Origin of the sequence: Haloarcula laminariae (assembly GCF_025457605.1) — an archaeon.
Taxonomy (GTDB): Archaea; Halobacteriota; Halobacteria; order Halobacteriales; family Haloarculaceae; genus Haloarcula; species Haloarcula laminariae.
The window spans coordinates 1,267,455-2,159,651 of record NZ_JAMZFY010000001.1; the positions used below are offsets into that span (position 1 = coordinate 1,267,455).

The window sequence follows — 892,197 nt, forward strand, 5'->3', positions numbered from 1 at the left end:
GGTCGTTGAACGCCGTCGTCGCCTCCGTCTCCAGGGTGTCGATGCGGGTCCGCAGGTCGATGAGCTCCTGGACGACGGACTCGCGGCGGCTGACAAGCGCCTCGTCGCGGCGAATCTCCGCTTCGGCCTCGGCAATCTCCGCTTCGATGTCTTCGAGCGTCGATTCCAGCGATTCGAGCGTAAACTCCAGTTCGTTGGCTTCGCTGTGGAGGTCGAGCAGTTCGTCGACCTCGACCGAGCGCAGCGCCGCCACCTCGCCTTCGAGTGCCCGGACGCTGTCCGAGAGGTTGTCCCGTTGCTCCCGCAGGTCCGAGAGGGCCTCCTGGCGGCGCTCTATCTCGGCGTCGACGTCGTCGATTGTGTCGGTGAGCTCCTCGCGTCGGTCCACCATCTCGGTGAGGCGGGTCTGCTCCTCGGCCAGCGTCTCGATTTTGGCCGTCAGTTCGTCTATCTCCGCGAACGTCTCCTGCCGGTGCTCGCGCAGGGTCTCCAGGGTCGACTCGAAGCGTTCGGGCCGGACCGTCGAGCCGCAGGTCCAGCAGGTCGTCTTCGACCCGCGATAGAGCTTGTCGGTGATATCGCCGACGCTGTCGGGCGTCCCGCCCAGGGCGGTGGCGACGCGGTCGTGTGCGCCGTCGGCGAACTCCTCGTTGAGCCCGATGATGGTCTGGAGGCGGGAGGCGTACGTCGAGAGTTCGCGCTTGCGCTCGCGGCGGGCCGAGAGGTCCGATTCCAGCTCCGCGAGCCGGTCTGCCGGCGCGTCGGGGAGGCCGGCCAGTTCGGCGGCGAGCCGCCCGCGTTCCTCCCGCAGGGCCGAGAGGCTCTCCTGTTCGTCGGAGATGTCGGCCCGGACCCGCCGGAGCTCCTCGCGGGTCGCCCGCAGCTCGTCGAGTCGGGTCTCGAGGTCGTCCGAGTTCGGCTGTGTCAGCTCGACCGTGAGGTCGCGCCCGTCGAGGCGGTCCTCGACCTCGGCCAGCTCCTCGCGCGTCGCCGTTATCTCCGACTGCGTTTCGGTGCGTCGCCGTTCCAGTTCCGGGAGCCGCTGTTTGAGCGAGGCGATGGCGTCCAGCTCCTCGTCGATTTCGGCCTTGCGCTGTTCCGCGTCCTGAATCTCGCGGCGCAGCTCCGACGTGTCCACCGGCCGCATGATGATGTCGCGGAGCTCGTCGCCCCGGACGACGGCCCGGCGCGCCTCGTTGTCAGCCAGGAGAAAGGCAAAGAGGTTGGCAAGCGTCGGGTCGGCGAGCAGCCCGTCGCCGGAGCTGACGACCCCGTCTTCCGTCCGCGTAATCCGACGCGTGTACGTCTCCTCACCGAGCGACAGCGAGACGCGCCCCCGCTTCGCGTCGCCTTTGACTGTGGTCCAGTCGCTACCGAGCGCGGCCATCATCGCCGTCAGGAACGAGGTCCGGTTGGTCGCGTTCCGACCGGCGAGGACGGTCACGCCCGGCGACAGGCACACCGTCGCAGACTCGATGCCGCCGATGTTCTCGACGGTCACGGTCGCCTCCCCGTCGGCCGTCATCGCCGGGTGCATGGCTCTATCTCCGCCGGTCCCGATGTTAAGCGCTAGGGCGCGGGCGAGCCCGGCATTTCAGTGTTCCGCCGTTCTCAGGACAACAGAATAACAGGCATATGTTTGTTAGCTATTCGTGAGCGCCCCCATCATTCCGCACACTTTCAATCACCTTAGTCCGCATAACGAGCAAAAACAATCTGTTCCGTGCATAAACGCTAACGTTTATGGTAGATAGTGGATGTAGCTATTGGTGTCGCAACAATGTCAGAGAGCAACAAAACCGAACGCATGCTCCGGTCGCACCTGACCTCCGTCAAGGAGGACCTGATGACCGGCGTGTCGTTCATGATTCCGTTCGTCACCATCGGTGGTATCTTCCTCGCCCTCGCGTACGCGGTGGGCGATACCGAAGCAGTGTTCTCGAACACCGGCTCGGCCGGCTGGTTCCTCGCCCAGGTCGGTACCGCCGGCCTCACAATCATGGTCCCCATCCTGGGGGCCTACATCGCCTACGCCATCGCTGACCGGCCGGGCCTCGCGCCCGGCTTCCTGCTCTCGTACCTCATCCAGGACGGGGCCGTCGTCGCGGAGGCGGCGAAGGTCATCGGCATCTCCGGCGGCGAGGCCGGCGCCGGCTACCTCGGCGCCATCGTCGCCGGGCTGCTGGCCGGGTACGTGGCCCGCTGGTTCAAGGGCCTCGACGTGCCGGAGTTCCTCGCCCCCATGATGCCCGTGCTCATCATTCCGGTCGCCACGATGGCCGTGCTGACGCCCATCATGCTGTTCGTGCTGGGCGTCCCGGTCGCGCTCGCTAACGCGGGCCTCACCGGCTTCCTGGAGGGAATGCAGGGCGGGCAGGCGATTCTCGTCGGAACGATTCTGGGCGGGATGATGGCCTTCGACATGGGCGGTCCGGTCAACAAGGTGGCCTACGTCTTCTCGACGGGGCTCATCACCGAGGGCATCTACGCGCCGATGGCGGCCGTGATGATCGGCGGGATGGTCCCGCCTATCGGCCTGGCGCTGTCGAACTTCATCTCCCCGCACAAGTACGCGGCCGAGATGTACGAGAACGCGAAGAGCGGCGTCGTGCTGGGTTTCTCGTTCATCACTGAGGGCGCGATTCCGTACGCGGCGGCCGACCCGCTGCGTGTCATCCCCGCGGTCGTGGCCGGCAGCGCCGTCGGCGGCGCCGCCTCGATGGCGATGAACGTCACGATGCCCGCGCCCCACGGCGGCATCTTCGTCATCCCGCTGTCGAACAAGCCGTTCATGTTCCTCGCCTGCATCGTGCTGGGGTCGTTCGTCACGGCGGCCGTCGCACTCGTACTGAAACCCGACTTCGAGGACCGCGTCGACGCCGGCACCGAGTCCGCGTCGACGGGCGCCTCGCCGAGCGACGACTAACTCACAATGACAGACCAGATACCCGACGACATCGACGAGCTGATTCCGGCGAGCCACATCTCGCTGTCCGAGCCGCCGGCCGAGAAGGAGGCGACCATCGAGTTCCTGCTCGACTTAGTGGTCGAGTCGGGCCGCGTCGACGACCGACAGGCGGCCCTGGACGCGCTGCTGGCCCGCGAAGAGGAGACGAGCACCGGCGTCGGCATGGGCATCGGTATCCCCCACGCCAAGACCGAGGCCGTCAATCGCCCGTCGCTCGCCTTCGCCCGCTCTGACGAGGGCATCGACTTCGGTTCGATGGACGGCGAGCCCGCGACGCTCATCTTCATGATACTCGTCCCCAAGGAGGGCGGCGAGGACCACCTCACCATCCTCAGCTCGCTCTCGCGGGCGCTGATGCACGACGACGTGCGCGAGCGCTTACACGAGGCCGAAGACGAGAGCGAGGTCCAGGACACGCTCCGGGAGGCCATCGCATGAGCCAGGAGCGCACCGTCGAAATCGTCCCGGAAGCGGGCCTGCACGCCCGCCCGGCGGCGCTGTTCGTCGAGGCGGTCAACGACCACGAGGCCGAGGTCGAGGCCGGTCCCCCCGACGGGGACCTCGTCCCGGCCCAGTCGATGATTGCCGTCACCAGCCTCGGCGTCGGTCACGGCGACGAACTCCGACTCGTCGCCGACGGCCCCGACGCCGGCGCGGTCCTCGACGAGCTAGAGCGAATACTGACAACCCCCGAGGACGAACTAGAGGCGTAACCATGGCATCTCGCACACTCACCGGCACCGGCGCGACGCCCCGCTCGGGACTGGGGACCGTCGTCTGGTACGACCCCGAAATCACACTCCCCGACGCCGACGAATCGGAGGGCGTCGACGCCGAACGCGACCGCTTCGAGGACGCTGTCGAAACCGCACGCGCCGAGCTGGAACACGAGCGGGACGCGACGGCCGAGCGGGTGGGCGAGGAGGAGGCCGCTATCTTCGAGGCCCACATCCAGTTCCTGGAGGACCCGACCATCGCCGACGCGGTCGAGACCAGCATCGAGGACGGGCAACCCGCGGCGCTGGCCGTCGACGACGCCTTCGGCGAGCACATCGAGCAGTTCGAGGGGATGGAGGGGCGCATGGCCGAGCGCGCCGACGACCTCCGGGACGTGCGCGACCGCCTGCTGCGCCTGCTGACCGGCGGCGAGCGGGTGAACCTGGCCGACCTGCCCGAGGGCAGCGTCGTGCTGGCCGAGCGGCTCACGCCCAGCGACACCGCCCAGTTAGACCCCGAGACGGTGGCCGGCTTCGCCACGGTCACCGGCGGCCGGACCTCCCACGCGGCCATCTTCGCCCGGTCGCTGGCGCTGCCGGCCGTCGTCGGCGTGGGCGAGGCGCTGAACGACATCGCGAACGACACCGAAGTCATCGTCGACGGCGACGCCGGCGAGGTGCTCGTCGAGCCCGACGACGACGAGCGCGCGGCCGCACGCGCCGACGAGGGCGCGGACGTGGTCGAAGCGATGGTCGAGACCGGCGACGGCCGCGAGATAGAGGTGGCCGCCAACGTCGGCCGGCCCGAGGAACTGGAGCCGGCCGCCGCCCGCGGCGCGGACGGCGTCGGGCTCTACCGGACCGAGTTCCTCTTCCTCGACCGGCAGTCCCCGCCCGAGGAGGACGAGCAGTACGAGGCCGTCAGGGACGCGCTCGACACCTTCCCGGACGGCCGCGTCGTCGTCCGGACGCTGGACATCGGCGGGGACAAGCAGATACCCTACCTGGACCTCCCCGAGGAGGAGAACCCGTTCCTGGGCGAGCGGGGCATCCGGCGCTCGCTCGACCCCGACTCGGAGCTGTTCCGCACGCAGCTGCGGGCGCTGCTTCGCGCGGCCGCCGACGGCGCCGGGGAGCTGAACGTGATGTTCCCCCTGGTCGCGACCGTCGAGGAGCTGGAGGCGAGCATCGAGGCGGTCAACGACGCCGCCAGCGAACTCGACGACCGCGGCGTCGACTACGAGCGGCCCTCGCTGGGCGTGATGGTCGAGACGCCAAGCGCCGTCTTCATGGCCGACGAGTTCGCAAAGCGGGTCGACTTCCTCTCCATCGGGACGAACGACCTCACGCAGTACGTGATGGCCGCCGACCGCGAGAACGAGCGCGTCGGCCACCTCCACGACCCGACCCACCCCGGCGTGGTGCGCGCGATAGCCGACACCGTCGAGCGGGCCCACGCCCAGGACGCCTGGGTCGGGATGTGCGGGGAGATGGCCGGCAACCCCGACGTGACCGAGCTGCTCGTCGGCCTCGGGCTGGACGAACTCAGCATGAGCGCCGTCACCATCCCCGACGTGAAAGCCGCCGTCAGCGAGACCGAGTACAGTGCCGCACGCGAGCGCGCCGAGAGCGCGCTCCGTGTCGCAACGCGCAGTGAGGTTCACGAGACAATAGACCAATGAAATTCGTCGCCGTCACCGCCTGTCCGACCGGTATCGCACACAGTCAGATGGGCGCCGAAAATCTAGAACAGGAAGCAGAGAGACGCGGTCACGACATCAAAGTCGAGATCCAGGGCGCGATGGGCGCCGAAAACGAGCTCACGGCCGAGGACATCGCCGAGGCCGACGCCGCCATCATCGCCGCCGACACGTCGGTAAGCCGGGACCGGTTCGAGGACCTGCCGCTCGTCAAGGGCACCATCAAGGCCGCCGTCAACGACGTCGAGGGGCTCATGGACCAGGCCGAGGAGGCCGCCGGGGCCGACGCCGACACGGAAGTGACCGTCGAAGCCGACGCGACCGACGACACGGACGACGACCACGACAGCGGCTCGCCGGACGTGCGCCGCGGCGGCGACCGCTCGAAGGGCCTCGTCGCCCGGCTGAAGCGACTGCTGAGCTGAACCCGCCGACCCGTTGGCCCGGCCGCCGAGCCGTTGTCCGAGACACCGACCGCAAACCACGCAGACAACCCAACAGACACACATGTACGATTTCACCGACTCATCGCTCGTCCGCAACGACAAGACGCTAGTGCTCGCTCACGACCACGGGCTCGAACACGGCCCGAAGCAGTTCAGCGGCGTCGAGGAGCGCCTCGACCCCCGAGAGGTGTTCGAGATGGCGACCCACGACGCCGTCACGGCCCTCGCAGTTGGGAAGGGGCTCGCCGAGACCTACTACCCCAGCTACGAGGACGACGTGAACCTGCTGGCGAAGCTCAACGGCAGTTCGGACCTCTGGATGGGCGACCCCTACTCGCCCCAGAACTGGTCCGTCGATTACGCCGCTGAACTCGGCGCCGACGCCATCGGCTACACCATCTACCCCGGCGTCAACAAGGAGCCGGAGATGTTCGAGGACTTCCGTCCGGTCCAAGAGGCCGCCCGTGACCACGACCTCCCCATCGCCATGTGGTCGTACCCGCGCGGCCAGGCCGTCAAGTCACATCGCAGCGAGTCCATCATCGCCTACGCGGCCCGCCTGGGCCTGGAACTGGGGGCGGACTTCACGAAGGTCAAATACCCCCGGAGCAAGGAGGCGATGGCCCACGCCGTCGAGTCGGCCGCCGACAACCGCGTCCTCCTGTCGGGCGGGTCGAAGACATCCGACCGCGACTTCCTCGAACTCGTCGAGGACTGCATGGACGTCGGCGTCTCCGGGCTCGCGGTCGGCCGCAACGTCTGGCAGCGCGAGGACCCCTACGCCATCCTCGATAAACTCGAAGGGGTCGTCTTCGAGGAGGCGACGGCCGACGACGTCCTGGAGGGGTAACGGATGAGCGCCGCACAGACGGAGCATCACGTCCGGCCCGTCGTCGAGGGGGAACCCCTCGCCGTGGGCGAAACAGTGGACATCAGAGACAGCGCGACCGGGGACGCCTTCGCCACGGTCGAGGTCGGCGACGAGGGGACCGTGACCGGCGCGCTGGCGGGCGCGGATGCCGCCCGGCGGTCCGTCCGGGAGACGGCCGTCGCGGGCCGTGCGGGCTGGTGTGAGCGCATCGCGGCCGACCTCCGCGACCGAAAGCCGGCGCTTGCGGACGCGCTGGTCCGGGAGTCCGGCGTGCCGGTGACGAGCGCCCGGGCGGAGGTCGCTGCGGCGGCCGAGCAGTTCGACCGGGTCGCCGACACCCTCAGGTCGCTCACCGGCAAGTACCGCACCTGGACGACCTCGACCCGCGAGGGGGACAACTCGCTGGTGGCGGCGGCCCCGCTGGGGGTCGTCCGCTGCCGACCGAGCGGCCGCGCGCCGCTCGCGAAGGCGGCGCTGCAGGTGGCCCCCGCGCTCGGTGCCGGCAACGCCGTCGTCCTCACGCCGCCGCCGACGGCCGCCGTGACCGTCTCGCTGTTCGCCGAGGCGGTCCGGGCGACGGTCCCGACCGGGGGCGTGGGTTTCGTCCCCACGACGGCCGACGCCGACGCCCCCGAAGCGCGGACGGCCGACGCGGTCCTCGCCGGGGAGCCCGACGGCGTCACGCGGTTCGAGCAGTGGCTCGGCGGCGGGACGGCGACGCTCGTCTTCCCCGACGCGGACCTCGACGCGGCCGCGACCGCGCTCACCGAGGGCGGTCCGAGTGCGGTCGACAGCCGACTCGCCGGCGCGGACTGTGTCATCGCCCACGAATCGGTGCAGGACGCCCTCGTCGAGCGCATCGACGAGCGCATGGCCGACTGGGTGGCAGGCGACCCCTTCGATGAGTCGACAGTCGTCGGCCCGCTGGCCGACGGCGCCACGGCCCGGCAGTTCGAGCGGCAGGTCGACGACGCCGTCGCCGCCGGAGCCAGACTGGTCCGCGGCGGCGAGGTCGACGGCCGCGTCTGCCAGCCGACCGTGCTCGCGGACGTGCCGCGGGAGTCGTCGCTGCGGCGCGAGCCGGTCGCCGGGCCGGTCGTTCCGGTGACGCCGTTCGGGTCGACGGCCACGGCGCTCCGCCTGGTGACCGAGACCGGGCCGGTCGGTCTCGCACGCGTGTTCACCGACCGCCACAGCCTTGCGATGGACGTGGCCGACGCCGTCGATGCGGGGCTCATCGAGATTTACGGGTCCGGCGCCGACGACGGGGGGACCCGACGCGTCGGACTCGACGCCGAAGCCGCCAGGGCCGCAATCAGTCGTCTGACGCGAACGAAGCGGGTGCGAACGCTATGATAGCTACTGTCACACTCAACCCGGCCGTCGACCAGACGGTCAGGACCGACCAGCCGCTCACGCCCGACGAGGTCATCCGGGTCGACGACGCCCAGTTCGACGCCGGCGGGAAGGGCATCAACGTCTCGAAGTACCTCACCGCGATGGGGACCGAGACGGTCGCGACCGGCGTGCTCGGCGGATTCCTCGGCCAGTTCGTCACCGAGCGGCTCGCGTCGGACGGCATCGACGCGCGCTTCGTCGACATCGACGGGACGACACGGCTCAACTCGACCGTCCTCGCGACCGACGGGGAGTACAAGCTCAACCAGCGCGGCCCGACGGTCTCGGCGGCCGAGGTCGGGGCCATCGTCGAGCGGCTGTCGTCGCTGTCGCCCGAGACGGTCGTCGTCGCCGGGAGCCTCCCACCGGGACTGGACACCGACGCCATCGACCGGCTCGCCGAGGCCGGCCCCTGGGAGACCGTCGTCGACGTCGACGGGCCGCTGCTGGCCGAGCTAGACGCCGAATACGCCCTCTGTAAACCGAACGCGCCGGAGCTGGAGGCGGCGACGGGCCTGTCGGTCACCGACGTCGATTCGGCCATCGACGCCGCACAGGCGCTTCGAAAACAGGGGTTCGACCGCGTCGTCGCGTCGCTGGGCGCCGACGGGGCCGTCCTCGTGAGCGAGAACGGCGTCGTCCACGAGCCGGCTATCGACTGCGAGGTCGTCGACACCGTGGGCGCGGGCGACGCGCTGCTCTCCGGGGTCCTGGCGGCCATCGACGCTGGCGCGGACGAGGCGACCGCCCTGCACACTGGCGTCGTCGCCGCCAGCGCCGCAGTGTCGACGCCGGGAACGGCCATCCCGGAGTTGCCCGAACCGAACGCGAGCGGCGTCGAACCGGTCTGAGATCCGATTTTCAGGGAGCGGTCATCCCGTGGATATCGCTGTCGCCGGCGACGAAGACGACGTTGTCCACCACGGCCGGCGACGCGGCTATCGGGCCGCCAGCCGGCAGCTCCCACTGGACGGTGCCGTCGCCAGCCGAGAGGATATACAGCTTGTTGTCGTTGCTGCCGACGTAGACGTTGCCGCCGGCGACCGACGGCGAAGAGCGCACGGTGTCGCCGGTACCGGTCGACCACTGGTGGGCCCCGTCGCCCGCAGCGAGTGCGGTGACGTCGGTCCCGTCGCCGACGTACACCGTGTCGCCGTCGACGGCGGGCGAGGTGTGGACCGGCGCGTCCGTCCCGTAGCGCCACCGCTCGGTCCCGTCAGACGTCGACAGGGCGACGACATCGCCCCCGTCGGTCCCGACGTAGACGGTCCCGTCAGCCACCGCCGGCGAGCCGATGACCGCGCCGCCGAGGTCGGCGGTCCACTGCTCGGTCCCGTCGCCCGCCGCCAGCGCGGTGACCGTCCCCCCGTCGTCGCCGACGTAGACGGTCCCGTCCGCCACTGCCGGCGTCGTCACTACCGCCCCGCCGGTGTCCGCGGACCACTGCTCGGTCCCGTCGGTCGCGACGGCGCTGACGGTGCCGCTGTCGCTGCCGACGTAGACGGTCCCGTCCGCGACCGTCGGCGAGGCCCGGACCGGCAGGCGGTCGACCAGCGGGTTGTCCGAGCCGCCCGCCTCGAAGCGCCACTCCTCGCTGCCGGTCCCGGCCGAGAGGGCGTACAGGTAGCCGTCGAAACTGCCGACGTAGACGGTCCCGTCCGCCACCGCCGGCGACGAGCGGACCAGGCCGTCGGTTTCGAAGCGCCACTGCCGGGCACCGTCGACGGCTGAGAGGGCGTGGACCGCGTTGTCGTTGCTCCCGACGTAGACGCTGCCGTCGACGACTGCCGGGGAGCTGAAGACCTGTGCCCCTGTCGAATACCCCCACTGGCTGATGACGTTCGTCGTCGGACCGGTCTCCTCGGCCGCCACGCCGGTGTTGGCGGCGTTGTGTCCGAACATCGGCCAGTGGCCGATGTCCGCGGGGATGGAGGGGTCGCCGGTCGGGGTCCGGTTTTCGGAATCGTTGGAACAGCCGGCCAGCGCGGCCGCCCCGGCCGCGCCGAGCGTCGCGAGATACCGTCGCCGCGTCTGTCGCCAGGGCATGGAGACCTGTTCCGTGGCACCCGAAATAAAGCCATTCGATACACGACGGCCGGACTCACCACGGGAACAGTGCGGAATACACGCCGAAAGTCAGGAATCGAAACGAAGGCCTCAGAGCCGCCAATAAAAGGTCTCCGTCTACCTGAACCCGCAATATGGTCTGGATTCGAGGCGTAAAATCGGTTGAAACGCGGGCGTTTCGGTGAACAGTCCTGAATCCGTGCTAGGGGTCTGGCATTTATATGTGGATACGGGGTGATGGAACGGATACGCGACGAACCAATGTCCACGCACGAACCCTCCACCACCCGACTACCCGCCCGCGCCGCCGACGTCGACGCCCTGGTCGGCAAGGCCCGGACCGCTGTCAGCGGCGCGGCCTTCTGGGCGAGCATCCCGCTCCCGCTCGTCATCCTCGCCGCCCTGCTCTCGGGCGTCGCCACGGCCGCCCCACTCGTCCTCGTTGCACTCGTCGTCCTGAACGTCTGCTGTGCCGCCATCGGCCACTCCTACACTCCCACCAGATGACACTCGAACACAGAACCGAGCAACGTCCCGCCAAGACCCGGCTGTTCTGCCCGGCCTGCGGCCACGAGAGCCCGCTCGACGGCGACTGGATCGGCGACGACCGGACGGCCAGGCGCCGCCTGCTGTGTCCCAGCTGTGGGGACCCCGTGGTCGACCAGCCACAGGTCTGACTCCACTCCGGGTGGTCGTCCCGACCGCCGGACACGAGAGTCCTCTCCCAACGACCGGCGATAGTTTCTATCAGGATAGAAGGGTAACTCGCGTCGTATCAGTTACCGTACCATCTAAATCAGATTTCGGACGTACGTGAGCGCGCGCTTCGACCCTTGCCGGACCCGTTCGAACGGCGGCGTCGACGACTGGTACTGGATGGCGTTTATGTTCCGGAGGACCTCGGCCTCGTTTTCGAGGCCCTGTCGGAGCGCATCCTTCTCGAAGGACATCTGCTGGTACTTGACGTTTCCGCGCTTCTGTTCCTCCCAGCTGCGGATGCGCGAGACGAACGTGAACCTGTCGTACCCCTCCGACGCGACGATGTGGGTGTGGCGGGACGTGCTCTCGGGCTGGTAGTCGTCGGCGGATTCGTCGGGCTTGGCCTCGATTATCACGATGTACTCGTCGTTGCCGATACCGAGCAACCGCTCGTTCTGGGCGCCCATGCTCGGCCGTGGCTCCAGTCCCCGTTTCTCGAACGACGCCACGATGTCGCCGAGCGAGTTCCAGTCGATGATATCGGCGGCAGTTATCTGCTCGGTATTCACACCCACACTTTTCCGGCCATCCATTTCAACCTGTGGTCCACCGGTGTAGACACCCGCAGACGCACAAATACGGGGAGTCACCTGCAGGCTGAGACGCCAGCCGAGCGCCGTGAGTAACGGGCGATGCCACGGTTGCGCTCGGGCCATGCGGGGGCGACTATGGAGGATTGGGCGACAGGTAGTATCAGATTTGCATATTAGTTCGAGTTCCGATACGACGGCCCGGCGGTCGGGCGGCCCGCGACAGTCAAGGCCGGGCGCCGCCCATCTCGACGCGGTCGTACTCGCCGGTCACCGCCTGAGCGTCCTCCGGCAGAAGCGCGACGACGAGGTGGTCGGGGAAGTCCGCGAAGTACTCGACCAGCGCGGCGATGCGGTCGGCGTCGATGGCCTCCAGCGAGTCGAGCACCATCACCGGCACCGTCTCGTGGACGTCGTGAACGAGATAGCCCGCCAGCGCGACGACGAGGCCGATGACCTCGCGTTCCGACTCCGAGAGGTGGCTCAGGGTGTCCTCGTAGACGACGTCATCGGCCGTCGCCCGGACCACGTGGAGGGCGAACTCGCTTTCGTCGTCCGCCACCGTGCGCTCGATCCACACCCGCTCGATGTTCTCGTACCCGAGCGCGGCCCGGACCGTCTCCATGTGGTCGTTGAACGTCTCGACCGCCGACCGTTCGAGCGATTCGACGCGGGTGCGGGCGCGTTCGAGTTCGCTCTCGCGCTCGTCGAGCCGCGACTCGATGTCCGTCAGTCGTGACTCCGCCTCCCGGACCGTCTCCAGTTCGGCCTCGACGGACGCTATCTGCTCTTCGAGCTGTCCGCGCTCGTACTCCAGCTCCGACCGGCGGCGGTACTGTTCGAGCAGGTCGCTCCCCCGAAGCCCCTCGGCGCTTTCCTCCAGCTCCTCGATGCGGTCGTGCAGCTCCTCGGCCCGGGTCGAAAGCTCCGCGACCGTCCCCTCGCGGTCGGCTATCTCGGCTTCGATGTCGTCCAGTTCGTCCTCCAGCGCCTCGCGCCGGTCGGTCGCCTCCCGACGGTCTGAGAGGTCTGCGCGCCTGGATTCGAGCGTCGAACGGAGCTCGTTGCGTTCGGCCCGCTTCTCGTCGACGACCGCCCGGAGGTCATCGAGCTGGTCGTCTATCGCCCCCCGGCCGACGGTCGTCCCGCAGGTCCAGCACTCGACTGTCTCGGTTGTGCTGTCCTCGACGCCCGGCAGCTCCCCGTCCCCGGTCACCTGTTCGTTGAACTCCACGATGGAGAGGAGGCTCGATATCGTGGTTTCGAGGTCCCGAACGCGGCGCTGCAGGCGCTCGATCTCGGCTTCGGCGCGGTCGGGGTCCACGTCCGGGACCGACAGCTCGTCCAGTTCGGCGCGCACCTCGTCGCGTTCCTCGCGCAGCGAGGCGACGGCGTCCCGCTGTGTCTCCAGCCGGTCCCGGACGCGCTCGTAGCTCCCTCGGACGTCCGTGAGCTCGTCGGCGGCGTCCTCGGCCCGTTCGACGGCCCCGGCGTCGGTCTCGGCGTCTTCTACGGCCGCCCGGACGGCGTCGAGCTCCTCGGTGGTGTCGGCGAGGGCCTCGCGGTGGTCGGCCAGCTGCCGTTCGAGTGGCGAGCGGCGTTCGGCCGTTCGCTCGGCCGCCGCCCGGTCCTCCCGGAGTGACTCGATGTCCCGCCGGGTCCGCCGTATGGTCGCCTCCAGTTCGTCCGTGTCGACGGGCGCCATGATGAACGACCGGAGCGCCTCGGTGTCGCCCCGCGCGACCGCTCTGCGGGCCGGGTTGTCGGCCAGCAGGCAGCCGTACTGGTCGACGAGCATCGCCTCGTCGGAATAGGGGTCCCCGCCCACGCGGACGGTCTCGCCGTCCCGCTCGAAGGTCCGGGTGTAGTCGGTGCCGTCGAGTTCCAGCGTCACCGAGCCCCGGTCGGCGTCGGCTTTCAGCGCCCCCGTAGAGCCGCCCAGCGCGGCGCCGATGGCCCGCAGGAGCGAGGTCCGGTTGGTCGCGTTCCGGCCGGCGAGAACGGTCACGCCCGGGGACAGGCGCACCGTCGCCGACTCGATACCGCCCAGGTTCTCGACGGTCACTGTCGTCTCTCTGTCCGTCATCGTTCACCGTGTCCGCTGTGTTGGGAGTTCACTGTCGATGGCCTCACTGGGTCTGGGCGTCCGTCTCGCAGTCACAGCCGCCCCGGTCGAGGAACCGCTCGACGGGGTAGCTCCCCCCGCAGTCCGCACAGGAGACGCGGACGACGGTGGTCACGTCGACGGAGCCACAGTGGAACCCGTCGGTGCCGTCCAGTCGCTCGATGGTCCGGCCGACGATACCCTGGCTCCGGGAGCGGGCCCACTCGATGGTCCCCTCGGCGTCGTCGACGGACAGCGAGCGCTCCCGGGCGGTGTCGACGCCGAGACACTCCCGGAAGTGGCTGCGGACCGTCTGGTAGGAGACGAAGTCGCGGTCGAGTTCGGCCGGGTCGACGCCGACGCGCGACAGCCAGGCCTCCGTCTCCGTCCGCACGCCCGCGCTGACGTCCTCGCCGGTGAGGTTCCGGTAGATGGAGGCGGCGTCCCGGAGCACGTCGGTGTCGGCCCCCTCCAGGGCCGCCTGGAGGACCGCCTCGTTCACGACGGTCTCCAGACGGCGGAGGCTGGCGCCGTCCGCCCGGCGCTCGCGCAACCGCTCGTCGAGGCCGTCGAGTCCGTACTTTCCGGCCGTTCGACCGAGCTTGCACGAGCAGGCCCCCGAGACGCGGTCGCCGTCGCTCATCGGTCGAGCGCGGCGGCGCGGTCGTACGCGTCGGGACATCCTATCACACCACCACGTTGCCTCTAGTCCCTACTTATGCGTTGTGTCGTTCCCAGGTGCGTACGACTGCGGTCCCCATCCGGCGATAGGACCGGCTTACTCGCCGGCGACCGACAGCACGACCGGTTTTCGAGCGCGCAGAACATCGCGCGCTGTCGCGTTCTTCGTAACATCGATACTGGTGTTAAATTTATCGTGTGCGAGGAACCGCCGGCATAACGCCCTTGAACCTGGTGGCGGTAGATAGTGTATGTCGAACGACAGTTCCGACGCGGAGACCGAGGAGTCACGGGAGCAGGGCGTCGAATTCGGGGAGCTGAACGCGGCGCTGGAGCAGGTAGAGTATCCGACGACACAGGAGCAGCTCTTGGCGGAGCACGGCGAGGAGACCCTGGACCTGGCCGACGGCGAGGTGACGCTCGCGAGCGTGCTCGCCGAGCAGGAGTCCGCCGAGGAGACGGACACCATTGAGTACGACTCCCCCGAGGCGGTCCGGCAGGCCGTTCTCAACATGGTCGGGGACCGCGCCGTCGGCCGGACCGACTACAGCGACCGCGGGGGGTCGCTCCCGGACGAGGACGGCGAGGCGGAGAGCGACCAGTCGCTGTAAGCGCCACCTCAGACCGGTCCTCCGCCGGCGAGTCCGGGCCCGGCGGTCGGTCCCAGATAGAGGAGCGAGGTCGGGTCCGGGAGATACCCCAGAACGACAGCGAGGAGGTACAGGAGCGCGACGAGCGCGAGCAGGAGGATGAGACCGATGAGGTACCAGTACGTGTCCTCGACGGTCGCTACGGGTGGGGCCGCCATACCGACACGTCGACCGGTCGGCCGAAAAGTATGTGCCAGTGATATTTCATCGGCGGGGAATAAGTGTCACTGATAATACTTTTCGGTGCCCGGCGCGTACATCGGACATGGCCGACGAACCCGTCCGTTCGGACGCCGGCACACAGCGGGACTGGGCCGACATGGAGACGCTTCTGGACGTGATGGTGAATCTCATCCCGATGGGGATTTTGCTGTTCTTCGTCGGGCTGTACACCGTGTTTCAGCCCTGGGAGTGGGACCCGGTGATGTTCGTGCTCATGCACTTTCTGACCCTGTTCCCGTTTCTCCTGTTGGCGCTGCTGACGTACGTCTCGGCGCAGGCCATCGCGGGCGCCGAAGCAGGGGAGTGACCGTCAGGCCGACTTGCCGGCGGCGGCCACTTCCCGGCGTTCGGGGGAGACACGCTTCGTCGCCGCGTCGTACGCCAACAGTCCCAGGTCGTCCAGCATCGGGAGATGGACGTGATGGAGGCGACAGCGGAGGGCCGCCGGGCACCCGACGGACTCGTCGCCGGTCCGTTCCGCCTCCCGTTCGAGGTGGACCGCGATGTCTTCGAGTGTCGTATCGACGCCGCCGGTCGCCGTGTCCAGCGACTCGATAACGAGCCGTCGCTGTCCGTCTGCGAGCAGGCGATGGCGTGTCGGTTCGTCGAGGTCGGAGAGGCTGTGGTGGGAGTTCATGTGTTCGGTTCCGGGGCGTCCGGTATCTCCACAAGTGCCAGGACAGAGTAATGTACTCGGCCTAAACGGCTAGGGCCGGCGGCCACCCGTTCGGTCCCCGAGAGGGGCGGCCCCGTCGTACAGCGGGCTGAAAGCGCCCAGGCGGCGTCGCCGGCCACGCACTGGACAGTTCCCGACAACGGAAGGTTCAAGCGCGCGCCGACCTGACAATCAGTATGGATTTCCAGGGAGTGTCCACGCAGCTGCAGGAGACGCTGGCGGTGTTCGACCGGCCCGGAGCGGGGACACCGCTGACGACGAGCGAGGTGGCGAGCGAGCTGTCGGTGTCGCGGCGAAGCACGTACGAGCGTCTCACGCGGCTGTCGGAGCGGGGGCTGTTGAAGACGAAGAAAGTGGGGGCCAAAGGCCGCATCTGGTGGCGGGACAGCGAGCCGACGGCCGACCTCGAACGGCGCGTCCGTCAGCAGGAGGTCGTGGCGGAGCTGGGACAGTACGCGCTCGCGGACCACGACATCGAGTCGGTCCTGCAGCTGGCCTGTGAAGGCGTCACCGAGACCCTGGGGACCGACTACTGCAAGGTCCTGGACCTGGCCGAGGACGGCGAGTCGTTGCTGCTTCGGACCGGCGTCGGCTGGCGGGACGGCATCGCCGGTTCCGCCACGGTGTCGGCGACCGACGACGACTCACAGGCGGCCCACACACTGGCCACCGACGAACCGATTGTCGTCGACGACCTACAGACCGAGCGCCGGTTCAGCGGCCCCGACCTGCTGAGAAGCCACAACGTCACAAGCGGCATCAGCGTCATCATCGGGACCGCCGAGGAGCCGTGGGGAATCCTCGGCACCCACGACACCGAGCGGCGGTCCTTCGGCGCCTACGACGTGAACTTCGTCCAGTCGGTCGCGAACATCCTGGCGTCGGCGATAACCAGGCGCGAAGGCGAGGCGGCGCTGGTCAGTCAGCGCAAGCAACTCGCCGCGCTGACCAACCTCCAGTCGGTCGTCCGCGTGACCACGGACGCCGTCATCGACCAGTCGACCCGGAGCGAAATCGAGTCAGTCGTCTGTGAGCACCTGGCCGCGAGCGACTCCTACGAGTTCGCCTGGATCGGCGACGTCGACCACCGGTCACAGAGGGTCCGGCTCAGAGCCGAGGCCGGCGTCGACGACTACCTCGACGGGACCACTATCTCGGTCGACCCGGACGACGAACGGAGTGACGGGCCCACGGGACGGGCGTTTCTGACCGGCGAGACGCAGACCTCCGACCACATCCGGACGGACCCGGACTACGAGCCGTGGCGCGACCACGCCGACGAGTACGGCTACCAGTCCTCGGCCGCCATTCCCATCGTCCACGAGGGGGCCGTCTACGGCGTCCTGAACGTCTACGCCGACCGACCGGCGGGCATCACCGGTCGCGAAAAGACCGTCATCACACAGCTCGGCGAAATCGTCGGCCACGCCATCGCGGCCGCCGAGCGCAAGCGTGCGCTGTTGAGCGATACGGTGACCGAACTGGGCTTTCACCTGGGGGATATCGGCGCTCTCCTCGGCGTCGACGACGGCAGCGGGACGGTGACCGTCGATGATACGATTCCGGTTTCCGACGGCGAGTATCTGCTGTACGGGACGGTGACCCGGGACGCCGCCGAGCTGATTACGGCCGTCGGCGACCGGCTGGACCACTGGACGGGGGCCGAGATACACGACTGGGACAGCGAGGGACGGGCCAGCTTCGAGGCGCGGCTCCGGGACCCGCCGGTGCTTACGGCCCTGGCGAACGCCGGCGGCGGTATCGTGGAGGCCGGAGTCGAGGACGGGCGGGCCCACATGACGCTCCAGCTCCCGCCGGGCGGGGACGTACGGAGCGTCATCGAGACGGTCCAGACGGTGTATCCCGGCGCCGAGATGCTGACCCGGCGCCAGACCACGCGGGAGCGGATACAGACGACGACGCTCGAAATCGGCGCGGAACTGACCGACCGACAGTCGGCCGTCCTCAGAGCCGCCTACCGCGCGGGCTTTTTCGAGTGGCCCCGCCCGGTGTCCGGCGAGGACGTCGCCCACTCGCTCGGCATCTCACCGCCGACCTTCCACCAGCATCTCCGGAAAGCGGAGAAAAACGTCTTCGACACGCTGGTCCCGGCGCTCCTGTGACTGACGCGGACGGTCAGTGTCGGGAGTACCGTCCGGGCCTCGGTCTCGAACGCCGTTTTCCGGACAGCACCCTAAATCCCGAAACCGACGAGTAGCGCTGTCTTGCACCGGGTAGTGGGCGTATACGGGTCTGAACTGTCGCAACGGGTTTATCAAGGCCAGTCATTGCGTCGGACGGGAGCAGCGGCGGGGTGCCGACGGGTACCGTCACCAGGCCCACAGCGTCGGATAGCCCGACGGTCAGGTCACCGGGCGGGCGCCGTCGGGGTGTCACCGCCGTCCCCCACTACCGAACTATGAACTACCAAGGAAATCAGCAGCAAGGGCAGCAGCAGCACGACCAGCAGCACACCGAGCGGTCCGGCCAGCAGAGCCAGGGTCTCACAGAGGAGCAGGGCCTCGGACAGAGCGGTATCTTCGGGCACGAGTCGACACAGCGGCTGACAAGCCAGTTCCAGCCACACAGCCAGGGGAGCGGCCGCCAGCAGTCCCAGGGGATGCAACACCAGCAGGGACAGCAACATCAACAGAACCAGCAGCGCCAGCAGCCACAGCAGATGGGTCACCAGGGCCAGCAGCACCAGGGACAGCAGCCATACCAGCAGTCCCGACAGCCCCAGGGCCAGCAGAGCCACCAGCATCAGCAGCCACAGCAGCATCAGCAGAACCAGCAGCGCCAGCAGCCACAGCAGATGGGTCACCAGGGCCAGCAGCACCAACAGCAACCACAGGGACAACAGAGCCAACAGCAGCCACAGCAGCAGTTCCAACAGCCCCAGGGCCAGCAGAGCCACCAGCATCAGGGCCACCAGAGTCAACAGCACCAGCGGTCCCGACAGCCACAGCAGCAGTCCCGACAGCCCCAGGGCCAGCAGAGCCAGCAGCCATACCAGCAGTCCCAGCAGCCGCAGGGACAACAGCGCCAGCAGCACCAGCAGTCCCGGCAGTTCCAGCAGCCACAGGGCCAGCAGAGCCAACAGCAGTCCCGACAGCCCCAGGGCCAGCAGAGCCAGCAGCCGTCCCAGCAGAGCAACCTCCAACACACCAGCCAACAGCCGTCCCAGCAGAGCGGCCTCCAGCTCCGGCAACGGTCCCAGAAACAGCAGTCCGAGGAATACTGAACGGTCTCACGCCGCATAGCCATCGAGCGCGCCGCCGTGTGTGACAGGGTCGCCGCTGTCTGAGCGTGCCCTGCCGCCGGCGCCACAACACCCGCGCGACACCCGGAGCGCGGCCCCGCTTTTCGCTGTCGACAGTGACCTCGACCAGTGTCGAGAGTAGACTACGAACGTCCGCGCTCGCCACGGGTAGCCGTTGACGGGAGATGTAGGGCGGCCTACGCTCCGCTAAAGTCGGGTTTCGAGTCGGTAATACGCCGATTACCGGCTATATCTGTCCGTGGAATTAAAGGCCAGAAGCCCGAACTGTCACTGATGTCACAAGATAGAGACCCGAACACGGAGAGCCAGGTAACGACAGACGCCGACACGATTCGGTCGTGGGCCGGGACACACACCATGGTCCCGGTCCGCCGGGACGCCGGGGACGACCCGCGGCTCGAAGTTGTCTCGGAGGACGAGATGCACGCGGACCACCAGGAGATAGACTGGACGGAGTTCGAAGGTGAGCTACGGGACCAGGGGATGGTCGTAGTCCGGAGCGGCGAGTCGACCGATGACATCGACGTCGTCGACCGGTCGACGGTCATCAGCCGCGCAACCGTCGGGAGCGAGGCGGTCGAGGAGGCGCTGATGGAGGGCGAGACCGTCGAGAGCGAGATAACCGAGCGGCGTGTCGTCGAACACGTCGTCGTCGAGGAGGCCACTGTCGAAAGCGAGATAGTCGGCCGCGAGACCGTCCAGAGCGATATCGTCGCCGTGGACCTGCTGGCGACGGACGTAAAACAGTGCTCGGTGACGCGCGCCGAACCCCCCGAGGAGTCGACGACGGACCTGAGCTGGTTCCAGCCGGGGACCAATCTGGACGACCCGTACGACGTCGAGATAGACGTCGACGAGGAGTGGTCGGTCACGCGCGAGGTCGTCGAGCGCATCACCATCGAGAGTCAGGTCGTCGACACGGACGTCGAGGGGACCGAGACCGTCGAGAGCGACACGATGCGCGAGACCGTCGACATCGCGGGGGTCACGGAGACGGTGCTGCAGGGGGAACTCGTCGAGTCGCCGGAGACGGCGGCGGCCGCCGTCGAACGCGGCCACGTCGAGAGCCAGTTCCGCGAGGACGACATCATCGAGACGAACCTGCTCCGTCGCCAGACAATCGACGAGGAGATGACCGTCAGCAAGATGATAACGGGACAGGTCTCCGACGCGGAGACCGTCAGCGCCGACGCGGTCTCCCACACCGTCGTCGACAGCGAAATCGTCGAACAGTCGGAGTACGGCGTCGACCTCGCTGGCGCGACCGACGCGTCGACGGGGGCCACCGTGGGGGCCGGCGGCGCGGCGACCGCCGACACCGAGATGCCCGACGACGCGGACATCAGGGTCATGCCCATGGAGGAAGACGAGGGCAAGAACGTCGTCAACCCCGACGGCGAGGAAGTCGGAATGGTCGTCGACGTCGACGACGGCCAGATGTACGTCGACCCGCACCCGTCGATAACCGACCGCATCAGGACCGCGCTGGGCTGGAGCGACCACGACGACGACAGCTACCTGCTGGGTACCGACCACATCGACTACATCGACGACGACCAGGTCGTCCTGCGGATGGAACGCGAGGGGGAGTAGCCCGTCGCTATCGATTCCGGGGACCGCGGCCTTCGACAGCGACGACCAGCCGCGGACGGTTCGAACCGCGATAGGGTCGTGCTACCCGGTCACAGCGCCGGAACCGCCGGCCAGTAGCCCGGAGTAATCCGGGAGTCGCCCCGCGTTTTCCACCGCCGTGGACCGATGCCAATCGGGGAGAAAGCTTTTGTTACCCGACAGGCAACGGAAGGGTGTCACAATCAATGTATCGTAACGAGACACACGCGAATCACTCGCCCCGACACCAGGGGGCCGGGACGTACTTCGTCAAGCACGACTTCGACGGGTCGGCCGAACTGACGACCACGCTCGCACACGCGCTGTCGGACATCAGCGGCGTCGACGTGACGGATGCGGGTTTCACGCTGTACGACTACATCGACCCCGACGCGCTCGACCGGCTGTTCAAACCCGGGGCCGGCGGCGCCCAGCGCGTCAACGGGACACTCACGCTGACGGTCTGGGACCACCAGGTGACGATACACAGCGACGGACAGATAGCTATCGTCCCACCACAGCAGACGCCCCAGCCGACGCGGTGAAAGCAGCGTAAGCGGGTTTTTCCCGTCTCCACCTGTCCTCGGCAACTGACGGACGCACCGACCGACTCCCGGTATCGGATGCCCCATCGTGAGAGAGAGTAACGCTTACCCGCTGAACAGTGCCGCCGGTTTATTACTGACACCGCCATCCGGTCTGATGCACACGAACAACGCGTAGCGCGTGCCGGATACCGCCTCGAACAGCCCGGTTACGGTCTGTCGCGCTTCGGGGGCGGCCCGACGTGTGTACTGTGCGGACGACCCATCACCAACCATGAGCCAATCCGATATGCAACAGACGGTCGAGCTGATGAGCAACGCGATTCAAATGCAGCAAAACGCTCTCGACATCGGGCAGGAGGCCCTGGACCAGGCCGTCGAGATACCGCTGAAACAGTCTATCGAACTCCAGCGGAGCGCGGGGAAGCTGTTTCTCAACGGGCTGGAGATGAGTAGCTGGATCGGTAACCGGAGTACCGAGCTGACCCGTGAGGCGATGGACACCTACTTCCGGACGGTCGATAACGCCGCCGAGAACGCCGCGCAGATGACCGAGCAGGGCATAGAGCAGGCCACCCGCATGACGGACCAGGGCCTCCAGCAGGCCGGCAACGTGGGCCAACAGCAGCTCCAGGCCCAGCAGGCGCAGTTCCAGCCCGGCAACGCCTTCGGCGGCCAGCAGCGCGCTGGCGAACCACAGCCGGGGGCTGAACAGCCCGCATACGACGGGCGGAGCCAGCCGCCACAGCAGTCGATGGGTCAGCAACGCGGGCAACAGCAGCCCCCGGCCCGGCAGCCGCCAGCCAACCCACAGGCACAGCGGCCGCCGCAAGGGAGGGAGACGGCCCAACCCACCAGGCAGTGGATTCAGCGGCCGCCTGTCCAGTCCCAGCAGCCGGTCCAGTCACAGCAGCCCGTCCAGTCCCAACAGCCCGCCCCGGAGTACCAACAGCGACAGCCCCAGCAGCCACAGAAGCAATCCCAACAACAGCAGCCTCAACAGCCCCAGCAGTCCGAGCGCCAGCTTGCGGTGGCGGGCGGCGTGCCCGAGGAGGAGTCGAGCAGCACAGAGGCCCCCGTCGACAGCAATTAAGGGCCGCCCCATCCGCCGTTTTCAGCGTTCAGACCCGAGTAATCCGGTGGTACCGCGGCTAGCTCGGTCGTACTTATCTGTCGGCCAATCGAAGGATCAGACGGTGTTTCACAGTGCAAATCATCTGTAAAGACGGAACCACGATACAGTGTGCCGACTTCAAGGCCATCGATTCCGGCGTCCTGTTCTTCCAGGAGGACATGGCGCGAGCGGGCGAGTCTGAGGAGGAATCAGAAGCGGACGAATCGGACGAAGGGGCCGACGGCTTCGTGCCGATCACCGAGCTACACTTCGTGTTGCCCGACGAGATGGTCCAGCAGGCTCCCCAGCCGACCGGGGTGCCGGAACAGGGCCGCGCCGGCGGGGCGGGGCACGGAGCGCCGACGCAGCAAAGCGGCCACACACAGCAACAGCAGACCCAGCAGTTCCCCCGCGGACCGGGCCAGTCCGGCCGGTAGACCGGGGCTGCTCGCGCACCGGTAAGCGACGAGGGTGACGGCCGGAACTGTCGTCGGCTGGCGCTTCGGCGGGCGACAGGCGCTGTCGTCGCCTTCGAGGAACGGGTAGGTGACGCAGACACCGCTCCTCACGAGCCGTTTTGTCGCCGCGCTCTCGGCCTTTCGCGATGGATACCACCGAGTCGGCGACCCGGACAGCACCGTTTCTTCACGACGATATCGCTGTTATGCAGTCGAGAATCGGCAGTCCGAAGCGTCGGCGGTATCGGACGGTTTCCGCTGGGGAGAGCTACCGGGATACCGTTTCGTACGCCGGGGGGCGGGACGGGAGCCGAAGCCACGGGTGCGTGGGCAGGTAGACCGCCTGCGGTCGCGGATACCCGGTCGGGTTCGCGACGAAGACGGGCCGTGATGTCGAGCGCGCTTCGGGCCCCCGACCGGGAACAGCCGGTGACTCCGTCCCCGCCGTCGTATCGCCCGGTACGGCCGTCCGGGATTCGGCGTCTGTCTCGCCAGGGGAGTCGGACGCGGACGGCGGGCTATCGGTCTCCCGGTCCACGTCCGCCGGTTCGGTTTCCTGTTCGTTCGCTTCGTCCGTGGGGTCACTCTCTTCGTCCATCTGTTCGGATTCCGGGCCTCGGGTTCCTGTCGTCGGTGTCGATTCGTCCTCGCTGGCCGATTGCCCGCCCGCCTCGGGGGCCGAGCTGTCGGGTTCTGACTCCCTGCCGGTCGGCGCGGGGTCGCTCCCGGCGTCCTCGGCCGACCGGTCAGCCGGCTCGTCGGGTCGGTCCCGCTCGCTCTCCGGCGAATCCGACGTCCCGTCCGGCCGCTCGTCTTTGGGGAGGAACTTCCCGGTTTCCGGGTCCCGTGGCGGCCGCTCGGTGCCCTCGTCGTCTCCCCGTTGTGTGTCAGAGTCGTCCGATGTCATGCTGTTTGCCCGCCGGGCCAGTGGTAATAGCTACTGACGGAGCAGTATAAAGGCGCACGACGCTTCGACTGTTTTCGAGGGGCTACCGTGAGTAACGCGGGCTTTTCCGAACACCGGCCGTGTCGGACGCCGCCGCGCGTCGAGCGTCCACGGGCCATCAGAGGTAGCCGCCGTCCCACTCGTCGGCCAGGTGGACGTTGCCACAGTCCCCACACTCCAGTCGGTCGAGGCCGTCGGCGGTCACGTCGGTACTCCCGCACTGCGAGCAGAAGTAGCCGTGGGCCGACTCCCGGTCCTCGGTGACGAACGTGCGGAAAAACGGCGCCTCACGGCCGGGAATCGGTTCCTCGCGGTCGAGCGGGCGGTCCTCGCCGTCGGCGTCGACCGTCTCGGGAACCGGGACGGCCGGCTCGTTGAGCTCCTCGTTCCGGTCGCCCTCGGCGTAGACCGTCAGCCCGAACTCGTGTCCGCCGACTTCGAGCGAATCGCGGCCCTGTTCGGCGAGGCCGAACTGCTCGCAGAACCCCCCGCCCTCGACGGCGGCGTCGAGGACCTCCCAGGTGAGGGGTCGGTCGCCGTGCTCCGAACGTAGTCGCTCGATAAGCGCCGTCGCGATACCCTGCCCGCGGGCTTCCGGGTCGACGTGGAGCCAGCGGATGCGCCCGTCCGCCGTGCCGTCGAGGAACCCCGACAGAATCGTCTCGTCGTCGACCTCCGCCTCGGCTGCGAGGAACCAGCCGTCCGATTCGGACAGCCGGTCCTCAAGCGCCTCCGACGAGAACGCTTGCTCGATTATCGTCGCTATCTCCTCGGGGCTGAGCGCGAACGAAGAGTTGAACGAACTCTCCGCGATGCGCTCGATACGCTCGCTGTCGGACGGTGTCGCCTCTCGGATATCCATAGCGGTTATTGACAGTCCGTAAACAAAAGTAACCGTCCAAAACTCGCCCCCACGGCCGTCGCGTTCGCGGCGACGCTGCCGCGACGACGGACCGACAGACGTGTGCGAAGCGTTCGGTCGAGGTTACCGCCGGTTCGGCGACGGAACAGCAACTCCCCCGGAACGAGCTAACAACGGAACCGGTGGGGTTCATCTCCCCGGAGTCGGCTAACAGCGGAAGCGATGGTGTCGTGAGAGCGGCGCTAACAGCGGAACCAGTGGGGGTGTCGGTTCGCGGTAACAACGGGTCCGGCGGGCGTATGGGCCTGCAGGAACAGCGGAGCCGCGGGAATAGCAGTCCGTGGTAACAGCGGAACCGGTGGGGTAGACTTTCCGGACCACCCGATCGCTGACCTCACCGACGCCGTCCGAGGCTAACAGCGGAACCAGTGGGGTGAGAGCGGCGAGCGGGCAATAACAGCGGAACCAGTGGGGTAACCCCGCCCGATAAGTGACCTTACTCACTGACGGAGGGGGAAAGGTATCGTTACTCGATTCCTGAGCGACGACGAAAGCGAGGCATTCGACCCGCTAACAGCGGAACCGGTGGGGTCAGGGGGTCGCGTCGAGTATCTCGGAGAGCCCCGTCTTCACCGAGGAGACGGACTGTTCCAGCTCGTGTTCCTTGTACTTCCCGCCGCCCTTGCCGCGGTTGAACTCCGTCGATGAGATGATTCCCAACTGGTCCAGTTCGCCCAGATAATCGCGCACGGACCGCAGCGAGACCGGGTCCATGCCGTTCTCGTTTGCCACCTGCTGGTAGGCCGCCAGGATGTCCTTCGTGCGGGCCGGCGTCTCGTTTCGTTCCGCGAGCAGCGTCAGCGCATACAGAACGAGCTGTCCGTGGTCGGAGTAGTTCCTGATACCCTCGACCACCTGGTCGGTCTGGAGTCGCTGTCGGGCCTCGCGAACGTGTGCCTCGGTGACGAGGTCGTCGTTGTACTCCCGGGCGAGGTCACCGGCTTCGAGCAGGAGGTCCAGCGCCTGACGCGCGTCCCCGGAGTCCTTGGCACCGTAGGCGGCACACATCTGGACGACGCCGTCGTCGAGGACGCCCGACTTGAACGCGACCGAGTCCCGTTGCTGGAGAACGAGCTGTAGCTCCTGGGCGTCGTACGCCGAGAAGGAGACCTCCTTCTCACAGAGGCTCGAGCGGACCTTCGAGGAGAGCTGGTTCCTGAAGTCGAGGTCGTTGGAGATACCGATGACACCGAGTTTCGCGTCGGTCACGTCGCCGTTCGACCGCGCCCGCGGGAGCTTATACAGGAGCGAGTCGTCCTGGATGTGGTCGACCTCGTCTAAGACGATGAGGACCGTGCCGCCGACCTCGTTGAGCTCCTCGAAGAGGAACTGGTAGACCGAAGCCTGCGGGTATCCGGTGTTCGATATCTGCTTTGCGGGGTCGCGGAGCTCGTTGACGAGGGCGACGGCGGCCTGGTAACTCGAGTTGAGCCCGTCGCAGTTTATCTCGATAGTGTGGAGGTCGAGTTCGGGGACGTCCGCCGCGTCGCGTTTGAGCGCGTTGAGGAGATATCGGGTCGCGGCCGTCTTTCCGACGCCGCTCTTGCCGTAGAGGAAGATGTTTGACGGGCTTTCGTTGTTGATGACCGGTTGCAACGCGGCGTGATACCGCTGGAGCTCGTTGTCGCGGCCCACGAGTTCTTCCGGCGTCCACTCCTCCAGCAGCGCCTCACGCTTCTCGAAAATCGACGACGTCGGCGTAAACGAGAGGTCACTCATTCGAGTCAGTGTGTGAGAGGGAGGGACTTAACCTTTGCTTCCGCTGCTTCCGTTGCTTCCGCTGTTGCTAGTCTTTTATATAGCTCCGACTCCACCGGTTCCGCTGTTATCCGGAGACGCTTCTGACCAGGATGTCGGCCGGACGGACACCCACCCCACTGGTTCCGCTGTTAGCGATGCGAAGGCAAGCGGGTTGAACGCAGTGAGGTGACCTATTATCGGAAAAAGGCCGAAGGAACGGTGACGTTACCAGTACGAGTTGGAGTAAGTTTCTAGAGCTAGTGAATAACGTTAAATACCTTCCCTGTAAAACATACCCGTACACCGTTCTTCACAGAATGACAAAGCACCCCCTCCCATGGGGGTGGTGCCGTTCTTCTCTCCGCTAACAGCGGAACCAGTGGGGTGGGTGTGTCCCCTTTCAATCGTGTGACTCCGACCTCTTGTCCGGTCCCGAAACACCTCCCGATGGTGGCTCCTCTGGTCCTCGCCCGGCACGCAGAACGCTCGTTTACAATACGCGAAAGAGGATGATCGCGAAGCTGACGAACACGCCGATGCCGACGAAGACGTAGATCCGGTCCGATTCGGTCTCGAGTCCCCGTGACAGCTCGTGGACGATGATTCCCAGGGAGAGGAAAAACAACACTATCACCGATAGCATCAGAAAGCGGTAAGCGAGTGTGATCTGGAGGCCGAGAAAGCCACCGAGGAACAGGAGCATCGCGGCTATCATCGCCGTGAGCAGTCCCAGTATCCCCATCCCACCGACGAACACCCGATACCGCCGGTCGTCCTCGTTAGTTACGGAGTTGATCGCGAAGTTCGTAATCAGAACGATAACCGGGAACACGACGGCAGCCATCTGTATCTGTGTCGTATCAATCATTGGACTGAACCACCACGCTGTTCGAATCTCCTCGTCTCTCTGTGATATCCCTAGTCGTTTCAGATGTGCCGCCGTCGCTCGTCACGTACGTACCACCGTCCCGAACTGGTCCGGTCGGCCTCGGACTGTCTCATCTCTGTCTCCTCCGCTCACGCGTGGTATCCCGGCGGAGAGCAGGGCTTGGCGAAGGACTAAGTAACCGACCCTCCATTCCCACGTCATGAGCGAGAGTTCGGGGACCGACGACACGACGCTCGACTCGGTCGGTTTCGACATGGACATCGGTAACGGGCGAACCGAAATCCGGGTCACGGGCGACCGCGACACGGCGGTCATCGTCCGGTCGGAGTCGGGGGAGAAGATATACCTCCCGCCGGAGGACTTTGACCGCGAACCCGACGGTAGCGCCTACGATAGCCCCTACGAGCCCCGAAGCGGCGCCCAGGAGAGCCCGTACTCGACCCATCCCGACGCCTCGTCCGTCACCGGAATGGAACCGACGGCAGGCGGCTACTTCATCGTCCATCCGGAGCCGGTAACCGACGTTCGCTTTCTCCGCTAGTCTCTCTCGCCGGCGCCGATAGCCGGCCGACCGGTCGGCACTACTCGGTTATTTCCTTGTAGAACGCCACGTGTTCGTCGGCGACGTCCTCCCAGGTCCGCTCCTCGTACTCGATGGGCGTATCGAGGGAGAGCGCGTGCTCGATGCCGTCGGCGATGGAGTCGGAGTCGGGTTCGACTTCGATTACACAGTCGTCCGGAAGCAGTTCCGCGGCGCCGCTCTCGCAGGCGACGACGCGGGTCCCGACTGACAGCGACTCGACGATGGTGATACCGAAGGGCTCGGCGAGCGAGGGCGAGACGAACAGGTCGGCGCTGGCGTAGTAGTCCCCGAGCTCCTCCTGTGCGAGGTACCCGGCGAAGATGACCTCGTCGTCGATGCCGAGCAGTTCGGTGAACCGCCTGAGCTGGTCGGTCAGGTGGCCGGTCCCGCCCAGTACGAGCGTCAGGTCGTCACGGCGGAGCTTCGAGAGCCCATAGAGGAGGTACGACAGCCCCTTCTGGTCGGTGTGTCGGCCCACGAAAAAGAGCATCTTCCCGTCGATGCCGAGTTCGGCTTTGATGTCCTTCCCGGTCGGCTCGACGGACGAGAAACCGTTGTAGATGACCCGTGCGTCGGCGTCGTAGAACTCCCGGATACGGCGTCGGGTAAACTCGCTGACGGCGATGAGGTGGTCCGACCGGTTGGCCACGCGCTGTTCGGTCTGGACCTCCCGCTCCGGCGGGTTTACGTTCCGGTCCTGGGAGAGGGAGTGAAAGGAGGTGACCCACTCGATGTCCGTCGTCGAGGCGGCCCGCGTCCCGGGATTGTATCCGAACCAGTCGTTCGTGTGGATGATGTCGAAGTCGGCGGCGATATCGGCGAAATCGCCCGCCAGCCGACCGATACGCGTGATGATGTCGCCCTGGCCCGTCGGGACACCGTGGATACCCGGCCTGTCCTCGGGGGCGTACTCGTCCGGTAACACCAGCTCGAACTGTACGTCGTCACGCGGTTCGAGCTGTTCGTACAGCTCCCCTACGACCGTATCGAGCCCGCCTGTGATATTCGGTGGAAACCCCCAGCCGAGCATCAAAACTTTCGGTGGCATATCAGTAACCCGTATTCGTAAATCACGTCAATGCGGTAAATACGTTTGTGGTGGGCGGAGGGGACGGCATTTCCGCCGTTCCGCCTCCGCTACCGGGAGTCCACACCGGCCGTAACTGCGGAACGATGTCGGCGGTAATACCCCCCAACAAAGCCGACGCTGTCGGTTAGTCAGTTGGCTCGCAGCCGAGGAGTATCTCTTTGATGCTGGGGCGCCTGGACTGTCTATGGCGCGGAACCCATCGCTCGACTCGGAGCTGACGGCGGCCGAAGCGGCGACGCTGGACCGGGTCCACACTGTGACGCGGCTGCTCGACGAAGCGGTCCGAATCCCCGGGACCGACTTCCGTATCGGTCTGGACCCGCTCTTGAGCATCCTGCCGGTCGCGGGAGACGCCGTCGGCGCGGCCCTCTCGCTGTATCCGATAGCGGAGGCCTATCGGCTGGGGACGCCAAAGCGCACGCTCGCCGCGATGCTGGGGCTGGTCACGATAGACGCCGTCGTCGGCTCCGTTCCGGTCCTCGGGTCGGTGTTCGACGCCTTCTGGAAAGCCAACCGGTGGAACTACCGGCTCCTCGAACGCCACCTCGGCGGCTAGACCGGCCGCGTGCCGCTGTTGCCTCTTATGCCGGACAATAGCTTGAAATAGCTGTGCTTGGAAGCCGAAGGTATGCGTTTCGAACGACAAAGTGGTGTATTTCTCCATCTCACGTCGCTCCCCGGCCCCCATGGCGTCGGCGACCTCGGCGCCGGCGCCCGGGAGTTCATCGACTTCCTCGCGGCGGCCGACCAATCGCTGTGGCAGTTCTGTCCCCTGGGTCCGACCTCGGGCGCCCACGGCAACTCCCCGTATCAGGCGTACTCGGCCTTCGCCGGGAACCCGATTCTGGTCGACCTCCGGGACCTCGCCGACCGCGGTTATCTCGACGAGGGCGACCTCGACCCGCCGGACGCGGCTTCCCGCCACGAGGTCCGGTACGACCGCATCACCGAGTTCAAGGAGTCGAAACTCCGCTCGGCCTACGAGCGCTTCGATGCCGACCCGAACGGCGACGACAGGGACGTCTTCGAGGCCTTCTGTGCGGCACAGTCGGAGTGGCTCGACGACTACGCGCTGTTTATCTCGCTGAAAGCCGAGTTCGACGGTCGACTCTGGACCGAGTGGCCCGAAGAAATCGTCACCCGCGACCCCGACGCGCTTGAGGACCGCCGCGAGCAACTCGCCGACGAGATACGGTACCACAAGTTCGTCCAGTGGGTGTTCGACGAGCAGTGGCAGGCCATGGCCGACTACGCCGCGGACCACGGCGTCAAACTGGTCGGGGACCTTCCCATCTACGTGGCGCTCGACTCGGCGGACGTCTGGTCTGCGCCCGACGTCTTCCGGCTCGACGAGAACAACCAGCCCACCGAGGTCGCCGGCGTGCCGCCCAACCCGGGCGACGACGGCCAGCGCTGGGGCAACCCCGTCTACGACTGGGACACCTGCAGGGACAACGACTTCGCGTGGTGGCGCCGGCGGTTCGACCGCCTCTTCGAGCAGGTCGACATCGCACGTATCGACCACTTCAAGGGGTTCGACGAGTTCTGGGCCATCCCCGCCGAGGCCGACAGCCCCGCCGCCGGGCAGTGGCGCGAGGGGCCGGGTCGGGAGTTCTTCGACCGGATGCGCGACCACCTCGGGGAACTGCCCTTCCTCGTCGAGGACCTGGGCTTTCTCGACGAGCGCATCGCGTCGCTGCGTGACCACTACGACTTCCCGGGGATGCGCGTCCCGCAGTACGCCGACTGGTGCGAGCAGGGCCACATGTACCAGCCGATGCACTACCCCGAGCAGTCGGTGGGGTACACGAGCACGCACGACACCGACACCGTCGTCGGTTACTGGCGCGAACTCGGCGACCGCCAGCGGGACTGTCTCAAGCACAACCTCGGGGCCGACGGGGAGGGCATCGAGTGGGACATCATCGAGGCCGTCTGGAACTCGAACGCTGTCATCGCGATGACGACGATGCAGGACCTCCTGGGGCTCGACAGCGAGGCCCGCTTCAACACCCCGGGCACGGCCACCGGCAACTGGCGCTGGCGGGTCACCACGGACGGGTTCGACGACGACATCGCTACCGAGCTGATGTTGGTTACCGACCGGACGATTCGGTAACCACCCCCTGCTCTCGGATACCCGGTCGAAGCGCCGCACCCGATGCGAGCCCGTCGCTGTCGAAGGCAGCCCGAGTCCACTCTATCCCACGTCGAGTGACCGCCGTCGGGTCGCGCGCTCCGCGTAGCGCAGTGCGGGCTCGTTCAATACGCGTCGACGATGTCGATATCCAGGAGCTCGCGAACCGGGCCCTTGTCGAAATCGTTCCTGTCCGCGGTCGCCAACGTCGCCTGGTGCTGGCGTGCCGTTGCGGCGATGAGGAGGTCGACACCGTCGAGTGAGATACCGGCGTCATCGAGCGAGGTTTCCATGCTGGCCGCCTCCGCCGCGGTGTCGGCATCGAACGGGAGCACGTCGTCGACGGCCTGGGTCAGCTGGTGGCGCCGGGCGCGCTGTTTTGACTGGCTCTCGTAGTAGCTCAGGAATTCGTAGAGGACCAGCGCCGAGATGCCCCACGGTTCACTCCGGTGGGCCGAGAGATAGTCGAGAACGGCTTCATCCGGGTCCGGGCGCGCGTACTTTCGGACGATGTTGTTGTCGAGGAGAATCATTCCACGCCCGATGGCCGGGATTCGAACGACTCGTTGAGCTCCTCGCGTCTCTGTTTCATGTGCTCCTCGACGCCCTCCTCGGCGAATCCGGCCATCTCACGCACGTCCTCCTCAGTCCGGGTGATTGCGAGCCGGTCGAGCAGTTCGTCGAACGTCTCCCCTTCGCGCTTCACCGCTTCGAGTTTGGCTTTCGTCTCCTCGGAGATGCGAATTGACGAACTCATATCGAATACAATGTATTCGAGCGGGTTAGTGATTGCGCCGACACGGGTCAAAAACCGGACCGCCGGCGCTCGCTCCGTCGCCGACTACAGGCTCATCCGCCAGACGGTCGTGCCGGCCGATTCCAGGTCGGCCTTGTCGGCGGCGGCGACGATTATCTGGTTCTCGCCCGGTTGGACGGCGAGTGACTCCTCGAACTTGCCGTCGTCGATGTCGAGGATGACGCTCTCGACGGGCGTCTTGATGACGACTTTCACCCCCGTCGTCTCGCCGGAGACGACGAGGTCGTTGCCGCGGAACTGGGTGTCCACGCGCAGGGCCGGGCTGCGGTCCGGTTCGTTGAGGGCCTGTTCCCGATAGCGCTCGTGGACGAACTCGGGGGTCTCCACGGGCGTCCCCGCGCTGACGCTGTGGGCCAGCCGGATGTACTGGGCCATCGCCCAGGCCAGCGGGGTCGCCCCGCCGGTCCCCTGGCCGAACTCCCAGTTGTAGTCGGTCTCGTGTTCGCGGTCCCACACCTGTTCGGGCAACATCCGCCCGGAGTTCGCGAACTGCTCCATGGCCCGCAGCGCGGTCTCGGGCTCGATGGTCGGCTCGTCGAGGTGCAGGTCGTACTCGCCGCGCTCCCCGGTCAGCAGGGGCCAGAGCCGGCCCTTGCCCTTGTGCTCGACGGACCACGGCGCGCCGGGGTCGTCCCGGCCCCGCTCGCCGTAGCCGTCGCCGTTGTAGCGGTAGAAGCCGGGCGCGTCCTCGACGTCGACGCGGATGGTGTCGTCGACCTCGGTGACGCTGTTTACCATCGTCTCGTCGTCCGCCGGCTTGATGCCGAGCCGAACGAGGTCGAGGAAGCCGCCGTCGATGATGTTGCGTTCGTCCAGCGTCGGGCCGTCGTTGGCCAGCGTCCGGAGGTGGCCGGCCTCGGGGTTCCCGTCCCGGGTCACGCGCACGTAGTAGGGCGTGTGCTGGTGTTGCTCGGTCCCGGTCTCGGTGGCGGTCCAGTCCTCGACGTTGTTGGCCCAGTGGTCGGCCAGCGCCAGCCAGACGAGAGCGTCGGCCTCCTCGCCTTCGTTCAGGGCGAGTTTGGCCGCACAGGCCAGCCCGGATATCTCCGCGGCGATAGAGGACGGCGAGAAGCCCGCCTCCTCCTCCCAGCGTTCCTGTGAGGACTCGGGCCCGTTGCGGGCGACGTAGTTGGCCGAGCGCCGGAGGTTCTCGTAGCCGTAGCTCACGTCGTCGAAGTCGATACCGGCCTCCGCGAGGTGGTAGGCCATCACCTGCGGGAACGAGATGTTGTCCATCTGCTCGCCGCCCCAGCGTGTCGTCCCGTTGACGTAGGTGTTCTGCGGGATGAAGCCGGCCTCGTCCTGCTGGAACTCGTAGATGTACTCCAGTTGCTTGGCCGCGATGTCGAGCGCCCCGACGGTGTCGAAGGCGGTAAAGACCTGGTAGAGGTCACGGGACCAGACGAAGTTGTAGCCGTAGTTCTTGGGCTCGCCGGCGTAGACCGCGTCGCCCCACGGCACCGACGGCGACGCGATGGAGGCGCCGTGGTAGGTCTTGTCCTCGACCGCCATCAGCGTCATGATGGCACTGCGGTACTGGTTGGCCAGGTCCGGCTCGTCGCGGACCGCGTCCGGCAGCTCCTTGTCCGCGAGGTAGTCGGCCCAGCTCTCCGCGTAGGCCCCTCTGACGGTCTCGTAGCCGCGGTCGAGGGCCCCGTCGGCCTCACCGAGCGCGGCGGCGGTGTCGGCCCGCCGGGCGAACCCGAGCGCCACCGTCTCCCGGGCGGTCTCCCCGGTGCCCAGCCGACCGATGAGCACGATGTTCTCGCCGTCGACTGACTCTATCGGCTCGGGCAGCTCCCCTTTCGTGTAGAGGGCGTTCAACCGCTCGCTGCCCGCGGCGCCGACCGTCGCCCAGTCGAACCGGCCCTGGGCGGCCATCGCCAGCGCGACCGAGAGGGCGTTGCCGTTCTCGTCGACCAGCAACTCGTTGTCGGTCTCGGCCGTGTAGGCCTCGGGGTTGCGGGCGGCGAGGTGGAAGTTCCCCGCCTCGCCGTACCGGAGCCCGCGGTCGGCGCTGTTCGTACTCGTCAGCGAGACGTTCGCGGCGGAGAAGACGTCGTAGCTGTGGCCGTCGTCGGCGGTGAACTCCACGCTCGCGAGGATGGCGTCGTGTTCGGGGTCGGCGGCGTAGTCGACGGTCAGCTCCCAGGCGTGGCCCTGGCCGTCGCCGGTCTCCCTGAAGGTGTGCCGGAAGAGCAGCGCCTCGTCGTCGACGGGTTCGACCCGCCGCTCGATGGTGTCGGTGTTGCGCCGGTCCTCCTTGTGGGTCCGGACCGCGTAGTCCGACTCGTCGTTACACCGGATGATGAAATCGAGCGTCCGGAGGTTCAGGAGGTCGACCTGCGGGAACCGCGCCTCGGTCAGCGCGCCCTCCGTGAGGGTGAACCAGACGCGCGAGGGGTCCGTCTCCTTGTGGTCGGCGACGGTCCCGACGCCGAACTTCTCGCCGGTCGTCCAGGTCGGCATCTCGTCGGGCGCCTCGGTCGTAGAGGCGGTCGTCGGCAGGGCGTTGAGGTCGTCGAGGAGGGCGGTGGCGTGGAGCCGGATGGCGTGGGACCACCCGAGCGGCGTCGCGCTGTCGAGCTCGCCCGAGTCGAAGGCCTGTTCGGCCAGATAGCCGGCCTCGGAGGCCATCGGTCCGTCGTCGGCGATGAGCTCGTAGAGGTTGCTGCTCCGGTTGAGGTAGGCGTCGCCGTTCCCGCCGCGCTCGTTGAGCATGACGCCGACCTGTGCGGCCGAGACCACCCCGATACCGGTCGTGACGGACCATATCTTCTCGCCGTCCTGTTCCTGCATCCGCCAGCGGTCCCCCTCGTAGCGGACGAGCCCCGCGACCTGGCTGTGGGGCGGGTTCCGGAACAGGGTATCGAGCGTCGTGCTGACGTGGTCGGCCAGCCGCTCGACCCGCTCGTCGCTCAGGTGGACGTCGTCGATGGCGTCGTACTGGCGGAAGGCGTCCGTGAGCTTCAGCGCCGCGGCGTCGATGCGGTGGTCGACCTCGCCGTCGGTCAGTCGCATCACGTACACCCCCATCTCCTCGTCCCAGAGCGCTTCGAGACCGTCCATGACGCGCTCGGCCCCGTGGATGCTGCGCTCCGTTATCTGGTTGGTCATGGGCGCCCGCGCGACCGCCGCGAAGGCCTCGACGTACGCCGCGGCGGTGTGGGCGAACTGCCCGACGGAGTCCTCCCAGACGTTCTGACACTCCGAGGGGAGCCCGTTGTCGGCCACGTCCCGGGAGAGCGCGTCGACCGCCTCCACGATGGTGTCCCTTATCTGGACGGTCAGCGAGTCGTCGAGCCGCCCGTGCCGGGTGCGAAGCAGCGTCGCCAGGAAGGCGGTGACGGTGGCGGTCTGGTCTGCCTGATACTCGGGGGAGTCGGCGTTGCGCTCGACGTTGGCGTTCGCCCAGCCCGGGGCGAGCGAGCCGTCGGTCGCCCACACGCGGTGGGGCCAGGTGCCGTCGGCGAGCTGGCGCTCACAGAGGAACTCCGCGCTCTCCGCCAGGAGGTCATCGGTCTCGATGCCGAGCCGGTCGCCGGCCTCGAGTAAGTGCCGGGAGACGGAGGCGTCGTCGCGGAACCAGACGTAGCCGTAGCCGCCGGAGTTCTCGTAGAACGGGTCGAACTCCGGGGCGGCGATGCGCCCGCCCGACGGCGAGGCGAGCAGGTCCATCACCCGGAGGTCCGTCCGAACGCTCTCGGTCCGGGGCAGCGACTCCGGCACCTCGATGCGGGTCCGGTCGCGGGCGGACTGTCGCAGCTCCGACCCCGTCGTGTGGGTCTCCGCACAGACGCTGATGTCGGCCATGGCCTGTTCGCGGCTGACCTCCGAGTGGTCCGAGAGCTGCGTGATGAGCGTCGTGCTGTTGGACCGGCCGGTCCGTTCGAGCGGGGCGGTCACGAGGAAGTCGCCGGTCAGCCGGGTCTGGTCGCGCCGTTCGGTGCCGCGTCGTCGCGGGAAGTAGATGGCCTCGTCGCCGAGTATCTCGCCCAGGCGCTCGGGGCGCTGGCCCAGGACCTCGTCGAGCCCCGTCGACGCGGTGACGTAGTCGTGCTCCTTGCGGTGGAACACCTCCAGTACGGGGGAGCCGTCCGGCCCGCCGTCTTCGTGGATGAGGGAACCGACGCCGGTGTCTTTCCCCTCCGGCGCCATCGTCACGAACGCGACGAGCTTCGCCCCCTGGGGAACGGTCCCGCGGACCTCGACGTGGGTCGCGTGTGCGCGACCGAGCGTCAGGTCGTACTGGTGGACGGTGAAGCTACCGGCGTCGTACTCGGTCTCGACCAGACGGGTGTCGCGGTAGTAGTGTTGCCTGATGGTCTCCAGGTCGCTGAACCACCGCGTCTCGTCCCCGACCTGGATGCCAAGCTGGGAGCGGTCGATGCCGTACAGACCGGACAGTGAGTCGGAGTAGTCCCGCAACGAACCGTGTGCCCCGATGTGCACCAGGCGATCCCCATGTCCCGAGAACGAGCCAGAGATGGTCTTGCTCTCCTCGGGGAAGCGCTCGCCACGAGCCTTCTTGTACTCGTTGAGCGCTGTCGTAAGTCGCATGGCTATCACAAGACAACGCTCTCAATAAACCCCTGTGGTTTCACGTAATGTTGCAGGCCGGCCGTATTCCCGTATTCAGCCCCCGAAACCCCGATACCGGCTGTCCGCTGCCCGGCTGTCAGAGGGAGCCGGCCGGCAGCACGACGGCGCTGTCGACCGTGACTGCGCCGCCGTCGGCACCGACGTCCTCGTCGGCGACGATGTCGTGGTCGCCGGCCGCCTCGGGCACCGACACCGTCGCCGGCTCCTCGCCGAAGTTCAGGACGACGACCACCGCGTCGTCTCCCGTCGACCGGGCGTAGGCGACGACGCGGTCGTCCCACCCCTCTTCGACGGCGTAGTCGACGCGCCGGAGGTCGCCGTCGGCCGACAGCGCCGGGGTGTGTTTTCGCACGTCGGCGAGGGAGCTGAAGTACTCCCGCATGCCGTCGTCGGCGTGGTCCCAGGCGAGGTCGTCGCGACGGCCCCGCTGGCCGAACTCCTGGCCGGCGTATATCATCGGCGCTCCGGGCAGTGTGAAGGTCGCCGCCGCGGCGGCCTCGGCGGCTTCCCTGCCGTAGTCGACGATGTACCGGGTCTCGTCGTGGTTCTCGGCGTACACCATGAAGGAGGCGTGGTCTGGGAAGCCGGCCTCGCCGCGCTCGTCGATGGCGTCGAGCACCTTCTCGGCGTCCTCGCCGTTGCCGACCTGCCGCAGCGAGAAGTACAGCGTCGAGTCGAAGTGCATGTCGAAGAGGCCGGCCTGGAAGTCAGCGATGTACGGGATGGTCTCGTCGAGCAGCAGGAAGTCGTCGTCGGCCTCGTTGCAGTAGTCGTGTATCTCCCGCCAGAAGTTGTTCGGGACCGCCCACGCCATGTCACAGCGGAACCCGTCGACGAGGGGCTGCCACTTCTCGACGGCGTCCAGCAGGTGCCGCCGCACCGGCAGGTGTTCGAAGTTGAAGTTCGCGATGTGCTCCCACTCGAAGTACGTCTCGGGCTCGGTGTCGCCGCGCCACTGGTACCAGTCGCGGTACTCGCTCGACTTGTCGTTGACGGCGGCCTGGAAGTGCGGGTGGGTGCGCGCGGAGTGGTTACAGACCAGGTCGAAGAGGACCTTGATGCCGCGGTCGTGGGCGGCGTCGATGAACCGCTCGTAGTCCTCGCGGGTCCCGAGGTCGTCGGCGATAGAGAGGAAATCGACGATGTTGTAGCCGTGAGGGGCGTGGTCGTTCTGCAGCACCGGCGTGAGCCAGATTGTGTCGACGCCCAGCGACTCGATGTAGTCCAACCGGTCGACGATGGCGTCGAAGGCCTCGCCCTCGCCGCCGCCGAAGGTGCGGATGTATATCTCGTAGATGACCGACTCCTCGGCCCACTCGGGCGGGTGGTAGGGCTGGTTCGTGGTGACGGTGCCACCGGCCTGGACGGCGGCGCCGCCGTCGGTCGCCAGCTCCTCCTCGTCCCGCTCGAACTCCGCGGCGTCGGCGACGCTGTAGCCGTCCTCGCCGACTGCGACCGCGTGGACCCGCAAGCGGTCCCCGATGGCCGCTAAGGGCACCCGCAGTTCGCGGTCGCCCACGGTGACGGCGCCGGGGTCGACGTCGTCGCGGTCGTCCAGCAGGAACTCGACTTCGAGGTCGTCGGCCGTCTCCGTCGCGTTCGGGTGGGGCTGGGGGTCGGCCTCGACGACGGCGTCGTCGCCATCGACCACCGGCGTCAGCGTCAGGCGTGGACGGCCGCCCTCGCCCTTCTCCCGGGTGCCGAGGTCGCCGTAGCTGCCGGAGCCGCTCCGGCCGCCGCTGACGCCGCCCGAGACGCCGCCGCTGACCCGACCGCTGCGCTGGCCGGAGAAGCCGGAGGCGCCACCGACGGCGGCCGGCGACAGCCCGCTCGGGAACGCGCGCACGGTGAGTCGGTGCGTGCCATCGGGCGCGGTGAGCTCCGCGACGTAGGTGCCGGGGACGTCCGGGACGAGCTGCTCGACCGGGTCGTCGCCAACCGACACGTCCGAGCCCTCGGGTATCTGTACGAGCTGCCACCTGTAGGTTGCCGTCGGGTCAGGGTCCCGCGGTGCGAGTTCCACCTCGTCACCGGCGGCCACGAACCGCGGCGGCCCAGGGTGATGCATATATGTTTCTCTGCGATTAGGAGTGTCTTGGTCCTTGCGGTGACTGCACGGTATCGACGTGGTTGTTTCCGGGTAGTAACGCCCGTGACTCGCCTCCCTGTCGCGCGGCCGAACCGCAACCGACACCACCCGTCCGACCGTCGCTGTGCCCATGTCACCGACTGTCGACGACCTGCGCAACGACATCAGAACCGCCGTCGGCCGATACGAACGCGTCGAGTCGACGGCCTTCACCAAGGAGGCCCTGGCCGCAATCTGTGACGTCGTCGGCTACGATATCGACACGGACCGGCTGCCGCCCAAGCCACAGATGCGGGCCGGCATCCTCCACGCTATCGGCGACCTTGAGACCGACGACCCCGACGAGGCCGAGCGGCCGTTTCGGAAGGCCCAGCTAGAGGCCATCGCGGCCGCGCTCGACGGGGCGACCTGAGACGGGCGACTTCCCCGGACCGGGGCGCCTTCGTCACCACCGACACACCGGTCAGACCTCGGGCTCCTCGACCGCGGCCGACTCGACGTTCGTGACTGCGCCGCTGACCACGAAGCGGGCCCCGTCGTGTTCGGGGTCGACTCCCACCGACCAGCCGTGTGACTCGGCCATGGTCTCGACGATTCGCAGGCCCAGCCCGGTCCCGTCGCTGCTCGTGGTGTAGCCGTAGTCGAACAGCTGTTCGTGGTCGGCGTCGATGCCCCGGCCGTCGTCCTCGAAGGCGAAGCCGTCGTCGGTGAGACGGACCGTGACGGCGAGGCCTCCGCCGTCCCCGTCCGCGGACCCGTGTTCCGCGGCGTGCTGACTGGCTTGCGAGCCTTCGCTCGTGGACCCGTGTTCCGCGGCGTGCTGACTGGCTTGCGAGCCTTCGCTCGTGGACCCGTGTTCCGCGGCGTGCTGACTGGCTTGCGAGCCTTCGCTCGTGGACCCGTGTTCGACCGCGTTCCGGATGAGGTTCTCCAGGACGCTGAGCAGCCGGCTCCGGTCGGCGTCTATCGTCCCGTCGTTCTCGACGGAGAGCGACGCGTCCCCGGTGTCGACGTGGGACCAGGCGGTCCGCACCGCCGACTCGAACGCGACGGGCTCGGTGGCCTCGACGGATTTCCCCTGTTCGGCGAGCGTCCGCAGGTCCGAGATGATGGTCGTCATTCGGTCCAGCGCCCGGTCGAGGTCGTCAAGCCGGTCCGTCTCCACGCCCGCCGGGGGCGACGCCCCGATGCGCTCCCGGGCGAGCTCGGTCTGACCGGCGGCGACCTGGAGCGGGTTCCGCAGGTGATGGGAGACGCTGCTGGCGAACTCGTCGAGCTGCTCGTTCTGCCGGCGCAGCTCCCGTCGGTTCTCCGTCCGCTCGGTCACGTCCCGTATCAGCAGCGCCGACCCCGCGACCGTCTCCCCGTCGGTGACGGGCGAGACGACCACCGAGTACCGCCGCCCGTCGTCGGTGAACTCGGCCGTCGAGCCGGCGCCGGTCGGGTCGTCGAGGACCGAGGCCAGGACGGGCGAAACCGCCGCCAGCGGCGACCCGACGTGGCTTCCCTCGTCGGCGAAAAACGCCTCGGCCCGCCCGTTGTGGTCCACGACCGTCCCGTCGCGGTCACAGACGACGAGCCCGTCCCCGGTGGTTTCGAGCAGCCGGTCCCGGGAGATGGGGGCTATCTCCACCATCCCCAGCCACGCGCCGACGCAGGTGGTCACGCTGACAATGCTGAGCCCGAGAACGGTGTGGTCATACCCCGGCAGCGTCGGCACCTCCGCGATGAACGTCACCGCGCCGGGGACGAGCGCGACAGCTATGCCGACGACGTACACCACGAGCGGCCGCCGCGACCGGTGTTGCGAGGTCGCGACCAGCTCCGCCAGGTAGTACAGCGACACCCCGATACCGAGATACGACCACAGGAAGCTCAGCTGCCACAGCGGTCCGAACCCGGTCCGGTAGTAGGGGAACGGGTCGGTGGCCAGGACGAGCGGGTCGAAGTGCAAGCCCAGCCAGGGGTTCGTCACCAGCCCGAGGAACCCGACCGCCATCCCGCCGAGGAAGACGGCGTTGAACGGCCGCCGGGGCGACGTCGAGCGGCCGCTGTACACCGTCCCGAAGTAGACGAACGCCACCACCGCCGCGTACGACAGCGCGGTCCGGAGGTAGACGAACCAGCGGCCGACGGCGGGGTCGGCCACGACGAGTTCGATAGCGGCGACGCCCGCCCACGCCATCGCGGCGGTGTTGAGGGGGAGCACCGCGCGGATACGGGCCGTCGACTGCCCCCGCTTAATCCAGATGTTCATCACCCCGGTACCGACGATGCCGACCAGGAGCACGGACAGGTACGCCGCTCTGACCGGGTGTCTCACCGGCCCCAGTCCGAGGACCCAGCTCATCCCCTCACCCCGACAGTCGTCTCCCCGCCGGTGATTACGAACACGGTGTCGCCGTCCATCCGCTCGATGGCGACGGTCCACCCCTGAGACTCGACCTGTGTCCGGACGATTTCGAGCCCCAGTCCCCCCGCCTGCGCTGTCGTCGTGTCGGAGCGGAAGGCGTCGTCGGGGTCCGCGCAGGGGACCTGTCGGCCGTCGTCGCGGTAGGTGAACCCGGTCCCGGTGAGCGCGGCCTCGACGCGGGCCGCGTCGCGGTCCCGGCTGTGGCGGACGAGCTGTTCGAGGACGCTGGCCAGCCGACCCCGCTCGGCCTGGATGGTCCCGTCGGCCGGGACGTCGAGGGTCATCCCCGGGGTGTCGACCCCGTCCCAGGCCGCCCGGACCGCGGTCCCGAACTCGACCGGCTCGGTCTCGGTCACGGACGTGGCGTGTCTCGCGAGGGTCTGTAGCTCGTCGAGCCTGTCGTCTATCTGGCCGAGCGAGTCGGTCACCCGGTCCATGTGGTCGGCCGCCGCGGCGGCGTCGGCCGTACCGGCGGTCCGTAACTGGCCGGACACCAGCGTCGCGGCGCCGTCCGCGACCTGCAACGGGTTCCGGAGGTCGTGGGCCACGGTGCTGGCGAACCGCTCCAGCTGGTCGTTCTGTCGGGACAGCTCCCGGCTGGACCGTTCGACCGCGGTCACGTCCCGGAGCACCACCGCGTAGCCGGCGACGGTGCCCCGCTCGACTATCGGCGAGACCGACACGGCGTAGTGGGTCTGACTTCCGTCGACCACCGTCGAGTAGGTGGCCGAGACGTCGTCGTCGCCCGCCTCCGGGAGGGACATCTCCGCGGCCAGCCCGGGCAGCAGCGCCGACAGGGCCCGCCCGACGGGGGTGTCCACGTCGTCGGGGAGCAGGGGCTCGGCGGCGGCGTTGTAGTCGATGACCCGGCCCGCGTCGTCCAGCCCGAACAGGGCGTCGTCTATCTCGTCGGCGATTTCGGTACGCGCCATCGGCGCCAGGTCGAGCTCCCCCCTGAAAAAGACGGTGTAGGCCAGCACGACGGTCAGCGGGACGATGCCGAAGACGGTGGGGTCGTAGCCGGGCAACAGCGGGACCGCGGCCAGCGTCGACACCGCGTTGGGCAGTAAGGAGGCGGCCGCTGCGGCGACCAGCAACAGCACCGAACTGGTCGGCCTGTGGGTCGAACTGACGAACAGCCGGGCCAGGTAGCCGAGGCTGACGACCACGACGACGACTGCGCCCACCTCGTTCAGCAGGTACATCGGGCCGGGCGTGATAGCCAGATACGCGGTCGGCTCCGTTCGGGTGGCGACGGCGGCGTACTGCAGCCCGAACACCGGTTGGGTGAGTATCCCGCCGACGGCGACGACCACCCAGCCGAGAAAGAGGGCGTTCCGGGGCCGTCGGGGCGACGTCGAGCGGTTGGTGTAGGCCGTCGCGAAGTAGCCGAGTGTCGCGATGGCCCCAACCGCCAGCAGGTCGGTCCCCAGGCTGAGGGCGTGCTTGAGCCCGGTCGTCCCCGCGAGGAACTGCGCGGTGGCGACCAGCAGCCAGGCGATTTGGACGGCGACGTAGGCGGTGAACTCCCGTCGGTGGTGGGCGTCGGGCCGCGTGTAGACGAGGTAGGCCGTGACGGCGAGAACCACCGCCGAGACGACCTGCACGCCCACGTACCAGAGTCTGAGCGGTACTGTGCCGTCCATAGCGGGCAATTGCCCCCCGCCGGGAAAATCCCCCAGGGTTACTGTCCATCGGCTGATGCGTCGTGTCGGGCCGAGCGAACCGGGGCGAATTATGCAGTGCGATTCCGGTAGGATTTAGCCCTGGCGTTCGTAGACAGGGCAATGACGCAGATATCCGATTCGCTGCGGCTGTTGTTCGAAACCTCGGTCGAGGACGAGAACGACCGGTACACGGTCGCTATCCCGCCGGAACTCGTCGAGAACGGCTCCATCGACACGGACGAGACGTACCGAATCGCCCTGCTCGCCGCCGAACAGACCGACGAGACCGACACGTCCGACCCGACCCCGTCACAGACGGAGCCCTCGTCGGTATCCCGTCCCGAACCCGAACCGGAACCGGACGGGTCCCACTCCCAGGGGCCGCCCGTCGAGGAAGGGGAAGTCAGAACGGTCTCCATCGACACCCTCGGCGACCAGGGCGACGGCATCGCCAAGGTCGAGCGCGGGTTCATCGTCATCGTCCCGGGCACCAAACCGGGAGACCGCGTCGAGGTGGAGATAACCGACGTCAAGGAGACCGTCGCCTTCGCCGAGACCGTCGGCGAGGCCACCGTCCGCTAGCGGCGAGCGACTACCACTGTTGGGTGGAGAAACTGCGACAGCCGGCCGTGGGGGGACTGTGCCGCGCTCAGTCGTCGGCCTCGGTCGTCTCAGCCCGCGGCACCGTGATATCGGTCAGCTGCGGCTCGATTTCCCCGCGGCGGGCCTCGAACTCGCCGGGGAGGACGAGGCGCTCGCCAAGTTCGTCGAGCGGTTCGTCGCTCGTATAGCCCGGTCCGCTCGTGGCGAGTTCGAAGAGGACCCCGCCGTGTTCCCGGACGTACACCGAGCGGAACCAGTGGCGGTCTATCTGCTGTGTCGGACGCAGTCCGGCCGACTGGATGACCTCCCGCATCGCCTCCTGGTCCTCGTCGGTCGGGGTCTGGAAGGCGACGTGGTGGACGACGCCGTGGCCCTGTCGGCCGCCCTGGATGGTCGGCAGGACGTCGACGTACTTCCCGACGGGGCCGCCGGCGGCGAACCGGGTCCGCTCGTCGCCCGGCGTGTCGCCCTCGGCCTCCTCGGTGCCGACTTCCTCCAGCCCCATCTCCAGCAGTAGCTCCTCGGTGCGCTGGGGGTCGGCAAGCCACAGCGTCACCGAGTGAAAGCCCCGGATGGCGTACTCCTCGGGGACGAACTCCGTCCACGGCACCGTCGGCTCGTCCTCGGGGAGTTCGACCTCGACCAGTTCGACCGGCAGCCCGTCCGGGTCCGAGAAGGGGAGGACGGTCTCGCCGAACCGCTCGACGCGGTCGTCGTAGTCGACGCCGTACTCGTCGAACCGCTCCTCCCAGTAGTCGAGGCTGCCCTCGGGCACCCGGAACGCGGTGCGTGCGACCTGGCCCGAGCCGACCTTCCCCTGTTGCATCCCCTCCCACGGGAAGAAGGTCATGCTCGTCCCCGGCGTCCCCTCCGCGTCGGCGAAGAAGAAGTGGTAGGTGCCGGGGTCGTCCTGGTTGACCGACCGCTTGACGAGCCGGAGCCCGAGCGTCTCGACCCAGAAGTCGAGGTTGCGCTGTGGGTCGCCCGCGATACAGGTCACGTGGTGGATACCTGGTGTGGATACTGTCATACCCTTTGCTACGCACTGCTGGCACTTGAATACGCGCTGACACCGGTGTTACCGGGCCCCGTGTGCCACGCGCTCGTTTGCGCTCCGAGCTACCGGACAGCGGTTCTCAGTCGGCCCCCTCCTGTAGCTCCTCGTACTTCTCGCTGAAGCGGGCCTCACAGGAGGGACAGCAGAACTGGTAGAGCGAGCCGTCGATTCGCGCGGCGGTGCCCTCGCTGTCGACGGTGTTGCCACACTGGGCACAGGAGAGCGCGAACTCGGTGCCGCCGAGGTCGGGCGACCACGCGGCGCCGGCCAGCAGCTCCACCTCGAAATCGGCGTACGCGTCGCCGTCGACCGTGTCCGCGAGCCAGTCGGCGACGTCGTTGTCCGGGACGCGGGCGAACACCACGAGGTCGGCCTCGGCGGTGGTAAAGAGGTGTTCGACGGCGTCGGTCTCCAGCAGCGTGCTCCGCAACGGGTCCGGGCCGCCCGCGGCGGGTTCGAGGGTGAGCAACACCGGAATCCCCGACCGGAGCTGTGACCGGTCGATGTCGACAGTGAAGCGGTTGATGACGCCGGCCTCCTCTAAGCGTGCCACCCGGTCGGAGACGGCCGGCGCCGACAGCCCGACCGCCTCCGCTATCTCGCTGTAGGGACGCCGGGCGTCGGCGAGTAGCAGCCGAAGTATCTCCATATCTGTGTCGTCGAGGTCGCGCATAGGAGACCATCGCGGTCCAGCAAGAAAAGTTCCCGGCCCCGCTCACTCCGGTATCGAAAGCAACCGTTGGAGAATACCGCGGTAATCGAAGGGACAATCGGCATAAATCAGGCGTCCCTCTAGATGACCGTATGACGACGAAACTCACCGTGGACGGAATGAGCTGTGAACACTGCGAGCAGAGCGTCGAGGAGGCGCTCAGCGGCGTCGAGGGCGTCACCGCCGTCGCCGTCGACCTGGAGGGAGGCGCCGCGACGGTCGAGGGCGACGCCGACGAGGACGCGCTCGTGGCGGCCGTCGACGAGGCCGGCTACACGGCAGAGGTCTGAACGCGCCGGCGACACCGCTGACTCGGCCGGTAAAAACACCCCGCAGATACAGGGGACGGCCTCTCGCTCGCCGTCGGCGTATCTGGGGCCGCTATGAAAACACGTACTCGCGGTTCACCGCTCGATAACATCGCTATCATCTCCACGCTCGTCGACGCCGCCGTCGCGATTCGCCGCGGCGACCGCTGGGCCGGCGCCCTCCTGCTCGGGGCGGCGGCGCTCTCGACGCGGGTACGCGGTGCCGGCGTCGTCGTGAGCGTCCTGGTGCGACTGCTCAAACGGTTCCGCTAGCGGTCAGAGGGCGCTCCGACGAGCAGCGTGTCTTCAACGAGGGACTCGGTCCCCCGCCGGAGCCGCTCGGAGAGGGCCTGGTGTGATATCTCGAACTCCTCGGCCAGCTCCGCCAGCGTGTGTTTCTGTGGCACGTCGTAGTACCCCTCCTCGACCGCCGTGATGAGCGCGCGGTACTGGCTCTCGGTGAGACCGAAGCGCCCGGAGGGCTGGCCGTCCATCTCCCGGATAGACTCGATGGTGAGCTCCATCCCGTGGTCCGAGCAGAACTCGTGGGTCTCGGAGAGGTGCGAGCGGTCCGGGAACATCACCCGGAAGCGCCAGCCGTCGGACCGGCCGTGGGCGTCCAGTATCGTCGCCTCGGAGTTCGTCAGCATGTGCAACAGCAACTGCACCTGGTCGACCCAGTCCATCCGGTACAGGAACTCGTCGCCGAAGTCGGCCAGCAAGCTGACGTTGTTCACCGTCGGGTCGCCGCTGATGGCGTCCTCCAGGGGCTCCCGGTCCGCGTCGCGGGCCCACAACAGCGGCATGACGGCGTCGTCGCCGCTCTCGATGATTCGCTCGCTCTCGAAGGTGACCGACGGCAGTGCTTCGAACGTGTGTGCCAGGGCGAGCTCAGCTGTCGGGACCGACCCGATTACGATGGTGGCCATATCAGGAGCTTCTTCTCAAACGAACAACAAGAAACTTCTCTCGCGGCGGGGACACTGGGAACTAAATCGCCTCTGACCGGACGCAACTCACCGCTGACCGGTATCCGGGCGGCCAGCAAAACACCGCCGAAAGGACGCTGAAAGCAGTACTTTTGAGACGGCGGGGCGCAAAACCGGGGGCGGCTCGCTCGCCCGCGGGCTCACTCGACGGGGGGTCGGACCGGTCGCCCGTTCCCGTAAGCCAGAGCGGCCGGCGTCACGTTCGGCCGTCCACGACCGACGCCGGACCACTCACTCGGGACCGCCAGCCGGCTGTTCGGTGAACTCGAACCTGGCGCCGCCTGCCAGGCTGTCGGTTACCGTCGTCTCCCAGCCGTGGGCTTCGGCGATTTGCGCGACGATAGACAGGCCAAAGCCGGTCCGCTCCGGCACCGTGGTGAACCCCGACCCGAAGACGTCGTCGCGGATGTCGTCGGGGATACCGACGCCGTCGTCGGCGACGTAGAACCCGTTCGTGGTGTCGCCGTCGGCCCGGGTCGCGGTAAACAGCGTCTGTATCTCCCCGACTCTGACGCTCTCGATACCCTCGCCGTGTTCGACGGCGTTTCGAAAGAGGTTCTCCAGGAGCTGTCGCAGGCGCTCGGGGTCGGCCGCGAGCTCGACCGTCGTATCGATAGACAGCGTGATTCCCTCGGTCTCGACGGTGTTCCAGGCTTCCCGTGCGACCGCAGCCAACTGGACGGGCTCCGTCTCGTCGACGGCCCGCCCGTGTCGCGCGAGCGTGAGGATGTTCGCCACGATCGTCTCGATGCGAGCCAGTGCCTCTTCGGCCCGCGTGAACGCATCGGGGTCGCCGCTCTCCCTGGCGAGTTCGAGCTGGTCTCTCGCGGCCTGGAGCGGGTTGCGGATGTCGTGGGAGACGACGTGGGCGAACTCCTCCAATCGGGCGTTCTGGCGCTTGAGCTTCTTCTCGCGGCGCTTGGGCTCGGTGATGTCCTGGAGGATACCCCGGATGCGGACGATATCACCGTCCTCGGACTGGGGCTCCCCGCGTGTCCGAACCCACCGCTGGGTCCCGTCGGCGCCCCGCATCCGGAGCTCCAGGTCGTAGGGCCGGCGCGATTCGATGGCGTGACGGAAGCCCCGCTGGAGCGTGTCCCGGTCGTCGGGGTGGTAGTGCTCATCGACTCCTCGGGCGGTAGTTGCGTCCCGGGGTCGAGCCCGTGGATGCGCAACACCTCGTCGGACACGTAGGTGGTCCCCGAGACGATGTCGTACTCCCAGGCGCCGACGTTCCCGATGCGCTCGGCCTTTTCGAAGAGGTCGTTCTGTCGCTCGAGCTCGCGGGCGGTCCGGTACTGGTCGACCGCTGTGTCGATGCGGTTGGCCAGCAGTTCGTACTGCTCGGAACCGACGGCCTTCTGCAGGTAGTCCGTCACTCCCGCCGAGATAGCGTCGCTGGCGACCTCCTCGCTTCCCTTCCCGGTAAACAGGATAAACGGGAGGTCGGGGTAGTCGGCCCGAATGGTCTCCAGGAAGGCGAGACCGGACTCGCCGGGCATGTCGAAGTCGGAGACGATGCAGTCGAACTCCTCCGCCGCCAGGCGCTCCCGCCCCTCGGTCGGGTCCGACGCCGTCGACACCGTAATCCGGTCGTCCTCCCGCTCCAGGAGTTGCGCCGTCAACTCCCGGAAATCCGGGTCGTCGTCGACGTGGAGGACCCGGACCGTGCTATCCATACACACTGGTACACATCCATACATTCATGAATATTAGGGTCGTCGCGGGCGGAGAAAACGCGGGCGACGCCGGGCAGCGACGGCCCTCCACCGACCGACAACGCGCCGGCGGCGGCCACATCCGGCCGACCCGTTTGTTGATGGTATGCAAAACTTAACACCCTGAGGGTCACAACGACAGACAATGGCTAGTACCTCGGATACCCCTATACAAAACCGGCTCGTAAGCGTCTGCGAGAAGCTGCAAATCCCCAACAACACGATGCAGATAACGCTGGTCCGTCTGGACCAGCTACGCAACGAGCCGGACGTAAACGAGGACCGCCTCGATAACACGGCCGCCGCCGCGCTGGCTCTCTCCGCGCGGGAGGACGGGCTCCCGGTCCGCGACGAGGACATCGCGGGCGCCTGGGCGGGGGCAATGGACACGCCGGATGCGGATATCAGCATCTCCGGCCAGCAGCTCGAAGCCGTCTCCGACTACTTCGACATCGAGGAGGTCCCGCCGCACCCGAACTCGCTGGTCCAGCGCTTCGGCGAGGCCGTCGATATGCCAGACGAACTCATCACCGTCGGCCACCGACTCCTCCAGGACGCGTTCGCGCTGGACCCCACGGTCGTCTCCGGCGGACCCGCGCCCGCGGCAACGGCCGGCGGCGTCCTCTCGCTGGCCGCGCTCGTCAACGGGCTGGACGACACCTACGAACAGCGCACGCTCGGGAGCGTGACGGGCACCAGCGAGGTGACCGTCCGGAACCGCTGTCAGGACCTCAGTGACCTGCTCGACGACCGGCTCGAAAACGACCGCTACCGGGTGGTACCGGCCGCGCAGGCGCCCGACCAGCCCGGCTCAGACGCCGACGGGGCAAACGAGAGCGCCGGGAGCACGGCGGCGACCGCGTCGAGCGACGACGGGGCCGCCGCCGACGGCGCCGGGGACGAGGCGGCCGCGTCGACGGACGCCGTTCTCGAAACCGTTCAGTCCGTCTATCCCGAGGAGCTCCCGACGACGGCCAACGTGGCCGAGACCCACGACACGACCGAATCGGCCGCCGAGGACGCGCTGACGGCGCTGGCCGACGAGGGGGCGCTGGAGCGCAAGCGGGCCGGTTCGGTCGACGTCTGGATGCCCGCCGGCGGGGACGAGGCCGGGACCGAGCTCACCGCCGACGCCGTCGAGACCGAGATAGACGCCCTGGTCGAGGAGCTGTCGATAGACTCCTCGACCCGCCTGCTGGCCCGCGGGATGGTCAGCGACGCCGTCGACGACGCCGACGTGGCCGACGCCGCGGAGCTGGCCGCCACGATGGTCGTCGCCGCGGTCCGGATGAGCGGCGGGGACATAGACGTCGGCGCGGTCGGAAACCATCGGGATTTCGAACCGCGCGCCATCGCCCAGTGGCTGGATACGCTGGACGAAGCGGTCGACGCCGATATCCCGCGGCGGGAGCCCGGAGACGTCGTCGAGGACGTGGTGGCGGAGCTGGAGCTTTCCGAGGCCGTGCTCGCGGAGAGTCGCCGGTCGATCGACCAGTTCGACGGGGACAGCGGGGAGTTCACCGCCGCCGAACTGGGTGCGGGGGCCGTCCTCTTCGCCGCGACGACCAACCAGACCCAGGTGGACATCGACCAGCTGGCGGCCGCCGCCGGCGCCGAGACGAACTACGTCACCTCGGCGATGCACGCCATCGTCGTCTCGCTCTGTCTGTCGCTCGTCCAGGGTGACATCGACTACGAGGACTGTGCCTGGACCACGCAGCTCTTGGAATCGGAGCTCTCCCCGACGCTCGGGGACTCCGAGACCGGTCGCGCCATCGCCATCGCCAAGGCCTACACCGCCGGCCGTGAGGACCGGTCCGTCGACGAACAGACTCTCGACGTGCTCCGCGGAGACTAAAACAGGCTGTCGGTCGTCACCGCCCCCACGACCGAAAACACCGCGGCGACGCTGAGCGCCCGGAAGGTGACCAACAGTCTGGCCCGGTCGTTTAGCTCGCTCAGGAACAGGTCCGGGGCGGTGATGGCAAACGCCAGCGTTCCTACCGAGCCGAAGGCGACCAGCATCACCGAGATGAACCGGACCGGTATCCCGGCGACTGCGGCCTCGGTCCGCGGGTCGCGGTCGTTGTCGGCGCCGTAGAGGCCGCCGTAGCCGATGGCCATGATTGCGCCGACGAGAAACAGGCTGTGGAACATCGTCATGTTCTGTGCGAGCAACCACACCTCCTGGGTGACGACGAAGGGGCCGGCGAGCAGAAACCCGCCGACTATCTGCTGGGCGGTATCGGCGAGTTTGTGCTTCTGACGCTGCTTCATACGTCCGTACTGGCGGGTACGCCCCATACCAGTTGGGGCGCCTACGCGGGTCAGTCCGGTCCAATCCCTTTTTACGTCTCAGTGTCCACTTTCTCACCACATGAAACACGTCGGCCTGAAGCTACGCATGGCGGTCGTCGGTGCGATCCTCGCCGGGTTCTACCTGGTTGTCGTCGCGTTCGCGATGGTCGCCTTCGGGCCAAACATCTGGCCGGTCGCCGTCGTCGGCAGCGTCCTCCTCATCGGGGTCCAGTACAAGATCGGCAAGTGGGCGGCGCTGCGAAGCGTAGGGGCGGAGGACCTCTCCGAGGAGCAGTACCCGCACATACACCAGCAGGTGCGTCAGCTGTCCCGCGATATGGGCATCGAGAAGCCGAAGCTGAAGGTCGCCCGGATGGGCGTGCCCAACGCCTTCGCCGTCGGCCGCAAGGGCGCCGGCGTCGTCGTCATCTCGACGGAGCTGATGCAGCTGCTCGACGACGACGAACTGGAGGGCGTCCTCGCCCACGAGCTGGCCCACATCGCCAACCGCGACGTGGTGACGATGGTCATCGGGCAGGGTATCGCCTCCATCGTCGGCATCGCCGCGCAGTTCATCGTCCTCGCGACCGGGGACAACGACATCGCCGACTTCTTCCTGGCCATCATCGTCGGGAACCTCGTCCAGTTCTTCGTGATGCTGTTCGTGCTCGCCATCTCGCGGTACCGCGAGTACGTGGCCGACGCCGATGCGAAGGACGCCATCGGCGGCGGCGACCCGCTCGCACGGGCCCTGGAGAAGATATCCGGCGGCCACGAGCGGGCCCGCGACTCCGCGGTCGACGACCAGGTGAGCGCGCTGTGTATCTTCGGCGACTCCGACAGCTTCCTCACGAAGATCGTCTCGACGCACCCGCCGACCGAGGAGCGCATCCGCCGGCTCCGCTCGTAGATGGTGGACGTCCGCCAGCTCCTCGCGGTCGGACTGGGCGCCCTGTTCGGCCTCTTCCTGCTGGCCGCGCCGCGGGCGGCGCTCAAGCTCTCGGTCCTCTCCGGGGGTCCGCGACGCCGCCGCGGCGAGTACGGCAGCGACGACGCCCTCCCCGACCGCTGGGTGTGGGCGACGCGTGCGGTGGGCGTGGCCTGTCTCGCCGTCGCCGCGTACATCGCGCTCTGACCCTACGAGTCGACGTCGGCAAAGAGCTGCTGGCGGGTCCGCTGGCCGGTCTGGTACCGGCTGACGATGGTCGACTGGTGGTCGGGACAGCCCAGCACGACCGCGGCGCCCCCGTCGACCGGCAACAGCGCGTGGTTCGTGCCGTGGGAGGCGTGGCGACAGCCGGGACAGGTGATGCCGCCGGCGGGCCGATGGCCGAGGAGCCGCGCTCGCCCCTCCGTCGTGAGGCCACAGACCGCCCGGAACTGTTCCAGGTGGTCCCGACAGCCGACCACCGGGACGGTAAACTGGTCCAGCAACAGGAACGAGACCGCCTCGCGGGACGGCGACGCGAGCGCGGAGCGACAGTCCGCACAGGGGACCGGCGGCTCGTCACCGACGGGCTCCCCGGCGTGGGGCTCGTCTGGACCCATTAGTTGCTCTCCGTCACGGATACAGGTAAATGATTGGGCTGTAATCGCCACGGTGGTTGGCCGAGCGCGAAGCGTTCGGTGGCCGGTCAGCGACGAGCGGGTCAACGCTCCTCGCTTTTGCCGAGCGTCGCTTCGAGCAGCACGTCAATACGGACGATGTCGCGGTCACGCTCGCCGACAGTATCACGGGCCACGCAACACCCTGAAGGCGCCCGAACAGTGCCGCGGCACGGACCTCTTTGTACCAAGCGCTGTGAGTGGGGGTATGACACTCGCCCCGGCCGTGGTGGTTCTCCCGGCGTTCACTAACGCGGAGTACACTGGCGACGCGTCGGAGGTCGCCCCCTGGCGCGACCGGTACGACTTCGACCGGCGGGTGAGTATCCCCGGGTGCAACCACGAACTGCTGTACGACGGCGACGCCGAGCTCGCCCTCGTCCCGACCGGAATCGGCAAGAGTGCGGCCGCCACGACGGTCGCTACGCTCGCCGCCGGCGACACGGTCGACCTCACAGCGGCGACGATACTCTCCGTCGGTATCGCCGGCTGTAATCCCGCCGCCGGAACGCTTGGTAGTGTTTTCGTCGCGAACCGCGTCGTCGACGGCGATATCAAGCTCCGTATCGGCGAGACCACGAGCCGGATGCAGTGGCTCGTCGATGACTACGTCTGGCAACTGGACCCGGACCTCGTCGACCGGGCGGTTGCGGCCACGGAGGACGTATCGCTGGCGGATAGCGCGGCTGCACAGGAGATTCGAGACAGCTACGACGACAGCCGGTCGCCGACCGTCGACACTGGTCCCACTGTGTGTGGCGACGAGGTCTATCACGGGACGGCCACGGCGGGCCACGTCGAGCAACTCTGTGCGTCGTACGGCATCGATGGGTTCGCCACGACGGAGATGGAAGACGCCGGCACCGTGACCGCCCTGGAGCGGTTCGGCCTCCTCGACCAGTACCTCTCCATCCGGGCGGCCTCGAACTTCGACCGCGAACCGCCCGGTGGGAATCCGACCGAGAGTATCGAACGCGACGTATTCGAGCTGGGGACGGAAAATGCCGCCCGAGTGGGGCATGCGGTCGCCCAGGCGTTCCTCGGATAGCCGGGACTCCCCATTTCGGCGACCGCAGTCGGTGGGGAACACGCATCTTCTCGCACACCTGCGGTGTACACCATCCCGACGGTGAGGGCTGTTGTTCGCACGCGTTCGGGATTGCGGCGGGGCGGTCGAAGCGGGCGGCTCCCGGACCCGTCGCAGTCGACACAATCACCGCCGGGTCTCACTGGCGAGATGGCCCCCGGCCGGTAGCGGGGGTATCACTATATGCGAGCCATCTGTATACCATCGCGTATGCCAGAAGAGACCATCTACGAGGGCGAGGAGAAACGAAGCCGCCGCGGTCTAGCGACGTATTTCCGCCGGCTGGCCAGGCGGCTCAGCCGGGGTGAGCCGGTGCCGGCCGACGAGGAACAGACCGTCACCGTCGAGGTACCGGAGGACCCCGAGTTCGAGGTCGAACTTGAGCAGGAAGACGACACGGTCAGTCTCGAAATCGAGGTCGAGTGGCCCGCTGACAAGGGCATCATCGACACCGAGGCCCACGCGAGCAAGGCGACGTTCGACCTCTACGAGGACAACGCCGAGGAGTACCGCTGGCGGCTGGTCCACGACAACGGGAACATCATCGCCGACAGCAGCGAGGGGTACGCCTCGAAGCAGAAGGCGACACAGGGGCTCGAAAGCGTCCGAAAGAACGCGCCGGGCGCGGACGTCGTCGACCTGTCGAAAGACGAGGAACCGGAAGACGAGGGCGCCAGCAACGCCGCCTTCGAACTGTTCGCCGACACTGGCGCGAAGTGGCGCTGGCGGCTCCGCCACGACAACGGCGAGATAATCGCCGACGGCGGGCAGGGCTACTCGTCGAAACAGAAGGCAAAGCAGGGCCTCCGGAGCGTGAAGACGAACGTCCGTGGCGCCGAAATCAGATAGGCCCCGACCCGCAGACGGTTCGCGGCGGTGGCTTGAACAGGGCGACGGGCGATGAACAGGGCGAGCCTGGGCCCGCTGTTCAAGGCCAAGGAGTCCGTCGCAGTGTTCGCCGGGTCCGCGCCTTCGGTCGGTGAACTGCTGGCGAACCGCCGACAGCGGTTCGACCGCTTGCACGCCATCGCCCCGTCGACGGCGGCCCCGGGGGAGCCGCTCTCGGTAACCGTCCAGGCCTGGGACCAGTGCGAGCGGCGCTTCCCGGCGTTCGACGGCAGCGCCGGCGTCGAGACCACGGACACGGACGCCACCCACCCGGAGACGGTGTCGTTCGCCGCGAGCGACGACGGCGTCGTCACGATAGACGACGTGCTGTTCGAGTCGCCCGGGACGCAGTATATCGTCCTTACGGACCGGCGAACCGGCGCCGAGTTCGTCTCGAACCCGGTTCGCGTCGCCGAGTCCCACGACAGGCGTGTGTTCTGGGGCGACATCCACCTCCACTCGACCCGGTCCGACGGCGCCGGCGACGCAGAACGGGGATACCGGTTCGGGCGGGACGTGATGGACCTGGACGTCGTGGCCTACACCGACCACGACACGATGGGGTTTTTCATCCCGCCGTCGTGGCAGCGCGACCGGATGCACGGCGGCTACTTCCAGGCGCTGTGTGCCGTCGCCGACCGGTTCGACGACCCCGGCTCGTTCGTGACGCTGCCGGCCTACGAGTGGACGAAACAGCCCAACATGGGCGGCCACGTCAACGTCTACTTCGAGGACAGCGGCGACGCCGAACTGTTCGACTCGCTGGATTCGGAGACCGACACCTACGAGAAGCTCTGGGACCGCCTCCGGGAGTGGGACCGCCGTCACGACTCGGGCGTCGTGACGGTGCCACACCACCCCGCCGAAGCGATGTACCCCTTCGACTTCTCGGCCGTCGACTACGACGACGAGCTGGCCCCGCTCGTCGAGGTGTACTCCCAGTGGGGGTCCAGCGAGCGGCCGGGACGGGAGGGGAACCCGTTCCCGCTGGCGATGGGCCAGGGCGAGGTGGGCGAGCCGGGACACTACGTCCGCGACGCACACCGACTGGGCTACCGCGTCGGGATGGTCGGCGGTAGCGACTACCACGGCCCCCACCCCGGCCACTCGCTCATCCACACTCGCCCCCACCTCCCGTCGCGCCGCGAGTGGCGCGAGAACGGGGTCGGCTGGGGGAACATCTGGCGGGTCTGGGACGAACGGAGCTATCCCGGCGGACTGACCGCCTTCCTCGCCCCCGAGCTGACCCGGAGCGGGGTATTCGAGGCGCTCCGGTCCCGGTCGGTGTACGCGACGACCCAGCCCCACCGCATCCTCGTCGACTTCACGGTCGAGGGCGTGGACGTGGCCGAGCAGTCCGACGCCGTCACCGTCGACTCGTCCGACGCCGAGCGCGAGGTGGCTGTCTCCGTCGCCGGGACGGAGCCCATCGCCGCCGTCACCGTCGTCAAGAACAACGCTGACTGGCGGACCGTCGACGGGACCGACGACCCCGATGCGGGTCTGGAGGCCTACACCGCCGCCGGCTCCTGGACCGACGACGAGCCGGTGGCGGGGATGGACTGGGACGACGAGCGGGGCGCCGACGGGGACGTCTACGCCGTCTGCGTCCGACAGGCCAGCTCGCGCCGCTATCCCGGTATGGCGTGGGTCGGTCCCATCTGGGTCGAACCGTCCTGAGTTTGTCTCATAAATCGCTGAGCGATATACAGAGTTCCGGGCTCGGAAGTTAGACTACACCGGGAGAGTCCGTGCAGCTGTCTCGACCGCCCGGCGAAATTCGGTAGTGAACCGCTTGGACCACTTCGCCATCTGTCGGTTGGTTCGGCAGGTACAAGCCCCGATGAGAAGTTCAGCCCCGGTTTCTCTAACTTACAGCGACCGCGAGATGGAACAGGCCGATGAGCGTAAACCCCGCTGCGACCAGCCAGTCGCCCGGTCGGGACCCCATGTGGCGCTGTGTCGCCGCGCGGAGAAACCACCAGCCGGCGATCCACGCGAGCAGGTATGGCGCGAACCACGCCGAAAGCCAGCGCGAGGCGAGTAAGTCGACAACCCCGATTGAAACCAGGGCGTAGCTGACGGCGTGATTCATGATCTGCGCGATTCCGCGGACATCCGACCGCTTCGTCTGGTACGTGACGACGAGTAGATCAAGCGGACGCAGCGAGTCGCCCGCCGTCGGTACCGCGCCGTCGAAGTCCAGTAGCCACGGCATGGCAAAGTGAACGGTTCCCAGAACGACGGTGAACGTACCGCAGATGAGGAAGCCGGCTGTAAGAACGGAGTCGGGGACCATCCGTAGACAGATATTCCGCCGCAGAGGTATTGGAATTGCGGGTTCCACCCACCTGTTGTCTGGGGCAGGATAGAACTGTCGTCTCGGGTGCCGGGTCCCGTCCATCGTGGTGTGGGCAACATCCCGGAATCTCTGTGCTGTCCGAGGGGGAGCAACGGTTCTGGCTGATGACCACTCCCGGCTACGACGAGTCGCGGACCGCATGCGTTGAGTGGGGCAGTCTCAACTACTGCAATTCACTGTGAGACGGGTGTTGCATGCTTGAAGAAAATCGTGTATCTGGGTCCCGCTATCGCACTGCTGGCCGGAGACGCGCCACGAGGTCGACGTCCCACTGCCGTATCCGCTCCCAGAGCAGCACTGCCGGCGGGAGCGCGATTACCGCCGCGAGGAACGAATAGGTGACGCTCAGGCCGATAAGGACCCCGAAGTTGCCGAGAATCGGGGTGATCGCCAGGGCGAGCGCGCCGGTCCCCAGCGCGGTCGTCAGCATGCTTCCGAACAGCGCGCCACCAGTTCCCGTCAGCGTCGTCATCATCGCCTCGTGGGCACCGGTCTTCGCGTCGTATTCATCGATGAACCGGTGGGTCGTATGCACCGAATAGGCGATTCCGACGCCCACTGAGATGGAGAGTATCGTCGCCGTCAGCGCGTTCAGCGTGATGTCCATGTATCGCATCGTCCCGAGCAGGAACGCGATAGCTACCAGTATCGGGAAGATGTTGACCACGCCCAGCAGCGGCTTTCGTTCCAGGATGCCGTAGATGAGCACGAGGAACACGGCGGTCAGTCCGACCGCCATGGCGAGCCCCTGAATCGCGGACTGGAAGATGCGGTCCATCACCGCCGCGAGGACGACGACACTCCCCGTGGCCGTCGCTTCGAACCGGAGCCTGTCCGCGATTTCGGACCCGCCGGCCGTCACTTCGGTCTGCGAGGCGTCGGCGTCAGTCCGATACTCTATCTGGGCGGACCGGTAGTCCTCGGTCAGATACTGCTCGGCCCGGTCACCCGCCGCGGACGCGAACAGTTCGTCGTAAATCTTCTCGAGGTTCTGGTCGGGAATGCCGTTGTCGTTCTGGTCGTTCCGGGCGACCAAGGCGGCGAACTCCTCGTTTTCGTCCGCGTGGGACTGGATGACGGTGATGATGCTCTGTGCCTCCGCCCGCCCGCCGGCGCCAACTGCGAGCGCCTCCGGGGGGTTGTCGTTCGGAGCGGCGAGGGCTTCGAGCGCGTGGTCTTGCTTGAGATTGCCCTCGACATACACTGTCACAGTATCGCCCTGACTACTCCCGAATTTGTCGTCGAGCAGGTTTATCGTCGACGTGACGGTGTACTCGCCCGGGCTAAGCGACTCGGGCAGCTCTGTGAGGTAGGCCGGAATGTCCTCGGGCGGCAGGAAGTCCTCGTTCTCGAACGAGGTGCCGACGCCCGACCCGTACGCGCCCATGACGCCGCCTGACAGGAGTAGCCCCAGGACGATAACCACCGGCGCGTGCTGGCTCACCTGTGCCGGAAACGCGAGCACCCGCCCGAGGGCCGAGTCCTCCGACGCAATCGGGGTGGAGTTGAACTCCGGCACTCCGAGATACGTGCGGAGGTCATCGCTCACCAGCTTGGCTGAGGGCAGAAACACCCCGAAGAGGAGGAAGGTGAAGAGAATCCCGACCGCCGACGCGATGCCCAGGTTCCGAATCGGTGACAGGGTGGAGATGACGTTCGCTCCGAAGCCGAACACTGCGGTCACGGTCACGATGACGAACGCGACGATGAGCTGGCTGTTCGCCTCTCGCATCGCTTCGACCGCCACGTACCCGCGCTCGGTCTCCTCTCGATAGCGGTTGATGATGTGGATACCGAAGTCGACGCCGACGGCGAGCAGTAACACCGGGACCGATATCATCTGCTGGCTGAACGGAATCCGGGCGTACCCGAGGAACCCGAACGTCCAGATGATCGTCATCACGAGCGTGACCAGCCCCAACAGGACGTCGATGGGGTCGCGGTACGCGACCACCAGGAAGAACAGTAACAGCAGTATCACCACTGGCATCACGATTCCGAGCGAATCCGTCATAGACTGGCGTATCTCCGATTCGGTCGTCCCCGACCCGAACGCGCGAACGTCGCCGGGCCCATCGTCGGCTATCGACTGGACGTCCGTCTGGACAGCGGTCAGCCCGTCGAAACTCGCGGGGAAGTCGTGCGAGACCGTCGTAATCGATGCGGAGGCCGAGACGCTAGTGGGATTGAAATCGTTCGATAGCGAGCCGGTCAGTCGGGGGTTGTCTTCGAGCGCTCGAACGGCCTGTCTGATCTCGGACTGGGTCGCCCCTTCGAGCGTGCGCCGGTACTCCTCCGGGGTCGTCGCTGACGGGTTCAGGTGCTGGGCAATGACCGGCGCCGGGCCGTTGGCTGATTCCATCCGGAGGTCGTCGCGCTCCGAAACGCGTTCCAGAAGGCGCGTGTCACGGACGAGCGCCTCTTTGGTCAACACGTTGCTGTCCGTGCGGATGAGCTGTGTCGTGTCCTGAGAGTCCGTCTGAAACGACCCCTCGAAGTTCTCGGCGACCTGGTCCTCGGCCTGCTGCTCCGGGAGCCCGTCCGTGAACGCGTCGAGACCGCCGGCGCTCATCTGTACGGACCCCAACCCGCCGACGAAGACCCCCGTGACGAGCAGAAACACGACGACCACCGCCCGCGGGTGGTCCACGATTGTCGTGTTGAGGAGTTCGGTCGCCGTTTCGACCCGCTCCGCCAGTGACATCAGTCGCGCCTCCAGTAGAAGACTGCGACGCCACCGACGATAACCACTCCCAGCCCCAGGATGATACCGATAGGCGGCCCGCCGCCGCTCTGGGACACCGCGTCGACCGGTTTCCTGAACGTGTCCGACAGATGGGTGTCGCCATCACTGTCGCTGTACCGGAAGTCGAACGACATCGGATACGAACTCCCCTCCGTCGCGGCGGACCCCGCCGACACATCGAAAGCCAACGTCGCGGACTCACCGGGCGCTAACGACTCGATGTAGCTGGAGTCGGTTCCGACGGTGCTGAGCGGGTCGTCGGTAAACAGCCGCGCCTCGATGTCGGTGACCGTTTCGTCGAGGTTGTTCGTCACTTCGACCGAGACGGTCCGTGAGTTCCCGACGGGGATTGTCTTGTTCGTGACCGCGAGGTCGAACGCGTCCTCGCTGGCGGCCACGTCGGACTGGACCGACAGCGTATCGCTCGTCTGTCGCTCGCTGGTGCCGTCGTTGTAGTTCACGGAGAAGTCGAACTGACGGGGCCCCTCGCGGGCGCTCTCGGACGTATCGACTCCGAAACTCACCGTCGTCGACTCGCCCGACTCCAGACGGCCGACGGCGTACTCGGTCTCCTGCGGGGAGAGGTTCCTGTGGTCGCTCCCCCAGACCACGACTGCGTTCTCGACGGCCCGGGGGCCGTCGTTGGTCAGTTCGGTTTCGAGCGTCCTGTCATCGCCGGCCCGCAGAGTCCCCGAGACGTTCGAGAGCGAGAACTCCTGTTCTGGCTGGGGTGCGATGCCGAACGTCGTGTCGGTCGATTCCTCCCGGACGCCATCGGTATCGTCAAACGCCACGGAGAGGCCGAAGTTGTACGGTTCGGCTTTGGCGTCACTGGACGCGCCGACCCGATACTCGAAGGTCCGGTTCTCGCCGGGCTCCCACGTCTCGACGAACCGGGAACTCTGTTCGCTGCCGCCGACGGTCAACTCGCTGTTCTGGCTCGTCAGTGTCACCGCGGCGTCGGTGGCGGCCGTCTCACCCGTGTTCTGGATAGTGAGACCGACCCGGTCGGTCGAACCGACACGTACGCTGGAGTCGATGTCGACCGTCTCGAAGGTGGCGTCGTCGCTGACCCGAACGGTCACGTACCTGGTTCGGGAGACGCTCGACTTGGACCGGGCACCCCCGCTTTCGGAGATGAGGTTGTAGTAGTCGTACTCCACGTTGACCGGGACTCGGTACGTGCCGGGTTCGGCGTCGTCGGCGACGCTGATGTCGAACGACACCGTTCGCGGTGACCCGGTCGCGAGGTCCCCGGTATGGCGGCGGTTGGTCATGACCGTTATCGGAGCGTTGCCGCCCTCGACGTCGACGCTGAGGCTCCGGGCGGTCGTCACCTCGCTGTTCAGGCTCGGGTTCGCGGACGACGCCGAATCGAGGTCGCCGCTGTTGGAGAGTACCACGTCGAGTGTCGTCTCCTCGCCCGGCGAGACGGTGTCCTCGGACAGCGTGACATCGAGGTCCGGACTGCCACTGACCGCGGCGGCAGCAGTTCCCGCCGAGACCGTCAACACGACGACAAGGAGGACGCCCGCGATACTGCTATGCTTCATTTCGTATCCCCCAGTGAGGTCCTGCCGGCTGTGAACGTGCGATTATCTCGTAGCGGTCGAGTGGCTGTCCCTGTCTGTGTTCGAAACGTGTGTGCCGAAACGGGTCTCGTCGCATGAACAGACAGACGCAGACGGGATAGATAAACGGGAATCCAGATTTTCCGGGCCGGAAAAACTGCCTCGCTGGCCGCTGTGGGGGCCGTATCCGTGCATCCGGAACCGCCCTCCGACTGAGGGCTGACGGACGCCGGGGCAGCCAGTCTCGGGCGCGTGTAAATAGAGTGGGCCGGTTTTCAGGGCCAGAAAATCAGCAACCATACCAAGCATGCCTGCGAGAATGGACACGTGTGAGTGAGGATATCCAGTCGAGCGAAATCTACTCGCTGCTTGACGACGAGTACGCTCGCGCCATCCTCACGTCAACGAGCACGACGGGCAAATCGGCGAAGGAACTCAGTGACGAGTGTGACGCCTCGCTCCCGACGATTTATCGACGCACGCAGCGTCTCATCGAGTGTGGACTGCTTGAGGAACAGACCCAGATAGAAGACGGTGGCCACCACTACAGCGTCTACAAGGCGCGCCTCAAACGCCTCACAATAGAGCTAGAAAATGATACGCTTACGATCGACATCGAGGAGCAACCGACGGAAAAGATGGCCGACCGTTTCACAGAAATGTGGGGGGAAATCTGATGCACCCAGCGCAGGTTGACCCCTCCGTCATTCCCCCGCACTACCTGCTCCTGCTGGTAGCTACGTTAGTCGCCGCCGGGATGGGGCTGTTTATCGTCTATCAGGCGTACCAGGGGTACCGTCGGAGTGACAGGAAGCAGATGCTGTTTCTGGCTATCGGGCTCGCGCTCATCACTGTCGCCTCTCCGATGGTCTCGCTGGTGATTTCGGCCGCCGCGTTGCAGTTCCGACTCGAACTAATCGTGTACACGTTCTACTCGCCGTTCGTGAGTAACATCATCAAAATCGTCGGTATCGGGTTCATCATCTATTCGCTCTCCTTACAGAGCGATTCCTGAGACGGAGGCGCTGCCGTCTCAGCTAGCTATGAACACTCTGTGAGTTCCCCGCCCGCTCTCCCCTGAGTTACGATTCCATCCGCGCGCTGTTCGTGCCGAGCTGCTGTGGTCGGACCAGCGACTCGTTTTCCTGTCTGTCGAGGACCATCGCGAACAGGAGGAACGCGACGCCGACAACGACCAGCAGCGGCGAGAGCATCCCGTCGAAACCGAGGCCCGACCCCGTGGCGAGGCGACGGCCGAGCGCGTACACGCTGCCGAGCACGCCCAGCCCCGTGACGCCCGCCCCGAAGAGATAGAAGAAGACCAGCGGGTGAAAGTCCAGGATGAGGTACTTCGTCTTCAGCCGCCAGAGGAACCCGCGCAACAGCAGCGTCGACACCCGCGGCACGTACGACGAGTACCGGATGTGGCTCTCCTCGTCGGCGTACTCCACGTCGGTCGGTACGTCCGCGATGTGCGCGTCGGCGACGTTGAGCCTGATGAGCAACTCGTTGCAGTAGCCGTAGTCCTCGTAGAGGGTCGTCACGCCGACCGCCTGGAGTGACTCCCGGGAGATGACGGTGTAGCCGTTCTGCGGGTCCATCACTCGCCAGTACCCGCTCGCGATTTTCGTCAGGAACGTCAGGATGAAGTTCCCGACGAGTCTGAGCGTCGGCATCTCGCTGCGGTACTCCCGCCGCAGCAGTCGGTTCCCCTTCGTGTACCCGGCCTCCCCCTCCACGATGGGGTCAATGAGGTCCGAGAGCACCTCGGGGTCCATCTGCCCGTCGCCGTCGATGGTCGCGACCGCGTCGACGCCGTCGACGAGCGCCGCGAGGTAGCCGGTCTTTATCGCGCCGCCCGCGCCCTGGTTCGAGCGGTGCTGTATCGGGACGATGCGCCCCCGGCGGCGTATCTCGCTCGCGCGGTCTGCCAGGGCAGTCCGGACGCTGTCCTCGCTCGCCGCGAGCGAGTCGACGCTCCAGGCCCGCTGTAACCCCGGCTGCTCCTCCGGCAGATGTCGGTCGAGTATCTCGGTCGCGTCGGCGGGGTTCTGCCCGTCGGTGGCCGTTCGCCGGTCGGTCCCCCCGTCGGTCCGCCTGCGCTGTCGGTCGGCGTCGTCGCTCCGGGCCGCCAGAATCTCGGTCCACGTGTCGTCGGTCGAGGCGTCGTCGACGACGTATATCCGGTCGACGTACCCCGGAATCCCCCGGATGACGTCGCCGATGAACTGCTCCTCGTTGTACGCCGGGACGACCACGCCGACGCGCTCGTTGGCGTACATTACAGCCCTCGGTAGATGAACCCGTGTTCGGCGGCCTCTTCGTCCCCGTAGGTGCCTGTCACGTCGACCAGTACCGGCGGGTCGTTCATCTCGCTGCTCAGGGCGTCGAGGTCCAGCGAGGTGAACTGGTCGTGGGGCGTCGCCAACAGCACGCCGTCGAAGCCGCTGGCGGAGAGTTCCGTCTGGACCGGGATGTCGAAATCGCGCCGGACTCGCTCGTTCGGAACGTGGGGGTCGACCCCGACGACGTCGACGGCCGTCCGGAGCTGCTCGATGGCGTCTTTCAGCACCGGTGAGCGGGTGTCCGTCGTGTTGGCCTTGTAGGCGAACCCGAGCACGAGCAGCCGGGGCGTCCCGTCCGTGGACTGTAGCGCCGTCTCCACTCCCACCCCGTCCGCTACCTGTCCCCCGTCGGTGTTGACGGCCTCCCGCTCGCGGTCCTGTATCCGCGTTCGCTCGGTGAGCGCGTCGAGCGTGGCCGTGACCATCTGGCTCGCGAACTCGCCGTTGACCGTTCTGGCGGCCCGCATGAGCTCCGATTCGAACCCGTGTTGCTCGAACTTCCAGATGAGGTAGTTCGGGTCCACGGGGATGCAGTGGCCGCCGACGCTCCCGGGGTGGTACTCGTGGAAGTTCCACTTCGTCGCGGCGGCCTCGATGACCTCGCGGGCGTCTATCGGGAGGCCCAGCTGCTGACAGCCGTAGGCGAACTCGTTCATCAGCGCGATGTTGACGTCACGCTGGGTGTTTTCGAGACACTTTGCGGCCTCGGCCGTCTCCATCGTCTGGGCGCGGTGGAGGCCCGCGTCGACGATATCGCCGTAGAGCGCACAGAGCCGCTCGAGCGCGGTGTCGTCGTATCCGCTCACTATCTTGACGATGTCGGACAACCCCCTGTCGCCGTTTCCGGGGACGATGCGCTCCGGGGAGTAGCCGACGAAGAAATCCTCGCCGACCGCCAGGCCCGACGCCGCCTCCAGCACGGGGACGAGCCGCTCCCGGGTCGCGCCCGGATACACCGTCGACTCCAGGACGACGGTCGACCCGTCGGTGAGGCTCTCGCCGACGGTCTTCCCGGCCGATTCCACGAACGAGAGGTCGGGCCGTCCCTCCTCGTCTATCGGCGTCGGAACGGTGATTACGTAGTAATCGCTCGCCTCAATCTCGCCCGTGCTCGTCGTGAACCTGATGTCGCTTCGGTCGACGGCCTCGGAGCCGACCTCGTCGGTCGGGTCCTCTCCGTCCCTGAAACGCGCTGTTTTCTCTTCGTCCGTGTCGAGGCCAACGACGTCGTGTCCCGCCTCGTCGAAGGCCAGTGCGAGGGGCAAGCCGACGTATCCCATTCCGACGATGCTCAGATGCGCCATCTTGTCCGGTACCCCCAGTGGGATATGAATAGTTATAGATAGCTTTGCAACAATAGTGCGATTATAGGACCGCTTCGGGCGCCACTTTCCACACCGACTTTCACCTCAATATGGGACGGTGGACCCGTTTTGAAGGATTGAAAACGCCGATATCGGCCAGTTACCGATAGCGCGCTCACGGCGCTCCCCTCTCTGACTCACGACGCGGAACAATTATCAAAAAACGGTAATTTACCTATTACAAGGACGGGAGATAGCCTCGATTCCCGGTCTCGGTGTCCCGGTTCGCCTTCTCGTTTCGCCGGTCCGGGGATACGTCCGACGCGGGCGTCGGCTCCATCCATCCGGCCCGTAACGGGGGCCTATTCGGATAGCCGGACGCTACGTCGGCAGTGCCCAGTCCGTCACGTCGTCGATGCCCTTTCCGGCCAGCTCGTTGCGGGCCGTGTGTGCTTTCCGAGCGAGAACCATCAGGTCGGATTTGATTTCGTAGTTGACGACGGGCTCCCCGTTGAACTTGCTCTTGTACCGGGAGATACGACGATTGAGCGCGTTCCCGAAGTGGTAGCGCTCGACGCTCTCCAGGTCGGGGTCCTCGAGGATATCCGTGAGTATCTCCCAGTGGAGCAGGCTGTTCACGCTCACTCCCTCGTAGTTCGCTTTCGTGCCGCCCTGCCAGAATATCGCGTCACCGTTCGCGTGCAGGAGGGTGATGCCGCTGAGGAACTCACCGTCCGGTCCCCGTGCGACGTAGACTTTCGCGTTGTCTCCGAGCCGGGTTGCGACCGAACGTGCGAACGACCGCGGCGTGGGATAGGCGAGGCCCTGCGCGGCGTGTCGGTCCTTGAGCTCGCCACAGATGCGCTCGGCCGCGGCCGCCCCCTCGGTCGTGATGGCCACGGCGAGCTCGTCCCCCTTGCGTATCTCCTTTCGCAGGTCCCGCGTGAACGACTGCAGGACCGACTCCGCATCACGGTCGGCCAGTTCGAGGACGTGGTTGAACCGCGGCTCCACGTTGTGGTCACTCCACAGATACGGCCGCGGGTCGCCGTACTTGGGGCTCCCGACGATTCCGAACAGGGTCCGGAACTTCCCGGCGTCGACCGCGTCGAGCGCCGCCTCGGTGAACTGTTCGTTGAGCTTCTCCCGTTTTCGCTGCTTCGGACTCGTCGGCAGCAACACCGGGCCGAGCCAGGGCACGGCGAGGCCCGGCGGCGGCGAGATGACGAACCGGAACGGATACATCGTGCGCACGAAGACCGGGAGGAGACCGACCGGCTGCTGCCCCCGGAACCCGCCGAGCAGCTGCATGTCGCCCGCCTCGTGTTCGTCTATCAGTGCGAGCATCTCGGGCTGGTGGAACGGACCGACCCCGGAGTCCGGGAGCAGGTCCCCCCACTCGTCGAGTGAAAGGCGTCGTATCTCCATGCCAGTCAGATACCTATCTGTTTTCGAACCTGCGGCCCGACCACGCGTGTGACCGTCAGCGGCAGCCGCTTCCAGACCTCTTTGGCCCGCTCGTACTTGTCCGCCTCCGGGTCGGGGAGGTCGACCGTCTCCCCCGGGAAGTAGTGGACGTCGTCGTACCAGGTTTTGGTCCCGCCGAAGCTCTTCTTGAACATGTAGACGCCGGAGCCTTCCCGCGTGCGGCCGAACTCGTAGGCGTCGAACCCGTCCTCCGCGGCGCGTTCCAGGGACTTCCAGAGGAGGAGGCTCCCGCCGTTCAGGTCGCGGTAGTCGTAGTTGTTCACGACGCCCCACTGGTAGACCGTCGACCCGAGCGAGAGGTCGACCATCCCGTTTATCGCCTCCCCCTCGTGCAGTATCAGGCTGAGACGGAAGTGGCCGTCCGCCTGCATCCGGTCCCAGAGCGTCTCGAAGAACTCGAAGGAGTGGGCCGGGCTCCCGTGGCGGTGCATCGTTCTGAGGTAGAGCCGGTAGTACGTCTTCAGGTCGGCCATCGAATCCGCGACTCTGAACTCCAGGGCGTCGTTGTCGGCGGCCTGGGTTATCTGGCGCTGCCGGCTGTCCCGGACTCCCTCCCAGACCGCGTCGGCCCCGACGTCGGTCGCTCGCCGGAACGTGACGTATCTGTTCTTCACGTCGAACTCCGCCGCGTCGGTGTCCCGGTCCCCGCGGAGGCTGACGTAATCGACGCCCAGCTCCGCCGCGAGCCGCTTGGTCTGTTCCAGCAGGAGCCGCCTGGCCTTCGATGCCTGCGCCGTCTCGGCACAGACGATGCCGCCGCGCTCGGCGAACGCCGGGGACAGCAGCTTCGACCCGAAGAGACGGCTTTCGACGTGGTACAGCGGCAGCGCGGCCGCTATCTCGTCGCTCGCCCGCTCGCGGGCCACGAGGTGCCAGCGGTCGTGGCCGTACGACGCGACCGCGTCGCTCCAGCCCCAGTGGTTGTACGCCGGGCCGTCGTTGCGGTCGACGAACTCGTTCCAGGCCCGCCTGTCATCGCACTCGTCTACGGTGTACTGCTCGGTCGTCTGTAGCGAGTCTAGCATCGCTGTCCTCCCCTGGCGCGGCCGCGTGACTGTTGTGCGAGCAGTCCGGCGACGGGTTCGAACGACGGTTCCTCGGGTCTTCGAGACAGGGCCGACGACAAGCCGGTTGACATATCAGTTCGAGCAGACGGGAGTTCGGGTCGTTAGTATGCAGGCGTTATCCCGCGCAGTCGCGGTCCCAGCCGCGCAATCACGCCCCAGGGCGGTCGTCGTCGGAGCTTACTGCCGGATGTTCCGCTCCGTCGCGGCGCTTGCGGTACAGCTATCGTACACGTCAGTCATCTTGACGAAGGAGAAACCCTTCCGCCGGAGCGTCTCGACGACCTGCCTGAACACGCTCTCGGCGGCGTCGATGTTCCGACCGTAGAAGAACCGCTTGGGGTAGTCGAGCTCCTCGTGTGCTCGCGTGTGATAGAAATCCTGGAGGTGGGTGTTGAACACGACGACGTCCTGTAGCGGCACGCGCCGAAGCACGGGGAGAAACGGGGTCTTGATCGCTTTGATGTACGCCTGGGACAGCGGGATTCTGAGCTTCGGAACCACCCCGACCGGAATCTCGTACAGGTCGCCCGCCCGGTACGGTTCGATCGGCATGTCCAGGTTGTTGTACACCCCGGGGCGGTAGGTCGGAAAGACGCTCGAATCGAACTGGAACCCCTCCGATTCGAGGAGGCGCAGGTCGGACCGGTCGACCCGCCCCTGGGTCGACCGGTACCCCGCCGGCTGTCGGCCGAAAAAGGACTCGAACGCCTGCTTCCCCCTGCGGACCTCCCGGCGGAGGTCGGCCGACCCGGAGAGGTCGTGCGTGTACGAGTGGAGGTGAAACTCGACCTCCAGGCGCTCCTGGAGCCGTTCGATGGCGTCCGGCCGTTCCTCTATCGTCTCCCCGACGACGAACACCGAAAGCGGGAGGTCGAGCCCGTCGATGAGGTCGATGTACTCGTCGAGATAGTCGAACGTCGCGTACTGTAGCTCCGGGTCGTCGAAATTCCAGTTGTTTTCGAGGTCGAGCGTGATACAGGCGTGTCGTCGGTTGTCGGCGCTCATCAGGCCGTCCTCACGTGTCGATTGCGGTCGTCGACCGTGTGTCCGGACCGTCCGCAGGGGTGTCCCTGGACGGCCTCGGCGTCCGCTGCCGGTCGGGGGCAGTCCGAAAACGAATATCGCCGACCTGCACCCGCTCCGGCCGGCACACTTACACCAAACGTATCAGTGACAACTCTCATTCGAGCACTGCCAGCTACCGGCACCGAAATATTAGTAATAGCGACGATACGCCGGGCGGCCGCTTTCGTTTCGCCGTCCAAACTCCCGAAGGAGGCCGCAATTTCCGACGCCGGCGGTGTCGGCTCCGGCGGGCCGATACGGCACCCACACTCCGTGATACGTCCTCAGATGACCGCCCGCTATGTGCGGTTATGTCCGGGTTATCCCGGGACAGGGCGTCGATACTTATCTCTCAAGTCACAGTAGCTTCGGACCGAAGGTGCCACATTGGCAATGACATTCGCATTCGACTTCCCGACATCCCGGCGAGTCCGCGCTGTCTCCCACGTCGCTCGCACAGCCACTGGCTCGCCGGCCACCGTACGCTCCGGGGTCGGTCGCACGCTCGGACGGATAGCCGCCACCCGCGGGTGGCAACCGCCGGTAGTTCGGGACAGCCGGCAGTATCACCTCCGGCGAGAGCTATGAGACCGCCGCTCTCGACGAGCGCGCCGCGTCGAGCACCTCCGCCCAGGGGGTCGGCCGCTGACGGGTCGCGCCGGCGGTGTCCGGGGTGGTATCGTGGCTAGCGACGCTTCGTCGCTGAAGGTGCTGCAGGTGTCGAGCGCCGGGATGGAGTTCTTCCTGAACCAGCTGGACATCCTCGACGAGCTCGGCGTCGACTGCGACGCGGTGTACACCGGCGACTTCCGGGACGGGGGCCACGTCTACGGCGGGGACAACATCCACACGGGCCTGCTGAACAGCATCGCCGGGCACAACCCGGTCTACTACGCGATTCGGGGGTCGATACTGTACCCCCAGATTCTCAAGTCGTCGCTGGTCGAGGACTACGACCTGGTCCACATCAACTCCGGCGTCGTCGCGCCGCTGGGGCTGGGCCAGCCACAGCGCCCCGTCGTCATGACCTTCTGGGGCGACGACGTACTCGGCGACCGGCTGGGCGGGTTACAGCCGAAGCTGACGAAGCTCTGTGCCACCCGGAGCGACCACGTCATCGTCCGGAGCCAGGAGATGAAAGACGCCCTGCCCTGTGACGCGACGATTATCCCGAGCGGCGTCGACATGTCGCTTTTTAGCCCGATGGACCAGGTGCGGGCCCAGGAGGCCGTCGGCTGGAACCCGGACGAACGCCACGTCATCTTCCCGTATCACCCGTCGAACGAGAAGAAACGCTACCCCGTCGCCAGGGAGACGGTCGAGCGCGTCGACGAGGCGGTCGACGAGCGGGTCCGGCTCCAGGTCGTCGACGACGTGGACTTCGACGACATGCCGCTGTACTACAACGCCGCCGACGCGCTCCTGATGCCATCGCTCCGCGAGGGGTCGCCGAACACGGTCAAGGAAGCGATGGCCTGTAACCTCCCCGTCGTCTCGACCGAAGCCGGCGACACGCGGACGCGGCTGGGGCCGGTGGACAACTCCTACGTCTGTTCGACCGACTCCGAACTGGTCGACGGGCTCATCGCCGTCCTGGAGTCGGGCGCACGCTCCGACGGGCGGGAGTTCGTCGAGGAGGTCAGCCTCGAACGGATGGGCGAGCGGATACTCTCCATCTACGAGTCGGTCCTGGAGCAATGACCGCGCCGGCGAACGGTCAGGCGGCCGCGTCCGGGCACAGCGTTCACGCGCCGTCGGACGCGGACGTGACGCTCCCCCCGCGCTCGCACGTCTGTTTCATCAGCCCGTACATCCGGGCGTATCTGGAGCCGGGTGCCGAGACCCACGTCGGCGGGGCTCAGCGACAGCAGTACCTGCTCGCGACGCGGCTTCGGGAGCGGGGCCACACGGTCTCGTTCGTCTCCTTCGAGTCCGAGGGCGACACCCGCGAACGAATCGACGGGTTCGACGTCTGGAACACGCTCCCGGCGACGAACGACGCGGTCGCGGCGCCGAAAGCGCTCGCGAAGATACTCCGGACCATCCGTCGCGTCGACGCGGACCTCTTCTACGTCCGCGGGAACCCGCCCCTCTGTATCCTGGCGAGCTACTGCTGTGCGCTGTTGGACGAGTCGCTGGTCTACGTCGTTGCCAACGACTCGAACGTCGAGCTCTCGAAGCTGTCCACCCACCACGGGCTGTTCGAGTACACCCTGCCCAAACTGGCCTACGTCGACGCCATCGGACGGGCCGACCGGGTCGTCGCCCAGACCGACCACCAGCGCGACATCCTCGCGGACGTGTTCGACATCCAGTCGACGGTCGTCCCGAACGGCTACACCGTCCCTCCCGACGACGAGGTCGTTCCGGCGTCGGAGCGGGGCCACGTGCTGTGGGTCGGGACGCTCGACCCCGACCAGAAGCGACCCGAGCGGTTCCTCGACCTGGCCGAGCGGCTCCCCGGCGTCGACTTCCGGATGGTCGGCTGGTCCGAGGACGCCGCCTACCGGAGCGGCATCGTCGACCGCGCGGACGCGCTCCCGAACCTGGCGTTCGAGGGGTTCGTCCCGCCCGACGAAATCGACCGCCACTACCGGGACGCCGTCGCCTACGTGAACACGTCGGCCTACGAGGGGTTCCCCAACACCGTCCTCGAATCGTGGCGCTTTGCCGTGCCGGTCGTCTCGCTGCGGGCCGTCCTCGACGGACTCCTCGCGGACGCGGGGGTCGGCTACCGGACCGGCACGATGGACGAGCTGACCGAGACTGTAGACCGGCTCTGGAACGACCGGGACGAGGCCGCGGCGACGGGGCGGGCGGGCCGTGAGTACCTGCAGGACAACTACGCCCTGGACGCGGTCTACGAGACGTACGCCGGGATATTCACCGACATCATCTCGGGGCCGTGACGCAGCTGCGGCTCCGGGGGGACGGCGAACCCGCGGCGAGCCGCCGGCGGGCGACCCGGTCGGCCTCCGGCGCGGCCGGCGCCGTGTTGCACGCCCCGAGTTGCAGTCACTTACCGGCGATTTGGGCGAGTATAACGATGTGACCGTTGCCGTGATACGGTAGTAGAAACCGATACGATGCGAGCACACACACTTACGAAGAGCGCGCTTTTCGTCGGGTATCTCGGGATTAGCGCCGCGGTTGCCGTCGCGTACAACGCGCCGGTGACGGGCTACGAACTGGATATCTATGCCGGCACGCCGGCGTCGTTCTGGGGGCTCGTTTCCCTCGCCGTCCTGCTCTCAGTGCTGGTCGTGTTCTGGGCCGCGAAGCCACACGTCCGCGCCGCGGGCGGCGCTCTCGGCCTGCTGGCGATGACGGTGACGGTGTCGCTCCCCATCATCCGGGGGTACTACTATATCGGCGACGCCGACCCGCTGTCACACCTCGGGACTGCGAAGGTCCTCAGCAGCGGCGCCATGAGCATGACCGAGAGCCGGTATCCGGCCGTACACACGCTCGGCAGCGTGTTACACATGGTGACCGGGCTCTCGGTCCGGCACGTCATGCTCGTGACTGTTGTCGTGTTCCTCGTCTGCTTCTTCGTGTTCGTCCCGCTCGTCGTTCGGGAGCTAACCGGCGACACCTTGACGACGTACATCGGCCTGTTCTCCGGACTGCTGTTGCTCCCCATCAACCATCTCGGGGCCCACCAGTACGTCTTCCCGACGAGTCAGGCGGTCCTGTTCGCGCCGGCGTTTCTCCTGGTCTTTTTCCTGGTCTTCTACCAGCGAACGGTCAGGCTGTCGGGGCTGTTTCTCGTCGTCGCGACGACGTTCGTCATCCTCCACCCCCAGCAGGCGGCGAATCTCCTCCTCCTCTCCGGCGTCGTCGTCGCGGGGCAGGTCGGCTACGACTTCTGGCGCGGGGTCAACACAGACCAGTGGCGCCGCTGGCTCCTCCCCGAGGTCGGCTTCTTCGCGACCGTGTTCTCGCTCTGGGTCTGGAACCTCGAGATGTTCTGGGGGACCCTCCAGCGGGTCGCGTTGATTCCGTTTCAGGACACGACGGTCGGGGGCAAGGCCGCGACGCGGACCGGGTCCCTGGAACAGATCGGCGGCAGTCTGCTCGGCATCTTCCTGAAGCTGTTCTCGGTGCAGCTGCTCTACGTCCTGCTGACCGGGCTCCTGCTGGTAATCGCACTCAGGTACGTCAGCGGCGGCCGGCGGTGGTACACCCGTGCCTCGCGCACCAGCGGACAGATGCTGCCGATGTATCTCTACGGCGGCCTCGTCGCCCTCACGCTGCTGTTCGTGGTCTTCCTCGTCGGCGGCGTCTCCGACCAGTACTTCCGTCACCTCGCGATGATGATGGTGTTCGGAACGATTCTCGGCGCTATCGCGCTCGGACGCGGGTTCCGGGCTCTCAGCGAGCGGCTGTCGCCTTCGGTCTCGACGGGGCTCGTCGTGGTCGTGCTCTGCCTGTGTTTCGCCCTCTCGCTCCCCGTCGTCTTCGCCTCGCCGTACATCTACTACGACTCCCAGCACGTCACGGAGTCGGGGATGCACGGCTACGAGACGACCTTCGAGTACCAGGACCGGTCGACCACCTTCGACGACATCCGGTCCAGCACGTACCGGTACGGCCACGCGGTCGGGGAGTCGGACCGACCGGGGGAGTCGTACTACGCTGAAGGTAACAGGGGCATCCACTCCGGCGAGCACGGCATCCCGGACCACTTCGCCAACCGCTCCCTGCGCACGTACTACGACCGGCAACAGTACGTCCCGGTTCCGGAGGCGGACCGGGTCCGCGACCCTGTCCTCTGGGAAGGGTTCAGGTTCAGCGACGCGGACTTCGCGTATCTGGACACCGAACCCGGCATCGACAAGGTCCAGTCGAACGGCGGCTACGACCTGTATCTCGTCGACCCGGCCGGCGCGCGAAACGGAACGTCAGCGACGTAGGCCTGTCGCCCGCTCCGCCGGAAATGACCCGCTAACACGACAGTAGGATGGCATTACGGGCTGTCTTCGGGGCCGCCCGCTCAGCCGGGTGGGTGGTATTATATAATTTGGCTAACTGAAATCCGGTATGTATCTGGTGTACGGAACTCACCTACTGGTCCGCAAACGCCTCCAACGATAGCAAATTTGTAATAATACTTATCATATTAACAGGGCCCTACCACCACATGGTTCCTGACCATACCCGACGGCGACTCGATAGGCACCGCCTGTTGGCGGACCGACGTGTCGAGGCGACGCCCGACGGATGTGATGGACGCCACGAACCGACCGAACGCGACCTACTACAACGACAATGACTACTGAAAATCGCGGCTATAATCTACCGGACCGGGGCGAACTGGATTGGCACGTACCGATAAACGAGAACTGGCAGCTCATCGACGAGGACATCCAGACCGCACTGGACGCGGCCGACGGCGCCGGTGGGTCCGTCACAGGTATCGACTCCGTCCGAACGAACGTCGGCGCACTGATCGGCGGGACCTACCACGACTCCGCCTACACCGACGGCGGGTACGGCGTCGTGTTCACCGCGTCGGACCTTGACATCGACAGCGTCGTGGTCGACGCCGACCTGTCGAGCGTCTCGAACGCCGACCTCACTGTCGAACTCCGCCAGTTCCGGGGCGGCGCCGACAACCCGCCCGTCGTCGCATCGAAGACGGTGACGCTGTCGGGCGGTGCCGAGCGAATCGACCTCGGGTTCACCGTTCCCGAATCCGGTTCGTCGGGTGCCGACCCGAACGACGAGTACGTCCTCCAGCGCGGGGCCCCGAGCGGCGACCCGATTCCGCTCCGTCGGCGGTTCGCGGACGAGAACGACTGGAGCACCGCGGACTACTCCGACGAACGCTACAGCGACCCGGAGGTCAACTTCCTGCAGGGAACAGTAAACACGCCCACCGCGACCTGGAACGAGCCGGTCGGTAGCTGGTACTACTTCTTCGACTGGCTCGTCGGCGCCAAGGAGCGGACCGTGACGTGCCCGGTCTCGACGGACGTCGACGAGATATACATGCGTCCGCGCGACCCGGAGGAGGAGTTCGAGAACGTGAGTCCACGAGCGCTGTGGATAGACACCTCGGAGTACCAATGAAATTCAAACGAAGCGGGAGCTGGAATCAGGGCACGCCCAAGCTACGGCGCAACGGCCAGTGGGTCACGGCCGGCGCGGCCGGCGGCAGCGGGAGCGATACCAGCACCGCACCGACCGATAGCGGGTTCGGCTGGGACCAGACGTTCACGGACACCTCCTGGGTGGAGTCCGCCGGGGACGACCTCAACGTCGAGAAGGTCACGACGACCGAATCGACCGGGTCCGGCTCTATCAAGGCGGCGCTCGACAACGCCGCGGACGGCCCGACCGTCGTCGTGTTCGAGGTGGGCGGGGTCATCCAGCTCGACCCGGACGAGGAACTGAAGGTCCGCTCGCCCGAGGTCTGGATAGCCGGCGAGACGGCGCCCGACCCCGGTATCACGATCACGCGGGGGCGGGTCAGAATCTACGAGCCACGGGTCATCATGTCCCACATCAGCGTCCTCATCGGCGACGGGACCGACGGCGCCTCCGACGGGCTCGTCCTCGACGCGGACGACATCATGGTCGACCACTGTACGGTCGCCTGGGGGACCGACGAGAACGCGGGCGCGTCCAACGCCGTCGCCCGCGGCTCGTTCATCAACTCCATCTTCGCGGAGGCGCTGTACGACTCCATCCACCCGGAAGGCACACACTCGCGCGGGATGCTGTTCAACGACGAGGGGAGCACGGACCTCGCCGTCATGGGCTGTCTGTTCTCCCACTCCAACCGGCGCAACCCGATGAGCCGCGGCGACATGGTCATCGCGAACAACTACGTCTACAACTACGGGGGGCTGATGGCTCACTTCAACGGCTCGTCGAACCCCGACGTCACCGCGGCCGGCCTGCTCTACGAGGAGGGCAACGACTCCGACAGCGAGGTCGAGGTCTTCCAGTACGGCGCGAAGCTGTACACCCAGAGCGTCGAGACCAAACCGAACGACCACCCGCTCACCGACGGCGACTCGGAGATGGTCGATTCACCGCCGATACTGCCCGACGGGCTCGACATCGACAAGGACGTGGTTCCGGCCTCCGAGGTCAAGGAGTTCGTCCTCGCGCGCACCGGCCCCCGTCCGGCGCGGCGGCCCGAAGTCGAGAAGGGCATCGTCAGCCGACTCAACAGCGACTACGGCTTCGTCGACAGCCAGTCTAACGTCGGCGGCTACCCCACTTACACCGAGCAGACCCGGACGCTCGACGTGCCGAGTTCGGGGCTGCTCGACTGGGTGCGGGGCTACAAACGCGACGTGGAGGTCTCGACCGAGAAGAAGTCCTCCTCGAAAACGCCGAACTGAGGCGCGCCCGTTTTTTCAGCGGACGCGAGTGTCCGCCGGCGCGGGCTACTCCAGATATCCGAGTTGACGCAACCGCTGTTCGCGCTTTTCGGTGTTCTCCGCCGACGCGGTCGTTATCTCGCCCGCCTCGGTCGACCGGCGTTCGTCGGCCGGATACTCGACCCACGGGACCTTGATGAGGTCGTCGAGGCGGAACCCGTACGGATGGCCGAACAGCTGCATCGGAATCGGCCCTATCTCGCGCCCGAACACGTTCCCGTGGTCGGACGAAATCACCGAGCGCCCGTCCAGTACGTCGACGAGCTCCTCGGCGTGTGGGAGTACCAGTTCCAGGTTCTCGCGGTACGCGGCCGCGACGACCTCCCGGGACACTTCCCCCTCCCTGAGTAACGTCCAGATGTCCTCGTGGGCCCGGCCGTTCGTTCTGATGCCGTTCCCGGTGAAGGAGCCGTGGCTCGGCAGGCGCTCGCGGCCTATCTCGCCGATGAACGGGTAGTGGGGCTGCATGAAATGCGCGACGAGGCGTTTCTCGGGATACTGCTCTGCCGCCGCCAGCGTCGCCTCCACCACCGCCTCCGGCGGCACGGTCTGTAGCTCCTCGTCCCAGTGAGTGTCCCACAGCTCGACCACCTCGAAAATCCGGTCGTCGTACTTGCTGACGTGGGGGTTCGCGGTCACCCAGACGGTGTCGTCGGCTTCGTACCCGTCCAGGTTGAACTCCAGGAACTCCTCGGAGTTGGACCCGCCGGACCACCGAGCGGCTACGTCGGCCTCGAAGACGTCCGCCGCGAGGTCGAACCGACAGGCGTCGAGCAAGAGCAGGTTGTCCCAGTCCGCCTCGAACACCCGGGTCCGGTCGACGTCCGGCCGCCGGACCCGCGTGTCGTACTGCTGGTTCACAGCCCGGACGACTTTGCGCGGCTCGTTCACCCCGGCTTTCACTTTCTCTAGCAGCGTCATCAGTTGCTACTCCCGCATGTCTCCGATATAAGTAGCTGGAGGGTATCGCGCGCTGTCGGCCGATATCACCGGGAAGGGTCCGTCTATCGTCCAGTCAGCGCCATCGCCCGCTGTCCGTGTCGTAGACCGCGTTGTTTCGGGCGACCGACCCGCTGTGTACGTCGGCCGGGTCGCTGGCGGGCGACGGCGCGTAGTACGTGTTCCCGCTCACTATGTTTCCGGTCGACCCGGGGCCGTCGACGTATATCCCCACGTCGGCGTCCGCCTCGAACGTGTTGTCCGAGACCTCACACTGCTGGCTGTGGGCCAGCCGCACGAACGTGGTCCCGCCGGTCGGCTGGCGGAACCGGTTGTCGACTATCTGCAGATTGTTCACGTCGGTGTTGGGGGTATCGCGAGCGTGAACGTGTGACTCCGAGAGCGCGCCGCCGAAGTCGTTGCCCTCGATGATGCCGCCGTCGATACGGTTCGAAATCCGGAACCCCTCCCCGTCGACTTCGTCCCAGTAACACCCGCTGACGACCAGCTCGCGGACCCGGTCGATGTTCTCGGTGTCGAGGTTGAAAAACCGGCTACACCCGTTGGCTCGCACCCCGTCGAGCTGTACGAGCTTCCAGCTGGGGGCGAACTCGAACTCCGCCTCCCCGTCGAGGTGGACCGCGGTGCCCGCACCGAAGACGTCCGTGTCGGTGACCGTGAGCTGCATCGCCTGGCCGTCGTCGCGCGTGTCGATGGCGTTGTGACCGTCCATCCGGAACTCACACCCCGCCACGTTGGTCTTTCTGGCGCCCGTCCGAACGCCGGGGTCGCCACGGGTGTGGACCTTGCACCCCTCGAACCGAACGTCGTGGGCCGACCCGCCGTGGCAGTTGAGCGCGGCCGACCCGTCGGCCGTGACGAAACAGTCGCGAAACGTGAGCGACCGCGAGGCGACCTCCCGGGGACCGCCGGCGGTCACCGAGAGCGGGTGCCGACACTCCTTTGCGGTACACCCGGAGACGAGGATGTCGTGGCAGCCGGCCCAGACCTGGATTCCGTAGCCGTTGCCGTTCTGGATGTCGGCGCTCCGCAGGACGGTGCAGTTGTGTACTCGGCTGTTCGCGCAGGCCTCCAACAGTATCCCGCGGTTCCCGAACCGGTCGAGCCAGAGGTTCTCGAAGCGGGAGTCCCGACAGGCCTGTGCGAGCACCCCGAAGTAGTCCCCGCTCCCGTTCTGTGACTGGAGCCGGAAGCCCGACATCTGCACGCTGATAGGGTCGAGAACGTAGACGCGCGTTCCCGCGTCGTACCCTTCCTGCCAGACGACCGAGTCCTCGAGCTGGAGGGTGCGCCCGTCCCGGGACAGGACGCTGTGGGGCTCGCCGGGCGGCTTCCCGCGCCCGAGCACACCGGCCCCGTCCGCGTCTTCGAGCAGGACCATGTCGCCGCGCTCTACCCCCGACGCTCTGTCCAGTTCGATACTGTTGGTCCCGGCGTCGACGGCGGCGGCGAGAGACGTCTGAAACCGTTCGGTCCCCTGAAAGCGGAACGCGAACTCGCCGTCCCCGCGATGGTCGACAACCGCGTTCTTCCCGTGTATCCTGAGGGACTTGTTCACGTCGATAGCCGACCTGCCCGCGTACTCCCCCGAGACGAGGATAGAGCCGCTGTCGGGGGCGGCATCGATGCTGTTTTCGAGCACGCGCCAGCCGTCGGCTCCCGAGTTGATCGTCCCGCCCTCCGGGTCGACGGCGCTGTACCCGTCGTCGGTCTCGGAGAGTACGACGTCGTACTCCCTCGAATCGTTCGGCGCGTGGACGTCGACAGTCCCGTCGAGTCCGTCGTCGTCTTCGAGTAGTTCGTTTAGCCCCGACCCGACAACCCCGCCGGCGATTCCGGCACCCAGGAGCGCCAGCACCTGTCGGCGCCGACTGTGCGACTGACCGCCTCCAGCGCTCTCCCCGCGTGGCTGCCCCTCGTCGGACATACCGCCGGTTTCGGCCGATAACACATGAGTATGGACCGGCTGCTGTTGCTGTCAAAGTGCGATACAGTCCTCACAGCGGCCAGCCTCCGCCCGAAGGACCACCTTACCGCGGTCCTGCGGGCCGTGACACCGTTCGCTGCCGGGGTCCCGATGGAAGGTCCAGCGCGGGCAGCGCTCCGCCGGAAGCGCGTGTCCTACGGTGACTGCGGTATGTACTGAATACCAATAGCCGGCTTCCCCATGCGTTCTCCCATGCACGGATGTCGAATCGACGCGCCGGCCACCTGGACGCCGCCGGTAGAACCGTCGGACCCCGCCCCGAGCTAGCGGTCCGACCGACTGCGCTCTGTACTGATAGCATGCACTTTTCGCCACTACGGCACCCAAGAGTGTCTCGCCAGGGTATCGACAGCGGCCAGCCAGCGTACCGCCCACACACTCGTCCCGGGAACGAATGGGGCTGAGAGACGAACTCGCCGGCCGGTTCAGGGCCCAGCTCGCGGGGAAGATAATCAGAGCCGTCGGCGGCTCCCTGCTGACGGTCGGTTTGGCGCGGTTGCTCGACCCCGACGGCTACGGGCTCCTCTTTCTGGCCCTCTCGGTGGTGACCGTCTTCCAGCTCGTCACGATAGGTATCGGCCGCTCCGCGGGGCGGTACATCGCCGAGTACCGGGAGCAAGACCGGTCCCAGCTGCGCTATATCGTCCGCGACTCGTCGCTCATCCTGGTCGCGGTCATGCTGGTCGCGGTGCTCGTACTGACGGGGTCGGCGACCCAGATTGCCTCACTGTTCGACGAACCGGCCCTGCGGCCGTTCCTGCTGGTCGGGTCGCTGTTTGTGGTCCTCTGGATGGCTATCACGTTCCTCGAGAAGGTCCTCCAGGGGTTCGAGGCGATTCGGTTCGTCGCGGTCATGGGGAGCGTCGGCCGTCTCAGCCGCGTGGCGCTGGCGCTCGGCCTCGTCGCCGCCGGCTTCGGCGCGCTCGGCGCGCTCTGGGGCTACGTGGTCAGCGCGCTGTTGACCACCGCGCTCGGGACGGCCTATCTGCTCCGACAGCTCCGGCAGTACGACACCGACGGGAGCGGGCCCGAACCCGGGCTCAGACGCCGCATCTTCGAGTACGCCGTACCGACGACGGCGACCAACATGTCGAGATATCTGGACCACCAGGTCGACACGCTCCTCGTCGGCTACTTCCTCTCGCCCGTGGCGGTGAGCTTCTACGTCATCGCCGAACAGGTGGTGAACTTCCTGGAGACCCCGCTGTCGGCGCTTGGCTTTACGCTCTCCCCGACCTTCGGCGCCCAGAAGGCGGCCGGCAACGTCGAACAGATGTCCCGGATATACGAGGACGCCCTCCTGAACGGGCTGTTGCTGTACGTGCCCGCCGGCGTGGGACTGGTCCTCGTGGCTCGGCCGACCGTCACGCTCGTGTTCGGCGCGGAATACAGCGGGGCCGTCCCCGTCTTACAGGTCCTCGGGCTCTACGTGATACTGAAGGCGATAACGAAGGTCTCGGACAACGGCCTCGACTACCTCGGGCGGGCGCGGGAACGCGCCGTCGCGCGGGTGATAACGGCGCTGCTCAACGTCGGTCTGACCGTGGCGCTCATCCAGCCCTTCGGCGTGACCGGCGCCGCGCTGGCGACGCTCATCACCCACGGGCTCTACACCGCGACGAACGTCTACATCTCCGCCCAGGAGTTCCAGCTCCGCGCCGGCTTTCTCCTCAGGCGGGCCGGCAAGATAGTCGGGGTCTCGCTTGTGATGGCGGCGGTCGTCTTCGCGCTCTCGGGGTACATCTCGGGGTGGCTCACGCTCGCGCTCGTCGTCGGGGCCGGGGTCCTCGTGTGGGCGGTGCTGTCCGTGACGACCGGGCTACTCGAACCCCGACAGGTGGTCGCCGTCGTGACGTGACCGGCCGCGTCGGCGCGCACGCGGGCGGTAGCGCCGGCTTACCGGGGGTAGCCGCTCTCTTTTTATGCCCACGGAAACCCGGGTCACCGACAGACGAGTGGCGTTTCGAAACCGTGGCTTCGCTGTGGCCGGGGCGGGTCGTCACGCCAGCAAGATATGACACAGGTGCAATCTACGCTACGAGACGGAGTCGATCTGGTCGCTATCGTCGGGCTCGTCGCCCTGCTGAATCTGGTGGTCTTCCGACCGGTGACCGGCGGGGCCGCCGTCCGCGTCGCTCTCGGGACTGTTCTCGTGTTGTTCGTCCCGGGGTACGTGTTGCTCGCCGCGCTGTTCCCCGAGGCCGGGCAGTCACCGACCGACGGCTCGGTTTCACTGTTCGACAAATCGCGACCGGAGCGGAGTATCGACGGCCTCGAACGCGCCGCGCTCTCGTTCGCGCTCAGTATCGCGCTCGTTCCGCTGCTCGTGTTCGGGCTGATGGTCTCGCGGTACGCCTTCGCCGCCGTCCCGGTCACGGTGACGCTCACCCTCTGGACGGCGCTCCTGACACCGGTCGCGGCCGTCCGCCGGTTTCGGCTCCCCCGGGGACAGCGGTTTCGCGTCCCCGTCGGGCGCTGGTTCGCCGCCCGTACGCGGCTCACGGGGGCCGCCGACAGCCGGTTCGAGGCCGCCCTGAACGTCGGTCTCGTCGCCGTCGTCGTGCTCGCGCTCGGCACGTCGGCGTTCGCCGTCGCGGCCCCGCCGGACGGCGAGCGGTACACCGAGTTCTACGTCACGACCGAGGACGGCGAGGGGAACCTCTCGTTTTCGGACTACCCTGAGACGGTTACGCCCGGCGAGCCCGAGCCGATGTGGGTCGGCATCGAGAACTACGAGCGCGACCGCATCGACTACTCCGTCGTTGTCCAGCTCCAGCGCCGCGCGGGCGGTGCCGACGGGTCGGCCGTCGCCGAACGCGAAACCGTCGACCGGTTCTCCGCGACGCTCGGGCCCACCGAGACCCGACACCTGAACCGAAACCTGACTGTCTCCAACCGGCTCACCGGCGACGACCGCCGGCTGGTCTTCCTCCTCTATATGGGGCCGGTTCCGGACTCGCCCACTGCCGAGAACGCCTACCGCTCCGTCCATCTGTGGGTCGATGTCGGAACCGGAACGGTGACTGTTCTACCGGACGATACCACGGACCAGACGGGTCCGGGAGCGAGCGAACCCGGAACCGGAGCGGTGACCGTTCTACCGGACGACACCGCGAACCAGACGAGCCCGGGGGCGGGCGAGCCCGGAACCGCCACGACGGGAGCGCCCTCGTCGTGATGCCCTGGACCCACGCGGTGGTCGGTTACATCGCGTTCTCGCTCACCTCACACGCGCTCGCCAGGGCCGCCCCTTCCACCAGGGAGACGGCGCTGGTCGCGTTCGGCGCGTTGCTCCCGGACCTGGTCGACAAGCCGCTGGCCTGGCAGTTCGGCCTGTTCGGCGGGCGGACGCTTGCCCACTCCGTGTTCGTCGCCGTTCCCCTCTCGGCCGCCGCCGTCGCGGCCGCTGCCCGGCGGGGACGACCGCGGCTCGGGCTGGCGTTTGCTACCGGCTATCTGTTGCATCTCCCGGGCGACCTGCTGCCGGAGTTTCTCGACACCGGCCGCCTGGAGATATCGACGCTGCTCTGGCCGGTCACGGAGGGCGGCGGCGGCCGGAGCGACAGCTTCGTCCGGGAGTTCATGAGCAACGTCGGCCCGTACGTCCAGGACATCGGCGCGACGATTCTGGCCGGCGAGCTCTCGGGCCAGCTGCTCGCGCTCCTCTCGCTGTGGGGGCTCACGTTCGCGCTGTGGGTCTACGACGGGATGCCGGTCTTCCGGGACGGCTACGACTGGCTGCGCCGTACTGTCGCCCAACAGCGGTAACTGCCGGCCTCCGATTACCGACCCCGCGGGGACTCACTCGACGCTGGGCGCGCGCTCGTCAGTGCGGCCGGGCAGCTCTATCTCGATTTCGAGTTCCGGCTCGCCCATCCCCTCGAAGTCAATCTCCAGTTCGACCGGCTCGCCGAAGGCGAAGGGGAGTTCCCACTCGTCGTCGACGATAGTGAGTTCGTCGCCGTCGCGCAGCTGTTCGCCGATAGCGATGAGGAACTCGCCGGCCTCGCTCGCGTCCAGTCGGTACTCCTGCTCGAACTCCCGGCCCGGGCGGATGACCGAGCGCTCGCTGTCATGGTCTGCCATACCGTCCACTCCGCGCGAGAGCGTACATCGCTTTCGATTCCGGCGGTCGACGACCGGTGTCGCCGACCCCGCAAGTCCGACACTGCAGGCCCGGCTATCCACCGTAGATACCGCCGTCGCGACTGCGCTCGGGATATATTCGCCGGGGTTTGTCGTGGGAGAGAACGACCGTTTTGTCGGGCCCCGCCTCTCAATCCTCGTTACATTCGCGAGCATATGGACAGCAATTTTACAACCTCGGCGAGCCAACATCTACGTTGGAGGCCCATGTACGAGACCATCCTCTTCCCAACCGACGGTAGCGAGGCCGCAGCTGCGGCGCTGGACCACGCCGTCGACCACGCCAGGCAGTACGACGCGGCGTTGCACGTGCTGTTCGTCGCCCGGGACGACTTCGGTCCCTCGGGGCTGGTCCACGGGGAACACGACGACATCGAACAGTCCGACATGGTCGGCGAGCACGACGAGACCCAGTCCTCGGGGATGACGAACGAGGACTCCGAACGGGTTGGCGCTATCGTCGAACACGGCGAGACCGTCGTCTCGGGGGTCGCCGATTCGGTCGGTGACGACGTGACCGTCGAAACGGCGGTCCGCAGCGGGAACGCCTACGAACGCATCCTCGCCTACGCCGACGAGGAGGGCGCAGACCTGGTCGTGATGGGGACCCACGGGCGGACCGGCGTGGACCGCTATCTCCTCGGGAGCGTCACCGAAAAAGTGGTCCGGACCGCCGACGCCCCGGTCCTCACCGTCCGCGCGGCGGAGACGTAGCGGCAACGACACGTCGTTCGAGCGGTAACACGGTGACGGGTCGCCTGCCGCCGGTCGCGCCCTGGCGGGGCCCGCCCGATGTAGCTCCCTCGCCAGTGGAGCGGAGGTTGGGTAACATGTTCGGGAATTCGGTTTACCCCTTCCAGGGTGCACCTCCCCATATGGAGCTACAGCGCAGGACGATTGCGAAGGTCATCGCGGCGGCCTTCATCTTCAATCTCGTCGTGATGGGCGCAGGAGCGTGGTTCGCATATCAGGAGGCCCCGCCGATTCCGGACAAGATGGTCGGTCCGGACGGCCAGACCGTCGCCACGGGCGAGGACATCAGGGACGGGAAGAAGGCCTTCCAGCGTGACGGGCTGATGAATCACGGGTCTATTCTCGGGAACGGCGCGTACTACGGCGAGGACTACACCGCCGACGCGCTCGAACTGAAGACCCAGTTCATGCGGACGTACTACGCCGAACAGCGGTACGGCGATACGTACGAGAACCTCCCGTCCGAGGAGCAAGCCGCTATCGCCGACGTCGTCAAGTCCGACATGGACGACAGCTACGACGGCGGGAACATCCAGTACTCGCAGGCGGAGCTGTTCGCCCACAACCAGGTCCGCGAGGAGTACGTCCAGCGGTACCACGAGGGGAGCCACGAACGCGGCGTCCCCGTAGACATGATCGACAACGAGGAGGAGGCCCGCCAGTTCGCCGACTTCGCCATGTGGACGGCGTGGTTCTCCCACACCGACCGACCGGCGGGTGACCACTCCTACACGAACGATTGGCCCTACGCGCCCGGTGCCGGCAACGACGCCACCGGCGCGGCGATGACCTGGAGCGTCATCGCGATGGTGTTGCTGGTCGCGGGCGCCGGGTTCGGCATCTGGCTGTACAACTCCGTCCGACTCCCCGAGCCGTCGGCAGAGGGGCTCTCGGTGCCGGAGCCGGGTGACGTGAGCGTCTTCCCCAGCCAGCGGTCCGCACTGCGGTTCGTACCGGTCGCGGCCGGGTTGTTCCTGGCACAGGTGTTGCTGGGCGGGTTGCTCGCGCACTTCTACATCGAACGGGCCGGCTTCTTCGGCGTCGAGGAGATATTCGGCGTCCACATCCTCCAGATACTGCCCTTCGCGATGGCCAAGACGTGGCACATCGACCTGGGCATCCTCTGGATAGCCGCGACGTGGCTCGGCGCGGGGCTGTTCCTCCCGCCGCTTTTGACCGGTCACGAACCGAAACACCAGTCCACGCTCGTCGACGGGCTGCTCGGCGCTATCGTCGTGGTCACCGTCGGCGGGCTGGGCGGTATCTGGCTCGGCGCGAACGGCTACTTCGACGGAAACCTGTGGTGGCTGCTGGGCAACGAGGGCCTGGAGTACCTCGAAGTCGGGAAGGTCTGGCAGGGCGGCCTGCTGGTCGGCTTCGGGCTCTGGGCGGCCCTCGCCGTCCGCGGGCTCAAACCGCTGCTGGACAAGGAACCGCCGTACGGCCTCGCGCACATGATACTGTACGCCGGCGGCTCCATCGCCCTGCTGTTCACCGCGGGGTTCTTCTTCACCCCGACGACCAACATCGCGGTGACGGAGTTCTGGCGCTGGTGGGTCGTCCACATGTGGGTCGAGGGCGCCTTCGAGTTCTTCATCGTCGCCATCATCGGCCTGACGCTGGTGTCGATGAACCTGCTGAGCCGCCGGAGCGCCGAGAAGGCGGTCATGCTGCAGGCGCTGCTGGTGATGAGCACCGGCGTCATCGGCGTCTCACACCACTACTGGTGGGTCGGGATGCCCGATATGTGGGTGCCCATCGGGAGCGTCTTCTCGACGCTAGAGCTCATCCCGCTGGTGTTCATCCTCTACGAGGCGCTGGGCCAGTACCAGGCGATGAACGAGGGCGGGAGCTTCCCGTACCGGCTGCCGTTCATGTTCATCATCGCCAGCGGCGTCTGGAACTTCGTCGGCGCCGGGGTGCTGGGCTTCTTCATCAACCTCCCGCTCATCAACTACTACGAGCACGGGACCTACCTCACGGTCGGCCACGCCCACGCGGCGATGTTCGGCGCCTTTGGCTTCCTCGCGCTGGGGATGGTCACCTACATGCTACAGATATCCATCAAACCGGGCCGCTGGGACGGCTCGTGGCTCCGGGCGGCGTTCTGGTGTTGGAACGTCGGCCTCGCACTGATGGTGTTCGTATCCGTCCTCCCGGTCGGGTTCCTCCAGCTGGAGGCGGTGTTCACGGAGAGCTACGCCGTCGGGCGAAGCCTCGCCTTCTACAACCAGCCCATCGTCCAGAACCTCTTCTGGGCGCGCCTCCCCGGTGACACGCTCATCATCGTCGGCACGGCGCTGTACGCCGCGGACCTCGTCCGCAAGCGGTTCGTCCTCCGCCGGTCCGAGGACGAGCCGGCGGTCGACGACATGGCGGTGGCGGAGGGCGTACTCGACGACGACTGAGACCGTTGACGCGCGGACTTTCGGTGTCGCCGGGGTGACGAACGCCCCCCCGTTGTGACAGCCGCGTTCCGTGGCTGTCGCGGCCGACGCGACCGAGGGGCGGACTTGCGGACTCCATCGTTTTCTCGCGACGCTCGTGGTGCCGGAGACGAACGAAGCAGGCGACGATGCCGTATCGAGGTCGCCTGCCCGACCGGCGGTACTTCTTTCTCGAACCGCGGGGCTCGCGGGGTGCCCGTGGGTAGCTGCGCACGTCGATGCGGCGACGGATGGGCTACCCGTTCGCCCTCGTTGACTCTCCCCGTGGTACCAGACGGGGAACTCCGAGAGTTATCCGCTGGCACCCATCCGGCTGTCGCCTAACATGTTCGCATACTATCCCGCGAAGTAAGAATCCGCGGTCCCCCTATACCGGGCCACGACGAAGCGTAGTACGTATCATGACCAAACGTTTCGGGGCTCCTGGAACGGGGCTATCGCGGCGAGAGTTTCTCACGGCCACCGGTGCAACCGGCCTTTCGGCGATAGCGGGCTGTTCGACGGGTGGATCTGACGGACCGGCGACGACCACGGCCACGGGCACGCCGCCGCAGTCGCAGTCTGACGCCGAGGACCTCCCTACCACCAGCCCGCCGTCGGTCGTCAACGTCGACGAGCAGGGCGGCGAGGTGACGATGCGGACCCAGCAGGCTCGACACGATGTCCACCCGCTCGATACGATGGGCGGCCCCGTCGAGTTCCCGCGGGTCTGGGCGTGGCAGGCCGACGACAACGACCCGAGCGTTCCGGGCCCGATTCTCCGGACGACGGAGGGCAACGACATGGAGGTCACCCTCGACAACAGTGACGGGCGCCGGGCACACACGATTCACTTCCACGGCGTCCAGAAGACCTGGGAGAACGACGGCGTCCCGACGACGACGGGCATCGAGGTCCCGCCGGGCGAGTCACACACGTACGAGATTCCGGCCAACGTCCCCGGCACGCACTTCTATCACTGCCACTTCCAGACCCAGCGTCACATCGACATGGGGATGTACGGCATCTACCGGGTCGACCCCGAAGGCTACGAGCCGGCCGACCGCGAGTACTTCCTCACAATCAAGGACTGGGACTCCCGTGTCCCGAAGAAGTGGGCCGGCGAGTCGGACTTCACCTACGACACGTCCAGCCGAAACCCCGACGTCTTCACGGTCAACGGCAAGAGCGCGCCCCGGACGCTCCACCCCGAGCAGGGCTCACCGATAATCGTCGAGGAGGGTGATACCGTTCGCGTCCACCTCGTCAACGGCGGGTACATGTCCCACCCGATGCACATTCACAACCACCGCTTCCAGCGCGTCGAGAAGGACGGCGGGACGATTCCGCAGGCCGCCCGACACGACATGGACGTGACGAACATCGCCCCCGCAGAGCGGCACACGATAGAGTTCACGGCCGATGCGGACCCCGGCGTCTACCTCATGCACTGCCACAAAGTCAACCACGTCATGAACGGCTCGTTCTATCCCGGCGGGATGCTCACCGGCGTCGTGTACAAATCCGTCATGGACACGGACGTTTTCCAGCAGCTCATGGACTACGCGGGCTACGATCAGTAGCTAGCTGCACCGGGTCGCCTGACAGCCGTCGTTTTCCGCTCGGCGCGCTCACATCACTGGCCGTCCCGCTTTTCCGCGGTGCTGTCTTCCGTCTGGTACTGTCAGAAACCACTCCCTAGACGACTGTGAGGACCTATCCGGGGAGCTTACTGCGAATCCGCTCTCGACGCCAAGGCCGGGCGTGGTAGTGCCTAGGACGCGATGTCACGCAATATATACGAACGTGTTCGGGAATGGGCTCACAATTACGGACCCTGTAATGAACATATGGAACGGAGACAACTCCTGAAAACGAGCGGCGCCGCACTGACTGCTGGACTCGTCGGAATGGCCGGCTGTAGCGGCGGGTCCGACGATACCGCGGGTGAGGACACCCCGCAGTCCACCGATTCACAGTCCGATTCCTCTAGTTCGCCGTCCGGCTCCGTCGACGGAACGACCGTCCAGATGATCACGGAGGGCGGGGAGTATTACTTCGACCCGATCGGCCTCGCCGTCGAACCGGGGACCACGGTCACGTTCGTCAACGAGAGCGGCAGCCACTCCTCGCTGGCGTACAAAGACGGGGTCGGGCAGGCGTCGACGACCCGCATCCCCGATGGCGCCGACTCCTGGGAGAGCTCGATTCTCACCGAGTCGGGCGGGACCTTCGAGCACACCTTCGAGACCTCCGGGACGTACGACTACTTCTGTGGCCCCCACAAGTCGCTGGGGATGGTCGGCCGGATCGTCGTCGGGGAACCGGGCGGCCCCGCCGAGGGGAGCATGCCGCCGGACGGTGACGTCCCCGAGAGCCAGACTATCGTCGACTCGGGCAGCGTCGCCTACTCGGACTTCTAGGGCTTGCCGTAGCCTTCCAATCGGTCGCTGTCAGTTCACGTTCCCGGGTAGTGACGCCGAAACCGAGCGGTTCGGCGCCGCGAGGTCAGCAGGAGAGACGGACCGCCGCAAGAAGCGATATTTTCGCCGGACCCGCGTTCAGCGGACCTGGACGCGGGTGACGTGGCCGCCACAGCCACACTGCTGGACGTACTCGACGTCGACGTCGTCGCCGTAGGCGTCGTCGAGGTGCGGGAACAGATAGCTCTCGGGGTGACCGTGGTTCGCGTGGGTGACGAGGTTGACGTGGTTCCCCGGCACCGTCCGTTCGATGGCCTCTTCCGCTTGTGAGAGGACAAGTTCCTCGTCGTCGGCGTGCTGAGGTTTCTCCAGGTTCGCCGACCACGAGTTGTCGTGGGTGCGGTCAGTAACCGGCTCGGCCGATTCGTGGGAGTGAGCGGTCATGTGGTCTAGTTCCGGCCGCGGCGGTGTAGTCCGCGTGCCGAACATGTTCTCATCACTCCGAGAGCGATTCGAGATACTCGAACTGGGACCGCAGTTCGAGCCGGCGCTGGCGGGAGACCACTGTCGCGTCCAGCACCGGGCCGATGAGCTTCGCCTGGACCGCGAACTCCGTGGTGGCCTCGATTTCGACACCTTCGTCGGTCTCCGTCAGCGTGTACCGGGTGACCATCTCCTCGAAGATGCCGTCCCGCTGCTCGTAGGTGAGGACCGCGTCGCTGTCCGCCACGATTTCCAGTTCCAGCTCGATGGTGGCGAGCCCGACGTGATTGGTGATTCGAACGATGTCGCCGTCGACAACCACGTCGTCGAAGTCGGCGGCGCGCATGAACGGGCCGATATCCGTTACCGCGTCTCTGATGCGGTCGATGTCGTCGTCGAGCGTCTCGGTGACTGTGACAGTCTCCATAGCTGGGTGTAGTACCCCTAGGTGGGCCAATGTTCCGGATGGGTGGGGCGTTATCGGCGAACATGTTCGGGAACATTGACGGTATTGCGGACCGACAACGGACACATATGCCAAACGCGAAACTCCGACTCACTGTGCCGGAGGAGGCGTGGCTCGGTGAGATTACTCGGCGCTTTCCGGAGACCCGCATCCGCGTGCTCGCGGCCATCCCGGACGGGCTGTCGGGCGTCGGACTGGTGGAGATGACCGGCCCCACGGCGGAGGGCGTCGTGACTGCGATGGCCGAGCAGGACGACGTCACCGACATCGAGACGCTCCAGCGGCGCGACGACGAGGCGCTGGTGCAGTTTGAGACGTCGGACCCCCTCCTGCTCCTGCCGGCCCGCGGCTCGAACGTCCCCCTGGAAATGCCGTTCGACATCAGGGACGGCGAGGTCACGTGGACGGTGACGGCCCCGACCGAACAGCTCTCCGAGCTGGGCGGCCAACTGGACGAGTTCGGTATCGACTTCTCGGTGGAGTACATCCGTCAGGAGCCGGACCGGGAGCGGCTGTTGACCGACCGCCAACAGGAGGTCGTCGAGGCGGCGGTCGACGCGGGGTACTACGACACGCCCCGCCAGTGTTCGCTGACCGAGCTCGCCGACCGCATTGACATCGCGAAGTCCACCTGCTCGAACACCCTCCACCGGGCCGAGGAAGCGATAATCAAGGAGTACGTACAGCGCGAGATAGTCGGCGACATCTCGGCGGTGTGAGCCGAACGTGTTCGGGACAATCGCTACTCGGCGACACCGACAATACGCTGTATATGACGGCAGATACCGTACTGGACGTGCGCGAGGTCGAGGGCGAGCCGTTCGGTGACATCGTCGCCGCCCTGGATGAACTCGACGAGGGGGCGACGCTGGAACTGGTCAACAGCTTCGAGCCGGAGCCGCTGTACGACGTGTTGACGACCCGCGGCTTCGAGTACGAGAGCGAACAGGTCACGCCCGAGGAGTGGCGCGTCAGGATTCGACACGCCGATTAGAACGAGCCGCCGGCGGGACCGGCTGAGATTTCTTCACCGTCCCGCAGCGCCGCTTCCTGCCGTTTGAGCTTCCCGTTGATAGCGATAGCCTCCTGGTGCATGGGTGAGACGCGGACGCGGACGAGGTCGTACTCGTGGCGGTGGGCCTCGCCGTTGAACGCCCGCATCGCACCGACGGTTAGGGTGTCGCTCTGCGGGCAGAACTCGGTCGTGGGCGTGAACTCCGCCCGGAGGACGGCGCCGTCGTCCGCCTCCCGGGCGTACCGGAACCCGGCGTCCGGGTGGCGGCGGTCGACGTTGAGCCGCGCCAGATTGTATCCGAAGGTCATGTCGTACACCCCGCGCTCCTCGAACAGCGAGCGGGCGAGCCGGTGGGTGGCGAGGTGGTCCGCCCCGGTCAGCACGTCGTGGTCGGCGATGAACGGGCCCGGCTCGGGCGCGGAGTCGGGCACGAACTCGTCGTACGTGTCGAACGTGTCGCCGCCCTCGGCCGAGAACGGGTTCGGGACGTTCATGGCTGTAAGTATGGTAGCGACGAGTCTATCCGCACTCCCGAACGTGTTCGGCACAACAGGGAGCCGTTCGGCCGACGACGGGACACCATGGTCGCGACAGACTTCGACAGCGAGCGCGAGTACGACTCCGACCGGTTTCGCGCGCGGGTCCTCCACGAATCGGACGCACAGAAAGTCGTGCTCGGGTACTTCGAACCGGGGCAGTTCATCCCGGTCCACGCGCCCGACAGCGACGTGGCCATCACCGTCCGCGAGGGGTCCGGTATCGTCCGCGAGGGCGACCGGAGCCACGAGGTCGAACCGGGGTCGGTCGTCGTGGTGCCGGCCGGCGAAGCCCGCGGGGTCCGCGCCGAGACGGAACTCGAAGCCACGCTCGTCACCGCCCCGCCGCCGGGCGAGGCGGCCCACGAGCCCGTCCGCCGGGGGCTCGCCGAGGGGACGTTCGAGCCCGAGTGAGCGCAACCCGAACGTGTTCGCACGAAGGCCCTCGGTCGGTGGCGGAGTATCACCGATGTATGCCAGCAGAGACACTCGATTTACGCGACGTGCCGCCCTCGGAGCGACACCCGAAGATTCACTCGGCGTTCGAGGACCTGGCGAGCGGTGAACGGCTCGAAATCGTCAACGACCACGACCCTCAGCCGCTGTTCTACGAGTTCCAGGCCGAGGTCGAGGCCTTCGACGCCGAGAACTACCGCTGTGAGCGCCAGGGCGTAAACGAGTTCGTGGCGACGCTCCCGAAACAGTGACGGTGGAACGAGCCACGGTCGACGCCGACGAGGCGGGCCGTCAGTCCCTCTTCGAGGGCGAGCCCCGAACCGTCCTCCTCTCACTGGCGGCCGAGGAGCGAGTCCCACCCCACTCCCACCCCGAACGGGCCGTCGTCTTTCAGGTCCTCTCGGGGGAGATCGAACTGACGCTCGACGACGAGACCGAGACCCTGCAGGCCGGCGAGCTAGTCCGGTTCGACGGCGACTGCGACATCTCGCCCTACGCCACGACGGCGTCGCGGGCGCTCGTGACGCTCGCGAAAAGCTAGTCCGAACACAGCAGTATCTCTGGCTCGCTTTCACCGGCATCCGGGCCCTTGGTGGCCGCCTCGTCCGTCTCGAACAGCTCGAGGAGCTCGCCGGTGAGGCGGTCGGCCAACTGCTCGACGGTCGCCCGCTGTTCGGGCGTGAGCTCTCCGCAGTTGGCCAGGCGGCCGAGCGCGCGCTCGACCTGTTCGTCCCGAACCGCGTCGGCGTCCGCGGGCCGCTCCAGCCCGTTCGAGTCCGTCATTCCTCGGCCCAGATGACCGTCGTCGTCACGCCCGTCTGCGTGACCGTCTCGTAGCTGTACCCGCGGTCGTCGAGTTTCGGGTAGAGGTGCTGTGGCGCGCGGTCGTTGTACTGTACCAGCACCGTCTCGTCGTCCAGCTCCGGCAGCAGTTCCAGCGTCTTCCGGAGCGGTTTGGGCGGGCCCAACTGGCGCACGTCGAGCGTTTCGACCGGCGCGTCGGTCGGCGCGTCAGTCCGGTGCAGCAATGAACCGTCTAGCTCTCCCATGGAAACCGATACACCGTACAGGGGGGCGACAGTTTTCCCGAACATGTTCAGGGGTCGCCCGCCCCTCAGTCGCTCGCGACGTCTGACTGCCCGGACTCCGCGTCCCACCCCTCCGGGACGTGCGCACAGAGGGGGTCACTCGCCAGCGGGTCGCCGGTCGTGGCGTAGGCGCGGGACCGGCTCCCGCCACAGACGTGTCGGTACTCGCAGGCGCCGCACTTCCCCGTGAGCCGGCTGCGGTCCCGGAGGGCCTCGAACAGGTCGGAATTGCGGTACACGTCGACCACGTCGTCGGTGCGGACGTTGCCGGCGGCTTTCGGGAGGAACCCCGACGGGTAGACGTCGCCGGTGTGGCTCACGAACGCGAACCCGTCCCCGGCGATGATACCGCCGCGGCGCTTCGCCCCCGGCGGCTGGTCGTCCGTCGGCTGCTCGCGCGCTTCCAAGCCGACACGCCGGTAGTGTGGGGCCTCGGTCGTCTTGATGCCGAAGGGCACGTCCGGCCGGATGTCGTGGAGCCAGGTCATCACGTCCTCGGTCCGCCCGGGCGAGACCGGGTCGAGTATCCGCCCGCGACCGACGGGGACGAGGAAGAAGACGCTCCAGAGGACGGCGCCGAGGTCCTCGACCAGGTCGGCGATAGCCGGCAGGTCGTCGACGGTCCCGTCACAGACTGTCGTGTTGATCTGCAGCGGGAGTCCCGCCTGTGTCGCCGCCCGGGCCGCTCGCAGCGTCTCCTCGAAGCTCCCCCGCTCGCCGCGGAACTCGTCGTGAGCGCCGGCCGTGGCCCCGTCGAGACTCACCGCCATACGGCTGAGCCCGGCTTCCGCCAGCGCCTCGATGCTGTCGGCGGTCAGCGCGCTCGTCCCGCTCGGCGTCAGCGTCATCGTGAGCCCGATGTCAGTGCCGTACTCGACGAGCTCGACCAGGTCCGGTCGCTGCATCGGGTCCCCGCCGGAGAGCACGACGAGCTGGTTCTCGGAGAACTCCCGAACGTCGTCGAGCAGGGCCTTCCCCTCGGCCGTCGAGAGCTCGTCCGGGTGACGCCCCGGTTTCGCGTCGGCCCGGCAGTGTTCACACGCCAGTTCGCAGGCCTGTGTGACCTCCCAGATGAGGACCATCGGCCGCTGGGCCGTATCCGTCGGTGGTCGCATGACTGGACGGTAACGGTCTGTCGGACATATCGGTGCCACGCTGTTCCCGTTCGGTGGGAACCAGCCCGAAGATGTTCGCACGGGGTTACTGGAGGGCCCGTCGGCTACCACCCAGTGTGAGACATCTGACTGTCACGCCGGGGCCGGGACGACCGGTCCCGGACCGGAGCGTGGTGTAGCATGGGCGCCGTCCCCGGCGGTCTCGATACGGACACCGACCTCCCGCTGGCGCTCCCGCTGCGGCATTTCGTCGTCGGCCTGGGATTTCTCGCGCTTGGTGCGCTCGTCGGCATCGGCCAGGTCGCCGGCGTCGTCCCCGGGCTCGCTTCCCTGGCCCACGCCCACCTGCTGCTCGTCGGCTGGGTCTGCGTGACCATCATGGGGGCGATGACGCAGTTTGTACCGGTGTGGTCGGGCGCGTCGCTGTACTCACCGCGGTTAGCGAGCTTCCAGCTGGCGCTCGTCGTCGCCGGCCTGAGCGGCTTCGTCGCCGCGCTCACGCTCGGCGCGATGGCGTGGCTGGCCCCCTTCGGCGCCCTGTTGCTCCTCGGGTTCTGGACGTTCGCGTACAACATCCTGCGGACCCTCGCTACCGTCGAGGAGTACGACGTGACCGAGCGACACTTCGGCTACGCGCTGGGGTTCTTCTGTCTGCTCACGCTGTTCGGGCTCGGACTCGCCGTCGATTTCACCCATCCGTTCACGGCGTCGCTACCGGTCGACCACGCGCACCTCAGACAGGCACACGCGACACTAGCCGTCTTCGGTGCCGTGCTGACGACGATATACGGCGCACTCTACCAGCTAGGGACGATGTTCACGCAGAGCGACCTCCACGGCGTCGACCACTCCCTGCAGTCGGTCGAAGCCGCCGCCCACCCGCTCGGCGTCGTCCTGCTGGCCGGCGGCCGGCTCGTTGGTTCCGTCCCCGTCGCGAGGCTCGGGGGGCTGCTAGTAGTCGCGGCCGCGCTCGCGATGAGCGCCGTCCTCGGCCGGCGGCTGTTCGAGATGCAGGTCGAGTGGGAGCCGATGCACACCCGCTACGGCGTCGTTACCGTCGCACTCGTGGCGTGGGCGGTGTCGGCTGTCCCGGCCTGGATATCGGCCCCGACCGCCGGCGCCCACCTGTTCGGCGCGAGCGGCTCGGTCCACCTGCTCGCACTCGGCGTCGTCGGCACGGTGCTCGTCGGGACGCTGTATCACATCGTCCCGTTTATCATCTGGGTCGAGCGGTACAGCGACCGCCTCGGGTTCGAAGCGGTGCCGATGATAGACGACCTGTACGACGACCGGCTCGCCGCCGCAGACGGGGCGCTCTGGGTCGGCGGCGCTGTCTGTCTCGTCGGCGCGGCGTGGCTCGGACTTCCGTCGCCTGTCGTCGCGGTCGGCGGCGTCATGGTGGGTCTGAGTATCGCTGCGTTCGCGGCGAACATGCTGCTGGTCGTTCACGAACACGGACCGGACCCGTTCGACAGAGTCCTCCTGGGGTCGCTCAGCCCGCGACCGGAGCCAGTCGCCGAGGACGACAGCTCCCCCTCGGATGTATAAACCGGGGGTAGAACATCTTCGCGTGCCCTTCTCGGGGGTTGGGAAACTCCTTCACACCCTATGGCACTGTGGTGCAAACATACAGGTGTACGACGGAGAGCGCTCCGTGGTGATTACCCAATGTCAACGATACCAGAGCCAACTCGGCGGCGCGTCCTACAGGCGCTCGGTGCTGGAAGTGTCCTGCTGGCAGGCTGCAGCAGTTCCAGTCCCGAGGCCACGCCCGAACAGCAGACCACGTCGACGCCACAGACTCCGAGTGCGAACGCCGCACAGAGCACCGACGTCGACCGTGTCGCCGCCGACCCGACCGATATTCCGGACCCGATAGACCGGGACACGTCGGAAACCATCGAGGTCGAGATGACGACCCACGAGCAGGTCGCGGAGATAGAGCCCGGTGTCACCTACGAGTACATGACCTTCGACGGGCAGATTCCGGGGCCGATGATACGCGTCCGCCGAGGGGACACGGTGGAGCTGACCATCACGAACGACGAGAGCAACGTGATGCCCCACAACATCGACCTCCACGCCGTTCGGGGGCCAGGCGGCGGGGCCGAGGACTCCACGGTCGCGCCCGGCGAGACGGCGACCTTCCAGTTCAAGGCCACCTACCCCGGCGCGTTCATCTACCACTGCGCCGTCCCCAACATGGACTACCATATCTCCTCGGGGATGTTCGGGATGATCCTCGTCGAACCCGAGGACGGCCTGCCCGAGGTGGACCACGAGTTCTACTTCGGCCAGCAGGAGCTGTACACGACCGGCGACACCGGCGAGAAGGGCCATCACGACTTCGACATGGACGCGATGGCCGCCGAGGAGCCGACCTACGTCCTCATCAACGGGGAGAAAACCGCCATCACGCCCGACAAATACGGCTCGCCAACCGTCAACGTGGGTGAGGACGCCCGCGTCTACTTCGTCACCGGCGGGCCGAACCTCGACTCCAGCTTCCACCCCATCGGCTCGGTGTGGGACGAGGTGTACCCACAGGGGTCCATTGCGAGCGACCCCCACCGATTCGTCCAGACGACGCCGGTCAAACCGGGGTCGTGTGCCATCACCACGCTCCACGCTGAAGTGCCAGGCAACATCAAGCTGGTCGACCACGCGCTCTCCCGGGTCGCCCGGAAGGGTGCGCTGGCGGTCATCTCTCGCGAAGGCGAGGAGAACACCGAGGTCTTCGACCCCGACCCCTGAGCGAGCGACACGCCGCTCCACATCGCCGGGGATAGCACTGATTTGACGGGTCCACCGTGACCCCGACCATGCCATCCTCTGTCGGCCGACGCTCAGTCACCAGGCCGCGATGAAGGTGAGCAGGTCGACGCCGATGATGAAAAGCACGACCAGCAACGCGACACCGATAATCACTTTGAGGAACCACGGGAACGAGTCGTCGGTGTCGGAGTCTCCCATACTTCCCGTATTACCTACTGTCGCCTGAACGTTTCGCTACGTGTCGGGAACACCGAACTCGTTCCGACGCCGACTCCGTTGGTCGGTGACGGTCCTGTTCGGATTTCTTCGCGAATCGAGGCTCTGATTGCTCTCTTACCGATGAGCGGCATCTATCTCCCTTGGGAAACTGGATTAGATAACTCACTCTCGTGGGTTTCATAGGCAATTTACTCAGGTAACTATCTTGGATACGTGTCTTGGGTAACTGTCTTTGGTAGTTGTCTTAGATGGCTGTCTTAGATGTCTAAGTTAGGTTTGTTGTCTGACGAAGATTCTTATCCAAGAAAGTTGCATACGTGACTATGCTGAGTTATACAGTTTACTCAGAGGCCGGCGGCGTCGGCAAAACGTCGCTGACAGCGAACCTGGCCGTCGCGCACGCTCGCGCGGGACTCAAACCCCTCGTCGTTCCCCTGGACCCACAGGACGGGGACCTCTCACGATTGCTCGGCGTCGATTCGGACCGAGCGGACAGCAGTGCGGATAACCTCGTGAGACACATGGTCAACAGCCCTCGTGGGCCGTTCGAAGACCTGATTCGAACCGCGGAAGGCGTCGATGTCGTCCCCGAACACAACATGCTCTCGGACCTTTCGGACCATCTGGCACGCGAGCAATCGAAGGCCGAGGACCTCGGTGACGCGTACAACATCTACGCGCAGTTACAGCGCGTCCTCCGCGAGGGCGGCGTCGGTGACCGCTACGACGTCCTCCTCTGTGACCCGCCGGCGACCGAGTCCGACCACCTCTACAACGCGATCTATGCCACCCGGAACCTCGTCATCCCCGTCGAACCCTCGTGGAAGGGACAGGCCTCAGTCGAGGGGCTTGCGGAGCTTGCCACCAACTTCGCCGACCAGCTGAACATCGAGGTCGGGGTGCTCGGTGCCATCCCGAACGGTGTCAAGAACACGTCCGACCAACGGGAGATGCTGGCGGACATCGAGTTCCCGACGCCGGAGGTCATCGGGGACCGAACTTCCCTCATGGAGGGCTGCTGGAAACAGCAGTGTTCGGCGTTCAGATACGTGCAGGAACACCGCAGTCGCCGCAGGGACTACGAGGTCGAGACGCTGGCCCAATTGGACCGCATCGCCAGGTTCCTCGAGAGCGAACTCGGTATCGAAGCGCCGAACGCGCCCGAACCGGGAGCGCTGGAGGAGCCGGCATGACGGGGTTCAAGAGCGGTGCGAGCGACGACGACCCGCTCGGCGGCGGCGACAGCGACACCGAAGCCGAGGCGCCGTCGTCCGACGTGACGGAATCGTCGACGCTCTCCACGAGCGAGCCGGAGCGGGAGACGACCCAGGAGAGCTACAGCACGAGGTCGGAGCTCCCCTGGATTTTCGACCGGTCGAGCATCACAGACGGTCGGGAGAAGACGGTCCAGCTCCACCTACAGCAGTCGACGCTCGATACCCAGCGCCGGGCGAGGTCCGACGTCGAGTCGGCACTGGGGGAGACGGTCAAGAAGGCCGACCTCCGCGAAGCCGCCATCATCGTCGGACTGCAACAGATCGACGACGTCACCGACCTCCTCGAAGAGTGGGGCTACGGTCGCTAAACCCCCGCGAGCGCTTCGTTCGTCCATAGGGCCGACTTGTCGCCATCGCCCCGATTCTATATAGCGGGATACGATTTATCGGATTTGATGCGCCGAGCGTATGCTTCGGGGTTGGTTGTGGAGACTGTAGGAGTCACAACAGCCAACAGAGTTATTTGAGAGCCAACTGTATAGCTGCCAATGCCGAAATCGGCTGATTCAGATTCACTCGCAGACCGGGACGAGCCTTCCTGGACGCTGCTGGACCGCGAGGGCCTGGTCGATGCCTATCTCGATGTCATCGCGCCCGCGATGCGGGCCGATGGCCTCGACCCCGAGACCGAGCAACCGACCTACGCGTGGCTCAACGAACACGGGTTCCGCCGGTTTATCTACGCGCTCCAGGAGTACCACGATACGACGGTCACCGAGTTCTGCGAGCGGGACCTGGGTCTCGGTGCCGACGGATTCGACTGGGAAATCGACGACGGCGACACGACTAGCGCGCTGGAACGGTATCTCGACCGGCAACGACAGCGCAAGTCCTGGAGCGACGCCACCGTCGACGCCCACCGGAGTCGGTTGGCACGGTACGTGCGTACCTACGCCGAAATCAACGACAGCGCTGACCTCCTCTCGCCGGTCGCCAGAGAGTCCGATGTCCCGGCACACGAGGCCGTCGACGCCTGCTGGGCGACGTTCGACGCGCTGGACGCGGAGGTCGCCCGCGAAACCCTCCGCCGCGTCTACATCACGGTGTCGGACTGGTACACGACCCTGGTGAGCCGGCGAGAGGCCGCGCTGAACCCGACGGACGGACTGGACTACAACTGGAGCGGCGACGATGCCGGGACGACGTCGAACCCGCCACTGGATTCGGAACACGTCGCGGCGCTGTTTGCCGCCGCCAGGGACACGCGCGAGCAGCTGCTCGTGGTGGCGCTGTGTGGGTGGGGCCTCCGCTCGGGCGAGGTTGCGGCGCTGCACGCCGACCAGCTCGTGCTTGACGACGACGCGCCGCGCATCGAGTTCCGGAGCCGCAAGAACGGCCCCGGCTCCGTCGCCCTGATTTACGGTCGGGACATCGCCGAAGCCAGAATCGCGGAGTTCGCCGACGACGCGGAGTGGAACGGATACCTGTTCCCGTCGCCGCGCTCGTCGAGCGGCCACCGCACTGGCGGCACTATCCGAAACTGGTTCGCCGACCTCGCGGACCGGGCGGCGCTCCCCGAAACCATCGACGGCCACCGGCCCGTCCCCCAGATGGCCCGCCGGTTCTGGTACGACCGGTACTCCTCGACGGTCGAGGAGCTGGTCGAACATCAGATTCAGGAGGTGGCCGAGGAACAGGGCAGCGCGTCGGCCGCTGTCGTCTGGGACGACTATCTGTCCGAGGACCGCCGACGGGAACTCCGTCGGGAGTTCATGCGCGACAAGCTCGCGGGCGCGTTCGAGAACCCAACGGCGTGAGCGGTGCGAACGCAGGGGCGACCGAGGTAGCGAGGTTGCGCTCTCGGACCGGCTGAGCGAACACCTGCCGTTGGGGCCGTATACTGACGGTCACGCTGTTCAACCCGGCTGTGTCCCCGCCGACGACGGTCGGTATCAGGCGCTACTCGCGACGAAATAAAAGATTTATTACAGTTGATTCATGATTGGTCAAGTGGGACCCGGTCCCCGCTTGCGTCACTCCTTCCACCCACCCCACCGACCCTACTGACAGTGGGCCCGGGCCCCGCACTCTCCCGGCCGGGCGTTGCCCACGCCCGGCCTCTTGCTTTCCCTTTCCCGAAACTGTGGGCTGTAACAGCACCTCGTCACGCGTCTCCCGGGAGCGGCACCTGCAAGGGCCGAGCGGACCCGTCCCGGCGTTTCACCGGTCGAGCTGCACGTTCGAGTCTCGGGGCGCCGATGGCTCGTCACACTGATACGGGCCCACGCCGACTACGTCACTATGCACGCAGTCCAGACCCCCCAGTCCGGCATATGGCATCTCACCGGGAGCCGCGGCTGTGGCAGCGACCCGGACGGCGAGCGCATCGAGGGGTCGTGGGCGACGATACGCGACCACGTCGACCGCAGCGAGGGGAGCCGCTGTGCCCGCTGCAACTGGCCGCCCAACCGGTGAGCGACTCTCGCCAGTCAATGACTCCCGCTCGTGACTCACCGTGTTCGGCTACGGCAGTCTCTTGACCCGGCCACGCTGGATACCCTCTTCGAGGACATCCACCAGCGCGTTTGGCCGGTCACGGCACGGGGATTCGACCGGGTCTGTAACCAACGCGCGAGCCGGAACTCCCCGGACGGCTTGCCTCGACCCGCTACTCGACCGTATCGTCGGCCGGCCGTTCGACCCCCGTGAACTCGAACCGTGCGCCGCCGTCGTCTCCGTCGGTGAGATGGACCGTCCAGCCGTGGGCCGACGCGACTCGCCGGACGATATCCAGGCCGAACCCAGTGCCCGACTCCGAGGTGGTATAGCCGGTCTCGAAGACGTTCTCACGCTCCCCCTCGGGGATGCCGGGGCCGTCGTCGGCCACGTAGAACCCGTCCGGTAGGCCGCCCACGGTAATCGCCACTCCCGCCCCGTCGGTGTCCGAGTCCGGTGAGCCGTGTTCGACGGCGTCCTGCCGCGCTCGCGGATCAGAGCCCGCGGACCCATGTTCCACGGCGTTCCGAAACAGGTTCTCCAGCAGCTGCTGGAGGCGGTTCGCGTCGGCTTGTATCACGCCCACCTCCCCGACTGTGAGCGTCCCCTCGCTCTCGACGTTCCGCCACGCGTCGTTGGCGACGGTAGCCAGCGAGACCGTCCCCACGTCGGAGAGGTCGCGGCCCTCTCTCGCCAGCGTCAGGAGGTCGTCGATGAGGGCGTCCATCCGGTCGAGCGCGTCGACCACCCGTTCGAGTTTCGCGGGGTCGCCGCCCTCCCGAACGAGCTCCGTGAACCCTTTCGCGACCCCGAGGGGGTTCCGGAGGTCGTGGCTCACCACGGATGCGAACTCGTTGAGGTACTCGTTTTGCCGTTCGATTTCGGCCCGCCGACGGACCGCTTCGGTCACGTCCCGCAGCACGAGCAACGAGCCACGGCGGATATCGAACTGGTCCCGCAGCGGTGTCTCCGTCACGTCGAACGTCCGCTCCTCGTCACCGTCGGCGGCCGGGCGGCTGATGTGGTCCTCGGTCCCTCGCTCGGCCAGTGCCGGGAACACGTCTTCGAGCGGGCGCCCGATGTACGCTTGCTCGTCCGCCGGCTCGTCCCCCGGGGCCGAAAACAGGGACACGGCCGCCGCGTTCGCGTCCCGCACCGTCCCCTCGGAATCGACGACGATGACGGCGTCTTCCATCTCCTCGATGAGGAGGTCCGCCGCCAGCGGTACCACGTCCAGGAAATCGTAGCGAAACAGGGCGACCCAGACGAGGACGGCGGTCAGCCCGCTCATAATCGGTGTCGGGTCCACGGGGGTGATCACACCGCCGACGTGGAGGAACGACGCGGCCGGTATCACGACGGCCCCGAAGATGACGACCGCCGTCTGCTTCCGGTAGGCGGTCCGCGTCACCGCGTAGAAACGCACCAGCAAGCCGACCGATACGACACTGAGTGCGAACAGGTACAGCGCCACCACGTCCACGAGCGGCGTCCGCGGGGCGTCAGCGACCGACAGCCCGTGGTACGAGAGCGTTCGGACCGTCGAGAGCGCCAACCCGTGTAGCGGGTTCGTCACCAGGAGTAGCAGATACCCGACCGGTAAGGCGGCGATGAGCCCGACCCGGCGGCGGGTCAGCCAGCCGTCGTACCCGGCGTAGACGATGGCAAAGAGCACGAACACGACGCCGCTGGTAACGAGAAAGCCAGTAGCGACCCGATTGGCAACCTCCATGACCAACCCTGGGGGGCTCACGTACATCATGCCGGTCGAGAGACAGAGACCCCCGTTTGCGGCAGTGAGCCACCGGAACACGCGAGCTATCCGGATGTCCCTGCGTGTGGCGACCGCTGCCAGCAGGACGTTGAGGACGCCGGCACCGACAGTTCCGACGAGTACAACGACGCCGACCCAGTCGAGTCCCCAGACGTTCATTCGTCTACCTATGTCGACTCGGTATGTATAACTCCTGTCTAAACGCGGTTAGGGGCCCGTTGTCCCGATATCCACACTGGCAGCGCCAGCGGACGAGCCGGAAAACTGAGCCGCTCACTGAGTGGTTCCACTCCGCTCTCATTCTCACGCCATCGTTCGTGTGGGCCAGCGAATTCTCCCGTAGAGACGTTCTAGATGCCGTGATTCACGTTCCAGCGAGCACGCTCACGCCGATGGCGTCCCCCCTTCGACGACCTGGCGACGCTGCCGTAACTTCGCCAGCAATCCGCCTCCTTGGAGGTCCAGCGGTCGCCGCGTCGGTGAATACCCCGGATACCCGCCGACGGCGTCTTGGCTGTCGATGATACCGTGGCGCCGGTTCAGCCGATTGTCGACCAGGTCGGCCTCTATCTGCGGTCGGTTGGCCGGACGCGAGCCGGCGGTGTTCGTCACAAACTGCCTCACGTCCTCCGACGGGACGACGTCGGTCTGTAAGTCCAGCCCGGACGGCACAATCGTCGGGGAGGTCACGCGCGTAACGGTCCTATCGTAGAGGTCCCGGGGGGTGCTCCCGTCAAGGATGTCCTCGGCGTAGACGGTCCCACCGTCCTGAAACACCGCCGCTTTGGGGTCGGTGTCGGCGCCGGCTTCGACGGCGAGTCCGGCGGCGGTGACCTCCAGGTTGGCACCGAAGAAGTGGACGATAAGCCCCCCGGGGTTGTAGACGTAGTTGTTCACCAGCACGGCGTCGGAACGCGTGGCCGGGTTCCGGCGACGGTTGTGTGCAAACAGCGAGCCCATGACACAGAGTTCCGTGTTCTCTTCGTTCGCCAGGAAGCCACGCGAGTGCGGGCCCTCCGGGTGGATGGAGTCGTGCAACGACTCCGCGACGATGCAGTTGATGAACGAGTTGCGGTCGGCCGCACCGTTCGTCCCGGCCGTTTCGTCCACGCCCCACATCGCCGTGCAGTGGTCGAACAGCACGTCCGCCGAGTCCGAGGCCATCGCATTGCCGTTCTCGGGCTTGCTCACGTCGTCGCCGCACAGAAACGACATGTGCGAGACGATGACCTTGTCGGAACTGACGCGGAACCGCCCGCCGGTAATGGTGATACCGGGGGCGGGCGCCGTCTCGCCGGCGACCCACGTCTGCGAGTCGGTTACCCGCAACGTACCGAGGCGTTCGATGTCGATCACTCCGCCGACTTCGAAGACGACCACGGTCGGCTGCCCCGCTGCGTTCTCTATCGCCTGGGTAATCGACCCCGTGCCTGTCGGCTGGAGGGTGGTGACGGTCTCGACGTTGAGGTCGTCCCCCGCGGCGGTCACCCACGAGGTGTCCGTGAACGTCTGGTCCCAGGTGAAACCGCTGGTGCTGCCATCGAACCGCTTCTCGTCATCTATGAGGGTGTACCCGGCGTAGGCCGCACCCCCGCCAATCACTCCAGCACCGCCGATTTTCAGGAGGTCCCGGCGCGAGAGCGACCCCAGACGGGACTCGGAGCTCGGTTCCTCCGCTGTCTCTCGGCCCTCGGCGTCATCATTTTCCCGTTCGTCCATGCACACTAGCATGTCAATCGGCGAAGGTGTATTAATCTGCTGTCGTCGGACGAGTGAGACGACAAACCGCTGGCGACATCCGACGCCTCACGACGGCGACCGGCGGGTCCCGACAGTGTCACGGTCCCGAATCCGGCCCCGCCGGCGACGATAGTCTGCTATCACCACGCCTCGCGGGCGGTGCCTCAGGCGTCACCCCGGTCCGAAACTGGGGGCAGGTCGGCCGCAAAACCCCGGCTAAGGGACGGGTTATAGCATGATGAATAAGGTCCTATCTCACCGTCTTCATCCCACGAACCGCTAGACCCGTTGTTACCCGTCATCGCGCTGCGACGGGCCTGACGGCCGTTTCTTCTGGTGGTATCACGGTGCTCGGGCTACTCGGAGCATGCGCGCATAAGAACCAATTCGCCGTAATCGTCGCTGGTGTCGAACTACGACAGGCCGATTCGGCGGGGCGACAGCAGGCCGACTCCGTCAGCAGCAGACTCCTCGGCCGGCTGGGCGAATATGTTCATACGAATTGCTATGTCTCCGACGCTGCTATCGTCCCTGTAGTGACCGATAGAGAGCAGCGGATTCAGGATATGGTCGCTGATATCCGGACACATGACGCGGTAGACGACGCCTTCCTCGCGAAGAGCTTCACCGACCGGTTGCTGATTCTCGATATCAACGGGGTCGAGGGCGTCCCTGACGAGATAGCGGTCCGGCTCAGGGAGTGTGATTTTTACAGTGCCGAGGCGGTGTACGGCGAGTCGGACAGTCACACCTCCACAGTCGGGGCTGTCGGCGACGGGACCCGCCACCACTTCGTCGACACTCAGACGCGCGGCTCGCATCAGTCATACGTACTTGAATAGCCGGAGAACATGTTCCGGGTAACGTTCATGCGGCGATAGTCTGAAGGCCCGGTACATGCCATCTAGTGCATCGCTCGTTGGGACGGCACTCATGGCCGTTCTGCTGGTCGGAATCACGGCGGCGCTGGCCCGCGTAGAGAACTGGCGGTCGTACACGCTGTCAGCCGGGGGGCAAACGGCGACGGAGGAACTGGCGGCGAGGGAGAAACCGAGCGGCGTGCTCCGCTGGCTCACAACGGTCGACCACAAGGATATCGGTATCCTCTACGGCGTCTTCGCCGTCGTCGCGTTCGCGTGGGGCGGTGTCTCGGTCGTTCTCATGCGGTTCGAGCTGCTCTATCCGGCCTCTGACTTCCTCGGTACGAACCTCTACAACGGGCTGTTGACCACCCACGGTATCACCATGCTGTTCCTGTTCGGGACGCCGATACTGGCGGCGTTCTCGAACTACTTCATCCCGCTGCTCATCGGGGCCGACGACATGGCGTTCCCCCGAATCAACGCCATCGCGTTCTGGCTCCTCCCGCCGGCGGCGCTTCTCATCTGGGGCGGTATCTTCGGGATGCCCTTCTTCGAGAGCATCGAACCCGCCCAGACTGCCTGGACCATGTACACGCCGCTGTCCATCGAACAGACGAACCCGGGCGTGGACCTGATGCTACTGGGCCTGCACCTCTCGGGCGTGGCGGCGACGATGGGGGCGATAAACTTCATCGCGACCATCTTCACCGAGCGGGGTGAGGACGTGACGTGGGCGAACCTCGACATCTTCTCCTGGACAGTGCTCGTGCAGTCCGGGCAGATTCTCTTCGCCTTCCCGCTGCTCGGCAGCGCGCTGGTGATGCTCTTGCTGGACCGGAACCTCGGCACGTCGTTTTTCACGGTCGACGGCGGCGGCCCGCTGCTGTGGCAACACCTGTTCTGGTTCTTCGGCCACCCCGAGGTGTACATCCTCGTGCTGCCGCCGATGGGACTCATCAGTTACATCCTCCCGAAGTTCTCGGGTCGGAAGCTGTTCGGGTTCAAGTTCGTCGTCTACTCGACGCTGGCGCTGGGCGTGCTCTCCTTCGGCGTCTGGGCCCACCACATGTTCGCGACCGGGATGGACCCGCGGCTTCGGGCTTCCTTCATGGCGGTCTCAATCGCTATCGCCATCCCGAGCGCCGTCAAGACGTTCAACTGGATAGCGACGATGTGGAACGGCAGTCTGCGGACGAATACGCCGTTCCTCTTCTGTGCCGGGTTCATCGCGAACTTCATCATCGGCGGGGTCACCGGCGTCTTCGAGGCCGCTATTCCCGTCGACCTCATACTCCACGACACGTACCACGTCGTCGCGCACTTCCACTACGTCATCATGGGCGGGATTGCCTTCGCGGTCTTCGCGGGCATCTACTACTGGTTCCCGCTTTACGCGGGGCGGTGGTACCAGCGGACGCTAGCGAAGTGGCACTTCTGGCTGACGATGCTGGGGACGAACGTCACGTTCTTCCCGATGGTGTTGCTCGGCTACGCCGGGATGCCCCGACGGTACGCCACCTACAGCGTCACGGCCGGTCCGCTGGAGCTGTTTACGCTCCTGCACCAGCTGGCGACGATCGGGGTCGTCCTGCTGACCGTGGGCCAGCTCATCTTCGTCTGGAACATCGTGACTTCCTGGCTCGAAGGGCCGAAAGTCCAGGACGGCGACCCGTGGGACCTGCGTGACACCGGTCAGTACCCGCGGGAGTTCGCGTGGTTCGAACGGGAGAAACTGACCGCGCTGACCGACGGCGGCGAAGACGATACGGACGACGAGACGACGACCTGAGGTCGGTCACCCGCCGGACGAATATATTCGGGGAAACCGTCGCCCACCGCCGCGTCGTAGCCCTATCCATGGGGAAGGTAGACGGGTCCGTCCCGAACCGTACTGGCGCGACGACAGACACACCGGCTGGCTTCGTCGCGCGCGGACCACGGCCGCCCCGGGGCGTCTCTGTTCTCACACCTCAACGACATCTACGGCGACGACATCGACGTCGAGCGCGTCACGCAGTGTGGCTGTGGCGGCCACGTCACTCCCGTCCACGTCCGATGACAGCGAGCGGGCGGCCGGGACACTGCGCCCGATGACGGCGGTTCGAATCTCCCGCTGGAGTCGCTTCTTCGTGACCGCCGGCGCCGTGTCGTTCGTCCTCTGGCAGCTCGCGCTCCTGGCTGGCTTGCCGCGCCGCGTCGGCGTCGTCCTGGGACTCTACGGCTTCGTCCTGCACGTCGTATTCGGCAAGGCGTACTCGCTGGTGCCGACGTATTTCGACAGGACCCTCCGGTTCTCACTGGCACCGGCGATACACTTTCCCTTGACTGTGACCGGAACCGTCTGTCTCGCGGTGGCGGCCATCCCGGAGACCCACCCGCTGTTCGCTCCCGTCGGTGGCGTGCTCTGGGCCGCCGGCGTCGCCGTCTTCCTCGGAACCATCGGTTCGACGATTCGCGATAACCCGACCGGACGGGAGACCGCAACGGGGGAGGCCAATGCCGACCGGCGGGGCGTCGACCGCGTCGCGAACCTGTTCGTCCCCATCGCGCTCGCCTATCTCGCCGTCGGGACGTACGGCACGCTCGCGCTCTCCACACCGCTCCCCGTCCTGGTCGACGGCTACCCGCCCCGGGTCACACATCTACTCGCCGCCGGGAGTGTGGCGCTGCTCGTATTCGCAATCGGCTTTCGACTCCTCCCCCGGTTTCTCGTCGCGGCGCCACCCCGGCCGCTCGTCGTGCTCGTCCTCGGGACCGGCGCGGTCGGCCCCGCGCTGCTCGCGGTCTCGCTCCCCAACGGCCCGTGGTTCCGCGTCGGTGCGGTCGCCGAAGCCACCGCCGTGGTCGGGTTCGCTGTCGCCTATCTGGTGTTATTCGCCCGCTCCGACCGCTCACGAATCGGGTTTTACGGCGTCCTTGCCGGTGTCGTGGCGGGTATCGCCGGCGTCGGTCTCGGACTCCGATTCGCGATAGGAGGGACCGCCAGCGCACTCGTCGCCGTCCATCTCCGGCTGAACGTCGCCGGCTTTCTCGGGCTCACAATCGTCGGCATTACCTACCAGTTCTATCCGCCCGCAGTCGGGACCGTCCCCGGTGTCGGTGACCGCACTGCACTCGCCTCTATTGGGTTCGTCTCGGCGGGACTCGCGCTCGAGGCGGTCGGGCTCCTGACCGGGACGGGACTAACGCTGCTCGGTCGCAGCAGTGTCGGTGTCGGTGCCTGTCTGTTCGCTGGCATCGTCGTCGCGCTGTTCTACGAACGACACTGGCAACCAACGCTTCAGACGCTCCTCTCCAGCGGAGAGCGCTAAGAGACGTTTGAGCGTAATATTCCAGCAGTTAGATTGCTCTTGCCGAAGTCAGCGACTCAGTCTCATCTGAACGCTGTGAGGACGTACCCTCCCAATCAGATAATAGGTACTGCCGATACACCGCCATCTATATATGATATCTGATATGACGGCCTCCGCTAAGTCGGCCCAACCCGGAGCGTAACGTTGGAAACAATTGTGCGCAGTTTCTGTCTCTGCATTGCTAAAATATATATGAAAAACTAGAATTTCTACTTCTATCTCTATAACTGATATATTCGATGACGTTCCAGAGTCCCTGACGGCATACCTACATCGAACCACTGGCGGCGACAGGTAGCCTATCCCGATTTGGCACTCTCGACTAGAAATGCAGTGTCGTCAACGCCGTCTCGCTAGTTATGCAGCAAGATGTGGCATGTTCCTTATCCTCAATATGGCCGCTTTCAGCTCTGATTACGGTATATTTCTCTGCTCCTGACGACCGCGGTGTTTGGCCAGTACTTCTCGTCATTGACTTCGGATCCAGCTTCGCTGGCCACACCGCGACCTGCTGAACGCTCACCTACGGGCTGTCGAGTAACGACGTGAACCCAACTATCGATAGATAGAGCAAGTGATTTGAAAAATATATCAGAAATCAAGGTAGTATTTGAAATTGATTGTTAACAGAATCGAGGCCGGATATATTACGCATACTTGACTGAAACCGAATACCACAATATTCTACGCGTGCCTCGAAAAATCCAGTCATAATACCGATATATTGTATAATCTTCTCATATCAGTGCGGTAGTTGAGCCCGTCTTATCGGATATACTCTGTCGGCAGACAGGATAGTGGTTTACACCTGTATAGATGTAATTTTATTCGAGGAGTTACTTTATGGGGTTGTCGTACGGGCGACATGCGTGTTACTACTATGTCGTCCCTTACCACTTCCTGATGCGACCAGCCAGGAGAAATCCCCTCCTCCAGAACCCAACGAATTCACATAATGTGAAGGCAAACCCTTCATCCGCATTATGCAAACAACTATGGGAATATGCCGATAATCAATAATCCATGATTGACGAAACAAGCGGCCGAACGCTCAAGACGACCCGCACTTCGTTAGAAATCCTCACGCTTGTGCTGGAATACGACGGGCTCACGCTCGGGGAGTTGGATGGTATGGTTAACAGCCCAAAAAGCTCGATTCACAGCCATCTCAACACGCTCCGGGAGGAGCGATACCTGGTGAAAAACGACGGCACCTACAACGTCAGTTTCAGACTGGCGCTGTTGGGCGAGAAAGCCCGATACCAGTATCCGAACGAGACGGTTGTCGAAGAAGCCGTCGATGGTTTGGCCGAAACAACCGGTGAGGAGGCGAATTTCACCGTCTACGAGCATGGACGACTTCTGATGTTCTACGGGACCTCCGGCAACGCCACAAACAAGGAGGACAAAATCAACTACCGTTCGGAGTACTATCTGCACAACACAGCTGCGGGGAAAGCGATACTCGCCGAACTGGACCGACCACAGATCGAGCGGATACTCGAAAAGTGGGAGCTACCACAGGAGTCGGAGGCGACAATCACCGACCCGGAGCAGCTGTACGAGGAACTCGAAGAGACCGCTGCCCGTGGCTACGGCATCGTCGACGAGGAGTTCGCACCAGGGCTGGTGGCCGTTGGGGTTCCGGTTCGCGACAGCGAGGGCAACATACTCGGCGGGTTGAGTGTCGGGGGACCGAAATACCGCGTCGACACAGCGCGCATCGAAAACGAACTCTCAGACCAGCTGTTGGCCGCTCTCGGTGACTTCGAATCGTCGTTATCGGCTTAACAGCACCCGCTGTGACGAGAGTGACCGCGGTAACACTGTTCGTCTCTCGTGGATATACTATCTCGGCTGCTACTTGAGACCGGAAGTGTCCCTCCCGCTGTTTGGCGTCTTCTCACCGGTGGTTTCTGTTGTACGTACTGTGAGTTTTCCATCTACCATGATACAGGCCACCTCTCAATATTCGCATTATGTAAACGATTTGCTGGGGCCGGCGTGGGCAGTCGCACAATCGAGATACGTTTATAAATACAGCTGGGTTCGGCGGGCCTGCAAATACTCCTGGTTTACATTATGTGATTACGACGGAGCTGTCCACGATGCTGCACCGATGGATAATGGGCACGTTACGCCGTCTTTGGGCCTTCGCTCGAAAACCGAACCGCGCTCCGCGGGCACGGTCGGAAACTACGTCCCCGGTTCGAACCGCTGGAACCATAACATTGATAATAGTGACCATTAACACATACGGTGTATCATGAAGTTTGCGCGGACGGAGTCCAAAGAGCGGTTAGAAGCGGTAGCGCAGAGCAACGATCCCATCATCGGAGCCGGTGCGGGGACCGGCATCTCGGCGAAGTTCGCCGAGCGGGGCGGTGTCGACCTGCTCATCATCTACAACTCGGGCCGGTACCGGATGAACGGCCGCGGGTCGCTCGCTGGCCTGCTGCCCTACGGCGACGCCAACGAGATCGTCCTGGAGATGGGTAACGAGGTCATCCCGGTCGTCGAGGACACACCGGTGCTCGCGGGCGTCAACGGCACCGACCCGTTCCGCGAGATGGAGGTCTTCATCGAGGACCTCAAACGACGCGGGTTCTCGGGCGTCCAGAACTTCCCGACGGTCGGCCTCATCGACGAGGACAGCTCCTTCCGGGCGAACCTGGAGGAGACGGGGATGGGATACGACAAGGAAGTCGACATGATTCGGGAGGCCAGCGACCAGGGCATGCTCACCTGTCCGTACGTGTTCAACGAATCCCAGGCTCGCGACATGGCCGAGGCCGGCGCCGACGTCATCGTCTCCCACATGGGCCTGACCACCTCGGGCGACATCGGCGCCGAGACGGCGCTGACTCTCGACGAGGCCGCAGAGCGCGTCCAGGCTCACCACGACGCCGCCAAGGAAGTCAACGAGGACGTCATGGTCATCTGCCACGGCGGCCCCATCGCCTGGCCCGACGACGCCGAGTACGTCCTCAACAACACCGAGGGTATCGTCGGCTTCTTCGGCGCCTCCAGCATCGAGCGCCTCGCCACCGAGGAGGCTATCGAGAACCAAGCGCGCGAGTTCAAGGACATAGAGTTCTGATATGACTGTCGTCATCGTCGGGACCCTCGATACGAAAGGCGAAGAGATAGGCTTCGCACGCGACGTTATCGAAGCCAAAGGTATCGACGTCCATCTGGTCGACGTCGGCGTGATGGGCGACCCCGAAATCGAGCCGGACACGGCTGCCGCCGAGGTGGCCGAGGCCGGTGGCACCTCGCTCGAATCGCTTCGGGAAGGCGGCGACCGCGGTGAGGCGATGGAGGTTATGGGCGACGGGGCCGCAGCGGTCGTGACGCGTCTCCACGATGACGGCGAACTCAAAGGTATCCTCGGGCTCGGCGGCTCGGGGAACACGTCCATCGCTACGAGCGCGATGCGCGCGCTCCCGGTCGGGGTGCCGAAGCTGATGGTCTCGACGGTGGCGTCCGGTGATATCGAACCCTACGTCGGCGCGACGGATATCGCGATGATGTACTCCGTCGCCGACATCGAGGGACTGAACCAGCTCTCGCGGACGGTCATCTCCAACGCGGCCCTCGCGATGGTCGGCATGGTCGCTAACGACCCCGACGTCGAGGTGTCGGACAAGCCGACTATCGGGATGACGATGTTCGGCGTCACGACGCCGTGTGTCCAGACGGCCCGCGAGCTCCTCGAGGAGAAGGGCTACGAGACCATCGTCTTCCACGCGACCGGTACCGGCGGGAAGGCCATGGAGAACCTGATTCGGGAGGGCGTCATCGACGGCGTGTTCGACGTGACGACGACCGAGTGGGCCGACGAGCTCGTCGGCGGGAACCTCAACGCCGGGCCCGAGCGGCTCGAAGCGGCCGGCGATATGGGCGTCCCGCAGGTCGTCTCGACCGGCGCGCTCGACATGGTGAACTTCGGGCCCCGGGATTCGGTGCCCGAGAAGTTCGACGACCGGCACTTCCACATCCACAACCCGCAGGTGACGCTGATGCGGACCACCCCCGAGGAGAACGCTGAGCTGGGCGAGATTATCGCCGGCAAGCTCAACGGCGCGACCGGGCCGACGGCGATGTTCCTCCCGCTTGCCGGCGTCTCGATGCTCGACATCGAGGGCGAGGACTTCTATGACCCCGAAGCCGACGCGGCGCTGTTCGACGCCCTACGCGAGCATCTCGACGACAACGTCGAACTCGTCGAGATGGACACCGACATCAACGACGACGAGTTCGTCCACGCGCTCGTGGACAAACTCGACGCGTACATGCGCAGCGCAGGGCAGAACTAACGCCCCGCACGGTCGCGGTGGACAGCCCGCGCGTCCACCTTGTACGGCGGTAGCACCTACTTATTGTGTTTCTCGGCCCCGGTTCGACCAAGTCTTATCGAACCCCTTCAGATTGCACGCGACCGCTTTACCCAGCCGATACGCGTGATGGTCTCGGCCCCGAGTTGCCCCAGGAGGCCGGCGGCCTCGACGTCGTGGTCCGCGAACGCGTCGACGACCACGTCGCCGGCGCTGAGGACGCCGTGTTTGCCGATGGGGACGTACAGCCCGGACTGGAGGTCGCCGCGGTGGTGGTCGTCCTCGGTCATCTCGTGGTCCGCGTGCAGTTCGGGCTCGCCCGTCCGGAACGTCCGCGCCGCGGGGGTCTCCTCGTCCACGTAGTAGTCCGGGCGGTCACCCGCTCGCTCCAGACACTCCTCGGTCGCCACGACCGTCTGCAACACCTGTTCGTTACTGTCGACCAACCGGACAGTGGTGTTGACCAGCCCGAGGATGTTCTTGGCGGCGTCAGCGAGAATCTCGGCGACGTCCTCCCTCGAACTCACCGAGCGGAGCTCCTGACTGGTCTGGCGGAGCACCTGTATGCGCTGTTCCCGCCGTTTCACCTCGGTGATGTCCCGGACAGTACCGTACAGGAAGAGCGTGTCGTCCGCGGAACGGCGCGACTCGCACCGGATACGGATTGCTCGCTCAGTCGTGCCCGCGCCCGTGAGGGAGACGTCGGTCGTGAACCCCTCGGACCGGTCGACCGCATCGAGGAACTGTTCCAGGACCGCTGTCTCGCCGTCATCCGTGTACCGCGCGGCGAGGTCGGCGAACGATGGCGTCTCGGTCGGGTCGATGCCGTGGATCTCCTTTGCCTGCTGGCTCCACCACGTTCGGTCGTTCGCCACGTCGTGAAACCATATCCCCACGCCGGTGAGTTGTTGAAAGCTCGACAGCAGTTCCTCACAGCGCGTTTCGCTCAGCGACTGGACCGGCTCTCCGTCCCGCGGGGGAGCATTGTTCATGAGTATGGCAACCTATACCGCGAACACCGTCTAAAAGCTTTCGTGTAGGGGGAGGCCGCTGTTCGGGACCAGTCTGCGAGACTGCTGCCGCCGGGTGCGAGTGAGACGGTACGGTATCGACCGCTACGTCTCAACCGACGATTCCACCACCTAAACCGTGAAATTAGCCCGGTTTAGGGGTGGGATGCCGGCCGTTATCCGAGGCGAGATTATTGTTAGGAACAGTACCATTCTGGCCGACAAGGCGTTCGTGGTACCAGTCCCGACCGACCAGCGGCGACCGAAACCGAACGGCCGGCGTTTGCATTATGCGAACGCTGGGCCTGTGTTGATTATAAACAACCATGAGCCCAATATCTCTCTATAGCCGGTATCAGAAGGCGCGGTTACGGGGAGAGCGCGGGTCGAGACTGAAAAACTATAACCGCGTCTAACGGACCTTCACCGGGTTGGGAAGCCGAAAAGCCACTTGTGTGGTCCGAAGCCGCGTGGCGCTCCTCGCGAGCCATCGTCCACGTTGACCTGGTCGAACGACACCGGAAAGCCGTGCGGGGCCGCCGCCGCGAAACGAGTGGTGGGTGCGTGGTCCACCACTACCGGAGTTCCATCCGTCACCCGAGTTCACAGTACACATGAACGAGTTAACTGAGCTCGCAGCTGTTCGACCGATGCGGTTGCGCCGCCGCAGACCCCTTGTTGACGGCTACCGTGGCCGTTGTCAGCATAATTCTCTCTATGTCGCACGTGAACAGGGGGCGAACGAGTGACCGCTATCGTCGAGGTTATCGATAGGCGTTGCCGACGAAGGCGCCGGGTACAGATGGTTTGCTGGGGCGGTCGACCACTCTGTCCGCGGTACTACGATGCCACTCAGAACGTGACCCGCCTCCGCGTCGAACGATACATTGTCTAGGGTAGTGTCGCGTGCAGTCTAATTACAGAAGTATGTGTGTAATATCGAGCGCTAATCGGGGACGACCGTTGAAAAGTGAATTATTATTCATCTCATAATGTGAATTTTCGTCCCCGCTGTCGCTATATGCGACTTAGAGCGGCTATGCGGGCGATATGCTATATGAGGTGCTTCGTAGGCACACGGGAACAGTCACATTATGCGAATACGGTGGCGATGGGACGGCCCAGCGTCAGCTTGCCGACCGCTCGAACAGTGCCACCAGTTGACGGGGGGTTCCGCATGAACGAATGTCGACAATTGGCGCGGTATCGACCGAGATGTGTTCTAACCGCTGTCGTGTGTGAGATGTTACGGTCACCACCCACCAAAAAGTATAAATACTATATTCGATGATTACATGACGGACGTATCCAACATGACTGAAGATGCAGAACAAGTAGACGAGTCCAGGCGAAACTATCTCAAAGCGGTCGGAGCGGCCGGCGTCGCTGCCGGAATCGCGGGGTGTTCCGGCTCCACCAACTCGGAATACGCCCCTATCGGCAACTACCCGCCGCAAGGGGACAGCGTTTCGATCGGATTCAACGGGCCGACTTCGGGCGCACTGGGCCCTGACGGGCAGGACCAGGAGAAGGGGTTCGACCTCGCAGTCAAGCACCTCAACAGCGGGGGCGGCCTCGTCGACCACTGGGACCGGTTGAGCGGCGACGGCATCATGGGCTCACAGGTCGAGCCGACACGGGCCGACACTGCAGGCAGCGCCGACACCGCACAGGACAACATCGAACGGATGATACAGCGGGACAACATCCAGTTCTGGACGGGTGGCATGTCCAGTACGGTGACGATGGCCATGCAAGACGTCGCTCAGCGCGAGAAAGTGCCGTTCATGGGCGGGAACTCCACGTCGGCCGGTATCTCCGGGGAGAACTGCTCGCGGTACTACTTCCACCCCACGTTCCACGCGGAGATCATCGGCATGGCGATGGGGGAAGCCGCTCCCTCCGTGCTCGGCGAGGACCGGGACCTGTTCCACATCTACATGGACTACTCGTACGGCCAGTCGAACCGGGATGCCGCCCGTCAGTACCTCACCGAAGATGGGCCGTGGACGGATGCGGGCGGAGCCGCCATCGCGGAAGGTGAGACAGACCACAGCTCCCAGATTCAGGCCCTCGAAGACTCCGGCGCCGATACGCTGTACTTCTCCAGCTTCGGTAACTTCGCGGCCAGTGGCCTCGCACAGATGCGTGACGCCGGCCTCACGGACGACCTCGACGTCATCATCCCGCACGTCAGTGCGTTCACCCTCGACCCGCTCGGTGCGGACGCGGAGGGCGTCCTCGGGATGGAGCCGTGGAACCCCAACGCCGACAACGAGGCCAGTCAGGTGTTCGTCGAGTCCTACCAGGAAGAGTACGACGAGACGCCCAACCAGAGCTCGCTGCACACCTACGAGTCGATGATGGTGTACGCTGCCGCCGTCGAAGAAGCCGAGACGTTCCATCCGCCGACGGTGGTCAGAACGCTCGAGGAGTTCGAGTGGAACCTCGCGTGGGGCGAGTCGGCGTTCCGCGAGGCCGACCACCAGGTCGAGCGGCCGTGGTACCTCGTTCAGGGTGTCGGGGACGACCGCGCTGAGGAACTCGGTATCCGAACGGAGATCGTCGAGACGACCGACCCGCTCATCTACGGGTCCGATTCGTACCCGGCCTCCGAATGCGCGATGGGCGAGAACGAGTACGGGGACGAGTAAGTGCCTCGGACCGAGGTCCACAGCCGCAGCTAACCTCCGAGAATGCATACGCGACCGGCGGGACGCGGAGACTCCACCCCCGTCGAGCCGAGACTATGCGTCGGCGCCGTGTTTCGTCGTCGAGACACCCGATTCAACGAACTCACCGAAAACATCCGATTTCCAAGACCAATGTCAACAGCCTCAACCGCACAGATCACGCAAAGTCAAACTGCGATACGCAGGTGGCAGCGATGAGCATCGACGGCATCGTCGGCTTCATATTTATCGCCCTGAGCGTCGCGTCGCTGTATCTGCTCGTCGCGGTGGGATTGTCCATCGTGTTCGGCTCGCTCAAATACGTCAACATGGCACACGGTGTGCTGTATCTGCTGGGCGCGTACGTCGGCCTCCTCATCGCGTCCCAGGAACAGTACGGCGGGCTCCTGAGTGACGCCGGACAGGTCGGTCTCGGCTGGGGGTTCGTCCCGGCCCTGATACTGACACCGATTATCATCATGGGGGTCGGTATCGTCATGGAGCGGTTCATCGCGAAACCGTTCTACGAACGCGACCTGCTCGAACAGCTGTTGGTGACGTTCGGTATCCTGATCGCCGCCCAGGAGCTCGTCGCCATCGTCTTCGGCCGAACGGGGACGATTTACCCCCGGCCTGCGTGGCTCACGGGCGCGGTCTCGCTGCCCGTCGTCGGCACACCGCCGGGCATGAGCGCCGCATCGACGATACGCGTGCTGGTCGTCGGGCTGACGCTCCTGCTGGTCGGCGCTATCTTCGCGTTCTACAAGTACACCGACTACGGCCTCGCGGTGCGTGCGGGCACCGAGGACTCGGAGATGGCACAGATGCTGGGGATCCGCGTCGGCCGCCCCTTCCTGCTGATATTCGCGCTGGGGGCCGCCTACGCGGGGCTCGCCGGCGTCCTCGGCGGGTCGCTGTTCAACGTCACCACCGGTATCGGGATGGAGATAATCATCCCGTCGCTGGTCATCGTCATCATGGGCGGCGTCGGCAGCATCAGAGGAACGGTCATCGGGGCACTGCTGGCGGGGTTCGTCTTCGCGGCGGCCACTGAACTGGTCCCGAGCATGACCCGTGCGAGCATCTACCTGCTGGCTATCGTGGTACTGACCCTCAGACCGAGCGGTATCTTCCCCTCGGCGGAGATAGGCCAATGAGTACTGACACGATCAGCGACATCCTTGACACCGAAGCGCCGTTGCTTAGCTGGGAGACGTGGGACCAGGTCAAACACACCGAGCGGTTCGTCGCGCTGGCAGCGGCGGTGTTTGCCCTCTCGTTCTCGTATCTCTTCGGCCGGGCCCCGGTTATCTCGGGTATCTTCCGCGGGTATCACGGCCTCGCAATCACGATACTCATCTGGTCCATCTTCGCGCTGGGGTTCAACCTCCTGTTGGGCCAGACCGGGCTCCTCTCCTTCGGTCACGCGATGTTCTTCGGGACGGCGAGCTACGCCGCGGCGCTGTTCTCGATACACGTCCACGCCGACCCCCTCGCCATCATCCTGGTGGGCGTGTTGGCCGCGGTCGCGCTCGGCGCCCTCTCGGCGCTGATTTTGCTCCGTCTGCACACCGTCTACTTCTCTATCGTCGCACTCGCTATCGCGCAGTTCCTCTTCTTCCTCGCCCGGGAGCCGCTGGTCGAGATAACGAAGGGTATCAACGGCCTCGACGTGGCCCGCATCCCGGTCTTGGGGCTCTTCGAACTCGACCACCGGTACCGCGGTGTCCTCGGGATGGTCATCGTGGACAACCTGTACCTCTTCATCGGCGTCTTCTTCGTCGCCGTCGTCGTGTTCATCACACGCGTCCGAAAATCGCCCTACGGGCTGATTTTCAAGGCCATACGCGAAAACGAGACGCGGGCATCGTTCGTCGGACTCAACGTCTGGCGCTACAAGTTCGCGGCGTTCATCCTCTCGGCGGCGATTGTCGGCCTCGCCGGGAGCCTGATGGCCGTCAACACGCAGTTCGCCGGCGTCGAACGGCTCTACTGGCAGGTCAGCGGTGACATCGTCGTGATGGCCGTCCTCGGCGGGCTGGGGACGATTGCCGGCCCGATTATCGGGACCTTCGTCTTCTACTACTTCAAGGGCATCGTCAACGGGTTCCCCATGCTGGGGGACTACTGGCTGCTCCTGTTGGCGCTGTCTTTCACCGCTGTCGTGTGGGTCTACCCCGACGGTATCTGGGGTATGGTCACGGACTTCACGAGCGCGCTCCGTGAGCCTGAGGAACTCGTGGCGGACACGAAGCAACGTCTCAGAGACCTCGCGCCGGGAGGTGACGGATAATGGCACTGCTCGAAACACAGGGACTACGAAAGGAATTCGGCGGCCTCACGGCCCTCGACGGCGTGGATATCGCCGTCGAAGAGGGAGAGCTGGTGTCGCTCATCGGTCCCAACGGGGCCGGTAAGTCGACGCTCATCAACACCATCACGGGGCGGCTGACGCCGACAGACGGCGAAATCTACTACGGCGGCACCGACCTCATCGGAATGGCGCCGTTCGAAATCGCCCAACTCGGCGTCGGACGGTCGTTCCAGACGGCGTCGATTCTGCCGGAACTGACCGTCCGCGAGAACATCCAGGTCGCGTCGTTCGCGACGGAACACGGCTCGTTCTCGGTCAACTTCCTCCGCCGGCGTGACTCCTTCGACGCGGTGCAGAAACGAACGGACGACATCCTTCGGACGATCGAACTCGAATCGAAGGCCGACATGGACGCCAAGTCACTGCCGTACGGTGACAAGCGACGGCTCGAAGTCGCCATCGCGCTCGCGACCGACCCGGACCTCCTGTTCATGGACGAACCCACGGCCGGGATGTCCCCCACGGAGACCGAGATGACGGTCGATCTCATCGACGACCTCCTCTCGGATTGGGGCATGACGATATTCCTCGTCGAACACGACATGGACATCGTCTTCGATATCTCCGACCGCATCTTCACGCTCCATCAGGGCGAACTGATTGCGAAAGGGACACCGGCGGAGATACGGGACCATCCGGCCGTTCGAGAGGCCTACCTCGGAGGTGACGAGGCGTGAGCCTGCTTCGACTGGAGGACGTCCACTCCCATTACGGCCCGAGTCACATCCTCCGGGGCGTCTCGCTCACCATCGAGGAAGGCGAAATCGTCACGCTCCTCGGACGGAACGGCGCCGGCAAGACGACGACGGTCCGGAGCATCGCCGGCACCGAACCGCCCGAGGTCCGGTCCGGCACGATACAGTTCGACGGGACGGACATCACGGACTGGCCGGCCGACGACGTCGCGATGGGCGGCATCGGCGTCGTGCCCGAGGGGCGTCGCCTGTTCGCCGAACTGACCGTCGAAGAGAACCTCCAGATGTCAAAAATCACGCGCGGGTGGTGGAACACCATCCGGCGGGGTGGTCTGGGCGGCGGCGAGAGCACGATGTCGATCGACGAACTCTACGAGCTGTTCCCGCGACTCGACGAGCGGCGCGGCCAGGAAGCCGGCACGCTCTCAGGTGGCGAACAGCAGATGCTGTCGATCGCCCGGACGCTCCGCTTGCCGAGTCTCGAACTCCTCTTACTGGACGAGCCGACGGAGGGACTCGCGCCCCAGATAGTCAAAGCGGTCGGGGACGCCATCGACGAAATCGCCGACCAAGGGCTAACCGTGTTGCTCATCGAGCAGAACGTCCGCGAGGCGCTGCGCATCGCGGACCGCGGCTACGTCCTCGACCAGGGCGACATCGTCTACGAGGGGACTGTCGACGAGCTCGAAGAGAAGGACCTGGACGAGTACCTCGTCGTCTAAGCGTTCGGCGTCGGTCGACGCCTCTCGCGCCGGCCACCATATCGGAGAGCGGGCCCGGGAACACCCGGAAACTCGTACTGCCTGTCGACACCATTATTATCTCAACGCCGATACTGATAGGAGATGCCAATGCACAGCAGGCGACGGTTCCTCGCCGCGGTCTCGGCGTCCGGACTCTCAGTCGCCGCGGGGTGTCTGAGTTCTGACTCCGAACCGGACAGCCACCCGATTTCCGAACCGATCAGCTCCTGGCCCACGTTCCACGGGAGCCGATACAACACCGGCTACACGGGCGGTGCCGATATGGCCGATTCGAAACCGTCGACGAAGTGGACCTACGACGCCGACGGAGCGTTCTGGGGCAGTCCAATCATCGCGGACGGGCGCGTGTACATCGGCAGCGCGGACAACGCCGTCTACGCGCTCGACGCCGAGACGGGCAGCGAGGAGTGGTCGTTCTCGGCCGAACACAGAATCGAGGCGACGCCGGCCTACAGCGACGGGACAGTCTACGTCGGGTCCTACGACAAGAGCTTGTACGCTATCGACGCGGCGACCGGCGAGGAGCAGTGGTCGCGGACGTTCGACGGGCTGATTCGGGGCAGCGCGACCGTCTGGGACGGCGATGTGTTCGTCGGTGTCGGGTGCCACAACCTCGCGTGTGCCTGGTACGCCAACGAGAGTGACGTGTCGGAGAGCGGGTGGCTGTACTCGCTCGACGCCGAGTCCGGCGAGACGAACTGGACACACGAGGTCGGTAACGAAGTGGTGAGTTCCCCCGCGGTCACCGACGAGACCGTGTACGTCGGCGCGTCGGACGGCCAGCTGTACGCACTGGACCCGACAGAGGGCGACGTCGACTGGAGTTACGAGACGGAGGACATGATATGGTCCAGTCCCGCCGTCGCATACGGAAGCGTCTACATTACCGACTGGAACGGGAACGTCCACGCAGTCGACGCGGACGCGGGCGAACAGGAGTGGTTGGCCGACACCGCCGGGCAGTACATCTCGGGCTCCGTCGCCGTCGACGAGGAGGCCGTCTACGTCGGCCACACACCGTACAACACGCTCGACGACCCGACGACGAACTACGCGAAGATATTCCGATTCGACCAGGAGACCGGCGAGGAGGCCTGGAGCTTCGAGACCCCGTCGTCCGAAATCGGCAGCAGCCCGGTCGTGACCGACGACCACCTCTACGTCGGGAGCCACCGACAGACCGACGGCGGTGACGTCGGCCTCCACGCCCTCACGACCGACGGCGAGGAGGCGTGGTTCATGGAAATCGGCGGCAGGGGCGTCGGGTCCAGTCCGGCACTCGTCGACGGCGTCCTCTACTTCGGCGGGACTGACGGGACGGTGTACGCCCTCGAATAGCGCCCGAACCGGGCAAAAACGGGGCCGGTCGAAACAGTCAGTCGGCTTACTCGCTCGGAACCTCGCCCGGCGGGAAAATCTCCGCTCCGTCGACCTCCCGTATCTCGGCTTCCGGCCCGGGCGGGCTGTACACCGCCAGGAACCGAAGCGGCTCCCAGGACGTGTTCATGGTACTGTGTTCGACGCCTTTGGGGATGTAGACCATCTCGCCCGCACTGACCGTGCGCGTCTCGTCCCCGATTGTCTGTTCGCCCTCCCCGCCGAGGATGTAGAGTATCTCGTCGCTGTCCGGATGGGTGTGGCGCTCGTGGCCCTTGCCGGGTTTGAGCAACACGACTCCGGAGCTGAACTCCTCGCACCCCGTGACATCGGGCGCGTTCATCCACTTCAGCGTCCCCCAGTCTAGCTGGATCGTCTCGACGTCGTCTGGCTGGACAAAGTAGTCGCTTGTCGGCATAGCGTATGATATCGAACAGGAACGGATATTAAATATTGTGGTCGGTTCGACAGCCGACGCCAGCGGCCGAGCCACACGTGACACCGCCCACCGAGCCCGAATTCCGACGAGCGAATATCATCTGTGAGATTGGTGGATGAGGACTTTTGTATCGGTGTGTGAAATGGACACGTGTGTCCAGTATCGAGTCAGACAGAGCGCAGACTCCGGAGCGACCGGACGACGCCGAAATCGGCACGTGGGAGTACACTCCCCCCTCGGGGACATTTCGGTGGAGCGCCGAGGCGAACCGCATACACGGGCCCGAAACGGGGCAGACGGGGCCGCTCTCGGACGTTCTCGGGCAGTTCGACAGCGAAACACTGTCGCTACTCCGGGAGGATATCGAGCGCGCGGCGAACGCCGGCGAACCGTTCACCCGGGAGATACGGCTGGCCGACGACCAGCAGGCCACGCTTCGCCTGCACGGCGCACCCGTCCGCGAGGAGGGTGACATCGTCGCCGTCCGGGGCATCGCACAGGACAGCACCGAGCTGTCCATGCTCCGTCAGCGCGTCGAGGTGCTCCGCGATGCGAGCCAGCAACTCATGGGCGCCGAGTCGCCGGAGACCGTCGCCCAGATAATGGCCGACGCGTCGAAGAACATTCTCGGATACGTAAACACGACCATCCGACTGCTCGACGAGGAGGAGGGGATGCTTCGCACGACCATCTCCACGGAGGAGTGTGTCTCCAAAGCCGGCGAGCGGCCGGACTATCCCGTCGACGAGGCGACCCCCGCGGCACGGACGTTCCGGACGGGCGAATCCGAATTACAGCAGGATCACGAGGCCACACAGGACGGCCGTGACAGGGGAGAGCTGATGTCCGGGCTCTACGTCCCCATCGGTGACCAAGGGGTGCTGAGTGCGGGCGACACGGCAATCAGCGCCTTCGACGACGGCGACTTGGAGGCCGCGGAACTGCTCGGGCAACTCGGCTCGGAAGCGCTGACCCGTATCGAGTCCCAGCGCGAACTCCAGGAGCACAACGAACAGTTGACCGGGTTCATCCAGGAAATGACCGCAAGCATCGAAGAGGTGACCACGACGACCAACACCGTCGAGACGCTCGCGGCCGAGGCCGTCGAGAAGGCCAACGAGGGCGACGACGCTATCGATTCCGTCGCAGACGAGGTCGACGAAATCGAGTCACAGGTCGAGGCGGCCGCCGCCGACATCGAACAGCTCAACGAAGTCGTCACCGAAATCGACGAGATAGTCAATCTCATCCACGAAATCGCGGACCAGACCAACATCCTCGCGCTCAACGCCAATATCGAAGCTGCGAGGGCCGGCGAAGCGGGCGCGGGCTTTGCCGTCGTCGCCGATGAGGTCAAAGCCCTGGCCGAGCGAACCCAGGAGGCGACCGACGAAATCGAGTCGCTCATTCAGCGCGTCGAGCAACAGACGGCGCAGACGACCGAGAGCATCCGTGCGTCGACCGGCTACGTCGCCGACGGTCGTGCGTCAGCGCACACGTCCAGCGAGTTACTCAACGAAGTGGTGACGGCTATCGGGGAAACGAAAGACGGCGTCGCCGAGATTCACCAAGCGATGGAGGAACAGTCCGACTCCATAGAGCGGATATCCGCCACTCTCGACGAGTAACGAACAGCACGTCTCCAGTGAAATCGGCCGGCAGAGGGGCCGCAAAACTGGCTACAGACAGGTGCATATCGAAAACTTATCCAGTTCAAAAACTATCTGTGACTCTGATATTATCGATATCTATTCTCTCTCGAAGCGCCGTCCACAGTTGGGCTCCGAAGGTCGACTTACAGCCAGTCGGCGACAAAAATACGAATCCGGAAGCGGCTGTCGTACGAGGATTCCAAGCGACGGATGGCAGCTCTGACGGTACGGTGCTGTGAAAGGAGCCGAGTAGCAATTTTATCTGAGTTTTTCATAATATCTACAGCCCTATTGCCGAGAAACACTCAAAAATAGCAAATAAGCCGATTATAATTACGCTTTCTCTCGCATATTATGCGAAATGTCTCCAGGCTACACTTCGACGGGCAGGGCTCCGATTTCAGACAGAAATCGGAACGTTCTCGAATGTATGTCTTGAGACATAAATATAGAAATATAGACTAGCAAACCATTTCGAATCTGTCTAACCGAACACAGCTGAACGTCGTTTCCGACTTTCGCTCGCTGGTACGATACTCTAAGCTCGTGATGGAACTCAACCCCGGCGAGAACCCCCTCCCGAACTGTCACCGACCTCGTCGAGACGGGGCCCTCCGGGTGTCTGGTTGTCGGAGGGTTCCTTGGTGGGTCGCTTCTCTCGCGGCTTCTGTGGAAGCGTTTCGGTGGAGAACGGCCATCAGTCCGTGGAACCGGGTTGGTCTCTTGTCGGCTATCCTCTCGCCCATGACCGAGCCCGTCCAACAAAACCAGCAACCGGTGGGGTTTCAATAGAGCTACCTGGGAGCATCACCGGCAGATAATTTCAACAGAGCCGTCTGTAAGCGAACGTTACTGGAAACTATGGACGGCCTATGCGATTTGGCGGCCGTATACTAAACCACGGTGACCGTCTCAGTTCACTACATGCTCTCAGCATCCACGTCCCGAAATCGTCGTGTCGACACGGGTGGTTACACATGAGCGACGAGTGGGACGACGTGAGTTACGTCATCAGCTCCCAGTACCGCGTGGCAACCCTCGAGCGCTTGCAAACCGGTCCGGCGACGCCATCGCTCATCGCAACCGACACCGACCTGAGTATCGCACACGTCTCACGGGCGCTCCAGGAACTCCAGGAAGCGGAGCTGGTCACGCTATTGGTCTCCGAGGAGCGGCGCAAGGGGCGCGTGTATGGGGCAACTGAGCAAGGGACGGCTGTAATGGAGACGATTCACGCCCAAAACATGGCCTGACCTGAGCGGCTTGCAGCTACAGTAGCGAAACATTGTAGGCCGCTCCGATTTCCGCCTTCGCTACGTCTCTGTGCATCCGTCCGGTCGATGAGCCACTGCAGAAGTGCAGGCGGCCTCCCCGTGATTTAACTATCTCTGTCAGATTATTACTGGTAATCAGTATGGTTGGTGACGACGAGCGGGGAGATTCGGGTGCTGGCGATATCGAACGTCTCGTGAACGGTGCGATGGGCCAATCCGTTACGCCCTCACGCTTCCACGAGGCTAGCAACGTCGGGTTCTTCCGTCGACTCCTGGGAACTAAACCCGTCGAAGGTAAGTTCGTGCGGCACGTCGTGTCCGCTATGAGCCGACGAACTCCAGAGGAACAAGCGATTCTCGACGAGATGGCCGAGTTTCGGGACGAGGAGTGGGTCGCCGAACACGAGGAGCTGATTCTGACCCAGGCGCGGCTCGTCGGTGAACTCTGAACCGTCCATCGCCCCGTAACGTACTCGTCTAATTGGGGGATTGTTCGACGGAATATTATCTATCGTACGTTCTGACTTTAGTGGAAAGATACCCCTACTCACGTCCCAATCGTTATTGGGTATCTTACTCATATCCATTATAATGAATACCACATCTCAAGGTTCCGTTCGGGTTCTTCACGTTGACGACGACTCCGACTTCGCTGATATGACTGCGACTTTCCTCGAACGGGAGGATGACCAGTTCGCTGTCGAAACAGCCACGAGTGCGAGTGCCGGAAAGAAGCGGCTCGAACAGACCCAGTACGACTGTGTCGTGTCGGATTACGATATGCCGGGCCAGAACGGGATTGAGTTCCTCAGGTCCATCCGAGAGCAGTATCCCGAGTTACCGTTCATTCTATTCACCGGGAAGGGTTCAGAGGAAGTCGCCAGCGATGCCATCTCGGCCGGCGTGACGGACTATCTCCAGAAAGAAGGCAGTACCGACCAGTACGCGGTGCTCGCGAACCGTATCACGAACGCTGTCGAACACCACCGGGCAAAGAAACACGTCGAGCAAAGCGAGCGACGGCTGCGAGAGGTCGTCGATTCGCTCCCCCATCTGCTCTACATACTCGACGAACAGGGGAACTACCTCCTCGTGAACGAAGCGCTCGCGACCTTTCACGGTTCTACGATCGAGGACATCGAAGGGTCGAATATCTCGGACGTGCTCAACCCGTCCGCCGCTACGCAGTTCAGTCAATATATCCAGGATGTGCTTGAAACCGGGACGACCAAGCGGGCTCCGGAGCTCGAAGTGTCCGACCCGGACGGCGAGACACACGTCTTCGAGCCGCGATTGCAGCCGTACGAGTTTGGCGACGGCAACGGCCGCACTGTGCTCGGTATCGCCGCGGATGTCACCGAGCGCAAGACACGCGAACGCGCACTCGAACGTACCCGCGAGCGGATGCAAATCGCGCTCGAACACACGGAGTCGATAATCTTCGAAATCGATTGTGACACCGACGAGGTCGTCCGACACGGTGCCTATGACGAGTTCTTCGACCAGTCGGCGGACGAGGTACTGACGTGGGAAGACCACCTCGTGGAAGCAGTCCATCCCGCTGACCGCGACCAGTTCCAGGACTTCTACCAGCAGCTGGTCGACGGCGAGAGAGATAGCGGCCAAATAGAGTATCGGACGACACCCGAGAAGGGGGACGTGCGTTGGATTCGGGATACGGTCTCTGTCAGGACTGACTCCGGGGACGAATCACGCCACGTACTCGGTATCGCCCGTGAAATCACCGAGTACAAAGACCGTGAGCAAGAACTGCAGCGGAAGGAACGGCGGTACCAGGCTATATTTGACGACCCGCATATCCTCGTCGGCATGATCGACACGGACGGCACGGTGCTCGAAATCAACGACACTGCGATGGCGTACGTCGACGCAACAGAGAGCGATGTGGCGGGTAAGCCGTTCTGGGAGACACCGTGGTTCAATCACTCGCCGAGAGTCCGAGCGGAGGTAAAAGAGTGGATCGAGCGGGCGGCAAATGGCGAATACGTGGAGTTCGAGGCCGACCTCGTCAAGCCAGACGGTGAGCAATATACGGTCGAAGGGGTCTTCAGGCCGGTTCGCGATAGCGATGGCGACGTCGTCTCGCTCATCATCTCGGACCGCGAGATTACAGAGCAGAAAGCGTACAAGCGTCAACTGGAACAGACGAACGCCCTCTTGTCGACGCTATTCGATACGCTTCCCGTCGGCGTGCTCGCCGAAGACGAGGGGCGCGACGTTGTCGCTATCAACGAACAGATGGTCGACCTGTTTGACCTGCCGGGTTCACCCGACGAAGTTCGTGGCACTGACTGTGCGCAACTGGCGGCGGATGTCAGTGGCATGTTCGCCGACCCCGAGTCGTTCGTTTCCCGGATTGAGGACGTGGTTGCCAAGCAGGAACCGGTGTATAACGAGGAACTAGCGCTCGCTGACGAGCGGACGTACGCACGGAGTTACCACCCGCTCGCACTCTCGAACGGTGACGGAAATCTGTGGGTGTATCGCGATATCACCACGAGAAAGACGCGCGAGACGCGCCTTGCAACCCTCAACGAAACGACGCCGGAACTGATGGCTGCGGAGACGCGTACTGAGGTCGCTGAGATAGGCGTTACAGCGGCTGGCGACGTACTGGGACTAGCGTCGAATACGATTTACCTGTACGATGAGCAGGAGGGACTCGTCCCGGTCGTGCAAGCCGACGCCGAGCACGATTTTGTCGGCGAGATACCGACGGGAGAAGACAGTATCGCGTGGCGTGTCTACGAACGAGGGGAAGCGAGTGTTATCGAGGATGTCCGCGACAATCCCGACATATCCACTCCGGACTCCACGGTACGGAGCGTTCTCGTTCTCCCGCTCGGCAAAGAGGGTATCCTGATCGCTGCCTCACCGACGGCGGCGACCTTTGATGACGAGGACCTCGTTCTCGGGGAGATTCTGGCCAGCAACATCGAAGCGGCACTCGAACAGGTCAAGCGGACTGAGGAGATACGCACTCGCGAGGCGGAACTGACGCGTCAGAACGAACGCCTAGAGGAGTTCGCTAGTATCGTCTCACACGACCTGCGGAACCCGCTTCAGGTGGCCGAGGGACGGCTGGAACTATTACAGGAGGACTGCGAAACCGAACACGTCGCCGCCATCGAACGTGCGCTCGCCCGGATGGATGCGTTGATAGAGGACATCCTGACGTTAGCTCGCGAGGGGGACACAGTGAGTGAGCTGGAAGATGTCAACCTCAGGGAAGTCTGCGGGGCGTGCTGGCAACACGTCGAAACCGCCGAGGCGACACTCGATATTAGGACCGACAAGACGATACGGGCCGACCGAAGCCGTCTCCAACAGCTGATAGAGAACCTCGTTCGTAATGCCGTCGAACACGGGGGCGGCGATATCACAGTGACGGTTGGAGACCTCGATACCGGCTTCTACGTCGCCGATGACGGCCGGGGGATTCCGGCGAACGAACGTGAGTCCGTGTTCGCTGCAGGATACTCGACCGAAGATAATGGCACGGGCTTCGGACTGAGCATCGTCAAGGAGGTCGCTGACGCTCATGGGTGGAATATCACGCTCACGGAAAGCGAGGCCGGTGGGGCACGCTTCGAAATCACCGAAATCGAACGCACCTGATGGACGATAGCGTCATGGAACCGCTCACAGGGTGATTGGTTTCGAGGGGGAGAGCGTGATTTCACACTCGGCCCAGATATACTGAAAGGCGACTCTGGTGACGGCATTTTCAAATGCATTATCGCCTGAAACAGCCGCTGAGTTTCCGTACAAATCGACTGCTACAGTCCTGCCAGTTTCAGATTTCAGAGTTACGTGTAGGCGACCAATCGCTCCTCTGTCGGAACGAGCAGGTTGTTGTCGGCAACTACTGGGGGATAGACGCGCTCGCCGGTCGGGAAGGTAATCCGGTCACGCTCCGCCCCGGTGGCGACGTCGAGCCGCAGGAGTGCGTCCGGCAGATCCTCGCTCCCCTCACGCCGAGCGTACCGGATCGTCAAGATATCGTCACCGACCACGATCGGCCGCGAGTAGCCATGGAACTCGACTGGCGTGGGTTCTGGTCCGACATCCCACAGCAATTCGCCGGTTTCGAGATCGCGGGCCTGCAATCGCCGGGGATAGTCGCTATACACCTCCAGCATGTAAATGACCGCCTCCGACGTAACGGCGCCAACCTCGAATCCGGGGCGGGCATACTGTGTGCCGTCGTCGCCCTCTCCCTCTTCCAGGAAGTATTCGCTCCGGACACTCCATTCGAGCGATCCATCTGCGAGCGACAACGCCCTGAGCTCACCTGGGAATTGCCTCGAAATGATCAAGCCGTCGACGAGGGCGGCTGTGTCTCCACCGACATCTGAGCGCCACTGTCGGTCACCCGAGGCAGGGTCAAGTGCGAGGACGCCGTGGTCGCGCGTCGGGACGATAAGTCGGCCGTCGGCGACCGCGATATCTTGGGGCCGTCCTCCATGGACGGCACGCCAGCATTCGACGCCAGTACGGGCGTCAAGCGCAGTGATGGCAAAGTGAGTGTCGTCGCGTGTCCGATTTGGGGAATGGTCGACGGTGAGCAACCGGCCGCCAGCAAGCGTTTGCGGGACATGTGAGGAGAGAGAGTCAGTCCACAGCGCCGCACCGTCGCCGAGCGAGCGAACAGCGAACCGGGCGGATGAATTAGGGATCTTTCCCTCAACGAACGCCATTCCACTCGCAGCGAACACCTGTCCGTACTCGGCGTCCTCAGCGGTGTGACGCCAGATCACTCGACCGCCGTCGTTCGAGATTCCGAGAAGAACGCTCTGTGGGGCGGCCACCACGAGTGCGGCCACAACGCCGTCAGCGACGACGAGCGGCTTCAGCCTGTGTATATCACCGACTGGCCATTCCCGTTCCCATGTCTGGCCGAGTGGCCAGTCCGGTCCAGCGCGAGCCGGAGCATGGCCCGTATTTGCTCTATCGTGTCGGCCGAACGGCCAATCCGTCGGATTCGTGGCGAGTGTGGATGGAGCACAGTCGCGACCTGCAAGCCAATCGGGAACGTTAGAGGCGGAGCGAACACCCGCAACATAGCCACCGACCCCAGTCGCGGCGCCGCCAATGGCCGCAAGCACTTGGCGTCGGGAGGCGGAGGGCAAGTCGACCATGTGGACATTTTCAAAGAGTCCGACAAATAATTACTGGACCAAGAGACCACCCACAGTGAATCCGTGCAGATCGGTGCTTTCGAGCGTGAGTTGCTGACGATTCGCTTCGTATCTTGCAAGCTGTTTCTGACAAGAGTCAGGTGGGGTTGTGAACTGCTTCGGTATGTGAGTCCACTGTATTGAGTTCAACCGGGTCGGATTTTGTCAGCTGATTAGGAGTCCTACGGAGCCGCTTCTTTCCTCTATTTGACTTTCACTCTGTGGCAATGTCATTTATCCCTCGACTGCTCGGGATTTCGAGCCTTCTGTGCGCGTATTCAGCGCAACTGGTGCAGGACGCCCATCACTCTCCTTGGAGAGACGCCTCAGCGATAGTCGCGAGTGGAGAGATTTGGATCTGTGGAGCGTGCCACCTGAGCGAGCTATGAAGCTCGGTATTCAGATGTATGTGGGAGTATCATCACCTCTGAACACAATCTCCACTCTTGATAAGTTTGGCATCTAGCGGTCTCGAAACCCGTCGACTATAGGATACCGAAAGCGATCGACGGCCAGCTGGCGGTGAAGCTCCGAACCGGATTGCACTGGACGAGAGTGTGATTCGCATCACTGGTCAGCAGTACTGGCTGTATACCGGCTACGATTCTGCCACGAACAAAATTCTCCGTTAACAACTGTCTTCGACTATTACAACCGCTCTTACTGAATTCCTTCTCAAAGAATTCCGGCAACAATCCGATGTCGAAACCGCCGTGTTTCGCGTCGATGGTACCAATATCTCCAAGCTGTACTGCAACGGGCAGGGCTCTGATTTCAGGCAGAAAACCACGGAAACCGGAGCGCTGTGAAACACATATTTAGAGAGGTAGAACGACGAAATTCTTTGTTTTCGAACTGTTTTAGTCACGTCGGACTGACCACAGCTGAAGATTGGTTCCAGAATCTTGCTCGCTGGGACAATACTCTACACTACGCACGACCAATCTGCTGAAGTGAACATTCGCCCATTAGTAGATGGCTATTCAGATAGATACACCTCAGAATTCACCTACACACTGGCCCAAGTAAGGTACTGCAGGGGGCGATTTCACACAGATTGCGCTACTTCTCGGAATGGCCCAGAGCTGGTACTGGCGAACGTGATAAGACGAGGACAGACTGCAAGTAGGTGACTACCCTTGTTCGTCCACGGAGTCGTTTCTTTGGTCGGTATGTAGTTCTGCGTTGTCCGACGGTCGATACCCGACCCGCTCACGGGCGCTCTGGATAGTGAACCATCGTCGGTCGTTGTCGCTAATCCCGTAGAAAATGCCGTATCTGACCTCGTCATCTCGGAGACAACACCCGACCAGATGTGCGAAATCACATCGTGACTGCCACGTGGCTTTCGTCCGCATGACTAACTGCTGGTACTCGTGGCTGTCCCGTGTGATGTCACCTGCCGCAACCCGTCTCTCGGCCGGACCGCAGGGGCTATCGTACCCATGTGGCAACACTGTACCGATCCTGAGCGTGTAGAATCGACGGGGCCAGTCGTCGGACTCCACGTAGTACCGGCCGAGGTCCTCACCGAACGATTTCGTCGCTCCGTAGACCGAATCGGGCCTGACGGGGTCGTTTGCGTCGATCGTGAGCGGAAAATCAGGACGATAGATCTCCGGTTTGAGCGTTTCCTCGTACATCCCCTGCACGTGATTCGTCGACCCAAAAACAAACGATTCGACTGTGGCGTCCCGTGCCGCCTCAAGCACGTTGTACATTCCGAGAATATTCGGCCCGAAGACGTCCTCCCAATCGCCGTCGGTATTTGCATAGGCGGCGAGGTGGACGACCGCGTCCATGTCGTCGAACGCGGGTCGAATCGCCCCGTAGTCGGTGATATCGGCGACATATGTGTCATGTTGGCCGTATCGGTGGTCTGGTGGCCGATCTGACCGGTTCAAGTAGGTAAAGTCGTACTCCGACTGGTCCCCGAGATGATCGATAATCGCGGTGCCACACTGCCCGTAGGCACCAGTAACGAGGACATTCATATCGATATTAACGGTTCTGGTCGCAAATAAACTTCTGATATGACGAGGTGTCTGTGCGCTAGCGTTCGCAGCATCCCGGTACGTATCAGTTGCGGCGACGAGAGCACGTGAGAAGTCCGTTCAGGTAGGCGACTGCGTGCGCACGCGAACGGTGGCCCCACTCTGTATCTCCCGTAACTGTCGGAACGTGGTCGGGAACCATCACGCCGTCAAACCCGACATCCTGGAGCGTCTCGATAGCGGCTAGCGCGTCGAAGTTGCTCCGGTCGTCGTCGACGAAGGTCTCGGTGAAACTCGGCCAGGTCCCGATGACATCGCGGAAATGGACGAAGATGATGTCGCCAGACTCGCCAAAGTACTCGATTACCTCTGTAACGTCCGTGTCCGGCATTTCGGAAAAACACCCGAGGCAGAGCTTGAGGCCGTGGTTGTCGCTGGGAACCATCTCCATCGCCCGCTTGAACGCCTCGAAGTTCCGGAACAGGCGCGGAATCCCGCCCAACTGCTCGACTGTCGGCGGGTCAGCAGGGTGTAGTGCCAGCTCGACCCCGGCTTCCTCCGCGACGGGCACCACCGCTTCGAGGAACCGCTCGTAGTTGTCCCAGAGTTCCCCTTCCTCGTACTCCGTCTCGACCTCAGCGGCCTGTTCGTACGGCTCGTCGATGTCATCGATATCGAATCCTCGCCCCCGCGCGCCCCCACGGAGCTGGACCGTCTGAGACGTACGCATCGGGACCACACCACGTGGGTTCCACTGGTAGCCGAGAATCGGGATATCGGCTTCCCCCATGTTGCGGATGAGCCGTTTGATACTCTCCAGTTGTCGGTCCTGTCCCTCCTTACCAAGCATAATTTTGCCGTAGATATTGTAGCTGAGCGACTGTATCCCCATCAGCCGGAGCCCGGCGTCTTCGACCCGCCGGCGGGCTTGCACGAGGTCCGAGACGGAGGGAACGACGCCCTCGTCTATCGTAACCGTCTCTTCGGAGTCACTTCCCTCGTCGGCAAATACATCGCCGCGGGGGTCTCGGTGGTCGAGGAAGATATCTTCGACACCTATCTGTCGACAAAACGCCAGTCGGTCGTCCGAGATGGTTCTGGTCCGCAACCCCGTTCGCAACGGAAGCGTGTCCGAATTCCTCGTTGTGTGTTCGCTCATGTGTCTCAGTGCTTTGGTCAGAGTCTTATGTGTTTGCGTTCGACGTAGCGGTCACTCGACCAACCGGCTGATTTCGTCGTCGAGCTGGTTGTAGAGTTCCGTTGCGTGCTGTACTTCCGTCTCGGTTAGCGGCCGTATCGGCTCACGGACCGCACCGCCGTGCATACCCGCGAGCTCGAGTCCCTGCTTCACCGCTGGGATGCTGATACCACCGGCGATTGTGCTGTCCTGTCCGGGTTTGTCCCTGAATTGCTGGTAGGGGAGACAGATGTCTCTGAGCTCACGCGCTCTGCTCCAGTTCTCGTTCGAAAGTGCCTCGTGTAGTGCCAGTCCGACCTCGGGGCGGAAGTTGCTCACTCCCGCCGAGAAGCCCTCGATACCCTCTGGCCAGTAAGCGACTGCGTACGGTTCCGCGAGCCCGTTGACCCAGACGACATCGCTCGCCCCCCTACGCGATGCGGTGCCGAGTTTGACCGGGTCTTCGAGCGCGTACTTGATACCCGCGACACTATCGAGATATGACAGCTTGGTCAAGAACTCAACCGACGGATCGAAACCACGGACGTACGGAACTATCGGCGTGTCCGTCACTGACGCGAGGCGTTCATAGTAATCTAAGACGCCCTGTTCGTGGAGATACGTATGGTCGGGCGGCATTATCATCATCGCGTCGATACCGATTCGGTCGTAACTCCGAATGAGTTCCTGAGCGCATTCGGTGCTCCCACCGACGCCGGCGAGTACACAGGCGTCAGACGGCAACGCCTCGATACTCGTTTCGGCCACATCGATACGTTCTGATTGGGATAGCGCGTGATATTCACTGATATTTGCGGCGGCCAGGAACGTTTGGACTCCCTTCTCGTAGTGGGCTCGGGTGTTCTCCGCTATCTTCCAGTGTTCTATCTCTCCGTTGTGATCAAAGGGTGTCAAAAGACCGACGGCGACGTCTCGCAACCGCTGTTTGACGGCGTTCTCCCCTAATGGCATTAATAAGTTCTTACTTCTATAATTATATAAGTCTAACCAACACGCTGTATCTTCGGTCCCGGAACATGAGTGACGGGCTTAGTAGCTGCGATAGACGGTCTTCGTAGAAGTGAAGAAGTCGAGGCCGGCGTCACCCTGCTCGCGATACGTGTTGGTCGAGGAATTCTTGTAGCCGCCGAAGGGCGCATGTAATTCGAGACCGGTCGTCTTCTCGTTGACTTTCGCCACTCCGGATTCGACGCGGTCGAGGAATCTCTCGGCCTCGGAGTGGCTGTCAGTGACGATGCTCGCGGAGAGCCCGTACTCGACGTCGTTGGCCAATGTGACCGCGTCGTCGAAGCTGCTCGCTTTGATGACCGACAGTACCGGGCCGAAAATCTCCTCTTGAGCGATTCGCATGCCGGAGTTCACGTCAGCGAAGACAGTCGGTGCAACGAAGAACCCGTCAGCTAAATCCCCCTCTGCCAGTCTGGACCCGCCAGTCACTAACGTCGCTCCTTCCTCCGTCCCGATGTTGACGTATTGTAGCGTCGACTCCAGTTCGTTTGCGGAGACGTGTGGCCCCATATCGGGGTCGTCGAGGCCGGGCCCGACGGTGAGGGACTCGGCGTGTTGGGCTATCTGCTCGACGAATTCGTCGTACAGGTCCTCGTGGACGATTGCCCGCGAGGTCGCGGTACAGGACTGTCCGGTCGTTCCGAACGCCCCGCTACCGACGATTTCGACTGCTCGGTCCAGATCGGCGCTCGGCATCACGACAGTGGGGTTTTTCCCACCCATCTCGGCCTGGATTCGTTTCCGTTCCCGTGCAGCGGTCCTGGCGATATCCGTCCCGACAGACGTGCTTCCGGTGAACGAAACGCCAGCAATGGCACTGTGTTCCACGAGCGGTGTCCCGACTTCGCTGCCAGCGCCCGTGACCATGTTCGCAACGCCGTCCGGGAGCCCTGCCTCTGCGAGGCATTCGAAAAGGATTCGCGTCGGTCCGGGCGCCTGAGAGGCGGGTTTGACGACCACTGTGTTCCCGGCAGCGAGTGCCGGTGCGAGCTTCCAGGCTGGGATCGCTATCGGGTAGTTCCACGGGGTAATCAGAGCGACGGTCCCGAGCGGCTCCCGTCTCGTCGACAGCGATGTGGACTGTCCGCTCGATGATTTACGAACACCACCCAGATCTCTGGCTTTCTGTGCGTAGTAGCTGAAGATGTCGACCGCTCGCTGCACCTCGCCGGTGGCTTCTGACCGCGTCTTGCCCTCTTCCCGGACGAGATTTCCGACCGCTTCGTCCGTTCTACTGTCGAGAATCTCCCCAGTGCGTTTCAGAATCCTTCCACGTTCGGGACCGGAAACGGTGGCCCACCTGTCCCGGGCGGCTGCCGCTGCCTCGATGGCCCTCTCTGCGTCGGACGCGGACGCGTCTTGATATCGTGCGACGACCTCGTCGGCATTAGCTGGATTGACAATATCGATAGTCGATGCTGTGTCGGCGGTGACCCACTCTCCGCCTACGTACATCTCGTAGGGGCTCGACATAGTGTACGTCTCTCACACACCGGGACACAAATGCTTTGGTGAAACACTCCAGTTGATGAATTCCGCCCCGGGAGCGGAGACAGCCTACGAATACATCGAGTTCACCTCGATGACGTTCGCCGCTTGCGCGACGGTTTCAGCGAGTTCGCTCTCGATTCGCTCGTTTGTCATCCGCTGGGACGGCCCGGAAATACTGAGGGCGCCGAAAACACCGGCTTCCGGATCGGTGACCGACATCCCAACACAGCGGACTCCGGGGATATTCTCCTCGTCGTCGATAGAGTACCCCTGTTCACGAGTCGTTTCGAGTTCGTCTAACAGCGCATCACGGTCCGTAATCGTGTGCTCGGTCCGCTGAGTGAGCTCGTGCTGTTCGAGAATCGTTTCGACCCGTTCCGCCGGAAGTTGGGCCAGAATCGCCTTCCCCAGCGATGTCGAGTGCATCGGCATCCGCTTCCCGACACGGGATGCGGTCTCGACGGCGTCGGCACCCTTCGATTTTGCAAGGTAGACGACCTGGCCGTTCTCTTCGGAACCAAAGTGGACGACCTCGCCGGACTGCTCGGCGAGCTTTCTGACCTGCTCACGGACGATCTCGCGTTTCGCAATGCGTCCTTTCACTGATTCAGCGATGTCGACGAACCGGAGACTCAGGTGGTACTGATGTCCGTCTTTCACGACGAACCCCTCGTCTTCGAGCGTCGCGAGGTGGCCGTGTACGGCACTTTTCGAGAAGTCCATCTCTTCGGCGATATCGGTGATGCCCGCCTCGCCCTTGGTACTTAGAATTTCGAGTATCCGGCAGGTCTTCTGAACCGCCCCAATTTTTCGGGGTGTGTTCGTTGTCATACATCAATTTGTGGCCCCGCCGTACTTATGCCTTGTTCTCTCATAGAAAAAGCCAGGATACGGGCTCTCAGACCCCTGGATATAACCGCTTGTACTCTCTTTACACGCTTTCGTCGCCTACGCGCTCTCGGTTTTCGGGACGGAACCTACGATATCGATAGTGAATCGACGCGCTTCTGGCTGCATCACATCGAGATACCTGTAGGTATCAGGATTCAATCTACGTTGCGGAAAATTTAGCCAGTAGTAACTCGGAGAGAGGTCGTCAGTAGCACCGTGGAAGTAATCATCCGATTTCCGCTTGTTCGATATGCTCAAATCATGGTAGCGTCTGCGATAGCGGCTCTGTATCTCCAAATAACGGCCGGAATAGAAAAATAGGTAGCTAATCGATTGGTTACACAGCGAGAAATTTACATGCGTACTCATGTTATTGCTTCGTCGACTGTTCGGAGCTCTCTGCGAATATAATTACAGTAGTACATATGTAATACCACCGCCACACGCGACTAATTACCGCTGCTAGTGGTGTGGATACGAACGTGAGCGAGTCCGATTTACTCATGGCGAATCGAGATACGTTCGTGGAGCAATATCTGTGACCTGGCTGCGGAATAATAGTCCCCGAACAGTAGTCCGAGCGTCTTCAAGCCTAAGCAGGTGGCAGATACTACCCGAATACACGGCAGAAACACCTTCTAGAGCGCGATTCGTTCATCGAGAACGGCTGTGTCGGTAGCGGCTCCCCATATATTTTTACGATAGAAGCGTTCAGTGAGGTGTATGGCCTTCGCCGACGATAGCTACCTCCTCGAGTCAGATACCGCTGTGGAACTTTACGATGGTATCCGTGAGCTCCCGATCGTGGACCCACACAGCCACGCCGACCTGGCGGAGATTGTGGCCAACGATGGGTGGACGGATATCTGGGAGGTCGAGGGCGCCACGGACCACTATGTCTGGTCAATGATGCGCAAGCGGGGCGTCCCCGAGCGGAAGATTACCGGCGACGCACCGAACAAGGAGAAGTGGCTCGCGCTGGCCGAGATATTCCCCGAAATCGCGGGCAACCCCGTCTACGAGTGGGTTCACCTCGATCTCCGTCGACAGTTCGGTATCGAGAAACCGGTCTCGTCTTCCACCGCCGAGGAAATCTGGACAGAGACGAAAGAACAGCTCACACGTCGGTCGATGCGGCCCCAGCAACTCCTTGCGGAGATGAACGTCGAAGTGCTGTGTACGACCGACGACCCGACCTCGACGCTTGAGTACCACGAACGGGCTGAGACGGAAGTCCCGGACATCGATACACGCCCAACGTGGCGCATCGACAGGGCTATTCACGTCGAAGACGCGTCCTGGGGCTCGTTCGTCGAAGAGCTCACGGAGGTGACGGGGACGGACACGTCGTCGCTCTCCGGGTTCTTAGACGCCCTGGCAGAGACACACGAGTACTTCCACGAGCACGGCTGTCGAGCGAGTGACCTCAGCGTGACCGAACCGGTTACCCGGCCGGTGAGTAGACGACGAGCGCGAACAGTCTACGAGCGCGCACTCGACGGGCACAACCTGTCACAGACGGAACGCCGGGACCTTCAGGCGTTTCTCGTAGAAGAGATCGGGAAGCTCAACGCCGAGAAGAACTGGGTCACCCAGTTCCATATCGGTCCCGTCCGGGATTACCGTGACTCGCTCGCAGAGACCGTCGGTGCCGATGCCGGCGGTGACGTCTCGACACAGACAATCGAACTGACGGGGACCCTCGAGTACTTCCTGAACCGGTTCGACGACGAGATGGAAATCGTCCTCTACACGGTGGACCCGACACATTATCCCTCGATTGCCACAATCACGCGGGCGTTCCCGAACGTCAGCGTCGGCCCAGCGTGGTGGTTCAACGACAGCCCACACGGGATGGAGGAGCAGTTCCGGTACGTCGGGAGCGTAGACCTACTGGCTAATCACGCCGGCATGGTCAGTGACTCGCGAAAGCTCATGTCGTTTGGCTCCCGGTTCGAGATGTTCAGGCGAACCCTCGCGAACACGCTCGGCTCGATGGTCGAGCGGGGCCAGATGCCGATGGAACACGCCACATCGCTGGTGGAGCATCTGTCGTACGACCGTCCGAAATCCCTCTACGGGTTTTAGCAGTCCCGATTTAACTGACCAGCTGACCAGACAAGCGATTTTGCGTTCCGTGTAGACGGAGTAACTCGGCAATGTGCACACAAGGAAAAATAAAAATAGTAGCTCGGACAACGCTTGGCTGTATGAGTCAGCCTTTCAAAGATGCGACTGCAATAGTCACCGGTTCCTCCCGCGGTATCGGACGTGGAATCGCACGGAAGCTAGCCGACGAAGGCGCGTCGGTCGTAGTCAACTACCGGAGCGCCGCCGACCGAGCCGAGGAGGTCGTGGCGGAGATCGAGGCCGACGGCGGAGACGCAGTCGCCGTCCAAGCGGACGTCTCAGATTACGACGACGTGGCCGCGATGGTCGAAGCGACCGTCGAGGAGTTCGGGTCACTGGATGTTCTGGTGAACAACGCCGGAATCGTCGAGACCAGCCCCGCAGAGGAATTCGACATCGAGACGTGGCGTCGGGTGATCGACGTCGACCTCACCGGGACGTTCATCTGCTCGCAACTCGCGGCAAAGGAGATGATTGACAGCGGGGGCGGGGCTATCGTGAACGTCGCCTCAATGATGGGCGGGATGGGGTTCGCACTCCGCTCACCGTATTGTTCGGCAAAGGGGGGGGTCATCAATCTCACACGAACGCTCGCCGTCGAGTGGGCCGAACACGACATCTCGGTGAACGCGCTCGCACCAGGGTTTATCTACACGGATATCACGGACGAGACCCAGGACTCTGCGGGGTACACCGATACGGATATCAAACGCCGGACGCCGATGGCCCGGTACGGCACGGTAGAGGAGATGGCGAACTGTGCTTCGTTCCTCGCACGGGACAACACGTTCGTTACGGGAGAAGTACTGCACGCCGACGGCGGGTGGACCTCCGACGCTTGGCGGTATCACGAGGGGCGGGCGTAACCACTTCCATCGAACCCGGATACCGGACTCGATTGGCGTCGCCGTTTCCGTGTAGCATCGCATCGCCGCTTCCCGTCGATTGCAGTCCCGGGACGGCAGGTGAAATCACGGGCGAGGAGCCCTGAAGCGTGGGTTAGTCTATGCAAAAACTTTAGTCGCTGCCGCTTTGAGTAACGGTTGACTCGGTATGAGCGATACATCAGCACAGCAGGAACGACAGTTAACGAGTGACGCACCCGTCGACCCGGACAACGTGAAGATCGGATACATCGGCGGTGGGAGCCGACTGTGGGCCCGGAACTTGGCCAAGGAACTCGCTCTCGACGAGACCCTCTCGGGGGAAGTCGTACTGTACGACACTGATTACGAGAGCGCACAGCGAAACGAGGAGTTCGGCAACTGGGTACAGGACCGTGAGGACGCCGTCAGCGACTGGACGTATCGCGCTGTCGAATCCCGGGAGGAAGCGCTCACGGACGCCGACTTTGTCATTCTCTCGACCCAGTACCCGCCGACCGAGTCGATGAAATACGACCTGGAAATCCCGCCGGAGTACGGGATCGACCAGGCAGTCGCGATCACGAGTGGCCCCGGCGGGATCATGCGAGCGATGCGAACGATTCCGGTCTATCGCGACATCGCCGCGTCGATTCGCGAACACTGTCCCGACGCGTGGGTCCTGAACTACACGAATCCGGTCACCTACGTCACGCGCACTCTCTACGAGGAATATCCGGACATCAACGCGCTCGGGCTCTGTCACGAGGTGTTCCACGCACAGGAGCTCCTCGCCGATATCGTCTCGGACCAGTTCGACGTTCCGAAACCGTCACGCGACGATATCGAGGTCAACGTCAAGGGCGTCAACCACTTCACCTGGGTGGATGAAGCCCGCTGGAACGGTCACGAACTGTTGCCGGTCGTTGAGCGGTATCTCGAAGAATCGGGGGCCGTCCGTGAGTACTCGCGGGCCGAGCTCGAGGACGCTGACCACTCGATGCACCCCGGGTTCCAGGACAACAATCAGGTCACCTACGAGCTGTTCAAGCGGTTCGGCGTGTTGCCTGCAGCGGGCGACCGCCACCTCGTCGAGTTTGCGACGTGGTTCCTCCAGGGGGACATGCCGGAAGCCCTGAACCGATGGGGCGTCCTCAGAACGCCGAGCTCCTATCGCCTGGATCGCTGGGACGACGAGGCTGACACGGTCCGCCAGTTCATGGACGGGGACAAGGAGTTTGACCTCTCGGAGACCGGCGAAGTCATTACTGACCTCATGGAGGCGCTGTCCGGGCTTTCGGACATGCGAACGCACGTCAACCTCCCCAACGAGGGGCAGATGCGAGACGTGCCCGAAGACGCGGTCGTCGAGACGAACGCGGTAGTGACACAGAACAACGTCCGGCCGATAGTCAGTGGGACGCTGCCCCGACCGGTCCGCACCCAGGTCACCCAACAGATCGACAATCAGGAGACGATAATCGAGGCCGCGTTCGACGGTTACGACGTCGACTACGCGTTCCAGGGCTTCCTGAACGACCCGCAGGTCAAGACGCTCCAGACCGAGACGGCTGCGGACCTCTTCGCCGAGATGTGTAACGCGCTCCAACCGCTGCTCGACGACTGGCAGCTCGCCGACTCGGAGACGCTGGCCGAATCGGACAAGTTCGAGCTCGAATAGCAAGTCATCAGGAACGACGGGGGAAAGGCCGCTAGGGTACCGTCGTTCCCTGTACCCGTTCACCGCCGCCAGACGGTTCAGTCCGGCCGAGATTCCAACGGAGGGTAGTAAAACGAGCCGTCGTGTTCAACGACTTTCCGCGGCGTACATAGACGTATGTTGCAATCATCTACTGACAAACCCGTTGGAACTGACCGACTGGCCGTGGTTCCGCCGCCACATAACCCGAAAGCGAGTAATAGCTCTATCCATGACATAATAAATCAATAATCTTTTATACTATGTCAACAATTGATTGCCTGTGATGTCAGAGCGTAAGCCACATCAGCAGACAGAGAGTTCAAGTTCCGTCTCGCGCCGTCGCTTCGTTGGGGCCGTCGGGGCCGCTGGTGCAGTCGGACTCGCGGGATGTAACGGCATTTTGGGTAATCAGGGCGGAGATAGTGGCACCGTGAAATGGGCCCTCTCTGTCTCCGGTGAAGTTCCACAGGAACGAGTGGACGCGTACAAAGAGACGCTACACAACAACGGGCTGTCGGACGATATCGATATCGAGTTCATCGAAGTCCCGTTCGACCGCACCCGGAGCCAGTACCAGCGGTGGCTCAGTTCGGAGCGGTCCGATCCGGACATCATCGACATCGACACCGGCTGGGCAGCCCCGTTTATCGCGCGGGATTACCTCCTCAACCTGTCCGAGGAGATGCCAGACCTCGTAGACCAGATCGAGAACGAGTTCTTCAACCCCGTCGTTCGGGCGCTGCAGGACTTCGAGACCGGCGACCAGTTCGGCGTTCCGCGGTACTTCGACATCGCGGGCATGATGTACCGGAAGGACTGGGCCGAGGAAGCCGGCTACTCGCCCGCCGAAAACAACTGGCAGACTGAGGGACTCACGTGGAAAGAGATGTCTCAGGTGACCAAGGACATCCAAGAACAACAGGGCGCCCAGCACGGGTTTACCACCCAAGGGAACGTTTCGCAGACCCTCGCGTGCTGTCCGTTTAACGAGCAGATGACGAGCTGGGGAGGCGCCTATTTCGGTGGTCGTGAGAACCTCTACGGGCCCGTGGGGGACCGCCCCATCACCGTCACCGAAGAACCCGTAATCCAGTCGCTGAAGATGATGCGACGGTTCATTTACGGGGCCGACGACGACCAGGCGATTCAGGACAGCGGGTTCGCGGAGAACATCACTCCGAGCGATATCGCCGGATGGCAGTACCAGGGGTCACTCAATCCCTTCCTGGACGGGAACGCAGTGATGCACCGTAACTGGGGGAGCGGTTTCCTCTCGGATGCGGTCGACGCACACGGGACGGACAAACTCGGGTACATGGTCCTTCCGTATGCTGAGAACGCCGGGACGCAATACGATAAGACCGGTATCGCGGGTAACTCCGCTCTCGGTGGCTGGTCGTACGCGGTGAACAAGTTCTCGGACAACATCGAAAACGCCAAGGAAGTGATCAGAGCTGCTGTCTCGGACGAGTTCTACGTCACGCAGTTCGAGCAGAACGGGGACGTCCCGCCCAAACCGTCCGTCCTTGACTCGAACGTCGTCAAGGAGACCTCGTTCGGTCCGTACGTCGACACGTTCATCAAATCAGCCGAGAACGTCATCCCGCGTCCCGCCTCACGGGTGTGGCTCCAGGAGTGGGAGTCCATCTCGCAGAACGTCAACGCTGTCTACCGACAGGAAAAGACGCCCGAAACGGCTATGCAGGACTGTTCGAGCGAACTCGAATCCATCGAGCAGGAATACGCGTAAACTCCGAGTCAAATAATGTCTCAGGACACTGCCGTGACGAAACCGGCTTCGGAAAGAGGTCGCATAAAGGGTGTCCATCAGGCCGTTGTAAAGTGGATAGCGAATCTAAGCGACACCTACTATGCATATCTCCTGTTACTGCCGACGCTGATTACCGTGGGCGCGCTCGCAGTTTGGCCGCTCATCAACACGTTCGAGATATCCCTGCACAGTAATTCGCTGGTCGGTTTCTACGGCGACTTCGTTGGCTTTGAGAATTACGTCAACATACTCACTGGGGAGCGGGACGCCGTACTACCGAACCCGTTCTTCTCGCTTCAGAACCCGCTCCAGAGCGGCCTCATCGTGACGTTCGTCTTCACGTTCGTCAGCGTCGTCGTAGAGGCCTTTCTGGGGTTCGGAATGGCGCTGGTTCTCGACCAGAAATTCCGCGGACGGCGGTGGATACGAGCGGCCTTCATCATCCCGTGGGCCTTCCCTATCGTCATCCAGGGAATGATATTCTACATCATGTTCACCCCGGGCCTCGGGTTCGCAACCGAACTGACGGAGTGGCTCCCGCATCTCTCACGGAACGCACTGTCAGATGGCCCAACGGCGCTCCTCGTCGTCATCATCGCGGACATCTGGAAGCAGTCCGCGTTCGTTGCGCTCATCGTGCTGGCCGGTCTACAGAGCATCGACCGGTCGCTGTACAGCGTCGCTGAGGTGGCAGGCGCAACGCCGTGGCAGCAGTTCAAGCTCGTGACCTTCCCGCTGGTGGTGCCGTCGCTACTGATCGCGCTACTGTTCCGAACGATCGGCGCGATGCGTATCTACGGCCAGATTGAGGCGGTTACCAGTTGTGCTGTCGTGCCATCGTTGAGCTGTATGGTCGTTCGGTCATTCGACGGTGGCGCCTACGCGGACGCCGCAACAATCGCGTTCATCACCGCATCAATCATCGGCACAGTCGTGTCGATCTACCTGATAAAATACAGGGAAGTGTAACCGATGTCACAAGCAAAATCAGACGACGGACTCGTGGCAAAGTGGGCGAACTACAGCATGCGCAACCCGAAACTCGTCTACCGGTACCTGTTCTACATCAGCCTCGCGGCGTTCCTGCTCATCTCGCTGTTCCCCATCTACTGGCTGTTCGTAATCGCACTGACGTCTCCGGATAATATGTCTAACATCTGGTTCCTGCCACGCGGGTTCAACATCGGTGTCTTCATCGACATCTTCCAAACGACCCCGTTCCACTGGTACGTCCTGAACAGCCTCATCATCGCGTCGGTTACCACGGCACTGGTACTGCTGTTTGCCAGTCTCGCGGGATACGTCTTCGGCCGCATGGAGTTCCGGTTCCGTCGACCGCTCATGCTCGCCGTCCTCGCGATTAGCTACTTCCCGGCCGCCGCGTACCTGCTCCCGCTGTTCCGGCTACTGACCGGGAACATCAGCGTGTTCGGGATTAGCTCACCCGACCTGTTCAACACCCACATAGGAATCGTCATCCCGTTACTGGGCATCACGATGCCGCTCGCAATCTTCATCTTGACCACGTTCTACGGCCAGATTCCCGACGGTCTGGAAGACGCTGCACGCATCGAGGGGACCACTCGCCTCGGCGCGCTCTTCCGGGTCATTATGCCGCTGTCAGCGCCCGGTGTTGCGACGGCGGGCGTCCTCACGTTCATCACGGTGTACAACGAGTTCTTCTTCTCGTTCCTGATGAACGACGGCGAAGTGTCGAACGGCGCACCGCTGGTCTGGGGGATGCTTCGGTTCCAGGAACGCTTCCAGGTCAACTACGGCGAGATGGCCGCTGCGAGTCTCGTCGCGACGATTCCGATCGTCATCCTCGTTATCTTTGCACAGGAACGAATCGTTAGCGGATTAACCTCTGGAGCACTCAAAGAATAACAATGGCAAGACTCAAACTAGACCACGTCACGAAACGGTACGACGACCATGGCAACGTAGTCACGGCAGTCGACGATATGAACCTCGACATCGAGGACGGGGAGTTTATCTGTCTCGTCGGCCCCTCGGGGTGTGGCAAATCGACGACGATGGAGACGGTCGCCGGCCTCACGATACCGACGGAGGGTGAGATCTACATCGGTGACCGCGAGGTGACGAATCTCCCACCGAAGGACCGCGGCATCGCGATGGTGTTCCAGAACATCGCGCTGTTCCCGCACATGGACGTCTACGACAACATCAGCTTCGGCCTGCGCCTGAGGGACTACCCGAAGGACGAAATCGACCGCCGGGTCGAGAAAGCGGCCGAGACCGTCCAGCTCGAGGGGATGCTCGACCGGATGCCCGAGGAGATGTCCGGGGGGCAACGCCAGCGCGTCGCCATCGCTCGCTCAATCGTCCGCGAGCCCGAGGTCTTCCTGATGGACGAGCCGCTGGCGAACCTCGACGCGAAGCTCAAGGTCCACATGCGGACCGAACTCCAGCGTCTCCATAAGAACCTGGATACCACGATCATCTACGTGACTCACGACCAGGAGGAAGCGATGACGATGGCCGACCGCATCGCCGTCCTCAACGATGGGAAACTCCAGCAGATCGACCCGCCGCTGACCTGCTACAACGAGCCGGCCAACCTCTTCGTGGCCGGTTTCATCGGCTCACCCTCGATGAACATCATCCGCGGGACGGTCGGACAAAACGAGATCGAGACGGAGAACTTCTCGGTCGAGTTCGACCCCACGACAGTCGAGGGCATCGGCATAGGCGACGACGTGACGATCGGTATCAGGCCCGAAGACGTCTACCCGGTCGGCGAGGCCGACGAACTGACCCACCCGAGCGGTACCATCATGACTCGCTCGGACGTACTGGAGCCGATGGGCGATGAGATATTCGTCTACCTGCTTCTGGACGACGGCGAGACGTCCATGTCACAGGAGGGCGCAACCGACGACCAGCTACTGATAAGCGTCGATGCCGACTCGGACCTGGCCGAAGACCAGGCTGTCGAGGTCGTGCTCGACCGCCGGAAGGTCCACCTGTTCGACGACAAGACGGGGGAAGCAATCAGTCACGGGATTACGTCTCCCGCCAGTAACGGCGAAAAAAGCGTGTCACACGCTGGCAACAGCGACTGACGGAGGCCGGATACCCCCGCCCGGCTGAATTGAGCCGGCCAACTGCTGGCCTTTCTCCGAAACTGGCAGCGCGAACTGCTCCCAGCTGGGACTGTATCTGTCGACTGCCGCTGTAAACCAGACTGTAGCGGGGCATCGAACCTCAGACTGGTTTTGGACAACCGAGGGACCCGGTCACGAACGTTGTTCGCAGGCAGTACTGCCCGAGTGAGAACCGTCACTCGACCGAATCGAGGAGACCGCGCATGTAGCCTATCGCGAACAACCGTCCTTTAGTGTGGTACCCGGGGTTGGAGTTGTCCTCGTCTGCCATCGTCGGGACGTGGTCCGGTCGCATCGGCACGTCGTCGTCGACAAACTCTTCGTAAGCTGCCATAGCCGCGTGCATGTCCGTCGGGCCATCGTCGTGCCACGTCTCGACGAATTCGTCTTCGTCACCCTCGATATCGCGGAAATGGATGAAGTTGATTCGGTCTCCGAAGTGTTCAATCGTCTCCGGAATGTCCGCGCCCATCGCGGCGAAGTTACCCTGACAGAACGTCACCCCGTTGTGTTCGCTGTCGACTACGTCGAGGATTCGGTCGTAGTTCTCGACGCTGTTTGCGATCCGGGGCACCCCGCGAACCGTCTCGCGCGGTGGGTCGTCCGGATGGAGACCCAGTTTCACGCCGGACTCTTCGGCGACCGGCACGACCTCCTCGAGGAAGTACGCCAGCGCGTCGAAGATTTCTTCGTGGCTCTTCTCGGCGGCCTCGACCGGCGGCCCACCCTGTATCTTCGCGTTGTCGAACCCGGTGACAAGCGACCCACCGCGGGACTCGATGTGCGCCCCCGTGCGAGCCCAGCGCACGCCGGCCATCCAGTCGTAGCAGACCACAGGTATTCCCAGGTCACCACAGTTCCGGATGAACGTCTTGAAATCCTCGATATCGTCGTCTCGGCCTTCAAGCCCGAGGCGAATCCGGTCGGTAAGTGGGACACTTCCCTCGAGTACGGAGAACTGGAGTCCATCCGCCTCCAGCCAGTTTTGCAACTGTCTGAGTTCGTCGTACGTCCAGTTCGTTTTGTCGTCGCCGATTTCCAGCGGATGAATGACTGCTTCTGTAACGCCCATCTGCTTCGCGAACTCCCACCGCTCGTCCGGTTGCGGAGGTAGCACTAAAGACGGTCGAACCATACCTCTGGGGACGTTCTACGCTATAATATAACTTTTCGTATCAGAAGGCAGGTAGTGCTTAGTTAGCACCATCGTGTTAGACAGCAAATGTTTGCAACCATGTTCCAGCTGTTTCTGATTCGACGTGGCTGAAACAGTTCGAAATCGTGGATGTTCGACAATATACTCACTGCAAGATACTTTCGGCCATATTCCGATTTCCAGGGGGGCTCGTCTCTGAAACCGAGTCCGTGACGGTGCAGACCTATATTGAGCCAGTCAGCATCATCAACGAGAAACGCGGCGTTGTCGACATCGCGTTTCTCGCGGACCTCTCGGAGAGATGTTTCGGTTAACCCGTTGCAAACGCGGTAAAGAGGCGGATATGGAGAAATTCGTCCGTGTCAGGGGCGACGGCAGCATACAGCCAGTACCGCTAATCACTGATGTGAATCACACTCTCGTCTCCCACCGGCGATTGACTGGGACACAGTTGATACCCGGAAATACCACCGAAGACAGCCCATATTCGAGTTTTACGCGGGCGAGCTACAGGATTGCTCCTTCGTGACCAGTCCCTTCAAGTTCCAGTTGACGATTATCGTCCCGATGCGTACCAAGCTCATCTCCGATTTTCGACATCCAGATAGTCGTGACAGAAACATCATTTTTATATATTACTACAAAAATTGATAGTTCTGACACCCAACTGTCTCGAAAGCCCGTCCACGATTGGGTACAGAAAGCAGATTTACAGCCAGTTGGCGGCGAAGCTCCGAATCAAATTGCGCTGGACGTGTGTCCCCGTAGAGGGGTGTTAGAAGCCTCTCTGACTAGCCCGACATACTCCGTTGCAGTGCAATTATAGCTCCGCGACACGCGGTTCGAATTCCGTCTCGGTTAAATTTGGGTGTTCAATGCTGACTGGGTACACCACCTGTGTAGTGGATTACAGACCGCCACACCCGTTGTGAACTCGAAACCGGTACCCAAACCGATGGAGGTGTTCAACTGCCATGCTACTGGTTGGAGACAAAGCTGGCGCCCGTCTCCTGCAGCTGCGAACAAAGCGTCGACGCCGACAGGAGCGTCTGGATATTGTCGGCCGTCCTGGGGTGATGCAACTCGTCGGGGCGTCGCTGATGTCTTGCATGGGTTGTCGTACCTGCTTGGCTGGTGCCAGCGGAGCCCCTATCCAATGGGTATAATTATTGTCACTAAACTATTGCTGGTGCACAACACTTAGCCGTAGCTGTGTTTTTTGCTACGCCAGCACGAGAGTTCGAGTGTGACAGAACGCCCGGGACCGAATCCGTCGGTCAGTGATAAAGAGCTGATTCGAGCTATTTTAGAAGCATATCCGCCAGCATTAGGAACATCCGACGTCGCTGATAAGGTCGATTTGAGCAGCGAAGCAACGCGACGCCATCTCGACCGACTAGCAGAGGCCAATTATCTAAATACGGACAAGCTTGGATCTGTGAGGGTCTGGTGGGTAACTCCAGACGGTAGAGCTTATCTGTCGTCCGGCGCTGTTGATGAATCTTTTGACCAGTAGAGTACAACGGTCCCGCTGATTTGAGCCCTATTGACTTTCTCCTGCTTGCGCAGTCTGTTTTGCCGTCATTGAACCTTCTCACGGCTGAGGGATACATATTCGGCAACTGTCGTGACTGTCGCAAATGGTTCTGAGCCGCTTTGAATACAGCTGATAAGCGCCTCGACACTGACCTTGGATCCGGGCCATTGGTTGACATGCTCCCCATGGGATATCTGTTGCTGACCAACAATAGTTTTTGTTGTCAGCCGCCAATGGTACTGAGTAGGAACGCACCTGCTATCGGGTCAGTTCCTCCCTTGAGGAAGTCGTCCCGGTGCTGTAACACAGAAGCGTGCGGTTCCAGGTAAGAACAGTGGCAACTACGCAAGCGAACCCTCAAGACGGTCTCGCCTACAATACCACCCCGTAGTTTTTGATATGAAAATATGAGATGCCGCTACCGTCACCCGTGTCTTTGTCCACAAATTCGTGTGACAAAATAGTGAGCGCCATGTCCGCGTTCGAGCTGCTCGTTGTGGTTTGTGATTCCTACTGGTATTCTCCGACAAGCAGACGTAATCAAGTCGAATTAGCACCATGCGTTTTGAATTACAAAACTATTTTCAGGAGGTGGCATTGTGAGGTGAATGGGTTCGATTAGCCTATATTTACAACGGTACGTTTGTATGAGAATATTTACGGCGGTATGCTTGTAATGATACGCGTATGATTGCCGTCTCGCTGTGAAACTCTTCATTCGGTAGCTCAATAGCCGATAGTTCACGGGGTACACCAGCGGAATCCCTGTATTGTATTTGAAAACGGATGGTGAACCCTGATTACCAATGAAAACACAAGACACGAGCCATATTCTTTCCTAATCGGATGTTCTCCGCGTTCAAGTTAAGGACGCGAGCTGTATGAGCGGTTTTCAGAATCAGCCGGCTTAAGATTCTATCGGCACCTTCGATTTTGGAATTGAAAACCTATTACGGACAAGTGGTCGTGAAAGAGCCGGACAAGTACGGTGTACCTGCTTCCCGAATGTATTTGGGGTTGCGTCGAAATCTATCCTTCATGTCCATCGACGAGACAACCAAAGACGACCTTGCAGGGTCTCTTTACGAGGCCCACGAAGCGGGAGAACCGATTGATGCGCTAACAGCGACACACGACCTCACCATCGAGGACGCTTACGAGATTCAGTCATCAGTCGTCCAACAGCGGATCGAAGACGGTGCGACGGTAGTAGGACACAAGGTGGGGCTCACGAGCGACGCGATTCAAGAGCAACTCGGTGTCGACGAACCGGACTTCGGTCGTCTCCTCGACACGATGTTCGTGGAGGGCCGGTTAGTCCCGAGCGAGAAACTGATTGCGCCGCGAATCGAACCCGAGGTGGGCTTTCTCATCGGTGAAGAATTGGAGCCGCCAGTCAGCTATCTTGATGTCCTAGAGGCAACTCAGGCTGTTGTGCCTGTTCTCGAAGTGATCGACAGCAGAGTCCGTGACTGGGATATCCAAATTCAGGACACCATCGCCGACAACGCATCATCGGCCATGTACCTCACTGGGGAATCAGCCACCTCACTCGACGGAATCGATCTATCTCTAGAGGGCGTCAAACTCTACCGGAACGGAACGCTCGAGGCTTCGGGTGTCGGGGCTGCTGTACTCGACCACCCGGCTCGCTCGGTCGCTTGGCTCGCCAATACCCTGGCTGATCTCGGCCAACATCTGACGGCCGGTCAGCTAGTGTTGAGCGGTTCGCTGACACCGGCAGTCGATGTCGCTCCGGGCGACGCGCTCACGGCTGAGTTCACTTCAATCGGGTCGCTGACCGCACGTATCGAGAGTAACTGAGTTGCGGCCGGGGGCTATTCTGTCACGCCCGGCTTTGGCCTCCGAAGAGGGGTTTTCGCTAATGAAATAGATGTTTTGGTGGTGAAAACAGTTTTATGCTTGGCTTGGTATCTTTTCACGTATGACGCACACCGCCAATCACCCAGTACAGACGACCGAGAAGTCCCTAGTGCTCCTCGAGGAACTCAGAGAGCTCGACGGGGCACGAATTCACGAACTAGAAGAGCGAGTCGATATGACGAAAGGAGCAATCCACAACCATCTGAGCACCCTTCGCCAGCACGGGTTCGTCACGAAGGAAGACGACGTGTATCACCTCTCCCTGCGATTTCTGACTCTCGGCGGACATGTTCGCAGCGGTCACGAGATATACACCGCCGGTCGGTCGAAAGCTGATCAGCTGGCCGATGACACGGGGATGCTCGTCAATATCATGACCGAGGAAGACGGCAAAGGCGTGTATCTCTATCAGTCCCACGGCGAGTACGCAATCAGCCTCGACACCCACGTCGGGTTCCGTATCCACCTGCACAGCATCGCGATCGGAAAGGCGATTCTCGCATACTTGCCACGCGGGCGCGTCGATGAAATCATCGACCGGTGGGGACTTCCGAAGATGACCGAGAACACGATTACCGACCGCGACCTGCTCTACGAGGAACTCGACCGGTTCCGAGAACAGGGGTATGCGACTGAACACGAAGAACGGACCGAGGGACTCGCCTGCATCGCGGCACCAATTCGTCTGGACGACGAGCTACTCGGTGCGATTAGCATCTCAGCGCCGACACGGCGGCTCGGGATGGCGGGATTCGACGACGAAATCGTCGGCGAGGTTCAGAGCACCGCCAACGAGATCTCACTCGAAATCAAGTACCGGTAGAGACCAGTCTAGTTGTCTCCCGTTGCTCGCATCTATCTGACAACGCGAAAAATCGGGGACGGCGTCTATTCCGCGCGAAGTTCTATCGATCCCAGGTTGCCGAACGTGACGTGGTAGACGTCGCCGGGTTCGGTGTCGATAGCCGCGGAGATGCCGCCGCTCATCACGAGTTCGCCGGCCTCCAGCTGTTCGTCGAGGTCCGCAAGTCGGTTGCCGAGCCAGGCGACCGAGCGAGCGGGATGGCCCATGATGTCGGCCCCGACGCCGGTCGCCTCGATTTCGCCGTTAACCGAGACGGTCACTCCCTCGTGGACCAGGTCGAGGTCCCGGACGTCGCGGAACGTCTCGCCGATTGCGAGCTTGGCCGTCGAGGTGTTATCCGCGATGACGTCCTGCGCCGTGGGAATCGACCAGCCCTTGAACCGGCTCTCGATGAGTTCGACGACCGGTACGACCGCATCCGTAGCTGATAGTACGTCGGCAGTCGTAACCGGTGGTTCGATGTCTTTCCCGAGGATGAATCCGACCTCGGCCTCGAGACGCGGGTTAATCATCTCCGATGACGGGATCGGCTCCCCGTCGAGGACGTTCTCCTCCGAGATGTATCCGAATATCGGTTCCTGGATACCGAGTTGCTCCTGTTTGGCTTCGCTGACCAGTCCGAGCTTGTGACCGATACTCTCCGTGTCTTCCCGGATACGCTCGACGACCTTCGCCTGAATCTCGTAGGCCTCCTCCGTCGTCAACTCCGTGTCGTCCTCTGTAATCGGCTCGATCGGTTCCTTCGTCTCGTAGGCCTCGTACAGTCGGTCGGCGTAGTCCGTCTTCTCCGAATCACTCAGACTCATACGAAAGCCATACTGGAGTGCACACTTAGTCTTAACTACAACGGCATAGTCACCCCGCGATGACTTCGATTCCGGTGCGGAGCCGCCGGGGACGGCAAGCTTTTGTATCGCCGCTCATAATCAGTTTCCGTTGACCATGTCCGAGCAAATCCAATCCGAACAAGCGAGTGACCTGTCGGTCGACGCCGACTGGGACGCGCTCTACATCGACGGGGAGTTCCGGTCCGTCCCCGACCGCGACCGTATCGACGTCGAGAACCCGGCGACCCGCGAGGTATTCACACAAGTTCCGTCCGGCACCGTAGAGGATGTCGATGACGCCTACGAGGCCGCGGTGGCCGCCCAGACCGAGTGGGAGAACACCCCGCCGGACCGCCGGGCCGAGGTCGTCCGGAAGGTCGCCTACCTGATCGACGAGCACGAGGACGAGATCAAGGAACTGCTCGCCGTCGAAGGCGGCAGCACGCCGCCGAAGCAGGCGATTGAGCACGGCGGGACGGTCACGTTCGTCCACGACGCGGCCTCCCACGCCTTCCGGATGGACGGCAAGCACAATCAGTCGAAGATTCCCGGCAAGGAGAACATCATCCAGCGCCAGCCCGCGGGCGTCGTCGCCGTCATCTCGCCGTGGAACGTCCCGATGAAGCTCTCGATTCGCGCAGTCGCCCCGGCAATCGCGACGGGGAACAGCGTCGTCCTGAAGCCCGCGACCGAAACGGCAGTCACCGGTGGACTGCTGCTCGCCCGGCTGTTCGACATGGCCGGACTCCCGGACGGCGTCCTCAACGTCGTCACGGGGTCTGGTTCGACCGCCGGCGACCGGACGGCCGCTCACCCCGACAACGACGTCGTCGCCTTCACGGGTTCGACGGAGGTCGGGAGGATGGTCGGCAACAACGCTATCGACCACTTCGCCCTGCCGGCTCTGGAGCTGGGCGGGAACAACCCCCACGTCGTTCTCGAAGACGCCGACCTCGATACCGCAGTCGACGCCGGTGTTTTCGGCAGCTTCTGGAACCAGGGGCAGGTCTGCATCTCCATCAACCGCCACCTCGTCCACGAGTCCGTCTACGACGAGTACGCCGAGAGGCTCACCGAGCGGGCGGCCGAACTCGAAATCGCGGACCCCCGTGAGGAGGACTCGATCATCGGACCGATCATCAACGAGTCCCAGCGCGACGAGATTCTCGACTACGTCGAGCGCACCGTCGAACAGGGGGCGACCCTCGAAACCGGCGGGGAGACGGTCACCGTTGACGGCGTCGAGGACTCCCTGTACGTCGCGCCCACCGTGCTCACTGACGTCACGAACGACATGGCGGCTGCCTGTAACGAGCACTTCGGCCCCGTCGCCCCCATCATCCCCTTCTCGGATGACGACGAGGCCGTCGAACTGGCCAACGCGACCGAGTACGGCCTCGCCGGCTCCGTTCACTCGGCCGACCGTGGCCGGGCGCGCGACGTCGCCGACCGCATCGACGTGGGGATGATGCACGTCAACGACCAGCCGGTCAACGCCGAACCACACGTCCCCTTCGGTGGGATGAAGGACTCCGGTACGGGTCGGTACAACGGCGACTGGATCATCCAGGAGTTCACCGAGTCCAAGTGGACCTCGGTCCAGCGCGAGTCGCGCGATTACCTCTTCTGAGGAGAGGGCTCTCAGTTTCTATCTCGGTTCTGCCACCCGGACGATTCATACGCCGTAGCGGCCACACTTCCAGTATACGGCCTGTAAGTGGAGATAACAGGCACGACCAGTACGCTTAAATATCGCTGCTGTAATTGTATCTCCATGGCGGTCAAAGCCGCAATTGTAGGTCCCGGCAATATCGGGACCGACCTGATGTACAAGATACTCGACCGCGGGGAGTCGATTGAGCTGGAGAGAATGATCGGTATCTTCCCGGTTGAGGAGTCTGACGGCCTCCAGGCGGCCGTCGAGGAAGGTATCGACGTCGGGACGGAGGGCATTGACAGCGTCCGCGAACACGCAGACGAGTTCGACATCGTCTTCGAGGCGACAACCTCCCACGTTCACGAGGAGAACGCTCCCGTCTACGAGGAACTCGGTCTGTTCGCTATCGACCTGACGCCCGCGGCGGTCGGGCCGTACACTGTCCCTGCGGTCAATATCGACGACGTTGTCGGCCAGACGAACAACATCAATATGGTCACGTGTGGTGGGCAGGCGACGATTCCACTCGTCCACGCTGTCGACCGTGTGGCTGACGTCGAGTACGCCGAAATGATTTCACATATCGCCTCGAAGAGCGCCGGTCCGGGCACGCGCAGGAACATTGACTCCTTCACGACGACGACCGCCGCTGGCCTAGAGCAGGTTGGCGGCGCCGAGGAAGGGAAAGCCATTATCACGCTCAACCCGGCTGAGCCGCCCATCATGATGCGGAACACAGTACACACTCAGGTTCACGAAGACGCCGACATCGACGCAGTTCGAGACTCGATCCAACGAATGGAATCCGAGATCCAGACGTACGTCCCCGGCTACGAGGTCACAATGGAGCCGGAAGTCAAAACCGGAGATGACGTCGCCTTCGACCTCGGGGATACGGTGATTCTCACGACAATGCTGGAAGTCGAAGGGGAAGGGCAACATCTCCCACCGTACGCCGGCAACCTCGATATCATGACGAGTGCTGCGCTGGGTGCCGCCGAACGTGTCGCGACGGATTACATGGAGTCCGGTGCTGTCGAGGAGGTGGCCCATGACTGACCGCGAGGTCCGCATGGTCGACATGACGCTCCGGGATGGCATGCACGCCGTCGACCACTCCTTCACGCCCGAGCAGATGGCAGAGGTAGCCGGAGCGCTCGACGAGGCGAATATGGACGTCGTGGAAGTCTCCCACGGCGACGGCATGGGGGGTTCCTCCATCAACTACGGCTTCTCCGCGGCCAGCACCGAGGAGTACCTCGACGCCGTGGCGCCGGAGCTCTCGAACTCGAAACTCTCCGTGCTCCTTCTCCCGGGAATCGGGACCGTCGAGGAGTTGGAGGTGGCCGCCGAACGCGGCGCCGACATGTGTCGGCTTGCAACCCACGTCACCGAAGCCGACGTCTCCCAGGAGCACTTCGAGTACGTTACGGACCTCGGTCTGGAGGCCAACGGCCTGCTGATGCTTTCACACATGGCGCCCCCCGAGACGGTCCTGGAGCAAGCCAAGCTCATGGAAGAGTACGGCGCCGACGCCGTTTACGTCATGGACTCGGCCGGCGCAATGCTTCCCTCGGACGTTCGCGAGCGCGTCAGTCTGCTCGTCGACGAACTCGACATCGATGTTGGCTTCCACGCCCACAACAACCTCGGGCTAGGCATCGGGAACACACTGGCCGCTCTCGATGAAGGCGCTGTGACGGTTGATGGCTGTCTTCGCGGTCTCGGTGCCGGGTCCGGTAATGCCCAAATCGAGGTCCTCACCGGCGTGCTAGAGAAGGCCGGCTACGACATTAACACGGACTTCTTCGGGGTCATGGACGCCGCCGAGGACGTCCTCGTTCCGATGATCTCCGACGACGAGATGCCCAAACTCGACAACGATTCTCTGTTGCTCGGATACGCCGGTGTCTACTCGTCGTTCCTCCGGCACACACGCCGCGCTGGCGAGAAGTACGGCGTCGACCCGCGTGAAATCCTCATCGAGCTCGGTCAGATGGAAGTCGTCGGCGGCCAGGAGGACCTGATCACCGACGTCGCCTCCAACCTAGCCAACGAACAGAACACAGCGGCCGAATCCGACGACTGAACTGTTCGGGAGACGAGTATCCTATCGGAGTGCCGTTTCGCCGCGTTTTGGGTGGTTCCGACCGGTTGATAGACCAGCCCAATCAAATCGGGGTAAGTGGTTGCCACAGGAACATGCGGTGCTCCACTCGACGGATTCGGGGACTTTACGTGTCGCTGTGTCCTGCTCCCAGTATGGACGTCATCCACCACGCGGTCTGGGTATCGGACATGGAGGAGACGCTCGACTTCTACGTCGACGAACTCGGTCTGGAGAAGACGAACGAGTTCGTCAGTGGCGACGGTGCGCGGAACGTCTACGTCGCCGGCGAGAGCGACGTCGAGATCCAGTTCAAACACGAGCCCGACCGGGACGTCGACTCCGACGCGGATGGCCCCTTCGACCACGTCGCTATCGCGGTCGACGACGTGGACGCCGAGCTCGAACGACTCGTCGAGAACGGGAGCGCGACGCTCGTGCGAGGGCCACTCGATTCTGAGGGGGCCGGCGCGCGGGTTGCGTTCATCGAGGACCCCGCTGGTTACGGTATCGAACTCGTCGCGGAGTTCGACTGAGGAACCGCGCTCGACGGCCGCTGGAATCCCAGAAACTATAGTCGGGCCGGTTGCACGTGTCGAATGTCCATGACAATCGACGCGTTCACTCATGCGCTGACAGAGCGATTCTTCGACACCCTGACCTCCGAGTACGAGTTCTCGGGGCTGAGCGGCCGCCCGGCCTTCCTCTGGGACATGGAGCAGCGCCTCGAAGACATGGAGGAGTACGGCATCGACAAGCAGGTCGTCTCGATGGCGCCGCTGCCGTTCTGGAAGGGGCTCTCCGACGAGGACGCTCTCGAAATCACCCGCCTCGCGAACGACGAGATCCAGCGTCTGGCGGACGAGTATCCCGACTCGATCATCCCAGTCGGCACGGTTCCGAAGGTGACCGACGACCTGATGGCCGAGTTCGAGCGCTGCAGCGACGACCTCGATCTGGCCGGCGTCCAGATCTTCTCGAACATCGACGGCGAACCCCTCGACCGGCCGCAGTTCGAGCCGCTGTTCGAGACGGCCGAGCGCACGGACACGCCCCTGTGGCTCCACCCGCAGCTCCACGACTGGTACGGGTGGGCGAGCGAGTACATGGACCACCGCCTGTTCGGGTGGCCGTTCGACACCACCCTCGCCATGTCCCGGCTGGTCTTCGGCGGCATCACTCGGAAGTACGACTTCGATCTGGTCACCCACCACGGTGGCGGCATGGTGCCGTTCTTCAGCGGTCGCATCGACACGTTCTATGAGACGCGCAAGCAGTATCCCGAGAACTACGCCGACACACACCTGCCAGACTTCGACAAACCCCCCAGCGAGCACTTCGCGGAGTTCCACGCCGACACGGCCTTGGGTGGCGCCGTCGCCCCTCACGAGTGCGCTCACGACTTCTTCGACGACACGCTGGTCTTCGGCACGGACTACCCCTTCGGCCCCGACCGGGGTCGTGCCGGCATTGAGAGCGGTCTGGCGGCCGTCGAAGCGATGGATGTCGATTCGGCGACTCGGGCGGACATCCGTTCCGGGAACCTTCTCTCCCTCATCGACTGACAGGACTGGCCCGCTTGTGCCGGCTGTCACCACTCCCACCCTCGCGGCTCACGCGGTCCGTTCGGACCAGAGGAACGTGAAGACGGGCCGGCCCGTGACACAGTGGTTCCCAAACATCTATTATCATGTGGAATCCAGTCGAATATGATTGCCAATGGAGCAATTACAAGAGCCAGCCTTCGCAGAGAGCCACGGCCGCAGCCAGCACGTAATCGACGCGACGGGTGATGGAACGTGACCGCACCGCAGGCACCGGTCGCGAAACTCGGACATGTCGCCGCACAGACGCCGGACCTCGAGGAGTCCATCTGGTTCTTCCGCGACGTCATGGGGTTCCAGCTGACAGAGCGAGAGGGCGACACGGCGTACTTCCGCGGAATGCGGGACTGGGAGCACCACACACTCGCCATCACCGAGACCGGCGGGACGGGCGTCGACCACATCGCGTTCCGCACTGTCAGCCCCGAGGCGCTCGAGGAAATCGCGGACTCGCTGGAAGCCGACGGCCACGACGTGACCCGCGTCCCCGCCGGCGAGGAGACCGGACAGGGCGAGGCGATTCGCGTCGAGAAGTTCGGCCACCCCTACGAGTTCTACTACGATGTCGACAAGCCCGACGCGCCGGAGGGCAAGCGGTCGAGGCTCAAGAACCGAGTGTACGGCGAGCAGCACGGCAACCGCATTTCGCCACGCCGCATCGACCACGCGCACGTCCAGGACTGCGTCTCCCCCGAGCACGCCGAGTGGCTACAGGAGGACCTCGGGTTCCAAGTCAACGAACAGTACCGGACGAACGACGGCGACCTCTGGGGCTGGTGGTTCTCCGTCACGGCGCTTCCCCACGACTTCGCGATTCACCGCCTCGAAGAGGGGGAGCCGCCGATGTTCGACCACGTCTCGTACCACGTCGACAGCCTGCAGGACCTCTGGACCGCCGCTGACATCCTCGCGGAGCACGGTATCGAACCGGACGGCGGCCCCGGCAAGCACGCGATTACGCGTGCGGACTTCCTCTACGTCTCCGACCCGGCCAGCGGAGTGACAATCGAACTGTTCGCGGGGCCGGGGTACCTGAACTTCGAGCCCGACTGGGAGCCCATCGAGTGGACCGAAGACGAGATAGGTGGCGAAACCTCCCACCAGTGGATCGGCGAGGGCCCCGGCTGGGAAGGACTCGCCTACCCCGACGACGAGTAGCACGGACTGACAGTCATTTTCAACTTCACTGGTCCCCTCACGGGGAATCCCGGGAAAATTTGACGGCGGCTAATACGCCGCTAGAGCGGCTACTCCTGCGGTTCGTTCCGGGTAGTGGAGAATACGTAATGGAATGTGGTCATTACGGTCCGTTTTCTGGTCGCTCTTGGCCGGTAGCGGACCACGTATGGGGTGCCCACTCTCGTCATGACACCCTGCTCGGTGTCGTCGGTGTCGCGACGTTGTGCGAACCCAGCGCCGAGAGTTCGTCCTGCCCATCCAAATCTATATCCGAATACTGTCTGAACAATCATGTAGGTATGTCGATGGACATCCAAGCCGCGATCGTGCGAGAGGAAGGCGGATCGTTCGAGATTGAGAACGTGGAACTCGAAGAGCCACAGCCCGACGAAGTCCTCGTTCGCGTCGTCGGTGCCGGCGTCTGCCACACCGATATGATCGTCCGCGATCAGTTGTATCCGACGCCACTTCCGGCGGTACTCGGACACGAAGGCTCCGGCGTCGTCGAAAAGGTCGGAGCAAACGTCACACAAGTCGAACCCGGCGATAACGTCGTCATGAGCTTCGACTACGACGACACCTGTCCGAGCTGTCGGGACGGACACCCCGCGTTCTGCGCCTCGTTCTTTGAACACAATTTCAGCGGCGCCCGGCCATCCGACGAGACCTCACCGATCTCACAGGACGGCGACCGCATCAGCGGTCGCTTCTTCGGCCAGTCCTCGTTCGCGACGCATGCGATCGCAACCGAGCGAAACGTCGTCCCCGTCGAAGATGACGTCCCGCTAGAGCTACTCGGTCCGCTCGGCTGTGGCATCCAGACCGGCGCCGGCGGCGTGATCAACTCACTCAATCCGCAGGCTGGCTCTTCGATTGCCATCTTCGGCGCAGGCTCGGTCGGCCTATCAGCCGTCATGGCCGCCGACATCAAAGGCTGCACCGACATTATCTCCGTCGACCTCAAAGAAAACCGACTCGCGAAGGCCGACGACCTCGGCGCAACACGAACCCTGAACCCCGAGGACGTCGATGACATCGTCGAGACGCTACAGGACGAGTATGGCGGCGTCGACTACGCCCTCGAAACCACGGGTGTACCGGCCGTTGCCCAGCAAGCCACCGACGCACTCACACAGCGCGGCACAGTCGGTATCATCGGCGCGCCAGCCCTCGGCACCGAGGCCAGCTACGACGTCAACGACCTCATCCTGAACGGACGAAGCATCACCGGCATCGTCGAGGGAGACTCTGACCCCCAGCAGTTCATCCCCGACCTCATCGAACTCTACCGACAGGGGAAATTCCCCTTCGACGACCTCATCACCTACTACGACTTTGACGAGATTGAACAGGCAATCGCAGACTCCGAGAGCGGGGAAACAATCAAACCCGTCCTCCGCGTGAGCGACAAATAGCCCGGGTTCACCGAGGCACTCTGTAGTTCTGACCGCTGGTCCGCGTTTTTCACTGCGAAAGCGCGGGAACGGTGGGTCAGTATGTGTGCGTATCGACCACCGTGGTCAGTGCCCCCACTTAGGAATCGGTCTGATAAAGATAGAGGGCAGAGACGAGCAGCACGACTTCCACCGATTTCGCCCACACGGCGTTCCAGTTAATTCCGCCGCGCATCTGGAACGCTGCAAAGAAGCCTTCGAAGCCCCCAAAGAAGAAGAAAGCGAGGACGGTGATGAGAGCGTATGCGGCAGCGACAAGGTAGAGTTCGCGCCGCCAGTAGCGTGTGAAGTACAGAAGAACACCACCGAGGTAGCCGAGTCCGTTTAGTATGAATAGAACTCCTAACGTTTGACTGAATCCCATAAATCTCGGCCCGAGCACCAGGTGAATCACCGCAGTAACCACCGCTGCGACAACGGCGATGTATCCGACTGGACGGGAGGGCGGTCTAACGAGCGATTCGTTTTCTTCTGCAGCTGTAGCCATAGTTATCTGTACTTGTGATATCGATAAAAATGTTAGGCCGGTTCCTGACTTTGGAAAACCAACAAGCAATACGTTCTTCCTCGGTTGAATCGTACTTCGGGCCGCTGTCAGCCATATGCAATATTTTCTATCGGAGGGCTAATTACAATTTCTTCAGCTGCATCTGGCTGGACTACCACTTTCGAATACTGTTCCTATTTTTGGTATTTTCTGTGTCCAACGCGCTCGTTCGACTGTACATATTGGGTCCACGAGGCAGATTTACGACCCGAAGATGGCCGGCCACCGGACCGCGTTGCGGTCGACGAGACCGTACCTCAACTCACTGATGAGCAGTATCGGCTGTACGCCGCTGTCGAACCAGAAATGAACAAAATTCTCTATAAATGCCGAAAACGACCACTATGGCGGTTCTCACTCTTTCGTTTCGTGCCGAGCATAGCGAGAAACACGACGTCGACGGCGCCGTGTTTCCCGTTGATGGCTTACGCTCATTACAAGATGCGTGTCACCGGTATGGCTACGATTTCGGATACGAAAAACATAGAATCGGAACGCTGCCGAACGTGTATTCAGAGAAGGAAAACGCCGAAGTATATGTTTCTCGAACTGTTTCAGTAACGCCGAAGCAGAAACAGTTGAAGTGGCCCAGATCTTTCAGCTTCGGATGGAACCAGCTTATCTGAACACGATGGTTTGTAGCGACCGGCTCGGGGACTCACGTAGCGGAGTAACCAACAATCGACCCCTCTCGCCCAGTTCTGTTGGTTAACCGCGTCGCCTGGGACGGTGGTCTACGCGTCGGTGAGCTCGTCGACGACTTAATAATAACCAGACTGGTTAGAAACACAGATATTATTATACTTGCAGACAGATTTAATAACACAGATGGTCCAATTCACGCGGCGACGAGTGCTCCGAGGTGCAGGCACAACTGCAATTGCTGCAGCGGGACTCACCGGCTGTCTCGGGCGAGAGAGTGGCTCGCTCGACTCCCTGACCGTCGCTTACGTCCCGATTTACCCGAACATGCAACACTACGTGATGGAACAGGAGGGCTACTACGAGAACGTCCCCGCGGGCGTCACCGTCGAGCGATTCAGCTCGGGGCCGAGCGTCGTCAAGGCCTTCGCGAGCGGCGACGTCGACGTCGCGCACTTCGGCATTACCCCGGCGATGGTCCTCGTCGACAGGGGCACGGACGCAGGCGTCCTTGCGGCGAATTCGAGAGACAGCTTCAAGATTATCGGGACGACCGAACTCGCCGACCGCTACGAACAGGAGGGGGCGGCCACGTTCGAACACTTCAAGGAAGCGCATGGTCGGAAGGTACGGTTCGGTGCACCACCGGACGGGAGCGTTCCCGATATCGTCCTCCGGTACTGGATTCAGGAGGAGCTCGCAGTCGGTAAGACGGAGTCCGTCATCAACAAGTCGAAGGTCCCGCCGGCGAAGGCGGTCCAGACCATTCAGTCGGGCGACATCGACGCCACGATCGTCCAGGAACCGTTCGCAACCACTATCGGCCGAGAGGACGGCTTCAGCGAACTTGACTGGTCCGGGAACATCTTGGAGAACCACCCGGTCACAGTGCTGTTCGCGAACCAGCGGGTGCTCGACGATAGCGAGCTCGCACAATCACTGGTCGAACAGCACGTGGCCGCGACCGAGTTCACCGAGTCCTCGCCGGACGCAGCCGCAGCCCACGCCGCGTCCGTAATCGACTCCGGCGTGAGCGATGACCTCGCGACGGCCGCCATGGACTCGAAGGCATCCGAGTTCATCTCGAACCCACACAGAATCACCGACCAGGCCGCAACGATGGGCGAGTTCGCCTCGAACGCCGGCAACATCGAAGAACCGATTGCGACCGAGAGCCTGTTCGCGACCGAGCCCTACGACGCCAGCCAGAGATGAGCACGCGTACTAACTCCAGTTCCGACACCGTCTTTACCGGAAGCTTCGAGGGAGACCTTCGCCGGTATCTGCGCGGCCTGGGTGGACTCTTGGCGTTCCTCCTCGTGTGGTGGGTCGGCGCAGTGACGACCCAGCCCACGTATCTGGTCCCGGGGCCCCTCGAGTCGGCGTACGCCTTCGTCGACCTGTTCGCAACTTCGACTGCGATTGTCGTCCCCATCTTGGGGGCAACTCTTGTACTGCCGACAGGCATCGCACACCTCGCACAGACGCTGTTCCACTACGTGCCGGGGCTCCTCCTCGGCGCACTCTGTGGCATCAGTTTCGGCCTTGCGATGGGCTGGAACGGTACGTTCGACGACTGGTTGCGGCCGCTCGTCCGGGTACTACGGCCGATTCCGCCGCTCGCGTGGGTCGTCTTCGCCATCGTCTGGTTCGGCATCCATCACACCGGCGCGGCGTTCATCGTCTTCGTCGGCGCGTTCTGGATCAACTTCTACGGCGCCTACGGTGGCGTGGAAGGGGTTTCGAGCGAGCTGACCGACGCCGCGTCGACGCTCGGTGTGGAACGCGATCTCTCAATGCTGAAACTCGTCGCGCTCCCCAGCGCCGCGCCCCAGGTGCTGACGGGATTCCGAACGAGCATCGGCCGGTGCTGGATGATCGTCGTAGGCGCTGAGCTGTTCGGCGCACCGGGCGTCGGCTACGAGATTATCAACGCCTCGAACAACCTCGCGATGGCCACCAGTGTCGCGTACATGTTCGTAATCAGCCTCGCGTTCCTCTGTATGGATGTCGGATTTCGACTCGTCGAACGGAGGGTGCTCGCGTGGCGATGAGCGAGCAATCATCTACGGAGTCCGAGGAGGTGCCCAGCGAGAAGATTACTGTTCGGAACGTCAGCAAGGCGTACGGGTCGACGCAAGCGCTCGCTGACGTCTCGTTTTCGGTGTCGGAGGGCGAGTTCTGCTGTGTCGTCGGACCGTCCGGCTGTGGAAAGACCACACTGTTGCGAGCGATTGCGGGACTCGACGACCCGGACAGTGGATCGGTCCTTGTCGGCCAAGAACCGGTCACTGAACCCGGTCTCGACCGGGGCATGGTCTTCCAGGAGTACGCCCTGTTCCCGTGGCGGACCGTCCGGGGGAACGTCCGGTTCGGCCTCGACCGGCCCGCGTGTGAGTGTGCGGACTGCGAGGCGCGAGTTCGGGAGCTTGTCGACCTCGTCGGGCTCGAGGAGTTCGAGGACGCGTATCCGAAGGAGCTGTCCGGCGGCATGAAACAGCGCGTCGGCATCGCTCGCGCACTCGCTCCGGACCCGGAGATTCTCCTGCTGGACGAGCCGTTCGGGAGCGTGGACGCGCGGACCCGCGACCGCTTGCACGCCGAACTACTGGATATCTGGGCCCAGACCGAACAGACGGTCGTGTTCGTCACGCACGACATCGACGAGGCGGTGACGCTGGCCGACCGGGTCGTCGTGATGGACGCAGACCCGGGAGCCGTACAGTCGACCGTCTCCATCGACATAGAGCGGCCGCGCGAGCGAACAGCCCACGAGTTCGTCGACTACGTGGCCCGCATCAGGGACGAACTCGGGAGCCCGGTCGATGGGAGCGTCTGACGAGGTCGACCGAGAATGTTGAGTACAGCGGCTTCTCTCAGTGTATCGGGCTACACCTGACCGTGCGCGATGATGCTCAGCATTCGGATATACAGGGCAGAAATATCACTTTTGGATATTACTTCTCTTCCTGATAATCTAGGCGACTACTGCACTCGAAAACCCATCCACGATTGGGCCGGGAAAACTAACCCATAGCTAGATAGCGGCAAATCACCGAATCATCTCGCGGGTAACGAAACCGAGATTCGAATCACTTACGAGCAGTTCTGGCTGTACGCTGCCGCGAATCCGAAAGCGACCGAAACGCACCATATTCGGCTGTCTTCGACCACTCCAACTGCCCGCATGGAGATATCTCTTGCAGAACTTCGGCAAAGGACGATGTCGAAACCGCCGTGTCTCTCGCCGATGGAGTGAACTACCTCCGATGGGAACTCCAGCGAACCGGACTCCGATTTCAGACAGAAACCGGAACGCCGCCGATATATCGTTTCTAAGGTAAAACGTGGAATCCTCATGTTTCCATACAGTTACAGCCACGTCGAACAGACACAGATGATAAGCGGCGACAGAGATTCGCTCACTAACACAACACTCCAAACGAACCACCGTCCTGCGTGTAGCTATACAGAGAGACGGACGCCACCACAGCGTATCGAGGTCGTGTGGCCCCGATACCGGGCCATTACCGGTAGCCAACGCGGTTCGGTTCCACTTACAGGCGAGGAGCGAAGGTCGGCGATGGTACTCGATGCGTCGAAGCCGTGAGGCGGATGTGGTCGAGCTGTCGATATATGCTGTCACGATTCCGAGACAGGCGCTCTCGGCGGCGGTACGGATGGACTGACAACGGGGGGATTAAGTGACTGGTTCACACAGGTCAACCCACATGAGCGACGACGAAAGCCCTACCGCCACAGACGGTGGCACCCAGCTCGCCCCCACCGCCAGCGACGCCAGAGCGGACTACGACTACGTCGGGGGGTCGGTAGCGCGTCCGGGCCTCGTCTCCGACCTCGAGTCGAGGGTCGACGGCGAGGTGCGGTTTGACACCTACACCCGCCAGCTGTACGCGACGGACGCCAGCGCCTACGAGGTGACGCCTATCGGCGTGGTCTTCCCCACCTCGACGGCCGACGTTGCGAGCGTCGTCTCGTACTGTTCCGCGCGGGAGATTCCGGTCCTCCCGCGGGGTGGCGGGACGAGTCTCGCGGGTCAGACCGTCAACGAGGCGGTCGTACTGGATTTCACCCGACACATGGACGCCGTATTGTCGCTGGATGCCGAAAGTCGGGAAGCCCGAGTCCAGGGCGGGACGGTGCTCGCGGACCTGAACGACCGGGCCGCCGAACACGGCCTCACCTTCGGCCCGGACCCTGCGGCCGGCAACCGGAGCGCCATCGGCGGTGCCATCGGGAACAACTCGACGGGGGCGCACTCGCTCGTCTACGAGAAGACCGACCACTACGTCGAAGAGTGCGAGGTCGTCCTCGCCGACGGCACTGTCACAACCTTCGGCGAGGTGTCGGTCGAGACGCTCAGGGACCGCGCTGACCCCGCGAGCGACGACCTCGAAGCCCGCATCGCGGCGGGCGTCCTCTCGCTGCTCGACGAGCACGCCGAGGAGATAGACGACCGCTACCCCGAACTCAAGCGGAACGTCTCCGGGTACAACCTCGACCGGCTGGTCGCCGAGTACGAGGGCGAGTACGGAGAGGAAGGGACGATAAACCTCGCTCGGCTGCTCGCCGGAAGCGAAGGCACGCTGGCCGTCGTCACCGAGGCGACGGTCTCGCTCGAACCCCTCCCCGAGACCAAATCGGTCGCCTTGCTGACCTACGACAGCGTCGTGGAAGCGGTCAGCGACGTGCAACACGTCCTCGACCACGACCCGGCGGCGGTCGAACTCATCGACGACGTGCTCATCGACCTCGCGTCCGACACGACGGAGTTTGCCGACATAGCTGGGCGGCTCCCGAACCGGACGCGGGCCGCGCTGCTGGTGGAGTTCTACGCCGAGGACGACGACCACGGCCGCGAGCAAGTGGCGGGGCTGCTGGCCGACCGCCTGCCCGACGACGGGGACGAGGCAGCGACGGACAGTGACCGCTACGCGTTCGACGCGCTGGAGGCCTACGACGCCGCCGAGCGCGAGGAGATATGGAAGCTCCGCAAGTCTGGGCTCCCCATTTTGCTCGGCCGGACGAGCGACGAGAAACACATCAGCTTCCTCGAGGACTGCGCTATCCCGCCGGAACACCTGCCGGAGTTCGTCAGCGAGTTCCAGGACATACTCGAAGCGAACGACACGTTCGCCGCGTTCTACGCGCACGCGGGGCCGGGCGTCCTCCACGTTCGTCCGCTCGTGAACACGAAGTCACAGACGGACCTCGATGCGATGGAGAACATCGGCGAGGCCGTCACCGACCTCGTCGTGGAGTTCGGCGGCTCGGTGTCGGGCGAACACGGCGACGGCCGCGCCCGCACCCAGTGGAACCGGAAACTGTACGGTGAGCGGCTCTGGGAGGCCTTCCGGGACCTGAAGACGGCCTTCGACCCCGACTGGCTCCTCAACCCGGGGCAGGTCTGCGGGGACGTCTCGATGACGGAGAACCTGCGTTTCGACCCCGACTACGAGTTCGACGCCGGCTTCGACTCGGCGCTTTCCTGGGACAACGAGAACGGCATGCAGGGGATGGTCGAGCTCTGCCACGGCTGTGGCGGCTGTCGCACCCAGCAGTCCGAGGGGGGCGTGATGTGCCCGACGTTCCGGGCGGCGGACGAGGAGGTCACGTCGACCCGGGGCCGCGCGAACATGCTCCGCCAGGCGATGAGCGGTGACCTGCCCGACGACCCGACCGACGACGAGTTCATCAGCGAGGTGATGGACCTCTGTATCGGCTGTAAGGGGTGCGCCCACGACTGCCCGAGCGAGGTTGACATGGCGAAGCTCAAAGTCGAAGTCGAACACGCCCACCACCAGGAACACGGTTCCAGTCTCCGCGAACGGGTGTTTGCCAACGTCGACACGCTCGCCCGCGTCGGGAGCGCGCTGGCGCCGCTCTCGAACCTCGGCCCGAAGCTCCCGGGCGCACGGACAGTGATGGAGAAGACGCTCGGCATCGCCAGCGAGCGCTCGCTCCCGACCTTCGAGCGCGAGAGCTTGCAGGACTGGTTCGCGGACCGGGGCCCGAAAGTTCCGGAGCGTGACGCCGACCGGAAGGCAGTCCTGTTCCCCGACACGTACACCAACTTCAGCCACCCCGAAGTCGGGAAGGCCGCGGTCCGGGTCCTCGAAGCGGCGAACGTCCACGTCGAGCTGGCCGAAGTGACCGACAGCGGGCGCCCGTCGTACTCGAAGGGGTTCGTCGACGCCACACGTGAGACGGCCACAGAGGCTGTCGAGGAACTCGCCCCGCGCGTCGCGGACGGGTGGGACGTCGTGGTCGTGGAACCCAGCGACGCGGTGATGCTCCAGTCGGACTATCTGGACTTGCTCGACGGCGACGAGGCGTCGTCGGTCGCGGCCAACAGCTACGGGGTCTGTGAGTATCTGGACACGTTCCGCTTGGACGACGGGCTGACGGTCGACGCCCCCGGCCGCTCCCTGGCCTACCACGGTCACTGTCACCAGAAGGCGACCAAGAAGGACCACCACGCCGTCGGTGTCCTGCGGCGGGCCGGCTACGAGGTCGACCCGCTCGACTCGGGCTGCTGTGGCATGGCCGGCAGTTTCGGCTACGAGAGCGAGCACCACGCGATGAGTATGGCTATCGGTGACACCCTCGAAGGGCAGGTGGACGGGAGCGAGGCGGAGGCCGTCGTCGCGCCCGGCGCCTCCTGTCGGACCCAACTTTCCGACCTCGACGTCGACACCGAGGGGGCTTTCGCCGGCGTCGACCGCGACGGACCGCCGACGCCGATAGAGGCGCTCGAGGCGGCCGTCGTCGGACCCGACCGCTGACTGCACTGCCGGCGGCGTTCGTTTCCCTGGGGGCCGACGGGCCGCGCCGATAACACCGGTGTCACCAAACCTTCATAGTCTTTTCACGGCATGTTTTGGTATGGCACAAGATAGCCTGTCCCGGTACAGTATCGACGCCGACTGGAGCGACCACTACATCGGCGGCGAGTGGCGCGGCAGCGACAGCGGGGAGACCATGGCGGTAATGGACCCTTCGACCCGTGAGACGGTGACCGAAGTGCCCCGTGGTACCGAAGCGGACGTGGACGCGGCGTACGAAGCGGCGGCCGCCGCACAGACGGAGTGGGGACAGACACCGCCGGCCCGCCGGGAGGAGCTCGTCCGGAACCTCCTGGGGACGATGGACGAACACAGCGAGGAGATTGTCGAGCTACTGGCCACGGAAGCCGGGCAGATCGAGGGGATGGGCGAGACGTCCGTCCACCTCGCCGAGGACCAGATAGCCGAGGCCGCGACCCTGCCACGGCGGATGAAAGGGGAACACGCCGCCTCGAACATCCCCGGGAAGGAGAACATCGTCCAGCGTGAGCCCCAGGGCGTCGTGACGGTCATCTCGCCGTGGAACTTCCCGCTGAACCTCTCGGCGCGGGCCATCGCCCCGGCCGTCGCCGCGGGCAACACCGTGGTCGTAAAGCCCGCGAGCAACACGCCGGTCGTGGGCGGGCTGCTGTTCGCCCGGCTGTTCGAGGACGCGGGCTTCCCCGACGGCGTCATCAACGTCGTCACCGGCCAGGGCTCGGAAATCGGCGACGCCGTCGCCAGCCACGACGAGAGCGACGTGGTCGCCTTTACCGGGTCGACCGAGGTCGGCCGGCGCGTCGCCGCCGCGGCCGGCGAGAACCTCGCCGAGGCCGCGATGGAGCTGGGCGGGAACAACGCCCACATCGTCACGGCCGACGCGGACCTCGACCAGGCAGTCGACGCGGGCGTGTTCGGCTCGTTCGCCCACCAGGGACAGGTCTGTATCTCCATCAACCGCCACCTCGTCCACGAGGACGTCTACGACGAGTACGTCGAGCAGGTGCGCGAGCGAGCCGAGAACCTCCCGGCCGGGAGCGCCCACGACCACGTCGTCGTCGGCCCCATCATCAACGAGTCACAGCGCGACCAGATTCTGGACTACGTCGAACGGACCGTCGAGGCCGGCGCGACGCTGGAGACCGGCGGCGACACTGTCGACGTGGACGGGGTCGAGGATTCCCTGGTCGTCGAACCGACCGTCCTCTCGGACGTGACAAACGACATGGCGGCGGCGTGCAACGAGCACTTCGGCCCGGTCGTCCCGGTCATCCCGTTCTCGGACGTCGACGAGGCCGTCGAGCTGGCGAACGACACCGAGTTCGGCCTGTCGGGCTCGGTCCACGCGGGCGACGTGGGCGCGGGCAAACGCATCGCCCAGCGGCTGGAGACGGGGATGGTCCACGTCAACGACCAGCCGATAAACGACGAGGCACACGTCCCGTTCAGCGGGACGGGCGCGTCGGGGGTCGGCGGCTACAACACCGACGACTTCCTCGACGAGGTCACCGAGAACAAGTGGATATCGCTCCAGCACGACGACCGCGAGTTCCCGTTCTGAGAGGATGGACGGCACTGTCTGTGTCGTCGCCGGCGGCGGGAACGGCCTCGGGGAAGCGGCGGCACGCGGGCTGGCCGACCGGGGCGCGACGGTCGTGGTGGCCGACCGCGGCACGTCCGTCGCCGGCGAGGGGAGCGACCCGTCGGTCCCCGAGCGAGTCGCGTCGGACATCCGCGAGGCCGGCGGCGAGGCGACGGCCCATCACTGCGACGTGAGCGACTTCGACGACGCCGACGGACTCGTCGAGGAGACCGTCGCGGAACATGGCCGTCTCGACTTCGTCGCGAACTTCGCGGGCATCCTCCGGGACGGCATGAGCTACAAGCTCGACCCGGAGGACTGGGAAGCCGTCGTCGAGACGAACCTCACCGGCCAGTTCGCCCCCCTCCGAGCGGCGTGTGCACACTGGCGGGACGCGAGCGAAGACGGGGGGTTCGACCGCCAGCGCTCCTACCTCGCGGTCAGCGCGGGGGCCGCTCGCGGGAACCTCGGCCAGGCGAACTACGCCGCCGCGAAGGCCGGCGTCCTCGGGATGGTCCGGTCGGTGTCGACGGAGATGTACCGGTCCGACGTTCGGGTCAACGCGCTGGTCCCGAACGGGTACACGCGGATGACCGAGACGGTCCCCGAGGAACACCGCCCGTACACGCGCGAGGAGATGCCCCCGGAGAAGGTGGCGCCGATGGTGGCCTACCTCGCGAGCGAGGCGGCCGAGGACGTGACCGGCTGTACGCTCTACGCCGGCGGCGACCGCGTGGGCGTCCTCTCGGACCCGTCGATGGCCGCCGTCGGCGTCGAACCCGACGGCTGGAGCCTCGAGTCGCTGACCGAGCACTTCGCGGAGGACGTGGCCGCCGACGTCGAGCTGACGCGGACGGAGACGCATTTCTGACACCGGTGGCTGTAGGTGGTACAGCCATCAGTACGAGTGCGGGCCGCGGCGGACCGCTCCCGCCGCAGTCGCTCCGACCGGACAGAAGGGCATCTTTTATCATGGTCTCGGACGATGATTCGTCTATGAGATTCGTCCGCTACGACGACGACCAGCTCGGTTTGCTCACAGACGACGGTTCCGGTATCATCGCGCTGAACGACCGGCTCGGCATCGAGGCCGACGAGCCGCTCGTCGAGTACATCGACGGGGAGTACGACGCGAGCGAGTACGCGGACGCCGACGCCGACGTCGACGTAGCCGACGTGGAGATCGGCTCGCCCGTGGGCCGACCCGGGAAGGTCATCGCCGCGCCGCTGAACTACGAGAACCACATCGAGGAGGCGCTGTCGGACCGCGATATCACCACCGAAGAGTGGTTCTCCATCAAGGACAAGGGCTACTTCCTGAAGGCCCCCTCCAGCGTCGTCGGCCCTGACCACGGTATCGAGCTCCCCTTCACCGACCGACGGACCGACCACGAGGTCGAACTCGCGTTCGTCATGGAGGGCGACATCAAGGACGTCCCCGCCGAGGAGGCGTGGGACCACATCTTCGGCTACACCATCCTGCTGGATATCTCGCTTCGCGGGGACCAGGACCGCTCGAACCGGAAGTCCTACGACACCTTCACCGTCATCGGCCCGTGCGTGACGACGGCCGACGAGATCGACGACCCCCAGGACCTCCAGATGGAGCTGGAGCTCAACGGCGACCGCCGCCAGTACGAGAACACCGGCGACATGGTGTACACGTGTGCCGATATCGTTCAGTACGCCTCGCTCGGGGCCACGCTGGAGACGGGCGACGTCATCACCACCGGGACGCCCGAGGGCGTCAGCGAGCTCTCGGACGGCGACACCATCGACGCGGAGATCGAGTCCGTCGGGTCGATGACCGTCGACGTCACGGGGCGCGACGTGAGCTACGCCGAAGCCGACGTGCAGAAGGGCGGTCAGGAGTAACGCAGTCCGGCCGCGGTCACTCGTTCACTTCTCTGCGGTTCGAACGTTCGAAAGTGGCGACGCCGCTTACTGAGGAGGGGTAGGCTTAAGAAAACCGCCCACAAACCACATGATAATCGATGGCACTCCTCGAAGTCGACTCGATAGACGTGTCGTACGGGAACGTACAGGTGCTGTGGGACGTCAGCCTCTCCGTCGAACGCGGCGAGACGGTCGCGCTCCTGGGCGCGAACGGGGCGGGCAAGACGACCACGCTCAAGAGCATCTGTGGCGATCTGACGCCGACCGCCGGGGAAATCCGGTACAAGGGCGAGAACATCGGCGGGATGCCCTTCGAGGACGTCGTCGAGAAGGGCATCGCGCACGTCCCGGAGGGCCGGGAGATATTCACGGACAGCAGTATCCGTGAGAACCTCGAACTCGGTGCGTACATCGACCGTAGCAAGATGGAGGAACAACTGGCAGAGGTGTACGAGATCTTCCCCCGACTGGAGGAGCGGTCCGACCAGCGTGCGGGGACGCTCTCGGGCGGCGAACAGCAGATGCTCGCCATCGGTCGCGGCCTGATGAGCGACCCCGACCTGCTGTTGCTCGACGAGGCGAGCCTCGGCCTCGCGCCCGTCCTGGTCGACGACGTGTTCGAGGCCATCGAGCGCATCAACGAGCAGGGGACGACGGTGCTCCTGGTCGAACAGGACATCTACAACGCCTTGCGGGTGGCCGACCGCGGCTACGTCATCAAGACGGGGAAGATGACGCTCTCGGGAACGGCCGCGGAACTCGCCGAGGACGAACGCGTCGCGGAGTCGTACCTCGGGGCCTGATACCTGTAACGAACTGACGGACTTCGCCACCAGCGGGTGGCGAATACTTTCGGAACGTACAGCCACCAGTACGAGGCGAGTTATTGTCGCTATCTCCGGCCTGAGGCCGACCAAAACCGGCAGGTCGCTACACGAACCTGTCCGAGTCCGAGAACGACAGTGCCGAAGTTCGTTTTGCGAACGCTGCGAAGTGACCCGACCGGGGGACCGGTCAGTCCTCGTCGGTGACTACGTCGGGGTCCCCGTCCGGTGTCGCGTCAGCGGCGTGGGGGTCCGCTCCGCCCGCGTCGACGTCGGTGACGAGGTAGTCCTGTGCGAGGCCGTACAGGCCCTGCGGGAGGTAGATGATGAAGAGGATGATGAGCGCCCCCTCGACGGTCGTCGCGACGCTCCCGACGATAGCGGCCAGTCCGGTATCGAGCAGGAGGAACAGCCCCGCGCCGAGGACCGGCCCGGCGAACGTCCCCATCCCGCCCAGGATGACGATGACCAGCGAATCGATGGTCCACGTCACCGCGAGCGTCGACTGCGGGTTGATGTACAGCGTGTAGTGGCCGTACAGGCCGCCCGCCAGCCCCGCGAAGAACGAGGAGACGACGAAGGCGTACATCTTGTACTTCAGCGGGTTGACGCCGAGACTGGACGCGGCCTCCTCGTCGTCGTGGATGGCCTTCATCCCGAGCCCGCCCGCGCCGCTGACGATGCGGTAGGTCACGGCGATGGTGAGAATCGTCGCGACCAGCGTCAGGAGGAACATTACGTCCCCGTGGGTGACGAACTCGTTGAGGCCGAGGTCGCCCTGCACGTAGTACCCCGTCGAGCCGCCGGTCAGCGACCGCTGGTCCAGCATCACCAGTTCGATGACCGCCGCCAGCGCGAGGGTCCCGATGGCGAAGTAGTGGCCGCTGAGCCGGAAGAGAATCGGCCCGAGCACCAGTGAGATCAGCGCGGCCGCCACGCCGCCGAGGACGACAGCGACCAGTATCGGCAGCTGAATCGACGCCGGGAAGCCCGCTGCAGTGGGCGTGGTCAACCACGCGGCGATGAACGCGCCCATGCCGAAGAAGGCGGCATGTCCCAGCGATATCTGTCCGGCGTACCCCGCGAGCAGGTTCCACGAGACGCCGAGCATCACGAACACGAGCCCCGTGAGTATGAGCCCGGTCAGCGAGTCGGTCGTCACGAACGGTACCGACAGGAGCGCCAGCAAGACTACGCCGAGTATGCCCTGGAGGCGCCGGTTTGCGAGCAGCGACTCCTCGGGGTGGCGTTCGAGCAAGCTCATTCGCCACCACCACCACCGCTACCGAACAGCCCCTCGGGCTTGAGCAGCAACACACCGAGGAAGATGAGCAGGCTCACGACGTTTCGGTAGCCGCCACCGAGGTACAGCGCACCGAGGTTCTCGGAGACCCCGAGGACGACGCCGCCGACGAGGGTCCCGAGGATGCTCCCGACGCCGCCCAGCACCACGACGGCGAACGCCTTCAGCAGATACGACCAGCCGACGAAGGGGTCGATCGGGAACAGCATCGAGAGCAGCGCGCCGGCCGCACCGGCCAGTGCCGTCCCGATGCCGAGCGTGAGGACGTAGATCCGGTCGGTGTCGATACCCATGTACCGGGCTGCCGTCCTGTTCTGGGCGGTCGCACGGATGGCCTGTCCCGTCCTGGTGTACTGGAGGAACGCCCACGTCGCAGCGATGAGGACGACCGCGACGACGAACGTCACTGTCCGGGGCAGGGACAGAAAGGCAAACCCGAGGTCGATACCGCTGCCGGGGATGCCGAGGTCCGCCGTCCGGGCGTCACCGCCCAGCACCAGTTGCCCGATGTTCTGGAGGATCAGCGCGAGCCCGAACAGCACGATGATCGGCTGTTCGATGCCCTCGCCGACGACGTGTTTCAACAGCACCTTCTGGAGGACGACACCGAGGGCAAACAGCAGCCCCATCGCGATGAACATCCCGACCAGCGGCGTGATGCCCGTCGCCGCGAACACGAGTATCGCGACGTACGCGCCGACCATCAGCATATGGCCGTGAGCGAGGTTCACGATATCCATGATACCGAACACGAGCGACAGTCCCAGCGCTGCGACGGCGTAGATGCCGCCCAGGAGTATCCCGTTGACAATCGACTGTGAGATGAGCTCGCCTGCTACCATGGGTATCTAGCGCTCACTCCACGGTGGGATCGGGTACCGGAAGTCGAGGGAGCGCTCGGAGTCGGTGTTGGGGTAGGCCAGTCGCTGCGCGCCGTCCCACCACTGCCCGGTCGGTGCCGTCAGCTCGCCTTCGGCGGGGAGGCCGTTGTCCTCGAAGCCGAACTCGCCGATGACCGTCTGGAACGTCTCGCTGCGGAGCGCGCTCTGTATGTCGCCGGCCTCGATGGACCCGGCGGCTTGGACGGACTGCAGGGCGACCTGCGTGAGGTTGTACGAGCCGCCGACGTTGACCGGCATGTACTCGCCTTCCGTGTCGTACTCGCTCGTGTAGGACTCACGGAGGCGCTGGTTGCCGTTGCCCGTCAGACCGGGGACCCATCCGGGACACATCAGCGCGTACGCGCCCGCGTCCTCAAGCGCCGACCACCACGCGGACGGGTCCGCCCCGCGGACGAACTTGAGCATCTTGGGCGACCAGTTGTTCGACTGCATCTGGTTGACCGCCGTGATGCCGCCGCCGGGCGTCGGGTTCGACAGCAGCACCTCCACGTCGGCGCTCTGTGACTGGCTGATAAGCGTCGAGAAGTCCTGTGAGCCGATTTCGAACGTCTCGCGCAGGACGATGTTGTACCCTTCCTCGCCCAGGCGGTTCTCCCAGTAGTCGGCCTGCTCCTTGCCCCACCCGGAGTTGGGCTCCCAGATACCGATGCGGCTCGGTCGCTCCTCCTCGGGGATGAGGTCCAGTGTCCCGAGCGTCGACCGGGCGACGTCGCGGGACTTCGGGAACGGCGAGTATGTCCACTCGTAGTTGTCGTTCCGGTGTGGCTCCTCGTAAGCGAACGCGATGCCGAGGAACGGGAGGTTCTGGTTCTCGGCGAAGGCGCTCCCGGCGGTGACCAGCAGACTGGAGAAGCTCCCCCAGATCATGTTGACGTCGTTGTTGCTGGTCATCTGCTGGAGGTTCTGCCGAAGCGTCTGCGCGTCGCTCTCGTCGTCCTGGAGGATGAGCTCGACGTCGCGGTCGAGTTGCTCGTTCATCCTGGACTGTCCGAGCTCGTAGCCGCGTCGGAGGTCCTCTCCGAGAGAGGAGAACTGTCCCGTCTCAGGGACCGTTCCCGCTATGGTCAGTGTGTCGTCGCTGCTCTCGCCACCGAACGCACAGCCGGCGAGGCTGGCGACCGCGGCAGTTCCGGCGGTTGCTTTGAGATACGACCGACGCGTGACTGGGCTGTCGTCGCTTACCATGCTGTATATATCGATATAGATGATAGATTATAAAGATTCCCGTTAGTACAGCGATATCGCTACACCAGGGAAGTACACTGCCGGCTAGACGCTCACAAAAAATCTGCCAACCCGGGGGTAACAGGTTCCCTCAGCTTGGTACAGCCGACGGCAAAACGTGCAGGTGAGCCCCAAATCGGGTTGTCGACGTTACGACGAGGGGCTGGCTTCGGCGTAGAAGTTCATCGCTTCGAACACCGGCCGGTCGGTCATCCCGAGCAAAATCGCCTCGTCGTTGTCGGGCTCGTGGTGGTGGGTCGCGTCCGGCGGGACGACGAAGATGTCCCGTTCGCCCCACTCCAGCGCCTCGCCGTTGACGTGGGTCGCGCCCTCGCCCTCGACGACGAAGTACACTTCCGTCGTGTTGTGGAAGTGCGCGTCCGTCGCTTCCTGCAACAGCTGTGCGCGGAACGACATCGTCGGGAACAGCGGCGGCGAGCCGGTCGCGGGGTTGACGTACGAGAGGCTGTAGCCGTCGTAGGGGTCCGGGTTGTCGTTTTCCGCCCGCTGGCGAAGCGACTGGAGCATCTCGGACCACTTGAACCGGTGGGGCGGCGTCGCCTCCCGGATGCCCTCGAACGGGCCGGGGATGCCCTTGTCTTTCTTGTCCGCTTCCGGGCGCCCCTGACCGTACTGGGACTCCCAGTACCCCTGGGTCTTCGTGACCGGCTGGCGTTCGAGCTCGTGGTTCTCGAACGTGTTCCGGGCGTTCAGGGAGTCGAGCACGAGCGGCAGGTCGAGCACGTCGAGCCAAGCCGCCGTCTCGTCGGAGTCGTTGACGTGGTCGTGCCACTCCCACTGGGGCGTCGTGATGAGGTCGTTGTCCTTCATCGGGAACTCCTCACCCGCGACGATCGTCTTCATGTCCTCGTTGCCGTCGATGGAGAACCGCAGCGCGTTCGCACCGTGGCGGTGGGACGGTGCCGTCTCGCCGGGCGAGACGGTCTGGACACCGACGTAGATGGTGTTCGAGATCGCGTTCCCGAACGAGGCGTTGATCGGAACCGCCACTCGGCGCTGGAAGCCGGGCGGCAGGTCGTTGATCGGGACGTCGTCCTCGACGCCGTCGATGGCGGCCTGGATGTCTTCCCACTTCCAGATGTCCGCCTCCAGGTCGTCGAGCGTGTTTCCGAAGTCGTCCTCGACCTCCCACAGCGGGCGGAGGTTGTGCCGCTCGAGCAGACCCCGTGTGTCGGAACTCAATTCGAGCTGTTCCTCAAGCTCCTGTTCGTCTGGCTCTGTCTGGGCCATGATCTAGGAAGACATTAACACACCAGCATGATAAGTGTATTGGACAGAACCCGCCCAGAGCGCCTGAAAACGGCGACAACGGCGGTTTCGGCGCACAGATATCCCTCTGAGTCGGGGTCTTACACTACGTTCCTTCGCGTCGGTCGGCGCGGGCGCTATACCTGGACCTCGAAGACGTCGGCAGAGGCAAACAGCGACCGACAGTCCTCACACACCATCTGTCGTTGAATGGCGTACTCCCAGAGTTTCCCGCCACAGTCCAGACAGTCGAAGTGTGCTTCTACGAACGGGTCTTCCGCTGCGTATGGGTTTTCGAACTCCGCCATACCCATACAATATTGTGGAATCGATAAAAACGCTTCGCTACCCCGAAAGCACAGTTTCGGCCGTACCAGTCATCCCTCAGTGTATGGGGCTAACGCGTCGCGCAGGTCCTCCGGCACCTCGATTGCCCCGCCGCCGCCGTGTTCGGCACACACCCGCTGTTCGTACCCCTCGAAGGCGACTTCCCCGTCACACGTCGCGGTGTACTCGAACCGGACGCTCCTGTCGCCCACATCCGGCGTCAGCGCGATTGTCACCTTGTCGCCGGCTTCTACGGGGGAGCTGAACTCGAAGTCTATCTCGACGAGCGGGAGGCCGAAACCGCGGTCCTGGGAGAGCTCCCAGAACGGGAACCCCACCTCCTCCATGAATATGTCCGACGTCTCGTGGAGGGCGTCGACGATACGCGGGTAGTGAGCGATACCGAACGGGTCGGAATCTGAGAACCGCACGGTCCACGTCCGTTCGAAGCTCATCGGCCCGCCTCCGTCTCCGCTTCGAGAACGACGAGCGCGTCCAGCGCCACCGCGCCGTCGGCGGACGCGAGTATCGGGTTGAGGTCGAGCTCCGCGATGGGGCGGTCGGCCACGAGGTCGCCAACAGTCACGACCACGTCAGCGAGCGCGTCCAGGTCGGCCGCGTCGCTCCCGCGATAGCCTTTGAGGAGGTCCGCGACCTGTAGTTCCTCGATGGCCGCCCGCGCCTCGGCGTGGGTGACGGGCGCGATGCGGTGGCTCGTGTCCGCGAACACCTCGGAGAACACGCCGCCAAGCCCCGTGACCACGACCGGGCCGAAGGACGGGTCGCGCAACCCGCCGACGAGTATCTCGGTGCCGGCGTCGACGTCCAGCGCCGCTTCCACGAGGACCTCCGCGTCGATGTCCCGTTCGGCGGCCGCGTCGAAGATCCGCTCGGCGGCGGCACGCACCTCCTCGCTTGACTCCATGCCGACCGCGACTCCCGCCCCGTCGGCCCACTCGCTCTTGTGAGTGACCGACGGCGAGGAGACCTTCACGACGACGGGATAGCCGATATCCGCGCCGGCTTCGACGGCCTCCTCGGCGGTCCCACACACGGCAAACGGCGGCGTGTCCAGGCCCGCGTCAGAGAGCAGTCGCTTCCCCTCGGCTTCGGTCAGCGTGTGCCGACCGTCCGCACGGGCGGCCGCGATGACGTCGTCAGTCATCGGCAACCCCCTCCGTGCCCGCAGCGTGCCCTTGCAGCTCGGCGTAGCGAGCGAGGACCGCCGCGGCGTCGCCGGCCCGCTCCGGCGTCTCGAACACCGGAACGCCCGCGTCCGCCAGCGCGGTCGCGTCATCGGCCATGTCCTCCTCGATGCCGTCGGTGGCGAACAGAATCGGCTTGTCGACGCGCTCGGCGAGCCCGTCCAGCGCGTCCGCGGGGAACCCCATCGCCTGCTCGAACAGCTCGTAGACCAGCACGATGTCGACGTTGTCGTCCTCGGCGACGGCCGTGACGACGTCGCCGAACGCCGGCATCGGCCGACCGGTGTCGACCGGGTTGCCGGTGTAGGTGACGCCCGGGAGGAGCTCGTCGACCCGGCTCCGCGTTTCGGCGGTGAGCTCGGGGAGCTGCCCGCCGGCGCGCTGGATGCGGTCGGTGATGATGATACCCGGGCCCGCCTGTGCGGTGACGACCCCGACGTTCGGGCCGTCCGGCTCGGGCGAGTCACCGAGCGCCGCGGCGGCGTCGAGCAGGTCGTCCGTCGCGTCCACCGTGGGGACGCCGTACTGCGCGAACCCGGCGATGTACAGCTCGTGGTCGCCGGTGAGCGCACCGGTGTGTGACTCCGCGAAGTCACCGACGTCGGACTGTCCGACCTTGTAGGCGATGACGGGCGTCTCGCTCTCGCGACAGGCCTCCAGCAGGGCGCGTCCGTCGTCCGTTCCCTCGACGTGGAGCACGATGGCGTCGGTCTCCTCGTCGCCGTCGAAGTGTTCGATGACCTCGGTGAAACCGACGTTCGCACGGTTTCCGAGGCCGACCATGGCGGAGACCCCTCGTCCCTGCCTGCGGGACTGGAACGCGAGCGCGTGTGCGACGCCGCCGCTCTGGGCGACGACGGCGGTGTTCCCCGCCGGAAGCTTCTCGGCCCCGCTGGCAAAGGAACACAGGAGGTTCGTTCGGGGGACGACGAAGCCGCTCGTGTTCGGGCCGAGTACCGAGATATCGTACTCGTCGGCCGTCTCGACCACGGCCTGCTGGAGCCGCTCGCCGTCCTCGTCGGCCTCTGCGAAGCCCCCGGCGTAGATTACTGCCGCGCCGATGCCGGCCTCGCCACACTCCTCGATGACGTCCGGCGTCGCCGGGCCGGGGACACAACAGAGCGCGAGGTCGACATCGTCGTCGATATCGCCCACTGACGGGACGAACGCCTCTCCGAACAGCGTCCCTTCCCCGGTCGGGTTGACTGGATACACCGGTCTGTCGAACATGGTCGCGTTCGCCATCGCCTCGTAGCCGATCTTCCCCTCTGTCGACGAGGCGCCGACGACGGCTACAGCCGATGGATCGAACATCTGCTTGAGCGTCATAGCCACTCTTTCACGGAACTGGCCCAAATCGTTTTCCCCCGTCACGAAGTGACAGGGGCAAGTTTATTTGAGTGGATAAGGTATCACTTCTCAATGACGCTACTCGAAGGGCAGAACCTGACCAAAAAGTTCGGCGGTGTAGTAGCCATCGACGATGTCTCGTTTTCGGTCGAACGCGGGGAAGCCATCGGCCTCATCGGCCCGAACGGGGCCGGCAAGTCGACGCTGTTTCGGACCATCACCGGGGTCCACGAACCGACGGAGGGACGCGTCTTCTTCGACGACGAGGAGATAACCGGTGAGGCCCCACACGAGATCTGTCACCGCGGCCTCGCGAAGACACATCAGATCGTCCGACCGTTCGAGAGCATGACGCTGCTCGAGAACGTCGCCGTCGGCGCGGAGTTCGGCGGGCGGGAGTTCGACGACGTTCGCGAGCGCGCCAGGGAGATGCTGGAGTTCGTCGACCTCGCGGAGTTCCAGTACAGCGATCCCGGCGAACTGAGCGTCGGCCAGCTCAAACGCCTCGAAATCGCTCGGGTGCTGGCCACCGACCCCGAGCTCGTTCTCTTCGACGAGGTCGCCGGCGGCCTCGACCCCGAGGAGACCGAGGACATCGTCGACCTCATCGGCGACATCAAAGACGAGGGCAAGACCGTCTTCCTCATCGACCACGTGATGCGTGCGCTAATGACCGTCAGCGAACGGGTCATGGTGTTGAACAATGGCCGGCTCATCGCGGAGGGGACGCCCGACGAGATACAGAACGACGAGGGGGTCATCGAGGCGTACCTCGGTGAACACGCAAACAAGGACCTCTCGAACGCGGTCACCGGCGACTGACGACACCGACTGCCGCCCGTCACGTTCCCGGGACCGATACGCTGATACTCTTTCACACTGTGTCATCCGGTATTCAGAATGTCGGACGAATCTGGGCGTCGCGCGGCCGATATCCGCGATGTTGATCCGGCGTGGTTCTCCGTTCCGGTCGGGGTGCTCGCCGCCGGAGCTGTCCTCCGATTCGCACCGCTCGCTACCGGGGCCGCCCGGATGCTCGCTATCGCGCTCTTCTGTATCGCGCTGTGGGTAGGAGCGCCGGTCAAACCGTGGTTTACGGCTCTGGTCGGTATCGGCCTCATCGGTGTCACTTTCTCCCCCGACCTCGCGCTGACGGGGTTCCAGTCCCCGGCGACCTGGCTGGTCGTCGTGGGCATCCTCATCGGCGAGGCCGCCAGACAGAGCGGCCTCGCGGACCTCATCGAGCGAATCGCGTTACACCGGATGCCGGCGGCCGTGGCGACCGACGCCGTCGCGGCCTACCGGTATCTGCTGGTGGCCCTCTCCTTTGGCAGCCTCGCACTGGCGGTGTTGGTCCCGTCGTCGCTCGTCCGGGTCCTCATCCTCGCGCCCATCCTGCAGTCGCTCGGCGACCTGTTCGAGGAGCGGCGGGCGAAAGTCGGCATCTTCCTCGGCCCGCTGTTTGCGACGTTTTACGGGTCGTCGGGGATTCTCACGGGCTCGCTCGCCAACATCATCGTCACCGGCCTCGTCGAGTCGAGTGGCGGTCCGACTATCACGTGGACGGAGTGGACGCTGTGGCTGGGGCCCGTGATGGCCGTCGGCCGCGTCGCGCTCATCGTGGGCGTCGCGTACTTCCTGTATCGCCCGCGGGACCGGGACGGCGTGCACACTCCGGACCGGGACGGACCGCTCTCGACGACGGCGCGGGAGCGCCGGATGCTGGTCTTCCTGTTGCTCGGCGTCGCCATCTGGGCGACGGACTTCGTCCACGGCCTGCACCCGCTGTTCGGGGCCATCGTCGTGGCGCTGTTGGCGTTTGCGCCCACGGTCGGCGTGGTCGGCCCCGACGCCGTCGGCGAGGCAGACTTCTCGATTCTCTTCTTCCTCGGGGCGATATTCGCCATCGCCGAGGGGCTGCGACAGACGGCGTTTACCGATTTAGCTGCGAACCGGCTGCTGTCGACGCTCCCGGCGGACCCCTCTCTCCCGCTGGTGCTCGCCGTCGTCGTCGTGGCGTCACTGGCGCTGACGCTCGTGATGGAGGGACTTGCGGTCGCCAGCGTACTGACGCCGGTGCTGGTGTCGTTCGCCACCAGTGCCGGCATCCCCCTCGTCCCCGTGGCGATGATCGAAGCCGTCGCGTTGAACACCTACTTCTTCCCGTATCAGTCGGCGGTACTGGTGGCTATTCTGGGCCTCGACGTCGTCGACTCGATGGAGCTGACGAAGATGGCGAGCCTCTGTTCGCTCGCGACGCTTCTCCTGCTCGTCCCGATTCAGATAGGGCTGTTCGCGCTGCTGTTCTGACGGCCTAACGAACGCAGATACCCCGTCACCGCGAATAACTTCCGAACGACAGCCGGCGGCGTGGGCTATCGGTCCGGGAAGTACTTCTCGACGAGGTCGCTCCGAACGACGGTGCCGGTGTCGCTCCGCGCGAGTGACTCGCTGGTCACGGCGTATTCGCGGGGGCGTTTGAAATCCGCCAGCGACTCCGTTTCGAGGCAGTACTCGTCCAGTTGCTCGGCCGTGAGGTCGCTGTCCGTGACGACGACCGCGGTGACGACCTGCCCCCACGTTTCGTCGTCGAGACCGAACACACAGACCTCCTCGACGTCCGGGTGGCCTTCGAGGGTGTTCTCCACTTCGGCGGGGTAGACGTTCTCACCGCCGCTTACGATCATATTGTCGACTCTGTCGACGATGTAGAGGTAGCCGTCCTCGTCGACGGTCGCCACGTCTCGGGTGCGGAGCCACCCGTCGAAGTAGCTCTTCGACTCCGCTTCGGGGTTGTCGATGTACCCGTCTGACATCCCCGGCCCCCGGGCGATTATCTCGCCGCGCTCGCCGGCGTCGACTGTCGCCTCCGGGTCCGGATGCTCGTCGAGCGGCGCCGTCTCGACGACCCGGATTTCCCACGAGAACGACTCCTTCCCGATGGTGCCGGGATGGTCCTCCTGGACGCTCGGGTGGGCGAACGTGAGGTCCGGTCCGGCCTCGGTCATCCCGTAGGTGTTGTAGACCTGGTCGGTCAGGTGTTCGGTCGCGTCCGCGACGAGGTCTTCCGTGACAATCGAGCCGCCCGTTCTGATGTACTCCAGCGTGTCCACGTCGAACTCCCGCTCGCTCTGGACGGGAATGAGTGCCTTGAGCTGTGTCGGAACGGCGAGCAGACCGCTCACGTCGTGGGCCTCGATCAGCTCCAGCGCCTCGGTGGGGTCGAACGTCGTGTGGAGGACAATCGTCGCGCCGGCGACCAGATGCGGATACAGCCAGGCGTCCGTGGTCACCATGTGGTACCACGGTGTCGTACACAGCGCCGTGTCCGTCTCGTCGATGCCGTGTTCCATCACGACCTGAACGGCCCCGTGCCAGAGTTGCTCCTGGTCGAACGAGACCGCTTTGGGCATGCTGGTCGTGCCGCTCGTGTAGAGGATGCCACACTCGTTGCCGGCCGACGGGACCGGACCCGAGTCGGCGTCGGCGACGACAGTCTCGTACGATTCCACGAAGTCCCGGTCGATGTCCCGGTCGCCGGCGTGTACCGCGACTTCGAGCCCGGTCCTGTCTAACAGCTCCAGAGCCGTCTCGGCGTTGGCGTCATCGAAGAGGAGCGCACGCGCCGAGGCCGTCTCGACCATCCGCTCCAGTTCCTTGACGGGCGCGCGGGTGGATAACTGCGCGGTCCCGACACCGCGCTTGTTGTTTGCGAGCATCGACTCGACGGCCGGGAGCCCGTTCAGCGCCAGCACGGCGCACCGTCCGTCGCCGATTCTGTGACGGAGTGCGTTTGCCAGGCGCGTGCTCCGCTCATCGAGGGTCTCGTAGGTGTATGATCGCCCGGAATCCGTGATTACGGCTGTCTTATCCGGGTAGCACCGGACTGTCCGTGCGAAAGCCTCTCTGAGTTCCATGGTAGTTCTGCTATCGCCTACCAAACTTACTGCAGTATTAATAGTTCTGGTTACCCCGCTGTAACCGGACGGCGTTGCTTAAGTCGGTCTGCCCAATAGGTGGCCCATGGACGGACGCCTCGCCGGACTGGCTGCACACGTCCGGCCCGTTTTCATGCTGCCGGTCGTCGCGATATCGGTCTGTGGGGCGCTGCTGGCGCCGAGCGTGGACGGCTGGCTCCTGGCCGGGCACGCGGTAGCGGCCGGGGCCGCGCTGTTCGTTGCCCACCTGCGTGACGGGCTTGTCGACGGTCACGTCCGCGGTGAGGAACGCCCCCTGCTTTCCGCAGCCACGTACCGCCGGGCGACGGCGGCGGCGACCGTCGTCGTGCTCCTCCTTGCGGCCTCGCTGGCCGTGACGGCGAACGCGCTCGCCTCGGGGTCTATCGTCGTACTGCTCTGTCTCGCGTTGTTACACGCCCCGTATCTCGATAGGCACCCCGTCTCGGTGACCGTCGATTACCCGGTCGGGATCGCGACCGCACTCGCCGGAGGGTTCGCCACACAGACCGGGACGCTCCCCGTCGAGACCGTCGCGGCAGCAGTGAGCGTTGCCTCGCTGTTGGCCGGCATAAAGGTCGGTATCGACCGGCTCGACGCCGCGTTCGACCGTACCATCGGGAAACGCACTGTCCCCGTTATCGCGGGGGCGAGAGGCGCACAGCGGGTCGCTATCGGGAGTTTCGCAGTTACGGCGCTGGCCGTCCTGGGGTCGGTCGGGGCAGGGGTCTTCCCGCCGCTCGCTGTCGTCGCGGCCGTCGCAGCCGCCGGCTGTGCCGCGACGACGCTGTCGCTGCCACCGGGCACGGCTGTCAGGGTACAGATGGCGCTGAGCTACGTGTTCGTCAGCGCGTTGTTTCTCGGACTCTGCGGGCGGGGCTGTGCTGGGTGGACCGTAGCGAGCCAGTGGTCCCCGCTCTCAGCGATAGGCCAGGTTCAGCTCGATCTCGTCCGTGGCGGCCTGCAGCTGGTCGAAGACTCTCCCCTCACAGCGCTCCTGTGAGAGCCTGTGGGCGGGTCCGGCGATGCTCAGTGCCCCCTGTATCTCGCCCTCGAACGTCAGCGGGATGCCGATAGCGTGGATGCCTTTGAGGTCTTCACTGAGATTCAGTGCATACCCGCGCTCGCGAACCCGCTCGAGTTCGTCGAACAGGGCGTCGCGGGACGTAATCGTGTTCTCGGTCTGGGCCGGCAGCCCGTGTTCGTCGACTATCTCGTGTACCTCTCTCTCGGGCAGGTGCGCGAGGATGGCCTTCCCCCCGGAGTTGCAGTGCATGTACGCCCACTGCCCGAGGATGGTGTTGATGTCGATGTTGTTCTGCCCGCCCCGGCCGTAGACGTACATCACTCTCCCGTTCTCGTGGGTGATGAGCCACACCATCTCACCGGTCGCCCGCTCTAGCTCGTCGACCGCCTCCATCCCCGAGCGAAACATGCTCAGCTGTCCCCTGACGTACTGGCCGTAGTCGAAAAAGCCCAGCCCGAGATGGTACTTCGCACCGCGTTTCACGACGAAACCGTGCTCGCGCATGCTGGTCAGGTGGCCGTGGATGGTACTCTTCGCGACGCCGAGGTGCTCCGCCAGTTCGGTCACGCCCGCCCCATCTAGCTCCCGAAGTGTTTCGATGAGAGCGAACAGCGTCTCGTCCGATTTAATCCCCTTCCCGGTTTTCGAGGGCTGTTTCATACTACGAACAACGTATACATCATAATTAAGCATTGCTGAGTCGGTGGCAGATTGCATTCGGCTGTTCGCAGTTTTGTTCGATGATATCGAACGCTATACTGCCGTCGCTACGGGTGGAAGTCACATCCCGTCTCGTTAACTGGTGGCCCGGTTCTACCTCCCCTCTCGCCCATTAATTTACAGGTGTATGCCTGTTAATCCACTCGACCATCCTCACCGGATTTCTCTTCGGCCGGTGTCCCGCGGTACTTGGCTGCCAGCTCGACGTAGTTCCGATGTGTCTTGCCGATCTGTGCCACCTGTTCGTCACTGAGCGGACGTGTCTCGGCGGGCACTCCATAGGCCATATGGCCCGCTGGAATCCGCTGTCCCTGCCGCACGACGGCGTTTGCGGCGACGATGCAGTTCGACTCGACAGTCGCGCCGCCCATGACGGCACTGCCCATGCCGACCAGTGCGTGGTCGTGGACGTCGGCGTAGTCGACGACGGCCCCGTGGCCGACTGTCACTTCGTCACCCAGCGTCGCGCCGTGTAACATCGTAAACTCCTGCACGTTGGTCTCCGCGCCCACTGTGACCGAGCCGCCGTCGCCGCGCAGACACACGAACGGCCAGATGCTAGACCGGGGGCCGACTTCGACGTCGCCTACTGCGTACGCCATCTCCGAGACGAACGCCTCGTCCGCTATGCTGGGTGCCGCGCCGTCAAAGGCTCGTTCCATACACACCTGACGACGGTGCAGTGACTAAAATGTGACTCGCGAGTATTGCCACATTGTTCGATACCGTCGAACAAATTGGCGTGGCGTCGACGCCATCAACGCTCTCAGCGTTCCTGCTCCGCCGGCGGCAGCCGGACCTGATCCGCGACCGGGTCGTCCAGTGAGAGCTGCATCTCGAGCTCACCGGTGAGCCGTTCGATGATGTCGAACCCGATGTTACCGTACACCGTGACCGCGGCGTCGTTGCTCGCCTCCACAGTCAGCGTCAGCGATTCGTGGCCGCGGTCGGCCGCGTACGCGACGAGCTGTCGTATCAGTTCCGACCCGATGCCCCGGCCCTGTGCCTCGTCGGCGACGAAGACGATAAGGTGTGGCGCCGCCGCATCTTCCGGCGTCACACCCGTGTGACCCACAACTGTATCGCCCGTTTTGGCGACCAGACTCCACCCGTCGTCGGTGAACCGACCGAGCCACTGCCGAAGTCCGTCTTCGGTCACCGGTGGTAGCCCCATCGTCCTGTCCCCGGGGTCGAGTTCGAGGTACATCTCCACCAACGCATCCAGGTCCGCGCGCTGGTAGGGCCGAACGAGCCTCATGGTCGACTCGCGGTCGGTAAACCGCGGACACCGCGGGGGACAGTACGGGGTCCCCTCGCACTCGCTGTTGTCCCAGCCGTCACAGGACAACTCGTTTTCGTGGGCCATGTGAACACACATGAACTCTAGACAGTTAACAGGTGCCGGTAGCGCCGAACGGTGAGAACACGCAGTAATTATAAGGAGATATGGGGCGAACGTAACTTCATGGTACAACTGTTGCTGGCACTCGACGACGACTTATCACAGGCAGAGGCGCAGATTGCGGCCATCGAGGACATGGTCGAGACAGCGGAGGGCGCGGAGGCGTACATTCTACACGTCTTCGACGAGAACCCCGAGGGAGCGTCTGTCCACCAGATAGAGGCGATCAGAGAGACGAAAGACCGTCTCGAAGCCGCGGGCGTCACCGTCGAGCTCCTCGAGTCCAGCGGGGACCCGGCGGAAGAGATACTGAGACACGCCAAAGAGTACGACGTCGATCAAGTGTGTGTCGGTGGGCGAAAGCGGAGCCCGGCGGGGAAAGCGCTGTTCGGGAGCGTCACTCAGGACGTGATTCTCGGAACCAACCTCCCGGTGCTGGTCTGTGGTAGCTCGGGGGAGTAACGGTTAGCTCCGGTCCACCGCTTCTTCGAGGTTCCGGTCCAACGCCTCGACGTTCTCGCGGATCTGTCTGATCTGAGAGGTCTGTCGCTGGTTCGCCGTGGCGAGCTCGGCGACCTCGTCCGCCACCCGCTTTACGCCTTCGACGGTACTGTCCAGTGTGGCAGTTATCTCCTCCGCACTGGTCGCCTGATCGTCGGTCGCGTCGGCTATCTGGTCTAACTGCGTCGAGATGTCCGCGATTGCGTCCTGTATCTGCTGTTGGTTCTCGTTCACCGCCCGTATCTCCGTCTCGATTTCCCCGACCCGCTGTGTCGTCTCTTCGACGCTGGTGACGGTCTCGGTCGCTATCGTCGAGATGGCGTCTATCATCCCCTCGATACGGTCGGCCTCTACCTGGGATTCAGCCGCTAAACTCTTGACTTCGTCCGCGACCACGGCGAAACCCTCGCCGGCCTCGCCGGCACGAGCCGCTTCGATGGAGGCGTTCAGCGCGAGCATGTTTATCTGCTCGGCCAAGTCGTCGATAGTCGCCACCACGTCGTCTATCTCGGCTATCTGGTCGGCCAGCTCCGTCGCATCGGTCGCCATCTGTTCGCTCGCTTCCGTGACGGTTTCGACCGTCTCCAGCAAGTCCTGCGTGGCGGCCTCGGAGTCTTCGGCCAGCGTCTCGGTCGCGTCACTCTGTGTACTGATGGTATCGACGCTCGACGCGACTTCCTCGGTCGTCGCGCTCAGCGTCTGTATCTCCCCGTCGATGCGTTCGATGCTGTCGGCCTCTTTCTCCGCGATGTCCGCTATCTCCTCCGCGTTCTCGGTCACCTGAGTGGCCGCGGACTCGAGGTCGCCGACGGACGCGTCTATGTCTTTCTGGACTCGTTCCTGTACCGCCTGCATCGACTCGCGCTGTTCGACCAGGTCAGTGACCCGACTGACGTACTCGAAACAGCCGACGATGTCCCCATCGGGGGACACCAGCGGGACGCCGGTCGCGCGGACGTGCCAGTCGGTTCCGTCGTCGTGAGAGCCCGACCTGACTGCCGTCTCCCTGATGGCCTCACCCGTCCGGACCACTTCTTCGGCGAGCGTCTCAGTCACGTCTTCGGTCCCCACTACCTCGTGTGCCGGTCGGTTCAGCGCGTCCTCGGCGGGGGTGCCGATGAACTCCTCTTGCTCTTCGTTCCAGTGTGTCAGGCGCCCGTCGCCGTCGACGACGATGACCGGCTCGGGGAACAACGCGACCATCTGGTCGAAGAGGCTCCGCCAGTGGTCGCGCTGGGCGCGCAGGCGTTCGGTCTCCTCGGAGTCCTCCGACACGTCGGCCGCTACTGTCGCGTCATCCGGGCGAGATGTGGACATGTACCAGACAATTCTGCTTCCGCATGATAAGATATTCCATACCGGAAGCTGTTACACCTCACTCGCTGCTGTCCGCTCGTCGCTGGACCAGCGCGGTCGCCTCGTAGGAGACGACCAGGTCGTCGTCCTGGTTCAGTCCCTCGTGGCCAGTCGTCACGATGCCCCGGTTCGGGTTACTTTCGGAGGGGCGTTTGTCGAGTATCTCGGTGCGGAGCCGTAGCTCGTCGCCCGGGCGGAGCGGGCGGTGCCACCGGAGCTCGTCGACGCCGAGACCGGCCTGCGTCGCCGTGTCTTCGTTACTCTGGACGTGGAGGCGCATACAGATGGCGGCTGTCTGCCACCCCGACGCGACCAGTCCGCCGAAGACGGAGCTCTTGGCCGCTTCCTCGTCCGTATGGAACGGTTGTGGGTCGTACTTTTCGCCGAACTCGGTAATCTCCTCCTTGGAGATGCGATACCCGTCCGAAGTCTGCCTATCCCCGACCGAGATGTCCTCGTAGAAGCGCATGCGTACCCGGATGCGACGAGTGAATAAAAAACCGACGCGAACGCCGCCGACGCTGGCCGAGCATCCGCTGAGCGGGCGTCTCGCTGCCCGATAGCTAACAGTCGAAAATTATATTCAAGCATCGGGGAAAGTGAGTGTATGAGTCTCACAGACCTGTTCGATCCTGACAGCATCGCTGTCATCGGCGCGTCGAAGACATCGGGCAAGCTCGGCAACGACGCGATGGCGAACGCGAAGGAGTTCGACGGCCCCGTATACCCGGTGAACCCGTCAGGGGAGGGGGCGGTGTACGGCTACGATTTCGTCGCCTCCGTCGGTGACACCGACGCCGACCTCGCGCTCTGCTGTGTGCCCGGCCCGGCGACCCCGGACGTCATCGAGGAGTGCGGTGAGGCCGGCGTCGGGGCCGCCGTCGTCTTCGCTGGCGGGTTCGCCGAAGCCGGCGAGCGTGGCAGCGAGCTGCAAGGCGAGATACGCTCTCTCGCTGACGACTACGATATGTCCATCCTCGGCCCGAACACGGCCGGGCACATCATCCCGCACCGGGACCTGTTCAGTTCCTTCGTTCCGGGCTTCGACGAAATCGAGTCCGGCGATGTCGCGATAGCGGCACAGAGCGGCGGGGTCGGGGTGACGGCCACGTTCCAGCTGGACCGCGAGGGGTACGGAACCGCCGGGATGTACGGCCTCGGGAACCGCGTGAACACGGATTTCGACGACGTGGTGCCGATGCTCGACGACGACCCCGAGACGGACGCCATAGCGCTCCATATCGAGGGGACCGATGAAATCGACGGTGCTATCGAAGCGGTCGACGAAGCGAGTACGCCCGTCGTCGCCCTCAAATCGGGCAACCAGATGGCGGAGTTCGTCCAGGCCCACACGGCGGCACCGATACAGGAGTACGAGCGGTACGAGGAGGCGTTCACGGACGCGGGCGCCGTCATGGCGGACTCGATGACCGAACTCCTAGACGGGGGCCGTGTCCTCGCACAGTGTCCGCAGGCGGACGGCCCGAACGTCGGACTCGTCACCGCACAGGCCGGGCCGGGAATCATGATGGCCGACTATCTCGACGAACGCGGCGTGAACTTCCCCGAACTGACCGCGGAGACCCGGGAGCGTCTCGACGATATCCTGCTCGGGTTCACCTACGACCGCAACCCCGTCGATACGGGCCGGCCGATGCCGGAGTTCGGTGACGTCATCGACGCGGTTGGGCGCGACGACAACGTGGATATCGTCCTCGTCTACGAGATATTCGAGCACTCCCTTGGGTATCCCGTCGAGGAGCTCGAACGGCTCGTGGCCGACATCGACAAACCCGTCGTCTTCACCGTCGCCGGGCCGGACGAGGCCCTGGCCGACGACCGGGAACGGATGGAAGACCTCGGCGTGGCGACGTTCGACACCCCCGAACGCGGCGCCTACGCCGCGTCCGTTCTCGCCGAAACGTCGCGGTGAGCGCCTGACTGGTCACGAGCGTAGCTACTGTCGCTTTTCGAACCGCCGTCAGGTCCGCTTCCCTGGCGCTGTCGCCGAATGGTGAAGCCAACTATCAGAAAAGTTTAGGTAGTATCAGTCGAGACATATTGTATGGTACGAGCAAGCAACCTGGCAGAAGCGGCTGCCGAAGCCGAAGACCTTCCGGAGCCACGTGACATCGTCGGCGAAAACGAGGAGATTCCCATCGAGGAGATATTCGACGAGGCGTTCATGCAGGCTAACACCGACTTCGAGACCTTCGACGAGATGGTCGCGGCCAGCCCGTCGGAGGCCGAGTCGGCCGCAACTCTCGAACTAGTGCCTGATGGCAGCTGGGACAGCTTCGTCGAGGAGACCACGACGTTCGCAGACGAAGAGGAGATGGTGTTTGCCGCCCGCGACCACTGGGTCGAGACCCAGCTTGGGCTGTAAGCACGACGCTGGTGTTGCTCGCACCCTGTCGAACAGCGACGCAGATATTCGGACTTAGAGCTTCTTAGCGGCAGGAATTCGCGTCTTAACCACAATAATTATGACGGTCCTGTCGTAAGGGACATGTGAACACGATGAGTACCACTGATACAGAGCAACCAGTGTTGATCGCTGGCGCGGGGCCGGTCGGGATGACCACGGCTCTCGCACTGCACGCACGTGGTGTGCCCGCGACAATCCTCGAAGCGGAGTCCGAAGACCGGGACCGCTCCGGCAGCCGAGCTATCTACGTCCACGGCACCACGCTCCACACACTCGAACGGGTCCATCCGGGCCTCGGTGAGAACCTCGTCGAGGAGGGCCTCGTCTGGCCGACCCGACGGACCTGCTGGCGGGGCAAGGAAGTGTTCAAGCGGACGTACGACAACCCCGGCGGCGACGGGAAGTTCCCGCACTTCACCAGCGTCCCGCAGGTCCGCACCGAGGACTTCATGCACGAGGCCATCGACGAGGCTGGCATCGACATCCACTGGGACTGCGCTGTCGAGTCGGTCGAGTCCAGCGCAGACGGCGTCCACGTCGAGACATCCGACGGCCGTGAGTGGGAGACGCCCTATCTCGTCGGCGCGGACGGCGGCGGTTCGACGGTCCGAAAGGAGATCGGTGCCGAGTTCGAGGGCGACCAATCCGAGAACTCGTTTATCATCGCCGACGTCGAGGAGCTCGAAGACGAGGACGAGCAGTGGCCCCTCGAACGGCTGTTCCACTACGACGCCCCGGAAGTCGGCGGCCGAAACGTCATGCTGGTCCCGTTTACCGGCGGCTGGCGGCTCGACATCCAGTGCCTCGAGGACGACGACCCCGAGGAGCTGGTCACCGACGAGAAGATGCGCGAATTCGTCGCCGCAGTGATGGGCGAGGAGTACGTCGACGGGCTCCACTGGGTGTCCAGTTACAAGTTCCTGCAGGTCATGGCGGACACGTTTATCGACGACGAGAGGCGGGTTCTCCTCGCCGGCGAAGCCGCACACCTGCTGGCGCCCTTCGGCGCTCGTGGGATGAACTCCGGGGTCGCCGACGCCGACGAAGCCGCCTCCGCAGTCGCCACGGCGTACAACTCCCAGAACGACGCTGTCGCCCGCGACGAGGTCGAACTGTACGCGGCACGGCGGGAGAAGGCCGCCGAATACAACCTGAACGCGGCCGGACAGGCCCTGGAGTACCTCCAGGGAGACAACCCGGCGACGGTGCTCCGGAAGGAAGCCGCGGCGTCCCTGGCCGACTACTTCGAGCCGGCCGGCGAGTACCTCGACGACGCGCCGTACGGCCCCCACGACGCCCCGCCGATCGTCTCGACCGGGAACTACTGAACGGTGACTGTCACCGGCGACAGGTAGCGCAACGCCATGCGCTTCCGGACCAATTTCGTGAACGCGACCCGATAGCTGCGCTGTATTTTTCGTGTTCCCGGCCGGCCCGGAGCCAGTGATATCGGAACCCGGCCTAACTACCGGAGTCGTTCAACGGGCGCATCCCGGTATTCGTTTGGACAATCCCGGCCGCCACTTCCAGATACTCGTCGTTAGGATATTTGTTCCCACAATCATATCAGAACACAGTTATACTGACGAACACCTCGAACTCCAGAGGTGAAATCAGACTCGGTGAAGTCAACTTCACGGCCCGGTCTGTCGCTATGGACGGGGACCGGGCCAGGAGTCGGTCTTTGGTTTGCGTGGCCGTGTCTATTTTCCCTTCTCAGACATTTTCTCGTCCTCGATGTTCTGATATTTCGCCTCTAGCGGCCCCAGAAACACGAACAGCGCCGTTTCGAGGGCGTACCAGATATTCCGATAGGGCTAAACCGGACCGGTTACCTCCCGCTCGTTCTCGCAGAGTCAGGTATACTTTCGTGGCGGTGCTAGCTGGCGATGCAAGGTGAGGTAAACGTGATTTCAGCTGTCCACAGTCGGAATCACATGCCTCAGCGGTATCGCGACCGGACAGGCCTGGATTTTGTGGAGCACGAGCGGACACCCAAGTGGCGAAGCTTGATATTCAGAAGTGCGTGTCGTATTTTCACTTTCACAGACTATCTGGAGTCTTGATAACTTTGCTGTCAAAAATCCTCTCTGGCATTACTTCGGGTACGGACAGGAGCGCGGGACTGTGCTGGCGTGGGCCAGTCTGGCCGGTCATGTGCCAGCTGTACGGTGATTGTGGGCCAGCCGGACGGCTTGTCGCAGGTCAGTGTCGTGGGCGAAGTCAATGGAAGTAGGACACTCGAAGTCGTAGTGAACCGCTAATACACGGCTCAATTCAATCTGATATCCGGGGTGCCGTGGCTGTTACGTAGTGAGGCCTGAGCGATCAGATTAGCGGCAGCAGGACAAAGCGAACAGCCCAGAGGGTCCCCATGCCCGCCCCAATCGTCATGAAGACGTTCTCTGTTCGCCAGGCGACACCGCCTGCGATGCCTCCCGCGATGAGTTTATCGACAGCGATGCCACCAGTCCCCGGCTCTAGCGTGATGAACGATGGCAGAACGAGCGCGGCTAACACAGCGGCTGGAACAAATCGGAGTGTGCGCGTAATCTCGGGCGGGATCTCGTCGAGATATCCAAAGAGCCCGATGAACGATACCCTGATCAGGAAGGTGAGTACACCGATGACAACGATGAGGCCCCAGATGGCGGGGGCAGCATAACTAGTTGCCATTCGACGCCCCCTCCATGGCGACCTCTGTGAGACGCCCCGCCACAATACCGGCTGTGGCACCGACGAGCAAGCCCAGGTCGAGCGGCAACCCGGCAGTCCCAACGGCGGTGATACCACCGAGTATGCCGGCGACGGTCGTGGGGCTGTCCTCCATCGCCGGGACCAACAGGGCCAGAAAGACCAACGGGACAGCGAACTCGAGGCCGAGTGATTCGGGAACATTCGTCCCGAGGACGACGCCGGCAACAGTGGTCAGCTGCCAGACGGCCCACAGCGTGGCTGCCACACCGAAATAATAGGCGACAGAGTGGGCCGAATCCTCACTCCGGTAGCGGGCAATAGTGAGCGCGTACGCTTGATCCGTTAGAAGGTATGCGACTGTCGCCTTCAGTCGATTCGATATATCCTGGAAATAGGGCGCAACAGACGCCGAGTACATCAGCATGCGGAGGTTGATGACGACAGCGGTGACGACAACAATCGCAAGCGGAGCGTCGCGACCGATGAGATCCAGCGCAGCGAGCTGTGCCGCCCCGGCAAACACGATAGTAGACAGTCCCACGGCCTCCGCAAGTCCGAGGCCCGCGTTCACAGTGGCGAGGCCAGCGACGAACCCGAACGGGATGACTCCCAGTAGCAGAGGGAGGACATCTCTGACCCCCTGACGGAACTCTGAACGGTCCATATATTGTCGTTGTCGTCCCCCCGTTTACGCGTAATCATCCGGACCGCCACACACCCCGATGCCACAGCAGGGGCGTACGAGAGCAGGCATCCATTGTTGCTAAGCTATCCAAATCGGTGTTGCTCACAGTCGGTGTTTGATTCGGATTTGTCACGGTACAGTGTGGTAGGTGTCTGTATTAGGTATGTTATATTACATACTATAATTCTAACTTTTCTCAGTTAGTATTTCTAACCTAATACTATTGAGGTGACTTGAATTCTGATCATATTGAAGTTTAATTTCCCAAGACGCTGTTCAATACGTACCGATTTCCGCGCCGGACTATCCGAAATCTGAGCTCAGGTCGGTACAGGGGAGCTTGGAGGTGTTTACGCCCTCAACGAGAAAGACAGCGTCTCGATATCATATTTTGGCCGCAGTTCTTTGAGGAATATTTATGAGAACGAGTTTTTGTTCGAAACCAGCCGTATAAGGATTCTATCCACCCTCAGATTCACGGGAGCGTCCAGACGGAATAGCTGGTCTTGGTTCGACTCCCGGTTCCCTGAACCCTAATCTAATTCGAAGTTTCGGCGCTAATCGACTGTCAACCGGCCCTCTCAACCTAATCAAGGACAGCTTTTCGGAAGCGTTGTACAGACTAATTATCGAAAAAACATATTATACTCAATATTGATAAATCTGCCATGTGTATCTGAACGCCGAGCTTCATCGTTCTCGTGGGTGGCCGCGCGCTCCACAAAATGAAATCTGCGTCGTATCTCACTCCGAGAGATTTCTTGGATTAGATGTCACGCCAACTGTGCTCGGGGGTCCAGTCGAGCATCGTCTCGGCTTTCGAGATATCGAACAGCGTCTCGTATTCGTCGGCGTCGTCTCGAACTTCCACGCCCGGGAAGAACTCCGCGGTTACATCGTGCGTCGGAACTGCGGCGGTCGTATCCCCGGCGACCGCCCAAAACGATTCGTGTCCATCGTAGGTGGCTTCGATTGCCTTCCGTGCGATAGTGCAAGCGTCGTCGATGTGGATGTACGAGAACAGGACGTCCCGACCCGTCCATGGGTCGTCGTTCCGAAGTGTCTCCATGGACCGGTCGGATTCTACGAAGCTCGCAACGATTTCCTCCTCGTTGGGAACCCACGGGTACCGCAGAGTCGAAATCGTCAGCTCGCTTTCCGGTCGCCGACCGAACCCGTCAGCGGTGACTTCCATCGCGTGCTTCGCGATGCCGTAAATGTCGTCAGGCGTCCGCGGATGGTCCTCGTCGACTGGGAGATACGCTACCTGCGGCGGGCGTGTCTGATGTTCCGCCCCCATGACGTTGATACTCGAAGCGAGGCAACACGACTCCAGACCGAGCGACTCACTCGCCTCCAGCACGTGAGCTGCTGACATGGTATTGCTCTGGTACGTCCGGTAGCGCGGATTACTGTACGGGTCGGGAATCGTTCCCATGTGGATGATCGCGTCGGCGTTCGCCTTCGACAACGCGCCATACGTCTCACCGGCGTCAAGGAGGTCGGTCGTGATGTACGTGTCCGAGATGTCCTCACGACGTTTTCCCCGAGCGATGTTTGCTGTTTCGTACCCGGATTCTTTCAGATGGGCGAGGATTTCTTGCCCGATTTTGCCGTTACCGCCGGTTACCGCGACTGTCGAAATCGACATCGTACACAGTTTACCAAACCAGGGTAATAAAGCCTATCTCCCAGAGCGGTTCGCAGAAATATACAGGGCGACAAACACTTGATAGATGCCGAGTTGAGCTAGAGTTATCACCCGAGTCGACAAACTATATAAGCCAGTCACATGAGAGTCGACTATGGTAGAACTATCACTAGTGTTGCCTCCGGAGCCGGACAATCGATGGCAACTCGCCAAACAGATGGGGGTAACCAGTGCAGTCGTCCACCCACTGGAAATCGGCGATGGCACACAGTTCTGGACGTACGACGAGCTGCTCGGACTCCACCAGTGGTTTACCGACGCCGGAATCGACATCGCTGTCATGGAGGGGAGCGTTCCGCTCACGGACAAGACGAGGCTCGGGCTCGACGGCCGTGACGAGGAGATAGAGTCGTTCCAGCAGTTCCTCCGCGACTGTGGTGAACTCGATATCCCCGTCGTCTGTTACGACTGGATGGCGGGCATTCGATGGGCACGAACGAAGGCACACGTCGATTCTCGCGGCGGATCATACGCTACCGCGTTCGACAACGAACAGATGGGTGGTGGTCCGACTCACCCAGCCACGTCGGTTTCGGCGGACGAGCTCTGGGAGAACCTCGAATACTTCCTCGAACGAGTCGTTCCCGTCGCCGAAGAGGCGGGCGTCAAACTCGGACTCCACCCCGACGACCCGCCCCGAGCGGACGTTCGCGGAGTCCCGCGCATCATCAACAGCGTGGAAGCGTACGACCGAGTGCTCGACATCTACGACAGTGTCCACAACGGCGTCACGTTCTGCCAGGGGAACTTTGCGGCGATGGGCGTCGATATTCCCGAAACAATCCACCACTTCGGCGACCGAATCAACTTCGTCCACTTCCGCGATGTCGATGGGGACGCGGACGCGTTCGTCGAGACGTGGCACGACGACGGCCCGACGGATATGTTGGCTGCGATGCAGGCGTATCGGGATATCGGCTTCGACGGTCCGATGCGACCGGACCACGTCCCGACGATGGCCGGCGAGTCGAACGATAACCCCGGCTACCACACCAAGGGGCGGCTGTTCGCCATCGGCTACATGAAGGGGCTCCTCGAACAGACGGATGAGTGAGGCACCAGTAACGCGGCTCGTCGATTGTCACTGTCACACCGGCGAGGGACCGCTGTGGCATCCGGACGAAGCGCGACTCTACTGGGTCGACATTCCGCGAGGAATCCTCCATCGGTACGACCCGGCGACCGACGAACACGAGCAGTGTTACGAGACTGCAGTGATTGGGGGGTTTACCATCCAAGCCGACGGCTCACTGCTCCTCTTCGAGGGGTCTGGACGCGTCGAACGGTGGCGAGACGGCCGAACGGAGGTCGTCGTCGACGACATCCCCGAGGAGCGTGACTCACGGTTCAACGACGTCGTAGCAGACCCCCAGGGGCGAGTCTTCTGCGGCACGATGCCGACCGAAAACCGACTCGGACGACTGTACCGTCTCGACCCGGACGGGACTCTCACGCAGGTACTGAGGGGCCTCGACATCCCGAACGGGATGGGATTCAGCCCCGGGCGCGAGCGGTTCTACGTGACAGAGTCCGTTCCGGGGAAAATCTACGTCTTCGATTACGACGAGTCGACCGGGCGGATATCGAACAGAGAGGTGTTTCTCGATCTTTCCGAGGAGGAGGGCGTTCCCGACGGGCTTACGGTCGACGCGGACGGCTACGTCTGGTCCGCCAGGTGGGACGGGGGTAGCCTCGTCAGATACGGACACAGTGGAGTCGAAGACCGGCGCGTCGAGTTCCCGGCTCGGAAAGTATCGAGTGTCACGTTCGGCGGTCGAGATTTCTCACGTGGGTTCGTCACGACTGCACTGGGTCCAGGCGACCAGCCGGCCGGCGCCAGGGAGTCAGAGGGCGACGGTGCGGGAGCGGTCTTCGAGTTTCAGCCGGAGGTCGGCGGCCTTTCGCCGTATCGCTCACAGATACTCCTGTAACGGCTTCAGGCGGTAAAATCGGGTTAGAAACCTAGCTGACGCGGAAAACAGGTGACGGGGAGTAGAAATACGACAGCTCGAAGAGACTCAGATTGGCCGCGTCTCACACTTGAACTCGTCTATTGTCAATTCGGTGTATCCTGATATACAGCTCAGTCTGTGATACCGTTCGAAAGGAAATAGCTCGGATATCTACGTGAAGTCGCCGGTGATGGGGCAATCCCCAGCGAGATTAGGGCCCCGATAGCCGCTATTCCGTTATACGGAACGAATTTTTCCACGAGCCATAGGATTACAGTCGTATGGCTGTAATCCAGAGATTTCCGTTCCATATTACGGAATATTGTGTGATAATACCTACCACGAGCCTGGCCCCGTCATTGCTCTCGGGTTACTGTGACATTCGGCGGACCCGATGTCACTCAGTTGTATACTTATTTATGTTATGACCCGAAAAGTGTGACCAATGCCATCCCGCCCCAATGTCTTGCTCGTCATGGCCGACCAGCACCGCGGTGACGCAATCGGCGCGGACCCGCACTGTCCGACGGATAGCGCTGGCTATCCGTTCGTTCACACGCCGGAACTGAACAGTCTCGTCGACCGGGGTGCGCTGTTCTCACGCGCGTACGTTCCCGCACCGATTTGCGTGCCTGCCCGCCAATCGCTCTGGTCCGGACAGACTCCCGCTAGTACCGGGGCAACAAACTGGTATGGGCACCCGTGGGAGTTCGAACACACGCTCGCTGGGGAGTTGACCGACGCCGGGTACCAGACGCAGTTAATCGGAAAGACGCATTCCCATCCCCGCGGGAACCACGTGGGCTTCGAACGGATGGGGCCGACACACGTCGGTGCATCACTCAGAGACGACGACTACGCGGAGTGGTTACGGGACCGGAGCGGCGGACGGTACGACAAGCACACCGGCGGGCTGGAGTCGAACACGTGGACGGCACGCCCCTCCCACGTCCCGGAGCACGAACACGCCACCACGTGGACGACGACGAAGGCGCTGGAGTTTCTTGAAGAACGGGACGAGGACCGGCCGTTCTTCCTGACAGTCTCGTATCAGCGGCCACATCCCCCGTTCGACCCTCCGCAGGCGTTCTGGGATATGTACATCGACCGGGACCTGCCGGCGCCGTCCGTCGGCGACTGGCCGCTGGAGACGTTCGGGGACGAGATGTCCGACTATCCGCCGACGGACGCGTGGATTGCGGACCTGTCTTCCGACGAGATAGACCGCGCGAGGGCCGCGTATTACGGGCTCGTGACGCAAATCGACTTCCAGCTGACTCGCCTATTCGAAGCCATGTGGCGTGAACACGGCGTCCTCGACGACACCCTAATCATCTACACCTCGGACCACGGCGAGATGCTCGGTGACCAGTACCTCTGGCGGAAGGGGTTCCCGTTCGAGGGGTCGGCCCGCGTGCCCCTCGTCATGCAGTTCCCGGCGGGAACGGAGTATCCGACGGCACAAACTATCGACCGGCCGGTCGGGCTCGAGGACCTGATGCCGACGATTCTCGAGTTCGCAGGTGTCGACATCCCGGCGACAGTCGACGGCCGGAGCCTGCTGTCGCTCGTCGAGGACCCCGATTCGGACTGGCGGCCGTTTTACCACGGCGAGCTGGGGCCGTCTTGGTCGGTCAGCGACGCGACCCAGTATATCGTCGATGAACAGTACAAGTACGCCTGGAACCCGGTCACCGACGACGAGTTCCTCTTCGACGTAGAGTCCGACAGGCGAGAGCTACAGAATCTGGCAACGGACCCTTCCGAGGAGACCCTACGACAGGAGTACCGGAGTACACTCGCCGACCATCTGGCACAGCGTGACGAAGGATTCAGCGACGGGGACGCGCTCACCACAGTCGGTCTCGACGCGTGGGAGGGCATGGAGACACCGTAGGGAAATCGCCCTCAGTCCCGCCGCCAATACTGGACGTTGACCTCGATTTCGTCGGCGGCCCGCCGGACCAGGTTCGGTATCTCCGAGTCGAACGCCTCGCCGTCGAGCCGAGTTGATGGGCCTGCGACGTCCAGCGCTCCGATGACCTCGTCCGTCTCTTTGTTGAGTATGGGCGCAGCGACCCCACGGACGCCAGTCAGGCGCTCCTGGTCGTCCCAACTCACTCGCTCTTCCCGTATCTTTTCGAGTTCTGTCCGCAGCGCTTTCTCGCTCGTGATCGTGTTATCGGTCATCTCGTCCAGCCCCATCTCCCGAATAACCGCCTCTCGTTGCTCCTCGTCCATATGTGCCAGTATCGCTTTACCGCCCGACGTACAGTGCATGTGCATCGCAAGCCCCAGATGCGCGTCAGTTCGAACCGAGCGGTCGCTCTCGGCCATGTAGCACTTGACCACCCGATGCTGTTCCGGGACAACGAGTGAGACCCGCTCCTCCACCTCGTCGGCCACGTCGTCAGCTATCGGGCGACCGATACGGAACAGCGGGTTCCGTTCCCGATTGTACGACGCCAGATCGAACAGATGCAGGCTGATATGATAGACATCCCCCTCACGAATGATGTACCCCTCCTGACGAAGGGTCGACAGATGGCGGTGAATCGTCGACTTTGCGATGTCGAGTTCGCCGGCCAGTTCCACGAGCGTCGCCCCCTCCCGCTCTTTCATCAGTTCGAGAATCTCCACCGTGGTGCCGACGGCGGAGACCGGGTTCGCGGCGTTGTGCGTGCCCATACGCTATCTGATTGGCTCTCAGATTATAACCGTTCCGGCGGCGCCACCGATACCAGTCAATCAGTGATGGGATTCCGGCGAAGACGCCGAATCGACGGCCGTCATCCCCGGGTTCGTCAGGACTCTGGGCCGCTCGACGAGCGGCGTCTCCGGATACTCGCTTCGAAGGACGGCGAAAGCGAACCCGTTGGCCGCCGCTTCCGCTATCGGCTTCGCGTGCGACGAGATACCGAACAGGTCGCCGATCCGTCGGCGCCAGCTCCCCGGGTGAATCGATGCGAGTTTGTCATCGGGGACGACTGCGTGTCCGAGCTCGTGAGCGAGGACGCCGGCGGTCAGGTGCGCTGTGGGGATATCGTGTCTCTCGGCGAGCGCCCGGATTTGCTCGCGGTACAGCGAGATGACGTCCCCGTCATAGCTACCGAGCATCACCAGTGTCCCGGTCCCGTCCCAGTCCTCCGTCTCGACGCGGATGTTCAGCCGGGCTGTCAGCGTCGTCGGGTCGCTCGTCCCTCGTCGTTCCAGCAGCTCCGTTGCAGTGTCGGCCCCCAACATCCACGCCTCTCGTTCCACAGCGGTATCGAGCAACGCGTCGGAGGGGACCGTGCAGTTCATGGCTGCTGTCCGACGATTAGCAGCTCCGTTTCGTCGGCGAGCCCTTCGAGTTCGATGTCCACCAGCGAGTGAATCTGGTCCCGGGCGGACAACCCGCTGGCGTCGATAATCTGGTTTCCGTGGCAGATGTAGATGTTCGGCAGTCTCGTCGCGGAGCCGCTGTACACCGACTCCTGGTCGAGTACGCGTTTCAGCGACCGTTCGAGGCTCCCCTTGTCCGTTCGATACACCGTTGCGTTCTGGAGTTTGAGCTTGACCACACCAGTCTCGTCGACGATGGAGACGTGGGTCTGCTCGTCGGAAAGCAGTCCGAATAGTTTCTGCGTTTTCTGACTCGTCTCGTAGACGTACAGGCCACCCGTCGTTTCTTCGAGGGCGATGTTTTCGTCCGCGACGTCGAGACTCGCCGCGGCCTTCTCTTTTCGTTCTGTGTCACTGACCGTCTCCTGTCCCATCTCGCGCGTTTGCAGTTCGGTCGACCCCTCGGCCTCGACGCGCAGGAGGTTCTCGGAATCGTCGTACTTGATGTTCGCCTCGACTGTCTCCTGATTTGCCCCCATACCGACGACGGAGTCGATGGCCTCCTGTCTGATTTGGTCGATTTGGTCCTCCGACGGGTTCATCACGTTCCGTTCGACGACGTCCCGGACCATCGCCAGCCCGACGCCGACCGTACTGACGATCTCGTGGTTCTCGGCCAGACGCGTGTCGAAATCGGTCGCTTCGCCGAGATACGGAACCAGGGCGCCACAGCCACCGCCGCCGCCGACGACTTCGAGCAGCGCGGGGTCCAGGTCGTACTCCTCGATGACCTCCTCGATGACCGGGATAATCTTGTGGACGCTCTCGTCTAGCACTTCGCGTGCGGCCCCCTCCACGTCGGTCCCGAGCTCTGCAGCCAGTGGTCCAAACGCCTTCCGGGCGGCCTCCGGATTCCCGGCGGCGTAGACATCGTCGTCCAGCAGCCCGAGCAGGTTCGACGCACAGCTGGGGGTCAGCGCGAACATCTCCCCATTGGCGATCTCGATAGCCGCATACTCCGGGTCGCCCTCTTTCGGCGTTATCCAGGTGAGCTCCGGGTCGACGATATCCTCCGGGTCGGCGAACGTCGAGTAGGGGAGGTCCGCGATGTGGGCGCTCCTCGGGCCCGACTGGACGACCTCACCGTCTTCGACCCGAATCATCGAGCCCCCTGCGACGCCCTCGGTTCGGATGTCGAGCGTCCGCAGGAACGTCGAGTGACCGCCGATCTCTGCAGCCTTCCATTTGGGCTGGCCCTTCTCGATGACGCTGATGTCGCTGCTGGTCCCGCCGACGTCAATGAAGATGCCGTCCGTGACGTTCTCGTACATCAACGCCCCGGCAACGCCGGCGGCGGGTCCCGAAAGGATGGTCTGAATGGGCCGCCTCTGCATCTCGTCGATGCCCATCACGCCGCCATCGGAGCGCATTATCATCAACGGCGAGTCGATGCCGAAGTCCTCGATGCTCTCACTGGTCGCTTTCGACGTTTCGATCATCCGGGGGAGGATGCTCGCGTTGACGACCGCCGTCCGGGTCCGGATTTTGAGCCCGTATCGTTTCGAGACTACGTTTGCCCCGATACCCGGGAGTCCGAAGTCCTGGGCCAAGCTCTGGACCTTCTCCTCCATCTCGGCGTTGTCTACTCCGAACGCTTGGCTCGCGACGATAGCGCCGACTCCTTCGGATTTGAACCGCTCAAACGTCGCATCCAGCTCCGACTCGTCGAGACCCTTTTTTATATTGAGGTAGTCGTGCGTCGTCTCGATTGCTTGGTCGTCGTCGAGTTCGATGTCGCCGATATCGGTCTCGGACTTTGCTCGGCGGCCCTGAATCCCTTTCCCGAGACCGACGATTCCGACTTTCGATACGTCCCCTTCGAGCAGGGCGTTCGTCGCTTGCGTGGTCCCGTGAGCGATGAATACGACGTCTTCGGGGGAGGCCGACAGCCACTCCAGAAGGTTCGATGTCGCTTCGACGATTCCGGCTGCAACTCCGATATCCGCGTCGTGAGTCGTTGGGACTTTGGTTTGGGCCACTACCTCGAACGACTCGGTATCGATGGCCACGGCATCGGTAAAGGTGCCACCAACGTCAATTCCTATCCTCACTGTTGGCATATCTCTACCTCACGAAAGAGGTGGATAAATAGATACTGGTCTTTCCCTTTGATAAAATATGTAGAATAGCCGCTCTTCGGCCGCTGCTACGGACGTGCCACAGTGTGAAGGCGTCGTACGCTACAGTCCGAACAGATACACCGAGGTCACCACGCCCCCCGCGGCGATTACCCAGATGAACGGGAGGATTTCCTTGGTGATGCTGTTGACGCTGACCTCCAACTCCTCTGCGGCCCACGCGTTGTGGGTGTTCGTCGGGTCACCGGGCGCCTGCACCCGCAGGGCGCTGATTGCGGTCGTCGTGATGAGCTGTGGGTTGATACCGATAGCTGCCAGGACTCCGATGATTCCGCTCCCGAGCCCCCAGATGTTCATCGGGCCACGATACAGCGCGAGCGGTGCCAGAACCGAGAACATTATCGCGTAAAGCACCATGCTCTCGGGGATAATCTGCATCAGCAGCGGTTCCATCGTCGAGGAGATCGGGTCCGCGAACACCGCCTTCAGCAACCACCCGATCGCCACCATCAGCGCGATGGCGGGCGCAACCTGTTTGATTCCATCGTGGAAGCTCTGCGTTATCAGATTCAGCGTACCGCCCAGGTTCTTGATTCCCTCCAGTCCGGGCTGACTGAACACCGCGGCGTAGACGATACCGACGATGAACGCGGCGTAGACGTTCATAATGTCGAACACGACGAGGCCGACGGGAATGACCGGGGCGATGAGCGCGTATTTCGGAACCGACGTCGACATCCCGCTCGTGTCCGTTTCCGCCAGTGTCGCCTGTATTTCCGTGTTTCTGACCTTCAAGAACACGTAAATGATTCCGACAACATACGCGAGGCCGGCGACCGGAAGCGCCCAGTTGATGACCGAATCGAGCGCGATACCCGTAACCTCCTGATAGAATACCCAGTTGCTGGGGTTGAGCATCACACCGTTACCGTATGCGAGTAGTGTGATGGCACCGGCAATCTTCTGCGTGAATCCGACGCTGACCAGTATCGGGAACACGATTGTCGCCATGAGGATGAACGCCCCGAGTCCACTGATACTCGTCGAGGCGATGACGACTGCGGTGTACAGGGCTGCAGCCATCACGAGGGGGCTGTCACCGCCCAGCTCGGCGGCCGATTTGACGATATCCTCCAAGATACCCTGCTTCTCCGCGAGGACCCCCAATGTCCCACCGAACGCCGCGGCAATCATCGCCGATGCGAGCCGTGTCGAACCGCCCGCGACGATGTCCTGGAGTATTGTCTGTGGCCCCAATCCGCCCGCAAAGCCGATTGCTATGGCCATCCCACCCAGCGCGATGAAGGTTGGAACAACCTCGAACATCATCATACTTCCAAATATGATGAACGCTACTATGATACCGACTGCTGCTAGTTCGACCATGCTAATGCTCTCCAATGCCACCATTAATTCACTACTTTAAAAATCTTTTCTTGAACCCCTTGTCACGTGTTTTGTGGCACCCGAGCCAGCCACGAATCGACCGGTGGAGGGGCAAAGGTATAAATATAATTGACCAGATTGACAACCAAGGCCCGATCGCCAGCTAGGTCGCGTAGTGTTGGCCGGGTCGAGAAAACTCACAGAGATTCCAGCATGCAAACCGAATACGACACCGTCGTTCTCGGCGGAACACCCGGCGGGATAGCTACCGCCGTGAGGGCGGCACGGGAAGGCGCAGAGACACTCTTGGTCACGTACAACGACCATCTCGGCGGGATGATGACTGGGGGGTTAAGTTACACAGACACCCTCATGATGAAACCGCGTGCAAAGATATTCGCGGAGTTCCGGGCGGCAGTCCGTGAACATTACCGCGATACCTTCGGCCCCGACTCCGAGGACTATGCTGCCTGCGAAGCGGGGTACATTTTCGAGCCACACGTCGCCGAGTCTGTCTTAGACGGCCTCGTCGAAGGCGAAACGTCACTGGACCTCCGTTGGGGATACTCCCTGCAGTCGGTCGAGCGGGAGAACAGGGAGATAACGTCGCTCACTCTGCAAGCCTTCGATAGCGACGAGACGGTCACGATTGCCGCTTCGGTGTTCGCCGACGCGACGTACGAAGGTGACCTCCTCGCCACGGCCGGAGCGGAGTTCAGAGTCGGGAGGGAATCTCGCTCTGAGTTCAACGAGCAGTTTGCCGGCAAACTCTACACACGTACGCGTGGTGACCGGTATTACCCACAGGAGGCCGTCGGCGAGGGCGTAAACCCCGATGCACCGGCCGACCGGCGCGGGCCGCTCGACACACCGCCGGAAAAGCGGCAGGGCCCGTTAGACCTGGTCCCCCACCCGGCGGGCATCTCGGAGATATATCCCCGAAGCACCGGCCAAGGCGACGACCGCATTCAGGCCTACAGCTATCGGCTCTGTCTCACCGACGACCCAGAGAACCGGGTCAAGCCGTCGATGCCGGACGATTACGACCCCGCTGAATACACCGACAGCCTGGAGGAAATCGAGCGGGTCGGGTTCAGGGCGTTCATGCGGCTCCGCTATCTTCCGAACGACAAAGCCGACATGAACACCGCCGATCTGCCCGGAGAAAACTACGACTACCCGGATGCGGACTGGGAGGGCCGCGAAGAGATAGCCCAACGCCACAAATCGCACATACTGGGGCTGCTCTATTTCCTCCAGAACGACGATGCGGTCCCGGACAAGGTACAGTCCGAAGCGAACCAGTGGGGCCTTGCGGCCGATGAGTTCGAAGACAACGACAACTTCCCGTTCCAGCTCTACGTGCGGGAGGCCCGGCGCCTCGATGGCCGGTATATGTTCACGGAGAACGACGCTCGATACGCTGACGGACTCGACCGGACGCCGGTTCATCGGGATAGCATCGCGGTGGCCGAGTATCCACTCGACTCACACGCCTGTCAGCCCGACCGCCAATTCGGGAGCCATCCGGAGGGCCATTTCTACGCGTCTCAGGTCACACGCCCCGCACACGTACCGTATCGGGCACTGCTGCCACAGAGCATCGACAACCTCCTCGTTCCGGTGCCGCTCTCCGCGTCACACGTCGGCTACGGCTCGCTACGTCTGGAGCCGACTTGGTTGCACATCGGGGAATCGGCGGGCTATGCAGCCGCGATAGCCGTCGAGTCCGACCAGGACCCGGCAGACATCTCTGTCGCTCGCCTCCAGCGTCGTCTGGCGGAAAACGAGATGATGCTCTCGTTCTTCAACGACGTCGATGTCACAGACGAGGAGCCTTGGGTCCCTGCGGTTCAGTATCTCGGCACCCGCGGGTTTTTCGGGTCGTACGACGCCGAGCCAGAGGAACCCCTGTCGAGAGGTGTCGCCGAGGAGTGGGCTGCGACGACCGCCGACCTGCTCGGTGACGCCCCCGATGAGCTAACGGACCACGCGAGGGCCCTCCAAACCGGTGATGAGTCTGGTTCGGTTACCGCCGAGGAGTTCGTAGCGATGCTTGAGCACGAACTGTCCGTCAATGTGCCCTCCACAGTCGATACCGTCCTCGAGGAAACGGACTCGGTAATCGACCGTGGCACGGCCTGCCGATTAGTCTATCGCCTACTTCGGGACAGAGACAGTTAGCGGTCATCAGAGAGCGGCGCTCGATTGCACGTGCCGGTCTACGGGCGGTGTTTCTATTTTGCTGAGCGGTGACGGGACGCGTAAGTCGATTCGGGACATATTGCTCTGAGTCGGCCTGCCATTGCGGAGTACTACGGAGGTTACGCCACGCAATCGCTGGTCGAAACAGGCGGGATTGTATTTCGCTATTCGATTCCACAATACGGAACATCCTATCGGCGCTGAATACTCGCCGAGTGAGTTGATACCACGAATTATCCTGCTGTATTAAGTTTGTGAGCGTTATATCGTGGGATTCAGCAGAGGAATCGACCATATCCAGGACATTCACTCCTTCGTGGCGATGCAACAGTTGATTCCGAATGACGGAATATTCTCTTCCGCAGGGTAGGACGATAGATTACAGTTGTATAGCTGTAATTGTACTCGCTGATTTCGAATTCGGAGTCCGGGTTCGTTTTCGGTCTTCCACTCGAGAACAGATCAGTTCCGTCACGCTCGGTCGGACTCTTATTACAAGCATATGTGTGTAAACATGCTCCGTATCCTGTTTCAAAGCCCGCTCCCGCTGTCGATATCAGATTGTTTGGGAGCTGACGGTGGAGAGACACACCAAGGGTCTACCACTGCTGCTGTTCTATCCAGTTTACCGCCGCTACCCACGAAACGATGTCCCCTACGGGTCGAAGAAGCTGGTATTGGGTACTATTACGGCAGTTCACAGCGCCATGAGCGGTTTATCGAGGGGTTCCACGTATAGTGGAAGTTTCCCAGCTACAGTTTATTCTACGGACCATTGGGCACTCATAAGGGCGATAATTGTAACAGAGTATGACTGAAATCTATATCTTTCCACGCATAGTAGAATTTATCTGTGTTGTGGGAGTGATAACCAACATGGATCTCAACACCGCGGACGACGGCGGCAAACGGGTCAGCGCTGTCCAGCAGGGGTTCGAGGTTATCGAGGTACTTCGGGAGTCCGGGAGTGTCCACATCAGCGACGTGTCGGAGGCACTCGATATCCCCATGAGCACGGCGCATGTTCACCTCAAGACGCTGGAATCGGTCGGATACGTCGTCCAAGACGACAGCGGTTATCGGCTGTCGCTCCGGTTTCTCAGGGACGGCGCCATAGCGAGGAGTAATCTGCAGGTGTACTCGGCCGCAAAATCCGAGATAGACGACCTCGCCGATACGACGGGTGAAGTCGCCAATCTCGGCGTCGAGGAGAACGGCCAGCGGGTAATCGTCTACCAGTCGGAAGGGAGCGAAGCAGTCTACGACAACGCGCCCGTCGGTGAGTACACCAATATGCATTGGACCGCCCTGGGCAAAGCCATCCTCGCCGAGTTGCCGTCCGAGTACGTACGCGAGATTATCGATCACTACGGACTGCCAGCGGCCACGGGGAGTACTATCGACGATGCGGAGCAGCTGTTCGAGGAGCTGGAGACCATCGAGGAGCGCGGGTTCGCGCTCGAAGACGAGGAACGCCGGTCCGGCATCCGGTCGATAGCCACGCCCCTCAACGTGGATGACCGCGTCGTCGGCGCAGTCTCGCTTTCGGGGCCGAAAGAACGCTTCAACGACGACCGGATAGAGAACGAGCTGCTGCCGGCACTCAAGGACTCGAACAACGTCATCGAAGTGAAAGTCGCGTACGAATAAACGCGTCAGTGGCTGACAGTCCGTCCACGGAGACCGACTGTAGGGGTTCTTTTGGTTCCACTATTAGTGGATGGTGTGAGGTACCACACCTGAAGACGTGCCGGTGGATGTCTGCGCCGTCACTCGTCCGGGTATGAGCAAAGCTTACATATGAGGCCTTACTCTCCCAGGTTACATGCAGACAGCACTCATGCTGCCGCCGTCACCGGACAGGCGGTGGGCACTGGCCAAACAGCTCGGCGTAGGTTGTGGTGTCGTCCGCTTTTGGGGCGTCGACGACTGGTGGGAGTACGACACCCTCCTCCGCGTGCGAAACCGGTTCGAGGACCACGACGTCCCGCTTCGGGTTGTCGAGGACAGACCACCGATGACCAAGACGGTACTCGGCGAGGACGGCCGCGACGAGGAGATAGCGAGGGTGAAACAGCTCCTCAGGAACATGGGGAAGCTGGGAATAGAGACGTACTGCTGGGTGTGGACGGAAAACCCGGTCGGCGTCCTCCGAACGTCCGATTCGATTCCTGACCGCGGCGGGTCACTGCTAACTGGGTACGACCACGCGCTGAGCGAGCGCGCTGGTGACCACCCCGCGGCAGGTATCACCGAGGACGAACTCTGGGAAAACCTCGAGTACTTCCTCGATGAGGTGGTGCCGGTCGCCGAGCAGGCGGGTGTGAAGATGGCACTACATCCGGACGACCCGCCGCTCTCGCCGGTTCGGGGCGTCCCGCGGCTCGCGACCTCCGTCGACAACTACGAGCGCATTCTCGACCTCTACGATAGTCCGAACCACGGTGTCACTTTCTGTCAGGGGAACTTCGCCGCGATGGCGACTGACGTATCGGACGCGATTCGCCGCCTCGGTGACCGCATCCACTTCGTTCACTTCCGTGATGTCGAGGGTACACCGGAGTCGTTCGTCGAGACCTGGCACGACGACGGACCGACGGATATGCGGTCGACTATCGAAGCCTACCGTGATGTCGGGTTCGACGGCCCGATACGCCCCGACCACGTACCGAAGATGGACGGAGAGGAGGACCGAGAGGGCGTCCACGCGGGCTACACTGACATGGGCCGGCTCTTCGCTATCGGATACATCCGGGGACTGCTCGAACAGACGGAGTAGCGATATCCACGATGTTTAGCGACTGACGGACAGGTTCTGTATGCTGCCTCCATCAGAGGAGGTATCCCAGCTCTAATATACATATTTTATTGGGAAAGACATAAGTGGTATCGTGGTGAGACTGAGTATGTATGCCACAGCAAAGCCGAAGGAGCTTCGTCGGGAAGCTCGGCGTAATCGGTGGTGCCGGTGCATTGACATCCCTCGCGGGTTGCTCCGGTGACGGATCGGACAGCGGGACCGACATAGTCATCGGGAGCGTCTTCCCGAGCGGCCACGTCATCAACGAGATGGCGACATCCTGGTCCGAGACCGTCGCGGAGGAGACCAGCGACCGCGTGTCGATAACAATCGAGCCCGCTTTCGGCGGCGAGGCCGAGGTGATGGAGCAGACGCGCATCGGCTCTATCGGCGGGACCATCATCGGGACCAGGTGGGTAATCGACTACGACCCGGAGAACTTCTGGGTCGAATCGCCGTTCATCTTCGACGGGTGGGAGCAACAGCGGCGGGCGTTCGAAACCGACTACCTCGACGACGGCCGCCAGCGCCTCAAGGAGGACGGCAACCAGGAGCTCGTCGGCCCGCCGGTCTACCGGGGGTACCGCCACACGTCGGGGAACAAGGCTTTCAACACGCCCGAAGACATCCAGGGCGTAAATATCCGCGTTCCCGACCTCTCGCCGTGGGTGAACATCTGGGAGGGGCTCGGTGCCAGCCCGACGACCGTCGCCTTCGACGAGCTGTACAGCTCGCTGCAGCAGGGCGTGGTCGACGCACAGGAGAACCCGGCCGAAACGGTCCTCTCCGCGTCGCTTAACGAGGTGCAGAGCCACTACACGATGACCCGGCATCTCGCCTCGACTGGCTGGTTCACCATCAACAACGATATCCTCTCCGGGCTCTCGGAGGACGACCGCTCGGTCGTCAGGGACACGCTTTCGAGCAACATCGAGGAGCTCAGTACGAGTATCTCCGAGTCGGAGTCCGACGCGATCGACGAACTGGAGAGCAACGGGATGAACATCGTCGAGCCGGACCGCGACGCGTGGCTCTCCGCGGCCGAGGAGCCGCTCAAGGCGCAGTTCGAGGAGACCTGGGAGCCGTCCCTCGAAGAAGTCCGAAACATCTGAAAACCCCCCGGGACACATTGAACTATGACTGAGAACAGTGCCGTATCAGCCATCACCCGCAACTTCGACCGGGGGGTCAGGGTGCTCGCTCTGGCTTTGTACGCGTTGATGATACTCGTCGTCGGGTTACAGATACTGACTCGGTGGGTGTTGGCGCCAGTTATCGGCAGCCTCCCGTGGACGGTCAACCTCTCGCAGATGCTGCTCGTCTACGTCACGTTCATCGGTGCGGCGGTCGCGAGCGGCAAGCACGAGCACATCTCACTCGACCTCCTGTCGTCCCGGCTGTCAGACGAGAAGGTTCGGTATCTCGCCGGGCTTCGGTCCGTGATGACAATCGGGTTCGTCAGCGTGTTGATTGCCGGCGCGTATCCGCTGTACCAACAGAACAAGGGTTCAGTCATCGGCGCGTTACCGGCCCACCCACCGTTCACGCAGGCGTGGCTGTACGTCCCTGCGGTCGTCGGCGGCGCTATTATCGTCATATACGCCATCCGTGACCTCTGGGAAGTCATCACAGACCCAGCAACTGTCGTTGCCGAGCTTCGAGGGGATGAAACGTATGATACAGACTCATAACACAGCAAGAATCAAGTCGCGGGGGGAGGGACGCTAATGTCAGACATCGTCCTCCTTACTCTGTTCATCGTGGTACTGCTCGGGCTGTATCTACTGGAGGTCCCGGTCGTCTACGCGCTCGGACTGACGAGTCTCATACTGATGTTGTTCACGTCGATACCGTTCGAGCCGCTGCTCGTCGCACAGACGATGGTCAGCGGGAGCAACTCGTTTGTCCTCCTGGCGATTCCGCTCTTCCTCCAGACCGGCCTGTTGATGAACGCGCTGGGCCTCACCGACGTCATATTCGACTTCGCGAAGGCTATCGTTGGGCCGATTCGTGGCGGCCTCGCCCACGTAAACATCGTCGCGAGCATCATCTTCTCGGGCATGACTGGCACCGCCGCGGCGGACGCCGCCGGCCTCGGTGCTATCGAGTACCGGGCGATGCGCGAAGAGGGCTACGAGGAGGGGTTCAGCGTCGCCGTCACCGGCTCGTCGTCGATTATCGGTCCCATCATCCCTCCGAGTGTCCCGCTCATCATCTACGGCGTCATCGCGCAGGTGTCCATCGGGACGCTGTTCATCGCCGGCCTCGTCCCCGGTTTCATCATGGGTCTGGGCCTGATGATTCTGTGTACCATCTACGCACACCGTAACGGGTACGAGCGCGGTGACTGGTGGTCGCTCAGTGAGATCGGGCGAACCGGATTCCGCGCGCTCCCGGCCCTCGGAACGCCGATCCTCATTATCGGCGGTATCTTGGGCGGCCTGTTCACTGCGACAGAAGCGGGCGCGATAGCGCTGTTCTACACCATCTTCATCGGCACGGTCTTCTACGATGCCCTCAGTTGGCAGGAACTCATAGCGAGCTTCGAGGACGGGATGACGCGGACGTCGTCGCTGACGTTCATCGTCGCAGCCGCCGCGCTCTATGGCTTTCTCATCCGGCGCGCACAGCTCCCGGAGGTGCTGGCCAACGCCGTGACGACGGTCTCGACCGACCCGCTCATCGTCCTGTTGCTGATAGCGGCCGTGCTGTTCATCGTCGGTCTCATGCTGGAGACGATAGCGGCGATTACGATTCTCACGCCCGTCTTCCTGCCCATCATCGAGCAGACGGCTATCAGTCCGATTCACTTCGGTGTAGTGATGATTATCACGTTGATGATCGGCCTGTTGACGCCTCCCTTCGGCGTTATCCTGTTCGTTCTCAACGCCGTGACCGGCGTCTCGCTCGAACGCATCACGAGGAACATGCTGCCGTTCTACGTGCCGCTTGTCATCGCGCTCCTGCTCACAATCATCTTCCCCGAAGTCGTCCTGTGGCTCCCGCGGACGATGGGGCTCGCCTGACCCCTCGTCTGTCTTCGCACGCGGGCTGTAGCAATCGTAAGAATAAGGACGTGTGGACTGTTTTCAACGCACATGGCTGACACAGCCGTCCCGACAGTTAGCGTCGCGGATAAAAACGCCGTCGTCATCGGCGGGACCAGCGGTATCGGCCGCGCAATCGCCCTCGCGTTCGCAGATGACGGGGCGGACGTCGTCGCAACGAGTCGGAGCGAGGACGCCGTTGAATCGACCGCCAACGAGCTCCGCGAGCGCGGCGCGTCGACGGTGGAGGTCACCTGTGACGTCACCGAGATGAGCTCCATTGAACACCTGTACGACGCGGCTGCCGCCGAGCTGGGCGGGGTCGACATACTCGTCAACTCCGCGGGCTCCGTCGGCAGGGCACCGGTAACGGAGATGGAGATGGCCGACTGGGAGCTCGACATCGACACCAACCTCACTGGCGTCTTCCGCGCCTGCCAGGTGTTCGGCCGGGAGATGGACTCGGGCAGCATCGTCAACATCTCCTCGATGTCGGCCGGGCAAGCCCGGGAACAGCGCCCGGCCTACTGCGCCGCAAAGAGCGGCGTCAACGGACTCACCCGGGCGGCAGCCGCGGACCTCGGGCCGGAGATACGCGTCAACGCCATCGAACCCGGGTTCGTCGAGACGCCACTCGCGGGTGACGCCTTCGAAGAGGGGACCGAACTCCGGGCAAAGATAGACGAACGGACGCCGCTGGAGCGGGTCGCCCAACCGGACGAAATCGCCGGTGCGGCCGTCTACCTCGCCAGCGATGCGGCCTCGTTCACGACCGGAGAAATGATTACCGTCGACGGCGGATTCGACGACAGCTCATTCTGAGTCGTCGCTGACGCGAACGACGCCTTTCACGCTGTCCGGTTCCATCGCCCGGTCGAACGCGGCCTCTGTCTCCGAGAGCGACTGCTCAAAGCTCACGATACTGTCGACGTCGAACCGACCCGTCCGGATGCCCTCGATGGCCGACAGATACGTGCCGCTGAACCGGAACGACCCTCTCAGGTCGTACTCCCCATCGATGAGCCCGACGACATCCGTCGGGAGGCCCGAATCGATCGGGATGCCGACGAAGGTGACCGTCCCGCCGCGTTTTACGGCTTCCGTCGTCGACTCGATGGCGCTTTCCGCACCGGAGCTTTCGAGGACGATGTCGACGCCCTCAGGGTCTACCTGCTCGTGAATCACGTCGGTCAGGTCCGCCGACGAGACGTCTACCGTGTAATCCACGCCGCGGCGCTCGGCCAGTGCGAGTTTTTCCTCGACAACGTCCGTCAGGACGACAGTTGCGCCGTGGGCCAGCGCGACTTCCGAAACGAGTTGCCCGATGGGACCGCCGCCGGTCACCAGCACGCTATCGCCCTCTTCGACGCCGGCTCGGTCACAGGCGTGGATGGCGACACTGAGCGGTTCCGCGAGCGCGCCCTCACGCAGGGAAACCTCCGGCGGGAGCTGATAGACCAACTCCGCCGGCCAGGCGACATACTCGGTGAGCGCGCCATCGACCGGCGGCGAGGACATGTACTCCATCCGCTCACAGAGGTGGTATTTCCCCTCCGTGGTGCAGTACTGACACTCACCGCACGGGACGCCCGGTTCGATGGCGACTCGGTCCGACGGGGAGACGTTCGTGACATCCCGCCCGACCTCGACGACCGTCCCGGCCGACTCGTGTCCGAGCACGAGCGGGAAGTCGACGGTGTTGCCGCTGTTTTCTCCGTGTTGGTAGTAGTGGAGGTCGGAGCCACAGATACCGACGCGGTCAATCCGGACTAGAACCTCGTCGGCGCCGGGTGTCGGACGCTCCCGTTCGATCAGGCTAAGCTCTTCGATTCCGGAGAGAACACACGTTCGCATAGGGTAAAATCGGCAAAGAAATATTTAGTGGTTGTGGTATTCGTACCCCCGGCTCTGGTTTCGAACGTCCGCTAGCCGGCGAACGGCTCGTACTCGCGTTCGGATTTTTCCCGCTCGATACGACCAGCGCAGTCTGCTATCGAAGAGTCTTGGTTCCCTGAGCCGGCGTTTTACAGGACCTCGGTTTCCGTCTTCTCCGTCAGATGTCGAACTGGGATTCCGAGTTCGGTAGCGAGACCGCACATCCGACGCCGGCGGTGCAGGTGCGGCCGTTCACTCGTCAGATACCGTGAGTATCGTTACGGGGCCTTCGAAATTAAGCGCGAGTTTTTGCGCCTGGTCACCGAAAATCATCTTTCCGGTCGGGGACCGGTTTTTGCCAGTCGCAAAGAGATGCTCGCTGTCCCACTCCTCGGCGACATCGAGGACGTCGTCGGGTATTTTGCCGATAACGCCGAGCGGTGTGTACGAGATCTCATCGCCGAAGTACTCCACACCGATTTCGGCAGCCTCAGCCTCTGCCTCGGACTCTATCTCATCGATACTGTCTGCGCGCTCTCTCGCTTCTGCTTTCGTCAGGACTTCGTCCTCGTATTGGTCCCGGTCGACGATGCGACATAGCAGAACCTCCGTATCAGTGCCTGTTGCATACGTTTTTGCTGCGCTGAGTAACTGTTCGTTTGGGTTAGCACTGTCTAATACGACTAGAATCGTACCCATGTTTCTCGCTGTGTGTTCCAGAATACATAATATATGCGGTTACACCGGTGTTGATTACACGTCGGTATAAGTGGAATCGTACTTGGTCAAGTGTGAGTGGTGAACCGAGTGTGTTTGCTGCTGCCCGTAGCTAAACCCACATGCTTCACCAGTGGTAGCGAATAGATTAGGCTGGAGGTGTGGAGCACGAACGGACCCAAGGCCGAGGCTTGGTATTCAGAGGACGAGATAAAATATCAATTTTAGATATAACTTTCAGCTTTGGTATGTTCGGGTCAAGTGCCCTCGAAAAGCGGTCCACGATTGAGTGCACACAGTCGGTCTACAGCCAGTCAGCGAGAAAGACCCAAATCAGGTCGCAGTTGACGAGACGGTGACTCGAATCCATGAAGGCAGTTCTGGCCGTATACCGGTTTGAATACACAAACATACGGGATTCACCCGTGTCTAGATATTTTGACCACGATAACCGCTCCTGCCGATATATTTCTCGAAGAACCGCGGCAAACACACGATGTCGAAACTACCGTGTTCCTCATCGATAGCGCAAAGTGTCTCCGGGTGGGACACCGGCGAACGCAGCTCCGATTTCAGCAGAAATCAGAACTCTGTCAGATATATCAGGAATAAAATAAAAAGCTAAATTCCTTCGCTCCCAAACGTTTCAGTCACGTCGGACCGCAGACGGCTAAAATTGGTTCTAAAAGTTCACTTCCAGAGACAGTATGCAAATACTCACCCCCAGCGTCTACAGAATGAGCCCACTGTGAGACGCCTCCATAGCTGATTTATAACCACAACAAGTATGGCCCGAGCGTGAGACGCCGTCGACTACTGATAGCAGCTCTCTCAGCTAGTGTGGGTGGATGTTTACGGTCCTCACAGACGGAGACACCGAATACCGCCACAGAGACAAGTCGGCCTGTCACAACGACCCCAGCAAAAGCGGACCAGCCTGCCACAGCTACGGAGGCCCCTGCTCAATCCTATTCAGGTGCGATATCACTCTCGTTGGATTTCAATACGACTATCGGTGAGTCGACCCTCAACGAATCGGTCACCGATGGGCGGCAGCTGGCGGTGATGTGCTATGGATTGACGCTTTGGAACGACCGCGGTGACGCGATTCGCAAATACGATATCGGTGGGCCGGAAAACAACGTGACGCTGGCCGGCGGCTATTATCAGTCCGAACAGGGGACGACCGACGGCGACAATACGTTTCGGTGGTTCGGTGGACCAGAAGGGGAGACCACGCTTGAGTTTGGCCCCTTCGATTCGCCGATTACCCCGCAATATGCGGTCCTCGTCGGGGCGCCAGCGGTCGACGACGAGATTACAGCCGCTGTTTCCGTGGACGGCATTGAGACTGACACGGTTGAGTTTGGCGCTCGAGGTCCCCCAGAGCGGTTCATTCTGTCGATGCAGCCGCAGAATTCGTAACACGAAATGAAAGTCGCCGGTTCAGAAATGGCTCAATGAGGAGTGAGGGCTCACCCCAGCTGGGACCGACCACGGCTTCGCTCGTGACTCACTTTCGGGAATCTCTGTAAGTGCCGCCGGTTACGCCGCCTCGGTCACTATCTCGAAGCCTCTGACCTCCCCTTTTATCGAGTACACGAGATGCTGACCGGCGACCGCGAGGTCGGCTGACTCGGCGTTGAAGGGCTCGCCCACTGACTCCTTGAACGCCACCGTCCCAGAGTCCGTATCGACAGCCGTGATGGTGTTCGACGTGTCGCCACTCCAGAGATAGCCATCAGCCAGCAGGAGCGCCTTTGGCGTGCCGTCCACCTGGACTCTCCACTGCTGTGACCCCTCGGCAGCGTCGACCGCGTAGAGGGCGTTATCTGCGGCGCTGATGTAGACGGTCCCGGGCTCGTACTGAAAGCGTAGGGACTGGTCGAACGGCTCGTATGTCCACCTGTGGGTTCCGTCGTGGATGACGGAGGCGACGTAATCCTGTGTCAGCAGATAGACACCTGTCTCGTCGGCGGCCACCCGGTTGGAGTAGTACGTTCCGTTCATGGGGTGCTGGACGTCCCACTGAACGTCGTGAACGCCGAAGCCAGCGTCCCGTTCTGTCCCGTCGGAGAGGTTGTATGTGTCCATACGGTTCGCGGTCCGGACGTAGACGACGCCGTCGTGGACCGCGGTCCCGGTGACCGGGTCCCCGTTTGCCGTCTCGACGGTCCAGACCTCGTTCCCGTCTGTGTCGAGCCCGTATACGTATGCCGAGTCGTGCTCCGAGTCGGTGTCGGCGCCATCGGCTCCGACCACTGTACCGCTGGTCTCGCCGGCCCCGACCACGATTCGGTTCTGGTCCGGGACGGCTAGCGGGACCGTAGTCAGCCCGATGTCCGCCTCGAACGTCCAGTTGGTGCTCCCGTCGTCACGGTCGAGCGCGTAGAACGTTCCGTCACGTCCTGAGGCGTAGACGGTCGAGTCGGTCACCGTCGGTCTGGTTCCGATTAGGCCGGTCTCCTGGTCCCAGCGGCGACTCCCGTCGCCTGCGTCTATCCTGCTAACACTGTTCCTCCCGCCGACAAACACCGCGTTACTGCTCGGCGATGCCCGCAAAGCGAGCGATTCATCTTCGCGGGACCATGCCTCCGTCAGGCCCGTGGGAGCCGACTGTAACTCCGGGCTGGATTCCGCGGTCGTCGGTGTTTTGCCCGTCTCCGTGGCTGTCTCTGTCTCGGCGTCAAAGCGGAGGCAGCCGGCCGAAGCGAGGCCGAGCCCCATCCCGAGCAGCCCGCGCCGGGAAATCTGTCGTCGACTCGTTTCTGGGCCGTTGGCTTCGCTGTTTCCAGTCATTGTCGTTCGAGTGCCCTGAGTGTCGCGTCATCGGTGGTGACAAATACCGTCTCGTCGGTCACAACGAGGTCACCGGTCAGCGACGTGTTTCCGATAGTGACCGATTGGTGCTCGTGAACCGTTCCGGAGGGGACATCAATCTCGTACAGCGACCCCTCGGAGACGAACCAGAACGTCGACCCGTCGAACGAGGCTGGATCGGAGGGAACCGCGTCCGATTGCCAGACCGTCTCGTCGGTCTCGACATCGATGCCTTCCAGCCCGACGCCAACGGAGGCGACGACAATCCCATTGGTAGCCCCGTACATGGACAGCGCTCTGTCCGGGTTCTCGACCTCCCGCTGGACGACGCCGGAGCGGGCGTCGATAGCCATGTAGTGGTCACCGACGGACCCGTAACAGACGCCGCCCGAGACGGCGACCTCGGCGTAAACGCTACTATCGAGGTCCAGGTCACGCTCGACGTACCAAAGCTGCTCGCCCGTATCGGCGTCATACCCGGCGAACCCCCACGGTGGACTCCCGTTCCGACTGTTCGGGTGAACGCCGGCACAGAGGATGTCGCCGTCGAGTGCGAGGTCCCAGACGCGTTCGTTGGGCTGCTCGGCGTCGGTCGGTTTCGCGGTCCGGTCCGACCAGGCCACCTCGCCGGTAGTGGGGTCCACCGCGCGGACACCGCCGGTCACAGGGCGGGCCTGATACGCCCTCCTGTCGTCACTGGTCTGGGCGAGGACACCGAGGTCGAAGTCGACGTGCTGGTAGGTGGGTGTACCGTCTGCGGCGTCGACACCGAGTTGTTCCTCGATACCCGCCGCGACTACTGTGCCGTCGACGACCGTGAGGCCGTTGTCGAGTTCTGTCTCGGTCGACGCGTCCCACTGTCGGGCGCCACTGGTCTCGTCAACGCCGTAGACGTGACGGTCGACGCTCGTCACGATGACTGTCCCGTCCGCGTAGACTGGGCCGCCGACGAACGGTCCGTTGGCATCGAACGTCCACCTGGTCCCGGGGGGCAGTGACTCACCGGTCGATGCAGCCCCGGACTCGTCGGCGGTCCCCATTTCGGCCGTTGCGGTCCCCATGCGGGTGCCGGAAGGGGTCGACTCCGACTCCTCCAACCCGAGACAGCCGCCAAACCCGGCAGTGGTGACGAGTGCGGCCAGATACCCGCGTCGACTCCGGCGGTACTCCTCACCGTGCATATGTCACTCGTTCTGCCTCACGCACTGCCGTATCGTCCGATAGACAAGCTCGGGCTCCTCGACGTTCTCCAGTCGTATCGGGCCGAGACCACGGTTGAGTGACAGCGTTCCGTACCCTAGGAGCGACTGCACGCGGTTCTGGTTGAGTTCGTGACTTCGCAGTTTGTCGAATCGAACGCCCTTCGAGCGAACCCGGAATAGCAACTCGTAGCTCAACTCTACCCGGTCCGCGGTGATAACGTACGTAGTCTGTTTGAGGATTATGATGCGCACCACGAAACGGATCACCAGTACCAGCGTGATGAGGGCGACAACCAGCGCCGCCGTCTTGCTGATACTCGGTTCACCGAGTAGCCTCGGTCTCGCCCGGAGGACACCAAACAGTGCCAGCCCGACGACCAAGACGACACCCAATCGGACGAGCGTCGGCCGGATTGTCGGTCGGGTTCTGAGAAGTTCGGTCTCGTCTGTCTCACGCTGCTCCTCCGCTTCGGATTCGGTCTCTGTGTCCGACTTCTGTGTCATGGTTATGCGACTCCAATTGTGACTGCGAGCACTGATGCGGCCACGTAGACGACGGGCGAGAGGACGACTGCACACACTGCCAGGGTGGCACTGCCTTTACTAGCGAGGTGATTGACACGGGCACCGAAATACAGCGACACGAGGTAGTAACACAGCGCGAGCGCGAGTAGCGCGAGGACCCACTGACCGGTCGGGGAAATCGACTCGACCGCGACCGTTCCGGGGCGTCCACCCGGGAGCTCCAGGTCCGCACCGAGCCGGTCGATAATCGCGTAGACGAACGCCGCCTGGAGGTTGCGAACGAGTTCCCGGGCCCCCGAAACGCCCTGCCCGGTCGTCAGATACCAGACGCCGGAGAACACGGCCGCAAGGTACGCGCTCGTCGTGTACACGACGGTGTGGGCGCTCTGGACGATTCCCCGCGACCCCCGTGCCAGCACCAGGCCAGCGTGAAAGGTCAGTAACGTGACCGCCGCTGCGACCGTGATATACAGCGAGTTCAGGACGAAGGCCGTGAGTAACTGCCAGCTCGCGGTGGGGGCCACCCCGTACCGAGCGGCCGCGGTAGCGTACCCCGCCGGCGGTTGTCCCGATTGCTGGACGCCGATACCGGCCAAGGTCAGCGGAATGGCATACGCCATCAGATTGACCAAGTACACGCCGAAAAGCGAGCCGGCCTGGCGGACGACTTCACCTCGCGTCGACGCGTACGTGCTCGTCTGGAACTCGACGAACCGGTGGGGACGGAAGAGCGCGTCGAACACACTCCGGACGACAGAGTCCAACCCCTTGGTGGCCATACCATTTACTTATCTAATGCTGTGTTATAGATTATGATTCCTACAGTCAATGGTCTCATCCATAACAGTAGTTGAAAACATAATTTCTATATTCAGAATTTCCTCTGAACCTGACTGAGTTGAATCGGTAACTAGGACAGCGTACTGACTACGACTGGGGACCGCTGTGGGTTTGGGACGAGAGTCGCGTGTCAATTACCGAGACGGCTGCTCCATACTCCACCAACAATGAGCGCTATTCCAGCGGCCCCTCCGAGAACTCCAGTCCCCATCGACAACGGACTCATCGCAACTACGGTGTGTACCAGATAAACTGATTCATTGTGGCTAACAAAATAACTGTTCACAATGTCGTTTCGGTACTCGAAGTTGCTTCCGCTATCGGACGCCCCACGATCTGTATACGTCAATTGTGGTGATTGGCTGGCACGTGTGACGGCTGTCTGTTCTGCTGACGAGAGTGTCGAAAAAGGGACTGTATCAATGTCAGACGCAGAGTACGATTCCAAAGTGGATGCCATCGCTTCTTCGCTTGGTTCTTGTTCAATTATTGAAGTCGTGTGTGCTGGAAAGCCGAGATACAGTAATCCAACACCCGCCACCAGACTGAGGATACCGATGCTGAGAACAATCTGGGACCGCTCCAGCCGTGCTATGCCCATAACGTAATTGTGGAATATGTGTCTACTCTGTTCACATTTGTGTTTCACGTTTCGGTCACTGCTCGCACTGAACGATGTGTGCTTCACCACATGTGGCAGCTGTCTCACTCACTACGCTGAGACCGTATTTTCACCCACTAATAACCAAGACAGGAAGTTCACCCCCAATATACTGCTCGCTGGTCTCAAGATAGGTACGAGACTGGTTGCGGGCCGGTTGCCATTCGCAGGTCTAGTACTCCTGTTGTACTGGAGACAGACGCCGTCGCGGGCATCTGCAACCTCTAGTCTGTATCGCGGTACTACCGAATTGGAAAGTGATTTAGGCTGGCCTAAATAACTACTGTCCCATGACGGCCAAAGGCTCAGGGAAGCAGATGACGGGGGAAGGGAACGACGGGCTGGCCGGGAACGCCGTCGAATCCGTGGCGTTCCTCGCCCGTTCGGAGCACCGGCTTCACGTGCTCGATTTGTTGGCTGACGGCGACCGCTCCCGTGAGAAGTTGCGCGAGCGGACGGACGCGACTCGAGTGACACTGAGCCGCGTCCTCGGCGACCTCGAAGCCCGGGGGTTCATCCAACGACGAAACGTCGATGGGAACTACGAACTGTCCACCTTCGGTGAACTGGTTCATCGAGATTTCGCTCGGTTACTGGGCACGGTGTCAGTCGGGCAGAGCTATCCGGACCTGATATCACGACTCCCGACCGACTGGTTCGACTTTGACCTTCAGTGCCTCGTTGACGGCGAACAGGTCCACGGAGAGAGCGCAGACCCGCTCGCGGGCGCCCGGACTGTTGCGAACGCCATCAGGGAGGGGTCTTCGTGTGCATCGCTCGTCGGGACGTTTACCTCGCTTCCGATGCACGCACACGAGACGGATATCCGCGTCGGGGGCGACACGGATGTGCGCGTCGTTTTCGACTCGACCGTCACCGAAGCCATGCTCGAAGACCAATCACTACGGGCCAAGTGGCGGGGCATCGAGGACGCCACAGACTCGACAGTCTATTACAGCCTCGACCAGCGTGTCCCCTGCACTATCGACCTTATCGACGACGAGAGGGTGTTCCTGACCGTCGACCGAGAACAGGAGACCGGCTTCGATATCATCTCGTGTTCGCACCCCGACGTGGTGGCGTGGGCCGACCGAGTAATCTGCGAGTACCGTGACAGCGCGGTACCGCTCAACCAGCTGTCAGCCAGCGCGGACTGACAGGAACTACACACGGTGTGTTCGCTGTAATACGCCGTGAACATCCTTCGCGCCACGTCAATCCGAACAGCGGGAATCAATAAGCCGTTTTAGGCCTGCCTAAATATATGGCACGTAGACGCCGAGTACTTGCAAGCAGCGCTAGTCTCATCGCCGCCGGTCTCGCCGGTTGCGGTGGAAACTCCGGCAGTGAGTCGGGCAGTACGAACTCGCCGAGTACTGAACCATATACAGTCCAAATAGACCCCAACGACCCCTATACGTTTGAGGAGGTGCCCGAGACGTACGGCGTGGGCACAAGCCCCTTCTTGGACATGGGCATGGCGCTCGGGATTCAGCCGAGTGCGACCACCGGTCTCGAACGCGCCCCGTTGAAGTTCTACGACCTCCTCGAGCTGGGGTTCGACGAGAGCCAGGTCACCAAACTCGCCAGCGATGCCGAGTCCGGCTATGACAGGGAGAACTTCTACGCCGCCGACGCCGATGTCTGGCTCATCTCCCGCACCAATATCGGTCGCTATGTCAACTGGGACGACTCTGATTTCGAGGAAGTCGAGTCCCAGACCGGTCCCTTCCTCGGCACCACGCTTCGCTTTGCTCCCCAGTCCGCCGTCCAAGCGGAACCGAACCCGTACACGATGTACGAGGCCTTCGAGAAGGTCGCAAAGGTTTTCCAGCGCCAACAGCGGTTCGAGGCCTGGCAGTCACTCCACGACGACCTCATGAGCACCATTGAAGAAGGGCTGCCGCCGGAAGACGAACGCCCCACGGTCGCGGCCATCTGGCGCGGCGTCAGCCCCGACTCCGGCCAGTTCCGCATCGCGCCCCTGCACCGTCTCGGGAACAACACCAAGTCCTACAATCGCGTCGGCATGCAGGACGCCTTCGAAGGCCAGTATCCGGACGGCCCAATCGGCTACGAGGAACTACTCCGTGCTGACCCTGACTACATCGGCGCCGTCGGCGCGCTCACGTCCCAGACCCACGAGGAGTTCGTGAACACCACCGTCGAGCCGTTCGAGAGCAACGAGAACGGCCAGCAGCTCAGCGCCGTCCGGAACGGCAACGTCATCCGAAGCGGCGGCCAGTACATGGGCCCTATCGTCGATATGTTCTCCACGGAAGCCGTCGCAAAACAGGTCTATCCCGACGAGTTCGGCGAATGGCCCGGCTCCGTCGGTGCCGTTCCGGAGGGAGAGCAGCTCTTCGACCGCCAGCGCCTCCGCGATATCGTCAACGGCGACCTATAGAGTCGATGTTGGGAATTTTCGAACGTATCAGACGGCGCCAGTCGGCGGCTGGCCGCTGGTACGCCGACTCGGCACTCGCCGGCGTCGCGCTCGGGAGCATCGCGGTGTTGGTCGGCGCGACCCTCCTGCAGGTGAGCTTCGGCGCGTTCCCGCTGACGCTCGGCGAAGCCTGGGGGGCAGTCTTTGACCCCGAAGTCCTGTTCAGCGTCGAAGCGTGGCAGGCGTTCCTGCTCGGGAGTGACATCCCCGAGTGGTTCACTCCCCAGCAGCACATCGTCTGGAACATCCGGCTGCCGCGCATCTTCGTCGGCGTGCTCGTCGGCGCAAACCTCGCCGTCTCCGGTGCCATCTTCCAGATTATCACGCGGAACGAACTCGCCAGCCCGTACATCCTCGGCGTCAGCGACGGCGCCGGTCTCGTCGTGCTGGTCGTCCTGACAGCGTTCTCCGAGCTGCTCCCGTTCGTGCCCGTGCTGGCGGCGCTGGGAGGCGGCATGGCGTTCCTGCTGGTGTATGTCATCGCGTGGAAGAACGGCACCAGCCCGGTCAGACTCGTGTTGGCGGGCGTCATCGTCGGCACCGTCTTCGGGTCGGTACAGCGCGCGCTGTTCTTCTTTATCGACGACCTCAGCACCGTGATGTCTGCGCAGGCCTGGCTCTCGGGGACGTTGCTGAACACCGACTGGGGCGAGGTCCGCATTGCACTCCCGTTCACGGTGCTCGCGCTCGCGCTCGCGTTCACGGTGACCAAGGAGCTGGACGTGCTCGCGCTCGGGGAGGAGACCGCGGATTCCCTCGGCATGCCCGTCGAGAAGATGCGGTTCGCAGTCGCCGGCATCGCCGTGTTGTCGACGGCGGCTGCTATCGCGGTTGCGGGCCTCATCGGTTTCGTCGGGCTCATCGTCCCGCACATGGTCCGGAACGTGGTTGGCAGCGACTCGCAGCGGCTCCTGCTGGGTTGTCTGTTCCTCGGGCCAGCGCTGTTGGTCGGTGCGGATGTCGGCGCTCGCCTCGCGCTTAACCCCATCCAACTCCCGGTCGGTATCATTACAGGACTGGTCGGTGGCCCGTACTTCCTCTACCTGATGCGGAAGACGGAAAATCTGGGTGAAGTCTGATGCGGGGAGAGGAGATGTCACGTGAGCGTGGAAACAGCCATAATTCCTCGGGTAACGGCACGGACGAGCCGCCGTCACAGACCGCACTCGATGCCGATGAACTCGTCGTCGGTTATCCAAGCGCGGACGAACCAGTCATCGACGGGCAAACGCTCGCGGTGCCTGAAGGCGAGGTAACGGCGCTCATCGGGCCCAACGGCAGCGGGAAGTCAACGCTGCTGAAGGGGCTTGCGAACCGGCTGGAGCCCGAGGACGGACGCGTACTGCTGGACGGTCGGCGCGTCGATTCGTTCGGCCCCAAGGAACTCGCCCGGCGACTCGGGCGCCTCTCCCAACAGAACACCGCGCCGGACACCATCAGCGTCGAGGAGCTCGTCGAACGCGGCCGCTACCCCCACCAGGGGTTCTTCGAGTCCCAGACGGAGAAGGATGCGGACGCTGTCGATGACGCCATCGCAATGGCGGGGGTCGAGCACCTCCGCGACCGCGAGGTCGGGACGCTCAGCGGCGGGCAGACCCAGCTCATCTGGATCGCGATGGCACTCGCCCAGGACACCGACGTATTGCTGCTGGACGAGCCGACAACGTTCCTCGATCCCCGACACCAGCTAGAGGTGATGCGCGTCGTGGAGACGCTTCGTGACGAAAGCGAGACGACAGTCGTCCTCGTACTCCACGATATCTCACAGGCGGCACGCTACGCCGACAACGTGGTCGCGCTCAGAGACGGCTCGATCCACGCCAGTGGTTCGCCTGAGGCGGTCGTAACAGGCGAACTTCTCGCAGACGTGTTCGATATCAACTCGAAGGTTATCGAGACCGAACACGGCCCCGTGGTTGTCCCTCTGGATCCGATTGAGGAGGACCATCCGGACTAACAGAGTGGGCCGGAGGCACTGCAGTGAGACAGCGGCCGCCGGAACGAGAGGAGGAAAGCCACGAGAAACTGGGATTTACGACGCAATCGAAGACGGGTTCGTGACCGTGTTCTTTGAACAGGCGGCGAAGAAGTTGAGAACGCCATTGTAGTGGCCGCAGTCTCACCCGAGGACGGTCGCCACGCGGATGCAGTCTCTCCGTCTCTGTGGACAGTACGGTCGTCGAGTGGAACTACGAGCCCCAGGCCAACCGAGGCCGGAAAGAAGCTGCTCAGGACTGTTTTAACCGGCTATACTGGGATGACATGTCCATCGTTCTCTCTTGCTCCAGCAAGAGAATCCCGCCCTTGCCGTGAGTGACGAGTGTTCCGACGCACTGTCGGAACTGAGGAACGAACAGGGCGGGAGTGAATCACGTAAGCTCTGTGTGACCCGCTGTAGGTGGAAGCCAGGCTGTGTGTAGTCTGCGTGGTTGTTGCCTTCGGGGCGAACCAGCGCTACCGGGACACTGACTGTGGCGTAATGAAGACGATCCGTTCCTCTTCAGACTTCGCTAACGTCTCTGATAGCCACATCGAGTACTGGGTGATGCGAAGGTGAGGTCCCTATGACGAGTCTCCACAAAACAACGTTGAAAGCTGCCCCCAGAACTGGTATCTGATTATCCGGCTCACGGAACCTCTTCCACACAGTCCCGAAGTTCTATTTCACTCTCCCACTCGCAACACCGGTCACCAGTCAATAGGAGTTCGACATGCGAAGCAGCCATGCCGTTATCGAACCGGGTCCGCTCCACGTCCTCGTCTGTATAGCGACGTTTCAGTATCCATGTTTTCTCCCGATATGCTGGTGCAAACAGGAGGCCCAGCTCCCAGACGTACCCGCCGTCGAAGTCTTCAATCACGCCGACAATGTGTGTGGCGCGACCACAGAGGATATCGAACACGCGAATCCACAGTTCGACTTCCTCGGGTGTCAGTCCGAACTCCTCTAACTGCATCGATACTGCGTCCGGTCTGTCTGCAAGTTTCTCGTAGACGAGTTTGCGTCGGGTTGCTGCACCGGTTTGTCCACCCGCGCCGGCAATCAAGTACCGGGTGTCATGCCCTTTGATCCGCCGCATCTCCTCGCCATTTACGATATCTTTGATACGCTGGTGCTCTGCCGGCGTGAGTTGGACGCCCTCGATTCCCGTGAGGATCGCCTCCTCATCCGGAATGGCATCTCCCACATCGTCACCAACCATAGGGTCAGTATCGTCAGCATCCATTACTAGCCTATTCGATTGTCCTACACATTAATTGTGTGTCCACCGTTAGAATATACAATAAACTATTTTTGCACTAGTTGCGCTCCAGTCTCAACTGGACACAAGTATTTATGATGCTTCGATCCCAATCTGTACATATGCATCCCCCGGCAGAAACAGTCGGACGAGGTGGCGCCACTGACGAAGAGTTCGACACGTGGCGCGCGCTACAACGTGCGACTGATAAGAAACGGGCGGACATCATAGCCGATATTGTCGGTCATCCACTGGGCGCACCGACCGTTGAGGAACTTGATTACATGAATCCGCCGCTCAGTAGCGATGCCATTCGACGACACCTCAACACGCTCGAAGATGCTGGGGTCGTCCGGGTCCGCGAGTTCGAACCCGGAGAACGGTTGCGTGATTTCCCGTACCAGTTCTTCGAGCTCACTGACAACGCTCGAGACCTCTTCGACCAGAACGGTCTCTTCCCGGAAGACGCATGGCGACGGCAATACGAGGCTGTGGAAAAAACCACCCGTATCCGTGACGTGGAAACCATGCCCAGGCCAGATGCGTAGCACGCTCCAGCTCCGAACCCCATGAGCAGCAACAGCGCCGGAGCCGGGTACTGGAACGGCGACGGCTCCACACGGCAACAACGTGAGTATTAAACTGGAATATGCGGCCCTCGGAGCAGTCCTTAGCGCGGTCATATTCATCGGCGTGCTATCTACTGCTCACCCGCTCAGTATCGTGTTCGTATTTGGGGCTGGAAGCGGTATTGTCACGCTCGGTATCCTCCGCCCGGAAACCTCACCACGTCAGATGTGGACCTCAGCCGATACTCTCTCCGATTCTTGTTCATGCTTTCGCTCCTCTGGGAAACAATTTGGGCACTGGTAGTCCTGTGACGTGAATATCGCCGCCGTACAAAGTGTCCAAGCGGGAACATCCCCTCCCGCTCACCGTCATAGTCTCCTCCCAGAACAGTTTCTAGTGCTGTTCTTAGTCTTGGCATGATGTCGATACTCAAAGCCATTTGATATTGTGATGTACCAGTGATCCCGGTAATTTCGAACCGGACACCGCCCTCGCTCCCCGATATCACGCGAATATCCACCCCGTGGGCGTCGGCGACTCGCTTGACGATATGAACTCTTTTCGGCGATGTATACCCGAATGTACGGGGGAGATAGTGCGGGCTGATTGAGCCACACAACTTTCATACGAGTTGACTGAGGGTATTCTGATATGGAGTCCGCTGCGTATCGAGACCAAATCTACGAGATATTTGCCAATCCGAACACCGAATTTGAGACTCAAATTAGGCAGGCACTCACTACGGGTACTGAATATCTCGACCTCTCTGTGGGCTTTTTCACGCGTATTGTTGACGGTACCCAGGAAATCCTTCACGCGACTGGCGATCACCCGTTGATTCAGCCAGGGGAGAGCTGTCCACTTGACGAAGCGTACTGTCGTCGAACCATCAAACTCGATAGCCAACTCGCCATCGAAGATGCTCGTGCGTCCCCGGAGATCGCTGACACCGCTATTGAGACGTTTGATTTAGGCGCGTACATCGGCGCAAAAGTCATCGTCGATGGTGAGGTGTATGGGACGGCGTGCTTTGCCGATCCGGAGCCACGCGACGATCCCTTCGTTGACGCAGAACGGTTCTTCGTCGAACTGGTCGCGCGACTCGGTGGGCAAGCCATCGAACGACACCGATACGAACGAGAACTCACACAGCGCGAAGAACGGTTGAACGAACAGCGAGAGATATACCGAGCCGTCATCGACGCCAGTTTCGACTCCGTCTTTCGCCTCGATACCGACGGAGTGTTCACGTACGCGTCTGACGGCGTCCGGGATCTGTTAGGCTATTCGCCGGCGGAACTGATCGGTCAACCGATAACGATCGCCCATCCAGATACACAGACCAGCGAGTGGGCAATGAAAAATCGCTCACAGATACTGAACGGGGAGCTGGCCGAAGCCCGAGATCTGCCACTAAAAACGAAATCGGGTGATATTGTTTATACGGATATTCGCGGTGTCCCAGTCTACGACGGAAGCGTGCCTAAGCCGGAACGCTCAACGGACGACATCGTCGGGATACTGATACTAATCCGTGATGCAACGGAGCGTCGTCAGCGGGAAGGACTCATCAGCGTAATCAACCGAGTGCTCCGGCACAACGTACGAAACGAGATGTCTGTGATTCACGGTTGGGCCGATATGCTCGCCGAAGACATGGACGAAGAGCAGGCTACCAAAGCGACGGTTATCAGGGCAGCTGCAACGCGGTTGCTTGACCTGACCGAGTCCGCACAGCGAATCGAAGAAAACCGCGATATTTCGCCCGAGTTGGAACCGACGGACATCATACCGCTACTCAATCGTACCGTCACTGAGTGTAAAACACGGTATTCGGATGTCTCAATAACTGTTGACGCACCGGACAAAGCGATCGCGGAGACGCTTCCACGCATCGAAGTGGCGTTATTTGAACTTGTGGACAATGCCGCGAAGCATGGGGGGAGTCCCGCATCTATCGAAATTGATGTAGCTGTGTCTGATCGGCAGGTAATCTGTCGAATACGCGATGACGGACCGGGACTTCCGAATACAGAACGCGGTGTCATAGAGACAGGCGAAGAGACACCACTCGTCCACGGACAGGGGCTTGGACTGTGGCTGTGTTATTGGATCATCACGACGTTAGATGGGGAGATCGAAGTCACAGAATTCAACCAAGGGACCACAATCGAGGTTCATCTGCCGACACCACCATGAGAGTAGCGCAAACAAGAACAGCTTAGAAATCATTTAAAAATCGTCACTGAGCAATTCACATACTATTGCATAGAGTCAAGTGAACGCTGCGGTGGATGAGCCCGACTCACCCGTCATACCATCGTTTGAACCGGGGCCTTCTGTCCGACTTTCCTGTATTCTTCGACGATTTCGGTAATAACGGGTTTACCTGAGCGTAGCGGCTGTTTCCCCCCTCTGCTGAATCAAGAACCGTCTCTTCAACTACTGATACGCTACAGCCATCGGTGTATCTATTCGGCTTCGACAGAGAATGCTTCCCACCGCAAGATCGGCGTACGTCGTGAATTACAGTTCCCCCAACGACGTTGGGAATCCTGTGCTTCAGCGCGTGAGAGATGGCAAGCGGCAACCCTGTTGGACAGCCCTCGGGTTGAATCGGCTCCAGTTCGTACTACTGAGCGATGCGTGCAATCCGATTCCACAACCACGGAGGACCGGACGTACTGACGCTTGAGGAGGTAGATACGCCAGAACCCGGCCCTGGTGAGGTCCGTATTGATGCCGAGGCCATTGGGGTCAACCCCGTTGACACCTACTTCCGCGAGGGCGAGTATCCTGTTCCCGACCGGCCCTTCGTTCCGGGGTCGGACGTGGCCGGGACGGTCGCAGCCGTCGGCCAGGGCGTTACCGACCTCTCGGTCGGCGATCGAGTGTACGCCACAGGCCTTGGTAACGGTCGACCGGGGACGTACGCCGAGTCCTGTATTGCGCCCGCCGACTTCGTCGCGCCGCTCCCCGAGAGCGTCTCTGAGGTAGACGGAGCAGCGCTGTCGCTCGTCGGCATGACGGCGTGGCAGGTGTTCGTCCACCACGCCGGCGTCGAACCGGCCGAGACGGTCCTCGTCCACGGTGGGAGTGGCGGTGTTGGCCACGTCGCTGTCCAACTCGCCAAGACGATGGGCGCCCGCGTTGTGACGACCGCCAGCGAGACGTACCACGACCGCCTGGCCGACCTCGGGGCCGACGTGACCATCGACTACCATGCCGACGACCTCGAAGAACGTATCGTCGCAGCGGGGGAACCCGCGGTAATCCTCGACACATTCATCGACGAGTACCTCCAGACGAACGCGAACGTCGCTGCACAGAACGCACGGATTGTCGGTATCGGTAACCGCACCGAGCAGGCGTCGTTCGACGCCATTGGCGCGGCGAAAGGGAAGGAACTCTCCTACCAGTTCATGACGATGTACAACACCCAGGACAAGCATGAGGTCCTGTCGCGTCTCGCGGCGCTTGCCGATCGCGGCGAGGTGCTGCCGGAAGTCCACCGGACCTACGACCTCGCCGACGCCGCAGACGCACAGCGCGCTGTGATGGACGAGAGTTTCCTCGGAAAATTGGTTCTCGAACCCTGACAAGCTGATTGAGGTGCCGGCATCCATCACGAACGTATAGTATTGTCGGCGTCGAAAGCCGAACCATGTCAGGCGAAAACTATTCCTCTTGCCAGACGATTCGAGAGCCAGCGGTTTGATTGGGGCAGCCTGAAGTGTGGGTTTACGCACCCGGATAACCGAGAAGGCGAGTCGTTCACGATACAGGGCTCGTGTCTTGCACGGAGCGCAGTTCAGAACTGTGTTATCGGAATCGCTTGGTGAAAATCTCCTACATGGGATGATTCCGTCGTTCTGCGGGATCACTTTCCAAGTGGCGCCGAGCGTACATCAGCGGGAGTGCGGTGAGGACACCCGCTATTGCAACGATTCCGATGACGAAGCCGATGAGGAATGCAACCACGGGAACCTCTGCCATCTCGATCCCCCAGATCAGTATAAACTGACCTGTCCAGAGAACACCTGTGAACAGGGCCGTGACGAGTCCGAAGACGCTCCCGAGGACGTACGTATACGAGCCCCGTCGCTCAATGAGTGTCCACCAGACGACTGCTCCGATGGCAAACGTTGGACTCGCTAATATCACCATCCAGTACTCTGATGGGAGCCCAATCACGTCTGCCAATAGCCCCAGTATATCTGAGAGCAAGACCGTCACGACGGTTCCACAAATGAACATATAGAGACCGGCGGATAGTGACCAGCTCCTCGGCGAATCGACGGTGGATCTGAATGTATCAGCCGGGTCCATAATCTAATATCTCTCGAAGACAGTAAAAAGATGCTCTACGGTCAAACAACGGTTTGACTAACGCTCTGTCGCACTGTTGAGCTTCAGTTCTACGGATAAATTTGCAAATACTTCCCTGGACACACAACCAGTGACTGGCTGGTTCACCGGTAACGATATGGAGCCCAACGGTGGTGGGTGCTGCCTATCCGTGCGGACTGACCGCCAAGAGTATTCCCAAATTGTGCATGTTTTCTGGAAGTCGTACAAGATGCAGGGACCGTATCGGTCAAACTAATGATAATAAATTGATTTGTCAGGCATCGATATCCATGTGCCGCCATCGGGTTCAACAGAGTATGTCGGTCTACTGTGGCTACCCTGGAATGGCGCCGCTGGTACGCCGCAGCGTCATCTCGACGCGGGTCCCGTTGCCCGTGTTCGTTACCGCTAGCTCCCCGCCGGAGCGCTGCACGTACCAGTTCATGACCCACAGCCCGACGCCCGAACTGTGGCTGAGGACCGTCTCCGTGCCGTTGGTGAGGAAGGCGGTCTCGTTTGGGGGAATCCCGTCGCCGTCGTCATCGATGATTAGCGATACAGTCCCCTCGCCGACAACAGAGTGGATCCGGATATGCGGCGGCGGGTCGTTGTGCTCGGCGGCGTTCTCGACCGCGTTGACGATAGCGGTCTGAAACCCTTCGATGACCGCCACTTGTACCTCGTCAACGTCGACATGGATATTGGTCGGCTCCTGCCGGAAGGTCTCAAGCGCCTCGGAAACAAGCCCCTGAAGCGACTTGACGGTCTGTTCCGATTTCTCGTCGACAATCCGCTCGATCTCTCTGGTCTTTTCGGCGTGGCCCATCAGCCTCTCCGTCGCAGCGATCGCAGTTTCGAGTCGCTCCCGTGTCGTCTCGTCTTCGGCCCGGTCGCTGACCACATCCATGTGCCCCAACGCGACGGTAAGTTCGTTTCGGATGTTGTGCCGAAAAACCCTGGAAAATACCTGTTTGAGCATCCGCATCTCCTGCTCGCGCTGTTCGAGTTCTCGCTCGCGTCGCTTTGCTTGTGTGATATCCCGGAGGACGATGACTGACTCGGATCGCCCCTCTCGGATCCGTTCACAAGTGACAGAGAACTGGCGGCGACGGCCGTCCCGGGTAACTTTGAACTCCGCGTCTTTCGTCCCGGCGTGGTAATACTCGATGATCTCCGGGTATTCGGCGAACAGCTCTTCGATTGAATTGCCGGCGACAGTACCGGTCATTCCGAAGAGCTGTTTTCCCGCTGGGTTGACATCAACGACGCGGCCGTTCCGGTCGACGGCGATGACGGGGTCAGAAATCGTCTCGACCACCGTCCGGCGACTGACGGGGATCATGGCGAACAGCTGGTACCGGAACAGCGCCAGTCCCCACAGCCCAGCCGTGGCAACGAACGAAACCGGCGTCAGATCTACGTACAGCGGGATCGCGTCGATAAGCCGGAAGAGGTGGGTCTGGAGCGCGCCGGGAAAGCCGATTGCCCACCCGGTGAGCAACAACATCAGCTGCTTCCGATGGGGGCCGTGTGCCGTCCGGAACCGTCGGACGAGCGATCCGACGGGGAACATCACCATTACGACTGCGAACCCGATGTGGACGAGATACCACGGCCCGAGGACGAACTCGCTGATGCCAGTCGGATTAACCGGTGTCTCGGCGGACAAGACAAGGTGATGCAGCGGGTTCGTCACTGTGAGGATGATGGTTAGCGCTGGGATCACTGCGAGCGCTGCCACGTACGGCCACGGGAGAACGAGTCGCTCCCGGTTGACGTACTCCCAAGCGAACAGCGGCCACCCGAAGATGACCAAGATCTGGAAGAAGTGACGGATCGTAGTGTTGAGATACAGCGGGAGCACTTGCGTCGGCCACGTGACCAACGCGAGCTGTACCGACCACCCGGCCATCCCGACGAGACAGAGCAACAGCCCGTTCGCTGCCGGCCGATCGCGGTGGCTGTAGGTGTAGGCAGCAAGCCAGACGAGTGGGACGGCACAGATCAGCATAAAAAACGACATCGACTGTGCCGCGCTACTCATGCTACCTGTTAATTGGTAATAAGAGTCATAAAGTTAATGCGGTGCCATATTAATAAGATTAGATACATTACTTCATCCCCAAAACATAGTGGCCGATTCAGATGAGTGGAATAACAGAAGAAGTAGCAATACAGTTGAATTTTATCAAGTTCGCTGTCTGAATACAAAGCACCAAATATTGAAGAAGGTCTCGCCTAAACCATCGTTGTGATAAACTTCGGAACAATCAGTATAGCAGGATGGCTGCTTGTAATTGCTAGCTATCCTCTCGTATTCTTAACAAGCGGTAGGTTAGTCGTCGGTTCGGGATCTTATATAAAAGGTAACGAAGGGGACGAAGTAGAAGCACAACATGGTAGAGCGGGTAAAATAATAGGCAAATGTGAGAATTTCCTAATTTTGACATTAGTATTTCTCGGCGAATACACTGGCTTGGCTGTTATATTCGCGGCACAAGGAATTGTCTCTCTAGAATACCAAGATGATTATTATCCTGATTATTTCCTCACAGGGACTATGGTTAATTTCTCATATAGTATAGCGGTTAGTTTGATGATTATATTTACTATAAAAATCATTCCGGCTGAACTTCACTGGTATATTTCACTCCTCATTTGGCTGGCGAATGTGATATTATTTCTTATTTATGTGAGTGTTAAAAATCAGCCATTATCGCCATTTAGGAGAATATTTTTGAATTTGGAATAACGGGATAGGTTTCGCAGCAGTCAATGTACATGCTTATTGAGCATTACGGCCAAGTCGATAGAACGGGTAGGATAGCACGGCCGTGTAAGTGATGAGAGTAACAGTAAGGACGAGATTTATATACATAGACCATCCCGAAGTGGTTACTCCTCGAATGAGGGGCTCGCTAATGAGAGGTGCCAGTGAGAGGCATATAAGGGCTGCTCCAAGACGTTTTCTTGATCCGGTGGTTGCAGCGCCGCGAACGCTTGCAAATCCGGGAGCGGCTCCGGCTGGACCGACCTGAGCCGCCAGTGCAGCTGGAACTTGTACAAATATAATAACTGCCAGAACACCAAAACCAACACCGAGCAGACAGCTTGTAAGGAAGATATTCGTTGGTGGCTCATCAATTTCAGAAAGTACCATCCCTGCTCCGCCGACACACATCGCAGTGGCACCGACAGCCACCGGATATCCACCACGGGTGGGGGGACCGAGTTGATGTACAGGATCGAGGGCCGCCGTTACGCCGATATTTGTCAGCGTGTTCCAGTATAGTGGAGTCCACAGAAGAAACACTCCAATACTGAAGATAGTTACCCCAACTCGACGAGAATCCATGCTCGCTTAATTTCTGTTATACTGCAAGTGTTTTGTGCATACTCTGTATTGACCACGGCAGCGACTAATCGAACATGCCGTTGCTGGTCTCATTCTTCGACGCGAAACCCCTGTGCGGGCCCGGTAGGATATTCCGGGCCGATGATTGCGTCACAGCCGTTTACGGCGATGGTTGCTTGGAGCCTGTCGGAACCGTCTCGACGGAGTTGAACATACCCGTCCCGAGACCCCCGCGGGGCTTCATCAACCGAGGCGCAACTGGCTGTAAACCACATCAGCGGTGTCAGTTCGGTACCGTCTATCGATAGTTCAACCTTGTACTCCGTCTCCCATGCACCGATATCCTTGAACTCAATACCGCGTTCAGATGGGAGTTCGTACTGGCCCTCGACGACGGCGTTCAAGTTCTCATCGAGGATATGAACGGTTGCGATTTCTTTCGTGGTGGTGTAGTTTACGATATAGAGGTCGTGTGGTTGCTCCGGCGTCTGTGACGGTGTAGGGGATTCTGTCTCGGAGTCGAGGGATGGCGTTGGAAGGTTATTTTCGTTGTCATCAACAAAACTCACCTCCATACAACCGGAGAGAGACAGGGAAAGGGCTGAGATTGAAAGAAATTGTCGGCGATTCATACTACTAAATTAAAATGAGTGTGTAAATATTTTGTGAGGAGTATATGAGCTGTACCTCTCATCTAACGTGGACTGCTTCAGCTGAATGTCCTTGCTGTGTTGTTCGATGCAGTCTTCGATCCTGTACTTGATGTCTTTCGGGTCGTCGGTGTTTCGAACGTTGAACGGAGCGACTGGCACAACCCCTGCGGCCAACAGGTGGTCGTGGCAGTTGGGCGTGTCATAGGGGCTATCACCGACCATCCAGATCGGCTTGGCGACGCCGCGCTTGCCATGACGGAAAACTGTCATCACCAGCGTATGAAGAGGGGGATGACGTTGAGCCCGGAGGAAGATATAAGTCATTATCGCAGTAATCATTACTCAGAGTATGACCTTTTACGATCGGGCGGACGAGCTCGACGCCCTCGACACGGCGTTCGAGTCACCGGGTCACGACTTCCACGTCGTCTACGGCCGACGCCGCGTCGGGAAAACCGAACTCCTCAAGGAATTCTGTGATGATCGACCGCACATCTACTTCCTGGCGGCCCAGGAAGCCGAAGACCGACAGCGCGAGAAGTTCGTCGAGAAGGTCGCTGACTACTTCGACGACCGCGTCCCCCGCATCGACGGCTGGGACGAGGCCCTTGACTACCTCGGCGACAAACTCGCTACTGAACGCCTCGTTGTCGTCATCGACGAGTTCCCCTACCTCGTCGATGAGAACGACTCGCTTCCGTCCTACCTCCAGTCCTTCGTCGATGAGCAACTCCAAGATACGGACTCGATGCTGGTACTGTGTGGCTCCAGCGTGAGTACGATGGAGTCAGAGGTACTCGGCCACGAGAGCCCATTGTATGGTCGTCGAACGCGGCAGATCGACGTGCAGCCCTTCTCATTCCAGCAAGCCCGAGACGTAATCGCATACGATATCGAGGACGCGATCCGGTCGTTCGCGGTCACTGGTGGAACGCCGATGTACCTCACACTCTTCGACTACGACCGATCCCTCGACGAGAACATCAGAACACAGATCCTCTCGCCGACAGCCGTACTCTACAACGAACCCGAGTTCCTGCTCCGGACTGAGCTGCGCAAGCCCGCCCGATATATGAGCATCCTCGAGGCTGTCGCCACCGGGCATACGACCCCCAACGAGATCGCCGGTACTACGGGAATCGATTCCGGTCCCTTATCGAAGTACCTCCAAACGCTCCGCCGTCTGCGTCTCATCGACCGCGACGTTCCAGTAACGGCTTCGGCAAAGCAGTCGAAGCGATCGCGGTACCGGGTTGCCGACGAGTTCCTTCGCTTCTGGTTTCGTTTCGTCGAGCCGAATCGCTCCAGTATCGAAGAGGCCCCAGAAATCGTCTACGACGGGACAATCGAACCCAATCTCCCCGATCACGTTGCAACGACATTTGAGGATATTTGTCTAGAAGGCGTGTGGGAAGCGATTCGGCGTAGCGAACTTGGACCGTACGCTGAGGTTGGGCGGTGGTGGTACGGAGAAGACGAAATCGACATTGTCGGCCTCGCTCCAGACGATGATCGTATTCTGCTCGCCGAGTGCAAATGGACGACTGAACCGGTGGGCCACTCACTCGTTAGCTCGCTGCGTGACAAAGCGGACCGCGTCCGGTGGGGATCGCCTACTCGGGACGAAGAGTTCGCCCTCTTCTCGAGGAGTGGCTTCGTCGAGGGGCTTGCCGATGATCTCAACGACAACTGGTCTCTGTTCAGTCCTGAGGACCTGAAGAACTTATTCGCGGCCGAGAAGTGAACTCTCTCAGGGTCAAGCCCCGAGGCACTCGGCCTGCTCTGCTTGTAGACCCGGTAGAACAAAATGACTCTGTCCGAACGACTGCTTGTGGCTGAAGCGCAACAGCAGTTGATACATTGGGACAAAGTATTCAATTGAGGCTTTGTTGAAAGCCTTTTCTTCAAATACAGTATCGCCTGAAACAGCCGGTCGATGGGACTGGGAACTGACAGTGTAAAGAGCGAGTGATATGCTTGAAGCTCTCCGAGGAGAGGCACTCCCTTCGCTCCATGCCCCGTTACATCTATTACGTAACGTATCGTACTATATTGTAACGATGAAAACCGTCACGACTCGAATACCCGAAGACGATGAAGAGGCTTTGTCCGCACTTGAAGAAGAGCTCACCGCAGACCGCTCGGAGGTGCTGCGCCGGCTCATCCGACAAGGCCTCACAGACTGGCGCCAGGAGAAGGCACTTGAACAGCTGCGAGAGCATACCATCACCCTCCGTCGGGCGGCCGAGATTGCCGACGTGACGTACGTCGAAATGCTCTCTCTTGCCGCTGAGGAAGGTATCGATACCGGATACACGACTGACGAACTTGAACGAGATCTTGGGCGGATTTGATGGCTGTCGTTGATTCGTCCGCACTGATCCCACTCGCACGGATTGGTCGTCTTGACCTCATCTCGGCAATCTTCGATGAACTACGGACAACCCATCAAGTTCGAGATGAGGTCCTCGCCGAGGGGAAGCGAGGGACTGCTGCACTGGCTACCTTTTTTGATGATGTGTCGATCTGTGAGATGCCAACCGACACTGAAACCGTCGCATCGTTGGAGGGGATAGCTGTGGCCGACGCATCGGTAATTTTGCTTGCCGACGAAGGAGAAGAAGTGCTCCTCGCCAACGACAAAGGACTCATCGAAGTCGCCCGGAGTCACGGTGTCGAGTGTTGGTGGGTGACAACGCTACTGCTTAAGTGTACGAAAGAAGGGGTATTGACTGCCACAGAAGCGACCGATGTGTTGTATGACCTCGTGGATGCAGGGATGAATCTTTCCCCACAGGTGTATACGCAGGTACAACGGAAACTTCGAGAACTCGGCGAATCATAGGGTGCCTCCTCACTGGTCACTGCACTGCTTGTATTGACAGAGACGCCCGGCCCTTCTTGCCGTCGTCAAGGCGGTTGGTCGCGTAGGCGACGACCAGCGCACCAAGGCCGATGATGAACGCTAGAGAGATAGCCGTCCCGCCAGAGGACCACACTGAATCCGAGAGGGCGATGTTTCCAGGCTGGAGCTTGCCGCCGGTGTAGACTCCAGTCGTTGCGAGCGAGGCGAGGGTGAAAATCCCGCCAGTGATTGTGTCTACCGTGTCGATTTTTCCGAACATAGTTGCTCAGGCCGTCCGTACGGCCATGCCCGCCGGTCTCGGGTGGTTCGGTAAAAGTGAGGTAGTGACTCGGTGCTATACCCGTCCGACTTATATTAATATACGAAAACAGTTTACTGTGAGCCGAGATCGGCCTAATCTTGCTGATGAGTTCTTCTCTAAAACACCAGAACGTGGTGTAGGATTTGAAATCACTTTGGCAGCCTTGTTAGCTACTGCTCTATTGGCTTACTCACTCCCAAACCACCCGCTAATCAGCCAGTTAATCGGTTTTAGCCTTTTGGGGGCCACTCTTTTGCGCAGGATAGCTCAAGCCAGTCCCTTCGCTCCGGAGGAGAAAATAATGGATAGAACAGTACCTATTCTCACTTCTCTCACCTCCGCTGGTATCATTTCCTTACTCGCCAGTTTCAGTATGCACTCTGGATTAACATGGATTCCACCAATTCGGCTATTTGCACTGACCGGAATTATCCTGTTTGCAATCCTGTTTCTTTTGCAGGAATTACTATTCCGGGACTATCTCATCTGGTGGTTCGCAAAGTTCAAAGAAAAATCCCAGAATAATGACTTCCCTGAGGAACTTTGGGAACAGATGGCTATCGTCATTCGTCTTTAGCTAAGACTCACACCTCGGTTGCGTAGCGGTAGCGAGCGTATCCTGTAAGATCGGTCGTTGCTGGTGTATTTTCTGTGCGTCTTCGAACAGCCGCTCCAACAGCGGCGGTGGCGAGTAACCGAGATACTCACCGAGTTCGTGGAGGATGAGCTGGGCGTGCGACCGGAAGGTCGCCGCCCAGCGTTCCGGCGGAAACACGATCTCATTGTCGGCTTGCTCAGTGACCAGATCCAACAGGTCACGGCTCACCAACAGCGACAGCAACGCCGCGTACAGCAGAATTTCCACGACAGCCGGGTTGCTCGTGTCGAACTCATCTAGTTCGTACTGCGTCTTCAGCTCACGGAACAACGTCTCTACCTCCCACCGACACCGATACAGCGTTGCTAGATCCGACGGGAGAAACTCTTCTCTCGGCAGATTCGTGATGTACAGATGGTAGTCGTCGGCGTCCGAATCGCGGACGCCGACGACGCGGAATCGCTTCGTGTCCAGCGAGCGTGTTCCCTCGTACTGCCCTCGCTTAAACTCCGCTTCGACCTCCACGTCGATGTACTTCCGCGAGAGGTCATCGACCACATCCTGGATCTGCTCGCCTGCCAAGGGAATGGCGCGCCCGCGCCATTCCCGTAATTCCTCTGTTATCACCGGATTCGCGTTCTGCTTCAGCCGGCTGACGAAGTAGCCGTCGTTCTCGTCGATCAACGCGAAGCGGCGGTACTTGAAGTACGCTAAGTCGAACAGAACGAGCCGTCCGTGTAGCCACGAACCCGTCTTGAACAGCGTGCTGTCGTGTGTTTTCTCGTCAGTCACGTCGAAACGTTCAATCGTCCGGTCGGTGGCGTTGTGGAGCAGGTGGAGCTTCGCTCCAGCCTGCTCCTCGTGGCGTGCTTGGAACTCATCAGAGAGGAACTCGTGCAACCGCAGGACGGTTCCATCAGCGATCATTACGTCCCTGAATCGGCCGATATCAGCGTCAACAGCGTCGGGAACAGCGACCTCGTCGAGACCGTACTCGACGAGGTCGCGGAGATACTCGGCGAGTAACGGCGTTAACCGGTGGTAGAAGCCGCCGGGAGAGATCGGTTCGTCGGCTGTCGAATTATAGCTGCGTCTGAAGCCAGCAAGTGTTCGGCTTTCGCCTGCGGCGAAGCCGAACACGAGCGCCCACACGAGGGCTGGAATCTGCAACTTACCCTCTCGCTCGACCACGCCGAGTTGCTCGGCGTGCTCTTCGAGGAACTCGGAGGGAAACAGTGTAGTGAGACGACGCATAATTCGGGATGAGGAGGCGTCTTGGTGCACACTTGCCGCCTCCTCGTTCCTCTCGAAAAGTAGCCTCGATAAGCCGCCGCTGTCACGTGGTTCTTCTCTTAGCTAAAGACGGATGAGTAAACACCCATTCCCCAATATCTCCTACCGAACATTTAGACTACGAACACTGTAGTCATCATGTAAAGTAAAATAAGGCGGATAAACATAGAAGCAGAAACGGAATAAAACACCCAGCATATGCACTCAACTGACATAGACAACGTACTTATAGTCTACGAGAAGTTTGCTACGGCCAAATCAGGCGGTGCCCGTGAATCTCTGTTGACCCTCCTCAATGGTTTAGCCCGTAATAGGGATATCTCTGTAACCGTATACCAAACCCCGCCAATCGACGCGTGGCCGACGACCGAATACGAGTATGAGGTCAATTCGATTCAAATCAGATCAGTCCCGAAATTCACGTGGATGAATCAGGTGTACGCCCGTCACCAGTGGAGGCGGGAACTGCGGTCTGTCGTCGATGACACCTACGACCTGATACTCACACAGAACCGGGTCGCGCCAGCAGCTATCTCCGTTGCGAATCAGGCCGGGATTCCGTCGTTGTTTTTTGTACGAAGTATGGCGTTGACTGGGTACGAGAAATATAATCCCGAAAAAGGGACTATCGCAAATCTTCGGCAGACGGACCTCGGTGGACGCGTTCAGTATCCGTTCCTCCGACGAAATTTTCGACAGTATCGAGAGGCAGCACAGCTCTCGTCGCACACTATTGCTAACAGTGAATTCACGCGTTCCCGGCTCGCGGAACTGTTCGATATCGACGCACGCGTTATTTATCCACCAATTCAGTTGGAGCAATACCGTGTCGAGTACAACACGAGCGGCTCCATTGTGATGGTCAATCCTCGGGCCGAATACAAGGGGCCTGATATCTTCCTGAAGATCGCGAAAGAGATGTCCGAAGAGTCGTTCATCCTCGCTGGGCCGTTGCCCTCACAGGAGATGGAGGAACAGACCGAGCAAATGGATAACGTGTCATACATCGAGTGGTGTGAGGACATACGAACGGTGTACCGAGACGCGAAGGTGGTGGTCGTTCCATCACGGTGGGAAGAACCGTTCGGCCGGGTACCAGCGGAAGCGATGGTCAGCGGTATCCCGTGTGTCGTGAGTGACCGCGGCGGGCTGCCCGAGGTAGTCGGAGAGACTGGAGAAATCGTTAGAGATATCGAATTGACGGAGGCATGGACTGCCGCCATTGAGAGGGCACTGGATAACCACGATCCCGATGCCCAGCGTGACCGCGTCTCCCGGTTCTCCGCCGAGACACAGATACATTGCCTGGAGGAACTACTCGACGAACTGTGAGCGCTTCTCTGAGAGCGATACTGACTCTATCGAGTCAGTTCTGCCAGCAGTTCCGAAATCTCGTCACCTTGGTTTTTAGGCGTCATCGATTCCTATCTTCGGGAGTCCATAGAAGATGCACTTTCGTACTCCCACACCAAATCGAAGTACCGCTTCATACCGGCGACGAACGACCCGTTCTCCGTCAGGGCCGCCTGGCGCATGTGGTTTGGCACGTCTGGTTCCTCGACCAGGAGAATCGCCTCGCCGCCGTCGTAGTCCATGCTCGGGTCGACGAGCGTCCCCCGCCACGGCAGTTTCTCCGTGCTGAATCGAATGCCGACGTCCGGCAGCTCCGACGCCAGCCGCTCGACCATCTCAGCCTGGACCGCCGCCTTCTCCGCCGGTAACGCGTCGGGATGGAGAAAGAGCACCGACACGTCCACGCCGCGCTCGACGGCCCCCTCCAGCGCCCCGATAACGCTGTCCAGATACGCGAAACTGTTCGTGATGATGCCGAGCGTCTCCTCGGCGTCGCCGTAGAGCCGGCGAGTCTCGCGCTCGCTCGGTTCGCCCACGTCGACGACGTGGAACAGCTCGGCTGTCGGGGAGATGTTCTCGCTGGCGCGCTCGAACTGCGGGCCGTATTCCGACAGGAAGGCGTCCCGGCCGGCCTCGATGTCGGCCGCGAAGGCCTCGTAGGACTGGCGGCTGTTCTCGATGGCGCGGTCGAGTATCTCGTCGGGGGCCTTGGGCTGGTACTCCTTGGGGCGGCCGGGTATCACCTTGATGAACCCCCGGTCTGCGAGGGACTCCAGGACGCCGTAGATGCGGGCCTTGGGGATGCCCGTGGCTTCGGCGAGATTCGGCGCCGTGGTCCGGCCCAGCGTCAGCAGCTGCTCTATAGCCGTCGTCTCGTACTCGGTCAGCCCAACGCGGTCGAACACGTCGGACGCTTCGGTCATACTCTCCCCTCTGTGGCCTGGTAGGTAAAACGCGCGGGAAACGCCGGAAAGTATTTATCCGCCGCTCAAGTTAGTTACTCGCAACGTGAGTAACCAGCAATCCGAAGCCCGCGAGCGCGACGACGCACACCTGCAGGACGTCGACGACGGCTGTGGCTGTGTCGAAGTGTGGGAACACATGAGCGAGGACCGCGACGACTGACCCCGGAACGTTCGGAGCGCTTTCTCTGCCCCCAGCGGCTGCGATGAATCGGACCCTGAGAGCTTTCGACTGCTCGCTAGGAATCGACGTAGTCTCAGTTTGCACTGCGATTACTTACCGCCCGAAAGCCCTCGACTGCTCGCGGGCGCTGTGACGGATACCTCGCTTTGCTCGGTAGTGCCGACACAGCGCCCGCGACCAGCCTCGCCCTTTCAGTCCGCCAGGGACGACCCCGATAGCCTGCCTTTCCCCGGGTCGTGCGACGGCACGCACTCCCGGCCACGAAGCCGTTTCATCGGCTGAGTCGGGGGAGGGAAGGCCAGCTCTGCCTGGCGGACTGGAAGGGCGAACGCGGTCGGCGCGGCTGCGCGGGCCCTATCCGAGCGCCGCGAGGATATCCCGCACAGCCGCGTCGAGCGGGTGAGGGCTTCCGGGGCTGAAGAGTGGCGGTGCGGTTACAGACTGTCGCTAGCGGGGTCGAGTAGTCGACGCTGAGTACACACCCTGGGACCCGCATTTATTTGAGTGCGCGTGGCAGACGTTCGACAATGGCCGACCGAGACGACGTTTGCGTGTTGCTCCCAGCCTACAACGAGGCTGCGACCATCGAGTCTGTCGTCGAGGGGTTTCGCGGCGCGGGGTTCGAGAACGTCCTCGTCGTCGACGGCGGCAGCGCGGACGACACCTACGAACTCGCCGAGGCCGCCGGCGCACGCGTCGTCGAGCAGTCGGGCGAGGGGAAGGGACAGGCCGTCCGCGAGGCCGTTCGCCGGTATATCGAGGCGCCTTACGTGCTGATGGCCGACGCCGACGAGACCTACCGGGCCGAGGAGGCCGACCGGATGCTGGAACCGCTGTTCGACGGGCGGGCCGAACACGTCATCGGCGACCGCTTTGCCGACATGAAACCCGGCGCGATGACGCGGCTCAACCGGGTCGGCAACCGCATCATCAACGGCGCGTTCTCACTCATCCACGGCCACGACTACGCCGACATACTCAGCGGCTATCGCGCGTTCACCCGCGAGTCGTTCCAGCGGCTCTCGCTGTCGTCCGAGGGGTTCGGCATCGAGACGGAGATGGCCGTCGAGTGCGTCAAACACGGCGTCCGAACCGTCGTCGTTCCGATAACGTACCTGCCACGGCCCGACGAGTCCGAGACGAACCTCCGGCCGGTCCGGGACGGCGGACTGATACTCGTGACGCTGTACCGGATGGCCAAGACGAACAACCCCCTCTTTTACTTCGGTAGCGTCGGCATGTCGACCATCGCCGTGGGGGCGGTGCTGGGTGTCTACGTCATCTACGACTGGTTCGTCAGGGGCGTCTCCCATGAGGTCATCGCCACGGTCGGCGGTATCGCCGTCGTGTTGGGAATTCAGTTGCTGATGTTCGGCGTCCTCTCCGACATGATCGTGACGGTGAGCCGGGAGCAGACACAGCAGCTCGAAAGCATCGCCAATCGTCTGAGCGAGGAGCGCCGGGCCGCCCGGAGCTCGGACGACGAGACGGACGCGCCGGCCCCGGAGAACCGGCAGAACTGAGACGGGCGGAGGTCAATCGCCGCCCACGCGTCGGGCCGGCTCAGAACGGGACCAGGGCCCGAAGCTGTGTCAACAGGCTGTTGGAGGTCGCCTCCCGCTTTCGCTCGAACGGGGGATGGAGCGCGTTGAACAGCTCCTGCTCGGAGTCGAAGCGGGTCTCTGTCGCCATTTCGAGGGCCTCCCCGACGGTCATGCTGTGGCCGGCGGAGTCGAAGGGCACCTCGATGTGGCCCGCCTGCTCGCGCACTTCGCGGGCGGTGGCGGGGTAGTCGATGGTCTCCTCGCCGAGCTTGGCGTCGAGCGCCGCGATGCCGAACTCGATAGCGGTCGGCTCCTCGGTGTCGTCGGTCGGTGGCTGTACTCCCATTGTCCGGAGTGAGGGGCTTCGGGATGGAAAAGGCTGTGTTCGACGCGGTCTCGGCGAGCGTGGGTCAATCGTCGGCGCTGTTGGGGGATTTCGCCGCCCCCTCGCAGGAGGAGAGCCACTCCTCAGCCCACGCCGTTATCTCGTCGAACACCGGACAGAGCGACTCGCCTTTGGGTGTGAGCCGGTAGTAGGTCGCAACCGGCGCGTCCTCCTCCAGCCGGCGCTCGACGAAGCCGGTCTCCTGGAGGTCGTCGAGGACGCGCGAGAGCGTGCGGGAGCTGGCGTCCGTGGCCCGCTTGAGTTCGTTGAACCGCCGCTCGCCGTTCTGGAGTTCGTGGAGGACGACCAGCCGCCACTTCGACCCGACCTGCTCGATGGACTCGACGACGGGACAGGCGCCGTCGTTCGTCTCGGCCTCGTCTGCGAAGAGTTCTGATGACATCGGTGTGACCTGGTATCTTCTATGTCCGGGAAGCGATATATAGGTTCGCATCCGAACCAAGTAACGTAATGAAACCACACTTCGCGCTGCAGACTGATAGCCATACGACAACCCGCGGCCATGAGGTGTCGGCCTGATGGTGTTCGAGACGGCCGGCACGGCCGAACTCTTCCTCCTCGCGCGGGTCCTCTTCGGTGGGGTACTGGCCTTTACCGGCCTGAACCACTTTACAGGCGCCGAAGGGATGATACCCTACGCCGAGGCGAAGGGAATCCCGTTCCCGGCGGCGTCGGTCTACGGGAGCGGGGGACTGCTGGTGTTCAGCGGCCTCCTGCTTGTCCTCGGCGCCTACCCGGTCGTGGCGGCGGGCGCGCTCGCGGTCTTCCTGATCGCCTCGGCCGTCGCGATGCACGACTTCTGGGCCGTTCCCGAAGACCAACAGCAAGACGAGATGACCCAATTCCTCAAGAACGTCGCGATGGCGGGCGGCGCCATCGCCCTGCTTTCGGTCGCCGGGACGGCCTGGCCGTACAGCCTGGGCGTGGGCGTCTTCTAGATTACCGACGGCGTCGGCGGTCGCCAATTTCAAACCCTCCCGGCGTCGATGTCTGCCTGAATGTTACAGTCGCCGGCCGCAGTCCTCTCCGCCGTGCCGGTCCGACCGCTGGTCGTCGTCTTCGCCGTCCTCGCGACGTGGGTCGCCGTCCGGCGGCTGATAGGCGTTGGACCCGTTTCGGCGCTTCGCCGCCGCCTCCTCCTGGGGGTGCCGTGGGGGACGCTGCTGACGATAGCCGGCGTGCTCGCGGTGTATCTCTTCGTTCAGGGGGCGTACTGGCACGCGGACCTGCTCGTGACGCCGTTCCGGACGTGGTCGTACTTCTACCCGCTGGGGATGCTGGCGGGCCCGTTCACACACGGGAGCCTCGGTCACGTCACGGGGAACCTGCTGGGGACGCTCGTCTACGGGACGGTCGTCGAGTACGCCTGGAGCCACTACCCGCAACAGCGGGGCGCGTCCTCGTTTGGCTCGCTCCGGACGAACCCGCTGGCCCGGACACTGGTCGTCCCGGTCGTGATGGTCGCCGTCGGCGTCTTCACCGGCGTGTTCGCCCTGGGCCCCATCGTCGGCTTCTCCGGCGTGGTGTTCGCCCTGGCCGGCTTCGCGCTGGTGACCCGGCCCTACCTCTTCCTGGGGGCGCTCTTGGGGAGCCGCGTCATCGACCTCGTGTACACGGCGCTCCGGTCGCCGGAGCCGACCGTCGGCGGGAGCGTCCAGTACGTGACACCGGGGTGGGCGAACATCGCCATCCAGGGACACGCCATCGGGCTGCTGGCCGGCGTCTTCCTGGGAACGGCGCTGCTGTGGGCGCGCTCGGAGCGGCCCGGGCCGGACCGGGTCTTCTTCGCGACCCTGGTATTCGCCGTGGTTCAGGGTCTCTGGGCGGTGTATATCCCGGTCGGCGGCGGTCGATTCACCCTGTTTCGCTGGCTCGGAACCGCCCTGGTCCTCCTGCTTGCGGTGCTGGTCTCGGCCGCGACGCTGTACACCGACCGGCGGGCGTTCCCGGACTTCGACGGCGGGTGGCCGTCGGCGGCGGGCTTCGCGCTCGTGGTCGCGCTCGCGGCGCTCTGTCTCGCGTCGGTGCCCGCAAACGGCGCGGCACTCGACCCCGGCGACCTCCCGGAGGACGGACTCGAAGTGCGCGACTACGTCGTCACCTACCAGGAGGACGTCCCCAACGCCTACGTCGACAGTATGCCACTGCCGCCGACGGCCCGGGGGAACATCACGGAGAGCGGCGTCGTCGTCGCCAGCGCCGACCGGGAAATCTGGACCGTCGCGGTCTCCCGCTCGCGGCTGGACCTCCAGGGGGACGCGACCGTGGTCGTCGGCGGTCTGGGCTGGCGCGAGACGGTAGCTGTCGACCGACGGAGCTGGTCGGTCCCGGGCAACGACAGCGTCTACAGCGTGTCGCTGGCAGGCGAGGGCGGACAGGCCCGGACGGTCTACACCTCCGAGCCGTCGACGATGGACGGCCGCGTTGCGGGGCGGAACCTCACGCTTCGGCCGGTCGGGAACGGCTTCGAGATAGCCGTCGGGCGGAACGGGTCTACGCTCGACCGCGGCCCGGTGCCCGCGAACCTGTCGAGTCGGAAGATAGGCGGCCTCACGTTCGAGCGAAACCGGTCACGGCTGTACGCCGCCGGCAACGGTACCCGAGTCGTGGTGGCCCGGGCGGGGAATTAGTGCCACTCGATGCGGTAGAGCTCGGCGTCGATGCTCCGGGAGGCCTCGTCGTGGAAGTCGAACTGGTGGGGGACCTCGAACTCGGCGGCGAAGGCGTGGGTGACCTCGCCGCCGTTGTCGGCCGCGAAGGACTCCACGAACGCCTCGCTGCCGGCGTTGTGCAGCGAGTAGGAGACGCTCGACAGCTCGGCGGCGGTCGCCAGAAACGCCCGGTCGGCGTGTTCGTTGCCCGACTGCGCGCCGAAGGGCGGGTTCATCACGACCGTCGTCTCGGCGACCGGCGGGCGGAGCGGGGCCCGCGTCGCGTCGGCCCGGACCCACGACACGGACGTCGTCGAGCCGACCTTCCGCTCGTTCTTCCGGGCCGTCGACAGCGGGTCGGGGTCGATGTCCACGCCCACGACGGTGTCGGGGCCCCGGAGCGCCGCGGCGAGCGCGAGCATCCCCGTCCCACACCCCAGGTCCAGGACCGTCCGGTCCTGGATGTCCCCCTCCAGGTCGGCCCTGTGGACCAGATGGGCCGCGAGTTCCGGCGGGGTCCGGTACTGTTCGAGGTCGGCCCGGGGGTCGTCGAACCCGGCGACAACACCGAGTTGCTGGGCGAGAGCGCGCTTTGTCGGCATCAGTGACAATACGCCAGAATCATGGAAAAAAGTTTGCACATGCTCAGCGGTTATTCTGTCCGCGGCAGCTCCACGTGGAACGCCGCGCCGCCGTCGTCGCTCTCCTCGATCCAGATGTTCCCCCCGTAGCTCTCGACCATCGAGTCGACGAAGTAGAGCCCGAACCCGGTCCCCGAGGAGCCGGACCCCTTCTGGCCGCGGTCGAACACCTGGCGGCGGCGGGCGGGCGGAATGCCCGGCCCGTCGTCGGCGATGACGACCGTCACGAACACGTCTCCGACGGTCGCGGTCACGTCGATGGTCACGTCCTCACCGCCGTGTTCGACGGCGTTGAGAAGGAGGTTCCCGAAGACGTCCTCGAGGAGTTTCCCCGCTGCGACCTCGATATCCGTCACGTGGTTGTTCACCGTCGCCGCCGGGCTCTTCGAGCGGGCGCGGTCGGCCGCGGCGTCGAGCACCACACCGAGATCCCGCTGTTGCATCTCGCTCATCCCGTCTTCGGAGAGCGTCTTCAGCACGGAGCGGACCTTCTCCGTGAGGTCGATGATGTCGTCGCTCCAGTCGACTATCGTCTCGGCGTACTCCCTGTCGTCTCCGTCGAGGGTGTCCGCCAGGAGTTCGCCGCGGGCACGGATGACGTTCATCCCATTGAGCATGTCGTGCTGGAGGATGCTGTTGAAAAACTCCATCTGGTCGCGCCGGCGCTGGAGGGTGCGCTGCTGGCGGCTCCGGACGACGGCGTATCGGAGCGCCCGGACGAGCCGGTCCCCGTCGAGGCCCGACTTCGGGAGGTAGTCCTGTGCGCCGCGCTCGATGGCCTCCATCGACTTCCGGCGGTCCTGCATCCCGGTCAGGACGATGATGGGCAGTTCCGAGACCATATCGGTCGCCCGGTCGAGGGTCTCCAGGCCGGTCGATTCGGGGAGCCCGAGGTCCAGCAACAGCGCGTCGTATCCCTCGGTTTCCACGTCCTTGATGGCGCCGAGCGATTCCAGCTTCGTGAGAGAGACGTCGTCGACGACGTGTGTGGCGCCGGCGCGGTCGAGATGGTGGTCGACGAGCTTCGCGTCGCCGGGGTTGTCCTCGACGAGTAACACGTCCAGGCGGGATGTGGCGTCGGACATACTCATCTCGGTGGTCGCTTGACGACGGAGAGCCAGAACTCCTCGATGGAGCCGACGATGTCGACGAACCCGTCGAAGTCGACCGGCTTCGTCAGGTAGGCGTTGGCGTGGTGGTCGTACGACTCGACGATGTCCTCCTCCGCCGCGGAGCTGGTCAGGACGACCACCGGAATGCGTCGCAGGTCCTCGTCGGACTTCATCTCGGCTAACACCTCCTGTCCGTCCATCCGGGGCATGTTCAAATCGAGCAGGAGCAGGTCCGGCCGGGGCGCCGAGTCGTACTCCCCCTCCTGTCTGAGAAACGCCATCGCCTCGACGCCGTCGTTGACGACGTGGAGGTTGTTGAGCACGTTCCCCTTCTCCAGTGCCTTCTCGGTCAGCTTGACGTCGCCGGGGTTGTCCTCGGCCAGCAGGATTTCGACCGCCCGGCTCGTCTCGGTCTCACTCATCCGTCTCCCCCTCCGGGGCGGCGGGGAGCGTAAAGCGAAACGTCGCGCCCGTCTCGTCGGATTCGGCCCAGATTCGCCCGTCGTGTCGCTGGACGATTCGCTGACAGACGGCCAGTCCGATACCGGTGCCGTCCGCGTCGTGCGCCCCGCCCCGCTTGAATATCTCGAAGATGTCTTCGGCCTTGCCATCGGGAATGCCCGGCCCGTTGTCCGAGACGCGGAACTCGACCATGCCGTCGGCTTCGGTCGCGTCGATATCGATGCGGGGCTCGACGCCCGCCTCGTCCGCGTACTGGATAGCGTTTTCGAGCAGGTTCTGGAGCACCTGTCCGAGCTGGTTGGGGTCGGCTCTGACTGCCGGAAACGACCCCGCCGAGACGGTGGCCCCGACCTCGTCGAGCCGCATCCGCAGGGCGTCCAGCGTTTCGGACACTACCGCTCCCGGGTCCGTCGGCTCGAACTCCCGCGCCTGCGTTTCGACGCGGGAGTACCTGAGCAGGGCGTCGACCATCTCCTGCATGCGGTTCGCGCCGTCGACGGCGTAGGCCATGTACTCCGCGGCCTCCTCGTCGAGTTCGTCCCCGTACTCGCTGTCGAGCAGGTCCACGTAGCTCGATACCATCCGAAGGGGCTCCTGCAGGTCGTGGGAGGCGATGTAGGCGAACTGCTGGAGCGCCTCGTTGGAGCGCTCTAGCTCGGCTTGCTTCGCCTTGAGCTTCGTCTCCCGCTCGACGCGGTCCAGCGCGGCGGCCGCCGTGCTCGCGAGAATTTCGAGCAGGAACCGCTCGTCGCTGTCGAACGGCGCTATCGCCGTGGAGCCGATACACAGCATCCCGTGTTCGTCCAATGGGAGACAGAGCAGCGTCCGGAGCTGTGTCTCCGTCGCCGACGGGTTCGCGAGCTCCTGGTAGTCCTCGACGACGGTCGGGTCGCCCGAGTGGAATATCCGGTGCTCGTCGGTCCCGGGACCTATCGGGGACAGCCCGGCCGGCCCGTCCGCGTCGGTCGCCGGACCAGCGGCGCCGATGGGATAGAGGGTGTCCTCGCTCCCGTCGTAGGACCACATCGCGGCCAGTGGCCGGTCGAGAATGCGCTGTGCGATTCCCGTGACGGTCTCGGCGACGGCCTCCTCCGAGCGGCTGTACAGCAGTTCGTTCGTCGCGTCGCTGAGCGCTTCGACGCGCTCCTCGCGGCGCTTGAGGTCCGTGATGTCCCGGGAGACGCCGACGACCTGGGAGAGTTCCCCGTCGTCGAACAGTGGTCGGTACCACGTCTCGAACACCAGCTCGCCGACCTCCTGGGTGACCCGTACCTCATCGCCGTTCAGGGCCGTCTCGGCCGCGTCGACGATGTGTGGGTAGTCGGCGTACGCCTCGAACACCGGGACCCCTTCGAGCTCGCCCGGTTCGAGTCCCAGACTCTCCAGCCCCTTCCCCGCCGAGTGGGTGAACACGCCGTCGGGGTCGATAGTGAACACGACGACGGGGAGGTTATCGATCAGCGTGGTGAGCTGTTCGTTGCGCTCCAGACGCGCTTGCTCCCGGTCTTTCCGGTCGGTGATCTCGTGGAAGAACGCGACGACGCGAGTCCGGTCGTCTATCTCCGCCCGCTTCAGGGTCACTTCGACCCACCGCTTGTCCCCATCCGCATCCCGGATCGCCCACTCGACCGTTTTCGAGCCCGACGAAACTGCCGCCCGGATGAGTTCGTTCGCGTCTTCGGTCGTGTATCCGGGCGGACTGAACGCGCCGACGTGTGTCCCGACCAGTTCCGCTCGGTCGAACCCGAGTAGCTCTGCGGCCGCCGGGTTCGAGTTGACGACCGCCCCGGTATCGGCGTCGTGAACGACTATCGGGTCCGGGGCTACTTCGAAGATATCCCGGTAGAGGGGAGACTCCCCTGTCGAAGCCATACGGTAACAGAACGGGCGACCTACAAATGCGTACGGCCCCAGTTCTCAACGGCGAGAACGGGCTACCAGGTGCCGTGGAACGTGTCGAACTCCAGTTCGTCGAGTTCCTTCTCGCCGACGGCAATCTCGTACTCCCCGGGAGTGAGCATCGGCTTCTTGAACTGCGGGCCGTCGTCGGTGGTGATGCGCGGACAGCCGGTGTTGACGTAGGCGTCCATCCCGAAGTTCGTCAGCCGGTCCGGGGTGACCTCGTCCATCGTGATGAGGTAGGCGTCGTCGTTGTTCTCGACGATTTCCTGGGCCTGGTCCCACCGGCCCTGGCCGATTTTCGTACAGAAGATGACGCCCCAGCTCTCGGCGTCCATCGCACGGTGGACGGCGCCGTAGCGCTGTTTCATGAACTTCTCGGTGTCGGCGATGGTGACGGCGTTGTTGACCGGGTCGGCGATGATGACGTTCTTCTCGGGGTGTTCCATCGCGAGCCCGAGCGGGTGGAACTTCCCGCCGCCGACGTAGAGAATCTGGTCGGCGTCGACGTCGGCGCTGGCGTAGTTACAGCCCAGCACCTGTCCCTCGTTGGTGAGTCGCTCGTCGCCCCGTTGGGTGTGGACCGTGTAGCCCCGGGCTTCGAGCCACTCGCGCATCTCGCCGAACTTGTTCATGTGCTGGGCCGTCGTCACGAGGCCGACGTCCGGGTCCTCGTCGGGGTCGCTGAGTTCCTCCTCGAAGGCCTGCTCCATGATGGGCGTGACCTCGACGTTGGAGAACAGCGGGACGTAGATTATCTTGTCAGACTCCTTCATCGGGGAGTGGCCGAAGTGGACGAACACGTCTGTCCGTCGCATCATGTAGGTGTCGAGGTCACAGGCGCCGTAGCAGGGCTGGCCCGACATCATCACCTGTACGTCGTCCGGAAGCTCCTGGCGGAGGTCGTCGGTCACCGCGGGACCGCGGCGCTTGAGTCCCTCGGGGAACTGGAGGCCGACGGTCTCGGCGTCGCGCTCCTCGACGGCATCGACGATGCGGTCGAGTTCGTAGTCCCACTCGCGGTCGTGTTTCAGCGAGAGGCCCGTGTTCCGCAGGTCCCCCTCGGTTCGCTCTTGGCTCATTGGACCCGTATATCCGTTCGAGGGGGATAACCTCCGCGCTTCCGACCGGATTCACAGCCACACGAGCAGTGCGACCGCCGTCGCCGCCGTGGTGACGACGCCGACGAAGGCCAGCCACTGGGCGAACACGCCCCGTTTCGACGCGCCCGCCGGCCACGTGCTGGACAGTCGGTGGGCGCCGTAGGCCACCAGCGTGGTCACGCCGGTGAAGACGACCGGTATCACGACCAGGCCGGGGGTGACCTCGCCGGCCCCGGGGAACAGCCCAACCTGGATAAGCGGGTCGAGTAACACAACGACCGCGAGCCCGTAGCTGACGCCGAAGACGACGGACAGGAGGAGGTATCGCGGTCTGAGGACCACTCGCCAGGTCGGCGTCGCCTCGTCGGGTCGCCCGCCCGAGGCCCGCACCAGAAACTGCCGGACGTCGGGCAGGACGTACAGCAGCGGCACCGAGAGGACGCCCCCGGCGAGTCCGAGGAGGCCGGTCATCGCCGCGATGATACCCGCCGACAGCATCAACAGGAGGAGGAAATAGATGAGGAGGCCGACGACGAAGAGAAGCCCGTCGAGCAGTTCCATGGGCTGCCATCGTCGGCGGTTCGTAAATAACCCGAGCCGCTGTCTGCCCCCTTCGGCACACATTTACCGCACGAGTCCCAACGCGGTTGTAATGAGCATCGAGACCGAGACTGTCACCGAAATCGATGACGACCACGTCGACCAGCTCGCGACCGAACTCGGCGAGAGCATCGCCCAGCTACCGGTGTACCAGGAGTACCGCCAGGCCAAGGCGAAAGTCGAGAACGACGCCGACGCCCAGCGAGCTATCGAGGAGTTCGAACAGCTCCGCGAGGAGTTCCAGATGGCGCGTCAGACCGGCCAGGCCACCCAGGAGGACCTCCGCAAGGTCCAGGAGGCCCAGGAGGAGCTCCACGACATCCCCTCGATGAGCGAGTACCTGGAGCTCCAGAACGAACTTGAACTCCGCCTCCAGGAGATAAACGAGCTCGTCTCCGCCCAGCTCGACGTGGACTTCGGCGAGACGGCCGGCGGCTGCTGTCAGGACTGAACCGCGACCCTTCTGCCGTTCTTTCGCACGGTCCGGAGCGACGGGAACCTGTCTGTCGCGCCGATAGCACCGCCTCGCCGGTAGCGACCGCTCGGTAGCGCCGACGGAGACTGGGATAAAGTGATGTATGTTCGTATATTACTGGCGAGTAGGTGGGAAAGTATGGTGGGGACGAATCCGGTCAGGGACACCACGACGTTCGTGAGTCTGTATCTGCTCCTGTCGCTGCCCCCGTTTCTCTATCTGAACCGCGGGCTGTCGGCAGTCGTGACGAACCTCGCGCTGGTGGCGACCGCCGGCACGGTGGCGCTGGTTCTCACGGCCGGGCTGTTTTTCCTCAGCGACGGGGTCGGGCGGTACACCGAGTTCTTCTTCGCCGTGACCGACGTGTACTCCGTCGTGGTCGACCTGGCGTTCGTCCTCGCGGCGGTCTCGTGGTGGGTCGTCCCCGAACTCGCCGCCCGATTCCAGTGGGCCGAACTGCGGTACGTCCTCACGGCGGTTATCGTCTGTCACGTCCCGATGGTCCTGTTTCTCTCCCTGCTGACAGTCATGGGTCGCGCTCGGACGGCCGCGTGAGATTCGCGAGCGGTCACCGGTCGTAAGGCCTTAGCCACCGCCCCGCGCAGTCCCGCCCATGACAGTCGAATCCGACTGGGGCGATTGGCTCCTGCGCGCGGTCGAGGACGCCGACCCCGACGGACTGGCGGTCTGGTATCTGGGCTGTAACGGTTTCATCGTCAAGACGAGCGGCGGCGTGACGGTCTTTATCGACCCGTATCTGGGCATCGGCGACCCGCCCCGGACCGTCCGGATGGTGCCGGTGCCGTTCGAGCCCTCGGACGTGACGGAGGCCGACGCCGTCCTCGGGACCCACGAACACACCGACCACGTCCACGGCCCGTCCCAGGCCCCCATCCTCGCGGCCACCGGCGCGACCTACTACACGACCGACAGCGGCCACGAAGTCATTCAGGAGGAGGACTGGACGGGGAACTGGTCGGTGACCGACGACCAGCTCGAAGAGATAGCGGAGGGCGACACGCTCGAACTGGGCGACCTGACGGTCCACGTCGAGCCGGCCAACGACCCCGACGCTGACCACCCCGTCTCCTTCGTCTTCGAGCACGAGTCGGGCACCTTCTTCCACGGCGGCGACGCGCGACCGGGCGCGTTCGAACCGGTCGGCGAGGCCTACGACATCGACCTCGGCGTGCTGGCCTTCGGCGCGGTCGGCATGATTCCGGACTCCGAGACCGGCGAGCCCGAGCGCACGCAGTGGTACAGCGACGAGAACATGATAATCGAGGCGGCCAACGAACTCCAGCTCGATAGGCTGCTCCCGACCCACTGGGACATGTGGAAGGGGATGACGGCGGAGCCGACGGTGCTACACAACCACGCCAGGAGCTTCGACTACCCGGAGAGCCTGGAAATCGTTGAAATCGGCGACCGCGTCGACCTCTGATTCGGCGCCGGCCCGAGCTCCACCACTCGCACAGTTCGGTCGTCAATTGTGTGAAATAATCCCAAACTGACGGCGGCGGAGTACCTTTATTATCCGAGGAGTATGGAGTACCATACATGAGTGATTCGCAAGCGTATGAGGCGATTACCGTCGCCTCGGATGGGGTCACCGTCACCAAGCGATTCGAAGCCGACGAGTTCCCCGTTCCCGCTATCGCGTTCAACGTCGAGTCCCGACGCTCCGAGCCAGTCACGCTCCGGCTCGTCGACACCGTCCCGGACGACGTGGCCGTCGAGGACCTGGGCTTTCACCCCGAGTACGGCTCGGAGTTCTGGGACATCAACGACGACCGGATAACGTTCAAGAAGGAGATCGAGGCCGAAAGCGAATACACGACGGTGTACGGTATCCGGGCGACGGGGACCGACGACGTCGAGAAGTTCCTCACGTCGCCGACCATAGAGAGCATCGTCCCGCCGCTCGACGAGGACGAGACGGACCTCGTCGGCGGCGACAACGACGCTGTCAAGGACGTTATCTCGGGCGAGTCCGACAGCGTCCCCGGCCTCGAAGACGAGGACGACGAGGACATCGAGACGCTGAACCTGAAAGACCCCAACAACGAGGGAACCGCGGCGGCCGAAAGCGCGGACGGCGACGGGGAGACCGACGGCGAGAGTGAGAGCGAGTCCGAGTCGTCGACCGGCAAGGTGGTCGCGGCGATGGCCGACGAGATACGTCAGAACAACGTCTCCGCACAGGACGTGAAACTCCTCAAGCGGGCCCTCGACGCCGTCTCCGAGGACAGCGACCAGGCCGACGGCGTGAACACGGCCCGAATCAACCGCATCCAGAACGACATCGCCGACCTCCGCGCGTACACGGACGCGCTGGAGACGTTCCTGGAGGAGAACGGCACCGGCGACGAGGTAATCGGGGAGTTCGACGACCGACTCGACGCCTTCGAGTCGGAGCTCGACCGCTTCGAGGAGGAAATCAGCAGCACGAAGTCGGCCGCGGAAGCCGCCACTGACGAGATAAACTCCCTGGGCAACGAGGTCGACTCGCTGGAGGACGGCCTCGAAGACGTCGAGGGAACCGTCGACACCATCGAGGGCGAACTCGACGACCTGGAGGGGGAAATCGAGAGCGTCCGGGAGGAGATGGGAGAGGGAGAGCTGGCCGACCGCGTCTCCGAGCTGGAAGAGGAGATAGTCCAGCTCAAGGAGTGGCGCGAGCAGCTCTCGTCGGTCATCGGCGGCAGCAACTGACACCGGCTCGTCCAGGTCGAGCGGTGTCGCCGCCCCTGCGAGGACTGTTCCCGACGGCTGTGGCATAACCGAACCCGTTTTATCCGCGCCAGCGATTGAGTAGGACAATGACGACGACCAGAGTGGCCGTCCCCCGCAAAGGTCGCCCCCTCGAAGCCGTGCTGGAACGGCTCGCCGCCAGAACCGGGACGACGGAACTGGCCGACGAGATTATCTCGACGCTCCGGTACGAGAAGGACCTGACCAAGGGGAACCAGGCCGCCGACGACCACGTCTACGATAGACTCGCCGACTACTCCGAGCTGTCCGACCCGACCCGACCCGAGTTCACGCTCCTGCGGGACGACCGCGACGGGATGCCACGGCGGGTCGTCTTCGACAGCGTCACCGTCCCGACCGACCGCGGTGACGTCCAGCTCATCGGCCGGGAGGAGCCGTTCCGGGCGTTGCGGACCCACGAGTTCGCCCTGGGCTTTGACAGCGCCGACCTCGTCCTGGAGGAGGTCGTCCAGCTACAGGACGACCCGCTGCGGACTATCGACGAGATAAACGACCGCATCGACCCGCTCGACACCGACGTTCGGGTGGTGACCGGCCTCGGCGATACGGTGTACCACACGCTGCTGGCGACGCCGGCCGTCGCCGACAGCCAGGACCGGCCGCTCGACCGCGAGTTCGTCCGGCACTACGCGGGCGAGCTCTGTATCTCGCCCCGCTACGAGCGGCTCATCGAGGCCATCCTCGGGACGGCCGTCCTGGACGACATCTCGTTTACCTACCCCGAGAACGGTCAGGAGGAGGAAGCGGCTATCGCCGACACCGGGCTCGGCGTCTACCTGACGGTCACCGGCTCGACCGCGCGGGACCACGACCTCGTACTGGGCGACCGGCTCTTCCCCAGCGAGACCGTCCTGCTGGAGAACAGCTCCGAGCGGACCCCGGCGACCGAGGGCGTCGCGGAGCTGTTCGACGAACCCGAGCTGTCGACGCTCCAGTCGCCCTGACACTGCGGCTGTTCAGTCTGCATGGACTGGTAAGTGGCCCCTGTCGTGCAGTAATGGCGCCGGCCGTTCCGTCGTGGCCGAGCGGCGCTTGAATCCAGTCGTCGGCCGGGGCCAGAACGCTCGGCGGGCCACCGATGTCCGTCGGGTCGAATACACCCGTTTTTGACACTCTGCCCCGCCAGTAATTCCTGCCGTCTGTCGGGTAACGACGCTGTAACAAATGGGTATCCGGCGCTCGGTTTGTCCGTAGCGCGGTCATCAACGGCCGAGGAACCGCTCGACTAGTAACCACAGCGGCGTATGCGATGGATCAAAACAACACCGAACTCACACGCGATCGCATCTTCGACATACTCAGTAGCCCCCGGAGACGGTACGTGCTCTATTTCCTGCGGACGGAACCGAACCCGATCCAGCTGACCGACCTGGCGGAGCACGTCGCTGCCTGGGAGAACGATACGACCGTCGAGGAGCTGTCGACCCAGCAGCGCAAGCGCGTCTACGTCTCGCTGTATCAGACGCATCTCCCGAAACTCGCAGACTCGGGGCTCGTCAACTACGACGAGGAGTCGGGGGACGTCTCTATCGCCGCGAAAGCGAGCGAGATAGACCCGCTGCTGGGCGAGCAGGGGTCAGAGCCGGCCTGGTATCTCTACTACTTCGGGCTGGCGGTGGTGAGTTCGCTGCTGGTCGTGGCGTCGGTCGCCGGCCTGGCAATCCCGCAGATAGCCCTCGCAATCGGAATCATCGGGGCGTTCGTGGTCCTGACGACGGTCCACGTGGTGTACGAGTGGCGCCAGCAATCACCCCCGTCGGAGTTCCGCGAGTGACGCTCCCAGCTACGGCGGTTCCGGCCGCTTCGGCGTCCGGGGTATCGAACAGTTCACACTTGAGCCGACCGTGTCAGTCGTCGTCCTCGGGCAACAGTTGCTCGGGCGTCCGCAGATACGTCGGCGTGTTCGCAAACTCCGTCATCCGCTCGAGCTCGCTCTCAGTGATGTGTTCTGGCATCACAGAAACGCTCACCGTGAGAGTGGTTAGTAATTGAGTTCATAGTCGCGGGAATGTCCATTATACCGCGGCGGCGACCGTCGCCTCCGGGGAAACCGTCTACCGCCCGATAGACGGCCGTAGCTCCGTGGAGCGGACAGTATACGGAGGATAACGGCCACCGAGGAGGGCCACTCCCACTCGACCCGGCGGACAGTGTCGTCGGTGCGACCGGTGCTTTGGCTGCCCAGTCGGACCCCCGATTTTGCTGCGAGCGCGACCGGCGCCGGACGGCTCGTCGGTGGTTCGAGACTGCGTGTGTCCTCTGTCATGTTGAACTTGTTACAGTCGTGGGTCGACCGGTAACTGGGGTCAGCTACCGCGTGACGTGCGGTGCCGACGGTTTGCTGCCAACGTGGGGCCGTTTGCCGGTCTCGAAAGCTCTGTACGAGGCGTCCCGTGGCGGGGAGTCGGTCGGTCCGAAACAGCGGAAAGCTTATATCCGGGTAAATTTATGTTCACGGTAATACAAGATGGGTGGGTTAGACCCGAGAGACACGTTCGCCGGTGACCGCTTCGACGGGCGCGCGTGTGTAACCGACGACGGGCCGACGTACAACCCGAACACGGACACGTACGTCGGGACGTTCGAGGTGGCATCAGCCAGCCTCGCGGTGACGGAAGCGCTGGCGACCATCCGACACTGCGAGCCGACGGAGCTCGAACCGCTGTACCACTCGGTCGACCCCGACGCGCTGGACCGGCTCGTCAAGTCCGGGACGGACCAGCTCCGCGTGACGATGCAGCTCGACGGGTTCGAGGTCGTCGTCACCGGGGACCGCCGCGTCGAGATTACGCCGCCGGAGTGACCGGCTGCCCCGGTAGCGGGCACACCGACGTGATTCCGTGTTATCCACTCGTTTACCAATACCACGCCCGGCCTCCGGCCTGGTGTGTCACGGACGTTCAGCGAGGACGCAGTGTACGTCGCCGACTCGTCGCTCCGGTGTGACCACCTGCTCTGGAGCCTCGTGCTCGCGGCGGCCGCCGGCGACGTGCTGTTGACCCTCACCGGGCTATCGCTGTGTTTCACCGAGGCGAACCCCGTGGCCAGGGCCTTCCTCGATGTCGCCGGGGGCGCCGGACTCGTCGCACTGAAACTGGCCGCGCTGGCCGTACTGGTCGGCGTCTATCGGGTGGTACGGCCGCTGTTCCGTCGGGCGGCGCTGGTGGCCTTTTTCACCCCACAGCTGCTTGCGGTCTGGCACAACGGGATACTCATCGCGCGACACGCCGGCGGCTGTGGGTGACGCCGCCGAGCTCTACAGGACGCCGAGCCCGGCTTCACCAGTCGGTGACACGTCGTCTCCCGCAGTCGGAAGCGCATTCAGGCCGATTCGTCGACCATGGCCGGCCCCGCGGCGGCCGTTCGCTGCCCTCGCAGGTGCGCGACCAGGTCTTCGGGCGTGTACGCGGTACCGTCGACGAGACAGGGGAAGACGGCCGCCAGCTCGGACCCCTCGTAGACCGCGACGGCCCTGGACGGGGGGACGATTCGCTCGAACGCTTCGTCCCCGTACGCCGTCGTCACCGTCGAGACGCTGAAAAACGGCGCTATCGAGAGGTCACTGTCGGCCGTGAGGTCGTAAAACTCGGTGACCGCATCGAGGATACGACGCCCGCTGCCGAGGTCGGTGAGCGGGCTGCTCGGACAGATGCTGCTCCCCCAGACGAGCAGGTCTACGTCGTCGAGTACGTCGCGGTCGGCGAGCGACCTGAGCGCCGCCACGAGCCGGTCCTGTGACGGCTTGTTCGGGGCGGGCCCGACCGAGTGGACGAAAACGGTCACCCGGAGGTCGCTGTCTGTCGGGGGCACCACTGCGTCGAGCGTCGGGTCGGTAGCGTCGTCTGTGTGCATCGGTATAGCGAAGGCTCGACAGCAGTGATAAACGGGACAGGTCGTTCTCGCCGAATAGAGGCATTACCCGAATAAACGGTAAATTGGGGGAGAGCGCCAACGCAGACCGGACGACGACGGCCGCCGTCGTGTGTGGCCTCGGTGGGGGTGGGGTGGGTGAGTTGGCAAGGGATGGACCGGTGGCCAGTACGTGCGGATGGTTGCTCTCCCCGCGAATCGACCAACAGACCCAGGTCTCATTGTTACTCCGTGGTTAGCTCCGGTAAGCCCTTCGACACTGCTTTGGGGCCCCACTGAGCGGTGCCTGCTGACTGTGCAGCTACCCGAAAGGCCAGCATAACTATCGGTGTCTCCCTGGAGCATCCCGGTAATGCTTGCCCCCACCACTCGGACTGTGTGTTATGGTAGCTAACGACGAAAACTCCGAGGCCGAGGTGTCGCTGACCGAACGGCTAGAGCTACTGGCCTCGAAACGCAGGCGGACGGTGCTCGAACTGCTCGCTGCGTCCGGCACGGCCGTCCACTCGCTGGAGTCGCTTGCGACCGCGGTCACACAGGCCGAACAGGGAGCCGACGCTCAGCCCGCCCGCAGCGTCCGTCTGTGTCTCCATCACGTCCACCTGCCGAAACTCGATGCCGCCGGTCTCGTGGCGTACGACCCCGGCTGTCACGTCGTCGAGTACACGGGGTCCAGAGCGGTCGAACAGCTGCTGGAGACGGTCGAGTAGCTGTCGTCCCCGACGAGACGACGTGCCAGCACCGGAAACAGCTCTTGCCGGCGACGTGGTCCCGTCCGTGTGCCCGCAGCGTACCTGCGACGCTCAGAGCGTTCGGACGACCAGCACCACGGCCCCGGCGAGGAGAACCAGCGCCATCATCGTCGCGCCGCTCTCCCTGGTCGAGTCGCTCCCCAACTCCGTGCTGTTCGAGCTGTCGTCACCGCCGTCGCTCGGGGTCGCCGACTCGGATGCACCGGAGGCGTCCGACGGTTCCGCCGTCGGGGTGGCTGTCGGCGTTGTCGTCTGCGCTGGTGGCGTCGTTGTCGTGGCGGTTGTGGGTGTCGGCGTTGACGTCGGCGTCGGTGTCGACGTCGGCGTGGATGTCGACGTTGGCGTCGATGTCGGGGAAGCTGTGGATGTCGGTGTCGACGGCGTGGTCGGCGTGTTCCCGGCGCCGGTCTGACTCGACATCCCGGGAGCGATGGCGGCCGGATGCGGCTCCCCGGCCCCCAACCCAACCGGCGTCCACAACAGCCCATAGGCGATCAGTGCGACGAGGGTCGTGCTCGCGAGTTTGCGTGTCGTAGCGTCCATAGGTGTGTGTCGGACTGGCGCCCGACTCGGTACTGACTGGCTTCAGAAGAGCGTGGTATTGTTATATCCGCTCAACGACGGTAGCCGCCCGCTTACGCGCTGTCCGTCTGCAGCGGGACCGTCTGTTCGTCGGGGACCGCCCTCGAACTCGCACGGATGGCCTCGATGATACGCAGCGTCCACGTCCCCTCGTCGACCGGTACCGCCGGCGGCTCGTCCCGCTGTATCGCGCGTGCCTCCTCGGCGAACTGGTGGCGGTGAGGGGCCGGGGCGGCCTGGTCGTCGTCTCGGTCGGGGTCAGCGTCCGCGGTGAGGCTCCCGGCTGCCCCCCGTATCTGATTCAGAACGTGGCCGACCGTGTCCAGCGCGCGGGTCTTCGTCGCCTGCTCGTCGCGGCCGCGGACTGTCACCGACTGGGAATCGACGTCGATTTCGATGCTTCCCCGGTCGCCGTGGACCTGGATGACCCTATGGGAGACATCACTCGCCACCACCGTTCCGCTACAGAGCACACCGTCGTCGGTGGTGTACTGGAACTGGGCGCTGTCGTACCCGAACACCTGGTCGCCGTCCAGGAGCGACGCGCTCGACTGTATCGAGTCGGGGTGAGACGGGAAGCCACCGAGGTTCAAGACCGTGTAAATCGGGTGCGCGAGCCCCGCCTCGAACTCGCCGCCGGGGAGCTCGAAGGCGCCCGCCCCGCGGTCAGCGCCGTCGGGCCACGTCTCGCAGGCGTACAGCAGGTCGACGGAACGCACTTCGCCGACAGCACCGTCTTCGATGTGGTCCCGGGCGCTCCGAACGGCCGGCGTGAAGTTCCGGTCGTGGGCGACCGACACGGTGGCGTCGTACTCCGCCACGAGCCGTTCCAGCTCCGCCGCATTGGCGACGGTATCGGTTACCGGGGCCGCTATCAGAACGGGGATGCCGTCCTCGATGGCCATCCGGGCCAGTTCGAGGTGTGTGCCGACCGGCGTACAGAGGTGTATCCACTCCGGTGACTCGCGGGCCAACAGCCCCTCGAAGTCGGCGTAGGCGTTGGCGTCGTACTCGGTTGCCTTCTCTCTGGCTCGTGCCTCGTCCCCGTCACAGACGGCGACGAGTTCCGTAGCCGGGCACTCTTGGACCCCTGCGAGATGGGAGTCGGCCCCCACGCTGCCGACGACCGCGGTTTCCAGTGTCATCGTCCCATCACCCCGTGTCTGAATATATTGTTATACCCGCGCTACGTCGGCGGTAAGGCGCTGTTATCGAACGGCTGTGACGTTCGAATGCCGGCCGAAAACGGCCTGTGGGCGACCGTTCCCCGGTGAAAAAATGACAGTGTAAGATACACTAGTCCGAGTGGACATTTTATCCGCCTCCCCCGTCCAGCGTTAAATTTTCGCCGGAACCCATCTATAGAATGTGTGGTTGGTACGTAGCTGGTGTCCGATACCGGAGTAACTCCCAATTACTAGGTACTCCTTACTGACAAGGTGGTCAGAACTCCTTTTCCGGTAGGAATATCCTGACCGGTATGGCAGACAATTACCGGAACGCGACGGGCGGGAAAGCACAGCATACCAGCCGGCGGCGATTCATGCGAACTGTCAGCGTCACCGGCACGATGGTTGCGGTCGGAACGGCGTCGACCGGCGGCGCGCTCGGCGCCGAGAACACCGTCGACCTCGGGGCCGAAGGCCTCAGCGACGGCGACCTGATCGGGCCGTACCTCGAGGAGTTCTTCGCCGACGGGACGACGGTGTACGTTCCGGCCGGCGAGTACGACTTCAGTGGCGACGGGCTGGGCGGCGAGTACGCCGACGCGGCGCTCGTCGGCGCCCCCGACGGCGTCACGCTCAACCGCCCAACGGACCCCGAATCCGGAGCCAGCCTGCCGCTGGTGGCGACCACGGGGACGGTCCGCATCGAGAACATCGCCATCCGCGGCGGGGCCACCGACAGCCCGTCGCGTCCGAACCGTATCGAGATAGACGGCACCGGCAGCGAGGCGGGCGCCGACTACGAGTTCGCGGTCGGCGGCGACCTCACGCTCGACGAGGGCCACACCGTCGTCGGGAGCGACGAGCCGCTGTGGCTGTCCGGCGACATCGGCGAGGGACACGTCAGCGGCCACGTCCGCGACGGCGTGGACTCCTTTTTCTACAGCGGCGACCTGGAGCGCATCGAAATCGACGGCGACGCGGATATCACCGTGGCACAGGGCTAACGATGGTCACGAAAACAGAGTGGGAGGAGGTCCCCGAGGACCCGGACCCACACGAGAACCTCGGCTACGAACTGGAGGAGCTGACTGTCATCCAGTCGGAGACGAAAGACCAGTTCGTCTTTCTGCCGGCAGAGGAGTCCCACCTGCTGGAGGAGGCCTTTATCGTCGCGACCGAGGACTCGCTCGTCGATTTGACGCAGTAAGCCGACGATAACTAACCCCGCGACCCGCCTCTGCTCAGGCCACGCGTCGGCCCCCAGATGACCTACAGCGAGTACATGCGCGGCGACGAGGTAACGCTCGGCGTCGCTCCGACCGGCTATCGACACTCGACGGACGTGAACGACGCCCTCCCGGTCGAACCCGAGTCCGTCGCGACACAGGTGTACGAGTCGGTGGCGCTCGGGGCGACCGTCGCCCACCTCCACGGACGCGACGGCGACGGGGCCCCCGACCCGGCGCGGCTGCCCGCGTTCGGGCGCGCGGTCAGGGAGCTGTGTGGGCACGACGTGCTGCTCGAATACGCGGCGGGGCCGGACGCGCCGCTGGGCGACTTCCTCGACGCGCTGGACGCGGCGCCGGCCCCCGACCTCGTCACCGTCCGGCTGGGGCCGACGCAGTCGGGCTATCGGTCGGTCGCGGAGACGAGCCGCCGCGACACGGAGCGGCTCGTCGAGGCGGCGCTCGACCGCGGCATCACCCCGAACCTGCTGGTGACTGGCGGCGCCGACTCCCACGAACTCGCCCGTCTGTGCCAGGAGTCGTTGCTGCCCGACCCGCCCGTGGTCACGCTCCAGCTGGGCGCCCCCTCGGGGGCTGTCGGGTCGCCCCTGAGTCTGCTCGCGCTCCTCGATTCGGTGCCCGAGTCGGCCCACTGCTTCGTCCGCGCGACCGGCCCCAACCAGTACCCGCTGACGGCGATGGCCTTCTTCATGGGCGCCCACCCGATGGTCGGCATGGCGGACAACCTCTTTTTCGACCCGGACACCCCGGTCGAGCGCAACGCCCAGCTCGTCCGGACGATGGCACAGCTGGCACAGCGTTCGCTCCGTTCGCTGGCGTCCGTCGAGAGCGCTCGCCGTCGGCTCGCCGTCCCGGCGGCGCTCACCGAGGACACCGACGTCGAGGCGTAGACGCCCCGTAGCCGGCGAAGGCTGTGTATACCTTTGCCTGCGGGGGTTGCCCTCCGGATACGATGGACGCAGTAATACTCGCGGCCGGACAGGGGACTCGACTCCGCCCACTCACCGACGACAAGCCGAAAGGGATGGTCGAAGTGGACGGGAAACCGATACTCACACACTGTTTCGACCAGCTCATCGAGCTGGGCGCCGACGAGCTGTACGTCGTCGTGGGGTACAAGAAACAGAACATCATCAACTACTACGAGGACGAGTACCGGGGCGTGCCGATAACCTACACCCACCAGCGCGAGCAGAAGGGGCTGGCCCACGCCCTGCTGACCGTCGAGGAGCACATCGACGACGACTTCATGCTGATGCTGGGGGACAACATCTTCCAGGCGAACCTCCCCGACGTGGTCAACCGCCAGCGGGAGGAACGCGCCGACGCCGCCTTCCTCGTCGAGGAAGTGCCGTGGGAGGAAGCGTCCCGCTACGGCGTTTGTGACACGAACAAGTACGGCGAGATAACGGAGGTCATCGAGAAGCCCGAGGACCCGCCCTCGAACCTCGTGATGACCGGCTTCTACACGTTCACTCCTGCCATTTTCCACGCCTGCCAGCTCGTCCAGCCCTCCAACCGCGACGAGTACGAGATCAGCGACGCCATCGACCTCCTGTTGCACTCGGGCCGGACCATCGACGCCATCCGCATGGACGGCTGGCGCAACGACATCGGCTACCCCGAGGACCGCGACGAGGCCGAACAGCGGCTCCGGGACGAGGCCGACGAGGCCCAGGTCGAGGCCGGCGAGCAGTCGAACGACGCCGAGGAAGACGTCGCGTCCGTCCCGTCCTCGGAGTAACCGCGTCTCTTCTCGCCCGCGGCTCCGCTCACGCCGCGGTGGCGTCCGGTACGGCCACGCGGTCCGCCACCGACCGCATCGTCTCCACGGTGAGGTCCGTCTCTGCCCGCACGCTGTCGATGTGGGCACAGACGGTCCGGAACCGGGCGAGGTCGGCCTCGGTCGTGAGCTCGCTCGGGCGAAGCCAGAGGTGACAGAGCCCCTCCCCCGCAGCGGCCGCGTCGACGCCGAGTTTGGCCCGCTTGACGGTCGGGTCGCCGACCGTCGCGGCGAGGAGCCGCTGGGTCGGCCCCGTCGAGCCGAACAGGGACAGCGAAGGGGGGACGTTCACGAGGCCGTACTCGTCTCTCTCCGGCTCGACGAGCGGCGGCGGGTCCCGAACCACCGTCGCCCGGGCGAGCCTGCGGAGCGGCGCCGGGTACGGGCTGTCCGCGGTGGCCTCGGGCCGGGCCCCCCGGTAGCAGCGAAAGCCCGCCTCGGCGAGTATCTCCCGGTGCCCCACCCGGTTGTGGGGGAAGACAAAGGAGGCCACGTCGACGCCGGCCGCCTCGGCGGCCTCGATAGCGCGGTCACACTCCGCGCGCGCGAGGGCTTCGGTCGCGTCGTCGTCGAACGCCGCGTGCGAGTAGCTGTGTATCCCGATGTCGTGGTCGAGGTCGCTCCCGACCAGGTCGTCGAGTAGCCCCGGCGCGTACCGGTACTGTTCGTCCATCGGCTCCTCGCCGCGCTCGTGGGCGAACCACCCCGGCGGCGAGGGGTGGCCGACGTGAGCGCCGGCACAGTCCGTTTCGAATAGGTGGCCCACGACCGCCCACGTCGCCGGGATGTCGTACGACTCGAGTGTCTCGGCCATCTGTTCCCACCCCCACCGGGAGCGGGCGATGCGTTCGGTCGGCCGCTGTGGGGCGGGGTTCTCGTGAAACCGCCAGCCGAGCGCCGCGTCGATAGAGATGACGACTGCTCCCATTTGTTCCCGACTGACCCCGCCCCGTCTAAGTTATGCCGCGGGGTGGAATCCCGACCGCCGGGGTAGCACCCCGCTACGACGCCGCCGTCCGGTCCCGCTGACGACAGGAACAGTATAACAAAGCCCTGAACTGGTAGAAATCTCGGACTGAGTCCAGATGACCGGTACGAATCAGAGCCAGAGCGGGTCAGTGACGGTGAACACGCGGCGAGGGGGGCCTACCGATGAGTAAGTGACAACTTGGTGACGGCTGTCGAATCGCGGAGTCGGCCGACATCCTCCCGCCCGAGAGCGGCCAGTCGCCAGTCAGAATCGGCGCCGACTCGGTAGTCCGGGCGGGGTCGGTGATCTATCCCGACGTCGTCGCCGGGAACCGGCTGCAGACCGGCCACCACGCCGTCCTCAGACCGCAGACGACCGTCGGCCACGACTGCGCCGTCGGCGCCCAGGTCGTCGTCGACGGACGGAGCGACCTCGGTGACGAGGTGGACCTACAGACCGGGGCGTACGTCCCGTCGGAGACGACCATCGGCGACCGGGTGTTCGTCGGGCCCCGGGCCGTCCTGACGAACGACCCGTACCCGCTCCGCCAGGGGGTCGACCCCGCGGGGCCGACACTCGAAGACGACGCCACCGTCGGTGCGAACGCCACCGTGTTGCCGGGCGTGACCGTCGGTGAACGCGCCTTCGTCGCCGCGGGGGCGGTCGTCACCGAGGACGTACCACCGTCGACACTCGCGGTGGGAGCGCCGGCGAAACACCGGCCGCTACCGGAGCACCTGACCGCCGGCAACGTCCCTCGGTGAGGTGACCCCGGAGCCGAGGGTCGGGACCGGTTATCAGGGGTGACGGGGGCCCGCTTGCGGCGGCCCGGCCGCGATACCGGGGAAGGCCCGATACCGACCCCATCGACGGGGCGGCGGCCACCCCGACAGGCGCTCTATAACTACCGGGGCCGTTCGGGAAACGGTGACCATGCCGTCGGTCGCATTCCTGGGGAGCCATCCTCTCGGCGAGCGCTGTCTGGACCAACTGACCAGCCACGACGCCTTCTCCGTCGAGTTGGTCGTGACGTACGGGCCCGGCGAGGACACCTGGTGGGACGGCTGCCTGTACGACCGCGCCGAGCGGATGGGCCACCGGGTCGTCACACGGGACTCGGTGCGGGCGGTGCTCGACTACGACGTGGACTACCTCGTCAGCGTCTACTATCCCGACGTTCTCGACGCCGAGTTGCTGGCCCACCCGAACGTCGCCCCGCTGAACCTCCACCAGGCCGAACTGCCCCGGTATCGAGGGCAGTACGCTTTCTCGCATGCAATCATGAACGCCCGGGCGGACGACCACTGGCGGTACGGGACCACGCTGCACGTGATGGCGCCGGAGGTCGAGACCGGCGACATCGTCGCCCGCAGGTTCGTCCCCATCGCGGAGTCCGACACGGCGCGGACGCTGTACGACCGCGTCTGTGACGCCTCCGTGGAGCTGTTCCGCGAACAGCTCACGACGCTCCGCGACGGAGCGGTCCGCCGGGTCGCGACCCCCCAGTCGGCGTACAACGGCGAGCGCTACGGCGACACCGGGGAGCGTCTCGACGTGTCCAAGGCGATTCCGGTCGAGCGGCTGGCCGACGACGACGAGGCGACGCAGCTGGCGGTGTACGATAAGATACGCGCGCTCGACTTCCCGCCGTTCGAACCGGCCTACACGGAACTGGGCGGGCGGCGGGTGTATCTCACCGCGACGAACTACGGCGATATCTTCGGACGGACCGCGGTGGGGGACATCGACGACGAGACGGGCCGGATAGCGGTCCCACAGCCCGATGGTCGCCACTGAAAAGGGTTCCACAGCGGTCTGAAAACAGCGTCGCGAGCGGCGCGGCCGTCAGTCGGACGACCGAACGAGGAACCCACCGAGCAGCGGCTACAGCATGTTCTCGGCCTCGATTGTCTCCCACACTTCGAGGCCCTCGTCGGTGATGCCGTACACCCGGCCCTTGCGTCGGTTCTCCGAGACGAGCAGCGTCACGAGGTCCGTGTCGCGAAGCTCCTGGAGCGCCCGCGAGACGTGGGCGATGCTGAGCTCCGTCTCGTCCGCGATGAGCGACGGCGTCGCCGGGCCGTCCGAGAGGCGCCGGAGCGTCGCGATTCGGTACCGCGAGCTGATGACGTAGCTGATGTCGTCCCACGGGTCGGGCTCGCTCATCGTCGTCTCCCCTCCGTGGACGGGGCGCGTTCACAGTCGTGTTCGATGCCGCCGCTTGGTCGGGCGCGGTTGTCTGTAACCATATGGGTTCGGTGGGGCCTCGGTGCGCCGCTCGGTCGGCCGAGCCGCCGTCGGCGCGCGCGTGTCATCGTCTGGTACTCCGGCGTCGCTCGGCGACGCACTCTCGGTACAGTGTCACACGGACCCGTCCACGGCAGTCCGGGTCCGTCCGGACACCAGCCTCCGCGGCGGCCGACTGCTCGCTGACGGACTCGCCCGTGCTCTGTGCCGTGCGTTTCTCCATGCGGTTGCGGATGTCCCCGTCTCGAAGCCACTGTTGGGGGACACACACGTGGCCCCACCTTTGTTACGTATCACATATACCGGATACAGAGTGGGTATCTCCGGTGAGACGAATCGGGACCCAGCTGGGGTGAAACTGAGCCGTTAGCGCCCGCATCCGACGAAACACGCCCTTTCTCTCTGCAAGCGATATATAATCCTCCCAACGCTTTATCTCCCGACAGGCCGTGGGCGATGTTCGAGCGGTCCCGACCCGACACACCGTGACGGCGTTCCCGCACCGGTAAAGCGTCGTCGGGGCTCCGGGTTATCTTCCGCTACCGACCGACGGCGTCGGGAAGCGTAACCGAGATACACCGCGTCTGTTCCCGACCGTACTGGATGCTAGTTGGCCAGTACACATAAGATATATGTCAAAACAAAGTATTAAGTGTGGGACGATTGACTGTTCTGTCAGACGCTTGGGGTTCGGACAGCCCACAGATCTTGCAAGATATCGGGGGTGCAAGGAGCCAAACCCGTTGCGAGGACTACGTACCGTCCGGATTCCGAGCTACGGAGGACCATACAATGAGTACCCAGGACCAATCCGCACACTCCAATGCCGACCAACCGACTCGAACCGACAGCCAGAACGAGGGACCCGATGGTACAGCGCAACAGGGCGAGGAGGTCACTGAGCCCGAGCCGGAGCCGCTTTCCTTGGACCTCGTCTTCGAGATACTCAAGAACAGCCGGCGGCGCGAGGTAATTCACTATCTGAGGGACCGGGAGGCAGAAGAGCGGGTCTCGCTCGGCGAACTGGCCGAGCACGTCGCCGCCATCGAGAACGACACGACGACCGAGCAGCTCACGTCCAGCCAGCGAAAACGGGTCTACGTCGGTCTCTACCAGTGCCACCTCCCGAAGATGGACGACATGGGGGTCGTCGACTTCAACCAGGACCGCGGCCACGTAGCGCTGGCCCCGCAGGCGGACTGTCTGACCGAGTATCTTGACCGCCCGACCGAAGACGAGAGCGTGCAGTGGCATCGGTACTACGGCGCTATCTCGGCTGTCGGCGTCGCAATCGTCGGGCTCTCCTTTGGGGTCGGTCTCACCTCGGGGCTCGCGGCGGGGCTGCTCGGGCTCGTCATCGCGACGTTCGCGTTTTGCTCGGCGTGTCACTGGGTCACTGAAACCCGCGAGGAAGACTGACTCGGCGAGCGCGCCGGTCTGTCCGAAACGACGAGAGCGAAAGGGGGTGGGTCGGAGCGGTGGCCCGCCGTCGGCCGCGAGTCGGACGGGTAGGCGCGACGACCGGCCAACTGCGCCCCGCTGTGTCGGACACGCGTGGATGGTGAACCGTTCCGGGTTGGGATGGCCGACAGCCGCCGTCACCGGCGCGCGTCGGCAACTGAAGAGAGGGACGACATCTGTATTGTAACCCTGTTCCTACGCTTTAGACCACCCAGACAGCCCTAATTGGCCGCAGCTAAACGGGCGTATACGGACTTCCTGCGGGCCTGTCTGTAGCGTATCGGGACCACGACGCCGCCTGGGCCACGGCAGGCCGGCGTGCTCGACTCCAGGGTCGGCCTCCGGTGGTCCGGAGCGTCGTCGACAGAAGGGAAGGTGTCGGTTGTCGCGACAGGGGCCGAGGGACGCAGGACCAGGAGATGCCTCGGGTCGCGACAGTCACACGTCACGGGCCGCTCTCTATGACTATAAACGGCTTATTCGCGCTGTCCCGTCGGTAGCTCCTGCCCAGGCCCACACGTATACCAGCGTCCCTACTCTACCGGGTAGTATGTCAGCACGTATCGCCATCCTCGGTGGCACGTTCACCCCGATTCACAACGGTCATCGCGCGTTGCTCCACAGCGCGTTCCAGACCGCGAGTCACGACGGTCAGGGGGACGGACACGTCATAGTCGGTCTGACGGCCGAATCACTGGCCCGCGAGACGCGAAGCGACCCCTCACACGCGGACCAGCTGGGCTCGTACACGGACCGAGCGGAGACGCTCGGAAACACGCTGGAGCGTATCTCCGACGCTTACCCAGCGACGTGGGAGATAGTCAAGATAACGGACACGTTCGGCCCTGCCGCCACGCGGGAGGACGCTGACGCCCTCGTCGTCGCGCCGGAGGGGAAAGCCCAGCAACGCGCCCACGAGCTGAACGACGAGCGCCTCCAGCGCGGGTACCAACCGCTCGAGATACACACCTCGCCGTTCGTGGTCGCCGAGGACGGACTCCGCATAAGTAGCACTCGCATCCGAAACGGTGAGATAAACGCCCAGGGCCGACTACTCGAGACCGACGACTGAAACGAACAGCAGTAGCGACCGTGGTGGAAAAAGTCATCGGCGGGACAGCTTCCTCCTGCACCGCTGCGGCAGGAGGCTCCCCCGGCGCGGACTCAGCCGGTCACTCGTGTGTGCTCTCGCCGCTCGGCTCGGCGAGCGTCTCCGAGAGCCCGTCGTCCTGTACCATCGTCGAGACGTACTCGGCCGTGGAGGCCTCGGCCGGGGCCACGTCCCGACCCGATTCGGTGTCTTGCTCCTGTGTCTCGACGCAGACGTCGGTGCCGGTCACCGCCAGGAAGATGTCCTGTAAGTGCTCGTGTGACGATTTGTCGCTGTCGGCTGGTACGTCGCTGCTCATCGGTCGCCCCACCTACGTGTTGCAGTTCGCCGGGTCCACCGGCTGTGTACGGTTTGATCAACCATGACATGACGCCCAAGAAGCGGGGGAACATAACTATACAGCGACAAACCCGGAGTATACCCTGACTAGAGATTCTACACTCGTTGTTTACCCGGGGCTAACCGTTGTTTCGCACTGACCAGCACCGCACGGCGAAGCATCCGCAGAAATCGGGCCGTTAGCGAGTCAGCGGTGGGTACAACCGAACTCCTGTGTTGTGAGTTCGCAACTCGGACCCTGAGTTAGCGTACTCGATGCCGCCAGTTCTGTATAGCAGTATGTGGTTTATGCGTTCACTCTCAGCCGCGAGAAATGTCTATAGAAACGTACTTCACAGCAGTGAATAAATGTGATTCTCGTAACTCTCCCGGACTCTGCTGCCCCACTCGTGGGTGTACGTGTCGATGACGTCCTGTGCCACGTCGCCCCGCAGATACTTGACGACCCCGCGGTCGCCCGTTCGGTCCCGGAGGTGGGTCGTGAAGAAGTGCCGGAAGTAGTGGGGCGTGACGTTCTCCTCGGTCCCGCCGCCGTCGCGGTACCAGCCGTGGTCGCGTGCGTGTCCCTCGACGAGGTGGTGGACCATGTCGGGCGTGAGTCGCTGTCCCCAGTCACCGCTCGTGGAGACGAACAGCGGCTCCGCGTCGGAACGGACGTCCGGCCGAATCGCCAGCCAGCGCCGCAGCGTCCGGGCGAGTTCGGCATCGACCGGAATCGTCGTGTCCCGTTTCCGCTTGTTCGAGGCGGTGCGTTTCTCGCCGTTAGTCACCGCACCGCGGCTCGGTTCAGCAGCGACGTACAGCGAGTCCGGCCGCCCGTCGAGGGCGGCGCGAACAGGCACCTCGGGGCTCGGTCCCGGTTCGGCCAGATTCAGGTCTCTGAGGTCCAGATTGCAGAGCTCGCCCGCTCGCATCCCCGTCTTCAGTAGCGTCAGAATCACTGCTCGGGTCAAGGGGTGACCGATGTCCCCGACGAACGCCCGCATCCCCTCGATGCCGATCTCACGCCGCGTCGGGTCCGTGTTGATTGACTCGTCCATCTCCTCCATCACCAGGGTCATCGGGTTGGAGTCGAACGTCCCGACCTGCGTCATGTAGGCGAAAAACCGGTGGAGGTAGGAGGCGTACGTCGCCACGGTGCTCTCGCTGTGGTCGCCTCTGAGGCCGTGTACGTAGGCCATACAGTCCCGGTGTGAGGCCGCTGCGACCGGAACCGAACGGTCGCTCTCGGCCAGAAACGCTTCGAAGCCCCGCAACACCCGCTCGTAGAACTCCCGCGTCCGCTCGCTTTTCCCGTGGTAGGTGACGTCGTCGAGAAAGTAGCCGATGGGGTCGTCTTCGGGTTCGGGGGCCGTGGTCTCGGAACTCATTCGTCGAGCACGTACCCCCCGTGGCGACCGCTGTATCTCACCCGACCGTCCGACTGCAACTCCTGAAGCGTCTCGTCGAGGCGTTGCTCGATGTCGTCGGTGAGGGCCGCGACCAGCTCGTCCCAGTCGTAATGGTCCCCATCGGAGAGGGCCTCGACGACACGTGTTTCGAGCTCGTTACCCCCAGGGTCAGCGTCCGGAGAACGGGGTTCCTCAGCTTCGGCGTTCGCCGAATTCGGATCGTCGGGTTCGAATCCGCTCCGGCCGGCCTGAACCATCGTCCGGACGAACTCGCTCTGGCTCATATCGAGCCTTTCGGCGTGGGACTGCCACCGTTCCTTCTGGTATCTCGGAACGTAGGTCCGCACCGAGGTGCGCTCGTCACTGTCATCTCCCATGGGCTGGCTTCTCCCCGGGGCTACTTCAATCTGGTTCCATACAACCGCATAAAGACACTTATCTGTGCAAGCACGGCTACAGTGGCGGTGGATAGTTAATACCATCACAAATACAAACCCAGAATTTTTGCTGCCACTCTCTCTGAGTATAGATACACAGATATATTATGTCCTTACAGGTGCAGCTTATCTTTCTTCACGAGGGCTATCGACAGTCACCTACAGAGGCTACAGCTACGGTGTTCCTCCCCGCCTTGAGGTGTTGGGGAGAAGTATGGGATTTTCTACTACTGTGGACCGACTGCTTCCTGCGAGCCCAGAGTCACTGGCCCCAGCGTTACCGAATGCACTCCGGGAGTCTCGATTGAATGGGCCAGCTGTCACGACCGCTGATTCGCGGTGAGGTCGGTCGGAATTGCGGCCCTGGTGCCTTTGATCTCTCGTCGTCCTAGAGGAGCCGACCGGTGAGTGCCTCGCGTAACTGAATCAGATACATCATCGTGTGGCTCGACGGTGGCCTGTAACCGACCTTGTCCTCGGGTGGAGAGTACGCTGATTCGACAGTCACACGGGGTGTGCATCGTCACAGGCGGAAAGCAGGCCAGTGAACAAGCGGGCGTATGCAGGCCTGATAGGCTACTGGAGGCGCACATATCGTCCGCTGCTGGTACCTTCGACTGCAGGCATGCCGGGGTCAATCACTGGACTACCGATACTGCGACCGACGTTTGTCGGTATAATCCGCTGTATCCCGTCACGGCGTATTCGAGGCCGCACAGCCTGCCGTCCGTTCGCACGTGCTCAGCTGATTGGTCACACCTGGTCGTACGGTTGATATCTGTACTGCCCCACTATCTCGATATTTCCCGTCGGGAGGCAGGCTGAGGTTTTACGGCCAGGTATACGCGCTGTACGTCACGTGGGTCGTTGTTATCTGGCTCCGGAAAGATGGCCTTCTCATTCGAATGAGTCAGCGTCGCATGCTCGTAGATGACGGCCATGCTCTCGTGGCTCGTGCAATCGACGTTGAGGCCAGATTCATGGGGTAATTGTCATTAATTCGATTGGTCCCCTGTCCGACTGACGACTCGTAAATCATATATCGCTATATCGAAGATGGCCGGATGATGTACGATATCGGTGCGGTTCGGACCCGTGAGCGACGTGGCTAGATTTGTACCCGCAGGGTGACGATGACAGGCCATAGCCGGCCTGGTAACCTTCAACGAGACCATGCTCTGACTCTCACCGCCGGGCAAGAAGCTCCCGAACTCCCCTATCGGCCGGAAGGTCGCAGGTGGACTCCGACGCTACGGGTTTCGGTCGATACCGTCCAGGACGACTCGCCCGAGCGGTGACAGGGGACGTGCTACCTCGAACGGGGGCATCACACGTGGAACCGATATCGTCGTGGAAGCGATACCATATATGACCGCACACGCGAGCGACACCGCGGCAACGGGACGACGGAGAGGCTGTCCCGTTAGTCGAGACGGTCCACTGGGGTGTCTGATAAGCTTCTTATCCCCTGGCTCGGTACGGGGGAGTATGACTCAACTACCGACGTTTCACTTGACTTCTGTAGGGGGAACCGTCGATGCGTAGCGCGAAAATCGTCTGTACGCTCGGTCCCGCCAGTGAGTCCGTCGAACAGATAGAGTCGCTAGCACGGGCGGGGATGTCCGTCGCCCGGCTCAACGCGAGCCACGGGTCGGCCGAGCACCGGCGGACGATGATAGACCGCATCAAGGAAGTCGACGAACGGGTCGACACGCCGGTCGCCTCGATGCTCGACATGCCCGGGCCAGAGGTCCGGACCGCTCCCATCGAGGAACCAATCGAGCTGACCGCCGGTTCGACGGTCCGCTTTGTCGTCGGGACGGACGCGACCCCGGAGGAAGTCGGTCTCTCACAGTCCATCAGCAGTGCGAAGCCGGGCGACCGCGTGTTGCTCGACGACGGCCGTATCGAGACTACCGTCGAGAGCGTCGACGGCGAGACGGTCGTCGCCCACGTCGAGAACGGCGGCGAGCTCGCGTCCAGGAAAGGCGTCAACGTCCCCGGTGTCGACCTCGACCTGTCGACCATCACCGAAAACGACCGGCGGGAAATCGAGGTCGCCGCAGAGAAAGAGCCCGATTTCGTCGCCGCCTCGTTCGTCCGTGACGGCGACGCTATCTACGAGATAAACGAGGCTCTGGAGGAGAAGGGTGTCGACATCCCTATCATCGCGAAGATAGAGCGCGCGGGCGCCGTCGAGAACATCGATTCGATTATCGACGCCGCCTACGGCATCATGGTCGCTCGGGGCGACCTCGGCGTCGAGATGCCACTCGAAGACGTGCCGATAATCCAGAAGCGCGTCATCCGGAAGTGCCACCAGGCCGGCGTCCCGGTCATCACGGCGACGGAGATGCTCGACTCGATGGTTCACTCCCGTCGACCCACGCGCGCGGAGGCCTCCGACGTGGCCAACGCCGTGCTGGACGGTACCGACGCCGTGATGCTGTCGGGCGAGACGGCTATCGGTGACCACCCCACCCGCGTCGTCGAGACGATGGACCGCATCGTCCGCGACGTCGAGAGCAGCGAGGAGTACGCCGAGTCGCGGGAACAGCGCATTCCCAAGGCCGGAAACACACGGACCGACGCGCTGGCCCGCTCGGCGCGGTTCCTCGCGCGCGACATCGAGGCCGACGCCGTCGTCGCCGCCTCGGAGTCGGGGTACACGGCGCTGAAGGCCGCGAAGTACCGCCCGTCGATACCTATCGTCGCCTCGACGCCCAGCGAGCGGGTCCGTCGCAAGCTCGCGCTCTCCTGGGGCATCATCCCCGTCACGACCGAGTACACGAACGACGGCGCGGACGCCGTTATTCAAAGCGCTGTCCAGGCCGCCCTCGATACCGACGCCGCGGACGGCGGCGACACCGTCGTCGTCCTCTCGGGGATGATGACCGAACTGGAGGGGATGAACACCGCGAACATGCTGAAGGTCCACGTCGCCGCCGAGACGGTCGCCAGCGGGCGGTCCGTCGTCGAGGGGCTCGTGACCGGCCCAGTCTATCACGTCGGGGACGGCGACATTACCGACGCGCCGGACGGCGCACTGCTCGTCGTGCCCGAGGGGTTCGACGGTGAGTTCTCCGGCGACACCGAGCGTATCGGCGGCATCGTGGATGCCCACGAGGGTATCACGAGCTACGCCGCAATCGTGGCCCGCGAGCTGTCGATACCGATGATCTCCGACGCGGCGCTGCCGGACGCCGAGGACGACGACATCCTCACCCTCGATGCCGAGCGCGGCGTCGTCTACGAGGAATCCACGACCCGCGAACAGCTCCCGGACCGATAATTACCACGAATCTGTGCAGTTAAGTACTCAAAGGGCCACCGTCTGACCAAATGGGCGCATACGCTGGGGTCGACCTCGGTGCGACGCATATCAGGGCTGTCATCGGCGACGCTGACGGGTCAATCGTCGCTTCCCACAAGCGCGATACCCCGCGCGGGCCGACAGGTATCGACGTGACCGAAGCCGTCCTCGACGCCCTCAGGGGCGCGTGCGAGGCCGCCGGCGTCGCGCCGTCGGAGGTCGTCGCGTCCGGCATCGCTTCTTTCGGCCCGCTTGACCTGGCCGGCGGGGCCGTCGAGAACCCCGCGAACCTCCCCGACTCTATCGACCGCATCCCGCTCGTCGGGCCCGTCGAGAACCTTTTCGACACGGAGCGGGTCTACCTCCACAACGACGCCAACGCCGGGGTCATCGGCGAGCGCTACTACGCCGACCGGAACCCCGACGACATGGCGTATCTCACCATCTCCTCGGGTATCGGCGCCGGCGTCGCCGTCGACGGGAAGGTCTTACGCGGCTGGGACGGCAACGCAGGCGAGGTCGGGCATCTCACGATCGACCCACATGGCTTCATGACCTGTGGCTGTGGCCACGACGGCCACTGGGAGGCGTACTGTTCGGGCGAAAACATCCCACACTACGCGACACAGCTCCACCGCGAGGACCCCGTCGAAACCGCCCTCCCTATCGACACGGAGGGCTTTACCGCGGCGGACGTCTTCGAGTACGCCGGCGAGGACGAGTTCGCGACCCACGTCCTGGACCAGATTTCCCACTGGAACGCTATCGGCGTCGCCAACATCGTCCACGCCTACGCGCCGCTTGTCATCTCCATCGGCGGCGCCGTCGCCATCAACAACCCCGACCAGATCATGGACCCGATTCGGGAGCGCCTCGACGACATGGTGATGTCGAACATCCCGGACATCCAGTTGACGAAACACGGTGACGACGTCGTGGTTCGCGGGGCGCTGGCTTCGGCGCTGACCGGCGGGACCGGCGACAAGTCGGCGGCCCGCTAGCCGAGGTCGTAGAGCCGCCGGAACACCGTCGGCGGGAATCTCGGCTCGACGCGGCTGGGCGGTCTACCCTGCCCGCCCTGTGTCGTCGCCTGCACGCGCTCGACGACCCCTGCCTCGGCCATCTCGTACAGGAACCGCTTGACGGTGCCCGGCGACAGGTCGACGTTCTCTGCGCCCCCGATCGCGGCGGTAGTCGCCGTGACGGAGGACCGGTCCTCCGCTTCGAGGTCGACGAGTTCCCGCAGGACCGCCTGCCTGTTCGCGGGCAACGCGAGGACGATGCCGAGCGACACGCAGGGTCTCGGTATCTCCTTGAACGCCGCCGCGATGTCCTCGCCGGTGAGCGAGGACTTACCGGCGTGCTCGGCGTAGTGGGTCGCGATGAACAGCGCGGCCAGGGCGTCGTGTGCGTTCCCGTCGGCCCACGCGGCGATGTCGTTGGCGAGGTCGTGGTCTATCGCCTGCTGGGAGAGGCCGATGGAGGCCCGCGTCATCAACACGTCGACGAGCATCTGCTGTTTGTACGGATCGACGCGGATGGACTCGGCGGTGTATTCGGACAGCTCGGTCTCGGAGGGTCGTCCCCGGCCGATGGCCAGCCAGCTCACGTTGCTCGGCAGGCCGGCAAACAGGTCGACGAGGTCGCTATCGGAGGCGCTCCGGGGTTCGTTGACGTGGTCGACGGCGACGACGACGCCGGTGCGGGACCCGTCCAGTTCCTCGTGGAGACGCGCCCGCAGCGTGTCCGTCCCGATGCCGTGTTCGGGGACCGTCTCCTTGACGAGCGCGTCGAGGACCGCGTGATAGAAGGCGAACTCGCTCGTGGTCTGTCTGGTGTCCAGATAGACGAACGAGGGCGAGGCCAGCGACTGTGCACGCGTCGTCGTGTGGATTATCGTCCGCGTCTCGGTCGGGAGCTGGTCGAGCTGTCTGAAAAGCGCCGTAACCACGGCGCTCTTCCCGACCCCGCTGGGCCCGTACAGATACGCGTTGGCTGGCAGCTTCCCGTCGAAAACCGGGTCCAGATGGTCGAGCAACCGCTCGAGCAGCGGACCCCTGTCGGCCGGCTCGTCGATGTGTGTCACCGGCGACAGCGGCTCGTAGTCCTGAACCAAGCGCGGCTCGCCGTCGTGTTGCTGGCGTCGCTTGATTCTGTCTTCTATGTCCATTGTGCTACAGAGCTTTCGGGCTACGGGGTTCGTACAAAAATGAAAGTTCGATGGGTCCCGTTTAGAAGGGGACGAACAGCGCTCGTTGCGTGACACCGGCGAGGGCCAGGATGCCGATGATGAGCGTACAGACGAAGATTGCGAACGCCGGCGGGTCGACGTGGGTGTCACCGTGTGCGTAGAACACACGCTGGCCGGCCTCACCGACAAGGGCACCGAGGACACCGAAGACGCCGCCCATGACGAGCGCGACGAGCTGGGCCGACCCGGTCGGGTCAGCCACGAACGCGGCCGCACCGGCGCTGCCGGGCAGGGTCATGTGGTGGGTGACCGGAATCTTCTCGACGCCGAGGTTGAGGAACGTCAGCGTCGCCGCGGAGATACCGAACCCGAGGAACATGCTCCCGGTCGTGATGACCAGGAAGCCACCGAGCAGACCGGCGACGAGGCCGATCATAGCGACGTGGGCCCACTTGTACTGGTGGGGGAGCCACGGCTCGACGGCCGGGCGCATGACTTCCTCGCCGCCGTCGGCGGCGACCTCTTCGCCGTTCTCGAACGGCGTCATGTCGAAGTAGCCGCTGCCGCCGGGCGAACCGAACAGCGAGTAGCCAAAGACCACTCGGTGAACGAGCGCCGAGAAGAACACCGTAAAGGCGATCGTGTCGAAGCCGACCGGCGAGAACGTCGCGAGGACGTTGTTACAGAGCGCGCCGAAGATACCGAAGGCACCACCGACGGCGAGGACGTCCGGGCGCGTACCGAGCGCGTAGGCGATGTCCTTCCCGGGGTGGTATTCGCCGTCACCCTGTGGGTACATGGCGCCTTCCTTCTTCGCGGCGTAGGCGGCCGCGGCCGCACCGCCGGCGAAGGCGATGTGCGGACCGAAGACCGGACCGAAGCCGACGAGGTTGGTCAGCCCGGACGAGCCGAGTTCGGCCGCTGAGCCTTCGCTGACGACACTGACGAGGTTGGCCGCTTCACCGGCGATGACTGCGAAGCCGGTGAAACAGAACGCCGGCAGCGCGCCGACAGCCGCACCGAACGCGCCGCCTGCGAAGGCCGCGATCAGCCAGTAGACGAGAGCTACCGGCGTTTCGAAGCCGAGTTGGAGTGCAACTGGGTCGACCATACGTTATTCCTCCTGTGCCCAGTCGAGCGAGCGCTCGACGGCGTCGTCCCAGCGGCTGTAGAGCTTGTCGGCCTCGCTCGGGTCCATCTCGGGGCTGAACTCGCGGTCGATCTGCCAGTTGTCGCGCAGCTCGTCGACGGTGTCCCAGTAGCCGACGGCCAGGCCGGCCGCGTAGGCCGAACCGAGCGCCGTCGTCTCGTCGACTTCCGGTCGCGCGATGTCCGTCTGGATGATGTCGGACTGGAGCTGACAGAGGAAGTTGTTCTTGACCGCACCACCGTCGACACGGAGGCTGGTCGTCTCGACGCCCGAGTCCTCTTCCATCGCCTCACCGATGTCGCGGGTCTGGTAGGCGATGGATTCCAGCGTCGCACGCACGATGTGCTCTTTCCGGGTACCACGGGTCATCCCGACGATGGTCCCGCGGGCTCGGCCGTCCCAGTGTGGGGCGCCCAGGCCCGTGAAGGCCGGCACCATGTAGACGCCGTCGGTCGAGTCGACCGAGCGGGCCAGTTCCGCAGTCTGGGCGGCGTTGTTGATCAGGTCCACGTCTTCGAGCCACTCGATTGCGGCGCCCGTGACGAAGATGGAGCCCTCCAGCGCGTACTGGACCGGCTCGCCGGACATCTGGAAGCCGATGGTCGTCAGGAGGCCGTTCTCGGACGCGACGGCGTCGGTCCCGGTGTTCATCAGGTAGAACGAACCAGTACCGTAGGTGTTCTTGGCGTCACCCTCGTCGAAACAGGTCTGGCCGAACAGCGCGGCCTGCTGGTCGCCCAGCGCGCCCGCGACGGGCACTTCGGCGCCCAGGAAGCCGTCCGGGTCCGTCGAGCCGTAGGTGTTCTCGTCGGAGGACGGGCGGACTTCGGGCACCATCTCCTTGGGTACGTTGAACTCGTCGAGGAGCTCGTCGTCCCATTCGAGGTCGCGGATGTTGTACAGCATCGTCCGCGAGGCGTTGGACACGTCAGTGATGTGGTTGCCGGTGAGGTTGTAGATAACCCACGTGTCGATGGTCCCCATGAGGAGCTCGCCGTTCTCCGCGCGGTCGCGAACGTCCTCGCCGCGGGAGGCTTCCATCTTCAGGGGCTCGGCGTTGTCGAGAATCCACTCGGTCTTGGTCGCCGAGAAGTACGCGTCACATTCCAGGCCGGTCTTCTCGCGGATCCACTCGACCTTGTCCTCTTCCTGGATCTCCTCGACGCGGTCCGTCGTTCGACGGTCCTGCCAGACGAGCGCGTTGTGGACCGGCTTGCCTGTCTCTTTGTCCCATACGATCGTCGTCTCACGCTGGTTCGTAATCCCGAGCGCTTCGAGCTGTTCGGGGTCGAGGTCGGCCTCGTCGAGACCGGTGGTGACGACGTCCTTGGTGTTCTCCCATATCTCCATCGGGTCGTGTTCGACCCAGCCGGGTTCCGGGTAAATCTGTTCGTGCTTCTCGTACGCGTTCGCGACGACCTGGCCGCTGTGGTCGAATACCATGAAGCGGGTTCCGGTCGTCCCCTGGTCGATCGCACCGACGTATGTATCTGCCATTGTGTGTGTTCTCCGTTGGGCGGACCTTGTTTATCCAAGACCCCGCCTTGAGAGTAAACAATATAGTGAATCATTATAAAGATTACTGCTGGCCTCGGAGAGGTAGTAAAAAATACCGAGAGTGATGTGAGAGGCGCTAAAACGGGTCAATTCGGCATCTTTGAGCCGTTGTAACTGATGTCATTACGCTATCCTGTGTTTCAATTGATGTTTAATTCTGCGCATGACTGACGGCCAGACGCGGTTGCGACCGCTGTAGGGGCGAATATTGCAACAAGATTCACGGCCCGCGCCCCGGTTCGAAACAGAGTCAGTAAAATATATGATAAATCATGCCTGTCGGGTGTTCGTCGCCGATTCCAGGGTAATCGCCGCTGGAGTAGCCAGTTCGTACAGTTACCTGGCGTATTATCCAACGCCAGTGTCGGCTTCGTGTCGGAGATTGCGGCGGTCAAGGTTGGCCCGCACATTCGGGCGCACCCTGCCCGGCGGCGCGAGGGCGAAGTGGCCAGTCCGTCACTCCGACCACGACACCGACGCGCGTTGGAGCCGGTGTCCCGCTGGCCGGCCGCACGAAGATGTCCCGGCGCCGGTTCGGTTCCCTGTCCAAAGTTGACAGGTCGTCGGCCGGAGACGGTGGTCGCGAGTGAGAGAACCGGGTGTGACTCGCGCGTGCGCGCTAAGATAGTATTAATCTCGGAACCATCTGGCGCCCTTATAGATATCAGGCGGTCTGTACCCCTACAGTAATTTGCTGGCGTTCGTAAGTGTGTACATGGCCACTTGACTAGCGTCGCTTGCGGGCCAGTTGCTCCCTACATCCGGCCCGTAGCCGCGGCTGGAGAAACATCCATGATTACTAATAAAATTTACTGGCGGACCCCTGTTTAGCGGTAAAATAAAGTGTATGCGAGCCAAAGCCGAGGTATAACAGATGGCACAGACACCACACATCGCCGTCATCGGCGGCGGTTCGACCGGTATCGGCATCGCCCGCGACCTGGCTATGCGGGGGCTCGATGTCACGCTGGTCGAACAGGGTAACCTGACACACGGAACGACCGGCCGGATGCACGGCCTGCTCCACAGCGGGGGTCGCTACGCCGTGGCGGACCAGGCCAGCGCGACGGAGTGTATCGAGGAGAACCGGGTCCTGCGGGACATCGCGAGCCACTGCGTCGAGATGACCGGCGGCCTGTTCGTCAAGCGCCCAGAGGACTCGGAGGAGTACTTCCAGGAGAAACTCGAAGGCTGCAAGGAGTGTGGCATCCCCGCGGAGGTCATCTCCGGGGAGGAGGCCCGCGCGATGGAGCCCCATCTCGCGAAGGACGTGGAGAAAGCGATTACCGTTCCCGACGGCGCCATCGACCCGTTCCGGCTGGTCGTGGCGAACGCGGCCAGCGCCGAGGAACACGGCGCCCGCATCGAGACCCACTCGAAGGTCACCGACCTCATCATCGAGGACGGCGAGGTCGTCGGCCTCGAAGTGGAACACGCCTCGGGCTCGGGCAAGCGCGTCCACGGCACGGAAGGCGGGACCGAGGAGATACGGGCCGACTACGTCGTCAACGCGACCGGCGCGTGGGCGGGTCGCATCGGCGACATGGCCAACGTCGACATCGCGGTTCGACCCTCCAAGGGCGTGATGACCATCATGAACATCCGGCAGGTGGACACGGTCATCAACCGCTGCAAGCCCAAGGGCGACGCCGACATCGTCGTCCCACACGAGACGACCGCTATCCTGGGCACGACCGACGAGGAGGTCGAAGACCCCGAGGACTACCCCGAGGAGGGCTGGGAGGTCGACAAGATGATAGACACCCTCAAAGAGCTGGTACCGATGCTCGATGAGGCCCGCACCATCCGCTCGTTCTGGGGCGTCCGCCCGCTGTACGAGCCCCCGGACGTCGGCAGCGACGACCCGACGGACATCACCCGGGACTACTTCCTGCTCGACCACGACGAGCGCGACGACCTGCAGGGGATGACCTCCATCGTCGGCGGGAAGTTCACCACCTACCGGATGATGGGCGAGGAGATATCCGACCACGTCTGTGCCAAGTTCGGCATCGACGCCGAGTGTCGCACCGCCGACGAACCGCTGCCCGGCAGCGAGGACTTCTCCGTGCTGCGCGATTACATGGACGAGTTCGGTCTCCGCTCGCCAATCGGCCGGCGGAGCGTCGAACGGCTCGGTTCGCGAGCCGACGACGTGCTCAAGACCAGCGACCCGAACCCGACCATCTGTAACTGCGAGGGCGTCACCCGCGCCGAAGTACAGGACGCCATCGAACAGTCGGGGTCGGACCTGAACGCGGTCCGCATCCGGACCCGCGCGTCGATGGGGAACTGCCAGGGCGGCTTCTGCTGTAGCCGGCTCGCGAGCGAACTCCACGGCGAGTACAGCGAGGACATCGCCCGGGAGGCGTGGGACGAACTACTGCAGGAGCGCTGGAAGGGCCAGCGACACGCCCTGTGGGGCGAACAGCTCTCCCAGGCCGCGCTGAACTACGCGCTGCACTCGACGACGCAGAACCGCGACAACGACCCGGCCGACGGTGGGCCGGTCGACTTCGCCGCCTTCGACAGCGGCGTGGGGGCGGGCGAGGCCTCGGGGACTGCCGACGTGGCCGCCGACGGGGGGACACGGAATGGCGATTAACTCCGAGGTGCTGGTCATCGGCGGCGGCCTCGCCGGGCTGACCAGTGCGCTAAAGGCGGCGCGCGAGGGCGCGGACGTGCGCCTGGTTTCCTACAAGCAGAGCTCGCTCCGTCACGCCTCCGGGCTGGTGGACCTGCTCGGATACACGCCCGACGGCGAGGGGCCGATAACCGACCCCTACGCCGCGATGGGCGACCTGCCCGAGGAACACCCCTACCGGCGGGTCGGCGTCGAGACCGTCCGGGAGTCGATGTCGCTGTTCGACGAGGTGACCGACTACCGGGGCGACCACACCGACACGAACGCCCTGGTGCCGACCCACGGCGGGACGGTCAAGCCGACGGCGCGCTACCCGACCGGGGCGGCCGCCGGGCTGGCAAGCGACGACCGCGACGTGTTGCTGGTTGGGCTCGAATCGCTGGTCGACTTCGACGCGCCACACGCCGCCGCCCATCTGGAGGCGGCCGGCGTCCCCTTCGACGTGCGGGGCGAGACCATCCGGTTCCCGGGCGACCTGCAGGCCGACGCGAAGATCACCCGGTACGCCAAACTGCTCGACACCAACGGCGACGTGGCCGTGCGGGGTCGCAAGAAGGGCGCCCGCGACGCGCTCGCCGAGCGGGTCAACACCGTTCGGGACACGGAGGAACGGATCGGCTTTCCGGCTATCCTCGGCGACGCCCACACCGACGCCGTGCGCGCGGCCCTGGAGGAGAAAATCGGCGCCGACGTCTTCGAGGTCCCGATGGGGCCCCCTTCGCTTCCGGGGCTCCGGCTCGAAGACGCCCTCTTCGAGGCCCTGGACGAGGCCGGCGCGAGCTTCGAGACCGGCAACCCGGTCGTCGACTTCGACGCCGACGGCGAGCGCATCGAGACGGTGTACATCGAGAAAAACGGCGCGAAGATTCCCAACAGCGCCGACCAGTACGTCCTCGCGACGGGCGGGCTGGTCGGCAAGGGCATCGAGTCGGACCGCGAGAGCGTGACGGAGCCCGTCTTCGACTGTCACATCGAACACGGCGAGGACCGTTACGAGTGGTTCGACGGCGACGCCTTCGGCGACCACCCCTTCGCCAGCTTCGGCGTCGAGACCGACGAGACCCTGCGGCCGCTGACCGCCGACAGCGCGGTCCAGTTCGAGAACCTGCGGGCGGCGGGGTCGGTGCTCGGCGGCTACGACTTCGCCGCAGAGAAATCCGGTAGCGGAGTGTCGATTGCGACAGGCTACGTGGCGGGCGAGAACGCCGCAGCGGAGGCACGATGAGCGACGCACAATCCCCAACAGAGTTCGACCCAGTGGAACCGAACACGGGCGAGGACTTCGAACCGGTCGACGTCTTCCCCGACAGCAACGACTTCGACCTGCGACCCGGCGCCGACTCCTGTTTCAAGTGCTCGGTGTGTGACACCAACTGCCCGGTCGCCGAGGTCGACGACGAGTTCCCCGGACCGAAGTTCCAGGGCCCCGAGCAGTGGCGGCTGAAACAGACCGACGACGACTACGAGATAGACGACTCCGTGATGTCGTGTTCGAACTGCATGCGCTGTGACAACGCCTGTCCGTCGGGCGTCCCCCTCTCACAGATGCACAACACGGCCCGCGGGGAGTACGTCAGCGAGCAGATGGACAAGTTCTCCATCGAGTACGTCCGCAACCGGATTCTCGCGAACTACCGCACGTCGGCGGCAATCGCGAGCAAGGTCCCCAAACTCGCGAACTGGGGGATGAACTTCGGGCCGGCCCGCTGGCTGATGGAGAAGACGCTGGGGGTCACCAAAGAGCGGGAGTTCCCCGAGTTCGCGGAGGAGACGTTCCGCGAGTGGTGGGCGGCCCGCGGCGGTGCCGACGCCTCCCGACGCAACGCCCAGCAGCGCCGCGAGGAACTGGGACTGGACCGCGACGCCGACAAGAAGGTCGCGTACTTCCACGGCTGTTACTCGAACTACAACTCCCCGAACGTCGGCCAGGCGATGGTCCGGGTGTTCGAACACTACGGCTACGAGGTCGTCGCGCCCGAGCAGAAGTGCTCCGGGACGCCGATGTTCGCCAACGGGATGCTCGACGACGCCCGTCGCCACGCCGAGGTCAACGTCTCCTCGATGTCGGACCTCGTCGAGCAGGGGTACGACGCCATCGCGTCGTGTACCTCCTGTTCGATGGCGCTCCGACAGGAGTACCCCGAGCTGTTCGACATCGACGGCATCGACAAGGTCGCCGAGAACACCTTCGAGTCCCTGGAGTATCTGCGCATCCACGAGGACATCAAGGAGGACATCCAGGAGACAGATGTCTCCGGCGAACTGGCCGAGGAGTTCGCCTACCACGCCCCGTGTCACGCCCGCAACCAGGGGCTCGACCGCCAGTCCGTCGAGCTGTTCCGCGACCTGGACGGGGCCGGCATCGAGGACGTCGGCGAGTCCTGTTCGGGCATCTCGGGCACCTACGGCTGGAAGGAAGAGAAGTACGAGAAGTCGATGGAGATCGGCGAGGAGATGTTCGAACACATGGAACACGCCGAGGGCGAGGTCGGCATGACCGAGTGTCCCACCTGTGCCAGCCAGATGGAACACGGCACCGGATACGAGGTCCGCCACCCGCTCGAACTGCTCGAAGCCGCGCTCGTGGAGTGAGTATAGGCGCGCTCGGGTCCTCTCGTTTACGTCGCCGCGTTCGACGTCGCCGGCCGGACACTATCAGATGTGATACGTAAGCGACAACCAATATATACAATAATAAATAACGTTAGATAGTGTTCCGTCGGACTCCCGATCACGTCCGGGTGGTTCTCGTGGACGACGACGCCGACGTAGCGGCGTCCGTCGCGGCGGTTTTACGGCGGACGGCGGAGTTCGACGTGGAGATAGCCCCCAGCGCCAGTGAAGCGCGGAAGACGCTCGAAGCGAACCCGCCGGACTGTGTCGTCTCGGAGTACAACCTGCCGGGCGCGGACGGTATCGAGTTTTGCGAAGCCGTACGGGAGCGATACCCGGAGCTACCTATCGTTCTCTTTACCGGGCGTGGGAGCGAGGCGGTCGCCAGCGACGCCTTCTCGGCGGGCGTCACCGACTATCTCCGGAAGGAGGCGACCGGCGAGCGGTACGAACTGCTGGCCGACCGAGTCAGAGACGCCGTCGAGGCGCGGCGTAGCGAACGGCTGGCAGTGCGGCGGGAGGAGTTGATGGGGCTGACCGAGTTCGTCGGCGACACCGGCGGCTGGGAACTCGACGCCGCGACGGACACCGCGCTCCTGACCGACGGCCTGTGTCGCCTGCTCGGACTGGACGAACGGACCCTGCTCCCCAGGGTCGAACTGCTGTCGTTCGTCCACCCGGACGACCGCGAGGAGGTCGCAAACGCGCTCGACCGGGCGACCGAGACCGGCGACCGCGACCGCGGGACGTGGCGGCTCCGCACTGCCGCCGCCGAGCAGCGGGTAGTCGAGATTACGATACGGCCGACGACGGAGGGCGGTGACGTTCGATGCCTCCGCGGGACGGTACGCGATATCACGGAGCGGCGGCGACACGAACAGAAGCTACAGCGCTACAAGCGCATCTTCGACACGATGGAGGAGGCCGCGTGTATCTACGACGCCGACGGACGGTTCGAGATAGTCAACGACTATCTGGCCGACTTCTACGGAACCACGCGGGCGGAGCTAGTCGGACGGAAGGGCCACCTCATCGAGAAGGTCCGTGCGGACGCCGACGGGGACCCGTACCAGGAGCTGTTGGATGGGAACCGGGAGGAGATACGGGACGAAATCGAGGCGGAGTTTCCCGACCACGGCGTCGAGGTGCTTTCCTTCCGGCTGACGCCGCTGCGAATCGACGGCGAAATCGACGGCGTCGTCGGCGTCGCCCACGAAGTCACCGACCACAGAGAGCGCGAACGCGAACTGCAGGAGCAAAACGAACGGCTCGATGACTTCGCCAGCATCGTCAGCCACGACCTCCGGAACCCGCTGAACGTCGCCAGCGGCCACGTGGAGCTCGCACGCGAGGAGTGCAACAGCGACCATCTAGACCGTGTCAGCGAGTGCCACGACCGGATGGAACGGCTGATAGACGAGCTGTTGACGCTGGCCCGGGCCGGCGACGTTGCGACGGATGTGGAACCGGTCGAGATAGCGACGGCCGCAAAGAGCGTGTGGAAACACGTCTCGACGGCCGAGGCGACGCTCGCGGTCGATACCGACCTGACAATCAGAGCCGACCGCCACCGGCTGGAACAGCTGCTCGGCAACCTCTTCCGGAACGCCGTGGAACACGGTTCCACGAGCCCCGACTCACAAGCTCGTCAGGACGCCGGCGACGACCCGAACGGTCGGCCGGAAGTCGATACCGTCGACGGAAGCGAGGACGTGACGGTCACCGTCGGGTCGCTCCCGGACGGGTTCTACGTCGCCGACGACGGCTCGGGAGTCGCGGAGTCGGAGCGACAGGACGTCTTCGACGCCGGCTACTCGACCGGCGAGTCTGGAACCGGGTTCGGACTGAAAATCGTCGAGGAGATAGCGACGGCCCACGGCTGGGAGATATCGCTGACCGAGTCAGCGCACGGCGGCGCGCGCTTCGAGATTACGAGTGTGAGAGGCCCGTAGCCGGCTCACTCGTCGCCGCGGACGAAGGTCACGGGACAGGGCGACGACAGCATGACTTCCTGGGCGACCGAGCCGAAGACGGCCTTGCCCGTCGGCGAGCGCTTGCGGCCGCCGACGACGACGAGGTCGGCGTGGACGGACTTCGCGAGGTCGACGATTTCGTCGCCGTGGTCGCCGACCGCACCCTGGACGCTCGTGGATATCTCGGCCGCTGTCAGGAGGTCGCGGAGCTCCCGGACCGTCGTGTGTCGGTCGGCGACCTCGTCGGCGTCGGCCTCCGCGACGGCGGCAAACTCCAGTTGCTCGACGACGTTCTCGTACTCCTCGTCCGTGAATACGTGTGCGATGACTACGTCGGCCCCGGCCGGCCCAGCGATGTCGATAACGGTGTCCGCGAGTTCTTCGACTCGGTTCGCGTCGTTGGGTCCGACTGCGAGAAGCAGGGTTTCGAGTGCCATATCAGGTATGTACCCTACCGGTGATTAAGTTCTTTGGCAAAAACGACGCCGCGTGTAGCCGACGTGGCCGGACGTTACCCGGTGTTCTTCATCCCGGCGGCGATTCCCTGTACCGTCAGCCGCAGGGTCCGCTTCTCGGTCTCCGTGAGGTGAGACTGGGCGAGCAGCCGGACCTGCAGCAGGTTCAGCGGGTCAACGTAGGGGTTCCGGCGTTCGAGGTTCTCCTCCAGCCACTCGCGGGAGAGCAGGCCGTCGCGCTTGGTGATGTCGAGGACGAGGTCGACGGTCTCGTCGTACTCCCCCTTGAGCCGCGGGAAGATGCGCTCCCGGAGGTCGTCGTCCGCGAGGTCGGCGTACTCCTCGGCGATGTCGAAGTCGGTCCGGGCCAGCGCGAGCGAGGCGTTGTCGATTTTCGTCCGGAAGAAGGGCCACTCCTCGTACATCTCCTGGAGCGTCTCCATGTCGCCGCCGTCCTCCAGGTAGGCGTTCAGCCCGGTCGCGATGGAGTACCAGCCGGGGATGATACAGCGGGCCTGGGTCCAGGAGAACACCCACGGGATGGCCCGGAGGTCGTCGACGCTGCGGTCCTCGCTGCGGGAGGCCGGCCGCGAGCCCATGTTGAGGTTCTCGATGACCGTGATGGGCGTGGCCTGCTCGAAGTAATCGACGAAGCCCTCGGTCTGGAGGAGGTCCTGGTACTCCTCGCGGGCGGCGGGGGCGGCCGTCTCCATGGCCTCCCGCCACGCCTCGGGTATCTCCTCGACGGGGTCCTCCATCGCGTTGTGTCGGGCCCGTACCTGGGCGTTCAGCATCTGTTCCAGGTTGCGCTCGGCGATGTCGTGGTTCGCGTACTTCTCGGCGATGGCCTCGCCCTGCTCGGTGAACTTTATCTGACCGGTGACGGTCTCGTTTGGCAGCGCGAGCATCGCGTCGTTCATCGGGCCGCCGCCGCGGGAGATAGAGCCGCCGCGGCCGTGGAACAGCCGCATGTCGACGTCGAAGTCGCCGGTGATGTCTGCCAGGCGCTTCTGGTTGTTGTACAGCGACCAGTTGGCGGCCAGGAAGCCGTTCTCCTTGTTGGAGTCGGAGTAGCCGAGCATTATCTCCTGGACGCCGGTGCGGGCCTCCAGGGCCATCTGGTAGGCCTCGTTCTCGAACAGGGTCCCCATGATGCGTCGGGCCCCCGAGAGCGCGTACTCCGATTCCAGCAGCGGGACGATGTCCAGCCCGCAGTAGCCGGGCAGGTCGACGATGCCGACCTGGTCGGCGAGGAACAGGACTTCGAGCACGTGGCTGGGCTCCTCGCACCAGGAGATGGCGTAGGTGTCGATGGCGTCGACGCCGAACTCGTCCTGCCAGTCGGCCGTCTTGCGGAACCGCCGCAGCACGCGGGCGGAGTCATCGGAGAGGCCGGTCGCGTCCTCCATGTCGATGACCGAACCGTCCTGGAGGATGGCCTCCGTGAGGAACTCGACGCGCTCGTCCTCGTCCATCCCGGCGTAGTCGATGCCCTGTCGCTCCATCGACTCGGCGATGGCGTCCGTGTGCATCTTGCGGTGGTCACGGAGGTCGAGGCCCGCAAGCGAGAAGCCGAAGGTGTCGACCTTCCGGACCAGCGGGTCGACGTGGGACTCGGCGATGACCTCGGCGTTGTTCTCCCGGAGGCTCTCTGCGATGGCGCGGAGGTCCGTCAGCAGCTCCTCGTGGTTCTCGTAACCGCCCTGTCGCACGTCACTGACCCGAAGCACCGACTCGCGCATCAGCTTGAGCTTCTGTCGGTAGGGCTCGTCGGGGTAGCGCTCCTCGGCCTCGCTGGCAATCCCCGGCAGCCGCTCCTTGTGTTCCTGGAGCCGCTCGTCGAAGGTGGCGTCGGTGGTGATGTTCGAGGCGTCCTGGCTGAGCACGCCGGAGAGCTCCTTGAGCTTGTTGCGGTACAGCGGCAGGATGGTGTCACGCTGGCGCTCCAGTGTCTCCTCGGTGACCTCGGGGGTCACGAAGGGGTTGCCGTCGCGGTCCGACCCGGCCCACGAACGGAACTCGTAGAGCTTGGGGACGTCGATGTCCTCGTCGTATCGCTCTTCGATGGCGCGTTCCAGCTCGTCGTACACCTCGTCGATGACCTCGAAGAGGACGTTTTCGAGGTACCACTGGACGTTGAGCGCCTCGTCGGTCACTTCGGGGCGTCGCTCACGGACCTGCGGGGTCTGCCAGAGGCTCGTCACCTCGGCGGCGAGGTCGCGTTCGACCCGTTCCTCCTCGCGGTCGGTCAGCCGGACCTCGTCCAGCTGTTCGAGGTCTCGGGCGACCGCCCGGAGCTTCGCCTTCACGGTCTTCCGGCGGGCCTCGGTCGGGTGGGCGGTGAAGGTCGGCTCGATGAGCACGTCCTCGAGGACCTGCTGTAGCTCTTCCCCGTCGGCGCCGCGCTCGTCCAGGATGTCGACGGCTTCCTCGACGCTGTCGGCCAGGATGCCCTCCTGGCTCCCTTCTCGGGTCTCTCGGACCCGTTCGCGCTCCTCGGCGAGGTTGATGAGTTCGAAGTAGGTAGTGAACGCCCGGGCGACGATGTCCTGCATCTCGGGGTCGAGGCGGTCGAGGGTGCGACCGACCTCCTCGCGGGTCTCGGCGTCGCCCCGGCGGTACTCGATCGAGGCCAGTCGAGTCCGCTCAACGATTTCGAACGCTTCAGTCGAAGATTGCGCCTCGAGAACGTCACCCAGGAGCTCGCCAAGCTCCCGTACGTCTTGGTTTATCTCTCTGGCGTGCAAAGTCATACCAGTCTCTCCAAATCCGACGCCTAAAACATTATTGAATCAGTGAGGTCCGCGCCTCCGTCCCCTGTGGTTGTTCATGAGAAACGCCTTTCTGAGCGCGTTCACGGAGTTGAATTTTCGGCCGCGGGAGACCGTGTGACATACCACCTCGGGCGCCAGCGAGCGCCAGCCGACACACATTGAAACGCGCGGGTCGCGTAGTCGGGCCCATGGCGACCGCGACCAACGACGGCGGCGGGCCGGCCGAGGAGTTCGAGGGGGCTCCCCATCCATGCTTCGTCGAGCGGACAGACCCAGTCGACGGTACGCTCAGGGTGTTCGCGTCCGATGTCTGAGTTCACGGACGGCCCGCAGGCCTGGGTCGGTGCCTGGAGCGAGAAGCGGGCGGCGCTGACGCCCGACCGAACCGGGCTGGTCGACGCGACCACCGGCGGGCGGTACACCTACGCGGCGCTCGACCGACGGGCAAACCGCGCGAGTCGATTGCTCCGAGCGAACGGCGTCGGCCGCGGCGACGGCGTCGCCGTCGTCTCGCGGAACCGCCCCGCGGTCGTCGACCTGTTCCTCGCAACGGCCAAGACCGGGAGCGTCCTCGCGCCGCTGTCCCACCGGCTCGCGCCGCCGGAACTCGCCGAGTTGCTCGACCGGGTCGACCCCGCCCTCCTGGCCGTCGAGGCGCCGTTTCTGGACGAGACGCGGGCGGCCCTCGCCGACGCCGACACTGCGGCGCCGGCCGTGGTGGGAATCGAGACGACCGACGGCGCGGACACGAGCGGCGAGGTCCCCACCGACGTATCGACCTACGCCGAGGCGCTCCCGGCCGACGACGGCCCCGTCGAGACACCGACGCTCGCGCCCGACGACACGCATCTGTTGCTCCACACCGGCGGCTCGACGGGCACGCCGAAAGAGACGGTCGTGACCCACCGGGCCGTCGTCTGGAACTCCCTGAACACCATCGCCTCGTGGGGGCTGCGTGACGACGACGTGACGCCGCTGACCTTCCCCATGTTCCACACCGGCGGGTGGAACGTCGTCACGGTCCCCGTCTGGCATATGGGCGGGACGGTTGTGCTCGCCCGCGAGTTCGACCCGGGTCAGCTACTCGCGACAGTCGAACGCGAGGGCGCGACGGTCCTCGTGGCAGTGCCCGCCGTCCTGCGGATGCTGACCGACCACGACGACTGGACGGCCGCCGACCTCTCGTCGCTGCGAACCGTCAAGTCCGGCGGCGGGCCCTGTCGCCAGTCGGTCATGGAGAAGTGGTGGGGCCGCGGTATCGACCTCTCGCAGGGGTACGGCCTCACCGAGTGTGGCCCCAACAACTTCGCGATGCCCGACGGCTGGCCCCGGGAGAAGGCCGACACGGTGGGCAAACCGGCGATGCACGTCGAGGCCCGCGTCGTCGACGGCGGCGAGCCGGTCGAGCCCGGCACCGTCGGGGAACTCCAGTTGCGCTCGCCCCACGCCGCAGCGGGCTATCTCGACGAGCCCGCGGAGACCGAGGCGACGTTCGGCGGCGGCTGGGTGTCGACGGGCGACCTCGCCAGCGTCGACGCCGAGGGCTACTACCGCATCGAGGGGCGCAAGAAGGATATGTTCGTCAGCGGCGGGGAGAACGTCTATCCGAGCGAGGTCGAAGCGGCGCTCTCGGCTCACGACGGCGTCGACGAGGTGGTCGTGGTGCCGGTCCCCCACGACCGGTGGGGCGAGGTCGGCAAGGCCGTCGTCGAAGGCGACGACTCGCTCACGCTCGCCGACGTCGAGGCGTTCTGCGACGGCCGGCTCGCGGGCTACAAGGTGCCCAAACGCCTGGCGTTCGTCGACGAGATGCCGACCTCAGGCCCGGAGAAGATAGACCGGCAGGCCGTCGTCGAGCGGTTCGGCGGGGAGTAGTAACCCCGTCGAACGGCGAAAATCGGGTCTTGCGGGCGCGACGGAGCTATGCTTCGTCGAATGCCGTGGAGCGCCGCTCCACGTTTTCGACCCGGCTCACGCCGGGTCGAACAGCGTGTCGCCCTCGACCATGTGTTCCTCGACGGCGTCCATATCGAGCGTGACGCCCAGGCCCGGTTCCTCGGGAATCTCGATGTAGCCGTCCTCGATGACGGTCTCCTCGACCAGGTCGTCCCACCAGCCCAGCTCGTAGGAGTGGTACTCGACGGCGAGGGAGTTCGGGACGGCGGCACCGACCTGTGCGCTGGCCATCGTCGCGACCGGCGAGGCGACGTTGTGCATCGCGACCGGGATGTAGTACTGGTTTGCCACGTCGGCTATCTTGCGGGTCTCGCGCATCCCGCCGACCTTCGGGAGGTCGGGCGCGACCATGTCGACGGCCTGGTTCTCGATGAGCCGGCGCTCCTCGGTCACGCGGTAGCGGTTCTCGCCGACGGTGATGGGCGTCGTCGTGGACTTGGTGACCTCCTCCTGGACTTCGAGGTTCTCCGGCGGGACGGGGTCTTCCAGCCACCAGACGTCGTAGTCCTCGATGGCCTCGGCCAGTCGCTTGGCCGACCCACCGGAGAACGTCCAGTGGCAGTCGAAGGCCACGTCGGCCTCATCTTTGACTTCCTCGGTGACCTTCTCGACGATCTCGGCCTTGTGTCGGATCTCACCGGAGCGGAGGTGGCGGTTCGCGCGGTCCTTCTCCAGGCCGCTCGGGACGTCGAGGTCGAACTTCAGGGCGTCATAGCCCAGCTCGTCGACGACGCGGCGGGCCTCCTCGGCACAGGCGTCGGCGTCGGCCTCTTCCTCGGTGTGGCAGTCACAGTAGACCCGCATCTCGTCGCGGTACTTCCCGCCCAGCAGCTGGTAGGCCGGCACCTCCAGAATCTTCCCGGCGAGGTCGTGCAGCGCGATTTCGATGCCGGCGATGGCGGTGACGGTGACCCCTTCGACGCTCCCCTCGCCGGACATCTTCTGTATGAGATGTTCGTAGAGGCGGTCGATGTCCAGGGGGTTCTCGCCGACGATGAAGGGTTTCATCCGCTCGATGAGCTCGGGGACGCCGGCGCCCCAGTAGGCCTCACCGGTCCCGACGACGCCCGCGTCGGTGTAGAGACGGACCAGCGTCCACGGGAAGTTCCCGTCTACCATCGTGGTCTGGACGTCCGTTATCTCTACGTCCCGGCCGCCGCCCCGCTTGGCCGTCGCCCCCATCGACTCGGCGGACAGCTCTCGCATCGTGTACTCCGCGTTGGGGTCGTGCAGGTCGGCGTAATCGATGTCGTTCGCTTTTCCCATGCGGGTGGCTTACTGGCCCCCTCACAAAAACCTAGAGGATAAGCATCTACAACCGTCGTTCACACCGGACTGACAGTCTCGGCGTGCGGCCGTCTCCGGCCGCGGGGACTCCGTCTAACAACCCGGAGACGACCGTCAGCGGGCCCGGGTCCGCTCCGCCAGGGATTTTATGATAGCACCTGTCGTACCGTCTGGCATGGATATCGGTGTGCTAACAGTTCCGCTCGGAGACCAGTCACTCGATGACGCCCTCTCGTATCTCGCCGGCATCGGCGTCGACACCGTCGAGATCGGCTGTGGGGGCTACCCGGGCTCGGACCACCTCGACCGCGGCGAATTGCTCGACGATGACGACGCGCAGGCCGAGTTCCGCGACCTGCTCGACGAGTACGGGCTGGGCGTGAGCGCGCTCGCGACGCACAACAACCCGCTCCACCCCGACGAGGAGCGGGCCGCGACCGCGGACACGGAGCTACGGGAGGCTATCACGCTGGCCGACCAGCTGGACGTGAACACGGTGACCTGTTTCTCGGGGCTGCCCGCCGGCGGCCCGAACGACGAGGTCCCGAACTGGATTACCGCGCCCTGGCCCCAGGAACACGCCGACGCCCACGAGTACCAGTGGGAGGTCGCGACGGAGTACTGGTCGGACCTGGCCGCCCACGCCGCCGACCACGGCGTCGACGTGGCCATCGAGATGCACCCGAACATGCTCATCTACGAGCCCCACGGGATGCTTGAACTGCGCGACGCCACCAACGAGTACGTCGGCGCGAACTTCGACCCCTCGCACCTCTACTGGCAGGGCATCGACGTGACCGCGGCCATCCGGCTGCTGGGCGAACACGGGGCCATCCACCACTTCCACGCCAAGGACACCAAGGTCTACGAGGACCGGGCCCGCGAGAAGGGCGTCCTCGATACGACGCCGTACACCCGCGAGCCCGACCGCTCGTGGCTCTTCCGCTCTATCGGCTACGGCCACGACGAGAGCCACTGGAAGGACGTGGTCTCGACCCTGCGGATGGTCGGCTACGACGGGGCCCTCTCCATCGAACACGAGGACTCCCTGACCAGCGCCCGCGAGGGGTTAGAGAAGGCCGTCGACGTGCTGGACCGCGCCGTCTTTCGGACACAGCCGGGTGACGTTTACTGGACCGAATAACGATGCCAGCAGAACCACTCGACATCGGCGTCCTCGGCTACCGCTTCATGGGCAAGGCCCACGCCAACGCCTTCGCCAGGCTCCCGATGTTCTTCGACGACGCCCCCGAGGTGAACCGCGACGTCCTCGTCGGCCGTGACGCGGACGCACTGGCCGACGCGGCCGACCGGCTGGGATTCGCTCGCACCGCGACCGACTGGCGGGACGTGGTCGACGACGTGGACGTGTTCTACAACCTCGGGCCGAACCACGTCCACGCGGAGCCCTCTATCGCCGCGCTGGAGGCCGGGACGCCGACGTTCTGCGAGAAACCGCTCGCGCCGACGCTCGAAGACGCAGAGACGATGGCCGACGCGGCCAGCGACGCGGGAGTCCCCGCCGGCATCGCGTTCAACTACCGGTTCATCCCGGCCATCCAGTACGCCAAGGAGCTCATCGAGAACGGCGACCTGGGCGAGATACACCACTTCCGCGGGCGCTATCTGCAGGACTGGCTCGTCGACCCCGAGGCCCCGTGGTCGTGGCGCAACGACGCTGAGATGGCCGGCAGCGGTGCGCTGGGGGACCTCGGCGCGCACACTATCGACCTCGCGCGGTACCTCGTCGGCGACATCGCCGAGGTGTCCGGCCGCCTCCGGACGTTCGTCGACGAGCGGCCCGTAGAGGGCGAAAACGAGACCCGAGAGGTCACCGTCGACGACGCCTACAGCGCGCAGGTCGACTTCGAGAACGGCGTGATGGGCACCCTCGAAGCCTCCCGGTTCGCCAACGGGCGCAAGAACGACCACACGATCGAGATAGAGGGGTCGAAGGGGAGTCTGAAGTTCTCGCTGGAGCGGCTGAACGAACTGGAGGTCCTGCGCGAGGGGTCGCGGGGGTACGAGACGGTTCTGGTCACCGACCCCGAGGACCCCTACGTCGACCACTGGTGGCCGCCGGGCCACGTCATCGGCTGGGAACACACCTTCGTCCACGAGAACTACGAGTTCCTCTCGGCGGTCGCCGGGGGCGGAGCGTACGAACCGAGCTTCGCGGACGGGCTGGCGGTCCAGCAGGTGCTCGCCGCCGTCGAGGAGAGCGACGAGCGCGGCGAGCGGGTGTCGGTGCGCTGACCCGGCCCGCCCACACCGCGCGGTTTTAATCGACCGGCCCTCGTTGGGCCGGTATGTCAGTCACCGCCCGACTCGACGCGTATCTGGAGCGCAACGACCTGGCCGCGGTCTGGTTCGCCCGACCGAACAGTTTCGCCTGGCTGACCGGCGGCGACAACGTCGTCGACCGGGGCGGCGATATCGGCCTCGCGGCGGCTGGCTACGACGGCGACGGGGTCACGGTCGTCACGGACAACATCGAGGGGTCGCGGCTGCGTGCGGAGGAACTCGACGACGACGTCGCGGTCGAGACCTACACGTGGTACGAGACTGACCTGCCCTCGGCCGTCGCCGAGGCGAGCCCGGACCCGGCCGCCGCCGACTTCGACGTGCCCGGCTTCGAGGCCCTGGACGCGTCCACGCTCCGACAGCCCCTGACCGAGCGCCAGCGCGAGCGGTATCGGACGCTGAGCGCCGAGACGGCCGAGGCGGTCGAGACGGTCGCCCGGCGAGTCGAGTCCACAGACACCGAACGGGCCGTCGCGGCGGCGCTACGGGGCGAACTGGCCGAATCGGGCATCGACTCGCCGGTCGCGCTGGTCGGCGGGGCCGAGCGCGCACAGCGGTACCGCCACTACACGCCCCAGGCCGAGCCGCTGGGCGAGTACGCCCTGCTCTCGGTGACCGCCGAGCGCGGGGGGCTGTACACCAGTTGCACCCGGACGATAGCGTTCGACGCGCCCGATTGGCTCCGCGAGCGGACGCGCTCGGCGATGCGGGTCGAGGCGACCGCGCTGGCCGCGACGCGGGCCGTCGGCCGCGACGGTGGCACGGCCGGTGACGTCTTCGACGCCGTCCAGCGGGCCTACGACGCCGTCGGGTGGGACGGCGAGTGGCGCAACCACCACCAGGGCGGCGCGGCGGGCCACGCCGGCCGGGAGTGGATTGCGACCCCAGACAGCGACAACCCAGTCGTACTCCCCCAGGGGTACGCCTGGAATCCGACCGTCCAGGGGGCGAAAAGCGAGGACACGCATCTGGTCACCGCTGACGGTATCGAACTCCTCTCGGGGACGGGCGAGTGGCCGACCCGGCGGGTCGAAGCTATCGGCTACGACGTTGCGCTGTCCCGTCACGCCGTCCTCGACCGCTGACTGACGCCGAAAAACGGCCGCTCACGTGCCGCGCTCGTGCCCGTTCAGGCCGAGGACTGGTCGCTGCCCACGCGGATGACCTGCAGCAGCGAGTACACCGGGACGCCGTGTATCTCCTCGATGCCACGCTTGTCGGCCAGCACGACGCAGGCGACGGGGTTGCCGCCCTGTTGCTGGATGGCCTCGACGGTCTCCGTCATCGTGTTGCCGCTGGTGACGGTGTCGTCGACGACGTAGCAGTCCCGGTCGCGAATCTGTGCGAAGTTCCGGGAGAACGAACCGTCGGAGGTGTCGCTCTCGTCGTCGTCCCACTGGTGTTTCGAGGGGGCGTAGGTCCCGAGGTCGGTATCAAGTTCACGGGCGACCGTGGTCGCAAGCGGCGCGCCGGCCTTCTCGATGCCGATGGTGAGGTCGACGTCTTCGCCCTGCTTCGAGAGCAGGTCGGCCATGGCACAGCCGATGTGGTGGAGGCGGCTGCTGTCCCGGCCCAGCGCGGACCAGTCGACGTGGATGTCGTGGGGACCGCTCGCGGCGGTCTCCGTGGGCGCGGGACCGGAGCCGCTGCGCTCGACCAGCCAGCTCGCAGTCTCGCGGGAGACGTTCAGTTCGTCGGCTATCTCTCCCTTGGAGAGACCTCGCTCGGCGAGGTCCGCCGCACTCTCGACGAGGTCGTCGATGTTCTTCATACGGTGCCTTCTGTCCGGCGGGGCTTAATATGCAACGCCTTTGTGCCGTCCGCGGCCGGATACGGCGCCGGCGTGAGCCGAAGCCAGCCGCCCCTCGCCCCGCTCCGTCGCAGTCCGAACGGATGTGGGGCGATACCAGCTGTCCCAACCGGAATAATTTCCGTCTCCGGTTCGTTCTCCAACATAATGAACGAGAGACATGAAATCGAGATAGGCGTCATCGGCCTCGGGAACATCGCTCGGCTCCACAGCGACCGCCTCCAGAAAGCGGGGTACGGCGACGTAGTCACCGCCGGACTGGACGTCGACCCCGACGCGCGCGGCCGGTTCGCCGCACAGTACGACGCGGACGTCTACGAACGACAGGCCGACCTCTACTCGGACGTCGACGCCGTCCTGGTGACGACGCCAAACAAGTTCCACGAGGAGTACGTCGTCGGCGCGCTGGAGGCCGGGCTGGACGTGTTCGTGGAGAAACCGCTCGCCCACTCCCTCGCGAGCGCCGAGCGCATCGCCGAGGCCGCCAAGGCGGCCGAGGGGTTCTGTATGGTCGGGTTCCACAACCGGTTTCGGGACCCGGTCCAGGTCCTCCTGGGCTACCGCGACGACGGGAGTATGGGCGAACTGAAACACATCGAGGCGAACTACCTCCGCCGGCGCGGCGTCCCCGGTCGGGGGTCGTGGTTCACGCGCGAGGCGCTGGCCGGCGGCGGGGCGCTCATCGACATCGGCGTCCACGCCATCGACCTCTCGCTGTACCTGCTCGGCTTCCCCGAGGTGGTCGAGGTGTCCGGACAGACGCGGGCGACCTTCGGCACCCGCTCCGAGTACGCCTACGTGACCATGTGGGGCGAGGACCACGGCTCCGCCGGGTTCGACGTCGACGATTCGGCCTCGGCGTTCATCCGGTGTGCCGACGGGACGACCATCGCACTGGAGGTGTCGTGGGCGTCAAACCGGACCGACAGCCAGGAGTACGTCGTCCGCGGGTCGGGGGCCGGCGCCCGGCTCGACCTGAGCAACGACGAGATGGATCTGTACGAGACCGTCTCGACCGGCGTCAACCACCATCGGACGTCACAGATAGAGACGGCCGGCAACGACGCACACGCCATCGAACTGGAGCGGTTCGTCGACAGCGTCGCGACCGGCGACCCGCCCGGGACCAACACCGTCGAGCAGGCCCTGGCGGTCCAGCGGGTGCTCGATGCCATCTACCGCTCCAGCGAGGAGGGGCGTGCCATCTCGCTTACGGAGTGACCACCATGGACAATTTTAACCATGTCTCCACGGAGTTTCAGGTAAGATGAAAGCTATCGGTGTCACTCGCGAGGGGGACGACGTGGAGCTACTCGACGTAGCCCGGCCGGAGCCGTCCGAGGGGGAGGCGCTGGTGAGGACGCTGCGTGTCGGCGTCGACGGGACCGACCACGAGGTCATCGCGGGCTCACACGGCGGCTACCCCGAGGGCGCGGAACACATGATACTGGGTCACGAGGCCGTCGGCGTCGTCGAGGACGGCAACGGGTCCGGGCTCGAAGCCGGGCAGGTCGTCGTCCCCACCGTCCGCCGGAAACCCGACGGGGAGACGAACGACTACTTCCGCCGCGGCGAGCCCGATATGGCCCCCGACGGGGAGTACGTCGAACGGGGCATCGTCGGCGAACACGGGTTCATGGCGGAGTACTTCACCTCGCCCGCAGACAACCTCGTCCCGATTCCCGACCACCTGGCGGAGTACGGGATGCTGATCGAACCCGTCTCCATCGCCGAGAAGGCCAACGACCACGCCTTCTCGACCCGTGAGCCCTTCGAGTGGCGCCCCGAGGCCGCCTGCGTCCTGGGCAACGGCTCGCTCGGGCTCCTGACCCTGTGGATGCTCGGCCGGGAGTTCGACCGGACCTACTGCGTGGGCCGCCGGGACCGCCCGGACCCGACTATCGACGTCATCGACGAACTCGGCGCCACCTACGTCGACTCCCGCGAGACGCCCGTCGACCAGCTACCGGACGACCACGAGGCCGTCGACTACGTCTTCGAGGCGACCGGATACGCGCCCCACGCCGTCCAGACCGTCGACGCGCTCGCGCCCAACGGCGTCGGCGCCTTGCTCGGCATACCCGGGCCCTGGGAGTTCGAAATCGACGGCGGGACCTTCCACAAGGAAATCGTCCTGCACAACAAGTGTCTCATCGGCACCGTCAACTCCCACGTCAAGCACTTCGAGGCCGCCGTCGACACCCTCGACGAGATGCCCCAGTGGTTGCTCGACGACCTCGTGACGACGGTCGCGAGCCCCGACAGCGTCGACGCGGCCTTCGAGGACGACGAGGACCAGATAAAGGCCGTCGTCGAGTTCGACACGCTGTGACGGCGGGGCGAACTTCTTTGTAGCGGTCCGGCCAACCCACGTCCGTATGCCATCCGACGACCTGGAGGCGGCGCTGGACGGGGTCATCTCGCGGTTCAACCTCGGCGAGTACGAGATAACGGCGTATCTGGCGGTCCTCCAGCACGGGGAGTTGACCGCATCGGAGATAGCCGAGCGGACTGATATCCCCCAGCCGCGGGTGTACGACACCGTCCGGAGCCTGGGCGATGTCGGCCTGGTCGAACTCAAGGAGTCCAGGCCGATGAAAGTGATAGCCATCGACCCGCGGGAGGCGTTCGGCGACATCCAGGAGTCGCTGGACGAGCTGGTCGACGACCTCTCGGCGCGCTACACCGCCCCCGCCAGGGAGCCAGAGGCCGTCTCGCTCGTCAAGTCCCGGCCCACCATCCTCCGCTATCTGGAGGACATCATCGACGCCGCCGAGTACGAACTCCTGTTGTCGCTGACTCCCGCCCTGCTCGACCGCTTCGAGGACAGGCTACAGCGCCGACGGGAGTCGGGAATCGCCACGGAAATCCTGCTGTCGCCGGCCGCCGACGCGCCCGACCCCGACACGTTCGATTACGACGCCGTGGCGACCACGGTGAAGGGACGCCGGGGCATCACGACTCCGGTGGTGGCCGTCGCCGACGGGAACTACTCGATGTACGCCACCCGGGAGTCGGTCAGGGGCGCTCCCGACCGCTACGGCGTCATTTTCAACCGTTCGGAGCTCGGATTCCTGGTCTCGGGCTTTCTCAACACCGTCCTCTGGACGACGGCGGAGACCATCGCGACTGCCGACACCGAACTCCCGTTTCCGCGGCGTTACGGCACTATCCGCCGGTGCGTCTCCGACTTAGAGGAACTGGACGGGGTGTTCTACGCGACCATCGAGGGCCGAAACGTCGTGACCGGCGACGACTGGGTCGTCGAAGGGCAGGTCGGGGAGGTCTCCTTCGGGACGAACCGGGAAGTTGCCACGCTCGTTGTCGAGACCGAGGACGGGCCAATCGACGTTGGCGGGCAGGTCGCTGCCTACGAGGACATCGAGGCCTACGAGATTCGGGTCGGTCGGGACGCCCCGCCGTCCGTCTGAGTCGCCGTTCCTGTCGGACCACGCCAATTGTTTTGGCGAACCTAAAAATACTAAAACCCCCGCGAGAGAGGTAGCGTAATGAGTTCACAGCAGTCAGGCGAGACCGGCACGGCGTACACGTTCGACGATCTCGCCGTCGTGATGGGCACCTACAACGAGGAAGACGCGATAGCCACCGTCCTGGAGGACATCGCGACCGTCACCGACGGCCGTGCCGAAGTCATCTGTGTCGACGGCTCCAGCGACCGGACGCCCGAAATCGCCCGCGAACACGGCGCGACGGTCGTCGAACAGGAGCCACAGGGGTACGGCGTCGCCGTGCGCGCGGCCGTCCTGGCGCCGGACCGGCCGGTCGTCGTCACGACCGACTGCGACGACACCTATCCGATGGAGCGGCTCCCGGACTTCCTCGACGAGATAAACGACGGCGCCGACGTCGTCAGCGGCGACCGGCTCTACTACGGCGCCGACGAGATGCCCGGGCTGAACAAACTCGGCAACGAGCTGTTCGCCCTGCTGGCCTCCGTCGCGATGGGCGAGCGCGTCCACGACACGACGACCGGGATGCGGGCCTACCGCCGCGAGGTCGTCCAGAAGATACGATGGACCGAGAACACCGGGCTCTCGGCCGAGCTGTTGATGCGCCCGCTGATGCGCGGCTACGACGTGCGCGAACGCCCCATCGAGTACGACGAGCGCAAGGGCGAGACCAAGCTCGACCCGTTCGAGGGCGGGGCCGCCATCGCCAAGTCCATCCTGAAAGTCGCCGCCGAGGAGCGGCTCCGGTAGCAAGCGGTTCGCCCGTTGTGACCCCCCGCTCGGCGACCGATAACGGGACCGCGGACGGCCTCACTCCCCGTCGGGCGGGCGCTGGTAGCTCTCGGTGCCGCCGGGGTGGCCCTGCGGGTTCTCGATGCCGACGAGTTCCCCGCCGGTCGGCGAGCTGTAGAGCCCGTACACCAGTTCGTTGACCAGGTAGTGCCGGACCCGCTCTCGGGGGGCGCCGTCGGGGACGGGGTCGGCTTCGGCCACGCCCATCGCTCTGAGCGTCTCCTCCTGTGTCGCCGCGTCCAGCTTCCGGAACGTCGTCTCCTCCCACCCCTGTGCGTACTCGTCGAGAGCCGATAGCGCGTCGAGGACGGCCCCGGCCCGCTCCGGGTCGGCCCGCAGCCGCCGGGACATGTAGCCGTCGACGAACGAGCCGATACCGTCCACCTCGCTGGGGTAGACGGTCCGTGCGACCGCGTGCAGCGTCCGGCGTTCGTGGTCAGTGACGATGGGGTCGCCGTCCCCGTCGTCGGCCCATTCGAGCAGCGCCGCGCCGCCGCCGACGGTGATGCCGACCGCGCCGAGCGCCTTCAACACGTCGCGTCTGTCGAGTTCTGTCATCCCTGTCTCACCGTTGCGTTGAGTGCGATGCCGTCGCGATGGGCGCCGGGCACGTAAGCGGCCTGGCCGCCACAGAGCCGCTCGGACCAGCACACCTCCATCCGCGGCGTCAGGGCCCGCACGCCCGAGTCCGTCTCGTTTACCGGGAGGACCCAGCGGTACTTTACGGCTCGGTCCGTGCCGTAATCGACGAAGGCGACGACAGTCACGGTTCCGCTCTCCGGCGTGGGAACGGCTATACTCTCGTCGAGACTGTCGCCGCCGAGGCGACTCCGGTTTGCGTCGGTGCGAAGCCGCAGGGAGAGCGGCGACGTATCGGTGGCGGTGGTGAACTCGTTCGCGCTGGTGTTTGTCGTCCCGTTGTGTAGCTGGACGGTGACCGACTCCACCGCCGCGGGCACCGTCGCCGAGATGTCGGTGCGTACCGTCTCCCCGCTCGCCTCCCGCACGCGCTGGAGCCGCGGCTCGACGGGCTGGTCGAGGAACGGCGCCCACTGGCCCCGATAGACGTACCGGTAGTAGCTCCGGTCGGGGTAGCTGTCGACGACGGCGAACTGCTGGCGCTGCATGGCATACACCGTCTCGCCGTCGAAGCCGGGGTCGTTTCGCAGCGTCTGGAACGGGTGGTTGAGCCAGTTCCCGTAGGTCCGCGGCAGGAAGACGACGGCGTCGTCGAGGTCGCGCCCGTCGAAGGGCTCGTAGGCCTGCTCGTACTGTTGGGTCACGTCGTAGTTCTCTCCGAGCGGAGCCGCGACGGCGGCCACGGCGACACCGGCTCCGACCGTGGCCCCGACCAGCAACAGGGCGGTCACGGCCGGCGCCGCGCGCTCGCCGCTCACGTGGTCCGGGACCGTCTCACGGGCCCACTCGACGGCCGAGAACAGGCCGACGGCACCGAAGGCGACGACCGGGACGAGCAGGTCCGTGTGGTAGTACGGCCCGAAGAAGGAGACGAGCCCGTCGGTCGGGTCGGCGAGTTCGCCGAGAATGTTGAAGTTCCCCCAGAAGAGGAGGTTCCCGAGCGGGACACTGAGGCCGACGCCGGCCAGCGCGAGCTGACGGTCGTCGAACCCCCGCCGTCGGACGGTCCGGAGGCCGACCAGGGCGGCGAGGACGCCGAGCGGGCCGGCGACGACCCACTCCGTGGCGAACAGCCACAGCACCTCGGCGTTGGCCCGCAGCGAGAGCGACGGCGTGAACGTCTCCGAGTGGCCGGCTATCTCACGGTAGCCGAAGCCGAGCCCGTCCAGGGGCGCGAACGCCTGGTAGGGGAACACGAGCGGGTCGCCGGTCATCACGACGTTGTACCCCAGCGTGACGGCGACGCCGGCCAGCCCGAACAGTGCGGTCAGCCCGACGCGCTCGACGACCGGCCGTTCCCTGCCGCGGAGCGACCACAGCGCGTGCAGGATGAAGGGCACCGCGAACAGCACCGCGGTGTAGGGCCGGGTGAAGAAGGCGACCCCCACCGCGAGCCCCGCGAGCGCCGCGGTCCGCCGACTGCCGCTCCGGTCGGCGTGGAGGTACGACGCCGCGAAGGCCAGGTTCCAGCACATCGCCGGCACGTACGAGAGGAAGACGGAGGCCTCCACGACAAACAGCGGCGAGGCGAGCATGAGCACGCTCGCGACGACACCGGTCCGGGCGTCGAAGACTTCCCGAACCGTGTGGTAGGTCCCGGCGAGCGCGCCGGTCGCGACGAGCCCGAGCGCGATTCGGTAGCCGCCCAGCAGCTTCCCGACGGCGAACACCGCCGCCGTCGGCGGCGTGTACTTCGAGTACAGCCCCCGGCCGCTCTCGACGAAGAACCAGGGCCGGAAGGGGCCGTCGACCGGCGGGCGCAAAAAGAGCTGCCCCTCAAGCAGCATCGCGGCCTGCTGGAGATACACCGCCTCGTCGTGGTTGCTGGTGTGGTACGGAAAGACGACGTGGGCGATGGCATAGACTGCCAGCCCGCCGACGACTGCGACGAGCGCCGCCTGCGCGCGGGGCCGTCGCAGTCGGCTCATTCAGCGGGGTACCAGGCCAGCTCGTGGTCGGCGGCCAGGTCTACCTCGACCGGCTGGCCGGCCTCGAACGTCTCGACGTGGTTGTGCATGCAGTGGACCACGTCGCCGCTGTGCAGCTCGACCCGGTAGATGAAGTTGGGGCCGTTGTACTGGCGGTGGACGACGTAGCCGTCGGCCTTCGGCTCGCTGGCGGGGATCGCCTGCAGGTCGTCCGGCCGGACCAGCACGTCCACCATCGCGCCGTCGTAGGCCTGGATGGGGCCGTTCAGCCGTTCGAGTCCGAAACTCCCCAGCCCGGTCTCGAGCCGGTCGGTCACGCGGGCCGAGAGGAAGCTGGCCTGTCCGAGGAAACTCGCGACGAAACGGCTCTCGGGGTTCTCGAACACTTCGCCCGGGTCGCCAACCTGTGCGATGGTGCCGTCGTTCATGATGGCGACCCGGTCGCTGATGGAGAGGGCCTCCTCCTGGTCGTGGGTCACCGAGATGGCGGTGACGCCCGCCCGCTTGAGGATGCGCCGCACTTCCTCGCGCATCTCGACGCGCAGGCGCACGTCGAGGTTCGAGAACGGCTCGTCGAGCAGGAGCACGTCCGGCTCCGGGGCCAGCGAGCGGGCCAGCGCCACCCGCTGTTGTTGCCCGCCCGAGAGCTGGCTGGGCATCTTCTCCTCGTGGGCCTCCAGGTCGACCAGCTCCAGCAGCTCAGCGACCCGGGCGTCGGTCTCGGCCTCGTCGAGGTCGTCGAGCCCGAAGGCGATGTTCTCGGCGACGGTGAGATGGGGAAAGAGGGCGTAGTCCTGGAAGACGATGCCCACGTCGCGCTCCTCGGGCTTCCTGAAGGGGCCGTCGGCGTCGCCGGTCACCGTCTCGCCGGCGATGGTGATGGTCCCCTCGCTCGGCGCCTCCAGGCCGGCGAGCATCCGGAGCGTGGTCGTCTTCCCGCAGCCCGACGGGCCCAAAAGCGTCAGCAGCTCCCCGTCCTTGACCGACAGCGAGAGCCCCTCGACGGCTTTCTCGGCCCCGTACTCCTTCGAGACGCCCTCGATGGAGAGCACCGTCCGCTCCGGGTCGTCGACCGCTGTCTCTATCGTCTCGAACTCGGAAATCCGCTGCTTTGATTGGTTTTCTGCCATTTTAACCCTCTTGTCTGAGGATGACGAGCATCGACAGCCCCGAGACGCCGACGAGAATCAGCGCCGGGACGGCTGCCTGTCCTTGGTACGCTGCTCCGCGGACCAGCCAGATGTACGTTACGATGGTCTCGAAGCCGATGGGCCGGAGCATCAGCGTCGCCGGTAGCTCCTTCATCGTCGTCAGGAACACGAGCGCCGCGCCGGCGGCGATACCCGGCGCGACAAGCGGCAGGACGACCTTCCGGAACGAGGTTATCGGGCCGTAGCCGAGCGAGCGGGCCGCCTCGATGTAGCTGGGGTCGACCTGTAGTATCGAGGACTCCGTCGTCCCGACGGCCTGCGGGAGAAAGCGGACGACGTAGGCGAACACGAGCACGAAGAGGCTCTGATAGAGGAAGGGGACGAACCGCAGCGCGAGGTAGATGAGCGAGAGCCCTATGACGACCCCGGGGACCGCGTAGCCGACGTAGGACACCCGCTCGGGCAGCGAGGAGAGCGTGCCGTCACCGCGCGCCGAGAGGTAGGCAATCGGGAGCGCGACGACGACACAGAGCGCGGCCGCGCCGGCCGCGAGCATCACGGAGTTGGTGACGTGTTGGGCCTCGAAGACGAACCCCGCGGGCGCGGCACCGGCCGACCTGACCAGCCACAGCCCGAGGATGCCGATGGGGAGCGCCAGACAGAGCGCGGCGATGAGGGCACAGAAGCCCATCGCGGGCAGTTTCCAGTAGCCCAGCTGTATCTCCCCGGCCCGGTGGTCGCCGCTGGCGACGTAGGCGCCGTCACGGCTCGCGCCGATGCGTGACTCGACGGCGAGTATCGCCATCGCGAGGACGAGCAAGAGCAGGGAGAGGACGGCGGCGGCGTCCAGGTTCCGGGCCTGCTCCTCGACGAATATCATGCGCGTGAACACGTCGTAGCGCATGATGGCCGGCGTCCCGAAATCCGAGAGCGTGTACAGCGCCACCAGCAGGGCGCCGGCGGCGATGCCGGGGAGAATCTGTGGCAGCGTGACGCGTTTGAACGCCTGAAAGCGGCTGGCGTTCAGCGTCCGGGCGGCCTCGACGGCCCTCCCGTCGAAGGAGATGAGCGACGCTCGGGTCGTCAGGAAGACGTAGGGGTACGTAAACAGCGTCAACACCAGCACGGTCCCGTGGAGCCCGTAAATCGTCGGAATCGACTCGATACCGAGCGGCGCCAGCAGGTCCGCAAGCTCCCCGCGCGGACCGAAGGCGGAGACGAACGCGAAGGCGCCGATGTAGCTGGGGACCACGAGCGGGAGCGCCGCGGTGACCGTCCAGAACCGCTTGAACGGGAGGTCGGTCTGGACGGTGAGCAGGGCCAGCGGGACGCCGATGAGTATCGACGCCGCGGTAACGGCGGAGACCAGCACGAACGTGTTGACCGTCACCGTCGTCGTCGTCCCGCTCACGACGAGTTCGACCAGCCGGCCGGTCGGCATCTCGCTGGCCTCGATGAGCACCCAGGCGATGGGCGAGAGGAGGAGCAGGGAGATCGCCAGAACGACCAGAGCGAGGACCGTCGGCTCGTCGGCGTCGCGGTCGGCGACGTTCGCCCCCTCGCGAATCCGCTCCAGACGGTCGCTCGCGCCCATCTCAGAGGACGCCCACGTCCTGCATCAGGTCGACGGTCCCCTCCACGTCCGCAAGCTCGGTGAGGTCGATGTCCGGCGGGTTCAGGTCGTCGATACGGGGCAGGCCACCGACGGGCTGGACGCCCGAAATCATCGGGTAGGCAAAGGTCCGGGTGGCGAAGAACTCCTGGGCCTCCGAGGAGAGGACGTGCCGGACGAAGTTCCCGGCCAGTTCGGCGTTGTTCGTCCCGTTGAGAATCTCCAGCCCGGAGACGTTGACCAGCGCGCCGGCGTCCCCCTCGGTGAAGTGCAGGTCAAGGGGCGCGTTCTGGCGGGCCGACTGGACCCGAAGCGAGTAGTAGTGGTTCGCGAAGCCGGCCGCCAGCTCGCCGTTCGCGGCGCTGTTGGAGACGGCGAACTCGTTGTCGTACTCCGTGATGCCGTGGTTCTGCATCGAGTTGAGCCAGGAGCGGGCCACGTCGTCGCTCCTGTTGAGCCGCATCGCGGTGATAAAGGACTGGAAGGCGCCGTAGGTTGGGGCCCACCCCATCGTCCCCTCCAGGGCAGCGGTGTCCGGGAAGTCGTGGACGGAGTCCGGGAGATCGGACGGCGAGAGCCTGTCGGTGTTGTACGGAATCGCCCGGGCGCGGCCGGCGAAGCCGACCCAGCGCCCGTCGCCGTCCTGGAAGCTCCCGGGCACGGCGTCAAGCGCCTCGCTCGGCAGTGACTGGGTGGCGCCGGCGTTAGCGACGGCGCCCAGCGACCCGGCGTCGACGGACATGAACACGTCGGCCTGGGACGCGCCGGCCTCGCTTTCCTCGATGATGGTGGTGGCGAGGCTGCTGGACCCCTCCACGCGGTGGTTCACGGTGAAGCCCTCGTAGGCCTGCTCGAGCAGGTCGAGGAGGTCGACGTAGAGACCCCCTTCGCCGCCGCCGAGATACACCGTGAGTTCGCCTTCGAGCGCCGGCAGGTCCTGTATCGAGGTGCCGCCGGGCTGGTCGCGGGACTCAACGAGCGGCCCGGAGCCCCGGAAGTCCGACAGCGAGACGCCTATCTGGTTGTTATCGTCGCTGAACAGCCCGAAACAGCCGGCGAGGGAGCCGGCGGCAGTCGCTCCGCCCAGGGCGAGAAACCGCCGACGGGAGGAGCTAGAGTTGAGGTCAGTCATGGTTGGATGAGTATGTTTTAGGTTTACCTAAATGGCTTACGTTTTCAGTCGTCGGCGGCCGGCGGCGCCGTCTCGGGCGCGGCCTCCAGCGCGGCCAGGCAGTCGAGCCAGTCGCGCATGTACTCCCCGCAGTGGTTGAGGAAGGCGCCGTTCTCCCAGTCCTCGAAGTCGCCCTCGGCCAGTCGGTCGGCCATCGCTTCGAACACCTCGCGGTAGGAGTCGGCGTCGCCCCCGACGGCGTCGATTTCCTCCCAGACGTGTTCGTTGAGTTCGAGGCCGTGGACCTCGTTGGTCAGGTCCGAGAACGTCGAGCGGGGAGCCTTGTTGTGCTCACACAGCGGGTCGCCGTTGTATATCTTCCCGCCCAGCACGTCGCAGGCGCGCTTGAGGAACAGCCCGGACCAGATGTCGTCGAACCGGCCCACGTCCCACGCGTTGTCGTCCATCGGGAGCTGGTAGAAGGCGGGGACGACCTCGCGTCGGAAGGCCAGGTTCATCGAGCAGACGGTGAGGTAGTTCCCCTCGGCGGCGACGAAGTCCTCGCCGAAGTCCGCGTCGGAGGTCCGGGTCTGGGCCTGTCCCCGCAGGTCGCCGTCCATCAGGATGCGGACGGCGTCGAGGTCGGGCACGTTCGTCCACAGCCCCTGGGAGGCGACGACGCGTTCGACCTCGGCCGTGTCCGTCTCGACTTCCTCGTCCATCGCGGCGTAGGGGTAGCCACGGGGGTAGAGCCCGTGTTCGTCCTCGTTCTGGTAGAGGACGTTCACCCAGTTCTCGTCGGAGCGGACCCGCTCGATGTCGCCCTCGAAGGCGAGGTTCTCCATGTGGGTCCCGAAGAAGTCCACGTCGTCGTGGGGCGCGGTGTCGTCGTCGATGAAGACGCCGTAGTCGTAGTCGGCCGCCCAGAGATACAGCAGGCCGAAGGAGGTCTGGGCGTGGCTGGCCGCCGGGACGAGATGCGAGAACTCGCTGATGCCCTGCTCGTCGTACCACTCCTCGCGGGCCGTCTCGTCGAAGACGGCCCCGTCGACGCCCGCCTCGTCGAGCATCGCTTCCATGGACTCGGTGTCACAGAAGTCCTCGGTGATGAGGACCACGAACAGGCGGTCCAGGTCGAACCCGTGGTCGCGGGCGTTCTCGAAGTACTCGCGCATGCACTCTGGGTTCCGTATCGTCGGAACCATCACGCAGATGTCGGCCTCTGTCATGCTTCCGAATCTTTAGGGTAGCCTAAAGAGTGTTCTGTTTTAGGCTCCCCAAACAATTCCGGTCGCGCCGGGCGGTCCGGCCGATTTCGCACGTAGGTGTGTTTTCCGGCTGGGGCGGCGAATCGGTGTCGACGGCGCCCGTCCCGACCCGCGGACCCCCCGTTTAAGGCGAACTATTATCTGGCTGTGCTTTGGGTCACTAGTTGAGCAATGTGTGCACGAACAGACGGGGGTCGTCCCACGGGATGAACCTCGAAGACCAGACCTGCGTCGTCACCGGCTCCTCGCGGGGCATCGGCCGCGGCATCGCGACCGACCTCGGCGACCACGGTGCCGACGTCGTGGTCAACTACCGCTCCTCGGAGGCGGAGGCCCGAGCGGTGGTCGAGGAAATACGCGAGCGCGGCGGCGACGCCATCGCCGCCCAGGCCGACGTGGCCGACGCCGACGACGTCGAGTCGATGCGGGAGCGGGTCAACGACGAGTTCGGGAACGTCGACGTCCTCGTCAACAACGCCGGCATCACCATCGACAAGAAGTTCGAGAAGATGACCCGCGAGGACTGGGACGCGGTGATGAACGTCAACCTCGGTGGCGTGTTCAACTGCACCGACGCCTTCTACGAGGACCTCAAGCGCGCGGACCACGGCCGCCTCATCAATATCTCCAGCGTCGTGGGCCAGCAGGGGAACATCGGGCAGGCCAACTACGCGACGACCAAGTCCGGGCTGTTCGGTTTCACCCGCACGCTCGCGCTCGAACTCGCACACACGGGCGCGACCGCCAACTGCGTCGCGCCCGGGTTCGTCGAGACGGACATGCTGGAGGAGGTGCCAGAGCGGGTCCAGGAGAAGATTCTCCGCGAGATACCGCTGGACCGCTTTGCCACCGTCGAGGACATCGCCGGCATCGTCCGCTTCGTCGCGAGCGAGGAGTCGAGTTACATGACCGGTCAGGTACTTGGCGTCAACGGCGGGATGGAGTGGTAACATGAGCAAACAGGAGAACGACGAGACGACAGAGGCGACCGACGACCCCATCGAGGAGCTCCGCGAGAAGCGCCGCGAGGCCGAACTCGGCGGGGGCGAGTCACGTATCGAGTCCCAGCACGAGAAGGGGAAGATGACCGCCCGGGAGCGCATCGACTTCCTGGTCGACGACGGCACGTTCAACGAGGTCGACCCCTTCGTCGAACACCGCTCGACGAACTTCGGGATGGAGGACAAGAAGTTCCCGGGCGACGCCGTGGTGACTGGCTACGGCGACGTCGACGGCCGGAAGGTGTTCCTCTTCGCGCACGACTTCACCGTTCTCGGCGGCTCGGTGGGCGAGGTCGTCGCCGAGAAAATCTGCAAGGTCATGGACAAGGCCATCGAGAACGGCGTCCCCGTCATCGGGCTGAACGACTCCGGCGGCGCACGCATCCAGGAGGGCGTCGACTCGCTGGTCGGCTTCGCCAAGATATTCGAGCGCAACACCAAGGCGAGCGGACTCATCCCCCAGATATCGGCCATCATGGGGCCCTGTGCCGGCGGCGCCACCTACTCGCCGGCGCTGACGGACTTCACGTTCATGGTCCAGGACACCAGCCACATGTTCATCACCGGGCCGGATGTCATCGAGACCGTCACCGGCGAGCAGGTCTCGAAGGAGGCGCTGGGCGGGGCGAGTTCCCACTCGACGAAATCGGGCGTCGCGCACTTCTCTTACCCCTCCGAGGAGGAAGCGCTGGAGAACATCCGCCGGCTGCTCTCCTATCTGCCCCAGAACAACATGGAGGACCCGCCGCGGGTCCAGCCGTGGGACGACCCCGACCGGGAGGTGCCGGAACTCACCGACATCGTCCCGTCGGCGCCGCGAAAGCCCTACGACATGTCCGAGGTCGTGGGTCGAATCGTCGACGAGGAGTCGCTGTTCGAGGTCCACGGCAACTGGGCGCGAAACGTCATCACCGGCTTCGCCCGGATGGACGGCCAGTCGGTGGGCGTGGTCGCCAACCAGCCCCGCGTGAGCGCGGGGACGCTCGACATCGACGCCGCGGAGAAGGCCGCCCGCTTCGTCAGGTTCTGTGACTCGTTCAACATCCCCATCCTCACCTTCGTCGACGTGCCAGGATTCATGCCCGGCACCGACCAGGAGCACAACGGCATCATCCGCAGGGGCGCGAAGCTCATCTACGCCTACGCCGAGGCGACCGTGCCGCTGCTCTCGGTCGTCGTCCGCAAGGCCTACGGCGGCGCCTACATCGTCATGTCCTCGAAGTTCCTGGGCAGCGACGTCAACTACGCCTGGCCCGGCTCCGAGATGGCGGTCCTGGGGCCCCGCGGGGCGGTCAACATCCTCTATCGCAACGAGATAGCCGAGGCCGACGACCCCGACGCCAGGCGCCAGGAGCTGATGGACGACTTCCGCGAGGAGTTCGCCCACCCGTACGGTCCGGCAAAGCGGGGCTACCTGGACGACGTCATCGAACCGAAGGACACGCGCAAGCGGCTCATCGACGACCTGGACATGCTCCAGCGCAAGCGCGAGGACAGCCCGCCAAAAGACCACGGCAACATCCCACTGTAATGTCAGCATCTGACGAATCCGACGAGGAAGCGAACACGGCACCGGCGGACGACACCGGTATCAGGGTGTCCATCCCGGACGACGCGACCGAGGCCGAGGCGGCGGCCATCTCGGCGGCGATAAGCGCACACATCACCGACCGCCAGCGGGCCGCCGCCGCGGCCGCGGCGGCGAGCGAGTCGCCGGACTACGTCGACGAGTGGACCCTGGAGGGGCGACTCAAGCGGTTCGGCAAACGCCGCCGCCCACGGAACGTCGAGCGGGGCGAGGAGTGGAAGGCCGCCGCCCGAGCGCGCTACTGACCGAAACTCCGTAGCAGTTCGAGGTCGCGTTTCGTCTTCATCAACTCCGACAGCGGCCGCTCGCCGCCACACTCGTCGCAGGAAAACGCCGTCTCGGGACTGGGGAGGTCGGTCGGCGTCGCTTCCCAGTGTTTGTCACAGTCGGGACACCGGAGCTGAAGCCAGGCCTCCTGCATGTGTCTGTGTCACGATGGCACATCTATATATTTTGTGCCGTTCTACGGCGAACCCCTCGATTTAGGGGTGCCTAAAGATAGGAACTTTTTAGACATTAGGTAGGCCTAAAAGACACATGGACCGACGTGAATTCGTAGCCGCGGCGGGCACAGCAGTCACAGGGGCCCTCGCCGGCTGTGGCGCGTTCCCGCCGGGCGACGACCCGGCCGATGGCAACCAGACCGCGACCGAATGGGCCACATCCGAGCCCATAGAAGAGAACCTGGAGGACCCCGAGACGGCGGAGGACGGCTCCTACTCGGTGTCGATAGAACCGATGGGCGAAGTGACGTTCGACGGCGTCCCCGAGACCTGGGTCGGCAACAACGGGAGCTGGGCCGATATGGCGCTCGCGCTGGGCGTAACGGCGCCGAAAGCCCTCTGGCTTCCGTCCCGCTACTATACGAGATACTACGACGACATTCCGAACGTGTCGGTCGACGGGTCAAGCATCTCGGCGCTGTACTCGGACGGGGTCGGCAAAGAGCAGTTTTACGACCTCGACGGCGACGTCCACATCTTCGACCCGAACTTCCTGCAGAACCGCTACAGCGGCTGGGAGCAGGCCGACATCGACGACGTCGCCGACATCGCTCCCATCTTCGGTAACAGCAGCTTCACGCACAACTACGACTGGCACAGCGGCTACCGCTACTACACCATCGAGGAAGCGTTCGCGAAACTCGCCAAGGTGTTCCGACGGGCGGACCACTACAACGCTATCGCCTCGGTCCGCAACGACTTCATCCGGAACCTCTCGGACGTGGTCCCCGACGACGCGGCGGACCGTCCGGACGTCGCGAACATCTGGGGGAGCAACCAGCCAGAATCGTTCTACCCCTACCACATCGGACAGGGGACGTCCTACCGCCAGCTCCGCGACCTCCAGGTCGGCGACGCGCTCGCGAAAGCCGGCGTACCGGACTTCTACGACACCCGGGGGCAGATAGACTACGAGACGCTCCTCGACGCCGACCCGGACGTCCTGCTCGTGCGCGGCCACGAGGACAAGTCGCGCTCGGAGTTCGAGGACAAGGTGGTCTCGTTCATGGAGGACCACGACACGGCGAGCACGCTGCGGGCCGTCCGGAACGGCGAGGTGTACCGCGGCGGGCCGCTCTACCAGGGCCCCATCACGAACATGGTCGTCGCCGAGCGGCAGGCAGGACAGCTGTACGGCGCCGACGCGGACCTCTTCGACCGACAGCGCGTCGGCGAAATCGTCAACGGGAACCTGTAGCACAGCCAATGGAGACTGACGAGGCCGGCACCAGCGACCGAGCGGCGACAGTCGCCGCCGACGCACCCGGCTGGATAGACGTACCGCTGGTGACGCTGGCAATCGTGAGCGTGCTCGTCACCGCGTTCGCCGGACTGCTGCAGGTGAGCTACGGGACCTACGAACTCTCCCTCGAAACGGCGTGGGCGACGATATTCGACCCGTCGCTGCTCTCCAATCCGGCCGTCTGGAAGGCGTTTCTGCTGGGGTCCGAGCTGCCCGCCCTTCCCCCGCGCTCCATCGTCGTCTGGAACATCCGCATGCCACGCGTCGCCGTCGGCCTGCTGGTCGGTGCGAACCTCAGCGTGTCGGGCGCGATATTCCAGGCCATCACCCGGAACGACCTGGCCAGCCCCCAGACGCTCGGTGTCAACGCCGGTGCCGGGCTGGCCGTGCTGCTGACGCTGGTGGTCTACACGGGGCTGACCCACCTCCTGCCGCTGGTCGCAGCGCTCGGCGGGACCGTGGCCTTCCTCCTCGTCTACGCCATCGCGTGGAACGGCGGGACGAGCCCGGTCAGGCTGATTCTGGCCGGTATCATCGTCGCGACGGTGTTCAACGCGCTGCAGACGGCCCTGTTCTTCGTCGCCGACGACCTCGGCGTCGTTCAGACGGCGCTGGCGTGGACGACTGGGTCGCTGTCCGGGGTCGACTGGGAGGAGTTCCGGATTATCCTCCCGGTAACGCTCGTCGGACTCCCGCTGTCCCTGGCCGGCGCCAGACATCTGAACGTGCTGGTCCTGGGCGAAGGGACCGCGAAGTCCCTCGGCATGAACGTCGAGCGGATGCGATTCGGGCTCTCCGGCGTGGCGATACTCACGGCCAGTTCGGCCATCGCCGTCGCCGGCATCGTCGGCTTCGTCGGCCTCATCGTGCCGCATCTGGTCCGGACTATCGTCGGCAGCGACTACCGCCGCGTCGTCCTCGGCTCCATCTTCGTCGGGCCGGCGCTGCTCGCCGTCGCCGACGTGGGGTCACGCCTCGGCGCCGCGATGTTCGTCTTCATGGTCGGCGTCAGCGGCGTCGCGACCGCGGGGCTGTTCGTCCTCGCGGGCCTGGCCCTCTATCTCTACGACGCGGACCGAATCGACAGGAGCTACCGCCGGTTCGTGGCTGGCGCCGCCGCCGTCGGTATCCTGGCGTTCGGCGTGACGGCGCTGCTGGGCGGCCCCAGCGTCGGCGACTCGCAGGTCCCGGTCGGCATCGTGACCGGGCTCATCGGCGGCCCGTACTTCCTCTATCTGATGCGGCGGCGCCAACAAATAGGTGATCTCTGATGGCAACACAAGACAGCGACGGCCGAACGGAACGCGTACAGCAATCGGCGACCGAGGGGACCGCTCAGGACAGCGCCCTCTCCGCGACGGACCTCGAAGTCAGCTACGCCACCAGCGACGGGCCGGTCGTCACCGTCGACCGCCTCGACATCCCCGAGGGGGAGATAACGGCGCTGGTCGGTCCGAACGGGAGCGGAAAGAGCACCATCATCAAATCGCTGGCCGACCAGTTGGCCCCGGACACCGGGGAGATACTGCTGCAGGGCGAGGCCATCGCGAGCTACGACGGGAAGGCGCTGGCCCGGGAACTGGGCCACCTCTCACAGGAGAACGACGCGCCCGCCTCGGTCAGCGTCGAGGACCTCGTCTTCCACGGCCGCTACCCGTACCGCGGCTTCTTCGGGGCGGTGGACACGGACGACCGCGAGGCCGTCGAGCGGGCCATCGACCTCGCCGGCGTCGACCACCTCCGCGAGGAGAACGTCGGCAACCTCTCGGGCGGTCAGAAACAGCTCGCGTTCATCGCGATGGTGCTGGCCCAGGAGACGGACGTGCTCTTGCTCGACGAGCCGACGACGTATCTGGACCTCCACCACCAGCTGCGCGTGATGGAGACCGTCGAGCGCCTCAACGCCGAGCGCGGCGTCACCGTCGCCGTCGTCCTCCACGACATCGCGCAGGCGGCCCGCTTTGCGGACTACCTCATCGCGCTGGACGACGGCGAGGTGTACGACTGGGGGCCGCCCACCGACGTCGTGACCGAGGAGTTACTCCGGGACGTCTTCGACATCGAGGCGGCCGTGCGCTACACGCCCGAGCCGGAGATAACGCCCCAGCGCTCCCTGTGACCATGGTCGGACGGACGCTCTCCGACATCAGAGCGCGCCTGGAAGAGCTGTCGGTCGCTATCGGCCCCTACAGGGTCGTCAGTGCCAAGACCGGCGACGGCCCCTTCCCGGTGACCGGCCTACAGTTCCCCGACCGGGCGACCGCGGCCGAAGCCGCCACCGTCGCGTCGGCGTACCGGCGCGCGCTGCGGCGATACGACCCGCGCGTGAGGGTTCACGGGCTCGTCGTCACCGAGACGGGGGTCGGTTCCGAGACCACTCCGGGGCCGCCGGAGACGCTCCCGGAGTACTGCCACGCCGTCGCCGGCGCCCTGTTCGAGACGCTCTCGGACCGCCACGGCCCGGTCGAGCGCACGGTCATGGACGCGTATCTCGCGGCCGCCGAGGGGACGACGGACCGCGAGCGGCTCTGTCTCACGATGCTCGAACGGTCGGCCGAGGCGCTGGAGGCACAACTCACCGCCAGCGAGCAGGCCACGGTGCTCGCGACCACGGCCGGCCGGCTCCCGCCGCTCGACACCGACGCGGCGCCGCTCGTCGACGCGCTTCGGTCGCTTCGGGACACCGGGCTCCTGTCGGCGTACAGCGTCGACCGGACCCCGGGCAGTGCCGGTCGTCCCACACAGCGCGTCACGGTCGAGGGGTACCGGCTGTCGCTCTCGGCCGAGCGCTGTCCGGTCCTGCCAATCGCCGTCGAGTTGCTCCGCCGGACCGCCGTGACCCCGCGAATCACCGACCTGACGCGGACGGCGACCGGGTGGACCTTCGCCGTCGCCACGGCGGGCGACGGGCCGGCCGCCGGCCTTTCCGTCGCGGCGACGCGGAGTTGAAATTTCCCGGCGAGAGCTGAGCGACCGTAACGAATACACGCTCCCCCTGAGAGGAGCGACACATGGGAGTCGCAGTAATCGGCGCGTCGATGACGAAGTTCGGGCAGCGCGACGCCTGGCTCCAGGAGCTGCTCTCGCAGGCGGGCGAGGCGTGTCTGGACGACGCCGGCGTCACACCGAAGCAAGTAGAGCACCTGTACGTCTCGAACATGGCCAGCGGCGAGTTCGAGGGCCAGGGGGGCGTCATGAACGCGCTGGCCCACGACCTCGGCGTGTTGCCCGCGTACAGCGAACGGGTCGACCAGACCTCCTCGTCGGGCGGGGCGGGCATCTACGAGGCCTGGCAGTCCATCGCGTCGGGCGCAAGCGAGATGACGCTGCTCGTCGGGGGAGAGAAGATGACCCACAAGACGACCGGGCAGGCGACGGACGTCATCGCCTCCATCACCCACCCCGCGGAGTACAAACACGGCGTCACGCTGCCTTCCTTTGCCGGGATGACCGCCCGGCACTACCTGGAGCGGTTCGACGCACCCCGGGAGTCGCTGGCCCGCGTGGCCGTCAAGAACCACCGGAACGGCGTCGACAACCCCAACGCGCAGTTCCAGAAGGAGATCTCCGTCGAGAAAGCCCTGGAGTCGCCCATCATCGCGGACCCGCTCCGGCTGTACGACTTCTGTCCCATCACGGACGGCAGCGCGGCGATGCTGTTTACGACTGAAGAGCGCGCCAAGGAGATCACCGACGAGTACGCCGTCGTCTCCGGCATCGGCGGGGCGACCGACACCCACGTCGTCCACGAGCGCGACGACCCCACAATCATGGGCGGCGTCGTCGAGTCGAGCGAGCAGGCCTACGAGATGGCCGGCATCGGCCCCGACGACCTCGACGCCGCGGAGCTGCACGACATGTTCACCATCCTGGAGTTTCTCCAGCTGGAGGGTATCGGCGTCGCCGAGCAGGGCACCGCCTGGGAACTGGCGATGGACGGCAGCACCGCGAAGGACGGCGAGCTCCCCATCAACACCTCTGGCGGGCTGAAGTCCAAGGGCCACCCGCTGGGCGCCAGCGGCGTCGCCCAGGGCGTCGAGATATACGAACAGCTCGTCGGCGAGGCCGGCCCCCGGCAGGTCGAGGCCGACACCGCACTGGCCTGTAACGTCGGCGGCTTCGGGAACTGTGTCATCACCACCATCATGGAGGCGGCAGAATGACGCTCGAAGCAGGCATCTGTCCGAACGGTCACGTATCGTACCCGACCCACCCGCGCTGTCCGGACTGTGGCGACCCGCAGGACGAGACCGTCGACCTCTCCGACGAACGCGCCGAGGTCGTCACGTGGACCACCTCGACGGCGACCCCGCCCGGCGTGCGGGAGCCCAACACGCTGGCGATTGTCGAGTTCGACATCTCCCATCTGGAGTACGAGGACGCGTTCGTCCGCGCGATGGGTCAAGCGACGAGCGATGACATCGAGACCGGGGATGTCGTCGAACCGGTGTACGTCGAGGAGCTTCGGGACCCCGACGTGGGCATCAAGAGCGCGAACCCCGAGAGCACGGACTGGGACGGCTACCGCTGGGACCCGGTCTGAGTTGGAGTCGGACCACTACCGCCTGGCACCCGTGTGAGCCGGCGCTTGGACCACTACCGCCTGGCACCCGTGTGATTCAGCCGCTCGCCGCTCCGGAGCGCGGCTTCGATTCTGTCCAGCCCGTCGGCGACCGTGCAGTGGCCGCTGGGGCCGGCGTGGGGATAGACGCCCAGTAGCTCGCCGCCCTCCCAGTAGGCCACGCAGGCAATCGGGAGCGTCACCACCGAGTCGTCGCCGGTAACGGCGCTGTGCCGGTCGCGGCGGTCGAACGCCGGCGCGAGCGAACAGCCGTTGTCGGCGGCCCACTGCTCCAGCGCCCGGATATCCGAGTTTTGGTGTGGGTCGACACCGGTCGAGAGACGACTCCAGTAGGTGACTGTCACCTCGTCCACGAGGCGCTGCTGTCGGAGGGCGTCGGCCCGGCCGAGAACACTTGTCTGGCGCTGCTCGGTCCCGCTAGCGACCGGCGTGCGTAGATACACCGCTAACCGTTTGTTGTGACTCATGCTGTACTCCTGTTGAGTGCCCTACGACGGGTCGGGGGATAGCCGTATCGGTGCCCGTGATAGTCAGACTCAATCAGCCGTCGAGACTGTCGGGCTGGCGGGTGTCAGCGGCGTCCGACCCGATTCGAGGTCGTCGAGACACTCCTCGATAGAGCGGGGGGTTCCCCCGCGAGCGAACGGAGCGACCTGCACCAGGTCGTCGTCCTCGTAGACGGCGAGACACAGCGCGGGCAACACGAGTTCGGTGCGCTTCTCGCCGGTCTCCCAGCTGTAACACAGCCTGGTGTCGAAGAAGGGCGAGAGGGTCGCTCCGGCCTCGATAGCCCAGTCGAGGAACTCCTCGTAGCGGGTCTGTTCGGGACAGTCATCGTCCGCGACCGGAACGCGCTTCTCCCACACCGTGGTTCCGGTGGCGTCGATAGCGCCCGCACACTGCAGTTCCTGGAGCCGCTTCTCGACCGCGGCTCGACGTTTCTCCGACGGTGTGGGGAGGTCGGCTCTGACGAACAGCTCCGCACGCCGGGTCTGTGGACACTCGGTTTTGGACATCCCTACCTACTGATTCGGCTGTGGAATTATAAAACGTTATGTTTTTTGAATTATGTTTGTCTATATATCCCTTCTCACTCCTCGTCGCCCGTCGGGTCGTCCATATCGTCCTTGATAGACCGGAGTTCGGCGTCGACGTCGACCGGTACGTCGGTCCCCTCGCCGTCGAAGTCGTCGCCGGCGACGGACTCGCTCTCGGCCAGTCGCTCGGCGAGCGACGCCCGGAGCTCTCTGGCCTCGGTCAGCAGTTCCCTCGCCTCCGCGTCCGGCGGCCGTCCCTCCACGGCCCCCTGGAGGTCCGAGAGCGCGTCGTCGAGCCGGGCCAGCGTCGCGCGGCTCAACTGGGTCGCCCGCTCCTGGACGTCGCCGCCACTCGACGCTGTCGACGGCCGCCCGTCCGCCAGTCGCAGGGCCCGGCGGAGCAGTTTCAGCGCTTCGATATTAGTCTTCAGGACGAGTATCGCGGCCGGAATGGTCACGTCGCTGGTGAACCGGACGAGTTCGCTCGGTGTCGGCGGGCGTGGGCGGCCGTCCGCAGTGCGGGGTTCGACTTCCCCCTGGAGGTCCTGTAGCGTCCTGACGAGGTCCCCCAGCAGGGCGGCGATGTCGTCGTCGGGGTCGGTCATACCCCCACTTGGACTGTCCCACACAAAAGCCCGCCGAGGAAATTAGGCAGACCAAAACCCTTTTTGCTTTAGGCATGCCTAATCATCGCTAATGGCAACGAAGGCCGAGGAACTACGGGGCCCCGAGGCAGAGACCGAGGACTGTCCGACAGTGACCGCACACAAGAGCCACACGGAACGGACAGTGTTCACCGAGAGCGACAACAAAGAAGGGTGGATCGCCACCGACCTCACGGTCGATCTCTGGCGCTGAGGCTGTCGAAGTTCTGCCGTCGAAAAATCAAATACTGGAAGCGTTTTCGGTTGAGTCGCCCGTTCAGTCCATCACGAGCGTGTCGTCCGCGAGGTAGTGCTCGATGTGGTGGGCGTCCTCTTCGACCTGCACCAGAATCTCGCGCAGAATCTGGGCCGTCGCGTGGTCGCCGAGGTTCTCGGCCAGTTCGATGTGGTCCCGGGCCGACTCGATGATGTCGCCGTACACTTCGAGGTCGTGTTCGAGCGACGTGCGGATGTCGTAGATGTCCTGGCCCTCGTACTCGACCGAGGCGTGTTCCTCCTGTGCGGCCGGGCCGGAGATGGGCGTCCCGCCCAGCGCCTGCGCGCGCTCGGCCAGTTCGTCGGCCCCGTCTTCGAGGTGTGCGGCAGCGTCACCGAGGAACAGGTGGAGGTCACGGAACTCCGCGCCCTCGACGTTCCAGTGGTGTTTCTTGACCTGATGGTAGAGGACGTACGTGTCGGCGAGGTCCTGGTTCAGGGCGTCGATGATCTGCTCGGACTTCTCCTTGTCGAGCCGAAGGTCGTTCTCCTCTACGGTTCCGAACTCGCGGCTCACGTGCTCTTGTGTCGCCATTGTCACTCGTACGTACTCGCGGATGGCACTTAAAACTTCGCTTCAGAAAAAACCTTTTTCGAATATACAAAACCTCCTTTCCGATATGATTATTTTTGCCACGGTAACCGCGACATCCGCGGCGTCACTCCCGGGCGACAATGAGCGCGGTGTGGCCGTCGGGGATGGCCGAGAAATCCACGGCCGCCGTCCTGACGGTCTGTTCCTGGTGGACGGCCGTGAGGGCGGCGAACACGTCGGAGTCGAGCTCCAGATGGTCGCCGTACTGCTCCCAGACCGTCGGCGGGAGCGCGAGGACGAACCGCTCCGGCGTGCGCGCGAGCACCGGGTCGTCGTACTGCTTTCGCCACTCGTAGACGAGGTCCTCGACGCCGGGGTTCTCCCGCATCGCCCGCTGGTGGCTGGCGAGCGCGTCCCGCAGGACGCCCTCTTCGACGTCGTTTCGCTGGGCGGTCGTACGTATCACTGCCAAGTCGAACGGAGCCAGCAGCGTCTCCTCTGTCATGTGGCCGTCTTCGGGGGCCGGCCACATAGCCTCTGTTCTTGTGACCCGTCTATCATACCGGATTAAGCCTGTTAATACCCGTGCTTCGGCAGCTATTTGCCCGCGGATTCGCTACTTCAAGGGAGAGGAATGGGACGATTATCAACACTCTTTGGGCCGGAACGGGTCGCCGTGATAGGGGCGTCAGAATCGGAGGGTTCTGTCGGCCGCGCCATCACGGAGAACCTGCTTGAATCGTACGAGGGCGAGGTTCTGGCGGTCAATCCGAACGCCGACGAGGTCCTCGGTCTCCCCTGTCGCGACGGTATCGGGGAGGTCGACTCGCCGGGGACTGTCGACGTGGCCGTCGTCGTCGTACCGCCACAGATCGCCGTCGACGCTATCCGCCAGGCCGGCGAGGTCGGTATCGGGAACGTCGTCGTCATCACCGCCGGCTTCGGCGAGACCGGCAGCGACGGGGCCGCCCGCGAGCGGGAGCTCCGCGAGGTGGCCGAGGAGTACGACCTCAACCTGGTGGGTCCCAACAGCCTCGGCGTGATGTCCACGCCGAAGGGGCTCAACGCGACCTTCGGCAACGAGATGGCCAACGAGGGCGACATCTCCTTCATGAGCCAGTCCGGGGCGTTCGTGACGGCCGTCCTGGACTGGGCCGCCGAGCGCGACGTGGGCTTCAAGGACATCGTCTCGCTGGGCAACAAGGCGATACTGGACGAGGGCGACTTCGTCGAGGAGTGGGGCGAGGACCCCGAGACGGACGTCATCCTGGGCTATCTGGAGGACATCGAGGACGGCGGGGAGTTCATTCGCACCTCGCGTGAGGTGACACAGGACACGCCCATCGTCGTCGTGAAGTCCGGTCGCACCGACGCCGGGGCCTCCGCCGCCGCCTCCCACACGGGGGCGATGGCCGGCTCCGAGCGGGCCTACGAGGCCGGCCTCGAACAGGCCGGAACGCTGCGCGTCGAGTCCGTCCAGGAGCTGTTCGACTACGCGCAGATTCTCTCGGGCCAGCCGCTGCCCGACGGCGAGGAAATCGCCATCGTCACGAACGCCGGCGGGCCCGGCGTGATGACGACCGACGCGGTGGGCGACTCGGACCTCTCGCTCGCTGAGTTCTCGGACGACACCTTCGAGACGCTCCAGGAGACGATGCCCGAGGCGGCCAACATCTACAACCCGGTCGACATCATCGGGGACGCCCCCGCGGAACGGTTCGAGTCGGCCCTGGAGACCGTCCTGGCCGACGAGAACGTCTCGATGGCCGTCGTCGTCGCCTGCCCGACCGCCGTGCTCTCCTTCGAGGAGCTGGCCGAGGTCGTCGTCGAGAAACAACGGGAGAGCGGGCTGCCCGTCGCGACGACGCTGATGGGCGGCAAGTCCGTCGGCGCCGGCCAGGAGATCCTCGCACGGGCGGGCATCCCACAGTACTTCGACCCCGCCCGCGCCGTCGGCAGCCTGGACGCCCTGACCGAGTACCGCAACATCTCCGAACGGGAGTTCCAGGAGCCGGACACCTTCGACGTGGACCGCGAGCGCGCCCGCGAAATCCTCCAGAGCGCGACCCGCCGGGACACGAACCGCCTGGGCGTCGAGGCGATGGAGCTGCTCGACGCCTACGGCATCCCGACCCCGCAGGGCGCCGTCGTCGACTCGCCCGGCGAGGCCGAGGCCATCGCCGAGGACATCGGCGACGACGTGGTGATGAAAATCGTCAGCCCCGACATCCTCCACAAGTCGGACATCGGCGGCGTCGAGGTCGGCGTCCCGCCCGAGGAGGTCCGGGACACCTACGAGGACCTCGTCGTCCGGGCACGGAACTACCAGTCCGACGCCACCATCCTGGGCGTGCAGGTCCAGGAGATGGTCGACCTTGAGGCGGGCACCGAGACCATCCTCGGGATGAACCGGGACCCGCAGTTCGGCCCGCTACTGCTCTTTGGCCTCGGTGGTATTTTCGTGGAGGTCCTCGAAGATACAACCGTCAGGGTCGCGCCAGTCAGCGAGCCCGAGGCCAGTGCCATGCTTGACGACATCGAATCCGCGCCGCTGTTGCAAGGGGCACGGGGCCGCGAACCGGTCGACAGGGACGCCCTCGTCGAGACGGTCCAGCGGCTCTCGCAGCTGGTCACCGACTTCCCGGCCATCGTCGAACTGGACATCAACCCGCTCGTCGCGACGCCCGACGGCGTCAAGGCGGTCGACCTGCGGCTCACGCTCGACCAGGAGGAACTATGACCGACACGCTACTCGTCACATCAACCGAAGAAGGCATCGGCAAGACAGCAATCACCATCGCGCTCGCGAAGGCCGCACAGGCGGCCGACAGGGACGTCGGCTACATGAAACCGAAGGGGACGCGGCTCCAGAGCGCCGTCGGCAAGACCCGCGACGAGGACCCGATGCTCGCGCGCGAGCTGTTGGACTTCGACGCCGAGATACACGAGATGGAGCCCATCGTCTACTCGCCGACCTTCGTCAAGGAGGCCGTCCGCGGCCGCGAGGACCCCGCGGAACTGCGCGAGCGCGTCATCGAGAACTTCGAGAAGCTGTCGGAGGACCGGGATACGATGCTCGTCGAGGGGAGCGACCGCCTGGAGACGGGCGGCATCGTCGACCTCACCGACGCGGACATCGCCGAGGCAATCGACGCCCGCGTGTTGCTGGTCTGTGGCTACACGACGCCCGCCGACGCGGACGAGGTGCTCGCCGCGGCCGACCAGCTGGGCGAGCGGCTCTCCGGGGTCGTGTTCAACGGCGTCACCGAGTCGGCCATGGACGAACTCGTCGACGACGTCATCCCCTTCCTCGAAGGGCGTGGCGTGTCGGTCTACGGCGCGCTCCCGCGGGTGCAGGACCTCTCCGGCATCACCGTCGGCGACCTCGCCCGCAGCCTGGGCGCGGACGTGCTCACCAGCGAGGCCCCGACCGACGTTCACGTCGAGCGGTTCACTGTGGGCGCGATGGGCGGCAACAAGGCCCTCGACCAGTTCCGGCGGACGCGCGACGCCGTGATGATAAGCGGCGGCGACCGCTCGGAGGTCCAGACGGCCGCCCTGGAGGCGTCGGGAATCAAGGCGCTGTTGCTGACCGGCGGATTCCGGCCGGCCAGCGCCGTGCTGGGCCGGGCCGAGAAGGAGAACGTGCCCATCCTGCTGGTCCAGTCCGACACCCGGACCACTATCGACCGAGTGGAGGACGTGCTCCACTCGGGGCGCACCCGCGACGCGGAGACCGTCACGCGGATGCAGGAGCTCCTCGGCGACGGCGTCGACGTCAACTCCTTGCTCCGGCTCTCGGAGTAGCCACCGTTTCCGCTGCGGTTTCAGGCTTTGATAACGGGCTACAGCGCGGTCATCCCCCGAAATCTCCAGTCGAAACTCACCTCACCTTTTTGGTTATCGGCCCGCTAATTATGGGTGGAGCCTCTCCGGCTCCGTAGTGTCACACGTTCGGGGACTCCGGTCCCCGACTTGTTCCCTTTGTGCGCGGCTTCAGTATTTCCGCTGACCTCGAAAGGACCGGTACAGCGCCGTAGCCCCACTCAGCCGTCGGACTGCAGTTCGGCGTTGCTCTGTGCGCTGCCTGCCGCGGTCTCGGGCGCGGTCGCGTCGTCGCCGCGCTCTTTGACCCGCTCGGGGTCGAACTCGTTCGTTCCCGTGTTGGGCTCCAGGCCGGCTTCCTCGACGATTTCGATGTCGTCGGCGGGGGACTGGCCCTCGGTCGTCAGGTAGTCGCCGGTGAGGATGCCGTCCGCGCCCGCCTCCAGGGCGGCGACCTGGCCCTCGGTGTCGAGGTTGGCCTCGCGGCCGCCGGTCAGCCGCACGCGGGCATCCGGATGTAAGAGCCGGTAGACGGCGACGGTCCTGACGACTTCTTCGGTCGTGATGTCGGGGAGACCCCGTTCGGCCATCGGCGTCCCCTTGACGGGGTTGAGGACGTTCACCGGGAGCGAGGCGACGCCGATGTCCTGGAGGGCCACGGCGGCGTCCACGCGGTCGGTCGGGGACTCGCCCATCCCCAGGATGACGCCGGCACAGAGGTCCATCCCGGCCTCCTTGGCGACCTCCAGCGTCTCGACGCGGTCCTCGAAGCTGTGGGTTCCGACGACTTCGGGGAAGTATCGCGGGGAGGTCTCGATGTTGTGATTGTAGTGGTTGAGCCCTTCCTCGGCCAGAATCGCGGCCTCCTCCTCGGTCAGGATGCCGAGCGAGGCGTCGACCTCCACGTCGGTCTCGTCCCGCACGAGTCGGATGGCCTCCAGTACCTCCTCCCACTCCTCTGGGCGCCGTTCCTTGGAGACGCCCTTCTCGGCGAGGACGATGCCGAACCGCTGGGAGCCGTCCCGCTCGGCCCGCTTTGCGGCTTCGAGTATCTTCTCCGGCCCGAGGAAGCCGTAGTCGTCGATGCCGGTGTCGAAGTGGACAGACTGGGCACAGAAGCCACAGTCCTCCGCGCAGTTGCCGGCCTTCGCGTTCACGATGGAGCAGGCGTCGACGGTGCCATCGCCCAGCGCGGCGCGTACGGCGTCCGCGCCCGCGGCGACTGCGTCGACGGGCTGGGCGATCAGCGCTAGCCCGTCCCGCCGGTCGAGCGTCTCCCCGTCCAGTACGCGCCGCACTGCGTCGTCGACAGTCCTGTTACCCGTTTCGTAAACCACGGGTCAAATGTCAGTTGACGGCCTGATAAGGATTCGGGTGGCGGGCGTCTCAGCTCACCGGGACCGCACACTCCGTCCAGCCGAGCGTGTCGGCGCGTTGCTCGGAGACGTGCTGTTCCCCTTCGGACATCACCCGCGTGATTGGCTACGGGCATTGGAACACCAACTCACTATTCCGGGCTCTGGTCCTCCCCGGGTTCGCCGGACGGCGCGTCTCGGGCGTGGTCGAGCCAGTTCATCACTGGATTGACCGAGACGCCGTGAACGACGATAGAGGTGAGAACCACGAATCCGACCAGCGCCCACAGCACCTCGGCGGCGACGAGCAGCTGTCGCTCCTCGAACCCCGCCTCGGTGAGGGCGAACGCGAGGTAGTAGAACGACCCGATGCCACGGATACCGAACGAGGAGACGACGATGCGTTCCTTCCACGGCATGGGGGTTCCGACCAGTCCGACCAGCCCCGCCACCGGACGGACCACGAAGACGAGGACGAGACCGACCACCACTTCGACCCAGGTTAGCGGGGCGAAGAGCCCGCCGACGATTACCCCGCCGAACAGCACCAGGACGGCCGCCATCACGATACGTTCCACCATCTCGGCGTAATCGTGGAGTGCTTCGTAGTACTCGTGTCTCCACTCGTAGTGCCGGAGCGTCAGCGCGGCGACGAACACTGCGATGAACCCGTATCCGTTGAGGAGTTCGGTCACGCCGTACGTGAAGAGCGTCGCCGCCAGCGCTTCCGCCCCCTCCATGACTTTGCCGAGCTGCGTCGTGACGGGGCCGCGGAAGATGACCCGGGCGACGACCCGTCCGGCGAGATAGCCGATGACGATACCGACAGTAATCTCGTAGAGCACGTGAACGAGAAACCACTCGCCGACCCACTCCAGCGACGACGCCCCGGTCGCGGCGGCCATCGCGATAGCGAGGTGTGTGAAGGGGAACGCCAGCCCGTCGTTGAGCCCCGCTTCCGACGTCAGTGTGAACCTGATTTCGCCCTCCTGGTCCGCCGGGTCCATCTCCTCGTCTACCGCTTCGGTCGGCGGTGACGCCTGTACGTCCGAAGCCAGCACGGGGTCGGTGGGTGCGACGACGGCACCGAGAAGAATCGCTGTCGGGAGCAACATTCCGAGGACGCCCCACCCGAGGAGCGCGGTAGCGGCGATAGTGAGCAGCATCGTCACGCCGAGCAGTCGCCACGTGTTCGACCAGGCGTGCCAATCGAACGGGCGGTCGAGTTTCAACCCCGCTCCCATTAGGGCGATTATCACGACGAACTCGGTGAGCCGTTTGGCGATGTCCCCGTGTGTGGCGGGGTCCGGGATTTCGACGCCGAGGGGCAACGAGAACAGTATCGCGCCGGCGGCCACGTATATGATAGGGAACGACAGCGGCTCGTCTGCGAGCACCCGCGGCAAGACCACTGCCCCGAACATGGCGAGACCGACGAGCGTCAGAATGACTTCGTATACGGCCATCCGGTCGTGACTAGCGAACCCACCGGTGAAAATACTATTGGAGAATTGTCAGCTTTGGACGGCTCGCAGTTCAGTAGCGCCGGCTCGTTCCCGACAGCGCGGAACCGGCCTCATTGCCGCGATGGGCAATGCTCGACCCGGCGGTGTCAACGACCGTAAATACCGTCTGCCCCGGCCTCAGTACAGGTCTTCGAGGTCCTCGGCCGTGTCCGCGTGTTGCTCGCCGGGGAACTCGCCCGACTCGACGGCGTCGACGTAGTCGCCGACAGCGGACCTGACTTCGCTTCGAACGTCGCCGAACTGCTCGGCGAAGGGCGGCGACGACTCGGCCAGTCCCACCACGTCGGTAAAGACGAGCACTTGCCCGTCACAGTCACCGCCGGCGCCGATGCCGATGGTCGGAATATCGAGGGCTTCGGTGACCTGTGCGCCGAGGTTCGTTGGGACGTGTTCGAGCACGAGCGCGAACGCGCCGGCGTCCTCGTGGGCCCGCGCGAGTTCGAGTATCTCCGTGGCCTCTTCCCGGTCGGTCGCCTGCTGGGTGTAGCCGGTCTGATTCACGCTCTGGGGTGTCAGACCCAGATGCGCCATCACGGGGATACCCAGGTCGTCGAGCCGCTCGGTGAGTTCGACGGTGTGGGGGCCCGACTCCAGTTTGACGGCGTTGGCGCCTTCCTCCTTGAGCATCCGCCCGCAGTTTTTCACGCTCTCGGCCTCGTCCGCGCCGATAGAGAGGAACGGCATATCGGCGACGACCAGGGCGTCGTCGGTCCCCCGCGCCACGGCGCCGACCCGGGAGGCTATCTCGTCGACGGTGACCGGAAGCGTGTCCTCGTAGCCCAGCACGGCGTTGCCCACGCTGTCGCCGACGAGAATCATGTCTACCCCGGCGCCCTCGACGAGTGCCGCCGTCGCCGCGTCGTAGGCCGTCAGCATCGCAATCTGTTCGTCACCGGCCATCTCCTGCACGTCCCGAACCGTGGTCATGTGCGTGGCCGGGCGCTCCGGGGTATTACGTGTTCGGGTCGTCGCCGAGCAGCCCCATGTCACGGCCGAGCCGGTCCGTGAGCGCCTCCAGTATCTCGGGGTCGACCTCGGCGACGGCATCGCCGTCGTGGAGCTGTTCGTTGTGCCGTTCCACGGCCGCCTCGACGTCCTCGAACGGGACCTGCGTGCGCGTCTCACAGGCCGTACAGACGACCGGTATCTCGGGTATATCTCCGTCGGCAGTCATAGCCGGCGGTTTGCGACGGGCGGGGAAATAAGAGTCGACTCCCGAACCGCAACCGCCTTGCCACCCCGCTCGGAACACACGGCCGTGCCAGCAGTCGAGAAAACGGACCCCGACGGCGTCGACTTCGGCTGGGTGATGCAGACCACCTTCGTGACGACCATCCTGCTGGGGTCGCCCGTCGTCGCCGCCGCCTCGCTCGGGACCCGGCTCCCGACGTGGACCAGCCGCGCGATGTTCGCGGTCCGCGTCGGCGCGGTCATCTGGATACTGACCGCCGTCTCCGTCTACCTCTACGCCCGATACCGTCGCTGATCGAACTCCTGCGCCCAGGCAAACGCCATCCCCGCGCGGCGTGCCGCCTCCCTGTCCCGCTCGGAGTCACCGACGAACACCGTCGACTCCGCCGGCGTTCCGAGCGCGTCGGCAACCGTCAGGAGCCCCTCGGGGTCCGGCTTCTCAGAGCCCAGCGTGTCCCGTCCGACGACCGACGCTATCGCGTCCGCTATGTCGTGTACGTCAAGCGCCACTCGGCAGGCCGACTCCGCGTTCAGCGAACAGACGCCCACGGGAACGTCGTGTGGGAGGCCGTCGGCGAGAGCCAGCCGCGTCGACCTGCGAGCGCCCGCGCGCTCGTACTCGGCGATTGTCGCCTCGACGGCCTCCCGATGGCCGGTCGTCTCGGCCAGTTCCAGCAGCCCCCAGAGGTCCGCTCCGTCGGGGGAAATCCCGTTGTCCCTGAGAACGGCGGCGACGTCGCTGGTCACTATCTCCCAGTCGACGGCGAGGTCGACCAGCGTCCCGTCGAGGTCGTAGACGACCGCGTCGTGAGTCACAGCGGTGGTACGGCGCCGCTTCGCAAATGCGCTTCGGCGTGTCGATAGCGCTATCGTACCGCTCGAAACGGTAAAATCCCGTTCGCGCTCCGACTGTGGGAGCGTGTGTATCGCTCTTCAGTGGTTGCGATAGCTACCGGGACTCGGCGAGTTCGATGTCGAGAAACCCTTCGATTTCGGCGATGGTCGAGCCCTTGACGTTCGCCTGAACTGCGCGGCCCTGCTCGACGGCGAGAACGTCGTCTTCGGAGAGGTCCAGCTCGTCGGCGAGTTCCCCGGTCTTGAGGCCCGCGTCCTGTCGGGCGTCGGTGACGCGGGACCCGTAGTCGCTGACCAGGTAGGGGAGCTGGTCGGCGTCGTAGTCGGCGCCGTCCTCCCAGTGGGAGCTGTCGGCGGACTGGGAGTCCTGCATCTTCGCGGCGTTCTGGGCCGCGCGCCGTCTGCGCTCCTGGTCCTCCGACGTGTCGCTCCCGCCCTGGCTCCGGTCGGTCTCGCCGTGGTTCTGTGCGCAGTCACCACAGAGCTCCAGCGTCGCGCCGGCGACGCTGGCGGTCTGTGTGTCGCCCTCGGCGCCGCAGAGTTCGCAGCTCCCGCCGGCGCTGTCGCCCCCGCTGCCGGTCGAGTATTTGGCCATGCCCCCGGTAGCGGTTTCGTCATATTTGAAACGTCCGGTTCGACGGAGTGGCAAGCCCTCCCGGACCGGGACGTAAACGAAAGCCCTTTTATCCGACCGCGGGATACGATTTATTGCAGTAAGACGCAGCAAGCGTGGGTAGCCAAGCCAGGCCAACGGCGCAGCGTTGAGGGCGCTGTCCCGTAGGGGTCCGCCGGTTCGAATCCGGTCCCACGCATACTTCTGTCGCGAGCCACTCCGCGAGCGACTGCGTTGCTGACGAGCGGAGAGTCTTCGAACGGGTCGAACACGAACGCAGTTCTGGGAGGCTCGTTGGCCTACGAAATTCAACTGTGATAATTTAGCCGGTGGCTTTTTAATCATGCACACGTCAATTATTGCCATGGCACCGTTTTGGTGCCACTACCCCCCACCCCCACCCCCACTTTCCATACTTTTAACTGACCGGTAGTTACGAGTCCACTCTCCGTAACAGCCGTTCCCAAGCGGGAAACGCCGTCGGCCGCTCGTTTCAGTTGCTTAGCTCCGCACAGCCCCTGTGGCTCGCGGATACCGCTGTCGTCACTCGTCGCTCACGTCCGTTAGTGACAGAGTGGAAGGGGCGGGATTCGAACCGAGGCAAGACGGTCGGCCTCACGCCGTTCGGCCACTGCGATTTGCGTTTTCGAATCCCGGATACCATCGGCTCCTCACATCCGTTCGGAGCACGATGGAAGGGGCGGGATTCGAACCACGCGGAGCCCTGCGAGGGAAACTACCAGGCCGTTTTCTGGCATTTGGCCGGCAGCGCTCTACCACTGAGCCACCCTTCCGAACGATACCCAGTAGGTCTGTCGGGAACAAATATGTGACGGGGGACTACACCGGCCGGCCACGTTCCCGGCACAGTTCGGCGCGCTCGGCAGTATGTATTTGTGGGTTCCGTTCGATTGTCATATCGTGAGATATACACGAATCAACTACGAGGACGTCGACCCAATCGGCGACGCGATACACTTCATGCGGGACCCGCTCGAATGTTCGAACCTCGGGGTCACCATCGTCGAGTGCGAGCCGGGCTGGACGGGGAAGGAACACAATCACGGCAGCAAAGGCCACGAGGAGGTGTACGTGCTCGTCGAAGGGGCGGCGACGGTCGATATAGACGGTGAGCCAGTCGAGCTAGAGGCGGGCGACGCGCTCAGAATCGATCCGGACGCGAGACGGCAGATACGGAACGGCGACCGGGAGAGCCTGTTCGTCCTCGTCGGCGCACCGTAAGACGCGGTCAGTAGCTACGCTCTTTCGGCTCGTAGGTCTCCTCGTCGCCTTCGAGTTCGACCGGTTTGTAGTACAGCTCCGGCGTGCCGTCGTTCCAGGCCAGCATCGTGTGTTTGATCCACTCGTCGTCCTTGCGCTCCTGGTGTTCCGCGCGCCAGTGGGCCCCGCGGAACTCCTCGCGGGCCAGCGCCCCGAGGGTGATGGCCTCGGCCACGTCGAGGATGTTGCGCGTCTCGATGGTGTGGATGAGGTCGGTGTTGTAGGTCCGCGAAGGGTCCGAGACGGCCACGTCCTCGTAGGCCTTCCGGGCCTCGCGGAGGTCCCGAAGCGCGTCCTCGAGGCTCTCTTTCTCCCGGAAGACGTTGACGTTCTCCGTCATCGTCTGCTGGACGTCCGCGCGGACGTTCGCGTGGTTGATGCCGTCGTCCTCCAGCAGCGTCTCGATTCGGGTGCGCTCGTTGTCAACCGCGTTCTCGATGACTGCGGTCGGCTCCACCGCGGCGCCGTCGGCGACGACGTCCTCGCTGCCGGCGTCGACAGCGCCCGGCTCGACCGGCGGCTGGACCGCGCCGTCCTCGCTCTTGGCGGAGGGGCCGGTGCCGATTTCGGCCGCTTTCATGTCCTTGCCGGCGGCGTGCCAGCCGGCGCGGGCGCCGAAGACGAGCAGTTCGGGGAGCGCGTTCCCGCCGAGGCGGTTCGCGCCGTGCAGCGAGACACACGCGGTCTCGCCGGCGGCGTAGAGCCCGTCGATGCAGGTCTCGCCATTCTCGTTGCACTCGATGCCGCCCATGGCGTAGTGCTGTCCGGGCTTGACCGGCATCGGTTCGTCGAGCCCGTCGACACCCTCGAAGTCCTCCGCGAGGTGGAGGATGTTCTCCAGCCGGTCGAGGATGCGCTCCTCGCCCAGGTGGCGCATGTCGAGGTCGACGTGCTCGTCATCGATGCCCCGGCCCTCGTTTATCTCGGTGAGTTCGGCCCGGGAGACCACGTCGCGGGAGGCGAGTTCGCCGTCGTTGTTCGCGTAGCCGTACTCGAACATGAACCGCTCTTCCTCCCCGTTGTAGAGGATGCCGCCCTCGCCGCGGACACCCTCGGAGATGAGTACCCCCGTCGACGGGAGCGTCGTCGGGTGGAACTGAATCATCTCCATGTCCTCCATCGGGACGCCGGCGCGGTAGGCCATCGCACAGCCGTCGCCGGTGTTGGCGACGGCGTTGGTCGTGTGGTCGAAGGCCTGCCCGAGGCCACCAGTGGCGAGGATGACGCCGTTGTTGGCCTTGAACCCGTGAATCTCGCCGGACTTGATGTCGTAGGCGACACAGCCGTGACACTCGCGGTCCTCGGGGTTCTCGTGGTCCGTCACCGCGAGGTTGGTGACGTACCACTCGTCGTACACCTCGATGCCGCGCTTGACCGCCTGCTCGTACATCGTGTGGAGCAGGTGGTGACCGGTCTCGGCGCCGGCGTAGGTGGTCCGCGGGAACGACATCCCGCCGAAGGGTCGCTGTGAGACGCGGCCGTCGTCCTCACGGGAGAAGGGCATCCCCCAGTGTTCTATCTGGATGACCTCCTCGGGCGCGGACTTCGCGAACGTGTCGACGGCCGGCGCGTCGGCCAGGTAGTCCGCGCCCTTGATGGTGTCGTACGCGTGGAGGTCCCAGGAGTCGCCCTCCTGAAGCGCGGCGTTGATACCGCCTTCGGCTGCGCCCGTGTGGCTTCGAACCGGATGCAGTTTGGTCACGAGGGCCACGTCGGCGCCCTCCTCGTCCGCTGCGATAGCCGCTCTGAGGCCGGCGCCGCCCGCGCCGACCACGATGACGTCGTGTTCGTACATTGTGTGGTAAAGGTTCTCTGGGGGTCTTTAGGACTACCAGAACTTCAGGTTGTTCTTGACTGCCTCGCGTTTCAGCTCCTGGATGTGCTCGGTCAGCGGGATGTCCTTCGGGCACACCTCGGTACAGGAGAACTGGGTCTGGCACCGCCAGACGCCGTGTTCCTGCTCGATGATACGCAGGCGCTCCTGCTTGCGGTTCTCGCCCTCGCGTTCGTCCATGGCGAAGCGGTAGGCCTTGTTGATGGCCGCGGGGCCGAGATACTCGTTGTCGCCGGCGGCGATGTTACAGCTGGACATGCAGGCGCCACACCAGATACACCGCGTGGACATCTTCACCTTCTCGCGGTTCTCTCGGGTCTGGCGCTGCTCTTCGAGGCCGTCCTCGGGGAGCTCGTCGGCGTCGAAGTACGGCTCGACGGCGTGCATCTGGTCGTAGAAGTGCTCCATGTCCACGACGAGGTCCTTGACGACCTCCTGGTGGGGGAGCGGTTCGATGCGGACCGGCGATTCGAGGTCGGCCATCTGTGTCTTACAGCCCAGGCGCTGACGCCCGTTGACGAAGAGGGCGTCAGAGCCGCAGACGGCCTGCCGACAGGAGTGTCGGAAGGTCAGCGACGAGTCGTACTTGTCCCGGGCGTAGATTAGGGCGTCCAACACGGTCATCCCCTTGTGGAACGGGACCTGGAAGTCGTCGAACCGGGGCTCCTGCTTGCCCTCGACCTCCGGGTCGTATCGGAACACCTTGAGGAGGATGGTCTCCTCGTCGTCCAGACTCGCTTCCTCGGCCTCTCGCTGGGCCTCCCGCTCGGCCTCGCGTTCGCGCTTCTCGGCGCGGCGGCGCTCGCCCGGCGACTCGACCGCCTGGTTTTCGGCCTGTTCCTCGGTTTCGCTCTCCTGTTGTTCTATTGTACTCATTATAGGAACCCGTTCATGGCGAGTGCGACTCGCGTCCCCTGTGCGACGAGCAGCAGCCCCGCGACGATCAGCACCCACTTGACTGCGCTCTTCTGCGTGCCTTCGATACCCTGGTTCACGAGGGCGTTGTAGACCCCGTTGACGCCGTGGAACGTCGCGGTCACCAGGAACAGCCACATCGTCGCGAAGTAGCCCACCTGGCTCATCCGCGCCTGCGTGCCTGCGAAGGTGATGTCAGCCGCGTGGTTTGCGAAGTGCAGCAGCAGGAAGTGGAAGGCCAACACACCGATGAGGAAGACGGCCGTCAGCCGCTGGAGGAGCCAGCGTCGACCGCCCCGCTCGAAGGAGGAGTAGTGTTCGGCCATTAGACCAACGGCCCCCCGAGGAACGTCGGAATGCTCGCGACGGTGATAGCGCCCGTCAGCACCATCGACGCGTAGAAGCTCTTGTCCTGTGCCTCAAGTCCGACCCCGAGGTCGACCATCAGCAGCCGGACGCCGTTCAGGATGTGGAAGACGGCGACGGCCAGCAGGCCGACTTCGAGGAACCGGACGACGAGTAGGGCTTCGAGGCCCTGCAGCGTGTTTGTGTACATGTCGGCACCCCCAAGCGAGGTACTCAGGACGGCGATGTGGGTGAACAGGTACCCCACGAGCACCCAGCCGGTGAACTTGTGGAAAATCCAGGCCCACATCCCGGCCGAGAACTCCCGCCACCGACCGAAGTCCTCGACGGAGCCACGGTTGTAAGACTGACTCATACAGGGGGGTTAGTCCGGGGACAGATAGTAGTTACTACCGCAACCGTGCTTCGCCGGAATCCGGCGTCGGCGCTCCCCCCTGGGCCAGACACGCCGGCCCCGAAACCGGTCGTCCACTCAGCCGCCCGGAGGGGTGCCCGGGGTGGCGTTCCACACCGGCGTTTCGCGGCTCCGTTCGAACGCTCGCAGCGTCCGCTCGTCGAGATGAACCAGGTGACACAACGGGTTGCCGGGGTAGACCAGCGGGTTCTCCAGCACGCCCACGAGCAGTCCGGTAAAGGGCGCCGTGACGGTCGTACTGTCGGTCTTGAACGGGTTCGCGATAGTGCAGATGGTCTCGTCCTCGTAGACGAGGCCGCCACGCTCGTGGTGCATGTCGACGAGGCCGCCGACGTCGGCTCGAATCCAGGTCTTCTCCTCCGAGTCCTCGATGACGGTCCGCCAGCCCGGCCAGCGGACGACCTCGGTGTCGAGCATCCCGAACTCCGCCAGCACCGACCGGACGCTGTCCAGCGCGCTGTCGATGAGCGGCCGCTGGAACCGGTGGGCCTCCCCCATCTCGATGGTGATGGTCGGGGTCGCCTGGGCGCTCGCCTCCCGACGGAGCGAGCCGCTTGGCCCCTCCGAGGAGATGATGACGTTCGACGCGAAGGCGTTCGCGACCCGGGCGACGGCCTCGTCGTCCATGTCGGCCCGGACGTGTAGCGTGTTGGTTCGGCCACGCGTCGACGTGTGGAAGTCAAGCCCGAAGTCACACGGGTCGACGAAGTTCCGGAAGAGCCGGTAGGCCATCCGCTTGGCGCTCGTCGACTCCGGGTGGCCCGGGAACGACCGGTTGAGGTCGCGGTCGTAGATGGGGAGATACCGCTCCTGTGCGAGGAAGGCGGGCACGTTCAACACGGGGAGACAGACGAGCGTGCCCGCGAGCCCCTCCAGGTCCCACTCGTGGGCGACCTCGCGGACGACCTCGATGCCGTTGAGCTCGTCGCCGTGGGCCGCCGCCGAGAGAAAGCCCGTCGGTCCGGGCCGTTCCCCGTTGATGATGGTCACGGGCATCCGCACGGGGTCACCGAGATACGTCTCGCTGACAGTGTACCGGACGTTCTGCGTCTCGCCCGGGTCGACACGGCCCCCGTCGTAGGTGAACGGCTCCGCCTCGTCCATGAAGCTACAACAGTGACACACGACATATAAACCTCCGGACGGCGGACCCGCCAGACCTTTCCTGTCAACGCCGGAACTAGCGGGCAATGACGGAGGATATCACCGTCGGTGTGTTGAGTCTCCATTCGAGCAAGGAGACGAAGGCGATTCTCAACGCCGTCGACGAGCTGGGCTACGACACGGCGTGGCTCCGCGAGGAGAACACGACCGTGCGGGCTACCGATGGACGCATGACGCTGGAACCGGACGTGGACGTCATCGCCAACCGACTGTTGCTCTCGAACGACGAACATCCGATGGAGGGGGTCGGGCTGGCGCTGACGCTCAACAACCTGGTGCCGATGCTCAACGAGCCGTTGGCGGCGACGACGGCGCTGCACAAGTTCGCGAGCGCCGCCGCCCTGGCGGAGGCCGGCGTCCCCATCCCCGACGCCGTCCTCGCGCTCTCGAACGAGCGGCTCAACGCCGAGCGGGCGAAGTTCGGCGAGCGGGCGGTGTACAAGACCGCCATCGGCACCCACGGCGGCGGCACGTGGATGGTCGAACTCGACGACCCGGTCAACGCGCAGGTCGGCGACCGTCACGCCTTCCTCCAGGAGTATCTCGACCACGACGAGACGCGCCACCACGACCTCCGGGTGTACGTCGTCGGCGACCGCATCGTCGGGGCGATGAACCGGTACGCGCCGGAGGGGGAGTGGCGGACTAACGTCGCGCTGGGCGGCGAGGTCGAGGACATGACCGGCCGGCTCCCCGAGACGGTCAGTCAACTGGCGCTCGAATCGGTCGACGCCATCGGGCTCGACTACGCCGGCGTCGATATCGTCCAGGGCGAGGACGGCTACTACGTCCTGGAGGTCAATCCGACGGCCGGCTTTCGGGGGCTGTTCGCGGCCAGCGGTATCTCCCCCGCGCCCTACATCGCCCGGCGTGCCATCGAGCGGGCCGGCGGCGCCGTCCCCGACGGCGAGGTCGAGCGCCTCGCCGACCGACTCGACGACTCCCGGCCGGCCGCGATGCCCCCCAAACCCACGGAGAAACGCGCCGAAAACGTCGTCGTCGGCTACATCGAGGAGGTCGTCGTCTCCGGGACCCGGGGCAACAAGAGCGTCCTCGCCAAGTCCGACACCGGCGCGACCCGCACCAGCATCGACGCCGAACTCGCCGCCGAAATCGGGACCGGACCCATCCTCGACATCGTGAAGATAAAGTCGGGCAGCCTCAAGTCGGGCCGCTCGCGGCCGGTCGTCGACGTGGTGGTCGGGCTGGGCGGCACCCAGCACACCGTCCCCGCCAGCGTCGAGGACCGCTCCCACATGGACTACCCGGTCCTGCTGGGCCGTGACATCCTCAAGAACTATCAGGTCGACGTCAACCACCGCGCCGACGCCGACCACGAGGTCGACACCGAGGAGTAGCGCCGGGGGCGACCCCCTCAGTCGCCGTCGGTCACTTCCGCCACGCTCCCCGCGATGTCCTCCTCGGCCCGCCAGAGATACAGCGTCGCGTAGCTCCGGTAGGGCGCCCACCGACGGGCGTACTCGCTCATCTCCGAGCGGCTGTACCCCTCGCCGACGACGTTCGAGAAGCCCTTGCGGACGCCCAAATCACCGACGGGGAAGACGTCCTCGCGGCCCAGCGAGAACAGCAGTTGCATGTTCGCGGTCCACTCGCCGACGCCGGTGATGGCCGTAAGCTCCGCGCGGACGGCGTCGTCGCTCATCTCCGCGAAGTAGTCGAGCGAGTAGCCCCGCTCCTGGAAGGCCGCTGCCACCTCGTTGACATAGCGGGTCTTCTGCCGGGAGAGGCCCGCGTCCCGCAACACGGCGTCGTCGGCCGCCAGGACGGCCGCCGGCGTCATCTCGACGGCGTCGAACAGGCGGTCACGGGTGGCCGCGGCCGACGCCATTGACACCTGCTGGCGGCAGATGGAGACGACCAGCCGCCGGAAGAGGTCGTCGGCGGGGTCGAGCGTGAGCTCGCCGTGTCGGGCGACGAGGGGGCCGATGTCGGAGTCGGCGGCCAGACGCTCGTGGGGGGTGTCCGTCATTGCCCTGCAGTAGCCCTCACTGTGTGCCGGCCCCGCCCGTACAGCCGTCGTCTGCCACTACGGGTCGACGGTTCTCGGACTCACCGTCTCGCTCGTCGATGGGGTGTGCCGGGTTGCCGACCACGGTCGTCTCCGGGGGCACGTCGTCGACGACGACGGCGCCCGCGCCGACGGTCGCGTTCTCGCCGATGGTGACCGGACCGACGAGCGTGGCGTTGGCGCCGATGGTGACGCCGTCTTCGAGCGTCGGGTGACGCTTCTCACGGCGCATGGACTTCCCGCCGAGGGTCACGCCGTGGTACAGCAACACGTCGTCGCCGATGACGGACGTCTCGCCGACGACGGTGGCCATCCCGTGGTCGATGAAGAGCCGGTCGCCGACGTCCGCGCCGGGGTGGATCTCGACGCCGGTGAGAACGCGGCCGACATGTGAGACGAGCCGTGCGGCGAAGTCGCGGTTTCGCGCCCACAGCGCGTGGGCGAGGCGGTACAGCCAGACGGCGTGGAGGCCGGGGTACGTGAGGACGACGGCCGCGACGCTGGTCGCCGCAGGGTCCTTGGCCAGCGCCGTGCGAACGTCGTCTCTGAGTGTTTCGAACATCGTGGAGTCGGTGGGGGCAATCGACAGCGGTGCTATCGGCGGAGAACAGCGGCCCGACAACAGCGACGCGACTCAGCGCGGCGCCGTTGGCTGTCGATTCGAGCGGGCGAGAGATGCCACCCACCGGTCATACGGGAAAATCACTGCCGGACGGGCTTAAATACAGCGGGACCGAGCCAATCCGGGGGCTACTCGATATCTATCTGGTGACTGCTGTCGAGGGACTCGGTTCTATCGACGGTGATAGTCAACACGCCCTCGCCCATCGAGGCGGAGATGTTCTCCGTGTCGGCGTCGACCGGGAGCGTGATATGGCGGGACAGTGACTGGTGAGACCGCTCCTGGCGGAGGTAGTACGCATCGTTTGTCACCCGCCCCTCGCTCCGTTCGGCCTCGATGGCAAGCGTCCGGTCGATGACGGACACCTCGACGTCGTCCGCGGTGAAGCCGGGCACGTCGGCCGTGATCGTGTAGCTATCCTCGTCTTCGGTCATATCGATTCGCGGCCGGTCCGTCCCCTGGGCCCACGGTTCCAGCCCGGTGCCCCACGCGGCGGTCCCGAACTGCTCGCCCATCTGTTCGAACCATGACTCCACGCTGTCGAACGGTGACTGACGGTCCATACGTGGACCTGGCCAACGGCGCGGTTAGTTACCGACAGCGTACGTCGGCACCCCTGACTGGCGGGCGCGGTAAGGCGGCCTTGTCACGCGCGTACCGGTCCGCTGTCCCGGTAACGCGCCGATAAACTCGGGGGCGGTTTTTCGGGGAGAGAAACGTTGAAACGTCGGCCGCCAGTGGGGACATATGTCATGGATTTCGAGGACATCGAGACGGTCGCGGTGCTTGGCGCGGGCAACATGGGTCACGGCATCGCCGAGGTCGCCGCCCTCTCTGGCTACGAAGTCCGGATGCGCGACATCAAAGAGGAGTTCGTTCAGGACGGCTACGACAACATCGAGTGGTCGCTGAACAAGCTCGCCGAGAAGGACCAACTCACCGCCGAGGAAGCCGACGCGGCGCTCGACCGCGTCACGCCGCTGGTCGACGTCGAAGCCGCCGTGGGGGAGGCCGACGTCGTCATCGAAGCCGTCCCGGAGAAGATGGAGATAAAGAAAGACGTCTACACCGACGTCGAAGACCACGCCCCCGAGGACGCCATCTTCGCCACCAACACCTCCAGTCTCTCCATCACGGAACTCTCGGAGGTGACCGAGCGACCGGAGCAGTTCTGCGGGATGCACTTTTTCAACCCGCCGGTACGGATGCAGCTCGTCGAAGTCATCACGGGCGCGCACACGAGCGACGAAACGCTGGACGCCGTCGAGGAACTGGCCGAGGAGTTCGGCAAGACGCCCGTCCGCGTCCGGAAGGACTCGCCGGGGTTCATCGTCAACCGCATCCTCGTCCCGCTGATGAACGAGGCCTGCTGGCTCGTCCACGACGACGTGGCGACCATCGCCGAGGTCGACTCCACGACGAAGTTCGACATCGGGCTGCCGATGGGCGCGCTCGAACTCTCGGACCAGGTCGGCAACGACGTGGGCCTGCACGTCCTCGAGTACATGCACGAGACGCTGGGCGAGGCCTACGACCCCTGTCCGCTGCTCGAAGCGAAAGTCGAGGACGAGAAGCTCGGCAAGAAGACCGGCGAGGGGTTCTACGACTACGAGGACGGCGGCGCAGACATCCCACGCGACCAGGCGAACGAGGAGGTCAAACACCGCCTGCTCGCCGTGATGGCCAACGAGACCGGCAAGCTCGTCGAGAACGACGTGGCGCCGGTCGCCGACATCGACGAGGCGGTCATGCTGGGCGGCGGCTTCCCCGAGGGGCCGGCGAAGATGGCCGATAAGGCCGGTCTGGACACGCTCGTCGAGACGCTCGCCGAGGTGTACGACCAGACGGACGAGGAGCGCTACGAACTCTCCGACGGGCTGGCCAACGCGGCCGCGGAGGGCGGCTTCTACGGCGGTGATACCGAGGACGCCGTCAGCTACGACACCATCAACGTCGAGCGCCTGGAGGGCCACGTCGGTCACATCGAACTCGACCGGCCCCACCGGATGAACACGGTCAGCACGGAGATGCTCGACGAACTCGCCGACGCCATCGACCGGCTCGACGAGGACGACGACGTGCGCTCGCTCCTCCTGACCGGTGCCGGCGACCGCGCCTTCTCCGCCGGCGCGGACGTCCAGTCGGCCGCGACGAACGCGACGACGCTCGACGGCATCGAGCTCTCGAAGGCGGGCCAGGAGACGTTCGGGAAACTCGAGGACTCCCCGCTCCCCGTCGTCGCCGGTATCGACGGCTACACGCTCGGGGGCGGGATGGAGCTGGCCACCGCCGCCGACATGCGTGTCGCCTCCGACAGCTCGCAGTTCGGCCAGCCCGAACACGACCTCGGCCTGCTGCCGGGCTGGGGCGGCACCCAGCGGCTGGCCAACATCGTCGGCGAGGGCCGGGCCAAGGAGATAATCTTCACCGCCGAGCGCTACGACGTCGAGGAGATGGCCGACTACGGGTTCATCAACGAGGTCACCACGAGCGACGACCTGCTCGACAGCGCCATCGACCTGGCTCGGGACCTCGCCGCCGGGCCGCCCATCGCGATGGACTTCACGAAGCGAGCGATGCACGCGGGCCGCGTCGACGAGGACGCCGGGCTGGAGATAGAGTCACAGGCCTTCGGCCACCTGTTCGCGACGGAGGACCTCATGGAGGGGCTGACCGCGTTCGCCGAGGACCGCGACCCGGAGTTCGAGGGCAAATAACGCCCCGTCCCCCGCCTGACTCGTGTACGGCGCGGTCGCTGGGCCCGTGTCACCGCGCCACAGATGGTGGGGATTTCGATGGGATTAAATTGGTGTACCCGAAATCCGGAAGTACGCTCGGTTGGTGTAGTCCGGCCAATCATCTTGGCCTTTCGAGCCGAGGACCAGGGTTCAAATCCCTGACCGAGCACATTACTGACGAACGAACCCGCGAGCGGCTGCTGAGCTTCTTTCGTTGCTTCGTCGGTCGTACGAACATGAGAACCAATGGCACAGCGGTAGCTATTTTCGGCGGCCGTGAGTCCGTCGAGGTATGCAAGCAGTCGTACTCGCCGCCGGCGAGGGGACGCGAATGCGTCCGCTGACAGAGAACACGCCGAAACCGATGCTCCCCGTCGCGGACCGCCCGCTGGTCGCACACACCGCCGACACGGCCATCGCGGCCGGCGCGGAGGAACTCATTTTCGTCGTCGGCTACGAGGCCGACGCCGTCCGCGAGTACTTCGGCGACAGCTACGGCGGCGTCCCGGTCGAGTTCGCCGTCCAGGAGGAGCAACTGGGAACCGCCGACGCCGTCGACGCGGCGAGCGAGCACCTCGACGGTCCCTTCGCGGTGTTGAACGGCGACAACCTCTACGACGAGGCGAGCCTCTCGGCGCTCTTCGACGCGGCGCCCTCCATCGCGGCCTACTCGGTTCCGGACCCGTCGAACTACGGCGTCCTCTCGACCGACGGCGACCGGGTCACCGCCATCATCGAGAAGCCGGCGGACCCGCCGACCCAGCTCGCCAACGCCGGCGCGTACGTCTTCCCGGCGGAGGCCCGCGAGTGGCTCGACGTCGAACTGAGCGAACGCGGCGAGCGCGAGATAACCGACGTCGTCACGCAGGTCATCGAGGCCTACGACGTGACCGCCGTCGAGGTGGACCGCTGGCTCGACGTGGGCCGGCCCTGGGAGCTGCTGGAAGCCAACGAGTGGAAAGTCGGCGAACTGGAGCGCCGCCTCGACGGCGACGTGCGGGGCGACGCCGACCTGCGCGGCGATGTCGTCGTCGAGGAGGGCGCCGTAGTCGAGCCCGGCGTGGTCATCGAGGGGCCGGCGCTGGTTCGCTCGGGCGCGACCGTCGGCCCGAACGCCTACGTCCGCGGCGCGACGGTGCTGGGCGAAGATACGCACGTCGGGCACGGCGTCGAAGTGAAAAACACCGTCGTGATGGCCGACTCGAACGTCCCGCACGTCTCCTACGTCGGCGACAGCGTGCTGGGTACCGACGTGAACCTCGGCGCGAGCACGCAGGTCGCGAACCTCCGCCACGACGGCGAGCCGGTGAAGCTGACCGTCAAGGGCGACCGCGTCTCGACGGGGCGTCGGAAGTTCGGCATCGTCGCCGGCGACGGGGTCCGGACGGCTATCAACACCAGCCTGAACGCCGGCGTCGTCCTCTCGGCCGGGGCGACGACGACGCCAGGCGAGACCGTGACCAGGGACCGGTAGCGGCGACGGCGGCCTCTCGGTGGCGAGTATGTGAGATTAAGTAGGGTGACGACAACGCTTCGGTAAGATGGTAGACCCGACATCGGACCACCACGAAGATATCGACGAGGAGGACGCCCCGAACTGTGCGGTGTGTGACACCGTCATCGCCAACGAGGTGACACACCGCGTGATAACGTGGGTAGACGACGACAGCGTCGAAACGGCCCATTTCTGTGACGAGGACTGTCGCGAGTCGTGGGACGGTGCCTGACGCCGGCTCGCTCTTTCTCTCTTCTATCACGGCCGAGCCGGCGCGGACGAGTCCAGGGCGGTCTCCCGTCCGAACTGCGACCAGCGTTACTCGACTTCGTCGTAGGCCCGCTCGATGGACTGCTGGCCGCCGATCCTGTCCGACAGAGTCCTGGTGAGCAGGTCGAAGACTGCCACGACGGGATACAGCAGGATGCTCACGTACCGCAGCGGCCGCACGACGGTCAGCGCGAACGTCTGTGCGTGACCCAGCCCGTACGACTTGGGGATTATCTCTCCGGCTATCAGGATAACCGTACTGGCGAGGACGGTCGTGGCCAGGACGGCCAGCCCCGGGTCCAGTCGGTCGACCAGCAGCGCCGTCAGCAGGCTCGAAAGCGTGATGTTGACGACGTTGTTCCCGACCAGTAGCGTGACCAGGAGCCTGTGGGGGTCGTCGAGCACGTCGGCGAGGGCGGCCGCACGTCCGTCGGTCGCCGCCGTCTCGGTCACCCACTCCCGCGAGAGTGAGAACAGTGCCGTTTCGCTGCTGGAGAAGAAGGCGCTACAGGCAAGTAGTGCGCCGATACCGACGAGCGTCGGCAGAAGTGGAACAGCCATACGCGACCCTCGGCGGGGAGGGTGAAAGAACCGGCTCTTCGGTGTCGCACACAGCGATGAACCGCTGGCCGACAGCGGGGGCTCGCCGATTTGTCGTCGGAGAAATGCTCCGGCAGGGATTCGAACCCTGGTCATCACCGTGAGAGGGTGATATGATTGGCCGGACTACACCACCAGAGCGTACACTGAGACGAAGGGAGGAGTGACGTTTAACGATTCCGTTTCGGAACCGCCCTGTGTGGGTTTCTCATTCCTCGTCGAAGGGAGAGCCGGCCGCGTCGGGCTCCTCGCCGGCGAGGCTGATTATGTTTTCCCGCCCTACCCGGAGTTTGCTTATGTCGCCGTCCTCCTCCATATCCGAGAGGAGCATACTGACCTTGGACTTGGACCACTCGGTCGTCTCGACGATGTCGACCTGCTTCATTCGCCCCCCGTTCTCCTCCAGCAGTTTGACGATACGGTCGTCGTCGTCGAGCAGCTCCGTCTCCTCGACGGCGGTACCTGGCGCCGTGTCGGCCGGCGGCGCCGTCGCGGTCCCCCCGTCGCCGTCGTCGTCGCCCAGGACCGCGGCCGCGGCGCCGGACCGCCAGGCCGCGGCGGCGACCGCACCCAGCGCGACGACGGCGAGCACGAGAGCCAGTTGCCACATGCTCTCGCCAGCGGCCGTCGCGGCGGTCGTGGCGTTAGGGGTCGCCGTGGCCCCGCTGTCGGGCGGACCCAACTCGACGTACGGCCGGCTATCGGAGAATGACTGCTCGCCGGCGTACGTTACCGACCGGCTCTCGGCCAGGGAGTCCGGCGAGCTCAGGGAGTCGGGGGCGGGCTCGGCGGCGGTGAACTCCATTGATGTCTCGTGTTCGAACACCATCCGCTGCCCGTCGCCCAGGTAGAACCCGTCGTCGAACACGTCGCTTATCACCACGCGCCGGTCGTACACCTGTGAGAAGTTCGTCCACAGGAACGACATCCGAACCGACCCGCGCTCCTGGCCCGGCTCGACGCCGGCCGACCGCTCGAAGTTCCGGGCGTCCATCTGTCGGCCGGTCTTGTTCGTCCCGGTTCGAGTGAGCGCCTCGGCGTCGTCGACGAAGTTCCGGTAGAGCGCCGTCTCGTTGTCCTCGAAGTTCTCGGCGTACGCCCGGAACTGCTCGGTCTCGTTTACCGTCTCCAGGGGCTGGTAGTGTTCTATCGTCCAGGTGGCCGACCCGTTCTCGTAGAGCATGACCCGGAACGTCGTCGTGTCGAACCGGTCGGGCGTCTGCAGCCGGTCGGCGCTGGAGGCGGCCACCGCCGGCGAGGCGGCGAGGCTCGCAACCACCAGCACCGCGGCGAGAGTGGCGACGACCGCGCGTGACATCTATATCGTAAGACCCGAGGACAGCATAAAAGCACTGTGAATGGGTCACCTAGTCGTCAGCTATTCCGACGGCGTCTGCCAGTTTCTCGATTAGGCACCGGACCGGTCCGTCGGTCGGCCCGTCGTCGAGCCGGGTTCGACAGGCGGCCCCGGGTGCGACTATACGTGTCCCGTCACTCGACAGTATCCGGTCGAATTCACCCCGTACACACCGGCTCAGTAGCCCGTTCGTGACCGTGTGAAAACACGAAACACCGGAGCCTTATTTATGGTCTAGCGTTGAATCACGCGTAACCAATGGGGCTTATGGAGACAATACCTAGCAGGCGACAGCTTCCGGCCGTGCTGTCGAGTGGCAGCGCCGTCGCCGCCGTACTCGTGTATCTGACCGTGGACTTGATTGTCAAGCTGACGGGCACGACAGTGTTGATGTTCGATTTACACGTCCTCGGCGGCTCGCTCCCGGTCGGCTCGCTCCTCTCGATGGTGGTCGACGGGTTGCTCGTCGGGCTGGCCGTCGGACTGGCCGGCATCGGCCTGTCGATGACCTACAGCATTCTCGACTTCGCGAACTTCGCCCACGGCGACACCGTCACCGTCGGGGCCTTTCTCGGGTGGGTCGCTGCGTACGTCGTCGCCGGCTTCGGCAGTGGCGCGGCGCTTTCCGACCTGTTCCTGTTCGATACGGGCCAGCAACTCAGCGTCGTTTCGGCGTTCGCCCCGGTGCTCGTCGGTCTCGTCGTCGCCGGCGCCGGCACCGTCGGCGTCGTCCTCCTCGTCGACCGCCTCACCTACCGGCCGATGCGCGGGTCGGACAACATCTCACTGCTCATCGCCTCCATCGGGGTCGCGCTCGCCCTCCGCTATCTCGTCGCCTTCGTCTTCGGGGCCCAGACCAGCGGGGTCGCCTCCAGCGGCGCCCGGTTCCAGGTCGTCTCCGGCTTGTCCGTCACGGACAACGAGATCGCCCTGCTGGTCGTCAGCGTGGCGCTGATGCTCGGGGTCCACCTGTTGCTCCAGCGGACCAAACTCGGCAAGGCGATGCGGGCGATGGCGGACAACGAAGACCTCGCGCGCGTGACCGGGATTCCGGCCGAGCGGGTCGTCCGGCTCACCTGGATTCTCGGTGGCGCGCTGGCCGGCATCGGGGGGTACCTACTCGTCCTCGAAAGCGGCACCATCTCCTTTAACTTCGGCTGGATTCTCCTCCTGCTCATCTTCGCGGCGGTCATCGTCGGCGGCATCGGGTCCATCTACGGCGCGATGGCCGGCGGCGTCCTCATCGGGCTGGTCGACAGCCTGGCGCTCATCTGGCTCCCGTCGGGACTGAGCCGCGCGGCCGCGTTCGCCGTCCTCATCGCCGTGTTGTTGCTGCGGCCGTCCGGTCTGTTCAGCGGGGTGAGTACGGCGTGAGCGCCGCCACCGACGTGCGCGAGAGGCTTGCCGGCCTCCCCGACTACGCGATGGTCGGCCTGTTCATCGTCGCCATCTGGCTGCTGTTGATTCTGTTCGCGGCGGTAGTCGGCGGCCAGCAGGCGACGAACCTCGCGGCCGGATTCGTCGGCAGCGTGACCGTCCTCATCGGCGCCTTCGCCCTGCTGACGCTGGCGTTGAACCTCCAGTGGGGGTACACCGGGCTGTTCAACATCGGCGTCGCGGGGTTCATGGCCGTGGGCGCGTACACGACGGCGATACTGACCGCTCCGCCCGACCCCGCTGCCGGGGCCGTCGCTGGCTTCGGGTTGCCCCTCTGGGTCGGCCTCCTGGGCGGGATGGTGATGGCCGCCATCGTCGGCGCGCTGGCCGCCCTTCCCGCTCTCAGACTGCGAGCGGACTACCTCGCCATCGTCACTGTCGCACTCTCGGAGATAATCCGGCTGTTCGTCAACTGGAACGGCGTCGAACGGGTGGTCCTCGGCGGCGTCGAGTTCGGGACCGGGGGCGCGACCGGCATCTCGTTCAAGTCCCCCTCCGGCGTCGTCGAGGGCGTCATCAACGGCCCCGGCGCGCCCCTCGTCGCGGCCGCCGAGGGCGTCGGCATCTCGGGGTCGAACCTCGTCAACTTCGCCTACGGGCTCGTCCTCCTCGCGCTCGTCGTCGCGAGCTACTGGGTGCTCTCCCGACTCGTCGACTCCCCCTTCGGCCGCGTGCTGAAGGCCATCCGCGAGGACGAGCAGGTGACACAGTCCCTCGGGAAGGACACCCGCCTGTTCAAGATAAAGGCGTTCATGATCGGCTGTGCGCTGATGGGGCTGGCCGGCGCGCTGTTCCGCGGAAGCGCGGGCTACATCAGCCCGGCGCAGTTCCGGCCCGGCATCACGTTCTACGTCTTCGCCGCGCTCATCATCGGCGGCGCGGGCTCGAACACGGGCAGCATCCTCGGGGCCGCGACGTTCTCGGCGCTGCTGTTCTACCTGCCCGCGCGCCTCGGTGAGTTCTTCCCGCAACTGGGCGGCCAGTCACCCGGCAACATCGTCGACGCCGTCGCCGCGCTCGGCGTACTCGATGCGGGTCCGCTGGTGGCCTACGTCATCGCGAATATCAGCACGCTCCGCTTTGTCCTCATCGGCGTCGTCCTCATCTACATCATCCAGCGTCGGCCGCTTGGGTTGCTCGGCCATCGGAGCGAACCGGCGGCGAGCGTCGACCTGACGCGGCCCTCCGGCGGTGGTGACGATGAGTGAGCCCGAAGCGGTCGACGCGCCGGCGACCGCCACGACGAGCGACGCCATCGACGCGCCGCTGCTCGAAGTCGACGGGCTCCGCAAGGAGTTCGGCGGCGTCACCGCCGTCGACGGGACCTCCTTCCGCGTCGCGCCCGGCTCCCTGACCGGCCTCATCGGGCCCAACGGCGCCGGCAAGTCGACGACGTTCAACTGCATCACCGGCATCCACGAGCCCACCGGCGGCACCGTGCGCTTCGACGGGCAGGACGTGACTGGGCTTCCCCCGTACACGCTCGCCCGACAGGGGCTCGTCCGGACGTTCCAGATCGCCCGGGAGCTCTCGGAGATGACCGTCCTGGAGAACGTCATGCTCGCCCCGCCGGACCAGCGGGGTGAATCGGCCGTCCAGGCTGTCCTCCCGGGGCTCCGCGAGCGGGTACAGGAAGCGGAGCGGGACGTGGTCGAAGACGCCTGGGAGACGCTCGACTTCTTCGAGATTGACCACCTCGCCCACGAGGACGCCGGTTCGCTGTCGGGCGGTCAGCGGAAACTCCTGGAGATGGCCCGCGTGCTGTCGACGGACCCCGAGATGGTCCTGCTCGACGAACCGCTCGCCGGGGTGAACCCGACGCTGGAGGAGAAGCTGCTCGACCGCATCGACCGGCTCCGCCGGGACGGGCTGACCTTCCTGCTCGTCGAACACGATATGGACGTCATCATGGAACACTGCGAACACATCATCGTCATGCATCAGGGACAGGTCCTCGCGGAGGGGGACGCGGACACCATCCAGTCCGACGAGCGCGTTCTCGAAGCCTATCTCGGAGGTGACGTATGAGCCAGCAGGCCAGCCGGTCGGCGGACGTGACGCTTACCGACCCCGACGAGAGCCTGCTGGCGGTCCGCGACCTGGACGCCGGTTACGGGGACCTGCAGGTCCTCGACGGCGTCGACATGGACATCGGTTCGGGGGAGTACGTCGTCATCGTCGGGCCGAACGGCGCGGGGAAGTCGACCGTGATGAAGTCGGTCTTCGGCCTGACGACGCACATGGGCGGCTCGGTCACCTTCGACGGCCGGGATATCAGCCAGCAACGCCCCGACCAGATAATCCACGAGGGCATCGGTTACGTCCCCCAGAGCGACAACGTCTTCGGCAAGCTCACGGTCCGGGAGAACCTGGAGATGGGCGCCTACATCCTCGACGAGGTGCCCGAAAAACGAATCGACGCCGTCTACGACCGGTTCCCCATCCTCGAAGAGCGCGCCACCCAGAAGGCCGGGACGCTCTCGGGCGGCCAACAGCAGATGCTCGCGATGGGACGGGCGCTCATGCTCGATCCGGAGCTTCTGTTGCTCGACGAGCCCTCGGCGGGCCTGGCACCGGACCTCGTCGTCGAGATGTTCGACCGCATCGACGGCATCAACGACGACGGCACGGCCATCATGATGGTCGAGCAGAACGCCAAGGAGGCCCTGCGCCGGTGTGACCGCGGCTACGTCCTCGTCCAGGGCCAGAACCGGTATCAGGACACCGGCGAGACGCTGTTGGCCGACGAGGACGTCCGCCAGGAGTTCCTCGGCGGGTGAGGTGTCGTCCGTCAAAAGAATCGTCGGTACCGCCGACAGCGTGCCTACTGGTTCAGCGCGCTGTTTATCTGTGAGGTGTAGGAGGACTGCTGGGACTCAAAGCCCACCTGCTGGAGGACGGTCCCGCCGGACTCCTCGAACGCGCTGACGAAGCTCTCCTGGAGTGCCTGGCCGTAGCTGTTGTTGAGATACAGCGTCGACGCCGTCGAGGCCCCGAGGTCCTCGTTGGATATCTGTGACAGCACCCGTCCCTGTAGGGCGTCGCTGGGCGGCGTGCGGAAGACGAAGTCGTCGTCCTCCAGCCCGGTGATCGTCGGCGAGGTCGAGGCCGGCGAACAGGCCACGACCTCGTTGTCCACGAGGACGTTCCGTGCGACCTGAATCGTCGCTTCGGACCCCGCGGCGCCGGTGATAGAGGGGTAGCCGGCGCTTACGAGCGAGTTGGCCGCGTTGACAGCCGCCTCGGCCGTCGACTGGGTGTCCCCGGTCTGCGTGTCGATGGTCTGGTCGATGCTGTCTTCGAGCTGTCTGGCGGGCAGGAGGGCCGCGTCCCGAATCGCCTGCCCCAGCGAACCGAGGTCGCCGGTCTCCGGCTGTAGGACGCCGAGTCGGACCGTTCGGTCGGCCCCGCTCCCGCTGCCGGCCGGCTCGGGCTGTGGCACGTCGCCGGAGCCGCCGAAGTCGATGCTGCTCTGGGTCTCGTAGCCGTCCTGATTGAACCCGAACACCTGATACTGAGCGGACGTGATATCGCCCGCGTCGTCGAAGTCGACGCTGCTCGAGGCCCCCGCGTACTCGATGTTCTCGCCCGCGGCGGCCGCCTCGGCGGCTTCCGGGAGTTCGGACGGCGTGTACGTCGTCCCGCCCGGGTTCGCGACCACGCGCATGTGGTCCCGAATCGAGGCCCCGTCGTTCTCGCCGGCCATGAGATTCGCCAGAATCTGGACGGCGGAGGCGTCGTACGCCTGTGAGGTGAACACCCCCGCGTTGTCGTAGTCGAACTCGTCGGTAAACAGCGACTCGAAGAAGTCGACGCCCGGCCCGGACGCCGACGGCGCCGAGCCCTGGACGTTGGACATGTCGTTGCCGACATTACCCGGCAGTCCGTTGTCCTGTAGCCCGTCGGTGACGAGGATATCGACGGTGTCGTCGCCGTAGTCGGCGTAGTAGTCCTTGAATAACTGGACGCCGCTCTGGGGATAGCCGACGACCATCAGGACGTCGGGCGTCTCGTTGCTGCCCTCTTCGTCGGCCTGCTCCGTGGAACAGCCGGCGAGCCCCGCGAGGCTGGCGGCGCCGGCAATCTTCAAGAACGACCGTCTATTGGTGTCATTTACCATGCTGATAGCCGCTTAACGCTCATACATAAAATAGGTTGCCCGTAACTCACCCACCGAGCGGGGATTTCCAGTCACTGCGCGGACAGCTGTGGCTTACGGGGCGAGTCGGTTCTTCCGGTTTTTCATCTCGCGCTCGTAGTGGTCGAAAGTGATGGGACACCAGTCGGCGGCGATGTCGAGGAGGTCCTCGGTCAGCCCGCGGATCTCCCACTGGGCGTCGGCGGCGGCCCGCATGTCGGCGACGTGCATCAACATCCGCGCGTTCATCGACATCACCATGTTCACTTTCGTCCCGATGGGCAGGACGAAGCGAGCGTCCTCGGGCGGCATACCCAGGTCAAGGAGCTTCTGGTAGGACTCGACCGACTCCTCGATGGTATCCCTGAAAGTCTCGGCCCGCTCCTCGACGGTCTCCTCGTCGACCTGGCCGCTCTGCTGGTTGCGACCCACCCAGTCCGGGTCCGTCGCCGACGGCGGGATGACGACCATCTCCCCCTCCCGGACGTCGGCCGGGTCGACGTCGTCGAAGGCGACGTAGCGCATCGACTGCACGTCGAAGGAGACGTGACGGTGGCGGGTGATCTGTGCCATACACGACCGCGAGACCCCCTCGACGGCGAACGTTATCTGTGGGTGCTCGAATGGACCGAAGTGGCCGTGGTCCAGCAGGTGACCGATAAGGGTCTCTTTCTTCTCGGTCAGCGTGTCGCCCTCGACGTCCTCCATCGTCGCCTCGAAGGACTGGCCGCCGACGAACTCGTCGCTGTAGTCGTTCCGTGCCCCCTTACAGATGAGTTCCTCCGGGTCCTCGGTGGCTTCCAGCAGCGTGACTTCCATACGGGGTGGGAACGCCGGAGGGTCAAAAATACTCCCCTTACCGGTGCCGGTTATATCTTCTTCCAGTCGGTCGGCTCGTTGGCCAGTCCCAGCACGCGGACCTGACGGCCGCCGCCGTCGGCTTCGCGGATGTCGATGAGGCCGTCGAAGGCCTGCTTTATCACCTGGATGGTCTGCTGGTCGTGGGCGCCCGAGTCGATGGTGAACACGCCGATGTAGCCTGCGGCGTCCAGCCGGGACGAGAGGACGTGACAGAACTTGAAGACGGTCTTCTTGTCGGTGTAGGTCAGCATCGTCGACAGGGAGACCAGCGCCAGGCGGCCCCGCTCGCGCCCTGAGTCGTGGAGTCCTTCGAGCGCTTTCGTGATGCCGATACCGATGCCGGTCAGGTCCCCCGGCGAGGAGACCTGGTGGACGGAGACGCCGTCGATGACTTCGGGGTCGGACCCGCCCTCGCCGCGGCAGTCGATGACCCCGAGCTGGGCGCCCTGGAGCTCCGGGACGCGGTCGCGAAACTCGTCGACGACGCTCGACGCCTTATCGCCGGTTGTGACGACCACGGCACCGTCGCCATCCCTGGCGCCGTCGGCCAGGATGTCGTAGGCGAGGCTCTCTTTCCCGGTCATCGCGGGCCCCGAGACGAGGATACTGGACCCCGGTCGTACCTCGGCCAGCGCGTCGAAATCGAGAACGGATGATAGATCGTACATATCTTTCACCCCCTCATTCCTCTTCGTTGTCGCTCAGTCCGCGCAGTGTCGCGATGAAGTCGTCGTCGTCTTCGACCCCCCCGAGCGCGTCGTCGAGCCCCTCGCGCATCTCGACTATCTCCTCGGTGAGTTTCTCGTACTGGTCGCTCTCGGCCAGCTCCGCGCTGGATTTCGTCGCCTCCAGCGTGGCCTGTTTCTCCACGAGCGCGTAGTACTCCTGCAGCAGCGAGTCGTACTCCGACCGCTCCAGCAGGTTCGTCACCGTGTCGTGGAGCTGCTCGCTGCGAATCGGCTTCGAGAGGTAGGCGTCAAAGCCCATCTCCAAGATGTCGAAGTCCGGTTCGACGGCGGTGACCATCGCCACCCGACAGCCCAGGTCGCGTTCGCGAATCTCCCTGAGTACTTCGTCGCCCGACAGCCCGGGCATCATCCGGTCCAGCAGGACCACGTCGACGGTCTCGTCAAGTAATTCGAGGCCTTCGTCCCCGTTTTGCCCCATCCGGACCTCGTAATCACCCTGTAGCCACAGCTTGTACGTCTCCGCGACGTCCGGTTCATCCTCCACAATAAGTACGACAGGTGGGTCCGACTCAGACATGCTATTCCTTATTGGGGGATTTCTGTATCCTCCTACATAGCCCTGTGGGTGTTCCGCCGTGCGATATGATTAATGAGACAGGACTGCCCTCCCGGGCCGCTCCATCGGACCGGAGCGACACCGACATGGGCGCGCCCGGCGAACCCCGGATATGATTCGGAACCTCGCGCGTCACACCGACGCGTTCACCAGCAACGTCTTCCTGGTCACCGGCGAGCGCCGCGCCCTCGTCGACGTCGGCAACGAGTTCGACGTCGTGGCCGCCGCCCGGGAACACGTCGACGACCTCGACGCCGTCGTCCTCACCCACACGCACTACGACCACGTCGAGAACCTGCCGGCCGTCGTCGAGGCGTTCGACGTCGACGTGTGGGGGTACGATACGACACACGACGGCATCGACCACGCGCTCGGCGACGGCGACACCGTCGGGCTGGGCGACCACGAGTACACCGCCTTCCACACGCCGGGGCACAAGGACGACCACCTCTGTCTGTTCTCGGCGGACGCGAGCGTGCTGTTCGCGGGCGACCTGGTGTTCGCCAACGGGAGTTTCGGCCGGACCGACCTGGAGGAGGGCGACCGCGACCGACTGGTCGAGAGCATCGACCGCCTGCTCGACACCGTACCGGAGGACCTCCGGGCGATGCACACCGGACACGGGCCGAGCGTGGAGGACCAGCCGTACCACGACATCGAACTCGCCTGGCAGGCGGCCCGGTTCTGAGAGTCACCAACACCTTTGGTGGTCCGCGCAAATCACCGCATGTGAATCGAGACGGCCCGTCGGACGCGTTCCACACGGCGATACTCGACCGCATCTCCGACGGCGTCGTCGCGCTGGACAGCGACCTGCGACTGCGATATCTCAACGACCGGGCGGCGACCTTGCTGGACGTCGACGGCGAGGCGCCCCTGGGGAGCGACGCTCTCGATTTGCTCCCCGAGGAGACGGCGGCGGAACTGGCCCCGCTGCTCGAACGCGCCGTCGAGACCGGGACCGAGCAGTCAAAGGAGTGGGTCGGTCCGGACGGGAGCTGGCTCGTTCGGCTCTACCCGGGCGACGAGGGGATGACCGTCGTCGTCACTGAGACGACCGACCGCCGCCACCACGAGGCGACCCTGGGGCGGCTCCACGAGGCGACCCGTCAGATGTTGCTGGCGGAGACGGCGGAGCGGGTCGCGGAGGTCGCCAGCCGCGCGGCGGTGGAGATTCTCGGATTCCCGATAAACGCCGTCCACTACTACGACGAGGAGGCCGGCGCGCTGGTTCCCGTCACGCAGTCCCCGGCGTGTTCCGACCTCCTGGGCGAACCGCCCGAACTGGACCGCGGGCTGGCGTGGGAGAGCTACCAGTCGGGGGAGGTCGGTGTCTACCAGGACGTGCGAGCCGAGGACGCCGTCTTCGACACGGGGACGCCGTTCCGGAGCGAACTGCTCGTCCCGCTGGGCGAGCACGGCGTGTTCATCGTCGCCGCCCGGGGCGTCGACCAGTTCACCGACACCGACGTGGCGCTGGCGAAACTCCTCGGGGCGAACATGACGGTGGCCCTAGACCAGGTGACCAGCGAGCGCCAGCTCGCCCAGCAGCGTGACAACCTCGAACTGCTCACGCGGATGATGAGCCACGACATCCGCAACGACCTCCAGGTGGTCGGCGCTGTGGCCGAGATGCTCCGAGACCACGCCGACGGCGCCCAGCAGGAGTACGTCGAGAAGATACGCCGGAACACGGCCGCCGCCGTGGAGCTGACGACCAGCGCACAGGAGCTGGTCGAGGCGATGCTGCGAACGGAGACCGACCCCTCTCCGGTCGGGCTCCGGGAGACGCTGGGGGCCCAGGTCGATAGGGTCTCCGAGACCCAGACGAACGTAACCGTCACCGTCGACGGCGAGATACCGGACGTGACCGTGCTGGCCGACGAGATGCTGGAGTCGGTGTTCCGAAACGTCCTCAAGAACGCCGTCCAGCACAACCACGAGGCGGACCCGACGGTGACCGTCTCCGCCGAGACCGACGCGTCGACCGTTCGGGTCCGCGTCGCCGACAACGGCCCCGGCGTGCCCGACGAGCAGAAGGAGTGTATCTTCGGGCGCGGCGAGCGCGGCATGTCGAGCGAGGGGACCGGCATCGGCCTGTATCTCGTCCAGACGCTCGTCGACCAGTACGGCGGCCGCGTCTGGGTGGAGGACAACGACCCCACCGGGGCCGTCTTCGTCATCGAACTCCCGCGGGAGTAACGACTTTGGGCCGGCGCGCCCTCCGCCCTGTATGCCACTGCCAATCGACCCCGAGGCGCTCGAATCGGGCGATATCGGCGAGAAGCGCGCCACGCTGGAGATGGACCACGAGGCCGCCGTCGAACACGTCCGAACCACCTTCACCGAGGCCGGTTTCGGCGTCCCGGTGGAGTTCTCGCCCTCGGAGCTGCTCAACGAGAAAGTCGACGCCGACCGCGACCCCTACTACGTCCTCGGCGCCTGTAACCCCCGGATGGCCGACCGCGCGCTCGACGCGACGGACGGGCGAATCGGCGCGCTCTTCCCCTGTAACGTCGTCGTCTGGCAGGAAGCGCCGGGCGTCCAGACGGTGTATCACGTCAGCATCATGCGGGCCGCCAGACTGCTCGGGATGGCGCCCGACGACGAGGTGATGGCCGACATCGTCGCGGACACCGGCGAGCTGGTCGAGGAAGCCTTCGGGAACCTCTAGTCGAACGCCGTCGCCAGCAGCGCGTCGTAGGCGTGGTCGTACGCGTCCGCGACGGCCGCCGGGTCCTTGCGCGTCTCGCTGTCGAGGGCCGGGAGCCGAACCGCCCCCGAGCGGTCGATGAGGTCGACGACGTTCTCGACCCGCTCCTCCAGCTGGCCCGCCTCGGGACCGCCGGTCGCTATCTCGCAGGCCTTCGCGTAGCGTCGCCCGTCGTAGAAGCGCGCTCTGCCCGGTTCGACGACGGCGACGGCGTCGGGTTCGAACCCGTCCAGCGGGCGGGCGATGTCGCCGTAGGACTCGACGACCGCGCGGTCCGCCGCCGCTATCTCCTCGCCGAGGTCGGCGAGCGCCTCGGCGTGCATCACGCCCATGAGGTCGTTGAAATCGGGCAGGGACGTGACCCGCGGAGCGGCGTCGAGCGGGAGCCGCTCTATGGCCGAGTCGGGGGTGTCGACGGTGCCGTTGACGACGAACTCGCCGACGCCCTCCGCCGCCCCGACGCGGTCGACGACGAACTGTCTGGCCGCCTGGCCGAGCAGCCCCTTCGAGGGGCCGGGCGAGGGGTGCCAGAGCCGGTGGATGGCGTTGATAGCCTCCGGCTCGACGTCGCCCGGCGAGGCGGCGGCCAGCCGGCGGGCGTCCTTGCCGTAGAGTCGCCCCTGTTCGGTCGCCACCTCGTAGTCGTCGTGGTCGAACCAGTAGTTGTTGCCGGCCCGGGGCTTGAACCCCCGTGCGCCGGTGTGTGCGAGCAGGCCCACCGAGAAGGTGGTCTTCCCGGCGTCGACCCGGTCGCCGCCGGCCACGAGCAGCTTCATGTCTCGGCGAGCCCGTAGAGACCGACGACCTCGTCGTCGTCCGGCTCGGCAAAGACCAGATCGTCCTGGTTGTAAATCATCCACGGGATGGCCCAGTCGATGAACACAGACTCGTTGAAGTCGGACAGCTCGGCGTCGACCGGTAGCCCCTGGAGCAGCCGCGCCAGCTCCGGAATCGTGTACAGCATGTCGTCGTCCAGTACGTCCTCGGGTTCGTAGAGGTCGAAAGAACGGACGTCGTCGAACTCGGTCTTCGGGACAGGCATGGCCGCCGGTACGCCGACCGCGGGTGTAAAGCTCTCGAAGTCACCGCCGGCTCAGGGACGGGTGGAACTGACGATGCGCCGGGCGAGACCGGCCAGCGCAGCCGCTGCCGGCGGTCGCGTCGCGAATAAAAATGCGGTTCGGGAGTTACTCGACGTGGCTGACTGCGGTCTGGTACTGCTCGGCGACCTCGTCCCAGTCGACGACCTCGAAGAAGGCGTCGATGAAGTCGCCGCGGGCCGGACCGTAGTCGTAGTAGTACGAGTGCTCCCAGACGTCGAGGGCCAGAATCGGGTGCGAGCCCCAGAGAGCGCCCTGGTCGTGCTTGTCGACCGCGACGTTGCGCAGCTGCTTCGCAACCGGGTCGTACACGAGCAGCGCCCAGCCGCCGGCGGCCTTCGCGGCGGCCTCGAACTCGCCTTTCCAGCCTTCGTAGGAGCCGAAGTCCTCCTCGATGCGGGCGGCGAGTTCACCCTCGGGCTCGCCGCCGCCGTTGGGTGCCATGTTGTCCCAGAACAGCGTGTGGAGATAGTGTCCACTGCCGTTGTGGGTGACGTTCCCCAGAGCGCCGGCGGAGGAGCCGAACTCCCCCGACTCGCGGTTCTCGGCCAGCGTCTCCTCGGCCGACTGAAGCCCGTTTACGTACCCCTGATGGTGGGTGTCGTGGTGCCAGGTGAGCACCTGTTCGGAGATGTGGGGTTCGAGGGCGTCGTAGTCGTACGGGAGCGGTGGTAGTTCAGGTTCTGAGTGTTCGGACATATGAAATCACCTACACGGTAACAGTCGGGCGGATGACTTTTAAACGTTTAGAAGACGTATGATACCAATGCACATGCGGTGCTGGCCGGCGAGCGGACTCCTTGCGACGCTTCTCGGGGTAACCCGTGCGGTCGGACGCCGCCCCGCGATTACCGGTTCGGTGTCCGCCGACTCCGCTCGGGCCGCGTGTCGCTCGACGGGTCGCTGCGCTCCCCGTTCCGCTTCGAGGGGTGACTCACTCGCTACGCTCACGAATCACCCCTGGCGGCCTCGAACATCTCGATTGCCGCCTCCCGCCGCTCGCTGTGGTCCACGATGGGGTCCGGATACTCCGGCGCGGCCGAGCGCCGCTGGGTCAGCGAGGCCTCGTGCCACCCGTGGATTATCTCCGCGCCGGCGTCCCGGAGTTCGGGGACGTAGCGTTTGATGTACTCGGCGTCGGGGTCGTAGCGTTCCCCCTGTGTCATCGGGTTGAAGACACGGAAGTAGGGCTGGGCGTCGGTCCCCGTCGAGGCGGCCCACTGCCAGCCGCCGTTGTCGTTTGCGGTGTCGTGGTCGACCAGCCGCTCGCGGAACCAGTCGTACCCCTCCCGCCAGTCGATGTGGAGGTCCTTCGTCAGGAACGAGGCGACTATCATCCGCACGCGGTTGTGCATGAACGCCTCCTCGCGGAGCTGACGCATCCCGGCGTCGACGATTGGATACCCGGTCTCGCCGTCCTTCCAGGCCTGCAGGGCCTCGGGGTCGTCGTTCCACTGAATCGGGCGCTCGTAGGACTTGTAGTTCGCCGTGACCACGTTCGGGTTCGCAAAGAGGACCTGCGTGTAGAACTCCCGCCAGGCCAGCTGGGACTGGAACTCGGCGACCGACTCGTCGCGCTCGCTGCCGGGCTCGACGGCACTCCGCGCCTCGGCGGTCCCCGCGTACACCTCGCGGATGCCGATAGTCCCGAACTTCAGGTGGGGCGACAGATGCGAGGTGTTGTCGTCGTGGGGGTAGTCCCGCCGGTCGTCGTACCGGTAGACCCCGTCGTCGAGGAACGCGTCGAGCAGCTCGCGGGCCGGCTCGGTGCCCGCGGGCGGCACGTCGGCCTCGGGCTCGTCGAACCCCAGCTCGGAGAGCGTCGGGAGGTCGGTGTCGTCCTCGAACTCGACGAGCGCGTCGCCCGCCGGCGGGTCGTAGGGCTCGTCCTTCTCCCGGTCCTGCCACTTCCGGCCGAAGTAGGTGAAGACGCTGTAGGGGTCGCCGTCGTTGGTCGTAATCTCCCCGGGCTCGTGACAGACCGCGTCCTGGACGGCTTCGCGTGCCACGTCTGCGTCGTCCAGCGCCCGGCGGACCGCGGCGTCGCGCTCGCGGGCCAACCCGGAGTAGTCCTTGCCCCACGTCACGCGGTCGGCGCCGTAGTCGGTCGCCAGGTCGGGCAGCACCTCCCGCGGGTCCCCGCTGGCGACGAGGAGGTCGCTGTCGCGCTCGCGGTACCACTCGCGGAGGCGTGCGAGCGCGTCTAGCATGAACGCGACCCGGGGCGGGCCTGCGTGGGCGAGTACCTCGTCGTCGAAGACGAACACCGGAAGGACGGGGTCGTCGGCGCTGGCGCGGGCCAGTCCCGCGTTGTCCGCCGCCCGGAGGTCCCGCCGGTGCCAGTGCAGATACATACCGGTGTTCTGGAACTCGGCACCCAAAAAGGCGTACCCAACGCCGACAGCAACGTTTTGGTCACGGGGGCAAACCTCGGTGGTATGACCGACGACGCGGTACTGCTGACCGTCGAGGACGGCGTCGCGACTGTCACGCTCAACAGGCCCGATGAACGCAACGCCCTGGCGGAACCGACGGCCACACGGCTCGTCGAGCGGTTCGACGCCGTCGACGACAGCGACGCCCGCTGTGTCGTGCTCCGCGGGGCCGGGTCGGCGTTCTGTGCCGGCGGCGACGTGGCCGCGCTGGTCGACGGCGTCGACAGCGAGCGGTCGGCCACCGAGCGGGCCCGGACCGCCGAGACCATCAACGACGCCGTCGCGGCGGTCCACGGCTGCCGGCTGCCGGTGGTCGCGGCGGTCGACGGGCCGGCGTTCGGGGCCGGCGCGGGGCTGGCTCTGGCCTGTGATATCCAGCTGGCCAGCCCCGACGCGAAAATCGGCTTCGGGTCCCGGCGGCTCGGGCTCGGCGTCGACGCGGGCGTCTCCTACTTCCTGCCCCGCATCGTCGGCCCGAACAAGGCCAAGGAGCTGGTCTTTACCGGCGAACTGCTCGACGCCGACAGCGCCCGCGAGTTGGGCGTCTTCACGCGGCTGTTCGAGCGCGACGCCTTCGAAGCGGGCGTCGAGAACCTCGTGGCAACCATCGCCGACGGGCCGACCGTCGCGCTCTCACAGGCCAAGCGGCTCATCGACCGCGGCACCGCCTCGACGTTCGAGGCGGCCCTGGAGCGGGAGGCGAGCGCCCACGGGCTGGCCGCTACCACCGACGACCACGCGGAGGGGACGACGGCGTTCCTCGAACAGCGCGACCCGGAGTTCTCGGGGCGCTAGCGTCGCCACTGGGGAGTCGTGCGACAGAAGAAGTCGACCGGCTACAGTTTGCTCTCGGCGTCCTCTGCCAGTTCCTTCATCCGCTTGCCGACCCGGCCGGCGTCGGAGAACTCGTCTTCGCTCATCGCCGTCGCCAGCGCGTTCCCGAGGACGAAGACCGCGTGTTTGTGTTCGCTCTTCGATTTGTGGACGTCGGACGGCCGCACGTCGAGTTCGCCGTAGGGGTCGAACAGCCCGGGGTCGACGGTGTCCATCTCGTCACGGAAGAACTCCATGATGGTCACCATCTGTTCGTGTAATTCGAGCAATTCGTCTTTGTGCATTGTTGTACCAGTAATTCGGTCGAACCCGTATAAGAATTGCCCGAGACGGTGTACCAGAGTGACACGTCGGGGCGATGCTCGCGGCTACACCGCTCACGGCTTGGGGGATGGCACGCCGTTCGCTGCCACGTTCAGAACACGTACTCGTCGTCGTGGCCCATCATGCCGTCCTCTTCTTCGAAACCCGGTTCTTCGTCTTCGTCCGTCGGTCCGGAGGTCTTGTACGCCTTCAGACCGGTCGCCAGGAGGTCCTCGATGGCCTCCTCACGATTGAGGAACTCGCCCTGCTCGACCAGCTGAGCGATCTGCATTTCGAGGTGCTCAGGGATGTTGATCTCTACCTTTGGCATCGCAACGTTGGCACCTTTGAGCAAGGTACATTTAAACCTGGCGGGGGTAGGCAGCGGCCGTTTACACGGTAGATTCGCCCTGTCCGGTCCGAGCGAACGGAAGGTCGTGACTACTCCGGTATCGCGCCCTCTTCGCCGGTCACCATCGCCCGGTATCGCCACAGGTGAGGGTATAGTCAGGCTCAAAGGGGACCACTCCTAAGGGGGACGTGATGGAACCACTGCGTGGTGAGCACTCGACGGTCGGTGAGACGGCGGTCGTCACACGCGGGTGCCGGCTCGGTCCGGGCGCGGTCCGGACCGTGCTGGAGACCGACAGACGACCACGCTTTGGCTGGGCGACGCCGACGGAATCTATCGCCGCCGCGGGTGCCGCCGCGACCGTCACCGGCGGGGGACCGTCGCGGTTCGACGACGTGCGAGCGGCGACCGAGGCCCTGTTCGACAGCTGCGAGACGCCGTCCGGCGGCCTCCCGAGCGTCGCCCGACCGCGGCTGTTCGGCGGGTTCGCCTTCCACCACGGGGACCACGACGGCGAGGGGTCGCCCTGGGCCGATTTCCCCGGGGCCGCCTTCTTTCTGCCCGAAGTACAGGTGACCGAACGCGACGGTGACCGCTGGCTCACGACCGCGGCGGCCGGCGAGGACGCGGCCGACCGCGCCGAGGCCCTGCTCACCACCTGGAAAGAGCGGCTGGCCGACGAGCCGGCGACGGAGGTCGGCCGGGGACCCGGCATCGCCTCCCGCGAGCGCACCCCCTCACAGGCGGCCTGGCGCGACCAGGTGGCCCGGGCGATTTCGAGCGTCGAGGAGGGTCGCCTCCGGAAGGTCGTCCTCGCACAGGCGCTTCGGGTCCACCTCCGGTCGGACCTCTCCGTGCCGGACGTGTTCGCCCGGCTGGCCGAGACGTATCCGGACTGCTATCGCTTCCTGTTCTCCCCGGCGGACCGCGCCACGTTCTACGGCGCGACGCCCGAGCGGCTGGTGTCGCTGCGGGGCCGCACGGTCCGGACGGAGGCCCTGGCCGGCTCGACCGGCCGCGGCGACACGCCGGCCGAGGACGAGTGGCTCGCCGCCGAGCTGCTGGACAGCACCAAGGACATCCACGAACACGAACTCGTCGCGGAGGCCATCCGCGACCAGCTCGACCCCTACGCCGCGTCGGTCCGCATCGGCGACCGGACCGTTCGGCGGCTGGCGACGGTCCAGCACCTGCGGACCTCGATAACGGCCGAACTCGCCGACGACGAGCACGTCCTCTCGCTCGTGGACGCGCTCCACCCCACGCCCGCAGTCGGTGGCCTGCCGCCCGACGAGGCCCTCCGGACGATTCGCGAGACGGAGGCGTTCGACCGCGGCTGGTACGCGGCGCCCATCGGCTGGGTGGACGCCGCCGGCAACGGCACCTTCGCTGTCGGCCTCCGCTCGGCGGTCGCTACCGAGCGGACGGCGACGCTGTTCGCCGGGGCCGGTATCGTCGCCGACAGCGACCCGGACCGCGAGTGGGACGAAGTGCAACTGAAGTACCGGCCGATGCTCGACGAACTCGAATGAGCCACCCGAACGTCAACACCCTCTGGGCCGAGACGCTGGTCGAGGAACTGGTCGCCGGCGGCGTCGAGGCGGTCTGTGTCTCGCCGGGCAGTCGCTCGACGCCGCTCACCGTCGCCTGTGCCCAACACCCCGACCTCCGGGTGTACTCCCACCTCGACGAGCGCTCGTCGGCCTTCTTCGCGCTCGGCCGGGCCAAGCGAACCGGCCGGCCCACGCCGCTTGTCTGTACCTCCGGGACCGCGGCGGCGAACTTCCACCCGGCGGTCATCGAGGCCAGCCAGTCCGGCGTCCCCATGCTCGTCCTGACCGCGGACCGCCCACCCGAACTCACCGACAGCGGCGCGAACCAGACCATCGACCAGGAGAAGCTGTACGGCGACGCCGTCCGCTGGTACCGGGACATGCCGGAACCGGAGGCCGAACCGCGCAAGGTCCGGATGCTGCGAACGACCGCTGCGCGGGCGCTCTCGAACACGACCGGCGCCGACCCCGGCCCGGTCCACCTCAACTGCCGGTTCCGCAAGCCCCTGGAGCCGACGCCGGTCCCCGACGACCGCCCCGGGGGCGTGCCCGAAAACTGGGCCGAGGGCGACCGACTCGCCGCCGAGGGCCGCGACGGCCCGTTCGTCAGGACCGCTCAGGGCGTCGGCGAACTCGACGACGCCGCCCTGTCGCGGGTCGTGTCGGCCGTCGAAGCCGCCGACGGCGGACTCGTCGTCGCGGGACCGGCCGACGGCGGACTCGGGCCAGAAGCGCTCGGCGCGCTGGCCGAGGCGACTGGATTCCCCGTCCTCGCGGACCCGCTCTCGTCGCTCCGCTTCGGTCCCCACGTGGACAGTATCCCCGTGTTCGGCGGCTATGACGCCTACCTCGGGACCGACGCCGTCGGCGACTGGCCCGACCCCGAGGTCGTGCTCCGCTTCGGGGCCTCGCCGACCTCGAAGCCGCTGCGCCACTACCTCCGGGACGCCGCCCCGCGGCAGTTCGTCGTGGACCCGGCCGGCGGGTGGACGGAGGCGACCTTTACCGCGAGCGACCTCCTTGTCGCCGACCCCGACGGGACGGCCGAGGCCGTCGCCGAGCGGGTGAGCGAGGCCGGCGACCCGGCGTGGGCCGACCGGTTCCGGCACGCGGAGCGGACCCACTGGGAGACGGTCTCGGCTGCCCTCGACGGCGACTACTGGGAGGGCGGCGCGCTGGCCGACGTGGCCCGGCTGGCGCCCGACCCGGCGACGCTGTTCGTCTCCAACAGCATGCCCGTCCGTGACCTCGACCGGTTCGGTCGGCCGCGGACGGCGGACATCGCGGTGCTTGGCAACCGCGGCGCCAGCGGTATCGACGGTATCACCTCGACGGCGCTCGGCGCCGGCAGCGCCACCGACGACCCGCTCGTGCTGGTCACCGGCGACCTGGCCTACTACCACGACATGAACGGGCTGCTCGCGCTCGCCCGCTGCGATGTGGACGCCACCATCGTCCTCGTGGACAACGACGGCGGCGGCATCTTCCACATGCTCCCCATCGAGGGCCACGACACCTTCGAGGACCAGTTCAGGACGCCCCACGGGCTCGACTTCGAGCCGACTGGCGATATCTACGACCTCGATTTCGAGCGGATTGCGGACCGCGAGGCGTTCATCGACGCCTTCGAAAGCTCCGTGGGGAGTGACGGTACGCAGGTCCTCTCGCTCGGGTTCGACGCCGACGCGAGCCACGAGCGGCGGGGACGGCTCCAGCGGCGCCTCGCCGAGTCGCTCTAGTACCGCAGCGCCGACGCCGTCAGGACCGAGAACCCGAAGGGGAGTACCGTGGCACACAGTATCACGAGCCCGAGCGCCGAGAGGGGCGCGATGCCGAAGACGAGCAGCCCCACGACGCTGATGGCGCTCCAGCCGCCAAACAGCGGGAGCGCGACGCGGGGCATCGACTGGAGGTAAATTATCAACAACAGCGTACACGCGGTCAGGACGAGGTTGACGAGCGGCGGGAACGCCGGGAGGAGCGCCGAGAACAGCAACACCGGGTAGAGCGCGAAGGAGATGCCGAGCAGCGTGAGTTCGCGCCCGGTCGGCAGCGAAGGCCCGTAGCTCCGATTCGCGGCGACGTTCTCGCGCACGCTGTAGGTGTTGCCCGTCGCCGTCGCGCTCGTCGGGTCGGCGGTCCCCGCTCGGCGACTGCCCGGTGACGCCGTATCGTCGGCCGTGCTTGTCGCCGCCTCGTCCCTCCGGGTTCGCTCGCCCGCCTGCTGGCGTCGCTGGCGGGCCTCCCGCGTCCGCCGACGCTCCTCGCGGACTCGCTCGCGCGCTCGCCGTTCCCGCTGTGCGCGGTTTCGGGTCTCATTCCCGGCCGCGTCCGTCCCGGTGGTGCCGCTCCGCCCGTCGGTGTCCGCCTGACTCGTCTCGGACGCCCCGTCGCTCGCCGACGGCGTTCCGTCCCCGACGTAGGCCTCGTGGCCCAGCCGGTCGTAGCGGGCGCGTTCGTCCTCGTCGACGAGCACGTCCCGGGCCTCGATGAGCTGCTGCGTGGCCGCCCCCGCGTCCTCGTCGTCGCTCACGTCGGGATGGGTCTGCTTGAGACGCTCCCGGTAGGCCGCCTCTATCTCGTCGGTCGTCGCGTCCTCGGCGACGCCGAGCACGTCGTAGAACGTCTCAGTCATGACGGACTACTGTTGTACGTAGTCGGCGGTATCCCGATATAAAACCTCCCGGCCGGTTCCCGGCGAGTGCGCCTCTCAGTCCGGTTGCCGGCCGTCCGACAGGGGTGCCACGCGTCAGCGCCACAGCAGCAGGAACACCAGGAAGACGACCCAGACACCCGCAGCGAGGAGCAATCCGAGCAGTAGCTGCTGGATAATCAGAAAACTGTACAGCAGTATCACCACCGAGAGTACCGCCGGTCCGATGGCGAGCGTCAAGCTATCCGGTTTGGAGGGCATACGTGGCAACTGTCAGAAGCGATAACCAAAACCGTTCCGGGCCTACCGGGACGCTTTTTCCCTCGTCAGCCCCCAACGCAGGTATGGTCTCTGAGATTTTCGACCCCGACCGCTGGGAACCGATAGAGCGGTTCGACTTCGCCGACATCACCTACCACCGCTCGACGGAGACGGGCGCGGTCCGCATCGCCATCGACCGCCCGGAGAAACGCAACGCCTTCCGGCCCGAGACGGTCGACGAACTGTCGGAGGCGCTGGACCACGCCAAGCGGCTCACCGACGTTGGCTGTGTCCTGCTGACGGGGAACGGCCCCTCCGAGAAGGACGGCGGCTGGGCGTTCTGCTCGGGGGGCGACCAGAGCATCAGGGGCGAGAGCGGGTACGAATACGAGGCGGATGGAGATAGCGAGTCGCGAAGCGACTCGAACAGCCGAGCGGGGAGCGACGCGACCCGCGAGGCAGCCGTCGGCGACGAGGACGCCCCCGAGAACGTCGGCCGGCTCCACATCCTGGAGGTCCAGCGCCAGATTCGCCACATCCCCAAACCCGTCGTCGCCGTCGTCCCAGGGTGGGCCGTCGGCGGCGGCCACTCGCTGCACGTGGTCTGTGACCTCACCGTCGCCAGCGAGGACCACGCGAAGTTCCTCCAGACCGACCCCGACGTGGGCAGCTTCGACGGCGGCTTCGGCTCGGCGTATCTCGCCCGGCAGGTCGGCCAGAAGAAGGCCCGCGAGGTGTTCTTCCTCGGGAAGACCTACGACGCCGAGGAGGCCGCCGACATGGGGATGGTCAACGACGTGGTCCCCCACGACGAGCTGGAGGCGACCGCTATCGAGTGGGCCGAGCGGATGAACGAGAAGTCGCCGACGGCGATGCGGATGCTGAAGTACGCCTTCAACCTCGATTCGGACGGGATGGTCGGCCAGCAGGTCTTCGCCGGCGAAGCGACCCGGCTGGCGTACATGACCGACGAGGCCCAGGAGGGGCGGGACGCATTCAACGAGGGCCGAGCGCCCGACTTCGACGACGTGCCCTGGCACTACTGAGACGCCGACTGCGGCCGGTCAGCCTTCGCCGACCATCCGGTCTTCCTCGTCCCACTCGCGCTGGCGCAGTTCGTACTTCTGGATCTTTCCGGTGGCCGTCGTCGGGAGCGACTCGACGAACTCGACCTCGCTGACGGCTTTGTAGGTCGCCAGGTGTTCCCGGGTGAACGAGACCAGTTCGTCCCCGTCGGTCCCCGGCTCCTCGGGGTCGCCGGAGGCCGGGACGACGAAGGCCTTTGGCGTTTCGCCCCACTGGCTGCTGGGGGCCGGGACGACCGCGACCTCGGCGACTTCGTCGTGTTCGTACAGGGTGTCCTCCAGTTCGATGCTGGAGATGTTCTCCCCGCCGGAGATGATGATGTCCTTCTCGCGGTCCTGAATCGCGAGCATGCCCTTCTCGTTGACGACGGCGAGGTCGCTGGTGTGGAACCACCCCTCGCGCTTTTCGTTGAACGCTTTCTCCGTCACCTCGGGCTTCTCCCAGTAGCCTTCCATGACCTGGTTGCCACGGACGAGGATTTCGCCGATGGTCTCGTCGTCCCACGGGACCTCGTTGCCATCGTCGTCGACGACTGCGATTTCGGTCCCCAGCGGCGCGATGCCCTGCCGCTTTTTGAGCGCGAAACGCTCGTCGCTGTCCTCGTCGATCAGGCGACGGGTCGCGGAGGTGCCGATGAGCGGGCCCGTCTCGGTCGCACCGTAGAGCTGGCGGAAGTGCCAGCCGAACGTTTCTTCGACGGTTCGGATGATGCTCTCCGGCGGCGCGGCGCCGGCGGCGGTGACTCGCATCGGGTTGTCGCCCTCGGTGGGGACGTCGTTTTCCTCGTAGTACTCGTCGAGCATGTTGAGCACCGTCGGCGCACAGCAGAGAAACGAGACGTCTTCCTGGACGATCTGCCGGAAGATATCTTCGGCGTCGACGCCGCGGGTACAGACGTGTTTCGAGCCCATGCCCGTGATGGCGTAGATGTGGCCCCAGCCGTTGACGTGGAACATCGGCAGCGTCCACAGATAGTTGTCGTCGTCGGTAATCTCGTGGTGAATCGTCACGAGCTGGGCGTGCAGCGACTCGGTGCGGTGGGTCCGCATGACTCCCTTCGGGTCGCCGGTCGTCCCGGAGGTGTAGTTGATCGTGATGACGTCGTCCTCGTCCATCTCGGGTCGCTCGAAGGTCCCGTCGGCCTCGACGAGTTCGTCGAAGTCCTCCCAGTCGCCCTCGACTTCGCTGGCGTCGTTCGTAACGAAGACCTCCGTCGGCACCTCGTCGCGGACGGCCTCTATCTTCTCGGCGTACTCGTAGTCTGCGTAGATGGCGTCCACGCCGGCGTCTTCGAGGATGTACTCGAAGTCGTCCGGGACGAGACGGTAGTTCAGCGGCGTGTGGACCGCTCCGAGTTCCATGATGCCGTAGGCCGCTTCGAGGTGGTAATGCGTGTTCGGGTCGAGGACGGCGACGCGGTCGCCCTTCTCGATGCCCCGGTCCGAAAGCGCCGCGGCGAACCCGTCGACGCGAGCGCCCAGCTCGTCGTACGTGTACCGTTCGCCGGTCGTCGCGACGACCGCCTCCTCGTCGCCGTAGTGTCGCCGCGCCCGGTCGAGGAAGTCCGTCACCAGAAGTGGCTTCTTCATCGTGTGACCAGTACGATTAATAGTTATATATAATCTTTGTATTAATCTGCCATGTCGCCGCCCGCCCCGGATATCGAGGGGCGCCCGGCTCCCCGACGACCGGGCCCATCAGGTCCGGGTCGTCGTCCCGGGCGGTACGTCCGCGAGCGGGAGCGTCAGTTTGACGACCGTCCCCGGGTCGGTGTCCGCGATGTCGAACGTCCCGCCGCTGTTGACCGCCATCCAGCGGATGAACCACAGGCCAAGCCCGGTGGTGTGCTGGAGGTCCGACTCGGTACCCTCGTTGAGCGCGGCCAGTTCGACCTCCGAGAGCCCCTCGCCGTCGTGGCTGACACGGACGACTGCGCGGTCGTCGTCGGCCGCCATCGACACCGTGACCTCGACGGTGTCGCCGGCCTCCGCGGCCCGCTCCAGGAGCTCGGTCATCGCCAGTTCGAACGAGTTGTGGGCGATTGCCCACAGCGAGTCCGGTACGTCGACGGAGAACGTGGCGTTCTCGAACTCCATTCGCGTCTCAGCGACGGCGCGGATGGTCCGGTCGGCGATATCGATGGGGCCCGTCAGCTCGTCGCCTCCCGGGTCGACGGTGTCGGTGAACTTCCGCGCCGTCTCGGCCAGTTCCAGCAGGTCCTCGCCGGCCTGTTCGATAGTCGACGCCGCGTCGGTGACTCGCTCGTCCTCGCTGTGCCACTGTATCTGTTCGGCCTGTGCCAGCATCACCAGCAGCTTGTTCCGGAGGTTGTGTCGCAGGACGCGGTCGAGCACCGAAATCCGGGACTCGCGCTCCCGGTCCTCGGTGATGTCCCGGCTCACGCAGACGACGCCCTCGAACGTCTCTGTCGGCAACACGCCCACCGTGGTCTGGAACCGCCGCGGGCGCCCGTCCGCGTTCTCGACGACGGTCCCGACGCTCATCTGGTCGGTATCCGAATCGGCCAGGTTGAGGGCCGCCGCACTGAGCACCTCGGCGTGGTCGGTCCCGAACACGGACGAGACGTGTGCCCCCAGTATCTCGTCTTCCGGCCGCTCGGCGAACTTCTCCGTCGCGTCGTTCAGCAAGGTGAAGTGGAGCCGCTCGTCGAGCGCGTAGATTGGGTCCCCGGCCGCGGTGACTATCTCCTCGTACCGCCGGAGCAGCCGAGTCCGCTCGACGCGTTCGGTGACGTCCTCCTGGAAGCCGACGAAGTGGGTCGCCGTGTCCCCCTCGCCGTACACGGGCGATATCTCGAGGTCGTTCCAGAACAGCTCGCCGTTCTTCCGGTAGTTCCGCAGCAGCACGCTCACCGGCCGTTGCTCGTCGATAGCGCGCCGGACCTCCCGGACGGGCTCGGTCTCGGTCCCGGGGCCCTGCAGAAACCGGCAGTTCCGACCGAGCACTTCCGACCGGTCGTAGCCCGTTATCTCGAGGAAGGCGTCGTTGACGTACCGGAGCTCCTGGTCGCCCCCGGCGTCCGCGATGGAGATGCCCGCCTTCGCGTCGTCCATCGCCCGGGCGAACAGCGCCAGCTGCTCGGACTGGGTTCGGGACCTGAGCAGCGCCGAGACCCGGTGACGGAACACCCGCTTCGAGGTGGGGACCGAGAGCACGTCGTCGATGTTGTCCCAGTAGGGCTCTGCGGCCTGTTCCGAGTCGTTCGGACCCAACACAAGGAGGACCGGGAGCCGGACCGAGCCGAGTTCGGCGCGTCGCTCCGCGATACTGTCGGCTATCGACGGGAACGTGGTCGTATCGGCGACACAGAGGTCGAACTTCGGGAGCGGCTCCGTCCCGTCGGCGGTCCTGACATCGAGTTCCGTCTCGCGCAGCTGCTCGGCCAGCAGCTCCCGGTCGCGGGGATTCGCGATACACAGCAGGACGCGGGGAGACTTGTTGCGGAGAGGGCCCCCTCCCGGAAACGACGCGTCGATCATCAGTCGGGTTGCCGTGTCGGCGTTCCCGTCAGCACCCCTCTGAGGTCCGAGAGCGCCTCCCCGATGTGGATGCCGTCGTCGGTGATACGGAACGCGCGCAGCGTCGACTCGAAGTCGCCGAACCGCTTTTTCAGCACGCCGATGGCCTTCCGTATCTCGCCGCCGACCTCGATGTAGCGGATGAACACCACGTTGTCAGCGAGATAGCTGACCCGGGAGTCCGAGGCCTGAAAGGTGCCCGTGACCGACGAGAGCTCGTCGGTCAGCGCCACGGTGACGCCCATGTTCCGGAGGTAGCGACAGAGCGCGTGCAGCTCCTGTCGGAGTTCGGTGTCCGGGTTCCCCAGCGCGAGCTGGTAGCCCGCCGTCCCGTCGAGGAGGACGAACTCGACGCCGCGCTCCTCGACGGCGAGCCGGACCTGATGGGCGAACTCGTCCGCGGAGATGCTCAGCGGCTCGACCTCGTGTACCTCGAAGTGGCCCTCCTCGCGCAGCTCGCTGACGCCCATCCCGATGGCGTCCGACCGGTGGCTGAAACTGTGCTCGGACTCCTCGAACAGGTACGCCGCCACCTTCTCGCCCCGGCGGGCGCTCGCCCGGGCCAGCGCGGTCCCGGTCGTCGACTTGCCGACCCCGCTCGGCCCGCTGAGGAGGGTGACGCTCCCCCGTTCGATACCGCCGCCGAGCAGGCCGTCGAGCGCGTCGATGTCGGTCGAGAGGGACTCGTACTCGAAGGGCCGGTCGTGGTCCTCCGGGACCAGGCTCGGGAACACGGAGATACCCCGGCCGCCGTCGATGCGGATGCCGTGGGCCCCGCTGTGAAAGCCCGACCCGCGGAACTTCTCGACTTCGAGTTCGCGGCCCCGCTCGGTCCGCCGCATCGTTATCGAGCCGTCGGCGAGGTACTGTAGGTCCTCGTCGGACTGCTCAGCGGTCGACTGCGTGGTAAACAGCGTCGTTATCCCGCGCTCTTTCAGGTAGCTCATCAGCGACGCGGCGGTGCGCTTGAACTGGTACTCGTCGGGCGTGAGATGGCGCAGGAGCGTCAGGGGGTCGATGAACACCCGGTCGGGTTCGTGGTTCTCGATGGCGTCGCTGATTCGGGAGACGATGTCGCTCCCCTCCACTTCGCTCGGGCCGAACACCGTGTAGTTGCCGTCGTCCATGAACTGCGTCGCGGAGGGGCTCATGTCCTCGATGACGACGTCGTCGAGGTCGAACCCCAGGGCCGCCGCGTTCGTCGCGATATCCTTCGCCGTCTCCTCGAACGCGAAGTACAGGGCCGTCTCGCCGGCCGCCGCGCCGGCGCTCAGAAAGTGATAGCCCACTATCGTCTTGCCGGTTCCCGAGTCGCCCCGGATGGTGTAGCTCCGCTCGTCGATGAACCCGCCCTGAAGAATCGCGTCCAGCCCGGCGAGACCCGAGGAGATACGGGTACTTTCTCGCGAACTCATACCGTCCCTTTCGGAGGATACGGGAAAAGTGTAATCATTATATCACTGCCTTTCCCGGCGAATTTATCCCCGGGACTACGGAACCTCCCCGGGGCGAACCGTAGTCGCTTTGTGGCGAGGACCCCAAATCCGCGCAATGAGTACCGCGACGCCGGACATCTCGAAACGCAAGGCGTGGCTCATGGCCGCGAGGCCACAGACGCTCCCCGCCGGCGCCGCGCCGGTGGTCGTCGGCGCCGGGCTCGCCGTCCACGCGGACGTCTTCGAACCGCTCGTGGCGCTCGCGGCGCTGGTCGGGGCCTTGCTCATACAGGTCGGAACGAACTTCGCGAACGACTACTACGACGCGGTCAAGGGCGCCGACACGGACGAACGCGAGGGGTTCACCCGCGTGACGGCCGGGGGGCTCATCGAGCCCGCGTCGGTCAAGCGGGCGATGGTCCTGACCTACGCGCTCGCCGTCGCCGTCGGCGTCGCGCTGGTGGCTATCGGCGGCGTCCCCATCGTCGTCGTCGGCCTCTCGGGCATCGCCGCGGGCGTCCTCTACACCGGAGGGCCGTTCCCCTACGGCTACCGCGGCCTGGGTGACCTCTTCGTCTTCGTCTACTTCGGGCTGGTCGCCGTCACCGGCACCTACTACGTCCAGGCCGTGGCGAGCATGCCCGCCGTCGGTGCGTTCCCGACGACGCTCCCCGCCGGGTCGGTCCCGGTCGACGCCGTGGTCGCCAGCCTCCCGGCCGCGGGGCTCTCGACGGCCATCCTCGTCGTCAACAACGTCCGGGACCGCGAGACGGACATGGCCGCGGGCAAGAAGACCCTCGTCGTGTATCTGGGCTACGGACCGAGCCGCGTGCAATACCTCGTCCTCGTCGGCATGGCCTACGTGGTTCCGGTCCTGTTCGCGCTGGACCCGCGCTACGGCCTGCCGGCGCTGGCGCCGCTGCTGACGCTCCCCCTCGCTGTGGGGACGAGCAGGACCGTCCTCACCCGGACCGACGGCGAGGCGCTGAACCCCGCCCTCGAACGGGTCGGCCAGACGCTCTTTGCCCACTCACTGCTCTTTGCCGCGGGGCTGGCGCTCCCGACACTGCTATGAACACCGCGCCGTTCTCGCTCCCCCTTTCGAGCCCGCTCGCGACGGCTAGCGGGACCATCGAGGCCCGTGAGGGGGTCGTCGTCCGCTACGACCACCGCGGCGAGACCGGCGTCGGCGAGGCGACGCCGCTGCCCGGCTGGACCGAATCGCTGAGCGACTGCCAGGCCGCGCTCGACACCGCCGCGGACGCCGACCGCCGGGGCGGCCACACCGCCGCGATGCTGGAACTCGCGGCCGACAGCGTCCCCGCGGCGCGCCACGGCTTCGCGACGGCGCTGCTCGACGCCGACGCGCGGGCCGACGACGTCCCGCTCTACCGGTGGTTCGACGCCGACCGTCGCTGTGAGAGCGTCCCGGTCAACGCCACTGTGGGCGACAGCGACCCCGACGCGACCGCCGAGGCGGTCGCCCGGGCGGTCGGGAGCGGCTTCGACTGCTGCAAGCTGAAAGTCGGCGCCCGCTCGGTCGACGAGGATATCGAGCGGCTCCGCGCCGTCCGCGAGCGCGTCGGCGACGTGGCGCTACGGGCGGACGCCAACGGCGCGTGGACCCGCGACCAGGCGGCCCGGGCGTTCGAGGCCTTCGCCGACCTCGGCGTCGACTACGTCGAACAGCCGCTCCCGGCCGACGACCTGGCCGGTCACGCCGACCTGCGGGGCGGTCCGGTCGGCGTCGCGCTGGACGAGTCCCTCATCGACGCGCGGGCGGATGCGGTGCTCTCGGCGGACGCCGCCGACGTGCTGATACTGAAACCGATGGTGGTCGGCGGGCCGGGCAACGCCCACACGCTCGCGCTTCGGGCCCGCGACCGGGGCGTAGAGCCGGTGGTGACGACCACCGTCGACGGCGTCGTCGCCCGGCTGGCGGCGCTGCACGTCGCCGCCGCGGTCCCCGATATCGGCGCCTGCGGGCTGGCGACGGGCGACCGGCTGGCGCGGGACCTCGCGCCGGACCCTGCGACGGTGACTGACGGCGAGATGACCGTCCCCCAGGGGGACGGACTCGGTATCGACCCCTCGGAGGTGACGCCGGATGCGTGAGCCGGTCGAGTGGCCGACGCGGGACCCCCTCACCCACCGCGCGGCGACGACGCCCGAGCGGACCGCCGTCGTGGACGCAGACCGCGACACGGACCGGCGCTACCGCGAACTCGATGCCGCCGTCGACCGCGTCGCGGCGGCGTTCGACGCCCACACTCCGGGGGCGGGCGGCCGCGTCGCGGCGCTGGTCGACACCCGGCCCGCGGTCGCCGAGTTGCTGTACGGGGCGATGCGGACCGGACGGACGTTCGCGCCGCTGAACGTCGACCTGGACGCCGACACGCTCCGGGACCAAGTCGACGCGCTCGGCGCCGACCTGCTGGTCTGTGAGCGCGATACCGAACCGCTGGCGACGGCGGTCGCCGACTGCCCCGTCGTCTCCGTCGACGAGCCCACAAGCGGGGCCGACGGGCCGCTGGCGGACGCGGTGCCGGCCCCGGACGTGACGCCGGCCGAGCTATCGCGGGACGACACCGCGCTGATTCTGTTCACCTCCGGGACGACGAGCGACCCGAAGGGCGTCCGCCTCACGCTGGGGAACCTCGTCGCGAGCGCGACGGCGTCGGCGTTCCGGCTGGGCGTCGTCCCCGGGGACCGGTGGCTGGTCTGTCTGCCGACCTACCACATGGGCGGGCTGGCACCGTTCGTCCGCTGTGTGCTGTACGGCAGTACCGCCGTCGTCCAGCGGGAGTTCGACCCGGCGGCGACGGCCGAGGCGATGGCCGAGCGGAGCGTGACGGGCGTCTCGCTCGTCCCGACGATGTGCAAGCGGCTGCTCGATGCGGGCTGGGAACCGACCGACGCCCTCCGCTTTGTCCTGCTGGGCGGCGGGCCGGCGTCCGCCGACCTCGTCGACCGCTGTGAGCGGCGGGGCGTGCCGGTCTGCCCGACCTACGGGATGACCGAGACTTCCTCGCAGATTGCGACGGCGCTGCCCGGGACGGCGTTCGCACACGGCGGGACCGTCGGCCAGCCGCTGGTCAACACGACCGTGACCGTCCTCGCAGACGGCGAGCCGGCCGAGCCGGGCCAGCGGGGCGAACTCGTCGTCTCGGGCCCGACGGTGACGCCGGGGTATCTGGACGACGGCGAGACCGCGGCGGCGTTCAGCGACCGGGGCTTTCACACCGGCGACCTAGGCTACCGCGACGGCGACGGGCACCTCTGGGTCGTCGGCCGCGCGGACGACCGAATCGTCACCGGCGGCGAGAACGTCGACGCGGGGGCGGTCGCCGCGGCGATTCGGGACTGTCCCGGCGTCGAGGACGCTGCGGTGGTCGGCCTCCCCGACGAGGAGTGGGGCCAGCGAGTCGCCGCGCTGGTCGCCGGCGAGACCGACGCCGAGACCGTCCTGGACCACTGCCGGGCCGAACTCGCCCGCTACGAGGTTCCGAAGACGGTGCAGGTCGTCGACGTACTGCCGCGGACGCCGTCGGGGACGGTCGACCGCGAGGCCGTCCGTCGGCGGTTGGCGGCGTAGGGCGGGAAAGCCGTTTTCACCGCCGAGCGCCAACGAGCGCCCGTGTGTACCATCGTCCTCGCCTGGCAGGTGTTCGAAGACGCGCCGATAGCTCTCGCGGCCAACCGTGACGAACTGCTCGACCGCCCCTCGGAGCCCCCCGAGCGGCGCCAGTGGGGACGCGAGGTCGTCGCGCCGGCCGACGCCGAGGCCGAGGGGACCTGGGTAGGGTACAACGAGGACGGGCTCCTGGTCGCGGTCACCAACCGCTGGACCGACGCCGACCTGGCCGGCGAGCGGTCCCGCGGGCTGCTCGTACGGGACTGCCTGAGCCACGAGTCGGCCGAGGACGCCGCCCGCGCCGTCGAGGGCGCGGTCCGGGAGGCCGAGTACGCCGGCTTCAACCTCCTGCTGGCCGACGAGAACGCCGCCGTCCTGCTCGAGTGGGACGGCCAGCTCGCCGTCAGGAACTTCCAGCCCGGCGTCCACGTGGTCGTCAACGTCGGCGCCGACGCCGACTACCGGATACCGCAGTCCCGGGCCGACGCCGGCGAGGGACAGGCCGAAAACGCCGACCGGTTGCGGGAGGTCATGCAGGTCGAACCCGGGGAGGGCGTCGACTCCTGGCTCGACCGGGCCGGCGGGACGATTTCCGACCACGAGTACGGCGTCTGCGTCCACAGCGACGGCTTCGGTACCCGTTCGTCGTCGCTCATCGCCATCGGCGAGACCACTCGCTACGAGTTCGCCGACGGTCCGCCCTGCGAGACGGTATACCGGCCAGTCGAAGGCCAGATTTAAGCGGTCGACCGGCGGACGTTGTACCATATGAGTTCGGCAGCGTCGGAGGCGGACCTCTCTGAGGACGAGCGTGCCGGATTGGAGCTCATCCGCGAGTCCGGCGGCATCCATCAGAGCGACTTCTGGAAGGAGCTCGACGTCTCCTCCCGGAAGGGCAGTCGTATCGTCGAGTCCCTCTTCGAGAAGGGGCTCATCCAGCGTGAGGACACCGTCTACGAGGGCCACAACACGTACTTCCTCACGCCCGCGGCGCGGGACCTGGACTTCTCCCTGCTGATGGCCGGCGACCAGCTCTCGCCGTTTATCGGCGACGAGGAGGTCGACCCACACGACGACACGTTCTCCCAGTGGGTCATGACGCTCGCGTACCAGGACTAAACGGCGGTTTCTCCCGGCAGCGCCGCTTCGGGGTTCGAAATAGAGAACTCGGAGCGCCGTCACTCGGACGGTCGGCGCCGTAGTCCGGCCAACGTCACACCCGGCAGCGTCAGTCTTCGAGCGCGTCGGCGATACGGTCCAGCGTGCGCCGCACGTCGTGGACCTCGTCGCGGAGCTTGCGCATTTCGCGGGTCAGCTCCTCGTTGTCGCTGCCCCCTTCCTGTGCCTGCCCGGGCGCGCCGCCGGGACCGCCCGGACCGCCGCCCATCCCGCCGGGGCCGCCACCGCCGCCCATCATGCCGCCCATCATCTGTGCGAAGGGGTTGCCGCCGCCGCCCATCCCGCCGGGGCCGCCGCCGCCGCCCATCATCTCTTCCATGCGCTCTTCGCGGCTCATCCCCTCGCCCTCACCCTCGCCTTCCTCCGCGCGCTTCTGTCGGATCTCCTCGACGCGCTCGCGGAAGGACTTCTCCTCGTCGTCGGTCGATTCGGCCGCCTCGTCGTCTGTCTCGGGCTCGTCGTCTGCCATGGATTCCGGTTCGGTTGGCCGGCGGAAAAGGGTTGTCGTGTCAGGCCAAGCGTGGGACGAGCGGACCCCTCACCGGTCGGGCTCCACGTCGGTCACGCCGTGACGGGTGGGGTGAGGTCGAGCTGGTCGACGACCGCGTCGATGTCACTCTGTTCCGGTAAATCGTCCGCTGTCGTCGCGTCGTTCGTCCGTTAGGTGCCCATGAGGTTGGGGTGGTGTCTGGGTCTCGGCGAGTCTCGGACTCACTGGAACGTCGATTCGTCTATATCGTGGGAGGAGAAGTCGTAGTCGTCGACCTCTTCGGCGAAGTAGTCGCTGTAGTTCTGGTCCTGCTCGCCGCCGGCGATGTGGGAGTCGAGCCAGTTGCGGGCGAACTCCAGTACCTCCATCGTGATGTACTCCCCCTCCTCGTGTTTCTTCCGGAGTTCGGTCACCTTCTGGGCGAACTCCTCGTGCATCTCCTGGTGGCCGAAGAAACACTCCGAACAGTCGTCCGCGTACCCACACCCCTCCATGAACTCCTCTTCGTCGGTGAAGTGGTACTCGGTGTACCGCTCCAGTTCACGCAGCGTGTCGCCGAGTTCCTCCTCCGCGCGGCCCTCTCTCATCGCATCGTGGAGCTCGTTCAACACCGCGAACAGCCGCTTGTGTTGGTCGTCGTATCTGTCGATACCCGTGCTGTAGCGCCGTTCGTCCCATTCGATTAGCGCCATCAAATCAGAATTGTCAGTATCATATTAAAGCCAGGCGGGAGATTTCTCAGTAGGTGGGAACGTCCCGCTCTGTCCGATTTCCGCGGGTCGGTCGAAGCCAGCCCGGCGATACTCTCACCAGTGAACGGCCACCCAAACTCAGCCGAACGCGCCGAGACTCGACTGCAGGTCGCGGTCGGAGGGCCCCTTGTCGAGTTCGCACCCGACCAGGTCACGCAGGTCGACGGCGTAGACGCTACCGACGTTCTCCAAGACGGCGACACGGCCCTTCGTCCCGCGTACAGTCCCGGTCGCCAGCGTCTCGGCGATGGGACGGTCGGCCAATTCCAGCCCGTAGTCGAACTCGTAGGTCTCGAGCGGGTCGTACTCGGAACACAGCCGGTCCCAGAACGGTCCCGCGACCGACTCGGCGAACCCGGCTATCTTGGTCGGCACGCGGACCCGGTCGCCCAGGTCGGCGGCGATGTCGGCCTCGACCTGCCGAGCGATGCGGCCGTCGGCGACGGTCCTGAGGTGGGCGGCCCGGTCGGCCCCCTGCTCCCGGAGCCGGGTCTCCAGGCGCCACGAGCGGGTGACGCCCACCTTCACGATATCGGGCGCGAACGCCGCCAAGTAGACGGCGTGTTCCTCGTCGCAGGCCTCGATGGGTTTCCCGCAGTCGCCGGTACAGCGCGCACAGGGCCACCGGCTCGTGTGTTCGGCGCAGTAGGGCGCGTCGGCGGCGTCACAGCGGTGGTGGACCATCGACTCATCTGCCCGACTGTCGTCGTCCGGGACACCGCTCTCGACGGCGCCGGCACAGTGGCGCTCGCCGAGCCGGTAGGAGAGCTCCGTCCCCGGGTCCAGCCGCTCGACGGTGACTCCGCCGTCCTCGGCCAGCAACAGGGCGGCGTGGTCCTCGACACGGGCGCGGTAGCCGACGACTTGCACGCCCCGGCGTTGGCGGCGGACGGGCAAATGGCTACCGGGACGGGGCTTTTGGTCGTGGCGTGAGAAGGCACCCCATGGCCGACCTCGAACTGTCGAGCCCGGCGTTCGACGACGGCGAGCGAATCCCCGCCGAGTACGGCTACACCGAGGAAAACACCAGTCCGCCCCTGGAGATACGCGACGTGCCGCCGACGGCCGAGTCGCTCCTGCTCGTGGTCGACGACCCCGACGCGAAGGAACCGGCCGGGAAGGTGTGGAACCACTGGCTCTGCTGGTCGATTTCGCCCGATACCGAGTCGATTCCGGCCGGGTCGACGCCGAGCGGTGCCGTGGAGGGACAGAACGACTACGGCGAGACCGGGTGGGGCGGACCGAACCCCCCGGACCGCGAACACACCTATCGGTTCCTGCTGTACGCGCTGGATACGGGCGTCGACCTCCCGCCGGACGCGACCAAGGACGACCTCTACGACGCGGCCAGCGGGCACATGGTCGGCAAGGCGGAACTGACAGGGACCTATCCGGCCTGACCGACGCTCAGAAGAGGTTGAAAAGCGCCGCGATGCCGCCGATGACGAACAGCATCGGGAGCGCCGACTGGGACCCCAGGAGGAGTGCGACGATTCCGACACCGCTCAGCGCGATGGCCCCGGTCCGCTTGTAGTCGGGGACGCCGTCCCTGACTGCGGGCGTCGCCGCGCCGCCGAGATAGAGCGAGAAGGCCCCGAAGAGCAACCCCTGGACGTCGTCGCCCAGGTAGAACACCACCATCGTCAGCACGCCGGAGATAACCGCGCCGAGCCCGAAGAGGAGCCGCTCGGTGTCGACGGCCGAGAGCCGCGAGGCTACGTTCATACCCAGGTCTCCGCGACGGCGGGTATAATAGCCACCGGTCACGGGCGGTCTCGAGCGTGGCGCGATGCCGCCGCGGGGCCTTGCCCGTCCCTCAGAGCTCGTCGATGAGTTCGCGTGCCGACTGCCGGACCGCGTCGTCGCTGGACTGGGTCGGCTCCCACCCCAGGCCGGCCAACTTCTCGATGGACAGCCGCATCCGGGGCACGTCGCCGGTCCAGCCGCGGTCGCCGCCGGTGTGTTCGTACGCCGGCTCGACGCCCATCTCGTCGGCGACGATGTCGGCGATGCGGTCGACGGAGGTCGTCGTCCTGGTCCCGAGGTTGAAGACGTTGTGGTCGCCGTCGGCGTGTTCGACCGCATAGACCATCGCATCGATGCACTCCGAGACGTGCATGTAGGACTTCTCCTGGCGGCCGTCGCCCAGAATCGTCAGCGTCTCGGGGTCCTCGCGGAGCTTCTCGACGAAGTCCGGGATGACCGCGCCGCGCAGTCGCGGGCCGACAATGTTGGCAAAGCGGAACACCCACGACTGGAGGTCGTGGCTGTGGGCGTAGGTCGAAATCAGCGACTCCTCGGCCAGCTTGGTCGCGCCGTAGACGCTGATGGGTTCCAGCGGCGCGTAGTCCTCCGGTGTCGGCCGCGGGGCCTCGCCGTACACCGTCGAGGAGGACGTGAACACGAGCCTGTCCACGCCGACCGCGTCCATCCGTTCGAGGACGTTGTACGTTATCTCGCTGTTGTCGTCGAACTGCCGCCGGGGCGTGTCCGTGTCGACGAGCTTCGAGGCGGCCAGGTGGACGACGAGGTCCGTCTCCGCGGTGATGGCGTCGGCCACGACCGCCTCGTCGGTGAGGTCGCCGGCCAGGAACTCGGCGTCGCCGTGGACCCACTCGCGCCTGCCGTTCGAGCCGTCGTCGACGACCAGCACGTCGTTGTCGGCTCCCAGGCGGTCGACCAGGTGCGAGCCGATGAAGCCGGCGCCCCCGGTGACGACGATTCGCTTGTCCTGTAGGTTCATAGCGTCACTGCGACACCGCGCTCAAATAGCGTTGCGATACGGGGATGACAGTGAGGTTAAGTACCGTCACCGGCCAGCGTAGGGTATGCAACGGTTCAGCCGCCGGACGTTCATCGCGGGGAGCGTCGCACTGGCGACAGGGAGTGCGGGCTGTCTCTCGGGCGGGGACGACTCGACCCCGACGCCGGGCATCGGGACGATAGCCGAGTCGACCACGCCGGACACGGAGGGGGCCCTCCCCTCGCCGGTCGCCGGCGACCCCGAGGCCGACGTGACCGTCGCCGCCTACGAGGACTACGCCTGCCCGCACTGTGCGACCTACTCGCTCGACGTGTTTCCCCAGCTGGCGAGTGAGTACCTCGAACCGGGGCGAATCCGCTACGAGTTCCACGACTTCCCGATTCCGGTCGACGAGACGGTCTCGTGGCAGGCCGCAAGCGCCGCCCGCGCGGTCCAGGTCGAGGCCGGCTCGCAGGCGTACTTCGAGTACAGCGAGTCGCTCTTTGGCGACCAGTCGAACCTCGGCCCCGACCGGTACGCCTCACTGGCCGAGGAGGTCGACGTCGACGGCGAGACCGTCCGACAGGCCGCGACGGAGGAGCGATACAGCGAGACCGTCACCGCGGACAAGCAGGGCGGCCTGGACAGCGGGGTCTCCGGGACGCCGACCGTCTTCGTCAACGGGAGCCAGGTCGAGTGGCAGGAAATCGCCTACGAGCCCCTGAAAGACGCCATCGAATCGGCGATGGGCGAATGAACTCCGCACAGGACGTGACGGTCCTCCGGTTGGGACACCGGCCCGGGCGGGACGAGCGCATCACTACCCACGTCGGCCTGACCGCGCGGGCGCTCGGGGCCGACCGCATCGTGTTCGCCGGCGCGGCCGCCAGTCGCGCCGACACCGTCGTCGACATCACGGACCGGTTTGGCGGCCCCTTCGACGTGGAGACGACCGACGAACCCAAGCGCCGCATCCGCGAGTTCGATGGCACCGTGGTCCACCTGACGATGTACGGCGAACCGATTCAGGACGTGGAGGGCGACATCGGCGAGGCTCACCAGTCCGAGCCGCTCCTCGTCGTCGTCGGGGCCGAGAAGGTCCCCTTCGAGGTGTACGAACGGGCCGACTACAACGTCGGCGTGACGAACCAGCCCCACTCCGAAATCGCCTCGCTCGCGGTCTTCCTCGACAGACTGTACGGGGGCCGTGAGCTCGACCGCGAGTGGGACGACCCGGAGCAGGTCGTCATCCCGATGGCGACGGGCAAGAAAGTCGTCGACCCGGAGGAGGTCGAGGATGGGGACTGACCCCGCCCGTCACTCGCCGGGTCGGTAGATGTCGTTTCTCGATTTTCTAGCCTCGTCCCGACTCGTGCCGGTGTTGGGAACGGTCTATCTGGTCTACCTGGCGAGCCAGCCGCCGCCGGCCCGGTGGGTCGGACTGGCCTGTCTGGCCGTCGTCGCGCCCCTGGCCGCCGGCTGGCTGGTCGGTCGGTTCGCCGGCGTCGGGCCGTGGGCGGAGTAGCGCAGCGGGGCCACGAGCGGGGCCGACGGTGAGCACACCCGAGGAGTCGCGAGCCAGGGGGTGTCGGTTCCGCGAACGACCCGGAGGTTTTAACCCCGTGACTCACCGATATCATCGTAATGGCTTTTGAGGATCTGCTGGAGGACCCCGTCATACAGAAGTACCTCCACGAGCTGGTCGGACCGAAAGGGATGCCGGTCGCCGCCGCGCCGCCGGACGGCGAAGTGACCGACGAGGAGCTGGCCGAGGAACTGGGCCTCGAACTGAACGACGTTCGCCGCGCGCTCTTTATTCTCTACGAGAACGACCTGGCGGCGTACCGCCGGCTCAGGGACGAGGACTCGGGGTGGCTCACCTACCTCTGGACGTTCCAGTACGACGAGATTCCCGAGCAGCTGGAGGAGGAGATGTACCGGCTTCTGGAGGGGTTAGAGGAGCGGCGCGAGTACGAGCGCAACAACGAGTTCTACCTCTGTGAACACTGTGGCATCCGCTTCGAGTTCGGCGAGGCCATGGAGTTCGGCTTCGAGTGCCCCGAGTGTGGCAACCAGGTCGAGACGATGGAGAACACCCGTCTCGTGACCGCCATGGAGGAGCGTATCGACCAACTGCGCTCGGAACTGAACGTGGAAGCTGAGGCCTGATGGTCGTCCTTGGTGCGAAAGTGTACGTGACGGGCGACGCCCGGGAGCGTGCACTCGACGGCCTGCGCGGGCTCGTGACCGACCGCTTTGGCGACCTCGACGTCGAGTTCGAAATCGGCCACCGCGAGGACGACTTCCCCGTAGTGACCGTCGAAGGTCCCGACGCCGTCGTCGCGCGGAACGTCCTCCGTGAGGAGTTCGGCGAGGTCGTGCCCAGCCACGAGGCCGGCGAGACCTACGTCGGCACCCTCGACTCCTGGGACGACGACGGGTTCGTCCTTGACGCCGGCCCCGCCGGCGACGTGCGGATTCCGGCCGAGAACCTCGACCTCGGGCAGGGGACGCCCGAACAGATACGCAAGCGGTTCGGGCTGGTGCAGCATCTCCCGCTTCGCTTCGTCGCCGGCCCCGAGCCCCGGCTGGCGGACGAGGAAGTCGACCGGCTGTACGGGTGGACGCGGGGCGAGAACGACCGCGTCAACACCAACAGCGCGACCCGCTCGGAGGTGCGGGCGACGGTCAACAAGTCCGGCCACGCCCAGGACATCGTCACCGTCGAGCGGCTCGGTCTGCTGGAGATGAGCATCATCTGCAACCCGGACACCGACGGCCCGGGGCTGCTCGCCGACATCGGTCGGTTCATGCCGTCGGAACTACTCGCCGTCGTCCCCTGACTCATGCACCGTCGCCATCTCGCTCTGTTGGCCGTGCTCGCGCTGGTCGCTCTGGCCGGCTGTACCGGCATTTTCGGACCCGAGGAGGTCGACGAGCAACAGCTGAACCAGAACGCGAGCTACGACTGGGAGACGGAGACGAACGCCTCGATAACGCTGAATCGCAGCTCCTACCGTGCCGTGTACGACATCCCGGACAACTCCTCGTTTACCATCTACAACCGGGACGACCTCGGCCGCGAGGAGAGCGTCCCGGTCAGCGCGCTGCGCTTTCGCTTCGACAACGGGACCGTCATCAGCGCCGCGAACTCCTCGCTGACGGCCCGCCAGACCGGTAGCTCGACCGTCATCGAGCTCCCCGACAACAGCAGCGGCCAGGTCGCCTACAGCGCGCCGCGCCAGGGCAAGTCCTTCGCGACGCCGGTGTACACCAGCGGCTACACCTACGAGGTGACGCTTCCGCCGGGTCGCCGGGTCGGCATCCCGCTGCTCTCGCAGGTGACGCCCGGCAACTACGAGACCGACACGAACGCGACGACCGACCGGATGACCGTCACCTGGGACGAGCCGGTCGACTCGCAGTCGATACGGGTGCGGTTCTACCTGGAGCGTGACCTCTACATCTTCGGCGGGCTCGCGGCTATCGCCACCGTCGTCGGCGTGGTCGGAACGCTGTACTACTGGCGCCAGCTCCAGGCGGTGCGACGCCGGCGACAGGAGGCCGGCATCGACCTCGAAGAGGAGTACGAGGACGATTTCGACGACGACGGCCCGCCGCCGGGAATGCGCTGACAGCCGCTGTCGGTCACCGACGTATTATGTAATCTCGCGTAGTAGTTTCGCCCATGCCGACGGAGACATACGGGCAGTGGATGGGGACGCCGATGGACGAGCGCGACATCGACCGGCTGCTGACCGACACCGGCTGGGGCGTCCTCTCGCTGGCCCAGGGCGACGAACCGTACAGCATCCCCGTCTCGTTCGGGTACGACGGCGGTGACGTCTTTCTCGCGCTCATCCAGGACAGCCCGGAAAACACCAAGTTCGAGTTCGTCGAGGACGGGAAGCGGGCGCGCCTGCTCGTGACCGACGTCGACGGCCGCTTCGACTGGCAGTCCATCGGTGTAACGGGCACCGTGCGGGCGCTGGCCCGGGAGAGCGGTGACTGGGACCACGCCGTCGAGACGCTCGACGACAACGCCTGGTTCTCGACGGACTTCCAACGGGCCGACGGTATCGACGAGATAACGGTCTGGCGTCTGGCGGTCGACGAGGTGCGGGGGCTGGAAGTGCGAGAGGACGAGAACTGAAACCGGCGGCTGTCTGTTCGGAAAAGCGTTCCCGGCGGCACAGTGTTCCAGTTTGGTACGGCCATCAGGGCGAGATAGCCGCCACTGGAATCCTATGACAGACGCGGCGCCGTCCCGTCGTCGCTGGCGTGACTGACCGCCTGACGGCCGCGTTCTCACCCCATCGAAGGGTTAAGTACGCGCGGGCCGGAACTGGGCGTATGGCTATCGACCCGGAGTTCGAAACGAATCGTGACGTCGTCGAACAACACGAGGGTCACGATGTCTGGGGACCCGTCGAGGAGCCCGAGACGCTCGGTATCCACGGGACCCACGTCGCCGTCGACTTCGATATCTGTCTCGCCGACGGCGCCTGTCTGGAGGACTGTCCCGTCGACGTCTTCGAGTGGGTGGACACGCCGGGCCACCCCGAGAGCGAGATGAAGGCCGACCCGACCCACGAGGACCAGTGTATCGACTGTATGCTGTGTGTGGACGTCTGCCCCGTCGACGCCATCGACGTCGACCCCGGCCGGGAGAGCCGGACCTGACCGGTACCAACGGCTCCGATACGCACTAGCTCGCAGGGCTACGCGTTCCGACCGAACAGAACGGCACTCCGGCCCTTTTCGAAACTACGAGCCCGACCGCAGTCCCGTCACAACAGCGCGACGCCGAGTACGGCGAGCAGTATCGAGCCGGTCAGCAGCGCCTGGGCGACGCTCGAAGCCAGCATGCCGGCGGTCGTGACCAGCGCCGCTTTGGCCCCCTTTCGGGCGTCCTGCTGGCGGTAGAACTCGACGAGGAACACGGTCGCGGCGACGCCGAGAATCATGACGAGCGGCCCGGTGAAGAAAAACAGCACCAGCCCGACCACGCCAGCGAGCAGCGCCGTCGCGTTCGAGGCCCCGCCGGCCCGGGCGCTGAGTGCGCCGCCGGCGAAGTCGACGACCCACGTCAGGACGCCGATGAGGACGAGCGCCGCGAGGAGGCCGGCCCCGGGCTCGCCGGTGGCGTACCAGTAGGTGAAGACGCCGGCGAGCGAGAGCAACGCGCCGGGGACCTGCGGGACGAGGCTACCGACGACGCCGGCGACGAGCAACAGGAAAGCGAGGACCACAAGCGCCGTATCGAGAGTGAGGAACATCGCGTGTCTACGACGGTTCGCCGTAGAGGCTGGTCAACGTTTCGACGCATCCGGCGAGGGCCTGCTTGCACTCGCGCTCGGAGACGAAGCCCATCTCCCGCGTGACTGCCGGCCAGGGGCGGGCCTGTAACACCTTCCGGACGAGCAGGCGCTCCTCGCGGGTCGATAGCGCCGACGGGTCGGCGGGCGCCACGAGGTGTCGGAGCGCGAGCCGTCGGAACGGGGCCGGGTTCGTATCGAGGATTGACGCGCCGCTGGGGACGCCCGCGACGAGGCGCCACTCCCAGGCGGAGAGGTCGGCGCTGGGCTCGGCGTCGGCGGCCCCGAGCGCGGCCCGGACCACGTCGGGGTCGGCGTCGGCCAGCGCGTCGGTCAGCGTGGCGCCGATGCGGTCACAGAACCACCCGGCGTGGCGGGTCGCGAGTTCGCGGCCGGCGTCGCTACAGGGGTCGAGCATGACCGCCGAGTACTCCCCGCTGCGGTCGTTTCGCGAGGTCGAGAGGTGACACGTCCGGTAGCCGTTTTCCCGCCAGAAGTCGAGGAGCTCGGGGGTGGCGCCAAACCCCACGCCCAGCCAGTCCACGCTGTCGGCGAACTCCCGGCGGACCTCGGTCAGCAACCGCGAGCCCAGCCCCCGCGAGCGGACGGCGCCGTGCGTGGCGATGCGGAGGACGCGCCGGCCGACGGGAACGCCGGCGTCCCCGTCCCGGAGCTGTGTGGTCAGCACGTCGGGGACCATGTTCCCCCGGACCCGCCCGCCCTCGTACATCCGCTCGCGCGTCTCGGCGGACAGCCCGCCCTCACGAGCCAGCAGCGCCACGGCGACGACGTGTCCCCGGTGGGTCAGCGCCCGCACGGTCAGGTTCGGCGCGTCCAGCAGCCGCGCGAGGTCGGTCGGCTCCGTCCGGTAGTGGGCCAGCACGAGCAGCCCGAATACCTCCCGGAGCAGGTGTTCGTCGGCGAGTAGCTCCGCGGACGTGAGCCCCCGGTACGTGACCGTCTCCGGCGTCGCGTCGGTGACCAGCGGCTCGACCGGCGGTCGGGCGTCTAGCAGCAGGGCGCGGAACGCCCACACCTCCACGGGGTCGGCGTCGGCGTACCGGATTGGCGCGGTCATCGACAGCTCTGTCACGGCGTGGTCACAGTCGTCGAGCCGGTCGCGGAACCGGACCGAAAAGCCCCGTCCGGCGCCCTCGTAGCCGTGGACGGTCGTGGTAAAGCCCACCGACGGCGCCGAGAGCAGCGCTTCGAGCCGTCGGACGGGCAGGGCCGCGGCCTCGTCGACGAGGACGACGTCCGGGTCGTCGGGCAGGTCGACCGCGCTGGCCGGCGGCTCGTAGCGGATGCGGCCATCGCCGGCCTCGCCCGTTCCCGCGACCGTCAGCCGGTGTGGGGAGTCCGCACGGTCCCGCTCGACTGTACCACCGAGCGTCTCCAACAGCCCCGCGGCCCGGGTGAAAAGCTCCCCCGCGCTCCGGTACTGCGGGGCGGTCACCAGCACGTCCAGCCCCTCCCGGGCGAGGTTCGCCGCGGCCAGCCCCGCGGCGCTTGACTTGCCCCGGCCGCGGTCGGCCTCCACGACAACGGCGTGGCCCGGCGAGGCGAGCGATTCGAGCGCGCGGACGGCGTCTCGCTGGTCGGCGCTGCGACAGGCCTCGTAGGTCGCGACTGGGAAGGCGTGGTCGGCAGGGGGGTCGGGCACCGACCGCGGGCGATGTGGCGGCGGGTCGGTCAGGCCAGATTTCTCGACGGTGTCGCTCTCGCCGACGGCGACGACGGCGACGCCGCGGTGGGCGCGGACGGTCTCGACCAGCCGACGGCGGAAGTGTCCGGTCACGGCCGAGCGGTCGAAGGGGGGCACTGCGAGCGAGGCGTCGAACTCGTCCCGGCGGTCGGGCCACTCGTCGAGCGGCGGCGTCAACAGGAGTACCAGACCGCCCCCCGCGACGGCGCCCACGGCGGTTCCGAGGGCGTTGGGCCTGAGCTCGCGGTGGGCGTCGACGACGACGGCCGACTGCGTCCGACCCAGCAACTCGGCGGCGCGGCGCTGCTCGTGGCGCTCGCAACCGAGCACCGCTTCGGGGCCCAGGACCGTGGTGTCGTCGACCGGGATGTCGGTGGCGCCGAGCGCCGCTGCCGCCCGGTCCCGGGTCGCGTCCGGGTCGCCGGCCAGGACGAGCACCCGACGCTCGTCGGCTCGCTCCGCCTCGGCGCGCAACGCCCGGGCCAGTTCCATACCGGTTCTGGATCCCGGGAGCGTATTGAACTGACGGAACCGACGAACGGCGCGCCGGGCCGTTTGGGGGATGGGGAGCCCGGTCGAGCCCACAGCCCGACGGATTCCCCGCTCTCAGTGGCGGATACAGCCCGGATACCGACCGGTAACAGCCGGGTCGCTAGGGTTTTACCCCGCGGCATCGAAACTCCGCGCAATGCCACAGGTCGTGGTCCCGGTCCGCTATCCGCTGACGAAAGACTCCAGACGGACGCTGGCCGAGGCGATCAAGATAGCCGAGGAGGAAGACGCCGACCTCACGGTCCTCCACGTCAACCTCTATCAGAACAGCACGCGCGTGTCGCGGGCGGCGCTGAAACGGGCCGTCGAGGAGCAGTTCGGACACGTCCCTCGGAGCCGGTATATCGTCAGGTCGGGGATGCTCGTCGAGGAGACCATCCTCGACGAGGTCGCGGCGAACGAGGCCGACGTGGTCGTCATCGGCACGAAACAGGCCAGCCGCTGGCGGAAGATGATACGTCGCCTCGTCGACGACCCCGACATCGAGCGGTTCCTCCGCGAGGAGCTCGACTGTGACATCGTCACCGTCAGCCCCACCGGGGCGCCGCGTCACTCGCCGTCCGCGTCGGAGGACTGAGGCCCGTCCGGGTCGAACCGCGCGTCCGTCTCCACCGCCGGCTGGTCGGCCATCGAGACCGACATCGCGCCGCTGGTCTCGTCGAAGTGCAGGTGTGAGTGCGGGTAGGCGAACTCCACGTCGGCGTCCTCGACCAGGCCGGCGAGATTGGTCTGGACCTTCGAGCGAGCCGCGAGCAGTTTGTACGGTTCAGTCACCCAGTAGCGCAGCGTCAGCAGGACCCCGTGGTCGCCGTACTCGTTGATGTAGGCCGTCGGCGCCGCGGGGTAGCGGGCCGCGCCGACGCGGATGTCCGGGCCGCCGCCGATGACGTTGTCGACCTGCCGGGCCGCCCGCTCTATGAGCTTCCGGGCCTCGTCGATGTCGCTCTCGTAGGTGACCAGCACGTCCAGCGAGAGCCGCGTCCGGGGGTCCTCGGCGGAGTAGTTGATGACGTCCCGGTCCCGCATCGTCCCGTTCGGGATGACCAGAAACGAGTTGTCGAGGGTGAATATCTTGGTGTGTCGCAGCGTGATGTCCTCGACGAAGCCGCGCTGGTCACGGTCGGCCAACTCCACCATGTCGCCGATCTCGTAGGGCTGGTCGGCGAGCAGGAAGACCCCGGAGATGAAGCTCCCGACGATGGGGGCGACGACGACACCGACCACCGCGGAGAAGACGGCGACCGATATCCCGATGTCTCGGATTTGGAGCCCCCAGACGCCCATAATCGAGAGGAGGGCGAGCAGGTAGACCGCGACGCGGATGCCCCGAAGCGCCGTCCGGGTGAGACTCGGCCGGCGGAACCACTGGGCGATGCGCCGACCGAACAGCCGGACGACGAGCCGTGAGATGCCCCACGCAAGCGCGAGGATGATGGCGGTGGTGACCACCCGGGCGAGCCACGGGTCGATAGTGAACGGGAGCCACGAGACGAGCGTCTGGGTCAGGTCCGACGGCTGTCCGGTCCCGGCCGATGTCGTGGTCTGCAGAGGCCCCAACAGCAAGACGTGACCGGGATGCATGGAACACAGTGGTGGGCACGGCGAGAAAAGCGTTCCCCCTCGAAAAAGGCAAACGGTGGGCCCTCCAACATCGGTCCGTGCCCACTACCGACAGTCAGACACCGCAGTTCGAGGTGACCGACGACACCGTCGACGTCGATACGCTCGTCGTCGGCTTCACCGAGTACGGCCTGGCCGGTCTCACGGCCGTGGACTATCTCACAGACCAACTGGAGATGCGACAGGCGGGCCACCTCGTGGCCGCTGGCCCGCCCAGCATCACGCCCTTCGAGGGGGGCGTCCCGCGCCACCACACGCGGCTCCACGTCGACGAGGAGCGCTCGCTGGGCGTGGTGGTCGGCGAGCGAATGGTGCCCGTCGACGGGGCGGCCGGGGTCGCGGACGCCCTCGCCGGACTCGCCGACCGATTGGCCCCCGAGAGTATCACCGTCCTCACCGGCGTCCCGGTCGCCCACGGCCCCGACGACCACGTCCCCTTCTACATCGCGACCGAGGACTACCGCGACCGCTTCCTCGCCGACACCGACATCCGGCCGATGGGGAACGGCTTCCTCGACGGCGTCCCGGCCGAACTGGTGGCGGGCGGCATCGGCGACGACGAGCGACCCGTCGGGGTGTTCACGACGCCGGCCCACCCCCAGGCGCCGGACGCGGCTGCGGCGATTCGCCTGCTCGAAGCGCTGACCGAGGCCCACGAGTTCGACGTGGACACGGGGCCGCTGGAGACGTTCGCCGCCACCGTCGAGGCACAGTACCGTGCCCTGGCCGAACGCATCGAAGCGGCGGACGAACGGACCATGCCGGACGACCGAATGTACATGTGAGTGTGGTTATCACTCGAAATATATCGATTATTATCCCACGATGTGGGGATTCTACGTGAATAATTAAACAGACTGCCAACACTTATTTGACTGTTCGGCCCCTCCGAGTAAACGATGACTTCCACCGTCCCCGCGAACGCGACCGCCACCGCACCGCCCCCGGAGAGCCGCCAGAAGACGATGCTGTTCTGCCCGTCCTGTGGTCACGAGAGCTCGGTCACCGGCGACTGGAACGTAGAGCAGACCGACGACGGACACGCTTACCGGTGTCCCTGGTGTCACACGGTAATCAGCAGCCGCCCCGGGAACTAACTCACTTTGCGGATCTCTTTGTCGGTGATAATCGAGTCCAGTAGCGACAGCGGCGTCGCGTCGTAGGCCGGGTTCCCGACGGTGAACTCGTCGGCCGGTTCGCGATGGACCTCCGAGGGGGAGCGGACGTCGTTCTCGAAGGCGAAGGCGCCGTCGACGAACTTCGAGTCGCCGCCGATGGCTGTCATGGGAACGTCCTCACGGGCGGCCGTCGCCGCCAGCGGATACGTGCCGATGCGGTTGTACAGCGTCTCGTCGACGATACAGTCGATGCCGACGACCACCCGGTCGGCCTCGGGGAGATAGTGGCCCGAGGCCGCATCGACCAGCAGCGTCACCTCGACCTCGTCCATGGCGCCGAGCTTCCGCGCCATCTTCCGGCCCAGATACCGCGGCCGGGACTCGGAGACGTACACCTCGAAGGACGCGCCGTCGTCGACCGCCGCCTCGATGGCCGCGAGCACCGTCGTGGAGAAGTCGTGGGTGAAGAGGACGTCTTCGTCGGCGAGCTCTTCCGCCGCCCGCTGGGCGGCGCGGTCCTTGGCGGCCTCCACGTCGCTGACCACGCGGTCGATGGCCTCGACGGTCAGCCCCTTGGCCGTCGAGACGTCCTCGGGGTCGGCGTCGGTGACGGTGTCGATTATCTCCTGTTGGGTGGTGTGCAACGACGCGTGGGACCGGTTGGCCCGCCGCAGCGCGCGGCTGTTTCGCTCCAGCGTCCGGACGTACTCCTCGACGGTCGGGAACTCGCGGTCGGTCAGTTCCCGCAGCGCCGTCGCTGCCTTGACCGCGACGACAGAGGAGCTGTGGGTCTGCATCTCCTCTATCTCCGCGACTGTCTCGTCGATCATACCGGAGATGGCACCTGCGTGGATATGTGTTTTCCCCTCGCCCGCTAGCAGTCCGCGGCCGTTGTGCGCCCGGGAACACCGACGCCGTCGAGACGGGCGGTCGGGAAGTCCCGCCGAGTCAGTCGAGCACTCGGCGACTCAGAACTTCGCCATGTAGTCGTCGACGAACGAGCGAACCTCGTCGAGCGACGGCTGGTCGGCGGTGCGGACGAAGTGGCCGGCGACGGCGTTGCCGACGACGACCGCGGCCGCGGGGTCGAGCCCCGAGATGCGGGCCAGCGCGAGGCCGGCGTTGAAGTGGTCGCCGGAGCTCGTGGTCATCTCCGGTTCGTCGACCGCCGGGACCGAGACGCGCTCGGTGCCGTCAGCGGTGACGACGACCGAGTGGTCGATGCCGTGGCCGACGAACCACGTCGGTTCGAGCGCGTCGAAGACTGCCTCGGCGGCGGCCGCGAACTCGCGGTCGGCCTCGCCGGCGTAGGCGTCGGCCAGCACGTCCGTCTCGGCGCGGTTGGCCGAGACGACGACGTCCGTCACGTCCGTCAGTTCGCCGATGGCCGCGCGTCCCGAGCGCAGTCGGTCGGCGTCGAGCTTCCGGACGTCGCCGGGGTCGACGAGCACCGTCTCGGGCGGGGCGTCGATGTCCGCCCAGCGGTCCCGGAGACCGGTCAGCACGGTCGGGATTCTGGGCGTCTCGGACCAGTACCCCACGCCCAGCAGCGCGGCGCCGTCGAGGCGGTCGACGAGCCGGTCGTGACCGAAGCGGTCGTCGAGGCCGTCCCAGTCGAGCGCCATCGTGTCGCCGATTTCGGTCAGCATCAGCTTCCCGTCGTCGAACTCGACGGCGTCGGTGACGCCGGGCTCGCCCAGCGTGACGAGGTCGTAGTCGCCGAACTCCCGCTCGAACGTCTCGCGGACCGGGTCGCCGTACATCCCGACGAGCGTCGGCGAGAAGTCCCAGGTGCCGAAGGCGCGCGCCAGGTGGCAGGTGTGGCCCCCCGTTCGGCGGCCGTCTTCGAGCCACTCGTAGGAGAGCGAGCTTCCGGCCTCGACCGACCGGTCGAGGCGGTCGCGAAAGTCCGCGAGCCGTGGCAGCCGCTCGTAGCTCGTCGGGTCGGTGCGGTCGGCGACGACCTCGCGGACGCGGTCGAGGTAGCCGTCGAAACCGAACACGACGCGACGGGGGCCGATGTCGTCGGGAAGCTGCTCGCTGGCGGTGTCGGCGGCTCGCCGTGTCCCGCCCTCCATCTACAGCACGTCGTCGGCGCTCGCGCCCTCGAAGACGACCTCTTCGAGCATGTCGAGCATCTCGTAGGGGTTCTCGCGCTGCCAGACGTTGCGGCCGACGGCCAGGCCGGCGACGCCGACGTCCATGCACTCCTCGACGAGTTCGAGGAACTCGCGGTCTGAGGACTTCGACCCGCCCGACAGGAGGACGCGGTTGTCGGCGGCGGAGCGGACGGCGTAGTCCATCGCCTCCTTGCTGCGGGGGTATTTCACCTTCGTGAAGTCGGCGCCAAGTTCGAGGCCGAGCCGGGCCGCGTAGGCGATAATCTCCTCGCTGCGGTGTTCCTTGACCGCCTGGCCGCGCGGGTACGACCACATGGCGATGGGGAGGTCGTGTTCGCGGGCGGACTCCTGGACCGGGCGGAAGTCCTCGAACATCTCCGGCTCCTTGTTGACGCCGGGGTAGATGGTGTAGCCGATGGCGTCGACGTCGAGTTCGGCGGCGTAGTCGACGGTCCAGTTGTGCGCGGAGTAGGGGTCGCCCATCCAGAGGTCGGAGCCGCCGTTGAGCTTCGCCAGCAGATTCACGTCGTCCTTGTAGCTCGGATAGTACGTCTCGGTCAGCCCCTTCCCCACTGCGAGGGCCGTGACGGCGTCGTGGGTCGCCATCTCGAAGATCTGGTTCGGGTCGAGCCGCTCCTCAACGCCCGAGAACTGTTTCGGTCCGTGCTCCATCCCGTGGTCGTGTGCCAGCACAAGCGTCTTGTCGTTGCGAACGAGCGGTGAGTCTCCGAGGGGTCGCATGGGTGTGAACTACCGAGAAGGTACATTAACCGATTTCGGTTCTGCGTTTTCGCTCCCGTTCGTGTTCGTTTCTGCCCGGCCCACCGGCGTTATGTGGCTGGGGGGCGAACGTCCCCCCATGCCGACAGTAGAACTCGACGAGGAGACGGTGCGGCGCCTCGACGGCCTCCGACAGGAAGACGAGTCCTACGACCAACTCGTCACCGAACTCATCAACATCTACGAGGCCGAGGAGCTGACGCTGTTCCACGGCGGCGACGAGTACTGAGCGGCCGAAACAGGCAGACGTCGGCGCCCGACCTGGGCAGGCGTCTCAGCCGTCGGCCTGTTCGCAGACGCTCCCCCAGCGCCCGTTCGCCTGTAGCTCCTCCTGTAACTCGTCGGCGTAGGCCTGTGCGAGCTGTTCGGCTTCCTCGGTGCGGTCGCCGTCGCCGCTCCCGCCGCCGAGTCCCAGCGCCGACTTCACGCCGTCGAGCAGGCCGCCGGAGCCGCCGTCGTCGCTCGGGCCGGAACCGCCCATCGGCCCGCCCTGGTCGACCTTGTCGAGCTCCGGCATTATCGACGGGAGCTTCGACGTGTCTGCGACGAGCGTGGCCGTTTCGGGGTCCTCGGGCCCCTCGATATCGAACTCGACGGCCGTCATCACGAGGCCCCACTGCTGGCTGGAAAAGGACGAGGCCTCGACTCGGTCGGTGAACTGCTTGTCGACTGTCATTCGTTCGCCGGCGATGCGGCCGGTCCAATCGTCGTCGGTCATACCGGTGTATCGAGGGCCGCACGGATGAGCGTTTCCGACCGGCCATGATATACGGGCCCATGTCGCCGGCCACATGGCCGACCAGCGCCGTCGGGACGGCCTAGACGCCGGACTCGATGTCGATGTCGGCGTGGAGCTCCTCGGTCAGCGCGGAGTGGACGTGACAGATGTCCTCCGCGAGTTCGACGATGTCCTGTTCCTCGTCGCCCAGCGACTCCTCGACCGACACCTCGAAGGCGATGCTCTCCAGGTCGTCGTCCTCGTCGAGGTCGGCGGCGACCTCGACTTCGACCTCGCCGATGTCGTCGTAGTTGTACTTCCCCGCGGCGACGCGCAGCGCCGGGATGTAACAGGAGGCGTAGTCGGCCGCCAGGACCTCGTTGGGCGAGGGGCCGTCCTCCGAGAGGGCGTCGACGATGAGTTCCCACTCGCCGTTGATGACGCTCTCGACTGTGTACCCTTCCTCGCACGTGCTCTCGACTTCGATGTCTGCCATTGCGTTCGGCCACTCTCACGCCACCGGCAAAACAGTGCCCGATACGGTCTCGGGAGTTTCAAACCCCAGCCGGCCGAAGGCGGGCACATGCCGACAGTCGGATTCATCGGACTCGGCGCGATGGGTGCACCGATGGCGTGGAACCTCGACGAGGCGGGCTTCGACCTCGTCGTCTACAACCGGACGACAGACCGCGAACAGCCCTTCGCGGAGGCGGGCGTCTCGGTCGCCGACTCGCCCAAACACCTCACCGAGCGGGCCGACGTGGTCTGTTGCATCGTCAGCGACGGCGACGCCGTGGCCGAACTGCTCGAACGCGACCGCGGGGTCCTGGCGGGCCTCGACGAGGACACCGTCGTGGTCCAGATGAGCACCATCGGCTACGCGGAGACGATGGCAGCCGCCGACCTCGTCACCGAGGCCGGCGCGCGGTTCGTCGACGCGCCGGTCTCCGGGACCGTTGGGCCCGCGGAAGACGGGACGCTCGTCGGCCTGGCCGGCGGCGACGAGGGCACTGTCGAGGAGGTGCGGCCGATTCTGGAGGCGATGTGTGAGCCCGTGGTCCACTGCGGCGAGGTCGGCCAGGGGACGAACATGAAGCTGTTCATCAACCTCCTCCTGGGCGACGCGATGGCCGCTTTCGCCGAGGCGCTCGTCTTCGGGCGGGCCAACGGGCTGGACGTCGAAGCGATGCGGACCGTCGTGGCAAACGGCGCGCTCGACTGCCCCCTCTTCGATATCAAGGGCGGGACCGTCGCCGACGGGGACTTCGCCCCGCGCTTCCCGGTCGACTACCAGTTCAAGGACCTCTCGCTGGCGCTGGACCGCGCGGGCGAGGTCGGTGCCCCGCTCTCGCAGACGGCGGCCGCCCGCGAGTCATTCAGCGCCGCCCGGGCCCGCGGCTACGGGAACGAGGACATGACAGCGGTGATAAAACCGATGGAGGAGACGGCGGGCGTCGAGGCCCGCGAAGAGTAGTTACAGCTCGAACGTCTCGTCGCCCTCGAGGACGACCGGTTCGACGCCGCTCCCGGTCGCTTTCACCTCGCGGACGAAGTCGTCGGTGTCGATTTCGATGACCGGCATCGTGTCGTAGTGCATCGGGAAGGCGTAGTCGACGTCGAGCCAGTCGGCGGCGATGGCCGCCTGCATCGGTCCCATCGTGAAGTGGTCGCCGGCCGGCAGCGCCGCGGCGTCGGGTTCGAGATACGGCCCGATGACCTCGCGCATCTCGGTCATCAGCCCGGTGTCGCCGGCGTGGTAGAACGCCGTCGACTCGGCGTCGCTGACCTGCGTGGGCTTGGTGTCCGAGACGACGTAGCCGGCGGGCATCCCGCCGGTGGCGCCGTAGCTCGTCTCGATGCCGTTAGAGTGGTCCGACCGGTGCATCGTGACGAAGGCGTCGTCGAGTTCGACGGTGCCCCCGAGATTCATCCCGATGGTATCCTGGACGCCGAAGTTGTCCTCGCAGTACTCGACGAGCTCCGGTGTCGCCACGACCGTCGTCCCCTTGTAGCGGTCCACGTCGCCGATGTGGTCGGCGTGGCCGTGGGTCAACAGGACGTAGTCGGGGTCCAGTTCCTCCGGGTCGGTGTCGGTCTTGGGGTTGCCGAAGAACGGGTCGATGAGGAGGTCCGTGTCGTCGACAGTGACGTGCCAGGTCGAGTGGCCGTACCAGGTTAGCTCCATGATTCGCGACTCACTACTCGGCCCTGCCACTTAACGGCTGTACCGACGCGGCTCCGGCGCGCGGTTAATCGAACATCCCGAGCGTCGTGGGTTTGCCCTGCGCGTACCGAATCCAGCGGCGCATGTGCCGGTTCAGCCCCCAGAAGAGCACCACGACCATCCCGACCATCGCCGCGAGAATCACGACCCCGAGCACCAGCGGCTCCTCTGTCGGCAGGCCGAACAGCCCGATTATCGTCGCGACGAGCGCCATCTCTACCGCGGTCCGGATACCCGGAAGGATGAACCCCGGTGACGGGAGCGAATCGCCGGACGTGTCCCCAGCCATACACGGGGTTCGGGAGGGCGCTACTTAGCGGTTGTTGCCGTGCCGGCCGTGCCTTTATTCCCCCGCTCACCGTACGGCGGGGTATGAATTCCGACGCCCTGTCACGTCGGCGGTTGCTGGCCGCGGTCGGCGTCGGCGTGACCGGCACAGCGGGCTGTCAGTCGCTCCTGACCACCGCCGACCAGTCCAGCGACGACACGGCGGAGACGCCGCGGACCCCGACGGCCGAGGCGCCGACTGGGGGAGACGCCGGCGACGGCGGCGGCATCTACACCGACGTGTACGACGAGGTGGCGGACGCGGTGGTCTCGATTCAGGTCTACTCGGGGAGCGGCCGGCCCGCGTCCGGCAGCGGCTTCCTCATCGACGGGCGCCACATCGTCACCAACGAACACGTCGTCAGCGCCGGCGACACCATCTACGTCCGGTACGCCGACACCGACTGGCGGGAGGTCTCCGTCGCCGGCACGGACGTCTACAGCGACCTCGCCGTCATCGACGCCGGCACGGTCCCGGATTCGACCGAGCCGCTGTCCTGGGTCGGCGCCCGGCCGCCTATCGGGACCCGCGTCGTCGCCATCGGCAACCCGTTCGGGCTCACGGGCTCGGTCTCGGAGGGCATCGTCAGCGGCGTCGACCGGGCGCTCCGCGGGGCGAACAACTTCTCCATCGCCGCCGGCATCCAGACCGACGCGGCGGTCAATCCCGGCAACAGCGGCGGCCCGCTGGTCGACCTCGACGGCGACGTGCTCGGCGTCATCAACTCCGGCGGGGGCGACAACGTCGGCTTCGCCATCTCCGCACAGCTCGCCCAGCGGGTGATTCCGGCCCTCGTCGCCGACGGGTCCTACGACCACCCGTACATGGGCGTCGGGCTCTCGACGGTCTCGCCGCTCATCGCCGAGGCCAACGACCTCCGGCGGGCCTCGGGCGTCTACATCAACTCCGTCGTCCAGGGTGGCCCCGCGGTCGGGGTGTTGCAGGGCAGCACTGGCACCGCGACGGTCAACGGCACCGAGGTCGGCGTCGGCGGCGATGTCGTCCGCGCCCTCGACGACACCCCGACACCGACCCGGCAGGACCTGGCCACCTATCTCGCGCTGGAGACCAGTCCCGGCGATACGATGGCAGTGACGGTCCAGCGTGACGGGACCACCGAGACGGTCGAGCTCACCCTGGGTACACGGCCACCCCCCTGAACGGGTCAGTTGAGCGCGAGAAAGCGGTAGTTCAACACCGCGGCGAAGGCCACCCACAGCAGATAGGGCACCATCAACAGCCCCGCCGTCCGCTCGATGCGGCCGAACGCGACCGCGGTCGGCCCCGCCAGCGCGAGGAGACCGACAATGACGGCGAGCGCCAGCGCGAGGTTCTGGGCCCGGAAGAAGACCGGCGTCCAGGCGACGTTGAACGCCATCTGTGCGCCGAACAGACCGAGTGCGAGGCGACGGCCGGGGTGGTCCGTCCGCCAGACGAGATACAGCGCCACACCGAGCAGCGAGAACAGCACCGGCCAGACGACGCCGAACAGCCACGGCGGCGGGTAGATGGCGGGCTTTGCGAGCGATTGAAACCAGTCCGACCCGGGACCGCCGAGCGCGGCCGGCGCGCTCCCGACGAGGTTGACGAGGGCGACGGCGGCGAGGATGCCCGGGAGGTCGTCGCGAGCGAGTGACACGGCGGTCGTCATACCGTGGTGTTGCACCGCTCGTCGGGAATATCTATGCCTGTTACTCACAGCCGACGCGTGCAACCCTCCGGGCGACGGGAGAACTGTCCTCGCGGCGCGCTCACTCCAGCGGTTCGGCGGCGTCGCGCTCGACGAGCGGGTCGGCGTTGTCGGCCGGCAGCGTCACCACGTCGTCCGTCGAGAGGTCGTAGGAGCGCTGGTCGACGCCGAATATCTCGCCCACGTCGTCGGTGATACGGACGGTCTTGCGGTCGAGGTGCTGGGACTCCGGCTCGGCCTCGTCCGCCGCGGGTCCCTGGTCGTCGTCGACTATCGAGTGGGCCTCCTCGGTCGGTCGGTCCGGCGACGCCGCGGCGCCGTCGGTCGGCTCGCTCGTCGGCGTTTCGTCCGTCGGGGCGTCGGCGGCCGACGGGTCGCGTTCCGAGGGCTCCGCGCCGGAGCCGTCGCCGCCGCCCATGATGTCTGCGGCGTCGACGGCCGGCTCGCCCCCCGCCGGCGACGGGTCCCCGGCGGACGGGTCGCCCGCGTCGGGTGTCGTCTCGGTCGGGGTCGAGCGTGTGGCTTCGTCCGACGCCGTCGTAGGTTCGTCCGCGGACGACCCGTCGCCGACCGCGCCCGCCGGCGACTCGCCGGCGATGACGTCGAGGACGTGCTGGCGGTTCCCCTCGATGGCCTCGACCATCGTCTCGAACAGCTCCCGCTCCTCCTGTGTGAGCCCGCCGTCCTCCGTCGGCATGTCGGCGGCCGCCAGCGACGCCATCTTGACTATCTTCCCGACTCGGCGCTCGTAGATGGCCTCGACGGTCTGTTCGGCCGTCTTGATGTCGTCCGTGAGGCGGTTGACCTCCGGCGAGTCGAAGGGGTCGTCGGCACGCTCTGCGGCGCGGTCCCGCTCCTCCCGGAGCTGGGCGACGAACTGGCCGGCCTCCTCGTAAAACGTCGCGCGCAGCTGCTGGAGCTGGTCGGTCTGGCGCTCGCGGGACTGGACCGACTGGAGTTCGTCGAGTTTCATTCCTGTGCCTTCCGTGCGCGCCCGCGTGCCATGAGGAACACGCCGACGTGCTCTGGTACTGTCTGATGACCCGCCTCCACTGTAAAACTATCCCCGGCGTGTCGCTCGGTGTCCAGCTCGACCAGCCCGCCCTCCGTCACTTCCACGGCTATCTCGTGGCCGGTGAACGTCTCTGGCACGGCGTCGGACAGGGGGTCGAAATCGGCCAGCTCCCCCCGTTCCAGCCGCTTGACTTCGAGCCCGCTACCGCCGTGGAGCGACCCGGGCAGCCTGATGAGCCGGTTGGTGTCGGTCGTCACCGGCTCGTCTATCGGCGCGTTGTCCGCGGCGACGACCTCCTGGGCGAGTGTCCGGGCGATCTGGTACACCGCCGAGTGGACGTCGATGTTGCCCGCTTCGAGGGCCTCGTAGTTCGTCCGGGCGGCGTTGAGCGCGGCCGTGGCCTTCCCCTCGCCGATGCGGTCGTACCGCTGGAGCGCCTCGACGGCGTCTTCCTCGTCCATCGCGAGCCACTCGTCGAACTGGTCGAGGATATGCCGGTGGGCGCGCCCGCCCCAGCCGCCGTCGGTCGGCAGGGTCCGCTTGTCTGCCGGGCTGGAGCGGCCGGACGTGCCCGCAACCGTCTCGACCTCGACCAGCTCGTCGAACTCCAGGCCGATGCCCCGAACGTAGTCGACGATTTCGCGGCGGGCGTCCCGTTCCAGCCCGCGAATCCGCTCGTCGCGGACGTGGACGTGGTATCCCCGGCCCCCAGAGAACACGACCGTCGTCTCCTCGAAGCCGAAGTCGTCGTCCAGGAAATCCAGCAGGCGCATCAGCGCCGCCTTGCACTTTTCGAGCATCTCCCCGTAGCTGTCCTCGCCCAGCACGACCGACGGGAGGTGGTCGGCGTCCAGGTCGAAGACCAGGTCCGAGTCCCGCCACCCCTTCTCGCCCATCGTCGAGGCGCTGGGGTCGTCGTAGCGCCCCGCCGAGAAGTAGACGTGGCGGGGCTTCTTGCGCGCCAGGAAGTCCTCGATATTGCCCAGGTCGAGCAGCGACCGGTGGCGGACCATCGTCTCACCGGGGCCCTCCGTCCACGGGATGAAGCCCCACTCGCGTTCGTTCGCGGCCGGCGGCGGCGTTATCGACGACCGTCGGTAGTGGTCACCGAAGCGACCGCGCAGGTACTCGCGGGTCCGCTCGTCCATCGGACAGTCGTTGGACAGAGCGGTTCAAAAGGGTTCTCGTCTCGGGTCCGGCGACGGAGGGCCGTCGATGGGAGCGCGGACCGGTAGCGACCGTTCCGACCGCCGGAACACGGGGACACCTACCCCCGGAGGAACTGCGAGAGCTTCTCCGTAATCGAATCGTCGCCGAGCTTCAGATAGAAGGCGTCGCCGCCGTCCTCGTAGTAGTTGTCGATGCGCCGCCTGATCTCGAAGCCGATGTGCTGGTAGAAATGCAGTGCCTCCTCGTTCGTCGCGCGGGCGTGGCAGGTGACGGAGCCGTAGTCCTCGCTGACGCGGGCGACGAGGCGCTTGCCGAACCCGTGGCCCCGATAGTCGGCGTCGACGGCGAGAAAGAGGATGTACCCGTCACGGCGGACAGCGGCAAAGCCCACGAGCGCGTCGGTCGCGCGGTCGATGTACAGGTAGACCGTCGAGCGCCGGTAGGCGCTTCGGAAGAAGCCGCGCCGCTGGCGGAGCACACCTTCGGACCGGCGAATGTCCTCCTTGAGCTGCCACGCTTCGTCGACGTAGTCGTCGCTGCCCCGGTCGACGACCCGTGTCTCGATATTGACGCTCACTGGGGAGTAGGTATGACTGGCGTAACCATAATTCCACCGCCCGCTGTCTCGCCGAGGCGCTTTTGGCACTCCCTGTCGTCTACGCTCGCATGGCAGACACGCGCGAGACGGACCACATCCCGACGCCGTCGGTGAGGGCGACGGCGAGACAGGCCCTGGTGACCGGGGTCGCACTGACGATTCCGCTGTTCGTGACGCTGCTGGTCATCGGGTTCGTCGTGAACGCCCTCTCGAACGTCCTCGACCCCGTCGTCACCTTCGCCTTCCAGCTGAGCGGCTCGCGGCTGGTGGCGTCCGAGACGCCGGCCGCCCTGGTCAAACTGGTCGCCGTGATCGTCCTCTTCGTCAGTGTCCTCTGTATCGGCTTCGTCGCGGAGCGACACCCCGGGACGGGTCGTATCGAGTCGGTGTTCGACGCCACGATGGAGCGCATTCCGGGGGTGGGGTCTATCTACACCAGCTTCGACGAGATGAGTAAGATGCTCTTAGACAGCGATACGCAGAGCTTCCAGGAGGTCGTCCTGGTCGAACACCCCACGCCGGATTCCTACACCGTCGCCTTCGTCACTGCGAGCACGCCGGAGACGATCGAGCGGGCGACCGGCAACGACGAGATGGTGACGCTGTTCATGCCGATGGCGCCGAACCCGGTGATGGGTGGCCACGTCGTCCACGTCCCGACGAGCAAGGTCTACGACGTGGACATGACCGTCGAGGAGGGGCTGCGCTCCATCGTCACCAGCGGTGTGGCCGTCGGCGAGACCGACGAGCACGCGGTTCTCGGTACCGACGCCCGAGGAACCGAGTTCAGCTACCCGCCCCAGAGCCAGTATCACCCCGACGCCGGGACACAGCCGACGCCGCCGAACGCCGGCCGCGACCGCGAGGCCGCATACAGCGACGACATCGACGCCCAGCACGCCGACACACCGGCGGCGGTCGCAAGACAGGGCGATGGGGACACTGTCGGCTCGGAGACGAGCACACCCGAAGATATCGAACCCGCCGAGGAGGAACAGGGTTAGGTAGCTCCCTCCCCCAGTAGGGACGTATGAGTTTTAAGCCATGATCGGGGTAGTAATTGCCGGCCTGGTCTCGCTCGTCGGGCGGCCGGTACGGGCCCACGTCGACTACGTGACGGACTCGGGGGCCGAGACGCTGGACCCCGTGGCCTTCACCACCGACGTGCTATCGGACCCGTTCAACGCGGGGGTGTTCCTCGTCAGCGGGCTCGCAGTCACCGTCGGTATCGCGGCCTACCTCTGGGTCAGGCCGACCGTCACCGACATCGTCGTCCTGCGGGAGAAACTGGCGAGCTACGCCGACCTGGTCCCGTGGATGCTCAGACTCGCTGTCGGCCTGCCGCTCATCGGCGCCGGCTTCGAGGGGTACCTGTTTGCCCCGACGGTCACCTTCAACCTCGGCGCGAACCCGTTGCTCAGGGTCCTCTTTATCGGTCTGGGCTTTGCCATTCTGTTCGGGCTGGCGACCCGCATCGCCGCGACGGTCGGGTTGGTGACCTACGGCTGGGCGCTCGCGACCGAGCCCGGCGTGTTCCTCGCCGTCGAGTACGTCCCCATCTTCCTGGCGCTGTTCGTCCTCGGCGGCGGCCGCCCCAGCGCCGACGACATGCTACTGGAGGTCGCGAGCACCGACGGGAGCCTCTACGGCCGAATCGACCCGGTCCACCATCTCAAATCCTATCTGGACGAGCGGACCCGGCCGCTCCGGCCGTACGTGCCTGTGATACTCCGCGTCGGGATGGGGGTCTCCTTCATCTATCTAGGTCTCATCCAGAAGCTGGCCCAGCCAAGTAGCGGGCTGGCCGTCGTCGAAAAGTACAACCTCACCGCTGTGGTCCCCGTCGACCCGGGGCTGTGGGTCGTCGGCGCCGGCGTCACGGAGATAGCCGTCGGCGTTGCGCTCATCGCGGGCTTTTTCATCCGTGGCGCGGCCGCTACCTCGTTCGTCCTGTTCACGGTGACGCTGTTTGGCCTGCCGGACGACCCGGTGCTGGCCCACGTCGCGCTGTTCGGGATGGCTTCGGCCGTGTTCACGCTCGGCGCCGGCCCGCTCTCTTTCGACCGCTGGTTCGGCCGCCCCGCGGTCGGGGAAGACGAGTCCGTCGTCCCGGCCGACTGAGACGGCTCAGGCGCCCGGCCACCGGTCGAGTTCCGTCCGGTTACCGCTCTCGTTGTAATACACGGTGACCGTGTCGGTGGACCGCACGCGCCTGCCGTAGGCGTTGTCCTCGCCGATCTGGACGATATCCCCCTGTTCGACCGGTTCAGTCCGGTTCACGCCCGCTAGCTCTGACCAGTTCGCCTTCGCTTCTCCCCGGGGCCCCTCGAACTCGAGACGACCGGCCGGTATCGGGTCGCCCCGGCTGTGTGTCACCAGCAAGAGCCCGTTGTCCTCGGCGTAGTCGTAGGTGAAGTTCGCCTGCGGGGGCCCGCCCCCGCTGTCCTCGCCGACGACCAGGACGTTGATGCCGACCACCGCAGTCACGATGACCGTCATGCCCACGAGCAGCCCGATGCCGATAGATTCCGACATCGCGCGGTCTCCAGTACGCGGTCCCATCGGTACCCACTCGTATGTACACGACCATAAGGCTGTTCGGCCAGCTGTCGTTCAGCGCGAGCCGGTCAGACGGGCGCGTCGACGGCGTCGCCCGCCACCTCGTCACTCGCTTCTCGTGACGACTACGTCGGTGTCGGCGAACGCGTCGGCGAGTTCACCGGGGAGTGGCTCGTCGGTGACGAACAGGTCGATAGCCGCCGGCTCGGCGACGGTGACGAAGCTGCGCTCGCCGAACTTCGAGCTGTCGGCCACCAGCACGACGCGCCTGGCGTTGGCCACCATCGCCCGCTTGACTGCCGCCTCGTCCTCGTCCGGGGTCGACAGCCCCGTGTCGGCCGTGACGCCGTTGGTCCCGAGAAAGAGGATGTCGAAGTGGCGCTGGTCGAGGAAGGATTCGGCGGCCGGCCCGACGCAGGCGTGACTGCGCGACCGGACGGTCCCGCCGGTCAGCTTCACGTCGACGTCGGTGTCGGCAAGCTCCAGGGCGATTTCGGGCATGTTCGACACTCCGACGTAGCCGTCGTCCGGTGCGGCCCGCGCGACCTCCATCGTGGTCGTCCCGGCGTCGAAACACACGACGTGGCCGTCGCGTATCTCCTCGCTCGCCCGGGCCGCGATAGCCTCTTTGACTTCGAGTCGGTCGACCTCCCGCTTGTCGTAGGACCGCTCGCGGCCCACCGACGAGACGGGGACGGCGCCGCCGTGGGACCGCTCGATGCGGCCCTCCGCCTCCAGGTCCTGGAGGTCGCGGCGGATGGTCGCTTTCGAGAACTCGAGTTCCTCGGCCAGCGTCGCGACCGAACAGCCGTCCTGTTCGGTCACCAGTTGAACGATAGTGCGCTTGCGCTCGGCGGGGAGCATCTACGCCGGCTTGGACCGCGCCGGACTTAGCAGTTCCGTCCGGTTCTGCGTGTTTCTGCGCGATGTGCCGCGGCAAAGAGGTGGCCGGCTACAGTTCGTCCACGATAGCCTCAGTGACCGCCTCGGTTCCGGCGTCCCCGCCCAGGTCGGGCGTCTTCGGCCCGGATTCGAGCACGGATTCGACGGCGGCCCGGACCTGGTCGCCCTCGTCGTCGTAGCCGAGGTGGTCGAGCAGCATGGCGGCCGAGAGCACCATCGCCGATGGGTTCGCGACGCCCTCGCCGGCGATGTCCGGAGCCGACCCGTGGACCGGCTCGAACAGGGCGTTGTCCTCGCCGACGTTGGCCGACGGCAGGAGTCCGAGCCCGCCGACGAGCCCGGCAGCGAGGTCCGAGAGCACGTCCCCGGCGAGGTTCGGGCAGATGATGACATCGTAGTTCTCCGGGGTCATCACGAGGTGCATCGCCAGCGCGTCCATCAGCGCGGTGTCGTAGTCGGCGTCGCGGTCCTCGCCCACGGCGCTGGCCGTATCGAGGAAGAGCCCGTCCGTCTCGCGCATGACGTTTGCCTTGTGGGCGATGGTCACGTCGTCGTAGCCGTTCCGTTTCGCGTAGTCGAAGCCGAACTCGGCTATCTTCTCCGAGGCGTCCTCGGTGACGACGCGGGTCAGCGTCCGCACGCCGTCGGTTATCTCGCTCTCGATGCCCGAGTAGACGCCCTCGGTGTTTTCGCGGATGAAGACGATGTCCGTGTCGGGCTGGACGGCGTCTAGGCCGGGGTACGAGCGGGCCGGGCGGACGTTAGCGAAGGAGCCGACGACCTCCCGCAGCGGGAGGATGACGTCGGCGGCCGTCTCGCCGGCCGCGCCGAACAGCGTCGCGTCGGCGTCGGCGGCGATGTCACGCGTCTCCTGTGGGAGCGCCTCGCCGGTCTCGGCTTTGACGGCGTCGCCCGCGTCGCCGTAGACGAACTCGAAATCGACTGTCTCTACCGCCTCTAGCACGTCGACGGCAGCGGGCGTGACCTCCTGGCCGATACCGTCGCCGGGGACGACCGCAATCTCGTGTGTCATGTGCGCCGAGAGGCGGGCGTCCGGTGAAAGTGGTTCGGTTCGTCGCGGGCTACCCCGCTCTCGCCAGCGCGACGCCGATGTCGTGCTCGATGAGCAAAACCACCGAAAGCGCCGCTAGCCCGACGGCCGCGGGGTCGACCCCGGCGAGCCCGAGCGCCGAGAGGAGCCCGCTGAACTGGCCGCTCTCGAAGGCCAGCAGCAGCCACACCGTCGCACCGACCGCCTCGACGACGCTCGCCCCGACTGTCCCGATATCGACGACCGACGCGAAGGGGCCGACCCCGCGCACGACGTTGTCCTCGATGGTGTGCTGGGGGACCAGCAACACCGCGAACAGCCCCCCGGCGACGAGGATGCCGTCGACCCCGCCCAGTCGCTCCGCGACGCCGAGCCACAGCGCCCACAGCAGCGCCTCGGCGACACTTACCCCGAGAATCTGTCGTCCGGGCAGTGCCGAGACCGAGAGCCCGTTGACCGCCGCGTCGGCGAGGGCGTGTTTGAGTACCAGCCCCAGGCTGAGGACGCCGAACCCGACGGCGGAGGCCGCCGAGATGAGCGGCTCACCCTGGACGAGCGTCAGCCAGAGCCCCAGAGCGAGCGTCTCGACGAGCGTGAACCCGACCATCAGAAGCGTCTGTCCCGTCACGCGAACGCCCGCGAGCGACGAGCGCTCGCCGGAGTCGATGGTGGTCATACCGTCTCTGGCGAGTCGAGTGGGAAAGTTAGCACCTGCTTACCGGCGGATAAGTCGACGCTGATAACCGTCGCTTCCCGGGCGCTACCGCCGCTGACGCGTACTACGGTCACGTAAGCTCGCGATGTAAAAGGTGACAGGTACGACCTCGCTCTATCCCCCCGCCACTGTGAAGCAACTGCCTACGCCGCAGCGGTGAACCGGCTCAGCGGTACCCGGCCGGGAACCGGGACGTTACGGACACGAGAAACGGTCCGTGTCGTTAATCGTCCGCTTCGATGTCCGACCGCGTCCGGTCCAGGTACGGAAGCTTCGAGGCGGTCTCCTCGATAGCGTTCCGGTTGGCCTTCATCAGCGCCGTCGTGTCCCAGATGCCCTCGACGAGGGCCTGCCGCTGGGCGTTGTCGACGGAGACGCTGATCTCGTTGCCGCCGTAGCGGACCGTCTCGGCGTCCACGTCGACCTCGATGTCACCGCTCGGGTTGTCGTCGACCCACTGCTGGAGCGCGTTGATGGTCTCGTGGTCGGCCGTCAGCGTCGGGATGCCGAGCGCGAGGCAGTTGCCCGCGAAAATCTCGGCGAACCCTTCGCCGATGATGGCGTCGATGCCCCACCGCATCAGCGCCTGGGGAGCGTGCTCCCGGGAGGAGCCACAGCCGAAGTTGTTGTTGACCACCATGATGTTCGCGTCCTGGAACCGGTCCTCGTTCAGCGGGTGGTCCTTGGGGTTGTCCTCGTCGTCGAAGCGCAGGTCGAAGAAGGCGAACTCGCCCAGTCCGTCGAAGGTAACGACCTTCATGAACCGCGCCGGGATTATCTGGTCGGTGTCGATGTCGTTCCCGCGGATGGGAACGCCGGTACCCTCGACGTAGTCGACCTCCGGAATGTCCTCGGTCGCGTCGCTCATGCTAAGGCCACCTCCTCCAAGTCGCGCACGTCAGACACTTCACCGGTGATGGCTGCGGCGGCCACCATCCGCGGGTTCATCAGGACGGTGCGGCCGTCCTTGCTCCCTTGGCGACCGACGAAGTTCCGGTTCGAGGAACTGGCACAGGCCTCGTCGCCCTGTAGCTGGTCCTCGTTCATACCCAGACACATCGAACAGCCGGCGTTTCGCCACTCGAAGCCGGCCTCCTCGAAGATGTCCTTCAGCCCCTCTTTGCGAGCGGCTTCCTGGACGCGCTGGCTGCCGGGGACGACCATCGCGCGGACGTCGTCGGCGACCTGTCGCCCCTTCACGATGCGTGCGGCGCGGCGCAGGTCCGGCAGTCGGGCGTTGGTACAGGAGCCCAGGAAGGCGACGTCGATGTCGTACCCCTCCATGGACTCGCCGGGCTCGACGCGCATGTGCTTCTGGGCGCGCCGGGCGGTGTCCTGCTTGTCCTCGGCCAGTTCCTCGGGGGCCGGAATCGGGTCGTGGATGCCGATACCCTGGCCGGGCGTGGTCCCCCACGTGACGACCGGGTCCAGCTCCGAGGCGTCGATTTCGACGACGTCGTCGTACTCGGCGTCCTCGTCGCTGCGGATGGACTCCCAGTACGGTTTGAGTTCGTCGAACTTCTCGGGGTGCTCCTGGAAGTAGTCGGTCTGTTCGAGCCACTCGTAGGTGGTCTCGTCGGGGTTGACGTAGCCCGCGCGAGCGCCGCCCTCGATAGACATGTTACAGATGGACATGCGGCCTTCCATATCGAGGTTCTCGATGGCCTCGCCGGCGTACTCGTAGACGTAGCCGACGCCGCCTTCGGTCCCCAGCCGGCGGATGATTTCGAGGATGATATCTTTCGCTTCGACCCCCTCGCCGAGCTCGCCGTTGACCTCGATTTTGCGGACCTTCTGTTTCTCCATCGCGATGGTCTGGGTGGCCAGCACGTCGCGGATCTGGCTGGTCCCGATACCGAACGCCAGCGCGCCGAACGCGCCGTGCGTGGAGGTGTGGCTGTCGCCACAGACGATGGTCTTGCCGGGCTGGGTGATACCCTTCTCCGGACCGATGACGTGGACGATACCCTGGTCGCCCGTCGTCGGGTCGGAGAACTGGATGCCCGCGTCGTGTACGTTCTCCTCGAGTTCGGCCATCATCCGCTCTGCGGCGTCGTCGGAGTAGGGCCGGTCCTGGTTCGCCGTTGGGACGATGTGGTCAACGGTGGCGTGAGTCAGGTCAGGACGGGCGACGTCGAGGCCCCGCTCCTGGAGCATCCCGAACGCCTGCGGGCTGGTGACCTCGTGGATGAGGTGGAGCCCGACGAACAGCTGGTCCTGCCCGTTCGGCAGCGTCGTCACTTTGTGCTGGTCCCATACCTTGTCGTACAGCGTATTCTCACTCATACTGTCTCATTCCGTCCTTCGATGCCACGCTCGGAGGCGCGGTCGCCGCCATCGTCCGTCGACTCGTGGTCGAGGTCGTTCATCTGTTCAGTCATACTCTCAGTCGTCGGCCGGCACTTCCGTCTCTTCTTGCTCGTCGTCCCACGAGAACAGCGAACGCAGTTCGGCGCCGACCTGTTCTATCTCGTGGTCCTGTTCGGCCTGCCGGTACTGCTTGTAGCTGGGCCGGTTGGCCTGGTTCTCGGTGATCCACTCGCGGGCGAACTCGCCGTTCTGGACCTCTTCGAGTATCTTCTCCATCCCCTCGCGGTTGATGACTTCCTCGCCGCGGGTGAGGCCGCCGTACTCGGCGGTGTCGGAGACTGAGTTCCACATCTCCATGTGGCCACCCTCGTACATCAGGTCCACGATGAGCTTCAGCTCGTTGAGACACTCGAAGTAGGCCATCTCCGGGGAGTAGCCCGCGTCGACGAGCGTCTCGAAGCCGACCTTCACCATCTCCGTGACGCCGCCACAGAGGACGGCCTGCTCGCCGAAGAGGTCCGTCTCGACCTCTTCCTGGAACGTCGTCTCGATGACGCCCGCGCGGGTGCAGCCGATGGCCTTGGCGTAGGAGAGCGCGCCCTCCTTCGCCTCGCCGCTGGCGTCCTGGTACACCGCGATGAGTCCCGGGGTCCCCTCGCCGCGGTCGTAGGTGCGGCGCACGAGGTGGCCGGGGGACTTGGGGGCGACCATCGTCACGTCGACGCCCTCCTGGGGCTCTATCTGGCCGTAGTGGATGTTGAACCCGTGGGCGAACTGCAGCGTGTCGCCGGGTTCCAGCCCGTCCGAGATGGCCTCGTACACCGCCGGCTGGACGGTGTCGGGGACCAGCATGACGACGCGGTCGGCCTCCGCGGCCGCCGCGTCGGGCGTCTTGACCGTCAGCCCCGAGGCCTTGGCGTCCTCGCGCGAGGACGACCCCTTGCGGAGGCCGACGATGACGTCGACACCGGAGTCGTGGAGGTTCAGCGCGTGGGCGTGGCCCTGGGAACCGTAGCCCAGGACGGCTACCGTCTCGTCGGTTACGTGCGATACGTCGGCGTCGTCGTCGTAGTAGACTGTTGTGTCGAGTTCGTCAGTCATGTTTGTTCAGTGTCCTGGGGCCTCGTTCCAGCGCGGCGGCCCCCGTCCGCACGACTTCCTGCACGTCGAACTGTTTGAACGCCTCGACGGCAGCGTCGATTTTCTGCTTGCTACCCGTGATTTCGACTGTCACCGACTCCGTGGAGGCGTCGACGGCCTGGCCGTCGTACATCTCCGCCACGGCGTTGACGTCGTCGGGTTTCTCCCCACCGACCTTGATGAGCGCGAGCTCCCGGCGGAGCGCTGTCGGGTCCAGCTCCGTCACCTCGATGACCGGAACCAGCTTCCGCAGCTGCTTTTTCGCCTGGTCGATGCCGGGTTCGGGCTCCTCGATGAGGATTGTCATCCGGGCCGTGTCCGCATCGACCGTCGGCCCCACGGTGAGGCTTTCGATGTTGAACTGCCGCCGGGAGAACAGCGCCGAGACCTCCGACAGCACGCCGGGCTTGTGTTTGACCAGCGCCGACAGCACGGCCTGGCGCGGTTCGTGAGTCGCTTCCGCCTCGGGGTCGATTCGGATACCCTGTGAGTTCCGTCGCCCCTCCGGCTGCATCCGGTCGTGTGGCGATGGGCCGGGCATTCCACCAGTCATTAGAGTTCCTCCAGATGGTCTTCCTTCAGTGCGAACTTCCCGTTGTCACCGCCGCTCGGGACCATCGGGAAGACGTTCTCCCCGGGGTCGATGTGGGCGTCGATGACGCTCGGGCCGTCGTACTCGCGGGCTGCCTGAATCGTCTCCTCGACGTTCTCCTGTGCTTCCAGCCGGAACCCGCGGGCCCCGAAGGCCTCCGCGAGCTTGTCGAACTGCGGAATCCACGGGTACTCGGAGGCCATCCGCCGGCCCTCGTAGAAGCCGTCCTGCCACTGGCGGACCATCCCGACCGCCTCGTTGTTCAGGACGACGTAGGTGATGTCCAGTTGCTCGCGGACCGCGACCGAGAGGCCCTGGACCGTCATCAGGAACGAGCCGTCGCCGTCGAAGCAGACGACCTCCTGGTCCGGGGCGGCCAGTTTCGCGCCGATGGCGGCGGGGACGCCGTAGCCCATCGTCCCGAGGCCGTGCGAGGAGACCCAGGTGCGGGGCTCGGTGTACTCCCAGAACTGGGAGGCCCACATCTGGTGCTGGCCGACGCCGGTACAGACGATGGTGTCGTCCGGCGTCACATCGGAGAACGTCTCGACGACGTACTGGGGCTTGAGCGGCTCGTCGTCGGGCGTGTCGTAGGTCATCGGGTACTCCGACTTCCAGGTCTGGCACTGCTCGCGCCACTCGTCGGCGTCGGGTGCCCGGGGCATGGCGTCGAACAGCTGTCGCAGGACCTCCCGCGCGTCGCCGATGAGCGGGTAGTCCGCGTAGATGTTCTTCGAGATTTCGGCGGGGTCGATGTCGACGTGGATGACCTCCGCGTCCGGGGCGAAGGAGTCGACGCCGCCGGTCAGCCGGTCGTCGAAGCGGGTCCCGATAGCCAGCAGGCAGTCGGTGTTCGAGATGGCCATGTTGGCGTAGCCGGTGCCGTGCATGCCGGCCCACTCAAGCGAGAGTTCGTGGTCCTCGGGGAAGCTCCCGATACCGGGCATCGTCGTGATGACCGGAATCTCGTACTCCGTGGCGAACTCCCGGAGCGCCGACGAGGCGTCGGCCTTGATGACGCCGCCGCCGGAGAGGATGACGGGCCGGTCGGCGGCCGCGAGTGCTTCGGCGGCCTCCTGGACGTCTTCGTCGTCGGCCTCCTCCTGAACCTCGTAGGTATCCGGCGTCGTCGCCTCACCGGGTTCGACGTCGGTCTCGCCCTGCGTGATGTCCTTCGGGAGGTCAACGAGGGTCGGCCCCTGTCGGCCGGCGTCGGCCAGCGCGAAGGCCTCGCCGACGTCGTCGCCGACGGTGTCCGAATCGGACGCGAAGTAGCTCTCCTTGGTGACCGGCTGGGTGATACCCACCGTGTCGGTCTCCTGGAAGGCGTCGTTGCCGACGAACTCCGTCGGGACCTGCCCGGTCAGGGCTATCATCGGGTCCGAGTCCATGTTGGCGTCGGCGATGCCCGTGACGAGGTTCGTCGCGCCCGGGCCCGAGGTCGCAAAGCAGACGCCGGGCTTGCCCGAGACGATGCCGAAGGCGTCGGCGGCGTGGGAGGCCCCCTGCTCGTGGGCCATCGTCACGTGGTTGAGGTCGGAGTCGTACAGCGCGTCGTAGACGGGCATGATGGCCCCGCCCTGGACGCCGAAGATGTACTCCGCGCCGGCGTTTTCCAGCGCCCGGACGACGGACTGGGCCCCGGTGGTGACCGGGGCCTGTTCGGCGTCGGCGGACTGTTCGTCCGCGGTGTCGTCTTCCGCTGGCGGTGCGTGCTCGCTCATAAGTTCCCTCCGGTTGTGTGCTGTCGGTACGAACGTCGTGTGTGTGCTGTGTGCATAGCTGGGGTGTCTGGTCGGTGGTCGATAGTCGGTACGGGCCGTGACGGAAGTGGGTGATGTGGGGCTATACCGCCCCTACAATACCGACATGGCGGAGAAGAAGCGCACCGCTGGCGGTCGGCCGGTCCGGAGTGCCAGTGTGCGCCGTCATCGTACCCTGAGACTGTCCGCGACAGGTAATAAACGTTCTGTGATAGCTCGTGGCGAACGCCGGATACGGCGCGGAGTGGGCGTGGCTGTCGGCTCGTCGCGGCGACCGAACCAGAGGTCATGGGCCTACGCCCGGACCTCCTCGCTCTCCTCGTCGACGCCGACCTCCGTGGCGAACCGTTCGAGTTCGCTCATGGTGACCTGCTGTTTCTCCGCGCCGAACTCCTTGACGCGTCGGGTCACCTCCCGCACTTCGGCGTCGGTCGGGTCGTAGCCCGCATCGACCAGGCGCTCGCGGACCGAGTGGGCGCCGGTGTGTTTGCCAAGCACCAGCTCGCGCTCGGCCCCGACCATCTCGGGTGTCATGACGCCGGGCTCGAACGTGTCGGAGTTCTCGATGACGCCCGCCGCGTGGATGCCGCTCTCGTGGGAGAAGGCGTTGCGCCCGACGATGGGCTTGTTGGCCGGCACCGGGATGTCCGACTTCTCCTCGACCAGCCGCGACAGCTCCGTGATACGGGTCGTGTCGATGCCCGTGTTCACGTCGTAGAGCGATTCCAGCGCCATCACGACCTCCTCGTAGGCCGCGTTGCCCGCCCGCTCGCCGATGCCGTTGACCGACACCTGCGACTGGCTCGCGCCCGCCTCGAAGCCGGAGATGGCGTTCGCGGAGGCGAAGCCGAAGTCGTCGTGGGTGTGAACGTCGATGCGCGCGTCCGTATGCGCGTCGACGATTTCGATGAGGTCGTAGAACCTACGGGGCGTGGCGACCCCGCAGGTGTCGGGGATGTTGATCCAGTCGGCCCCCGCGTCCGATGTCGCCTCGATGACCTCGATGAGGAACTCCTCCGAGGTCCGGGTGGCGTCCATCGGCGAGAACATGCACTCGGCGCCCGCCTCCGTGATGCGCTCGACGGACTCGACGGCCGAGTCCAGCGCCTCCTGACGGGTGGCGTGCATGGAGTCTTGTAACTGTACGTCGGACGTCGAGACGAAGGTGTGGACCATGTCCACACCCGAGTCCAGGGCCGCCTCGATATCCTTCTCGACCACGCGCGCCAGCCCGCACGTCGTCACGTGAGTGGACTCAGCGATGTCGCGGACCGCCTCGAACTCCGCGTCGGAGTTGACGGGGAACCCGGCCTCGATGACGTGGGTCCCCATCTCGTCGAGTACAGCCGCTATCTCGCGTTTGTCCTCGTAGTTGAACGACGTGCGTGGTGACTGCTCACCGTCGCGCAGCGTGGTGTCGAAAATGCGTGCGTCTGTAATCTCAGACGTGGAATCCAGTGTGCCCTGGAAGAACTCGATCCGCCGGAGATCCCGACGTGCCCTCGTTGTTGGACATAAGCAGGTGATACTGGACCCTTCCGATACTTATAGTTGTTCATCGGAGCGGCCGGTCGACAGCTATCGCGGTTCGGGTGGTCGCAGGGCCGGCAGCTCCGTCTCGGTCGCTGGCCGCTCGCTCTCTTGGAGACACCTCACCCGTCTCGCAAGCCAGTCGTCAGACGCCGGGGAGAGGATTTTTGCTGGTCGGACGCGTGCACACGGAGTATGAGCGATTTCGAGGGACTGGACCTGCAAGCGGTGGAGGACCAGATGGCGGCCGACGAGGAGACCGGCGGGAGCCACCGGGTCGTCCTCGGGGTGCTGGACGGCACGACCGACGACGCGGAGTGGGTCGAGACCATCGAGGACGGGCGGGTGCTCGTGTTGAACGTCGAGGGGGACCTGAACGAGCTCGCCTCGGGCTTCGCCCGGCCGGTTAAGGACGCCGGCGGCGACCTGATGCACTTCCGGGGCTTTCTCATCGTGACGCCGGCGGGCGTCACCATCGACAAGAGCCGGCTGGACACCTGACCGGGCTCACCCGACCAGCGTCACGTAGTGGCCGTCGGGGTCGCGAATCCGCACGCCGTCGTCGATGGACGTGACCGCCAGCGCGTCGTCGGCCACCTCGCGGGCGACGGCGCCGGGGTCGTCGGCGCCCACGCCGAAGTCCACGTGGACGCCGCCCCGGGCGTCGGCGATACCCAGCCGCGACGACCACAGTTCGAGGTCGAACTCGCCGGTCGTGAGCCGGACCCGACCGGCTTCGCGGTCGTCGTCGATTACCTCGAAGCCGAGGCGCTCGTAGAACTCGACGGCGGCCGCCAGGGTTTCGACCTCAAGTACCAGCTCGAAGAGGTCGCCGACCCCGCCGCTGTCGCCGTCCCGGGACCGTTCGCCCAGTTCGACGCAGTTGCCCTCGGGGTCGTAGAAGTACAGCGAGCGCGCGTCGCCGAAGGTGTGTTCGACCAGTTCGAACCGCTCGTCGAGCCGGTCGTACCAGTCGTCGTACTCCCGCTCGGGCACTGTCAGCGCGTAGTGGGTGTGGAGCCCGCCGCGGGGGACCGGCCCGGGCGCACGTAGACGGATGTCCGTCCCGCCGGCCTTGAGGACAGTCTCGGCCTCGCTCGACTCGACGGTGTCGAGTTCGAGGAAGGCGTCGTAGAACGCGGTCAGGCGGTCGGGGTACTTCGCCTCCAGCGTGAGCCACTCCGGGGTGGAGAGCATGGCTCCGCGTTGGTCGCCGACGGGCAAAACTGTCGGGTCCGCGGTGTGGGGCGCGGGCGACCAGCGGGCCGGAATATTGAACAGCGCCGACACCCAGCCTCAGCTATGGAACGTTCGCGCCGGAGCGTACTCGTCGGTGGTGTCGCGCTCGTCGCCGGATGAGGGGGTCGAGAGACCGGGGGCAGTAACGGTTCCCCGACAGAGACCGGGCGGCGGACGGCGACCACGGCCGCCACTGACTGTGCGCCCAGCGGTATCGAGACGCGGGAGGGGCGGACGGAGTACGCCCTCAGCGCCTACGAGGACGCTTACGACGACATGAACGGGGCGCTGGACGAAATCGGGGCCGTAATCACCGGCGACGGCCTGTACGCGGCCCGGGAAGAGGGACCGGACGCGAACACGCCGGACGGGCTGATACTCGAGACGCGGGACGGCGGCGACGTCTTGGTCACGCTCACCGACCTGTCCGGCAGCGCTATCGCCGACATGCGAAACGACTGGTTCTACGACGCTATCGAAGCGTTCCGGGGCGCACAGGGTGCCCTCGACTCCAACGTCGACTCCTGGAACGAGGTGCGCGAGTTCGTCACCGCTTGCGAGGTCGACGATGCCGACCTGTTCCCTGGCCCGATAGCGGACGGTATCGCCACCGCACGGCACCTCCGAACCGCCGCCGAGAAGTTCGAGCAGGAGTGTACCGTCTACCTCGACAACGACGCGACGTTCGACACCGAGCTCGCGGAGGCGGACCGGTTACAGGCGGACGCCATCTCGGCGCTACGTAGCGCGGCCGCGGACTACCCGCGGTCCCCGACGAGCCTCGAGAACGAGGTGACGGTGTACCGGAGCGAGTGAGCCGGCCGTCGCGGCGCCGGACCGCTCCGGTAGCCTGGCTCGCTTCGGTTAGTTAGACCCTTTATCCACGCCGGGGTCCTACCGTGGCCTATGCCAATGAAAGGCGACGGCGTGGCGTCGGACTGGGCGGAAACGAATCGCTGGGACCGGGGGGCGAGCTGGCTCGCCTATCCCGAGGAGGGGATGCAGCGGGCGAGTCACGTCCTCGGGACCGAAGCCGGTGCCATCGTCGTCGACCCGGTCGACGCCGAGGGCATCGACGACCTCTTCGCGGAGTTCGGTGACGTGGCCGGAGTCATCCTTCTGCTGGATCGCCACAAGCGCGACTCGGCGGCTATCGCGAAACGCCACGACGTACCCGTCTACATCCCCGACGCGCTCGCCGGCACGGAAGACGACATCGACGCCCCCACCGAGCGGGTCCACCGGCAGATTCCGGGCACCGACTACGGCATCCACGAGCTCACGAGCAACGCCTTCTGGCAGGAGGCGGCGCTGTACGGCGACGAAGACGACACGCTCGTGGTGCCGGAGGCCGTCGGGACGGTCGACTACTTCCTCGCCGGCGGCGAGCGCCTGGGCGTCCACCCGATGCTGCGGCTGACGCCGCCGACGAAGCTGAACCGGCTCGACCCGGAGCGGCTGCTCGTTGGCCACGGCCACGGCATCGCGGACGACGCCGGCGGGGCCCTTTCGGACGCGCTCCGCGGGTCCCGCAGACGGACGCCGGGGCTGTACGTGAAGAACCTGAAGTCGTTCGTGCTGGGATAGGCGCCGCGAACGGGCCGGTGGCCCGGGGAACCGGCGACGGGATTATACGACTACCGCCCGAAATCTCGGTGTGGTGTACGTGACACGCGGCCTCGTCGAGACGTTGCTGAGAATGGCCCGGGAAGCCGAGCCGAACGACGTGACCATCTCGCTGGCGGTCACGGAGGCCGCGGAGCTCCCGGAGACGGACCTTGACCCGGAGATACCCGTGTTCACGGACTTCTACCTGCCGTCGGCCGGGAGTTCCGTCAACGCCGTCTTCGGGATGGACCTGGGAACGCCCGCCGGGCAGACCCAGGGCCGCTTTGTCTCCCACCCCGACGGCTACATGGGCGTCAGCAAGCTCGACGACCTCCACGAGGTCATCTTCGTCGCCGTTCCGCCCTGGGAGACCGACAGCTTCGGCGCGTTCGACCGGTCGGGCCGGCCGGTCGATGTCGAGATTCTCGACGTCGAACCGCCCGAGGAGTCGCTGGCGTAACTAGTCGAGATACCCCAGGTCACGGAGCTGGTCGGTGATGTCCTGGAACTGGGCCTCCGTCAGCTCCCCCTCGCGCTGGTGTTCGACGACGATGCTGCGAAGCAGGAAGCGGACGAGGTCCGACGTGCTGGAGAAGCTGGTCCCCTCGATGGTCTCCTCGACGCGTTCGGCGAGGTCTTTCGGAATCGAGACCGTGGTGTAATCGGCCATATCTCAGCCATGCCACGGGGCCGGAAAACGGTTGTGTCACGCCGGCAGCGACGGCTGGAGCTCAGCGGGGCTCGTCCGCCTCGGTGTCGAAGTGGCCGGCGGTCGCCGAGCTGGTCGGTGAGAACATCAGCTGAGCGCCGTCCGTCGAACGGCTGCCGAACTCGGGGGTCGGGTACGATTCGTCGTCGGTGGGTGTCGTGATCGTGGTTGTCATCCGGGTGGGTGTGTGGGGTTTCTGCGGTGGTCGGCGGTCGAGGCGTCGGCACGGCGCGAACGAAGCTTGCGTACAAGCATGAGCTACCACCAGCTTTCGACCCATCTATAATAAAAGTTCATGATTTATCCGCGAACGGTCCGCCAACACCACTGAGAGGCCTTCACACGGTGAGGTTCTGGTCGTAGTCGGTGAAGTTCTCGTAGCCGTCCTCGGTGACGACGGCGATGTCCTCGATGCGGACGCCGCCGATTTCGGGGTCGTACAGCCCCGGCTCGATGGTGACGACGTGTCCCGGCTCCAGCTCACCGCCCGACGGCGACAGCCGGGGGAGCTCGTGGACGTCGAGGCCGACCCCGTGGCCCGTCGAGTGGATAAAGCCAGTCTCCGCGCGGTCGTCGCTGCGCAGCGTCGGCAGCCCGGCGTCCTCGTAGACGTCACAGACCGCGGCGTGGACGGCCTCGCCGGTGGCACCGGGCTCCAGCGCGTCGAAGGCGGCGGCCTTCGCCCGTTCGGTCAGGTCGTACCACTCCCGGACGGTCTCGCCGGGCTCGCCCACGCAGAACGTCCGGGTCATGTCGGCGTGGTACTTCGTCGTCTTGTCCTGTGGGAAGATATCGATGATAATCGGCTCGCCTGCGGAGAGCGGCCCGCTCCCGCGGTCGTGGGGGTCGGCGGCGTCGGCGCCGCAGGCGACGATAGTCTCGTCGAGCGAGCAGCCGTGACGGAGCAGCGTCACCTCTATCTCCTCCCTGACGCGCTCGCTGGTGAGAGCCTCGCCGTCGTCTCTGAGCGTGCCGTCGTCGGCGACTTCGGCCTCCCGGAGTAACGCCTCGGCCGCGGCCATCGCCGCTTCGTTGGCGCGCTGGGCGACCCGGATGTGGTCTATCTCCTCGTCGGTCTTGGTCGCGCGGATCTCCGTGACGGTGCCGTCCGTATCGGCGGTCACGTCCACGCCGCGGGCCCGGAGCCCGTCGGCGGTCCGGAGCGGGAACCGCGGCGGCACCGCCACGCTGTCGACGTCGTAGGCGTCGAGGAAGCGGCCGAGGACGTGCGAGACCGCCTCCTCAGGGCCGTGTTCCTCGACCAGTTCGGCGTGGTCGAAGTCGACGTATCGCTCGACGGTCTCGGCGCGCGACTCGCGTTTGGCCCGGCCGAACTCCAGGCTGCGGGGAAAGAGCAGGTGGGTCTCGCCGTCGTACAGCGTGATAAAGGGGTCGGGCGCGTCGAAGCCCGCGAGGTAGTACTGGTCGGAGTCCGTCGAGTCCGCGTCGATGAGATAGCCGTCGGTGTCGGTCTCGTCGAGGAACGCGTCGAGTCTGCCGAAATCGGGCATGCCTGCCAGTCCGACCGGGAGGGGCAAATGGCTATCGGCGCGGCCGGCTGGGACGGTAGTATATCAGTCTGGCGACCCTTCCACCGCCCGTGACCGACGACGCAATCGCGGCCGAGGGCGTAGAGCTCACCTACGCCGACGGGACCCAGGCGGTCCGCGGCATCGACCTGACGGTCCCGCGGGGGGAGTTCTTCGGCTTCCTCGGCCCGAACGGGGCGGGCAAGACCACGACTATCAAGACGCTCGTGACGCTCCTGCGACCGACAAGCGGTGCTATCACCGTCAACGGGTTCGACGCGCTGGCGGAGGGCCGTTCGGTCCGCGAGACGGTGGGGTACATGGCCCAGGAGACCAGTATCGACCCCGAGCTGACGGCCCGCGAGAACCTCCGCTTTGCCTGTGACGCCTACGGTGTGCCCCGAAGCGAACGGGCCGACCGCATCGACGAACTGTTGGACCTCGTCGACCTGGCCGACGTGGCCGACAAGCGGGCCGACGACTTCTCGGGCGGGATGAAGAAGCGGCTCGACGCCGCGACGGCGCTCGTCCACCGGCCGCCGCTCGTCTTCCTGGACGAACCCACGACCGGGCTGGACCCGAAGGCGCGAAACCGCCTCTGGGAGTACTTCCGCGACATCAACGAGCGGGGGACGACCATCTTCCTCACCACCCAGTACCTGGAGGAGGCCGACGCGCTCTGTGAGCGGCTGGCGGTCATCCTCGACGGCGAAATCGTCTCCGAGGGGTCGCCGGCCGAACTCAAACGCGAGGTCGGCGGCGAGATTCTGGAGGTGAACGTCGACGGCGACGAGTCCACCAGGGCGGCGGCCGCCGACATCGCCCGCTCCGTCGACCTCTTCGAGCCCGGGGCGGCCGTCGAGGTGACGGCCGACGGCATCTCGGTCACCTCCGAGCGCGCCCGCTCGAACGGGACCGATCTGCTGGTCGCGCTCCGCGACGCCGACGTCTCTGTGACGGGGTTCAACGTCCGCGCGCCGACGCTGGACGACGTCTTCCTCGCCATCACCGGCGAACACGTCTCGGCCGACGGGGACGAGTCCGTCGAGGAACTGGCGGCAGACGGAGGTGGCGCGTGAGTCCCGAGCCGGCCGGCGAGGCGGTCTCCCGCTCGGGCAACTCCTTCGTCGGGGACCTCTGGGTCAACTTCGTCCGCTGGAACATCAAGGCGGTCCGCAACCCGTTCGTCCTCGTCGTCTCGCTCGTCCAGCCCATCATCTTCCTCGTCCTGTTCACGCAGGTGTTCGGCCAGGTTGCCACCGGCGCGGTCAACCAGAGCGCCGCCGACATCAGCTACGAGACGTATCTGGTGCCGGCCATCGCCATGCAGGTGGCGCTGGCGGCCGCGGCGACCTCCGGCGTGGGGCTGGTCAACGACATCGAGAACGGGATGTTCGAGAAGGTGCTGGTCAGCCCGATGAACCGGACGGCGGTCTTCCTCGGCAAGACCGCCGCCGAGGTCGTCCGAATCGCGGCTCAGATACTCATCATCATCGGGCTCGGGGTCCTGCTGGGCGCCGAGGTCGCGACGGGCGTCGTCGGGGCCCTGGGTATCGTCGCCGTCGGCGTCCTCTTCTCGTTCTGGTTCACCGCCCTCTCGAACACCATCGCCGTCATCACGAAGGACCAGGAGTCGACCATCATCGGCGCGAACTTGCTGCAGTTCCCGCTGCTGTTCGTCTCGACGGCCTTCCTCCCGCTCGCGGTGCTTCCGGGGTGGATTCAGACGGTCGCGCGGTTCAACCCCGTCACCTACGGCGTCGACGCCGCGAGGGCCATCATGCTGGGCCGTGACGTGATGACGGTCATCGAGGTGACGGCGTTCGGCGGCGTCTACGACACGCTCGTCCCGGCGGTCGCCGTCTTGCTCGCCCTGGCGGTCGGCTTCGGCAGCGTCGCCGTCTACATGCTCCAGCGCGCTTCCAGCGCGAACGTGCAGTAGCGCCGGCGCCACAGCGGTGTTTATCGTGTCGCCCGGCCTATCGGTGGTATGACCACGGACCGGGCGGCCATCGCAGCGACCGTCGACAGACTGATTGACGAGGTGAGCGGGTGGCCCCACGTGACAACGGGCGAACACCGCTTTGGCGGCACGGAGTTCCGCGTCGGCCCGCGGGAAATCGGACACGTCCACGGCTGGGGGATGCTCGACATCGCGTATCTCAAACGGCTCCGCGACGTGCTCGTCGACGCGCGGGAGACCGGGTCCCACCACCTGCTGACCGAGTCGGGCTGGACGACGGAGTACATCGAGTCGCCCGAGGAGTACGACCACGCCCGGTGGCTGCTCCGCCTGTCGTATCTCTACCACGTGAACGTGCTGCAGAAGACGCCCGCCGGCGCCGAGGAGTTCGCCGACGTGGACGTCGAGAGCGAGTTGGCCGCCATGGCACTCACCGACGACATCCGGGCCGCGTTCGACCGCCGGTGACGCCGACACTCACCGGGCTGTGGCACAGACATAGAACTTTTTGTGCACGCCCACAATCTAGTTAGTATGGCGACAATATCGTCGCGCTACCCAGTGGCCTCTTCCGGAGGTGAGCTCGCGCTCCGAACCGCCGGCGGCGTCTTCCTCGGCGTCGTGGCGGCTCTCGCGGTCGCCGCTATCGCCGGAGCACTCGGACTCGACCTCGGCGTAAGCGGGGCCCAGAGCCCCTTCGGCGCCGTCCCCATCGTGACCTCGACCGTCGTGTCCGGGGTCGGGGCCGCGGTCGCCTACGCCGCGATAGTTCGGTTCACCGACCGACCGGTACGGAACTTCACGGCGCTGTCGGCGGCCGTCTTCGTCGTGATGCTCGTCCCCGTCTTCGCCTTCGCGCCCTCGCTGGGGCTCACCGCGGTGGGACAGGCCGCGCTCGTCGCGATACACGCCGCGGTGGCCGTCCCGCTAGTGGCCTTCATCATCGGTGCGGTCCAGCTGTAACGGTCTTTTCTCGACTACAGTGCCGGGAGCGGTAGCCTCTTGTCGCCCGGCCGCAATCGCCCGACCATGGATATCACCATCGGCACGTCGACGGTCAAGGGCACCGCACAGGCCCCGCCGTCGAAGAGCTACACCCACCGGGCCCTTCTCGCCGCGGGCTACGCCGACGGCGCCACAGTCAGAGCGCCGCTGGTCAGCGCCGACACGAAGGCGACGATGCGCGCGGTGACTGCCTACGGCGGCAGCGTCGACCGCAGCGACGAGCAGGCCATCGAAGTCACTGGCTTCGCCGGGCGGCCCGAGACGCCCGACACCGTCATCGACTGCGCCAACAGCGGGACGACCATGCGGCTCGTGACCGCCACGGCCGCACTGCAGGACCGCCTGACGGTGCTGACGGGCGACGACTCGCTGCGGTCCCGGCCCCAGGGACCGTTGCTCGAAGCTATCGGCCAACTCGACGGCCGCGCGGAGAGCACGCGCGAGAACGGCCAGGCGCCGCTGGTCGTCGGCGGCGGCATCGACGGTGGAAGCGTCTCCATTCCGGGTGACGTCTCCTCACAGTACATCACCGCCCTGCTGATGGCCGGCGCTGTTACCGACGAGGGTATCGACATCGAACTGACGACCGACCTCAAGTCCTCGCCGTACGTTGACATCACGCTCGAAGTGCTTTCGGACTACGGCGTCACGGCCGAGCGGACCGCCGACGGGTTCACCGTCGCAGGCGGCCAGTCCTACGACCCCGCCGACGGGGAGTACCACGTCCCCGGGGACTTCTCCTCTATCAGCTACCTGCTGGCGATGGGAGCGCTGGCCTCGCCGGAGGGGATGACGGTCACCTCGGCGGTCCCGAGCGCGCAGGGCGACACCGCCATCGTCGATATCCTCGACCGGATGGGCGCGACGCTCTCCTGGGACCGCGAGGCCGGCGAAATCGCGGTCGAGCAGAGCGAACTCTCGGGCATCGAGGTCGGCGTCGAGGACACGCCGGACCTGCTTCCAACTATCGCCACGCTGGGGGCGGCCGCCGACGGCGTCACCCGAATCACCGACGCCGAACACGTCCGCTACAAGGAGACGGACCGAGTCAGCGCGATGGCCGAGGAGCTGACCGAGATGGGCGCCCGCGTCGAGGAGAAGCAGGACGAACTCGTCGTCTACGGCGAGGACAGCAGTCTCGAAGGCGCCACCGTGGACGGCCGCGCGGACCACCGTATCATCATGTCCCTGGCCGTCGCCGGGCTCGTGGCCGACGGCGAGACCACCGTCACCGGTGCCGAACACGTCGACGTCTCGTTCCCGAACTTCTTCGACCTGCTGGAATCGCTGGGCGGCGCCGTCGAGCGATAGAGCGCCCCTACAGCTCCGTCCGGCGGTCGTATTCGCTCGTCGCTTCGAGTTCGTCGGGTGAGTACGCCATGTCGAGCGAGACGTCGATGTCCTTCTGCCGGCAGTAGTTGTGGAATCTGGCGAGCCCGCCGTAGTCCTCGAACTGCAGGACGAACTTCCAGGTGTCAGCGCCCCGCGCCGACAGAATCGTCGCTCCCGTCTCCCGGATTCCGTGCAGGAGGCTCTCGCCGTCGTCGGCCCACTCGATGCGGTACATCCCCTGATTGTTGACGACGTCGACGGCGACCAGCCGCCTGACGTGCGGGCTCGTCCGGACCCGGCGCTCGAACTCCGGTAGCTGGACTCCCGCCACCCACAGATAGGGCATCACCTGGTTTGCGGCCGGGACCGCCCGCTCCAGTTCGACTTCGGCTCCGGGGTCCCGCGAGAGGACCCTCCCCAGGAGGAACTCGTCGGCGTCGACCGTCATGTGTGTGATGGCTGACATTCTGTGTCAGTAGCACGCCGGCCCATATGTATATTTCCCAACACTCTTCCCGTGGCCTGGGCCCCTATATCTACAAGGTTCAAATGTCCCCGCCCCCCACACGTTCCTAATGAACGGCAACGAGTTCGGCCGGCTCTTCCGGCTGACCACCTACGGCGAGTCCCACGGGGAAGCGATGGGCTGTACGGTCTCGGGGGTCCCCGCGGGCGTGGAGCTCTCGGAGGAGGAGATACAGAAGGACCTCGACCGGCGCAAACCCGGCCAGTCGATGATTACGACTTCGCGGGGCGAACCGGACAAGGTGAAGCTCAACTCCGGCATCCAGGACGGCTACACCACGGGGACGCCAATCGGGATGGTCATCCAGAACAAGGACGCTCGCTCGGGCAAGTACGAGCCGTTCATCACGGCGCCCCGCCCGTCACACGGCGACTTCACCTACTCGGCGAAGTTCGGCACGCGCAACTGGGGCGGCGGCGGCCGCTCCTCGGCCCGCGAAACCGTCAACTGGGTCGCCGCCGGCGGCGTCGCCAAGCAGGTCCTCGAACAGTCCGACCACGACGTCACCATCAAGGCCCACGTCTGCCAAATCGGCGACGTAGTTGCCGACGACGTGACCTTCGAGGAGATGCTCGAACACAGCGAGGAGAACGAGGTCCGCTGTGCGGACCCCGACGCCGCCGAAGAGATGCGCGACCTCGCGGACAAGTACCAGAAGGAGGGCGACTCCATCGGCGGCGCCATCTACTTCGAGTGCCGCGGCGTCCCCCGCGGGCTGGGCGCGCCCCGCTTCGACTCGGTTCCGTCGCGGCTCGGCCAGGCGATGTACTCCATCCCCGCCGTCACGGACTTCGAACTGGGCATCGGCCGCGAGGCCCGCACCGCCACCGGGTCGGAGTACACCGAGGACTGGGAGTTCGGCGAGGACGGCACGCCGACCCCGGTCGGGAACGACCACGGCGGCCTCCAGGGCGGAATCACGACCGGCGACCCCATCTCCGGCGAGGTGACCTGGCACGCGCCTGTCTCCTTCCCCAAGACCCAGAAGACCGTCGACTGGGAGACCGGCGAACAGAAGGAGATAACGGTGACGGGCCGCCACGACCCCGTCCTGCCGCCCCGCGCCGTCCCGGTCGTCGAGGCGATGCTCTACTGCACCGTCCTCGACTTCATGCTGCTTGGCGGTCGCATCAACCCCGACAGACTCGACGGCCGGGCGGGCGAGTACGACACCGACTACCACCCGTCCAGCCCGCAGAACGACCCCGAGGACGCCGACACGCACGCGAAAACCGTCGACGAGGACTGACCGATGGACGCCAACCAGGAGTCGATGTCGAACCCCTTCGGCATGGACGAGCAGTGCCAGAACTGCCCTGAGCTCTGTGAGACCCGGGAGAACGTCGTCCACGGCTACGGCGACGTGGGCGCGGAGTTCATCGTCCTCGGTGACTCCCCCGCCGAAGGCGCTGACGAGTCGGGAATCCCCTTCACCGACGAGCGCGAGCGGGAACTGCTCGACATCCTCGATGCCGTCGACATGGTCGAGGACCCCGACGCCGACGAGCCGGAACTGAAGAACACCTTCCTGACCTACGTCACCCGCTGTCGCCACCCCGAGCGCCCGGCGACCGACGACGAGGTGGTCAACTGCGAGCCGTATCTCAACAGCGAGATACGGATGATAAATCCAGAGCTGCTGCTCCCGGTGGGCCAGCGCCCACTCGAAGAGCTTGCCTTCGAGTACACCACACTCAGCGAGGACGAACTCGACATCGAGGAGCGCCACGCGACGACAATCCGGGGCCGGGGCTTCGAGATTCTGCCGATGCTGCCGCCGACCGACCAGACGGACGAGGAACGGACCGCCTTCCTCGACCACTTCAGCGACGTACTCGGACAGGACTACCGCCAGACGAAGGGTCGGCGGGGTCGCTGACGACCGACGGCAGCGGTCAGTCCGTCGGGGTCGCTGACGACCGGCGGCAGCGGTCAGTCCGCCGGGGTCGCTGACTCCTCTCAGTCCGTGAGTTCGTCGGGAGCGGTGAGCACGTCGTACTCGCTGGCGGCCCGCAGCCGTTGTTGAGCGTCCTTGCGGTACCGGGTCGCCCGGTCTGCATCGCCCTTTTCGCTGGCGTAGGTGGCCCCGGAAAGCCACTCGACGGCCTGCCAGAGGCATGTCGCCTTCTTCCGTGCGCGCTCGCAGTCCTCGCGGACCGCCTCGCTGTCGGCCCGCGTCACCGCCGCGGTAAAGCGGTCGACGCTGTCCTCTAGCTCGCCGGCCGCGTCGTCGAACCCGCCGCGGGCCAGCGTCGTGTGGCCCGACTCGAACCGCTCCAACGCTTCGGTCGTCCGTCGGCGGCCCTCGACGTATGTCGCGTGGCCGACGCGGTACTCCCGCTTGGCGGCCGCGTCGCCGTGGGGCGACGCCACCTGTTCGCACTCCGAACAGACCACCGTCGGTCGGTCCCCGCCCGCGACTCGGAAGACGGTCCCACAGCCCTCACACCGGTATGTCTCGGTCTGTTGCATTCGTCCCCATCCCCTGCGTTACTATACACTGGGTTGACAGTATGTAAATAAGTGTTGCTAGCGCGTCCCAGAGTGAGCCGTGGTCGCGCCAGCCCGGCCGTCACCGCGGACTCCACTCCTCTCGGACCGCCTCGATAGCCGTCGCTTTCTCCCGGATTGCCGGGAACTCCCAGACGATGTCGGTCAGGGTCACGATACCCACCATATCGACCCCGTCCAGTACGGGGACCTTCTTGACGCCTTCGTCGGCCATCAGCCGGGCAACGGTCCCGACCGCGGTCGACGGCGTCGTGGTGACGGCCAGCCGGTTGGCCGCGTCCCGAACGTCGATGGCGGCGAGGGGACGACCCGTGTCCCGCGCGGCCCGCAGCGCGTCCGATTCGGTGAGGATGCCGAGCGGGTCCCCCTCCTCGACGACGATGACCGAGCCGACGCCCGCACCGAGCAATCTGTCGACGGCCTCGTCAAGCGTCGACTCGACGTCGACGGTGACCACCGCCGTCGACATGAGTTTGCGGACTTGCATACCGAAACATTGGTACGCAATCCCAAAGGTCGTCCGGCGAGTCCGGAACCGACTAACCGTCGTCGTCCCGAAGGGGACCTATGACCACCGTTGCTGTACTGGCGGACCCGCCCGTCGAAGGGCACGTTCTGCCGGAGCTAGCCGACGGACCGCTCGATGAATCGGAAGCGGCGGCGCTGTACATGGCGATGCTCGCCGACGTCTGTCGCGCCGTGGAGTCCAGCGGCGCCGAGTTGCTGGTGAACTACCGGCCCGAAGAACAGGCCCCCGACGGCGTCGACCCCGAGCAGGCGGTCCGTGAGCCACTCGACGAGGCGCTCCAGGCGCCCGACAACGCTCGCTACGAGGTTCAGGTCGGGTCGTCTCACGCGGCCCGCGTCGGCAACACCGTCACGCACCTGCTGGAGCGCGAGGACGTCAACACCGTGGCCTCGGTCGAACCCACGGCCGGCCTGTTGACCCGACAGCTCGTCGACAGCGCCGCGATGAAACTCCGCTCCGCCGGCGTCGTGCTCGGCCCGTCGACCGAGGGACGGGTCTACTACGCGGGGTTCGCCGAGCCCGTTGACTTCGAGGGCGCGTACGCGACCCCGGCCGTCCAGACGCTCACCGAGCGGGCCACAGACGCCGACCTCGGTGCGGACTTCCTCCCGTCGGCACCGGTCGTCGAGACGCCCGCGGACCTCCGGACCGTCGTCCCGCTGCTTCGCGCCCGCCACCGGGCCGAACGAGTCGTGCCGCCCCGGACGACCGCGCTGATACACGAGCTCGGGCTGCGCGTGACGGCCGACGACGAACTGGTCCGCGACTAACCGACAGGCCTTAGGGCAGACCCCTGTAACCACCGCCTGCGGTGGGGTGGCAGAGCGGCCTATTGCGCCTGCCTTGAAAGCAGGTATCCTCACGGATTCCTGGGTTCAAATCCCAGCCCCACCGTCTTGCTCCGAACACATTGGCGAGGAGCAGTGCGCGTACGCTGGCGGTTTGAAGCCGCCGAACCACATCTCCGTGAGTGTCAACAGCGGTGACTTATTCCACCCACCGGGAGGATTTATATAACTGGTCCGGCTGACAACATACAGATGCAGCCCACAGATTGGTCTCCAACAGAGCGCGGGCATCGTGTACTCGCCTTCGGTCTGGTCGTCCTCCTCCTCGGCTCCATGGCGTCCGTTGCGGCGGCTAACTCGGCCTTCGGCGTCCGGAAAGCGGAGGTGTCGGCGACGACTGCGACCGTCGGCGAGAACATCACAGTGACCGGCGAGGTAGTGAACGTCGGCGACCAGGGCGGCGGGTTCACGTTCGAGTTCAAGCGTAACGGAACCAGATACGGGACGAGATGGACTACCTTCGAGTCCCAACGAGTCCAGGGTATCGGGCCCGACGAACGCCGGACGGCCAACGCGACAATCCAGTTCGACGAGCCGGGGACCTACGCACTCAGGGTCAACGACAGGAAGGCTGGCGTCGTCACGGTGGTCGCCTCGCGGGCCCGCGTCGCGTCGGAAACCGACACGCAGCGCCGCCTCGACGTGAAGGCGAGTGGTGTCTCGGCGAGCGAATCGGTCGACCTGGATATCCCGCCGTCCAACCGTTCGGTCGCGCTGCAGCGCTGGTCGACGACGACCGGACAGTCGTCGTTCCAGCAGTATCTTACCGAGTACACGAACGCCTCCGAAACGCCGGAAAACGTATCGTGGCCGGCGCAGGCCACCCTGTTCGGTGTGGTCGACTTCGAGAGCGAGGACGGCTTCGAATCGTCGACCATGCGGATCGGCGTCAGCGACGCCGTGATTGCGAACTCGGCCCTTGCGCGCGACGAGGTGACGGTGTATGAGCGCGACGGCGCGGCCTGGGAGCCGCTGTCGACGAGTGTCGCGGCCGACGGCGCCAACCGGACGGTGTACGAGGCGACAGCGACGCGCGGCACGAGCTACGCAGTGGGCCGTATCGACCCGAGCATCTCCGTCGAGAACACGTCGTACGGGTCGTCGGTGCGGGGCAACAGCGCACAGCTGTCTGTCAACGTCCGGTTGCGAAACCACGGGGCCGTCGCGGGCACGTACCGCGGTGAGATGCGGGTCAACGGCGAGACGGTGAACACCACGACGGTGACGGTTCCGGCGAACGGGACCGCGGACGCCACTATCTCCCACAGCGTGACCGAGCCCGGTCAGTACCGGCTCGCGGTCAACGAGACCAGCGTCGGCTCCGTGTTCATCCCCTCCGAACAGTTCGACGACGCACAACAGACCGGCACGGCAGCGACGGGGGGCGGGCCGATAGTGGGCGGCGGTGACGACCCACTTCCGGACGCCGTCCCTGCGACCGTCCTGGGTGTCAACACGGTGTATCTCGTCGGCGGTCTCGTCATCGCGCTGGGCGCGTTCGTCGTCATCCTGCTCCTGTTGCGCGGGGGCGGCGACGGCGGGGGCGGTCGCCCGGACGACTTCGACCCCTGGTAGCCCCGGAGAGCAACCCTTTTTGTGCCAGTGTCCCGAGGACCGGATATGGAGTGGCCACACGACCCCGACGGTGAAGAGGGAAGCGAGGGCCGGCGCAAGTACGGACACGCCATCCTCGCGAAGAAGATAGACGAAGACGAGGACTTCCCGCTCTCTGCCGAGGAGTACGTCTCGGCGTACGGCGACCACCCCGTCCGAATCGACTACGAGACGGTCGTCAGCGTCGCGGACATCTTCGACCACGTCGACGAATCGGAGTTCGCGGACTTCCCCGAGTTCCACCGGGCGCTCGGCGAAGCGCTCCGCGAGGCGGACCTGTGGCCGTACCGGCTGCAACACGCCTGATACGGGACGCCGTCGCTCGCCTCCACGGGCGAAATCATCCGGCCAGTGACATCAGAGCCGAACGCTAGCGCTCCGTGCGACCCTGTTTCGATACATCAATACCGGTCGGGTCCTAAACGTCGGTAGTGACGAACACGCAGGTAACGCACATCCAGATCGACAACTACGGCCCGTGGACAGTGACGCCCGAGCCGCGCCGCGAAGTCGACCTCCAGACGCTGCAATCGCGGCTGTACGCCGACCTCGCGCAGCTGTTCGGCAACCGGGACGGCTACATCTTCTTCTCGCGGTTCGACAACATGATCGCCGTGAGCAACGGGCTCGACGAGGCCGACCACGCGCTCATCCAGGAGTCCATCGGGAACCGCTACCCCGTGACGATGAGCCTCTCGGTCGCGACGGGGACGACGCCGGTGTCGGCGCTCGGAACGGCCACCGAACAGCTCCAGGCGGCCGGTAGTGCACAGGACGAGGGTCGCCGTGAGGTCTTGCGCGGCCAGACCATCGAGGAGGAGTTCCGGACCGAGTCGGACGTCCAGCTGGCCCACTTCGACGTCGACGACGCGACGGAGAAGTACACCGACCAGCTCAACGAGTTCGACACGTTCATCCAGATAGAACAGGGCTACGCCGCGCTCATGAAGTACATGCGGGAGGCCCACGATTCGCTCTCCTTCTTCGTTGGCGGGGACAACGTCATCGCGGTGTGTCCCGACCTCGACGAGGCGGCCTACCGGGACGCCTGTACCCACGTCAGGGAGGCAGTCGACGTCGAGCTCAAGGTCGGCGTCGGTCGTGCGCGGGCGCCCGCCGATGCCGGCATGGACGCGAAACACGCGCTCGAAGAGTGCCGGGCCGAGGGAACGACAGTGGTGTTCAAAGAGTAGCATAGCCGAAGGAAGGGAAATTGCGACAGGCGGGCGTGGTGACCAGCGGGCCGCCGGCGACAGCGGGTCCCGTCAGCGGACACACGCCGTTGGTATTCGGTAGCACGCATCATAACCCTGTCGGAGGTAGCTTTTAGACGGCTTCGTGCCATACGTTCACGCATGCACGACCCGATATCCGTCCGGGAGGTGATGAACCGTGAGTACGTCGGTGCGAGCGCGTCGGACGGGCTCGTCGAGACGGCGGAGCTGTTGGTTCGCGAAGGCGAGGCGGTGGCGCTCGTCCTGCAAGGGACCGACACGGTCGCTGTCGTCACCCGGGCAGATATCCTCGGCTATCTCGTTTCGGAAGGGGACCCGGAGACCGCGACAGTCGAGGACGTGATGACGGAATCGTACCCGTCCGTCGGCCCGGAGGCGCGGTTGCCGGAGGCGCGTGACCGGATGGCGACCAACTCGACACAGTGGGTCGTCGTCGAGGACGGGGAACCGCTGGGGACGCTGACCGGACAGGACATCCTCTCGTCGGTCCGCCTGGAGAGCGAGGCTACCGAGCAACCGGAAGCGGTCGCCCAGGTGGCGACGCCCGAACAGGCGACCGCCGACGGTACCACGGCCACGGAGGACTCCTTCGAGGAGCAGGGCATCTGTTCGGCCTGTGGCACGCTCACCCGGTCGCTCGCGTCGCTGAACGGCCAGTTGCTCTGTGCGGACTGCCGGGACGTGTAGCCGACACAAGCGTTTTGCGACCGTGGTACGCATTCCCGCCGTGGACATCACGACCCCGTCGACGGAGCTGACCGACCGCCTCACCGAGATGTGGGTCGAACTCGCCAGGGACCAGCGGGACTACGGCTCGCATCTCCTGGGGCCCGAGAACCGGGCCGTCATCCGTGAGACCGTGGTCCAGCGCATCGTCTCGGACAACCTCCTCGTGGCCCGCCAAGACGATGCTGTCGTCGGTTTCGTCATGTTCAGCGTCGACCGCGGCCGGTACGACCAGGACGTGACGGCCGGGCTCGTCGAGAACATCTACGTCGTGCCGGCGGCGCGGCGGGACGGTGTCGGGAGCGCGCTCCTGCGGGCCGCCGAGGAACGGTTGGTCGACGGCGGCGCGACGGTGATACAGCTGGAGGCGATGGCCGAAAACGACGCGGCCCGACAGTTCTACGCCGCCCACGGGTACGCCCCCCACCGGCTGGAGCTCGAGAAGTCGACCGAAAACGACACGGCTTAAAACGTCCCCCCACAACGGTCGGACGCGCCAGGGGAGCTTGGGTGGTCCAAGCACTCGACTTGTAATCGAGAGTTCGTGGGTTCAAATCCCACCCCTGGCTCTGGTCCTTTTGCGCGGGCCTCTCGAATCGATTCCGAACGTTCGGTCGAACGGAACGGGTTCCAGTTTCATAGACAACCAAGCTATGCTGAGCGGTGGAGACGAGCTTACAGCGTGATATCGTTCCGGGACAGCAGCGGGACGACCAAAGGGGTCCGCCGTGCCAGTGGCCGCTTTCCGGCGTGAGCGAGTTGGGTGGAAACCGGGTCGGCGACTACGGGAGGGCGGCGCGTCTGGTGGGCTGTAAGGAGAACAGGTGGTGTGGATGTTCGGCGCTTTCACGGACAGACCAACCGCCGGAACCAATTCCTGAATCTTAACATTGTTACCCGGATAGACGTGTGTATGGCAAATGATACGCCGGCATACGAGTTCAAAGAACGGGACGTCTATATCCTCAGAGAGCTTGCCAAAAACTCTAGCATCTCCTCCCGGGAACTCGCCGAAATCCTCGAAGACGAGTACGGTATCGATGTCTCGTACGTCACCGTCAACGAGTCCATCCGGAACATGCGTGAGGCGGGCGTGTTCCGGGAGGCAATCGTTCCCAACGAGGAGTATTTCATATTCGAACTGTTCGAATTCAAGTTCAACCCCGAGTATTTCGCGGACGAGTGGCGCGAGACGATGGAGCACATCCGCGGCGACGAACACACACTCATGTACTTCCTGTCGGACGGCGAGTACCAGTGGAAGTCCATCATGCTATTTCCCACGCGCGAACACGGCGAGCGCTGGCTCCACGAGTTCTACAAGAACCACGGCAAGACAGTGCTGAACGTCCGAACAAGCGTGATGACGAACGTCCTGGAGTTCGGCGCCAGCCCCGAGCTCTTCGATTACCTCGACGGCGACGACGACTACCAGTTCTAGCCGCGCGGCGCTACTCCTCGACGGGCAGCGACCCGTACTCCGACTCGAAGCGCTCGACGAGCCGTCGCTTGTTGTATTTCCCGGTTGTCGTCTTCGGCACCTCGTCGATGAACTCGAAGCGGTCCGGGAGCCACCACTTCGGGAACTCCGCGAGCAAGTGGTCGCGGAGGCCCTCAGCGGTCACGTCGTCCGCTGCGACGACGTACGCCACCGGGCGTTCCTGCCACTTCTCGTGTGGGACGCCGATGACGGTGGCTTCCTCGATTCCATCGTGGCCGACGATCGCGTTCTCCAGTTCGATGCTGGAAATCCACTCGCCGCCGCTCTTGATGACGTCATCGAGCCTGTCGACCACGTCGATGTTGCCGTACTCGTCGATAGTGGCGACGTCGCCGCTCCGGAACCACCCGTCGCCCGTGAACGAGGCCTTTGTCGCGTCGGGCCGCTGGTAGTACTCGCCGGCGAGCCACGGGGCTCGCGCCTGCACTTCGCCGGGCGTCTCGCCGTCGTGGGGCACCGATTCGCCGGTCTCGTCGCGGAGCCGAACCTGGACGCCCGGCGCCGGGATGCCCGCTTTCATCCGGAGGCGGTCCCGTTCCTCTTCGGGCAGTTCCCGCATCTCCGTCGTCATCAGTGTGTTCGCGAGGTGGGGCGATGCCTCCGTCATCCCGTATCCCTGACCGATGGGCGCGTCGTAGACCTCCTCGAACTTCCGGATGAGCGACGCCGGCGGGGAGCTCCCGCCGATGAGCACGTCCTGTAGCGAGTCCAGCACGTCCGGGCCGAGGTCGGCGGATCCCTCGATGACGCGGTCGACCTCCAGCCAGACGGTCGGCACCGCGGCCGCGACGGTGACTGCCTCCTCCCGTATCAGCGGGATGAGTTCGTCCGGGTCGGTCCGCTGGCCCGGGAGCACGATTTTCGCGCCGGTGAACGTCGTCGTGTACGGGAGCCCCCAGCCGTTGACGTGGAACATCGGCACCACCGGCATTACGGTGTCGTTCTCGCTGACGCCGAACACGTCGACGTGGCTGTGCATCAGCGTGTGGAGAAACTGGCCACGATGCGTGTACTGGACGCCCTTCGGCAGGCCGGTAGTGCCGGACGTGTAACAGAGCGCGCTTTCGGTTTCCTCGTCGATAGCGGGCCAGTCGTAGTCGGTGTCGTAGCCGTCGATGAACGACTCGTAGTCGGTGACCGGCTCCAGCGACGTGTCCGGCACGTCGCTTCGGTCGCCGAGAATCACGTACTGCTCGACGGTGTCGAGCTCGTCAGCCACGGATTCGAGCACGCCCACGAACTGCGGGTCGACGAACATCAGTCGGTCCTGGGCCTCCTCGATGATCTCGACGAGGTGGTGTTCCGGCAGCCGGTGGTTCACCATGTGGATGCTGCGCGCGCTGCAGGACGGTCCGAAGTAGAGCTCGAAGTGCCGGTAGTGGTTGACCGCCATCACGCCCGACCGGTCGCCGTCCGCCATCCCGTAGTCGTCCAGCGCGTGTGCGAGCTGACTGATGCGCTCGTAGGCGTCGCCGTACGTGTAGCGGTGGGTGCTACCGTCGGGGAGCGCGGTGACGATCTCTTTGTGGTCGAAGAGGTCTCGGGCGCGTTCAAGGAACTTCGTTATCGTGAGGTCGTAGTCCATTGTCATGCTGTATCATCCCGCGGAGTGAATCGATAAAACACCCTGTTCTGGTCGGTCGGGCCGTCGATGTCCACGACCTGCAGCGTGACGGGGTCGCCGATAGCGAGGTCGTCGTAGTCGACGCCGTCGATGCGGGCGGACAACTGGATGTCGATGCCGTCCAGGTCGACGACGCCCGTGACGAACGGCGTGTCCATCCCGAGCGGGCCGCCGCCCCTGACGGCGGCGAACGCAAACAGTGTCCCTTCGTGGGGCAGCGAGACGTATTCGAGGTCGTCGCTCGTACACTCGGGACAGACGACCCGCGGCGGGAAGTGACGCTCGCCGCAGTCCCGACACGCCGTCGTCGACAGCGACCCGTCGCGGAGGCGGTCGTAGAACTCGTGAATCCGAGTGTTGTCGGCGTCCTGCAGGTCGTAGAAGTCGAGCAGACGCGGCATCTCGATGGTCTCGGGCACCGAGACCGTCGTCCGCGGCGGTTCGTCGTCGGTGTGGTCGGTGTCGTCGGTCATTGTGGGTCCCTCGCGAGCGTCATCACGCTGTGGACGCTGCCGCTGCCGCTGAGATTGTGGATGAGGCCGGTCTCCGGGCTGTCCGGCACCTGTCGGGCGGCGTCGACCTCGCCGGTGAACTGCTTGTACACTTCGAGCGCTTGCGAGACGCCGGTCGCACCCAGCGGGTGTCCACAGCCCAGGAGTCCGCCGCGGGGGTTGACGGCGATATCACCGTCGAGTTCGCTGCGCCCGTCTTCGATGAACTGACCGCCCTCGCCTTTCTCCACCCAGCCGAGGTCCTCGTACTCGATGATTTCGCTGATGGAGAAGCAGTCGTGAATCTCCGCGACGTCGAGCTCCTCGACCGGGTCGTCGATGCCCGCCTGCTCGTAGGCCTGCTCGGCGGCCTCCGTCGCCTGGGGCCACGCCGACAGCGACGGGAGGTTGTTGATGGAGTTGCTCGCCATGCAGGACTGCCCGCTGCCCGTGACGTACGCCGCGGTGTCAGTGAGCTCGCGGGCCTTCTCCTCGCTGACGAGCAGGAGGCCGGCGGCGCCGTCCGTGATGCCGCTGCAGTCCAGCAGGCACAGCGGCGGCGCGACCGGGTACGAGTCCAGCACGTCGTCGACGTCGACCTCCTGCTGGAACTGCGCGTACGGGTTGTTCGCGGCGTGGCGCTTGTTCTTCGCGCTCACCTTCGCGAGTTGTTCGCGGGTGGTGCCGTACTCGTGCATGTGGCGCTGGGCGAACATCGAGAAGAACGACGGCGCGTTCAGGCCGTTGACACCGTCGAACTCGCGGTCGAGCACGTTCGTCATGCCCGATTGGGTCTCCTCCATGTGGTCGTCGCCGAGGTTCATCTTCTCGACGCCGAGCACGAGCGCGACGTCTATCTGGCCGGCGGCGATGGCGAGCCACGCGTACCGCAGCGCAGCCTGACCGCTCGCACACGCCAGCTCCGTTCGGGATATCATCTTCGAGGCGTGGACGCCCAGGAGCTCGGCCGCGAGCGGCGCGACGTGGCTCTGGAAGGCGAACCGCTCGGGCTGGACCGCGCCGAGGAACAGCCCCTCGACGTCGTCCGGCCCGAGCCCGTCCACGTCGTCGAAGGTGGCCTTCCCGGCCTCCTGTGCGAGGTCCTTCCACGTCGCCTCGCGCTTGCCCCAGTCCGCGTGTCCGCCGCCGACGACCGCAGCGTTCCGGGTCATCACTCGAACTCCGGTTCGCGGTCGTCTCTGAACGCCGTCACGCCCTCGATCATGTCATCCGTGGTCGTGAGGAGGCCAAAGGCCTGGCTCTCGGAGTCGAGGCCGGCCTGCAGGCTGGCGTCCTGTCCGTCGTCGATGACGCGCTTTGCGACCTTCAGCGCCGTCTTCGGGCCGTTCGCGAGGTCGTCGACGAACTCCTCGACGACCTCGTCGAACTCCGCTTCGGGGACGGCGCGGTTGAGCAGCCCCCAGTCGGCGGCGCGCTCGGCGGAGAGCTGCTCGCCGCGGAAGACGAGCTCCTTCGCGCGGCCCTCGCCGACGATACGCGTGAGCCGCTGGGTGCCGCCGCCGCCCGGGATGAGCCCGAGATTGATTTCGGGCGCGCCCAGCGAGGAGTCGGCCGTCGCGAGCCGGAGGTCGCAGGCGAGCGCGATTTCGAAGCCCGCCCCCAGGCAGAAGCCGTCGATGCGCGCGAGCGTCGGACGCTCGAACTTGTCGATGGCCTGAATCGTCTCGTCGACGTCCATCAGCTCGGTCGGCTCAGAGGCCATGAACCCCGTGATGTCCGCACCGGAGCTGAACGCCTGCCCGGCGCCCGAGAACACCACGCAGGACACCTCGTCGGTGTCGGCGTTGTCGAGAGCCTCCTTCACCTCGCCGAACATCGTCTCGGAGAACGCGTTCAGCCGCTCCGGGCGGTCGAACTCGATTTCGAGGACGCCGCGTTCGGTGAGTTCCTTGTTGATGTACTGGTAGGGGCCGTCGCCGGTGTAGTCGTGGAAACCGCGGCCGGCGTCGACGCCCGTGTGGCCGTCCTCGACGAGCTCCACGAGGTACTCCGCGGGTGCGAACCGCTCCGAGCCCGTCTCCTCGTGGAGCGTGCGGAGCTTCTCGAGTACGGTGTCGAGACCGAGCTGGTCGCCGAGTCGGCAGGCGCCCTCGGGGAAACGCGCGCCGAGGCGGCTCCCGAGGTCGATGTCGTCCGGGGTCGCGACACCGCCGCCGACGAGCTTCGCGGCCTCGTTGACCATCCGCGCCTCGATGCGGAGCCAGTCGAACCCGTCGCCGTCGCCGGGCTCGTAGTTCGGGCCCTCGCCCTCCCAGTCGTAGAACCCCCGTCCGGTCTTCTTCCCGAGGTGGTCCGCGTCGACCTTCTCCGCGATGGCGGGCGGCGAGTCCAGGTCCGTGTCCTCCCGGAAGTGGTAGGCGATGTCGATGCCCGTGTAGTCCGCGAGCTCGAACGGCCCCATCGGGTAGCCCCGCTGGTAGACCATCGCCGCGTCGGCCCGCTGAATCGTGGTCTCGTCGCCCGAGAGCATCCACGCCGCCTCCTCGATGAACGGCAGCATGACGTTGTTCACGATGAAGCCGTGCACGTCGCGCTTGACGTCGATGGCGCGCTTGTCGAGGTCGTCGACGAACGCGTGGATGGCTTCGAGGGTCGCCTCGCTGGTCCGCTCGCCGTGGACGACCTCCACGAGGTCCATCTTCACGGGCGGGTTGAAGAAGTGCGCGCCGACGACCTGTTCGGGGCGGTCGGTCGCGGCCCCGATATCGGTGATGCTCAGGCCGGAGGTGTTCGACGCCAGAAGGGCGTGGTCGGGCGCGTGGTCGTCGACCTCCGCGAACGTCTCGCGCTTCAGACTGAGGTTCTCGGGAATCGCCTCGATGACGAGGTCCGCGTCGGCGACAGCGGCTTCGAGGTCCGTCTCGCCGGAGAGGCGGGCGCGTACGCCGTCGGCCGGCTCGTCGAGCTTGCCCTTCTCTTCGAGCTTCCCGAGGCTCCACTCTATCTGTTCGAGGCCGTCATCGACGAGCTCCTCGTTGATGTCCCGCAGTACCACGTCGTAGCTCGCAATGGCGGCGAGTTCAGCGATACCGTGACCCATGCTGCCGGCGCCGAGTACGGTCACATCTTCTATGTCGTTCGCTCCCATCGTGAAACACAAGGTAAGCCTATAACTTAAGCTATTGGTTACAATGTATGTCTAATGGTCGTTTTATCTTAACTGTAGAAGAATAGTCGGTGCCCACGACCGTCCCCATCCCTCCGGCGCGGTAACGGCCGATTGTCACTCGATGGGGAACTGTAGCTCGGCGGCCTGCTCGGTTTGGGGGTAGACGAGGCGCTGTTGGCCGTCCCACCACTGCGCGCTCGCGGCCGAGAGTTGGCCCTCCGCGGGCATCCCGTGCTCGTCGAAACTGAACTCCCCGATGACCGTACTGAACTCCGTCTCGTCGAGCGATGTCCGCACGCTCTCGGGGTCGGCGCTGCCGGCGGCGGCCAGGGCCTGCTCGGTGGTCTGTGCGAGGTTGTAGCCGACGCCGACCATCACGCGAGGCGTCTCGCCGTCGTTCCGGTCGGCGTACGTGCTCAGGAGCGCCTCGTTGCCGTTGCTGGTCATCCCGGGTGCCCAGCCCGGACACATGGTGACGTAGCTCCCCTGTTCGCCGAGCGCCGACCACCACGCCTGCGGGTCCGCGGCGCGCACGAACTCGATGAAATCGGGCATGTAGTCGGAGTTGTTCAGTTGGTTCATCGCGGTGATGCCGTCCGGCGGCTGTGGACACCCGACGAGCGCTTCGACCCCCGCGCTCTGGGTCTGTGAGATGAGCGTCGAGAAGTCCTCGTTGCCGGGGTTGTACGTCTCCCGCATCGCGATATCGTAGCCCGCGTCCGAGAGCTTCGTGTCCCAGGCCTCGGCCATCTCGGCGCCCCAGCCGGAGTTCTCCTCCCAGATACCGACCGCCTGCGGGCGGTCGTTTTCCGGAACCAGTTCCAGCATCCCGGTCGTCGCACGCGTGACGTCGCGCGTCTTCGGGAACGGCGTATACGTCCACTCTTTGTCCCCGGAGACGAGCGGCTCCTGATAGCAGGTGGCGACAGCGAGGAACGGCAGTCCGTTGTTCTCCGCGTACGCCGACCCCGACATGACGAGCGGACTGGAGAAACTCCCCCAGATCATGTCGACATCGTTGTTGCTAGTGAGCTGTTGGAGCTGCTGGCGGAGCGTTGTCGGGTCGCTTTCGTCGTCCTTGACGAGGAGTTCGACCTCTTGGTCGACGGTGTCGCCCTCGTTGAGCGCCTCCACGCCGAGCTCGTAGCCGGTGAGCATCTCCTTGCCGACCGGGGCCAGCCGTCCGGTCTCCGGGACCGCGGCCGCGATAGTGACCGTGTCGGAGCTGTCACTACCGTTGAAAGCGATGCAGCCCGCCAGACTACTCAGGCCAGTCGCGCCCGCTGTGCCGGCAATTTTCAGGAACGACCGGCGACCGCGTTCACTGTCAGGTGTACCCATGCATCACACCTCGACGCACATATTGTTAAATATTTCCCTCAATATAGGTTTGTGCGTGAGACGTAATTAGACAATTCGTATTTATTGTTCATCAGTCGTCGGGCGTGGTGTCCCCGCCAGGCCCACCCGCTAACTCCCATGTCGTGGAGTCGGCGGGGTTACGGCGCCAGCGCACGGGTCGCCGCGGAGGGACCGAATCCGTTCGAGTTGACAAACCACGGCGACCGGATTTGCATAGGTCCAGCACCGAAAGAAAAACGCCAAGCGGTGTGGTTCGGATTCCGTCTCGTCGATTCCGGGCGGCTCGCCGGTCAGGCCTCCCTGCGCCCCGGCCCTAGGCCTCTGTGTCGAGCGCTTCCGCCTCGACGTTCGAGAGCCGCATCGCGTTGCCGGTGACGGCCGTCGTCATCCCGGCGTCCCCGGCGAGGACGGCCAGCCAGATGGGGACGTAGCCGAAGGGGACCGCGAGGGCCAGGGCCGCCTTCACGCCGAGGCTGGCCCAGACGTTCTGCCGGATGACGCCGTTGGCCCGGCCGGAGAGGTCGTACAGGTAGGGGAGCTTCGAGAGGTCGTCCGAGAGCAGGGCGACGTCGGCCGTCTCCAGAGCCGTATCGGTGCCGGCCGCGCCCATGGCCACCCCGACGGTCGCTGTGGCCAGCGCCGGCGCGTCGTTGATGCCGTCCCCGACCATGGCGACCCCGCCGTCGGACTCGCCGTCGAGTCGCTCGACGTGGGCCACCTTCTCGTCGGGCAACAGCTCGGCCGCGTAGTCGTCGACGCCCACCTGTTCGGCGATGGCGCTGGCGGTCCGTTCGTTGTCGCCGGTGAGCATCACTGTCCTCTCGATGCCCAACGCTTTGAGCCGGGAGACCGCCGCCCGTGCCTCCGGTCGAACCTCGTCGGCTACGGCGATGACGCCCTCCAGTTCGTCCTCGGTCCCGACCAACACGACCGTCTTCCCCTCGGACTGGAGCTCGGGGACCGTCCCGTCGAGCAGGTCCAGGCAGTTGTTGCGCTCACAGAGCTGCTGGGCGGTCTCGGTGACGAGGCCGCCGTCGGTCGTCGCGTGGACGTGCGAGAGGTCGAAGTCCAGCTCCTCGAACAGGCCGGGCTTGCCGGCGAAATGCGGGACGCCGCCGATGGTCGCCCGGACGCCCTTGCCCGTGATGCTCTCGAAGGCCTCGACCTCGCGGTCGCTGCCGTCGCCGGCCTCGGCGACGATGGCCTCGCCGATGGGGTGTTCGCTGCGGGCCTCTAGCCCGCGGGCACAGCGGAGGACCTCGCTCTCGCTGTTGCCGTTCAGGGGGATGACGTCGGTGACGGTGAGTTCCCCCTTCGTGAGCGTCCCGGTCTTGTCGAAGGCGACGGTGTCGACGGCGCCCATCGCTTCGAGGTGGTTCCCGCCCTTGATGAGGACGCCGTTCTTCGCGGCGCTCGTGATACCCGAGACCACCGAGACGGGCGTCGAGATGACGAAGGCACAGGGACAGGCGAGCACCAGCAGCGTCAGCCCGTAGACGACCGCTGTCGAGACGGTCGTCCCGAGAACGACCGGGCTGGCGACCGTCACGAGGACGGCGAACGCGACGACGACGGGCGTGTAGTACGCCGAGAAGCGCTCGACGAACTGCTCGCGCTCGGTCTTGTTCGACTGGGCGTCCTCGACCAGCTCGACGATGCGCGAGAGCGTGTTGTCGCCCGCCGTCGAGGTGACCTGCACCTCCAGGTAGCCGCCCTCGTTGATGGTCCCGGCGTACACCGCCTCGCCGACGGTCTTGTCCACGGGGACGCTCTCGCCGGTGATGGGCGCCTGGTTGACGGCGCTCTCCCCGTCGATGACGTCGCCGTCCAGCGGAATCTTCTCGCCGGGGCGGACGACGACGCGCTCGCCGACGTCCACGTCCTCGACCGGAACCGTCACCTCTCGGCCGTCACGTCGGACCGTCGCCTCCGCCGGCGAGAGGTCCATCAGCTCCTCCAGGGAGTTCCGGGCCCGGTCCATCGAGTACCGCTCCAGCAGTTCGGCGATGCTGAAGAGGACCGCAAGCGTCGCCGCCTCGAAGTACAGCGCTTCCCCGAAGGCGAGACTCGCCGTCAGGGCCCCGAGGATGGCGATGGACATCAGCAGGTCGATGTCCAGGTTCAGGTTCCGCGCCGAGTAGTAGCCGTTCCGGAGGATGGCCTGGCCGCCGACGGCGACGGCGACGAGAAAGAGCAGGTCCGCGACGTGGAGCCCGCTGCCCAGGACCGTCCCGACTTGCGCGTTCGCGCCGGGAAACAGGAACTCAAGCCCCAGCCCGACCACCAGCACGACACCGCTGGCCCAGGTTTTCAGCGCCCGGGGGCTGGTCCAGAGGTCGTCGTCGGTCCCCGCGTCGGTGGCGGCCGTCGCCGCCACCTCGTACCCCGCGCGCTCGATAGCGGCGACGATGGACTCGTCCGTCGGCTCGGGCCCGGACCTCGTGAGGACGACCGTCCCCGTCGTGGGCTGTGTCTCGTAGCTGTCCAGCCCATCGACCTTCGACAGGGCGGACTCGACCTTGCCGGCACAGGAGGCACAGTCCATATCGGGCACCGAGAGCCGGAGCGTCCTCGATTGCCCCTCGACTGCGTACCCCGCCGAGCGAATCCGGTCGGCGATTTCCGCCTCCGTGGTCGCGTCCCTGTCGTGGGTGACGGAGACCGTTCCGGTCGTCACCTGGGGGTCGATGGCCTCGACGCCCGCCAACGTCCCGACGCTGCTCTCGACCTTGCTCGCACAGGAGGCACAGTCCATCTCGGGGACGGAAAACTGACTGGTGGCGCGTCCGTCCGACGGCGAATCGCCCCCGTCGTCGTCGTCTGAATCCGGTCCCTCTCTGGTCATTGTCGGCGCTAGGCGACGCGATATTATTAAACTAGCTGTTAGAAGTCGGGCTTTTAGCAGCACAAATTATTAAAATGTGTGGACTATTTTAACAACTTTTTCACGAGGGCCCGGCTGGTGCACCGCCAAAGACCAGTTTCCGAATTCCATATATTGGTAGCGACAGTTAGTAACGCGATTCATCATCTGAAAACGTTCATACGGGGCTGTCGACGAGCGCGACCGAAGCCCCGAGACGCCCTGGGACTCCGAGAACTCCGGCCGGACGTACATGTGGCCGGTGAACGAACACGACGACTTCTGAGCCGGTCCGCCCGGCACGCATCAAAGCGGGGAAGTACGCACGACACTGACGGGTGGTATGCGCCGCCGCACGTGGGTCACAGCGCTCGGGGCCGCAGGCCTCGGCGCTCTCGCGGGCTGTGCGGAGTCAGCCGACGAGACGCCCGAGGCGTTCGAGGTATCGAGCCCCGAGTTGGCGGCCGACGGGTCGCTCCCGAATCGGTTCACCTGCTACGGTGCCGGCGACTCCCCGCCGTTCGTCATCGACCGTGTCCCGACTCCGACCGAGGGGCTCGCCGTGGTCGCGGAACTCGATAGCGGGGGTATCACCGACCCGGTCTTCTGGACGCTCTGGAACGTCCCGGCGGACACCGAGCGGATTCCCGCGGACCTCCCGCGGACGCCGACGCTCCCGTCGCTCGGTGACGCGAGACAGGGCCGCCCCGAAGGCGGCGATGCCGGCTACGAACCGCCGTGTCCGGAGCTCGGCCAATCCTACACCGTCAGGTTCCAGGTGTACGCGCTGGGGGCACGACTCGACGCCGAGGCCGGGACCGACCACGACACTGCTACCGAGGCCATCGGCGACGCCGTGCTGGCGAGCCGACGGTTCACCGCCGACTTCGAGCGAACGCCGACGCCCTGACCGGGCCGGCTCGATGTCGACGTGGCCTTATACACCTGCAGCACGTACCTGGGGTATGAGCGAACAGGCCGACAGCGTACCTGAAAACGACGACGAATGGCGCGAGCTGCTCACGGACGAGGAGTACCGCATCCTCCGCGAGGCCGGGACCGAACCCCGCTTCAGTAGCGACCTCATGGACGTCAAAGACGACGGCGTCTTCACCTGTGCCGGGTGCGGGACCGCGCTGTTCGACAGCGAGGAGAAGTTCGACTCCGGCACCGGCTGGCCCAGCTTCTGGGACGTCTACGACGAGGGCACCGTCGAGACCCGGGTCGACGAGAGCCACGGGATGCGCCGGACGGAGGTCGTCTGTGCCAACTGCGAGGGACACCTCGGACACGTCTTCGACGACGGCCCCGAGCCGACCGGCAAGCGCTACTGCATCAACGGCGCGGCGCTGGAGTTCGAGAGCGAGGATTAGGCGTAGCTCCGCTCGACGAACTCCAGGATGCGGTCGGACTCGGCCATCGTGACGCCGCGGTCCTCGTCGACCAGCACCGGGACCGCCCGCTGGCCGGAGACGCGCTTGACCTCGTCGCGCTCCGAGTGGAGCGGCTCCACCCATATGCTGTCGTAGTCGACGCCCAGTTCGTCCAGCCTGTCTGCTACCTTCTCGCAGTACGGACAGCCGTCGAGCTGGTAGAGTGTGCGACCCATAGGGGGCCGTAGGGGCGCCGGTCCCAAAGGCGGTTCGCTCCAGACCGTTCTACTCGTACAGCCAGGAGCCGTCTATCTTGTCCCACTCAACGAGTTCGTCCTCGTCGAAGAAGAGGTCGATTTCGCGCTCGTTTGCGCCCTCGTCCTCGTGGTCGGAGCCGTGGATGACGTTCCGCCCGAGGTCCATCCCGTAGTCGCCCCGAATCGTGCCGGGTTCGGCCTCCTTCGGGTCGGTCGCGCCCATCATCCGCCGGACCTGCCGGGTCGCGTCCTGGCCTTCGAGCACCATCGCGAAGACCGGGCCGGAGGTGATGAAGTCCACAAGCCCCTCGAAGAAGGGCTTGTCCTCGTGTTCGCCGTAGTGCTGTTCGGCTAGCTCTCGGTCCATCTGCATCAGCTTCGCGCCGACGACTTTCAGGCCGCGGCCCTCGAACCGGTCGAGGATGTCGCTGATAAGGCCGCGCTGGACGCCGTCGGGTTTCACCATCACGAAGGTACGTTCTGTCTCTGTCATCGGAATACGAAAATCGTTGAGCCGCTGTCGGTCTTACGCCTGTGCTTCTTCGGCTTCGTCGTCAGCGTCGTCGTCGGCCTCGGACGCTTCCTCGCTGTCGTCAGCAGCTTCGGCTTCGGCGTCTTCCGCGTCGGCCTCGGCGGCTTCCGCTTCGGCGTCCGCCTGGGCCTGCGCTTCGGCGTCTGCCTGCTCCGCCGCCGCGTCCTGCGCGGCGGTCGTCGCGCGACCGGCGTCGGTCCAGCCGAGGTTCCGGGCCTCGCGGCCCAGGTCGGCGTTGTTCTCGCACTTCGAGGAACAGAAGTGCGTGGTCGAGCCGTCGTTGTGGACGAGCATCGTGCCCGTGCCGGGCTCGATGTCCGCGCCACAGTAGTCACAGTCTCGGGTTCGGGGCATCGTTATTGTCCTCCGATGGAGTCGGCTTCGCGGGCCGTCTCGCGGAGCTGGAGGATGTCGCCCTCGCGGACGGGACCGAGGACGTTCCGGGTGATGATTCGACCCTGGTTTTCGCCCTCGCGGAGTCGGCACTTGACCTGCATGGCCTCGCCGTGCATCCCCGTCTTGCCGACGATCTCGATGACCTCGGCCGACGTGGCGCCGCTACTTTCGGTCTCTTCAGCACTCATCTTTGGTCACCTCAGCGGAGCTCCTCGACCTTGGCGGCGATGTCCTCGACGTCGGCCTCGGCCTCACCGGCGTCGGTGATGGCGGCGGCGGCCGAGCCGACTTCGAGCCCGGCGGCGTGGCCGAGGTCGTCCTGCTGCTCGACGAAGATGAAGGGGACGCCCTTCTCGTCGGCCAGCTCGGGGATGTGCATGACGATCTCCTCGGGCTGGACGTCCTCGGCGACGAAGACGAGCTCGGCGGAGCCGCGCTCGACGGCCTTGGTCGTCTCGTTGGTTCCTTTCTTCACTGTGCCCGTGTCTCGTGCGACTTCCAGCGCTTCGAGGGCGTCGTCCTCGAGGTCGGCCGGAACGTCGAAATCTACGTATACTGGCATTTGTGTAGTCACCTCCTGCACGCGGGCTCAGGCTCCCCCGCCGTTCGCGGGAAATCCCGCGGCACGCCCCGCCGGCGCGCTGGTCCTGAGAAGGCTGGGAGCATCATCAACCCGGTGCAGGCTGTAATCGTCTGTGTGCCACGGGCCCTAAAAGCGCTTTCGAAGCCGAAACCGCGTGCCAGCCCGCCACACGGGTGGACACCGGTCGACGCGTGGCCCGCACCCTTTACCCACCTGGCCCGCCACAGGCCGCTATGGAGGAACGCGTCGGTCCGGACGACCGGACTCTCTACATCGACCGCGAGGACGGAGATATCGGCACGAAGGGCCCCTTCTTTGTCGTCTATCTCGACGACGAGCGCGAGCGCCGCTGGGGGTTCTTCTGTGGCAACTGCGAGACGTTCAACAACGCGATGGACTCGATGGGCCGCATCCGCTGTAACGACTGCAGCAACCTTCGCAAGGCCGAGGAGTGGGACGCGGCCCACGAGTAATCGCTGACCCCTTCCTGTCACCGATACATACAGTGGTAACGCTTATCACCCATCCAGTAGTAGGCTCCCGTAGATGGCGGCCGTTAGCACACCACTAGACGAGCAGGCTCGGTCGATATTCGACGACATCGGGTACACCGTGTCGCGCACCGACGAGGGACTACGAGCGGCACACAAGTGGCGGGAGGTCGGCGTCACAGTGCTCGAAGACGGGACAGCGCTCCCGGAGTCGGGGGAGATGCACTGCATCGTCACGCGCGCGCCGGAAGCGCCCGACGTCGGCGACCGGCTCGCGCGGATGGACGTCGGCTACGACTGGGCGGTCATCGGCGTCCGCGAGGACGGCGGCTACGACGTCGTCAGACCGTAGCCCAACACTTACCACCGATTCGGACGACCTCCGGCTGTGCAACCGACCGTTTTCACCGACGCTTTCGAACAGCTGTACGACGGTATCATCTCCGTACTGCCGGACCTCCTCACCGGCTTCGTCTTCCTGGCGCTCGCGGCCGTCGTAATCAAGCTCATCATGTTCGCCGTGCGCGCCGTCCTCGCCCGCGCCCTGCCCGGCGAAGCGCCGGTGTACCGCCAGTTCATCGCCGCGATAGTCCTCGTCTTCCTCTGGTTCGCCGTCGGGCTGTCCTTCCTCTCTATCGTCGGGCTGACGCTCATCGCGGCGTCGCTCGGGACCGCGGCCGGCTTCCTCGCGCTCGGCGTCTCCTACGCGCTCTCGGGGATGATAGCCGACGCGGTCGCCGGGGTCTACCTCCTCCGTGACCCGGACTTCAACCCCGGCGACACGGTCAAAGCCGGCGACACCACCGGTGAGGTCGCGGCCATCGAACTCCGTAAGACGCGGTTCCTGGTCGGCGGCGACACGGTGGTCCGAGCGAACGCCGAAATCGAGAAGGGATGGACGAAAATCGAGTCCGCCAGCTAGCTGCTCGGGTATCACAGCCGTTGACACGCGATATTTATAGCTGTTGGCGACTAACTCGTGAGCATGTTCATCGGCCACGCGCTGTTGGCGTTTGCCCTCGCCACCGTCGCGGCCGAGCGTGTCGGCGTGTCCCGAGAGCGGGCGCTCCGGTACGGGCTCTTCGCGGGCCTGTTCGCCGCCGTCCCGGACGTCGACGTCGTGTACGCGCCCGTCGGTCTCCTGCTGGAGTCGGTCGCGACGGTCGGCCCCGACGTGTTCTGGGAGACGGCGAACGTCATCCACCGGGGGCCGACGCACTCGCTGTTGCTGGGGACGGTCCTCGCGCTGGCCGTCTACTGCTGGGCCGTCGGAACGCGGCCGTCGAGGGTACTCTCACTCTCGCTGGCGGCCGTGCTGGTCGCCGCCGCCTGGCTGTTCAGCGGCCCCATCGGCGGCGTCGTCGTGAGCGTGTTCGCCCTCGCGGGGTTCGGCGTCGGTGCGTTGGCCACTCGCAACGCCGTCGGGCCGCGGCCGCTCCTCGCCGTTGCGCTCCTCGGGCTGCTCTCGCACCCGTTCGGTGACCTCCTCACCGGGTCGCCGCCCCCGTTTCTCTACCCCTTCGAGGCGATGCTCGTCGCCGAGCGTATCGCTCTCCACCCGGACCCGACGGGGCAGTTACTCGCGGCCTTCGCGGTCGAACTCGGCACCGTCTGGCTCGCTATCTGGGCCTACACCCGCCACAGCGACCGTCGGTTGCTCGACCTCGTCAGTCCCCGCGCCTCGCTGGGGGCCGGCTACGCCGCGGCCGCGCTGCTGTTGCCGGCGCCGACGATGGAGCAGTCGGCGCACTTCGTCTTCAGCGTCCTCGCCATCTCGGTCGTCGGTGCGCCGGTCAGACCGCTCAGTCGCGACGTCGACCGGCTCCGGATGGCGGTGACGGGGCTGACGGCCGTCAGCGTCGCCGCCGTCGCCTACGCGTTGGCCTACGGGCTGCTGTAAGGGCGACAGTGTTTTCCACCCACCGCGTTTGGTGGCGTCCATGAGCGCCGACGTGACGGACCTGTTGGGGGACCAGCGAATCAATGCGCTCCTCTCGTGGGCCGTCGTCGGGCTGATACTGGCGGCGGTCGCGGGCAGCGTCGCGAGTGGCGAGCTGTTGTGGGCGGCGTTTACCGGCGCCCTCGCCGCCATCGTGCTCCTGCCGCCGCTCTCGTACCGCAGCGTCGACGCGATGCTCCCCTGGGAGATGGTGTTGCTGTCGGCGTTACCGGTCGTCGGGCGGCTGTTCGCGTCGGTGCCGGTCACCGGCAACCTCGCGACGTATCTCTCGGTCGCCGCGGTGGCGCTTATCGTCGCCGTCGAGTTACAGCTGTTCACGCCGGTGAAGATGACGCCCCGGTTCGCCGTCGCCTTCGTCGGGGTCGCCACGATGGCGGCCGCCGGCGTCTGGGCCGTCGTTCGGTGGGGCGCCGACCGGACCCTGGGGACCGCGTTCATCCTCGACCCGGCGCTGTCGGAACACGCCGTCGAAGAGGCGCTGATGTGGGAGTTCGTCGCCTCGACGCTCGCCGGCGTCGGCGCGGGGGTGGTCTTCGCGCTGTACATCGGCTACAAGGTCGGGGCAGCACGGGTCCCCGAGGAGGTGCCACAATGAGGCTCCGGGAGTACGTCGGAATCAGCCAGCCCCGACAGCGCCAGGCCACGTACGCGATGGAGGTCGCGCTGGTCTGTATCCTCGCCGTCGGCATCGCCACCGGGAGCACCGGCGTCATCGTCAACACCGGCGTCGGGCTGCTCGTGACACAGCTCCCGGCGCTGTTCGAACGGGACTACGGCATCGCGCTCGACCCGGCGCTGACGCTGTGGATTACGACGGCGGTGTTCCTGCACGCCGTCGGCGTCATCGGGCTCCCGTGGGCCGACGCGAACTTCTACAAGAGCATCTGGTGGTGGGACCACCTCACCCACGCCCTCTCCTCGTCTATCGTCGCCGCCATCGGCTACACGACCGTGCGGGCGCTGGACCGCCACTCCGAGGAGATATACGTCCCGCCGCGGTTCATGTTCGTGTTCATCCTGCTGTTCGTGCTGGCCTTCGGCGTCGCGTGGGAAGTCCTCGAGTTCTCCATCACGCTCGCGGCCGAGGCGACCGGCAACGCGACGATACTCACGCAGTTCGGGCTCGGGGACACGATGCTCGACCTCGTCTTCGACACCATCGGCGCCATCGTGGTCGCGACGTGGGGGACCGCCCACCTGACCGACATCGTGGGCCTCCTGGAGGAGTTCCTCGACGGCCGTGAGAGCTGAGCGAGCGAGGTTTTATACCGGTATCGTGTGAACGCGTAGCACGCCATGGTGTTCAAGAAAATCACGCTGATAGGTACGAGTTCCGAGAGCTTCGACGCCGCCGCCGACGACGCTATCGAGCGGGCCGAAGCGACGCTCGACAACCTGATGTGGGTCGAAGTGGACGAGCTCGGCGTCGAGATAGCGAGCGTCGACGGACGGGAGTACCAGGCGGAAGTGACAGTGGCGTTCGAGCTAGAGGAGTAGGTACGCAGCGAAGCGGTTCAAGACAAAGAGCGGCGACGCCGTACTCAGGTGCGGAACGACTCGCCGCAGCCGCACTCGCTGACCACGTTGGGGTTCTCGACGTGGAACCCCGCGCCCTGCAGGCCGCCCTCGTAGGCCAGGACGGAGCCTTCTATGTAGTCGATGCTCGCGCCGTCGACGAACACGCGAAGCCCGTTGCGTTCGTAGACGGTGTCGCCGTCTTCCGGCTCGTGCTCGAAACGCATCCCATACGAGAGGCCCGCACAGCCGCCTTGCTGGACGAACAGGCGGAGTCCGGCCACGTCGGTGTCCATGTCTTCGCCCTCCAGTAGGTCGAGTGCCTCCTCGGCGGCTTCCTCGGTGACCCCGACGTTCTCGCCCCCGAGCTGTGGTTCGCCGTCTACGGTGCTGCTCATACGGAGTGGTGGGTCCCAGCCCTGTTAACCCTGACGCCGGCGTCCCGGTCCGTCACTCTTCGAACCGTTTTCGGACGCTCTCGGCGTGGGCTTCGAGCCCCTCGGCCTCGGCGAGCGTGGTAATCGTCTCGCTGATGTCGGCAAGCGAGTCCTCGGAGAGACGCTGTACCGTCGTCGACCGGACGAAGGTGTCCACCGAGAGGCCGCCGGTGACGCGGGCGGCCCCGCCGGTCGGGAGGACGTGGTTCGGCCCGGCGGCGTAGTCGCCGGCCGCGACGGGGCTGTACGGGCCGAGGAAGACGGAGCCGGCGGAGGGGATGCGGTCCAGCAACGCCTCGTCGTCGTCCGCCTGGATGGAGAGGTGCTCGGCCGCGTACTCCTCGGCGAACAGCACCGCCTCGCTCATCGAGCGGGCGTGGAAGACGCCGGAGGCGTCGCTTTCGAGCGCGGCCCGGACGACGGCCTCGCGCTCGCGCTCGCCGGCCTGCTCGTCGACGGCCTCGGCGACGGCCTCGGCCAGGTCCGCGTCGTCCGTGACGGCCACGACGGAGGCGTTCTCGTCGTGTTCGGCCTGTGCGACGAGGTCGGCCGCGACGAGGTCGGGGTCGGCGTCGCCGTCCGCGACGACCATGATTTCCGACGGCCCCGCGAGGAAATCGATGGCCACGTCGCCCCGTACTTCGGCCTTGGCGGCGGTGACCCAGCGGTTGCCGGGGCCGACGACGATGTCAGTCGCGGTCACCGACTCGGTGCCGTAGGCCAGCGCCGCGATGGCCTGGGCGCCGCCGACCTGGTAGACGGCGTCGGCCCCGGCGGCGTGGACGGCCGCGAGCGTGACCGGGTTGACCGTCTCTGCGGGCGGCGTGGCGACGGCGACGTGCTCGACGCCGGCCACCTTCGCGGGGATGACGCCCATCAGCGCGCTGGAGGGGTAGGCGGCGGTGCCGCCGGGGGCGTAGACGCCGGCGCTGTCCAGGGGGCTGAAGCGCCGTCCGAGCTCTCGCCCCTCGAAGTCCTCGCGCCAGTCCTCGGGGCGCTGGCGCTCGTGGAACTCGCGGATGTTCCCGGCCGCGTCTTCGATGGCCGTCCGAATGTCGTCGTCTATCTCCTCGTAGGCGCGCTCGGCGGCGTCGGTGATGTCGACGTTCCCGACTTCGACGTCATCGAAGTCGCTGGCGAAGCGCCGCAGAGCCACGTCGCCCTCCTCGCGGACCGCGTCGACGATGTCGGCCACGTCGTCACGGACCGCGTCGACGCCCGCATCCCGGTCGAACAGCGCGGACCGCTCCTCGGGGCCGAGGTCGGCGACAGTACGTACGTTCATGGGTCGGCTTCGAGACGGGCGGAAAAACGGGTTTCCCTTCGCCGCTACCGGTAGACGGTCGAGGTGAGATGCAACACGGAGACGCCGCCGGTCGTCCCGACCAGCGCGGTGGCGACGACGACGCTCGTCAGCGACGGCAGCCCCCCGCCGCCCGTGCCGACGAGCAGGACCGCGGCCACGGCGACGGCGACACAGAGCAGGACCAGGTGAGCGAGCAGCCACGGGAGAACGTCCCGCAGCGCACCGAGCGTCCGTCCGAACCCGCTGCGGGTCTCGACGCCGACGCGCTGGCCCGGGCGGTAGTACTCCGCGGCCGTCGCGTAGCCGTCGCTCGCGCTGACTTGCTGTGGGGACCGCGGGTCGGCGCTCTCGCTTTCGGTCCCCTTTGCCATCCGCTCCGCGGCCTCTGCAACGGTCTCCCCGCCAGGACTGTCGCCGCTATCGCTCGCTTCGGAACCGTTCCAGCCGTCGAGGTGCTTTTGGACGTACGCCTCGTGACCCAGCCGGTCGTAGCGTGCCCGCTCCGTTTCGTCGGTGAGTACGTCCCTGGCCGTGGTCAGTCGCTTGAACCGGGCCTGGGCATCAGGGTCGTCGGTGACGTCCGGGTGGGCGGTCTTCACCTGCTCGCGGTACGCGCGGACGATGGACCGTTCGTCCGCGTCGGGGTCGACGCCGAGGGCGGCGTAGAGCGTGGGCATGATTTTGGAGGGGTTGTTAAATCTATTGGCCGAATACCTACATGAAACTATCGACGGTTACGAACGCCGATACGCGCCGTGGTTCGAACGGCAGAACGGCTGGCTGGCCCGCACATCGGCCCCACAGCCGGTTCGACCACCTGTCGGACAGGGGCTGAGCGTGCGGGGACCTACGCCAGCCACTCCTCGGGCTTCGTGTTGTAGTCGATGTCCGTCGCAGCGAGGTGCTCCACGTCGCTCCACTGGACGTCGTCGACCGACACCTCCTCGCCGTCGTAGCGGAGCCGCTTCCCGACCTCTTCGGGCTCCGGCTCGCGGTCCCGCCGCTTTGCGACCTCGATGTCGTGGTCGTCGAACTCCTTGACGATAGTCAGCAGGTTCACGGGGCGGCCCCACAGCTCGAACACCCGTTTGAGGACCTCGATGGCCTGCTCGCGGTCCAGCGTGATGCCGTTGTACCGGTGGGCCAGCAGGAGCTCGTTGCGATTCCGGTAGTTGCCGTCCTGGACCACGATGGTCGGCTTGCCGAAGTTCGTGAACTGCAACATCAGCTTCTTTTTCACGTCCTCGTGGTCCGTCGAGGTGACCCGGTAGTCGCCGGAGGCGTGGGTGTACTCGTAGGTGAAGTAGTCGTTGTCGTCGACGAACTCCTGGGTGAGAAACTCGTCGAGGAAGGTCACGTCGTTGTGGCTCTCCCGTATCTCGCGCATCCGGTCCCAGCCGCGGGTGTACTCCACGTCCGCGAGGGCGTCGGCGACGCTGTCGTAGCGCGTGTCGTCGAACATGTACCGCGAGACCCGCTCCAGTTCGGCCTGGCCGACCCGCGAGACGAAACCGCGGTACTGTGGCTTGACCAGCGAGTAGTGGCGCTGGGCCAGCCCCTCGTAGGTCAGCACCTTCCAGGGGTATTTCGCCACGTCGAACGCCCCCTCGCGGGCTCTGGCCAGCGCGTCGGCGTCGACTCGCGGGTCCTCGGGGTCGAGCTCGTCCACGTGGCCGGGCACGTCCTGTAGCCACGCGGGCGGTTCCAGGTGGTCCTGTACCGCGGCGAAATCGACCACGTCGTGGAACGTCCGCCAGGTGATGCCGTCGACCCGGAGGAGACGCTCGACTATCTCGCGGCGGTTCTCGGTGTTCTCGACGTACTCCCACAGCTCCAGCCCGAGGCTGTAGGGGTTGAGCCCGGGCGACCCCAGGACCTGGGCCATGTGGTCCGAGTAGAGGACGAACTCGTCGTCGCCGGCGAAGCGCTCGCCGGTCATCATCAGCGACTCCCAGTAGGCGGCCCACCCCTCGTTCATCACCTTCGTCATCTTCTGGGGGGCGAAATAATACGCCTCCCGCCGCAGAATCTCCAGGACCTCCTTCTGCCAGTCGGCCATCTCCACGGCTTTCCCGGCGTTCTCGTCGTAGGCCATCCCGTGCTTTCGCAGGAAGCCGACGACGTCTTTCTGCGGTTCGCTGGGGAAGGTGACGCCGGAGTCCTCGTCGGACTGGGCGTCCAGCCACTCCTCGTCGAACACCTGCCGCTTGACCTCCTCTGAGAGGTCCAGCTCGTCCAGTTGCTCGCTGACGTCGACGCCCTCTATCTCTTCGAGCCGGTCGCGGGCCGTCTCGACCGGGCTGTAAGGCCGGTGCTGGTCGATGTTGTCCTCCAGACAGAGGACGTGGTCGATAAACCGCTCGACGTCGCTGCGGTCGATGTCCGGGTCCTGCATGTGCTCCCGGATGGTGTCGGCGTGGCGGGCGAGCATCCCCGCGGCGTCGGGGCCGCGGCCGTCGCCGTCGTCCCCCGCCGCCCGCGGCGGGGCGCCGCCGCTGAACAGGCCGAACCACTCGTTGTTCGCGAAGAAGTCGGCGTGGGCCTCGACGTGGGTGATGACCGCCTTCTGGTCGGCCAGGGTGTTGGACTCCTGGAGGAACGCGTGGGAGGGGTCGTCGTTGTTGACGATTTCGAAGGCCTTCCCGCCGAGGAACTGCCCCTGTTTCTGCTGGCGGTCGTACTGCATCCCCCACCGCCAGTGGGGGTAGCGCTGCTGGAAGCCGCCGTAGGCGATGAGCTCGTTCATCTCGTCGTAGTCGACGACCCAGTAGTTCACCGGGTAGGGCGTCAGCCCCAGTTTCTCGGCGAGGTTGCTCGCCTCGCGGACCGGCTCTCCGAGTTCGTCGGCGATGCGCTGTTTCCGGAATCTGTCGTCGTTCATTCTGACTCCTCCGTGCTGAGGATTTCGTAGATGGCGTCGACCACGTCCTCGGGCGAGGTGACGTAGGCCACGGCGACGTTGTCCGAGCCCTGGAAGCTGCGTTCGACCTCCTCGGCGTGGGTCGCGTTGATGGCGTTGCCCGACGGCTGGGTCTCGACGTAGGCGTGGAGGTTCGCGGGAATCTCCTCCATCAGCGGGATGACCCGCTCCTCGGTGTCGTTCGAGGAGTTCTCGCTGTCGCCCGCCGCGAAGACGTAGCGGTTCCACTCGCTCCAGGGGTACTCCTCCTCCAGCACCGCGGCGGCCAGTTCGTACGCGCTGGAGATGCGGGTCCCCCCGCCCGAGCGGATGCCGAAGAACTCGTCGCGGTCGACCTCCCAGGCGTCGGCGTCGTGGGCGATGTAGACGAACTCGGCGTTGTCGTACTTGCCTTGGAGATACCAGTCCAGCGGCGTGAACGTGCGTTCGACCAGCTCGCGCTTCTGCTGGCGCATGCTCCCGGAGACGTCGCGGATGTTGACCACGACGACGTTCTTCTCGCGCTCCTCGACGATTTCGGGGTAGCGGTAGCGCTCGTCCTCGCGCCGGAACGGAATCTGGTCGACGCCCTCCCGGCGGATGCGGGTGGAGGTGTTCTCCCGCTCGACGCTCGCCTCCATCTCCTCGATGGAGTCGTACGTGGACTTCTCGTCGGCCGTGAGGTCGCCGTAGGCGTCGTCCAACCACGCCTTCGAGACGGGGATGTTGCCCTCGCGGGCCCACTCGAAGACCGCCGCGGGGCCCCACCCCTCGACTTTCAGCGCCTCGTGGACGTAGGACTCGTCGAAGTCCATCGCGAGCTTGCGCTTGAGCCCCTGCTTGAACAGCCGCTCGAAGTCGAGCGTCGAGGAGGGACCGCTCCGGGTGATGTCGGTGAAGTCGCCCTCCGTCTCCTCGACCACCGTCTTGCCCTTCGGGTCGAGGTCGAGCCCGAGCTGTTCGTCCAGCTCCTGGGCGAACTCCTCGGGGTCCATCTCGTAGTACTCGTGTTCGCCGCCCTCCTCGCCGGGCTCGCCGTCTTCCCCCTCCTCGTCCCCGTCGCCGGGCTGGGGCTGTGGCTGACCGACGGGGTCGCCCTCCTCGGCGCCCTCGCCCTGGCCGACACCGCCCTTGTCGCGCTGGTCGTAGGCGAACTCCGGCAGGTCGACTATCTTGATGGGTATCTTGACCTCGTCGTTCCGTGACTGGCCCAGGTCGCCGTACTGGATGAAATCCGCCAGGTCCTGGCGGCGCTCCTCGCCCACTTCGCGGTACCGTTCGAGGTCGTCTTTCAGTCCCATCTGTAGCTCACCTGGCTCATGACGTGGCGGCTGGTCAGTTCGGCCGCGGCCTCGCTGTAGCCGTGCATCTCCATCATGTTCCGTATCGTCGTCTCCTTGAGTGCGGCCGTCTCGGTGCCGGAGGGCGGGTTATCCCACTGTGCCGGCTCGAAGTCCTCGTAGGCCCGCTTGACGTCGTCCCAGTCGTGGCTGCCCAGCACGGTCTTGATGACCGGAATCTCCTTCGGCGAGACGTCGCCGACGCGGAACTCCTCGTCGCGGCGCTGCCACGCGTGGCGGTTCAGCGCCGTGATTATCTTGTCGGTGCGGAACTTCGTGACCGCGTGGTCGGGCTCGTTGCCCTCGTAGTTCCTCTCGTCGAACCGCCCGAGGTGCTCTATCTCGAACACCTTCATCTTCAGCGGGTCCGGGTCGACGTACTCCCCGCGTTCGTTCTCTATCTGGTCGTCGGAGGCCCAGGCGTACACCTGCTCGATGTACTCCTCGACGGTGGCCTCGTCGACGCGCTTGTCCCGCATCATGGCGGCCAGCACGTCCCGCTCCTGTTCGCCGAAGACGTAGTTTTTCACCGGGACGACGCGCTCCTCGTACTCGGTCGCCTCGCCGGACGAGAACACCGGCGCGCCGTCCAGCCCCTCGGCGATGGCGTTGAGCACGTCCCGCGGCATGATGACGTGTTCGACCGGCAGGTCGGGGTGGTGGCGGTCCTGTGTCTCGTGGAGCAGGTCGGCGACGACGTCCCGGACGTAGGTCACGGGGATGCCGTGGTCGCCGTCGGCGGCCGTCGTCTCGATGTCGTAGTCGTCGATGTCCACCCGCTCGTCGCCCTCCATCAGGTAGCCCCGGTCGAAGAGCAGCGCCTTCTCGACCAGGTCGAGCCCGGCCGGGACGTTCGAGTTGTCCAGCCGGGAGACGACGGCGTACAGCGCCGCCGCCTCGATAGTGTGGGGGGCGATGTCCTTCTCCGTCGGCGTCTCCAGGTCGTCCCTGACCGACACCGAGACGGGCTCTTGAATCCACGTCTCCAGCTCCTCCCAGGACTCGGGGTCCCAGACGCTGGTCTCGTTCGTCAGTTCCCGGCGGAGCAGCTGCGTCTCGAGCGAGAGGTTCGTCAGGTAGGTGAACTCGTGTTTGTCCAGCCGGCGCTTGAGCGCCTTCAGCGGGTCCTGGCCCTCCCGGTCGGCGTGTTGGTTCAGCTGGGCCTCCAGGTCGGGGTTCGAGATGATGACGAGCTGGGTGTCCACGTCCATCCCGATGCCCTTGTCCAGCTTGACGCGGCTCTCGTCGGGGACGTTCAGCAGCTTCTGGAGCAGGTCGGCGTGCTGGGCGGCGTCCTCGACGACCGTCAGCAGGCCGTTGCCCTGTGAGAGCACGCCGTCGTAGGAGAACGCCTGCGGGTTCTTCCGCCCCCGGGAGTCGAGTTCGCGGAGCATCCCGTGCATCCACGACCCGACGAGTCGTTCCTTGGGCGTCCCCTCGTCCTCGGAGTGGAGGACGCCGATGCCCCGCCCCACGTCCACGACGAAGTTCTTCACCCGGAGATGCGAGGGGTCGGTGACCGCCGAAAAGAGGTTCTCCTCGCCCGCTCGGCGGTACTGCTCCTCCAGGAAGTCGTACGCCTCCCTGGAGAACGGGTCCAGTTCGCCGTCGACGCGAATCTCGATGTGGTCGTCGAGCCGGTCGTTTATCTCGGCCAGCAGCTCCTCGCGGACGTCTTTCGGGAACACCGTCAGCGGGTGGGCCTGTACCGGACTCTCGTACCAGTCGTCCTCGTCCTCGACGGGCGTGTCGCCGTAGGTCAGCGCGCTGTCGCTGCCGCCGGCGCCGGCGACGTTCCACTCCACGGTGTAGCGCCGACCCTCGGGCGTCCGGGAGTACTCCCGCAGGCCGTTGATGAGACAGCGCTTGAGCTCCGATTTGCCCGTCGCCGTCGGTCCTTCGAGCCAGACTATCTTCTCGTCTTTCCCCCTGCCCGCCGCGATGGAGCGCAGGTCGTCGACGAAGGCGTTCAGGACCTCCGTGTTGCCCAGGATGGCGTGCTCGCCGTCGTTGTGGGGGTCGTCGAAGAAGCGGTAGCGCTCCTTCTCCTCGCCCTCCTCGATGACGGTCCGGGTGCCGGCGGCCTCGATGGCCGCCAGCAGGTACTTCGAGGCGTGGGCGGCGATTCCGGGCGTCTCCAGGACGGTGTCGACGTACTCCCCGAGGCTCATCGGCTCCTCGTAGGTGGCATCGAGCGAGTCGTCGGCGCGGTCGATGTACTCCTCGCCGCTCATCTACTCCTCCATCTCGCTTTTGGCGACCTCCGCGCCGGCGAATTCGAGCACTTCCTTCGCGCCCTCCTCGGAGTACCCCTGTTCGATGAGGGCGTCTATCCACTGGTTGCGCTCGTCGTCCTCCATCTCCCCCGAGGAGACCAGCGCGGAGAAGTTGATGTTGTGTTTCTTGTCCTCCCAGAGCTTCCGTTCCAGCGCGCGGCGCAGGCGGTCGTTGTCCTGCGGGTTGAACGTATCGCCCTCTCGCGCTCTCCGCGAGACCCAGTTGCTGACTTCCTGGCGGAAGTCGTCCTTGCGGTCCTCGGGGAGATTGAGCTTCTCCTCGACCGAGCGGAGGAACTGCTCGTCCGGCTCCTGCTCGCGGCCGGTCAGCTCGTCCTCGACGGTGTCGTCGTCGATGTAGGCCATCACGTGGTCCATGTACTTCTCGCCCTGGCGCTGTATCTCGTCCATGTCGTAGGCCAGCGCGTGGCGTACGTCCTCGATGGCCCGCTCCTTGTACTCCTCGCGGACCAGTTCCAGGAACCGGTAGTACTCGTCGAAGGACTCCGAATCGATGGAGCCGTGATTTTCGAGGTTCCCCTCCAGGTGGTTGAACGTCGTCAGCGGCGAGAGGAAGTCCCGGCTGCGGTGCATCGAGTCCATGATGGCCTCGGCTATCTCGTCGCCGATGAACCGGGGCGAGACGCCGTCCATCCCCTCGCGGATGTCGGCGGCCTGCTCGGCCTCCTCCCGGAGTTTCTTGACGTCGATGTCGTCGGCCTCGTCTATCTCGCCGTTGTACGCCTTGGCCTTCTGAACGAGTTCGACGGACTCCGTATCGGGCTCCTCGATGCGGGTAAGGACGCCGAACAGGCCCGCCATCTCCAGGGTGTGGGGCTCGACCTGGATGTCCGGCAGGTCGGCGTTCCGGAGCATCTTCCGGTATATCTTGGCTTCCTCCTCGTACTGGAGCACGTAGGGGAAGTCGATGCGCTTGGTCCGGTCGTTGAACGCCTCCATCTTCTCGTCGCCCTTCTTGTCCCGGTACTCGGGCATGTTCGTCCGGCCGACGATTACCTGGTCGATGTCGATACGGGGGTTGTTCTTGGGCTTGATTGTCTGTTCTTGACTGGCATGGAGGAAGTCATAGAGGAACTCCCGCTGGAGCTTCAGCAGCTCCTCGCCGGAGAAGATACCGCGGTTGGCGTTACAGAACGCCCCCGAGTAGTCGAACGCCCGCGGGTCGCTCTCGCCGTAGATGGCGATTTTGGAGTAGTTGACGTCGCCGGTGAGCTCGGTCTCGTCCTGGTTTTTCTTGTCCTTGGGCTCGAACGTCTCGATACCCTGGCGGCGGTTCTCGTCGGCGACGAAGCGGACGATTTCGATGTGGTTCTCCAGGACCTGCTGGAGGTCGTCGTCGTAGTACGCCAGCAGCCGGTCCATGTAGAACTCCGAGGCCGGGTCGAGGCTCTGCTCGTTTCGGATGGTGTAGGGCGCGTCCAGGGCCTCGTTGATGTCCTCGATGACTTTCTCGCGCTGGTCCTGTGGCAGCAACACGAGCGGGTCCTGGTTCATCGGCGAGCGGACCACGTCGTCGCCCGGGTCCTGGTCCGAAATCACGTCACAGAGGTTCGTCCAGCGGAAGGTGTACATCCGTCCGTCGTCGCCGCGGGTGTAGTCCTCGTAGTAGTGTCGCACCTGCCGGTCGAAGTCGGACTTCCCCGAGCCGACCGGGCCCAGGAGGAGCTTGATACGCTTTTCGGGGCCGAGCCCGCGTGCGCCGGACTTGACCTTGTTGACGAACTCGTGGATGGCCTCGTGGACCTCCCGCCCGTAGAAGGTGTTCTCCCCCTCGTGGATGGGGTCCTCGCTGGCTATCTTGTACTCGACGACACCGGCGTCTTCGTCGTACTCCGTCCCGTAGTAGTCGAACATGTCCGCCACGCGCTGGTGGGCGTTGCGGGCGACCTTCGGGTCCTCGTACAGCTGGTCGAGATACCAGTCGAACGTCCGGGTGGTCCGGAGGTCCGCCGGTATCGTGTCCTGGTACTCCTGGCTCAGTGCTTCGAGTGTCTCTTTGTTCTGGCTCATGCTAGTTCGAATGGGTCCGCACGCGACGCTGCCGACGCGACGCTACCGCTTCGGGAACAGTCCGACTGTGACAGCCGCCGCTCCGACAGTGAATCACCTGGAGCCGCGGCATGACCCGCCCGACCGGGTCGATTGGTAACTGATGCCATGATAGTTGTGGCGGGGCGAGGACGGGGACCGCTCCACCCTCTCGGTAACGGGTGACAGCCTTCGACTGTGTTTCCGATACTATTTATTGTATGAGTGCTTCAACATTAAGAGCCTTTTGCCAGAGTACATAAAACACCGGAAGCTGCACCCGGATATCTACGGGTGAACCGGGGGACTGCGTCGCGTCGGTATGGTATGACACGGCAGTATTTCGGAACGTAGTTTATAAGCAATCGTAACCGCGGTCAGCCGACAGCGTATTGCCCCCCGAGCCACAGCGACCGGTATGGACCTTGCGGCCCTGGCCGAGGACTGGACGGTGTGGAACCGGACCGAGACGGAGCTCATCCTCGCGTACCGGCCCGACGTCTTCGACACCGAGAGCTTCCCCGCGCCCTGTCTCCCGACGATTTACCTGACGCGGGGTAAACGGACCCGCCGTCCCGGCGTCGACCGGGCCGGCGAGGAGTGGTACGTGACGCTGTATCTGGAGCCGGAGGTGGACCACCAGGAAGCGGTCGTGCCGGACCGGGACGCCGCCGTCGCGGCCGCTGTCGACCTCGCCGAGGAGTTCGCCGCCGGCGAGTTCGACTTCCGGTCGCTGTATCAGGTCCCCCGCGAGTCGTATCTCGCGGAACTGGACACGTTGACCGGGAGAGCCTGACACTTACCTTCCGTGCCCGTCTAGACCGGGTATGACAACTGTCACGCTCGTCGGCACGCGCCTCGCCGAGGCCGGCGAGGAGTTCGTCTACCACGGCGAAGCCGCCGGCTGTTCGGGCTGTCCGTATCGCGACCAGTGTCTCAACCTCACGCCGGGGCGGCGATACCGCATCACGACGGTCCGCGAGAGCGGCCAGACGCTCGACTGCGCGGTCCACGACGGGGGCGTCCGCGCCGTCGAGGTAGAGCCCGCGCCCGTCCGCGTGAACGTCCCGACCAAGGGCGCGTTCGCCGGAAGCAAGGCCGAACTCGCCGGCCCGTGCCCCCACACCGAGTGTCCGAGCCACCCCTACTGCGAACCCCAGGGGGTGGACTTCGACGCCGAGTACCGCATCACGGAGGTCGTCGGCGACCCGCCCCACGACTACTGCATGCTGGACCGGGACCTCACGATGGTCGAGTTCGAGGCGCCCGAGGACGCCTGAGCCAGCGGGCGGCTACTCCAGCGTTCCGACGTGGCTCCCCATGTAGCCGAAGACGTCCTCGTACCCCTCGGCCGACAGCAACACGGGGTGGAAGGCCTCGTCGGCGTACAGCGTCTCCCCGTCGGCCGCGGCGACGGGGTCGCCCGCGGCCACCGGCTCGAAGTTCCGCACGAACACCTCGTACTTCTCGGCGGCGTCTTTCGGAATCGGACCGCCCAGCTGGAACACCGGCAGCGATGCGTTCCGGACCGGCGCCGGCTCGTCCGTGACGCCCAGCGCGGCCAGGAACTCCCGGATGACCTGCTCGGCGTTCTCGGCGGCCTCGGGCGAGCCCTGGTAGCCACACTCGACCTCGATGGTCGACGGGACGACCGAGAACAGCCGCCCCTCGTTGTTGCCCTTGGTCCGAACCACGGCATCGACCGAGAGCTTCGGACAGACCTCCCGCGCCAGGTCCGAGAGCTCGTCGACCAGCGCGAACATCCCCTCGTAGGACTGCGTGGAGTGCAGGGAGAGGACGGTACAGCCACGGAGTTCCGCCGCCAGTTCCGCCGCCAGGCGCATCTCGTAGACGTCGCTGTCCGGGTCCCCGGGGAACACCCGATTGAGGTCGAGTTCGAGGTAGCGCTCGCCGGCGGCCAGCGCCCGCTCGTTGACAACGATGAACTTCACGGGCTCGGACACCTCGGGCGGGTCCGCGAGCACCGCCTCGATACCGTCGCGGCCACAGGGCTCGTCGCCGTGGATGCTGCCGACGACAGCTATCGACGGCTCACCCTCACCCAGTTGCTCCACTCGCATCTGTTCGTAGCTCAGTTACCGGATCCTAGTATATGTGTGGGTTTGGTGTCGAGCTGGGAGACACTCACGAGTCCGACGAGAGCGCCTTGGTTGTCAGGCTTTTATTATACATCCCACCGTCCGGAGCGTATGCGACGTCGTAGAATGCTCGGGCTGACCGGAATCGCACTCACAACGGGGGCCGCCGGCTGTCTGACGAACCCCGAAGGGGGCTCTGGGGCCGCCGACGAGCATAGTGCGACCCCCAGTGACACCGCAGATTCCGGCGCCGGGACGCCGACCGAGACAGATGCTGGGTCGGCGACCGACGCCCCCAGTTCGGCGTCCGCGGTGACGGAACCGATATACGAACTCTGGGGCGCGTACAACGACGAGGACGCGGGCCGACTCGTCGACACGTACCACCCCGAGGCGCCCGACGCGCCCACGGAGTCCTCCATCCCTTTCCAGGGAACGGTGACCATCGAGAGCACGACAGTCCTCGCCCGGTCCGAGGATTCGGCGACCGTCGAGGTCGAAGCCACCATCTCCGGGGAACTCAACGAGTCCCAGACGCAACTATTCGAGTTGCGACGCCACGACGGCGAGTGGAAGGTATGGTCGTACGAAGAGGCGGGGGACGGCTCGTCGGAGCCGGCGACACCGCAGGCCGTGTTCGAGTTCGAATTCGACGAGTCCGCGGCCGGCGCGAGCGACGAGGGCGTCCTGCGGATTACCCACAGCGGCGGCGACAACATCGACGCCGCCAGGCTCTACATCCGCGGCACGGGCATCGTCGAAACTTCGGGGGCGACTCCGGACGTCACGAAACAGGACACCGACTGGGGCAGTGCGACTGGCACCACCGAAGTCACTGCGGGGACGGAGATAACGGTGGGCGTGACGTCCGACTGTGACATCCGCGTCGTCTGGGCCACCGAAAGCACGAGTCAGACGCTCGCGTCCTACCAGGGCCCCGGCAACTGACTCCGGTCAGTCGAACTCCGCGGCGAAGTCGTAGTCGGCCTCGTCAGCGACGGGGTGGCCGTCGTCGAGGCGTATCCGCCAGCCATCGAGCGTCGACGGGTCCGACAGCGCGTTCGTGAGGGTGGTCCGCACGTCGAGGAGGTCCACGCCGTAGTAATCGTTCGGGACGCCCCGGAAGTACTGGAGCGACGTGCGAAACAGCGACCGCATCCCGTCACTGTCCTCGAAGTCGAACTGCTTGTACGCGCCGGCGGCGACCTGGACCATCCCGTGGAGGAACTTGCTCTCGGTGCTCCCGCGGCCGTAGTTGTACCACTCGGCCTCGAAACAGTCGTGTGACTCGTGGAACCCGCCGTCGTTGTACAGCCGGACCCCGTGGACGACGGCCCGACGCAGCGTGGCGTGTTCCCACTGCCCGTCGGCGCGCCACCCGGTCGGGTTCCCCGCCGGCGGTCCGACGCTGTCGTCGCGCGTGTGGTCGTCCATACCACAGTGTCGGCCGCCCGAGGGGTCAATCTAGCGGTCCCGGCGACGGTTCCGTACGACATTTATACCGCTGTGCATTTGTGGGAACTGCATACGGCGCGTGCGAGGGTAGCCAAGCCCGGAAACGGCGGCGGACTCAAGATCCGCTCCTGTAGAGGTCCAAGGGTTCAAATCCCTTCCCTCGCATCGCCGCGTGGCCAACACGGTCGCGCACGGTGCGGAAGACGCTCTCGGAGCGCTCTTCCCTCGCAAAAATTCTGGTGTGATAGACCGAACAGAGACGGCGGCGGACTCAACTTCCGCTCCTGTAGAGTCGTCGCGAGCGGTGCAACCGCGAGCGACTGCTCGGAAGACGAAGCGGCGAACGGCGTAGCCGTGAGCGCGCGAGTCTTCCGGTGGTCCAAGGGTTCAAATCCCTTCCCTCGCATCGCCGCGTGGCCAACACGGTCGCGCACGGTGCGGAAGACGCTCTCGGAGCGCTCTTCCCTCGCAAAACTTCTAACGGGACCCCATCACGTAGCAGTTGCCGGTCCCGCGCCACGGCCGGGTTGCCCCAGACCGAGATGCTAAATCCGTCGCGCCGCCAGAGCCACCCATGCCGGATTCAGCACATCGTGTCGCAATCGCCGAGCGGGCCGCGAGGGCCGGCGGTGCCGTCGCACGCGAGACCTTCCGCGGGGACCTCGCCGTCGAGACGAAAGCGAACAAGAACGACGTCGTCACGGCGACCGACCGGGACGCCCAGGCGCAGGTTGTCGCCACCGTCAGGGAGGAGTTCCCCGACGACCCGTTCCTCTGTGAGGAGGAACTGGTCGCGCGCTCGGGCCCCGAGACGGCCGAAAGCGAGCCCACGGCCGTGTCGTCGGTCCCGGAGGCGGGCCCGGCGTGGGTCGTCGACCCCATCGACGGGACGGCGAACTTCGTCCGCGGGCTGCGAATCTGGACGACCAGCGTCGCCGCGACGGTCGACGGCGAGACCGTCGGCGCGGCGACGTACATGCCGTCGATGGGGGACCTCTACGCGAGTGGCCCGGAGACCGCGACGCGGGACGGGACGACGCTGTCGGTGAGCGAGCGGACCGACCCCGAGACGTTCGTGGTGACTCCCGTCGGCTGGTGGGACCTCGATGACCGCGCGGAGTTCGGCCGGCTCTGTACCGCCGTCGGCGAGCGGTTCGGCGACATGCGCCGCATCGGGAGCTTTCAGGCGACGCTCGCGTTCGTCGCCGACGGGGCCATCGAAGGGGTCGTCTGTCCGACGCCGACCCACCCGTGGGACACGCTAGCCGGCGTCCACCTGGTCCGGCAGGCCGGCGGGACGGTCACCGACCTGGAGGGAGCGCGCTGGACCGCGGACAGCCCGGGCCTCGTCGCCTCAAACGGCGAAGCCCACGATGAACTACTCGCCGCCGCGAACGCCGCGCTGGAGTAGCTGCGGGGGACCTGTCACGGTCCGACGAGCCACACGCGCGACCGGAAGCCTGAAATCGACGCCCGCCGGTCACATGGCCATGAACACCTTCGAGCGGCTCAGCGAGAAGTACGGGGTCGCCCGGCTCTGGGTCGCCTCATTCGTCGCCGTCGTGGTCGCCGTCGCCGGGGCGGCGGTCGCGATGCCGACACGCGTCTGGGACCGCTTTCTCTGGCACTACTTCTGGGGCCCGGTGTACGCCGACGCGAAGGCCGCGAGCTGCGCGGTGATGACCGACGGGGGACCGGAGCCGCTGTACTCGGGCTGTGCGGACGCCGTACAGAGCGGGGCCGTCGTCGCCGAACCCGGCTACACCCTCGTCTCCGAAATCGGTTACATGCTCATCCTTGTGTACATGCTCGTCGGCGTCTACCTCCTGTTGGAGCGGTTGGACATCGCCGAGGACCCGAACCTCTACTTCGCGTTCGTCCCGTTCATGCTGCTCGGCGGCGCGTTGCGCGTCGTCGAGGACGGGACTGACCGCGCCGTCGATGCCGGCGTGACGCCGCTCGTCGAGTACCCGCTGAGCTCGCTCATCATCAGCCCCGTCATCTACGGTGTCGTCTTCGCCATGACGCTGGTCGCCCTGCTTGCCTGTCTCGAACTCGACCGGCGCGGCGTCGTCGGGAGCTACTACCGTGCGACGGCCGGCGTCGGCGTCACGCTGGTCGTGGCGACGATGGCCTACCTCACCATGGGGGCGCTGACGACCGACTACTCCACGCTGTACCCCGTCGTACTCATCGCGACGGTCGGTATCGCGTCGGTGCTCTCGTACGGACTCTACTGGCTGTTCGACCACTACGCCCCGGAGGTCAACAGCGGCACCGGCTACATCGGCCTGCTGGTCATCTGGGGCCACGCCATCGACGGCGTCGCCAACGTCCTGCTGGCCGACTGGCTCGACGCCCTCTCGGTCCCGCTCACCTACTACCCGAAACACCCCGCCAACGCCTTCATCATCTCGACTACGGAGGCGCTCCAGCCCGCCGGGCTCACCGCCGCTATCGGCACCTCCTGGCCGTTCCTCTTCGTGAAACTCGCCGTCGCTTCCCTCGTCGTCTGGCTGTTCAACGACGAGTTCCTGGCGGAGAGCCCGCGCTACGCCCTGCTCCTGCTCATCGCTGTCACCGCCGTCGGGCTCGGTCCCGGCACGCGGGACATGCTGCGGGCCACGTTCGGTATCTGACTGGCTCGGGTGCCACGCTCGAAGCGCTACGGGAACGGGTGGTGCGCCCGGTCGAGCCGGGGTTCGAATCCCAGCTCGTCGGGGACCCGCTCGGCCCGCTCGCCGAAGTACGCGTCGTCGAAGAAGAGCGGCTGCGCGCTCGGACAGAGGACACGTACCGCCTCGAAACCCAGTCCTTCGAGGTCCCGCGTCGTGAGTCGCGTCGCGTAGGGGTCGAGCCCGGCCTCGGTGACGCGGTCGACGAGCATCGAGAGCTCCGCCGCCTCGTCGTCCGGGACGCGCTCCGGGCCGATGCTCGTCAGCGGCACCGCCGTCTCGGTGTCGGTCAGCGAGGCGGCCTCGGACGGTCGGCCGGCGTAGTGGCCGATTGCGCCGGTGGCGTCGGCCGCGCCCTCTCGCCCCATCCCGCGGAGTTCCAGCCAGTTCTGGAGGGCCTCTTCGAGCGCCCCGGTGGCCGTGGCCTCGGGGTCCAGCCCGGCCGCCGACCCCAGCGCGAACTCCGGCCACTCCTCGCCACGGAGGGCAACGGCCACGACGGGCACGTCGACGTCCTGGGTGAGCAACAGCGCCGTCACGGACAGCCCCTCCGACTGTGCGCGGCGCCGGAGCGTGTCGAACTCGCCGCTCTCGACGGCGATTTCCAGCGGGTCGTACGTCGAGTACCACGCCAACATGGCGGCGTCGCGCTCGATTACCTCGTACAGCCCGGACAGCAGCGCCCCGGTCTCGGTGCTGCCGAGTCCCAGCCCGGTCGTCACCGGCGGTCGCACCGTCCGCGACGGCGGCGGGTACAGCACCGTCTCGGCGGGCACGTCGACCTCGGCGTCGGTGTCGAGATGTGTCGCCGGCAGCCACCGGAGCGCCTCCTCGACGGGCCCTTCCTCGGGGCGGACGAAGGCCGTGGGCTCGATGGCGTCGGCGACCGACGCCGGCGTCCCGCGGGGTAACGTCTCGGTCCGATAGACGCCGGCGGCGTAGCGCTCGTAGCTCTCGCCGAGCGCCTTCATGAAGGCCGTGTCCCAGTCGGTCGCGACGCCGGCGGCCTGCTGTGGCGCGGTCGCGTCGCTGAACCGCTCGGTGTTCCCCACCGTGGCGAGGTAGTAAGGCGCCGGGAACGACTCGGCCTCGCCCACCTCGCTGACGATGCCCATCCGCTCGTCCAGCCCGCCTTCGGCCCGGGCCAGTGCGTCCCGGTCGTACTCGGGGTCGGTCCCTCGGAGCGTCCACGTCCGGGCGCCGCCGCAGTCACACCCAGGTATCGGGCGGAACTGCCGTTCGGTGTGGGGCAGTTCGACGACGGTGCCGGCGAGGGGGCCGTTCCCCGAGAGGGCCTGCTCGATGCGGCGACCGGCGACCGCGCCGGCAAAGCGCTGGGTACCGCTGCCCGGCGCCCCGGCGGGCGCCTGTTCCTCGTCTAAGTTCGCCCGGACGCGCTCGGTGAGACAGTCGTAACACCCCGTCTCCGGGCCGAAGCCGGCGACGGACGCGTCCGCGACGGGGACGCCGCCGACGCCGCCGAGTTCGACGGCGACCCAGGTCGTGCCGAGTTCGCGGGCGCGGTCGCTTGCGGTCCCGAACAGCTCCGAGGTCACCTGGTCGACGACGACCGAGAGGTCGGCCGGGGTCACCAGCGGTTCGTCGGCCCGCCGCACGCTGGCGGGGCTGTCACCGAGCGCCGCGACGAGAGACTCGACCGCCGGGCCGTTCCCGACGACTTCGACAGTGGTCATGACCGCACAGAGACGACAGGGGGAGAAAAACCTAGGCCGCAAGCAGGCTCTGGGCGACCGTCGCCAGCTCGTCGCTGTCGGCGGCTTCCAGGCGCTCGTCGCCGAGCATCAGGCGCAGGCGCGGACGACCCACGTCGATGGGGACCTTCTCCGTGTCGATGAGGCCCATGTCCTCTAGCTTCGTCTTCGTGCGGGAGAAGGTCGCCTTGCTCGCGAGGCCGACGTCCTCGCCCCACTTGCTGATATCGTAGAGCAACTCGTTGTTGCGCGCGGCGACGAGCAGGCTGATGGTCACCTCGTCGAGCCCGTCGCCGTCGCCGCGAGCGGTCGACAGCGACCCGAGCACGCTGTCGAAGTCCGCCGCGGTCTCCGGGCCGATTTCGGACTCCAGCGTGGTCCGGACACGCGAGATAGCGGGCGTGCGCAGCGAGTACGCCTCGGCGCTCTCCCACGTGTTCTCGTAGTACTCCGCGGCGTCGTCGACGAACGCGCCGTCGTCGGTGCCGAGGCCGCCGACGACGTCGCCGATGGTGACCAGGGCGTAGACGCCCTCTGCCGTGACGGCGACGGAGTGGTTCGGGACCGTTTCGAGCAGGCGCATCGAGAGGCTGCCCGCCTCGACGAGGTCGGCCGCCGTACTCGCGACCAGGAAGTCGCCCATCACGTCTTTCAGCGTCCGCTCGTCGGCGAGCATGCGGACCTCGACGCCGTCGTCCTGGCGCTCCAGCGTCGTCATCAGCGCCGAGATGGTCTCCTGTGACGGGTTCACGACGTAAATCGGTGTGTCTGTCTCCTCGAACACCGACGACAGCATCGAGCCGATATCGTCCTGCAGCAGAGTAGTACTCATTGTGCTATTGGGTCTATTATCGCGAAGAACATTTAATTTCATCGGCCGATTATCATTGATTTCGGCGCCAATACTGTCATATCGACCATCAAATCAGTACAAATATATCTATTAGTTACCAATATTATGACCGCATTCCTGACAACAACGACGGCACAACGCGGCAGTTCGATACGGTGTACGCCGTCCGTATCTGGTACGTAACCGGCTAGAACCCGGGGTCCAGTCTCGCAGCGAGGTCCTCGGACCAGTGGAAGTCGCCGTCGAAGATGACCGGCAGCGAGTTCGACTCCAGGATGTCGACGAGCCTCGCCGCGGAGACGGTGTGCTCGGTCGACGTGCCGTTGAGCGCTCGCTCGCCGTCGACGGGGAGGTCGTAACTCTCGCCGGCCCCCTGTGGCGTCATCACTTCACAGACGAGCTCGTAGCCCCCGTCAGTCTCGCTGACCATCGCCACCACCGGGTCCGCCGGCCCCGGTAACAGGGCGTAGGTGCCGTCGCCGACGACGGCGTAGTCCTTGCTCATCATGATGCGGCGGCGGGCCAACTGGAGCGCCCGCTGGATGCTAAAGCCGTTGGAGAGCAGCCTGGCGAAGGCGGTCCCGACCATCGCGGCGTGGCTGTCGAGGACGTCCGCGAACGTGACCGCGCCGGCCACCGACCCCTGCTCGATGAGGTCGAGCCCCTGCTGGTAGGAGCCACAGGCGTTCAGGAAGAAGGTGCGGGTGCGCGATTCCGCCAGCGAGGACGTCGCGAGGGTCCCGTCGGGACAGCACAGCCCGTCGTCCTCGCAGTGGCCGATGAAGTGGACGAAGTCGTTCTCGGACTCGAACACGTCCGCGAGGGCGTCCGTGGTCAGCTGGTCGCGGACGGTGACGTCCATCGGGAGGTCGGCGGCCCGGTATATCTCCGAGACGGCGCGGCGCTCGTCCGACATCTCCATGTCGTTCAACACCACGGACAGCTGGAGCTTCTCGGTCTCTTTCGTCCGGTAGCGATACCGGTTCTCATAGGCCGACGGCGTCGTCTTGAACGCGTCGATGGGAGTACCGGGCGCCAGCCAGCCGTGGACGCGACCGACCCCGCCCGTCGGTTCGACCATGGCCGTCGGGTCGGCCGCCCCGCGGGTGTAGGAGTCCGAAAGCGTCTTCTCCAGGAGGTCACACCGCTCCAGCTCGGCCCCGTCGGAGAGATAGACTAGCGAGAGGCTATCGAGCAGGAAGGGGAGACAGCGGGCGCGCTCGAACGACGGCTGCGTGTGCGTCGAGAGGTGCCACTCCGGTACCGCCGCGTCGACCGCCTCGTCGGGCGTCGCCAGATACCGTTCCAGCCGACCGGCCGGCGAGAGCGACCGCACAGCCGCCGGGTCAAGCGAACACCGGTCCAGTAGTTCGGGGTCCGATTCGGGGTTCATCCGGCGGACCAGACAGTCCAGGTAAAAGAGCCGCTGGACCGTGTCCGCGATTTCGTCCTGGACCTCGGGAAACGAACTGAACTCGTGGTAGACGTCGGTGCCCTCGGCGGTGAGTGCCACTCGCATCCGGTCGTCGACGGTCACGTCGGCGCCCAGATAGTACGCGAGCGGCGCGACGACGAACAGCGACTCGATACACGGCGGGACCAGCAGTTCGATGCCCGTCTCGGGTTTGGTGTTTGCCAGGTCCGTCGGGACAGACGTGGTCTCGCCGGTCGTCAACAGCGGCGGGTGGCCGCGCTGTCCCGGATGTGAGCGGGACGGGCCGAGCGTGTGATGGGCCGCGCTCATATGGGAGAGTCCGGTCGCGAGCCCCTCGGGCGTCCTGGGGACCTGGATGTGGGCCGGCCCGACGGACGCCGATTCGCCGATGCCGACGGCGACCCGCTGTGCGTCCCACAGCGACAGCACCGTACCGCCCCCGGTGGAGCGCAGCGAGGCGGCCCCGTCGAAGCGGACGTGGATGCGCTCTCGCCGTGTCCCGAAGGGGCCGTCCTCGGTGGCCCCGTCGGCGGTCCGGACGGTGACCGAGAGGAGGAAGGCCCCCTCGGGCAGTTCCGAGGCGCTAGTCAGCGCGTACTGGGCGTCACAGTCCAGCGACGTCACGGTGGGGTCGGTCCCGGGGACGCGGAGGCGGGCGGTCCGCCCGCGGACGCAATCGGTCGTCGCCCGCGGTATCGCCTCACCCGAGCACTTCCGTCGGTCGTCCAGCTGTGCCAGCACCGTTGATACCCCCGAGTCGCGCTGCCGAGCAGGGCCGATGCCAGTCCCTCGCTCGGTAGCTGTCTCTGTGACCCCCCAAGAGACCATGTACAGGGTACTGTGGGCTTATACACTATATACATAATGATGCTCAAGTAAGCATTTCATACTGACACGAACGCCGCCCGTCGGTGCCCGGAATCTGCCAGTCGCTCACACGCTCGGGGCCAAAGGGTAGATTATTGACGGGCGCGTCCCGACGCACTCACATGAGCTACGACACCGTCCGCGAGACGGACCCTGCTGTCGCAGACGCCCTAGAGGGCGAGCGGGCACGACAGAACGACACGCTGGCGATGATTGCCAGCGAGAACCACGTCTCCGAGGCAGTCATGGAGGCCCAGTCCTCCGAACTCACCAACAAGTACGCCGAGGGGTACCCCGGCGAACGCTATTACGGCGGCTGTGACTTCGCCGACGACATCGAGCAGCTGGCTATCGACCGCGCAAAGGAGCTGTGGGGCGCCGACCACGTCAACGTCCAGCCCCACTCGGGCTCGCAGGCCAACATGGGCGTCTATCTCGGCGTCCTCGAACCCGGCGACAAGATACTCTCCCTGGACCTGACCCACGGCGGGCACCTCTCCCACGGCCACCCCGCGAACTTCGCCGGCCAGGTGTACGAGGTCGAGCAGTACAAAATCGACGAGGAGACGGGCTACGTCGACTACGACGGGCTCCGCGAGCACGCCGAGGAGTTCGAACCCGACATCATCGTCTCGGGCTACTCGGCGTACCCGCGGGAAGTCGACTTCGGGCGCATTCAGGAGGCGGCCGACGCCGTCGACGCCTACCACCTCGCCGACATCGCCCACATCACCGGGCTCGTCGCCGCCGGCGTCCACGAGTCGCCCGTCGGCGTCGCCGACTTCGTCACCGGTTCGACGCACAAGACCATCCGCGCCGGCCGTGGCGGCATCATCATGTGCGACGAGGAGTACGCCGACGACGTCGACAACGCCGTCTTCCCCGGCTCTCAGGGCGGCCCGCTGATGCACAACGTCGCCGGCAAGGCCGTCGGCTTCAAGGAGGCGCTGGAACCGGAGTTCGAGGAGTACGCCGCACAGACAGTCGACAACGCCGTCGCCCTCGGCGACCGGCTCAAGGAACACGGGCTCGACCTCGTCTCGGACGGCACCGACAACCACCTCGTCCTCATCGACCTCCGGCCCTCCCATCCCGACACCACGGGTAAGGAGGTCGAGGAAGCGCTGGAGGAGGCCGGCATCGTCCTCAACGCCAACACCGTGCCCGGCGAGACCCGCTCGGCCTTCAACCCCTCGGGCATCCGCGCCGGCACGCCCGCACTGACGACGCGTGGCTTCGACGAGGACGACTGCCGCGAGGTCGCCGACCTCATCTACGAGGTCGTCGAGGCGCCCCACGACGACGACGTCGTCGCCGAGGTCGCCGAGCGCGTCGAGGAACTCACCGACGCGTACCCGCTGTACGAGTAGCCGACCGGAAACGCGCCGCCCGGGCGTTTCGGCAATCAGGCCGTTCAGGTAACCGGGGATGCATTGACCTGTCAATGGGGGACCGGCCCTCGCCCGTCGCCGCGGTCGTTTTACCCGTCACCTCCCCACACAGCGACGGCTCACCGCCGAATCGGCCCGACCAAGCCGCCACTGACCGCGCTCACTCCCCGGCGAGATGGCGCGTCGTGAACTCCGCGATGGGGTCGTCGGTCGCGTCCATCCAGCCGGCGAGACGGTCGCGCAACCGCGAACGCACGTCCCCGTAGTCCGGGTGGTCGACGAGGTTCTGTAGCTCGTGCGGGTCGGCGTCGAGGTCGTACAGTTCGTCGGTGTCGGGGGCGTTGAAGACGTACTTGTACCGCTTCGTCCGGACCATCCGCTGGGAGTACAGCCCCATCTCGTCGCCGTGGTACTCGCCGAAGACGGCGTCGCGACCACCGTCCTCGCCGCGCAACAGCGGCCAGAGGCTCCGGGCGTCGATGTCGTCGGGCACCGACGCGTCGGCCGCGTCGAGAAACGTCGGCATCAGGTCCATCAGCGAGACGAGCTCGTCACAGACCCGGCCGTCGCCGGCCACGCCGGGCCCGCGAACGACCAGCGGGATGCGGTAGGTGTCGTCGTACATCATGGGCCCCTTGTTCCACTGGCGGTGGCCGCCGGTGAAGTCGCCGTGGTCCGACGCGTGGACGACGAGCGTGTTCTGGGCGACGCCCAGCGCGTCGAGTTTCGCCAGCACGCGGGCTATCTGGTCGTCGATGTGGTGCATGAATCCCAGATACAGCGCCCGCAACCGGTCCCACTCGTCCCGGGAGAGCCCCTCGACGCCGCGATACTGACGGTACCGCTCCTGCACTCTCGGTTTCCCGTCGAAGGTCTCGGCGTCGGACGGCCAGGGCGGGAGGGCGTCGGGGTCGTACATCGAGGCGTACGGCTCCGGGACGAGATAGGGGTGGTGTGGGCCCTGGAAGTCGACGCGGTGGAAGAAGGGCTCCTCGTGCGCGAGCTGTTCCAGCCGTCCGAGGGTCAGTTCGGCGTTGAACGCCGAGCGGGTCGCTTCGGGCGGTATCGGCAGGGTGCCGCCGAGGAGGTCCCGCGAGCCGTCGAACTCGGCGTACACCGGGTCCCGGGGCTCGATTTCGTCGGGGTCGATGCCGTGGTCGCGCTGGTAGCTGTCCAGCCCAGCGGACAGATGGGCGTCGTGGTGGTCGTCGCTTCCGCCGACGTAGTCGAAGCCGAAGTCCTCGGGCGTGGCGGTCCGGCCGACGTGCCACTTGCCGACGTAGGCGTTCCGGTAGCCCGCGTCCCGCAACGCCGTCCCGAACGTGGGCACGTCCGCCGGGAGGTCCGCCCGGACGGCGTCGGGCTCGTGGACGTTGTTGAGTATCCCGTGGTTGTGGGGGTAGAGCCCGGTCAGCAGCGACGCACGTGCGCTGCTGCAGATGCTGATGGGGGTGAAGGCGTGCGTGAAGCGGACCCCATCGGCGGCCAGCCCGTCGATAGCGTCGGTCTCGACGGGGACGCCGTCGGGGTCGACGAGGTCGTGGCGCTCCTGGTCGGTCAACAGCAGGAGCACGTTCGGTCGGCCCATCAGAGGTAGCCGAGGTCGGCGAGACGGTCTTCGGTGGCGTCGGAGACGTGGACGCTGCCGTCGGCGTCGGCCTCGTCGAAGCTCCCCAGCCACTCGTCGAGCGTGGCGGCCAGTTCGGCGGTCCGACGGGGGTTCGCCGCGGAGATGTCGTGTGCCTCCTCGGGGTCACCGCGGATGTCGTACAGCCACTCGGAGCCGTCGGAGCCGCGGACGTACTTGTAGGCGTCCGTCCGGACGGCCCGGAGGCTGCGCTGGTACTCGTAGATGGTCTGTGGGACGTGGTCGAACTTCTCCTCCAGCACGTCGATGGGGGGACGGGGGCGCATGTACTCGGCGATGACCTGGGACCGGGGGTCGACACCCTCGGTCGGGTGGAAGGAGAGGGCCTGGGACGCCTCGCGTAGCTCGGGGGCCTCGATGCCCGCAGCGTCCAGCAGCGTCGGCGCCAGGTCGGCGGTCTGGACCAGTCGGTCGGAGCGCGGCCCCGACGAGAACGCCCCGCCGTGGACCACGAGCGGGACGTGCAACACCGTATCGAAGAGGCTGTACTGATGGCCCAGGAACCCGTGTTCGCCGACGTTCTCGCCGTGGTCGCTCACGGCGACGAAGACCGTGTCGTCCCACTCGCCGGTCGCTTCCAGGGCGGACCGGAGCCGCCCGAGCTGGGCGTCGAGATACGATATCTCGGCCCGGTAGAGCGACCGGACGACCGCCCACTCCTCGCCGGTGTAGTCGAACTCCCCCACGTCGAACTCGCGGGGGTCCTGTCGCAGTGCCATCGCGCGGTCGTAGCTCCACCCTTCGGGGAGGAACGCGCGGGCGTAGGCCGGCGGGGGGCGGTACTCCAGGTGTGGCTCGATGCAGTTGGCGAACAGGAAAAACGGCGCGTCCGAGTCGCGCCCGTCCAGCCACTCGGCTATCCAGTCGACCGTCGCCGCGGCGCCGTCGTCGCGGTCGCTATCGCCGGTCACCAGCCGTCGGAGCCGCTCGAAGGTGGGCCCGCCGAGGCGACTCCGGCGGACGGCGTTGGTCGCCCGGTGGCCCCACCCACCGGCACCGCTCCAGGCGTCGGTCCGCTCGGAGTCGTCGCGGAACCGGTCGAACCCCGCGGTGAGGCCGAACTCGTCGGTGACCCAGACGTTGTTCGAGACGCCGGCCGTGTCGTAGCCGGCGTCGGCGAAGGCCTCGGGGATTGTCGGAAGCGCCCCGTCGAACCGGGTGTGGTCCGCGTGGGCGCCGTGTTTCGACGGGTAGGTCCCGGTGAAAAGCGAGACGTGGGAGGGGAGCGTCCACGGTGCCGTGGCGAACGCGCTCGTGTACTCGGTGCCAGCGTCGGCGAGGGCGGCGAGGTTCGGCGTCAGGTCGGGGTCGGCGGGCACCGTCTCGGCGCCCCGCATCGTGTCCATGACGAACAGGACGACGTTGGGGGCGTTCTCCGGCGGTGTCCCCGTCATACGCGGCCACCCGTTCGTGACAGCGAACTCATATATTTCGACACATCCGGGTTGTATCAGCCACGCTATATGATGCTGCGGCTTGCAGGTGCGGCGTGTGCATACGGTTCGAGGAGCGAGCCGCCGGTCGGACGGTCGCTCGTGGCTGTTATAGTTGCCACCCGCTCGCAGGTGGGTCACTGGCGGACATCGGGAGCGGTAGCGACGGGCTCCCCGTGGGAGGCGCTAACGCGTCTATTCGGGATAGTGATACTTTTGGCCCGCGGGACTCCCCGTAGAGGTATGACGGAGATAATCGACGGCGACGCCGTCGCCCAGTCCATACGGGACGACCTCGCGACGGCCATCGACCAGCTGGCCGACGCGGGCCACACCCCGACACTCGCCACCGTGCTGATGAGCGACGACCCCGCCAGCGAGACGTACGTCTCGATGAAACAGTCCGACTGCGAGGAGGTCGGCATCGAGGCGCTGGACATCGAAATCGACCCCGAAGCCGACGCCGAGGAGCTGTACGACACTGTCGACGAGCTCAACGCCGACGAGAACGTCAACGGTATCCTCGTCCAGATGCCGGTGCCGGACCACGTCTCCGACCGGCAGGTGCTGCGGGCCATCGACCCCCGGAAGGACGTCGACGGCTTCCACCCGGAGAACGTCGGCCGCCTCGTGGCCGGGGACGCCCGCTACAAGCCCTGCACGCCCCACGGCATCCAGAAGCTCATCGACGCCGCCGGCGTCGACACCGAGGGCAAAGAGGCCGTCGTGGTCGGCCGCTCGGACATCGTCGGCAAGCCGATGGCGAACCTGCTCATCCAGAAGGCCCCGGGCGGCAACGCGACGACCACGGTGTGTCACTCCCGGACCGAGGACCTCGCGGCGAAGACGCGCGAGGCGGACATCCTCGTCGCCGCCGCCGGCGTGCCGGAGATGATAGACGGCGAGATGGTCAAAGACGGCGCGACGGTCATCGACGTTGGCATCAACCGCGTCGACGCCGACACCGAGAAGGGGTACGAACTGGTCGGCGACGTGGACTTCGAGAGCGCGAAGTCGAAAGCCGGCGCCATCACCCCCGTCCCCGGGGGCGTCGGACCGATGACACGCGCGATGTTGCTGTACAACACGGTCAAGGCGGCGGGACTCCAGCACGACGTGGCCGTCGACCTCCCCTGATACCGGGCCTGCAGCCGCAGGCGGGACACTGGGGAGTCCGCTCCTCGTATCCCGGCTATGAGCGAACCTGACCACGTCGAAGGCGTCGATTTCACGCGTATCAACCCCGTTCTCGACGACTTCTCGTACCCCATCACCGCCGACGAGCTGGTCGACCGATACGGCGACCGGGAACTCGAACGGACCAACACGGACCCGATATCCGTCGCGGCGCTGTTCGAGCCGATGGGCGAGACCACCTTCGACTCCCCGGACGCCGTCCGACAGATGCTCCTCTCACAGATGCCACGTGACAGCGAGGGCCGGGCGAACTACTCGGACCGGGGCGGCTCCCACCCCGTCGAGACGGAGGCGGCCGAGGAGGCCGCAGAACAGACCGCGACTGACCTGGAGGAGGGAGAGGCAACCAACCACGACCGAACGGAGCAGTAGGCGCTACGTCCGGTCGCGCTCCAGCCCCGAGAGCCAGTTTTCGGCGGTGACGGCGGCGTTCTCGTCGCCGGCGACGTACCGGCCGAGGTCGCGGGCGGCGTGCATGAGCCGGTTCGCGTCGGCCGGGTCCACGTCGCCGTCCAGCGCCTCGATGCGCTTGCGGTGGTCGCGGAGCCGGCCCGAGAGCCGGCGGGCGTGGTCGTCGAAGTGGTCGTCGAGGTAGCTCCGAACGTCGCGCTGGTAGCTGTCGACGGCGTCGGCCATCGCCAGGCCGAACGCGGTGCGAAACGCCTCGGGTACCGCCTCGTGACCCGGGCGTTCGCCCCGGTCAGCGCCGCCGAGCAGGTCCAGGAAGTACAGCTCCGCTTCATCGCTCGGGCGGGCCCGCCTGGCCAGCGCCGCGGCGACGGCGCCGAGTTCGACGGCGGCGACGTAGGTCTCGTCGAGCGGTTGCAACTGTCCGGCGTCGATGAACCCGCGCTTTCGGGTGTACTCCCGGCAGGTCGTTGCGACCTCCGCGGCCAGTTCCTCGGTCGTCGTCTCGTCGACCCGGTTTCGCAACGGCGTCAGGTCGAGCTCGACCGGCGCGTCGGTGTGTTCGGTCCGGTCGTCGACGCCGACGCTGCGGAGGCTCCCACACTCCGGGCACTCGACGCTCCCGGTGTCGTAGTAGGACCACCGGGTCCCACAGGACTTGCACTCGCGGTCCCCACGGATGTTCATACCCCGTCTCGGGTCGCCGGCCTCAAGTTCCTTCCGTGGTCAGCGTCCGACCGTACTCCCAGAGGCGCGCGATTCGGTCGGCTATCTCCGGGTTGTCCTCGTGCAGCGTCGCCACGTCGGTCTCCCCGCCGACGTTGATGACGTGGACCTTGCCGCGCTGGTCCGAATACACGTCCTGGAAGTCGTACACCGCCCCGACGACGGTCACGTCCTCGGGGACGTCGTCGCTGTCCACCAGCCGCTGGACCTGGTGGTCGACGTTGTACTCGACGAGGTGGTTGATGGCGGCCACGTCCGAGAGCTCGTCCTGCGGGAGGACCTCCAGGGCCTCCTTGAGATGGGGTTTCAGCTGTTCCAGGCAGTATTTCACCCCGCGGGGCTGGATGACGTCCTCTGTGAGATACTGGAACGCCGTCGTGACGGCGCCACAGCCGGTGTGGCCGACGACGATGGCGACTTTCGTGTCGGTGTTCCAGAGCGGGAACATCACGTCTCCGGAGACCAGATGCCCCATGCTCGTCGGCTGTGTCACCCGGTTCCCGATGTTGCCGACGGTGAATATCTCCCCCGGAACGTCGTTGTCCCACATGTCGTCCTGCAGGACGCGGGAGTCCGAGCAACAGACGGTGACCGCGTCCGGAAACTGGGTGTTCTGGATGTCGTCGAAGCGCGCGTCGGGCCGCTCCGCGTGCTCGGCGTTGCGCGCCAGCATTTCGACGACGGTCTGGTGCATGCGATAACTGAGACGCGCCACGGATTATATTCTTTCGCGAGACCTGCCGCCGAGCGCTACCCGGCGCGGAACCGGGCCACGAGCGGCCTCAGCTTCTCGGTCGCGGCCCGGCGTTTCAGCAGGAGGAACCCGGCGAAGATACAGCAGAAGCCGACGACCTCCAGCCAGCCGAGCCGCTCGCCGAGGACGAGCCAGCCGGCCAGCGCGGCGACCACCGGGGCCGCATACGAGACGAGGTTGAGCTCGATGGCCCCGACGCGGGCCAGCAGGTCGAAGTAGACCACGTAGCCGAGCGCGCTCGCGAACACCGAGAGATACAGTATGGCGAACAGACTTCGGCGGGTGAAGTCGGCGCTCGCGAGCGACTCGCCGACCACTCCGGCGCTGATGCCGTGGAGGAGGAGGGCGCCGATAGCGGTCGACCACGCGACCATCCCCTCCGAGGAGATACCGCCGTCGAGCCGCTGGACCAGCACGCTGCCCAGCGCGACGGTGGCCGCGGCGAGGAAAACGAGGACCGAGGGGAGCGCCGACCCGCCGAGCAGGGCTGACGGGGTCGGTTGCGCCACGAGCGCCACGCCGAGGAAGCCGACGGCCAGCCCGACCAGTCCAATCGGCGCCAGCCGCTCCGAGGGGAGGACGAGCCGCGCAAAGCCCGTCGAGAGGATGGGGCTCGCGCCGATGAGAATCGCCGCGACGCCGCTGGTCACCCCTTGCTCGCCGACGAAGAGGAGGGCGTTGTACAGCGCGATGAGGAGCGTCCCCTCGACGAGGAGCGTGAGCCAGTCCGCCCTGGTCCGGGGGAGCCAGTAGTCGCTGGTGACCGCCGCGTAGCCGAGCATCAGCACGGCCGCGATGTCGTACCTGAGCGCGGCGAACAGCACCGGCGGCAGCGCTTCGAGCCCGGCCTTGATTGCCACGAACGCGGTGCCCCAGACGACGGCGAGAATCACGAAGAGGACGACGTCCCGTCGCTCGTTCATATCACCCTCTCCGTCGGCGCTCGCTTAACAGTTTCAGTCCAGCGCGTGCCAGACGGTCGCCGAGAGATACAGCGAGGCCAGCCCGCCGGCGACGACGACCAGCCAGTAGGTCACCAGCCGGAAGACGATGACGCCGGCCGCGACCACCGCGGGCGGCGAAGTGACGAACACCGTTATCGCCGCCGTCAGCCCGATTTCCGTACTTCCCAGTCCGCCCGGGGTAGGAATCAGTGTCACCACCCCGGCGGCGGGGGTCAGAAACAGGGCCAGCCCGAGCGGAATCGGCGTCTCGACCGCCAACAGCCCGACGTACAGCGCCATCGAGAAGGCGAGCCACCCCAGCACGGCGACCGTCGTCGCGACGACGAGGCGCCGCGTCTCCCCCGTCGCCGTCCCGAACGCCTCTATGAAGGAGTCGGTTCCCGCGCGGACGCGCTCGGGTGCGAGCGTTCGGTGGACCCGGACGGAGACGCGACCGACGGTGGTTCTGAGGAGCCACGCGACCCGCTCGACGGCGGTCCCGAGAAGGTGTATCCGGTAGGCGATGACGGCGCCGCTACCGACGAACCCGAGGACGACGACGCTCAGCAGCGCCAGGACCAGCGTGGTCGGGAGCGCCGCGTAGGGGCTCAAAAGCACCGAGGTCAGGCCGGCTATCGCGACCCCGACCGAGCCCGCAAACACCAGTAGCTCACTGGCCGTGACGGCGGCGAAGACGTCGCGGAACCGCCGGTCGAGGTCCTCCGCGATGACGTAGGCCAGAATCGCGGAGCCGCCGGCGTTGCCGAACGGGAGCACCTGCTTACCGAAGGTCCCGGAGAGGTAGCCAAGCTGGATGCGGCGGCGCGGGAGCGACCCGTCGACCCCCTCCAGAATCGTCGTCGTCGTCAGGCTCCAGCACAGCTGGGCCAGCAGCGAGAGCGCGGCCGCCAGGGCGACGAGGAGCGGGTCCGCGGCCGCCAGGGCGCCCAGTACCGCGGCCACGTCGAGCGAGAGGAACAGGCCCCCCAGGAGGACGACTGCGAGCCCGAGTCCGAGAACCAGTCGGCCATAGCCGGCGCGTTCTTTCGAAACCGTGGCCATCCTGTGTGTCTGCTGTATCGAAGGCTATCAATCCCCCGGGTCGCTGTCGGCGCTCGGCGGCCGCCTCAGGCCTCGGGGTCGTACGCCTCGGCCAGCGCGTCGAGCGCGTCGTGGTGCTCGGTCGTGTGGGGCGCCGTCAGGGGCGAGACGCTGACGGCCCCGTCGACGACGGCCCGGCGGTCGGTCCCCTCGGGGTCCGGGATATCGCCCTCGGCCATCCGCTCCCAGATGCGGTCGTGGAGCGTGACAGCGTCGCCGTTGCGCTCCGCCGTCATCTCGTACTCCAGGGAGGGGCGGGTCACGACCAGCGGCGCCGGCCCCCAGTCGGCGACGGGCGCGTTGACGTTGAGGTAGTCACACCCGTCGAAGACGCCGGCCTCCAGGGCGTGCTCTGCCAGGTACGTCGTCGCCCGAACCGCCTCGTCGTAGCCCAGGTCGCCGTCGTCTATCCCGGTGAAGTCAGTGTCCTCGCGGACGGGGATGTACATCGAGACGGCTATCGCCGGCACGTCGAAGAAGGTGGCCTCGACGGCGGCGCTCACCGTCCCCGACCGCCCCAGCGTGTACGCCCCGAGGTTGGCCCCGCGGTTACAGCCGGCCACCACCAGGTCCGTCTCCGGCGCGAGCGACTCCAGGCCCGCCACGACGCAGTCGGCCGGCGTCCCGTCGACCACGAACCCCATCTCGTGGCCCCACACGTCGACCTCGTGGGAGAGCTTCCGCCCGACGGCGCTCTGGTCCGTCGCCGGCGCGACCGTCACCACGTCGCCGACCGCCGAGAGCCCGTCGTACACCGCCTGCAGCCCGTCGGCCTCGATACCGTCGTCGTTCGTCAGCAGGATGGTCGGCTCGTCCATACGCCGTCTGTGGCCCTGCGGGAGAAAAAGCCACTGACTGGTACGATAGCGCGCCCCGGCGATTCGGGACGGCGACTGTCGCCGTGACCACGGGACGGCTCAGGCGGTATCGAGTTCGACGACGAACACCGTCCCGCTCGGTTCGTTTGGCTCGACCCGGACAGACCCCCCGTAGTGGTCGACCATCGTCTCGACGAAGAACAGGCCGAACCCGCTGCCGGTCTCGGACGTGCCGCGGTCGAAGATGTCCTCCCTGTGCTCCTCTGGAATGCCCGTCCCGGTGTCGGCGATGTGTAGCCGGGTCCGGCCGTCGCTCGATGTCGTCCAGACGGAGACGGTGAAGTCGTCGCTCCCGTCGTAGCCGTGCTTGACGGCGTTTTTCACCAGGTTCCCGACGACTTCCTCCAGCAAGGGGTCCGCCATGACGGTCACGTTGCCGACGTCGACGTCGAACGCTATCTCCTCGTGGCTCTTCCGTATCGGCGTGACCTGTCGCTCGACAATCGGTTTGAGCGGCGTCGGCGAGGGCGATATCTCGCCCTGGCCGGTGATGACGTTGGACATCTCCTTGACCCGGTCGGCGAGGCTGACGATGTTGTCCGCGTACTCAAGAATCGTCTCCGCGAACTCCTGGTTCTGTCCATCGGTCTCATCGGTGAGGAACTCGGCGCGGCTCTGTATGATCGTCATGCTGTTCATCACGTCGTGGCGGAAGAGGCTCTGCATGAACTCCAGTTGGTTACGCTGTCGGTCGGCGGCTGCCGCCGACTGCAACGCTCTCGCGTACAGTTCCCCGATGACCATGCCGGCGGCCGACCCCGTCCCGCTCGCGAGGCTCAGGACGAAAATCGGCTCGGATAGCGCCCGTCCCTCGGCCAGCCGCACGAGTATCGAGAGGTAGATAATCGCGCCGAAGAGGGTCGAGCCCCCGACAGCGCTCCAGCCGATTAGCCATCGCTTCCTGCTGTCGAAATCGCTGTAGGACATGCGAACGGCGAGAAAGCAGACGACGAGTCCGGGGGTGGCGATGAGAGAGAACGCGACGAAGGGACCGAACTCAAAACCGAACGTGTCGACTTCGCGCGTCAGGTTCCAGACCGCCACCAGGACGTGACCGAGACCGATACCGCCGGCCAGCGCCGGTCCGCCGGCCGGGGTCTCCGGGAGCCGGTCGCCGATATCGCCGGCAACTGACTCGAAGAGAGCCAGAAACTGTGTCGGCGCAGAAAAGCTCACGTACTCATGTGTGTACTAAACCGGCTTATGTGTACTGGGAGCTTCGTGCCGGGTCGACAGCCCGTCAATCCCATCTCCTCCCGACAGAGAGTCTGCCCCGCTATCGCGCCCTATCGACGGTCGTCTCGCCGTCGACCACGACGTTGTACGCTTCCTCGTCGTCGTTCCACAGCACCAGCGCGTTCCGAATCGAGAGGAGGTCGCCGTAGCCCGCCGTTCGGAGGTCGTCGTTCAGCATCGAGGGGTCGGTGAGGACGGCGAAGTGGTCGACCGCCTGGCTCCCGTCGCCCAGCAGATACAGCGGGTTCGACTCCCCCTCCGAGAGGTCGTGGCTGAGTTTGATAGCGAGCAGGTTCACCCGGTCGGTGACGAAGCTCTCGGCGTCGGCCATCGGGGCGTGGGCCGAGCGGTCGGGCGTGATGTCGATGCCCCGTCGGTCGTCCGTGCGGAGGACGCTGTAGGCGTACTGCACGTCGGCGTTGACGAACTCGCGGGTCCCCCCGTCCGGGTCGTCGAGGCGCTTTTGCATCGGCGGGACCTCGATGTCGGGTCGCTTCTCGAAGGACCACGACTCGCTTTCGGGGGTCTGGTGGGGCCAGAGCCGGACGGTGGGCGCGTACACCGTCGCCGGGCCGTCGTCGGCGACGGCCCGCTCTATCTCCCGCAGGCCGGTGGCCGTGTTCTTGTCCGCCGGTTCCAGCGCGAGGACGGTGCCGCCGTCGGCCAGCCCGCCGAGATACCGTTCGAGGACCGCCGCGGGGTCGTCGAGCTCGTTCAGGACGTTGCCAAACAGAATCAGGTCGAACGGGCCGCCGGATTCGACGGCGCCGTCGAGGTCGAACGCCTCCGCCGTCTCGCGGTGGACCGTGACCGAACGGGTCCCGGCTTCCGGTTCGAGCACGGTTTCGAGCACGTCGGCGGCCGCGCTCGGTTCGACGGCGTGGTAGTCGAGCAGGCCGCCGGCGTCGGCCACGAGGTCGGCGAGCGCCAGCGCGGGGCCGCCCACGCCCGCACCCACGTCGAGGACGCGCAACTGCGCGGGGAGCAACCCGTCGGCGGCGAGCTCGCTCAGGACGCGGGTCGCGGCGGCGTAGTAGTCGGGGAGGTGGTAGACGGCGTAGCCGTGGGCCGAGAGCGCGTCGTAGTCGACGGCCTCGCGACGGAGATACCGCTCCTTGATGTCGCGAACCCGCTTGCGGAGCCGGTCGCCGCTGTCGCCTTCTGCCCACTCGTCGCCGTAGATCTCGGCGAGTAGCTCCTCGACGCGCCGCTCGTGTTCCGGCGGGAACCGCTCGACGCTCCGAACTTGGGCCTCCAGCGACCCCTCCGGCGCGGGGACGAAGGTGCCGTCCTCGCGCTCGACGATGGCGAGGTCGACGGCCTCCTCGCGGAGCACCTGCCGGACGACGGCGGGGTGGGGCTGGCCCTCGACGTACTCGTACAGCTCCTCGGGGTCGAGCGGCCGGACCGAACGGAGGTACTGGGCGTTCTCGCGTATCTGCTTTCGTGTTTCGGGGTTCATGATAGCTCGTCGTACAGGTCGACGAAGTCGTCGTGGTCGGCGTCGGCCAGCTCCCGGGCCGCGTCGGCGACGGCGTCGGCGCCGTCGAAGGTCGCCTGGATGTCGGCGTAGACGCCCGCCTCGCCGCCAACCACTTGCTCGACGAGCGACTGGAGCCCGGACGAGACCGGCGTGTGGAACCGCTCGGGTACGTCCTCGCTCGCCATGGCGTAGGCGAGGACGGCGGCGTGAGCCGCGGCCTGGACGGACTCCATGGCCGCGTCGTGTTCGGCCGAGGTCGTCTCAAAGGGGTCGTTGCCGGCGGCGGCCAGCGCGTCCACCACGGCGTCGACGGTGGTGCCGCCCGCCGCAGTGACGACGGCGACGTTCCCCGGGGCGTTCGCCGGGGCAAAGAGCGGGTGGAGACTCGCCCGCTGTCGGTCTGGCACCGTCTCGGCCATCGCGGCGAGGGGGTCGGTCATACTCCCGGTCACGTCGACGACGGCCTCGGTCGCGAGCGGCGCGTACTCCTCGATTGCGACCCGGGCGACCGGCATCGGCACGGCAATCGAGACCACGTCGAAGCGCTCGTCGGTGTCGGTCGGGACAGCCCGGCCGCCGACGGCGTCGGCCGCCTGCCGGGCGGTGGCGCTGTCGGTGTCAGTGACGGCGACGGACGCTCCGGCCCGCTCGGAGAGCGTCCGGGCGAACCACTGTCCCATCGACCCGGCGCCGACGACGAGGACGTTCATGCGGCGAGCGTAGCCCGCGCCCTCTCAAAAGCGGTTCGGTCGGCCGAGCGCCCCCTCTCGTTGATACAGTCGCCGAGTTGCCCCTCGACTGCTGTCGAATCTGCCCGCAGTCCGGCGCCTGAACCTCCTAAACGCTTATCCGTCGCCGCCGAGTCGCCAGAGACATGAAACGCGTCCGATTCCGCGACTCCGGCGGGAACGTCCGTGGCGGCCGCTGGGCCATCGAAGACGGCGAGCCCGTGGTCACCGCGGCCGCCGGCCCCTACGGTCGTATCGCCTTCGGGGACGAGAGCTACGACCCCGCGGAGGTGGATATCCTCCCGCCGTGTGAACCGACGAAAATCGTCTGTCTGGGACGCAACTACGCCGACCACGCCGACGAGATGGACTCGGAGGTACCGGACAGACCGCTGCTGTTTCTCAAAGGCCCCAACGCCGTCGCCTCCCACGGGAACACGCTGACCATGCCCGCCGGGAAGGAGCGAATCGACCACGAGGCGGAGCTGGGCGTCGTCATCGGGGAGCAGTGCAAGAACGTCACCGAGGCGGGCGCGATGGACGTCGTCGCCGGCTACACCTGCGTCAACGACATCTCGAACCGCGACGACCAGAGGCGGGAGACGAACTGGGTCCGCGGCAAGGCCTTCGACAACGCCTGCCCCATCGGCCCGCTGGTCGCCACACCGGAACACGTTCCCGAGGACGCCACGATAGAGTGTCGCGTCAACGGCGAGACGAGACAGTCCTCGTCCCGCGAGCACCTCGTGTTCTCCGTCGAGGAGACCATCGCCGAGATTACCGAGTACATGACCCTCGAACCGGGCGATGTCATCGCCACCGGCACGCCGTCCGGTGTCGGCCCGCTCGCGGACGGCGACCGCGTCGAGGTCGAAATCGAAGGTATCGGAACCCTCGAACACGGCGTCAAGATTCCGTAACCGTCGCCCGGGACCGGCCGGCGATGACAACCACTAAGTTTAGGCTAACCTAATCGGAATCAGCATGCAGCGAGCCCCCACCGACCGGGCGGACGTCTGTGTCGTCGGCGCGGGCCCGGCGGGCGCCCTCGTCGCGAGCCGACTGGCGAGCGACGGGCACGACGTGACGGTGCTGGAGGCCGGCAGGCGCTTCGACTTCGAGGACCGCCAGGACCAGATGGAACAGTCGATTCGGCCCGGCGAGCGCGGGGACATTTGGGAGATGGGTGGCGAGCGCGACGACTACTCCAACAACGGCAACCGGACCTATCCGCTGAACGTCTCCCGCGTGAAGGGTGTCGGAGGGTCGACGCTCCACTGGCAGGGGATGGTGATGCGGATGCACCCCGCCGACTTCGCCGGCGACCACGACAACGACGACCCGGCCTGGCCCATCAGCTACGACGACCTGCGGCCCTACTACGCGGAGGCCGAACGGGCGCTGGGCGTGGCCGGCGTCGCCGAGGACAACCCCTTCGCGCCGGCCCGGGACGGCCCCTACCCCATGCCCGGCTTCCCGCCCTCCTACAGCGACTCGCTGTTCGCCGAGGCCTGCGCGAACCTCGGCATCACGCTGCACTCGGTACCCAACGCCCGTAACTCCGAATCCTACGACGGCCGGGGCCAGTGTGTGGGCTATGGTACCTGCCAGCCGGTCTGTCCCTCGGGGGCGAAATACGACGCGACGGTCCACATCGAGGACGCCGAGGCTGCGGGCGCGACCGTCATCGACCGCGTCCCGGTCCAGCGACTCGAAACCGACGCCGACGACCGGATTAGCGCCGCCGTCTACGTCACCCCGGACGGGACGGAACACCGGCAGGAGGCCCGGGAGTTCGTCCTCGCGGCGGGCGGCGTCGAGATACCGCGCCTCCTCCTGCTGTCGGCCGACGAGGACCACCCCGACGGGCTGGCTAACTCCTCGGGTGCCGTCGGCCGGTACTTCATGGACCACCTCTTCGCCGGTTCGGGCGGAACCCTCGACCGCGAGACGCGCCAGAACCACGTCGGCTTCATCACCAGCGAGAGCCACCAGTTCTACGACGACCCGGGCGGCGCCATACAGCACGCCGGCACCGGGGAGACGGTCGTCGCCGAGAGCGACGACGCTTACTCGCCCATCAAACTGGAGTTCCTGAACTACGCCGGACCGTCGCCGGTCGAAATCGCGCTCAACGGCGACGACTGGGGCGACCCGATGCTCGACGAGGTTCGGGACGCCTACGGCAACAGCATCGCGATGGGCGGGCTGGTCGGCCAGCCGCCCCGGTGGGAGAACCGCGTCACGCTCGACCCCAGAGTCACCGACGACCACGGCAACCCCGTCCCGGACATCCGGTGGTCGTGGGGCGACCGGGTGCGCCGCTCCATCTCGCGGGCCAACGCCATCCAGCACGCGGTGCTGGACGAACTGGGCGCCGACATCGCCTGGACCGCGAACGTCGACGGCGGCTCCGGGCCCGCCTACCACCACATGGGGACGACGCGGATGGGCACCGACCCCGACGAGAGCGTCGTGAACCCACAGCTCCGGAGTCACGACCACTCGAACCTCTCGATTGCCTCCTCGTCAGTGTTCGTGACGGCGGGGTCGATGAACCCCACGCTCACCATCGCCGCGCTGGCGCTGAAATGCGCAGCCCACCTCGGCGAGCGGCTGTAGATACCGCTCGTCGCCGCCGTTTTTCAACACCCGGGAACCCATTCAGAGTTTTATATTCGGGAGTCCGTAAGTGGCTGGTATGTATCCGTCCGACCGCCGTTTCGGGCAGCGTCCGAGCGGCGTTCCCGGTCTCGATTCACTCCTCAACGGCGGGTTCGTCGACGGCCGGCTCTACCTCGTCATCGGGCCGCCGGGGTCCGGCAAGACCCTGCTGGGGACGCAGTTCCTCAGGGCGGGGCTCGACGCCGACGAGACGGTCCTGTTCATCCACAGCGAGGAGTCGGCCCCCGACCTCCGCGCCAACGCGGCGAACCTCGGCATCGACATCGACGACGCCGAGTTCCTCGACGTCGGCCCCGAATCGGACTTTTTCACCGAGAGCGGTTCCTACGACGTCGTCAGCCCGGGAGACATCGAGGACGGCTACCTGATATCGGACATCAGACGGGAGATAGAGGCCGTCGACCCGGACCGCATTCTGATAGACCCGATTACCCACTTCCAGTATCTCGAACCGACCGAGTACCAGTTTCGCAAACGGCTCATCTCCTTCGCGCGGTTCCTGAAAGACCGCGGGACGACCGTCCTGGCGACGAAGACCCCCAGCGAGGACACGGACACGCAGCTGAAATCGCTCAGCGACGGGGTCGTCGTTCTCAGCCACGACGGGGAGAAAGCGGGCCGGCGCATCCGGGTCCCGAAACACCGGGGTGTCGGCCAACAGGACGGCTCTCACGGGATGGAGATACGCGAACACGGCGTCGAGGTGTACCCGACCGGCGTCGACGACCCCTCCGAACGGGAGTTCGAGCCGACACAGTTCGCCTCCGGAATCACGGAACTCGACGCGCTGCTCGGCGGCGGCATCGAACGCGGGACGGTAACGATTCTCAGCGGCCCCGCCGGAATCGGCAAGTCGACGACGGCCACGCAGTTCCTTGCGAACGCGGCGGCGAACGGGCAGCCGGGGCTGGCGTGTCTCTTCGAGGAGTCCATCGAGACGTTCGTCCACCGCTCGGAGACGTTCGGGCTCCCGATATCGCGGCTGCGCGAGGAGGGGTCGCTGTTCATCGAGGAGGTCGGCGCGCTGTCGCTGTCCCCCGAGGAGTTCGCACACCAGGTCAGGGCCAAAGTCCGGGACCACGGCATCGAACTCGTCGTCATCGACGGGATATCGGGGTACAAAAGCGCCATCAAGGGCGGGGAAAACGACGTGGAACTGCGGCGCAGGCTCCGGGCGCTCATCCAGCGCCTCGTGGGAGCGAACACCTCCGTGGTGCTGATAGACCAGCGACGGGAAGTGACCGGCTTCCCACAGCCGACGAGCGAGAGCGTCAGCTATCTGGCCGACAACATTGTCTTCGAGAACTACATCGAAGTCGAAGGGGAGCTCCAGCGGGTCGTCGGCGTGTTGAAAAAGCGCGTCGGCGGCTTCGAGACCGTCCCGCGGCGGTTCAGAATCACGGCCGACGGCCTCGAAGTCGGCGACCCCGTGTCCGGGATGCACGGGGTGTTCAAGGGTATTCCCGACCGGTCCGGAGCCCAGTGAGCGATGGCGACGGTGCAACTGCTGCTCGCGGACGAGGCCAACCGGGACGCCCTGGCCGCGCTCGTCGGTGAGCGCCACGGGACGATAACCGACGAGACGGTTCGGGATGCCGACGTGTACGTCGTCGACGACGCGTCGTTCGCCCGGTACCGCGAGCGCCTGGCGGCCCGCAAACGCGACCTCGACCCGGTGTTCTGCCCGGTGGTGCTGGTCCGGCGAGACCGGAGCGCCGCCAGTGTCACGCTGCCCGACATCGACGACGCCGACCGGCCCCTCATCGTGAACGAGGTCGTGCAGGCGCCGGTGGACCGGCAGGCCTTCTTCCGGACGCTGTCGAATCTCCTCGTTCGCCGGTCCCAGACGGAGGAGCTCGCCGGGGACCTCCGGGCCCGAAGCGCGGAGCTGCGCCGGTTCGAGAACGCGGTCGAGAACGCCGGGCTCGCCATCTTCGTCACGGACCCCGACGGGACCATCGAGTACGTCAACCCGGCCTTCGAGGAGATGACCGGCTACGCGTCCGAGGAGGCGGTCGGCCGGAACCCGCGCATCCTCAACTCCGGGGAGCAGGACGAGGCGTTCTACGACGACCTCTGGGAGACCATCCAGGGCGGCGACATCTGGACCGCCGAAATCGTCAACGAGCGCAAGTCCGGCGAGCGGTTCATCGCCGCACAGACCATCTCGCCGATTCGGGACGACGGCGAGATACGCGGCTTCGTCGGCATCCAGGAGGAGATAACCGACCGTCGACTGCGGGAGCAACAGCTCGCGGTGTTTCACCGGATACTCCGCCACAACCTCCGCAACAACGGGACGACCATAGTCGGGCGCGTCGACGTGTTACAGGAGTCAGTCGGCGGCGACGAGCTATCCTCAGACCACCTCGACGTGATTCGTGACAACATGGTCTCGCTGCTCAACATCAGCGAGAAGGCGAGCCGCATCCAGCAGCTGCTCGCCACCTCGCTTGCGGAGTCCGACGCCGAACGGGACCTGATGGCGGCCCTCTCGGATATCGCCGACGACCACGCGAAGTCAAACCCGGACGCGGCGATACGCGTCGAGGACGGCCCGTCGGAGCCGCTGGTCGTCGATTCGAAGGTGGTGCCCGCCCTCAACGAGTTCGTCGAGAACGCCATCAGACACTCCGACGCGGCCACCCCGCGCGTCTCGGTGGGCGTCGCGTCGGACGGGACGACCGCGACGGTCACAGTCGTCGACAACGGGCCGGGTATCCCCGAGCGGGAACGGCGCGTCATCGAGGAGGGGACGGAGAAACCGCTCGAACACGGCTCCGGCCTGGGGCTGTGGTTCGCCTACTGGCTCATCAGCCACGTCGGCGGCGACATCGACATTCGGACCGACGCGAGCGGGACGACAGTGACCGTACGGATTCCCCTGCGCTGAGGACCGTCACTGGAGCGGGGGGCGTCCCGTCGTCCCCTGGTCGTCGACATCGAACTCGAACCGCGCGCCGCCGGCCTCGCTCTCGGTCACGCCGACCGACCAGCCGTGTGCCCGCGCGATGGTCTCGACGATAGCGAGCCCGAACCCCGTCCCGTCGCCGTCCGAGTACCCCTGCTCGAACACCTGCTCGCGTTGTTCCTCAGGGATGCCGTCCCCGTCGTCGGCGACGTAGAAGCCGTCGTCCGTCGGCCCGACGGTCACCGTCACGGTTCCGGACTCGCCGGCCCCGTGCTCCAGGCTGTTCCGGAACAGGTTCTCGAAGATGTGCCGGAGCTTGCCGGGGTCCGCTCGCAGCTCGTCGTCGCCGCTCGTCTCCAGTGTCGCGGCGCCGCTCTCGATGCTCTCCCAGCAATCTCTCGCGATGGTGTCGAGCGACACCGACGACACCTCGGTGACCAGCTCGCCCTCGCGGGCCAGCGTGAGCGTGTCTTCGATGATGGATTCCATCCGCTCGTGCGCCCGCTCGATGGGGTCGAAGTGGTCGTCGTCGCCGGTCTCACGGGCCAGTTCCAGCCTGGCCCGGGCGACGTGGAGCGGGTTCCGGAGGTCGTGTGAGATGACGCTGGCGAACTTCTCTAAGCGCTCGTTCTTGCGCTCCAGGGTCCGCTCGTACCGGTGGCGGTCTATCTCGTACCCGATCCACCTGGCGAGCGTCTTCACGGTCGACTGCTGGATTTCCAGCACTGCGCGGTCCCGGGGCTCCTCGCCGCCGAAACACAGCGTCCCGTAGGTCTCGCCGTCGATGCGTATCTCCGCGCCCAGGTAACAGCGCAGCTCGAACCGCTCGAACGCGGGGTCGCCCTCCCACCCCTCCTCGCTCGCGTCCCCCACCACGAGCGGCCCCTCGTTCGCTATCGTCTTCCGGCAGTAGGTCCGCTCCAGGGGGTCTTCCGCTCCCGCTTCGATACGGTCGTTGGAGCCGACCGACGCGAGAATCTCCTGGGTCCCGTCCTCGATACGGGTGACGTAGCCGACCGGGTGGTCCATGTGGGTCGCGCCGATCTCCAGGACGCGCTGGAGCTTGGTCTCTATCGGGGTATCGGCGTCGAACGTCGTGTCGTACAGCTGTGAGAGCGTCGCCTCCGAGGCCTCGATCTGAGATTCGAACTGCCGGTGTTCGGTCACGTCGCGCTGAATCGCGACGAACTTCTCGACGGTGCCGTCCACGCCGGTCACCGGCGCGATAGTCTGGTGGGCGACGTAGAGGTCCCCCGATTTAGTGCGGTTGACGATCTCCTCTTCCCACACTTCGCCGCCGAGGAGCGCGTCCCACATCCGCTCGTAGTACGCCTGGCTCTGTTCGCCGGACTTGAGGATGCGCGGCGTCCGACCGACCGCTTCCGTCCGGTCGTACCCGGTCAGCTTCTCGAAGGCCGGGTTGACGTACTCGATGGTCCCGTCGGGGTCGGTGACGACGATGGCGTCCGCCGCGTATTCGACCGCCTGTTTGATACCGTCGAGCTGTCCCCGGGTCACGCGGCTCCGGTCGCTGGTGACCGTCGCTTCGATTCGGGCCGCGACCCCCTCGGCGCCGTCGGCACACAGCGAGGCGTAGCCGTCCACGCCGGCGTTTATCGCCTCGCCGCTGACCTGTCCGGTGTCGTCGACGGCGACGAGGACGAACGGGAGTTCGGGGTGGCTCTCCCGGACCGCTTCCGCCAGTTCGATTCCGCCGGCGGCCAGGTCGCTCGCCCCCGCCACGCAGTCGACCGGCTCCGAGTCGAGCGCGTCCATCGCCCCCTCGACCGACTGGGTCGTGATCACGTCGACGCCGTCCAGTTCCGCTTCGACCGCCTCGCAGACGGCAGCGTCGAGACCGACAGTGAGGACGACCGCCGGCACGGCGCGGGGCGAACGTTTGATACGGCCGGCAGTCTCTCCATACTGTCCCGAGCTATAACGACCCATTACACGTCGCTTGTCGCGTTCTCACCTAAACGCTGCTCGCGTTGCGCCCTTCCGATAATAGCCAAAACCGTTATGTATGCTCATCGGACAGCTATCCGTTCTCGGCCGTCACGAGCGGGTGGCGAAGACCGAACGGCGACGGTTCAGTAGTAGAGCCCGAGGAGGGCGCCGGCGTTGACGAGCAGGAGGACGGCCACCACCGAGGCGGCGAGCAGGAGCGGGCGGGCGTCGGCCGCCGGCTGGCGGACCTTCTGCTGGGCGAGCCCGTCCGCGAGCTTCGAGGCCCCGATTTCCACGAGGGCGGCCAGGGCGAACCACAGCACGACCATCCCGAGAACGAGGTGGCCCCGACCCGTCCCGAAGAGGGTCTCGCCGGTGTAGCGCGTCGCGGCGAGGTGGCCGCCGGTCAGCAACAGGAGGACGGAGCTGAGCCGCGAGACGGTCCTGAGCTTGCCGGTAATCGCTTCGAGGGCGCTGCCTTGCATGTCGCCGTTCATCGCGGTCGGAACGACGGCGTAACTGGTGAACAACACGGTGCCGGACCACAGGCCCGCGAAGACGAGGTGCGTGGCGTAGATTGCGGCGTCGACGAGCGTCATGTGCGGTGGTTGGGCCCGAACCCCTTGAACGTCATGTACTCGGTCCGCCCGCTGGGCCGGCGGTCGTTTCGACGCCGGGGGCGGACCGCCCGCTGCCTGCAGTTGGGCACGCTTAAGCCGCCCGGCCCGTTTGGCCCGTACATGAACCCACGGGACCTCTCCGCGCACACCGCCTACCGTGCGGGCCGCGGTATCGAGGAAGTCGCCCGCGAGCTCGGTCTGGACCCCGACGCGATGGTGAAGCTATCGTCGAACGAGAACATGTTCGGTCCCAGTCCGCTCGCGGTCGAAGCCATCCGCGAGTCGGCCGAGCGGATGCACCACTACCCGAAGTCGTCCCACGCCGACCTCGTCGAAGCGCTGGCCGACCGATGGAACGTCACCCCCGAACAGGTCTGGCTGGGCAACGGCGGCGACGGGGCCCTGGACTGTCTCGCCCGGGCGATGCTCTCGCCCGGCGACGAGGTGCTGGTCCCCACGCCCGGCTTCGCCTACTACGAGATGAGCGCCCGGTACCACCACGGCGAGGTCGCTGAGTACACGCTGTCGAAGGCCGACGACTTCGCACAGACCGCCGACGCAGTACTCGAAGACTACGACGGCGAGCGAATCGTCTACCTCACCAGCCCGCACAACCCCACGGGCAAGGAGTTCACCGCCGACGCCGTCCGGGAGATAGCCGAGCGGACCGACGGGGAGACGCTCACCCTCGTCGACGAGGCCTACGGCGAGTTCACCGACAGCCAGAGCGCTCGGCCGCTCCTCTCCGAGCGCGACGACGTGGCGTTGTTGCGGACCTTCTCGAAGGCCTACGGGCTGGCCGGCGTCCGCCTGGGCTACGCGCTGGTCCCCGAGGAGTGGGCCGACGCCTACGCCCGCATCAACACGCCCTTCTCCGCGAGCGAGCTGGCCTGTCGGGCCGGTCTGGCCGCGCTCGAAGACGACGACCACGTCGAGCGCAGCGCCGAGACGGCCGCCTGGGCCCGCGAGTACATCTACGAGGAACTCGACGCGCCCACCTGGGAGAGCGCGGGCAACTTCGTGCTGGCCGAGGTCGGCGACGCCGCGGCGGTGGCCGACGCCGCCCAGGCCGAGGGCGTCATCGTCCGCGACTGCTCGTCCTTCGGGCTCCCCGAGTGCATCCGTATCACGTGCGGGACGAAAGCGGACACCAGACGGGCGGTCTCGGTCCTCAACGACGCCATCGCGGAGGTCGGGGCGTGAGAGTCGCCGTCACCGGGACCCCCGGAACCGGGAAGACCACGGCGACGGACCTGCTGGAGACGGACCTCGACGTGGTGCATCTCAACGAGGTCATCAAGTCCGAGGGCTTCTCGACGGGGACCGACGAGGAACGCGGGAGCCTCGTCGCCGACATGGACGCCCTGGAGGCGTGGCTCGACGGCCGCGACGACGTCCTCGTCGAGTCCCACCTCGCCCACAACTTCGCGGCCGACCGCGTGGTCGTGCTGCGCGCCCACCCCGACACCGTCGTCGAGCGCCTTCGCGAGCGGGGGGACTCGGACTCGAAGGCCTACGAAAACGCGGAGTCGGAGGCGCTCGACGTCGTCCTCTCTGAGGCCGTCCACCATCACGGGACCGACAGCGTCTACGAGATAGACACGACCGACCGCGACCCCGCCGACGTGGCCGCCGAGATAGCGGCCGTCGTCGGCGGGGAGCGCGAACCGAGCGCCGGCACCGTCTCCTACGTGGACTGGCTATGACGCTCGACAGATTCCGCCACGTGGCCGACCGAGCGCTCGACCCGTTCGTCGGGCTGGCCCGAACGGCCGGGCTCTCCCCCAACGGCGTCAGCGTCATCGCGTTCCTGCTGGCGGTCGCCGCCGGCGGCGTCTACGCCGTGGCGGCGGGCCGGCCGATACTGTATCTCGTCGGCGCCGTCCTCGTCTTCCTGAACGGCTGGCTGGACCTCGTCGACGGCGCCCTGGCCCGGGAACTGAACGTCGCTTCCTCCGCGGGCGACCTGCTCGACCACGTGCTGGACCGCTACGCCGACATCGTCATCATCGTCGGGCTGGCGGCGGGCATCGGGCAGTGGGCGCTCGGCATCGCCGCCGTCACCGGGGTCCTGATGACCTCGTACCTGGGGACCCAGGCCCAGGCCGTCGGCCTGGACCGCGTCTACGGGGGCGCGCTGGGGCGCGCGGACCGCCTCGCTCTCGTGGGTATCGTCACCGGTATCGCGGCGTTCGTCCGGCCGACCGGTTTCGGACTCGACCCCGTCGGCTGGCTGCTCGTCGTCTTCGCCGTCGTCGGCCACGTCACCGCGCTCCAGCGGTTCTACCACGCGATGGCGGCGCTGGAGTGACGTTTCACTGATTCCGTAGTGGAAGCGGTAAATCACCTGCTACGGACACGAACCGGCGTGAGTGGCCCGGACAGTGGGTTGGAGGGACGCCATGGAGTTTCGTGCAGTCGAGTGTGGAAACCTACCAGTACCGACAGCGGTCACGAGACGCGGATGAACTCCGCGGTACCGCTCTGTTCGACCGTGATGCGGTAGCCCCCGTACGTGAATTCGACCGTCATCTGGGCCTCCGGCTCCGGCGGATTCGAATACAACTCCGAGAGCATCCCGTCGATGCAGTTGTAGGTCGCCGGCAGTTCGGTCACGGAAATTCCTTCGAGTTCAGCAACCACTTCCGCTATCCCGATTGCCGGCTCCTCGATGTCGGTATCCAGTTCCCGGCGAACGATTTCGTCGTTATGTGTTTCTGTCATAGTATCACTGTAGTCGGCGACGGAGCGGCTGGTCGAGACACTGTTCGAGTTGCACAACCGTACTACTGTATCCGAGCGACAGGTATCAAACTGCTATTTGCGAATACAGCCCGTATTTACGTACAGGGCCGGGCTTTCAGGGCTGAAAGTGTGTTTCCGACGACGGTCATCCGAAGACGGACTCGGGGACGAAACTGATAGCGGCGATGAGATAGAGCAACGCCGCTATCGCCGTGAGACGGAACACACCGGCCACACGCCGTCGCTCTTTCGGGAGGGACTCGGCAATACCGGACAGCGCAGCCGCCCCGGCCATTACGAGTAACCAACTGCCCGAACCACCGTTACTGACGCTCCATGCGTATATCCCCAGGAACGCGAGGGACGCGATGAACTGGACCCACGAACTCGGTCGACCTGCAGGCTCGCTGAGGACGAGCTTCTCGATGATGGAGGGCATCAGTCGTCACTCTCGGGCGGATGCAAATAAAGGCTACACGGGATTTTTCGTTCGGTCCCCGTTTGGAAACGTCTCGGGGAGCGGCCGCGTGAGCGGTACGGCGCGTTTCACCAGAGCTAATGAGCCGGGGAGCGCGGATGGGACTGATGCCCTCCACAGAGACTGTCGAGCGACCCCAGGACGCACTGGGCGTCGCCAAGCGCTATCTCAGACGCGAGCGCCTCGTCAGCGGACTCGTCGTCATACTCGTGGTATCGCTGTTCCTCCAGGCGTACGTCGTGACTTCACTCGGTCCGGCGTTTATCGTCGCCGTCGTGTTGCTCGTCGTGGCACGCGCGCCGATACTGCAGTCTACGGGCACAGTGCGGTTGCGAACAGACGACGACATAGAGACTGTCCTCGATGCGCTCACGGGCCCGACGCCGCCGGTGCTCGCCCTGCAGTGGGGGGCCGCCGATGCGGTCACCATCGAGGACGGCGTCCCGACGTACACGACCTCGTATCTGTTCGGTCTGCGCTCGGTCAAACCGACGCTCCATACGCAGACGGAACCCACCTCGGACGGGAACCACCGAGTCGAGTTGGAGCTCAGGATGAACGACGACCCCTGGGCGACGTACGCCGCGGTGGTCAGTGCTGCCGACGGACAGACGGTCGTCGACGTCGAGTACACCTCTAACCGCCGATTCGGTCTCCGGCGCGTCCCACAGCAGCTACTCGCGAAACGCTACCGCGATGCGACGCTCACCGCGCAGGGGTACGAGGTCACCGAGCGCGATACACACTTCGGCCTCTGAGTTGCCGACAACCCCACCCCATCGATGCCCCCGGCTGGAACTGGTGACCGCCGGCAACGGCCCGCAGGGCATCGGATGCGAGCCGACCGTTGCGGTGGTTTCGGCGGTCGGCGACGGCTCCGACGGCTGACACCCGTTCGGTCCCAGCGCACCATTTATACGGGACCCTCTCCAACTCCGCCGTATGGTTCAGTGCGAGATGTGTGGCAAGGAGGTTTCGTCTCCGAGCCGCGTCAAAATCGAGGGGGCCGAACTCGACGTCTGTGACGAGTGTACCGAATTCGGTACCGAACTCAAGACAGAGGATTCCTCCTCGTCCACGTCGACGAAGTACTCCACTTCGTCTTCCGGGTCGGGTTCGTCGTCCTCGTCGTCGTCCAGTACGTCCAGTTCCTCCGGCGGCGGCCGCCGGCGGGACATGTTCGACGAGATGGACGAAATCGCACAGGACTTCGACGACCGGATTCGGTCGGCCCGCGAGTCCGAGGGGCTGAGCCAGAAGGAGCTGGCCCAGCGACTCAACGAGAAGGCGAGCCTCATCCGGAAGCTGGAACAGGGCAACTCACTGCCCAGCGACGACGTCCGGGCGAAAATCGAGAAGTCACTCGGTATCGACCTCAGCGCCGGCGGGAGCTCGGACGAGGAGGAGTGGTCGGGCGGGGAAAGCGACGGGAGCTACACGCTCGGTGACGTCGTCCAGCGGAAGGACTAGAGGCGCAGGTCTTCCTCTTCGACGTTCAGGTCGGCGGCCAGTTCGTCCACCCGGTCGGATATCTCCGCGATTTCGCTCTGGAGTCGCTGGTATCGCTGGCTCCGTTCGAGTTCGGTCCGTGTCTTCTCGACCTGCAGGACGTTGCGCTTTAACTTGCGGGTCGTCAGCGCCTGGAGCTGTTCGTTGTAGGCGGTTATCTTCTGGAGACGCTCGACCACGTCGGTGAGTTCTCGCTGCGTGACGGGCTTGACGAGATAGTCGTCGACGCCCATCTCGATGATGTCGAAGTCGGGGTTGACGGCCGTCACCATCGCAACCCGGCACGACAGGGACTGTTCCTCTATCTCGGCCAGGACCTCGTTGCCCGAGACGACGGGCATTCGGCGGTCCAGCAGGACGACGTCGATGTCCTCGGAGAGGCGTTCGAGGCCCTCTTCGCCGCTGTAGGCCGTCCGGACGTCGAAGCTGTCGGTGAGGTAGTCGGTGTAGAGGTCCGCGAGGTGCTGTTCGTCTTCGACGATGAGTACGGTGGGAGTCGCGTCGCCTGTGCTCACAGCTTCTCTCTCGGGGGATACTGCTCGCAGTGTCTTAATGCCCACTCCTCGGCGCTCGGCCCGAAACACGCAATCTATTTCCCCGCGGCGTTCGCGTCTACGGCCATGTTCGTCCTTGTAAACCTCAAGGCGTACCCGTGTGACCCGATAGAGGTAGCCACCGCCGCGGCCGACGTCGCCGACGACTCCGGCGTCCGCGTCGCCGTCGCCCCCCAGGCGGCCAACATCGAGTCCGTCGCCGAGACCGGCGTCGAGACCTGGGCCCAGCACGTCAGCCCGAACGAGCAGGGCAGCCACACCGGCTCGACGCTGGCCGAGGCCGTCGCCGACGCCGGCGCGGTCGGAACGATGCTGAACCACTCCGAGAACCGCCTCAAGCTGGCCGACATCGACGCCTCGCTCGACGCCGCCGACCGCGTCGACCTGGAGACCATCGTCTGTGCGAACAACCCTGAGCAGATCGGCGCCGCGGCCGCCCTCGGCCCGGACGCCGTCGCCGTCGAGCCGCCGGAGCTCATCGGCACCGGCACACCCGTCAGCAAGGCCGACCCCGACATCGTCACCGGGGCCGTCGACGCCGCGGCCCGCGTGGACGGCGACGTGGACGTGCTCTGTGGCGCCGGCATCTCCACCGGCGAGGACCTCGTCTCCGCCAGCGACCTCGGCGCGACCGGCGTCCTGCTGGCCAGCGGCGTCGCGAAGGCCGACGACCCCCGCGCGGCGCTTGAAGACCTCGTCGCACCGCTCAACTGACGGTCCACCTACGAGCAGTTTTCTTTCAGACGGTCCCATGCGGAGGGCTATATAGCCCTCATAGGAACCACCATATCCGGGAACGGCCCTCCTTAGCACATGTCGGTACAGATCAGCGATGAGCTCCCGGAGCAGTACGAGCAGTTGCACATCGGCGTCGCGCTGTACGACCCGAAGACCGCGACGATACTCGACGCGAACGAGCGGCTGGAGTCGCTGTACGGCTACCCGACATCGGCGCTGAAACGGCTCTCGGTCGACGAGTACTCCGCCAACACGTACGACCACTCGCCCGCGTGGTTCCGCCGGCGGTTCCGGGCGGCGGCAGACGGCGAGTCGCAGTCATTTCGCTGGCGGGTCAAGCGGGCCGACGGGACGCTCGTGTGGGTACAGGTCCACCTCTCGCCCACCACGGTCGGGGGCGAACGGCGGGTACTGGCGGAGGTCCGCGACATCGAGGACTCCACCGCAGCCAGCCAGCGCATCGGGCTCCTCTCCCGCATCATGCGCCACAACCTCCGGAACGACCTCACCGTCATCTCGGGCCGGGCCGAGCGGATAGCGGCCGTCGACAGGACGGACCGCCTCCGCGAGCACGCCGAGGCAATACGCCGGACCGCCGACAACATCGAGCGGATGACAGAGTCGGTGCGACAGATAGAGCGCGCGGCGACGCCGGACAGGACACACCGGAAACGCCAGCGCGCCGCGACCGCCGCCAGCGAGGCCGTCGACGCGCTCCGAGAGCGGTATCCCGACGCCGATATCACCGTCGAGGAAGCGACGCCGATGTGGTTCGACGTAGACGGGACCTTCCGACAGGCGCTGTCCCACGCCGTCGAGAACGGCATCGTTCACGCGACCGAGCCGGAGCCGTCAGTCACTGTCACGGTGGACGAATCGCCAAACACCGGCCGGGTGGAAATTCGCGTGACGGACGACTGCCCGCCGATTCCGGCCGTCGAGATAGAGGCGCTCGACGCCCCGGGCGAGAACGCCAGCACCGCCCACGGCACGGGGGTCGGCCTCTTCGTGATGAAGTGGTCCGTCGAGTCGCTCGGCGGCGAGATAACCTTCGAGCGGGCCGACGACCGCGGGAACGTGGTCAGCTTCTACCTGCCGCCCGAGACGCCGACGGGCTGAACCGTCCTCAGTCGGCCGGCTGGAGGACCGCACGCTCGATCTGTGCGGCGTAGTTCGCGGCCGTCGCGTCGTCGATGTCCCCGTCGTGTTCCTCGCGGACCAGCGCCGCCAGCCGGTAGTCGTACTTCCCGCGGCCCACGTGTTCGACGAGTCCGCGGAGCCGGAGGGTCCGGTTCCGGGCGTAGGCCGCGGTGCGGTCGCCCGAGCCGCCGGCGGAGAAGTGCGCGTTCAGCGGCGTCCCCGGTCCGTGCTCCCGGTAGTACGCGAGCATCCGCCGGGTCTTGTCCTCCAGGTCCGCGATGTCGCCCTCGATGTCGCGGACGACGGCGGGCCTGTCGGCGTCTGATTCGTTCGACTCCCCGTCGGCCTCCGTGTCAGCCGCCGAGTCGTCCTCGGCGACCGCCGCGAGTGCCGCCTCCAGGGCCGCATCGGAGCTGCCCTGTGTCGGCTCCCCGGACGGGTTTTCACCGTTCGTCGCGGCATCGTCCGGCCCTTCGCCCGCAGAGGCGGCCGAGCCGTTTGTGCTCTCGCTGCCGCCGTTCATCGCCACACCGTCGTCGGCGAAGGCGCTGAACGCGTCCCCGAAGCCGCCCCCGGAGGTCGTGTCGGGCTCGGTGTCGTCGGCCGCCTCAGACGACGCGGCTTCGGCGTCGGCATCGGCGGCCGGTCCGGTCGAGTCGGCGGCCGGTTCGGCTTCGCCCTGCTGCCACTCGCGCGTCCGTCGCATCTCGTCTTTCGCGGTCCGACCGGGGTTGGCCCCCTCGACGTGGCCCAGCAGCGCGTCGGTGAACTGCTCTGCCATCCGCTGGAGGTCCCTGGCGTCCTGGAGTTCGGTCTCCAGCTCCGCGATGCGGGAGTTCTTCTTGTCCAGTTCCTCGCGCAGCTCCTTGATGCGGTTCTCCGTGGCCTGCTTCTCCTCGCTGATGGTTTCGAGCTCCGAGACCAGGTCCTCGCTGACGGACTTGAGTTCGGGCCGCTCGAAGTCGTCCAGCCCCGGCGTCGCGCCGGCGTCGAAGGTCTGCTTGCGGTGGAACTGCACCCGGCGGACCTGCTCGGCCCAGTCGGTCATCATGAACGCTTCGCCGTCGTCTAAGTCCTCGACGGCGTCGGCGTACTGGCTGTCGAGGATGCGCCCGACCACCTTCGTGTCGTTGTTCCAGGTGAGCCGGTGCCAGACGAGCCAGTCACACTGGGTGATGTAGTCCTTCTTCACGTCGGCCGGCCGCTGGCTGATGCCGACGATGCCCAGCCCGTGTTTCCGGCCGCGCTTCCCGATCTTGATGAGCATCTTGCCGACCTCGCCCATCGACCCCTGTTCGGGAATCCACTCGTGGCACTCCTCGACGAGCATGAGGAACGGCTGTTTCTGCTTTTTCGCCTTGGCGAACAGCTGCTTTGCCACCTCGGTCAGCAGGCTCTCGGCTTCGTCCTCGTCGAGAAACGAGGAGACGTCGAGGATGATGGGGACGTTCTGTTCCAGCGCGAGCGAGGCAATCTTGCCGGCGTGTTCCTCGGTGACCTGGATGTCACACTCCTCGTCGCCGCCGACGTGGAGTATCTCGTACTCCTCCTTGAGCCCGTAGTACTCCCCGTCGATGTCGACGATGAGCAGGCCGAAGCCGTTGTCCAGGAGCTTCTCCGCGACGACGCTGGCGGTGTTTGACTTGCCGGAGCCGGACTTGCCGGTGATAAAGCCGCGCCCGGTCAGCAGCTCCACCACCGGGATATCGACGGACAGCCCGGGGTCTTCCATCCCGCCGGGCCCGGCGCTCGTGTCGGCCACGGTGATGTGTTCAGTCTCGGCCATGCGTTCTTGTCCGGTGAAAGCACCGCTGGCCCCATAACTCTCCGTCAGACGGGCGTCAGCGGGCTGATGTGTCCGTGAGCAAGGGCTATGATGGTGGCCCCTGTCGTTGTACGCGAACGCGGGGATGGGACTAGATGACACGCTACGAGACGTTCGTCGAAGGCGAGACCGTCTACGTCGGAACGCCCGAGGGCCGGCTGGCCGTCGGCCCGATAGACGACATCGTCTCGGCGGTCGGCGGCCCGGCCTGGACTATCACCTATGCCGAGAGCCAGAAAGACCGCTACCCCGAGATGGACACCGATGACGAGGGGCTCGTCGTCGACGTGGTGGACATGCTCTCGGCGATGACTCACAGCGAGCAGTTCGTCGAGACGCTCGCGGCCCATCCCACGACCGTTCCCGAAGCGGACACCATCTCGCCGCGTGCGGGGCTGTTCGTGGGCAAGCTCCTTGAGAATCTGGAGAACGGGGTCTCCTGAGCGTACGTAACCGGCACTACCCGAGGAAGTCGCCGAGCGAGGCCTGTCCCTCGATGTCGTCCGCATCGTCATCCGGTGCCGCGCTGTCCGTGTCCCCGGCGGAGCTCTCGCCGTCGAAGGCAGTCAGGCTCGCCTGCCCGTCGGCCGTCGACTCCCCAGCATCGGTGGTCGCTTCGCCGGCGTCCGTCTCGGCCGCGGCGTCCGCCCCGGCCCCCGACTCGAATCCGCCGAGACTGACCTGTTCGCCGGCCGAGAAGTCCAGGTTGGAGACGCGCACGCCGAGCTTCCGGACCGGCCGCTCTGTGAACTCGCCGAGCAGGTCGAGGGCGATGGACTCCACCAGGTCGGCGTCGGCGACGGGGCCGGGCAGCGACCGAGCGCGGGTGTTCACGTCGAAGGGCGGTTCGACCACCTTGATGCCGACGGTCTGGTAGCGGGCGCCCTTCCGGCCGGCGCGGTCCGCGACTGCCCGCGCAAGCGTTGTGACCTTCTGTTGTTTCGCCTCGGCCTCCTCGACGGCCTCGGTGAACGCGGACTCGCGGGAGAGGCTCTTGGGGTCGCCCCGAGGGGTGACTTCCCGCGTGTCCTCCCCCCGGGCGTAGCGCCGTATCTCCCGGCCGCGCTCGCCGAAGCGGCCTTCGAGGGCCTCGGGGTCGGCGTCGGCGAGGTCGCCGGCGGTCTCGACGCCGATTTCGCCGAGCTGTCGGGCGGTCACGGGGCCGACGCCGTGGACCTCGTCTACGGGGAGGTCGGCGAAGAAGTCCCGCACCTCGCCCGGTTCGACCACGACGAGCCCGTCGGGTTTCTCGCGGTCGCTTGCGACCTTCGCGGCGCTCATCGTCGGGGCGACGCCGACGCTCGCGACGACGCCGACCTCGGACTCGATGGTCGCTCGCAGGTCGCTGGCCCAGGACGCGGCGCCGTCCCAGCCAACGGCCTCCGTGATATCGAGGTACGCCTCATCGATACTGACCTCCCGAACGGTGTCGCTCTCGGCGTGGAGAATTTCTTTTATCTCCGCGGCGACCGACTCGTAGTAGTCCATGTCGACCGGTCGGTAGATGCCGGTGTCGACCTCGTCGTCGGCGTCCGCTCGCCGGGGGAGCCGTTCGAGCGCCTCGGAGATGGCCATCGCGGATTCGACGCCGTACTCGCGGGCCTCGTAGCTCGCCGTGGCGACGGCGCCGTGTGTCTCGCCGCCCTCGTACCCCATCCCGACGACCAGCGGCTCGCCGGAAAGCGACGGGTCCCGACGCCGTTCGCAGGCCGCGTAGAAACAGTCGATGTCGACGTGGGCGACCACCTGGTCGGGGCGGGCGGTCCCGGGCAGTCGCGTGGCGTCCATGCCGGGTGGATACACGTGGTCGGTAAAAACCCCTCCGTCCGCCGGGCGGCCACAGCGCTGGTCGGTCGGTGTATCGGGGGAACTGGTGGGTGCACTATGCCACAACCAGGTCCCCACCGGTGGGGTGACGTGGTCGTAGCATGAACTTTTCCGTTCCGACGTTCGTTGCCGTCACCCCGTTGGTACCCGACGGTTGCGCGTCTGGCCTGTACGACCGCGCTGTCGTCGCCCGCTCGAATCGAGCGGTCGGTGATGGGCCGCTACGGCGGCGGCCCGGGAACACGTAGGCAGGGGAACGGGCCCGTCAGTCGTCCGTCGCGTGCACTTCCTCGGCGCCCTCGGAACCGGCGCTCGGCGCCTCGGCGCCCTCGCCGTAGGGGAAGTTCCCGATGGTCGCCTCGCGGAACGCCGCCTCGTCGAACTCGTACTCGCCGTCGAGGAACTCGAGCAGCGTGTGGGTGTCCCGCATCGCGTTCTTGAGACACGTCGACGCCCCCGGCGACGGCGTGATGTTGAAGATGACGTCGTCGCCGACGATTTTCGCTTCGCCCATGTCCAGGGACTTGGCCTTCGTGTCCACAATCTGCGGCCGCACGCCGCCGTACCCCTTGGCGCGCTCGATGTCGTCCAGTTCGACGCTCGGGACGACCTTCTGGACGTGGGGGAGGAACTGCCGCGGTCCGACCTCGGGGAGGTCATAGAGCAGGTTCCGGAGGACGTAGGGGAGCAACACCTTGTCCGAGAGGATGTTGGCGTAGCTGAGGAACGCCGCCGCGTTCAGCCCGAACACGTCGAGGAAATCGGAGACAGTCGAGATGTTCCCCCGCTCCAGGGCGGGGACGAGCTTCGCGGTCGGGCCGAAGCGAGTGATGGAGGCGTCGTGAACGTCGGCGTCGCCGTGGACCGCCGCGAACGGGAGCTTCTTCATCTGTAGGGTGTACACTTTCCCGTTCAGCAGGTCGTCGGCCAGGAAGAAACTACCCGCGACGGGGAGCAGGACCTTGTCCTGCCCGTAGCCGAGTTCCTTGGCCATCTGGAGGCTGTGGGAGCCGGCGGCGACGACGGTCGCGTCACAGTCGAAGCGGCCCTCCGTGGTTTCGATGGTGTACCCGTCGAGGGTCGGCGTGATGTCCGTTACCTCCGTCCCGGTGAAGACGTCGACGTTCGCCTCCTCTTCGGCCTGCTCGACGAAGGACTTCGTCGTCATGCCGTAGTCGACGACGTAGCCGTCCGGCGTCTGCAGGGCGAGCATGTCGACGTCGGGGTCGCGCCCCTCCAGGACCTTCGGTTCGATGTCCGCTATCTCGTCGCGCCCGATGGGTCGGAGCTTCGGGAACAGGTCGCCAAAGCCCTCCTCGTGGTAGCGCTCCTCGAGCTGTGGGACCTCGTCTTCGCCCACCGCAAGCACCATCTTCGACCGCTTGGCGTGCATCTCGCGGTCCGGGTCGTGGTTCTCCAGATACCCCGCCAGAAGCTCCGCGCCCTCCTTGACCTCCTCCGCCTTCTCGAGGGTGTAGTTCGTCTCGATGTCGCCGAAATGCAGCGTCTGGGAGTTGTTCGTGTGATGCGAGTTGATAGCCGCGACTTCGTCTTCCTTCTCGACGAGTGCGATAGAGTCGATATCGGTGAACTTCGCGGTCGTGTACAAGAGCGATGCCCCGCTGATTCCCCCGCCGACGATAACCAGATCGTATTTCCCTGACATTGTTTGACTCTCGCTATGCCTACCCGTGCGCTCCAGACTCATAACTCATATTTTTCCGAGTGTATTTCTACAATCATCGAATCGAACATCGACTAACCGTGTAACGCCGCGGGCCTGACGGACGGGAACACAGCTATCGCCGGCTGACCGGCCCAGTCAGTATATTTATTTGCATTACCAGTCAACTATACCGACATGTCCCTCGTCGCGGACCTCCAGGAACAGATTGGCGACAATCTCAGGGCCGTTGCCTCCTACGAGGAATCCGAGTGGGCCCTCCGCTACGAGCGGGAAGACATCAAAGCCAAACCGCGGATTTTCGAGAAGATTCACGAGGAACTTATTCTGGAGGGGATGGGCACCGAGTATCTCGAAAGCGTCTTTCAGGTCGGTCAGCTCAACTGCACGATGCACAGCTTCGAGGAGGCGATGTGCTTTCACTTCGTCCGTGGCCCGATGCAGGGCGTGTTCATCTCTATCGAGCCCGAGACGATGCTGTCGCTGAATTCGTTCGTCAGTATCTGCAAGGAAAGCGAGCTTACGTCTGAGTTCTGACCGGGCTGTCTCAGAGGAACACCGTTCGGCCGGAGCGGGACGAAACATGAGCTACGTCGTCATTCGAGAACTTTAGTGTCTACTCGCCCTGATTAAAATTCCGACCAAGCATGGTCCCCCTGACCATACCACCGACCTCTGGCCAATCTATACAAACTGAGTGGGCGTACATGGGCTAACTTCTCCCCTAATGGACGGTATAGGTATGCCAAATCTAAGCGAAGGAAGGGAGAGAGGTTTACTCCGCGAAAAAAGTAGATTCCGGGTTAGCACTGACCGATGACGTTTGAGCTACCCCCATTCGGATTCGACCAGACAAGCTTCGCGCCCCGATTGATACCTTCAGCGATTGTTTCTCCTGACGAAAATGTCCCTCCCGAAGGAGAGCCTTTCAAACTACCGCTGTTCACGCTGAGTTGGTCCGGATTAAGGTTGTCTCCACCAGCGTGGACCATAGTATTCGTGGCAGCTACATTACCTGCGGCACTTGGGAAGTTACAATCAACACTTACCTGCGGTGCCGCAGTTGAGGTAGAATCCCCAATTCCGAGCACGAACGATGCAATTACCGCTGCTAGTATAACCGTGATTGCGACCATGAGGATGACACCAATGACTGGTGACACAGCATTGTCATCAGAGAGTAACTTCTTGAGTTTCATCTAGTCACTTAATGGAGAGTATCTGGTATAAAGCTAGTTACTTTACTATTAACTGGCCTGGCAAACCGTGTTGAAGAGGTCAAAAAGGGGCTTGAACGGTGTATTGGAATGTAATTTTTCCATCAGGTACGATTTGATGCGCCACATTTCTTCTATTTAAAAGTCACAATTCCCCCTTCAATAAATTCAAATCATAAGAATAAATCTGACATCTTTGTAATAGTATGCTGAAAATTAAATTTATAATAGTTAAAATAAGGAAAAATACTGTTCTTTAGCAGCCCCAAAGGTCATTGTGTATTGAATCCGACCTTGTTAGATTGTTACCCGAAATTTCCTGTTGTAGTTGTCTAATTTTGCCCGATTCATTGAGTAATACCTTCTGTAACCTAGTGAATAAGGTAAGCTGTCGGAGTTACGGAAAGGGCCACTAAAGAGTACGATATCTGCACATAGGGATGTTCAGGTGCGACAAAGCCTTTGACGAGGTGGTAAGCAAACTGATGTCCGAGTCTGACCCATCGACACGCTCGCAGCTCTCTGAAGAGACTCCTTTGACGCGTAGGAGACGAAATGCGTTAGTAGTATACCTCTGGTTGCCGCTATGAACTTCGCTACGCGTACACGTGCTTCAGCCCGTTCTGTGAGTGTCCCATCAAGGAGCTGACCGTGACTGAGGAGGTCACGCTTTTCGAGGAGGTCTGCTAAGGCAGGAGTATTACATCTATCCGCGGGGTCGAGACCGCTCAGATGTCCCGGTGGTTCGACGGCACTCATCAGAAGGACTCAGAAGAGGAGTCATCACTGTTGCCGCGGGGCCGCGCAGCACCGCGCCCACGTTCCGGGCTTCCAGTAGGTTCCGGGTTGTCGCGTTGGGGTGGGTCCTCCCTCCGGTCGTCCCGTGTGGGCGCTCCACTCAGTCGCGCCCTTGTGGCGGCTGGAGCAGCTGGTGATTGCGTGCCCTCGAGTGCAGACGCAAGGAGAGAGTCGGGGAGATCGCGGTAGCAGTCTACACAGACCGAGAGTTCTGCGCGGTCGGTGGAGCTGTGGTTGATACAGATTTCGCTGCAGTTCTCACAGCGATAGTGGACGTATTCGGTCCACTGAGTCATGCCGACGCACCTCCTCCAAAATCTGCAAGCCGGGTTTGTGGCTCCTCTTCCTCGAAGCGAGATTCCGGGTAGTTCGCAAGGAGTATAGAGTCGAACGCATCCCAGAATCCGATATCTTCGGGCTGGACACGTTCCCAGAAGCGGCCTTCTGCGAGTGCACGCTCTACACGGTTGTATTCCTCACGCTGCCAATCGTCGCGCTCGACGATGTGAGTCACGCCGACCACCCCGACCTATCAGAATTACTAGTATGAAATGCGGCGTTTCTGAAATTGCCGAAAACAGCGCCTACATGTCTGCTATCTTTAGAAAAGTTAAAGAACGGAATGGGGTCGGAGGGATTTGAACCCCCGATCGGCTGATATCTCCAACCAGCGCCTCGGAACTCCAGAGGGTCATCGTCGCGAGTCGGTGATCAGCCGGTCGCTCAGTATATCAGCCCTCGGATGTCGTCCCTGGCGCGTGGCCTCTGGAGTCAGCCGCCTTCCCGGACTAGGCCACGACCCCGCACTCCGTCGTATGCCGATTAGTTGTAAAGGGATTTCGATTGTAGGACGCTAGTCCCGGTCGGTCTCGGACCAGTCACACTCCTGGCACTTGTAGCCCGTGACGAACTCTAGCGCCGACGGCATGTACCCGACGGCGAGGACGTTCTCGCCACAGTCCGGGCAGTCTCGGTCGGCGTCTTCGATCGGCTCTGCGTCCATCACGCTCTCGCCTTCGATGAGTTCGGCGAGGCTCTCGGGGGTCTGCATGCGCCCCTGGACTACGCGGTTGTCAGCCATACCGGACAGCGGAGCGTCGGCCGCCTAAAGCTTCCCCTCCGGGCCGGGATGAGAGAGTCCGTAACTTCACCTGTGGCGTTGGCTGGACGGCGTGGTTGTGAGGTTCCCGCTGTGATCAGTCTCGGTGTAGTCGACGCGTACATCCTCGACTACACCGTGTTCGTATAATCAGGCGGGCATCCCTTTCCAACGGCTACGCCGGTGGGGGCAACGATAGCCGTGAGTCGCCCGTAGCCACGACGAGCCGTCCTAGAGCCACGGGGCGCGTTCCTGGTCGGGGTCGTACTCCACGGCGGCGCCGTCGTCGGTGCGCTCGTCGGCCGCGACACCCTGCGATGCGCCGCCGTCGGAGAAGGCGGCGGTCAGGTCGACGCTGTCGGGGTGGTACTCCTGGTGTCGCTCGCGGGCGTTCTCCGGGTCGAACGAGAGCAGTGCGGTAACGCCGAGGACGGCCAGCGCGACCGGGGCCTCGGTCGGGAGGAGGCCGAGCACGGAGAGCGCGAGCACGCCCAGTGCGACGGCGCTGCCGAACCGAAAGCGGTCGATGTCCACGGCGTTGCGCAGCCACGGGCTGGCGAGCGCGACGACGAGCGCGAACCCGACGCCGATGCCGGCGGTCCCGGCGGCCCGAGCGAGCATTTCGGGGTCGGCATCGACGACCAGCGTTGCGCCGGCAGGGTCTATGCTTGCCAGGAGACCGAGACCGACGATGACGGCGGGCCGGGGAAGCAACTCACCGATGCGGGCGCTTGCGGTCTGGGCCGCGATAGCCATGATGACGATACCGGCAAAGCGCTCGAACGTGGCGAGGCGGACGACGCCGGCTATCGTCGGTGCGATGGCCGCTTCGAGTATCGCCACCGGAATCAACACGGCGCCGATGAGCAACACTACCTTGGCCTGCTGACGGGGCGAACCGTCCATCTCCGCGAGGACGACGGCGACCATCGCGGAGCCGCCAAACACGAGCAGACCCACTTCGAGCATGCCGGACCACGTCGTGAGCGCACCCGCGAGGACGAGGACGGGGAAGATACCGTCCACGAGAGGTAGTCCCATGACCGTCGCGAGCAGTCGGCCGCCGCGACCGACCTGCCGCTCTATGTCGAGGGCGACCGGGTGTCTGGAGCTACTCATCGACGACTAGGGATGGGGATACCCCGATTCCCCGGCAGTGGCTGCTGCGTCGTCGGTACTGGCGGACTGCCAGTTCCGCTTCCCAAAGCCCACCGAAAATGTGTTTGCCGACGCCGTGGCACGCGCGGTTTGCCGGTCGGTGTGGTCGCTGGTGGAATGGGAGCAGCGCATGTCTATAATTAACTTTCTAGAGAGTATAAGCGTTGTGTGAGAATCGGGACCACACGACGGGAAACGTCTGATTTACCGCTCGGTAATTGGACGAGCGTAGCAGATTGTCGTAATTTGGGAACGAATCGCATGCTATCAGCGGCGGTTTCCGGGCCCGCGTACAGAGTCACGGCATGCGAGTCTACCACAGTGCATACGAGTCTCGCAACGTTTTTTGCCGACGGTCATGGACGACTTACATGGCGAACGATTCCGAGCCCTTCTCCGAGAAACTCCGCGTTCCGGAGTCGCTGACATTCGACGACGTACTGCTGCGACCGAAAGAGTCCCGTGTCGAACCTGACGAGGCCGACACCGCGACGCGTGTCTCGAAGAACGTCGATTTGAACGTGCCCGTGCTCACAGCCGCGATGGACACCGTCACCGAGAGTGACATGGCCATCGCGATGGCCCGCCAGGGCGGGCTGGGCGTCCTCCACCGCAACATGGACGACGACGAGATGGCCAACGAAATCGAGCGCGTCAAGCGCTACGACGAGCTCATCATCCGCGACGTGGTAACGGCCCACCCCGAACAGACCGTCCGGGAGGTCGACCGGATGATGGACCGCAAGGGCGTCTCCGGTGCTCCGGTCGTCGACGACGAGACCGGGGAGGTTCTGGGTATCATCTCCGGGACCGACATCCGACCGTACCTCGAAGTCGGCGAGTCCGACGCGGTCACCGAGGCGATGACCGACGAGGTCATCACCGCCTCGGAAGACGTGACCCCGCGGGAAGCGCTCGAACTGATGTACGACCACAAGATAGAGCGCGTCCCCATCGTCGACGAGGAGAACCGACTGGCCGGGCTCATCACGATGCGTGGCGTCCTCAAGCGGCGTGAGTACGACGACGCCGCCCGCGACCCTGACGGTCACCTCCGCGTCGGCGCCGCCGTCGGCCCGTTCGAGGTCGACCGCGCCGAGACCGCCGACGAGGCGGGCGCGGACGTCCTCTTTATCGACTGTGCGCACGCCCACAACGCGAACGTCATCGACAGCGCCCGGGAAATCAAGGAGACTGTCGAGGCCGACGTCGTCGTCGGTAACGTCGGCACCAGCGAGGCCGCCGAGGCCGTCGTCGACTTCGCCGACGGCGTGAAAGTCGGTATCGGGCCGGGCTCTATCTGTACCACCCGCGTCGTCACCGGCGCCGGCATGCCCCAGATAACGGCCGTCGCCCAGGTCGCCGACGTGGCCAGCCAGCACGACGTGCCCGTCATCGCCGACGGCGGTATCCGGTACTCCGGCGACGCCATCAAGGCCATCGCGGCCGGCGCGGACGCGGTGATGCTCGGCTCGTACTTCGCCGGCACGGACGAAGCTCCCGGCCGGGTCATCCAGATGAACGGCAAGAAGTACAAGCAGTACCGCGGCATGGGCTCCGTCGGCGCGATGAACGAGGGCGGCGGCGAGCGCTACCTCAAGGAGGACGACGAGGACGAGGACTACGTCCCCGAGGGCGTCGAAGCCGCGACGCCGTACAAGGGGTCGCTGGCCTCCGAACTCCACCAGCTCGTCGGCGGGATGCAGTCGGGCATGGGCTACGTCGGCGCCGAGACCATCCCCGAGTTCAAGGAGCGCTCGGAGTTCGTCCGCGTCTCCGCGGCCGGCCAGCAGGAGAGCCACCCCCACGACGTGATGATCACGGACGAGGCGCCCAACTACAGCCCCGACAGCTAACTGACGGGCGGCCGGCTCCAGACGTAGAGCTCCGTCTGCGGGCGGGCGCGTCCAGAGAACGCCGGAGAGTGCGAAACACGGTACGACACAGGAGAGTCAGAGAGATGACCTCGTATGAAACACACGTGGGCGGGAACGCGTCCGTCGGTGAGATGGCCCGAGCGGTCCGCCGAGCGGTCTTCATCGAGGAGCAAGGCGTCGACGAAGCCGACGAGATGGACGAGAAGGACGAGGTCGCGACCCACGTCGTCATCACCGACGACGGCGAGCCGGTCGCGACGGCGCGGTTCCGCCTCGTCGAAGCGACGACCGTCCGAATCGAACGCGTCGCCGTTCTCGACGCCTACCGCGGTGAGGGGTTGGGCACGGAAGTGATGGATATCGCCGAATCGAGGGCCCGCGAGCGGGGCGCAACATCGGCGTTCCTGCACGGCCAGCTGCGGGTCGCGGCGTTCTACGAGCGACTCGGCTACGAAACGGACGGCGAGCAGTTCGAGGAGGCCGGCATCCCGCACGTCGAGATGGTCAAGTCACTCGACTGAGCGCGTGTCGGGTCTGCTGGGCGCCAGTCGGAAGCAGGTCGGACGGGATTCGAACGACCGTGAAGTGACTGCTCCCCATAAGCAAACCGCTCCACAGCAGCATCGCCACTCGCAGTTTTCGAAGCAGGGGGCCGAAGGGATTTGAACCACGGTCGGAGCGAGGCTCCTCCCTGATTCAAACCTTTCCGCCCAGTTCAGTCCACGTCACACCGCGTTCGACAGGACGTTGTACGGGCCGGAAGGGATTTGAACCCTCGACCGACGGCTTAAGAGGCCGTCGCTCTGCCAGACTGAGCTACCGGCCCTGCGTATCTTGGTTACGGAGGGGTTTGTATATACGTTTCCTTTCGGTTGCCCGACGGCGGGACGACGGTGGCCGGGAACCGGCGACCGGCCACTTGCGTCGGCAGTTCAGATGCCGTACTCGAGCGTGTCTCGGGTCCCGGTTACCGTGGCCGTGTTGCCGTCGGTGCTGACGGTGAGGTCGTCGAGGTTGGACAGCGAGCCGTTACCGGTGTCGTTTGCCTCGATCCACTCCTGGATGTCGCCTTCGTTCACGTCGCCCTCGCTGTCGTAGACGAAGACGTACTGCGACTCGGTCGTGTCGCCGTTGATGGAGTCGGCCTGGCCCTGGGCGACGACGCCATCGAACCGACCCGCGGAGATGTTCTCGTCGGCGCCGTTGTCGGAACCGATTTCGTTCGCTCGGACGGTGAAGGTGACCCGAACGCCGTTGTTGAGCGTGTCGGTGAGCGTGCTGAACGTGTCGTTGCTGTCCACGTATCGGTCCGTGCCCTCCGTGCCGGCGTCGATCATTCCCTCGACGACATCGGGGGCGGAGACCGGGGAGGCCTCGTTCGTGGCGTTCGGGGCTCGCTGTGCCTCGATGATGGTGCCGTCGCCGACAGCGATGGCGTTCGGCGATTCTTCGGGCTCTGCCTGGACGTATATCTCGTAGTCGTTGTACGTGGAGTCGGACTCGTACTGTGTGCTGCCGCTGTTTCCGGAACTGCTACCGAAGCCAGACGGCGTCGGCGTAGCGACCGCCTCGGCAGTGAGCTCGGACTTGACCGCCTCGGTGTCGAACGAGCCCGTGATAACGCGGCCGTCCGGGAGATTCAGCTCCATCGAGACGTCTTCGACGTTGATGCCGAGGTCGGGGTAGCTATTGCCCTTCGCGCTCAGCACGGCAATCTCGCTGAGGTTATCGCTGTTCGAGAAGAGGTTCGTGTAGCTGTTGGCCGAACCGGTGATGCCCTCGCGGTCGCTCTTGAACGTGTCAGGCGCATACACCCAGTTCGTGTAGCTGCCGAGGCCGCCGCCTCCGCCCGGGATGAGGTCCTGAACCGCACTACATCCCGAGAGGCTCCCGACGGCGCCGAGCGCGGCCGTCCCTGCTCCCACCCGCAGCAACTTGCGTCGTGTAATCTTTTCAGACATTATCAACTCTTGTTCGGTTACATTCTTATAGTGTTTACTACTCTCCCTAATTACACCGGATAGGAGCGAATTACTACGGGTCGGTCCGGACAAATCGACGTTAGGGCGCTCATCGAAATCGGACAGGAGACGGTGTAATATAAGTGTGTCCCGACCTCACCCCTTCTCAATGAGTGCTGCCAGTGGCATTACGATGGCGTCGATGTCGACCTACGCCATCCTGGGCTGTGGGAGCGTGGGACACGCTGTGGCGGAGGAACTCGTAGACGAGGGGAAGGACGTGCTTATTCTGGACGCCGACGAGGGGCGCGTCGAGGCGCTCCGTGACCAGGACCTCAACGCCCAGCACGGCGACATCTCCGACGAACACGTGGCAGAGACGGTCGGGGACCGGGACGTCATTCTCATCATGTCCTCGGACGTGACCGCAAACGCGGAGGCGGTGCGTAATATCCGTGCGGCCGACGGCGAGCAGTTCATCGTCGCCCGTGCGGACGACCCCGTCTCGGCCGACGAACTGACCGAACTGGGCGCCGACGTCGTCATCAACCCCTCGGCGGTCATCGCTGACTCGGCGCTGCGAGCCCTGGAGACCGGCGAACTGGAGTACAAGGCCTCCCAGCTCGGCGACGTCATCGACGCCACCGAGGAGCGGATGGCGATTCTCGTCCACCGCTCGCCGGACCCGGACTCCATCGCCTCGGCGGCCGCCCTGCGGGCCATCGCGGAGAGCCGGGACGTCGAGGCCGACATCGTCTACGAGGGCGAAATCGGCCACCAGGAGAACCGGGCGTTCGTGAACCTGCTCGGCATCGAACTGACCTCCCGCGAGGAGGTCGACCTGGACGAGTTCGACACGTTCGCGCTGGTCGACGTGGCGAAAGGCGGCGAGCTGAGCGTCGACGACATCGACATCATCATCGACCACTACGAGCACGACGAGGAGTACGACGCCGCCTTCTCGGATATCCGACCGAACGTCTCGGCCACCTCGACCATCCTCACGAAGTACATCCAGGAGCTGGACCTCACGCTCGACCAGACGGTCGCCACGGCGCTGCTGTACGGGATTCGGGCCGAGACGCTGGACTTCAAACGAGACACGACCCCGGCGGACCTGACCGCCGCCGCCTACCTCTATCCCTTCGCCGACCACGACACCCTGGAACAGGTCGAGTCGCCGTCGATGAGCCCGGAGACGCTGGACGTCCTCGCCGAGGCCATCCGGAACCGCGAGGTCCAGGGGAGCCACCTCGTCTCGAACGCGGGGTTCATCCGCGACCGTGACGCCCTGTCGCAAGCGGCCCAGCACCTCCTCAATTTGGAGGGCATCACCACGACTGCGGTGTTCGCCATCGCCGACGATACCATCTATCTGGCCGCCCGGTCGAAGGACATCCGGATGAACATCGGCAAGGTGCTCGCGGACGCCTTCGGCGAGATGGGCGAGACCGCGGGCCACTCGACGGACGCGAGCGTCGAGATTCCGCTGGGCATCTTCACCGGGCTCGACACCTCCGACGACAACCGCGACACGCTGCTAGAGCTGACCGAGGAAGCCGTGAAAGGAAAACTGTTCGAGGCGATGGGCGTCGACAGCGGCGAAGGGTCGAACGGGAACTAGGCCGGGACCTCTTCTTCGTCGGTCTCCTCGTCGGCCTGGTGGAGCCGTTCCACGATTTCGTTGACGATGACCACGTCGCCGACGGCCTGTACCCACCGATACGGGATGATGGCCCCGCGAGCGCTCCCCGTCTCGGCGTCGAACAGTTCGGTGTTCAGCTGGTGAAGCGCCAGCCCGGTGACCGTCTGTCGGTCCAGGTCGAGCCGGATATCTTCGACTTCGCCGACGAAGACCCCGTTTTTCGAATAGACTTCCCGACCCACCAGCGTCGTAATCTCCTGAGGAATCTTCTCAGTTTCCATACCGCTCCAGAGTACCGGGCGGGTATTAAATGTTCATTGCGCGTCAGACGGACGTCTTCGGTCGTGACCTTGAGTATCCGGGAGCCGGGGGTTTTTCACTGCGCCGCCCAATAGCCGGCCGATGCCAGAGGTCAGCGTCGCCGTCGATATCCCGGCCGCTCCCGAGACCGTCTGGGCGGTGTTGACCGACACCGAGGCGTACCCGCAGTGGAACACGCTGCTGTCGGTCAGTGGCAAGTACGCGGTCGGCGAAACCGTCACCGCTCGGCTCTCGATTCCGGGGCTTCCGACCGTCCCCATCTCGCCGGAAATCGTCGCCGTCGAGCCCGGCCGGGTGCTGCGCTGGCGCTCGCGGTTGTTCGGAATCGAGGCCGAGCACGCGTTCCTGCTCGAACCGCTCGAAGACGGGCAAACGCGGTTCGTCCAGCGTGAACAGTTCAGCGGGGCGATGGCCGGGCCGGTCGTCAGCCGGTTCGAGCGGCGAATCCGCCGCGGGTTCGAGCAGATGAACGTGGGCCTGCGCCGCCGGGCCGTCGCGCTCCGTGACGGGGAACTGCGGTAGGGAGGTATCGCCTCCGGGCGGAGAAAGGCTCAGCGCCGGTCGAGCTCGGTGTCGAAGCGAGGCCGGAGCCGGTCGTAGGTGTCAGCGTCGACGGAGGACCGCTCCAACGCGTAGATGCCGGTGATGTCGTGGTCCCCCGCCAGCCCCGTCAGGTGGTCCAGAAAGCGGATGACCCGCTTGTCGGTGGCGTACATGAGGAAGACGTTGAGGTTCTCCATCAGGAGATACCCGCTCCCGAGGGATTCGAAGGCCCGCGAGAGGCGCATGCTCAGCCCGGTCAGGTCGTCCGGCACCAGGGGGTCACAGGTCCACATCGGCCCGTCGTAGGCCGTCTCGGCCCCCGAGATAGGAATCTGGGCGGCGGCGCCCAGTTCGACGCCCGCGCTCTCCAGCCGGTCGGCGACGGCCGTCGGCGGCTCCGAGGAGACGACGACAAGATTGCGGGTGGCGCCGTCCGGAAGGAAGCCAAACGGTGACGCCATCGACGGGAGCGACAGGAGGGCCTGTTCACCTCGGGGCAGCGAGAGGGAGTTCGACGCCCCGTTGGCACTCACTGTGTGACACCTCGCTCTTCGGCCCCCTCGATACTCCCCCACATTGGTACTGCTCTCGTTCGGAATCGTCTACTGAGGCATATAAATAGCTTGTGTGAGAGCGGCGGACAGTTCGTCCCGAGCGGGTTTCGACTCTTTCATGTAGGCGGTGGTCCACCGCCAACCATGGGCTTCAGGGTGCAGCGACGACTCAGCCGGGCCGACGCCGTGACGCTGTGTAACGCGGTCGTCGGCTTTGCCGCCGGCGTGGTGGCGTTTGCCGACCTCCACCTGGCCGCGCGGCTCGTGCTGTTGTCGGTTATCATCGACGCGCTCGACGGAATCGCGGCGCGCAACGGGGAGAGTTCCGACGTCGGTCCCCTGCTCGACTCCATCACGGACGTGGTCTCGTTCGGCGTCACGCCGAGTCTGTTCGTCTACGTCGTGGTGCGGTCGAGCTACGGCGGCGTCGGCGAGTCCGCGCCCCTCGTAACCGTCGCCGTCGTCGCGGTCGCCTCGCTGTACGCCGTCTTCTCCATCATCCGGACCGCCTTCTACACCACGTACTTCGACGGGGCCGAGGAGCGGCCCGGGATGCCGAACTCGCTCGGGGCGATACTGCTGGCGACGGCCTATCTCGCCGGCGTCACCCATCCCGCCGTCATCGCGGTCGGTGCGGCCGTCCTCGCGGTCGCACAGGTCTCGCCGTTCGACTACCCCAAGCCGGGGGTCAGGACGGTGGGGCCGATGGGCGTCGTTCTCTTCGGGGCCGTCGTCGCCCCGACCGCCGTCGGTCGCGCTGCTCCGCGGCTCATGCTCGTCATCGCCCTGCTGTTTCTCGCCCTCGGGCCGCGCTACTACTGGGCGGGCGAGTAGCGCCCCATCGACCGGTCGCCGCCCGACGGCATCGTCGAACGGCCCGGCCGCTCAGATTTGCCAGTCGTATGACTTTGGACGAGGCGGGTATCTTCCATCCGCACGCGCACACGAGCCAAGCGAATAAGAGGCCGCGCGGCGTAACGGCTCGGTGTGAACCGCATTCAAGCAACTAACTCCGATTCGGCGTAGTCTGCCGGTTTTCGACGAAAGGTTTATATACTTATCGCACTTACCTATAGTTAGCATGAACACAGACCAACAGTTGTTCGACGAGATGTCCGTTCGCCGATTCGAGTACGACGACGCCGTCGTGCTCGCTGCGGACGTGGGTGTCTCCGACGACACCAGCGTGGACGTCGTCGACGACACGGTGATTCTCGTCACCGGCGACGAGCAACACGAACAACCCCTGCCGGACGACAGCGACGCACATGCGTTTATCAACAATGGGATCCTCACTATCGAACTGTCAACGGAGGAGGCACACTAGATGAAACTAACAGTCAAACCACTCAAGCAGAAAGACGCGGGACGCGGCCTCGCGGCCATCGACCGGGCCGCGATGGACGAGATGGACTTGGAGAACGGCGACTACATCGTCCTCGAGGGACAGAGCCGAGCGGTCGCGCGTGTGTGGCCGGGCTACCCCGAGGACGACAGCAAGGGCATCGTCCGCATCGACGGTCAGCTCCGCCAGGAGGCCGGCGTCGGTATCGACGACAACGTCACCGTCGAGAAGGCCGACGTCAAGCCCGCGACCAGCGTCACGGTCGCCCTGCCCCAGAACCTCCGCGTTCGGGGCAACGTCGGCCCGATGATTCGTAACAACCTCAGCGGGCAGGCCGTCACGCAGGGCCAGACCGTGCCCGTGAGCTTCGGGCTCGGCCCGCTCTCGTCGATGTCGGGCCAGAAGATTCCGCTCCGCATCGCAGAGACGGCCCCCTCCGGGACAGTCGTCATCACCGACTCGACGGAGATTCAGGTCAGCGAGAAGCCCGCCGAACAGATACGTGAGGGCGAAGGCGAGGGCGCAGCGAGCCCCGATTCGCCCGACGTGGCCTACGAGGACATCGGCGGCCTCGACGACGAGCTGGAGCAGGTCCGCGAGATGATAGAGCTGCCGATGCGCCACCCCGAGCTGTTCCAGCAGCTCGGCATCGAGCCGCCGAAAGGCGTCCTGCTCCACGGCCCGCCCGGCACCGGGAAGACCCTGATGGCGAAAGCCGTCGCCAACGAGATAGACGCGTACTTCACGACCATCTCCGGCCCGGAGATAATGTCGAAGTACTACGGCGAGAGCGAGGAGCAGCTCCGTGAGGTCTTCGAGGAGGCCGAGGAGAACTCGCCGGCCATCGTCTTCATCGACGAGATAGACTCCATCGCACCCAAGCGGGGTGAGACCCAGGGGGACGTGGAACGGCGCGTCGTCGCCCAGCTCCTCTCCCTGATGGACGGGCTCGAAGAGCGCGGCCAGGTCATCGTCATCGGCGCGACCAACCGAATCGACGCCATCGACCCCGCGCTCCGGCGCGGTGGCCGCTTCGACCGCGAGATCGAGATCGGCGTCCCGGACAAGGAGGGGCGCAAGGAGATCCTGCAGGTCCACACCCGCGGGATGCCCCTCTCCGAGAAGATCGACATCGACAGCTACGCCGAGAACACCCACGGCTTCGTCGGCGCGGACCTGGCCACGCTGACCAAGGAGAGCGCGATGAACGCGCTCCGGCGCATCCGCCCGGAGCTCGACCTCGAATCCGAGGAGATAGACGCCGAGGTCCTTGAGCGACTGGAGATCACCGACGACGACGTGAAGGACGCGATGAAGGGCATCGAGCCCTCCGCGCTCCGCGAGGTCTTCGTCGAGGTCCCGGACGTGACCTGGGACTCCGTCGGCGGACTGGAGGACACCAAGGAGCGGCTCCGCGAGACCATCCAGTGGCCCCTGGAGTACGGCTCCGTCTTCGAAGCGATGGACCTCAACGCCGCGAAGGGCGTGTTGCTGTACGGTCCGCCCGGCACGGGGAAGACCCTGCTGGCGAAGGCCGTCGCAAACGAGGCCCAGTCGAACTTCATCTCCGTGAAGGGCCCCGAGCTGCTGAACAAGTTCGTGGGAGAGTCCGAGAAGGGCGTTCGCGAAGTGTTCGCCAAGGCCCGCGAGAACGCCCCGACGGTGGTGTTCTTCGACGAGATCGACTCCATCGCCGGCGAACGCGGCGGCGGACAGACCGACTCCGGCGTCGGCGAACGGGTCGTCTCACAGCTGCTGACCGAACTCGACGGCATCGAGGAGATGGAGGACGTGGTCGTCGTCGCGACGACGAACCGACCCGACCTCATCGACAGCGCACTGCTGCGCCCGGGCCGACTGGACCGTCACGTCCACGTCCCGGTGCCCGACGAGGAGGCCCGACGGGCCATCTTCGTGGTCCACACCCGCGACAAACCGCTGGCCGACGGCATCGACCTCGACAGCCTGGCCCGCCGGACCGACGGCTACGTCGGCGCCGACATCGAGGCCGTCTGCCGCGAGGCGTCGATGGCCGCGACCCGGGAGTTCATCAACAGCGTGGACCCCGAGGACATCGGCGACTCGGTCTCCAACGTCCGCGTGACGATGGACCACTTCGAGCACGCGCTCACGGAAGTCGGCCCCAGCGTCACCGAGGAGACCCGCGAGCAGTACGACGAGATAGAACAGCGGTTCGACACGGCCGAGCCCGACCTCGAAGAGGACAAGGTCAGCCGGACGTTCCAGTAGGACCGCTCGGGCGCTCTCGCGGCGCTTCGCTGCGCTGTGGGCGCTTCCGGCGATAATAATCCCACTGGAACGGCCGATTTGCCGCACCGCTTCTCTCAATCGTGACATTCACTCGACCACTTATTTAACGTCAGCGTCCGCACACTACGGTAATGTCCGGGTGGCTGGACTCCGCTGGCGGTCACGCCGAGGAGGGAGAGGGCCACGAACACCGGAGCCGCTGGCCCCTCATCGCGGCCGTCGGCGCCGGGCTGCTGTATCTCGGCGCCGGCTTCTTCTTCGTCGGGCTCGACCTCGTCCCGGTTGTCATCCCCGCGGGGCTCGCCGTCGTCGGCGCCCTGGGACTGCTCGTCGGCCTGTTCGGCTGGGCCTACGAGGCGTTCGTCGGACCGGCCGCCGGCCACGGCGGCCACGCGGACCGCTACAGGACGACGATGATACTCTTTCTGGCCTCGGACGTGTCCACGTTCTCGGCGGGCTTTATCTACTACGCGTTCGTCCGGGCCGGAGCCTGGGAGACGAGCCACGAACTCCTGACCCCGCTCGTCTTCGTCAACACCGCCCTGCTGGTCGCCAGCAGTTTCACCATCCACTACGGCCACCACGCGCTCGAAGCGGGCGACCGCAGGAAGTTCCTGGGCCTGCTAGGGGCGACGCTGGCGCTGGGGGTCGTCTTCCTCGTCGGGCAGGGCTACGAGTACTACGAACTGCTCGTCGTCGAGGGGTTCTCGCTGACCAGCGGCGTCCTCGGGAGCGCGTTCTACGGGCTCACCGGACTCCACGGGCTCCACGTCGCGCTGGGCGTCGTACTCATCGCCATCGCCTTCGGCCGGTCGCTCCGGGGCGAGTACGGCCCGGGCCACGACACCGCCATCAGAACGACCTCGCTGTACTGGCACTTCGTCGACGCGGTGTGGCTCTTCCTCGTCCTCGCCCTCTACGTCGGCGCGTCGGTGTAGACGCGCTCGACAGAGCCCACGGCGAGACGCGTCCGCCCAGTCACGTCACGTTCGCCCCGTCCTCCAGTTCGACGAGCTTCCGGTAGATCGGCGGGCTGAGAACGCCGACGACGCCGAAGATGATGGCGAACACGCCCAGCGGGAACTGGAGTTCGGGCGCGACGAAGCAGGGGTTCTCCGCGACCACGGTGACGTAGTGGCGTTCCCCGTCCTTGCGGACGATAACGCCGTCCCGGAAGGTGTCTCCGTTCGGGAACTCACCGGAGACGCGGGCTTCCCCGCGGGGGGACGCCAGCGCTTCGTCGAACGCCGCCTGTTCGGCCGTCGAGAGGTCGCCGTACTGTATTCGCGGCAAGTTCGGCGCCGGTCCGTCGAACCGCTGGGCGGTCTCCTCGGGGCTTTCGACCGCTATCGTGGGCTGGTCACAGGTGGTGATGTCCTCCTGGATGATGGCGTAACCGCCCGGGACCGCGCCGCCGATACCGACGGCGATGAGCAGGACGCCGACGAACGGGGCGACGTAGGTAAAGAGGACGGACTCGTCGCTCATCTCAGGCCCCCACGTCGGTCCGACGGGACCGGAGGAACTGGAAGGTCACTGCCAGGCCGAGCCCGTACGCCCAGTGGGCGACGAAGACGAAGGCCAGGTACCCCAGGAAGGCCAGTCCCTCCTGGTCGGTGTAGAACGCGACGGAGAACCCTGTCGCGACCAGCGTCGCGAACACCAACCCCGTCTCGAACATCCGCCGGCCGGGCAGGAACTCCTGGAACGAGAGAAAGAGGAGCGGCCAGACGACGGTGCCGGCGACGAGGAAGAGCACTGCACCGATGAGCTGGCTCGTCCCCAGCCCCACCAGCTCCGATATCTCGGCGAAGGAGGCGGGGTCGAGCACGCCGATGACGATGGCGGTACCGATGCCGCCGGTCATCAGGAACGTGCCGGTAAACCCGGCCACGGCCGCCATCGAGGCGTTCCGGTAGACGTTCTGGGCGACGGTACCGACCCCGCCGAGCAGCCCCATCGGCTGCAGCTCGGGCGCGTACGACCGCCGGGTAGTCTCCGGCTGGGCCGGTTCCATGTCGTACTTCTCGACCATCCGCGCCTCGAACCACTGCCACTCCCGAGTGAACTGGTTCGTCGCCTTCAGGTTCCACGGGTCGGTCGTCCGGACCACCTCGCCGCGCCAGTACGACACCAGCATGTTGTAGAGCCACATCACGGCCGAGAGGCCGACGACGTAGCCTCCGACGGTGGCTATCTGCTGGGCGAGCTGGTACTCCGGCGGGTAGATGGCCTGGCGTCGGGGCAGTCCCAGGCCGCCGATGACCAGCAAAACCATGAACGTGACGAACGCGCCGACGATGAGCAGTCCGGACTGGAACTTCGCCAGCCGCCTGTCGTACCACCGGCCCGTGAGGATGGGGTACCAGTAGTACGACGAGGCTATCATCAGCATCGGGATGATGCCGACGACGATGAGGTGGAAGTGGCCCACGACGTAGTAGGTCCCGTGATAGAGGATGTCGACGGGGATGACCGCGAGGAAGACGCCGGTGACGCCGCCGATGATGAACGTCCCGATGCCACCGGCACAGAGGATAAACGGCGCCGAGAGCCTGATATTCCCGTCCCACATCGTGGTCAGCCAGTTGAACACCTTGATGGCGCTCGGGACGGCGATAGCGATGGAGATGGCCATGAACGAGGCCTTGAGTCGCGGGTCGACGCTCGTGGTGAACATGTGGTGGGCCCAGACGCCGAATGACATCACGGCCAGCCCCAGCGTCGAGTAGACGATGAACTGGTAGCCAAACAGTTTGCGGCCGACGAACTTCGGGAGGATGAGGCTCATCAGCCCCGTCGCCGGCAGGAAGAGGATGTAGACCTCCGGGTGGCCCCAGAACCAGAACAGGTGCTGCCAGAGAATCGGTCCGCCGCCTTCGGTCGTGAAGAAGGTGGTCCCGAGATTCCGGTCCAGCAGGAGCATCACCAGGGCGCTCCCCAGCAGCGGGAACGCGAACAGCGCGATGGAACTCGTCACCAGCATGTTCCAGGAGAAGATGTCGAGGTTGCTCCAGTTCACGTCGTCAGCGCGCTCGTAGACGACCGTCGCGATGAAGTTGATGGCGCCGACCGTTGTCGCGATACCGCTCAGGTGCAGCCCGAGCAACAGGAGGTCTATCTGCGGATTGGGTTGGACGACGGAGAGGGGCGCGTACAGCGTCCAGCCGACGCTGACCTCCCGGAGGGACAGGAAAAACGCAATCCGCTCCGCCGGGAGGAAGACGCTGAGAACCTGCCCGCCTATCTGGACGAGGAGGCCAAAGCGGGCCATCAACAGCGCGGGCGGGAGCAGCCAGAAGCCGATGGCGTTGACGCGGGGAAACGCCATGTCGTCGGCCCCGATGAGCAGCGGGAGGAAGTAGTTCCCGATGCCGAAGAAGACGGGCAGGACGAAGAAGATGAGCATCGTCAGCCCGTGGGTGGTGAAGAGTGCGTTGTACGTCTCCGGCGTCCAGATGTCGGCGGGCGGCGTCAACAGCTCGGTGCGGAGCATCATCGCGTCCGTCCCGCCCCAGAGGGCGGCGACCGTCCCGAAAGCGATGTAGAGGAGGCCGATCTCCCGGTGGTTCGTCGTCGTCAGCCAGCGCAACGCCTCGTCCTGGAGGCGGCCGAGTTCGAACCGCACCCCCTCGCGCGAGAGGTAGCCGCCGTCACTGGCGGGCCGGGCCTCGTGGCGGGCCCGGAGCCAGATAGCGACGATGCTCAGGGCGAGCAACGCGAGCGCGCCCCCTTCGATTACGGCGCGGTTCAGCATCGACGCGGGGTCGCGAGCGCCGCGGTAGTCACTGGCCCGGTCGCCGAAAGCATTACTCGATTCTCATAGTTCCACCGACATAAAACTACGCGGGGGTGGGACGAGACCGCCAAAACTGGTTGGCCAAACTATATTATACTTCCACCGGTAGCTGTTTCCAATGCGCCTCAGTCGCGCACTGTCCTGGCTTTGTGTCCTCGCTCTCGGCGCAGTAGCGCTCAGTACGCCGGCAGCGGCCCAGTCGGTCAACAGGGCCACTATCGACGAGCTGAACGAACAGCTGCTGTACGTCGCCCTGCCCCTGACGCTGTTCGTGGAGCTGATGCTCGTCTACGCCATCTACCGGTTCCACAACAACGACACCCCCCGACCCACCGTCGACGACCCGGCGCTTGAGGTCACCTGGACCGCGGCGACCGGTGCCATCCTCGTGTTCGTCGGCGTCTCCGGCTTCTTCGTGCTGGCGAACCCCTATATCTCGCCTGTCGCGGCCGATGCGACCGGCGAGGGCGTCGCCGACGAGGCCGAGATAGACGTCCTCACCTACCAGTGGGGGTACGAGTTCGGCTACCCCGACTCGAACGTGACGACGAGCGAAACGCTCTACCTGCCGAACAACACCGACGTTCGGTTCACGATGACATCGAGCGACGTCATCCACTCGTTTTTCATACCGGAGCTGGGGGTCAAACAGGACATCTTCCCGAACCAGGAGACGATTGCCATGACCCGCCCGACCGAGACAGGCACGTATAAGCTCTACTGCGCGGAGCTGTGTGGGTCGGGCCACGCGCGGATGCAGGCCGACGTCGTCGTCCTGAGCCAGTCCGATTACGACGCCTGGCTCGACGAGCAACGCGGGAGCGGAAACTCCACGGCCGCGCCCGACGGGGTGAACGCGACCGACGGCGGAAATACCACCGCGTCCGCCACACAGACGGCCTGAAGCCGGCCGGTCACCGCCACGTCGGCTCCGCCGTGGCTCGCCGTGAGACAGTTGAAAGAGCCAGTTCACAACCCACTTCATCCGGCGCCGCTAACCGCCACCCATGTTGGACGTACGCGAGCGGGTCCCCGCACTCACTGCAGCGTTGACGGTCGTATCACTGGCGCTCGTCTTCGGCGCGGTCGGCGGTGCGATTCCGACCGCGCTGCTTCCCCGCGCTCCCGACGCTGTCCTCGAAGCCATCCCGACGGTCAACGCGTTCGTCAGCATCGCCGCTATCGTGACAATCCTCACCGGCCTCCGGGCGGTCCGACGGGGGGACATCGAACGGCATCGACAGCTGATGGTCGCCACCTTCGGCCTGTTCGTCGCCTTTCTCGTGCTCTACCTCTATCGCGTCTCGCTCGTGGGCCCGACCGAGTTCGCGGGCCCGGCCGCCGTCGAGACGTACGTCTACTTCCCGCTGCTCGCCGTCCACATCCTGCTCGCCATCGCCGCCATCCCCGCGGTCTACTACACGCTCCTGCTGGCGGTGAGCTATCCGGTCTCGGAGCTGCGCCGGACGAACCACCCACGCGCCGGGAAGGTAGCCGCGACGCTGTGGCTGATATCGTTCTCGCTGGGCGTCGTCGTCTACGCGATGCTGTATCTGCTGTGGTGAGCGCCCGAGAGCGGTACGGAGACCGCCCGCTTCACCGCTTCCACTCGCCCGACGCTTCGCCGTGGAACTCGCCGCGTGCCTCCCGCTCCAGTGGCCAGAACGTGACAGCCGTGGCCACGACGAAAAAGACCGTGACAGCGGCGACGACGAGTTCGCCGGCGAGGCCCGGAATCGAGGCCGTCTCGACCCACGACTGTTCGGGCGTATAGAGACTGATTCGGAACCCCCAGGCGACGCCGAGGAGGACGTACAGCGGGTAGTACACCTTCCGGAGCCGGCGGGACAGCGCCTCCCGGTAGCTCACCTTGAACGTGGGCCTGCGGAGGTCGTCGGCGAGTTCGCTACGCCACTCGGCGAAGGGAGCCGCCTCGGGGTCCAGCGAGTTCGCGAAGAGGTTCTCCTCCAGTACGCGGATACGCGCCCGACACGCGTCGAAGGTCCGGTAGCGTCGCACGTCGAAGAAGAGGAACAGCGACACGCCCAGTATCCCGATGAGCAGGAGATACGCGGCCACGTCGCCGCCACGGAACGCGAGAGCGAGGACGGCCGTCACGAGGACGATGGCCCAGTCGATGGTCAGGTCGAGCCGCGTGAGGAGGCTCCCGCTCTGTGAGACTTCGCCCCGGTAGTAGTGTGGCATCAACGCGAGAAACTCCTCGGAGTCGGTCGCCGCGGTCTGGCCCACCTCGCGGGCCTCCGGGTCGGTCGCGTCGAAGTCACTCGGGTCGTCGTCGGTCATAGCCGGGCAACCTCCGCCCTACGTGACAGTCGTAACACCATAGATAATTGATATGTGTCGTGACACATGCCGGTTTCGGAGTCCGCACAGCTGGCCCCACTCCGGTCGAAACCTCGAATACCGTCTCACTCCGTGCAAAACCGCCAACTCACGGGTCACTCCGCTCCCCGTTCGTGAGTTCGGAGACGTCTCACTCCGTTCGACGTCTCCTAGTCGTCTGCCGGCGTCGGTTGCCCGTCTATCTCCGGCCGAACGACATCGCGGTCGGTCTCCTCGCCCTCTATGTCGTAGGGGTACTCGCCGGTGACACAGCCCAGACAGAGGTCGGCCCGGCTGGTCTCCAGCGTCTCCGCGATGGCGTCGATGGAGAGGTAGGAGAGCGAATCGGCGCCTATCTCCTCGCGAATCTCCTCAACGGACTGGTCGCCCGCGATGAGTTCGTCGCGGGAGGCCATGTCGATGCCCATGTAACAGGGGGCGATAATCGGCGGGGCGCCGATGCGGACGTTGACCTCCTCCGCGCCGGCGTCTTTCAGCAGCTGCACGAGCTGGTTCGAGGTGGTCCCACGGACGATGGAGTCGTCGATGATGGTGACCTTCTTGCCCTCGATGGTCGACTTGATGGGATTGAGCTTCAGGCGGACGGCGCGTTCGCGCTCGTCCTGGGTCGGCATGATGAACGTCCGGCCGACATAGCGGTTTTTCATCAGCCCCTCCGCGAACTCGATGTCCGACCCGTCGTCCTGTGCGGCCTCGGCGTAGCCCGAGGCGAAGGCGCGTCCGGAGTCGGGCACCGGTAACACCACGTCGGAGTCGACCCCCGACTCGTCCCAGAGTTTGCGGCCCAGTTCGCGCCGGACCTCGTAGACGAGGTTCTCGTCGATAGTCGAGTCGGGCCGGGCGAAGTAGACGTGTTCGAAGAAGCAGTGGGCCGTGTTCTCCTGCTCGATGAGCTGATAGGTGTCGTAGCCGGTGCCGTCGTCGTGGAGGACGACGAGTTCGCCGGGGCGGACGTCCCGAATCAGTTCCCCGTCGAGCGTGTCGATGGCCGCCGACTCGGAGGTGAGCACGTAGCCGTCATCCAGTTCGCCGATGACCAGCGGGCGGTTGCCCTGCGGGTCCCGCACGCCGAGGACGGTCTCGTCGTGCATGATGGTAAGCGAGTACGAGCCGTGGATGCGCTCCATGGTCCGCTTGACCGCGCGGACGAGGTCCTCCTCAAGCAGGTTCCGGGCGAGGTCGTGAGCGATGACCTCGGTGTCGCCGTCGGAGGTGAAAGCGTGCCCCAGGTCCGCTATCTCGTCGCGAATCTCGTCCGCGTTGACGAGGTTTCCGTTGTGAGACAGCCCCAGCGACCCGGACTTGAACGACACCGAGAACGGCTGGGCACAGCAGGAGTTGACGCTGCCTGCGGTGGGGTAGCGGACGTGGCCGATGCCGTTCGACCCCGTCAGCGATTCGAGGTCGCCGGGGCCGAAGGCGTCGCCGACCAGCCCCATCTCGACGTGGCTGTGCTGCTGGAAGCCGTCATGGGTGACGATGCCCGCGGACTCCTGTCCGCGATGCTGGAGGGCGTACAGAGAGTAGTAGAGCGGGCGGGCGGCGTCTCGGTCTTCGAGAGCGATACCAACAACGCCGCACTTCTCGTGCATGATGGTAAGTTACTCGCCGGCTTTCGACTGCCACTCGTAGTCACGTCGTTTCGCCGATTTGCCGAAGCCGCACGACGAGCAGACCTTCTTTTTCGTATGATACGATTTGTTCCCACACCGTCGACATTTCGTGTGTGTCGTGGTGTTCTTCTTGCCCTGGCTCGGGGTTCCTGCACCAGTCATGGGTTGATAGATACGACGTTATCGCCGCGTATAATCGTTGTGTCTTCGTCCTCAATTACCAGGTTCATATGCTGGTCGTAGCCGGTCAGCTCGCCCTCGAATATTTCGCCGCCTTTCAACTGTACGGTGACGGCCTCGCCGAGCGACGCTTCGAGCACGTCCAGCGGTCGTCCACTCATGTAGGGTTCCCATCGTGACGGGCGCTTAAACGTACCGCTTGGCGGTCGGTATTGGTCACTCGCCGAACAGCACCCGGTCACGCCGACCCGCTGCCGACGCCGTCGTCCGAATCGTCCTCGCCGGAGTCTGCGCGCTTCTCCAGGTCGCGCTCGGTCCCCGCCGGTATCGCCTCGACGCCGTCGCCGTCGATGAGCACCGGGAGGACCAGCCGCGCAAAGTGATAGACGACGACGAGCAAGAGCGGCCCCAGGAAGAGGCCGTACCACCCGAACAACAGGGGACCGATGACGTAGGCGATCATCACGAGGCCGACGTGGAGGTTCCGCCCGGAGACGTACGGCCGGAGGACGAGGTCGGGGATGAAGTCCACGAAGACGACCGTCGCGACGACGAAGGCGGCGGGGAACCACAGCGGGTCCCCGCCCAGAATCGCTCGCGCGAACAGCCCGATGGACAGCGGGACGTAGACGAGCTTCATCCCGACGACGGGGATGAGGCTCGCGGCGCCGGCCAGGACGGCCATCAGCGCGGGGTAGGGGATGCCGTCGGCCGGCGCGAAGGCGTTCAGGGCGATGTAGACGAACGCGGCGACGATGACGATGGCGAACGCGTTCAGGATGTTGCCGAAGTAGACGCTCCCGAGGTCCTCGTCGACCTCCGTCAGATAGACGCTCAGGAACTCCTCCTGGTCGCTGAACGTCTCCCGGACCCAGCGCCCCAGCCTCGGCCCGTCGCGGAGCAGGTAGAACGCCACGGCGAGGGCCAGGAAGACGTTGATGAGCGCGGTGCCGACGATGGGGACGTACCCCAGCGCGCCCTCCGCGACGAGTTGGCCCGCGTTGACGATGTCGGGGTTCTGGAGCAGCATCTGCGGGTCCTGAACGATGTCGGAGACGTCCAGATAGGGCTCCAACTGGTCGGTCAGCGGGCCGAGGTCGACAGACTGCTGGAGGCGCGCGAGCTCCTGGGCCGCGATGGCGAGGGTGTACCCCACGAGCAGCACCACCGGGACGGCGAGCGCCAGCAGGGCCGTCGCGGCCGCGATGCTCGGCCGGAGCTTCGCTCTGAACCGTCGGTAGGCCGGCCGAGCCACGTAGTAGAGGAACAGCCCCAGCACGAACGTCCCGACGTACGTGAACAGAATCCAGGCGGTGATGGCGCCGAGTACGGCGGCCACGACCCACCAGGCGACGCGGCTTCTGGACTCGGGCCACTCCATGCTGTCAGCGATACCCCCGTTGGGACGGGTCCCCACCCACAATCGACGGACCGTGCGGGGCCATACGCTACCTATCGGCCCCGACCGGTTGGTTAGGCGGGGGCTATCGGCGGCCGGCCGCAGTAAGGTCGTGCTATACGTCCACGGCGAACGGGGCGTACTCGTCGGCCCGCACCGCAAAGCCCGCGAGCAGGTCGGCCATGGCGTCGAGGTCGCTCTGGTCGATGACCTCGACCGGTGTGTGCATGTACCGGTTCGGGAGCCCCACGTTGACCGACGGGATGCCGCCGGCCGAGGTGTAGAACGCGTCGGCGTCGGTGCCGGTCCGGATGCCGGTCGCCTGCAGCTGCACGTCGATGTCCTCGTCCTCGCCGGTCGCCCGCAGCGCGTCGACGACGACCGGGTGGTTGGTGCTGCCCCGGGCGACGACTGGGCCACCGCCGAGTTCGACGCCGGTCGAGCGTTTGCCCGGGGAGTCAGGCGCGTCCGTCGCGTGAGTCACGTCCGCGGCGATGGCCACGTCCGGGTCGAGGTCGAACCCAACCATCTTCGCCCCCTGGAGCCCGACCTCCTCCTGGACGGTAGAGACGGCGTGAACCGTAGCTTCGACGTCGTTTTCGGCCGCTCGGCGCAGCCCCTCCGCCGCCGCCCAGACGCCGATGCGGTTGTCCATCCCCCGGGCCGAGAGCCGCCCGTTCGCCAGTTCGGTGACGGTCTGCTGGAAGGTGATGGGGTCGCCGCGGTCGACCAGCTCGCCGAGTTCGTCGCCGTCGGTCGCGCCCACGTCGACGTGCTGTTCGGCCACGTCGGGGACGCTGTTGTCGTCGCCCTCGCGCAGGTGAATCGCGGTCTGGCCCACCACCCCGTCGACCGGGCCGTCCGCGGTGTGAATCGTGACGTGCTGGCCCCGCGAGACGGTCTTGTCCGAGCCGCCGATGCGGCCCATCCGGACGTGCCCGTCGTCTGTCAGCTCCCGGACAATGAACCCTATCTCGTCGCCGTGGCCGGCCAGTGCGACCTCGGTGTCGCCCCCGGAAAGCGTCGCAACGGCGTTGCCGTAGTCGTCGGTGCGGACCTCGTCGGCGAACTCACTCACGTAGTCGACCCACACGCGCTGGCTGTCGGCTTCGAAGCCCGACGGCCCGGGCGTCGAGAGCAGTTCCTCGAGCAGCTGTCGTCGTCGCTCGTCCATACCCGGCCTTTGCCGTCGTCGGTCATGAATAGCCGGGGTAGCACAACCACTAAAAGTCAAGAGCGTGATGTATTACTATGGTCGACATCACGCTTTTCGAACTGCATCTCGACGGCTCGGAGTTCACCGCCAACGCGCCCGGGGTCGGCGGGAACGACGACGAAGCGGCGGACGAAAGCGACTCGGGCGGGGCCCCGCTGGGGCTTGTCGCCGTCCTGGCGCTGGTCGCTCTCGTGGTCGTGACGGTCGCCGCCAAGAAGCTAACCGGGGGCGACGAGGAACCCCCGCTCGGCGAGATGGAGTAACCGCCGGGAGAAGGCCTATGGCGCCCCGAACCGTTGCTGGGGTATGGGAATATATCACAGCGTCCGCGCCGTCGCCGGCGCGACCGGTGACGGGCCGATAGACTGGACGGCGGTCGCCGAGGCCGCCAAGGAGTCGACGGACCCCGGCGACCTCGCGCTCTCCGCGGCGGAGACGGAGGGGTACACCACGGACGTCCGCGACGCCCGGGACCGGGTACGGGCGGTCTCCGGGCTCGACTTCGACCTCCCGGAGACCGTCGAGATTCAGAACCGCCACCACTGGATCGACGCCAACGTCGCGACCTTCGAACGGGTGATGGCGCCCATCGAACAGCAGGCCGAGTACATCCCGGGCGTCGCCCGCGCCGTCAACACCGGCTCGATGGCCTTCGCGCTCTCATTCCTGGGGAACAACGTTCTCGGGCAGTACGACCCCCTTCTGCTCGCCGACAACGACGACCACGCGCTGTACTTCGTCCGGCCGAACATCCAGCGCGTCGCCGGCCAGCTCGGCGTCGACGGCGACCGCTTCCGCCGCTGGATAGCGTTCCACGAGGTGACCCATGCCGCCGAATTCGGGGCCGCGCCGTGGCTCTCCGACCACATGGAGGAGACGATGGAGGAGACCATCGAGAAGCTCTCCAGCGGCGAACTCGACCGGTCCTCGCTGGGCGAACTGGACACGACAATGACCGCCGTGGAGGGGTACGCCGAACTGCTGATGGACCGCGCCTTCGACGACGAGTACGACGACCTCCGCCGGAAGGTCGACGAGCGCCGACAGGGTCGGGGCCCCGTCGCCACGCTGGTCCGGCGGTTCCTCGGCCTCGGGATGAAACGCCAGCAGTACGAGCGCGGCAAGGCCTTCTTCGAGACGGTGGCCGACGCCCGCGGCGTCGCCGCGGCGGGCCGGGTCTGGGAGTCGCCGGAGACGCTGCCGACGGACGAGGAGATAGAGACGCCGCGGCTGTGGGTCGAGCGCGTGCTGGACTGACAGCGGCGCGAGATGCGCTGTCGGCGCTCAGCTGGCGGTACAGATGCAATCAGGCGGTTTCGCTTGCGTACTTCTCGTCGTATGCGTCCACGAGGCTCAGCACGGTCTCGGTGCTCTCGCCGCGGACGATATAGACCTCTTCAGTCGCGTCGCCGCTATCGGTCCCGGTGTGTGAGCCCGCACCTATCACATATGCGTCGCCAGCGTACACATCGAACGTGACCGCGTTGTCGCCCACCTCGGTCTGGGACTGCCGGGTCGGCTCCTCGACATCGACGAAGAACTCTACCATGGAATCTATCAGCGACTCCCCGAATCCGTCCTCGACGACGAACAGTAGCTGGTCCCCGTCCTCCGTATCCGTCGGCCAACCGATAATCTCCGTCGTCGGCTGGTCGCCGCTGTCCGACGTGACGCTCGTCTGTGAGGACAGGAACGTCGGCGTCACCGAAATCGATTCGGACTGATAGCTTTGTCTGACCTCCCGTTCGTACTGGAACGGTGACTCGGAGGTGTTCTGCGTCGTCCCCTGTTGGTTCTGGCCGGTTTGCTCCGGAGTCTCGACCGCCCCGTCATCGATGAGAGAGTAGCCGACCCCGGCGACTGCACCTACCGCGGCCAAACTGCTGAGGAGGGTGCGCCGGGAGACCGTCGCGCCACCGGCGTCGGCGCCAGATTGGTCCGCGGTGCCGGTACGGTCCCCGGCAGCGTCACGCTGTGACTGGTCGGCAGGCTCGTCTCGGCTCTCGTCGGCTGTATTGGGTCGGTCTGTCATTAGTAGTCGAACGTTGATTGTGGCCCGTACTCCTCGTAGTTCAGCGAGTCCTGGTAGTTGTCCAGTCCGCGACCAAAGCTTGCGCCGACGGCCGCCGCGGTGTACTGGCTCAGATTGAGCCACGTGCTCCCGTTGTCTTCCCACTCCTGGGCGTTCGTCTCCGCCCCGAGCGCCGCATCGTAGCCGTCACCCAGCGCTCCGGAAGAGAGGTCCTCGTACGTCTTGCTGATTCCGTAGCTGGCACTGGCCTCGATCTGGTAGTCGACCTGCCTGAGCGCCAGCATTCTGAGGATTCCCGACGGACCGATACTGTAGTTGTTCACGAGCGTTTCCAGCCCGATCAGCTTGTTGAGCAGCGGTTGTTGGGCGCCTGCCGCGGCTTTCCCAATAGCTGCGATCTCGGATTGTGCTTCCGCCGCGTTACTGACCCCTTCGACCGCGATAGAGATAGCCGCGGTCGCAAGGACGGTGAAGCCGGTGCTTTTGAGGTCGGTCGAACTGCTGATAGAATTCATACCGACGCTCGTGTGGATACTGTCCGCCTGCCGGAACACCTCCACAACCGTCGCTGCGCTCTCGGCGATTGTTTTCACATCATCGACACGCTCGTACGCCTGCAAAGTCGATTGGGCGATATCAACCGCCGGGCTACTGATGTTTTCGAGCGATTCGGTGGCCTCCGGGACCTGATTCTCCGCCCATTCGAGTGAGGCACTCGCGCCGCCGATGTTAGCGAACACTTCGTGGTACGGTCGGTTGAAGTCTTGTTGGCCCCAATCAAACGTGGTAACCGCGAGGTCGAGGACCTGTACCGCCGAGGCCTTCGTATCGACAGCGCCCAACGCCAGGACGCCGCTTAGCTTCGTAAAGAGGTTCGCGGTCCGCGCCAACTGCTCCGCGTCCTCCCACTTCTCGTACTCTTTTCTCACGGATTCGAGACGCGCCTGCGAGTCGTAGGGGTATTCTTCGCAGTACCGATAGCTGATTGCAACGCTGGCAGCCCGCTCGGGTTCCAATAGCTCGTACGACGTCGTGGTAAAGGCGTATCGGTCGTCCGGCTCCTCGGGTATCTGGTCGAGGACGTAATGGTCCTCGCCCTCCAGAGTGACTGTGGCGAGGCGGTTCGCGTCCCGGAGCCGGTCGCTACTGTCGGTGGCTGTCGCCGGCGTACTGGTGGGCGTCTCGCTGGACTGGAGCGTGATAGACCGCGTCGCGACGTGGTCATCGGTGACGACACTGATAGTCCGGTCGCCCGTCTCCGAGCTTTCGAGGTTCCATGTCAGGGTAACTGTGTCTGTCGCGCCTGCCCCGAGGGTGACCTCCGTCTCGTCCAGTTCGGTACCGGACGAGCGCTCCAAGGTGACCAGCTGCGTTCCGTCGGCGTCACCCGTATTCTCCACCTCGGCCGTGACGCTGACTTCGGTTCCCGCCGTAACCGGCGCGTTGGTGGAGACGATATCCACGGCGAAGGTCGCACTCGCCTGGGCACTGTTCGTGTATATCTCTCTCACCTCGTCGCCCGACAGCTGGCCGTCGTAGATGCGGAGGTCCGAAAGCTTGCCGACCAGCAGATCGTACCAGTCGGGACTGCTTGTTCCGTACCAGCTTCCTATCGTCTGGTGAGACCAGTAGTTCGTGTTCCGGGGGCTGTACCCGGAGAGGTCGTCGTCGTGAAACGCCTCCGCGCCGTCGATATAACAGGTCAGATAGTCGGCCGCGTTGACGACGAGCGCGAGGTGGTGCCACTCTCCCGTCGTGACGTGTAGCTCCGCGTCAGTGGCATCGTCCGTGGTGTAGGACTCGCCCTCCCCCAGGGAACTAATACCGAACCGTATCTCGACTGACCCGCTGGTGTCAGCCGCCGGGAGGGCCTCGAGGACGTACTCCGCGTCGTTTCGCAAGATGTGATGGTCCGCCGGTGAGTTGTTCGGGCTCCCCCCTTCCGTGCTATCGAAATACAGCCAGCCGGTGACGGTGACAGGTCCGTGCTCCCGTTCTACGATGCTGAGTTCGGGGTTGTCGCTTCCGGAGCCGACGAGAAGCCCGTCGTCCCCGTCCATCGCGACCCCGGCCCGGCCGTGATATCTCCCGACCGTGGGGTCGCCCTGGCCGATGGACGCATCGGCGTCGCCGACTGTATCGTCGAACCCGTTCGCAAACGGCCAGCGGGCGACGAGGTCGTCGGCTCTGACGATACCGCTATCGGCCTTCGGAGCGGTCTCCCGGTAGACCTGCTGAATCTGTGGCTCGTCTATGCCCGGTTGGTACACCCGCAGGTCGGCGAGTTTGCCCCGCATCAGATGGCCCCACTCCTCGGGATTGCCGCCGTACCAACTGCCAATCGTCACGTCGGTCCAGAAGTCGGAACTGGACTCGTTGTACCCGTCCATCTGGTCGTCGGTGAACGCCACCTCCCCGTCGACGTATATCTCCAGGCGTTCGCCCGGCGTGACCAGAAACGCGAGGTGATGCCACTCGTCTACCGGGACGGTGACTTCGTCTTCGTCGGCCATGCTATAGCCGTTGGCGTCTCCATCGCTGTAGGGGCTGATGCTGAGCCGAACGCCGACGCCGGAGCCGGATTCCGCTTCGCGCCCGACGATGCGGACTCCGGTGTCGTTCCGGTAGAGACTGTGGCTCGCCGCCGACTCCCCGGACGGGTCGTTCCCGGTTTCGGAGTCGAAATACGCCCACATGGTGATACAGAACCGGGGTTGGTCCGCGCCACAGAGGTCCAGCTCCCCATGGCCGCCCCTGCTCGCCCGGAGCGCGTCAGTCCCATCGAAGGCCACGCAGTCGCGACCGCTGTGGCGTTCTATCGACGGTGAGTCTCTGGCTGCTGTCGCGTCGTTACCTCCGGCGACATCGGCGAAACCGTCGCTGAAAGGCCATCTGCTCACCAGGTTCTCTTCCCCGACCACCGCTGTCTGCGTCGATGCCGTATCCATGAGCACGTTGTGAAGTCGTAGTCGGATTCAGCGGCCCCGTCCATATCAGGGTACAAATTAGCGATTTGAAAAACGTGTTGGTTGAAACAACATACTCCACACGTGTCAGTGGCCGTGAGTTGGGGAGCCACTGGCTATGAAACAGCCAGGCCGGCGACGGACCCGACGAACGATTGGCGGTCTCAGTTCGGTCGGTACAGAGAGCTCAAATGTCGCTTTAGAAGATTGGATCTATAACGCCTGTTTGAATTCCACGAGTGCAAACACAACGGCAATAGCTCCGAATGCTACACCAATCGCACCTAAAAGCTGATTTCGCGGAACAACAGTCGTCTGTGAGACGGTCAGCAGTGCCAGCAATATAACGTGGAGGGCAAGCAATCGATCTGTCCGGTCAGACATATGACGAATCCATGGCGATTCAGTAAAGAAATATTCGATTACTACGTACTCAAACCACCCAAGCAAGTCAATCGTACCTCGGGGAACGGAGCGATGCCGGACGCCGCTCGACACGGTTCTCGTTTCCGCCGTCTACTTTCGACGGTCTCGATTCGTGGCCCGCTCCTCGGGCTCTTCGGACTCCTCACGGCGCTCCCGAAGCCGCTCCCCGGGTTTCGGTCCGCGGTCCAGGTCGTCCTCGTAGGGCGTCTCGGCGATGCTGTCGGGGAAGGTGAACTGCGCGAGGAGCCCGCCGACGAGTGCCGCGGCGACGCCGACGGCCAGCGCGGCGACCAGCCCGCCAGACCCCCACAGCGTCACCAGCGACATCGAGAGACCGACGAGCAGCGCGAAACCGACCTTCAGCCGGACCAGGAACTTCTCGCGGTCTTCCTTGGTCACCGAGGGGCCGACCATCACCGGGCACCCATCAGTAGAACCCCCGCTCGACGTCCTCGTCGATGACGTCCTCGAACTCCGCCTCAAGCAGCTGTTCGGCCTCCTCGAAGGTCTCGGTCAGGTCGTCCATCCGGTCGGGGCGGTCGTACTGGTCGTACTCCATCGGGCCGTAGGCCGGCGAGTCCATCGCGTCGAGCATGTCCTCGACGAGCGCCCGCGGCGTCGTCGGCGCGTCGGCGTGAGTCTCCAGGACGGTCTCTAAGTTCTGTGCCTTCTCCTTGGCGTCGTCCTCGTCCTCGGGCCCCTGCTGGACGCCGAAGACGCCGGTCCCCTGCTCGGGAAAGAGCGGGTCGATGTCGTCGTCTATCTTCCGGGCGACCTGCGAGCCGACGCCCTGGACGGCCATCGGGTTCTTCGCGTAGGTCTTCAGCTGGTACACCCCCGCGGAGGGGTGGCCGATGTACATGTCCTCGCCGATACCGCCCGCGCGGTCGCCCCCGACGGCGCGCCACCCGCCGGGGTCGGCGTTGCTGTCCATCACGTCCTCGATGATGTCCTGCCAGTCGCGAACGCGCATACACCGGCGTTGGGTCCGGGTCAGAATGAACCCATCGGTCCAGCGGATGCCAGGGATTGATTACCGTCCCGACAACAGCTACACATAACTTCGGTAACTGAATCAGGTGCGTCCACGCGTGGGAACTACAGGCGGCGACGGCGGGGATATCGGCGTCGACAGTCGCCAGCTTCTGCTGGTCGTCGTCTGCCTGTTCGGCCTCGTCGCGGCGGCCTTTCTCGCGCCGGTCGCGGGCCAGAACGCCCCGTTCGGGGACGGGGCCGGCGACCCGTCTGAACGCGTCCCTGACAACCAGGGCGGGGGAGGCGGTGACAGCGCCGGCGACGGGTTCGACGTTCCGGAGTGGCTTCGGGACCTCTTCGGCGGCGGCGATACCGGGGGCGGTGACAGCGGGACCCCGAGCAAGTGCCAGGTCTACGTGGAGAGTACTCCGAAACCCGGAGCACAGGCGACGGTCTTCGTCACCGTCGACGGTGAACCGAGTAGCGGCGTCCGGGTGTGGTTCAACGGTGACTACGTCGGTCGCACGGACGGCCGAGGGGTCGTGACCGGCGAGGTCCCCTTCGAGACCGAGCTGAACGTCACGGTCGAGTCGCCCGTCGACGAGCCGTGCGCGTTCTCGCGGACCGCGCCGGTCGGGCCCTCGGAGTCCGGCGCGGTCGGTTCGGGCGTATCGACGGCGCTCGCGAGTGGGACGAGCGCTATCGGTGTCACACCGGCGTCCCCGAAACTCGACGCCGGGCCGGTCCGCCAGCAGCGCGGCGGCGCGAACAACACGACGCAGTTCGAGGTGGCCAGCGACGCCAGTATCCGTGTCGAGGGCGACCCGTACCCGGGGACGACCGTCACGCTCGTCGCGACGGTCCGGGGCGTGCCGATGGCGAACGCCAGCGTCGCCGTCGACGGGGAGACGGTCGGAACGACCGACGAGCGGGGCCGATACCGGCTCTCCGTCCCCGACCGCGACAGCGTCCGGGTGACCGTCAGCCGCGGCGAGATACGCGGCCGGACCACGGTTTCGGTGTTACAGCTCGCAGTCGGCTACGAGCCACAGCTTGCGGTCCCGGGCGAAACCGTGACCGTGAACGTGACGCGAAACGGCGAGCCGGTCCGGAACGCGACCGTGGCAGCCGACGGGGAGACGCTGGGAACCACCGGTCCCAGCGGCCGGGTGAACTTTACCGCGCCGCTGACGACGGGCGGGACGGTCACGGCCACCACGCCGCTCCAGCGCGCGACGGTCCCGGTGGTGTACGCGTATCTCTACACCGTCGGCGCGTCGCTCCTGCTGGTCGTTCTCTCGACCGTGACGACCTGGGTGACGGCCCGGCGCCGCGACCGCGAGACGGCCCGGCGCGTCGCCCGCTGGTGGGGCGCCGTCGGGGTCCTGTTCGCTGGCTACGCCGTCTGGGAACTGCCGGGGCTGGGCGTCGCCGCTATCTGCGTCCTCGTCGTCGCCCTCTACCGGCACCGGCAAGCGGTCCGAAGCGGTGGGGCGACGGCCGCGGAGCGGGCCGGGGCGTTGCTGGAGCGATGTAAACGAGGACTCCTGCGTGTCGTCGAGGGTCTCGAAGCGACCGTCGACTGGCTCCACGCACAGGCCACGCGGTTCGGGGCGTGGCTCCGCTCGCTGCCCACCTCGCTTTCGGCTCTCGGCGCTCGGTTCTGGGGATGGCTCCGCACGCTGCCCGGACGGCTGCTGGCCGGGCTCCGCGAGTCGCGCCGCGCCGTCGCCGCCGCGCTCGCCGCCGCCGCGCTCGCCGCCGTCGCCGTCGTCGGGACCGCCACCTACGCGTACGGGGTCCCGGGGTTCCTCCTCTCCGTCAGTCTGGTCGCTCTCGCGGCGATTGCCTGGTGGCTCCGGCGGCGAGCGGGCGGGGCCGGTACTGCCGCGGCGTCGGCACCGTCGACGGCCGACAGCGCAGCGGCGACCGAGGACGGCGACGACCCGATGCTGCGCCGACTCTGGCGGCGGCTGGCGAGGTGGGTCCTGCCGGAGACCTGGCGGACGCGAACGCCCGCCGAGGTGTCCCGGGCGGCGATTGAACGGGGGCTGCCGCGCGGGCCCGTCGAGACGCTGACCGAGGCGTTCCGCGACGCAGAGTACGGCGGTCGGTCGGGCGAGCAACGGCGTGAACGGGCCAGGGCGGCCTTCGACGAGATTGCCGGCGCGCGGGACGAGGAGGGCGAGGAACGATGAGACGGCTCACGACGGTGCTGGCCGGCGTCGGCGCGCTGCTCGTGGTCCTGGGCGCCGTGTTCGGCCTGTTGGCCGGGAGCCCCGCCGCGCGGGTCCCGTCCCCGGTCGCCCTCTTCGGCGGGGTGCTCGTGGTCGCCCTGACGCTGTGGAAGCTGGTCCGCTCGCCGGGCGGGGGGTTCGCGCCCGCCCCGTGGGACGAGGACGGGGCTATCGTCGACGAGCCGCCCGAGTCGACGGCGCGGACCGACCCCATCTCGGGGACGGCGCTGTCGGGTGTCATCGAGGCGGCCGCGAGCGACGCGCGCGATGAGACCGTCGAGGCGGGGCTGGCGACGGTCAGGCCGCCGCTCCGGGAGGCGCTCGTCGCGGCGCTGGAGCGGGGCGGCTGGGACCGTGACCGCATCGAGGCGGCGCTGGCCGACGGCTCCTGGACCGACGACCCGGTCGCCGCAGCCGTCCTCGACGAGGGCGTCGTCCCGCCCGAGCGGTCGCTCAGACGCCGGGTCTGGGCCTGGCTCTTCCCCGGGAAAGCCGTGCGACACCGGACGGCTCGGGCCGTCGGCGCCGTCGCCAGAGCGGCCGATACGGCGCTGCCTCCGGTCGTCGGCCAGCGGGCGCCGCGCCCGGTACCGGTGGCCGAACCGACCCTCGACGACCTCCAGCGGGCGGCCGACGGCAGTCTCCGCCGGGCCGTCGACGGGTCGGCCTCGGTCGGCGCGGACGAGTACGAGAAAGACGAGGTCGAGTCGGGTGCAGAGGAGGGGGGCGCTCCGTCGGAGGCACCGGACGGACGCGACGCAACTCCCGAGACACAGCCAGCGTCGGCCGCCGGTGACGAGTCCGCCGAGTGGCCGGCCGAGGCCGGGGGTGGCGACTGATGGCCCGGCGGGTCCGCTGGCGCGGGGCGGTAGTCGCGGCCGTATTGCTCGGCTTCGTCGGCGGTATCCGGGGGAACGGGACCCTGCTGCTCGCCGCGACGATTCCGCTGGCGTACGTGGCCTACGGCTCCGTCTCGACGGCGGCCGTCCCCGAGCGCCTCACCGTCACACGACGGGTCGACCCGCGGGTCGCGCCGCCGGGGCGGCCGGTGACGGTCACGCTGACGGTCCGAAACGACGGCGACAGGACGCTGTCGGACCTGCGCGTCGTCGACCCGGTCCCGTCGGCGCTTGTGGTCCTGCGGGGCACGCCGAGAGGTGGGGGGACCCTCGAACCGGGGGAGTCGGTGACGGTGACCTACACCGTCGTTGCGCGCCGCGGCGAGTTCGACTTCCCGCCGGCCCGCGTGCGGGTTCGCGGGGCCGGCGCGGGGGCGGTGGCGACGGCGGACAGACAGCCGTCGGGCGACACGCGGCTCATCTGTCGGCTGGACGCCGACGCGCCGCCGCTCTCGGATATCGGCGACGCCCGCGTGGGCCGGCTCACGACGGACGCGCCCGGGGAGGGGGTCACGTTCCACTCGACGCGGGAGTACCGCCACGGCGACCCCGCCGGTCGCATCGACTGGCGCGGCTACGCCAAGCAGGGGGAGCTCTCCACCGTCAACTACGACCGGCAGGTCTCGGCGACGGTGGTGTTCGTCCTGGACGCCCGGGCAGCGTCGCGGGTGGCCGCCGGGCCGGGCCGCCCGACGGCGGTCGAACTCGGGGCCTACGCGGCGACCCGGGCGCTCAACACCCTGCTCGGGGCCGGTCACGACGTCGCCGTCGCCGTCGTCGGCGTCGAGGGCGACGGGCCGGGCGGGCTGGCGTGGCTGCCCCCGGGCGGCGGGAGCGAGCAGCGCTCGCGGGCCATCGCCGTGCTGGGCGAGGCCATCGACGCGGCGCCGGCGGCCGACTGTGACCCCACGCAGCAGGCGCGGACGCTGGGCGGCCTGGTCGACAGGCACGCACAGTTCGTGCTCGTCTCGCCGCTGCTCGACGACGCGCCGCTGTCGATGGTCGAGCAGTGGTCCGCGTTCGGCGGCTCCCGGACCGTGCTGTCGCCCGACATCGTGGCGTCGAACACCGTCAGCGGCCAGTACGAGCAGGTCCGGCGCCGTACCCGTCTGGCCCGCTGTCAGGCCGGCGGCGCCCGGTCTATCGACTGGCGGCGCGGGACGCCGCTGCCGACGATTCTGGAGGCGACCTTCGCCGCCGAGGCCCACCGGGCCGGCGGGAGCGTCCGCGCGGGAGGTGGCGGCTGAATGGCCATCGGCGGCACCAGGCTCGACACCCCCTCCGCCGTCGGCGACGAGGGGCGACCGCGCGGCGCCAGCCTGACCGTCGTCGCGGTCGTGGTCGTCGCGATACTGGCCGCCGCCGGCTACCTGGTCGGCCGGCCGCTGGCCTTTACCACGTTCGGACTGTTCGTCGGGCTCACGTCGGCCGGGATGGCCCTGCTGTCACGCGACCGGTTGCAGCCGAAGGTCCTCGGGCACCTGCTCTTTCTCCCGGCGGCGGTCGTCCTGGCCGCGCTCGTTGGCGCGAGCGGGCTCGTCGCGTTGGCGAGCCCGGCGGTGGCCACGCTGGTCGCGGGGGCCCTGGTCGCCATGTTCGGCGTGGCGGCGGGCTGGAACGACGCGTTCGACCGGCCGACGGTCACGACGACGCTCGTCCAGAGCGGGCTCTCGTATCTGTTCTTCCTCGTCTGGCTAATCGTCCTCGCGTTCGTCGCCGGGCTGGGTCTGCTGGGCTGGGAGCTTGCGGGCTCGCTCGCGCGGGGGGCCGGACCGGTCGCCGCGTTCTTCGGGCTGTTCGAACTGCTCGGGGTCGCCGCGCCCTGCCTCTACGTCGCCGTCCGGGCGCTCCCGACCGTCGAGTTGGCGCCGGCCCACCGCCGGTCGACGGCGAGGGCGCGGTACGGGCGACTCAAATCCGCACTGCTCCGGGTGACGCTCGTCGCGTGGGGGGCCGTCATCCTGGGCCTGGTTGGGCTGGCGGCCGGGGTCGGCCAGGCGCTCCTGTCGCCGGTCGGCGGACCGATAACGCTGCTCGCCCAGGTGACCGCGATTCCCCTGCTGGCGGTCGCGGCCCTGGCCCTGCTCGCGGCGGTCCTGGCCTGGGCCGTCCGCCGGACGACCGCTGGCTTCGAGAGCCTGTCGACGCGGACGGTCGGCGCGGCCGTCGCGGCCGTCTGTTACTCCCTCGCGCTGTTCGTCGTCGCCCCGGCCCTCCTCCGACTGGGCTACGTCGGTGCGACAGCCATCCTCGTCGTCCCGGTGCTCCCGCTGCTCGTCTACGTCGGACTCGTCGCGGTCCTGCTGGGCTTTTACACCGGCGTGCTCCCCGGCCGGGCCGCCACGTCGGCCGTCGTCGCGGCCGGGCTGGTCGCCATGGGACTCGGCGGGGCGTTGTACGGGTTCCCGTCGCTGTTCGTCTTCGCGGCGGTCGCCGGCGGGCTCGTCGTCTGGGACGTGGGCACGTTCGGACTCGGCGTGACCGCCGAGCTCGGGCACCTCCCGGAGACGCGCCGGCTGGAGCTGTACCACGGGGTCGTCGCCGTCGGCGTCGGCCTGGTGGGCATCGCCGGCCTGACCGTCCTCGACCTCGCCCGGCGGTCGGTCGGGTCGGCCGTCGGGTCGCCGACGACGATGGGCATCGCGGTCCTCGGCGTCGTGCTGGTGGCCATCGGGCTGCGGGGCTGACCAGCGCCCCGTCACAGCGGGTCGGAGAGATAGGAACCACAGGTCGCCCGGATGGCATAGTTTCATGACAGCGGCGTCTAACGCTTGGATATGACCGAAGCGAGCCTGACGCCCGAGGAGGCCGCCGGGCGCTGTCGGGACATCGTCGACCGGGTCGAGGAGGCCGTCGTCGTCGAGCGGCGGGTGCTGTACGAGACGCTCGCGGCCATCATCGCCCGCGGTCACGTGCTCGTCGAGGACGTCCCCGGGACCGGCAAGACCGTCCTGGCCCGCGTTTTCGCGGAGTCGCTCGGGCTCACCTTCACCCGCATCCAGTTCACGCCGGACCTCCTGCCGGCCGACGTCACCGGCTCGAACATCTACAACGAACACGAGGGCCGGTTCGAGTTCGCGGAGGGCCCCGTCTTCACGAACGTCGCGCTGGCCGACGAGATAAACCGCGCCCCGCCGAAGACCCAGGCCGCCCTGCTGGAGTCCATGGAGGAGCGCCAGGTCAGCGTCGACGGGACGACCCACGAGCTGCCCGAGCCCTTCGTCGTCATCGCCACGCAGAACCCGGTCGAGCAGGAGGGGACCTTCCGCCTGCCGGAGGCACAGCGGGACCGCTTTGCGGTCAAAACATCGATGGGGTACCCCGACGTCGAGGGGGAGATGGACCTCCTAGCGATGCGGGACAGCCGGCGGACCCTCGCGCCGAGCGTCGACCCGGTCGTGACGCCCGAGACGGTACTCGAACTGCAGGAACTGGCCGAGGAGGTCCGCGTCGACGGGAAGGTACGTCGCTACATCGTCGACCTCGCCCGGGCGACCCGCGAGGACGAGCGCACGGAAATCGGCGTCTCCCCGCGCGGGGTCCAGCGGGTGTTCGAGGCGGTCCGGGCCAGCGCCGTCATCGACGGCCGCGAGTACGCCACGCCGGAGGACGTCAAGCGGATGGCCCGGGCGACGATGAGCCACCGGCTCATCCTGACGACCGAAGCCACCGTCGAGAACGTCGACCCGGACGGGATAGTCCGGTCGGTGCTGGACAGCGTGGACGTGCCCGCCGTCTCGCCGGACGCGCCCGAGGCCCCGTCGAACGGCGAGTCCGGTGGGAACAGTGCGGAGGGACCACCGGACGCGGATTCGAGGGGCGGAGACGCCACCGCCGACCAGTCCGACGCCAGCGACCCCCAGTCGACGCCCGAACGCGCAGACGGCCACAGTGAGGGGTCGGCTCCGAGCGACGGGGACGCGTCCAGCCGTCGGGACGGGTCGGTCTCCGACCGGGAGAACGAGCCCTAAACGGTTTCCCGCCGCCGCCCCGGGACCAGGTATGGAGAGCGAAGCCAACGTCCTCGGCGGGGAACTCGAAGCCTGTTCGACGGACCCGACGACGGGGTTCATGCGCGACGGCTACTGTTACCCGCTCCAGCGGGACCCCGGTCGCCACGAGATATGTGCCGTCATGACCGACGAGTTCCTCCAGTACAGCAAAGCCCAGGGCAACGACCTCGTCACGCCACGGCCGGAGCTTGACTTCCCCGGGCTCGACCCGGGCGACCACTGGTGTGTCTGTGTGCCGCGGTGGATAGAGGCCCACGAGGCGGGGGCGGCGCCACCGGTCGATCTGGCGGCGACGAGCGAGGACGTGCTCGACGACGTCGAACTGGAGACGCTCCGGGAGTACGCCCACGACGGGGCGAACGCGGAGTGAGCGCGGTGTCAGCAGCGAAGGTCGGTCCATCGGGGCCTGCGGCGTTCGGTACGCTTTTGCATCGGTCTCACCGACTCCCGGCGTGTGAGACAGGCACGTCGGTTCGTCGCCGGGCTCGGCGTCGGGACGGCCGTGTTCGCGGGCTATCTCTACACGGTCGGTACCGAAACGGTGCTGGCGCGAGCGACGGCCATCGCCCCGTGGGCGTTCGCTCTCGTCGTCGCCCTGGTGGTACTCGAAGGACTGGCCGACGCCATCGGCATCTGGGCGTCCATCTCGCCGCTGAACGGCGGGCTCTCGGCACCGCAGAGCGTTCAGTTCGCGATCGCCGGGGGCTTCTTCGACATCCTCAGTCCCGCCGGCCCGGTGAGTTCCGAGCCCATCATGGCCCGGTTCATCGGCGTCGCCACGAGCACGGGCTACTCGGAGGCGCTGGGCGTCCGCTCGGTCGCCAAATACGTCAAGTCCGGCGGACAGCTGTGTCTCTCGGCCCTGCTCGGTATCTTTGTCCTCGTGGGCACGCCGGACGCCCGGGGAGTGGTCTCGATTCTCGGGGCGTCGATAGCCGGGATGCTCGTGGCCGGCGGACTGGTACTCGCCTCGCGCCGGTACATCTCGACCGGCCTCGTCGCGGTCCTCACCCCCGTGGTCAGTCGCCTCTCCGGCCTCCTCCGTGACCAGCCCTACGACCGGGCCGTCGTCGCCGGCGCCGTGACCCGCTACTGGGAGCGCGTGGTCGAGTTCCGGGACGCGTCGGGGCTTGTCTCGCTCATCGTGCTCGGCGGACTCCTCGAACAGGCACTGACTGCGACAGCACTGTGGGTTGCGCTGGCCGGCGTCGGCGAATCGGTCGCCCTGCTTCCGATTCTCGTCGTCATCCCGCTTCCCCAGGCCGCGAGCGTCGTCCCGATTCCAGGGAGCCTCGGCGCCTACGACCTCCTGCTCGGCGGGGCGCTGGTGCTGGTGACCGGGGCGACGGCCGGCAGCGCGACCGCCGCCGTCCTGGTCGTCCGGACCGTTTCGCTCCCGTTCGGTGCGCTCGCTGGCGGCCTCTGCGTGGCGTATCTGCGCGGCTGGCGGCCCGGCCCCGACGGGTGACCGACAGCGTTTTTCCGGCGCCACCCGTTGCGTTGCCCGTGCAATTACGCGGCGTCGTCGTGGATGTGAGCGACCCCAAAACCGTCGATACGCAGCACGGCGAGTCCGAGCTGTGTGAGGTGACGCTGCGGCCCGAGCGGGGCGCCGGCGAGCCGACGACCGTGACGCTGTGGGGGAAGTGGACCGAGACGGCCGACTACCTCGACCCCGGGATGGAGCTTGCCGTCTACGAGCCCGACGAGCGCCAGTACCGGGGGGAGACGCAGTACTCCGTCGGCGGCGACGCGACCGTCGTCGTCGAGCCCGACTTCCTCGTCGACGTGACCGACATCCGGGCGTGGGTGCAGTGTCCCCGGATGTACTACCTGCGGAAGCTCGACGGCGCGGAGCTGGCCTACCCGCTCGTGAAGGGGACCGTCGTCCACGAGGTGTTCGGGGACCTCCTGCGCGGGCGTGACGTGGAGGCCGCCATCGACGAGGAGGTCCGGGAGGCGGGGCTGGACATCGGCCTGCTGGGTCGCACTGCCGAGGGCGTCGCCGGCGACGTGCGCGACCACGCCAAAGCCATCGAGGGGTGGCTGAATCAGGGGACGCTGACGGAGACCGACGAGTGGCGCTCCGAGATGACGCTCATCTCAGAGCGCTACGGGATGAAGGGGCGGGCCGACGCCGTCCGCCGCGGAATGCCGGTCGAGCTGAAGACCGGCAAGAACACGAAACGCGAGCCCCGTTTCCAGGACAAGATTCAGGCGACGGCGTACGCGCTGATGCTGGGCGAGCGGGAAGCGAACTCCCTCGACGCCAGCGCGGTGATGGCCGGCGACGGCGGCACGAGACGGACGCCCATCGACGCGGCCCCCGACACCGGCACGCTCCTCTATACGAAGAACGCCGCCGTCGACCGCAACGAGGAGAGCGGCGACCTCTCGCCGGCCAAGGAGTTCTCCATCGGCGCCGGCCTGCTGAAATACGTCGTCCGGACCCGCAACGCCATCGCGGCGATGGAACACGACACCGGGGTCCCGACTGGGTACGAGGCGAGCGCCAAGTGCGAGTACTGCTTCGAGCAGGACACCTGTATGGCCGTCTCGGGCCGCCTGGACCAGGAGTCCAAGGCCGGCCAGGTCGGCGTCGCCATCCCCGACGAGGAACGCGAGTACTTCGAGCGGTTCTACCGGGCCATCGAGGCCGAGCGGCGCGCGGTCCACCGCGAGTACGCCAAGCTCTGGGAGCAGTCCCCCGAGGAGCGGGCCGACGACGACCGGGCGCTGGTGAATCTCGAACCGCTCGGACGGACGGAACTCGACGGCGGCCGCTGGGAGCTCCGGGCGAGGGGCACCGGCGCCGTCTCGAAGATTCGCGAGGGCGACTACGTGATGGCCAGTGACGGCGACCCCGTCACCGGCGACGCCGAACTAGGGCGGGTGCAACGCTTGACCGACGGCGAAATCGTCGTCACGACGGACGAACCCCTCGACCTGCGGCGGCTCGACGTCTACCCCTCCGAGATAACCACCGACCGGCTCCAGAACGCGCTCCACGACGCGCTGCTCACCCAGCCGCCCGAGCGCAAGGACGTGCTGTTCGGCCGGCGTGAGCCCGGCTTCGACCCCGTCGAGGAGACGTTCATCGACAACAACGACGCCCAGAACGAGGCCTGCCGGCTGGCCGTCGGTGCCGAGGACTTCGCCCTCGTTCACGGCCCGCCGGGGACCGGCAAGACCTACACGCTGGCCCGGATGGTCCGGGCGCTCGTGGAGCAAGGCGAGAGAGTCCTCCTGTCGGCCTTCACGAACCGCGCCGTCGACAACGCCATCGAGGCGCTGGAGGACCAGGGCTTCACCGACATCGTCCGCGTCGGGACCGAGAGCGGCGTCCGGGAAGACATGCAGAAATACAGGTTAGAACAGTCCGGCGACCCCGAGGAGTGTGCGGGCACGCTGGGGAACGCGCAGGTGGTCGCCGCGACGACGGCGACCTGTGGCGGGACCGCCATGCAGTCCCAGTCCTTCGACGCCGCCGTCGTCGACGAGGCCGGACAGCTGACCGAACCAGGGACGCTCGCGGCGACGACGCTTTCCGACCGGTTCGTCCTCGTGGGCGACCACCAGCAGCTCCCCCCAGTGGTCCAGAGCGACGACGAGACCCTCACCACATCGCTGTTCGAGCGGCTCATCGAGGAGTTCCCCGATGCGGGCGTGATGCTCGACCGCCAGTACCGGATGGCCCAGCGCATCCAGGCCTTCGCCTCCCGGGAGTTCTACGACGGGCAGTTGCGGCCGGCGACCGGCGCCGTGGCCGCCCAGCGAATCGACGACCTCGACGGGGTGTCGATGGATGCGCTGCCGTCACACCTGCGGGACGGCGTGGCCTTCGTCGACCCCGACGGGTCCCAGACCGGCAACACCAACCCCGCCGAGGCCGACGCCGTGGCCGAGGTGGTCGCGGCCTACCGCGAGGCGGGCGCCCCCGCCGACGACATCGGCGTCATCGCGCCGTTCCGAGCACAGGTAGCCGAACTGAACCGGCGCCTGCTCGACGTGGCCGTCGACACCGTCGACCGGTTCCAGGGGTCGAGCAAGGAGGTCATCGTCGTCTCCTTCGTCGCGACCGGCGCCCTGGAGGGCCCCATCTTCGAGGACTACCGGCGAATCAACGTCGCGCTGACGCGTGCGAAGAAGGCGCTGGTACTCGTCGGCGACGCCGACGCGCTCGGGACCGACCCCGTCTACGGCCGGATGGTCGAGTGGGCGCGGTAGCCGGTCACGCGTCGCGGTCGGCCTTTCTCGCGAGCAGGTCGGTGTAGAGGCGCTCCCGGAGCGTGTCCCGGAGCTGTGCGGCCCGCTCGTCGTCCACGTCGTAGGCCCTGGCAGAGCCGCCGAGGATGCTGCTCGTCGACGCCGTGTCGGCCGTCACCGTCGCGAGGTCGCGCCGCCGCTGGAACGGCGACCGGCCGACGAACACCGTCTGGACGCGGTAGTAGGGGACGATGCGGGTCGTCTGGCGCCAAAAGCCCGTCCGCGTCGCCAGCACGTCGTCGTCCAGCGCGACGCCGCGGTGTCGCCACCGGAGGTGGGCCGCGGGCGGCACCAGGACGAACAGGCCGAGCAACAGCCACCAGAGGCCGCTCCCCAGCAGGAACGTGTCGACGGCGTAGCCGACGGCAGTCACGACGCCGGCGACGATAGCGAAGCGGGCGGCGTATCGACGACGGGCACGCGTCGGGGCCCGCTCGAACGCCAGGTCGCCGAAGGGTTCGATGTCGCTGGCCAGGTCGTAGACGACCGGCCGCGGGGCCATCGGGATGGCCACGCCCTGTCCCGACTCCTGGCTCCCGCCGCTGTAGCCCGCGGTCTCGACCACGAGGGTCGCGAAGCCAAAGCGGCGCATGGCCGCGTTCTCACGGATGGAGACGGTCTGGACCTTGGACAGCGGGATGGTGCCGCTGTACCGGCGGAGCAGTCCGCGCTCGTAGCGCAGGTCGTCGCCCTCGCGGACGAGCCGGAAGTCGTAGTACTCGACGACGGTCAACGCGACGCTCAGGACGAGGGCGGCCACGAGGAACTGCAATCCCACGAGGACCACCAGCGCGACCAGCTGCGGCGGGCCGAAGGCCTCCAGCACCGCGAGCGAGAGCGAGGACCCGCCGCCCACGAGCCCCAGGTTGAAGCGGAGGACGCCGGTCAGGATGTCGATGCCCAGCGGGAGCCCGACGAGCAGGAGGACCGGCGCGGCCGGTCGCACGGAGACGACGGCGTAGGTGAGGAGGTCCCGGAGCGTGAACTCGAACAGCTCCTCGGTTCGGTGGCCGGCGGCCGCCGGCTGGGCCGGCGCGTCCGGCCCCGGGTCAGCCGATTTCTCCGACTCGGTGTCGACATCCGTTTCGGCAGCCGCTGTCGGCGCCGTCGCCGTCTCCCCGTGGCGCTGGACGAGGGTGCGAAGCCGCTCGGCCTCAGCCTGGTCGACGGCGTCGAGGGTCGCCTCCGTGGCGGCCCCGCCGGCTGTCTCGAAGGCGACGACGCTGAGCCCGAGCAGCCGGTTCAGAATCCCCTGTCTGCTGTCGACGTTCTGGACGCGTCCAAGCGGTATCTCCCGGGACTGGCGGGCGAGGACGCCCGACTCGACCCGCAGCGTGTCGCCCTCGATCTCGTAGGTGAACCGGTAGTACCGCGCCAGCGCGAACCCGCCCACGAGCAGGGCCAGCGCCGGAATCATCAGCGGCACCGCCGCGGCCGGCAGGCCGAGAACCCCGGCCAGCGTGGTCCCGGCGATGACGCCGAAGAACGCCCCCTGGACCAGCCCGCGACCGACGCTCACCGCGCCACTGAGCGGGTGGAGCCGTCTCATACCGCGTCTGTGGCCTCGCTCTCGCCGGCGAGGTCACGCAGGCGCTCGCGCAGTTCGGTCGCCCGCTCGGGCCGCAGCCCCGGTATCGTGATGTCGGCGCCGCGCGACCCGGCGGTGTACACCACTACGCTGGCGAGCCCGGCGGTCCGTTCGACGGGGCCGCGCGTGGTGTCGACGTGCTGGACTCTGACGTAGGGGACGGAGGTGTCGGTTCGCGTCACCACACCGCGGACGAGAAAGAGCGCGTCGTCCTGGAGCTCGAACCGCCAGATTCGCTGGGCCAGCACGGCGTGTACGGCGCCCAGAGCGACGAGGACGGCCCAGCCGACGGCGGCGAGTTCGACCGGGACCGGAACGAACAGCCTATCAGCGACGACGACCAGACCGACGAGAACCAGGCCGACGATGGCCGTGCGACCGGCCCACAGCAGCCTGACCCGCGGGTGCAGCGACTCCATACCGGGTTGTGGGCCGAGGGCCGGATTAATCGTTTGGACCGCAGTCGCACGCCGGACACAGATTCCGAAGGGAGTCCGGGGGGATTTGGAACGGAGTCGTCCCCAATGTTGAAAAATGCCTATTCAGGCCCCCTCCGTCGCCTCAGTCGCAATGTCAGACAGTTCGACTCGACGGCAGTTCATCGCCGCGACGGGGAGCGCGGCCGCGCTCGCCCTCGCCGGCTGTAGCGGGGACAGCGGGAGCGGCTCGCCGACCGACACGGCGGAGAACATGACCGAAGCGGGGACGATGAGCGGGCAGATGACTGAGAGCGGCTCGATGGCGTCGACGAACGTCACCGTCCGCATCGAGAACGTCGCGCCGTCGGACTTCTACGGTGCCGACAGCCACACCGGCGGGGGAATCTGGATTACGCCGGGGGCGTACGCGGTCCACTCGGGGGACAACCCAATCTACACCGAAGGCGAACCCGCCTCTATCGGGCTCGAGGCACTGGCCGAGGCCGGGCCACCGACCGGGTTCGAGGGCAAGCCGGGACTCGTGGACGAGCTGAGTGAGATTGGCGGCGTCGCCCACTCGGGCGCTTACACGCCGGCAGACACTGTCGCCGACCCGAACGACCCGATGGGCGAGGTGCCCGGCGCGCCGCCCATCGCTCCGGGCGGCGCCTTCGAGTTCGACATCGGGGCCGCCCCGGGCCAGAAGCTGTCCTTTGCGAGCATGTTCGTCCCGTCCAACGACGTCTTCTTCGCGCCGGACACCGACGGCATCGCGCTCTGGCCCGAGAGCGGTGAGCCGGTCGACGCCGACGTGACCGACAGCGTGGCCCTCTGGGACGCCGGGACGGAGCCCAGCGGCCAGCCCGGCCGGGGCCCGGACCAGGCGCCCGCACAGGACAGCGCGACCCAGGGCGGCGACCAGGGCGGCGTCGTCCGTCGACTCGGCGCGGTCGGGGACGGCTACAGCTACCCCGACGTTCGAAACGCCATTCGTGTGACGCTGACGCCCCAGGGGTCGATGAGCGACAGCGACGGAATGAACTGAGGATACCTCAACCGCTATCGCCCGGACTCGTTACACGCGTTCGCTTATCTCCTCGCCGATGTGCTCACCGGGCCGGCGCAGGTGCCCGCTCTCGACCTCGTAGACGTAGCCGGTGACCGGCACGTCGGGAATCAGCGGGTGGTTCTCCAGATACGACACCTGCGCCGCACAGGCCTCGTCGATGTTGTCGGTCATGCGGACCCACTCGGCGATGGACGCGTCGCCGATGTTCAGCTCCGGGAGCGCCGGGTCGAGGTCGACGTCGTCGATGTCACCCTCGACCGCCGCTTCCAGGCCCCCGACGATGTCCTCGTCGGCGGCGCTCATCATCCCGCAGTCGGTGTGATTGACGACGATTATCTCCTCGGTGTCGAAGAACTGCAACGTCAGTGCCGCCGAGCGAATGACGTCGTCGGTGACTTTTCCCCCGGCGTTCCGGAAGATGTGCGCGTCACCGAGTTCCAGGCCCAGTACTTCCTCTATCGGTATCCGCTCGTCCATGCAGGCGAGGACGAACAGCTGCTTGTCGTTCGGGATGTCCTTGCGTCGCCGCCGCGCCCAGTCGTCGCGCGCGTCGACGCTGTCGTCGACCCACTCGTGGACGTGGCCGGCCTCGGGCGGCTCGGAGTTGTGCTCGTGTGTGTGATGTGCCATCGCCTACCGGTTCGCCCGTGAGCCAAATCACTCTTGTCCCGAACGACCACGAACCGTCAGTCGTCCACTGCCACGGCGTCCTCGCCCTCTATCTCGTCCAACACGCGGCGGTGAAACTCCGCCAGCACCGCGGACTCGTCCTCGGCGAGCACCACGTCGCTGGCGAGCAGCGTCGCCAGCCCGAACGCCCGCGGGGACGGGGAATCGACGCGAACCGTCGTCACGTCGAGCGCTTCCCGCTCGATGTCGGTCAGCACGTCCTCGATGGCGTCGACGTTGAGCTTGTCCTGCAGTATCTCGCGGTAGGTCTCCTCGACGACGGCGAACTCGCCGAGGTCCTCGGCGAAGCCCAGCAGCATCTCCGCCGAGACCTGCTGTTCGCTTGCCGACTTCTCGTAGCCCTTGTACCGTTTGAGTATCATCAGCGAGCGCGTCGCGTTGATGCGGAAGTACCGCTGGAGGAGGTCCGTCCCGTCGAGCGCCGCCCGCAGGTCCCCGCGGACGTCGCCGGGGTCGATGTCGCGGACGATGCGCTCGATGTCGACCTTCCGGTTGAGCGGCATCGAGAGGGTGAAGCCGTTGTCGGCCACGGCGACCTGCACGTTCGCGCTCGCGGCCTGGGCGACCCGGTATGCCAGCAGCCGGGAGAACCCGTCGTTGAACCGCCGGCCGTAGCCCGAGTGGACGTAGTAGTGGCGCTCGTACTCGTCGTGGTCCATCGCCTCCTCGATAACCAGCCGCTCGTCCGTCGCGACGCTCTCGCTGCCGGCGTAGGCCACCTGCTCGCGGAACATCCGCGCGATTGCGCGGACGGAGTTCTCGTCGAGCGGGAAGGTCCGGAGCCAGTTGCGGACCTCGGAGAGGCCGCCGGCTTCGAGCTTTTCGAGGAGCGTGCGCTGGAAGGCCAGTATCTCCCGACCGAGGTCGTACGAGAGCGGCAGGCGCTCCGAGAACCACGATGGGACGGTCGGACGGGCCGCCGTCGGGTCGACGTACACCTTCGACCCGCGGCGGTAGCGGTACTCGAAGTTCGACCCGCCCAGGACGAACACGTCGCCTTTCTCCAGGGTATCGAGATAGGACTCGTCGAGCTGTCCCACCCACTCGTCGCCGCTGCGCGTTATCACGTCACAGGTGAACGAATCCGGGATGGTCCCGATGTTGGTCATGTAGATGACCCGGGCCAGCCGCCCGCGCTTGCCGACGAGCGGCTCGCCCACGTCGTACTCCTCGTAGTGGTACTCGCCGTCGGGCGGGTCGTTGGCGTCGCGCCATATCTTCGCGTAGACGTTCTTCTCCTCCATGCCGGGGTAGTCGGCGGTGAGATACCGACAGAGCCGCTCCCAGTCGTCGTCGGAGTAGTTCCGGTAGGGGTAGGCCCGTTCGAGGATGCCCCGGACCTCGGACTCGGGCCGGACCCGATTGATAGCCATCCCGTAGACGTGCTGTGTCGCCACGTCCTGGGCGTTCTCGGGGATGAACACGCGGTCGACGAAGCCGTCGGTGGCCTTCCCGAGCATCACCGCACACTCGACGAGCTCGTCGCGGTCCAGTGCGATGACTCGCCCCTCGACGGTCTCGCCGAGCTGGTGACCGGCCCGACCGACCCGCTGGAGCAGAGCGGCGACGGATTTGGGGGAGCCGACCTGCACGACGAGGTCGATGTAAGGCATGTCGATGCCCAGTTCGAGGCTCGTCGATGTCGTCACGACGTCGAGCGCCCCCTCCTTGAGCTTCCCCTCTATCTCGTGGCGCTTGTCCTTCGACAGCGAACCGTGGTGACAGCCCGAGTTCCCCTCGTCGTACTCGTCGTACCGTTCCCGCAGCGTCTGGAGGACGCGCTCGGCCCCGGAACGGGTGTTAGTGAACACGAGCGTGTTCGTGTGGTCCTGGACGTGCTCGTGCAGTTGGCGGTAGAAGCGGTCGGTGACGACATTGCTCGGCGTCCCGATGAGGTCGTCGGTCGGACAGGTCAGCTCGACGTCGAGGTCCCGGACGAAGCGGGTGTCGACGAGTTCGTACGGCCGGGGCTCGCCGCCGGGTTCCTCGCGACCGACCAGGAACTCGGCGACCGTCTCCAGGGGTTCGACCGTCGCCGAACAGCCGATTCGCGTGGGCGACCCCTCGGCCATCGCCTCCAGGCGCTCCAGCGACACCGAGAGGTGCGTGCCGCGCTTGTTCTCCGCCAGGCTGTGTATCTCGTCGACGACGACGTACTCCACCGTTTCGAGCTTCTCCTGGAACTTCGGGGAGTTCAGCAGTATCGCCAGCGTCTCCGGCGTGGTGTTGAGGATGTGGGGCGTGGTCTCCAGCATCGCCTGCCGGTCGGCACTGCTCGTGTCGCCGTGGCGGATGGCGTGGCGTATCTCGACGTCCTCCCCGCGCTCGTCGAGCTTCCCGGTGATGCCGTCGAGTGGAACGGTCAGGTTCCGGTGGATGTCGTTGGCCAGCGACTTCAGCGGCGAGACGTAGAGGCAGTAGACGCTGTTGTCGAGGCTGTCCTCGCGGGCCTTGGCGAACAGCTCGTTGATGATGGCGGTGAAGGAGGCGAGCGTCTTCCCAGAGCCGGTCGGCGCACAGACCAGTGCGTTCTCGCCCTCGTGGATGAGCGGAATCGCCTCCTTCTGTGGCGGCGTGAAGAAGCCGCCGTTCCCGGGGACGAACTCGCCGAACTCCTCGACCCACCACTGGGCGACAACCGGTGTGAGCCGTTCGAGTACGTCCGCGTCGTCGATGTCGACCGACGCCGCGTCGAAGTCGGGGTCGGTGGCGGCGAGTCGCTCGCGCGGGTCCATCGTCTGGGTAGAGGTTGGCCCCGACGGACAAGTGGGTTCCGCACGGTGGCACGGTCCGCGTCCGCCGCCGACACCGGGAACGGGGCCGGGCAGGTTACTCATCGCCCCCTCCGTCGTCGCTCCCGTCGTCCTCGGTCGCATCGGACCCCCAGTCGCCATCCGGCGGCCGGGAGCGATAGCGAGGCGACCTTAGTCAGTCTCCGCGAGATTCATTATGCTGGCCGTCCCTGACTGCGACATGTCCCTGCTGCCCTCCCGCGGCCCCGACGCCAGTAGCTCGCAAGACGGCGAGCTACAGGTGGTCGGAGTCGACGAAGACGTCGCGTCCGTCCTCGATGCGCTCTCCTCGGAGACGGCTCGTGACATTCTCAATGCGGTGTACGAAGACCCCGGAACGCCTTCCGACCTGGCCGACCGCCTCGGCATGTCCATCCAGAAGGTCTCCTACCACCTGGAGAAGCTGGACGAGGAGGACCTCATCGCCGTCGCCGGCACCCAGTACTCCGAGAAGGGCCAGGAGATGACGGTGTACGAACCGCCGGATGACCCGCTCGTCGTCTTCGTCGGGACGCCCGACCGGAAGCGGACGCTGCGCTCGCTGGTCGAGCGGCTCGTCCCCGCTGTCGGCCTGCTCACGGCGGCCAGCGTCATGGTCCAGGCCGTCTTCGGGACGATACCGGGCCTGCTCGGCTCGCCGGAGAGCGCGGACGGGGCCGGTCCGGGCGCCGGCGCGGCCAGCGGAACGCCCGAGCCGACGCCCACGCCCGAACCGACGCCTACACCCACGCCGACCGACGGCGGTGATATCGGTATCATGGAGACGACCAACCACACGCCCACGCCCACACCCGAGTCGACCCCGACCCCCGTCGAAGTCGCACAGGAGGCGACGGAGACGGCCGCGGCCGCCGCGAGCGGCGGCGGAATCGACCTCGAACCGGGCGTCGCGTTCTTTCTCGGGGGGCTCCTCGTCCTGACGGCCGTCGGGCTGACCTTGGCCTACACCAGATAGCTCAAACGCGATTTTGACCATCGGATGGCCTTTTTACGTATCCCTCAGTAGCCAGATACAGGCCGTCACCCGACACGTCTGCCCGCGTGTCAGTCCCCTCAACGGCGGCCTTCCCCTCGCTCCGCCCCGCTGTCGCACCAACCCCTTTGGCCCTCCCCCCACAACCGCGGGACATGCGACTCACCTTTCTCGGAACCGGTAGCGCGATGCCCACCGGGCGACGGGCGCAGTCGGGTGCGCTGCTCGAAACCGACGAGGGGGCCCTGCTCGTCGACTGCGGCAGCGGCGTCCTCGACGCGCTCGCACGGACCGATACGGGCTACGAGGGCGTCGACGCCGTCCTGTTGACCCACCACCACCTCGACCATGTCTCGGACATCGACGTGCTGTTGAAAGCCCGCTGGCTGGCCGGTGAGACGGAACTGACGATTGCCGGGCCGCCCGGGACCGCCGACCTCGTCACTGACCTGCTTTCGGTCCACGAGTACATGCAAGACCGCATGGACCTCCGGCTGGTCGACATCGAGGAGCCGACGTTCTCGCTGGCTGGTCTCGACGGCGAGCGGACCGAGACACGCCACTCGATGCAGTGTTTCGCCTATCGGCTGACGCCGTCGGGGGGCGGGCCGACGGTCGCGTTCAGCGGCGACTCGGAGGCGTTCCCCGAACTCGTCGCCTTCGCCGACGGGGCCGCCGTCTTCGTCCACGACTGCTCGTTTCCCGACGACGTCGACGTCTCGAACCACCCCACACCGTCGAGTCTCGGAACCGCACTCGCCGAGGCCGACGCCGACCTGGGCCGTGTCTACCTGACTCACCTGTACCCACACACCGAGGGGCGACACGAGGAGATGTTAGCGTCGCTGGGCGAGGCCTACGACGGTGACGTTCGCTTTGCGGAGGACGGGCTCGCTATCACGCTCGACGCGATATGAAACCGCCGGGCTCTCAGGCCCGCTGGAGCGTCACGCGAAACTCCGCGCCGCCCATGTCGCTCTCGCCCACCGTGACGTCGCCGCCGTAGGACTCCGTGAGCGCGCGGACGAAGCCGAGCCCGAACCCGGTCCCCGAGCTGTCGGGCCCTTTCGCACCCATCTCGAATATCTCCGAGCGGATATCCTCGGGGACGCCGCTGCCGTCGTCGGCGAACGCGATGACGACGGTGCCGCTCCCCGCCTCCGCTACCGAGATGTCCATGTGGACGGGCCCGTCGTTGTGGACGGCCGCGTTCGAGACGAGGTTCGTAAACACTGAGTCGAGCAGGTCGCCGCTGTAGACGCGGTAGTCGGCCGTTTCGGGGTCGAAATCGACGGTCAGCTCCGGGTAGTTCGCTTCGACCTCGGCGGCGGTGTCCTCCAGAATCACCCGTAGGTCCTGGGGTTCGGGCTCGTCTTGCTCCTCCAGCGTGCTCACGAGGTTCCCGACCCGTTCGATGAGGTCGGCGGAGCTCTCGGCGGCCCGCTGTATCTTGCCCACGTATTCGGCGGTCTGACCCTCGACCTCGCTCGCGACGACGTCTGCGAAGCCGGCGATAATCTGGAGGTCGTTCCCCAGGTCGTGGCGCAGGAGCCGGTCGTACATCTCTATCATCTCCTTGCGCGTCTCCAGGTCCTGGCGGGCCCGTTCGAGCCGCTCGCGCGAGCGGATGTTGCTGATGGCCGTCGCCGCGTGGGAGGCCAGAATCTCCAGCGGGCGGCTGTACTCCTCGCCGAACGTGTCGACGGAGGTCGAGCGGGTGACCAGAATAGCGGTCACCTCGCCGCCGACTTGTGCCGGGACCGCGAGCGTCGCGGTCACGTCCGAGTCCCCGTCCAGGCCGGCCTCGTCCCCGATCGTGACGACTGTCTCGGCCGCCTCGAAGGCCTGCTGGGCGACGGGGCCGGGCTTGCCGCCCTGGGTCAGCCGCGGGTTCGTGCTGTGGACCACTTCGAGTTCGCCATCGCGCACCTCGATGAACGTGGAGTAAGAGAACTGGAACAGCAGCGACATCGCCTCGAGTGTCAGCGATACGACCTCCTCGACGGACTCACACCGGTTGAGCGCTTGCCCGTACTTGTTGAGGTCCGCGACCTGCCTCGCGAAATCCTGCTGTTCTTCGAATGACATCCCTTCGTGTCTCCGGAGTTGCGTATGCGTAGTTGGTACCAGTATAAAAATGCCACACCAACGAGTACCAGAATCGATACTGGCGGACGGTGGAGTCGCCGGAACGGGCCCGAACGGTCCGCCAACGACCGCGGCGGACCTACCGGGAACGGGGCCGACCGCCGGCGCTATTCGAGCCGGTAGCGAAGGAGGGCGGCGATGCCGCCGAGGTTCGCGAGCTGCTGGCCCGGCGCGAACTCGGCCGAGAACACCGTCACGTCGCCGCCTTTCTGCTCGGTCGTCTCGATGATGTCGTCGGCGTCGATGTCCCAGTCGCCCTCGCCGGCCCGCTCCTTCCGGAGCCGCTCGTCGAGGACGAGCAGCGTCTCGATGGCGCCGAAGTCGGCGGCTTTGGCGACCTCCTCGGGGCCGTAGGCGACCTCGCTCCCCTCGCCGATGCGGGCCATCAGCTCGTCGATGTGGTCGGCCTCCTCGGCGATGCGGGTCCGTTGCTGGACGTCCTCGACGGCGCCGCGTTTCAACACCTCGTGGACGCCGCGGTCGCCGACGGCCGCGGTGTCGACCGTGGTTATCTGCTCGGCGATGTCCGGAATCGCGTCCTCGAAGTAGTCCAGCGCGTCCTGCTTGGTGAAGCCCGGACCGGCGAGGATGTAGGTGTCGACGTCCTGGCGCTTCAGCACGTCGGCGAGTTCGGAGAACAGCTCGTCGCGGGGGCGGGCGTAGTCGCCTTTCCCCGTCGTGGACGTGATGGTCGCACGCTCCTCGGTCCCGTACTGGGCGACGGTGTGGACGTGGGCCTCCCCCTCCTCGACCGTGGCGATGGCCACGTCGGGGTTCTCGGTGGACTCGACGGCCTCCTCCAGCCGGTCGTTCTGGTCGGGTTTCCACCGCTTCTCGACGGTGAGTTCGGTGTGTTCCTCGACGTTGAGCGTGTGGTGAAAGCCCAGCTGGTCCTCCCGCGAGCAGTCGACGATTTCCCCGCCGACGCGAAGGCGGTTGGCGAACTTCGCGAACTCCACGTCGGAGACCTCGATTTGCAGCCACATCGGCTCGCGCTCGCCGCCCTTGTCCCGGAGGTTGTCGTCGTTGCGCTGGATGCGCCGTGTGGTGTCGCCGGAGACGTGGTCGCCGGGCTCGATGACGTAGGAGAGGTGCCAGAGGTCGTCGAGGGTCTCGGGGACCAGCTCGACGCGCTCGCGCCCCTCGCCGGTGGCCTGCCGGCTCTGTATCTGCATACCCGAACTGCGCCGGCCGGTCACAAGTGCCCTGCTATTCGCACTGGTGCCGCGGGCCGGGCGGTGTGTCCTCCCCCCGGGACGCGCCCGCCCTCTGATAGGTCGCGTCAGTACGTCGGCTGGTTTGCGTCGGGCTCCGGCTCGTCGGCACACAGCGGCGTATCGGCCACGCCGGCCCCGATGGCGTACGCGCTGGCGACGTTCCCGTAGAAGGTGATAAACGGTATCAGGACGATACCGACGATGGTGAACACGACCACGTTGCCCGCGAGCTGAGCGAGGAAGTTGATGGCGACGGCGATGACGACCCCCGTCAGGTAGGCCTTGTCGACGCCCACGGAGCGTATCGTCGACGGCGAGAAGGCCGAGCCGACCTCACCGGTCACCGCGTAGGCGGCGACTGCGGCCGGGAGGAGATAGAGGGCGGCGAGCCCCACCAGGAACGCGACCAGCATGAACGCGAGCACCGCGACGACGCCGAGTACGGCGAAGACGTCGCCGGCACTGCCGCCGACGCCGGACCCCGCGACTGGGATGAAAATCGCGAACCACGACACGAGAAAGAGCACGAGCGGGACGAGCATGTAGGCGAACCCGATCAGCAGGGTGACCAGCCCGTCGACGAGCAGGTCGCCCCAGTCGTCGAACACCGGCGGCGCCTCGGTCTCGCCGGCGCTCACCCGCCTGATAACTCTGACGTGGTAGCCGTTGACGAACAGGACCGGAATGAAGAGTATCCCGAGCAGGGTCAACACGCCGCCGATGACGATTGTCTCTACGTGCTGTTCGCCCCGCCACGGATACTCGATTGCGTCCTCGAACATGGGTAGTCACCGCGCGCCCCGCACACCGAGCGGCGGGGCCGGGAGTTCGGATTCGGGTTTTCCTATCAGCCACATAAACGTTTACAATGACCCGTCTTCAGGTCGCCGGCAGTGGCCCAGCAGTCACCGACAGGTGGGTCACTCGTCGACCATCCGGCTCCCGCCCGGGGGCAGGAACTCCTGAATCAGGTCGGGGCTGGCGACCTTGCGGACGAACGACTCGTCGGTGAACCGGTCCTTGAACTCCCGGTAGAGCCGCTTGGCGATGTCGTTCTGGGCGTACTGGCCCGGCTCGACCTCGATGCTGGTCGCAACGTCGCCCTCGACGGCCGCCGGCGGCCCGCCGACGACCTGCGTCCGGTCCTCGCAGGTGATGCCGACGGCGACGCCGACGGGGGTGTCCTCGAAGTAGGTCCGGTCGCCTCTGACCGCGAAGCCGCCCTTCTCCAGGTACTCCCCGCTCTCGGGGGTCTTCGAGACCTGGTCGGGGTCGACCATGTACACGTCGCCGGCGAACTTCCCGTCCTTCCAGACGGAGCTGTAGGAGACGGCGAACTGCGCGGCCTGGTCGAGCGACGACTGCGGGAAGTCGACCTCCCTCGACGATTCGCTCGGTCCGGTGGCCTTGAGAACCGTGACCGGGCCGCCGTGAGCCTGCGCGTGGAAGAACTTGTCACCGCCCTCCAGGTACTTCTGGACGAGCTGTTCGTTGTCGTCGGCGTCGCGGCCGCCGATGACGAGATAGCCGTCGGAGGTGCGAAACCAGCGGAACTGCTCGTACCACTGCTCGTTGTGGCGGACGGGAATCGACGGCTCGGCGAGCCAGTCCGTGGGTTCGTCGTCGGCGTCGCTCTCCTCGTCGGTGTCGTCCCCGTCGTCTTCCTCCCACTCGTCACGGCGCCGCTTGACCGCTTCGAGGTCCTCGCGGGTGTCCTCGATGGCCGCCTGGGCGCCCTCCTTCTTGCCCTCGATTCGCTTTGCCTCCTTGTACAGCTCGTCGGCGTTCTTCTCGACGCCGGTGTCGGCGTCGACCGTGATTCGGGTGCCGTCGATGTCGAGGGTGACGGTGCCCTCGCTGCCGTCGAGGCCGGCCACGGCCTCGGCGGCCGGGATGCCCTGCTCCGCGCCCTCCCGGAACTTCGCCTCGATGTCGTCCCACGGGACGTCGTCGCTGCGGGCGCCCTGTACCGTCGAGAGCACGTCGTCGACGAGGTCGTAGCGGGCATACAGCAACTCGGCCTTCTCGCGTTCGGCCTGCGCGTCGGCCTCGAAGTCCTCGATGGCCTCCTGTTGCTGTCGGATGATGTGTTCGTACTTCGATATCTCGCCCTCGAAGTCGGGGCGTTTGGTCTCCCCGCCTTCGACCTCCTCCTCGCGCTGGAAGTTGTAGAAGTAGTCGTCTAGGGCGTCGTTGAACGTCTCGAAGCGCTCGCTGTACAGGTGCTCGTACTCCGTCAGCGCGACCGGCGTCGCGTCGACGCGGCGGCGCTCGGGCTCGCCGCCCTCGTCGGTCTCGCCGTCCACGTCCTCGTAGTACACCCGCGGGTCCAGCGTCCCCTCGCGGAGGGTGGTCGCGAACTCGGAGACCACCTCGTAGAGGCGTTCGAGCTGGTCCTCGGTGAGGTCCTCGACGGCCTCGTGGTAGTCGATGCCGGCCCGCGTACACAGCTCCTCGCCGTAGAGCCCGCCGAAGTTCAGCTGGGTCGCCAGGGTGCGGACGAGGTCGGCGTCGGACTCCCGTATCCGGGCGACGAAGCCGTCGTAGCCCACCGTCAGCGGGTTGAACCGGGCGGAGGGGAACTCGTAGGGCGTCCCCGGCGCCACGGTCCGTGACTTCAGGCGGACCGTTTCGAGACAGTCGATGACCTCGCCGTGGCCGTCGAGCACCGCGAGGTTGCCGTCGCCGAACAGCTCCGCGACGACCGTCGTCGAGCCGTCACCGCGGGAGAACTCAAGCTCCAGAATGCGGTCGAACTCGAACTGTTCCACCCGCACGAGGTCCGCCCCCGAGAGGCGGTTCCGGAGCATCATCGCGAAGTCGGGCGGGCGGCCCGGGGCGTCCGGGACGTGGTCCGCCGAGGCGACGTAGGCGCCTTTCACGTCGCCGAGTTCGATGATGAACTCGACGCGGCCGCGGTCGAAGTCCCGCAGCTTCAGGCGCACGAGGTCGTCCTCGGCGTACAGGTAGGCCTTGTCGAGTTTCGCACCGGTGTACTCGGCGAGCTCGGCCTCTAAGGCGGCGAGGTCGACGCTCGTCAGCTCCCGCTTGTGGTCCATGTCGATGGCTGTCGTCGGCCGCCCAAATGCCTATCGGGACGGCGAGGGCGACACCGGCGAGTAGGTACTTTTTAGGGCGGAAGCGAGGAAGCCCCGAATATGGCGCAGGACACGCTGTACGAGCGGCTGGGCGGTCAGGACGGTATCCGAGCGGTCGTCGACGACTTCTACGACAGGCTGGTGGCCGACGACTCGCTGGGCCCGTTCTTCGAGGACGCGGACGTGTCGAAGCTGCGACGGACCCAGACGGACTTCCTCTGTGAGGCGGCCGGCGGCCCCGAGACGTACGACGCGACGCCGGTCCGCGAGGCCCACATCGACGTCCCGTTTACCCCGGAACACATCGAGCGGGCCGTCGAACTGCTGTACCGGAGCCTCGACGAGTTCGACGTGCCCGACGAGGACGCCGACGCCGTCGTGGAAGCGGTCGCGGCCTTCGAGGAGGAGCTGTTGGCGACCCCGGACGGGGACGACTGAGCGGTACGAGCGGTTTCAGAGCCGTTCGGCGACCGTCTCGCCGACCTCCAGCCCGTTGCGGACGGCGGCGTGCAGGCGTGGCTCCTCGGCCACCCAGTCGCCGGCGAAGTAGAGGTCGTGGTCGGCCGCGGGGGCGAGGGCGTCCCGGTCGACCGTCTCCTCGGGCTGGGCGTAGCGCCAGTGCTGGTGGTCCGTCCAGTCCGGGTCGGTCAGGCGGTCGTCGTCCAGCAGGTGTGCCGTCCGCTGGGCCATCTCCTCCAGTAGCCGGTCGGGGTGGGCGTCGTAGTTGGCGACCGACCAGCCCTCGTTCATCTGGACCAGCAGGAGCGACTCCCCGTCGGGGACGTGGCCCGCCTTGCACTCCTCGCGGGCGAGCCAGCCGATGTCGTGGGCCTTGTCGGCGTTGACGGCGGCGTACCAGGGCACGTCGAGTTCGAAGGGGTAGTGGAACATCCCGGCGACGACGGTCCGATAGGGGACCGAGGCGACCGTCCGGCGGAGGTCCCGACAGTCGTCGTGGTCCCAGTCCGCCTCGCCGAGCAGGTCGGCGGTCTGGGGCGCCGGCGGCGTGAGCAGGAGCGCGTCGTAGCGGCCGTGGTCGGTTCCGTCGGCGGCGTGGACGCGCCAGCCGTCGGTCTCGCGGTCCAGCGTCTCCACGCGGACGCCGTTGTGGACCGTCGCGTCGGTTTCCGCGAACAGCCGCTTCGCCAGCTGTGTGATGCCAGCCTCGTAGGTCCACTTGTGGTCGTCGCTGTCACGGCCCTCATCGATGTCGCCGTCGCGCTCGAAGGCGTATATCGGCTCGTCGACGTCGACGAGCCCCTCGGTCGGCAGCGTCTCGGTGACCAGCTCGGTCACCCGCTCGTCGTCGGCCTTGAGGTAGTTCGCACCGTACTCGTAGGTGCAGTCGTCCTTGCGTCGCGTGGCCGCGCGGCCACAGACGCCGCGGCTCTTCTCGAAGACCGTGACATCGACGGCCGTATCCCGGAGCGCGTACGCCGCTGCGGCGCCCGCCGCGCCGGCGCCGACGACAGCAAGGTTCGGTGTCATGACTGGAATATGGGGCGGCGGGAGTAAATAACCAAGTCAAACCCGGCCGCGGTCGAGAGCCAATCTATCTCCTCTCCGGCGGTTGTCCCGACGAGGCGGAGCCGCTACCCGGTCGACTGTGAAGCGTCGTCTTTTTACCGTCCCACAGACGCCCGCCTGATATGCGAGGCACAGATGACCCGTTGTCGATGAATCGACGTTCAGTTGTCGCGGCCGTCGGCTTTGCGGCTATCACCGGAATCTCTGGCTGTCTCGGCAGTGACGACTCCGGCGAGGGCGAAACCGCGGTACCGGACACGAGTACGGAAACTGAAACCGCCGGGGCTACACCGACAGAGCCCGCTACTGCTGGCTCCACGCCGACCGAGTCCGCGACCGACGCCACACAGACCGAGGTGACGACGGCGTCTCCCGGCGAAAGCGGGATAGTCGCTGTCGTCGATAACTACCTTCAGGCGTTCGATGCCGGGGACTACGACGGAATACTTGCGCTCACCCATTCGGAGGGGCCGGAAGAGGAATCAGTTCGGGAGGTCGGCGAGTCGAGTATCCAATCTCTCGGTGACCAGTACACGTTCGAACTGGTCGAGGCGACTGTGGTCTCGAACAGTGCCGGCGAGGCGACTGTCGACGTCACCTACACCAGAAGCGACGAAACAGTTGAGCGAGATGTGGAACTCCGAACAGAATCGGGCGTATGGAAAATCTGGGAGGACGACGCCTGAGAGCGGAAGGGCACACCATCGCTTACGCTGGGCCGATGTCGAGACAGGCCCTATATCAGAGTGAGCGAGGGAGGGAAGGCGGATTACACCTGTTCAGCCAGGGCCCGCAACGCGTCGCTCCCCCCGGTCAACAGCGGGTCGCCGTGCCCCATCGCGGCCACGTCGAAGGCCGGAATCCGGTCGGCGAGGGCACCGATGTTCGTTCGGAGCTCGTCCATGTCGTAGGAGTCGCCCCAGAACGGCGTCGTCAGGCCGCCGTCGTCGCCCGCCCACACCAGGTCGCCGAGAAACGCCGCCGAGGCGTCCGCGTGGTGGTAGACCACGTGGCCCGGGTTGTGCCCCGGCGTGTGGTAGGCGGTGAAACCGCCGACGGTGTCGCCGTCGTCCAGCGGTTCGAGTGTGAGCTCCGGCAGCGGAAAGAGCCGGCGGCTCGCCCGGTGAAAGAGCCCCTTGTGGTGGAGCAGTGCCGGTTCGGCACGCCCCGCCAGCAGGTCGAGGTCGTCACGACCCACGGAGACCGGACCGTCGAACGCCGGGACGAGCCGGTTCAGCCCGCCGACGTGGTCGAGGTCGTAGTGGGTGAGCAGCACGCGGTCGAGGTCGGTCGGGCCGTACCCCACAGCATCGAGTTCGTCGCCGATAGTGGGTCTGTTCCACCACAGGCCGGTGTCGACGAGCGTGAGCGCGTCGCCGTCGCCCCCGACCGCCCGCTCGTCGACGAGGTAGGCGTTCGAGGCCAGCGGCGGGAACAGGCCGAGCTCCAGTAGCCACACGCCCGGCCTGAGTTCCCTGACCATGCGGACAGGAGGTGGGCCGCGATGAAAACGGCACCGTATCGTGGGAACAGTTCTCAGTCGTCGAGGAACTGGTCCCACTCGTCGCCTTCGGCCAGTTCCCGCAACGCGTCCGCGTGGTAGTCGACGAGCCCCCGGAGCCGCCGTCGGGCGACCGGCTCGCCGAGCCGCCCTACCGGGCCGAACGGCATCGTGAACTGCACGGTATCGCGCATCACGGTTCCCGTACCGTCCTCCTCGAAGGTGTGCTCGTGGACGAGCGAACCGAAGACGCCCGATAGCTGCTCGTCGACGAAGCGACGCGAGCGGTCCATGTCGGTGACCTCGGCGGTGAGTTCGAACGGGACGCCGAACTGTCGTTGCTTGAACGTGACGCGGTCGCCCAGTTCCAGCAGTCCGGTCGCGCCCTCGGCGCGCTCCTCGGGCATCGTCGCGACGTGGGCCTCGACGTGGCGAGCGAGGTCGAAGACGCGGTCGCGGGGCGCGGCTATCCGGGTCTCCCGAACGATTGCGCCCACGGGGAGTCACTCCAGCCGTTTGCTGACGTAGGGGCCGTCCTGCTTGTAGCCGAGCTTCTCGCGGTAGTACTGCCGGACGCCGATACCCGAGATGACGGAAATCTTCGAGAAGCCGGCGTCGCGGGCCAGTTCCTCGGCTCTGGCGAGCAGACGCTTGCCGAACCCCTTGTGCTGGTGGTCGTCGTCACCGGCCGACTGGCCGACGCCCACCGAGTTCCCGTAGACGTGGAGCTCCCGAACCAGCGCCGCGTCTTCGAGTTCCCGCCTGACGGGGTCCGCTGCCGCGGACGGCCCCGTTCCGCCGTCCGCGTGGGATGGGAACCGGAGCCGGCAAAAGCCCACCAGCACGTCGGTCTCGAAGTCCTCGAAGGAGATGAAGTGCTCCGTGCCGCCACAGGCCTCGTAGGTCATCACGTTCAGCTCGATGTCCTCCGCGACCTCGTCCTTGTGGCCGGCCTCGCGACAGCGGATGCAGTCACAGGACCAGCCGTGTTTCTCCATCTCTTTCCAGGCGAGCTGTCTGAGGTTGGACTTCCAGACGCCGCCCTCGATGAAGTCGGCCGGGATGTCCCGCTGGACGCGCTGGAGGCGGGTGTAGCGGGGAATCATGTCCTTGATTTCGGCGACGAGCTCGGCGGCCTCCTCGTTGTTCAGCGGGTCGAAGTCGTTCTTCTGCCACCAGTCGTAGGTGACGGTGCCCGGGACGACGAGCGTCGGGTATATCTTGAGGTAGTCGGGCTTCCAGCGCGATTCCGAGAAGATGCGCCGGAAGTCCTCCAGACACATCTCCTTGGACATCCCGGGCTGGCCCGGCATCATGTGGAAGCCGACCTTGAACGCCGAGTCCCTGAGCCGGCGGTTGGCGTCGATGCTGGCCTGGACGCCGTGGCCGCGGTGCATCTCGCGGTTGATGCGCTCGAAGGTCGTCTGGACGCCGACCTCGACTTTCGTCCCGCCCAGGTTCAGCATCCGGTCTATCTGCTCGGGGTCACACCAGTCCGGCTTGGTCTCGAAGGTCGTCGCGACGTTTCGCACGTCGGCGGTCTCGTTCTCCGCGATGACGTCCTCCAGATACCGGAACTCGTACTCGTCGGGGTCCTGTGCGAAGCTCTCGCCCTCCTTCGGGCTGGGGTCGGCCTCCGGGTCGAAGTCGTTCATCGCCTCGATGGCCCGCTTGACGAACCACTCTTGGTAGTCATGAGAGCGGGCAGTCATCGTCCCGCCCATGACGATGAGTTCGGCCTTGTCGACCGGGTGGCCGATCTCCCGGAGCTGATTGAGCCGCAGCGTGACCTGGCCATACGGGTCGTAGTCGTTTTGCTCGCCGCGGGCCGCGGCGGGCTCGTGGCCGGTGTAGGACTGGGCCGAGGAGAACTCCGAGTCCGGGCCGCCGGGGCAGTAGAGGCACTTCCCGTGGGGACACCGGTGTGGCGAGGTCATTATCGCTATCGGCGAGACGCCCGAGGCGGTGCGGACCGGTTTTCGCTGGAGGACCTCCTCCAGGACCTCGCGGTGTTCCTGTGGGGCGTAGTCGAGCAGTTCGGAGTTCTGTGGGACCTTCGGGGCCGAGTACTCCCGGCAGACGTCAATCTTGGCGCTCTCGACGTCGTCGCGTTCGACCTCGCCGGCGAGGATGCGGTCGACCAGCTCCGCACACACCTGCTGGAAGGCCTCGGTCTCCTCGGGCTCCGTCGTCTCCGTGCTCATCGCTTACCCGAACTGGTCGACACGGCCGAATAAGCGTGTCGCTCGGGCGTGAGTGGCGGCCGCACACGCCCGCAGGCTTGAAGTCGCGAGTGACCGTCTACCCGTGTATGAGCGCCGATGGTACCGACGACACGTCAGACCGCCCCGAGTTCCGCGGCTGCCTCTTCTGCTACGCGGGCGAGTGGGCCTACTACGGCGCGAAGACGGCCGTCGGCAAAGTTTCGGACAGTCAGTCCTCCCAGTAGTCCAGTTCGGCGTGTAAGTCGAGATACGTCGACAGCGACCGCGCCTCGCTGTCGCCGCCGGGGGCGCTCCCGGCGTAGAGGCCCACCATGTCCCGGTCCGGGTAGACGGTGATGTCGGGCTCCTCCATCGTTCCGCTCATCAGCAGCCGGAGCCCCGCCTCGCCGGCCTCGATGTCGTGGGCGCTCTCTTCCCCGGCCGGGAGGGCGACGTAGTCCCCGGCTTCGAGGTCGTGTTCGGTCTCGTCCGGTCCCAGAAACAGCGTCCCTTCGCCGTCGAGGACGAAGATTGACTCCTCGTTGCCCTCGTGGTAGTGGCGGACCCAGAGGCGCTTGCCCGCGGGGACCTCGTAGAGGCTGGTCCCCAGCTTCTCGCCGCCGGCGGCGTCGGCGAGTTGCTTCCGTTTGAACTGGCGGTCGCCGTGGTCGTGTTCGGTCCAGTCGAGTTCGGCTGCGTTGACGGGGCCGTCGCTCATACCGATGCGACAGCGACCGGGGAGAAAAGCCCTGTGTCGCTACAGGTCGTCGGCGAGGCGTGCGAGCGTCGCGTCCAGCACGGCGTCGCGCTCGCCGGCGAGATAGCGGACGGAGCCGTCGCGCACGCTCCGGGTGGTGACGCCGCCCTCAGGCACGGTCTCGTCGACGTCGGCGACCAGCTCGTGCAGGTCGAGGTCGGCGTCGGTGCGGACGTACAGCGTGTCCGTGTCGACGCCGACGACGGCGTCGACCTCGCCGCGGACCGAGCGGTAGAGCTCGTCCAGCAGGAGCGTCTCCGGCGGGAACTCGTACTGGTGGGAGTAGGCGTCCGTGTCGAGGACACCGATGTCGGCCCCCTCGACCGTGTGGTACTCCAGGTTGGCCACGGCGGTGTCCACCTCGTCGTCGACCTTCTCGCGGAACTGCTCGGCGACGTGACCGGCCAGCCCGCCGACGTCGCTCTCGTCGTCGCCGAAGACGAGGTCGGTGATGAGCTCGCGCTTGTCCTCGTAGGACTGGTAGTGCGCTTCGAGCGCGACGGCCTCCCGAAGCTGGGTGACCGCCTCGGCGTCGTAGCCGGCCTCGCTCGCGAGGTCGACGTAGGCCGCCGGGGCGTCCTCCCAGAAGCTCACGGCGGGGAGGTGCCGGAGGTCGTCGCGCACGTCGTCGTTGACGTGGGCGGCGACGTTGGCCGCGAGCGTCGTCGCGGTGGTCTCCGGGGCGTCGGCCAGGCTCGGCGAGACGACCGCGTCGACCGCGTCGGTGACGGCGCCGTCGACCGCGATGTCGTCGACGACCACGGTCGGCGCGCCGTAGACGTTCAGCAGGTCGAAGCCGTCGAGGCTCTCGCGGGTGCCGCCGGCGGCGACGAAGACAAACAGCGGGAGCGTCTCGTCGTGGCGTTCGCGGTTGTCCAGCATCTGCGAGGCGTCCTTGGTGGCGTCGTCCATGTCGTAGACGCCGCCCTCCAGGGGCCGGCGGTCGAAGTAGTGGTACTGGGCGTCGGACCGCCGGTGCTGGTCGGTGACCAGCGGGAGCGTCGCGCGTTCCAGGGCGCTGCCCGCGAGGTAGCCGTCGGCGGTGTTGGTGTGGCGGACGATGACCGGGCGCTCGGTGAGGACCGCCTTGCGGATTTCGGTGGCCGCCTCGACCAGGTCGGTCGAGAGGGCCTCGACGGTGTCGTCCTCGGCCAGGGGCTCGGCGGCGTCCGGTCGGGCCTCGTCGTCGAGGGCGTCGGCGAGCCGTTGCTCGACTGCCTCGCGGTCCTCGCCGTCGAGGACCGTCAGGTCCGCCGTCTCGACCTGCAGCTCGCCCCGTCGCTCGCGCGCCTCGCCGTCGAGTCGGACGAACGCGCCCTCGTCGACGTCGGGGTACGCGCGGACGCCGGCTTCGACGAACGCGGCGCAGTCGACGGTGCCGCTCTCGTCCTGCAGTTCGAAGACCGTCGGGCCGGAGGTCTGTCGGATACCGACGACCTCGCCTTCGAGTCGGACATCGTCGCCGACGTGGTCTTCGAGGGCCCCGATGGAGACGGTCTCCGGTTCGGCCTCGGACTCGACGACTGCCGTCCCGGCGCTTCCGGCGTCCGTTTCAGCCGGCTCGTCGACGACCTCGTCGTCGCTGTTCGAACCGACCGTGCCGCCGGCCTCGGCCACGCGGTCGTCGCCGTCCGCCCGGCTCACTGCGCCCGCTTCCGGCTCGGGGGAAGCGCCCGCAGTCTCCGTGGTCGACTCGGACGCTTCCTCGGCCGCGTCGTCGGAGTCAGTGTCGTCCGACGCTTCTTCGGCAGCGTCGTCTTCGGAATCGGTGTCGTCCGACGCGTCGTCGGCCGTGTCGGGGGACCGAGCGGTCGCTCCGTCCCCGTCAGCGTTTCCCGATTCGTCTTCGTCCTCGTCCAGCAGCGTCGAGTGGCCCACGTCGGGGTCGTCCACCAGGACGCCGCGGAACTCCCGCTCGGCCTGTCGGATGGACCAGCCGAGGTCCACGTTGCCGTTGTCGCGGACGTTCTTGACCTGGACGTACACCTCGTCGCCGGCGTCCCAGTCCAGCGAGTCGAGACGCTGGTCCAGTTCGCTGCGGTGGAGCAGCCCGGTGACGCTGTCGCCGATGTCGACGAAGACGCCGAACTCGGCGAAGCCGTCCACGTTGCCGCGGTAGTATCGACCAACGTTGAGCTGGTCGGCGCTATTCCCTCGGAACTCGAACAACGCGTCCTCCTCGTGGAGGTCGCAGATGTGTCCGTCGACGGATGTGCCGCAGATGATACACGAACCCATTGCCCGATGCAAGCAGGTGGGGCCTAAAACTGTTGTCGAATTCGCCGCGTCGGCAAGCCGGGCTTACTCGAAGGCCTCTCCCTCCGATTCGAGCAGCTCCAGCCCCTCTCTGAGGGCGCTGGCCTGTTCCGGGAACAGCGCGACCTCTACCTCGCTGCCCTGTTCGTCCTCGAAGGTGAGCTTCACGCGCTTGTCCCCGTACTCGCGGGCGTCGACCCCCTCGACGTCGTAGAGCTTGACCGTCGCCCGCTTGTTCGACGGGCCGACGTGCTTGAACGCGCCGTCCTTGAGTTCGAGCATGAAGTCGTCGATGTCCAGCGTGAGCATATCCGACCTACGCGCCCGCGGTTAAAGTCCGCTCGCACTCGCGAGCGCCGTCAGGGCGTCGAAGCCCCGGAAGCCGTAGCCAAAGAGGACGGCGGCGGGGAGGGCGCCGACCACGGCGGCTTTCGGCAGGCTGAGTTCGTGGACGACGGCCGTCCCGACGATGTACAGCGCCGCGCCCCAGAGCGTGACGGCGACCCGCAGGGCCGGGAACGGGAGCCCCGCGACGACGCAGGGCGCCATCGCGTAGCACATCACCTGGACGGTCTCGCTGATGCCGCCCCGGTCCGGCGAACTGGGAACGAGCAGGAGCGTCTGTAACGCCGCGGTCAGGTGGACCGTAATCGGCGCGACGAAGACGATGATACCCAGGAGGGCGAGGACGGCGACGCCCGGCGAGAACCCGCTGATAGCGGGATAGGGGAACGGGCCGGTCGAGACGAGACCGCGGGCGGCGAGTTCGACCACGAGAAAGCGGCCCAGCTCCTCGACGAGGACGACCAGCGACGCGAAGACGAGCCCCGGCGCCTGGTCGCCCGGGGCGATACCGGTCCGGAAGAACCGGCGCGGCCGCCGGAGGACCTCCGCCCAGGCGCGCACGATGGCTACGGGCCCGCGGTCCCGTCCCGTGTCGGTGGTCTCGACCCACTGTGTCACGACCGTGCGTGAGGGCTCGGCCAGTAAGAGAATTCCGAGTCGCGGTCGGCCGCACCACCGGCGGGCGAGCGCCCCGCCCGGTCAGTCGTCCGCGCCGACGTTCTCCACGCTCTCCAGACACGGCGGGTCGGGTTCGATGTTCGCGTACTGGACCGTCTCCTCGCCGAGCCTGGCGACGCGTTCCTCGATGCCCGCGTCGGTTATCTCACCGTTCTCGATGGCAGTGCGCGCCTTCGGGATGGCCGCCTGGTGGGGGATGACCCAGCAGTTGAGCGAGCGACAGACCGACCGGAGGTGGTCGAGCGCGGTGACGGGGAACCCCCCGCCGGCGACGGTGAGCAGGGCGACGGTCTTGTTCTCGAACTCGTCGAACCCGCAGTAGTCGAGCGCGTTCTTCAGGGGCGCGGAGTACGACCCGTGGTAGACGGGGGTCCCGAGCAGAATCGAGTCGGCCGCGCGCACGGTCGCCTTCAGTTCGGGCGCGTCGCCGGCGTCGCGGGCGTCCGCGTCGAAGACGGGCAGGTCGTACTCGCGGAGGTCGAACAGTTCGGTCGTCCCGCCGGCGTCCTCGGCCGCGTCGAGGGCCCGCGACACGGCGACGCGAGTGTAGCTCGTGTCGCGCAGACTGCCCACGACGCCGACCACGTGTGGTGGTGACATGAGTGAAAGCAGACGGCGGCGGCCCAAAGTGGTAGCGGTCGGGCACACGGACCAGGCGCCATGGCCGGACGAGCGGGCGCTCAGCTCCGGAGGCTGGCGACGGGCTCGCCGCCGTCGTCGGTGACCGCGACGAGTTCGTCGTCCGCGAGGTCCGAGAGCAGGCCGCGCAGCCACTCGCGGCCGTACTCGCCGTCGGGCGCGTAGTCGACCCGGACGCGGGGGCCGAGTTCGTCCAGCGCGAGCTCGTCGTACTCGTTGAGGACGCTGATGACGCGTCCCCGGAACTGCCGGCGCGACCCCTCGAACTCGGGCTGGGTCGGTACGTCCGGCGCGGTGAAATCGCCCGACTGGTAGGCCGAACACCACTCGCGCCAGGGGCACTGGGCGCCGTCGCAGTCGGGCGTCTTCTCGCAGGCGACCCCGCCGAGTTCCATGATAGCGTTGTTCCAGACCTCGGACCGGCCAGCGGGCATGAGCCGTTGGGCCGTCGCCTCGAAATCGTCGTCGTCATCGGGCACGTCGAACGCGCGGTAGAGGACGCGCTTGACGTTCGTGTCCACCACGGCGTTCCCGTTGTTGAACGCGAAGGAGGCGACGGCGTTGGCGGTGTAGGGCCCGACGCCCATCAGCTCCGAGAGGCCGTCGGGGTCGGTCGGCCACTGCCCGTCGCGGTCTTCAGTCACCTGCCGGGCCGCCTCGTGGAGGTACTTCGCGCGGTTGTTGTACCCCAGCGAGTGGTCGGTCCAGAACCCCACCACCTCGCCCCGCTCGGCGGCCGCGAGGTCCTCGACTGCGGGCCACCGCTCCAGGAAGTCCTCCCAGGCCGACACGACGCGGTCCAGTTGTGTCTGCTGGCTCATCACCTCCGAGACGAGTATCTCGTAGGGGTCGTCGATCCGGCGCCACGGGTAGTCGCGGTGGTCGGCCTCGTACCACTCGACGAGGGCGTCCTGTACTGCCTCCAGGTCGTCCGGGAGGAAGTCGTCGTCTCCCGCCTGCTCACTCATTGGCGGCCCTTTGCCCCTCGCTGATTTGTGTGTGGTGGTTGTGAGCGAAAACGGGTCCCCCGAGATTACACCCGCCCAGTCGCAAGGCGTTTTTGTGGGCTGGCCCTCCGAACGGGTATGACCCTGGACGAGCTACAGGACGAGGTACAGGACCGGTACACCGAACTCGACGAGGACCTGTCGGTGTCGCTGGACCGCGAGACGCGCAACGAACTGTCGATGCTTTCGGTCGCGCTGGACCCGGAGGACACGGACGAACTCGTCCGGCGAGCGGTTCACATGCTGTTCCAGTCGACGGTCGAGCGCGGGACACTCGATTTCCACCTCCGGTCGGGCTTTGACTGCACGTACGACGAGTACCTCTCGGGGATGACGTTCGACGAGATGGCCGGTGGCAACCAGTTCCCGCAGGCCCAGGACAAGGACGACCGGCGCTACCAGTTCTAGACGAGCAATGCGACCGCGAGCAGGCTCGCGCCGCCGAGGACGACGGTGCTCCAGATGGCGACACGGCCCGCGAACCCGCGGTTCGGCCCCGGCGCGGTCATGGCCGCCTTGACGGCGATGCTGGCCGCGGTCGCGAGGAGGATGGCGACCATCGCCGTCGTCTCACCGATGGCGCCGCCGCGGTAGAGGAGGACGGCCGAGGTGGTCGCGCCGGCGCTGGAGACCAGCCCGCTCAGCGCCGAGGTGGCGTACAGCCCGGCGGTGCCAAAGCGAGCGCTGGCGACACCGCCGACGACGACGACGAGCAGGAAGACGCCGCCGAACGCGAGCACGTTCGCCAGCGAGAACGGGCTGACGAGCTCCATCTCGACTTCCTCCGACCAGTCTGCGGTGTAGGCCGCGACGGCGACGCTCCCGAGGATGACCGCCGCGAGCGGGAGCAGCGGCGACACGAGGAGGCCGCTCTCGACGGTGAAGACAACCGTAATCAGGAGGTTCCGAAGCGCCATCGCCGCGTCGGCCAGCAGGATAGCCGCGACGGCGTAGGACGTGGCGGCGGGCTCCTGGCGGACGTGGTCTATCATCGTCCCGACGACGGCCGTCGAGGAGGCCAGCCCGCCGAAAAAGCCGGTGACGGCGATGCCGCGTCCGCCGTAGGTCTGGACGACGGCGTAGTTGACGAAGCCGATACCGGCGACGAAGACGACCATGAGCCAGACGACGCGCAGTTCGATGGTCACGCTGAGGATGTCGCCGGGGAGCCGCACGGGGTCGGCCGGCAACAGCGGGTAGATGACGAAGGCGAGGATGGCGAACTCCGTCCCCGACCGCAACTCCTGCTTGCTCAGCCCCCAGGCGAAGCTGTGGAGCTCCCGCTTCAGGACGAGCAACAGCGACGAGAAGACGGCGACGGTCACGCCCTCGAGGATGTACCCCGCGGCGACGACCGCCCCGACGCCGTAGGCCACGAGCAGTGAGACGGACGTGGTCAGCGACAGCGTCGGTTCCTCCTCCCTGAGCCCCTGGACGGCGAGCAGTATCCCCTGGACGATGACCAACACCCCGCCCAGCGTGAGCAGGGTGTCACGCCCGGTGACGGTGAAGACCGCGGCCAGGAGGCTCACCAGTGCGAACGTCCGGATGCCCGCGGACTTCTGGGACCACTCCCGTTCGAGGCCGAGGAACATCCCCAGCGCGCCCGCGAGCAGGATACGCAGGACGCCCGCGTCTATCCCGAGGGCCGCCAGCTGTATCGGAGTCGCCACACGGGCACTACGACGCGAGGGGACTAATACTGGTGGCTGTAAATTCGTCAAGATATTCGCGGTAGCGAATTCCTTCAGTGTGGTACAGCCGCCAGTAGACCACCCTCCGGCCGACAGGGTATCTTTTTCTTTCCCCAGTCGAACCCCGTAACATGGCTGAGTACGACGTGGATATCGACTGGCCACGTGCGTTCTGGATTGGCTTTGGCGTCGTGCTGGCTGCCGTGATGCTGTTCGTTACGTACTCGTTCATCGGCACGTTCGTCTTCGGCGTCTTCATCTACTACGCGACGCGGCCGCTGTACCGCCGGGTCCAGCGCCGGGTGAGACAGCGGACGGTGTCGGCGCTGCTCTCGCTGTTCCTGCTCGCGCTCCCGGTGCTCGCACTGCTGTACTACACCATCGCCATCGCCGTCCAGGAGTTCACCCGGTTCGCCCAGACGACGGACGTCGGGCCCTACGCCGACGCCGTCGAGCCGTATATCAACGTCTCCGAGGTCGTCCAGAACCCCCAGGCCCTCCTCTCGGACGCCGCCGGCCCCGGAACGATCGTCGACACGCTGGGGCAGTTCGTCGGCTACCTCGGCGTCGTCGGCACGGGGCTGGTCCACGCGTTCGTGATGTTCGCGCTCGCGTTCTACCTGCTCCGGGACGGCCCGCGGCTCGCCGAGTGGGGCAAGCGGTTTCTCGACCGCCGCGGGGTGCTCGACCGGTACTTCCACGAGGTCGACCGGAGCTTCCACAAGGTGTTCTACGGGAACATCCTGAACGCCATCGTCACCGGCGCCATCGGGGCTATCGCGTTCAGCCTCGTCGACTTCGCCGCACCGGCCGGCTTCGCGGTGCCGTACCCGGCCCTGACGGGACTGCTCGCGGGCGCGGCGAGTCTCATCCCCATCATCGGGATGAAGATAGTCTACGTGCCGATGGCGCTGTATCTCGCCGTCGACGCGGGCCTCGACGGCGGGGAGTGGGGGTTCGTCGCGCTGTTCGTCGGCGTCGCGTTCGTCGTCGTGGACACGATACCGGACCTCGTCGTCCGGCCGTACGTCTCGGGCGGGGGCTCGCTCCCGCTGGGCCCGTTCGGGCGGCGCGAGCCGGCGCCGGAGCGCGACTCGAACCCCGGGCTCCACACGGGGACGCTGATGTTCGCCTACGTCCTGGGGCCGTTCCTCTTTGGCTGGTACGGGCTCTTTCTCGCGCCGATGATTCTGGTGCTGGTCGCTCACTTCGCCAGAACCGTCCTCCCGGTCATCGTCGAGGGGGAGGCTCCGCCCACCGGCATCGACCCGACGAACCTGGTAGGCGAGGAAGTGGGTGACCCGGAGGTGGACAACGTGACAGACACGAAGCGGAGCGACGACGCGGCGCCTACGTCGGGTACCGAGGAGCTTTCCTAGGCGTCCGCCTCGGTGTTGACGTACTGGTTCTCCCAGTCGCGGCGGGCGTCGAGTTCACGGCGGCCCCGGCGGGTCAGTGTGTAGAAGTTGGTCCGGCGGTCGCGCTGGCCCTTCTCGACGAGCCCCTTATCGACAAGGGTGTCGAGGTTGGGGTAGAGACGGCCGTGGTGAATCTCCTTCTCGTAGTACATCTCCAGCTCCTCCTTGATAGCGAGCCCGTGTGGCTCCTCGTGGCCGGAGATGACGTAGAGGAGATCGCGCTGAAAGCCGGTCAAGTCGTGCATCGTCTGCTCTCGTTCACATATCAGGGTTCGAACCATTTAAATATGTCGGATTGTCGAGCTTCGGACAGCGGTGGCTGAGCGAGACAGTCCGCAGTGCCCTCGGAGCGACAGAAGGCATATATCGACCGATTCGGCGGACCGGTCAGTTTTCGTTCACGAGATGCGCCGAACCGTCGGTGGTGTTATCTACCGGCGAAACCATTTATCGATATGACAGAAAAGACGCTGTTCGAAAGCGAACAGCTGATGGGACGGGACGCCGTCGCGGACTACCTCCGGACGCTCGCGGACTCGCTGGAGTCCGGTTCCGACGTGACGCTGCGGGCGGGCGAGCAGTCCGTGACCATGCATCCGCCGAGCGAGGTCGAGTTCGAGGTCACGGCCGAGCGCGAGGGACCGACGGACGGGGACGGCGAACTCAGCATCGAGGTCGAACTGGAGTGGCCCGAGAACGCGAGTCAGGGCGGCGGCCTCTCCATCGAGTAGTCCACGCGGCGATTCCAGGCCGCAAACTGGCTGCGGCGAACAGCCGGACGAACGGACAGCGTGCCTCTCGTCGTGAGTCCAGACGAGCCACGGATGCGGCTGCGAAGCTATTTGAGTGTTTCAGCGAAGTAAGTGGAAAGCGGCCGCCGAAAATGCGGCCGCTTGCCGCCCTGAATTGGTCCCCGCTGACGCTTCGGCCCTCCAAGCGAAGCGTCATCAGGAGAGTAGAGAGTGAGTGACTTAAAAGTACCGGCCCGCGTTCGATGTGGCACATATCTGAAACGTTTATGGCTCGTATCGAGCGACCGGAACGAGGTGAGGACGGGGGTGGTCCCAGCTCTAGCAGTAGCTCCTCGTACGGCTACTCCGCGAAACCGGGGCGGAGTCCGACCCTCAACGGCTCTCGCGCTGTTCGACCTTGTTCAGCTCGATGAGCAGGCGAAAAGTCGCCTTCACCAGGTTCGCGTCGACGTCGAACTGCTCCGCGTTCTCGCCGGCGCGGTCCATCACGGCCTGTTCCTGTGACTCGTCGGTCGTCGGCAACCCCTGCTCCGCCTTGACCTGCGCGATGGTGTCGGCCACGTAGGTCCGCTGGGCTATCTTCTCGACGATTTCGCGGTCGATAGTGCGTATCTCTTCTCGCAGTTCGTCCAGTGACATCTCCTCGGGGTTCGAGCTCATACTGTCTGTGTTCCCTCAGTTTGCGTGGTCGTCAACAAGGTTCTACCGGGCCGATCGTCCCAGTACTCCCTGACCTGTTCGAGCGCCTCGCGCTCGCCGACGGCGGTGAACGACGGGCCGGTGCCCGAGAGCGAGACGCCCTCGACCTGTGCGATGCCCTCGACGATGGGCTCGCTGTCGAACCCAAGCGCCGCACAGAAGGCCAGCCCGTTGACCGTCATCGCCCGCCGGTAGTCCCCGTCGAGCGCGAGCTCCTCGACCAGCCGGGCCATCGGAGCTATCTGCCGGCAGCGCTCGACGTCCGCGTCCGCCGAGAATGACTGCTCGGGCGGCGTCCAGACCAGCACGTCCCAGTCGACGGCCTCGCGGGCGAGCAGGTCGTCGGCGTCGTTGTCCGTGACGGTGACGCCGCCCAGCATCGACGCCGAGGCGTCGTCGAAGGCACCGGTTATCGTGACGCCCACGTCGCGGGCGGCCATCACGCCCAGCCGCGCCATGTCCTCGCGGGTCATCCGGTCGATGGCGTCGAGGGCGTCGAGCGTCGCCATCACGGTGGCGTTGGCCGCCGCGCTCGAACTCTTGAGCCCGGAGGCCATCGGCACCTCGCTCTCGGTGCGAACCGTCCCGCCCGACACCGCCGGCATCCCCACCGCGCCGCCGTGGGCGTCGATGACGTACTCGACGCAGCGCTCGACCAGCCGCGTGTCCGCGTCGGGCGCGTCAGCGACCTCGCCGGTCACGTCCTCCCGGTCCGTGAACAGCGTCACGGTCGCGGTGGTGTACTCGTCGATGGCGAACGCCGCCCCCCGCCCCGTCGCCAGCGCGTTCAGGACCGTCCCGGCAGCCGGCGCTCGTGCTGTACCTTCCATCGCTCCACTCTCCCGGCCGCCGGTATTTACTATCTGCGAAAGCGGATACGGGCGAGCCGGCCTGCCGCCGCTTGCGTACGACCAACAAACCGGACGGTCATCGGTACACTCACGTCGCCGTCTGGTAACCGTCTGGTATGAGCGAGCCGTTTCTGGAAGCGACGATAAGCATACGCGGCGTCATCCGCCGCCCCGACGGCGCGGTCCTGCTGGTGCGGGAGGCGGACACCGGCAACTGGGAGCTGCCGGGCGGGCGCATCCGGCCCGACGAGGAGGTGCGGAACTGCCTCCGACGGGAGATTCGGGAGGAGACCGGGCTCTCCGTGCGCGTCCACCTGCCGGTCAAGACCTACTCGTGGCAGAACGGGTCCGGGGAGGGTCGGTTCGCGGTCTACTACCGCTGTACGGCCGACGACGATGGCGTGACACTGAGCTCCGAACACACCGAGGCGACGTGGGCCGACGACGAGACCGCCTCGGCGCGGCTGAGCGAACCTCAGTGGGCGGCGGTCGAGCTATCGGAGTCGCCCCGGAACGGCGACTGCAACGGGGGCCACTGAGGCCCACCCCGACGGCGTAGTCGGCGCTGAGTTCAGCTGGGACGGGAGCGTCGCGGGCCGAAGAGCCGGCCGACGACCCGCTCGCTGCCCAGCAGATACAGCAGCCGCCCGAGACGGGAGCCGATTCGCTCCCACCGGAGCGTGGGGCGGGCGCGACCCCCGAACTCGGTTTTGAACGCGAACGTGCCGTCCGCGAAGTCGGGCGTCGTCTCGCCGAAGTCACAGGTGCCGTAGCCGGCGTCGATACCCCACCGGATGGCGCTGCGGTAGAGGACCTCGGAGGGGAACTGCGAGAAATTGTCGGTGTCGTAGGCCGGCAGGAGGAGGACGAGGCGGTCCCGTTCGTCGTCCAGCACGGCCAGCAGTTCGCCCGCCGGCTCGCCGTCGACCGTCGCGCGGAACAGCTTCAACCGGTCCCCGAGATGTCGGAACAGCGCCCGGAGCAGCGGCGCCGACGCGCCGTCGCCGTCGAGCCGTGCCACGTGTTCGGCGTGGTTGGCCGCGAACGTCTCGATGGCATCGGCCGTCACCGGCACGTCGGTCGCGGTGACGCCGCGCTCGTCCGCCTTCCGGAGGTTCCTGCGCTTTTTCTGCGAGAGGTCGGCGGCGACGGCGTCCCACGGCCGGTCGGTCGCCACGACGAACCGGCAATCCCGAACGGACGGGTAGTACCCCCGCTCCCGGAGGCGTGCGGCGTATCGGACCGAGCGGTCGCCGGCCGGCCGCAGCACGTGGCCGATGGTCCGGCCGCCGGTCAGCGACGCCAGTTCACCGACCATCGCCTCGAAGACGGCGGCCTCGTCGGTGGCGACCATCGCGCCGTTGGTGCCTGGTTTGGCCGGCCCGAGAAACCGGAACGGCGTACCGGGCAGCGGGCGGAGGAACGCCGGGTGGACGCCGACGAGCGTCCCGCCCTTGCGGACCTGGACGTGCCGGCCGTCGGCGCCCGTCGCGTCCTCGTAGGCCCGGAGCCACTCGTAGCGCTCGAAGACGCTGCCGGTGGCGGACTGCTGGGCGACGATAGCGTTCCACTCGCCCTGTTTGACCTCGGTGATAGAGCGGTGGACCGAGGTCGTGACGTCTGTCATCGTCCCGGTGTTCAGCGGGGGGCGACCTAACTGTGCGTATTGTGGCAGCCTCGGCTCAGGTGGCTTTATCTCCCTGAAAGGTGAGGGGTGGGGTATGACCGAACTGGCCGTCGGCGTCGTCGGCGCCGGCTGGATGGCGACCGACTACCACATACCGGCCTTTACCAGCCACCCGCGGACGCGCGCGGTCGCCGTCGCCGAGCGGGACGACGACCGCCGGGGGGCCGTCGAGCGCGAGCTGTCGCTCCCCGGTTACGCAGACGTCGCCGCGATGCTTTCGGCCCACGACCTCGATGTCGTCAGCATCTGCACGCCGCCGAGCACGCACGAGGAGATATTTCTGGCCGCCGTGGAGGCGGGCTGTCACGTCCTTTGTGAGAAACCGCTGGCGCTGACGGCCGAGAGCGCCCGGCGGATGGCGGACGCCGCCGAGGAGCGCGGCGTCGTCACGCAGGTGGGCTATCTCCACCGGTACTACCGGAACTACGAGCGCGCGATGGAGCTGCTCGCGAACGACCTCCTCGGCGACATCGTCGAGGTGACTGTCGCCCACCACTCGGCGCCGCCGTCCGTCGGGTGGTATTACAACCCGGCGCTGTCGGGCGGTGGCGTCGCCCGCGACCTGTTCCCTCACACGCTCGACGTCCTCTTCGAACTGTTCGACGACGCCCCCGAGGTGACCGACGCGAGCGTCCGGTATCTCCGGGACCGACCGGTCGAGGACGCCGCCCGCGCCTCGCTCGACTTCGACGGCGTCCCGGTCGACATCTCGACGACGTGGACACAGAGCGAGGGCGTCAGTCGCGTCCTCGTGGTCGGCACCGAGGGGTGGCTGGAGTTCGATTCGATGGAGCTTGAGGGGGATGTCCACGGCCGACCGTTCGAGTTCCGGCAGGGCGAGTCCTCGCTGGTCGATATCGGCGTCGCCACGCTCTTTCCGGCCAGCGACGAGGACGCCCACACCGCACGCATCCACGACTTCGCCGACCACGCGGCCGACGGCGACACGGCGACGGTCGCGCCGGCGCGTCGCGGCGTGGCCGTCGCTGAGGTCATCGATACGGTGTACGACCGCTGTGGCGTCGACTGGGAGGGCGAGCGATGACGGTCCTCGTCACCGGCGCGACCGGCTTCATCGGGCTGAACCTGCTCCACTCGCTGGACCGGGACGCCGTGGCGATGGTGCGGCCGGCGTCGTCGACGCGGCGGCTGCCCGAGGGCGTCGACACCGTCGAGGCCGACCTCTCGGACCCGGCGTCGCTGTCGTCGGCGCTGGAGGGCGTCGACAGCGTCGTCCACCTCGCCGCGGCCGTCTACGACACTGCGCGGATGTCCGACACGAACGTCGCGGGGACCGAACGGCTCGTCGATGCGGCGGCCGACGCCGGCGTCGAGCGGTTCGTGTTCGCGAGCACCATCGGCGCACACCCGGAGGTGCCCGCGGCCGGCGACTCCGCCTACCAGCAGTCGAAGGTCGCCTCCGAGGAGCTCCTCTTCGGCCGTGACCACCCCTTCGAGGTGGCGGCCATCTACCCGACCTACATCTTCGGCCCGCGCGACTACCGGCTGACGCGCTACGAACACGTCCGCCCGATAGCGACGAACCGGCTGCTGGTCCCGCCGCTGTACACCGTCGACGAGTACAACATCGTCCACGTCGCTGACGTGGTCGGCGCCATCGACCACGTGCTGGACGGCGCGGCCGGCCGCCACCTGGTCACCGGCCCGAACCTCTCGAACAAGCAGGTCCTGGGTGCGCTGGCCCGGTACACGCCGGGCAAGTGCACCGTGGTCAACGTCCCCTACGGCGCGATTCGGTGGGGCGTCAAGCCGGCGATGGACCTGCTGTACCGGGTCGGCGTCTCGCCCGTGCCCGGCGAGGGGTTCGTCAAACGCGGCGACTACGGCACCGTCCGCGAGGGACTGACCGAACAAGCGCCGGTCCCGCAGCGACCCTGGGAGGCGGCGGTCCGGGACACAGTCGAGTGGTACGACTCGGTGGGTCTGCTGTAGCATGCGCGGACGTGACCCCGGGGAACGCTTGCGCCGCCGCTTCGCCGGAATCTAAACCTCGCGCTGGCGAGCTCGCTCGGGCGGCTCACCACGGTCCGGTTCCCCGTCCGGGACGTGGGCTGGACTGTGCTGGCCGCCCCGCCGCTGCGCGTGAAAGTCATCGAGAACGTCCGCGAGCTCCGGGGGTAGTCAGGCGGTGAGCCGGTAGACGACGCCCTCGTCCCGGCTGAGCGGGTCCGACGCGAGCGGGGCCCGGGTCCCCAGCACGTAGCTGTCCGAGCCGTCCTGTCCCAGCGAGAGCACCTGTATGTCCAGCCCGCCCTCGACCTGTAGCTCCCGGACCGGCCACGTGCCCGACTCCTGTGGCGTCGCCGCCAGCAGTCGGCCCGAGGCCGCTGTGAACGAACTGGTGAAGACGCCACAGAGGTACTCGTCTCCGAGCGCGTCGACGCCGCCGGTGTGGACGTGGCCGCCGATGACCGCGAAGCCGACGGCGTCGCCCTCCTCGTCGAAGTGCGGGAACTCCAGGACGGGGTCGACCAGCGGCTCGCCCCGGTCCGACTCGACCAGACATTGCTCCTCGGAGCTGGTCCCCAGTTGCGGGTCGTGGCAGTGGGTGCCCTCCTTCAGCGGCCAGCCGTAGTTGGTGCCGGCCTCGACGACGTTGACCTCCTCCCACGTGGCCTGGCCCACGTCGCCGGCGATGAGGCGGTCGCCGCTGAAGGCCATCTTCCACGGGTTCCGAAGCCCCCAGGCGTACAGTTCGTCACGACCGTCCTCCCCCACCAGCGGGTTGTCTTCGGGAACGGCGTAGGGCAGGTCGCCGGTCCGGCCGTCGACGTCGATTCTGAAGATGCCGCCCTTGAGCGTGTCGAGGTCCTGGGCGTTGTAGGGGTTCAGCCCGTCGCCGAGCGCGCCGTAGAGATAGCCGTCGGGGCCGAACTCCACCGTGCCGGCCTGGTGGATGGGGCGCTCCCACGGCAGTTCGAACAGCACCCGCTCGCTGTCGGGGTCGGCCCGCGTCCCGTCCGCGGAGACGCTGAACTCCGAGAGCCGCTCGACGTGGTCCAGCGCCGAATCGTCGCTGGGGGCGCTGTAGCGGACGTAGAACAGGTCGTTATCCGCGAACTCGGGGTGGAACGCGAGCCCGAGCAGCCCGCGCTCGTCGTAGGCAATCCAGTTCGGCAGCCCCTCGCCGAGCGCGACTAGTCGGTCGGAGAGGTCCAGAAACGGCGTCGACTGGAGCCCCTCGGCGTCGTGGACGTACACCTGCCCGGCCTGGTCGAGGATGAACCGCCGGTCGGCGTCCTCTTCGGCGGTGACGAGGGCACTCGGGGAGGTCAGTCCCGTCGCCACTTCCTCCAGCCGGACCGTCGGCCCCTGGTCGAAGTACGTCCTCGAGACGCCGTCCGGGCCGCCGCTTCTCGGCGTTTTGGTGCCGGTGTTCGAGGGGGTCCCGTCGGCGGCGTCCCGTTCGTCCGTCGAGCAACCGGCGAGCAGCCCGGCCGCCCCCACGGTACCGAGCGTTCCCAGCAGCGACCGGCGTGAGACCGCACGGTCAGATGAAGAATCGTTCATACGCATCCGATGCAGTATGAGTATTTAATCCTTGATGAGCAGTATGTGAGCGAACGTCTACTGAGTGGTGGCTAGTTCGCCGGCAGTCGAATCCTCCCTGACGCGGTGCAGGGCGTCCTCGACGCCGCCGACCGGTCGTCTAGGCCGGACCGGGGGCTGACGCCATCACGCTTCGCGCTGTCGAATCCGAGGGGAATACGGTCAATAATTCGACAATCGCAGTAGAAAATGGTATATTTGCTGGTAACCTACTGACTTAAAATGGAAACAGACCCGCCACCAACCGATATCGACGGCACGATGTCCCGACGGACGATGCTGAAACTCGCCGGCATCGCCGCCGCAACGACCGGGACGGCCGGCTGTCTCTGGCAGTCGGACTCGTCGGCGGACCGGCTCGGCTACGGCGGCGTCCCGTGGCGACTCGACGGCGGGGTGCCGGCGGCGTTGCTCGCCACGAACGCGCTCTCGCTCGTCGGCCCCACCGGCGGGCTGGTCGGCCACTGGCCCCTCGACGGGAGCGGCGACACCGCCGCCGACGTGGCCGGCGGCAACGACGGCGCCGTCCGCGGGACCCCTGAACAGGGGGTGGCGGGCGTCTACGATACGACTGGGTACGCGTTCGGCAGCGGTGCCGACGACTTCGTCGAGGTCGCGGACGCGGGGGCGTTGACGCCGACGGCGGCGCTGTCCTTCGGCGGATGGTTCCGGACAACGAGCGGCGCGAACGAGCAGACGGTGCTCCAGAAGGCCGACGCCCGCTACGGCGAGACGGGCTACGCCGTCGACGTGCAGACGCCCAACAGCCTCCGGGCCCACGTCGGCGTCGAGAGCGGACGGGCGTCGGCCAACGCCTTCGGCCTCGACACGCACGACGGCGAGTGGCACCACGTCTGCTGTACGTGGGTCGGGTCGCGGCTGGTCATGTATCTCGACGGCGAGGAGGTCGACCGCGACAGCTCGCAGTCGGGCGATGTCGTCCACAGCGACAGACCGCTGTACATCGGTTACGGCGACAACGGCTACACCAGCTACTACGCGATGGACGGCGCCATCGACGACGTGCGGGTCTACGACCGCGCGCTCGATAGCGGCGACGTCGCGGACCTCTACGGGGGCGTCGAGACTACCACACCGACGCCGACCGGGACCGCTACGCCCACGCCGACACCGACCGAGACGGCCACACCGACGCCAACTCCCACACCGACCCAGACCGCTACACCCACGCCCACGCCAACGGCAACACCTACGCCGACACCGACTCCAACACCCACGCCGACACCGACGCCAACGCCCACACCGACGGAGCCGTCGACGCGGCCCACTCCGGTGGCCCGCTGGGCGTTCGCGGAGACCGGCGGGACGACGGTGGCCGACAGCGCCGGGAGCAACGACGGCTTCGTCCGCGGTTCGCCGACACTGGACACCGCGGGGGTGTTCGACACTTCGGGCATCGCCGTCGGCCCCGAGGACTACGTCGAGATACCTGACGCGGGGGCGCTGACGCCGACGGCGGCACTGTCTTTCGGCGGGTGGTACCGAACTACGAGCGGCGCAAACGAGCAGACGGTGCTCCAGAAGGCCGACGCCCGCTACGGCGAGGCGGGCTACGCTGTCGACGTGCAGACGCCCAACAGCCTCCGGGCCCACGTCGGCGTCGAGAGCGGGCGGGCGAGCGTGAACCCGAGCGTCGCGACCCACGACGGCGAGTGGCACCACGTCTGCTGTACGTGGGACGGCGCGGCGCTGGTCATGTATCTCGACGGCGAGGAAGTCGACCGCGACGGCTCGCAGTCCGGCACCGTGGTTCCCAGCGGGCGCTCGCTGTACGTCGGCTACGGCGACAACGGCTACACCAGCTACTACCCGATGGACGGCGCCATCGACGACGTGCGCGTCTACGACGTGGCGCTGACCGCCGACCAGGTGGGCGCGCTGGTCGCGGACATCACGACCGAGGACCCGACGCCCACGCCGACGGAGACCGACACGGCGACCGCGACGCCGATTCCGAGCGCCGAGTTCGGCGAGCGCGGCTACGGGAGCTACGGCTACGGCGGCGCGACGGACGGAGACACCCAATGACAGATAATCACCAATACGAGACCCCGGCCGCTGGAACGCTGGACTGGGACGAACCGCTGAACCGCAACTTCGAACGCATCGACACGGACGTGGAGCTCAGGGACGCCGACGCCAATCGGTCGAACTACGTCGCCAAGGCCGGCGCGAAGTTCCTCGCGACCGACACCGGGAACGTCTATCTCGGCGACGGCGGGTCGTGGGTCCAGCTGGGCACCATCGGCGCGGGCGGCGGTAGCGGCGACGGGAGCGGCGTCACCGCACTGCTCCTCGACGGCCACGTCGTCGCGCTGGGCCGGAACAACTCCGCGCCCCAGTCCGTCGACCCGGCGACGACGGCGACGCCGATTCAGGACGCCCTCGACATCGTCGACGCGGCCGGCGGCGGCGAGGTTCGGCTCCCGGCCGGCGTCGTCGAGGAGACGGGCCCGATTCGCCCCTACGAGGAGACCCAGCTCCTCGGCCTCGGGGCCGATATCTCGAAGATAGCTATCACCGACCGGAGCGCCGACGGAATCCTGTTCGACCGCGAGTCGGGCGTGAGCCGGGTCAAACTGGACGGCTTCGCGCTGAACGGCCCCGCCGGCGACCAGCCGACGGGGGTGGCAATCCACCACACAAACCGCGACACCCAGGACCTCTTCGTGGGCCGGCTGGTCCTCTGGGGCTGGAACAACAGCGTCTACCGCGTCGACGAGGGCGTAGGGCCGTTCCAGTGTCGCCACGAGCAGCTCACCATCTACGAGTGCGACGCCGGCGACCAGGACGGCCTCTTCGAGTTCCGCTCGTGGTACGGCCCGGCGAACTGGTTTGGCACCATCGCCGCCTACCCCAGCGCGACCGTCAGCGGGCAGAACACGACGGTGTTCTTCTCCCGCGGCGGCACCCAGACCGTCGACTTCCTCACGATGGGCGGGTCGTCCGGCGTCGCCGTCGACCAGACGTGGGACAGCCACCTCCACTTCGGCAACGTCCACTGGGAGCCAACGACGAACCCGTCCGACCCGCCGGCTATCGTCCGCCTGCGCGGCCACGGCATCGCGGTCATCGGCTCCGTGAAACACGTCACCGGCGTCGCCGACTACGTCTACGAACTGGGCTACGACAGCTACAACGGCCGCGGACCGAACCGGAAGATACTGGGGCCCTACATCGAACTGGGCGCGGAGGCCGACATCGCGAACACGTTCGTCAACCTCGCCTACCCGGTCGACCCGGCCGAGCCGTCGCTGTACCAGGGGTCGCCCGACGACGTGACAGTCACTCACAGCGAGGAGGCGACCGGCGGCTTCCGGGCGCTCGGGACGGCGGGCACCGGGTTCTAGCGCCGCTTCCGTATCCCGTTAAGTACCCCCGGCTCACAGTGGTAGACATCCCTCATGTCCGATGACGCGTCGCGCGACGACCTGCTCGCACACGCCCGCTATCGTTACGATTCGGGGGTGAGCACGATTCGCAGTGTGCTCGCCCGTTCGACGGCCGTCGAACGGACGGCGTGGCACACGGGCGAGTGGCTCCACATGCGGACGCCGACGTCCAGGCACCCGCCAGACCCGGCGGATATGCGCGGCCGCTACGACGGCGAGGCGGTGCCGACCTACCCGGTCGAGGCCCATCGGGAGCCGTCGGTGTTCACCCCGGCGGGCGACATCAACCCCGTCCTGACCGCGGCCGACGTGACCGACTTCGGGCGCACCGACTGCGTGGCCGACCCGTTCCTGTTCGTCACCGCCGAGGGCGACTGGCACATGTTCTTCGAGATTTACACGCAGAACCGGGAGCCGACGGCCGTCATCGGACACGCCGAGAGCGCGGACGGCTACGACTGGACGTACGACCGCGTCGTCCTGGAGACGGACGAACACCTCTCCTACCCCTACGTCTTCCGGTGGGAGGGCGAGTACTACATGGTGCCCGACCGCTGGGCGAAAGCGCGGGGCCCCGCCGGCGTCACCCTCTATCGGGCCGAGTCGTTCCCCCACGAGTGGGAACCGGTCGCGGACCCGCTCCAGCCCGAGACGCCGCGGCACGACTTCAGCCCCTTCCGCTGGGGCGGTCGGTGGTGGGCGCTCATCGGCGACGGGACCGACCTCTATGCCTACTACAGCGACGACCTCGAAGCGTCCGACTGGACGCCCCACGAGGGAAACCCCGTCGTCCGGGACCGGCCCAGAGCGGCCCGACCCGGCGGCCGCCCGCTGGTGTTCGACGACCACGTGCTGGCGTTCTACCAGGACTGTGCGGGCCGCTACGGCCGGCGCGTCCACGCCTACGAGATAAGCGAACTCACGCCCGAACGCTACGAGGACGCCGAACGGGCCGAGTCGCCCGTCCTCGACCCGCCCGGCGGACTCGGGTGGAACACCGGCGCGATGCACCAGGTCGACCCGTGGTACGACGGCGACGGCTGGCACTGTGCCGTCGACGGCAACCTGGGGCTGGGGTATCAGGTTCTCGGCGAGCACCACTGGGCCATCGGTATCTACCGGGCCTAGGGGAGCGTCTGCGGGACCGGGTCGGGCGCGGTCAGCCCTTCGAGGAAGCCGATGCCGTAGTAGGCGTACTGCGCGGCGAGCATGACCGGCACGAACAGCGCCAGCGGGCTCCGGCGGTCGCGGTAGACCTGCGCGGTCGCGTAGCCGCTGACCAGCAGATACGCGAACAGGAGTAGCGGGACGTAGCGGGCCCGTCGGTTCGAGAGGTCCGAGAGCGCCGCGAGCGTCCCGCCGCCGAGGGCCAGCGAGGGCAGCGCCGAGTACCAGCGGACGACGGTCCCGTGGCGACGCTGGATGCGCGCCATCGCGTAGCCGTACGAGCGGGCCTTCCTCGTGAAGGCCCCGAAGTCGGCCGAGAGGTGATGGGAGACGGCGATGGCGGGGTCGAAGACGAACCGATAGCCGGCCTCGCTCAGGCGGAAGTGAAACTCCGCGTCCTCGCCGACGTTGATGTCGGCGTCGAAGCGGTGGTCCTCGAACACGTCCGCGTCGTAGATGACGTTGCAACACGCCACCGAGCGGACCTCCCGAACCCGGTCGATGGCGTGGGACTGGGGCGACCCGCCGGAGCCGAACACCGTCCCCTGCAGACTGCCGACCAGTTTCGCGAAGGGCGGGTCGTCGGGGAACGGCCGGTTCGGGCCGCCGACGCCGGCGACGTGGTCGTCCGCGGCCGCGATGCGGTCGACGTGTGAGCGCAGCCACGTCGCCGGCACCGCACAGTCCGAGTCGGTGAAGGCGACGTACTCGCCCTCGGCGGCGTCGATACCGCGGTTCCGGCACGCGCCGATGGTCCCGCCGTCGACGACGTGGACCGCCGCGCCGTGCTCCGCGGCGATAGCTCGGGTGTCGTCGGTGCTGCCGCCGTCGACGACGATGAGTTCGTACTCGGGATAGGTCTGGTCGGCCAGCGACGACAGGGTCTCACCGACGGTTCGTTCGGAGTTGTAGGTGACGACGACCACCGACACTAGCGGGTCGGTCGCGCCGCGTGGCTCGCTGGACACGGGGTAGCAGTCGACGGGCCGTCGAATAACGCTATCGGTGCCCTACCCCATGCCGCGGCCGGCGGTGCCCATGACCCGCAGCCCGCCAGTGGCCGACGTTCCGGTCACGTCCACCTCGGCGGGTCGGCCGAAGTAAAACGAGGGGCGGCCGCCGTCCAGTCTGCCGGCGACGTTGACGACGGCGTCCCTGACGGTGCCGCGGCCGCCCGGCGGCCCGAACCGGGCGTTGCCGGCCCCCTTCGAGAGTTCGTACACGTAGTCGACGGCCCCCGAATCGACCACCACGTCGTCGAAGCGGGTCGCGCCGTCGGGGCCGATGCGGACGAGCGACGCGGGTGTAGCTCGCTGGTCTTCCGGTTCGTAGTGGAGTCGACCGACGTGGAGCCGGCCGTTCCGCGTGTCGACGAGGCGCCCGGCCGAGCCGCCGACAGTTACGTCGTCGACGGCGAGTTCGCCGCCGCGCTGCGAGAGGAGGGCGCTGTTGGCCCCGCTTCGGTCGGCGGACGGGTAGGCGACGATGGTGCCGAAGCTGTTGGCCGGGCCGTAGGAGGAGCGCCACTCGATGAGCGCGTCCCGGTCGCCGGCGTCGCAGTCGTCCATCCGGAGGAAGTCGTGGCGACACTGGAACGGGCCCACGCCCCTGTCGACGCGGTAGACGCTGTCGTTCCACGCCCAGCAGTAGAGCCGGCCGATGTAGAAGTCCGCGGGGTCGGAGACCGGGGTCGCGCCGTTGTCGAGGAAATGTATCGCCACGCCGCTGTCGGTGTCCGGCCCCGGACCGCGGAGTTCGAAACCGTCCAGCTGGACCCGACTGGCCCGCGGCTTGCGGTCGAACCGGATACCGTCGGTGTTCGAGTCGACGATGTGTAACACGGAGGCGTTCATCCCGAACCCGTAGATGCCGGTGTTGGGGTGGGGACGGACGGGTCCCCGCTCGGTGATGCGCCCCGGCGGGAGGTAGACGCGGCCCCCGCTCCCGGCAATCGCGTCCAGCGCGTCCTGGACTGGCGTCTCGGTGTCGTCGGCCTCGATGGTCGTCTGTTCGAGGTTCTGCCCGACGGCCACGACGTGGCCGGCGGCGAGGTCCGTGACGGCCGTCGGCGTGGTTACCGTCTCGGTCGGCACGCCGTCACCACCCCAGAGCGAACAGCCGGCGGTCGTCGAGGCGAGCAACAGCGCGAGATACGAGCGGCGGGCGAGCGGTGGCGTCACCGGACCCACCTACAGAGGGGACGAGCGAGGGACACACGTTTCCGGGTACTCACCGCCGATAAAAAGCGTTATCGGCACCTGGACGGGCCTTACCCGGCGGGCCGGCTGCGGGCGCTCCGACGGTCGGACGTGTGGAACGGCGTCCCGCACGGCCCGGAAAGCATAACATCGGACTCGGTGTAGAGTAAGCCGAACCTATCCCACAGCCGCGTGGCGACTATCTCTCATGTCAGACGACCGCCCCTCACAGACCGCCGCAAGCGAGCCAGGCCCATCCTACAGCGTGCTCGGGTGCGCGACGGAGCATCCGACCCACCTCTTCCCCGTCCGGACGCCGTTCAACCACCGCTCGTTCGACGCGCTCAACGCCACCGCGGCCGACCTCGACGTGGTCTCGCCGACGCCCTTCGCCCCGCCGGTCGGCCCTTACTCCGAGTACCGTCACGTGCCCAAGACCGAGCGGTGGGGGTCGTATCAGGCCCACTACCCGAGATACCTCTACGCGCTGCCGAAACGCTACGCGTACCAGCTCTCGGGGGACTCCCTGCAGAAGCGTGTCACGCGCTACGTCGAGGACACCTTCGAGACGCCACACGACGTGGTGCAGGCCTGTAGCTTCTATCTCGACGGCTACGGGATGCTCAAGTACTGCAAGCGCCACGACGTGCCGCTTGTGGCGCTGTCACACGCGGGCGACCTGAAGAACTTCGAGCGGTTCAACGACACCGTCCAGTCGTACATCCGCGAGACCATCGACTACGCCTCGGCGGTGTTGACGGTCAGCGACGAGCTCTCGGAGGTGGCCCGGCGGTTCGCCCCCGCGGACAAGGTGACGACCCTCCCCATCGGGGAGGACCCCGAGAAGTACCCGACCGACAGGCGCGAGAAGCTCCGGCGGGAGCTGGGTATCGACCCCGGGACGAAGCTCCTGTTGTACGTTGGCCGCTTCGAGAAGGAGAAGGGCGTCAAGGAACTGGCCGCGGCGCTGGACCGGCTGGACCGCGACGACGTGACCGTCGCCGCCGTCGGCCACGGCGGGGCCCTCCGGTGGTGGTTTCTGGACCGGCTGGGCGAGCTCTCACACCCGGCCCACGCCTACTGGGAACTGGACCCCATCGCCGTCCGGCGGCTCCACGTCGCGGCGGACCTGCTCGTGTTGCCGAGCCACTTCGAGGCGCGCCCGACGGTCATCTACGAGGCGATGGCCGCCGAGACGCCTGTTCTGGCGTCGAACGTCGGTGGCATCCCGGAGATGGTCGTCGACGGGGAGACGGGCGTGCTAGTCCCGCCCCACGACGCCCAAAAGCTGTCCGAGACGCTCGACTATCTGCTGGACGACCCCGAGCGCCTGCGTGCGATGGGCGCGGCCGGCCACCGGCGGCTGCTCGACAACGAGTGGACGTGGACCCGCCACGCCGAGCGGCTCAACGAGATTCACCGGAGGGTCATCGATGAGTGAGCCGCGCGTCAGCGTCGTGATTCCGACCTACGAGCGGGCCGACGTGGTCGGTCGGGCCATCGACAGCGCGCTCGCCCAGACCGTCGACGACATCGAGGTCGTCGTCGTCGACGACGGGAGCAGCGACGACACAGAGACGGTCGTCGAGTCGTACGACGACGAGCGGGTGCGGTATCGCGCCCACGGGACGAACCGGGGCGTGAGCGCCGCGCGGAACACCGGCGTCGCGGCCGCGAGGGGCGAGTACGTCGCCTTCCTGGATTCGGACGACGAGTGGCTCCCGCGGAAGCTAGAGCGCCAGCTGGCGACGCTTGCAGGCCGGGGCGAGGAGTGGGTCGGGGCGTACTGCGACGTGGCGACGGCGGGTCTCTCGACCGCCGGCCGCGTCGCGTCGTTCGTCTCGGAGACGCTCTTTCGCTCCCGGGCCCCCCGCGAGGGCGGCCGGGAGCTGGCCGAGGCGCTGCTGTCGATGCAGGTGTTCATGGGGCCGGGGTCGACGCTGCTGGTCGAACGCGCCGTCCTGGCGGAGGCCGGCGGCTTCGACGAGGGGCTGTCCATCTACGAGGACTGGGACCTCGTGCTCCGGGTCCTGGCGGTCGGCAAGCTGGCCCACGTCCCCGAGCCGCTGGCGCTGACTCACTTCACCGGCGACGCCCCCGCGGAGGCCTACGTCGAAAACGACCGCCGGTATCTCGAACGGAACGCCGAACTGGTCGCCGCCCTCGAAGCCCGCGGGGTGCCCGTCGAGCGGGTCCACCGGATGGGGCTGGTCGGGCACTACCTCGCGGAGGGGCGCTTCGGCGAGGCCCGCGAGTACCTCGACGCGGCCACCGTCGCGCGGCCGAAGAACCTCGCCCGGCTGGCCTTCTGGTCGGTGCTGGGGCTGGGCGTGCTGGCCGGGGGGCGGCGATGAGCGAACCCTACGACGTGCTGGCCTGCTGTATCCACCACCAGAGCCACCCGCTACAGGTGCGCTCGCCGTTCAATCACCGCTCGTTCGACGCCATCAACCGCACCCACGCCGACCTCGACGTGGTGGTGCCGACGCCCTTCGCGCCGCCCGTCGGCCCCCATTCGGAGTACGCGAAAGTGCCCAGAACGGAGCGGTGGGGCACCTACGTCGCCCACTACCCGCGCTTTCTGTACCTGGTTCCCAAGCGGTACTTCTACCACGTCTCGGGGGACTCCCTGCAAAAGCGAATCCCGCGATACGTCGACGCCACCTTCGAGACGCCCCACGACGTGGTCCACACCTCCGACATCTACCTCGACGGCTACGGCCTGTTGCCCTACTGCCGCGACCACGACATCCCCCTCGTGGTCAACAGCCACGCCGTCGACCTCCACAACTTCGAGTCGTTCAACGACGGCGCACAGCAGCGCATCCGCGAGACCATCGACTACGCCGCCCGCATCCTCGTCGTCAGCGACGAACTGGCCGACGTCGCCCGCCGCTTTGCCCCCGCCGAGAAAGTGGAGACGGTCCCTATCGGCGCCGACCCCGAGATGTTCCCGACCGACCGGCGCGCGGCTATCCGTCGGGAGCTCGGCATCGACCCGGAGACGAAACTGCTGCTGTACGTCGGGGCCTACACCGAGCAGAAGGGGCTGCGGGAACTGGTCGAGGCGGTCGACGCGGTCGACCGGGAGGACGTGATGCTCGTCACCGTCGGCCACGAGGGGGACCTGCGCTGGTGGCTGCTTGACCAGTTGGGCGAACTCTCACATCCCGCCCGGTCGCTGTGGCGGCTCGACCCCGTGGCGCTGCGGCGGTGGCAGGTCGCCGCCGACGCCGTGGTCCACCCCAGCTGGACGGAGGGGCGCCCGACGGTCATCTACGAGGCGATGGCCGCCGGGACGCCGGTTGTCGCCTCGAACGTCGGGGGCATCCCGGAGATGGTCGTCGACGGGGAGACGGGCGTGCTGGTCCCACCGAACGACCCGGCGACGCTGACCGCGACGCTTTCGTCGCTGCTGGACGACCCCGAGCGACTGCGTGAGATGGGCGCGGCCGGCCACCGGCGGCTGCTCGACAACGAGTGGACGTGGGGCCACCACGCCGAGCGCGTGACCGAGGTCCACGAGGCGGTGATGGACGAATGGTGACCGTCTCCGTCGTCATCCCCTACAGCGAACGGTTCACGCCCCCGGAGATGCTCGAAGAGGCCAAAGGGACCGTCTCGGCCCAGTCGGTCGACACCGAACTCGTCGTCGTCGACGACGTGGACACGGGGCCGGCCGACGCCAGGAACGCCGGTCTGGAACGGGCGAGCCACCGCTACGTCGCCTTCCTCGACGCCGACGACCTCTGGGAGGCCGACAAGCTCGAACGGCAACTCGACCGGATGGCCGAGACGGGCGCGGGGTTCTGTATGGAGGGCGAACCGATGTCACTCGACGAGTTCGTCTATCGGGTGCTGGCAAACGAGATAACGTCGTTTACCTCCTCCATGCTCGTCGACACCGACCAAGTGTCGGCGACGTTCGAATCCGGCCTCGACCGGGGCGAGGACCGGCTGTACGCCCTCGAAGCGGCAAGCGAGGGCGGGGTGGCGTTCTGCCCGTCGCTGTTCTCGCGACGGCGCCACGAAGGGAGCATGATGGCCTCCGGCATTCCGACCGACGAGTACGTCGCGGCCTGCAAGCAGTTCGCCTACCTCGTCGACCGGCGGGTTCCCGAGGCCCACCCCTATCTCGATATCTACTACGTCCAGATCTTCACGACCGTCGGGCGAGCTCTCCACGACGAGGGCGAGCACGACCGCGCCGTCTCGTATTTCATGCGGGCGCTCCGCATCTCGCCACACCCGTACACCCTCTGGTATCTGCTCGTCACTCTCGGGACTCGTGTGCTCCCGTGAGGAACCGTAATTTTAATTCGCCGATTCACGAGAAGGGGATATGGACCGGAGCGATACGTTGGACGGAGTGATGGGGGAACCGCCGGCCCTCGGCCGCATGCCGACCCAGCGGCCCGGACGATGACGGCCAGCGAGGACGACATCGGCGGGCCGGTCGGCAGACCGACGATGCCGCGACAGTTGAACTTCGCGCGGGCCGGCAGTCTCCTGCTCGGGCTGGAGCTCGTCGGGGTCGTCGTCGGGTTCGGCTCGACGGTGTACTTCGCGTCGGCGCTGGGTGCCACCGCGCTTGGGGTGTTCTTCCTGTTCGAGGCCACGCTGAGCACGCTGGGGACGTTCGCCGACTTCGGGCTGAACGGGGCCATCGAGAAACGCATCAGCGAAGGGGCCGACCCGGGCGCGGTGCTTTCGGCGGGCCTCGTCCTGAAGGGGGTTCTCCTGGTGGCACTGGCGGCCGTCGTCGTCCCACTGCGTGGCCCCATCGACGCCTACGTCGGTACCGCCGTCGTCGTCCCACTGCTGGTCGCGATGGCGCTCTCACAGCTGGCGTTGCTGTCGATGCACGTGCTCCGGGCCGAGTTGCGGGCCGACGAGACGGCGGTCATCCAGTTTCTCCGACTCGCCACGTACGTCGTCGTCGCGGTCGCGCTCGTACTGTTCGGCGCCGGGCCGCGTGCGCTCATCTACGGGCTCGTCGCGGGCTATCTCGTGATGCTGGTCGGCGGGGCTGTTCGGGTGTCGACGAGACCGACACGGCCGACGATGCGACAGTTTCGCACCCTCCTCGACTACGCGAAGTTCAACGGCATCTGGGGGCTGGGCGGGCACGTCTACAACACCATGGATATTCTCGTCATCGGCCTCTTTCTGTCGAGCGCCCACGTCGCGGCCTACGAGCTCGCGTGGCGGGTGACGGTGATGACCGGGGTCGTCGGCGGCGTCGTCGCCAACACCGTCTTCGCCCAGATGAGCGCGTGGGACGCGAGCGGTCAGCGGGACCGCATCGCCGCGACGGTTCGGGACGGCCTGCTCGCGTCGCTCGTCCTCGTCATTCCGTCGTTCGTCGGGGTCGCGTTGCTGTCCGACCGGATCCTCGGGCTCGTCTTCGGGCCGGAGTTCCTCCTCGCGACGGTCGCGTTCGTCGTGTTGATGGGCGAGAAGCTCGTCGCCGCGGTGAACAACGTCTTCGACGCGACGGTGCGGGCGGTCGACCGGCCCGACATCGGGGCCTACGCGACGGTCGCATCGCTTTCGTTGAACGTCGTCTTGAACTTCCTGTTGGTCCCCCGGTACGGCCTGCTCGGTGCCGCGGCCGCGACGGGCACGGCGATGGCGATAAACACCGCCGTCCTCGGGCTGTTTCTCCGCCGGGTCGTTCCCGTTCGGTTCCCCACCGGTCCGGTCGGGTGGTGTGTCGGCGCCGCGGCGGTGATGGGCGGCGTGGTGGTCGCCGTCGGGAGCCTGCTCCCCGAATCGCTCCCGGCGCTCGTCGGCCAGATAGCGGCCGGCGGCGTCGTCTACGGCCTCGTCGTCCTGGCCTCCCCGACGCTGCGAACGAAGCTGTTCGCGACAGTTCGGAACGCCGGCGCCTGACCCCGTGAGTGGAAATGTATATGACGGTTCCCAGCCGTTGGAAACCTATGTCCAGTTCCGTCCCGACCCGCCTCGGACGGCAGCTGCTCGGGTCCGTCCGTGGGACCCTCGTCCGCGTTCACGGTCGCACGGGCATCGGGGCGGCCGGCGGGCGCTCGCGGAACGCGATTCTGATGTACCACGCGGTCGACGAACCGGCCGACGCCGGCTACTTCGGGAACGTCACCGCCGAGCGGTTCCGGGAGACCGTGCGGTACGTGACCGAGCACGCCGAGGTCGTCCCGCTGTCCGAGATTACCACCCGGGGTGCGCGCCAGCGCGTCGCGATTACGTTCGACGACGCGCTGAAATCCGTGCCCCGAAGCGCGCTGCCGATACTGGAGGCGTTCGACGCCCCGGCGACCGTCTTCGTCAACCCCGAACTCGTCGGCGACCCGGATCCGGAGCTCGTCCGGCGCCGCCTCGACATCGGCGGCGAACCCGGACAGGTCGTCGTGACCGACTCACAGCTCCGGGAGCTCGTCGACAACCCGCTTATCACCATCGGGAACCACACTGGGAGCCACGTGGACCTCTCGACGGTCACGGACGAGGCGACGCTGCAGGCGGAGATCGTCGACGCGAAGGCGACCCTCGAATCCGAGTACGGAATCGAGGTGTCCGCGTTCAGCTATCCCTACGGCGCGTCGAACGAGCGGGCCCGCGCGGTCGTCGAGGACAGCCACGACTACTCGGTGACGACGGCGCCGTTTCTGGTCGGCCCCGGCGACGGAACCCACGGGATGGGGCGGCTGAGCGCCCACGAACCGCCCCGACGGCTCCGGTGGGAGCTGACACCGGCCAGTGACTTGCTCAACCGACTGGAGTACTGGGGTGCCGGTGTCGGATGACAGACGGGGACAGCTACACGGTCCGGGCGGCCGAGTCGACCGACGTCGACGGCTTCCTGTCGCTCCACGGGACGGTGTTCGGGACGTGGCCACGGGACGTGGCCGAAGCGGTGTTCGAGTGGAAGTACGCCGACCAGCCGGCAGTCGACCGGATGCCGGTCGTCGTGGTCGAACACGAGGGCCAAATCGTCGGTGCCCGCGGCTACTTCGCGATGCGCGTGGTCGCCGGGTCCACGCGGCTGCTGGGACTGCAGTCGACGGACCTGATGGTTCACCCCGACCACCGAGAGCGGGGGCTGTTCACCCGGATGACCGAGTTCGGCCTCGAACGGTTCGGCGGCCCGGAGACGCTCTTTTTCAGCTTCCCGGGACCGGAACCGCGACGGGGGTATCTCAAGCGAGGGTGGACGGAGGTCCCCAACCCCGAGTACGTCCAGTTCTTCGACGTCGGCCGGCAACGGGTCGGGTGGCCGCCGAACCCGCGGGCGCTCGCCAAGCGACTCTACCAACCCCTCTACGACGGCTACGTGGCGGCCCGGACGCTCGGACAGCGCCACACCCACGACGTGACGGTGGCCGACGAGCTACCGGCCGAGACCCTCGCGGAACTGGCCGACAGCCGGGAGCCGGACGGCATCCACGCCGAGCGGTCGGCCGCGTTCTACGAGTGGCGCCTCTCGCATCCGCTGTACGAGACGACGACGTATCTCGCACGGCGGGACGGGCGCGTCGAAGCGGCCGTCGTCGTCGACGAACTCGACGGGCGTGGTTTCCTGCGGGAAATCCTCCCCGCGGCCGGACGGCGGCGGGCGTTGTCGGCGCTCCTCGCCCGCCTGCGGGCCGACCGTCCCGCGGCCGAGTCGCTGACCGCATGGCCGCCCCGGGCGCATCGCTCGACGCTCCGTCGCGCCGGCTACCTGTCGAGCGACCGGACGCCGTACCGGTCTGGCGACCACGATATCGTCGTCAAAGCCCCCGCGGACGGAACAGTCGGGGGGCTGTCGGTCGCCGATCCGACGAACTGGGCGCTGCAACTCGCCGAGCGGGACTACTGAGGCGTCGTTCGGTTGTCGCCGTACATCCCGCTGTGGCCGTCAGTCCCGTAGTACACCCGAACGTCGTCGGTCGTGTACACCTTCCCCCGCGTCGCGTCGGCGGCCTCGAAGCGGGGCCGGCTGACGACGAACCGGTTCTGCTCGCTCCTCGCGAGCCCGGTCCCCAGCGCGACCACGTGGCCGGTCCAGCGTTCCCGCACGACGAGGTAGGTCGCGTCCGTATCCAGCCCCCTCGGTCCGGCCCGGAGCGGCTCGGTCGCGTTGAACCGGCTCGTCTCGAAGGCCCGATTCGTCACGCGGTCGGTGGCGGTCCGTCCCGCGCCGTAGCGGTCGAGGAACGACGCCGTCGTCCGGGTCGCCCGGAACTGGTCGTCGGTCATCGACACCTGCTCGCGGGGCTCCTCGATGTACGTCTCTGAGAGGTCGTCGGACGCGAGCACGGTAAACGCCGTGGCCCCGCCTATCGCCGCCACGAGGACGACAGCGACGGCGGCGTACTGCCGGTCGACGGCGAGCGTGCGCCGGAGGCCGACGGCGACGGGGAAGATAGCGACCAGCGACACGACGAACTTCAGGCGCTCTATCTGCGGAATCGGAATCGGGAGTGGGAGCAACAGGGCCGACAGGCCAAGTCCGGCGACCGTGAGGGTGAAGCCCCGCCGGTAGGCCCGGAGGTCGTCGAGCAGTTCGTAGCCCGCAAGCAGCAACAGCGCCCCGAGCCCGCACGCGTAGAGGCCGGTCGGCGTCAGCAGCCACGCCACGGCCCTGTCGAGGGTGTCGACGGGCAGCGCCGTCCCGTAGGTGTACAGGACGGACCCGGGCACCGTCGCCACGTCGAACAGCACGCCGGCAGTCAGTTCGACGATGCCCACGGTGATGAGACTCGGGGAGTACGACCAGTACACCAGCATAAACACCGCGCCGAGGACGCCGGGGAACAGCCAGCGGTATCGCAGCCAGCGGACGCCGTCGCCGAGCGACCCGCCGAACAGGTACGGCCGGACCAGCGCCACGGGGACGGCGACCGTCGCGACGGCGGCAAAGAGGATGTAGGTGAGGTGGTGAGTCACCACCATCGTGGTCAGGAGCGCGACGACGAACACGGAGAGGCGCCGGAAGGTCCGCTCGTCCGCGGCGTGGCGCAGCCGGCTGTTGAGATACAGCGCCCCCAGAATGAGGATGCTCGCCAGCGCCTGCGGGTAGAAGTACAGCGCGTGATACGAGAAGAACTCCAGGACGGTCACCGACAGCGCCGCGAGCAGGCCCATCCGCCGGGAGTCGAACACCGTCCAGCCGAGCAGGTACGCTATCGGGACGACGGCGGTCAGCAGCACGCAGCCGGTCAGGACGAGGGCGTCGTAAGCCGGCAGCCCGGTGGCGTATCTGACCGCGCCGACGAGGAAGTGAAACACCGGATAGAGGTCGTACCCGTGGGGAATCGCCGTCGTGTATCGGGTCCGGGCCAGCGTGTCGACGGCGGTGACGTGGGCGAAGGTGTCGGTGCCGCCGAAGTAGAAGCCGGTCGTGACGTACTTCCCGAGGCGACCGGCCAGAAACAGCGCACAGAGCTGCGTCAGAACTGCCGGGACGTAGGGCTCCCCGCGGAGCTGCAGTGCCACGGCGCCGAGCCCGAGCGGGAGGACGGCGGCGAACGCCAGGAGCCGCGACCCCGACAGCGCCGTGACGACGACCGCGCCGGCGGCGAGCGCGACGATAGCTCTCGTGGTGTGACCCGGCGGCAGCCGGCGCTCGATGTCTGGACGGTCGCCCCGCGAGGCGAAAAATACCAGGAGCGCGACGACGGCCCCGACGAACGTGAACCCGGCCCGCAGCAGCGTCGGCCGCGGCAGGAGGTCGAGGAGGTCGGCGGCCACCAGCCCGGTAGCCGCGAGCAGGCAGACGGCGACCGGGACGGCGGCGGGGCGACGAAGCCGTGCGAAGGAGACCACTGTTGTCGGTGCTTTCGCCGGTACGGTCAAAAGTGTTGCAGTCGGCGAGCAAGCGTCAGCTACCGGCCACCAGTCGGCAGGGACAGTGGGTGTGGCGCTGTCGCCTCTCGGGACGGGTGACGAGGCTGAGAGTCCGTGCGCTCACCCGACGGCTACGTTCACTCCCAGGAACGCAACCGTCGGTCAGTTAGCCCGGCGCGTCGGCCACCGCGGCGCGCGGACGAACTGGACCAGCACGACCAAGCCGACGACGCCGCAGACGGCCGCCGTCGCCAGGAGTCTCGTGGTGATGGTCAGCTCCGCGAGGAAGTTGCCGAAGCCGGTGGTGTCGTCGTAGGGGTACGGCGGGAGTATCGGCCACAGGAGGAACGTGAACTCCTCGACGCGCCAGTAGTAGAGGGCGACGTACGTGTCCCCGATGAGGTGGCTGACGTACCCGAGCCCGAACGCGAACCCCACCTCGGGGTAGCTGCGGTGCCACGCGACGGCGAGGACGACGAGCGACAGCGGGACAGCGACCAGCAGCGAGTGGGCGAGCGAGCGACCGGAGGGGACCGCCGCGAACCACCACGCCAGGGGCTTGTCGACGAAGTCGGCGAGCTGTGTCCCGATTAGAACGGCGACCAGTTCCGCCTTCGAGATGCGGCGACCGAGCAGGAAGCTGCAACAGACGAGGAGAAGATAGCCGAAGGCGAAGTGCGTCCACGGGAACATCTTGGTAGACAAACGGAACCGCGGGTCTTGAAGCCACACGGATTGCGTGGCAGCCCCCGTGACGGACCGGATACGGAGCGACGAAACCCGGCGCGGCGGTGCCGGTGCGGTTATACCGGTCGGGCGAGTAGTGGCGCCAGATGACGACGCCACGACAGCGCCGGTTCCTCTTCGCCCAGGTCGGGTGGATGCTGGCCGGTATCGCGGCGCTCGCAAGCGCCGGCGCACTGACGCTCGAATACGCGTTCGTCGTCGGGTTCGTCGGCCTCGTGGTCGTCACCGCGCTGACCACACCGGTCAACGCCACCGTGCGCTGGCGGGCGCGCCTGCGGTGGCCGCTACTGGTCGGCGGGCTCGTCTTCGCCGTGCTGGTCGGGCTCCGGTCGGTCGCGAAGTTCTTCGGCACCCTCTAGCCGGCAGGTGACGACGAGGTCGTCGCCCTCGACGGTCGCTTCGACGCTGACTGGCACGTCCAGCCGGCGGGCCAGCCCGACGCCAAGGACCGACGCCACGGGGTGGTCGAACAGTTCGCCCGTCCCAACCCGGCTATCGGTCACGGTCACCGTCGCACCGTCCTCGGCCGCCGTCGCCCGCGCCGCCCCGGCGAGTTCGAGGTCGCTGACGAGCACGTCCACCAGCACCGCGAGATGGTCGGTCAGCGACTCGCCCGGCGCGGCCTCGACCGTCGCCAGCAGCCGTCGGCCGACTGGGTCGAATTCGTCGCCGGCGACGACGAGCGTGACGCCCTCGTCAGCCGGGACGTAGCGGGACCGGCCCGCTCCGACGCGTCGGCGGACGTTGCCAGCTATCGTCTCGTACACGTCGGTCGTCACCGCCGTCGAGAGGGTCGGCTCGCCCATCACGAACCGGAGTAGCAGCGCGACGAAGACGGCGGTGCCGCCCCACGCGACCAGCAGCGTCTCGTAGGCGGGGACGGCGAACGCCGCGGCGAGGAGGCCGACACCGAGGACGGCGAATATCGGCGCGGGGTTGCGGCTTCCGACGCGGTCACGGAGCCGGCCACCGGCCGCGAGGTCCGTCTCAGCCACGCTCTCCCACCGGCCCGGCGACAGGGAACGCTGTCATACTGCTGTACAGCCGTGCCGCCCGTTTAGCTGTTGTCGTCCTCGCGCAGCTGTTTGAGCGTCGGATGGCGGTTCAGCACGTGCATCATCAGCGACATGATACACAGCAGCAGGCCGCCGAGGATGAACAGGAGCCCGGTCGCCAGCGGTGCCGCCGTCAGGGTGCCGGTCTCGGCGTACCGGACGAACAGCGACACCGAGACGACGACGCCGAGAAGCGTCATGAGGCTGCCCGGCAGACCGATTATCAACAGCGGGCGGCCGTACTCGACGGTCCAGAAGATGTTCCGAAGCAGGTCCATGCCGTGGGAGAGCGACCCCTGCGAGCTGGCGTTTTCCACGTCGTAGGAGATGGTGGTCGCCACCTCCGCGACGCTGAGCCGGTTTCGGTGGGCGTGATAGAGGATGTCCGTACTCGCGCCCATGTTGTTCCCGATGGCGGGGTCGGCGGCGAGCGAGCGGATGGCCGTCCGGCTGTAAGAGCGGTAGCCGCTCTGCGTGTCGCGGATGAACCCGCTCGGCCGGAGGGTGCCCATGCTGGCGTTGGTGAGGTTGTTGATGAGCGCCAGCCCGACCGAGCGGACGAACGGTATCCTGGTCGTTCGGTCACCGACGTAGCGGCTCCCGATGACGATGTCGGCGTCGTCGCGGACCTGCGTCTCGACCAGCCTCGGCACGTCCGCCGGGTCGTGCTGGCCGTCGGCGTCGATGACGACCAGGTGGGCGGCGTCCAGCCGCGCGGCCTCCCGGAACAGCGTCTTGAGCGCGCCGCCGTAGCCGCGGTTTCGCTCGTGGGTGACGACCGTCGCGCCGGCCTCGCGGGCGCGTCCCGCCGTTTCGTCACGGCTCCCGTCGTCGACGACGAGCACTTCCTCTGCGTAGGGGAGCGCGCGCTCGACGACCGCCGCGATGCTGTCGCCGGCGTTGTACGCCGGGATGCCGACGACCACGGAGGGGTTGTCCGGCGACTGGTTCCACAGCTCCGGGATAGCGATGACCGTGTAGTCGGCCTCCGCGAAGGCCGCCGCGGTCCGGTCGTAGTCGATGCGCGGGCAGTCCCGCGTCTGCAACACGATACCCGTCATCCCCCGCTCGCGCGCCGCCTTCGACAGCAGTCGGTGGAGTTCGAGATGCGAGGCCCACTTCGACGGCGGGGCCAGCACGACTGTCCCGAGCATCTCCAGCACGTCGAGGGCCTCGCTGTCGGCCTCGATGCCTTGCGTCGTCACGAGCACCGGGTGACCGCGCCGACTGGCCCGGAGTGCGGTTCGAACGACGGCGTCCTCGTTGCTCGGCGTGAGGATGACGCCGATAGCCGCCCCCTGCATCCCGCCGCCGGTGGCCGTCTCCGGGGTGGTGAGCAGCCCGCCCCCGGCCGCGTCGTCGGTTTCGCTCCCCATCGACAGCACCGCTGTCGACCCGTCGGGGCCGGTCCACTCGGAGCGGTCCGGCTCGTCGGTCGCGGTCCCGGCCACGTTCTCGACTGTCGGCTCGGGGAGCGCCTCCGCCGGCCCGACGAGGTGGTAGCTGACTCGCCTGGCGGCGTCCGGTTCGACGGTTCGCTCGACGGTGAACGTGCCGCCGCTGTAGGCGGCGCCGTCGTCGAATCGCACCTCGTGGCCGTCCGGGACGGTGTCGGTCAGCGTCACCCGGACCGGCGTCTCGGCCGTCGACCGGAGTTCGAGCCGCACGAGTCGGTCCCCACCGTCTAGCTCGACTGCGGACTTGTCGATAGATACCGCTCCGCTCTCAACGCGTTGTGTCTCTGGTCCCACTATGTCATCACCTGTAGCGTCCTCCCAACAGTTACGTACCAGTTGACGGCCGTAGGAGTTATATAGATGCCGACGACTGCCGATTTGTCACTGGGGCGTGACAGAAAGCCAGAGCTGGACGCGCCGGAGCGGCGAGTCGGCGCCGGTCCGGTAGAGCCGGTAGGTCAGCCGGAGGCGCTCACCGAGTAACGAGGGCCGGACGGTGTGTCGGCGGACGGTCCGCTCGCCGCCCGACACCTCCACGTCGAACGCGTCGAGGCGCTGGGAGTCCGTGACTCGCGCCGTCTCGCCGCTGACGTTCACCCGCTCGATGGTGGCGACGACGCGCCCGTCGAAGCCCGACCCGTTGGTGGTCCCCACGCCGACCCCGACTGTCACCGGTTGGCCGGCCGTCACAGTCGACGGGTAGTTCCCCGCGACCAGTTCGCCCGACTCGTTCTCCCCGAGGATGTAGAACTCGGTGACCGTGCCCTGTTCGGTCGACTCGGTGGCGACAACCCCGACGGCCCCCGCGGCGGCGGCGACGACGACGAGAGTCAACACGACGCCGGCGGCACTCCCGCCGACGACCTGGCTCGCACGCGCCCGGACCGCGGCCGCGTCCGCGCCTGCCTGGACGCTCACCGGGAGCCGCCGGCGGCGATACCACGCAACGGCCGTCGAAACGAGGGTGAACAGACACAGCCCCGCGATTACCGGCGTCCGCCCGAACCCCCAGACGGTGAAATCGAGGACGCCGCCGACCGACGCGACCGCGACGACGCTGCCGATGACGCTCAGCCCGAGACGAGCGAGCCAGGCGGTCCCGGTCCCCGGGCCGAGCGCCGTCTCGCCAGCGCGGGGGAACACGGCCGAGACGAGCGCGTAGCCGGGGACGAAGAGCACGAACGGGAGCCCGACGGCGATGGCGAGCGGACGGACGGCGCCGGCCGGCGAGAAGGCGACGAGAGCCACCAGCGCGACGCTCGCGACGACGGCCAGCAGGTCGACAGCGAGCACCCGGTCAGCCACACCCGACTTCTGCATAGGCTCCATCCGTCGAGCACCGATAAAAAGACACGGTACGTGGGGCGGAGCAGGTCACAGTCGAGCGGCTACCGCCGCGTCGGCGTGTCCCGCTCCGAGGGGTAGTGTCCTCGCCGGCGGCGACGTGACAACGCGCCGTTTTTGCCCGCCGAGCCTGAAGAACGGGTATGAGTAACCGTTCGGACATCGCGCCCGACACCGTCTCGGTCGAACTCAGCGAGGAGGGCGTCGCCGTGGAGTATCTCGACGGCCGGACCGCCTTCTACCACGGCGTCCCCACGAAGGCCGAGGGGAGCGTCACCACCGCGCCGGGCAAGGACACGCACGTCCTCATCACCGACAAGACGGAGACCTCGGGCATCATGGTCTACGTCAACGACCTGCGGACCCACGACGACATCATCGAGGAGAGCGGCGTCGGCCGCGTCATCCTGGAAGACGGCGAGGAAGACGAGCTGTTCCCCGGCGTCACCGTCACGGACCGTCAGATGCGCGTCGAGGTGACCGTCGACTACGACGTGACCGACGGCCGCGTGTTCGTCTTCGAGGAGGACGAGATGGGCGCGCGGAGCTTCGAGATAGTGCCGGTCGAGGAGTGAGTACGGCGAGCGAACGGCGTGAGTGAGCCGTTTTTCGCGCACGTTTTTCGGTAAGCGGTGGCCACCGGCCACCCGAGCCGAAAAAGGTGCACGCCAGATGGGCGCGCGAAGCTTCGAGATAGTGCCGGCCGAGGAGTGATACTGGTGGCTGTAAGTTCGTAAAGATATTCGCCACCTCGGGGATGGCGAATTCCTTCAGTTTGTTACAGCCATCAGTATGAGTCACTGCAGGTACGAGGGGTCCTCGTCGTCGCAGTTTTCCTCGTGCTTTTCCGCGTCGTCGCGGTCGTCAAACATGAGGCCGCAGGTCTCACATTTGTACCAAGTCATCTCGTCGCGCTCGGTAGTGACAACCATATGGAATACTCTATCGCCGGGAGGTAAATCGCTTTCGCGGGTGGGCACCGTTCGAAGGGCCCGCCGCATGGGCCCGTATCCGGCCAACGGGAACCCTCAAGAGGACCGGAGCGCTAGCCGCTGACATGAGCGGGAACGGCGGGAGCGTCGAACTCACGGTCGAAGGCGCCCACAAGCGCGACGCCGGACGGGGCATCGCTCGCCTCCCCGAGTCCGTCCGCAGCGAACTGGGCGTGTTGAGCGGGTCGCCGGTCATCGTCGAGGGCGAGGGGACGACGGTGGTGAAGGTGTGGCCGGGTGAGGGCGACGGCTCCACGGTCCGCATCGACTCGGACACGCGGGCCAACGCCGGCGTCAACATCGGCGATACGGTCCGGGTCCGGGCGGGCTCGGTGACGGAGGCGACGGATATCGGCATCCAGCCACTGGAGCCCCTGCCCGGCACCGACGAGTACGCACACACGGTCAGGACGCGGCTGGTCGACCGGATGGTCCAGGCCGGCGAGCGGACCCACATCGACGGGCTGGGGACGTTCGTCGTCCGGACGACCGAGCCGGACGGCGCGGTGCGGGTCTCGCCGAGCACTGACGTGACCGTGTTGCCGGCCATCGACGACGGCGACGACGCCGGCGACACCGAGCGGTCCGCGTCGCCGGTGGGGGCAAACGCCGGGACGGCCGAGACGGCGACGGGCGTCAGCTACGAGGACATCGGGGGGCTGGACGAGGAACTCGACCGCATCCGCGAGATGATAGAGCTGCCCCTGGCCGAGCCCGACCGGTTCCGGGAGTTGGGTATCGACCCGCCCAGCGGCGTCCTCATGCACGGGCCGCCCGGCACCGGCAAGACGCTCATCGCCAAGGCCGTCGCCAACGAGGTCGACGCCTACTTCGACACCATCTCCGGCCCGGAAATCGTCTCGAAGTACAAGGGCGAGAGCGAGGAGCGGCTGCGCGAGGCCTTCGAGCGGGCCGAGGCCGAAGCCCCCGCTATCCTCTTCGTCGACGAGATAGACTCCATCGCCGGCTCGCGGGACGAGGACGCCGACATGGAGAACCGCGTCGTCGCCCAGCTGCTGACGCTGATGGACGGCCTCGAAGACCGGGGCCGGGTGGTCGTCATCGGTGCGACCAACCGCGTCGACGCCGTCGACGACGCGCTGCGCCGGGGAGGGCGCTTCGACCGCGAGATAGAAATCGGCGTCCCGGACGAGGGGGGCCGCCGCGAGATTCTCGACGTCCACACCCGCGAGATGCCGCTGGCCGACGACGTCGACCTGGACCGCATCGCGGCCCAGACCCACGGCTTCGTTGGCGCGGACCTCGCCTCGCTGACGACCGAGGCGGCGATGTCGTCGCTGCGGGCAGGGCGTGACGGGAGCACGGAGGACGGCGACGAGCCGGAGAGCGAGGGGCCGGCAGTGACCCAGGCGGACTTCGACGCGGCGCTGGCGGTCGTCGACCCCAGCGCGATGCGGGAGTACGTCGCGGAGACGCCCGACGTGGGCTTCGACGACGTGGGCGGGCTGAGCGAGGTCAAACAGACGCTGACGGAGGCCATCGAGTGGCCCCTCGAATACGGCGCCCTGTTCGACACGACGAACACCGACCCGCCCAGCGGCATCCTCATGTACGGCCCGCCCGGCACCGGCAAGACGCTGCTGGCCCGGGCCGTCGCCGGCGAGAGCGACGTGAACTTCATCCACGTCGCCGGCCCCGAGATTATGGACCGCTACGTCGGCGAGAGCGAGGAAGCCGTGCGGGAGCTGTTCGAGCGGGCCCGACAGACGGCCCCGAGCATCATCTTCCTGGACGAGATAGACGCCATCGCGAGCCACCGCGGCCAGGGCAACGAGGTGACCGAGCGGGTCGTCTCCCAGCTACTGGCGGAGCTCGACGGCATCACCGAGAACCCCAACCTCGTGGTGCTGGCGGCGACCAACCGCCGGGACATGATAGACGACGCCCTGCTGCGACCTGGGCGGCTCGAACAGCACGTCGAGGTGCCAAACCCGGACGGCCCAGCCCGGGAGGAGATTCTGTCGGTCCGCACCGAGGGGAAGCCGCTGGCCGAGGACGTGTCGACGGCGGAGCTGGCCGCGGAGCTGTCCGGCTACTCCGGGGCCGAGATAGCGGCGGTGGTCCGGGAGGCGTCGATGTTGGCCATCCGGGAGATGGCCGCCGACCTCGGCCCCGCCGAGGCCAGCGAGCGGGCCGACGAGGTCCGTATCACCGGCGACCACTTCCGGCGGGCGCTGGAGCGGGCCGAGGAGCGGTGACTGTCGGGCGTGAGCCCCGGTCCCGATGAAGTCCGCGTCGCCGTCTGTGGCGGGAACGAGTAGGTACTGAGAGGAGTTGGATTCCGAGCGGCCGGTGAGACGGCGTCGCTGGCGAGGAGCAGTGAAAGGCTGTCCGGACAGCCTTTGGCGGACGAGCGACGCCGTGTGGCCGAGCAGCGAGACGGGCTAAGTTACCGGCATCGACGTGAAAAGCGCCTTGCCGGCGATTATGTGTTGGCGTCCACGGTTATAAAGGGCGCGGTCACCGCCGGTCCGACAGCGCGGGGAACTCCTCGCGCACGTCGGCCACCGTCTCGGGACTGATGTCGGCCGTGACCAGGGCGGGGTCGTCGTCGGAGCTCGCGAGTGGGGTGCCCCACGGGTCGTACACCGTCGAGCGGCCAAGCAGCTCCGCGTCGTCGAACCGGCCGACGCCGTTGGCCGCGGCGACGTAACACTGGTTCTCGACGGCCCGCGTCCGGGGGAGTAACTGCCAGTGCTCGACGCGGGGGTAGGGCCACGCGCTCGGGACCGCGACCAGGGTCGCGCCCGAATCGACGAGCCGGCGGTACAGCTCCGGGAACCGGAGGTCGTAGCAGGTCGTGACGCCGACGGTAAACCCCGCGAACTCGACGGTCGGGAGCGACTCGCCGGCCACGAGCAGGTCCGACTCGGCCGAGTCGTAGCCAAAGAGGTGGTGCTTTCGGTACACCGCTTCCCGGTTCCCGTCGCGGTCGAGAAAGACTGACGTGTTGGCCAGTCCCTCCCCCGCCGGCACGTCGTGGCCCGCCGCCGCGCTCAGTTCGAGGTCCTCGACGAAGCTCCCGGCGAGTATCCCGATATCGTGGGCGGCCGCCAGCTCCCCGAGCGCCGTCACCGTCTCCCCGTCCAGGCGCTCGGCGTTGCGCTGGTAGGCGTCGAAGGCGAAGTAGCCGACCGTGAACAGCTCCGGCAGCACGACCAGGTCACAGCCAGCGGCGGCGGCCCGCTCGACGGCGTCGGCCGCGCGCTGGCGGTTCGCCGCGACCGCGGACGGTTCGACGGCTATCTGAGCGAGCGCGAGCTTCATGCTTCGACTTCGAGATACTCCGTGAGCGCCGCTTCGAGGTTCTGGAGCTCGTCGTCGAGGTTTCGCTTGAAAAAGCGCTCGATGCCGGGGAGCTTCCCGTCGACGACGAACCTGTTTGTCACCCGGGTCCCGCCGTCGCCGGTCGGTTCGAGCTCCTGTTCGCCCTGGACCCGCAACACCTTCGACCGACCGACGAAGCGGACGTACTCGGGCTCACGTCGCTCGACGTCTTCGGTCTCGATGGCGATGGTCCGGTCGATGACGGGAATCGGGAGGCGCACGTGCCAAGTCACGTGGTCCGCGTCGTGGACGTCCCAGTCCTGTACGACACTTATCGGCCGGGCACGCTGGTCGGGGTCGCCGATGAACTCCCACACCGCCTCGGGGCTCGCCGCTACTGTCATCGTTCGTTCGACCCGGACAGTCATACCACGAATCAGGCGTGCATCCGCATGAATCCACCGACTGGTCGGCTCTGCCGACGCCGGCGCGCCGCGGTCAGCTCGTCGTGACGCGCCAGGTGGTCGAGCGGGCCCGACCCCACTTCTCTATCTCCACCTCGTCGGCTTCTTCGGCGAGACGCGGGAGGCGGGCTCCGACCTGCTTCGACGAGAGCCCGAGCTGAGAGGCGATGTTCTTCGCGCGGAAGTAGCTCTCCCCGCGCGAGACGCTCTCACGGAGGTACTCCAGAATGCGGCGGTCCTCCTCGCTGAAATCCACCATACCCCGAGTACGTGCCGAGCGTTATTAATGGTTGCTTTTAGCACATCATTCGGCGTAGGCGTGAATGGCCACGAGCGACAGCGACGCGGCCACTATCGCCACTCCGAAGGCGATACCGCTGTTGGTCAACAGCCCCGCTGTGTCGAGTCCCTGCGCGTGGCGGACGGCGTAGTTGTAGCTGCTCACGGCGGTCACGCCCGCCCCCAGAACAGCGACGATGCCAAAGAGCGCACCGAGGCCAACGCCCATGTCGGTTGCCGACTCCGTTGTCATGCCCGTGCGTTCCGCCCTGGCACACTTAGTTCATTCGGGGCCGGCCAGAGGACATATATCGGACGACGGCCAGGAGTGGCTAATGAGAGAACTCGGGCGGTTACGGCAGGTCGGTCTCGTCGCCCTCGTCCTGGCCGGGAGTATCGGCGGCGCGTTCGCCGTCGGCGCCATCGGCGTCCCGGCCGTCGAGAGCGTCGAGAACCGGTTCACCGGCGTCTCGGAGAACACGACGACCGTCGGGACGGCCATCACGGTGTCGAACCCCAACCCCATCGGCGTCTCCCTTGGCGGGACGACGATCAACTACACCGTCTCGATGAACGACGTAGCCATGGCCAGCGGGCAGAAGCGTGGCATCGCCCTCGACCGCGGGAACACGACGCTCCAGCTCAGCACGCGGATGCAAAACGGCAAGATACCGGCGTGGTGGGTCAGCCACATCACCAACGGCGAGCGGACACAGGTCACTATCGACGCCGACATAACCGACTCGCTGGTGGGGGGTCGGTCGGTGACGCTCACGCAGAACCGGGAGATAGAGACCGACATGTTGGGGGCGTTCAACTCCACGGAGACGCGCCCGGTCAACGCCGACAGACCGTTCGTCTCCGACCCGGTGCTGTACATCAACGAGACGCGCGGGTCCTGGGACCGGGAGGGCGTCACCCGTTCGGAGACCCCGATGGAGATGGCGTTCGACGTGTACAACCCCAAGCCGGTGCCGTACGCGGTCAGCAAAATCGGTTACACGACGTATATGAACGACGTCCGTGTCGGCTCGGGCGAGACCGACAGCGAGGAGCTCATCATGCCCGGGGAGCGCGAGACTATCGGCGTCCGGAACGTCATCCGGAACGAGCGCCTCGACGAGTGGTGGGTCACGCACCTCCAGCGAAACCAGAACACGACGATGTACATCGACTTCTACCTCGTCGTCGAGGGCGGGGGCGAGCAGTTCCGCATCGACCTCGACGCCATCGACTACGAGACGGCCATCGAGACGGACATCTTCGGCACCAAGGCCCAGTACCCGACCGGCGGGGATGCCGACCCGAGCGGTGACCCGACAGCGGGCGACAACAGCTCCGAGGACTCGGCAGGCGGCACGGCGACGCCGTCAGACGAGACATCGACCGATAGCACTGCGACGCCGACCGACGGAACGCCGACCGACGACGGCGGCATCATCGGCATCTGAGAGCTACGCCACGGCGATTTCGACGAGCGACATCCCCCCGTCGACGGCCGCCTGGAGGTCGTCTCGCAGTTCCGCGCGCGTCGTCGGCCGGTAGCTGTCGATGCCGAAGCTCTCGGCGAAGGTCCCGAACGACGGGTTCGTCAGCTGGGTCCCGAACGACTCGCCGGTCTCCGCCCGCTGTTGCTCCGCGATGAGCCCGTAGTCGTCGTCCGTGAACACGACGACGGTGTACGAGCAGTCCAGCCGGGTAGCGGTATCCAGTTCGGCGGCGTTCATCAGGAAGCCGCCGTCGCCCGTCGCGGCGACCACCTCGGCGTCGACCGCGAGGTCGGCGGCGACGCCGCCGGGCACCGCGATACCCATCGAAGCGAGGCCGTTGGAGACGATGCAGGTGTTTGGCTCGTAGGTGGGATAGTTCTGTGCGATGGCCATCTTGTGGCTCCCCACGTCGGAGACGAGCACGTCCTCGGGAGCCAGCACGTCGCGGAGGACCGGGAGTACGCCCTTGACGGTAAACGGGGCCTCCGCGGCGGGGGTGGCGGCTACGTCCGCACGAACTGCCTCGCGCATCTCGGCGTACCACTCGTCGTCGGTCGCAGGCTCCTCGGCGCGGGCCGTGAGCGCGCTCAGGGCCTGCCCGATGTCCGAGACGACCTCGATATCCGGGTGGTACGCCTCGTACACCTCCGCGGGTTCGCTGTCGACGTGGACGATGGGCGTCCCCTCGCAGTGCCACTCCGCCGGGTCGTGTTCGGCGATATCGTACCCGACAGTGACGATGAGGTCGGCCGTCTCGATGGCCGACAGCGCCGCGCCGTCCCCCGAGTCGAGCGTGTACAGCGACCGCTCGTCGTCGTCGGGGACCGCCCCCTTTCCCATGAACGTCGAGGCGACCGGGAGGTCGAACGCCTCGACGAAGTCCCCCAGCTGGGCGGCCGCGCGCGTTCGGACCGCGCCGTTCCCGGCGATAGCCAGCGGGCGGTCGGCCTCGGAAAGCAGCGACGCCACCGCCTCTATCGTCTCCGCGCTCGGCGCTCCGGCCCGGACGGGGTCCCGCTCGGGAAGCGGCTGCTTCTCCGTCGTCTCGGCGGCGATGTCCTCGGGCAGTTCGAGGTGGGTGGCGCCGGGTTTCTCCGACTCGGCGACCTTGAACGCCTTGTGGACCGACTCGTGGACGATGTCGGGGTCGTCGAGCTGGGTGTTCCACTCGGTGATAGGCTCGAACAGCCCGACCACGTCCAGCGCCTGGTGGCTCTCGACGTGGAGGCGTTCGAGCCCGCCCTGTGCGGTGACGGCGACGAGCGGGCTCTTGTCGAGGTGGGCGTCGGCGACGCCGGTGAGGAGGTTCGTCGCGCCCGGGCCGAGCGTCGCGAGACAGACGCCCGCCTGGCCGGTCAGGCGTCCGTGGACGTCGGCCATGAACGCCGCGCCCTGTTCGTGACGGACCGGGACGAAGGTAATCGAGGAGTCTCTGATGGCAAAGAGCAGGTCGGCCATCTCCTCGCCGGGGAGCCCGAAGACGTGGTCGACGCCCTCGCGTTCGAGGCACGCGACCAGCAGTTCGGCGGCGTTCATCTATTCGACCCACACCGTTTTTCGGTTGGTGAACTCGCGGATGCCGACGGCGGACAGCTCCCGGCCGTAGCCGGACATCTTCACGCCGCCGAAGGGGACCCGTGGGTCCGACTTGACGAGCTGGTTGACGTAGACGCAGCCGGCGTCGATGCGCCCCGCCACCCGCTCGCCCCGCTCGCGGTCTTCAGTCCAGATACTGGCCCCGAGCCCGTACTCGGTGTCGTTCGCCTTCCGGACCGCTTCCGCCTCGTCCTCGACCTCGTAGACGGCCGCCACGGGGCCGAACAGCTCCTCGCTGTCGGCGGGACAGCCCTCTGGTACGTCGGTGAGGACCGTCGGCGGGTAGTAGGCGCCCTCCCGGTCGAGCGGCTGGCCGCCCGTCTCGACCGTGGCGCCGGCGTCGACGCTGGCCTCGACCTGCTCGTGGAGGTCCGCGAGCAGGTCGGGGCGGGCCTGTGGCCCGATGTCCGTCCCCTCCGCCGTCGGGTCGCCGACGGTGAACGACTCGACCGCCGCGACGAAGCGGTCCAGGAAGTCGTCGTAGACGTCCGTGTGGACGACGAACCGCTTGGCGGCGATGCAGGACTGGCCGCCGTTCTGGTTGCGGGCCCAGGCGCCCGTCTCGACGGCGGCCTCCAGGTCGGCGTCGTCGAGCACGACGAACGGGTCGCTGCCGCCGAGTTCGAGGACGGTCTTCTTGAGGTGGTCGCCGGCCGCTGAGGCGACCGCGCGCCCGGCCGGCCCGCTCCCGGTCACCGTCGCCGCACGCACGCGGTCGTCGGCGACGATGTCCTCGACGCGGTCGGAGGGAATCAGCAGCGACGTGAAGACGTCCTCTGGATAGCCCGCCTCGGCGAAGACCTCCTCGATGGCCCTCGCACAGCCCGGGACGTTCGAGGCGTGTTTCAGCAGGCCGACGTTGCCGGCCGTCAGATACGGGGCCGCGAAGCGAAAGACCTGCCAGAACGGGAAGTTCCACGGCATCACGGCCAGTACCGGGCCGAGCGGCTCGTAGACGGTCTTCGCCGACGACCCCGGCGGGCTCGGGTGCGCTTCGGGCGCGAGGTGTGCGCTCGCGTGGTCGGCGTAGTAGTCACAGCCCCACGCGCACTTCTCTACCTCCGAGACGGCCTGCTCGACCGGTTTCCCCATCTCCTCGGTCATCGTCTCGGCGTACTCTCGCTTGTTCTCTCTGAGCACGTCGGCCGCCGCCGAGAGCAGCGAGGTCCGCTCGCGCAGCGGTCGGTCCCGCCAGCGCTCGAACGCCTCAGTCGCCCGCTCTATGGCCGCATCGACCGCCGACTCGCCGTCTTCCTCGTAGGTCCGGAGCGTCTCGCCCGTCGCCGGGTTGGTTGCTCGCATGGTGCGAATCGTTCGGCCCGGAGACGGATAAAAATTTCAAGCAGCCGATAACTCTCGCGGCCCCGTCACTGAATCGTCGTGTGTTCGGACTCCTCATCGAGCGCGAGGTTCGTCGCGATTTCGGCGTTCCGGACGGCGTACTCGGCGGTCTGTTGGAGGCTCACCAGCACTTCGCGGACCTGGAGCAGGGCCTCGTTGTCCATCTCGGGCAGGTCCGTGAGGATGTCCTGTTCCTTGTCGTCGATGCCGGCGTAAGTCTTGCGGACCTGGATGGCGGTGTCGTAGTCGCGCTCGACGGCCGCCTGGACTGCGAGTTCGGTTATCTCGTTTACCTCCTCGGTGAAATCGCGGATGCGCCGCATGGTGGAGCTGTCGACGTCCAGCGAGTGATCGTCGGTCTCCAAGGCGATTTCGGCGATGTCCTCGGCGTTGTCGGCCGTGAGTTCGAGGTTCTTCGCGATGGAGCGGTAGCCGATGAGCGGGAAGCCGTCGTCGAGTCCCACGGCCCGCGCGAGGTTCGGGTTCTGGTAGGAGGTGAAGATGAGCCGGAGCAGGAGCACGAATATCTTGTTGGCCTGTCGCTCCCGGTTCAGAGCCCGCTGCGCGAGGTCGGGGTTGCCGTGGGCCAGCGCCTTGACGGCCTCGTTCCGCATCGTCGAGCCCGTCGACTCCAGCCGTTCGAGCAGGTTGTTGAGCGTGAAGTCCTCGGGGTCGACCGAGCAGCGAATCGTAATTCTGTTCGGCGTCTCCTCGATGACGCCCAGCCCCATCAGCTGGGTCTCAGCGTTGTAGACGGCGTTGATGTGGGCCGATTCGAGCGTCTGGTCGTCGGGCGCCTCGACGTGGATGATTCGCCGGCCGAGGACGTACTGGGCCACGATGGCCCGCTCGACGGCGTCGGCGTCGAGGTTCTCCGCGTGGATGACGGCCTCCGACTCCTCCTTCTGGACGGATTCGGGTAGCACCGTCAGCGTCCCTTTGCCACCCATCCGCAGCGAGACTTCGTCCCCCTTCTCGACGTCGTGGGCGCTCGCCCACTCGGCGGGAAGCGTCATCGCCAGCGTCGACGGCCCGAGTCGTTGAACTTTCCGCGTTTCCATACGCCCTTGGTTACGCACCGAACACCTTAATCTTCACTATACGGCATATAATCTGCCGGAGTATATACAATCGTTTGGGGCGCCGGAGCAAGACCCCACAATCGTCAGTATCAGGCCTGGACTTCGACGAGCCGGCGCTCGTACCGACCCACGCGGACCTGTATCCAGCCGGCCAGTTCGGCGTCGATATCCGGGTCGCCGCTGTCGACCCGCAGCGTCCCCAGCCCGTCGAGCTTCCGCCGGGAGGCGACCACCTCGATATCACACCGGGCGATGACGGCCGGGGAGAGCTGCTGGTTCCCGCGCCCGAAGACGAATCCCTGCCCGCCGATAGGCGAGACGACGATGACATTCCGGTCGCCCAGCGCCGCGAGGATGTCGGATTCGGCGGCGTCGCGCGCGACGACCTCGCCGTCGCGCCAGACGTCGACGCCCAGCGTCGTCCCCTCGAAGCCGAGCCGCTCCTTTATCGCGCCGACGGTGCTCCCCGGACCGAGGACGTACGTGACGCCGTCCTCAACGCTCTCGGCGACGCCCTCGGCGAGCGTCTCGACGGTGCCGCCCCCGAGCTGTTTCGCCGACTGGCGCTGGTCCGCGACCGGCACCGTCGCCACGGCCCGGAGTTCGGTCACCACCTCGCCGCCCCGGAAGGCGTCCTCGTCGATGTCGTTGACCTCGGCTGGCTCGGTCTCCGAGAACGTCGCGGCGATGCGGCCGGCCGCCCGCGGCGAGACGCCGAAGACCGACGAGTACACCTTGACGCCGGCTGGCACCCCGAGCATCGGCGTCTCGGCGTCGAGCTCATCGAGCGTCTCGGCCACGTCTACGGCGGTGCCGTCGCCGCCGACAAACAGGATACAGTCCGCCGCTCGGTCGACGAAGGCCCTGACCGCCGCCCTGGTGTCCTCGCCCGTCGTCGCGTCGGGGTCGGCCGGCTCGCCGACGACTGTCGGGTCGAAACCGGCGGTCCTGACGACGGACTCGCCCATCGGCTCGCCGTAGGTCAGCACCTCGATGTCCCGGCCGACCGCGGCCAGGGCCGCGACGGCCTCGCGGGCCCGCTCGGGCGCTCGTTGCTCCGCGCCCCGTTCCCGCGCCTCCGCGACCTTCCCGTCGGTACCCTTCAGGCCGACGCGACCTCCCATCCCGGCGATGGGGTTGACGACGACTGCGATACGGCGCATACCCCGGCGTACTGTACCCGGCGGCAAAAGCGGCCCGGGAGCGTATCATTCAAGACAGCGGCCACTGAAAGGGCGGGTATGTTACAACTCCTCGCGTCGGGCGTCCAGCCCGGTGTCATCAACGCCTCGGGCGCCTTCATCACTCTCGGCGGCCTCGCGCTGACGTTCGGCTGGCTGGCGTACCTCTACCGGTAGTCCCGCCCGCCGAGCGTCTCACTCCTCGACCCGGTCGACCCGTTCGCGGAGCCACGCCGCCGCCGCTTCGACCGCCTCCGGGTCGGTGCCTTCCAACCGCACGGTGACGTACTCGCCCGGGTAGCTGCCGACCTTCACCGGGAACCGGTCTCTGACGCCCTGTATCCGGTCGAGGAGAGCGCTCTCGGGTTCGGCCGCGTCGACGGTGACGACGTGGCGCTTCTCGCCCTCGAAGTCGTCGGCCACCTCGGCGAACATCCGCTTCATCTCCGTGGGGACCCCGGGGAGGACGTAGCAGTTCTCGACGACACAGCCAGGGGCGACGCCCTCGTGGTTCAGGAGCGGTCGGCTCCCCGCCGGAATCTCACCGGTCCCTTCGGCCAGGTCCCCGTGGCTGTAGCCGCCGTGTTCGTCCAGCCATTCGATGGCGTCCTCGCTCTCGACGACATCGCGGCCGAAGGCGGCCGCGACCCCCTCGATGGTCACGTCGTCGTGGGTCGGCCCCAGCCCGCCGGTGACGATGACCGCGTCGTATTCGGCGTGGTACTCGTTGACGACGCGGGCGATATCTCCGGTCCGGTCCGGCAGTGTCGTCATCCGCTCGACGTAGACGCCCCGGTCCCGTAGCTGTTCGCCAAGCCACGCGGCGTTCGTGTTGACCGTCTCGCCGACGAGCAGTTCGTCTCCGACTGTGACCACCGCAACGCGCATGAGACCGGGTTGGGCTGCCGGCTACAAATACTGTCGGACCAAGGTTGAAATACCGGGCCGGGACCAGCCCCGCTGTGAGCTTCGTACTCGGACGGGAGGGAGACATCGAGGCCGGCCACGCGGGTGAGTTGGGGACCTACCGCGCCCTCGACGGGAGCGAAGGGGCGCCGCTGCACATCGACCTCGACGGCCCACACGCCATGCTCGTCGTCGGAAAGCGCGGCTACGGGAAGTCCTACACGCTGGGAGTCATCGCCGAGGCGCTCGCGCGGGCGGCGGGGGTGGCCCCGGTCGTCATCGACCCGATGGGCGCCTTCGACACCCTGGAAGCGGACGCCGACGGCGAACCGGTGCCGACGACAGTCGTCGAGAAACCGGCCGTGACGCCGGCGTCGCTCGACCCCAAATCCTGGTGTGCGCTGCTGGGGCTCTCACCGGAGAGCGGCGCGGGCGCGCTCGTCTGGCAGGCCGCCGGGCGCTGCGAGACGCTCGCGGCGATGCGCGCCCACGTGGCGGACGCCGACGCGCCCGGGACGGACAAGCGCGCCGCGACGAACCACATCAGCCTCGCCGAGTCGTGGGGGGTCTTCGACGTCGACGGGATGACCGCCGGGGACCTCGGCAGTGACGATATTACGGTCGTCGACGTCTCAGGGCTGGACGCCGCGCCGATGAACGCCATCGCCCGCGGCGTCGGCGAGACGCTGTATCGGGCCCGCGTCGACCGGGACATCCCCCGGCTCCCGTGGGTGCTGGTCGACGAGGCCCACACCTTCTTCGACGGCGTGGCGCGGTCGGCACTGGAGACGATACTCACGCGTGGTCGCGCACCCGGTGTGAGTCTCGTCATGGCGACCCAGCGGCCGAGCGTCGTGCCGGAAGTGGCCGTCTCCCAGTCCGACATCATCGTCTCCCACCGGCTGACCGCCGAAGCGGACCTGGAGGCGCTGGACGCCGCCCGGCCGACGTATATGCAATCCTCGCTGGGGGAGCGACTGCCGACCGAGCCGGGGGAAGTCGTTATCATCGACGACTCGACGGAGACGGTCCACGCCGCACAGATTCGACGCCGGGCCACGCCCCACGGCGGTGACAGCCCGAACGCGAGTGACGTGCCCGTCGAGTGAGTGGCGCAACGTCCCGACCCGCTAGCGGGGCGAGCCGTCGATGTCGTCTGGGAGACGGTCTGACGCTGCCGGCCCGTGGTCGCTCGGCGACGACAGCTGTCCGTCCAGAAACTCGACGGTAACGTCGTACGTGTCGTCGTAGTGAGCGCCGGCGAACGGGAAGCCGTGGCCGCCCGGAACCACACGGTGGTCGACCGTCGTCAGCGGGTCGAGCGTCTCCGCGAGTATCGCGGATTGCCGCGGCGGCACGACGCCGTCGTCCTCGCCGTGGAGCAAGAGCGTCGGCGGCATCGACATATCGGCCTGCTCGACCGGCGAGGCGAGGTCGTAGGCCGCGGGTACGTCCTCGGGCGACCCGCCCAGATACGTCTCCCGGCGGTCGTCGTGTCCCACGCGGAAGTCGTAGATACCCGCGTAGCCGACGACGGCCGACAGGGCCGACGACGCGCCGGGGTACTGGTCGGGTTCCAGCGCCGGGTCGTCGGCCGTCGCGGCCGCGAGGACGACCAGGTTTGCGCCGGCGGAGTGGCCGACGGCGGCGACGCACTGTGGGTCCGCCGCTTCGCACTCGGTCCGACACCACGCGACGGCCGCCTTCACGTCGACCAGCGCGGCCGGGAACGTCCACTCCGGCGCGAGCCGATACTGGGGCTCGACGACGAGATAGCCCGCCTCGGCGAGGTCGATGGCCTGGCGGGCGAACTCGCCCTTGTCGCCGACCGTGAAGCCGCCGCCCCTGACGAGCACGACGGGCGGTTTCGGCCCGGTCGCCGCCGCGTCCTCGTAGACGTCGAGCAACAGCGTCTCGCCTTCGCCCTCGTGGAAGGGGATATCCCGGCGGACCGTGACTGTCGTGGCCTCTGGTGCGTTCACGGACGGCATTCCGGGCGAGGCCGGTAAAAATATCCCGGGGCGTATACGGCCGCTGTCGGGCCGAGACGCACCGATAGAACAAAGAGGACAAATGAACCACATACAGAAGTCAATGTACGAGCAGTTCGTTCTCCTGCTCTATCTTCTCACCGCCGTCTCCACGCTGTGTGCCGCGCTCGCGTGGCGCAAGCGGGCGGAGCCCGGCGGAACCCCGATGCTGGTGTTCTTCCTCGCGTTGGGGGTCGGGGCGTTCGCGTACGTCGGTGACATCACCGCCACGACGCTCTCGACACAGCTCCGCTACCGCCAGCTGGCGACGGTCGCCCAGAGCACGGTCGCCATCTCCTGGCTCTACGCCGCCCTCCAGTACGCGAACTTCGACCGACCCCTGACGCGTCGCATCGTCGGCGTGTTGGCGCTGGACCCGCTCTTGCTAATCGTCGGCTTCCTGTTGCCCGGCGTCGCGTTCTTCGAGCTCCCTGCGACGGGCGGAACCGGGTCGCTGCTCCACGCCACGGACACGCAGCTCACGCTGTTGTTTCTCGTCCACATGGGGACCATTCTCGTCACCGCGCTGGCCGGGACGGTCGTGCTCGTCCGGCTTTTCCTCCGCTCGCGCCACCTCTACCGGACACAGTCCGGGGCCGTCCTGGTCGCGGCGCTTGCCCCCTGGACCGTCGCGCTGACCCAACAGTACTTCCTCGAAGTCCCGGAGGACGCGACGATTTTTGCCTGGGGGCTCTCGGGGGTCGCGATGACCGTCGGTCTCTACACGTTCAACACGCTGGACCCGGTCCCGGCGGCCCAGTCAGCCATCGTCGAGACCATGGGCGACGGGACCGTCGTCCTGGACGTCGACGGCCGAATCAGCGACGTCAACCCCGCAGCGAGGACGCTGTTGGGCGATAGGGAGCTCGTGGGACGGCCCATCGAGCGCGTCATCGAGGGGTGGGAGCGGGCCCGGACAGACGAAGGCGGCCACCGCGACTGGGAGGAGCTCTCGGTGACGGTCGACGGCGACGAGCGGTTCCTGGAGGTCGAGACGACCTCCTTTACCGACCGGTTCGACGAGCCGGTCGGGACCCTGGTGGTGTTGCGCGACGTCACCGAGCGAAAGCGCCGCGAGCAACGCCTCGAACAGTACAAGCTCATCTTCGATTCTGTCACCGAGCCCGTCTACGTCCTCGACGGCGAGGACCGAATCGTCCGGTACAACGACCCGTTCGCGGAGTTGGTGGGATACGACGCGGACGCCCTCGTCGGCGAGCCGATATCGGCCGTCCTGGGGCCGGAGCCGACGGTCACCGACGGCGGGTTCACCGACCGCACCGAGGCGACGGTCCGGACTGGCTCCGGGACCGACGTCCCCTGCGAACTGGACCTGGCCCCAGTCGAACTCGGCGACGGCACCACCGGCCGTGTCGGCATCATCAGGGACATCAGCCGGCGGAAGGCCATCGAGTCCGAGCTGGCACAGACGACAGAGCGCCTGGAGACGTTAGTCGAGGCCTCGCCCCTCGCCATCGTCGCCCACGACACAGACGGCGTCGTCGACGTCTGGAACCCCGCCGCCGAGTCGCTGTTCGGCTGGGCGGCCGACGAGGTCCGCGGCGAGCAACTCCCGCTCATCCCCGACGAGAACCGCGAGGAGCTCCTCGAACACCACGAGCGCGTCCAGAACGGGGACCACCTGACCGGACTGGAGACGGAGCTACGGCACGAGGACGGGCGGACGGTGCCAACCAGAGTGTCGGCGGCCCCGATACGGAACACCGACGGCGACATCGTCGGGACCGTCGCCATCATCGCCGACATCACCGAGCAGAAGGCCAGACAGCGCCGGCTCGAACGCCAGAACGAGCGGCTCAACGAGTTCGCCAGCCTCGTCAGTCACGACCTCCGGAACCCGTTGCAGGTCGCGGCGGGACATCTCCAGCTGGCGCGGGACGGCGAGGGCGACGTCACGACCCGGCTCGACGACGTCGAGGCCGCGCTCCAGCGGATGGAACAGCTCATCGACGAGACCCTGGCGCTGGCCAAACAGGGGCGGGCCATCGGCGAGACGGAGCCGGCGGCGCTGTCGACGCTGGCCCGGCGTGCGTGGGCGAACGTCGCGAGCGGGGCGGGGCAGCTCGATATCGCGGACCCCCCGACCGTCGACTGCGACCCGGACAGGATGGTGGAGCTACTGGAGAACCTGTTCAGCAACGCGATACGCCACGGCAGCGCCGACGGTGAGCCGGTGACCGTGACCGTCGGCGCGCTGTCGGACGGGTTCTACGTCGCCGACGACGGGGACGGTATCGACGAGAGCCGGGCGGAGGAGGTGTTCGAATCGGGCTTTACCACGGCGGAGGGCGGGACGGGCTTCGGGCTCGACATCGTCCGGACTATCGCTGACGCCCACGGCTGGGACGTCACCGTCACCGAAAGCGAGCCGGGCGGCGCCCGGTTCGAGGTCACCTTCTAGGGGTGGGCGAAGTACGCGACCGACTCGCCGTCGGACTCGACCGCATCGACGCGGGCAAAGCCGATGCGTTCGAACTGGAGCATGTCGTCGGGCTCGTACGCCACCAGCCCCGGCTCGGCCAGGCCGGTCACGTCGCCGTCCATTGTCCGCAGTCGCAGGGTGGGACCGTCGGCCGGCGCCCAGTGGACCACGTCGACGCCCTCCTCGCGAACGGCCGTGATGTCGTCGCCGACGTACTCGAAGCCGTCACTGGTGTGTCGCACGCAGCCGTACCCCTTGAGCCAGACCCGCTCACCCTCTGCGGGCAGGTCGTCGCCCTCGACGACGACCCCCGCCGTGACGGGGATGTCTCGCCGGCCCCGGTCCTCGAAGTCGGGGTGGAGCGGCGGGTGGCCGGCGTCGGGACCGCCCGTGACATCTTGCTCGACCAGCCCGCCGTGGGCCGGGTCGTCGCGGACGAAAAAGGCGCGGTCGGTGTCGTCGTCTATCATCTCGCGGTTGTTCGCGTAGACCGACGATATCGCGAGGTCGACGTCGGAGGTCGAGGTGCCCAGTTCGACCATCGCGTCGACCAGGGCCTCGCCCCGGATGCCACGGCGACGCAGGCTGGCAACCGTCGGCGCGCGCGGGTCGTCCCAGCCGTCGAGTTCGCCCTCGGCGATCAGTTCGCCGATGGTCGAGGTCGACATTGACACGTCGTAGGCGTCGACCTGGACGTGCCCCCAGTGGACGACCTCGGGGTACTCCCAGTCGAAGTAGTCGTAGACGAACCCCTGGCGTTTCGCGGAGTCCTGCAGGTCGATACCGCGGATGATGTGGGTGATGCCCAGCAGGTGGTCGTCGATACCGCTCTGGAAGTCGAGCATCGGCCAGCAGCGGTAGTCGGCGGCCTCCTCGCGCGGGTGTGGCGTGTCTATCATCCGGAAAGCGACGAAGTCCCGCAGGGCGGGGTTCTTGTGGGTGATGTCGGTGCGGACCCGCAGCACCATCTCGCCGCTGTCGTACTCCCCGTCGACCATCGCCTCGAACTCCTCGGCGACCGTCTCGGCGTCCTTCCCGCGGTGGGGACACGCCTCGCCGTTGTTCTTCAGGTCCGAGAAGTCCCCCTGCGGGCAGGAGCAGGTGTAGGCACCGCCCAGTTCGATGAGTTCGCGGGCGTGGTCGTAGTAAGTCTCCACGCGGTCGCTCGCTTTGACCACGTCGTCCGGTTCGAAGCCGAGATAGCCGATAGCGTCGAGAATCGCGTCGTAGGCGTCGAGGTCAGGCCGCTTGGTTTCGGGGTCGGTGTCGTCGAAGCGACAGACGAACTCGCCGTCGTAGCGGTCCTTGTACGTCCCGATGACCGCCGCCATCCGCGCGTGGCCGATGTGCCACGGGCCGTTCGGGTTCGGCGCGACGCGCATCCGCACCTCGCCCTCGTCGGCGTTCGGGAGGTCCGGCAGCGGGTGGTCGTCGCCGTCGTCCTCGCTCTCTATCTCGTCTAACCTCTCGGGTGCGAGTTCGGCGATGCGCTCGCGTCGCTCCTCGCCGCTCATCCCGTTGACCCGGTCGACCACCGGGGCGATGATGCCCGGTATCTCGTCGCCGTACTCGCGGAACTCGGGGTTCTCGCCCATGAGCGGCCCCATGATGGCTCCGACCTGTGCCTCGCTGTCGTGTTTGACCGCGTTGAGGAGGGCGTTCGTCTCGGCGGCCTCCTCGATACGCTGGCGTACGGCGTCGTCCATGGTCGAAGCCTCCGGCGGGCGGCCTCAAAACGCCGTCGGGTTCGGTCAGCCGTACCGGAGACGACCGCGGGGCCCTGTCAGCCACGCCGGTGGAGCGAGTACGCGATGAACACCACGCCGAGGAACTGCAACGTCCGTGTCACCAGGGTGAGCGACTGCTGGAACCGGACCGGGAGAACGCCCTCTCTGAGCAACGCCGACCCGACGAAGGCGATACTGAACGCGACCGTCGTGAGCAGGAACAGCCCGAGCGAGAGAAACCGCATCGACGGGCTGTCGTGGCGCCGGTAGCCGCGGTAGGCCTGGTAGCCGATGTACCCGCCGACGAGGGTCGAGCCGAACGCGAACGCGACGATGAGCCAGTCGACGAGCGAGGGCAGCGAAATCATATCATAGGTTCTCCCACATTTTCGTGAATCGGTCGGCCGTGTCGTCTTCCGCTTGCCCGGGGAAATCCGGCGCCTGTCGGCGGGTGATGGCCGATTCGAACGAGCCGTCCTCGAGTTCGAGGGCGAACCGCGAAAGCGTCGCCACGTAGAGCTTGTAGTCGTTGCCCCCGGTCTCTACTTTCGTCCGTTCCGCTACCAGCTCGTGCTCCTGGAGCGAGCTAATTCGACGATACACCGTCGGCTCAGACATGCCACACTGTTCGGCGAGCTCGTTTGCGGACATAGGTCTCTCACTCGCTGCTGCGAGGATATCCCGGGCGTACTCGTCGCTAAGCAGGTCGAGAACCTCGCCCAACGCCGGGTCCTCACTCACGTACTGGACCAACCACGGCCGTTTGTATAAAAGGTCCTGCCACTTTCCGAGACAGAAACCGATGTCCGGCAGTCGGTCACGCGTCAGCGGGGAAGGGGAGTGGGTGTGAGCCACGGAGTTGGAGGCTGGAGACCACACAGCGGCATCGGTTTGAACGCGAGCAGCGCAGGCAGGGATGGGGAACCCACAGTGGGGACCTGCAGCGGAAGGCCCGAAGCGTGGAGGGCTGGACAGCGGGGACCACCGCGGCTCCCGCATCTCATTAGTGGGCGGCCGGGAGCATATAAACCGGAGCCGAGTTTCTGACCCAGAAGTCGGTCCCCTAGCCCGGGTCCGCGGGACAGCCGACCGACCGGCCGACGGTGACGAGCTGGTCAACGGAGACACCGCTCCCGCGGACGGTGTAGCGGAAGCTGTCGCAGGTCCACGACACCGACGCGGTCGGCCCGGGACTGACCGTCACCGGCCGACCGTCGATTCGGCGCCGCTCGTCCGGGTTTTCCGGCTCGTAGGTGTAGTTGTACTTGGACACCGTGATTTCGCTAGACCGGTTCACGTACCGGAGTCCGACCCCGTTGACCTCGCCCGTGGTCCGCGTGGCGTAGGTCCACTCGTACGAGGGCGGCAGCTCCGGCTCCGGGACCCGTAGCGAGGTGTTGGCGGCCAGGGCGCCGCGACGCCGGTACACCGTCGTCTCCGGCGTGTCGGCCGTCTCGACGGACGTGTTCGGGCCGATGTCCGGGCGGAACGTTCCCGGGTCGGCGGTGGCGTCGAACGACACGTCGGTGTAGGTGGTCGTCATCTCGGTCCGGACGCCGTCATCGCGCCACGAGGTCTGTCGCTTGAGCGGGTAGAGCCGCTCCGTGTCTATCCAGACGGTCTGTCGGTACGTGGCCGCGGCGTCCGCACGCGGCGTGATATCGACGACGTACGTCTCCCGGCCGTCGACAGTCTCGTTTCCGACGTAGCTGACGGCGTAGCCGGCCGCCGACTGACGGGGCGGCTGGCCCTGTTCCTGTGGCACCACGGGCAGTGGTTCGACGCCGGGCGCCTGGCCCGTTCTCTCGGCCGGGGTGAGGTTGGCGCGCACGAGCAGACGCCGTACGCGGTCGGCGCTACCGGCCGTCCGGGACGGCCCGGTGAGCGGAATCTTCGTCACCTCGTTTCGGTCCCGCTCGTGGAGCCACAACACCGACCCGTTCGAAATCCGGAGGTCGTACCGGTCCACCGACGAGTCGGTGAGGCGGAGCCGCTGTTTCCCCGTGGTCGGGTCCAGCACGACGCTGTGTACCGCCCTGGAGCTGACTGTCCCGTCGCGTTCGATTACGGTCGTCCGCGTGGCCGACAGCGCGCCGAAGGAATCGTACTGCTCGCTGACGTTCGCGTCGACGGTCGGCGTCCCGCCGCCGGCCGGCAGGCCGGCCGACCAGATACCGACTATCACCACCGTCAGGAAGACGAGTCCGCTGCCTACGAGCACGAAGCGGTCGGTCGAAACGTACCGCGAGCGGTTTGGAGGGGCCATGTGTCGGCACGACGGGCGTTCGGCGACCGTCGCGTATGCTGTGGAACTACCGCCTCGGGAGTAAAAATCCACCGGGAGCGCCGTCAGTAGTCGCGTTCGACGAGGTAGTCGGCGATGCCCGAGAGCAGGTCGCGGGCCTCGTTGTCCGGCAGGACTTCGAGGTTCTCCTTCCCGCTGGTGACGAGCTCCTGGGCGCGGGACTGGGCGTACTCGATAGAGCCCACGTCCCGGAGCGCCTCGACGGCCGCGTCGATCTCGGCCTCGGAGACGGCCTCGACGGAGTCGGTGTCGACGAGGTTCGCCACGTCGACGCCCTGCTGACGGGCGTGTAGCGTGACCAAAGTCTGCTTGTTCTCGACGAGGTCCGACCCGCGCTGTTTGCCCAGTTTCTCCGACGGGGTCGTCAGGTCCAGCAGGTCGTCCTGAATCTGGAAGGCCCGGCCGACGTCCAGCCCGTGGTTGTACAGCGCCTCGACGGTGTCGTCGTCGGCGCCCAACAGGGTGGCCGGGATGGCGGCGGCCGCGCCGTACAGCACGGCGGTCTTGAGCTCGACCATCTCCAGATACTCGTCGGGCGTGACGGCGTCGCGGGCCTCGAACTCGATGTCCAGCGACTGCCCCTCACAGATTCGGGTACAGGTCTCGGCCAGGCGCTTGTTCGCTGCCACGGTCCGGTCGTCGGCCGCGCCGGTCGCGAGGAGGAACTCGAAGGCCTTCGAGTACAGCGTATCGCCGGCCAGAATCGCCGTCGAGAGGTCGTACTCCTTGTGGACGGCCGGGACCCCGCGTCGGAGGTCGTCGTCGTCCATGATGTCGTCGTGGATGAGCGTGAACGTCTGGATGACCTCGATGGCGATGGCGGCCGACAGCAGGTCGGCCTCCCCGTCGTCGAGGGTGGGGAACGCTCTGTAGTCGGCCCCCAGCGGGTCGACATCCAGCAGCGACTCGCCAACCAGCAGGAGGACAGTCGGCCGGAGCCGCTTGCCGCCGGCGTCGAGCAGGTACCGGGTCGCCTCGTAGAGCCCCTCCGGTCGCGTGACCGGGAGCTCCTCGGGCAGGGCCTCGTTGACCCGCTCGCGACGGGAGAGGATGGCTTGTTCGACCTGCTGATGGCGTTCTGACATGCTTACTCGGTGAGCTGGATCATGTTGCCGTTACGGGTGATATGCAGGTCGCGACCGACCTTGTAGCCCATGTCCTCGGCGAGGTCGACGTAGGGGGCGAACCCTTTCAGGCTCTGGTGAGCGGGGATGACGTTCTGTGGCTGGAGCGCTTCGAGCATCTGGTAGTGGCCCTCCTGTCGGAGGTGGCCCGAGACGTGGATGTCGTCGTAGATGCGGGCGCCCTGCATGCCCAGCAGCTTCTCGGACTGGTAGCGCTGTCCCTCGTTGGTCGGCTCCGGGATGACCCGGGCCGAGAAGATGACCTTGTCGCCGTTGTCCAGTTCGTACGGCGTCTCGCCCCGGCCCATACGGGTGAGCATCGCGCGCGGCTCGCCCTGGTGTCCGGTGACGATGGGCAGGAAGTTCTCCTTGCCCTCGTTCATGATTCGCTTGAACGTGCGGTCGACGGACTTTCGGTGGCCGTACATCCCCAGGTCGTCGGGGAAGTCGACGAAGTCCAGCCGTTCGGCGGTGCCGGAGTACTTCTCCATCGACCGGCCCAGCAGGACCGGCTGGCGGCCCATGTCCTTGGCGAACTCGACCAGGCTCTTCACGCGGGAGATGTGCGAGGAGAACGTCGTGGCGACGATGCCGCCGTCGTAGTCCTCGATGCTCGTCATCACGTCCTTGAGGTGGGTTCGAGCGACGTTCTCGGAGGGCGTACGGCCCTTCCGGCCGGCGTTCGTACAGTCCTCGATGTAACAGAGGACGCCCTCGTCCTCGCGGCCGATCTCCCGGAACCGCTTCATGTCGATGGGGTCGCCGATGACCGGCGTGTGGTCCATCCGCTTGTCCAGCCCGTAGACGACGGCGCCCTCGGGCGTGTGGAGCACGGGGTTGATGGCGTCGATGATAGAGTGGGTGACGTTGACGAACTCGAGTTCGTTGCGCTCGCCGATCTGCATCGTCTCGCCGGCCTCCATCTTGACGAGGTCGTTCTGGACCCCGAACTTCTCCTCGCCCTTGATCTGCTGTTTGACCAGTTCGATGGTGAACGGCGTCGCGACGATGGGGGCGTCGTAGCGGTGGGCCAGCTTCGAGATGGCGCCGATGTGGTCGAGGTGACCGTGTGTCGGCACGATGGCCTTCACGTCGCCTTCGAGCTCGGACATGACCCGGTCGTCCGGGATTGCGCCCATGTCGATGAGGTCCAGCGAGTGCATCCGCTCGGTCTCGACGTTGTCGTGAATCAGTACCTTCGAGAGGTTCAGGCCCATGTCGAAGATGACGACGTCGTCCCCCGCTCGGACGGCCGTCATCTGTCGGCCAACAGCCTCGTATCCGCCAATTGTTGCGATTTCGACTTCCATGGTTGTAGCTCCGAGTAGGAGCCGTCCGCGAGCGGCGGTCGGGGCTGGCAACGACGGTAACGGCTGAAACGGCGCTGTGGACGTTGAGGCCGGCCGGGTGTCGCCCGTAGCCTCGATGTCCGTAGTGGCAGGGACTCACGTCCCGACGACTGTTCCCGTCGTCTGCCGGCCGCCGACCCGTCGCGGGCGGCCGTGCGCTCGGTTGTCGATGGCTACAACGTGAGTTCATAAAACGGTGTGGGTTCCGCGACGAACTATACGATGGGTGGTATCGTCTGTCAGTGACAGCGCCCTGGAAGTTTGGCCGTCGTGGGTTTCTCCCGTCCGAACCAGTGCGAGCGGCGTCTCCCTGGCCGGAGTTGGCACGCAATTCAAACGTGCCGAGTCCTAACCCGCGCCAATGGCAGAAACGCCACCCGGACCGAAGGGCGAACCGCTGTTCGGGAGCAGTCGGACCTACGCCTCGGACCCGTTCAGATTCATCTCGACCCTGGAGGACGCCTACGGCGACGTGGCCTACTTCGACATGGGGCCGATGGAGACGGTGATGCTCTCGGACCCGGCCGCGATAGAGCGGGTGCTGGTCTCGGAGGCCGACCGCTTCCGGAAACCCGACTTCCAGGGCGACGCCCTGGGGGACCTGCTCGGCGACGGACTCCTGCTCTCCGAGGGCGACACCTGGGAGAAACAGCGCCAGCTCGCCAATCCGGCGTTCTCGATGCGCCGGCTCGCGGGGATGGCCGACCGCATCACCGGCCACGCCGAGGACCGGCTGGCCGGCTGGGCCGACGGCGACGTGGTCAACGCCGAGCGCGTGATGACACGGACGACGCTCGACGTCATTCTCGACCTGATGATGGGCGTCGAGCTGAGCGAACAGCGCGTCGAGACGATAGAGGAACAGCTCATGCCGCTGGGGCAGCGGTTCGAGCCCGACCCGCTGCGTTTCGCCGCGCCCGAGTGGATGCCGATGCCCGACGACGCCGAGTTCGACGCGGCCGTCGAGACGCTCGATTCGATTCTCGACGACATCATCGCGGTGCGCGAACGGACCGCCGGCAGCGGCGAGGACGGCCCCATGGATTTCCTCTCGGTACTCATCCGCGCCCGCGACGACGGCGTCGAGTCGCCCGAACAGCTCCGCGACGAGATGATGACGATGCTGCTCGCCGGCCACGACACCACGGCGCTGACGCTCACCTACACGTGGTTCCTGCTGTCGGAACACCCCGAGGTCGAACGGCGCGTCCACGAGGAGCTAGACGAGGTCATCGGCGACGACCGGCCCGGGATGGAACACGTCCGCGAGCTGGACTACCTGGAGTGGGTCATCCAGGAGGCCATGCGGCTCTACCCGCCGGTGTACACGATATTCCGCGAGCCGACCGAGGACGTGACCCTGTCGGGCTACCCCGTCGAGGAGGGACTGACGCTGATGCTCCCCCAGTGGGGCGTCCACCGCTCGGAGCGGTTCTACGACGACCCCGAGACGTTCGACCCGGAGCGCTGGAAACCCGAACGCGCCCAAGAGCGGCCGCGCTTCGCGTACTTCCCCTTCGGCGGCGGCCCGCGCCACTGCATCGGCAAACACCTGGCGATGCTGGAAGCCCAGCTCATCGTCGCGACGACGGCCCAGCAGTACGAGCTGGAGTTCCTGGGCGAGACGCCCCTGGAGCTGATGCCCTCGCTGACGGCCCACCCCCGCCAGGAGATGTCGATGCGGGTCGTCGAGCGGTAGGGCGCCGCCCAGACCTGTCGGAAACCTTGCACACGAAGGTGAATTTATAGTGGTTCACCCTGTGCATCGAACAACGTGGTCAAATCAACAGTTCGCTTCCCCGAGGCGGTGATGGACCGCGTCGAGGAGATGGTCGAGGACGACGTCTTCTCGAGCAAATCGGAGTTCCAGCGGTTCGCCGTGGAGTACGTCCTCTCGGAGCTGGGAGAGTACGAGGCCGAGATGGTCGATTTCGAGGAGATTCGGAGCGAGCTGTTCACGACGGACCCGGCGACAGCCGAGGCCGGCGAGGCCGAACTCAACGAGGCCTTCTACGAGAACGCGGCCCGCGTCCGGCAGTACGCCGTCCGCGGGGACATCGAGACGGCCGAAGCGTACATCGACACGGCCTACCCGGTGACCGACCCGCGCTGCCTGCTTCTCGATGACCTGCTGGAAGCGTACCGGTGACCGGTCCGCGTACCGAGTGTCGCCGTGGCGCCCCGCGAGGCTCAGTTGTCGGCGTCGACGTTTTCCACCCGTATCTCCCGACTCGCGGAGGCGTGCCCCTCGACGGAAAGGGTGACGGGACCGCTCTCGTCGGCGGTGAAGGCCGTGTTGATGTCGAGCGACGCGGTTATCGTGTCGCCGGCCGGGACCCTCCGGTCGACGACGTGGGACTCGTCGTCGTCGGCGATTCGGTCGGTCGGCCAGTAGACGGCCGCGAGGAACCGGCCGGGAGCGTCGGAGACGTTGGTCACGTCGAGCCCGACGGTCATCGTCTCCCCCTGTGAGACGCTCTCCGGTGTGGTCAGCTCGTCGAGGTCGTATCGCGTGCCCGGTTCGCCGAGTGTCTCGGTGGCGTCCGCCCCGAGCGCCCAGGCGTCGTCGGCCGACCGTATCTGCGGGTTCGACGCGGGCAGGGGCGAGGGGACCTCGAACCCGACCACCGGCCAGTCCCGGTCGGCGACGGAGCGGGTGTTCCCGCCCGCTATCGTCGGCAGACCGGCCTCCCAGGTCTGGCCGTCGGCCTCGAAGACGTACTCCGTCTCCCGGCTGTCGCCGTCGGTCCCCACGCTGGCGACCACGTACTGCCGCCCCTCGGCGGCGAGCACACCGCCGGAACCGAGTAACGACTCGTACCTGACTGCCTTGCGGACGGCGATATCGGAGACGCCCTCGGTGTCGTCGCCGGGCGTCGCTGTCGGTGTCTGACTGGTCGTTCGTTCGCCGTCGGTGTCGGTACCGACCGGCGTCACGGTGGACTCGCCCGGCGTCCCGGAGAGACACCCCGCGAGGCCGCCGATACCCGCACCGAGCGTCGCCAGCAACTGTCGTCGGTTCATACCCCTTCGTTCCGCTAGTTGACACAAGTGCTTTCAGGTCGGTACAACGGCCGTTTGACCCTCGCCGGCGCGTCCGAAAACACCTAACACCCTCCACGCACAGGCACGGGTATGGTCACGTCGAGCGCTCCCGGCAAGGTGTATCTGTTCGGGGAGCACGCAGTCGTCTACGGCGAGCCGGCGGTCCCGTGTGCCATCGAACGCCGGGCCCGCGTCACGGCGGAGGAGATAGACGAGGGGTTGGTCGTCCACGCCGAGGACCTCCAGCTCGACGGGTTCACCGTCGAGTACATGGACGAGGGGACGGACCATCCGGACGTCGACGCCGAGAACTCGTTGCTGGAGGCCGCCATGGGCTACGTCAACGAGGCCGTCAAAGAGGTCCGTGACGCCGCCGACTCGCCCGAAGCCGGCTTCGAGATATGGATAGAGAGCGATATCCCGCTGGGCGCGGGGCTGGGTTCGTCGGCCGCGGTCGCCTGTGCGGCCATCGACGCCGGCTGTCGCGAACTGGGCGTCGAGCTCACCCCCGAGGAAGTCGCCGACCGGGCCTACCGGGTCGAGGCCGCAGTCCAGGACGGCGAGGCCTCCCGCGCGGACACGTTCTGCTCGGCGATGGGGGGCGCGGTCCGGGTCGAGGGCGACGACTGCCGCCGCCTCGAAGGGGTCGGCAACCTCCCCTTCGTCATCGGCTACGACGGCGGCGCGGGCGACACCGGGAAACTCGTCGCCGGCGTCCGGGAGCTGCGCGGCGAGTACGACTTCGCGGCCGACACCGTCGAGAGCATCGGCGACATCGTTCGGGAGGGAGAGACCGTCCTGGGGACCGGGGACACCGAGACGCTCGGGGAGCTGATGGACTTCAACCACGGGCTGTTGGCGGCGCTTGGCGTCTCCGCCCGGTCGCTGGACACGATGGTGTGGGCGGCCCGCGACGCGGGCGCCAGCGGGGCGAAGCTCACCGGTGCCGGCGGGGGCGGCTGTATCGTCGCCCTCGACGAGACGGACGCCGCGCTGACGGCGCTGAAGTACACGCCCGGCTGTGACGAGGCCTTCCGGGCGGCGCTCGCCACCGAGGGGGTCCGGGCGGAGTGACCGTCGTCCTGAAACTCGGCGGCAGCGTCGTCACCGCGAAGGACGAGCCGGAGACCGTCGACGAGGCCGCCCTCGGAACCGCCGCCGACGCCGTCGCCGACAGCGACGACGACCTGGTCGTGGTCCACGGCGGCGGGAGCTTCGGCCACCACCACGCCGCCGACTACGGCGTCAGCACGACCGAGGGCACCCACGACGCCGCCGGGGTCGACGCAATCCACGGGGCGATGAAGCGGCTGAACGCCGCCGTCGTGACCGCGCTGACCGACAGGGGCGTACCCGCAGTCCCCGTCCACCCGTTCTCGGCCGCGAGCCGCGACGCCGACGGCCGCCTCGACCTCCCGACCGAGCAGGTCCGGACCCTGCTCGCGGAGGGGTTCGTCCCCGTCCTCCACGGCGACCTCGTCGCCCACCGCGGCGAGGGCGCGACGGTCTGCAGCGGCGACGAACTCGTCGTCGAACTCGCCCCGGCTGTAGGGGCGGACCGGGTCGGCGTCTGCTCGACGGTCCCCGGCGTCCTCGACGACGACGGGAGCGTCATCGACCGCATCACGTCGTTCGACGAGGTCGCGCCGGCGCTGGGCGGCAGCGACGCCACCGACGTCTCCGGCGGGATGGCCGGGAAAGTCCGGGCGCTGCTGGGGCTTGCCTCGCCGGCGCACATCTTCGGCCCCGAATCGCTCGGGTCCTTCCTCGCCGGTTCGGACCCGGGGACGACCGTCGCCGGGAACGGCCGCCCCTGATTTCGTCGTAACCTATTTGACGGCAGTTATCATTTGTCCGACTATGTCTGCTGCTGGGTTATCAGATGTCTACCGATACGGTGTCCGCTTCGTTGGCTACCTCCTCGCGGTGACACTCGTCGCCGGCGTCTTCGTTGCCGGCGGGGCCGCTATCGGTGGTCGAGCCCTCACGAACGTCGCCGGTAGCGGCGCCGCGGCGGTGGGGACCGGAACCGCCGTGGCGGCCATCGCGCTGGTCGCCATCGGCCTCCTGCTCCTCCTCTCTGGGCTAGTCGGACTGGGACACAAGCTCATCGCCGACGCGACGATGGTCGGCGTCGCACAGGGGCGGGCCGTCGCAACCCCCGCCGCGGAGGCGGCCGACGCCGAGTCCGGCGAGACCGAGACCGACGAGGGGACCGCGTCGGAACCGACGCCGGACTCCGCCGGCGGAGCGGCAGCGGCGACCGGGGAAACTGACGCGTCAGACGACGGTACCGCGGAGACGGACGACGCCGAATCGGGAGCTAGCGGCCCGGTCGACGACGCGGCCGCGCCCGACGATGCCGCTACCCCCGAAGACGCCGCGGCGGATACACCCGAGGGGAACGCTGCCTCGAACTCGGCGTCCGAGCCGCCCACCGACGCACAGACCGTCGTCGAGGAGCCACCGGAGCCGTCGGCGGAACCGGACGAGGACCGGTCGGACTCCCCGGACGACCCGCTAGCGGAGGACGAACCCACCGACGACCCGCCCAACGCCTGGGCAGCGCCCGACGAGAGTAGCGACGAACCGGTCACCGCGGACGCAGCCGACGAGAGCGAATCCGCCAACGAGACCGCGGACGCACCATCGACGCCCGAACGCGACGCCGCGGGGCCGGAGACACAGCCCGAGGAGTGGTCGCCGCCGGACCCCTCGGAGTTCGAGACCGACGAGTCCGCCACCGTCGAGACATCCGCGGAGTCAGCGGACGATGGCGACGACGCGCCCGCCGGCTGGGAGATAGACGACAGCGGCGAGGAGTCCTCCGAGGGGCCCCGGACGGCCGACGACCTGTTCGGCGAGACGGCCGACGAGGGGGACGACGCCGAGCCGGTCGAAGACGTCTCCGACCTGTTCGCCGACGACGCGGCCGACGGGGACGAGGAGGGGACCGACGACGGTGGGTCCGAGCAGTCCGACGACGGAGACGCGACGGTGTTCGAGCCCAAATCCGACAGCGACCCGCTCTCGGACGCGCTGGACGACTCGTAGCGCCGCTTTTCTCTATTGTCGCTCCCCCGCTTACAGCCACCGGACCGGGTCGAGATTCCAGTCGGTGTTGGCCCGCGCCCACGCGCCCCCGAGGCCGCCGACGGCGCTCAGGCCGACGGTGTACAGCAGGAAGAAGGCGAACACGAGCGCGAGAAAGAGGCCGTACCCCGGTGACGACGGCGGGATGCCGAACCCGAGCAGGCCCGCGATATACAGCGACGGGACGAACAGCGCGAGCAGCGGGACCATCGCCCCCACGCCGGCCAGCGTCCCGAGCCACAGGCCGCCGCGGTAGCCGCCGCCGTGGCGGTACGCCGCGGCAGCGCCGCCGACGACCGACGAGAACGGCACGATGGAGAGAGCCAGCGTCACGAGCGCACCCAGCCCGGCGTCGACGAGCGTCTCACGCATGCTGTCTGTCGGTGTCGGCAGCGGCCGGTATATAGTATGGTGTCCGGCCGACGTGGCAGAACCCACCTCCGGAACCGGTCCGATGGGGTCAGACTAGCCGGAGCGGACCCGCCTCAGAGGTCCATCTCGTATCTCGCGTAGTTGCCCAGCCAGCCACCGAGGGCGCTCAGCCCGACGGTGTAGAGGGCGCTGAGTATCGCTCCGATGGCCAGGACGAAGAGGGCAAAGTGACTAAACAGCGGCGGTGCGCCCACGCCGAACAGATACGCGCCAAACAAGACGAAAAACAGGCCGAAAAACACCGCGCCCACGAACAGGCCCAGAACGCCCGATATCGCGCCGACCCGAAGCCCGTCCGAGCGGGTCCCGCCCTGCAGGTAGCCGGCGATGGCACCCCCGAGGACGGGGGAGAAGGGGACGAACCCCAGCACAGCACTTGCGACGGCGCCGATGACGGCGTTGAGGAGGGTGTCTTGTTCTCCCATCGTCGCCGGGTACACGGCCGTGTATACTATCGTTTGTGGAGAGTGAAAACGCGGTTACACCCACTGCCCGCCGGACGCTGTCGGCACTGCCGGCGGTCGCGAAAGGGGAAAATCGGCCGCTCAGAGCTCGGACTCGAAGTCGTCGAGCCCGTAGGACGGCTCGGCACCGCGGCGGTCGAGCGTCTCGTTGGCCAGCAGCCAGTAGACGACCGACAGCGCCTTTCGCCCCTTGTTGTTGGTCGGGACGACCAGGTCCACGTTGGACGTGGTGTTGTTGGAGTCACACATCGCGATGACGGGGATGCCGACCGTGATGGCCTCCTTGACGGCCTGGGCGTCGCCGATGGGGTCGGTGACGACCACGACGTCGGGTTCGATGTAGCCGTCGTAGTCCGGGTTCGTCAGCGTTCCGGGGATGAACCGGCCCGTTCGGGCACGGGCGCCGACGGCGTCGGCGAACTTCTCGGCCGGGAAGCGGCCGTACTGGCGCGAGGAAGCCACGAGGATCTGCTCGGGCTCGTAGTTGGCCAGGAAGTCCGCGGCGGTCCGAATCCGGGAGTCCGTCATCGAGACGTCCAGCACGTAGAGCCCGTCGGTCCGGACGCGGTGGATGAACCGCTCCATGTCCTGGGTCTTCTGCTGGGTCCCGATGTGGACACCGGCGCCGAGGTAGTCCTCGACGGGGATGAGGAGGTCTGCCTCGCTCTGCTCGTCGGGCATGACGTCCTCGTCGAGCTGGGGGGCCTCCGCTTCGGCCTCCTCAGTCTCTTCCTCGTCGGTTGTCTCTGCGTCGGCCTCCTCGGCGTCCGCGGGCTGTTCGGCGTCTTCGGTCTCCGCGTCGGCGTCGAGTTCGTCCTCCTCGGACGGGTCGAACTCGGACTCCTCTGCGTCGAGACCTTCTTTCTCGTTGCCGCTCATACTGCGTTGTCCTCGATACGGATCAGTTCGTTCAGCTTGGCAGTTCGCTCGCCGCCGACGGCGCCCGTCTTGATGAACGCGGCGCCGGTCGCCACGGCGAGGTGTGCGATGGTGGTGTCCTCGGTCTCGCCGCTCCGGTGGGAGACGACCGACTCGTAGCCGTTTTCGGTCGCCAGTTCGATGGCGTCCACGGCGTCGGAGAGCGTCCCGATCTGGTTCGGCTTGATGAGGATGGAGTTGCCGGCGCCCTGCTGGATGCCGGTCTGCAGGCGGTTGACGTTCGTCACGAAGAGGTCGTCGCCGCAGATGAGGGTCTGGTTACCGACGCGGTCGGTCAGCTCGGTGTGGCCCTCGTAGTCGTTCTCGTCGAGGGGGTCCTCGACGTAGACGAGGTCGTACTCCTCGACCTTCTCGGCGATGTAGTCGATCTGCTCGTCGGTCGACTTGACGCCGTCGTCGTAGACGTAGCCGCCCTCGTCCTCGTCGTACATCTCTGCGGCGGCGACGTCGAGGCCGAACTGGATGGCGAAGCCGACGTCGTCCGCGACGGCCTCGACGGCCTCGGCCATAATCTCGAAGGCCTCGTCGTCGGAGATGGACGGCGCCCAGGCGCCCTCGTCGCCCTTGCCCGCTGGCAGGTCGCGGTCGGCCAGGATGTCGTGGACCTCCTGGTGGACCGCGGCGTTGGCGAAGACGGCCTCCTCGACGCTCGGCGCGCCGACGGGGGCCGACAGGAACTCCTGGATGTTGGTGGCGTCGGCGGCGTGTTCGCCGCCGCCGATGATGTTACCGAGCGGCGTCGGGAACTCGTTGCCCCGGAAGGTGCCGCCGAGGTGCTGGTACAGCGGCGCGCCAAGCACGTCGGCGCCGGCCGCGGCGGCCGCCATCGAGATGGCGACGGCGCTGTTGGCGCCGATGCTGGAGAAGTCGTCCGTGCCGTCGGCGGCGCGGAGCGCGTTGTCCACGTCGCGCTGGTTGCCGGCGTGGACCTCGCCGATGAGGCGCGGGTAGGCGTCCTCGCGAGCGTTCGCGATGGCCTCCTGTGCCGGCAGTTCGAGCGCCTCGTACTCGCCGGTACTTGCACCGCTCGGTGCCTTTCCGCGGCCGAAGCCGCCGCTCTCGGTGAGCACGTCGGCCTCGACGGTTGCGTTGCCACGCGAGTCGAGCACGCGGCGGAGTCGGATGTCTGTGATTAGCGTCATTTGTGGTCACCTCTGCGAACGGTGAACGGCAACACACCGGCGTCGTACTCCTCGGCGGCGATGAGGATGGGCTGGGTGTGTTCCGTCTCGATGAGCACGGGTGCACCGTGGGCCAGCTGGAGCGCTCGCGCGCCCAGTTTCCGGGCCTTCTCGTATCGGCTTTCCTGTGCGTTCATTGGTAGGGGGCGACGATGTCGACCAGGTCTTTGTGAGAGACGAGCATCCGGCGACAGCAGTGTCGCTCGACGCCGAGCTCGTCGAGGACCATCTCGGGGTCCTCGGGCTCTTCGGCCTCGCGGGTGCGGGCCTTGAACTCTTCCCAGTGCTCGCCGACGACGTTACCGCACGTGAAACACCGGACCGGTACCATCATATCCTGAACACCTCAGCGGTAGGATTTCTGGTAGCGGGCCCGTGCGCCGGGGCCGCCCCACTTCTTGGGTTCGGACTGGCGAACGTCGTTGACCAGCAGCGAGCGGTCGAACTCCATGAACGCGTCGCGGAGCTCCGCGTCGTTGGTGAAGTCGACGAGGCCGCGGGCGATGGCGGTGCGGGCCGCGTCGGCCTGCCCCATCACGCCGCCGCCCTCGACTGAGACGTCGACGTCGACGTCGTCGCGGAGGTCCTCGTCGGCGATGCGGAACGGCTCCAGCATCTTCAGCTGGGCCAGCTCCGGATCGACCAGTTCGACCGGCTGGGAGTCGATACGCACGCGGCCCTCGCCCTCGCTGATCGTGGCGCGGGCGACGGCGGTCTTCTTCTTGCCAGACGTGTTCGTTACCATGTCTTGTTCGCTCCGAGTGTCTCGCTCACTTCCGCGAGCGTGACGAATTTGATGTTCGACAGTCGGTCAAGCGACGTGCCCTCGAGCACCTCGCTGTCCTTGTCGTGTGGGTTGCCCACGTAGACGCGGACGTTCTCGAACGCGTCGCGGCCACGCTGCTTCTTGTGGGGCAGCATGCCGCGGATACAGCGCTTGAGGATGCCGTCCGGTCGCTTGGGGTAGAAGTACGCGTTGTCGGCGCCGATCTCGACGCGTTTCTTGTACTTCTCTTTGATCTGCTCTTCGCGGCCGGTGATGACCGCGCCCTCGGCGTTGACGACGGCCACGGTCTGGCCGTCGAGCGCTTTCTCGGCCACCTGCGAGGCGACCCGGCCCATGATACAGTCTCGGGCGTCGACGACGACGTCGGCGTCGAACTCTGCGACGCTCATCGAATCACCCGGACGTGGGAGCCTTCGGGGTTGTTCTCGATTGCCTGTTCTAGCGATACAGCCTCTCCGACCTTGTCGATCTTCGTCTCGGCGGTTCCGGAGAAGTCGACGGCGGCGACGGTGACGTCCTTCTGCAGGACGCCGGAGCCGAGCACCTTGCCCGGAACGACCACGGTCTCGTCTTCCTGTGCGTACCGCTCGATGCGGCCCAGGTTGACTTCCGCGTGTGTTCGCCGCGGCTTCTGCAGCCGCTCGGCGACGTCGCTCCAGACTGCGCCGCCCGAGTTGCGGGCGGCCGACTTCAGGTCGGCGATGAGACTACTGAGTCTCGGATTCGTCTTGCTCATAGGGTTCCTCCTTGGGAGTAAAAGTGCAGGGAGCAGGATTTGAACCTGCGGACCCCTACGGGACAGCGCCCTGAACGCTGCGCCGTTGGCCAAACTTGGCTATCCCTGCTCGCATTAGTGGATTCTTGATGCCCCGTAAAACCCCTTTCGGTCCTCGCGCTCGGGGGGCGGGCGGTCATCGGCGTCGAAGGGGTGTTTCGGGGCATTGGCGTTACAGTTGGACCGCGTCTTTCAGCTCTGTCGCACGGGACCGAAGCGTATCGACCGCGTGAACGAAGAGCTCGTCGGTGGTGAACGAACCGTCGGTCTCGACGTGGAACACGAAGGCGTTCTCGACGTCAGTGACCTCGACCTCCTTGCCCGGATACCGCTGGCTGAGGTCGTTGTCGAACGTCTCGGTCGGGACGAGGTCGCCGTCCGCGGCGTCCGGGTCGGCGGCCTCGGCGGCCGCGCCCTCCTCGATGACGCCGCGCAGAATGCGCGGTTCCTCGTCCTCGAACTCGCCCGTGTCGCCGACGACCTCGGTCCGCTGGAGGTGTCGGTAGCCGACGGCCACGCCGCCCTGGTGTTTGGCGTGTTCCTTCCCCGTGTCGAGGACGGCGTCGGCCTCGACTTCGAGGCGCTGGCCGTCTTTCAGGTCGATGATGGGGATGTTGTCGTCGGCCGGCTCCACCAGCGAGTCGCTGGAGACGAGGTCGCTGGAGTAGGCCGTGTTCGGCCCGTCGACCGACAGCGACAGCGTCACCTCGTCGCCGACCTCGAAGTCGTCGAGGTCGGTCGAGAGCGGGACCAGCCCCAGTCGGAGGCCGATCTGCTCGTTGAACATCACGCTGGTGTTCTCGATGACGCGGACGGTGTCGATGCTGAACGTGGGCACGTCGGCGACCATCGCCCGGCGGATGCCGTTGGCGAAGGCCGGCGTGATGCCCCGGACCAGCACGAGCGACTCCCGCTCGCCGCGTTCGACGAACTCAACCTCGTAATCCTGTGTCATTGGTTAGAAGCCGGAGTTCTTGGGTGCGCGAGTGCCGTCGTGGGGCGTCGGTGTGACGTCCTCGATGCGGCCGATTTCGAGGCCGGCGCGGGCCAGCGCTCGGATGGTGGCCTGGGCGCCCGGCCCGGGGGAGGTCTGCTGGTTCCCACCGGGACCGCGCACGCGGACGTCGACGCCTTCGACGCCGCGGTCGAGGGCCTTCTCGGCGACGACCTCTGCCATCTGCATCGCGGCGTAGGGCGAGGCCTCGTCGCGGTTCTGCTTGACGACCGTCCCGCCGGAGCTCTTCGCGAGCGTCTCCGCGCCGGTCTGGTCGGTGATGGTGATGATGGTGTTGTTGAACGATGCGTGGACGTGGGCGACGCCCCAGATGTCTTCGGTCTCTTCGCTCATTCTTGGGCCTCCGCGCGCTCAGGATGCAGTTCGTCCGACAGCGAGCTGTTCTCGTCGAAGCCGACCGAGCTCTCGACGGCCACGTCGACCTTCATCGACGGTCGGGTGACGCGTGCGTCGTCGAGCTCGATGTGGCCGTGGACGATGAACTGACGGGCCTGCTCGGGCGTGTTCGCGTAGCCCTTGCGGTAGACGACCGTCTGGAGCCGGCGTTCGAGGACGTCCGTCACGTCGAGCGACAGGACGTCGTCGAGCTGGTCCTGCTCGTTGAGGATGCCGTAGCGTTTCAGTCGAGCCAGGAACTCCTCGGCTTCGAGGTCGCTCCCCTCGGTGCTGCCCAGCAGTTTCCGGGCCTCGCGGCGGTAGCCACGCAGCTCGGACTGGGCTCGCCAGAGCTCTTCCTTGTTTTTGAGGCCGTAGCGGCCCTTGAGGTTGCTCTCGTCGGCGATGCGTTCGCCCTGGTAGGGGTGGTTCGGGGTCTCGTAGAACTTCGTGTTGGAACCGAGCGCCATTATTCGTCATCCTCCGCGGCGGCTTCCTCGGCCTGTTCTTCCTTGATGGCCTCGACGTTGACGCCGATGGTCCCCTCGGTACGACCGGTGGACTTCGTCCGCTGCCCCCGTACCTTCTGGCCCCGCTTGTGGCGGACGCCGCGGTAGGAGTCGATCATCTTCATGCGGTTGATGTCCTGCCGGCGGGTGAGCTGGAGGTCGTTACCCGTCTCGTGGGTGGTCTCGCCGGTGAAGTAGTCCTTCTGGTGGTTCGTCATCCACTCGGGGACGTTGTCGGCGAAGTTCTGGACCTGGTCGACGACCTCGTCGATGACGTCGTCGTCCAGCTTACCAAAGACCGCGCGGCGGTCCACGTCAGCGCGCTGGGCGATGATGCGGGCGGCGCGGTGGCCGATGCCGTTCAGTTCTGTCAGTGCTCGCTCGACGGACTTGGTGCCGTCGAGGTCTGTCTGTCCGATGCGAACGAAGTAGCGGATGTCCTCCTCCTCATCCGCGTCCTCGCCCGCGTCTGGGTCTTCTGCACTCATATCTTGTATTGGGGTGAGCGTCGTGGCTGGGATTCGAACCCAGGAGGCTGTACGCCACAGAGTTAGCAACCCTGCGCCTTGGGCCAGGCTTGGCTACCACGACACGCTTGCTTGATACTCGCGCCCGCAGCACGCGGACTCGGGAGCCGGTCCCCCTACACGAGTCTGTACGTAGGTATCCGGGGGTTGTATTTAAACGCAACGAAGGGGCGCGCGTGCGTCAACCGTGGACACGCTGCCGGTTCGTCGGACGCCGTTCGTCGAGCAGACCACGATGCGCTCGTCGACAGGTCTAGCCGCCGTACCGTCCGTCGATACGGATATCGGTACGCGCGTAGTCCAGCGATGCCGACCGCTGGCAGGAGTGTTTTCATATATGATAACTAATGGAAAAGCTACTAACAATAGGCCATGAATGTTCCGGGTAGGTGCCACATAGTTCGGCTGTCGGTCCGGGGAAGGGGTGTGCGAGTACACCTTCGGTCGAGGGGACTCGGTGGTTCCATCGGTCGACAGTCGGTCGGCGGGCACGTGATCAGCTATGAAACGAACGCGAGACCCTACGAAATTCGAGGCGGTAGCGCTGTCGGTGGTGGTCGTGGTGAGTGTCGTGGCCCTGTCCGGAGCGGCAGTGGGGGCGGTCACCGACGATTCGTTGACCGTCACCGACGCACCGGTCGGCCCCGACGGAACTATCACCGTCGAAGGAACCGTTAGCGACGCAACCAACGACGTCACGTTTCTGATACAGGACTCCGAAAACGACGACGCCGTGACGACCACGAAGACGGTCGACTCGACTGAGTTCACCGTCACAATCGACCTGTCGACCCTCGGCATCGACGGCGGACTGAGCGACGGGACGGCGACGCTGATGGCGGACGAGGGGTCGACCTTCGAGAGCGCGGAGGATACGACGACCTTCGAGGTGGACGGCCAGGCCCCGACGGTGGACATCGAATCGCCCACTGACGGCGAGAACGTCTCCTCGGAGAGCGAGAACCCGTATCTGATAAACGGGACCGCGTCGGACGACCACTCGCTCGACAGAGTGGAACTCTACGTCCAGAACGAGAGCGACGGCCAGTACTACAACGCGACCAGCGGAAACTGGGAGAGCGACCGCGCGTGGGTGACCGCAAGTAGTACGTCCGAGTGGAGCAAGTGGAGCTACGATACGAGCGACATCGCCGAGGACGGGAGCTACGACGTGGGCGTGCGCGTGTTCGACGATGCCGGGAACAGCCGCTCGTACACGGACGGCCCGAAAGCGCCGACCGACACGGACACCCTGCAGGTCGATTACACGTTAGACACGACGGCGCCGTCGGTACAGGGCGTTACGGTCACCGAGCAAAACAGCGACGACACGGTCGCAGTCGGTGACACGGTCAACGTCACCGCCGACGTGACCGACGCGACCGCGGGCGTCGACACCGTCACCGTCGACGCCTCGCCCCTCGGTGGCGACAGTTCGATGACGCTCACACAGGACGCCGGGGACACCTACACCGGGACGTTCGACGTGGGGAGCCCGAACGTCGGCGACGGGACCGTCAGCCTGACCGTCACGGGAGCGGACGCGTTCGGCCAGACGACCGACGCGAGCGACACGGTCACTCTGGACACGGCCATCGAATCCGTCGAGACGCTCGACGTCCACCAGGAGTTCGTCGCCATCGTCGAGGACGGCAACGACTCCGTGGCCGTGACCGCGACCGGTGTCCGAGATCAGGAGGGGTATCTCATCGCCAGCGGTAGCGGGTCCGGAACCGTGAGCGCGACCCTCGACATCGCCGGGACGCCGTACACCGTCCCCGTCAACGACGGCGAGATAGACACGACCATCGACCCGAACGCTATCGCCGACTCGACGGCGACCGGGACGACCACTGTGGAAGTCGCCCAGGCGAACGACACGTCGGCGACCGACAGCGTCCAGCTAGTCCACGAGGCGTACTCCCTGGATGGAGGGTATCAGGTGACGGCCACGCCGATGGACGCCGAGACCGTCGAGTACCAGTACGTCAATAGTTCGTTGACCTACGACGCCGGGACCGATAGCTGGGTCCTGCCGGACGAACGCGAGGCCGGGAGCGCCTACTACGTCAGCGGAATCAACGACTCCGCCCGCATCGGGTACACCTTCGAGTCGGAGGGCGAGCTCCACTCTCACTACCTGCAGGAAGGGTACAACCTGGTCGGTGCAACCCCCGACCTCAACGACGGCGATAGCGTCACGACGGGCGCGGACCTCGGCGACGCCGTCTCCATCGACGGGAACAACAACGTCGAAGTGTACCTCCGCAACGCGAGCGCGACGCTCAGCGACCCCGGCGGGACCACCAACGCTTCGGCCTTCGACCAGGGCGACGGGACCAGCACCGTCGGTCCCTACGAGGGGTACTACGTGTACGTCGAGGACGGGGATGTCGTCCGCGTCGTCGAGAAAGCCGACTACGAGGCCGGCCAGGGGAGCTAGACGCCCCTGTTCGGCCTATTCGGCCCAGGTTGTCGCCTGAATCATAATGTATTTTCCCACACCGACGGCACGACTATGACATGAAGCGGGCCGTCGCCGTGTCGGTAGCGTTGGTCGGGTTGCTCGCTGTCGCCGTTCTGACCGCGGGACCGTCAGTCGCACAGCCCGCGCCGCCGAACTCCTACTACGGCGTGGCGGCGTCGGAGGACGGGACCACCGCCCCACGGGGAACGACAATCGTCGCCGTCGCCAACGGCGAGATACAGGACTCGATAGACGTGGGGTCGAACGGCAAGTACGGGAGCTCCGAGCCCGGCGAAAAGCTCCGGGTGGACAGCGACGTCGATTCGACGGTCACGTTCCACATCGACACCGTCGACGGGCCGCAGGCGGCGGAGACGGACCCGAATCCGGAGAGCGAAGTCGAGGAGCTCGACCTGACGTTCCCGGACGGCAGTTTCGACGGCTCGAGCACCGCATCGACCCCGACGCCGACTCCTACGGCCACGCCTACCTCAACGCCGACACCCACGCCCACGCCGACCCCGACGCCCACGCCGACCCCGACACCCACCGAAACGCCAGCGTCTACCGAAACGCCGACCGAGACAGCCACGGAGACAGCAACAGACACCCCCTCGCCGACGCCTTCCCCGACGCCGACAGCGACCATCACGGTGACGGCGACCGCCGCGCCGACCGAGGCCGGTCAGTCGGGGACGCCCGAGAGCGGAACGGCCGCCCGGACGGGGACAGGGACCGGCGTGCTGACTGTGACCAACGCGACGTTGAACCGGAGCGAGCTTCCGGTCGGTGGCGTCGTGTCGGTGACCGCGACCGTCGAAAACAGCGGTGACGCCGAGCGGACGGGGACGGTGTCGCTCAGCGTCGACGACACGGTCGTCGAGAACACAACGGTCTCGCTCGGGGCCGGCGAGACCAGCGAAGTACAGTTCCAGTATCGGGCGGACCGAGCGGGCCAGTTCCCGGTCCGCGTCGACTCGACGACCGCCGGGACGCTCGTCGTCGGGGACAGCGGCGGCCTGATTCCCTGGGGACTCATCAGGGCCGTACTCACGTTCGTGGTCGTTCCGATAGCGCTCATCTACGGCGTTCTCAAGGCGCTGGCTATCTACTACGGCTACTGACTCGGGACGCCGTGGCGACGCTGGCCCATCTTATTCGAATCTGGCCGACGACAGTCCGTAGCGAGCCGCAGCTACCGGCGGACCGACACCGTCAGTCGTCGTCGGCCGGCATCTCTACCGGCCCGCGGTCGACGTACGCCTCGTTGATGACCCACTCGCCGCCCTCCTCAATCATGTACTCCCCGTAGTACGGGACCCGGTTGGCGACGGTCTCCCGGAACGTCTCCCGAATCTCGGCTTTCGTCATCTCGCCCATCGACCTGAGGTCGTCGGTGCGGTTCAGACAGCCCTTCAGCTTCCCGTCGTGTGTCACGCGCACGCGATGGCAGTTGGCACAGAAGTCCGCGTTCTCGACGGGGTCGACGATTTCGACCATCCCCTCGCCGTCGCCGTCCGCGGCTCCGACCCAGTAGCGCTTGCGGTCGTGCATCTCGCGGGTCTCGATGCGGTCGGCCCGTTCGGCCAGCCAGTCGTGGACCCGCCCGATGTCGATGGCCCACTCCGGACGGCCGACGAGTTCGGGCATGTACTCGATGAGCTGGAGCCGTAGCCCCTCGTTCGCGGCGACGTGGTCGACCATCTCCGGCACGTACCCCGCCGTCGGTTCGAAGACGACCATGTTCAGTTTCACCGGGTCCAGCCCCGCGTCCAGGGCCGCCTCGACGCCCTCGACGACCCGCTCGTAGGCCCCGCTTTCGGTTATCTCGGCGAAGACCTCCGGGTCGATGGCGTCCTGAGAGACGTTGACGCGGTCGAGGCCGGCGTCGACGAGGTCGGGCGCGCGGCCGGGGAGAAACGTCCCGTTCGTCGTCATCGACACCTCCATCGCATCCGGCGTCCGGCGGACAATCTCCGCCAGGTCACCGCGCAACATCGGCTCGCCGCCGGTGAACTTGACGGCCTCGACATCGAACTCGCGGGCGACCTCCAGAAAGCGGATGACGTCGTCGGTCCCCATCTCGTGGTCCCGGGCCGCCATCGGTCCGCGGGTGTCCCCCAGCCCCTCGTTGTGACAGTAGACGCAGTCGAAGTTGCATCGGTCCGTCAGGGAGACGCGGACCTGTGACACCGCCCGCCCGTGGTCGTCCTCTAACACACTCTCCCGTACTGCGCCCAGCGGCATAAAACGACACAACAGTACCAAATCCGTCCCGATTCGCCTGTCGGCGGTGCCCACTGCGTCTGTGTCGCTTTGCTCACGGGTCGCTCCCTGCTCGCGGTTACACCGCTAGCTCGGGGCGCTTCGCGCCCCGCTCTCCCCGCTCGTTCGGAGCCGTCTCGCGCTGTTCGACGGCTCCTACGTCACAATCCTTATCGCACCTCCACGGCCTACCGGACGTATGAACGAAGCCGAGGTGCGCGAGCGGCTCCGGGACGTCGAGGACCCGGACCTGAGCGACGACATCGTGACACTGGGGCTGGTCAACAGCATCGAGATAGACGACGAGGAGATACGCATCGACCTCGCGCTCGGTGCGCCCTACTCGCCCACGGAGACGGGGATGGCAAACGCCGTCCGGGAGGCGCTCTCGGACCTCGACCGGCGCATCGACCTCTCGGCGAGCGTCGACCGCGGCGTCACCGAGGAGGAAGACCCCCTGCCGAACGTCAGAAACGTCATCGCCGTCGCCTCGGGGAAGGGCGGCGTCGGCAAGTCGACCATCGCCGTCAACCTCGCCGCCGGCCTCTCCCGGCTTGGCGCTCGCGTCGGCCTCTTCGACGCCGACGTCTACGGGCCGAACGTCCCGCGGATGCTGGACGCCGACGAGGCCCCGCAGGCCACCGAGGACGACGAGATAATCCCCGTCGAGAAGTACGGGATGAAGCTGATGAGCATGGACTTCCTCGTCGGCAAGGACGACCCGGTCATCTTCCGCGGGCCGATGGTCGACAACGTCCTCACCCAGCTCTGGTCCGACGTGCTCTGGGGCACGCTCGACTACATGATAGTGGACCTGCCGCCGGGCACCGGCGACACCCAGCTGACGATGCTCCAGCGGGTCCCCGTCTCGGGGGCCGTCATCGTCACCACGCCGCAGGAAGTCGCCCTCGACGACGCGCGAAAGGGGCTCAAGATGTTCGGCCGCCACGAGACCCCGGTACTCGGCATCGTCGAGAACATGTCCTCGTTCGTCTGTCCCGACTGTGGGGGCAGCCACGACATCTTCGGCAGCGGCGGGGGCCACGAGTTTGCCGACGAGACCGACATGCCGTTCCTCGGCGAGGTGCCACTCGACCCCGCCGTCCGCGAGGGCGGCGACAGCGGCGAGCCGCTCGTGCTGGACGACGACAGCGCGACCGGCGACGCCTTCCGCGAAATCGCCGCCAACACCGCCAACATGCAGGGCATCATTCACCGGAAGCGTCAGTCCGACAGTCGGACCGCCGGGGGCGAGACGGAGCAAGCCGACGACGCCGAAGAGGAGCGCCGTCCCGACCAGTAGCCGTCGCTATGGGCCGATAGAGTACAGTAGAGAGAAGACCGATTACGCTTCGACCGGGCGGTTGTACTTGCGCGTGACGTAGCCGGCGATGCGGTTGCGGACGCCCTTGGACTCGATGTTCGTGACCTCGGTGACGACCTCCTTGTTGTGCTCGAAGTCGGCACCGAAGGCGTCGGGGTACTTCTCCATGATGAGTCGCCCTGTCTTCTTGACGTAGGCGGGTTTGATTGCCATGCGCCAATGTTGCCTGCTTGCCTTCAAAAAGGGTTCGACTTCGTAACCGAGCGCGAACGTTTATCACCCGCCGCGGAACCAGACCCCCCGTGACCTGACCGTAACGGTGGCGTGTCAAGCGGTTGTGCGACACAGCACGCCACCGAACGGTGGCACCTGGCCACGGAATCCGTGTCGCCTGCCCGCTACCACTCGGCGTCGACCAGCTCGCGAAGCCGGTCAAACGCGGCCCGTTCGCGCTCGCTCCCGGCCGTCTCGACGACCGACTCGAAGTACCGGAGCCGGTCCAGCATCGTCTCGCGGTCGTAGGCCAGGACGTCCAGCCGCGAGGCCGCGACTGTCGCTTCGACGACGGCGGCGTGGCCTCGGTTCGTCGTGGGGACGACGCGGCGCTCGGTTTCGGATTCCTCGGGGACGAGCGCCCACTCGACCCACTGGGTCCCGCCGTCTTCGCCCTCGTCGAGGCGCTCGACGCCGACCCGGACCCACGCGTCGGCGCTGGCAAGCACCGGCTCCGACTCCTCGCGGACCGACAGCGCCGCCTCGACGAAGTCCATCGGGTCCCGCGTGAACTGGACGTACCCCTCGCCGCGCTCGCCGAAGTTCCGCCAGGTCCGGGTACGTCCCCAGGTCGTCGCCGTCACCCGGCCCTCGTCGTCCGGCTCCGCCAGCCCCAGCGCGGCGACGTTGTACAGCTCGTTCGGGCCGAGCGTCGTCACCACGGACTCGGTGACGCCGGCCAGCTCGGCGGGCCACTCGGCGGCCATCAGACGACCAGCCCCCGTTCGAGCGCGACGAACAGCGCGCCGGCGACCAGGTCGGCCGTCGTCCCCGGGTTGATGTCGCGCTCGACCAGCTCGTCGGCCAGCGCCGCGGCGTCTTCGTCGCCGTCCAGCACCGCCCGTGCCCGGCGCTGTACCTCGGCCGCCGCGTCGGACCCGTTGCGCGTCACGACGAAGGTGTCGACCTCCTCGGCCAGCAGCCTGACGAACGCCCGCGAGGCGCTGTCGGTGACTGGCCCGTCGTCGGCCAATATCCACTCCGCGGCGTCGAAGACGCGTCCGAACTCGCCGACCCACTCGGCGGCGACGCCGTCCACGTCGGCGCTCCGGGTCATGACGTCGAACAGCGTGAGCCCGCGTTCCTCCAGGGTCGGAACCGCCTCGCTCCCGCGGCGCACGTCCAGGGGCTCCATGCCGTCGGGCGGGTCGTCGACGGCCACATCGACGTACTCGAAGGCCCGGTAGAAGTCGGCGGCGTCGGCGACGGTGGTGTCACGGACTACTGTATCCGCGCCAGAGGGCGTCAGGTCCCCGTCGCTGGCGGCGGCCACCAGCGGGGAAAGCATGAGCAGGGCGCCGAACTGCGTGTTCCCGGCCGACTGGTCGGCCATCCCGGCGACGGCCCGCTCGAAGGCCCGGCCCACGGGCTCGCCGTCAGCCGCCAGCGCCAGCCCGGGTCGGGCGCCGACCGCGCCGGCCATGAAGTGTTCGAACCGGAGGTCGTCGAAGTCCCGCCGTCGGTCGACGTTGCCGGGTTTCGGCGTCCCGGCGACCTCCAGCAAGAGCGCGAGCTCGGCGTTCTGGGTCGCTGTACGGTCGCTCATCCGGTGACCTCCTGGCTGAACCAGTCGTTGGCCGCCTCGCGGACCGCCGCCAGCACCTCGGGGTCGTCGCTCGGCCGGCCGACGCTCACGGCGTCGGCGCCGTACTCGAAGTACTCCGCGGCCGTCGCTCGGCCGCGGACGCCGTTGTTCGCGATGACGAACAGGTCGGTCGCGTCGGCGATGTCGGCGACGACGGGTTCCGAGTCCATCGCGTCGACGTGGACCGCGTCGGCGCCGGCGTCCTCGATGCGGCGGGCGAGGTCTGGAAGGGCGACGCCGTCGACCTCGGCCCGGACCTTCACCGAGACGGCGGCCCCGGCGTCGGCGGCGGTCCGGACCTGCCGGGCCAGCGCGTCGGGGTCCCGCAGCAGCGTCTCACCGGCGCCGGCGGCACACATCTCCGCCTGTCGGCAGTGGGCGTTCAGTTCGAGGACAGCGCCGCGGTCGCGACAGACCGCGGCCGCCCGTTCGACGGGACCGAGCGTGGCGCTTCGGACGTTGAACGCCGCCTGGAGTGGCGCATCGGCCAGCGCGCCGAGCTGTGTGTCGACGAACGCAATCGGGTCCTCGGGGAGGAACTCCGAGCGGTCCCGGTCGGTCATCTCCCGGGCGGCTTCACGCGTGGCCTCGTCCAGCGCGATGCCGCCCAGGAAGGCACAGCCGACGTGGTCGGTGACGGCCCGCGCCCAGTCGGCGTCGGCCTCGCCGCTGAGACTCGCCAGGGCGACCCGCGGGCGGAACATCAGGCCACCTCCGCGAGCGCGTCTGCCACGGCACGGGCAACTCTGTCCGAATCGGCCTCGGTGTCCAGCGCCGTGTCAGTCCGTACGACCGGGCGGTCGAGCTCGGTCCCGTCGTCGCTGTCGAGGACGAACGCGTCGGCGAAGGGGTAGGCTTCGGCGACGCCCGTCGTACTCGGGTCCCGCCCGACGCCGGCCATCAGGTCGGCGGCGGGGCCGGAGAACACCCGGTCCTCGACGAATGGGGAGACTGCGACCACTGGCGTGTCGGCCAGCGCCTCGCGGATACCGCCGACGGCGAGCATCGGCCCGAGCGAGGTGACGGGGTTCGACGGGCCGACGACGACGGGGTCGTCGAGGGCGTCGAGGACGGCCGGTGTCGCAGCCGCCCGGTCGCCGCCCCGGAACTCGACGTCCTGGACGGGCGGTTCGCCGTTCCGGCCGACCCACCACTCCTGGAAGTGCATCGGTCCCTTCGGCGTGTGAATCATCGTCGCCACGGGGTCGTCGCTCATCGGCAGGAGTTCCCGCTCCAGTCCGAACGCGTCGGCCAGCCGCCGGGTCGCCTCGGTCAGGGAGCGGCCGGCGTCGAGCAGCGAGGTGCGCGTGATGTGGACCGCGCGGTCCCGGTCTCCGATGTGCATGAACTCCCCGACGCCGGAGAAGCGCCGGTGGCGGGCGATATCCCGGCCGGCGGTCTGTGCGGCCTCCGGGAGATACTGGGGGCCCGTCGGGAGGTCGGCCGCCGCCGCGAGCCGGTGGAGTTCGTCGTGCGTGGCCGCGGAGTCGTCGGCGATTCCCCACCAGGTCTCCCGGTCGAGTTCGCCGCCGTCGAGAAAGAGCATCGTGTCGAGGTCGGGACAGACGAGGTGGCCGCCGAGTTCGATATCGTCGCCGGTGTTGGCGACGACCGCCGTCCGGTCGGGCGCGAACACGTCGCCGGCGCCGGCGAGCAGCTTCGGCGTCCCGGTCCCGCCGGCGAGGAACGTAACCATACGCCGACGTAGGGGAGACGGGGAGTATAAACATGGCCCTGCGACCGGAGTCGTATCAGCCGTCTGAGAATCACTGCTGAGAACTGCGCGGGTAGACTCAAGACCGTCCACTCTGACCGTTGACCTGTTGGGGTCATTCCACTGTGAACGCACACCGATTCGCGCCCGCGGCCCCCGACGAGACGTTCGTCTACGGGGCCTGTACGCCGGGCTGGCATTCGGCCGCCGGCCGCGACGAGGCCATCGACGACTGGGTCGAGTTCATGCGAGCGGAGGGTATCGAGCGGGTCTGCTGTCTCCTGACTGGCTGCCAACTGGACGACCGTGGGGCCGTCCTCGACCACTACGCGGCGACGTTCGGCGAGGCGAACGTCCTGCACGCGCCGGTTCGTGACCACCACCTGGTCCCCGAGTCCGTGCTGGTCGACGAGATACTCCCGTTCCTGGCCGACAGCCGGGCCGCCGAGGAGCCCGTGGTCGTCCACTGTCTGGCCGGTATCGGCCGGACCGGGCAGGCGCTCGCCGCGTGGCTCGTCTACAACCGGGATTACGGTCCGCGGCGGGCCATCGAGACGGTCCGGGAGCAGGGGCGCGAGCCGGCCGACGCCGTCCAGGCGGGCAACGCCACCGAAGACGAACTGCTGTCGCTGTTGAGTACCGTCGCCCGCCTGTAGCCCCAGTCCGGGAGTACTGTTTTGCCCGCCGGCGGCCAACTGGGTCGTATGACCACCATCAAGGACAGCGTCCACGACCACATCGCGGTCGAGGGCGTCGCCGCCGACCTGCTGGAGACCCCGCCCGTCCAGCGGCTCCGCCGGGTCAAACAGCTGGGGACGGTGACGATGGTCTACCCTTCGGCCAACCACACCCGCTTCGAACACTCCCTTGGGGTCTATCACCTGGCCGACCGCGCGCTCTCCCACCTCGGCATCGAAGGCCGACAGGCCGAACGGGTGCGGGCGGCCGCCCTGCTGCACGACGTGGGGCACTCGCCGTACAGCCACAACATCGAGGAGATAGTCCACCGCAAGACAGGGAAGTACCACGACGACGTCGAGGAGTTGCTCGACAGCGGCGAGGTTGCGCGCGTACTCGCGGACCACGACCTCTCGCCGTCGAAGGTCGCGGGGCTGGTCGGGGGCGACGGCGAGCTCGGGCAGCTCGTCTCGGGCGAACTCGACGTCGACCGGATGGACTACCTGGTCCGGGACGCCCACCACACCGGCGTCCCCTACGGCACCATCGACCACGAGCGGCTGGTCCGGGAGCTTCGCTTCGTCGATGGGAGCCTGGTGCTCGACGAGGGGAACGTCCAGACGGCCGAGTCGCTGCTGCTCGCGCGGGCGCTGATGAACCCCACCGTCTACGCCCACCACGTCGCCCGCATCGCGAAGTCGATGCTGCGCCGCGGGACCGATCGGCTGCTGGCCGAGACCGACGTAACCGCCCGGGAACTGCGGCGGTGGGACGACTGCGACCTGCTGGTGGGGCTGCGGAACAGCGACGCCACCAGCGCGTACGCCCGGCGACTGAGCGAGCGGGACCTGTTCAAGCGGGCGGTGTGGGCCGAACGCCAGGCCGTCCCGGACGAGCTACTGGCGGCCGACCACGAGGCGGTCCGGGAGCTCGAGCGGGAGATAGCCGACGCCGCAAACGTCGCGCCGCCGGCCGTCGTCCTCGATATCCCCGACGCGCCCTCGATGACGGAGTCGTCCAGTCGCGTCCTCGTCAACGGGGAGATACGCCGGCTGAGCGAGCAGTCGACGCTGGTCAACGCGATTCGGGCCGCACAGACCGACCAGTGGCGCCTCGGCGTGTACGCGCCGCCGGCCGACAGCGAGCGCGTCGGCGAGGCGGCCGTCCGCGAGCTCGGGCTGGCCCTCGACGGGACCCGCATCCGCGACGTGCGGCGGGGAATCCACGCGACCCTCGATGAGTTTAACTGAGCCACGCGGGGACGTACGGGTATGATTATCGAGGGAACCGTTCTCCGTGGTCGCGAGTTCGAGCCGGTCGAGGGTCGCATCGTCGTCGAGGACGGCGAGATAACGGCCGTCGAGGAAGCCAGCGTCGACGGCGACGCCATCGTCTGTCCGGCCTTCGTCAACGCCCACACCCACATCGGCGACTCCATCGCCAAGGAGGCCGGCGAGGGGCTCACCCTGGAGGAGCTAGTCGCCCCGCCGGACGGGCTGAAACACCGCCTCCTCAGGCAGGCCGACCGCGAGGAGCTGGTCTCCGCGATGGCCCGGTCGCTGTCGTACATGGCGAACTCGGGTACCGGCGCCTTCCTGGAGTTCCGGGAGGGCGGCGTCGACGGCGTGGAGGCCATCAGGGCGGCGCTGGAGGGGTCTGACCTGGAGAGCGTCGTCCTCGGCCGCGAGACGACCGAGGCGATGGAGGCGGCCGACGGCTTCGGCGCCAGCGGGGCCAACGACGCGGACTTCGCCGCGGAGCGGCGGGCGACCCGCGAGGCCGGGAAGCTCTTTGGCATCCACGCGGGCGAGGTCGACAGCGCCGACATCAACCCCGCGCTGGACCTCGACCCGGACTTCCTGGTCCACATGGTCCACGCCGAGGCGCTCCACATGGAACGAGTCGCCGACAGCGAGATACCCGTCGTCGTCTGCCCGCGGTCGAACTGCACCACCGGCGTCGGCCAGCCGCCGGTCGAGGCGCTGGCCGAGCGAACGACCGTCGCGCTGGGCACGGACAACGTCTTTCTCAACAGCCCCTCGATGTTCCGCGAGATGGCCCTGACCTCGCAGCTGTACGACCTCCCCGCCCGCGAAATCCTGCGCATGGCGACGGTCAACGGCGCCGAAATCGCCGGGTTGGACGGCGGGCTCATCGAGCCGGGCCGGCCGGCGCGCCTCTGCGTGCTGGACGGGGACTCCGACAACCTGGCCGGCGTCCGCGACCCGGTCCGAGCGGTGGTACGGCGGGCCGAGACGGCGGACGTCGAGCGGGTCGTCCTGGCGAAGTAGAAACCAATGGCATGAGAAACCATACCAAATACTATACTGTCGGCCGTCCAACAATCAACCATGTACGACCGGATACTGGTACCGACGGACGGGTCACCCAGCATAGCGACAGTCGCCGACCACGCGCGGGAACTCTCCGACGTTCACGGGGCGGAGCTGCACGCCCTCTACGTCGTCGATACCGGCAGCTTCGCGACGCTTCCGGTCGAGACGACCTGGGAGGGCGTGTCGGGACTGATGCGGGAAGAGGGGGAGCAGGCGGTCGACGAGTTCACCGAGATGGTCAGTGACGCGCCCGTCGAAACCGCCATCAGGGAGGGAAACCCCAGCCGCGAAATCGTCGACTACGCCGACGAGCACGACTGTGACGCCATCGCGATGGGCACCCACGGCCGGGGCGGCATCGACCGGCTGCTGCTTGGCAGCGTCGCCGAGCGCGTCATTCGGACCGCGCCGATGCCGGTCGTGACGGTGCCGGTCAGCGAGCCCGAGGGCGAGCGGGCGGAGTCATAGCGGCCGGAGGTGGTCGCAGTCGCCGGCGGCGACGGTGACCCGCTCCTCGCCCGTATCGACGACCAGCGACCCCGGATACGCGATGTCGACGGCCTCGCCGACGACCTCCCCGTCGGGGGTGTCGATTCGGACTGTCCGCCCCAGCGTCGAGGCGTACTCGCGCCACGCGTCGAGGATGGCGTCCCTGTCCGTCCCGAGCGTGTCGAACGCCTCCAGCACCCGCTGGGTGAACCGCCGCCGGTCGACCGGCTCGCCCCGGACCGCCGAGAGGCTCGTCGCGGCGGCCCCGCTCGGGAGCGCGCCGGGGTCGACGTTCGCGTTGATGCCGATGCCGACGATGACCCACGAGACGCGGTCGGCCTCGCCCTCCATCTCGGTGAGGATGCCGACGAGTTTGCGCTCCTCCCCGCCGACCTCGACGAGCACGTCGTTGGGCCACTTGATGACCGCCTCGACGCCGGCCTCGCGGGCCGCGCGGGTGACCGCGACGGCCGCCGCGAGGGTAAAGACCGGCGCGCCCGCCATCGGGACGTCGGGCCGAAAGAGGACCGAGAGCCAGATGCCGCCGCTGGGGGAGTGCCACTCCCGGTCGAGCCGGCCGCGCCCGCCGGTCTGTTCGTCCGCCAGCACGACCACGTCGCTCGCGCCCTGGTCGGCGAGCTCCCGGGCGCGGGCGTTCGTACTCGGGATGGACTCGTGGTACTCTATCTCGTACGGCGCGTCGAGTTCGTGGGCCACGGCCGGCCCGCCGAAGTCGGGGACCCCGGTGAGCGCGTAGCCGTCGTCCTCGCTCGTGATAGCGAAGCCCGCCTCGCGGAGCGCCTCGACGTGTTTCCAGACGGCCGCCCGGGAGACGTCGAGCCGGGCGGCGATGTCCGGCCCGGAGACCGGCCCGTCGGCGACGGCGGCGAGAACCCGCTCGCGTGTCTCTTGCATGGGCCCCGGTAGACCCGGTGGCCTAAAAAAGCGCGCGCCATCGCGGGCACCCCGACGACAGTAGTCGTCGAACTGCACACCCGACTACGCGACAGCGGTCCAGTCGGTGTGTACGTTTCAACTGGTACTATCGTGTTCGAGCTCGCGGACGAGGGTCTCGGTGTCACCGCTTGTCGCAGACAGGTCGGCGCCGTTCAGCCCCCGGATGCCGACCACGACGACGTAATCCCCCTCGTGCTTGACTTTCGCGACGCTGACGACTACGTCGTGGGTCTCGCCGTCGTCGCCGTCCATGGTCGCGTTGAACACCCGCATGTCGGCCTCCGTCCCCAGCATCGTGACCTGTCGCGTCTCCCGCTCCTCGACGTCAGTCAGGTTCCCGTACTGGTTGAACTGCCCGGAGAACTCCGTCAGGAGGTCCCGCTGTGACCAGCCGGCGACCGGATTCATCTCCTGACCGGCCAGCCGAATCTGGGGCGAGCTAACGATGGCGAACGCCGCCCCGGGCGAGCCGTCCGCGTTCCGGGCGACGAACAGCTCCCCGCGGTTCGACACCGTCACTTCCCGCTCCTGCCCGGCGGCTTCGACGGAGCGGGTGACGTTTTGCCACTCAGTCGTGTTGTGGGTGTAGGCCAGTTCGTCCGCCCCGGTCACGTTCGCTTCGCCCGCGACGAAAGCGCTCTCCTCCTCCAGAGCCAATCCAGTACACCCGGCAACTGACAGGAACAGGCAGACCGCGAGGACCGCTCCAGTCCGTCTGAGTCTCATCCCGAGGAACTCTCCCGGTGACTGTTATAGGGTTTTTGAGATACACCTGAAACCGCAGGACGTGACAACGATAGAGAGTTTACCTACTCCGACCCGATGACGAAGAGCAGGTCGCCCATGTCGACGGAGTCGCCCTCGCCGATGGCGACGTCCTTGACGACGCCGCCCCGCTCGGCCACGATGTCGTTTTCCATCTTCATCGCTTCGAGCACGCAGAGCACGTCGCCGGCCGCGATTTCGTCGCCCTCGTCGACGCTCACTTCGAGGATAGTACCCTGCATCTCCGCGGTGACCTCCTGGCCCTCGACGCTGGAGCCGCCACCGCCGTCGCCCGAGCCGCCACCGCCGCCGGACCGGTCGGGCCGATTCCCGCCGCCGGAGGTGTCGACGTCGCCGACGTCGATGGGCGGGGCGCCGTGCTCCTCCAGGTCCACGTCGAAGCGCTTGCCGTTGACCTCGACGGTGAACTCCCGCTCGACGACCTCCTCGTCCTCGTCGTCCCCGGCGGACTCGGTCACAGTACCCCACCGCTCCTGGGCGTCCTCGATGCGGGACTTCTCTAGGGTCTCGTCGAGATACTTGGTCGTGTGGGTGGAGTTGACGAACTCCTCGTCGGTGAGCATCAGCCGGTGGAAGGGGATGACCGTCGGGAACCCCTCGATGTCGAACTCAGCGAGCGCCCGCTTCCCGCGCTCGATGACCTCCTCGCGGTCGCTCCCGGAGACGATGAGCTTCGCTATCATCGAGTCGTAGTCGGTGACGAGTTCGTCGCCCTGCCGGAGGGCGTCGTCCATCCGCACGCCGATGCCGCCGGGCGGGTCGTACACCTCCAGCTCGCCGCTGTTTGCCGGCGCGAAGTCCTCCGCGGCGTTCTCCGCGTTGATGCGGAACTCCATGGCGTGGCCCTCGATGTCGACGTCGTCCTGGTCGAAGGAGAGGCGCTCGTCCTGGGCGACCCGAATCTGCCACTTGACGATGTCGATGTCGGTTATCTCCTCGGTGACGCAGTGTTCGACCTGGATGCGCGTGTTGACTTCGAGGAAGTAGAAGTTCGCATCGGGACCGAGGACCTCGTCGGGCCCGCGCTCGGGGTCCTCCTCGACGAGGAACTCGACGGTGCCGGCGTTGTAGTAGTCGGCCGCGCGGACGCCGCGGCGGGCGGCCTCGCCGATTTTCTCACGGAGCTCGTCCGAGAGGGCGGCGGAGGGCCCCTCTTCGATGACCTTCTGGTGACGGCGCTGGAGCGAGCAGTCCCGTTCGCCCAGGTGGCGGACGTTACCCTCGTGGTCGGCGATTATCTGGACCTCGATGTGGCGCGGGTTCTCCAGGTAGCGTTCGAGGTACACCGAGTCGTTCGAGAAGTACGCCTCCCCCTCCCGCTTTGCCGACTCCAGTTGCTCCTCGGCCTCGTCGGCGCTGTGGACGATTTTCATCCCGCGGCCGCCGCCGCCGCCCTCGGCCTTGATGGCGATGGGGAACCCGTTCTCCTCCCCGAACTCGACGACCTCCTCGGGCTCGGTGACGGGGTCGGTCGTCCCCGGGACGATGGGCACGTCGGCGTCCTGCATGATGTTTCGGGCCTTCGTCTTCTCCCCGAGTTTCTCCATGGCGTCGCCGGCGGGGCCGATCCACGTGACGCCGTCGGCGGCCTCGACCTTCCGGGCGAAGTCCGCGTTCTCGGCGAGGAAGCCGTAGCCGGGGTGGATGGCGTCGGCGTCGGCCTGCTGGGCCGTCTCGATGATGGCCTCCTGGTCCAGATAGGAGTCGGCGGCCCGGGCCGGTCCGACGTTGTACGCCTCGTCGGCGTAGCGAACGTGTCCGGAGTGTTTGTCCGCCTCGGAGTAGACCGCGACCGTTCCGATGCCCAACTCGTCGCACGCGCGCATGACACGAACCGCGATTTCCCCGCGGTTGGCGACGAGCACCTTATCAAACATACTCGCTCATACTGAGACTCGCCCCATAAAACTAGGCGGATTCACACCCGACGGTGACCCACGACGGAATCGCCCGGCGCTCGCCGGCCGTCGCTACAGCGGGATGTTGCCGTGTTTGCGGTCGGGCTGGTCCTTGCGCTTGTTCCGCAACAGCTCCAGGTCCGAGATGAGCCGCGGCCGTGTCTCGGCGGGCTCCAGCACGTCGTCGACGAAGCCCCGCTCGGCGGCGGTGTAGGGGTTCGCGAAGGCGTCGCGGTACTCGTCGATGAGTTGTTGGCGGCGGGCCTCGACGTCGTCGGCGTCCTCCAGTTCGTCGCTGTAGAGGACGTTGACGGCGCCCTGGGGCCCCATCACCGCGATTTCGGCCATCGGCCAGGCGTAGTTGACGTCGGCGCCGATGTGCTTCGAGGCCATCACGTCGTAGGCACCGCCGTAGGCCTTGCGGGTGATGACCGTCAGCAGCGGCACCGTCGCCTCGCTGTAGGCGTACAGCAGCTTCGCGCCGTGGGTGATGATACCGTTTTTCTCCTGGTCCTTCCCCGGCATGAAGCCGGGCACGTCGACGAAGGTGATGATGGGGATGTTGAACGCGTCACAGAAGCGGACGAACCGGGCGGCCTTCCGCGACGCTTCGATGTCCAGCGTCCCCGCGTTGAACCGCGGTTGGTTGCCGACGACGCCGACGCTATGCCCGTCCAGTCGGGCGAAGCCGGTGATGATGTTGCGGGCGAACCCCTCGGCGACCTCGAAAAAGGAGTCCTCGTCGAGGACGCTCCCGATGACCTCGGTCATGTCGTAGGGTTTCTGCGGGGCGTCCGGCACCGTATCGACCAGGCTCTCGTCGCGGCGCTCGGGGTCGTCCCAGGGCTCGACGCGGGGTGGGTCGGCGACGTTGTTCGGCGGGAGATAGGAGAGCAGATAGCGGATGTCGTCCAGCGCGTCCTTCTCGTCGGCGGCCGTGAAGTGTGCGACCCCCGACTCCGTGGCGTGGGTGTTCGCGCCGCCGAGCTCGTCGAACCCCACCTCCTCGCCGGTGACCGTCTCGATGACGTCCGGCCCGGTGATGAACATGTGGCTGGTCTCCTCGACCATGTAGACGAAGTCGGTGATGGCGGGGGAGTACACCGCGCCGCCGGCACACGGGCCCATGATGGCCGATATCTGCGGGACTACGCCGCTCGCTTTCTGGTTCCGGTGGAAGATGTCGGCATAGCCCGCGAGCGAGTCGATGCCCTCCTGGATGCGGGCGCCGGCCGAATCGTTCAGCCCGATGATGGGGGCGCCGTTCTCGATGGCCTTGTCCATCACCTTACAGACCTTCTGGGCGAAGGCCTCCCCCAGCGACCCGCCGAAGACGGTGAAGTCGTGGGCGAAGACGTAGACGCGCTCGCCGTTTACCTTCCCGTAGCCGACGACGACGCCGTCGCCGGGGACGTGCTTTTCGTCCATGTCAAAGTTCGTCGAGCGGTGTTCGCGCAGGGCGTCTATCTCGACGAACGTGTCGTCGTCGAGGAAGTAGTCGATGCGCTCGCGGGCGGTGAGTTTCCCCTTCTCGTGTTGGGCCTCGATACGCTCCTCGCCGCCGCCCCGCTCCGCGGCCGCCTTGCGCTCGCGTAGCTCTTCGATGCGGTCGTCGTGGCTCATCTGCGGTCACCGGTCCGGGACCCGAACATACCGGTGCGTCGGGGCCGGATGAGAAAAGCGTTGCCCGGCGCGGGGCGCCGGAGTCGGGTTGATTTGCCCGGGAACGGCACTTCGGAACGTCGCAGGGCTCGGTCGGGCAGTCAGCGCCGACCCCGACAGAGTGGGGCGGTACGTTCCGTGGCGGCCGTTGCACAAACCGTCGAAGTTTTGACCGCCCTGCTCCTCACACCGCTCGTGAAGAACGTCACGGCAACGCTGCACAACCCCTTCGGCTTCGAGGCGCCGTGTGAGCCGTTCGTCCCAGGATACGGCGATGCGAACGCCGACTTCCACGTCATCGGTGACAACCCCCGCGTCCACGGCGGGGGCGAGTCGGGGATTCCCTTTACCGGAACCGCCGCCGCCGAGCGTCTCCAGCGGGCGCTCGTCGCCGGCGGCCTGCTCGCCGAGGCCGGCACGCCGCCGACCGTCGAGAAGACGTACCTCTCCTATCTGTACATGTGTGGCGACCGCGAGCCGACCGACGACGACTACGCGGACCACGAACCGCTGTTCGACACCGAGGTCCGGGCCATCACCTCCCACGTCCTGTTCCCGGTCGGCGAACGGGCGACGAGACACGTCTTCGAGAACATGACCGCCGAGCGGGCCGAGGACGTGGTGATGGACGAGCTCCACGCCACGGAGGTCCGGGGGAGCGGGTGGCTGGTCTACCCGATAAAGGAGCCCGCCGACTGGACCGACGCCGACGAGGACGCGCTGGTGGCGGCCCTGACTGCGCTGCTGGCGACTGACTACCGCCAGGAAGCCGAACTCGGCCGGTTCCTCCCCGGCGACGACGTCTGGCGGGTCCGGTAATCAGCCGTCTAAGTCCTCGGCCGTCAGCGGCTCGGAGTTCACGCGGTAGTGTTCGTAGCGGCGCTGAGCCCACTCCCTGACGGCGGGGTCGGTCGTATCGACCGACGCCTGGACCACTCCGCGGTCGTCACGGACCAGGAAATTGACCACGTCGTCGGCGACGGTGACGGCCACCGGAATGTCGCCGTCCGCCACCCGGACGCCGGCCGACGGGGCCGAGACCACGCGCCGGAGTCGTGCCCGGAGCGTCTCGTCGGCCGTCAGCGAGTCGACGGCGCCGCGGGTGAGCACCGCCTCGAACTCCTGTGCCCCGAGGCGGTCGGCCACGACCGAGAGGCTCTGGTCGTTGAGCGCGTGCGAGAACGCCGTCACCGACTCGGCGTCCCGCATGAGCGCCAGCAACCGCTGGAGCGGGGCGTTCGGCCGTGTCTGGGTCGGCGTGACGATAGTCGCGTCGGCCAGGTGCCGCAGGTCGAACTCCATGGCCTCGGTCGGGAGGTAGGCGACCACGTCGCGTAGCTCCCGCTCGACCGCCATCACGTCCAGGAGGTCGCGAAACCCCTCGGCGACGAGCCGCCCGGTCGCCGTCGCCGCGTAGCCGCCGTCTATTCGCGTCGCCCAGTCGCGGTCCTCGAAGTCCCCGAGGATACGGCCCAGCGTGGCCTGGGAGGCCCCGGTCGCCTCGGCCAGCTCCGAGCGGGTCCGCCGTCCCTCGGCGAGCGATTCGAGGACCGTGACCCGATTGGGAGAGAGCGCGAGGAACTCTATCTCCGCCAGCGTCTCCTCCATACCGGCCGGTCGCCCGCCGGACACAAAACGGTTTTCGTGTCGTGAAATACTTTCACGACGTGAAACCGGGGCGGGGGCCGCCGGTTCTCGGCCGACGTGTAAGGATTTCTGAACGGACCTATACCGGTCGCGACCCTACCGAACGTACGATGATACAGTCCCCCAACTCGGTTTCTCGGTGCAGTGTCCCCGGCCGTCCGTTCGGTGTGGTCGCATAACTGTGGTCTCACGAAAGACTATCCTGCTCGGTGCGCTGGTAAGCGTCCTCTTCGGCGGGACCTTCGTCGCGACGAAGTCGGGACTGGCCCAGTTTCCCCCGCTGTTGTTCGTGGCCCTTCGCTACGACGTGGCCGCGGTCGTCCTGGGTGCCTACGTCCTGGCGACGCGCTCGGGCGCGGCGCTGGTTCCGCGGACCCGCGGCGACATTGCCGGCATCCTCGCGACCGGACTGGTCGCGCTCGGACTGACCAACGCCCTCCTGTTCGTCGGACAGGCCGACGCGACGAGCGCCGTCGGCGCCATCCTCTTCAGCCTCAACCCCATCCTGACGCCGGTGTTCGCCGCCCTGTTGCTGACCGACGAGCGCCTCTCACTGCGGGGCGGTATCGGCCTCGCCGTCGGCCTGCTGGGCGTCGCACTGGTGGTCAACCCCGACCCCGCTACGTTCACCAGCGGCGGTATCGGCAAGCTACTGCTCTTCGCCGGCGCGGTCACCGGCGCGCTGGGGAGCGTCCTCATCCGGTGGAGCGACGGCGACCTGGACAGCACCGTCCGGACGGCCTGGGGCCTCCCGGTCGGCGCGGCGCTGTGTCACGCCTTGAGCCTCGGCGCCGGCGAGTCCGTCGGCGCGGTCCAGTGGGGGCTCCCGGCGCTGCTCGCGCTGGGCTACGTCGGCGTCTTCGCCGGCGCCGTCGCGTACGTGGCGTACTTCGGCCTGCTCGACCGTACCGGCGCGACCAACGCCAACCTCGTGTTCTACGTGGTCCCGGTCGTCTCGACGCTGGGCGGGTGGGCGCTGCTGGGCGAGAGTATCGCTCCGATAGCCGGTGTGGGCTTCCTCGTCGTCTTCGCCGGGTTCGCGATTCTGGGCAGCGAGTCCATCTCCCTCCCGTTCTCGGGCGGGCCGCCGCCTCGAAGCACCGGCCACGTCGACGCCGACTAGTCAACCGGGCGAACCTTCTTAGTATTGGCCAGTGAACATACCTTCATGGACTGCAGAGTTGTCGTCGAGGCCGCCGTCCCGGTCTACGACGTGGGTACGGCCGACGAGGCCGTCCGCATCGCCATCTCGAAGACCGGCGAGATGCTCAACCCCGACCTGAACTACGTCGAGATAAACATGGGTGAGCGGGTGTGTCCCCACTGCCACGAGTCGCTCGACCCGGCGTTCATCGCGGCCGACGAGAGCCTAGTCGCGCTGGAACTGGAGATGACGGTGTTCAACGTCGAGCGCGACGAACACGCCTCCCGCATCGCGCGCAAGGAGATCGGGCAGCGACTGACGAACATCCCGCTCGACGTCGTGGAGATAGAGCAACTCCCCGACGACGAGGAGGACGCCGACAGCGAGAACGCCGACAGCGAAGACGCCGACCCGTCCGAGGGCGACGTGCTCCCGGAGTTCGAGGAGCTCATCGACGAGTAAGGCGGTGGCTACGCGAGTCACTGACGGGAGAGGAGAAATCGAATCTCAGTCCGCGGCGGCAGAAACCGGCTCTTTCTCTTCGGCGGTCATCTCGGAGGTGATACCGTTCGCGATGGCGAAGACGGCGGCCTTGTGGTCCGTCTTCGACTTGTGGATAGATGTCGGCTTGACGCCGAGTTCGGCGTATTCGTCGTGTTCCACTTCGGAACCCGACTCCGCTTCGTAGTGGTTCTGTACTTGTGCAAGCAGGCCGTGAAGGTGAATAAGCTCCTGCTTCTTCATGGTCATCCCTTGCTAGAAACCGAGGGGTTATAGTACTATCCTGAGTTGAGTTAACACACTCCTCCGGCATGATAGAACGTGAAGAACAGGGTCCGAGAGCCGCGAAAACAGGGGGCGGCGACGAACTACCTCCGAGGCTGAAAGGTTTTTGAGGGCGGCCCGACGACCAGCCCGTATGGACTACGACGACATGCTCGACAGAGCGGCGAACGAGACGGCAGACGTTACGGGCACTGACGAGCGCCTCTCCGTGCCCGACCCCGAGGTCCGCCAGGAGGGGTCGGTCACCGTCGTCGAGAACTTCCAGCGGCTGTGTGACAGCCTCGGCCGGGAGCCGACACACCTGCTCGGGTTCCTCCAGCGGGAGGTCGGCACCAGCGGTCACATCGACGAGAGCGGGCGTGCCCGGGTGACCGGCTCCTTCGACGCGGCCCGTGTCGGCGACGCCGTCGACGCGTACGTCGAGGCGTACGTGCGCTGTTCGGAGTGTGGTCTCCCCGATACGCGACTGGAGACGGAGGGCGACGTGACGCTCCTGCGCTGTGAGGCCTGCGGGGCGCGCTCGGCCACCCCGAGTGACGACTAGGCTACTGGAGCCCCTTCATCGTCTGCAGGTCGCGGTCCGTCCGGGCGAACTCGGCGAGCCGACGGCTCGCGTGGCAGTTCGGGCAGTGAAAGACGGTGTCGTGTGACGGCAGTTCCGACGGGGTCGATTCCCAGTCTTTGCCACACTCCGGACAGAGCAATCGCACATAGGCTTCCTCCATGTGTACCAGTGTCACACACGGGGACCTTACAAAAAGATATCGTCAACCCCGGTCTACGCGGGGACGCCGTCGGCTTCCAGCAGCTCCTTGTAGCGGTTCCGGATAGTGACCTCGGAGATGCTGGCCACCTCGCTGACCTCGCTCTGTGTCACCTTGTCGTTCGTCAGCAGTGCGGCCGCGTAGACGGCGGCGGCCGCGAGCCCGACCGGTGATTTGCCCGAGAGCAGGCCGGCCTGGCGAGCGCCCTCGATGAGTTCGCGGGCCCGCCGTTCGGTCTCGTCGGTCAGGTCGAGGTCGGAGACGAACCGGGGGAGGTACTGCTCGGGGTCGGCGGGCTGGACTTCGAGGTTCAGCTCGCGGACGATGTAGCGGTACGTCCTGGTAAGCTCCATCTTATCGACCCGGGAGACGACGGCCATCTCGTCGAGCGAGCGGGGGCTACCGGCCATCCGTGCGGAGGCGTACAGCGCCGCCGTCGCCACGCCCTCGATGGAGCGGCCCGGCAGGAGGTCCTCGCCCAGCGCCCGGCGGTAGATGACGCTCGCGGTCTCGCGGACGTTCTGGGGCAGGCCCAGCGCCGACGCCATGCGGTCTATCTCACCCAGCGCCTGCTTGAGGTTGCGCTCCTTGGAGTCGCGGGTGCGGAAGCGCTCGTTCCAGGTGCGAAGCCGTTGCATCTTCTGGCGCTGCTCGCTGGACAGGGAGCGCCCGTACGCGTCCTTGTTCTGCCACCCGATGTTGGTCGAGAGGCCCTTGTCGTGCATCATGTTCGTCGTCGGGGCGCCGACGCGGGACTTGCGGTCTCGCTCGGACGAGTCGAACGCGCGCCACTCGGGGCCGCGGTCGATGCTGTCCTCCTCGATGACGAGCCCACAGTCCGTACAGACCGTCTCGCCGTGTTCGGTGTCCGTCTTGACGGTGCCGCTACACTCCGGGCAGACGTCCTGCCGTTCCGTCGTCTCCTCGCTGACTGTCTCGTTCTGTGTGCGCTCCCTCGTGTTGCTGCGTACTGGTGATTCGCTCATGATGATAGGGGACCGGCGTTGCCTTATTCGTAATGTTCAAACAGTGCTTACCAAGTCTCTCTTACCTATAGTTAGTCCGAAAAGTATATAAAGTTTTCGTAGGTCGTGATACCGAGCCTCACGGCAGAGACCCGGTGTTTCCGGGCTACTCCTGGCTGCGGACCGCGAGCAGCGCTACGGCGAGAACCGCCAGTAGCGCGACGATACCGGTGAATCCGGGGCCCGAGCCGCCGGTCGTCTGGGCCGGCGTGTCCTCGGTCATTCCCGTCATCGTCTCGGTCATCTGGTCGGTGGGCTCGCCGCCGTCCATCGTCTGGACGGTCACCGGCGCCGAAGCCACGACGGCCCCGGGCGAGAAGCTGGTCGCGTACGGCCCGTCCGCGCTCCCGCCGCTCTGCTCGAAGGTGTAGGCCTCGTTTCCGTCGGTGTCGCGGTGGGCCATCGGGACGAGCGTCGTGTTCGCGCTGACGGGCTCGTCAAGCGTGACAGTGACGTTCTCGTGGGTGCCCGGCGAAAGGTACGCCGAGGTGCCGCGGATGCTGTCGAAGGTCGCACCCTCCAGCAGCGTCGCGTCGTGGACCGTCACGAAGCCGCCGTCCTGCAGCGTGACCGACTCGACGGTCACGGACTCGCCGTCGGTGGACTGGGCCGCGAAGTCGATGCTGGCCTCGATAGTGACGTTCGCCGAGTCGACGACCGCGCCTCCGTCGGCCGTGTACGGACCGTCGTCCGCGCCGTCACTGGTCACGAAGTCGTACGTCTCGTCGCCGTCCGTGTCGAAGTGAGGCATCGCGGTGAGCGCCTGGCTGCTGGTGAGTCGCTCGTCGAGCGCCACCGTGACGTCCTCGTGGACGCCCGCCCCGAGGTAGTCGGAGGAGCCGACCACGGCGCCGGTCGGCCCGTGGATGGCGACGAAGCCGCCCTCGCTCATGTCGACGCTGTCGACCGTGACGGCGTTCCCACCGCTGAGCTGGGAGTCCATCGAGACGGTCGCCGAGACGGTGACATCCGCAGCGTCCGTCACGGCCCCGTCCGCATCCGCGTAGGGACCGTCGTTGCTGCCGTCGCTCTGGACGAAGCTGTAGTTCGCGTCGCCGTCACTGTCCATGTGGGACATCGCGACGAGCGTCGTGTCGTTGGAGACAGCGTTGTCGAGCGTGACCGTCACGTCGGTGTGGTAGCCCGCGTCGAGGTACATCGAGGTGCCGCGGACGCTGTCGAAGGTCTGGCCCTCGGTGACCGTGCTGTCGTGGATGGTGACGAAGCCGCTCTCGGGGACGAAGACGGAGTCGACCGTCACCGCGTTGCCGCCGGTGACCTGGTCGCTCATACTGACCATCGCCGTATCGGAGAGCGTCACGGCGGCCGTGTCGACGACGGCGCCGTCGGCGTTCGCGTAGGGACCGTCGTTGCTGCCGTCGCTCTGTTCGAAGGTGTAGGTCTCGTCGCTGTCGGTGTCACGGTGGGCCATCGGGACGAGCGTGGTGTTCTCGGTGACGGGGTCGTCGAGTACGACGCGGACGTCCTCGTGGACGCCTGCGCCGAGATACTGTGAGGTGCCGCGGATGCTCTCGAACGTCTGGCCCTCGGTGACGGTGGCGTCGTGGACCGTGACGAAACCGCCCTCGCTCAGGACGACGCGGTCGACGACGACGCTGTCGCCGGCGGTCGGCTGGTCGGACATCGAGACGGACGCCGAGGGGGTGACCGTGGCGCTGTCGACGACGAGGTCCCCGTCAGCGGTGTAGGGACCGTCCGTCGAGGCGTTCGAGGCGACGAACTCGTAGGTCCGGTCGCCGTCGGTCTCCCGGTGTGCCATCGCCGTGTAGCTCCCCTCGCTGACGGGGTCAGTGAGCGTCACGGTGACGTTGTCGTGCGTGCCCGGGCCGAGGTACTGTGAGGTGCCCGCCACGCTGCCGAGCGTGTCGCCGTCGGCCAGCGAGGGGCCGTGGATGGTGACGTAGCCGCCGTCGGGGAGCGTCACGGAGTCGACCGTGACCGTCTCGCCGCCGGTCGTCTGGTTCTCGAACGTGACAGTCGCCGCGTCGCCCTGCTGTGCCAGTTCGGCGTCGGTTCCGGTCTCGGCCGCGGTCACGCCGGCGAGGCCGGAGGTGACGACGGTGAGCGCGATCAGTGCTGTGAGGATGCGTTTCCGCATACGCTCCCTTCCGATGGGTATTAAAAATGGATTTGCCGAACTACGGCCGGACTGTCACCCAATTTGCGCCATACTTCGGCTACGTCCGGTGGTTTCTGTCCGGATAGCCGTCACGACGCGGCAGACGCAACACCGGATAAAACAGCGGTGGGACCGGGTGCCTGCTGTCCGTCGTGGAGCGGTCGCTCCGTGCGTGCGGAGGATAGTCTCAAGAGTTCACGGTGGTACAATCGACCGAGCGGGAACTGACCCAATCCGTCTCAGTCCCACGTGACCCACGTCAGGACGGCGATAGCCACCGTCTCGAAGACGTGGAGCGCCAGCATCGCCTGCCAGGCGGGGTCGGGCACAGCGGTGCTGAACCATACTCGCAGTAGCGGGTTCAGGGAGTAGAAGTACAGAGCGAAGACGTTCTCGCCCAGCAACAGCAGGGCAAACAGCAACAGGCCGAGCGTGTGCTTCGACCGGATGCTGTAGTAGTTGCGCCCCCACACGTAGATGAGCGCCGCTAAGAGGAGGACGTTGAGTCCCACCGCGGCCCGTGCGAGGTCAATCCAGCCGACCATTACGTGACCCTTTCCCGCTTTCCGGGATATACTCTTTCCCAATTTCAGCCATACTCACGCTTCGCTCTCCATTATCTGCTCTACCGTGTCCCAGTAGTTGCGGACGCGGTCGGTCGGGAGGTACACCGCACCGTAGTCGTCGCCGCTGTCGGTGAGGATGTCGTTCTCCGCCAGTACGTCAAGGTGATGCCGCACCGTCTTGTAGTCGAGGTCCAGTTGCTCGGCCAGTTTGTTGGCGTTTCGCGGCCGTTCGTCGACCGCCCGCAGAATCCGAATGCGGTTCGCTCCGCCCCGCGTACTCGTCAGCACGTACCACAGGACGGCCTCCATCGATGGGAGCAACTCGGGGTGGCTACGTAAGCCCACCGCCTCGGGGCGTGGGCACCTTACCGGCCCAGTAGTTACTGCGTAAACAGATGTCCGTCCGTCGGCACGTCGAAGAGACCGATGCGGGCGCCCGCGTCCAGCCACGCGTGCCCGTAGGAGAACGACGCCAGGGCGTTGACCGGGTCGTCCTCCTCGCGGAAGTGGCGCCCGTCCTCCAGATACGAGGCCGCCATCTCCGCACACTCCAGGGCGGCGTCGTGCATCGGCGTCCCCTCCGGCGGTGCGATTTCGGCGGCGTCGACGGCCTCGGCGAGCAGTCCCTCGTAGCGGTCGGTCTTCTCCGCGAGGTCGGCAGGCATACACGAAGCAGTCCCGGCGGCGGCCTAATTCTACCGACTCGGCGCGTCGGTCGCGGCCGCGTGCGCCCGAGCGGACAGCGCAACGTACAAACCGAATCACACCCAACCCGGAACCATGACCGACGACGCTATCGAACACCGCCGACTCATCGTCGCGGGGACCGGCATCGCCGGGCTCACAGCGGCCATCTACGCGGCACGCTCCAACAACGACCCGCTCGTTCTGGAAGGGGACGAGCCCGGCGGTCAGCTCACGCTGACCAGCGAGGTCGAGAACTACCCCGGCTTCCCGGAGGGGCTGTCGGGTCCGGACCTCATCAACAAGATGAAAGAGCAGGCCGAGCAGTTCGGGTCCGAGCTCGAACACGGCATCGTCACGGACATCGAGGGCGACGAGCGCCCGTTCCGCGTCGAGCTCCGGGACGGGACCGTCTACACCTGCGACGCCTTCATCGCGGCGTCCGGGGCCAGCGCCCGCACCCTCGGGGTCCCGGGCGAGGACGAGCTGATGGGCTACGGCGTCTCGACGTGTGCCACCTGCGACGGCGCCTTCTTCCGCGGCGAGGACATGCTCGTCGTCGGCGGCGGCGACGCGGCCATGGAGGAAGCGCACTTCCTCACGAAGTTCGCCGACACCGTCTACATCGCCCACCGCCGCGAGGAGTTCCGTGCCGAGGACTACTGGATAGACAAAGTGGGGAAGAAAGTCGAGTCGGGCGACATCGAGATACTGCGAAACACCGAGCTGCTGGAGATGCACGGCTCCCCAGAGGAGGGCGTCGACCACGTGACGCTGGCGCAGAACGACGAGGGCTACCCCTCCGAGAAGCTCGACGACCCGGCGACCGAGACCTTCGACTTCGACGTGGGCGCCGTCTTCATCGCCATCGGCCACACGCCGAACACCGACTACCTCGAAGACACCGACGTCGAACTGGACGAGACCGGCTACATCGTCGCGAAGGGCGGCAAGGGCGGCGACCAGACCGCCACCGACGTCGAGGGCATCTTCGCGGCCGGCGACGTGGTCGACTACCACTACCAGCAGGCCGTGACGGCGGCGGGAATGGGCTGTAAGGCCGCCATCGACGCCGACGAGTACCTCGAAGACCGGCCCGAGGCCGAAGCCGAGTCCGAGGCCGCTGCGGAAGCCGACGACTGAGTCCGTCGGCTCCCGCTCGGCGTGTTTAGACGTCGAACACGTACGCTAGCCCGGCGTGCCTGACGGGGTCGTTGCGTTGACGTCGTCGGCGGATAGCTTGAATTGTAGACTGGTACTGGAATCGTCTCCAGTCTGGAACCAGCCGGTCAGCCAGAGTGTACGTTTTACAGCCCCTTCTCCATGATTGGGGCATCATAGGGCCGGTCACTGAGTCGTTCGATTCCGACCCGCTCATATCCGGCCCGGCGATACCAGTCTTCGAGAAACGGATGACCGGAGAGTGTCCGGAGCCGAACTGACTCCCGGCCTTCTGCTCTCAGGGACTCCTCTGCGGATTCGAGAAGGAGTGTCCCTACTCCCTGCGTCTGGTGGTCCGGCGAGACAGCAAGCCGCCCGATTTCCGGCATGTTCCACTCCGGGCGCGGAATAATCTGGACAACGCCGACGATCTCTTCTGCGTCGATAGCAACTAGCACCCTCCGATTGTGGATCCACTCAGCAACATCATCTGCACCACACTCAAGAACGCTTGACGGGAACCCTATCCGCTTGTTCCCCTCGTATGCACGGTGGTACAGCTCAACTAGCGCCGGTACGTCCGCAGTCCTCGCGTTCTGTACTTCAGGCGCCACACTCCGTATTCTCCAGCTCCCTGAATGAATATTTCGTTGTCCGATATTTCACCTGTACTGACTGATTCAAGGCTTGTATGAGAAGTCGTAACTACTGAAGTCGCTTTGTTGTAGTGTTTGCTGAGAGAATCTGTTGCTCAATAGACCTGCTTACCGAACACTATCCAGACAACGAGACAGCGATTTACGGATTCCAGTTGACTCTTTTTTCCGTCACACCGATGACTTCATCCCAGGTGACTGTGAGGTCCTGTCTTTCCGCACTGCGGTTAACATCGAAGAACTGGTACCCTTGGAGGGTCTCCCCCGGTGCCAGTTCCCGGTTGAACCCGAGTTTATCGTAGTTCGCTGCGGTGTCTCCCTTCAGAGAGTAGTCATAGCTTTCCTCCCCCGTTCTGACATGCAGATTCCTGGCGCTGGACGGATTAACTGTATCGTCTCCGGTGTTTTCTCCGCTGTATTTCACGATGACGAATTTGCCGTTGTCGGGCCGTACATCGTTCCCCTCCTCGTCCTCGTAGCTGTCCTGCACTACTATCTCGTCTATACTCATCTTGACGCCTTTCACGTTTGTGTAGTCCTCCCCGAGGGAAAGGTCCCGCGCCACGACCGAGGTGTCTGCCTCGACATCGTAGTCTTCGATGCTCAACCTGAAACTGCCGAGGTTGTCCCCCGCAATCTCCTGTGAAAACGTCTCCGTCTCCCCCGGCTCAATCACACCGCCGATATCGAAGCCGGCATCCGCATACTTGCTGTAATCCAACGCCTCACTGGTGATTTGACCACGCTTCGTGAAGTTACCTTCAGCGTTCCCGGAGTTTCTCACTTGTAACTTCAGCGAAGCGGTTTCACCCAGCTCCATCTCGTCGGTTATCTGTAATGAAACGACCTCAAAATTCGGTTCCGAGTTCGCCGCATCTTCACCATTGGAACCGTCCTGCGGAGTATCAGTATCCCCATCAGTTACGTCATCCGTGGTGCTCTCATCAGCGGGAGTCCTTTCCTCAGAAGAGTTGTCACTGGTACATCCCGCGATAGCAGCCAGTCCTGCTGTACCGACTGCAAGGATATACTCTCTGCGCGATTCGCGTAAATTGCTTGATTGCCGGTCCATGGGCAAAGACCGCCCCTCCTGACAGATAATAGTTGATAACTGAATGTCAACGACACTGTCCAACGCCTGACGGAATCCTGCATAGTTCGCGGGTGTCAGACGGTCACTATGCTCACTGTACTGACCGTAACCGGGTCAGAATCTAGCATCTGCTAACGACTTCAACAGAGCCACTAAAGGGGAAACCGGTCCGATAGAAAAACGACCGCCTGCCCGTCAGTCCGACCCGCTGTGGGGCACCCAGCCACACTGCTCGCAGACCTCGACGCCGCCGTCTACCCGGAGCGGTTCACTACACTGCGGACAGACGGTGACGGCCTCAGTCATCGTCCTCGGTGATGATGTCGGCCGAGAGGCCCTGTGCCATCCGGATGTCCTTGGAGTTGTTCAGCGTCCAGGCGGTACGGTCGGTGACGGCCTCGATTATCTCGCGGGCCGAGGGGTAGCCGTTACCGGACTTCTTGACTCCGCCGAAGGGGAGCTGGACCTCGGCTCCGATACACGGGAGGTTCCCGTAGGCGAGCCCGAGTTCGGCGTGGTCGCGGTAGTAGTTTATCTGGCGGTAGTCCTCCGAGACGATGGCGCCGGCCAGCCCGTAGTCGGTGTCGTTCTGTATCTCGACGGCCCGCTTGATGTCGCCGTCGTAGGGAAGCAGGGCGACGTGGGGACCGAACACCTCCTCCTGCGTACAGCGCAGGTCGGCGTCGGGGTCGGCCTCGTAGACGAACGGGCCGACCCAGTGGCCGTCCCCGTGGCCGTCGGGAATCTCGTCGGCGTCCAGCTCGGTCCGGTCGACCAGCACCTCGACGCCCTCCTCGCGGGCGAGGTCGCGGTACTCGGTCACCTTCTCCAAGTGCTCGGCCTCGATGAGCGGGCCCATGAACGTGTCCTCCTGCAGCGGGTCGCCGACGGCGACCTTGCTGGCGGCGTCGACGAACCGCTCCTTGAACTCGTCGTAGACGTCCGTGTGGACGATGAGCCGCTCCGAGGAGACACACCGCTGGCCGGTGGTCTTGAACGAGGACATCACGGCCGAGTGGACGGCGATGTCCAGGTCGGCTTCCTCGGTGATGACGACGGCGTTCTTCCCGCCCATCTCGCAGGCCGCGCGTTTCCCGGACTCGGAACCGACCGTGTCGGCTATCTGGTGGCCGACCTCGGCCGAGCCGGTAAAGAGGACCGTCGGGACGCGGTCGTCGTCGACGATAGCGGCACCCGCGTCCCCGAAGCCCTGGATCATGTTGAACACGCCGTCGGGGAGACCGGCGTCTTCGAACATCTCCGCGACGATCTGGGCACACCACGGGGTCTGTTCGGCGGGCTTCCAGACGACGGTGTTGCCCTCGACTAGGGCGACGGCCATGTGCCAGTACGGGATGGCGATGGGGAAGTTCCACGGCGTGATACAGCCGGTGACGCCCCTGGGTTTGCGCCGCATGTAGGCGTCCTTTTCGGCGATTTCCGAGGGGATGATGTCGCCGCTCGGGTGGCGCGCGTCGCCGGCGGCCCACTCGACCATGTGGGCGGCCTCGACCACGTCGGCCCGCCCCTCGCTTATCTCCTTCCCGCACTCCTTCGTGACAATCTCCCCGAGTTCGTCGGTGCGGTCCCGAAGCTCGTGGTAGACGTCCCAGAGGTACTCCGCGCGGTCGATACGGGAGAGTTCGCGCCACTCCTCGTAGGCCTCGTCGGCGGCCGCGACGGCCTCGTCTACGTCCGCCGGCGTGCCGCGCTGGAACTCGGCCAGCGGTTCGCCCGTCGCCGGGTTCTCGCTCTCGAACGTCTCGGTACCGTGACCAGTGACCCACTCGCCGTCGATGTAGTGCTGGTATGTCTCTGCCATTACCCCACATACGAACAGCCCAGCCCAAAACCCCCGTCCGACCATGGGCGGTGGTCGTAATCACCCGTTTTGGGCAGTGAGGCGCACGTCTGTGGGCCCACCCGACCATGGGCGGCAGAACTTTGGTAAAGCAACACATGGATACGGGTACAACGTGTACTGTACTCATGGCGGCCATTGACCAGACCGAGACGACGTGGCTCACCCTCGACCTCTGGCACCCGAACTGCTGGGCGATAAAGGCGACCGGAAAGGCAACCGGCGGCGTTCTGGCCCACTCTATCTACACCTCCCCGAAGACGGACGGGAACCACACCGGGAAGGTCAAGGGGCTGTTCACCGCGTTCGCGGACGACGAGGCCGAAGTGACGGCGCTGCTCGACGAGATACGCGACTCCGAACTCACCGGCGAGCTCTCCGAACTCCGGGAACGATTCGGGCGCGAGCGCGACGCCCCCGGGAACGTGGTCCGGGAGTTCTTCGTCGAGTACGACCCCGACGACATGGTGTGTCCGACGCTGCTGGAACACGGGTTCGTCCACAACGCCCCCGTCCGTATCGAGAACGGGCGCGAGGAGTGGCAGGTCTGTTTCGTCAACGAGCGCTCCGAGATAGACGACGCGCTGGACCGGGTCCGCGAGGAGGCCGGCGCGGAGGTCAGAATCGACTCCATCACGACGAGCGAGGCCGCCACGACGACCACCCGGAACCAGCGCCTCGACAAGCTCACCGCCAAACAGCGGGACGTGTTCGAACACGCGCGCCAGGCGGGCTACTACGAGTGGCCCCGGCAGTGTGACACCCGGGAGCTAGCGGCCGACCTCGACGTCTCCAAGACCACCCTGCTAGAGCATCTCAGAAAAGCCGAAGCGAAACTGCTCGACCCCTGACTCGGACGCGGTGAGAACCGGGAGAAGGGACTCGGTCTCAGGGACTGACGACGGCCCGGAGCGCGAACAGGGCATTTGCCTTGCGTTCGCGGATACGGCGGTAGAAGTAGGAGAACCACTTGGTGCCGTAGGGGATGTACTGGTACACCTCGTACTCCTCGGCCAGCTCGAACTGCGCGCTCTCGCGGACGCCCGTGAGCATCTGTACCTCGAAGGGGGTCCCGTGTTCCTCGTGGAGTTCCTTCGCGAGGTCGACCATCGCCGGGTCGTGGCTCCCGACGGCGATGCCGTCGTCGAAGTGCTCGAACATGTAGGTCAGGTACTCGCGGTACATCTCGTCGACCTTCGACTTCTCCTTGTAGGCTATCTCGGCCGGCGGGTCGTAGGCCCCCTTGACCAGCCGGACCTTCCCCGGGCAGTCGGCCAGCCGTTCGAGAATATCACCGGTCCGCTTGAGGTTCGCCTGGACGCAGACACCCACGTCACCGTCTGTCTCGCGCGCGTGGCGCTCGAAGGCGTCGAGCGTCACGTCGACCGTGTCGTGGTCCTCCATATCGACCCAGACGAAACAGTCGACGCCCTCGACGATGCGTGCGAGGTTCTCCTCGAACGCCTGGTCGCCTACCTCCAGACCTATCTGGCTCGGCTTGACGGAGATACAGCCGTCGAGACCGCGGCGTTCGAGCCCCTCGGCGAGTTCGATGTACGCGTCGGCGTCCGCGTCCGCGTCCGCGCGGTCCTCGTAGTGTTCGCCCAGTAGGTTGAGGATGCCTTTCACGCCCCGTTCGTTCAGCTCCGCCACGTGGTCCAGCGCCTCCGTCGCGGTCTCGCCGGCCACGAAGTTGTTCGCAATGGGGGGTATCATACACGAAGTGATGCGGCAGACGGCCCTATATCCGGACCCTACCAAATAATTCTGACACGAAGGTTGTGAAATATACCCTGAGGAATCGGAGAGACCGGTAAAACTAATGTCGCCCGACCATGGTAGGGACACCATTGAGGCACATCTGTGAAAACTATTGAATCACCCATGCGAAAAAGTACCACAACGTCGCTCGACCGGCGAACGATGCTGAAACTGACTGGCGGTGCCGGAGTCGTCGGTCTGGCCGGCTGTAGCTCGTTCGGGAACGGGAACGAGGCGTACAACATCGGGATGGTCGACGCCCAGACGGGCTCGCTGTCGGCCTTCGGCGAGCGGAACCAGCGCGGGAAGGACCTCGCCCTGTCGGCCGTCAACGACGTCGGCATCAACGGCAGCGACTTGCAGATAACCGTCGAGGACTCGGGGAGCGAGAACCAGGGCGGGATTTCGGCCGCCCAGAAGCTCGTCAACCAGGACGGCGTCCCATTCCTCATCGGCGCCGTCGGCTCCGGCGTCTCGCTCGCCATCTACGAGAGCGTCATCGAGGGGACGGACGTCGTCCAGCTCTCACAGAACTCGACCGGGCTCGGGCTGACCGAGTTCCCTGGGCTGTTGCGGATGTCGCCGTCGGGCCGGACGCAGGCCGTCGCGCTCGCGGACCTCATCGCCGAGGACGGCTACGACGAGGTGGCGCTGACCTACGTGAACAACGACTACGGCCAGAGCCTGGCCGACGCGTTCGTCGACTCCTGGGAAGGGTCGGTCGCCTACAACAACTCCCACGACCAGGAACAGCAGTCCTACGCCTCCGTCATCTCCGAGATGAACGACTCCGGCGCTGACGCCTGGCTGTTCATCACCTACCAGTCGGAGTTCAGTTCGATGGTCAACGAGATCTACTCCAACGGCTACGAGGCGATGCTCTATGGCGCCGACTCCGTCTCGGGCGACAACGTCATCGAGAATACCCCCGAGGGCAGCATGGAGGGAATGAAGATTCTCGTCCCGTCCGCGCCCGTAGAGGAGCAGAACTACCAGGACTTCGCCTCGGCCTTCGAGGACGAGTACGACCAGTCCCCCACCTCGTGGGCGGCCTACGCCTACGACTGTGTAATCACCGCGGCCCTCTCGATTCAGGCCGCCGACGAGTTCACCGGCGCGGCGCTCGGCGAGGTCGTCCGGGACGTGACCCGCCCCGAGGGCGAGCAGGTCACCTCCTTCGAGGCCGCGAGCGAGATTCTCTCGGACGGCGGCGGTCCGAGCGACGTGGACTACCAGGGCGTCAGCGGCCCCATCGACTTCGACGAAAACGGTGATCCGGTCGGCTTCCTGCAAGTCCTGGAGGTTCAGGACCACAGCTACGAGGGCATCGACTTCATCAGCTCATAGGCCGAGAATGGTACTCGACCAACTCGCCAGCGGGCTGGTGTACAGCAGCATCATCGTGCTCGGCAGCATCGGCCTGTCGCTGGTGTACAGCATCGCGGGCTTCGCGAACTTCGCCCACGGCGACACCATGACCATCGGCGCCTACACGGCGCTCGTCACTTTCGGTGCGGTCGGTGGAATCGGCGGGTCCGTCCTCGGGCTACCGGCCGGCTTTTTCGTGGCGCTGGTCGCCGGCATAGCGATGGCCGCACTCGTCGCAGTCGTCACCGAGAAACTCGTCTACAGCGGGATGGACCTGGACTCCATCGGGCTGCTCATCGCCTCCATCGGGCTCGCGTTCATCTACCGCGCGCTCATCCAGCTGGGCTTTAGCGCCCAGTCGACCAGGTACGGCATCCAGTCGCTCCGGCCGATAGAAGCGCTGGTGCCCTACGGGGTCCGCATCACGGAGCACGACGTGGCCATCTTCGTCTCCGCGTCGCTGTTGGTCGTCGGCCTACACGTCCTCTTGCAGTACAGCGACCTCGGCCGGAAGATGCGCGCGATGGCCGACAACCCGGACCTCGCGCGCGTCAGCGGCATCCGGACCGAGCGGGTCAAGCTGTGGACCTGGATCATCGGCGCCGGCCTCGCCGGAGCCGGCGGCGTGTTCCTGGGACTGTACAGCCAGCTCACCCCCCGGATGGGCTTCAATCTCCTCTTGCTCATCTTCGCCGCCGTCATCCTCGGCGGCATCGGCTCCGTCTACGGCGCCATGCTCGGGGGCTTTCTCATCGGGATGATAAACCAGTTGACGCCGCTGCTGTCGGACATCGGTATCCCCATCGGCATCGAGTACGCCAACGCGATAGCCTTCGTCATCATGGTGGTCGTGTTGCTGGTCCGGCCAAACGGCATCGCCGGGGAGGCGACCTGAGATGTCGCTCGTCGAGGACCCGAGAGGGTACTGGAGCGGCCTCACCGTCGCCGAGAAGGGAGTGACCGCGGCGATAGTGCTGTTCGCGGTCGGGCTCGTGGTGAGCCTGCTCGGGGGCCTGCTCGCGCCGACCTACTTCCTCTTTCTGGTCGGCCTCGCGGGGATGTACGCGCTGCTCTCGCTCGGGCTCAACTCCCAGTGGGGCTTCTCGGGGCTCATCAACTTCAGCGTCGCCGCCTTCTTCGGTATCGGTGCCTACGGCACCGCGCTCGCCAGCGCGAGCAGTTCGCCGGTGGCGGGCGGTCTCCCCCCGATTGTAGGCCTGTTCGCCGCGCTGGTACTCGCGGCACTGTTGGCGCTGTTCATCGGGATTCCGACGCTCCGGCTCCGGGCGGACTACCTCGCTATCGCCTCTATCGGCCTGGCCGAAGTCGTCCGCCTCATCGTCCTCAACCAGGACTCGTGGACGAACGGCAGCGCCGGCGTCCGCGGCATCCCGGGCTTTTTCGAGGGGTGGCCGGTCCTGGCGACGTTCCCCGACACGATGCCGACTATCGTCCTCGGTTCCGGCCCCGGCGCCATGGTACTCAACGCGCCGTTCTGGCAGGCTCTCTTGAACGTGGGGCTGGTGCTCGCCTTCGTCGGCGTGAGCTACCTGGTCCTGCGCCGGGCCCACCGGTCGCCGTGGGGCCGCGTGCTCCGGACGATTCGCTCGGACGAGGACCTGGCCAGCGCGCTGGGGAAGAACACCTACGCCTTCAAGATGCAGGCGTTCGTCCTCGGGAGCCTCATCATGGCGCTCGCGGGAGTCTTCTACGCGCATCTGAACCTCTATGTCAGCCCCGGCGACCTGGACCCCATCACGACGTTCTACGTCTGGGTCGCCGTCATCCTGGGCGGCAGCGGCTCCAACCGCGGCGCGCTCTTTGGCGGCGTCGTCATCGTCCTCATCCGGGAAGGGACGCGGGGGCTGCCCTTCGAGGCGGCACCGATACGGCTGCTCGCTATCGGGGTCATCATCGTCCTGCTGATGCGGTTCCGTCCGCAGGGCATCCTGCCCCCACAGAAGGAGCTCATCTGGCCCGGTACCGTCGACGAAACGCCCCAGCAACCGGACTCCGGCGTGCGAGAGACGAAAGCAGGTGAAAAATGAGCGAACAGACCACCCAGACGGCGGCAACGATGTCCAAGGACGACGTGGTGTTGCGCGTCGACGATATGGTGAAGAAGTTCGGCGCGCTCATCGCGACCGACCACGCAACCTTCGAGGTCGAACGGGGCACCGTCACGGGGCTTATCGGCCCGAACGGGGCGGGGAAATCGACGCTGTTCAACCTCATCTCGGGCTTTTACGAGGCCGACTCGGGCACCGTCGAGGTCGACGGGACCGACGTCACCGGACTGGAGCCCTACGAGATAGCCGACCACGGCCTGATTCGGACATTCCAGACGCCGCGTAAAGTAGAGGGGATGACGGTCCGGGAAGCGATGCTCGTCGGGCCGCGGGACCAGCCCGGTGAGTCCTTCCTGAAGCTGTTCACCTCGCCGGGGGCGGTCGGGGAGGCCGAATCGAAGAACATGGACGACGTCAACCGTATCCTAGAGGAGTTCGAGATTGACCACCTGGCGACCCAGCCGGCGAGCAAGATATCGGGCGGTCAGATGAAGCTGGTCGAGCTGGCCCGCGCGATGCTCTCGGAGCCCGAGATACTGCTGCTCGACGAGCCGGCCGCCGGGGTGAACCCGACCCTTCGCAAGAAGCTCGCCGAGCAGATTCGCCGGCTCAACGAGGAGGGGACGACGTTCCTGCTCATCGAACACGACATGGAGTTCGTGATGAGCCTGGCCGACCCGGTCATCGTCCTCGACCAGGGGAGCGTCCTCATGGAGGGCCGACCCGACGAAGTCCAGAGCGACGAGCGCGTCATCGACGCCTACCTCGGAGGATAACTATGTCAGGAGACACAACCACCACACAGGAACCCCCCGGAGACGGGGCGGCCGACCACATCGTCGAGCTGTCGGGCGTCGACAGCGGCTACGGCGAGGTACAGGTGCTCGACGACTGCTCGCTGCATCTCGACGCCGGCGAAATCGTCTGTCTCATCGGCCCGAACGGCGCCGGGAAGTCGACCGTCCTCAAGACGGTCTTTGGCATGCTCACGCCGTGGGAGGGGTCGGTCACGTACCACGGCGAGGACATCGGCGGGATGGCGCCCGAAGACATCGTCCGCGAGGGCATCGGCTACGTCCCCCAGACCGAGAACGTCTTCGGCTCGCTCACCATCGAGGAGAACCTCCGGATGGGCGGGGTCGCCCGCGAGGGCGGCCTCGAAACGGTCATTGATGACCTCTACGAGCGGTTCCCGCTGCTTGACGAGAAACAGACGGCCAAGGCCAAGACCCTCTCCGGCGGCCAGCGCCAGGTGCTCGCCTTCGCCCGCGCGCTCGTGATGGAGCCGGACGTGTTGCTCATCGACGAGCCGTCGGCCGGGCTGGCCCCCAACACCGCGAAAGACGTCTTCGGCCACGTCGAGGCGGTAAACGAGATGGACACGGCTATTCTCATGGTCGAGCAGAACGCCACGGAGGGGCTCGGTATCTCCGACCGCGGCTACGTCCTCGACCAGGGGACGGTGAGGTTCGGAGGCGAGGCGGGCTCGCTGCTCGACAACGACGAGGTCTCGAAGCTCTATCTGGGCGGATGAACGGGGGCGACGCCCGCCGGCTATGAGCGTCCTCCGGAAATACGTCTTCGCGCTCGGACCGCTCGCCGCGGCCGCCCTGTGGGGCGGGATGTACGTCGTCAGCAAGTGGAGCTTCGCGCTCGTCCCGCCTGTCACGCTCGGCTTTTTCCGGGTCGCGCTGGGCGCGGGCGCCCTGTGGCTGTGGCTCCGTGTCGCCGGCGGGAGCGACGCCGACCGGCCGGGCCGCGAGGACTGGCCGGCGCTCGCGGGCCTGGGCGGCTGGGTGACACTCACCATCGTCGCGCAGTTCCTCGGCACCGAGCTCACGAACGCGAGCCAGGGGTCGCTGCTGACGGTGCTGACGCCGGTCTTCGTCGTCCTTCTCGGCGCGGCGCTGCTGGGCGAGCGCGTCACGACGCCGAAGGCGGCCGGTATCGCGCTCGCCGCGGTCGGGACCGCCGTCGTCGTCGCGGGCCAGTACGACGTGCGGTCGGTCGCGGCCGGCAACGCCGCCGGCGTGCTGTTGCTCGTCGTCGCGAGCGTCGCGTGGGCCGGCTTCACCGTCTGGGGCCTCCCGGTCGTCCGGAAGTACTCGGCGCTGACCGCCGCCACCTACGCCACCATCGCCGCCACGCCCATGCTCGGGGTGCTGGCCGCCGCCGAGCTGTGGTATCTCGGCGGGCCGCTGGGTGCCCTCTCGCTGGGGCCGGAGTCGCTGCTCGCCATCGGCTATCTGGGACTCGCCTCGACGGCGGCGGCGTGGTACCTCTGGTACAAGGGCCTTGAGTACGTCCCCGCGGGGACCGTGGCCGTCTTCTTCTTCCTCCAGCCCGTCGTCGGGACGGCCCTGGCGACGGCGCTGCTCGGCGAACAGGTCGGCCCCGAGTTCGTGGTCGGCAGCCTCATGATAGGGACCAGCGTCTGGGTCGTCAGCCGCGAGCGAGCGGCCGACACGGCTCCGGACCAACAGCCGGGGGAGACATGACCGTCTGTCGTCCCACGAGACGACGATGAGCGGGCCCCTGGCCGCACTCGACGACGGAACGCCGCCCGAGGTTGGCCTGGCGGTCGCCATCGTCGCCATCAGCACGGGGGCGATTCTCGTCCGGCTCAGCGACGCGCCGGCGACCGTCGCCGCGTTCTACCGCGTCCTCTTTACCACGCTCCCGCTCGTGCCGCTGGCGCTGTGGCGCTATCGGAGCGACTTCGCCCGTATTGGCCGCCGGGACCTGCTCTTTGCGACGCTGTCGGGCGTCGCGCTCGCGGTGCACTTCGCGTCGTGGTTCGAGAGCCTGGCCTGGACCAGCGTGGCCGCGAGCGTCACCCTCGTCCAGTCCCAGCCCCTGTTCGTGGCGCTGGGCGCCTGGCTCCTGCTCGACGAGCGCCTGTCCCGGCGCACGGTCGCCGGTATCCTCGTCGCCGTGGCCGGGATGGTGACGATGGCGCTCGGCGACCTGCTCACCGGCGTCCTCGTCGGGCGCGACCCGCTGCTTGGCAACGCGCTCGCGCTGCTGGGCGCGGTGATGGCCGCCGGCTACGTCCTCGCCGGCCGGTCGCTGCGCCAGCGCGTCTCGCTGATTCCCTACGTTGTCGTCGTCTACAGCGTCTGTAGCGTCGTGTTGCTGGGCATCGTGGTCGCGCAGGGGGCGCCGCTGACAGGGTATCCGACCCGCGAGTGGGCGCTCTTTGCCGGGCTCGCGCTGGGCCCCGGGCTGTTCGGTCACACGGTCATCAACTGGGCGCTGGCGCACCTCCGGTCCAGCGTCGTCTCCGTCTCACTGCTCGGGGAGCCGGTGGGTTCGACACTGCTCGCCTTTCTCCTGCTGTCCGAGGCCCCGACCCTCGTCACCGTCGGTGGCGGCGCCGTCGTCCTTACAGGCATCGTGGTGACCGCCACGGACCGGTAAGCGGGCGCTCGGACGCGAACCCGACAGACCCTTCTGTGCGGTCGCTGAACTGTGTCCCATGGCAAGCGACACTGTCACGCTGACAATCGAAGGCGAGGACGACGCCGACGAACTGACCGTGCCCAGCGAGCTGCTGGACCTGCTACGCGAGAACGACGAGACGGACCCGGCCGTCGTCGGCGACATCGCGATGTTCGGAATGGCCCAGCGCATCCACGGCGCCGTCCACCACGGCCAGGGCGAGGCCGACCAGGGGATTCAGGACCTAGAAGAGCTCACGCTCGACCTCTTCGAGGAGCGCTTTGGCGCCTCCTTCGCCGAGCTGACCGGCCACGACCACTAGTTTTCGACTGTCCAGGTCAGCAGGACGCCGTCGTCGACCTGCTCGACCGACTCCAGGGCGAGCTCGGGGAACGACTCGACGAAGCCGTCGCCGTCGGCCAGCGTCGGGGCGTCCCGACCCCCCAGCACCGTCGCGCCGACGTAGACGCGTAGCTCGTCGACCAGCCCCGCCTCGAAGAGGCTGAAGATGAGTTCCCCGCCGCCTTCGACCATCAGCCGGTCGATACCCTCCCCCTCCAGCTTCGCCAACGCCGTCGTGAGGTCCACGCGGTCCTCGCCGGCGGCCAGCACGTAGGCGCCGGCCGCCTCCATCTGCTCGATGAAGTCGGTCGGCGCGGCCTCGCTGGTGAGCAGGTACGTCTCGGCGGCGCCGTCCAGCACGGTGGCCTCGGGCGGCGTGCGAATCCGTGAGTCGGCGACGACCCGTGCCGGGTTCTCGGGCTCGCCGCGGCTTCGCCGCGCGGCGTGTCGGTCGGCGTCCTTGACCGTCAGCGAGGGGTCGTCCGCGAGGACGGTCCCGACGCCGACCATGACGGCGTCGCTGTCCGCCCGGAGCTGGTCCACCCGGTCGAAGTCCTCGGGACCGGAGATGTCGAGTTGCTCGCGCTGTCGCGAGGCGAGCTTCCCGTCCGCGCTCATCGCGGCGTTGACGACGACGTACATACAGCGGGCACAGGCGGGTGAGCCGAAAACGGGTTTCGGTTTCTACGCGGGTTCCCTGTCGGGACGGCTGCCGAGACGCCGCGTATCCAGGGACTTGTGCTGGCCGTCGGCCGTGCGGAGTTTCAGCGTCGTCCCGTCGATGACCAGTTCGACCACGTCGAGGGTCGTCTTCGTCGTCCACCCCTGGAGCCGGACCATTCCCGCTTCGTCGATTTCGATGAAGGTGCGTGGCTTCGTCGCCGCGTCCATCGACCACGACTCCCCGCCCAGCGACACCTCCGTCCCGCCGGTCTCCGCCCGGGCGAACACGCAGACGTGTTGCTTTCGGGCTTGCTCCCCCCGCTCGTGGTCGACGCGCTCCCACTCCTCGTAGTCGATGCCGAAGTGGGCGGCCCACAGCTCCAGATACTCGAAGTCGAAGCGCTTCTGGCCGTCGGCGTCGCGACCGCTGCGCCAGATGACGTGTGCCTCCGAGGGTTTCGACCCGAAGAAGCTACCCACGCTAGCTTCCCCCAGGAGTATCAACTGCTGTAACGGTGTCTCCCGGAACTCCCGCGGTGTCTCTCGCCGGCAGACTGGCAGTGAACGACGACCTCAGCATACCGTATGCACTCGCAGTATCAAGTATAAAAATACTGGCCGTCACGCCCGAGGTTTCGTATTGGAAGTTCCTCCGGATTATGCGCCTTACAGACAATCAATATAAGGATATTAGAACTGTTCTGGTACAAACGTTTATGTTTCCCCCGATTATCTGGCTGTGATGAGTGTTCCCGCTGTGTGGCGCCGGTACGCGACGACGGCCGCCGGCGGGGGCCACTGACGGACCGAAGCGACTGACCGAACGCATCCAACCTACCGTGTCAGAACCCGACTCACCCCAGATACGTCGGAGCATCGAGGTCGAATACTGGGTCGTCGACGACGAAGGCCGGCTCGTCGAGCCCGGCCCGCTCGTGGCGGCCGCGCCGGGCGTCGAACGGGAGTTCGTCGAGCCGATACTGGAGATAAAGACGACACCGTGTGAGTCGACGCCGCGGCTCCGGGCCGAGCTGTTCGAACGCATCGAGCGGGTGCTCTCGGTCGCCGACGAACACGACATGGGGCTGGTTCCGCTCGCGACCCCGATACACGCCGACGAGATAGCCGACCTGCCAAGCGACCGCACCCGGATACAGGACGAGATAATCGGCTCGGACTTCGAGTACGTCCGCCACTGTGCGGGCACGCACATCCACGTCGAGCAGATTCCCGGGCGCGCTATCGACCAGCTGAACACGCTGGTCGCACTGGACCCCGCGCTGGCGCTCGTCAACTCCGCGCGTCGGTTCCGCGGACAGCCGCTGGCCGACGGCGTTCGGTCGAAGCTCTACCGGTGGATGGCCTACGACGGGCTGTCACACCAGGGGCGGCTCTGGCGGTACATCGAGTCCCGGGCGGACTGGGAACGGCGCCTCCAGCGCCGGTACGAGGAGTTCGAACGCGCGGCGCTGGAGGCGGGCGTCGACCGGCGGGCGTTCGCGGCCTCGTTCGATCCCGAGAGCGCGGTCTGGACGCCCGTTCAGCTCCGGGCCGAGTTCGGGACCGTCGAGTGGCGCTCGCCGGACACGGCCCTGCCCAGCAGCGTCGTCGACCTCGCCGACACCGTGGCCAGGACGGTCGAACACCTCCGGGACGCCGAGGTCCGCATCGAGGGCGAGACCGGGCGCGTCACCGACAGCCAGGTCGTCCTGCCGGAGTTCAACCACGTCCTGGAGTACGTCAACGCCGCCATCCGCGACGGTATCGCCGACGAGTCGCTGTGTGCCTACCTCGAACGCATGGGGTTCGACGTCGGCGCCTACGACCCCATCTCCCGCCAGCAGGGCGACCGGGGGATGATGACAGAGGCCCGGGCGCGGGAGCGGCGGCTCGCGTACGCCGAGCGCCTCGAACAGGACGTCACCGAGGCCCAGTCGATGCGCGCCGACTGACTTACTTCCGCGTCAACTGGATGAGTCCCTGTTTGAGGGCCAGTTTGAACCGCTCGTCCAGGGGCATCGCCTCCCAGCCGTCGGGCAGTTCGTCGGCGGGCAGCGAACGCAGCGACTCGACGAGCGACTCGTGGAGAAAGCGGCCGTTCTCGTCGCACTCGTCACAGGTCCGGATGACGGACCGAATCTCGAACGGGCGCGTGACGGTGGCCTCGCAGTGCGAGCAGACGTACGTCTCGGTCACTGTGCCACGTTCCGTCGCTGACTACTCCTATCTTGCGGCCCCGACCCGGTGTTCGTCGCCGAATCCGCCCCGCATGGCGACCGCAGGACCGGCGTCAGTCCCACTTCGCGCCGGGGTTGGTGACCGCGCCGTTGGACGCGGAGCCGAAGTCGCGGTGGTACTTCGCGAGGATGCCGGTGTCGTACTGCGGTTCGGGGTCGTAGTCCTCCAAGCGCTCGGCGATCTCCTCGTCGGTGAGGTCGACGGAGAGCTCCAGTTCGTCGATGTCGATGGTGATGGTGTCGCCGTCCTCCAGCGCGGCGATGGGGCCGCCGGCGAAGGCCTCCGGCGCGACGTGGCCGATGGAAAAGCCCCGCGTGGCGCCGGAGAACCGGCCGTCGGTGAAGAGCGCGACGTCCTCGGCGTGGCCCTGGCCGGCGACGGCCGACGTGACGCCGAGCATCTCGCGCATTCCAGGGCCGCCCTGGGGGCCTTCGTTCCGGATACCGATGACGTCGCCGGACTCGACGTTGCCCTCCTGGACGTACTCCATTGCGCCCTCCTCGTCGTCGAAGATGCGGACGGGCCCCTCGTGGCGGAGGTGGTCCTCGCCGGTGATCTTGATGACCGCGCCGTCGGGCGCGAGGTTGCCGGTGAGAATTCGGATGGCCCCCTGCTCGTTTTTCGGTTCCTCGACGGTGTAGAGGAAGTCCGCGTCGAGTTCCTCGATGGCCGGCGGGTCGATGCGTTCGAGCCCCTCCGCGAGGGTCTCGCCGGTGACGGTCATCGCGTCGCCGTGGAGCAGGTCGGCATCGAGCAGCGCCTTGAGGACGACCGGGATGCCGCCGACCTCGAAGAGGTCGTTCATCACGCGCTCCCCGCCCGGCTGGAGGTTCGCGATTTTTGGCGTGCGCTTGCTTATCTCGTTGAACGTCTCGATGTCGAGGTCGACGTCGGCCTCGGCGGCCATCGCCAGCAGGTGGAGGACGGCGTTGGTCGAGCCCCCGGTGGCGACCTGGAGCGCGATGGCGTTCTCGAAGGACTCCCGCGTGAGGATGTCCGACGGCTTGCGGTCGTTCTCGATGGCGTCGAGGGCGACCTCGCCGGCCTCCTCGGCGATATCGTAGCGGTCCTCGTGTTCGGCGGGCGCACCGGAGGAGCCCAGCGGCGCGAGCCCGATGGTCTCGGAGATGGCGGCCATCGTGTTCGCGGTGAACATCCCGCCACAGGAGCCGGCCCCCGGGCAGGCGTGGCGTTCCATCTCGTCGAGTTCCCCCTCGGTCATCTCGCCGTCGGCGACGGCGCCCACGCCCTCGAAGACGTTCTGAATCGTTATCTCGCGGCCGCCGTGCTCGCCCGGCATGATAGACCCGCCGTAGACGAAGACGCTGGGGAGGTCGGTCCGTATCGAGGCCATCATCATCCCGGGCATGTTCTTGTCACAGCCGCCGATGGTGACCAGCCCGTCCATCCGTTCGCCGAAGGAGACCAGTTCGACGGAGTCGGCGATGACCTCCCGGGAGATGAGCGACGCCTTCATCCCCTCGGTCCCCATCGAGACGGCGTCGGAGATGGTGATAGTGCCGAACTCGATGGGCATCCCGCCGGCCGCGTCGATGCCCTCGTAGGCCGACTCGGCAACGTCGTCCAAGTGGACGTTACACGGGGTGATGTCCGCGGCGGGGTTGGCGACGCCGACCATCGGCGACTGGAGGTCCTCGTCGTCGTACCCCATCGCCCGGAACATCGCCCGGGACGGGGCCTGGTCGGTCCCTTCGGTGACTTCGCTGCTTCGCAGGTTCGGGTCCTTGCCCGACTCCTCGCGCTCGGCCTGCTTGCTCATACTGGTAGAAAGCTACGGGGCGTCTTAAACGCCGTGACTGGCCTCTGTCGGTCGCTCCGCCCGCGGCCTGCGCTACCCGTCTGCATCGGTTGGGAGTTCGTCGAGTATCGCGTCGACGAACTCCCTGTCGTCGGCCCAGTACCCCGTGTAGCCGTCGTCGCTTTCGTGGCCGAAGAGGCCACAGGGATGGTCACCGCCGTCGTAGGCGAGCAGCCAGTAGCGTTCGAGTTCGCCGGCTGCCTCGTGGTACGTGATACCGGGAATCTCCGGCGGCGTCCAGTCGGGGACGCCGTAAACGTGGATGTCTACCGCCGTGTCACCGGCGAGGCGTCGGTAGCGGGGCAGCTGGGCTTCGAACGCCGAGAACCGCTGGAAACACACGTGGAGCTCCCCGGTCCCGGTGCGGTAGACGCGGTCCTCTATCTCCCGGCTGACGGTCAGGAGCTGTCGGCAGTCCAGGGCCTGATACACCGTCCTATCGAGGGCATCGAACAGCGCTCGATACCCCTCCGAGACCGCGTCCGTATCCTCCGGACGGGACAGGGGCGGCGTCAGCAGGTCGTCCACGTCTTCGAGGGGGAGCGCGCCGGCGAACTCGCCGCGCTTCTCGATGGCCAGAAACGGCTCCGGACCGCTCGGGGCGAGAGAGCGGGACTCGACCGGGACGTTGTGGGTCTCGAACCAGGACGCGAGTGACGGCTCCCCGTCGGCGTAGACGGTGACCGCCGTCTCCGCGTTCCCGAACTCGTCCAGAACTGAGTCGAACATGTAGCTCCCTACTTCTCGGCCTCGACGCTCCGGTGAATCAACGCACGGGTCTCGGTCTCGAGTGTATCGAGGGTGACAGTGCCGCGGTCCCGGTCGTACGCCACGAGGTCGCTGTCGACGAGGGTCGGGAGATGTGTGTGATGGAGATCGAGCAGAATCCGCTCGCGGTCGTCCCGTGTGGCCATGCCGCCGGTCCGGGTGCTCTCCCATCCGGCCAGCATGGTCGCGAGCTCGTCACGGGAACACTCCCCTCTATCGAGCAGAACCGCGAGAACACGCCGCCGCCTTCGGGAAGAGAGCGCACGGTAGAACTCGTCGTCCGCGAGCCGCGGTGGCGGACCGCCGGAAGACTCTCCACGCGCCTGGTGGTCACTCACACACTGCCATTTACTGGCATTCGTTTAAAATGTTTCGAGACAGTCATGTCCTGCCGGTAAGCGGAGGGGCATTTCGGGATACGAGCGGAGTGATGCTATCGGGAGTCGTCGCTTCTCTCCGAGGATATACCACATATTTTATGTTTGTTCCCCAGTTTCCGCGGCGGAGCAACCGAGTCCGCCCAGCCCGACTGCTGGTGAATCACGCCGCTGCCAGCAGGTTCTTTCCCCCCTGTGGCGTAGGGCGAGCAATGCCAACGGTCACGACGGCGGCGAGGCTCCACTTCGGCTTTCAGAACCTCTCGCTGGCCCACGAGCGCCTGTACGGCGGTGTCGGCCTCGCACTCGACGAACCACGGTTAGTGGTCGAGGCAGAGCCGGCCGACGGGCTGGACTGTGACGACGGCGCGGTCGAACCGTACGCCCGGCGCGTCCTCGACACACTGGACGTGCCGGGCGCCGAACTGCGCGTCCGCGAGCGGTTCCCGCGACACGTCGGCCTCGGGAGCGGGACCCAGCTGGCGCTCGCGACGCTCGTGGCCGTCGCCCGCGCGTACGACCTGACCGCCGACGCCCGGACCGTGGCACCGCGGCTGGGTCGGGGCGGGCGCAGCGGCGTCGGCGTCGGCACCTTCGAGGGCGGCGGCTTCGTCGTCGACGGCGGCCACCCGACGGAGCGGTTCACCCACAACCCCCCGCCGGAGGGTGACTGGGACGTCCCGCCGGTCGTGGCGAACCATCACGTCCCGGCGGACTGGCGGTTCCTCCTCGTCGTCCCCGACAGCGACCCGGGGCAAAGCGGCAGCGACGAGGACCGCAGTATGCGGACGGCCATAGAGCGCGCCGACCCCGGCATCGCCGACCAGATATCGACGCTGCTCACCCGGCGGCTGCTGCCCGCCATCGCCGGGCGGGACCGCCGCGAGTTCGGCGCCACGGCGGCCCGGCTCGGCCGGCTCAACGGTGCGTGGTACGCCGACGAGCAGGGCGGCGTCTACCGACCCCCGGCGGGCACCCTCGTCGAAGCCCTCTCCGACGCGCCCACCGTCACCGGTGCCGGCCAGTCCTCGTGGGGGCCGACAGTGTGGGGGTTGACCGACGTCGACGGGGCGGACGCGGCGAGAGAGGCGGGGTCCCGGGCCCTGGAGGCAGCCGGCGTCAGCGGCGACGTTCGCGTGGCCGCCCCGCGTAACACCGGGGCGTCGCTCGACGAGTGACAGGCCCGACCGGCCCCGAGTATCGGCGGGCGTCGGGGCCAAGCGTTTAAGCGCTCGGGGAAGCGTTGGCGTGTATGGACCGCATCCCCTTCGGTGTCAAGCAGCTCGACTCCATCATCAACGGGGGCGCGCCGACGGGCAGCGTCGTGTTGCTCTCGGGGCAGGCCGGCGCCGGCTCGCGGGAGTTCATGCACACCAGCGCGATAATCAACGGGATGGCCGAGGAGGACCCCGAACTGTTCGACCTCTACTACGGCGACCCCGCCGAGAAGGCGGTACTCCCCGAGGCAGTCCACTATCTCTCTCTGACCGCGAGCGAGGGGCAACTCGCCGACGAGATGCGGCTGGCGATGGACGACGAGGTGTTAGACGCCGGGCTGGCCGGCGTGGAGTTTCACGACATGTCCGAGCGGTACTTCCACATGAGCCCGGTGCCCCGGGAGTGGTACGCCGCCGAGACGCCCAACATCAAGGATCTCCGGGCGCGCCACGAACGCGAGGACCTGCTTGGCGCGCTGGGGACCCGACTCAGCAACATCGCCCCGAACAACCTCGTCGTCATCGACTCCCTGTCGGACCTCGTGGCGGCGATGGGCGAGGACATCGACTGGGCCGATATCACCTTCCTCGTCTCGGGCATCCAGAAGGCGGCCCACCAGTGGGGCGGGCTCATCCTCATGCATCTCAACCACGAGACGGTGAGCAACACCCGGGAGGGCCAGCTGAGCGAGGCCGCCCACGGCACCATGGAGTTCTCCTGGGAGTCGGGCGGGTCGACCCGCGCGCGGACGCTCGTCGTCAAGCAGTTCCGCGGCGTCCTCTCGCAGATAGAGGACGAGAACATCGTCCAGTTCGAGACCGAACTCGGCGACGCCGGCTTCGACATCAGCGACGTCCGGAAGATACGCTAGCCACGAGTTTCGTCTCCTGAAATAGGCAGCAAACGCTTAACTATCCCGTTACATGAAAGGTACATAATGGCCAGTGAGTCGACCGACGAGGGGGTGGTCGCCGTCGAGCTGCCGCCGGAGCTCGACGAGTGGCTGGACGAGCGCGCTCGGGAGCTGGGCGAGCCCCGCGAGGAGCTCGTGACACGGCTGCTGGCGACCTACCGGAGCACGACGGAGCGCGACGGCGGCGACCTGGCGGACGCGCTCGACGTCGAACGCCGCGTCGAGGACGCGATGCAGGACGAGCTCGACGCGACCGTCGCGGCGGCCGTCGACGAGCGCGTCGACTCGACGGTGCGCGACCGGCTGCCCGATATCACCGACGCCGTCGAATCGCGCGTCGAGGGGCGGCTGGACGACGTCGAAGACGATTTCGGCGAGAAGATAACCGACGTGCGCGAGCGCGTCGTCCAGCTCAAGCGGGAACTGGACGGCAAGGCGCCCGCCGACCACGAGGCCTTCGAGAGGGTCGCGGAACTGGACGAGAGCGTCGCCGAACTGAACCGCGAGCTCGTCGAGGTCAGAGACGAGGTCGAGGACGGGCTGGCGGGCCAGGCCGACCGCGTCGACGAGCTGGAGGCGCGCTTCGAGGATATCGACGGGCGCCTCGACGACACCGAGGAGAAGCTAAAGCGGGTCGCCTGGGTCGTCAACGACCTCCGGGACGACCAGGGCGGTCGCGACGCCCATCAGAAGGCCGTCGACCGCATCAAACGCGCCGCCGCGCAGGAGGGTATCAGCTCTGCCTCCTGTCAGAGCTGCGGGGAGACCGTCGAAATCGGGTTGCTGACCGACCCACAGTGTCCCCACTGTGACACGACGGTCTCCGACGTACAGCCCGAGGGCGGTATCATCCGAAAGAAGGCGTCGCTCGTCACCGCCGCACAGCTAGAGGCGGGCCCCGACCGATGAGCGGCGACGAGGACGACCCCTTCGAGGCGTTCGAGGACGCCGACGAGCGCGAGGGCGACCCCTTCGAGCGCCTCGGGGGCGTCGAACCGACCGAGGGGAGCGACGCCGCGTCCGACGGCGATGGCGGGGCCGACGACGGTACCGAGGCGACGCCGCCGACGGACGACACCGACGAACCGGCCTTCGAGGAGGAGTTCATCGACCAGGACGACCCCTTCCAGACCGGGCCGGGTCAGTCACCCACGGACGAAGCCACCGGCGACCGGGAGGCCGGAAGCGACGCCGACCCGCTCGGCGGGGACGACCCCTTCGGGGGGATGGCGGGCCGCGAGGGCGACCCCTTCGACGACGGGGAGAGCGTCTTCGAGTCGGTCGACGTCGAGAGCGTCGACGCCGACGAGGTCTGGGCGTCCCTGGACGAGGAGCCGTCGACGCCGTCGGTCGAGGGCAGCCGGTACGTCGAGGTGTCGAAACACCGCTTCTGCGAGCAGTGTGAACACTTCGCCAGCCCGCCCAACGCCCACTGCACCCACGAGGAGGCCGAGATTATCGAGTACCTGGACATGGAGACGGTCCGCCTGCTGAACTGCCCCGTCGTGGCCGAGCAGCGCGAACTCGAAGACGAGGGGTAAGGCACTTTTGCGGGGGCCGACGAGTACCAGATATGCAGTTCTGTGACGAGTGCGGGTCGATGATGAAAAAGCAAGGCGGCGTGATGCAGTGTACGAGCTGTGACCACACGGCGGACCAGGACAGCGGCGGGGACTTCGTGAGCACGGAGCAACAGTCCGGCGACGAGCTCATCGAGACCGAGGAGGGCGACAACTTCGAGGGCAAACCGACCGCCGACGACGTGGTCTGTGACGACTGCGGCCACACGGAGGCCTGGTACACCATCAAACAGACCGGGGCGGCCGACGAACCGCCGACGCGGTTCTTCAAGTGCAAGGAGTGTGGCTATCGCTGGCGGGAGTACAACTGACACTCCAACGCGAGTTGCGGCCACCTGAAAGCATTTACACGTCTCGACGGTAGCGACGGCCATGCGCCGTCGTACCCTCCTCGCGCTCGTCGGCTCACTGGCCGCCGGGAGCGGCTGTACCGGCACCAGCGACGACCCCGCGGAGGCGACCGTCACGCCGGCCCCGGTTCCCACCCGGGCCGAGTCGCGGACCGAGCACGTCGTCGCGACGGCGGCGGCGGTCCAGCCCGGGGTGGTCACGGCCGGCGACGACTCCATCGGCGTTACCGACGACGCCGGCCAGTACCTCGTCCTCTACCTGGAGGGCGACGCGCCGGACCGCTCGGCGGTGGAGTTCCGGTTCAGCGGGGCGAGCTACACCCCCGAAGACCCCGGACGGCCGCTGTACCGCGGCGATTTCGGCAGGGAGACGTACGGCGAGGACGGCGGCCCGCTCGTGTTCGGGCTGCCCGAGACCGGCGACGGGACCGACGCCGAACTCGCCTGGGGGAACGGGTCGGTAGCGCCGCCGGCGGCCCTGGTCAAACGGCTCGAAGACCCCTTGCCGCCATTCTCCGTGTCGATAGACGGCCCCGAGACGGTCGCCGACGGGTCGGACCCACAGATCACCGTCAGCGTGGCGAACGAGGGGACCGGCGCCGGCCGGTACGTCCTCGCGCTGAACCGGCAGGGGCCGAGGGTCGCGTACGTGCCCGTGACCCGCCTCGCCGGGGAGTTGGACGCCGGGGCCGACGTGACACACACTGTTGACGCCGTCCCGCCCGAGGACGGGGTCTCGACGCGGTACAGCCTCGACGTGCCCGGTCAACGGGACGACCCGAGCCACGTGATACGCCCGGCTGACTCCTGAGCCCACGCCTTCGCGGCGACGGGCCAGCGCGCGCAACGCGGGCAAACGGTCCGTGGGGCGTCGAGCGGAAAACCTCGGCAGGGCGGCGATAAACCCAGTACGACGGGCCTAAAACCGAGTGAACTCGGAAACATTCGGGACCAAACCGGCCCGAACATCTCCCCGGACTTTACCGGTACAACGACGACGGTGAACCGCAATGTTCGAAACAGACCCGTTCGCCGTGGTGACGGTCGTACACGAGACAGCACAGGCAGTCGCGTTGGTCGGACCGCCGTCGGGCCTCCCGTCGCAGGTCCCGGGATTCGTCGGGGACATCCTCGGCGAAATAGGTTCGACGGCCGGCGGTGCGATGGACGGCATCGGCGAGACGATACGCGGTCTCACGCCGGGCGGCGCGGACAGCGCCGGCGAAGCCGCGGCCAACGGTCGCGGCCGATAGGGTTCAGGCGGCCTCGCCCGCGCTCGTCAGTCCGGTCACGCCGAGACGACGAGCCACGCGGCCACGACGAGGGCGGCTCCGACGACCGTCGAGCCGACGGCGTGGGTACGGAGCTCGTCCAGCAGGTCGTGGGAGTGTTCGTGCAGGGAGCAGACCTCGTCTATCTCGCTGCCGGCCTCGCAGTTGGGGAGGAAGTCCAGCGCGATGTGGAGGAAGATACCGGCGGCGAAGCCGAAGACGACGGCGTTGACCGCGGGTGACGGGGGGACCGGGAGCAGCGCCGACGGGATGGCCGTCAGTCCGACGCCGGCCGACGGGAGCAGGAGTGCGGTCGCCGGTTTGCCGTCCCGGCCGAGCCGGCGGGCCGCGGCGTAGCCGGCCGGGCCCTTGTGGGAGACGATGGCCAGGCCAAGCAGGAGCCCCAGCGTCGGCATCGAGGCGTAGACGAGGCCGATGATGAGTCCGGCCGACAGCGCGTGGGCGGTGATGGCCGCCGTCGTCGTGTCGAACCCGGTGTCGACGTGGGTCAGCCGGTGGCCGATAGTGTGGGTGCCGTAGCCGGCGACGATGCCGGCGGCGATGCCGATACCGCCGATACGGGGTGTGCCCGCGGCGGTTCCCAGCCCCATCGCCTGCGGGACGAGGAACATCGCGGCCGAGGTGACCATCGCACCGCTTGCGAGCCCGTAGCCCCACACCAGCCGGTGTGGGCTCGTCGACGTCGCTCGCGCGCCGAGCCACGCGCCAAGCCCCATCGCGGCGAACGCGACCCACGAGATGACGAGTACTTTCCGGGCGCCGCCGGTGACGGCAAAGCCCGACAGCACGAGCAGTCCGACGACGCTCGCCAGACCGACAAGGGACGAGCGGCCCGGGTTATTAAAAACTGAAGTGTTGTTAATAGGCATTAGCCTATACAACCCAGTTGTTACTAATAAGTCCATCGCTCCAAAGGGTCGCCGTTCGCTGTAGTGGCCCGTGAAAGTCGCTGCAAGCCCGACAGCGTGGTGGCGGAGCGGTCAGCTGTGGGTCAGTCTCCCGGGTACGAACCGTCCCCGGGAAACCGTCGATTCTGAATCGACCCACCAAAGCAGGTCGCTGGAGGGGCACCGTCAGGCGTCGCCGTGTGTCCGTCTCGGTGCCGGACACCAACCTGTTTGGCGCGGCTTTATTGTCGCTCCGGGTCCGAGAGCACAGCAATGAGCGACCTGTCCGGAGACGAGGTTGTCGTGGTGGGCGGCGGTTTCGGCGGCCTCTCGGCGGCCTGCTATCTGGCCGACGCAGGGGCGGACGTGCGAGTCGTCGAGAAGAACGAACAGGTCGGGGGGCGCGCCTCCCGGCTGGAAGCGGGGGAGTTCACCTTCGACATGGGGCCCTCCTGGTATCTGATGCCCGACGTCTTCGAGCGCTTCTTCGCGTACTTCGGGAAGGAGCCGTCGGACTTCTACGACCTCGAACGGCTTGACCCCCACTACCGCATCTTCTTCAAGGACGGTGACAGTCTGGACGTGACCGGGAACAACGACGAGATGCGCGAGCTGTTCGAGTCCTACGAGCCCGGCGCCGGCGAGGCCTTCGAGGAGTACCTAGAGACAAGCGAGCGCCACTACGAGACGGCGATGGACAAGTTCGTCTACGAGGACCGCTCGCGGCTCCGGGACTGGGTGGACCTGGACGTGATGACGGCCGCGCCCATCGGCCTGCAGCTGCTGGGCTCGATGCAGGGCCACGTCTCGGACTACTTCGACCACCCCAAGCTCCAGCAGATAATGCAGTACACGCTGGTGTTCCTCGGCGGGTCGCCCAAGAACACGCCGGCGCTGTACAACATGATGAGCCACGTCGATTTCAACCTCGGCGTCTACTACCCCGACGGGGGGCTGGGCGCGGTCGTCGACGGGCTCGTGGAACTGGGCGAGAGCATGGGCGTGACCTACGACACCGACAGCGAAGTCACGGAGATATCGCGGCGGAAGTCCGGGTTCCTCGTCGAGACTGTCAACGGCGACACGTACAACCCCGACGAGGTCGTCGTCAACGCGGACTACGGCCACGCCGAGCGGGAGCTCCTCCCCGAACACGAGCGGCAGTACGACGACGACTACTGGGAGGAGAAGACCTACGCGCCCTCCGCCTTCCTGCTGTACATGGGCGTCGAGGGCGACGTTGACCCGCTCGCCCACCACACGCTCGTGCTCCCGACCGACTGGGAGCCCCACTTCGACGACATCTTCGAGGAGCCCGACTGGCCGGACGAGCCGGCGTACTACATCTGTACCCCCAGCGAGACCGACCCCTCGGTCGCGCCCGAGGGCCACTCGAACTTGTTCGTGCTGGTCCCCATCGCGCCGGGCCTGCACGACGGCGACGCCGTCCGCGAGGAGTACCGCGAGAAGATTCTGGCCGACATCGCCGAGCACACGGGCGTCGACCTGCGCGACCGCATCGTCTACGAGAAGCAGTTCGCCGTCTCCGACTTCGGCGAGCGGTACAACGCCACCGAGGGGACGGCGCTGGGCCTCGCTCACACGCTGCGACAGACCGCGCTCTTGCGCCCGAACAACAAGTCTTCGGCCGTCGACGGGCTCTACTTCACGGGTTCGTTCACGACGCCCGGCGTCGGCGTCCCGATGTGTCTCATCAGCGGCGAACACACCGCAAAGCGCCTCATCGACGACCAGCAATGAGCGCCGTGACGGACCGCCTCACCAGTGTGCTCCCGGGCGAGGAGAGCCGCCCCGGCTACCTGTTCTGGCTCTCGCGACCCCGGTTCTGGCTCTATCAGGGCGGTCCGGTCGTCGTCGCCGCCACGTACGCCGCCGACGGCCCCGGCGAGCTGTTCTCGCCGCTCGCCGTCGCGCTCTTTCTGTACTTCACAGTCCCGGCCAACGTCTTCCTCTACGGCGTCAACGACATCTTCGACCGGGATATCGACGAGCACAACCCCAAGAAAGACGAGGGCCGCGAGGTCAGCTACCGCGGGGACCGCGTCGTCGTCGCGGCTATCGTCGCGTCGGGGTTGCTGGCCGCGGGCTTTCTCCCGTGGCTCCCGCCGCTGGGCCTCCTCGCGCTGTTCGGGTGGGCCGCCCTCTCTATCGAGTACTCCGCCCCGCCCCTGCGGTTCAAGACGACGCCGTTCCTGGACTCGCTGTCGAACGGGCTCTACATCCTGCCGGGCGTCGTCGCCTACGCCGCCATCGAGGGGGTGGCCCCGCCCGCGAGCGCCGTCGCGGGGGCGTGGCTCTGGACGATGGGGATGCACACCTTCTCCGCGATTCCGGACATCGAGCCCGACCGCGAGGCCGGCATCGAGACGACGGCGACCTACCTGGGCGAGTCGAACACCTACTACTACTGCGTGATGTGCTGGCTCACGGCCGCGTTCGTCTTCACGTTCACCCACTGGGTGTTCGGGGCCCTGCTGCTCGTCTATCCCGGGCTCGTCTTCGGCATCCTCGCCGTCGGCGTCGACATCGACCAGGCCTACTGGTGGTATCCGGCCATCAACACGCTCGTCGGCACAGTCTTTACCCTCGTTGGGCTGTGGGTGATGCTGTATGGCTGACGCGAGCGGCCGGTGGACACTGCCGCGGGACCGCCAGGCGGCGACCGCCCGACTCGACGCCGCCGTCCGCGAGCACCGCTTTACCATCGCCGTCGTCTTTCCCCTCGTCGGCGCGGTGACGCTGCTCGCCAGCGCCGAGGAGCTGTTGCCGCCGCCGCTCGCGTTCAACCCGCTTTTCGTCCTCTTCGGGACCCTGGTGATGCGGCTGCCGCTCGTCGCCGGCGTCGCGCCGTTGCTGGACCGCAAGGCGACTGCCGCGCTCGCCGCGCTGACCGCCTACTCCTACGGTATCGAACTCGTCGGCGTCCGCACGGGCTGGCCCTACGGCGACTTCGCCTACGGGGTGGACCTCGGCCCGATGCTGTTCGGCGAGGTGCCCCTGGGCTTGCCCGTCTTCTTCTTTCCCCTGGTCCTGAACGCCTACCTGCTCGTCCTGTTGCTGGGCGGCGAGCGGAGCGAGTCCCCGTGGCTCCGGCTGCCGGCGACGCTGGCGACGGTCGTCCTCGTCGACCTGGTGTTAGACCCCGGCGCCGTCGCCATCGGCTTCTGGACCTACGAGAGTCAGGCGTTCTACGGCGTCCCGTGGTCGAACTACCTCGGTTGGCTGCTGTCGGGGTCGGTCGCCGTCCTGCTGTTCGACTTCGGCTTCGACCGCGCCGGCCTGCGCCGCCGGCTCAGCGACTGCGAGTTCATGCTCGACGACCTGGTGAGCTTCGTCCTGCTGTGGGGCGGTATCAACCTCTTCTACGCCAACTGGATGCCGGTCGCGCTGGCCGCGCTGTTGGGGGCCGGGCTGCTGAAGACCGACAGGTTCGATTTCGACCTCTCGGAGACGCGGCTTGGCCGCGCCGTCCGGCGATAATTCCCGGTTCCGGGACCCCTGCGGTTATCCCTGTCCGTCACTAACTGCCCTCGATGTCAGGTCTGTTTTCGCCGCTAGAGTTGCGCGAAACGACGATACCGAATCGAGTGATGGTCTCGCCGATGTGCCAGTACTCCTGTGAGGCACGCGACGGCATCGCCACCGACTGGCACCGCACCCACCTCACCTCCCGCGCCGTCGGTGGCGCCGGACTGGTGATGACGGAGGCCACCGCCGTCGAGGGGCGGGGTCGCATCTCCCCGCAGGACCTGGGTATCTGGGACGACGCCCAGGCGACGGCGCTCGAACCGATTACCGAGTTCATCCGCGAGCAGGGCAGCGTCCCCGGCATCCAACTGGCCCACGCCGGCCGCAAGGCCGCGACGAGTCAGCCGTGGGAGGGCCACGAGCCGCTGGGCATCGACGACGGCGGCTGGGAGGTCGTCGGCCCGAGCGGCGAGCCCTGGCCCTACGACGAGGGCGAGGCCCCGCCGACACAGAAGCTCAGCCAAGACGGCATCAAGGACGTCGTCCAGTCGTTCCGCGAGGCGGCCCAGCGCGCCGACGACGCCGGCTTCGAGGTCGCGGAGGTCCACGCCGCACACGGCTACCTGCTCCACGAGTTCCTCTCGCCGGTGACCAACCACCGCGAGGACGAGTACGGCGGGAGCTTCGAGAACAGGAGCCGCATCGTCCGGGAAGTCACCGCCGCGGTGCGGGAGGTCTGGCCCGACGACAAGCCGGTGTTCGTCCGCATCTCGGCGACCGACTGGCTCCCCGAGCGTGACGCGTGGACCGTCGACGACTCCGTTCGCCTCGCCGACGACCTGGCCGAGGTGGGCGCCGACCTCATCGACGTCAGCGGCGGCGGCATCCACCCCGACTCCCGGCCGGAGAACGCGGGTCCGAACTATCAGCTCCCCTACGCCGAACGCATCGGCTCCGAGACCGAATCGGACGTCGGCGTCGGCGCAGTGGGCGGCATCACGACGCCCGAGCAGGCCGAGGCCGTCATCGCCAACGAGCGGGCGGACCTGGCCATCGTCGGCCGGGAACACCTGCGGGACCCCTACTTCGCGCTCCACGCGGCAGAGGCGCTGGGCGCGACCGAGGAGATAGAGGGACCGGCACAGTACCGCCGCGCGTTCGGGTTCTAACCGCACTGCTCCGAGGGGTCAGGGAACGGCCACGGCGACCTCGTACGTTCGGTTCTGATAGCGCACGTATCGGTGGTCGACGAACACCTCGTAGGAGACGTTCGACGGAATGTCGACAGCACTGGAGCCGTTTCTCGCTCGCTCGAAGAGCTCCCGCTGGTCCGACGAGAGCGCTTCGAACGCGACCGTTTCGCTCGCTGTCGGGGTCCCGTCGACCGGGGCGACGGTGAGGGAGCCGGCGCTACTGGGCTCGTCCCCGCCGGCGAAGGCGACGTAGGCGCCGCCACCGACGACGAGGAGTGCCAGCGCAGTGGCGGCCAAGAGCCGAGTGCCTCGGTCCATACCGGGCTATCGGCAGCGGCTACGAAGTGCTTTGTGTGGCGGCCGGCGCTGCCCTCACACCGAGTCCAGGTCGAGGTCGACAGCGAACCAGTCGAGCGCGAGCAGGAAGACGCTCCCGACGACGGCCGCGCCGGCGAAGGCGACCAGCACGTCCGTCGAGAGGCCGACCTTGCTCTGGGTCTCCACGACCGGTGCCCGCAACGCCCCCACGACCAGGGCGACCAGGAACGCCATCGTCGCCGGCCGGTTCCGGTCCAGCGCGCGACGGACGACCCGGGAGACGGTGAACAGCCCGACGAGCCCGCCCGCGATGAACGTGACGACGACCGTCGCGTCGGCGGTGAGCGTCGCGGCCGACCCGCCGGTCACGGGCGACAGCACTCCGTCAATGAACCGACTGAGCGTGTCTGACATCCGCTCGTACTGCCCGAGGATAATCAGGAGGAGCGACCCCGAGATGCCCGGCAGTATCATCGCGCTGACCGCGACAGCACCGGCCAGGAAGACGACGAGCAGGTTGCCGGTCTCCAGAAACCGGAACTCGCCCGCCAGCAGGAACGCGATGAGAAACCCGACGACACCAGACGCTATCTGAAACCAGGAGTCGAAGGACAGTTCGCGAAGCAGGATGACCGCCGAGACGGCGATGAGGCCGAAGAAGAACCCGAATAGGAGCGCCGGCGTCTCGTCGGCCAGGATACTGACCGCGCGGGTTATCAACACGACCGCCAGGCCCACCCCGGCGACGAGCGCCAGGCCGAACCAACCGTCTATCTCGTCGAAGACGGACAGCGCCTCGCGGAAGTCGAAACCGCCGTCGAGCGGCGTCAGCGCCGTCAACAGCGTCAGGATGCGGTCGGGCGTGATGGCGTTTATCATCGCGATGAGCCGACCGTAGATGCCGGCGATGAGCGCGATCGTGCCGCCGGAGACGCCCGGCACGGCGTCGGCACTGCCCATGCAGAGACCGATAGCGAACGTCCGCGCCCACTCGCGTACCGGCGGGACGGAGCCACTGAGCGTCGGCAGCTTCTCCGGCGGGGTTGTCATTGCCCTTCACTACCGCCAAGCGGGTAAAATCTCTTGTGAAGTCAGCAGGTGCCGCTACGCGTCGACCGTCTCCCCGAACGGCTCTCAGTCGTCGCTTTCCACGACGAGGACGCCGTTCCGTAGCGACGCCGTCCCGCTGTCGTCGGGCAGCTCGACGTCGATTTCGGTCCGGAGCATGGGGGTGTCGACGGCGACGACAGCCGTCTCACCGATACACTCGACTGTCACCTCGTCGTCGGCGAGCGGGTGCAGATCCGCTGCGACCGTCCACCCGTCGTCGTGTTCGGTGCGAGAGACGTACAGATCGTGTTGGTGCTGGGTCGCGTCCATCAGTCAAACTACAGTACGGCCGCTACCGACATAGGGGGCCGGTTGGCATGCGCCGAACGTCAGCGGCGGGGGTGACCGCCCGAGCGACAGGCGGACGCGCGGGCCGCCCTCACCGGGGACCCTCCAGATAACCCCAGGCCTGCAGTCGGTCGCCGTCGCCCTCTATCCACCGCTCGCCGATGTCGTCCCGGTAGTAGGAATTGGGGATGACGATGTCGTCGATGCGGTCGTAACACTGCCGCCGGGCCGCCGCCATCGTCTCCCCTTTCCCGGTCACCACGATGGGCATCCCGCTCTCCCCGGCGACCCGCCACTGGCCGTCCGCCGCCCGGCCGGCCTCGCTCGGCGTATCGCCGCTGAATACACGCTTTGCGTCCTCCAGATGAATTCCGTCGCGGTCGGGCGTCTGGAACACGACGGCGGCGTTGCGCGAGTTCTCGTCGTACGTCCGCTCGTCGTCGAACGGGAACGGCGGGAGGACGACCCGGACCCCGACCTGGAACCCGCGGTGGACCTGCAGGTCGGGGTCCCGCCCGTGTGCGAGGTCGTCGAAGAACCGGCCGGTCGGGGACTCGAACCCCTCCTCCTGGAGCGCGATAGTCGGGTAGCCAAAGCGGGGCGTAAACTCCAGGGGAGCGATGCCGCTATCGCTGACGATACAGTTGAGGTCGATGCTGCCGACGTACCCCTCCGCGGAGAGCCACCCTTCGAGTTTGCCCAGCGTCGCCTCGAACAGTTCGGTGCGGCCGGTCCAGAACATCGAGGTGCCCATCTCCCCGGTCGAGGGACCGACGTTCCCCGGGAACAGCTTCTTGTGCTCGAAGTTGATGTTGACCGGCTCAACGAACCATTCGCCGTTAAAGAACCCGCAGATTGCGACTTCGACGCCATCGACCTTCCGCTGGAGCTGGAAACCCTTCATCCGGTGACCCCAGGCCTTCCGGTAGGCTTGCAGTACGTCCACGACGTCGCTCCCGTCGTCCTCGTTGCCGACGTACAGGAGCCGCTTTACGTTCTGGACCTCGCCGAGCGGTTTGATGACGTACGCCGCCGGGTTCTCGCGGACGAACTCGATGCCAGCGTCGAAGTCGTGGAACTCGTGGTGGTCGACGGTGGCGACGCCGTGGTCCTCCAGGACCTCCATCGCGTAGCCGCGGTCCTCCTCCAGCCGGTCCGTGGCGGGAGTCCCGCCGACGACGGCTTTCCCGTCCGCACGGAGCTCCTCGGCGAGCGCCCCGGTACCGATGTCGGACCCGACCCAGATGTCGTCGAAGACGACGACATCGGCCCACTCGACGTCCTCGCGCCAGTCGTCCGTCTTCGGGACGAAGCCGTCGCCGATGTCCCGGTCGCTCTCGGCCTCGATGTAGTAGCGCACGTCGTGGCCCTCGCGGTAGACCTGCCACGCGAGGTCGGTGATGAGCGCCGCGTCGGCCGAGACGAACAGGAAGTTGCTGGCTGCCATGCCGGCATCTCGGCACGGAGCGCCTTCAGTGTGGGCGACCGGCCGCCCCATCACAGATAGCTGCAGGAACCTCCACCAGAGGAACTGTTTTATTCCTCCTTCGGGAACGGTCGAATATGGCACGTAAGGAACTCGCAACAGCCAGCGACCGGCTCGAATCGGCAGCTGCAAACACCGGAAACGACGATGCGGGCGAGCGCCTCGGCGAACTGGCCAGCCAGCTCGAAGGGCTCTCGACCGCCGACCGCGGCCCGGACCACGGCCGACTGGCCCGCATCCAGTCCGCGCTGAACGACCTCCAGAGCGGTGACGGCGGCGACGTGGCCGAAACTATCGACGAGGCCGACGACGCCATCAACGAGTACCGGTCGGACCTCGAAGGGGTCTAATCGTCGGCGGTCTCGCCCGTGGGGGCGGTTGCGGGGTCGCCCGCTTCTTCCCCCGCACGGGCGGCCATGTACGCGACCAGTTCGTCGTCGGAGAACTGCCAGCGCAGCGTCACCAGCCACTGGTTCTCGTCGCCCTCGGTCGACGACTGTTCGAGCAACTCGACGGGCCCGGTCGGCTTCGGCCGGCGTCCCACGAGCTCCGTGCGCCGGGGGGAGCCTCGGTCGGCCAGTAGCTCGGTCCGGAGGTCGGCGAGATACGCCACGAGCGCCGCTCGGTCGAACGACTCCGTTCGCTCCGTCTCGAAGTGGGCCTCCGTTCGACCGACGCCACCGGGCCCGCCCAGGGAGTGGCCCCCGACCACGGCGTTGACCACCGCGCCCAGTAGCAGGACGAGCGCCGAGAAGTAGAGGTAGGTGACGACCACGATGACGCCGCCGAAGAAGCTCCCCGAGCTCGGGTCCGCGACGGAGAGGTAGAGCTGGAACAGCCCCTGCAGGGCCCCCCAGCCGACGGCGGCAACGACGACGCCGGGGAGTACGTCCCGGACACCCACGTCCACGTCCGGGAACACGTAGTATATCGGATAGAACGCGACGACGAGCCCCGCTATCAGCGCCACCGGCGTCAACACCTGGCTGTAGGGAACCTGTTCGACCAGCCCGCCCAGCACGACGCTGGAGGCGACCATCGCGACGAGCGCGAGGACGAGCGCGAAGAAGACGACGAGCCCGTCGCGGAACTTGTCCACCAGCGTGTTCGTATCGACGGTCTCGTAGATTTCCGAGAAGGCCGTGTCCAGCCCGCGGAATATCTTCAGCGTCCCCCACAGGAGGACGACGAGCCCGATAATCGACGCGCCGGTCCCGTCCGCGTTGCCCCGCAACAGCTGGGTCACGACATCGGCGATCGGACCGGGCAACCACGTCCCGGCGATTGCCGCAATCCGTTCTTCCAGCCCGGTCCCGACCGTCGTCAGGACCAGAAACACCAGGAGGAGCATGGGTGCAAGCGAGATGAACGCGTGGTAGGCGAGCGCCGCCGCCATGAACGAGACGTTTTTCTCCGAGACGTCCGAGGCGATGCGCTTCCCGAGCTCGACGGCGCCGGACTGTGTGACCATACGCCAACTAGTCAACCGATTGAAAAGAGTGTGTGATGCGAGTTCCACGCGCCGTGGACCCGACGTTGTTGTGCGGTACGTACCATCGGGACTGGCCGCCGCTCGTGGGCCCTACTCACCGACCAACTCCTCCGCCAGCAGCGGGACGAACGTCCCGATGTCGGTGACCATCCCCACGGCCTGTGCGCTCCCGCGGTCGAGCAGTTGGGTGACGGTGGCGGGGCTGATATCCACGCAGACGACCGGCGTCGTCGAGGGGAGGCAGTTGCCGACGGCCACGGAGTGCAGAAGCGTCGACAGCATCAGCACCATGTCGGCTTCGTGGGCCTGCTCGCGGATGGCCTCCTGGGCCTCGACGGCGTCGGTGATGGTGTCGGGCAGCGGGCCGTCGTCGCGTATCGAACCCGCGAGCACGTAGGGTCGGTCGTTGACCACGCACTCGTACATCACACCGGAGTCGATGGTGCCGGACTCGACGGCCGGCCCGATGCCGCCCTCGCGGATGACCTCGCTGATGGCGTAGATGTGGTGTTTGTGGCCGTGGCGGGCGTGGTCCAGCGTCTCGGTGTCGACGCCCAGCGACGTGCCGTAGAGGTCCCGCTCGATATCGTGGACGGCGAAGCCGTTGCCGGCCGAGAGCATGTCGACGTACCCCTCGCGGACGAGTCGGGCGAGCGCCTCCCGAGCCCCCGAGTGGATGAGCGCCGGCCCGCAGACCGCCAGGATATCGCCGCCCTCGGCCTTCGTCTCCCGCATCGCGGTAGCTATCTGCCGGATGGTCGACTCCGAGGGGCGTTCGGCGGAGACGCCGCCCTGCATGAAGCCGAAAGCCCCACCGGTGTCCCGGGGCCGCTCGGGCGGTTCGACCCTGATGCCGGTGTCGCCCGTGACGATTCGGTCGCCCGCCTCGACGGCGTTCAGGACCTTGGTGTAGGCCCGGGGGCCGCTTTCCCCCTCGGAGACCACGATGGCACAGTCCATCTCCATCCGCTCGACTTCGAGCCACTCGCCGTCGTACCGGACGAAGGTCGGGTGGTTCGTCGTGGAGTAGAAGCCCTGTGGGACGACTCTGTCGGCCGGCGCCCGCTCCAGCGTCGCGTCGGTCGGGTCGGCCGGGTTCGCGCCGTGCTGGTGGAGTTCGTGGACGATGGACTGTAGCGTCGCCTCGTCGTCGGCCTCCACGAGCAGGCGGGCGTAGGACTCCTCCTCCTTGCGCCGGCCGATGTCGAACGCCTCGACGGTGAAGGTGCCGCCCATGTCCATGACGATGCTGAACGCGGTCCCCATCGTCCCGGAGTCGATGATGTGCCCTTCCAACTCCACCTCGCGGGAAACCGTCATACCAAGCATTGGTAACGTGAAACAAAGACGGTTGCGGTGGGCTGTCACTACTGAGTCCCCGCTGTGTGGGGCGGACGCCGTACCGCATACAGCGAATCGGTACAGCGCGGTTTTGAGCGTCGGGAAGACACTTACCGGTTCACGTGGCCAGTTCCGAGTGGCATGGTACACTGCCCTGAATGCGACGGAGCGATAGAAGAGGAATCGGACGTCGAGTTCCTGGACCTGGACGCCAAAATGGCCGGTCTCTTCAGGTCGTCCAAGCGATTCTACGTCGTCGCGTGTAACGACTGCGGCGCCGCCATCGGGAGCGGTGTCGCTGGCGGGGGCGGCTGACGGATACCGGCGTATTCCGGACTATCGAGGGGTCCGGGACGTTTATTTTCCGTCAGTACGGCGGCCCCATATGGGTCAACTGGACTTGGTCGGTCTCCTGATTGTCGGCGGTTCTTTTCTCGTCGGAGTCGTCGGCTTGCTCCTGCTCGGGCCGGTCGGGTTTTTACTCGGCCTCGCCGGAGCGATATTCGTCGGGTTCTCACTCAAATCCGCCTACGAAAACCAGCTCGCGCGTATAAATACGCTGGAGGAACGGGTCGCGAAAGTCGAGTCGACAGTCGAGGGAGTAGAGGACAGCCCAGAGGGCGACGAGTGAACGCGAGGCGCCGCTGAGAGATTGGTCAGCCCGAGTCGTCGGTTGACGTGTGCCCCGTTTGACGCCCACCACCTGTCATGCCCGACCTTCGACAAGACCCGCGACCCCAGCACCGATACGTCTCCAGCGGATACGACCGGCAATGACCGGACGTGGCTACGAGAACGCCGGGTACCGACGGCTGTTCGACGGGGACGGGCTCTCAGTCGGGCTGGGACTCCCGCTGACCGGGGTCCGCGAGTCGACGCCGGCCGTCGACGAGGAGGTTCGGCTGGCAAAGCGGGCGGAGTCGCTCGGCTTCGACGGGCTCTGGGCCCGGGACGTCCCGACGTTCTGGCCGCGCTTCGGGGACGCCGGCGGGGCCTTCGACACGTGGCCGCTGCTCTCGCACCTGGCCGCCCACACCGACGACGTGGCGCTGGGAACGTCGAGCGTCGTGCTCCCGCTTCGCCACCCCATCCACCTCGCCAAGTCGGCCGCGACCGTCGACCGGCTCTCCGGCGGCCGGCTGGTCCTCGGCGTCGCCTCGGGGGACCGCGACCCGGAGTACCCGGCCTTCGATGTCGACCCCGACGAGCGGGGCGAACTCGTCCGCGAGCGCGTCGCCGCGATGCGGGCCATCTGGCGCGGGGAGTTCCCCGAAATCGAAGGGTCGTGGGGCCGTCTCGACGGCGACCTCGACGTGCTCCCGAAACCGACGACGGAGACGCTGCCGCTCCTGCCGACGGGCAACTCCCGCCAGTCCGAGGCGTGGATCGCCGACCACGGCGACGGCTGGCTGTTCTACCATCTGCCCGAATCGACGCTGCAGTCGTATCTCGACCGCTGGCGCGACCGGACAGATGACAAGCCCTTCGCCATCGCCGTCCGGGTGGCCATCGCCGACGACCCGGCGGCCGGCCCCGACCCGCTCCACCTGGGCTACCGCGCCGGGGTAGAGTGGTTCCGTGACTACTTCGGACGGCTCGAATCCTACGGGCTCGACCACGCCATCGTCGGTCTAGAGGCCGACGACCCGGAAGCGGCGATGGAGACCTTCGCGGCCGAGGTCCTCGGGGAGTTCTGAGACGGGACGAACCGGCGGTACGAGCGCCGACAGCCGTCGCCCCCGCGTATATCAGGCTCCGGCGCCAACTGACCCTATCATGGCTCAGTCGGAATCACTGTACAAAGCCCCCAGAACGACCGTCTCACAAGACCAGGGCAAGTTCCGGACCCACTTCAACTTCCCCGGCCGGAACCTCCCCGACCATGGTGACCACGGCTACGGCCCGCTGGCGACGGTCGTCGAGTCGTTCATGGACCCCGGCACGCTCATCGGGATGCACCCCCACCGCAACGAGGAGATAATCTCGTGGGTCCCCGAGGGCGTCATGCGCCACGACGACCGACAGGGGAACGAACTGGTCACCGACCCCGAGAACCTGCTGGTGATGAACGCCGGCCGGGAGTTCTGGCACGAGGAGCGAACGCTGGACGACGACCCGCCGCTTCGAATGCTACAGATATTCGTCCGGCCCCACAGCCTCGGGCTGGAGCCGGGGATACAGCACGAGCCGATTCCGGCCCCGGTCGCGGGCGAGTGGCGGCACCTGTTCGGCCCGGACGGGGCGGGCGCGCCCGCGTCCGTCCGGAACCGGGTCCACTGCCACGACGTCAGAGTCGACGCGGGCACCAGCGTCGACCTCCCGGCGGTCGACGACTGGGACACCTACTTCTACGTCTTCGAGGGCGAGGTGACGGTCGACGGGACGCGGTTCGGTCGGACCGAGAGCGGCCTGCTGGTCGAGGACACCGACGCGGCGATGACCGCGGCGACCGACGCCGTGGTGGTCGCGTTCAACATCGACCCGACGGCCCGTGTCACACGCCAGGGCACCATCGGCCGCTGAGACGGCCGGCTGTCGTGACGACGTTCGCCACGGTAATCGTACAGCTGGCGGTCCGAGACCGCTACGCGTCGACCCGGCGGTCGACGGCCCACGATATCGACGCCTCGTCCTCGCACAGCCTGCGGTAGAACCGCTGCAGTCCGGCGGACTCGGTCTCGGGCAGTACGTGCAATCGGACGGTGCCGTCCCGGACCGCCACGCGGAACACGTCGGCCGTGTCCTCGTCCCGAACCAGCCACAGCGGCATCGGGAGGTCGTGGAAGTCCCCGTACCGATAGGGGCCGTCGGCCAGGATGTCGGTGACGACGGCCGCCAGCTCCGGCTCCGTGTAGTCGCTGTCGGGCGTCAGTTCGAACTCCGTGCCGCCCTCGTACTCGACGCCGCTCCCGTGGGGGTATCGGCGCGTCGGCCGGGCCGGAATCGAGAACGAGGGGTCGCCCGTCATCTACGTAGCCGTAGGTCGCGGTAGCGTTTAAAATCGCGCCCCGGCCGCGGCCGGTATCCGTCCTGATAACGCGGCGAGTACATTTAAACGAGAGAATATCATCAGTTCGGCTATGTACTCCGGAGGTGCGAGCGCCTCGCTCGTGGCGCACGTCGGCGAGGACCGCGACGCTGTCGTCAGAGCGGTCGAGTCGGCCGAAATCGGGGTTTCGTCGGTGCGCTCCGTCGGCAGTATCGCCTCGGCTCTCGACGCGATAGCCGAGGGAGACGTGGCCTGTCTGGTCTGTGAGTACGACCTCGAAGACGGGACCGGGCTCGAACTGCTCGATGAGCTCGCGGCCCGCGGGACCGCGCCGCCGACGCTGTTCCGCACCGATGACCCCGAGATGGGGTCCGAGGCGCTCGCGGCCGGCGCGACCGACATCCTCGTCGAGCGCGACGGGGTGGACTTGGTCCCGCTACTGGCCCGGCGGCTCCGCAACGTCCTCGCGACCCGGACGAGCGAACGGGACGACGCCAACGAGTCGGCCCTCGGGCTCCTCCAGAGCATGTACGACGTGACGACAGACCAGTCGGCGAGCTACGAGCGGACGGTCGACCGGCTGTTGCGACTGGGCTGTGAGGCGTTCGGGCTCTCCGACGGGTTCCTGACGCGGATAGAGCGCGAGGGCGACGACGGCACCCAGACCATCGTCCAGGCCCAGGGCGCCCACGAGCGGCTGGAGCCCGGCGCCTCCTGTCCGCTCTCGGAGGCGTACTGCCGGAAGACGATACGGACCGACGGGCTGCTGGCGGTCTCGAACGCCGTCGAGGCCGGCTGGGCGGACGACCCCGCCTACGAGGCCTTCGAGCTGGGGTGTTACATCGGCGGGAAGGTAGTCGTCGGCGGCGAGCTCTACGGGACGCTCTGTTTCGCGTCGACGGAGCCACGCGCGGCGCCGTTTACCGACCTCGAACGCACGGCGGTGCGCCTGATGAGCGAGTGGCTCGGCTACGAACTCGACCGGAACCGGTCCCGGACCGAGCTGGAGCTGAAGAACCGCGCGATGGACGAGGCCCCGGTCGGTATCCTCATCAGCGACCCGGACCAGCCGGACAACCCGGCAGTGTACGTCAACGACCGGTTCACGGAGATGACCGGCTACCCGCCGGCGGCGGTCCTGGGACGCAACTGCCGGTTCCTGCAGGGCGAGGCGACCCGGGCCGAGCCGGTGGACCGACTCCGCGAGGCCGTCGCCAAGGCGGAGCCGGCCGCCGTCGAACTGCGCAACTACCGGCGCGACGGCACCGAGTTCTGGAACCGGGTGACGGTCGCCCCCATCGAGAACGACGAGGGCGAGGTGACCAACTACGTCGGCTTCCAGGAGGACGTCACCGAGCGCAAGGAACACGAACTCGACCTCAAACTGCGCGACCGGGCGATTTCGGCGGCCCCCATCGGCATCACCCTCCACGACGTGACGGCGTCCGAGTGGCCCATCACGTACGCCAACGCGGGATTCGAGAACATCACGGGCTACGAGCGGGCGTCGGTCGAGGGCGAGGGGGCCTCGGTCCTGGTCGGGGCGGAGACGGACGAGAGACAGCTGGCGGCGCTCGAACGCGCGTTCGAGGACGGCCAGGCGGCCTCCGAGACGCTGTTGCTCTACCGGGCGGACGGCGACCCCTTCTGGGGGCGCGTGAGCATCGCCCCGGTCAGCGAGGCGGACGGGCCGGTGACACACGCGGTGGGCTTCCTGGAGGACGTGACCGAGACGAGAGAGCACGCCGAAGAGATAGAGCGCCGGCTCGACGAGTTCGGGGACGTGCTCGCCGCCGAGCTACAGACGCCGTTACAGGAGGCACGGTCCCGGCTCTCGGCCGACGCGGACGAACTCTCCGCGGACGACCTCGCGGCCGCGCTGAGCGCGCTCGAACGGACCGACAGCCTCATCGACGACCTCACGACCGTCCACTCCTTCTCGGTGAAATCCCGCGACGTGTTCGACACCGGCGGGGCTGCCCCGGGAACGGACCTATGAGTGGACGCCGGCCGGTGTCGGACACACCTTGACCAGCAATGGACCACCTCATCACCCACGTCGTCATCTGTGAGGAAAACCGCACCCGCGCGGAGCTGTACGCGCTCTGGCTCGACCCGGCCGACGTGGAGATAGCGGTGACGGCGCGGGAGGCGACCGAGGCCGTCCACGAGGCGACGGCCGTTGTCGTCCTCGACCAGGGGTTCGCCGGCGAGAAGACCCGCCGGTTGCTGTCGGTTCTGCGGTCGAAGTCGCCGCTCTGTCGGGTCCTCGAGACCCGGGAGCGGTCGGCGCCGTTCCCGGCGCTGGGGCTCGACCACCGGCTTGGCAAGCCGGTCTTCGAGGCGGAGCTGACCGAGCTCGTCGACACGCTGCTCCTGCGGGCCAACTACCATCTCGTCCTCCGGCTCTACTACCAGACGACCGCGCCCCTGCTGTCGCTACAGCACCTGGCCGAACCCAGCGAGGGCGAACGGGAGCGACGGGCGACGCTCGAACGGCGAGCCGACCGGCTCAAGGAGATTATCCGCGCGTATCAGACGGAGATGTCGGAGGGGGACATCGCGGCCGTCAAGGACGCCGTCAACTACACCCCCGTCCGCGAGGCCCGGGACAGCGATACGGAACTGAGCAGCAAGTACCGCCCCGAGAAGTGTTCGCGCTGCCGGGAGCCGTGGGAGGGCGACGGCGGGACGAAGGTGACGAAACTGGGCGCCTACGTCTGGCGCTGTGGGAACTGCGGCCACGTCCAGATGCGGGCGGATCCGAGCCACCAGGACGTCGGCAAGTTCCGGCGGTAAGGGCCCGCAAGGACGCGACTTATCCGGACGGAAGCCTATCGGAACCGTATGTGTGGCCGCTACAGCCTCTTCGCCCCGCCAGCCGACATAGAGGCGCGTTTCGACGCCGCCTTCGACTTCGACTTCGAGGCCCGCTACAACGCCGCGCCGAGCCAGTCGCTCCCGGTCATCACCGGCGAGGACCCCGACACCATCCAGCGCATGGAGTGGGGGCTGGTCCCGTCGTTCGCCGACGACCGGAGCGACCACGGCTACATCAACGCCCGCGCCGAAACGCTCGCCGAGAAGCGGTCCTTCGCTGACGCCTACGAGTCCCGCCGCTGTCTCGTGCCCGCCGACGGGATGTACGAGTGGGTCGAAGAGAGCGGGGGGAAACAGCCCTACCGCGTGGCCCTGCCCGACGACGCGCTGTTCGCGATGGCCGGCCTCTACGAGCGGTGGGAACCGCCACAGCGCCAGACCGGGCTGGGTGAGTTCGGCAGCAGCGGGGAGAGCGGCGGGCAGGACGAAGTCATCGAGACGTTCACCATCGTCACCACGGAGCCAAACGACACCGTCGGCGAACTCCACCACCGGATGGCCGTCATCCTGGACCGCGAGGAGGAGTCGCAGTGGTTGACCGCGGACACCGGCGCCGCGGCCGACCTGCTGGACCCCTACGACGGCCCGATGCGGACCTATCCGATTTCGACGGCGGTCAACAGCCCCAGCAACGACTCGCCGGCGCTTATCGAGGAGGTCTAGAAGTACTCGTGGGGGTTCGTCTCTTCGGAGACGTCCCGCCCCCGACTGCCGGCGTCGAAGGCGTCCTCGTGTAACAGCAGGTAGAGCGACGACAGCAGTGAGAGCAGCGCGGTCCCCACCGGGACGGGCCCCGTCCGGCCGGAAAGCAGGGGGGCGAGGTAGACAGCTACCAGCCCCCCGAGCCCGACCACGGAGAGCCACAGTCCCCGCTTGCGGAGCAGAGCGACGCCCAGGCTCGACCGCAGGACGACCAGTCCGACCACCACCTTGCCGATAGCGAGCGCGTACCCAGCGGCGTCCGGCCCGGTCAACAACGTCGACAGACCGTCAGCCGTCCCCAGCCCGCCGAGACCGACGAGCAAGAGGCCGACGATGTAGCGCCCGCTGCCCTCGAATCCCATGGATAGGGCTTGACAGTTCATGCCTTATACCTGCCGCCAAAATTATCAGCGCGAAGAATCGGCCGCGCTGTGACCGGCGCTACTGGACGCGGCCGAAGGCCAGCGTCCCGCTGATGGACTCGATGTAGGCGTTGACGACCTGGCCCTCGCGGGCGCCGGAGACGAATATCGTGTACTTGCCCTTCTCGGCGACGCCGTCGCCCTCGCGGCCGGTGCCGGTGATTTTGACCTCGTAGGTCTCGCCCTCTTCGAGGGTGGGCGTGTTCTGCTGGGTCGTGTTGCTCGACCCCTTCGAGACCGGGCGGAAGGCACCGCAGGCCTGACAGCGCAGCATGTCGACGCCGTCCTCGGTCTTGAGGACGGTGTCGGGGAGGCCACACTCGGAGCAGGTGACGTACTCGGCAGTGTAGGCGTCGATAGCCGCCTGGAAGTCGGCGATGTCGAACGAGCCGTTGTATCGGGCCTCGCCGCCGTCGAACTGCCCGTTGGTCCCGAACTCGCGCTGGATGGCGCTGTGGAGGTGCTGGGCGTCCCGCGAGAGGGCGTCGGCGATGGCTTCGAGGTTCGTCAGCCGTGTGAACGCACCGTCAGTCTGGCCCTCGGGCTCCGGGATGGAGAGACGCTCGCCGGCCTCTCGGGGCTGGTCCGGTAGCACGTCGTAGGCTCTGTCGAGTGCGGATTCGTAGTTCATAGTTGAGAGAGTCGGTTCGGACGTTTAATCGTTCCGTGATAGTCGCTGCCAGCGTCCCGGCACGGGCCCGGTCCTCCGTCCGTGACGCCGGGGTCGACCGCCTTCCGGGACGGCTCGTAAACGCGGACGCTATCCACACACATATGGGTCCGCTCTCGCTACCTGAGGTATGGTCCAGATCGACCTGACCACGAGTCAGAAACAGACCCTGACTGCGCTGGTCAATCAACACCGCCCGGGCGAGGGGCCGGTCAAGGCACAGGACATCGCGGATTCGGTCGACCGCAGCCTCGGCACCATCCAGAACCAGATGCAGCGGCTGGCACAGCTCGGCGTCGTAGAGGGCGTCTCCGGGCCGGCCGGGGGGTACGAACCGACCGACATGGCCTTCGAGGCACTCGGTCGGGAACCGCTCTCCGACTCGGCGGCCGTCACCGTCGCCCACGACTACGAGCGCCTCGACGTGACCGTCGACCGGATAACCTTCCCGAGCGTCCACCACCCCGAGAACTGCCGCGCGGAGCTGCACCTCCAGCAGTCCATCGCCGACTTCAGCGTCGGGCAGGCCGTCGCCGCGGGACCGACGCCGCTGTCCGGGCTGGTCGTCGCGGGCACTATCGAGGCCATCGACGACACCTCGAACACGCTGATTATCGACGTGGCACAGCTGGAAGCCCCGGTCGAGGAGCCGGAGTAACTACCGGCCCCACTCGTAGAACCACCAGGCGCTACCGAGCAGGAGGAGTCCGGAGCCGAGAGCGGAGGTCGCCGGTTCGGGGAACACGAACAGGAGGAAACCGACGAGCAGCATGGTCGCCGGTTCGACCTCGTCGAGATGGTCACTGAGTGCCATATCGGAGCCTCGCCCGGCACCGTGAAAAGCCGTTCGCCGGGGGAACCCCTACTGCCGGGAGTCGTACTCCTGATAGATGACGTGTCCACAGGCCTTGCAGTGGGAGGCGTCGGGGTCGTGATAGGAGAGCCCGCAGTTCGGGCAGGTGACGGAGATTTTCTCCCGCGAGCGCCACTCACGGACTATCTTCCCGGCCTGCCACGGAATCAGGATGATGCCGGCGATGATGCCCCCGACCGTCACCCACCGACCGGCGGCCGTGACGGGGACGATGTCGCCGAACCCGACGGTCGTTATCGTCACCACGGTGTAGTAGAACGCGTCGCCGAACGTGGCCACGCCGGGGTTGTGACGGTGCTCGACGCTGTAGAACAGGCCGGCGGTGATAAAGAAGATGACCAGCACCGTCAGGAGTAGCTTCGTCGCACGCAGGGTGTTGTCGTCGATTGTCCCGAAGAAAAACTCCGCGTCGTCGGTGAAGCGGTAGAACCGCAACACGCGAATCACGCGAAGCACGCGCAGGAATCCGATGTTCACCCCGACCGCCGAGACCGGAAACGCGACGATAACGACCGTCGGGAGGACCGCCAGCAGGTCCACCATCGTGTAGGCGTTGAGGAACTCCGCGGCCCGGTTGCGGGCGCCGTAGAGCCGGAGCCCGTACTCGACGAGGAAGACGGCCGCGATGGCGACTTCGGCCCGCCAGAGCAGCGCCGCGGTCCCGTCAGCGACCGGGTAGGTCTCGGCGACGAACACCGCGATGAACACGAGATTCAACACCAGCAGGGCGACGTCTATCGCCTTGCCCAGCGGGGTCTCGTGGTCCAGCAGGTAGAACCGCACCTGCTCGCGCGTGTCGCTCGGAGCGGGCGAACCAGCCATCGTACACGGTTTTCGGACGGACGGCTACGTAGTTGCTCGGGTTCGAAACGACGCCGCGATACCGGACAGCGACTACTCGTCTTCGGACGCCGTCGCCTGTGCCAGCGCGTCCTCCGGTTCCACCCAGATGACGAACTGGTCGTACTCCTCGCGGTCGACGACGCCGTTGATGTACTCGGCGTCGACCGGCGGGTGGTTGATGTCCGACTCGGGCACCGGAACGACCTGCCGGACCTCGTCGACGACCCAGCCGATGGCGCCCTGGTCCTCGAACTGGTCGGGGTCGAAGACGATGATGAGGTTCTGGTCGCCCTCGCCCTCGATGTCCATCATCTCCTTCGGTTCGAGGATGGTCGTAATCTGGCCGCGCAGGTCGACGACGCCGTCGACGAACGCCGGGGTGTTTGGCACCCGGGTGACCGCGTCCCGCTTCACTATCTCCTCGACGTACTCGATGTCGAGACAGTAGTACTCGTCGCCCAGCGCGAACTCCAGGACGCGGACGACCTCCTCGGACTGGGTGGTCTCGCCCTCCATCGCCGCCCGGGCCCCGCCCTCGGTGGACTCGACCGACGAGGCGGCCATCGCTTCCTCCAGGAGTTGCTGGTCCGGGAGTTCGACGCCGCTGATATCGCCGGGGACCGTGCTGGCCCCGGTGGCGGCCGGCGTCTCGCCGGCCGCGGTCTCGCCGCCGGCATCTCCGCCCTCGGTGGCCGCGGTGGCCCCATCTGCACCGCCACCCATGACTTCGGCCGCCGACTGCGCCGCTCGCTGGGCGGCCGCCTGCGCGTCGCTCTCCGTCACGGTGTCGTCCGCGGCGTCGGTATCGGTGGGCCCGGACTCGGCGTCCTCCGCCGGCGCGGCGGATTCGTCCCCGCCGTCTCCCGTCGCGGGTGTCTCGTCGTTCTCGGTCGACGAGCGGTCGGCGTCGTCGCCGGTCTCGTCGTCGTCGGTCGCGGCCGAGTCGTCCTCGTCCGTCCCGTCGTCGGTACCCCTGCTGCCCGAGCGCATGTTACTGATGCGCTCTGCTCTGTCCATACGGTCGTCGCTCATGCTGTCACCTTGTTGTAACCGAACTTCTCGTCGAACTGCGCCGCGATGTCGCTGAACACCTCGGCCATGTCGCACTGTTCCTCGGTACCGAAAATCGAGTTCCCCTCGGAGTAGGCCCGCTGGAGGGCCACGCGTTTCCGGACCTGCCACACCGGGCTGTCGGGGAACGCGGCCTTGAACCACTTCAGCATCGTCTCGGCCTCGGAGGTCGCCTCGATGCGGTTGGCGACGACTCCGAGCATCTCCACCTGGATGTCGGCCTGCTGTTCGAGGGCGACCATCTGGTCCATCAGCAGTTCGATGGCGCGCTCGGAGGTGGCCTCCGCGAGGGCCGGAACGAGGACGTGCCGGGCCGCGAATACGCCGGTGTCGGTCAGGTTGCCGTAGAACGGGGGCGAGTCGATGATGATGTAATCGTAGCCCGACACCGTATCGAGCGCCCGGTCGAGCGTGTCGAGGGCGTGGCTCCCGCCAACCATCTCCGGCGTCACGTTGATAGCAAACTGGGAGAGGGCGGCCGGGTCGATGTCGAGCCCGCGGGCGTCGATGCGGGCGATGAGGTCGGCGATTGTCAGCTCGTGTTCCGCCTGCAACATGTCGATGTTGGACGGGACCACGTCCATCTCCTCGTGTTCGACCACGATGTCGCCGAGCACGTCGGGGTCGCCCGTGAGCACGTCGAACAGCGAGGGCGGCTGCGCGTCGTACGCGTCGACGAGCCCCAGTCCCTCGGTCGCGTTGCCCTGCGGGTCGAGGTCCACGAAGAGGACGTCCCGACCCCGGTCGCTCAACGCCCCGGCTACGTTGATCGCTATCGTCGTCTTGCCGGTCCCGCCTTTCGCGTTTGTCACGCAAATCCGGGCAGGGCCGGTCGCTTTACCCCGGTTCATCTGTCCGGAACTCGGAGGCCGGCCGGTATAAAAATACGCCCCCGATTATCAAACTCGTAACTGGCCGAGCGCGCCCGATTTGCCGACGAGCGGCCGTGAACCGTCGTCAGACGACCGTCAGACTGACTGCAAGATTTAACTTCGCGTAGGTGAAACAGGGACACCATGACTATCAACCCGCGCGATTACGACCTGGACGAGCTGCGGAAGATGGCTCGCCAGCGCGGCGACCGAAACGGCGGGCTGTCCGACGACGAGGACATGCCGGACCCGGCGAACCTGGAGATGGGGCTTGAGGGCGCCGACGAGGAGATGCAGGCCGGGAGCTCCTTCCGGTCCGGGCTCTACCGCGAACTGCTCCCCTTCCTCTCGGGGGACAGCCAGGAGAAGCCCTACCTCGCGGCGCTCCCCGAGACCTACGCCGCGGAGTTCGTCGTCTTCGAGTGGCTGGAGTTCCTGCTGATGCACTCGGGCTACAAGGGCGCCGACGAGGCGCTTTCGTACTACGAGTCCATCGACTGGATCACCGAGACGGTCCAGTCGGACCTCTCGGATTACCTGCTGGGTATCGACGAGAGCGCCACGAACGACGGCAACGACCTCAGCGTGGACGACCACATGCTGAGCCTGGTGTACATCGCGAAGCTGACCGCCATGGACTAACAAGGTTCGGGCGCGGGTCGGTATCAGCGCTGATTCTTGACGTGAGGTTATATACCGGGGCGGCGATAACTGCTCACCGTATATGAGTGACGACGACGCGGCCGAGGCCGACGAAGAGGAGTCCCCTTCGGACGGCTCCGCCGACGACACGAGTGCGCGCGGGGGGGCCGTTCCGGTCGGGGTGAAACTCGGCAGTACCCGGACTGTCATCGCCCTCCCAGACAGCCACGGCACCGAGAACCGCATCATCCGAACGCTGACCTGTATGGCGACCTACGAGGACGCCCTGACCGGCGAGGAGAAGGTCCTCTACGGCGAGGAGGCGGCTCGGGAGTACCCCGACCGCGTCGAGTACATGCTCCGTTCGGGGCTCCCGGAAGACAAGGACCGCGCCGAGATGACCAAGACGTTCTTCGAGGCGCTCATCGAGGCAAACGACATCCCGGCCAACAGCGGCGTCGTCTACGCGATTCCGACCATCGACAATCCGGACGGGCTGGAGAACCTGAAGTCAGTCATCGAGGACTCCGGTATCGGCCTCAGCCTCATGGAGAGCTATCCGGAGTCGCTGTGTGGCTCCATCCCCGCCTTCGGCGACGGCCTCGAAGCCATCGACGAGATATTCATCTCCGTCAACATGGGCTCGACGAACCTCGAGGCCTCCGCGTACCGTCGGGGCGAACAGCTCGCGCCGTTCACGACGGGAGCGATCACCGGCAACGAGGTCGACCGGATGATCGCCAACTACGTCGAGGAGGAGACCCAGGGCCGGGTCAACATCGACACCCAGACCGCCCGCGAGTACAAGGAGGAACACGCCGACTTCCTCGACTTCGAGCCCTTTACCGACATCATCCAGCAGCCCGGCGGCGGCACCCACGAGTTCACCATCGAGCGGTCGGTGATGGACGCCGTCGACGAGTATCTCGACGACGCCGTCGACGAGCTGGCGAACACCTTCCTGCCGGAGCTGGCAAACGAACACATGAAGGTGTACCAGCTGGCGCTTGACCGGCCCATCGTCATCACCGGCGGGATGGGGTGTATCCCGGGTATCGTCGAGGAGTTCGAGGAGCGACTCAGCGAGGAGCTGAACCGCGACGTGGAGGCGACGGCGGCCGAGAAGCCGGACGAGGCGCCCACCGTCGGGGCACAGCGTATCGCCGCGCGGCTCGTCGACAACAGCTGACCGCCGGTAGGCCACTTCGGGCCTTCGTTGTGGTCAGCAACGCCAACAGTCGAGCCAGCTGACGATAGTCGGCTCGTCGTCGCTGTCCCGCTGGACCGACTCGCTCAGCCCCGCGAAGACGTCCGTGTTGATACGGAGCGCCGGCACCGCCCCGACGCTCTCCGAGCCGTTCTCCTCCACCGTAGCGCCCTGCCCTACGCCTGCCATGTAAGGGCGTTAGAAAGCTTGATACCTAAAGCCAAGTCAGACAGGCGTCATTCGGCTGCCGGACAGAGAGACAGGCTCGGGCGAAACACGGCGACGGCGGTCCAATCCGTTCGCTCGTTCCAATATTAACGTCGAAAGGAGATATAACAACCGGCAGTTCTCAGAACCGATAGGCGAATATCTTAGTGTTCGGTGCTGTAACGGCAACTAATGGGTCGGATTATCGATTTGAAGAACTGGGAGGGCGATGAGCTGCCGGACGCCCTCCGGCGGACCGGAGGGGGTGGGTTCCTCTCTACGGGCTACCTCGCGGACGAGCCCGCTGTAGCGCTGGTCGAGGACGACGAGACGATACAGTACGTGCTCACGAACCGAAAACGCGGGGTCAAAGTTCAGGGCACGGACGAGCGGTCCCATAGCAAACCCGACAGCGACCACCGGACCGTCGTGGTCGTCACGGACCGGCGGCTGCTCGTGCTCGTGGGCCGGGACGACGGGGACGACCGGACCTGTATCGACCTCGCGACTGTCGTCGGCGTCGAGGCGACCGCCGGCCGTCGGTCGGGGGAACTCGTCGTCGACCGGGCCGACGGCACGACGTGGGCGATTCCGACGGGCACCGACAGCCTCGACGCCGTCGCGGCGTATCTCCGCGAGGCCGCTGGCGCCTGGCGAGCGGTCGAGGAATCGCTGGCGACCGTGACGGACGGCCTTTCGGAAGCGACTCGGCGCCGTAGCGACGGCGAGGACGACCGGGCGCTGTCGGCGGTCCGCGAGACGAGGGACGCGGCCGAGCGCGCGCGGTCGAGGGCGGCGGGGTTCGACAGGGACCGCCCCGGTGGCGCGCTGTCCGAGCGGACGGAGGCCGTGGTGGCCCAGCGGGTCGCGCTCCTGGGGACCATCCACGTCGCCCGCGCCAGGGAGGCCGCGGAGACGGGGGACCGGCTGTTCCGGGCCGGCAACTACGAGGGCGCTCGCGAGGCCTTCGAGCGGGCCTGCGAGGCGTTCAACTCGGCGCTGACCGAGGGGGAGCCCCGGCTCGACGACCCCGAGGGGGTTCGAGCGGAACGGGACCGCGTCGCCCGGCTGGTCGGTGACATCGACGAGTCGCCGCTCCCGGCGGCTCTCACGGCCGACAGGGCGGCCCTGGCGGCGGACGACCCCGCGGACGCGGCCGCCCACTGGGAGACGGCGCTGTCGGGGTATCAGGACGCGCTCGCCGCCGTCGAGGGCGACGGCGACGCCCTGTTTCGGGGCGAGCCCGACCAGCTTCGGGACCGCATCACCACCGTCGCCGAGAGCCTCACTGCGGCCCGGCGAACCGTCGCCGAGGAGGCCAGGCGGGCGGGGGACTGGTACGCGGACGCCGAGCAGTACGAGGTCGCGCTGGCGGAGTTCGAAACGGCCGCCGAGGCCTTCGACGCCGCACTCGGGACGGCACGGGCGAACTACCCCGATGCGGTCCCGCACCTGGAAGCCGACATCGAGGCCCTCGAACGGCGGGTGGCCCGGGCGCGCGCGGCCCGTGACGGTGAGGACCACCGCCCGGACCGCATCGAGGCCGACGACGAACCGGCCTACGAGGTCTCGGCGACCCTCGGCGACGTCGAGGCGCCGACAGCGATAGCCGAGGCCATCGAGCCGCGGGCGGAGCGGTCCCCGGACTCGACCGCCGAGCGCCTGGCGCGTCTCGACGGGGCGGAACTGACGGGCGTCGTGGGCGAGGCGCTGACCGCGCAGGGCTGGGAGACGCGGGCCGCCAGCCCGCGGACGCCTTTCGACCTGCTCGCGACGCGCTCGGACGAACGGATGGGCGTCATCGTCAGCGACAGCGGCGTCACGACCGACCTGGTCGCGGAGTCCGCCGAGGTGACTGGCGCCGCCGGGACCGACGGCGTAGCACTCGCGACGAACAGGACGGTCCCGGAGGCGGCCAGTCGTCGGGCCCGAGAGCGCGGTATCACGCTCCTCGATGGGGAGTCGCTCGCCGCGGCTGTGGACGACCGGGACCTCCCGCTGCCCGCGCCCGTCAGTGAGCCACGTTAGCACACTTCGGCGAAGATTTATTCCCATCGAAAGAATATAACCATCTATAATGAAGTGTCCGGCCTGTGGCACCAGAATGACGTACAACGACGAGACAACAAAGCTCACCGAGTTCGTCTGCCCGCGCTGTCACGACACGGTCATCGACTGGAAATCGGCCGCACGGACCGAGCGGCTAGCGTAATCCCTTTTCGCCGTTCCCGGCGTCGACACCGCTCAGAGCCTGGTACTCGTCCCGCTGTAGCCACAGTCGTCGCAGGCGGCCGTCTCGCGGTCGCCGAGGGTGTAGACGGCCACGTGGCCGCCACAGCGGGGGCAGTTATCGCCAGCGGAGGGCTGGCGCGCGTCGGACAGCACCCGGTCGAACGCCGGCGTCGTATCGCTGCCGGCGATGACCTGCGCGTGGACCGCGGAGACGGACTCCTCGACGGCGACGCCCCAGATGAGCACCGCGTCCTCGGGTATCGCGGCCTGGATGCCGTCGACGGCTTCGACGGCCGATTCCAGCGTGAGGTCCTCGCCGCCGACGAGGTTGACCAGGACGGCGCCGAGGTCGTCCACGTCGGTGTAGGGCGCCGAGAGCGCCGCCTCGACGGCCTGTACCGCGTCGGCTGCCACGTCGCCGGTGTCGGTGGCGGTGCCGGTCGTGATTGCGGCCGCCTCGCTGCCGTCGAGGACGGTCCGGATGTCGGCCGGGTCGAGGTTGATGACGCCCGGCCGGGCGATGAGTTCGTGGAGCGTGGTGACGACCGAGCGGATGCCCCGCCGGTGGTAGCCCGGCGGGACGACGACCGTGGCGTCGACGGCCGAGCGGAGGCGGGCTATCTCGCGCGCCGTCGTCGGGTCGAGCTCCGCGTCGGTCGCGGGCGCGGCGACGACGGCGATGGTCAGCCCCTCGCGCGCGGCCAGCCGTTCGAGCCACTCGGCGGGCGGGACCGTCCCGTTCGCGAAATCCGTCGCAAACACCGTGACGGAGGAGCGGTCACTGGACGCCGCTGGCGGCTCCGAAAGCGCCGTGATGCCGGGCACCAGTCCGAGCGTCTCGCCGACGCTCTCGACGCCCGCGTGGCCGATGACTACCGACTGGTGTTGTTCCAGCACGGCGACAGGTTCTCCTCGCATATCCCAGAGTGTGGACCCGTATGCTCCCAGCCGACTAAAGTTACGTGGGCGACCGGCTTCGGAGGTCGTCCGTGGAACGGAAACGCCACCATCGCGGCCGTCAGCGAGCCTCTGTGGCGAAAAAGCCCGCTACTTGTCCGTCGAGCCGTCGTCTTCGTGGCCCACGCCCTCGGGCCCGGTGATGTCGAGGGGGCGTATCCACTCGTACCAGATGAGGACGACGCCGAGCCCGTACCCCATGGCCCAGACGGCGCTGCCGACCCACGGATACCCCATCTGGCTCAGGAAGCCGTTGGCGAGGCCGGGGACGATAACCACCGCGGCGACAGTCAACCCCAGGACGATGGTGTCGTTGCGGTTCATCGACCGCTCCCCGTGCCGTACCCGGTGTACATATCGCTGCAGACGGGCCTGCCGAATTTAGGGGTGGCGTTTCGGTCACAGCTGGTCTGTCACGACAGCGACTCGACTCCGTAGCCAACCCATTTTTATTACAGTATGCCTTACCCCGGATGACGGGAATGTCTCAGAACCACACCGGCCGGTCGTCACAGGAAGACATTGAGTGGTGCTACGACGCCGTCCACAGGGTGTCGCGGACGTTTAGCTTGACAATTTCGGAGCTCGACGAGCCGATGGCGCGGGATATCTGTGTCGGCTATCTTCTCTGCCGCGTCGCCGACACAATCGAGGACGCCGGACACATCCCCCCGGCCGCGCAGTCGGACCTGCTCCGACTGTACAGCCGGACGCTCGACCCGGAGGCCGACGAGTCCGTCAGGACGTTCGACGACGCCGTGGCCGAGTGGCTGCCGGACACGCTGACCGACGACTGGGAGGTCGTCGACAACGCCGCCCGCGCCGTCGGCGTCTTCCGGTCGCTGGACAACCACGCCTTAGAGAGCATCCGCAGCCCGGTGCGCGAGCTCGTCGACGGGATGGCGATGTTCGTCGACCGCTACGCCGACGACGGCGGCCTGCGCATCAAGACGCTGGACGAGCTCGAGGAGTACTGCTGGTACGCCGCCGGCACCGTCGGCACGCTCGTGACGGCACTGGTCTCCCACGAAGCCACCGAGGAACAGACAGCCCAGATGGAGGCAAACGCCCGCGCCTTCGCGCTCTTGCTCCAACTGGTCAACGTCGCCAAGGACGCCGCCACAGACATCGAGGAGGAGAACAACGTCTACCTCCCGCTGGAGCTGCTGGAGGAAGAAGGGCTCGACCACAGCGACGTCGGCGACCCCGACAACGTCGACGCGCTGGTCCCGGTCATCGAGCGCGTCACCGCTCGCGCCGAGGGGTACCTCGACGGCGCCCAGACCTGGCTCGAAGCCATGCCCGAGACGCGGGGCAACACCCTCTCGGCGTGGGCCATCCCCTTCCTGCTCGCCGTCGGCACCATCCGGGAGCTCCGGGAACGGCCCGCCGACGTCATCGAGCAGGGCAACGTCAAGATAACCCGGGACGAGGTCCACGCGGTCTGCCAGCAGTTCATCGGCGACGGGTCGCCGCCCATCGGCGACCTGCGACACCGCATCCGGCAGCAGCCCCTCCACGAGTACTGACGACACCCGCCCGGACATTTCCCGGTTCGCACCCAACGCTCAAGCCGCGGCTGGCCGAAGCGTTCGACATGCCCGATACGCTCGAACTCCCCACCGGCGAGGAAGTGACGCCCGAGGACGTCTTCCTGTACAACGACTATCCCTACCGGCTGGTGTGGCTCGACGGCGACGAGTACGCCTTCGAACTCTCGCCGCTGTACTGGGGCGACAGCGGGATGGACATCCCGTTTCACGACCGCGAAGCGCTCGTCGACCAGTGGGAGCCCGAATCGCGCGGGTTGCTCACCGAGGCTGAGTGGGCCGACTGGCTCGACGACGCCAGCGACGACCCCCGCTTCGACGACGACGAACTCGCCGCACTGGCCGCTGAGCTGCCGACTGACTGGGACCACGAGGCGTCCGGCGACGACACCGGCGGCGGCCTGCTCGACCGACTCGGCTTCTGACCGGGCCGACTCTACAACCTATTAGGAGCCGGACGGTCCACCTCGTCGTATGGAACTCCCCTTGCTCGCCGGCGCTGGTGCTGTCGTCGTGCTGTTGCTGGTCGTCGTCGCCCTCCGGCGGCGCAGCTCGGACGCCACCGCCTCGAAACGCGCCCACGACGCCGCCCAGGAGCGTGACCCGCCCGTCGAAATCGGCGAGACATACGAGTTCGGCATCACGGAGTTTACCGACCACCACTCCGGCGACCGCGTGGCCGTCGGCAAGGTCGAGGGGTTCGTCCTCTTTACCGACGACGTGCCCGAGTCGTGTTCGGTCGGCGACCCCATCCGCGCGACGGTCACCTCCTTCAACCGCGGCCACACCTCCGCCGACGCGACCTACGAGGGCCGCGCCTAGTACCGGGAGAAGTTCTCGTCCGGGTAGACGTGTCCATCGGCCAGGTCCACCACGTCCAGCGTCGCCAGCCGACTCAACCGGGCGGCGGCGTCGTCTTCCTCGACGCCGAGTTCGACCGCACGGGCAAGGACCCGCTCTCTGGTCGGCACGGACTCGATGAGTCCGTCGCCGTCTAGTTCCATCTCCTCGGCGAGGATAGCCTTCAGTATGGCGCCGCGTTCCCGCTTCGACGGCGTCCTGTCGCTGCCGGTCCACTCGACGCTCATCGTCCCGTCGTCGTTGACGTGCGAGACGACGAACCCGTCCGGCAGCGTCTCGGTCAGCGCCGCCACCAGCGCCGCGCGGTCGAGCCTGGCGGTGAAGCGGTACCGGTGCCCGTCTTTCGACTGGCCGCTCCGGACGACGTTCGCGCCCTCCTGTTCGACCGCCTCGGTAATCGCGGCCGCGAGTCGGTCGCCGATTTCGTCCGCCGCCTCGTCGCGTTCGCGGGCTTTCTCGGCCGCCTCACTGGCTAGTGTCTCGTAGGCCTCCATCCGTTCGTGTAGCGGCTCCTCGTCCATACGCCTCCACTCGGTGCCAGCGAATTACCTTTTGGGGCAGTGTGTACCCGCGGAACGTAAGGAACTGGTCACTCAAATGGAGCGGAATCGACGCTTCGGTAGGCGCGAGGCTCAGCGACACTACGTAATCGCGCACGGGAGGCGGCGGTGATCATCGGCGTCCCGCATTTCGGGGTGGGCACACATTCATAATCAACCCCCGATAAAGAACAGCACTAATGTCTGTATCCAGATTTGTGCACCTTTTGCGGACGGAATCGACCACCGTTGCAATTAAAAAGGCGTTCAAGTATTTATTGGTGAATAATCCCGTTCTAAGCTGGGGCCTGTTCGCTCGTGTTTGGAACAGTGTCAAACTATACGATTCGAGAATATTTTTTTCCTGTGAAACGCTGAGGATACTGCCAAAGAGTACACATCTCCCACACCCTGTCGGCATTGTTATAGCAGCTAGTACAGAACTCGGAGAGAACGTTGAGATACGACAGAACGTCACGATTGGGCAGAGAAAGGGCAAGAGCGAAGGAGGAACACCGACAATAATGGATAACGTTACGATATATGCTGGAGCCGTTCTACTAGGTGAGATAACAATTGGAGAGAACGCTGTTATCGGTGCCAATTCTGTGGTTTTAGACGATGTAGAACCGAACAGCACAGTTGTTGGGGCACCGGCTACTGACACAAACACTCAAAATTCATAACCACCATTTTCGTGTGTTTGAATATTAGATACAATATATCAAGACACCGTAATTATTGGTCTGGCGGTATATTGTAGTAGGATGGGGCAGATTCCGTACGTCGAAACTTTGTTGCGTGGGATTTCTCGGGTCCAAGTCCGCCGAACGAATTCAACCGATAGGGACTCCTCTCCGCTCGTCGTTGCGAGAAATCAGAAATGGGTTGGGGCGGATTCGAACCGTCGGAACTTCACTCGCTACCGCTCGCTCGTTCCGGGGTCCGAATCCGCCGGACGCATCCGCTCCTCATGTTCGTTCGTCGCAGGATGGGTTGGGGCGGATTCGAACCGCCGACCCTCGCCGTGTGAAGGCGATGTCATAACCGGACTAGACCACCAACCCGGCACCCGTAGCTATACGAGGGGCTACTTTAAGAATTGCGTTCCGATTACGCGTCCGGCGCCTGTTTCCCGCGGTAGTCCCCGATCCGCTCACGTGCCTGTCCGATTGCGGTTTCGGCCTCCCCCTCGGCGCGCTCCTGAAGCGTCTTCAGGTCCGCCTTCACGGCCTCCAGCCGGCTCGGCTCCGGTTCCGCCTCGGTGCCGGTGAGTTCCCGGAACCGCGCCTCGACCGGTTCCAGCTCCTCTTTGAGGCCCTTGCCCGCAGTCTCGCCGGCGCGCTTGAGGTAGTACCGTGCGTCTTCGAAGTGTTTATTCATATCTGTTCTTTCGCTAAGGACAGATATAGCCTTTGTGGCGCGGCCTGGTAGCAGCTAGCAAGGGAGAACAGCTTCGAACACGATGCCCCCAGCGTGTCACAAGCGGCGTTCCCAGTCTGGACGAGTATGAGCGTGCGGGGCCGAATGATACCGTGCGCCGTCCGTGACTGGCGTCCCAGCGACGAGACACTGCCCGCGTTGGAAAATAAACCGACCGTGCTACCGTCAACGGTGTACGAACTGTTTTCACCGACCGCGCGATAGCTCGCCGTATGTTCACACGGGTGTCGATACCGACGCCGTTCCAGATCGGCGCGGTCAACGCCTACGTCGCGGGCCGAACCATCGTCGACCCTGGACCGGACAGCGAGGAGGCCTGGTCGCGCCTGCTGGAAGCGCTGGAAGCTCGGGAACTCGCGCCGAGCGACATCTCGCAAGTGGTCGTTACTCACCCCCATCCGGACCACTTCGGTCTGGCGCATCGGTTCCGGGACGCCGGCGCGCGGGTGCTGGCCAGTTCCGAGGGCGCCGCCATCATGCGCGATTTCGGCGCCCGCCTGCGCTACGAGCAGTCCTACTTCACGGACTTCTTCGAACGCTGTGGTATCTCCAGGGAGACGGCGAAGGCGGTCACACAGCTCCCCGAGGCGTTTCTCCCCTACGCAAGGAGCGTCGAGACCGACCGGGAGCTCGACGACGGCGACATCATCACGGTCGACGACGAGTCACTGACCGTCGACGGCGTCGCCGGTCACGCCGTCGGCGAGTGCATCTTCTCCTACGACCACGAGGGGCGCCGCGAGGCCATCGTCGGCGACACGGTACTCGGCGACATCACGCCGAACCCCTTCCTTCAGCCACCGCCCGAGGAGGGGGGCGAACGCCCCCGCGTTCTGCCGGCGTTCAACGACTCCCTGCGGTGGCTCCGCGAGCAGGGCCACGACCGTTTCCTCACCGGCCACCGGGAGCCGGTCGAGTCGCCGTCGGAGCGCATCGACGCCACTCTGGCGGCTCACGACCAGCGCAGCGACGAGGTGGCCGACATCGTGAGCGAGGGCACGACGACGCCGGTCGACGTGATGACGGCGCTCTTTGGCGACCTCCCCGCGACGGAGTACTTCGCGGGGATGAGCGAGGCTGTCGGGCATCTCGACGTGCTCGAAGCGCGCGGTCGGGTGGAAAAACGGGAGAGCGGCGGCGTGTTCGTCTACGAGCTACAGTAGCTCGACGGCTCGGAAGGCGATCTCCGAGATGTATCCGAAGCCGGGAATCAGGAGCACGGTGATGACCGCCGCGGCGACGATGGCGGTGTACAGCCCCGTCGGGTAGGACTCGATAGAGCGCTCGCCGGTGGGCTCCTCGATCCACATCGCCTTGACGACGCGGGAGTAGTAGAACAGGCTGAGCGCGCTGTTGATGACCAGCGCGGCCGCCAGCGACCACGCGCTGACGTTCAGCGTCGCCTGGAACAGGTAGAACTTCGAGAAGAACCCGCCGCCGATGGGCAGGCCGGCGAGGCTGAAGAGGAACACCGTCATCGCGGCACAGGCCACCGGCGCCTCCTTGCCGAGGCCGTTGTAGTCCTCGAAGCGTCGGCCGACGCCCCAGTACTCCGCCAGCGCGATGAAGAGGAACGCGCCGGTGTTCATGAAGCCATAGACCATGAGGTGGGCCATCCCGGCGCTCATCGATAGCGACATCCCGTCACCGGTCGCAGTGAGAGCGGCCAGCCCGATGAGAACGTAGCCGGCGTGACCGATCGAGGAGTAGGCCAGCATCCGCTTGACCGTCTCCTGGGTCGCCGCGGCGAAGTTCCCGACGAACATCGTCGCGATGGCCAACACCTGGAAGACGACGAACCAGTCGACGGCGCCGCTCCCGACGAGCGAGCCGATGGGGAAGGCCACGGCGAAGATGCGGAACGCCAGCACGAAGCCGGCGGCCTTCGAGGCCGAGGAGAGGAACGCCGAGATGGGCGCGGGCGCGCCCTCGTAGGCCTCGGGCGCCCAGAACTGGAACGGCACGGCGGCCATCTTGAACGCGAGGCCGCCGATAATCATCACGATACCGACGCCGAGGATGGACATGGGCACCGAGGCGCCGCTCGCCCCGGCCTCGACGCTCCCGTCGACGACGGTCTGGACAGTGCCGGACTCGACGGCCGTCGCGACGGCGTCAAAGCGGAGGACGCCGGTCGCGGCGTACACGAGCGAGATGCCGTAGGCGAACACCGCCGAGGAGACCGCGCCGACGAGGAAGTACTTCAGTCCGGCCTCGACGCTCCCCCGGTTCTTCTTCAGGAAGGCGACGAGGGCGTAGGACGGCAGGGAGATGAGTTCGAAGGCGACGAAGGCCGTCGCTAGACTGTTAGCGGCCGACAGCAGGCTCATACCGGTCGCCGACAGCAGGACCAGCGAGTAGAACTCCGCCTGGTAGGCGTGTTCGCGCACGTAGTCCATACTGGCGAGTGTCACCAGAGCGGTGACGCTCGCGACGATTATCATGAAGAACAGCGCCATCTGGTCGACGACCAGCTGACCGCTGAAGAGGGTGGCGACGCCGTCCCCGCCCTGTTCGGTCGGGATGCCGACCTCCCTGTACAGCAGGTACACCGCCGCGGTCAGCGAGCCCAGCGAGCCGGCGACGGCGATGCCGCCGAGCAGCGTCGTGTTCGTCGTGTCGGGGTCGACGCTATCCGCGAGCAAGAGCACGAGCGCGGCCGCGACGAACGTCAGGGCGGGCGCGGTTGCCAGCCACGTCGGGTCGACCATCTATGCACCACCTCCGGTGAGCGGAGCGATTGCGTGTTGTATCATATCCAGCGAGAGGTCGGGGGCGACACCCAGGGCGATGACGAGCAAGAGCAGGACCGCAAGCGGCGCCACGTCGTGGAAGGCCGCGCGGCCGACCTCGTAGTCGGTCTCCAGCTTGAAGCCGCCAAAGAGCGTGCGCTGCATCGCCCACAGCAGGTAACCGGCGACGATGACGATGCCGAACATCGCCAGCGACGTCAACACGGGAGCACTCGCGCCCAGGGTCGCCGCGTCGAAGGCGCCCTGGAAGATGAAGAACTCGGCGGCGAAGCCGGCCATCAGCGGCAGGCCCATGTAGCCGAAGGCGGCGGCGACGAAGATGCCGACCGTCCACGGCATCCGGTCCGCGAGCCCGGACATGTCGCCGACCATGCGCGTGTGCGTCGTGTTGTAGATGACGCCGACGGTCATGAACATCAGCCCGGAAATGAGGCCGTGGGCGACCATCTGGAAGGTCGCACCGCCCATCCCGAGCGGGGTGAACGCGACCAGCCCCAGGATGACGTATCCCATCGAGGAGATAGAGGAGTACGCGACGATGCGTTTGAGGTCACGCTGGGCCAGCGCCAGCATCGCGCCGTAGATGACCGACACGACGCCGACGATGGCCAGCGGGACCGCGAGCTGTCGGGCCGTCGCCTCCAGCATCGTGAAGTTGAATCGGAGCAAGGCGTAGGTCCCCATCTTCAGGAGGACGCCGGCCAGCATCACCGACACCGGCGTCGGCGCCTCGACGTGGGCGTCGGGCAGCCACGTGTGCAGCGGGAAGACCGGCACCTTCACCGCGAAGCCGACGAACATCAGGACGAACGAAATCGTCGCCAGGCTGTAGCCGGCTATCGTCGGGAGCCCGGTCGCCGTCCGGAACGCCGTCGCCATCGCGGGCAGCGACAGCGTCGTCAGGTCCGTCGCGAACACGAGGGCAAAGAGCCCCGCGAACATCACCAGCGAGGCGACGTTCGTGTAGACGAAGAACTTGATGGCGGCGTACTTCCGGCGCGGGCCGCCCCACACGCCGATGAGGAAGTACATCGGGATGAGCACGCCCTCCCAGAAGACGAACCAGAGGAAGAAATCGAGCGCGGTGAACACGCCGATGAGGCTCACTTCCATGAGGAGCATCAGCCCGTAGAACTGGGACTGTCGCTCGTCGATGGGCGTCCACGCCGAGACGATAGCCAGCGTCGTCAGGATGGTCGTCAGCGCCAGCAGCGGCATGCTGACGCCGTCCAGCCCGACGTAGTACTGGACGGTGTACTCGCCCAGGCTGAGCCACGGGACCTGGGTCCCGAAGGCGGCCTCACCGGGCGAGAGCAGCGCGTTCCCGGCGCCGTTGTAGTCGGTGAGGAACACGTAGTACATGTAGGTCGTCAGCGCGACCGGAATCACGCTGATTCCCGCCGCGAGCTTGCCGGCGAAGCGGTCGGGCGCCAGCATGACGACACCGGCACCGAGCAGCGTCACCAGCAGGAGGGTCTCGACCAGCATTCAGAACCACCCCCCGGCGACGCCGAAGACGACGAGCAAGAGCACGAGCCCGAGCGTCAGCAGCGTCGCGTAGTTGCTGACGACCCCGGACTGGATGCGACGCACCCGGCGGCCGCCGAAGAGACTCACGCTGGAGACGCCGTTGACGACGCCGTCGACGACGCCCTGGTCGAACTTGTCCATCGCGCGGGCGACCGGGTACGTGAGCCCGGTCGCGAGCCACACCTGATACTCGTCCTGGTAGTAGTTGTGCATGAGTATGGTCTTCGCACCGCCCAGTTTGTCCGTGTGTTCGACCGGCTCGGGCCCGCCGTACAGCGACCGGGCGACCAACAGCCCGGCCAGGGCGAGCGCCAGCGAGAGGGCCGCCGAGGCCAGCAGGGTGCCCATGGCACCGAGTGGCTCGCCCGCCGAGACGCCGGCCACGTCGTGGAGCAGCTCCTCGTAGTGGTGGAGGCCAGTGTGGAGCGATGCCGGCCAGCCGCCCTCCTCGGGGCCGTTGAGCCACTTGTGGAGGAAGTCGATGTGTGCGCCGGTGAGCTCCGCGACCGGTTTCATGTTGATGAACCCGATGGTCGCGGCGAGGACGCCGAGCACCGACAGGGGGCCCTTGACGTTCCAGCCCACCTCGTGTGGGTCACGCGCGATGTCGGACCGGGGCTCACCGTGGAATGTGAGATACACCATGCGGAAGGTGTAGAAGCCGGTCATGAAGACGGCCAACAGCCCCATCGCGTACGCGAGGAGGTAGACCGGCCCGAGCCCGCCCGAACTGCCCAGCCCGTGGATGAGGGCCTCGTACAGCACCTCGTCCTTGGACCAGAAGCCCGCAAAGGGGACGATGCCTGCCAGCGCCAGTGACCCGGAGAGGAAGGTCCAGTAGGTCACCGGCATCCGGTCTTTCAGGCCGCCCATGTCCCACATGTTCTCGTTGTGGTGCATGGCGATGATGACCGACCCCGCGCCGAGGAACAGCAGCGCCTTGAACACGGCGTGGGTGGTCAGGTGGAAGACCGCGGCGACGTACCCGCCCGACCCCAGCGCGAGCATCATGTATCCGTACTGGGAGATGGTGGAGTAGGCGAGCACCTGTTTTATCTCCTGTTTGACGACGCCCATCGTCGCCGCGAAGAGGGCGGTGAAGCCGCCGACCAGGGCGATGACGGCGAGCGCCGTCGGTGAGATGGCGTAGAAGCCGTACATACGCGCGACCAGATAGACGCCGGCCGCGACCATCGTCGCGGCGTGGATGAGCGCGGAGACCGGCGTCGGGCCCTCCATGGCGTCGGGGAGCCACGTGTGCAGCGGGAACTGCGCGGACTTGCCGATGACCCCGCCCAGCACGAGCAGGCCCAGCACCGTGAACCACGCCTGCGGGCCCATGCCGACGGTGTCGAGCATGGCGATGTGTTCCGTCGCTCCGTTGACCACGGCTTCCTCGGCCAGTCCGGGGAAACCGTGTTCGACGACCTCGCCGGCGTCGCGGATCGGGGCGAACAGACCGGTACCGAACGTCGCGATGATGCCGACGACGCCGATGAGGAAGAAGTAGTCACCGAAGCGGGTGACCAGGAACGCCTTCTTCGCGGCGCTGGGCGGGCCGTCCTCCCGGAACCAGAAGCCGATGAGGAGATACGAACACAGGCCCACCAGCTCGAAGAACATGAAGGCCATCAGAAGGTTGTTGGCCACGACGAAACCGAGCATACTCGCCGTGAAGAGACCGAGGCCGGCGTAGTACCGGGGGAGACCGGTCTCGCCCTCGTCGTTCATATAGCCCAGCGAGAAGATGTGGACCAGGAACGAGATGAGCGTCACGATGAGCAGCATCAGCGCCGATAGCGGGTCGAGCAACAGCCCGAAGCGCAGAGCGATGGAGTCGACGCCCGCGACCCACGTGTAGACGAACTCGTTGTACGACGTCGTCGACCCGACGAATCCGGCCACGTCGAGGGCAACCCAGATGGAGAGCGCGAGCGAGAGCCCGGTCGCCCCGATACCGGCGAGGGCGCCGCCTTTCGGCATCCGGTCGCCCAGGAAGAGGGCGACCAGGAACGATACGAACGGGAGCAGGACAATCGCCGAAGCGTATGTGAATGCAGCCATCGTTACCACCTCATGGTCGTCGCTTTCGTTACGTCCACGTCAGTGAAGTTGCGGTACAGGACGAGGATGATGCCGATACCGATTGCCACCTCGGCGGCCGCGACGGCCATTCCGAACAGGGCAAAGACCTGGCCGGTGAGGTTGCCGTGCTGGAGCGAGAACGCGACGAAGTTGATGTTGGCCGCGTTCAGCATCAGCTCGACCGACATCAGGAAGATGAGCGCGTTGCGTCGCGTCAGGACGCCAAAGAGGCCGATACAGAAGAGTGCTGCCGAGAGCAGCAGGTAGTACTGGGCCGGAACAGCCATCAGTTCTCACCCCCGTCGGACGACAAGGGCCCGCCGTCGGCCGCGACGGCGTCTTCGGGCGTGTCGGTTCCGGTACCCAGGCTGACGTTTTCGCCTGCCTCTTCGCGCTTTGCGAGCATCACCGCTCCGTCAAGGGCGGCGTCCAGAAGCACGCCGACAAGGAGGAACGCGACGAGGAACCCCTCACCGGGGACGGCCGCCTCGCCCTCGCCCATCAGCTGGCCGGGCGCGATGTCGAACAGCGCCGCGCCCAGGCTCTTGGTTATCGCTGCCCCGTCGGGAAAGCCCACCGGCACGGGGAAGGAAGCGGTCAGGAACACGCCGCCGAGGACGGCAAACAGGCCCACGGCGGCGAGTCCCGCCGTCAAACTCCCCTCGGTGTTGAATCGCGGTTGGTTCGTCATGGCGTCACCTCGACGACGGACTCGTCCTCGCGGGTCAACATCACGGCGAACGTGATGAGGATGAGGACGCCGCCCACGTACACGAGGATTTGCATCGTTGCGACGAACGCCGCCTGGTTCAGCACGTAGAACACGGCGACGCTGACCAACGAGACGCCCAGTAACAGCGCCGAGTGCCAGACGTCCCGGACTAACACGACGCCGGCCGCACTGCCCACCGTCACCAGAGCGAACAGCGCGAACGCGATTGACTCGTACAGTGCCATCTTACTTGGAGAGTCTTGGCGGCGGCCCTTTGAAGATTCCTCTTTCGTCTCGCGCGAGCGAGCGCGCAACACCCCACTGTTTGCCGGAAATCCGACTGCCACCCCCCTGTGTGGCGGTATACTATCTTCATCTGACACTAACCGGGCGCCAGCGTGGTGGCTCACGTAGCGCCCGAGAACAGTCTGTCGGAACGGACGATACCGACAGTCAGTACAGCACCGATAGAGAGAGACCGCGTCGAAAAACCGGAGCCGAGCGTTACTGGTAGTCCACTTCGCCGTCGCCTTCACCGATCCACGCGCCCCGGTCAGGTTCGCGCGACTCCAGCGGGTCGATGTCCTTGTACCACGGGACGTTCTTGAGCTGCTCCTTGTCGTAGGCGAACTCGTCTTTCGTGTCCGCCGTGAACTCGAAGTTCTGCGTCAGGAGGATGGCGTCGACGGGACAGACCTCCTCACAGAGCCGACAGTAGATACACTGCCCGATGTGGAGGTTGTACTGTTCGCCGTTGCGCTGGTCGTCCTGAACGATCTGGATAGTGTTGTTCGGGCAGACGTTCTCGCACTGCCGACACCAGATACACCGCTCCTGGCTGAACTTGTGGACGCCGCGGAACCGTGGGCTCACCTCGGGGGCGACTTCCGGATATTCCACCGTGAACGTCTCCCCATCGAGGGCGTGTTTCATCGTCGTCGCCATGGATTTCATGATGCCAATCATTGGTAGGTACCTCCGTTCCGGAGCGGGGCGGCCATCAGACGACCACCCCGACGATGACCGCAGTCAGCAGCAGGTTCGCAAGCGAGAGCACCAGCATGCCTTTCCACCCGATCTCGATGAGCTGGTCGATACGGACCCGGGGAATGGCCGACCGGGCCCACTGGGTGAAGAAGAAGACGCCCCAGATCTTGATGAGGAACCAGACGATGCCCGGCAGCACCGGCCCGGCCGGGCCGCCGAGGAAGATGGTGGCGATGATGGCCCCACCGAGGAAGATGTGGATGAACTCGCCGAGGTAGATGAGCACGAAGTACACCGACGAGTACTCGGTCTGGTAGCCAGCGACGATCTCGGTCGGCGCCTCGGGGATGTCGAACGGGTTGCGGCCGACCTCCGCGAGGTTCGCGATCATGAAGAGGACGAACGCGAAGGGGTTGACGAAGGCGTACCACGAGGGGAGCGGACCGATGAGCGTCTGCTGCTGGGCGGCGACGATCTGGCTCATCTGCAGGGAACCCGCAAAGAGCACGACCGACGCGCCCGTCAGAATCAGCGGAATCTCGTAGGCGACGTTCTGTGCGACCGCGCGCAGTCCGCCGAGAAACGAGTACTTGTTGTTCGACGCGTAGCCCGCCATCACCAGTCCGATAGAGGCCATCGACGCCGTCGCGAAGACGTAGGCCAGTCCGACTTCGGGGTCGGCCAGATGGATGCCGTTACCCATCGGGATGACGGCGAACCCGAGGAGCGCCGAGCTAGCGATGAGCAGCGGCGCGAGGTCCCACGCCGGGCGGTCGACGCCTTCGGGGACGATGAGCTCCTTCGAGAGCAGCCGGACCGCGTCGACCACGATGGTCCCCAGGCCGAACGGGCCAATCCGGTTGACGGCGATGCGGTCGGTGAACGCGGCCGTGATCTTCCGCTTTGCCCACGGCCCCGCAAGCGCCGTGTTCGTCATCATCAGCGTCCCGACGAGCGCCGCCCCGATGAGGCTCATCAGAATCATCACCGGGGTGCTGTTGGGGTCAAGACCCGCGATTCCGGCCAGCGTCTCCGGAAGCGGAGCCGATTGCATCAGCGGTCCACCTCCCCGAGAACGATGTCGAGGCTACCGAGCGAGGCGACCATGTCAGGGACGTACTCGCCCTGGGACATCTCCGGCAGCGTCTGGAGGTTCGAGAAGCACGGGCTGCGAATCTTGAACCGCGCGGGCTTGTCGGTCCCGTCGGACCGGATGTAGATGCCGAGTTCGCCCTTGGCGCCCTCGACCGCGCGGTAGATCTCCTTGTCCGGGTCCGGACGCAGCGTCCGGGGGACGTTGGCCTGAATCTCGCGGTCGTCTTCGGGCCAGCTCTCCAGGAGGTCGACACACTGCTCGATGATTCGGGCGGACTCCTCGACCTCGCGCATGCGGACGAGGACGCGGCTGAAGTTGTCGCCGCCGTCCTCGGTGACGACCGACCAGTCGAGCTCGTCGTAGTAGCCGTACGGGTCGTCGCGCCGGAGGTCGTAGTCGACGCCCGACCCGCGGGCGACCGGACCGGTGGCGCCGTAGGACTTGACCATCTCCTCCGAGAGGACGCCCGTGTCCACACAGCGCATCTGGAAGATCTCGTTGCCCGTGATGAGGTCGTGGTACTCCTCCAGCTTGTGGGGTAGGCCGTCGAGGAAGTCCCGGGTCTTCTCGAAGAACTCCTCGCGCGGTTCGGGCAGGTCCCACGCCACGCCGCCCAGCCGCATGTAGTTGAACATCAGCCGCTGACCGGTGAGGTCCTCCAGGATGTTCTGGATGACCTCGCGGTCGCGGAAGGCGTACTGGAACGTGGCGGTGAAGTCGCCGAACACGTCCAGCGCGAAGGTCCCGAGCGCGAGCATGTGCGCGGCGATGCGGCACAGCTCGGCGGACATCGTCCGGATGACCTGTGCGTACTCGGGGACCTCGATGTCGGCGAGGTCCTCCGCGGCGCGCGCGTACGCCCACTCGTTCAGGATACCCGCGGAGACGTAGTCCCAGCGGTCGGGGTAGGGCATAATCTGGTGGCGGTAGGTGCCCTGTTGGCACATCTGCTCCTCGCACCGATGGAGGTAGCCGATGTCCGGCTCGATGTCGGCGATCTGCTCGCCGTCGAGGACCGTCTTGACGTGGAGGACGCCGTGGGTCGCCGGGTGGTGGGGCCCGATGTTGATGAACATCGTGTCCGGGTCGTCCTCGCTTCGGTGGTCGTCCTCGAGCGGGTTCGCGTTCTCCCGCAGCGAGACGATTTGTGGCTGGCTCTGGTTGTAGTCCTGTGAGAGGGGGTGGCCCTGCCACGTCTCCGGCAGCAGAATCCGGCGGAGGTCAGGGTGGTCGTCGTACTCGATGCCGACGAGGTCGTAGGCCTCCCGCTCGTGCCAGGAAGCGGTGTCGTAGACGCGTGCGCCGGACTGGTTGTGCGGGTCGTCCTTCGGCGAGGGGACGACGATTGACAGCTCCTGTGTCGGGTCGTCGTACTTCCGCAGGTGGTAGATAGACTCGTAGCGGTCGTCGTACTCCTGGGCCGTGACACAGGAGAGGTGGTCGAAGCCGGCCTCGGTCTTCAGCGTCGAGAGGACGTCCTGGACCTCGTCGGGTCGGATGACGAACCCCTCGGCGTTGACGTGCTGTTCGCGGTCGAGCACGTGGCCGCCGAGCAGGTCCGCGAGCGCGTCGTAGTCCAGTCCGTCTTCGGTGACGCCGATCTCGGTCGGTGTGGAGGGTTTCTCTAGGCTCATGGCGAATCGTCCCAGTTGTACCGCATCACGAGGTCGTCCTCGTCTATCTCGTCAGCGAGATGCTGGACGAGTTCGTCCCGGTCGAGGTCGCCGAACTGTTCGAGTTCGTAGGGCTTGACCGTCACCGGCGAGGACTCGCCGTTGGCGATGCGTTCCTGAAGCTTCGCGATACCGTAGATGAGCGCTTCCGGCCGTGGCGGGCACCCGGGGACGTGGATGTCGACCGGGATGACCTCCTCGGCCCCTTTGATGACGTTGTAGCCCTCCTGGAACGGGCCGCCGGAGATGGTACACGACCCCATCGAGACGACGAACTTCGGCTCGGGCATCTGGTCGTAGACCCGCTTCATCCGCGGGGCGAACTTCGAGACGATGGTCCCCGGGACGACGATGACGTCGGCCTGTCGCGGCGACGCACGCGGGACCCCGGCGTGGAACCGGTCGAGGTCGTGTTTGATGGCGTACGTGGCGATCATCTCGATGCTACAGCAGGCAATCCCGAACTGCAGCATGAACATCGAGGAGCCACGGACCCAGTTCATGAACTTGTCGAACTTGGTCAGGATGAACGGGGTCGAGCCAAAGGCCTCCCGGAGCGTGGAGTTGAACCTGTCGTCGACACCCTCGCTCATCCGGGCCTCTTGTGTCGATACGTCGTTGACTGCTGGCGGTGTTTGGTCACTACTCATATGTGTCTGCCCCCTTGGTGGCACGCGAACTACGCACCCATCTAACTGCGCCGTTTCGCCATGCCCAGCCGAGTCCGACGACGAGCACGCCGATGAATACGACCATCGGAACCAGTGCTTTGGTCATGCCGACACCCGCGTCAATGGCGTCGCGGTAGATGACCGTCCACGGGAAGATGAGGACGGTCTCGATGTCGAAGACGAGGAACAGCAGCGCGACCATGTAGTACTGGATATTGAACTTGATCTTCTGGCTGCTGCCGGTAGGCACTTCACCGGACTCGTAGGTGGCGGTTTTGCCCTGTTCGGTCACTCGCGGTCGCAACAGGCTCGATACCACCATCATCGCAACGGGTATGGCGAGCGCCACGACGGCGAGTGCACCGATGGCAATCCATGGATTACTCATTCCGGTATCTCCTATCGTCCGACGGTTGGAAGTACTCGCATATAAGGGTTGATAACCACCACGGCGGCGGAATTCCGTCGGCTCGACCGAGTCGCGCTCAGCGGGGTGTCGGCCCGGGCGGCCACGCTGTGAGAGGGGGACGTGACCGACGGCCGTTACTCCCAGTACGCGTCTTTGAATCCCGGCGTCCCGAGTTCGTGGAGATCGCGGGACACTTCGCCGACCTCGGTCTGGAGGCCCTCGTGGTAGTCGACGAGGCGGTCCCGCAGTTCGTCGTGTTCGCGGGAAAGAATCTGAACGGCGGTCAGGGCCGCGTTGAACGACTTCCCGGCGTCGACGGCGGTGATGGGCGCGCCCTGTGGCATGCCGATGACGCTGTCGACGGACTTCTCCTGGACCGGGACGCCGATGACCGGCAGCGGGTAGGCGATGCTCGCGGTCATGTTCGGCAGGTCGGCTGATTTGCCCCCCGCGCCCGCGATGATGACATCGACGCCCCGCGCCTCGGCCGTCTCCGCGTAGGCGTACATCAGGTCCGGCGTCCGGTGGGCCGAACAGACGAACGTCTCGAAGGTAAAGCGGGCGTCCGGCGCGTCGGTGTAGTCGGTCTGTTCCGCGAAGTCGAGCTCCGTCGCCAGCGCCTCGTACGCGCCCGGGCGCTTCCCCTGCCCGCCGGCCATCGTCGGCAGGTCCGAGTCCGACCCCATGACGATGCCGACGTCGGGCGTCTCGTCGTCCGGGACGTCCATCTCGGCTTCCTCGTGTAGCTGGTCGATTATCGACTGGACGCTGTCCGCTGTCATGGTCGGGAGTCGGACGGGGAGGGGCCTAAGTGTGGGCGGTTCGGAGCCGTCACCCCTCGCCCAGCACCGATTCGAGCGCGTCGTAACACGCCGTCGAGTCGGTCGGGAAGCACCTGAGCGGCCGCGTCTCGCCGGCGACGCTGATTCTGAGTGCGCCCCGCTTCCGGTAGGTGAGGGCAGTACTGGCGAGCCCGGCGACGGCGAAGCCGGCCGCGAGCGGGAGGCTGCGGCCGACGGAGGCGATGCCGAACCCGACGAGCCCGACGCTCATCACGACGAGAAACCAGTCGATGTCCTGCAGGGTCACGTCGACGATGCCGGACAGGGGAACCGTGACCGACTCGTCGTCGGGGCGGTCGAGCAGCACCCGGCTCTCGGTGACGGTAATTCGGCCGCCACGCCGGAGCGTGCCCTCGTACACCGTCCCGCCGTCGTCGGTCATCTGTCAGTCGTCACTGGAGGTCGGCGGTCGGTCGCCGCCGCGGCCGCGCAGACGGTCGAAAGAGGAGACGAACTCCTCGTCGTCCTCGGTCAGCGCCGCCCACGCGCTGAGGCCGCGCTCCTCGCGAGTGCCGGGGATGGTGTTGTCGAGGATGAAGGCCACGACGCCCCCGACGACCATCCCGGTGCCGCCGACGACGAACAGGGTCGTCGCCACGACATCGGTGCCGAGTACGGCGCCCAGCACCGGGACGTTCGCAAGTCCCTGCTGGAGCGCCGTCGAACCGCCCGCCTCCATCCCCTGCCCGACCTGGCTCATGTACTCTGGAACGGCCAGGCCGGCAAACAGCGCAAAGCCGACGATGAAGACATTGCGGTTGGCGTCCAGGTCGACGTACTTCAGCTGCGAGAGGCCGACGGCGGCTATCTGACCGAACATGACCATGTAGAGGCCGCCGATGATGGGCGCAGGGATAGTCGCGAACAGCTCCCCCATCGGGCCGAAGTACCCGACGAGAATCATCACCGCGGCCCCTATCTGGACGACGTATCGGGAGGCGACGCCCGTGATGGCGATGGCGCCGACATTCTCGGTGTAGGACGTACAGCCGTTGCCGGTGCCCATGATACCGGCGAAGACGTTGCCGACCCCTTCCATCCCGATGCCGTGGTCGATGCGCTTCGCGCTCGGCGCGCCCTTCCCGGCGATGCGGGCGACCGAGTGGTAGTCCCCGAAGCTCTCGACGACGGACGCGAGCATCCCGGCCATCATACCGACGATGAAGCCGGGCGTGAACTGCGGCAGCCCCCACTGGAACGGGTAGATGGGCTGGACCAGGGGGGCGCTCGTGACGCTCCCCAGAGCGACGTAGCTCACCGACCCCTCGGCGAAGACGCCGGTCACCGAGAGGACCGCGGCGACGCCCCACGCGAACGCGATACCGAGGAGAACCGGGAACAGCTTGAACGCCCGGTGGCGCCGGTCGAGATACTGCGAGAAGGCGACGATAGAGAGCATCGTCAGCCCGAGCAGCCACCAGTTCTGTCCGGTGCCGGGCGCGCCGGCGTTCGGGTTTGCGATCTGTGGGACGTTGAACAGCGCGAGCCCGATGAGCGCGATGACGGGCGCGATGACCACCGGCCCCATGTACCGCTTGAGCTTCCCCATCACGCCGGTGTAGCCGATGACCAGCTCGACGATTCCGGCGACGATGACCGCCCCCTGTAACTCGACGAGCATCGTCTGCCAGTCGGCCCCTTGCTGGGCCAACACTCCGATGATGGCCAGTCCGGGCGCGAGCATCGAGAACGTCCCGCCCTGCACGATGGGATAGCGGTTCCCGATTGTCGTCTGGGCCAGCGTCGCGATACCCGAGACGACGAAGAACGTGCCGATGAGGCGGCCCACCTGTCCTGGCGCCGCCTCGAACATCCCCATCGCGCCCGCCAGCCCCAGCGGAATCGCGACGGATGCGCCTATCATCGTCAGGTAGTGTTGCACGCCGAGCAGTATCGATTCACCTCTCGGGGGCCTGTCCTCGATACCGTACTCAACGAATCCGGCAGCCGAGGGGTCACCCGCGACGTTCGGCCCTTCCGGCGTGAAATCTTTCTCCACTTCCTCGAAGTCGTCCGTGTCGTCGGGACTCATTCCTAACTACGATGGGAGTAGCCACGACGCCACAAATCACTTGCCTGTTGGCGCGACATTGGCCAGTTCCTCGCTGGAGAGACAGTTCAGCTCGCCTACCGATACCGCGGCCGGACATTACACAGCACAGTTTGGTACGCAATCGCCACCGGTGCCGTGCGGTTTGTGCGCGCCCGTCAGCGCGGTGGCGTCAAGGCGGACGGCCGGCTATCCACGCCCTTTCGCGTGGCCACGACGACGAACTAACCGATTCGGAAAGGAAAACGCTCTTGGCCCACAGTCACGCACCTGCGGGCATGAGCAACGGGGACGACGAGCCGGCGGACGACACCGCCGACGAGGAAACCAGCGACGTGCCTGACACGACGGTCACCGCCGAGGCCCTCCAGGAGCGCCTCGACGAGGCCGAAGAGGAACTGGAGGCGGCCGAGACGGAGGCCGCCCTGGACGGCGTCGAGGAACGCCTCGACAGCGTCGAGAGCGACCTGGACGCGCTCCCGGAACCGGACGAGGACGACGAGGAAGACGACCCCGCCGAGGAGGTCGAGTCCCGACTCGCCGACCTCCGGGAGGACCTCGAAGCGCAGCGGGGCCCCTACGCCGAGGACGTCGTCGGACTTCTCGAAGACGCACAGGCGACGCTCACCGACAGCGAGTGGACCGACGACGGCCGGGCGGACGCGCTCGCCGCCGTCGACGCGTTCCTCGGCGAGGTCGCCGACTACCTCGACCGCGACGTGGACGCGGGAGACGACCTGAGTGAGGCCGCAGACGCCGTCGGTTCGGTGGCCGATGCCGTCGCCGACGCCGGCCTCGACCCCGACGCGGACACGGACACTATCACGGACCTGCTTTCCGCCGCCGAGACGCTGGAGTCGGACCTCGAATCGGCCGAGGTCTGGAGCGACCTCACCGTCCAGGAACAGCTCGACGCCAAGGGGTTCTACGACATCCTGACCAACGAGAACCGCAAGGACTTCCCGCCGGAGTGGAACGCCGCGAAGCTCCACGCCCGGGAGGGGAACCTCGACCTCGTCCTCTATGCGTTCGACAAGCTGAGCTCGGACTTCATGGAGGAGTACTTCCTCGACATCTTCTATCACCTCGGCAGCGACGCGGAGCCGGCCTTCGAGAAGATGCACGAACTCGCCCAGAAGCGCAACAAAGGCCCCATCAAGGTGCTCGGGCAGATCGGCGACGACCGCGCCTGCGAGACCCTCCACGAGTTCATCGACGGGGACGGCGACCCCGCGCTCCAGAAGGTGACGCTGCGCGCGCTTGGCGCCATCGGCAGCGCCGACTCGGTCCAGCCCGTCGCGAACCGGCTGGACGCCGACAACCCCGAGGTCCGCTCGGTCGCGGCCCGGGCGCTGGGGCTGCTCGGTGACACCCGCGCAATCGACCCGCTCGCGGACGTACTGGAGGCCGACGACAGCGACGAGGTCCGGGCCTCCGCCGCGTGGGCGCTGCGCCAGGTTGGGACCGAGAGCGCGCTGGCGGAGGCCGCGAAGTACACCGACGACCGCGCGTATCTCGTCCAGTCCGAGGCCGAGAAGGCCGCCGGCGCGTAGCTAACTCTTTTATACGGAGGCGGGGCCAGCCCCGCCGATGCGATTCCGGCTGCTGCTCGTCGTCGCGCTCGTCTGCTGTAGCGGCGTCACCGCCGGGTTCGCCGGGCCGTCACCGGTCACCGACAGCGCCCGGCACTCGGTCAGCGAGGCCCCGGCGCAACCGACGGCTACGACCGGTTCACTGCCGCTGACAGGTGCCCAGCCCGAGGACGACGCGGTCACCAGTCCCGCCATCCACGCCGTCTACCCGGACCCGGTCCGTGGCGGCGACCGGGGCGAGTTCGTCGTGCTCGCGCTACCGAACGGGACCGCGCTGGGGCGCTACACCATCACCGACGGCGACACGGCGGCCCCGCTCCCGAAGCGGACGGCCAGCGGTCGGGTCGCCGTGACCGACGCCCCCGAGAGCGTCAGAAACCTCACCGGCTACCCGGTCGTCGGCTTGGACGACGCCCCGGCGCTGGCCAACGGGGGCGACAGCGTCCGGCTCGTGCGGAACGGCAGTACCGTCGCGCGCGTCCGCTACGACGACACCGAAGAGGGCGAGCTGGCTGTCGTCGCAGGGTCGTCGGTCCAGTGGCGCCCGCTCGGCGCGACCGAGCGCCCAGTCGTCACCGGCGGCTCAGGCGAGGTCCGGGCCTTTACGCTCCCGGACGCTCCCGGGGCACCGCTCGCGCCGATACGGAACGCGACATCGCGGGTGTATCTGGCCGGGTACACCCTCTCCTCGGAGCGTGTCGCCGACGCGCTGGTCGCCGCCCACCGCCGCGGCGCCGAGGTGCGCGTCCTGCTGGAGGGGGAGCCCGTCGGCGGGCGCACCCGCACTGAAGCGACGACGCTCGACCGCCTGAACGAGGCGGGTATCGAGATCCGCGTGGTCGCCGGACCCCGGGCGCGGTACCGCTACCACCACGCGAAGTACGCCGTCGCGGACGACCAAGCGGTCGTCATGACCGAGAACTGGAAGCCCGCGGGAACGGGCGGCCGGAGCAGCCGCGGGTGGGGCGTCGCGACGAGCCAGTCCCGGGTCGTCGCTGGACTGACCGAGACCTTCCGCGCGGACGCCGGCTGGCGCGACGCGGCGGCGTGGGACGACTTCCGCGAGGGGCGGTCGTTCCAGCGCGGCGAGGCGGCAAACGCCAGTTACCCCAAGGCGTTCGACGCGACCACCGTCCCGGTCGAGCGGACCGAGCTACTGGTGACACCCGACAACGCCCAGTCCGCACTCGTCGCCGAGCTCGACGCCGCGAACGACTCTATCGACGTAGTACAACCGACCGTCGGCGGCTGGGACGAGCCGCTCGTGCGGGCGCTCCGTCGGGCCGCGAAGCGCGGCGTCGATGTCCGTCTCCTCCTGAGTTCGGCGTGGTACGCCCGCGAGGAGAACCGAAAGAAAGTGGAGCGGTACAACTCCTGGGCCGACCGCACCGGGTCGCCGCTGTCGGCGAAGCTAGCAGAGCCCGGCGACCGCTACGCGAAGATACACGCCAAGGGGGCGGTACTCGACGACGACCGGGTGATAGTCGGGAGCCTCAACTGGAACCCTGTCCATAGCTTGTTATACCAATAGTCCAATCACGACTTATGGTCGCGTCAGGTGACGACCCAAACAGCTACAAGGACCAGTTCAAGCGCGAGAGAGAACTCATCACTCAACAAAATGAGGAGGGGGAATACCGGATTCCAAGAGAGGAGGATCGCAGGGAACTGCGACTGTATGCAAATTCGGTAACCGACCGCGTGGACTACAGCTGCGCATTCAACTACATTGGTCGCCTCCGAAGGTTAGCGGAAGTGCTGGATAAGCCACTTAATGACTGCGATGTGGATGATATCAATTTGGGGATGGCAGATCTAGCGGAAAAAAATAAGGGCAAGGGAGAATCGTATTCTGACGGAACGCGTCGTCAGTACCTGCGAACGGTAGAAGACTTTGGACAAGCACGCGATATCGATGCGCTTGCTGATATTGATGTCCCGTCGGTTACACAAGGAAAAATAGACGAGGAATGGGTGCTCGATAAAGATGAGGTGTGGAGCTTAATCGAGGCAGCTGACAAGCCTCGAACGAAGGCTGTTATTGCTGTCTGTTGGGAATGTGCATGGAGAGCGACAGCGCTGATGTCCTTAAAAGTCAAAGACTACGAAGAAGTAAATGAGGAGTACGGTTTGCTGTCTGCCCCACTTGACGTCGTCGGCGACAAAGGTGCTGGCGGCGACAAAAAACCGGTCACGGTTGCGAGAGGATACCTGGACAACTGGCTAAGCGAACATCCGCGAAGTGATGACACTGACTCGGCCCTGTTTTGTAGAACGGATAAGCAGCAGCACTACGGGAAGCACATGTCTTCTGAAGCAGTACGCCAACAGCTAAAGAGGGCAGCTAGAGACGCTGATATCGACGAGGACCGTGTGCATGTTCACTGCTTTCGGCACGCGCGGGTGACTTACATGAAGAGGTCGTCTGAATACGACGATATGGACATTGAACACACGTTAGATTGGGCCGAAGGCAGCAATCAAATGAAGCGGTACGCTCACATTTCACAGGAAGATAAGATTGCTTCTGTGTTGCAGGCCAGGGGTATAGAAGCCGAAACGGGTAATGTTGAGCCAGAATTCAAGGACTGTCCACGTTGCGGACGACAAATCCCATATGACGCTCGAAACTGCCCGTATTGCTCTGTTAGAGTAAACGAGAAGCCAGCTGACTGGTATCAGTTGTACTCCGAATTGCTGATTGATCCCGAAGAAGATGCCTTGTATAAAAAATACTCAGGTATGTCTAGTACAACACCGGCTCTGCAGCGTCTGCCACGCGAACAATTCTCGTGGGTTAATGCAGTCTTTATGTCATTCCTTGTGGAACGCGCTGGAATTGGAGAGCCTCCGGGAGCTCACGATGAAATTATGGATGTAATTAATATAGATAATTTGCCCGAAGAAGCGATAGATAAGGTGAAGCACCTGATCCTATCTACAAGTTTCGCTGAGAACTATCAACTGCATCAAGCGGATTATGAGTTAGCTGAGAATGAAGAATTTTTGGATTGGCTTCGTGGGGACAGTAATTTGGAGTAAAGTGATGATTCGAATAGCCCGCTCAGAAAACATCGACCGGTTTGTCGATCATCGTTCCTCACGGATGATGGGAATAATCGGAAAATAGGTTTTCAAGTGTTCTATTAACCAGGCTACCGGTTTTTTGATTTTTCGGACTGTATTTGAATTGTGAGATCAATAGATGTAGAGTGTTACCTTGGTGATTTCTCGTATGTAGATTAGTGAGTGCGCGTAGCTTAGCGGATAGCAAATATCTGTTAATTTGCTATACGGCGAGGGTTTATAAGTAGCGAGTTTAGATAATTAGAATTATACGGAATGACTGAACATCAAGAGAGTTTTACAGAGAAACCATCGGATAGTAATCAAAACAGCACAGAGCAATTTAAAAGCTTCAATCCAACCGCGACGGAAGATCCTGTCATTCCCTCTCCAGAAAGAGGGCGGCGAGACATTGAGTTACACAAACCGCTGTTTGTTGCGACGGCTCGATACAATCGGTCCGACAGCTACACCGATGGTAATGATGATCGAGATGAGAACAAAATTTTTGATGAGGAGTTGTGTGAGATTGCAGAGTTGGCCTTACAAACAGCTGGATTACAAATCAGTAGCGTAGGACTCCACAAAGTACGTGGGGTGATGCTTAGAGTGGCTCGTGATCTTGACTCGTTCGAAGACCTAGCTGAGCATGTTTCGGACTATTCCGATAACGAACTCAAGCAGTTTGGACTCCAGCGTGCTTACGAATCTTCAACATACAGAAAAGCGGCTAAAGCGTTGAAAAACACTGGTTCATTTGAGGACGTAGTTGAGGCGACGTTCATTGCGATTTACGCATTATTTCGCAGAGGTGTCCCGCTTCCTACATCAGTAGCTGAAAAGTACGAACTCGATTATGAGATGGGGCCGGCCGGGTCTGACTTTGCGGCTGGCCCGCGAGATCTGTCGCTGTATAATCTTATAGAAGACTTGTTACAAGTTGTTCTGGCTGAACTTGACCTCAACCGTGAGGTGAACAAATCCCGAGATATTCGGAGCCTACTCGGAGTATTCGCATACACAGCACATCATGAGTTGAGCATTGAGGATTACGATCAGTCAGCACATCATTCTCATGACCTTGACAATGCACTGAGCGGCTCATCGATCAGGGCCCACATCGACGATTTGGAACTGTGGCAAGTCGAAGAGATGTTTGACGATATCAATCAAGCGCTTCTAGAGTACGTCATTGAATCAGGGGTGATTTCGAAGTCCGTTATGGTTTCATACGATCTCACTGATGTACAGAGCATCAAAGCCACTGAATATGACGATATGTTTCGCACAGCGAATGGTCAGTGGCGCTTCGCATCGCTTTCGTTCACTGATCCAGCTCTTGACTTCTCGTTTGGCCTCCGGTTACTGAAATCGGAAAGTCAACGAGCACGTATGTTGAAGAATTTCCTTCGTGATTTGACTTCGATGGTTGACGTTAAGTTATTCATGGCTGATCGGGGCTTCGATAGCCGAGAAGATATCGAGGCCTGTCGAGCGTTCATCCCCGAATCTTGGATAATATGTGCTCAACACGACACACATCCTTCCGGACAAAACAATGACTATACGCGCCTCCGTGAGCAACTTGACCCTGGTGACACTGCTGTAGTTGAGTATGCGGGCTACGATGAGTTGTATCCCTCGACGAAATTAATCGGTTACTCAGGGTCTAGTGACGATACTGATTCCATTGAGCCAGTTCGCGCGTTCTACACAGATATACAATTCCCAACAGACGATGACGAACGGGCGGAACTGATCACCGATATTAATTTCTGCTACAATCAGCGCGGGAAAATCGAATCCTTGTTCCGGATGGCGAAAAACAAGTTCGATGTCTCTGCTGATACGAGTAATCCGGTGCGGAAAGCGTTCTATTTCAACATATCTGCCCTGTTCTATAATCTGTACAACATCGTGAATACCGTTCCATCTCCGCGGAGTGGATTGGAACTTACAACCACGCAAAAAGAATTCTTGGAAGTCACCGAGAAGCTTGCTCTTGGCGGCCCAACTCTACCGGATGCGTTACAGTATCACAGGGAACACTACTAGTGCCCATTCGCACAGAGCCATCGACACTCAAACAAATAATCCAACCAGGATTAGCTGTTCGAACCGAAGGCGAATCCTATATTGATGTTACACATGACAGGATCCGGGTACGGGCCGTCTCAGATGACAAAACGATTAGCGTTGATTATAGAATTCCAGCCACGTGTTCAACTCTCAGTGTAGAAAACGCACAAAGTAGTTTCTGGATTCCTGTTACACAGATTGATGAGATTCTACGGGTCGGTCCCGATTCACCCATCACACTTTCAACCCCAACAGAGACAGCACCCCCAACAGTCTTACTCGAATCAGACTGGCTCACATACCGATTGTCTCCCCTCAATAGCCAATACACGCACCGCGTAACCAATGTCATTTCAGATGAAACGATGGGAAACTGCTTGATCGAACACAAACCGTTCGCTCGCGCAGTGCGTACTGCGAACCTTCTCGGAGAAGAAATACAAATCCATCTAGCCCCGGAAACGAAAACCATCGAGTTTTCTGCAACCAGTCGATACAATGACGACGCGTTCTCGTACTCGATTCCTACGTCGCACATCAACAGCATCCAAGGAGCTGCATCGACCCTTACAATATCAATCGATCGGATTCGAGAGATTACCGAAGCGATTCCAAGTACCGCTCGCGTGTCACTCCAACTCCACCCGACCTATCTCACCTATTACGTCAAGTACCCTACTACTGGAGCTAAACTAACAATGCAAATCGCTAATCGACTCGATACAATTCAATAACATATTTTGAGATATCCCGACTCCCTTCCTATCAATCTAGCCAATTCTACCGTTAATATGATTCATCATTGCGTCGCTCGGATAGGGTCCCAAAGTGGAATGCAAGACCCACAGCAACCACGAGACCCACACGTAGCAGCGCCGATTGATGCGGTCTCGCTGATGCACCACCGAGTGTTCCGAGCGCGGGAGATGTAACTCAAACCTGTCTGATTGCAGCCTGTGCATCGAATAGGCGGTACTTTGATTTTCATGTCAGTGTAGATGGGAAGCATGAGTCAATCAGAAAACACGGACGACCTGACGTTAATACAGGAATTCCTGCCAGATAGCGTCCGTGAAGAGGTATCTGACTTGGAGAAGACTATAGAGAACAGCGCCTTTACGCAGCGGGAATACCTTGCGTACGTATTGAAAGAGTTCACTGAGAAGACAGGCAGTGAGCGAGCAGATATAATGGGTATATCAGAAGGCACGTATTGGGGGAAAACTGGTCGCGTCAAAGAGCAAATCGGGAGCGCACAGGCAACCCTCGAATTAGCGAACCTTGCAGACGAGGCAAAGTCCGAGAACTGATTTACAGACAGGGAGGGATACCAGAATGAGTGATACGCGATGAGAAATACTGACACCGCAGAAATTGAACTACCGGACGAATGGGATAATCAGTTGAACCCGTTCGATGCTGTCTGTACACAATGTGGTACACCGGCCCGATTCGAAGCAAGCGACGACCGATCGAGTGGCGATACGTTCCGGCAGCATTGCTTCGTTTGTAACTCAGGCCGATTTCCGAGTTATGGATGCACAACGCAGTTCCGCGTAACTAATCCGACCCCGGATCCTGACTCACGCCCTACGTCACCAGCAGCGGACCTACAGGTGTTTACTTCCGATGACGCGGACTGACGGTCTCTCATACCCCTCGGTTGAGATCAAACTCCCCGTGGACGGCGCAGCTCATCGGTGTGTCATACCCACTGATACGACACTCTTTTGCTGGCGAGCAATCGCGCCGGGAATTGGAGACCGACTCGCACCTACCGACACGTCCCAAGGGGTGACCCAAATGAATCGAGAAGCCCACCTCCGGGAGAGAATTTCTTGGTCCGTTTCACTCGACGTTGAGGACATCCCGCTTCTTGATGACACACTGTATCGTAACTCGGGGTATCGCGGTGTCGCCTGGTGGGCCGCCACTGACGCAGTCAAGTTACCTGCCACCCTCACCGTACGCGTCGAGACAGGTGAGCAACCGACTGTTGATACTGACCCACTAGTCTGCTGGACAGATCACGGGCGACGACTCCCCTGGAATCAGCACATCGAGAGTACGGTTGACTTGCAACCAGCCACTGATCCTGTTCGAGAGTTCCACACGCACCATGAGGAGCTCTGGAACAGGCACCGCGTTTACGAACCATCTCCTCACCTAGTCTAACGGCTTCCGAACTCTGTTTCGGTAACATTGACATTTACTGCTATGTCTGTTCGGTTGGTCAGTCACAACCTGAGGTGGTGACGGGGGAGGGGGTGTGTCCGGAATTCCTTGTTACCCGTTGAGAGGTAATGCGATAGGCTAGATTACTATGGCCGAGGTGCTGTTGCTGGATGTGTCATAGAAGACCGGGGTTTGACGTGCTGTATTAGGAGTTCTCGGCGGTTTGCTGTGCTGTGTAGCTGTCTAGCTGTGCTGTTAGTACGGCTGTTATTGCCGATTCCATAAGATATAATACTAACTTACTAGCGTCTAGACGCTAGACTAGAAGAAGAGGCGGGATAGCCACTTCTGACAGCCTCCTCTTCTTTCGTACTTTCCGCTGCAGCCACTCTCACTGCTCTTCACCGCTTTTCTGGCTCGCTCCTCCTGGCGACTCCGACGGTAAAATGTGCCCCCATACTCACCGGCATAGAATTGCGGACACACCCCCTCCCCCCGTGTGAAGCTCGTGAAGGCGATATCTACCTACTTTTGATATTTTAAAGCCAAATATCCAGAGATATGTAGCAGCAACCCCTTGTCCGCAATTCATCCGACGAAGGTAACCCCATGTCCTGAAAATGAATGTTCAATTCACTATGGAGACAACAGCGGGACACATCGCGGTGAGGCACACTCTCCAAGCTGTAATCCCAATTCTACGCGTGAATCACTCCGGCGCGAGTCGTCACGTTGACCTGGTCGGTTGCTTCATCGCTTCGTATTCCACCCCTGCTAGAAATGCTACTATCAGCACCATCGACAGACCCGCTGTCATCGAAACGATACGAACCGTGACCTCGCCAACTAATCCAATGACAACCAGCTCGGTCAGCAAAACGAACACTGCACTCAGTTTCAATTCCCGTAGCCCGACACCCATCATGTGCGTATCATGTTCCGCCAATTCTGTTAATATTTCCGGGGAATGGGAACGACATCACGGGATTCCTGTGACGCAGTCTTTGAGGGCGTCTTTGTCGATCCATTCGCAGCACCGGTCACCAGTCAATAAGAGTTTGACATGGGAAGCTGCCATTCCGTTATCGAACCGGTCGCGCTCTATTTCGTCATCAGTGTACCGTCGTTTCAAAATCCAGGTCTTCTCCCGGTACGACGGAGCGAACAGAAGTCCAAGCTCCCACACGTACCCGCCGTCGAAATCCTCGATGACACCGACAATATGCGTTGCACGCCCACAGAGAATATCGAAGACGCGAATCCACAGCTCGATTTCCTCAGGAGTTAATCCAAACTCCTCCAATTGCATCGACACGGCATCCGGACGCGCATCAAGCAACTCGTACACGAGCTCACGTCGCGTCGCGGCCCCGGTCTGTCCGCCTGCACCAGCAATCAAGTACCGGCGGTCGTGTCCTTTGACCCGCCGCAGCTCCTCACCATTCACCACATCCTTGATACGCTGATGCTCCGCTGGCGAGAGCTGGATCCCCTCAATCCCGTCGAGGATTTCCTCCTCACTTGGAATATCAGCACCGACGTCGTCACCAACCTCCGGGTCAGTCTCATCAGCACCCATTACCGACCCGTTCACCTGCACTACATATTAATTGTGCGTTCAACGTTAGAACACTATACCAACTATTTGCAGTACTAGTTGTGGACCACTCTCATCTGAACACAAGTGTTTATGGTGCTCGGGAACGAACTTGTGCATATGCATCCCCCGGCAGAAGCGGTCGGGCGAGACAGCACCGACGCCACTGACGAAGAGTTCGACACGTGGCGCGCGTTACAACGCGCGACCGATAAGAAGCGCGCGGACATCATCGCCGACATCGTCGGGCATCCGCAAGGCGCGCCAAGCGTTGAGGAACTCGACTACATGAACCCGCCGCTCAGTAGCGACGCGATCCGCCGACACCTCAACACACTCCAAGACGCCGGCGTCGTTCGCGTCCGCGAGTTCGAACCCGGGAACCGACTGCGAAACTTCCCGTACCAGTTCTTCGAACTCACTGACAACGCCCGAGAACTCTTCGATCAGAACGGCCTGTTCCCGGAAGCCGCGTGGCAACGGCAATACGAGGCTGTGGAAAAAACCAGTCGTATCCGTGACGTTGAAACCATGCCGCGGCCAGATGGCTGAGCTGTCCCTGGAGTTTGCACAACAGCCCTGAAATCAATACAAACAGTTCGTCAGCCGGTGATGTGCCGTGCAATTCTTTTGAGGCGGGACTCATTTTCCCATGGTTGACTCCCTAACCAAGCTTCGAAGGCCGCTGGTTCACGAACAATGAGGTCAAGCCCGCGACGATCGGGCCGACAGTACAATGGTACCGCACGGATGTACTCAGTGTAGTCGAACCGCATCTCCTTGTCAAACCGGATTTGAAGGCCTTCATCGACAGTGTTGACGGTCACGCGGTCAGATTCTAGTAACTCTTTCCACCGGTCACGGCCGACATCGTGCACCATTTCAGCAGGGACGGTTGGGAAATAGTCAGGGAGTGGCCGCCCGGCGTACGCGTACAGATTTTGCATAACTGTTCTGACTTCGACAATCGGTGGGGCTTGCGTACCCGACGGTTGTAAACTCAGCTCGGTACGGAGGTACTGGAACGCGAACCAAGAGAACAACGGGTTGTCTGTCGCAATGAGGCGATTAACTTCTGCTTGTCCCTCCTGGTCGGTCGGGTCGAAGTGGACATCGAAATGAAGAAGCCGCATGCGTTCACGTTCGGGACCCTCAGGTCGCTTGTCGTTTGAAATGAAGCAAAACCTCGGAAAATGCCGACCTGGCTGCCAGTGATCGGTCCAGTAGTTCCGGAGCAAGCCGAACGAATTGACTCGATCAGCCTTGATATCGTCGACGACAAGCGGGAAGCACGTATCCGCGGCACGCAACGCGCGGAGTTTCCGGACGTCGACGCCGTCAGCGTCAACCGGACGGACAACACGCCCACGCGAGATAAGTGAGAGCGCGAATCTAGCGAACGTTCCCTTACCGGACGACGGGTCGCCGTGAATGTACAGCATCGGTAACGTCTTATCTAGTTCCTCTAACCCGGCCGACCGGTAGAACGCGGCGTGTCGCGTCGCAAACGGCGACCAGAACATCCAGAGTAATGCTTCGAACAGTGTCGCACGCAGTCCGTCCGGGTCGCTCGTTCGTCCGTATTCCGCGACGAGGTCAAAATACGACTCTAGGTGAGCAAGTGCATCGTCGACCTCGGCAGGATCGTCTGGCAACGGCTCAGTGAGGTCGTACACGCGACCGTCGGCGTGGAATCGCAGCTCTGGTTGTCTGTCAACAGTCCGGTACCGCATCGGTGGCACGCCGAACCGCCGAGCCGAAACCTCTTGAAACACACCAGGTGTGAGCGTCAGGGTGTCCTGTGTCACACTCCCTCCCGCCGACGTGAACTGCTTCGTGACCTCATCTCGTGCCGCCTTATCCAAGTGTGCGAGCGAAAGTGACACGCGGTGATCCGGGAGTCCGTCAACGGCCACAGCGTCTGCTGCCGAAGTACGCTTCTGACTCGACGAGCGGTCATCACCAACCGCCACAGCAATCGGGTCCGGGTCAACACTCTCATCGATGTGGTCGGTGACTTCAGCAATGAACTCCGCTTCGGGTGTCTCCCCTGTTGTCCCGACATCAAGCCATGTTTCGATGGCCTCCCGACGCTCACCGCCCGCGTCGATAGCCGCTGCTAAGTCCGCCATGAACGGCTCAGCGTACGCCTCTCGTATACCGTCGAAATACTCTGTCAACTCTTGATCAATCGCTGACCCTGTGGTCGTATCAAGCACGATCGCGGAGTTGTGCTGACGGCTCCACCCATTCTTAGAGAAATTCGCCGAGCCGATAATCCACGTTACTGTCTCGCCAGTCCTTGTGAGCCGGTAGAGCTTATCGTGAACATTCCGGTTCGGACACTCGAAAATGCTAACCCGGTCGTCACGGCGTAACTGCTCAAGCCGGTCAGCTAACTCAACACTGTCCTGCAGTTGCTCACGATACGATGTCGCATCACCCACAATCACTTCGAACTCAGCGTCAGGAGCGATGTCATCAATCGTTTCGATGAGATATTGCGGCGTTGTGCAGAACGTAACCACGCGCACCTCAAGGACATCTGTAAAAAATTGCTTGAATGTCTGATAGCTCTTCAGTTCTACGAGCCGGAAAGAATCCTTTCGACTGACCATTTGAAAATCGATTTCCATACACACCTCTACGATCCCGGCAGACATAATCTAGCATACTTGATATACTCTTCTTTGATACAACTATAGTCAACGAGTCTATGCTATTCACTTCAAAACTACAATTTATATTGTATCTACGTTACCATGGACAGTCCGACAGAGTGGTTAATCGCCGCGACGCTGCGTATTCGACATCCGCAAGGAACACAAGCACGGGTACTACTGATAGTCCAAACGTCATCAGAACCATGTGGATGTTGAGTATTCCGGGCAGTCCGACAATCACGCACTCGGTCAGCAAAATGAAGTCAGCCGTCGAACTCCGCTAAGCGCATGCAGAAGGCCACGTGAGTATATAAGCGATATAACCATTCTAATATAAACTTTAAGTAAATAGCCTGTCGAAGTTTTCAGTATATCGAGTAACTCGAATACCGACCCCGAGTGCGGATCGACCGTTCTCTTGGCTGTCCCGGCTCAGAACCCCGATTTATTCCGAAGCCAAGCAGTACACGACCTCCTCTCATTTTTATATCGGCAGCATTCTGACGCGTTCTCCATTACTGAACTCGCTGACGCTGTGGACTACTCTCAGCCCACGATTTCGAAAGCCGTCGATGTCTTAGCGGAAAATGACCGGAACCATTACCACACGCTCGACAGTGTCTACGACGACATCAACTACACCAGATTGAGAGAACACGTCCAAGCGTTCTACGACGCAATGGACGATCATCGAACGAGGTGACTAACTATGTCCAACGACCCTAATGCAAACGCACCCGACAACCCCGACGAAGAGATCGTAATTGACGATGCCGAAGCGGGTTTCCTCGAAGACCGGGACACGGCTGACTACCCCTCGACACTGCGAGTCACAGCCAACTCCGAAGAAGCGCATCGAGACGATGCGTTAGACCGACTTGACCAGTGGGAATCCGGTGAAGAGGTCCCGCACGTCATCAACTTCGAGAACCCAAGCGATCTCCGAGCGCTGCTCACTGACCGCCGGATCCAGCTCCTGAAAAGCGTGATGGCTGAACAGCCAGCGAGTATTCGGCAACTCGCCGAGCGTCTCGATCGTGACGTCAAAACCGTCCACGACGACGTCCACGTACTCGCAGACTACGACATAATTCACTTCGAGCAAGCCGGACGTGCGAAACAACCATTTGTCCCGTACGACACCATCGAAGTCAACCTCGAAATCACAACACCCCGCGGAACCGACGACACCGCACCAGCCTGATCACGGCAGCAATCGAATAATAGTTCGAATCATAACCCGAAAGCGAACGTGGCGTTGGACACGGCCCTCACAGGGATACTCGGTTTTATCAACTGTCAGGATCGACTCTTCATTGAGGGTGCAGGGCACTCCCTTGTCTCTGTGTCAGGGACTGTCCTGGTCTAGCATGTGTGGTCACAGCGCACATGCATTGACACCCGGTATTGAGCGAACAGCGACTGACTGGAAGAGTTGTACATCTAGCCTATCCTGTCAGGGGTGGCGGCTGATCTGATTCTGTAAGCATTTGAGCGAGTTGTGTGCCGTCGATGAGTCGCATCTTCTGCTCGAAGTCCTTCGCGTACTGCCGTGCAGTGTCAGTGAAGTCACTGCTGGTCACGACGATGACTTGGTCGGCGTCGCCCGTAGCGATGTGACTGGCGAGTTTCTATAGTACTGGACGGCCGACTAGGTTCCCCGTGTCGAACTGTTTGACCTCAATAGCGACACGATTCCCCCGGTGCTCGGCCCAAATATCAACTCCGCCGTCTCTTGTCGCCTGCGTCGCGCGGGTTTCGTAGCCGTTCGACTCGAAGACTACCGCGACAAGTTGCTCAAACCCCGCCCACTCGAACTGGTAAAGATGATGCCTCTCCCAATACGTCTCGCTCATCTGGTCAACAAGAGACGCTACCGGCTCGACGAGCTCCGGCGAAACGGTCTCTAAGCACGGTTCGCCACAGGGCAGTAGGAAGAATTAAAACGCCTCGCTGAATATGTGTACATGAGCAGGTGGCGCACGGATCAATGATCCCTCCTTGAGGGTACTGAGTTCCGTGAGGCTACCTGGTAGCCTTTCCGAGAGTATAATTCTGGAGTTACTTCTTTGCGAACCGAAGCGGATGCAGCGTTTCGACGGCCGTTTCACAGTCTCCTTTCCGCTGATGCCTAGCCCAACTGTATGCCGCTACATCAGCAACCTGTAGCCCCGCCGCGTCCTTGCTATCACGAGTGTCAAATTCAATCGGCGGAACCTCATCCGCAGTACGATCCAACACAGTCGCTACCTTCTCCGCAGGGTTTTGCCACACCTCAGAATCCAGAACGACGCAGATCGAATCAACCGTACTCAGATCTACGTGAGTCGTCTGAAATAACGGGTTTAGCACGCTGCACAACGCCAATGTCTTCAATGCTTGCACAGACTCATCGAAGTTCCCAATCACATCAGTCAACACGTCATTGCCGACATCCGGGTTCACCGCATGCACTGACAATCGAATCGGGTACGTAATCTCCCACGGTAACCGGGTCTGCTCAATCGTCGGGTCATCATACTCAACGTGATTCAAACACCCAACAGTCGTATTAACAACCGCAACCGGCAAAGCAGCTCCCTTCAGCTCAGACAACGTTCGAGACCCATGCAACGCACTCTCAGCGATCGTTTTCAATTCATCAACCGTATGCCGTAACACCTCATTCGCCCGGCCCCGCTCAGAGAGACACCACGTAGCCGCCACGACATAGTATGACCCTTTGGACGGATTCCCACTCTCATCAACGTGTACGAACAACGTCCGAGCCATCAAATCAACAGGATACTATCACGCAAATGCTCACGCGATATATTTCATTCCATCACTACCAAGCCATGCCTGTCACACGACCACGTGGTGCATCATAGCCCGTGGAACTGTGAATGCGAAGGTTGCGGTGAGCCAGCTCACCAGTAAACCAAGGCAACTGTATCTCCACGCCCACCACATTACCGAACTGAGTGACAGCGTTGTCAGACTCACCTGCAACGGTTGTCACTCTCTGTCCGAACTGCCAATATAAAACCCACTACGGCGTCGATGCTGATGAGTTCAACAAGCACCTACGCGCGAAGATGTCGCAAATAGAAGATTCGTAAGCTGCCCGAGTGAGATTTTACAGCGCTTCTTTTACCTCTTCTAACGCCTCTATAGTTCGCTGTAACTGCGTCTTCGCATCCGACCACGAAATGTCTTCATCTGGTTCGGCGGGCATGTCTTGACTTGCCTCGCCGCCATCGCTCAACACACCTGGTTCGCTATCACCACCGTGCTCAACCGCGTCGAGTCGCTGCTGCGTCTCGGCACCGGCGTCCTCCTCAGCAGCTGGAATCTCTGTTAGTGAGTCACCGCCCTCGCCATTGGGCGACGGCCGCCCGCCTCTGTCATCCAACGCATCTAGTGGGAATGCGTACGCTCTCGCGCGTTTTTCCTTGTGCCACGTTGTCCGTCCCACCACGCCAATCACATCAGCAACCTCGTCACGGCTACACCCGCGGTCAAGGGCCTGCCGGACGCGTTCATCTTCGGCGCGTTGCAGCAGAGTTTGCGGGTCATCAGGAATGCGGCCACGAGCAGAGTTAGAGATTTGCTCGACAAGCCCCCATTCCCCGGTGTCTGCGTCCTGATCGACGATCTGCTTGTCACGGCCCTCAACCGTGTTGTCGAGACCCATCAGTACCCACAGGCGTTCCCGGACGGCTGTCACGGAGAGATCCGGCGTGAGTTCGTCCACGATGTCACCAGTCCGGATCGGGCCGTGCTCGGCTAACACTTGGATGATCTCGGCGTCCTGCGGCAGCAACACCGTCAAGTCCGCTTCAGTCAGCTCAACCGGGACTTCGTCGCCCGATGGTTGATTGTGCAGCCAATTATGACAGCGCCTGCATGCTGCAGTCAGGTTCTGCAAGTCGTGCTCATCTATCTCGTCAGGATCACGCGTCGCATGATGGATGTGCAACGCCGCCACGCCACCCGCACCCGGACCGTCCCGACCACACCACTTACAGCGATGCCCCGCCGCATCCAACACTTTCGATCGCGTCGCAGGGTCCACCGTCTCGTTCGACACATCCTCGGTCATGCTGCCACCACCACTTGGTTACTGCGTCGCCGCTGCTCGTTCGTCATCGATACGTCGCGCTTCTCACGTCGCGTGTTGCGTTGCATGGTCACTGTGTCAACCGCGTTTTTCTACCGCAGCTACCGCCCGCGTCTTCCTGGTGTATCGCTTCAATACCACCCACACCGCGCATTCGTCGACTCGATTCACTAGTGCTGCAGTCCTCTCACCCGTGACTCGTCGGCGTCAGCGATTTCAGCTGGAAATCAGAGCGACTACAGTACCGTTCAGCGACCCGGCCAAGCGCCGCCGTGCGAAGCACGTCCGCGACATTGTGCAGTACAACGTCAGTGAACCGCCCGTCCTCAAACGCTGTGACTGCTTCCGCGCTATCATCGAACGGGTCAAGCGCGGCGTGGTTCCCGTCGCACAGCAGGTTGTACGCTGCGACGAGTCCCGATCGTGACTGCCCGTCTACCGTCGTGTTGAACAGTTTCTTCACGACCGGGAACAGGTCCGCGTACGGCACGTCAACGAACGGCCAGTCGAGGCCGTGCGCGGCGAATCGTGTCCTGAGGAACGGGACATCGAACCCGCCGTCCCACGTTTCACCGTTGAACGCTGTCAGCAACACGTCATCATCTCGAAGCCGCATCGCCACGAACTCCGCGACCGCCTCTAACAAGCTGGCCTCCGACTCATGGACTGACACGATCACGTGTTCCTCAACGCGGTCCTGCACGTGTTCTTCCACGCCGTCACTGGTGCGCTCGGCCGTCTGGCAGAACACACGCACGCCCAACGGGAGACTGAACCCGACCACGGTCACGACATCATCGACGTCGAACCCGGTCGTCTCAATATCGAACGCGACCTGCTCCAACACGTCGCTCACGATGTCGTCCCTTCGACACCGACGGCGCGTTCCGGGACACGGTCCTGACCTGCCGGTCGCAGTCGGAACTCCCCGAACCCGTACTTCGAGTGCGTCCCGACGCGTAACACGCCGTTCTGCGCTGTGCGAACCGCACCATCCCCCGTGAACTCGAAGACCTGCCCGTGATCCACCGTCTCCAGTACGTGCACTTCCTCACCGTTCACCAGCCGGGTTTCCCGGCGACGCAACTCACCGTCAGCATCCCACCACCACGGGACGTTCTGCCCGTCCGCACCCGGGTACTCACTCTGCAAAACGTACGGCGATACGAGCTCTAAGTCGAGTTCCGTGTCCTCAACGCGGGAGTAGTCTAATTCATCCAATTCAACGAGCTGCGTGTCTTTCAGGGACAGCTCGCCGAGCCCGTAATTCCGGGCTGCACCGACCCGAAGCCCGTCCAAAACGTCCTCGTTGAGCGGGAGGACATCATCGTCGCGCCCGGCGTGCAGATAGCACTGCAGGAACCATTGCACCGACCGCTTCGAATTCCGGACGTTCTCGGGCCGCCCAAACCAACACTTCGGGGCGTAGGCGAGCCGGTCACCGTGCCGCGTCACATCATGCACATTGTGCGCATCCCGCGGCCGGGAATCCAGTAACCAGCGTTGCGCAGCGTCTCTGAACAGGAACAAGTCCTCGTAATTCTCGACCTCCGGGAGCGACTTCCCAAGCACCCCGCCGTACCCGCTGTTAGAATGCGCGGACGGGTACTCGCCGTACTCGCCCGGGACGAACACCCCGTGACTTACCTGTAACTGCTTGCGAGCCCGGGCATCGACACGACGGGCGAGCGCATTGTACAGTGCGTTCCCGGTTACGTGATACGCGTGTCCCTGATAGTCCGACTCCAACTCGAACAGTACCTGCTGTACCTGTGTCACGACTTCACACCCCCTGCGCTTCCAGTGGAGAATATCGGGTTCACCGCGCATCCCCGTCCCCGTACACTGCGACGTAATCCTCGATGTATCCGAGCGCCGTCGACCACGACCGGACACGCCGCAACTGCGCATCCAACCGCCGCCACCGCCGATCACCCTGATCGAACGGATGCTGCGACAACCTAGACCACGTATCCGCAAACGACCTGGCCGGACACGACCCTAACGGAGCCGACGGCCGGTCACCCGGTTCCCCCGACACGTGCAGCGACATGACCGGCGACCACAGGACCGTTCGAAACGGCTCCACAACATCGGACCCCCGCGCCGCCGCAGCAGTCCAACCTTCCTCCGGCATCGCGCCTGACGGCGTCGCCACAAGATGCAAATCCGCGAAGTCATGCCCGGCCCGGTAATTATCCAGCAACGCCGCCACGAGCAGCACGTGGAACCTGAGCGAGGTGTACGGGTAGTACACCGACTCGTTGAACGCTGCCGCGACCTCGCTCGTCAACCACCGCGAATGCAGCACTTCGGGATCCGTCGATAACACCAACCAGTCCAGCGGTGCATCGTCCGACGCTCGAATCCGGTCAGATGCTACGGCCGTGCCACCCGTTACGAGCGACAACCGGCGCGGCGACCGGTGATTCGCCACCGTTTCTTGCGGTGCGCCTTTCGGCCGCGACAGCCGAGCCGCGTCCCCATCCGCACCTAACCGCACTGGTTCGTTCACTCGCGCTCCACGAAACGTCTCTTGGGCCGCGTTATGTGACCGGCCGCGCAACTTATGCACATCATGCCGATACGCCGCGACCATTGGATCCACGTCTGACTCAGGCTCCTTGTGCGGCGACTCGAACGGCACGTCCGACGTCACGCCCCATCACCACCATGGACCGGTAACTCCCCATCACGACGCGCTGTGCGGGCCTGAAGCGCCTCCACGAACTTGTCCCGGCACTGCGTTTGCCACAGCTCGTCTTTCCGCTCCATCTCGTTCGTCGGCGACTTCCGGCGGTCATACACGTTCGACACCTCATCCGCGGTGTAGAGTGGATTGAGGATCTCCGCGTCAACCATCCCGGCCCCGAAATTACGGGCCCCACCGAGTTGGAACGCATACTCGTCGCTATGGGTGTCTAAGAACGCGATCGCTTCCAGCAGGAGTCCCACGAACTCCGGTTTCGTCTCCCGAAGCGTGAGTTTCCACGTTCCCACGAGATTCCCGACCACGTCCCGCGTCGAGTGTCGCAGCGGCTGCCCACCATCCTCCTCGTTCCTGGATCTGACTTGTGTGTGCAGCTGGCGATAGTGCGCCTCGGCTTCACCCCTCGTGACATCTACTTGGCTACGGACCGGCGAGAACGACACTGGACGCCGAATCAACTTCCCGGGATTGCCCTCGAACCCACCGAACAGATCGTACACGGTGCAGCCAGCATCCACGTCGTCCGTGCAACTGCCTTTCTCGTGATACCCGGAATCGAGATCTCGGTCGTACACGTCCTCTAGCCGGAAGTTCGCGTTCGACTCGCCCGGATGGCACGCTGATGCACCAGCCGCCTGTAGCACCGCCTCGCAGCCATGACGAACCCATCCAGATAACGCGAACGGGGAAATCTGGCCCGCAATCTGGTTCTGTGGGTCGTCAGCCTCGTAACGGTCTGAAGATGCATGATGCCGATCGGTTACAATCCCATCCCCCGGAGCCAGCAGCCCGGCATCAAGGCCCACGTACAGATCAGGGAGCATCAGCTCCTCCTCGACAGGCAAGTCGAACTCAACCGGGAGATCAGACGCATCAAACTCGACCATTACGCCTCACCACCCTCAGCCGCAACCAACTCACACGCTGAGCAACACGGCGAGGACCACTCTTCGGATTTAACACTAACCGCATCACGCGTGTGTGCCGGCGACCACGCCACAACCTCAGGTGCCACAACCGTCACCCAATCACGCTGCAACCCCGTATCCACCACGCGACCAACCCGGCCCTCAACCACGACTTCACACACGCCAAGCGTCGACAAAGAAGAAAGCGACGGCGGATGCCGCGGACACCGCAGTTGCCGAACCAACCATGGAGCGTGCGGACACTCGCGTGTCGCATACGCAACCACCGCCGCGCCGTCCCGCAATCCCTGCTCAGAAACCTGACAAATTTTTGATGCTTGTGCTATGTCTTCAATCGATACAACAGCGTTAGTTTGATTCCGATTGGCTTGCTTAGTGTTCATGGGTTCTTGCCTGAACAGTAGAACCCGGCTCGCGTGTGCAACCACGCGGGCATTCTCTCGAATACTCCCAAGGAGCCAAGCTCTACTACTCCATACAACTGCATTACACATATACTTTACGACTTGTAAAGGATATCCGTTAACTAAGGTTCAATGGGTGGCTAATAAGGACTAGGCCAGCAAATGTGCTCTACAATGCCTCTCAAAGTCGATGAGAATACGAAAAAAGTGCTAAATGAATTTGTTCAGAAGGGCAATCTAACGACTGGTGCGTTAGTCGAATTCACTGAGCTATCGCGTCCGACTGTGACGAAGAGGCTGGACCGGCTACACGCTGCCGGATGCATCGAATATCTTCATGAACCAACTGCACTCTGGAAATTGCTCAAAGACCCTCGTTCAGAGTGAAGCATAAGGGACTACGCTGAGATCACCTCAGACGCGAGGTTTACATTATTCAGGCCTCATTCTAAATCGATAGCTTTGCTCGCTGCATCCAGCGGATTCGTGTAGAAGATAAGTTCGAGTTGGTCGAGAAGCTCATCAGGTATCTTGGCGAAGTCGTCTTTATTTTTCGCAGGAAGAAGTACCTTCTTAGCACCAGAATCTGCTGCTAACTGTAGTTTATCGACGAGTGAGCTTACGGAGACGAGTTCACCCATGAGACTCATTGCGCCTAAGACGACAACTTGTGATCGGACTGGTCTATCAAGGATACCTGAAACGATGCCCACGAGAATGCCCACACTAGTCTCGCCACCTTCGCTGGCGTCAGATGGATTGAGGACCTGCATGTTGATGTCGTAGTCATCGAGTGTCTCGTCGCGCCGGAGTTCGCGCATATTCGCTTGGAGATAATCACACGCGGTCTCGAACGAGTCTTTCATCTTACTTCCAGGAGTCCCGGAGATGTTCGTTTTTCCAGAGCCGGGAAGGGCTTGTGTCTCTATGCGGAAGGGCGCGTGACGTCCTTCGCTTTCTCCAATAGTGTACACCGTTCCTGCTTTCTGTGTTCCAGGCGGGATCAGCGTCTCGTCAGCTTCCTCGGGTACACTGACGTAGATCTCTTCTCTGGTTTCTAAGTCCAAGTACGAGAACTCGACAGCTCGATACTCCATCCCGCCCATGCGTTTGAGCTGTTCTTTGACGCGCCGACGCCCCTCCATTGCAAATTCGAGGTATTCTCGGAGTTCGTCTTTGGTGTACTCGCCATGGGGGTGAAGCATCTTCAGGAGGCCTGAGACGGTTTTCCTGACTGCCTTTTCGTCGCGCTGGTTGAGATGGTCCCCGAAGGCGAATTCTTCGTTGATGGCATCACCATAGGATTCTTTTCGGAGTTCTCGGACGAATTCGGCGAAGTAGTCGACGATGAAGCCGAACTGGTCGCCGAAGAATTCGGAACGCATCTTCGGCACTTCCCACCCCGGAAGGTAGTAGTGGAATCGGTCGATGAGTGCGAGGTCTTGCATCTCTTCGGGGAAGGGTTGAAAGAGATGGGAACTCTTGAGAACGCCTTCGACGTCAAGGTCGATGTTGCCGACGTAGACCATCGATGCTTGCGCGGTCAGCTCTTCGGTACCGCGTGAGAAGCTCCCGCTCTCCATGTAGTCTTTGAGCATCTGGACAGCCTCGGAGTCAGTGAAGCGAAGACCCCCGACTTCGTCGAAAGCGACAACGTCCCATCGCCCGACCAAGCCGATTCGTCCAGTATTGAGGTTGAGAAAGAGCTTTGCGACAGTCGTCTTTCCGCCGGAGATGAGTATTGAGTGAGGGCTGATCTCGCGGTAGAGGTAGCTTTTCCCGGTGCCACGGGGCCCGAGCTCGACGTAGTTATAATTGGATTCGACAAGCGGGATACAACGGGCGAGGAACAGCAGCTTTTCCCGGTCACTGAACGCGGTCGGGTCGTAGCCGACGCTCTGGAGGAGCAGATCCATCCATTCGTCGCGCGTGAACTCTCGCCGACGGTCTTTGAGTTGGTCTAAGTCGAGGTTGGATACCTGGATTGGTTTGAACGAATCAATGCCGAAGAGGCTTTTCGGGCCGTTAGCGTTGTCAGGGAGGTACTCTAAGTCGATGATTGCCCACACACCGCCACCGAGGAGCTTCGGGTGTTTGCTGACGAGGTGCTCGCTGATTTCGACGTCATTGAGTCCGAGGTTGACGAACGAGCCGATGTACGCGTCCTGCTGTTCGTCGAGTTTGACGGTGACCTTATCGATGACACGGTAGCGCCCTCGCTCGCGGATTTCGCTCTTAACGAATTCGGCTTCATCAGGGCGAACGTAGTGTTTTGAGAGGATCTCTTTGACCTTGTCGAGACCCTCTTCTATAGACCCCTCATCATCGGTCGCGCAGTACTGGCCGACGAGATATTCGAGAACATAGGTCGGGACATTGACGCCGGATTTGATGTCCTGAACGAGGTCCTTCCGGACCACGCGCCCGGGAAAGACGTCGAGGGCTTTCTGGTCGACGTCCTCAGTTGTCATTGACTATCCGAAGTGTAGCCGGAGGCATATTGGTGTCGGTGATGAGAAGCGAGAGAGAGAGAGGCGGGTCTGGTAAGTCTCGGGAACAGTGCTACACTTTCGGGAGATGCCGTTGTTTAACCTATACGTCGAATCCCATATCGTCGTCACCGAAGAGGAGGTCAAGGGCGACTGTTTCTTTGGATATTGTTTCTCGCGTGTCCAAGTCAATTACCTCGAACTGAACGGTGTTTTCGCCCGAAATCGCGCCCTGTTTGAGCCTGATACGAGTGCTGTTTGTTCCCGGATTTATTTCTATCGTAGAGGGGTCTGCGACTTGCTCACCGTCAATATTGGCACGGATTTCTAACGTCGGGGATTTGTCGAACGAGACTTGTTCGCTTTTGGCTTCAACCTCGACGCTGATGATGGAGTTCGTAATCGGATCAGGAACTGTAACATCGTAGTTGATTGTGGCACTCTCTTCCAGCTCCCCTGTCGTTACCGTCAGGCACGGTACCAGCAGCTCTTGTAGCGATATCCCGCCGTGGAAGTACTGCATGTTCCCGCCTTGGGCTTTGAAACACGCGACGCTGCGTGGGAACAGGAGTTTGAGATCCGGCGCAGTGATGCCGAGTTCTGCGAGACCGTCTGAATCTACCTGGATATACTCGTCAGTATCCACGAGTGCGGTACCGCTGTCGATTGCAGCGAATCGGCGTTTCACGATGTTAGCGAGGTCCGGTGATTCGACTTTCAGTTCGTCAGTCAGTCTGTCGGTGAACAGGAAACCGTGGTCACTCGTGATGACGAACTTCGTGTAGCCAGCTTGTTTCAACCGCTGCACGGTGCGTTCGACGTCGTCGACGTGCGATGCGACTTGACTGAACGCTGTCTCGGCATCGAGACTCTCGCCAAGCTTGTCGATCGTTCCAGAGTAGATTACCCGTGGAACGGGATCCGACTCGGACAGCTCCTCAAGCGGGGTACTGTTTACCTCGTCCATGTCGACGACCTCGAAGCCGGCAGCACTGAGACGGTCAACGCGGTCAGATTTCCCGCTCATCTCCTCGCCACCACTGGTCACTACCAAGTCATCATCGTCGAGTGAGAGCCCGAGTTCGCCGGGGAGGTGGGCAGCCATGCCGACCTCTGTGATCGACGGCAGCGCAGCGCTGACAGCGTCGAGACTTTGCTCGAAGTCAGTTCGGTGCTCCAGGTTCTGCTTGATTGATTCCGCCAGTTCGTACCGCAGGCCGTCGCAGATGATGATTGCAGTGCCGTCATCAAGGTCCGCAAATTCCTCGTAGAAGGACGTTTGTGGAGTACCGAGCGTGGGATTGTCGCCGAGTGTTTCGGCGAGTGGTCGGTTCACGCTCTGGAGGAAGGACATGTAGTGTTTGGCGACCCGGTCTTTCACGACGGTTTCCTGTGGATACGGCTCGGTGGTTTGGAGCGTCGCCTGGATGTAGCTTCGGTACGCAGCGTCGATTTGCCACCAGCCGTCGCTGTCAGTATACTCGGTAGCCAGGTCCTCAGAGGAGAGCGTCTTCGCGTTGTCGGCATCGATAGCCCCGATTTGCCTGAGCGTTTCGATAGCGAGGATGGGGACGGACCAGTCGACGAGATCCTCCTGACTCCAGAAGCTATCCTCACGACGTTTGACTGTCTGGTGGAGGTCGTTTGCGATGTCCGGGAGATCGACGTAGGTTCCTTCGGCAAGGCGCTCCATCACGAGCCGGATGAGGCCCCTATCGATACCCTTGAACGCAGTCGCATCCCAATGTGCTCGGCCAGAGTCGACGACAGCCGCTGCGAGGTCATAGTCCTCTTCGATGGTTTGTGCGAGGCGGATGAACTCCGTCGGGGCGTACTTTTGCCACTCGTCACAGAATTTCGCCGCAGCGGTAGTATCGTCGGCGGCGAGTTCATCATACCGGCTTGTGGGCGCGCGGTTGGCAACCTCGCCGAAGAGGAGTTGCGTGGCTATCTCTTTGGGGTCGAGTCCAGCGTCGATACCGTACTCCTCTCGGAGGTGAGCATCCCACGCATCGTCCATCGCGTTGTCTTCGATTTGCTCGCGGTACAGTTCAGGCGCGGCGAGATAGGAGCGGAGCCAGTGGTCGGGATCTGGTCCGGCTGTTTCGAAGAGCACACAGAAGAAGGCCATACGACGATTCTTTGCGTTCTCTCCCCAATCCTCATACGCGTCGGGGATTTCGTCCTCGTGCTCAACGAGGAACTGTGTCGCTGGTGTACCCTCGATATCTCGGTCGACGCGGTACTGCTTCCCGAGTGAGTGGACGTCACGGAACCATTCTGCATCGTTGCGGGATTCGGGGATGTAGAAAAGCCAGTTCTGGCCGTAGTTCGGGTCCTCATCCCGGAGTCGCTTCTTCAGCTTCAGGTAACTTCCGTCATACCGTGCGAGAGTGATATCGTCAAGTTCGGCTTCGACCTCGTCGAGGACACCTTTGTACTTCTCTTGTGAATCATACCAGACCCACACAGGATGCCGGTCGAACTTCTGTCGAAGTTCCGTGATAATGCTATCCGCGAGATCTCCCATTGTAGGCTACATCCGGGTGGGGGATGATTGTTGTTTCGGGAACCACTCTCGTTCAGTAACCGATGAGTGGTAGACATGCAAAAGACTCAGGTCTTTACTCGGCAAACTATCGTCAACGTGACCGAGATAGACAGAACAGAACATCAGCTTAAGACTGATTCCGGCGTGGAATACTCACCCCACTCTATGATGCATAAAGCCATTGTACAAATGGATCCTACAAAACTAGAGATGCTTGATAGATTTGAAGAGAAAGTTAATGGTTACAAATATACTCCTTCAGATTCTAATGTTCGAGTCATTATAACTGGTCGTGACTGGTCACAAAAGAGGCTTTTCGTATATGGCTGTACATCGTCAGAAGAAGCAGAAGGTTATATTAACGAGATTGTCAGTTCCGTTTGTGAGATAGGCCATGATGCTGAACTCATTGAGGGACCAAAAATCACCAATATTGCTGTAAGTGGTGATTTAGGGACACCACTCCAACTAGAAGACCTCTCAGTTGATAACGGTGACAGCGTATTTGAGGTCGAATATGAGCCGGAACAATTTCCAGCCGCCATTGTTCGGGTAAAGGAAATTTCGGTGACCTTTATGTTATATTCTACAGGCAAGTTTGTGATTCAAGGACTTCGTCGGAGAGAAGATATTGAGCCCGCGATTCGTCGCATCCAACTATTCTTGGATAACTATGCGAATGAAGTATAGTTATAAGATATTCTACTAACCGAAACTCAATAATTTAATGATTCGTAAGTCAGCGTGAGTAACTTGACTTCAGTTTTGGGAGGCCAGTTTCTAGAACCTCATATTGGTCCCACTGTTTGATATTCTCCCAAATACCTTCATCGGCGTCAACTGAAACATTATCATCAATCATTTCATCAATTATCTCTCGGAACTCTTTCACGTCATTCAGACTCTCCTGAACAGACTCTTTACGATTCAGAAGCTTCTTGTCTGGATTATCGCTGCTAGTCCGTTTTCTCAACGAATCGAGCTCATTTTTGAGTGAGTCTATATGCGGGTCAAGATACTGACCGCGAAGCTTGGGGAGCGTATTCGAGTCAATTTTATGATAATACACGAAGCAACTAAAAGCGCCATTAGGACTTTCGAGTTGCCAATAAATCGGAATCCGCTGGCCTCGGCGGCGATATTCTTTGCAATGGTGATATCTAAAGAATGATTCACGTAACCATTCCCCGACCGAGGTCCCTAGAATACCTTCTATGGAAGATTGGATAGATTGACTATCCATGAATAACGTATCAAGACAGTCCTGGATACAAGCATCAACGTTTTCGTCGGCATTCTCATCAAATGTGATTATACCATCGTCAACACTTTCTATATCTTGATCAGTACTCCAATGACCAACAGCGGTGCCAAGACAATATGAGAGAATTCGACCAGCAGTTTTTTCCAGCCTATCCTGATCATATGTTTCCTCTGTATATCGACCTTCAGCGATAGTTATTGGTGAGATTTCTAGATCTTCTGCCGCCTCACGGAGGTCGGTAGGACTATCAGCTATATCTGAAAGTAAACGCTGATATTCTTCTGAAGCAAGTTCTCTCTCAGGAATCTCATCGCTCGATAATTCCAAGCCAGTCTCATATTCTAGATTCGTTATGATTGGATAATCAGCGAGGTTCTTCGGTAAATTTCTAGATAGGCGCTCTCGGTGCTCACTTGGAATTGAATATGCATCATAAATGAGTGGATCAATTAGTCCATGTATCAAACCAACTTCTGCATTTAATTTGTCCTCGTAATACAATAGTCCTTTCACACCCTCCTGAGTGCAATCGATGAACTTTTTCTGATCAAACTCATCACTCGTTTCATCTAAGGATATTAATTTCTCTCGGGAGTCCATTGCGCGTTCAACAAGTCTTTCTACCTCAGCCTGTTGCTCTGGTTCGGGATTAATTGGGAGACGTTTTATATCTCCGACCTCGAAATTCAGGGACGGATTGATTCCATTCAAAAGGAATCTAACTAAAGTGGAATTACCATATCCGAGTAAATATTCATCACTGATTTCGGGAGAATATACAAAATGGGACTTATGATAAAAAATCATATTATCGGGTTTTGAGCGAGCTACTGCGTAATTGCCAAATCCTCGGAAGGAAACCCCTTTCCGGAAATAGTAGTCAGAGTTGCGAATATAGCTCCCATCGTATTCTTTCACTTCCTCCCCACTGTTTTTCCATAAGAGATAATCACGCTGTGTATCATAATACGGTTGCGAGGAACCGCTTTTTTGATATGGAACGTAATTTCCACCTAATTCATCCTGATTAACTTCCCAATGCTTTCGCACGAATCGATCATCATCTCCCGTAGCTAATCCTTGCTTTACTTCGACCGAGTCTTCAATTGCAGGATATTCAGAGAAAAGGTTAAGTATAGAATCACCGAACCAGTATAGAAATGGCTGTCGTCCAATTGATAGAAAATCGTTCGGATTGACAGTATATACATCCTCAGTCGTGTTATTCTCACGAAGTTGTGATGTCAGAGCATTGAGCCCATCAATTTTTTTCTCGTGAGTGTCATATTTATCCTGTTCATGGGTCATCCTATAAAATCGGGAATTTTCAACATCTGTAGGATCACTATTCCGTAGGAGGAACGAGATGGTAAAAGGCCGATCTTTCATTGAGAAGCTATATCCTGATAGATGGGCCCCTTCTAAGAATTGATGATTTTGCAACAGAATTCGTCGTAACTTTCGGTAACTGTAGGAAAACATATAGTTCTCGGGCGTAACTAATGAAGCATACCCGTCAGATTTAGCAAATTCCCAAGACCGTTGGATGAATGCTGCGTATATATCTCGGGTTCCTGCATAGCCGTCTTTTATATATTGTTTGAGATTATCCCCCATTTTCCCACTACCCAAATAAGGCGGGTTAGCTACCACAACATCATAATCACGAATAAGCACATCAAGAAGCTCCACTGATTTCGAAACTTCTTCAGCGAACATTTCGTCAACTGGATTATTCTCATTAAGAGCAGCACGAGCAATTTCGCGGGTGTTCTCAAGCAAACGCTCTTTTACCGACTCCCATGATTCAGATTTTTCATCAGTAAAAGAGACTACAGATGATTGTTTCTCTAGCCCACCACTCTGTGTGAATTTTGATTGCCCCTCAGCCTTGAGATCATCACGATATTGCTCAATAATATCTTCTATGTGCTGTTCCACCCGAACAAGACTTCCCCACTCACGAATATGTTCGAAGCTAGTCCAGATCTGATCGAGGATCTCTTTTTCAAGCTCTGAGTCCGTTCGATCAAGAACCTCTTGTTTTTTTGTACCGTTAATCAGTACTGCATCAGCAGACGTTATATTGATTTGTTCAATACTAACATCTGGAGATTTTGTTTTTGCTTTTAGATACAAGGATAGTGCGGCAATTTGTGCTGCGCCTGAATCTATATCAACCCCATATAAGTTATTTCGGAGAATTTCTCGTGGAATATGTCTTTCAAGAACCTCACCCTCTTCAAGATACATTTGGTAGAGAACATCGAAAGCATAGAACAGCATGTGACCGCTGCCACACGCAGGATCAAGAACAGTTATGTCTTCAACCGACTTTGTTTCCCGGTCAATTAGTGACTCTTCTACCGGAGCGAGATAGAAGCAGTTGTCTTCGTCGTCGATATTCGTCCGCTCGCCCTGCATTTCGAGCCAGGTGCGGCCGAGTGAGTTGTCGACCATCCACTCGACGATGTACCGGGGAGTGAACAATTGGGTCTTCGTTGCGATGTCTGTCCCGGCGATTTTGTAGTTCTCTTCGTCGACGCGGTCGTCGATGTCTTCGCGTTCTTCTTCGCCAAAGTACTGGTAGACCCATCCGAGAGCTTCGTCACTTTCCCACGCTCCGTCGTCTATTGCATCAAGATCGTCGAGAATTTCTTCGCGGACCTGTGCGTCGAGGTCGATAGCGGTGTGTTCGGAATCCTCGAATATCATCCGGATTTCCGCACCGATCTCCTGGTAAGCGAGGTCGAGGGCTGCCCCGAAACCGTCGTCCGGGGCGTCGGTCAGCTCACCGGCAACCTCGGCGACGGTATGGTGCATGTACGAGCGGTTACCGTACTCTGCCCGTTCAGTGATGGTTTCCTCGACGAGGCCACGGACCTCGATGGTTTTCAGCGCGACGAACCGGTTGAGGTAGGTCTTCGTCGCTTCTCGGACATAGTTCGTAATCGAGCGTTCCAGGTCGCCCTCTGTGGATTCGAGTTCGCGTTCGACGGCGGCGTCTAGTTTCTTTCGCGTATGAAGCTCGTCAGCAGAGAGATGAGCGAGATTATCGAGTGGGAGCTTCTTGTCCTCGTATATCCCGTACTTTTCGAGCTGTCGGCGGAGTTCGTTTTCGAGTGTTCGCCGTGAGCTGAGGATGGTGCTTCGAATCGTCGAGCGCTGGTCCGAGGAGAGGCCGGGTTGACCGTGTGCTGTTGACATTGATATTAGGAGTGTGTTCCGCGCCGCAGTACGGGCGGGACAGCTGAGGGCTGTACCGTGGTTCCCACCCGTGATGACATACCATCGGCAAGTAGTTGATGAGTCTTATACTTGTGGGGTCAGCGGGTCTGCTGGCTTGCGGTCGGGTGTCTCCGTAGCAGACTGACTAAAATCGAACTCGGCTGTCTGAATTACTTGAACCGAATCTCTACATCGCCTTCTTGATCGAGTAGATCCGCTATTTCCTCTTCAAGTTCAGCGATCGGCTCGTCGACGTCTGCCGGTTCGGTCACGACAACGCTTCCGAAGATGTCGTCGATGTCTATACTCTCTCGAACCGTGCCATCGGTGATGTCATCTTCCAGTTCGTCAATCTCGGTCTTGGCATTGTCCTCGTAGGAATCGACAGTCTGGATGTGTTCGATGAGGCGTGTGAGCGACGGATCCGGGTTGATGTGGTCCTTCGTGGCGATGTCCAGATCAACCGAGCCGTTCCCCTGTCGCTCAGTCAAGTCCGACAGCGCGGAGTGGAGTTCAGTCTCATCGACGTCAGAACCAGCATATGCTTTGACAGCATCAATGGATTCGGTATAGGTTTCGTACCGCTGCTCGTACAGTGATTCGTACATAGCGGTGTAGGCCTCTGCTGCAGTCCGATAGTCCGTCTTGAGGTCCTTCCACTGGCCGATAACGCCCTTGGTGTCCAGATTGTCCGAAACCCGTTCAGCGGCTTTCTTGGCCTCATCACTGATGTCGACGAGACCAGAGTGATCCTCCGCTTCGTCGACGAGTGAGTCCCACTCGCTGGTGAGGAACCGCTGTATCGCTTCGTATTCCTTGAGATGGTTTTCGCTCCCATCTTCGCCACAGAACGCTGCTACGTCTTTGGCTGTCTTCGTGAGTGGTTCGAGCTCGTCCTCGAATTCGACGAATTTATTGATCCGCTCGGCCGAAGTGGGTCGCTGCAACAGGTTGTTCAGACGAGTCTGGTACTGCTTGATATCGTCAGCCAGCGGGAAGTCAACTCGCCGTAGCTGTGACAGCAGTGTGTTGGTCGTGGACACCCATTCGTTCGCTGCGTCTCGTATTCCTTCGTTGACGGCCTGATCAGTCGATTGGACTCTCCGGTCGAAGAGCCGATAGAGTAGCTGCTTGGCGTCGGTTCGCGTTTCGACATCGACTGTCTCTCGCTCGTCGAAGGATGTGGAGTTGAATTTCGTGACCTGTGAGAACAGTTCCTGTGCCCCGTCGTCGGTGTAGGTCTCGTAGGTCCGTTCTTTGTGGGTCGGGATGATCGAGCCGTTTCGGAAGAGGACCGCTGCAGCGAGTCGGACGACTTCGCGGTTCCAACCGTATGGTGGCTCGGCAAAGTGGCCGATGAGGTCGGCTCCGGTTCGACTCTCACCGTCTTCTTTGCGTTGGTGGATCTCGTCTTCGATTTCAGCGGCAATACGAGCGCCTGTATTAAGTTCACCATCCTGAACGACACCGAGTTCAGTGAACACCGCCGGGTTGGAGGTGCCTTCGAGGTCTCCAAATATTTGTTCCACGTGCCGCTCCTTGACGGACGCCGAGGCGTGTTTAAAGTCGGTGTAGACTTTCGGTATTGCGTCGTTTGTGATACGAGTGACGAGCGATTGCAGGGACGTGTCCGTGTCGTCGAACTCGTTGGTCTCACCGTTGTAGATGAGCGTGCCCTTCTGGAAGCTTCGAGTGAACTCCCGGGTGACTTCATCACGAAGGCGCTGTAGGTCTTCGCGCTTTTGTCCGAGGGCTTCCTGCTCTTCTTGGCTGAGGTTCTCGCCGCGTTTTTCCTTAGCGATGGTGTCGATCTGGAAAATCGATTTGAGCTTCTCGTAGATGTCGTTCTGGTGCTCAGAGTCAGCGATCCAGTACAGCGTATCGGTTTCGCTGAAACTCTGCGTTTTCAGTCCGTCGGGATCAACATCTTCGTAGCGTTGGTAGATCGGCGAGTAGGTTTTCAGATCGATGTGCCCTTTCGATGTGATTGACTCGCCGTCGACGGTGAGATTGAGCTCGAATGTCTGTCCCTGATAGTTGACTCGGGAGGTGTCGTCGATAATGTCGTTGAGGAACCGTTTGGAGGACCGCCGAATGTCTCCAGGGCCTACCTCGATGCCTTTGATTTCGTTTTCGAGTTCCCGCTCTGTCTCTCGAAGGAAGCGGTACCCTTCCTCACCTTTCCCAACGTACCCGGCGTCAACAAGGGCTTCAAGTGTGTCTTCGACCTCGCTTTCGAGTGAGCGGGTAGCACCTAATTCGGTCTGCAGCGACGTGGCGATGTTTTCTGCGGTGTTCGGGATCCAGGAGAGTTGCTGGAGCAGGTAGAGTGATTTGAGGACACGGCGTGATATCTCGGGGTCGGCGTCGGAAGGACGCGCTTCCCGGATGGATTTCACGTCTGTGTTCGGAATATCGCTGCTCACCTCGTCGAATATCATATCCAACGTCACGAGGGCCCCGAGCGGTGCGTTATACAGGTGAGCTTCATCTTTGAGGACACTCTGCGTGACGTCTATCAGCGTACGCTCACCGCCGGCGAGTTGGTCACTGGACCCTTTTCCGAGTGCTTGGAAAATGTCCGGCAGGATGTCCAGCTGGTACGGGAGGAACGGGTAGCAGTCGATGAAATTCTCCCGATTAATGGGTTTCAGACTCTGACTGGAATCGAGTTTGTACCGAGCAGCGAGAATCCCGTCGTGCTCGTCATAGAGGTCACTGAGAACGTTGGTGAATTCGCCCTTCTTACTGAGAACCCTGTCACGAACGACTTTATCGAGGTTCTCCGATGTGAGGTCGAATCGGTGGGGGAACCGGTCAGTGACCTTCGACTCTTCGGCTTCCTTTTCGAGCACACCAGGAATGAGCTGCTGGAGTTGCTCCTGTGACGTGACGCCGAGGAAGAGATTTCCTTTTCCCTTCTGTCCGAACTCCTCGACGATGCTCTGTAGTTCTAGGAGGAGCTGCCCATCGTCACCGATGAATTGAGAGATTTCGTCGATGAACACGAAGTACCGACAGTTGTCGCCGGTCTCGGCTTCGCGCCGTTCGATGTGGTCTACGATGTCTTCGGCTAACGTGGACGGATTGATTACAAGCGTGTCTTGGACGTTTTCGATCGCGGTGGCTGCGTCATCCTTGGTTTCGAACTCGTCTGTCGCCTCGACGAGCGCAGTCTCCATGTCCGATTGAACGAAAATCGCGTTCTTACGGGCTTCAGTCCAGTCTTCTCCGCGTATCTCTTCAATGGCGTCGACGAACGCCTCGTAGACGCCGCGTGATTCGAGTTGCTGTTCCATTTCGGCGACCCACGGGATCGACGCGTAGCCCCGGGAAATGTTGAACTCACGGTGAATGATTTCCGTGATTGATTCACTGCCCGAGGCGTCGGCTTTCGCGCCGATCTGGAACATCAGGACCTCGGAGTTGAATTTTGTCGTGACGGATGAGACCGCCCCGTCCAGCATTTCGTTGCCTTCGATGCGGTCCCGGAACATCTCTGCCGCGCGTGTATCCCCGAACGCCTGGTTCTCTAAGACGTGGCCAAGGATTTTCATGAAGTGGCTCTTCCCGGAGCCGAAGAAGCCGGACACCCACATGCCCACGTCCTCTGTCTGCGTGTGTTGCGTATCGATGACGGCTTCTAGTGCATCGGAAAAGTGCCGTTCGAGTTGCGGGGTGAGAATGTACTCTTCGAGTTCTTTCCTGACAACGTCCGGGTCGGTGTTGTCGACTTTGACGACGCGATCTATTTTCCGGTTGATCGGTCGGTAGAAGATTTCGTGTATTTCGTGCGTAGATTTTGTGTCACTCAAATTAAATCACCTTGGCGCGGTAGTATGTTCCTTCAGATTCGTTCAAGAATCTTAAGCTCTTGTCATCTATCGTCGCAGGATACGAGAACACTATCGGCGTGTTATCCGGCGTATTCATCTCTAATTGCCCCATCAACGTTGAGGCACTGGCAAACGGATACAGAATTCCCATGCGGTAGATGACAACAGTGTCAGCGTCCTCTGATTGTGCGGCGATTTCCGAAGCGATCTCACCGAGGTTCCCATCGTCTAACAGTGATGATTTTAACCCGTCTAGCAATCGATCTCGGTCACGGCGTTCGAGATCGATGACGTCATCCAAAATTCCTCTTTCCTCCAGTAGCGAAAATACGAGGTCCCGCATATCGATGCCAGCGACGGCTTGGTCGTGGTACTCAAGTTTCTCGATGAGATTACGGATTTCTTCATCCACCTCAATTTCGTCCGCTGGATCGTAGGTGAACACGATGAACGGGACGCCCGCTCGTCTTCCGACCTCATCTCTGTCAGTCCGCACAAGACGCTCTACTTCTTCCAGCCGCTCTTGAAAATCAGAAGGCATCGATCAGTTCCTCCGTGGAATCGTATTTTCTCACGAGCCGCTCCGTCGAACCGCGCTTGTCGTAGGTAACATACTCGGGAGAGATGTCGCGGATACGCCGTCGAACTTCGGATTCGTTCATCAGGAAGAGCTTCCAGTCATCGTGCTCGATCACACCCGATGCGGACGTCACTCCCTTCTCGAAGAGTCTGTACACCACGTACGCAATCGCTTCGTCCGGAACATAAGTGACCGCGAACTCCTTCTTCTGCCGTCCCTCTAATAGATTGAAATTACGGAGGGAGGTCAGATACTTGGTTGCCGCTTCGTTGATAGTGGACTCTGACCGGTCTCGAAGATCCTCGTAGTCATCTTTGATTGCCTCGATGTACTCGACGATGTCCGTTGCGCGGACCGTCAGTGTGCCCCGTTCAAACTCAGGGTATAGGAACTCGACAGTCACGATTCGAATGAACGGGTCCTGTGCGAATTCGTAGTAGAGACACCAGTCCGTAACATCGTCACGAAGATTCGTCGTAACGATTTGCATTAACGGCGTTTCGACGTATTCGTCGGTGTCAGGGATATATCGACGAGCGACTTCCCGCAGGATATTTGTCCGGTACTCGTCGGTGTTTTTGTTCAGAATGTTCTCTTCGACGACTTGATACTCTAACTCGTCGAATGAGTCGACCTCCGCGTAGGTAGCAAGGATTTGCTTGGTTTCCTCGATATACGTACTGTGATGAGCGATTGCAGGGTCTAATCGCTGCTCTTGCTTGGTCTCATCTTCCTTTGCTGAATCGACGTGTTCGTTACTCATAGACATGCCTCACGCGTTATCTGATTTAATCCCTGACTCCAGTGGATAGTACGGCACGTGCAGCCTACCTGTACAACTCCCGTACCCACGGAGGAACATCGCAAGGAGCCGCCACTTTTCCGCCTCGACCTCATCCACCGTGTACCCGTCCGTATCCAGCTCCAATGCACCAGAGGCAGCCGTCTCAGGAATTTTATCGTCTGTCGAACCGGAGATATTCGAGGCGTTCTGTTCAATAATCGCATCGGTCCATCCATCTCCTAATGACTGGATAGATAGATCCTCCAGCTGGTCCAGAGTGATCCCATCAGATGTCTCAATCCCCTCAATAACAGCATCTAGTCGGGATTCGACTCGCGGACCGAAATCAAATAGCGAAAGTGCATCCTCACCAATCCGGTCAGATTCTACTTTCGCGCCCACTTTCAGAGCGAGATTGAGTCGTGATTGCAGTTCTGTTTTCGGCGTTACTTCGGAGAGACGTGCTCGTCCAGTTTCAGACAGTACCCGTGAATCCCACCACTCCAAGTTATTCGTCTCACCCACCCGCTCTACGAGGAGCCGCGACGCAAGTAAATCAAGGAAGAACTCATCCGTAACCCCCGCGTCCTGCAGATCTTCCTTGGTATCATTGTAGACCTCTGCGAGTTCGGTAGATGTCATACTAATCGTCAGGCTTGGGGAGGGTTTAGAACCCACGGCTTGCGGTGTATTAGTAAGGTAACGTCTGATGAGATAGCCCATGTGTTATTGAGGCTGTGCGTTGTCGAGGGTGTGTGGACTGGTTTCTCCGTGGGAAATGAATTAGCTGAATTATACGTGAGTCTCTCGACGGTGTACAAGTCGGTGCCGTCGAGTGCGGCGTCTGAGTGGCAGTTGGCGTTGCATTCTGTGTTGTACGGTGATGAGCTATTAGCTGACGGTGCAGAGCCGTATGGGAAACAGCAGAATAATCGTAATCACTGGAACAAAGGTGAGTATGTGCAGTCGAACGGGGATCGAATCACGGAGTTTGCCGCGCTTACTGTGGCCGAACCTCGGGCTGAGGATAAGGGATTGCTGCCGGCTGGTGCTATGGTGCCGGTTGCGCCGGAGTCCGGAGAGGTGTTGCCGGTGATGGTGTCCGAGGATGGTGTTGATGAGGCGATTTCGTTGTTGGCTGAATTCCCGGTTGAACCGGCTGCTGATGAGGCGGGTGTGGGAGCGACTGCGTTACTGGACCCGGGTCGGGTGCAGGCGGCGAGAGTAGCAACCGGGACGCAGACAGAGACGGTGAGTGCGTCGACGGTGTTGTTCGTGAGTGATACGCACGCGGGGTTTGAGAACCGGGTGGTAACTGGTCGCGGCGATAGTGTGCCGTGGATGAACGAGCTGTCGAGTACGGAGACGTTCCACCGGATTCGAGAGATTGCGATTGCACAGGATGTGGATGCGGTCGTGCATACGGGTGACGTATTGGATCACGAGGTTGATCGGGAAACGTTAGATGCGATTGGATTAGATTTGGCGATGCTTGCAGCGAGTGATATTCCCGTGTACGGTATTATCGGGTCGCATGATCACGACTCGTATGAACCACGGCATTCGGGCTCTGTTGACGGGATTGCGTGGCTGCAGAAACAGACGAGCAACGGTAATCTAACCGAGTTATCGGCACAGCCAACTGGAGTCCCTGATTCACCGCTTACTTTGTACGGAATTTCGGCTGGTAACGTCGGTATCGATGCTGTCGGCACGTACCAGTCAAGGTCTTGGACACCGGCTGATATCTCGTTTACACCGGGGTCACGGGGGTGGAACGTTCTGTGTCTGCACGACGGGTTCGGACCGTACCGTACGGCAAGAGCAGATGTGGATCTCGACGAGTTACTCGCACAAGCAGCCGTGTCGTTCGACTGTGTCCTCATTGGTGATGAGCACCGACCGGAGAACGGCGATTTCGACACCGGATACACGTTCGAATCACGGGATGGCACGCCGGTACTGTACACTGGACCGGCAATGCGAATCAGCGACGCGTACAGCGATCACGCCGCGTTCGTGACTGAACTTACGATATCTTCGAGTGGTGTTAGTACGGTGCGACACACTGTGTAAATAGTGGAATCTCGGGGTAGGGTGCTGGAATATAGCTAGACATGACAAGTAAGGTAACAGATGCACTCATTAGTGCGGGGAATAATTGCTTGATGTGTCAAACTATACTCGGAGGGACAGGATTTGGAATCAGGCTTTAAAAAAGGCCTTAGCGGACGAATCGTTTTCTCTGAATCAGATTCAGAGGGATGTTTCTGAGCCTGTTAGCAGCCATATTCTAAAGGATACGCTGAGTTCAATGGTGGATCAGGGATGGCTGTCCAAGGAGCAGTCAGAGCCAGTTGTGTGGGTTCCCGGCTCTCAGATTCCAGGCGAAAAAAACGGTGAGGAAATTCATGAGCAACATACGTCTCCAAAGAAGGTAACTGAAGTTACGAGTCTTGTAGAGGGGAAAGAGTACGTTGGTGTAGTTGACCGGTTTAGCACCAGTGGGAATGCTAACGTGAGACTACCAGAGCATATGGATCGGACATTTGTAAACTTGGGACCAATCTATGAGTCATCAGAAGGGGAGTCAGTTGTGTTCAGATTCTTAGAGACCGGTTGGGGTGAGTGCTTAACTGAAAAATACACGTACGATGGCTACAGCCCTCGTGATGGAATGAAACACTCAGAAGGGCCCGCATCATCATCCTCACAGACAAGTAGCACTAGTAATTCATCACCACATCGTAGTCACTCAAACCATTCCTCGAACAACTCATTCACTGAACTTAACAATAGAAATGATCTTATTAACGGCCCAATGTGAAGGATTCGGAAGTGCGAGGAACGCGAGTCAATAATATCTATTGAAGCGCAGGAGAACAAGCGCCAGTGTCCGGGACCATTTTATGACAATTGGTTATGATACTACCCACTATGGAGACTCAACGTACCTATATTCGTGCAGACGGTGACTACAGTTCGAAAGTTGTAGTCTCTTTCAGCGGCATTGATGTCGATGAGAGTTTGACAGAACCGGTGACTGGACGTGTTTTGCTGTGGGTGAGTGATGCAGTCCCACTGCCAGCAGAGTGTGGCATAGACGATATTCAAGACGACGGTGATGCGCCTTACGTAGAATTTGCGAACAGAGAACAGCGTTTTCAACGCCAAAGCCAGTTGCCCTTAGAATTCGATTTTACGACGAACCCATCGAGTGAGACTGGTGGAAAATGGTATTTTTATCGAACGGCGAATTGGTCGCCAGACTCGTCGGTTGACCCGTATGATGATCCGGAACGCGTCAAACACCATATTGCGATTCCGTCGGCACAGCGAATTCGGTTGATTCACCGGATTCTGAGTGGCAACAGCGAAAGCGATACCATATCGGATTTGCAAACACTATATGATGCTGGCCCGGACGTAACTGCTGACGAATTTTCAGATGATGTGAAAAACTATGTTGGGTTTGAATCTCGGACCAAAATCCAGGACTTCCTCATGGGTAACACACGGTTCAGCCGTGGCTACTCTGAGACGGTGAATAAAGTCAGTAAGCAACTCGTTAAAGAAGAGTATCGACATCGAGTGCAGTCTCCTGATGACATCCGTTCGATGGTTGAGACGGTCAATTCGCAACGTCACTTTCCAGAGATTACGGTAATAGACGTTGTGAAGAGTACTGTGAAACGGACGGATGCGTCTGAACTCGAAGAGATTGCGGATCAACTAGGAATTGATGACTGGTCGACTGTACTCTCCTGACAATATGGGGCAAGTCCTGTTGGCGTGTTCCTCGAACGGCGAAGGCGGCACGAGGTGTTTATTATCATACAAATAAACCCCTGTGTTCGGCTTTGGTGAACCGCTATGCTACGGTGAATTTTCATTTTGATGCGTGTCTGTTGATGGTTTGACATGGCTGAATCGGCAAGTCAATCAAGGGTCTCTACCGACACCATCACTTGTCTATGTTCAGTACTGGCAGTATACTTCTCTGTTAGCGGTTACGCGTTTTCCCCGGTCGACCACGTGCTGGTTTGCCAGTCGAAGATTGCGCCGTGTTGTTCGGTGTAGCGGATGAATTTGCTGAGCATGTTGCCCATTGGTGCGTTGGCTTTGATTTCGTCGTGGTTGCCGAGCATGATGAAGCGTTGTTTCGGCCGGGTACTGGCGACGTTGAATCGGTTTGTGTTCCCGGCGAATCGCAGGCCGCCTGTTTCGGTGTTGACGGTGCTGAAGATGATTGTGTCGCGTTCGCGGCCTTGGAAACCGTCGACAGTTGATACCTCTAAATCACCGTATTCGGGGAGTGCGTCGTCGATGAGGCTGCGCTGGCCGCGGTATGGGGTGATAACGCCGAGGTCGTCTTCGGAGACGACGTTTTCCCGGATGAAGTGCGTGACTAGTTCTTCGACGGCGTCGATTTCGGCTTCGTTGATTGTGCCGCTGAAGCGTCGCCGCCATGCCTCTTCGCCAGGAACGTCGACGAAGACGACTGGTGGGCCGTTGGCGACAGCAGCTGCCTGTAAATCGACGTCTGTTGGCGGGGTCCACTCAGTACTGCTCGGGCATGAACTGGCTGTTGTGATCTTGTCGTTGTAGACGTGGGTTTGTGCGAAGCCGATGATGTCTTCGTGGCTTCGGTAGTGGTGTTGGAGCCAGCGTTCGATGTCGTACCGGTCTCTGAGGAATGTGAACAGCGACGCCCCGTCTGGTGGGCTGCCGTCTGATGTGGAGGCGGTTTTGATGACTGGTTGGAGTTGGTTGTGGTCCCCGACGATAACCCATTTTTTCGCGTTGACCATGCCGAGCAGGCCGAGTGGCACGGAGATTTGACTGGCTTCGTCGATGACGACGGTGTCGAAGTTGATGTCTGCGAGGCCGCCGAGTTGTGACCGGATAATCGTGGCACCGGTGATATCAGCGTTTTGTATGGAGATGGCTTCGGCACTGTCCTGCAGGTCTTGGATTTGCCGTTGGATTTCGGTCAGTTGTGCTTGTTTCGCGTCGACCTGCGCGCCGTTATTGAGGTCGCTGATGCTGTCTTTGAGTGCCTCGACTTTATCGAGAACTTTGTTAACGGTGTCATTGTCGCTGTTTTCCAGGGCTTTCGAGAGCATGAGCTCCATGGAGCCCTTCGAGAGTTTCTCTGGCCGGCCGACGCGAACGACGTGGTGGTCACTGGTGCTGGCGAGTTTTTCAATGACGTTGTCGACCGCGATGTTTGTGTGGGAGGTTACTAGTACGCGTTCGCCAGCGGCGGCAAGTTCTTCGGCGGCTTTGGCGATGACTTCTGTTTTCCCTGAGCCTGGTGGTCCGACGACAAGTGAGAGATCGCCGCCGGTCAGTCCGAGAATCTTGGCGATGACTTTCTTCTGTGAGTCATCTAATTCAAACCCGTCGAGGCTCTGCCACGAATTTGGGCGTTCTGGTTCTGGCTCGTCGATGGACTGTTGATCGAGCGTTTTGATGAGGCGAGGAGCGTTCGCAGCGAGTTTCGAGACTGTTCGATCATCACTGGAGCGGTCCCAATTGCTGAATCCGCGGCGGGTTTCGAGGAGGAAGCCGGCCTGTTGTGTGGTGGCGATACTGGATTCGGAACTGCAAATCGTGATTGTCTGTCCTTCGGCTAATCCAGCGGCCGAGGAGTGCCCGTAATCGATGTGAATGTCCTTGTGGTCGGTGTTGACGATTTTCCCGAGAGAATCAAGTCCTGAGTTCGTAATTGAGCCGACTTTACTCCCCGGTTCAACCCACCCCGGGAGTGACGTGTCAGCCCGCACGATCAGGAAATTACTGGCTCTGTTCTGGCGGAGGACTGTCACATCCATTTGTTGCCGCCATCGGGCGTTCCCGTCTTCTTCGCCTTCGGCGTAGACGAGTGCTGGCCACCCCGGAAACCGTACGTTACACGCATCACACCGGTATTGAAACGCCTCGTCTAGCTCGGTCCCGCAGCTATCGCAGTGCGCGTACGTGGGTGTGTCTGCTGCATGTGCGTCTTCGATGCGTTTCAGCTCCATTTTGTGCGCAGCGAAGTAATCCGCAACCCGGTCGACTTCTGATGCAATCGCTGGCGTGTGGACCGTTTCTACTAGATAATCTCGAATATGCTGTGCGAGGAGGGCGAAACCAGTCTTGGTGTCGCTGTCAGTATGTTCGACAACCTCGTGACCAACGCATCTGATAGTCGCTGCAATGGCTGCGTCTGACCCATGTGTTTCCTTGCAGAATTCGATGCCTTCGGTGGGATGGTTCTTGAGCCATGTTCGCCGTGTCCCAATCTCGTCTAATATTTCGACATTTAAATACGGCGGTTGATTAGCGACTAAATAGCCACCGTCTGCGAGAATATTGATTAGGTGCATCGTCTCGCTCGGCACCTCTAACTCCCGACCAATCTCCTGATAGACTCTCCAAGGGACCATACAACCCTCCCTACCGCCTCATACAAATAATCTCTCAGGAAAATAATATTATTGATAACTCCAGATGATGCCCCCGGACGCTGATAGCCAGAGGCGACGCAGGCTTTGCCGGGGCGTGGCTGATTGTGAATATGCCTGTAGTATGCAGCCTTCTCACCTGACTGGCTTCGTGATGGGCTGAATAGGAGTCAGTATTTGACGTTGGTGATGCCGACGGAGTGTGTTGAGTCCGAAAAAACACGAGATAACGATTCGCTGAGTACCTGTGTGATTTCGTCGGTGTCGGGCATGTGACCGTGTTCTCTTCCGATATACATGTAGCCGCCGTGTTTTGTGCCTGCGTCGATGACTTCGAGGTCGTTGTTGTGTGCAATCGCCTCGATGTGTTTCCAGTCGTCTTTCCCAAAGCTAGCAATCGTATTACTTGCGTTGACAAAGCCGTGCATATTATACACACCGGACGGATGCTGCGGGTGGATTGAATACCCTGCTTGGGAGCCATTTACGAATACTCTTGATTGCACGTGTCCGGATTCCGCTTGTGACAACTCAATACACTCACGCAGTGTTTCCACCACATCGCCCTTAGTGTCCTTCGCAGCGTGAGTCTGGTCGAATTCGTCAGTCTGCCCCTCAGTGGCATATTTACTCACCAAGCCAGCTGCATCTACGTGTTTTATGACGGCTACGAGCCGATTTCCATCGATCGTTTTCACATTAAGATTGCTGGCGGTTTCTTGTGCTTGCTTAGTGAACTGGCTGGTAGTTACCACAACGACCGTGTCGACGTCGTCTCGTTGGTGTTTGAGACTGCTGTATTGCTGTATGTCCGGACCCCCGACTTTGGTGCCTGAAGAGTATCGTTTTGCTTGTATCAGTTGCTTCTGATAGAACGGCATGTCTTTTTCAGCGATAATGTCGACGCCACCATCGTTCGACCCCGATGTAACCGTCGTGTCCCATCCTTGCTTCTCCCACAGCTCAGCAATAAATGACTCAAATGCATACTCATCGATATCCTGCAAATGGCTGAGAAGCTCCGCATCGGTCACATCCATACTATGCAGTAGTAGCGATTGGTCTGCGAGCGTAAAACAACTACTGCTCATACTGCCGGCTGGAAATACGCTAAAGTATTTCCTACCCTTACCTACTATCCTGTTTTGAACCTGTATCGTAGTTTGGTCTATGTTCCGGTGAGGCAATCGACTCGACTACCGAGTAGTGAAGATGCGCGACCGGACGTCCTTGTTGTATACAGTACTGTTGGCTAACAGGTAGCTATCACGGGGATAGTCATTTTTATCCTCAATGCATACGGCCCTGATATGTCGGAACTGGACAACGAAGAGTTCAAAGAATTTCTTTATAATCTTACTCCAGAAGAATTTGAGAATTTTGTTGCGCAGGTTTGGTCTGAGCGGGGGTGGACTGCGAATGTTACGCAAATGTCTGGCGATAGTGGGATTGATATTGTCGCTACAAAAGAATCCCCGTTTCAACAGAAACAGCTTATTCAAGCAAAACGATATGGTCCTGATACTGCCGTAAGTAGTCCCGATATTCAACAGTACGCGAGTCTGCGCCAACAGGAGAATAACGTTGACTCAGTTGTTGTCGTGACAAGTAGTAGGTTCTCCAAGCAAGCAGTACAACTTGCAGAGAAACTAAATGTAAAATTGGTTAGTGGCGAGGAACTGTATGAGTTATTTAAAACTGATGAGTTCTTTCACATCTTGAGTGATTACTCTCAGGACACTCACCACGGGGAGACGAAGGATATGCAGACGTCTGATGCACAGGCAGCGAATGGCCAGGGAGAGGAAGTGGGTTCTACGGTTTCCAGACAACCGTTTGGATCTTCTATAACGGTGAAATGGAAGGCTGAAACGGGAGAAGGGTTTGCCAAAATGGTCTACCAGGATGATTCAATCTATCTCGGGGGTAGTGACAATCATTTGTTTGCTATAGAATGTGGTGCAGGAGTGACGCAGTGGAGTGTTGAGTTGCCACATTCGATTCAGTGTATAGCAACAAGCGGAGAAGATGTGTATGTTGGCTGTAAAGATTATCAGGTTTATTCGGTAGATAGAGCCACTGGCGAGGGTAATTGGTCGTTTCGCAGTGATGGATATCTCAGCGCGATAGATGTAGCAAACGGCATTGTTTGCTGTAGGGCTGAGACACACGACTATTCAGAATTGTATGCGATAGATGCGGAGACCGGTGAAAAGCTATGGAGTTTTGAGGATGGTGCAGGGACTCACTTTGGTCACATCACTATCGACGGAGGGTCTGTCTATTATTCGTCGCTGCATACATTATTTTCAATAGATCTGAGTTCAGGTGAGGTGCAGTGGGAATTTGGACCCAAAGACCGTTCTACGAAACCAGCAGTGCACGGCGACTCTATCTACGTTTGTAGTGATGCAAACAATCAGCTCTATGCAATCGATGCGGACAGTGGAGCTGAACAATGGTCATATGACGCACCGGGAGAGATTCATTCCTCACCAAGAGTACTAGATGGAACCGTCTATATTGGAAGCGGTGAATCTCGTTTGTACGCGGTTGATTCAAATAATGGGAGCGAGCGGTGGTCTTTCTCAGCCAAGGGTCCAGTAACACTACCACCAGTGGTAACAGGCACGACTCTCAACTGCGCGTCAGCTTTGGGATATATTTACGCTGTCAATCCGAATGAGGGAACGCTAATTGAAGAGAATGAATTTGACGGTGATATATATGCGATGACTGCTGACGATACTACGGTATATGTGCTAGGAGAGTCAGGGGATCTGACTGCTCTGGAGTCCCCTGATTAAAACCCGTCTACATTGAGCACGCGGCGAATACACGTGTCGGTGGTTTCAACGGGATAGCAGTACTCCAGAAGTTAGAACGGTGCCTGCCGAGTATCACGGATCTCACCCGGGGGACAGAGGCGTGGGCGACAGACAAGGTTTCGCTGGCAGTTATGCTGCTGGCACACACTGACGGGAAGTTGTCGTACTGTGTCCAAGCGTCGCGCTAACAACCTAGTCGACTACGGGCACCGCAAGTTGACGCGTGGGACGATGCACCTCCTATCGGCTACGAAACGGAGGGCCCGGTGGCGACACGACGGTTTGAGTTGCCTGCGGCCGCGAACTCCACATATGGTACGGTGCAACACGCCACAAAACACCGTTGTTTGACGACACCGGCCGAGTCCGCGAAACGGTGTTCTTTGACGAGCTAAACTGGCAATCACACGTGGAGTGTGGCCAATCACAACTCATCACGTATCGGCAACTCTACGACCTCGCTGAAAAGCCAGAAGAACAGTTCTAACTTCGGTCTCTGTACCGGCGATGTGTTGTCGCTGCGGACACAGTGTATGCTGACCAGCGGGACTCTTCACAGGAAGTCATCATGCTGTGCGGCGACGGTCAGCCGAAGTTACCGTCGTCTGTTAGCTCGGTTTCCACCCACTCGGCGAAGCTCGCCGGCGTCGCTGGTTCGTAGGCAAGTTGGCCACTGCCAGGTGCGGTGCCTGGTCGTGACCCGTGGACGGCTGCATGGCAGGATTGACACAGTGTGACGAGATTCTCACTAGTATTGGGCCCACCCCTTGCTGCTGGCCGAATATGATGCAAGTGGAGGGTCTCGGTAGCACTACACCGGACACACTGGTGATTGTCACGCTCTAACACGGTCGTTCGCGTTTGTGTCGATATGTCTCCTCGCCACTTTCGTTGCGCAGCTTGTCTGTCAACGACTGTCCCACCATTGGACGTGTAGTATTTGAAGTCCTTCACGTAGCCGACGGAGGTGTCGAGAGCGTCAGCAAGCGCACCTGTATGTACCTTCAGGCCGAACGCCTGCTTGACCGCGATGATACGGTCCTTTTTTGTTATCGTCGCAGGGGAGTCAAATTCGGTTTGCAGATACGTTTCGTAGACTGCAGCTAGTTCAGTTCGGCATTCCTGAATTTGGGCCTCTAACTGTTCGCCTTCGGCTGTTGCTTCAAACTCGCGGTGGGCGGCCAACCACGCATCGATATCACCGGTATCGTAGTCGTGGTGGTCCGCATAGGCGTCGAAAGCTGCGTCTTTCTCCCGCCGAAGTCGTATCCGACGGTCACGAATCTCGTCGTGACGCTCTGCAAATTCAGACGGTATCATACGGGAACTGCTGATGCTCGTCGATACCGACACCACCTCATCGTTGGGTGATGACAGTCCCTTGCAGGTATGCGTGTCTGGAGAAATCGGAGTCCGTGACTACTTCATCTCCCATTTCAATAGTGATGGGGACGACTGTATCCTCTCGCTGTGCCTGATATGTAATTACGAACTCCCCTTGGAACGATTGCCCTGCTATTTCGTTCGCTCTGTCCTCATTGAACAGTAATAAGTTGGATTCAGCGTTCCCGGATTTGTATCTATATGTGTTGTCACTACCGGCGGGTATTACGACTTCTCCGTCTCTGTCAACGACGCCACCATAGGTCCCTTCCTCATACACGTCAATGCTACCACTGGTGCCGATCGTGTCGACTCTGAAATCGAAGTCCGGCACGGCTATTTGGATTTGTGCCGGCTCAACAGGAACGTCGCCAGTGTTTGTTATAGTAAGTTGGAAATTCACTTCTTCGAAGGCGGGTGACTCTCCGGTGACCCCTAATTGGGCAAGAGTGCCGATATCATCAACGGAGACGTCAAATGTGGTTTCCAGTTCGACTGTTTCGATAGGTTCCTCATTGGTGTCTAACGCGTCAATGAACCACGTGCCTGCTCTGTCACGCAGAATATCAAGAGAGTATTCTGTAATGGTTTCACTCACTTCAGTAGTTTGTTCGCCAGATGGTGTTTCGAGACGAATTTGTGCCACTTGACTCAAGCTATCTTCCGCGAGTGTGACTGACAGCTCAGTACCATCAATGCCATAGCTGTCAAATATAGAGTTGTTTTCGGGCGTATTTGTCTGTTCAGGCGTGGCTGACTGTTCAGGTGTGGTTTCCTGTTCAGATGTCGGTGTCTGCTCAGCGTTATTATCAGTACCGTCACCATTGCCGGAACAGCCAGCAATCATAACTGAAGACGCGATACCTGTTGATTGCAGGAATAATCTGCGTGTAGAGGTTTGTCGACTCATAGACTCTTATTGAAATCAGCGCTGATAAAAGCTTCTAGAGTAATTGATAACTAAATGTCATATAGTTTTATTTATCTCAGGGTATCGTGATGGATCAACGGTTGCATACGAGGTACAGAGGTACGACGTGGAATCCTCGCCAAACTGAATTGCGACAGGAATAGACCAAGCCACCCCGTAAAACTGTAGGATATATACCTTTTTTCTATGGCTATTTTTATAATAGTCAATATTGCCGACAGCTTGATTAACAAGGGTATGGTGGATGAGGTATGCGTCAGGGTGACCCGAGATGGACGGCTCGTGTGGATGAGGAGGAGGGTGCCCAAGATCCGTTGGGGATGACTCGTGTGACGGATCGCTTGTTACGTGACTTGCTGCCTGGTATCACGACTATTTCTCCGCGACCGCGGTATATTGCGCATCACTTGTGGGCGCTTGCTGACGTCGCTGAGCGTGAAGAGCCGGCATCACGGCCGCAGTTGATGCAGGGGATGTATCAACGGGAGCGGGTCCTGTTGTTGGCCGGGACGTGGCATGCACGATCTGATGCGAACACCAGTCATACGAATCTCGTTGGGGCTCGAACAGCGCATAAGTTAGTTGGGTCGGATGAGGGCAGTATCGGCTTGGAGTTCTCGTTTTCGTCGAATCGGAGTGGAAGTTACGGTCGGAACTACGTGGGGCCGCTACAGACGATGGGGCTTGTTGATACGCCGGATGGGGCGGAGTTCGAGGCCCCGACTGAGCGAGGGGCCGTGATTGCTGTTGCGTACGGAACAGTAGCCTCGGAGACGGACCTTGCGGGGCTGGCGACTGGTGACAGGATTACGTTTGACCAGCTTGATTCGGTCACGCCCCAACTTTGTCCGTGTAACGTCAGCGAGGTTGATGCGCCTGACCGGGAGCCGCTCCGAGACCTGTATTTGGGTCGTGATCCGCCGGAGGCGTTCGCGGCGCAGGCACGAACGCGGCGGGAGACGCTCGGATTGATTCTGCACCTCGCACGGTTGGGCGGTGACACTGTACCGTTGGAATCAGAGCGGCTGTTGAATATTTGTTATTACGGGGCGGTTCGGATAGAAGATGAAGTAGTTGATGCGGACGTGCCAGCCGGGTTCAGTGATACTGCGGCGCGGTGGAAGGTGTTCCGTGCACACGATTATTTCGCGTTTGCTGTTGAGGCGCTGCTGACCAGTTGGTTGGCGTATCTCAAGCGGACTGAGGAAGCAGATGCGTCGCTCACTGAATTTAAACAACAAGCGCGCTCAGACGCGGTCTGTGATCGGATTGCGGAGCAAATCGGTATGTCGACACTCACTCCGGACACACCGCTGTCAGCAGTCCTGGCTGCCATGTGGCCGGATTCAACACTGTCCGGACTCCAGGAGGAGACCACGGTCGCTGCGGTCCCGATGACACACGCGGCGAGTGAAGATACACTTGATTCGGCGTTGCAAGCGGCGTTGTCGGAGTCGGATTGGATAGGTGTGTACGCCGCATGGCCGTGTCTGCTCCTCGCGTTGTCGCTTCGAATGGCGTCGCAAACCGACTCGGAAGCTGCGGCGTGGGGGTGGCTTCGTTCGCGGACACAAAGCGATTTGAGTCCGGTTCGGTTGCGGGAGCATCTACTCATGCACTTGGAGGCTGAGCGGTCCTTCGAGGGGTTCATTGACTGGTTCATTGATGAGTACATCATTACGCGAGGGACGGAGATTGCAGCGGGCAAAGGCGATGGTGTGACAGCGTCACGCGGTTACTTCGAGCAGACAGCCACAGGGTGGCGGCATGTCCGTGATCATACACCGTGGCATTGGCAGGCCAGGTTTGACAGTGCCGTTACCGTGCTTCGTGACCTCGCCTTGCTGGATCCGGATACGTCGACGACGACTGTCACGCCTGATGGCATCGCGTTGCTTGACGCCGAACAGGAGGCATCGTAATGCCGGTTGAGCAACTCGCGTTGCTTGAGGAACTCAGCGAGAGTGACCGGTACTCAAGTGCGATACTCGGCACGTACCAGTTCGACGGTGAATTCTTCGAGGATGAGGTCCTGCCGATACTCGATCAATTAGACATCGCTAATATCGTGGTGCTCACGGACACACAAGCATACACGGACGCGACTGAACTCACGCAGGCTGGTCAAGCCTATTATATTGATCACGTCCGGTGTCCCGGGATTCACCATCCGAAGTTCGTGGCGTTACTCGGACACGATCACGGTCGTGCGTTCGTTGGGAGCGGGAATCTCACCGAGCGAGGCTGGTCACGGAACGGGGAACTCATGACTGTCGTTGATTACCCGGGTGAGACAGGTGAGACGGAAGCAGTGTTCGCGCAACTCCGAGAGTTCATCGAACGGTCAGCGGCACAAATTCACGGGTCACGCGCTCGTACGGCTATCAAGGAAGCGTTCCGTGATGCACCGTGGCTCCCCGAATCATCAGGCGCGGGTGGGACTGGTGATTTTGAGTTATTGCACAACTATGAGGACCCACTCCTCCAACAGGTGCGTAGTCACGTCGGTGACCAGTCTATCGAGTCAATCGAGGTTTGCTCCCCGTTTTTCAGCGGCACCGATGACGCAGCTCTCGCCGCGCTCTGTGATCTTGCTCCGGAAGAACTGGTGATCAATCTGCAGCCAGACATGGTCGAAGGGTTCGACGCTGCGGTACTCGACGCGGAGTGCTTCGATGGGATCGACGTAACAGTGAACAAAGTAGCGCTGACTGGCGATGATTCCGACCGGTACCTCCACGCCAAATTACTCCTGCTGAAAGGCCCGGCGGGCGCGTGGGCGTTCTACGGGAGTGCGAACCTCACAACACCAGCATTACTGGAGACTGAAGCGAACGGGAATATCGAGCTCGGTGTACTTCGCTACGAGTCAGACCCCGCGTATTTTGACTACTTGCTCGATTCTGACACTGTCACTCGTGAGGCAATCAGCCCGGGTTCAGTCACGTTCCGTCGCTCCAGTCAGACTGACACGAGTGATGATCCCGCCGATTTCTACCTCACCGACGCGTACTTGGAAAGCGATGGGGCTCTTGTCATTGAGCATGATGAGGCGACGCCGCCGTGGGCGACAGTTCATCTCAATCCGAGTTCGAGTGACGAGGAGCTCAATGTGGACCTTACGGAGCCAGCTGACGGCTCACTCAAGTGCAACGATAAACGCGTCCTGCAGGCGTGCCGTCAGTCAGCACAAGTCCAAGTCACGCTGCAGTTCACTGACGAGACCCTGACCTCTGATGCACGGTGGGTCGCGGCACCGACACTTGAGCAAACACCACGGCCGAGTGAGGTACAGACCGTGGAAACTTCCGATGGCCGTGACGGCCTCCTTGAAGTGCTTGACCGACTCCCGACGTGGGGACTGATTTGCAAATTCCTCGACGGCGTCAATTTCAACGACATGACTGTTGCGGGTGGCGGCGCCCGTATCAGGAGTAAAACCGCCGGTGATACCGAGGGTAATGATGAACTGGATGAGTGGCACCCGGAAGACCGGGATGAGATACTAGAAAAGAAGGTAAACACGCTACTGAACCGAATTGAAACAACGCGTCAAGACCTAATACTGCACGAGACAGATCCTGAACTGTTCGAATCGTTTGTCAACCAGTACATCGCCCTCTCGAAACTCGTCCTGTGGTGGGACAGTCAAGAGCCTGAAGAGCCGACCCATCTCGGCAAAGTACGAACTGCGACTGAAACAATCGGCGAGTTCATCAGGAGCCTCACAGGACGTACCGACGAAAAACGTGGAGAGGCACTCGAAACAGAGCACTCGCTTTTCGAACACACAGCAATCATCATGTGTTATGTGAACGAGTTACAGAAACACGCTGGCTACGACTCAGGGGCGAACGAACAGGTCTACGCTGCCTTCCAGAACACGAACCGAGACGTACTAACCGCGTTCGGGAACCTTCGAGGGCAGTCAGCGCCGTCAGTTGAACGTCTCGAAGACTGTCTTGATGAGTACAGTGCAATTGATGCCGTGTCAGTGAGTGCGAGGCGAGTCGAATACTACTGCAAAAATCTAGTCAACGCTGAATGATATCGCTACAGGTTCAGCAGCGAATAGTCGTTGCGCCGCTCGCCAAACTGATATGCGAAAGGAAGTGAATTGAGAAGCTGTGAGTCCAGACATCCAGTCGACCGAGTGGCAGTTGCTTGATTCGTGGTGGGCTACATACGCACAGACGCAGTCACTCGTGCGTAGCTCGGCTGGCCCATATGTACACGGAATCGACGACTGGACAGACTCTTGGAGTGAACTGGACTCGTGGTGGGAAACGTATGCGGCGACGGGTCATGAGACGGCCGTTAAGATCGGGGAACTACTCGCGCAATCGAATGCGCAGTGGGAGGCGTCAGCTGCGCCGTTTGACAGTGATCCACTGGCTTCAGATTTGACGAATGAACGGTTGCAACGCGGACCGTTGCGTCCGGGGCGGGAAGAATCGTGGTCGCGGTGGTTTGCCCGTGTGCTGAACTCGTCTGCTGCGTTGGTGCGTGAAATCTTTGATGTCCCGGTGACAGAGCCACCAAGAGACATCGCTCTGGAAGACCGATTGCAGAAAGACGGTGATGGGCATCGCCGACCGGATATTCTTCTTTTCCACGCCGACCATGGGATTTCGATTGAAGTGAAACTGGATGACGAGCGCTACGGAAAAACAGGTGAAACAGCTGCGCTTGTTGAACGAAAATATGAGGATGTCGAGTGGACGCATACATTGTTATTGCCGACACGGAAACGTGGGCGTCTTGAGTCACTGGTTTCACCGCCAATTGATGACGACGGCGATGGTCCCCCGTCCATAGAATGGGACACGCCCGGGCCGGTTGATGTCGTCTATTGGGAAGATGTAACGACGGCGATTCGCGCGGTGTTGCGTCGCGGTGAAGGTGGTGACGACCAGTGGGCAGCGAACGCGTACTTGTTCTGTGCGGTCGTGGAACAAGAGTTGTTGCAGTTTCAGCCGGAGCCAGTGATCCGAAAGGTGGCGAACCCGACCGGTGTTGTCGACACGCTCTACCCGATTGGAATCGAGGACGTGCTCGCCAAACAATTAACGTATCTGCAGAAACAGGTCGATGCATGACTGATGACTTTCTTACAGGCGGGCTAGAACAGGATCGGTATTTGAAGGCAGTTCGACTGGCCGATCAATTCCAAGAGGAAATCATATCGCGTCTTTTTGAGTTCGATGAGGCGATGGTTGACGTACAACCAGACCTGTTTGACCCGGAGACTGAACCCGATTCGAACACAAACAATACTCCGAACAATGGGCTAGCACTGCATCGGATTAATCATCCGATGGAGGGCCCACGAGCACCTGAGAGTGACCAGCGACTCAATGTCCATTTGTACTGGATGTCGCCAACGGAGTACAATCGCTCTGATATTGATAGTGCTGTTCGCGGATTTGGATACAAAATCAAATACGGTGATACGGATGTCGATGAGTGGGTGGAAGCACAAACACACGATGGCGACTGGTCGTTACAGACTGGAGATAACCCGTACGATTCGAATACGGTGTTCTATCGACATGTGAGTTCAGCCGCTGAAATCAACGAGACGGCCACCGAACTCGTTCAGCATTTCTCGGAATACGGTGCTGCGTACGCTGCTGATTCAGATATCGAACTGTGACAGGCGGATTTGCAAGCGAAAAACTAGTTTTGGGATGCAGTGTGGAAATGGTGGGCACTCCGACAGCCAGAAGAGCAGCTACAAAAACGGTGCAGGAACCGCCCAATTGACTGGCGACTGTTTCTGTCGTCTAGCTACCGACGGATCCAGGCACATGATTATCTATCGAGTACGAATTCGTTCAAAGAATCTCGCTATTAGAAGATAGTTTTATCAGCGATTATAAAGGTGTATAGTCGTACGATGGTTGATTCGTCAAGTGAGGAGTTAGTTTCAGCGTATCTTGCTAATCGGGAGTGGGAGGAGAAGCGACGGGCAGTGGAGAAGACGGCCGGGATTGTGCAGGATTTTGCGGCGGCGTTGCTTGAGGCGGGTGAGCTTGGGCAACAGGAAATGACGGCGTTGTACCGCGTGTGTATGAACGATGATACGTACCCGGTATCGAGTAAGCGCGGGGAGATTGACGAGGTAGATATTCCAGCGGATGCGAAACGGGATTTGAAACAGCGGCTTGCTGAGGATGTCGGGACTGTTGGGGGATTGACCTTCCCGATCGAAGTACCCGATGAAGACAAGGGTGCAGTGACGTCGTGTTTTGAAACGCTTGTCACGGCGGAGGACCCGGACGCGTGGGATGATGCGGTTCGGGAATTAGCTGCGCTTGAACTGCCGAAGGTCAAATGCGGAAAGCTGTCGCCGATTCTGTCGTATCTGCATCCAGAGTATTACCCGGTCGTGAACACGTTGTCACGGACCGGGCTTGAGGAGTACTTCGATGTGAGCGTGTCCAATGAACTCGCTGATTTCCCGGAAACTGCCGCCACATACCGGTCGATTCGAGATGACTACGGACTGGAAGCGAACTTCCGTGACTTGGATTACTTTTTCGTATGGGCGAACACCCGAGACCCACCAGGGCCTACGCTACCCGGCGAACGGTCGTATTTTTGGGTGAATCAATCGAATCAATCTGAGATTGAGGATGAGTATCTACGGGCGAAGGTGGACGATGTGTGGCATCACAACCTGTCGGAGCTTGATAACGATGACGTGGTGTTCCATAATTTCAACGATGAGTTAGTTGGCCTCTCGACGGTGACAGGGACGCCAACTCAGTATGAGTTCAGGGGTGAGGAGTATCATCGTGTCCCCGTTGAATTCAATTGGTTTGATGAGTCCGTTCGGGTTGATACGGAACTAAAACAATCCTTGGACACACCGGAGTGGCATCAAAAGTACTACCCGATTGATTCGAACGGGAATTTGAAGCAGGCGTACCTATCGCAATTATCCTTAGCGGCTGCAGAATTCCTGTTAGATACCGGGAAAGCATGGCAACTACTCCAAGATCCTGGACCAGATGGCCCGGGTGAAGAGATTCCGGATCCGCCTGCCCAAACTGATGAGATTGAACGGCAATTGCTGGAAAAGAAGCAAGTCGTGTTCTACGGGCCGCCAGGGACAGGGAAGACGTACACTGCTGAGCGGTTCGCCAAGTGGTGGGTTGGCCAGCAGGACGGCGGTGACCCGGTGTCTGACCGAGTTGCGACGGTAACGTTCCACCCGTCGTTCACGTACGAGGATTTTATTGAAGGATTGAGCGCGCAGACGGACGACAATGGGCAAGTAGCGTATGATGTGCAAGACGGGGCACTGAAGCGAATGCAGGCGGCGGCGAAGTCGGCATACGAGCGCGCGAAGGAAGCCGGCACAGAACCGGACCGGTACGTGCTGATTATCGACGAGATTAATCGCGGGAACCTCGCGCAGATCTTCGGTGAAGTCATCACACTGTTGGAGGCCGATAAGCGCGGATCGTTCGATGTCGAGTTGGCACACTCTGGAGACCCGTTCACGTTGCCACCGAATCTGTACGTGATTGGGACGATGAATACGGCGGATCAGTCGATTGCACTGGTGGATACGGCGCTTCGCCGCCGGTTCCGGTTCATGGACTTCCCGCCGGATCTTGATGTTGTGTGGGAAGAGAGCGAGATGGTCGCCACAGATGCGTATACGACAGTTACGCAGGCAAATAGTGACGTGTCGCGTCGGGAGCAGTTGCTTGGCGCGAGCGTTGAGGCGGTCCGGGAATTGAATGAACGGATTTTGTCTGCACCAGAGCTCGGGAAGGGCAAGCAACTCGGGCACACGTACCTGCTCGGTCATGACTCACCGACGGATGTCGTTGACGCGTGGCGGTACGATATCCTCCCGCAACTGGAAGAATATTATTTCGGGCAGTTTGATCGGCTTCGAGACGATTTACTGACTGAGACCGGGGAGCAACTGATTCAGTGGGACGCCGAGCAGATTCAGGCGTTCGACGCTACAGATCTGTACACAGCACTCTGCTCACTGGCAGGGATCGAAGACCCGGTGCCGCTCGCTGCAGCACCTGTCGAAGCAATGGCTGACGGGACGGGTGTGTCGCAGACTGTAGATGCGTGGGAGGAGGGTGAAAAAACGGTTGCTTCGTTTCGTGAACGCATCGCAACGACGTTAGATGAAACAGCGAAGTCTCGCGTGGAACGGTTACTCGAAGCTGGTGAAGATGTCGGGTGGCTTGATACCGGTCGTGGAGAGCATAATGCGACGGTGCAATTGAAAGCTGATCACATCGATCCAAGTGTCGCTCTCATTCAACTCGATCAGGACGGGACAGTAAAATTCAAACTGAATTGGCTTGCCGCCCGCGATGAGAACGAATTGACAGGCGAATTCATCGACGACGCTGCGGGCGTGTTCGAAGAGATTGAAGCGTACTCGCACGAGTGGCGGCCCGATTCCGATGACGGTGAGAAGGAGATCCGAGCGCCGAACATCCAGATTGCCGACCTCTCCGAAGCGGAAATGGATATCTTAGTAGAAGGGTTCCGCTCGTTTGCACAGCAAGCCGATGAGTTCCAGGATGGCTGACCTCTCACAAATCAGTCTCGTCGGCTCACCTGTTCGTGAGAGTGCCAGGGATGAAACTGTCCCGCCGTCAAACCCGTTGGTACTGGCAGAACACGACGAGTCAGACCCGTTCGAGATTAGCTCGGATGACGCGGCGTTCCTCGACCGGTTGGGCGAGGTTCACGAGTCCGCACCGCTTGATGTATCGTATACGAATGAGGGGCAGGCGATCATCAGTAGTAGCTCGTACGTCGGTGTCCTGACGTTGCCAAGCGGCCTGCAAATCGAGGTGACGCCGAAGCAGTCAGTAACGCGGTTACTGTGGGCGCTGCAGTACGCATTCGATACGCCGATCGATTCGATGGGGAAAGAAACGAAGTTCACCGGTGCCTCCTCGTTTTTCGATGCGATCGGCGTGTTGTTCCTGACGGAACTCAAGACTGTCCTTGACCAGGGCTTGCATCGGGATTACGTGCGAACGCAGGCCGTCCAAGATAATGTTCGCGGCCGGATTGACGTACAACGACAGTTACAGAGACCGGAGCCGACGCCGACTGATTTCGCCGTCGAGTACGACGAGTTCACCACTGATACAGTGTTGAATCGTGCTGTGCTTGCGGCCGTGCGCGTACTGACCGGGTTAGTTCGTGATAATGAATTAGCCGGGCGGCTCCGACATGAAGAGCAACGGCTCCGGCAGTTCACGACGGTCAAACCAGTGTCTGTTGACGCCGTCGAACGCATCGAGTTGTCACGGTTGAACGAGCATTACGAACTCCTGTTAGACTTAACACGAACGGTTCTAGCCCGGGAGTTCTTCGAGGATATTAGCGCCGGGAGGAACCGGTCGCTCGCGCTGTTCGTGAACATGAACGATATCTTCGAGCGACTCGTTGAGCAGGCGTTCCGAGCGGCTGCGAAAGAAATCGGCGGACTTACCGTAGAGGGCCAAGCATCGATTCAGAATATCGTCGACGGACCACACGCCGTGTCCATGCGGCCGGACGTTCTAGTCAGACATGACGACGGGACACCGGCGACTGTTATCGACGCGAAGTGGAAAACCGGGTCACCGTCGTCAGGTGACGTATACCAACTCACATCGTACATTCTCGCGCTGGATACATGTGGCGCGCTCGTGTATCCAGGGCACAGTGACCATGGCGGGGAAAAATCGACAGTGATGAACGAGTACTCGCTTCGCTCTGTCGAGTTAGCCACGGATGCAGCAGCCCCGTCCTATCAAGATTATGTCGAGGTGTTGGAACTGAGCGCGCGGAACTACTTGACCGATATTCTCTAAGAATTACTTCATCCGCCCGAATGATGAGTCAATCTCGTTCGTTGCAAGTGCTTTTGCTAGAAGTTCCAAATCGTCACGATATTCGACGATGTCGAGCCATCGATCAGGGAGTGTTTCAGCACCAAACCGTGCGCCGGCGATCGCGCCTGTAACGGCTCCGAGCGTGTCCGTGTCACCGCCGCGGTTGACCGAGGTGGTGATAGCGTCTTCCGCAGTGTCTGCCGTGAGTGCGTCGTACAGCGACGTTTGCAGCGTATGAACGACGTAGCCGGTGTTTTCTAAGTGAGTCTCGTCGACGAGGTTCGGGACGAGACGAATGGTTTCGACGAGTTCGTCTGGAGCGTCGCCGTCGACGCGTTCGATTGCGTCTGTAAGCGGCTCATCGTCGCCGCGGAGGTAGCCAGCGATAGTGTGGTTGAGAATTACGCAGCCGTACTGGCACCGCGGGTCGTAGTGCGTGATCGCTGAAGACTGTGTACTGACTTGGTCGAGCGTCGAAGGATCGTCAGCGAACGCGATAGCGTGCGGGGCGCACCGCATGATACTGCCGTTACCAGCGTTTGAGCCCTCGGCGCGGCGCTGCCAGACTTCTCGACCGGCATCACGCCACGAAATCCCGGCTTGGTATTCGCTGATGGCGTCGGCGGTCATCAGCCCGACGTCAAACGGGCCGTCATCGTACCAGGCTGCGAATCGGTCAGCGATATCTTGCCCGTCAAACGCGCCTTCTTCAACGAGGCTCCGGGCGATACAGAGTGCGAGGTCGGTATCGTCGGTTACGGTCCCGGCGGGTTTTCCGTGTGTGCCGTTCCCGACCATCTCCGTGAGGGTTCCATGCTCCTCGGCAATCCGCGTCGGGGAACGGAACTCGACAGGCCGGCCCAACGCATCTCCGCAAGCAAGGCCGAGCAGCGTCCCTTTCGCAGCATCTACTGAAACCATCGTCTCAAGGCGTTACGTTGGGAGGTATTTGTACCCCGGTGCCGCTCACCATACAATCGGGGTGGTAAACGTGGGATTAGTCTCTTGTCAGTATACAGGGAATCGTATCCAGGCTGTAGGAACCGAATCGACTTGCCAATGCATGTGTATTGATCGGGCTGGACTGAATGCTGAAGCTGGCACGGACTTATTGTGCTAGCACTGTTGATGTCCCTATGGCTGCTGATCTTCAGAAATGGATTGCTGAGTTTGAGTCCGAATGGGCTGATAAGCCGATTGAGTATTTGCACGAGCCCGGTGACTGGCGGGAAGATAGTGATCCGCTTTTTAGCTCAATATCCAGTGCGATTCAGGATCGGAACTACGAGATTTCAATCGATGAGTTGCTGAAAATCAGTCAATGGAAAATGCAAGGTTCGCGGAACGATGACAACATCAAAGGGAATGCTGAGAAAGACGTTGACGTTGAGAAGCAGTGTCAGCATGCGTTGACCGAAGTAGAAGGTAAGGAATCGATCGAAGCACTAACCGACCTTAGCGGGATTGGTGTGCCGATGGCCTCTACTGTTCTGACGGTAGCGAAACCGGAAGAGTACGCGATCATTGATTATCGTGCGTTTCGCGGCCTCGCAGCTGCACTCCCGGAGATCGTTGATTCGCGGGACTATAGCGAATACGCTGAATTCTTGGAGCATTTTCGAAATTACCTCACGAATGCCGAAGCGTATGAATATTATATCGAGCACGTGCGCGAGATTGCGGAACAGGAGGATCTCTCGGCGAGACAGGTTGATATGGCTCTATGGGCCTTCGATAAAGAAAAGTCATAACCAACACTTCCAGACACAGAAAAGTTCATTTCTGCTGAGATTGGGCGTAGGTAGCGTGTCATAGAACCGTTCACAGACGATTTGCCGTGATGCAACCCGAGTGTAAAGTGGTGAGATGAATATGACTACAGAACGCAGTGCAAGACTTAGAGCCTGTATTTTGCATCATAGCATCTTTGATGCCCAAAGAGCCTGTCCGAAAAACAATTTTCGCGCCGAGTCCACGGCTTTAAACGCGGCTATAGACTTTATTAAGCAGATTTACCGGTAAGATAGACGTTTTTCGGACAGGCTCCAAAATTTGTCCTAATAACTGCAATAGAACACATACTCCTGTTGCTTAATACCACTCCCAATTAACCTTACACCAATGCCCGAGCGATCAGACATACAGTCGTATCTTGATACGATTGACCCATATGAATTCGAAGAGTTGATTGCTGAGATATGGGAGCAAAAATTCGGGTACACTTCAAAAGTAACACCAAGTTCCCAAGATCGCGGCATCGATATTGTTGCGGAAAAAAGTAAGCCGGTGGCGCAGAAGATCTTGATCCAAGCCAAATTATATCAAGAGGAGAATAAAGTCGGCAGCCGAGAAATTCGGGACTATGCAACGCTCTACCAACAAGATGAAAGTGCCGACCGAGTGGTACTTGTTTGTACTGGTGGCTTCACGAGCCAAGCAAAGGAATTAGCTCAGGATTTGCAGGTAGACATTTTTGACAGAGAAGAAGTTGTGAATTGGCTTGTTGATGACAACGTCGGTTCGGAGATAATTCAAACAGATGATGGATCACACGCCCATAGCCACTCCTCTAACTCTTCGCCATCCGAAAACTCTGCCAATGACGATAACTCAATTCGGTTGATTGAGGCCGCAAACGAATGGTTATCCTCAGACTTTATTGAAAAAACGACGACGCTTAAGCCTAGAAGTGGAATTATAGAAGGAACGATCACTGGTGATGCGCTATACAATTCTTTGCTCTTTCATATTCGCATTATAAATTGCGAGTATGGAAAGAACGAGCACGACACCTCTGAGTCCATACACTTCCCGCTTGAAGATAACGGTGATGCATGGTCCGTAACTGAGGGTATCTCCTATCTTGAAGGTATGTATCAGATAGTAACTCAGGACCGTGCCGTTATTGACAGAATGGATGAAATGAGCGACAGTTCTGAGCACGTTACGAAAATTCACGAGGAAAGTGTAGAGAACTATCTGATTGGTACGTATGGCCATGAAGATGTGCCTACTAAGATCAAGATTGAACAGGAATTTAGAACGGTAATACGGATCATTCAAGATATTTTTGAATATTCTTTAGACGATATAGCTAAAATCGAGATAGAATCAGAAACACCCATTAAGAAAGCATCAAGAATGGTATTTGACTGAATAGTTCCGAGATTAGTCTTTTGGCGATATCTCAATTGTCTATTCTGCCAGACTTGCGCCCTGTATCTTGCACCCGGGTCTTGACATGAATTGGATAAGAAGTGCGCGCGAATCTTTCTAAGACACGCTCGCGTAGGTTGAACTCGGCAAAGAAAATCAACTCTCAAACTCGTCCGTGAGTGTCTCAAGTTCTGCTTGGAGTTCCCACAGTTCCTGCGTGATATCTTCAATCGGTTTCCTGATCTCGTCGTCAGTACTCTCACTGCCGGCGGTCCACAGGAGTTCTTCTGCCTCACTCAGATACCCGTCTGCTAATTCAAGCGCTCGAACAATATCCGGGTCCGGCGACGGGCTATCTTCCATGCCTTCCAGTACGAACCTTGGTGTGTTGGATGTTTGTATCCGAGTGATATTTCATACGTCTGAAACAGTGTTCCATCGGCCGTTAGTCAGTGCAATTAGCGCTGATGGATTCGCTAACGGAGCTTGTCCGCCGAACAAATTTGTAGCTGCAACTATATTCCATCTACTAACCGTATGGCTGTTCTCGATGACTTGTCCGGATTCGAGTTCGAGGACGTCATGGAGGACGTGTTCCGGAACCTCGGGTATGAGAACGTCCGGCAAGCCGAAAAAACAGCTGACGAAGGCCGCGATGTACTGATGGAGGAAGTCGTGGACGGGACGCGTCGAGCGATTGTCGTCGAGTGCAAGCACACGGATACTGTTGGGCGTCCCGTCGTGCAGAAACTGCACTCTGCGATTGCGACGTTTGATTTCGACGGGCCGAAACGCGGGATGGTTGTGACGACCGGGCGGTGCACGGGACCGGCTCACGAGTACGTCGACCGACTCAAACAGAACGGTGATCCACACCCGATCGAAATTATTGACGGGGAGGATCTCAGGGAATTGGCCGACGAAATCGGCCTTGATCTGTACAATGGTCGTATTGAAATCTTGTGTGATGAGACGCTTCGTCCGTACGATCCGACAGCGTCCGTGTCCGCACCGGTAGAACAGGCATTCCGTGACATCGAAAACATTGACACGGGAACCGTGCCGAATCCGCAGTCACACGTGACGCTCCGACCGACGGTGACAGTCACAGCAGACACGAACGCGACGTTTGAGACGTCCGTCGGTGTCATCCACCAAATTAACGACCGGTCCCGGTTCGTCATTCACGCTGATCGTGGGAACCCAACGATCGCGTCCGAAGAAGTCGCTACACTCGTCGTGGAGAATCGGCACGCGGCAGTCGAACTGCCTGACGACGAGTTCGCTGACACGTTTGATGCCGTTGAGCGAGGCCGGTTCGGACAGACACAGACTGAGTATAAAGAGTGGGCTGTGGACCGACTGCGAGCGATGCACACGACGGACGTGACCTACACTGGCGACAACAATGTCACGTACACGAAGACGTGTGAACCAAACCAGTCCGATGTATCCGTCCAGTCAATTGACGCCGTCTATCTCCCTGCTGTGCGGCACTCAGTCCAACTTCAGGAGTATTCGTACCCATTGGAGTATTTTTCGGCCGGGCCATCACGAGTCACGACTGAGGACGGCATCCACCAGTGTGTCCACTGCGAGACACACGGTGGATTGGAGACGTACACGTACTGTGCGAATTGCGGGGCGATTAGCTGTGAGAAACACATCAAAACTGAGCGGCTGGAGCACGAACCGGTGTGTACTGGTTGCGCCATCACGGAACGATTCGCGTTGAAAACGAAGTACTTCTACGACGAAGAGAACCTGGAAGCCTTCCGCACGGAATACAGCGAGATGCCGATTCACCAGAAAGCCATGGAGAACCAACTGGTGACCGGGAGTGCACTGCTACTTGTTATACTGTTCATTGTCGGGCTTGGCCTTGTGCTGATCTGAGTAGCGCGTCCGAACACCCCCACCCCCTTATCGATTTGTTCCAACTGATACTGTGTGGGGGGTCAGTCTCCAGTGAAAAGACAATGCATCAACACTCGGAGTTCATTGCCTCTAATGCTAGTTCAGCTGTGAATCGCTATATTTGACCGATTCACTGTCTCTCAGTTGATTCTAGTAGTCCAGAGCAGATACCTCTAGAAGGAATACACCCCCTTATCGATTTGTTCAAATTGAAACTAGAGAGTGATATTGGTATTATTTGAGCAGACAGTGCATCAACACTCAGAGCAGATACCTCTAGAAAGAACACACCCCCTTATCGACTTCCTCTGTTCAACTCTCGTCTTGCGATTATCGTACTTATCGGGTATTTAAAGAAATGGGTTCAAGCGACTGCTGACGTGCAGTTCTGTGCCCAATCCGGCACTCTCCGGACATCCAGTTGTCCGGTAAATCCGTTCGGTCTGTACGGCACAAATCTCGTGACAGTCAACATACGGAGACCGTTTTGCGCGGAACAAATCGATAAGGGGGTGGGTGTCTCGACCAGTCCTATCGAGCAACATCCCATCTTATTTTAATCGAGTCACCAGCTACATCCTACGATTTATTTCCACGCTATGCGCTTACACGATTGTGACTAACACTGGTAGCAAGGACTTGGAGCGAGCGATTGAGATCGCAGTGGATGCCTATGCTGGCCAGACTGACAAGGCCGGGGCGACGTACATTCGTCATCCACTTCGGGTGATGGAAGCGATGGAGACTGAGACCGAACGCGTCGTCGCGGTGTTGCACGATGTCGTGGAGGACTCTGAGTACACGTTAGCGGATATTGAAGCCGAATTCGACGAACAAATTCGTGACGCGGTTGATGCACTAACAAAGCGCGATGGGGAGGCGTATCTTGAGGAATTCATTCCCCGGGCAGCAGCAAACGATATCGCTCGCAGCGTCAAACGCGCCGATATCGAGGACAACATGGATCTCACGCGATTGGACGAGGTGACCGACGATATACTCGCAAAACAAGCCACGTACCACGAAGCACTACAGGAGTTGTGAGGTTGCTTACGTCTCTGCGTTCCTCACGAGGTCCTGGAGTTGATCACGTGATAGCGGGTCGATGAATTCTCGCTGCCCGTCGACGGTATAGAAGATGCTCGCGGTGACGTTCTTCTCCGGGTAACACTCAGACAGGACGTGATAGTACGCGCTGAGTTGTTTTCGATACTCGGCTTCGGCGCGCTTTGTCCGATCAGTTTTGTAATCAACGATGTCGATTTCAGATGGTGTTTCGTGGACGAGATCCACGATGCCTGAAATCGTGACGCGCTCGCCGTCGATTTCCAAGGGAAGCACGGCGCGTTCCTCGACGTGCAGGTCGCCTGAGAGGCTGTCGAGGAACGCTTTGACGTGTGCCTCGTCGTCGGTGTCGTCAGTCGTCGTTGTGACAGCCTCGCCGAGTGCGTAGGCCTCGGCGAAGTCGTGGACGCGGGAGCCGAACTCCCGACCACGGAACTCGACTGATTCGGCGTCGCCCGTGTCGGCAGCGAACACTTCATCGTCCATAAGCGTGTGCGGCGTATGGCTCGTCGGGCCATCCGGTGTGACAATCGAGAACGGGAGTTGCGTTTGCGCTGTTTGTGTTTGCTCGACGGCTTCGATTGTCGTGTCCCCCTCTCTTGTAGAGCATGGGAGTTCCTCGAAGAACGTGTTCGGATCTTCCCCACCAGTGAACAGGACGTGACTCTCAGCTCGCGTTATGGCCACGTATAGGAGACGCCGCTCCTCATCGTAATCACGCGACAGGCAGTGACGGATGACGTCATGCCGCCAATTATCGTAGACGTGCGGGTGCTCGGCCACGGTAGAGTACTGCTTGCGTTGCCGGAGTCCAACCGGCTCGGTGTACTGTACAACACCGGATCCACCACCGTTTGGCGGGAATTTGCCACTGTTCATGTTCGCCAGGATCACAATCGGATATTCGAGTCCTTTCGCGGAGTGGATGGTCTGGACTGTGACTGAGTCGACACCGGCACTGGTGAACACGTCGTGTGTGCTACCGTTCTCGATACCGCGTTCGATGAACCGGATGAGGTCACCGCGGGTAAACGTCGAAGATTCGTGTACTGACTGTATCGTATACAAGATAACATCGGCGTACTCACCAGTGAACCCGTACCGGTCGAACACCGCTCTGGCAACAGCTCCGACTGCGGCCCGTTCGGCGAGGTTATCGCGGAACGCAGTCATGTTAGCGGGGTACTCGCCCGTCTCAAGGATCTCGTCGATTTCGTCGAGCGTGTACCCTGCTTCTTCGAGTACAACCGCCCATCCCCTGTCAGCGTCTGCCTCAAGGATCCGAAGCCAGGCAAGCAGTAGTTTTGCCTGATCGGTTCTGAACAATTCAATCCCGCCGTCGTATGCCATTGGGAAGTCGTACTCGTCAGCGACGGTCAGTAGTTCCCGGCCGAAATCACGGGTCCGGGTAAGAACCGCAATGTCACCGAACGTTGGTTCCCGTCGATTCCCATCATCGTCTTCGACAGCATACTCCTCATTCCCGACGACATTTTGAATCGTCGAGAGGATGGATTCGTGTTCATCAGGATGCTGAATCCCTTCGATTGTCGTGTTATCGAACGAGGCGTTCGAAGACAGTGAGGCGATATCCCCACGGATCGAGTCATCGACATCATCTCTCTTGGTCGCCGGGGTGACGAGCGCTTCCTCGGAGAAGTCGAGAACCGTTTGTGTCGACCGGTAGTTCTCGGTCAACTCGATTCGTTCAATCTCGTCAGTCTCTAACGCGATACGTTCACGGTCCCCGTTGAGGTCGTCGGTAAACCGTTCAATCCGTATTTCGAAGTTGAGGATGTTCTCAACGTCAGCATACTGGAACGAGTAAATGCTCTGCTTCCAGTCCCCGACAACGCAGATGTTGTCAGTGCCAGCCAGCAGGAGCGCGAGCTTGAATTGAATCTCACTGGTGTCCTGGAACTCGTCAACCATCACGTACTCAAACGCAGCACGGTCCCGAAGCGAGTCATCCTCACACAACAGGACGAACGCGAACAATTGTAGGAACCCGAACGTCAAATAATTCCGACTCAACGCGAATTCAAGGTACTTGACGTAGATATCGTGAACGAACGCTTTGAGTTCCTCGCGGTCCTCATCAAACACTCGCTTGGCGACACGCGCCGGTACTTGCTTCGTCGAGTCACCTCGCAACTCCGCCTTGGCCGGTGCATCGGGCAAGTACGTCTTGTTGCGGCCATAGCCGTTCAGTTTCTTCCGGAGTCGGGACTGTTTGCTCCCACCATTACGTGGCTGGTTGACGTCATCGAATAAGGATTCGAACGCGGCGAAGTCACCGTCGAGTGCAGCTTCGCCATCCCGATACCAGCCGTCGGTAGTCGGGAAGACGCCTTTCGACGCAAGCTCCGAAATGACGCCAAGGAGTTCGAGTGGATCCGACATTGCACGGAACACGTCCGCGTACTCGGGGTGGTTGTCACGGAACTGGTCGATGAACTCACGGAACAGTTCGTTCTCGACGAGCTCATCCTCAATGATGCGCGTTGAGCCAGTAATCCGCTCGTCGATGCCGAGGTGTGTCGGGGCCCGATACCCGTGCTCTTGGAGAATGTCGAAACAGTGTGAGTGGAACGTTTGGATCGAGCCGTCCGCGAGTTCACGCAGGGAGTACGTGGACTGGTCCACAATGCGTTCTTTCATTTCCGTCGCGGCGCTCCGCGTGAACGTTACGAGCAGGACATCTTCGGGTTCCACCGAAGGTTGATCGACGATCTCTGCATACCGGTGCGTAATAGCGAACGTTTTCCCCGTCCCGGCACCCGCATCAACAACGTAGATACCGTCAGTGTTCTCGATAAGTTTCTGCTGTTCCGGGTTCGGTGTCGGCTCACTCATCGGTAGTCCCCTCCAGAAGCAGGTCGCGGTGATCAATGCGACGGTAGTTCGGTTCACCATCAAGTCCCTCGACCGGGAACCGAGTGTCGCCGCGCCGGTATTGATTCAACTCCTCGATACGGTCGGTGACAAACCGCTCGATAGCGTCCAGGTCATCCCGAAAGAACGATTTCTTCCGGCAACTATTGAGTTCGCGTATCGCCTGGTCACAGCCTTTTTCGACGTCGACGTCGCCCCCGGTCTGTTCGTCGACGGCCGCCGTGAACGACGCAGCAAAGGATGACTCCCGAAGTTCATCTTTTGCAGTCGTGCCCGGGAACGACAACTCCGTCATGATCTGTGCGTACGCATCGAAGCCTAACTCCTCGAACGTGGCCACGCAATCATTGTACCCGTCAAGCAGCGTCTCGTAGGCCTGCCGGGACCCGACGTGTTCATCGAACGTCCACGGATAGTACTTGACCGTTGTCAACGTATCGTCAAGGTCGGCGTCACCAGTGATGACGTCGTCCACGGTTTCCAAGAAGTGGAAGAAGGTGAACGAAATCGGTTCATCTGGATGCATCGTTCGGTAATGACACAGGTACAGTGCCGCCTGAAAATTCGGCGTATCGTTCGGCGGATCGATCGCAGCTTGCTTTACCACATCGCGGCGAGATTTTTTCCGGCCACTTTTGAAATCGAGCAAGTGGTCCGGTGCCGTGACGAGATCGATTTTCCCTTTGATGCCGATTGAAGTGTTTTCGAACCAGCGTTCCGTGAGCGGGGAGTCGATCGGTTCGTCGAAATAATCGGCGAAGAAATTACTGCCCCATCCTGACGAGGGTGTGAGAAAGTCATCAGACTCCGGCCCGTGCGCATCGAGGTACTCGATAATCGTCTCAAGCCCGATACGGTATGAGCGGCGACGCAAGGGCTCGTCAGTTCCCGCGAACAGCGGCCTGGCTTCATCGGCCATGACGTCTACCACGTCCGAGAGAGCATCGGCATCGATAGTCTCAGGGTGGTTCACGTAAAACTCAGCGAAATCATGAAACAGATTCCCCTCGGTGAAGTAGTCCTTATCGGGCCCATCGACTAACCGACTGAAAAAGTAATCCCGTGGACTGTTGACGTAACTGTTGAGACTCGACTGGCTGATCGCTTCGACTGTCTCAGCCTCGACATCAAGTTCCTCTTTTTCGAACCCTATCTGTCCGTCGGCGACTGGTCTCCGATGGGCGACTGAGTCGAGGTCGCTGAACTGGTCGTAGTCATCGTCCAGTAGCTCGCCGAAGTAGAGACACGGTGTGACTGGCTTCCCACCTTTCGTGTCTTGCACGAGGTAGTACTGCTCGACACCACTCTGAATCAGGAGCTGGAACTGGTTAAGATACCGCTGGAACTGTGATTCGGTATCAACCCACGGTCGCTGTGGCGGTGAGTGAGTCCAGTCTTCGTCCAGTCCCACGTGGAACACGACCGACCGGTCGACGTACCCGGCAGATTTCGCATCAGCGAGCAACACACCTTCATTCTCTCGGTTGACTGGAACTTCGTAGGTCTGCAAATAGTACGCGAGCTCGTCAACCGTGTCAGCAGAGACCGGTACGTCAGCGATTCCCAATTGACCGAGTTCTTCGTGGAACGACACCAGACTGGTGTCAGTCTGAGACTCGTATTCGGTGAGCGCTTCTTTGAACGTGTATGTAGTGAGTGACTGGCAGAACTCACGAATCCACGCAGTCTCCGGAATCCCTGCTTCATACAATCGCTTGTTGTTATGATCGATGGGGACATCGATTCCCATCTGCGTGAGCACAGGTTGGACGTCTCCGACTGTCGTTTCGCCGCCGCGAAACCCGGCGCGGCAAAGATTGAGAAATGCGCGATGGTCGGGTTCGTCAATGAATCCCGGCCCACCGTAGTACGGAATCCCGGCTGCGTCAAACGCCGCTTCGATGAGCGACGAATAGCGGCTACTGGCGTCTAGTACGACAGCGACGTTCTCTGCTGTTGTGGCCGTGACAGTGTCGAGAATCGCATCGATGATATCCGCTGATGAATCGAATATATTGAACGACGGATAATCAAATGGCTCGTCGATAAAGAGGTCAAACTGGTCGTAGTCGTCGGGAAGGATCGCTCGCTCTAGTGTTGTGAATTGCTGTTCTCCGACGACCGCTATCGACTCTTCGTCGATTGTGTACTCGGTTAGCGACCTTGATGTCGACTGTAACTCTGCCATAATCTCAACGACATCGCTGGTCTCGGTGTCGACGTAGCTGTCGTAGTCGAGTATCGACTCGATAGATCCCTGGTGTTCCCAACACTGCAGCACGTTCCCGATCGCGTAACTGATCGATTTCCAGTCGTGGTCAGTGCGATCGATGACTTCGAGGAATGCACTACGGTCTTCAGCTTGTTCTCGCCGACCAGCTGCCAGTCGACGCGGTGTCGTTGCAAACGTTCCAAACTGCGGGACATCAACTCGACGATTGATTGCACTCGCTAGCGGGGCGTCCGGGGTAAGGACCAAGTCATAATCTGCGACATCCTCATACAATGTTTCGACCGGTTTCGCACGCTGAATAGGCACGTATTCGTAAAGTGATATTAGTTGCTTAAATGTTGGTATTAGAACGGTATCTTATACGAGAAAACGAGCGATTGCCAGCAACACTTGACTTCCCTGCGAAGCGCTACATCCACTGACGGAGCAGATCAGTGTCGTTGCTACTGACGGTCGGCGTGGGCTTGGACGATTGGCTGGTCACGTTCGAGAATCGCTGCTAGCTTCTCACTGCGCGTGTCGATATCGATTTCTTCGTGTTTCCAATTGCGTTCGCTTTTCCCCTCCCATACGCCGTACAGTGTCGCTCGCGGGAGTACCAGAACGCCGAACAGGACCGCGAGTTCGTACAGTAGCGTGGCAATCTGGTCCCATGTCCCGGTGAGTCGACGGGGAAAATCGACATCGAAATTAACGTGCACAGCCGGGAGCTTTCGCTCACGGGCTTCGTCGATGAACCCGTAGTCGTTCGAGAAGAGAACGACGCCAGTAGGCTTGTCAGCGTAGTACTCGGCACACCCATCGATGATACCGGTATCACCTGTTTCGGTTGCGACAATATCGTGTGGTCGCGTTTCACGCAACCGGCGGAATTCCCGCAATCCAAGCCGGGTTTCACGGTTATCTTCTGTCGGCTGCCCGGCCAGCCGTTCGTATTCAGGGCCGAACGCGTCCGCCAATTCAGCGGCAGGCATCGCGTTCTTCCCGTACCGGTAACTGATGCTCAATTCGGAATCGACGCCTTCGAGCAAAGCGTACCCGTTGACCGGTGCCCGGCCACCCGGTTTCGTGTGTAGCACCGGGTCAATCTCAAGTACGTCGTGCATCCGCCACGGTAGGAGATTTGTATCGAAACCAGCGTACCGCGGTGGATGCCCTTCTTGCAAGTCTTGATATCCGTACCGGGTGATGAATTCGTCTAATTCCTCGCGGTTTTGAATGTCGACGAGCCTGCTGGCGGTGACGGCTTTGACGTACGCTGCTTCGTTCGGGAGTTCCTTGCGAACCGTCGGGCCATGTTCGCGTTCGATCTCGTCGAGTGCGTCTTCGTACGTCACTGCACCGGTGGTCATACTGACGGTACTTTCCGTAGCGTCGCCGAGGTCGACACGAAACAGCTCACCGATTTCATCTGCCGGGTGAACCACTGAGAAGGACTCCTCACCGAGTTCGTACAGTCCGTTCAACAGCAGCACTAGGTCTTCGTGTGCGAGTTCCATCAGAGGATTTCCGTGAAATCGTACAGTTTCGCTGCTGTCCGTGGAATCTCCGGGTAAATGCGACTGAAGTAATCGCTTGATTCCAGGTAGAAGTAGAAGATATGGTCCGCGTTGTACGTCATCCCGGCGTTGAACGCGATTACGGACATGAATTTCCGCCCGGGCGTGACGTCGACAGCAACGTTCGCAGCTGCGTCGTGTGCGTCGGTGATTGCCTCTTGGAAGTGAGTGGCAATTCCTTGGAAGTCTGTCTCGTGGTCGATGTGTCCTGTTTCGATCGTTGGGCTCTCGACGCCGTACTGCTCAAGCAGTGTCCGAGTGAGGACTTTCGTATCGGAGAGTGCATCTCCAAGCCCGGGATTATCCAGAAAGTACACCGTGTCAGGAATGAATTCAGAGTTGAGTCCATCCCCGGCACACGCCGCTGCAATCGGATTCACCATCGCCTCTACAGTCGTGCTTCCCGAACTCACCCAAACATTGTCCATCGTACCTATCATTTTACTAAACTATGATAAACGTTTACCTACTGTTACGATTCAATTCGTGTGAGAGGTTCCAATACCGTGGCGTGATTCGCCACACGAGACTAGTCCCCTGGATTGCTACGAACAATGTCGTAGGCCGTAGCGTCGGCTAGGTCCCACTGGAGGCGGTCGATTGATTCTTCGTTCACCTCGTGATATGAGAGAGCGTACACGCGAGCACACGAATCGAACACGTCCTCTGTGATTCGATACTCGTGTTCAACCGTCGCTTTGCTGTCGGCCTCTGTTTTCGAACGGAGCAACGATGAGCGAACAGAGACACCCGGAAGCTGTGTCTGTTCAAACGTGGAGTCAGCAGACTCAGATGGGTCGCCGAGACCATCTGGCTGGATGAGGTGCCACCCATCACTGTCAGTGTAGAGGAATTGCGTCCGAAGCCCCTCGCTGCGTTGTGATTGGACGTGCAAATTGACCGGGTCTTCGGACCAGACACGACGACTAACCATGTGGCTGAACACAAGTGGCTCGTCGCCAAGAACCTGCGTCTCAATCGGGAATCGCTTGAGAACAGGGTCGAATTTAGCTGGTGAAGCGCGTGCCTGTGTGAGCAGTAGTTGTTCGTCGTGACGCGTCACACCGAACTGCCACGGTTTTGCGTCGGATCCACGGTACGTCTCGACGTAAAGCGGGTCACCAACGCTCATCGTGGCTCCATCACCTGTTTCCGGTATCACTGGTCGGTACAGGTCGCCATCAACGACGACACCAAGCGGGTGAAAACTCACATCGAGTCCTTCGTACCAGTGTCGATAGGCCAGTTCCAGACTACTGGCTTGCTCGCCAGAGGGAGCAGAAAAAGTTGCGTCGGTCTGGCCAGGTCCGTGCGTTGACGACCCAACCACGAGCGAAGCTTTCGATAACTCGAAGCGATGGAAGTTCATCGCGCCAGCACTGTCGAACCGTCCAGCGAGCTCGCCAGCTTCCTGTGGGTCAGTCAGTGAGGCAACCAGACTGATTTGGATAGTCGGTTCAGCGACTTGATGGAAACAGCCAATCTTGAGCGTTGGGTGGGCTTCTAGTTGATCGATATTCGCACGGTAGAACCCGATCAAGTCGGCTACCGACAGGCCAGTACTCGCATCGATTTCAGTCGCACTCAGAGGAACGAACCAGAGGTCGCGTTCGTGAGGCCAACAGCGAGTGAGATTTGAATAAAACATACACCCGCGGCCAGGCGTTTCGTTCACGGTGGCGAGCAAGTCCTGCATGTCTCCGCTATCTTCGAACCTCGGAACATCGTCGCTAGGATGAGGGTCACTGGCTGGCTCTGCCTCTGGTTGAGCTGCGTTCCAGCTATGCGACACTTCATGGATTTCGGTTGCGGAGTCGAAAACGTCAGCCGTGACGATGTCGCTGTCCGCGTCAACGGTTGCAATACCTTTGATCCGGTCGTCGCTGAGAGAGAGACCGGTGGTGACCACGCTGAGATCCACATCGTTGATATCTGCTTCTTTCTGGACCGTCTGCCGTGTCTGATACTCGATATTCCCGCCGCTCGATTCGAACTCGTACGTGAGGTTGTATAGTGACATCCCTATCTACTCCGTTTGTATAGTCGTGTCAGCGGGCCCGAGCGGGCTATCATACGTTCCGTTCAGAACTCCTCGTCTCCTCGATGCAGTGCTGTACGAGTTCAGTATCATGCATGCTCAATCTGCGAGAGCGCCCACGACGCTCGTTCCCGAACCGCTTTCTCATCGTCTTCGTCCAGTCGCGCTTCCAGCACAGGCTTTTGTTCCGCGGCGCGAAGGTATCCGAGCGCCCAACACGCATTCTCCCGAACGGCCGGCTCGTCGTCAGTCAGCAACTCGACAAACACTGGCATGACGTGTTCGACAGCATCCGGAAAGTCCTCGGCCACGCGCGCAAGTGCCCCACTCGCATTGACCCGCGTGTACGCATCATCGACTGTGAGGAGATCGGCGATGTCATCGACATACGGCTTGATAACATCAGTATGGATCGCTGCGACCTCGAACAGTAACGCAACCGCGTTATTCCGGAGCCGGTGATTCTCAGCGGTCAACAGATGTGCAACATCATCAACGATATCGACGGCGAGACTCGGTGAGACCTCAACACACCGACCAAGCGCCGCGATCGCACTCATTCGAACACTGTCTGATTGGGACTCGTCGAGGACGACCGTCCCGAGCAGGTCCACAACGGGTGTGACAGCGTCCGGGTGCTCGCGTGCAACGGCTGCAAGCGCAGTCACGGCGTCGTCGATCCCGTCAGCACGAGCCTCGATAACCGTCGATAGGCCCGGAACAGCATCGACAGCATCACTCGGATCCGCCGACGCGATGTGTGCAACACACGCAGCAGCCTCTCGACGCGCGGACACACGCGTGGAATCCAGGTACGACGCGATCTCGGTTACTGCGGGTGCGATATCACCCGGATGCTGGTCCCCAATCGCACTGAGCGTCGCTAACGCATCGGCCGGTGAGACCAGCTGCGAGTCGCGCATCAGCGATCGGAGAATCGGGATCGCTGGCGTACAGTCGCCGGGACGCACCGTTGCGATGGACCGCAGCGCTCGCACGGCCTCTCGCTGCTGGAGCGAACTCATCTCCTCACGATCGATGAGAGACAGCACCGCTGACACACGGACTGCGTCAGGATTAGCGGACGCCGCTCGTCGAAGCAGCGTTGCCTCTTCAGCCAGCGAATCCGCCTGCGTCGTGAGCGTCGCCACTGTCTCAGCCGAGATGTCTACCACCGAGACCCGTTCAATAGCATCCATCGACACGATGAACTTGTCAGTACCTGGTTCGAACGGCGTGCAAAGCGCACCAGGCGCTTGCGACGGCTCTTCCAAAAACACTGCATCCACCGAAATAGTCGATAGCAGTGCTGTGGTCGTGCTGTCGTCGCTCGTGTACGTGAGTTCGAAGGCTGGTGCCTCACGGTTCTCGCTGAGCCATGAGGAGAGATGCGACGCATCAGCCGGTATGATACCAGCCGAGGTCGGCCGGCCACCGTCTGTCACGGGCTCGTTGACCCACGGCAACGCCGGGTCGATATCACCACGCGTGACAGCCGGCACGAAGTCCCACGCGTGATAATGCGTCCATCCATCGACATCGCTCAGGTCGAGATCATCGATGACAATGTACTCCTCAGCAGACGGGTGCAGGTCAGCGATCAGTGCGAGTCGTTCACGCCGCGTTGGAAACTGTTCGTAGTACCCGTCAGGTTGCTTCGAACCAAGCCACTCGTCCCACGAATCGCTGTGCTGACCGACGATATCGACGACGCCGGGAATCGCCGCTTCATCGGCAAGCGACTGGTTCCCGATTGCGTACACTGCGTGATCAGTGTCGTGTGCGAGGTGTCGAACCCACGCTAACGGCACCGCTTCGTGCTGCGGGTGCGCGTTCACGTCAACGGTCCAGTCACGGTCGAACGCGAAGACGATCATGACTCGTGAACCTCAGTGGGAGTGTCCGCGTGTTCACAGAGCGTGTCGAGGAGTTCCAGTTCCTGCTGGAGCGACGCGTCATCTACTGCGTCCATCTCGTCTGCGAGGTATTCACGGAGGTCAGCGAACCGGCGGGCGTACTCATCAGGGACCACGAGCGGGACGGATTCGCGTTCGTGTTGTCCGCGCTCATCGTGGAGCAACCAGTCGTCGACGCCGGTCGCGCCATCAGCGCGGTCGTGGACGTCTTGGGCCCACGCTCGAAGTTCCCGAGCGTACCGAGCCAGCGACACGGCCTTCCGCACGCCGGTATGCGCGAACGTTTCAGGCCCGTCAGGCATCGTGACGGACACGCGCTCTGTCTGCTCACTCCCATCCCGTTCCGTCCATGATGCGGTGAGCTCTATATCACCATCCTGCTGCGTTTCCGACAAGCGGACTAAGATGACACCACCACGGGCTTTCCCATCCTCTTTGGCCGATGGGAACAGCGTTGAGACGTGCATCAGCTGGTCGCTCGCATCGTCCGCCGACGGTGACCCGTGAACGGCTTCGATCTCGTACCCGTCCGCATCGAGTTCCAGGTCGAGATCGTACACGAGCGGCGTTACCATGTAATCGAATTCGTCGCCGAGGCGCTGCTCGAACTCGTCGGCCGAATGGATGAAGTAATGATTCGCCCCGCGAATCCCTGACAACGCATCAGCCAGTTCCGCGTTCGCATCCAATCCCATGCCGACGAACGTCGTGTGGATACCGTCCGCCGCGGCAGCCTCGAACAGTTCCGTCAGGCCACTCTCACCGGTCTCACCGGTGTTCGGCATCATGTCGGTCATGAACACCACGCGGCGCTCGACGCCCCGACTGGATTCCCCGTCGACCAGCATATCCATCGCTGCTTCAAACCCGTCTTCCATGTTCGTACTGCCACCGGCTGCGATCTCACGGATGTGCCGCCGAATCGCCGGCATGTCTGTCGCCCCGACATCCCGAAGTGGCTTCGCAACGTGCGCCCGGTGGTTGTAGAGGACAACACCGAGTCGGTCCTCGGCGTGCAGTTGCTGCGTGAGTGCACACAGCGACTGCGTCGCCGCCGCCAGTTTCGTCTCACCAGCAGTATCAGCCTCTTGCTTGCGGCCCTGCTCGTCGTAGTAGTACTCATCGAACGGACTGGACATCGAACCCGACACATCGAGGACGGCCACGAGGTCGAGCCGCGGCCGGTCGAATTCGGACACGGACAGCGTCGAATCGAGGCCCACCGAGAGGTACTGTTCAGTGTCACCAGTTAGTGGATGCGTACTCATCGCAGCGGCGTACCGTGGCGCGAACAACGCGTCCGATGCAGTCCGTTCACCAGTCTCGAAGTAGTAGTCATAGAACAGCCCCTCGTCACTGATGGCCTCGGGTTCCGGCGTGAATCCGTTCGCAACGTTCTCGCGGAAATTCACGACGTCTTTCGCGCCACCAGCAGCAAGCCCGACCGTTTCAGACGCCATGTCGTTCATTGCCGGAGCGGACTGCACGGACTCGTTCATCACGGGCTGTGAGTCAGCGTGCAGTTCGATTTCGTCAAGCTGGCGAGCGCACGACCGGCAAACGTAATCGGGCGTCTCAACTGTCGACGACGACTGATCGTTCCCCATTACTTGCCAGTCATCGACGGCCTCGGCCTCGACGGTGACCGCCTCGACAGACGAGTCTGCATCGAGAATTCCGAACACGTCGTCGATACCGAGTTCTTCGACGGCTGCCGCGACAGCGCTGTCCACGGTATCGATGACTTGCCCTGGTCGAAGCTCACCACCACACTTGGGGCACTCACCGATCGGTGCGTGGGTCAAGTCGATCGGCGACGCACCGAGTAACTCCGAGAGCTGGTACGTTGCCCCTGTTTCGAGATGACAGAGCGAGTCGCTGTCCGGCGTCGCAATCACTGAGAACTGTTCGCCGGACTGGTCGGCAACGAGTACCCGCGTAACATCTGTGCCGCCGGCGTTGATCTTTCGCTTGGTTATGAATTCGACTTCGATGTCGAGTCGCGCGCCTGGCCGTACATCCGTGTATATCCCATCCATAGTTTTGCCTTGACTGCCTGTCACCCGGACAGCCCGCGGGTTTCCGACGACGATACACTCGCTCCCCGTCCCTGCAAGCAAATTACCACCATTGCAGTGGTGTTTTTGCGTTAGCTATATCCAATAATATGCCTCTTGTTGATATAAATCCTTCGACAAAGCGCAATATAGAGAAGTAGGAACTCTCAATAGCTACATTGCAATGCCGATTAACCCAAGTACCTGCGGCCAATAGTACAGTCAGACACGACTAACATGCAGACAACCACCACTGTGGCGTCGAGAAGACAAACGGAACAATCATTGCGACGCCACTCCACGACAAAGCAACTGTATTATGCCTATTGACGCTGGTGACGCCTTGGTCCAAGCACTCCACGACCACAACCCGTGGTGGGACCAAGGCACCGATGTATTCGACCTGCCAACCCGGCAGAAAAGCGACTTCTATCATCTCGCCCGACCAGAGCAGCAAGGCAGTCAGTTCGAAGATCAATCCATACTCGCCCTCGTCGGTCGCCGCGGCGTCGGCAAAACGACGCTACTCCATCAATTCATCCAACACAGAATCGCAAACGGCGACGCACCGGAGCAATTCCTCTACCTTCCATTCGACGCCAACCCACTCTACCAACTCCAATCAGACGAACAGCTCCGGCGCGTCGTCCGATACTACGAAAGCCGCATCCACGGCCGAACCGCAGACAACAACCCACACTTCATCCTCATCGACGATATCCATCAAATCGAACACAGTAACAAACCAACAATCGATGGATGGGGCACCGCAATCACAACCCTACTCGAAGACACACCGGACCGTCATCTCGTCATGACCGCAAGCGCCGGCGTCCAAATCAAGCGGGAACTCGCCAACACCACCCTCGAAGCGGACCAATACCAGATCCAACCCGTTCTCCCCGAGAAATTCCGGGATTACCTCTTCACACTCTATCCAGACTTAGAAAACGAGGAGACCCGTGTGAGTCCCACCTCGCTGCGCCGCGGAGAGCACAGTCTCCCCGCCGCACTCCAAAACGGTGATCCTGACCCGTTCGTTGAAGAGCTCCAACGGAAATACGAGCAAGTAGCAGACGTCGAACGCCGCATCCAATCACAGGTCGCCGATTACCTCTCGATGGGCGGCACCATCAGTTACGAACACGATGGCGTTGTCGAATCAGCAGCCGATCTCACCACTGACGACTACACGCGCCTCCGCGAAAACGTGCAAAACGCACTATACCAAGACGTCCCCGGATTCGAATCAATTCAAACAATTGCAGATCTCGAACGGTTATGCGCGCTGGCCGCTCGCAACCGTGCGGCCGAATCCTTCCGATACCAGGATCTCGTCGAACTATTCGACGTCGACCGCCGCACCATCGCCGACAGCTACCTCCCCGCCTTAGCCGAACTGTACCTCCTCACCGGCGTTACGGAGTACGATAACAGCCGCCCGCGCGGTGTCAGGCTCTACCTCCGCGATACCGGCCTCGTCACCGCACTCGCTGACGGCAACGCATCCACTGTTCGAAACGATTTCCAACGAGAGGCAGAACTCGCCCGCATCGCAGCATTCGATCACACGATGCGATTCGCCTACGGAATCAACGCTGCACAGGGGAACGACCCAACCCCGTCCGTCCAGTACTGGCGTGGCCGCAAGGGCGAAGTTGACTACATCTTCGAAATCGGGGATACACCAGTCCCAATCGCGCTCGCTTACCGCTCCCGAGCCCGTGACGACTCGCTGGCAGCTGTCCAACAATTCAAGCAGGAATACGACACACCAGTTGGCTTCCTCCTCACCGGCGATACCGTCCAAGACACCGAGCCAATTCGAAAACTCGACGACGGCATCATTCAACTTCCGTACTGGCTGTATCTACTTCTCTGCTAGAAACACAATCAGGGCTGTCGAATCAACAGACTGGTCCAGACAATCAGCCAAACAGCCTGGAGAGGAAACCACCAGATTCGTCGTTTGACTCAACGCTTTCTTCTGCATCTTCTTCCCCTGCTGCGTTGTTCATACCAGCCTCAGCTGCACCGTCTAATAATTCATCGACAGTGTACCCTGCCCACTCGGCGAACTCTTCAGGGGCACCGATGTACACGCTGGACGCGGATTTTTCGGCCATGAATCGTTTCGGGAGACGTTTCGCGTAGTCGTGGACTTCGTACCCGTCCCGGTCAAACTCAGCAGTGATTGCCCCTGGCTCTGGTTCGAAAGAGACGCGCCCACCTTGAATGTCTCGCTGCCAGTTGATTCGACCCGTATCGTACGTCTTCTCGGCTGGCTCGTCCGCAGGGAAGTACTCGGGCTGCTCCCGGCCGGCTTCCTCGTAGAATTCCCGGACAATGCGCCGGACGTCTTCGATAGTACCCGTCCCGTCTTCCCACGGTTGCTCGGTAAGCATACGTCGCGCAACGTAACTGAAGATCGGATTCTGTCGTTCCAAGACCTCTGCAAGGTCATCTTGTGCTTCTCGGAACCCGGGATCTTCCGGATTGGAAGGGAACGAAACGTCCATACTCAGGATTTTCATACGATTCCGGAACTCCGATTTCGGGAGTGCATCGTTCGTCGTGAAAATGAGGCACGGCTGGTCAACGCTAGTCGGGGTCCAATCACTCCAGTAGTTCCGGATCGGGCTCCACCGCTGGATTTTCTCTTTTTCAGCGTCAATGATGGCGTACGGGAAGCTGGTGTCCCATTGACGGATTCCGCGAATCTCTTTCACGCCGACATCGTCGGCATCCACGCCGGAAATCACCGTGTTGTCCGAAATGAGTCGTAGTATGTACTCGGTGAGCTTGTCTTTCCCGGCGTCGCTTTTCCCCTCGATGTAGAGGTGCTGCAGGACGTTATCGAGTGTTCGAGACGGTGAGGACAGCGCCTCCGCGTACTGGTTGGCGAACGGTGCCCAAAACCCGTACAGGAACGCTTCGTACATTTGGCCCATCACCGCAGTTTCCGACTGCGTGTGCCCGTGGTTCTCCACTGTCTCGATGTAGTCCTCGATAGTTTCGAGACAGTGGTTGAGAACAGCTGGCGTCGGGTCATCAGTAGCGACGAGAATCATCTCATCATCGTCCCCGATGACGAGTTGCTCAGCATCCGGAAGCACCGACATCGTCGGAATCGTGGTCGATTCCTTGACCTGGTTGTTGTACGCGCTCAGAGGCGCAGTGATACTGTGATCCTCGACAGTCGCACCGCGGTCACGGAGCCCCGTCCCGAATTCGTCGGCTGTGTCCCTGTCGACCTTGCTCGTCCCCATCCGTATCTGCTCATCAGGGGCCCGGACACGCGGCCGATCAAGCGTCTCAGTCAGGTCCGTTTCGTGGTCTGATTCGACCAGTCCGACATCCGGCGACTCTGTGTCTTCACTGTCTCGCTCAGCATCATCGCCACTCGCGGAGTCATCAGGCTCGACGACGGTTCGGTCAGCGTTCTCGGGTTCTTCCACGAACGCGACCGTTTCGTCAGCGCCCTCAGGATCATCGACGACCGCAGTAACGTGGTCAGCGACCGATTTGAGGTCCTCGACCGCGTCTTGATTCAACGCGGCCGTGTCGCTCACGTCAAGGTCCCCTGCACCGACCCAATACTCGATGCGGTTGTCTCGTTCTTCTGGCGTGTCTGCGTCTTCGAGCGCCTCAACGAGCCCGTCGAGAAGCGTCTGGTCGCTGTACCCCTCTCTGTACTCGTCGATGAATTGCTCGAATTGCTCATCGAGTTGCGTACCGACATCGGTCGTGATAACCGAGATTTGGTTCGTGTGGTACTCCCACGAATTCCGTGAGAGGTTCGCTGAGCCGTGGACAAGTTTGACCGTGTCATCAGGCATGACAATACGGTAAATCTTCGAATGGACGGTTTTCTGGTTCTTCAGCCGAACGGTGAGTCGCCCGTCCTGGCGAAGCTCCACGAGCGACCGTGCGGTCGATACCTCATTGACTCGGTCAGCATAGTCGTCCGCATTTCCAATCAGAACATCGAGAGAATCGATGTCGTACTCGGTGAGCATCGTCACCATCAATTCGGGCGTCTCCGCGTATGTGACCGCGTCGACGTGGCGAGCCCCTTCGAACAAATCCAGAAAGTCCGCCCGTTCTTTCACCATCGCCAATCGAAACTCAGCGGCCCCCGACCCGTAGAACTCTGGCATATCGGCGAACCGATCGAACGAGATGTTCGCCGTTAGTTCATCCATACGCTACTTCCCCACTGCTTACCAATAAACACCGACGAAGCGACTATTCAGAAGTCTGTGCCGGCGCACCGTTCGAACAGGACCTTATCATAGGTCCTCCTTGCCAGAATCACTATCGACGATAGTGACAGCGTCCTCGATGTCTTCATCGGCGAGTGCTGCCGAGTCCATCTCGGATGTCTCAGCCGTCTCCTCGTCAGTTGCATCTTCCTCATACGTAGCGAACATCCGATCCACGCCGTCTAATGCTGCAGTGTAGCGGTAGAGATCTTCCCGATCGGTACGTGCGTGGTAGTATCCGTCGAGGGTCTTGTCGAGATAGTCGCTGTCGTAGAGGCGCTTCAGTGTGACTTTCGCAGTATTGTGTGGAATGTCGATTTCATCGTGAATATCTCGTGGACTGTATCCGTACTCATCATTCTTGTAGAGGAACGCAACGATATCTGATTTTGTCGTCCCCGGCGTCAGGTCAAGGTCCGGGTCGTGGTTTTCGAGTGAGACAGGCATGTAACTGATTGTAACCGATTGAAACTCATGACTCTGACGGGCGATTCAACACAACTCAGTCGGGCCGGCAAGCTCCCGGCTCGGCACCAAAATCGAATTCTACGCCCGCTTCAAAAAACGAGACATGCACATAGATAGAGAAACAATCGAGAACAGGAGTACCGATGCGGTCTTTGAACGCGGGAGAAACTACCGTGACGAGCGGCGTGTTCAGCAACTGGATCGGTTCGATAACCTCGTTACGGCGACCGTCAGCGGCTCGAATCTGTACGATGTGACTGTCGAATTCGACGGAAAACGTATCGACACCCGGTGTACCTGTCCGTACGACGGGAGCGGCGACTGCAAGCACGTCGTCGCAGTGTTACTGGATATTGCCGCCAATCCACCACAGGATGAGAGTGACCGTGTCGAGGCAGTTTTAGACGACGTGTCGACCGACGACTTGCGTAAGTTCGTCTGTGATGCACTCGCCAAACACCCTGAGTTACGCGACCAATTTCTTGCTCGATTCGGCGACGACTACAAATCGGTTGACGATTATCGGGAGGAAATTGCGCAACTGTTGGAACAGCATGCCGACCCGGTCGTATTCGAGGCCATCGACTTCTCTAGGTTTTTCGAGATTGCCGAGCAGTATCGGGACCGCAACCGGTATTTGGCCGCTGCAACCGTCTATCGAGCGGTGTTTGAGGAAGTCGACGAGAAGTACAATTGGATTGACGGTGCCTACGATCACTACGCACAAACTATCCAGACCGCACTTGATGGATACACCGACTGTGTTCTTGCGACGAACCCAACTCCTGAGGAATTCGACACGTACGCCGGTGTGTTAGAAGCTCGGGCAACGATAGAGCCTCGAATCAATGACGAACAGTTTTGGCGCGCACTTGACCATCTTGAAGAGCGATACGAATGAGCAAACCAACAGATTGATTCGCAATTGGAGCTTGCCCAATTTGACGAAAAATTACAATCAGTATAACATTGGTACCGATTATGGCGCAAGATACAGAGAGTGAGTTCAGCAATGGGGTTGAGTCTATGAAGAGTGTCTCGTTCAACCAGCCGTGAGCTACGCTGACTTAGCGATGTGATTCGACTTTGATGACTGGATAGCCCATTTCGTCGGCAATGATAGTAACAGTGGTCGTATCGGCTTCAAACTGAAGCGTCATCTTCAGCTGGTGGTCTTGGAAAAGCCCGTCAAGTGCATCTGTGTTAATATCTTCACTAATGAGCCATTTTTGTTCAATCACATCCTCATCGTGTGCCTCTGCTACCGCTGTTACGACAGCTGTGCTTAGCTCTTCGCCCTCAACTGGCTCATAGTGGAAACTCTGTTGATTACCCATGCACGGTATTGGAAATGACAACTAAAAACAATTAGTCCCACTATGTATCTTGGTAGTCACCTTATCGACCGTTCCATGAACCTGGAGAGCACAATTTTGCTGTTGAGTGTGAGTAATTAGGTAAAATCGGTTGGGTATGTAACTTTTACCCGTATATGGCTGAGAATACCACACTTACCTGGTAGATTGGCTTATGCAGGGCGGTGTAGTATATAGGATATGCCGCGATCATCAAACGTCCCCACGGATGCTGCTTTTCGTCTGTCTGATCTCGCCCTCGATATCCCCTCATCTTACCATGGTTGACCACTGTGAACGCCCTCAAGGGACCGAACTGGATGTCATTCTGCTTGATGAACAAGCCCCGATCTCCACGTATATCCTCTGTCCGATAGACCCGAGTGACAAAGAAATAGAAACAACATGGATTCGATTCAAGCAGAGTGATAGCACCCCACTGTCGGAAAACCGGTGAGCAACTCGTTAAGCGATCACTCTGCATCCCCAATTCAGAACACAAATCGTTCAGATTCAGAGAAGGGTTTCGGTCAATATGTCCTCTCAATACTCTGTACTGTCCGGCTTATGCCACCACTTTCTGGCAAAGATCCCATGCGAGATATGCGCCCTCCATCTTGCACAAGCCTATCTCCCAATTTTGGGACAGGTACCTGCGTTTCGCTGTCTTCGGTAAGAGCCTATTCGATACGGGTTAACGACCTCGCAGTAGAGATAGTATTTACCAAACGGTTTTATTTGCCGCTTGACAGGGGTACAGATGGAGTGCCATATCGCGTAGCTACACAGGTTCCTGCCCGAATCCCACGTGGCACTCCATTTCCCGATACCACTCAAGCGACATTGAGACCGTGTGCACACTAGGATATTAACGAGTAGACCGGAGACCACCAGTAAGTTTTCGCGTTCCGTTCGCAAGCACTTACGGACAGCTCATCGCCAAATACCGGGTGCAAACAGTATCTTGGCAATAGTTCTATGAAAGCGTCTTTATGATGGTATGCTAGATCCCTCGGTTCCTTCAGGGGACTTCGATTCTTTCTCTGAAGAAGTTGTATTGACACTTTCGACATCGGGATGATCTGCAGCTTCTTCAATTATTTTCCGGTCGACCGGCCGAAGCTCCACACACAGTTGATATTGTCCATTGCGCTTTTCAAATTCGAAACCGGATTTTTCTGCAGCATCATCCATTAATGTATATGTGTAGTCATCAGATGGCTGGTCAGCGAGATTCTCCTTGAACAAATCTTGGACGTCTGTATAGGTTATGCTATAATCTAACTCATGAGTTTTTAACGCCTCTCGGGTAAGGAGGATCCTAAGCTTCTCAACGCGTTCTTCGCGGTCGAGATCGCCATAAACTGTAATTTGTTCTCGCCTCTCTTCAGAGATGAGGATGTCTTCATTAATCGGATGCTCGACTGCGTTCTTATAAGATATTATAGCTTCAGTGTACAACTCGACTGTCTCGTTATTCCCATCAAGCTCATTAGCTATAGTCCGTATCACCTCTTTTCTGGTGAATTCATCACCTAATTTATTTGCAATATCGGATACCATCATCGGATCAACACTGACACTTTCATCAGATTTAGCTCCCCCCTCGGCTCGCTGGTCAAGTTGAGACTGGCAAACGATACTATTTTCATCAGACAAGCCAGACCGAGTCGATTGATGACTCACGTTTTCTTCATTTCTGTTTGTGTGATCACCATTTTCATCAGCATCAAAAGTGGTATCAGCGTCGATACCACCCGTTACGAGATGATGAATTTTATCTAAAATCCTCTGGCGACGACCTCCGTCACGGTACGAATTCAATGCCCGAGCAAGTGTCGCCCCAAGATTATCGTCGCAGTGTCGTTTCGCAAACGCCGCGAACTCGTCCTTCAACTGTGAATTTACACGGTAGCCAAGCTGAACTGTGTCACTGTGATCAATTCTTTCATTAGATAGGACTGGTGTTGAAGAAGAAATTCCCTGAGACACTAGGTAGTCTTGGAGAAGCTGTTCAGCCTCGTGGAGTAGATTGTCTTTATCCATAAATTCACGCATCGCCGATTCCAGCTCAAACCGGACATAGGAGTCCGCACAACCCCATTTCTCTTCAACAAACCGAACGAATTCATCGCGTTCAGTACGAGGGATGCGCCACCCGAGAACCTCACGAGCGGTCACTGGCCACCACCTAGATTCAGTACGTGTGGTTTCAGTGTGAAACCGCGATTCCTACTTTGTTTCTTTTCGTTGATGTTTTTGTTATCAGTATGATACCGTACAGTAGTAGTAATGAAAATAGAGCGGAGTCCTGATAGTGAGCCGAATTTTCCCCAATCACTCCCACGTAAGGCGGTTTTTTCGTTTCTGTTTCCTGCTACTCGTTTAGCGAGAGACCTTTTTTCGTTTTCTTCTTCATCAACTACAGCTGCGTGGCCAGTTCTCTGTTCAGTACAGTAGCAGGTCCACTTAATTATATAGTGATCTGTTTTTACCGATCTCCAGTCTAGCTCATCGTCATGGACATAAAGATTGTCTGTTTGATCCTGTGAGTGCATTATACCGAGGGTTTATTTTTTGCACCAAGGCGCGGCAGCGGTCTCTTCGCTGGATAGAGTTATCACTAACGCAGCGACACTCTATTCAGGTCCGAAGAGGGGAACCCGGTGCTAGCTTACTTTCTGTTCTGTGCGATTGGTGTCTTCAATCTGAGATAGTTGAGACGTATTGAGTTGGTTCTAACCGCTTCTCGAACTGTATCTCAACTATCTACTGGTGATAGTCTTTGACGATTGTTGTCAGGTTGCTCTTCGATGTTCTAAATGAATCATCAGTCGTTGTCGGTATAATTGAATCGAGTGTACCGTAACCGGATACGAATGATGTTTTAGGCAATTAGATTAATAAGGCAAGATACCGTATCCGAATACGATTATGGCAGGACCAGATCGTGGCCGCGGGATTCTGACGAGTTCCGACCGCGACTATCTCTCGGGTCGAACAAATCTTCAGGATGACAGCGAGCGAAATGCGCGAAATCGAATCCGAAACAGGACCAGAAATGGGTTGTATGATTTCGTTTATCTCAATGAGGATCTTGAGAATAGGGATGTCTCACAAATCATAACTAATTCAGACGGAATCAATGAGGAGATTTTCGAAGCAGCAGAAAATGTTGTTGCCTTTCTCTTTCGTATGTGTGCACATACGCCCGAAACTCCAGGAGAGTCGACAGATAATCGGTTTCAAAAACTCCTAAGAAATGGAATTAAAAAAGGACTTGACGATAGATACGAGCTCCTTGATTTCAAACTTGACCTACAATACGGACTACAACAAGAGCGACAAAATCAATTACTCAGACAATTAGAAGAGGGGGGCAGTTTGACATTAGCGGAACTGCGTGAAGCCCTCAACAATGACTATCTCGATGATAGCTTTCAGTTCAGACCGCTAGATCAAGATGGTTTCCCAAAAAATACAGAACCAGAAGAGACGCTCTCTCATGATGACTACTGATTAGCCTAGCGACCCCCTGTCCGGGAACGTGCGTTCCTGGACAGACTGTCCGTAATAACTATTCTTTAAGTAGCTGGCAACCCTGTCCGTATCCGTGCAAGTAGGCTGCTACGTACGGGTTTCGACAACGGGCCAAAATCTCGACCGACAACTATCTTCTACGGCTGACTACGCACAAGACGAACTCGGAGCGGGCTTGCAGGATATCGAGACCTATCGTGACAAGAGTACCGGTACGAACACTGATCGTAGCGGCTACCAGGACTTAATGGACGATGTCGAGGCCAATGGCTTGGATGCTGTCGTAGTTCATGACATCACGCGGCTCGCTCGCTCATTGCAAGATCTCGACCGAACCGTTGAGCGGGTCACCTCTCATAATACCGAGATCCATTTCGTTCGGGATAATCTCCCACCGTTCATGGGCGAAGATGATCCGATGGCCCGGTTGATGCTCCAGATGCTCGGCGCGTTTGCTGAGTGGGAGGCCCGAGTGAAGCAAATGAACACACGCGAGGGGATCGCTGCCCGCCAGGAAAATGAAGACTACCACCACGGTCCTGCGCCACTCGGCTTCTCGAAAGATGATGGCCGTCTCGTTGAGAATGAAGATTATCACGATGTTGTTGCGGCCCTGGACATGGTTCAAAAAGAGGAACTCTCGAAACGCAAGGCTGCTGAACGACTGGACTGTGCGCGCTCAACGATTGGTCGCGCTCTCGAACGGACTGAACTCTACGGTCTCTGATTTTTGTCGGTCTCACCGGAAATATAGTTTGTTCAAGATATTCGGGCTTTCCCTCAATCACAACGCACTACCCCACGATCCATTCCTACTAACCTCGGTGGTTGCGGCGTGGCTCCTCTACATGTGGCCCTACTCTCAAACCGGTTTCTGGACTCCTTTCAGTGAAGAAGTGTTCTAAACCATCATCACAATATAGCCACCAATGCCAGAGGACGGCGATTCGGACGAGGAGGAAGTGGCATCAGCTGAGGAGCTAATGGAACACATCGAAGGGAACTGGCGGGAGAAGGTCGAAAAAGCCACACTCAACGACTGCGAGCAAATCCGCGCAGCGGGGGAGTACGTCCGAGCGGCGGAAAGCTGGCAAGACGCTGTCAGCCGCGTCGCCGATGGACTGGCCGTCTCGGAGGAACGGGCAGCATGGCTCGTCGGTCTCTACATTAAGATCTTCACTGATCCGTCGAAAAGCGTCACAGGCTATGGCCTCAACATCGGAGGTATCTACTTCAGCACGGAGAAATCCGTGGAAGAACTCCAACCAGAGACAAGGATAGACTCCGTGGATGAGGCTGAGGAGTACCTCCGAGAGTACGTCGGGGTACACGCCGACGAGGCAGACATCAACGAGGTAGCGTTCACCGACGATTTGCCAGAAGAACCTCTCTACCCCTCCCTCGAACTTGACCTCAATGTCCCAACCCCACAACTCACGGGCCTCACGGAGGCGTTGGAGACTATCACTACATCGTACCACCAGCAACTGGCCACCCAACTATCCACGATACTGGACAGCTACTTCGACTCACTCCTATCCGACGCATTAGAGCCAATCGCTGATCTCGCCGGACAGTACCAAGAAATCGAGGAGTCAGACTTCGAGTTTAAGTGGCTCTCCAACGTCAAGCACGCAGCCTTCATGCAGCTCTACCGCGAGTTCTGCGATAAAGGGAACGATGCCGCGGCCGAACTCCTCGCCGCACAACTCCGCGACGAGGAGGGCATCGAGGGCTTCAAAGAGTACTTCCTCTCATTCGACGAGTACGACGAACGGCAGACGATCATTGAAGAGGCACTCGACGCCCACGCAGAGGGAAGATACGCCCTCAGCATTCCCACTCTCCTCACCCAACTCGACGGCATCTTCATCGACCTCGCTCTCGACATCGGCCTCTGGCGGCCCGACCATGATGTAACCGGGGTTGCAGTCGTCAACAAAGGCGAAGGAAGCCCCCGCCACATCTCCGAGATCGACGAGGAGTTCCGTGACTACTACAGTAGCCGCCTCTGGCCGAACCGCGTCGACATCCTTCACGGGAAACGAACCGACTACGCCGACGACGAACTCCTCTCGGCGAAGCTTATCTGGCTACTCTTCCAGACACTCCATACCACCGAGAACATCCGGTCAGCCGAGGACTTCGGAGACTACCACATCCTGCGTTCAGTAGACGAGAATGACGTACACTCCATCACGGCCATCGCCGACCACCTCGACTACCAAGAGGACTATGTCGAAGAGCGTTGTATGGTTCTCGAAGAACAACATGCGGTCTCAATCTCGGAAAATGACAAGGTCTCCATCACCGAGATCGGGCACAAGTATCTCGAAGGCGACCGAAGCCTCGTTGACTGAGGCGATGGAGTAAAGCCCGGTACCGTCTCAGCCGGCGGCGTGATAGTGTTCATTCCTACTGACCGGAGGGATATGATAACTATTCACCTTCCCCGCAGATTGGAAGTAATGAAGAAGATCAAAGGGGCTGATCACGGAGTATTTGAATAGACTTACCTAGTCAGTAAGGCGTGGTCGTTTACGAGAGATCGGGGTGTTGAGAACGTTCTAAGTATCGTTGGGCTGGTTGAGCGGTTCCACGCTGGATCCCTTCTCGAAGCTCTTTCGCCTCTTTGATGTGAACCATCCTGCGGGGCTTCCCAAACTCAATCCTGAACTGGTTCGCATTACCAAATTTCGCCTTGTAGGTACTGGCGGAACTGTTGTAAGTCGGCGGGGAATTAGGAACTCCTGCGACATCATGTACCTGTCCTTGGTTCCGGCTGAGGACACGGTCAAGTTGCTCAGCGTTTACGTCTCGGGCCGCTCCGTAGACTGGAAGGGTTCCGTATTTTGCCCTCTCATCAATGCCACCGCCACGCCGGTTGTATGTAAGGTTCCCGTTCATGAGGTTGGAGAAGCTATGGACCCCGTGATCAGTCAGATGCATACCGAAGTATCCCGACCGCGGCATAATGACTGGAAGGTGTTTCTCACGGGCGAGACTAGTTATATCTGTTATGAATCGTTCAAGCGCCTTCTCATTACCCTTACTCCAAATATTTTCGATGTTGGAGATCGTGATGGCGAGACCAGCGTAGGTTGAGTTCTCTATCTCTGATCTGACCGCCTTCTTTACGCGGACATCATTGTTGTTGTTGTTCGATTCGAATATCCCCTGGTCTACGTAGAAGTGGAGATAAGCAGTCACATTACCACACGACGGATCATCCCACTTTGAGCGAGCGAGTTTCCGCATATAGCTGTTGAACCCAAGGGTTCGACTGATCACATCCTTACCCGTAGATTTCATGACCGGTGGAGCAGGTGGAATGAGGGCAGCGTTGGGAGCGTTGCCTGCGTCATCCGCAAGTCGCTCGAAGTAGTTAGTAAATCCTGAGTCAGCACGGCTGTCGCGCCATGCCTCGTGAACTTTCCCACTACTCTGTGACTGGAACTTCATCGGGACGGCCAGGTCCTTGCTCTTTAGTAGCCCCTTCATCTGCTTCTCCACGAACGGTTGGAAGAAGGAGGGGAGTTTGCCGATAGCCTTCTCGTATTCCTTGTCACGAAGGAGATCGTAGAAGTCCCTAGACCGCCCCTGATCTCCCTGGAACGCGTAGGTCACGAGGTTCTGTGGTCGAGAATAGCGGAATAATTCGACCGGTTCATAATAGTAGAACGGGTGCTCAGTGACCAGAGACCGAATTTCATCACGTACCTGCTTGAAGCGTGGTTTAGACCGAATATCTTGCCAGCGATGACCGGGAACCATAATCGGGTTTTGTTTCTCTAAGGCATTTTTTGCAGACAAGAGTGCCTGAAGCCCCTCGGGGCCGCTCACTTCAGGGGTGTAATACGGCGCTTCGATACCTTCGATATCAGAGACTCGAACTTCATCGAGACCCTGCGAGTTTTTCTCAACGAATTTGAGCTGTTGCATTATTGATCTACCTCGTCCGCGAATTCCTGCAGCTTCTGGAAGACCTCATCTAAAGAGGACATGGGAAAAATAACTGCTCCCTCAGTGGTTTCACCCTCCATCAACGAGAATCGCTTCTCAGTCAAATGGAAGTAGAGATCGTCGTTCTTACCCTGAGCAAGCTGGATATCCAGAATCGTGTCGCCATCCTCAATCCGTTTTTTCCCAAATGAATGAAGTGGCTTCCCATTGGGATAGTAGAAGTACGTCTGCTTGTTCCGTTTCTGGCGGTATACTTCCCGAAGTTGACGGAGGCGAGTAAGGTGTTTATCGACCGTGTTCCGCGCGAGACCAGTTACTTCTATTATCTCGCTCACGGTGATTCCATCCTCCCCGTATTTCCGAACTGCTCGTCGGATCTTATCTTGCGCAAGTGTATCACTCTCTTCGTCTCCAAATCCGTCAACTGAGGGAGTGTCATCAGAGAGGTCGTCAAGTGGGTCTTCAAGATCAGAACCAAGTTCGAGAGCAGATATTTCGGACTCATCGTCTTCTTGGTGGTCATCTCGGTCAGACATTTGTGGCCACCATATCAGACGGTTTGGGGTATGTTCATGTTAAAGGTTCCGGCTATATCGACCGCATTCGAAATATTGTCCGGGACAAAACAGTACGGAAGGTCATTCACCAACTCTATTTCAACGATGGAGGTCAGAGAAAATAACGCGGACATCTAGTTTGTGGTTCGACAGTCCAGATATAACAATGAAGCTTCGTTGTCATGCCAATGGATCAGACCGCTATACTCTCTCTTATATTTTGGAATAACAACCCAATTTTCTAAGCCTCAACTGGAACGAACAGGCCGCCACTGCCAACCGCGAAGTGGTGCTCGTCATGCACGGCACCGCGGTCGCGGAGTACTTCGGGCGCGTGTTCGAACGCGACTGGGGCGGCGGACAGCCGTCGGTACCGCTGGGCATCGCCGCCGCGGTCCTGGGTGCGCTGGCGGTCGCCACCCTGGCCGCCCGGCGCGTCCGCTTCGCCTCGTAGCGAGGATACGACCTCAAAAGTGCGTCAGACGTCGTCGGGCAGGGCCGACGAACTCGCCAGTTCCTCGTCGAGTTCCGCCTCGGCCATCTTCTCGACGAGGGCGTCGACAACCTCGCTGCGCATCCCCTTGACGAACTTTATCGAGCCGACGACGAGGTGGCCGCCGCCCGAGACGCCGCCGCCGTCGACCTCCTCGGTCAGTTCGGTGACGTACCGGGGGATGTCGAGCCGGACGCCGTCCGACCGGAGGACGGCGAAGTCGGGGCCGTAGCCGATGGTGATGACGGGGTCGCCGGTCTCGGCCACCTTCGCGTCGTGAATCTCGCCGGTCGTCTTCCCCGGCGCGGGGTAGGTAAAGCGGTAGGCGTGGTTCTCGACGTCGATGGTGTAGAGGTGAGCCCCGTTGTCCAGGCGCTCGTGGTCGACGTGTTCCATCGCGGCGTCGAGCTGCTGGTCGACGTCGCGCTGGGCCTTCTCGGCCAGCTGGTCGACGAGTTCGCCGTGACGGTCGCGGTCGTCGCAGTCGACGTTGAGCACGTCGGTGATGAGCTGCTCGCCGGAGCTGTAGCGCAGCCAGTGGGTCGCGTAGTCGAGCGCCTCGCCGATGTCGCGGAGTGCGCGCTCGTCGTAGCCCTGCTCCTCGGCCAGCGCGAGGTAGTCCGGCATCGCTTCGCCCTCCGAGCGGTCCGAGAGGCCGGCGACGGCGGGCACGTGTTGCAGCTCCTCGGTGAGGTCGGGGGCTATCATCCGCGCGAGTTCGACACACATCATCCCGGTGGTGATTCGGTAGTCCTCGTCGTGGAGGTAGGGGTTGACGTGTTCCGTGATGAGCGGTTCGACGGCCTCCGGGTCGGGGTGGTGGTGGTCGACGACGACCACGGGGATGTCGTAGTGACGGAGGTTCCGATACGCGGGGGTGTCCTCCTCGGTGGACCCGTTGTCGAGCATCAGGAGGAGCGGGAGCTTCTGGCCGTGGCGGGTCCGGTCCTCCAGCGCGAAGTTCAGGTCCCGGGTCACGTCCTCCATCTCGTAGTACGGCGCCTTGCTCGGCAGCCGCTTGAGGAGGTGCTGGGGAGCGTCGCCGTCCTGGTAGTGGTCGGCGATGAACCGTTCGAGCGCCACTTGCAGCGGGACGCTCGCACAGAGCCCGTCGCCGTCGGCGTGGTGGCGCATCCGGATGGGGCGCCCCTCCAGGACGGTCTTCCGGAGCTCGGTGGCGACCTGTCGTAGGTCGTCCCACAGCTTCTCGAAGGCGGGCCACTCGACGAGCGGGTCGATGTCGGCCGGCTCGGCCGCCGCTTCGAGTGCGTCGTCGAGGTTCGCCTCGACGGCTGTCGCCTCGTCACCGTCGAGCCGCGACAGCGCGTCGACTTCCACCTGCACGCCGCCGTTTCGCTCCTCCGACCGACCCGACACCCGGACGATATCGTCGATTTCGATGTCCGGATGGGCGCGAACGCCGGCCTCCTCGAACGCCGCACAGGGGACGACGCCGGTGCCGTCGCGGACCTGGAAAATCGTGGGGCCGCCTGTCTGTTTCACCTGGACGACCTGCCCCTCGACGACGACGGTGTCGCCGGTCGAGTCGGCGAGTTCGTCGACCGTGGCGGTGGTGCCGTGGGCGACGTGTTCGATCTCGTAGTCGGTGAGCTGAATCTCCTCGAAGCTCAGGTCGCCGTCCGAGCGGACCTCGCCCAGTTCGACGACCAGCGTGTCGCCCTCCTCGTACGAGCCCGCGAGGTTCGAGTCGTGGACCAGCCCGGAGACGGTGTCGGAGAGATCGACGAAGACCCCGTAGTCAACGACGCCGTTGACCGTGGCCAGGTAGCGCGAACCCACGTCGACGTCGTCAGCGGTACAGCCGGCGGCAAGATCGTAGACGATGGCTCCCCCCTCGGGAGCCTCGGCACCGTCGTCGGTGCCAGTTGGCGAAGACATTTGGCGTCACTTCGACACTCGACGGTTTGTACTCTTCGAAATAGTTGGCTAGGAGACGCCGGCTTCGGAACCGGACGAGCCAGCCACTCCCGTTCGAATCGCCGGAAAGCCCGGCGGGCTGGACTCCGGCCCCGAGCTGACCGGCTCGGGGCGGTCCGGCGGTCAGACTGCAGAGTGGCGGTCCTTTCGACAGGGTCACCAACTAATCTAGAGCGGAACGCTTAGAACCGGGCCGGACCCACCACCTGGCATGGGGCTGTTTCGCTCGGGCGAGATTCTCGGCATCGCCGAGTCGGCACTGGAGTTTGCGCGGGCCGCGTCCGAGGACACGCATCCGAACGAGTACATGGGACTGCTGCGGGGCGACGCGGCCCGGAAGGTCGGGCTGGACCGGGACGGCACCGTCCTGACGGACGTGCTGGTCATCCCGGGGACCGAGTCGAACGCCGTGAGTGCGACGGTCAAGACGAGCATGGTACCGAACGACATGCGCGCGGCGGGGTCGATTCACTCACATCCCAACGGGGTCCTGCAGCCGAGCGACGCCGACCTGGCCACCTTCGGGCGCGGGGACGTCCACATCATCGTTGGCTACCCGTACGGGCCCGACGACTGGCAGGCCTTCGACAACGACGGCGAGCCGATCGAGCTCCCCGTCCTCGATATCGACCCGCCCGAGGAGACGTTCTTCGACTTCGACCAGCACGACATCGACCAAGAGCTTCGCGAGGAGGAGTGGGATTCGTGACCCGCGTCGTCGCGCAGGGCACGTTCGACCTGTTACATCCCGGCCACGTCCACTATCTGCGGGACGCGGCCGCGATGGGCGAGGAGCTACACGTCATCATCGCCCGCTCGGAGAACGTCACGCACAAGGAGCCGCCCGTGGTCCCCGACGAGCAGCGCCGGGAGATGGTGGCGGCGCTGAAACCCGTCGACGAGGCCCACCTCGGCCACCCGGAGGACATCTTCGTCCCCATCGAACGCATCGACCCGGGCGTCATCGCGCTCGGGTACGACCAGCACCACGACGAGGAGCGGTTGCAGGCGGCCCTCGGGGAGCGGGGCATCGACTGCGCGGTTCGGCGGGCGAGCCCGCTGGAGCGCGACGACGCCGACCGGTTGCTCTCGACCGGGCGCATCATCGACCGGATTCTGTCCGAGCGGAGCGAGTAGCCGTCCCGCGTGGCGAGGAGTTGGTCTCGGTCTCCCCGTCGGTGGGGCTCGCCGTCGCGCCTTCGACCGTGAGTGTCGCCGTCGAGACGGTCGTCCCGTCAGCGCCGCCGGCGCGGGCTTGGACCGGCAGCGAGTACTTGCCGGGCGCCGCGTTCGGCGGGATGGCGACGATGAACGAGCCAGTCACCGTCCCTATCGGGGGTTCCCAGAGCAGTTCCGGCGGATACATCTCACGGACGGAGGTCGGTCCGGGGTCGAAATCACCCTGTGTCACTTGCCAGACCGGCGGGAGCGCCTCGACGCGGTACGTGACGACGCCGACGCCGCGGGCCGTCAGCTCGACGCCGACCGCCTCGCCGGGCGCGCCCGTGGCCCCGGTGGTCGTCAGTCCGAAGTCGCGGTCGGTCCCCTCGGCGGAGTCGCCACAGCCCGCGAGGGAACCGAGCGTCCCGCCGGCGAAAAGCGACAGCACCGCACGTCTGCTTGGCATACCAACCGCTCCGTGCCCCGCGGCAAAAACAGTTAGCTTTCTTATATGAGGTCGTGCTCGGCCAGCCGGTCGACCGCCTCTTCCAGCCGCTCCTTGCTGTTGGCATAGGAGATGCGGGCGTAGCCGGGCGTGCCGAACGCGCTGCCCGGGACGGTCGCGACCTGCGCCTCCGAGATGGCCTCGTTGCACCACTCGGTGTCGTCGCCCTCGGGCGCGATTTCGGGCATCATGTAGAACGCGCCCTGGGGCTCGGGGACGTGGACGCCGTGGTCCTCGAAGAGACCCATCAGGAACTCGCGGCGCTCGGCGAAGGCCTGGCGCATCTCCTCGACGGCCTCGTCGGTGTTCGTGATGGCCTCGACGCCGGCGTGCTGGACGAAGTTCACCGCACAGGAGACGGAGTGGGAGTGGACCTTCCCGGCCTGGGAGACCAGCTCCTCGGGCCCGGCGAAGTAGCCCAGCCGCCACCCGGTCATCGAGTAGGCCTTCGAGAAGCCGTTGAGCGTGACCGTGCGGTCTTCCATGCCGTCGAACGTGCCAAGCGAGTGGGCCTCGGCGCCGTCGTAGGTAATCTCCTTGTAAATCTCGTCGGAGATGACCGTGATGTCGTGTTCGACTGCGAGGTCGCGGACGCCCGCCAGCGCCTCCTCGGAGTAGACCGCGCCGTGGGGGTTCCCCGGCGAGTTGACGACCAGCAGTTCGGTGTCGTCGGAGACGGCCTCGGCGAGGTCGTCGAGTGCGCCCTCAAGCTGGAAGTCGTGTGCCGCGGTGTCGACGCGGGTCAGCGTGCCGCCGGCCAGCTTCGCCATCGCCTCGTAGGAGACCCACGCCGGGTCCAGCAGCGCGACCTCGTCACCGTCGTCGATTATCGTCTGGAATATCTCGTAGAGGGCCTGTTTGCCCCCGGGCGTGACGATGATGTTGTCGGTCCCGTACTGGGTCAGCCCGTCGTCGTGGAGCTTCCCGGCGATGGCCTCCTTCAGTTCGGGAATGCCGTTCGAGGAGGTGTAGCCGGTGTGGCCCGCGTCCAGGGCGTCCTTGGCGGCGTCCTTGATGTTCTCGGGCGTGTCGAAGTCGGGTTCGCCGACGCTCAGGTCGACGACGTCCTTGCCCTCGGCCTCCAGCTCGGCGGCCTTGTTGCTTATCGCGAGTGTCGCACTCGGCTCTACACGTTCGACCCGTGAAGCGAAGTCCATAGTCATAGTTTTGCGAGTTCGATGGCGCTCGTGACGGCCGAGCCGCCCTTGTCCGTGCGCGCCTCGGCTTCGTCCTTGCTCATGCCCGGCCCGATGATGCCCAGCGTGACGGGGGTGTCCCGCTTGAGCGACACGTCTGTCAGCCCCCCAGCGGCGGCGTCGGTGATGACCTTGTCGTGGTCCGTATCGCCCTCGATGACGACGCCCAGCACGGCGACGGCGTCGATATCGTCCAGCCGCGCCAGCCGGTCGGCGGCGAGCGGCGTGTCGTAGGCGCCGGGGACCGAGAGCGTCTCGGCGATGGTCGCGCCCGCGTCGGCGGCGGCCGCGTGCGCCGACTCCCGCATCGCGTCGATGACGTCCCCGTGTTTGTCGTACTGAGCCACGACCAGTCCGAGCTGCACCATATTCGGTTTGGGGACACTCGCGCGTAAAGAACTACCGTTCCGTGTCGGGAAACCAGAAAGATTCTAATCCCCGCTCGTCTTGCACTCAGTAATGTCTACGTCGAGCGGTGTCGTCTCTGCCCTCCAGCAGTTCCGGGACCGGAGCGCGGCGTGGTTCGACAGCGACGACTACGCGACGCTGAAAGTCGTCGTCGCGATAACGGTCCTCTCGCTCGTCCTCCGCACCGTCTTTCTCGGCGCCCGCGTGGCCCACTTCGACGAGGGCCGGGTGGCCTACTGGGCCTGGCACTTCGGCGAGACGGGCAACTTCGCCTACCGGTACATCATCCACGGGCCGTTCATCCAGCACGTCGACCGCTGGCTGTTCGCCCTCATCGGGCCCAGCGACTTCGCGATGCGGCTCCCGGTCGCCGTCGTCGGCGGACTGCTCCCCCTCTCGGCGCTGCTCCTGCGGGCGCACCTGGACCGGAGCGAGACCGTCGCGCTCGCGTTCCTCTTTACGCTCGACCCCGTCCTCGTCTACTACTCGCGGTTCATGCGCAGCGACGTCCTCGTCGCGGCGTTCATGTTCGTCGCCTTCGCCCTGCTCGTGCGGCTCTACGACACCCGCAAACCGCGCTACATGTACGCCGCCGCCGTCTTCCTCGCGCTCGGCTTCGCCTCGAAGGAGAACGCGCTCGTCTACGTCGTCACCTGGCTCGGCGCGACCGGTCTCCTGCTGGCGAAGCTTCTGATTCTGCCGAACGGCTTCCGCGACGCCGCCGCGTTCATGCTCCCCCGGCAGGTCAACGACCTCGCGACCGCCGTCCTGCCCGAGCGTTTCGGCCGGGTCGAGTTCGCCACCGGCCCCCCGTCAGCCGGCGCCGTCTGGGCCCGCGTGGTCGGCCGGGTGAAAGGCGACGTGTGGCGGGTCGTCGGTATCGTCCAGTCGTTCCGCAAGCGCCACGACCCCGCCTGGCAGGTCGCCGGCGCCTACGTCGGGCACGTCGTCCTCGCGCTGGTCGTCTTCGGGTTCGTCTCGCTGTACTTCTATGCGCCCCGCGGCGCCGGCATCGACGGCATCGAAAGCCACCCGGTCATCGCCGCGTCGACGCCCGGCTACGTCGGGTTCTGGGAGGGGATAACGAACCCAGCGCTGTTCGGGCAGCTGCTCGAGACCACGGTAGACCGCGTCGTCGACCAGTGGGGCAACTGGCTGGAGCCCGGCACGGAGAAGGCCCGGGACACGTACATGAAGCACTTCTGGGTGTCCACCGAGGCGCTGATACTGGGGTCGCGCGTGGTGGCGGTACTCGGGGCCGTGGGCTACGTCCTCGACCGGCTGAGTGCCACGACACCCCGTCACCTGGTCCCGTTTTGCTTCTATGCGGGCTTTGTCTCCATCTTCGGCTACCCGCTGGGGACCGACATCGGCGCGCCCTGGCTCGCCGTCCACGCCATCGTCCCGCTGGCGGTGCCGGCCGCAGTCGCGCTGGGCGCCGTGTTCCGCTGGGGGTCGGCGTCGCTTTCGACCGGTGACACGTCCCGCTTTACCAGCGCGACGCTCGTCCTCTTTGCCCTGTCGCTGCTTGTCGCCCAGTCCGCCGTGGGACAGGTCTATACGAACACCACCGAGGACGGGAACCCCCTGGTCCAGTACGCCCAGCCCAGCGAGAGCCTGAAAGACGACCTCCGGGAGATGGACCGGCTCGCGACGGCCAACGGCGGGCACACCGACGTGCTCGTCTACTACGGGCAGTCGGGGGGAGAGTTCGACCAGCACAACGCCTACGTCGGACCGAACCGGGACGAGTGGGACGAGTCCTACCGGAACAACAAACCCACCTGTCTGATGTGGTACAACGCACTGCCGCTGCCGTGGTACTTCGCCGCGGGCGATATGGACGTTCAGTGTGAGAACAACGAGCGGAATCTGGAGTCACTCCTCCGCCAGAGTCCGCCGCCGGTCATCATCACCCAGGACTTCGACCCGACAGTCCCCGAGGCGGCGCTGGAGGCCGCCGGCTACGAAAACGAGACCCACCGGATGCGGACCACCGGCGAACGGAACCTGTTCACGGTCTGGACGAACGAGGACGCCGTCGGCAACGAGACGGCACAATGACAACCGCCGTCGGCACCGGGATGGCGCAGTGACAACCGCCATCGACAGCGGGACCGAGCGCTGGAACTCAAAGGCTTAAGCGGACCCCAGCGGTAAGTCCGGCCATGACACGAACCTCTCCCGGCCCGACCGTCGGCGTCGTCGGCGGGGGACAGCTCGGACGGATGCTCGGCGAGGCCGCGGCGCCCCTCGGCGTCGAAGTGGTCGTCGCAGACCCGACGCCGGACTGCCCGGCCGCGCCGGTGGTCCGGGACCAGCTCGTCGGCGGTTTCGAGGACGAATCGACCGTCCGCGAACTCGCCGAGCGGGCCGACGTGCTGACCTTCGAAATCGAACTCGCCGACCCCGACGCCATGGAGCGGGTCGCCCAGGAGACCGGAACGCCGGTCCACCCGGCGCCGGAGACCCTGCGGACCATCCAGGACAAACTCGTCCAGAAGCGCCGGCTCTCCGAGGCCGGCGTGCCCGTCCCCGAGTTCCGCGGGGTCGACACCGCCGACGAACTCCGCGAGGCCTGCGAGGAACTGGGCTACCCCGCCATGCTGAAGGCCCGGACCGGCGGCTACGACGGGCGGGGCAACGTCCCGGTATCGGGCCCGGAAGACGCCGAGGCCGCGATAGACGAGGTCGCCGGGCCGGCCATGGTCGAGGAGATGGTCGACTTCGAGCGCGAACTCGCCGTGATGGGCTGTCTGGGCGACGGCGAACGGGACACGTTCCCCGTCACCGAGACCGTCCACCGCGAGGAGATTCTCCGCGAGAGCGTCGCACCGGCGCGGGCGAGCGACGAGGTCCGGGAGCGCGCCCGGGACGTGGCGCTGAAGGTACTCGACGCCATGGACGGTCGGGGCGTCTTCGGTATCGAACTGTTCCAGACCAGCGAGCCGCGGAGCGGCTCGGAAGGTTCGAGCGGGCAAAGCCCGCAAGAAGGCGAGATTCTGCTCAACGAAATCGCCCCGCGCCCGCACAACTCCGGTCACTGGACCATCGAGGGGTGCCACACCTCGCAGTTCGAACAGCACATCCGGGCCGTGCTCGGCGAGCCGCTCGGGACGACCGAAATCCGGGACCCGACCGTCTCCGCTAACATCCTCGGCGACATCGAGGAGCGCCAGGACGCCGTGCTGCGCGGGGAGGAGACGGTACTTGCGACGGAACGAGCGCACCTCCACTGGTACGGCAAGCGCGAGGTGTACCCGCTCCGGAAGATGGGGCACGTCACGATGACTGGCGACGACCGCGACGGGCTGTTGGCCGAGGTCAGCGAGCTGCGCGACGGGCTCACTTTCCGCGGGTAGAACCGAGCGGCATTTGTCCGTCCGGACCCGAGCGCGAGGTATGGACCGACGGGCCTTCCTCCGGACAGCCGTCCCGACGGCGGCGGTCGGACTGGCCGGCTGTATCGGTGGCGGCACACCGAGCGACTACGACGTGGGGATGGGTGCGAAGGTGTTTCGCCCGGAGACCATCGAGGTCTCGGCCGGCACCACGGTCACCTGGCTGAACACGAACAAGCAGGGCCACTCCGTGACCGCCTACGAGAGCGGCCTCCCCGACGGCGCCGACTACTTCGCGTCCGGCGGGTTCGACAGCGAGGAGGCCGCACGCGACGCCTGGGGCAACAGCTCCGGCGGGACGATGTTCGAGGGCGACACCTTCGAACACACCTTCGAGGTGCCCGGCGAGTACCCCTACTTCTGTATCCCCCACGAGACGGGTGGGATGGTCGGTACCGTCGTCGTCACCGGGGAGTCGGCAACGCCGACCGAGGCTGTGACGGCCACGACGGACTGACGGAGCGGGGGCTCACGGCGCGGCCGCTCGTCGTCGGTGAGAAAAAGTGAAGTGAGCCGTCCTGAATCAGGCTTCGACGTCGACGTCGTCCTCGTCGACGTCGACGGCCGTCTCCTCTTCGGCGGCGACCTCTTCGGGACGCGCTTCGAGCGTCGTCTTCTGGATTTCGACGCGTCGGAGCGGGTAGATGTCCTTGGCCTCGCCGTAGATGGCCGAGGAGAGGCGGCCCTCGACGACCGAGTCGATGACCTCTTCGAAGGTGCGGTCCTTCGCGGTCTCGCGGACGAGGTCGATCATCGTCCGGCGGATGGCCTTCTCCTGGGAGGCGTCGGCCTTCTTGGTCGTGACGGCGACCGGCTGAATCTGGACGCGGTAGTCGTCCGTCGTCAGCACGGTGATGAAGGCCTCGACCTTCGAGGAGCCGCGGCGGACGAGCGAGCGCAGGTAGTCCCGCGTCAGCTCGTGCTTGATGAACTCCGTGTACGCGGTGTCGGAGGCGACCTCGTTGATCTTGAAGGTCAGTTTCGTGTTGTTCTCGCTGGCGTCGTTGTTCAGTTCGCCCAGCGTGGTCTCGATGGTGCGGCCGAGCACCTTGTCCGGTTCGTCTGCTGTGGTCTTGCCGAGAGTCTCCCGGTCGAACTGCTCGGGAGCCTGCACGGTGTACCACCGTTTCTGCTGTGTGCGCTTGGAGACGCTTCGTTCACTCATGGTTGGATTGTGTTGGGTCGGTCGTAAGCTGTGCTGCGACGCGGAGGTTGACGACGTAGTCGTCGACTGTCGACTGGAGGCCGCTGGTGTTGTCGCGCTCTATCGTCGTGACCACGGCGTCGCCCTCGACGCGGGTGGTCATCTCGGCGGTGTTGTCCGGGCGGACGGCCGCGACGACGCGTTCGGCGGCGTCGGGCGAGCCGAACTCGGTCTCGATGTCGGCCCGTCTCATACTGCCTCCCGGAACGCTTCGATGAGTTCCGACGTGGGCACGTCGAACTGTGCGCGGGCGCGGTCGTCCCGTCCCGCCGACTCGCCGCCGACGGCGTCGGTCGCGGCGCGCATGGTCGCGGCCACGTCCCGGCCGTCGGTCGCGCGGGCGGCCGCTTTGCCGTCGGTCACGACGAGCGTGACCGGCTCCGGCGCGTGGAAGTCGGCCAGGAGGCGGGCGACGGTGCCGACCGGCATCTCGTCCCCGCGGGCGACGAACAGGCCGTCGTACCGGCCGGTCGTCGCGTCGGCGACGGCGCCGTGGGCGCGGCTCGCGTGGGTCCGCCAGGCCGACAGCGCCGATTCGCGGACACCCTCGTGCCCCAGCGCGAGCGCGATGCCCGTGCCGGGTGCCTCGCGGGCGACCGCATCGAGCACGTCGGCGTAGCCGCCGACCGTCTCGAAGGGGCCGCCGGCGTAGGGGTGCAACGCCGCTGCGACTGTCTCGGTCGCCCGCTCGGGAGCGTCCTCGGTGACAGCCAGCGCGACCAGCGACGCGATGCGCCGGCGGTCGTCGTCGGCGGGGTCGTCGGGCAGGTCCAGCTCCGCGAGCGCTGCCCGTGCCCGTTCGACATCTCCGGAGAACGGGCCCGACAGCAGCGTCGAGTGGGCCAGTCCGTCGGCGATGTCCGCGACCGGGACGGCGAGTCCCGGACGTCGTTCGACGCCGGCGCGTTCGGCGGCGTCGGCGACCGTGCCGTCGACCGCGCCGCCGGCAACGGTGCCGGCGAGCGCGAGGACGGGGTCCGGACTGGCGCCGAGTTCGCGGGCGACGGTGTTGGCCGTCGCGGCCGGCCTCGCCGACAGCGTGTGGTCGGCGCCGTGACCGCCGGCGCCGAGCGCGACTGTGACGTCTGCCTCGGTGGACCGGTCGGGGTCGGCGAAGGGGGCGACGACGCTCGCCTGGAACGGCGTGTCGTCGGCCGTCAGTGCCTGCGCCAGCAGCCCCGTCCCGGCGAGCGCCTCGCCGGTCGCGTCGCTGACGAGCCGCACGAAGGCGGCCCCGTCGAGCGCGGCGGCGAGGTCACTGGGCGAGGGGGCTGGCGCCTGGTCCCGACCGGTAGCCGACATTACAGGAGCGAGGCGGCTTTCTCGTAGCTGTAGGTGAAGTCCTCGTCGATTTCGTCACCGCGGTAGTAGTCGACGAGCCGGCGAATCTTCGACTGCGTGTTCTGCAGGGCGCGCTTGTTCTGGTGGTCGCCGGGGTGTTCGTCCATGTGGTCGCGCAGGCGGACCGCGCGCTTCATCAGGTTTCGGAGGTCCTCGGGGAAGTCGGGGTCGGCGTCGTTGTCCTCGAGAATCTCGGTGACCTTCTTGCCGGTCGCCAGCTTGACGTTCGGGATGGACGTGCCCTGAACGCCTTCGTCGCGCAGTTTCAGGCCGATTTCGCTGGGCGAGTGGCCCTGCTCTGCGAGTTCGACGACGCGTGCCTCGATGGCGTCTTCGTCGACGTCGCTCCACTCCGGGGGTTCGTCTGCCGCCGGCTTGTCCGAGTCGGACGAGCCGCGGCGGCGTGTGTGCATTCGTGCCATAGTTGTCGTTGGAACCGCACGAACCGCTCGTCGCTACCGGTAGCGAGGCGTATCGGCATCGGCTGATGCCAAACACGGCCGCAATCCCGAGCCGCGGAAGCCCGCGGCGTGTCAGATTTGCGGTCGTGCTGTTCCCGTGGGGAACTCGCCCGTCACGGGACTAAACCGTTTCCATCTGTCCCGAGGGGTCGTTGCGGGCGGAGAACGGCCAGCGCGCTTATTAGGTCCGATTGCGTCTGTTCGTAGTATGCTTGCCTGTTCGGGTCAGGGCGACCAGCGGCGGCTACGGGCACAGTCCGGGCCGCTCGGGTTTCTGCTCGTCTTCGCGCTGGTCATCGCGGCGACGACGATCATCGTAGCGCTGGGTGCGGGGGCGATAGACGGCACACAGGAGACCCTCGACACGGAGCGAACGGAGAAGACGATGACGCAGCTCGACTCGCAGGCCGCGCTGGTCGCGCTGGGGAACTCCCAGCGCCAGCGAGTGGACCTCGCGACGGGGCGGGACTCGACGTACATGGCCGAGGAGGGGGCCGGGCGGATGACGCTGTCGTACAGGAATCAGACGAACGGGAACGAGACGGAGGTGTTCTCGACGGAGATGGGCCGCATCATCTACGAGACGAACGACGGCACCACCGTCGCCTACCAGGGCGGTGGCGTCTGGCGGTCGGACGGCGACGGTAACTCGGTGATGGTGTCGCCCCCGGAGTTCCACTACCGCGACGCCACGCTCACGCTGCCGCTGGTGACGGTCGGTTCGTCCGGGTCCATCGGCGACCGCGCCGTCATCTCCGACGCGAACACCACGCGGTACTTCCCCAATCCAGGCATGAACGGAAACTACACCAATCCCCTGGAGAACGCGCGAGTCGAGGTGTCCGTCACCAGCGCGTACTACCGCGCGTGGGGGCGGTATTTCGAGACCCGGACCGACGGCGAAGTGGAGTACGACCACGGAACCGACACGGTGACGCTGGCGCTGGTCACGCCGCTGCAGAACACGAAGGTTACCTCGGCCACGTCGAGCCTCTCGGCCAGCGGGACCTTCAACCTGAACGGCAACGCCGGGAACCTCTGTAGCCCGACGAAGGTGTACATCAACAGCTACAACTCCAGCGGGACCGACGTCGGCTACTGCGCACAGACCCCCAAAAACGAGGGCGACATCGTCTACGGCGGGGATATCGACCTCACCAGCGGCTCCGGGAGTTCGGACATCCACGGCGACGTCGTCTCCGGCGGGACCATCGACGTCGGGAAGTCGAACGGGAACGGGGCGCCGTTCGTCCACGGGAACATCAGCTACAGTGACCGCTGCGAGAATTCGCGCAACGCCTGTGACAATCGGTCGTCCGGCCAGGTGACCCAGATAAGCGGTATCGACCAGGCGCCGGCCATCAACGGCATCGTCCGAACCCAGGTCAACGAGACCCAGTCGAACAACGACAACGGCGACAGCGATCCAATCAGCGGGAACACGCTCGATTCCGGCTCCGTCGAGCTCACGGCCGGGACCTACTACCTCGAAACCGTCGACGTCGCAACGGACGACCGGGTGACGCTCAACACCACCGACGGCGACATCTTCCTCGCGGTCGAGGAGAACATCGAGCTCGGGGAGAACGCCACCATGGAGGTCGTCGGTGACGGGACGGTGAGCGTCTACGTCGAGGGCAGCGGCGGCAACGCGAACCAGTTGTATCTGGGGAAGGGGGCGAACATAACCAACGACGGTGACGACGCCCCGCAGTTCCGGATGTTCGGCCAGGACGACTTCACCGCGACCATCGGTGACGGCTCCGGCGGGAACCTCGCGAAGTACGTCGGCGTCATATACGCCCCGCCGGGTACGTCCGGCACCGGGACCGTCACGCTGGCAAGCGGCGTCATCTACGGCGGGGTCCTCACCGGCACCACGACGATAGGCTCCGGTAACGGCGGCTCCATCCACTACGACGAAGCGCTCCGAACACAGCAGGTGCTGGAACAGAGCGAGTCCATCGTCCGGGTGACGTACATCCACGCCTCGACGAACGAAGTCCGGGTCGAAGACGGCTGAGACGGTCGGCCGTGCGTTGGTAGCGGGGTGTTCGCACGCTACGGGCCCGTGAGAGGAGCGGGAACCGAGGACGAGGCGAACCCGGCCCGCCCGTTCCCCGACGCGTGGTCAGGACTCGATGCCGACCCGGATGTCGTGGTGGACCACGTACACCTGGTCGATGTCGCTCCCGGGGTCAAACGTACACTCGATGCCGTCGGTGAGGTCCGTACAGTCAAAGCCCGACTCCTCGAAGTAGTCGGTCCACAGCGTCGTCCGAGGCGTTCCTCGTAGGGACACGGAGACCCTGCTGACGTCGGTAGCCGTGCTGTTGTACGCGAGAGTCGTCCCCCTGTTTCGCCCGCGTACGAGTACGGTCGACCCGGCGAGGGACTGCCGGTCCGGACGGTTGAGTCCGACTACCGAGATGAGGACGCGGTCCTCGCTGACGACGAAGGGCGGGTCAGTTATCCGGACTCCGCCGCCGTTCGAGGTCCGGAACACCGCCCCGGCCTCGTACACCAGCTTCCGGTCTTCGTCGCCGGTGTAGACGAGCGGGCGTATCTTCCAGCCCTTGCTCCGCCACGTTCCGTCGGCGTCGGTCACGTTCACACGCATCGTGACGTTCTCGCCGGTTGCCATCTGAGCCTCACCGAGGCTGAGTTCCGTCGCGCGGCTGGGGGCGTCGCGCCGATGGATGTCCGCGAGGTTGTCCGCGAGCACGTCGAAGGCCCGTTCGGCGTTCTCCATCTGCTCGTCGTTCCGGACATCCTGAAGGGTCCCGAGCCCGCTCACCGAGATTATCCCGACGGTCGAGACGACGAGTGCGAACACCAGCACGTAGCTGACGACCTCGCTGACGGCCCGGTCAGACATCGCGCACCTCCAGCTCGCTCCCGGTGTACCGGACCTGCAGGTCGCCCCCGAGGATGGAGCTCTCCGCGAGCGGCGTCTCGACAGCGAGCCCTATCCGCACAGTCACGTCGGGGTCGGTGGTGCGCAGGACGACCGTCTCGTTGTCGTCGTCCAGCGTGACCCGGTACGGGGCGCCCGTAACCGAGTTCGAGAACGACCGGTTGGTCCGGACAGTCACGGCGGAGTCGCCGGCTCTGACCAGCCGGTCGGCCCACTCGATGTCCGAGGCTATCTGCTGGCCGGTGACGGTGAGTTCGTCCCTGATGACCTGCTCGCGCTGGGAGTCGATGTAGGACCCGCCGGCGACGATGAGACCGGTGATGAGCACCGTCGCGATGCCCAGCGAGAGCACGTAGCTGAGCGTCGTCGAGACCGCGCGCGCGTCAGACATCCGTCTCACCCGGGGCGACCCGAACGTCGGTCTCGTAGCGCAGGTCGGTCGTCACGTACGTGTACCGGACCGTCACGTCGTACAGCGCATCGCTGGACTGGAGCGTGGTGTCGAGCGACGGGAGCGCCAGGCCCGCCCCCGGATGGACGACCATCGAGAAGTTCCCGGTGATGTTGCCCGCGTTGGCAAAGGAGATGTCGTAGTTGTCCGTCGCTCCGGCCGCGAAGTGGAAGTTCTCGCCGGTCGGACCGGTGGTGAGCGCGTCACACTCCTCGCCCTGGATGGTCCCCCCCGTCACGTCGATGTGGACCGACGAGACGGTGGGGTCGTGCGTGACCTCGCAGTCCTCGGTCGTCCTCGTCCCGCTCTCGTTTTTCAGCGTCCTGACGTGAACGGTGTCGGCGTCGACACGCCAGATGCGGGCGCGCCAGCTGTTCTCGTTTCCGCTATCGAGCCCGTGCTCCTGGACCCGAACGGTAAACGCGCTGGCGTTGTCCGAAGCCGCAATGCCGGTGGCGTCTAGCTCGAAGGCCCGCGTGCCGTTCCCCCCGGCAACCCTGGTGACGTCCTCGGCGACGGGATACGCGTCCGAGCTGTCGTTGGCGAACGTCGTCCCGTTCGACTGGTAGAGCCGCTTTCCCGCCCTCGACGAGTCGTACGCGACGTCGACCACGCGGCCCGACCGGGCCCCCTGCCGGCCCGTCTGTTTGGAGATGTTGCTGATGCCGGCGTTCACGGCGGCCGTCAGCGTCGCGGTCGAGCTGTTGTCGTGGCGGTTCGCCGACCTGACCGCGTCGCCGACGTTCGTCTCGACCATCGCCCGCATCGACAGCGCGTCGCCGCTACCGGTGGTCTCGCCCCGGCTCGCCAGGTTCTCCGTGAAAATCGCCGAGTTGACGATGAGCGCCAGCGCGACGAAGATGATGGCGAGCGCAAAGGCCGCGACCAGGATAATCTGTCCCCGGTCGCCGCCGCTCAGATCCGCCACGCGACCACCTCCACCCGAACGGTGTTGTAGAGATTGCCGCCGGTGTCGGGCATCGGATAGGTCACGTTGGCGGTGCCGACGCTGGTGTCGGTCGGGCGCTCCCGGGCGTCGTACAGCGGGTCGTCGTCCTGTAGCGTCACCGTATGGGTCGCCGTGACAGCGTTGTCCGTCGGGACGCCGCTGTAGACGTACCGCCGCGTTATCGGTACCCCCTTGTCGTTCTGGAACCGCAAGTAGACGTTGTAAGCGATACCGTTCTCGTTGAACGCCCGTTCCAGCATCGCGCCGAAACGGTTCTCCGGGGGCCCCGACGTGTAGAACCGCTGGACGCCCACGTCGTGGAACTGCGCCGAGCTGTTGTTCCAGTAGAGCACCGCCGGTTTCAACACGCCGCGCTGTGACGCCGCGGCGAGGACGCCCTGCCCGATGGACTGTTGCTGGTCCTCGATGTGCTGGCTGGACGTGCTCGCCGACAGCGGCGTCACCGCCGTCATCTGCAACGCGAAGACGAGGCTCGACAGCATGAGCAGCCCGGCGACCGTCGCCTCCAGCGTGTGTGCCTGTGCCCGCATCTTACCACATCTCCACATACAGCGTCACGTCTCGGTTGTCGAGCGAGACGACCCTGACCGAGGTCACCGACGGTTCGGTGTCCGGAAGCGCGTCCCCGCGACTCAGGACGGTGTCGTCCGTCGGCCCGGTCGTATCACACTCGCCACTCGACGAGCCGACGAGTCCGGTGTCCGGTTCGGAGCTGTCCCAGCACAGCAGCTCCTGGCCGGTGCCGGTCAGATTCCCACGGAGGCTGACGTTCACCCGCTGGTTGCTCGTCGCGACGCCGAGCTGTTCTTCGAGCGGCGCGTTCTGGAACGGACAGCCCGTCGCGTCCCCCTCGAAGAACGTGACCGTACAGTAGCTGTCCAGCGCGTACGGGTCCGAGGGCGACGCCAGCGTCCCGGTCGCGAGCTGGTCCGCGACTCGGTTCGACGACACCGTCTCGTCCTGCGCGCTCTCGGTGAACGGCGACAGGATGCCCGGGATGAACAGGAAGATGAACAGCAACACCGCGAGGAAGACGCTGATACCGATGGCGAAATCGAGCGTCGTCTGTCCGCGCTCACCGCTCCCCGACCCCGGCTGACGGTTCTGTGGCTCGTCACTGCGCTGTGTTCCCATGTGAGTTGACCCGTTGTGACCCGACAACTGTTTCGTAATCGACTGTCGTGGACGTTATTAGCCATTGTGGCCGACCCACGCTACCGACTCCCGTCCCCGTGTTGCTTCGATGGGTTTAATAAAGGCCATCGGGTATCGTGTATTGCGTAGCGGGCTCGTAGATCAGGGGTAGATCACTCCCTTGGCATGGGAGAGGCCCCGGGTTCAAATCCCGGCGAGTCCATCTAAAATAAACAGCCGTGACGAAGGACGGCCGACCGCTGTTTTCTCGGCTTTCAGGAACTTACTCGACCGAATAGGTTTTTCGCTGGCTCCCTCAGCGAACGGAGATGATGAGACGGGCCAGCGCGGGGCTCGCTGTCGGGCGGTTTCTGAGAGGGAAATCTGTCGCTACAGCACCGACTTCGCCGACCGCTGTCTCGCTCTCGGTTCCGTGGGAGAAGTGGCGGGTTCGACGTTGGCGAGGTCGGCGAGTGCCTGCTAACCATAGCTGGACTGGGCCGGGATGCTCACCATTGCCGACACCGGGACCTACATCGAGGACGCCGGCTGGTCCGTGCTCGGGTCCGCCCGGGGATATCAACTGCTTTCCCGACCCCTGCACGCGCTGTGTGAAATCGAGGAAGGGCGGTGTTTTATCACTTTTCCGCTGACGGCGTCGTACCCAGCGAGCAGTCGGTTGTCAAGGCCCTCGTTGCCGGTGGCCAGAGACCCAGTAGGCTTCATAAGCCACTGGATATCGAGAGATACCCCTCATCTGAGCAGCTGCCTCTCTGGGACTGTCAGTGTGATACTGTAGTTATCGCCGGACGGCAATCGCGAACAATAACCGGAGTGAAAAGCCGGGCTTAGCAGGCATCTTCGTCGAGAAGTATTCACTTCATTAAATGCCGAAAATAGTGACTAGTAGGTGTGTGAGGGGCGTTTTCCGGTATCCAAGATTCGATCAATCGGTAGTTTTTTGTCCGCATAAATTGAGATAGAGTAAGATGGGTCACTGGAGTAGCCTCGCGTCCGATAAGGAGGGAGTCTCGAACGTCGTCGCGGTGGTGTTGCTGGTTGGCCTCACGCTGACCGGGGTGGTAATCATCCTGGCGACGGGGTGGGTAAGCATCAACGAGACGAACCAGCAGGCCAATATGGAGATCGCCGAGGAGTCGATGCTCCAGATAGATAGCACGCTCGAACAGAGCGGTGGGGGGAACACGACGATAGATGTCCCAAATGAACTCGATGGCAGGGTGACTGTCTCGAACGACCAGACATACACGTTGACGTTGAACAACAACTCGGAATGTTCGACCGGCGCCCGTCCGTTGAGCAGTATCGAGTACGATGACAACGGTCAAGCGGTTGCCTACGAGGGCGGGGGCGTCTGGCGTATGACCGAGTCGGGAGCGACGACCGTGTCACCGCCGGATGTGGCGTACACGCAGGGGTCGCTGTCCGTTTCCTTCATGAATATTAGTGGTGATATCCAGTCTACCAGCGAGTTGCGAGTGACCACGAATGCGACTGAGCAGCAGATTCACCAAGCCAATCTCTCGCGAGCGCTGTACACCGAGGGGACCTATACTACGGAGGGCCCCGACACGGAACCAGTATGTCCCCGGTCACAAGTAGAAAACGCGACACTGACGATTCAGAACAGTCAGTACGCTCGGGCGTGGGCCGAATGGGCTCGCGATAACCACAACAGTAGTTTAGTAACAGTGACGGACCCGTCCACCCTGGGTCCCGGCGACACTGTCACCATACAGTATCGTTTAGGCGACGTGTCGCCAACTGAGTTCACCGTCTCTGACCTTCGGGCGGCGAGAACGTCAAGTAGCGGAAGCGTGACAGTGAAATCCAGAGTGACGAATACAGGGGGCTTGCGAAACAGCCAGGCTGTCTCGTTCGAATACACACGACAGAACGGGACTGTGATAGCGAGTGAGTCCAAGACCCTTCGGCTCGGGGAAGACGAGAGCACGGTCGTACAGTTCAATATCTCTGACTCGGCAGTCGAGAGCGGTACGAACGACATCACTGTCCGTGCAAACAACACCATCACGAGTGAGCTTACCTTCGACAACCGCGATGGTGTCCCCAACACGGTGCTGGATGCCAGAGACGTGCCGGACAGTGCCGGAGTCGGAGCGGAGCTCGACGGAACCAACGTAACTGTCGAAAACAACGGAAACATGACCGCCTTCGAGCGAGTCACGCTGACTGTGGACGGTGACGAGCGGGCGACGTGGGACATCGTCGTCCCACCGAACGGGGAGGAGAACGTGACGGTCGGCGGCGCGCTCCCGACCGGGAACACCGGGACCCTCGAACTCAGGTTCAGTGGCCGAATCGCGACGAACGGGCCCGAGAGAGACCCATTCATCGTCGGTGAGAGCGGGTACTTCAGAATCAACTCTGTCTCGCCACCGACCGACGTTGACGCAGGCTCAACGGTGACCGTGAGTACGACGGTCAAAAACACCGGCGCCGAGAGCCTCGAAGGAGACATCACCATCGAAATCAGAAACGAGGATACGAACTCACAGGTCACGAGTACGACGGAGACGCCTGACCTGCTGGGTACCGCCTCACCGGCCGGCCCGGAGAGTACGACCGTCTCGCTCGACACCACACTCAACACTATCGGAAACTACAGTTATCAAGTCATAACACCGAACGGTACCCAGTCTGGTCGATTCTACGTCGGACCGCAGAGCGGACCGAACTTCGTCATCACCAGTCTGAGCGTCTCCGACAATCCCGTCGACCTCGGCAACCAGACGACTTTCGATGTCAAACTCACAAACACCGGCACCGAATCGGCGGCACAGACGGTGTGGCTCAACAACAGTGCGACTGATGAGACGATAGACAGCCGACGGGACATCCAACTCGACCCGAGCGAGAGTGAATCCGTGAACTGGTCCGTCGTGGCGAACACTGACAGGTTCATCAACGGTACCAACCGTCTCAACGTATCGACGGAGAATGTCACCCTCCCGACGACCCTGACCATCAAAGACCCGGACCGGTTCAACGCCGGGGACGGAACGATAACCATCCAGGAGTCGGTGAACGCCTCGATAACCATGGAAGGGGCCGAACTGGAGTACAACGGCTACAACGGGTATTCCGGCTGGTACGAGACATCCGACCCAATCGTGGTGACGCTGGTAATCGAGAACTCCACGGGAACGTACGAGCGGGTACTGTGGGAAGACGTTCCCGGCACGGGTGAAAACGTCAATCAGCCTCTGGCCGAGGCGCGAATGTACCGGGATGACCTCGACAACCCCTACACCGAGTTCCTCTCGCTGGAACCGGGAACAAACGTCTCACTATACGCGACCAGTTACGAATGCTGGAGAAACGTCGACAGCGGCGTCGACCACAGCCGTGAAGGCCGGTCGTACGACGGTTACAGGTGCACGGATAGAGGCGATGTCCGACTCGACATAAGCAACGACAGCAAACCGAACAACGTTGATCCGAACTACGTGGTCATCCGCGGGGACGGCGACCAGGTACCGAAGTACGACGCGGCCTACGAGGGGCAACTCACTCTGGAACAGATGCTTGGCCCTGGTCAGGTAGAGGAAGTAGACGGTGAAGGAGTTCTCAACCTCGGCCAGGACGAGGAAGTGTTCCTGTTCGAACTTAGCGACGAGAACGCCTTCCCGGGCAACGAAACGCGACCGGTAGTCGGGGACTTCAACGACGCAATCGCGCGGTTCGAAGTGATTAAGAAAAACAGAAATATCAAGACGCCAGCACGGTTCGAAATCATCGATGTAGACGTCCCGGCCCGTGTCAACAGCGGCGACACAGCGACGATGGACGTGACGGTTCGAAACAATGGGGGTACCGAGAGCAGTACCCCGCTCAGGATGTCTTTCGACGGCAACGCCCAAGTCGTGTCCAAAACGACTGACAAGCTCGGCAACAACGAGACTGACACAGTCACGTTTACGCTGGACACCGACTCACGCGCCACGGGTACCTACGATTGGACGGTCAAGGCAACGGAGACGGACAACGCGGAGCAGTTCGGATTCGTCACAGTGGGTAACCCACCAACGCCGTTCTTCCAGGTTAGTGCGGTCAACGGCCCGGGCGTAGCCGACATCGACGACTCGCCGAACGCAACTATCACTATCGCTAACACTGGTGCCGTCGACGACACACAGACAGTCGTCCTGGAGGCGAAAAACGAGGACACCGGCGGGTCGTGGACGCAGGTAGACGCCCAGAGCCTCGCAATCGACGCCGGAAACAGCCAGGACATCACGCTCGACCTTCCCTCCACCAAGGCGAACTATAGCTACCGAGTCGCGACCGACAACGTCACCACATCGGCACTGAGCCTGCTGGTTGGGCAGTCAAACGTCTATGTCCCTGTGGGGGACTCCATCAACATTGGGTCGGAAGACGAGGACGCAGGCTCACTCATCGAACGGAAGGGTGGCATCACGGAGCAGATGATGAACGTCAAGGTAGCGAACAACGGGACTGTCGGGGATACGCGCGACATCCGTCTCAGCATCACCAACGCCAGCGGCGCCGAGGTGTTCAATGATACCGCGGAGAACAAGCAGGTCGGAGGCGGAGACCTGACCGGACAGGGTCCTGTTCCGGCCTACGTCAACTATGACCCGAACCTGGGTACGGGGTTCTACACTTACACTATCACTGTGTATAACGACACTACAAGCGAGAGTGTCGGATACGAGGTCACTGGCGACATGTACCTACGGGAGACTTCGAACAGTGGCGGGTCCGACAGCTCGCCGGTATCTATCGATTCCGGTACGATAACTGTCGGGTGATTGTTCACCTGTTCGGAGGGAGGACGCGCCGCGCGTGTTATCAGTTCACGTTACTGTGGCGAGGCCGTTGCCGACGGGTGGACTAACAACACATCCTGATACTGTCTCCTCTCAGAAAACAGTTGACAGCGTTACTGCAGTCTACAGTGTGGAAGAGGGCCATCGAAATCCGAGTTGAGAGGGATCTATCATCAATTGACGATGCTAATATCGACCGTCGTCTCGTGGATGACAAGACGGTCTATCGGCGAACACGTGTATTCGTTCACTCCTGCTCCTTCCTGCCACCTCCCTCCAAGTACACTATTCCAGCGGTCTGGCGTCTGGGTCTCCTTAGTGTACTGGGTCCCGTTTGTGTAGAGAGAAATATTGATGCCCTCGCCCTGTCGCGTGGTGATACGTTGGTTTTTGAGGTCGCTCTGAAGCGTTACCCGGGTGTCCGACGAGATACTGAAATCTCCCCGTATCTTCGTCACCGCTAGATGGGCCGTGTCGTTGCTACAGCGCAGCGGCGGTTTTCTCACGACGACACCGCTGTCGTCACGGACGCGAAACAGCGCGCCGTTCTCGTAAATCAGTTTGGAACCGGTGTCGGTCGTCCGTACGAGGGCTCTTGTCGTGATGTTCTCTTGGGACCCATTATCGACGCTCCACCCGAGCGTTGAGTTGACGAGTTCGAGCGAGTGACCCTGCATCTTTATCGTCGTCGACCGGCGCTCGGAGCCCGTGGTCCGGTGGTCGGCCAGCGTGGCCGCGTAGTTGCGCATCGTCTCCTCGGCGACGTTTGACTCGGTCCCTTGCTGGATCTCACCGAGCGTCCCGATACCCGTGACCGTCACGACGCCGATCATGAAGATGATCGTACTGAACACGAGCGTAAAGGAGACCACATCCGAGACTCCGCGGTCGTCGGCCCGGTTCATGCCGTTTGCACCTCCAGACAGTCCCGGCTGGTGTTGTAGACAGCCTCTATCGCCCCGCCGGCGACGCGGCTGTCACAGATGTCGTTCGCGTTTTCGAACCGGACCTGTGTCCCCAGGTCGCTCGCCGTCGAGTTGACGTATATCGTCGTCAGGTCGGAACTCTGAACGAGGGCTATGCGATACGCTTCCCCGCCGACCCTGTCGGGATAGTCCGACGTGAACGAAACGTCCTGGGACCCGCCCGGCGGGTCGAACTGGTCGAGTCGGACGAAGTCGCTGGCGACCCCCGAACCGATGTCTTGTAACCCCTGTCGGACTGTCTGCTCCCGCTTGTTGTCGACGTACGACGAGCCACCCAGCAAAAGGCCCGTTATCAGTATCGTCGAGATGCCGATTGTCAGCGCCTGCGTGACCGCCGGTGAGACGGCGCGTGTGTCACCCATCATGAGGTCTCGTTCACCTGGATTGTCCGCTGGTAGCTCGTCTGTGGGCCGACAAAGTTGAGATCTACTGCAGGATTAGTCAGATTCAGATCATCTTGTACGGAGTCGTCGAACTGTCCGGCTGCAGTAAGCTCGAAACGCCCCCCAGGGTTGCCTGAATCCGGAAGGTCGAAGCTGACTTCCGAATTCTCGTTATTCGGCGGGAACGAGTGGACATCTCCTGTCCCGGAACAGGAACCTGACACGACCCGTACCGTGATCTCACCCGTGAAAGAGTCACAGATAGCGGTCGTCGCATCGGTGGTACTGAATGTCTCCACGACGAGTGTGTCAGGACCAGGGCCCCGACGCGCCCTAAGTGTATATCTGTAGCCAGATTCGTTGGTAATGTTCACGTAGATATATTTGCTGGGTGGTGCATCAGTGAGCGTGAGATTGAAGCCAGTAATACTCCGTGTCTCGTTGACCGGTTGCCACTCACGAGCGTCCCTCCCGGTCGTTCCCGGATCCTCCAGCCCGCTCAGGTTAAGACGTTGTTCGGATTCGCCGATGTCGACCGTCGCATTCACGTACACGCCGTCCTGTTGGCCGCTGACGTTCGTGTAATATCTAGAGAAAATATTGAGCGACCGATTGAGAGCGGCTGGGTCGTCAGCGTCCGCCTCCCGGACAAGCGCCCGGACGCCGCGCTCAACGCTTGCCTCCCGCTCGGCGGCCCTGTCGATGTCCGCGACCGTCTCCGAGGTGGACGCGCTCTCGGAGACCACGAGGCTGTTCGACAGCGGGATGGCCGTCAGGAACACGATGGCGATGGCCAGCCCGCCCAGCAGCAACACCTGCGCTCGGTCGTCGCTCACCATACGACCAGTCGCACCTCCACGACGTTGTACAGGGGCCCGCTTGGATTGGCATCCTCAATGTAGAACGCCGAGTCCCTTTTGATAGACAGTCCTATCGGATTACATTGCGGGCCAGTAGTGCGGTTCATGCTGTCGGTCAGAGTCACCGAGGTCGAGGCGATAGCTGCAGAGGACGGCGGGCGTCTGTCGGCTTCCCCGCTAGTCTCAGAGGCCAGTCTCGTCTCACGGGTATCACTCTCGTTGTTCCAGTAGCTGAAATAGAGATTGTACTGGTTGGCCTGGCTGTCGAAGGTCGTGTTGAGTATCGACTCAAATGGTGCTTGGGGGAACCTGTCCCCGGTGATGTCCCGTCCTGGACCGTAACATCGTACTGCCGCCTCCAGCGCGCCGGACTCGCCCGCGATGGAGAGAACGTCGCTTGCCCGCTGTTGCAGTTGCTGTGTCTCTGCGCGGGTCTCGTCCTCCCAGGCGCGGGTGTCGATAGCGCCCAGTCCGTACACCGTAGCCGTCACGACGAGAATGGCGGCGAGGACGCCCTCCAGCGTATAGGCCTGCCCACGACTCACCATACGCGGACCACCACCCAGCAGACCGGACCACAGTCGTAGTTCCGAATCCGGACGACGCGCGAGGTCGTCACGGGACTAGAGCGTCGGTACTCGCCCCAGCTACCGGAGTCGATGAGGTCCGTAGCCGGGTCGCGTGCTCCCTCCTCCAGGGTCGTCCCGTTGACGATGCTCACGTTGACGATGGGGTCGGTCCGCCTGTCCGAGGAGACGTTCGTACCGGCTCGGAGCTTGAGCCTCGTCATGTTCCCGGACAGCTCCTCTATCCCCCCGTCCTCGTCGTAGCGCAACACGTTCTGTCCTTCGTCCGTGCTGTAGTTCTCGACGACGTACGAGGCGATTCGGTCGGCCTGGGGCTGTTTGACGCCCGGTGAAGTTCCCTCGTACACCGCCAGTGCACCGGTCTGCGTGAAGACGAACGCGCCGATGACCGTCACTAAGAGGACGCTGACACCGATGGCGAAATCCTGTGTGGTCTGACCCCGTTCCCCCGTCATGCTACCTCACCCGACCGCCATCCAGACGACGAGGGCAATCGTCGAGAGAATGACGGCGAATTTTACACCGGCCAGTAGCTTAACTTCGCGTATATATCCGGCGATGAAAGACGACAGCAGCGCCTGGAGGGTGACCGCGTGGAAGAACAGCATCGACAGCGCGTCGGTGTCGATGTTCCCCCCGAACTGGCCGCCGCCGGCGGCCCCGCCCGCACCGCCGGCGCCGCTCGCCTGCTGGGTCAGCCCGGACATCACGTCGAGGAACTGGGTCTTCAACAGCGCCATGACCCCGAGCAGCGTGAGGTAGGTCATGATGATAATGACCGTCTGCATCCGGGTTCGTGACTTCCGGGAACGGTCGATCTCGTCCTGGTTCTCGGCGGCCTGAGCCGCCGTCGAGAGCACGTCCTGTATCTGGCTCGATGCCTCCTGTGCCTCCGCGATGAGCTTCACCGTCCGGGCCATCCGCGGGATGTGGTACTTGTTGTTGAACTCCCGCAGGGCGTCCTTGAGGCTGGTCCCGTAGTTCACCTTCGCGTGTATGGTCTCGAACTCGTCGGAGAGCTTCCCGGCGGAGGTCTCGGAGACGACCTTGATGGATTCGAGCAGGGTCATCCCGGTGTCGTTCGCGGAGGCGAGCTTCCGGAGGTTGTCCGAGAGGTTCCCGATGATGGCCTTGCGCGAGCGCTGGTTCCACTCGTAGAAGATTGCCAGCGGGATGAAGTTGATGTACATCGGGACGTACACCCAGAAGAACGTCCCCGAGACCGGGTTCCGTTCCATGCCGCCGATAGACAGCGGGGCCTCCCCGAGGACGATGCTCACGACCAGTGCGAGCACGGAGATAGGTATCGTCAGCCCCAGCACCAGCATCGGGTGGTCTCGGAAGAACAGGTGGGGCTTCTTGAGTATCTGGACCAGTTCGTGGGTCCCTTCCCGACCTTTGATGCGGTCGAAGACGCTGTAGGTCCCGGTGTAGGACTCGACGAGACCGAGGTTGAAGACGGCGATGCCCTCGTCGACGACGACGTCCTCCTCGTCGGAGTTCGGTCGGAGGTAGCCGTCGCCGACGGCGTCCTGGGTGACAGTAGAGACGAGCACGAGGAAGGCGATGCCCGTCAGCGGAATCAGCCCGTAGACGGTCCCGTAGATGAGCATCTGCTGGGCGTTGCCCATCATCGTCATGATGACCAGAATGATGATGAGCAGGAGCGGAAACAGCGAGAGCGTCATGTACATCTCGCCGAACAGCTCCAGCGTCTCCAGCATCTTCTCCTGTTCCTGCTTGGTCGTCCGCATGTGCTTTTCCTTCTGGTCTTCGAGGAAGGAGGTCATGTCCCCGCCGGAGTTGATGATAGAGAGCATGTCGGTGAGAAACTGCGACAGCTCGTCCGAGGGAGTCTGAATCGCCTGGTTACGGACCGCGGTCCGGTAGTCGGTATCGAAATACTCCGTCTCCAGCACGATGGATTTGAACTCCTGTGCGACCTCGCCGTAGGTGTCCTCGGCCTCACCCATCGCTTCGAGGATTTCGAGCTGGTTCAACCCGCCCACCGAGAGGGCGTACATGAAGGAGATTGCGTCCGAGAGGAGGATGTTGATTTCGCGCTCGCGCGCACTGGCACGGAAATAGGGAATCGAGACGAGCGAGCCAAAGCCCACGCCGAAGCCGATGGCGCCAAACACCACGCCGGTGACGAGGATTATGAACGGGAGTTTCAGCGTGTCGATGAGCGTCAGCAGCGTCTCGTTCTGTATCGTGACGCCGATGAACGTCGGGGCCTCGTTGCCCGCGAGAAAGATGTTCACCGCGAGAAAGCCGAGCAGGCTGCCGACCAGCCAGAGGGCCGCCCCGGCGATGATACCCACGGCCAGCGCGCGCGCGAGGAACATCTCGACGTTGTCGGCCATTCGGGCCTGAGCGAGCTTGTCCTCGACGCTGTCGACGAACTCCCCCTCCTCGTCGAAGAGCCGCTGGTAAGCGGGGTAGAAGGCGTCGCCGAGCGCGCCCCCGCTGGCGAGCTCATTTTGCCTGTTTCCCTTCGTGTCCAGACTCATCCGCTATCTGCCTCCTTGCCGGCCTTCGGGACGAACTGGCCGAACTCGGTCACGTCATCGTCCTCGTCGGCGGTGTCCCCTTCGAGCGCGTTGCCGTCCATCAGGGCGGAGACGATGTCCGGGTTGTCGCCGCTCTTGAACTTCGAGAACAGGGGGCCGGCGTTGTCGAGCACCTGCTTTGTCTCCTCGACCATCTCTGGCGGCGCCTCCGGCCGCGGGACCATCTCCTCCTTTTCGGGGTCGATGTCGATTTTGACCGACTCCATCTCCCGGAGGTCCTCCAGGGACTTCTCCAGTTGGTTGTTGGCGATGAGCGTCAGGATGGTGTCCGGGTCGTTGATGAAGGCCTGGATGGCCGCGGCGACCTCGGTGTAGGAGTTGATGCCCTGCTCGATGAGATACGCCAGGACCACTTTCCGCTTGAACAGCTCCTCGTCGAGTTTCTCCTGGGTCCACCCGCGGTCGAACTTGATGTCTTCGAGGGTGTTGGAGTTGCCCATCTGGATGTACTCGTCGGTCTCGGCGCGCCACTCGTAGACGTCCCGGACGTTTATCTCGTCGTTCTCGGCGGAGTACTCGTTTATCTCGGTCAGGGACTTGTTCCGGCGGACCTTGCTCCCGTCGACCCGGGTCTGGGTCTGGATGGAGACGAGGTCCAGCGCGGTAAAGAGCGTCTTCGAGACGTTGATGGGCTCGGTCGTGAACCGCTTGATGACCTCGCCGACCGAGTCGGCGTGGAAGGTAGTGTAGGTGGTGTGGCCGGTCGACATGACCTGGAACAGCGTCCGACCCTCCTCGCCGCGGATCTCACCCATGACGATGTAGTCGGGCCGCTGTCGGAGCGCGGCCTCCAGCAGGTCGAACTCGTCGACGTCGCCCTTGTCGTCCTCGCCGAAAGAGGGGCGAGTGACGCTCGCGACCCAGTTGCGCTGGGGGAGTTCGACCTCGCGGGTGTCCTCGATGGAGACGATTTTGGAGTTCGAAGGGATGAACAGCGAGACCGCGTTCAGGCTCGTGGTCTTCCCGGAAGCCGTCCCGCCGGCGAAGATGAGGCTCTTGTTGTTCTCGATACAGAGCCAGATGAACGCCATCTCGTCCAAGCTGAAGGTGTTCCAGTTGATGAGGTCGATAGGAGTGAACGGAACGTCCTTGAACTGGCGGATGGTGTAGTTGGTCCCGTGGTCCGAGACCTCCCGACCGAGCGTCAGCTGGGCACGCGACCCGTCGGGCAGCGTGGCGTCGATCTGTGGCTGGCGCTTGGAGATGCCCTTCCCGGAGCGCTGGGCGAGCTTGACCACGAAGTCGTCGAGGTCCGTCTCGCCGTGTTCGACGTTGGAGATAATCTGTTCGTAGTCGGTGTGGTAGACGAACACCCGACTGTTGTAGCCGTCACAGGAGATGTCCTCGACGTTGATGTCGTGTTTGATGGGGTCGATGAGCCCGTAGCCGATGAAGTCCCGTTTGAGCACGTACAGGAGCTTCTCGACCTGGTACTCGTTGAGCGTCGAGGGGTCGTCTTCGAGGATGGCGGGCTCGGGCCGGACCGAGAGCCCGTTGAGCTGGCCCGACGCCTCGGGGGCGGCCGTCTCGGCGTCGTTGAACAGCTCCTTGAGCCCGTCGAGGAGCCCGCCGGCGCTGCCCGCGCCCGCACTGACGGAGTCCTCGTAGAGGTCATAGCGCGCGAGGAGCTGTTCGGCCTCGCGCTGGATGACCTGCGCCCGGTCGGCGTTCGACCCCTTGACGATGACATCGTCCTCAGAGTACTTGATGGCGGTTTTGAGCTTCCCGGAGAGAAAGCCCTGGAGGTCCTCTTCGATGGGGTTGAGGTGGGGTTCGACGACGTAGTACTTCTTCTCGTTTTCCTTCCGCGACTGGAAGATGATGGTGCAGGCGTAGGGCTTGTTGACCCAGTACCGTTCCAGCTCCTTGAAGTGTGATTTCTTCGAGAGCGGCACCGCCTTCTCCAGGTCGTATCGGTTGACGACCGTGGTGTGGCCATCGCGGGTGGAGAAGAACTCGTCCTCGTCGAGCTCCGGGTTCACGTCGACGGTGCGTTCGTCGACCAGTTCGTTCAGCTCCGAGGCGAAATCCTCGGCCCGGGAGAGGCGGTTCTCCGTCCGTTCGGGCTCGAAGCCGAGATGCGACGCGGCGTCGAACGGGACGACGTTACCCTCGCCGTCGGTGGGCTGGTCGCCGTTGTTCCAGTCCTTGGCGCCGCTCTCGTAGTAGTACTCCTGTTTGAAGTGTTCCCAGGTGTACTCCCCCTTGACCACAGGGGTCGTCTCCGGGTCGATGTACTCGGCAAACGGTTGGTTGACGCCCTTCGCGACGCCGGCCGCGTCCCCGAGCCTATCAGTGATGGTCGTCGGCTCGAACCCGAGGTATTCGGCCCGGTCGAACGGCCCGCCGTCGTGTAGCTCGCGGCGAAGGTCCTCCCACGTGTACGCCCCCACCGTGGCGGTTCGGTCGGGCGATGTGACCCCGTCATCGACCCCGTCCGACCCTGACTCGTTTGTTTCTTCGATTGCCATTGTTGGTTAGTTCACTCCATGTGTGAAAAGTCCGGACACCCGTTCGGCGTGGTCGAACACACCGGGCAGTACGGAGTCGCGAGACACAATATACCCGGATATCTACAGCTATCTTACTTAACCTTTCGCCACATATGTCACAGATGATAGCTCGCTACCTGCGAGTTGTACCGCGGTAGCTGTGGCCTGGTTGCCAGTCTACGCGATGAACGATTCGAGACGGTTCATCGCGGTCTTGAGGTCGTCGAGCCCGGTGGCATAGGAGATACGGAGATGGCCGTCGCCGCCCTCGCCGAACGCCGACCCCGGGACGACGGCGACTTTCTCTTCCTGCAGGAGCGACTCGGCGAACTCGCCGGCGTCGTCCCAGGGGCACTCCGGGAACGCGTAGAACGCGCCGGCGGCGGGGAAACAGTCCAGGCCCATCTCGTCGAACCGCGAGAGGACGTAGTTCCGCCGACGGTCGTACTGGGCGGTCATCTCGTCGACCTCGTCGAGGCAGCTGTCCAGTGCCTCGATAGCGGCGTGCTGGGCCGTCGTCGGCGCCGAAAGCATCGTGTACTGGTGGATGCGGTTCATCGCCGTGATGGCTTCCTCGGGCCCCATCGCGTAGCCGAGCCGGAAGCCCGTCATCGCGAAGGCCTTCGAGAAGCCGTTGAACACGACGGTCCGCTCGCGCATCCCCGGCAGCGACGCGATGGAGGTGTGGTCGTGTTCGTAGGTGAGGTCGGCGTATATCTCGTCGGCGAAGACCGCGAGGTCGTGCTCCCGGCAGAACGCCGCGACCTCCCGGAGTTCGTCGCCGGTCATCGTCGCGCCGGTGGGGTTGTTCGGGTAACAGTACACCAGCGCGTCCGCCTCGGCCGCACCGGACTGTTCGAGCACCTCGCGGGTGAGTTTGAACTCGTCCTCGACGCGGGTCTGCATGTCGAGCACGTCGACGCCGGCGAAGGTCGCCCCGGGAACGTAGGAGACGTAACAGGGCTGGGCCACGGCCAGCGTGTCGCCGGGGTTCAACAGCGCGCGGAAGGCCAGGTCGAGCCCCTCGCTCGCGCCGGCGGTGACGACCATCTCCTCGTCGGGGTCGTAGTCGAGGCCGTGCTGGGCCGACTCGAAGCGGGCGATGCGCTCGCGCAGCTTCCGCTTGCCCTTGTTGGCCGTGTAGGAGGTCTGGCCCCGTTCCAGCGAGGTGATGGCGGCCTCGCGGGCCGCCCACGGCGCGGAGAAGTCCGGCTCCCCGACGCCCAGCGAGATGATGTCGTCCATCTCCTCGGCCAGCTCGAAGAACCGCCGGATACCCGACGGCGGGACGGCGTCGACCCGGTCGGCTGGCTCCAGTGTCATGGCGAGACCGACAGCCTGTCGTCGTCGTCGCGGTCGTCGAAGCTCATCCCCTGTTCCTTGTAGGACTCCATGATGTAGTGGGTCACCGTCTGCGTGATTTCGGGGATGGGCGCTATCTTGTCGCTGATGAAGTGGGACACTTCCCGCATCGAGTCGCCCTCGACGGTCAGGTCGAAGTCGTAGTCGCCGCTGACCAGCCGCAGCGAGGTGACCTCCGGGAACTTGGCGATACGGTCGGCGATGTCCCCGTAGTTGGTCTCGCGGTCCAGCGCCACGTTGAGTTCGACGGTCGCCCGGACCCGTTCCCCGTCGGTCTCCAGGGCGTCCCAGTTGACGACGGCCTGATAGCCCGTGATGACGCCGGCGTCCTCGAACTGCGTGACGATGTTCTCGACCTCGTCCTCGGTGAACTCGGTCATATGCGCCAGGTCCTCGGTCGTGTACCGGGCGTTCTCCTCCAGCAGGTCCAGAATCTCCCGTGGGCTGCTCATACAGAGGGGCGGGCACTCACTATCAAAAGCCTTGCTCAACAGTGGGAGCGTCTGACAGTGTGAGCGAGCGATATCACACCGAGATTTAATTGGGAGCGGGCCGTCGGATGCGGTAATGTTCGACGACGCGAACGACGACCCCGAAACCGGCTGGGGCCACGTCGCCACGCACGACGACGCGCCGGCCGTCATCGACACCCTCCTGCGGCTGGACCCGGAGGCCGCCTACACGAAGACAGAACTCAGCGACGAAGCCGGTGTCGCCCTGAAATCGCTGTATCTGGACGGGACCCTTGACCACCTCGTCGAGATGGGGTTTCTGGAGAAGGAAGCCGACGAGGGCGAGGAGGCGCTGTTCAGCGTCGCCGCCGACACCGCCGTCTTCGAGGCCGCCGTCGCCTTCGACGACGCCGTCGCCACCCGATTGAACGAGTAGCCGGCCGACGACGCTGGCGGGCGAATCCGACCGTTCTTTGTCGAGGGCGCCGAAGGACCGACAACAGTGGCTTCGCAGTCAAGGCTCGTCGTCGGGCTCGTCGGGGGCTCCCACCTGGTCAACCACGCCTACTTCATGCTTCTCCCGCCGGTTTTCGGCCCGCTGCGGGCCGACCTGGGACTGACCGACGCACAGCTCGGCGTCGCGCTGGGGGCTGTCGGCGTCGTCGTGACCGCGCTCCAGTTGCCCTTCGGCTCGCTGTCCGATTCACGGGGACGGACACCGGTTCTGGCGATATCGCTCGCCTTCGGCGCGCTGGGGGCGCTCCTGACGGCGACCGCACAGAGCTACGCCTGGCTGCTGGCGGCGAGTGTCGTCACCGGCGTCGGCATCGCCGGGCACCACCCGGCACACTACCCGCTCATCGGCGCCGCGACGACGCCCGACACCCGCGGACGGGCCTACAGCGTCCACGGATTCACCGGCGCGCTGGGCTTTGCGGTGCCGCCGGCCGTCGTCGCCGCCGCCGCGACCCTGGGGCTGGACTGGCGGCTGGCCATCGGCGCCATCGCCGTCGTCGGCGCGGTCTACGGCGGGGCCTGCCTGCTCGCGTTCGACCGGTACGTAGCCCGGGACATCACCCATCCGGCGAGCGACGCGGACCGCGCCGGCCGGTCGCCCGGACGCGGCCGCTCGCTCCTCGACCGCGCCCGTCGGGAGCTCCGGAGCGTGGTCGCCTCGCCGCCCATCGTCGCGCTCACCGTCCTGTGGTTCCTCACGTCGGCGGCGGGGTGGGGTATCAAGCAGTACACGGCGACGCTGCTCTCGACGGGCTACGGGTTCCCCGACGCCACCGCGAACGTCGCCGTCTCGGCGATGCTGACAGTCGGCGCCGTCGTCATATTCGGCGGCGGCTACCTGACCGACCGCTACGCCGCGGGGCCGGTGCTGGTCGGCGGGTACGCCGCGCTGGTCGCCGTCGCCGGGCTCCTCTCGCTGGGGACGGTGCCGGTGGTCGGCGCCGTGGCGCTGGTGCTCGTCCTCTCTGCGACCGTCGACGGGAGCCGCCCGGCGAGAGCCGCGCTGGCCGACGCCCTCTCGACGGACGACGCGGCGGGCAAGAACTTCGGCCTGCTCACCATCGGTATCTCCGGGGGCGCCGCGGTCGCGCCGCCGGTGCTCTCGACGCTCGTGGCTCGCTTCGGCGTCACCGCGGCGTTCCAGGCTATCGCGGCCCTGGGCGTCGTCGCCATCGCCCTGACCGGCGTAGTGCTGTCGGCGAGCGGGACGGCGCTGGTGGGTCGGATACAGCCCGGCGACTGAGACGGAGTCGTGTGGTAGCCGCCGACGGTGAGGTCGGCGATATCCGGAGAGAATCTGCACTAACCCGTACGCGGGCGTCCACCGGCGGAAGCCGCGAATTTTTACGGGAGTGCGGCGTACGCCGGTGTACCATGGTTTCGATTGACTCAGACTCCGACGTGCTCCAGCGCGGTGACGGCGCACCGGCCTTCGAACTGGCGGGCGCCGACGGCGAGATGTACCGGCTGGCGGACTTCGACGAGTACGAGGCGCTGCTGGTCGTCTTCACGTGTAATCACTGCCCGTACGCGAAGGCCAAGATACCGGAGCTGAACCGCCTCGCCGAGGAGTACGACGACCTCGCCGTCGTGGGAATCAACGCGAACGACTCCTCGGAGTACCCCGACGATTCCTTCGAGCGAATGCAGGAGGTCGTGGCCGACGGCACCGTCGGGTACGACGCCTACCTCCACGACGCCGACCAGTCGGTCGCGGCGGCCTACGGCGCCCGCTGTACGCCCGACCCGTTCCTCTTTGCGGCCGACGAAGGCGACTTCCGACTCGCCTACCACGGCCGTCTGGACGACGCACCCAACCCCGACGACGAACCGAGCGAGCGGGAGATGGCCGCCCACGTCGAGACGCTGCTCGCCGGCGAGGAGATAACCGCCGCAGAGAAGCCCTCTCGCGGCTGTTCAATCAAGTGGATGGACGGGAACGAACCCGAATACTGGGACCACTGAGACGGCCGAGAAATCTCCCCTTTCTGAACAGTGTTCTCATCGGAAACAACCACCGCTGTAATTTGCCGGGCAGGTTTATGTATCAGCGCGTCGTCTATAACTATGGACTATGAAGAAGCTCATCAACGACCCGGACGACGTGGTCGACGAGATGCTCGACGGAATGGTCGCCGCCTACCCGGACCAGGTTCGTCGGCTTTCTGATACGAACGTGCTGGTACGGGACGACGCCCCGGTAGACGGGAAGGTCGGCATCGTCAGCGGCGGTGGGAGCGGCCACGAGCCGACCCACGCCGGCTACCTCGGCGAAGGGATGCTCGACGGTGCGGCCGCCGGGGAGGTCTTCTCCTCGCCGACCGCCGACGAGTTCGAGGCGCTCCTGGAGGCCGCCGACAGCGGCGAGGGCGTGCTGGCGGTCATCAAGAACTACGAGGGCGACGTGATGAACTTCGAGACCGCCGGCGAGATGGTCGAGATGGAGGGCACCGACGTCGCCACGGTCGTCGTCGACGACGACGTGGCCGTCGAGGACTCGCTGTACACCTCCGGCCGCCGCGGCGTCTGTGGCACCATCCTGGTCCACAAGGCAGCCGGCGCGAAGGCCGCCGAGGGCGCGGACCTGGAGGAGGTCCAGCGCGTCGGCCAGAAGGTCATCGACAACGTCGGGACCATGGGGATGGCGCTGACCTCCTGTGTCACACCCGAGAAGGGCGAACCCACCTTCGACCTCCCCGAGGACGAAATCGAACTGGGCATCGGTATCCACGGCGAGCCCGGCGTGGAACGTACCGACGTGATGAGCGCCGACGAGATCACCGAGGAGCTCACCGAGTCGGTGCTGGAGGACCTCGACCTGGACGAGGGCCAGGAAGTGATGACCATCGTCAACGGGATGGGCGGGACGCCGCTGATGGAGCTGTTCGTCGTCAACCGGAAGCTCCAGGAGATACTCGGCGACCACGGGCTGGAGACGTGGGACGCCTGGGTCGGCGACTACATGACCTCCCTGGACATGGACGGGTGCTCCATTACCGTCTGCGCCGTCGACGAAGAGCTGAAGGAACTGCTGGGTGCGCCGGCCGAGACCCCGGCGCTGACAGTGAAATGAGCGACGAGGGTGCGGCGGCCGTCGCCGCGGTGGGAGCGGTCGCAGAGCGCATCGAGGCCGAGCGGAGCCACCTGACCGACCTGGACTCGGCCATCGGCGACGCGGACCACGGCGGGAACATGGCCCGCGGGTGGGCCGCCGCCGCGGAGGCCGTCGAGGACCTCGAGGACCCGGAACCGGCCGCCGTCGTCAAGACGGCCGGCAAGACGCTGCTGTCCGAGGTCGGCGGCGCGTCGGGCCCGCTCTTTGGCGGGTCGCTGGTCTTTGCCAGCACCGAACTCGAAGAGGGTATCACCGCCGAAACGGCGGTGGCGTTCGCGGAGACCTATCTGGAGAAGGTCCAGGACCGCGGCGACGCCCGCGTGGGGGACAAGACCATGATCGACGCGCTGGTACCGGCGGTCCACACGTTCAAGAAGTCCGTCGAGGTCGACGACATGACGCCGGTCGAGGCCCTCGCGAAGGCCGTCGCCGCCGCCGAGCGCGGCGTCGACTTCACGGTCCCCATCCGGGCCTCGAAGGGTCGGGCCTCGTATCTGGGCTGGCGCTCGGTCGGCCACCAGGACCCCGGCGCCACGAGCACGCTGTACATCATGGAGGAGCTGCTGGACGTGGCGACCGACAACGTAGACGCTCCCGACGAGCTGCCAGACCACGCCGAGTCGCCCACGATTCCGGACGGCGAGGTGACCGAGGACTGATGGTCGGGCTCGTCGTCGTCTCCCACAGCCAGACGGCCGCCGACGGCATCGCCGAGGTCGCCGGTGAGATGGGCGGTGAGACGCGTATCGAACCGGTCGGCGGGGACGGACAGGGCGGTTTCGGTACCGTCGCCGGCGACATCGAAGCGGCCATCCACGACGCGGACGACGGGGACGGCGTCGTCGTCCTCGTCGACCTCGGGAGCGCCGTGATGAACGCCGAGATAGCCATCGAGATGAGCGACGCCGAGGCCGTCATCGCGGACGCGCCGGTCCTCGAAGGGACGGTCAACGCCGCCGTCACGGCGACCGGTTCGAAGGCCACCGTCGAGTCGGTCCGCGAGCAGGCCGAAGCGGCCCGCGGCGTCGAGAAGCTGTAGTTACTCCCCGTCTTCGGGGGTAGAAAGCACCGTTTCGAGCGCGTCGAGTGCGGCCTCGGCGTCGTCGCCCTCGGCGACGAGGCGGACGATGTCGCCGTGTTTCGCTCCCAGTCCGGTGACCGAGAGCATGCTGTTCGCCGGGACGAGTTTGCCGCTGTCGACTATCCCGACCTCGACCGTCGCGTCGTACTCGTTGGCCGTCTGGACGAACTTCGAGGCGGGTCGCGCGTGCAACCCGGCCTCGGGGACGATTTCGACTTCGCGTTCCATACCGCCCCCAGGCCCCCGACGCTCATTACTATTCGGGGTCTCCAAACCGTTTAGTGGCCAGGTCGTCTCTGGCCGGCCGTGAGTCGGCCACTGGGGTATCTGTCCGTCGTGCTCTCGTTCTGTTGTGTCCTCGGCGTCAGCCTCGTCGACCGCTTCGGCATCGACGGGACCGTCGCCGGCTTCGGCCTCGGGTACCTGCTGGGCGAGGGGCTTTCGGTACTCGCCATCGTCTTCGCCGCGTACGGCTGTTACCGAATCCTGCTCGCGGCCTTCGACCGCCGGACCCCTGACAAGCGCCGCCGCCACGACGCGCGCAACATACTGCGGTTGACCGTCGGTATCGCGGGCATCGTCTCCGTTCTCGGCGTCGTCACCCAGCAGTGGGTCGGCGTGCTGTTCTCGCTGGGCGTGGTCGGCTTCGCGGTGACCTTCGCCCTCCAGCAGCCGCTGTTCTCGCTCATCGGCTGGCTCTACATCATGGTCAAACGGCCCTACCAGGTCGGCGACCGGGTCGCAATCGAGGACTCGAAGGGCGACGTCGTCGAGGTGTCCTTTCTCGTGACGACGCTGTGGGAGATAAACGGCGGTCTGGTCTCCTCGAACCAGCCCTCCGGACGCATCGTCACCCTGCCCAACAGCGTCGTCCTCTCCTCGCACGTGATGAACTACACCCGCGAGGAGTTCCCGTTCGTCTGGAACGAACTGACGGTACAGGTGGCCTACGAGACTGACCTCGACTACGCGACCGACCTGATGGCGGGCATCGCGGACGACTACATCGGCGACGAGATGGCCGCCCGCATCGGCCGTTACCGCGAGCGCCTCTCGGAGACGCCGGTCGAGCTCGAAGTACAGGACCGGCCCACCGTCAACATCGTCCAGCAGGAGTCCTGGGTGGAGTTCCGGCTGCGCTATCTCGTCCACCCCCGACGCGGCCAGCGGGTCCGCAACGAGCTGTACAAGCGCATCCTCGACGCGTTCAACGACGAGCCCGACCGCGTGAAGTTCCCCGTGAGCCGGAACCGGTGAGGCGAATATACGTTCGCGCGAAAGGGTGTGTCCGCCGAATTTATACCGATATAAACCACATCAACTGTAGGTGAGCCACAGTGGGAACACTCGGCACGTCGGTCCGCGTGTTGCACGTCGACGACGACCCCGACTTCGCTGAGACGGCTGCGGCCTTTCTCGAGCGGGACGACGCCCGGTTCGAGGTCGAGACCGCGACGAGCGCGAGTGCGGGACTGGACCGCCTTGCCGACGAGGAGTTCGACTGTGTCGTCTCGGACTACGAGATGCCCGGACGGAACGGCATCGAGTTTCTCGAAGCGGTCAGTCAGGACTACCCCGACCTCCCGTTCATCCTCTATACGGGCAGGGGTAGCGAGGAAGTCGCCAGTGACGCCATCTCGGCCGGCGTCACCGACTACCTGCAAAAGGGGACCGGTACCAGCCAGTACACCGTCCTCGCAAACCGCATCTCCAACGCGGTCGAACAGTATCGGACCAACCGACGGGCCGCTGAACTCGACCGGGTCCGGACCCTCGCCAGCGACATCAATCAGGCTATCGTGCGCGCCGAATCGCCGCGGGAGGTCAAAGCGCGTGCCTGTGAGATCATCAGTGCGTCCGAACCGTACCTGTTCGCGTGGATCGGCGACGTCGACCCGGACACGGGCCAGGTCGAGCCCGAGGTATCCGCGGGTACGGAGGACGGATATCTCGATACGGTCACTGTCACCACAGACGACGACCCCACTGGGCAGGGCCCCGTCGGGACGGCGATCTCCGAACGGCGGGTGGCCGTCTCGCAGAACATCGCCGAGGACCCCGCGTTCGAACCGTGGCGTGCGGACGCTATCGAACGGGGCTACCGGGCGGCGGCCGCCGTCCCGCTGGAATATCAGGACACCCTGTACGGCGCGCTCGTCGTCTACGCCGAGCGAACGAACTCCTTCGACGAGAACGAGCGGGAGCTCCTGGCCGAACTCGGCAGGGACATCGCCCACGTCCTCCACTCCTTCGACGTTCGGGCTCGCCTCCGGGAGGAGCGCGAGTTCATCGAGCAGGCCCTCGATTCGCTCAACGACGTGTTCTACGTCCTCAACGCCGACGGGACGTTCCGACGGTGGAACGACCAGCTCTCGGCCGTCACCGGCTACGGGGACGAGGAGCTCGCGGAGATACAGGCAATCGAGCTGTTCCCCGAAGGCGAACGCGAGAAGATAGCCGACGCCATCGAGGAGGCGCTCACCACCGGCGAGACGACCGTCGAGTCGGAGTTCCTGACGGCGGACGGTGAACACATCCCCTACGAGTTCACCGGCTCGCAGTTGACTTCCACCGACGACAGGGTCGGACTCATCGGTATCGGCCGGGACCTCACGGCGCGAAAGCAGCGGGAACGACGGTTGCAACGACTCATCGACACCCTTCCCGGGATGGTGTACCGGTGTCGAAACGACCCCGGACGGCCGACAGAGGAGATCAGGGGCAACGTGCGGGAGATAACCGGCTATGACGCGTCCGAGCTGGAGCGCACCGACGGGCTGTACGGCGAGGGCGTGGTCCACCCGGACGACCGGGAGGAGCGGTCCTCGGCGGTCCAGAACGGGCTCGACGCACACGAGGCGTTCGAAGTCACCTATCGAATCCGAACCGAGGACGGGGAGGTCAAGTGGGTCTGGGAGCGCGGTCAGGGGGTCTATGCGGACGACGGCGAGCCGGTCGCGCTGGAGGGGTTCATTACGGACATCACCGAGCGGGAACAGCGGAAACTGGCCGTCGATGCGCTCCACGAGACCGCACAGTCGGTGATGCGGGCCGACACGGCTGCGCAAGTCGCCGAGATAACCGTCGACACTATCAGCGACGTTCTCGACATGCCGGCCAACGGGCTCCACCTCTACGACGAGGACGAGGGCGGATTGGTGCCGGCGGCGTGGACCGACCGGACCGAGGAAATCGTCGGCGAACCGCCGACCATCGCACCCGACGAAGGAATCGCGGGGAACGCCTTCGAGACGGGCCGGTCCCAGGTCTACAGCGACATATCGACAGTAGCCGACCGGTTCAATCCGAACACGTCCGTCCGAAGTCAGATTGCCGTTCCGCTCGACGACCACGGCGTGCTCCTCATCGGGTCGCCGGACCCCGACGCGTTCGACGACGTGGACGTCTCGCTCGCGGAGGTCGCCGCGACACACGCGACGACCGCGCTCGACCACATCGAACACGAGCGGGAGCTCGAACGGCAGAACGAGCGCCTAGAGGAGTTCGCGGGCATCGTCTCACACGACCTTCGGAACCCCCTGACCGTGGCCGAGGGCCACCTCGAACTGGCCCGGGAGGAGTGTGACAGCGAGCATCTCAGCGGGGTCGCGAAGATGCACGACCGGATGACGATACTGATAGACGACCTGTTGGCGCTGGCCCACGAGGGGGAGGAAGTGACCGACCCGGAGACGGTCGACCTCTCGGACCTCGTCGAGAACTGCTGGCACCACGTCGAGACCGCCGACGCCACGCTCGTCGGCGATGTCAGCCGGACGCTTCGGGCCGACCGGAGCCGGCTCGAACAGCTGCTCGAGAACCTGTTCCGGAACGCCGTGGAACACGGTTCCACGGGTCCTGACTCACAAGCTCGTCAGGGCGCGGTCGAACACGGCGACGACGTGACGGTCACGGTCGGCGGTCTGAGCGACGGGTTCTACGTCGCCGACGACGGCCCCGGTATCCCGGAGGGCGACTACGACCGCATCTTCGAGTCCGGCTACTCGACGAGCGACCGGGGGACCGGCTTCGGCCTCGCAATCGTGCGGGAAATCGTCGAGGCACACGGCTGGCGGATTCGCGCCACCGACAGCGAGACCGGCGGCGCCCGGTTCGAGATTACCGGCGTCGAGTCCGACTGAGACGGGTGGGTTCGGGACCCCCGACCGAGGCTTTACCGGGCAGTCGCCCGCACTGCCGGTATGGACGAGACACCGCTTCCCGAGGTCACCGAGCAGTTCGCACGCACACTCGCGCCGGAGCCGGACGACGTCATCGCGGAGATGGACGACCGCGCCGACCGCGAGGGGTTCCCGACGGTCGGCCCCGCCGTCGGCGCGTGGCTCCGCCTGCTGGCCCGCCTGACCGACGCCGAGCGGGTCTTCGAGTTCGGCTCGGGCTTTGGCTACTCGGCGTACTGGATGGCCCCCGCGCTGCCCGCGGACGGTCAGCTGGTACTCACCGAAATCGACGCCGACGAACTCGATGCCGCCCGCGAGTACTTCCGGCGGGGCGGCTACGCCGACCGCGCGGTGTTCGAACACGGGGACGCCACCGACATCGTCGGCCGGTACGACGGCCCCTTCGACGTCGTCCTCCTCGACAACGAGAAAGACCGGTACGTCGAGACGTTCGAGGCGGTCCGGGGGAAGGTCCCGGTCGGCGGGGTCGTCGCCGCGGACAACGTCATCGAGGCCGTGCCCCTCGACTTCGCGGACATCCGGGCGCTGCTTGCCGGGGAGTCGGTCGAGGCAAGCGACGGGAGCCGCGGTATCGCGGACTATCTGACACACGTCCGGGACGACCCGGACTTCGAGACCGGCCTGCTCCCGCTGGGAGAAGGGGTCGCCGTCAGTGTTCGGGTGGCGTAACCGGCCCACCGGAAGACCCAACCCCTTCCGTGCCGATAGTTGACATATGACAGCTAGTGACAGTGAGTCCACGGCCGACAGGTTCGGACTGAGCGGGGCGGTCATCGAGCGGACGGCGGGGAAAGCCGAGATGGACCCCGAGGAACTGCTTGGTACCCTCGAAATTATCCACGCCGAGCTCATCGGCCGGCACTCGAATCTGGAGCGGGAACGCGAGTACGTGACCGTCGACGGGGTTCGGGCCTACCGGGTCGACGAGGCGGTCTGGGACGAGTTCCTCGGCGAGTTCGACTTCGAGGGACCCGCCGAGTCGGCGACCCGCTACGCCCACACCGAGCAGGCCAAGCTCATGTTCGCGGCGTCGGTCGAAGGCGACGACAACTTCGACAGCGACGAGGAGGGCGTCGTCATCGGTATCGACACCGCCGAACAGTTCTGAGCCGACGAACGGACCCGGCCCAGTGACTCCGATTCTCGGCATCGAAAATTGGGGTGTATAGCTTATGTGGCAGGCCTGGCAACCACCGAGCAACTGCCAATGAGTTTGATGATAGATATACGGAAGCTGGGGCTCTTCAACAAGATGGCCAAAGAGGGGGGCAACACTGTCGCCAACCATCTGAGCCAGATGACGGGGATGGAGACCGAGATGGAGATTACCAAGATAAACTTCATCGACATTCCGGACATCAAGACCCACATCGGCGACGAGAAGCAGATCGGCATCAGCATCGAGATGGTCGAGAAACCCCACGGCTACATCCTCTTTCTGTTCAACGCCAGGAGCGCGAAGGACCTCGCCCACGGGATGATCGGCGACATGGGCGAGACGAGCGAGGCGGGCGGCTTCACCGACATGGAGCGGTCGGCCATCCAGGAGATCGGCAACATCATGACCAGCGGGTTCATCGACGGCTGGGCGAACGTTCTCGACACCACCATCGACATCTCGACGCCGAACTTCACCTTCGGCCCCGGCAGCGGGATGGTCGACCAGCTCGTCGGGGACCGCGACGACGAGATGGCGCTGATGTTCGACTCACGGGTCCACGCCCTGGAGTCGGACATCAACGTGAAGGTGTACACGTTCCCCGAACTGGAGGAACTCGTCGGCCTGATGCAGGAAATCGAGGTCTGAAAGCCGGTCCCGCTCGAACGGGTGGCTCGACCGAACGAGCGCAGTCCCGTCGTCGCAGGTGAGCGCCCGAAGGACTGCCACAACGTCCCAGAGGAGCGCGTGACCGCAGTGATTGCGTCCAGTTCTGTGCGGCCATACCAGTGGACAGCTACCGGCGGGATTCGCCCGACCCTGCGGTGGCACTCGCGGAGACAACAACGCCAGTGGGGTTTCTCGAAGTTCCACGAGGTATATGGTGACACCACACATGAACACGAGCATGGAGTTACTCTCGGAGCATCCGGTTCCCGAACACGCCCGCGCGGTGAAAGCCGAGGCCCGCGAGTTCGCCCAGGAACACATCGCGCCCGTCGCCGCCGACTACTACGAGTCCGGCGAGTACCCCTGGGAAGTCCTCGAAGCGGGGATGGACGCTGGCCTCGTCGGCCAGGACCTCGGCGAGGAGGTCGGCGGGAAAGGGTACGACCTCCAGCAGGTGCTCGCCATCGCCGAGGAGTTCTACCGGGCCGACGCCGGCATCGCGCTGACGCTCCAGCTGGCGAGCTTCGGGGCCGAGATCGTCGAGGACCACGGCAGCGAGGCCCAGGCCGAGGAATTCCTCCGACCCGTCGCCGAGAACGAGCAGATTACCGGCCTCGCCGTCTCCGAGCCCGAGACGGGAAGCGACCTCGCGGGGATGACGACCAGCGCCGAGAAGGACGGCGACGAGTGGGTCATAAACGGCGAGAAGTACTGGATCGGCAACGGCGTCGAGGCCGACTGGATCACCCTCTACGCGAAGACCGGCGACGACCCGGACAACCGCTACGGCAACTACTCGATGTTCATCGTCCCCACGGACGCCGAGGGCTACCACGCCGAGCACATCCCGGAGAAGATGGCCTTCCGGGCCTCGAAGCAGGCCCACATCGTCCTCGACGACTGCCGCATCCCCGAGGACCACCTCGTCGGCGTCGAGGGCGCCGGCTTCTACATGCTCGCGGAGTTCTTCAACCACGGGCGGGTCATCGTCGCCGGCCACGGCGTCGGCCTCGCCGCCGCGGCCATCGAGGAGGCCTGGGAGTTCGTCCACGACCGCGAGGCATTCGGCCGCACCGTCGACGAGTTCCAGTCCGTCCAGCACAAGCTCGCCGACATGCAACTGCAGCTCCAGTCGGCCCGCTCGCTGGCCTGGGACGCGGCCGAGCGCGTCGCCAACCAGGAGAACGCCGGCTACTGGGCCGCGCTGGCCAAGACCGCGGCGACGGAGGCCGCCACGGAGTGTTCCCAGATGGGGATGCAGCTCCACGGCGGCCGCTCGGTGCTGCTGGAGAACCGCATCTCCCGGGTGTTCCGGGACGCCCGCATCCCGGTCATCTACGAGGGCGCCAACGACATCCAGCGCAACCTCATCTACCGGCAGACGCCCCAGTAGAGCCCGACAGCGACCACAACTAGTTCGGACCCACCCTTTTCTCTTCACGCGCCTTACACCCGGTATGGAGTCTCCCGAAGTCACGTTCCTGGACCGCGGTCGCGTCATGGCCGACCGGAGCTTCGTCGTCGACGGGGCGAGCGTCGCGACGGCCTCGAATCGAGACCCCGACCACGAGTACGAGGAGTACGTCGTCTGGAACCTCGTCATCGAGACGCCCGAGCGGACGATACTGTGGGACACCGGCTCACACCCAGAGGCGGGCGACGGCTACTGGCCCGACCCGCTGTACGGGGCCTTCGCCCACGTCGACGCGGCCGACCATGCCCTCGAAGGCGACCTGGCCGACGCTGGCTACGCGCTCGACGATATCGACGCCGTGGTGATGAGCCACCTCCATCTGGACCACGCTGGCGGTCTGGCGAACTTCGCCGGGACGGACGTGCCAATCTACGTCCACCGCGAGGAACTCCCCTACGCCTACTACAGCGCCAAGACCGACGAGGGCTCCATCGCCTACCTGGCCAGTGACTTCGACCGCGACCTGAACTGGGAGGTCGTCCACGGCGACAGCTATCAGCTCGCCGACGGCGTCGAACTCCTCCATCTCCCCGGTCACACGCCCGGGCTGCTCGGGGCGCTCATCGAACGCCCCGACGACCCGTTGCTCGTGGTCGGCGACGAGGCCTACGTCGAGGCCAACTACGCGGGCCAGCCGATGGCGACGAGCCTGCTGTGGAGCAACGCGGCCTGGCGCGAGAGCCTGGCCCGCTGTCGGGACATCCAGCGCCGGACGGGCGCCGAAACGCTGCTGGGCCACGACCTGTCGGTCTTCGAGTCTGTCAGCGATAGCGACCACTGAGACGCAACGTCGGTCCCGCGAGTGCAGTTCGCTCGGTACGACAGTAAGGTGGGGAGTCAGTCGGTCGGGCGCAGAGTCAGCGTCTCGCCGTCCCGCGTCCGGACCAGCCATCGGTCGTCGCTGCGGTCGACGACGGTCCAGAGCCCGAACTGGAAGTGGAGTTCGAACTCCACGGGGTTGACGCGCTGATCGGTCTCGGCGATGCGGTACGCCGTGGCCTCGGCGGCGCTCACTGTTCGACCAGCCCGTACCGCCGCTCCAGGTGGTCGACGATGTAGTCGACGGTCGCGGGGTCGTACGTCCAGAAGCCGTAGAACTCCCGCGGGTCGCGCTCCTCGGCCAGCAGCGCGCACTTCTGGGTAGTCGCGTCGTCGCTCGCGCCGTCGTCGAAGACGACGAACCACGACCTGGCTATCTCCTCGCTCCGGTCGAGGTGGAGCCGGAAGGTGCTGTGTGCCGGCGGGTCGATGTCTGGTACGGCGTAGGCGTGGACGTCGACCGCCGAGTCGCCGAGCCGCTCGTACAGGTCCCGTTCGCCCTGCAGCGTCGAGAGCGTCTGGAAGCCGGCGTGCAGCGCCCCCTCGCCGACCCGCCAGGCGCGGTCCTCTATCTCGCGGGACGCGGCGACCATCCGCCCGATGGACCAGGAGGTAAACAGCGTCTCGTCCAGGTAATCGAGGAGACCGGCCGCGTCGTCCCCGCCAAGGACGCTGTCGCGGTCGTCGAGCGAGTCGTAGAAGGAGTCGATATCGGTCGCCGTGTACACGCCGTCGCCGTCCGAGAGCGTCAGGAACTCGCCGGGGCGGCCGCTACCGGTCGTCTCGCTGACGACGCTGACGTTCCGGTCGGCGAACCGGTCCCGGAGGTCCTCGACGACCGACGCGTCGGCGTTGAAAACCGTGAGCGTGCGCTCGTGGGCCGCGACGCCGGCGATGAGCTCGCTGAGCGACATTCGAGTCGGAAGGAAGTCAGGAACGGCATTAGGCCTTCCGACGAGCGGGGGACCAACTGGCCGACCGACCCGCGCCCGCTGACAGTCCCAGCATAGGTCCGGACCTGCCGAGCGGATGACCTATCGGTATTAGAATATTTCGTGGCGCCGAAAACAGTCAAAATTAATCATCATCGTTCCCCCGAACTTGGGTGCCTTCGTTGGAATAATAACGATTAATGGACCTTGATATAGTGGAAAATCTTTAGTCGTGGCCCCCCAACCAACCGATACGGCACCACAGCTGGGGCCGAGGATTTCACAATGACAGACAACGAACTAATCTGGCGAATCGCGGGCGGTTCCGGTGACGGAATCGACTCGACCAGTCAGAACTTCGCGAAGGCCCTGATGCGTTCGGGACTTCACGTTTTCACACACCGGCATTACCCGTCGCGTATCCGCGGTGGCCACACGTACGTCGAAGTACGCGCGAAGGACGAGGATGTACAGTCCCGCGGTGACGGTTACAACTTCCTGCTCGCGCTGGGCGACTCCTTCGCCCGGAACCCGCAGGACGAGGCCTACTACGGGAAGGAAGAGCTGAAGCCGCTGTACGAGAACTTCGACGACCTCCGCGAGGGCGGCGTCCTCCTCTACGACGAGGGGCTGCTCGACGAGGAAGACGTCGAGGAGATCGAACTCGAAGAGGCCGCCGAGGAGAACGGCTGGCACGTCGTTCCGATGGACCTCCGCGGAATCGCGAAGGAACACGGCCGCGAGATCATGCGCAACACGGCCGGTATCGGCGCGACCGCCGCCATCCTCGACATCGGCACCGAGGAGTTCGAGGAGCTCATCAGGCAGAACATGTCCGGCGACATGCAGGAAGCGAACCTCAACGTCCTGCAGGACGCCTACGAGGCCGCCTCCGAACTCGACATCGACCACGACATCGAGGTCCCGGAGGGCTCCCACGACGAGGAGCAGGTCATTCTTTCGGGCTCTAACGCTATCTCCTATGGCGCCCTCGACGAGGGCTGTCGGTTCATCTCGGGCTATCCGATGACGCCGTGGACGGACGTCTTCACCATCATGTCCCAGCACCTGCCCGAGTTCGGCGGTATCTCCGAGCAGGTCGAGGACGAGATCGCCGCCGCGGCGCTCGCCCTCGGCGCGTCCCACACGGGCGTGAAGGCGATGTCCGGCTCCTCGGGCGGCGGGTTCGCCCTGATGTCCGAGCCGCTGGGCCTGGCCGAGATGACCGAGACGCCCATCGTGCTGGTCGAAGCGATGCGCGCCGGTCCCTCGACCGGGATGCCGACCAAGCCCGAACAGGCCGACCTCGAACACGTCCTGTACACCTCACAGGGCGACTCCGCGCGGGTCGTGTTCGCGCCCGCGAACATCCGCGAGTGTTACACGCAGACTCGCGCCGCGTTCCGCATCGCCTACGAGTACCAGATTCCGGCCATCGTCATCTACGACCAGAAGATTCAGGGCGAACTCCGGAACCTGCCGGCGAGTCACTTCGACGAGGAGCCAAACGCCGACCCCGGCTCCGTCCTCACCGAGGAGGAGATTCAGGACGCCGCCCACCACGCGTCGGGCAAGTTCCAGCGCTTCCTCCACGAGCCCGAGGACGGCTCGAACGTGAGCCCCCGCTCGGTCCCCGGCCAGAAGGACGGCCGCTATCTGGCGACCGGGAACGAGCACACCCCGGAGGGCCACATCAGCGAGGACCCCAACAACCGCATCGCCCAGATGGAGCGCCGCCTGGGCAAGCTCGACGATATCCGCGCCGACCTCGACGAGAACGCCTCCCACCAGGCCTACTACGGCCCCGACGAGGCCGACTACGGTATCCTCGTCTGGGGGAGCCAGCAGGACACGGCCTTCGAGGCCGTCGACCGACTCAACGAGAACGGCCACTCCGTCAAGGCGCTCGGCGTCTCCGACATGGCCCCGTACCCGGTCGAGGAAGTCTCCGAGTGGCTCGACTCCGTCGACCAGGCGCTGGTCGTCGAGATGAACGCCACGGCCCAGTTCCGCGGGCTGACCCAGAAGGAGATCGGCAAGTACGGCGACAAGCTGTCCAGCCTGCTGAAGTACAACGGCAACCCGTTCGAGCCCGCCGAGATCGTCGACGGGTTCGAGTCCAGCATCAACGGCGAGGAACTCGCCGCGACCAACATGAAGTACCTGCCAGCGGCAGGTGACTAACCTATGAGTGCATTCAGCGCAATCGGCGACGACCGCGAGATAGACAGAGACGAGTTCACGCCAGGCATCGAGCCACAGGCCACCTGGTGCCCCGGCTGTGGGGACTTCGGTGTCCTCAAGGCGCTGAAACAGGCCATGCCCGAGGTCGGCAAGAACCCCGACGAGGTCGCCCTCTTTACGGGTATCGGCTGTTCCGGGAAGCTCAACAGCTACTTCAACAGCTACGGCTTCCACACCATCCACGGCCGCTCGCTGCCCGTCGCCCGGGCCGCGAAACTGGCCAACCCCGAGCTGGAGGTCATCGCCGCCGGCGGCGACGGTGACGGCTACGGTATCGGTGGCAACCACACAATCCACACGGCCCGTGAGAACCACGATATGACTTACATCGTGTTCAACAACGAGATCTTCGGGCTCACCAAGGGCCAGACCTCGCCGACTTCGCCGAAGGGTCACAAGTCAAAGACCCAGCCTCACGGCTCCGCGAAGTCCCCGATTCGACCGCTCAGCCAGCAGCTCAACGCCGGCGCGACCTACATCGCCCGCACGGCTGCGGTCAACCCCAATCAGGCCAAGGAAATCATCGCCGAGGCCATCGAGCACGACGGCTTCGCGCACATCGACTTCCTCACCCAGTGTCCGACCTGGAACAAGGACGCGAAACACTACGTCCCGTACACGGACGTCCAGCAGTCCGACGAGTTCGACTTCGACGTCTCGGACCGCAAGGAAGCCGCCGAGATGATGCGCAAGACCGAGGAGCGCCTCTACGAGGGTGAAGTGCTCACCGGTCGGATGTACGTCGAGGACGAGCGCCCCTCCTACGGACAGGAGAAGCGCGCTATCGGCGAAATGCCCGAGGAGCCCCTCGCCGAGCGGTACTTCGACGAGGACGCCGAGTGGGAGCGGACCTACGACAACCTCCTCGAACACCACAAGTAATCCCGGAGGCCGAATTCGTCGGCAGTCCCGGCGGGTTCGAACTGGGGTTACTGATTCGGAAGATATTTTTTCACCCATCATAAATATACCTCTATGAGTGTCGAGTCTACGGAGCGTCGGATACTGTCTGTCTTGGAGGAGGACGCACAGGCGTCGTACGCGGAGATAGCGGACCGGGCCGAGGTATCGAAGCCGACGGTCCGAAAGTACATCGAGAAACTGGAAGACGAGGGCGTCATCGTCGGCTACTCGGCCGACGTCGACCCCAAGAAGCTCTCGGGCCAGTCCATTGCCATGGTCGGCATCGACGTCGCCAGCGAGCGCTACGTCGAAGCGACCCGGCAGCTGTCGGATATCGACGCCGTCGAGTCGCTGTACACCTCCAGCGGGGACCACATGCTGATGGCGGAGGTGCGCGCGACCGACGGGAACTCTCTGGCCGGCGTCATCGAGGACGAGATACTCGAACTCGACGGCGTCACGGCCGCCCATCCCTCTTTCCTACAGGAACGGCTGAAATAACGGGTTTTTAGACGCTCCGGAGAAGAGGAGAACTATGCCGTCTCGGTTGGTCGTCGGCGCCGGGTCGACCGCGAGAGCCGTAATCGACGCAGTGAGTGGTGACCACGAGGAGCTGTGGGTCCTGACGAGCGACGAACACCGCGCCGAAACGCTCCGGGAAGACGGTGTCTCCGTCACCGTCACGGACGCGTTCGACCGGGCAGCGATAGACGAGCTGGACATCGACCCGGCGACGGTGGTCGTCGCCAGCGACGACCCGGGAGCGAACGTCGCCGCCGCCGAAGCGACCGCCGAGCTGTTTGCCGACGCCTTTTTGCTCTGTTACACCGGCTACGGGTCGACCGAGTCCCAGCGCGGTCGGCTCGACAGCGTCGCCGACCGCGTGGTCGACCCCGAAACCGTGCTGGCTGACCGGCTGCAGCGGAGCGCCGGTGAGGCGGGGGCCCGCACCCGCAAACTCCAGGGGGTGTTGCGGGACATCGACGACCACCTCGCGGTCGTCACGCACGACAACCCCGACCCGGACGCGATCGCGAGCGCCGTGGCGCTTGGCGACCTCGCCGCCCGGGCCGGCTGTGAGGTGTCGCTGTGTTACTACGGCGACATCTCCCACCAGGAGAACCGGGCGTTCGTCAATCTCCTGGAGTACGACCTCGTCAATCTGGACCCAGCGGACGACGCGGCGCTCGACCCGTACGACGGGTTCGCGCTGGTGGACCACTCCCGCCCCGGCGTCAACGACCAGCTCCCGTCTGACCTCCCGATAGACGTCGTCATCGACCACCACCCGCCGCGGCTGCCGGTCGAGGCCCGCTACGTCGACCTCCGCAGCGGCGTCGGGGCGACGAGCACGCTCCTCGTGGACTACTTCGAGCGGCTGGAGGTCGAACTGTCCGAGCCCATCGCGACCGGGCTGCTCTTTGGCATCCGCGTCGACACGAAGGACTTCCGCCGGGAGGTCTCGGCCGAGGACTTCGAGGCCGCCGCGAAGCTCGTCGAGCGGGCCGATATGGCCGCCCTCCAGCGCATCGAGGACCCCAGCGTCAGCGGCGAGACGCTCTCGGTCATCGGCCGCGCCATCGACAACCGCGAGGAGGAGGGGTCCGTGTTGCTCTCCTGTGTCGGCAAGCTCTCGGACCGCGACGCGCTGGCACAGGCCGCCGACCAGCTGCTCGACCTGGAGGGCATCCACGCGACGATGGTCTACGGCGTCATGGACGGGACGATTTACGTCTCCGCGCGGGCCCGCGGCGCGGACATCGACCTCGGCGAGGCGCTCCGGGACGCGTTCGGCCAGATAGGGTCGGCCGGCGGCCACGCGGACATGGCCGGGGCGCAGATAACGCTGGGCGTGCTCGACAGCGTCGACGACCGCGAGGAGTCGCTGCACACCATCGTGAAATCGGTCGTCAACGACCGCTTCCTCGACGCCGTCGACTCCCGCTCCCATCGGCTGCTGGGTCGGATGAGCGGCCGGACGGAGTTCGCGTCCGCCGAGTACCCCGAGCTGAGCCGGCCGTCGCTCGACGAGCACGACACCGCGTAGGCGAGTCTTTTTGCCCCTCGCTGGGAAATGGCACGGTGATGGGAGACTCGGGTCGACCGACGGTCGGAGAGTACATGACGCGGGACGTGGCGACGGTCGCGCTGGACGACACCGTCGGCGAGGTGGCCCAGCGCATCGCCGAGAGCGACGAGTTCAGCGGCTTCCCCGTCACCGACGGGCGACGTGTCGAAGGGTTCGTCAGCGCCAGCGACCTCCTGATGGCGGCCGACCACGAACCCATGTTCCGGGTGATGAGCGAGGACATCATCGTCGCGACGCCGGAGATGGCGGTACAGGAGGCCGCCCGCGTCATCCTCCGGTCGGGCATCCAGAAGCTCCCGGTCGTCGACGACGCCGGGAACCTCGTGGGCATCATCTCCAACGCCGACGTCGTCCGCTCTCAGATCGAGCGGGCGACCCCCGACAAGGTCGAGAAGCTGGGGCGGACGCTGGCGAACATCCACGACATCACCACCCACGACGAGCGGCGGACCGTCGACCTCGCCGCGCTCACGCCGACCCAGCCGACGGTGTACGCCGACGAACTGGAGGGGCGGGTGTACGAACTCGAACGCGGCCTGGCCGAGCCACTCGTCGTCATCGACAACGACGGCCACCTCTACCTGGCTGACGGCCACCACCGGGTGAAAGCGGCCGAGCGGCTCGATATCGGCGAGATGGAAGCCAACATCATCGTTCTCGACGAGACCGTCGAGCTGGGGATGGCCGAGACGGCTGCCGAGGCCGGCCTCGAAAACATCAGCGACATCGAGGTCGTCGACTACGCCCGGCACCCGCTGGTCGAACAGACCGAGCGATTGCAGGAGTAGGGGGACGGCGAGCGGCCCTGACGACCACAGAGGTCGGAAGCGCGCCGCGATTACTCGGGGTTCCGGCGTCCGGCCGCGTCGTCGGTCCGCCGCGAGACGTAGACGACCAGTCCCAGGAGGACACCCAGTCCGACACCGACCGTCACCATCCCGTAGATGGCCACACCGAACGGCGTCGGTGGCAGTGCGATGACGCCAAACAGCGCCGGCTGGAGGTCCGCGGGCCGAATCGTCCCCAGGACGAACCCCATCACCCCCGCCAGCGCGACGATGATGACGTACATCTGGACGACGACTTTCTCGCCGGACGTCTCGGTCACACGCTCGCTCATACTGTAATCTGGGGCGGGAGACGATTAGCCTTTTTCACTTCGGGCCCGAAGCGGGCCTATGTCTCAGAAGGAGCTCCTGTTTATCGTGCTTTCGGGCATCGCCATCATGATGTTCATCACCGCTATCGTGTTGGTCTCCGGCGCGACCTGATCGTCCGAACCGCAAAAAACAACCCGGGCTGCCAGGACGGCTCGTTCAGTCGTCCTGTGGCGTCCCGCCGTCGGTCAGCGCGGACTTCTCCTCGTCCTCGCCGCCGTCGGTGACGGCCGTCTCCAGCTTGCGGTCGTACCACTCCCACTCCTTGTCGAGCAACCCGTCGCGTTCGAGGTTCCACGGGTCGCCGTCCTCGATTTTCGGCCCTTCGAGCCAGGACTGGACGAGGTTCCAGACGAAGATGAGCTGGCCCACGAGCAGGATGAACGCGCCCACAGTCGCCACCATGTGGAAGGTACTGACCTGCGCCAGCGGCGCGATAGCGCCGTCGAACTGGTAGGTGGCGTATCGGCGCGGCATCCCGAGATAGCCAAGCGCCAGCATCGCGAAGAAGGTGAGGTTGGTCCCGATCATCGAGAGCCAGAAGTGGGCCTTCCCGAGCGTGCGCTGGTACATCCGGCCGGTGAAGACGGGGAACCAGTAGTAGATGCCCGCGAAGACGGCAAAGCCGATGGCGCCCATGACGACGTAGTGGAAGTGGCCGACGACGTAGTAGGTGTCGTGTAGCACCAGGTCGACGGGGATGGAGGCGAGGAAGACCCCGGTGACGCCGCCGATGATGAAGTTCGAGACGAAGCCGATACAGAACAGCATCGGGCTCGTCAGCCGGAGCCGACCGTTCCACATCGTCGTGATCCAGTTGAACGTCTTGACGGCGCTGGGTATCGCGATAGCGAGTGAGACCGCCATGAAGGAGGCCCGCAGCCGCGGGTCCATCCCCGTCGAGAACATGTGGTGGGCCCAGACGCCGAAGGACAGCACCCCGATGGCCAGCGTGGAGTAGACGACGAACTTGAAGCCGAACAGCTTCCGACCCGAGAACTTCGGGAGGATGAGGCTCACGAGGCCCATCGGCGGCAACACGAGGATGTACACCTCGGGATGGCCGAAGAACCAGAACAGGTGTTGCCACAGCAGCGGGCCGCCGCCCTCCACGGCGAAGAACGCCGTCGAGAGGTTCCGGTCCATCAGCAGCATCACCAGCGCGCTACCGAGCAGCGGGAAGGCAAAGAGGATGAGCGCCGACTGGGTGAGGATGGTCCACGAGAAGATGTCGAGGTTCGCCCAGTTGACGTCGTCGCCGCGTTCGGTGAAGATGGTCGCGATGAAGTTGATGGCGCCCATCGTCGCGGCGACCCCCGAGAGGTGCAGCCCCAGCAGCATCAGGTCGACGCCGGGGTTGGCCTGCTCGACCGACAGGGGCGTGTACATCGTCCACGCGGTCTGTGCCGGCTCAATCATGTTCTCCGTGACCGGCGCGAGGAAGAAGCCGCCCCAGACGAGCAGCGCGGCCGGCGGGAGGAGCCAGAACGCGATGGCGTTGATGCGCGGGAACGCCATGTCGTCGGCCCCGATGAGCAGCGGGACGAAGTAGTTCGCGAAGGCCGCGATGATGGGCGTCCCGAAGAGGAACAGCATCGTGATGCCGTGGCTCGTCAGGATGGAGTTGTACGCGTTCGGGCCCAGTATCGCCCCGCCCGGGACGACGAGCTGGACGCGGATGAGCACAGCCATGATACCCCCGACGGCGAAGGCGATGATGGCGTACAGCCCGTACAACAGTCCGATGTCCTTGTGGTCGACAGTCGTCAGCCAGCGGATGATGCCCGCGGGTTTCTCACGGTTGAGGACGGCGGCGTCCTCACCGGTCGCGGTTCCACCTCCGGCTAACGGCGTGTACGACCGCCAGTTCTCAATGCGCGTGAGTAACGCGACGATGCCGACGAGGAGGACGGCCATCAACCCCGTCAGCACTAGGTCTCCTACAGCCATAGACGCACGTCAGGACTGAGTGATAATGAAAGGGGCGGTTCCGGCGTCCCCGCTGGGTTACGCCTCGGGCAACTCGTCGTCTTCGGCGCCCGGTTGAGCGTCCTCGTCGGCCGCCTCGTCGTCTAGCGTCCCGGTCGTGGCGTTTGGCTCCTCCATGGCGGCGTGGTCGGCCGCTTCCTCGGCGTCCTCGACGGCTCGGCCGGCGTAGTACGTGAGCACGGCCAGCAGGAGGAACATCGTGAGCATCAGCGAGAACTGCAGCCCGCTGAACACCGGATCGAGACCGAACGGGCTCACGACCGCGAAGGCCGCGATGAAAAAGAGGATGATACCAAGCGGGATGACGTTGACAGTGAGGTCGAGCAGCGTTTCCTTTTCGAACCCGAACAGTGCCATATAGCAGGCGATTGGACGCGGGGCGGTAAATAGGCTGTTGGTTTGTCTCAGACCTTCGTCCGCTCCATGACGGAGCCGACGCCGCCCGCCGCCACCATCACGATGCCGGCGACCGCGACGGCGACGAGCCGCGTGAACACGGGGCCGTTACCGATGTTGGCGACGGTAATCGACGCCGTCGGGAGGTAGGCGACGGCCAGCCCCGCGGCGACGAGAGCGAGGACGACGCCGACGCCGACGAGCGTCGGCCACGGGTGCGTGACGTATCCCGACTCCGTGAGGATGCCGGCGATGGACCCACCGAAGAGGATGAGGCCGAAGACGGCGATCGGAAACAGGCCGATGAAGACGCCGATCTCCGAGAGGACAAGCCCCAGCGCGATGAACACCGGCCACGGACTCGCCGTCCGGTACTGGTCGCTCAGTCCGGGTTGCTCTTTCATACCAGCCGTTGGTCGTGGCGCGTCTTAGGCCCATCGGACTCCTGTCCGGAGGACGGGGCACAAACTATTTGTCTGCCATGGGGCTTGGTGGAGGTAATGAGTATGCGCACGGTAGAGCTAGTATCCGAGTGGGACTCGGTGCCCTTCGACGGCGGGTACGCCGGGCTCCACTCCCTCTCGGACCAGGAATTCTCCGGCGCCGTCATCGCCGGCCCCACACAGCTGTTCATGCTGAACGGCACCGTCGTGGGGATTCTCGACGGGGACATCGAGGATTTCGACGGCGCCGACGGCACCGCACGGGCCGCACCGCACGACGCCCTGCCGCTGCTCGTCGTGATGCAGGACCAGGCCGGCGACCCGCGGGCACAGTACTACACAGAGGACACCCCGATTACCGACGTCGACCAAACGCTCGAAGACGGCAACTTCACCGGGTACGTCGAGCTGTCGGAGAACGTCCTCTCCGGGGACTACTATCTGGTCTATCACCAGGGTCACTCGATGAGCGTGGCGTGGGTCGGGAACTCACAGCGGCTCATCACCGACGAGGAGGCCTACGAGCAGGCCGACGGGGAGGTCGGCATCTACAAGGTCATGCCGGCCAGCATCGAGCCCATCGACATCCCCGAGCCGAGTTCGCCGGCGGACGACGGGGAGTCTACCGCCGCGGCCGGCGGGACGGCGGCCACCCCGGCCGACGACGCCGGTGACGAAACGGCCGGGAGCGCGACGACCGACGAGACGACGGCTGACGACCCCGGAACGGAACCGGCCGCCGACGAGAGCGCGGTCGACGCGAGCGAGCAGCCCCCGGCGAACGAGCCGGTCGAGAGCGCGTCCGGGGACGGCCCCGAGCGAGGGGGCGGCGCGGCCGGCCCGCCCGGCTCGAAAGCGGCCGGCGCGAGCCAGGGGGCGGCTGTCGACAGACAACAGCGCGACGAGCCGACCCCCCGGGCGGCCGACACCGAGGCGGAGCCGTCGGCCGCCGACGCTGAGGAGGAAGCATCGCCGGAGGCGGAGACGCCCGAAACCGCAGTGAGCGAAACCGAGACCGCCGAGCGGACGACGGGGGAGGCGGAACGCACGCAACCGTCGGCGGGGAATGCGGAGTCCGCGCGGCCGACGGCGAGGGACACGGACTCCGCGCGGCCGACCACCGAGAGCCCCGACACCGCCGAACCGAAGCCGAACGACGCGGGGGCGGCGGACGCCGCCGCGACACCGGTCGAGGACACCACGACACCGAGCGGAGCGGCCGAACCCCGGACGGACCAGACCGCCGAGCGCGCAGTGACGGACGAACGGAGCGGGGACGGCCAGCCCTCGCCCGCGGCGACCGACAGCGACGCCGCGGGGGCGCTGGAGACCCGGTCGATTCCCTCGCTGGACCCCGAGCGGTCGAGTTCCACGCCGGAGCCGGCGACAGCCCCACAGGCGACGGAGACACAGCAGCCGGCCGCCACGGAGCCGGCGACATCCCCGCAAACGTCTACGCCACAGTCCGACAGCGCCACGGACCAGGTGTCGGCGGCGTCAGAACCGGACCAGTCCCGGCCGGCGGAGCCGGCGGCCGAGCAGCCACAGCCCGAACCCAGCCCGGAACTGGCGGCCGAACTGGAGGAGCGAGAGGCCGAAATCGCGGACCTGGAAGCGGA

The 892,197-nt window shown here is 64.7% G+C and carries 865 protein-coding genes, 13 tRNA genes and 6 pseudogenes (2 of these 884 running past the window's edge); 431 read left to right on the top strand and 453 right to left on the bottom strand.

Going from position 1 to position 892,197, the window contains the following annotated elements:
* On the bottom strand, window positions 1–1,537 hold the 5' portion of the coding sequence (locus tag NJQ98_RS06610; protein ID WP_262177199.1) for an archaea-specific SMC-related protein. It extends 446 nt beyond the left edge of the window; the window shows 1,537 of its 1,983 coding nt (coding positions 1–1,537); its start codon is at window positions 1,535–1,537; the stop codon falls past the left edge of the window.
* A gap of 243 nt (window positions 1,538–1,780) precedes the next feature.
* Between NJQ98_RS06610 and NJQ98_RS06615 the strand changes: the two genes are divergently transcribed.
* The 8 genes from NJQ98_RS06615 (at window position 1,781) to pfkB (ending at window position 8,950) form a co-directional block, all read left to right on the top strand.
* On the top strand, window positions 1,781–2,926 hold the full coding sequence (locus NJQ98_RS06615; protein ID WP_262177201.1) for a PTS fructose transporter subunit IIC: 1,146 nt from the start codon (window positions 1,781–1,783) through the stop codon (window positions 2,924–2,926).
* Between the two features lie 6 nt (window positions 2,927–2,932).
* A complete protein-coding gene (locus NJQ98_RS06620; protein ID WP_262177203.1) occupies window positions 2,933–3,406 on the top strand; it encodes a PTS sugar transporter subunit IIA in 474 nt (157 codons plus the stop codon).
* Window positions 3,403–3,681, top strand: a complete 279-nt coding sequence (locus tag NJQ98_RS06625) for an HPr family phosphocarrier protein (protein WP_262177205.1) — start codon at window positions 3,403–3,405, stop codon at window positions 3,679–3,681. Before NJQ98_RS06620 ends, NJQ98_RS06625 begins: the two co-directional genes overlap by 4 nt.
* A gap of 2 nt (window positions 3,682–3,683) precedes the next feature.
* Window positions 3,684–5,366 carry a phosphoenolpyruvate--protein phosphotransferase gene (gene ptsP / locus NJQ98_RS06630; RefSeq protein ID WP_262177208.1) on the top strand — a complete coding sequence of 561 codons (1,683 nt, stop codon included), beginning with the start codon at window positions 3,684–3,686 and terminating at the stop codon, window positions 5,364–5,366.
* Window positions 5,363–5,809 carry a PTS fructose transporter subunit IIB gene (locus tag NJQ98_RS06635; RefSeq protein ID WP_262177211.1) on the top strand — a complete coding sequence of 149 codons (447 nt, stop codon included), beginning with the start codon at window positions 5,363–5,365 and terminating at the stop codon, window positions 5,807–5,809. The genes ptsP and NJQ98_RS06635 overlap by 4 nt, the downstream gene beginning before the upstream one ends.
* Window positions 5,810–5,891: 82 nt before the next feature.
* Complete coding sequence (locus NJQ98_RS06640; RefSeq protein WP_262177213.1) at window positions 5,892–6,680, top strand: class I fructose-bisphosphate aldolase; 789 nt, start codon at window positions 5,892–5,894, stop codon at window positions 6,678–6,680.
* 3 nt (window positions 6,681–6,683) lie between these two features.
* Window positions 6,684–8,057 (top strand): aldehyde dehydrogenase family protein, encoded by a 1,374-nt coding sequence (locus NJQ98_RS06645; protein ID WP_262177216.1) that lies wholly within the window; start codon window positions 6,684–6,686, stop codon window positions 8,055–8,057.
* Window positions 8,054–8,950 carry a 1-phosphofructokinase gene (gene pfkB / locus NJQ98_RS06650; RefSeq protein WP_262177219.1) on the top strand — a complete coding sequence of 299 codons (897 nt, stop codon included), beginning with the start codon at window positions 8,054–8,056 and terminating at the stop codon, window positions 8,948–8,950. Before NJQ98_RS06645 ends, pfkB begins: the two co-directional genes overlap by 4 nt.
* A 10-nt stretch (window positions 8,951–8,960) precedes the next feature.
* On the opposite strand, the gene NJQ98_RS06655 is transcribed toward pfkB, so the two are convergent.
* Complete coding sequence (locus tag NJQ98_RS06655; RefSeq protein ID WP_262177222.1) at window positions 8,961–10,145, bottom strand: outer membrane protein assembly factor BamB family protein; 1,185 nt, start codon at window positions 10,143–10,145, stop codon at window positions 8,961–8,963.
* 282 nt (window positions 10,146–10,427) lie between these two features.
* On the opposite strand from NJQ98_RS06655, the gene NJQ98_RS06660 reads away from it, so the two are divergent.
* Together NJQ98_RS06660 and NJQ98_RS06665 are read left to right on the top strand one after the other, a co-directional pair.
* On the top strand, window positions 10,428–10,673 hold the full coding sequence (locus NJQ98_RS06660; RefSeq protein ID WP_262177225.1) for a DUF8028 family protein: 246 nt from the start codon (window positions 10,428–10,430) through the stop codon (window positions 10,671–10,673).
* The gene (locus tag NJQ98_RS06665) at window positions 10,670–10,843 is read left to right on the top strand and encodes a hydrogenase maturation nickel metallochaperone HypA (protein ID WP_262177227.1); all 174 of its coding nucleotides are present in this window, start codon (window positions 10,670–10,672) and stop codon (window positions 10,841–10,843) included. The genes NJQ98_RS06660 and NJQ98_RS06665 overlap by 4 nt, the downstream gene beginning before the upstream one ends.
* A 114-nt stretch (window positions 10,844–10,957) precedes the next feature.
* Here the strand turns inward: NJQ98_RS06665 and NJQ98_RS06670 are convergent, their stop codons facing one another.
* The 3 genes from NJQ98_RS06670 to rdfA form a co-directional block, all read right to left on the bottom strand.
* The gene (locus NJQ98_RS06670) at window positions 10,958–11,434 is read right to left on the bottom strand and encodes a hypothetical protein (protein WP_262177229.1); all 477 of its coding nucleotides are present in this window, start codon (window positions 11,432–11,434) and stop codon (window positions 10,958–10,960) included.
* Window positions 11,435–11,681: 247 nt separating this feature from the next.
* Window positions 11,682–13,541 carry an archaea-specific SMC-related protein gene (locus NJQ98_RS06675; protein WP_262177231.1) on the bottom strand — a complete coding sequence of 620 codons (1,860 nt, stop codon included), beginning with the start codon at window positions 13,539–13,541 and terminating at the stop codon, window positions 11,682–11,684.
* A 43-nt stretch (window positions 13,542–13,584) separates the two neighbouring features.
* The gene (gene rdfA, locus NJQ98_RS06680; RefSeq protein WP_262177234.1) at window positions 13,585–14,202 is read right to left on the bottom strand and encodes a rod-determining factor RdfA; all 618 of its coding nucleotides are present in this window, start codon (window positions 14,200–14,202) and stop codon (window positions 13,585–13,587) included.
* A gap of 289 nt (window positions 14,203–14,491) precedes the next feature.
* Between rdfA and NJQ98_RS06685 the strand changes: the two genes are divergently transcribed.
* A complete protein-coding gene (locus tag NJQ98_RS06685; protein WP_262177236.1) occupies window positions 14,492–14,851 on the top strand; it encodes a DUF5789 family protein in 360 nt (119 codons plus the stop codon).
* A gap of 8 nt (window positions 14,852–14,859) precedes the next feature.
* Here the strand turns inward: NJQ98_RS06685 and NJQ98_RS06690 are convergent, their stop codons facing one another.
* Complete coding sequence (locus NJQ98_RS06690) at window positions 14,860–15,048, bottom strand: hypothetical protein (RefSeq protein ID WP_262177237.1); 189 nt, start codon at window positions 15,046–15,048, stop codon at window positions 14,860–14,862.
* A gap of 107 nt (window positions 15,049–15,155) precedes the next feature.
* Between NJQ98_RS06690 and NJQ98_RS06695 the strand changes: the two genes are divergently transcribed.
* Entirely contained in the window at window positions 15,156–15,419 is a 264-nt protein-coding gene (locus NJQ98_RS06695) for a DUF6684 family protein (protein WP_262177239.1), read from the top strand.
* A 3-nt stretch (window positions 15,420–15,422) separates the two neighbouring features.
* Here the strand turns inward: NJQ98_RS06695 and NJQ98_RS06700 are convergent, their stop codons facing one another.
* Window positions 15,423–15,749, bottom strand: coding sequence for a DUF7344 domain-containing protein (locus NJQ98_RS06700; RefSeq protein WP_262177241.1), 327 nt, complete (start codon window positions 15,747–15,749; stop codon window positions 15,423–15,425).
* A gap of 215 nt (window positions 15,750–15,964) precedes the next feature.
* Here NJQ98_RS06700 and NJQ98_RS06705 point away from each other — a divergent pair, with 215 nt between their 5' ends.
* On the top strand, window positions 15,965–17,911 hold the full coding sequence (locus NJQ98_RS06705; protein ID WP_262177243.1) for a GAF domain-containing protein: 1,947 nt from the start codon (window positions 15,965–15,967) through the stop codon (window positions 17,909–17,911).
* Window positions 17,912–18,156: 245 nt separating this feature from the next.
* On the opposite strand, the gene NJQ98_RS06710 is transcribed toward NJQ98_RS06705, so the two are convergent.
* Window positions 18,157–18,999, bottom strand: coding sequence for a hypothetical protein (locus NJQ98_RS06710; protein ID WP_262177244.1), 843 nt, complete (start codon window positions 18,997–18,999; stop codon window positions 18,157–18,159).
* A gap of 345 nt (window positions 19,000–19,344) precedes the next feature.
* Between NJQ98_RS06710 and NJQ98_RS06715 the strand changes: the two genes are divergently transcribed.
* From NJQ98_RS06715 to NJQ98_RS06730, 4 genes are all read left to right on the top strand, one after another.
* A complete protein-coding gene (locus NJQ98_RS06715) occupies window positions 19,345–20,664 on the top strand; it encodes a DUF8593 domain-containing protein (RefSeq protein ID WP_262177246.1) in 1,320 nt (439 codons plus the stop codon).
* A gap of 224 nt (window positions 20,665–20,888) precedes the next feature.
* Window positions 20,889–21,227, top strand: a complete 339-nt coding sequence (locus NJQ98_RS06720; protein WP_262177248.1) for a HalOD1 output domain-containing protein — start codon at window positions 20,889–20,891, stop codon at window positions 21,225–21,227.
* A gap of 274 nt (window positions 21,228–21,501) precedes the next feature.
* A complete protein-coding gene (locus NJQ98_RS06725; RefSeq protein ID WP_262177249.1) occupies window positions 21,502–22,320 on the top strand; it encodes a hypothetical protein in 819 nt (272 codons plus the stop codon).
* Window positions 22,321–22,433: 113 nt separating this feature from the next.
* Window positions 22,434–22,778: a hypothetical protein gene (locus tag NJQ98_RS06730; RefSeq protein WP_262177251.1), complete on the top strand. Its 345-nt coding sequence runs from the start codon at window positions 22,434–22,436 to the stop codon at window positions 22,776–22,778.
* A gap of 289 nt (window positions 22,779–23,067) precedes the next feature.
* Here the strand turns inward: NJQ98_RS06730 and NJQ98_RS06735 are convergent, their stop codons facing one another.
* From NJQ98_RS06735 to NJQ98_RS06750, 4 genes are all read right to left on the bottom strand, one after another.
* Entirely contained in the window at window positions 23,068–23,706 is a 639-nt protein-coding gene (locus NJQ98_RS06735; RefSeq protein WP_262177252.1) for an MSCRAMM family adhesin SdrC, read from the bottom strand.
* Window positions 23,707–23,863: 157 nt separating this feature from the next.
* Complete coding sequence (locus tag NJQ98_RS06740; protein ID WP_262177253.1) at window positions 23,864–24,607, bottom strand: GNAT family N-acetyltransferase; 744 nt, start codon at window positions 24,605–24,607, stop codon at window positions 23,864–23,866.
* Between the two features lie 591 nt (window positions 24,608–25,198).
* Window positions 25,199–26,386 (bottom strand): orc1/cdc6 family replication initiation protein, encoded by a 1,188-nt coding sequence (locus NJQ98_RS06745; protein WP_262177255.1) that lies wholly within the window; start codon window positions 26,384–26,386, stop codon window positions 25,199–25,201.
* Between the two features lie 511 nt (window positions 26,387–26,897).
* A complete protein-coding gene (locus NJQ98_RS06750) occupies window positions 26,898–27,275 on the bottom strand; it encodes a hypothetical protein (protein ID WP_262177257.1) in 378 nt (125 codons plus the stop codon).
* A gap of 220 nt (window positions 27,276–27,495) precedes the next feature.
* On the opposite strand from NJQ98_RS06750, the gene NJQ98_RS06755 reads away from it, so the two are divergent.
* Complete coding sequence (locus NJQ98_RS06755) at window positions 27,496–27,837, top strand: DUF7510 family protein (RefSeq protein ID WP_262177258.1); 342 nt, start codon at window positions 27,496–27,498, stop codon at window positions 27,835–27,837.
* A gap of 40 nt (window positions 27,838–27,877) precedes the next feature.
* On the opposite strand, the gene NJQ98_RS06760 is transcribed toward NJQ98_RS06755, so the two are convergent.
* Window positions 27,878–28,927 carry a glycosyltransferase family 4 protein gene (locus NJQ98_RS06760; protein WP_262177260.1) on the bottom strand — a complete coding sequence of 350 codons (1,050 nt, stop codon included), beginning with the start codon at window positions 28,925–28,927 and terminating at the stop codon, window positions 27,878–27,880.
* A 226-nt stretch (window positions 28,928–29,153) separates the two neighbouring features.
* Between NJQ98_RS06760 and NJQ98_RS06765 the strand changes: the two genes are divergently transcribed.
* Window positions 29,154–29,525 (top strand): DUF4112 domain-containing protein, encoded by a 372-nt coding sequence (locus NJQ98_RS06765; RefSeq protein WP_262177262.1) that lies wholly within the window; start codon window positions 29,154–29,156, stop codon window positions 29,523–29,525.
* Between the two features lie 72 nt (window positions 29,526–29,597).
* Window positions 29,598–31,088 (top strand): 4-alpha-glucanotransferase, encoded by a 1,491-nt coding sequence (gene malQ / locus NJQ98_RS06770; RefSeq protein WP_262177263.1) that lies wholly within the window; start codon window positions 29,598–29,600, stop codon window positions 31,086–31,088.
* A gap of 143 nt (window positions 31,089–31,231) precedes the next feature.
* Here malQ and NJQ98_RS06775 read toward each other — a convergent pair whose 3' ends face one another.
* The 4 genes from NJQ98_RS06775 to malA form a co-directional block, all read right to left on the bottom strand.
* Window positions 31,232–31,639, bottom strand: coding sequence for a type II toxin-antitoxin system VapC family toxin (locus NJQ98_RS06775; protein WP_262177264.1), 408 nt, complete (start codon window positions 31,637–31,639; stop codon window positions 31,232–31,234).
* Complete coding sequence (locus NJQ98_RS06780; RefSeq protein ID WP_262177266.1) at window positions 31,636–31,863, bottom strand: DUF7557 family protein; 228 nt, start codon at window positions 31,861–31,863, stop codon at window positions 31,636–31,638. The genes NJQ98_RS06775 and NJQ98_RS06780 overlap by 4 nt, the downstream gene beginning before the upstream one ends.
* Before the next feature lie 84 nt (window positions 31,864–31,947).
* The gene (locus tag NJQ98_RS06785; protein WP_262177267.1) at window positions 31,948–36,483 is read right to left on the bottom strand and encodes a DUF7997 domain-containing protein; all 4,536 of its coding nucleotides are present in this window, start codon (window positions 36,481–36,483) and stop codon (window positions 31,948–31,950) included.
* A gap of 118 nt (window positions 36,484–36,601) precedes the next feature.
* Window positions 36,602–38,593, bottom strand: a complete 1,992-nt coding sequence (gene malA / locus NJQ98_RS06790) for an alpha-amylase MalA (protein WP_262177269.1) — start codon at window positions 38,591–38,593, stop codon at window positions 36,602–36,604.
* 151 nt (window positions 38,594–38,744) lie between these two features.
* Here malA and NJQ98_RS06795 point away from each other — a divergent pair, with 151 nt between their 5' ends.
* Window positions 38,745–39,026, top strand: a complete 282-nt coding sequence (locus NJQ98_RS06795; RefSeq protein WP_262177272.1) for a hypothetical protein — start codon at window positions 38,745–38,747, stop codon at window positions 39,024–39,026.
* A gap of 51 nt (window positions 39,027–39,077) precedes the next feature.
* Here the strand turns inward: NJQ98_RS06795 and NJQ98_RS06800 are convergent, their stop codons facing one another.
* Window positions 39,078–40,964, bottom strand: coding sequence for a sensor histidine kinase (locus tag NJQ98_RS06800; protein WP_262177274.1), 1,887 nt, complete (start codon window positions 40,962–40,964; stop codon window positions 39,078–39,080).
* Window positions 40,961–42,673, bottom strand: coding sequence for a histidine kinase N-terminal 7TM domain-containing protein (locus NJQ98_RS06805; RefSeq protein ID WP_262177275.1), 1,713 nt, complete (start codon window positions 42,671–42,673; stop codon window positions 40,961–40,963). The genes NJQ98_RS06800 and NJQ98_RS06805 overlap by 4 nt, the downstream gene beginning before the upstream one ends.
* A 141-nt stretch (window positions 42,674–42,814) precedes the next feature.
* Here NJQ98_RS06805 and NJQ98_RS06810 point away from each other — a divergent pair, with 141 nt between their 5' ends.
* Window positions 42,815–43,276, top strand: coding sequence for a TRAM domain-containing protein (locus tag NJQ98_RS06810; RefSeq protein WP_262177276.1), 462 nt, complete (start codon window positions 42,815–42,817; stop codon window positions 43,274–43,276).
* 67 nt (window positions 43,277–43,343) lie between these two features.
* On the opposite strand, the gene NJQ98_RS06815 is transcribed toward NJQ98_RS06810, so the two are convergent.
* Window positions 43,344–44,327, bottom strand: coding sequence for a ring-cleaving dioxygenase (locus NJQ98_RS06815; protein WP_262177277.1), 984 nt, complete (start codon window positions 44,325–44,327; stop codon window positions 43,344–43,346).
* Window positions 44,328–44,433: 106 nt separating this feature from the next.
* Entirely contained in the window at window positions 44,434–45,027 is a 594-nt protein-coding gene (locus NJQ98_RS06820; RefSeq protein ID WP_262177279.1) for an AsnC family transcriptional regulator, read from the bottom strand.
* Window positions 45,028–45,158: 131 nt separating this feature from the next.
* Here NJQ98_RS06820 and NJQ98_RS06825 point away from each other — a divergent pair, with 131 nt between their 5' ends.
* Window positions 45,159–45,356, top strand: coding sequence for a CopZ family metallochaperone (locus NJQ98_RS06825; protein ID WP_262177282.1), 198 nt, complete (start codon window positions 45,159–45,161; stop codon window positions 45,354–45,356).
* Between the two features lie 93 nt (window positions 45,357–45,449).
* The gene (locus NJQ98_RS06830) at window positions 45,450–45,647 is read left to right on the top strand and encodes a hypothetical protein (protein WP_262177284.1); all 198 of its coding nucleotides are present in this window, start codon (window positions 45,450–45,452) and stop codon (window positions 45,645–45,647) included.
* Here NJQ98_RS06830 and NJQ98_RS06835 read toward each other — a convergent pair.
* From NJQ98_RS06835 to NJQ98_RS06845, 3 genes and pseudogenes are all read right to left on the bottom strand, one after another.
* Complete coding sequence (locus NJQ98_RS06835) at window positions 45,644–46,303, bottom strand: helix-turn-helix domain-containing protein (protein ID WP_262177285.1); 660 nt, start codon at window positions 46,301–46,303, stop codon at window positions 45,644–45,646. The two genes, NJQ98_RS06830 and NJQ98_RS06835, sit on opposite strands and share 4 nt — an antisense overlap.
* Before the next feature lie 291 nt (window positions 46,304–46,594).
* Window positions 46,595–47,587 carry a sensor histidine kinase gene (locus tag NJQ98_RS06840; protein WP_262178767.1) on the bottom strand — a complete coding sequence of 331 codons (993 nt, stop codon included), beginning with the start codon at window positions 47,585–47,587 and terminating at the stop codon, window positions 46,595–46,597.
* A gap of 176 nt (window positions 47,588–47,763) precedes the next feature.
* A pseudogene (locus NJQ98_RS06845) lies at window positions 47,764–48,066 on the bottom strand (response regulator); the annotation flags it as partial.
* Window positions 48,067–48,226: 160 nt separating this feature from the next.
* On the opposite strand from NJQ98_RS06845, the gene NJQ98_RS06850 reads away from it, so the two are divergent.
* Entirely contained in the window at window positions 48,227–49,939 is a 1,713-nt protein-coding gene (locus NJQ98_RS06850; RefSeq protein WP_262177288.1) for a transcription initiation factor IIB family protein, read from the top strand.
* Here the strand turns inward: NJQ98_RS06850 and NJQ98_RS06855 are convergent.
* Complete coding sequence (locus NJQ98_RS06855) at window positions 49,936–50,358, bottom strand: DUF2391 family protein (protein WP_262177290.1); 423 nt, start codon at window positions 50,356–50,358, stop codon at window positions 49,936–49,938. The two genes, NJQ98_RS06850 and NJQ98_RS06855, sit on opposite strands and share 4 nt — an antisense overlap.
* Before the next feature lie 127 nt (window positions 50,359–50,485).
* Between NJQ98_RS06855 and NJQ98_RS06860 the strand changes: the two genes are divergently transcribed.
* Both NJQ98_RS06860 and NJQ98_RS06865 read left to right on the top strand, forming a co-directional pair.
* The gene (locus NJQ98_RS06860) at window positions 50,486–51,289 is read left to right on the top strand and encodes a M48 family metallopeptidase (RefSeq protein ID WP_348533568.1); all 804 of its coding nucleotides are present in this window, start codon (window positions 50,486–50,488) and stop codon (window positions 51,287–51,289) included.
* Window positions 51,290–51,514 (top strand): DUF6199 family natural product biosynthesis protein, encoded by a 225-nt coding sequence (locus NJQ98_RS06865; protein ID WP_262177294.1) that lies wholly within the window; start codon window positions 51,290–51,292, stop codon window positions 51,512–51,514.
* Window positions 51,515–51,516: 2 nt separating this feature from the next.
* Here NJQ98_RS06865 and NJQ98_RS06870 read toward each other — a convergent pair whose 3' ends face one another.
* The gene (locus NJQ98_RS06870; protein ID WP_262177297.1) at window positions 51,517–51,927 is read right to left on the bottom strand and encodes a hypothetical protein; all 411 of its coding nucleotides are present in this window, start codon (window positions 51,925–51,927) and stop codon (window positions 51,517–51,519) included.
* Between the two features lie 265 nt (window positions 51,928–52,192).
* On the opposite strand from NJQ98_RS06870, the gene NJQ98_RS06875 reads away from it, so the two are divergent.
* From NJQ98_RS06875 to NJQ98_RS06885, 3 genes are all read left to right on the top strand, one after another.
* The gene (locus tag NJQ98_RS06875) at window positions 52,193–53,032 is read left to right on the top strand and encodes a purine nucleoside permease (RefSeq protein WP_262177299.1); all 840 of its coding nucleotides are present in this window, start codon (window positions 52,193–52,195) and stop codon (window positions 53,030–53,032) included.
* A 249-nt stretch (window positions 53,033–53,281) separates the two neighbouring features.
* Entirely contained in the window at window positions 53,282–53,920 is a 639-nt protein-coding gene (locus tag NJQ98_RS06880) for an HVO_2922 family protein (protein WP_262177300.1), read from the top strand.
* A 51-nt stretch (window positions 53,921–53,971) separates the two neighbouring features.
* Window positions 53,972–55,639, top strand: coding sequence for a DUF3604 domain-containing protein (locus NJQ98_RS06885; RefSeq protein WP_262177301.1), 1,668 nt, complete (start codon window positions 53,972–53,974; stop codon window positions 55,637–55,639).
* 187 nt (window positions 55,640–55,826) lie between these two features.
* Here the strand turns inward: NJQ98_RS06885 and NJQ98_RS06890 are convergent, their stop codons facing one another.
* The 3 genes from NJQ98_RS06890 to NJQ98_RS06900 form a co-directional block, all read right to left on the bottom strand.
* Window positions 55,827–56,258 carry a hypothetical protein gene (locus tag NJQ98_RS06890; protein ID WP_262177304.1) on the bottom strand — a complete coding sequence of 144 codons (432 nt, stop codon included), beginning with the start codon at window positions 56,256–56,258 and terminating at the stop codon, window positions 55,827–55,829.
* Between the two features lie 289 nt (window positions 56,259–56,547).
* Window positions 56,548–59,025 carry an efflux RND transporter permease subunit gene (locus NJQ98_RS06895; protein ID WP_262177307.1) on the bottom strand — a complete coding sequence of 826 codons (2,478 nt, stop codon included), beginning with the start codon at window positions 59,023–59,025 and terminating at the stop codon, window positions 56,548–56,550.
* Window positions 59,025–60,620 (bottom strand): COG1361 S-layer family protein, encoded by a 1,596-nt coding sequence (locus NJQ98_RS06900; protein WP_262177309.1) that lies wholly within the window; start codon window positions 60,618–60,620, stop codon window positions 59,025–59,027. Before NJQ98_RS06900 ends, NJQ98_RS06895 begins: the two co-directional genes overlap by 1 nt.
* 347 nt (window positions 60,621–60,967) lie before the next feature.
* Between NJQ98_RS06900 and NJQ98_RS06905 the strand changes: the two genes are divergently transcribed.
* Together NJQ98_RS06905 and NJQ98_RS06910 are read left to right on the top strand one after the other, a co-directional pair.
* The gene (locus NJQ98_RS06905; protein WP_262177312.1) at window positions 60,968–61,315 is read left to right on the top strand and encodes a winged helix-turn-helix domain-containing protein; all 348 of its coding nucleotides are present in this window, start codon (window positions 60,968–60,970) and stop codon (window positions 61,313–61,315) included.
* Window positions 61,315–61,653: a DUF7521 family protein gene (locus NJQ98_RS06910; protein ID WP_262177314.1), complete on the top strand. Its 339-nt coding sequence runs from the start codon at window positions 61,315–61,317 to the stop codon at window positions 61,651–61,653. The genes NJQ98_RS06905 and NJQ98_RS06910 overlap by 1 nt, the downstream gene beginning before the upstream one ends.
* 67 nt (window positions 61,654–61,720) lie before the next feature.
* Here NJQ98_RS06910 and NJQ98_RS06915 read toward each other — a convergent pair whose 3' ends face one another.
* The 5 genes from NJQ98_RS06915 to NJQ98_RS06935 all read right to left on the bottom strand — a co-directional run bounded on the left by NJQ98_RS06915 (window position 61,721) and on the right by NJQ98_RS06935 (window position 67,847).
* On the bottom strand, window positions 61,721–62,920 hold the full coding sequence (locus NJQ98_RS06915) for a glycosyltransferase family 2 protein (RefSeq protein WP_262177316.1): 1,200 nt from the start codon (window positions 62,918–62,920) through the stop codon (window positions 61,721–61,723).
* Window positions 62,920–64,287, bottom strand: coding sequence for a nucleotide sugar dehydrogenase (locus NJQ98_RS06920; protein WP_262177318.1), 1,368 nt, complete (start codon window positions 64,285–64,287; stop codon window positions 62,920–62,922). The genes NJQ98_RS06915 and NJQ98_RS06920 overlap by 1 nt, the downstream gene beginning before the upstream one ends.
* A 381-nt stretch (window positions 64,288–64,668) precedes the next feature.
* Window positions 64,669–65,715 carry a GNAT family N-acetyltransferase gene (locus NJQ98_RS06925; protein ID WP_262177321.1) on the bottom strand — a complete coding sequence of 349 codons (1,047 nt, stop codon included), beginning with the start codon at window positions 65,713–65,715 and terminating at the stop codon, window positions 64,669–64,671.
* Between the two features lie 5 nt (window positions 65,716–65,720).
* Window positions 65,721–66,800 carry a GNAT family N-acetyltransferase gene (locus NJQ98_RS06930; protein WP_262177324.1) on the bottom strand — a complete coding sequence of 360 codons (1,080 nt, stop codon included), beginning with the start codon at window positions 66,798–66,800 and terminating at the stop codon, window positions 65,721–65,723.
* Between the two features lie 219 nt (window positions 66,801–67,019).
* Window positions 67,020–67,847 carry a polysaccharide deacetylase family protein gene (locus NJQ98_RS06935; RefSeq protein ID WP_262177326.1) on the bottom strand — a complete coding sequence of 276 codons (828 nt, stop codon included), beginning with the start codon at window positions 67,845–67,847 and terminating at the stop codon, window positions 67,020–67,022.
* Window positions 67,848–68,588: 741 nt separating this feature from the next.
* Here NJQ98_RS06935 and NJQ98_RS06940 point away from each other — a divergent pair.
* From NJQ98_RS06940 to NJQ98_RS06960, 5 genes are all read left to right on the top strand, one after another.
* Window positions 68,589–69,608 (top strand): glycosyltransferase family 4 protein, encoded by a 1,020-nt coding sequence (locus NJQ98_RS06940; RefSeq protein ID WP_262177329.1) that lies wholly within the window; start codon window positions 68,589–68,591, stop codon window positions 69,606–69,608.
* Entirely contained in the window at window positions 69,605–70,816 is a 1,212-nt protein-coding gene (locus NJQ98_RS06945) for a glycosyltransferase family 4 protein (RefSeq protein WP_262177332.1), read from the top strand. Before NJQ98_RS06940 ends, NJQ98_RS06945 begins: the two co-directional genes overlap by 4 nt.
* A gap of 177 nt (window positions 70,817–70,993) precedes the next feature.
* Window positions 70,994–72,823, top strand: a complete 1,830-nt coding sequence (locus NJQ98_RS06950; protein WP_262177335.1) for a hypothetical protein — start codon at window positions 70,994–70,996, stop codon at window positions 72,821–72,823.
* Between the two features lie 355 nt (window positions 72,824–73,178).
* Window positions 73,179–73,982 carry a hypothetical protein gene (locus NJQ98_RS06955; protein WP_262177336.1) on the top strand — a complete coding sequence of 268 codons (804 nt, stop codon included), beginning with the start codon at window positions 73,179–73,181 and terminating at the stop codon, window positions 73,980–73,982.
* Complete coding sequence (locus tag NJQ98_RS06960) at window positions 73,979–75,265, top strand: hypothetical protein (RefSeq protein WP_262177337.1); 1,287 nt, start codon at window positions 73,979–73,981, stop codon at window positions 75,263–75,265. Before NJQ98_RS06955 ends, NJQ98_RS06960 begins: the two co-directional genes overlap by 4 nt.
* Window positions 75,266–75,310: 45 nt before the next feature.
* Here the strand turns inward: NJQ98_RS06960 and NJQ98_RS06965 are convergent, their stop codons facing one another.
* Both NJQ98_RS06965 and NJQ98_RS06970 read right to left on the bottom strand, forming a co-directional pair.
* Window positions 75,311–76,225, bottom strand: coding sequence for a hypothetical protein (locus NJQ98_RS06965; RefSeq protein ID WP_262177338.1), 915 nt, complete (start codon window positions 76,223–76,225; stop codon window positions 75,311–75,313).
* A gap of 94 nt (window positions 76,226–76,319) precedes the next feature.
* Window positions 76,320–78,191, bottom strand: a complete 1,872-nt coding sequence (locus tag NJQ98_RS06970) for a right-handed parallel beta-helix repeat-containing protein (protein WP_262177340.1) — start codon at window positions 78,189–78,191, stop codon at window positions 76,320–76,322.
* 454 nt (window positions 78,192–78,645) lie between these two features.
* Between NJQ98_RS06970 and NJQ98_RS06975 the strand changes: the two genes are divergently transcribed.
* The 3 genes from NJQ98_RS06975 to NJQ98_RS06985 all read left to right on the top strand — a co-directional run bounded on the left by NJQ98_RS06975 (window position 78,646) and on the right by NJQ98_RS06985 (window position 82,019).
* Window positions 78,646–80,109, top strand: a complete 1,464-nt coding sequence (locus NJQ98_RS06975; protein WP_262177343.1) for a flippase — start codon at window positions 78,646–78,648, stop codon at window positions 80,107–80,109.
* A 156-nt stretch (window positions 80,110–80,265) separates the two neighbouring features.
* Window positions 80,266–81,429 carry a DUF1616 domain-containing protein gene (locus tag NJQ98_RS06980; RefSeq protein ID WP_262177346.1) on the top strand — a complete coding sequence of 388 codons (1,164 nt, stop codon included), beginning with the start codon at window positions 80,266–80,268 and terminating at the stop codon, window positions 81,427–81,429.
* A complete protein-coding gene (locus tag NJQ98_RS06985) occupies window positions 81,429–82,019 on the top strand; it encodes a metal-dependent hydrolase (RefSeq protein WP_262177348.1) in 591 nt (196 codons plus the stop codon). The genes NJQ98_RS06980 and NJQ98_RS06985 overlap by 1 nt, the downstream gene beginning before the upstream one ends.
* Window positions 82,020–82,052: 33 nt before the next feature.
* Here NJQ98_RS06985 and NJQ98_RS06990 read toward each other — a convergent pair whose 3' ends face one another.
* On the bottom strand, window positions 82,053–82,337 hold the full coding sequence (locus NJQ98_RS06990) for an amphi-Trp domain-containing protein (RefSeq protein ID WP_262177352.1): 285 nt from the start codon (window positions 82,335–82,337) through the stop codon (window positions 82,053–82,055).
* A 267-nt stretch (window positions 82,338–82,604) separates the two neighbouring features.
* On the opposite strand from NJQ98_RS06990, the gene NJQ98_RS06995 reads away from it, so the two are divergent.
* The 4 genes from NJQ98_RS06995 to NJQ98_RS07010 all read left to right on the top strand — a co-directional run bounded on the left by NJQ98_RS06995 (window position 82,605) and on the right by NJQ98_RS07010 (window position 87,999).
* The gene (locus NJQ98_RS06995) at window positions 82,605–83,111 is read left to right on the top strand and encodes a universal stress protein (RefSeq protein ID WP_262177355.1); all 507 of its coding nucleotides are present in this window, start codon (window positions 82,605–82,607) and stop codon (window positions 83,109–83,111) included.
* Window positions 83,112–83,272: 161 nt separating this feature from the next.
* A complete protein-coding gene (locus NJQ98_RS07000) occupies window positions 83,273–85,558 on the top strand; it encodes a nitric-oxide reductase large subunit (RefSeq protein ID WP_262177358.1) in 2,286 nt (761 codons plus the stop codon).
* A 440-nt stretch (window positions 85,559–85,998) separates the two neighbouring features.
* Window positions 85,999–87,159, top strand: a complete 1,161-nt coding sequence (locus tag NJQ98_RS07005) for a multicopper oxidase domain-containing protein (protein ID WP_262177361.1) — start codon at window positions 85,999–86,001, stop codon at window positions 87,157–87,159.
* Window positions 87,160–87,426: 267 nt separating this feature from the next.
* On the top strand, window positions 87,427–87,999 hold the full coding sequence (locus tag NJQ98_RS07010; protein WP_262177364.1) for a plastocyanin/azurin family copper-binding protein: 573 nt from the start codon (window positions 87,427–87,429) through the stop codon (window positions 87,997–87,999).
* 138 nt (window positions 88,000–88,137) lie between these two features.
* Here the strand turns inward: NJQ98_RS07010 and NJQ98_RS07015 are convergent, their stop codons facing one another.
* A complete protein-coding gene (locus NJQ98_RS07015; RefSeq protein WP_262178769.1) occupies window positions 88,138–88,443 on the bottom strand; it encodes a CGCGG family putative rSAM-modified RiPP protein in 306 nt (101 codons plus the stop codon).
* 52 nt (window positions 88,444–88,495) lie between these two features.
* Window positions 88,496–88,909, bottom strand: a complete 414-nt coding sequence (locus NJQ98_RS07020) for an SRPBCC family protein (protein ID WP_262177366.1) — start codon at window positions 88,907–88,909, stop codon at window positions 88,496–88,498.
* A 107-nt stretch (window positions 88,910–89,016) separates the two neighbouring features.
* Here NJQ98_RS07020 and NJQ98_RS07025 point away from each other — a divergent pair, with 107 nt between their 5' ends.
* Together NJQ98_RS07025 and NJQ98_RS07030 are read left to right on the top strand one after the other, a co-directional pair.
* Window positions 89,017–89,667 carry a helix-turn-helix domain-containing protein gene (locus NJQ98_RS07025; RefSeq protein ID WP_262177368.1) on the top strand — a complete coding sequence of 217 codons (651 nt, stop codon included), beginning with the start codon at window positions 89,017–89,019 and terminating at the stop codon, window positions 89,665–89,667.
* A gap of 53 nt (window positions 89,668–89,720) precedes the next feature.
* Entirely contained in the window at window positions 89,721–89,942 is a 222-nt protein-coding gene (locus NJQ98_RS07030) for a DUF2249 domain-containing protein (protein WP_262177371.1), read from the top strand.
* Here NJQ98_RS07030 and NJQ98_RS07035 read toward each other — a convergent pair.
* Window positions 89,939–90,457, bottom strand: coding sequence for a DUF7998 family protein (locus tag NJQ98_RS07035; protein WP_262177373.1), 519 nt, complete (start codon window positions 90,455–90,457; stop codon window positions 89,939–89,941). The two genes, NJQ98_RS07030 and NJQ98_RS07035, sit on opposite strands and share 4 nt — an antisense overlap.
* 87 nt (window positions 90,458–90,544) lie before the next feature.
* Between NJQ98_RS07035 and NJQ98_RS07040 the strand changes: the two genes are divergently transcribed.
* Genes NJQ98_RS07040 through NJQ98_RS07050 form a run of 3 tightly spaced genes read left to right on the top strand, consistent with a single transcriptional unit; the run spans window position 90,545 to window position 91,496 of the window.
* Entirely contained in the window at window positions 90,545–90,913 is a 369-nt protein-coding gene (locus NJQ98_RS07040; RefSeq protein WP_262177375.1) for a cupin domain-containing protein, read from the top strand.
* Between the two features lie 59 nt (window positions 90,914–90,972).
* Window positions 90,973–91,206 carry a DUF2249 domain-containing protein gene (locus NJQ98_RS07045; RefSeq protein ID WP_262177377.1) on the top strand — a complete coding sequence of 78 codons (234 nt, stop codon included), beginning with the start codon at window positions 90,973–90,975 and terminating at the stop codon, window positions 91,204–91,206.
* 2 nt (window positions 91,207–91,208) lie between these two features.
* Window positions 91,209–91,496, top strand: a complete 288-nt coding sequence (locus NJQ98_RS07050) for a cupin domain-containing protein (RefSeq protein ID WP_262177380.1) — start codon at window positions 91,209–91,211, stop codon at window positions 91,494–91,496.
* Here NJQ98_RS07050 and NJQ98_RS07055 read toward each other — a convergent pair.
* From NJQ98_RS07055 to NJQ98_RS07065, 3 genes are all read right to left on the bottom strand, one after another.
* A complete protein-coding gene (locus tag NJQ98_RS07055; RefSeq protein WP_262177382.1) occupies window positions 91,493–91,738 on the bottom strand; it encodes a hypothetical protein in 246 nt (81 codons plus the stop codon). The genes NJQ98_RS07050 and NJQ98_RS07055 overlap by 4 nt on opposite strands.
* Window positions 91,735–92,004, bottom strand: coding sequence for a DUF2249 domain-containing protein (locus tag NJQ98_RS07060; protein ID WP_262177384.1), 270 nt, complete (start codon window positions 92,002–92,004; stop codon window positions 91,735–91,737). The genes NJQ98_RS07055 and NJQ98_RS07060 overlap by 4 nt, the downstream gene beginning before the upstream one ends.
* Window positions 92,005–92,069: 65 nt before the next feature.
* Complete coding sequence (locus NJQ98_RS07065) at window positions 92,070–93,158, bottom strand: radical SAM protein (protein WP_262177387.1); 1,089 nt, start codon at window positions 93,156–93,158, stop codon at window positions 92,070–92,072.
* A gap of 180 nt (window positions 93,159–93,338) precedes the next feature.
* Between NJQ98_RS07065 and NJQ98_RS07070 the strand changes: the two genes are divergently transcribed.
* Both NJQ98_RS07070 and nirK read left to right on the top strand, forming a co-directional pair.
* Window positions 93,339–94,706, top strand: a complete 1,368-nt coding sequence (locus tag NJQ98_RS07070) for a heme-copper oxidase family protein (RefSeq protein WP_262177389.1) — start codon at window positions 93,339–93,341, stop codon at window positions 94,704–94,706.
* A gap of 120 nt (window positions 94,707–94,826) precedes the next feature.
* Entirely contained in the window at window positions 94,827–95,912 is a 1,086-nt protein-coding gene (nirK, locus tag NJQ98_RS07075; protein WP_262177390.1) for a copper-containing nitrite reductase, read from the top strand.
* A gap of 96 nt (window positions 95,913–96,008) precedes the next feature.
* Here nirK and NJQ98_RS07080 read toward each other — a convergent pair whose 3' ends face one another.
* Window positions 96,009–96,131, bottom strand: a complete 123-nt coding sequence (locus tag NJQ98_RS07080) for a hypothetical protein (protein ID WP_262177391.1) — start codon at window positions 96,129–96,131, stop codon at window positions 96,009–96,011.
* A 344-nt stretch (window positions 96,132–96,475) separates the two neighbouring features.
* On the opposite strand from NJQ98_RS07080, the gene NJQ98_RS07085 reads away from it, so the two are divergent.
* The 4 genes from NJQ98_RS07085 (at window position 96,476) to NJQ98_RS07100 (ending at window position 99,844) form a co-directional block, all read left to right on the top strand.
* Complete coding sequence (locus NJQ98_RS07085; protein WP_262177392.1) at window positions 96,476–97,345, top strand: ParA family protein; 870 nt, start codon at window positions 96,476–96,478, stop codon at window positions 97,343–97,345.
* Window positions 97,342–97,737 carry a DUF7970 domain-containing protein gene (locus NJQ98_RS07090; protein WP_262177394.1) on the top strand — a complete coding sequence of 132 codons (396 nt, stop codon included), beginning with the start codon at window positions 97,342–97,344 and terminating at the stop codon, window positions 97,735–97,737. The genes NJQ98_RS07085 and NJQ98_RS07090 overlap by 4 nt, the downstream gene beginning before the upstream one ends.
* 180 nt (window positions 97,738–97,917) lie before the next feature.
* A complete protein-coding gene (locus NJQ98_RS07095; protein ID WP_262177395.1) occupies window positions 97,918–99,186 on the top strand; it encodes a site-specific integrase in 1,269 nt (422 codons plus the stop codon).
* 484 nt (window positions 99,187–99,670) lie between these two features.
* Window positions 99,671–99,844 (top strand): hypothetical protein, encoded by a 174-nt coding sequence (locus tag NJQ98_RS07100; RefSeq protein ID WP_262177396.1) that lies wholly within the window; start codon window positions 99,671–99,673, stop codon window positions 99,842–99,844.
* A gap of 193 nt (window positions 99,845–100,037) precedes the next feature.
* Here NJQ98_RS07100 and NJQ98_RS07105 read toward each other — a convergent pair whose 3' ends face one another.
* Together NJQ98_RS07105 and NJQ98_RS07110 are read right to left on the bottom strand one after the other, a co-directional pair.
* Complete coding sequence (locus NJQ98_RS07105) at window positions 100,038–101,798, bottom strand: sensor histidine kinase (protein WP_262177397.1); 1,761 nt, start codon at window positions 101,796–101,798, stop codon at window positions 100,038–100,040.
* 225 nt (window positions 101,799–102,023) lie between these two features.
* A complete protein-coding gene (locus NJQ98_RS07110; protein WP_262177398.1) occupies window positions 102,024–103,358 on the bottom strand; it encodes a hypothetical protein in 1,335 nt (444 codons plus the stop codon).
* A 557-nt stretch (window positions 103,359–103,915) separates the two neighbouring features.
* Here NJQ98_RS07110 and NJQ98_RS07115 point away from each other — a divergent pair.
* The 7 genes from NJQ98_RS07115 to NJQ98_RS07140 all read left to right on the top strand — a co-directional run bounded on the left by NJQ98_RS07115 (window position 103,916) and on the right by NJQ98_RS07140 (window position 111,914).
* Window positions 103,916–104,221 (top strand): hypothetical protein, encoded by a 306-nt coding sequence (locus NJQ98_RS07115; RefSeq protein WP_262177399.1) that lies wholly within the window; start codon window positions 103,916–103,918, stop codon window positions 104,219–104,221.
* A 91-nt stretch (window positions 104,222–104,312) separates the two neighbouring features.
* Window positions 104,313–106,031, top strand: a complete 1,719-nt coding sequence (locus NJQ98_RS07120) for a cbb3-type cytochrome c oxidase subunit I (RefSeq protein WP_407045747.1) — start codon at window positions 104,313–104,315, stop codon at window positions 106,029–106,031.
* A gap of 189 nt (window positions 106,032–106,220) precedes the next feature.
* Window positions 106,221–106,301, top strand: coding sequence for a hypothetical protein (locus NJQ98_RS19210; RefSeq protein WP_489146079.1), 81 nt, complete (start codon window positions 106,221–106,223; stop codon window positions 106,299–106,301).
* A gap of 31 nt (window positions 106,302–106,332) precedes the next feature.
* Window positions 106,333–107,553 carry a hypothetical protein gene (locus NJQ98_RS07125; RefSeq protein ID WP_284438548.1) on the top strand — a complete coding sequence of 407 codons (1,221 nt, stop codon included), beginning with the start codon at window positions 106,333–106,335 and terminating at the stop codon, window positions 107,551–107,553.
* A gap of 1,065 nt (window positions 107,554–108,618) precedes the next feature.
* Window positions 108,619–109,386, top strand: a complete 768-nt coding sequence (locus NJQ98_RS07130) for an IclR family transcriptional regulator (protein WP_262177403.1) — start codon at window positions 108,619–108,621, stop codon at window positions 109,384–109,386.
* Between the two features lie 475 nt (window positions 109,387–109,861).
* On the top strand, window positions 109,862–110,695 hold the full coding sequence (locus NJQ98_RS07135) for a phosphoenolpyruvate hydrolase family protein (protein WP_262177404.1): 834 nt from the start codon (window positions 109,862–109,864) through the stop codon (window positions 110,693–110,695).
* A 1-nt stretch (window position 110,696) separates the two neighbouring features.
* Complete coding sequence (locus NJQ98_RS07140; RefSeq protein ID WP_262177406.1) at window positions 110,697–111,914, top strand: Tm-1-like ATP-binding domain-containing protein; 1,218 nt, start codon at window positions 110,697–110,699, stop codon at window positions 111,912–111,914.
* Window positions 111,915–112,021: 107 nt separating this feature from the next.
* Here NJQ98_RS07140 and NJQ98_RS07145 read toward each other — a convergent pair whose 3' ends face one another.
* Window positions 112,022–112,924, bottom strand: a complete 903-nt coding sequence (locus NJQ98_RS07145) for a GAF domain-containing protein (protein ID WP_262177408.1) — start codon at window positions 112,922–112,924, stop codon at window positions 112,022–112,024.
* A gap of 1,331 nt (window positions 112,925–114,255) precedes the next feature.
* Between NJQ98_RS07145 and NJQ98_RS07150 the strand changes: the two genes are divergently transcribed.
* The 6 genes from NJQ98_RS07150 to NJQ98_RS07175 all read left to right on the top strand — a co-directional run bounded on the left by NJQ98_RS07150 (window position 114,256) and on the right by NJQ98_RS07175 (window position 120,785).
* Window positions 114,256–115,596 (top strand): substrate-binding protein, encoded by a 1,341-nt coding sequence (locus NJQ98_RS07150; RefSeq protein ID WP_262177410.1) that lies wholly within the window; start codon window positions 114,256–114,258, stop codon window positions 115,594–115,596.
* 233 nt (window positions 115,597–115,829) lie between these two features.
* Entirely contained in the window at window positions 115,830–116,771 is a 942-nt protein-coding gene (locus NJQ98_RS07155) for a branched-chain amino acid ABC transporter permease (protein ID WP_262177412.1), read from the top strand.
* Window positions 116,768–117,907, top strand: a complete 1,140-nt coding sequence (locus NJQ98_RS07160; RefSeq protein WP_262177414.1) for a branched-chain amino acid ABC transporter permease — start codon at window positions 116,768–116,770, stop codon at window positions 117,905–117,907. The genes NJQ98_RS07155 and NJQ98_RS07160 overlap by 4 nt, the downstream gene beginning before the upstream one ends.
* Window positions 117,907–118,665 (top strand): ABC transporter ATP-binding protein, encoded by a 759-nt coding sequence (locus tag NJQ98_RS07165; protein ID WP_262177416.1) that lies wholly within the window; start codon window positions 117,907–117,909, stop codon window positions 118,663–118,665. Before NJQ98_RS07160 ends, NJQ98_RS07165 begins: the two co-directional genes overlap by 1 nt.
* Complete coding sequence (locus NJQ98_RS07170) at window positions 118,662–119,405, top strand: ABC transporter ATP-binding protein (RefSeq protein ID WP_262177418.1); 744 nt, start codon at window positions 118,662–118,664, stop codon at window positions 119,403–119,405. Before NJQ98_RS07165 ends, NJQ98_RS07170 begins: the two co-directional genes overlap by 4 nt.
* A gap of 123 nt (window positions 119,406–119,528) precedes the next feature.
* Window positions 119,529–120,785, top strand: coding sequence for a beta-alanine-activating enzyme beta-propeller domain-containing protein (locus NJQ98_RS07175; protein WP_262177420.1), 1,257 nt, complete (start codon window positions 119,529–119,531; stop codon window positions 120,783–120,785).
* Window positions 120,786–120,831: 46 nt separating this feature from the next.
* Here NJQ98_RS07175 and NJQ98_RS07180 read toward each other — a convergent pair whose 3' ends face one another.
* Entirely contained in the window at window positions 120,832–121,242 is a 411-nt protein-coding gene (locus tag NJQ98_RS07180; RefSeq protein WP_262177421.1) for a cupin domain-containing protein, read from the bottom strand.
* Between the two features lie 173 nt (window positions 121,243–121,415).
* On the opposite strand from NJQ98_RS07180, the gene NJQ98_RS07185 reads away from it, so the two are divergent.
* The 4 genes from NJQ98_RS07185 to NJQ98_RS07200 all read left to right on the top strand — a co-directional run bounded on the left by NJQ98_RS07185 (window position 121,416) and on the right by NJQ98_RS07200 (window position 127,828).
* Window positions 121,416–122,891 (top strand): methyl-accepting chemotaxis protein, encoded by a 1,476-nt coding sequence (locus tag NJQ98_RS07185; RefSeq protein ID WP_348533554.1) that lies wholly within the window; start codon window positions 121,416–121,418, stop codon window positions 122,889–122,891.
* A 1,001-nt stretch (window positions 122,892–123,892) separates the two neighbouring features.
* Window positions 123,893–124,168, top strand: a complete 276-nt coding sequence (locus tag NJQ98_RS07190) for a winged helix-turn-helix domain-containing protein (RefSeq protein WP_262177422.1) — start codon at window positions 123,893–123,895, stop codon at window positions 124,166–124,168.
* Window positions 124,169–124,512: 344 nt separating this feature from the next.
* Window positions 124,513–124,638, top strand: coding sequence for a hypothetical protein (locus NJQ98_RS07195; RefSeq protein ID WP_262177423.1), 126 nt, complete (start codon window positions 124,513–124,515; stop codon window positions 124,636–124,638).
* Between the two features lie 142 nt (window positions 124,639–124,780).
* Complete coding sequence (locus NJQ98_RS07200; RefSeq protein ID WP_262177425.1) at window positions 124,781–127,828, top strand: hybrid sensor histidine kinase/response regulator; 3,048 nt, start codon at window positions 124,781–124,783, stop codon at window positions 127,826–127,828.
* A 191-nt stretch (window positions 127,829–128,019) separates the two neighbouring features.
* Here NJQ98_RS07200 and NJQ98_RS07205 read toward each other — a convergent pair whose 3' ends face one another.
* Complete coding sequence (locus NJQ98_RS07205) at window positions 128,020–129,036, bottom strand: outer membrane protein assembly factor BamB family protein (protein WP_262177426.1); 1,017 nt, start codon at window positions 129,034–129,036, stop codon at window positions 128,020–128,022.
* 667 nt (window positions 129,037–129,703) lie between these two features.
* On the opposite strand from NJQ98_RS07205, the pseudogene NJQ98_RS19140 reads away from it, so the two are divergent.
* Window positions 129,704–130,342, top strand: a pseudogene (locus NJQ98_RS19140) (transposase domain-containing protein).
* A gap of 181 nt (window positions 130,343–130,523) precedes the next feature.
* Here NJQ98_RS19140 and NJQ98_RS07210 read toward each other — a convergent pair.
* The 5 genes from NJQ98_RS07210 to NJQ98_RS07230 form a co-directional block, all read right to left on the bottom strand.
* The gene (locus tag NJQ98_RS07210) at window positions 130,524–131,384 is read right to left on the bottom strand and encodes an NAD-dependent epimerase/dehydratase family protein (protein ID WP_262177428.1); all 861 of its coding nucleotides are present in this window, start codon (window positions 131,382–131,384) and stop codon (window positions 130,524–130,526) included.
* A gap of 85 nt (window positions 131,385–131,469) precedes the next feature.
* Window positions 131,470–132,543, bottom strand: coding sequence for a mannonate dehydratase (locus NJQ98_RS07215; protein WP_262177429.1), 1,074 nt, complete (start codon window positions 132,541–132,543; stop codon window positions 131,470–131,472).
* 51 nt (window positions 132,544–132,594) lie between these two features.
* Entirely contained in the window at window positions 132,595–133,533 is a 939-nt protein-coding gene (locus NJQ98_RS07220; RefSeq protein WP_262177430.1) for a dihydrodipicolinate synthase family protein, read from the bottom strand.
* A gap of 78 nt (window positions 133,534–133,611) precedes the next feature.
* On the bottom strand, window positions 133,612–135,063 hold the full coding sequence (gene xacF, locus NJQ98_RS07225; protein ID WP_262177432.1) for a 2,5-dioxovalerate dehydrogenase: 1,452 nt from the start codon (window positions 135,061–135,063) through the stop codon (window positions 133,612–133,614).
* An 84-nt stretch (window positions 135,064–135,147) separates the two neighbouring features.
* The gene (locus NJQ98_RS07230; protein ID WP_262177433.1) at window positions 135,148–135,912 is read right to left on the bottom strand and encodes an IclR family transcriptional regulator; all 765 of its coding nucleotides are present in this window, start codon (window positions 135,910–135,912) and stop codon (window positions 135,148–135,150) included.
* Window positions 135,913–136,695: 783 nt separating this feature from the next.
* Here NJQ98_RS07230 and uxaC point away from each other — a divergent pair.
* The 7 genes from uxaC to NJQ98_RS07265 all read left to right on the top strand — a co-directional run bounded on the left by uxaC (window position 136,696) and on the right by NJQ98_RS07265 (window position 145,524).
* The gene (uxaC, locus tag NJQ98_RS07235; RefSeq protein WP_262177435.1) at window positions 136,696–138,060 is read left to right on the top strand and encodes a glucuronate isomerase; all 1,365 of its coding nucleotides are present in this window, start codon (window positions 136,696–136,698) and stop codon (window positions 138,058–138,060) included.
* Between the two features lie 122 nt (window positions 138,061–138,182).
* The gene (locus NJQ98_RS07240) at window positions 138,183–138,968 is read left to right on the top strand and encodes an SDR family NAD(P)-dependent oxidoreductase (RefSeq protein WP_262177436.1); all 786 of its coding nucleotides are present in this window, start codon (window positions 138,183–138,185) and stop codon (window positions 138,966–138,968) included.
* 187 nt (window positions 138,969–139,155) lie between these two features.
* Window positions 139,156–140,646 carry a family 4 glycosyl hydrolase gene (locus tag NJQ98_RS07245; protein ID WP_262177438.1) on the top strand — a complete coding sequence of 497 codons (1,491 nt, stop codon included), beginning with the start codon at window positions 139,156–139,158 and terminating at the stop codon, window positions 140,644–140,646.
* A gap of 496 nt (window positions 140,647–141,142) precedes the next feature.
* Window positions 141,143–142,417 carry an extracellular solute-binding protein gene (locus tag NJQ98_RS07250; protein ID WP_262177439.1) on the top strand — a complete coding sequence of 425 codons (1,275 nt, stop codon included), beginning with the start codon at window positions 141,143–141,145 and terminating at the stop codon, window positions 142,415–142,417.
* 15 nt (window positions 142,418–142,432) lie between these two features.
* Window positions 142,433–143,407: a carbohydrate ABC transporter permease gene (locus NJQ98_RS07255; protein ID WP_262177440.1), complete on the top strand. Its 975-nt coding sequence runs from the start codon at window positions 142,433–142,435 to the stop codon at window positions 143,405–143,407.
* 3 nt (window positions 143,408–143,410) lie between these two features.
* The gene (locus tag NJQ98_RS07260) at window positions 143,411–144,325 is read left to right on the top strand and encodes a carbohydrate ABC transporter permease (RefSeq protein ID WP_262177441.1); all 915 of its coding nucleotides are present in this window, start codon (window positions 143,411–143,413) and stop codon (window positions 144,323–144,325) included.
* 2 nt (window positions 144,326–144,327) lie between these two features.
* Complete coding sequence (locus tag NJQ98_RS07265; protein WP_262177443.1) at window positions 144,328–145,524, top strand: ABC transporter ATP-binding protein; 1,197 nt, start codon at window positions 144,328–144,330, stop codon at window positions 145,522–145,524.
* A gap of 217 nt (window positions 145,525–145,741) precedes the next feature.
* On the opposite strand, the gene NJQ98_RS07270 is transcribed toward NJQ98_RS07265, so the two are convergent.
* Entirely contained in the window at window positions 145,742–146,638 is an 897-nt protein-coding gene (locus NJQ98_RS07270; RefSeq protein ID WP_431357499.1) for a mannonate dehydratase, read from the bottom strand.
* A 748-nt stretch (window positions 146,639–147,386) separates the two neighbouring features.
* On the opposite strand from NJQ98_RS07270, the pseudogene NJQ98_RS07275 reads away from it, so the two are divergent.
* The 4 genes and pseudogenes from NJQ98_RS07275 to NJQ98_RS07290 all read left to right on the top strand — a co-directional run.
* Window positions 147,387–147,476, top strand: a pseudogene (locus NJQ98_RS07275) (IS6 family transposase); the annotation flags it as partial.
* A 492-nt stretch (window positions 147,477–147,968) separates the two neighbouring features.
* Entirely contained in the window at window positions 147,969–148,238 is a 270-nt protein-coding gene (locus tag NJQ98_RS07280; RefSeq protein ID WP_262177446.1) for a helix-turn-helix domain-containing protein, read from the top strand.
* Window positions 148,239–149,297: 1,059 nt separating this feature from the next.
* Window positions 149,298–150,083 carry a 2-keto-4-pentenoate hydratase gene (locus tag NJQ98_RS07285; protein WP_262177447.1) on the top strand — a complete coding sequence of 262 codons (786 nt, stop codon included), beginning with the start codon at window positions 149,298–149,300 and terminating at the stop codon, window positions 150,081–150,083.
* Window positions 150,084–150,204: 121 nt separating this feature from the next.
* Entirely contained in the window at window positions 150,205–150,966 is a 762-nt protein-coding gene (locus NJQ98_RS07290) for an IclR family transcriptional regulator (protein ID WP_262177448.1), read from the top strand.
* A 65-nt stretch (window positions 150,967–151,031) separates the two neighbouring features.
* Here the strand turns inward: NJQ98_RS07290 and NJQ98_RS07295 are convergent, their stop codons facing one another.
* Complete coding sequence (locus NJQ98_RS07295; protein WP_262177450.1) at window positions 151,032–151,814, bottom strand: 2-keto-4-pentenoate hydratase; 783 nt, start codon at window positions 151,812–151,814, stop codon at window positions 151,032–151,034.
* A 136-nt stretch (window positions 151,815–151,950) separates the two neighbouring features.
* Here NJQ98_RS07295 and NJQ98_RS07300 point away from each other — a divergent pair, with 136 nt between their 5' ends.
* From NJQ98_RS07300 to NJQ98_RS07330, 7 genes are all read left to right on the top strand, one after another.
* Window positions 151,951–153,465, top strand: coding sequence for an aldehyde dehydrogenase family protein (locus NJQ98_RS07300; protein WP_262177451.1), 1,515 nt, complete (start codon window positions 151,951–151,953; stop codon window positions 153,463–153,465).
* Between the two features lie 144 nt (window positions 153,466–153,609).
* On the top strand, window positions 153,610–154,551 hold the full coding sequence (locus NJQ98_RS07305) for an acetaldehyde dehydrogenase (acetylating) (RefSeq protein WP_262177453.1): 942 nt from the start codon (window positions 153,610–153,612) through the stop codon (window positions 154,549–154,551).
* A complete protein-coding gene (gene dmpG / locus NJQ98_RS07310; RefSeq protein ID WP_262177454.1) occupies window positions 154,544–155,581 on the top strand; it encodes a 4-hydroxy-2-oxovalerate aldolase in 1,038 nt (345 codons plus the stop codon). The genes NJQ98_RS07305 and dmpG overlap by 8 nt, the downstream gene beginning before the upstream one ends.
* Window positions 155,582–155,754: 173 nt before the next feature.
* Complete coding sequence (locus NJQ98_RS07315) at window positions 155,755–156,135, top strand: VOC family protein (RefSeq protein ID WP_262177455.1); 381 nt, start codon at window positions 155,755–155,757, stop codon at window positions 156,133–156,135.
* A 63-nt stretch (window positions 156,136–156,198) separates the two neighbouring features.
* Window positions 156,199–157,164, top strand: coding sequence for an amidohydrolase family protein (locus tag NJQ98_RS07320; protein WP_262177456.1), 966 nt, complete (start codon window positions 156,199–156,201; stop codon window positions 157,162–157,164).
* A gap of 234 nt (window positions 157,165–157,398) precedes the next feature.
* Window positions 157,399–158,361 (top strand): VOC family protein, encoded by a 963-nt coding sequence (locus tag NJQ98_RS07325; RefSeq protein ID WP_262177457.1) that lies wholly within the window; start codon window positions 157,399–157,401, stop codon window positions 158,359–158,361.
* Window positions 158,362–158,687: 326 nt separating this feature from the next.
* A complete protein-coding gene (locus NJQ98_RS07330; RefSeq protein ID WP_348533570.1) occupies window positions 158,688–159,797 on the top strand; it encodes an NAD(P)-dependent alcohol dehydrogenase in 1,110 nt (369 codons plus the stop codon).
* A 118-nt stretch (window positions 159,798–159,915) separates the two neighbouring features.
* Here the strand turns inward: NJQ98_RS07330 and NJQ98_RS07335 are convergent, their stop codons facing one another.
* Complete coding sequence (locus NJQ98_RS07335) at window positions 159,916–160,323, bottom strand: DUF7475 family protein (protein WP_262177460.1); 408 nt, start codon at window positions 160,321–160,323, stop codon at window positions 159,916–159,918.
* A gap of 151 nt (window positions 160,324–160,474) precedes the next feature.
* Here NJQ98_RS07335 and NJQ98_RS07340 point away from each other — a divergent pair.
* The 9 genes and pseudogenes from NJQ98_RS07340 to NJQ98_RS07380 form a co-directional block, all read left to right on the top strand.
* Window positions 160,475–161,009: pseudogene (locus NJQ98_RS07340) on the top strand (transposase domain-containing protein); the annotation flags it as partial.
* A 202-nt stretch (window positions 161,010–161,211) separates the two neighbouring features.
* Window positions 161,212–162,240, top strand: a complete 1,029-nt coding sequence (locus NJQ98_RS07345) for an ABC transporter substrate-binding protein (protein WP_262177462.1) — start codon at window positions 161,212–161,214, stop codon at window positions 162,238–162,240.
* Complete coding sequence (locus NJQ98_RS07350; RefSeq protein ID WP_262177463.1) at window positions 162,237–163,079, top strand: ABC transporter permease; 843 nt, start codon at window positions 162,237–162,239, stop codon at window positions 163,077–163,079. The genes NJQ98_RS07345 and NJQ98_RS07350 overlap by 4 nt, the downstream gene beginning before the upstream one ends.
* On the top strand, window positions 163,070–163,864 hold the full coding sequence (locus NJQ98_RS07355; RefSeq protein ID WP_262177464.1) for an ABC transporter ATP-binding protein: 795 nt from the start codon (window positions 163,070–163,072) through the stop codon (window positions 163,862–163,864). Before NJQ98_RS07350 ends, NJQ98_RS07355 begins: the two co-directional genes overlap by 10 nt.
* An 892-nt stretch (window positions 163,865–164,756) precedes the next feature.
* Window positions 164,757–167,831, top strand: coding sequence for an FAD-binding and (Fe-S)-binding domain-containing protein (locus tag NJQ98_RS07360; RefSeq protein ID WP_262177465.1), 3,075 nt, complete (start codon window positions 164,757–164,759; stop codon window positions 167,829–167,831).
* 100 nt (window positions 167,832–167,931) lie between these two features.
* Complete coding sequence (locus NJQ98_RS07365; RefSeq protein ID WP_262177467.1) at window positions 167,932–169,431, top strand: aldehyde dehydrogenase family protein; 1,500 nt, start codon at window positions 167,932–167,934, stop codon at window positions 169,429–169,431.
* A 4-nt stretch (window positions 169,432–169,435) separates the two neighbouring features.
* Window positions 169,436–170,323, top strand: a complete 888-nt coding sequence (locus NJQ98_RS07370; protein WP_262177468.1) for an SDR family oxidoreductase — start codon at window positions 169,436–169,438, stop codon at window positions 170,321–170,323.
* Window positions 170,324–170,448: 125 nt separating this feature from the next.
* Window positions 170,449–171,327, top strand: coding sequence for a fumarylacetoacetate hydrolase family protein (locus NJQ98_RS07375; RefSeq protein ID WP_262177469.1), 879 nt, complete (start codon window positions 170,449–170,451; stop codon window positions 171,325–171,327).
* A gap of 119 nt (window positions 171,328–171,446) precedes the next feature.
* Window positions 171,447–172,151 carry an ABC transporter ATP-binding protein gene (locus tag NJQ98_RS07380; protein WP_262177470.1) on the top strand — a complete coding sequence of 235 codons (705 nt, stop codon included), beginning with the start codon at window positions 171,447–171,449 and terminating at the stop codon, window positions 172,149–172,151.
* A 211-nt stretch (window positions 172,152–172,362) separates the two neighbouring features.
* Here NJQ98_RS07380 and NJQ98_RS07385 read toward each other — a convergent pair whose 3' ends face one another.
* The 8 genes from NJQ98_RS07385 to NJQ98_RS07420 form a co-directional block, all read right to left on the bottom strand.
* Entirely contained in the window at window positions 172,363–173,436 is a 1,074-nt protein-coding gene (locus NJQ98_RS07385) for a branched-chain amino acid ABC transporter permease (protein ID WP_262177472.1), read from the bottom strand.
* Window positions 173,433–174,317 (bottom strand): branched-chain amino acid ABC transporter permease, encoded by an 885-nt coding sequence (locus NJQ98_RS07390; protein WP_262177473.1) that lies wholly within the window; start codon window positions 174,315–174,317, stop codon window positions 173,433–173,435. The genes NJQ98_RS07385 and NJQ98_RS07390 overlap by 4 nt, the downstream gene beginning before the upstream one ends.
* Before the next feature lie 6 nt (window positions 174,318–174,323).
* Entirely contained in the window at window positions 174,324–175,562 is a 1,239-nt protein-coding gene (locus NJQ98_RS07395; RefSeq protein ID WP_262177474.1) for a substrate-binding domain-containing protein, read from the bottom strand.
* A gap of 189 nt (window positions 175,563–175,751) precedes the next feature.
* Window positions 175,752–176,852: a cupin domain-containing protein gene (locus NJQ98_RS07400; protein WP_262177475.1), complete on the bottom strand. Its 1,101-nt coding sequence runs from the start codon at window positions 176,850–176,852 to the stop codon at window positions 175,752–175,754.
* A 155-nt stretch (window positions 176,853–177,007) separates the two neighbouring features.
* Window positions 177,008–177,178, bottom strand: coding sequence for a hypothetical protein (locus tag NJQ98_RS07405; protein ID WP_262177476.1), 171 nt, complete (start codon window positions 177,176–177,178; stop codon window positions 177,008–177,010).
* 69 nt (window positions 177,179–177,247) lie between these two features.
* A complete protein-coding gene (locus NJQ98_RS07410) occupies window positions 177,248–177,652 on the bottom strand; it encodes an acyl-CoA thioesterase (RefSeq protein WP_262177477.1) in 405 nt (134 codons plus the stop codon).
* The gene (locus NJQ98_RS07415) at window positions 177,649–178,362 is read right to left on the bottom strand and encodes an acetate--CoA ligase family protein (RefSeq protein WP_262177479.1); all 714 of its coding nucleotides are present in this window, start codon (window positions 178,360–178,362) and stop codon (window positions 177,649–177,651) included. The genes NJQ98_RS07410 and NJQ98_RS07415 overlap by 4 nt, the downstream gene beginning before the upstream one ends.
* On the bottom strand, window positions 178,355–179,731 hold the full coding sequence (locus NJQ98_RS07420) for a CoA-binding protein (protein WP_262177480.1): 1,377 nt from the start codon (window positions 179,729–179,731) through the stop codon (window positions 178,355–178,357). The genes NJQ98_RS07415 and NJQ98_RS07420 overlap by 8 nt, the downstream gene beginning before the upstream one ends.
* Window positions 179,732–179,824: 93 nt before the next feature.
* On the opposite strand from NJQ98_RS07420, the gene NJQ98_RS07425 reads away from it, so the two are divergent.
* Entirely contained in the window at window positions 179,825–180,574 is a 750-nt protein-coding gene (locus NJQ98_RS07425) for an ABC transporter ATP-binding protein (protein ID WP_262177482.1), read from the top strand.
* 78 nt (window positions 180,575–180,652) lie between these two features.
* Entirely contained in the window at window positions 180,653–182,062 is a 1,410-nt protein-coding gene (locus NJQ98_RS07430; RefSeq protein ID WP_262177484.1) for an SLC13 family permease, read from the top strand.
* A gap of 65 nt (window positions 182,063–182,127) precedes the next feature.
* Here the strand turns inward: NJQ98_RS07430 and NJQ98_RS07435 are convergent, their stop codons facing one another.
* Complete coding sequence (locus NJQ98_RS07435; RefSeq protein WP_262177485.1) at window positions 182,128–183,669, bottom strand: class I adenylate-forming enzyme family protein; 1,542 nt, start codon at window positions 183,667–183,669, stop codon at window positions 182,128–182,130.
* Between the two features lie 106 nt (window positions 183,670–183,775).
* On the opposite strand from NJQ98_RS07435, the gene NJQ98_RS07440 reads away from it, so the two are divergent.
* Window positions 183,776–184,711, top strand: coding sequence for a UbiA family prenyltransferase (locus NJQ98_RS07440; protein ID WP_262177487.1), 936 nt, complete (start codon window positions 183,776–183,778; stop codon window positions 184,709–184,711).
* Here NJQ98_RS07440 and NJQ98_RS07445 read toward each other — a convergent pair.
* The 3 genes from NJQ98_RS07445 to NJQ98_RS07455 form a co-directional block, all read right to left on the bottom strand.
* Window positions 184,628–185,395 (bottom strand): IclR family transcriptional regulator, encoded by a 768-nt coding sequence (locus tag NJQ98_RS07445; protein ID WP_262177489.1) that lies wholly within the window; start codon window positions 185,393–185,395, stop codon window positions 184,628–184,630. The two genes, NJQ98_RS07440 and NJQ98_RS07445, sit on opposite strands and share 84 nt — an antisense overlap.
* 194 nt (window positions 185,396–185,589) lie before the next feature.
* Entirely contained in the window at window positions 185,590–186,117 is a 528-nt protein-coding gene (locus NJQ98_RS07450; protein ID WP_262177490.1) for a gamma carbonic anhydrase family protein, read from the bottom strand.
* Window positions 186,118–186,221: 104 nt separating this feature from the next.
* A complete protein-coding gene (locus NJQ98_RS07455) occupies window positions 186,222–186,821 on the bottom strand; it encodes a GNAT family N-acetyltransferase (protein WP_262177492.1) in 600 nt (199 codons plus the stop codon).
* A 99-nt stretch (window positions 186,822–186,920) separates the two neighbouring features.
* Here NJQ98_RS07455 and NJQ98_RS07460 point away from each other — a divergent pair, with 99 nt between their 5' ends.
* On the top strand, window positions 186,921–187,319 hold the full coding sequence (locus tag NJQ98_RS07460) for a universal stress protein (protein ID WP_262177494.1): 399 nt from the start codon (window positions 186,921–186,923) through the stop codon (window positions 187,317–187,319).
* A gap of 3 nt (window positions 187,320–187,322) precedes the next feature.
* Here NJQ98_RS07460 and NJQ98_RS07465 read toward each other — a convergent pair whose 3' ends face one another.
* Both NJQ98_RS07465 and NJQ98_RS07470 read right to left on the bottom strand, forming a co-directional pair.
* Window positions 187,323–188,675: a methyl-accepting chemotaxis protein gene (locus tag NJQ98_RS07465; protein WP_262177495.1), complete on the bottom strand. Its 1,353-nt coding sequence runs from the start codon at window positions 188,673–188,675 to the stop codon at window positions 187,323–187,325.
* A gap of 58 nt (window positions 188,676–188,733) precedes the next feature.
* Window positions 188,734–189,183, bottom strand: coding sequence for a MaoC family dehydratase (locus NJQ98_RS07470; protein WP_262177497.1), 450 nt, complete (start codon window positions 189,181–189,183; stop codon window positions 188,734–188,736).
* A gap of 138 nt (window positions 189,184–189,321) precedes the next feature.
* On the opposite strand from NJQ98_RS07470, the gene NJQ98_RS07475 reads away from it, so the two are divergent.
* From NJQ98_RS07475 to NJQ98_RS07485, 3 genes are all read left to right on the top strand, one after another.
* Entirely contained in the window at window positions 189,322–190,647 is a 1,326-nt protein-coding gene (locus tag NJQ98_RS07475; protein WP_262177498.1) for a CoA-binding protein, read from the top strand.
* Between the two features lie 132 nt (window positions 190,648–190,779).
* Complete coding sequence (locus NJQ98_RS07480; RefSeq protein WP_262177499.1) at window positions 190,780–191,100, top strand: hypothetical protein; 321 nt, start codon at window positions 190,780–190,782, stop codon at window positions 191,098–191,100.
* Between the two features lie 134 nt (window positions 191,101–191,234).
* Window positions 191,235–192,470, top strand: coding sequence for an FAD-dependent monooxygenase (locus NJQ98_RS07485; protein WP_262177500.1), 1,236 nt, complete (start codon window positions 191,235–191,237; stop codon window positions 192,468–192,470).
* Window positions 192,471–193,470: 1,000 nt separating this feature from the next.
* Here NJQ98_RS07485 and NJQ98_RS07490 read toward each other — a convergent pair.
* From NJQ98_RS07490 to NJQ98_RS07500, 3 genes are all read right to left on the bottom strand, one after another.
* A complete protein-coding gene (locus NJQ98_RS07490; RefSeq protein WP_262177502.1) occupies window positions 193,471–193,818 on the bottom strand; it encodes an AzlD domain-containing protein in 348 nt (115 codons plus the stop codon).
* Entirely contained in the window at window positions 193,808–194,503 is a 696-nt protein-coding gene (locus NJQ98_RS07495) for an AzlC family ABC transporter permease (RefSeq protein WP_262177503.1), read from the bottom strand. Before NJQ98_RS07495 ends, NJQ98_RS07490 begins: the two co-directional genes overlap by 11 nt.
* 787 nt (window positions 194,504–195,290) lie before the next feature.
* Window positions 195,291–196,175, bottom strand: coding sequence for an NAD-dependent epimerase/dehydratase family protein (locus NJQ98_RS07500; protein WP_262177505.1), 885 nt, complete (start codon window positions 196,173–196,175; stop codon window positions 195,291–195,293).
* Window positions 196,176–196,329: 154 nt separating this feature from the next.
* On the opposite strand from NJQ98_RS07500, the gene NJQ98_RS07505 reads away from it, so the two are divergent.
* From NJQ98_RS07505 to NJQ98_RS07515, 3 genes are all read left to right on the top strand, one after another.
* A complete protein-coding gene (locus NJQ98_RS07505) occupies window positions 196,330–197,289 on the top strand; it encodes a mannonate dehydratase (RefSeq protein WP_262177507.1) in 960 nt (319 codons plus the stop codon).
* Window positions 197,282–198,166 carry an SMP-30/gluconolactonase/LRE family protein gene (locus NJQ98_RS07510; RefSeq protein WP_262177509.1) on the top strand — a complete coding sequence of 295 codons (885 nt, stop codon included), beginning with the start codon at window positions 197,282–197,284 and terminating at the stop codon, window positions 198,164–198,166. The genes NJQ98_RS07505 and NJQ98_RS07510 overlap by 8 nt, the downstream gene beginning before the upstream one ends.
* 466 nt (window positions 198,167–198,632) lie before the next feature.
* Complete coding sequence (locus NJQ98_RS07515; protein WP_262177510.1) at window positions 198,633–200,084, top strand: sulfatase-like hydrolase/transferase; 1,452 nt, start codon at window positions 198,633–198,635, stop codon at window positions 200,082–200,084.
* Window positions 200,085–200,095: 11 nt separating this feature from the next.
* Here the strand turns inward: NJQ98_RS07515 and NJQ98_RS07520 are convergent, their stop codons facing one another.
* From NJQ98_RS07520 to NJQ98_RS07535, 4 genes are all read right to left on the bottom strand, one after another.
* Window positions 200,096–200,875, bottom strand: coding sequence for an IclR family transcriptional regulator (locus NJQ98_RS07520; RefSeq protein ID WP_262177511.1), 780 nt, complete (start codon window positions 200,873–200,875; stop codon window positions 200,096–200,098).
* Window positions 200,876–200,935: 60 nt separating this feature from the next.
* Window positions 200,936–201,490, bottom strand: a complete 555-nt coding sequence (locus NJQ98_RS07525; protein WP_262177513.1) for a hypothetical protein — start codon at window positions 201,488–201,490, stop codon at window positions 200,936–200,938.
* On the bottom strand, window positions 201,487–203,631 hold the full coding sequence (locus NJQ98_RS07530; protein WP_262177515.1) for a hydantoinase/oxoprolinase family protein: 2,145 nt from the start codon (window positions 203,629–203,631) through the stop codon (window positions 201,487–201,489). The genes NJQ98_RS07525 and NJQ98_RS07530 overlap by 4 nt, the downstream gene beginning before the upstream one ends.
* A gap of 120 nt (window positions 203,632–203,751) precedes the next feature.
* The gene (locus NJQ98_RS07535) at window positions 203,752–205,035 is read right to left on the bottom strand and encodes a citrate transporter (RefSeq protein ID WP_262177516.1); all 1,284 of its coding nucleotides are present in this window, start codon (window positions 205,033–205,035) and stop codon (window positions 203,752–203,754) included.
* Between the two features lie 213 nt (window positions 205,036–205,248).
* Here NJQ98_RS07535 and NJQ98_RS07540 point away from each other — a divergent pair, with 213 nt between their 5' ends.
* The 7 genes from NJQ98_RS07540 (at window position 205,249) to NJQ98_RS07570 (ending at window position 213,909) form a co-directional block, all read left to right on the top strand.
* Entirely contained in the window at window positions 205,249–207,219 is a 1,971-nt protein-coding gene (locus tag NJQ98_RS07540; protein WP_262177517.1) for an FAD-dependent oxidoreductase, read from the top strand.
* 897 nt (window positions 207,220–208,116) lie between these two features.
* Entirely contained in the window at window positions 208,117–208,890 is a 774-nt protein-coding gene (locus tag NJQ98_RS07545) for an IclR family transcriptional regulator (protein WP_262177518.1), read from the top strand.
* Window positions 208,891–209,065: 175 nt separating this feature from the next.
* Window positions 209,066–210,019 carry a mannonate dehydratase gene (locus NJQ98_RS07550; RefSeq protein WP_262177519.1) on the top strand — a complete coding sequence of 318 codons (954 nt, stop codon included), beginning with the start codon at window positions 209,066–209,068 and terminating at the stop codon, window positions 210,017–210,019.
* 131 nt (window positions 210,020–210,150) lie between these two features.
* On the top strand, window positions 210,151–211,152 hold the full coding sequence (locus NJQ98_RS07555; protein WP_262177520.1) for a TRAP transporter substrate-binding protein: 1,002 nt from the start codon (window positions 210,151–210,153) through the stop codon (window positions 211,150–211,152).
* A gap of 24 nt (window positions 211,153–211,176) precedes the next feature.
* Window positions 211,177–211,731 (top strand): TRAP transporter small permease, encoded by a 555-nt coding sequence (locus NJQ98_RS07560; RefSeq protein WP_262177521.1) that lies wholly within the window; start codon window positions 211,177–211,179, stop codon window positions 211,729–211,731.
* A 36-nt stretch (window positions 211,732–211,767) separates the two neighbouring features.
* Window positions 211,768–213,066 carry a TRAP transporter large permease gene (locus NJQ98_RS07565; protein ID WP_262177522.1) on the top strand — a complete coding sequence of 433 codons (1,299 nt, stop codon included), beginning with the start codon at window positions 211,768–211,770 and terminating at the stop codon, window positions 213,064–213,066.
* 72 nt (window positions 213,067–213,138) lie between these two features.
* On the top strand, window positions 213,139–213,909 hold the full coding sequence (locus NJQ98_RS07570; RefSeq protein WP_262177523.1) for an SDR family NAD(P)-dependent oxidoreductase: 771 nt from the start codon (window positions 213,139–213,141) through the stop codon (window positions 213,907–213,909).
* Here NJQ98_RS07570 and NJQ98_RS07575 read toward each other — a convergent pair.
* Entirely contained in the window at window positions 213,901–214,941 is a 1,041-nt protein-coding gene (locus NJQ98_RS07575) for an NAD(P)-dependent alcohol dehydrogenase (protein WP_262177525.1), read from the bottom strand. The genes NJQ98_RS07570 and NJQ98_RS07575 overlap by 9 nt on opposite strands.
* A gap of 273 nt (window positions 214,942–215,214) precedes the next feature.
* Entirely contained in the window at window positions 215,215–215,661 is a 447-nt protein-coding gene (locus tag NJQ98_RS07580) for a universal stress protein (protein ID WP_262177526.1), read from the bottom strand.
* A gap of 1,011 nt (window positions 215,662–216,672) precedes the next feature.
* Here NJQ98_RS07580 and NJQ98_RS07585 point away from each other — a divergent pair.
* The gene (locus NJQ98_RS07585) at window positions 216,673–217,104 is read left to right on the top strand and encodes a hypothetical protein (RefSeq protein ID WP_262177528.1); all 432 of its coding nucleotides are present in this window, start codon (window positions 216,673–216,675) and stop codon (window positions 217,102–217,104) included.
* A gap of 120 nt (window positions 217,105–217,224) precedes the next feature.
* Here NJQ98_RS07585 and NJQ98_RS07590 read toward each other — a convergent pair whose 3' ends face one another.
* Genes NJQ98_RS07590 through NJQ98_RS07605 form a run of 4 tightly spaced genes read right to left on the bottom strand, consistent with a single transcriptional unit; the run spans window position 217,225 to window position 221,005 of the window.
* Entirely contained in the window at window positions 217,225–218,478 is a 1,254-nt protein-coding gene (locus NJQ98_RS07590; protein ID WP_262177529.1) for an outer membrane protein assembly factor BamB family protein, read from the bottom strand.
* Entirely contained in the window at window positions 218,475–219,680 is a 1,206-nt protein-coding gene (locus NJQ98_RS07595) for a PQQ-like beta-propeller repeat protein (RefSeq protein ID WP_262177530.1), read from the bottom strand. Before NJQ98_RS07595 ends, NJQ98_RS07590 begins: the two co-directional genes overlap by 4 nt.
* A 3-nt stretch (window positions 219,681–219,683) precedes the next feature.
* The gene (locus tag NJQ98_RS07600) at window positions 219,684–220,205 is read right to left on the bottom strand and encodes a PH domain-containing protein (protein WP_262177532.1); all 522 of its coding nucleotides are present in this window, start codon (window positions 220,203–220,205) and stop codon (window positions 219,684–219,686) included.
* 2 nt (window positions 220,206–220,207) lie between these two features.
* On the bottom strand, window positions 220,208–221,005 hold the full coding sequence (locus NJQ98_RS07605; protein ID WP_262177533.1) for a hypothetical protein: 798 nt from the start codon (window positions 221,003–221,005) through the stop codon (window positions 220,208–220,210).
* Window positions 221,006–222,017: 1,012 nt separating this feature from the next.
* Here NJQ98_RS07605 and NJQ98_RS07610 point away from each other — a divergent pair.
* From NJQ98_RS07610 to NJQ98_RS07625, 4 genes are all read left to right on the top strand, one after another.
* Complete coding sequence (locus NJQ98_RS07610) at window positions 222,018–222,884, top strand: helix-turn-helix transcriptional regulator (RefSeq protein WP_262177535.1); 867 nt, start codon at window positions 222,018–222,020, stop codon at window positions 222,882–222,884.
* A 107-nt stretch (window positions 222,885–222,991) separates the two neighbouring features.
* Complete coding sequence (locus NJQ98_RS07615; RefSeq protein ID WP_348533555.1) at window positions 222,992–224,134, top strand: ABC transporter substrate-binding protein; 1,143 nt, start codon at window positions 222,992–222,994, stop codon at window positions 224,132–224,134.
* A 5-nt stretch (window positions 224,135–224,139) separates the two neighbouring features.
* Complete coding sequence (locus tag NJQ98_RS07620; protein WP_262177539.1) at window positions 224,140–225,252, top strand: FecCD family ABC transporter permease; 1,113 nt, start codon at window positions 224,140–224,142, stop codon at window positions 225,250–225,252.
* Complete coding sequence (locus NJQ98_RS07625) at window positions 225,252–226,130, top strand: ABC transporter ATP-binding protein (RefSeq protein WP_262177541.1); 879 nt, start codon at window positions 225,252–225,254, stop codon at window positions 226,128–226,130. The genes NJQ98_RS07620 and NJQ98_RS07625 overlap by 1 nt, the downstream gene beginning before the upstream one ends.
* A gap of 670 nt (window positions 226,131–226,800) precedes the next feature.
* Here the strand turns inward: NJQ98_RS07625 and NJQ98_RS07630 are convergent.
* Window positions 226,801–227,400, bottom strand: a complete 600-nt coding sequence (locus NJQ98_RS07630) for a DUF8170 family protein (protein ID WP_262177542.1) — start codon at window positions 227,398–227,400, stop codon at window positions 226,801–226,803.
* A 137-nt stretch (window positions 227,401–227,537) separates the two neighbouring features.
* Here NJQ98_RS07630 and NJQ98_RS07635 point away from each other — a divergent pair, with 137 nt between their 5' ends.
* The 3 genes from NJQ98_RS07635 to NJQ98_RS07645 all read left to right on the top strand — a co-directional run bounded on the left by NJQ98_RS07635 (window position 227,538) and on the right by NJQ98_RS07645 (window position 231,584).
* Window positions 227,538–227,963 carry a helix-turn-helix domain-containing protein gene (locus NJQ98_RS07635; RefSeq protein ID WP_262177543.1) on the top strand — a complete coding sequence of 142 codons (426 nt, stop codon included), beginning with the start codon at window positions 227,538–227,540 and terminating at the stop codon, window positions 227,961–227,963.
* Between the two features lie 673 nt (window positions 227,964–228,636).
* Window positions 228,637–230,184: an ATP-binding protein gene (locus tag NJQ98_RS07640; RefSeq protein ID WP_262177544.1), complete on the top strand. Its 1,548-nt coding sequence runs from the start codon at window positions 228,637–228,639 to the stop codon at window positions 230,182–230,184.
* A gap of 443 nt (window positions 230,185–230,627) precedes the next feature.
* Window positions 230,628–231,584 (top strand): NADPH:quinone reductase, encoded by a 957-nt coding sequence (locus tag NJQ98_RS07645; protein ID WP_262177546.1) that lies wholly within the window; start codon window positions 230,628–230,630, stop codon window positions 231,582–231,584.
* Between the two features lie 250 nt (window positions 231,585–231,834).
* On the opposite strand, the gene NJQ98_RS07650 is transcribed toward NJQ98_RS07645, so the two are convergent.
* Window positions 231,835–232,314, bottom strand: coding sequence for a hypothetical protein (locus NJQ98_RS07650; protein ID WP_262177547.1), 480 nt, complete (start codon window positions 232,312–232,314; stop codon window positions 231,835–231,837).
* 355 nt (window positions 232,315–232,669) lie between these two features.
* Window positions 232,670–234,379 (bottom strand): histidine kinase N-terminal 7TM domain-containing protein, encoded by a 1,710-nt coding sequence (locus NJQ98_RS07655; RefSeq protein ID WP_262177549.1) that lies wholly within the window; start codon window positions 234,377–234,379, stop codon window positions 232,670–232,672.
* 207 nt (window positions 234,380–234,586) lie between these two features.
* Between NJQ98_RS07655 and NJQ98_RS07660 the strand changes: the two genes are divergently transcribed.
* Window positions 234,587–235,087 (top strand): hypothetical protein, encoded by a 501-nt coding sequence (locus NJQ98_RS07660; RefSeq protein WP_262177550.1) that lies wholly within the window; start codon window positions 234,587–234,589, stop codon window positions 235,085–235,087.
* Between the two features lie 33 nt (window positions 235,088–235,120).
* Here the strand turns inward: NJQ98_RS07660 and NJQ98_RS07665 are convergent, their stop codons facing one another.
* The 3 genes and pseudogenes from NJQ98_RS07665 to NJQ98_RS07675 all read right to left on the bottom strand — a co-directional run.
* Window positions 235,121–235,690, bottom strand: coding sequence for a hypothetical protein (locus NJQ98_RS07665; RefSeq protein WP_262177552.1), 570 nt, complete (start codon window positions 235,688–235,690; stop codon window positions 235,121–235,123).
* Between the two features lie 89 nt (window positions 235,691–235,779).
* A complete protein-coding gene (locus tag NJQ98_RS07670; protein WP_262177553.1) occupies window positions 235,780–236,322 on the bottom strand; it encodes a hypothetical protein in 543 nt (180 codons plus the stop codon).
* 39 nt (window positions 236,323–236,361) lie between these two features.
* Window positions 236,362–236,583, bottom strand: a pseudogene (locus NJQ98_RS07675) (IS5/IS1182 family transposase); the annotation flags it as partial.
* Window positions 236,584–236,692: 109 nt separating this feature from the next.
* Here NJQ98_RS07675 and NJQ98_RS07680 point away from each other — a divergent pair.
* The 3 genes from NJQ98_RS07680 (at window position 236,693) to NJQ98_RS07690 (ending at window position 239,188) form a co-directional block, all read left to right on the top strand.
* A complete protein-coding gene (locus tag NJQ98_RS07680; protein ID WP_262177554.1) occupies window positions 236,693–238,087 on the top strand; it encodes an ATP-binding protein in 1,395 nt (464 codons plus the stop codon).
* A 316-nt stretch (window positions 238,088–238,403) separates the two neighbouring features.
* On the top strand, window positions 238,404–238,697 hold the full coding sequence (locus tag NJQ98_RS07685; protein ID WP_262177555.1) for a UPF0175 family protein: 294 nt from the start codon (window positions 238,404–238,406) through the stop codon (window positions 238,695–238,697).
* The gene (locus NJQ98_RS07690; protein ID WP_262177556.1) at window positions 238,697–239,188 is read left to right on the top strand and encodes a PIN domain-containing protein; all 492 of its coding nucleotides are present in this window, start codon (window positions 238,697–238,699) and stop codon (window positions 239,186–239,188) included. The genes NJQ98_RS07685 and NJQ98_RS07690 overlap by 1 nt, the downstream gene beginning before the upstream one ends.
* Window positions 239,189–239,204: 16 nt before the next feature.
* Here the strand turns inward: NJQ98_RS07690 and NJQ98_RS07695 are convergent, their stop codons facing one another.
* A complete protein-coding gene (locus NJQ98_RS07695) occupies window positions 239,205–239,468 on the bottom strand; it encodes a DUF8023 family protein (protein ID WP_262177558.1) in 264 nt (87 codons plus the stop codon).
* Window positions 239,469–239,586: 118 nt separating this feature from the next.
* On the opposite strand from NJQ98_RS07695, the gene NJQ98_RS07700 reads away from it, so the two are divergent.
* Window positions 239,587–240,087, top strand: coding sequence for a hypothetical protein (locus tag NJQ98_RS07700; RefSeq protein WP_262177559.1), 501 nt, complete (start codon window positions 239,587–239,589; stop codon window positions 240,085–240,087).
* On the opposite strand, the gene NJQ98_RS07705 is transcribed toward NJQ98_RS07700, so the two are convergent.
* Window positions 240,088–241,362 (bottom strand): IS4 family transposase, encoded by a 1,275-nt coding sequence (locus NJQ98_RS07705; RefSeq protein ID WP_262178765.1) that lies wholly within the window; start codon window positions 241,360–241,362, stop codon window positions 240,088–240,090. It abuts the gene before it with no gap.
* Between the two features lie 237 nt (window positions 241,363–241,599).
* Between NJQ98_RS07705 and NJQ98_RS07710 the strand changes: the two genes are divergently transcribed.
* Window positions 241,600–242,733 (top strand): glycosyltransferase family 4 protein, encoded by a 1,134-nt coding sequence (locus NJQ98_RS07710; RefSeq protein WP_262177561.1) that lies wholly within the window; start codon window positions 241,600–241,602, stop codon window positions 242,731–242,733.
* A 92-nt stretch (window positions 242,734–242,825) separates the two neighbouring features.
* Here the strand turns inward: NJQ98_RS07710 and NJQ98_RS07715 are convergent, their stop codons facing one another.
* On the bottom strand, window positions 242,826–243,677 hold the full coding sequence (locus NJQ98_RS07715) for a TrmB family transcriptional regulator (protein WP_262177562.1): 852 nt from the start codon (window positions 243,675–243,677) through the stop codon (window positions 242,826–242,828).
* Between the two features lie 85 nt (window positions 243,678–243,762).
* Between NJQ98_RS07715 and NJQ98_RS19215 the strand changes: the two genes are divergently transcribed.
* Entirely contained in the window at window positions 243,763–243,879 is a 117-nt protein-coding gene (locus NJQ98_RS19215) for a hypothetical protein (RefSeq protein WP_489146074.1), read from the top strand.
* Window positions 243,880–244,427: 548 nt separating this feature from the next.
* The gene (gene aglJ / locus NJQ98_RS07720; protein WP_262177563.1) at window positions 244,428–245,423 is read left to right on the top strand and encodes an S-layer glycoprotein N-glycosyltransferase AglJ; all 996 of its coding nucleotides are present in this window, start codon (window positions 244,428–244,430) and stop codon (window positions 245,421–245,423) included.
* A gap of 40 nt (window positions 245,424–245,463) precedes the next feature.
* On the opposite strand, the gene NJQ98_RS07725 is transcribed toward aglJ, so the two are convergent.
* Both NJQ98_RS07725 and NJQ98_RS07730 read right to left on the bottom strand, forming a co-directional pair.
* On the bottom strand, window positions 245,464–245,790 hold the full coding sequence (locus tag NJQ98_RS07725) for a DUF5789 family protein (protein WP_262177565.1): 327 nt from the start codon (window positions 245,788–245,790) through the stop codon (window positions 245,464–245,466).
* Window positions 245,791–245,854: 64 nt separating this feature from the next.
* On the bottom strand, window positions 245,855–246,232 hold the full coding sequence (locus tag NJQ98_RS07730) for a winged helix-turn-helix transcriptional regulator (protein ID WP_262177566.1): 378 nt from the start codon (window positions 246,230–246,232) through the stop codon (window positions 245,855–245,857).
* Between the two features lie 136 nt (window positions 246,233–246,368).
* Here NJQ98_RS07730 and NJQ98_RS07735 point away from each other — a divergent pair, with 136 nt between their 5' ends.
* On the top strand, window positions 246,369–246,788 hold the full coding sequence (locus tag NJQ98_RS07735; protein ID WP_262177567.1) for a DoxX family protein: 420 nt from the start codon (window positions 246,369–246,371) through the stop codon (window positions 246,786–246,788).
* Window positions 246,789–246,848: 60 nt separating this feature from the next.
* The gene (locus NJQ98_RS07740) at window positions 246,849–248,480 is read left to right on the top strand and encodes a rhomboid family intramembrane serine protease (RefSeq protein WP_262177568.1); all 1,632 of its coding nucleotides are present in this window, start codon (window positions 246,849–246,851) and stop codon (window positions 248,478–248,480) included.
* Here NJQ98_RS07740 and NJQ98_RS07745 read toward each other — a convergent pair.
* The 6 genes from NJQ98_RS07745 to NJQ98_RS07770 form a co-directional block, all read right to left on the bottom strand.
* Window positions 248,477–249,103, bottom strand: a complete 627-nt coding sequence (locus NJQ98_RS07745) for an METTL5 family protein (RefSeq protein WP_262177569.1) — start codon at window positions 249,101–249,103, stop codon at window positions 248,477–248,479. The two genes, NJQ98_RS07740 and NJQ98_RS07745, sit on opposite strands and share 4 nt — an antisense overlap.
* Window positions 249,104–249,153: 50 nt before the next feature.
* Window positions 249,154–250,227, bottom strand: a complete 1,074-nt coding sequence (locus tag NJQ98_RS07750; protein ID WP_262177571.1) for a hybrid sensor histidine kinase/response regulator — start codon at window positions 250,225–250,227, stop codon at window positions 249,154–249,156.
* Window positions 250,228–250,229: 2 nt separating this feature from the next.
* Complete coding sequence (locus NJQ98_RS07755) at window positions 250,230–250,676, bottom strand: response regulator (protein ID WP_262177572.1); 447 nt, start codon at window positions 250,674–250,676, stop codon at window positions 250,230–250,232.
* Complete coding sequence (locus tag NJQ98_RS07760; protein WP_262177573.1) at window positions 250,669–252,588, bottom strand: PAS domain-containing sensor histidine kinase; 1,920 nt, start codon at window positions 252,586–252,588, stop codon at window positions 250,669–250,671. The genes NJQ98_RS07755 and NJQ98_RS07760 overlap by 8 nt, the downstream gene beginning before the upstream one ends.
* Window positions 252,589–252,650: 62 nt before the next feature.
* The gene (dph2, locus tag NJQ98_RS07765; protein WP_262177575.1) at window positions 252,651–253,697 is read right to left on the bottom strand and encodes a diphthamide biosynthesis enzyme Dph2; all 1,047 of its coding nucleotides are present in this window, start codon (window positions 253,695–253,697) and stop codon (window positions 252,651–252,653) included.
* Window positions 253,698–253,748: 51 nt separating this feature from the next.
* Complete coding sequence (locus tag NJQ98_RS07770) at window positions 253,749–254,279, bottom strand: hypothetical protein (RefSeq protein ID WP_262177577.1); 531 nt, start codon at window positions 254,277–254,279, stop codon at window positions 253,749–253,751.
* Window positions 254,280–254,370: 91 nt separating this feature from the next.
* On the opposite strand from NJQ98_RS07770, the gene NJQ98_RS07775 reads away from it, so the two are divergent.
* From NJQ98_RS07775 to NJQ98_RS07810, 8 genes are all read left to right on the top strand, one after another.
* On the top strand, window positions 254,371–254,769 hold the full coding sequence (locus NJQ98_RS07775) for a YlbF/YmcA family competence regulator (protein WP_262177580.1): 399 nt from the start codon (window positions 254,371–254,373) through the stop codon (window positions 254,767–254,769).
* A gap of 162 nt (window positions 254,770–254,931) precedes the next feature.
* Window positions 254,932–255,348 (top strand): hypothetical protein, encoded by a 417-nt coding sequence (locus NJQ98_RS07780; protein WP_262177581.1) that lies wholly within the window; start codon window positions 254,932–254,934, stop codon window positions 255,346–255,348.
* A 58-nt stretch (window positions 255,349–255,406) separates the two neighbouring features.
* The gene (locus NJQ98_RS07785) at window positions 255,407–256,237 is read left to right on the top strand and encodes an MBL fold metallo-hydrolase (RefSeq protein ID WP_262177582.1); all 831 of its coding nucleotides are present in this window, start codon (window positions 255,407–255,409) and stop codon (window positions 256,235–256,237) included.
* Between the two features lie 116 nt (window positions 256,238–256,353).
* On the top strand, window positions 256,354–257,508 hold the full coding sequence (locus NJQ98_RS07790; protein ID WP_262177584.1) for a coiled-coil domain-containing protein: 1,155 nt from the start codon (window positions 256,354–256,356) through the stop codon (window positions 257,506–257,508).
* A gap of 107 nt (window positions 257,509–257,615) precedes the next feature.
* Window positions 257,616–258,512 (top strand): phosphoribosyltransferase HisG-related protein, encoded by an 897-nt coding sequence (locus NJQ98_RS07795; RefSeq protein WP_262177587.1) that lies wholly within the window; start codon window positions 257,616–257,618, stop codon window positions 258,510–258,512.
* Between the two features lie 305 nt (window positions 258,513–258,817).
* On the top strand, window positions 258,818–259,342 hold the full coding sequence (locus tag NJQ98_RS07800; RefSeq protein ID WP_262177588.1) for a DUF7344 domain-containing protein: 525 nt from the start codon (window positions 258,818–258,820) through the stop codon (window positions 259,340–259,342).
* Between the two features lie 693 nt (window positions 259,343–260,035).
* Window positions 260,036–260,371: a HalOD1 output domain-containing protein gene (locus tag NJQ98_RS07805; RefSeq protein WP_262177589.1), complete on the top strand. Its 336-nt coding sequence runs from the start codon at window positions 260,036–260,038 to the stop codon at window positions 260,369–260,371.
* An 84-nt stretch (window positions 260,372–260,455) separates the two neighbouring features.
* Complete coding sequence (locus NJQ98_RS07810) at window positions 260,456–260,812, top strand: DUF5658 family protein (protein WP_262177591.1); 357 nt, start codon at window positions 260,456–260,458, stop codon at window positions 260,810–260,812.
* 77 nt (window positions 260,813–260,889) lie between these two features.
* Here NJQ98_RS07810 and NJQ98_RS07815 read toward each other — a convergent pair whose 3' ends face one another.
* On the bottom strand, window positions 260,890–261,420 hold the full coding sequence (locus NJQ98_RS07815) for an HTH domain-containing protein (protein WP_262177592.1): 531 nt from the start codon (window positions 261,418–261,420) through the stop codon (window positions 260,890–260,892).
* 401 nt (window positions 261,421–261,821) lie between these two features.
* Here NJQ98_RS07815 and NJQ98_RS07820 point away from each other — a divergent pair, with 401 nt between their 5' ends.
* Window positions 261,822–262,148, top strand: a complete 327-nt coding sequence (locus NJQ98_RS07820) for a DUF7344 domain-containing protein (protein ID WP_262177594.1) — start codon at window positions 261,822–261,824, stop codon at window positions 262,146–262,148.
* Between the two features lie 208 nt (window positions 262,149–262,356).
* Here NJQ98_RS07820 and NJQ98_RS07825 read toward each other — a convergent pair whose 3' ends face one another.
* Both NJQ98_RS07825 and NJQ98_RS07830 read right to left on the bottom strand, forming a co-directional pair.
* Window positions 262,357–262,668, bottom strand: coding sequence for a hypothetical protein (locus NJQ98_RS07825; RefSeq protein WP_262177595.1), 312 nt, complete (start codon window positions 262,666–262,668; stop codon window positions 262,357–262,359).
* 157 nt (window positions 262,669–262,825) lie between these two features.
* Complete coding sequence (locus NJQ98_RS07830) at window positions 262,826–263,917, bottom strand: Gfo/Idh/MocA family protein (protein WP_262177596.1); 1,092 nt, start codon at window positions 263,915–263,917, stop codon at window positions 262,826–262,828.
* Between the two features lie 335 nt (window positions 263,918–264,252).
* Between NJQ98_RS07830 and NJQ98_RS07835 the strand changes: the two genes are divergently transcribed.
* From NJQ98_RS07835 to aglF, 4 genes are all read left to right on the top strand, one after another.
* On the top strand, window positions 264,253–264,945 hold the full coding sequence (locus NJQ98_RS07835) for a hypothetical protein (RefSeq protein ID WP_262177597.1): 693 nt from the start codon (window positions 264,253–264,255) through the stop codon (window positions 264,943–264,945).
* A 2-nt stretch (window positions 264,946–264,947) separates the two neighbouring features.
* A complete protein-coding gene (locus NJQ98_RS07840; RefSeq protein WP_262177599.1) occupies window positions 264,948–265,148 on the top strand; it encodes a hypothetical protein in 201 nt (66 codons plus the stop codon).
* Window positions 265,149–265,205: 57 nt separating this feature from the next.
* Window positions 265,206–266,078, top strand: a complete 873-nt coding sequence (locus NJQ98_RS07845) for a 3-keto-5-aminohexanoate cleavage protein (RefSeq protein ID WP_262177601.1) — start codon at window positions 265,206–265,208, stop codon at window positions 266,076–266,078.
* A 62-nt stretch (window positions 266,079–266,140) separates the two neighbouring features.
* Window positions 266,141–266,932, top strand: coding sequence for a UTP--glucose-1-phosphate uridylyltransferase AglF (gene aglF, locus NJQ98_RS07850; protein ID WP_262177602.1), 792 nt, complete (start codon window positions 266,141–266,143; stop codon window positions 266,930–266,932).
* 28 nt (window positions 266,933–266,960) lie between these two features.
* On the opposite strand, the gene NJQ98_RS07855 is transcribed toward aglF, so the two are convergent.
* A complete protein-coding gene (locus NJQ98_RS07855; RefSeq protein ID WP_262177604.1) occupies window positions 266,961–267,899 on the bottom strand; it encodes a polysaccharide deacetylase family protein in 939 nt (312 codons plus the stop codon).
* Window positions 267,900–268,156: 257 nt separating this feature from the next.
* Between NJQ98_RS07855 and NJQ98_RS07860 the strand changes: the two genes are divergently transcribed.
* Entirely contained in the window at window positions 268,157–268,705 is a 549-nt protein-coding gene (locus NJQ98_RS07860; RefSeq protein WP_262178773.1) for an acyltransferase, read from the top strand.
* A gap of 169 nt (window positions 268,706–268,874) precedes the next feature.
* The gene (locus NJQ98_RS07865) at window positions 268,875–269,738 is read left to right on the top strand and encodes a formyl transferase (RefSeq protein ID WP_262178775.1); all 864 of its coding nucleotides are present in this window, start codon (window positions 268,875–268,877) and stop codon (window positions 269,736–269,738) included.
* Between the two features lie 87 nt (window positions 269,739–269,825).
* Here NJQ98_RS07865 and NJQ98_RS07870 read toward each other — a convergent pair whose 3' ends face one another.
* The gene (locus NJQ98_RS07870; protein ID WP_262177605.1) at window positions 269,826–270,107 is read right to left on the bottom strand and encodes an ArsR family transcriptional regulator; all 282 of its coding nucleotides are present in this window, start codon (window positions 270,105–270,107) and stop codon (window positions 269,826–269,828) included.
* A gap of 873 nt (window positions 270,108–270,980) precedes the next feature.
* On the opposite strand from NJQ98_RS07870, the gene NJQ98_RS07875 reads away from it, so the two are divergent.
* Together NJQ98_RS07875 and NJQ98_RS07880 are read left to right on the top strand one after the other, a co-directional pair.
* A complete protein-coding gene (locus NJQ98_RS07875) occupies window positions 270,981–271,607 on the top strand; it encodes a DUF7344 domain-containing protein (RefSeq protein WP_262177606.1) in 627 nt (208 codons plus the stop codon).
* Window positions 271,608–272,199: 592 nt separating this feature from the next.
* A complete protein-coding gene (locus tag NJQ98_RS07880; protein WP_262177607.1) occupies window positions 272,200–272,721 on the top strand; it encodes a phosphopantetheine adenylyltransferase in 522 nt (173 codons plus the stop codon).
* Window positions 272,722–272,821: 100 nt separating this feature from the next.
* Here NJQ98_RS07880 and NJQ98_RS07885 read toward each other — a convergent pair whose 3' ends face one another.
* The 3 genes from NJQ98_RS07885 to NJQ98_RS07895 all read right to left on the bottom strand — a co-directional run bounded on the left by NJQ98_RS07885 (window position 272,822) and on the right by NJQ98_RS07895 (window position 274,867).
* The gene (locus tag NJQ98_RS07885) at window positions 272,822–273,058 is read right to left on the bottom strand and encodes a hypothetical protein (RefSeq protein WP_262177609.1); all 237 of its coding nucleotides are present in this window, start codon (window positions 273,056–273,058) and stop codon (window positions 272,822–272,824) included.
* 373 nt (window positions 273,059–273,431) lie between these two features.
* The gene (locus tag NJQ98_RS07890) at window positions 273,432–274,469 is read right to left on the bottom strand and encodes a tyrosine-type recombinase/integrase (RefSeq protein WP_262177611.1); all 1,038 of its coding nucleotides are present in this window, start codon (window positions 274,467–274,469) and stop codon (window positions 273,432–273,434) included.
* Entirely contained in the window at window positions 274,466–274,867 is a 402-nt protein-coding gene (locus NJQ98_RS07895) for a DUF5805 domain-containing protein (RefSeq protein WP_262177613.1), read from the bottom strand. The genes NJQ98_RS07890 and NJQ98_RS07895 overlap by 4 nt, the downstream gene beginning before the upstream one ends.
* A 1,597-nt stretch (window positions 274,868–276,464) precedes the next feature.
* Here NJQ98_RS07895 and pyk point away from each other — a divergent pair.
* Both pyk and NJQ98_RS07905 read left to right on the top strand, forming a co-directional pair.
* Window positions 276,465–278,219 (top strand): pyruvate kinase, encoded by a 1,755-nt coding sequence (pyk, locus tag NJQ98_RS07900; RefSeq protein WP_262177615.1) that lies wholly within the window; start codon window positions 276,465–276,467, stop codon window positions 278,217–278,219.
* Window positions 278,220–278,269: 50 nt separating this feature from the next.
* The gene (locus tag NJQ98_RS07905) at window positions 278,270–279,241 is read left to right on the top strand and encodes an ROK family protein (protein WP_262177616.1); all 972 of its coding nucleotides are present in this window, start codon (window positions 278,270–278,272) and stop codon (window positions 279,239–279,241) included.
* On the opposite strand, the gene NJQ98_RS07910 is transcribed toward NJQ98_RS07905, so the two are convergent.
* The 3 genes from NJQ98_RS07910 to glpK form a co-directional block, all read right to left on the bottom strand.
* Complete coding sequence (locus NJQ98_RS07910) at window positions 279,238–280,410, bottom strand: Cdc6/Cdc18 family protein (RefSeq protein WP_262177617.1); 1,173 nt, start codon at window positions 280,408–280,410, stop codon at window positions 279,238–279,240. The genes NJQ98_RS07905 and NJQ98_RS07910 overlap by 4 nt on opposite strands.
* Window positions 280,411–280,471: 61 nt before the next feature.
* On the bottom strand, window positions 280,472–281,542 hold the full coding sequence (locus NJQ98_RS07915; RefSeq protein WP_262177619.1) for a DUF7973 family transport facilitator: 1,071 nt from the start codon (window positions 281,540–281,542) through the stop codon (window positions 280,472–280,474).
* A gap of 3 nt (window positions 281,543–281,545) precedes the next feature.
* Window positions 281,546–283,078, bottom strand: coding sequence for a glycerol kinase GlpK (gene glpK / locus NJQ98_RS07920; RefSeq protein WP_262177620.1), 1,533 nt, complete (start codon window positions 283,076–283,078; stop codon window positions 281,546–281,548).
* Window positions 283,079–284,012: 934 nt separating this feature from the next.
* Here glpK and glpA point away from each other — a divergent pair.
* The 4 genes from glpA to NJQ98_RS07940 all read left to right on the top strand — a co-directional run bounded on the left by glpA (window position 284,013) and on the right by NJQ98_RS07940 (window position 290,347).
* Window positions 284,013–285,743, top strand: coding sequence for an anaerobic glycerol-3-phosphate dehydrogenase subunit GlpA (glpA, locus tag NJQ98_RS07925; RefSeq protein WP_262177621.1), 1,731 nt, complete (start codon window positions 284,013–284,015; stop codon window positions 285,741–285,743).
* The gene (glpB, locus tag NJQ98_RS07930) at window positions 285,733–287,007 is read left to right on the top strand and encodes a glycerol-3-phosphate dehydrogenase subunit GlpB (RefSeq protein ID WP_262177623.1); all 1,275 of its coding nucleotides are present in this window, start codon (window positions 285,733–285,735) and stop codon (window positions 287,005–287,007) included. The genes glpA and glpB overlap by 11 nt, the downstream gene beginning before the upstream one ends.
* A complete protein-coding gene (locus tag NJQ98_RS07935) occupies window positions 287,004–288,374 on the top strand; it encodes an anaerobic glycerol-3-phosphate dehydrogenase subunit C (protein ID WP_262177625.1) in 1,371 nt (456 codons plus the stop codon). The genes glpB and NJQ98_RS07935 overlap by 4 nt, the downstream gene beginning before the upstream one ends.
* A gap of 119 nt (window positions 288,375–288,493) precedes the next feature.
* Entirely contained in the window at window positions 288,494–290,347 is a 1,854-nt protein-coding gene (locus tag NJQ98_RS07940) for a hybrid sensor histidine kinase/response regulator (protein WP_262177627.1), read from the top strand.
* A 5-nt stretch (window positions 290,348–290,352) separates the two neighbouring features.
* Here the strand turns inward: NJQ98_RS07940 and NJQ98_RS07945 are convergent, their stop codons facing one another.
* Both NJQ98_RS07945 and ppc read right to left on the bottom strand, forming a co-directional pair.
* Window positions 290,353–290,805 carry a universal stress protein gene (locus NJQ98_RS07945; protein WP_262177628.1) on the bottom strand — a complete coding sequence of 151 codons (453 nt, stop codon included), beginning with the start codon at window positions 290,803–290,805 and terminating at the stop codon, window positions 290,353–290,355.
* Window positions 290,806–290,879: 74 nt separating this feature from the next.
* A complete protein-coding gene (gene ppc / locus NJQ98_RS07950; RefSeq protein WP_262177630.1) occupies window positions 290,880–293,576 on the bottom strand; it encodes a phosphoenolpyruvate carboxylase in 2,697 nt (898 codons plus the stop codon).
* Between the two features lie 209 nt (window positions 293,577–293,785).
* On the opposite strand from ppc, the gene NJQ98_RS07955 reads away from it, so the two are divergent.
* Complete coding sequence (locus NJQ98_RS07955) at window positions 293,786–293,911, top strand: hypothetical protein (RefSeq protein ID WP_262177632.1); 126 nt, start codon at window positions 293,786–293,788, stop codon at window positions 293,909–293,911.
* A complete protein-coding gene (locus NJQ98_RS07960; RefSeq protein ID WP_262177634.1) occupies window positions 293,904–295,472 on the top strand; it encodes an AMP-binding protein in 1,569 nt (522 codons plus the stop codon). Before NJQ98_RS07955 ends, NJQ98_RS07960 begins: the two co-directional genes overlap by 8 nt.
* Window positions 295,473–295,568: 96 nt before the next feature.
* On the opposite strand, the gene NJQ98_RS07965 is transcribed toward NJQ98_RS07960, so the two are convergent.
* A complete protein-coding gene (locus NJQ98_RS07965; RefSeq protein ID WP_262177635.1) occupies window positions 295,569–296,819 on the bottom strand; it encodes a mandelate racemase/muconate lactonizing enzyme family protein in 1,251 nt (416 codons plus the stop codon).
* 196 nt (window positions 296,820–297,015) lie between these two features.
* Here NJQ98_RS07965 and NJQ98_RS07970 point away from each other — a divergent pair, with 196 nt between their 5' ends.
* The 3 genes from NJQ98_RS07970 to NJQ98_RS07980 are packed head-to-tail and all read left to right on the top strand — an operon-like array spanning window position 297,016 to window position 300,229.
* A complete protein-coding gene (locus tag NJQ98_RS07970) occupies window positions 297,016–297,984 on the top strand; it encodes a sugar phosphate isomerase/epimerase family protein (RefSeq protein WP_262177636.1) in 969 nt (322 codons plus the stop codon).
* A gap of 2 nt (window positions 297,985–297,986) precedes the next feature.
* Window positions 297,987–299,096 carry a Gfo/Idh/MocA family protein gene (locus tag NJQ98_RS07975; RefSeq protein WP_262177638.1) on the top strand — a complete coding sequence of 370 codons (1,110 nt, stop codon included), beginning with the start codon at window positions 297,987–297,989 and terminating at the stop codon, window positions 299,094–299,096.
* A gap of 53 nt (window positions 299,097–299,149) precedes the next feature.
* Window positions 299,150–300,229: a M24 family metallopeptidase gene (locus NJQ98_RS07980; protein ID WP_262177640.1), complete on the top strand. Its 1,080-nt coding sequence runs from the start codon at window positions 299,150–299,152 to the stop codon at window positions 300,227–300,229.
* A gap of 44 nt (window positions 300,230–300,273) precedes the next feature.
* On the opposite strand, the gene gfcR is transcribed toward NJQ98_RS07980, so the two are convergent.
* The gene (gene gfcR, locus NJQ98_RS07985) at window positions 300,274–300,915 is read right to left on the bottom strand and encodes a transcriptional regulator GfcR (protein ID WP_262177642.1); all 642 of its coding nucleotides are present in this window, start codon (window positions 300,913–300,915) and stop codon (window positions 300,274–300,276) included.
* Window positions 300,916–301,101: 186 nt separating this feature from the next.
* On the opposite strand from gfcR, the gene NJQ98_RS07990 reads away from it, so the two are divergent.
* From NJQ98_RS07990 to NJQ98_RS08005, 4 genes are all read left to right on the top strand, one after another.
* A complete protein-coding gene (locus NJQ98_RS07990) occupies window positions 301,102–302,175 on the top strand; it encodes a Gfo/Idh/MocA family protein (RefSeq protein ID WP_262177644.1) in 1,074 nt (357 codons plus the stop codon).
* Window positions 302,176–302,221: 46 nt separating this feature from the next.
* Window positions 302,222–303,286, top strand: a complete 1,065-nt coding sequence (locus NJQ98_RS07995) for a glucose 1-dehydrogenase (protein WP_262177646.1) — start codon at window positions 302,222–302,224, stop codon at window positions 303,284–303,286.
* Between the two features lie 46 nt (window positions 303,287–303,332).
* A complete protein-coding gene (gene trmB, locus NJQ98_RS08000; RefSeq protein WP_262177647.1) occupies window positions 303,333–304,385 on the top strand; it encodes an HTH-type sugar sensing transcriptional regulator TrmB in 1,053 nt (350 codons plus the stop codon).
* Between the two features lie 78 nt (window positions 304,386–304,463).
* Window positions 304,464–305,174 (top strand): dolichyl-phosphate hexose transferase, encoded by a 711-nt coding sequence (locus NJQ98_RS08005; protein WP_262177649.1) that lies wholly within the window; start codon window positions 304,464–304,466, stop codon window positions 305,172–305,174.
* Between the two features lie 60 nt (window positions 305,175–305,234).
* On the opposite strand, the gene NJQ98_RS08010 is transcribed toward NJQ98_RS08005, so the two are convergent.
* The 6 genes from NJQ98_RS08010 to NJQ98_RS08035 are packed head-to-tail and all read right to left on the bottom strand — an operon-like array spanning window position 305,235 to window position 312,886.
* Complete coding sequence (locus NJQ98_RS08010; protein WP_262177650.1) at window positions 305,235–305,774, bottom strand: gluconate 2-dehydrogenase subunit 3 family protein; 540 nt, start codon at window positions 305,772–305,774, stop codon at window positions 305,235–305,237.
* Complete coding sequence (locus NJQ98_RS08015) at window positions 305,771–307,783, bottom strand: DUF7846 domain-containing protein (RefSeq protein WP_262177652.1); 2,013 nt, start codon at window positions 307,781–307,783, stop codon at window positions 305,771–305,773. The genes NJQ98_RS08010 and NJQ98_RS08015 overlap by 4 nt, the downstream gene beginning before the upstream one ends.
* On the bottom strand, window positions 307,780–308,913 hold the full coding sequence (locus tag NJQ98_RS08020) for an ABC transporter ATP-binding protein (protein ID WP_262177653.1): 1,134 nt from the start codon (window positions 308,911–308,913) through the stop codon (window positions 307,780–307,782). Before NJQ98_RS08020 ends, NJQ98_RS08015 begins: the two co-directional genes overlap by 4 nt.
* 1 nt (window position 308,914) lies before the next feature.
* The gene (locus tag NJQ98_RS08025) at window positions 308,915–310,528 is read right to left on the bottom strand and encodes an ABC transporter permease (protein ID WP_262177654.1); all 1,614 of its coding nucleotides are present in this window, start codon (window positions 310,526–310,528) and stop codon (window positions 308,915–308,917) included.
* Window position 310,529: 1 nt separating this feature from the next.
* Complete coding sequence (locus NJQ98_RS08030; RefSeq protein WP_262177656.1) at window positions 310,530–311,678, bottom strand: extracellular solute-binding protein; 1,149 nt, start codon at window positions 311,676–311,678, stop codon at window positions 310,530–310,532.
* A gap of 44 nt (window positions 311,679–311,722) precedes the next feature.
* Window positions 311,723–312,886 carry an alpha-1 4-glucan-protein synthase gene (locus tag NJQ98_RS08035; protein WP_262177657.1) on the bottom strand — a complete coding sequence of 388 codons (1,164 nt, stop codon included), beginning with the start codon at window positions 312,884–312,886 and terminating at the stop codon, window positions 311,723–311,725.
* A 245-nt stretch (window positions 312,887–313,131) separates the two neighbouring features.
* Between NJQ98_RS08035 and fabG the strand changes: the two genes are divergently transcribed.
* From fabG to NJQ98_RS08050, 3 genes are read left to right on the top strand one after another with little or no spacing between them, the layout of a single operon-like run.
* The gene (fabG, locus tag NJQ98_RS08040) at window positions 313,132–313,875 is read left to right on the top strand and encodes a 3-oxoacyl-[acyl-carrier-protein] reductase (protein ID WP_262177659.1); all 744 of its coding nucleotides are present in this window, start codon (window positions 313,132–313,134) and stop codon (window positions 313,873–313,875) included.
* A gap of 1 nt (window position 313,876) precedes the next feature.
* Window positions 313,877–315,457: an acyl-CoA carboxylase subunit beta gene (locus NJQ98_RS08045; RefSeq protein ID WP_262177660.1), complete on the top strand. Its 1,581-nt coding sequence runs from the start codon at window positions 313,877–313,879 to the stop codon at window positions 315,455–315,457.
* The gene (locus tag NJQ98_RS08050) at window positions 315,457–315,759 is read left to right on the top strand and encodes a DUF8022 family protein (protein ID WP_262177662.1); all 303 of its coding nucleotides are present in this window, start codon (window positions 315,457–315,459) and stop codon (window positions 315,757–315,759) included. Before NJQ98_RS08045 ends, NJQ98_RS08050 begins: the two co-directional genes overlap by 1 nt.
* Here NJQ98_RS08050 and NJQ98_RS08055 read toward each other — a convergent pair.
* Window positions 315,753–315,935, bottom strand: coding sequence for a DUF7836 family putative zinc-binding protein (locus tag NJQ98_RS08055; protein WP_262177664.1), 183 nt, complete (start codon window positions 315,933–315,935; stop codon window positions 315,753–315,755). The two genes, NJQ98_RS08050 and NJQ98_RS08055, sit on opposite strands and share 7 nt — an antisense overlap.
* Window positions 315,936–316,051: 116 nt before the next feature.
* Here NJQ98_RS08055 and NJQ98_RS08060 point away from each other — a divergent pair, with 116 nt between their 5' ends.
* From NJQ98_RS08060 to NJQ98_RS08085, 6 genes are all read left to right on the top strand, one after another.
* Complete coding sequence (locus NJQ98_RS08060) at window positions 316,052–317,215, top strand: ABC transporter substrate-binding protein (protein ID WP_262177666.1); 1,164 nt, start codon at window positions 316,052–316,054, stop codon at window positions 317,213–317,215.
* Window positions 317,216–317,223: 8 nt separating this feature from the next.
* The gene (locus tag NJQ98_RS08065; RefSeq protein WP_262177668.1) at window positions 317,224–318,531 is read left to right on the top strand and encodes a FecCD family ABC transporter permease; all 1,308 of its coding nucleotides are present in this window, start codon (window positions 317,224–317,226) and stop codon (window positions 318,529–318,531) included.
* On the top strand, window positions 318,531–319,379 hold the full coding sequence (locus tag NJQ98_RS08070; RefSeq protein WP_262177671.1) for an ABC transporter ATP-binding protein: 849 nt from the start codon (window positions 318,531–318,533) through the stop codon (window positions 319,377–319,379). The genes NJQ98_RS08065 and NJQ98_RS08070 overlap by 1 nt, the downstream gene beginning before the upstream one ends.
* Window positions 319,380–319,381: 2 nt before the next feature.
* Window positions 319,382–320,209: a DUF7551 domain-containing protein gene (locus NJQ98_RS08075; RefSeq protein ID WP_262177672.1), complete on the top strand. Its 828-nt coding sequence runs from the start codon at window positions 319,382–319,384 to the stop codon at window positions 320,207–320,209.
* Between the two features lie 62 nt (window positions 320,210–320,271).
* Window positions 320,272–321,423, top strand: coding sequence for a thiolase family protein (locus NJQ98_RS08080; protein WP_262177674.1), 1,152 nt, complete (start codon window positions 320,272–320,274; stop codon window positions 321,421–321,423).
* Window positions 321,420–321,803, top strand: a complete 384-nt coding sequence (locus NJQ98_RS08085; RefSeq protein ID WP_262177676.1) for a Zn-ribbon domain-containing OB-fold protein — start codon at window positions 321,420–321,422, stop codon at window positions 321,801–321,803. Before NJQ98_RS08080 ends, NJQ98_RS08085 begins: the two co-directional genes overlap by 4 nt.
* 53 nt (window positions 321,804–321,856) lie before the next feature.
* Here the strand turns inward: NJQ98_RS08085 and NJQ98_RS08090 are convergent, their stop codons facing one another.
* The 3 genes from NJQ98_RS08090 to NJQ98_RS08100 all read right to left on the bottom strand — a co-directional run bounded on the left by NJQ98_RS08090 (window position 321,857) and on the right by NJQ98_RS08100 (window position 323,484).
* The gene (locus NJQ98_RS08090) at window positions 321,857–322,309 is read right to left on the bottom strand and encodes an HTH domain-containing protein (protein WP_262177677.1); all 453 of its coding nucleotides are present in this window, start codon (window positions 322,307–322,309) and stop codon (window positions 321,857–321,859) included.
* Between the two features lie 69 nt (window positions 322,310–322,378).
* The gene (locus tag NJQ98_RS08095) at window positions 322,379–322,858 is read right to left on the bottom strand and encodes an HTH domain-containing protein (protein ID WP_262177679.1); all 480 of its coding nucleotides are present in this window, start codon (window positions 322,856–322,858) and stop codon (window positions 322,379–322,381) included.
* A 74-nt stretch (window positions 322,859–322,932) separates the two neighbouring features.
* Window positions 322,933–323,484 (bottom strand): DUF7547 family protein, encoded by a 552-nt coding sequence (locus tag NJQ98_RS08100; protein ID WP_262177681.1) that lies wholly within the window; start codon window positions 323,482–323,484, stop codon window positions 322,933–322,935.
* Between the two features lie 91 nt (window positions 323,485–323,575).
* On the opposite strand from NJQ98_RS08100, the gene NJQ98_RS08105 reads away from it, so the two are divergent.
* Entirely contained in the window at window positions 323,576–323,737 is a 162-nt protein-coding gene (locus NJQ98_RS08105) for a hypothetical protein (protein WP_262177682.1), read from the top strand.
* A gap of 63 nt (window positions 323,738–323,800) precedes the next feature.
* Here the strand turns inward: NJQ98_RS08105 and dpsA are convergent, their stop codons facing one another.
* Both dpsA and NJQ98_RS08115 read right to left on the bottom strand, forming a co-directional pair.
* On the bottom strand, window positions 323,801–324,334 hold the full coding sequence (gene dpsA / locus NJQ98_RS08110) for a DNA starvation/stationary phase protection protein DpsA (protein WP_262177684.1): 534 nt from the start codon (window positions 324,332–324,334) through the stop codon (window positions 323,801–323,803).
* A 124-nt stretch (window positions 324,335–324,458) separates the two neighbouring features.
* The gene (locus NJQ98_RS08115; protein WP_262177686.1) at window positions 324,459–324,839 is read right to left on the bottom strand and encodes a DUF8048 family protein; all 381 of its coding nucleotides are present in this window, start codon (window positions 324,837–324,839) and stop codon (window positions 324,459–324,461) included.
* A 129-nt stretch (window positions 324,840–324,968) separates the two neighbouring features.
* Between NJQ98_RS08115 and acs the strand changes: the two genes are divergently transcribed.
* Both acs and NJQ98_RS08125 read left to right on the top strand, forming a co-directional pair.
* Complete coding sequence (gene acs, locus NJQ98_RS08120) at window positions 324,969–327,074, top strand: acetate--CoA ligase alpha subunit (RefSeq protein WP_262177687.1); 2,106 nt, start codon at window positions 324,969–324,971, stop codon at window positions 327,072–327,074.
* Window positions 327,071–328,141: a phosphotransacetylase family protein gene (locus tag NJQ98_RS08125; RefSeq protein ID WP_262177688.1), complete on the top strand. Its 1,071-nt coding sequence runs from the start codon at window positions 327,071–327,073 to the stop codon at window positions 328,139–328,141. Before acs ends, NJQ98_RS08125 begins: the two co-directional genes overlap by 4 nt.
* Before the next feature lie 239 nt (window positions 328,142–328,380).
* Here the strand turns inward: NJQ98_RS08125 and bioB are convergent, their stop codons facing one another.
* The 4 genes from bioB to NJQ98_RS08145 all read right to left on the bottom strand — a co-directional run bounded on the left by bioB (window position 328,381) and on the right by NJQ98_RS08145 (window position 332,214).
* Window positions 328,381–329,496 carry a biotin synthase BioB gene (bioB, locus tag NJQ98_RS08130; RefSeq protein WP_262177690.1) on the bottom strand — a complete coding sequence of 372 codons (1,116 nt, stop codon included), beginning with the start codon at window positions 329,494–329,496 and terminating at the stop codon, window positions 328,381–328,383.
* Window positions 329,497–329,666: 170 nt separating this feature from the next.
* Window positions 329,667–330,980 (bottom strand): cation:proton antiporter, encoded by a 1,314-nt coding sequence (locus NJQ98_RS08135; RefSeq protein WP_262177692.1) that lies wholly within the window; start codon window positions 330,978–330,980, stop codon window positions 329,667–329,669.
* A 177-nt stretch (window positions 330,981–331,157) separates the two neighbouring features.
* On the bottom strand, window positions 331,158–331,967 hold the full coding sequence (gene panB / locus NJQ98_RS08140) for a 3-methyl-2-oxobutanoate hydroxymethyltransferase (RefSeq protein WP_262177693.1): 810 nt from the start codon (window positions 331,965–331,967) through the stop codon (window positions 331,158–331,160).
* Between the two features lie 25 nt (window positions 331,968–331,992).
* Window positions 331,993–332,214, bottom strand: a complete 222-nt coding sequence (locus NJQ98_RS08145) for a DUF8149 family protein (protein ID WP_262177695.1) — start codon at window positions 332,212–332,214, stop codon at window positions 331,993–331,995.
* A gap of 84 nt (window positions 332,215–332,298) precedes the next feature.
* Here NJQ98_RS08145 and NJQ98_RS08150 point away from each other — a divergent pair, with 84 nt between their 5' ends.
* Window positions 332,299–332,526, top strand: a complete 228-nt coding sequence (locus NJQ98_RS08150) for a DUF5822 domain-containing protein (protein WP_262177697.1) — start codon at window positions 332,299–332,301, stop codon at window positions 332,524–332,526.
* Here NJQ98_RS08150 and NJQ98_RS08155 read toward each other — a convergent pair.
* Together NJQ98_RS08155 and NJQ98_RS08160 are read right to left on the bottom strand one after the other, a co-directional pair.
* Window positions 332,505–333,047: an HAD family hydrolase gene (locus NJQ98_RS08155; RefSeq protein WP_262177698.1), complete on the bottom strand. Its 543-nt coding sequence runs from the start codon at window positions 333,045–333,047 to the stop codon at window positions 332,505–332,507. The genes NJQ98_RS08150 and NJQ98_RS08155 overlap by 22 nt on opposite strands.
* A gap of 133 nt (window positions 333,048–333,180) precedes the next feature.
* Entirely contained in the window at window positions 333,181–333,681 is a 501-nt protein-coding gene (locus NJQ98_RS08160) for a helix-turn-helix domain-containing protein (RefSeq protein ID WP_262177699.1), read from the bottom strand.
* Between the two features lie 132 nt (window positions 333,682–333,813).
* On the opposite strand from NJQ98_RS08160, the gene NJQ98_RS08165 reads away from it, so the two are divergent.
* Window positions 333,814–333,898, top strand: a tRNA-Leu gene (locus NJQ98_RS08165).
* A 493-nt stretch (window positions 333,899–334,391) separates the two neighbouring features.
* On the opposite strand, the gene NJQ98_RS08170 is transcribed toward NJQ98_RS08165, so the two are convergent.
* Window positions 334,392–334,493: transfer RNA gene (locus NJQ98_RS08170), tRNA-OTHER, on the bottom strand.
* Window positions 334,494–334,587: 94 nt separating this feature from the next.
* On the opposite strand from NJQ98_RS08170, the gene NJQ98_RS08175 reads away from it, so the two are divergent.
* Window positions 334,588–334,941 (top strand): cupin domain-containing protein, encoded by a 354-nt coding sequence (locus NJQ98_RS08175; protein ID WP_284438478.1) that lies wholly within the window; start codon window positions 334,588–334,590, stop codon window positions 334,939–334,941.
* Between the two features lie 7 nt (window positions 334,942–334,948).
* On the opposite strand, the gene NJQ98_RS08180 is transcribed toward NJQ98_RS08175, so the two are convergent.
* From NJQ98_RS08180 to NJQ98_RS08200, 5 genes are all read right to left on the bottom strand, one after another.
* Window positions 334,949–336,775 carry an FAD-binding protein gene (locus tag NJQ98_RS08180; RefSeq protein ID WP_262177702.1) on the bottom strand — a complete coding sequence of 609 codons (1,827 nt, stop codon included), beginning with the start codon at window positions 336,773–336,775 and terminating at the stop codon, window positions 334,949–334,951.
* A 33-nt stretch (window positions 336,776–336,808) separates the two neighbouring features.
* Window positions 336,809–337,690: a succinate dehydrogenase/fumarate reductase iron-sulfur subunit gene (locus tag NJQ98_RS08185; RefSeq protein WP_262177704.1), complete on the bottom strand. Its 882-nt coding sequence runs from the start codon at window positions 337,688–337,690 to the stop codon at window positions 336,809–336,811.
* The gene (locus tag NJQ98_RS08190) at window positions 337,690–338,055 is read right to left on the bottom strand and encodes a succinate dehydrogenase hydrophobic membrane anchor subunit (protein ID WP_262177706.1); all 366 of its coding nucleotides are present in this window, start codon (window positions 338,053–338,055) and stop codon (window positions 337,690–337,692) included. Before NJQ98_RS08190 ends, NJQ98_RS08185 begins: the two co-directional genes overlap by 1 nt.
* Complete coding sequence (gene sdhC, locus NJQ98_RS08195; protein ID WP_262177707.1) at window positions 338,055–338,450, bottom strand: succinate dehydrogenase, cytochrome b556 subunit; 396 nt, start codon at window positions 338,448–338,450, stop codon at window positions 338,055–338,057. Before sdhC ends, NJQ98_RS08190 begins: the two co-directional genes overlap by 1 nt.
* Before the next feature lie 117 nt (window positions 338,451–338,567).
* Window positions 338,568–339,614 (bottom strand): succinylglutamate desuccinylase/aspartoacylase family protein, encoded by a 1,047-nt coding sequence (locus NJQ98_RS08200; protein ID WP_262177709.1) that lies wholly within the window; start codon window positions 339,612–339,614, stop codon window positions 338,568–338,570.
* Window positions 339,615–339,700: 86 nt separating this feature from the next.
* On the opposite strand from NJQ98_RS08200, the gene NJQ98_RS08205 reads away from it, so the two are divergent.
* On the top strand, window positions 339,701–341,032 hold the full coding sequence (locus NJQ98_RS08205) for a RimK family alpha-L-glutamate ligase (RefSeq protein WP_262177711.1): 1,332 nt from the start codon (window positions 339,701–339,703) through the stop codon (window positions 341,030–341,032).
* A gap of 17 nt (window positions 341,033–341,049) precedes the next feature.
* Here the strand turns inward: NJQ98_RS08205 and NJQ98_RS08210 are convergent, their stop codons facing one another.
* From NJQ98_RS08210 to NJQ98_RS08220, 3 genes are all read right to left on the bottom strand, one after another.
* A complete protein-coding gene (locus NJQ98_RS08210; RefSeq protein WP_262177714.1) occupies window positions 341,050–341,664 on the bottom strand; it encodes a DNA-3-methyladenine glycosylase family protein in 615 nt (204 codons plus the stop codon).
* A gap of 16 nt (window positions 341,665–341,680) precedes the next feature.
* Entirely contained in the window at window positions 341,681–342,265 is a 585-nt protein-coding gene (gene cysE / locus NJQ98_RS08215; RefSeq protein ID WP_262177716.1) for a serine O-acetyltransferase, read from the bottom strand.
* Between the two features lie 188 nt (window positions 342,266–342,453).
* Window positions 342,454–342,888: an Hsp20/alpha crystallin family protein gene (locus NJQ98_RS08220; RefSeq protein WP_262177718.1), complete on the bottom strand. Its 435-nt coding sequence runs from the start codon at window positions 342,886–342,888 to the stop codon at window positions 342,454–342,456.
* Window positions 342,889–343,077: 189 nt separating this feature from the next.
* On the opposite strand from NJQ98_RS08220, the gene NJQ98_RS08225 reads away from it, so the two are divergent.
* The 4 genes from NJQ98_RS08225 to NJQ98_RS08240 all read left to right on the top strand — a co-directional run bounded on the left by NJQ98_RS08225 (window position 343,078) and on the right by NJQ98_RS08240 (window position 346,790).
* A complete protein-coding gene (locus NJQ98_RS08225) occupies window positions 343,078–345,042 on the top strand; it encodes a 3-hydroxyacyl-CoA dehydrogenase/enoyl-CoA hydratase family protein (RefSeq protein ID WP_262177738.1) in 1,965 nt (654 codons plus the stop codon).
* Window positions 345,043–345,157: 115 nt separating this feature from the next.
* Window positions 345,158–345,232, top strand: a tRNA-Glu gene (locus NJQ98_RS08230).
* 123 nt (window positions 345,233–345,355) lie between these two features.
* Complete coding sequence (gene glmU, locus NJQ98_RS08235) at window positions 345,356–346,537, top strand: bifunctional sugar-1-phosphate nucleotidylyltransferase/acetyltransferase (RefSeq protein ID WP_262177739.1); 1,182 nt, start codon at window positions 345,356–345,358, stop codon at window positions 346,535–346,537.
* Window positions 346,538–346,604: 67 nt separating this feature from the next.
* Entirely contained in the window at window positions 346,605–346,790 is a 186-nt protein-coding gene (locus tag NJQ98_RS08240; RefSeq protein ID WP_262177742.1) for a DUF7576 family protein, read from the top strand.
* A gap of 86 nt (window positions 346,791–346,876) precedes the next feature.
* On the opposite strand, the gene NJQ98_RS08245 is transcribed toward NJQ98_RS08240, so the two are convergent.
* From NJQ98_RS08245 to NJQ98_RS08255, 3 genes are all read right to left on the bottom strand, one after another.
* Complete coding sequence (locus tag NJQ98_RS08245) at window positions 346,877–347,389, bottom strand: DUF21 domain-containing protein (RefSeq protein ID WP_262177743.1); 513 nt, start codon at window positions 347,387–347,389, stop codon at window positions 346,877–346,879.
* 105 nt (window positions 347,390–347,494) lie between these two features.
* Window positions 347,495–347,569 (bottom strand) — tRNA-Glu (locus NJQ98_RS08250).
* A gap of 67 nt (window positions 347,570–347,636) precedes the next feature.
* Complete coding sequence (locus NJQ98_RS08255) at window positions 347,637–348,746, bottom strand: helix-turn-helix transcriptional regulator (protein ID WP_262177746.1); 1,110 nt, start codon at window positions 348,744–348,746, stop codon at window positions 347,637–347,639.
* A 306-nt stretch (window positions 348,747–349,052) separates the two neighbouring features.
* Here NJQ98_RS08255 and NJQ98_RS08260 point away from each other — a divergent pair, with 306 nt between their 5' ends.
* Genes NJQ98_RS08260 through NJQ98_RS08275 form a run of 4 tightly spaced genes read left to right on the top strand, consistent with a single transcriptional unit; the run spans window position 349,053 to window position 353,002 of the window.
* On the top strand, window positions 349,053–350,159 hold the full coding sequence (locus NJQ98_RS08260) for a branched-chain amino acid ABC transporter permease (protein ID WP_262177748.1): 1,107 nt from the start codon (window positions 349,053–349,055) through the stop codon (window positions 350,157–350,159).
* Window positions 350,156–351,430, top strand: coding sequence for a branched-chain amino acid ABC transporter permease (locus NJQ98_RS08265; RefSeq protein ID WP_431357496.1), 1,275 nt, complete (start codon window positions 350,156–350,158; stop codon window positions 351,428–351,430). The genes NJQ98_RS08260 and NJQ98_RS08265 overlap by 4 nt, the downstream gene beginning before the upstream one ends.
* On the top strand, window positions 351,423–352,250 hold the full coding sequence (locus NJQ98_RS08270) for an ABC transporter ATP-binding protein (RefSeq protein WP_262177751.1): 828 nt from the start codon (window positions 351,423–351,425) through the stop codon (window positions 352,248–352,250). Before NJQ98_RS08265 ends, NJQ98_RS08270 begins: the two co-directional genes overlap by 8 nt.
* On the top strand, window positions 352,247–353,002 hold the full coding sequence (locus tag NJQ98_RS08275) for an ABC transporter ATP-binding protein (RefSeq protein ID WP_262177754.1): 756 nt from the start codon (window positions 352,247–352,249) through the stop codon (window positions 353,000–353,002). The genes NJQ98_RS08270 and NJQ98_RS08275 overlap by 4 nt, the downstream gene beginning before the upstream one ends.
* A gap of 44 nt (window positions 353,003–353,046) precedes the next feature.
* Here NJQ98_RS08275 and NJQ98_RS08280 read toward each other — a convergent pair whose 3' ends face one another.
* The 4 genes from NJQ98_RS08280 to NJQ98_RS08295 all read right to left on the bottom strand — a co-directional run bounded on the left by NJQ98_RS08280 (window position 353,047) and on the right by NJQ98_RS08295 (window position 356,487).
* Complete coding sequence (locus tag NJQ98_RS08280) at window positions 353,047–354,342, bottom strand: ABC transporter substrate-binding protein (RefSeq protein WP_262177757.1); 1,296 nt, start codon at window positions 354,340–354,342, stop codon at window positions 353,047–353,049.
* A 93-nt stretch (window positions 354,343–354,435) separates the two neighbouring features.
* Window positions 354,436–355,179, bottom strand: coding sequence for an FAD-dependent thymidylate synthase (gene thyX / locus NJQ98_RS08285; protein ID WP_262177759.1), 744 nt, complete (start codon window positions 355,177–355,179; stop codon window positions 354,436–354,438).
* 50 nt (window positions 355,180–355,229) lie between these two features.
* Window positions 355,230–355,889, bottom strand: a complete 660-nt coding sequence (locus tag NJQ98_RS08290; RefSeq protein WP_262177761.1) for an RAD55 family ATPase — start codon at window positions 355,887–355,889, stop codon at window positions 355,230–355,232.
* Between the two features lie 13 nt (window positions 355,890–355,902).
* Window positions 355,903–356,487: a HalX domain-containing protein gene (locus tag NJQ98_RS08295; protein ID WP_262177763.1), complete on the bottom strand. Its 585-nt coding sequence runs from the start codon at window positions 356,485–356,487 to the stop codon at window positions 355,903–355,905.
* 151 nt (window positions 356,488–356,638) lie between these two features.
* Between NJQ98_RS08295 and NJQ98_RS08300 the strand changes: the two genes are divergently transcribed.
* Genes NJQ98_RS08300 through NJQ98_RS08310 form a run of 3 tightly spaced genes read left to right on the top strand, consistent with a single transcriptional unit; the run spans window position 356,639 to window position 359,200 of the window.
* Window positions 356,639–357,214 (top strand): MBL fold metallo-hydrolase, encoded by a 576-nt coding sequence (locus NJQ98_RS08300; RefSeq protein ID WP_262177766.1) that lies wholly within the window; start codon window positions 356,639–356,641, stop codon window positions 357,212–357,214.
* A gap of 41 nt (window positions 357,215–357,255) precedes the next feature.
* Window positions 357,256–358,728: a sensor histidine kinase gene (locus NJQ98_RS08305; protein WP_262177768.1), complete on the top strand. Its 1,473-nt coding sequence runs from the start codon at window positions 357,256–357,258 to the stop codon at window positions 358,726–358,728.
* 31 nt (window positions 358,729–358,759) lie between these two features.
* The gene (locus NJQ98_RS08310) at window positions 358,760–359,200 is read left to right on the top strand and encodes a DUF302 domain-containing protein (protein WP_262177769.1); all 441 of its coding nucleotides are present in this window, start codon (window positions 358,760–358,762) and stop codon (window positions 359,198–359,200) included.
* On the opposite strand, the gene NJQ98_RS08315 is transcribed toward NJQ98_RS08310, so the two are convergent.
* The 4 genes from NJQ98_RS08315 to NJQ98_RS08330 all read right to left on the bottom strand — a co-directional run bounded on the left by NJQ98_RS08315 (window position 359,197) and on the right by NJQ98_RS08330 (window position 362,693).
* Complete coding sequence (locus NJQ98_RS08315) at window positions 359,197–360,015, bottom strand: ATPase (RefSeq protein ID WP_262177770.1); 819 nt, start codon at window positions 360,013–360,015, stop codon at window positions 359,197–359,199. The two genes, NJQ98_RS08310 and NJQ98_RS08315, sit on opposite strands and share 4 nt — an antisense overlap.
* A complete protein-coding gene (locus NJQ98_RS08320; RefSeq protein WP_262177771.1) occupies window positions 360,012–360,281 on the bottom strand; it encodes a DUF5827 family protein in 270 nt (89 codons plus the stop codon). The genes NJQ98_RS08315 and NJQ98_RS08320 overlap by 4 nt, the downstream gene beginning before the upstream one ends.
* Window positions 360,282–360,426: 145 nt before the next feature.
* Complete coding sequence (sod, locus tag NJQ98_RS08325) at window positions 360,427–361,038, bottom strand: superoxide dismutase [Mn] (protein ID WP_262177772.1); 612 nt, start codon at window positions 361,036–361,038, stop codon at window positions 360,427–360,429.
* Between the two features lie 248 nt (window positions 361,039–361,286).
* Window positions 361,287–362,693, bottom strand: a complete 1,407-nt coding sequence (locus tag NJQ98_RS08330) for a cryptochrome/photolyase family protein (protein ID WP_262177773.1) — start codon at window positions 362,691–362,693, stop codon at window positions 361,287–361,289.
* Window positions 362,694–362,777: 84 nt separating this feature from the next.
* Between NJQ98_RS08330 and NJQ98_RS08335 the strand changes: the two genes are divergently transcribed.
* Complete coding sequence (locus NJQ98_RS08335) at window positions 362,778–363,569, top strand: enoyl-CoA hydratase/isomerase family protein (RefSeq protein WP_262177775.1); 792 nt, start codon at window positions 362,778–362,780, stop codon at window positions 363,567–363,569.
* A gap of 41 nt (window positions 363,570–363,610) precedes the next feature.
* Here NJQ98_RS08335 and NJQ98_RS08340 read toward each other — a convergent pair whose 3' ends face one another.
* On the bottom strand, window positions 363,611–363,892 hold the full coding sequence (locus NJQ98_RS08340) for a UPF0058 family protein (RefSeq protein ID WP_220587408.1): 282 nt from the start codon (window positions 363,890–363,892) through the stop codon (window positions 363,611–363,613).
* A gap of 131 nt (window positions 363,893–364,023) precedes the next feature.
* Window positions 364,024–364,242 (bottom strand): ribbon-helix-helix domain-containing protein, encoded by a 219-nt coding sequence (locus tag NJQ98_RS08345; RefSeq protein WP_220587409.1) that lies wholly within the window; start codon window positions 364,240–364,242, stop codon window positions 364,024–364,026.
* Window positions 364,243–364,454: 212 nt separating this feature from the next.
* Here NJQ98_RS08345 and NJQ98_RS08350 point away from each other — a divergent pair, with 212 nt between their 5' ends.
* Both NJQ98_RS08350 and menD read left to right on the top strand, forming a co-directional pair.
* Window positions 364,455–365,795 (top strand): isochorismate synthase, encoded by a 1,341-nt coding sequence (locus NJQ98_RS08350; RefSeq protein ID WP_262177779.1) that lies wholly within the window; start codon window positions 364,455–364,457, stop codon window positions 365,793–365,795.
* Complete coding sequence (gene menD / locus NJQ98_RS08355; protein WP_262177780.1) at window positions 365,792–367,555, top strand: 2-succinyl-5-enolpyruvyl-6-hydroxy-3-cyclohexene-1-carboxylic-acid synthase; 1,764 nt, start codon at window positions 365,792–365,794, stop codon at window positions 367,553–367,555. Before NJQ98_RS08350 ends, menD begins: the two co-directional genes overlap by 4 nt.
* Here menD and NJQ98_RS08360 read toward each other — a convergent pair.
* Together NJQ98_RS08360 and NJQ98_RS08365 are read right to left on the bottom strand one after the other, a co-directional pair.
* Window positions 367,552–368,451 (bottom strand): J domain-containing protein, encoded by a 900-nt coding sequence (locus NJQ98_RS08360; RefSeq protein WP_262177781.1) that lies wholly within the window; start codon window positions 368,449–368,451, stop codon window positions 367,552–367,554. The genes menD and NJQ98_RS08360 overlap by 4 nt on opposite strands.
* 114 nt (window positions 368,452–368,565) lie before the next feature.
* Window positions 368,566–368,730 carry a hypothetical protein gene (locus tag NJQ98_RS08365; protein ID WP_262177783.1) on the bottom strand — a complete coding sequence of 55 codons (165 nt, stop codon included), beginning with the start codon at window positions 368,728–368,730 and terminating at the stop codon, window positions 368,566–368,568.
* 83 nt (window positions 368,731–368,813) lie between these two features.
* Here NJQ98_RS08365 and NJQ98_RS08370 point away from each other — a divergent pair, with 83 nt between their 5' ends.
* Window positions 368,814–369,776 (top strand): 1,4-dihydroxy-2-naphthoyl-CoA synthase, encoded by a 963-nt coding sequence (locus NJQ98_RS08370; protein ID WP_262177785.1) that lies wholly within the window; start codon window positions 368,814–368,816, stop codon window positions 369,774–369,776.
* An 18-nt stretch (window positions 369,777–369,794) separates the two neighbouring features.
* On the opposite strand, the gene NJQ98_RS08375 is transcribed toward NJQ98_RS08370, so the two are convergent.
* From NJQ98_RS08375 to NJQ98_RS08385, 3 genes are all read right to left on the bottom strand, one after another.
* On the bottom strand, window positions 369,795–371,405 hold the full coding sequence (locus NJQ98_RS08375) for a long-chain-fatty-acid--CoA ligase (RefSeq protein WP_262177787.1): 1,611 nt from the start codon (window positions 371,403–371,405) through the stop codon (window positions 369,795–369,797).
* A gap of 108 nt (window positions 371,406–371,513) precedes the next feature.
* Window positions 371,514–373,316 (bottom strand): PAS domain S-box protein, encoded by a 1,803-nt coding sequence (locus tag NJQ98_RS08380; protein ID WP_262177788.1) that lies wholly within the window; start codon window positions 373,314–373,316, stop codon window positions 371,514–371,516.
* Entirely contained in the window at window positions 373,316–374,770 is a 1,455-nt protein-coding gene (locus NJQ98_RS08385; RefSeq protein WP_262177790.1) for an ATPase domain-containing protein, read from the bottom strand. The genes NJQ98_RS08380 and NJQ98_RS08385 overlap by 1 nt, the downstream gene beginning before the upstream one ends.
* 136 nt (window positions 374,771–374,906) lie before the next feature.
* Here NJQ98_RS08385 and NJQ98_RS08390 point away from each other — a divergent pair, with 136 nt between their 5' ends.
* The 5 genes from NJQ98_RS08390 to NJQ98_RS08410 are packed head-to-tail and all read left to right on the top strand — an operon-like array spanning window position 374,907 to window position 379,544.
* Complete coding sequence (locus NJQ98_RS08390; protein ID WP_262177791.1) at window positions 374,907–375,866, top strand: 1,4-dihydroxy-2-naphthoate polyprenyltransferase; 960 nt, start codon at window positions 374,907–374,909, stop codon at window positions 375,864–375,866.
* Window positions 375,863–376,906, top strand: a complete 1,044-nt coding sequence (locus tag NJQ98_RS08395; RefSeq protein ID WP_262177792.1) for a mandelate racemase/muconate lactonizing enzyme family protein — start codon at window positions 375,863–375,865, stop codon at window positions 376,904–376,906. The genes NJQ98_RS08390 and NJQ98_RS08395 overlap by 4 nt, the downstream gene beginning before the upstream one ends.
* Window positions 376,899–378,386, top strand: a complete 1,488-nt coding sequence (locus tag NJQ98_RS08400; RefSeq protein WP_262177793.1) for a class I adenylate-forming enzyme family protein — start codon at window positions 376,899–376,901, stop codon at window positions 378,384–378,386. Before NJQ98_RS08395 ends, NJQ98_RS08400 begins: the two co-directional genes overlap by 8 nt.
* A 42-nt stretch (window positions 378,387–378,428) precedes the next feature.
* Window positions 378,429–379,166 carry an NRDE family protein gene (locus tag NJQ98_RS08405; protein WP_262177794.1) on the top strand — a complete coding sequence of 246 codons (738 nt, stop codon included), beginning with the start codon at window positions 378,429–378,431 and terminating at the stop codon, window positions 379,164–379,166.
* Between the two features lie 27 nt (window positions 379,167–379,193).
* Window positions 379,194–379,544 (top strand): helix-turn-helix transcriptional regulator, encoded by a 351-nt coding sequence (locus NJQ98_RS08410; RefSeq protein ID WP_262177796.1) that lies wholly within the window; start codon window positions 379,194–379,196, stop codon window positions 379,542–379,544.
* Between the two features lie 109 nt (window positions 379,545–379,653).
* Here NJQ98_RS08410 and NJQ98_RS08415 read toward each other — a convergent pair whose 3' ends face one another.
* The 3 genes from NJQ98_RS08415 to NJQ98_RS08425 all read right to left on the bottom strand — a co-directional run bounded on the left by NJQ98_RS08415 (window position 379,654) and on the right by NJQ98_RS08425 (window position 381,716).
* Window positions 379,654–380,073 (bottom strand): hypothetical protein, encoded by a 420-nt coding sequence (locus NJQ98_RS08415; RefSeq protein WP_262177797.1) that lies wholly within the window; start codon window positions 380,071–380,073, stop codon window positions 379,654–379,656.
* Between the two features lie 242 nt (window positions 380,074–380,315).
* Window positions 380,316–380,786: a bacteriohemerythrin gene (locus tag NJQ98_RS08420; RefSeq protein ID WP_262177799.1), complete on the bottom strand. Its 471-nt coding sequence runs from the start codon at window positions 380,784–380,786 to the stop codon at window positions 380,316–380,318.
* 138 nt (window positions 380,787–380,924) lie between these two features.
* Window positions 380,925–381,716 (bottom strand): DUF2797 domain-containing protein, encoded by a 792-nt coding sequence (locus tag NJQ98_RS08425; RefSeq protein WP_262177800.1) that lies wholly within the window; start codon window positions 381,714–381,716, stop codon window positions 380,925–380,927.
* A gap of 74 nt (window positions 381,717–381,790) precedes the next feature.
* On the opposite strand from NJQ98_RS08425, the gene NJQ98_RS08430 reads away from it, so the two are divergent.
* Entirely contained in the window at window positions 381,791–382,246 is a 456-nt protein-coding gene (locus tag NJQ98_RS08430) for a YbhB/YbcL family Raf kinase inhibitor-like protein (protein WP_262177802.1), read from the top strand.
* A 7-nt stretch (window positions 382,247–382,253) separates the two neighbouring features.
* Here NJQ98_RS08430 and NJQ98_RS08435 read toward each other — a convergent pair whose 3' ends face one another.
* Entirely contained in the window at window positions 382,254–382,571 is a 318-nt protein-coding gene (locus NJQ98_RS08435; RefSeq protein WP_262177803.1) for a hypothetical protein, read from the bottom strand.
* A gap of 91 nt (window positions 382,572–382,662) precedes the next feature.
* A complete protein-coding gene (locus tag NJQ98_RS08440) occupies window positions 382,663–383,589 on the bottom strand; it encodes an NAD-dependent epimerase/dehydratase family protein (RefSeq protein WP_262177805.1) in 927 nt (308 codons plus the stop codon).
* An 85-nt stretch (window positions 383,590–383,674) separates the two neighbouring features.
* On the opposite strand from NJQ98_RS08440, the gene NJQ98_RS08445 reads away from it, so the two are divergent.
* From NJQ98_RS08445 to NJQ98_RS08480, 8 genes are all read left to right on the top strand, one after another.
* Window positions 383,675–384,346, top strand: coding sequence for a DsbA family protein (locus NJQ98_RS08445; protein WP_262177807.1), 672 nt, complete (start codon window positions 383,675–383,677; stop codon window positions 384,344–384,346).
* Complete coding sequence (locus NJQ98_RS08450; protein ID WP_262177809.1) at window positions 384,343–384,897, top strand: tRNA (cytidine(56)-2'-O)-methyltransferase; 555 nt, start codon at window positions 384,343–384,345, stop codon at window positions 384,895–384,897. The genes NJQ98_RS08445 and NJQ98_RS08450 overlap by 4 nt, the downstream gene beginning before the upstream one ends.
* Window positions 384,898–384,925: 28 nt before the next feature.
* A complete protein-coding gene (locus NJQ98_RS08455; RefSeq protein ID WP_262177810.1) occupies window positions 384,926–385,114 on the top strand; it encodes a hypothetical protein in 189 nt (62 codons plus the stop codon).
* A 119-nt stretch (window positions 385,115–385,233) separates the two neighbouring features.
* Window positions 385,234–385,758, top strand: a complete 525-nt coding sequence (tfe, locus tag NJQ98_RS08460) for a transcription factor E (RefSeq protein WP_262177811.1) — start codon at window positions 385,234–385,236, stop codon at window positions 385,756–385,758.
* Entirely contained in the window at window positions 385,758–386,432 is a 675-nt protein-coding gene (locus NJQ98_RS08465; RefSeq protein ID WP_262177812.1) for a DUF2110 family protein, read from the top strand. Before tfe ends, NJQ98_RS08465 begins: the two co-directional genes overlap by 1 nt.
* A 3-nt stretch (window positions 386,433–386,435) precedes the next feature.
* The gene (locus NJQ98_RS08470; protein WP_262177813.1) at window positions 386,436–387,224 is read left to right on the top strand and encodes a DUF5803 family protein; all 789 of its coding nucleotides are present in this window, start codon (window positions 386,436–386,438) and stop codon (window positions 387,222–387,224) included.
* A gap of 53 nt (window positions 387,225–387,277) precedes the next feature.
* Window positions 387,278–387,742: a pyridoxamine 5'-phosphate oxidase family protein gene (locus NJQ98_RS08475; protein ID WP_262177815.1), complete on the top strand. Its 465-nt coding sequence runs from the start codon at window positions 387,278–387,280 to the stop codon at window positions 387,740–387,742.
* 200 nt (window positions 387,743–387,942) lie between these two features.
* Complete coding sequence (locus tag NJQ98_RS08480; protein ID WP_262177817.1) at window positions 387,943–388,272, top strand: 4Fe-4S dicluster domain-containing protein; 330 nt, start codon at window positions 387,943–387,945, stop codon at window positions 388,270–388,272.
* Between the two features lie 107 nt (window positions 388,273–388,379).
* Here NJQ98_RS08480 and NJQ98_RS08485 read toward each other — a convergent pair whose 3' ends face one another.
* Together NJQ98_RS08485 and tmcA are read right to left on the bottom strand one after the other, a co-directional pair.
* Window positions 388,380–388,868 carry a DUF456 domain-containing protein gene (locus tag NJQ98_RS08485; RefSeq protein WP_262177819.1) on the bottom strand — a complete coding sequence of 163 codons (489 nt, stop codon included), beginning with the start codon at window positions 388,866–388,868 and terminating at the stop codon, window positions 388,380–388,382.
* Window positions 388,869–388,875: 7 nt separating this feature from the next.
* Window positions 388,876–391,104 (bottom strand): tRNA(Met) cytidine acetyltransferase TmcA, encoded by a 2,229-nt coding sequence (gene tmcA / locus NJQ98_RS08490; RefSeq protein WP_262177820.1) that lies wholly within the window; start codon window positions 391,102–391,104, stop codon window positions 388,876–388,878.
* 196 nt (window positions 391,105–391,300) lie between these two features.
* Between tmcA and NJQ98_RS08495 the strand changes: the two genes are divergently transcribed.
* Complete coding sequence (locus tag NJQ98_RS08495; protein ID WP_262177822.1) at window positions 391,301–391,741, top strand: universal stress protein; 441 nt, start codon at window positions 391,301–391,303, stop codon at window positions 391,739–391,741.
* Here the strand turns inward: NJQ98_RS08495 and NJQ98_RS08500 are convergent.
* Window positions 391,714–392,745 (bottom strand): mechanosensitive ion channel family protein, encoded by a 1,032-nt coding sequence (locus NJQ98_RS08500; RefSeq protein ID WP_262177823.1) that lies wholly within the window; start codon window positions 392,743–392,745, stop codon window positions 391,714–391,716. The two genes, NJQ98_RS08495 and NJQ98_RS08500, sit on opposite strands and share 28 nt — an antisense overlap.
* Before the next feature lie 77 nt (window positions 392,746–392,822).
* Between NJQ98_RS08500 and NJQ98_RS08505 the strand changes: the two genes are divergently transcribed.
* Both NJQ98_RS08505 and NJQ98_RS08510 read left to right on the top strand, forming a co-directional pair.
* Window positions 392,823–393,569 (top strand): proteasome assembly chaperone family protein, encoded by a 747-nt coding sequence (locus NJQ98_RS08505; RefSeq protein WP_262177825.1) that lies wholly within the window; start codon window positions 392,823–392,825, stop codon window positions 393,567–393,569.
* Window positions 393,570–393,683: 114 nt separating this feature from the next.
* Window positions 393,684–393,881, top strand: coding sequence for a DUF8106 domain-containing protein (locus tag NJQ98_RS08510; RefSeq protein WP_262177826.1), 198 nt, complete (start codon window positions 393,684–393,686; stop codon window positions 393,879–393,881).
* Here the strand turns inward: NJQ98_RS08510 and NJQ98_RS08515 are convergent.
* From NJQ98_RS08515 to NJQ98_RS08525, 3 genes are all read right to left on the bottom strand, one after another.
* On the bottom strand, window positions 393,878–394,732 hold the full coding sequence (locus NJQ98_RS08515; RefSeq protein WP_262177828.1) for an eIF2B alpha/beta/delta subunit family protein: 855 nt from the start codon (window positions 394,730–394,732) through the stop codon (window positions 393,878–393,880). The two genes, NJQ98_RS08510 and NJQ98_RS08515, sit on opposite strands and share 4 nt — an antisense overlap.
* A 138-nt stretch (window positions 394,733–394,870) precedes the next feature.
* Window positions 394,871–395,980 (bottom strand): hypothetical protein, encoded by a 1,110-nt coding sequence (locus NJQ98_RS08520; protein ID WP_262177832.1) that lies wholly within the window; start codon window positions 395,978–395,980, stop codon window positions 394,871–394,873.
* Window positions 395,981–396,763, bottom strand: a complete 783-nt coding sequence (locus NJQ98_RS08525; protein ID WP_262177834.1) for a class I fructose-bisphosphate aldolase — start codon at window positions 396,761–396,763, stop codon at window positions 395,981–395,983.
* A 118-nt stretch (window positions 396,764–396,881) separates the two neighbouring features.
* Here NJQ98_RS08525 and NJQ98_RS08530 point away from each other — a divergent pair, with 118 nt between their 5' ends.
* Entirely contained in the window at window positions 396,882–397,031 is a 150-nt protein-coding gene (locus NJQ98_RS08530; RefSeq protein WP_262177836.1) for a DUF7557 family protein, read from the top strand.
* A gap of 45 nt (window positions 397,032–397,076) precedes the next feature.
* Here NJQ98_RS08530 and NJQ98_RS08535 read toward each other — a convergent pair whose 3' ends face one another.
* Both NJQ98_RS08535 and NJQ98_RS08540 read right to left on the bottom strand, forming a co-directional pair.
* Window positions 397,077–397,520 carry a DUF5799 family protein gene (locus NJQ98_RS08535; protein ID WP_262177838.1) on the bottom strand — a complete coding sequence of 148 codons (444 nt, stop codon included), beginning with the start codon at window positions 397,518–397,520 and terminating at the stop codon, window positions 397,077–397,079.
* Between the two features lie 100 nt (window positions 397,521–397,620).
* Window positions 397,621–398,016 carry an OsmC family protein gene (locus NJQ98_RS08540; RefSeq protein WP_262177839.1) on the bottom strand — a complete coding sequence of 132 codons (396 nt, stop codon included), beginning with the start codon at window positions 398,014–398,016 and terminating at the stop codon, window positions 397,621–397,623.
* Between the two features lie 87 nt (window positions 398,017–398,103).
* Between NJQ98_RS08540 and NJQ98_RS08545 the strand changes: the two genes are divergently transcribed.
* Window positions 398,104–398,994: an NAD(P)-dependent oxidoreductase gene (locus NJQ98_RS08545; RefSeq protein WP_262177841.1), complete on the top strand. Its 891-nt coding sequence runs from the start codon at window positions 398,104–398,106 to the stop codon at window positions 398,992–398,994.
* Here NJQ98_RS08545 and NJQ98_RS08550 read toward each other — a convergent pair whose 3' ends face one another.
* Both NJQ98_RS08550 and NJQ98_RS08555 read right to left on the bottom strand, forming a co-directional pair.
* Window positions 398,995–399,705, bottom strand: coding sequence for a metal-dependent hydrolase (locus NJQ98_RS08550; RefSeq protein ID WP_262177843.1), 711 nt, complete (start codon window positions 399,703–399,705; stop codon window positions 398,995–398,997). It lies immediately after the preceding gene.
* A gap of 64 nt (window positions 399,706–399,769) precedes the next feature.
* The gene (locus tag NJQ98_RS08555; protein WP_262177845.1) at window positions 399,770–400,033 is read right to left on the bottom strand and encodes a hypothetical protein; all 264 of its coding nucleotides are present in this window, start codon (window positions 400,031–400,033) and stop codon (window positions 399,770–399,772) included.
* Window positions 400,034–400,116: 83 nt separating this feature from the next.
* On the opposite strand from NJQ98_RS08555, the gene NJQ98_RS08560 reads away from it, so the two are divergent.
* On the top strand, window positions 400,117–401,232 hold the full coding sequence (locus NJQ98_RS08560) for a S1C family serine protease (RefSeq protein ID WP_262177847.1): 1,116 nt from the start codon (window positions 400,117–400,119) through the stop codon (window positions 401,230–401,232).
* Window positions 401,233–401,237: 5 nt separating this feature from the next.
* Here the strand turns inward: NJQ98_RS08560 and NJQ98_RS08565 are convergent, their stop codons facing one another.
* The 4 genes from NJQ98_RS08565 to NJQ98_RS08580 form a co-directional block, all read right to left on the bottom strand.
* Window positions 401,238–401,723: a TspO/MBR family protein gene (locus NJQ98_RS08565; protein WP_262177849.1), complete on the bottom strand. Its 486-nt coding sequence runs from the start codon at window positions 401,721–401,723 to the stop codon at window positions 401,238–401,240.
* A 100-nt stretch (window positions 401,724–401,823) separates the two neighbouring features.
* Complete coding sequence (locus NJQ98_RS08570; RefSeq protein WP_262177850.1) at window positions 401,824–402,735, bottom strand: hypothetical protein; 912 nt, start codon at window positions 402,733–402,735, stop codon at window positions 401,824–401,826.
* On the bottom strand, window positions 402,732–403,925 hold the full coding sequence (gene priS, locus NJQ98_RS08575) for a DNA primase small subunit PriS (RefSeq protein WP_262177851.1): 1,194 nt from the start codon (window positions 403,923–403,925) through the stop codon (window positions 402,732–402,734). Before priS ends, NJQ98_RS08570 begins: the two co-directional genes overlap by 4 nt.
* Window positions 403,926–404,044: 119 nt before the next feature.
* Window positions 404,045–404,524 carry a GNAT family N-acetyltransferase gene (locus NJQ98_RS08580; RefSeq protein ID WP_262177852.1) on the bottom strand — a complete coding sequence of 160 codons (480 nt, stop codon included), beginning with the start codon at window positions 404,522–404,524 and terminating at the stop codon, window positions 404,045–404,047.
* A gap of 89 nt (window positions 404,525–404,613) precedes the next feature.
* On the opposite strand from NJQ98_RS08580, the gene NJQ98_RS08585 reads away from it, so the two are divergent.
* A complete protein-coding gene (locus NJQ98_RS08585; protein ID WP_262177853.1) occupies window positions 404,614–405,549 on the top strand; it encodes a DUF502 domain-containing protein in 936 nt (311 codons plus the stop codon).
* A gap of 40 nt (window positions 405,550–405,589) precedes the next feature.
* On the top strand, window positions 405,590–406,666 hold the full coding sequence (locus tag NJQ98_RS08590) for a DoxX family protein (protein WP_262177855.1): 1,077 nt from the start codon (window positions 405,590–405,592) through the stop codon (window positions 406,664–406,666).
* 6 nt (window positions 406,667–406,672) lie between these two features.
* Here the strand turns inward: NJQ98_RS08590 and NJQ98_RS08595 are convergent, their stop codons facing one another.
* The 10 genes from NJQ98_RS08595 to NJQ98_RS08640 form a co-directional block, all read right to left on the bottom strand.
* Window positions 406,673–407,080, bottom strand: coding sequence for a type IV pilin N-terminal domain-containing protein (locus NJQ98_RS08595; protein ID WP_262177857.1), 408 nt, complete (start codon window positions 407,078–407,080; stop codon window positions 406,673–406,675).
* 129 nt (window positions 407,081–407,209) lie between these two features.
* Window positions 407,210–407,968 carry an HTH-type transcriptional regulator GlpR gene (glpR, locus tag NJQ98_RS08600; RefSeq protein ID WP_262177859.1) on the bottom strand — a complete coding sequence of 253 codons (759 nt, stop codon included), beginning with the start codon at window positions 407,966–407,968 and terminating at the stop codon, window positions 407,210–407,212.
* An 88-nt stretch (window positions 407,969–408,056) separates the two neighbouring features.
* Window positions 408,057–409,040, bottom strand: coding sequence for an isocitrate/isopropylmalate dehydrogenase family protein (locus NJQ98_RS08605; protein WP_262177860.1), 984 nt, complete (start codon window positions 409,038–409,040; stop codon window positions 408,057–408,059).
* A gap of 49 nt (window positions 409,041–409,089) precedes the next feature.
* Window positions 409,090–409,734, bottom strand: coding sequence for a hypothetical protein (locus NJQ98_RS08610; protein WP_262177862.1), 645 nt, complete (start codon window positions 409,732–409,734; stop codon window positions 409,090–409,092).
* Window positions 409,735–409,996: 262 nt separating this feature from the next.
* Window positions 409,997–410,641, bottom strand: coding sequence for a 3-isopropylmalate dehydratase small subunit (gene leuD, locus NJQ98_RS08615; protein ID WP_262177864.1), 645 nt, complete (start codon window positions 410,639–410,641; stop codon window positions 409,997–409,999).
* Complete coding sequence (gene leuC, locus NJQ98_RS08620) at window positions 410,638–412,059, bottom strand: 3-isopropylmalate dehydratase large subunit (protein ID WP_262177866.1); 1,422 nt, start codon at window positions 412,057–412,059, stop codon at window positions 410,638–410,640. The genes leuD and leuC overlap by 4 nt, the downstream gene beginning before the upstream one ends.
* A gap of 99 nt (window positions 412,060–412,158) precedes the next feature.
* Window positions 412,159–413,184, bottom strand: coding sequence for a ketol-acid reductoisomerase (gene ilvC / locus NJQ98_RS08625; RefSeq protein WP_262177868.1), 1,026 nt, complete (start codon window positions 413,182–413,184; stop codon window positions 412,159–412,161).
* Entirely contained in the window at window positions 413,177–413,776 is a 600-nt protein-coding gene (gene ilvN / locus NJQ98_RS08630) for an acetolactate synthase small subunit (protein ID WP_348533557.1), read from the bottom strand. Before ilvN ends, ilvC begins: the two co-directional genes overlap by 8 nt.
* Window positions 413,776–415,539, bottom strand: a complete 1,764-nt coding sequence (ilvB, locus tag NJQ98_RS08635) for a biosynthetic-type acetolactate synthase large subunit (RefSeq protein WP_262177870.1) — start codon at window positions 415,537–415,539, stop codon at window positions 413,776–413,778. Before ilvB ends, ilvN begins: the two co-directional genes overlap by 1 nt.
* Before the next feature lie 333 nt (window positions 415,540–415,872).
* Window positions 415,873–417,105, bottom strand: a complete 1,233-nt coding sequence (locus NJQ98_RS08640; protein WP_262178780.1) for a LeuA family protein — start codon at window positions 417,103–417,105, stop codon at window positions 415,873–415,875.
* Window positions 417,106–417,303: 198 nt separating this feature from the next.
* Here NJQ98_RS08640 and NJQ98_RS08645 point away from each other — a divergent pair, with 198 nt between their 5' ends.
* Window positions 417,304–417,609 carry a DUF5779 family protein gene (locus tag NJQ98_RS08645; RefSeq protein WP_262177872.1) on the top strand — a complete coding sequence of 102 codons (306 nt, stop codon included), beginning with the start codon at window positions 417,304–417,306 and terminating at the stop codon, window positions 417,607–417,609.
* Window positions 417,610–417,615: 6 nt separating this feature from the next.
* On the opposite strand, the gene NJQ98_RS08650 is transcribed toward NJQ98_RS08645, so the two are convergent.
* A complete protein-coding gene (locus NJQ98_RS08650) occupies window positions 417,616–418,305 on the bottom strand; it encodes a VOC family protein (RefSeq protein ID WP_262177873.1) in 690 nt (229 codons plus the stop codon).
* A gap of 318 nt (window positions 418,306–418,623) precedes the next feature.
* Between NJQ98_RS08650 and NJQ98_RS08655 the strand changes: the two genes are divergently transcribed.
* From NJQ98_RS08655 to NJQ98_RS08665, 3 genes are all read left to right on the top strand, one after another.
* On the top strand, window positions 418,624–419,163 hold the full coding sequence (locus NJQ98_RS08655; RefSeq protein WP_262177874.1) for a hypothetical protein: 540 nt from the start codon (window positions 418,624–418,626) through the stop codon (window positions 419,161–419,163).
* Between the two features lie 90 nt (window positions 419,164–419,253).
* Entirely contained in the window at window positions 419,254–419,934 is a 681-nt protein-coding gene (locus NJQ98_RS08660) for a hypothetical protein (protein ID WP_348533558.1), read from the top strand.
* Window positions 419,935–420,004: 70 nt separating this feature from the next.
* Window positions 420,005–420,415, top strand: coding sequence for a JAB/MPN domain protein-containing protein (locus tag NJQ98_RS08665; protein WP_262177875.1), 411 nt, complete (start codon window positions 420,005–420,007; stop codon window positions 420,413–420,415).
* On the opposite strand, the gene NJQ98_RS08670 is transcribed toward NJQ98_RS08665, so the two are convergent.
* The 3 genes from NJQ98_RS08670 to NJQ98_RS08680 all read right to left on the bottom strand — a co-directional run bounded on the left by NJQ98_RS08670 (window position 420,416) and on the right by NJQ98_RS08680 (window position 422,175).
* The gene (locus tag NJQ98_RS08670) at window positions 420,416–420,625 is read right to left on the bottom strand and encodes a ribbon-helix-helix domain-containing protein (RefSeq protein ID WP_262177876.1); all 210 of its coding nucleotides are present in this window, start codon (window positions 420,623–420,625) and stop codon (window positions 420,416–420,418) included.
* A 61-nt stretch (window positions 420,626–420,686) separates the two neighbouring features.
* A complete protein-coding gene (locus NJQ98_RS08675; protein WP_262177877.1) occupies window positions 420,687–420,839 on the bottom strand; it encodes a hypothetical protein in 153 nt (50 codons plus the stop codon).
* Window positions 420,840–421,002: 163 nt separating this feature from the next.
* Complete coding sequence (locus NJQ98_RS08680) at window positions 421,003–422,175, bottom strand: M24 family metallopeptidase (RefSeq protein ID WP_262177878.1); 1,173 nt, start codon at window positions 422,173–422,175, stop codon at window positions 421,003–421,005.
* Between the two features lie 68 nt (window positions 422,176–422,243).
* On the opposite strand from NJQ98_RS08680, the gene NJQ98_RS08685 reads away from it, so the two are divergent.
* The 5 genes from NJQ98_RS08685 (at window position 422,244) to aroA (ending at window position 426,472) form a co-directional block, all read left to right on the top strand.
* Entirely contained in the window at window positions 422,244–423,272 is a 1,029-nt protein-coding gene (locus NJQ98_RS08685; protein ID WP_431357500.1) for an ABC transporter ATP-binding protein, read from the top strand.
* Window positions 423,269–424,135, top strand: coding sequence for an ABC transporter permease (locus NJQ98_RS08690; RefSeq protein ID WP_262177880.1), 867 nt, complete (start codon window positions 423,269–423,271; stop codon window positions 424,133–424,135). The genes NJQ98_RS08685 and NJQ98_RS08690 overlap by 4 nt, the downstream gene beginning before the upstream one ends.
* A 48-nt stretch (window positions 424,136–424,183) precedes the next feature.
* Window positions 424,184–424,624 carry a luciferase domain-containing protein gene (locus NJQ98_RS08695; RefSeq protein ID WP_262177881.1) on the top strand — a complete coding sequence of 147 codons (441 nt, stop codon included), beginning with the start codon at window positions 424,184–424,186 and terminating at the stop codon, window positions 424,622–424,624.
* A 66-nt stretch (window positions 424,625–424,690) separates the two neighbouring features.
* Window positions 424,691–425,119: a DUF6069 family protein gene (locus NJQ98_RS08700; RefSeq protein WP_262177882.1), complete on the top strand. Its 429-nt coding sequence runs from the start codon at window positions 424,691–424,693 to the stop codon at window positions 425,117–425,119.
* Between the two features lie 66 nt (window positions 425,120–425,185).
* Window positions 425,186–426,472, top strand: a complete 1,287-nt coding sequence (aroA, locus tag NJQ98_RS08705) for a 3-phosphoshikimate 1-carboxyvinyltransferase (protein WP_262177883.1) — start codon at window positions 425,186–425,188, stop codon at window positions 426,470–426,472.
* A gap of 7 nt (window positions 426,473–426,479) precedes the next feature.
* Here the strand turns inward: aroA and NJQ98_RS08710 are convergent, their stop codons facing one another.
* Entirely contained in the window at window positions 426,480–426,959 is a 480-nt protein-coding gene (locus NJQ98_RS08710) for a bacterio-opsin activator domain-containing protein (protein ID WP_262177884.1), read from the bottom strand.
* A 109-nt stretch (window positions 426,960–427,068) separates the two neighbouring features.
* Between NJQ98_RS08710 and aroC the strand changes: the two genes are divergently transcribed.
* Both aroC and NJQ98_RS08720 read left to right on the top strand, forming a co-directional pair.
* Window positions 427,069–428,268: a chorismate synthase gene (aroC, locus tag NJQ98_RS08715; protein WP_262177885.1), complete on the top strand. Its 1,200-nt coding sequence runs from the start codon at window positions 427,069–427,071 to the stop codon at window positions 428,266–428,268.
* 3 nt (window positions 428,269–428,271) lie between these two features.
* Window positions 428,272–428,898 carry a uracil-DNA glycosylase gene (locus NJQ98_RS08720; protein WP_262177886.1) on the top strand — a complete coding sequence of 209 codons (627 nt, stop codon included), beginning with the start codon at window positions 428,272–428,274 and terminating at the stop codon, window positions 428,896–428,898.
* An 80-nt stretch (window positions 428,899–428,978) separates the two neighbouring features.
* Here NJQ98_RS08720 and NJQ98_RS08725 read toward each other — a convergent pair whose 3' ends face one another.
* Together NJQ98_RS08725 and NJQ98_RS08730 are read right to left on the bottom strand one after the other, a co-directional pair.
* The gene (locus NJQ98_RS08725; protein ID WP_262177887.1) at window positions 428,979–429,491 is read right to left on the bottom strand and encodes a hypothetical protein; all 513 of its coding nucleotides are present in this window, start codon (window positions 429,489–429,491) and stop codon (window positions 428,979–428,981) included.
* 100 nt (window positions 429,492–429,591) lie between these two features.
* Window positions 429,592–430,017 (bottom strand): CBS domain-containing protein, encoded by a 426-nt coding sequence (locus tag NJQ98_RS08730; RefSeq protein ID WP_262177888.1) that lies wholly within the window; start codon window positions 430,015–430,017, stop codon window positions 429,592–429,594.
* Window positions 430,018–430,097: 80 nt separating this feature from the next.
* Between NJQ98_RS08730 and NJQ98_RS08735 the strand changes: the two genes are divergently transcribed.
* From NJQ98_RS08735 to NJQ98_RS08775, 9 genes are all read left to right on the top strand, one after another.
* Window positions 430,098–430,829, top strand: a complete 732-nt coding sequence (locus NJQ98_RS08735; RefSeq protein WP_262177889.1) for a hypothetical protein — start codon at window positions 430,098–430,100, stop codon at window positions 430,827–430,829.
* A 40-nt stretch (window positions 430,830–430,869) separates the two neighbouring features.
* Window positions 430,870–430,953 (top strand) — tRNA-Ser (locus NJQ98_RS08740).
* A 146-nt stretch (window positions 430,954–431,099) separates the two neighbouring features.
* The gene (locus NJQ98_RS08745; RefSeq protein WP_262177890.1) at window positions 431,100–432,482 is read left to right on the top strand and encodes a hypothetical protein; all 1,383 of its coding nucleotides are present in this window, start codon (window positions 431,100–431,102) and stop codon (window positions 432,480–432,482) included.
* 45 nt (window positions 432,483–432,527) lie between these two features.
* Window positions 432,528–432,827 (top strand): DUF5785 family protein, encoded by a 300-nt coding sequence (locus NJQ98_RS08750; RefSeq protein WP_262177891.1) that lies wholly within the window; start codon window positions 432,528–432,530, stop codon window positions 432,825–432,827.
* 125 nt (window positions 432,828–432,952) lie between these two features.
* Window positions 432,953–433,714: a GTP cyclohydrolase III gene (locus NJQ98_RS08755; RefSeq protein WP_262177892.1), complete on the top strand. Its 762-nt coding sequence runs from the start codon at window positions 432,953–432,955 to the stop codon at window positions 433,712–433,714.
* Between the two features lie 162 nt (window positions 433,715–433,876).
* On the top strand, window positions 433,877–434,443 hold the full coding sequence (locus NJQ98_RS08760; protein ID WP_262177893.1) for a CBS domain-containing protein: 567 nt from the start codon (window positions 433,877–433,879) through the stop codon (window positions 434,441–434,443).
* Between the two features lie 40 nt (window positions 434,444–434,483).
* Window positions 434,484–434,951, top strand: coding sequence for a GNAT family N-acetyltransferase (locus NJQ98_RS08765; RefSeq protein WP_262177894.1), 468 nt, complete (start codon window positions 434,484–434,486; stop codon window positions 434,949–434,951).
* Window positions 434,952–434,977: 26 nt separating this feature from the next.
* A tRNA-Thr gene (locus tag NJQ98_RS08770) sits at window positions 434,978–435,051 on the top strand.
* Between the two features lie 344 nt (window positions 435,052–435,395).
* Entirely contained in the window at window positions 435,396–435,923 is a 528-nt protein-coding gene (locus NJQ98_RS08775) for a winged helix-turn-helix domain-containing protein (protein ID WP_262177895.1), read from the top strand.
* Window positions 435,924–435,933: 10 nt separating this feature from the next.
* Here the strand turns inward: NJQ98_RS08775 and NJQ98_RS08780 are convergent, their stop codons facing one another.
* The 6 genes from NJQ98_RS08780 to NJQ98_RS08805 form a co-directional block, all read right to left on the bottom strand.
* A complete protein-coding gene (locus tag NJQ98_RS08780; RefSeq protein WP_348533572.1) occupies window positions 435,934–437,568 on the bottom strand; it encodes a long-chain fatty acid--CoA ligase in 1,635 nt (544 codons plus the stop codon).
* Between the two features lie 2 nt (window positions 437,569–437,570).
* Window positions 437,571–438,080: a Zn-ribbon domain-containing OB-fold protein gene (locus NJQ98_RS08785; protein WP_262177897.1), complete on the bottom strand. Its 510-nt coding sequence runs from the start codon at window positions 438,078–438,080 to the stop codon at window positions 437,571–437,573.
* Window positions 438,077–439,270 (bottom strand): thiolase C-terminal domain-containing protein, encoded by a 1,194-nt coding sequence (locus NJQ98_RS08790; RefSeq protein ID WP_262177898.1) that lies wholly within the window; start codon window positions 439,268–439,270, stop codon window positions 438,077–438,079. The genes NJQ98_RS08785 and NJQ98_RS08790 overlap by 4 nt, the downstream gene beginning before the upstream one ends.
* Window positions 439,270–441,207 carry a 3-hydroxyacyl-CoA dehydrogenase/enoyl-CoA hydratase family protein gene (locus tag NJQ98_RS08795; RefSeq protein ID WP_262177899.1) on the bottom strand — a complete coding sequence of 646 codons (1,938 nt, stop codon included), beginning with the start codon at window positions 441,205–441,207 and terminating at the stop codon, window positions 439,270–439,272. The genes NJQ98_RS08790 and NJQ98_RS08795 overlap by 1 nt, the downstream gene beginning before the upstream one ends.
* A gap of 135 nt (window positions 441,208–441,342) precedes the next feature.
* The gene (locus NJQ98_RS08800) at window positions 441,343–442,569 is read right to left on the bottom strand and encodes an ABC transporter substrate-binding protein (protein WP_262177900.1); all 1,227 of its coding nucleotides are present in this window, start codon (window positions 442,567–442,569) and stop codon (window positions 441,343–441,345) included.
* Between the two features lie 334 nt (window positions 442,570–442,903).
* Window positions 442,904–445,435, bottom strand: coding sequence for a heavy metal translocating P-type ATPase (locus NJQ98_RS08805; protein ID WP_262177901.1), 2,532 nt, complete (start codon window positions 445,433–445,435; stop codon window positions 442,904–442,906).
* A 361-nt stretch (window positions 445,436–445,796) separates the two neighbouring features.
* Here NJQ98_RS08805 and NJQ98_RS08810 point away from each other — a divergent pair, with 361 nt between their 5' ends.
* Complete coding sequence (locus NJQ98_RS08810) at window positions 445,797–446,363, top strand: YbhB/YbcL family Raf kinase inhibitor-like protein (RefSeq protein ID WP_262177902.1); 567 nt, start codon at window positions 445,797–445,799, stop codon at window positions 446,361–446,363.
* A gap of 55 nt (window positions 446,364–446,418) precedes the next feature.
* Window positions 446,419–446,826, top strand: a complete 408-nt coding sequence (gene msrB, locus NJQ98_RS08815) for a peptide-methionine (R)-S-oxide reductase MsrB (RefSeq protein WP_262177903.1) — start codon at window positions 446,419–446,421, stop codon at window positions 446,824–446,826.
* Here the strand turns inward: msrB and NJQ98_RS08820 are convergent.
* Genes NJQ98_RS08820 through rpl7ae form a run of 5 tightly spaced genes read right to left on the bottom strand, consistent with a single transcriptional unit; the run spans window position 446,823 to window position 448,573 of the window.
* Complete coding sequence (locus tag NJQ98_RS08820) at window positions 446,823–447,062, bottom strand: glutaredoxin family protein (RefSeq protein ID WP_262177904.1); 240 nt, start codon at window positions 447,060–447,062, stop codon at window positions 446,823–446,825. The genes msrB and NJQ98_RS08820 overlap by 4 nt on opposite strands.
* A gap of 49 nt (window positions 447,063–447,111) precedes the next feature.
* Window positions 447,112–447,576 carry a nucleoside-diphosphate kinase gene (ndk, locus tag NJQ98_RS08825; RefSeq protein WP_262177905.1) on the bottom strand — a complete coding sequence of 155 codons (465 nt, stop codon included), beginning with the start codon at window positions 447,574–447,576 and terminating at the stop codon, window positions 447,112–447,114.
* Between the two features lie 33 nt (window positions 447,577–447,609).
* Window positions 447,610–447,969 (bottom strand): 50S ribosomal protein L24e, encoded by a 360-nt coding sequence (locus tag NJQ98_RS08830; protein ID WP_262177906.1) that lies wholly within the window; start codon window positions 447,967–447,969, stop codon window positions 447,610–447,612.
* 2 nt (window positions 447,970–447,971) lie between these two features.
* Window positions 447,972–448,199, bottom strand: coding sequence for a 30S ribosomal protein S28e (locus tag NJQ98_RS08835; protein WP_262177907.1), 228 nt, complete (start codon window positions 448,197–448,199; stop codon window positions 447,972–447,974).
* A gap of 11 nt (window positions 448,200–448,210) precedes the next feature.
* Window positions 448,211–448,573, bottom strand: a complete 363-nt coding sequence (rpl7ae, locus tag NJQ98_RS08840) for a 50S ribosomal protein L7Ae (RefSeq protein ID WP_262177908.1) — start codon at window positions 448,571–448,573, stop codon at window positions 448,211–448,213.
* A 254-nt stretch (window positions 448,574–448,827) separates the two neighbouring features.
* On the opposite strand from rpl7ae, the gene NJQ98_RS08845 reads away from it, so the two are divergent.
* The 7 genes from NJQ98_RS08845 (at window position 448,828) to NJQ98_RS08875 (ending at window position 452,542) form a co-directional block, all read left to right on the top strand.
* Window positions 448,828–449,067 carry a DUF5816 domain-containing protein gene (locus NJQ98_RS08845; protein WP_262177909.1) on the top strand — a complete coding sequence of 80 codons (240 nt, stop codon included), beginning with the start codon at window positions 448,828–448,830 and terminating at the stop codon, window positions 449,065–449,067.
* Between the two features lie 73 nt (window positions 449,068–449,140).
* Complete coding sequence (locus NJQ98_RS08850) at window positions 449,141–449,437, top strand: DUF7116 family protein (RefSeq protein WP_262177910.1); 297 nt, start codon at window positions 449,141–449,143, stop codon at window positions 449,435–449,437.
* A gap of 36 nt (window positions 449,438–449,473) precedes the next feature.
* Window positions 449,474–450,007, top strand: coding sequence for a mechanosensitive ion channel family protein (locus NJQ98_RS08855; RefSeq protein WP_262177911.1), 534 nt, complete (start codon window positions 449,474–449,476; stop codon window positions 450,005–450,007).
* A gap of 63 nt (window positions 450,008–450,070) precedes the next feature.
* On the top strand, window positions 450,071–450,985 hold the full coding sequence (locus NJQ98_RS08860; protein WP_262177912.1) for a metal-dependent hydrolase: 915 nt from the start codon (window positions 450,071–450,073) through the stop codon (window positions 450,983–450,985).
* A 40-nt stretch (window positions 450,986–451,025) separates the two neighbouring features.
* Window positions 451,026–451,640, top strand: coding sequence for a hypothetical protein (locus NJQ98_RS08865; protein ID WP_262177913.1), 615 nt, complete (start codon window positions 451,026–451,028; stop codon window positions 451,638–451,640).
* Window positions 451,637–452,296 (top strand): DUF2238 domain-containing protein, encoded by a 660-nt coding sequence (locus NJQ98_RS08870; protein ID WP_262177914.1) that lies wholly within the window; start codon window positions 451,637–451,639, stop codon window positions 452,294–452,296. The genes NJQ98_RS08865 and NJQ98_RS08870 overlap by 4 nt, the downstream gene beginning before the upstream one ends.
* Before the next feature lie 45 nt (window positions 452,297–452,341).
* The gene (locus tag NJQ98_RS08875) at window positions 452,342–452,542 is read left to right on the top strand and encodes a dodecin (RefSeq protein WP_262177915.1); all 201 of its coding nucleotides are present in this window, start codon (window positions 452,342–452,344) and stop codon (window positions 452,540–452,542) included.
* Window positions 452,543–452,586: 44 nt separating this feature from the next.
* Here the strand turns inward: NJQ98_RS08875 and NJQ98_RS08880 are convergent, their stop codons facing one another.
* The 7 genes from NJQ98_RS08880 to NJQ98_RS08910 form a co-directional block, all read right to left on the bottom strand.
* Window positions 452,587–452,958 carry a HesB/IscA family protein gene (locus tag NJQ98_RS08880; protein ID WP_262177916.1) on the bottom strand — a complete coding sequence of 124 codons (372 nt, stop codon included), beginning with the start codon at window positions 452,956–452,958 and terminating at the stop codon, window positions 452,587–452,589.
* A gap of 52 nt (window positions 452,959–453,010) precedes the next feature.
* On the bottom strand, window positions 453,011–454,282 hold the full coding sequence (gene hisD / locus NJQ98_RS08885; RefSeq protein ID WP_262177917.1) for a histidinol dehydrogenase: 1,272 nt from the start codon (window positions 454,280–454,282) through the stop codon (window positions 453,011–453,013).
* Between the two features lie 44 nt (window positions 454,283–454,326).
* Window positions 454,327–454,980: a DnaJ domain-containing protein gene (locus NJQ98_RS08890; protein WP_262177918.1), complete on the bottom strand. Its 654-nt coding sequence runs from the start codon at window positions 454,978–454,980 to the stop codon at window positions 454,327–454,329.
* A gap of 170 nt (window positions 454,981–455,150) precedes the next feature.
* Window positions 455,151–457,184 carry a SpoVR family protein gene (locus NJQ98_RS08895; protein ID WP_262177919.1) on the bottom strand — a complete coding sequence of 678 codons (2,034 nt, stop codon included), beginning with the start codon at window positions 457,182–457,184 and terminating at the stop codon, window positions 455,151–455,153.
* A complete protein-coding gene (locus NJQ98_RS08900; protein ID WP_262177920.1) occupies window positions 457,181–458,503 on the bottom strand; it encodes a YeaH/YhbH family protein in 1,323 nt (440 codons plus the stop codon). The genes NJQ98_RS08895 and NJQ98_RS08900 overlap by 4 nt, the downstream gene beginning before the upstream one ends.
* Window positions 458,494–460,776, bottom strand: a complete 2,283-nt coding sequence (locus NJQ98_RS08905) for a PrkA family serine protein kinase (protein ID WP_262177921.1) — start codon at window positions 460,774–460,776, stop codon at window positions 458,494–458,496. The genes NJQ98_RS08900 and NJQ98_RS08905 overlap by 10 nt, the downstream gene beginning before the upstream one ends.
* Window positions 460,777–462,849, bottom strand: a complete 2,073-nt coding sequence (locus tag NJQ98_RS08910) for a PrkA family serine protein kinase (protein ID WP_262177922.1) — start codon at window positions 462,847–462,849, stop codon at window positions 460,777–460,779. It lies immediately after the preceding gene.
* Window positions 462,850–463,285: 436 nt separating this feature from the next.
* Between NJQ98_RS08910 and NJQ98_RS08915 the strand changes: the two genes are divergently transcribed.
* Window positions 463,286–463,663, top strand: a complete 378-nt coding sequence (locus NJQ98_RS08915) for a DUF5820 family protein (RefSeq protein WP_262177923.1) — start codon at window positions 463,286–463,288, stop codon at window positions 463,661–463,663.
* Window positions 463,664–463,694: 31 nt separating this feature from the next.
* On the top strand, window positions 463,695–464,147 hold the full coding sequence (locus NJQ98_RS08920) for a UPF0179 family protein (protein ID WP_262177924.1): 453 nt from the start codon (window positions 463,695–463,697) through the stop codon (window positions 464,145–464,147).
* A 12-nt stretch (window positions 464,148–464,159) separates the two neighbouring features.
* Here NJQ98_RS08920 and NJQ98_RS08925 read toward each other — a convergent pair whose 3' ends face one another.
* Complete coding sequence (locus tag NJQ98_RS08925; RefSeq protein WP_262177925.1) at window positions 464,160–464,948, bottom strand: M14 family metallopeptidase; 789 nt, start codon at window positions 464,946–464,948, stop codon at window positions 464,160–464,162.
* A 129-nt stretch (window positions 464,949–465,077) separates the two neighbouring features.
* On the opposite strand from NJQ98_RS08925, the gene NJQ98_RS08930 reads away from it, so the two are divergent.
* Window positions 465,078–465,914, top strand: coding sequence for a hypothetical protein (locus NJQ98_RS08930; protein ID WP_262177926.1), 837 nt, complete (start codon window positions 465,078–465,080; stop codon window positions 465,912–465,914).
* A 6-nt stretch (window positions 465,915–465,920) separates the two neighbouring features.
* Here the strand turns inward: NJQ98_RS08930 and NJQ98_RS08935 are convergent, their stop codons facing one another.
* Window positions 465,921–466,400: a DUF309 domain-containing protein gene (locus NJQ98_RS08935; protein ID WP_262177927.1), complete on the bottom strand. Its 480-nt coding sequence runs from the start codon at window positions 466,398–466,400 to the stop codon at window positions 465,921–465,923.
* 102 nt (window positions 466,401–466,502) lie between these two features.
* Here NJQ98_RS08935 and NJQ98_RS08940 point away from each other — a divergent pair.
* The 3 genes from NJQ98_RS08940 (at window position 466,503) to NJQ98_RS08950 (ending at window position 469,060) form a co-directional block, all read left to right on the top strand.
* Window positions 466,503–466,586: transfer RNA gene (locus NJQ98_RS08940), tRNA-Leu, on the top strand.
* A gap of 409 nt (window positions 466,587–466,995) precedes the next feature.
* Window positions 466,996–467,832, top strand: a complete 837-nt coding sequence (locus NJQ98_RS08945; RefSeq protein ID WP_262177928.1) for an inositol monophosphatase family protein — start codon at window positions 466,996–466,998, stop codon at window positions 467,830–467,832.
* Window positions 467,833–467,911: 79 nt separating this feature from the next.
* On the top strand, window positions 467,912–469,060 hold the full coding sequence (locus NJQ98_RS08950) for a DUF63 family protein (RefSeq protein WP_262177929.1): 1,149 nt from the start codon (window positions 467,912–467,914) through the stop codon (window positions 469,058–469,060).
* A gap of 26 nt (window positions 469,061–469,086) precedes the next feature.
* Here NJQ98_RS08950 and NJQ98_RS08955 read toward each other — a convergent pair whose 3' ends face one another.
* From NJQ98_RS08955 to NJQ98_RS08965, 3 genes are all read right to left on the bottom strand, one after another.
* Entirely contained in the window at window positions 469,087–470,790 is a 1,704-nt protein-coding gene (locus NJQ98_RS08955; RefSeq protein WP_262177930.1) for a YcaO-like family protein, read from the bottom strand.
* Window positions 470,791–470,821: 31 nt separating this feature from the next.
* Window positions 470,822–471,640, bottom strand: a complete 819-nt coding sequence (gene tbsP, locus NJQ98_RS08960) for a transcriptional regulator TbsP (RefSeq protein WP_262177931.1) — start codon at window positions 471,638–471,640, stop codon at window positions 470,822–470,824.
* A 208-nt stretch (window positions 471,641–471,848) separates the two neighbouring features.
* Window positions 471,849–473,837 (bottom strand): CHAT domain-containing protein, encoded by a 1,989-nt coding sequence (locus NJQ98_RS08965; RefSeq protein WP_262177932.1) that lies wholly within the window; start codon window positions 473,835–473,837, stop codon window positions 471,849–471,851.
* A 248-nt stretch (window positions 473,838–474,085) separates the two neighbouring features.
* Here NJQ98_RS08965 and glyA point away from each other — a divergent pair, with 248 nt between their 5' ends.
* A complete protein-coding gene (glyA, locus tag NJQ98_RS08970; protein ID WP_262177933.1) occupies window positions 474,086–475,333 on the top strand; it encodes a serine hydroxymethyltransferase in 1,248 nt (415 codons plus the stop codon).
* A 181-nt stretch (window positions 475,334–475,514) separates the two neighbouring features.
* Here glyA and NJQ98_RS08975 read toward each other — a convergent pair whose 3' ends face one another.
* The gene (locus NJQ98_RS08975; protein ID WP_262177934.1) at window positions 475,515–476,942 is read right to left on the bottom strand and encodes a sulfatase family protein; all 1,428 of its coding nucleotides are present in this window, start codon (window positions 476,940–476,942) and stop codon (window positions 475,515–475,517) included.
* Window positions 476,942–478,396: a sulfatase family protein gene (locus NJQ98_RS08980; RefSeq protein ID WP_262177935.1), complete on the bottom strand. Its 1,455-nt coding sequence runs from the start codon at window positions 478,394–478,396 to the stop codon at window positions 476,942–476,944. The genes NJQ98_RS08975 and NJQ98_RS08980 overlap by 1 nt, the downstream gene beginning before the upstream one ends.
* A 282-nt stretch (window positions 478,397–478,678) precedes the next feature.
* Between NJQ98_RS08980 and NJQ98_RS08985 the strand changes: the two genes are divergently transcribed.
* Entirely contained in the window at window positions 478,679–479,572 is an 894-nt protein-coding gene (locus NJQ98_RS08985; RefSeq protein WP_262177936.1) for a bifunctional methylenetetrahydrofolate dehydrogenase/methenyltetrahydrofolate cyclohydrolase, read from the top strand.
* Window positions 479,573–479,629: 57 nt separating this feature from the next.
* The gene (locus NJQ98_RS08990; protein WP_262177937.1) at window positions 479,630–480,004 is read left to right on the top strand and encodes a DUF5789 family protein; all 375 of its coding nucleotides are present in this window, start codon (window positions 479,630–479,632) and stop codon (window positions 480,002–480,004) included.
* A 3-nt stretch (window positions 480,005–480,007) separates the two neighbouring features.
* On the opposite strand, the gene NJQ98_RS08995 is transcribed toward NJQ98_RS08990, so the two are convergent.
* From NJQ98_RS08995 to NJQ98_RS09030, 8 genes are all read right to left on the bottom strand, one after another.
* The gene (locus tag NJQ98_RS08995; RefSeq protein WP_262177938.1) at window positions 480,008–480,727 is read right to left on the bottom strand and encodes a DUF7117 family protein; all 720 of its coding nucleotides are present in this window, start codon (window positions 480,725–480,727) and stop codon (window positions 480,008–480,010) included.
* A gap of 22 nt (window positions 480,728–480,749) precedes the next feature.
* A complete protein-coding gene (locus NJQ98_RS09000; protein WP_262177939.1) occupies window positions 480,750–481,460 on the bottom strand; it encodes a carbonic anhydrase in 711 nt (236 codons plus the stop codon).
* A gap of 56 nt (window positions 481,461–481,516) precedes the next feature.
* Window positions 481,517–482,443: a DMT family transporter gene (locus tag NJQ98_RS09005; RefSeq protein WP_262177940.1), complete on the bottom strand. Its 927-nt coding sequence runs from the start codon at window positions 482,441–482,443 to the stop codon at window positions 481,517–481,519.
* 33 nt (window positions 482,444–482,476) lie between these two features.
* On the bottom strand, window positions 482,477–483,526 hold the full coding sequence (locus NJQ98_RS09010) for a lysylphosphatidylglycerol synthase transmembrane domain-containing protein (protein WP_262177941.1): 1,050 nt from the start codon (window positions 483,524–483,526) through the stop codon (window positions 482,477–482,479).
* Window positions 483,527–483,591: 65 nt separating this feature from the next.
* Entirely contained in the window at window positions 483,592–484,383 is a 792-nt protein-coding gene (gene surE / locus NJQ98_RS09015; protein WP_262177942.1) for a 5'/3'-nucleotidase SurE, read from the bottom strand.
* 99 nt (window positions 484,384–484,482) lie between these two features.
* Complete coding sequence (locus NJQ98_RS09020) at window positions 484,483–485,619, bottom strand: ATP-binding protein (RefSeq protein WP_262177943.1); 1,137 nt, start codon at window positions 485,617–485,619, stop codon at window positions 484,483–484,485.
* 100 nt (window positions 485,620–485,719) lie between these two features.
* Entirely contained in the window at window positions 485,720–487,141 is a 1,422-nt protein-coding gene (locus NJQ98_RS09025; protein WP_262177944.1) for a small ribosomal subunit Rsm22 family protein, read from the bottom strand.
* Window positions 487,138–487,872, bottom strand: coding sequence for an NAD(P)-binding domain-containing protein (locus NJQ98_RS09030; protein ID WP_262177945.1), 735 nt, complete (start codon window positions 487,870–487,872; stop codon window positions 487,138–487,140). The genes NJQ98_RS09025 and NJQ98_RS09030 overlap by 4 nt, the downstream gene beginning before the upstream one ends.
* 164 nt (window positions 487,873–488,036) lie before the next feature.
* Here NJQ98_RS09030 and NJQ98_RS09035 point away from each other — a divergent pair, with 164 nt between their 5' ends.
* The 4 genes from NJQ98_RS09035 to NJQ98_RS09050 all read left to right on the top strand — a co-directional run bounded on the left by NJQ98_RS09035 (window position 488,037) and on the right by NJQ98_RS09050 (window position 493,468).
* Window positions 488,037–488,810, top strand: a complete 774-nt coding sequence (locus NJQ98_RS09035; protein WP_262177946.1) for a fumarylacetoacetate hydrolase family protein — start codon at window positions 488,037–488,039, stop codon at window positions 488,808–488,810.
* Window positions 488,811–488,874: 64 nt separating this feature from the next.
* Entirely contained in the window at window positions 488,875–490,512 is a 1,638-nt protein-coding gene (locus NJQ98_RS09040; protein ID WP_262177947.1) for a GMC family oxidoreductase, read from the top strand.
* Between the two features lie 79 nt (window positions 490,513–490,591).
* Window positions 490,592–492,061, top strand: a complete 1,470-nt coding sequence (locus NJQ98_RS09045) for an ATPase domain-containing protein (RefSeq protein ID WP_262177948.1) — start codon at window positions 490,592–490,594, stop codon at window positions 492,059–492,061.
* 3 nt (window positions 492,062–492,064) lie between these two features.
* Window positions 492,065–493,468 (top strand): PAS domain-containing protein, encoded by a 1,404-nt coding sequence (locus NJQ98_RS09050; protein WP_262177949.1) that lies wholly within the window; start codon window positions 492,065–492,067, stop codon window positions 493,466–493,468.
* Window positions 493,469–493,474: 6 nt separating this feature from the next.
* Here NJQ98_RS09050 and NJQ98_RS09055 read toward each other — a convergent pair whose 3' ends face one another.
* Window positions 493,475–495,436 (bottom strand): PAS domain S-box protein, encoded by a 1,962-nt coding sequence (locus tag NJQ98_RS09055; protein ID WP_262177950.1) that lies wholly within the window; start codon window positions 495,434–495,436, stop codon window positions 493,475–493,477.
* Between the two features lie 143 nt (window positions 495,437–495,579).
* Window positions 495,580–496,035, bottom strand: coding sequence for a transporter (locus tag NJQ98_RS09060; RefSeq protein ID WP_262177951.1), 456 nt, complete (start codon window positions 496,033–496,035; stop codon window positions 495,580–495,582).
* Window positions 496,036–496,176: 141 nt separating this feature from the next.
* Between NJQ98_RS09060 and hisC the strand changes: the two genes are divergently transcribed.
* From hisC to NJQ98_RS09075, 3 genes are read left to right on the top strand one after another with little or no spacing between them, the layout of a single operon-like run.
* Window positions 496,177–497,259, top strand: a complete 1,083-nt coding sequence (gene hisC / locus NJQ98_RS09065; RefSeq protein ID WP_262177952.1) for a histidinol-phosphate transaminase — start codon at window positions 496,177–496,179, stop codon at window positions 497,257–497,259.
* Window positions 497,256–497,762 carry an adenylate kinase family protein gene (locus NJQ98_RS09070; protein ID WP_262177953.1) on the top strand — a complete coding sequence of 169 codons (507 nt, stop codon included), beginning with the start codon at window positions 497,256–497,258 and terminating at the stop codon, window positions 497,760–497,762. The genes hisC and NJQ98_RS09070 overlap by 4 nt, the downstream gene beginning before the upstream one ends.
* Window positions 497,759–498,367, top strand: coding sequence for a CDP-alcohol phosphatidyltransferase family protein (locus NJQ98_RS09075; RefSeq protein WP_262177954.1), 609 nt, complete (start codon window positions 497,759–497,761; stop codon window positions 498,365–498,367). The genes NJQ98_RS09070 and NJQ98_RS09075 overlap by 4 nt, the downstream gene beginning before the upstream one ends.
* 140 nt (window positions 498,368–498,507) lie before the next feature.
* Here NJQ98_RS09075 and NJQ98_RS09080 read toward each other — a convergent pair whose 3' ends face one another.
* Together NJQ98_RS09080 and NJQ98_RS09085 are read right to left on the bottom strand one after the other, a co-directional pair.
* On the bottom strand, window positions 498,508–498,780 hold the full coding sequence (locus tag NJQ98_RS09080) for a HalOD1 output domain-containing protein (protein ID WP_262177955.1): 273 nt from the start codon (window positions 498,778–498,780) through the stop codon (window positions 498,508–498,510).
* Window positions 498,781–498,946: 166 nt separating this feature from the next.
* Window positions 498,947–499,240, bottom strand: coding sequence for a DUF8011 family protein (locus NJQ98_RS09085; protein ID WP_262177956.1), 294 nt, complete (start codon window positions 499,238–499,240; stop codon window positions 498,947–498,949).
* A gap of 146 nt (window positions 499,241–499,386) precedes the next feature.
* Here NJQ98_RS09085 and NJQ98_RS09090 point away from each other — a divergent pair, with 146 nt between their 5' ends.
* Complete coding sequence (locus NJQ98_RS09090; protein WP_262177957.1) at window positions 499,387–500,037, top strand: hypothetical protein; 651 nt, start codon at window positions 499,387–499,389, stop codon at window positions 500,035–500,037.
* A 184-nt stretch (window positions 500,038–500,221) separates the two neighbouring features.
* Complete coding sequence (locus NJQ98_RS09095) at window positions 500,222–500,749, top strand: multiprotein bridging factor aMBF1 (RefSeq protein WP_262177958.1); 528 nt, start codon at window positions 500,222–500,224, stop codon at window positions 500,747–500,749.
* Here the strand turns inward: NJQ98_RS09095 and NJQ98_RS09100 are convergent.
* Entirely contained in the window at window positions 500,746–501,303 is a 558-nt protein-coding gene (locus NJQ98_RS09100) for a response regulator (protein WP_262177959.1), read from the bottom strand. The genes NJQ98_RS09095 and NJQ98_RS09100 overlap by 4 nt on opposite strands.
* Before the next feature lie 105 nt (window positions 501,304–501,408).
* On the opposite strand from NJQ98_RS09100, the gene tpiA reads away from it, so the two are divergent.
* Both tpiA and NJQ98_RS09110 read left to right on the top strand, forming a co-directional pair.
* Complete coding sequence (tpiA, locus tag NJQ98_RS09105; protein ID WP_262177960.1) at window positions 501,409–502,056, top strand: triose-phosphate isomerase; 648 nt, start codon at window positions 501,409–501,411, stop codon at window positions 502,054–502,056.
* Window positions 502,057–502,155: 99 nt separating this feature from the next.
* Window positions 502,156–503,199, top strand: a complete 1,044-nt coding sequence (locus NJQ98_RS09110; RefSeq protein WP_262177961.1) for a PAS domain-containing sensor histidine kinase — start codon at window positions 502,156–502,158, stop codon at window positions 503,197–503,199.
* A gap of 7 nt (window positions 503,200–503,206) precedes the next feature.
* Here the strand turns inward: NJQ98_RS09110 and NJQ98_RS09115 are convergent, their stop codons facing one another.
* The gene (locus tag NJQ98_RS09115) at window positions 503,207–505,006 is read right to left on the bottom strand and encodes a helicase HerA domain-containing protein (RefSeq protein ID WP_262177962.1); all 1,800 of its coding nucleotides are present in this window, start codon (window positions 505,004–505,006) and stop codon (window positions 503,207–503,209) included.
* 134 nt (window positions 505,007–505,140) lie between these two features.
* On the opposite strand from NJQ98_RS09115, the gene NJQ98_RS09120 reads away from it, so the two are divergent.
* Window positions 505,141–505,488, top strand: a complete 348-nt coding sequence (locus NJQ98_RS09120; protein ID WP_262177963.1) for a hypothetical protein — start codon at window positions 505,141–505,143, stop codon at window positions 505,486–505,488.
* A gap of 16 nt (window positions 505,489–505,504) precedes the next feature.
* On the opposite strand, the gene dinB is transcribed toward NJQ98_RS09120, so the two are convergent.
* Both dinB and NJQ98_RS09130 read right to left on the bottom strand, forming a co-directional pair.
* Entirely contained in the window at window positions 505,505–506,833 is a 1,329-nt protein-coding gene (dinB, locus tag NJQ98_RS09125; protein ID WP_262177964.1) for a DNA polymerase IV, read from the bottom strand.
* 304 nt (window positions 506,834–507,137) lie between these two features.
* The gene (locus NJQ98_RS09130; protein ID WP_262177965.1) at window positions 507,138–508,538 is read right to left on the bottom strand and encodes an FAD-dependent oxidoreductase; all 1,401 of its coding nucleotides are present in this window, start codon (window positions 508,536–508,538) and stop codon (window positions 507,138–507,140) included.
* Between the two features lie 195 nt (window positions 508,539–508,733).
* Here NJQ98_RS09130 and NJQ98_RS09135 point away from each other — a divergent pair, with 195 nt between their 5' ends.
* A complete protein-coding gene (locus NJQ98_RS09135) occupies window positions 508,734–509,093 on the top strand; it encodes a DUF7522 family protein (protein ID WP_262177966.1) in 360 nt (119 codons plus the stop codon).
* A gap of 266 nt (window positions 509,094–509,359) precedes the next feature.
* On the opposite strand, the gene NJQ98_RS09140 is transcribed toward NJQ98_RS09135, so the two are convergent.
* The 6 genes from NJQ98_RS09140 to NJQ98_RS09160 all read right to left on the bottom strand — a co-directional run bounded on the left by NJQ98_RS09140 (window position 509,360) and on the right by NJQ98_RS09160 (window position 512,789).
* A complete protein-coding gene (locus NJQ98_RS09140; protein ID WP_262177967.1) occupies window positions 509,360–509,755 on the bottom strand; it encodes a type IV pilin domain-containing protein in 396 nt (131 codons plus the stop codon).
* Window positions 509,756–510,217: 462 nt separating this feature from the next.
* Window positions 510,218–510,532 carry a DUF8148 domain-containing protein gene (locus NJQ98_RS19220; RefSeq protein ID WP_489146075.1) on the bottom strand — a complete coding sequence of 105 codons (315 nt, stop codon included), beginning with the start codon at window positions 510,530–510,532 and terminating at the stop codon, window positions 510,218–510,220.
* 331 nt (window positions 510,533–510,863) lie between these two features.
* Complete coding sequence (locus tag NJQ98_RS09145; protein WP_262177968.1) at window positions 510,864–511,085, bottom strand: hypothetical protein; 222 nt, start codon at window positions 511,083–511,085, stop codon at window positions 510,864–510,866.
* A gap of 109 nt (window positions 511,086–511,194) precedes the next feature.
* Window positions 511,195–511,374: transfer RNA gene (locus NJQ98_RS09150), tRNA-Trp, on the bottom strand.
* Between the two features lie 50 nt (window positions 511,375–511,424).
* The gene (locus NJQ98_RS09155; RefSeq protein ID WP_262177969.1) at window positions 511,425–511,652 is read right to left on the bottom strand and encodes a DUF5795 family protein; all 228 of its coding nucleotides are present in this window, start codon (window positions 511,650–511,652) and stop codon (window positions 511,425–511,427) included.
* Window positions 511,653–511,901: 249 nt separating this feature from the next.
* Window positions 511,902–512,789 (bottom strand): DUF5794 domain-containing protein, encoded by an 888-nt coding sequence (locus tag NJQ98_RS09160; protein ID WP_262177970.1) that lies wholly within the window; start codon window positions 512,787–512,789, stop codon window positions 511,902–511,904.
* A 410-nt stretch (window positions 512,790–513,199) separates the two neighbouring features.
* Here NJQ98_RS09160 and guaB point away from each other — a divergent pair, with 410 nt between their 5' ends.
* Window positions 513,200–514,684 carry an IMP dehydrogenase gene (gene guaB / locus NJQ98_RS09165; RefSeq protein ID WP_262177971.1) on the top strand — a complete coding sequence of 495 codons (1,485 nt, stop codon included), beginning with the start codon at window positions 513,200–513,202 and terminating at the stop codon, window positions 514,682–514,684.
* A gap of 104 nt (window positions 514,685–514,788) precedes the next feature.
* Window positions 514,789–515,226, top strand: coding sequence for a GNAT family N-acetyltransferase (locus NJQ98_RS09170; protein WP_262177972.1), 438 nt, complete (start codon window positions 514,789–514,791; stop codon window positions 515,224–515,226).
* A gap of 231 nt (window positions 515,227–515,457) precedes the next feature.
* Here NJQ98_RS09170 and NJQ98_RS09175 read toward each other — a convergent pair.
* Window positions 515,458–515,531: transfer RNA gene (locus tag NJQ98_RS09175), tRNA-Lys, on the bottom strand.
* 106 nt (window positions 515,532–515,637) lie between these two features.
* A complete protein-coding gene (locus NJQ98_RS09180; protein WP_262177973.1) occupies window positions 515,638–516,666 on the bottom strand; it encodes a hypothetical protein in 1,029 nt (342 codons plus the stop codon).
* Between the two features lie 169 nt (window positions 516,667–516,835).
* On the opposite strand from NJQ98_RS09180, the gene NJQ98_RS09185 reads away from it, so the two are divergent.
* Window positions 516,836–518,290: a DHH family phosphoesterase gene (locus tag NJQ98_RS09185; RefSeq protein ID WP_262177974.1), complete on the top strand. Its 1,455-nt coding sequence runs from the start codon at window positions 516,836–516,838 to the stop codon at window positions 518,288–518,290.
* Here the strand turns inward: NJQ98_RS09185 and NJQ98_RS09190 are convergent.
* On the bottom strand, window positions 518,287–518,592 hold the full coding sequence (locus NJQ98_RS09190) for a PRC-barrel domain-containing protein (RefSeq protein ID WP_262177975.1): 306 nt from the start codon (window positions 518,590–518,592) through the stop codon (window positions 518,287–518,289). The two genes, NJQ98_RS09185 and NJQ98_RS09190, sit on opposite strands and share 4 nt — an antisense overlap.
* Window positions 518,593–518,713: 121 nt before the next feature.
* On the opposite strand from NJQ98_RS09190, the gene NJQ98_RS09195 reads away from it, so the two are divergent.
* On the top strand, window positions 518,714–519,154 hold the full coding sequence (locus NJQ98_RS09195) for an SRPBCC domain-containing protein (protein WP_262177976.1): 441 nt from the start codon (window positions 518,714–518,716) through the stop codon (window positions 519,152–519,154).
* Window positions 519,155–519,183: 29 nt separating this feature from the next.
* Here NJQ98_RS09195 and NJQ98_RS09200 read toward each other — a convergent pair whose 3' ends face one another.
* Window positions 519,184–519,708, bottom strand: a complete 525-nt coding sequence (locus tag NJQ98_RS09200; protein ID WP_262177977.1) for a DUF7504 family protein — start codon at window positions 519,706–519,708, stop codon at window positions 519,184–519,186.
* Between the two features lie 165 nt (window positions 519,709–519,873).
* On the opposite strand from NJQ98_RS09200, the gene NJQ98_RS09205 reads away from it, so the two are divergent.
* From NJQ98_RS09205 to NJQ98_RS09220, 4 genes are all read left to right on the top strand, one after another.
* Window positions 519,874–520,563, top strand: coding sequence for a protein sorting system archaetidylserine synthase (locus NJQ98_RS09205; protein ID WP_262177978.1), 690 nt, complete (start codon window positions 519,874–519,876; stop codon window positions 520,561–520,563).
* Between the two features lie 247 nt (window positions 520,564–520,810).
* Complete coding sequence (locus NJQ98_RS09210; RefSeq protein WP_262177979.1) at window positions 520,811–521,056, top strand: DUF7127 family protein; 246 nt, start codon at window positions 520,811–520,813, stop codon at window positions 521,054–521,056.
* Entirely contained in the window at window positions 521,057–523,324 is a 2,268-nt protein-coding gene (locus NJQ98_RS09215; RefSeq protein ID WP_262177980.1) for a CDC48 family AAA ATPase, read from the top strand.
* A 152-nt stretch (window positions 523,325–523,476) separates the two neighbouring features.
* Complete coding sequence (locus tag NJQ98_RS09220; protein ID WP_262177981.1) at window positions 523,477–524,283, top strand: cytochrome c oxidase subunit 3; 807 nt, start codon at window positions 523,477–523,479, stop codon at window positions 524,281–524,283.
* A 40-nt stretch (window positions 524,284–524,323) separates the two neighbouring features.
* Here NJQ98_RS09220 and NJQ98_RS09225 read toward each other — a convergent pair whose 3' ends face one another.
* Together NJQ98_RS09225 and NJQ98_RS09230 are read right to left on the bottom strand one after the other, a co-directional pair.
* The gene (locus tag NJQ98_RS09225; RefSeq protein ID WP_262177982.1) at window positions 524,324–524,833 is read right to left on the bottom strand and encodes a DUF7979 domain-containing protein; all 510 of its coding nucleotides are present in this window, start codon (window positions 524,831–524,833) and stop codon (window positions 524,324–524,326) included.
* A gap of 1 nt (window position 524,834) precedes the next feature.
* Window positions 524,835–527,102 carry a DUF6789 family protein gene (locus NJQ98_RS09230; RefSeq protein ID WP_262177983.1) on the bottom strand — a complete coding sequence of 756 codons (2,268 nt, stop codon included), beginning with the start codon at window positions 527,100–527,102 and terminating at the stop codon, window positions 524,835–524,837.
* A gap of 160 nt (window positions 527,103–527,262) precedes the next feature.
* Between NJQ98_RS09230 and coxB the strand changes: the two genes are divergently transcribed.
* On the top strand, window positions 527,263–528,048 hold the full coding sequence (gene coxB, locus NJQ98_RS09235) for a cytochrome c oxidase subunit II (protein ID WP_262177984.1): 786 nt from the start codon (window positions 527,263–527,265) through the stop codon (window positions 528,046–528,048).
* 103 nt (window positions 528,049–528,151) lie between these two features.
* The gene (locus NJQ98_RS09240; RefSeq protein ID WP_262177985.1) at window positions 528,152–528,709 is read left to right on the top strand and encodes a DUF420 domain-containing protein; all 558 of its coding nucleotides are present in this window, start codon (window positions 528,152–528,154) and stop codon (window positions 528,707–528,709) included.
* 31 nt (window positions 528,710–528,740) lie between these two features.
* Here NJQ98_RS09240 and NJQ98_RS09245 read toward each other — a convergent pair whose 3' ends face one another.
* The 6 genes from NJQ98_RS09245 to NJQ98_RS09270 all read right to left on the bottom strand — a co-directional run bounded on the left by NJQ98_RS09245 (window position 528,741) and on the right by NJQ98_RS09270 (window position 533,874).
* Entirely contained in the window at window positions 528,741–529,448 is a 708-nt protein-coding gene (locus tag NJQ98_RS09245; RefSeq protein WP_262177986.1) for a DUF2270 domain-containing protein, read from the bottom strand.
* 209 nt (window positions 529,449–529,657) lie between these two features.
* On the bottom strand, window positions 529,658–531,100 hold the full coding sequence (gene purF / locus NJQ98_RS09250; RefSeq protein ID WP_262177987.1) for an amidophosphoribosyltransferase: 1,443 nt from the start codon (window positions 531,098–531,100) through the stop codon (window positions 529,658–529,660).
* A gap of 9 nt (window positions 531,101–531,109) precedes the next feature.
* Window positions 531,110–531,283 carry a 50S ribosomal protein L37e gene (locus NJQ98_RS09255; RefSeq protein ID WP_220587618.1) on the bottom strand — a complete coding sequence of 58 codons (174 nt, stop codon included), beginning with the start codon at window positions 531,281–531,283 and terminating at the stop codon, window positions 531,110–531,112.
* Complete coding sequence (locus NJQ98_RS09260; RefSeq protein WP_262177988.1) at window positions 531,280–531,462, bottom strand: LSM domain-containing protein; 183 nt, start codon at window positions 531,460–531,462, stop codon at window positions 531,280–531,282. Before NJQ98_RS09260 ends, NJQ98_RS09255 begins: the two co-directional genes overlap by 4 nt.
* Window positions 531,463–531,539: 77 nt before the next feature.
* Window positions 531,540–532,682 (bottom strand): AI-2E family transporter, encoded by a 1,143-nt coding sequence (locus tag NJQ98_RS09265; protein WP_262177989.1) that lies wholly within the window; start codon window positions 532,680–532,682, stop codon window positions 531,540–531,542.
* Between the two features lie 133 nt (window positions 532,683–532,815).
* A complete protein-coding gene (locus NJQ98_RS09270; RefSeq protein WP_262177990.1) occupies window positions 532,816–533,874 on the bottom strand; it encodes a zinc-binding metallopeptidase family protein in 1,059 nt (352 codons plus the stop codon).
* 77 nt (window positions 533,875–533,951) lie between these two features.
* On the opposite strand from NJQ98_RS09270, the gene NJQ98_RS09275 reads away from it, so the two are divergent.
* Window positions 533,952–534,179 (top strand): hypothetical protein, encoded by a 228-nt coding sequence (locus NJQ98_RS09275; RefSeq protein ID WP_262177991.1) that lies wholly within the window; start codon window positions 533,952–533,954, stop codon window positions 534,177–534,179.
* Window positions 534,180–534,222: 43 nt separating this feature from the next.
* Window positions 534,223–535,173, top strand: a complete 951-nt coding sequence (locus NJQ98_RS09280; protein ID WP_262177992.1) for a zinc-dependent metalloprotease — start codon at window positions 534,223–534,225, stop codon at window positions 535,171–535,173.
* A 49-nt stretch (window positions 535,174–535,222) separates the two neighbouring features.
* Here the strand turns inward: NJQ98_RS09280 and NJQ98_RS09285 are convergent, their stop codons facing one another.
* From NJQ98_RS09285 to NJQ98_RS09300, 4 genes are all read right to left on the bottom strand, one after another.
* The gene (locus NJQ98_RS09285; RefSeq protein ID WP_262177993.1) at window positions 535,223–535,948 is read right to left on the bottom strand and encodes a hypothetical protein; all 726 of its coding nucleotides are present in this window, start codon (window positions 535,946–535,948) and stop codon (window positions 535,223–535,225) included.
* Window positions 535,948–538,896, bottom strand: a complete 2,949-nt coding sequence (locus NJQ98_RS09290) for a LamG-like jellyroll fold domain-containing protein (RefSeq protein WP_262177994.1) — start codon at window positions 538,894–538,896, stop codon at window positions 535,948–535,950. The genes NJQ98_RS09285 and NJQ98_RS09290 overlap by 1 nt, the downstream gene beginning before the upstream one ends.
* Window positions 538,897–539,430: 534 nt before the next feature.
* On the bottom strand, window positions 539,431–539,754 hold the full coding sequence (locus NJQ98_RS09295; protein ID WP_262177995.1) for a DUF8527 family protein: 324 nt from the start codon (window positions 539,752–539,754) through the stop codon (window positions 539,431–539,433).
* A 13-nt stretch (window positions 539,755–539,767) separates the two neighbouring features.
* Window positions 539,768–540,313: a hypothetical protein gene (locus NJQ98_RS09300; RefSeq protein ID WP_262177996.1), complete on the bottom strand. Its 546-nt coding sequence runs from the start codon at window positions 540,311–540,313 to the stop codon at window positions 539,768–539,770.
* A 118-nt stretch (window positions 540,314–540,431) separates the two neighbouring features.
* Between NJQ98_RS09300 and NJQ98_RS09305 the strand changes: the two genes are divergently transcribed.
* The 8 genes from NJQ98_RS09305 (at window position 540,432) to NJQ98_RS09340 (ending at window position 551,691) form a co-directional block, all read left to right on the top strand.
* The gene (locus tag NJQ98_RS09305) at window positions 540,432–542,513 is read left to right on the top strand and encodes a DUF4129 domain-containing protein (RefSeq protein ID WP_262177997.1); all 2,082 of its coding nucleotides are present in this window, start codon (window positions 540,432–540,434) and stop codon (window positions 542,511–542,513) included.
* Window positions 542,510–543,391: a DUF7269 family protein gene (locus NJQ98_RS09310; protein ID WP_262177998.1), complete on the top strand. Its 882-nt coding sequence runs from the start codon at window positions 542,510–542,512 to the stop codon at window positions 543,389–543,391. The genes NJQ98_RS09305 and NJQ98_RS09310 overlap by 4 nt, the downstream gene beginning before the upstream one ends.
* Window positions 543,391–544,698, top strand: a complete 1,308-nt coding sequence (locus tag NJQ98_RS09315) for a DUF58 domain-containing protein (protein WP_262177999.1) — start codon at window positions 543,391–543,393, stop codon at window positions 544,696–544,698. The genes NJQ98_RS09310 and NJQ98_RS09315 overlap by 1 nt, the downstream gene beginning before the upstream one ends.
* Entirely contained in the window at window positions 544,699–546,138 is a 1,440-nt protein-coding gene (locus tag NJQ98_RS09320) for a glycosyl transferase (protein WP_262178000.1), read from the top strand.
* 90 nt (window positions 546,139–546,228) lie between these two features.
* Window positions 546,229–547,422, top strand: coding sequence for an AAA family ATPase (locus tag NJQ98_RS09325; protein WP_262178001.1), 1,194 nt, complete (start codon window positions 546,229–546,231; stop codon window positions 547,420–547,422).
* A 31-nt stretch (window positions 547,423–547,453) separates the two neighbouring features.
* Window positions 547,454–547,834, top strand: coding sequence for a DUF2237 family protein (locus NJQ98_RS09330; protein ID WP_262178002.1), 381 nt, complete (start codon window positions 547,454–547,456; stop codon window positions 547,832–547,834).
* An 84-nt stretch (window positions 547,835–547,918) separates the two neighbouring features.
* On the top strand, window positions 547,919–548,932 hold the full coding sequence (locus NJQ98_RS09335) for a flippase-like domain-containing protein (protein ID WP_262178003.1): 1,014 nt from the start codon (window positions 547,919–547,921) through the stop codon (window positions 548,930–548,932).
* 38 nt (window positions 548,933–548,970) lie between these two features.
* Complete coding sequence (locus tag NJQ98_RS09340) at window positions 548,971–551,691, top strand: AAA domain-containing protein (protein ID WP_348533559.1); 2,721 nt, start codon at window positions 548,971–548,973, stop codon at window positions 551,689–551,691.
* A 4-nt stretch (window positions 551,692–551,695) separates the two neighbouring features.
* Here the strand turns inward: NJQ98_RS09340 and NJQ98_RS09345 are convergent, their stop codons facing one another.
* Window positions 551,696–553,279, bottom strand: coding sequence for a PH domain-containing protein (locus tag NJQ98_RS09345; RefSeq protein WP_262178005.1), 1,584 nt, complete (start codon window positions 553,277–553,279; stop codon window positions 551,696–551,698).
* Window positions 553,276–553,737, bottom strand: a complete 462-nt coding sequence (locus tag NJQ98_RS09350; protein WP_262178006.1) for a PH domain-containing protein — start codon at window positions 553,735–553,737, stop codon at window positions 553,276–553,278. The genes NJQ98_RS09345 and NJQ98_RS09350 overlap by 4 nt, the downstream gene beginning before the upstream one ends.
* Window positions 553,738–553,888: 151 nt before the next feature.
* On the opposite strand from NJQ98_RS09350, the gene NJQ98_RS09355 reads away from it, so the two are divergent.
* Window positions 553,889–554,782, top strand: a complete 894-nt coding sequence (locus NJQ98_RS09355; protein ID WP_262178007.1) for a spondin domain-containing protein — start codon at window positions 553,889–553,891, stop codon at window positions 554,780–554,782.
* Window positions 554,783–554,812: 30 nt separating this feature from the next.
* On the opposite strand, the gene NJQ98_RS09360 is transcribed toward NJQ98_RS09355, so the two are convergent.
* The gene (locus NJQ98_RS09360; RefSeq protein WP_262178008.1) at window positions 554,813–555,436 is read right to left on the bottom strand and encodes a beta-class carbonic anhydrase; all 624 of its coding nucleotides are present in this window, start codon (window positions 555,434–555,436) and stop codon (window positions 554,813–554,815) included.
* Window positions 555,437–555,492: 56 nt separating this feature from the next.
* Window positions 555,493–558,231: an ATP-dependent helicase gene (locus NJQ98_RS09365; RefSeq protein WP_262178009.1), complete on the bottom strand. Its 2,739-nt coding sequence runs from the start codon at window positions 558,229–558,231 to the stop codon at window positions 555,493–555,495.
* Window positions 558,232–558,469: 238 nt separating this feature from the next.
* Here NJQ98_RS09365 and NJQ98_RS09370 point away from each other — a divergent pair, with 238 nt between their 5' ends.
* Complete coding sequence (locus tag NJQ98_RS09370) at window positions 558,470–559,243, top strand: ArsR/SmtB family transcription factor (protein WP_262178010.1); 774 nt, start codon at window positions 558,470–558,472, stop codon at window positions 559,241–559,243.
* Between the two features lie 173 nt (window positions 559,244–559,416).
* Window positions 559,417–560,178, top strand: a complete 762-nt coding sequence (locus NJQ98_RS09375; RefSeq protein WP_262178011.1) for an MBL fold metallo-hydrolase — start codon at window positions 559,417–559,419, stop codon at window positions 560,176–560,178.
* Window positions 560,179–560,191: 13 nt separating this feature from the next.
* Here NJQ98_RS09375 and NJQ98_RS09380 read toward each other — a convergent pair whose 3' ends face one another.
* The 4 genes from NJQ98_RS09380 to rqcH form a co-directional block, all read right to left on the bottom strand.
* The gene (locus NJQ98_RS09380) at window positions 560,192–561,349 is read right to left on the bottom strand and encodes a GAF domain-containing sensor histidine kinase (protein WP_262178012.1); all 1,158 of its coding nucleotides are present in this window, start codon (window positions 561,347–561,349) and stop codon (window positions 560,192–560,194) included.
* A 167-nt stretch (window positions 561,350–561,516) separates the two neighbouring features.
* Complete coding sequence (locus NJQ98_RS09385; RefSeq protein ID WP_262178013.1) at window positions 561,517–562,584, bottom strand: mRNA surveillance protein pelota; 1,068 nt, start codon at window positions 562,582–562,584, stop codon at window positions 561,517–561,519.
* Window positions 562,585–562,691: 107 nt separating this feature from the next.
* Window positions 562,692–563,408: a DUF4013 domain-containing protein gene (locus NJQ98_RS09390; RefSeq protein ID WP_262178014.1), complete on the bottom strand. Its 717-nt coding sequence runs from the start codon at window positions 563,406–563,408 to the stop codon at window positions 562,692–562,694.
* A gap of 138 nt (window positions 563,409–563,546) precedes the next feature.
* A complete protein-coding gene (gene rqcH / locus NJQ98_RS09395; protein WP_262178015.1) occupies window positions 563,547–565,685 on the bottom strand; it encodes a ribosome rescue protein RqcH in 2,139 nt (712 codons plus the stop codon).
* A 99-nt stretch (window positions 565,686–565,784) separates the two neighbouring features.
* Between rqcH and NJQ98_RS09400 the strand changes: the two genes are divergently transcribed.
* Entirely contained in the window at window positions 565,785–566,162 is a 378-nt protein-coding gene (locus tag NJQ98_RS09400) for a truncated hemoglobin (protein ID WP_262178016.1), read from the top strand.
* 15 nt (window positions 566,163–566,177) lie between these two features.
* On the opposite strand, the gene NJQ98_RS09405 is transcribed toward NJQ98_RS09400, so the two are convergent.
* Window positions 566,178–567,212, bottom strand: a complete 1,035-nt coding sequence (locus NJQ98_RS09405) for an NAD(P)/FAD-dependent oxidoreductase (RefSeq protein ID WP_262178017.1) — start codon at window positions 567,210–567,212, stop codon at window positions 566,178–566,180.
* A 188-nt stretch (window positions 567,213–567,400) separates the two neighbouring features.
* On the opposite strand from NJQ98_RS09405, the gene NJQ98_RS09410 reads away from it, so the two are divergent.
* The gene (locus NJQ98_RS09410) at window positions 567,401–567,937 is read left to right on the top strand and encodes a hypothetical protein (RefSeq protein ID WP_262178018.1); all 537 of its coding nucleotides are present in this window, start codon (window positions 567,401–567,403) and stop codon (window positions 567,935–567,937) included.
* 83 nt (window positions 567,938–568,020) lie between these two features.
* Here NJQ98_RS09410 and NJQ98_RS09415 read toward each other — a convergent pair whose 3' ends face one another.
* The 3 genes from NJQ98_RS09415 to NJQ98_RS09425 are packed head-to-tail and all read right to left on the bottom strand — an operon-like array spanning window position 568,021 to window position 570,956.
* Window positions 568,021–568,734: an MBL fold metallo-hydrolase gene (locus NJQ98_RS09415; protein WP_262178019.1), complete on the bottom strand. Its 714-nt coding sequence runs from the start codon at window positions 568,732–568,734 to the stop codon at window positions 568,021–568,023.
* A 53-nt stretch (window positions 568,735–568,787) separates the two neighbouring features.
* Window positions 568,788–569,249, bottom strand: a complete 462-nt coding sequence (locus tag NJQ98_RS09420; protein ID WP_262178020.1) for an SRPBCC family protein — start codon at window positions 569,247–569,249, stop codon at window positions 568,788–568,790.
* 6 nt (window positions 569,250–569,255) lie between these two features.
* Window positions 569,256–570,956: a tRNA uridine(34) 5-carboxymethylaminomethyl modification radical SAM/GNAT enzyme Elp3 gene (locus NJQ98_RS09425; RefSeq protein ID WP_262178021.1), complete on the bottom strand. Its 1,701-nt coding sequence runs from the start codon at window positions 570,954–570,956 to the stop codon at window positions 569,256–569,258.
* Between the two features lie 107 nt (window positions 570,957–571,063).
* Here NJQ98_RS09425 and NJQ98_RS09430 point away from each other — a divergent pair, with 107 nt between their 5' ends.
* Window positions 571,064–571,201 (top strand): hypothetical protein, encoded by a 138-nt coding sequence (locus NJQ98_RS09430; protein WP_262178022.1) that lies wholly within the window; start codon window positions 571,064–571,066, stop codon window positions 571,199–571,201.
* On the opposite strand, the gene NJQ98_RS09435 is transcribed toward NJQ98_RS09430, so the two are convergent.
* The 6 genes from NJQ98_RS09435 to NJQ98_RS09460 form a co-directional block, all read right to left on the bottom strand.
* On the bottom strand, window positions 571,186–571,674 hold the full coding sequence (locus NJQ98_RS09435) for a cupin domain-containing protein (RefSeq protein WP_262178023.1): 489 nt from the start codon (window positions 571,672–571,674) through the stop codon (window positions 571,186–571,188). The two genes, NJQ98_RS09430 and NJQ98_RS09435, sit on opposite strands and share 16 nt — an antisense overlap.
* A 39-nt stretch (window positions 571,675–571,713) precedes the next feature.
* Window positions 571,714–573,951, bottom strand: a complete 2,238-nt coding sequence (locus NJQ98_RS09440; RefSeq protein ID WP_262178024.1) for a DHH family phosphoesterase — start codon at window positions 573,949–573,951, stop codon at window positions 571,714–571,716.
* A 63-nt stretch (window positions 573,952–574,014) separates the two neighbouring features.
* A complete protein-coding gene (locus tag NJQ98_RS09445; protein WP_262178025.1) occupies window positions 574,015–574,278 on the bottom strand; it encodes a hypothetical protein in 264 nt (87 codons plus the stop codon).
* A gap of 21 nt (window positions 574,279–574,299) precedes the next feature.
* Entirely contained in the window at window positions 574,300–574,932 is a 633-nt protein-coding gene (locus NJQ98_RS09450) for a YIP1 family protein (protein WP_262178026.1), read from the bottom strand.
* 81 nt (window positions 574,933–575,013) lie between these two features.
* Window positions 575,014–575,592, bottom strand: coding sequence for an NADPH-dependent FMN reductase (locus NJQ98_RS09455; RefSeq protein WP_262178027.1), 579 nt, complete (start codon window positions 575,590–575,592; stop codon window positions 575,014–575,016).
* 80 nt (window positions 575,593–575,672) lie between these two features.
* Window positions 575,673–576,599 carry an HhH-GPD family protein gene (locus NJQ98_RS09460; protein WP_262178028.1) on the bottom strand — a complete coding sequence of 309 codons (927 nt, stop codon included), beginning with the start codon at window positions 576,597–576,599 and terminating at the stop codon, window positions 575,673–575,675.
* A gap of 117 nt (window positions 576,600–576,716) precedes the next feature.
* Between NJQ98_RS09460 and NJQ98_RS09465 the strand changes: the two genes are divergently transcribed.
* Window positions 576,717–577,046, top strand: a complete 330-nt coding sequence (locus NJQ98_RS09465) for a ribbon-helix-helix protein (RefSeq protein WP_262178029.1) — start codon at window positions 576,717–576,719, stop codon at window positions 577,044–577,046.
* Here NJQ98_RS09465 and NJQ98_RS09470 read toward each other — a convergent pair.
* A complete protein-coding gene (locus tag NJQ98_RS09470; protein ID WP_262178030.1) occupies window positions 577,043–578,311 on the bottom strand; it encodes an MgtC/SapB family protein in 1,269 nt (422 codons plus the stop codon). The genes NJQ98_RS09465 and NJQ98_RS09470 overlap by 4 nt on opposite strands.
* Window positions 578,312–578,463: 152 nt before the next feature.
* Here NJQ98_RS09470 and NJQ98_RS09475 point away from each other — a divergent pair, with 152 nt between their 5' ends.
* On the top strand, window positions 578,464–579,711 hold the full coding sequence (locus tag NJQ98_RS09475; protein WP_262178031.1) for an AI-2E family transporter: 1,248 nt from the start codon (window positions 578,464–578,466) through the stop codon (window positions 579,709–579,711).
* Here the strand turns inward: NJQ98_RS09475 and NJQ98_RS09480 are convergent.
* On the bottom strand, window positions 579,708–579,995 hold the full coding sequence (locus NJQ98_RS09480; protein ID WP_262178032.1) for a PadR family transcriptional regulator: 288 nt from the start codon (window positions 579,993–579,995) through the stop codon (window positions 579,708–579,710). The two genes, NJQ98_RS09475 and NJQ98_RS09480, sit on opposite strands and share 4 nt — an antisense overlap.
* A gap of 210 nt (window positions 579,996–580,205) precedes the next feature.
* Here NJQ98_RS09480 and NJQ98_RS09485 point away from each other — a divergent pair, with 210 nt between their 5' ends.
* The gene (locus tag NJQ98_RS09485; RefSeq protein ID WP_262178033.1) at window positions 580,206–580,481 is read left to right on the top strand and encodes an amphi-Trp domain-containing protein; all 276 of its coding nucleotides are present in this window, start codon (window positions 580,206–580,208) and stop codon (window positions 580,479–580,481) included.
* A 393-nt stretch (window positions 580,482–580,874) separates the two neighbouring features.
* On the opposite strand, the gene NJQ98_RS09490 is transcribed toward NJQ98_RS09485, so the two are convergent.
* The gene (locus NJQ98_RS09490) at window positions 580,875–581,162 is read right to left on the bottom strand and encodes a chorismate mutase (protein WP_348533560.1); all 288 of its coding nucleotides are present in this window, start codon (window positions 581,160–581,162) and stop codon (window positions 580,875–580,877) included.
* Complete coding sequence (locus tag NJQ98_RS09495) at window positions 581,159–582,031, bottom strand: shikimate kinase (RefSeq protein WP_262178034.1); 873 nt, start codon at window positions 582,029–582,031, stop codon at window positions 581,159–581,161. Before NJQ98_RS09495 ends, NJQ98_RS09490 begins: the two co-directional genes overlap by 4 nt.
* A gap of 137 nt (window positions 582,032–582,168) precedes the next feature.
* Here NJQ98_RS09495 and NJQ98_RS09500 point away from each other — a divergent pair, with 137 nt between their 5' ends.
* Window positions 582,169–582,591, top strand: coding sequence for an NUDIX hydrolase (locus NJQ98_RS09500; protein ID WP_262178035.1), 423 nt, complete (start codon window positions 582,169–582,171; stop codon window positions 582,589–582,591).
* Between the two features lie 32 nt (window positions 582,592–582,623).
* On the opposite strand, the gene NJQ98_RS09505 is transcribed toward NJQ98_RS09500, so the two are convergent.
* A complete protein-coding gene (locus NJQ98_RS09505; protein ID WP_262178036.1) occupies window positions 582,624–583,679 on the bottom strand; it encodes a GNAT family N-acetyltransferase in 1,056 nt (351 codons plus the stop codon).
* Window positions 583,680–583,773: 94 nt separating this feature from the next.
* On the opposite strand from NJQ98_RS09505, the gene NJQ98_RS09510 reads away from it, so the two are divergent.
* Both NJQ98_RS09510 and NJQ98_RS09515 read left to right on the top strand, forming a co-directional pair.
* Window positions 583,774–584,784 (top strand): Gfo/Idh/MocA family protein, encoded by a 1,011-nt coding sequence (locus tag NJQ98_RS09510; RefSeq protein ID WP_262178037.1) that lies wholly within the window; start codon window positions 583,774–583,776, stop codon window positions 584,782–584,784.
* Entirely contained in the window at window positions 584,781–585,692 is a 912-nt protein-coding gene (locus tag NJQ98_RS09515) for an NAD-dependent epimerase/dehydratase family protein (RefSeq protein ID WP_262178038.1), read from the top strand. Before NJQ98_RS09510 ends, NJQ98_RS09515 begins: the two co-directional genes overlap by 4 nt.
* Window positions 585,693–585,881: 189 nt before the next feature.
* Here the strand turns inward: NJQ98_RS09515 and NJQ98_RS09520 are convergent, their stop codons facing one another.
* Complete coding sequence (locus NJQ98_RS09520) at window positions 585,882–587,270, bottom strand: PQQ-dependent sugar dehydrogenase (RefSeq protein ID WP_262178039.1); 1,389 nt, start codon at window positions 587,268–587,270, stop codon at window positions 585,882–585,884.
* Window positions 587,271–587,531: 261 nt separating this feature from the next.
* Here NJQ98_RS09520 and NJQ98_RS09525 point away from each other — a divergent pair, with 261 nt between their 5' ends.
* Genes NJQ98_RS09525 through NJQ98_RS09535 form a run of 3 tightly spaced genes read left to right on the top strand, consistent with a single transcriptional unit; the run spans window position 587,532 to window position 591,850 of the window.
* Complete coding sequence (locus tag NJQ98_RS09525; RefSeq protein ID WP_262178040.1) at window positions 587,532–589,358, top strand: LamG domain-containing protein; 1,827 nt, start codon at window positions 587,532–587,534, stop codon at window positions 589,356–589,358.
* Window positions 589,355–590,680 (top strand): hypothetical protein, encoded by a 1,326-nt coding sequence (locus NJQ98_RS09530; protein WP_262178041.1) that lies wholly within the window; start codon window positions 589,355–589,357, stop codon window positions 590,678–590,680. The genes NJQ98_RS09525 and NJQ98_RS09530 overlap by 4 nt, the downstream gene beginning before the upstream one ends.
* 54 nt (window positions 590,681–590,734) lie before the next feature.
* Window positions 590,735–591,850 carry a glucosamine inositolphosphorylceramide transferase family protein gene (locus NJQ98_RS09535; protein WP_262178042.1) on the top strand — a complete coding sequence of 372 codons (1,116 nt, stop codon included), beginning with the start codon at window positions 590,735–590,737 and terminating at the stop codon, window positions 591,848–591,850.
* Here the strand turns inward: NJQ98_RS09535 and NJQ98_RS09540 are convergent.
* Both NJQ98_RS09540 and NJQ98_RS09545 read right to left on the bottom strand, forming a co-directional pair.
* Window positions 591,847–592,857, bottom strand: coding sequence for a glycosyltransferase (locus NJQ98_RS09540; protein WP_262178043.1), 1,011 nt, complete (start codon window positions 592,855–592,857; stop codon window positions 591,847–591,849). The genes NJQ98_RS09535 and NJQ98_RS09540 overlap by 4 nt on opposite strands.
* 42 nt (window positions 592,858–592,899) lie before the next feature.
* On the bottom strand, window positions 592,900–594,069 hold the full coding sequence (locus NJQ98_RS09545) for a hypothetical protein (protein WP_262178044.1): 1,170 nt from the start codon (window positions 594,067–594,069) through the stop codon (window positions 592,900–592,902).
* A 226-nt stretch (window positions 594,070–594,295) separates the two neighbouring features.
* Here NJQ98_RS09545 and NJQ98_RS09550 point away from each other — a divergent pair, with 226 nt between their 5' ends.
* The 7 genes from NJQ98_RS09550 to NJQ98_RS09580 all read left to right on the top strand — a co-directional run bounded on the left by NJQ98_RS09550 (window position 594,296) and on the right by NJQ98_RS09580 (window position 601,927).
* Window positions 594,296–595,528 carry a glycosyltransferase family 4 protein gene (locus NJQ98_RS09550; RefSeq protein WP_262178045.1) on the top strand — a complete coding sequence of 411 codons (1,233 nt, stop codon included), beginning with the start codon at window positions 594,296–594,298 and terminating at the stop codon, window positions 595,526–595,528.
* Window positions 595,521–596,441, top strand: a complete 921-nt coding sequence (locus NJQ98_RS09555; protein ID WP_262178046.1) for a glycosyltransferase family 2 protein — start codon at window positions 595,521–595,523, stop codon at window positions 596,439–596,441. Before NJQ98_RS09550 ends, NJQ98_RS09555 begins: the two co-directional genes overlap by 8 nt.
* Complete coding sequence (locus tag NJQ98_RS09560) at window positions 596,438–597,634, top strand: glycosyltransferase family 4 protein (protein WP_262178047.1); 1,197 nt, start codon at window positions 596,438–596,440, stop codon at window positions 597,632–597,634. Before NJQ98_RS09555 ends, NJQ98_RS09560 begins: the two co-directional genes overlap by 4 nt.
* Window positions 597,628–598,389 (top strand): glycosyltransferase family 2 protein, encoded by a 762-nt coding sequence (locus NJQ98_RS09565; protein WP_262178048.1) that lies wholly within the window; start codon window positions 597,628–597,630, stop codon window positions 598,387–598,389. Before NJQ98_RS09560 ends, NJQ98_RS09565 begins: the two co-directional genes overlap by 7 nt.
* A gap of 120 nt (window positions 598,390–598,509) precedes the next feature.
* Complete coding sequence (locus tag NJQ98_RS09570) at window positions 598,510–599,982, top strand: oligosaccharide flippase family protein (protein WP_262178049.1); 1,473 nt, start codon at window positions 598,510–598,512, stop codon at window positions 599,980–599,982.
* Window positions 599,983–600,029: 47 nt separating this feature from the next.
* Window positions 600,030–600,872, top strand: coding sequence for a polysaccharide deacetylase family protein (locus tag NJQ98_RS09575; protein WP_262178050.1), 843 nt, complete (start codon window positions 600,030–600,032; stop codon window positions 600,870–600,872).
* Complete coding sequence (locus NJQ98_RS09580) at window positions 600,869–601,927, top strand: GNAT family N-acetyltransferase (RefSeq protein WP_262178051.1); 1,059 nt, start codon at window positions 600,869–600,871, stop codon at window positions 601,925–601,927. The genes NJQ98_RS09575 and NJQ98_RS09580 overlap by 4 nt, the downstream gene beginning before the upstream one ends.
* Here NJQ98_RS09580 and NJQ98_RS09585 read toward each other — a convergent pair.
* On the bottom strand, window positions 601,921–603,876 hold the full coding sequence (locus NJQ98_RS09585; protein WP_262178052.1) for a hypothetical protein: 1,956 nt from the start codon (window positions 603,874–603,876) through the stop codon (window positions 601,921–601,923). The genes NJQ98_RS09580 and NJQ98_RS09585 overlap by 7 nt on opposite strands.
* Window positions 603,877–604,059: 183 nt before the next feature.
* Complete coding sequence (locus NJQ98_RS09590; RefSeq protein WP_262178053.1) at window positions 604,060–604,590, bottom strand: metal-dependent hydrolase; 531 nt, start codon at window positions 604,588–604,590, stop codon at window positions 604,060–604,062.
* Between the two features lie 140 nt (window positions 604,591–604,730).
* Here NJQ98_RS09590 and NJQ98_RS09595 point away from each other — a divergent pair, with 140 nt between their 5' ends.
* Window positions 604,731–605,003 (top strand): DUF8044 family membrane protein, encoded by a 273-nt coding sequence (locus NJQ98_RS09595; protein ID WP_262178054.1) that lies wholly within the window; start codon window positions 604,731–604,733, stop codon window positions 605,001–605,003.
* Here NJQ98_RS09595 and NJQ98_RS09600 read toward each other — a convergent pair.
* The 3 genes from NJQ98_RS09600 to NJQ98_RS09610 form a co-directional block, all read right to left on the bottom strand.
* Entirely contained in the window at window positions 604,929–605,639 is a 711-nt protein-coding gene (locus tag NJQ98_RS09600) for a DUF7982 domain-containing protein (protein WP_262178055.1), read from the bottom strand. The genes NJQ98_RS09595 and NJQ98_RS09600 overlap by 75 nt on opposite strands.
* 62 nt (window positions 605,640–605,701) lie before the next feature.
* Window positions 605,702–607,450: a glycosyltransferase family 2 protein gene (locus NJQ98_RS19070; protein WP_262178056.1), complete on the bottom strand. Its 1,749-nt coding sequence runs from the start codon at window positions 607,448–607,450 to the stop codon at window positions 605,702–605,704.
* An 87-nt stretch (window positions 607,451–607,537) separates the two neighbouring features.
* Window positions 607,538–608,476: a DUF1616 domain-containing protein gene (locus tag NJQ98_RS09610; protein WP_262178057.1), complete on the bottom strand. Its 939-nt coding sequence runs from the start codon at window positions 608,474–608,476 to the stop codon at window positions 607,538–607,540.
* Window positions 608,477–608,643: 167 nt separating this feature from the next.
* Between NJQ98_RS09610 and NJQ98_RS09615 the strand changes: the two genes are divergently transcribed.
* The gene (locus NJQ98_RS09615) at window positions 608,644–609,075 is read left to right on the top strand and encodes a DUF5796 family protein (RefSeq protein ID WP_262178058.1); all 432 of its coding nucleotides are present in this window, start codon (window positions 608,644–608,646) and stop codon (window positions 609,073–609,075) included.
* 222 nt (window positions 609,076–609,297) lie between these two features.
* Here NJQ98_RS09615 and NJQ98_RS09620 read toward each other — a convergent pair whose 3' ends face one another.
* Window positions 609,298–609,432, bottom strand: coding sequence for a DUF7128 family protein (locus NJQ98_RS09620; protein ID WP_262178059.1), 135 nt, complete (start codon window positions 609,430–609,432; stop codon window positions 609,298–609,300).
* A 125-nt stretch (window positions 609,433–609,557) separates the two neighbouring features.
* Here NJQ98_RS09620 and NJQ98_RS09625 point away from each other — a divergent pair, with 125 nt between their 5' ends.
* Complete coding sequence (locus NJQ98_RS09625; protein WP_262178060.1) at window positions 609,558–611,711, top strand: AAA family ATPase; 2,154 nt, start codon at window positions 609,558–609,560, stop codon at window positions 611,709–611,711.
* Between the two features lie 262 nt (window positions 611,712–611,973).
* Here NJQ98_RS09625 and NJQ98_RS09630 read toward each other — a convergent pair whose 3' ends face one another.
* From NJQ98_RS09630 to NJQ98_RS09645, 4 genes are all read right to left on the bottom strand, one after another.
* The gene (locus NJQ98_RS09630) at window positions 611,974–612,780 is read right to left on the bottom strand and encodes a carbon-nitrogen family hydrolase (protein WP_262178061.1); all 807 of its coding nucleotides are present in this window, start codon (window positions 612,778–612,780) and stop codon (window positions 611,974–611,976) included.
* Window positions 612,777–613,208, bottom strand: coding sequence for an SRPBCC family protein (locus tag NJQ98_RS09635; RefSeq protein WP_262178062.1), 432 nt, complete (start codon window positions 613,206–613,208; stop codon window positions 612,777–612,779). The genes NJQ98_RS09630 and NJQ98_RS09635 overlap by 4 nt, the downstream gene beginning before the upstream one ends.
* 70 nt (window positions 613,209–613,278) lie before the next feature.
* Window positions 613,279–613,503, bottom strand: a complete 225-nt coding sequence (locus tag NJQ98_RS09640) for a DUF7123 family protein (RefSeq protein ID WP_262178063.1) — start codon at window positions 613,501–613,503, stop codon at window positions 613,279–613,281.
* 45 nt (window positions 613,504–613,548) lie between these two features.
* Window positions 613,549–613,776 (bottom strand): DUF7525 family protein, encoded by a 228-nt coding sequence (locus tag NJQ98_RS09645; protein WP_262178064.1) that lies wholly within the window; start codon window positions 613,774–613,776, stop codon window positions 613,549–613,551.
* Between the two features lie 82 nt (window positions 613,777–613,858).
* Between NJQ98_RS09645 and NJQ98_RS09650 the strand changes: the two genes are divergently transcribed.
* Window positions 613,859–614,974 carry an LEA/WHy family protein gene (locus tag NJQ98_RS09650; RefSeq protein ID WP_262178065.1) on the top strand — a complete coding sequence of 372 codons (1,116 nt, stop codon included), beginning with the start codon at window positions 613,859–613,861 and terminating at the stop codon, window positions 614,972–614,974.
* A gap of 3 nt (window positions 614,975–614,977) precedes the next feature.
* On the opposite strand, the gene NJQ98_RS09655 is transcribed toward NJQ98_RS09650, so the two are convergent.
* The 5 genes from NJQ98_RS09655 to NJQ98_RS09675 all read right to left on the bottom strand — a co-directional run bounded on the left by NJQ98_RS09655 (window position 614,978) and on the right by NJQ98_RS09675 (window position 621,101).
* The gene (locus tag NJQ98_RS09655) at window positions 614,978–616,549 is read right to left on the bottom strand and encodes an acetolactate synthase large subunit (protein ID WP_262178066.1); all 1,572 of its coding nucleotides are present in this window, start codon (window positions 616,547–616,549) and stop codon (window positions 614,978–614,980) included.
* Window positions 616,550–617,911 (bottom strand): NAD-dependent succinate-semialdehyde dehydrogenase, encoded by a 1,362-nt coding sequence (locus NJQ98_RS09660; RefSeq protein ID WP_262178067.1) that lies wholly within the window; start codon window positions 617,909–617,911, stop codon window positions 616,550–616,552.
* 65 nt (window positions 617,912–617,976) lie between these two features.
* Window positions 617,977–619,011 carry a phosphate signaling complex PhoU family protein gene (locus NJQ98_RS09665; RefSeq protein ID WP_262178068.1) on the bottom strand — a complete coding sequence of 345 codons (1,035 nt, stop codon included), beginning with the start codon at window positions 619,009–619,011 and terminating at the stop codon, window positions 617,977–617,979.
* Window positions 619,012–619,121: 110 nt separating this feature from the next.
* Window positions 619,122–620,195: an ATP-NAD kinase family protein gene (locus NJQ98_RS09670; protein WP_262178069.1), complete on the bottom strand. Its 1,074-nt coding sequence runs from the start codon at window positions 620,193–620,195 to the stop codon at window positions 619,122–619,124.
* 213 nt (window positions 620,196–620,408) lie between these two features.
* Complete coding sequence (locus tag NJQ98_RS09675; RefSeq protein ID WP_262178070.1) at window positions 620,409–621,101, bottom strand: competence/damage-inducible protein A; 693 nt, start codon at window positions 621,099–621,101, stop codon at window positions 620,409–620,411.
* Between the two features lie 74 nt (window positions 621,102–621,175).
* On the opposite strand from NJQ98_RS09675, the gene NJQ98_RS09680 reads away from it, so the two are divergent.
* A complete protein-coding gene (locus tag NJQ98_RS09680) occupies window positions 621,176–622,228 on the top strand; it encodes an ATP-binding protein (protein ID WP_262178071.1) in 1,053 nt (350 codons plus the stop codon).
* 21 nt (window positions 622,229–622,249) lie between these two features.
* Here the strand turns inward: NJQ98_RS09680 and NJQ98_RS09685 are convergent, their stop codons facing one another.
* The gene (locus NJQ98_RS09685) at window positions 622,250–623,110 is read right to left on the bottom strand and encodes an alpha/beta hydrolase (protein ID WP_262178072.1); all 861 of its coding nucleotides are present in this window, start codon (window positions 623,108–623,110) and stop codon (window positions 622,250–622,252) included.
* A gap of 82 nt (window positions 623,111–623,192) precedes the next feature.
* Between NJQ98_RS09685 and NJQ98_RS09690 the strand changes: the two genes are divergently transcribed.
* Complete coding sequence (locus NJQ98_RS09690; RefSeq protein ID WP_262178073.1) at window positions 623,193–625,571, top strand: PAS domain S-box protein; 2,379 nt, start codon at window positions 623,193–623,195, stop codon at window positions 625,569–625,571.
* Here the strand turns inward: NJQ98_RS09690 and NJQ98_RS09695 are convergent.
* The 6 genes from NJQ98_RS09695 to NJQ98_RS09720 all read right to left on the bottom strand — a co-directional run bounded on the left by NJQ98_RS09695 (window position 625,568) and on the right by NJQ98_RS09720 (window position 632,058).
* Window positions 625,568–627,298, bottom strand: coding sequence for a glutamate--tRNA ligase (locus tag NJQ98_RS09695; protein WP_262178074.1), 1,731 nt, complete (start codon window positions 627,296–627,298; stop codon window positions 625,568–625,570). The two genes, NJQ98_RS09690 and NJQ98_RS09695, sit on opposite strands and share 4 nt — an antisense overlap.
* A 77-nt stretch (window positions 627,299–627,375) precedes the next feature.
* Complete coding sequence (locus tag NJQ98_RS09700) at window positions 627,376–627,687, bottom strand: DUF7521 family protein (protein WP_262178075.1); 312 nt, start codon at window positions 627,685–627,687, stop codon at window positions 627,376–627,378.
* Window position 627,688: 1 nt separating this feature from the next.
* Window positions 627,689–628,060 carry an ArsR/SmtB family transcription factor gene (locus NJQ98_RS09705; RefSeq protein WP_262178076.1) on the bottom strand — a complete coding sequence of 124 codons (372 nt, stop codon included), beginning with the start codon at window positions 628,058–628,060 and terminating at the stop codon, window positions 627,689–627,691.
* A 322-nt stretch (window positions 628,061–628,382) separates the two neighbouring features.
* Window positions 628,383–629,585 carry a LolA family protein gene (locus NJQ98_RS09710; protein ID WP_262178077.1) on the bottom strand — a complete coding sequence of 401 codons (1,203 nt, stop codon included), beginning with the start codon at window positions 629,583–629,585 and terminating at the stop codon, window positions 628,383–628,385.
* A gap of 83 nt (window positions 629,586–629,668) precedes the next feature.
* A complete protein-coding gene (gene idsA3 / locus NJQ98_RS09715) occupies window positions 629,669–630,709 on the bottom strand; it encodes a geranylfarnesyl diphosphate synthase (RefSeq protein WP_262178078.1) in 1,041 nt (346 codons plus the stop codon).
* A gap of 2 nt (window positions 630,710–630,711) precedes the next feature.
* The gene (locus NJQ98_RS09720; protein ID WP_262178079.1) at window positions 630,712–632,058 is read right to left on the bottom strand and encodes a ribonuclease J; all 1,347 of its coding nucleotides are present in this window, start codon (window positions 632,056–632,058) and stop codon (window positions 630,712–630,714) included.
* A gap of 400 nt (window positions 632,059–632,458) precedes the next feature.
* Between NJQ98_RS09720 and NJQ98_RS09725 the strand changes: the two genes are divergently transcribed.
* Window positions 632,459–633,796, top strand: a complete 1,338-nt coding sequence (locus tag NJQ98_RS09725; protein ID WP_262178080.1) for a cytochrome P450 — start codon at window positions 632,459–632,461, stop codon at window positions 633,794–633,796.
* A gap of 75 nt (window positions 633,797–633,871) precedes the next feature.
* Window positions 633,872–634,246 (top strand): ribbon-helix-helix domain-containing protein, encoded by a 375-nt coding sequence (locus NJQ98_RS09730; protein ID WP_262178081.1) that lies wholly within the window; start codon window positions 633,872–633,874, stop codon window positions 634,244–634,246.
* A gap of 41 nt (window positions 634,247–634,287) precedes the next feature.
* Here the strand turns inward: NJQ98_RS09730 and NJQ98_RS09735 are convergent, their stop codons facing one another.
* Window positions 634,288–635,121: a hypothetical protein gene (locus tag NJQ98_RS09735; protein ID WP_262178082.1), complete on the bottom strand. Its 834-nt coding sequence runs from the start codon at window positions 635,119–635,121 to the stop codon at window positions 634,288–634,290.
* Between the two features lie 111 nt (window positions 635,122–635,232).
* Between NJQ98_RS09735 and mvk the strand changes: the two genes are divergently transcribed.
* From mvk to NJQ98_RS09750, 3 genes are read left to right on the top strand one after another with little or no spacing between them, the layout of a single operon-like run.
* Window positions 635,233–636,216, top strand: a complete 984-nt coding sequence (mvk, locus tag NJQ98_RS09740; protein WP_262178083.1) for a mevalonate kinase — start codon at window positions 635,233–635,235, stop codon at window positions 636,214–636,216.
* The gene (locus NJQ98_RS09745; RefSeq protein ID WP_262178084.1) at window positions 636,213–636,959 is read left to right on the top strand and encodes an isopentenyl phosphate kinase; all 747 of its coding nucleotides are present in this window, start codon (window positions 636,213–636,215) and stop codon (window positions 636,957–636,959) included. Before mvk ends, NJQ98_RS09745 begins: the two co-directional genes overlap by 4 nt.
* Before the next feature lie 43 nt (window positions 636,960–637,002).
* Complete coding sequence (locus NJQ98_RS09750; RefSeq protein ID WP_262178085.1) at window positions 637,003–638,196, top strand: midas domain-containing protein; 1,194 nt, start codon at window positions 637,003–637,005, stop codon at window positions 638,194–638,196.
* A gap of 30 nt (window positions 638,197–638,226) precedes the next feature.
* On the opposite strand, the gene NJQ98_RS09755 is transcribed toward NJQ98_RS09750, so the two are convergent.
* The 15 genes from NJQ98_RS09755 to NJQ98_RS09825 form a co-directional block, all read right to left on the bottom strand.
* A complete protein-coding gene (locus tag NJQ98_RS09755) occupies window positions 638,227–638,607 on the bottom strand; it encodes a DUF5518 domain-containing protein (RefSeq protein WP_262178086.1) in 381 nt (126 codons plus the stop codon).
* Window positions 638,608–638,720: 113 nt separating this feature from the next.
* Window positions 638,721–639,092, bottom strand: coding sequence for a DUF5518 domain-containing protein (locus tag NJQ98_RS09760; RefSeq protein WP_262178087.1), 372 nt, complete (start codon window positions 639,090–639,092; stop codon window positions 638,721–638,723).
* A gap of 120 nt (window positions 639,093–639,212) precedes the next feature.
* Complete coding sequence (rpsB, locus tag NJQ98_RS09765; protein ID WP_262178088.1) at window positions 639,213–640,010, bottom strand: 30S ribosomal protein S2; 798 nt, start codon at window positions 640,008–640,010, stop codon at window positions 639,213–639,215.
* Window positions 640,007–641,212, bottom strand: a complete 1,206-nt coding sequence (eno, locus tag NJQ98_RS09770; RefSeq protein ID WP_262178089.1) for a phosphopyruvate hydratase — start codon at window positions 641,210–641,212, stop codon at window positions 640,007–640,009. Before eno ends, rpsB begins: the two co-directional genes overlap by 4 nt.
* Window positions 641,209–641,388: a DNA-directed RNA polymerase subunit K gene (locus tag NJQ98_RS09775; RefSeq protein WP_220618565.1), complete on the bottom strand. Its 180-nt coding sequence runs from the start codon at window positions 641,386–641,388 to the stop codon at window positions 641,209–641,211. The genes eno and NJQ98_RS09775 overlap by 4 nt, the downstream gene beginning before the upstream one ends.
* Entirely contained in the window at window positions 641,385–641,585 is a 201-nt protein-coding gene (locus NJQ98_RS09780) for a DNA-directed RNA polymerase subunit N (RefSeq protein ID WP_166970841.1), read from the bottom strand. The genes NJQ98_RS09775 and NJQ98_RS09780 overlap by 4 nt, the downstream gene beginning before the upstream one ends.
* A gap of 12 nt (window positions 641,586–641,597) precedes the next feature.
* Window positions 641,598–641,996: a 30S ribosomal protein S9 gene (locus tag NJQ98_RS09785; RefSeq protein ID WP_262178090.1), complete on the bottom strand. Its 399-nt coding sequence runs from the start codon at window positions 641,994–641,996 to the stop codon at window positions 641,598–641,600.
* Complete coding sequence (locus NJQ98_RS09790) at window positions 641,990–642,427, bottom strand: 50S ribosomal protein L13 (protein ID WP_262178091.1); 438 nt, start codon at window positions 642,425–642,427, stop codon at window positions 641,990–641,992. The genes NJQ98_RS09785 and NJQ98_RS09790 overlap by 7 nt, the downstream gene beginning before the upstream one ends.
* Window positions 642,424–642,774, bottom strand: a complete 351-nt coding sequence (locus tag NJQ98_RS09795; RefSeq protein ID WP_262178092.1) for a 50S ribosomal protein L18e — start codon at window positions 642,772–642,774, stop codon at window positions 642,424–642,426. The genes NJQ98_RS09790 and NJQ98_RS09795 overlap by 4 nt, the downstream gene beginning before the upstream one ends.
* Window positions 642,775–642,798: 24 nt before the next feature.
* A tRNA-Leu gene (locus NJQ98_RS09800) sits at window positions 642,799–642,883 on the bottom strand.
* A gap of 102 nt (window positions 642,884–642,985) precedes the next feature.
* The gene (locus NJQ98_RS09805; RefSeq protein WP_262178094.1) at window positions 642,986–643,768 is read right to left on the bottom strand and encodes a DNA-directed RNA polymerase subunit D; all 783 of its coding nucleotides are present in this window, start codon (window positions 643,766–643,768) and stop codon (window positions 642,986–642,988) included.
* Window positions 643,769–643,771: 3 nt separating this feature from the next.
* Complete coding sequence (locus NJQ98_RS09810) at window positions 643,772–644,161, bottom strand: 30S ribosomal protein S11 (protein ID WP_262178096.1); 390 nt, start codon at window positions 644,159–644,161, stop codon at window positions 643,772–643,774.
* Complete coding sequence (locus NJQ98_RS09815) at window positions 644,158–644,673, bottom strand: 30S ribosomal protein S4 (RefSeq protein ID WP_262178098.1); 516 nt, start codon at window positions 644,671–644,673, stop codon at window positions 644,158–644,160. Before NJQ98_RS09815 ends, NJQ98_RS09810 begins: the two co-directional genes overlap by 4 nt.
* A complete protein-coding gene (locus tag NJQ98_RS09820) occupies window positions 644,673–645,200 on the bottom strand; it encodes a 30S ribosomal protein S13 (RefSeq protein WP_262178101.1) in 528 nt (175 codons plus the stop codon). The genes NJQ98_RS09815 and NJQ98_RS09820 overlap by 1 nt, the downstream gene beginning before the upstream one ends.
* Window positions 645,201–645,218: 18 nt before the next feature.
* Window positions 645,219–645,303: transfer RNA gene (locus NJQ98_RS09825), tRNA-Ser, on the bottom strand.
* A 438-nt stretch (window positions 645,304–645,741) separates the two neighbouring features.
* Here NJQ98_RS09825 and NJQ98_RS09830 point away from each other — a divergent pair.
* Both NJQ98_RS09830 and NJQ98_RS09835 read left to right on the top strand, forming a co-directional pair.
* The gene (locus tag NJQ98_RS09830) at window positions 645,742–647,682 is read left to right on the top strand and encodes an Ig-like domain-containing protein (RefSeq protein WP_262178103.1); all 1,941 of its coding nucleotides are present in this window, start codon (window positions 645,742–645,744) and stop codon (window positions 647,680–647,682) included.
* Window positions 647,683–647,762: 80 nt separating this feature from the next.
* Window positions 647,763–648,830 (top strand): CARDB domain-containing protein, encoded by a 1,068-nt coding sequence (locus tag NJQ98_RS09835; protein ID WP_262178105.1) that lies wholly within the window; start codon window positions 647,763–647,765, stop codon window positions 648,828–648,830.
* A 91-nt stretch (window positions 648,831–648,921) separates the two neighbouring features.
* Here the strand turns inward: NJQ98_RS09835 and moaA are convergent, their stop codons facing one another.
* Window positions 648,922–649,926, bottom strand: coding sequence for a GTP 3',8-cyclase MoaA (moaA, locus tag NJQ98_RS09840; protein ID WP_262178106.1), 1,005 nt, complete (start codon window positions 649,924–649,926; stop codon window positions 648,922–648,924).
* Between the two features lie 244 nt (window positions 649,927–650,170).
* Between moaA and NJQ98_RS09845 the strand changes: the two genes are divergently transcribed.
* A complete protein-coding gene (locus NJQ98_RS09845; RefSeq protein ID WP_262178108.1) occupies window positions 650,171–651,274 on the top strand; it encodes an Mrp/NBP35 family ATP-binding protein in 1,104 nt (367 codons plus the stop codon).
* 42 nt (window positions 651,275–651,316) lie between these two features.
* On the opposite strand, the gene NJQ98_RS09850 is transcribed toward NJQ98_RS09845, so the two are convergent.
* From NJQ98_RS09850 to cofD, 5 genes are all read right to left on the bottom strand, one after another.
* On the bottom strand, window positions 651,317–651,508 hold the full coding sequence (locus NJQ98_RS09850) for a 30S ribosomal protein S17e (protein ID WP_220587714.1): 192 nt from the start codon (window positions 651,506–651,508) through the stop codon (window positions 651,317–651,319).
* 185 nt (window positions 651,509–651,693) lie between these two features.
* On the bottom strand, window positions 651,694–652,275 hold the full coding sequence (locus NJQ98_RS09855; protein ID WP_262178111.1) for a DUF447 domain-containing protein: 582 nt from the start codon (window positions 652,273–652,275) through the stop codon (window positions 651,694–651,696).
* Window positions 652,275–653,114, bottom strand: a complete 840-nt coding sequence (locus NJQ98_RS09860; protein ID WP_262178113.1) for a triphosphoribosyl-dephospho-CoA synthase — start codon at window positions 653,112–653,114, stop codon at window positions 652,275–652,277. Before NJQ98_RS09860 ends, NJQ98_RS09855 begins: the two co-directional genes overlap by 1 nt.
* Entirely contained in the window at window positions 653,111–653,857 is a 747-nt protein-coding gene (locus NJQ98_RS09865) for a tRNA-dihydrouridine synthase (protein ID WP_262178114.1), read from the bottom strand. The genes NJQ98_RS09860 and NJQ98_RS09865 overlap by 4 nt, the downstream gene beginning before the upstream one ends.
* Window positions 653,857–654,849 carry a 2-phospho-L-lactate transferase gene (gene cofD / locus NJQ98_RS09870; protein ID WP_262178116.1) on the bottom strand — a complete coding sequence of 331 codons (993 nt, stop codon included), beginning with the start codon at window positions 654,847–654,849 and terminating at the stop codon, window positions 653,857–653,859. The genes NJQ98_RS09865 and cofD overlap by 1 nt, the downstream gene beginning before the upstream one ends.
* Before the next feature lie 143 nt (window positions 654,850–654,992).
* On the opposite strand from cofD, the gene NJQ98_RS09875 reads away from it, so the two are divergent.
* From NJQ98_RS09875 to NJQ98_RS09890, 4 genes are read left to right on the top strand one after another with little or no spacing between them, the layout of a single operon-like run.
* The gene (locus tag NJQ98_RS09875; protein WP_262178118.1) at window positions 654,993–655,523 is read left to right on the top strand and encodes a protein-tyrosine phosphatase family protein; all 531 of its coding nucleotides are present in this window, start codon (window positions 654,993–654,995) and stop codon (window positions 655,521–655,523) included.
* A 48-nt stretch (window positions 655,524–655,571) separates the two neighbouring features.
* Window positions 655,572–656,795 (top strand): HD domain-containing protein, encoded by a 1,224-nt coding sequence (locus NJQ98_RS09880; protein WP_262178120.1) that lies wholly within the window; start codon window positions 655,572–655,574, stop codon window positions 656,793–656,795.
* A gap of 21 nt (window positions 656,796–656,816) precedes the next feature.
* A complete protein-coding gene (locus tag NJQ98_RS09885; RefSeq protein ID WP_262178122.1) occupies window positions 656,817–657,836 on the top strand; it encodes an amidohydrolase family protein in 1,020 nt (339 codons plus the stop codon).
* A gap of 60 nt (window positions 657,837–657,896) precedes the next feature.
* Complete coding sequence (locus tag NJQ98_RS09890) at window positions 657,897–658,349, top strand: universal stress protein (protein ID WP_262178123.1); 453 nt, start codon at window positions 657,897–657,899, stop codon at window positions 658,347–658,349.
* Here the strand turns inward: NJQ98_RS09890 and NJQ98_RS09895 are convergent.
* The 4 genes from NJQ98_RS09895 to NJQ98_RS09910 form a co-directional block, all read right to left on the bottom strand.
* Window positions 658,344–659,285 carry a biotin--[acetyl-CoA-carboxylase] ligase gene (locus NJQ98_RS09895; RefSeq protein WP_262178125.1) on the bottom strand — a complete coding sequence of 314 codons (942 nt, stop codon included), beginning with the start codon at window positions 659,283–659,285 and terminating at the stop codon, window positions 658,344–658,346. The genes NJQ98_RS09890 and NJQ98_RS09895 overlap by 6 nt on opposite strands.
* A 117-nt stretch (window positions 659,286–659,402) precedes the next feature.
* Window positions 659,403–660,053: a DUF6517 family protein gene (locus NJQ98_RS09900; protein ID WP_262178127.1), complete on the bottom strand. Its 651-nt coding sequence runs from the start codon at window positions 660,051–660,053 to the stop codon at window positions 659,403–659,405.
* 83 nt (window positions 660,054–660,136) lie between these two features.
* A complete protein-coding gene (locus tag NJQ98_RS09905; protein WP_262178128.1) occupies window positions 660,137–661,990 on the bottom strand; it encodes an acetyl/propionyl/methylcrotonyl-CoA carboxylase subunit alpha in 1,854 nt (617 codons plus the stop codon).
* A 93-nt stretch (window positions 661,991–662,083) separates the two neighbouring features.
* Window positions 662,084–663,634 carry an acyl-CoA carboxylase subunit beta gene (locus NJQ98_RS09910; protein ID WP_262178130.1) on the bottom strand — a complete coding sequence of 517 codons (1,551 nt, stop codon included), beginning with the start codon at window positions 663,632–663,634 and terminating at the stop codon, window positions 662,084–662,086.
* 234 nt (window positions 663,635–663,868) lie between these two features.
* On the opposite strand from NJQ98_RS09910, the gene NJQ98_RS09915 reads away from it, so the two are divergent.
* Window positions 663,869–664,492 carry a uracil-DNA glycosylase family protein gene (locus NJQ98_RS09915; protein WP_262178785.1) on the top strand — a complete coding sequence of 208 codons (624 nt, stop codon included), beginning with the start codon at window positions 663,869–663,871 and terminating at the stop codon, window positions 664,490–664,492.
* Here the strand turns inward: NJQ98_RS09915 and NJQ98_RS09920 are convergent, their stop codons facing one another.
* On the bottom strand, window positions 664,493–665,281 hold the full coding sequence (locus NJQ98_RS09920) for a helix-turn-helix transcriptional regulator (protein WP_262178132.1): 789 nt from the start codon (window positions 665,279–665,281) through the stop codon (window positions 664,493–664,495). It lies immediately after the preceding gene.
* Window positions 665,282–665,501: 220 nt separating this feature from the next.
* Here NJQ98_RS09920 and NJQ98_RS09925 point away from each other — a divergent pair, with 220 nt between their 5' ends.
* Entirely contained in the window at window positions 665,502–666,443 is a 942-nt protein-coding gene (locus NJQ98_RS09925) for a DMT family transporter (protein ID WP_262178133.1), read from the top strand.
* A gap of 45 nt (window positions 666,444–666,488) precedes the next feature.
* Window positions 666,489–666,926, top strand: a complete 438-nt coding sequence (locus NJQ98_RS09930; protein WP_262178135.1) for a DUF555 domain-containing protein — start codon at window positions 666,489–666,491, stop codon at window positions 666,924–666,926.
* A gap of 45 nt (window positions 666,927–666,971) precedes the next feature.
* Here the strand turns inward: NJQ98_RS09930 and NJQ98_RS09935 are convergent, their stop codons facing one another.
* Window positions 666,972–667,208 carry a UPF0058 family protein gene (locus NJQ98_RS09935; RefSeq protein WP_220587732.1) on the bottom strand — a complete coding sequence of 79 codons (237 nt, stop codon included), beginning with the start codon at window positions 667,206–667,208 and terminating at the stop codon, window positions 666,972–666,974.
* 175 nt (window positions 667,209–667,383) lie between these two features.
* Here NJQ98_RS09935 and NJQ98_RS09940 point away from each other — a divergent pair, with 175 nt between their 5' ends.
* Complete coding sequence (locus NJQ98_RS09940) at window positions 667,384–667,794, top strand: translation initiation factor IF-2 subunit beta (RefSeq protein WP_262178138.1); 411 nt, start codon at window positions 667,384–667,386, stop codon at window positions 667,792–667,794.
* 1 nt (window position 667,795) lies between these two features.
* Here NJQ98_RS09940 and NJQ98_RS09945 read toward each other — a convergent pair whose 3' ends face one another.
* The 6 genes from NJQ98_RS09945 to NJQ98_RS09970 form a co-directional block, all read right to left on the bottom strand.
* Entirely contained in the window at window positions 667,796–667,975 is a 180-nt protein-coding gene (locus tag NJQ98_RS09945) for a DUF7836 family putative zinc-binding protein (protein WP_262178140.1), read from the bottom strand.
* 53 nt (window positions 667,976–668,028) lie between these two features.
* On the bottom strand, window positions 668,029–669,000 hold the full coding sequence (locus tag NJQ98_RS09950) for a transcription initiation factor IIB (RefSeq protein WP_262178143.1): 972 nt from the start codon (window positions 668,998–669,000) through the stop codon (window positions 668,029–668,031).
* Between the two features lie 145 nt (window positions 669,001–669,145).
* Window positions 669,146–671,158: a DUF7282 domain-containing protein gene (locus tag NJQ98_RS09955; protein ID WP_262178145.1), complete on the bottom strand. Its 2,013-nt coding sequence runs from the start codon at window positions 671,156–671,158 to the stop codon at window positions 669,146–669,148.
* A 260-nt stretch (window positions 671,159–671,418) separates the two neighbouring features.
* Window positions 671,419–671,724: a DUF8036 family membrane protein gene (locus tag NJQ98_RS09960; RefSeq protein ID WP_262178147.1), complete on the bottom strand. Its 306-nt coding sequence runs from the start codon at window positions 671,722–671,724 to the stop codon at window positions 671,419–671,421.
* Window positions 671,725–671,778: 54 nt separating this feature from the next.
* On the bottom strand, window positions 671,779–672,054 hold the full coding sequence (locus NJQ98_RS09965; RefSeq protein ID WP_262178149.1) for an ArsR/SmtB family transcription factor: 276 nt from the start codon (window positions 672,052–672,054) through the stop codon (window positions 671,779–671,781).
* A 71-nt stretch (window positions 672,055–672,125) separates the two neighbouring features.
* A complete protein-coding gene (locus tag NJQ98_RS09970; RefSeq protein WP_262178151.1) occupies window positions 672,126–672,410 on the bottom strand; it encodes a DUF357 domain-containing protein in 285 nt (94 codons plus the stop codon).
* A gap of 115 nt (window positions 672,411–672,525) precedes the next feature.
* On the opposite strand from NJQ98_RS09970, the gene NJQ98_RS09975 reads away from it, so the two are divergent.
* Window positions 672,526–673,572 carry an NAD(P)/FAD-dependent oxidoreductase gene (locus tag NJQ98_RS09975; protein ID WP_262178153.1) on the top strand — a complete coding sequence of 349 codons (1,047 nt, stop codon included), beginning with the start codon at window positions 672,526–672,528 and terminating at the stop codon, window positions 673,570–673,572.
* Between the two features lie 164 nt (window positions 673,573–673,736).
* Here the strand turns inward: NJQ98_RS09975 and NJQ98_RS09980 are convergent, their stop codons facing one another.
* From NJQ98_RS09980 to NJQ98_RS09990, 3 genes are all read right to left on the bottom strand, one after another.
* Window positions 673,737–674,204, bottom strand: coding sequence for a GNAT family N-acetyltransferase (locus NJQ98_RS09980; protein ID WP_262178155.1), 468 nt, complete (start codon window positions 674,202–674,204; stop codon window positions 673,737–673,739).
* A 184-nt stretch (window positions 674,205–674,388) separates the two neighbouring features.
* Window positions 674,389–675,318 (bottom strand): DUF4352 domain-containing protein, encoded by a 930-nt coding sequence (locus NJQ98_RS09985; protein ID WP_262178158.1) that lies wholly within the window; start codon window positions 675,316–675,318, stop codon window positions 674,389–674,391.
* Between the two features lie 319 nt (window positions 675,319–675,637).
* Window positions 675,638–677,161 carry an aldehyde dehydrogenase family protein gene (locus NJQ98_RS09990; protein ID WP_262178160.1) on the bottom strand — a complete coding sequence of 508 codons (1,524 nt, stop codon included), beginning with the start codon at window positions 677,159–677,161 and terminating at the stop codon, window positions 675,638–675,640.
* Between the two features lie 167 nt (window positions 677,162–677,328).
* On the opposite strand from NJQ98_RS09990, the gene NJQ98_RS09995 reads away from it, so the two are divergent.
* Window positions 677,329–678,051 (top strand): helix-turn-helix domain-containing protein, encoded by a 723-nt coding sequence (locus tag NJQ98_RS09995; protein ID WP_262178162.1) that lies wholly within the window; start codon window positions 677,329–677,331, stop codon window positions 678,049–678,051.
* Window positions 678,052–678,088: 37 nt separating this feature from the next.
* Here NJQ98_RS09995 and NJQ98_RS10000 read toward each other — a convergent pair whose 3' ends face one another.
* Window positions 678,089–678,916, bottom strand: a complete 828-nt coding sequence (locus tag NJQ98_RS10000; RefSeq protein ID WP_262178164.1) for a proline dehydrogenase family protein — start codon at window positions 678,914–678,916, stop codon at window positions 678,089–678,091.
* A gap of 207 nt (window positions 678,917–679,123) precedes the next feature.
* Here NJQ98_RS10000 and NJQ98_RS10005 point away from each other — a divergent pair, with 207 nt between their 5' ends.
* The 8 genes from NJQ98_RS10005 to NJQ98_RS10040 are packed head-to-tail and all read left to right on the top strand — an operon-like array spanning window position 679,124 to window position 686,161.
* On the top strand, window positions 679,124–680,308 hold the full coding sequence (locus NJQ98_RS10005) for an ABC transporter substrate-binding protein (RefSeq protein WP_262178167.1): 1,185 nt from the start codon (window positions 679,124–679,126) through the stop codon (window positions 680,306–680,308).
* 7 nt (window positions 680,309–680,315) lie between these two features.
* Window positions 680,316–681,224: a branched-chain amino acid ABC transporter permease gene (locus NJQ98_RS10010; RefSeq protein WP_262178169.1), complete on the top strand. Its 909-nt coding sequence runs from the start codon at window positions 680,316–680,318 to the stop codon at window positions 681,222–681,224.
* 1 nt (window position 681,225) lies between these two features.
* Window positions 681,226–682,377, top strand: a complete 1,152-nt coding sequence (locus NJQ98_RS10015) for a branched-chain amino acid ABC transporter permease (RefSeq protein WP_262178171.1) — start codon at window positions 681,226–681,228, stop codon at window positions 682,375–682,377.
* Complete coding sequence (locus NJQ98_RS10020) at window positions 682,374–683,174, top strand: ABC transporter ATP-binding protein (protein WP_262178173.1); 801 nt, start codon at window positions 682,374–682,376, stop codon at window positions 683,172–683,174. The genes NJQ98_RS10015 and NJQ98_RS10020 overlap by 4 nt, the downstream gene beginning before the upstream one ends.
* Window positions 683,175–683,176: 2 nt before the next feature.
* Window positions 683,177–683,932 (top strand): ABC transporter ATP-binding protein, encoded by a 756-nt coding sequence (locus tag NJQ98_RS10025; RefSeq protein WP_262178175.1) that lies wholly within the window; start codon window positions 683,177–683,179, stop codon window positions 683,930–683,932.
* Between the two features lie 22 nt (window positions 683,933–683,954).
* Window positions 683,955–684,896, top strand: coding sequence for a DMT family transporter (locus NJQ98_RS10030; protein WP_262178177.1), 942 nt, complete (start codon window positions 683,955–683,957; stop codon window positions 684,894–684,896).
* Window positions 684,897–684,921: 25 nt separating this feature from the next.
* Window positions 684,922–685,818, top strand: coding sequence for a DMT family transporter (locus tag NJQ98_RS10035; RefSeq protein ID WP_262178179.1), 897 nt, complete (start codon window positions 684,922–684,924; stop codon window positions 685,816–685,818).
* A gap of 58 nt (window positions 685,819–685,876) precedes the next feature.
* Entirely contained in the window at window positions 685,877–686,161 is a 285-nt protein-coding gene (locus NJQ98_RS10040) for a DUF7545 family protein (RefSeq protein WP_262178181.1), read from the top strand.
* On the opposite strand, the gene NJQ98_RS10045 is transcribed toward NJQ98_RS10040, so the two are convergent.
* Together NJQ98_RS10045 and NJQ98_RS10050 are read right to left on the bottom strand one after the other, a co-directional pair.
* Window positions 686,158–686,823 (bottom strand): 2,5-diamino-6-(ribosylamino)-4(3H)-pyrimidinone 5'-phosphate reductase, encoded by a 666-nt coding sequence (locus NJQ98_RS10045; RefSeq protein WP_262178183.1) that lies wholly within the window; start codon window positions 686,821–686,823, stop codon window positions 686,158–686,160. The genes NJQ98_RS10040 and NJQ98_RS10045 overlap by 4 nt on opposite strands.
* A 42-nt stretch (window positions 686,824–686,865) precedes the next feature.
* Window positions 686,866–687,324, bottom strand: coding sequence for a hypothetical protein (locus NJQ98_RS10050; RefSeq protein ID WP_262178185.1), 459 nt, complete (start codon window positions 687,322–687,324; stop codon window positions 686,866–686,868).
* Between the two features lie 359 nt (window positions 687,325–687,683).
* On the opposite strand from NJQ98_RS10050, the gene NJQ98_RS10055 reads away from it, so the two are divergent.
* On the top strand, window positions 687,684–688,796 hold the full coding sequence (locus tag NJQ98_RS10055; RefSeq protein WP_262178187.1) for a glutamate-cysteine ligase family protein: 1,113 nt from the start codon (window positions 687,684–687,686) through the stop codon (window positions 688,794–688,796).
* A gap of 1 nt (window position 688,797) precedes the next feature.
* Here NJQ98_RS10055 and NJQ98_RS10060 read toward each other — a convergent pair whose 3' ends face one another.
* The 4 genes from NJQ98_RS10060 to NJQ98_RS10075 form a co-directional block, all read right to left on the bottom strand.
* Complete coding sequence (locus NJQ98_RS10060) at window positions 688,798–689,040, bottom strand: hypothetical protein (protein ID WP_262178189.1); 243 nt, start codon at window positions 689,038–689,040, stop codon at window positions 688,798–688,800.
* A 94-nt stretch (window positions 689,041–689,134) separates the two neighbouring features.
* Window positions 689,135–690,862 carry a dihydroxy-acid dehydratase gene (gene ilvD / locus NJQ98_RS10065; RefSeq protein ID WP_262178191.1) on the bottom strand — a complete coding sequence of 576 codons (1,728 nt, stop codon included), beginning with the start codon at window positions 690,860–690,862 and terminating at the stop codon, window positions 689,135–689,137.
* 72 nt (window positions 690,863–690,934) lie between these two features.
* Window positions 690,935–691,630 (bottom strand): DICT sensory domain-containing protein, encoded by a 696-nt coding sequence (locus NJQ98_RS10070; protein ID WP_262178193.1) that lies wholly within the window; start codon window positions 691,628–691,630, stop codon window positions 690,935–690,937.
* Window positions 691,631–691,638: 8 nt separating this feature from the next.
* A complete protein-coding gene (locus tag NJQ98_RS10075; RefSeq protein WP_262178195.1) occupies window positions 691,639–692,007 on the bottom strand; it encodes a DUF7344 domain-containing protein in 369 nt (122 codons plus the stop codon).
* A 251-nt stretch (window positions 692,008–692,258) separates the two neighbouring features.
* Between NJQ98_RS10075 and NJQ98_RS10080 the strand changes: the two genes are divergently transcribed.
* The 7 genes from NJQ98_RS10080 (at window position 692,259) to NJQ98_RS10110 (ending at window position 697,360) form a co-directional block, all read left to right on the top strand.
* On the top strand, window positions 692,259–693,224 hold the full coding sequence (locus NJQ98_RS10080) for a beta-ribofuranosylaminobenzene 5'-phosphate synthase family protein (protein ID WP_262178197.1): 966 nt from the start codon (window positions 692,259–692,261) through the stop codon (window positions 693,222–693,224).
* 74 nt (window positions 693,225–693,298) lie between these two features.
* The gene (locus NJQ98_RS10085; protein ID WP_262178200.1) at window positions 693,299–694,135 is read left to right on the top strand and encodes an RAD55 family ATPase; all 837 of its coding nucleotides are present in this window, start codon (window positions 693,299–693,301) and stop codon (window positions 694,133–694,135) included.
* A gap of 66 nt (window positions 694,136–694,201) precedes the next feature.
* The gene (locus NJQ98_RS10090; protein WP_262178202.1) at window positions 694,202–695,086 is read left to right on the top strand and encodes a hypothetical protein; all 885 of its coding nucleotides are present in this window, start codon (window positions 694,202–694,204) and stop codon (window positions 695,084–695,086) included.
* Window positions 695,083–695,718: a DUF8135 domain-containing protein gene (locus NJQ98_RS10095; protein WP_262178205.1), complete on the top strand. Its 636-nt coding sequence runs from the start codon at window positions 695,083–695,085 to the stop codon at window positions 695,716–695,718. The genes NJQ98_RS10090 and NJQ98_RS10095 overlap by 4 nt, the downstream gene beginning before the upstream one ends.
* 32 nt (window positions 695,719–695,750) lie before the next feature.
* Complete coding sequence (locus tag NJQ98_RS10100) at window positions 695,751–696,068, top strand: transcription factor S (RefSeq protein ID WP_262178207.1); 318 nt, start codon at window positions 695,751–695,753, stop codon at window positions 696,066–696,068.
* A 61-nt stretch (window positions 696,069–696,129) separates the two neighbouring features.
* On the top strand, window positions 696,130–696,918 hold the full coding sequence (locus NJQ98_RS10105) for a hypothetical protein (protein WP_262178209.1): 789 nt from the start codon (window positions 696,130–696,132) through the stop codon (window positions 696,916–696,918).
* Between the two features lie 199 nt (window positions 696,919–697,117).
* A complete protein-coding gene (locus NJQ98_RS10110) occupies window positions 697,118–697,360 on the top strand; it encodes a hypothetical protein (RefSeq protein ID WP_262178211.1) in 243 nt (80 codons plus the stop codon).
* A 35-nt stretch (window positions 697,361–697,395) separates the two neighbouring features.
* On the opposite strand, the gene NJQ98_RS10115 is transcribed toward NJQ98_RS10110, so the two are convergent.
* Window positions 697,396–698,268 carry a ZIP family metal transporter gene (locus tag NJQ98_RS10115; protein ID WP_262178213.1) on the bottom strand — a complete coding sequence of 291 codons (873 nt, stop codon included), beginning with the start codon at window positions 698,266–698,268 and terminating at the stop codon, window positions 697,396–697,398.
* 291 nt (window positions 698,269–698,559) lie between these two features.
* On the opposite strand from NJQ98_RS10115, the gene crtD reads away from it, so the two are divergent.
* Genes crtD through NJQ98_RS10135 form a run of 4 tightly spaced genes read left to right on the top strand, consistent with a single transcriptional unit; the run spans window position 698,560 to window position 702,944 of the window.
* Entirely contained in the window at window positions 698,560–700,047 is a 1,488-nt protein-coding gene (crtD, locus tag NJQ98_RS10120; RefSeq protein WP_262178215.1) for a carotenoid 3,4-desaturase, read from the top strand.
* A complete protein-coding gene (locus NJQ98_RS10125; RefSeq protein WP_262178217.1) occupies window positions 700,044–700,925 on the top strand; it encodes a prenyltransferase in 882 nt (293 codons plus the stop codon). The genes crtD and NJQ98_RS10125 overlap by 4 nt, the downstream gene beginning before the upstream one ends.
* A complete protein-coding gene (cruF, locus tag NJQ98_RS10130) occupies window positions 700,918–701,787 on the top strand; it encodes a bisanhydrobacterioruberin hydratase (RefSeq protein ID WP_262178219.1) in 870 nt (289 codons plus the stop codon). The genes NJQ98_RS10125 and cruF overlap by 8 nt, the downstream gene beginning before the upstream one ends.
* A gap of 53 nt (window positions 701,788–701,840) precedes the next feature.
* The gene (locus tag NJQ98_RS10135; protein ID WP_262178221.1) at window positions 701,841–702,944 is read left to right on the top strand and encodes an NADH:flavin oxidoreductase/NADH oxidase; all 1,104 of its coding nucleotides are present in this window, start codon (window positions 701,841–701,843) and stop codon (window positions 702,942–702,944) included.
* 18 nt (window positions 702,945–702,962) lie between these two features.
* On the opposite strand, the gene NJQ98_RS10140 is transcribed toward NJQ98_RS10135, so the two are convergent.
* The 4 genes from NJQ98_RS10140 to NJQ98_RS10155 form a co-directional block, all read right to left on the bottom strand.
* The gene (locus NJQ98_RS10140; protein ID WP_262178223.1) at window positions 702,963–703,286 is read right to left on the bottom strand and encodes a DUF7979 domain-containing protein; all 324 of its coding nucleotides are present in this window, start codon (window positions 703,284–703,286) and stop codon (window positions 702,963–702,965) included.
* A gap of 54 nt (window positions 703,287–703,340) precedes the next feature.
* Complete coding sequence (locus tag NJQ98_RS10145) at window positions 703,341–704,336, bottom strand: DUF368 domain-containing protein (RefSeq protein WP_262178225.1); 996 nt, start codon at window positions 704,334–704,336, stop codon at window positions 703,341–703,343.
* An 84-nt stretch (window positions 704,337–704,420) separates the two neighbouring features.
* Window positions 704,421–704,666: a DUF7127 family protein gene (locus NJQ98_RS10150; RefSeq protein WP_262178227.1), complete on the bottom strand. Its 246-nt coding sequence runs from the start codon at window positions 704,664–704,666 to the stop codon at window positions 704,421–704,423.
* 109 nt (window positions 704,667–704,775) lie between these two features.
* Window positions 704,776–706,131 carry a phosphoribosylamine--glycine ligase gene (locus NJQ98_RS10155; RefSeq protein WP_262178229.1) on the bottom strand — a complete coding sequence of 452 codons (1,356 nt, stop codon included), beginning with the start codon at window positions 706,129–706,131 and terminating at the stop codon, window positions 704,776–704,778.
* Window positions 706,132–706,247: 116 nt separating this feature from the next.
* Between NJQ98_RS10155 and NJQ98_RS10160 the strand changes: the two genes are divergently transcribed.
* Window positions 706,248–706,520 (top strand): DUF7553 family protein, encoded by a 273-nt coding sequence (locus NJQ98_RS10160; RefSeq protein ID WP_262178231.1) that lies wholly within the window; start codon window positions 706,248–706,250, stop codon window positions 706,518–706,520.
* On the opposite strand, the gene NJQ98_RS10165 is transcribed toward NJQ98_RS10160, so the two are convergent.
* Both NJQ98_RS10165 and NJQ98_RS10170 read right to left on the bottom strand, forming a co-directional pair.
* Complete coding sequence (locus NJQ98_RS10165) at window positions 706,517–707,641, bottom strand: YihY/virulence factor BrkB family protein (RefSeq protein ID WP_262178233.1); 1,125 nt, start codon at window positions 707,639–707,641, stop codon at window positions 706,517–706,519. The two genes, NJQ98_RS10160 and NJQ98_RS10165, sit on opposite strands and share 4 nt — an antisense overlap.
* A 111-nt stretch (window positions 707,642–707,752) precedes the next feature.
* Window positions 707,753–708,982, bottom strand: coding sequence for an ornithine cyclodeaminase, nickel-pincer nucleotide-dependent (locus NJQ98_RS10170; RefSeq protein WP_262178235.1), 1,230 nt, complete (start codon window positions 708,980–708,982; stop codon window positions 707,753–707,755).
* Window positions 708,983–709,144: 162 nt separating this feature from the next.
* On the opposite strand from NJQ98_RS10170, the gene NJQ98_RS10175 reads away from it, so the two are divergent.
* The 4 genes from NJQ98_RS10175 (at window position 709,145) to NJQ98_RS10190 (ending at window position 711,526) form a co-directional block, all read left to right on the top strand.
* A complete protein-coding gene (locus NJQ98_RS10175) occupies window positions 709,145–709,318 on the top strand; it encodes a hypothetical protein (protein WP_262178237.1) in 174 nt (57 codons plus the stop codon).
* A gap of 70 nt (window positions 709,319–709,388) precedes the next feature.
* Window positions 709,389–709,634: a hypothetical protein gene (locus tag NJQ98_RS10180; protein WP_262178239.1), complete on the top strand. Its 246-nt coding sequence runs from the start codon at window positions 709,389–709,391 to the stop codon at window positions 709,632–709,634.
* Window positions 709,635–709,776: 142 nt separating this feature from the next.
* Window positions 709,777–710,700 carry a TIGR03571 family LLM class oxidoreductase gene (locus NJQ98_RS10185; RefSeq protein WP_262178241.1) on the top strand — a complete coding sequence of 308 codons (924 nt, stop codon included), beginning with the start codon at window positions 709,777–709,779 and terminating at the stop codon, window positions 710,698–710,700.
* A 79-nt stretch (window positions 710,701–710,779) separates the two neighbouring features.
* Window positions 710,780–711,526 carry a pirin family protein gene (locus NJQ98_RS10190; protein ID WP_262178243.1) on the top strand — a complete coding sequence of 249 codons (747 nt, stop codon included), beginning with the start codon at window positions 710,780–710,782 and terminating at the stop codon, window positions 711,524–711,526.
* Between the two features lie 61 nt (window positions 711,527–711,587).
* On the opposite strand, the gene NJQ98_RS10195 is transcribed toward NJQ98_RS10190, so the two are convergent.
* Window positions 711,588–711,971 carry a hypothetical protein gene (locus tag NJQ98_RS10195; protein WP_262178245.1) on the bottom strand — a complete coding sequence of 128 codons (384 nt, stop codon included), beginning with the start codon at window positions 711,969–711,971 and terminating at the stop codon, window positions 711,588–711,590.
* A gap of 112 nt (window positions 711,972–712,083) precedes the next feature.
* On the opposite strand from NJQ98_RS10195, the gene NJQ98_RS10200 reads away from it, so the two are divergent.
* Genes NJQ98_RS10200 through NJQ98_RS10210 form a run of 3 tightly spaced genes read left to right on the top strand, consistent with a single transcriptional unit; the run spans window position 712,084 to window position 715,535 of the window.
* Window positions 712,084–713,991 carry a PAS domain-containing protein gene (locus tag NJQ98_RS10200; protein ID WP_262178247.1) on the top strand — a complete coding sequence of 636 codons (1,908 nt, stop codon included), beginning with the start codon at window positions 712,084–712,086 and terminating at the stop codon, window positions 713,989–713,991.
* A gap of 38 nt (window positions 713,992–714,029) precedes the next feature.
* Window positions 714,030–714,791 carry a response regulator receiver protein gene (locus NJQ98_RS10205; RefSeq protein ID WP_262178249.1) on the top strand — a complete coding sequence of 254 codons (762 nt, stop codon included), beginning with the start codon at window positions 714,030–714,032 and terminating at the stop codon, window positions 714,789–714,791.
* Window positions 714,792–714,839: 48 nt separating this feature from the next.
* Entirely contained in the window at window positions 714,840–715,535 is a 696-nt protein-coding gene (locus NJQ98_RS10210) for an SOS response-associated peptidase (RefSeq protein WP_262178251.1), read from the top strand.
* Here NJQ98_RS10210 and NJQ98_RS10215 read toward each other — a convergent pair.
* Both NJQ98_RS10215 and NJQ98_RS10220 read right to left on the bottom strand, forming a co-directional pair.
* A complete protein-coding gene (locus NJQ98_RS10215; RefSeq protein ID WP_262178253.1) occupies window positions 715,532–715,936 on the bottom strand; it encodes a hypothetical protein in 405 nt (134 codons plus the stop codon). The genes NJQ98_RS10210 and NJQ98_RS10215 overlap by 4 nt on opposite strands.
* A 79-nt stretch (window positions 715,937–716,015) precedes the next feature.
* Window positions 716,016–716,627: a translation initiation factor IF-2 subunit beta gene (locus NJQ98_RS10220; protein WP_262178255.1), complete on the bottom strand. Its 612-nt coding sequence runs from the start codon at window positions 716,625–716,627 to the stop codon at window positions 716,016–716,018.
* Between the two features lie 169 nt (window positions 716,628–716,796).
* On the opposite strand from NJQ98_RS10220, the gene NJQ98_RS10225 reads away from it, so the two are divergent.
* On the top strand, window positions 716,797–717,324 hold the full coding sequence (locus NJQ98_RS10225; RefSeq protein WP_262178257.1) for an HTH domain-containing protein: 528 nt from the start codon (window positions 716,797–716,799) through the stop codon (window positions 717,322–717,324).
* Here the strand turns inward: NJQ98_RS10225 and NJQ98_RS10230 are convergent, their stop codons facing one another.
* The 4 genes from NJQ98_RS10230 to NJQ98_RS10245 all read right to left on the bottom strand — a co-directional run bounded on the left by NJQ98_RS10230 (window position 717,325) and on the right by NJQ98_RS10245 (window position 720,305).
* Complete coding sequence (locus tag NJQ98_RS10230; protein WP_262178259.1) at window positions 717,325–717,480, bottom strand: hypothetical protein; 156 nt, start codon at window positions 717,478–717,480, stop codon at window positions 717,325–717,327.
* Window positions 717,481–717,528: 48 nt separating this feature from the next.
* Window positions 717,529–718,362 carry an ion transporter gene (locus tag NJQ98_RS10235; protein WP_262178260.1) on the bottom strand — a complete coding sequence of 278 codons (834 nt, stop codon included), beginning with the start codon at window positions 718,360–718,362 and terminating at the stop codon, window positions 717,529–717,531.
* A 72-nt stretch (window positions 718,363–718,434) separates the two neighbouring features.
* Window positions 718,435–719,415 carry a chemotaxis protein CheW gene (locus NJQ98_RS10240; RefSeq protein ID WP_262178262.1) on the bottom strand — a complete coding sequence of 327 codons (981 nt, stop codon included), beginning with the start codon at window positions 719,413–719,415 and terminating at the stop codon, window positions 718,435–718,437.
* Window positions 719,412–720,305 carry a ParA family protein gene (locus tag NJQ98_RS10245; RefSeq protein ID WP_262178264.1) on the bottom strand — a complete coding sequence of 298 codons (894 nt, stop codon included), beginning with the start codon at window positions 720,303–720,305 and terminating at the stop codon, window positions 719,412–719,414. Before NJQ98_RS10245 ends, NJQ98_RS10240 begins: the two co-directional genes overlap by 4 nt.
* 165 nt (window positions 720,306–720,470) lie before the next feature.
* Here NJQ98_RS10245 and NJQ98_RS10250 point away from each other — a divergent pair, with 165 nt between their 5' ends.
* Both NJQ98_RS10250 and NJQ98_RS10255 read left to right on the top strand, forming a co-directional pair.
* Complete coding sequence (locus NJQ98_RS10250; RefSeq protein WP_262178265.1) at window positions 720,471–720,968, top strand: FlaD/FlaE family flagellar protein; 498 nt, start codon at window positions 720,471–720,473, stop codon at window positions 720,966–720,968.
* A gap of 82 nt (window positions 720,969–721,050) precedes the next feature.
* Window positions 721,051–722,157, top strand: coding sequence for an actin-like salactin (locus NJQ98_RS10255; RefSeq protein ID WP_262178267.1), 1,107 nt, complete (start codon window positions 721,051–721,053; stop codon window positions 722,155–722,157).
* A 33-nt stretch (window positions 722,158–722,190) separates the two neighbouring features.
* Here NJQ98_RS10255 and NJQ98_RS10260 read toward each other — a convergent pair whose 3' ends face one another.
* Window positions 722,191–722,364: a hypothetical protein gene (locus NJQ98_RS10260; RefSeq protein WP_262178269.1), complete on the bottom strand. Its 174-nt coding sequence runs from the start codon at window positions 722,362–722,364 to the stop codon at window positions 722,191–722,193.
* Between the two features lie 210 nt (window positions 722,365–722,574).
* Here NJQ98_RS10260 and NJQ98_RS10265 point away from each other — a divergent pair, with 210 nt between their 5' ends.
* Together NJQ98_RS10265 and NJQ98_RS10270 are read left to right on the top strand one after the other, a co-directional pair.
* Window positions 722,575–724,410 carry a restriction endonuclease gene (locus NJQ98_RS10265; RefSeq protein WP_262178271.1) on the top strand — a complete coding sequence of 612 codons (1,836 nt, stop codon included), beginning with the start codon at window positions 722,575–722,577 and terminating at the stop codon, window positions 724,408–724,410.
* 49 nt (window positions 724,411–724,459) lie between these two features.
* Window positions 724,460–724,594, top strand: coding sequence for a TFIIB-type zinc ribbon-containing protein (locus tag NJQ98_RS10270; protein ID WP_262178272.1), 135 nt, complete (start codon window positions 724,460–724,462; stop codon window positions 724,592–724,594).
* Window positions 724,595–724,626: 32 nt separating this feature from the next.
* Here the strand turns inward: NJQ98_RS10270 and NJQ98_RS10275 are convergent, their stop codons facing one another.
* Together NJQ98_RS10275 and NJQ98_RS10280 are read right to left on the bottom strand one after the other, a co-directional pair.
* Window positions 724,627–725,532: an FtsZ/tubulin family protein gene (locus NJQ98_RS10275; RefSeq protein WP_262178274.1), complete on the bottom strand. Its 906-nt coding sequence runs from the start codon at window positions 725,530–725,532 to the stop codon at window positions 724,627–724,629.
* A 129-nt stretch (window positions 725,533–725,661) separates the two neighbouring features.
* Window positions 725,662–725,895: a DUF7996 family protein gene (locus NJQ98_RS10280; protein WP_262178276.1), complete on the bottom strand. Its 234-nt coding sequence runs from the start codon at window positions 725,893–725,895 to the stop codon at window positions 725,662–725,664.
* A 158-nt stretch (window positions 725,896–726,053) separates the two neighbouring features.
* Between NJQ98_RS10280 and NJQ98_RS10285 the strand changes: the two genes are divergently transcribed.
* The 3 genes from NJQ98_RS10285 (at window position 726,054) to NJQ98_RS10295 (ending at window position 727,943) form a co-directional block, all read left to right on the top strand.
* Entirely contained in the window at window positions 726,054–727,100 is a 1,047-nt protein-coding gene (locus tag NJQ98_RS10285) for a phytoene/squalene synthase family protein (protein ID WP_262178787.1), read from the top strand.
* A 68-nt stretch (window positions 727,101–727,168) separates the two neighbouring features.
* Complete coding sequence (locus NJQ98_RS10290) at window positions 727,169–727,546, top strand: hypothetical protein (RefSeq protein ID WP_262178278.1); 378 nt, start codon at window positions 727,169–727,171, stop codon at window positions 727,544–727,546.
* A gap of 49 nt (window positions 727,547–727,595) precedes the next feature.
* A complete protein-coding gene (locus NJQ98_RS10295; protein WP_262178280.1) occupies window positions 727,596–727,943 on the top strand; it encodes a TRAM domain-containing protein in 348 nt (115 codons plus the stop codon).
* On the opposite strand, the gene NJQ98_RS10300 is transcribed toward NJQ98_RS10295, so the two are convergent.
* Window positions 727,940–728,503, bottom strand: coding sequence for a hypothetical protein (locus tag NJQ98_RS10300; protein WP_262178281.1), 564 nt, complete (start codon window positions 728,501–728,503; stop codon window positions 727,940–727,942). The genes NJQ98_RS10295 and NJQ98_RS10300 overlap by 4 nt on opposite strands.
* 218 nt (window positions 728,504–728,721) lie before the next feature.
* Between NJQ98_RS10300 and NJQ98_RS18995 the strand changes: the two genes are divergently transcribed.
* Window positions 728,722–729,207: a serine O-acetyltransferase gene (locus NJQ98_RS18995; protein WP_277541672.1), complete on the top strand. Its 486-nt coding sequence runs from the start codon at window positions 728,722–728,724 to the stop codon at window positions 729,205–729,207.
* A gap of 306 nt (window positions 729,208–729,513) precedes the next feature.
* On the opposite strand, the gene NJQ98_RS10310 is transcribed toward NJQ98_RS18995, so the two are convergent.
* Both NJQ98_RS10310 and NJQ98_RS10315 read right to left on the bottom strand, forming a co-directional pair.
* A tRNA-Val gene (locus NJQ98_RS10310) sits at window positions 729,514–729,588 on the bottom strand.
* A 46-nt stretch (window positions 729,589–729,634) separates the two neighbouring features.
* Entirely contained in the window at window positions 729,635–729,904 is a 270-nt protein-coding gene (locus tag NJQ98_RS10315; protein WP_262178283.1) for a DUF7553 family protein, read from the bottom strand.
* 272 nt (window positions 729,905–730,176) lie between these two features.
* On the opposite strand from NJQ98_RS10315, the gene NJQ98_RS10320 reads away from it, so the two are divergent.
* Complete coding sequence (locus NJQ98_RS10320; protein ID WP_262178284.1) at window positions 730,177–731,127, top strand: MBL fold metallo-hydrolase; 951 nt, start codon at window positions 730,177–730,179, stop codon at window positions 731,125–731,127.
* Here the strand turns inward: NJQ98_RS10320 and NJQ98_RS10325 are convergent.
* The 14 genes from NJQ98_RS10325 to NJQ98_RS10390 all read right to left on the bottom strand — a co-directional run bounded on the left by NJQ98_RS10325 (window position 731,119) and on the right by NJQ98_RS10390 (window position 744,754).
* A complete protein-coding gene (locus tag NJQ98_RS10325) occupies window positions 731,119–732,675 on the bottom strand; it encodes an NADH-quinone oxidoreductase subunit N (protein ID WP_262178286.1) in 1,557 nt (518 codons plus the stop codon). The two genes, NJQ98_RS10320 and NJQ98_RS10325, sit on opposite strands and share 9 nt — an antisense overlap.
* A complete protein-coding gene (locus tag NJQ98_RS10330; protein WP_262178288.1) occupies window positions 732,676–734,205 on the bottom strand; it encodes a complex I subunit 4 family protein in 1,530 nt (509 codons plus the stop codon).
* Window positions 734,206–736,311, bottom strand: a complete 2,106-nt coding sequence (gene nuoL, locus NJQ98_RS10335; protein WP_262178290.1) for an NADH-quinone oxidoreductase subunit L — start codon at window positions 736,309–736,311, stop codon at window positions 734,206–734,208.
* A 2-nt stretch (window positions 736,312–736,313) separates the two neighbouring features.
* A complete protein-coding gene (gene nuoK, locus NJQ98_RS10340) occupies window positions 736,314–736,619 on the bottom strand; it encodes an NADH-quinone oxidoreductase subunit NuoK (protein WP_262178292.1) in 306 nt (101 codons plus the stop codon).
* Window positions 736,619–737,023, bottom strand: a complete 405-nt coding sequence (locus NJQ98_RS10345) for a proton-conducting membrane transporter (protein ID WP_262178293.1) — start codon at window positions 737,021–737,023, stop codon at window positions 736,619–736,621. The genes nuoK and NJQ98_RS10345 overlap by 1 nt, the downstream gene beginning before the upstream one ends.
* Entirely contained in the window at window positions 737,020–737,289 is a 270-nt protein-coding gene (locus NJQ98_RS10350; RefSeq protein WP_262178295.1) for an NADH-quinone oxidoreductase subunit J, read from the bottom strand. The genes NJQ98_RS10345 and NJQ98_RS10350 overlap by 4 nt, the downstream gene beginning before the upstream one ends.
* A gap of 259 nt (window positions 737,290–737,548) precedes the next feature.
* Entirely contained in the window at window positions 737,549–738,010 is a 462-nt protein-coding gene (locus NJQ98_RS10355; RefSeq protein WP_262178297.1) for a NuoI/complex I 23 kDa subunit family protein, read from the bottom strand.
* Window positions 738,011–738,044: 34 nt separating this feature from the next.
* Window positions 738,045–739,085, bottom strand: a complete 1,041-nt coding sequence (locus NJQ98_RS10360; RefSeq protein ID WP_262178298.1) for a complex I subunit 1/NuoH family protein — start codon at window positions 739,083–739,085, stop codon at window positions 738,045–738,047.
* The gene (locus NJQ98_RS10365) at window positions 739,085–740,761 is read right to left on the bottom strand and encodes an NADH-quinone oxidoreductase subunit D (RefSeq protein ID WP_262178300.1); all 1,677 of its coding nucleotides are present in this window, start codon (window positions 740,759–740,761) and stop codon (window positions 739,085–739,087) included. The genes NJQ98_RS10360 and NJQ98_RS10365 overlap by 1 nt, the downstream gene beginning before the upstream one ends.
* A complete protein-coding gene (locus NJQ98_RS10370) occupies window positions 740,758–741,450 on the bottom strand; it encodes an NADH-quinone oxidoreductase subunit B (protein WP_262178301.1) in 693 nt (230 codons plus the stop codon). The genes NJQ98_RS10365 and NJQ98_RS10370 overlap by 4 nt, the downstream gene beginning before the upstream one ends.
* The gene (locus NJQ98_RS10375) at window positions 741,443–741,859 is read right to left on the bottom strand and encodes an NADH-quinone oxidoreductase subunit A (RefSeq protein ID WP_262178303.1); all 417 of its coding nucleotides are present in this window, start codon (window positions 741,857–741,859) and stop codon (window positions 741,443–741,445) included. The genes NJQ98_RS10370 and NJQ98_RS10375 overlap by 8 nt, the downstream gene beginning before the upstream one ends.
* Before the next feature lie 155 nt (window positions 741,860–742,014).
* Window positions 742,015–742,662, bottom strand: a complete 648-nt coding sequence (locus NJQ98_RS10380; RefSeq protein WP_262178304.1) for an AIR carboxylase family protein — start codon at window positions 742,660–742,662, stop codon at window positions 742,015–742,017.
* 49 nt (window positions 742,663–742,711) lie between these two features.
* Window positions 742,712–743,104 (bottom strand): hypothetical protein, encoded by a 393-nt coding sequence (locus NJQ98_RS10385; RefSeq protein WP_262178306.1) that lies wholly within the window; start codon window positions 743,102–743,104, stop codon window positions 742,712–742,714.
* A gap of 3 nt (window positions 743,105–743,107) precedes the next feature.
* Window positions 743,108–744,754, bottom strand: a complete 1,647-nt coding sequence (locus NJQ98_RS10390) for a uracil-xanthine permease family protein (protein WP_262178308.1) — start codon at window positions 744,752–744,754, stop codon at window positions 743,108–743,110.
* A 296-nt stretch (window positions 744,755–745,050) separates the two neighbouring features.
* Between NJQ98_RS10390 and NJQ98_RS10395 the strand changes: the two genes are divergently transcribed.
* The 5 genes from NJQ98_RS10395 (at window position 745,051) to NJQ98_RS10415 (ending at window position 752,819) form a co-directional block, all read left to right on the top strand.
* The gene (locus NJQ98_RS10395) at window positions 745,051–746,325 is read left to right on the top strand and encodes a HEAT repeat domain-containing protein (protein WP_262178309.1); all 1,275 of its coding nucleotides are present in this window, start codon (window positions 745,051–745,053) and stop codon (window positions 746,323–746,325) included.
* 37 nt (window positions 746,326–746,362) lie between these two features.
* Window positions 746,363–747,895, top strand: a complete 1,533-nt coding sequence (locus NJQ98_RS10400; RefSeq protein ID WP_262178311.1) for a phospholipase D-like domain-containing protein — start codon at window positions 746,363–746,365, stop codon at window positions 747,893–747,895.
* A 14-nt stretch (window positions 747,896–747,909) separates the two neighbouring features.
* On the top strand, window positions 747,910–749,406 hold the full coding sequence (locus tag NJQ98_RS10405; protein WP_262178313.1) for a tyrosine-type recombinase/integrase: 1,497 nt from the start codon (window positions 747,910–747,912) through the stop codon (window positions 749,404–749,406).
* A gap of 300 nt (window positions 749,407–749,706) precedes the next feature.
* Window positions 749,707–751,485 (top strand): hypothetical protein, encoded by a 1,779-nt coding sequence (locus tag NJQ98_RS10410; protein ID WP_262178315.1) that lies wholly within the window; start codon window positions 749,707–749,709, stop codon window positions 751,483–751,485.
* 1,031 nt (window positions 751,486–752,516) lie between these two features.
* Complete coding sequence (locus NJQ98_RS10415; RefSeq protein ID WP_262178316.1) at window positions 752,517–752,819, top strand: hypothetical protein; 303 nt, start codon at window positions 752,517–752,519, stop codon at window positions 752,817–752,819.
* Window positions 752,820–754,411: 1,592 nt separating this feature from the next.
* Here NJQ98_RS10415 and NJQ98_RS10420 read toward each other — a convergent pair.
* Complete coding sequence (locus tag NJQ98_RS10420) at window positions 754,412–754,609, bottom strand: hypothetical protein (protein ID WP_262178318.1); 198 nt, start codon at window positions 754,607–754,609, stop codon at window positions 754,412–754,414.
* 54 nt (window positions 754,610–754,663) lie between these two features.
* Window positions 754,664–755,263: a DUF8170 family protein gene (locus NJQ98_RS10425; RefSeq protein ID WP_262178320.1), complete on the bottom strand. Its 600-nt coding sequence runs from the start codon at window positions 755,261–755,263 to the stop codon at window positions 754,664–754,666.
* 138 nt (window positions 755,264–755,401) lie between these two features.
* On the opposite strand from NJQ98_RS10425, the gene NJQ98_RS10430 reads away from it, so the two are divergent.
* On the top strand, window positions 755,402–755,833 hold the full coding sequence (locus NJQ98_RS10430; protein WP_262178321.1) for a helix-turn-helix domain-containing protein: 432 nt from the start codon (window positions 755,402–755,404) through the stop codon (window positions 755,831–755,833).
* Between the two features lie 50 nt (window positions 755,834–755,883).
* Here NJQ98_RS10430 and NJQ98_RS10435 read toward each other — a convergent pair whose 3' ends face one another.
* Window positions 755,884–757,917 carry a phospholipase D family protein gene (locus NJQ98_RS10435; protein WP_262178323.1) on the bottom strand — a complete coding sequence of 678 codons (2,034 nt, stop codon included), beginning with the start codon at window positions 757,915–757,917 and terminating at the stop codon, window positions 755,884–755,886.
* Between the two features lie 736 nt (window positions 757,918–758,653).
* On the opposite strand from NJQ98_RS10435, the gene NJQ98_RS10440 reads away from it, so the two are divergent.
* On the top strand, window positions 758,654–759,148 hold the full coding sequence (locus NJQ98_RS10440) for an HVO_A0114 family putative DNA-binding protein (protein ID WP_262178325.1): 495 nt from the start codon (window positions 758,654–758,656) through the stop codon (window positions 759,146–759,148).
* A 244-nt stretch (window positions 759,149–759,392) separates the two neighbouring features.
* Here NJQ98_RS10440 and NJQ98_RS19145 read toward each other — a convergent pair.
* The 8 genes and pseudogenes from NJQ98_RS19145 to NJQ98_RS19230 all read right to left on the bottom strand — a co-directional run bounded on the left by NJQ98_RS19145 (window position 759,393) and on the right by NJQ98_RS19230 (window position 766,179).
* Window positions 759,393–759,800, bottom strand: a pseudogene (locus tag NJQ98_RS19145) (restriction endonuclease).
* A 205-nt stretch (window positions 759,801–760,005) separates the two neighbouring features.
* Window positions 760,006–760,716 (bottom strand): DUF3800 domain-containing protein, encoded by a 711-nt coding sequence (locus tag NJQ98_RS10445; RefSeq protein ID WP_262178326.1) that lies wholly within the window; start codon window positions 760,714–760,716, stop codon window positions 760,006–760,008.
* Between the two features lie 346 nt (window positions 760,717–761,062).
* Window positions 761,063–762,028, bottom strand: a complete 966-nt coding sequence (locus NJQ98_RS10450) for an HNH endonuclease (protein ID WP_262178328.1) — start codon at window positions 762,026–762,028, stop codon at window positions 761,063–761,065.
* A gap of 205 nt (window positions 762,029–762,233) precedes the next feature.
* On the bottom strand, window positions 762,234–762,893 hold the full coding sequence (locus tag NJQ98_RS10455) for a ribonuclease H-like domain-containing protein (protein ID WP_262178791.1): 660 nt from the start codon (window positions 762,891–762,893) through the stop codon (window positions 762,234–762,236).
* A 5-nt stretch (window positions 762,894–762,898) separates the two neighbouring features.
* A complete protein-coding gene (locus tag NJQ98_RS10460) occupies window positions 762,899–763,825 on the bottom strand; it encodes a hypothetical protein (protein WP_262178793.1) in 927 nt (308 codons plus the stop codon).
* A gap of 40 nt (window positions 763,826–763,865) precedes the next feature.
* Window positions 763,866–764,645 (bottom strand): DUF8168 family protein, encoded by a 780-nt coding sequence (locus NJQ98_RS19225; protein ID WP_489146080.1) that lies wholly within the window; start codon window positions 764,643–764,645, stop codon window positions 763,866–763,868.
* A gap of 56 nt (window positions 764,646–764,701) precedes the next feature.
* On the bottom strand, window positions 764,702–765,643 hold the full coding sequence (locus tag NJQ98_RS10465; protein WP_262178330.1) for a hypothetical protein: 942 nt from the start codon (window positions 765,641–765,643) through the stop codon (window positions 764,702–764,704).
* The gene (locus tag NJQ98_RS19230; protein ID WP_489146076.1) at window positions 765,643–766,179 is read right to left on the bottom strand and encodes a DUF8112 family protein; all 537 of its coding nucleotides are present in this window, start codon (window positions 766,177–766,179) and stop codon (window positions 765,643–765,645) included. Before NJQ98_RS19230 ends, NJQ98_RS10465 begins: the two co-directional genes overlap by 1 nt.
* 84 nt (window positions 766,180–766,263) lie before the next feature.
* Between NJQ98_RS19230 and NJQ98_RS19075 the strand changes: the two genes are divergently transcribed.
* A complete protein-coding gene (locus NJQ98_RS19075; protein WP_348533562.1) occupies window positions 766,264–766,476 on the top strand; it encodes a MarR family transcriptional regulator in 213 nt (70 codons plus the stop codon).
* A 56-nt stretch (window positions 766,477–766,532) separates the two neighbouring features.
* Here the strand turns inward: NJQ98_RS19075 and brxL are convergent, their stop codons facing one another.
* Both brxL and NJQ98_RS10475 read right to left on the bottom strand, forming a co-directional pair.
* Window positions 766,533–768,560, bottom strand: coding sequence for a protease Lon-related BREX system protein BrxL (brxL, locus tag NJQ98_RS10470; RefSeq protein WP_262178332.1), 2,028 nt, complete (start codon window positions 768,558–768,560; stop codon window positions 766,533–766,535).
* Window positions 768,561–768,681: 121 nt separating this feature from the next.
* Window positions 768,682–771,108 (bottom strand): PglZ domain-containing protein, encoded by a 2,427-nt coding sequence (locus NJQ98_RS10475; protein WP_262178334.1) that lies wholly within the window; start codon window positions 771,106–771,108, stop codon window positions 768,682–768,684.
* A 117-nt stretch (window positions 771,109–771,225) separates the two neighbouring features.
* Here NJQ98_RS10475 and NJQ98_RS10480 point away from each other — a divergent pair, with 117 nt between their 5' ends.
* Entirely contained in the window at window positions 771,226–771,819 is a 594-nt protein-coding gene (locus NJQ98_RS10480) for a TBP family protein (RefSeq protein WP_262178336.1), read from the top strand.
* A gap of 49 nt (window positions 771,820–771,868) precedes the next feature.
* Here NJQ98_RS10480 and pglX read toward each other — a convergent pair whose 3' ends face one another.
* From pglX to NJQ98_RS10505, 5 genes are all read right to left on the bottom strand, one after another.
* A complete protein-coding gene (gene pglX, locus NJQ98_RS10485) occupies window positions 771,869–775,600 on the bottom strand; it encodes a BREX-1 system adenine-specific DNA-methyltransferase PglX (RefSeq protein WP_262178338.1) in 3,732 nt (1,243 codons plus the stop codon).
* Between the two features lie 191 nt (window positions 775,601–775,791).
* Window positions 775,792–779,436: a BREX system P-loop protein BrxC gene (gene brxC, locus NJQ98_RS10490; RefSeq protein ID WP_262178340.1), complete on the bottom strand. Its 3,645-nt coding sequence runs from the start codon at window positions 779,434–779,436 to the stop codon at window positions 775,792–775,794.
* Window position 779,437: 1 nt separating this feature from the next.
* The gene (locus NJQ98_RS10495; protein ID WP_262178342.1) at window positions 779,438–779,998 is read right to left on the bottom strand and encodes a BREX protein BrxB domain-containing protein; all 561 of its coding nucleotides are present in this window, start codon (window positions 779,996–779,998) and stop codon (window positions 779,438–779,440) included.
* A complete protein-coding gene (locus tag NJQ98_RS10500; RefSeq protein ID WP_262178344.1) occupies window positions 779,988–780,800 on the bottom strand; it encodes a DUF1819 family protein in 813 nt (270 codons plus the stop codon). Before NJQ98_RS10500 ends, NJQ98_RS10495 begins: the two co-directional genes overlap by 11 nt.
* A gap of 9 nt (window positions 780,801–780,809) precedes the next feature.
* Window positions 780,810–781,463, bottom strand: a complete 654-nt coding sequence (locus NJQ98_RS10505) for a BrxE family protein (protein ID WP_262178346.1) — start codon at window positions 781,461–781,463, stop codon at window positions 780,810–780,812.
* Window positions 781,464–781,619: 156 nt separating this feature from the next.
* Here NJQ98_RS10505 and NJQ98_RS10510 point away from each other — a divergent pair, with 156 nt between their 5' ends.
* The 3 genes from NJQ98_RS10510 to NJQ98_RS10520 all read left to right on the top strand — a co-directional run bounded on the left by NJQ98_RS10510 (window position 781,620) and on the right by NJQ98_RS10520 (window position 784,589).
* Window positions 781,620–782,897: a metallophosphoesterase gene (locus tag NJQ98_RS10510; protein WP_262178348.1), complete on the top strand. Its 1,278-nt coding sequence runs from the start codon at window positions 781,620–781,622 to the stop codon at window positions 782,895–782,897.
* A 94-nt stretch (window positions 782,898–782,991) separates the two neighbouring features.
* Complete coding sequence (locus tag NJQ98_RS10515) at window positions 782,992–783,648, top strand: hypothetical protein (RefSeq protein ID WP_262178350.1); 657 nt, start codon at window positions 782,992–782,994, stop codon at window positions 783,646–783,648.
* 110 nt (window positions 783,649–783,758) lie between these two features.
* Complete coding sequence (locus NJQ98_RS10520) at window positions 783,759–784,589, top strand: hypothetical protein (protein ID WP_262178351.1); 831 nt, start codon at window positions 783,759–783,761, stop codon at window positions 784,587–784,589.
* 242 nt (window positions 784,590–784,831) lie between these two features.
* Here NJQ98_RS10520 and NJQ98_RS10525 read toward each other — a convergent pair whose 3' ends face one another.
* The gene (locus tag NJQ98_RS10525) at window positions 784,832–787,210 is read right to left on the bottom strand and encodes a DEAD/DEAH box helicase (protein WP_262178353.1); all 2,379 of its coding nucleotides are present in this window, start codon (window positions 787,208–787,210) and stop codon (window positions 784,832–784,834) included.
* A 233-nt stretch (window positions 787,211–787,443) separates the two neighbouring features.
* Entirely contained in the window at window positions 787,444–788,313 is an 870-nt protein-coding gene (locus NJQ98_RS10530; RefSeq protein WP_262178355.1) for a restriction endonuclease, read from the bottom strand.
* Window positions 788,314–788,583: 270 nt separating this feature from the next.
* Here NJQ98_RS10530 and NJQ98_RS10535 point away from each other — a divergent pair, with 270 nt between their 5' ends.
* Window positions 788,584–790,080 (top strand): outer membrane protein assembly factor BamB family protein, encoded by a 1,497-nt coding sequence (locus NJQ98_RS10535; RefSeq protein WP_262178357.1) that lies wholly within the window; start codon window positions 788,584–788,586, stop codon window positions 790,078–790,080.
* A 606-nt stretch (window positions 790,081–790,686) separates the two neighbouring features.
* Here NJQ98_RS10535 and NJQ98_RS10540 read toward each other — a convergent pair.
* Together NJQ98_RS10540 and NJQ98_RS10545 are read right to left on the bottom strand one after the other, a co-directional pair.
* Window positions 790,687–791,421 (bottom strand): HNH endonuclease, encoded by a 735-nt coding sequence (locus NJQ98_RS10540; RefSeq protein ID WP_262178359.1) that lies wholly within the window; start codon window positions 791,419–791,421, stop codon window positions 790,687–790,689.
* Window positions 791,422–791,458: 37 nt separating this feature from the next.
* Window positions 791,459–792,394 carry a hypothetical protein gene (locus tag NJQ98_RS10545; RefSeq protein WP_262178360.1) on the bottom strand — a complete coding sequence of 312 codons (936 nt, stop codon included), beginning with the start codon at window positions 792,392–792,394 and terminating at the stop codon, window positions 791,459–791,461.
* A gap of 698 nt (window positions 792,395–793,092) precedes the next feature.
* Between NJQ98_RS10545 and NJQ98_RS10550 the strand changes: the two genes are divergently transcribed.
* The 6 genes from NJQ98_RS10550 to NJQ98_RS10575 all read left to right on the top strand — a co-directional run bounded on the left by NJQ98_RS10550 (window position 793,093) and on the right by NJQ98_RS10575 (window position 802,272).
* Entirely contained in the window at window positions 793,093–794,337 is a 1,245-nt protein-coding gene (locus tag NJQ98_RS10550; protein WP_262178362.1) for a hypothetical protein, read from the top strand.
* Window positions 794,337–796,463, top strand: a complete 2,127-nt coding sequence (locus tag NJQ98_RS10555) for a phospholipase D-like domain-containing protein (protein WP_262178363.1) — start codon at window positions 794,337–794,339, stop codon at window positions 796,461–796,463. The genes NJQ98_RS10550 and NJQ98_RS10555 overlap by 1 nt, the downstream gene beginning before the upstream one ends.
* A 79-nt stretch (window positions 796,464–796,542) precedes the next feature.
* On the top strand, window positions 796,543–797,514 hold the full coding sequence (locus NJQ98_RS10560) for a hypothetical protein (RefSeq protein ID WP_262178366.1): 972 nt from the start codon (window positions 796,543–796,545) through the stop codon (window positions 797,512–797,514).
* The gene (locus tag NJQ98_RS10565) at window positions 797,511–798,071 is read left to right on the top strand and encodes a hypothetical protein (protein WP_262178368.1); all 561 of its coding nucleotides are present in this window, start codon (window positions 797,511–797,513) and stop codon (window positions 798,069–798,071) included. The genes NJQ98_RS10560 and NJQ98_RS10565 overlap by 4 nt, the downstream gene beginning before the upstream one ends.
* Window positions 798,072–798,314: 243 nt before the next feature.
* A complete protein-coding gene (locus tag NJQ98_RS10570) occupies window positions 798,315–800,990 on the top strand; it encodes an McrB family protein (protein WP_262178370.1) in 2,676 nt (891 codons plus the stop codon).
* Window positions 800,983–802,272, top strand: coding sequence for an McrC family protein (locus tag NJQ98_RS10575; RefSeq protein ID WP_262178371.1), 1,290 nt, complete (start codon window positions 800,983–800,985; stop codon window positions 802,270–802,272). The genes NJQ98_RS10570 and NJQ98_RS10575 overlap by 8 nt, the downstream gene beginning before the upstream one ends.
* Before the next feature lie 3 nt (window positions 802,273–802,275).
* Here NJQ98_RS10575 and NJQ98_RS10580 read toward each other — a convergent pair whose 3' ends face one another.
* Complete coding sequence (locus NJQ98_RS10580) at window positions 802,276–803,214, bottom strand: ADP-ribosylglycohydrolase family protein (protein ID WP_262178373.1); 939 nt, start codon at window positions 803,212–803,214, stop codon at window positions 802,276–802,278.
* Window positions 803,215–803,429: 215 nt separating this feature from the next.
* On the opposite strand from NJQ98_RS10580, the gene NJQ98_RS10585 reads away from it, so the two are divergent.
* Both NJQ98_RS10585 and NJQ98_RS10590 read left to right on the top strand, forming a co-directional pair.
* Window positions 803,430–804,044 carry a hypothetical protein gene (locus NJQ98_RS10585; RefSeq protein ID WP_262178375.1) on the top strand — a complete coding sequence of 205 codons (615 nt, stop codon included), beginning with the start codon at window positions 803,430–803,432 and terminating at the stop codon, window positions 804,042–804,044.
* Between the two features lie 370 nt (window positions 804,045–804,414).
* Window positions 804,415–805,449: a restriction endonuclease gene (locus NJQ98_RS10590; protein ID WP_262178377.1), complete on the top strand. Its 1,035-nt coding sequence runs from the start codon at window positions 804,415–804,417 to the stop codon at window positions 805,447–805,449.
* Window positions 805,450–805,605: 156 nt separating this feature from the next.
* Here the strand turns inward: NJQ98_RS10590 and NJQ98_RS10595 are convergent, their stop codons facing one another.
* Window positions 805,606–805,812 (bottom strand): hypothetical protein, encoded by a 207-nt coding sequence (locus NJQ98_RS10595; protein WP_262178379.1) that lies wholly within the window; start codon window positions 805,810–805,812, stop codon window positions 805,606–805,608.
* A 174-nt stretch (window positions 805,813–805,986) separates the two neighbouring features.
* Between NJQ98_RS10595 and NJQ98_RS10600 the strand changes: the two genes are divergently transcribed.
* Both NJQ98_RS10600 and NJQ98_RS10605 read left to right on the top strand, forming a co-directional pair.
* Window positions 805,987–807,345 carry a restriction endonuclease gene (locus tag NJQ98_RS10600; RefSeq protein WP_262178380.1) on the top strand — a complete coding sequence of 453 codons (1,359 nt, stop codon included), beginning with the start codon at window positions 805,987–805,989 and terminating at the stop codon, window positions 807,343–807,345.
* Between the two features lie 636 nt (window positions 807,346–807,981).
* Entirely contained in the window at window positions 807,982–808,410 is a 429-nt protein-coding gene (locus NJQ98_RS10605) for an HD domain-containing protein (RefSeq protein WP_262178382.1), read from the top strand.
* A 6-nt stretch (window positions 808,411–808,416) separates the two neighbouring features.
* Here NJQ98_RS10605 and NJQ98_RS10610 read toward each other — a convergent pair whose 3' ends face one another.
* The 7 genes from NJQ98_RS10610 to NJQ98_RS10640 form a co-directional block, all read right to left on the bottom strand.
* Window positions 808,417–811,287, bottom strand: coding sequence for a UvrD-helicase domain-containing protein (locus NJQ98_RS10610; RefSeq protein WP_262178384.1), 2,871 nt, complete (start codon window positions 811,285–811,287; stop codon window positions 808,417–808,419).
* Window positions 811,280–813,865, bottom strand: a complete 2,586-nt coding sequence (locus NJQ98_RS10615; RefSeq protein WP_262178386.1) for a PD-(D/E)XK nuclease family protein — start codon at window positions 813,863–813,865, stop codon at window positions 811,280–811,282. Before NJQ98_RS10615 ends, NJQ98_RS10610 begins: the two co-directional genes overlap by 8 nt.
* 137 nt (window positions 813,866–814,002) lie before the next feature.
* A complete protein-coding gene (locus NJQ98_RS10620) occupies window positions 814,003–815,058 on the bottom strand; it encodes a hypothetical protein (RefSeq protein WP_262178388.1) in 1,056 nt (351 codons plus the stop codon).
* On the bottom strand, window positions 815,058–815,546 hold the full coding sequence (locus tag NJQ98_RS10625; RefSeq protein ID WP_262178390.1) for a hypothetical protein: 489 nt from the start codon (window positions 815,544–815,546) through the stop codon (window positions 815,058–815,060). Before NJQ98_RS10625 ends, NJQ98_RS10620 begins: the two co-directional genes overlap by 1 nt.
* A gap of 101 nt (window positions 815,547–815,647) precedes the next feature.
* Window positions 815,648–817,138, bottom strand: coding sequence for a hypothetical protein (locus tag NJQ98_RS10630; RefSeq protein ID WP_262178392.1), 1,491 nt, complete (start codon window positions 817,136–817,138; stop codon window positions 815,648–815,650).
* A gap of 107 nt (window positions 817,139–817,245) precedes the next feature.
* Window positions 817,246–819,033, bottom strand: coding sequence for a HEAT repeat domain-containing protein (locus tag NJQ98_RS10635; RefSeq protein ID WP_262178394.1), 1,788 nt, complete (start codon window positions 819,031–819,033; stop codon window positions 817,246–817,248).
* Window positions 819,030–821,111 (bottom strand): vWA domain-containing protein, encoded by a 2,082-nt coding sequence (locus NJQ98_RS10640; RefSeq protein ID WP_262178396.1) that lies wholly within the window; start codon window positions 821,109–821,111, stop codon window positions 819,030–819,032. The genes NJQ98_RS10635 and NJQ98_RS10640 overlap by 4 nt, the downstream gene beginning before the upstream one ends.
* 337 nt (window positions 821,112–821,448) lie before the next feature.
* On the opposite strand from NJQ98_RS10640, the gene NJQ98_RS10645 reads away from it, so the two are divergent.
* On the top strand, window positions 821,449–823,014 hold the full coding sequence (locus tag NJQ98_RS10645; RefSeq protein WP_262178398.1) for an ATP-binding protein: 1,566 nt from the start codon (window positions 821,449–821,451) through the stop codon (window positions 823,012–823,014).
* Window positions 823,015–823,057: 43 nt separating this feature from the next.
* On the opposite strand, the gene NJQ98_RS10650 is transcribed toward NJQ98_RS10645, so the two are convergent.
* Window positions 823,058–825,334, bottom strand: a complete 2,277-nt coding sequence (locus NJQ98_RS10650; RefSeq protein ID WP_262178400.1) for a phospholipase D-like domain-containing protein — start codon at window positions 825,332–825,334, stop codon at window positions 823,058–823,060.
* A gap of 87 nt (window positions 825,335–825,421) precedes the next feature.
* The gene (locus tag NJQ98_RS10655; protein WP_262178402.1) at window positions 825,422–825,841 is read right to left on the bottom strand and encodes a MarR family transcriptional regulator; all 420 of its coding nucleotides are present in this window, start codon (window positions 825,839–825,841) and stop codon (window positions 825,422–825,424) included.
* A 124-nt stretch (window positions 825,842–825,965) separates the two neighbouring features.
* Between NJQ98_RS10655 and NJQ98_RS10660 the strand changes: the two genes are divergently transcribed.
* Window positions 825,966–826,763, top strand: a complete 798-nt coding sequence (locus NJQ98_RS10660) for an SWIM zinc finger family protein (protein ID WP_262178404.1) — start codon at window positions 825,966–825,968, stop codon at window positions 826,761–826,763.
* 166 nt (window positions 826,764–826,929) lie between these two features.
* Here the strand turns inward: NJQ98_RS10660 and NJQ98_RS10665 are convergent, their stop codons facing one another.
* From NJQ98_RS10665 to NJQ98_RS10675, 3 genes are all read right to left on the bottom strand, one after another.
* Window positions 826,930–827,199 (bottom strand): HalOD1 output domain-containing protein, encoded by a 270-nt coding sequence (locus tag NJQ98_RS10665; protein ID WP_262178406.1) that lies wholly within the window; start codon window positions 827,197–827,199, stop codon window positions 826,930–826,932.
* Window positions 827,200–828,207: 1,008 nt separating this feature from the next.
* Window positions 828,208–829,398 (bottom strand): hypothetical protein, encoded by a 1,191-nt coding sequence (locus tag NJQ98_RS10670; RefSeq protein WP_262178407.1) that lies wholly within the window; start codon window positions 829,396–829,398, stop codon window positions 828,208–828,210.
* A complete protein-coding gene (locus NJQ98_RS10675; RefSeq protein WP_262178408.1) occupies window positions 829,395–829,775 on the bottom strand; it encodes a hypothetical protein in 381 nt (126 codons plus the stop codon). Before NJQ98_RS10675 ends, NJQ98_RS10670 begins: the two co-directional genes overlap by 4 nt.
* Window positions 829,776–830,151: 376 nt before the next feature.
* Here NJQ98_RS10675 and NJQ98_RS10680 point away from each other — a divergent pair, with 376 nt between their 5' ends.
* The 3 genes from NJQ98_RS10680 (at window position 830,152) to NJQ98_RS10690 (ending at window position 833,117) form a co-directional block, all read left to right on the top strand.
* Window positions 830,152–830,736: a DUF8102 family protein gene (locus NJQ98_RS10680; RefSeq protein ID WP_262178409.1), complete on the top strand. Its 585-nt coding sequence runs from the start codon at window positions 830,152–830,154 to the stop codon at window positions 830,734–830,736.
* 94 nt (window positions 830,737–830,830) lie between these two features.
* The gene (locus NJQ98_RS10685; RefSeq protein ID WP_262178410.1) at window positions 830,831–831,484 is read left to right on the top strand and encodes a recombinase family protein; all 654 of its coding nucleotides are present in this window, start codon (window positions 830,831–830,833) and stop codon (window positions 831,482–831,484) included.
* A gap of 202 nt (window positions 831,485–831,686) precedes the next feature.
* Complete coding sequence (locus NJQ98_RS10690; protein WP_262178411.1) at window positions 831,687–833,117, top strand: hypothetical protein; 1,431 nt, start codon at window positions 831,687–831,689, stop codon at window positions 833,115–833,117.
* 178 nt (window positions 833,118–833,295) lie between these two features.
* On the opposite strand, the gene NJQ98_RS10695 is transcribed toward NJQ98_RS10690, so the two are convergent.
* Window positions 833,296–834,699, bottom strand: a complete 1,404-nt coding sequence (locus tag NJQ98_RS10695) for a hypothetical protein (RefSeq protein WP_262178412.1) — start codon at window positions 834,697–834,699, stop codon at window positions 833,296–833,298.
* Window positions 834,699–835,256, bottom strand: coding sequence for a winged helix-turn-helix domain-containing protein (locus NJQ98_RS10700; protein ID WP_262178413.1), 558 nt, complete (start codon window positions 835,254–835,256; stop codon window positions 834,699–834,701). Before NJQ98_RS10700 ends, NJQ98_RS10695 begins: the two co-directional genes overlap by 1 nt.
* Before the next feature lie 319 nt (window positions 835,257–835,575).
* Here NJQ98_RS10700 and NJQ98_RS10705 point away from each other — a divergent pair, with 319 nt between their 5' ends.
* Window positions 835,576–835,731, top strand: a complete 156-nt coding sequence (locus NJQ98_RS10705) for a hypothetical protein (protein ID WP_262178414.1) — start codon at window positions 835,576–835,578, stop codon at window positions 835,729–835,731.
* Between the two features lie 24 nt (window positions 835,732–835,755).
* Here NJQ98_RS10705 and han read toward each other — a convergent pair whose 3' ends face one another.
* Window positions 835,756–837,669, bottom strand: a complete 1,914-nt coding sequence (han, locus tag NJQ98_RS10710; RefSeq protein ID WP_262178415.1) for a Hef-associated nuclease — start codon at window positions 837,667–837,669, stop codon at window positions 835,756–835,758.
* Between the two features lie 250 nt (window positions 837,670–837,919).
* Here han and NJQ98_RS10715 point away from each other — a divergent pair, with 250 nt between their 5' ends.
* Together NJQ98_RS10715 and NJQ98_RS10720 are read left to right on the top strand one after the other, a co-directional pair.
* A complete protein-coding gene (locus tag NJQ98_RS10715) occupies window positions 837,920–838,417 on the top strand; it encodes a Mov34/MPN/PAD-1 family protein (RefSeq protein ID WP_262178416.1) in 498 nt (165 codons plus the stop codon).
* Complete coding sequence (locus tag NJQ98_RS10720; RefSeq protein WP_262178417.1) at window positions 838,414–838,845, top strand: FAD synthase family protein; 432 nt, start codon at window positions 838,414–838,416, stop codon at window positions 838,843–838,845. The genes NJQ98_RS10715 and NJQ98_RS10720 overlap by 4 nt, the downstream gene beginning before the upstream one ends.
* Here NJQ98_RS10720 and NJQ98_RS10725 read toward each other — a convergent pair.
* From NJQ98_RS10725 to ribH, 3 genes are read right to left on the bottom strand one after another with little or no spacing between them, the layout of a single operon-like run.
* A complete protein-coding gene (locus NJQ98_RS10725; protein ID WP_262178418.1) occupies window positions 838,811–839,335 on the bottom strand; it encodes a hypothetical protein in 525 nt (174 codons plus the stop codon). The genes NJQ98_RS10720 and NJQ98_RS10725 overlap by 35 nt on opposite strands.
* A gap of 41 nt (window positions 839,336–839,376) precedes the next feature.
* Window positions 839,377–840,537, bottom strand: coding sequence for a pyridoxal phosphate-dependent aminotransferase (locus NJQ98_RS10730; RefSeq protein WP_262178419.1), 1,161 nt, complete (start codon window positions 840,535–840,537; stop codon window positions 839,377–839,379).
* Window positions 840,534–840,938: a 6,7-dimethyl-8-ribityllumazine synthase gene (gene ribH / locus NJQ98_RS10735; protein WP_262178420.1), complete on the bottom strand. Its 405-nt coding sequence runs from the start codon at window positions 840,936–840,938 to the stop codon at window positions 840,534–840,536. The genes NJQ98_RS10730 and ribH overlap by 4 nt, the downstream gene beginning before the upstream one ends.
* 91 nt (window positions 840,939–841,029) lie before the next feature.
* Between ribH and NJQ98_RS10740 the strand changes: the two genes are divergently transcribed.
* The 3 genes from NJQ98_RS10740 to NJQ98_RS10750 all read left to right on the top strand — a co-directional run bounded on the left by NJQ98_RS10740 (window position 841,030) and on the right by NJQ98_RS10750 (window position 844,836).
* Window positions 841,030–843,042: a flippase activity-associated protein Agl23 gene (locus tag NJQ98_RS10740; RefSeq protein WP_262178421.1), complete on the top strand. Its 2,013-nt coding sequence runs from the start codon at window positions 841,030–841,032 to the stop codon at window positions 843,040–843,042.
* Window positions 843,043–843,146: 104 nt separating this feature from the next.
* The gene (locus tag NJQ98_RS10745; RefSeq protein ID WP_262178422.1) at window positions 843,147–844,340 is read left to right on the top strand and encodes a 5-(carboxyamino)imidazole ribonucleotide synthase; all 1,194 of its coding nucleotides are present in this window, start codon (window positions 843,147–843,149) and stop codon (window positions 844,338–844,340) included.
* A gap of 40 nt (window positions 844,341–844,380) precedes the next feature.
* Entirely contained in the window at window positions 844,381–844,836 is a 456-nt protein-coding gene (locus NJQ98_RS10750; RefSeq protein ID WP_262178423.1) for a plastocyanin/azurin family copper-binding protein, read from the top strand.
* Window positions 844,837–844,902: 66 nt separating this feature from the next.
* Here NJQ98_RS10750 and NJQ98_RS10755 read toward each other — a convergent pair whose 3' ends face one another.
* Genes NJQ98_RS10755 through NJQ98_RS10770 form a run of 4 tightly spaced genes read right to left on the bottom strand, consistent with a single transcriptional unit; the run spans window position 844,903 to window position 847,346 of the window.
* Entirely contained in the window at window positions 844,903–845,544 is a 642-nt protein-coding gene (locus NJQ98_RS10755) for a 30S ribosomal protein S3ae (protein ID WP_262178424.1), read from the bottom strand.
* Window positions 845,537–845,776, bottom strand: a complete 240-nt coding sequence (locus NJQ98_RS10760; protein WP_262178425.1) for a KEOPS complex subunit Pcc1 — start codon at window positions 845,774–845,776, stop codon at window positions 845,537–845,539. Before NJQ98_RS10760 ends, NJQ98_RS10755 begins: the two co-directional genes overlap by 8 nt.
* Entirely contained in the window at window positions 845,773–846,885 is a 1,113-nt protein-coding gene (locus NJQ98_RS10765) for a hypothetical protein (protein WP_262178426.1), read from the bottom strand. Before NJQ98_RS10765 ends, NJQ98_RS10760 begins: the two co-directional genes overlap by 4 nt.
* Window positions 846,885–847,346 carry a 30S ribosomal protein S15 gene (locus NJQ98_RS10770; protein WP_262178427.1) on the bottom strand — a complete coding sequence of 154 codons (462 nt, stop codon included), beginning with the start codon at window positions 847,344–847,346 and terminating at the stop codon, window positions 846,885–846,887. Before NJQ98_RS10770 ends, NJQ98_RS10765 begins: the two co-directional genes overlap by 1 nt.
* A gap of 247 nt (window positions 847,347–847,593) precedes the next feature.
* Between NJQ98_RS10770 and NJQ98_RS10775 the strand changes: the two genes are divergently transcribed.
* Complete coding sequence (locus tag NJQ98_RS10775) at window positions 847,594–849,408, top strand: DUF7289 family protein (RefSeq protein WP_262178429.1); 1,815 nt, start codon at window positions 847,594–847,596, stop codon at window positions 849,406–849,408.
* A gap of 108 nt (window positions 849,409–849,516) precedes the next feature.
* Here NJQ98_RS10775 and NJQ98_RS10780 read toward each other — a convergent pair whose 3' ends face one another.
* Genes NJQ98_RS10780 through NJQ98_RS10800 form a run of 5 tightly spaced genes read right to left on the bottom strand, consistent with a single transcriptional unit; the run spans window position 849,517 to window position 852,857 of the window.
* Window positions 849,517–850,263 (bottom strand): DUF7289 family protein, encoded by a 747-nt coding sequence (locus NJQ98_RS10780; protein ID WP_262178431.1) that lies wholly within the window; start codon window positions 850,261–850,263, stop codon window positions 849,517–849,519.
* Entirely contained in the window at window positions 850,256–850,693 is a 438-nt protein-coding gene (locus tag NJQ98_RS10785) for a DUF7266 family protein (RefSeq protein WP_262178433.1), read from the bottom strand. Before NJQ98_RS10785 ends, NJQ98_RS10780 begins: the two co-directional genes overlap by 8 nt.
* On the bottom strand, window positions 850,686–851,681 hold the full coding sequence (locus tag NJQ98_RS10790) for a DUF7261 family protein (RefSeq protein ID WP_262178435.1): 996 nt from the start codon (window positions 851,679–851,681) through the stop codon (window positions 850,686–850,688). The genes NJQ98_RS10785 and NJQ98_RS10790 overlap by 8 nt, the downstream gene beginning before the upstream one ends.
* The gene (locus NJQ98_RS10795) at window positions 851,669–852,253 is read right to left on the bottom strand and encodes a DUF7288 family protein (RefSeq protein ID WP_262178437.1); all 585 of its coding nucleotides are present in this window, start codon (window positions 852,251–852,253) and stop codon (window positions 851,669–851,671) included. The genes NJQ98_RS10790 and NJQ98_RS10795 overlap by 13 nt, the downstream gene beginning before the upstream one ends.
* A gap of 1 nt (window position 852,254) precedes the next feature.
* Window positions 852,255–852,857, bottom strand: coding sequence for a DUF7287 family protein (locus NJQ98_RS10800; protein ID WP_262178439.1), 603 nt, complete (start codon window positions 852,855–852,857; stop codon window positions 852,255–852,257).
* Between the two features lie 151 nt (window positions 852,858–853,008).
* Here NJQ98_RS10800 and NJQ98_RS10805 point away from each other — a divergent pair.
* Both NJQ98_RS10805 and NJQ98_RS10810 read left to right on the top strand, forming a co-directional pair.
* A tRNA-Ala gene (locus tag NJQ98_RS10805) sits at window positions 853,009–853,080 on the top strand.
* Window positions 853,081–853,846: 766 nt separating this feature from the next.
* A complete protein-coding gene (locus NJQ98_RS10810) occupies window positions 853,847–857,677 on the top strand; it encodes a DUF7289 family protein (RefSeq protein ID WP_431357497.1) in 3,831 nt (1,276 codons plus the stop codon).
* A gap of 191 nt (window positions 857,678–857,868) precedes the next feature.
* Here NJQ98_RS10810 and NJQ98_RS10815 read toward each other — a convergent pair whose 3' ends face one another.
* The 9 genes from NJQ98_RS10815 to NJQ98_RS10855 form a co-directional block, all read right to left on the bottom strand.
* On the bottom strand, window positions 857,869–858,600 hold the full coding sequence (locus NJQ98_RS10815; protein ID WP_262178443.1) for a DUF7289 family protein: 732 nt from the start codon (window positions 858,598–858,600) through the stop codon (window positions 857,869–857,871).
* The gene (locus NJQ98_RS10820) at window positions 858,597–859,043 is read right to left on the bottom strand and encodes a DUF7266 family protein (RefSeq protein WP_262178445.1); all 447 of its coding nucleotides are present in this window, start codon (window positions 859,041–859,043) and stop codon (window positions 858,597–858,599) included. Before NJQ98_RS10820 ends, NJQ98_RS10815 begins: the two co-directional genes overlap by 4 nt.
* Entirely contained in the window at window positions 859,043–859,903 is an 861-nt protein-coding gene (locus NJQ98_RS10825) for a hypothetical protein (RefSeq protein WP_262178446.1), read from the bottom strand. The genes NJQ98_RS10820 and NJQ98_RS10825 overlap by 1 nt, the downstream gene beginning before the upstream one ends.
* The gene (locus NJQ98_RS10830; RefSeq protein WP_262178448.1) at window positions 859,897–860,472 is read right to left on the bottom strand and encodes a DUF7288 family protein; all 576 of its coding nucleotides are present in this window, start codon (window positions 860,470–860,472) and stop codon (window positions 859,897–859,899) included. Before NJQ98_RS10830 ends, NJQ98_RS10825 begins: the two co-directional genes overlap by 7 nt.
* Entirely contained in the window at window positions 860,466–860,966 is a 501-nt protein-coding gene (locus tag NJQ98_RS10835) for a DUF7287 family protein (protein WP_262178450.1), read from the bottom strand. The genes NJQ98_RS10830 and NJQ98_RS10835 overlap by 7 nt, the downstream gene beginning before the upstream one ends.
* A gap of 6 nt (window positions 860,967–860,972) precedes the next feature.
* Window positions 860,973–863,024, bottom strand: coding sequence for a type II secretion system F family protein (locus NJQ98_RS10840; protein ID WP_262178452.1), 2,052 nt, complete (start codon window positions 863,022–863,024; stop codon window positions 860,973–860,975).
* The gene (locus NJQ98_RS10845; RefSeq protein ID WP_262178454.1) at window positions 863,021–865,555 is read right to left on the bottom strand and encodes a type II/IV secretion system ATPase subunit; all 2,535 of its coding nucleotides are present in this window, start codon (window positions 865,553–865,555) and stop codon (window positions 863,021–863,023) included. The genes NJQ98_RS10840 and NJQ98_RS10845 overlap by 4 nt, the downstream gene beginning before the upstream one ends.
* Before the next feature lie 198 nt (window positions 865,556–865,753).
* Window positions 865,754–866,899, bottom strand: coding sequence for a pyridoxal phosphate-dependent aminotransferase (locus tag NJQ98_RS10850; RefSeq protein ID WP_262178456.1), 1,146 nt, complete (start codon window positions 866,897–866,899; stop codon window positions 865,754–865,756).
* Entirely contained in the window at window positions 866,896–867,390 is a 495-nt protein-coding gene (locus NJQ98_RS10855) for an Lrp/AsnC family transcriptional regulator (protein WP_262178458.1), read from the bottom strand. Before NJQ98_RS10855 ends, NJQ98_RS10850 begins: the two co-directional genes overlap by 4 nt.
* Before the next feature lie 115 nt (window positions 867,391–867,505).
* Between NJQ98_RS10855 and NJQ98_RS10860 the strand changes: the two genes are divergently transcribed.
* The 6 genes from NJQ98_RS10860 to dhaM all read left to right on the top strand — a co-directional run bounded on the left by NJQ98_RS10860 (window position 867,506) and on the right by dhaM (window position 872,060).
* Window positions 867,506–867,826 (top strand): hypothetical protein, encoded by a 321-nt coding sequence (locus NJQ98_RS10860; protein WP_262178460.1) that lies wholly within the window; start codon window positions 867,506–867,508, stop codon window positions 867,824–867,826.
* Window positions 867,827–867,892: 66 nt separating this feature from the next.
* The gene (locus NJQ98_RS10865; protein ID WP_262178462.1) at window positions 867,893–869,149 is read left to right on the top strand and encodes an MFS transporter; all 1,257 of its coding nucleotides are present in this window, start codon (window positions 867,893–867,895) and stop codon (window positions 869,147–869,149) included.
* A 131-nt stretch (window positions 869,150–869,280) separates the two neighbouring features.
* The gene (locus NJQ98_RS10870) at window positions 869,281–869,871 is read left to right on the top strand and encodes a thioredoxin family protein (protein WP_262178464.1); all 591 of its coding nucleotides are present in this window, start codon (window positions 869,281–869,283) and stop codon (window positions 869,869–869,871) included.
* Window positions 869,872–869,980: 109 nt separating this feature from the next.
* Window positions 869,981–870,979, top strand: coding sequence for a dihydroxyacetone kinase subunit DhaK (gene dhaK / locus NJQ98_RS10875; RefSeq protein WP_262178466.1), 999 nt, complete (start codon window positions 869,981–869,983; stop codon window positions 870,977–870,979).
* Complete coding sequence (gene dhaL, locus NJQ98_RS10880; RefSeq protein ID WP_262178468.1) at window positions 870,976–871,680, top strand: dihydroxyacetone kinase subunit DhaL; 705 nt, start codon at window positions 870,976–870,978, stop codon at window positions 871,678–871,680. Before dhaK ends, dhaL begins: the two co-directional genes overlap by 4 nt.
* Entirely contained in the window at window positions 871,680–872,060 is a 381-nt protein-coding gene (gene dhaM, locus NJQ98_RS10885) for a dihydroxyacetone kinase phosphoryl donor subunit DhaM (RefSeq protein ID WP_262178470.1), read from the top strand. Before dhaL ends, dhaM begins: the two co-directional genes overlap by 1 nt.
* On the opposite strand, the gene ptsH1 is transcribed toward dhaM, so the two are convergent.
* On the bottom strand, window positions 872,061–872,330 hold the full coding sequence (ptsH1, locus tag NJQ98_RS10890; RefSeq protein ID WP_262178472.1) for a phosphocarrier protein HPr: 270 nt from the start codon (window positions 872,328–872,330) through the stop codon (window positions 872,061–872,063).
* A 78-nt stretch (window positions 872,331–872,408) separates the two neighbouring features.
* On the opposite strand from ptsH1, the gene NJQ98_RS10895 reads away from it, so the two are divergent.
* The 7 genes from NJQ98_RS10895 to NJQ98_RS10925 all read left to right on the top strand — a co-directional run bounded on the left by NJQ98_RS10895 (window position 872,409) and on the right by NJQ98_RS10925 (window position 880,387).
* Window positions 872,409–873,359, top strand: coding sequence for a mechanosensitive ion channel family protein (locus NJQ98_RS10895; RefSeq protein WP_262178475.1), 951 nt, complete (start codon window positions 872,409–872,411; stop codon window positions 873,357–873,359).
* A gap of 80 nt (window positions 873,360–873,439) precedes the next feature.
* Window positions 873,440–876,244, top strand: coding sequence for a GAF domain-containing protein (locus tag NJQ98_RS10900; protein ID WP_262178477.1), 2,805 nt, complete (start codon window positions 873,440–873,442; stop codon window positions 876,242–876,244).
* Window positions 876,245–876,304: 60 nt separating this feature from the next.
* Complete coding sequence (locus NJQ98_RS10905; RefSeq protein ID WP_262178479.1) at window positions 876,305–876,973, top strand: O-methyltransferase; 669 nt, start codon at window positions 876,305–876,307, stop codon at window positions 876,971–876,973.
* 46 nt (window positions 876,974–877,019) lie between these two features.
* Complete coding sequence (locus NJQ98_RS10910; protein WP_262178481.1) at window positions 877,020–877,412, top strand: DUF8048 family protein; 393 nt, start codon at window positions 877,020–877,022, stop codon at window positions 877,410–877,412.
* Between the two features lie 99 nt (window positions 877,413–877,511).
* Window positions 877,512–878,111 (top strand): chemotaxis protein CheC, encoded by a 600-nt coding sequence (locus NJQ98_RS10915; RefSeq protein WP_262178483.1) that lies wholly within the window; start codon window positions 877,512–877,514, stop codon window positions 878,109–878,111.
* A 259-nt stretch (window positions 878,112–878,370) separates the two neighbouring features.
* Window positions 878,371–879,525, top strand: coding sequence for an acyl-CoA dehydrogenase family protein (locus tag NJQ98_RS10920; RefSeq protein ID WP_262178485.1), 1,155 nt, complete (start codon window positions 878,371–878,373; stop codon window positions 879,523–879,525).
* A gap of 64 nt (window positions 879,526–879,589) precedes the next feature.
* Window positions 879,590–880,387 carry an N-acyl homoserine lactonase family protein gene (locus NJQ98_RS10925; RefSeq protein ID WP_262178487.1) on the top strand — a complete coding sequence of 266 codons (798 nt, stop codon included), beginning with the start codon at window positions 879,590–879,592 and terminating at the stop codon, window positions 880,385–880,387.
* 56 nt (window positions 880,388–880,443) lie between these two features.
* On the opposite strand, the gene NJQ98_RS10930 is transcribed toward NJQ98_RS10925, so the two are convergent.
* Together NJQ98_RS10930 and NJQ98_RS10935 are read right to left on the bottom strand one after the other, a co-directional pair.
* The gene (locus NJQ98_RS10930) at window positions 880,444–880,620 is read right to left on the bottom strand and encodes a hypothetical protein (protein WP_262178489.1); all 177 of its coding nucleotides are present in this window, start codon (window positions 880,618–880,620) and stop codon (window positions 880,444–880,446) included.
* Window positions 880,617–881,339, bottom strand: coding sequence for a DICT sensory domain-containing protein (locus NJQ98_RS10935; protein ID WP_262178490.1), 723 nt, complete (start codon window positions 881,337–881,339; stop codon window positions 880,617–880,619). The genes NJQ98_RS10930 and NJQ98_RS10935 overlap by 4 nt, the downstream gene beginning before the upstream one ends.
* Window positions 881,340–881,642: 303 nt before the next feature.
* On the opposite strand from NJQ98_RS10935, the gene NJQ98_RS10940 reads away from it, so the two are divergent.
* The 5 genes from NJQ98_RS10940 (at window position 881,643) to NJQ98_RS10960 (ending at window position 887,381) form a co-directional block, all read left to right on the top strand.
* Window positions 881,643–883,541, top strand: a complete 1,899-nt coding sequence (locus NJQ98_RS10940; protein ID WP_262178491.1) for a 2-oxoacid:acceptor oxidoreductase subunit alpha — start codon at window positions 881,643–881,645, stop codon at window positions 883,539–883,541.
* A 3-nt stretch (window positions 883,542–883,544) separates the two neighbouring features.
* Window positions 883,545–884,483: a thiamine pyrophosphate-dependent enzyme gene (locus NJQ98_RS10945; protein WP_262178492.1), complete on the top strand. Its 939-nt coding sequence runs from the start codon at window positions 883,545–883,547 to the stop codon at window positions 884,481–884,483.
* Window positions 884,484–884,576: 93 nt separating this feature from the next.
* Window positions 884,577–885,005 (top strand): HTH-type transcriptional regulator LrpA1, encoded by a 429-nt coding sequence (lrpA1, locus tag NJQ98_RS10950; RefSeq protein WP_262178494.1) that lies wholly within the window; start codon window positions 884,577–884,579, stop codon window positions 885,003–885,005.
* A gap of 34 nt (window positions 885,006–885,039) precedes the next feature.
* Window positions 885,040–886,551, top strand: coding sequence for a DHH family phosphoesterase (locus NJQ98_RS10955; RefSeq protein WP_262178496.1), 1,512 nt, complete (start codon window positions 885,040–885,042; stop codon window positions 886,549–886,551).
* Window positions 886,552–886,589: 38 nt separating this feature from the next.
* Window positions 886,590–887,381, top strand: a complete 792-nt coding sequence (locus tag NJQ98_RS10960; protein ID WP_262178498.1) for a CBS domain-containing protein — start codon at window positions 886,590–886,592, stop codon at window positions 887,379–887,381.
* 50 nt (window positions 887,382–887,431) lie between these two features.
* On the opposite strand, the gene NJQ98_RS10965 is transcribed toward NJQ98_RS10960, so the two are convergent.
* The 4 genes from NJQ98_RS10965 to NJQ98_RS10980 all read right to left on the bottom strand — a co-directional run bounded on the left by NJQ98_RS10965 (window position 887,432) and on the right by NJQ98_RS10980 (window position 890,539).
* Window positions 887,432–887,713: a DUF7520 family protein gene (locus NJQ98_RS10965; protein ID WP_262178500.1), complete on the bottom strand. Its 282-nt coding sequence runs from the start codon at window positions 887,711–887,713 to the stop codon at window positions 887,432–887,434.
* Window positions 887,714–887,909: 196 nt separating this feature from the next.
* Window positions 887,910–889,700 (bottom strand): cytochrome c oxidase subunit I, encoded by a 1,791-nt coding sequence (gene ctaD, locus NJQ98_RS10970; protein WP_262178503.1) that lies wholly within the window; start codon window positions 889,698–889,700, stop codon window positions 887,910–887,912.
* Window positions 889,701–889,757: 57 nt separating this feature from the next.
* A complete protein-coding gene (locus tag NJQ98_RS10975) occupies window positions 889,758–890,096 on the bottom strand; it encodes a DUF6684 family protein (protein ID WP_262178505.1) in 339 nt (112 codons plus the stop codon).
* A 47-nt stretch (window positions 890,097–890,143) separates the two neighbouring features.
* On the bottom strand, window positions 890,144–890,539 hold the full coding sequence (locus NJQ98_RS10980) for a DUF7541 family protein (protein ID WP_262178507.1): 396 nt from the start codon (window positions 890,537–890,539) through the stop codon (window positions 890,144–890,146).
* Between the two features lie 96 nt (window positions 890,540–890,635).
* Here NJQ98_RS10980 and NJQ98_RS10985 point away from each other — a divergent pair, with 96 nt between their 5' ends.
* Window positions 890,636–892,197 carry the 5' portion of a DUF7527 domain-containing protein gene (locus NJQ98_RS10985; protein WP_262178509.1) on the top strand. The gene runs 868 nt beyond the window's last position, so 1,562 of the gene's 2,430 nt are visible here — the first part of the coding sequence; its start codon is at window positions 890,636–890,638; its stop codon lies off the right edge, out of view.

What these genes read in the sequence shown, in the direction of transcription:
- NJQ98_RS09505 (WP_262178036.1), bottom strand. Translation starts at nt 583,679, where the DNA reads ATGACAGACGTCACGACCTCGGTCCACCGCTCTATCACCGAGGTCAAA.
- NJQ98_RS08975 (WP_262177934.1), bottom strand. Translation starts at nt 476,942, where the DNA reads ATGGGCCGACCGAACGTGCTCCTGCTGTTGACCGACCAGGAGCGCCAC.
- NJQ98_RS08050 (WP_262177662.1), top strand. Translation starts at nt 315,457, where the DNA reads ATGTCAGCATCTGACGAATCCGACGAGGAAGCGAACACGGCACCGGCG.
- NJQ98_RS07800 (WP_262177588.1), top strand. Translation starts at nt 258,818, where the DNA reads ATGGATCAAAACAACACCGAACTCACACGCGATCGCATCTTCGACATA.
- NJQ98_RS07000 (WP_262177358.1), top strand. Translation starts at nt 83,273, where the DNA reads ATGGAGCTACAGCGCAGGACGATTGCGAAGGTCATCGCGGCGGCCTTC.
- ptsH1 (WP_262178472.1), bottom strand. Translation starts at nt 872,330, where the DNA reads ATGGAACGCGAAGTCGAAATCGTCCCCGAGGCCGGGTTGCACGCGCGA.
- NJQ98_RS10675 (WP_262178408.1), bottom strand. Translation starts at nt 829,775, where the DNA reads ATGCACTCACAGGATCAAACAGACAATCTTTATGTCCATGACGATGAG.
- NJQ98_RS07730 (WP_262177566.1), bottom strand. Translation starts at nt 246,232, where the DNA reads ATGTCATCAGAACTCTTCGCAGACGAGGCCGAGACGAACGACGGCGCC.
- dhaK (WP_262178466.1), top strand. Translation starts at nt 869,981, where the DNA reads ATGAAGAAGCTCATCAACGACCCGGACGACGTGGTCGACGAGATGCTC.
- NJQ98_RS09480 (WP_262178032.1), bottom strand. Translation starts at nt 579,995, where the DNA reads ATGCACGACTTGACCGGCTTTCAGCGCGATCTCCTCTACGTCATCTCC.
- NJQ98_RS09670 (WP_262178069.1), bottom strand. Translation starts at nt 620,195, where the DNA reads ATGCGCCGTATCGCAGTCGTCGTCAACCCCATCGCCGGGATGGGAGGT.
- NJQ98_RS09595 (WP_262178054.1), top strand. Translation starts at nt 604,731, where the DNA reads ATGACGACGCCACGACAGCGCCGGTTCCTCTTCGCCCAGGTCGGGTGG.
- NJQ98_RS10655 (WP_262178402.1), bottom strand. Translation starts at nt 825,841, where the DNA reads ATGCCTGTCTCACTCGAAAACCACGACCCGGACCTTGACCTGACGCCG.
- NJQ98_RS06900 (WP_262177309.1), bottom strand. Translation starts at nt 60,620, where the DNA reads ATGAAGCATAGCAGTATCGCGGGCGTCCTCCTTGTCGTCGTGTTGACG.
- NJQ98_RS10475 (WP_262178334.1), bottom strand. Translation starts at nt 771,108, where the DNA reads ATGGGAGATCTCGCGGATAGCATTATCACGGAACTTCGACAGAAGTTC.
- NJQ98_RS06705 (WP_262177243.1), top strand. Translation starts at nt 15,965, where the DNA reads ATGGATTTCCAGGGAGTGTCCACGCAGCTGCAGGAGACGCTGGCGGTG.
- NJQ98_RS10035 (WP_262178179.1), top strand. Translation starts at nt 684,922, where the DNA reads ATGAGCGGGCCCCTGGCCGCACTCGACGACGGAACGCCGCCCGAGGTT.
- NJQ98_RS08570 (WP_262177850.1), bottom strand. Translation starts at nt 402,735, where the DNA reads ATGAAACTCGACGAACTCCAGTCGGTCCAGTCCCGCGAGCGCCAGACC.
- tfe (WP_262177811.1), top strand. Translation starts at nt 385,234, where the DNA reads ATGGCTTTTGAGGATCTGCTGGAGGACCCCGTCATACAGAAGTACCTC.
- NJQ98_RS08070 (WP_262177671.1), top strand. Translation starts at nt 318,531, where the DNA reads ATGGCAACACAAGACAGCGACGGCCGAACGGAACGCGTACAGCAATCG.
- NJQ98_RS08190 (WP_262177706.1), bottom strand. Translation starts at nt 338,055, where the DNA reads ATGGCCGAACACTACTCCTCCTTCGAGCGGGGCGGTCGACGCTGGCTC.
- ilvC (WP_262177868.1), bottom strand. Translation starts at nt 413,184, where the DNA reads ATGACTGACGAACTCGACACAACAGTCTACTACGACGACGACGCCGAC.
- NJQ98_RS09425 (WP_262178021.1), bottom strand. Translation starts at nt 570,956, where the DNA reads ATGAGCACGGAGACGACGGAGCCCGAGGAGACCGAGGCCTTCCAGCAG.
- NJQ98_RS09910 (WP_262178130.1), bottom strand. Translation starts at nt 663,634, where the DNA reads ATGAGCCACGACGACCGCATCGAAGAGCTACGCGAGCGCAAGGCGGCC.
- NJQ98_RS07805 (WP_262177589.1), top strand. Translation starts at nt 260,036, where the DNA reads ATGGGTGGGTTAGACCCGAGAGACACGTTCGCCGGTGACCGCTTCGAC.
- NJQ98_RS08135 (WP_262177692.1), bottom strand. Translation starts at nt 330,980, where the DNA reads ATGGCCGTATACGAAGTCATTCTGACGCTCGTCGGTCTCGCCATGTTC.
- ppc (WP_262177630.1), bottom strand. Translation starts at nt 293,576, where the DNA reads ATGACTTTGCACGCCAGAGAGATAAACCAAGACGTACGGGAGCTTGGC.
- NJQ98_RS10390 (WP_262178308.1), bottom strand. Translation starts at nt 744,754, where the DNA reads ATGAGTCCCGACGACACGGACGACTTCGAGGAAGTGGAGAAAGATTTC.
- NJQ98_RS08550 (WP_262177843.1), bottom strand. Translation starts at nt 399,705, where the DNA reads ATGGAGCTAACCTGGTACGGCCACTCGACCTGGCACGTCACTGTCGAC.
- NJQ98_RS06780 (WP_262177266.1), bottom strand. Translation starts at nt 31,863, where the DNA reads ATGAGTTCGTCAATTCGCATCTCCGAGGAGACGAAAGCCAAACTCGAA.
- rpl7ae (WP_262177908.1), bottom strand. Translation starts at nt 448,573, where the DNA reads ATGCCAGTATACGTAGATTTCGACGTTCCGGCCGACCTCGAGGACGAC.
- NJQ98_RS07240 (WP_262177436.1), top strand. Translation starts at nt 138,183, where the DNA reads ATGAGTCAGCCTTTCAAAGATGCGACTGCAATAGTCACCGGTTCCTCC.
- NJQ98_RS06870 (WP_262177297.1), bottom strand. Translation starts at nt 51,927, where the DNA reads ATGGGTCCAGACGAGCCCCACGCCGGGGAGCCCGTCGGTGACGAGCCG.
- NJQ98_RS10810 (WP_431357497.1), top strand. Translation starts at nt 853,847, where the DNA reads ATGGGTCACTGGAGTAGCCTCGCGTCCGATAAGGAGGGAGTCTCGAAC.
- NJQ98_RS10915 (WP_262178483.1), top strand. Translation starts at nt 877,512, where the DNA reads ATGAGTTTGATGATAGATATACGGAAGCTGGGGCTCTTCAACAAGATG.
- NJQ98_RS09760 (WP_262178087.1), bottom strand. Translation starts at nt 639,092, where the DNA reads ATGGGAGAACAAGACACCCTCCTCAACGCCGTCATCGGCGCCGTCGCA.
- NJQ98_RS07100 (WP_262177396.1), top strand. Translation starts at nt 99,671, where the DNA reads ATGCACGCAGTCCAGACCCCCCAGTCCGGCATATGGCATCTCACCGGG.
- NJQ98_RS07285 (WP_262177447.1), top strand. Translation starts at nt 149,298, where the DNA reads ATGTCCATCGACGAGACAACCAAAGACGACCTTGCAGGGTCTCTTTAC.
- NJQ98_RS10155 (WP_262178229.1), bottom strand. Translation starts at nt 706,131, where the DNA reads ATGGCAGCCAGCAACTTCCTGTTCGTCTCGGCCGACGCGGCGCTCATC.
- nuoK (WP_262178292.1), bottom strand. Translation starts at nt 736,619, where the DNA reads ATGGCTGTTCCGGCCCAGTACTACCTGCTGCTCTCGGCAGCACTCTTC.
- NJQ98_RS09885 (WP_262178122.1), top strand. Translation starts at nt 656,817, where the DNA reads ATGATTATCGAGGGAACCGTTCTCCGTGGTCGCGAGTTCGAGCCGGTC.
- NJQ98_RS09850 (WP_220587714.1), bottom strand. Translation starts at nt 651,508, where the DNA reads ATGGCAATCAAACCCGCCTACGTCAAGAAGACAGGGCGACTCATCATG.
- NJQ98_RS09380 (WP_262178012.1), bottom strand. Translation starts at nt 561,349, where the DNA reads ATGTCATTCGAAGAACAGCAGGATTTCGCGAGGCAGGTCGCGGACCTC.
- NJQ98_RS10275 (WP_262178274.1), bottom strand. Translation starts at nt 725,532, where the DNA reads ATGCGAGGAGAACCTGTCGCCGTGCTGGAACAACACCAGTCGGTAGTC.
- NJQ98_RS07580 (WP_262177526.1), bottom strand. Translation starts at nt 215,661, where the DNA reads ATGGGTACGATTCTAGTCGTATTAGACAGTGCTAACCCAAACGAACAG.
- NJQ98_RS09310 (WP_262177998.1), top strand. Translation starts at nt 542,510, where the DNA reads ATGAGACGGCTCACGACGGTGCTGGCCGGCGTCGGCGCGCTGCTCGTG.
- NJQ98_RS10620 (WP_262178388.1), bottom strand. Translation starts at nt 815,058, where the DNA reads ATGGAACTCGCACACGAAGACCTAGTGCTGCTGTTGAACGGACTGTAC.
- NJQ98_RS08100 (WP_262177681.1), bottom strand. Translation starts at nt 323,484, where the DNA reads ATGACCGACCCCGACGACGACATCGCCGCCCTGCTGGGGGACCTCGTC.
- NJQ98_RS10815 (WP_262178443.1), bottom strand. Translation starts at nt 858,600, where the DNA reads ATGAACCGGGCCGACGACCGCGGAGTCTCGGATGTGGTCTCCTTTACG.
- NJQ98_RS09400 (WP_262178016.1), top strand. Translation starts at nt 565,785, where the DNA reads ATGGCGCAGGACACGCTGTACGAGCGGCTGGGCGGTCAGGACGGTATC.
- NJQ98_RS09370 (WP_262178010.1), top strand. Translation starts at nt 558,470, where the DNA reads ATGTCCCTGCTGCCCTCCCGCGGCCCCGACGCCAGTAGCTCGCAAGAC.
- NJQ98_RS10020 (WP_262178173.1), top strand. Translation starts at nt 682,374, where the DNA reads ATGAGCGAACAGACCACCCAGACGGCGGCAACGATGTCCAAGGACGAC.
- NJQ98_RS10505 (WP_262178346.1), bottom strand. Translation starts at nt 781,463, where the DNA reads ATGACATCTACCGAACTCGCAGAGGTCTACAATGATACCAAGGAAGAT.
- NJQ98_RS07405 (WP_262177476.1), bottom strand. Translation starts at nt 177,178, where the DNA reads ATGGCGGAGTTCGAAAACCCATACGCAGCGGAAGACCCGTTCGTAGAA.
- NJQ98_RS09055 (WP_262177950.1), bottom strand. Translation starts at nt 495,436, where the DNA reads ATGGGTCGTTATAGCTCGGGACAGTATGGAGAGACTGCCGGCCGTATC.
- NJQ98_RS09025 (WP_262177944.1), bottom strand. Translation starts at nt 487,141, where the DNA reads ATGAACCCCGAAACACGAAAGCAGATACGCGAGAACGCCCAGTACCTC.
- NJQ98_RS10540 (WP_262178359.1), bottom strand. Translation starts at nt 791,421, where the DNA reads ATGATACCGTCTGAATTTGCAGAGCGTCACGACGAGATTCGTGACCGT.
- NJQ98_RS09445 (WP_262178025.1), bottom strand. Translation starts at nt 574,278, where the DNA reads ATGCTCACGCTGGACATCGACGACTTCATGCTCGAACTCAAGGACGGC.
- NJQ98_RS08775 (WP_262177895.1), top strand. Translation starts at nt 435,396, where the DNA reads ATGGCAAATGATACGCCGGCATACGAGTTCAAAGAACGGGACGTCTAT.
- NJQ98_RS08020 (WP_262177653.1), bottom strand. Translation starts at nt 308,913, where the DNA reads ATGGCAGAAAACCAATCAAAGCAGCGGATTTCCGAGTTCGAGACGATA.
- NJQ98_RS08045 (WP_262177660.1), top strand. Translation starts at nt 313,877, where the DNA reads ATGAGCAAACAGGAGAACGACGAGACGACAGAGGCGACCGACGACCCC.
- NJQ98_RS08365 (WP_262177783.1), bottom strand. Translation starts at nt 368,730, where the DNA reads ATGCCCTCCAAACCGGATAGCTTGACGCTCGCCATCGGACCGGCGGTA.
- NJQ98_RS10240 (WP_262178262.1), bottom strand. Translation starts at nt 719,415, where the DNA reads ATGAGCGACGACCGTATGGACAGAGCAGAGCGCATCAGTAACATGCGC.
- NJQ98_RS10920 (WP_262178485.1), top strand. Translation starts at nt 878,371, where the DNA reads ATGGAGTTACTCTCGGAGCATCCGGTTCCCGAACACGCCCGCGCGGTG.
- glyA (WP_262177933.1), top strand. Translation starts at nt 474,086, where the DNA reads ATGAGCTACGACACCGTCCGCGAGACGGACCCTGCTGTCGCAGACGCC.
- NJQ98_RS09205 (WP_262177978.1), top strand. Translation starts at nt 519,874, where the DNA reads ATGGGCTTCAGGGTGCAGCGACGACTCAGCCGGGCCGACGCCGTGACG.
- NJQ98_RS06890 (WP_262177304.1), bottom strand. Translation starts at nt 56,258, where the DNA reads ATGGTCCCCGACTCCGTTCTTACAGCCGGCTTCCTCATCTGCGGTACG.
- NJQ98_RS07630 (WP_262177542.1), bottom strand. Translation starts at nt 227,400, where the DNA reads ATGGATGCTGACGATACTGACCCTATGGTTGGTGACGATGTGGGAGAT.
- NJQ98_RS08390 (WP_262177791.1), top strand. Translation starts at nt 374,907, where the DNA reads ATGAGTACCGCGACGCCGGACATCTCGAAACGCAAGGCGTGGCTCATG.
- leuC (WP_262177866.1), bottom strand. Translation starts at nt 412,059, where the DNA reads ATGAGTGAGAATACGCTGTACGACAAGGTATGGGACCAGCACAAAGTG.
- guaB (WP_262177971.1), top strand. Translation starts at nt 513,200, where the DNA reads ATGGCGAACGATTCCGAGCCCTTCTCCGAGAAACTCCGCGTTCCGGAG.
- NJQ98_RS08075 (WP_262177672.1), top strand. Translation starts at nt 319,382, where the DNA reads ATGGTCGGACGGACGCTCTCCGACATCAGAGCGCGCCTGGAAGAGCTG.
- NJQ98_RS10820 (WP_262178445.1), bottom strand. Translation starts at nt 859,043, where the DNA reads ATGGGTGACACACGCGCCGTCTCACCGGCGGTCACGCAGGCGCTGACA.
- NJQ98_RS10555 (WP_262178363.1), top strand. Translation starts at nt 794,337, where the DNA reads ATGCCGGTTGAGCAACTCGCGTTGCTTGAGGAACTCAGCGAGAGTGAC.
- NJQ98_RS06675 (WP_262177231.1), bottom strand. Translation starts at nt 13,541, where the DNA reads ATGACGGACAGAGAGACGACAGTGACCGTCGAGAACCTGGGCGGTATC.
- NJQ98_RS09300 (WP_262177996.1), bottom strand. Translation starts at nt 540,313, where the DNA reads ATGCGCGTTCGCGACTGGCAGGACATCATCGAGGACGTGATGGACAGC.
- NJQ98_RS08255 (WP_262177746.1), bottom strand. Translation starts at nt 348,746, where the DNA reads ATGTCACGCGCGGTCGTCGCCACTCTCGCCGCGGTGCTGGTGGTTGCG.
- NJQ98_RS07120 (WP_407045747.1), top strand. Translation starts at nt 104,313, where the DNA reads ATGGCCGTTCTGCTGGTCGGAATCACGGCGGCGCTGGCCCGCGTAGAG.
- NJQ98_RS07975 (WP_262177638.1), top strand. Translation starts at nt 297,987, where the DNA reads ATGCCAGCAGAACCACTCGACATCGGCGTCCTCGGCTACCGCTTCATG.
- NJQ98_RS06975 (WP_262177343.1), top strand. Translation starts at nt 78,646, where the DNA reads ATGGGGCTGAGAGACGAACTCGCCGGCCGGTTCAGGGCCCAGCTCGCG.
- NJQ98_RS09570 (WP_262178049.1), top strand. Translation starts at nt 598,510, where the DNA reads ATGACGGCCAGCGAGGACGACATCGGCGGGCCGGTCGGCAGACCGACG.
- NJQ98_RS09330 (WP_262178002.1), top strand. Translation starts at nt 547,454, where the DNA reads ATGGAGAGCGAAGCCAACGTCCTCGGCGGGGAACTCGAAGCCTGTTCG.
- NJQ98_RS08395 (WP_262177792.1), top strand. Translation starts at nt 375,863, where the DNA reads ATGAACACCGCGCCGTTCTCGCTCCCCCTTTCGAGCCCGCTCGCGACG.
- NJQ98_RS07615 (WP_348533555.1), top strand. Translation starts at nt 222,992, where the DNA reads ATGGCACGTAGACGCCGAGTACTTGCAAGCAGCGCTAGTCTCATCGCC.
- NJQ98_RS07055 (WP_262177382.1), bottom strand. Translation starts at nt 91,738, where the DNA reads ATGACGGACTCGAACGGGCTGGAGCGGCCCGCGGACGCCGACGCGGTT.
- NJQ98_RS09435 (WP_262178023.1), bottom strand. Translation starts at nt 571,674, where the DNA reads ATGAGCGACGGCCCCGTCAACGCAGCCGAACTCGACTGGACCGAACAC.
- NJQ98_RS10200 (WP_262178247.1), top strand. Translation starts at nt 712,084, where the DNA reads ATGTACTCCGGAGGTGCGAGCGCCTCGCTCGTGGCGCACGTCGGCGAG.
- NJQ98_RS07140 (WP_262177406.1), top strand. Translation starts at nt 110,697, where the DNA reads ATGACTGTCGTCATCGTCGGGACCCTCGATACGAAAGGCGAAGAGATA.
- NJQ98_RS06785 (WP_262177267.1), bottom strand. Translation starts at nt 36,483, where the DNA reads ATGCGACTTACGACAGCGCTCAACGAGTACAAGAAGGCTCGTGGCGAG.
- NJQ98_RS10770 (WP_262178427.1), bottom strand. Translation starts at nt 847,346, where the DNA reads ATGGCACGAATGCACACACGCCGCCGCGGCTCGTCCGACTCGGACAAG.
- NJQ98_RS10385 (WP_262178306.1), bottom strand. Translation starts at nt 743,104, where the DNA reads ATGACCGACGACGGCGGGACGGTGTACGAGGGCACGCTCCGGCGTGGC.
- nirK (WP_262177390.1), top strand. Translation starts at nt 94,827, where the DNA reads ATGTCAACGATACCAGAGCCAACTCGGCGGCGCGTCCTACAGGCGCTC.
- NJQ98_RS06885 (WP_262177301.1), top strand. Translation starts at nt 53,972, where the DNA reads ATGAACAGGGCGAGCCTGGGCCCGCTGTTCAAGGCCAAGGAGTCCGTC.
- NJQ98_RS09990 (WP_262178160.1), bottom strand. Translation starts at nt 677,161, where the DNA reads ATGGCAGAGACATACCAGCACTACATCGACGGCGAGTGGGTCACTGGT.
- NJQ98_RS08735 (WP_262177889.1), top strand. Translation starts at nt 430,098, where the DNA reads ATGACCACCGTTGCTGTACTGGCGGACCCGCCCGTCGAAGGGCACGTT.
- NJQ98_RS07780 (WP_262177581.1), top strand. Translation starts at nt 254,932, where the DNA reads ATGGTGGGGACGAATCCGGTCAGGGACACCACGACGTTCGTGAGTCTG.
- NJQ98_RS08680 (WP_262177878.1), bottom strand. Translation starts at nt 422,175, where the DNA reads ATGCCCGATTTCGGCAGACTCGACGCGTTCCTCGACGAGACCGACACC.
- NJQ98_RS09210 (WP_262177979.1), top strand. Translation starts at nt 520,811, where the DNA reads ATGAACACAGACCAACAGTTGTTCGACGAGATGTCCGTTCGCCGATTC.
- NJQ98_RS07195 (WP_262177423.1), top strand. Translation starts at nt 124,513, where the DNA reads ATGAGCCGACGAACTCCAGAGGAACAAGCGATTCTCGACGAGATGGCC.
- NJQ98_RS06635 (WP_262177211.1), top strand. Translation starts at nt 5,363, where the DNA reads ATGAAATTCGTCGCCGTCACCGCCTGTCCGACCGGTATCGCACACAGT.
- NJQ98_RS09635 (WP_262178062.1), bottom strand. Translation starts at nt 613,208, where the DNA reads ATGACTGTCCGGGTCGAACGAACGATGACAGTAGCGGCGAGCCCCGAG.
- NJQ98_RS09170 (WP_262177972.1), top strand. Translation starts at nt 514,789, where the DNA reads ATGACCTCGTATGAAACACACGTGGGCGGGAACGCGTCCGTCGGTGAG.
- NJQ98_RS09845 (WP_262178108.1), top strand. Translation starts at nt 650,171, where the DNA reads ATGAACGAAGCCGAGGTGCGCGAGCGGCTCCGGGACGTCGAGGACCCG.
- NJQ98_RS10745 (WP_262178422.1), top strand. Translation starts at nt 843,147, where the DNA reads ATGACACGAACCTCTCCCGGCCCGACCGTCGGCGTCGTCGGCGGGGGA.
- NJQ98_RS07450 (WP_262177490.1), bottom strand. Translation starts at nt 186,117, where the DNA reads ATGGAACGAGCCTTTGACGGCGCGGCACCCAGCATAGCGGACGAGGCG.
- NJQ98_RS10785 (WP_262178433.1), bottom strand. Translation starts at nt 850,693, where the DNA reads ATGTCTGACGCGCGCGCGGTCTCGACGACGCTCAGCTACGTGCTCTCG.
- NJQ98_RS08245 (WP_262177743.1), bottom strand. Translation starts at nt 347,389, where the DNA reads ATGGCTGTTCCACTTCTGCCGACGCTCGTCGGTATCGGCGCACTACTT.
- NJQ98_RS09220 (WP_262177981.1), top strand. Translation starts at nt 523,477, where the DNA reads ATGTCCGGGTGGCTGGACTCCGCTGGCGGTCACGCCGAGGAGGGAGAG.
- NJQ98_RS09320 (WP_262178000.1), top strand. Translation starts at nt 544,699, where the DNA reads ATGGCCATCGGCGGCACCAGGCTCGACACCCCCTCCGCCGTCGGCGAC.
- NJQ98_RS07135 (WP_262177404.1), top strand. Translation starts at nt 109,862, where the DNA reads ATGAAGTTTGCGCGGACGGAGTCCAAAGAGCGGTTAGAAGCGGTAGCG.
- NJQ98_RS08085 (WP_262177676.1), top strand. Translation starts at nt 321,420, where the DNA reads ATGACGCTCGAAGCAGGCATCTGTCCGAACGGTCACGTATCGTACCCG.
- NJQ98_RS07095 (WP_262177395.1), top strand. Translation starts at nt 97,918, where the DNA reads ATGCCGAAATCGGCTGATTCAGATTCACTCGCAGACCGGGACGAGCCT.
- NJQ98_RS10570 (WP_262178370.1), top strand. Translation starts at nt 798,315, where the DNA reads ATGGTTGATTCGTCAAGTGAGGAGTTAGTTTCAGCGTATCTTGCTAAT.
- NJQ98_RS08850 (WP_262177910.1), top strand. Translation starts at nt 449,141, where the DNA reads ATGGCGGCCGTTAGCACACCACTAGACGAGCAGGCTCGGTCGATATTC.
- NJQ98_RS07155 (WP_262177412.1), top strand. Translation starts at nt 115,830, where the DNA reads ATGAGCATCGACGGCATCGTCGGCTTCATATTTATCGCCCTGAGCGTC.
- NJQ98_RS07085 (WP_262177392.1), top strand. Translation starts at nt 96,476, where the DNA reads ATGCTGAGTTATACAGTTTACTCAGAGGCCGGCGGCGTCGGCAAAACG.
- NJQ98_RS06965 (WP_262177338.1), bottom strand. Translation starts at nt 76,225, where the DNA reads ATGACGCTGCTAGAGAAAGTGAAAGCCGGGGTGAACGAGCCGCGCAAA.
- NJQ98_RS09230 (WP_262177983.1), bottom strand. Translation starts at nt 527,102, where the DNA reads ATGCTGAACCGCGCCGTAATCGAAGGGGGCGCGCTCGCGTTGCTCGCC.
- NJQ98_RS10185 (WP_262178241.1), top strand. Translation starts at nt 709,777, where the DNA reads ATGACCGGACGTGGCTACGAGAACGCCGGGTACCGACGGCTGTTCGAC.
- NJQ98_RS07545 (WP_262177518.1), top strand. Translation starts at nt 208,117, where the DNA reads ATGGATCTCAACACCGCGGACGACGGCGGCAAACGGGTCAGCGCTGTC.
- NJQ98_RS10355 (WP_262178297.1), bottom strand. Translation starts at nt 738,010, where the DNA reads ATGATTGGCATCATGAAATCCATGGCGACGACGATGAAACACGCCCTC.
- NJQ98_RS09260 (WP_262177988.1), bottom strand. Translation starts at nt 531,462, where the DNA reads ATGAGTGGACGACCGCTGGACGTGCTCGAAGCGTCGCTCGGCGAGGCC.
- NJQ98_RS10320 (WP_262178284.1), top strand. Translation starts at nt 730,177, where the DNA reads ATGTTCACACGGGTGTCGATACCGACGCCGTTCCAGATCGGCGCGGTC.
- NJQ98_RS07595 (WP_262177530.1), bottom strand. Translation starts at nt 219,680, where the DNA reads ATGCACGGTGAGGAGTACCGCCGGAGTCGACGCGGGTATCTGGCCGCA.
- NJQ98_RS10705 (WP_262178414.1), top strand. Translation starts at nt 835,576, where the DNA reads ATGCACGGCACCGCGGTCGCGGAGTACTTCGGGCGCGTGTTCGAACGC.
- NJQ98_RS07270 (WP_431357499.1), bottom strand. Translation starts at nt 146,638, where the DNA reads ATGGGCGTTACAGAAGCAGTCATTCATCCGCTGGAAATCGGCGACGAC.
- NJQ98_RS06910 (WP_262177314.1), top strand. Translation starts at nt 61,315, where the DNA reads ATGCACCCAGCGCAGGTTGACCCCTCCGTCATTCCCCCGCACTACCTG.
- NJQ98_RS06915 (WP_262177316.1), bottom strand. Translation starts at nt 62,920, where the DNA reads ATGTACGCCAACGAGCGCGTCGGCGTGGTCGTCCCGGCGTACAACGAG.
- NJQ98_RS09960 (WP_262178147.1), bottom strand. Translation starts at nt 671,724, where the DNA reads ATGGTCGGCTGGATTGACCTCGCACGGGCCGCGGTGGGACTCAACGTC.
- NJQ98_RS07670 (WP_262177553.1), bottom strand. Translation starts at nt 236,322, where the DNA reads ATGAATCGCCGACAATTTCTTTCAATCTCAGCCCTTTCCCTGTCTCTC.
- NJQ98_RS07910 (WP_262177617.1), bottom strand. Translation starts at nt 280,410, where the DNA reads ATGGACATAGAAGACAGAATCAAGCGACGCCAGCAACACGACGGCGAG.
- NJQ98_RS08650 (WP_262177873.1), bottom strand. Translation starts at nt 418,305, where the DNA reads ATGCTCTCCACCCCGGAGTGGCTCACGCTGGAGGCGAAGTACCCCGAC.
- NJQ98_RS09225 (WP_262177982.1), bottom strand. Translation starts at nt 524,833, where the DNA reads ATGAGCGACGAGTCCGTCCTCTTTACCTACGTCGCCCCGTTCGTCGGC.
- cruF (WP_262178219.1), top strand. Translation starts at nt 700,918, where the DNA reads ATGGCTGACGCGAGCGGCCGGTGGACACTGCCGCGGGACCGCCAGGCG.
- NJQ98_RS09625 (WP_262178060.1), top strand. Translation starts at nt 609,558, where the DNA reads ATGAGCGGGAACGGCGGGAGCGTCGAACTCACGGTCGAAGGCGCCCAC.
- NJQ98_RS08090 (WP_262177677.1), bottom strand. Translation starts at nt 322,309, where the DNA reads ATGAGTCACAACAAACGGTTAGCGGTGTATCTACGCACGCCGGTCGCT.
- NJQ98_RS08930 (WP_262177926.1), top strand. Translation starts at nt 465,078, where the DNA reads ATGCGACGTCGTAGAATGCTCGGGCTGACCGGAATCGCACTCACAACG.
- NJQ98_RS06695 (WP_262177239.1), top strand. Translation starts at nt 15,156, where the DNA reads ATGGCCGACGAACCCGTCCGTTCGGACGCCGGCACACAGCGGGACTGG.
- NJQ98_RS06765 (WP_262177262.1), top strand. Translation starts at nt 29,154, where the DNA reads ATGGCGCGGAACCCATCGCTCGACTCGGAGCTGACGGCGGCCGAAGCG.
- NJQ98_RS07970 (WP_262177636.1), top strand. Translation starts at nt 297,016, where the DNA reads ATGGATATCGGTGTGCTAACAGTTCCGCTCGGAGACCAGTCACTCGAT.
- NJQ98_RS10680 (WP_262178409.1), top strand. Translation starts at nt 830,152, where the DNA reads ATGGCAGGACCAGATCGTGGCCGCGGGATTCTGACGAGTTCCGACCGC.
- NJQ98_RS06725 (WP_262177249.1), top strand. Translation starts at nt 21,502, where the DNA reads ATGAGCCAATCCGATATGCAACAGACGGTCGAGCTGATGAGCAACGCG.
- NJQ98_RS08225 (WP_262177738.1), top strand. Translation starts at nt 343,078, where the DNA reads ATGGATTTCGAGGACATCGAGACGGTCGCGGTGCTTGGCGCGGGCAAC.
- NJQ98_RS10100 (WP_262178207.1), top strand. Translation starts at nt 695,751, where the DNA reads ATGCAGTTCTGTGACGAGTGCGGGTCGATGATGAAAAAGCAAGGCGGC.
- NJQ98_RS08200 (WP_262177709.1), bottom strand. Translation starts at nt 339,614, where the DNA reads ATGGACGAGGCGGAGCCGTTCACCTACGACGGGGGCCGTGTCGACCCG.
- NJQ98_RS09935 (WP_220587732.1), bottom strand. Translation starts at nt 667,208, where the DNA reads ATGAAGAAGCAGGAGCTTATTCACCTTCACGGCCTGCTTGCACAAGTA.
- NJQ98_RS10630 (WP_262178392.1), bottom strand. Translation starts at nt 817,138, where the DNA reads ATGTCACTATACAACCTCACGTACGAGTTCGAATCGAGCGGCGGGAAT.
- NJQ98_RS09790 (WP_262178091.1), bottom strand. Translation starts at nt 642,427, where the DNA reads ATGAGCGTCGCAGAGTTCGACGCCGACGTCGTCGTCGACGCCCGAGAC.
- NJQ98_RS09475 (WP_262178031.1), top strand. Translation starts at nt 578,464, where the DNA reads ATGGCTGAGTACGACGTGGATATCGACTGGCCACGTGCGTTCTGGATT.
- NJQ98_RS09590 (WP_262178053.1), bottom strand. Translation starts at nt 604,590, where the DNA reads ATGTTCCCGTGGACGCACTTCGCCTTCGGCTATCTTCTCCTCGTCTGT.
- NJQ98_RS10825 (WP_262178446.1), bottom strand. Translation starts at nt 859,903, where the DNA reads ATGGTGAGCGACGACCGAGCGCAGGTGTTGCTGCTGGGCGGGCTGGCC.
- NJQ98_RS09640 (WP_262178063.1), bottom strand. Translation starts at nt 613,503, where the DNA reads ATGGTGGATTTCAGCGAGGAGGACCGCCGCATTCTGGAGTACCTCCGT.
- NJQ98_RS10255 (WP_262178267.1), top strand. Translation starts at nt 721,051, where the DNA reads ATGAGTGACGACGACGCGGCCGAGGCCGACGAAGAGGAGTCCCCTTCG.
- surE (WP_262177942.1), bottom strand. Translation starts at nt 484,383, where the DNA reads ATGGACGAGCCGACCATCCTGCTGACGAACGACGACGGTATCGAGGCC.
- NJQ98_RS09780 (WP_166970841.1), bottom strand. Translation starts at nt 641,585, where the DNA reads ATGATGGTACCGGTCCGGTGTTTCACGTGCGGTAACGTCGTCGGCGAG.
- NJQ98_RS07470 (WP_262177497.1), bottom strand. Translation starts at nt 189,183, where the DNA reads ATGCGCTTCTACGAGGACATCTCGGTCGGGGATAGGCAGACTTCGGAC.
- NJQ98_RS08555 (WP_262177845.1), bottom strand. Translation starts at nt 400,033, where the DNA reads ATGGCTGGGGACACGTCCGGCGATTCGCTCCCGTCACCGGGGTTCATC.
- nuoL (WP_262178290.1), bottom strand. Translation starts at nt 736,311, where the DNA reads ATGGCTGCATTCACATACGCTTCGGCGATTGTCCTGCTCCCGTTCGTA.
- NJQ98_RS09060 (WP_262177951.1), bottom strand. Translation starts at nt 496,035, where the DNA reads ATGACGCTCGTCGACGCCGCAATCTACGCCACGCACCTCGTCTTCGCG.
- NJQ98_RS08520 (WP_262177832.1), bottom strand. Translation starts at nt 395,980, where the DNA reads ATGGAGGGCGGGACACGGCGAGCCGCCGACACCGCCAGCGAGCAGCTT.
- NJQ98_RS07490 (WP_262177502.1), bottom strand. Translation starts at nt 193,818, where the DNA reads ATGGCAACTAGTTATGCTGCCCCCGCCATCTGGGGCCTCATCGTTGTC.
- NJQ98_RS06955 (WP_262177336.1), top strand. Translation starts at nt 73,179, where the DNA reads ATGACTACTGAAAATCGCGGCTATAATCTACCGGACCGGGGCGAACTG.
- NJQ98_RS09685 (WP_262178072.1), bottom strand. Translation starts at nt 623,110, where the DNA reads ATGCCGTCCGTGAACGCACCAGAGGCCACGACAGTCACGGTCCGCCGG.
- NJQ98_RS08060 (WP_262177666.1), top strand. Translation starts at nt 316,052, where the DNA reads ATGGACCGACGTGAATTCGTAGCCGCGGCGGGCACAGCAGTCACAGGG.
- NJQ98_RS10450 (WP_262178328.1), bottom strand. Translation starts at nt 762,028, where the DNA reads ATGACCGAGGATGTGTCGAACGAGACGGTGGACCCTGCGACGCGATCG.
- NJQ98_RS09615 (WP_262178058.1), top strand. Translation starts at nt 608,644, where the DNA reads ATGAGTAACCGTTCGGACATCGCGCCCGACACCGTCTCGGTCGAACTC.
- NJQ98_RS10545 (WP_262178360.1), bottom strand. Translation starts at nt 792,394, where the DNA reads ATGAGTCGACAAACCTCTACACGCAGATTATTCCTGCAATCAACAGGT.
- NJQ98_RS07945 (WP_262177628.1), bottom strand. Translation starts at nt 290,805, where the DNA reads ATGGCACTCGAAACCCTGCTTCTCGCAGTCGGACCCAACGACGCGAAC.
- NJQ98_RS08795 (WP_262177899.1), bottom strand. Translation starts at nt 441,207, where the DNA reads ATGGGAGCGAACGACATAGAAGATGTGACCGTACTCGGCGCCGGCAGC.
- NJQ98_RS08370 (WP_262177785.1), top strand. Translation starts at nt 368,814, where the DNA reads ATGGTCTCTGAGATTTTCGACCCCGACCGCTGGGAACCGATAGAGCGG.
- NJQ98_RS10170 (WP_262178235.1), bottom strand. Translation starts at nt 708,982, where the DNA reads ATGACGGTTTCCCGCGAGGTGGAGTTGGAAGGGCACATCATCGACTCC.
- rdfA (WP_262177234.1), bottom strand. Translation starts at nt 14,202, where the DNA reads ATGAGCGACGGCGACCGCGTCTCGGGGGCCTGCTCGTGCAAGCTCGGT.
- NJQ98_RS10025 (WP_262178175.1), top strand. Translation starts at nt 683,177, where the DNA reads ATGTCAGGAGACACAACCACCACACAGGAACCCCCCGGAGACGGGGCG.
- NJQ98_RS09645 (WP_262178064.1), bottom strand. Translation starts at nt 613,776, where the DNA reads ATGACAACGGAGTCGGCAACCGACATGGGCGTTGGCCTCGGTGCGCTC.
- NJQ98_RS08290 (WP_262177761.1), bottom strand. Translation starts at nt 355,889, where the DNA reads ATGTACGATCTATCATCCGTTCTCGATTTCGACGCGCTGGCCGAGGTA.
- NJQ98_RS07230 (WP_262177433.1), bottom strand. Translation starts at nt 135,912, where the DNA reads ATGACAACGAACACACCCCGAAAAATTGGGGCGGTTCAGAAGACCTGC.
- menD (WP_262177780.1), top strand. Translation starts at nt 365,792, where the DNA reads ATGAGCCACCCGAACGTCAACACCCTCTGGGCCGAGACGCTGGTCGAG.
- aglF (WP_262177602.1), top strand. Translation starts at nt 266,141, where the DNA reads ATGGACGCAGTAATACTCGCGGCCGGACAGGGGACTCGACTCCGCCCA.
- NJQ98_RS07060 (WP_262177384.1), bottom strand. Translation starts at nt 92,004, where the DNA reads ATGGGAGAGCTAGACGGTTCATTGCTGCACCGGACTGACGCGCCGACC.
- NJQ98_RS08030 (WP_262177656.1), bottom strand. Translation starts at nt 311,678, where the DNA reads ATGACTGACCTCAACTCTAGCTCCTCCCGTCGGCGGTTTCTCGCCCTG.
- NJQ98_RS08780 (WP_348533572.1), bottom strand. Translation starts at nt 437,568, where the DNA reads ATGGACTACGACCTCACGATAACGAAGTTCCTTGAACGCGCCCGAGAC.
- NJQ98_RS10465 (WP_262178330.1), bottom strand. Translation starts at nt 765,643, where the DNA reads ATGGTCGAGTTTGATGCGTCTGATCTCCCGGTTGAGTTCGACTTGCCT.
- NJQ98_RS10000 (WP_262178164.1), bottom strand. Translation starts at nt 678,916, where the DNA reads ATGATACCCCCCATTGCGAACAACTTCGTGGCCGGCGAGACCGCGACG.
- NJQ98_RS08345 (WP_220587409.1), bottom strand. Translation starts at nt 364,242, where the DNA reads ATGCCAAAGGTAGAGATCAACATCCCTGAGCACCTCGAAATGCAGATC.
- NJQ98_RS07775 (WP_262177580.1), top strand. Translation starts at nt 254,371, where the DNA reads ATGAGCATCGAGACCGAGACTGTCACCGAAATCGATGACGACCACGTC.
- NJQ98_RS07025 (WP_262177368.1), top strand. Translation starts at nt 89,017, where the DNA reads ATGCCAAACGCGAAACTCCGACTCACTGTGCCGGAGGAGGCGTGGCTC.
- NJQ98_RS06875 (WP_262177299.1), top strand. Translation starts at nt 52,193, where the DNA reads ATGACACTCGCCCCGGCCGTGGTGGTTCTCCCGGCGTTCACTAACGCG.
- NJQ98_RS08515 (WP_262177828.1), bottom strand. Translation starts at nt 394,732, where the DNA reads ATGATCGACGAGACAGTCGCGGAGATAGAGGAGATGCAGACCCACAGC.
- NJQ98_RS08900 (WP_262177920.1), bottom strand. Translation starts at nt 458,503, where the DNA reads ATGGGACTGAAAGACGACCTCGAACGGTACCGCGAAGTGGGCGAGGAG.
- NJQ98_RS06700 (WP_262177241.1), bottom strand. Translation starts at nt 15,749, where the DNA reads ATGAACTCCCACCACAGCCTCTCCGACCTCGACGAACCGACACGCCAT.
- NJQ98_RS07535 (WP_262177516.1), bottom strand. Translation starts at nt 205,035, where the DNA reads ATGGTCGAACTAGCAGCAGTCGGTATCATAGTAGCGTTCATCATATTT.
- NJQ98_RS08475 (WP_262177815.1), top strand. Translation starts at nt 387,278, where the DNA reads ATGCCGACGGAGACATACGGGCAGTGGATGGGGACGCCGATGGACGAG.
- NJQ98_RS10150 (WP_262178227.1), bottom strand. Translation starts at nt 704,666, where the DNA reads ATGGACGCGACCCAGCACCAACACGATCTGTACGTCTCTCGCACCGAA.
- NJQ98_RS07680 (WP_262177554.1), top strand. Translation starts at nt 236,693, where the DNA reads ATGACCTTTTACGATCGGGCGGACGAGCTCGACGCCCTCGACACGGCG.
- NJQ98_RS08695 (WP_262177881.1), top strand. Translation starts at nt 424,184, where the DNA reads ATGACCACGGACCGGGCGGCCATCGCAGCGACCGTCGACAGACTGATT.
- NJQ98_RS10625 (WP_262178390.1), bottom strand. Translation starts at nt 815,546, where the DNA reads ATGGACAATGTTTGGGTGAGTTCGGGAAGCACGACTGTAGAGGCGATG.
- NJQ98_RS06970 (WP_262177340.1), bottom strand. Translation starts at nt 78,191, where the DNA reads ATGTCCGACGAGGGGCAGCCACGCGGGGAGAGCGCTGGAGGCGGTCAG.
- NJQ98_RS10840 (WP_262178452.1), bottom strand. Translation starts at nt 863,024, where the DNA reads ATGAGTCTGGACACGAAGGGAAACAGGCAAAATGAGCTCGCCAGCGGG.
- NJQ98_RS10960 (WP_262178498.1), top strand. Translation starts at nt 886,590, where the DNA reads ATGGGAGACTCGGGTCGACCGACGGTCGGAGAGTACATGACGCGGGAC.
- NJQ98_RS09010 (WP_262177941.1), bottom strand. Translation starts at nt 483,526, where the DNA reads ATGGCCACGGTTTCGAAAGAACGCGCCGGCTATGGCCGACTGGTTCTC.
- NJQ98_RS07865 (WP_262178775.1), top strand. Translation starts at nt 268,875, where the DNA reads ATGCCGTCGGTCGCATTCCTGGGGAGCCATCCTCTCGGCGAGCGCTGT.
- NJQ98_RS10445 (WP_262178326.1), bottom strand. Translation starts at nt 760,716, where the DNA reads ATGGCTCGGACGTTGTTCGTACACGTTGATGAGAGTGGGAATCCGTCC.
- NJQ98_RS10965 (WP_262178500.1), bottom strand. Translation starts at nt 887,713, where the DNA reads ATGAGCGAGCGTGTGACCGAGACGTCCGGCGAGAAAGTCGTCGTCCAG.
- NJQ98_RS08720 (WP_262177886.1), top strand. Translation starts at nt 428,272, where the DNA reads ATGGACGCCAACCAGGAGTCGATGTCGAACCCCTTCGGCATGGACGAG.
- thyX (WP_262177759.1), bottom strand. Translation starts at nt 355,179, where the DNA reads ATGGAAGTCACGCTGCTGGAAGCCACCGAGGACCCGGAGGAACTCATC.
- NJQ98_RS10095 (WP_262178205.1), top strand. Translation starts at nt 695,083, where the DNA reads ATGAGCGGCGACGAGGACGACCCCTTCGAGGCGTTCGAGGACGCCGAC.
- NJQ98_RS08835 (WP_262177907.1), bottom strand. Translation starts at nt 448,199, where the DNA reads ATGAGTGCTGAAGAGACCGAAAGTAGCGGCGCCACGTCGGCCGAGGTC.
- NJQ98_RS07180 (WP_262177421.1), bottom strand. Translation starts at nt 121,242, where the DNA reads ATGCCGACAAGCGACTACTTTGTCCAGCCAGACGACGTCGAGACGATC.
- ilvD (WP_262178191.1), bottom strand. Translation starts at nt 690,862, where the DNA reads ATGAGCAAGCAGGCCGAGCGCGAGGAGTCGGGCAAGGACCCGAACCTG.
- NJQ98_RS10565 (WP_262178368.1), top strand. Translation starts at nt 797,511, where the DNA reads ATGACTGATGACTTTCTTACAGGCGGGCTAGAACAGGATCGGTATTTG.
- NJQ98_RS10210 (WP_262178251.1), top strand. Translation starts at nt 714,840, where the DNA reads ATGTGTGGCCGCTACAGCCTCTTCGCCCCGCCAGCCGACATAGAGGCG.
- NJQ98_RS07415 (WP_262177479.1), bottom strand. Translation starts at nt 178,362, where the DNA reads ATGACTGACGACGTCATCGCGGCCGCCCGTGCGGACGGTCGGCACACG.
- NJQ98_RS09270 (WP_262177990.1), bottom strand. Translation starts at nt 533,874, where the DNA reads ATGGACGAGCGACGACGACAGCTGCTCGAGGAACTGCTCTCGACGCCC.
- NJQ98_RS07685 (WP_262177555.1), top strand. Translation starts at nt 238,404, where the DNA reads ATGAAAACCGTCACGACTCGAATACCCGAAGACGATGAAGAGGCTTTG.
- NJQ98_RS09195 (WP_262177976.1), top strand. Translation starts at nt 518,714, where the DNA reads ATGCCAGAGGTCAGCGTCGCCGTCGATATCCCGGCCGCTCCCGAGACC.
- NJQ98_RS09660 (WP_262178067.1), bottom strand. Translation starts at nt 617,911, where the DNA reads ATGCGAGCAACCAACCCGGCGACGGGCGAGACGCTCCGGACCTACGAG.
- NJQ98_RS10370 (WP_262178301.1), bottom strand. Translation starts at nt 741,450, where the DNA reads ATGAGTAGTGACCAAACACCGCCAGCAGTCAACGACGTATCGACACAA.
- NJQ98_RS09975 (WP_262178153.1), top strand. Translation starts at nt 672,526, where the DNA reads ATGACCGACGACGCTATCGAACACCGCCGACTCATCGTCGCGGGGACC.
- NJQ98_RS09245 (WP_262177986.1), bottom strand. Translation starts at nt 529,448, where the DNA reads ATGACCGACGACGACCCGAGTGACTTCGACGCGACCGACCCGGAGGCC.
- NJQ98_RS07880 (WP_262177607.1), top strand. Translation starts at nt 272,200, where the DNA reads ATGTCAGCACGTATCGCCATCCTCGGTGGCACGTTCACCCCGATTCAC.
- NJQ98_RS10600 (WP_262178380.1), top strand. Translation starts at nt 805,987, where the DNA reads ATGGCTGTTCTCGATGACTTGTCCGGATTCGAGTTCGAGGACGTCATG.
- NJQ98_RS10855 (WP_262178458.1), bottom strand. Translation starts at nt 867,390, where the DNA reads ATGAGCAGCCCACGGGAGATTCTGGACCTGCTGGAGGAGAACGCCCGG.
- NJQ98_RS08730 (WP_262177888.1), bottom strand. Translation starts at nt 430,017, where the DNA reads ATGCAAGTCCGCAAACTCATGTCGACGGCGGTGGTCACCGTCGACGTC.
- NJQ98_RS08330 (WP_262177773.1), bottom strand. Translation starts at nt 362,693, where the DNA reads ATGTATCTGCACTGGCACCGGCGGGACCTCCGGGCGGCGGACAACGCG.
- NJQ98_RS09530 (WP_262178041.1), top strand. Translation starts at nt 589,355, where the DNA reads ATGACAGATAATCACCAATACGAGACCCCGGCCGCTGGAACGCTGGAC.
- NJQ98_RS10550 (WP_262178362.1), top strand. Translation starts at nt 793,093, where the DNA reads ATGGGGCTTGTTGATACGCCGGATGGGGCGGAGTTCGAGGCCCCGACT.
- NJQ98_RS09115 (WP_262177962.1), bottom strand. Translation starts at nt 505,006, where the DNA reads ATGGCCGAGACTGAACACATCACCGTGGCCGACACGAGCGCCGGGCCC.
- NJQ98_RS09855 (WP_262178111.1), bottom strand. Translation starts at nt 652,275, where the DNA reads ATGGCCGCCGAGTGGCCCGCCGAGCTGGCCGGCGTCACCGAGTCCGTG.
- NJQ98_RS08560 (WP_262177847.1), top strand. Translation starts at nt 400,117, where the DNA reads ATGAATTCCGACGCCCTGTCACGTCGGCGGTTGCTGGCCGCGGTCGGC.
- NJQ98_RS10195 (WP_262178245.1), bottom strand. Translation starts at nt 711,971, where the DNA reads ATGACGGGCGACCCCTCGTTCTCGATTCCGGCCCGGCCGACGCGCCGA.
- NJQ98_RS09880 (WP_262178120.1), top strand. Translation starts at nt 655,572, where the DNA reads ATGACCACCATCAAGGACAGCGTCCACGACCACATCGCGGTCGAGGGC.
- NJQ98_RS08205 (WP_262177711.1), top strand. Translation starts at nt 339,701, where the DNA reads ATGACGGAGGATATCACCGTCGGTGTGTTGAGTCTCCATTCGAGCAAG.
- NJQ98_RS06980 (WP_262177346.1), top strand. Translation starts at nt 80,266, where the DNA reads ATGACACAGGTGCAATCTACGCTACGAGACGGAGTCGATCTGGTCGCT.
- pyk (WP_262177615.1), top strand. Translation starts at nt 276,465, where the DNA reads ATGCGTAGCGCGAAAATCGTCTGTACGCTCGGTCCCGCCAGTGAGTCC.
- NJQ98_RS10945 (WP_262178492.1), top strand. Translation starts at nt 883,545, where the DNA reads ATGAGTGCATTCAGCGCAATCGGCGACGACCGCGAGATAGACAGAGAC.
- NJQ98_RS07410 (WP_262177477.1), bottom strand. Translation starts at nt 177,652, where the DNA reads ATGAGCTTCGAACGGACGTGGACCGTGCGGTTCTCAGATTCCGACCCG.
- NJQ98_RS06660 (WP_262177225.1), top strand. Translation starts at nt 10,428, where the DNA reads ATGTCCACGCACGAACCCTCCACCACCCGACTACCCGCCCGCGCCGCC.
- glpB (WP_262177623.1), top strand. Translation starts at nt 285,733, where the DNA reads ATGGCGATTAACTCCGAGGTGCTGGTCATCGGCGGCGGCCTCGCCGGG.
- NJQ98_RS08240 (WP_262177742.1), top strand. Translation starts at nt 346,605, where the DNA reads ATGGTAGACCCGACATCGGACCACCACGAAGATATCGACGAGGAGGAC.
- NJQ98_RS08035 (WP_262177657.1), bottom strand. Translation starts at nt 312,886, where the DNA reads ATGACAGAGGCCGACATCTGCGTGATGGTTCCGACGATACGGAACCCA.
- NJQ98_RS07430 (WP_262177484.1), top strand. Translation starts at nt 180,653, where the DNA reads ATGTCGGACGAATCTGGGCGTCGCGCGGCCGATATCCGCGATGTTGAT.
- NJQ98_RS09290 (WP_262177994.1), bottom strand. Translation starts at nt 538,896, where the DNA reads ATGGATACGGCATCGACGCAGACAGCGGTGGTCGGGGAAGAGAACCTG.
- NJQ98_RS09865 (WP_262178114.1), bottom strand. Translation starts at nt 653,857, where the DNA reads ATGTTCCGCCCGCGGGTCGCCCTGGCGAGTCTCAGCGGCGAGGCCGAC.
- NJQ98_RS10585 (WP_262178375.1), top strand. Translation starts at nt 803,430, where the DNA reads ATGGCTGCTGATCTTCAGAAATGGATTGCTGAGTTTGAGTCCGAATGG.
- NJQ98_RS07435 (WP_262177485.1), bottom strand. Translation starts at nt 183,669, where the DNA reads ATGGAACTCAGAGAGGCTTTCGCACGGACAGTCCGGTGCTACCCGGAT.
- NJQ98_RS10415 (WP_262178316.1), top strand. Translation starts at nt 752,517, where the DNA reads ATGAGTCAATCAGAAAACACGGACGACCTGACGTTAATACAGGAATTC.
- NJQ98_RS08870 (WP_262177914.1), top strand. Translation starts at nt 451,637, where the DNA reads ATGAGGCTCCGGGAGTACGTCGGAATCAGCCAGCCCCGACAGCGCCAG.
- NJQ98_RS07385 (WP_262177472.1), bottom strand. Translation starts at nt 173,436, where the DNA reads ATGAGCTTGCTCGAACGCCACCCCGAGGAGTCGCTGCTCGCAAACCGG.
- NJQ98_RS07935 (WP_262177625.1), top strand. Translation starts at nt 287,004, where the DNA reads ATGAGCGACGCACAATCCCCAACAGAGTTCGACCCAGTGGAACCGAAC.
- NJQ98_RS08220 (WP_262177718.1), bottom strand. Translation starts at nt 342,888, where the DNA reads ATGGACCGTCAGTCACCGTTCGACAGCGTGGAGTCATGGTTCGAACAG.
- ilvB (WP_262177870.1), bottom strand. Translation starts at nt 415,539, where the DNA reads ATGAGCGAGCACGCACCGCCAGCGGAAGACGACACCGCGGACGAACAG.
- NJQ98_RS06690 (WP_262177237.1), bottom strand. Translation starts at nt 15,048, where the DNA reads ATGGCGGCCCCACCCGTAGCGACCGTCGAGGACACGTACTGGTACCTC.
- NJQ98_RS10295 (WP_262178280.1), top strand. Translation starts at nt 727,596, where the DNA reads ATGGAACTCCCCTTGCTCGCCGGCGCTGGTGCTGTCGTCGTGCTGTTG.
- NJQ98_RS08510 (WP_262177826.1), top strand. Translation starts at nt 393,684, where the DNA reads ATGACTTCCACCGTCCCCGCGAACGCGACCGCCACCGCACCGCCCCCG.
- NJQ98_RS06895 (WP_262177307.1), bottom strand. Translation starts at nt 59,025, where the DNA reads ATGTCACTGGCGGAGCGGGTCGAAACGGCGACCGAACTCCTCAACACG.
- NJQ98_RS10870 (WP_262178464.1), top strand. Translation starts at nt 869,281, where the DNA reads ATGGTTTCGATTGACTCAGACTCCGACGTGCTCCAGCGCGGTGACGGC.
- gfcR (WP_262177642.1), bottom strand. Translation starts at nt 300,915, where the DNA reads ATGAAGAACATCGACGACCTCGTCGAGAGTGCGGCGGACCTCGCCGAG.
- NJQ98_RS10400 (WP_262178311.1), top strand. Translation starts at nt 746,363, where the DNA reads ATGCGATTCCGGCTGCTGCTCGTCGTCGCGCTCGTCTGCTGTAGCGGC.
- NJQ98_RS07855 (WP_262177604.1), bottom strand. Translation starts at nt 267,899, where the DNA reads ATGGGAGCAGTCGTCATCTCTATCGACGCGGCGCTCGGCTGGCGGTTT.
- NJQ98_RS08450 (WP_262177809.1), top strand. Translation starts at nt 384,343, where the DNA reads ATGAACTCCGCACAGGACGTGACGGTCCTCCGGTTGGGACACCGGCCC.
- NJQ98_RS07555 (WP_262177520.1), top strand. Translation starts at nt 210,151, where the DNA reads ATGCCACAGCAAAGCCGAAGGAGCTTCGTCGGGAAGCTCGGCGTAATC.
- NJQ98_RS06860 (WP_348533568.1), top strand. Translation starts at nt 50,486, where the DNA reads ATGGCGGTCGTCGGTGCGATCCTCGCCGGGTTCTACCTGGTTGTCGTC.
- NJQ98_RS09950 (WP_262178143.1), bottom strand. Translation starts at nt 669,000, where the DNA reads ATGAGCGAATCACCAGTACGCAGCAACACGAGGGAGCGCACACAGAAC.
- NJQ98_RS08810 (WP_262177902.1), top strand. Translation starts at nt 445,797, where the DNA reads ATGCGCCGCCGCACGTGGGTCACAGCGCTCGGGGCCGCAGGCCTCGGC.
- NJQ98_RS09620 (WP_262178059.1), bottom strand. Translation starts at nt 609,432, where the DNA reads ATGGTTGTCACTACCGAGCGCGACGAGATGACTTGGTACAAATGTGAG.
- NJQ98_RS09075 (WP_262177954.1), top strand. Translation starts at nt 497,759, where the DNA reads ATGACGCTCGACAGATTCCGCCACGTGGCCGACCGAGCGCTCGACCCG.
- NJQ98_RS08785 (WP_262177897.1), bottom strand. Translation starts at nt 438,080, where the DNA reads ATGACCGACGACACCGACCACACCGACGACGAACCGCCGCGGACGACG.
- NJQ98_RS07965 (WP_262177635.1), bottom strand. Translation starts at nt 296,819, where the DNA reads ATGGGAAAAGCGAACGACATCGATTACGCCGACCTGCACGACCCCAAC.
- xacF (WP_262177432.1), bottom strand. Translation starts at nt 135,063, where the DNA reads ATGTCGAGCCCCTACGAGATGTACGTAGGCGGAGAGTGGGTCACCGCC.
- NJQ98_RS09710 (WP_262178077.1), bottom strand. Translation starts at nt 629,585, where the DNA reads ATGGCCCCTCCAAACCGCTCGCGGTACGTTTCGACCGACCGCTTCGTG.
- NJQ98_RS09890 (WP_262178123.1), top strand. Translation starts at nt 657,897, where the DNA reads ATGTACGACCGGATACTGGTACCGACGGACGGGTCACCCAGCATAGCG.
- NJQ98_RS08645 (WP_262177872.1), top strand. Translation starts at nt 417,304, where the DNA reads ATGAGCGATTTCGAGGGACTGGACCTGCAAGCGGTGGAGGACCAGATG.
- NJQ98_RS08800 (WP_262177900.1), bottom strand. Translation starts at nt 442,569, where the DNA reads ATGGGTACACCTGACAGTGAACGCGGTCGCCGGTCGTTCCTGAAAATT.
- NJQ98_RS06865 (WP_262177294.1), top strand. Translation starts at nt 51,290, where the DNA reads ATGGTGGACGTCCGCCAGCTCCTCGCGGTCGGACTGGGCGCCCTGTTC.
- NJQ98_RS07995 (WP_262177646.1), top strand. Translation starts at nt 302,222, where the DNA reads ATGAAAGCTATCGGTGTCACTCGCGAGGGGGACGACGTGGAGCTACTC.
- NJQ98_RS07295 (WP_262177450.1), bottom strand. Translation starts at nt 151,814, where the DNA reads ATGAGTCTGAGTGATTCGGAGAAGACGGACTACGCCGACCGACTGTAC.
- NJQ98_RS07790 (WP_262177584.1), top strand. Translation starts at nt 256,354, where the DNA reads ATGAGTGATTCGCAAGCGTATGAGGCGATTACCGTCGCCTCGGATGGG.
- NJQ98_RS08610 (WP_262177862.1), bottom strand. Translation starts at nt 409,734, where the DNA reads ATGACCACCATCGACTCCGGCGAGCGCTCGTCGCTCGCGGGCGTTCGC.
- NJQ98_RS07350 (WP_262177463.1), top strand. Translation starts at nt 162,237, where the DNA reads ATGAGCACGCGTACTAACTCCAGTTCCGACACCGTCTTTACCGGAAGC.
- NJQ98_RS08700 (WP_262177882.1), top strand. Translation starts at nt 424,691, where the DNA reads ATGGCGACAATATCGTCGCGCTACCCAGTGGCCTCTTCCGGAGGTGAG.
- NJQ98_RS07420 (WP_262177480.1), bottom strand. Translation starts at nt 179,731, where the DNA reads ATGACGCTCAAGCAGATGTTCGATCCATCGGCTGTAGCCGTCGTCGGC.
- NJQ98_RS10325 (WP_262178286.1), bottom strand. Translation starts at nt 732,675, where the DNA reads ATGGTCGACCCGACGTGGCTGGCAACCGCGCCCGCCCTGACGTTCGTC.
- NJQ98_RS09630 (WP_262178061.1), bottom strand. Translation starts at nt 612,780, where the DNA reads ATGAAGCTCGCGCTCGCTCAGATAGCCGTCGAACCGTCCGCGGTCGCG.
- NJQ98_RS10395 (WP_262178309.1), top strand. Translation starts at nt 745,051, where the DNA reads ATGAGCAACGGGGACGACGAGCCGGCGGACGACACCGCCGACGAGGAA.
- NJQ98_RS10610 (WP_262178384.1), bottom strand. Translation starts at nt 811,287, where the DNA reads ATGAGTGAGCCGACACCGAACCCGGAACAGCAGAAACTTATCGAGAAC.
- NJQ98_RS07735 (WP_262177567.1), top strand. Translation starts at nt 246,369, where the DNA reads ATGGTGTTCGAGACGGCCGGCACGGCCGAACTCTTCCTCCTCGCGCGG.
- NJQ98_RS07150 (WP_262177410.1), top strand. Translation starts at nt 114,256, where the DNA reads ATGACTGAAGATGCAGAACAAGTAGACGAGTCCAGGCGAAACTATCTC.
- NJQ98_RS07010 (WP_262177364.1), top strand. Translation starts at nt 87,427, where the DNA reads ATGGAACGGAGACAACTCCTGAAAACGAGCGGCGCCGCACTGACTGCT.
- NJQ98_RS07760 (WP_262177573.1), bottom strand. Translation starts at nt 252,588, where the DNA reads ATGGCTTCGACAGGGGAGTCTCCCCTCTACCGGGATATCTTCGAAGTA.
- NJQ98_RS10410 (WP_262178315.1), top strand. Translation starts at nt 749,707, where the DNA reads ATGACTGAACATCAAGAGAGTTTTACAGAGAAACCATCGGATAGTAAT.
- NJQ98_RS10375 (WP_262178303.1), bottom strand. Translation starts at nt 741,859, where the DNA reads ATGAGTAATCCATGGATTGCCATCGGTGCACTCGCCGTCGTGGCGCTC.
- NJQ98_RS09180 (WP_262177973.1), bottom strand. Translation starts at nt 516,666, where the DNA reads ATGTCTGAAAAGATTACACGACGCAAGTTGCTGCGGGTGGGAGCAGGG.
- NJQ98_RS08480 (WP_262177817.1), top strand. Translation starts at nt 387,943, where the DNA reads ATGGCTATCGACCCGGAGTTCGAAACGAATCGTGACGTCGTCGAACAA.
- NJQ98_RS07625 (WP_262177541.1), top strand. Translation starts at nt 225,252, where the DNA reads ATGCGGGGAGAGGAGATGTCACGTGAGCGTGGAAACAGCCATAATTCC.
- NJQ98_RS09860 (WP_262178113.1), bottom strand. Translation starts at nt 653,114, where the DNA reads ATGAGCGACCGTACAGCGACCCAGAACGCCGAGCTCGCGCTCTTGCTG.
- NJQ98_RS10215 (WP_262178253.1), bottom strand. Translation starts at nt 715,936, where the DNA reads ATGGGATTCGAGGGCAGCGGGCGCTACATCGTCGGCCTCTTGCTCGTC.
- NJQ98_RS07645 (WP_262177546.1), top strand. Translation starts at nt 230,628, where the DNA reads ATGCGTGCAATCCGATTCCACAACCACGGAGGACCGGACGTACTGACG.
- tpiA (WP_262177960.1), top strand. Translation starts at nt 501,409, where the DNA reads ATGTTCGTCCTTGTAAACCTCAAGGCGTACCCGTGTGACCCGATAGAG.
- NJQ98_RS10860 (WP_262178460.1), top strand. Translation starts at nt 867,506, where the DNA reads ATGTTCGACGACGCGAACGACGACCCCGAAACCGGCTGGGGCCACGTC.
- NJQ98_RS08295 (WP_262177763.1), bottom strand. Translation starts at nt 356,487, where the DNA reads ATGTCTGAGTCGGACCCACCTGTCGTACTTATTGTGGAGGATGAACCG.
- NJQ98_RS10715 (WP_262178416.1), top strand. Translation starts at nt 837,920, where the DNA reads ATGGGGCTGTTTCGCTCGGGCGAGATTCTCGGCATCGCCGAGTCGGCA.
- hisD (WP_262177917.1), bottom strand. Translation starts at nt 454,282, where the DNA reads ATGAACGTACGTACTGTCGCCGACCTCGGCCCCGAGGAGCGGTCCGCG.
- NJQ98_RS08430 (WP_262177802.1), top strand. Translation starts at nt 381,791, where the DNA reads ATGGCCGACCTCGAACTGTCGAGCCCGGCGTTCGACGACGGCGAGCGA.
- NJQ98_RS07750 (WP_262177571.1), bottom strand. Translation starts at nt 250,227, where the DNA reads ATGTCCGACGCCACATCCCGCCTGGACGTGTTACTCGTCGAGGACAAC.
- NJQ98_RS09410 (WP_262178018.1), top strand. Translation starts at nt 567,401, where the DNA reads ATGAATCGACGTTCAGTTGTCGCGGCCGTCGGCTTTGCGGCTATCACC.
- NJQ98_RS10575 (WP_262178371.1), top strand. Translation starts at nt 800,983, where the DNA reads ATGGCTGACCTCTCACAAATCAGTCTCGTCGGCTCACCTGTTCGTGAG.
- NJQ98_RS10300 (WP_262178281.1), bottom strand. Translation starts at nt 728,503, where the DNA reads ATGGACGAGGAGCCGCTACACGAACGGATGGAGGCCTACGAGACACTA.
- NJQ98_RS07505 (WP_262177507.1), top strand. Translation starts at nt 196,330, where the DNA reads ATGGTAGAACTATCACTAGTGTTGCCTCCGGAGCCGGACAATCGATGG.
- NJQ98_RS07570 (WP_262177523.1), top strand. Translation starts at nt 213,139, where the DNA reads ATGGCTGACACAGCCGTCCCGACAGTTAGCGTCGCGGATAAAAACGCC.
- NJQ98_RS09005 (WP_262177940.1), bottom strand. Translation starts at nt 482,443, where the DNA reads ATGAACGAGCGACGGGACGTCGTCCTCTTCGTGATTCTCGCCGTCGTC.
- NJQ98_RS07015 (WP_262178769.1), bottom strand. Translation starts at nt 88,443, where the DNA reads ATGACCGCTCACTCCCACGAATCGGCCGAGCCGGTTACTGACCGCACC.
- NJQ98_RS10440 (WP_262178325.1), top strand. Translation starts at nt 758,654, where the DNA reads ATGTCCAACGACCCTAATGCAAACGCACCCGACAACCCCGACGAAGAG.
- NJQ98_RS10725 (WP_262178418.1), bottom strand. Translation starts at nt 839,335, where the DNA reads ATGCCAAGCAGACGTGCGGTGCTGTCGCTTTTCGCCGGCGGGACGCTC.
- NJQ98_RS08955 (WP_262177930.1), bottom strand. Translation starts at nt 470,790, where the DNA reads ATGACCACTGTCGAAGTCGTCGGGAACGGCCCGGCGGTCGAGTCTCTC.
- NJQ98_RS08820 (WP_262177904.1), bottom strand. Translation starts at nt 447,062, where the DNA reads ATGGGTCGCACACTCTACCAGCTCGACGGCTGTCCGTACTGCGAGAAG.
- NJQ98_RS07125 (WP_284438548.1), top strand. Translation starts at nt 106,333, where the DNA reads ATGACGGCGGTTCGAATCTCCCGCTGGAGTCGCTTCTTCGTGACCGCC.
- NJQ98_RS08380 (WP_262177788.1), bottom strand. Translation starts at nt 373,316, where the DNA reads ATGATCGACGCGTCGTTTCCGGGAGGGGGCCCTCTCCGCAACAAGTCT.
- NJQ98_RS08185 (WP_262177704.1), bottom strand. Translation starts at nt 337,690, where the DNA reads ATGAGTACAATAGAACAACAGGAGAGCGAAACCGAGGAACAGGCCGAA.
- NJQ98_RS08790 (WP_262177898.1), bottom strand. Translation starts at nt 439,270, where the DNA reads ATGACCCGGAACGCTGCGGTCGTCGGCGGCGGACACGCGGACTGGGGC.
- NJQ98_RS06815 (WP_262177277.1), bottom strand. Translation starts at nt 44,327, where the DNA reads ATGACAGTATCCACACCAGGTATCCACCACGTGACCTGTATCGCGGGC.
- NJQ98_RS08470 (WP_262177813.1), top strand. Translation starts at nt 386,436, where the DNA reads ATGCACCGTCGCCATCTCGCTCTGTTGGCCGTGCTCGCGCTGGTCGCT.
- NJQ98_RS10740 (WP_262178421.1), top strand. Translation starts at nt 841,030, where the DNA reads ATGTCTACGTCGAGCGGTGTCGTCTCTGCCCTCCAGCAGTTCCGGGAC.
- NJQ98_RS07320 (WP_262177456.1), top strand. Translation starts at nt 156,199, where the DNA reads ATGTCCATGACAATCGACGCGTTCACTCATGCGCTGACAGAGCGATTC.
- han (WP_262178415.1), bottom strand. Translation starts at nt 837,669, where the DNA reads ATGTCTTCGCCAACTGGCACCGACGACGGTGCCGAGGCTCCCGAGGGG.
- NJQ98_RS07390 (WP_262177473.1), bottom strand. Translation starts at nt 174,317, where the DNA reads ATGGTAGCAGGCGAGCTCATCTCACAGTCGATTGTCAACGGGATACTC.
- NJQ98_RS06950 (WP_262177335.1), top strand. Translation starts at nt 70,994, where the DNA reads ATGCGAGCACACACACTTACGAAGAGCGCGCTTTTCGTCGGGTATCTC.
- NJQ98_RS09560 (WP_262178047.1), top strand. Translation starts at nt 596,438, where the DNA reads ATGAGCGAACCCTACGACGTGCTGGCCTGCTGTATCCACCACCAGAGC.
- NJQ98_RS09280 (WP_262177992.1), top strand. Translation starts at nt 534,223, where the DNA reads ATGGGAATATATCACAGCGTCCGCGCCGTCGCCGGCGCGACCGGTGAC.
- NJQ98_RS09240 (WP_262177985.1), top strand. Translation starts at nt 528,152, where the DNA reads ATGTTGGACGTACGCGAGCGGGTCCCCGCACTCACTGCAGCGTTGACG.
- NJQ98_RS07425 (WP_262177482.1), top strand. Translation starts at nt 179,825, where the DNA reads ATGACGCTACTCGAAGGGCAGAACCTGACCAAAAAGTTCGGCGGTGTA.
- NJQ98_RS09000 (WP_262177939.1), bottom strand. Translation starts at nt 481,460, where the DNA reads ATGCACCAGACCGTCGTCGAAATGCTGGCGCGCAACGCCGAGCACGCG.
- NJQ98_RS09650 (WP_262178065.1), top strand. Translation starts at nt 613,859, where the DNA reads ATGAGAGAACTCGGGCGGTTACGGCAGGTCGGTCTCGTCGCCCTCGTC.
- NJQ98_RS07145 (WP_262177408.1), bottom strand. Translation starts at nt 112,924, where the DNA reads ATGAACAATGCTCCCCCGCGGGACGGAGAGCCGGTCCAGTCGCTGAGC.
- NJQ98_RS07290 (WP_262177448.1), top strand. Translation starts at nt 150,205, where the DNA reads ATGACGCACACCGCCAATCACCCAGTACAGACGACCGAGAAGTCCCTA.
- NJQ98_RS10250 (WP_262178265.1), top strand. Translation starts at nt 720,471, where the DNA reads ATGACTATCAACCCGCGCGATTACGACCTGGACGAGCTGCGGAAGATG.
- brxL (WP_262178332.1), bottom strand. Translation starts at nt 768,560, where the DNA reads ATGACAACTGAGGACGTCGACCAGAAAGCCCTCGACGTCTTTCCCGGG.
- NJQ98_RS10665 (WP_262178406.1), bottom strand. Translation starts at nt 827,199, where the DNA reads ATGGGTAATCAACAGAGTTTCCACTATGAGCCAGTTGAGGGCGAAGAG.
- NJQ98_RS09655 (WP_262178066.1), bottom strand. Translation starts at nt 616,549, where the DNA reads ATGAACGCCGCCGAACTGCTGGTCGCGTGCCTCGAACGCGAGGGCGTC.
- NJQ98_RS09405 (WP_262178017.1), bottom strand. Translation starts at nt 567,212, where the DNA reads ATGACACCGAACCTTGCTGTCGTCGGCGCCGGCGCGGCGGGCGCCGCA.
- NJQ98_RS10010 (WP_262178169.1), top strand. Translation starts at nt 680,316, where the DNA reads ATGGTACTCGACCAACTCGCCAGCGGGCTGGTGTACAGCAGCATCATC.
- NJQ98_RS07665 (WP_262177552.1), bottom strand. Translation starts at nt 235,690, where the DNA reads ATGGATTCTCGTCGAGTTGGGGTAACTATCTTCAGTATTGGAGTGTTT.
- NJQ98_RS09130 (WP_262177965.1), bottom strand. Translation starts at nt 508,538, where the DNA reads ATGTCAGGGAAATACGATCTGGTTATCGTCGGCGGGGGAATCAGCGGG.
- NJQ98_RS08310 (WP_262177769.1), top strand. Translation starts at nt 358,760, where the DNA reads ATGCCACTGCCAATCGACCCCGAGGCGCTCGAATCGGGCGATATCGGC.
- NJQ98_RS07635 (WP_262177543.1), top strand. Translation starts at nt 227,538, where the DNA reads ATGCATCCCCCGGCAGAAACAGTCGGACGAGGTGGCGCCACTGACGAA.
- NJQ98_RS07065 (WP_262177387.1), bottom strand. Translation starts at nt 93,158, where the DNA reads ATGCGACCACCGACGGATACGGCCCAGCGGCCGATGGTCCTCATCTGG.
- NJQ98_RS06830 (WP_262177284.1), top strand. Translation starts at nt 45,450, where the DNA reads ATGAAAACACGTACTCGCGGTTCACCGCTCGATAACATCGCTATCATC.
- NJQ98_RS09895 (WP_262178125.1), bottom strand. Translation starts at nt 659,285, where the DNA reads ATGCAAGAGACACGCGAGCGGGTTCTCGCCGCCGTCGCCGACGGGCCG.
- NJQ98_RS08745 (WP_262177890.1), top strand. Translation starts at nt 431,100, where the DNA reads ATGCAGCCCACAGATTGGTCTCCAACAGAGCGCGGGCATCGTGTACTC.
- NJQ98_RS10270 (WP_262178272.1), top strand. Translation starts at nt 724,460, where the DNA reads ATGAAGTGTCCGGCCTGTGGCACCAGAATGACGTACAACGACGAGACA.
- NJQ98_RS08590 (WP_262177855.1), top strand. Translation starts at nt 405,590, where the DNA reads ATGATCGGGGTAGTAATTGCCGGCCTGGTCTCGCTCGTCGGGCGGCCG.
- NJQ98_RS10980 (WP_262178507.1), bottom strand. Translation starts at nt 890,539, where the DNA reads ATGAAAGAGCAACCCGGACTGAGCGACCAGTACCGGACGGCGAGTCCG.
- NJQ98_RS06775 (WP_262177264.1), bottom strand. Translation starts at nt 31,639, where the DNA reads ATGATTCTCCTCGACAACAACATCGTCCGAAAGTACGCGCGCCCGGAC.
- NJQ98_RS09555 (WP_262178046.1), top strand. Translation starts at nt 595,521, where the DNA reads ATGAGTGAGCCGCGCGTCAGCGTCGTGATTCCGACCTACGAGCGGGCC.
- NJQ98_RS07640 (WP_262177544.1), top strand. Translation starts at nt 228,637, where the DNA reads ATGGAGTCCGCTGCGTATCGAGACCAAATCTACGAGATATTTGCCAAT.
- NJQ98_RS10640 (WP_262178396.1), bottom strand. Translation starts at nt 821,111, where the DNA reads ATGGATGGGATATACACGGATGTACGGCCAGGCGCGCGACTCGACATC.
- NJQ98_RS10425 (WP_262178320.1), bottom strand. Translation starts at nt 755,263, where the DNA reads ATGGGTGCTGATGAGACTGACCCGGAGGTTGGTGACGACGTCGGTGCT.
- NJQ98_RS09675 (WP_262178070.1), bottom strand. Translation starts at nt 621,101, where the DNA reads ATGCGCGTTGCGGTGGTCACAGTCGGAGACGAACTGCTCGTCGGCGAG.
- NJQ98_RS06925 (WP_262177321.1), bottom strand. Translation starts at nt 65,715, where the DNA reads ATGGAGATACGACGCCTTTCACTCGACGAGTGGGGGGACCTGCTCCCG.
- NJQ98_RS09155 (WP_262177969.1), bottom strand. Translation starts at nt 511,652, where the DNA reads ATGGCTGACAACCGCGTAGTCCAGGGGCGCATGCAGACCCCCGAGAGC.
- NJQ98_RS19230 (WP_489146076.1), bottom strand. Translation starts at nt 766,179, where the DNA reads ATGTGTAATGCAGTTGTATGGAGTAGTAGAGCTTGGCTCCTTGGGAGT.
- NJQ98_RS10910 (WP_262178481.1), top strand. Translation starts at nt 877,020, where the DNA reads ATGACAGCTAGTGACAGTGAGTCCACGGCCGACAGGTTCGGACTGAGC.
- NJQ98_RS07705 (WP_262178765.1), bottom strand. Translation starts at nt 241,362, where the DNA reads ATGCGTCGTCTCACTACACTGTTTCCCTCCGAGTTCCTCGAAGAGCAC.
- NJQ98_RS19075 (WP_348533562.1), top strand. Translation starts at nt 766,264, where the DNA reads ATGCCTCTCAAAGTCGATGAGAATACGAAAAAAGTGCTAAATGAATTT.
- NJQ98_RS08925 (WP_262177925.1), bottom strand. Translation starts at nt 464,948, where the DNA reads ATGCGAGTGGAGCAACTGGGTGAGGGTGAGCCGTCGATAGCTGTCGTC.
- NJQ98_RS09215 (WP_262177980.1), top strand. Translation starts at nt 521,057, where the DNA reads ATGAAACTAACAGTCAAACCACTCAAGCAGAAAGACGCGGGACGCGGC.
- NJQ98_RS09775 (WP_220618565.1), bottom strand. Translation starts at nt 641,388, where the DNA reads ATGAACGCACAGGAAAGCCGATACGAGAAGGCCCGGAAACTGGGCGCG.
- hisC (WP_262177952.1), top strand. Translation starts at nt 496,177, where the DNA reads ATGAACCCACGGGACCTCTCCGCGCACACCGCCTACCGTGCGGGCCGC.
- NJQ98_RS09940 (WP_262178138.1), top strand. Translation starts at nt 667,384, where the DNA reads ATGGACTACGACGACATGCTCGACAGAGCGGCGAACGAGACGGCAGAC.
- NJQ98_RS08990 (WP_262177937.1), top strand. Translation starts at nt 479,630, where the DNA reads ATGAGCGAACCTGACCACGTCGAAGGCGTCGATTTCACGCGTATCAAC.
- NJQ98_RS06945 (WP_262177332.1), top strand. Translation starts at nt 69,605, where the DNA reads ATGACCGCGCCGGCGAACGGTCAGGCGGCCGCGTCCGGGCACAGCGTT.
- glpA (WP_262177621.1), top strand. Translation starts at nt 284,013, where the DNA reads ATGGCACAGACACCACACATCGCCGTCATCGGCGGCGGTTCGACCGGT.
- NJQ98_RS10105 (WP_262178209.1), top strand. Translation starts at nt 696,130, where the DNA reads ATGCGCCGTCGTACCCTCCTCGCGCTCGTCGGCTCACTGGCCGCCGGG.
- NJQ98_RS09820 (WP_262178101.1), bottom strand. Translation starts at nt 645,200, where the DNA reads ATGAGTGCAGAAGACCCAGACGCGGGCGAGGACGCGGATGAGGAGGAG.
- malA (WP_262177269.1), bottom strand. Translation starts at nt 38,593, where the DNA reads ATGCATCACCCTGGGCCGCCGCGGTTCGTGGCCGCCGGTGACGAGGTG.
- NJQ98_RS10145 (WP_262178225.1), bottom strand. Translation starts at nt 704,336, where the DNA reads ATGACAACCCCGCCGGAGAAGCTGCCGACGCTCAGTGGCTCCGTCCCG.
- NJQ98_RS09795 (WP_262178092.1), bottom strand. Translation starts at nt 642,774, where the DNA reads ATGAGCAAGACGAATCCGAGACTCAGTAGTCTCATCGCCGACCTGAAG.
- NJQ98_RS08920 (WP_262177924.1), top strand. Translation starts at nt 463,695, where the DNA reads ATGACAACTGTCACGCTCGTCGGCACGCGCCTCGCCGAGGCCGGCGAG.
- NJQ98_RS07200 (WP_262177425.1), top strand. Translation starts at nt 124,781, where the DNA reads ATGAATACCACATCTCAAGGTTCCGTTCGGGTTCTTCACGTTGACGAC.
- NJQ98_RS09460 (WP_262178028.1), bottom strand. Translation starts at nt 576,599, where the DNA reads ATGAGTGAGCAGGCGGGAGACGACGACTTCCTCCCGGACGACCTGGAG.
- NJQ98_RS07955 (WP_262177632.1), top strand. Translation starts at nt 293,786, where the DNA reads ATGGCGACCGCGACCAACGACGGCGGCGGGCCGGCCGAGGAGTTCGAG.
- dph2 (WP_262177575.1), bottom strand. Translation starts at nt 253,697, where the DNA reads ATGAGCCAAGAGCGAACCGAGGGGGACCTGCGGAACACGGGCCTCTCG.
- NJQ98_RS19220 (WP_489146075.1), bottom strand. Translation starts at nt 510,532, where the DNA reads ATGAGTGCCGTCGAACCACCGGGACATCTGAGCGGTCTCGACCCCGCG.
- NJQ98_RS09995 (WP_262178162.1), top strand. Translation starts at nt 677,329, where the DNA reads ATGGCGGCCATTGACCAGACCGAGACGACGTGGCTCACCCTCGACCTC.
- NJQ98_RS07875 (WP_262177606.1), top strand. Translation starts at nt 270,981, where the DNA reads ATGAGTACCCAGGACCAATCCGCACACTCCAATGCCGACCAACCGACT.
- NJQ98_RS06855 (WP_262177290.1), bottom strand. Translation starts at nt 50,358, where the DNA reads ATGAAGCAGCGTCAGAAGCACAAACTCGCCGATACCGCCCAGCAGATA.
- NJQ98_RS07175 (WP_262177420.1), top strand. Translation starts at nt 119,529, where the DNA reads ATGCCAATGCACAGCAGGCGACGGTTCCTCGCCGCGGTCTCGGCGTCC.
- NJQ98_RS08145 (WP_262177695.1), bottom strand. Translation starts at nt 332,214, where the DNA reads ATGACTGCCGACGGAGATATACCCGAGATACCGGTCGTCTGTACGGCC.
- NJQ98_RS09440 (WP_262178024.1), bottom strand. Translation starts at nt 573,951, where the DNA reads ATGGGTTCGTGTATCATCTGCGGCACATCCGTCGACGGACACATCTGC.
- NJQ98_RS07110 (WP_262177398.1), bottom strand. Translation starts at nt 103,358, where the DNA reads ATGGACGAACGGGAAAATGATGACGCCGAGGGCCGAGAGACAGCGGAG.
- NJQ98_RS08500 (WP_262177823.1), bottom strand. Translation starts at nt 392,745, where the DNA reads ATGCATCCCGGTCACGTCTTGCTGTTGGGGCCTCTGCAGACCACGACA.
- dinB (WP_262177964.1), bottom strand. Translation starts at nt 506,833, where the DNA reads ATGGACGCCACGCGACTGCCCGGGACCGCCCGCCCCGACCAGGTGGTC.
- NJQ98_RS10220 (WP_262178255.1), bottom strand. Translation starts at nt 716,627, where the DNA reads ATGAACTACGAATCCGCACTCGACAGAGCCTACGACGTGCTACCGGAC.
- NJQ98_RS09520 (WP_262178039.1), bottom strand. Translation starts at nt 587,270, where the DNA reads ATGAACGATTCTTCATCTGACCGTGCGGTCTCACGCCGGTCGCTGCTG.
- NJQ98_RS06645 (WP_262177216.1), top strand. Translation starts at nt 6,684, where the DNA reads ATGAGCGCCGCACAGACGGAGCATCACGTCCGGCCCGTCGTCGAGGGG.
- NJQ98_RS09325 (WP_262178001.1), top strand. Translation starts at nt 546,229, where the DNA reads ATGACCGAAGCGAGCCTGACGCCCGAGGAGGCCGCCGGGCGCTGTCGG.
- NJQ98_RS07905 (WP_262177616.1), top strand. Translation starts at nt 278,270, where the DNA reads ATGGGCGCATACGCTGGGGTCGACCTCGGTGCGACGCATATCAGGGCT.
- NJQ98_RS10520 (WP_262178351.1), top strand. Translation starts at nt 783,759, where the DNA reads ATGGAGACTCAACGTACCTATATTCGTGCAGACGGTGACTACAGTTCG.
- NJQ98_RS08015 (WP_262177652.1), bottom strand. Translation starts at nt 307,783, where the DNA reads ATGAGCCGACTGCGACGGCCCCGCGCGCAGGCGGCGCTCGTCGCAGTC.
- NJQ98_RS07305 (WP_262177453.1), top strand. Translation starts at nt 153,610, where the DNA reads ATGGCGGTCAAAGCCGCAATTGTAGGTCCCGGCAATATCGGGACCGAC.
- NJQ98_RS08880 (WP_262177916.1), bottom strand. Translation starts at nt 452,958, where the DNA reads ATGAGCAGCACCGTAGACGGCGAACCACAGCTCGGGGGCGAGAACGTC.
- NJQ98_RS07835 (WP_262177597.1), top strand. Translation starts at nt 264,253, where the DNA reads ATGGCAGACAATTACCGGAACGCGACGGGCGGGAAAGCACAGCATACC.
- NJQ98_RS08210 (WP_262177714.1), bottom strand. Translation starts at nt 341,664, where the DNA reads ATGACGGACACCCCCCACGAGCGTCTGGCCGCCGACTCCGACATCGGC.
- NJQ98_RS07560 (WP_262177521.1), top strand. Translation starts at nt 211,177, where the DNA reads ATGACTGAGAACAGTGCCGTATCAGCCATCACCCGCAACTTCGACCGG.
- NJQ98_RS07795 (WP_262177587.1), top strand. Translation starts at nt 257,616, where the DNA reads ATGACGACGACCAGAGTGGCCGTCCCCCGCAAAGGTCGCCCCCTCGAA.
- NJQ98_RS09905 (WP_262178128.1), bottom strand. Translation starts at nt 661,990, where the DNA reads ATGTTTGATAAGGTGCTCGTCGCCAACCGCGGGGAAATCGCGGTTCGT.
- NJQ98_RS07480 (WP_262177499.1), top strand. Translation starts at nt 190,780, where the DNA reads ATGGTACGAGCAAGCAACCTGGCAGAAGCGGCTGCCGAAGCCGAAGAC.
- NJQ98_RS10730 (WP_262178419.1), bottom strand. Translation starts at nt 840,537, where the DNA reads ATGACTATGGACTTCGCTTCACGGGTCGAACGTGTAGAGCCGAGTGCG.
- NJQ98_RS08300 (WP_262177766.1), top strand. Translation starts at nt 356,639, where the DNA reads ATGATTCGGAACCTCGCGCGTCACACCGACGCGTTCACCAGCAACGTC.
- trmB (WP_262177647.1), top strand. Translation starts at nt 303,333, where the DNA reads ATGCCATCCGACGACCTGGAGGCGGCGCTGGACGGGGTCATCTCGCGG.
- NJQ98_RS07105 (WP_262177397.1), bottom strand. Translation starts at nt 101,798, where the DNA reads ATGAACGTCTGGGGACTCGACTGGGTCGGCGTCGTTGTACTCGTCGGA.
- NJQ98_RS08400 (WP_262177793.1), top strand. Translation starts at nt 376,899, where the DNA reads ATGCGTGAGCCGGTCGAGTGGCCGACGCGGGACCCCCTCACCCACCGC.
- NJQ98_RS08340 (WP_220587408.1), bottom strand. Translation starts at nt 363,892, where the DNA reads ATGCACAAAGACGAATTGCTCGAATTACACGAACAGATGGTGACCATC.
- NJQ98_RS10975 (WP_262178505.1), bottom strand. Translation starts at nt 890,096, where the DNA reads ATGGCACTGTTCGGGTTCGAAAAGGAAACGCTGCTCGACCTCACTGTC.
- NJQ98_RS09500 (WP_262178035.1), top strand. Translation starts at nt 582,169, where the DNA reads ATGAGCGAGCCGTTTCTGGAAGCGACGATAAGCATACGCGGCGTCATC.
- NJQ98_RS09185 (WP_262177974.1), top strand. Translation starts at nt 516,836, where the DNA reads ATGAGTGCTGCCAGTGGCATTACGATGGCGTCGATGTCGACCTACGCC.
- NJQ98_RS10190 (WP_262178243.1), top strand. Translation starts at nt 710,780, where the DNA reads ATGGCTCAGTCGGAATCACTGTACAAAGCCCCCAGAACGACCGTCTCA.
- NJQ98_RS08275 (WP_262177754.1), top strand. Translation starts at nt 352,247, where the DNA reads ATGAGCCAGCAGGCCAGCCGGTCGGCGGACGTGACGCTTACCGACCCC.
- NJQ98_RS10290 (WP_262178278.1), top strand. Translation starts at nt 727,169, where the DNA reads ATGCCCGATACGCTCGAACTCCCCACCGGCGAGGAAGTGACGCCCGAG.
- NJQ98_RS09835 (WP_262178105.1), top strand. Translation starts at nt 647,763, where the DNA reads ATGAAGCGGGCCGTCGCCGTGTCGGTAGCGTTGGTCGGGTTGCTCGCT.
- NJQ98_RS08180 (WP_262177702.1), bottom strand. Translation starts at nt 336,775, where the DNA reads ATGTACGAACACGACGTCATCGTGGTCGGCGCGGGCGGCGCCGGCCTC.
- eno (WP_262178089.1), bottom strand. Translation starts at nt 641,212, where the DNA reads ATGACGCTAATCACAGACATCCGACTCCGCCGCGTGCTCGACTCGCGT.
- NJQ98_RS08750 (WP_262177891.1), top strand. Translation starts at nt 432,528, where the DNA reads ATGGAGTGGCCACACGACCCCGACGGTGAAGAGGGAAGCGAGGGCCGG.
- NJQ98_RS06920 (WP_262177318.1), bottom strand. Translation starts at nt 64,287, where the DNA reads ATGGCGCATCTGAGCATCGTCGGAATGGGATACGTCGGCTTGCCCCTC.
- NJQ98_RS07330 (WP_348533570.1), top strand. Translation starts at nt 158,688, where the DNA reads ATGGACATCCAAGCCGCGATCGTGCGAGAGGAAGGCGGATCGTTCGAG.
- NJQ98_RS10085 (WP_262178200.1), top strand. Translation starts at nt 693,299, where the DNA reads ATGGACCGCATCCCCTTCGGTGTCAAGCAGCTCGACTCCATCATCAAC.
- NJQ98_RS07035 (WP_262177373.1), bottom strand. Translation starts at nt 90,457, where the DNA reads ATGAACGTCCCGAACCCGTTCTCGGCCGAGGGCGGCGACACGTTCGAC.
- NJQ98_RS09985 (WP_262178158.1), bottom strand. Translation starts at nt 675,318, where the DNA reads ATGGACCGGCAATCAAGCAATTTACGCGAATCGCGCAGAGAGTATATC.
- NJQ98_RS10830 (WP_262178448.1), bottom strand. Translation starts at nt 860,472, where the DNA reads ATGGTGAGTCGTGGGCAGGCCTATACGCTGGAGGGCGTCCTCGCCGCC.
- fabG (WP_262177659.1), top strand. Translation starts at nt 313,132, where the DNA reads ATGAACCTCGAAGACCAGACCTGCGTCGTCACCGGCTCCTCGCGGGGC.
- NJQ98_RS08115 (WP_262177686.1), bottom strand. Translation starts at nt 324,839, where the DNA reads ATGACAGAGGAGACGCTGCTGGCTCCGTTCGACTTGGCAGTGATACGT.
- NJQ98_RS08055 (WP_262177664.1), bottom strand. Translation starts at nt 315,935, where the DNA reads ATGCAGGAGGCCTGGCTTCAGCTCCGGTGTCCCGACTGTGACAAACAC.
- NJQ98_RS09365 (WP_262178009.1), bottom strand. Translation starts at nt 558,231, where the DNA reads ATGGACCCGCGCGAGCGACTCGCCGCCACCGACCCCGACTTCGACGCG.
- NJQ98_RS07440 (WP_262177487.1), top strand. Translation starts at nt 183,776, where the DNA reads ATGGACGGACGCCTCGCCGGACTGGCTGCACACGTCCGGCCCGTTTTC.
- NJQ98_RS07770 (WP_262177577.1), bottom strand. Translation starts at nt 254,279, where the DNA reads ATGGAACTGCTCGACGGGCTTCTCTTCGTCGTCGGCCTCCTCATCTAT.
- NJQ98_RS08675 (WP_262177877.1), bottom strand. Translation starts at nt 420,839, where the DNA reads ATGACAACCACGATCACGACACCCACCGACGACGAATCGTACCCGACC.
- NJQ98_RS10140 (WP_262178223.1), bottom strand. Translation starts at nt 703,286, where the DNA reads ATGGACCGAGGCACTCGGCTCTTGGCCGCCACTGCGCTGGCACTCCTC.
- NJQ98_RS08935 (WP_262177927.1), bottom strand. Translation starts at nt 466,400, where the DNA reads ATGGACGACCACACGCGCGACGACAGCGTCGGACCGCCGGCGGGGAAC.
- NJQ98_RS07475 (WP_262177498.1), top strand. Translation starts at nt 189,322, where the DNA reads ATGAGTCTCACAGACCTGTTCGATCCTGACAGCATCGCTGTCATCGGC.
- NJQ98_RS10280 (WP_262178276.1), bottom strand. Translation starts at nt 725,895, where the DNA reads ATGAACCGCAACGACACCATCGTCCTGGGGTTGACTGTCGCCGCGGTG.
- NJQ98_RS09390 (WP_262178014.1), bottom strand. Translation starts at nt 563,408, where the DNA reads ATGTTCGAGGACGCAATCGAGTATCCGTGGCGGGGCGAACAGCACGTA.
- NJQ98_RS10110 (WP_262178211.1), top strand. Translation starts at nt 697,118, where the DNA reads ATGTTCGAAACAGACCCGTTCGCCGTGGTGACGGTCGTACACGAGACA.
- NJQ98_RS06805 (WP_262177275.1), bottom strand. Translation starts at nt 42,673, where the DNA reads ATGGACGGCACAGTACCGCTCAGACTCTGGTACGTGGGCGTGCAGGTC.
- NJQ98_RS09350 (WP_262178006.1), bottom strand. Translation starts at nt 553,737, where the DNA reads ATGGAGTCGCTGCACCCGCGGGTCAGGCTGCTGTGGGCCGGTCGCACG.
- NJQ98_RS07365 (WP_262177467.1), top strand. Translation starts at nt 167,932, where the DNA reads ATGGCACAAGATAGCCTGTCCCGGTACAGTATCGACGCCGACTGGAGC.
- NJQ98_RS07980 (WP_262177640.1), top strand. Translation starts at nt 299,150, where the DNA reads ATGTCAGTCACCGCCCGACTCGACGCGTATCTGGAGCGCAACGACCTG.
- NJQ98_RS09580 (WP_262178051.1), top strand. Translation starts at nt 600,869, where the DNA reads ATGACAGACGGGGACAGCTACACGGTCCGGGCGGCCGAGTCGACCGAC.
- NJQ98_RS10940 (WP_262178491.1), top strand. Translation starts at nt 881,643, where the DNA reads ATGACAGACAACGAACTAATCTGGCGAATCGCGGGCGGTTCCGGTGAC.
- msrB (WP_262177903.1), top strand. Translation starts at nt 446,419, where the DNA reads ATGAGCGAACAGGCCGACAGCGTACCTGAAAACGACGACGAATGGCGC.
- NJQ98_RS10045 (WP_262178183.1), bottom strand. Translation starts at nt 686,823, where the DNA reads ATGTACGTCGTCGTCAACGCCGCGATGAGCGCGGACGGGAAGCTCGCC.
- NJQ98_RS09690 (WP_262178073.1), top strand. Translation starts at nt 623,193, where the DNA reads ATGAACCACATACAGAAGTCAATGTACGAGCAGTTCGTTCTCCTGCTC.
- NJQ98_RS09695 (WP_262178074.1), bottom strand. Translation starts at nt 627,298, where the DNA reads ATGGACGACGCCGTACGCCAGCGTATCGAGGAGGCCGCCGAGACGAAC.
- NJQ98_RS06985 (WP_262177348.1), top strand. Translation starts at nt 81,429, where the DNA reads ATGCCCTGGACCCACGCGGTGGTCGGTTACATCGCGTTCTCGCTCACC.
- NJQ98_RS08895 (WP_262177919.1), bottom strand. Translation starts at nt 457,184, where the DNA reads ATGAACGACGACAGATTCCGGAAACAGCGCATCGCCGACGAACTCGGA.
- NJQ98_RS07690 (WP_262177556.1), top strand. Translation starts at nt 238,697, where the DNA reads ATGGCTGTCGTTGATTCGTCCGCACTGATCCCACTCGCACGGATTGGT.
- NJQ98_RS10495 (WP_262178342.1), bottom strand. Translation starts at nt 779,998, where the DNA reads ATGCCTTCTGATTTTCAAGAGCGGCTGGAAGAAGTAGAGCGTCTTGTG.
- NJQ98_RS10345 (WP_262178293.1), bottom strand. Translation starts at nt 737,023, where the DNA reads ATGACGAACCAACCGCGATTCAACACCGAGGGGAGTTTGACGGCGGGA.
- sod (WP_262177772.1), bottom strand. Translation starts at nt 361,038, where the DNA reads ATGTCCGAACACTCAGAACCTGAACTACCACCGCTCCCGTACGACTAC.
- NJQ98_RS09090 (WP_262177957.1), top strand. Translation starts at nt 499,387, where the DNA reads ATGCCCTCCACAGAGACTGTCGAGCGACCCCAGGACGCACTGGGCGTC.
- NJQ98_RS09030 (WP_262177945.1), bottom strand. Translation starts at nt 487,872, where the DNA reads ATGAACGTCCTCGTCGTCGGCGCCGGGTCGATGGGACAGTGGTTCGCC.
- NJQ98_RS07525 (WP_262177513.1), bottom strand. Translation starts at nt 201,490, where the DNA reads ATGAACTGCACGGTCCCCTCCGACGCGTTGCTCGATACCGCTGTGGAA.
- ribH (WP_262178420.1), bottom strand. Translation starts at nt 840,938, where the DNA reads ATGGTGCAGCTCGGACTGGTCGTGGCTCAGTACGACAAACACGGGGAC.
- NJQ98_RS06745 (WP_262177255.1), bottom strand. Translation starts at nt 26,386, where the DNA reads ATGAGTGACCTCTCGTTTACGCCGACGTCGTCGATTTTCGAGAAGCGT.
- NJQ98_RS08980 (WP_262177935.1), bottom strand. Translation starts at nt 478,396, where the DNA reads ATGACGGGGACACCGCCGGAGAACGCCCCCAACGTCGTCCTGTTCGTC.
- NJQ98_RS09285 (WP_262177993.1), bottom strand. Translation starts at nt 535,948, where the DNA reads ATGACAGACCGACCCAATACAGCCGACGAGAGCCGAGACGAGCCTGCC.
- dmpG (WP_262177454.1), top strand. Translation starts at nt 154,544, where the DNA reads ATGACTGACCGCGAGGTCCGCATGGTCGACATGACGCTCCGGGATGGC.
- NJQ98_RS09355 (WP_262178007.1), top strand. Translation starts at nt 553,889, where the DNA reads ATGTCAGACAGTTCGACTCGACGGCAGTTCATCGCCGCGACGGGGAGC.
- NJQ98_RS09735 (WP_262178082.1), bottom strand. Translation starts at nt 635,121, where the DNA reads ATGAACCGACGACAGTTGCTGGCGACGCTCGGTGCGGGTATCGGCGGC.
- NJQ98_RS10090 (WP_262178202.1), top strand. Translation starts at nt 694,202, where the DNA reads ATGGCCAGTGAGTCGACCGACGAGGGGGTGGTCGCCGTCGAGCTGCCG.
- NJQ98_RS08270 (WP_262177751.1), top strand. Translation starts at nt 351,423, where the DNA reads ATGAGTGAGCCCGAAGCGGTCGACGCGCCGGCGACCGCCACGACGAGC.
- NJQ98_RS08995 (WP_262177938.1), bottom strand. Translation starts at nt 480,727, where the DNA reads ATGAACATCCGTGGGGACCGCGAGTGCAAGTCCTGTGGGACCCGGTGG.
- tmcA (WP_262177820.1), bottom strand. Translation starts at nt 391,104, where the DNA reads ATGGAACTGGCCCGGGCGTTGCGCGCCGAGGCGGAGCGAGCCGACGAG.
- NJQ98_RS10005 (WP_262178167.1), top strand. Translation starts at nt 679,124, where the DNA reads ATGCTGAAACTGACTGGCGGTGCCGGAGTCGTCGGTCTGGCCGGCTGT.
- NJQ98_RS06715 (WP_262177246.1), top strand. Translation starts at nt 19,345, where the DNA reads ATGTCACAAGATAGAGACCCGAACACGGAGAGCCAGGTAACGACAGAC.
- NJQ98_RS07815 (WP_262177592.1), bottom strand. Translation starts at nt 261,420, where the DNA reads ATGCACACAGACGACGCTACCGACCCGACGCTCGACGCAGTGGTGCCC.
- NJQ98_RS08540 (WP_262177839.1), bottom strand. Translation starts at nt 398,016, where the DNA reads ATGGCAGACATCGAAGTCGAGAGCACGTGCGAGGAAGGGTACACAGTC.
- NJQ98_RS10845 (WP_262178454.1), bottom strand. Translation starts at nt 865,555, where the DNA reads ATGGCAATCGAAGAAACAAACGAGTCAGGGTCGGACGGGGTCGATGAC.
- NJQ98_RS06960 (WP_262177337.1), top strand. Translation starts at nt 73,979, where the DNA reads ATGAAATTCAAACGAAGCGGGAGCTGGAATCAGGGCACGCCCAAGCTA.
- lrpA1 (WP_262178494.1), top strand. Translation starts at nt 884,577, where the DNA reads ATGAGTGTCGAGTCTACGGAGCGTCGGATACTGTCTGTCTTGGAGGAG.
- NJQ98_RS07460 (WP_262177494.1), top strand. Translation starts at nt 186,921, where the DNA reads ATGGTACAACTGTTGCTGGCACTCGACGACGACTTATCACAGGCAGAG.
- NJQ98_RS08385 (WP_262177790.1), bottom strand. Translation starts at nt 374,770, where the DNA reads ATGAGTTCGCGAGAAAGTACCCGTATCTCCTCGGGTCTCGCCGGGCTG.
- NJQ98_RS10695 (WP_262178412.1), bottom strand. Translation starts at nt 834,699, where the DNA reads ATGCAACAGCTCAAATTCGTTGAGAAAAACTCGCAGGGTCTCGATGAA.
- dpsA (WP_262177684.1), bottom strand. Translation starts at nt 324,334, where the DNA reads ATGGCGACACAAGAGCACGTGAGCCGCGAGTTCGGAACCGTAGAGGAG.
- NJQ98_RS10935 (WP_262178490.1), bottom strand. Translation starts at nt 881,339, where the DNA reads ATGTCGCTCAGCGAGCTCATCGCCGGCGTCGCGGCCCACGAGCGCACG.
- NJQ98_RS08360 (WP_262177781.1), bottom strand. Translation starts at nt 368,451, where the DNA reads ATGACTGAGACGTTCTACGACGTGCTCGGCGTCGCCGAGGACGCGACG.
- NJQ98_RS10015 (WP_262178171.1), top strand. Translation starts at nt 681,226, where the DNA reads ATGTCGCTCGTCGAGGACCCGAGAGGGTACTGGAGCGGCCTCACCGTC.
- NJQ98_RS09815 (WP_262178098.1), bottom strand. Translation starts at nt 644,673, where the DNA reads ATGGCGCTCGGTTCCAACACGAAGTTCTACGAGACCCCGAACCACCCC.
- NJQ98_RS08865 (WP_262177913.1), top strand. Translation starts at nt 451,026, where the DNA reads ATGAGCGCCGACGTGACGGACCTGTTGGGGGACCAGCGAATCAATGCG.
- NJQ98_RS09785 (WP_262178090.1), bottom strand. Translation starts at nt 641,996, where the DNA reads ATGGTAACGAACACGTCTGGCAAGAAGAAGACCGCCGTCGCCCGCGCC.
- NJQ98_RS07265 (WP_262177443.1), top strand. Translation starts at nt 144,328, where the DNA reads ATGGCAAGACTCAAACTAGACCACGTCACGAAACGGTACGACGACCAT.
- NJQ98_RS10125 (WP_262178217.1), top strand. Translation starts at nt 700,044, where the DNA reads ATGAGCGCCGTGACGGACCGCCTCACCAGTGTGCTCCCGGGCGAGGAG.
- NJQ98_RS09265 (WP_262177989.1), bottom strand. Translation starts at nt 532,682, where the DNA reads ATGGAGTGGCCCGAGTCCAGAAGCCGCGTCGCCTGGTGGGTCGTGGCC.
- NJQ98_RS09755 (WP_262178086.1), bottom strand. Translation starts at nt 638,607, where the DNA reads ATGCGTGAGACGCTCGTCGACGCCGGGCTGGGTGCGCTCGTGACGCTG.
- NJQ98_RS08860 (WP_262177912.1), top strand. Translation starts at nt 450,071, where the DNA reads ATGTTCATCGGCCACGCGCTGTTGGCGTTTGCCCTCGCCACCGTCGCG.
- NJQ98_RS08495 (WP_262177822.1), top strand. Translation starts at nt 391,301, where the DNA reads ATGCCACAGGTCGTGGTCCCGGTCCGCTATCCGCTGACGAAAGACTCC.
- NJQ98_RS07895 (WP_262177613.1), bottom strand. Translation starts at nt 274,867, where the DNA reads ATGGGAGATGACAGTGACGAGCGCACCTCGGTGCGGACCTACGTTCCG.
- NJQ98_RS10430 (WP_262178321.1), top strand. Translation starts at nt 755,402, where the DNA reads ATGCATCCCCCGGCAGAAGCGGTCGGGCGAGACAGCACCGACGCCACT.
- NJQ98_RS07915 (WP_262177619.1), bottom strand. Translation starts at nt 281,542, where the DNA reads ATGGTCGACCCAGTTGCACTCCAACTCGGCTTCGAAACGCCGGTAGCT.
- NJQ98_RS08875 (WP_262177915.1), top strand. Translation starts at nt 452,342, where the DNA reads ATGGTGTTCAAGAAAATCACGCTGATAGGTACGAGTTCCGAGAGCTTC.
- NJQ98_RS08455 (WP_262177810.1), top strand. Translation starts at nt 384,926, where the DNA reads ATGTCGTTTCTCGATTTTCTAGCCTCGTCCCGACTCGTGCCGGTGTTG.
- NJQ98_RS08105 (WP_262177682.1), top strand. Translation starts at nt 323,576, where the DNA reads ATGGCAACGAAGGCCGAGGAACTACGGGGCCCCGAGGCAGAGACCGAG.
- cysE (WP_262177716.1), bottom strand. Translation starts at nt 342,265, where the DNA reads ATGTTCGAAACACTCAGAGACGACGTTCGCACGGCGCTGGCCAAGGAC.
- NJQ98_RS09725 (WP_262178080.1), top strand. Translation starts at nt 632,459, where the DNA reads ATGGCAGAAACGCCACCCGGACCGAAGGGCGAACCGCTGTTCGGGAGC.
- NJQ98_RS18995 (WP_277541672.1), top strand. Translation starts at nt 728,722, where the DNA reads ATGTCTGTATCCAGATTTGTGCACCTTTTGCGGACGGAATCGACCACC.
- NJQ98_RS07190 (WP_262177422.1), top strand. Translation starts at nt 123,893, where the DNA reads ATGAGCGACGAGTGGGACGACGTGAGTTACGTCATCAGCTCCCAGTAC.
- NJQ98_RS10235 (WP_262178260.1), bottom strand. Translation starts at nt 718,362, where the DNA reads ATGGCTGGTTCGCCCGCTCCGAGCGACACGCGCGAGCAGGTGCGGTTC.
- rqcH (WP_262178015.1), bottom strand. Translation starts at nt 565,685, where the DNA reads ATGGACCACAAGCGGGAGCTGACGAGCGTCGACCTCGCCGCCTTAGAG.
- panB (WP_262177693.1), bottom strand. Translation starts at nt 331,967, where the DNA reads ATGACCACGGTTCGGGACGTGCAGGAGATGGCCGGTGACGAACAGATT.
- NJQ98_RS07510 (WP_262177509.1), top strand. Translation starts at nt 197,282, where the DNA reads ATGAGTGAGGCACCAGTAACGCGGCTCGTCGATTGTCACTGTCACACC.
- NJQ98_RS10590 (WP_262178377.1), top strand. Translation starts at nt 804,415, where the DNA reads ATGCCCGAGCGATCAGACATACAGTCGTATCTTGATACGATTGACCCA.
- NJQ98_RS08910 (WP_262177922.1), bottom strand. Translation starts at nt 462,849, where the DNA reads ATGAGCCAGAACAAAGAGACACTCGAAGCACTGAGCCAGGAGTACCAG.
- NJQ98_RS09495 (WP_262178034.1), bottom strand. Translation starts at nt 582,031, where the DNA reads ATGGAAGGTACAGCACGAGCGCCGGCTGCCGGGACGGTCCTGAACGCG.
- NJQ98_RS10795 (WP_262178437.1), bottom strand. Translation starts at nt 852,253, where the DNA reads ATGCGGGCACAGGCACACACGCTGGAGGCGACGGTCGCCGGGCTGCTC.
- NJQ98_RS10850 (WP_262178456.1), bottom strand. Translation starts at nt 866,899, where the DNA reads ATGACACTGGAGCCAGCCGACCGGGTCGACGCCGTCCCGCCGTCGGGT.
- NJQ98_RS07260 (WP_262177441.1), top strand. Translation starts at nt 143,411, where the DNA reads ATGTCACAAGCAAAATCAGACGACGGACTCGTGGCAAAGTGGGCGAAC.
- NJQ98_RS09275 (WP_262177991.1), top strand. Translation starts at nt 533,952, where the DNA reads ATGGTCGACATCACGCTTTTCGAACTGCATCTCGACGGCTCGGAGTTC.
- NJQ98_RS06760 (WP_262177260.1), bottom strand. Translation starts at nt 28,927, where the DNA reads ATGCCACCGAAAGTTTTGATGCTCGGCTGGGGGTTTCCACCGAATATC.
- NJQ98_RS09375 (WP_262178011.1), top strand. Translation starts at nt 559,417, where the DNA reads ATGCGACTCACCTTTCTCGGAACCGGTAGCGCGATGCCCACCGGGCGA.
- NJQ98_RS09040 (WP_262177947.1), top strand. Translation starts at nt 488,875, where the DNA reads ATGCAGCGAGCCCCCACCGACCGGGCGGACGTCTGTGTCGTCGGCGCG.
- rpsB (WP_262178088.1), bottom strand. Translation starts at nt 640,010, where the DNA reads ATGAGCGGCAACGAGAAAGAAGGTCTCGACGCAGAGGAGTCCGAGTTC.
- NJQ98_RS08010 (WP_262177650.1), bottom strand. Translation starts at nt 305,774, where the DNA reads ATGACAGAACTCGACAGACGCGACGTGTTGAAGGCGCTCGGCGCGGTC.
- NJQ98_RS07960 (WP_262177634.1), top strand. Translation starts at nt 293,904, where the DNA reads ATGTCTGAGTTCACGGACGGCCCGCAGGCCTGGGTCGGTGCCTGGAGC.
- NJQ98_RS07220 (WP_262177430.1), bottom strand. Translation starts at nt 133,533, where the DNA reads ATGCCATTAGGGGAGAACGCCGTCAAACAGCGGTTGCGAGACGTCGCC.
- NJQ98_RS10925 (WP_262178487.1), top strand. Translation starts at nt 879,590, where the DNA reads ATGGAGTCTCCCGAAGTCACGTTCCTGGACCGCGGTCGCGTCATGGCC.
- NJQ98_RS10225 (WP_262178257.1), top strand. Translation starts at nt 716,797, where the DNA reads ATGGTCCAGATCGACCTGACCACGAGTCAGAAACAGACCCTGACTGCG.
- NJQ98_RS08375 (WP_262177787.1), bottom strand. Translation starts at nt 371,405, where the DNA reads ATGAAGAAGCCACTTCTGGTGACGGACTTCCTCGACCGGGCGCGGCGA.
- NJQ98_RS06835 (WP_262177285.1), bottom strand. Translation starts at nt 46,303, where the DNA reads ATGGCCACCATCGTAATCGGGTCGGTCCCGACAGCTGAGCTCGCCCTG.
- NJQ98_RS10030 (WP_262178177.1), top strand. Translation starts at nt 683,955, where the DNA reads ATGAGCGTCCTCCGGAAATACGTCTTCGCGCTCGGACCGCTCGCCGCG.
- NJQ98_RS06615 (WP_262177201.1), top strand. Translation starts at nt 1,781, where the DNA reads ATGTCAGAGAGCAACAAAACCGAACGCATGCTCCGGTCGCACCTGACC.
- NJQ98_RS09140 (WP_262177967.1), bottom strand. Translation starts at nt 509,755, where the DNA reads ATGAAACTCAAGAAGTTACTCTCTGATGACAATGCTGTGTCACCAGTC.
- NJQ98_RS09565 (WP_262178048.1), top strand. Translation starts at nt 597,628, where the DNA reads ATGGTGACCGTCTCCGTCGTCATCCCCTACAGCGAACGGTTCACGCCC.
- sdhC (WP_262177707.1), bottom strand. Translation starts at nt 338,450, where the DNA reads ATGAGTCAGTCTTACAACCGTGGCTCCGTCGAGGACTTCGGTCGGTGG.
- NJQ98_RS09135 (WP_262177966.1), top strand. Translation starts at nt 508,734, where the DNA reads ATGTCCCTCGTCGCGGACCTCCAGGAACAGATTGGCGACAATCTCAGG.
- NJQ98_RS08025 (WP_262177654.1), bottom strand. Translation starts at nt 310,528, where the DNA reads ATGGGCGCGAGCGACCGTCTGGAGCGGATTCGCGAGGGGGCGAACGTC.
- NJQ98_RS07840 (WP_262177599.1), top strand. Translation starts at nt 264,948, where the DNA reads ATGGTCACGAAAACAGAGTGGGAGGAGGTCCCCGAGGACCCGGACCCA.
- NJQ98_RS10380 (WP_262178304.1), bottom strand. Translation starts at nt 742,662, where the DNA reads ATGACAGCGGACAGCGTCCAGTCGATAATCGACCAGCTACACGAGGAA.
- crtD (WP_262178215.1), top strand. Translation starts at nt 698,560, where the DNA reads ATGAGCGACCTGTCCGGAGACGAGGTTGTCGTGGTGGGCGGCGGTTTC.
- NJQ98_RS06625 (WP_262177205.1), top strand. Translation starts at nt 3,403, where the DNA reads ATGAGCCAGGAGCGCACCGTCGAAATCGTCCCGGAAGCGGGCCTGCAC.
- NJQ98_RS09490 (WP_348533560.1), bottom strand. Translation starts at nt 581,162, where the DNA reads ATGAGCTCGAACCCCGAGGAGATGTCACTGGACGAACTGCGAGAAGAG.
- NJQ98_RS07740 (WP_262177568.1), top strand. Translation starts at nt 246,849, where the DNA reads ATGTTACAGTCGCCGGCCGCAGTCCTCTCCGCCGTGCCGGTCCGACCG.
- NJQ98_RS10650 (WP_262178400.1), bottom strand. Translation starts at nt 825,334, where the DNA reads ATGGATGAACTAACGGCGAACATCTCGTTCGATCGGTTCGCCGATATG.
- NJQ98_RS08760 (WP_262177893.1), top strand. Translation starts at nt 433,877, where the DNA reads ATGCACGACCCGATATCCGTCCGGGAGGTGATGAACCGTGAGTACGTC.
- NJQ98_RS08435 (WP_262177803.1), bottom strand. Translation starts at nt 382,571, where the DNA reads ATGAACGTAGCCTCGCGGCTCTCGGCCGTCGACACCGAGCGGCTCCTC.
- NJQ98_RS07605 (WP_262177533.1), bottom strand. Translation starts at nt 221,005, where the DNA reads ATGGCCACCAAGGGGTTGGACTCTGTCGTCCGGAGTGTGTTCGACGCG.
- ilvN (WP_348533557.1), bottom strand. Translation starts at nt 413,776, where the DNA reads ATGACTGGTGGAATGCCCGGCCCATCGCCACACGACCGGATGCAGCCG.
- NJQ98_RS06850 (WP_262177288.1), top strand. Translation starts at nt 48,227, where the DNA reads ATGGCTAGTACCTCGGATACCCCTATACAAAACCGGCTCGTAAGCGTC.
- NJQ98_RS10135 (WP_262178221.1), top strand. Translation starts at nt 701,841, where the DNA reads ATGTCAGGTCTGTTTTCGCCGCTAGAGTTGCGCGAAACGACGATACCG.
- NJQ98_RS09550 (WP_262178045.1), top strand. Translation starts at nt 594,296, where the DNA reads ATGTCAGACGACCGCCCCTCACAGACCGCCGCAAGCGAGCCAGGCCCA.
- NJQ98_RS09455 (WP_262178027.1), bottom strand. Translation starts at nt 575,592, where the DNA reads ATGTCACCACCACACGTGGTCGGCGTCGTGGGCAGTCTGCGCGACACG.
- NJQ98_RS09930 (WP_262178135.1), top strand. Translation starts at nt 666,489, where the DNA reads ATGGACTGCAGAGTTGTCGTCGAGGCCGCCGTCCCGGTCTACGACGTG.
- NJQ98_RS10435 (WP_262178323.1), bottom strand. Translation starts at nt 757,917, where the DNA reads ATGGAAATCGATTTTCAAATGGTCAGTCGAAAGGATTCTTTCCGGCTC.
- NJQ98_RS08065 (WP_262177668.1), top strand. Translation starts at nt 317,224, where the DNA reads ATGGAGACTGACGAGGCCGGCACCAGCGACCGAGCGGCGACAGTCGCC.
- NJQ98_RS07820 (WP_262177594.1), top strand. Translation starts at nt 261,822, where the DNA reads ATGGTAGCTAACGACGAAAACTCCGAGGCCGAGGTGTCGCTGACCGAA.
- NJQ98_RS07360 (WP_262177465.1), top strand. Translation starts at nt 164,757, where the DNA reads ATGAGCGACGACGAAAGCCCTACCGCCACAGACGGTGGCACCCAGCTC.
- NJQ98_RS07375 (WP_262177469.1), top strand. Translation starts at nt 170,449, where the DNA reads ATGAGATTCGTCCGCTACGACGACGACCAGCTCGGTTTGCTCACAGAC.
- NJQ98_RS09955 (WP_262178145.1), bottom strand. Translation starts at nt 671,158, where the DNA reads ATGCGGAAACGCATCCTCACAGCACTGATCGCGCTCACCGTCGTCACC.
- NJQ98_RS09430 (WP_262178022.1), top strand. Translation starts at nt 571,064, where the DNA reads ATGAGCGCCGATGGTACCGACGACACGTCAGACCGCCCCGAGTTCCGC.
- NJQ98_RS08530 (WP_262177836.1), top strand. Translation starts at nt 396,882, where the DNA reads ATGCCGACAGTAGAACTCGACGAGGAGACGGTGCGGCGCCTCGACGGC.
- NJQ98_RS06620 (WP_262177203.1), top strand. Translation starts at nt 2,933, where the DNA reads ATGACAGACCAGATACCCGACGACATCGACGAGCTGATTCCGGCGAGC.
- NJQ98_RS08465 (WP_262177812.1), top strand. Translation starts at nt 385,758, where the DNA reads ATGGTCGTCCTTGGTGCGAAAGTGTACGTGACGGGCGACGCCCGGGAG.
- NJQ98_RS09535 (WP_262178042.1), top strand. Translation starts at nt 590,735, where the DNA reads ATGTCCGATGACGCGTCGCGCGACGACCTGCTCGCACACGCCCGCTAT.
- NJQ98_RS09160 (WP_262177970.1), bottom strand. Translation starts at nt 512,789, where the DNA reads ATGAGTAGCTCCAGACACCCGGTCGCCCTCGACATAGAGCGGCAGGTC.
- NJQ98_RS06755 (WP_262177258.1), top strand. Translation starts at nt 27,496, where the DNA reads ATGAGCGAGAGTTCGGGGACCGACGACACGACGCTCGACTCGGTCGGT.
- NJQ98_RS08830 (WP_262177906.1), bottom strand. Translation starts at nt 447,969, where the DNA reads ATGCCCCGAACCCGAGACTGTGACTACTGTGGCGCGGACATCGAGCCC.
- NJQ98_RS07445 (WP_262177489.1), bottom strand. Translation starts at nt 185,395, where the DNA reads ATGAAACAGCCCTCGAAAACCGGGAAGGGGATTAAATCGGACGAGACG.
- NJQ98_RS10595 (WP_262178379.1), bottom strand. Translation starts at nt 805,812, where the DNA reads ATGGAAGATAGCCCGTCGCCGGACCCGGATATTGTTCGAGCGCTTGAA.
- NJQ98_RS09610 (WP_262178057.1), bottom strand. Translation starts at nt 608,476, where the DNA reads ATGCAGAAGTCGGGTGTGGCTGACCGGGTGCTCGCTGTCGACCTGCTG.
- NJQ98_RS07345 (WP_262177462.1), top strand. Translation starts at nt 161,212, where the DNA reads ATGGTCCAATTCACGCGGCGACGAGTGCTCCGAGGTGCAGGCACAACT.
- NJQ98_RS09035 (WP_262177946.1), top strand. Translation starts at nt 488,037, where the DNA reads ATGAAACGCGTCCGATTCCGCGACTCCGGCGGGAACGTCCGTGGCGGC.
- NJQ98_RS07990 (WP_262177644.1), top strand. Translation starts at nt 301,102, where the DNA reads ATGAACGAGAGACATGAAATCGAGATAGGCGTCATCGGCCTCGGGAAC.
- NJQ98_RS07455 (WP_262177492.1), bottom strand. Translation starts at nt 186,821, where the DNA reads ATGGCCCACGAAAACGAGTTGTCCTGTGACGGCTGGGACAACAGCGAG.
- NJQ98_RS09970 (WP_262178151.1), bottom strand. Translation starts at nt 672,410, where the DNA reads ATGCCTGCCGACCTCGCGGAGAAGACCGACCGCTACGAGGGACTGCTC.
- NJQ98_RS08095 (WP_262177679.1), bottom strand. Translation starts at nt 322,858, where the DNA reads ATGTCCAAAACCGAGTGTCCACAGACCCGGCGTGCGGAGCTGTTCGTC.
- NJQ98_RS09965 (WP_262178149.1), bottom strand. Translation starts at nt 672,054, where the DNA reads ATGGAGGCCGTCCTGTGGTACGTGCTGACGAGTACGCGGGGCGGAGCG.
- NJQ98_RS08260 (WP_262177748.1), top strand. Translation starts at nt 349,053, where the DNA reads ATGGAGACAATACCTAGCAGGCGACAGCTTCCGGCCGTGCTGTCGAGT.
- NJQ98_RS09080 (WP_262177955.1), bottom strand. Translation starts at nt 498,780, where the DNA reads ATGACAGAAACACATAACGACGAAATCGTTCGCCGGGAACTGGATACC.
- NJQ98_RS10755 (WP_262178424.1), bottom strand. Translation starts at nt 845,544, where the DNA reads ATGAGTGAACGAAGCGTCTCCAAGCGCACACAGCAGAAACGGTGGTAC.
- NJQ98_RS10645 (WP_262178398.1), top strand. Translation starts at nt 821,449, where the DNA reads ATGCCTATTGACGCTGGTGACGCCTTGGTCCAAGCACTCCACGACCAC.
- NJQ98_RS08545 (WP_262177841.1), top strand. Translation starts at nt 398,104, where the DNA reads ATGCCGACAGTCGGATTCATCGGACTCGGCGCGATGGGTGCACCGATG.
- NJQ98_RS07565 (WP_262177522.1), top strand. Translation starts at nt 211,768, where the DNA reads ATGTCAGACATCGTCCTCCTTACTCTGTTCATCGTGGTACTGCTCGGG.
- NJQ98_RS09920 (WP_262178132.1), bottom strand. Translation starts at nt 665,281, where the DNA reads ATGGAGGAGACGCTGGCGGAGATAGAGTTCCTCGCGCTCTCTCCCAAT.
- NJQ98_RS06655 (WP_262177222.1), bottom strand. Translation starts at nt 10,145, where the DNA reads ATGCCCTGGCGACAGACGCGGCGACGGTATCTCGCGACGCTCGGCGCG.
- NJQ98_RS09360 (WP_262178008.1), bottom strand. Translation starts at nt 555,436, where the DNA reads ATGGCACATCACACACACGAGCACAACTCCGAGCCGCCCGAGGCCGGC.
- NJQ98_RS06640 (WP_262177213.1), top strand. Translation starts at nt 5,892, where the DNA reads ATGTACGATTTCACCGACTCATCGCTCGTCCGCAACGACAAGACGCTA.
- NJQ98_RS09345 (WP_262178005.1), bottom strand. Translation starts at nt 553,279, where the DNA reads ATGAGACGGCTCCACCCGCTCAGTGGCGCGGTGAGCGTCGGTCGCGGG.
- NJQ98_RS10750 (WP_262178423.1), top strand. Translation starts at nt 844,381, where the DNA reads ATGGACCGACGGGCCTTCCTCCGGACAGCCGTCCCGACGGCGGCGGTC.
- NJQ98_RS10780 (WP_262178431.1), bottom strand. Translation starts at nt 850,263, where the DNA reads ATGTCTGACCGGGCCGTCAGCGAGGTCGTCAGCTACGTGCTGGTGTTC.
- NJQ98_RS10160 (WP_262178231.1), top strand. Translation starts at nt 706,248, where the DNA reads ATGGCACGTAAGGAACTCGCAACAGCCAGCGACCGGCTCGAATCGGCA.
- NJQ98_RS07030 (WP_262177371.1), top strand. Translation starts at nt 89,721, where the DNA reads ATGACGGCAGATACCGTACTGGACGTGCGCGAGGTCGAGGGCGAGCCG.
- NJQ98_RS08725 (WP_262177887.1), bottom strand. Translation starts at nt 429,491, where the DNA reads ATGCAACAGACCGAGACATACCGGTGTGAGGGCTGTGGGACCGTCTTC.
- glmU (WP_262177739.1), top strand. Translation starts at nt 345,356, where the DNA reads ATGCAAGCAGTCGTACTCGCCGCCGGCGAGGGGACGCGAATGCGTCCG.
- aroA (WP_262177883.1), top strand. Translation starts at nt 425,186, where the DNA reads ATGGATATCACCATCGGCACGTCGACGGTCAAGGGCACCGCACAGGCC.
- NJQ98_RS08945 (WP_262177928.1), top strand. Translation starts at nt 466,996, where the DNA reads ATGCCGGATTCAGCACATCGTGTCGCAATCGCCGAGCGGGCCGCGAGG.
- malQ (WP_262177263.1), top strand. Translation starts at nt 29,598, where the DNA reads ATGCGTTTCGAACGACAAAGTGGTGTATTTCTCCATCTCACGTCGCTC.
- NJQ98_RS10330 (WP_262178288.1), bottom strand. Translation starts at nt 734,205, where the DNA reads ATGCTGGTCGAGACCCTCCTGCTGGTGACGCTGCTCGGTGCCGGTGTC.
- NJQ98_RS07845 (WP_262177601.1), top strand. Translation starts at nt 265,206, where the DNA reads ATGACCTACAGCGAGTACATGCGCGGCGACGAGGTAACGCTCGGCGTC.
- NJQ98_RS07725 (WP_262177565.1), bottom strand. Translation starts at nt 245,790, where the DNA reads ATGGGAGTACAGCCACCGACCGACGACACCGAGGAGCCGACCGCTATC.
- NJQ98_RS07370 (WP_262177468.1), top strand. Translation starts at nt 169,436, where the DNA reads ATGGACGGCACTGTCTGTGTCGTCGCCGGCGGCGGGAACGGCCTCGGG.
- NJQ98_RS08595 (WP_262177857.1), bottom strand. Translation starts at nt 407,080, where the DNA reads ATGTCGGAATCTATCGGCATCGGGCTGCTCGTGGGCATGACGGTCATC.
- coxB (WP_262177984.1), top strand. Translation starts at nt 527,263, where the DNA reads ATGCGCCTCAGTCGCGCACTGTCCTGGCTTTGTGTCCTCGCTCTCGGC.
- NJQ98_RS07245 (WP_262177438.1), top strand. Translation starts at nt 139,156, where the DNA reads ATGAGCGATACATCAGCACAGCAGGAACGACAGTTAACGAGTGACGCA.
- NJQ98_RS06935 (WP_262177326.1), bottom strand. Translation starts at nt 67,847, where the DNA reads ATGAGCGCCGACAACCGACGACACGCCTGTATCACGCTCGACCTCGAA.
- mvk (WP_262178083.1), top strand. Translation starts at nt 635,233, where the DNA reads ATGGTCACGTCGAGCGCTCCCGGCAAGGTGTATCTGTTCGGGGAGCAC.
- NJQ98_RS07400 (WP_262177475.1), bottom strand. Translation starts at nt 176,852, where the DNA reads ATGGCCCAGACAGAGCCAGACGAACAGGAGCTTGAGGAACAGCTCGAA.
- NJQ98_RS06825 (WP_262177282.1), top strand. Translation starts at nt 45,159, where the DNA reads ATGACGACGAAACTCACCGTGGACGGAATGAGCTGTGAACACTGCGAG.
- NJQ98_RS08485 (WP_262177819.1), bottom strand. Translation starts at nt 388,868, where the DNA reads ATGTTCCTCACTCTCGATACGGCGCTTGTGGTCCTCGCTTTCCTGTTG.
- NJQ98_RS07165 (WP_262177416.1), top strand. Translation starts at nt 117,907, where the DNA reads ATGGCACTGCTCGAAACACAGGGACTACGAAAGGAATTCGGCGGCCTC.
- NJQ98_RS09575 (WP_262178050.1), top strand. Translation starts at nt 600,030, where the DNA reads ATGTCCAGTTCCGTCCCGACCCGCCTCGGACGGCAGCTGCTCGGGTCC.
- NJQ98_RS10350 (WP_262178295.1), bottom strand. Translation starts at nt 737,289, where the DNA reads ATGGCACTGTACGAGTCAATCGCGTTCGCGCTGTTCGCTCTGGTGACG.
- NJQ98_RS10165 (WP_262178233.1), bottom strand. Translation starts at nt 707,641, where the DNA reads ATGGTCACACAGTCCGGCGCCGTCGAGCTCGGGAAGCGCATCGCCTCG.
- NJQ98_RS07040 (WP_262177375.1), top strand. Translation starts at nt 90,545, where the DNA reads ATGGTCGCGACAGACTTCGACAGCGAGCGCGAGTACGACTCCGACCGG.
- NJQ98_RS06665 (WP_262177227.1), top strand. Translation starts at nt 10,670, where the DNA reads ATGACACTCGAACACAGAACCGAGCAACGTCCCGCCAAGACCCGGCTG.
- NJQ98_RS07745 (WP_262177569.1), bottom strand. Translation starts at nt 249,103, where the DNA reads ATGCCGACAAAGCGCGCTCTCGCCCAGCAACTCGGTGTTGTCGCCGGG.
- NJQ98_RS08335 (WP_262177775.1), top strand. Translation starts at nt 362,778, where the DNA reads ATGACCGACGACGCGGTACTGCTGACCGTCGAGGACGGCGTCGCGACT.
- NJQ98_RS10070 (WP_262178193.1), bottom strand. Translation starts at nt 691,630, where the DNA reads ATGTTCGACTCAGTTCTGGACGAGTTCGGGAACGCGGAGACGGCGGTC.
- NJQ98_RS10700 (WP_262178413.1), bottom strand. Translation starts at nt 835,256, where the DNA reads ATGTCTGACCGAGATGACCACCAAGAAGACGATGAGTCCGAAATATCT.
- NJQ98_RS09810 (WP_262178096.1), bottom strand. Translation starts at nt 644,161, where the DNA reads ATGAGCGAAGAGACCGAAGACATCTGGGGCGTCGCCCACGTCCACGCA.
- NJQ98_RS07785 (WP_262177582.1), top strand. Translation starts at nt 255,407, where the DNA reads ATGACAGTCGAATCCGACTGGGGCGATTGGCTCCTGCGCGCGGTCGAG.
- NJQ98_RS07885 (WP_262177609.1), bottom strand. Translation starts at nt 273,058, where the DNA reads ATGAGCAGCGACGTACCAGCCGACAGCGACAAATCGTCACACGAGCAC.
- NJQ98_RS09385 (WP_262178013.1), bottom strand. Translation starts at nt 562,584, where the DNA reads ATGCAGATACAGAGCCGGCAGGCCACCGGCGAGGGGCGCGAGCGCGTC.
- NJQ98_RS08445 (WP_262177807.1), top strand. Translation starts at nt 383,675, where the DNA reads ATGCAACGGTTCAGCCGCCGGACGTTCATCGCGGGGAGCGTCGCACTG.
- NJQ98_RS10635 (WP_262178394.1), bottom strand. Translation starts at nt 819,033, where the DNA reads ATGATCGTCTTCGCGTTCGACCGTGACTGGACCGTTGACGTGAACGCG.
- dhaM (WP_262178470.1), top strand. Translation starts at nt 871,680, where the DNA reads ATGGTCGGGCTCGTCGTCGTCTCCCACAGCCAGACGGCCGCCGACGGC.
- NJQ98_RS08320 (WP_262177771.1), bottom strand. Translation starts at nt 360,281, where the DNA reads ATGCCTGTCCCGAAGACCGAGTTCGACGACGTCCGTTCTTTCGACCTC.
- NJQ98_RS10530 (WP_262178355.1), bottom strand. Translation starts at nt 788,313, where the DNA reads ATGGATGTGACCGATGCGGAGCTTCTCAGCCATTTGCAGGATATCGAT.
- NJQ98_RS06990 (WP_262177352.1), bottom strand. Translation starts at nt 82,337, where the DNA reads ATGGCAGACCATGACAGCGAGCGCTCGGTCATCCGCCCGGGCCGGGAG.
- NJQ98_RS08950 (WP_262177929.1), top strand. Translation starts at nt 467,912, where the DNA reads ATGAACACCTTCGAGCGGCTCAGCGAGAAGTACGGGGTCGCCCGGCTC.
- NJQ98_RS10835 (WP_262178450.1), bottom strand. Translation starts at nt 860,966, where the DNA reads ATGACGGGGGAACGGGGTCAGACCACACAGGATTTCGCCATCGGTGTC.
- NJQ98_RS07575 (WP_262177525.1), bottom strand. Translation starts at nt 214,941, where the DNA reads ATGCGAACGTGTGTTCTCTCCGGAATCGAAGAGCTTAGCCTGATCGAA.
- NJQ98_RS09255 (WP_220587618.1), bottom strand. Translation starts at nt 531,283, where the DNA reads ATGACTGGTGCAGGAACCCCGAGCCAGGGCAAGAAGAACACCACGACA.
- NJQ98_RS07715 (WP_262177562.1), bottom strand. Translation starts at nt 243,677, where the DNA reads ATGACCGAAGCGTCCGACGTGTTCGACCGCGTTGGGCTGACCGAGTAC.
- NJQ98_RS09525 (WP_262178040.1), top strand. Translation starts at nt 587,532, where the DNA reads ATGGAAACAGACCCGCCACCAACCGATATCGACGGCACGATGTCCCGA.
- NJQ98_RS10760 (WP_262178425.1), bottom strand. Translation starts at nt 845,776, where the DNA reads ATGAGACGGGCCGACATCGAGACCGAGTTCGGCTCGCCCGACGCCGCC.
- priS (WP_262177851.1), bottom strand. Translation starts at nt 403,925, where the DNA reads ATGGACGAGCGGACCCGCGAGTACCTGCGCGGTCGCTTCGGTGACCAC.
- NJQ98_RS08655 (WP_262177874.1), top strand. Translation starts at nt 418,624, where the DNA reads ATGAACGGGGCGCTGGACGAAATCGGGGCCGTAATCACCGGCGACGGC.
- NJQ98_RS08845 (WP_262177909.1), top strand. Translation starts at nt 448,828, where the DNA reads ATGGAGGAACGCGTCGGTCCGGACGACCGGACTCTCTACATCGACCGC.
- NJQ98_RS07255 (WP_262177440.1), top strand. Translation starts at nt 142,433, where the DNA reads ATGTCTCAGGACACTGCCGTGACGAAACCGGCTTCGGAAAGAGGTCGC.
- NJQ98_RS07020 (WP_262177366.1), bottom strand. Translation starts at nt 88,909, where the DNA reads ATGGAGACTGTCACAGTCACCGAGACGCTCGACGACGACATCGACCGC.
- NJQ98_RS06685 (WP_262177236.1), top strand. Translation starts at nt 14,492, where the DNA reads ATGTCGAACGACAGTTCCGACGCGGAGACCGAGGAGTCACGGGAGCAG.
- NJQ98_RS07695 (WP_262177558.1), bottom strand. Translation starts at nt 239,468, where the DNA reads ATGTTCGGAAAAATCGACACGGTAGACACAATCACTGGCGGGATTTTC.
- NJQ98_RS07070 (WP_262177389.1), top strand. Translation starts at nt 93,339, where the DNA reads ATGGGCGCCGTCCCCGGCGGTCTCGATACGGACACCGACCTCCCGCTG.
- NJQ98_RS07755 (WP_262177572.1), bottom strand. Translation starts at nt 250,676, where the DNA reads ATGAGTGAGACCGAGACGAGCCGGGCGGTCGAAATCCTGCTGGCCGAG.
- glpK (WP_262177620.1), bottom strand. Translation starts at nt 283,078, where the DNA reads ATGGCAGATACATACGTCGGTGCGATCGACCAGGGGACGACCGGAACC.
- NJQ98_RS07395 (WP_262177474.1), bottom strand. Translation starts at nt 175,562, where the DNA reads ATGGTAAGCGACGACAGCCCAGTCACGCGTCGGTCGTATCTCAAAGCA.
- NJQ98_RS10690 (WP_262178411.1), top strand. Translation starts at nt 831,687, where the DNA reads ATGCCAGAGGACGGCGATTCGGACGAGGAGGAAGTGGCATCAGCTGAG.
- NJQ98_RS06800 (WP_262177274.1), bottom strand. Translation starts at nt 40,964, where the DNA reads ATGAGCTGGGTCCTCGGACTGGGGCCGGTGAGACACCCGGTCAGAGCG.
- NJQ98_RS09095 (WP_262177958.1), top strand. Translation starts at nt 500,222, where the DNA reads ATGGTTCAGTGCGAGATGTGTGGCAAGGAGGTTTCGTCTCCGAGCCGC.
- NJQ98_RS08280 (WP_262177757.1), bottom strand. Translation starts at nt 354,342, where the DNA reads ATGGTAAATGACACCAATAGACGGTCGTTCTTGAAGATTGCCGGCGCC.
- NJQ98_RS09665 (WP_262178068.1), bottom strand. Translation starts at nt 619,011, where the DNA reads ATGGAAACGCGGAAAGTTCAACGACTCGGGCCGTCGACGCTGGCGATG.
- NJQ98_RS07515 (WP_262177510.1), top strand. Translation starts at nt 198,633, where the DNA reads ATGCCATCCCGCCCCAATGTCTTGCTCGTCATGGCCGACCAGCACCGC.
- NJQ98_RS07890 (WP_262177611.1), bottom strand. Translation starts at nt 274,469, where the DNA reads ATGAGTTCCGAGACCACGGCCCCCGAACCCGAAGACGACCCCATCGGC.
- NJQ98_RS10660 (WP_262178404.1), top strand. Translation starts at nt 825,966, where the DNA reads ATGCACATAGATAGAGAAACAATCGAGAACAGGAGTACCGATGCGGTC.
- NJQ98_RS06930 (WP_262177324.1), bottom strand. Translation starts at nt 66,800, where the DNA reads ATGCTAGACTCGCTACAGACGACCGAGCAGTACACCGTAGACGAGTGC.
- NJQ98_RS09485 (WP_262178033.1), top strand. Translation starts at nt 580,206, where the DNA reads ATGACAGAAAAGACGCTGTTCGAAAGCGAACAGCTGATGGGACGGGAC.
- NJQ98_RS07550 (WP_262177519.1), top strand. Translation starts at nt 209,066, where the DNA reads ATGCAGACAGCACTCATGCTGCCGCCGTCACCGGACAGGCGGTGGGCA.
- NJQ98_RS07335 (WP_262177460.1), bottom strand. Translation starts at nt 160,323, where the DNA reads ATGGCTACAGCTGCAGAAGAAAACGAATCGCTCGTTAGACCGCCCTCC.
- NJQ98_RS08160 (WP_262177699.1), bottom strand. Translation starts at nt 333,681, where the DNA reads ATGGCCAAATACTCGACCGGCAGCGGGGGCGACAGCGCCGGCGGGAGC.
- NJQ98_RS10260 (WP_262178269.1), bottom strand. Translation starts at nt 722,364, where the DNA reads ATGGCAGGCGTAGGGCAGGGCGCTACGGTGGAGGAGAACGGCTCGGAG.
- NJQ98_RS07485 (WP_262177500.1), top strand. Translation starts at nt 191,235, where the DNA reads ATGAGTACCACTGATACAGAGCAACCAGTGTTGATCGCTGGCGCGGGG.
- NJQ98_RS09945 (WP_262178140.1), bottom strand. Translation starts at nt 667,975, where the DNA reads ATGGAGGAAGCCTATGTGCGATTGCTCTGTCCGGAGTGTGGCAAAGAC.
- NJQ98_RS10775 (WP_262178429.1), top strand. Translation starts at nt 847,594, where the DNA reads ATGCTTGCCTGTTCGGGTCAGGGCGACCAGCGGCGGCTACGGGCACAG.
- NJQ98_RS19225 (WP_489146080.1), bottom strand. Translation starts at nt 764,645, where the DNA reads ATGGTCGCGGCGTATCGGCATGATGTGCATAAGTTGCGCGGCCGGTCA.
- NJQ98_RS09315 (WP_262177999.1), top strand. Translation starts at nt 543,391, where the DNA reads ATGGCCCGGCGGGTCCGCTGGCGCGGGGCGGTAGTCGCGGCCGTATTG.
- NJQ98_RS09515 (WP_262178038.1), top strand. Translation starts at nt 584,781, where the DNA reads ATGACGGTCCTCGTCACCGGCGCGACCGGCTTCATCGGGCTGAACCTG.
- NJQ98_RS07830 (WP_262177596.1), bottom strand. Translation starts at nt 263,917, where the DNA reads ATGACACTGGAAACCGCGGTCGTCGGCAGCGTGGGGGCCGACTCCCAT.
- NJQ98_RS09510 (WP_262178037.1), top strand. Translation starts at nt 583,774, where the DNA reads ATGACCGAACTGGCCGTCGGCGTCGTCGGCGCCGGCTGGATGGCGACC.
- NJQ98_RS09110 (WP_262177961.1), top strand. Translation starts at nt 502,156, where the DNA reads ATGTCGGTACAGATCAGCGATGAGCTCCCGGAGCAGTACGAGCAGTTG.
- NJQ98_RS10315 (WP_262178283.1), bottom strand. Translation starts at nt 729,904, where the DNA reads ATGAATAAACACTTCGAAGACGCACGGTACTACCTCAAGCGCGCCGGC.
- NJQ98_RS08565 (WP_262177849.1), bottom strand. Translation starts at nt 401,723, where the DNA reads ATGACGACCGCCGTGTCACTCGCTCGCGACGACCTCCCGGGCATCCTC.
- NJQ98_RS08415 (WP_262177797.1), bottom strand. Translation starts at nt 380,073, where the DNA reads ATGGCAGACGACGAGCCCGAGACAGACGACGAGGCGGCCGAATCGACC.
- NJQ98_RS06820 (WP_262177279.1), bottom strand. Translation starts at nt 45,027, where the DNA reads ATGCGCGACCTCGACGACACAGATATGGAGATACTTCGGCTGCTACTC.
- dhaL (WP_262178468.1), top strand. Translation starts at nt 870,976, where the DNA reads ATGAGCGACGAGGGTGCGGCGGCCGTCGCCGCGGTGGGAGCGGTCGCA.
- NJQ98_RS09415 (WP_262178019.1), bottom strand. Translation starts at nt 568,734, where the DNA reads ATGGTCAGGGAACTCAGGCCGGGCGTGTGGCTACTGGAGCTCGGCCTG.
- NJQ98_RS07315 (WP_262177455.1), top strand. Translation starts at nt 155,755, where the DNA reads ATGGACGTCATCCACCACGCGGTCTGGGTATCGGACATGGAGGAGACG.
- NJQ98_RS09295 (WP_262177995.1), bottom strand. Translation starts at nt 539,754, where the DNA reads ATGGTCGGCCCCTCGGTGACCAAGGAAGACCGCGAGAAGTTCCTGGTC.
- aroC (WP_262177885.1), top strand. Translation starts at nt 427,069, where the DNA reads ATGAACGGCAACGAGTTCGGCCGGCTCTTCCGGCTGACCACCTACGGC.
- NJQ98_RS08420 (WP_262177799.1), bottom strand. Translation starts at nt 380,786, where the DNA reads ATGGCGCTAATCGAATGGGACGAACGGCGCTACAGCACGGGTATCGAC.
- NJQ98_RS06720 (WP_262177248.1), top strand. Translation starts at nt 20,889, where the DNA reads ATGTATCGTAACGAGACACACGCGAATCACTCGCCCCGACACCAGGGG.
- NJQ98_RS08915 (WP_262177923.1), top strand. Translation starts at nt 463,286, where the DNA reads ATGGACCTTGCGGCCCTGGCCGAGGACTGGACGGTGTGGAACCGGACC.
- NJQ98_RS07215 (WP_262177429.1), bottom strand. Translation starts at nt 132,543, where the DNA reads ATGAGCGAACACACAACGAGGAATTCGGACACGCTTCCGTTGCGAACG.
- NJQ98_RS08670 (WP_262177876.1), bottom strand. Translation starts at nt 420,625, where the DNA reads ATGGCCGATTACACCACGGTCTCGATTCCGAAAGACCTCGCCGAACGC.
- NJQ98_RS07590 (WP_262177529.1), bottom strand. Translation starts at nt 218,478, where the DNA reads ATGACTGGAAACAGCGAAGCCAACGGCCCAGAAACGAGTCGACGACAG.
- NJQ98_RS10205 (WP_262178249.1), top strand. Translation starts at nt 714,030, where the DNA reads ATGGACCACCTCATCACCCACGTCGTCATCTGTGAGGAAAACCGCACC.
- NJQ98_RS06795 (WP_262177272.1), top strand. Translation starts at nt 38,745, where the DNA reads ATGTCACCGACTGTCGACGACCTGCGCAACGACATCAGAACCGCCGTC.
- NJQ98_RS10040 (WP_262178181.1), top strand. Translation starts at nt 685,877, where the DNA reads ATGGCAAGCGACACTGTCACGCTGACAATCGAAGGCGAGGACGACGCC.
- NJQ98_RS10535 (WP_262178357.1), top strand. Translation starts at nt 788,584, where the DNA reads ATGTCGGAACTGGACAACGAAGAGTTCAAAGAATTTCTTTATAATCTT.
- NJQ98_RS09120 (WP_262177963.1), top strand. Translation starts at nt 505,141, where the DNA reads ATGACACGCTACGAGACGTTCGTCGAAGGCGAGACCGTCTACGTCGGA.
- NJQ98_RS06750 (WP_262177257.1), bottom strand. Translation starts at nt 27,275, where the DNA reads ATGATTGATACGACACAGATACAGATGGCTGCCGTCGTGTTCCCGGTT.
- NJQ98_RS07465 (WP_262177495.1), bottom strand. Translation starts at nt 188,675, where the DNA reads ATGTCCACATCTCGCCCGGATGACGCGACAGTAGCGGCCGACGTGTCG.
- NJQ98_RS10265 (WP_262178271.1), top strand. Translation starts at nt 722,575, where the DNA reads ATGGGTCGGATTATCGATTTGAAGAACTGGGAGGGCGATGAGCTGCCG.
- NJQ98_RS10405 (WP_262178313.1), top strand. Translation starts at nt 747,910, where the DNA reads ATGGTCGCGTCAGGTGACGACCCAAACAGCTACAAGGACCAGTTCAAG.
- NJQ98_RS10080 (WP_262178197.1), top strand. Translation starts at nt 692,259, where the DNA reads ATGCCAACGGTCACGACGGCGGCGAGGCTCCACTTCGGCTTTCAGAAC.
- leuD (WP_262177864.1), bottom strand. Translation starts at nt 410,641, where the DNA reads ATGAGCGACGCGACCGAGGACATTCCGGAGGTCGACTACGTCGAGGGT.
- NJQ98_RS07130 (WP_262177403.1), top strand. Translation starts at nt 108,619, where the DNA reads ATGATTGACGAAACAAGCGGCCGAACGCTCAAGACGACCCGCACTTCG.
- NJQ98_RS10905 (WP_262178479.1), top strand. Translation starts at nt 876,305, where the DNA reads ATGGACGAGACACCGCTTCCCGAGGTCACCGAGCAGTTCGCACGCACA.
- NJQ98_RS09085 (WP_262177956.1), bottom strand. Translation starts at nt 499,240, where the DNA reads ATGCCCTCCATCATCGAGAAGCTCGTCCTCAGCGAGCCTGCAGGTCGA.
- NJQ98_RS08585 (WP_262177853.1), top strand. Translation starts at nt 404,614, where the DNA reads ATGGCAGACACGCGCGAGACGGACCACATCCCGACGCCGTCGGTGAGG.
- NJQ98_RS08905 (WP_262177921.1), bottom strand. Translation starts at nt 460,776, where the DNA reads ATGAGCGGCGAGGAGTACATCGACCGCGCCGACGACTCGCTCGATGCC.
- NJQ98_RS09805 (WP_262178094.1), bottom strand. Translation starts at nt 643,768, where the DNA reads ATGACACAGGATTACGAGGTTGAGTTCGTCGAACGCGGCGAGCGGGAG.
- NJQ98_RS08410 (WP_262177796.1), top strand. Translation starts at nt 379,194, where the DNA reads ATGAGTTCGGCAGCGTCGGAGGCGGACCTCTCTGAGGACGAGCGTGCC.
- NJQ98_RS08080 (WP_262177674.1), top strand. Translation starts at nt 320,272, where the DNA reads ATGGGAGTCGCAGTAATCGGCGCGTCGATGACGAAGTTCGGGCAGCGC.
- NJQ98_RS09190 (WP_262177975.1), bottom strand. Translation starts at nt 518,592, where the DNA reads ATGGAAACTGAGAAGATTCCTCAGGAGATTACGACGCTGGTGGGTCGG.
- NJQ98_RS08315 (WP_262177770.1), bottom strand. Translation starts at nt 360,015, where the DNA reads ATGAAGCTGCTCGTGGCCGGCGGCGACCGGGTCGACGCCGGGAAGACC.
- NJQ98_RS07080 (WP_262177391.1), bottom strand. Translation starts at nt 96,131, where the DNA reads ATGGGAGACTCCGACACCGACGACTCGTTCCCGTGGTTCCTCAAAGTG.
- NJQ98_RS10955 (WP_262178496.1), top strand. Translation starts at nt 885,040, where the DNA reads ATGCCGTCTCGGTTGGTCGTCGGCGCCGGGTCGACCGCGAGAGCCGTA.
- NJQ98_RS08710 (WP_262177884.1), bottom strand. Translation starts at nt 426,959, where the DNA reads ATGTCAGCCATCACACACATGACGGTCGACGCCGACGAGTTCCTCCTG.
- glpR (WP_262177859.1), bottom strand. Translation starts at nt 407,968, where the DNA reads ATGCTCCCCGCCGAGCGCAAGCGCACTATCGTTCAACTGGTGACCGAA.
- NJQ98_RS09830 (WP_262178103.1), top strand. Translation starts at nt 645,742, where the DNA reads ATGAAACGAACGCGAGACCCTACGAAATTCGAGGCGGTAGCGCTGTCG.
- NJQ98_RS09700 (WP_262178075.1), bottom strand. Translation starts at nt 627,687, where the DNA reads ATGATTTCGCTGCCCTCGCTCGTCGACTGGCTCATCGTCGCGTTCGCG.
- NJQ98_RS10175 (WP_262178237.1), top strand. Translation starts at nt 709,145, where the DNA reads ATGGTACACTGCCCTGAATGCGACGGAGCGATAGAAGAGGAATCGGAC.
- NJQ98_RS07655 (WP_262177549.1), bottom strand. Translation starts at nt 234,379, where the DNA reads ATGAGTAGCGCGGCACAGTCGATGTCGTTTTTTATGCTGATCTGTGCC.
- NJQ98_RS07300 (WP_262177451.1), top strand. Translation starts at nt 151,951, where the DNA reads ATGTCCGAGCAAATCCAATCCGAACAAGCGAGTGACCTGTCGGTCGAC.
- NJQ98_RS09465 (WP_262178029.1), top strand. Translation starts at nt 576,717, where the DNA reads ATGACCCTGGACGAGCTACAGGACGAGGTACAGGACCGGTACACCGAA.
- NJQ98_RS10420 (WP_262178318.1), bottom strand. Translation starts at nt 754,609, where the DNA reads ATGATGGGTGTCGGGCTACGGGAATTGAAACTGAGTGCAGTGTTCGTT.
- NJQ98_RS10500 (WP_262178344.1), bottom strand. Translation starts at nt 780,800, where the DNA reads ATGAGTAACGAACACGTCGATTCAGCAAAGGAAGATGAGACCAAGCAA.
- ndk (WP_262177905.1), bottom strand. Translation starts at nt 447,576, where the DNA reads ATGACAGAGACAGAACGTACCTTCGTGATGGTGAAACCCGACGGCGTC.
- NJQ98_RS08535 (WP_262177838.1), bottom strand. Translation starts at nt 397,520, where the DNA reads ATGACCGACGACGATTGGACCGGCCGCATCGCCGGCGAACGAATGACA.
- NJQ98_RS07620 (WP_262177539.1), top strand. Translation starts at nt 224,140, where the DNA reads ATGTTGGGAATTTTCGAACGTATCAGACGGCGCCAGTCGGCGGCTGGC.
- NJQ98_RS09750 (WP_262178085.1), top strand. Translation starts at nt 637,003, where the DNA reads ATGTCTGCTGCTGGGTTATCAGATGTCTACCGATACGGTGTCCGCTTC.
- NJQ98_RS06735 (WP_262177252.1), bottom strand. Translation starts at nt 23,706, where the DNA reads ATGACATCGGACGACTCTGACACACAACGGGGAGACGACGAGGGCACC.
- NJQ98_RS08440 (WP_262177805.1), bottom strand. Translation starts at nt 383,589, where the DNA reads ATGAACCTACAGGACAAGCGAATCGTCGTCACCGGGGGCGCCGGCTTC.
- ptsP (WP_262177208.1), top strand. Translation starts at nt 3,684, where the DNA reads ATGGCATCTCGCACACTCACCGGCACCGGCGCGACGCCCCGCTCGGGA.
- NJQ98_RS10180 (WP_262178239.1), top strand. Translation starts at nt 709,389, where the DNA reads ATGGGTCAACTGGACTTGGTCGGTCTCCTGATTGTCGGCGGTTCTTTT.
- NJQ98_RS07500 (WP_262177505.1), bottom strand. Translation starts at nt 196,175, where the DNA reads ATGTCGATTTCGACAGTCGCGGTAACCGGCGGTAACGGCAAAATCGGG.
- NJQ98_RS08125 (WP_262177688.1), top strand. Translation starts at nt 327,071, where the DNA reads ATGACCGACACGCTACTCGTCACATCAACCGAAGAAGGCATCGGCAAG.
- uxaC (WP_262177435.1), top strand. Translation starts at nt 136,696, where the DNA reads ATGGCCTTCGCCGACGATAGCTACCTCCTCGAGTCAGATACCGCTGTG.
- pglX (WP_262178338.1), bottom strand. Translation starts at nt 775,600, where the DNA reads ATGTCAACAGCACACGGTCAACCCGGCCTCTCCTCGGACCAGCGCTCG.
- NJQ98_RS07610 (WP_262177535.1), top strand. Translation starts at nt 222,018, where the DNA reads ATGACGGCCAAAGGCTCAGGGAAGCAGATGACGGGGGAAGGGAACGAC.
- NJQ98_RS07600 (WP_262177532.1), bottom strand. Translation starts at nt 220,205, where the DNA reads ATGACACAGAAGTCGGACACAGAGACCGAATCCGAAGCGGAGGAGCAG.
- idsA3 (WP_262178078.1), bottom strand. Translation starts at nt 630,709, where the DNA reads ATGTCAGAACGCCATCAGCAGGTCGAACAAGCCATCCTCTCCCGTCGC.
- NJQ98_RS07650 (WP_262177547.1), bottom strand. Translation starts at nt 232,314, where the DNA reads ATGGACCCGGCTGATACATTCAGATCCACCGTCGATTCGCCGAGGAGC.
- NJQ98_RS07380 (WP_262177470.1), top strand. Translation starts at nt 171,447, where the DNA reads ATGGCACTCCTCGAAGTCGACTCGATAGACGTGTCGTACGGGAACGTA.
- aglJ (WP_262177563.1), top strand. Translation starts at nt 244,428, where the DNA reads ATGGCCGACCGAGACGACGTTTGCGTGTTGCTCCCAGCCTACAACGAG.
- NJQ98_RS07710 (WP_262177561.1), top strand. Translation starts at nt 241,600, where the DNA reads ATGCACTCAACTGACATAGACAACGTACTTATAGTCTACGAGAAGTTT.
- NJQ98_RS07005 (WP_262177361.1), top strand. Translation starts at nt 85,999, where the DNA reads ATGACCAAACGTTTCGGGGCTCCTGGAACGGGGCTATCGCGGCGAGAG.
- NJQ98_RS10230 (WP_262178259.1), bottom strand. Translation starts at nt 717,480, where the DNA reads ATGGCACTCAGTGACCATCTCGACGAGGTCGAACCGGCGACCATGCTG.
- NJQ98_RS07045 (WP_262177377.1), top strand. Translation starts at nt 90,973, where the DNA reads ATGCCAGCAGAGACACTCGATTTACGCGACGTGCCGCCCTCGGAGCGA.
- NJQ98_RS09900 (WP_262178127.1), bottom strand. Translation starts at nt 660,053, where the DNA reads ATGAGACTCAGACGGACTGGAGCGGTCCTCGCGGTCTGCCTGTTCCTG.
- NJQ98_RS07090 (WP_262177394.1), top strand. Translation starts at nt 97,342, where the DNA reads ATGACGGGGTTCAAGAGCGGTGCGAGCGACGACGACCCGCTCGGCGGC.
- acs (WP_262177687.1), top strand. Translation starts at nt 324,969, where the DNA reads ATGGGACGATTATCAACACTCTTTGGGCCGGAACGGGTCGCCGTGATA.
- NJQ98_RS10800 (WP_262178439.1), bottom strand. Translation starts at nt 852,857, where the DNA reads ATGGGAACACAGCGCAGTGACGAGCCACAGAACCGTCAGCCGGGGTCG.
- NJQ98_RS08005 (WP_262177649.1), top strand. Translation starts at nt 304,464, where the DNA reads ATGAGTTCACAGCAGTCAGGCGAGACCGGCACGGCGTACACGTTCGAC.
- purF (WP_262177987.1), bottom strand. Translation starts at nt 531,100, where the DNA reads ATGCACGAGAAGTGCGGCGTTGTTGGTATCGCTCTCGAAGACCGAGAC.
- tbsP (WP_262177931.1), bottom strand. Translation starts at nt 471,640, where the DNA reads ATGAGTACTACTCTGCTGCAGGACGATATCGGCTCGATGCTGTCGTCG.
- NJQ98_RS07520 (WP_262177511.1), bottom strand. Translation starts at nt 200,875, where the DNA reads ATGGGCACGCACAACGCCGCGAACCCGGTCTCCGCCGTCGGCACCACG.
- NJQ98_RS06740 (WP_262177253.1), bottom strand. Translation starts at nt 24,607, where the DNA reads ATGGATATCCGAGAGGCGACACCGTCCGACAGCGAGCGTATCGAGCGC.
- NJQ98_RS08605 (WP_262177860.1), bottom strand. Translation starts at nt 409,040, where the DNA reads ATGACACACGAGATTGCGGTCGTCCCCGGCGACGGTATCGGCCAGGAG.
- NJQ98_RS07160 (WP_262177414.1), top strand. Translation starts at nt 116,768, where the DNA reads ATGAGTACTGACACGATCAGCGACATCCTTGACACCGAAGCGCCGTTG.
- NJQ98_RS06995 (WP_262177355.1), top strand. Translation starts at nt 82,605, where the DNA reads ATGTACGAGACCATCCTCTTCCCAACCGACGGTAGCGAGGCCGCAGCT.
- NJQ98_RS07540 (WP_262177517.1), top strand. Translation starts at nt 205,249, where the DNA reads ATGCAAACCGAATACGACACCGTCGTTCTCGGCGGAACACCCGGCGGG.
- NJQ98_RS07870 (WP_262177605.1), bottom strand. Translation starts at nt 270,107, where the DNA reads ATGAGCGAGCCCGACCCGTGGGACGACATCAGCTACGTCATCAGCTCG.
- NJQ98_RS07530 (WP_262177515.1), bottom strand. Translation starts at nt 203,631, where the DNA reads ATGCCAACAGTGAGGATAGGAATTGACGTTGGTGGCACCTTTACCGAT.
- NJQ98_RS10285 (WP_262178787.1), top strand. Translation starts at nt 726,054, where the DNA reads ATGTCTCAGAACCACACCGGCCGGTCGTCACAGGAAGACATTGAGTGG.
- NJQ98_RS08890 (WP_262177918.1), bottom strand. Translation starts at nt 454,980, where the DNA reads ATGCCCACGCTCTACGCCGCCCTCGGCGTCGACCCCGACGCGGACGAA.
- ctaD (WP_262178503.1), bottom strand. Translation starts at nt 889,700, where the DNA reads ATGGCTGTAGGAGACCTAGTGCTGACGGGGTTGATGGCCGTCCTCCTC.
- pfkB (WP_262177219.1), top strand. Translation starts at nt 8,054, where the DNA reads ATGATAGCTACTGTCACACTCAACCCGGCCGTCGACCAGACGGTCAGG.
- NJQ98_RS10765 (WP_262178426.1), bottom strand. Translation starts at nt 846,885, where the DNA reads ATGTCGGCTACCGGTCGGGACCAGGCGCCAGCCCCCTCGCCCAGTGAC.
- NJQ98_RS08525 (WP_262177834.1), bottom strand. Translation starts at nt 396,763, where the DNA reads ATGCGACCCCTCGGAGACTCACCGCTCGTTCGCAACGACAAGACGCTT.
- NJQ98_RS08350 (WP_262177779.1), top strand. Translation starts at nt 364,455, where the DNA reads ATGGAACCACTGCGTGGTGAGCACTCGACGGTCGGTGAGACGGCGGTC.
- NJQ98_RS06880 (WP_262177300.1), top strand. Translation starts at nt 53,282, where the DNA reads ATGCCAGAAGAGACCATCTACGAGGGCGAGGAGAAACGAAGCCGCCGC.
- NJQ98_RS10365 (WP_262178300.1), bottom strand. Translation starts at nt 740,761, where the DNA reads ATGAGCCTAGAGAAACCCTCCACACCGACCGAGATCGGCGTCACCGAA.
- NJQ98_RS08660 (WP_348533558.1), top strand. Translation starts at nt 419,254, where the DNA reads ATGCCAATGAAAGGCGACGGCGTGGCGTCGGACTGGGCGGAAACGAAT.
- NJQ98_RS08805 (WP_262177901.1), bottom strand. Translation starts at nt 445,435, where the DNA reads ATGACCAGAGAGGGACCGGATTCAGACGACGACGACGGGGGCGATTCG.
- NJQ98_RS10245 (WP_262178264.1), bottom strand. Translation starts at nt 720,305, where the DNA reads ATGAACCGGGGTAAAGCGACCGGCCCTGCCCGGATTTGCGTGACAAAC.
- NJQ98_RS10115 (WP_262178213.1), bottom strand. Translation starts at nt 698,268, where the DNA reads ATGCCTATTAACAACACTTCAGTTTTTAATAACCCGGGCCGCTCGTCC.
- NJQ98_RS06810 (WP_262177276.1), top strand. Translation starts at nt 42,815, where the DNA reads ATGACGCAGATATCCGATTCGCTGCGGCTGTTGTTCGAAACCTCGGTC.
- NJQ98_RS10360 (WP_262178298.1), bottom strand. Translation starts at nt 739,085, where the DNA reads ATGCAATCGGCTCCGCTTCCGGAGACGCTGGCCGGAATCGCGGGTCTT.
- NJQ98_RS10580 (WP_262178373.1), bottom strand. Translation starts at nt 803,214, where the DNA reads ATGGTTTCAGTAGATGCTGCGAAAGGGACGCTGCTCGGCCTTGCTTGC.
- NJQ98_RS07210 (WP_262177428.1), bottom strand. Translation starts at nt 131,384, where the DNA reads ATGAATGTCCTCGTTACTGGTGCCTACGGGCAGTGTGGCACCGCGATT.
- NJQ98_RS08175 (WP_284438478.1), top strand. Translation starts at nt 334,588, where the DNA reads ATGTATTTGTGGGTTCCGTTCGATTGTCATATCGTGAGATATACACGA.
- NJQ98_RS08985 (WP_262177936.1), top strand. Translation starts at nt 478,679, where the DNA reads ATGACGGAGATAATCGACGGCGACGCCGTCGCCCAGTCCATACGGGAC.
- cofD (WP_262178116.1), bottom strand. Translation starts at nt 654,849, where the DNA reads ATGGTTACGTTCCTCGCCGGCGGGACCGGGACGCCGAAGCTGCTCGCC.
- NJQ98_RS07495 (WP_262177503.1), bottom strand. Translation starts at nt 194,503, where the DNA reads ATGGACCGTTCAGAGTTCCGTCAGGGGGTCAGAGATGTCCTCCCTCTG.
- NJQ98_RS09720 (WP_262178079.1), bottom strand. Translation starts at nt 632,058, where the DNA reads ATGGAAGTCGAAATCGCAACAATTGGCGGATACGAGGCTGTTGGCCGA.
- NJQ98_RS09050 (WP_262177949.1), top strand. Translation starts at nt 492,065, where the DNA reads ATGGCGACGGTGCAACTGCTGCTCGCGGACGAGGCCAACCGGGACGCC.
- NJQ98_RS09045 (WP_262177948.1), top strand. Translation starts at nt 490,592, where the DNA reads ATGTATCCGTCCGACCGCCGTTTCGGGCAGCGTCCGAGCGGCGTTCCC.